Source organism: Njordella aestuarii (genome assembly GCF_056494165.1).
In genome coordinates this window covers 5650629-6566063 of record NZ_CM151397.1, presented here as the reverse complement: position 1 = coordinate 6566063, position 915435 = coordinate 5650629, and the positions used below count along the sequence as shown (strand labels likewise).

General features: G+C 50.7%; 695 protein-coding genes, 8 tRNA genes and 5 pseudogenes (1 of these 708 cut by a window edge). 391 read left to right on the top strand and 317 right to left on the bottom strand.

Annotated elements, in window-relative coordinates:
* Positions 1–354: 354 nt before the first annotated feature.
* The 4 genes from SH451x_RS25615 to SH451x_RS25600 all read right to left on the bottom strand — a co-directional run bounded on the left by SH451x_RS25615 (position 355) and on the right by SH451x_RS25600 (position 4955).
* Positions 355–1563: an exonuclease/endonuclease/phosphatase family protein gene (locus SH451x_RS25615; RefSeq protein ID WP_479360174.1), complete on the bottom strand. Its 1209-nt coding sequence runs from the start codon at positions 1561–1563 to the stop codon at positions 355–357.
* 233 nt (positions 1564–1796) lie between these two features.
* Entirely contained in the window at positions 1797–3770 is a 1974-nt protein-coding gene (gene mutL / locus SH451x_RS25610) for a DNA mismatch repair endonuclease MutL (RefSeq protein ID WP_479360172.1), read from the bottom strand.
* Between the two features lie 184 nt (positions 3771–3954).
* A complete protein-coding gene (locus tag SH451x_RS25605) occupies positions 3955–4362 on the bottom strand; it encodes a thioredoxin family protein (RefSeq protein ID WP_479360171.1) in 408 nt (135 codons plus the stop codon).
* A gap of 164 nt (positions 4363–4526) precedes the next feature.
* On the bottom strand, positions 4527–4955 hold the full coding sequence (locus SH451x_RS25600; RefSeq protein WP_479360169.1) for a DoxX family protein: 429 nt from the start codon (positions 4953–4955) through the stop codon (positions 4527–4529).
* Positions 4956–5662: 707 nt separating this feature from the next.
* On the opposite strand from SH451x_RS25600, the gene SH451x_RS25595 reads away from it, so the two are divergent.
* From SH451x_RS25595 to SH451x_RS25580, 4 genes are read left to right on the top strand one after another with little or no spacing between them, the layout of a single operon-like run.
* On the top strand, positions 5663–6352 hold the full coding sequence (locus tag SH451x_RS25595; protein ID WP_479360168.1) for a PEP-CTERM sorting domain-containing protein: 690 nt from the start codon (positions 5663–5665) through the stop codon (positions 6350–6352).
* Between the two features lie 29 nt (positions 6353–6381).
* Positions 6382–7383 (top strand): DUF1559 domain-containing protein, encoded by a 1002-nt coding sequence (locus SH451x_RS25590; RefSeq protein WP_479360167.1) that lies wholly within the window; start codon positions 6382–6384, stop codon positions 7381–7383.
* Positions 7355–8149, top strand: coding sequence for a hypothetical protein (locus SH451x_RS25585; protein WP_479360166.1), 795 nt, complete (start codon positions 7355–7357; stop codon positions 8147–8149). Before SH451x_RS25590 ends, SH451x_RS25585 begins: the two co-directional genes overlap by 29 nt.
* Before the next feature lie 42 nt (positions 8150–8191).
* A complete protein-coding gene (locus SH451x_RS25580; RefSeq protein ID WP_479360165.1) occupies positions 8192–11902 on the top strand; it encodes a beta strand repeat-containing protein in 3711 nt (1236 codons plus the stop codon).
* A 36-nt stretch (positions 11903–11938) separates the two neighbouring features.
* Here the strand turns inward: SH451x_RS25580 and SH451x_RS25575 are convergent, their stop codons facing one another.
* Positions 11939–13486 (bottom strand): sigma-54-dependent transcriptional regulator, encoded by a 1548-nt coding sequence (locus SH451x_RS25575; RefSeq protein ID WP_479360163.1) that lies wholly within the window; start codon positions 13484–13486, stop codon positions 11939–11941.
* Between the two features lie 365 nt (positions 13487–13851).
* Here SH451x_RS25575 and SH451x_RS25570 point away from each other — a divergent pair, with 365 nt between their 5' ends.
* Both SH451x_RS25570 and SH451x_RS25565 read left to right on the top strand, forming a co-directional pair.
* The gene (locus SH451x_RS25570) at positions 13852–14661 is read left to right on the top strand and encodes an MBL fold metallo-hydrolase (protein ID WP_479360162.1); all 810 of its coding nucleotides are present in this window, start codon (positions 13852–13854) and stop codon (positions 14659–14661) included.
* Positions 14662–14880: 219 nt separating this feature from the next.
* Complete coding sequence (locus SH451x_RS25565; RefSeq protein WP_479360161.1) at positions 14881–15819, top strand: ThuA domain-containing protein; 939 nt, start codon at positions 14881–14883, stop codon at positions 15817–15819.
* A 150-nt stretch (positions 15820–15969) separates the two neighbouring features.
* On the opposite strand, the gene SH451x_RS25560 is transcribed toward SH451x_RS25565, so the two are convergent.
* The 3 genes from SH451x_RS25560 to SH451x_RS25550 form a co-directional block, all read right to left on the bottom strand.
* The gene (locus SH451x_RS25560; protein ID WP_479360160.1) at positions 15970–16539 is read right to left on the bottom strand and encodes a hypothetical protein; all 570 of its coding nucleotides are present in this window, start codon (positions 16537–16539) and stop codon (positions 15970–15972) included.
* A 65-nt stretch (positions 16540–16604) separates the two neighbouring features.
* Positions 16605–17642 (bottom strand): flotillin-like protein FloA, encoded by a 1038-nt coding sequence (gene floA, locus SH451x_RS25555; protein WP_479360159.1) that lies wholly within the window; start codon positions 17640–17642, stop codon positions 16605–16607.
* A gap of 118 nt (positions 17643–17760) precedes the next feature.
* Positions 17761–19011: an NAD(P)/FAD-dependent oxidoreductase gene (locus tag SH451x_RS25550; protein WP_479360158.1), complete on the bottom strand. Its 1251-nt coding sequence runs from the start codon at positions 19009–19011 to the stop codon at positions 17761–17763.
* A gap of 407 nt (positions 19012–19418) precedes the next feature.
* On the opposite strand from SH451x_RS25550, the gene rho reads away from it, so the two are divergent.
* Together rho and ribH are read left to right on the top strand one after the other, a co-directional pair.
* Entirely contained in the window at positions 19419–20963 is a 1545-nt protein-coding gene (rho, locus tag SH451x_RS25545) for a transcription termination factor Rho (protein WP_479360157.1), read from the top strand.
* A 2-nt stretch (positions 20964–20965) separates the two neighbouring features.
* The gene (gene ribH / locus SH451x_RS25540) at positions 20966–21484 is read left to right on the top strand and encodes a 6,7-dimethyl-8-ribityllumazine synthase (RefSeq protein ID WP_479360156.1); all 519 of its coding nucleotides are present in this window, start codon (positions 20966–20968) and stop codon (positions 21482–21484) included.
* A gap of 115 nt (positions 21485–21599) precedes the next feature.
* Here the strand turns inward: ribH and SH451x_RS25535 are convergent, their stop codons facing one another.
* Together SH451x_RS25535 and SH451x_RS25530 are read right to left on the bottom strand one after the other, a co-directional pair.
* The gene (locus SH451x_RS25535) at positions 21600–22586 is read right to left on the bottom strand and encodes an NAD(+)/NADH kinase (protein ID WP_479360155.1); all 987 of its coding nucleotides are present in this window, start codon (positions 22584–22586) and stop codon (positions 21600–21602) included.
* 4 nt (positions 22587–22590) lie between these two features.
* Entirely contained in the window at positions 22591–23547 is a 957-nt protein-coding gene (locus SH451x_RS25530; protein ID WP_479360153.1) for an SPFH domain-containing protein, read from the bottom strand.
* Between the two features lie 270 nt (positions 23548–23817).
* On the opposite strand from SH451x_RS25530, the gene SH451x_RS25525 reads away from it, so the two are divergent.
* Positions 23818–25779: a DUF1592 domain-containing protein gene (locus SH451x_RS25525; protein ID WP_479360152.1), complete on the top strand. Its 1962-nt coding sequence runs from the start codon at positions 23818–23820 to the stop codon at positions 25777–25779.
* 2 nt (positions 25780–25781) lie between these two features.
* Positions 25782–27128 carry a DUF1552 domain-containing protein gene (locus tag SH451x_RS25520; protein ID WP_479360150.1) on the top strand — a complete coding sequence of 449 codons (1347 nt, stop codon included), beginning with the start codon at positions 25782–25784 and terminating at the stop codon, positions 27126–27128.
* A gap of 56 nt (positions 27129–27184) precedes the next feature.
* Here SH451x_RS25520 and SH451x_RS25515 read toward each other — a convergent pair whose 3' ends face one another.
* Together SH451x_RS25515 and SH451x_RS25510 are read right to left on the bottom strand one after the other, a co-directional pair.
* Positions 27185–27352: a DUF1328 domain-containing protein gene (locus SH451x_RS25515; protein WP_479360148.1), complete on the bottom strand. Its 168-nt coding sequence runs from the start codon at positions 27350–27352 to the stop codon at positions 27185–27187.
* A 351-nt stretch (positions 27353–27703) separates the two neighbouring features.
* Positions 27704–28702: an L-threonylcarbamoyladenylate synthase gene (locus SH451x_RS25510; RefSeq protein WP_479360147.1), complete on the bottom strand. Its 999-nt coding sequence runs from the start codon at positions 28700–28702 to the stop codon at positions 27704–27706.
* A 109-nt stretch (positions 28703–28811) separates the two neighbouring features.
* On the opposite strand from SH451x_RS25510, the gene SH451x_RS25505 reads away from it, so the two are divergent.
* Positions 28812–29870 carry a YihY/virulence factor BrkB family protein gene (locus SH451x_RS25505; protein WP_479360144.1) on the top strand — a complete coding sequence of 353 codons (1059 nt, stop codon included), beginning with the start codon at positions 28812–28814 and terminating at the stop codon, positions 29868–29870.
* Between the two features lie 33 nt (positions 29871–29903).
* Here the strand turns inward: SH451x_RS25505 and SH451x_RS25500 are convergent, their stop codons facing one another.
* Entirely contained in the window at positions 29904–31196 is a 1293-nt protein-coding gene (locus SH451x_RS25500) for a hypothetical protein (protein ID WP_479360143.1), read from the bottom strand.
* 196 nt (positions 31197–31392) lie between these two features.
* Between SH451x_RS25500 and SH451x_RS25495 the strand changes: the two genes are divergently transcribed.
* The gene (locus SH451x_RS25495) at positions 31393–31854 is read left to right on the top strand and encodes an Rrf2 family transcriptional regulator (RefSeq protein ID WP_479360141.1); all 462 of its coding nucleotides are present in this window, start codon (positions 31393–31395) and stop codon (positions 31852–31854) included.
* Positions 31855–31861: 7 nt separating this feature from the next.
* Here the strand turns inward: SH451x_RS25495 and SH451x_RS25490 are convergent, their stop codons facing one another.
* The gene (locus tag SH451x_RS25490; RefSeq protein WP_479360140.1) at positions 31862–33040 is read right to left on the bottom strand and encodes a transglutaminase-like domain-containing protein; all 1179 of its coding nucleotides are present in this window, start codon (positions 33038–33040) and stop codon (positions 31862–31864) included.
* Between the two features lie 260 nt (positions 33041–33300).
* The gene (locus SH451x_RS25485; RefSeq protein WP_479360139.1) at positions 33301–34194 is read right to left on the bottom strand and encodes an NAD-dependent epimerase/dehydratase family protein; all 894 of its coding nucleotides are present in this window, start codon (positions 34192–34194) and stop codon (positions 33301–33303) included.
* A 621-nt stretch (positions 34195–34815) separates the two neighbouring features.
* Between SH451x_RS25485 and SH451x_RS25480 the strand changes: the two genes are divergently transcribed.
* From SH451x_RS25480 to SH451x_RS25460, 5 genes are all read left to right on the top strand, one after another.
* Positions 34816–35805: a S1C family serine protease gene (locus tag SH451x_RS25480; RefSeq protein ID WP_479360138.1), complete on the top strand. Its 990-nt coding sequence runs from the start codon at positions 34816–34818 to the stop codon at positions 35803–35805.
* 89 nt (positions 35806–35894) lie between these two features.
* Positions 35895–37091, top strand: coding sequence for a S1C family serine protease (locus SH451x_RS25475; RefSeq protein WP_479360137.1), 1197 nt, complete (start codon positions 35895–35897; stop codon positions 37089–37091).
* Positions 37092–37187: 96 nt separating this feature from the next.
* Entirely contained in the window at positions 37188–38375 is a 1188-nt protein-coding gene (locus SH451x_RS25470) for an ATP-binding protein (RefSeq protein WP_479360136.1), read from the top strand.
* A 136-nt stretch (positions 38376–38511) separates the two neighbouring features.
* On the top strand, positions 38512–39474 hold the full coding sequence (locus tag SH451x_RS25465) for an ABC transporter ATP-binding protein (protein WP_479360135.1): 963 nt from the start codon (positions 38512–38514) through the stop codon (positions 39472–39474).
* The gene (locus SH451x_RS25460) at positions 39471–40775 is read left to right on the top strand and encodes an ABC transporter permease (protein ID WP_479360134.1); all 1305 of its coding nucleotides are present in this window, start codon (positions 39471–39473) and stop codon (positions 40773–40775) included. The genes SH451x_RS25465 and SH451x_RS25460 overlap by 4 nt, the downstream gene beginning before the upstream one ends.
* A 209-nt stretch (positions 40776–40984) precedes the next feature.
* Here SH451x_RS25460 and SH451x_RS25455 read toward each other — a convergent pair whose 3' ends face one another.
* The 4 genes from SH451x_RS25455 to SH451x_RS25440 all read right to left on the bottom strand — a co-directional run bounded on the left by SH451x_RS25455 (position 40985) and on the right by SH451x_RS25440 (position 45343).
* Positions 40985–41956 carry a tetratricopeptide repeat protein gene (locus SH451x_RS25455; protein WP_479360133.1) on the bottom strand — a complete coding sequence of 324 codons (972 nt, stop codon included), beginning with the start codon at positions 41954–41956 and terminating at the stop codon, positions 40985–40987.
* 130 nt (positions 41957–42086) lie between these two features.
* On the bottom strand, positions 42087–42656 hold the full coding sequence (locus SH451x_RS25450; RefSeq protein WP_479360131.1) for a hypothetical protein: 570 nt from the start codon (positions 42654–42656) through the stop codon (positions 42087–42089).
* A gap of 222 nt (positions 42657–42878) precedes the next feature.
* Entirely contained in the window at positions 42879–44807 is a 1929-nt protein-coding gene (locus SH451x_RS25445; protein ID WP_479360130.1) for an ABC-F family ATP-binding cassette domain-containing protein, read from the bottom strand.
* Positions 44808–44875: 68 nt separating this feature from the next.
* Positions 44876–45343, bottom strand: a complete 468-nt coding sequence (locus SH451x_RS25440) for a RidA family protein (RefSeq protein ID WP_479360129.1) — start codon at positions 45341–45343, stop codon at positions 44876–44878.
* Between the two features lie 248 nt (positions 45344–45591).
* Between SH451x_RS25440 and SH451x_RS25435 the strand changes: the two genes are divergently transcribed.
* From SH451x_RS25435 to SH451x_RS25400, 8 genes and pseudogenes are all read left to right on the top strand, one after another.
* Entirely contained in the window at positions 45592–45867 is a 276-nt protein-coding gene (locus SH451x_RS25435; RefSeq protein ID WP_479360128.1) for a hypothetical protein, read from the top strand.
* An 8-nt stretch (positions 45868–45875) separates the two neighbouring features.
* Entirely contained in the window at positions 45876–46682 is an 807-nt protein-coding gene (locus tag SH451x_RS25430) for a TatD family hydrolase (RefSeq protein ID WP_479360126.1), read from the top strand.
* A gap of 544 nt (positions 46683–47226) precedes the next feature.
* Positions 47227–48342: a DNA polymerase III subunit beta gene (gene dnaN / locus SH451x_RS25425; RefSeq protein ID WP_479360125.1), complete on the top strand. Its 1116-nt coding sequence runs from the start codon at positions 47227–47229 to the stop codon at positions 48340–48342.
* Positions 48343–48351: 9 nt separating this feature from the next.
* Positions 48352–49320 (top strand): deoxyhypusine synthase family protein, encoded by a 969-nt coding sequence (locus SH451x_RS25420; protein ID WP_479360124.1) that lies wholly within the window; start codon positions 48352–48354, stop codon positions 49318–49320.
* A gap of 104 nt (positions 49321–49424) precedes the next feature.
* Complete coding sequence (locus SH451x_RS25415) at positions 49425–50573, top strand: MFS transporter (protein WP_479360123.1); 1149 nt, start codon at positions 49425–49427, stop codon at positions 50571–50573.
* 314 nt (positions 50574–50887) lie between these two features.
* Entirely contained in the window at positions 50888–51625 is a 738-nt protein-coding gene (locus SH451x_RS25410; protein WP_479360122.1) for a hypothetical protein, read from the top strand.
* Positions 51626–51706: 81 nt separating this feature from the next.
* Positions 51707–51814, top strand: a pseudogene (locus SH451x_RS25405) (PD-(D/E)XK nuclease family transposase); the annotation flags it as partial.
* Positions 51815–51870: 56 nt separating this feature from the next.
* Complete coding sequence (locus SH451x_RS25400) at positions 51871–52107, top strand: hypothetical protein (RefSeq protein WP_479362943.1); 237 nt, start codon at positions 51871–51873, stop codon at positions 52105–52107.
* Between the two features lie 39 nt (positions 52108–52146).
* On the opposite strand, the gene SH451x_RS25395 is transcribed toward SH451x_RS25400, so the two are convergent.
* Complete coding sequence (locus SH451x_RS25395) at positions 52147–54327, bottom strand: glycoside hydrolase family 32 protein (protein ID WP_479360121.1); 2181 nt, start codon at positions 54325–54327, stop codon at positions 52147–52149.
* 423 nt (positions 54328–54750) lie between these two features.
* Between SH451x_RS25395 and SH451x_RS25390 the strand changes: the two genes are divergently transcribed.
* The 4 genes from SH451x_RS25390 (at position 54751) to SH451x_RS25375 (ending at position 59150) form a co-directional block, all read left to right on the top strand.
* A complete protein-coding gene (locus SH451x_RS25390) occupies positions 54751–55494 on the top strand; it encodes a helix-turn-helix domain-containing protein (protein WP_479360120.1) in 744 nt (247 codons plus the stop codon).
* Positions 55495–55596: 102 nt separating this feature from the next.
* Positions 55597–56928, top strand: coding sequence for a hypothetical protein (locus SH451x_RS25385; protein ID WP_479360118.1), 1332 nt, complete (start codon positions 55597–55599; stop codon positions 56926–56928).
* A 508-nt stretch (positions 56929–57436) separates the two neighbouring features.
* Entirely contained in the window at positions 57437–58327 is an 891-nt protein-coding gene (locus SH451x_RS25380) for a DUF1559 family PulG-like putative transporter (protein WP_479360117.1), read from the top strand.
* Positions 58308–59150 carry a hypothetical protein gene (locus SH451x_RS25375; RefSeq protein WP_479360116.1) on the top strand — a complete coding sequence of 281 codons (843 nt, stop codon included), beginning with the start codon at positions 58308–58310 and terminating at the stop codon, positions 59148–59150. Before SH451x_RS25380 ends, SH451x_RS25375 begins: the two co-directional genes overlap by 20 nt.
* A gap of 382 nt (positions 59151–59532) precedes the next feature.
* On the opposite strand, the gene SH451x_RS25370 is transcribed toward SH451x_RS25375, so the two are convergent.
* Entirely contained in the window at positions 59533–60102 is a 570-nt protein-coding gene (locus SH451x_RS25370; protein ID WP_479360114.1) for an RNA polymerase sigma factor, read from the bottom strand.
* A 286-nt stretch (positions 60103–60388) separates the two neighbouring features.
* Between SH451x_RS25370 and SH451x_RS25365 the strand changes: the two genes are divergently transcribed.
* Complete coding sequence (locus SH451x_RS25365) at positions 60389–60667, top strand: ferredoxin family protein (protein WP_479360113.1); 279 nt, start codon at positions 60389–60391, stop codon at positions 60665–60667.
* 141 nt (positions 60668–60808) lie between these two features.
* On the opposite strand, the gene SH451x_RS25360 is transcribed toward SH451x_RS25365, so the two are convergent.
* Positions 60809–62377, bottom strand: coding sequence for a sigma-70 family RNA polymerase sigma factor (locus SH451x_RS25360; RefSeq protein ID WP_479360111.1), 1569 nt, complete (start codon positions 62375–62377; stop codon positions 60809–60811).
* A gap of 1300 nt (positions 62378–63677) precedes the next feature.
* Between SH451x_RS25360 and SH451x_RS25355 the strand changes: the two genes are divergently transcribed.
* Positions 63678–64034, top strand: a complete 357-nt coding sequence (locus SH451x_RS25355) for a hypothetical protein (RefSeq protein ID WP_479360110.1) — start codon at positions 63678–63680, stop codon at positions 64032–64034.
* A gap of 217 nt (positions 64035–64251) precedes the next feature.
* On the opposite strand, the gene SH451x_RS25350 is transcribed toward SH451x_RS25355, so the two are convergent.
* Positions 64252–65397, bottom strand: a complete 1146-nt coding sequence (locus SH451x_RS25350) for a phosphotransferase (RefSeq protein ID WP_479360109.1) — start codon at positions 65395–65397, stop codon at positions 64252–64254.
* Positions 65398–65409: 12 nt separating this feature from the next.
* Entirely contained in the window at positions 65410–66129 is a 720-nt protein-coding gene (locus SH451x_RS25345) for a hypothetical protein (protein ID WP_479360108.1), read from the bottom strand.
* 195 nt (positions 66130–66324) lie between these two features.
* Between SH451x_RS25345 and SH451x_RS25340 the strand changes: the two genes are divergently transcribed.
* Positions 66325–66777: a tRNA (cytidine(34)-2'-O)-methyltransferase gene (locus SH451x_RS25340; protein WP_479360107.1), complete on the top strand. Its 453-nt coding sequence runs from the start codon at positions 66325–66327 to the stop codon at positions 66775–66777.
* A gap of 363 nt (positions 66778–67140) precedes the next feature.
* Here SH451x_RS25340 and SH451x_RS25335 read toward each other — a convergent pair whose 3' ends face one another.
* The 4 genes from SH451x_RS25335 to SH451x_RS25320 all read right to left on the bottom strand — a co-directional run bounded on the left by SH451x_RS25335 (position 67141) and on the right by SH451x_RS25320 (position 72652).
* Entirely contained in the window at positions 67141–69282 is a 2142-nt protein-coding gene (locus tag SH451x_RS25335; RefSeq protein ID WP_479360106.1) for an esterase/lipase family protein, read from the bottom strand.
* Between the two features lie 319 nt (positions 69283–69601).
* On the bottom strand, positions 69602–70645 hold the full coding sequence (locus SH451x_RS25330) for an acyl-CoA desaturase (RefSeq protein WP_479360104.1): 1044 nt from the start codon (positions 70643–70645) through the stop codon (positions 69602–69604).
* Positions 70646–70840: 195 nt separating this feature from the next.
* Complete coding sequence (locus SH451x_RS25325; RefSeq protein ID WP_479360103.1) at positions 70841–71623, bottom strand: MBL fold metallo-hydrolase; 783 nt, start codon at positions 71621–71623, stop codon at positions 70841–70843.
* Between the two features lie 258 nt (positions 71624–71881).
* Positions 71882–72652 carry a DUF480 domain-containing protein gene (locus SH451x_RS25320; protein ID WP_479360102.1) on the bottom strand — a complete coding sequence of 257 codons (771 nt, stop codon included), beginning with the start codon at positions 72650–72652 and terminating at the stop codon, positions 71882–71884.
* Positions 72653–73048: 396 nt separating this feature from the next.
* On the opposite strand from SH451x_RS25320, the gene SH451x_RS25315 reads away from it, so the two are divergent.
* The 3 genes from SH451x_RS25315 to SH451x_RS25305 all read left to right on the top strand — a co-directional run bounded on the left by SH451x_RS25315 (position 73049) and on the right by SH451x_RS25305 (position 78192).
* On the top strand, positions 73049–74587 hold the full coding sequence (locus SH451x_RS25315; protein WP_479360101.1) for a YifB family Mg chelatase-like AAA ATPase: 1539 nt from the start codon (positions 73049–73051) through the stop codon (positions 74585–74587).
* Between the two features lie 564 nt (positions 74588–75151).
* Positions 75152–76903 (top strand): SMP-30/gluconolactonase/LRE family protein, encoded by a 1752-nt coding sequence (locus SH451x_RS25310; RefSeq protein WP_479360099.1) that lies wholly within the window; start codon positions 75152–75154, stop codon positions 76901–76903.
* Between the two features lie 200 nt (positions 76904–77103).
* Complete coding sequence (locus SH451x_RS25305) at positions 77104–78192, top strand: class I SAM-dependent methyltransferase (protein WP_479360097.1); 1089 nt, start codon at positions 77104–77106, stop codon at positions 78190–78192.
* Positions 78193–78212: 20 nt separating this feature from the next.
* Here the strand turns inward: SH451x_RS25305 and SH451x_RS25300 are convergent, their stop codons facing one another.
* Positions 78213–79748 carry a trypsin-like peptidase domain-containing protein gene (locus tag SH451x_RS25300; RefSeq protein ID WP_479360096.1) on the bottom strand — a complete coding sequence of 512 codons (1536 nt, stop codon included), beginning with the start codon at positions 79746–79748 and terminating at the stop codon, positions 78213–78215.
* A 295-nt stretch (positions 79749–80043) separates the two neighbouring features.
* Between SH451x_RS25300 and cutA the strand changes: the two genes are divergently transcribed.
* The 11 genes from cutA (at position 80044) to SH451x_RS25245 (ending at position 100689) form a co-directional block, all read left to right on the top strand.
* Positions 80044–80361, top strand: coding sequence for a divalent-cation tolerance protein CutA (gene cutA / locus SH451x_RS25295; protein WP_479360095.1), 318 nt, complete (start codon positions 80044–80046; stop codon positions 80359–80361).
* Positions 80358–80807 (top strand): hypothetical protein, encoded by a 450-nt coding sequence (locus tag SH451x_RS25290; protein WP_479360094.1) that lies wholly within the window; start codon positions 80358–80360, stop codon positions 80805–80807. Before cutA ends, SH451x_RS25290 begins: the two co-directional genes overlap by 4 nt.
* A 105-nt stretch (positions 80808–80912) precedes the next feature.
* Positions 80913–82061, top strand: a complete 1149-nt coding sequence (locus SH451x_RS25285; RefSeq protein ID WP_479360093.1) for an outer membrane protein assembly factor BamB family protein — start codon at positions 80913–80915, stop codon at positions 82059–82061.
* Positions 82062–82402: 341 nt separating this feature from the next.
* On the top strand, positions 82403–84178 hold the full coding sequence (locus SH451x_RS25280; RefSeq protein ID WP_479360092.1) for an NHL repeat-containing protein: 1776 nt from the start codon (positions 82403–82405) through the stop codon (positions 84176–84178).
* Between the two features lie 73 nt (positions 84179–84251).
* Positions 84252–85229 (top strand): PhnD/SsuA/transferrin family substrate-binding protein, encoded by a 978-nt coding sequence (locus SH451x_RS25275; RefSeq protein ID WP_479360090.1) that lies wholly within the window; start codon positions 84252–84254, stop codon positions 85227–85229.
* A gap of 66 nt (positions 85230–85295) precedes the next feature.
* Positions 85296–86561 carry an outer membrane protein assembly factor BamB family protein gene (locus tag SH451x_RS25270; RefSeq protein ID WP_479360089.1) on the top strand — a complete coding sequence of 422 codons (1266 nt, stop codon included), beginning with the start codon at positions 85296–85298 and terminating at the stop codon, positions 86559–86561.
* A 217-nt stretch (positions 86562–86778) separates the two neighbouring features.
* The gene (locus SH451x_RS25265; protein WP_479360088.1) at positions 86779–88089 is read left to right on the top strand and encodes a coproporphyrinogen-III oxidase family protein; all 1311 of its coding nucleotides are present in this window, start codon (positions 86779–86781) and stop codon (positions 88087–88089) included.
* The gene (locus SH451x_RS25260; protein WP_479360087.1) at positions 88086–88547 is read left to right on the top strand and encodes a glycine cleavage system protein H; all 462 of its coding nucleotides are present in this window, start codon (positions 88086–88088) and stop codon (positions 88545–88547) included. Before SH451x_RS25265 ends, SH451x_RS25260 begins: the two co-directional genes overlap by 4 nt.
* Positions 88548–88550: 3 nt before the next feature.
* Positions 88551–89492: an aminotransferase class IV gene (locus SH451x_RS25255; protein ID WP_479360086.1), complete on the top strand. Its 942-nt coding sequence runs from the start codon at positions 88551–88553 to the stop codon at positions 89490–89492.
* 329 nt (positions 89493–89821) lie between these two features.
* Positions 89822–93784, top strand: coding sequence for a hypothetical protein (locus tag SH451x_RS25250; RefSeq protein WP_479360085.1), 3963 nt, complete (start codon positions 89822–89824; stop codon positions 93782–93784).
* 2 nt (positions 93785–93786) lie between these two features.
* Positions 93787–100689, top strand: coding sequence for a hypothetical protein (locus tag SH451x_RS25245; protein ID WP_479360083.1), 6903 nt, complete (start codon positions 93787–93789; stop codon positions 100687–100689).
* 56 nt (positions 100690–100745) lie between these two features.
* Here the strand turns inward: SH451x_RS25245 and SH451x_RS25240 are convergent, their stop codons facing one another.
* Positions 100746–101504 carry a glycosyltransferase family 2 protein gene (locus SH451x_RS25240; RefSeq protein ID WP_479360082.1) on the bottom strand — a complete coding sequence of 253 codons (759 nt, stop codon included), beginning with the start codon at positions 101502–101504 and terminating at the stop codon, positions 100746–100748.
* Between the two features lie 260 nt (positions 101505–101764).
* On the opposite strand from SH451x_RS25240, the gene SH451x_RS25235 reads away from it, so the two are divergent.
* Positions 101765–101838: transfer RNA gene (locus SH451x_RS25235), tRNA-Arg, on the top strand.
* Here the strand turns inward: SH451x_RS25235 and SH451x_RS25230 are convergent.
* The 10 genes from SH451x_RS25230 to SH451x_RS25185 all read right to left on the bottom strand — a co-directional run bounded on the left by SH451x_RS25230 (position 101812) and on the right by SH451x_RS25185 (position 110361).
* Positions 101812–103137 (bottom strand): tyrosine-type recombinase/integrase, encoded by a 1326-nt coding sequence (locus SH451x_RS25230; protein WP_479360081.1) that lies wholly within the window; start codon positions 103135–103137, stop codon positions 101812–101814. The two genes, SH451x_RS25235 and SH451x_RS25230, sit on opposite strands and share 27 nt — an antisense overlap.
* 110 nt (positions 103138–103247) lie before the next feature.
* Complete coding sequence (locus SH451x_RS25225) at positions 103248–103481, bottom strand: hypothetical protein (protein ID WP_479360080.1); 234 nt, start codon at positions 103479–103481, stop codon at positions 103248–103250.
* Between the two features lie 18 nt (positions 103482–103499).
* Positions 103500–103868: a hypothetical protein gene (locus SH451x_RS25220; RefSeq protein WP_479360079.1), complete on the bottom strand. Its 369-nt coding sequence runs from the start codon at positions 103866–103868 to the stop codon at positions 103500–103502.
* 22 nt (positions 103869–103890) lie between these two features.
* A complete protein-coding gene (locus tag SH451x_RS25215) occupies positions 103891–105717 on the bottom strand; it encodes a DNA polymerase (protein WP_479360078.1) in 1827 nt (608 codons plus the stop codon).
* On the bottom strand, positions 105717–106316 hold the full coding sequence (locus tag SH451x_RS25210; RefSeq protein WP_479360077.1) for a hypothetical protein: 600 nt from the start codon (positions 106314–106316) through the stop codon (positions 105717–105719). The genes SH451x_RS25215 and SH451x_RS25210 overlap by 1 nt, the downstream gene beginning before the upstream one ends.
* 268 nt (positions 106317–106584) lie before the next feature.
* Positions 106585–106872, bottom strand: a complete 288-nt coding sequence (locus SH451x_RS25205; RefSeq protein ID WP_479360076.1) for a hypothetical protein — start codon at positions 106870–106872, stop codon at positions 106585–106587.
* On the bottom strand, positions 106865–107152 hold the full coding sequence (locus SH451x_RS25200; RefSeq protein WP_479360075.1) for a hypothetical protein: 288 nt from the start codon (positions 107150–107152) through the stop codon (positions 106865–106867). Before SH451x_RS25200 ends, SH451x_RS25205 begins: the two co-directional genes overlap by 8 nt.
* The gene (locus SH451x_RS25195) at positions 107145–107369 is read right to left on the bottom strand and encodes a helix-turn-helix transcriptional regulator (protein WP_479360074.1); all 225 of its coding nucleotides are present in this window, start codon (positions 107367–107369) and stop codon (positions 107145–107147) included. The genes SH451x_RS25200 and SH451x_RS25195 overlap by 8 nt, the downstream gene beginning before the upstream one ends.
* A 176-nt stretch (positions 107370–107545) precedes the next feature.
* Positions 107546–109192 (bottom strand): hypothetical protein, encoded by a 1647-nt coding sequence (locus tag SH451x_RS25190; RefSeq protein WP_479360073.1) that lies wholly within the window; start codon positions 109190–109192, stop codon positions 107546–107548.
* 965 nt (positions 109193–110157) lie between these two features.
* Positions 110158–110361 (bottom strand): hypothetical protein, encoded by a 204-nt coding sequence (locus tag SH451x_RS25185; RefSeq protein WP_479360071.1) that lies wholly within the window; start codon positions 110359–110361, stop codon positions 110158–110160.
* 670 nt (positions 110362–111031) lie between these two features.
* Here SH451x_RS25185 and SH451x_RS25180 point away from each other — a divergent pair.
* From SH451x_RS25180 to SH451x_RS25155, 6 genes are all read left to right on the top strand, one after another.
* Positions 111032–111670, top strand: a complete 639-nt coding sequence (locus SH451x_RS25180; protein WP_479360070.1) for a secretin GspD/PilQ domain-containing protein — start codon at positions 111032–111034, stop codon at positions 111668–111670.
* A gap of 123 nt (positions 111671–111793) precedes the next feature.
* Positions 111794–112300, top strand: a complete 507-nt coding sequence (locus SH451x_RS25175; protein WP_479360069.1) for a hypothetical protein — start codon at positions 111794–111796, stop codon at positions 112298–112300.
* A 97-nt stretch (positions 112301–112397) separates the two neighbouring features.
* The gene (locus tag SH451x_RS25170) at positions 112398–112745 is read left to right on the top strand and encodes a hypothetical protein (protein WP_479360067.1); all 348 of its coding nucleotides are present in this window, start codon (positions 112398–112400) and stop codon (positions 112743–112745) included.
* 170 nt (positions 112746–112915) lie between these two features.
* Positions 112916–113344, top strand: coding sequence for a hypothetical protein (locus SH451x_RS25165; RefSeq protein WP_479360065.1), 429 nt, complete (start codon positions 112916–112918; stop codon positions 113342–113344).
* Between the two features lie 281 nt (positions 113345–113625).
* Complete coding sequence (locus tag SH451x_RS25160) at positions 113626–114438, top strand: hypothetical protein (RefSeq protein WP_479360064.1); 813 nt, start codon at positions 113626–113628, stop codon at positions 114436–114438.
* Between the two features lie 120 nt (positions 114439–114558).
* Positions 114559–114906 (top strand): hypothetical protein, encoded by a 348-nt coding sequence (locus tag SH451x_RS25155; RefSeq protein WP_479360063.1) that lies wholly within the window; start codon positions 114559–114561, stop codon positions 114904–114906.
* 29 nt (positions 114907–114935) lie between these two features.
* On the opposite strand, the gene SH451x_RS25150 is transcribed toward SH451x_RS25155, so the two are convergent.
* Positions 114936–117839 (bottom strand): protein kinase domain-containing protein, encoded by a 2904-nt coding sequence (locus SH451x_RS25150; protein WP_479360061.1) that lies wholly within the window; start codon positions 117837–117839, stop codon positions 114936–114938.
* Between the two features lie 35 nt (positions 117840–117874).
* On the opposite strand from SH451x_RS25150, the gene SH451x_RS25145 reads away from it, so the two are divergent.
* Complete coding sequence (locus tag SH451x_RS25145) at positions 117875–118672, top strand: RNA polymerase sigma factor (RefSeq protein ID WP_479360060.1); 798 nt, start codon at positions 117875–117877, stop codon at positions 118670–118672.
* On the opposite strand, the gene SH451x_RS25140 is transcribed toward SH451x_RS25145, so the two are convergent.
* Positions 118669–120201, bottom strand: a complete 1533-nt coding sequence (locus SH451x_RS25140) for a hypothetical protein (protein ID WP_479360059.1) — start codon at positions 120199–120201, stop codon at positions 118669–118671. The two genes, SH451x_RS25145 and SH451x_RS25140, sit on opposite strands and share 4 nt — an antisense overlap.
* Before the next feature lie 236 nt (positions 120202–120437).
* Between SH451x_RS25140 and SH451x_RS25135 the strand changes: the two genes are divergently transcribed.
* The 6 genes from SH451x_RS25135 to SH451x_RS25110 all read left to right on the top strand — a co-directional run bounded on the left by SH451x_RS25135 (position 120438) and on the right by SH451x_RS25110 (position 127499).
* Positions 120438–123635 (top strand): ELWxxDGT repeat protein, encoded by a 3198-nt coding sequence (locus tag SH451x_RS25135; protein WP_479360058.1) that lies wholly within the window; start codon positions 120438–120440, stop codon positions 123633–123635.
* Positions 123636–123791: 156 nt separating this feature from the next.
* Positions 123792–123968 carry a hypothetical protein gene (locus SH451x_RS25130; protein ID WP_479360056.1) on the top strand — a complete coding sequence of 59 codons (177 nt, stop codon included), beginning with the start codon at positions 123792–123794 and terminating at the stop codon, positions 123966–123968.
* A 559-nt stretch (positions 123969–124527) separates the two neighbouring features.
* Positions 124528–125115, top strand: coding sequence for a Uma2 family endonuclease (locus SH451x_RS25125; RefSeq protein ID WP_479360055.1), 588 nt, complete (start codon positions 124528–124530; stop codon positions 125113–125115).
* Positions 125116–125444: 329 nt separating this feature from the next.
* Complete coding sequence (locus SH451x_RS25120) at positions 125445–126095, top strand: PepSY-associated TM helix domain-containing protein (protein ID WP_479360054.1); 651 nt, start codon at positions 125445–125447, stop codon at positions 126093–126095.
* A 10-nt stretch (positions 126096–126105) separates the two neighbouring features.
* Positions 126106–126666, top strand: coding sequence for a DUF2271 domain-containing protein (locus SH451x_RS25115; RefSeq protein ID WP_479360053.1), 561 nt, complete (start codon positions 126106–126108; stop codon positions 126664–126666).
* Between the two features lie 14 nt (positions 126667–126680).
* Positions 126681–127499 (top strand): DUF4198 domain-containing protein, encoded by an 819-nt coding sequence (locus SH451x_RS25110; protein WP_479360052.1) that lies wholly within the window; start codon positions 126681–126683, stop codon positions 127497–127499.
* Positions 127500–127876: 377 nt separating this feature from the next.
* On the opposite strand, the gene SH451x_RS25105 is transcribed toward SH451x_RS25110, so the two are convergent.
* The 3 genes from SH451x_RS25105 to SH451x_RS25095 form a co-directional block, all read right to left on the bottom strand.
* Positions 127877–129445, bottom strand: a complete 1569-nt coding sequence (locus SH451x_RS25105; protein WP_479360051.1) for an outer membrane protein assembly factor BamB family protein — start codon at positions 129443–129445, stop codon at positions 127877–127879.
* 675 nt (positions 129446–130120) lie between these two features.
* Positions 130121–130387: a hypothetical protein gene (locus SH451x_RS25100; protein ID WP_479360050.1), complete on the bottom strand. Its 267-nt coding sequence runs from the start codon at positions 130385–130387 to the stop codon at positions 130121–130123.
* 517 nt (positions 130388–130904) lie between these two features.
* Positions 130905–133148 (bottom strand): hypothetical protein, encoded by a 2244-nt coding sequence (locus SH451x_RS25095; protein ID WP_479360049.1) that lies wholly within the window; start codon positions 133146–133148, stop codon positions 130905–130907.
* 335 nt (positions 133149–133483) lie between these two features.
* Between SH451x_RS25095 and SH451x_RS25090 the strand changes: the two genes are divergently transcribed.
* Positions 133484–134101, top strand: a complete 618-nt coding sequence (locus SH451x_RS25090; RefSeq protein ID WP_479360048.1) for a DUF1559 family PulG-like putative transporter — start codon at positions 133484–133486, stop codon at positions 134099–134101.
* Positions 134102–134369: 268 nt separating this feature from the next.
* Here the strand turns inward: SH451x_RS25090 and SH451x_RS25085 are convergent, their stop codons facing one another.
* Positions 134370–135077 (bottom strand): DNA alkylation repair protein, encoded by a 708-nt coding sequence (locus tag SH451x_RS25085; protein WP_479360047.1) that lies wholly within the window; start codon positions 135075–135077, stop codon positions 134370–134372.
* A gap of 373 nt (positions 135078–135450) precedes the next feature.
* Here SH451x_RS25085 and SH451x_RS25080 point away from each other — a divergent pair, with 373 nt between their 5' ends.
* Together SH451x_RS25080 and SH451x_RS25075 are read left to right on the top strand one after the other, a co-directional pair.
* Complete coding sequence (locus tag SH451x_RS25080) at positions 135451–136773, top strand: alpha/beta hydrolase-fold protein (RefSeq protein WP_479360046.1); 1323 nt, start codon at positions 135451–135453, stop codon at positions 136771–136773.
* Between the two features lie 170 nt (positions 136774–136943).
* On the top strand, positions 136944–137753 hold the full coding sequence (locus tag SH451x_RS25075; protein ID WP_479360045.1) for a hypothetical protein: 810 nt from the start codon (positions 136944–136946) through the stop codon (positions 137751–137753).
* 102 nt (positions 137754–137855) lie between these two features.
* Here SH451x_RS25075 and SH451x_RS25070 read toward each other — a convergent pair whose 3' ends face one another.
* Together SH451x_RS25070 and SH451x_RS25065 are read right to left on the bottom strand one after the other, a co-directional pair.
* Entirely contained in the window at positions 137856–139400 is a 1545-nt protein-coding gene (locus SH451x_RS25070) for a family 43 glycosylhydrolase (RefSeq protein WP_479360044.1), read from the bottom strand.
* Between the two features lie 57 nt (positions 139401–139457).
* Entirely contained in the window at positions 139458–140564 is a 1107-nt protein-coding gene (locus tag SH451x_RS25065; RefSeq protein WP_479360043.1) for an alpha/beta hydrolase, read from the bottom strand.
* 271 nt (positions 140565–140835) lie between these two features.
* Here SH451x_RS25065 and SH451x_RS25060 point away from each other — a divergent pair, with 271 nt between their 5' ends.
* Entirely contained in the window at positions 140836–143661 is a 2826-nt protein-coding gene (locus SH451x_RS25060) for a DUF1592 domain-containing protein (RefSeq protein ID WP_479360042.1), read from the top strand.
* A 124-nt stretch (positions 143662–143785) separates the two neighbouring features.
* A complete protein-coding gene (locus SH451x_RS25055; RefSeq protein WP_479360041.1) occupies positions 143786–145201 on the top strand; it encodes a DUF1552 domain-containing protein in 1416 nt (471 codons plus the stop codon).
* Positions 145202–145244: 43 nt separating this feature from the next.
* Here the strand turns inward: SH451x_RS25055 and SH451x_RS25050 are convergent, their stop codons facing one another.
* From SH451x_RS25050 to SH451x_RS25025, 6 genes are all read right to left on the bottom strand, one after another.
* Positions 145245–145682: a hypothetical protein gene (locus tag SH451x_RS25050; protein WP_479360040.1), complete on the bottom strand. Its 438-nt coding sequence runs from the start codon at positions 145680–145682 to the stop codon at positions 145245–145247.
* Positions 145683–145857: 175 nt separating this feature from the next.
* Positions 145858–147564 (bottom strand): RNA polymerase sigma factor, encoded by a 1707-nt coding sequence (locus SH451x_RS25045; RefSeq protein ID WP_479360039.1) that lies wholly within the window; start codon positions 147562–147564, stop codon positions 145858–145860.
* Positions 147565–147783: 219 nt separating this feature from the next.
* Positions 147784–149292 (bottom strand): glucuronyl esterase domain-containing protein, encoded by a 1509-nt coding sequence (locus tag SH451x_RS25040; protein WP_479360038.1) that lies wholly within the window; start codon positions 149290–149292, stop codon positions 147784–147786.
* 307 nt (positions 149293–149599) lie between these two features.
* Positions 149600–150649, bottom strand: a complete 1050-nt coding sequence (locus SH451x_RS25035; protein ID WP_479360037.1) for a hypothetical protein — start codon at positions 150647–150649, stop codon at positions 149600–149602.
* A 265-nt stretch (positions 150650–150914) separates the two neighbouring features.
* Positions 150915–152108, bottom strand: a complete 1194-nt coding sequence (locus SH451x_RS25030; protein WP_479360036.1) for a S1 family peptidase — start codon at positions 152106–152108, stop codon at positions 150915–150917.
* 230 nt (positions 152109–152338) lie between these two features.
* Positions 152339–153292 (bottom strand): type III secretion system chaperone family protein, encoded by a 954-nt coding sequence (locus SH451x_RS25025; protein ID WP_479360035.1) that lies wholly within the window; start codon positions 153290–153292, stop codon positions 152339–152341.
* A gap of 553 nt (positions 153293–153845) precedes the next feature.
* On the opposite strand from SH451x_RS25025, the gene SH451x_RS25020 reads away from it, so the two are divergent.
* Together SH451x_RS25020 and SH451x_RS25015 are read left to right on the top strand one after the other, a co-directional pair.
* Positions 153846–154271, top strand: a complete 426-nt coding sequence (locus SH451x_RS25020) for a hypothetical protein (RefSeq protein ID WP_479360034.1) — start codon at positions 153846–153848, stop codon at positions 154269–154271.
* A 139-nt stretch (positions 154272–154410) separates the two neighbouring features.
* Positions 154411–155268, top strand: coding sequence for a hypothetical protein (locus SH451x_RS25015; protein WP_479360033.1), 858 nt, complete (start codon positions 154411–154413; stop codon positions 155266–155268).
* 122 nt (positions 155269–155390) lie between these two features.
* Here the strand turns inward: SH451x_RS25015 and SH451x_RS25010 are convergent, their stop codons facing one another.
* Positions 155391–157634 (bottom strand): serine/threonine-protein kinase, encoded by a 2244-nt coding sequence (locus SH451x_RS25010; RefSeq protein ID WP_479360032.1) that lies wholly within the window; start codon positions 157632–157634, stop codon positions 155391–155393.
* 114 nt (positions 157635–157748) lie between these two features.
* Here SH451x_RS25010 and SH451x_RS25005 point away from each other — a divergent pair, with 114 nt between their 5' ends.
* From SH451x_RS25005 to SH451x_RS24980, 6 genes are all read left to right on the top strand, one after another.
* Positions 157749–158369: an RNA polymerase sigma factor gene (locus SH451x_RS25005; protein ID WP_479360031.1), complete on the top strand. Its 621-nt coding sequence runs from the start codon at positions 157749–157751 to the stop codon at positions 158367–158369.
* Between the two features lie 197 nt (positions 158370–158566).
* Positions 158567–159859: a calcium-binding protein gene (locus SH451x_RS25000; protein WP_479360030.1), complete on the top strand. Its 1293-nt coding sequence runs from the start codon at positions 158567–158569 to the stop codon at positions 159857–159859.
* Positions 159860–160191: 332 nt separating this feature from the next.
* Entirely contained in the window at positions 160192–161523 is a 1332-nt protein-coding gene (locus SH451x_RS24995) for an efflux RND transporter periplasmic adaptor subunit (protein ID WP_479360029.1), read from the top strand.
* Between the two features lie 165 nt (positions 161524–161688).
* Positions 161689–162432: an ABC transporter ATP-binding protein gene (locus SH451x_RS24990; protein WP_479360028.1), complete on the top strand. Its 744-nt coding sequence runs from the start codon at positions 161689–161691 to the stop codon at positions 162430–162432.
* The gene (locus SH451x_RS24985) at positions 162429–163592 is read left to right on the top strand and encodes an ABC transporter permease (RefSeq protein WP_479360027.1); all 1164 of its coding nucleotides are present in this window, start codon (positions 162429–162431) and stop codon (positions 163590–163592) included. The genes SH451x_RS24990 and SH451x_RS24985 overlap by 4 nt, the downstream gene beginning before the upstream one ends.
* Positions 163593–163628: 36 nt before the next feature.
* Positions 163629–164786: an ABC transporter permease gene (locus SH451x_RS24980; protein ID WP_479360026.1), complete on the top strand. Its 1158-nt coding sequence runs from the start codon at positions 163629–163631 to the stop codon at positions 164784–164786.
* Between the two features lie 54 nt (positions 164787–164840).
* On the opposite strand, the gene SH451x_RS24975 is transcribed toward SH451x_RS24980, so the two are convergent.
* Complete coding sequence (locus SH451x_RS24975; RefSeq protein WP_479360024.1) at positions 164841–166163, bottom strand: metal-dependent hydrolase family protein; 1323 nt, start codon at positions 166161–166163, stop codon at positions 164841–164843.
* A 104-nt stretch (positions 166164–166267) separates the two neighbouring features.
* Positions 166268–167572, bottom strand: coding sequence for a putative sensor domain DACNV-containing protein (locus SH451x_RS24970; RefSeq protein ID WP_479360023.1), 1305 nt, complete (start codon positions 167570–167572; stop codon positions 166268–166270).
* A 257-nt stretch (positions 167573–167829) separates the two neighbouring features.
* Between SH451x_RS24970 and SH451x_RS24965 the strand changes: the two genes are divergently transcribed.
* The 3 genes from SH451x_RS24965 to SH451x_RS24955 all read left to right on the top strand — a co-directional run bounded on the left by SH451x_RS24965 (position 167830) and on the right by SH451x_RS24955 (position 171249).
* The gene (locus tag SH451x_RS24965; RefSeq protein WP_479360022.1) at positions 167830–169164 is read left to right on the top strand and encodes a Gfo/Idh/MocA family protein; all 1335 of its coding nucleotides are present in this window, start codon (positions 167830–167832) and stop codon (positions 169162–169164) included.
* 42 nt (positions 169165–169206) lie between these two features.
* Positions 169207–170184 (top strand): sugar phosphate isomerase/epimerase family protein, encoded by a 978-nt coding sequence (locus tag SH451x_RS24960; protein WP_479360021.1) that lies wholly within the window; start codon positions 169207–169209, stop codon positions 170182–170184.
* A gap of 84 nt (positions 170185–170268) precedes the next feature.
* Positions 170269–171249 (top strand): hypothetical protein, encoded by a 981-nt coding sequence (locus SH451x_RS24955; protein WP_479360020.1) that lies wholly within the window; start codon positions 170269–170271, stop codon positions 171247–171249.
* 30 nt (positions 171250–171279) lie between these two features.
* On the opposite strand, the gene SH451x_RS24950 is transcribed toward SH451x_RS24955, so the two are convergent.
* Entirely contained in the window at positions 171280–172470 is a 1191-nt protein-coding gene (locus SH451x_RS24950) for a pyridoxal-phosphate-dependent aminotransferase family protein (protein WP_479360019.1), read from the bottom strand.
* 273 nt (positions 172471–172743) lie between these two features.
* Here SH451x_RS24950 and ade point away from each other — a divergent pair, with 273 nt between their 5' ends.
* The gene (gene ade / locus SH451x_RS24945) at positions 172744–174378 is read left to right on the top strand and encodes an adenine deaminase (RefSeq protein ID WP_479360017.1); all 1635 of its coding nucleotides are present in this window, start codon (positions 172744–172746) and stop codon (positions 174376–174378) included.
* A 5-nt stretch (positions 174379–174383) separates the two neighbouring features.
* On the opposite strand, the gene uraH is transcribed toward ade, so the two are convergent.
* From uraH to SH451x_RS24910, 7 genes are all read right to left on the bottom strand, one after another.
* Positions 174384–174731: a hydroxyisourate hydrolase gene (gene uraH / locus SH451x_RS24940; protein ID WP_479360015.1), complete on the bottom strand. Its 348-nt coding sequence runs from the start codon at positions 174729–174731 to the stop codon at positions 174384–174386.
* The gene (gene uraD / locus SH451x_RS24935; protein WP_479360014.1) at positions 174728–175234 is read right to left on the bottom strand and encodes a 2-oxo-4-hydroxy-4-carboxy-5-ureidoimidazoline decarboxylase; all 507 of its coding nucleotides are present in this window, start codon (positions 175232–175234) and stop codon (positions 174728–174730) included. Before uraD ends, uraH begins: the two co-directional genes overlap by 4 nt.
* A complete protein-coding gene (gene allB, locus SH451x_RS24930) occupies positions 175231–176574 on the bottom strand; it encodes an allantoinase AllB (RefSeq protein WP_479360013.1) in 1344 nt (447 codons plus the stop codon). Before allB ends, uraD begins: the two co-directional genes overlap by 4 nt.
* A gap of 5 nt (positions 176575–176579) precedes the next feature.
* Positions 176580–177425 (bottom strand): factor-independent urate hydroxylase, encoded by an 846-nt coding sequence (gene pucL / locus SH451x_RS24925; protein WP_479360012.1) that lies wholly within the window; start codon positions 177423–177425, stop codon positions 176580–176582.
* A 5-nt stretch (positions 177426–177430) separates the two neighbouring features.
* The gene (locus SH451x_RS24920; protein ID WP_479360010.1) at positions 177431–178684 is read right to left on the bottom strand and encodes a M20 family metallo-hydrolase; all 1254 of its coding nucleotides are present in this window, start codon (positions 178682–178684) and stop codon (positions 177431–177433) included.
* Entirely contained in the window at positions 178684–179385 is a 702-nt protein-coding gene (gene allE, locus SH451x_RS24915; protein WP_479362933.1) for a (S)-ureidoglycine aminohydrolase, read from the bottom strand. The genes SH451x_RS24920 and allE overlap by 1 nt, the downstream gene beginning before the upstream one ends.
* A 93-nt stretch (positions 179386–179478) precedes the next feature.
* Positions 179479–180747, bottom strand: a complete 1269-nt coding sequence (locus SH451x_RS24910) for an allantoate amidohydrolase (RefSeq protein ID WP_479360009.1) — start codon at positions 180745–180747, stop codon at positions 179479–179481.
* 125 nt (positions 180748–180872) lie between these two features.
* On the opposite strand from SH451x_RS24910, the gene xdhA reads away from it, so the two are divergent.
* Genes xdhA through xdhC form a run of 3 tightly spaced genes read left to right on the top strand, consistent with a single transcriptional unit; the run spans position 180873 to position 185542 of the window.
* Entirely contained in the window at positions 180873–182345 is a 1473-nt protein-coding gene (xdhA, locus tag SH451x_RS24905) for a xanthine dehydrogenase small subunit (protein ID WP_479360008.1), read from the top strand.
* Between the two features lie 4 nt (positions 182346–182349).
* A complete protein-coding gene (xdhB, locus tag SH451x_RS24900) occupies positions 182350–184689 on the top strand; it encodes a xanthine dehydrogenase molybdopterin binding subunit (RefSeq protein WP_479360007.1) in 2340 nt (779 codons plus the stop codon).
* Positions 184679–185542 carry a xanthine dehydrogenase accessory protein XdhC gene (gene xdhC / locus SH451x_RS24895; protein WP_479360006.1) on the top strand — a complete coding sequence of 288 codons (864 nt, stop codon included), beginning with the start codon at positions 184679–184681 and terminating at the stop codon, positions 185540–185542. Before xdhB ends, xdhC begins: the two co-directional genes overlap by 11 nt.
* Here the strand turns inward: xdhC and SH451x_RS24890 are convergent.
* Positions 185539–186015, bottom strand: a complete 477-nt coding sequence (locus tag SH451x_RS24890) for a nucleoside deaminase (protein ID WP_479360005.1) — start codon at positions 186013–186015, stop codon at positions 185539–185541. The two genes, xdhC and SH451x_RS24890, sit on opposite strands and share 4 nt — an antisense overlap.
* A gap of 603 nt (positions 186016–186618) precedes the next feature.
* On the opposite strand from SH451x_RS24890, the gene SH451x_RS24885 reads away from it, so the two are divergent.
* Complete coding sequence (locus SH451x_RS24885; RefSeq protein WP_479360004.1) at positions 186619–187344, top strand: hypothetical protein; 726 nt, start codon at positions 186619–186621, stop codon at positions 187342–187344.
* Between the two features lie 51 nt (positions 187345–187395).
* On the opposite strand, the gene SH451x_RS24880 is transcribed toward SH451x_RS24885, so the two are convergent.
* On the bottom strand, positions 187396–188523 hold the full coding sequence (locus SH451x_RS24880) for an esterase (RefSeq protein ID WP_479360003.1): 1128 nt from the start codon (positions 188521–188523) through the stop codon (positions 187396–187398).
* A 201-nt stretch (positions 188524–188724) separates the two neighbouring features.
* Between SH451x_RS24880 and SH451x_RS24875 the strand changes: the two genes are divergently transcribed.
* Both SH451x_RS24875 and SH451x_RS24870 read left to right on the top strand, forming a co-directional pair.
* Positions 188725–189777, top strand: coding sequence for a type II secretion system F family protein (locus SH451x_RS24875; RefSeq protein ID WP_479360001.1), 1053 nt, complete (start codon positions 188725–188727; stop codon positions 189775–189777).
* A 247-nt stretch (positions 189778–190024) separates the two neighbouring features.
* Entirely contained in the window at positions 190025–191092 is a 1068-nt protein-coding gene (locus SH451x_RS24870; RefSeq protein WP_479360000.1) for an NAD-dependent epimerase/dehydratase family protein, read from the top strand.
* Positions 191093–191107: 15 nt separating this feature from the next.
* Here SH451x_RS24870 and SH451x_RS24865 read toward each other — a convergent pair whose 3' ends face one another.
* A complete protein-coding gene (locus SH451x_RS24865; RefSeq protein ID WP_479359999.1) occupies positions 191108–192292 on the bottom strand; it encodes a hypothetical protein in 1185 nt (394 codons plus the stop codon).
* A 224-nt stretch (positions 192293–192516) separates the two neighbouring features.
* Here SH451x_RS24865 and SH451x_RS24860 point away from each other — a divergent pair, with 224 nt between their 5' ends.
* The 6 genes from SH451x_RS24860 (at position 192517) to SH451x_RS24835 (ending at position 198690) form a co-directional block, all read left to right on the top strand.
* Entirely contained in the window at positions 192517–193896 is a 1380-nt protein-coding gene (locus SH451x_RS24860) for a glycosyltransferase family 9 protein (protein WP_479359998.1), read from the top strand.
* A 179-nt stretch (positions 193897–194075) separates the two neighbouring features.
* Positions 194076–194609: a hypothetical protein gene (locus tag SH451x_RS24855; RefSeq protein ID WP_479359997.1), complete on the top strand. Its 534-nt coding sequence runs from the start codon at positions 194076–194078 to the stop codon at positions 194607–194609.
* 185 nt (positions 194610–194794) lie between these two features.
* A complete protein-coding gene (locus tag SH451x_RS24850) occupies positions 194795–196252 on the top strand; it encodes a cryptochrome/photolyase family protein (protein ID WP_479359996.1) in 1458 nt (485 codons plus the stop codon).
* 284 nt (positions 196253–196536) lie between these two features.
* A complete protein-coding gene (locus SH451x_RS24845) occupies positions 196537–196995 on the top strand; it encodes a TadE/TadG family type IV pilus assembly protein (RefSeq protein WP_479359995.1) in 459 nt (152 codons plus the stop codon).
* A 74-nt stretch (positions 196996–197069) separates the two neighbouring features.
* Positions 197070–198266: a vWA domain-containing protein gene (locus SH451x_RS24840; protein WP_479359994.1), complete on the top strand. Its 1197-nt coding sequence runs from the start codon at positions 197070–197072 to the stop codon at positions 198264–198266.
* Between the two features lie 22 nt (positions 198267–198288).
* The gene (locus SH451x_RS24835) at positions 198289–198690 is read left to right on the top strand and encodes a TadE/TadG family type IV pilus assembly protein (protein WP_479359993.1); all 402 of its coding nucleotides are present in this window, start codon (positions 198289–198291) and stop codon (positions 198688–198690) included.
* A gap of 26 nt (positions 198691–198716) precedes the next feature.
* Here the strand turns inward: SH451x_RS24835 and SH451x_RS24830 are convergent, their stop codons facing one another.
* On the bottom strand, positions 198717–201353 hold the full coding sequence (locus SH451x_RS24830) for a hypothetical protein (protein ID WP_479359992.1): 2637 nt from the start codon (positions 201351–201353) through the stop codon (positions 198717–198719).
* Between the two features lie 429 nt (positions 201354–201782).
* On the opposite strand from SH451x_RS24830, the gene SH451x_RS24825 reads away from it, so the two are divergent.
* The 5 genes from SH451x_RS24825 to SH451x_RS24805 all read left to right on the top strand — a co-directional run bounded on the left by SH451x_RS24825 (position 201783) and on the right by SH451x_RS24805 (position 209443).
* Positions 201783–202622 (top strand): hypothetical protein, encoded by an 840-nt coding sequence (locus SH451x_RS24825; RefSeq protein ID WP_479359991.1) that lies wholly within the window; start codon positions 201783–201785, stop codon positions 202620–202622.
* Between the two features lie 24 nt (positions 202623–202646).
* Positions 202647–203480, top strand: a complete 834-nt coding sequence (locus SH451x_RS24820) for a formylmethanofuran dehydrogenase subunit C (RefSeq protein ID WP_479359989.1) — start codon at positions 202647–202649, stop codon at positions 203478–203480.
* A 339-nt stretch (positions 203481–203819) separates the two neighbouring features.
* Positions 203820–207038, top strand: coding sequence for a DEAD/DEAH box helicase (locus tag SH451x_RS24815; RefSeq protein WP_479359987.1), 3219 nt, complete (start codon positions 203820–203822; stop codon positions 207036–207038).
* Positions 207039–207117: 79 nt separating this feature from the next.
* Positions 207118–208155, top strand: a complete 1038-nt coding sequence (locus SH451x_RS24810; protein WP_479359986.1) for an aldo/keto reductase — start codon at positions 207118–207120, stop codon at positions 208153–208155.
* 61 nt (positions 208156–208216) lie between these two features.
* Positions 208217–209443 carry a molybdopterin molybdotransferase MoeA gene (locus SH451x_RS24805; protein WP_479359985.1) on the top strand — a complete coding sequence of 409 codons (1227 nt, stop codon included), beginning with the start codon at positions 208217–208219 and terminating at the stop codon, positions 209441–209443.
* Between the two features lie 24 nt (positions 209444–209467).
* On the opposite strand, the gene SH451x_RS24800 is transcribed toward SH451x_RS24805, so the two are convergent.
* From SH451x_RS24800 to arfB, 4 genes are all read right to left on the bottom strand, one after another.
* Complete coding sequence (locus SH451x_RS24800; protein ID WP_479359984.1) at positions 209468–210202, bottom strand: UvrB/UvrC motif-containing protein; 735 nt, start codon at positions 210200–210202, stop codon at positions 209468–209470.
* Positions 210203–210607: 405 nt separating this feature from the next.
* Positions 210608–213472 (bottom strand): PAS domain-containing protein, encoded by a 2865-nt coding sequence (locus SH451x_RS24795; protein WP_479359982.1) that lies wholly within the window; start codon positions 213470–213472, stop codon positions 210608–210610.
* 66 nt (positions 213473–213538) lie between these two features.
* Positions 213539–214459: a response regulator gene (locus SH451x_RS24790; protein WP_479359981.1), complete on the bottom strand. Its 921-nt coding sequence runs from the start codon at positions 214457–214459 to the stop codon at positions 213539–213541.
* A gap of 169 nt (positions 214460–214628) precedes the next feature.
* Entirely contained in the window at positions 214629–215054 is a 426-nt protein-coding gene (gene arfB / locus SH451x_RS24785) for an alternative ribosome rescue aminoacyl-tRNA hydrolase ArfB (RefSeq protein ID WP_479359980.1), read from the bottom strand.
* Positions 215055–215210: 156 nt separating this feature from the next.
* Between arfB and SH451x_RS24780 the strand changes: the two genes are divergently transcribed.
* Both SH451x_RS24780 and SH451x_RS24775 read left to right on the top strand, forming a co-directional pair.
* Positions 215211–216626, top strand: coding sequence for an outer membrane protein assembly factor BamB family protein (locus SH451x_RS24780; protein WP_479359979.1), 1416 nt, complete (start codon positions 215211–215213; stop codon positions 216624–216626).
* 89 nt (positions 216627–216715) lie between these two features.
* Entirely contained in the window at positions 216716–218224 is a 1509-nt protein-coding gene (locus SH451x_RS24775) for a MauE/DoxX family redox-associated membrane protein (protein ID WP_479359977.1), read from the top strand.
* 169 nt (positions 218225–218393) lie between these two features.
* On the opposite strand, the gene SH451x_RS24770 is transcribed toward SH451x_RS24775, so the two are convergent.
* The 5 genes from SH451x_RS24770 to SH451x_RS24750 all read right to left on the bottom strand — a co-directional run bounded on the left by SH451x_RS24770 (position 218394) and on the right by SH451x_RS24750 (position 225248).
* Positions 218394–219692 (bottom strand): efflux RND transporter periplasmic adaptor subunit, encoded by a 1299-nt coding sequence (locus tag SH451x_RS24770; RefSeq protein ID WP_479359976.1) that lies wholly within the window; start codon positions 219690–219692, stop codon positions 218394–218396.
* Positions 219685–222039, bottom strand: coding sequence for an ABC transporter permease (locus tag SH451x_RS24765; protein WP_479359975.1), 2355 nt, complete (start codon positions 222037–222039; stop codon positions 219685–219687). The genes SH451x_RS24770 and SH451x_RS24765 overlap by 8 nt, the downstream gene beginning before the upstream one ends.
* Before the next feature lie 18 nt (positions 222040–222057).
* A complete protein-coding gene (locus SH451x_RS24760) occupies positions 222058–222798 on the bottom strand; it encodes an ABC transporter ATP-binding protein (RefSeq protein ID WP_479359974.1) in 741 nt (246 codons plus the stop codon).
* A 64-nt stretch (positions 222799–222862) separates the two neighbouring features.
* A complete protein-coding gene (locus SH451x_RS24755) occupies positions 222863–224278 on the bottom strand; it encodes a glycoside hydrolase family 99 protein (RefSeq protein ID WP_479359973.1) in 1416 nt (471 codons plus the stop codon).
* Positions 224262–225248 (bottom strand): alpha/beta hydrolase, encoded by a 987-nt coding sequence (locus tag SH451x_RS24750; RefSeq protein WP_479359972.1) that lies wholly within the window; start codon positions 225246–225248, stop codon positions 224262–224264. The genes SH451x_RS24755 and SH451x_RS24750 overlap by 17 nt, the downstream gene beginning before the upstream one ends.
* A gap of 304 nt (positions 225249–225552) precedes the next feature.
* Between SH451x_RS24750 and SH451x_RS24745 the strand changes: the two genes are divergently transcribed.
* The gene (locus SH451x_RS24745) at positions 225553–226524 is read left to right on the top strand and encodes an ABC transporter ATP-binding protein (protein WP_479359971.1); all 972 of its coding nucleotides are present in this window, start codon (positions 225553–225555) and stop codon (positions 226522–226524) included.
* Complete coding sequence (locus tag SH451x_RS24740; RefSeq protein ID WP_479359970.1) at positions 226521–227567, top strand: ABC transporter permease; 1047 nt, start codon at positions 226521–226523, stop codon at positions 227565–227567. The genes SH451x_RS24745 and SH451x_RS24740 overlap by 4 nt, the downstream gene beginning before the upstream one ends.
* Positions 227568–227798: 231 nt before the next feature.
* Here SH451x_RS24740 and SH451x_RS24735 read toward each other — a convergent pair whose 3' ends face one another.
* Together SH451x_RS24735 and SH451x_RS24730 are read right to left on the bottom strand one after the other, a co-directional pair.
* Entirely contained in the window at positions 227799–227978 is a 180-nt protein-coding gene (locus SH451x_RS24735) for a hypothetical protein (protein ID WP_479359969.1), read from the bottom strand.
* Between the two features lie 133 nt (positions 227979–228111).
* Positions 228112–228240 (bottom strand): hypothetical protein, encoded by a 129-nt coding sequence (locus tag SH451x_RS24730; RefSeq protein ID WP_479359968.1) that lies wholly within the window; start codon positions 228238–228240, stop codon positions 228112–228114.
* A gap of 65 nt (positions 228241–228305) precedes the next feature.
* Between SH451x_RS24730 and SH451x_RS24725 the strand changes: the two genes are divergently transcribed.
* The 5 genes from SH451x_RS24725 (at position 228306) to SH451x_RS24705 (ending at position 233788) form a co-directional block, all read left to right on the top strand.
* Complete coding sequence (locus tag SH451x_RS24725; protein ID WP_479359967.1) at positions 228306–229232, top strand: DUF1559 family PulG-like putative transporter; 927 nt, start codon at positions 228306–228308, stop codon at positions 229230–229232.
* 204 nt (positions 229233–229436) lie between these two features.
* A complete protein-coding gene (locus SH451x_RS24720) occupies positions 229437–229577 on the top strand; it encodes a hypothetical protein (RefSeq protein ID WP_479359966.1) in 141 nt (46 codons plus the stop codon).
* Complete coding sequence (locus SH451x_RS24715; RefSeq protein ID WP_479359965.1) at positions 229574–231031, top strand: MFS transporter; 1458 nt, start codon at positions 229574–229576, stop codon at positions 231029–231031. Before SH451x_RS24720 ends, SH451x_RS24715 begins: the two co-directional genes overlap by 4 nt.
* Positions 231032–231080: 49 nt before the next feature.
* A complete protein-coding gene (gene lpxK, locus SH451x_RS24710; RefSeq protein ID WP_479359964.1) occupies positions 231081–232160 on the top strand; it encodes a tetraacyldisaccharide 4'-kinase in 1080 nt (359 codons plus the stop codon).
* Between the two features lie 245 nt (positions 232161–232405).
* Positions 232406–233788, top strand: coding sequence for a hypothetical protein (locus SH451x_RS24705; protein WP_479359963.1), 1383 nt, complete (start codon positions 232406–232408; stop codon positions 233786–233788).
* On the opposite strand, the gene SH451x_RS24700 is transcribed toward SH451x_RS24705, so the two are convergent.
* Positions 233782–236133 carry an ammonia-forming cytochrome c nitrite reductase subunit c552 gene (locus tag SH451x_RS24700; protein ID WP_479359962.1) on the bottom strand — a complete coding sequence of 784 codons (2352 nt, stop codon included), beginning with the start codon at positions 236131–236133 and terminating at the stop codon, positions 233782–233784. The genes SH451x_RS24705 and SH451x_RS24700 overlap by 7 nt on opposite strands.
* Positions 236134–236323: 190 nt before the next feature.
* Here SH451x_RS24700 and SH451x_RS24695 point away from each other — a divergent pair, with 190 nt between their 5' ends.
* Positions 236324–237445 (top strand): redoxin domain-containing protein, encoded by a 1122-nt coding sequence (locus SH451x_RS24695; protein ID WP_479359961.1) that lies wholly within the window; start codon positions 236324–236326, stop codon positions 237443–237445.
* Positions 237446–237472: 27 nt separating this feature from the next.
* Here SH451x_RS24695 and SH451x_RS24690 read toward each other — a convergent pair whose 3' ends face one another.
* The 4 genes from SH451x_RS24690 to SH451x_RS24675 all read right to left on the bottom strand — a co-directional run bounded on the left by SH451x_RS24690 (position 237473) and on the right by SH451x_RS24675 (position 244392).
* Positions 237473–238474 (bottom strand): sigma-54 interaction domain-containing protein, encoded by a 1002-nt coding sequence (locus SH451x_RS24690; RefSeq protein ID WP_479362932.1) that lies wholly within the window; start codon positions 238472–238474, stop codon positions 237473–237475.
* A 293-nt stretch (positions 238475–238767) separates the two neighbouring features.
* The gene (locus SH451x_RS24685; RefSeq protein WP_479359959.1) at positions 238768–240744 is read right to left on the bottom strand and encodes a PleD family two-component system response regulator; all 1977 of its coding nucleotides are present in this window, start codon (positions 240742–240744) and stop codon (positions 238768–238770) included.
* Between the two features lie 118 nt (positions 240745–240862).
* The gene (gene argH / locus SH451x_RS24680) at positions 240863–242272 is read right to left on the bottom strand and encodes an argininosuccinate lyase (protein WP_479359957.1); all 1410 of its coding nucleotides are present in this window, start codon (positions 242270–242272) and stop codon (positions 240863–240865) included.
* Positions 242273–242334: 62 nt separating this feature from the next.
* Positions 242335–244392: a hypothetical protein gene (locus SH451x_RS24675; RefSeq protein ID WP_479359956.1), complete on the bottom strand. Its 2058-nt coding sequence runs from the start codon at positions 244390–244392 to the stop codon at positions 242335–242337.
* A 540-nt stretch (positions 244393–244932) separates the two neighbouring features.
* On the opposite strand from SH451x_RS24675, the gene SH451x_RS24670 reads away from it, so the two are divergent.
* Complete coding sequence (locus tag SH451x_RS24670; protein ID WP_479359954.1) at positions 244933–245379, top strand: eCIS core domain-containing protein; 447 nt, start codon at positions 244933–244935, stop codon at positions 245377–245379.
* Positions 245380–245398: 19 nt separating this feature from the next.
* On the opposite strand, the gene glnE is transcribed toward SH451x_RS24670, so the two are convergent.
* The 6 genes from glnE to SH451x_RS24640 all read right to left on the bottom strand — a co-directional run bounded on the left by glnE (position 245399) and on the right by SH451x_RS24640 (position 252929).
* A complete protein-coding gene (gene glnE, locus SH451x_RS24665) occupies positions 245399–248326 on the bottom strand; it encodes a GlnE family protein (protein ID WP_479359953.1) in 2928 nt (975 codons plus the stop codon).
* A gap of 69 nt (positions 248327–248395) precedes the next feature.
* Positions 248396–249361 (bottom strand): AEC family transporter, encoded by a 966-nt coding sequence (locus tag SH451x_RS24660; RefSeq protein ID WP_479359951.1) that lies wholly within the window; start codon positions 249359–249361, stop codon positions 248396–248398.
* Positions 249362–249405: 44 nt separating this feature from the next.
* Positions 249406–250386: an aldo/keto reductase gene (locus tag SH451x_RS24655; protein WP_479359950.1), complete on the bottom strand. Its 981-nt coding sequence runs from the start codon at positions 250384–250386 to the stop codon at positions 249406–249408.
* A gap of 324 nt (positions 250387–250710) precedes the next feature.
* Positions 250711–251382, bottom strand: coding sequence for a class II aldolase/adducin family protein (locus tag SH451x_RS24650; RefSeq protein WP_479359948.1), 672 nt, complete (start codon positions 251380–251382; stop codon positions 250711–250713).
* Positions 251383–251419: 37 nt separating this feature from the next.
* Entirely contained in the window at positions 251420–251956 is a 537-nt protein-coding gene (locus SH451x_RS24645) for a DinB family protein (protein WP_479359946.1), read from the bottom strand.
* 172 nt (positions 251957–252128) lie between these two features.
* A complete protein-coding gene (locus SH451x_RS24640) occupies positions 252129–252929 on the bottom strand; it encodes a class I SAM-dependent methyltransferase (RefSeq protein WP_479359945.1) in 801 nt (266 codons plus the stop codon).
* A gap of 300 nt (positions 252930–253229) precedes the next feature.
* Here SH451x_RS24640 and SH451x_RS24635 point away from each other — a divergent pair, with 300 nt between their 5' ends.
* Together SH451x_RS24635 and SH451x_RS24630 are read left to right on the top strand one after the other, a co-directional pair.
* Positions 253230–255770, top strand: coding sequence for a protein-disulfide reductase DsbD family protein (locus SH451x_RS24635; protein ID WP_479359943.1), 2541 nt, complete (start codon positions 253230–253232; stop codon positions 255768–255770).
* A gap of 96 nt (positions 255771–255866) precedes the next feature.
* Positions 255867–256439, top strand: a complete 573-nt coding sequence (locus SH451x_RS24630; RefSeq protein WP_479359941.1) for a DUF3299 domain-containing protein — start codon at positions 255867–255869, stop codon at positions 256437–256439.
* A gap of 8 nt (positions 256440–256447) precedes the next feature.
* Here SH451x_RS24630 and SH451x_RS24625 read toward each other — a convergent pair whose 3' ends face one another.
* The 3 genes from SH451x_RS24625 to lexA all read right to left on the bottom strand — a co-directional run bounded on the left by SH451x_RS24625 (position 256448) and on the right by lexA (position 262062).
* The gene (locus SH451x_RS24625) at positions 256448–260059 is read right to left on the bottom strand and encodes a hypothetical protein (RefSeq protein WP_479359940.1); all 3612 of its coding nucleotides are present in this window, start codon (positions 260057–260059) and stop codon (positions 256448–256450) included.
* 471 nt (positions 260060–260530) lie between these two features.
* On the bottom strand, positions 260531–261154 hold the full coding sequence (locus SH451x_RS24620) for a superoxide dismutase (protein ID WP_479359939.1): 624 nt from the start codon (positions 261152–261154) through the stop codon (positions 260531–260533).
* A 275-nt stretch (positions 261155–261429) separates the two neighbouring features.
* The gene (lexA, locus tag SH451x_RS24615) at positions 261430–262062 is read right to left on the bottom strand and encodes a transcriptional repressor LexA (RefSeq protein ID WP_479359938.1); all 633 of its coding nucleotides are present in this window, start codon (positions 262060–262062) and stop codon (positions 261430–261432) included.
* A 339-nt stretch (positions 262063–262401) separates the two neighbouring features.
* On the opposite strand from lexA, the gene SH451x_RS24610 reads away from it, so the two are divergent.
* Both SH451x_RS24610 and SH451x_RS24605 read left to right on the top strand, forming a co-directional pair.
* A complete protein-coding gene (locus tag SH451x_RS24610; RefSeq protein ID WP_479359937.1) occupies positions 262402–264603 on the top strand; it encodes a M3 family metallopeptidase in 2202 nt (733 codons plus the stop codon).
* 175 nt (positions 264604–264778) lie between these two features.
* Positions 264779–265723: a DUF3500 domain-containing protein gene (locus SH451x_RS24605; protein WP_479359936.1), complete on the top strand. Its 945-nt coding sequence runs from the start codon at positions 264779–264781 to the stop codon at positions 265721–265723.
* A gap of 18 nt (positions 265724–265741) precedes the next feature.
* On the opposite strand, the gene SH451x_RS24600 is transcribed toward SH451x_RS24605, so the two are convergent.
* Positions 265742–266251 (bottom strand): hypothetical protein, encoded by a 510-nt coding sequence (locus SH451x_RS24600; RefSeq protein WP_479359935.1) that lies wholly within the window; start codon positions 266249–266251, stop codon positions 265742–265744.
* Between the two features lie 265 nt (positions 266252–266516).
* Here SH451x_RS24600 and SH451x_RS24595 point away from each other — a divergent pair, with 265 nt between their 5' ends.
* The 14 genes and pseudogenes from SH451x_RS24595 (at position 266517) to SH451x_RS24530 (ending at position 278334) form a co-directional block, all read left to right on the top strand.
* Positions 266517–266900, top strand: coding sequence for a response regulator (locus SH451x_RS24595; protein WP_479359933.1), 384 nt, complete (start codon positions 266517–266519; stop codon positions 266898–266900).
* Between the two features lie 50 nt (positions 266901–266950).
* On the top strand, positions 266951–268636 hold the full coding sequence (locus SH451x_RS24590; protein ID WP_479359932.1) for a GspE/PulE family protein: 1686 nt from the start codon (positions 266951–266953) through the stop codon (positions 268634–268636).
* A 3-nt stretch (positions 268637–268639) separates the two neighbouring features.
* Positions 268640–269839 (top strand): type II secretion system F family protein, encoded by a 1200-nt coding sequence (locus tag SH451x_RS24585; protein WP_479359931.1) that lies wholly within the window; start codon positions 268640–268642, stop codon positions 269837–269839.
* A gap of 1 nt (position 269840) precedes the next feature.
* Positions 269841–270158, top strand: coding sequence for a prepilin-type N-terminal cleavage/methylation domain-containing protein (locus SH451x_RS24580; RefSeq protein WP_479359929.1), 318 nt, complete (start codon positions 269841–269843; stop codon positions 270156–270158).
* Between the two features lie 160 nt (positions 270159–270318).
* Positions 270319–271119 (top strand): IS5 family transposase, encoded by an 801-nt coding sequence (locus SH451x_RS24575; protein WP_479357354.1) that lies wholly within the window; start codon positions 270319–270321, stop codon positions 271117–271119.
* Between the two features lie 306 nt (positions 271120–271425).
* Entirely contained in the window at positions 271426–271755 is a 330-nt protein-coding gene (locus SH451x_RS24570) for a prepilin-type N-terminal cleavage/methylation domain-containing protein (RefSeq protein WP_479359928.1), read from the top strand.
* 100 nt (positions 271756–271855) lie between these two features.
* Positions 271856–271930 (top strand): annotated as a pseudogene (locus SH451x_RS24565) (prepilin-type N-terminal cleavage/methylation domain-containing protein); the annotation flags it as partial.
* A gap of 105 nt (positions 271931–272035) precedes the next feature.
* Positions 272036–272311, top strand: a complete 276-nt coding sequence (locus tag SH451x_RS24560) for a hypothetical protein (RefSeq protein ID WP_479362942.1) — start codon at positions 272036–272038, stop codon at positions 272309–272311.
* A complete protein-coding gene (locus tag SH451x_RS24555; protein WP_479359927.1) occupies positions 272298–272726 on the top strand; it encodes a hypothetical protein in 429 nt (142 codons plus the stop codon). Before SH451x_RS24560 ends, SH451x_RS24555 begins: the two co-directional genes overlap by 14 nt.
* A gap of 12 nt (positions 272727–272738) precedes the next feature.
* Positions 272739–273245 carry a hypothetical protein gene (locus tag SH451x_RS24550; protein WP_479359926.1) on the top strand — a complete coding sequence of 169 codons (507 nt, stop codon included), beginning with the start codon at positions 272739–272741 and terminating at the stop codon, positions 273243–273245.
* A 191-nt stretch (positions 273246–273436) separates the two neighbouring features.
* On the top strand, positions 273437–273829 hold the full coding sequence (locus tag SH451x_RS24545) for a hypothetical protein (protein ID WP_479359925.1): 393 nt from the start codon (positions 273437–273439) through the stop codon (positions 273827–273829).
* 102 nt (positions 273830–273931) lie between these two features.
* A complete protein-coding gene (locus tag SH451x_RS24540; RefSeq protein WP_479359924.1) occupies positions 273932–275470 on the top strand; it encodes a PilN domain-containing protein in 1539 nt (512 codons plus the stop codon).
* 39 nt (positions 275471–275509) lie between these two features.
* On the top strand, positions 275510–276154 hold the full coding sequence (locus tag SH451x_RS24535) for a hypothetical protein (RefSeq protein WP_479359923.1): 645 nt from the start codon (positions 275510–275512) through the stop codon (positions 276152–276154).
* Positions 276155–276234: 80 nt separating this feature from the next.
* A complete protein-coding gene (locus SH451x_RS24530) occupies positions 276235–278334 on the top strand; it encodes a type II secretion system protein GspD (RefSeq protein ID WP_479359922.1) in 2100 nt (699 codons plus the stop codon).
* A 30-nt stretch (positions 278335–278364) separates the two neighbouring features.
* On the opposite strand, the gene SH451x_RS24525 is transcribed toward SH451x_RS24530, so the two are convergent.
* The 3 genes from SH451x_RS24525 to SH451x_RS24515 form a co-directional block, all read right to left on the bottom strand.
* The gene (locus tag SH451x_RS24525; RefSeq protein ID WP_479359921.1) at positions 278365–278907 is read right to left on the bottom strand and encodes a hypothetical protein; all 543 of its coding nucleotides are present in this window, start codon (positions 278905–278907) and stop codon (positions 278365–278367) included.
* Positions 278908–279069: 162 nt separating this feature from the next.
* Positions 279070–280503: an oxidoreductase gene (locus SH451x_RS24520; protein WP_479359920.1), complete on the bottom strand. Its 1434-nt coding sequence runs from the start codon at positions 280501–280503 to the stop codon at positions 279070–279072.
* Between the two features lie 96 nt (positions 280504–280599).
* Positions 280600–281964 (bottom strand): Gfo/Idh/MocA family protein, encoded by a 1365-nt coding sequence (locus SH451x_RS24515; protein WP_479359919.1) that lies wholly within the window; start codon positions 281962–281964, stop codon positions 280600–280602.
* A gap of 341 nt (positions 281965–282305) precedes the next feature.
* Here SH451x_RS24515 and glmS point away from each other — a divergent pair, with 341 nt between their 5' ends.
* From glmS to SH451x_RS24490, 5 genes are all read left to right on the top strand, one after another.
* On the top strand, positions 282306–284213 hold the full coding sequence (glmS, locus tag SH451x_RS24510) for a glutamine--fructose-6-phosphate transaminase (isomerizing) (protein WP_479359918.1): 1908 nt from the start codon (positions 282306–282308) through the stop codon (positions 284211–284213).
* 42 nt (positions 284214–284255) lie between these two features.
* Positions 284256–284483, top strand: a complete 228-nt coding sequence (locus SH451x_RS24505) for a hypothetical protein (protein ID WP_479359917.1) — start codon at positions 284256–284258, stop codon at positions 284481–284483.
* A gap of 43 nt (positions 284484–284526) precedes the next feature.
* Positions 284527–285357, top strand: a complete 831-nt coding sequence (locus SH451x_RS24500) for a hypothetical protein (protein WP_479359916.1) — start codon at positions 284527–284529, stop codon at positions 285355–285357.
* A 231-nt stretch (positions 285358–285588) separates the two neighbouring features.
* Positions 285589–286449, top strand: a complete 861-nt coding sequence (locus SH451x_RS24495) for a sulfotransferase family protein (protein ID WP_479359915.1) — start codon at positions 285589–285591, stop codon at positions 286447–286449.
* Between the two features lie 541 nt (positions 286450–286990).
* Positions 286991–288958: a DEAD/DEAH box helicase gene (locus SH451x_RS24490; RefSeq protein WP_479359914.1), complete on the top strand. Its 1968-nt coding sequence runs from the start codon at positions 286991–286993 to the stop codon at positions 288956–288958.
* Here SH451x_RS24490 and SH451x_RS24485 read toward each other — a convergent pair.
* Both SH451x_RS24485 and SH451x_RS24480 read right to left on the bottom strand, forming a co-directional pair.
* Positions 288955–289878, bottom strand: a complete 924-nt coding sequence (locus SH451x_RS24485) for a LysR family transcriptional regulator (protein ID WP_479359913.1) — start codon at positions 289876–289878, stop codon at positions 288955–288957. The two genes, SH451x_RS24490 and SH451x_RS24485, sit on opposite strands and share 4 nt — an antisense overlap.
* Positions 289879–289989: 111 nt before the next feature.
* Positions 289990–291162: a phosphorylase family protein gene (locus SH451x_RS24480; protein WP_479359912.1), complete on the bottom strand. Its 1173-nt coding sequence runs from the start codon at positions 291160–291162 to the stop codon at positions 289990–289992.
* 249 nt (positions 291163–291411) lie between these two features.
* Here SH451x_RS24480 and SH451x_RS24475 point away from each other — a divergent pair, with 249 nt between their 5' ends.
* The 3 genes from SH451x_RS24475 to SH451x_RS24465 are packed head-to-tail and all read left to right on the top strand — an operon-like array spanning position 291412 to position 293436.
* Complete coding sequence (locus SH451x_RS24475) at positions 291412–292137, top strand: hypothetical protein (protein ID WP_479359911.1); 726 nt, start codon at positions 291412–291414, stop codon at positions 292135–292137.
* Entirely contained in the window at positions 292130–292690 is a 561-nt protein-coding gene (locus tag SH451x_RS24470; RefSeq protein WP_479359910.1) for a hypothetical protein, read from the top strand. Before SH451x_RS24475 ends, SH451x_RS24470 begins: the two co-directional genes overlap by 8 nt.
* Positions 292687–293436 carry a hypothetical protein gene (locus SH451x_RS24465; RefSeq protein WP_479359909.1) on the top strand — a complete coding sequence of 250 codons (750 nt, stop codon included), beginning with the start codon at positions 292687–292689 and terminating at the stop codon, positions 293434–293436. Before SH451x_RS24470 ends, SH451x_RS24465 begins: the two co-directional genes overlap by 4 nt.
* A gap of 139 nt (positions 293437–293575) precedes the next feature.
* Here SH451x_RS24465 and SH451x_RS24460 read toward each other — a convergent pair whose 3' ends face one another.
* From SH451x_RS24460 to SH451x_RS24435, 6 genes are all read right to left on the bottom strand, one after another.
* A complete protein-coding gene (locus SH451x_RS24460) occupies positions 293576–294949 on the bottom strand; it encodes a hypothetical protein (protein ID WP_479359908.1) in 1374 nt (457 codons plus the stop codon).
* Between the two features lie 463 nt (positions 294950–295412).
* A complete protein-coding gene (locus SH451x_RS24455; protein WP_479359907.1) occupies positions 295413–295568 on the bottom strand; it encodes a hypothetical protein in 156 nt (51 codons plus the stop codon).
* A 33-nt stretch (positions 295569–295601) separates the two neighbouring features.
* On the bottom strand, positions 295602–296438 hold the full coding sequence (locus SH451x_RS24450) for a DUF3592 domain-containing protein (protein WP_479359906.1): 837 nt from the start codon (positions 296436–296438) through the stop codon (positions 295602–295604).
* A 59-nt stretch (positions 296439–296497) separates the two neighbouring features.
* Positions 296498–297622, bottom strand: coding sequence for a hypothetical protein (locus SH451x_RS24445; protein WP_479359905.1), 1125 nt, complete (start codon positions 297620–297622; stop codon positions 296498–296500).
* 59 nt (positions 297623–297681) lie between these two features.
* Complete coding sequence (locus SH451x_RS24440) at positions 297682–298533, bottom strand: hypothetical protein (RefSeq protein WP_479359904.1); 852 nt, start codon at positions 298531–298533, stop codon at positions 297682–297684.
* Between the two features lie 115 nt (positions 298534–298648).
* The gene (locus SH451x_RS24435) at positions 298649–299725 is read right to left on the bottom strand and encodes a hypothetical protein (protein WP_479359903.1); all 1077 of its coding nucleotides are present in this window, start codon (positions 299723–299725) and stop codon (positions 298649–298651) included.
* Between the two features lie 247 nt (positions 299726–299972).
* Here SH451x_RS24435 and SH451x_RS24430 point away from each other — a divergent pair, with 247 nt between their 5' ends.
* The 4 genes from SH451x_RS24430 (at position 299973) to SH451x_RS24415 (ending at position 305531) form a co-directional block, all read left to right on the top strand.
* A complete protein-coding gene (locus SH451x_RS24430) occupies positions 299973–301037 on the top strand; it encodes a hypothetical protein (protein ID WP_479359901.1) in 1065 nt (354 codons plus the stop codon).
* A 478-nt stretch (positions 301038–301515) separates the two neighbouring features.
* On the top strand, positions 301516–301998 hold the full coding sequence (locus SH451x_RS24425) for a hypothetical protein (RefSeq protein WP_479359900.1): 483 nt from the start codon (positions 301516–301518) through the stop codon (positions 301996–301998).
* A gap of 72 nt (positions 301999–302070) precedes the next feature.
* Positions 302071–302727: an RNA polymerase sigma factor gene (locus tag SH451x_RS24420; protein ID WP_479359899.1), complete on the top strand. Its 657-nt coding sequence runs from the start codon at positions 302071–302073 to the stop codon at positions 302725–302727.
* Positions 302728–302756: 29 nt separating this feature from the next.
* Positions 302757–305531 carry a serine/threonine-protein kinase gene (locus tag SH451x_RS24415; protein WP_479359898.1) on the top strand — a complete coding sequence of 925 codons (2775 nt, stop codon included), beginning with the start codon at positions 302757–302759 and terminating at the stop codon, positions 305529–305531.
* Here SH451x_RS24415 and SH451x_RS24410 read toward each other — a convergent pair.
* Both SH451x_RS24410 and SH451x_RS24405 read right to left on the bottom strand, forming a co-directional pair.
* Positions 305518–306009: a hypothetical protein gene (locus SH451x_RS24410; RefSeq protein ID WP_479359896.1), complete on the bottom strand. Its 492-nt coding sequence runs from the start codon at positions 306007–306009 to the stop codon at positions 305518–305520. The two genes, SH451x_RS24415 and SH451x_RS24410, sit on opposite strands and share 14 nt — an antisense overlap.
* Before the next feature lie 375 nt (positions 306010–306384).
* Positions 306385–307545 carry an IS256 family transposase gene (locus tag SH451x_RS24405; RefSeq protein ID WP_479357360.1) on the bottom strand — a complete coding sequence of 387 codons (1161 nt, stop codon included), beginning with the start codon at positions 307543–307545 and terminating at the stop codon, positions 306385–306387.
* A 479-nt stretch (positions 307546–308024) separates the two neighbouring features.
* On the opposite strand from SH451x_RS24405, the gene SH451x_RS24400 reads away from it, so the two are divergent.
* On the top strand, positions 308025–310439 hold the full coding sequence (locus SH451x_RS24400) for a WD40 repeat domain-containing protein (protein ID WP_479359895.1): 2415 nt from the start codon (positions 308025–308027) through the stop codon (positions 310437–310439).
* A 140-nt stretch (positions 310440–310579) separates the two neighbouring features.
* Here SH451x_RS24400 and SH451x_RS24395 read toward each other — a convergent pair whose 3' ends face one another.
* From SH451x_RS24395 to SH451x_RS24385, 3 genes are read right to left on the bottom strand one after another with little or no spacing between them, the layout of a single operon-like run.
* The gene (locus tag SH451x_RS24395; RefSeq protein WP_479359894.1) at positions 310580–310942 is read right to left on the bottom strand and encodes a TfoX/Sxy family protein; all 363 of its coding nucleotides are present in this window, start codon (positions 310940–310942) and stop codon (positions 310580–310582) included.
* Positions 310939–311367 (bottom strand): hypothetical protein, encoded by a 429-nt coding sequence (locus tag SH451x_RS24390; RefSeq protein ID WP_479359893.1) that lies wholly within the window; start codon positions 311365–311367, stop codon positions 310939–310941. Before SH451x_RS24390 ends, SH451x_RS24395 begins: the two co-directional genes overlap by 4 nt.
* 6 nt (positions 311368–311373) lie before the next feature.
* Positions 311374–311838 carry a DUF1569 domain-containing protein gene (locus SH451x_RS24385; protein ID WP_479359892.1) on the bottom strand — a complete coding sequence of 155 codons (465 nt, stop codon included), beginning with the start codon at positions 311836–311838 and terminating at the stop codon, positions 311374–311376.
* Positions 311839–311912: 74 nt separating this feature from the next.
* Between SH451x_RS24385 and SH451x_RS24380 the strand changes: the two genes are divergently transcribed.
* The 5 genes and pseudogenes from SH451x_RS24380 to SH451x_RS24360 form a co-directional block, all read left to right on the top strand.
* On the top strand, positions 311913–312395 hold the full coding sequence (locus SH451x_RS24380) for an SRPBCC family protein (protein WP_479359891.1): 483 nt from the start codon (positions 311913–311915) through the stop codon (positions 312393–312395).
* The gene (locus SH451x_RS24375; RefSeq protein ID WP_479359890.1) at positions 312392–312748 is read left to right on the top strand and encodes an ArsR/SmtB family transcription factor; all 357 of its coding nucleotides are present in this window, start codon (positions 312392–312394) and stop codon (positions 312746–312748) included. The genes SH451x_RS24380 and SH451x_RS24375 overlap by 4 nt, the downstream gene beginning before the upstream one ends.
* 51 nt (positions 312749–312799) lie before the next feature.
* A complete protein-coding gene (locus SH451x_RS24370; RefSeq protein ID WP_479359889.1) occupies positions 312800–313096 on the top strand; it encodes a DUF1905 domain-containing protein in 297 nt (98 codons plus the stop codon).
* A gap of 546 nt (positions 313097–313642) precedes the next feature.
* Positions 313643–313927: a hypothetical protein gene (locus SH451x_RS24365; protein WP_479359888.1), complete on the top strand. Its 285-nt coding sequence runs from the start codon at positions 313643–313645 to the stop codon at positions 313925–313927.
* Positions 313928–313999: 72 nt separating this feature from the next.
* Positions 314000–314238 (top strand): annotated as a pseudogene (locus SH451x_RS24360) (transposase); the annotation flags it as partial.
* Here SH451x_RS24360 and SH451x_RS24355 read toward each other — a convergent pair.
* A complete protein-coding gene (locus SH451x_RS24355; RefSeq protein ID WP_479359887.1) occupies positions 314238–317465 on the bottom strand; it encodes a beta strand repeat-containing protein in 3228 nt (1075 codons plus the stop codon). The pseudogene SH451x_RS24360 and the gene SH451x_RS24355 overlap by 1 nt on opposite strands.
* A gap of 553 nt (positions 317466–318018) precedes the next feature.
* Here SH451x_RS24355 and SH451x_RS24350 point away from each other — a divergent pair.
* Both SH451x_RS24350 and SH451x_RS24345 read left to right on the top strand, forming a co-directional pair.
* Positions 318019–318978 (top strand): transposase, encoded by a 960-nt coding sequence (locus SH451x_RS24350; RefSeq protein ID WP_479359886.1) that lies wholly within the window; start codon positions 318019–318021, stop codon positions 318976–318978.
* A 50-nt stretch (positions 318979–319028) separates the two neighbouring features.
* A complete protein-coding gene (locus SH451x_RS24345) occupies positions 319029–320636 on the top strand; it encodes a glycosyl hydrolase 53 family protein (RefSeq protein ID WP_479359885.1) in 1608 nt (535 codons plus the stop codon).
* A 247-nt stretch (positions 320637–320883) separates the two neighbouring features.
* On the opposite strand, the gene SH451x_RS24340 is transcribed toward SH451x_RS24345, so the two are convergent.
* Positions 320884–321444 (bottom strand): CHAP domain-containing protein, encoded by a 561-nt coding sequence (locus SH451x_RS24340; protein ID WP_479359883.1) that lies wholly within the window; start codon positions 321442–321444, stop codon positions 320884–320886.
* 761 nt (positions 321445–322205) lie between these two features.
* Between SH451x_RS24340 and SH451x_RS24335 the strand changes: the two genes are divergently transcribed.
* Complete coding sequence (locus SH451x_RS24335; protein WP_479359882.1) at positions 322206–322802, top strand: RNA polymerase sigma factor; 597 nt, start codon at positions 322206–322208, stop codon at positions 322800–322802.
* A gap of 32 nt (positions 322803–322834) precedes the next feature.
* Here the strand turns inward: SH451x_RS24335 and SH451x_RS24330 are convergent, their stop codons facing one another.
* Entirely contained in the window at positions 322835–325813 is a 2979-nt protein-coding gene (locus SH451x_RS24330; RefSeq protein WP_479359881.1) for a bifunctional serine/threonine-protein kinase/formylglycine-generating enzyme family protein, read from the bottom strand.
* A 418-nt stretch (positions 325814–326231) separates the two neighbouring features.
* Between SH451x_RS24330 and SH451x_RS24325 the strand changes: the two genes are divergently transcribed.
* Genes SH451x_RS24325 through SH451x_RS24315 form a run of 3 tightly spaced genes read left to right on the top strand, consistent with a single transcriptional unit; the run spans position 326232 to position 333055 of the window.
* The gene (locus SH451x_RS24325) at positions 326232–330746 is read left to right on the top strand and encodes a type VI secretion system tube protein Hcp (protein ID WP_479359880.1); all 4515 of its coding nucleotides are present in this window, start codon (positions 326232–326234) and stop codon (positions 330744–330746) included.
* A 53-nt stretch (positions 330747–330799) separates the two neighbouring features.
* Positions 330800–331438: a PEP-CTERM sorting domain-containing protein gene (locus SH451x_RS24320; RefSeq protein WP_479359879.1), complete on the top strand. Its 639-nt coding sequence runs from the start codon at positions 330800–330802 to the stop codon at positions 331436–331438.
* A gap of 42 nt (positions 331439–331480) precedes the next feature.
* Entirely contained in the window at positions 331481–333055 is a 1575-nt protein-coding gene (locus tag SH451x_RS24315) for a methyltransferase regulatory domain-containing protein (protein ID WP_479359878.1), read from the top strand.
* 36 nt (positions 333056–333091) lie between these two features.
* Here the strand turns inward: SH451x_RS24315 and SH451x_RS24310 are convergent, their stop codons facing one another.
* Positions 333092–334177, bottom strand: coding sequence for a TIGR03032 family protein (locus SH451x_RS24310; protein WP_479359877.1), 1086 nt, complete (start codon positions 334175–334177; stop codon positions 333092–333094).
* A gap of 430 nt (positions 334178–334607) precedes the next feature.
* On the opposite strand from SH451x_RS24310, the gene SH451x_RS24305 reads away from it, so the two are divergent.
* The gene (locus SH451x_RS24305) at positions 334608–341243 is read left to right on the top strand and encodes a choice-of-anchor Q domain-containing protein (RefSeq protein ID WP_479359876.1); all 6636 of its coding nucleotides are present in this window, start codon (positions 334608–334610) and stop codon (positions 341241–341243) included.
* 509 nt (positions 341244–341752) lie between these two features.
* On the opposite strand, the gene SH451x_RS24300 is transcribed toward SH451x_RS24305, so the two are convergent.
* Positions 341753–341827 (bottom strand) — tRNA-Pro (locus SH451x_RS24300).
* Between the two features lie 361 nt (positions 341828–342188).
* A pseudogene (gene bioB, locus SH451x_RS24295) lies at positions 342189–343193 on the bottom strand (biotin synthase BioB); the annotation flags it as partial.
* 428 nt (positions 343194–343621) lie between these two features.
* Here bioB and SH451x_RS24290 point away from each other — a divergent pair.
* Complete coding sequence (locus SH451x_RS24290) at positions 343622–344446, top strand: hypothetical protein (protein WP_479359875.1); 825 nt, start codon at positions 343622–343624, stop codon at positions 344444–344446.
* 118 nt (positions 344447–344564) lie between these two features.
* Here the strand turns inward: SH451x_RS24290 and SH451x_RS24285 are convergent, their stop codons facing one another.
* Complete coding sequence (locus SH451x_RS24285; RefSeq protein WP_479359874.1) at positions 344565–345647, bottom strand: 3-oxoacyl-ACP synthase III; 1083 nt, start codon at positions 345645–345647, stop codon at positions 344565–344567.
* 535 nt (positions 345648–346182) lie between these two features.
* On the opposite strand from SH451x_RS24285, the gene SH451x_RS24280 reads away from it, so the two are divergent.
* Positions 346183–346929 (top strand): gamma-glutamyl-gamma-aminobutyrate hydrolase family protein, encoded by a 747-nt coding sequence (locus SH451x_RS24280; RefSeq protein ID WP_479359872.1) that lies wholly within the window; start codon positions 346183–346185, stop codon positions 346927–346929.
* A 267-nt stretch (positions 346930–347196) separates the two neighbouring features.
* On the opposite strand, the gene SH451x_RS24275 is transcribed toward SH451x_RS24280, so the two are convergent.
* Positions 347197–349296, bottom strand: a complete 2100-nt coding sequence (locus tag SH451x_RS24275; RefSeq protein WP_479359871.1) for an ATP-dependent DNA helicase — start codon at positions 349294–349296, stop codon at positions 347197–347199.
* A 198-nt stretch (positions 349297–349494) separates the two neighbouring features.
* On the opposite strand from SH451x_RS24275, the gene SH451x_RS24270 reads away from it, so the two are divergent.
* Positions 349495–350076, top strand: coding sequence for an HAD family hydrolase (locus SH451x_RS24270; RefSeq protein WP_479359870.1), 582 nt, complete (start codon positions 349495–349497; stop codon positions 350074–350076).
* A 54-nt stretch (positions 350077–350130) separates the two neighbouring features.
* On the opposite strand, the gene SH451x_RS24265 is transcribed toward SH451x_RS24270, so the two are convergent.
* Positions 350131–351558 carry an O-antigen ligase family protein gene (locus SH451x_RS24265; RefSeq protein ID WP_479359869.1) on the bottom strand — a complete coding sequence of 476 codons (1428 nt, stop codon included), beginning with the start codon at positions 351556–351558 and terminating at the stop codon, positions 350131–350133.
* A 292-nt stretch (positions 351559–351850) separates the two neighbouring features.
* On the opposite strand from SH451x_RS24265, the gene SH451x_RS24260 reads away from it, so the two are divergent.
* The 3 genes from SH451x_RS24260 (at position 351851) to SH451x_RS24250 (ending at position 356514) form a co-directional block, all read left to right on the top strand.
* Entirely contained in the window at positions 351851–354214 is a 2364-nt protein-coding gene (locus SH451x_RS24260; RefSeq protein ID WP_479359868.1) for a polysaccharide biosynthesis tyrosine autokinase, read from the top strand.
* Positions 354215–354341: 127 nt separating this feature from the next.
* Positions 354342–355616 carry a hypothetical protein gene (locus SH451x_RS24255; protein ID WP_479359867.1) on the top strand — a complete coding sequence of 425 codons (1275 nt, stop codon included), beginning with the start codon at positions 354342–354344 and terminating at the stop codon, positions 355614–355616.
* Between the two features lie 4 nt (positions 355617–355620).
* Positions 355621–356514, top strand: coding sequence for a sulfotransferase domain-containing protein (locus tag SH451x_RS24250; RefSeq protein ID WP_479359866.1), 894 nt, complete (start codon positions 355621–355623; stop codon positions 356512–356514).
* 36 nt (positions 356515–356550) lie between these two features.
* Here the strand turns inward: SH451x_RS24250 and SH451x_RS24245 are convergent, their stop codons facing one another.
* Both SH451x_RS24245 and SH451x_RS24240 read right to left on the bottom strand, forming a co-directional pair.
* The gene (locus tag SH451x_RS24245) at positions 356551–357936 is read right to left on the bottom strand and encodes a lipopolysaccharide biosynthesis protein (protein ID WP_479359865.1); all 1386 of its coding nucleotides are present in this window, start codon (positions 357934–357936) and stop codon (positions 356551–356553) included.
* Between the two features lie 307 nt (positions 357937–358243).
* Positions 358244–359632: an MATE family efflux transporter gene (locus tag SH451x_RS24240; protein ID WP_479359864.1), complete on the bottom strand. Its 1389-nt coding sequence runs from the start codon at positions 359630–359632 to the stop codon at positions 358244–358246.
* 105 nt (positions 359633–359737) lie between these two features.
* Between SH451x_RS24240 and SH451x_RS24235 the strand changes: the two genes are divergently transcribed.
* Positions 359738–361030 (top strand): hypothetical protein, encoded by a 1293-nt coding sequence (locus SH451x_RS24235; protein ID WP_479359863.1) that lies wholly within the window; start codon positions 359738–359740, stop codon positions 361028–361030.
* Here SH451x_RS24235 and SH451x_RS24230 read toward each other — a convergent pair.
* On the bottom strand, positions 361005–362009 hold the full coding sequence (locus SH451x_RS24230) for an alpha/beta hydrolase fold domain-containing protein (RefSeq protein WP_479359862.1): 1005 nt from the start codon (positions 362007–362009) through the stop codon (positions 361005–361007). The two genes, SH451x_RS24235 and SH451x_RS24230, sit on opposite strands and share 26 nt — an antisense overlap.
* A 108-nt stretch (positions 362010–362117) precedes the next feature.
* Here SH451x_RS24230 and ribA point away from each other — a divergent pair, with 108 nt between their 5' ends.
* Both ribA and SH451x_RS24220 read left to right on the top strand, forming a co-directional pair.
* Positions 362118–363341 (top strand): GTP cyclohydrolase II, encoded by a 1224-nt coding sequence (gene ribA / locus SH451x_RS24225; protein WP_479359861.1) that lies wholly within the window; start codon positions 362118–362120, stop codon positions 363339–363341.
* A gap of 194 nt (positions 363342–363535) precedes the next feature.
* On the top strand, positions 363536–364720 hold the full coding sequence (locus tag SH451x_RS24220) for an acyltransferase family protein (RefSeq protein WP_479359860.1): 1185 nt from the start codon (positions 363536–363538) through the stop codon (positions 364718–364720).
* A gap of 83 nt (positions 364721–364803) precedes the next feature.
* On the opposite strand, the gene SH451x_RS24215 is transcribed toward SH451x_RS24220, so the two are convergent.
* The 8 genes from SH451x_RS24215 to SH451x_RS24180 all read right to left on the bottom strand — a co-directional run bounded on the left by SH451x_RS24215 (position 364804) and on the right by SH451x_RS24180 (position 373753).
* Positions 364804–365733 (bottom strand): class I SAM-dependent methyltransferase, encoded by a 930-nt coding sequence (locus tag SH451x_RS24215; protein ID WP_479359859.1) that lies wholly within the window; start codon positions 365731–365733, stop codon positions 364804–364806.
* Positions 365734–365763: 30 nt separating this feature from the next.
* Positions 365764–366705, bottom strand: coding sequence for a hypothetical protein (locus SH451x_RS24210; protein WP_479359858.1), 942 nt, complete (start codon positions 366703–366705; stop codon positions 365764–365766).
* Positions 366702–367973: a glycosyltransferase family 4 protein gene (locus SH451x_RS24205; RefSeq protein ID WP_479359857.1), complete on the bottom strand. Its 1272-nt coding sequence runs from the start codon at positions 367971–367973 to the stop codon at positions 366702–366704. Before SH451x_RS24205 ends, SH451x_RS24210 begins: the two co-directional genes overlap by 4 nt.
* A 234-nt stretch (positions 367974–368207) precedes the next feature.
* Positions 368208–368960, bottom strand: coding sequence for an FkbM family methyltransferase (locus SH451x_RS24200; RefSeq protein ID WP_479359856.1), 753 nt, complete (start codon positions 368958–368960; stop codon positions 368208–368210).
* Positions 368961–369317: 357 nt separating this feature from the next.
* Positions 369318–371408, bottom strand: a complete 2091-nt coding sequence (gene fusA, locus SH451x_RS24195) for an elongation factor G (protein ID WP_479359855.1) — start codon at positions 371406–371408, stop codon at positions 369318–369320.
* A 278-nt stretch (positions 371409–371686) separates the two neighbouring features.
* Positions 371687–372550, bottom strand: coding sequence for a purine-nucleoside phosphorylase (locus SH451x_RS24190; protein WP_479359854.1), 864 nt, complete (start codon positions 372548–372550; stop codon positions 371687–371689).
* A gap of 45 nt (positions 372551–372595) precedes the next feature.
* Positions 372596–373003 (bottom strand): hypothetical protein, encoded by a 408-nt coding sequence (locus SH451x_RS24185; protein ID WP_479359853.1) that lies wholly within the window; start codon positions 373001–373003, stop codon positions 372596–372598.
* 228 nt (positions 373004–373231) lie between these two features.
* A complete protein-coding gene (locus SH451x_RS24180) occupies positions 373232–373753 on the bottom strand; it encodes an FmdB family zinc ribbon protein (protein ID WP_479359852.1) in 522 nt (173 codons plus the stop codon).
* A gap of 321 nt (positions 373754–374074) precedes the next feature.
* Between SH451x_RS24180 and SH451x_RS24175 the strand changes: the two genes are divergently transcribed.
* Entirely contained in the window at positions 374075–376189 is a 2115-nt protein-coding gene (locus SH451x_RS24175; protein ID WP_479359851.1) for an ArnT family glycosyltransferase, read from the top strand.
* A gap of 269 nt (positions 376190–376458) precedes the next feature.
* Positions 376459–377841 carry a c-type cytochrome gene (locus tag SH451x_RS24170; protein ID WP_479359850.1) on the top strand — a complete coding sequence of 461 codons (1383 nt, stop codon included), beginning with the start codon at positions 376459–376461 and terminating at the stop codon, positions 377839–377841.
* A gap of 101 nt (positions 377842–377942) precedes the next feature.
* Here the strand turns inward: SH451x_RS24170 and SH451x_RS24165 are convergent, their stop codons facing one another.
* The 3 genes from SH451x_RS24165 to SH451x_RS24155 form a co-directional block, all read right to left on the bottom strand.
* Positions 377943–378677, bottom strand: coding sequence for a class I SAM-dependent methyltransferase (locus SH451x_RS24165; protein ID WP_479359849.1), 735 nt, complete (start codon positions 378675–378677; stop codon positions 377943–377945).
* A 245-nt stretch (positions 378678–378922) separates the two neighbouring features.
* Complete coding sequence (locus SH451x_RS24160) at positions 378923–380407, bottom strand: sugar transferase (RefSeq protein ID WP_479359848.1); 1485 nt, start codon at positions 380405–380407, stop codon at positions 378923–378925.
* A gap of 430 nt (positions 380408–380837) precedes the next feature.
* Positions 380838–382427: a UxaA family hydrolase gene (locus SH451x_RS24155; protein ID WP_479359847.1), complete on the bottom strand. Its 1590-nt coding sequence runs from the start codon at positions 382425–382427 to the stop codon at positions 380838–380840.
* A gap of 57 nt (positions 382428–382484) precedes the next feature.
* Between SH451x_RS24155 and SH451x_RS24150 the strand changes: the two genes are divergently transcribed.
* Positions 382485–382685 (top strand): hypothetical protein, encoded by a 201-nt coding sequence (locus SH451x_RS24150; RefSeq protein ID WP_479359845.1) that lies wholly within the window; start codon positions 382485–382487, stop codon positions 382683–382685.
* 3 nt (positions 382686–382688) lie between these two features.
* Here SH451x_RS24150 and SH451x_RS24145 read toward each other — a convergent pair whose 3' ends face one another.
* Positions 382689–384071, bottom strand: a complete 1383-nt coding sequence (locus SH451x_RS24145; protein ID WP_479359844.1) for an outer membrane protein assembly factor BamB family protein — start codon at positions 384069–384071, stop codon at positions 382689–382691.
* 260 nt (positions 384072–384331) lie between these two features.
* Here SH451x_RS24145 and SH451x_RS24140 point away from each other — a divergent pair, with 260 nt between their 5' ends.
* The gene (locus SH451x_RS24140; RefSeq protein WP_479359843.1) at positions 384332–385693 is read left to right on the top strand and encodes a class II 3-deoxy-7-phosphoheptulonate synthase; all 1362 of its coding nucleotides are present in this window, start codon (positions 384332–384334) and stop codon (positions 385691–385693) included.
* A 111-nt stretch (positions 385694–385804) separates the two neighbouring features.
* Here SH451x_RS24140 and SH451x_RS24135 read toward each other — a convergent pair whose 3' ends face one another.
* Complete coding sequence (locus SH451x_RS24135; protein WP_479359842.1) at positions 385805–386968, bottom strand: hypothetical protein; 1164 nt, start codon at positions 386966–386968, stop codon at positions 385805–385807.
* A 393-nt stretch (positions 386969–387361) separates the two neighbouring features.
* On the opposite strand from SH451x_RS24135, the gene SH451x_RS24130 reads away from it, so the two are divergent.
* The 7 genes from SH451x_RS24130 (at position 387362) to SH451x_RS24100 (ending at position 398780) form a co-directional block, all read left to right on the top strand.
* On the top strand, positions 387362–388066 hold the full coding sequence (locus SH451x_RS24130) for a zinc metallopeptidase (RefSeq protein WP_479359841.1): 705 nt from the start codon (positions 387362–387364) through the stop codon (positions 388064–388066).
* 471 nt (positions 388067–388537) lie between these two features.
* The gene (locus tag SH451x_RS24125; protein ID WP_479359840.1) at positions 388538–390274 is read left to right on the top strand and encodes a permuted SH3 domain-containing protein; all 1737 of its coding nucleotides are present in this window, start codon (positions 388538–388540) and stop codon (positions 390272–390274) included.
* A gap of 59 nt (positions 390275–390333) precedes the next feature.
* Complete coding sequence (locus tag SH451x_RS24120) at positions 390334–391143, top strand: ABC transporter ATP-binding protein (protein WP_479359839.1); 810 nt, start codon at positions 390334–390336, stop codon at positions 391141–391143.
* Between the two features lie 60 nt (positions 391144–391203).
* Positions 391204–392526, top strand: coding sequence for an ABC transporter permease (locus SH451x_RS24115; RefSeq protein ID WP_479359838.1), 1323 nt, complete (start codon positions 391204–391206; stop codon positions 392524–392526).
* Positions 392527–392710: 184 nt separating this feature from the next.
* Complete coding sequence (locus tag SH451x_RS24110; protein ID WP_479359837.1) at positions 392711–393901, top strand: arsenate reductase/protein-tyrosine-phosphatase family protein; 1191 nt, start codon at positions 392711–392713, stop codon at positions 393899–393901.
* 10 nt (positions 393902–393911) lie between these two features.
* Positions 393912–394388: a ribose 5-phosphate isomerase B gene (gene rpiB / locus SH451x_RS24105; protein WP_479359836.1), complete on the top strand. Its 477-nt coding sequence runs from the start codon at positions 393912–393914 to the stop codon at positions 394386–394388.
* A 90-nt stretch (positions 394389–394478) separates the two neighbouring features.
* The gene (locus SH451x_RS24100; RefSeq protein WP_479359835.1) at positions 394479–398780 is read left to right on the top strand and encodes a neutral/alkaline non-lysosomal ceramidase N-terminal domain-containing protein; all 4302 of its coding nucleotides are present in this window, start codon (positions 394479–394481) and stop codon (positions 398778–398780) included.
* A 132-nt stretch (positions 398781–398912) separates the two neighbouring features.
* Here SH451x_RS24100 and SH451x_RS24095 read toward each other — a convergent pair whose 3' ends face one another.
* From SH451x_RS24095 to SH451x_RS24075, 5 genes are all read right to left on the bottom strand, one after another.
* On the bottom strand, positions 398913–401228 hold the full coding sequence (locus SH451x_RS24095; RefSeq protein ID WP_479359834.1) for a hypothetical protein: 2316 nt from the start codon (positions 401226–401228) through the stop codon (positions 398913–398915).
* Between the two features lie 199 nt (positions 401229–401427).
* The gene (locus SH451x_RS24090) at positions 401428–401652 is read right to left on the bottom strand and encodes a hypothetical protein (protein ID WP_479359833.1); all 225 of its coding nucleotides are present in this window, start codon (positions 401650–401652) and stop codon (positions 401428–401430) included.
* On the bottom strand, positions 401645–402874 hold the full coding sequence (locus SH451x_RS24085) for a hypothetical protein (protein WP_479359831.1): 1230 nt from the start codon (positions 402872–402874) through the stop codon (positions 401645–401647). Before SH451x_RS24085 ends, SH451x_RS24090 begins: the two co-directional genes overlap by 8 nt.
* A 207-nt stretch (positions 402875–403081) precedes the next feature.
* The gene (locus SH451x_RS24080; RefSeq protein WP_479359830.1) at positions 403082–406126 is read right to left on the bottom strand and encodes a protein kinase domain-containing protein; all 3045 of its coding nucleotides are present in this window, start codon (positions 406124–406126) and stop codon (positions 403082–403084) included.
* A gap of 319 nt (positions 406127–406445) precedes the next feature.
* Positions 406446–407018 carry a hypothetical protein gene (locus SH451x_RS24075; RefSeq protein ID WP_479359829.1) on the bottom strand — a complete coding sequence of 191 codons (573 nt, stop codon included), beginning with the start codon at positions 407016–407018 and terminating at the stop codon, positions 406446–406448.
* 386 nt (positions 407019–407404) lie between these two features.
* On the opposite strand from SH451x_RS24075, the gene SH451x_RS24070 reads away from it, so the two are divergent.
* From SH451x_RS24070 to recQ, 3 genes are all read left to right on the top strand, one after another.
* Positions 407405–409081, top strand: coding sequence for an FAD-dependent oxidoreductase (locus SH451x_RS24070; protein WP_479359828.1), 1677 nt, complete (start codon positions 407405–407407; stop codon positions 409079–409081).
* Positions 409082–409352: 271 nt separating this feature from the next.
* Complete coding sequence (locus SH451x_RS24065; RefSeq protein ID WP_479359827.1) at positions 409353–411548, top strand: prolyl oligopeptidase family serine peptidase; 2196 nt, start codon at positions 409353–409355, stop codon at positions 411546–411548.
* 62 nt (positions 411549–411610) lie between these two features.
* Complete coding sequence (recQ, locus tag SH451x_RS24060) at positions 411611–413785, top strand: DNA helicase RecQ (RefSeq protein ID WP_479359826.1); 2175 nt, start codon at positions 411611–411613, stop codon at positions 413783–413785.
* A gap of 87 nt (positions 413786–413872) precedes the next feature.
* Here recQ and cysK read toward each other — a convergent pair whose 3' ends face one another.
* Entirely contained in the window at positions 413873–414814 is a 942-nt protein-coding gene (cysK, locus tag SH451x_RS24055; RefSeq protein WP_479359825.1) for a cysteine synthase A, read from the bottom strand.
* A 355-nt stretch (positions 414815–415169) separates the two neighbouring features.
* Between cysK and SH451x_RS24050 the strand changes: the two genes are divergently transcribed.
* From SH451x_RS24050 to mutS, 8 genes are all read left to right on the top strand, one after another.
* Complete coding sequence (locus tag SH451x_RS24050) at positions 415170–415745, top strand: RNA polymerase sigma factor (protein ID WP_479359824.1); 576 nt, start codon at positions 415170–415172, stop codon at positions 415743–415745.
* 144 nt (positions 415746–415889) lie between these two features.
* Complete coding sequence (locus SH451x_RS24045; RefSeq protein ID WP_479359823.1) at positions 415890–416939, top strand: glycosyltransferase family protein; 1050 nt, start codon at positions 415890–415892, stop codon at positions 416937–416939.
* Positions 416936–417301, top strand: a complete 366-nt coding sequence (locus tag SH451x_RS24040; protein ID WP_479359822.1) for a hypothetical protein — start codon at positions 416936–416938, stop codon at positions 417299–417301. Before SH451x_RS24045 ends, SH451x_RS24040 begins: the two co-directional genes overlap by 4 nt.
* A 330-nt stretch (positions 417302–417631) precedes the next feature.
* Positions 417632–418456: an alpha/beta fold hydrolase gene (locus SH451x_RS24035; protein ID WP_479359820.1), complete on the top strand. Its 825-nt coding sequence runs from the start codon at positions 417632–417634 to the stop codon at positions 418454–418456.
* A gap of 17 nt (positions 418457–418473) precedes the next feature.
* Positions 418474–419343, top strand: a complete 870-nt coding sequence (locus SH451x_RS24030) for a triphosphoribosyl-dephospho-CoA synthase (RefSeq protein ID WP_479359819.1) — start codon at positions 418474–418476, stop codon at positions 419341–419343.
* Entirely contained in the window at positions 419318–419815 is a 498-nt protein-coding gene (locus SH451x_RS24025) for a 6-pyruvoyl trahydropterin synthase family protein (RefSeq protein ID WP_479359818.1), read from the top strand. Before SH451x_RS24030 ends, SH451x_RS24025 begins: the two co-directional genes overlap by 26 nt.
* 150 nt (positions 419816–419965) lie before the next feature.
* Complete coding sequence (gene fliG, locus SH451x_RS24020) at positions 419966–420964, top strand: flagellar motor switch protein FliG (protein WP_479359817.1); 999 nt, start codon at positions 419966–419968, stop codon at positions 420962–420964.
* A gap of 103 nt (positions 420965–421067) precedes the next feature.
* A complete protein-coding gene (gene mutS, locus SH451x_RS24015) occupies positions 421068–423722 on the top strand; it encodes a DNA mismatch repair protein MutS (protein WP_479359816.1) in 2655 nt (884 codons plus the stop codon).
* A 33-nt stretch (positions 423723–423755) separates the two neighbouring features.
* On the opposite strand, the gene SH451x_RS24010 is transcribed toward mutS, so the two are convergent.
* Complete coding sequence (locus tag SH451x_RS24010; RefSeq protein ID WP_479359815.1) at positions 423756–424718, bottom strand: hypothetical protein; 963 nt, start codon at positions 424716–424718, stop codon at positions 423756–423758.
* A gap of 405 nt (positions 424719–425123) precedes the next feature.
* Here SH451x_RS24010 and acnA point away from each other — a divergent pair, with 405 nt between their 5' ends.
* The 3 genes from acnA (at position 425124) to SH451x_RS23995 (ending at position 433039) form a co-directional block, all read left to right on the top strand.
* Complete coding sequence (gene acnA, locus SH451x_RS24005) at positions 425124–427844, top strand: aconitate hydratase AcnA (protein WP_479359814.1); 2721 nt, start codon at positions 425124–425126, stop codon at positions 427842–427844.
* Positions 427845–427968: 124 nt separating this feature from the next.
* A complete protein-coding gene (locus SH451x_RS24000) occupies positions 427969–431697 on the top strand; it encodes an FG-GAP-like repeat-containing protein (RefSeq protein ID WP_479359813.1) in 3729 nt (1242 codons plus the stop codon).
* Between the two features lie 244 nt (positions 431698–431941).
* Positions 431942–433039, top strand: coding sequence for a glycosyltransferase family 4 protein (locus tag SH451x_RS23995; protein WP_479359812.1), 1098 nt, complete (start codon positions 431942–431944; stop codon positions 433037–433039).
* Between the two features lie 29 nt (positions 433040–433068).
* Here SH451x_RS23995 and SH451x_RS23990 read toward each other — a convergent pair whose 3' ends face one another.
* From SH451x_RS23990 to SH451x_RS23975, 4 genes are all read right to left on the bottom strand, one after another.
* Positions 433069–434004, bottom strand: a complete 936-nt coding sequence (locus tag SH451x_RS23990; protein WP_479359811.1) for an NAD-dependent epimerase/dehydratase family protein — start codon at positions 434002–434004, stop codon at positions 433069–433071.
* A 6-nt stretch (positions 434005–434010) separates the two neighbouring features.
* Positions 434011–434895, bottom strand: a complete 885-nt coding sequence (gene rfbA / locus SH451x_RS23985) for a glucose-1-phosphate thymidylyltransferase RfbA (RefSeq protein ID WP_479359810.1) — start codon at positions 434893–434895, stop codon at positions 434011–434013.
* Positions 434896–434978: 83 nt separating this feature from the next.
* Positions 434979–436043, bottom strand: a complete 1065-nt coding sequence (gene rfbB, locus SH451x_RS23980) for a dTDP-glucose 4,6-dehydratase (RefSeq protein ID WP_479359809.1) — start codon at positions 436041–436043, stop codon at positions 434979–434981.
* 149 nt (positions 436044–436192) lie between these two features.
* On the bottom strand, positions 436193–436729 hold the full coding sequence (locus tag SH451x_RS23975) for a gamma carbonic anhydrase family protein (RefSeq protein ID WP_479359808.1): 537 nt from the start codon (positions 436727–436729) through the stop codon (positions 436193–436195).
* Positions 436730–436909: 180 nt separating this feature from the next.
* Here SH451x_RS23975 and ypfJ point away from each other — a divergent pair, with 180 nt between their 5' ends.
* Complete coding sequence (gene ypfJ / locus SH451x_RS23970; protein ID WP_479359807.1) at positions 436910–437794, top strand: KPN_02809 family neutral zinc metallopeptidase; 885 nt, start codon at positions 436910–436912, stop codon at positions 437792–437794.
* Between the two features lie 104 nt (positions 437795–437898).
* Here the strand turns inward: ypfJ and SH451x_RS23965 are convergent, their stop codons facing one another.
* Complete coding sequence (locus SH451x_RS23965) at positions 437899–438471, bottom strand: thermonuclease family protein (protein ID WP_479359806.1); 573 nt, start codon at positions 438469–438471, stop codon at positions 437899–437901.
* A gap of 233 nt (positions 438472–438704) precedes the next feature.
* Here SH451x_RS23965 and SH451x_RS23960 point away from each other — a divergent pair, with 233 nt between their 5' ends.
* Both SH451x_RS23960 and SH451x_RS23955 read left to right on the top strand, forming a co-directional pair.
* Positions 438705–439826, top strand: coding sequence for a vWA domain-containing protein (locus SH451x_RS23960; RefSeq protein WP_479359805.1), 1122 nt, complete (start codon positions 438705–438707; stop codon positions 439824–439826).
* A gap of 89 nt (positions 439827–439915) precedes the next feature.
* Positions 439916–441289 (top strand): hypothetical protein, encoded by a 1374-nt coding sequence (locus tag SH451x_RS23955; RefSeq protein WP_479359804.1) that lies wholly within the window; start codon positions 439916–439918, stop codon positions 441287–441289.
* A 34-nt stretch (positions 441290–441323) separates the two neighbouring features.
* Here the strand turns inward: SH451x_RS23955 and SH451x_RS23950 are convergent, their stop codons facing one another.
* Both SH451x_RS23950 and SH451x_RS23945 read right to left on the bottom strand, forming a co-directional pair.
* Positions 441324–442124, bottom strand: a complete 801-nt coding sequence (locus SH451x_RS23950; protein WP_479358450.1) for an IS5 family transposase — start codon at positions 442122–442124, stop codon at positions 441324–441326.
* A gap of 94 nt (positions 442125–442218) precedes the next feature.
* Complete coding sequence (locus SH451x_RS23945) at positions 442219–443484, bottom strand: phenylacetate--CoA ligase family protein (protein ID WP_479359803.1); 1266 nt, start codon at positions 443482–443484, stop codon at positions 442219–442221.
* Positions 443485–443876: 392 nt separating this feature from the next.
* Between SH451x_RS23945 and SH451x_RS23940 the strand changes: the two genes are divergently transcribed.
* Positions 443877–444248, top strand: coding sequence for a response regulator (locus SH451x_RS23940; RefSeq protein WP_479359801.1), 372 nt, complete (start codon positions 443877–443879; stop codon positions 444246–444248).
* 74 nt (positions 444249–444322) lie between these two features.
* On the opposite strand, the gene SH451x_RS23935 is transcribed toward SH451x_RS23940, so the two are convergent.
* The 16 genes from SH451x_RS23935 to SH451x_RS23860 form a co-directional block, all read right to left on the bottom strand.
* On the bottom strand, positions 444323–444979 hold the full coding sequence (locus SH451x_RS23935; protein ID WP_479359800.1) for a hypothetical protein: 657 nt from the start codon (positions 444977–444979) through the stop codon (positions 444323–444325).
* Complete coding sequence (locus tag SH451x_RS23930) at positions 444976–446889, bottom strand: hypothetical protein (protein ID WP_479359798.1); 1914 nt, start codon at positions 446887–446889, stop codon at positions 444976–444978. The genes SH451x_RS23935 and SH451x_RS23930 overlap by 4 nt, the downstream gene beginning before the upstream one ends.
* An 87-nt stretch (positions 446890–446976) precedes the next feature.
* On the bottom strand, positions 446977–451407 hold the full coding sequence (gene rpoC, locus SH451x_RS23925; protein WP_479359796.1) for a DNA-directed RNA polymerase subunit beta': 4431 nt from the start codon (positions 451405–451407) through the stop codon (positions 446977–446979).
* Between the two features lie 67 nt (positions 451408–451474).
* On the bottom strand, positions 451475–455194 hold the full coding sequence (gene rpoB, locus SH451x_RS23920; RefSeq protein ID WP_479359795.1) for a DNA-directed RNA polymerase subunit beta: 3720 nt from the start codon (positions 455192–455194) through the stop codon (positions 451475–451477).
* A gap of 746 nt (positions 455195–455940) precedes the next feature.
* The gene (rplL, locus tag SH451x_RS23915) at positions 455941–456348 is read right to left on the bottom strand and encodes a 50S ribosomal protein L7/L12 (protein WP_479359793.1); all 408 of its coding nucleotides are present in this window, start codon (positions 456346–456348) and stop codon (positions 455941–455943) included.
* An 86-nt stretch (positions 456349–456434) separates the two neighbouring features.
* Positions 456435–456986, bottom strand: coding sequence for a 50S ribosomal protein L10 (rplJ, locus tag SH451x_RS23910; RefSeq protein ID WP_479359792.1), 552 nt, complete (start codon positions 456984–456986; stop codon positions 456435–456437).
* A gap of 45 nt (positions 456987–457031) precedes the next feature.
* The gene (gene rplA / locus SH451x_RS23905) at positions 457032–457712 is read right to left on the bottom strand and encodes a 50S ribosomal protein L1 (RefSeq protein ID WP_479359790.1); all 681 of its coding nucleotides are present in this window, start codon (positions 457710–457712) and stop codon (positions 457032–457034) included.
* Positions 457713–457716: 4 nt separating this feature from the next.
* Positions 457717–458145 carry a 50S ribosomal protein L11 gene (rplK, locus tag SH451x_RS23900; RefSeq protein ID WP_479359788.1) on the bottom strand — a complete coding sequence of 143 codons (429 nt, stop codon included), beginning with the start codon at positions 458143–458145 and terminating at the stop codon, positions 457717–457719.
* 170 nt (positions 458146–458315) lie between these two features.
* A complete protein-coding gene (gene nusG / locus SH451x_RS23895) occupies positions 458316–458900 on the bottom strand; it encodes a transcription termination/antitermination protein NusG (RefSeq protein ID WP_479359786.1) in 585 nt (194 codons plus the stop codon).
* Between the two features lie 193 nt (positions 458901–459093).
* Positions 459094–459552: a preprotein translocase subunit SecE gene (gene secE, locus SH451x_RS23890; protein ID WP_479359784.1), complete on the bottom strand. Its 459-nt coding sequence runs from the start codon at positions 459550–459552 to the stop codon at positions 459094–459096.
* A 99-nt stretch (positions 459553–459651) separates the two neighbouring features.
* Positions 459652–459724, bottom strand: a tRNA-Trp gene (locus SH451x_RS23885).
* A gap of 142 nt (positions 459725–459866) precedes the next feature.
* On the bottom strand, positions 459867–461063 hold the full coding sequence (gene tuf / locus SH451x_RS23880; RefSeq protein ID WP_479359782.1) for an elongation factor Tu: 1197 nt from the start codon (positions 461061–461063) through the stop codon (positions 459867–459869).
* 147 nt (positions 461064–461210) lie between these two features.
* Positions 461211–461283, bottom strand: a tRNA-Thr gene (locus SH451x_RS23875).
* 18 nt (positions 461284–461301) lie between these two features.
* Positions 461302–461372 (bottom strand) — tRNA-Gly (locus SH451x_RS23870).
* A gap of 93 nt (positions 461373–461465) precedes the next feature.
* Positions 461466–461546 (bottom strand) — tRNA-Tyr (locus tag SH451x_RS23865).
* Between the two features lie 38 nt (positions 461547–461584).
* Positions 461585–461657 (bottom strand) — tRNA-Thr (locus SH451x_RS23860).
* Between the two features lie 940 nt (positions 461658–462597).
* Between SH451x_RS23860 and SH451x_RS23855 the strand changes: the two genes are divergently transcribed.
* The 8 genes from SH451x_RS23855 (at position 462598) to SH451x_RS23820 (ending at position 473878) form a co-directional block, all read left to right on the top strand.
* Positions 462598–465381 carry an RHS repeat protein gene (locus SH451x_RS23855; RefSeq protein WP_479359780.1) on the top strand — a complete coding sequence of 928 codons (2784 nt, stop codon included), beginning with the start codon at positions 462598–462600 and terminating at the stop codon, positions 465379–465381.
* 11 nt (positions 465382–465392) lie between these two features.
* Positions 465393–466073 (top strand): hypothetical protein, encoded by a 681-nt coding sequence (locus tag SH451x_RS23850; protein WP_479359778.1) that lies wholly within the window; start codon positions 465393–465395, stop codon positions 466071–466073.
* A 47-nt stretch (positions 466074–466120) separates the two neighbouring features.
* Positions 466121–467170, top strand: a complete 1050-nt coding sequence (locus SH451x_RS23845) for an RHS repeat-associated core domain-containing protein (RefSeq protein ID WP_479359776.1) — start codon at positions 466121–466123, stop codon at positions 467168–467170.
* 36 nt (positions 467171–467206) lie between these two features.
* Entirely contained in the window at positions 467207–467776 is a 570-nt protein-coding gene (locus SH451x_RS23840; RefSeq protein ID WP_479359774.1) for a hypothetical protein, read from the top strand.
* Between the two features lie 33 nt (positions 467777–467809).
* Positions 467810–468388 carry a transposase gene (locus SH451x_RS23835; RefSeq protein ID WP_479359773.1) on the top strand — a complete coding sequence of 193 codons (579 nt, stop codon included), beginning with the start codon at positions 467810–467812 and terminating at the stop codon, positions 468386–468388.
* Positions 468389–468459: 71 nt separating this feature from the next.
* On the top strand, positions 468460–469026 hold the full coding sequence (locus SH451x_RS23830; protein WP_479359772.1) for a hypothetical protein: 567 nt from the start codon (positions 468460–468462) through the stop codon (positions 469024–469026).
* A gap of 610 nt (positions 469027–469636) precedes the next feature.
* Entirely contained in the window at positions 469637–470347 is a 711-nt protein-coding gene (locus SH451x_RS23825; RefSeq protein WP_479359771.1) for an RNA polymerase sigma factor, read from the top strand.
* Positions 470348–470605: 258 nt separating this feature from the next.
* Positions 470606–473878: a protein kinase domain-containing protein gene (locus tag SH451x_RS23820; protein WP_479359769.1), complete on the top strand. Its 3273-nt coding sequence runs from the start codon at positions 470606–470608 to the stop codon at positions 473876–473878.
* A gap of 18 nt (positions 473879–473896) precedes the next feature.
* On the opposite strand, the gene SH451x_RS23815 is transcribed toward SH451x_RS23820, so the two are convergent.
* From SH451x_RS23815 to SH451x_RS23800, 4 genes are all read right to left on the bottom strand, one after another.
* On the bottom strand, positions 473897–474505 hold the full coding sequence (locus tag SH451x_RS23815; protein WP_479359768.1) for an OmpH family outer membrane protein: 609 nt from the start codon (positions 474503–474505) through the stop codon (positions 473897–473899).
* A gap of 91 nt (positions 474506–474596) precedes the next feature.
* The gene (locus tag SH451x_RS23810) at positions 474597–481007 is read right to left on the bottom strand and encodes an autotransporter-associated beta strand repeat-containing protein (protein WP_479359766.1); all 6411 of its coding nucleotides are present in this window, start codon (positions 481005–481007) and stop codon (positions 474597–474599) included.
* 667 nt (positions 481008–481674) lie between these two features.
* Entirely contained in the window at positions 481675–482331 is a 657-nt protein-coding gene (locus SH451x_RS23805; RefSeq protein WP_479359765.1) for an integrase core domain-containing protein, read from the bottom strand.
* 394 nt (positions 482332–482725) lie between these two features.
* Positions 482726–484825 (bottom strand): hypothetical protein, encoded by a 2100-nt coding sequence (locus SH451x_RS23800; protein WP_479359764.1) that lies wholly within the window; start codon positions 484823–484825, stop codon positions 482726–482728.
* 357 nt (positions 484826–485182) lie between these two features.
* On the opposite strand from SH451x_RS23800, the gene SH451x_RS23795 reads away from it, so the two are divergent.
* A complete protein-coding gene (locus SH451x_RS23795) occupies positions 485183–485689 on the top strand; it encodes a hypothetical protein (RefSeq protein WP_479359762.1) in 507 nt (168 codons plus the stop codon).
* A gap of 247 nt (positions 485690–485936) precedes the next feature.
* Here SH451x_RS23795 and SH451x_RS23790 read toward each other — a convergent pair whose 3' ends face one another.
* Positions 485937–487037, bottom strand: coding sequence for an outer membrane beta-barrel protein (locus tag SH451x_RS23790; protein WP_479359761.1), 1101 nt, complete (start codon positions 487035–487037; stop codon positions 485937–485939).
* Positions 487038–487913: 876 nt separating this feature from the next.
* Here SH451x_RS23790 and SH451x_RS23785 point away from each other — a divergent pair.
* Entirely contained in the window at positions 487914–488198 is a 285-nt protein-coding gene (locus SH451x_RS23785) for a hypothetical protein (RefSeq protein WP_479359760.1), read from the top strand.
* A gap of 232 nt (positions 488199–488430) precedes the next feature.
* On the opposite strand, the gene SH451x_RS23780 is transcribed toward SH451x_RS23785, so the two are convergent.
* A complete protein-coding gene (locus SH451x_RS23780; protein WP_479359758.1) occupies positions 488431–488655 on the bottom strand; it encodes a small basic protein in 225 nt (74 codons plus the stop codon).
* Between the two features lie 307 nt (positions 488656–488962).
* Between SH451x_RS23780 and SH451x_RS23775 the strand changes: the two genes are divergently transcribed.
* Complete coding sequence (locus SH451x_RS23775; RefSeq protein ID WP_479359757.1) at positions 488963–490339, top strand: glycosyltransferase; 1377 nt, start codon at positions 488963–488965, stop codon at positions 490337–490339.
* 4 nt (positions 490340–490343) lie between these two features.
* Here the strand turns inward: SH451x_RS23775 and SH451x_RS23770 are convergent, their stop codons facing one another.
* Both SH451x_RS23770 and SH451x_RS23765 read right to left on the bottom strand, forming a co-directional pair.
* Positions 490344–490976 carry a polysaccharide deacetylase family protein gene (locus SH451x_RS23770; protein WP_479359756.1) on the bottom strand — a complete coding sequence of 211 codons (633 nt, stop codon included), beginning with the start codon at positions 490974–490976 and terminating at the stop codon, positions 490344–490346.
* The gene (locus tag SH451x_RS23765; protein WP_479359755.1) at positions 490960–492411 is read right to left on the bottom strand and encodes a hypothetical protein; all 1452 of its coding nucleotides are present in this window, start codon (positions 492409–492411) and stop codon (positions 490960–490962) included. Before SH451x_RS23765 ends, SH451x_RS23770 begins: the two co-directional genes overlap by 17 nt.
* 117 nt (positions 492412–492528) lie before the next feature.
* Between SH451x_RS23765 and SH451x_RS23760 the strand changes: the two genes are divergently transcribed.
* The gene (locus SH451x_RS23760) at positions 492529–494211 is read left to right on the top strand and encodes a ThuA domain-containing protein (RefSeq protein WP_479359754.1); all 1683 of its coding nucleotides are present in this window, start codon (positions 492529–492531) and stop codon (positions 494209–494211) included.
* A gap of 71 nt (positions 494212–494282) precedes the next feature.
* Positions 494283–494912, top strand: coding sequence for a hypothetical protein (locus SH451x_RS23755; protein WP_479362931.1), 630 nt, complete (start codon positions 494283–494285; stop codon positions 494910–494912).
* A 51-nt stretch (positions 494913–494963) separates the two neighbouring features.
* On the opposite strand, the gene SH451x_RS23750 is transcribed toward SH451x_RS23755, so the two are convergent.
* On the bottom strand, positions 494964–496043 hold the full coding sequence (locus SH451x_RS23750) for an aldose 1-epimerase family protein (protein WP_479359753.1): 1080 nt from the start codon (positions 496041–496043) through the stop codon (positions 494964–494966).
* Between the two features lie 207 nt (positions 496044–496250).
* Between SH451x_RS23750 and SH451x_RS23745 the strand changes: the two genes are divergently transcribed.
* The 11 genes from SH451x_RS23745 (at position 496251) to epmA (ending at position 512957) form a co-directional block, all read left to right on the top strand.
* Complete coding sequence (locus SH451x_RS23745) at positions 496251–497861, top strand: hypothetical protein (protein WP_479359752.1); 1611 nt, start codon at positions 496251–496253, stop codon at positions 497859–497861.
* Positions 497858–499012 carry a hypothetical protein gene (locus SH451x_RS23740; protein ID WP_479359751.1) on the top strand — a complete coding sequence of 385 codons (1155 nt, stop codon included), beginning with the start codon at positions 497858–497860 and terminating at the stop codon, positions 499010–499012. The genes SH451x_RS23745 and SH451x_RS23740 overlap by 4 nt, the downstream gene beginning before the upstream one ends.
* Before the next feature lie 26 nt (positions 499013–499038).
* Positions 499039–500856, top strand: a complete 1818-nt coding sequence (locus SH451x_RS23735) for a caspase family protein (RefSeq protein WP_479359750.1) — start codon at positions 499039–499041, stop codon at positions 500854–500856.
* Positions 500857–500950: 94 nt separating this feature from the next.
* Positions 500951–503008, top strand: coding sequence for a tetratricopeptide repeat protein (locus tag SH451x_RS23730; protein ID WP_479359749.1), 2058 nt, complete (start codon positions 500951–500953; stop codon positions 503006–503008).
* Positions 503009–503214: 206 nt separating this feature from the next.
* Positions 503215–504117 carry a diguanylate cyclase gene (locus SH451x_RS23725; protein WP_479359748.1) on the top strand — a complete coding sequence of 301 codons (903 nt, stop codon included), beginning with the start codon at positions 503215–503217 and terminating at the stop codon, positions 504115–504117.
* Positions 504038–507049: a protein kinase domain-containing protein gene (locus SH451x_RS23720; RefSeq protein WP_479359747.1), complete on the top strand. Its 3012-nt coding sequence runs from the start codon at positions 504038–504040 to the stop codon at positions 507047–507049. Before SH451x_RS23725 ends, SH451x_RS23720 begins: the two co-directional genes overlap by 80 nt.
* A gap of 381 nt (positions 507050–507430) precedes the next feature.
* Positions 507431–508696, top strand: a complete 1266-nt coding sequence (locus SH451x_RS23715) for a hypothetical protein (RefSeq protein ID WP_479359746.1) — start codon at positions 507431–507433, stop codon at positions 508694–508696.
* Positions 508697–508831: 135 nt separating this feature from the next.
* Positions 508832–509866, top strand: a complete 1035-nt coding sequence (locus tag SH451x_RS23710) for a sugar phosphate isomerase/epimerase family protein (protein WP_479359745.1) — start codon at positions 508832–508834, stop codon at positions 509864–509866.
* A gap of 47 nt (positions 509867–509913) precedes the next feature.
* Positions 509914–511053 (top strand): Gfo/Idh/MocA family protein, encoded by a 1140-nt coding sequence (locus SH451x_RS23705; protein WP_479359744.1) that lies wholly within the window; start codon positions 509914–509916, stop codon positions 511051–511053.
* Between the two features lie 61 nt (positions 511054–511114).
* Positions 511115–511960 carry a sugar phosphate isomerase/epimerase family protein gene (locus tag SH451x_RS23700; protein WP_479359743.1) on the top strand — a complete coding sequence of 282 codons (846 nt, stop codon included), beginning with the start codon at positions 511115–511117 and terminating at the stop codon, positions 511958–511960.
* A gap of 25 nt (positions 511961–511985) precedes the next feature.
* Entirely contained in the window at positions 511986–512957 is a 972-nt protein-coding gene (epmA, locus tag SH451x_RS23695) for an EF-P lysine aminoacylase EpmA (protein WP_479359742.1), read from the top strand.
* Positions 512958–513035: 78 nt separating this feature from the next.
* On the opposite strand, the gene SH451x_RS23690 is transcribed toward epmA, so the two are convergent.
* The 3 genes from SH451x_RS23690 to SH451x_RS23680 form a co-directional block, all read right to left on the bottom strand.
* A complete protein-coding gene (locus SH451x_RS23690; protein ID WP_479359741.1) occupies positions 513036–513281 on the bottom strand; it encodes a hypothetical protein in 246 nt (81 codons plus the stop codon).
* A 210-nt stretch (positions 513282–513491) separates the two neighbouring features.
* The gene (locus SH451x_RS23685; RefSeq protein WP_479359740.1) at positions 513492–514019 is read right to left on the bottom strand and encodes a hypothetical protein; all 528 of its coding nucleotides are present in this window, start codon (positions 514017–514019) and stop codon (positions 513492–513494) included.
* The gene (locus SH451x_RS23680; RefSeq protein WP_479359739.1) at positions 513959–515734 is read right to left on the bottom strand and encodes a YncE family protein; all 1776 of its coding nucleotides are present in this window, start codon (positions 515732–515734) and stop codon (positions 513959–513961) included. The genes SH451x_RS23685 and SH451x_RS23680 overlap by 61 nt, the downstream gene beginning before the upstream one ends.
* Positions 515735–516072: 338 nt before the next feature.
* Here SH451x_RS23680 and SH451x_RS23675 point away from each other — a divergent pair, with 338 nt between their 5' ends.
* Together SH451x_RS23675 and SH451x_RS23670 are read left to right on the top strand one after the other, a co-directional pair.
* Positions 516073–517419: a serine/threonine protein kinase gene (locus SH451x_RS23675; protein WP_479359738.1), complete on the top strand. Its 1347-nt coding sequence runs from the start codon at positions 516073–516075 to the stop codon at positions 517417–517419.
* A 666-nt stretch (positions 517420–518085) separates the two neighbouring features.
* Positions 518086–518343: a carbon storage regulator gene (locus tag SH451x_RS23670; protein WP_479359737.1), complete on the top strand. Its 258-nt coding sequence runs from the start codon at positions 518086–518088 to the stop codon at positions 518341–518343.
* A gap of 110 nt (positions 518344–518453) precedes the next feature.
* Here SH451x_RS23670 and SH451x_RS23665 read toward each other — a convergent pair whose 3' ends face one another.
* Positions 518454–519776, bottom strand: coding sequence for a DUF1552 domain-containing protein (locus SH451x_RS23665; RefSeq protein WP_479359736.1), 1323 nt, complete (start codon positions 519774–519776; stop codon positions 518454–518456).
* Positions 519777–520000: 224 nt separating this feature from the next.
* Positions 520001–521404 (bottom strand): nucleoside permease, encoded by a 1404-nt coding sequence (locus tag SH451x_RS23660; RefSeq protein WP_479359735.1) that lies wholly within the window; start codon positions 521402–521404, stop codon positions 520001–520003.
* 372 nt (positions 521405–521776) lie between these two features.
* On the opposite strand from SH451x_RS23660, the gene rpsO reads away from it, so the two are divergent.
* The 7 genes from rpsO to SH451x_RS23625 all read left to right on the top strand — a co-directional run bounded on the left by rpsO (position 521777) and on the right by SH451x_RS23625 (position 532264).
* Positions 521777–522046, top strand: coding sequence for a 30S ribosomal protein S15 (gene rpsO / locus SH451x_RS23655; RefSeq protein ID WP_479359734.1), 270 nt, complete (start codon positions 521777–521779; stop codon positions 522044–522046).
* A gap of 438 nt (positions 522047–522484) precedes the next feature.
* A complete protein-coding gene (pnp, locus tag SH451x_RS23650; protein ID WP_479359732.1) occupies positions 522485–524848 on the top strand; it encodes a polyribonucleotide nucleotidyltransferase in 2364 nt (787 codons plus the stop codon).
* A gap of 168 nt (positions 524849–525016) precedes the next feature.
* Positions 525017–526417 (top strand): aminotransferase class III-fold pyridoxal phosphate-dependent enzyme, encoded by a 1401-nt coding sequence (locus tag SH451x_RS23645; RefSeq protein WP_479359730.1) that lies wholly within the window; start codon positions 525017–525019, stop codon positions 526415–526417.
* A 197-nt stretch (positions 526418–526614) separates the two neighbouring features.
* Complete coding sequence (gene ppk1, locus SH451x_RS23640) at positions 526615–528780, top strand: polyphosphate kinase 1 (protein WP_479359729.1); 2166 nt, start codon at positions 526615–526617, stop codon at positions 528778–528780.
* Positions 528781–528797: 17 nt separating this feature from the next.
* A complete protein-coding gene (locus SH451x_RS23635; protein ID WP_479359728.1) occupies positions 528798–530993 on the top strand; it encodes an alpha/beta hydrolase family protein in 2196 nt (731 codons plus the stop codon).
* A gap of 334 nt (positions 530994–531327) precedes the next feature.
* Positions 531328–531621 carry a flagellar biosynthesis anti-sigma factor FlgM gene (locus SH451x_RS23630; protein ID WP_479359727.1) on the top strand — a complete coding sequence of 98 codons (294 nt, stop codon included), beginning with the start codon at positions 531328–531330 and terminating at the stop codon, positions 531619–531621.
* 142 nt (positions 531622–531763) lie between these two features.
* A complete protein-coding gene (locus tag SH451x_RS23625) occupies positions 531764–532264 on the top strand; it encodes a Fur family transcriptional regulator (RefSeq protein ID WP_479359726.1) in 501 nt (166 codons plus the stop codon).
* Between the two features lie 107 nt (positions 532265–532371).
* On the opposite strand, the gene SH451x_RS23620 is transcribed toward SH451x_RS23625, so the two are convergent.
* From SH451x_RS23620 to pdxH, 4 genes are all read right to left on the bottom strand, one after another.
* Entirely contained in the window at positions 532372–533358 is a 987-nt protein-coding gene (locus SH451x_RS23620; protein ID WP_479359724.1) for an endonuclease/exonuclease/phosphatase family protein, read from the bottom strand.
* A gap of 87 nt (positions 533359–533445) precedes the next feature.
* Positions 533446–534084, bottom strand: a complete 639-nt coding sequence (locus SH451x_RS23615) for a PH domain-containing protein (protein WP_479359723.1) — start codon at positions 534082–534084, stop codon at positions 533446–533448.
* 49 nt (positions 534085–534133) lie between these two features.
* Positions 534134–535567 carry an adenylosuccinate lyase gene (purB, locus tag SH451x_RS23610; protein WP_479359722.1) on the bottom strand — a complete coding sequence of 478 codons (1434 nt, stop codon included), beginning with the start codon at positions 535565–535567 and terminating at the stop codon, positions 534134–534136.
* A gap of 98 nt (positions 535568–535665) precedes the next feature.
* Positions 535666–536355, bottom strand: a complete 690-nt coding sequence (pdxH, locus tag SH451x_RS23605) for a pyridoxamine 5'-phosphate oxidase (protein ID WP_479359721.1) — start codon at positions 536353–536355, stop codon at positions 535666–535668.
* Between the two features lie 233 nt (positions 536356–536588).
* On the opposite strand from pdxH, the gene SH451x_RS23600 reads away from it, so the two are divergent.
* Together SH451x_RS23600 and SH451x_RS23595 are read left to right on the top strand one after the other, a co-directional pair.
* A complete protein-coding gene (locus SH451x_RS23600; RefSeq protein ID WP_479359720.1) occupies positions 536589–537194 on the top strand; it encodes a YqgE/AlgH family protein in 606 nt (201 codons plus the stop codon).
* 22 nt (positions 537195–537216) lie between these two features.
* Positions 537217–537552 carry a cold-shock protein gene (locus tag SH451x_RS23595; RefSeq protein WP_479359719.1) on the top strand — a complete coding sequence of 112 codons (336 nt, stop codon included), beginning with the start codon at positions 537217–537219 and terminating at the stop codon, positions 537550–537552.
* A gap of 30 nt (positions 537553–537582) precedes the next feature.
* On the opposite strand, the gene SH451x_RS23590 is transcribed toward SH451x_RS23595, so the two are convergent.
* From SH451x_RS23590 to SH451x_RS23580, 3 genes are all read right to left on the bottom strand, one after another.
* A complete protein-coding gene (locus SH451x_RS23590) occupies positions 537583–538317 on the bottom strand; it encodes a response regulator (RefSeq protein ID WP_479359717.1) in 735 nt (244 codons plus the stop codon).
* A complete protein-coding gene (gene phoU, locus SH451x_RS23585; protein WP_479359716.1) occupies positions 538304–538990 on the bottom strand; it encodes a phosphate signaling complex protein PhoU in 687 nt (228 codons plus the stop codon). Before phoU ends, SH451x_RS23590 begins: the two co-directional genes overlap by 14 nt.
* A 211-nt stretch (positions 538991–539201) precedes the next feature.
* Complete coding sequence (locus SH451x_RS23580) at positions 539202–540725, bottom strand: sensor histidine kinase (protein ID WP_479359715.1); 1524 nt, start codon at positions 540723–540725, stop codon at positions 539202–539204.
* 1017 nt (positions 540726–541742) lie between these two features.
* Here SH451x_RS23580 and SH451x_RS23575 point away from each other — a divergent pair.
* From SH451x_RS23575 to SH451x_RS23510, 14 genes are all read left to right on the top strand, one after another.
* A complete protein-coding gene (locus SH451x_RS23575; RefSeq protein ID WP_479359713.1) occupies positions 541743–542330 on the top strand; it encodes a hypothetical protein in 588 nt (195 codons plus the stop codon).
* A gap of 906 nt (positions 542331–543236) precedes the next feature.
* A complete protein-coding gene (locus tag SH451x_RS23570) occupies positions 543237–543734 on the top strand; it encodes a hypothetical protein (protein ID WP_479359712.1) in 498 nt (165 codons plus the stop codon).
* 55 nt (positions 543735–543789) lie between these two features.
* Positions 543790–544380, top strand: a complete 591-nt coding sequence (locus tag SH451x_RS23565; RefSeq protein WP_479359711.1) for a hypothetical protein — start codon at positions 543790–543792, stop codon at positions 544378–544380.
* A gap of 9 nt (positions 544381–544389) precedes the next feature.
* Positions 544390–545247, top strand: coding sequence for a PEP-CTERM sorting domain-containing protein (locus SH451x_RS23560; RefSeq protein WP_479359710.1), 858 nt, complete (start codon positions 544390–544392; stop codon positions 545245–545247).
* 173 nt (positions 545248–545420) lie between these two features.
* A complete protein-coding gene (locus SH451x_RS23555) occupies positions 545421–545993 on the top strand; it encodes a hypothetical protein (protein ID WP_479359709.1) in 573 nt (190 codons plus the stop codon).
* A 107-nt stretch (positions 545994–546100) separates the two neighbouring features.
* Positions 546101–546547: a hypothetical protein gene (locus SH451x_RS23550; protein ID WP_479359708.1), complete on the top strand. Its 447-nt coding sequence runs from the start codon at positions 546101–546103 to the stop codon at positions 546545–546547.
* 37 nt (positions 546548–546584) lie between these two features.
* Entirely contained in the window at positions 546585–547199 is a 615-nt protein-coding gene (locus tag SH451x_RS23545) for a hypothetical protein (RefSeq protein ID WP_479359706.1), read from the top strand.
* A gap of 27 nt (positions 547200–547226) precedes the next feature.
* Positions 547227–547691 (top strand): hypothetical protein, encoded by a 465-nt coding sequence (locus SH451x_RS23540; RefSeq protein ID WP_479359705.1) that lies wholly within the window; start codon positions 547227–547229, stop codon positions 547689–547691.
* Between the two features lie 188 nt (positions 547692–547879).
* On the top strand, positions 547880–548407 hold the full coding sequence (locus SH451x_RS23535) for a hypothetical protein (RefSeq protein WP_479359703.1): 528 nt from the start codon (positions 547880–547882) through the stop codon (positions 548405–548407).
* Between the two features lie 168 nt (positions 548408–548575).
* Complete coding sequence (locus SH451x_RS23530) at positions 548576–548959, top strand: YceK/YidQ family lipoprotein (RefSeq protein ID WP_479359702.1); 384 nt, start codon at positions 548576–548578, stop codon at positions 548957–548959.
* 116 nt (positions 548960–549075) lie between these two features.
* The gene (locus SH451x_RS23525; RefSeq protein ID WP_479359701.1) at positions 549076–549420 is read left to right on the top strand and encodes a hypothetical protein; all 345 of its coding nucleotides are present in this window, start codon (positions 549076–549078) and stop codon (positions 549418–549420) included.
* A gap of 181 nt (positions 549421–549601) precedes the next feature.
* Entirely contained in the window at positions 549602–549958 is a 357-nt protein-coding gene (locus tag SH451x_RS23520; RefSeq protein WP_479359700.1) for an iron chaperone, read from the top strand.
* A gap of 233 nt (positions 549959–550191) precedes the next feature.
* Positions 550192–550599 carry a carboxypeptidase-like regulatory domain-containing protein gene (locus SH451x_RS23515; RefSeq protein ID WP_479359699.1) on the top strand — a complete coding sequence of 136 codons (408 nt, stop codon included), beginning with the start codon at positions 550192–550194 and terminating at the stop codon, positions 550597–550599.
* Positions 550600–550722: 123 nt separating this feature from the next.
* Positions 550723–551286: a hypothetical protein gene (locus tag SH451x_RS23510; RefSeq protein ID WP_479359698.1), complete on the top strand. Its 564-nt coding sequence runs from the start codon at positions 550723–550725 to the stop codon at positions 551284–551286.
* Here SH451x_RS23510 and SH451x_RS23505 read toward each other — a convergent pair.
* Entirely contained in the window at positions 551276–552436 is a 1161-nt protein-coding gene (locus SH451x_RS23505) for an IS256 family transposase (RefSeq protein WP_479357360.1), read from the bottom strand. The genes SH451x_RS23510 and SH451x_RS23505 overlap by 11 nt on opposite strands.
* A 403-nt stretch (positions 552437–552839) precedes the next feature.
* Between SH451x_RS23505 and SH451x_RS23500 the strand changes: the two genes are divergently transcribed.
* The 6 genes from SH451x_RS23500 to SH451x_RS23475 all read left to right on the top strand — a co-directional run bounded on the left by SH451x_RS23500 (position 552840) and on the right by SH451x_RS23475 (position 556109).
* Positions 552840–553136: a hypothetical protein gene (locus SH451x_RS23500; protein WP_479359697.1), complete on the top strand. Its 297-nt coding sequence runs from the start codon at positions 552840–552842 to the stop codon at positions 553134–553136.
* A gap of 151 nt (positions 553137–553287) precedes the next feature.
* Entirely contained in the window at positions 553288–553644 is a 357-nt protein-coding gene (locus SH451x_RS23495) for a hypothetical protein (RefSeq protein ID WP_479359695.1), read from the top strand.
* A gap of 119 nt (positions 553645–553763) precedes the next feature.
* On the top strand, positions 553764–554120 hold the full coding sequence (locus tag SH451x_RS23490; RefSeq protein ID WP_479359694.1) for an iron chaperone: 357 nt from the start codon (positions 553764–553766) through the stop codon (positions 554118–554120).
* A 275-nt stretch (positions 554121–554395) separates the two neighbouring features.
* Positions 554396–554848 (top strand): hypothetical protein, encoded by a 453-nt coding sequence (locus SH451x_RS23485; RefSeq protein WP_479359692.1) that lies wholly within the window; start codon positions 554396–554398, stop codon positions 554846–554848.
* A gap of 157 nt (positions 554849–555005) precedes the next feature.
* A complete protein-coding gene (locus SH451x_RS23480; protein ID WP_479359691.1) occupies positions 555006–555677 on the top strand; it encodes a DMP19 family protein in 672 nt (223 codons plus the stop codon).
* A gap of 72 nt (positions 555678–555749) precedes the next feature.
* Complete coding sequence (locus SH451x_RS23475) at positions 555750–556109, top strand: DUF4288 domain-containing protein (RefSeq protein ID WP_479359689.1); 360 nt, start codon at positions 555750–555752, stop codon at positions 556107–556109.
* Here SH451x_RS23475 and SH451x_RS23470 read toward each other — a convergent pair.
* Complete coding sequence (locus tag SH451x_RS23470; RefSeq protein ID WP_479359687.1) at positions 556093–556641, bottom strand: hypothetical protein; 549 nt, start codon at positions 556639–556641, stop codon at positions 556093–556095. The genes SH451x_RS23475 and SH451x_RS23470 overlap by 17 nt on opposite strands.
* Before the next feature lie 280 nt (positions 556642–556921).
* Between SH451x_RS23470 and SH451x_RS23465 the strand changes: the two genes are divergently transcribed.
* From SH451x_RS23465 to SH451x_RS23445, 5 genes are all read left to right on the top strand, one after another.
* Positions 556922–557497: a hypothetical protein gene (locus SH451x_RS23465; RefSeq protein ID WP_479359685.1), complete on the top strand. Its 576-nt coding sequence runs from the start codon at positions 556922–556924 to the stop codon at positions 557495–557497.
* A gap of 133 nt (positions 557498–557630) precedes the next feature.
* Entirely contained in the window at positions 557631–557981 is a 351-nt protein-coding gene (locus tag SH451x_RS23460) for a hypothetical protein (RefSeq protein ID WP_479359683.1), read from the top strand.
* A gap of 140 nt (positions 557982–558121) precedes the next feature.
* The gene (locus tag SH451x_RS23455) at positions 558122–558730 is read left to right on the top strand and encodes a hypothetical protein (RefSeq protein WP_479359682.1); all 609 of its coding nucleotides are present in this window, start codon (positions 558122–558124) and stop codon (positions 558728–558730) included.
* A 113-nt stretch (positions 558731–558843) separates the two neighbouring features.
* Entirely contained in the window at positions 558844–559101 is a 258-nt protein-coding gene (locus SH451x_RS23450; protein ID WP_479359680.1) for a hypothetical protein, read from the top strand.
* Between the two features lie 408 nt (positions 559102–559509).
* Entirely contained in the window at positions 559510–559863 is a 354-nt protein-coding gene (locus SH451x_RS23445; RefSeq protein WP_479359679.1) for a hypothetical protein, read from the top strand.
* Positions 559864–560152: 289 nt separating this feature from the next.
* Here the strand turns inward: SH451x_RS23445 and SH451x_RS23440 are convergent, their stop codons facing one another.
* Together SH451x_RS23440 and SH451x_RS23435 are read right to left on the bottom strand one after the other, a co-directional pair.
* Entirely contained in the window at positions 560153–561394 is a 1242-nt protein-coding gene (locus tag SH451x_RS23440) for a Fic family protein (protein ID WP_479359678.1), read from the bottom strand.
* 575 nt (positions 561395–561969) lie between these two features.
* A tRNA-Phe gene (locus tag SH451x_RS23435) sits at positions 561970–562042 on the bottom strand.
* Between the two features lie 228 nt (positions 562043–562270).
* Here SH451x_RS23435 and SH451x_RS23430 point away from each other — a divergent pair.
* The 8 genes from SH451x_RS23430 to SH451x_RS23395 all read left to right on the top strand — a co-directional run bounded on the left by SH451x_RS23430 (position 562271) and on the right by SH451x_RS23395 (position 575347).
* Positions 562271–563956 carry a prenyltransferase/squalene oxidase repeat-containing protein gene (locus SH451x_RS23430; RefSeq protein ID WP_479359676.1) on the top strand — a complete coding sequence of 562 codons (1686 nt, stop codon included), beginning with the start codon at positions 562271–562273 and terminating at the stop codon, positions 563954–563956.
* Between the two features lie 39 nt (positions 563957–563995).
* Positions 563996–564907 carry a hypothetical protein gene (locus tag SH451x_RS23425; protein ID WP_479359675.1) on the top strand — a complete coding sequence of 304 codons (912 nt, stop codon included), beginning with the start codon at positions 563996–563998 and terminating at the stop codon, positions 564905–564907.
* Positions 564908–565264: 357 nt separating this feature from the next.
* A complete protein-coding gene (locus tag SH451x_RS23420) occupies positions 565265–565921 on the top strand; it encodes a MotA/TolQ/ExbB proton channel family protein (RefSeq protein WP_479359674.1) in 657 nt (218 codons plus the stop codon).
* Between the two features lie 64 nt (positions 565922–565985).
* A complete protein-coding gene (locus SH451x_RS23415; RefSeq protein WP_479359673.1) occupies positions 565986–566465 on the top strand; it encodes an ExbD/TolR family protein in 480 nt (159 codons plus the stop codon).
* A 151-nt stretch (positions 566466–566616) separates the two neighbouring features.
* Positions 566617–567315 (top strand): ExbD/TolR family protein, encoded by a 699-nt coding sequence (locus SH451x_RS23410; RefSeq protein ID WP_479359672.1) that lies wholly within the window; start codon positions 566617–566619, stop codon positions 567313–567315.
* A gap of 27 nt (positions 567316–567342) precedes the next feature.
* Positions 567343–570801 (top strand): outer membrane protein assembly factor BamB family protein, encoded by a 3459-nt coding sequence (locus tag SH451x_RS23405; RefSeq protein WP_479359671.1) that lies wholly within the window; start codon positions 567343–567345, stop codon positions 570799–570801.
* Positions 570802–573177, top strand: a complete 2376-nt coding sequence (locus tag SH451x_RS23400; protein ID WP_479359669.1) for an ABC transporter substrate-binding protein — start codon at positions 570802–570804, stop codon at positions 573175–573177.
* Positions 573178–573328: 151 nt separating this feature from the next.
* Entirely contained in the window at positions 573329–575347 is a 2019-nt protein-coding gene (locus SH451x_RS23395; RefSeq protein ID WP_479359668.1) for a hypothetical protein, read from the top strand.
* 25 nt (positions 575348–575372) lie between these two features.
* On the opposite strand, the gene SH451x_RS23390 is transcribed toward SH451x_RS23395, so the two are convergent.
* The gene (locus SH451x_RS23390; protein WP_479359666.1) at positions 575373–576023 is read right to left on the bottom strand and encodes an NAD(P)H-dependent oxidoreductase; all 651 of its coding nucleotides are present in this window, start codon (positions 576021–576023) and stop codon (positions 575373–575375) included.
* Positions 576024–576050: 27 nt separating this feature from the next.
* Positions 576051–576917 (bottom strand): leucine-rich repeat domain-containing protein, encoded by an 867-nt coding sequence (locus SH451x_RS23385; RefSeq protein ID WP_479359665.1) that lies wholly within the window; start codon positions 576915–576917, stop codon positions 576051–576053.
* Positions 576918–577175: 258 nt separating this feature from the next.
* Here SH451x_RS23385 and lpdA point away from each other — a divergent pair, with 258 nt between their 5' ends.
* From lpdA to mch, 3 genes are read left to right on the top strand one after another with little or no spacing between them, the layout of a single operon-like run.
* Positions 577176–578573 carry a dihydrolipoyl dehydrogenase gene (lpdA, locus tag SH451x_RS23380; protein WP_479359663.1) on the top strand — a complete coding sequence of 466 codons (1398 nt, stop codon included), beginning with the start codon at positions 577176–577178 and terminating at the stop codon, positions 578571–578573.
* 15 nt (positions 578574–578588) lie between these two features.
* Entirely contained in the window at positions 578589–579125 is a 537-nt protein-coding gene (ybeY, locus tag SH451x_RS23375; RefSeq protein WP_479359661.1) for an rRNA maturation RNase YbeY, read from the top strand.
* A gap of 5 nt (positions 579126–579130) precedes the next feature.
* Complete coding sequence (gene mch, locus SH451x_RS23370) at positions 579131–580093, top strand: methenyltetrahydromethanopterin cyclohydrolase (RefSeq protein ID WP_479359659.1); 963 nt, start codon at positions 579131–579133, stop codon at positions 580091–580093.
* A 6-nt stretch (positions 580094–580099) separates the two neighbouring features.
* On the opposite strand, the gene SH451x_RS23365 is transcribed toward mch, so the two are convergent.
* The 3 genes from SH451x_RS23365 to asnB all read right to left on the bottom strand — a co-directional run bounded on the left by SH451x_RS23365 (position 580100) and on the right by asnB (position 584670).
* A complete protein-coding gene (locus SH451x_RS23365; protein ID WP_479359658.1) occupies positions 580100–581161 on the bottom strand; it encodes a GGDEF domain-containing protein in 1062 nt (353 codons plus the stop codon).
* Positions 581162–581188: 27 nt separating this feature from the next.
* A complete protein-coding gene (glgC, locus tag SH451x_RS23360; protein WP_479359657.1) occupies positions 581189–582511 on the bottom strand; it encodes a glucose-1-phosphate adenylyltransferase in 1323 nt (440 codons plus the stop codon).
* A gap of 230 nt (positions 582512–582741) precedes the next feature.
* Positions 582742–584670, bottom strand: coding sequence for an asparagine synthase (glutamine-hydrolyzing) (gene asnB, locus SH451x_RS23355; RefSeq protein WP_479359655.1), 1929 nt, complete (start codon positions 584668–584670; stop codon positions 582742–582744).
* Between the two features lie 196 nt (positions 584671–584866).
* Between asnB and SH451x_RS23350 the strand changes: the two genes are divergently transcribed.
* A complete protein-coding gene (locus tag SH451x_RS23350; protein WP_479359654.1) occupies positions 584867–586021 on the top strand; it encodes a lactonase family protein in 1155 nt (384 codons plus the stop codon).
* 58 nt (positions 586022–586079) lie between these two features.
* Here the strand turns inward: SH451x_RS23350 and SH451x_RS23345 are convergent, their stop codons facing one another.
* On the bottom strand, positions 586080–587192 hold the full coding sequence (locus SH451x_RS23345) for a glycosyltransferase family 4 protein (protein WP_479359652.1): 1113 nt from the start codon (positions 587190–587192) through the stop codon (positions 586080–586082).
* A 297-nt stretch (positions 587193–587489) separates the two neighbouring features.
* On the opposite strand from SH451x_RS23345, the gene SH451x_RS23340 reads away from it, so the two are divergent.
* Complete coding sequence (locus SH451x_RS23340) at positions 587490–588806, top strand: Gfo/Idh/MocA family protein (protein WP_479359651.1); 1317 nt, start codon at positions 587490–587492, stop codon at positions 588804–588806.
* A 2-nt stretch (positions 588807–588808) separates the two neighbouring features.
* On the opposite strand, the gene SH451x_RS23335 is transcribed toward SH451x_RS23340, so the two are convergent.
* The 4 genes from SH451x_RS23335 to SH451x_RS23320 all read right to left on the bottom strand — a co-directional run bounded on the left by SH451x_RS23335 (position 588809) and on the right by SH451x_RS23320 (position 599818).
* Positions 588809–594568, bottom strand: coding sequence for a CheR family methyltransferase (locus SH451x_RS23335; RefSeq protein ID WP_479359649.1), 5760 nt, complete (start codon positions 594566–594568; stop codon positions 588809–588811).
* 176 nt (positions 594569–594744) lie between these two features.
* A complete protein-coding gene (locus SH451x_RS23330; RefSeq protein WP_479359647.1) occupies positions 594745–596106 on the bottom strand; it encodes a phospholipase D-like domain-containing protein in 1362 nt (453 codons plus the stop codon).
* A gap of 214 nt (positions 596107–596320) precedes the next feature.
* Entirely contained in the window at positions 596321–597916 is a 1596-nt protein-coding gene (locus SH451x_RS23325) for a Ppx/GppA phosphatase family protein (RefSeq protein WP_479359645.1), read from the bottom strand.
* Positions 597917–597919: 3 nt separating this feature from the next.
* A complete protein-coding gene (locus SH451x_RS23320; RefSeq protein ID WP_479359644.1) occupies positions 597920–599818 on the bottom strand; it encodes a c-type cytochrome domain-containing protein in 1899 nt (632 codons plus the stop codon).
* A 408-nt stretch (positions 599819–600226) separates the two neighbouring features.
* On the opposite strand from SH451x_RS23320, the gene SH451x_RS23315 reads away from it, so the two are divergent.
* Complete coding sequence (locus tag SH451x_RS23315; RefSeq protein ID WP_479359642.1) at positions 600227–601636, top strand: DEAD/DEAH box helicase; 1410 nt, start codon at positions 600227–600229, stop codon at positions 601634–601636.
* A gap of 157 nt (positions 601637–601793) precedes the next feature.
* Here the strand turns inward: SH451x_RS23315 and SH451x_RS23310 are convergent, their stop codons facing one another.
* Positions 601794–603410 carry a serine/threonine-protein kinase gene (locus SH451x_RS23310; RefSeq protein ID WP_479359641.1) on the bottom strand — a complete coding sequence of 539 codons (1617 nt, stop codon included), beginning with the start codon at positions 603408–603410 and terminating at the stop codon, positions 601794–601796.
* A gap of 225 nt (positions 603411–603635) precedes the next feature.
* On the opposite strand from SH451x_RS23310, the gene thiO reads away from it, so the two are divergent.
* Both thiO and SH451x_RS23300 read left to right on the top strand, forming a co-directional pair.
* Positions 603636–604790 (top strand): glycine oxidase ThiO, encoded by a 1155-nt coding sequence (gene thiO, locus SH451x_RS23305; RefSeq protein WP_479359639.1) that lies wholly within the window; start codon positions 603636–603638, stop codon positions 604788–604790.
* A gap of 73 nt (positions 604791–604863) precedes the next feature.
* Positions 604864–606015, top strand: coding sequence for an FAD-dependent oxidoreductase (locus SH451x_RS23300; RefSeq protein WP_479359637.1), 1152 nt, complete (start codon positions 604864–604866; stop codon positions 606013–606015).
* 20 nt (positions 606016–606035) lie between these two features.
* On the opposite strand, the gene SH451x_RS23295 is transcribed toward SH451x_RS23300, so the two are convergent.
* Entirely contained in the window at positions 606036–606863 is an 828-nt protein-coding gene (locus tag SH451x_RS23295) for an alpha/beta fold hydrolase (RefSeq protein WP_479359636.1), read from the bottom strand.
* Positions 606864–607182: 319 nt separating this feature from the next.
* Here SH451x_RS23295 and SH451x_RS23290 point away from each other — a divergent pair, with 319 nt between their 5' ends.
* Entirely contained in the window at positions 607183–609837 is a 2655-nt protein-coding gene (locus SH451x_RS23290) for a WD40 repeat domain-containing protein (RefSeq protein ID WP_479359635.1), read from the top strand.
* Positions 609838–609913: 76 nt separating this feature from the next.
* Here SH451x_RS23290 and SH451x_RS23285 read toward each other — a convergent pair whose 3' ends face one another.
* From SH451x_RS23285 to SH451x_RS23255, 7 genes are all read right to left on the bottom strand, one after another.
* Complete coding sequence (locus tag SH451x_RS23285; RefSeq protein ID WP_479359633.1) at positions 609914–611248, bottom strand: MFS transporter; 1335 nt, start codon at positions 611246–611248, stop codon at positions 609914–609916.
* Positions 611249–611398: 150 nt separating this feature from the next.
* Entirely contained in the window at positions 611399–612589 is a 1191-nt protein-coding gene (locus tag SH451x_RS23280; RefSeq protein ID WP_479359632.1) for an osmoprotectant NAGGN system M42 family peptidase, read from the bottom strand.
* Complete coding sequence (gene ngg, locus SH451x_RS23275) at positions 612589–614268, bottom strand: N-acetylglutaminylglutamine synthetase (protein ID WP_479359630.1); 1680 nt, start codon at positions 614266–614268, stop codon at positions 612589–612591. Before ngg ends, SH451x_RS23280 begins: the two co-directional genes overlap by 1 nt.
* A gap of 57 nt (positions 614269–614325) precedes the next feature.
* Positions 614326–616137, bottom strand: a complete 1812-nt coding sequence (locus SH451x_RS23270) for an N-acetylglutaminylglutamine amidotransferase (RefSeq protein WP_479359629.1) — start codon at positions 616135–616137, stop codon at positions 614326–614328.
* Positions 616138–616220: 83 nt separating this feature from the next.
* The gene (locus SH451x_RS23265; RefSeq protein ID WP_479359628.1) at positions 616221–618062 is read right to left on the bottom strand and encodes an OPT family oligopeptide transporter; all 1842 of its coding nucleotides are present in this window, start codon (positions 618060–618062) and stop codon (positions 616221–616223) included.
* Positions 618063–618354: 292 nt separating this feature from the next.
* Entirely contained in the window at positions 618355–619656 is a 1302-nt protein-coding gene (locus SH451x_RS23260) for an alpha/beta hydrolase (protein WP_479359626.1), read from the bottom strand.
* A 62-nt stretch (positions 619657–619718) separates the two neighbouring features.
* Positions 619719–620894, bottom strand: a complete 1176-nt coding sequence (locus tag SH451x_RS23255) for an alpha/beta hydrolase (RefSeq protein ID WP_479359625.1) — start codon at positions 620892–620894, stop codon at positions 619719–619721.
* A gap of 557 nt (positions 620895–621451) precedes the next feature.
* On the opposite strand from SH451x_RS23255, the gene SH451x_RS23250 reads away from it, so the two are divergent.
* Together SH451x_RS23250 and SH451x_RS23245 are read left to right on the top strand one after the other, a co-directional pair.
* Positions 621452–621706 (top strand): hypothetical protein, encoded by a 255-nt coding sequence (locus SH451x_RS23250; RefSeq protein WP_479359624.1) that lies wholly within the window; start codon positions 621452–621454, stop codon positions 621704–621706.
* Positions 621707–622183, top strand: a complete 477-nt coding sequence (locus tag SH451x_RS23245; protein WP_479359623.1) for a putative toxin-antitoxin system toxin component, PIN family — start codon at positions 621707–621709, stop codon at positions 622181–622183.
* Between the two features lie 294 nt (positions 622184–622477).
* Here the strand turns inward: SH451x_RS23245 and SH451x_RS23240 are convergent, their stop codons facing one another.
* The gene (locus tag SH451x_RS23240) at positions 622478–623779 is read right to left on the bottom strand and encodes an NAD(P)/FAD-dependent oxidoreductase (RefSeq protein ID WP_479359622.1); all 1302 of its coding nucleotides are present in this window, start codon (positions 623777–623779) and stop codon (positions 622478–622480) included.
* Between the two features lie 211 nt (positions 623780–623990).
* Between SH451x_RS23240 and ilvD the strand changes: the two genes are divergently transcribed.
* From ilvD to SH451x_RS23215, 5 genes are all read left to right on the top strand, one after another.
* Positions 623991–625670 carry a dihydroxy-acid dehydratase gene (gene ilvD / locus SH451x_RS23235; protein ID WP_479359621.1) on the top strand — a complete coding sequence of 560 codons (1680 nt, stop codon included), beginning with the start codon at positions 623991–623993 and terminating at the stop codon, positions 625668–625670.
* Between the two features lie 303 nt (positions 625671–625973).
* Positions 625974–626477 (top strand): hypothetical protein, encoded by a 504-nt coding sequence (locus tag SH451x_RS23230; protein WP_479359620.1) that lies wholly within the window; start codon positions 625974–625976, stop codon positions 626475–626477.
* Positions 626478–626935: 458 nt separating this feature from the next.
* Positions 626936–628369: a magnesium chelatase gene (locus SH451x_RS23225; protein ID WP_479359619.1), complete on the top strand. Its 1434-nt coding sequence runs from the start codon at positions 626936–626938 to the stop codon at positions 628367–628369.
* Positions 628370–628417: 48 nt separating this feature from the next.
* Positions 628418–630121, top strand: coding sequence for a VWA domain-containing protein (locus SH451x_RS23220; RefSeq protein WP_479359618.1), 1704 nt, complete (start codon positions 628418–628420; stop codon positions 630119–630121).
* Positions 630122–630338: 217 nt separating this feature from the next.
* Positions 630339–630695, top strand: a complete 357-nt coding sequence (locus SH451x_RS23215; RefSeq protein WP_479359617.1) for a hypothetical protein — start codon at positions 630339–630341, stop codon at positions 630693–630695.
* Between the two features lie 45 nt (positions 630696–630740).
* Here SH451x_RS23215 and metH read toward each other — a convergent pair whose 3' ends face one another.
* The 4 genes from metH to SH451x_RS23195 all read right to left on the bottom strand — a co-directional run bounded on the left by metH (position 630741) and on the right by SH451x_RS23195 (position 637556).
* The gene (metH, locus tag SH451x_RS23210; protein WP_479359616.1) at positions 630741–634445 is read right to left on the bottom strand and encodes a methionine synthase; all 3705 of its coding nucleotides are present in this window, start codon (positions 634443–634445) and stop codon (positions 630741–630743) included.
* A 91-nt stretch (positions 634446–634536) separates the two neighbouring features.
* Positions 634537–636078 carry a lipopolysaccharide biosynthesis protein gene (locus tag SH451x_RS23205; RefSeq protein WP_479359615.1) on the bottom strand — a complete coding sequence of 514 codons (1542 nt, stop codon included), beginning with the start codon at positions 636076–636078 and terminating at the stop codon, positions 634537–634539.
* A 127-nt stretch (positions 636079–636205) separates the two neighbouring features.
* Complete coding sequence (gene rnpA / locus SH451x_RS23200) at positions 636206–636568, bottom strand: ribonuclease P protein component (protein ID WP_479359614.1); 363 nt, start codon at positions 636566–636568, stop codon at positions 636206–636208.
* A 16-nt stretch (positions 636569–636584) separates the two neighbouring features.
* Positions 636585–637556, bottom strand: coding sequence for a DnaJ C-terminal domain-containing protein (locus tag SH451x_RS23195; protein ID WP_479359613.1), 972 nt, complete (start codon positions 637554–637556; stop codon positions 636585–636587).
* 23 nt (positions 637557–637579) lie between these two features.
* On the opposite strand from SH451x_RS23195, the gene SH451x_RS23190 reads away from it, so the two are divergent.
* From SH451x_RS23190 to SH451x_RS23170, 5 genes are all read left to right on the top strand, one after another.
* Positions 637580–639181, top strand: coding sequence for a CehA/McbA family metallohydrolase domain-containing protein (locus tag SH451x_RS23190; RefSeq protein WP_479359612.1), 1602 nt, complete (start codon positions 637580–637582; stop codon positions 639179–639181).
* 254 nt (positions 639182–639435) lie between these two features.
* Positions 639436–639897 carry a hypothetical protein gene (locus SH451x_RS23185; RefSeq protein ID WP_479359611.1) on the top strand — a complete coding sequence of 154 codons (462 nt, stop codon included), beginning with the start codon at positions 639436–639438 and terminating at the stop codon, positions 639895–639897.
* 548 nt (positions 639898–640445) lie between these two features.
* Positions 640446–640673: a hypothetical protein gene (locus SH451x_RS23180; RefSeq protein ID WP_479359610.1), complete on the top strand. Its 228-nt coding sequence runs from the start codon at positions 640446–640448 to the stop codon at positions 640671–640673.
* A gap of 643 nt (positions 640674–641316) precedes the next feature.
* Complete coding sequence (locus SH451x_RS23175) at positions 641317–642774, top strand: YeiH family protein (protein ID WP_479359609.1); 1458 nt, start codon at positions 641317–641319, stop codon at positions 642772–642774.
* 7 nt (positions 642775–642781) lie between these two features.
* Entirely contained in the window at positions 642782–643027 is a 246-nt protein-coding gene (locus SH451x_RS23170) for a hypothetical protein (RefSeq protein ID WP_479359608.1), read from the top strand.
* 109 nt (positions 643028–643136) lie between these two features.
* Here SH451x_RS23170 and SH451x_RS23165 read toward each other — a convergent pair whose 3' ends face one another.
* The 3 genes from SH451x_RS23165 to SH451x_RS23155 form a co-directional block, all read right to left on the bottom strand.
* A complete protein-coding gene (locus tag SH451x_RS23165) occupies positions 643137–643469 on the bottom strand; it encodes a DUF3817 domain-containing protein (protein WP_479359607.1) in 333 nt (110 codons plus the stop codon).
* A 556-nt stretch (positions 643470–644025) separates the two neighbouring features.
* Positions 644026–644997, bottom strand: coding sequence for a hypothetical protein (locus tag SH451x_RS23160; protein WP_479359605.1), 972 nt, complete (start codon positions 644995–644997; stop codon positions 644026–644028).
* Between the two features lie 605 nt (positions 644998–645602).
* A complete protein-coding gene (locus tag SH451x_RS23155) occupies positions 645603–646403 on the bottom strand; it encodes a hypothetical protein (RefSeq protein ID WP_479359604.1) in 801 nt (266 codons plus the stop codon).
* A 116-nt stretch (positions 646404–646519) separates the two neighbouring features.
* Between SH451x_RS23155 and yidD the strand changes: the two genes are divergently transcribed.
* Positions 646520–646759: a membrane protein insertion efficiency factor YidD gene (yidD, locus tag SH451x_RS23150; RefSeq protein ID WP_479359602.1), complete on the top strand. Its 240-nt coding sequence runs from the start codon at positions 646520–646522 to the stop codon at positions 646757–646759.
* Positions 646760–646941: 182 nt separating this feature from the next.
* Here yidD and SH451x_RS23145 read toward each other — a convergent pair whose 3' ends face one another.
* The 9 genes from SH451x_RS23145 to SH451x_RS23105 all read right to left on the bottom strand — a co-directional run bounded on the left by SH451x_RS23145 (position 646942) and on the right by SH451x_RS23105 (position 654577).
* Positions 646942–648387, bottom strand: coding sequence for a hypothetical protein (locus SH451x_RS23145; RefSeq protein ID WP_479359601.1), 1446 nt, complete (start codon positions 648385–648387; stop codon positions 646942–646944).
* Positions 648388–648520: 133 nt separating this feature from the next.
* Complete coding sequence (locus SH451x_RS23140) at positions 648521–648901, bottom strand: hypothetical protein (RefSeq protein WP_479359599.1); 381 nt, start codon at positions 648899–648901, stop codon at positions 648521–648523.
* A 13-nt stretch (positions 648902–648914) separates the two neighbouring features.
* Complete coding sequence (locus tag SH451x_RS23135) at positions 648915–649850, bottom strand: DUF1559 family PulG-like putative transporter (RefSeq protein WP_479359597.1); 936 nt, start codon at positions 649848–649850, stop codon at positions 648915–648917.
* Between the two features lie 18 nt (positions 649851–649868).
* A complete protein-coding gene (locus SH451x_RS23130) occupies positions 649869–650261 on the bottom strand; it encodes a hypothetical protein (protein WP_479359596.1) in 393 nt (130 codons plus the stop codon).
* Complete coding sequence (locus tag SH451x_RS23125; RefSeq protein WP_479359595.1) at positions 650261–650890, bottom strand: pilus assembly FimT family protein; 630 nt, start codon at positions 650888–650890, stop codon at positions 650261–650263. Before SH451x_RS23125 ends, SH451x_RS23130 begins: the two co-directional genes overlap by 1 nt.
* Positions 650880–651350: a PulJ/GspJ family protein gene (locus SH451x_RS23120; protein ID WP_479359594.1), complete on the bottom strand. Its 471-nt coding sequence runs from the start codon at positions 651348–651350 to the stop codon at positions 650880–650882. Before SH451x_RS23120 ends, SH451x_RS23125 begins: the two co-directional genes overlap by 11 nt.
* Complete coding sequence (locus SH451x_RS23115; protein WP_479359593.1) at positions 651347–652363, bottom strand: hypothetical protein; 1017 nt, start codon at positions 652361–652363, stop codon at positions 651347–651349. The genes SH451x_RS23120 and SH451x_RS23115 overlap by 4 nt, the downstream gene beginning before the upstream one ends.
* 275 nt (positions 652364–652638) lie before the next feature.
* Positions 652639–653661 carry a type II secretion system F family protein gene (locus tag SH451x_RS23110; RefSeq protein WP_479359592.1) on the bottom strand — a complete coding sequence of 341 codons (1023 nt, stop codon included), beginning with the start codon at positions 653659–653661 and terminating at the stop codon, positions 652639–652641.
* A complete protein-coding gene (locus SH451x_RS23105; RefSeq protein WP_479359590.1) occupies positions 653648–654577 on the bottom strand; it encodes a hypothetical protein in 930 nt (309 codons plus the stop codon). Before SH451x_RS23105 ends, SH451x_RS23110 begins: the two co-directional genes overlap by 14 nt.
* A gap of 377 nt (positions 654578–654954) precedes the next feature.
* On the opposite strand from SH451x_RS23105, the gene SH451x_RS23100 reads away from it, so the two are divergent.
* Positions 654955–657213, top strand: coding sequence for an Orn/Lys/Arg family decarboxylase (locus tag SH451x_RS23100; protein WP_479359589.1), 2259 nt, complete (start codon positions 654955–654957; stop codon positions 657211–657213).
* Between the two features lie 39 nt (positions 657214–657252).
* Here SH451x_RS23100 and SH451x_RS23095 read toward each other — a convergent pair whose 3' ends face one another.
* Complete coding sequence (locus tag SH451x_RS23095) at positions 657253–658953, bottom strand: ABC1 kinase family protein (protein WP_479359587.1); 1701 nt, start codon at positions 658951–658953, stop codon at positions 657253–657255.
* Positions 658954–659395: 442 nt separating this feature from the next.
* Between SH451x_RS23095 and SH451x_RS23090 the strand changes: the two genes are divergently transcribed.
* Entirely contained in the window at positions 659396–660049 is a 654-nt protein-coding gene (locus SH451x_RS23090) for a helix-turn-helix domain-containing protein (protein ID WP_479359585.1), read from the top strand.
* A gap of 31 nt (positions 660050–660080) precedes the next feature.
* On the opposite strand, the gene SH451x_RS23085 is transcribed toward SH451x_RS23090, so the two are convergent.
* Positions 660081–661400: a coiled-coil domain-containing protein gene (locus SH451x_RS23085; protein WP_479359584.1), complete on the bottom strand. Its 1320-nt coding sequence runs from the start codon at positions 661398–661400 to the stop codon at positions 660081–660083.
* A gap of 175 nt (positions 661401–661575) precedes the next feature.
* On the opposite strand from SH451x_RS23085, the gene xseB reads away from it, so the two are divergent.
* The 4 genes from xseB to SH451x_RS23065 all read left to right on the top strand — a co-directional run bounded on the left by xseB (position 661576) and on the right by SH451x_RS23065 (position 665927).
* The gene (gene xseB / locus SH451x_RS23080; protein ID WP_479359582.1) at positions 661576–661992 is read left to right on the top strand and encodes an exodeoxyribonuclease VII small subunit; all 417 of its coding nucleotides are present in this window, start codon (positions 661576–661578) and stop codon (positions 661990–661992) included.
* A 200-nt stretch (positions 661993–662192) separates the two neighbouring features.
* Positions 662193–663128, top strand: coding sequence for a polyprenyl synthetase family protein (locus SH451x_RS23075; RefSeq protein WP_479359581.1), 936 nt, complete (start codon positions 662193–662195; stop codon positions 663126–663128).
* 4 nt (positions 663129–663132) lie between these two features.
* Positions 663133–665037 (top strand): 1-deoxy-D-xylulose-5-phosphate synthase, encoded by a 1905-nt coding sequence (gene dxs, locus SH451x_RS23070; protein ID WP_479359580.1) that lies wholly within the window; start codon positions 663133–663135, stop codon positions 665035–665037.
* 14 nt (positions 665038–665051) lie between these two features.
* Positions 665052–665927 carry an NAD(+)/NADH kinase gene (locus SH451x_RS23065; RefSeq protein ID WP_479359578.1) on the top strand — a complete coding sequence of 292 codons (876 nt, stop codon included), beginning with the start codon at positions 665052–665054 and terminating at the stop codon, positions 665925–665927.
* A 28-nt stretch (positions 665928–665955) separates the two neighbouring features.
* Here the strand turns inward: SH451x_RS23065 and SH451x_RS23060 are convergent, their stop codons facing one another.
* Positions 665956–667323, bottom strand: a complete 1368-nt coding sequence (locus tag SH451x_RS23060; protein WP_479359577.1) for a dipeptidase — start codon at positions 667321–667323, stop codon at positions 665956–665958.
* A gap of 152 nt (positions 667324–667475) precedes the next feature.
* Between SH451x_RS23060 and SH451x_RS23055 the strand changes: the two genes are divergently transcribed.
* Positions 667476–667820, top strand: a complete 345-nt coding sequence (locus SH451x_RS23055; protein ID WP_479359575.1) for an ATP-dependent Clp protease adaptor ClpS — start codon at positions 667476–667478, stop codon at positions 667818–667820.
* 41 nt (positions 667821–667861) lie between these two features.
* Here SH451x_RS23055 and SH451x_RS23050 read toward each other — a convergent pair whose 3' ends face one another.
* The 6 genes from SH451x_RS23050 to SH451x_RS23025 form a co-directional block, all read right to left on the bottom strand.
* Positions 667862–668761 carry an ABC transporter ATP-binding protein gene (locus SH451x_RS23050; RefSeq protein WP_479359574.1) on the bottom strand — a complete coding sequence of 300 codons (900 nt, stop codon included), beginning with the start codon at positions 668759–668761 and terminating at the stop codon, positions 667862–667864.
* A gap of 63 nt (positions 668762–668824) precedes the next feature.
* The gene (locus SH451x_RS23045; protein WP_479359573.1) at positions 668825–669634 is read right to left on the bottom strand and encodes an ABC transporter permease; all 810 of its coding nucleotides are present in this window, start codon (positions 669632–669634) and stop codon (positions 668825–668827) included.
* Positions 669635–669642: 8 nt separating this feature from the next.
* Positions 669643–670773 (bottom strand): type 2 periplasmic-binding domain-containing protein, encoded by a 1131-nt coding sequence (locus tag SH451x_RS23040; RefSeq protein WP_479359572.1) that lies wholly within the window; start codon positions 670771–670773, stop codon positions 669643–669645.
* A gap of 121 nt (positions 670774–670894) precedes the next feature.
* The gene (locus SH451x_RS23035) at positions 670895–671707 is read right to left on the bottom strand and encodes a PspA/IM30 family protein (protein WP_479359571.1); all 813 of its coding nucleotides are present in this window, start codon (positions 671705–671707) and stop codon (positions 670895–670897) included.
* 137 nt (positions 671708–671844) lie between these two features.
* Complete coding sequence (locus tag SH451x_RS23030; RefSeq protein ID WP_479359570.1) at positions 671845–672576, bottom strand: hypothetical protein; 732 nt, start codon at positions 672574–672576, stop codon at positions 671845–671847.
* 135 nt (positions 672577–672711) lie between these two features.
* Positions 672712–674250, bottom strand: coding sequence for an OmpA family protein (locus SH451x_RS23025; protein WP_479359569.1), 1539 nt, complete (start codon positions 674248–674250; stop codon positions 672712–672714).
* 528 nt (positions 674251–674778) lie between these two features.
* Here SH451x_RS23025 and SH451x_RS23020 point away from each other — a divergent pair.
* Positions 674779–677550 carry a cation-transporting P-type ATPase gene (locus SH451x_RS23020; RefSeq protein ID WP_479359568.1) on the top strand — a complete coding sequence of 924 codons (2772 nt, stop codon included), beginning with the start codon at positions 674779–674781 and terminating at the stop codon, positions 677548–677550.
* A gap of 38 nt (positions 677551–677588) precedes the next feature.
* Here SH451x_RS23020 and SH451x_RS23015 read toward each other — a convergent pair whose 3' ends face one another.
* A complete protein-coding gene (locus tag SH451x_RS23015) occupies positions 677589–678542 on the bottom strand; it encodes a vWA domain-containing protein (RefSeq protein ID WP_479359567.1) in 954 nt (317 codons plus the stop codon).
* Between the two features lie 244 nt (positions 678543–678786).
* On the opposite strand from SH451x_RS23015, the gene SH451x_RS23010 reads away from it, so the two are divergent.
* A complete protein-coding gene (locus SH451x_RS23010; protein ID WP_479359566.1) occupies positions 678787–680982 on the top strand; it encodes an FdhF/YdeP family oxidoreductase in 2196 nt (731 codons plus the stop codon).
* Positions 680983–681006: 24 nt separating this feature from the next.
* Here SH451x_RS23010 and SH451x_RS23005 read toward each other — a convergent pair whose 3' ends face one another.
* The 4 genes from SH451x_RS23005 to SH451x_RS22990 all read right to left on the bottom strand — a co-directional run bounded on the left by SH451x_RS23005 (position 681007) and on the right by SH451x_RS22990 (position 686115).
* Positions 681007–682263: a redoxin family protein gene (locus SH451x_RS23005; protein ID WP_479359565.1), complete on the bottom strand. Its 1257-nt coding sequence runs from the start codon at positions 682261–682263 to the stop codon at positions 681007–681009.
* A 192-nt stretch (positions 682264–682455) separates the two neighbouring features.
* Positions 682456–683427, bottom strand: a complete 972-nt coding sequence (locus tag SH451x_RS23000) for a 3'-5' exoribonuclease YhaM family protein (RefSeq protein ID WP_479359564.1) — start codon at positions 683425–683427, stop codon at positions 682456–682458.
* Positions 683428–683503: 76 nt separating this feature from the next.
* Positions 683504–684520, bottom strand: coding sequence for a 3-deoxy-7-phosphoheptulonate synthase (gene aroF, locus SH451x_RS22995; protein ID WP_479359562.1), 1017 nt, complete (start codon positions 684518–684520; stop codon positions 683504–683506).
* 137 nt (positions 684521–684657) lie between these two features.
* Entirely contained in the window at positions 684658–686115 is a 1458-nt protein-coding gene (locus SH451x_RS22990; protein WP_479359561.1) for a serine/threonine protein kinase, read from the bottom strand.
* 312 nt (positions 686116–686427) lie between these two features.
* Here SH451x_RS22990 and SH451x_RS22985 point away from each other — a divergent pair, with 312 nt between their 5' ends.
* The 3 genes from SH451x_RS22985 (at position 686428) to SH451x_RS22975 (ending at position 689447) form a co-directional block, all read left to right on the top strand.
* Entirely contained in the window at positions 686428–687105 is a 678-nt protein-coding gene (locus SH451x_RS22985) for a metallophosphoesterase (protein WP_479359560.1), read from the top strand.
* A 225-nt stretch (positions 687106–687330) separates the two neighbouring features.
* The gene (locus SH451x_RS22980) at positions 687331–688998 is read left to right on the top strand and encodes a BBP7 family outer membrane beta-barrel protein (RefSeq protein ID WP_479359559.1); all 1668 of its coding nucleotides are present in this window, start codon (positions 687331–687333) and stop codon (positions 688996–688998) included.
* Positions 688999–689015: 17 nt separating this feature from the next.
* On the top strand, positions 689016–689447 hold the full coding sequence (locus tag SH451x_RS22975; protein ID WP_479359558.1) for a PaaI family thioesterase: 432 nt from the start codon (positions 689016–689018) through the stop codon (positions 689445–689447).
* Positions 689448–690059: 612 nt separating this feature from the next.
* On the opposite strand, the gene SH451x_RS22970 is transcribed toward SH451x_RS22975, so the two are convergent.
* On the bottom strand, positions 690060–690833 hold the full coding sequence (locus tag SH451x_RS22970) for a tetratricopeptide repeat protein (RefSeq protein ID WP_479359557.1): 774 nt from the start codon (positions 690831–690833) through the stop codon (positions 690060–690062).
* Positions 690834–690877: 44 nt separating this feature from the next.
* Entirely contained in the window at positions 690878–691162 is a 285-nt protein-coding gene (locus SH451x_RS22965; protein ID WP_479359555.1) for a zinc-ribbon domain-containing protein, read from the bottom strand.
* Positions 691163–691317: 155 nt separating this feature from the next.
* On the opposite strand from SH451x_RS22965, the gene SH451x_RS22960 reads away from it, so the two are divergent.
* Positions 691318–692073 (top strand): ThuA domain-containing protein, encoded by a 756-nt coding sequence (locus tag SH451x_RS22960; protein WP_479359554.1) that lies wholly within the window; start codon positions 691318–691320, stop codon positions 692071–692073.
* A gap of 20 nt (positions 692074–692093) precedes the next feature.
* On the opposite strand, the gene SH451x_RS22955 is transcribed toward SH451x_RS22960, so the two are convergent.
* Complete coding sequence (locus SH451x_RS22955) at positions 692094–693467, bottom strand: leucine-rich repeat domain-containing protein (RefSeq protein ID WP_479359553.1); 1374 nt, start codon at positions 693465–693467, stop codon at positions 692094–692096.
* A gap of 459 nt (positions 693468–693926) precedes the next feature.
* On the opposite strand from SH451x_RS22955, the gene SH451x_RS22950 reads away from it, so the two are divergent.
* Positions 693927–695360: a Gfo/Idh/MocA family protein gene (locus tag SH451x_RS22950; protein ID WP_479359551.1), complete on the top strand. Its 1434-nt coding sequence runs from the start codon at positions 693927–693929 to the stop codon at positions 695358–695360.
* Positions 695361–695444: 84 nt separating this feature from the next.
* Here SH451x_RS22950 and SH451x_RS22945 read toward each other — a convergent pair whose 3' ends face one another.
* Positions 695445–696290 carry a DUF4159 domain-containing protein gene (locus SH451x_RS22945; RefSeq protein WP_479359550.1) on the bottom strand — a complete coding sequence of 282 codons (846 nt, stop codon included), beginning with the start codon at positions 696288–696290 and terminating at the stop codon, positions 695445–695447.
* 220 nt (positions 696291–696510) lie between these two features.
* On the opposite strand from SH451x_RS22945, the gene proS reads away from it, so the two are divergent.
* The gene (gene proS / locus SH451x_RS22940) at positions 696511–698019 is read left to right on the top strand and encodes a proline--tRNA ligase (RefSeq protein WP_479359549.1); all 1509 of its coding nucleotides are present in this window, start codon (positions 696511–696513) and stop codon (positions 698017–698019) included.
* Between the two features lie 97 nt (positions 698020–698116).
* Here the strand turns inward: proS and SH451x_RS22935 are convergent, their stop codons facing one another.
* Entirely contained in the window at positions 698117–699109 is a 993-nt protein-coding gene (locus tag SH451x_RS22935) for a UbiA family prenyltransferase (protein WP_479359548.1), read from the bottom strand.
* A 120-nt stretch (positions 699110–699229) separates the two neighbouring features.
* Between SH451x_RS22935 and SH451x_RS22930 the strand changes: the two genes are divergently transcribed.
* A complete protein-coding gene (locus tag SH451x_RS22930; RefSeq protein ID WP_479359547.1) occupies positions 699230–700666 on the top strand; it encodes a phosphoglucose isomerase-related protein in 1437 nt (478 codons plus the stop codon).
* Between the two features lie 339 nt (positions 700667–701005).
* On the opposite strand, the gene SH451x_RS22925 is transcribed toward SH451x_RS22930, so the two are convergent.
* A complete protein-coding gene (locus tag SH451x_RS22925; protein WP_479359545.1) occupies positions 701006–702421 on the bottom strand; it encodes a hypothetical protein in 1416 nt (471 codons plus the stop codon).
* Between the two features lie 248 nt (positions 702422–702669).
* Here SH451x_RS22925 and SH451x_RS22920 point away from each other — a divergent pair, with 248 nt between their 5' ends.
* Positions 702670–704277, top strand: a complete 1608-nt coding sequence (locus SH451x_RS22920) for a vWA domain-containing protein (RefSeq protein ID WP_479359543.1) — start codon at positions 702670–702672, stop codon at positions 704275–704277.
* Positions 704278–704297: 20 nt separating this feature from the next.
* Here the strand turns inward: SH451x_RS22920 and aroC are convergent, their stop codons facing one another.
* The 8 genes from aroC to SH451x_RS22880 form a co-directional block, all read right to left on the bottom strand.
* Positions 704298–705395: a chorismate synthase gene (gene aroC / locus SH451x_RS22915; RefSeq protein WP_479359541.1), complete on the bottom strand. Its 1098-nt coding sequence runs from the start codon at positions 705393–705395 to the stop codon at positions 704298–704300.
* A 150-nt stretch (positions 705396–705545) separates the two neighbouring features.
* Positions 705546–706787, bottom strand: a complete 1242-nt coding sequence (gene fabF / locus SH451x_RS22910) for a beta-ketoacyl-ACP synthase II (RefSeq protein ID WP_479359539.1) — start codon at positions 706785–706787, stop codon at positions 705546–705548.
* 5 nt (positions 706788–706792) lie between these two features.
* On the bottom strand, positions 706793–707032 hold the full coding sequence (acpP, locus tag SH451x_RS22905) for an acyl carrier protein (RefSeq protein ID WP_479359538.1): 240 nt from the start codon (positions 707030–707032) through the stop codon (positions 706793–706795).
* A 217-nt stretch (positions 707033–707249) separates the two neighbouring features.
* Complete coding sequence (gene fabG, locus SH451x_RS22900) at positions 707250–708017, bottom strand: 3-oxoacyl-[acyl-carrier-protein] reductase (protein WP_479359536.1); 768 nt, start codon at positions 708015–708017, stop codon at positions 707250–707252.
* A 96-nt stretch (positions 708018–708113) separates the two neighbouring features.
* Entirely contained in the window at positions 708114–709025 is a 912-nt protein-coding gene (gene fabD, locus SH451x_RS22895; RefSeq protein ID WP_479359535.1) for an ACP S-malonyltransferase, read from the bottom strand.
* 45 nt (positions 709026–709070) lie between these two features.
* Positions 709071–709256, bottom strand: coding sequence for a 50S ribosomal protein L32 (rpmF, locus tag SH451x_RS22890; protein ID WP_479359534.1), 186 nt, complete (start codon positions 709254–709256; stop codon positions 709071–709073).
* A gap of 214 nt (positions 709257–709470) precedes the next feature.
* Positions 709471–710271 carry a sulfotransferase family protein gene (locus SH451x_RS22885; RefSeq protein WP_479359533.1) on the bottom strand — a complete coding sequence of 267 codons (801 nt, stop codon included), beginning with the start codon at positions 710269–710271 and terminating at the stop codon, positions 709471–709473.
* 300 nt (positions 710272–710571) lie between these two features.
* The gene (locus SH451x_RS22880; RefSeq protein WP_479359532.1) at positions 710572–711882 is read right to left on the bottom strand and encodes a beta-ketoacyl-[acyl-carrier-protein] synthase family protein; all 1311 of its coding nucleotides are present in this window, start codon (positions 711880–711882) and stop codon (positions 710572–710574) included.
* 124 nt (positions 711883–712006) lie between these two features.
* Between SH451x_RS22880 and SH451x_RS22875 the strand changes: the two genes are divergently transcribed.
* The 5 genes from SH451x_RS22875 to SH451x_RS22855 all read left to right on the top strand — a co-directional run bounded on the left by SH451x_RS22875 (position 712007) and on the right by SH451x_RS22855 (position 718056).
* The gene (locus SH451x_RS22875; protein ID WP_479359531.1) at positions 712007–712492 is read left to right on the top strand and encodes a YraN family protein; all 486 of its coding nucleotides are present in this window, start codon (positions 712007–712009) and stop codon (positions 712490–712492) included.
* A 116-nt stretch (positions 712493–712608) separates the two neighbouring features.
* On the top strand, positions 712609–714057 hold the full coding sequence (locus SH451x_RS22870; RefSeq protein ID WP_479359530.1) for an MFS transporter: 1449 nt from the start codon (positions 712609–712611) through the stop codon (positions 714055–714057).
* Between the two features lie 16 nt (positions 714058–714073).
* A complete protein-coding gene (locus SH451x_RS22865) occupies positions 714074–716053 on the top strand; it encodes a redoxin domain-containing protein (RefSeq protein WP_479359529.1) in 1980 nt (659 codons plus the stop codon).
* Positions 716054–716149: 96 nt separating this feature from the next.
* A complete protein-coding gene (locus tag SH451x_RS22860) occupies positions 716150–717037 on the top strand; it encodes a hypothetical protein (RefSeq protein WP_479359528.1) in 888 nt (295 codons plus the stop codon).
* Positions 717034–718056 (top strand): HTTM domain-containing protein, encoded by a 1023-nt coding sequence (locus SH451x_RS22855; protein WP_479359527.1) that lies wholly within the window; start codon positions 717034–717036, stop codon positions 718054–718056. The genes SH451x_RS22860 and SH451x_RS22855 overlap by 4 nt, the downstream gene beginning before the upstream one ends.
* Here SH451x_RS22855 and SH451x_RS22850 read toward each other — a convergent pair.
* Positions 717968–719173, bottom strand: a complete 1206-nt coding sequence (locus SH451x_RS22850; RefSeq protein WP_479359526.1) for a 2,3-bisphosphoglycerate-independent phosphoglycerate mutase — start codon at positions 719171–719173, stop codon at positions 717968–717970. The genes SH451x_RS22855 and SH451x_RS22850 overlap by 89 nt on opposite strands.
* A 319-nt stretch (positions 719174–719492) precedes the next feature.
* Here SH451x_RS22850 and SH451x_RS22845 point away from each other — a divergent pair, with 319 nt between their 5' ends.
* Complete coding sequence (locus tag SH451x_RS22845) at positions 719493–722009, top strand: tetratricopeptide repeat protein (protein WP_479359525.1); 2517 nt, start codon at positions 719493–719495, stop codon at positions 722007–722009.
* A 433-nt stretch (positions 722010–722442) separates the two neighbouring features.
* Here SH451x_RS22845 and SH451x_RS22840 read toward each other — a convergent pair whose 3' ends face one another.
* Positions 722443–722979 carry an REP-associated tyrosine transposase gene (locus SH451x_RS22840; RefSeq protein WP_479359524.1) on the bottom strand — a complete coding sequence of 179 codons (537 nt, stop codon included), beginning with the start codon at positions 722977–722979 and terminating at the stop codon, positions 722443–722445.
* Between the two features lie 555 nt (positions 722980–723534).
* Here SH451x_RS22840 and SH451x_RS22835 point away from each other — a divergent pair.
* The 13 genes from SH451x_RS22835 to SH451x_RS22775 all read left to right on the top strand — a co-directional run bounded on the left by SH451x_RS22835 (position 723535) and on the right by SH451x_RS22775 (position 736750).
* Positions 723535–723999, top strand: a complete 465-nt coding sequence (locus SH451x_RS22835) for a hypothetical protein (protein ID WP_479359522.1) — start codon at positions 723535–723537, stop codon at positions 723997–723999.
* A 63-nt stretch (positions 724000–724062) separates the two neighbouring features.
* Positions 724063–724488 carry a flagellar basal body rod protein FlgB gene (locus SH451x_RS22830; protein ID WP_479359521.1) on the top strand — a complete coding sequence of 142 codons (426 nt, stop codon included), beginning with the start codon at positions 724063–724065 and terminating at the stop codon, positions 724486–724488.
* 13 nt (positions 724489–724501) lie between these two features.
* Complete coding sequence (gene flgC, locus SH451x_RS22825) at positions 724502–724921, top strand: flagellar basal body rod protein FlgC (protein ID WP_479359519.1); 420 nt, start codon at positions 724502–724504, stop codon at positions 724919–724921.
* A gap of 93 nt (positions 724922–725014) precedes the next feature.
* Complete coding sequence (gene fliE, locus SH451x_RS22820) at positions 725015–725332, top strand: flagellar hook-basal body complex protein FliE (protein ID WP_479359518.1); 318 nt, start codon at positions 725015–725017, stop codon at positions 725330–725332.
* Between the two features lie 3 nt (positions 725333–725335).
* The gene (locus SH451x_RS22815; protein ID WP_479359516.1) at positions 725336–727045 is read left to right on the top strand and encodes a hypothetical protein; all 1710 of its coding nucleotides are present in this window, start codon (positions 725336–725338) and stop codon (positions 727043–727045) included.
* A gap of 179 nt (positions 727046–727224) precedes the next feature.
* Positions 727225–728517, top strand: a complete 1293-nt coding sequence (locus SH451x_RS22810; RefSeq protein WP_479359515.1) for a FliG C-terminal domain-containing protein — start codon at positions 727225–727227, stop codon at positions 728515–728517.
* 45 nt (positions 728518–728562) lie between these two features.
* Positions 728563–729237 carry a FliH/SctL family protein gene (locus SH451x_RS22805; protein WP_479359514.1) on the top strand — a complete coding sequence of 225 codons (675 nt, stop codon included), beginning with the start codon at positions 728563–728565 and terminating at the stop codon, positions 729235–729237.
* Between the two features lie 6 nt (positions 729238–729243).
* The gene (locus tag SH451x_RS22800; RefSeq protein ID WP_479359512.1) at positions 729244–730593 is read left to right on the top strand and encodes a FliI/YscN family ATPase; all 1350 of its coding nucleotides are present in this window, start codon (positions 729244–729246) and stop codon (positions 730591–730593) included.
* Positions 730590–731048, top strand: a complete 459-nt coding sequence (locus SH451x_RS22795; RefSeq protein WP_479359511.1) for a flagellar export protein FliJ — start codon at positions 730590–730592, stop codon at positions 731046–731048. The genes SH451x_RS22800 and SH451x_RS22795 overlap by 4 nt, the downstream gene beginning before the upstream one ends.
* A gap of 32 nt (positions 731049–731080) precedes the next feature.
* On the top strand, positions 731081–731731 hold the full coding sequence (locus tag SH451x_RS22790; RefSeq protein WP_479359510.1) for a hypothetical protein: 651 nt from the start codon (positions 731081–731083) through the stop codon (positions 731729–731731).
* A 109-nt stretch (positions 731732–731840) separates the two neighbouring features.
* Positions 731841–733625: a flagellar hook-length control protein FliK gene (locus tag SH451x_RS22785; protein WP_479359509.1), complete on the top strand. Its 1785-nt coding sequence runs from the start codon at positions 731841–731843 to the stop codon at positions 733623–733625.
* A gap of 180 nt (positions 733626–733805) precedes the next feature.
* The gene (locus tag SH451x_RS22780; protein WP_479359507.1) at positions 733806–734246 is read left to right on the top strand and encodes a flagellar hook assembly protein FlgD; all 441 of its coding nucleotides are present in this window, start codon (positions 733806–733808) and stop codon (positions 734244–734246) included.
* Positions 734247–734293: 47 nt separating this feature from the next.
* Positions 734294–736750, top strand: coding sequence for a flagellar hook-basal body complex protein (locus tag SH451x_RS22775; protein ID WP_479359506.1), 2457 nt, complete (start codon positions 734294–734296; stop codon positions 736748–736750).
* Between the two features lie 42 nt (positions 736751–736792).
* Here SH451x_RS22775 and ruvB read toward each other — a convergent pair whose 3' ends face one another.
* Both ruvB and pyk read right to left on the bottom strand, forming a co-directional pair.
* Positions 736793–737806 carry a Holliday junction branch migration DNA helicase RuvB gene (gene ruvB / locus SH451x_RS22770; protein ID WP_479359505.1) on the bottom strand — a complete coding sequence of 338 codons (1014 nt, stop codon included), beginning with the start codon at positions 737804–737806 and terminating at the stop codon, positions 736793–736795.
* A 100-nt stretch (positions 737807–737906) separates the two neighbouring features.
* Complete coding sequence (pyk, locus tag SH451x_RS22765) at positions 737907–739379, bottom strand: pyruvate kinase (RefSeq protein WP_479359504.1); 1473 nt, start codon at positions 739377–739379, stop codon at positions 737907–737909.
* Positions 739380–739560: 181 nt separating this feature from the next.
* On the opposite strand from pyk, the gene SH451x_RS22760 reads away from it, so the two are divergent.
* Both SH451x_RS22760 and SH451x_RS22755 read left to right on the top strand, forming a co-directional pair.
* Positions 739561–740412, top strand: coding sequence for an SDR family NAD(P)-dependent oxidoreductase (locus tag SH451x_RS22760; protein ID WP_479359503.1), 852 nt, complete (start codon positions 739561–739563; stop codon positions 740410–740412).
* Positions 740413–740563: 151 nt separating this feature from the next.
* Positions 740564–741673: a hypothetical protein gene (locus SH451x_RS22755; protein ID WP_479359502.1), complete on the top strand. Its 1110-nt coding sequence runs from the start codon at positions 740564–740566 to the stop codon at positions 741671–741673.
* Here SH451x_RS22755 and SH451x_RS22750 read toward each other — a convergent pair.
* Positions 741670–742617: a class I SAM-dependent methyltransferase gene (locus tag SH451x_RS22750; RefSeq protein ID WP_479359500.1), complete on the bottom strand. Its 948-nt coding sequence runs from the start codon at positions 742615–742617 to the stop codon at positions 741670–741672. The two genes, SH451x_RS22755 and SH451x_RS22750, sit on opposite strands and share 4 nt — an antisense overlap.
* A 69-nt stretch (positions 742618–742686) precedes the next feature.
* Between SH451x_RS22750 and SH451x_RS22745 the strand changes: the two genes are divergently transcribed.
* From SH451x_RS22745 to SH451x_RS22725, 5 genes are all read left to right on the top strand, one after another.
* Positions 742687–742956, top strand: a complete 270-nt coding sequence (locus tag SH451x_RS22745) for a hypothetical protein (protein ID WP_479359499.1) — start codon at positions 742687–742689, stop codon at positions 742954–742956.
* 96 nt (positions 742957–743052) lie between these two features.
* Positions 743053–744276 (top strand): tryptophan synthase subunit beta, encoded by a 1224-nt coding sequence (gene trpB / locus SH451x_RS22740; protein ID WP_479359498.1) that lies wholly within the window; start codon positions 743053–743055, stop codon positions 744274–744276.
* 53 nt (positions 744277–744329) lie between these two features.
* Positions 744330–745142 carry a tryptophan synthase subunit alpha gene (gene trpA, locus SH451x_RS22735; RefSeq protein ID WP_479359497.1) on the top strand — a complete coding sequence of 271 codons (813 nt, stop codon included), beginning with the start codon at positions 744330–744332 and terminating at the stop codon, positions 745140–745142.
* A 27-nt stretch (positions 745143–745169) separates the two neighbouring features.
* Positions 745170–746315: a leucine-rich repeat domain-containing protein gene (locus tag SH451x_RS22730; protein WP_479359496.1), complete on the top strand. Its 1146-nt coding sequence runs from the start codon at positions 745170–745172 to the stop codon at positions 746313–746315.
* Between the two features lie 42 nt (positions 746316–746357).
* A complete protein-coding gene (locus SH451x_RS22725) occupies positions 746358–746633 on the top strand; it encodes a hypothetical protein (protein WP_479359495.1) in 276 nt (91 codons plus the stop codon).
* Between the two features lie 16 nt (positions 746634–746649).
* Here SH451x_RS22725 and SH451x_RS22720 read toward each other — a convergent pair whose 3' ends face one another.
* Positions 746650–748266: an arylsulfatase gene (locus tag SH451x_RS22720; protein ID WP_479359494.1), complete on the bottom strand. Its 1617-nt coding sequence runs from the start codon at positions 748264–748266 to the stop codon at positions 746650–746652.
* Between the two features lie 424 nt (positions 748267–748690).
* Between SH451x_RS22720 and SH451x_RS22715 the strand changes: the two genes are divergently transcribed.
* The 5 genes from SH451x_RS22715 (at position 748691) to SH451x_RS22695 (ending at position 754890) form a co-directional block, all read left to right on the top strand.
* On the top strand, positions 748691–749773 hold the full coding sequence (locus SH451x_RS22715; RefSeq protein ID WP_479359493.1) for a methyltransferase domain-containing protein: 1083 nt from the start codon (positions 748691–748693) through the stop codon (positions 749771–749773).
* A gap of 43 nt (positions 749774–749816) precedes the next feature.
* Positions 749817–751568: a transglutaminase-like domain-containing protein gene (locus tag SH451x_RS22710; protein ID WP_479359491.1), complete on the top strand. Its 1752-nt coding sequence runs from the start codon at positions 749817–749819 to the stop codon at positions 751566–751568.
* Between the two features lie 147 nt (positions 751569–751715).
* Positions 751716–753200: an Asp-tRNA(Asn)/Glu-tRNA(Gln) amidotransferase subunit GatA gene (gene gatA / locus SH451x_RS22705; protein ID WP_479359489.1), complete on the top strand. Its 1485-nt coding sequence runs from the start codon at positions 751716–751718 to the stop codon at positions 753198–753200.
* Positions 753201–753230: 30 nt separating this feature from the next.
* Complete coding sequence (gene gatB, locus SH451x_RS22700) at positions 753231–754697, top strand: Asp-tRNA(Asn)/Glu-tRNA(Gln) amidotransferase subunit GatB (RefSeq protein WP_479359488.1); 1467 nt, start codon at positions 753231–753233, stop codon at positions 754695–754697.
* Between the two features lie 7 nt (positions 754698–754704).
* Positions 754705–754890 carry a hypothetical protein gene (locus SH451x_RS22695; RefSeq protein ID WP_479359487.1) on the top strand — a complete coding sequence of 62 codons (186 nt, stop codon included), beginning with the start codon at positions 754705–754707 and terminating at the stop codon, positions 754888–754890.
* A gap of 31 nt (positions 754891–754921) precedes the next feature.
* On the opposite strand, the gene SH451x_RS22690 is transcribed toward SH451x_RS22695, so the two are convergent.
* The 3 genes from SH451x_RS22690 to SH451x_RS22680 are packed head-to-tail and all read right to left on the bottom strand — an operon-like array spanning position 754922 to position 758850.
* Positions 754922–756610: a hypothetical protein gene (locus SH451x_RS22690; protein WP_479359486.1), complete on the bottom strand. Its 1689-nt coding sequence runs from the start codon at positions 756608–756610 to the stop codon at positions 754922–754924.
* Between the two features lie 17 nt (positions 756611–756627).
* Positions 756628–757608, bottom strand: a complete 981-nt coding sequence (locus SH451x_RS22685; protein WP_479359485.1) for a glycosyltransferase family 2 protein — start codon at positions 757606–757608, stop codon at positions 756628–756630.
* A 9-nt stretch (positions 757609–757617) separates the two neighbouring features.
* Positions 757618–758850, bottom strand: coding sequence for a lysylphosphatidylglycerol synthase transmembrane domain-containing protein (locus tag SH451x_RS22680; RefSeq protein ID WP_479359484.1), 1233 nt, complete (start codon positions 758848–758850; stop codon positions 757618–757620).
* 75 nt (positions 758851–758925) lie between these two features.
* Here SH451x_RS22680 and SH451x_RS22675 point away from each other — a divergent pair, with 75 nt between their 5' ends.
* The 9 genes from SH451x_RS22675 to SH451x_RS22635 all read left to right on the top strand — a co-directional run bounded on the left by SH451x_RS22675 (position 758926) and on the right by SH451x_RS22635 (position 771540).
* Positions 758926–760842, top strand: a complete 1917-nt coding sequence (locus SH451x_RS22675) for an AI-2E family transporter (protein WP_479359483.1) — start codon at positions 758926–758928, stop codon at positions 760840–760842.
* A 54-nt stretch (positions 760843–760896) separates the two neighbouring features.
* Positions 760897–761763, top strand: a complete 867-nt coding sequence (gene mutM / locus SH451x_RS22670; protein ID WP_479359482.1) for a bifunctional DNA-formamidopyrimidine glycosylase/DNA-(apurinic or apyrimidinic site) lyase — start codon at positions 760897–760899, stop codon at positions 761761–761763.
* A 120-nt stretch (positions 761764–761883) separates the two neighbouring features.
* Positions 761884–762414, top strand: coding sequence for a hypothetical protein (locus tag SH451x_RS22665; RefSeq protein ID WP_479359481.1), 531 nt, complete (start codon positions 761884–761886; stop codon positions 762412–762414).
* Between the two features lie 436 nt (positions 762415–762850).
* Complete coding sequence (locus tag SH451x_RS22660; protein WP_479359480.1) at positions 762851–763813, top strand: HD-GYP domain-containing protein; 963 nt, start codon at positions 762851–762853, stop codon at positions 763811–763813.
* Positions 763774–764208, top strand: coding sequence for a hypothetical protein (locus SH451x_RS22655; protein ID WP_479359479.1), 435 nt, complete (start codon positions 763774–763776; stop codon positions 764206–764208). The genes SH451x_RS22660 and SH451x_RS22655 overlap by 40 nt, the downstream gene beginning before the upstream one ends.
* Before the next feature lie 701 nt (positions 764209–764909).
* Positions 764910–766727 carry a translational GTPase TypA gene (typA, locus tag SH451x_RS22650; protein WP_479359477.1) on the top strand — a complete coding sequence of 606 codons (1818 nt, stop codon included), beginning with the start codon at positions 764910–764912 and terminating at the stop codon, positions 766725–766727.
* 315 nt (positions 766728–767042) lie between these two features.
* Positions 767043–768623 carry a hypothetical protein gene (locus tag SH451x_RS22645; protein ID WP_479359476.1) on the top strand — a complete coding sequence of 527 codons (1581 nt, stop codon included), beginning with the start codon at positions 767043–767045 and terminating at the stop codon, positions 768621–768623.
* Positions 768624–768688: 65 nt separating this feature from the next.
* Positions 768689–770674, top strand: a complete 1986-nt coding sequence (locus tag SH451x_RS22640) for a tyrosine-protein kinase family protein (protein WP_479359475.1) — start codon at positions 768689–768691, stop codon at positions 770672–770674.
* Positions 770675–770691: 17 nt separating this feature from the next.
* A complete protein-coding gene (locus SH451x_RS22635; protein ID WP_479359474.1) occupies positions 770692–771540 on the top strand; it encodes an ExeA family protein in 849 nt (282 codons plus the stop codon).
* 409 nt (positions 771541–771949) lie between these two features.
* Here the strand turns inward: SH451x_RS22635 and SH451x_RS22630 are convergent, their stop codons facing one another.
* The gene (locus SH451x_RS22630) at positions 771950–772243 is read right to left on the bottom strand and encodes a DUF1844 domain-containing protein (protein WP_479359473.1); all 294 of its coding nucleotides are present in this window, start codon (positions 772241–772243) and stop codon (positions 771950–771952) included.
* Positions 772244–772481: 238 nt separating this feature from the next.
* Between SH451x_RS22630 and SH451x_RS22625 the strand changes: the two genes are divergently transcribed.
* The 3 genes from SH451x_RS22625 (at position 772482) to SH451x_RS22615 (ending at position 776978) form a co-directional block, all read left to right on the top strand.
* A complete protein-coding gene (locus SH451x_RS22625) occupies positions 772482–773675 on the top strand; it encodes a XylR family transcriptional regulator (protein ID WP_479359471.1) in 1194 nt (397 codons plus the stop codon).
* Positions 773676–773855: 180 nt separating this feature from the next.
* Positions 773856–774641, top strand: a complete 786-nt coding sequence (locus SH451x_RS22620; protein ID WP_479359470.1) for an SDR family NAD(P)-dependent oxidoreductase — start codon at positions 773856–773858, stop codon at positions 774639–774641.
* Between the two features lie 66 nt (positions 774642–774707).
* Positions 774708–776978, top strand: a complete 2271-nt coding sequence (locus tag SH451x_RS22615; protein WP_479359469.1) for a glycoside hydrolase family 2 protein — start codon at positions 774708–774710, stop codon at positions 776976–776978.
* Positions 776979–777029: 51 nt separating this feature from the next.
* Here the strand turns inward: SH451x_RS22615 and SH451x_RS22610 are convergent, their stop codons facing one another.
* The 4 genes from SH451x_RS22610 to hpnC form a co-directional block, all read right to left on the bottom strand.
* Positions 777030–778160, bottom strand: a complete 1131-nt coding sequence (locus tag SH451x_RS22610; RefSeq protein WP_479359468.1) for a pyridoxal phosphate-dependent aminotransferase — start codon at positions 778158–778160, stop codon at positions 777030–777032.
* 121 nt (positions 778161–778281) lie between these two features.
* A complete protein-coding gene (gene hpnE, locus SH451x_RS22605) occupies positions 778282–779748 on the bottom strand; it encodes a hydroxysqualene dehydroxylase HpnE (protein ID WP_479359467.1) in 1467 nt (488 codons plus the stop codon).
* Complete coding sequence (locus tag SH451x_RS22600) at positions 779738–780676, bottom strand: phytoene/squalene synthase family protein (protein ID WP_479359465.1); 939 nt, start codon at positions 780674–780676, stop codon at positions 779738–779740. Before SH451x_RS22600 ends, hpnE begins: the two co-directional genes overlap by 11 nt.
* On the bottom strand, positions 780673–781686 hold the full coding sequence (gene hpnC, locus SH451x_RS22595; protein WP_479359463.1) for a squalene synthase HpnC: 1014 nt from the start codon (positions 781684–781686) through the stop codon (positions 780673–780675). Before hpnC ends, SH451x_RS22600 begins: the two co-directional genes overlap by 4 nt.
* Before the next feature lie 15 nt (positions 781687–781701).
* Between hpnC and ispH the strand changes: the two genes are divergently transcribed.
* From ispH to SH451x_RS22575, 4 genes are all read left to right on the top strand, one after another.
* Positions 781702–782652: a 4-hydroxy-3-methylbut-2-enyl diphosphate reductase gene (gene ispH, locus SH451x_RS22590; RefSeq protein ID WP_479359462.1), complete on the top strand. Its 951-nt coding sequence runs from the start codon at positions 781702–781704 to the stop codon at positions 782650–782652.
* Between the two features lie 41 nt (positions 782653–782693).
* Positions 782694–784352, top strand: a complete 1659-nt coding sequence (locus tag SH451x_RS22585) for a hypothetical protein (protein ID WP_479359461.1) — start codon at positions 782694–782696, stop codon at positions 784350–784352.
* Between the two features lie 67 nt (positions 784353–784419).
* A complete protein-coding gene (locus tag SH451x_RS22580; protein WP_479359460.1) occupies positions 784420–785982 on the top strand; it encodes a c-type cytochrome in 1563 nt (520 codons plus the stop codon).
* A gap of 206 nt (positions 785983–786188) precedes the next feature.
* Entirely contained in the window at positions 786189–787067 is an 879-nt protein-coding gene (locus SH451x_RS22575; RefSeq protein ID WP_479359459.1) for an HlyD family secretion protein, read from the top strand.
* Here SH451x_RS22575 and SH451x_RS22570 read toward each other — a convergent pair whose 3' ends face one another.
* Positions 787068–788906 (bottom strand): preprotein translocase subunit SecA, encoded by a 1839-nt coding sequence (locus SH451x_RS22570; RefSeq protein WP_479359458.1) that lies wholly within the window; start codon positions 788904–788906, stop codon positions 787068–787070.
* A 120-nt stretch (positions 788907–789026) separates the two neighbouring features.
* On the opposite strand from SH451x_RS22570, the gene SH451x_RS22565 reads away from it, so the two are divergent.
* Together SH451x_RS22565 and SH451x_RS22560 are read left to right on the top strand one after the other, a co-directional pair.
* Positions 789027–791030, top strand: coding sequence for an efflux RND transporter periplasmic adaptor subunit (locus SH451x_RS22565; RefSeq protein WP_479359457.1), 2004 nt, complete (start codon positions 789027–789029; stop codon positions 791028–791030).
* The gene (locus SH451x_RS22560) at positions 791030–793276 is read left to right on the top strand and encodes a hypothetical protein (protein ID WP_479359455.1); all 2247 of its coding nucleotides are present in this window, start codon (positions 791030–791032) and stop codon (positions 793274–793276) included. Before SH451x_RS22565 ends, SH451x_RS22560 begins: the two co-directional genes overlap by 1 nt.
* Positions 793277–793353: 77 nt before the next feature.
* Here SH451x_RS22560 and SH451x_RS22555 read toward each other — a convergent pair whose 3' ends face one another.
* From SH451x_RS22555 to SH451x_RS22545, 3 genes are all read right to left on the bottom strand, one after another.
* The gene (locus SH451x_RS22555) at positions 793354–793785 is read right to left on the bottom strand and encodes a type II toxin-antitoxin system VapC family toxin (RefSeq protein WP_479359454.1); all 432 of its coding nucleotides are present in this window, start codon (positions 793783–793785) and stop codon (positions 793354–793356) included.
* A gap of 1 nt (position 793786) precedes the next feature.
* On the bottom strand, positions 793787–793984 hold the full coding sequence (locus SH451x_RS22550) for a hypothetical protein (protein WP_479359453.1): 198 nt from the start codon (positions 793982–793984) through the stop codon (positions 793787–793789).
* Between the two features lie 300 nt (positions 793985–794284).
* On the bottom strand, positions 794285–796084 hold the full coding sequence (locus SH451x_RS22545; RefSeq protein ID WP_479359452.1) for a TolC family protein: 1800 nt from the start codon (positions 796082–796084) through the stop codon (positions 794285–794287).
* Positions 796085–796614: 530 nt separating this feature from the next.
* Between SH451x_RS22545 and SH451x_RS22540 the strand changes: the two genes are divergently transcribed.
* From SH451x_RS22540 to bioA, 9 genes and pseudogenes are all read left to right on the top strand, one after another.
* Positions 796615–801222: a carbohydrate-binding domain-containing protein gene (locus tag SH451x_RS22540; RefSeq protein ID WP_479359451.1), complete on the top strand. Its 4608-nt coding sequence runs from the start codon at positions 796615–796617 to the stop codon at positions 801220–801222.
* Between the two features lie 189 nt (positions 801223–801411).
* Positions 801412–802755: pseudogene (gene thiC / locus SH451x_RS22535) on the top strand (phosphomethylpyrimidine synthase ThiC); the annotation flags it as partial.
* Positions 802756–802895: 140 nt separating this feature from the next.
* Entirely contained in the window at positions 802896–803954 is a 1059-nt protein-coding gene (locus tag SH451x_RS22530; protein WP_479359449.1) for an AAA family ATPase, read from the top strand.
* Entirely contained in the window at positions 803926–804831 is a 906-nt protein-coding gene (locus tag SH451x_RS22525) for a DUF58 domain-containing protein (protein WP_479359448.1), read from the top strand. The genes SH451x_RS22530 and SH451x_RS22525 overlap by 29 nt, the downstream gene beginning before the upstream one ends.
* A gap of 2 nt (positions 804832–804833) precedes the next feature.
* A complete protein-coding gene (locus SH451x_RS22520; protein ID WP_479359446.1) occupies positions 804834–806972 on the top strand; it encodes a BatA domain-containing protein in 2139 nt (712 codons plus the stop codon).
* A gap of 3 nt (positions 806973–806975) precedes the next feature.
* Positions 806976–809369, top strand: a complete 2394-nt coding sequence (locus tag SH451x_RS22515; protein WP_479359444.1) for a hypothetical protein — start codon at positions 806976–806978, stop codon at positions 809367–809369.
* Entirely contained in the window at positions 809369–810259 is an 891-nt protein-coding gene (locus SH451x_RS22510; protein ID WP_479359443.1) for an SAM hydrolase/SAM-dependent halogenase family protein, read from the top strand. Before SH451x_RS22515 ends, SH451x_RS22510 begins: the two co-directional genes overlap by 1 nt.
* Positions 810260–810367: 108 nt before the next feature.
* Entirely contained in the window at positions 810368–810655 is a 288-nt protein-coding gene (locus SH451x_RS22505) for an SAM hydroxide adenosyltransferase (protein WP_479359442.1), read from the top strand.
* Between the two features lie 75 nt (positions 810656–810730).
* Complete coding sequence (gene bioA / locus SH451x_RS22500; protein ID WP_479359440.1) at positions 810731–812077, top strand: adenosylmethionine--8-amino-7-oxononanoate transaminase; 1347 nt, start codon at positions 810731–810733, stop codon at positions 812075–812077.
* A 31-nt stretch (positions 812078–812108) separates the two neighbouring features.
* Here the strand turns inward: bioA and SH451x_RS22495 are convergent, their stop codons facing one another.
* Positions 812109–812588, bottom strand: a complete 480-nt coding sequence (locus SH451x_RS22495; protein ID WP_479359439.1) for a hypothetical protein — start codon at positions 812586–812588, stop codon at positions 812109–812111.
* A 252-nt stretch (positions 812589–812840) separates the two neighbouring features.
* On the opposite strand from SH451x_RS22495, the gene SH451x_RS22490 reads away from it, so the two are divergent.
* Positions 812841–814241 carry a protein-L-isoaspartate(D-aspartate) O-methyltransferase gene (locus SH451x_RS22490; RefSeq protein ID WP_479359438.1) on the top strand — a complete coding sequence of 467 codons (1401 nt, stop codon included), beginning with the start codon at positions 812841–812843 and terminating at the stop codon, positions 814239–814241.
* Between the two features lie 6 nt (positions 814242–814247).
* Here SH451x_RS22490 and SH451x_RS22485 read toward each other — a convergent pair whose 3' ends face one another.
* The 8 genes from SH451x_RS22485 to SH451x_RS22450 form a co-directional block, all read right to left on the bottom strand.
* Positions 814248–816566, bottom strand: coding sequence for an outer membrane protein assembly factor BamB family protein (locus SH451x_RS22485; protein ID WP_479359437.1), 2319 nt, complete (start codon positions 816564–816566; stop codon positions 814248–814250).
* A 67-nt stretch (positions 816567–816633) separates the two neighbouring features.
* On the bottom strand, positions 816634–817338 hold the full coding sequence (locus tag SH451x_RS22480; protein ID WP_479359435.1) for an SCO family protein: 705 nt from the start codon (positions 817336–817338) through the stop codon (positions 816634–816636).
* Complete coding sequence (locus SH451x_RS22475; protein WP_479359434.1) at positions 817338–818276, bottom strand: ABC transporter permease; 939 nt, start codon at positions 818274–818276, stop codon at positions 817338–817340. Before SH451x_RS22475 ends, SH451x_RS22480 begins: the two co-directional genes overlap by 1 nt.
* Positions 818277–818348: 72 nt before the next feature.
* Complete coding sequence (locus SH451x_RS22470) at positions 818349–818900, bottom strand: DUF420 domain-containing protein (RefSeq protein WP_479359432.1); 552 nt, start codon at positions 818898–818900, stop codon at positions 818349–818351.
* Positions 818901–818942: 42 nt separating this feature from the next.
* Complete coding sequence (locus tag SH451x_RS22465) at positions 818943–819881, bottom strand: ABC transporter ATP-binding protein (protein ID WP_479359431.1); 939 nt, start codon at positions 819879–819881, stop codon at positions 818943–818945.
* A 48-nt stretch (positions 819882–819929) separates the two neighbouring features.
* The gene (gene cyoE / locus SH451x_RS22460; RefSeq protein ID WP_479359429.1) at positions 819930–820976 is read right to left on the bottom strand and encodes a heme o synthase; all 1047 of its coding nucleotides are present in this window, start codon (positions 820974–820976) and stop codon (positions 819930–819932) included.
* Positions 820977–820989: 13 nt separating this feature from the next.
* A complete protein-coding gene (locus tag SH451x_RS22455; RefSeq protein ID WP_479359427.1) occupies positions 820990–822039 on the bottom strand; it encodes a COX15/CtaA family protein in 1050 nt (349 codons plus the stop codon).
* Positions 822036–823361, bottom strand: a complete 1326-nt coding sequence (locus SH451x_RS22450; protein WP_479359426.1) for a c-type cytochrome — start codon at positions 823359–823361, stop codon at positions 822036–822038. The genes SH451x_RS22455 and SH451x_RS22450 overlap by 4 nt, the downstream gene beginning before the upstream one ends.
* A 430-nt stretch (positions 823362–823791) precedes the next feature.
* Here SH451x_RS22450 and SH451x_RS22445 point away from each other — a divergent pair, with 430 nt between their 5' ends.
* The 10 genes from SH451x_RS22445 (at position 823792) to SH451x_RS22400 (ending at position 835985) form a co-directional block, all read left to right on the top strand.
* Complete coding sequence (locus SH451x_RS22445) at positions 823792–824973, top strand: hypothetical protein (protein WP_479359424.1); 1182 nt, start codon at positions 823792–823794, stop codon at positions 824971–824973.
* Positions 824974–825171: 198 nt separating this feature from the next.
* Positions 825172–826557 carry a transcription termination factor NusA gene (nusA, locus tag SH451x_RS22440; RefSeq protein ID WP_479359422.1) on the top strand — a complete coding sequence of 462 codons (1386 nt, stop codon included), beginning with the start codon at positions 825172–825174 and terminating at the stop codon, positions 826555–826557.
* Positions 826558–826811: 254 nt separating this feature from the next.
* Positions 826812–829688 (top strand): translation initiation factor IF-2, encoded by a 2877-nt coding sequence (gene infB, locus SH451x_RS22435; protein WP_479359420.1) that lies wholly within the window; start codon positions 826812–826814, stop codon positions 829686–829688.
* Positions 829689–829732: 44 nt separating this feature from the next.
* Positions 829733–830170 (top strand): 30S ribosome-binding factor RbfA, encoded by a 438-nt coding sequence (rbfA, locus tag SH451x_RS22430; RefSeq protein ID WP_479359419.1) that lies wholly within the window; start codon positions 829733–829735, stop codon positions 830168–830170.
* A gap of 52 nt (positions 830171–830222) precedes the next feature.
* Positions 830223–831479, top strand: a complete 1257-nt coding sequence (locus SH451x_RS22425; protein WP_479359418.1) for a hypothetical protein — start codon at positions 830223–830225, stop codon at positions 831477–831479.
* A gap of 26 nt (positions 831480–831505) precedes the next feature.
* The gene (locus SH451x_RS22420; protein WP_479359417.1) at positions 831506–832252 is read left to right on the top strand and encodes a YebC/PmpR family DNA-binding transcriptional regulator; all 747 of its coding nucleotides are present in this window, start codon (positions 831506–831508) and stop codon (positions 832250–832252) included.
* A gap of 85 nt (positions 832253–832337) precedes the next feature.
* Entirely contained in the window at positions 832338–833669 is a 1332-nt protein-coding gene (hisD, locus tag SH451x_RS22415; RefSeq protein ID WP_479362930.1) for a histidinol dehydrogenase, read from the top strand.
* 6 nt (positions 833670–833675) lie between these two features.
* A complete protein-coding gene (gene hisC / locus SH451x_RS22410; protein WP_479359416.1) occupies positions 833676–834752 on the top strand; it encodes a histidinol-phosphate transaminase in 1077 nt (358 codons plus the stop codon).
* A 17-nt stretch (positions 834753–834769) separates the two neighbouring features.
* A complete protein-coding gene (gene hisB, locus SH451x_RS22405) occupies positions 834770–835366 on the top strand; it encodes an imidazoleglycerol-phosphate dehydratase HisB (protein ID WP_479359414.1) in 597 nt (198 codons plus the stop codon).
* 1 nt (position 835367) lies between these two features.
* Positions 835368–835985, top strand: coding sequence for an HAD family hydrolase (locus tag SH451x_RS22400; RefSeq protein WP_479359412.1), 618 nt, complete (start codon positions 835368–835370; stop codon positions 835983–835985).
* Positions 835986–836006: 21 nt separating this feature from the next.
* Here the strand turns inward: SH451x_RS22400 and dapB are convergent, their stop codons facing one another.
* Together dapB and thrC are read right to left on the bottom strand one after the other, a co-directional pair.
* On the bottom strand, positions 836007–836798 hold the full coding sequence (dapB, locus tag SH451x_RS22395) for a 4-hydroxy-tetrahydrodipicolinate reductase (protein WP_479359411.1): 792 nt from the start codon (positions 836796–836798) through the stop codon (positions 836007–836009).
* A 39-nt stretch (positions 836799–836837) separates the two neighbouring features.
* Entirely contained in the window at positions 836838–838283 is a 1446-nt protein-coding gene (gene thrC, locus SH451x_RS22390) for a threonine synthase (RefSeq protein WP_479359410.1), read from the bottom strand.
* Positions 838284–838581: 298 nt separating this feature from the next.
* Here thrC and SH451x_RS22385 point away from each other — a divergent pair, with 298 nt between their 5' ends.
* Positions 838582–839199 (top strand): signal peptidase II, encoded by a 618-nt coding sequence (locus tag SH451x_RS22385; RefSeq protein WP_479359409.1) that lies wholly within the window; start codon positions 838582–838584, stop codon positions 839197–839199.
* A 36-nt stretch (positions 839200–839235) separates the two neighbouring features.
* Here the strand turns inward: SH451x_RS22385 and SH451x_RS22380 are convergent, their stop codons facing one another.
* From SH451x_RS22380 to SH451x_RS22365, 4 genes are all read right to left on the bottom strand, one after another.
* On the bottom strand, positions 839236–840492 hold the full coding sequence (locus tag SH451x_RS22380; protein ID WP_479359408.1) for a 3-keto-disaccharide hydrolase: 1257 nt from the start codon (positions 840490–840492) through the stop codon (positions 839236–839238).
* 68 nt (positions 840493–840560) lie between these two features.
* On the bottom strand, positions 840561–841007 hold the full coding sequence (locus SH451x_RS22375; protein ID WP_479359407.1) for a hypothetical protein: 447 nt from the start codon (positions 841005–841007) through the stop codon (positions 840561–840563).
* 62 nt (positions 841008–841069) lie between these two features.
* Positions 841070–843100 carry a PulJ/GspJ family protein gene (locus SH451x_RS22370; protein WP_479359406.1) on the bottom strand — a complete coding sequence of 677 codons (2031 nt, stop codon included), beginning with the start codon at positions 843098–843100 and terminating at the stop codon, positions 841070–841072.
* Between the two features lie 302 nt (positions 843101–843402).
* On the bottom strand, positions 843403–844395 hold the full coding sequence (locus tag SH451x_RS22365; RefSeq protein WP_479359405.1) for an NAD-dependent epimerase/dehydratase family protein: 993 nt from the start codon (positions 844393–844395) through the stop codon (positions 843403–843405).
* 339 nt (positions 844396–844734) lie between these two features.
* On the opposite strand from SH451x_RS22365, the gene SH451x_RS22360 reads away from it, so the two are divergent.
* The 4 genes from SH451x_RS22360 (at position 844735) to SH451x_RS22345 (ending at position 852780) form a co-directional block, all read left to right on the top strand.
* Positions 844735–848169: a tetratricopeptide repeat protein gene (locus tag SH451x_RS22360; protein WP_479359403.1), complete on the top strand. Its 3435-nt coding sequence runs from the start codon at positions 844735–844737 to the stop codon at positions 848167–848169.
* 382 nt (positions 848170–848551) lie between these two features.
* Positions 848552–849670, top strand: a complete 1119-nt coding sequence (locus SH451x_RS22355; RefSeq protein WP_479359402.1) for a MotA/TolQ/ExbB proton channel family protein — start codon at positions 848552–848554, stop codon at positions 849668–849670.
* Positions 849671–849672: 2 nt separating this feature from the next.
* Positions 849673–850098: an ExbD/TolR family protein gene (locus SH451x_RS22350; protein ID WP_479359401.1), complete on the top strand. Its 426-nt coding sequence runs from the start codon at positions 849673–849675 to the stop codon at positions 850096–850098.
* A 72-nt stretch (positions 850099–850170) separates the two neighbouring features.
* Positions 850171–852780 carry a prenyltransferase/squalene oxidase repeat-containing protein gene (locus tag SH451x_RS22345; RefSeq protein WP_479359400.1) on the top strand — a complete coding sequence of 870 codons (2610 nt, stop codon included), beginning with the start codon at positions 850171–850173 and terminating at the stop codon, positions 852778–852780.
* A 252-nt stretch (positions 852781–853032) separates the two neighbouring features.
* Here the strand turns inward: SH451x_RS22345 and feoB are convergent, their stop codons facing one another.
* The 3 genes from feoB to SH451x_RS22330 are packed head-to-tail and all read right to left on the bottom strand — an operon-like array spanning position 853033 to position 855734.
* Positions 853033–855246, bottom strand: coding sequence for a ferrous iron transport protein B (feoB, locus tag SH451x_RS22340; RefSeq protein WP_479359399.1), 2214 nt, complete (start codon positions 855244–855246; stop codon positions 853033–853035).
* Positions 855247–855262: 16 nt separating this feature from the next.
* Positions 855263–855562, bottom strand: a complete 300-nt coding sequence (locus SH451x_RS22335; protein ID WP_479359398.1) for a FeoA family protein — start codon at positions 855560–855562, stop codon at positions 855263–855265.
* The gene (locus SH451x_RS22330; protein WP_479359396.1) at positions 855543–855734 is read right to left on the bottom strand and encodes a FeoA family protein; all 192 of its coding nucleotides are present in this window, start codon (positions 855732–855734) and stop codon (positions 855543–855545) included. The genes SH451x_RS22335 and SH451x_RS22330 overlap by 20 nt, the downstream gene beginning before the upstream one ends.
* Positions 855735–856346: 612 nt before the next feature.
* Between SH451x_RS22330 and SH451x_RS22325 the strand changes: the two genes are divergently transcribed.
* Entirely contained in the window at positions 856347–859325 is a 2979-nt protein-coding gene (locus SH451x_RS22325; RefSeq protein WP_479359395.1) for an efflux RND transporter permease subunit, read from the top strand.
* Between the two features lie 81 nt (positions 859326–859406).
* Here the strand turns inward: SH451x_RS22325 and SH451x_RS22320 are convergent, their stop codons facing one another.
* Entirely contained in the window at positions 859407–860549 is a 1143-nt protein-coding gene (locus tag SH451x_RS22320) for a helix-turn-helix domain-containing protein (RefSeq protein ID WP_479359393.1), read from the bottom strand.
* 285 nt (positions 860550–860834) lie between these two features.
* On the opposite strand from SH451x_RS22320, the gene SH451x_RS22315 reads away from it, so the two are divergent.
* A complete protein-coding gene (locus SH451x_RS22315; protein ID WP_479359391.1) occupies positions 860835–861410 on the top strand; it encodes an ECF-type sigma factor in 576 nt (191 codons plus the stop codon).
* A 115-nt stretch (positions 861411–861525) separates the two neighbouring features.
* Here SH451x_RS22315 and SH451x_RS22310 read toward each other — a convergent pair whose 3' ends face one another.
* Positions 861526–861687: a hypothetical protein gene (locus SH451x_RS22310; RefSeq protein ID WP_479359389.1), complete on the bottom strand. Its 162-nt coding sequence runs from the start codon at positions 861685–861687 to the stop codon at positions 861526–861528.
* 364 nt (positions 861688–862051) lie between these two features.
* Between SH451x_RS22310 and SH451x_RS22305 the strand changes: the two genes are divergently transcribed.
* The 8 genes from SH451x_RS22305 (at position 862052) to SH451x_RS22270 (ending at position 871566) form a co-directional block, all read left to right on the top strand.
* On the top strand, positions 862052–863035 hold the full coding sequence (locus SH451x_RS22305; protein ID WP_479359387.1) for an ROK family protein: 984 nt from the start codon (positions 862052–862054) through the stop codon (positions 863033–863035).
* A gap of 58 nt (positions 863036–863093) precedes the next feature.
* Positions 863094–863864 carry a 3-deoxy-manno-octulosonate cytidylyltransferase gene (gene kdsB, locus SH451x_RS22300; RefSeq protein WP_479359385.1) on the top strand — a complete coding sequence of 257 codons (771 nt, stop codon included), beginning with the start codon at positions 863094–863096 and terminating at the stop codon, positions 863862–863864.
* 154 nt (positions 863865–864018) lie between these two features.
* On the top strand, positions 864019–865665 hold the full coding sequence (pyrG, locus tag SH451x_RS22295) for a CTP synthase (RefSeq protein WP_479359384.1): 1647 nt from the start codon (positions 864019–864021) through the stop codon (positions 865663–865665).
* 360 nt (positions 865666–866025) lie between these two features.
* Positions 866026–866301: a hypothetical protein gene (locus SH451x_RS22290; protein ID WP_479359382.1), complete on the top strand. Its 276-nt coding sequence runs from the start codon at positions 866026–866028 to the stop codon at positions 866299–866301.
* A 313-nt stretch (positions 866302–866614) separates the two neighbouring features.
* On the top strand, positions 866615–867211 hold the full coding sequence (locus tag SH451x_RS22285) for an RNA polymerase sigma factor (RefSeq protein WP_479359380.1): 597 nt from the start codon (positions 866615–866617) through the stop codon (positions 867209–867211).
* A gap of 120 nt (positions 867212–867331) precedes the next feature.
* Complete coding sequence (locus SH451x_RS22280; RefSeq protein WP_479359378.1) at positions 867332–868534, top strand: class I SAM-dependent rRNA methyltransferase; 1203 nt, start codon at positions 867332–867334, stop codon at positions 868532–868534.
* 176 nt (positions 868535–868710) lie between these two features.
* A complete protein-coding gene (locus SH451x_RS22275) occupies positions 868711–870129 on the top strand; it encodes an ammonium transporter (protein ID WP_479362929.1) in 1419 nt (472 codons plus the stop codon).
* Between the two features lie 174 nt (positions 870130–870303).
* A complete protein-coding gene (locus SH451x_RS22270) occupies positions 870304–871566 on the top strand; it encodes a DUF4832 domain-containing protein (protein ID WP_479359376.1) in 1263 nt (420 codons plus the stop codon).
* Between the two features lie 50 nt (positions 871567–871616).
* On the opposite strand, the gene SH451x_RS22265 is transcribed toward SH451x_RS22270, so the two are convergent.
* Positions 871617–872174 (bottom strand): cysteine hydrolase family protein, encoded by a 558-nt coding sequence (locus SH451x_RS22265; protein WP_479359375.1) that lies wholly within the window; start codon positions 872172–872174, stop codon positions 871617–871619.
* A gap of 170 nt (positions 872175–872344) precedes the next feature.
* Here SH451x_RS22265 and SH451x_RS22260 point away from each other — a divergent pair, with 170 nt between their 5' ends.
* Positions 872345–872635 carry a hypothetical protein gene (locus tag SH451x_RS22260; RefSeq protein ID WP_479359374.1) on the top strand — a complete coding sequence of 97 codons (291 nt, stop codon included), beginning with the start codon at positions 872345–872347 and terminating at the stop codon, positions 872633–872635.
* A gap of 285 nt (positions 872636–872920) precedes the next feature.
* Here SH451x_RS22260 and SH451x_RS22255 read toward each other — a convergent pair whose 3' ends face one another.
* The 4 genes from SH451x_RS22255 to SH451x_RS22240 form a co-directional block, all read right to left on the bottom strand.
* Positions 872921–873505 (bottom strand): hypothetical protein, encoded by a 585-nt coding sequence (locus SH451x_RS22255; RefSeq protein WP_479359373.1) that lies wholly within the window; start codon positions 873503–873505, stop codon positions 872921–872923.
* 352 nt (positions 873506–873857) lie between these two features.
* Positions 873858–876485 carry a [protein-PII] uridylyltransferase gene (glnD, locus tag SH451x_RS22250; RefSeq protein WP_479359372.1) on the bottom strand — a complete coding sequence of 876 codons (2628 nt, stop codon included), beginning with the start codon at positions 876483–876485 and terminating at the stop codon, positions 873858–873860.
* A gap of 11 nt (positions 876486–876496) precedes the next feature.
* Positions 876497–876835, bottom strand: a complete 339-nt coding sequence (locus SH451x_RS22245; protein ID WP_479359370.1) for a P-II family nitrogen regulator — start codon at positions 876833–876835, stop codon at positions 876497–876499.
* 244 nt (positions 876836–877079) lie between these two features.
* Positions 877080–877634, bottom strand: coding sequence for a cob(I)yrinic acid a,c-diamide adenosyltransferase (locus SH451x_RS22240; protein WP_479359369.1), 555 nt, complete (start codon positions 877632–877634; stop codon positions 877080–877082).
* Positions 877635–877808: 174 nt separating this feature from the next.
* On the opposite strand from SH451x_RS22240, the gene SH451x_RS22235 reads away from it, so the two are divergent.
* The 3 genes from SH451x_RS22235 to mobA are packed head-to-tail and all read left to right on the top strand — an operon-like array spanning position 877809 to position 879399.
* Positions 877809–878342 (top strand): NUDIX domain-containing protein, encoded by a 534-nt coding sequence (locus SH451x_RS22235; protein ID WP_479359368.1) that lies wholly within the window; start codon positions 877809–877811, stop codon positions 878340–878342.
* 23 nt (positions 878343–878365) lie between these two features.
* Complete coding sequence (locus SH451x_RS22230) at positions 878366–878719, top strand: carboxymuconolactone decarboxylase family protein (RefSeq protein ID WP_479359367.1); 354 nt, start codon at positions 878366–878368, stop codon at positions 878717–878719.
* 8 nt (positions 878720–878727) lie between these two features.
* Positions 878728–879399 carry a molybdenum cofactor guanylyltransferase gene (gene mobA / locus SH451x_RS22225; RefSeq protein WP_479359365.1) on the top strand — a complete coding sequence of 224 codons (672 nt, stop codon included), beginning with the start codon at positions 878728–878730 and terminating at the stop codon, positions 879397–879399.
* A gap of 3 nt (positions 879400–879402) precedes the next feature.
* On the opposite strand, the gene purD is transcribed toward mobA, so the two are convergent.
* Both purD and larB read right to left on the bottom strand, forming a co-directional pair.
* Entirely contained in the window at positions 879403–880707 is a 1305-nt protein-coding gene (gene purD, locus SH451x_RS22220) for a phosphoribosylamine--glycine ligase (RefSeq protein WP_479359363.1), read from the bottom strand.
* A 105-nt stretch (positions 880708–880812) separates the two neighbouring features.
* Positions 880813–881628, bottom strand: coding sequence for a nickel pincer cofactor biosynthesis protein LarB (gene larB / locus SH451x_RS22215; RefSeq protein WP_479359361.1), 816 nt, complete (start codon positions 881626–881628; stop codon positions 880813–880815).
* A 155-nt stretch (positions 881629–881783) separates the two neighbouring features.
* Between larB and SH451x_RS22210 the strand changes: the two genes are divergently transcribed.
* Positions 881784–882995, top strand: coding sequence for an argininosuccinate synthase (locus SH451x_RS22210; protein WP_479359359.1), 1212 nt, complete (start codon positions 881784–881786; stop codon positions 882993–882995).
* 53 nt (positions 882996–883048) lie between these two features.
* Here the strand turns inward: SH451x_RS22210 and SH451x_RS22205 are convergent, their stop codons facing one another.
* A complete protein-coding gene (locus tag SH451x_RS22205; protein ID WP_479359358.1) occupies positions 883049–884008 on the bottom strand; it encodes a DUF1559 family PulG-like putative transporter in 960 nt (319 codons plus the stop codon).
* Positions 884009–884019: 11 nt separating this feature from the next.
* On the opposite strand from SH451x_RS22205, the gene dtd reads away from it, so the two are divergent.
* On the top strand, positions 884020–884580 hold the full coding sequence (gene dtd / locus SH451x_RS22200) for a D-aminoacyl-tRNA deacylase (RefSeq protein WP_479359357.1): 561 nt from the start codon (positions 884020–884022) through the stop codon (positions 884578–884580).
* Between the two features lie 15 nt (positions 884581–884595).
* Here the strand turns inward: dtd and SH451x_RS22195 are convergent, their stop codons facing one another.
* Positions 884596–885321: a metal-dependent hydrolase gene (locus SH451x_RS22195; RefSeq protein ID WP_479359355.1), complete on the bottom strand. Its 726-nt coding sequence runs from the start codon at positions 885319–885321 to the stop codon at positions 884596–884598.
* Positions 885322–885704: 383 nt separating this feature from the next.
* Between SH451x_RS22195 and SH451x_RS22190 the strand changes: the two genes are divergently transcribed.
* The gene (locus SH451x_RS22190; RefSeq protein WP_479359354.1) at positions 885705–886649 is read left to right on the top strand and encodes a CvpA family protein; all 945 of its coding nucleotides are present in this window, start codon (positions 885705–885707) and stop codon (positions 886647–886649) included.
* A 197-nt stretch (positions 886650–886846) separates the two neighbouring features.
* Here the strand turns inward: SH451x_RS22190 and SH451x_RS22185 are convergent, their stop codons facing one another.
* The 7 genes from SH451x_RS22185 to SH451x_RS22155 form a co-directional block, all read right to left on the bottom strand.
* A complete protein-coding gene (locus tag SH451x_RS22185; RefSeq protein WP_479359353.1) occupies positions 886847–887065 on the bottom strand; it encodes a hypothetical protein in 219 nt (72 codons plus the stop codon).
* Positions 887066–887261: 196 nt separating this feature from the next.
* Positions 887262–888278, bottom strand: coding sequence for an acetyl-CoA carboxylase carboxyltransferase subunit alpha (locus SH451x_RS22180; protein WP_479359352.1), 1017 nt, complete (start codon positions 888276–888278; stop codon positions 887262–887264).
* Between the two features lie 56 nt (positions 888279–888334).
* Complete coding sequence (locus tag SH451x_RS22175) at positions 888335–889291, bottom strand: serine/threonine-protein kinase (RefSeq protein ID WP_479359351.1); 957 nt, start codon at positions 889289–889291, stop codon at positions 888335–888337.
* Between the two features lie 138 nt (positions 889292–889429).
* The gene (locus SH451x_RS22170) at positions 889430–890599 is read right to left on the bottom strand and encodes a glycosyltransferase family 4 protein (RefSeq protein ID WP_479359350.1); all 1170 of its coding nucleotides are present in this window, start codon (positions 890597–890599) and stop codon (positions 889430–889432) included.
* A 262-nt stretch (positions 890600–890861) separates the two neighbouring features.
* Positions 890862–893960, bottom strand: coding sequence for a hypothetical protein (locus SH451x_RS22165; protein ID WP_479359349.1), 3099 nt, complete (start codon positions 893958–893960; stop codon positions 890862–890864).
* Between the two features lie 205 nt (positions 893961–894165).
* Positions 894166–895059, bottom strand: a complete 894-nt coding sequence (gene truA, locus SH451x_RS22160; RefSeq protein ID WP_479359348.1) for a tRNA pseudouridine(38-40) synthase TruA — start codon at positions 895057–895059, stop codon at positions 894166–894168.
* Entirely contained in the window at positions 895059–896099 is a 1041-nt protein-coding gene (locus SH451x_RS22155; protein ID WP_479359347.1) for a hypothetical protein, read from the bottom strand. The genes truA and SH451x_RS22155 overlap by 1 nt, the downstream gene beginning before the upstream one ends.
* Before the next feature lie 322 nt (positions 896100–896421).
* Between SH451x_RS22155 and SH451x_RS22150 the strand changes: the two genes are divergently transcribed.
* The 3 genes from SH451x_RS22150 (at position 896422) to SH451x_RS22140 (ending at position 900108) form a co-directional block, all read left to right on the top strand.
* The gene (locus tag SH451x_RS22150; protein WP_479359346.1) at positions 896422–897570 is read left to right on the top strand and encodes a hypothetical protein; all 1149 of its coding nucleotides are present in this window, start codon (positions 896422–896424) and stop codon (positions 897568–897570) included.
* 94 nt (positions 897571–897664) lie between these two features.
* The gene (locus tag SH451x_RS22145; protein WP_479359345.1) at positions 897665–898606 is read left to right on the top strand and encodes a hypothetical protein; all 942 of its coding nucleotides are present in this window, start codon (positions 897665–897667) and stop codon (positions 898604–898606) included.
* Positions 898607–898623: 17 nt separating this feature from the next.
* Positions 898624–900108: a hypothetical protein gene (locus SH451x_RS22140; protein ID WP_479359344.1), complete on the top strand. Its 1485-nt coding sequence runs from the start codon at positions 898624–898626 to the stop codon at positions 900106–900108.
* A 115-nt stretch (positions 900109–900223) separates the two neighbouring features.
* Here the strand turns inward: SH451x_RS22140 and SH451x_RS22135 are convergent, their stop codons facing one another.
* Positions 900224–901513, bottom strand: coding sequence for a TIGR03000 domain-containing protein (locus tag SH451x_RS22135; RefSeq protein WP_479359343.1), 1290 nt, complete (start codon positions 901511–901513; stop codon positions 900224–900226).
* 295 nt (positions 901514–901808) lie between these two features.
* On the opposite strand from SH451x_RS22135, the gene SH451x_RS22130 reads away from it, so the two are divergent.
* Positions 901809–903560: a hypothetical protein gene (locus SH451x_RS22130; protein WP_479359342.1), complete on the top strand. Its 1752-nt coding sequence runs from the start codon at positions 901809–901811 to the stop codon at positions 903558–903560.
* A 9-nt stretch (positions 903561–903569) separates the two neighbouring features.
* On the opposite strand, the gene SH451x_RS22125 is transcribed toward SH451x_RS22130, so the two are convergent.
* Genes SH451x_RS22125 through SH451x_RS22105 form a run of 5 tightly spaced genes read right to left on the bottom strand, consistent with a single transcriptional unit; the run spans position 903570 to position 910257 of the window.
* Positions 903570–903899 carry a MazG nucleotide pyrophosphohydrolase domain-containing protein gene (locus SH451x_RS22125; protein ID WP_479359341.1) on the bottom strand — a complete coding sequence of 110 codons (330 nt, stop codon included), beginning with the start codon at positions 903897–903899 and terminating at the stop codon, positions 903570–903572.
* Entirely contained in the window at positions 903899–905293 is a 1395-nt protein-coding gene (locus tag SH451x_RS22120) for a hypothetical protein (RefSeq protein ID WP_479359340.1), read from the bottom strand. Before SH451x_RS22120 ends, SH451x_RS22125 begins: the two co-directional genes overlap by 1 nt.
* Positions 905293–906381, bottom strand: a complete 1089-nt coding sequence (locus SH451x_RS22115) for a prenyltransferase/squalene oxidase repeat-containing protein (RefSeq protein ID WP_479359339.1) — start codon at positions 906379–906381, stop codon at positions 905293–905295. Before SH451x_RS22115 ends, SH451x_RS22120 begins: the two co-directional genes overlap by 1 nt.
* A gap of 4 nt (positions 906382–906385) precedes the next feature.
* On the bottom strand, positions 906386–907165 hold the full coding sequence (locus tag SH451x_RS22110) for a hypothetical protein (protein WP_479359338.1): 780 nt from the start codon (positions 907163–907165) through the stop codon (positions 906386–906388).
* A 17-nt stretch (positions 907166–907182) separates the two neighbouring features.
* Positions 907183–910257 (bottom strand): hypothetical protein, encoded by a 3075-nt coding sequence (locus tag SH451x_RS22105; protein ID WP_479359337.1) that lies wholly within the window; start codon positions 910255–910257, stop codon positions 907183–907185.
* Positions 910258–910489: 232 nt separating this feature from the next.
* Between SH451x_RS22105 and SH451x_RS22100 the strand changes: the two genes are divergently transcribed.
* Positions 910490–911431 carry a dihydrodipicolinate synthase family protein gene (locus SH451x_RS22100; RefSeq protein ID WP_479359335.1) on the top strand — a complete coding sequence of 314 codons (942 nt, stop codon included), beginning with the start codon at positions 910490–910492 and terminating at the stop codon, positions 911429–911431.
* Here SH451x_RS22100 and SH451x_RS22095 read toward each other — a convergent pair.
* Positions 911420–912277, bottom strand: coding sequence for an NAD(P)H-hydrate dehydratase (locus SH451x_RS22095; RefSeq protein WP_479359333.1), 858 nt, complete (start codon positions 912275–912277; stop codon positions 911420–911422). The two genes, SH451x_RS22100 and SH451x_RS22095, sit on opposite strands and share 12 nt — an antisense overlap.
* A 59-nt stretch (positions 912278–912336) precedes the next feature.
* On the opposite strand from SH451x_RS22095, the gene SH451x_RS22090 reads away from it, so the two are divergent.
* Positions 912337–913290 (top strand): bifunctional riboflavin kinase/FAD synthetase, encoded by a 954-nt coding sequence (locus SH451x_RS22090; protein ID WP_479359332.1) that lies wholly within the window; start codon positions 912337–912339, stop codon positions 913288–913290.
* A gap of 144 nt (positions 913291–913434) precedes the next feature.
* Positions 913435–914436, top strand: coding sequence for a DHH family phosphoesterase (locus tag SH451x_RS22085; protein ID WP_479359331.1), 1002 nt, complete (start codon positions 913435–913437; stop codon positions 914434–914436).
* A gap of 71 nt (positions 914437–914507) precedes the next feature.
* On the opposite strand, the gene SH451x_RS22080 is transcribed toward SH451x_RS22085, so the two are convergent.
* Positions 914508–915435 carry the 3' portion of a DUF2231 domain-containing protein gene (locus SH451x_RS22080; RefSeq protein WP_479359330.1) on the bottom strand. It continues 92 nt past the right edge of the window, so the window shows 928 of its 1020 coding nt (coding positions 93–1020); its start codon lies beyond the right edge, outside the window; its stop codon occupies positions 914508–914510.

The following is a 915435-nucleotide window of genomic DNA, read 5'->3' as shown; positions in this document are numbered from 1 at the left end:
TGGTTTCGATGACGGTACGCTATTTTTCACGAATCATCGAACATTGGGCGTTAAGGCGACCGGATTCCATCCTAATAGTCGGCGAATGATTTGTTGGACACGGGACACCAACAGCCGACAACTCCTAACAGCGATGATAACTAGGCTAGGCCGATAAACCAAGCAAAGCAGCGAATTGAGCCGAGAAAATTATAAGTCCGCGCACCGCAGACTCCACTTCAACGCCAGTTCTCTAACCATACGGCTCGACGAAGCTCCATTTGAACGCCGTTTCTGAGTCGTTCGCTGGCAATTCAGTGAATTGGCAATGACTACGCACAGCGTTCGAAAAAGAGCCGAATCGTGGGTGAGCAACTACTGCGCAACGCCCTCTATCGTATAGAAGTCGGCCCAGACGGGAGAATGTACACTGATCGCCGCAGCTTGTTGAGGAGTCAAATTGTATCGACGGTAAATCTGGATCGTGCCAGAACTACCGCTGAATTCGTCTTGCGAAAGCGGTGGGAGAAGGATGCGAGAGCTAGCCGCTGGAACCGAGAAGTCTTGATTCTCGTCATTCGGCAATATCTTGAAGCTCCCTCCCAATATCGCGTTTAGCTGTTCGGTAGTAGAGCCGATTTGCCCCGCTAGTATTATGTCGTCTTCGTTTCGACCATCATCACGTATACTCTGAAGAATGCTAGGTAGATGCTCAACTTCTTGTACCGCCGCCGACGCAGTGAGCTTGAGGTTTACAAACGTAAAGGTAATCGCCTCATCTACAGAGACTTGTTTAGCTCGGAACCACCCGACTAGAGGCTCTATTGTGAGTACGTCATTTGGATCGTTGAGGGTATAGGTCTGATACCGGTCGACTTCCACCTTCTGCGTGTCGAAAACAAACGCCAAGCATTCCGTACGGCCAGTTCCAGTGCTCTTTGGTCCCACAACATACTCGTACTGCGCCCCATGCTGATTGAGCAGGCGGATTAGCGTCGGCAGAACTTCGCGATTGTCACCGCTAACTTCTTGCAGAGCAATACAACTGAACTCACCTATCAATTGCACAAGACGATCGGCTATCAGAGGATCACTCAGCTTTGCAAGATCTAGAAAGTTCGAATTAAAACTCCCCAAGCGAATCTTTGTTTGCTCCTGACCGTACGACGGTGCGACTGGTGCGAAAGCTGCAACCGGCAATCCCGTGCGGTTGACGGAAGCCTGTAGACTGCTGGATGGATTGCTTGCCCATCGATCCTGCTGCAAGATCAAGCCGTTGGAATTGCCTGACTGCGGAACCGGCGGTGCCGCCGTATTGGGATTTCCCGGAAAGTATCCACTTGAAGGAGGATCTGATGTTGCGCCTGAGGTCGAAGGGAAGCCGGTCGCGACATCGAATGGCTGCTGCATGCTCCAGCCGGATCGCAGAAGACCATCTTGGTTGCCCGTAACAACGGCACTACCAGTACGTGGGGAGATGGTGAGCTCGTCCAGCCCGTTGATTTTGAAGTACTGAAGAAAGCCGATCGCGGCCCCGCAAACCGTCGTTAAGGTTAATGCATTTCGACGATTCGGTAAAAACATGGCCGATCAATCCTCATAGAAGGAACCGTCCATGCAAACTCAATTTAATGTCGCTTCCAATGCTGACACCAATGCCTCATCGATGTTCATCGGGTTGCTAAAAGAGCCAGCTTGAGTAAGACGATACTCAAACGAAGAAATTTCGTCGGCGATCTTCCGGTCGTACTGACAATTACACTTACGAGTGCCGCCTCGCATTGAAAACGTGTCTCGACGTATCGCCTAGAAGACGACTAAGTCCGTTTGAACATCTTATCTAGTTCTTGCCGGCTGAAATGAAGAGCGGTGGGGCGACCGTGTGGGCAATGATGAGTGTCTTGATAAGCAAATCTCTGCTCCAGCAGCGCCGTTATCTCTTCGCCTGTCAGCCGATCCCCCGCTTTAATCGCAGCCTTACAAGCAATTAGGTGCAAAAGCGTGTCGACAAGATCGCGTGGTTCTAGCTTTGCCCCTTCGGACAAAAGTTTCTCTACAACTTGCCGCAGTATTTCAGATGGAGAAATATTAGCCAACATCGCAGGGTACGACGTTACTAGGACACAATCTCCTCCAAACGGTTCGACGCCAATCCCCAATTCCTCAAGTACATCCTTGTGTTCCAACGCCATCGCTGCCTCCGAAGCTGTCAATGTGACTGGCTCTGGAATTAGGAGTCGCTGCGTTTCCAGATTCTTCGACAACACCTTTTCACGAATCTGTTCATATAGAATTCGCTCGTGCAAGGCATGTTGATCGATGACAACCATGCCACGGTCGTCTTGAGTGATAAGGTATCGGTTGTGGACTTGATAACCCAAATATGATTGGGCGCTTGTTGGGTGCGCTGCATCCGAGCGATGAATTGAACCATTGAAGTCGGAACGGTCATTCTGATCAACATCGCCGCCAAGAGATTGCGTTGCTTGCCGAGCGAGATTCTCAAGGCCTCGAGCAGACGGGAAGGGCTGAAATTCTGGTATGCTTCGAAAGTCTTGTAGCGGTGCGAAGTTTTGCGATGCTCGAGATGAGCCCATCGCTTCTTCACCTCGCGCCCATTGTAAAAGCGACCGCTCATGTTCAGCAAAATTCGTGTTGGCAGTCGAATCGGCAAAAGGGGAAGGGCGTCGGTTTTCCAACGCGACCGCGTCTCCAGCGAAATTTTGATTGGAGTTCGCAATTCCAACTGCGGCGAACTCTGGCTCCTGTCTATCCGCTGGTTGTGAGACCCTCGCAGTCAAATCGGTACTCAAGAATTTGGAACGCAAGGTCTGCAGAAGTCGACGATAGATCGCGCCGCCATCCAAGAATCGAACTTCCGATTTAGTCGGGTGAACGTTCACATCGACCTGGTCTGCAGCGATATCGATATGCAAAAAGCAAACCGGAAATCGCCCTACCATCAGCAGACCACGATACGCTTCACCCAGGGCATGCTGCAGCGAACGATCACGGATGTAACGACCATTCAGAAACAAGTACTGCATGCGATTGTTACTGCGTGAAACGGAAGGGCTGGCAACGTATCCTCGCAAGCGAATTCCGGAATCTTCACTTTCAACAGCGATCAGGGAGTCGCTGACTTCGCTGCCAAAAAAGCTGTAAATGCGTTCTGACCAATTTGTAGTTGTCGGCAGCTCGTGCAACACTCGTGTGTTATTGCGAAGCGTCATCTGTACAGCAGGGTTGGCCAAAGCGATCCGCGTGAAAGCTTCAAGTGTGTGCCCCATTTCTGTCTGAGGACTTTTCAGAAACTTCTTGCGCACTGGTGTGTTATAAAAAAGATTGCGGATCTCCATCGTTGTACCAACCGGACAACCACATGGAGATGGGCCCTCGCGTTCTCCACCGCGAACCACGAGTTCGGCACCTTCGCTGTTTTCAGCCACTCGCGAGCGGATCGTTAGATGAGAAACTTCTGCGATCGAGGCTAAGGCTTCACCGCGGAACCCCAGCGTGCTTACACAAAACAAATCGTCAGCCGACTGAAGCTTGCTGGTAGCATGAGGACTAACGGCCAAATGCAGTTGGCTGGCGACGATGCCTTTGCCATTGTCCGCAATGCGTATAAGGTCAATTCCGCCACCGTCGATTACAACTTCGATCTGTGTTGCGCCCGCATCGATACTATTTTCGAGCAGTTCCTTGACGACGCTAGCGGGTCGCTCGATGACTTCACCAGCCGCGATTTTGTTGATTAAGCTGTCAGGAAGTTGCCGAATATCGCTCATGCGATTTATTACCTACGCCACAAAGAGTCAATTGCATTTCAGTCATCGAGTGGATCGAGCAGACCTGCATTGTAGCGGCAGGATGGCAAATCATCGAGGGACAAGTTTGCGATAGCAAAAGAAGTTGCTAACCACTCACGGCAAGTCGAAAACGGCGACAATGGCAAGCTTTCTAAGAAGGTCGCTACAGCTTGCTGGAAACCCATTTGCACAGGTCGTCATAATCGCGAGAACCCGTGGTCTGAGCGACAATTTTGCCGCGGTGAAATAAGACGAGCTTCGGAATTGGTCCAACATGATAATGCTGTGCCAAATCGGGATGCTTATCAATATCGACTTGAACGACGCGAACTTCGCCACCCGATTTTGAACGATATTCGTCAAGGACACTATCCATCGCTCTGCAAGGTCCACACCACTCGGCACCAAATTTCACAAGTACCGGCGCAACTTCATTGATAACACGGTCGTTGAACCAAACGTCATTTGGTGGCTGGAGCTCTTGTTTAGGCGAGACCGCAAACCCGACAACAACGAATGTAACGATTACAACAGCAAAGAATTTTTCAATATGCTGAAACAGTTGAGCCATTTCATTCACCAGGGTAGGGGTACGACATGCTTTTCAAATCGTAGCTCACGAAATTGGTTCTATCCAACCGTTCACATAGAAAAATCGTTGGAAGCGTTTGCAGAGGTAGCATTGATGGATGACTTCGCCCTAATGTCTCGGTAGATGCACAACGCCAACGCACGCTACGTGTCGGTCTTCGCAGCCAGTTTGTCTCCTGGCTTTTTTTGCCACAGGAAGTTATCGAGCGAAAAACTTCCAGCTCCGGTGTAAATGATCGCAGAGTAAACGGCGAGGTAGACAGCGGCGAGTTCTTTTTTCTGCCAAGGATCTTCGGCATGAACCAAGAACAGTGCCACAATCATCGTGAACGCCAGCGGTACCGCGGCTACTCGAGTCAATAATCCGATGATGAGCAGTGCCGAGCAAGCGACCTCGGCACCTAGCGCAGCGATGAGGCTGAGCCGGCTTCCCATCCCCAACGGGTCAGGAAAGTTTTGTGAAAGCTCAGCGAACTTAGTCAGTTTCGGCCATCCATGCCCAATCAACATGAACAACCCAATCGCCACTCTCAAAATCAATAGACCAATGCCTAAGAGTTTGTTATTTTCCATTGAGCTCTCTCTGTAGCTTCACAGAAGCATCGAATTGTTATAGTTTCAGTACTGAAATTGATGTTTGCGGCCGTTGCATCCTCTATCATCTTCGCAAAATCGTCCGCAATCGTCCTGTTAGTAGCTTCCCTTTTTCATTGATGTTTGCAAGTCAATAATCTCGTTGGCGCAGACTGCGAGGGGAGAATTGGGTTTCGCTGAAAACGAGAAAAACTTTCGGATTTTGTAACAAGTCATAGGCAGAGATTTCTTAGACGGCTTTGCATTTAGCTGGCCTTAAGTTCTCGCAGCACTTCATGTTAGTGAGCTCAAATCGTCGAATTTACGACATTAGTTTGTGTCATTTTTAGTGGACGATGGCGACTATTTGGGACAAAAGATTTTCGTAAAAAATTGGAAAAATGGCACCATTACGGCCACTGCTATTGTTTCTTTTCCATTTACGACACGCTACAACGACACGCTTCGGATGACCACACGCCTCGGCCCTGGCTGGCTTAAACTTGATATTGGCGCAGTGGTTTGCTAGCCGAATTTGTTGTGCAACTTTGTTTTGAACGCCTCAGCTTGATCGATTCTTGTTTAAACAGCCCTTACTGAATTCGATTGGTTGACCGATCGACATTGAGTGAAGTGTTGGGTTTTGGTGGTCATCTACAAATGGATGCACCGTGTTGATCGAGCATAATACTAGGGAAACCTGTCCAATGAAAATCCGCTACGCGCTTCAGTTTTCGGTCGCAATTCTGGCGATCGTGAATTTTTTCAACGCGGCCGACGCTGCCATCATCAGTGTCACGGATTCCTTGGGCAATCCAGATATTGAAATCGCAGCTGGCACTAGTTCGGTAGATGCGTACATACGTATTTCGGCAGAAGCGGGTGACGCCGGTACCGTTCAAGCCATCGTGCTTGGATTTTCAGTAGGAGATGGTGGAGAGATCTTGGGCGGAACAGATGTTGTCCCAGTAACGGCCGTTGATTTCGCCGCTCCGGGGTCAATCTTTGCAGGCCAGCCGCTGCTGATCAGTTTCGGTACACCGTTACCAAGCGCATCTGCCGTTCTGGGCAACGTTACGTTGAATGTTCCTAACACAAATGTTAACTATGCTTCGGATAGTCTTTTCGCGGTAGTTAGTCTGGACACATCCGGCTTGAATTTTGGTGATGGTCCGTTTGTGTTGTCTGCGAACGCCCTCGGTGTTACCGCTGTAACATTTGCAGCGGGAGGCGGATTGGCCGAAAATGTTAACCTGAATTTCGTGAACGGTTCGCTTAGTGTTACAGCAGTGCCAGAGCCTAGCACAATGATGTTCTTGAGCGCTTCAATGCTAGCGGGCTGGGGAATTCGGCGACGTCGCTCTCGCGTTCTGCAAAACGAACGTGATGGCGTGTAATAGGTGCGAGTTCGATGTGCCCGAACAAAATGCAACGCTTAGGTTTAACTGTTGTTGAGTTGCTTGTTGTAGTCGCCATCACCGGACTTTTGGCTTCGTTGGTACTCCCCGCCGTAAACAGCGCGAGGGAATCGGCACGTCGAACGGGTTGCCTTAGCCAGTTGCGTCAGGTGGGTTTAGCACTACTGGAATATGAAGAAACCTATCGAGTCTTTCCGCCGGGATTCGACGGTGGCCTTGACTTGAATTTGGATGACAAACGTTGGGGCTGGGGTGCAAAAATATTGCCCTACATCGACCAAAGACCTTTATTTGAACAACTGCGTCCCAATGAGTTGAGCTTGTTTAGCACTGTTTTCAATTCAAATCGTCGTAGGTTGCTACAAACGGAAATTGCACTTTATCATTGCCCGTCTGACAAATATATGCGGCTGGCTGATGTAAATCGAGATTTTAGTGGACCGGTTACGCCACCGACGAAGAGTTCCAAATTGTCATTGTCGTCAGTCCATCTGAATCACTTGGGTTTTCGTAGTGCGCCATCGAATTACGTTGGGAATTTTGGCGATTTTTGGAAGCCGCATTACGGAATCTGGACAGAGGAGGAATTAAAGGGAAATGGAGTCTTTGGCTGTCAGACATCGATAACTTGGTCGCAACTAACCGATGGATTGTCCAATACTCTCGCGATCGGAGAAAGAGATTCGACCCGGTATGCAGCTGTTTGGTGTGGTGTCGAAGCGTGGAATCAATGTACAACACAAGGTGTTTCGATGGTTGTGGGGTCGGCATTCTATTCAATCAACACGCCAGCGACTTCGTACGCTTACACATGCCAAGGTGGTGGTTCCACTGGGTTCGGTAGTCTACATGTTAATGGAGCGAACTTTGTATTTTGTGATGGCTCGACGCGATTCATAAGCGATTCTATTGAATCGATTACACCGGAGATCGGTAAGCCTTCTCTGGGTATCGGAACCTTTCAGCGGTTGGCTCGATACAATGACGGAGAAACAATTGTACGCCCCTAAGAACACTGTTGGAAGTTTTGTTCGTTGGTCTTTCTTGCTCGCGGGTCTTGCGTGGAGCGGATGCACCGAATCATTGGAGCATGAGCATGAACAAGGCGAGCACGGCGGGATAGTTTTTTCTGTCGGAGATGCACACTACCACGGCGAGGCTGTTTTTGCAGACGGCGAGTTTTCTTTGTACTTGCTCGATCAAGACCAGTTTCGCGTTATGGAGATCGAAGAGCAGTCTATCGAGTCTTTTATTCGCCCCTTCGGTGACGCAAAAGCTTTTCCTGTAGTGTTATCGCCTCAGAAACAATCAGGAGATTCTGAGGGGATGTCTTCACGATTCGTCGGCGAGCTACCTCCAGACTTGCCTTCCAAACCGCTTTACATCGTATTTCCGTCGATCCGTATTGGTGACAATCGCTATCGTTTTTCGTTCTCCACTACAGAACCAATCATGCCCTCCAAGGTAACAGATCAAGAAGAGCGAGATCTTTATCTGACGCCCGGTGGCGTCTATACGGAGGCGGACATTGCTGCGAACAATTCTCAGACTGCATCGCAGCGTTATGCTGGCTTTAAAGCATCTCACGATAATCAACCAAAACCAGGCACACAGATCTGTCCAATTTCGCTGACCGTAGCCAATCCAGCATGCAAGTGGACAATCAATGGTCAGGTATATACGTTCTGTTGCCCTCCCTGTATCGACGAATTCTTAAGGCAAGCAAAATCTGACCCGAGCTCAATCAGAGCAGCGGGTAGTTACGTCAAAGAATGATTTTTCCTCTCCGCTTTAACTCACGTTTCAGGGTTTTCTCTAATGACTTTTGTTTTCAACAACATGATTCCAGGAAAAGGCAGATCGAAACTGATGAGCACCGAAAAAGCTACAAAACGCAGGCGGCTTACATTGGAGCAATTGGAGCTACGACAACTGCTCGCGTTCGATAGCCTCGGAGTAATTCTAGATGGGTACTCTCCAGCGTCGGCGTTTGTTAGCAAATCCGAGCTGATAGGCGTAAAGCAATCGTCTCTCAAGGCAGCACCTGATGCATCACATCCTACAATCATCCAATTGTCATCCAAAGAAATAACTCTCGGCACTACCGTCGACTTCGAGTTGTTTGACAGCGTGTCGGCGCCATCACTTCCTAGCGGTTGGTCCTCAACAACAACAAACGCCAATAACTGGTTGACTTTTGCGTCGGGTAGCGACACAGCACCAAATCACGCATTTGTCAACAACATCAGCGCAATCAGCGACAACCGACTGACGTCTCCGTCTATTGCGGTATCAACCGACAACGGTCGACTTAGTTTTCGACACTTTTATTCAACAGAACCGACGTTTGATGGCGGCGTACTGGAAATTTCAATAAACGGCGGCGCGTTTACAGACATTATCTCGGCCGGAGGTACATTTGTTAGCAACGGATACGCCGGAGTTATCGATAATGGGTTCGGCAACCCGCTGGCTGGTCGAAATTCTTGGAACGGCAACTCCGGCGAATATCTAACCACGGTGGTTGACCTACCGCAAACTGCATACGGCCAGAATGCACAACTGCGGTGGCGTTTTGGGACGGACAGTTCCGTCGCGTCGATCGGCTGGAGAGTTGATACGATTCGGCTCAGCGATGTCCCTGACCCTCCAACAGATGACTTTGGCGACGCTCCCGCGCCGTATCCGGTGACTTTAGCTGAAAACGGCGCGCGGCATACTGTCGGGGCGTTGTTTTTGGGAGCAACGGTCGACGCGGAACCCGATGGAACTCGCAGTAGCTCGGCCACGTTTGACGGCGGCGATGATGGCGTTGCATTCGTATCGGGCATCGATCCAGGCCAAACCGAAACCGTACAAGTTACAGCCTCCCAAGCTGGCGGTGTGCTCAACGCATGGATCGACTGGAACTCCGATGGTGACTGGACGGATTCAGGTGAGCAGATCTTTACGAATCTGTCGTTGTCAGCCGGTGTTAATTCCTTGTCCGTGCTCGTCCCTGCTGGCGCGACGCTCGGTCAAAGTTTCGCTCGCTTTCGAATCAGCACAGCTACAGGCATCGGCATTACGGGAGCGGCGGCTGACGGAGAAGTCGAAGACTATGCGGTGAACATTGGCGTGAAACGATTTAATTGGGTGAATCGCGGACAAGCATCGGATCGTTTCGACTCAACCTTCGGCGTTAACGCTAGCTCGGCCAGAGGCGTGGTCGATGCAGTGTTTGCGTCATGGGAACGAGTGATTACGGATCTGAACCATGTATTCTTCGGCGGCCCCGGTGTAATCAATATAACAGTATCGATGGCAGCGTCTGGAACCGGCTTTGGCGCTTCGGCGGGCGCATCTTTCCAGAATGGCTATCCGACTTCAGGTAATGTGACTATCAGCCGCGGGAACGATACGACTGGGGACGGCCTAGGCGATGGAGCAGGCTTCTTCCTTGACCCAACGCCACTCGATTGGTCTGAATTCCTAGGAAGTCCTACTGGCGGAGCCTTCACTGTTTCGGCACATGCTGGCAGTGCTGCTGCTGGCATGTCCGATCTATTTACATTAGTGAATGCTGAAATCACGCATTCCATCGGCCTGTTTCTTGCTCCCGCTCGGATGAACAATCCAAACAATGGAAGTGTGACCAACACTGGCATCCCAGATCAATCAGAGGGCGGCGGGGTTGGCAACTATTGGGTATTCGACGGCCCGAGCGTCACACACCTAATGACCGGCAATAACGGCGGAGCTGGCGGCAATGATTTTGGACAAGTTGTCCATACGGCGGGTAGACCAGGTGCCGGCACAAATCAGCCAGTGGCATTCAACAGCGCTTTTCGCGGAGCTCGCAATCTTGTTGGAGCGGATGATCCAGGTAATGCGGTCTATAGCTTTGGCCAGCGAACACTCGTGAATGACGTGCTGGCCCTGGTCTTTAAAGACGCATATGACTATTCCATCACGCTGCCACAGACTTTCGGCACATCCTACGCATTCATGAATGAAGCTGACAGCGAGCTATTCATTCGCGGAGGCTTGAGCGGAAGTAACGATGCAATTGAAGTCTCACGCGATGGCAACGATATTGTCGTGTCAGTGGATATCGGAAACGATATCGCTGGCACTGGCCCTAATGGTGACGCATCGGATATTCCGGCTTTCGTCAGTCGATTTCCGGCGGCAGCAATCTCATCGATCATCATCGCTGCTAGCGACGGAAACGACACTATCTCGATCGAACCCCAGATCGGCATTCCGATTACGATTGACGGTGGAACGCATGGAGCTTCTGGCGATTCGCTGGCCTTGAATCTCGCGGGGGTAACTGGAGGAGTGCTAGTCGACAATGGCAATGGGACGGGAAGCTTCAGTTCTTCGTCGCACGCTCAAATGACTTGGTCTAACATCGAAGTGCTTTCTAACGTAACCGCAGCAATCGTGTCCAGTCATTTGTTGTTCTATAACAATTCCAATTTTGACGGGAACAATGCCGCGGCGAATGCTGCAGATGATGGAGCGATATCCGACAAGGTTCCATTGCTGCCAGGAGCCTCAGCAAACTTCACGAACTATAGTGGCTACAGCCGTGGAATTAATGGCATCATTTTTGACGTGACAGGCCTTGCGAATACTCCGACAATCCAAGATCTAGAATTTTCTATTAGCAACCTAGCTGCAAATCCAGTCTTTACTCCAGCACCTGCCCCCGTAAGTATCACAAGACGCATTGGTGCTGGTGTCGGCGGAGCCGACCGCATTACAGTCATTTGGGGAAATAATCTGATCAAGAACCAATGGCTTCGAGTGCGTCTACTTGCAACTCTGAACACTGGATCAGCGACGGGTCCTAACACCTTTTACTTTGGTAACCAGATCGGCGAGACAGGAAACATCGTCGGCAACACTTCCGTCAACGGCTTGGATTCCCAAGGCATCATCAACAATCCAACCGGCTTTGTTCAGACTGGCATAACAAACCGTTACGACTTAAACCGAGACCGTTCGGTGAATGGACTCGATGCTCAAATTGTCGTAAACAACTCCACGGGCTTTGCGTCGTTGCCACTCTTCACTGCGCCACTCGAAACCGTTCCCAGCTCCATAAGCCCAACGCAAAATTTGAAGCCTGTTACATCACAATTGATTGGAGTTCCCGCTTCGCCAGTATTGACAAATGATCTTAAGAAATCGGCAATCCTGACGGATCCGGTGTTGATTACGCCAGAAACAGTCAATCAGAACGTAACCGGATTCTTTCCCTCAGGCCCCTCTCCCTATGATCTAAACAATGACGGGCGAGTTGACGCGCGAGATGTAGCAATCGCGGTCAACAATCAGGCTATCGCTCGAAATGCTGCGGCAACGGCTACACCTATCGCTCCTGTTATAACCGCTCCATCAAGGCCGGTTCCGCGATGGACAGAGGCTCAGCGCGAAACAGTCCGAGCACAACGACGGTTAGCGCACCAAAGAATCCTTCAGGCCGCAAGGTTGGCTGCTCGAGTCGATACCGCCATATCAAGCTTCATCGCTTCATAGCTGAAAGAAAAAAGCTAAGCACCATTTACGAGGACTTCACTCATCCGCGGCGGCTTCAGGTTGGCCGCCGTCGTCTTGCTTGTACTTATCCAGCTTTCGATATAAGGTCCTAGCGCCGATACCCAGCACCTTGGCGGCTTCTTCGCGGTTTCCGGCCGTCAATTGCAGCGTCCCTTCGATTGCCCAACGTTCGATGTCGTCCATCGTCTTGCCAATCAAGTCCGGTATGCCGCCGAATCCTTGGCCACCTGACAAGATCAGTCCTGGATCCGCGGCGATCGGCGTCGTTTCGTTTGGCTGACCTTCTACTCCGGCCCCTTGACTATCGTTTCCACTAGCAAGCGTCGCCGAATCAGCTAACTCAGGTGGCAAATCATCGACATCCAGCTTGCCGTCGTGATCCAAAACAACCATTGTTTCCACAAAGTTTCGAAGTTGGCGAATATTGCCTGGCCAATCGTACGCATAAAACTCGCGCGTAACCGTTGGTGCGAATGTCGCCGCTGGCTTGTTGTGCCGACGTAAAAACATTTTACGAAAGTGGTCCATCAAGGGAATAATATCTTCACGACGCTGCCGCAACGTCGGCAGTTGGACGGTCACGACTTTCAACCGGTAATACAGGTCGAGCCGAAAGGATCCGTCTTCAATCATCTGCTCGAGAGGTCGATTTGTAGCTGAAAGCAAACGCACGTTGACCTTGATTGGTTTGTTGTCACCAACGCGGGTAATCGTGCCTTCCTCGAGCACACGCAGAAGTTTAATCTGCGTGCTCATCGGCATGTCGCCGACTTCGTCCAAGAACAAGGTCCCGCCATCGGCGTATTGAAATGCGCCTTCACGATCTGAAACGGCGTCAGTAAAGGAGCCTCGCACGTGGCCGAACAGCTCGCTTTCGACCAGTGTTTCGCTAACCGCTCGGACATTCAGCGCGACCAAGCGTTTGGCTTTCCGAGGGCTGTTTTGGTGAATTGCGCGTGCCACAACCTCTTTGCCAGTACCACTTTCTCCGGTAATCAACACCGTGGCATCGGTCGGTGCAATTCGTCGAAGCCGATCGATCATGTTGTGCATGAGAGGGCTTGAGTAGATGATCCCCTCAAATCCAAACCGCTCGTCCAACCGACGCCGCAATTCAACATTCGTCTGCTTCAAAGAAATTGCTTCAGCTGCCTTCGCAGTAATTGCGCGCAGTCGATTCGGCGTGATCGGCTTTTCTAAAAAGTTGAATGCGCCCGTCTGCATCGCTTCCACAGCTTTCGTAACTGTCGCGTGTCCGGTCACCATTACGACTTCGCACTCTGGCAGCATCTGCTTGGCCAGGGCGAGAATCTGCATCCCGTCCACTTCGTTCATCACCATATCGGTGATAACAATGTCAAACGTGTTCTGTTCGATTTGCTTGCGGCCCTCTGGTCCACTGATTGCCAATGTGCAACGGTAGCCAACCTTTTCAAGCGATTCGTTCATCGCTCTGGCGTGCGCGGCATCATTGTCAACGATCAGAACCGAGAACTTGGCCGGATCAAAATCGGAAGTGCTGGCGGAGAAGTTAGTCGAAGGGTTGGATGCAGGATCTTCCATCTCGTCACTATTTTCAAAGTTTCATACAATCGTGCGGGTTAAGCTGCACGTCTCGAATAGATGCGGTTCGATCGAGAGCGGCTCGACAAAGGATTGTCCCAAATGTGGAACCCGCCACTAGTCACGTATTCCAACCGCATATTGCTGCCTTGGGAAAGCCATTAGCAATGGCGATCAAACACTATCTTTCGCATCAATGTTCAGCAAATGATCTTAGGCAAATTTCGCCGCGATGTAAGTCGCGTCGCCCCGTGAAATACAAAGTCGACTGACACAGGGACGTAAACAACGATAGACTACAGCCAACTTCTCAATGCGAATAAGGCGGATGTGTTTAAGCAAGGAAATGGATTAGGAACGGACGTTTGAATCAACCAGTTTTAGCTGCGAACCAGGAGCCATACTTGGTTTTTTTGGGAACAGGGACAAGCGTCGGCGTCCCGGTGCTTGGATGCAATTGCGAAGTTTGCCAAGGTGGTAAACCGCGAAACCAGCGTACCCGCAGTTCGGTATTGTTCCAACTTCCAACCGGAAATTTGCTCGTCGATACTTCGCCAGAATTGCGGCTTCAGCTGCTTTCGCAAGGAATCAAATGTGTAGATTCCGTCCTTTTCACGCACGAACACGCCGACCACCTGCACGGCTTGGATGATTTGCGTCTTTTCCCCTTCCTTTTAGGCCATCCCGTTCCACTTTATTGCGAAGAGCACGTCGAACAGCGAATTCGACGCATCTTTGACTATGCATTTTCGCAACATGCCGCGACGCATCCTGGCAGCACTCCGCAACTCGAGATTCGGCGTATCGATTCGCAGCCCTTTACAGCACTTGGTCAGACCGTTCAGCCAATCCGGCTCAAGCATGGTCCTCGCTTTGACGTCCTTGGTTTTCGCATTGGTTCGATAGCCTACTGCACGGACCTTACGGAAATTTATCCCGAAAGTTTGCCGCTTTTACGAGATCTTGACGTGTTGATCTTGGGAGCTCTGCGGATGTCTTCGCACCCGACCCATCTCTCCGTGCCTGAAGCGATTGAATTGGTAAATCAGCTAAAGCCAAAAATGACATACCTGACACACACGTCGCACGAGTTGGATTTCGATGCAATGCAGGAAATTTTGCCGCCGCACGTCCAAATGGCCTATGACGGCTTGCGTCTACCGTTCCGTCTTTAGGACGCGGAAAGCTTGCAGAAATAAGCCTGTATACCTTCCAACAGAGCAGACAGACTGGCAAAAAGCTCTCGAAGCTCTTTCTGATGTGCCAACTCGCAGAAGTGAACTCAAGCAATTAGAATTGAGGCTTGCTAACGCAGTTGTGGTATCCTTTCCGTGTTACAAACTGATTTACAAAGTTACTAACCCGCCCCTGAATTCGCAGTAGAGATCATAAACATGAATGACTGGCAACTTAACCGTCGCAGCCTCCTAGCTACAGGCTCGATGACGCTCGCTTCCGCACTTGCGTTGGGAAAAATCGGACTAGGCCAAAATCCCTCCAAGGAACTCACTTTGGAAACACTCACAGGCAAGAAGATTCTGTTCTTCACCAAGAGCGCTGGCTTTGAACACGACGTAGTACGCCGACAGAATGGTGCTCCTGCGTTTGCCGAACGCATCATGACACAACTTGCCAAGAAGTACGGCTTTGAAGTAACTATCAGCAAAGATGGTGGCGTGTTCGATTCCGAATATGAAAATTTCGACTGCTACTTTTTTTACACGACAGGCGACCTAACCACCAAGAACGCCCGAAACTTGGCCGCTGAGCCCGCGATGACGGCAAAGGGCAAAGAGAATCTTCTAAACGCTATCGCCGGCGGCAAAGGTTTCGTTGGTTCTCACTGTGCAACGGATACTTTCCATACATCAGGTGGCAATTGGGAAAATCAAAGCGAACCTGATCCTTATATTCAAATGATTGGGGGCGAGTTTTCGGGCCATGGACGTCAGCAAGAGTCCACCATGAAAGTGACTGGTGTCAATTTCCCCGGCGTCGAGATTGCCGGCTCGGGCTTTTCCATGAACGAGGAATGGTACTCCATGCGTAACTTTGCTTCGGACATGCATGTGATCTTGCTGCAAGAAACCGAGGGCATGTCGGACTTTGACTACAAACGTCCTCCGTACCCTGCAACATGGGCTCGCCGCCACAGCCAAGGCCGCGTCTTCTATACATCGATGGGACATCGTGAAGACGTATGGACCAACCCAACTTTCGAATCCATTTTGATGGGCGGTTTGGCGTGGGCTAGTGGAGCTATCGACTTCGATGTTACGCCGAATTTGGAAAGCGTTGCTCCTGAAGCAAGTAAGCTACCGAAGCGCTCCTAAGCCTCGTAACGCTATCGCATAGCGCAAGAATTGCGAGCCAACTTTTTTGTTCACACCCGCAGATTTGCCGTTTGTGGGTAGTTTGGCTCACCAAGCTCCAACCGTGCATCAGACGTCTCAAGAGATTTGATGCGATCGCTGGAGCCCGCGCTAGAATTTTCGCTTGAAGATCTCGGACGCAATAAATGCTGTTCTAGCGAACTCTGGATTTCTGAGAGCTTCTACCAAGTTCGCTACCTCTGGCACCGAAACCGGTCGCGGATCGCTGACCGATTGGGGGTCTTCAGGTCGCGGCGAGCGTGTTGCGAAAGTTTGCGGAGACTTGTCGCGCAAGCTGCCTAGTTTGTGGTCAAAGACGTCGTGCATGTGCGAATCCATGCGTTCGTCGGCCAAGGAAGGCGATTCGGCCATATGCGGACGCTGTTCCAAGCGTTTGACAGGCTTTCGGACCTCCTCAGGCACCATTTGACGTTGTGGAGTCTGAGCGTTTCGTCTCGTCGGTACTGGCCGCGCTTCGGGTGGACGCGACTGTGGGGGGGGTGGTGGGGAATACGATTGCGGCGGGTTTGTCTGCCTGGGCGAATCGAAGGGGTGTGACGGGCGAAGTGGCGCGACAGGCAAAGGTGTGGCGGGCGGCGGTGCAGGGGGAGCTACGTTTTGAGCTCGCTGCTGACGCCGCTGGGCGGCTCGTTTGAGAAAGTCGTCTAAGTTATCTGCCATTGGAAATCCTTTTGGGTCGATCTTGCCATGCTCCAGCCGCGCGATGCTTCAGAGCAATCGTGATGCTAGGCTACAGGGCGTGTCGTTGTTTGGCGAGCATTCGGATTGGTACCTGCAATCGACTGCCGCATTTCGGTATCTGCGATAATGTTCCGCAAACGGTAGTAATCCTCAATGCGCAACGTTTTGTTTTGGAAAGCCGCGACGAACGCACGAGGAACTTCCGCTTCTGCTTCAACGACTGCAGCACGACTTTCTTCAATGCGAGCGATCATTTCTTGTTCGGCCGCAACAGCTTCGGCGCGTTTCTTTTCCGCTCGGGCGCGTGCGACGCGCGTATCCGCTTCCGCCTTGTCGGCTTGAATCCGTGCACCAATGTTTTCACCCACGTCGATGTCTGCGATATCGATAGAGACGATCTCGAAGGCCGTTTGATCGTCCAGGCGAGATGCAAGTACTGTTTTGGAGATCATGTCTGGATTCTCCAGCACGTCTTTGTGCGCGGCGGAACCAATCGCCGACACGATCCCTTGCCCAACACGCGCGACGATCGTTTCTTCCGTAGCACCACCGATCAAGCGATGCAAGTTAGCTCGTACAGTAACACGCGCTTTAACACGCAGTTGAATCCCATCCTTTGCAATCGCATCCAGGGTCGAATTCTTGGACCCCTTAGGAGGGCAATCGATTACCTTTGGATATACACTCGTTTGCACTGCGTCCAGGACATCGCGTCCCGCCAGATCGATCGCCGCAGCTTCGACAAAGGACAACGCAATCTGCTTGCTCTTTCGAGCGGCGATCAGAGCTCGCACAACTTGGGGGACATTTCCTCGTGCCAAGTAATGAGCTTCCAACGCCTTCGTAGTCATCTCAGGGTCATCCAGACCAGCTTGCACTGCCGTAATTTTACTTCGCACGAGCGTATCAGCATCAACGCGGCGAAACTTCATTCCAATCAGATCCAAAATCGACACATTTGCCCGCGTCAGCCGTGCACGGACCCACAACCACAGGATTTGCCAGAGCATGGCGACAACGACGAGAAAGAACCCGAAAACGATGATCGCAATAACGATCGCTAACAACGCAGCAGGTTGCATAACTAAATACTTTTCTCAAACAGGGTGCTTAACTTTGCAGGGACCAGCCAATACCGATTGTCGAAACGGCTAGTTCTCACTCGAGCGTCGATTATAGCTTGATTTGACACTTCAGGGGTCAATGAATCAGCGAATTCGCAACCCGCAGTCCGCTTTCTATCGCGCCTTCGATGCTGCCCGTACGAGTGTAGTCCCCTGCCAACCAGACGCCTGATTGCTGTTGATTGTACCGGATTGCTGACGGAGACTGGTCGGGAAGCGAGTGGGGAATAGAGTAGGCTCGCAGAAACCGCCAACTAGCAATCTGCCCGGGAAACCATTCTTCGAGCTGCGCCTGCACGCGCTGGCGAAGGGCTTCCATCGATTCATTCCGATTGACTATGCAACTGACACTTATGAGATGTTTGCCTGGCGGTGCATACGACGGCTGAGCGTTCGACAAGACAACGACCGAATTGATAGGCGAGTCGGGTTGGTCGCCGTTCAGCATCAAGACGGCTTCGTTGTTTGGCGTCTTGTCGGCCGCGTAGTAGAAACAGACGGATGACTTAAACGGTTCAGGCTGTTCGATGTTCAAAAGTCGAGCCATCGACGTGGCTTCCGTTGCCAGAACGACGCTCCTCCCGCCGAGCTTCTGCCCACAATCAAGGGTCACAGAGTCAGGCGTGACTTCACAGGCGGTAGAATTACACTGGATCACGTCGGGAGCCAGATCTTGGGCTATCTGGAGCGGAATCGCCCGCATGCCATCCGCTGGTAACGAAGCGCTACCAACTGAAAACATGCGAAACAGGTAGCGGAACATGCTGGCCGATGTTTGCAGTGAACGGTCCAAAAAAATTCCGCCGAAAAATGGACGGAAGAATCGATCGATCATGCGATTCGAAAAACCATACTTCTGCAAGTAATCGTTCATCGTCTCGCCTCGATGGTGCAGCAGCAAAAGCTCGGGCGGCGATTTGACGACATCTGCTCGCAGCCACCCAACAAGCGCCTTGTCACGCAAGCTCCCGACCGACGAAAATGCAGTCGAAAGTAGCTGAGCTGGGTTTCGCCATGGATCGCTAACGCGCTCGAATCGACCATTGATCCGCACCAATGCGCCGTTGCTAAACAAACCCAACTGTAAGCGTGACAAGTCAATCTCGGTTGAGGCCGTTGGATACGAGGTCAGAAAGACCTGAAATCCTCGATCCAATAAATAGCCTTCGACTGTATCGGTCTGAATGCGACCGCCGACTTCTTCTTGGGCTTCGATCACGCAGACTCGTTTTCTAGCTCGCTGGAGGCGTCTGGCAGCCGTTAATCCAGCAAGCCCGGCACCCACAATAATTACGTCGTAGAGGGCGGGTTTTTCTACTTTATTCATGGGCAATCAATTGATTCGAGTTGCTGGAGGGCACGCTGTCGGTCTATGATAGTCGAGTCGCAAGACTTGCAATTCCTTGAGTTTTGATCGTTTGGACGAGTCCCGTTTCGGTCGAACCCACGGAACGGCTCAACGAAGCCAATTTTCCGGCTTCCTGTCACCGCTGACAATTGTAAAGTTGCCGCAACGTCTCATTTTCCCGATCCTTGCCCGCCTCCTCTTCAATCCAGTCGACTCTTTCTGCCGAATTTTGTGAATTCAAATTTGGATGGATTGGCTCATTGGACTGCACTTGCAACGCATTACGTGCTAGCGTACCAAACTCACGTGTTGTCTTGCGAAGAATACTTTTCCCCCTCCGACCTTTGCACAGACGACTACGCCCTCATCTCGTCTAAATAATTATCATGAACTCCAGTTCATCCAATTCCGACCCAGCTCACCAACCTGGACGTGAGCCCCATTTTCGTGCTCGCGCGAGTCGTTCTAGCGATGGCCCGTTGTCGAACTTGACGCCCAAGGAGAACGCTTCGGTCCAGCGACGCATCCGCGAGCTGAACTCGGACCGCAATCCAGCTTCGCTGGCGGAGCAAATCGCGCGCGAAAAATCGCCCGCGCCACGCGCCCCAGACTCAGCAGCTCCAGCCGACAAGATCGATCCAGAAGTCAATGGTGCAGCGCGTCCTAACCACAAACTGCTCGAACTGCAGCGGCTGAGCATTGATCAGCTCAAGGCATTGCGCGACGAATTACAGCTCGACATCAGCCCTGATGCAACCAAGCAGCAGATTGTTTTCGCCATTATTCGAGATCAAGTCCGCCGCGATGGCCTGATGTTTGGTGAAGGCACTTTGGAGATCCTGCCGGATGGCTTCGGATTCCTTCGCAGTCCTCACACTCAGTATCTGTCGTGCCCCGACGATATTTACGTTTCGCCATCGCAAATCCGTCGCTTCAATCTTGAAACCGGAATTACTGTTTCAGGGCAGATTCGACCGCCCAAAGAAAACGAGCGATACTTTGCGCTCCTCCGAGTGGAAGCGATCAATCATGAAGATCCAAATCTGCGTCGCAATCGCAAACCGTTCGAGTCGCTAACACCACTTCATCCAGTACAACGCATTTCGCTTGAGACAGAGCCCTCTGTGCTCGACACGCGCGTGATCGATTTGATCTGCCCTATTGGTTTTGGCCAACGTGGTCTGATCGTATCGCCACCACGAGCCGGCAAGACGCTACTGATGCAAAAACTGGCCCGTGCGGTGCTTAAGAATTATCCAGATGCTTATGTCATGATGCTCCTGGTCGATGAACGGCCTGAAGAAGTGACTGATATGCAGCGCGAAGTGCGCGGGCCTAACTGCGAGGTGGTATCGAGTACATTCGATGAACCAGCTTCACGTCATGTGCAAGTCGCTACAATGGTCATGGAAAAAGCCAAACGGTTGGTTGAGCATGGGGTGGATGTAGTTGTTTTCCTTGATTCGATAACGCGCTTAGCCCGGGCTTTCAATAGTGAATGTCCTCCAGGTGGCAAACTGCTGAGCGGTGGCGTGGACGCGACGGCTCTGCAAAGACCAAAGTCGTTCTTCGGTTATGCTCGCAAGGTCGAAGAAGGTGGCTCGCTTACAATCATCGCCACAGCCTTGGTCGACACCGGTAGTCGCATGGATGAAGTCATCTTTGAAGAATTCAAAGGGACCGGCAACATGGAAATCGTTTTGGATCGACGTTTGGTCGACAAACGTATTTGGCCGGCGATCAACATTAACTGCAGTGGGACTCGTCGGGAAGAAATGCTGTTCACGCCAGAAGAGATGCGACGCGTCAACTTGCTGCGGCGTAGCCTGGGCCAAGTCGCGGAGGACCAGGCGATGGACATGCTCACCAACCGCCTCGCAAAAACTGCCAGCAATGCCGAATTCCTGTTGAGCCTGAAAGAAATTGAATAAGTATGTCGAAGTATAACAAGTCTGCATCCCGAAATAGATCTAAACGGCAAAGCCTCTCACTCGAGGGCTGCTCGGTCGCTGTTATCGTTTCTGAATATAACGCAGCGATTACTCGGAGCATGGAGACCGCCGCAGTTCAAACGTTGACGTTAGCTGGATTGTTTCCAGAAGACATTGCTCAACACACCGTTCCGGGTGCATGGGAACTCGTCCTAGCCACACAGTGGATGCTAGAGCGAACTGAGATTGACGGGGTTGTTGCATTAGGCTGCGTAATTCGCGGAGAGACAACGCACGATCAACACATAAATAGAACTGTGTCCAACGCGTTGATGGAGCTTTCGATCGACTATGGTAAGCCGGTCGGATTCGGCTTACTAACCGTGGAAAACCTCGCTCAAGCGCAAGCCAGAGCTGGAGGCGAAGTCGGCAACAAAGGCGACGAGGCCGCCGGAGCAGTGGTCGCCATGCTGCGTCTCCAACAGAGCCTCGGCGGTGAGCAATACGAACGCGAAGATTGATCGTATTTCGCTAGTCGAATCCGATCGCTACTCTTAACACGAACGCACCGCTCGGCCTCTTCCAAGGGTGCATAATTGCGTACAGTTGGAACGAGTTAAAACTGCTCGACACGGTTCACGCATCAGCTACAACTAAACAGCTTTGCGACTTCGCAAGCGAAATCTCGGCAATTGAACCGCTATTGAACGTCAGAAAATCTGACTCGATGCCATCCGAAAAAATCACACCTCCTTCAGGCATCAAACTCTCCAACCGCAGGGGACTGGACGAGGTGATCGTACCGAAAACCAAACCGACTTGACTCGCCTTGGACTGAAACGGCTCGCGAACGACCCAAGGCAACTCTCGTGTATCCCACTGAATCTTCGGACGCGCCAAGCTGCTTTGTCCAAGCGACCTCGCAACGCCGTTGGTCATATTAAAGACACTGCTAAGCCATCCGGTTGCTCCTGCGCCGGTCGATACAATGACTCCGCTCGACGATTGACTCTCGCTACGGCCGTCGGCATAGATTACATACCGTGCCGATACGTGAGAACTTCGGCCAATAAAGAGATCGTTAAAGGCGAGCATTGATTGGCCATCGGAGAGCTCTACCTGCGCCATCGTTACGCGCTTCAACGTCGTCTTCTTCTCAAGCGTTCGGCGAACAACGCGGCGGGCATCGGCTACCTGAAACTTCAATAGCACCCCATCGAATCGTTCTGGGATTGGGTTGATACCAACAATTGGCAATTCGCCAACGTACTTCGCCGTGTTCGCCACCAAGCCGTCTGGCCCAACCACCACGACCGCTTCAGTCATTCCAAAGAAGTAGTTCGGCAAGTAAGCTCGCGGAACCTGAACAACGGGATAGCCAAGCCCTTCGAGTTCGCTTCGGATCGTTTTAACGACAGCGACATATTGAGCATCCTCTTCAACATACCTCTCAAAGTCCGCTTCGTTGTCGAACGCGACATCAGAATTTCTCAGTTCGTAAGCAGAACGCGATGTCTTCATGCGGAAACGCGCTGAACCTGCCGTACCCCATTTCGCAAGCAGTCCTTGAAGCCGCGTTTCCGTTGTGACAACAGCGATTGATGGGCCAGTGCTGATTCCCATGTTACTAGCTATCTCGCGTCGTCAGTTGTTTAAGCAAGTCAGGCGAAATGTCGAGCCGACCGATCTTCGCCGCGTTCTCCGCCAGCTCACCGAACGCTAAAGCAATCATCTGCTTGGCGTCAGTATGCTCTGACGAGACTGCAATTGTCTTCCAATCTACAGTCCCCATCGCGGCGAGTGTCTTCTCAAGTGTTTCTGTACGCGCGGCCGAAAGTGTACTTTCGTTGATTGCCTGCTGTTTGACGAGCTCCTCACGTCCTTTCTCAATCGCGATGTCGGTCGCAAGTTCGGCCTCACGAACTTGTTGTTGCTTTTCTTGAATGATGCGTTCGTTCTGCAACTCGCGTTCACGAATTTCTTGTTCGGCGTCGATCGCCAGCTTTCGTCGTTCGTGCACGGCTTGATCGGCTTTCTGAAGCGTAGCCTCGCGTGTTTCCGCTTGCAAGGCCGACTCCATTTCCGGTGAGGCTTTAATCGAGAGAACGGCGAGCGATTCAATCTGCAAGCCAAAAGACTTTGGTTGAGCCGACGAAGTAACAAAGCTGAGCAGTTGTTCGGTCAGCTCTGGTCCCGAGACCAGCACTTCGGTGATCCTTCGCTTGCGAACAAACTCATTCGCTTCTACTTGAATCAATCGCACCAAGCGATCGCGAAGTGAGTCGGGATCATCACTTTGATAACGACCGCGCGCATCGATAGAAAAATCGAGTTGCGACGCAAGCTGCTTCGGTTCGGCTACACGGTACGATAGACTCCCTTGCACCGTAACTTCTTGAAAGTCGAGCGTTTGTTGCTGAAAAACAAATGGTTGCTCCTGACTTGACAGCCCGATCCGTACGATAACTGAACTTGGTCGAAAGTAGAGCATGGAAATGCCAGCACCTTCGGCTACAACTTTACCATTCTGAAAACGCATTAAGTAAGTCGTAGGAGTCGACTTCAAGTAAGAAAAACCAAGCATGTTGAAACTCGATTGGTGACGGTTTTGCCGCAGTCATTCCAAGGATACCAACAACCGCAGCGGCCCTGAAGCTATCGCGTGAGACTGTGTAACTTGCTCCTATATTACTTCGACGGCCAGACTTTATCGAGCAGGTGATCCGTTTTGATGCGTTGCCAAAAAAGCTTTCGTACCGAGCTCGATTCTCTTGGCAAAAACTGAAATCGGCACATCGGAGCGGCACCACGTGTATAATGTGTCTAGTTCTTCAGGTAAAAGGCGTATCCTCTCATGAAACGACTCTGGCTTTTGTTGGTACCGCTTCTCGCAATGCCAAGTTGGTGCTGTGGGCAATCGGAGGACTCATCTAACTCACTCGCAACTTCGAAAACCTCCGTTTTGGTGCGACCAAGCTTTGATATCGATGTCGCTCCGCTGTTGGCAAAATACTGCACCGATTGCCATGGAGGAACTGAGCCTGAGAACGAATTGAACTTGGCGTTTCGCGATGCTGACGACGTCACCCATCGACTGCTGGAAGACCATCGGTTGTTCGAGCATATGGGCGAGCGAATTCGTACGGGAAAAATGCCACCAAAAGATGCTGACAAACCGAACGCTTCCGAAACGAGTGTCTTGCTAAACTGGATTGATGCCGAACTGATAGCGGCGTCTGGTTCAAAGCCCTTTGGGCAGGTGGCCCGGGTTCGGCGGCTAACCAAAGTCGAGTATGCAAACACAGTCCGAGACCTGTTCTACTTTAACGATTTTAGTGCCGACGATTTACCTCCCGATGACAGCGGATACGGCTTTAACAACATAGCTGAACTATTGACCGTTTCTTCAGGTCATCTCGAGCAATATCTGAACACGGCCGAACAAGCGATTGCGCAGCTCGATCAGACTGCAAAGCCAAGTCCGAACTGGGCGGAAAAAGACGAGACATACTGGGAGCCGGATGACGGTGTTTTTCTGCCGATAAAAGATGTCAAACTTGGTTTCAACAACAATCAAGATCGAGTCCGCTTGGTGCTTGAGACCTTTTTGCCTCGAGCTTATCGTCGTCCTGTGACGACCGAAGAAATCGATCGATTGATGCCTTTCGCTCGCCTTTCGCTAACTCAAGAGGGTGAATCGTTCATCCGACCGAGGTCGACGTATGCAACTCTTCGCGCTGTCTTGAGCTCTCCCTATTTCTTGTATCGCATCGAACAAGATTCACCCGAAGGTATTGCGCCGATCGACGAATATGAATTAGCCAGTCGGTTATCGTACTTCATATGGAGCAGTATGCCCGATGATGAGCTATTCCAATTGGCGAAAGATGGGCAGTTGAGGGAGCGGCAAGACGAGCAAGTGCGGAGAATGCTTGCCGATCCCAAAGCTCGGGCGCTTACCGAGAACTTTGCGGAGCAGTGGTTACATCTAAGAGCGCTTAAGAACGTAGCGCCAGATCCTAACCTTTTCCCTGAATTTGACGCGCAATTGCTTCAATCGATGCGCGAAGAAACGGAACGATTTGTAAGCCATATAATTAGCGAAGACCGCAGCATCATGGATTTCCTAAACGCGGACTACACGTTTCTCAATGAACGACTCGCAAGACATTACGGCATCGATGGGATAAACGGCGATGATTTCAGCCAAGTCAAACTTGATCCACGAGCACAACGTGGTGGCCTGCTAACGCAAGCGAGCATCTTAACACTGACTTCCCCGCCGACGCGGACCTCTCCTGTCAAACGCGGAGTTTGGGTCCTAGAAACATTGCTGAATGATCCTCCGTCGCCTCCGCCCGCCGACGTCCCGCCTTTGGAAGCCGAAGGTGCGATGCTTACAGGAACTGTGCGGCAAGTGATGCAAAAACATCGGGAAAATGCTCAGTGCGCTGGCTGCCACGACCAAATTGATTCGTTTGGCTTGGCCTTAGAAAACTACAACGCGATTGGCGTATGGAGAACGAAAGAAGGGGATTCGGAAATCGACAGCTCGGGTGTATTGCCAACCGGAGTTGCTTTCCAGAACGCGACCGAGTTTCGCATGCACTTGAATAAGATGCAGCCGCAGTTTCGCACAGCCCTAGTAGAAAAGCTGCTGATCTATGCTCTCGGACGGGGCCTCGAATATGCCGATCATCGAACTGTCCAAGATATTTGTATCCAAGTCCAACAACACGACGACCGATTCTCAGGCGTAATTCTTGCAATCATCAAAAGCGATCTGTTCCAAAAACGTATTGCGGAAGGAAAATGAGTATGGCTTTTCGACTGTTATCACGTCGCACTGCGCTTCAGGGACTGGGCGTAACCATAGCGCTCCCTTTTCTGGAAACAATGGCACCTCAAACGGCAGGTTTGAGAGCTTCCGAGGCTGCTGCAGGTGCACCACCTCGGCGGCTAGTCTTTGTCTATTTCCCCAATGGCGTTTTCATGGACGCTTGGAAAACAACCGGCGAAGGTAGCGACTTCCAATTGGGGCCGACCCTCTCGGCCTTCGAACGCTTCAAATCCAATATGCTGGTCTTCTCTAACCTTGCCGACAAGAATGCGAAAGGAGGAGGAGCCCATGCGTGCACGATGCCTGCATATCTATCGGGCGAATCGATTTACAAAACAATGGGCAACGATATTCGCGCCGCGACGACTTGCGACCAAGTCATTGCGCAGCGGATTGGAGATGCGACACGATTTCGTTCGCTAGAGCTTGGATGTGACTTCGGCCAGCAAGACGGATTTTGCGACACTGGATTTAGTTGCGTCTATCAAACCAATATTTCATGGCGATCACCGACGACCCCTGCGCCTAAAGAAGTAAACCCGCGCATTGTTTTTGATCGACTTTTCGCCGGTCGTTCTGCAGGTGAGACGTCGATTGCTCAGCAACAGCGCGAGACCATGAATCTGAGCATTCTCGATTTTGTTCGCGAGCAAGCCAATGAGATCAACCGAACTGTGAGCGCTTCCGATCGTCGCCGCATGGACGAATACTTAACATCCATTCGCGATATTGAAAGGAGGATCGAAGCGCCGCCTGGAGATATTGCAGCCGAGGTAGCGAAGGGGATGCAAAGACCAACGCGTGTGCCTTCCCTTTTTAGCGACCATTTCCGCCTTATGGCTGACATGTTGGTCCTCGCTCTTCAAACGGACATGACTCGTGTCGCCACGTTTGTTATGGCAACCGAAGGCAACAGACGATCATATCCCGAACTAGGATTTACCGAAGAGCATCACGGGGTATCGCATCATCGACGCGATCCAGGTTTGGTCGAGAAGTTCACCAAGATCAATGAACATCACGTCGGCGAAATGGCATACTTTCTCGATCGCGTATCAAGCGTTACCGAAGGAGAGAACTCCCTGCTCGATAACAGCATGATCGTGTACGGAAGCGGCATGGCAGACGGCAACGCGCATGCTCACTCTGATATTCCGACGCTACTTTTTGGAAAGGGTGGTGGAACGATTGACGTAGGAAGGCACCTTGTTTGCCCAACTGATACGCCAATCTGTAACCTTTGGCTTTCTCTGATGGACCGCATGGGAGTCGAAGAAAAGCGCTTCGGCGATAGCACCGGCCGGCTCTCCTCACTGACAGTTTAACTGCTTGAGAAGCAGTTCGAACCATTATATCCCGAAAATTAGGAACTCAGAACGTCCTAAACCACAGGTCCGCGGCGTCCCATTAGAAGTCCGATAACGAAGAGCACCAGGAACACAACGAATAGCACCTGAGCAATGTTTGCTGCCGTACCTGCAACAACTCCGAACCCGAGTACTCCGGCAATCAACGCAATCACTAAAAACGTAAGAGCCCAGCTTAACATGGCTTTCTCCAATCAATCTAATTCATTAGGCTTTAATCAAAAACATCGGACATCTGCGATGTATGATTGCTATAGAGCGATTACCGTGCCAAACATAACGTGCGCTTAACGTTAATCCTGCCAGGGTGTGGTTTTGTAACTTTTTCGTACAACCACACCTCTGAGCCTCTGTTTGCTGCAATGCGAAAAGTTATATCGATGCTCGCTCAGTCGACGAGAATCGTCTTCGTAATGAATCCCGAACTGCAGCGACTACAAGCAATAAGGTTCCCACCGCAATCATCAACAATTGGCGAACGCAGCTACAGGAAGACGGCGATCGAAGCAAATATCGTGAAAGCAGCGAAAAACCTAGTCTGGCTCGGTCGCTGCAGCGCGTTGAATGCGGTCCATGAGGGCTGCACCTAGCCCTTGCTGTGAAATCGCTTGGCAGATGATCCACTTCGCATTCAAACTATCCGCCTCTCGGAAAAATGCGAACAACTTGCTGGCATACGCTTCAACTGTTTCACAACTGCAGATAACCTGAAAAGCGTCACGGCATGACTCCGGCACAAAACCTTGTAAACAAATCACTGCAGCAGTCTCGCCAAGCTGCAGATCGTCCTTCGCCAGTTGGCTCCGCACCAGTACTTTGGCCCGCGGTTGATAATGACGAAACCGGGTTCCTGGCGAACGATGCCCGATGGCTGCGTCAGCAAGCTGACTTGTGGCGGCAGGAACGACCTGTTGCAATTCGGCTAACGTTACGGCTCCTGCGCGAAGGACTATCGGACAAGGCGTCGTCGCATCAACTACCGTCGACTCCAATCCCCATTGGCAAGGCTGATCGCAAATAATTGCGTCGATACGCCCAGCAAGATCTTCGTGCACGGCTTGCCAAGTGGTTGCGCTGGGGCGGCCGGAACGATTGGCAGATGGCGCCGCTAACGGCAGCCCAGATCGCTCCAGAATCAAACTCAACGTCGCCTGCTGCGGTATCCGAACAGCCACCGTGGACAAACCCGCCGTCACGGAACTAGCCAAGCCTCCGCGATAAGGCAGAACGAAAGAAATCGGACCCGGGCTGAATCTTTGCAGGCATGCATAAATCCAATCATGCTCAATCGCAGCAAATCGCAGTGCTTGGTCGATCGACGCCACGTGAACGATCAATGGATTGCTCGACGGACGCGCTTTGGCAGCAAAAATCTTCTGCACCGCCGATTCATTTCTCGCGTCTGCGGCCAACCCATAAACCGTTTCTGTCGGGACGCCCACGATCCCACCACTGGCAAGCAACTCGATGGCGCGATCAAGCTCGGAAGGCTGAAGAAGGGCAGTATTGATAGCTAACTTAGGCAAATTCATCTCTGCATGCTAGCCAAGTGCCAGATTGGTTCAAGGTTAGATCTTAAAGTTCCCGGAGGACCGTCAAGTTATCTGGACGCCGCCGCTGCCGCTCTTCTAAAGTGCGGCCATGAGTTACGTAGATAGTGAAAAGTTACGCGCTGCAACCGATCGCTTGATCCCGCACCATTCCACCCGTCGGTGGATTCGCGAATTGTTCCCCAATCTGCGTGACGCAGCGATTCGATGGAGCGAAGATGACGCGGGGTCTATGGCGGCCTCCGTCGCATACTATCTGGCTTTGTCGCTTTTCCCCATGGTCTTGCTGCTGGTAAGCGGTTTGGGGCTATTCCTAAAGTTCACGCGGATGGGCCAAGACGCGCGGACCCACTTGCTAGATGTAATCGCCCAACAAGGCTCGCCGGTTTTCGAGGCTAGCTTCCGTCAAGTCATCGATCAACTGGAAAACCAAAGTGTTATCAGTGGTCCAACTGGTTTGATAGCTGCGATCTTGGCAGCCATAGGTGTCTTTTCTCAACTGGATCGAGGCTTTGATCGAGTCTGGCGAACGCATCCGGTCAAATCAAAATCGCTGCAGCAGACGGTGTACAACGTCATGCGACATCGATTCGCTGCCTTCATGATGCTCGTTTCACTCGGTGGCATGATCGCCAGCCTGTTCGCGGTCAGCATGATTTTTCGCCAAGTCTGTTCCGTCATCGATTCGAAGATTCCCTTCTTCCAAGACGCGATTGGTTGGGTCGACTTTGCGTTTACGCTCGGAGCCAACGCTTTGCTATTCGCGATGATCTATAAGTTCTTGCCCAAATGCCGCGTCGAGTGGCGATTCGCTTTGCGCGGTGGACTTCTGACGGCGGGAATTTGGGAATTGGGCAGATTCTTGTTAGGCCAATTCTTGATCGGGATGCGGTACACGAGTGCTTACGGTGCGATCGGATCTTTCATTGCGATCCTGTTGTGGTGCTACTACGCAATGTCCATGATGTTTTTCGGCGCGGAATACGTCCAAGTCTTACAACGTCGGTTTCGCGATAGCCTCGCAGTCCAAAAGCAAGAGCCATCCACTGCAACGCCGGTAGCGGAACAAATTACTTCTGTCGTAGAAGTCCAGCATGAAAGACCACTTCAAACCAAACAAAGGCCAAGACCTGCGATGCGGGCTATGTAGGATCCGTTACAACCCTGTACAGCGATAATGGACTTACTTCCTGGCCGCGTTTATTGTGAAACTAGGATGGGTTTCTTGGAGTATCTCGAGGATCTCGGTACGCAGCACAGGACTCAAGTGCGCAAACTTTTCGGACTGGTCTTGACCGGTTAATACGTTGAAGATCTGGCTCACGATACGATCATGCACTTGAGATGGCAACGCGGTGAAAGCTTCGGAATAGATCAAGAAACTGCAAGGGTAGCGGAACAGCTTCTCGGAACAATCCAGATCACGCAACGAACGACCTTTGGAATCCTTGATACCCTTGCTGATAAACTGGTCACTAAATTCGCTTGTTCCCGCAATTTGGTCTTCCAGTTTGAATTCGTTGCACATTAGCAGTTGAGTCACCGCCTTGTCGGCCACGGCTGCGATGCGTCGGTGAGCGCTATCGCTGATGGTGCCCGGTTCTCTTTCGAGCCATTCGTTCATTTGAAACGACTGATGCAGGGCAAGCCGCGTTTCGATCGATGCAGCCGTAAGCGCATTATGCACTTGAGTTTGATGTTCCATTACCATCAACGCAACGAGATCACTGTGCGGACTCAAGTAGGGCTTGGTTGAAAGCAGACCTTCCAAGCTCTCCCTATTTGCGCCCGATTCTCGATCAAGCTCGGTGTCGGACTTCGACGTCGCGTTCCCCATATGACGCATTTGACCATGAGTACCTGTAACATACCAACCACCAAAGCGTTGAGCGAATGGGCTAGTATGATCGGATACATAAGTACCGCTTCCTAATATTGGATATCCAGCGCGGTCGGCAAAGACGCTTCGTACGAGATACCCTGGGACATTCTGCGTTCGACTGGACGCATGACACGTTAAACACTGTCCGCGATCACGGACAAACTTGGGCTGGTCTTCGTCGGTCTGTGCAAGCGTGTAGAAAATCGCGCCCAACTTTGAATCGGTCGCTGCGATCTCGACTACATCCCCTTGTTGGCACCATCCGACGTAGACGTCATCGTTGAAGTAGACGGCTCTTGGCCTACGCGGTGATATGCGGTGCAATTGAAGACTCGTCTTCGAGAAGACAAGCACCTGGGAGCTTATGGGTATATCCAGAGCAGCGAGGACCGACGGCAAGTAGCCATGCTCGTCATCAAACTTCAGCGCCTCTGTTCCCGCTGCCAAGCGATCAGCGAGCTTGGCAACCGGATCGGAAACGGGTGCGTTGAGATAGTCGATCGGCGGGCTTTCGAAGCCTACCGACTGGCCAAACAGCGCTGCGCAGGGAACTAGAACCAGGGCGATTGAGAAGATATGGTGGAGACCGAGCATCCCAAGCGATCTCAATTTCAAATTAAACTCCGGCATTTTTTCGCTCAAGAAATGGCGGGCGCAGGGCGTTGCAAGGTATCCTTCTACCTAAACGAACGAGATCACAAATTGTACACACGGCTCTGTAGATTTCAAAGGTCATGGGCTAGCTGCGACAGAGGGCGCTGCGAACCTAGGGCTTTTCGGGAGTTACGATATGCTATCTAAAACGTCTGAATATGCGCTTCGAGCCGTCGTTTTCTTGGCAACCCGTGGTCGCATTCCTTCGTCCGCCAATGTAGTGGCCGAGCACACGAAGGTTCCGCGAAGGTACTTGCATAAAGTCTTACAAGATTTGGTAGCTTATGGCTTGGTTGCCAGTCGCCCAGGGCCAGGCGGGGGATATGAGCTTTCCAGAGAGTCCTCTGAAATCATGATCCTGGAAGTCGTCAACGCAGTCGACCCGATCAAGCGTATCGTTCAATGTCCTCTGGGTTTAGTTTCGCACGAGTCGCTTTGCCCGCTGCACAAGCAACTCGATGATGTCTATGCCGCGACCGAAGCGGCTCTCGGGAGCGTTACGATCGAATCTGTGATCAACTCAACCAGTCCGATCAAACCACTTTGTGAAGTAGCAGATTTCTCGGCGCCACCTTCCGATGAACCCGAGATCGGCTGACTGGTCCTTAATCGGAAGCGTCTGGAGCGGAGCCACCTGCAGGTTCCGATTCATCATCTTCAACATTGCTCGGCTGTACATCTTCGCTAGGCATCTCCGCGGATTCGGCAGGGAGCTGTGCGCTACCCGCGCTGGGCGTCGCAGTCGCTTGGAGTTGATCAATTTCCGCTTTCAGAGGGCCCATATCCAAAATAGGTCTAATGGTTGGAGCCGCTGGACCAATAGAGCCTTTGAGTTTGCAAGTAAATGTTTCAGCGAGGTAACGCACGTAGGTTTTTGATTCGGGCGTCTTAAAGCGATCACCTTTTTGTCGAATTGGACGATATTCATTAATCTCACCAAACTGCCTCTCACCTGCGATTTGGCAAGGGAACCAATAACCATGCCCTTGCTCATCTTCCAGATAAAACTCAGGGTAACAGTGGTCGGGCACCCAAACGCAACGGGCAGGAATATCCGACGCTCTGCAAATTGCTATGAACAACCCGGTCATTTCCTCGCAATCACCCGTACCGTCTTTGAGTGCTTGCGTCGCCGATTTAATTTCTCCATTTTCGTATCGAATCTTACTTCGGACCCAATCGTAGATTGCTTCAACGTGCTCCCAAGCTGTTGGATGATTTTGTTCCCTAAACTCCGACGCAATCATGCGTAACTGCTTTGTCTTCGTTTCGATATATGGGCTATCGCCAAGGTAAATCGATAGCTGTTTATTTCGTCCAGGTCGCTTTGCAAAGACCAGTTTGTCCGTATTCTCCGGCTTCTTGATGAATGACTTCTTTATTCGCACGGTTGCAAACACATCGAATACATCGTTGGGATTCATGCGCTGCATATCGATGATTATTTCGCCAACGCCTTGTTTGCTTGGCCGCAGGTGGTAGCGAGCGAATTCCGGCATCTCAAAGTCAATTAGCTCAACCTCTTGTTCTGGCCACGTCATCGGGAAGGGGAGCGTAGCGTGCAAGTTCGTACAGTAGTTGTCATTGGCTGAAAAGGTCAAGCCAAATCGCATGTCCATCGTACGTGTTGCCCAGTAGATAGGCCCATTCTCGCCTTTTTCATCTGCCGATGCCGACTCGGGTGCATCATCGCTATTTCCATCGTCAACATCCGCGTCGCTCACGGGTTCGGATACCGCCGCTGCCGGTTCTTCAACTTCGTCAACAGCTTGAGCCCAACACACCGATGCGCTTGTTGCATTTGCGCAAAGACATCCGGCGACGAAAAATCGGGCAAAGAGTTGGTTTAAACGCGACAACATTTCGATGGAAACCTAGAGCTTGGAGATGCGGGCGGTGCTGATCCAATCTTCAAGTTTAGTTTACGACCAGAGCGATGGCCATTTTTCTTGCCGACTTGCGATTCTTTGCGGCGAACCGGCCTCGCAAACAGCACAATCCGAAAAACTGTGCTTGTTTGGAGCTAGCTGCTTGGAGCGGTCTGTCAGGCTGTGACAATCGCCGACAGGCCGCTGCGATAATCCGCAAAACTCGGTTGCCAGTCGAACTCGCTTACAAAACGGGCGTTGCTAATCCGTTTGCTACCTTGCCCGCGAGCGCGAATTGGGGCTGGCGAATTCGAGTCGCCAGCCGTTGCAAACCGTGGCGTCGGTGCGCCAATGAGGCTCGACAAGTAGGCGTAATAGTCGCCACGAGTCGGTGGTTGATTGTCCGAAATGTTGTAGATCAGGTGTTTTGCTGGTCTGATCGATTCGGAGAGCAATTCGACGGAGTTAACTAAGTCATCGACGTGAATGAGGTTCAGGTACGCTGCCGGATCGACTGCGATTGGCGATTGGTTGCGAAGGGCGACCAAGTTTGGAATGCGGTCGGGGCCGTATATTCCGGCTGGCCGAAGGACAACCATTTGCGTCTGCGGGTAATGCTGAACTGCGTTAGCGATCCATTGTTCGGCGGAAAAGGCGTTTTCTGCACCTGGTCGATCGGGGTCACAGGGATCGTCTTCTGTCAGCCATTGGCCGTCACGCTGCGTCTGGTAGACCCCCGTCGTCGAAAGGTAGATCAACAATCGCGGCGGCCTAACCATATGAGAAAGCAGATTTTCAAGCCCGAACGCATGGTCATTCTGGACCGCTCCTGGCGTTTTCTCCTCGCGTCGGTGGGAAACGCTGACGAGCAGAGTGTCAAAGTGTGTCTCGATACGGTTGATCGATGCGTCACACCAATGCGCGCAAATGGTGGCGTCAGCGATATTTGCGAACTTCGAAATCCCATCTGTCGCGCGTGATATAGCAGTAACGAATTGCTTTTTTTGACGGCTACGGACAGCAAAACGGCTGCCAACGTAACCGCAGCCGACAATACCGATGTTCTTCATTCAGCACACTGAGGTTCGCGAAAGAGTGAGCGATTGCTGCAAGCAAACAGGGCCTGCTTAAACAGCCTACGGTTTTCGGAGTTTCGGTGAAAGCGCTAAAATGCCTTCCCTTTTGTTGCAATCGGAATATCTACCTTCGGAAGGCGGTTTGCCACGCGAGAATGTCTTTAGAAGTTCTTGCTAAAAGGGTGGCAATTCAGGACGAACTAGCGAATAATCGTTCTACGCGGATATTTGGAACTTCAGCAGAGAAGTTTAGAGCTGTTTTACGGTTCTCGATTTGACTCTTCTGTAACGTGTTCTAAATTGCGAACTTCGTTTGCGAAAGAAATCGCTACGTAGCCTGGGAAGGAGCCCAAAGAGTGCCTATCCGAAAGGGATCTGATCCTTGCGGAAATGGCCAAGAACCAGTGACATTCATTCGCCTCTGAAAGGTCAGATCCCTTTTGGTCAGGCATAAGCATTCGCATAGAGGTGTGGGCTTTGAAACAAAGAATCCTTACTCGCTGGTTAGCATGCTTATTCTCTGTGGCTGCTTTTGCCTCGGCTATCGGCTCAAATTCTTGTTGGGCCCAGAAAGAAGCGATAACCTCGCCCACTTCGTCGCAAACGGTGACAAGCATGCGGCTGCCGCTGGATACAGTCCATAGCGGTGGTAAGTATGTTGGGTCTACGATGGTCGAGCTGGAAGCTGGCTTGAAATCGATTCTGAGTGGCAAGGAACCCAAAAGCGTCGATGAACTTCTGGCGCTGGAGCGACAACAGGTCAAGGTCGCTGGCAAGATTGCGGACGTAACCGTCAATATATTACAAGGAAGCGCACAGGGGAGCGGTGTTATTGTTTCTCCTGAAGGCTTTATTTTGACGGCGGCCCACGTGGCAGGACGTCCCGGTCGCGACGCAAAGATTACTCTTTCCGACGGTCGCAAAGTTCGTGGTAAGACGTTGGGAATGAATCGAACTGTCGATGCGGGACTGATTAAGATTACCGATACGTCGGGCACGGTTTGGCCACACGCCTCCATCGGTCGCTCAAAGGACCTCATGCTGGGCCAGTGGGTAATTGCGGCGGGTCATCCAGGTGGCCTTGATGAACAGCGTCCCCCTGTGATTCGTGTCGGTCGTTTGTTGGACAACATGCACACGACGTTGATTACAGATTGCACATTGATCGGCGGTGATAGTGGCGGACCTTTGTTCGATCTAACGGGCCACTTAGTCGGTATCCACAGCCGCATTGGTTCCGAGTTCGCGGACAACATGCACGTGCCCATCGACATGTACCAAGAAGGCTGGGAACGCATGGCTCAAGGCGAGAGCTGGGGCACTCTGCCGGGGAATAAGCCAATCATCGGTGTTCGCGGTTATGCCGAGGGTCCGAAAGCAGACCAAGCGATTGTCGAACGCGTTATTGAAGGCGGGCCAGCCGATTTGGCCGGTATCGAACCAGGCGACATCATCACACAGTTTGATGGAATCGCTGTTCAGTCCTTTATGGAGTTGATCAAAGCTGTGGAAGCGACCTTGCCCGGTGACCACGTGACAGTGTCGCTAATCCGGGATGGTACATCAATCAAGCGGCGTTTGATCGTCGGCGTAGAACAACCTTAGAGTGGCATTATCGGTGCTAGGAATTATCCCGAAGCGAATAAAGAACGCCCGAACCTTCAAGGCAGTCAGAAGAACTAATGAAATCACCAATGAAAATCTCGCGAAAATCGTTCAAGCGAAATTTGGCTTTGTCCTTGTTATGCCTTTCGGGATTTTCTGGTGGCGCAGTTGCGCAGGAGCAGAATTCTAGTTCGCCGTTTGCGCCTGGTGGGCACTACGTCGACGAGCCGAATGAACACACGCTTTATCGATGGAGCTATGATCTTCCTGGCAAAAGCAATCACCAACGCGGACACTATTCTGTGCTGCGTTCATTTCGCGATTCGCTGGGCAATCATTGGATGTCGACGGTTCGAATATTGGAAGGCGAACAGCAGTTGGCTTTGGGCGTGATTGTCGACAAAGAGGGTTGGGTCGTTAGCAAATCGAGCGAGCTTCCCGATGGCGACTTGGTATGCCGGCTGCACGATTCTACGCGGATCGCGGCGCATGTTGTTTCGCGGCGAGCTGATCTTGATTTGGCGCTTCTAAAAATCGAGCGGTCCAACGTGCCAGCGATTGAATGGGACAGCGCGGATACTGTTACTGTGGGAGGGTTCCTGGCTTCGACCGATTCGAGGACTATGCCACTTGCAATTGGCGTCGTGAGCGTTAAACCTCGCACTATCCGCGCTAGCCAACCGGTTTTGGGGGTTCGCCTAGAAGATGGTCCGGAGGGGGTAATTGCGACCCGTGTATTGGAAGGTGGCGGCGCAGCGAGGGCTGGCGTTATGGACGACGATTTGATAGTCGCGATCAACGGACAAGAATCAAAGTCCGTAAAGACGATCCAGATGATGATCGCGGCGAATCGTTCGGGCGATCGAATCAAGGTTACGATCAAGCGCGATGGCAAGAATCAAGACTTGGAAGCTCAACTGACCGATATGAGTATCGTGCTGAGCGATCCGACAGAAGCCGAGGTCAACGGAAAGCTAAGTGCTCGGGCGAGTGATTTCGCTAGCGCGTTTCAGCATGATACCGTTCTGACGCCGAATCAATGCGGCGGTCCTGTCGTTGATCTTCGAGGCAAGATCGTCGGGTTGAATATTGCTCGAGCTGGCCGCGTGCATTGCTATGCTCTGCCAATGGATGTGCTGGTCCCAGCCGTCGACGACATGCTGCAGTCGGCATCGCTTGCGTTTCAACGACGCACCGACGGCGACCACGTGCTGGTCGATAGCCGAATGTCGGACCAATTGCCAAAAGATTGGAAACCGCGTGCACAACAACCGTCGATACGGTAGGCTGGAGCTTAACTTTCACTGTTAAGCCGAATCGACCATTACTTCGTTTCGGCGAGGCGGGTTTCCGATTGCTCCTCCCAGACGATAATTTCTTTGATGACTGAGTCCACCTTTAAACTCACGATCGTCCTTTCTCAAGGTCAAAGCCGTAGTCCTGAAAAACGAGCCTTGGAAGAAGCCATTGCCGACAGGGCAGGGCAGTGGCACGATGTGCAAATCTGTGTTATCCCTCATCTGTATGACCTAACAGCAGATGGTCCTAGTATTCAGCGAATTCGCGCTATCCAGGGACCTATTGTCATACTTTCGTGGATGTACGAACGAGCAGCGCACTGGGTACTCAATCGACTTGGTGTTAAAGGTTCGTTGGTCGCTACCGAGCTAAGTATTCGTGACGATGAAGAGGATGAGGACGACAATGATGCTGCTAACGAGGCGGAGGCGACAGATCCTTTAAAATTTGACGCCGATCCTCGAGTGATTTATAGCATCGATCTGCGTTCGAGCACTGAAGTTGAAGACTTTGTGTCAGAGTTGAGGCGGCTTGCTGACGCTCAAAGCGTTCCGGTAACAGTCGCTGCTTCGAGTGAAACGGCGGTTGCACCAAGCGCGAAATCGGCCAAGCTAAACAACCTTGCGCACCTGTTCATGGATGAGGCACTCGCCGCGGCCGATGAGGTCGATGATTCCATGTCGCTTGTGCATATGTTGGCAAATGGTAACGGCCAACAAAGCAGCAATGGCAGCCATGCTCCGACGTCTGGAACTTCGCCATCGGTTGTGCGTATTGACGAACACCCCACGCGTCGCTGGTATCCTGTGATCGATTTTTCGCGATGCACAAACTGTATGGAGTGCATCGACTTCTGTTTGTTCGGCGTTTATGGCGTCGACTCTAACGAATCAATTTTGGTCGAACAGCCCGACAATTGCCGCAAGGGATGTCCTGCGTGCAGCCGCGTCTGTCCTGCCAACGCGATTATGTTCCCACAGCATAAGACACCCGCTATTGCCGGTGCGCCTGGTGACGGTGGAAGTTTCAAGATCGATTTGTCCAAACTTTTCGGAGCTCCTGAAACTGACGAAGACGCTGCCGCCGTCGCAGCGCGTGAACGCGACGAGCAACTCTTGTTGGCTGGGCGCCCCGCAGTAGGCGCCGAAGGCAGCCAATCGGGCGTTGGCACTCGAACTACGTCGATCGTTCGATCCCAATGGTCTGCGGACGAGGCCAAGAAAGATGGACTCGACAACTTGCTGGACCAACTAGATGACCTCGATTTGTAGATATCGCCTTGCTGAGTGCTAGCTCAATTCCACTTTCGCTGTTGACGCAACGACAGAATCCTCGAATGATCTGGCTCGCTTGCTACGATATGGCAGGTGACTTTTGGCGTGTACTATCGAATTGAGTTTGCTAGCAATGCTGGTTCCACTACCGCAGGAAACGACCGACGAAGCTCTGAGGCTTGCTCCTGCAGCCCTCGCTGTTGAGAAATTGCGTAAATCGTTCGGAGACCAAGAAGCGTTGCGGGGGATTTCGTTCCGGATAGCCGAATCGCAACGAGTGGCCCTGTTAGGCCCTAACGGAGCTGGCAAGACAACTTTAGTGCGATCGATCTGCGGCCGGGTGCGAACAGATGCGGGCGAAGTTCGATTGTTTGGTGAGTCGATACGGGTGCCGGGCGTATTGAATCAATTGGGCGTTGTCCCGCAAGAGCTTGCGATCTATGCCGATCTGACCGCGCAGGAAAACTTAGAAATTTTTGGTCGCCTTCATGGATTGACCGGAGCGGAACTGAAGGCGAGGGTTGCCTGGGCGCTGGAATGGATTGGGCTCACCGATCGGCGCAAGCATCTGACCAAACAATTCTCGGGAGGCATGAAGCGACGCGTCAACATCGCTTGCGGAGTCCTTCATTCGCCGCGTCTACTACTTCTGGACGAACCAACAGTTGGAGTGGATCCGCAGAGCCGACATCGTATCTACGATATGTTGGACCAGTTAATCGCCGAAGGCACAACCGTCATGTTGACTACCCATCACTTGGACGAAGCGGAAACGCGGTGTGATCGAATATTGATTGTCGATCATGGACAGATTATCGCCGACGGATCCTTACAAGAGTTGATTGATCAGACGCTAGGCGATCAGCAGCAGGTCGAGCTGATTATCGATGGTTTGGCCGAACACGATATTCCAGGTTTGCGGTTCGATGCTAGTTCCAACTCGTTTCATGCGGCGATACGAAGCCCGCGCGAGGACATTCCGCTATTGTTGCAGCAGATTGCAAGCTGCGGCGGGGACTTGCGCGACATGCATATGCATCGCACCGATCTTTATCGAGTATTCTTACATTTGACTGGACGCGAGTTAAGGGAATGATTCTCACCGTCGTTAGAATTAGCCTGTTGCGGTTATGGCATAACCGAGCAGAGCTGTTGCTGACTTTTGTTGTGCCGCTGATCTTCTTCAGCATATTCGCTTGGATCTTTGGTTCACGCGACAGCGATGGTGGTACGCCTCGCATTAAGGTAGCCCTTGCCGACCTGTCGAATACAGACCAGTCAAAAGAGATTGCAGAGAAGCTGTTTGAGTCGCGAACGCTACGCTTCTTTGGCAATACGGTTATCGAGAACGAGTCGCAAACATATCCTGTCTTGCGCAGCGAGAAACAAGCCATCGATTGGGTACGGCATGGACGTGTGACTGCGGCAATTGTTCTGCGACCTACATCCGTCGAGAACGAGCCTGAAACGGCCGTGACAGTCAAACTAGGATCGGGTCAAGTTCAAGCTGAAATACTAGCGGACTCCTTCGACAAAGTTGCCACTCAAATTTTAGGTGCGCTCGTTCAAAAAGCGGTCCTTACTTCCGAACAAAAAATTGCTCAAGAGGCTGCGACTCGTGCGCGTCAGAACTCTGCGTCATTAGCACACTACCAGCAGCCAGGCGATGCGGCAAACTTGATTGGTGAAGCACCCTTGTCTGAAGTTCAACAAGCAGGAACTGCGATGGCCGTTGAGCAGGTCATGGAATTGCCCGAAATTCAAGTTCGCGATGTCATGGGCGAAAACAAGACAAATCCGGTAATAGCGATGTATGCCGCTGGAATTGCCGTTATGTTTTCGCTCTTTAGCACGACTACGGCCAGCGGTTCGCTATTGGAAGAGCGCGAGAATTCAACTCTAGAAAGACTTCTCTGCAGTCGGCTGTCAATCGACCAATTGCTCATGGGAAAATGGTTGTTCCTAACCTGTTTGGGTATTACTCAAATCAGCTTGATGTTTTTATGGGGATGGTTTGCCTTCGGTGTCGAACTCTTCTCTCACATACCCGGCTTTGCAGTCATGACAGTGGTAACGAGTGCTGCCGCTGCGAGCTTCGCTTTGATGCTTGCCACTCTTTGCCGAACCAGAATACAACTGGGTTGGGTGTCGACGATTTTAATTCTGGTGATGAGCGCACTTGGTGGCAGCATGGTGCCACGGTACTTGATGAGCGAGTCTGTGCAACGCGTCGGTATGTTTACCTTCAATGCGTGGGCCCTGGAAGGATACAACAAAGTCTTCTGGCGCGAGCTGGACTTGCGAGCCATTAACACAGAGTTGGCAGTCCTGTTAACATCCGCCTTTGCGATGCTAGTAGCCGCTCGATTATTCGCCATCCGTTGGGAACGCAGCTAAGGCAAAAGAGCTGGCAGCGAGTACGTGCTTCATTTTGCTCTGAATGCCGTTAGACTTTTTCTACAGTCACACCCGTCGCTAAAGAATTGTCCCAGCTTCCAATTCTAGCGGAACGGCGCAAGCCGTCCGGTATCACAAAACCGCATCTCTTTCGCCCTACCGCTACAATGGATCTGCGGAAATTATTTCAGGACAAATGCCAAGGCTATCTAGCGTGTGATAGTTGCGGAAGCAGGTGTTGCTCCAATAGCAGATGTCGATTGTTGGTAGACCTGATTCGCTTGTTCGTACAGGTTGCCAACGTTCTGGTATACCTGACCAGCTTGCTGGTACGAACCGTAGGCTTGTTGAGCGAGAGCACTGTTCTGCAGTGAACCCATCAGATCACGTGCTGGTTGCAAATTTGGATCCAATTGTAATGCGGCTTGCAAGTACTGCTGAGCGACGGGAACATTCTTTCGCGAAGCGTAGATGTAAGCGATCTGGTAGTTTGCCATCGCAGGTGTATCCACTTGTTGAATTTCCTGCAGCGCCTCTGTCACTTGGCCTTGGTCAACCATCAGACCTGCCAGTTGAACACGATGAGCACGGCTGGTCGGTTCCAGATTAACAGCTTTCTGGAACTGAGCTCTTGCTTGTGCGTATTGCCCCATCGCGACGTGGATTTGGCCGCTTTCGCTGTAAATTTCCGTAGATTTCGGCGAAACCTTCTCGGCTTTGGCGTAATACTCCAGAGCTTTCTGCGAATCTTTCTGACGGTTCGCGAGGCGTGCGACGCTTAGCAGGGCAGAGAGGTTGTTCGGTTCGACTTCCAAGGCTTTCGTGTAAAATTCGTTGGCCTTGTCGAAGTTGTTGCGGAATTCGTAGTTTTGCCCCTGCGCTACGTAAAGCTCTGGGCCAATAACTGGTGGTCCGCCCGACAACGAAGTTGGATCTGTTTCGCTGACTGCATTTGTCGGAGTGGTGAAGGGTGCCATGACCATCTTTTTGGTCTTCGTATAGGCCGATCCCATTGCGGTGCCCATCGTGCCGACTTGGCCTTTGACAGCTTTGCCCGTATCGCCCACTTTCGCCATCATGCTAGAAGTGCCAGAGGTCACACCGGATGTAAGTCCTGATGTGCTAGCACAGCCAATGGAACCGAGTAATGCTAGAACAAGCGATAGTTGACTGATCTTCATGGTCTTACACAATGCAAACGAAGGTGTGCTCCGCAAAAGTCGGACGTTAAGACTTTTCGGATTTTCCGTCTACATGGCTTGAGCAGAATCTCGCGGAAGCTCGGCTCAAGTGCAAGAATTAAATAGCAAGCTATTGCGAAATGTTCATTTGGCTCTGATTGGCAGGCGTATTCAGACCGTTGAACTTCGGCAGTCGCGGTGCTGGAGTGGTTCTCGCCAGGCCTCGATTGATTAGCGTCTCGTATTCACCTGAAACGCTTGCATTATCTTGATCAGTGACCAAAATTTCGGGCAGCGGTCCGACGGGAATCATCTTGGACACTGCAATTTGCACCGATTCAACACGCGTTGCTGTTTCCGTTGGCGTCTCGCCCTTCAAAACATAGATAACGCGACGATTCGAAGGCACTTTCGTCAGTCCTACGGCAATCTTGTGCGCTCCAGCGTCGGTCAACGCATGCGTATTATCAAAGAACGCAGAACCAATCGTGTTGAATTGTCGCCAGCCATTGTTCTTTTGCAGTTCGAATGGCGTAACGACCGCAGCTGCATCAACACCGCGAAAGGGCTGGGGCCACGCATTGTTGCGCAATTTGTCGGTATGCATTTCTTGCTTTAGCTCTGGCCAGCCTGCTTGAACCGATCCGGATAGCAGGCAAATGCCTAGTAAGCTTTTTGACAAATGTGCAATCTTCTTCATAGCGTGCCTGCAATCCATTGCGGAAGCTGTCGGAAGGCTGAGTGCCGCGCTACGCGAGTGAACATCAACAGCCCTGAACAATATCGCTATCGACCGCTGCAGCGTTCGATCTTGCTCCTTGACCGATTTGTCCCGAAAATCCACAGAAGCGTTAAACTTTAACTTCGCTCGAGTGTTCAGATTGAACGCAGTGTGTTCCGAACTTCCATAGAAAAATGCTCATCAATTCAGCTCAATAGCTTCCTCAAAATGTTCATAAAGCTGCGCTAGTGTTTCGTTCGACGATTCAATCTGTTCTTGAATCTCCTTCACACGACGACCATCGCGAAGAACCTCGGGTAAAAGCATTTGTTCGTGGAGGTCAGAAATTGTTCGTTCCGTCAGTTCAATATCGGCCTCAATAGCTTCCGTCTTTTTGTACGGAAAGCGTCTCTTTGGCTTAGATTTCTTGGCCGTGGCTTCGCTTTGGTCACTATGTGATTTGTTAGCTGTTCCGATACTACTTGTGCGACTGTTGGCGGCAATGTCGGAACGCCGATCGGCGATAACCAAGCCTTGTTTGAGCATATGTCGGTAGGTCTCATAATTGCCGGGCACAATCGTTGTCTGACCATTTGCTATGACCAGGACTTTCTCTGCCACCGCGTTCACTAAATAGCGATCATGCGTCACGATCAAGACGGTTCCGTCGTAGGTTTTTAGAGCTTGTTGGAGAGCCTCACGTGACCATAGATCGAGATGGTTCGTCGGTTCGTCCATCACCAGGAAGTTAACATTCTGGGCTGCAATCCAAGCCAACATTGTCCGGTTGCGTTCACCACCGGAGAGAGACGAAAGTGGTTGGTCTGCCATTCGTCCCTGCACTCCAAATGCTGCGAGATAGTTTCGTCGCTGCAAGTCGTTATGATCAACTCCCGGAATACGAATTGCCTCCACAGGGGTCTTATCCATCGGTAATTCGCGCAGCAACTGATCAAAATAACCAATTTTTACACCCGAGCCGATCATGACCGTTCCAGCGTCAGGAACTTGCTTGCCTAATAGGCACTGCAACAGCGTCGTTTTTCCAGAACCGTTGCTTCCCAGTATTGCCCAGCGGGTACTTCGCTCGATCTGGAAACTCAATCTTTCAAATAAGTGGAGATCACCGAATGACTTTGCGAAGTTCTCGCAGCGCAACACTATATCGCCAGTCCGCGTAGCGGCAGGGAATCGAAATTTTGGAATCGAGATTTCACGCGGTGCTTCGATGCGTTCGATCCTCTCGAGCTTTTTGCGTCTATCCTCAGCTTGAGTCGATTTCAGAGACGCATGATTGCGTCGCACAAAATCTTCCAGCTTGTCAATTTCCAGTTGCTGTTTCTCGAATGTACGTCGTTGTACTTCAATTCGCTCTGCCTTTTGACGAACGTAAGCCGAGTAGTTCCCCTTGAACAGCTCCACGCGGCCATCAATCAGTTCGACAACGTTTTGTGACACTGCATCCAAAAAGTAGCGATCATGCGATACCATCAAAATTGCTGACGAAGTGCTAGCGAGAGTCTGTTCAAGCCACTCGGTGGTCTCGATATCTAAGTGGTTGTTAGGTTCATCCAGAACCAGTAGGTCAGGCTCTTGTAAAATTGCACAAGCGAGTAGCAATCGATTGCGTTGTCCACCACTGAGCATGTTTGCTCTGGTAGTAAACTGATTGGAATCAAAGCCTATTCCGTTGAGTATCCGTTCGATGCGATGTTCCCAAGCGTACGCATCATTCTGCTGCAACTTCGCTTGCAGATGGTCATAAAGCTCCAAAAGATCGACTCGTTTTGCTTCGTCATCGCAATCGCTTAACTGTTGCGATACCTCTTCGGCTTGCGATAGCAGTTCGGTGAGTGGACCAAGCGCCGCTTTGGCTTCGCTCCAAACAGTAGCGTCGGTCGAGAAGTGAGCATGCTGTTGAACATAGCCAATGGTTGCCTTAGGGCGGACTTCTACTTGGCCGCTGTCCGCTTGTTCTTGTCCCGTGAGTATCTTTAACAGAGTACTTTTGCCGGCACCGTTAGGACCGACCAAGGCAATATGTTCGTTTGCTCGGATAGGAAAACTAACTTCGTCCAGGACAGTTTTGTCACCGAATGTTTTGCTGACCTGCTGAATTTCAAGAAGCACTTCGCACCTGTTTCTTGATTACTTTTTCAGTGGAAAACGGTCGGACTGTTCTTTCTCCAGTCCGCATCTTATTCCGGCTTAATCTGAAAAATGCCTTCAATTTCAACGGCCATGCCTCCGGGCAAATCGTTTGTTCCAACAGCGCTTCGCACTCCGATTCCAAGATCTGGGCCCCACAGATCTACAAACAGTTGGCTACAGCCATTAATCACGGTCGGTTGTTGGTTAAAACTGTCGGTGCAGCGTACCAGAGCCAGCAGTTTGACAACGCGAGCTACTCTATCAAGAGAACCAAGACCGGCCTTCAAGGTCGCTAGCATCGCCAATCCGGTCTGTTTCGCTGCCGCTTGGCCTGCGTCGACAGCCATATTTTCGCCAAGTCTCCCTAGGTAAAGCGATCCGTCTGGCTTTAGCGGACCATGTCCCGACAGATATGCCAGATCGCCCACAATCAACATCGGTTTGTAGAGACCTACAGGCTTGGGGGCAGGAGGCAGGCTTAAATTCAGTTCGGCTAAACGGCTTTCGATCGACATTGGTTGCTCCACGAGAAAAAAGAAGTTTGGCTTGGCATTGTCTATCGATCTGTCCGACGCTGCAAGTGACAAGCCATTGTCCGGATCGATCCGTCCACACCCGCTGCCAAAGTTTCCGCGACTTTTCTAGGCCTTGAACTACGTTGGGCGAATCCTTGCAACTATGTTAAATTAGAAGCGTCTTGTCGATTATCCTGCCAAAGTACCTCGCTTGCTAACGTATCCAGCATTTTGATATTGGATTGCTCATGCCTCAAACAAAATCGGAAGTCCTTCAGGAGACCTACCTCGCGACGCGAGCCAAAATTCTCGAAGTGGCTGCTATTCTGGACCGCATCGATCTAGCAAAATCAAGCGACGGCCCGATTGAGGACGATCCGCGGTTCCAGAAAATTCGCCAAGCGATCGACGTTTTGATCAAAGAAGCTGGAGCTACCTCCCGCGCCGAACAAATTCAGCTACTTTTTTCGCGTCCATATGACGCCAAATGGACTGAATCCTTCCAACTCATGCCCCGCAAATAACGCTTCGTATGGACTACATCGATCCTCATATTCACATGGTGTCGCGGACAACCGACGACTACGAAACCCTTGCGCGAATGGGCTGTGTCGCAGTCAGCGAGCCGGCCTTTTGGGCTGGTTTTGATCGCGGCAGCGTCGATAGTTTTCGCGACTACTTTCGCCAACTGACGGAAACCGAACCAGCTCGTGCTGCCCAGTTTGGTATTCAGCACTTTACTTGGCTTTGCATCAACGCCAAGGAAGCCGAAAACGTCACGCTCTCTCGCGAAGTCATCGCCATGATTCCTGAGTTCATCGAGAAATCGAATGTCCTGGGAATCGGCGAAATCGGACTCAATAAGAACACCAAGAACGAAGCTACTATCTTTCTTGAACACATGGAGTTGGCGATCAAGTATCAGCAGCAGATCCTTATCCACACTCCGCACTTAGATGACAAATACCAGGGCACGCGTATGATCCTGGACATGCTGAACGACCAACGATTAGAGCGATCCCGCGTCTTGGTTGACCATGTCGAAGAGCATACGATTCGTCACGTCCTGGACGCTGGCTATTGGGCTGGCATGACTCTGTATCCTGTCACCAAGTGCACCCCACAACGTGCCGCCGACATGATTGAGAAATACGGTACCGAACGCCTAATGGCTAACAGTGCAGGGGATTGGGGGCCGAGCAAGCCAACCGCTATTCCTGACTTGATATTTGAATTGCGTCGTCGCGGTCATTCCAACAAACTCATTCACAAAGTCGTTTACGAAAATCCCCGCGAGTTCTTCTCTCAGTCGAAAAACTTCAAACTCACTGCTCGCTAGTAGCTTCCATCCCGCCAGGAAGCCTGGATTGACCTGCCAAAGCCGCCTCCATTGTGACGGCCGCCTACTTTTTTGACCTATTTTGCGATCTGCAAAAGCTGTCGATAGCTAGTTCGTAACTGTTCACAGTTTGGCAGTTATTGACAAGGCTGGCGGCCAACTCAAAGTTCTGAACAGTCCATCTACTGCTGGCCAACACGCCATCATCGGCGGTTCAACATCTTTTCCACGGTGCTAACGCGTGCGTAACTTGACGTAAACCTAGACTTGATAGTGGTTTACGCAGCCGAAGGCGAGCTCTGTCGACAATTTTTGCCAGCACACTACAAACTACAACATTCTTATTAAGAAGTATTTGAATAGAAGAGGCTCAGAGGGCAGCTCGAAAAAATGACGAGTACCCGAAGTTGGCCCGTTCCTGCACTTTCCGTAGTTTTAGAATTGGGCTTTCGAGGGTACATTTGGAAAACTTCTCGATCGACGGCTGCGAACCTCGGCCGTTGAAAGTCGTTAATGCACCGAAGCCTATCGAATCTAAATCAGCATGAAGATTACTTGTGACCGTGAAAAATTCCTGACGGCCTTCCAGATAGCGGCTGCCGTCGCACCTGCTAGATCGCCCAAGGAAATTCTTAACTACATCAAACTTGATGCTACGTCGGCCAAAGTTTTTCTCATGGCTACCGACATGGAAGCGGGCATCCGGATCGAAGTCCACGATGTAGAAGTCGCTACGCCTGGCAAAGCATTGCTGCAGGTCCAGAAGGTCAGCAACATTCTACGAGAAAATAGCGATGAAAAACTGACGATCGAAGTTACCGAGAACTCGGTTGATATCACGGGACAGAACGCTGAATTTCATTTGCCATTTGCTAATCCCGATGAATACCCGACCGTTACAGCCTTTGACGAAGATAGCTACTTTGAAGTACCGGGTCGAGCTTTTCGAGAATTGGTGCGACGAACAGTTTTCGCTACAGATACGGAAAGCACGCGGTATGCACTTGGTGGCGTACTTTTGGAAATGACCGGAGACGATATCACCGCGGTGGCTACTGACGGCCGACGTCTTGCCAGTATGTCGACGAAGGGCAAAGCGGTTAACAACTTCCAAACCAGTGGCACTACGACGATCGTTCCAGCGAAAACGCTCTCGCTTCTAGAAAGGTCGTTAGGCGATTTGGAGGAACCTGTTCAAATAGCGGCTCGAAACAACGACATTTTAGTGCGCACGAGCCGCTGCATGATCTATTCGCAACTGGTCGAAGGTCGCTTTCCAGCGTGGCGTCAAGTTATACCTGACAGACCCGACGCTGTTCGTATCCAATCGATTGCTGGGGTCATGGCTTCGTCACTTCGTCAAGCGTCGATCGTGGCGGATCCAGACAGCCGCGGAGTCGACTTTCAATTTGAAAATGGTTCGCTGATTCTCACAGCAGCCACGGCAGATGTAGGGCGATCGCGAGTTCAAATGCCAATCGCTTACGATGGAGAACCGATCGGAATTATGTTGGACGCGAGATTTGTCGGCGAGTTCTTCAAAGTTTTGGAGAATGAAAAGAACTTTGAAGTGGAAGTCAAAGACGAAAAGGAACCGGCAGTGTTTCGCACCGAAGACGGATACACTTACGTCGTAATGCCAATGGCTCGAGATCGCTAAGGAACTTTGATGAACATTTCTGATTTCATGGAGCGACACTATCGTCACTTCAACGCGCGAGAAACATTAGCCGCAGCGAGATCCTTCAAAGACTTTGTAAGTAACAAGAACGGCAAAATGTTCCTGGCGATGGCAGGTGCAATGAGCACAGCCGAAATTGGAATTATGTTGGCCGAGATGATACGGCAAGACAAGATTCATGCTATCAGTTGTACAGCGGCCAATCTGGAGGAAGACCTCTTTAATCTATTCGCTCACAACGAATATCAGGTCATCGCAGACTGGCGAGCACTGAGCGTAGACGATGAAGTAAAGCTGCGCGACAGTGGCTTCAATCGAGTTACTGATACATGCATCCCAGAAACTGTCATGAAGCACATGCAAGCTCGCCTAACCAAGTATTGGGTAGAGAATGCAGAGAAGGGGACTGGCCTGTTTCCCTATGAGTATATGTACAAATTGCTGGACGAGGACGATCTCAAGCAACACTACCAAATACCGATCGAACACTCTTGGGTAAAGGCAGCCAAGGACAAGGGCCTACCGATCTTTGTGCCTGGAATCGAAGATAGCACACTTGGAAATATGTTCACGGCACGCGTAATCGACGGTACCGTGGCTAACCATCAAGCCATGCGAAGCGGTACGGAACAGCTTCAGTTTTTAACGCACTGGTATGAAGAAGCCAGCCGCGAATCGCCGATAGGCTTCTTTCAAATTGGCGGCGGCATCGCAGGTGATTTCTCGATTTGCGCGGTGCCCATGCTGATTCAAGACCTGGATCGCGAAGACATCCGGCGGTGGGAATACTTCTGCCAGATCAGCGATGCTGTAACGTCCTACGGCGGCTACTCCGGCGCTGTTCCTAACGAAAAGATTACTTGGAATAAACTTGACCCGAGCTCGCCCAAGTTCATGATCCAGAGCGATGCGACAATTGTAGCACCCTTGATTTTTGCTTACGTGCTCGGCCAGTAGTTTTCTAAGTTCAGAATACTGTACGACTATTTCGACGCGGCGAAGCTCACAGTGAAATATTTAATCGGACGTTCTTGTCTGATACCCTTTCAGACAAACCGAAAATGTTTCTTGTTAAGCTAATCGCAGCTCTGGCGTATGTCAGTTTAGGCTTACCGGACGCCATGTTGGGAGTCGCCTGGCCTGGACTCCGACGTGAACTTCTGATTCCGTTAGACTATTTAGGATTCTTGCTGGGTGCTACTTTCACCGGTTATCTGCTATCCAGTTCTCTGGCTCATCAACTGGCGAGACGAATTGGAATCGGTTGGCTTTTGGTAGTCAGCAGCGGCACCATGACGCTGGTGATGACCGGCTTTGCCATTAGTCAAAATTTCTGGTTCATCGTAGCGCTAGGACTTTTGGGAGGATTTGGCGGCGGAGCGATTGACGCTAGCTTGAATAGCTTCACGGCACATCGTTTTTCACTACGAATGGTGAATTGGCTGCATGGGTGCTGGGGTATCGGAGCTTTTATTGGACCCTTGATCATGACCTCCATCTTGGTTCAAGGATACTCATGGCGATGGGGCTATGCCATTGTGGCTTGTCTATTGGGTAGCACCACGATTTTGTTAGCCATTACGCGTCGCAAATGGTCCTACGCTGATCAAGACAGTCATGACAAACATCCAACCGCGAGCATTATAGAAGTGCTTACGGATCGACAGGTATTCGGTCAGTGCCTACTCTTCTTTTTATATGCTGGCATCGAATCAACGGTCGGACAACTCCTGTTCACGCTATGGACCGAAGGCCGAGGGCTCAGCGAGGGAGTAGCAGGGGCAGCAGTCACGAGCTACTGGGTGGCGTTCACCGCCAGCCGCTTCGCTATCGGACAGCTAAGTACGCGATGGACGGGCAAACGCATTCTTCAGGTATCAGGCTTCGTAACGCCGTTGCTGGCATTGCTGATAGCATTCCCACCGACAGTCTATGTTGACCTCATTGCCGTCGCTTTGTTGGGAGCCTTTATCGCGCCCGTATTTCCAACATGGATCGGACTTACACCGCTAACAGTGCCTTCGCAATATGCTTCGCAAGCAATCGGATTTCAAGTGAGCGCAGCGGCTATTGGTATCGCGACTTTACCTGGCGCAATTATGTTCGTCGCTCGCCGCGCCGGTTTAGAGTCGATACCTGTGTCCTTAGTTCTATTGCTTCTGGTGCTATCATTCAGTCAAGCACGGCTCTTAAACGCAAACGGCAAGTAATTCGCAAACCAAAACAACGACTACTCGAGGCTTTTGCGAGCAAGTACTTTTGCAAGCTAACTTTCAAGCAGGGAATTGTCTTGCTGTCGACAACCACTCGCTGATATAGCTTTATCGGTGTCACGGCAGTTCGTAGCCGTATGATTGTCGTATTGTTCCTTATCAGTGAGTGAAATCAAATTCATTCTTCACGCCCAGCTATCAGGTTAGCTATCGTACTGCTGGCAGCACTAGAAATCTTCAGCGCAGTAGGTTGTCGAGCGCTCAAATCTCGTGAGATCGTCGTCCGCAGCCAACAAGTTGCACCAGAACTAATGGCGCTCAACGCTCAACCGATCGAAGTAGGGGAGGATCGTCCTATATTAGACGGACTTGGTTGGGTAATTGGCATTCCAGACAAACTTTTGTTATGGGACCGCCGGGCGAGCAATCATGATATCTCCAACGAAACACTATTTGTTATTCAGGACTACGTACAAAAGAATAACCTTGAGCATGTGAAGGTGCGCTCCAACCAATATGCTCCGCTACAGGACTGGAAACGCTTGCGAGCCAATAAGACGGTCGCATGGCCGTGGCGATATACGATCGGAACTCTGTCAGTTGCGGGCGAAGCGATCTTCCCAGGACGCCTTATTGGTGGAGATCACTTCAATCCATTCACACAGACGATCCATCTTTATAGTGACATCCCCGCCGTTGCCGTTCACGAAGGCGGACATGCGAAGGACTTTACAAGGCGCACCTACCAAGGGACTTACGCAGCCGCATACCTCTTCGTGCCGTTGTGGCACGAGACAATCGCGACTGAAGACGCGTTCGCTTACTTTGAGTCTAACGGCGATATCGATCAAATCATGGAGGCGAATCGTATTCTATATCCAGCGTATGGTACTTATGTCGGAAATGCGTTGGGAGGTTTAGCTCCTGGTTACGCAACTCCTATCTACTTCGGTAGCGTGCTGTTAGGGCATGCGAACGGACGCATGTTGAACCGCGATATCGAATCCCATTGGGAGATGCAAACGGCGCGCGAGACCAGACCGTATTAAGGCGATACCGTTCAGGCCATCACAGCAACAAATCTGCTAAACTTGAGTTTTTCCAAAGGTTCACTTTCCCGAGGTAGCCTCATGCCACTTGGAATCCGCCCAATCGTTGATTTTGTCTTCAAAAAAATTTTCGGTTCGCCGGAGAACTCAGCGGCACTGATTGGTCTGCTCAACGCAATCTTGAATCTTCCTAGACCGATCGTCGCAGTATTGAAACCATTTCCGCCAAGACTGAGGACAAACAGATGTACGATCAACGAGAAAAAGCTCAACGCGATCACGAATGGGCCCTCGCCGGTGCCCGCGAGCAGGGCCGCGAGCAAGGCATCGAGAAGGGCATGCTTGCAGGAAAAATTCAAACTCTTCAAGAACTGCTTGGCGAAGAAGTAATGGCCGACGCAACCTTGGTTGTTTTAGATAATGCAACGTTAGAAGATCAGCTCGCCGCCCTCCAGCTTCGATTGCGCGAACGTCAAGCCTAAGAAGTTTAAGTTCAAGAAGCGATCTTTCATCGGTGGGTCTTACTTCTTTTCGGAAGTGAGCCAAGCGGACCGCAATTCGTGGACTTCCAGTGAAGCGATCTTTGCCGTGCCGCCTTTGCTCTCGAGGTACAAACGTTTGTTATCAGGATTGGTGTTGTACGGGAGCGGTACATAACAAAGCCCATCGCTCGCAAAAACCTCAACACCCGTTCGGTCACAATAGATGATCAATCGCTGCTTGTCACCACGCATCGGTGCCGACACCAGTCGATCATCAACGCGCAATTGTTGCGTCTTAGGCAGATAGCTGACCATAATATCGCGAATGTTCATGGTGATCTCTGTGGCATCACTCGGCTCGAACTCAACGCGCACCTCGACTAATTCAGAATCGATTGCGTCTAATGGATTCATGTCTCCGGGCGAGAGGTCGAAAGCCCCGATGCGATGACTTTTTGTCCGTAACGCTTGCAACTCGCTAACTGGCGTCCAAGTTATCCGAGGACCTTCTGACGTCTCGGTTAGATTCAGCTCTAACGGTACGGTCATACTTTGATTAAAGCTCATCCCCTTAGTCTCTGTTTGCCACCATCCGATTTGAATTCGACGTCCATCTGCCTCAGGAATATCGCTGAATGTTTGCGCTGCGTAGAACCCCCGGCCGGAGTGTCCGGTCAGCTTGCTATGTTCTGGAATGAATTGCCGCCCGTCGAATGTACCAATCGCATAAGTGCTATCGGCGTCCATAAGCACCCATTTGCTTCGCGAAGCATCACCGTCGATTGGCAGTCGGAAGAAGTCCGGACATTCGAACAGGTATCGCCCTCCTACTGCATCGCCCTCGACAACGCTAGTCAAGCTCCAATCGCGCAGGTTTGGCGAATTCAAAAAGTGAACCGTATGGTTCCCTTGCAGCTCGACATACAAGACCATGACCCACTGGCTAGTTGGCTCGTGCCAAAACACTTTAGGATCGCGATTGCCATCCGTGATTTGTCCTAACACGGGATTGGATTTGTACTTTGTGAAATTCCGCCCGTCAACACTATAGGCGATTCCTTGCACGGTAGGCTTACCAGCGGCCGTATAGATTAGCACCAGTGGTGGCTGCTCCGCTGAACCAAAACCACTTGTATTGTTCCAGTCGACGACAGCGCTGCCGCTGAACATGGGCCCCATTTCATCGGGCAACAGCGCCTCACCTATTTCTTCCCAATGCACTAGGTCTTTACTCACGGCGTGCCCCCAATGCATGTTCCCCCACGCCCATCCGTATGGATTGTGCTGGAAGAACAGATGGAATTCGCCGTTGTAAAAGACCAAGCCGTTGGGATCGTTGTTCCAACCTCGCTTTGGCGAAAAATGGAACTGACCACGTTTGGCTTCGCGATAAAGGTCATCTGCATTCTTGAGCGTATCGCTTTGTTCCACAGAACTCAGGGCCATCGATCCCTCCGCTAGTTTATCGATTTGCAGAGCGATCGATTTGCCTCGCCATTCATCGATCTCCATCGGTGCCCACCAGTCAGCGTCTCCATCAGCCAGTTCAATGTCGTTGTGAACGACTGGTTCTCCTTCGACCAACAAAGTTACCTTACGCTTGGTTGCTCCGTTCTTTATTGGCAGATTGAGATACTTTTCAGTCGCTGTGAATTGCCGCTGAACATCGATTTGGTAGCCACTTGGTTTTGTATCAGTCTGGACGATGTTGTCTGCATTGATATGTCCCCAACCCCCCGTTGCATTGTCAACGATTCGCAAAATGGCTGACTTGCCTTTGAACTCGTCTACTTTCCACGAAGACTGTTCAAGTGTTTCAGTTCCGCCGGGCTGATCGTTTTGTCCTGTAGCTTGACGAACAATTTGTCCGTCAACCAAGAGTTGCAGTGCAAGTTTTTCTACATTGCGCCCGCCGCCGATGTGAAATGCGATGAACGCTCGCTGGATCGTAAATGGTGGAGAAGTCAGAGTACCCGTCGCATCGTCACCGTTGCGAAATGAGTTCACCAGACCTTTGCCGACATATCCATCGACATTCATCTGCCCTGGCAATGTTCCTTGGGCAGGTCCCGTCCCAAACGCTTCGCTGGTGGTAGTCCACGCTCCATAATTTGACGATTCGAAATCTGCGATCACCAAATCCTGCGCGCTGCAGAATGTAGCGTGGATAGTCGCAGTCACGAACACGAGTAGACACATAGCTGAAGTGGCTTGTTTCATTTAATTATCCAATATGTAAAAAACTAACATTCCTGGTTACCCGGCTCAGCCTGATAACCAGGTGCACCGCAGGCTCTGCCTGCCCTCTTCTCAATCAACCGTAATGGCGAAATGAAGGCGGAGCCTCCAAGACAGTGCGTTCCCAGGCAGAGCCTAGGAACGAGAGCATTCCTGGTTACCAGGCTCAGCTTGGTAACCCACTGTACGGCAGGATCTGCCTGCTAACTCCTGTGTAACCGTTCAAAAAGTTTATACCCAGAATTTTGTTAGGAAGCATCGCTACAATTCACCTGCAGGAAACAGCCCGACTCTGATTGATCTACCAACGTACAATCGGCCACCGCCAAACACAGTTCATACATCATGCCATAAAGCTCTACCCCTTGCTTGTCGTATCTTGCCAAAAAATGTTATGATTTGGCCATGAACCAAATCCATCTTCAAACTCAGTTTTTTAGCCAATTATCAGATCCGCGAGCGATTATTGGCATCTTCGAACATCTTCCCGAGATATACTTTTTTATTAAGGATCGCAAAGGCCAGATCATAGCGGCCAGCAACACAATCCTGAATCGTTTGGGCATGACGACCGAATCGGACTTTATCGGCAAGACCGACGCTGAAGTCTATCCTCCGCATCTAGCTGACGCTTATCGCGCCGACGATGACCTGGTTTTCAGTACAGGCAAGCCTCTCCTTGATCGACTTGAAGTTTGGCTAGACGAATCGGGACGCGCAGACTGGTGTGTGACAACCAAAGTGCCGCTCAAGGATAGCAGCGGACAGACTGTAGGTTTGATGGGTGTTTCGCGACGTGACTTGGATCGAGCGGCTTTAGAGCCAAATCGGATATCGACGCGAGCCGTTGCATATCTGCACAAACATATCGAACGCATATCGAGCATTGATGAACTTGCGCGAGGCATTCGCGTCTCACTGCGAACTTTGAATCGAAAGGTCAATCATGACCTTGGGATCTCGCCGTACGAGTTGATATTGAGAATTCGAATACAGTTGGCGGCCGAAGCTTTGATGAAAACGAGTGAACCGATCAGTTCGATCGCCTTATCCCACGGGTTCTGCGATCAAAGTCACTTTACTCAACACTTTCGCAAACGAATGGGCATGACCCCGAAGCGATTTCGGTCACGGCAAAACTCAAAATAGTACCCAAGTCGACTGACAAACACCAAGTGTACAAACGATTGTGCTAAAATAGCAACGGTTCAGATTCTGCAGATCATCGCGACTACCTCCTGCGCTCGTTACATGAAACGCTTCTACACTCTCATCTTGTCGCTGCTGTTGGTGGGTGCCTTTGCAACGTTTGCGATGATTCAGCGCAACACAACTACTTTTGCAGGCGTACTCGAGCGACCATTTGTAAATCATTTAGGTGCTGAATACCATAACATGGCTTTGAGCCTTTATCGTGGCGACGGTTTTAGTGATCCGTTTGCTTCACAGACTGGCCCAACGGCGTGGATGCCACCGGTCTTGCCCTATTTGCTCTACTTTGCCTATTGGATCGGCGACGGCAGCCAGAACGTCGTCGTACAGTATGCGATTGGTTTACAGTTGCTCGCGACCTTTGCCGTTGCCTATTTGGTGCTGGAGCAGGCCAAGCGGTTGGGGAGAAGTTGGGCAGGAGTCTTGATCGTTGTAGGTGGCTTCAATGCAAACTACCACATGCTATTTCAGTTTACGCACGACGTAGGACTATTGCTGCTCAACAATTGCCTACTATGGATGGGGCTAAACTATTTTTGGAACGGGCAGAGGTCGTGGTGGAAGCACAGTCTTTGGGGCGTATTTGGTGGCTATTGTGCACTCAGTAGTCCGATACAAGGGTTTGTTTGGGCAGCGATTACAACGTGGCTATGGGTGTCGAAAGCGTATCTTGACAAAGCCGATCGACGACGGACGATAGCGGCGCTTGGCTTAGCAGCACTAAGCTCTGTTCTGGTAGTGATGCCGTGGACGATTCGCAATTTTCAGGTCTTTGATCGATGGATGCCCATCAAGTCCAACGGCATGTACGAGTTATGGCAATCGCAATTTGCCGACGACGACGGGATCTTTGATATGAGGACAGCAGTGGCGCATCCCTACAACCGGGGCTCTGCCGAGAATAAGATCTACGTCGAATTAGGCGAAATAGGATTGATTGAACAGAAAAGCGACATTGTCCAGCAAGAGATCTGGAATGATCCGATGGAATTCGCGGCCCGCATCATGAATCGATTTATCGCCGCGACATGCATCTATTCGCCCTTCTTAGAGATCGACACGTACAATAAACCACAGCAGGTGTTTTGGAAGCGAGTCGCATTTGTGTTGCCATTACTTGCGCTGTATGCAATCTTTATGTTCACCAAGCCACCGATTTGCACTCAGGCACAAGTCGCGATCTCGATTTGGTGTTTAACTTTGGCGCCGTACATACTTGTCAGCTATTATGATCGCTACGCCATCCCGCTGCTCATCGTCAAGCTAATGATTATCTTGTACGGATGGCACGCTTTCGCAACATGGCTAGCTGAGCGTCGTCGAGAAAAAGCAACACCCGCTTCGCTGACCGAACAGACTGCTATCAGTTAGATACAGATGTTAACAAAATATGGACCGATTGAATGTGACTTCGAATGCTTCAAAGTCACCACTAAGCTTGACTTTGTGGCTCGATGATCCCAACCGCAACGATTGGATTTTCGTGCGACTGGGTCAAGCCTAGTCGTGACGCAAGTGCATGGCTGCGTTAAGCTGGTCATGATCCCGTTTCGACTGAGGCGAGCTCAGTCGGGTCACAATCCGCGTAGTTCGATGCGAGGTTTGCTGCCATGGCTTTTCAAGCTCAACTGCTCAACTAAGAAAAACTGCTCCTATCCAAGTCGCAGATGTCGATCTTTCATAGTATGGTTCGGAAACAGTGCGAAACCGTTGGGAAAACGTTTTGAAGCGATATAGTGCCTGCCAAGCAAGGCAAGCAGGCTTGAAACATCTCCATCGATTCAGAAAGTTCCAGACAAATTGCAGGGCGACTGGCTATCGCTTAAGATAGAACGGACCTGTTCCGCTTTGCGCAGCTTTCTTCTCGTCGGTCACACTCATGGTTAAGCCACGCGGATTCTCTCTTGTCGAATTGATGGTTGTGATTGCAATCATCTCGTTGCTGATTACCCTCACCTTTCCCGCAGTCAACAGCGCACGTGAGTCAGCTCGAAAAATCTCCTGTCAAAATAACCAGCGACAGCTCGGTCTTGCCATTCAGATGCACCTGAACACGCATCAAGCCTTTCCCAGCAACGGCGGCTTCTTGGGATCAAGCCACATTCAAAGCACGACCAATCAAGAGACAACGATCTGGACAAACGACTTTGACGCCGGCACTACATTCAACTGGGGAATCGGTGTCCCCGGCGCAACGCCTGAAATACAAGGTGGTTCCTGGGCATACGCAATTTTGCCTTACATCGATCAAGTGAATGCCTACCAACAAATGAAGATCGAGAACCCCCAACCGATGTATATGTGCCCGTCGCGTGGCAGACGCAGTGTGGCACCACCAATTAACGACGAATTTGGCGAGTACCAGTCTGGCGGCTGGGCTTGGGCCAAGACCGATTACTGCGGGAATTCTCGCATGATGCCTAACTTGCCATTCATCCTACAAGGGCAATCGGTTTCAGACGGAATGTCCAACACTTTTATTATCGGCGAGAAGGCGTACGATCCCAGCGTCCAGACGCCAATGAGCTGGTATTGGGATGAACCAATTTTCTCGGGTGGCTCCAAAGGTACTGCGAGAGCCGGATTGACCATCGTTCCCGACGGGCCAGGGATCGCTTACAAAGAGAATTGGGGATCGGCGCATCGGGGCGGAGCAATCTTTGCCACGGCCGACGGAAGTGTGCGATTTATCAGTGAGACGATCGCCTTTGAAGTCCTGCGCGCCATGCTGACTCCCTCTGGAGGAGAATATGAACACATTTCAGATTGAATTCAATTACCAAGGCTTGCGCAGGTGGATCTCGTTGGCTGCTTGCATGTTGGCTGCGTCGGCCCTCTTTGGCTCGGGCGCACCATGTCTTTCGGCCAAAGAGATTTCGATCGACCTGCGTGGTGCGCAGCGCGAGCCGCTGGTTGAAGTGGTCTCGCCACCGATGGGCAGCCCCGATCGCGTGAGCTTTACCAATGAAGGTATGGTCATCGATCAAAAGTCCGGCACTTCAGGGGAGCAAACCGGTGTCGCAGGGTTCAAGATGCTGCTGGCACACGCGGGTGATTTTCGAGCTGAGCTGGATGCCAAGATTCTTACGCTGGAAGAGCCGACGCAAGGTTGGGGCCAGGGCTTGATCTTTACGATCCTGCTGAACGATCGCCGCAAGACTCAGATCAAACTGAATCAGGTTATCTATCCGCGAGCCGGTCGATTCAGTTCTATCGAGCTAACGGGAAGAGACAATAGTCCGCCAACGTACCAAACAAGCGAAAGCACCTTTACGGACGGGAGTCTGATCATCGAGAGGAAGGGCGACAAGGCGATATTTTCGTTGAAGTCTAAAGGAACGGTTACCGAGCTTGCGACGCTGGATTGCCCGACAGCGGATGTGAGTGGCGTCGAAGTGTGGAGTCCGCGACAAACATCTGGCAACACGGCGACAAAGATCGCGCTGCAGAAGCTGACGATCACAGCGGATTCGTTTCACGCTTATCAACACCAGACCCCGCCGTGGTTGACGTGGAGGAAGATCTTGATCGGAGGGCAGATCGCGTTGATTCTACTGCTGCTGGGAATTATCGCCATGCGCAAGCGGAAGTAAGGCTCGGAGGATTCACCTGGGATCTGTTGAACGAGTGAGGCAGCTACACAATAAAACGGAGGCCGCTTGGTCGCGACGAACACGCACCGATATTTTTACCGCGACTCCGAAATGATTGTTGCGTGTTACCTGGTTGCGACTATTGGTAAACAATCGCTGTTTAATTAGACACGGCGCAACGGTTGATCAACCGTCATGCAAGAAGAGGCAGAGCCTCCAAGACAGTGCGATCCCAGGCAGAGCCAGGGATCGAGGTGGGAAGAAGAGAGGCAGAGCCTCCAAGACAGTGCGATCCCAGGCGGAGCCAGGGATCGAGGTGGAGGAAGAGAAGCAGAGCCAGGGATCGAGGAGGCAGGGGGGTGCTCTAGAGTGGCGAAGAGTGCTACTCGGCGACTCGGCGGAGCTTTTCGCGTGCGCGTGTCAAGAATGGACCGACGCTGTTTTCGGACATGCCAATTCGTGAACTGATCTCACGATACGAACGGCCTTCCAAGTGAAACATGCGTACCGCCGTCGCTTCGGCATCCGTTAACCGCTGCAAAGCTTCCTCGATCTGCTGTTCATTCTCCAAATGCTTGGGGTCGGCAATCGCTGTTGCAAACACCGTCGCATCCTTGGTCGACATACTAGCCGACTTCGCAGCGACTGTTCGGTTCTTTAAAAGACTTCGGACGACGATGCGCCTCGCGACGACAGTCAGATACGTCGCAAGGGAGCTGTTGCCTCGAAAGCGTCGCAATACAACAAAGTCATCGCGCACGAGCGTAAAGAAGACGTCGGATATCAGTTCGTCTCGCGTTGTCGAATCTAACCCCAGCGATCGATTCAGCGCGGCGTGATCGACAACGTGAGCCACCAAACCGATGTAACGGTCTACAAATTCCTCCCATGCCTGAGCCGAGTTGCTCAAACAGCGATCCAAAAGGTCGCGATCTATATTGGATAGCACCACTGGTTTATTAGCCGATAAGTCTGGAGGAAAGGGAATCTTTCAATCTTAGGTGCCACAATTCACCATCGCAAGCAGTTCCAGCCAACTTGACATGGTTTTCTAGTAGCGCTACCATAATTCGCCCATCTCGCCTATCTTTAAATTCGGCCTGGATTACGTACATTGGTGTAAAGCCGCGAACATTTAATCGGTAATTCAGGTCGATTTTTTGTAGTTCTGGCCAGATATGGGACGAAATCTGAATAGTTTGCCAGTAGTAATATTCCGGGTTTAGAAAGGTTTCTTCATGACTCACGTTGTCACCAAGCCCTGCGACGGTTGCCGATATACCGATTGCGTTGTGGTGTGCCCCGTAGAATGTTTCTACGAAGGCGAATCGATGTTGTACATCCATCCAGAGGAGTGCATCGATTGCGAAGCTTGTGTTCCCGAATGCCCAGTGGAAGCGATTTATCACGAGGATAACGTCCCCGAGGAGTGGAAGAACTATATCGAACTGAATGCTCAGAAAGCTCCTGAGCTGCCTGTGATCACCGAAAAGAAGCCTCCGCTCGCCGACGCGTAATCGTAAAACCGCCGCCTAAAGGCGGTACTACGAACTGAGGCCGCCTGAAGGCGGTACCGCGAACGGTGACTGCTAAACGAAAACGGCCGGAAAATTTCCCGGCCGTTTTTTTGATATAGGTTATTAACCGAATTTCCTGCGTTAGTCCAAGAAGCCAACGAGTTCTTGGGAACGCGACGGCTGTTGCAGCTTGCGGACGGCCTTCGCTTCAATCTGTCGAATGCGTTCGCGGGTAACTTTGAAGATGTGCCCGACTTCTTCCAGCGTATAGCTGTAGCCGTCGCCCAAGCCATATCGCAGCTTGATAATCTCACGCTCACGGTAGCTGAGTGACTTCAAGACGCGATCAATCTTGTTTCGCAGCATCTCATTGGCCGCGTTCACCGCAGGGCTCTCCGCGGACCCATCAGGCAGCAAATCGCCAAACTGGCTGTCTTCACTGTTACCGACGGGACGGTCGAGCGAAATTGGGTAGCGGCTCATCGCCAACACACGCCGAGCTTCTTCGATGGTCGTTTCAGCGCGACGTGCTGTTTCTTCCAACGTCGGCTCACGTCCAAGCTCTTGTAGCAACTGTCGTGAAACGTTGCGTACGCGAGACATGGTTTCTACCATGTGGACAGGGATGCGAATCGTCCGGCTTTGGTCGGCAACCGCACGCGTGATTGCTTGGCGAATCCACCAAGTCGCATAGGTGCAGAATTTGAAACCACGTCGGTATTCGAATTTGTCGACGGCACGCATCAAGCCCGCGTTGCCTTCCTGGATCAAATCCAAGAAGCTCAATCCGCGGTTACGATACTTTTTGGCGATCGAAACGACCAATCGCAAGTTGCCTTCGCTGAGTTGCTTCTTGGCTCGTTGGTACTGCGTGTAGACGCGTTTAACCATCACGACGCGATTGCGAAGGCTGGTCGGAGTTTCTTGCGTAGCTACCAAAATGCTGCGGTATTCGCGTTGCAACTGGATAATCTGCGACGGAGCAACCTGGGAGTTGTCGTACTGGGCCAACGTTGACGAAATTTCGTCCAAGCGGCGGCTGAATCGCTCCAAGGTGGCAATTTCTTTTTCGATACGCTGCGTTCGTAGACCAAGCTCTTCGATCAAGCGCACGACTTTGCGTTTACGACGTGCAAGGGATTGCCATGCTAGTTGTCGTTTGGCAGGAGTATTCGTGCGGCACAAAGCGTCGCGGTAATCGCGGCGGTTGCGCTTGAGCAAGGTGTCGATCGTTCGCAGGTTATGTGGCAAGCGGCCAAGGATTTGTTCCTTTTCCAGTTTGTCTGTCACCGAAACTTGAACGGTTCGATCGAAAGGCAATTCGCCGGTCGAAACGCGACGCAAGATCTTGTATGCGATCTGCATCACGTAATCGCATTCCAACAGCTTGGTACGAAAACGGCGACGGGTGACTTCAATTGTCTTGGCCAGTCGGATTTCTTCATGGCGAGTCAGCAATGGAATTTCGCCCATTTGCGTCAGGTACATGCGTACCGGATCATCAGACCACGTTTCAGCTTCTTCGATGCTGGCCAACAGTTCGTCATCGTTCTCGATAGGAGCGGCATCGTCGTTGTTGGCCAAGTCGTTCGCGACCGAATCCGCCAAGTCCTCGCCATCCTCTTCCATCGACAGTTTGTCCAAACCATCAAGAGCAGAAGACCCGCGTGGGGAATCGTCATCGAAGTCATCTAGCAGGGCGTCAAACAAGGGGAACTCTCCTCAAAGTCAAAAGTCGGGGGGCGACCGATCAATCGTATTATTAAATTTTGTCTCGGTAATATCTCTTCAACTCCGGCAACATGACCGGAGACCGCAACATTGTCTGCGGTTTATCAACTATTCTCGCGTGTCGGAACTAACCGTCTCAACCAATCAGGTCTATCTCGTTCTATTCAAGCGTTCTAAAATCTCTCGGGCACCAAGCTAGTAAGTCTACCACTCAGGGTCCGTTCGTCTTCGATAACAATTCAATTGGTAAAGTATTACTGTAGGACCGAATAAGCACGGTGAGCAACATCTTGCGCTGCTTTCTTCAGTCCATACTAATTCCACAAATTCACTTGGGGAAAAAATTGGCAACAACCCAGTCGTATTCGTCACAATGACCAAAACGACGCTGAGGTCGCCATCGGTCAAATCTCTAGCACCTAGTCAATCCGGACCAGGGCGCATGAAAATCGTGCCGGTTGGAAAGAAGTTCTGCCAATCAAATTTCGGTGGGTAATTCGCAATTTCCACGACCACGGTGCTCTTTGGTTCAAAGATGCCGGGCGGGTTCCGCTACGGTCCTGCCGCAAAACCAACGGTTTTCGCCTATCTCATTGGACGCTAATCCGAACAAGTCGGTTCAATCTCTTACCTTACGCGGCAGAGACTTCTTAACGATTCCTAACAAAAAAGCGGAAAGCCGAACTAATACAAGGCAGCCACGCTAAATTTTCCACTCGGACACTCGCTTGCGATTTGAAAGAAATCCCACCGATTCGCAATTTATGAATTCGGTCTATCTTTATGGTCGAGTATCTTCAGCGGAAAGGATGTTCAAGCATGCCTGTCACGTGGACTGATATGTTTGTTCACCAAACCGTTCGAGCACGGGAAGCGTCTAAATAAACGAGTCACATGTTCGACCGGCAAGCGTTTCCGTTACACTAGGTCGTCCGTTGGCACCAGTGGTACCATCGCGGTTGCAATTCTAACTGGCCAGTTAGCTTGGTCCAGTCGCGACCTCACGAATTTTTCACAAGATTTTCATCCGGGCTCGAAACAAAGTTCGGATACAATTGACAGCAAAACTTTGGCAATTATGCGGTATCTCCTAGCTTGTCCGTGCGGTAACGCTGTTTCTGTTGCTCGATCGCAAGCAGGTTCGGTCGTTACATGCCCCGTTTGCAACGCGAACATCGAAGTTCCAACCATCCGAGGACTCGCTCTGCTTCCTGAAGACAAATCGGAAATCACTACTGAGACAGTTAGCAAATCGACCAGGAGCCACTGGAGTCTGCCCATGGGTATCGCTGCCGCCCTCTGCTTCATAACTCTCTTGGTTAGTTGGGGAATCGGCACCTTGTGGGCAGTTCAGCGTTGGAGCATGCCAACGGATTTTACTATCGAAGACGAATTGGCCTACGGCGATGAAATGGTTGATGACTATCTGCCATCGGAGCTTTGGGATGCGTCGGTCGAATATCGCGTCCAAGGGGTAAGTGCAAAACAGCCATCGAACTACTTTCAGTGGAAACTGTACTTAGAGACACGCGATAACTACATGTACGGAGCGTTTGCAGTTGGATCCATCGCGTTGCTGGGCCTCGTAGCGACGGTAGCGATCAGCCGCAGGAAACCCGCAGCGAGCGCAGCGTAATCTCGCAGTGACGTCCGCCAAGAACCTTGCTCTTGCGTAGCTGCGTTCGCCAGAACGCGGTTGAAGTTCGGTTCGATTCCTATTATTTCGGAGCCGTTCTATATCGGGTGCTACTTCCGGTTTCCTGAAAACGGGTGCCACTGCTGGCTTGTCCAGCAGTGCTCGTGGCGTAACGGCCAAGTTCTCCAACATCATCCCGGCTTCTGGGCGAAGCCAGCTACGGTAACTTGGCCAAGTCGCTCCAGCGTTGATTCAACTCAGCCAATCTCTGCTCGCCCGCTTCCAAGCCAAGCGTCCCATTACCAATCCACTGGCACCATTGCTGAATAGAAAGCAAAGTCTGCAATCTATCAAAACACCTAAACGTGACAGCACAACCAAGCGACTGCTCAACCTCACCCAAATACGTTGCCAGCCATCGAGCGTTGCTAGTCCCGTGCATTCGACACAAACTTGTCAGGTATTCCACATAAGCCGAAAGAAACGCCTGCTCGAGCGCGTCGTTTTGTTTGGAAAACGAAGTCGTAAAGCGGACTAGATCCCATCCAGGCCAATCAAAACGAACAGCTCCAAAATCGACAATACCGCTAACTTGATCACCTTCAAAAAGCCAGTTCCCATGATGGACATCGCTAAGAATGCTGCACTGTGTGAGTGATACTGTTTGCTGCGAATTTGCAAATGTTAACAAAGAGTCATGCGTTCCATCAGCTAATGCAGACGCTAAAGCCTGAGCGCTTGAGTGCAACGCTTTGCTTTCAGGCAACGCACCGATAGCAAGTTGGCTAATGACGGCCTGAGTTCGCTGAAGCGCTTGCCAACGACCATCCCAGTTCTTGGAGCATGCCAGCGAACAATGATGCTGGGCAGATATGTAGTGACAGACAGCTAGCATCCTGGCAACTTCAGTGACTGGATAGTTTGCCGTCGCGTCTGTCCAAGCTCTTCCCGGCTGCCACGTCGCTAGGGTCCACAGTCGATCCGCTTCGCATGCGATGCTGTCGCCCGCAGCCCAGCTATCAACGACAAACGCTACCGGGTTACTCTGATCCACGGACAACACTGCAGGCTGACCGACCTCCGAGAGTTTCCAGTTGTCTATCTGGTCGTGCGGCCAAGCTTGACCGAGCAGTCGCTGAAACGCCAAGATACTTCGTAGCCGTGGCAGCCTGTGGCTTGGCCAATTCCAATCGCGCAGCGCAAATGCGAACTCTCCTATCAGTACCTGGTAAGTCGTTGCAGCGCTCAAGCCTCGCGGAACTTTGCCACTCAACCGATAATCGCTGCCTAGATCCCGAGCAAGTCGTTGCAGATGGTTTGCAATGCCAAGCGGTATCGCTGAGCCGCACTTACTGCTTGGCATCAATACAACCTATCAAGGAACCGCGTCACGGCTTGAAAGAGGCACAACGCCTGAAGGTGTGCTTGGGTCTTGCGTTGAAAGTGGCTCGCCTAGTTCCACCCCCATAACCAAGCATAGCGCAAAGGTTATCACGAAGTAAGCCAAGTAATGCAGCGCCGACTGTGGCGCTTCCAATTCGAAGGTCAGTAGCGATGCTGCGAGCCCTAAGCCGATCATAACAACCGTATAGATGATCATCTCGGTTGTGGAAATTTCGGCGAGAGTTCTATGTTCGAAATACCAAGACAGGCCAAAATAGATTAGCCAGGTCGCAGCGAATGCGGCTGAACAAATTGCAACGCGGATCCAATACTCTTGGCCTTCGTAGCCTGCGAGTCCATCGTCTCGCAGAAAAGTGTAGCCGGCCATAACAATTGGTGGCGCAAGTAGAATCGCTCCAAAAGCCAGCAGCGGCGTTGGAGCTGGCGAATCCGACATTCGGACTCCGATGGCGACCCCTAAGACGATCAGTAGGCCAACGGCGAAGAGGATCCAGGTGAGCTTGCCGACCTTGAATTCGCTGCGTGCAATAGGCTTGAGAACCGAAACGCCTTTGGAATCCTTTGGCCCAGAGACTTCGGGAGCATGTATGACGACCTCTTCCTGCTTTTCAGGAATGACGATCTCTTTTTTGCACTTGGGGCATGGACCTTTCTTGCCAGCGTATTTATCGCTAACAGCGAATCGTTGCATACACCCTGGGCAAGTTACTTGAATCGGCATAGTTTTTAGAGGAAGAGTTCAGTCGGATGTGAGTCGGGATAGGATCGCAAGTTCAACGGCATTTGAGGAGTCGTGCGTCATCGAGACTTGAGCAGTGTAAAAAGCATTCTATCCTGAGACAATCGATGGTGCCGAGATCTTGCCTGTCAGTTGAAGTAAACCAGTATGTTCCACATCGTCTTGAATCAGCCCGAAATCCCACAAAACACTGGAAATATCGGTCGTACGTGCGTTGCGTTGAAGGCCAAATTATGGTTGGTTGAACCGCTGGGTTTTCGTATCGATCAAGCAAAAGTACGGCGTGCGGGTTTGGATTATTGGCCACATTTGCAGATGGAAATCGTTCCGAACTGGAGCACGCTGGTCGAGCAACTGGGGGCAAGACGATTTTGGTTGATCACAAAGTTTGCGCATCGTTCGCTGTACGCGGCGACTTTTAGTGACGAAGACGTATTGGTATTTGGAAGTGAAAGCGTCGGGCTCCCTCAATCTATTCATGATGCTTATCCCGATTCTCGGTTGAGTATTCCGATGGTGGGTGAAACAAGATCGCTGAACTTGGCCACGTCGGTCGGTATCGTGGCCTACGAAGCCTACCGCCAAACCCAAGCTCACTGATCCGAGCCTACCTAAATCGTATTTAATCAAATCGCGCTTCGATCCCTGAAAACGGGTGCCACTGCTGGCTTGTCCAGCAGTGCTCGTGGCGTAACGGCCAAGCTTCCCAATGCTTGACCGGCTTCTGGCGAAGCCAGCTACGATGCGCTCGAACGATGCAACCTCTTCCCGTAGCTGCGTTCGCCAGAACGCGGTTGAACCTGGGTGCGATTTCTGAAACGATTGAGCTATTTTAACAGTTTCGATTCCTCAAAACGGGTGCCACTGCTGGCTTGCCCAGCAGTGCTCGTGGCGTAACGGCAATGCTTGACCGGCTTCTGGCGAAGCCAGCTACGATGCGCTTGAACATTACAATTACGCAAGCTACGGCACTTCCACTTCTGCGCCCGAGACCCTTCGGCCGGCTGGTGCAAGCTCGATTCGCGGCAAGTCGGATCGAAGGTCAGGACCAAGCACAGCCGCCGCAGAAATGGAAGTCGTCACTGGCGTCGGAGCAGGGCTGCGCGGTTCAGAAAAACTGGCTTGCTGCACATCGCCCGACGGATTACCTGACGAAACAATAGGAGGAAGCCACTTTGCAGTCGGACTTCCAGAGTTGCTTTGCGAGAGAATCGGAGTTTGTGCCAACCGTGTGTCGGGTGCCGTCTGGTTGCTTCCCAATAGCCGCGTGCTGGGCCCCTCTGCAAGTTGATGCTCTTCGTAGGTTTCGTCTAAATGTTCGACCAGAATGCGACGCACTTCCAAGATCGACCGCGGGATGCGGTGGACTTCCTGGTGGTTCGATACCACCGTTATTTCGGACGCCACCCCGTCGACTTTGGCGCTTTCAATTGTTACGACACCATCGCTACCCTTGGAAAGCCGGTTCAAAAAACCATCCTCAGGTACGACACCAATGATATTGTGATACTTGACCCACGGAGCGGTTTCAGCTCGCAATATGGCTGGGAAGATTGCACACTCAGGACTTAACGAATCGATGCTAGTATTTACAGTTAAGAGCTTCGTGTCGTGAAAGAGCTCAGGATTCTGCCTAACCAAGGAATTGCCTAAACTAGTAATCGACTGCGGAAGTTTAATAAATTTGCGACTGAGCCAACGGGCTGTGTCGTTAGCAAAATCGCTGCCGCGATGAGGGGTTCCGATCGTGACTACGCGACGAATTGAACGATTGGGATGGAAGTACAACACGGCCGCCAATCGCTCGATCTCCTCCCGTGATCCGCGAATTTCATCAAATGGTTTGTTACCGATTGCTTCCCAGATATGATCGCCGCTTTCCAGCGTTTGCATCCGAGAGACTAGCCCCCCCATGCTGTGACCGACCAAGACCATCCGGTCAAGCATCGGTTCTTGATCATTGGGATCGACACGCCGATGCAATTCGTAAAGATCTTGACGCATTTGCGTAGCGCTGATCCAAAAAGGCTGTCCCGTTGGATACTGGTAGAACCAGAACTGATAGTTGCGGCGTAGTTCTGGAAAACTGCGTAAATCATTGAACATCGGCATCCATGTCAGTGGACTCGACCACAGACCATGCACCATCAAAACCGGAATGCGTTTCGGATCAAACGGCTCAAGCATGTAGATGCCGCGGAGTTCGGAAGTCTTGGCTGGATTGAGTAACCCAAGCGTGCTGTCGGTCTGCTCGCGAAACTTCGGATTGTCAAGAAAATAAGCGAGCGGAGTGCTGAGGTCGGTTTGTAACGGAACGCGTCTGCCATTCAAGAAAATATCGTTGCTCGTCAGCGGATCAAGCAACTCGAGTACGCATGGATAGCGGAACTTAGAACTGTTATAAGTTTGAAGATTCAAGTCCTTAACACGCAGCAGCGCTGTTACAGGAAAGGAGAGGCCGTCCGGATAGTTCTTCTCTGCAGGGTCTTCGCCTTCGTGCTTCTTTCTGACTGCGATCAGAGGGACGCCAATTCCATAAGTTACATTGGACGTGTCCAAGCCCTCAACTTCCCAGTCGCTACAAAAGTCGAGATGCTCAAAGTCGTCTTCGTGCCACGATCCAATCGCATGCACTGCGATGTTTTGCTGCGCGCCGTTGGAGGTGATCGTATAGCTATTGCCTGGTTTCAACTGGCCATTACGACTGATGATGCGCAGAGTCTGCTCGAGTGCGCCGTTGTAGACGTCGCAAGCTCCGCGAAATTGCGGATCATAGGGATTGCGGTTTACGTCCAGTTCCTGGCAAAACAAATACATGTACGCGTGACTGACGCCGACGGAAAGCATATCGAGCGCCTCCGCTTCTTTACCGGCACGTTCGTCACGAATGCCTAAGATATACGCCAGTTCTGCTACAGCGTAGATCTTCTCGCCACCTTTTTCAGCGAGGGGAAGCTCCTGCAGTTGCTGCAAGCATTCTCGTGGCTTCTCTTTATAAAGATCTTCCAAAGCATAGTGACGCAGCAGCGTTCGTGTTCGCTCGCTGACTTGCGGCCCCGACTTGCTGCTCAAATTCAGTTGATTCGCAAGCGGATTGATGGGCATGGTTCGTAGCTTTGCAAAATTTTGCGTAGCACAACCACTAGCCAAAAGAATCAAACTCAGAAGTAAGCAGAGGTTTAGGAGTGCGCAGCGACCAGCATTCGCCCGAAATTTTATGTCGGGTCGTCGACGTTGTTTCCAACGAACTTCAAACCATCGCGCAGACTCGTCCACAGCCACTCCACACTTTTCCTTAAAAGGGGAGTCGAACCGTAGCAAATACCATAGTGTGAGACAACGTTGATTTGAGTGCCAGCAAAACAACGAAAAAAGGCAGCACGGGAATGCTGCCTTTATTGAGAATACTACTCAGAGGTTGAAATTACGCAGATACGCGAGATTTGTCATCGCCGCCCCGGGCGCGTAACTTCTTCTCTTCAACACTCTTAAGATCGACGACGTCTTTCGCCAATCCAACCGCCCGTAGCAGGCGAATCAGCATATAAGTCATATCGAACTCCCACCACTTGTGGCCGTGTTGAGCCAATCGCGGCAGGGCATGATGGTTGTTGTGCCAGCCTTCACCATAGGTGACCAAGCCTACCCACCAAAGATTGCGGCTGTCATCTCGCGTGGTGTAGTTGCGATAGCCCCAAATGTGCGAGGCCGAGTTAACAAACCACGTTGAGTGAAGTACGAACACCATTCGGACTGCGACAATCCAAACCAACCAGGACAAAGCTAGCGTTGAGCCACCGATTGCATAACCCGCTCCGAATACCAACACACCAAAAGCGATGTGCAATGGGAGGAAGTACTTTTCAAGCCCGACAAGAAAGCGATCCTTAGCAAGGTCTGGCACCCAGCGCTTGAAGTATGCTTCTGGATTTCCGCCATGAGTCGTGTAAGCAAGCCAGAACATATGAGACCACCATGGGCCATCATGCGGCGAATGCGGATCGCCTTCTTGATCGCTGTAAGCATGGTGACGACGATGATTCGCAGTCCAAAGAATCGGCCCGCCTTCGCCAGCCAGCGTCCCGACGACAGCGATCGAGTTCCGCAACCAACGTGGCACCACGAAACCGGTATGCGTTAGCAGGCGATGGAAGCCCAAACAAATCCCGATTCCACCAGTGATCCAGTGGAAGACGAATGCAAGTATCAAACCCGACCAAGTAAACGTCCAGGGTGCCGCACAAGCCGCAACGTGAATCGCTATCAACCAAATCGCTGGTCCAATGTTTAGCTGTTCTTTTTCGTGATCGGGATCAATCTTTGGCTGTTTAACGCCAGCCGCGATCTCCGTTTCCACTTCATTAAACGGTTTGTCCCAGACAGCGGTTCCACCTGCTGGTCGAGAGGGTGGGGCGTCCAGAACGGAAGACTGATGATGAAAATGTACTGGCGGTTCGAAATGAGCCATGCCATGAATCCTTTGCAAATAGGCTTTGTTAATGGGCGCTGAACGGCGGTCAAACTACGTCCTCAGAGTCGTAATTCGCCTCAGCTTCGGCCACTAGCAATTAAACGCGAAAGCAATTTGCAAAGGTCCCGATCGAGTCAATCTTATGTCAAAGCTAAGTAAAAACTAGCGAGGAATCACGCATAATGCGAGCATTTACTCGGGCAAACGACCTTCCAGAAGCTGCTCTTCCCATTGCTCCATCAGCGGCCAGTCAATGGCGCACGTACCGAAGTCCGACAAGTGCAAATAGCCTTTCAGCCTCTCGATCGATCGTCCAATCATGGCTGGTTCGCGACGAAACCAGGGCCCGTGGCTTGGTAATAACCACTCCACATCACTGTTTTGTATTCGCTCCAGCGATGCAATGAAGCCTTCTAAGTCACTTCCGTGATGGGCGTCGATCGCACCTACGCCGCCGTCACGGTAAATGTTGTCGCCGCTAAAGAGCAGATTGCCCATTCGGAAAGCGAGCTGACTGTCGGCATGCCCGGGGGTGCTCCAAACTTCCAGCTTTAGCTTTCCAATCTCGATCACGTCGCCGTCGTTGACTAGAACGTCAGTCTCCACCGGCGGCATCTCTTCGCTGATTCCTTGCGCTTCGATTTCGGCAAATGTTTGCAAGCGATCTCCGCGGCGAAGTAAATCTGCGGCCCGCGGGTGGGCCGTGACCGTGGTCTTCAATAAATTTTTGGCAAGTGCCAATCCTTGACCGTGATCGACGTCGGCATGGGTCGCAATCAGCGTTTTGCACTTGGAAAGCGGAAAATCCATATTCCGAATTAAGTCCACCAGCTCTTCAACGTGTTCTTGATATCCGATGTCAATCAACGCCCATTCATCTTCATCGTGAATCAGATAAACGTTGCAACCAATCAGATGACCGGCTTGGACATTAAGTTCAAGTACGTTGGGAAAGATGTATTTTCGTTCGAGCATAATTGATTCAGTAGACGAGTCGAATTCGATGATTTCGGTGCGCAAGCACCGCACAGCATATTCCCTAGCGAATCGCTTGCAAACCCATGAAAGCCTATTGCCGATACGGACGCTATAGGCCAGCGATGATTTCGAGCCGCGAAGTAAGGCAACCGCCCTTATCGCCGCGCGATAGATTCCAGGTATAGCGGCTCTCGTGCCGTGCTGGAACGAAGTTTTGTCCTGGTCGCAAATCGCCTTTCCAGCACTTAAGAGGCACTATTTAGTAATGCCCAGTTCACTTTCCAGGTGTGTCAAGCGCTGACGCATATCGGCGAGAATTTCTCGCAAGTCGGCCAATTCGCTCTGCAAAGCCGCAATCGTTTCGTTCTGCGAGCCAATTGATCCGGTCGTCTCGATGCGATTTGTCGATGCCATCGCCGATCGACTTGGGGAAGCATCTTCGGAGTCGTCTTCTGCGACACTGCCGCCGTTGTTAGCAATTTCCTGTCGTAGAAGGTTCAGTTCCCATTCTTCATAGAGGTTGTGTGACACCAATTGTCCGCGTCCGGGCGGAGTTAGCTCAACCACCAGGTTCCTCTCGAGCAGCCCTTTGAATATCCCGCTAAGCTCACCTAGGTCGGCGATTGGTTCCATCCGCGCAGCTCGGCCGCGGAGGTCCCCCAAGGTCTGTTCGCCGCGCAGCAGTAGTTCGGTCATTACGGCTGCTTCTAGTTTGCTGATGCCTAACCATTGATAGGCATAGTGACGGATCTTTTCAACGCGTCCTGAGCCTTGAACGATTGTCAAAGCCCCCATAACTCGCAGTTCGTCGATCGTCTTTTCGACTTGATCCGAGTTGTAGTTGGTGAGGGGAACTCGATTCGTCTTCTGATTGCAACCTGTGGTCAGGGCGGAGATGGTCATCGGGTAAGCGTCGGGAGTTGTTTTGGATTTCTCCATCAACGTTCCCAAGACTCGCCGTTGATTTTTCGTGAGTGGTCGCCACTGAACTGCGTTGGTCTCGTTTTCATTTACTTGTGAAGACATGGTCCATTCCCTTGGTTTGTATTGAGCCACTTCGCGATCGCGAGAGTCATTTTCGCAAATTCGGCCCAAGCGCCAAGGAGATGGAAATCGCCGCGCAAAGCGGCAGCCGTGGCGGGGGTGTCTTGGGCGATTTCGGGTGGCACTGCAGGCCTTTTATACCCGACCAATCATCAAGTATTGCTCCCCTGCCAGCTTCGTTCACTCACGAGAAGAGCTCGTGGGGGTCAAAAAGATGTGGGTTGTAGAAAGACGGCCGGTTTGTCCAGCAATTGGTTGTGAGAGTGCGTTTTTGAATTTGTTTAGCAAAACCAGATTCTGAGACACTAGTTGCGGTTTGCCTCAAACTCTAAGACAATGCGATTTCTGCAAAATAGGAAGATACGTAAGGTTTGAAGAATGCTTGCCAAGCTAAAAACGTTTTCTCTTTTAGGCATCGAAGCGGTGGAAGTCGATGTCGAAGTCGATGTTTCAGCAGCGGCACTTCCCAAGACGGTTCTGGTGGGCTTGCCGGAACAAGCGGTCCGTGAAAGCACGCATCGGGTCGAGCGAGCGCTCGTGAATAGTGGTTTCGTTAGGCCGCATGACCGCGTCGTCATCAATCTTGCGCCAGCCGAATTGCCCAAACAAGCGGCTTCGTTCGATCTGCCAATTTCGCTCGGGACTTTAATTGGTAGCGGACAATTACAAAGCGATATGCTTGAGCAGTATGCGATGGTCGGTGAACTCTCATTGGAAGGGCAAATGCGCCCGGTAAAAGGAGCTTTGTCGATGGCGACGGCTGCCAAGAACTCGCCTGGCATTCGTGGTTTGATCGTACCGCGAGAGAATGCACAGGAGGCCGCCGTCGTCGAAGATCTAGAAGTTATTCCAGTCAGTACTTTAAGCGAAGCAGTCGGTTTTCTCTCGGGCCAATTACAAATCGAGCCCGTGCCATCGCGTTTAGATGAATTGTTTGAAACTTATTCGCACTACGAAGTCGACTTTAGTGACGTTCGTGGTCAAGACATGGCCAAGCGAGCGTTATGTATCGCTGCAGCCGGTTCTCATAATCTTCTTATGCTTGGACCTCCGGGGTCGGGCAAGACGATGCTTGCAAAGCGGCTTCCGACTATTCTTCCGCAATTAACGGCTGGTGAATCGATCGAGACGACTCGGATCTACAGTGTGTTAGGCAGGCTAGCTCCGGGGCAACCGTTAATGGCTCAGCGCCCGTTTCGTTCGCCTCATCATACTATCAGCGACGCGGGGCTTGTCGGTGGAGGTTCGCCGCCAGCGCCGGGAGAGATCTCACTTTCGCACAACGGCGTGCTCTTCCTAGACGAACTTCCGGAGTTCAATCGGAAGACCTTAGAAGTGATGCGACAGCCTCTTGAAGATCGCGTTGTTACCATTTCCCGCGCGCTTCGCAGTACGACCTTTCCCGCGGACTTCATGTTGATTGCAGCGTTGAATCCGTGTCCATGCGGTTACCGAACCGACCCGCGTCGCCAATGCAATTGTACGATTCCGCAGATCGAACGCTACATGAGCAAGATCAGTGGCCCGCTACTCGATCGCATCGACATTCATATCGAAGTACCTGCGGTTCCATTTAATGAGTTGACTGGGAACCAGCCAAGCCTGAGCAGTGCTGAAATGCGTGAATCAGTCATCCACGCACGTGCCGTGCAAGCGTTACGATTTTCTGGAAAGAATGTGCGGACCAATGCCCAAATGAGCAGCAAACAATTGCGCCAGTTTTGTCCTTTGGGAACCGCCGAGCGGAATTTAATGCGTGATGCGGTAACCGAAAACGGTCTCTCCGCTCGCGCTCATGACAAGATCCTTCGCGTGGCTCGTACGATTGCCGACTTGGAGCAGAGCGAGCAAATTCAAGCGGTGCATATTTGCGAAGCAATCAACTATCGCATGCTCGACAAACAAATCTGGGCATAACCGCACTTTCGATCACTGCCAAGTTCAACGTGCTGCGACTCCGGCGCAAATAATCCTGGTCTTCAGTTGTGCAGTCGCGAATGTTCAAACCAATGACCTCTTGTCAATCGCTTTGTAACCTTTTTGGCAGCTCGGAGGAGGATCGCTTGCCAAGCACTCGAGCCAAAGAATTCCAGTGCCTCGACGTCAGATTGAAAGTTGATCGGAGCGAGGCCCGTCGCGATGCAAGAGCAGGTATCCGCTAGGCTGGTTGTGATCACGTTACGACCGAGGCGAGCTCGGTCGGGTCACATGGTACGCGGTGTGTTGCGATGGATTTGCGACCAAATTTCTCCAGTCCGCTTGCTTTGGAGTGAGACAGAAATGACTGATTCTCAATCGGAAACGTTAAAAACATTTGCAGCAGCCAAGTAGCATTTTTCTGCGACCGCAAAATTTGTCTTCAACTGCCAATTGCAAATCGAAGAGCTCCAGTGACGGTTCTGTGCTGTGCTGGTTGCTGTTTGCGATTAGAATAGGTCCCCTCCCGCCAGTTACCCCCGTTCCACGAAAGGTACGACGCTCATGCGTTGGACATCTGCTGTAAACGCTATCATCCTGCCATTGGTCCTTGCCTGTACTTTGATTGCTCAAGACAAACCTGCAACCAAATACGAACCGCACCCAGACACGTTTCGGCACGAAGGTGTCCCCGAAGGCAAGATACTCGGGCCCTTCCAATGGGAAAGCAAAATCTATCCCGGGACAACGCGAGAATATCATCTGTACGTGCCGGCTCAGTACGAAAGCCAATCTTCAGATGCCAAGCCAGCTTGTGTCTTTATCGTCCAAGACGGGATCGGACGCGCACGCGATTGGAAGCTGCATGAAACCATGGATAACCTGATCGCCGAGAAATCGATGCCAGTCACGATCGGCATCTTTATCAACCATGGGCAAGTCGCAGTGGACACGGAAGATGCGCAGCCCCGGTTCAACCGTTCGTTCGAATACGATTCGCTAGGGGATCGTTACGCAAGATTCTTGCTCGAAGAAATCTTGCCCGAAGTCGCCAGAACCTACAACATCAGTTCAGATCCAAACGATCGAGCCCTTGGTGGAGCTAGCTCGGGTGCAATTTGTGCATTCAATGCCGCTTGGGAACGCCCCGATCAATTTCGGCGTGTGATGTCGACTATCGGAACGTACGTTGGACTTCGTGGAGCCGAGGAGATGGCAACGCTTGTTCGCAAAACGGAACCCAAGCCGATTCGAGTATTTTTGCAAGACGGATCGACGGACCTCAATATCTACGCCGGTGATTGGTGGAATGCAAATCAAGGCATGCTGACGGCGCTGACTTACGCTGGCTACGAAGTCGAACATGCTTGGGGCGACGGTGGGCACAACGGCGAACAGGCCAAAGCGATCATGCCCGATGCTCTGCGCTGGCTTTGGAAGGACTATCCCAAGCCAGTTTCCGCTGGGTACAACGACCGAGGCCGAATTAACGTCCTGCGAGAAGACGAGGATTGGAAGATCGTAAGCCAAGGCCACCAATTTACCGACGGACCTGCAGTCGATGCAGAAGGCCGAGTCTACTTTGGAGATGTATCGGCTGACAAAATTCACCGCATCGAACTTGATGGAAGCGTCAGCGAATTTGCATCCCAATGTGGTGGCCCAAGCGGGCTGATGTTTGGCGCTGACGGGAGTCTTTATGCATGTGCCATTAATGCAAAGCAAATTGTCAAATTCGACGCTCAAGGACAAAAGAGTGTTTTAGTTTCTGACACAGGTTGTAATGACTTGCTCGTTATGCGGCACGGATTGTACTATACCGATCCATCGACCAAGTCAGTTTGGTTTGTCACGTTTGATGGACAACGAACCAAGGCCACCGATATCGTAGAATTTCCAAATGGTATTACTGCGACTCCTGATCAGCAGTTTGTTTTGGTTTCGGACTACGCTGGGCGTTTTGTTTATAGTTTCGCCGTGGGAGAGAATGGCGCTCTGATCGCTGGCCAACAGTATGGTTACTTGCATCTGCCTTATGGGAGCGGCAAGAGCCAAGGTGATGGAATGACTACCGACAGAGATGGAAACATTTACGTCGCGTCGGCGCTAGGAATCCAAGTGCTTGACCAGCTTGGTCGTGTCAACTTGATCATCAACAAACCGCAACGAGGGGCATTGCCAAATCTCGTATTTGGTGGCAAGGAAATGCAGACAATCTTTGCGACCTGCGGCGACAAGGTTTTCGCAAGGCAGACGCATGCGACCGGAGTGCGGCCGTGGCAATCGCCCGTGAAACCTCCGAAGCCTGGCTTGTAAATACACGATCCATCACCATAAAGTCGGCGTGCGTAAAGCCCGCTGATTTGGGGGCTCTGGATTCAGATTCAGGATCGCATTTACGCCGACAAAGCAAACAGAGGGTGGCAATTGTTCGGTTTTGGCACTGTCCGAAGGCTGCGAATTGACTTAGTATCTTTGAAAACTTGCTAACCCGAACTCTGCTGTCCGAAGTGTAAATGTCTGAAGAACTTGAGAATTCCTCGCCGGAATTAAATCTGGAACCTGTCGTTTTGCCGCCGCGAATCGAAGAACAGCGGCTGCTGGAAATAGCGTTGGAACTGCCTGGTAGTCGCATTTCGAGCATTTCAACCGGTCGCGCGCAGGCTGCCCAAGCGATCGCTGTTAGTCGGCCCGATGCGACTGTTCATGCTTGGTATATCGATGCCTATCGAACTCAGAAAGCGATTGAGCATTCGCAAGCACCAGCAAATCTGACTATCGATTGTCGGGCGGATTGGCCAAACGAACAGTTCGACCTTGCGCTCTTGCCATTGTCGATGAGCGGTGAAGTTGAACTGACTCGGGAGTTGTTGCAGCAGGCGTACACTCAATTGCAGATTGGCGGTCATTTGGTGGTGTCCGTCGACAATCCAAAAGATAAATGGCTTCACGATCAGATGAAGAACTTTGACAAGAGTGTTAAAGTGCGAGCCTTCGAAGATGCCATGGTCTACTTTGTAAAGAAGTCATCGGAGCTCAAGAAGCAAAAAGACTTCAGTTGTGAGCTGGCTTTCAAGGACTGTGATGTGTTGGTCAAGCTAGTCACACGCCCTGGCGTTTTTTCTCATCGGCAACTCGATAACGGAGCCAGGCAGTTGTTAGACGCCATCGACGTCTACCCGCAGTCGAGCCTGATTGAAATTGGGTGTGGCAGCGGAGCGGTATGTATGGCAGCGGCGATGCGTGAGCCATCCGCCACGGTAGTGGCGATCGACAGTAACTCCCGCGCAATTGATTGCCTAAATCGAGGGATTCGGCTGAATGGAATTGAGAATTTGACAGCCAAGCTGAATCATGACGGCCAGCTTGACGAGGCAGGCACATTCGACATGGCGTTGGGTAATCCGCCTTACTATGCCGATTTTCGAATTGCCGAGCACTTTATACAAACAGCGCTCAATGCTTTGCGAGTTGGCGGGCGATTAGTTTTAGTAACGAAGCAGCCGCGTTGGTATCGCGAAAACCTGCCAAACTTTATGGACGAAGTCGAAGTCTTCGAGTCTCGCCGCTATTGGATAGCCTCCGGCGTAAAACCAGCGGAGTGAGCTTGAATAATTTTGTTCGCCTAACGCAGGGCTGCTTGCGTGTTGCTGGCGATCGCTGTTGGTGTTGTGCCCATTGCCTGCAACTGAAGGGCCTGAACAAGGCTTGCGGGCGCATCGGGGATTTCTAAAACGCGTTGGTTACCATCAGCATCGCGGACAATCACAGTCAAATTGCTGTTCGGCGACTCATTTAAGCGCGTCGAAGTGCCTGAAACCTGCGACTGTGGACGATGAGGGAGCGTGTCTGGGAAACCGTCTGCGTGTGGAGACGCAAATGTCAAAGCGGGAGTTTCGTTGGCAGAAGATGGAGTTGAGCTTTCGTGGTTGGCAAACTGAACGGCAGGGGAAGCGGTCTTGTTTTGGTACAAACGTTCGAGCCCAAGCTTGGAAAGCTGTTGGTAGATCACAGCCGGTGCTGAATATAGCCCTTCGTCCAGCTCCCCGTCGGCAGCATAACAAACGCCAATCAAGCGTGATTGCGAATCGAACAAGCCCCCGCCGCTTCGACCTTGTACAGGCGCACCTGAGACTTCCACGTTCGGCGGACCCAGGTAACGATTCAATTTTGATATGCGTGAGTCGCGACGGCTCGGGTCCGATCCGTGATCGCAGCCAATGCTGAATACGGTCTCACCTTCCTGCAATGATTCCCCAGCAGGTCGCAGCACCACTTGAGCTACCGGCGATGGCGAGCGGAAAGTTAGCAGTCCGATATCGATCTGATCGCATTCATAATCGACAACCGATGCGGGGAACTGCACCGATCCACCGTCCTTCCAGACCTCTACAGTTATCGACGAGCCGCTCCGGACGTTCCGAAATAAATGTCCGCAGGTCATCACCAGCACGTCTTCGCCATGTTGATCGATGATTGTTCCTGTTCCGAATGCAATGCTATTGTTCTCGTCGACACGGATGCGCACCGTAGCGTCCATCGGATTCACAGCTTGCGCCGGAGCTGCGCTCGCAGCGGGACGCTGGAATGTTGCTTGAGAAACCGTGTTGGTGTTTGAAGTTGTCGAGGCCTGCCCGCTGCCATTGCCAGCGTGCAGCGGCGGAAATGGGCCGCTCGATGAGCGGTCCGACGGCTGTGTCTCTTGGCGAGCGAGTGACATAAGGGGCAGATCTTCATCGCGGCTGGTCGACGCGCGATCTGACGCAAAACCAGTTGCGGCATCTGAGATGCTCCGTTTAGCAGTAGCTGGGGCAGTCAGCGTCGTGAACTTGCCCAAACGCGATCGCAGTTCCGACTCGTCAATCGTTCCGATGATGCGATCGACTTCTTTGCCGTCGCTTATAAGAATCAGCGTCGGCAGTCGCGTTACTTGCCAGCGTTGTACCAGTGAAGCTTCTTTGTCGGCATCAATTTGACGAACGATCAAACCCTCTTGGACAAATCGTCCTAGGATTGGATTCAGTTGCTGGCACGGCTGGCACCACTTTGCCGTAAAGTCCATAAGGACAACATCCGCAGCATGGACCTTCAATGCTAGCGCACTAACGCAGCAGATCAATATCGCGAGTTTTCTGAGCCACTGCGTCGATAGGGAAACCATAAACGGATCCTCCTTGATCCGAATCGTTTTGAATCTGGTGCAAAGCCGTTGCAATCATCCTTGATCAGCATAGACTTTGAAAGCAACCTTATTTGCTGTCATTGCATGTGAAGTGCTTCGGTCGGAGTTTCGGTAGTTTGGGGCAGTTGGCACAAGTCCAATACTTTAACAATTCTTTCAAGATTTCGAAAACTTCGGCTACTACTAGCTGAGCATGGCCTTCCAAAATCGTTTTTGGAAAGAACACTTGCTGCATCGCTACAATTTTTACACCTAAAGGAGTTGCACACATCTGATGGAAATTTGGCAAGTCACAACCACGTTGCCTTCTGACGCTGATGCGCAGCGGATTGCCAAGCGTCTTGTAACGGAGCGATTGGCCGCTTGCGTGCAGATCGATGGTCCCATTCGCAGCATTTACTCGTGGCAGGATGCGCTCGCAAACGAAACCGAATGGCGATGCACGATCAAGACCGTGCAATCACGCGTCGACGCCTGCTTTCAGTTGCTGCGCGAGAATCATCCTTATACCGTACCCGAAATTTTGGCATCGCCGATCGCTCAAATTGATCCAGACTATGCGGCCTGGGTGGCGGGGCAAGTGAAACAATGAACGTATCTCCCGACTTTCACGTTCAACTCTATTGTCACCCCAAATCAACGCCTCAAGAAATGGGCGAGATCACTTATCAAGGCCGAAAGTTGCGTCAGGCAGTTCAGCCGACCAAGACAGGATTCTTTGAATGTTCGTTTGAATCGCTGGTGGCCCAGATGCTGAAGTGGAGTGGTGTCTATGCCGAGTGGGATGGTTCTTGGAGTTGGACGGCAACCGAAAAGAACGAAACGGGACGGCCGGCTTGGCGACTGGAGGGGATGATGTACGATCGCGACGAGCACGTTTTTTACATCGAGATGCAAGGGCAGTGCACGCTGTCAGCGTGGCGTACGATCGTCGATGCCTTGCAACTTTCCGCCGAGCAGCAGCTAGGAATTTGTTTGACCAAGCAAGGATGTTGGGTCGAGCCGGCTAGTTTCGAGGAATGGCTGGAAAAATCGTAACTTCGGCGAACGTTTTGAACTCCGCGGGGTTGCTATCGTAAGCAGAGGGTATCAACCTAAGGAAACGCGCAGTCCCGTCCTCAAGCAAAGGCAATCCCAGCAGTGATGAAAAAGTCGATCCGATTTCTAAATAAGTCCTTGGCCATGGCATTTCTAGGCACTGCGGTGTTGTCGGCCACATTGGTATCGATCGCGCAAGCCGATGGAACCGAGTGGCCAACTGAGCGAGGCGGGATTGGGTCTCAAGGTCGTTCCGAAAGCAAGATGCCGACGTCTCTGCAGGAGATATGGACCTATGAAGTTGAAGGTGGGGCGTTCGATGCAACGCCTGTGGTTGCGGTAGACCGAGTCTTTTTGTGCGATGCTGATGGTGAAGTTCACTGTTTGAATTTGGCTGATGGGTCACTTGTTTGGAAGTCCGAAAGTGACAGCGGCTATCTTGCTGCCGCGGGCTATCATGACCAACGGTTGATAACAGTTGACTATGATGGATTCGTTCATTGCCTGGATGCAACCAATGGAAAAGAGTTGTGGAAGTTCGAAACGCAGGCTCAAATCGACTCTGGTGCAAACTTTTATAAAGATATGACGCTGGTTACCAGCGAAGACGGAGCGCTATATGCACTTGCACTCAGCGACGGTGCTTTGCGGTGGAAGTACGAGACTGGCGATCAGCTCCGGTGCTCGCCGACAATCGCTGGCAACCTTACATTCCTGGGTGGATGTGATGGCGAGCTGCATGTCGTTGATCTAGACAAAGGGGAATCGACCGGTGTTACTTTGCCCCTAGACGGTCCGACTGGTTCAACGCCTGCGGTCACAGGTGATTTGGCGATTGTGCCAACGCACAGCGGCGCAATTATCGCGTTCAATTGGAAGTTAGGTAAAGAAGTTTGGCGATTCTCCGATACCAAACTGACGGAGGAAGTACGGACCTCGCCGGCAATCAACGACGATACTATATTCGTAACGCCACGGAGCAAACGCTTGCTGGCGTTCTCCAGCAAGTCAGGTGAGCTCAAGTGGGAGCATGTGTTGCGAAAGCGATCGGACGCGTCGCCAGTCTATGCGGACGGGCGAGTCTGGGGAGCGGCGGCCGACGGTAAAGTCTTTGCCTTGGATGCGAAGACAGGAGAAGAAACATGGAGCGAACAGCGCACAGGCGGTTTTTCTGCGTCACCTGCGATCGCGCAGGGCAAGCTGATCGTCGCTTCCGATCGTGGCACCGTCTATTGTTTCGGCGAGAAGCCATAAATGTTCGTAAATGTTCGTAGCACCGCCTTCAGGCGGAATCGATCGTAGTACCACCTTCAGGCGGAATCTGCATGCCTTTTCCATTACGCCCGCAGTTTACTTACATTTCTCAAACCGCATCGCAGCTTTTTCAGGGCCCGCCGCGAATACACCACGTTTTTAGGTAGCATTCGATTGACTGGGAGCGGTCCAGAAACGCCAGAATTGTTGTTGCCGCTGCGCTGATATGCTAAATTGGAGGTCTTGCACTGGAGCGGGTTTGGTGCTTCTGTCGGTTACTGTCCTGCTCTCATGTCCTTTTCTGTGCTGCTGTTCGTGACCTGTCGCTGGGAGTTTCGAGTATGCCAAAGTCCAAACTGTTCTTCATTGCGGGCGTCGTTTTGATCGTTGGCGGGTTAACTTTTTGGTGGGATGCTTCGCAGCGAGCCGCGAACGAGCGCTTGTGGCTTTTGCAAGAGTACGGAGAAACAGGGCTGGACGTCTCGCCCATCAAGAACGCTGAGGCAGCCAAGCTGAGCGAACTTGCGACGCATCGTGCCTTTCGAAGTGTCGAACCGATGTATGAAGGTCGCAAGTTGCAGCTCAACACTTACTGCCTCGCTCCTGATGGTAACCTTTGGTTATGCTGTGATGATACCAATCGAGGCCGTGTGCTGCAGATGACACCAGAAGGAGAGCTGGTCGGTCATATCGATCTCGCGTTTGTCCCAACGGCTATAAATTTTACTCCGGACAAAACGGTTTGTTATGTTGCCGGTGCCGACAAAATTGCCAAGCTTTCTGCGGCCGGGGAAGTTCAGCTCACAGTGGATTTGCCAAATGCCGCGAATGATCCAGAGAAGATTGAGCAGATTAAGGAACTTCGGAGACAGCAGGCCGAACAGCTTGCCGAAGCGTACGAACACCAACTGAAGCGGCTTGACTTTCAAATTGAACGGCTGGAAGCACAGATAGGGGGTGACGCGAAGGCCACGCCCCGTGTGTTGGAACGGGCGGAGAGACGGCTAGAGCTCTTGAAGGAGCAACGTAAGGAACTTAAAACTGTCGTGGACGGATCGGCTGCAGATGATGTTGTCCCAGTTTCGGAGGCATCGCAGAAAGTTACGGGGTTGGCTGTCACGAACCGCGACGTGTTTGTCGCAATTCTATCGATGGCCGATTATGGGTACGAGCTCCGACGATTTGATTTTGAACTCGCCGAATCGACGGTTGTCAATCGCGATCTGAGCGGCTGTTGCGGACAGCTTGACATTCAAGCGGATGGAGACGAGCTGCTGGTTGCTGAGAATACCAAGTTCGAAGTCGGACGATTCGATCGCGACGGGAATCGAATTTCGGGCTTCGGAAACCGCGCTGGTCAAGACTTTGAAGGGTGGGGCAGTTGCTGCAACCCAATGAATATTCGATGTGATGCCAATGGCAATATCTTGACGGCTGAATCGAGTATTGGGCATATCAAACGCTATGACAAGCAAGGCAACTTTATTGAGTATGTCGGCACGGCAAAAATCGGCGGCGGATGTAAGCATGTAGCCATTGCTCATGATTCCACTCGAGATTGGTACTACTTCATGAATATTGGCGGCAACAATATTTCTGTGCTGTTGCCCAAAGATCAGGCCGTCGGAGAGACAAAGGAAGAGAAGGAGGCAAGACTTGCCAGTGACAAATTTGGCAAGAAGTTATTGGGAACATGGGTGAGCGATCGAAAATCTGAAGCTTCTTCGGAAAACGACTACACGATGGCGAGCTACATTCTGGACCAATACAAATCATTCCAATTGCTACCCGAGGGCGAGTTCAGCACCGTGGTCGCAACTACGCCAGTAAATGTTTCCGACAGTACCAAGAAGATGCTCGAATCTCTGATGGGCGAAGGTCAAACGGCTGTGATCAGCGGCGAGCGAAGCTGGGAAATCGTCGGGGGAACGAGCGATTCAGTCGACTTCGTGATTGTCGAGCAGGGTGTGGCTTCGTTCGGTGCCACAGTGCGTTTTCTGAGTGAAGACGAGGCGACGTTCGATTGGTTCTATGGAGATCGCGCTTCAAAGCTAGATAATGCTTCAATCAGATTCAAACGTACGGCGCTTGCCAAGCAAGACTCCTCAAATCCATAGCCATACGAATCCATAGCTGAGACCCAGCGGTAGATTGCTTTCCAATGTTCCTTCAAGTCATACGAGGTTTCGCATGTTTTTTCGAATGATGAGCGGTGTAGCATTGTTGGCAATGCTTCAAGCGGCAATGCTAAACAGCAGCATGCATACCGGCGGGATTTTCGCGGTAAAGGCAATCGCCCAAGAGGAACCAGCGACCGATTGTTGGAGTGCACCCATCCCCTTTGGATCCTGGGTTCAAGCATCGGCAGACCCTTTGCAACTCGTAGTAATGGACCCTCTCGCTGGACCGCTCGCGTGTGATTGTGTGCAAGGTTATGCGCAGCGAAAATACGAAGCTTTGGCTGCTTACATGACCGAGAAGCTTCAGCGTCCGGTGGAAGTAGCTTGGTCGGAATCGTTGGCGACGGCCATGAAAGAAAAAACAGACGGCAAGGCCGACATTATTATTGGCAAAGAGTCCGTCGTGCGTATCGAGGCCGAACGGCAAAAACTGAAAGTTCAACCGTTGGCCTCGCTGACGGACAAAGAGGGAAGTACGACGCAGCAGGGGTATTTCGTGGTTCGGCGCGAGTCTTCGGCTGCCTCGCTGCTGGATCTAGAAAACCACACGATTCTCTTCGGGCCCGATACTTGCGATGAAAAATGGACCGCACCAAAACTTACGCTTGAGGAATGGGAAGTGTCCGTTGCTGCTGATTCACGAGCCTGTGACGCTTGCAGTGTCGCTGCCAAAGAATTGATGGCAATGGAACCAAACGCGAAAGCCGCAGCAGTCATCAGTAGTTATGCTGCGCCGCTTTTGGAGGGTTGCGGGAACATCAAAAAGGGTGACCTGCGAATCGTCGGAAAGACCGAACCGGTTCCGTTCGTCACCGTTTTCGTCAATTCCGCAGTGCCTGAAGCCACGATCCAAGCGATTCAGCAAGTCCTTTTTGAAGCAAAGAGTTCGGAACTGTTGACGGCGATCGAAAGTAAGGAGGGTTTTGTTCCGTACGATTTTTCGAAAGACTCGTCGCCTTCTGTTGCTGAAGGTCGGTCATCGAAATAGCCACGCGAACCGCTCAGGTCGTATTGGCATGGCTGAGCTTAACAAGAGATTGGTTCTGTTTCCCTTATGCGTGTTATCGCTAGTGTTTATAGCTTGCTGGGCTTCCTTCTCGTCCTCGGCATGCTAAACGAGCAGACTGTCGGTCAAGAGCTGTCTGGTTGGGCGTCGTTCCGGGGTGCAAACCGTTCGGGACATTCTGACGAGTCGCTTGGGGCATGGAGCCAACCGCAGTTGCTATGGACTGCGGACTTGCCGTCGGCTGGGATCGGCGGTGTGGCGGCAACGAGCGAATTCGTCGTGGCGTCATCGCGGAACGCGGCAGATGATCAGGACGTCTTTACCTGTTTCGATGCTATCTCAGGAGCCGAACTTTGGAAGTTCTCTTACGATGCGCCAACTGCATTGGACTATGGTAATTCGCCTCGGGCGACGCCCTTGATCGTCGATCCGTACGTCGTGACGTTGGGAGCGACAGGTGTTCTGCGCTGCGTCGATATCGATAGCGGCGACAAAGTTTGGGAAAGGGACTTGGTCAAAAGTTTCGGTGGTACCATGCCCGATTGGGGCTACACTGCGTCACCGTTGCACACGGAAGGAAGGATTGTTATACAAACGGGTTCTCCCGAGTCGAATGTGGTCTTGCTTGAGTTAGACTCGGGTGAAACTCAATGGCTATCAAACGGAGGGAAATCTTCGTATGCATCTCCCATCGAATATTCCATGCGAGGTTCCACGCACATCATTAGTTATAACGATGGTGATCTGGTCGGATATCTTCGAGAAACTGGAAGTCAAGCTTGGTCGATTCCCAAAAAATTGCTACCGGGGTTTCAAGTGCCGACGCCGATTGTTGAACGAGGTTTGCTGATTACTGTAAACGAAGACAGAGGGGTGAAGCTTTTTAAATTGCCAGTAAACCATGCGGCGCAACCGGAGGTCGTTGCAACTTCCGACGCAATTTTGTCCGATATGCATTCACCAGTTGTTGTAAACGGGCTCTTGATTGGTATCGACGCGAACGGGCTAGGTGGGTTGGTGGGGCTCGATCTGCATGCGAATTTGAAAGAAGTTTGGCGGCTGAAGGATGAGAGGCTTCACGGCTATGGTTCGCTGATCGCGTTGGCCGATGGTTTGATCGTAGTGACCGAGCATGCGGAATGTCTTTTCGTGAAATTCAGCGATGGTAAGCCGCACATCGAAGGTGAAGCGACTTTTGGTTTTCAAGAGCGGAACATGTTTGCGCACCCGGCCTTTGTGGATGGCGTGCTCTACGTGCGGTGCCAAAAGTCGATTCAAGCATGGTCATTAGGAGCCGAAAGTCTACAAAAGTAGCCAGATTTGACGGTATTGCAGAACTTTAGTGTCGGAGCGGGTTCCCAGAATTCGTGGGACTACTGCAAATATCCTGTGCAAATGGGTGGTTCGATGATTTCTGCTCGGTAAGATGTTAGTATGGTCCGTCCCGCCCAGTTCCAGCTCTAATCGCGATCCGATTTTGGTCTCAGTTGCTGGCTTGCAAAAATACTCTCTCGCTTCATAGGTAACAGTAATGTCAACCGACACAGTCAAAACAGAAGTCGGTAGCTATTTCATTTCGAACTATCCCCCATATTCGCAGTGGAGCGAAGACTATCTGCCCGACATCAAGGCTGCCCTGGCTAACCCACCTGTCGCAGATACGCCGTTGGGACTTTACTTGCATATTCCTTTTTGTCGGAAGCGATGCAAGTTCTGCTATTTCAAAGTCTTTACGGACGTCAATGCAAAAGAGATCGAGCGGTATGTCTCGGCGCTATGCCGCGAAATTGAGATTGTCTCGCAACAGCCGGTGATGGGCAATCGACCTTTCCGATTCGTATATTTCGGTGGTGGAACTCCTAGCTTCCTGTCGCCCAAACAACTGAACAGTTTGGCCGATCGCTTGCGAGCCAATATATCTTGGGACAAGGCTGAAGAGGTCACGTTCGAGTGCGAACCCGGAACTTTGAGTGAGACCAAGGTCAAGACCTTGCGCGAGATGGGGGTTACGCGACTGAGTTTGGGCATCGAAAACTTCAGCGATGCAATTCTCGAAGAGAATGGTCGCGCGCATTTGAGCCGCGAAGTCGACAATGCATGGAAATGGATCCGAGAAGCCGGATTCCCGAATGTGAACATCGATTTGATTTCGGGCATGGTGGGAGAAACTTGGGACAACTGGAAAGAGAATATTCGGCGTACGCTGGAACTGTCGCCGGAGAGCATTACGATTTATCAGATGGAACTTCCGTACAATACGGTCTATTCCAAAGACTTGTTAGGCAACAACAAGGAGTCGCCCGTTGCAGATTGGCCTACCAAGCGTGCTTGGGTTGAACATGCGTATGACGAATTCCGCGCTGCAGGCTATTCGATCAGTAGTGCCTACACACTGATCAAGGACAAATCCAAAGTCAGCTTCAGCTATCGCGATCATCTGTGGCGCGGCGCTGATTTGCTGGCAACCGGTATCGCAAGCTTTGGTCATGCAAGCGGCGTCCACTACCAGAATCGGCCCGAGATGCCTCAATACCTTGATTCGCTGCTTGAGCGAAGCGAGCTGCCTCTGGGACGAGCCTTTGTACCTACGGCACATCAGAAACTGATTCGCGAAATGGTGCTACAGCTTAAGAGCGGAGTGCTTCATACCAAGTATTTCCAGGACAAATTCAATGTTGATATCATCAGCGAATGGAATGATGTTTGGCAGAAATATGCTGAAGAAGGCTTGCTGGGCTTTAACAACGATCGTGTCGATCTAACAACAGCGGGTCTACTTCGCGTCGATTCGCTGTTGCCTGCATTCTTTGAAGAAGAGCATCGCGGGGTTCGCTATACATGACCGAAACGCTCACGTTTATGATGGGCGAGTTTGCTGCTGAAATTCCAACCGATCGATCTTACATTCGCAATCACATGTGGACGATACCCGTCAGTGATGGCGTTTATCGATTCGGATTCAGTGCCTATGCAGTGCGGTTGCTGCAAGATATCTATTTCATCGATTTCGATGTTTCCGAAGCTACGCCTGTTTCGTCCCGGCAAGAGATTGGTTCCATCGAAAGCAAGAAAGCCGAAAGCGGAATCTATTCGCCATGCGCTGGTACCTTGCAAAACATCAACGCCGAAGTGATCCGAGATCCGTCGGTTATCAATGTCGATAAGTATGGTGAAGGCTGGCTGTTCGATATTGAAGCGACCGAAATCGCGACGCTGTCTGCGCAAGAGTATCTGGTGCATTTGGTTGCAGTTTGGGAAGTAGCGCAGCGGACAATCAAAGGTCAGGCAAATACCGAGTAGGATATGCACCAGTCGAACGGCGAAAATACGGTTGCTTACTTTAACGGGCAGTGGAGACTGAGAAAGGACATCCACTGGGAATTGCATGATGTTGGCCCGATGATGGGTGCGATTGCCGTCGAGCGTCTGCGCACGTTCAATCAACAGCTTCCGCCATTGGAATTGTATCGCAAGCGATTTGACCGGAGTGTGCTGGAGGTCGGCGCCTCGGCTTTGCAAGAGGGAGTCTTCGCGCAAATTGCAGCGGATTTAGTCGAGCAGAATCGAAGTTGGGTTCAAGAACAAGGTGACGCAGCAATCGGCTTCCTTGCCTCGGCCGGAATGCAGAACGATGTTGAGGGCCGCTCCACTGTGATGGCCTTCTTAGAGCCTTTGCCATGGAAGCGACTCAGCGACTACTACTTGCATGGTGTTTCGATTGTCGTGTCGACAGTGCGAAATGTACCTGACGCTTGCTGGCCGGTAGCCGCTAAAGTCCGCAGTCGATTGCATTACTTTCAAGCTCAACGCGAAGCACAGGTCGTAAATTCTAGATCGATCGCACTTTTGCTCGATCTAACTGGAAACGTAACTGACACAGCCCTGGCGAGTCTCGTAGTGAATCGAAGTGGCGAATGGTTCGCGCCAACTGCAGATGCAATACTGCCAAGCGTCACGCAGTCGCGTTTCGAGTCGCAACTGGCTGAGCAATTTTCGATTCGCAAACGTCCGATTCCGATCGGAGAAATGTTGGAAGCAGATGAAGCGGTTTTGCTAGGTACGACCGGTCAGATACATGCGGTTGCGAACGTTGACTTAAGTCGACATGGGCTGGGTGGTCGTAGTTTGCCTGGTATCGATGGAAACGCTTACAAAGCACTCCTGGCGGCATGGAAGGGGCAGGTCGGCTTCGATTTTGAAAAACAAGCCATCGAGCGAGCGTCACAGATTTCTGAGGTTGGTTAGCGGTTGTTGCGATTTTGCGGGCAGGGAGGCCGGTCCTTTCACGTAACAATGTGGCAGATGGGGACTTTGCTGGTTCAAAAGCCTGCGGGGTTTGCGTAAAATGTAGTGCTGGGCCCGCCTCGTTTTCGCGTGGAAGCGACCCTCCCAACATCGAGAATCTGCAAGCCTTCCAGTAAATCGAGCTCTGGATAGCAAGTTCGCACTGACCAGTATTTTATAGTTCGATCAAATCAACGTTTGCCAGCAACCTGCTCCTCATCTCAGTTTACTTCAGCCGTTTTCCAGAAGGCTGGAGTACTTTACATAAGCTACCTGTGACGATCATCCCCATGTTCTTCCAAAAGCTCGTCACACTCCTATACCAACTGGGATGCAAACACAATTGCGTTCTGACTGCATTGGTGTTGGCCCGCTTTACGGTGGTACGATCTTGCTGGGCTGCCGTTTTCCTGATGGCGTCGGCGGCGGTGGTTTGCGTTGCTCAGGAAGGTGCCCCCGAAAAGGCTCCCCCGCTATCGCCACCTAACCCAGTGACGGCAGATGAACAAGCAGAGCAGGCCGAGGAGCTAGATTCCGACGGTACAGTCGAACTGCCTCGGATGCAATATGAAGTACTTCAGCGTATCGAGCGTTTTTTGAACGAGCAGTTGTTGTCTGCGGCAAATGCGACCGATCCAGTAACTTTGGAGTCGGTGAAGCTGAATGGCGAAGTTGAAAATGGATTTGTTAAACTTACATTGCAAGCAACTGCGCAGGTGCACCGTCCTTCGTTTGTTCCTGTCCGAATTCCACTCGGTCTTTCAAATATGATCGTAAGTGAATTCACATCTGCGGGCCACTTGGATTCCAGAATATTGCCAGCTAATGCCGACACGAGTGCGGCTTCCGAATTCCGCGACCCGCCGCCGCTAAACGGATCTCAGGCTCCGACCGCTTCCGCTGTCCAGTCTCAGTTGCTAGCCAGTATGGACACGGGCATCGTATGGGAGCTTTTTCCGGATACGCAGCGCGAGGTTTTCAAGGAAATCTTGACGAGCCCAGCCGAGCCACCTGGAGAGAACATCACGGGGAGAAAGTGCGAGCTGACGCTGAAAGGTTATATCAAGATTGAATCGAGCGGACGGAAAAGAACTGTTCAATTCGATCTGCCCAATGTTATCAGTCAGGCAACCATCAGCCTTCCCATGTTAGCCAACGATGTGACTTGGTCGGAAGGGCCTAACCAAAAATTGGAACTGCGCGAGCTCGAAAACTCGCTTTTGGTTGATCGAATCGGAATCGGTGATTCCAGCGAGCTTGCTTGGACCGAGTCCAATTCAAATAAGACGGTTCAGTCGACAGAAATTAAAAGTATCACCCGCTTTGAGGCGAGTTTGGATGGTACGGGGTGGGAAGCCCTGACGACGTTGGTCGTCAATTCGATTAGCGATGCTGGAACACGCGATTTTGAGCTGAGATTACCGCCTAACAGCGAATGGAAGCCTGTGACGGATTCTACGGTTCGGGCCGGATGGACGATAACGTTGCGTAACCCTCCGCCCAACTCCGACCAGGACCCTGCGCTAAACTCGGGCGCACGATTGCAGTTGCGCGTGACTGCCGAGGAGATCGCGAAGGGAACGAATCCGATTGAAATTCGCTGGACGTGGCAGCCGCCAGCCAAACTGGGGCAGGATTTTTCGCTTCAGACGATCGGTATTGAATCAGCGGAACGGCATGACGGAGTTATCGAGGTATTGCTTCCAGCTCAATCGCAACTGAAGTGGAAGACTGGTGAAAACAGCAGTTTAGTCAAGCGATCAATTGAGGCAGGTCCGACGGAGCTTCTGAACTACACGTTCAAGTTTTCGCGAACGCCGGTCGACATCACTGCGGCTATTCAAGAATCGGTAACTCAATTGCAGTATCGCCCAGAGTTCTTGGCTACACTGAACAGTCAAGCGATCGAGCTGACTGGCTTGCTCAACTTTTCTACTGACCCATCTCAAATGGTTGGCCTTGAGATTGAGCTTGGAGATTGGATAGTAAAGGATATTGTCTGGAACCAGAGCGGGCAAGCAATTGAATACAATCAAGATGCCAACGGTACAGTTCATTTTGATCCAGTGAGTCTTTATCGCCGCAGCGACCCAACAGGATCGGTCGCTACAGCAAATGGACGGGTTATAAAGTTGAGTTTGCTCAAGCCGCTGCCGGTGGATCAAGCCTCGGGCAATATCGACGTCGAAATCAAGCCTCCTTCGATTGTATGGCTAAATGATCAAGGCGAGGCTGTGAACGACGTTGGAAATGGTTGGTTAGCGATTGCCGCACCCAGTTGGCAGGTTCAAAAGCGAGCCATCCAACTCCAGTCATTGACCGCGGTAGAAGAGCAACCTCCACTGCTCGCAAGCATTCTAAAAGCGGAAGAGGTCACTCTTTTTCAGGCCTATCTTTTCAACGACCGGAGCGGCGCTCCCGCATGGAAAAGTACGTTACGCAGAAAGCCCAACCTCGCAACTCAAATGGTTGAAACCGATGTTCGGATTGATCAAGACAGTTATCGGGTACAAAAGACTTGGAAGATTCGTCAGAACAATTGGAAAGACCTGAAATTCCAGTTGATTGTGCCCGATGTGGTAGCCGCCGATCTTATTGCAACCGGCGAAGCAGTACCGCTACTATCTTCGTCTGTGTTTACACTGAATGGCGCACGAGTGCGTTGCCAAGTTGCTCCCGTCGAAGTTGACGCGGAAACGGACGAGTCTTTGCCTGCAAGCATTCCTGAAGGTTGGGTAGTCGTGCTACCAGAACTAGGTGAAACACCGGAGCAGTTCGATTTGCAGTTGGGCATGTCAGTACCTTTGCAGCCTAAAAATGAATCGACACCTGGCGGCAGTGCATCTGAAGTAGAAAGTAGTTCGCTTGAGATCCCGTATTTGCTTTCGGATAGTCCTTTGATGACTGTTGACAAGCATGTGAAACTAGCAGTGGACGCAGCTTGGAAGGCAGACTTCATCGCCAATGGTCGCGTTGTAACGGTGTATCCAGGACAAGTTGCTGAGCCGACATTGTTAGCGGATTCTGTCGGGCGATTACCGATGAAGCTTGAACGATTGGCTCTGGTGCGACCAGCGGCAGTTCAAATCAATCAAGTCTGGTTGCAAACAGCGCTTAATAATTCTGATCGTCGCGATCGTTGCGTCGTCGATTTATCGACTGCTGCTAGGCAACTCGAACTGGAGCTAGCGAATGCGGATATAAGCAATCTAACCAGCGTTTTAGTTGACGGACAACGCATCGAGCCGCAGCGTGTCGAGGGGACATCTTCTTTAATTATTATGCTGCCCCGATCACCCTCAACTGCAGTCAAAACGTCGCCGGAAAGCGAGGGCATTTCGCCGTCAAACGCGACCAATGATGTCGGACCAAACAGTGGCGATTTGCAGACGGTACTGCCGGCTGTCAGAAGGTATACCATTGAGATCTGGTTATGGTCCAGAGTTTCGCGAAACTATATCGATCGAGTGCCGGAAGTGCTTCCTCGCATCAAGGACGCGAATGAGCCAGCGCCGAAGATCTGGCAGGTATTGGTGCCTGAGTATGACCATTTATGGACTGCGTCGGCGCGTCTCATGCCTGAATATAATTGGCAATGGAACGGGCTTTCGCTGCAACGTCAAAGTGTTATGCAACAGAAGGAGTTGGAGCTTTTGACGCGGGCGACAGAGCAACCAGCGTTTGGAGTTGAAGCGAACCGTTACCTGTTTACTAATTTAGCTTCTGAGTTTGGTAAGGATTCACGGGAAAAAGCGCAGTATGTGTTTATCGTGCCTCGTTACGTACTGTTTGCGCCCGTTTGCTTGTTATGTATCGTTGTGACGTGTCTCTTGCTATATATTCCTGCACTGCGGACCGTGTGGATGTTGGGAGTTACAGCAGCGATTGCAACCGTTTTTGCAACGGTTTCAACCGATTTGGCTATTATCGTTACGCAGGCTATCGCTGCATCACTTTTCTTCGTCGCCGTGTTGTTGCTTTTGCGCTGGAGTATTCATCGGCGCGTTTATCAGCGGAGTGTGTTTGCCAATCGATCGAGGGGTGCGTCATCAGTCGTTGCGCCCGCGAACACAGTCGACTTTGGAACAGAAGGTTCCAGCGAAAATCGCAGCACTGATTCGTCTGTTGAGAGCTTTGGTCGAGGCCCTAACAGTATTGTCGGTTCGACGAAGTCCGTACAAATTGATTCAGCAGAGCGACATAAGCTCGAATCGCGAGAAGCAGGTGCGAGCAGTGTAGTTGAGGGGCTGTGAGCATGGTTTCAAAAACTAAATTGCGATTCAGTTTTCTCTCCAATCTTACGTTCGTATTCGTTGCGGTAATCTTCGTAGTTGCTGGTACTGCAGCGGCGCAGGAGAAGGCTGAAACTTCGTTGAACGATCCAAAAGAAGCGTCGTCGGCGTTGGAAACTCTCAAAGATGGCGGCTATCGATGGACGTTTGAGGATGTAAACGACGTTGACGCTCGACTAGGGGAGGGGTACCTGAAGCTGCCTTTCAAGGAGTTGCTCTTGAGCTTGGCGGCTAAGGAAGTTGTTGACAATAAAGTACTTGAATCTGCTGAATACAATGTAGAGCTAATCAACGACACTCTTTACGGCACGGCTGAACTGGCGCTTTCCGAAAATAGCCAGAACCTTTTTGAGCTTAAGCCATTTTCGCCTGCAATGCTTTCCCAGGAGATGCTTTCAAGCGTCGACAGTCATGGTGACGCTTGGGCCGTACCCAGCGGGTTTGGTCGCAATGGTCATGCTCAGTTTGAGGCGGCAGCAGGTGAACGGCTTAAGCTTGGATGGCAGCAAATGCCTCAGGCGACGTCAGTGGCATCTGACATCAAAGTGTACGAAATCTATTTGCCATGGGCTGCGAAAGCAACCTTCCGTGTGCTGATGCCAAGGGATTTCGAAGTCATCGAATCAAACGTTCCCGTGCGTCGGTCTGATAAAGAGTTTGCAAGTGTTTTCGCTCAGTTAATTGGAGCAAGTCCGTCTGACCAAGTTGATTTCTGGGAGTTTGAATGTGGTGCACAGACGCTGTTAAAAGTTGCGATACGCAAGAAAGAGTCGCTTCAACTCAATACGCAACTTCTGTTTAACTCCGAGCAACTAGATTGGATTGTTCAGAGTGCTGGCTTAGAGTTAAACGCTAGTTTCGTAATTGAAGATGACGCGACACCTTCGGTCCTTGAGCTGGAAATTGATCCTCGCGTGCGTATACGCAATTTGACCTGGGACCAGCAAAAGATCGATTGGTCGTTTGATGCTGAAGAAAATCTGATCCGTTTGTTGCCAGTTGAATCCGAGGGACAGGGTGTCACGACGCAGCACAGGCTGGTAATCTCTGCGTCTTCGTCTTGGCCACTGGATGTCCTTTCGAACGCAACGGATTTAGAGAATCGCCGTCTAACGACACTGCCTGGTATCCGACTTCATGGGGCATTAGCGATTGAAGGCCGCGGTTCGATCAGCTTACATTCTGACTGGGAGCTGGCAGATTTCGAACTGCATGATGCCGAGATAACATCGCGTAGTGGTACAACGGAACGTGGAGGGATGGGGCGTATCGACTTTTCCTGGGCTGTTCAAAAGCCGAATGCCAAGATGTTGCTCAGTCCTCGAGTGAGCCGTCCACGGGCTCAAAGCTTACTCTTGCTCACGAACGAGGAAGATATAGCGAAGGCTACGGCCTTTGTGAGGTTGAATCCAACGGCAGAACCATGGGATTTGCTTCACATGAAAGTTCTTGACTCATGGGAGCTGGAGTCTGTTCGGGCAATCAGTTCTGACATAAGTTTTCAAGCGCAGCCAATCGGAGACAAGCCCAATCATTTCGAGCTTGTGTGCCTTGCTGGGATTGAAAACCAGCGTGTTGATTTGGAGCTAAAGTTTCGGACAAGAACTGCTGCCGATACTGCTATTGCAAAAGGTAATGAGCAACTTATTGCAATGCCGCAATCAGTCCCCTTCGAAATTCTGGGAATTGAGCAAGCGTGCGCTGCAGTATACACACCGCAGCAAGGTTTCGTTTTCCACGAAAACGCAATGCTCTATGGATTGATGAATACCGTCACACTCGACGCGTGGCAGGAAAGCCTTGTTGACAGCAAAACGAAAAGCTTGACGGTAAATGTCGATTCACTACTGCTTCCGTCCGTTACGTTGGTACGGCAACCCCCGGACCTCTCGGTTCGAACTTTGCATCACGTCCGCGTTGATCGCGATAAAACTGAGTCTCGCTTCCTGATTGAATGCGTTCCTGATCAGGTTGGATTGGCAAGAATTGATGTGCATCTTCCAGTCGAAGATACTCCAGTTCTATGGCGTGTTCTTTCTGGCGATGGTTCTCAGTTGCAAGACTGGAAGAGCATGATACTAGGCGAGCGGCGCTCGGTCGGCGACATCGAAAATCAACGCGACGACAGCAGACCACTTGCCAGGTTTCGTTTCGATAAAGTGGTAAACGACGCTTTCATTTTAGAATGTGTGTATTCGAGTCGAATTAGTGAAGGTTCAATTCAGCTTCCGAAACTGGCGGAACTGACCAGCAAGCGAGATCTACTGCTATCAAACCAGAACATAAGTTTGCTTACGAGAGATGGAGGCAAACCGCTCGTGTTGCGAAATATCAGTGTGGAAGAGTCGAGTTTATTTGATTCGCTAGCTCGATCTTCTGCACTGTTGTTGGGCAAAAAACTGGAGGACGATTTTGATGCCTACGAACTGCCTCCATACGCGGATTCGATAACTTTCCGTGTCGCCGACGATATACCAGCTACACGCGTGGTAGATACATTGCACCAGCGTACTTACGTTCAACGGGACGGAAGTTTGCTTTTAGAGCAAGAAGTTTTCTTGGGTGGCACATTTGTAGAAGAGCTTTCTTTTCAATTGCCGGTAGTTTGGGATCTGGTCGAAATTGTAGGGGATGGCCAGCCATTGAATTACTCAAGCACCGTAGAGAGCGACAACAAAATTTGGAAAATGTCGCTTCGATACAACGATGTCAGAAGTCGTCCAGATCGTGTAGTGCTGCGTTGGAGAGGGCCAAAGCTTGACTTTAAGTTTGGCAATGCACAGATCAAGCAGCCGAAGGTAATAACTAATGTCCATTCGCTCAGAAGCGAGCATGAGGTTTGGGCGACCGACAATTTTACTTTAGCCGATCCGCTTCCAGGTGCCCAGCAAAACAAGTCTGAGGCGCGCATGTCGCGGCGGCCTTGGATGTGGGCCAATCTTCTTATTACTTCCGATGCCAACGATTGGATTGGAGAATTGAACAAGGAAGGATTAAGGCTGGGCAGTTTATGGACTCCTGGCGACAATGTTGATCGACAACGACGTTTGTCGCATGAAGTCGTTGGTTTTGGTGGCGCTGTTGTTGAGCCATCATCGCAAGATGGCGTGCTGCGGATTACGGAGGTCAATGCAATCTTAGTTCAGCGATGGATACTCTTTCTTCTCGCAACAACGATGTTTGCAGCATTATCTCGCTTACATCGGACTGCACCTATCATCGTTTTATCGTCGCTGTTGGTGATATTTGTGAAGGTCGGGTTTGGACCAGTGGCTTCGCTAACTTTGCTGGGCTCAGCAGTTGGTTTACTGTTTGCGTTTCTGCAGCGAATCGCGCAACCAATGCTTGCATCGTCTGAGGAACCGACGCGATCCTTTCAGGTAAATGATCACAGTAAGGGAGGCAGATATGGATTGCGAAAGCGCTGGCTGACTGCTGGCGTTGTCTTGTTGGCGACGATATGTCATGCATGTGCGTGTTACGCGCAAACACCCACTAACGGTATCGCTTTCTCAGAAGAAAGCGCCGCGTCAGAGGAGAAGGGAGAATCCAAGAAAAACATTTTTGTTCCAATAGACCCGGGAACAATGCAAATCGCTGGTTATGTGCTTCTTGATGAAGATGATTCGCTGCTCAAAGGGCCGGCGGGGGAATCAGCTGGCGATTCATTTCGCCTATTGAACGCCTCTCACGTGATCCGGTATCGAAATGAAAGAGCTATTGCAGCCAGCCGAACGGCTTCGATGATCAATCGATACAAACTGCGGATCGACGATGCAGATGCTTCGGTACAGATCCCCTGGGATATTTCGGATACCGTATTTCAAAAGCTAATGGTGGATGGGAAGCCCGAATCGTTTGGCCGTAACTTGACGAACCTTGGACCAAATTTAATCTGGTCGCCGCAACGAGTGGGTACTTTTGACATTGAAGTTCATTCGCAATTGCGAGTCGGTAAGTCGGCAACGGATGAAATCAGTCATTCCAGCGGGATCATTCCATGTGCCGCTGCGACGCTCACGATCGATAGCGATCTGCCGATTCCAAAAGTTTCAGACGGGACCAAGCAGCTTAACGACGCCTTGTCACCTGAGATCCCATTGGGACCGATTCAGCGATTTACCGTGACTTGGCCTGCCAGCAACGTGCTTACGGGGCCTACTGAGATGCTACAGTACGACAGTGAGGCTCAGATTGTACTGCGCCAGAAGACACCCCTAGCAAATACAAGGGTGCGAGTTACAGGGTTGACTAATTCAGACTACCTTACACTTGAATGGAACAGCCAGTGGAAACCCGTTGCTTGCAGCCTTAATTCATCGCGAATGACGCCTATTGAAACGCAAGGTAGCATCGCAAAGAATCGAGCTATTTTGGACATCAGCAGCGCTTCGTCTGCGCGAAATGGGACTTTAAGTTTCGAGATTTACTGGCGGCCTGTTAATGAGGCAGTCGTTAGCTTGTCGCTACCAGAATTCAAGATTCTGGAGGCTCGGCAGAACAGTCGCGTTCTGCGTATAGCCAACAGTTCTAAAGATGTTTGGGCGATAGACGGTGTTAACACTTGGGTGCCACAGATTGCCTCTCCTCTGACGTCGTCCTTCGCAAGCAACGGCGACCTGGCGCCAGGAACGGTTGTGCGAATACCAGACAATTCAAACTCGGCGATTCTGCGAAGAAGGACTTCGGACTTAGAGATTCCCGATGCGCGAGTTGTAGTTGAATATGCCGTGGATACAAACGCAGTGGCAGTTGAGTGGAAGGGCATACCGGTTCGCTCTACCAACAACCGGACCATACAATCATGGCTCGTAGATAGTAAAATTCAAATTGAATCCGTAAAGGTGAACGGAGCCGATGTGCTGTTCACCTACGCAATGGTCACGCCTGAGCTCGGGCGACTTAAAGCATTCTTGGATCCTAAAACCGAGAACGTTTTTAATGTCACTTTGCGCGCACGAGCGGCCGTTTCGTCCGAGATCTCACAACCTTTACCGCTTATCTATTGGGAAGGGTTTCGCACCGTCCAGTCGGAATACAGTCTTGCCAAGGCTATTGGAATTCCGATCGAATTTCGTCAACTTCCATCTGGTCGCCTTGAGCGTACGGAAGTTGTTGAGGGTAGCACCCGAGGTCTTGACTACGCGTGGTACGAAGTCCAAGTTCGAGGTGAGGAGTCTGTGCCTTATCAGGTAGATTTATCCACTGATGGTTCCTCCAATAGTGATTTTTCTCTTCCCGACCGCCAATTGGCTAGTATTCTCTTTGAGTCGGGTCCTCAAGTGCAGACGCCATTGGAACGCATGGAGGCCAAGCTTAGCTTTCAGGCAGACCGGTGGGAGTACCGCGTACAAGGCTATTATCGACCTGAACTGCAAGACTCGGGAGTTGTTGTCGTGATTCCGACTGAACTTGTGAGTAATGTAGTGTTCGAAACCGAGGCGAAAATTCTTGGCGAGCGTGCTCAAGGCACGTATGTGTATTTGCTGCCAGCTAACGTGAACGAAGACGGTGCCTCAGGGTTTGCGTTTAATGTGACAGGTGCAAGGTCGGAATCGACGCTTAATATCAGTGTGCCGCGCATGCGTGTGTTGGGAGCTGCATCTGTGCCTTGTCTATTAACGCTACCTTCGCCAGAAATGTATCCCAACTGGAAGTGGGATGTCGCAGATTGGCAGCCAGTTTCGGATGCGGATAGGCTGGTATTCGGTGAGGCGTTGGCTTCGAGTAAAGATATGGCTCTACATCGTATCGGCTACAAAGACATTTTGCCTGTGCGAGGCTATCTAGAACAAAAGGATGCGAATCAGGTCCGGATTCCGGTAGCAATTCTTAAAGCACAATTGGAAAACGGAGTATTGGAAATAGATGGAGCGATCTGGTTAGAACCCAATGGGACAACGCAGTTTGAATTGTGTGCCAGCGAAGATATTGTCTTTGCAGCCAAGGTTGTGTCAGCGCCGAAAGGGCTTCGCCGTGTTAGCTGGCAGATCTCGGAAGTTAAGAACGACGCTGGCCAACCGTACCAGACAGTGCAATTGCAACTGGAAGATGACCAGTTGCCTCAGTGGGTGGCAATCCGTGCTCAGGCGAATGTGACGAAGGACCGGATTAGATCGCTATCGACGACAGACTTTTATGTTAGGGCTGCGGACAACAGGCGAGTCGATATTGCGCGAGGTTTCTTCAGTGGAGTTGGAATGGGGAGATTGGCTGCTGAAGGCGGTAACGGTCTAGACGAGCCGTCACACACGTCGACTTTGCTCAAGGATATCCAGGCAATTCTTGACGGGCATAGTGGAGCGATAGCGTCACTTAATTCGGCCGATCGTTATGCCTATCTGGCTCCATGGCGGCACGCATATCAGTCGCTTTGGGCGTTGGGGCGAGGATCAGCGGGTGAGAACACAGATTTGCTCCCAATGATCAACGACTATGATCGCTTGTTTGGAGAGCGAGTATCCGTCGGACGGCCGGTAGGTAAATACGAGAGGGCAGATGTCGGAGTGTCGAGGCTTTTTCCAGCGGAAGAATCTATTAACGAATGGGTGGCGTTTGACGAACGCGGATTGTATTGGGGATCATTTTTCAGCGAAGACCAGCAGCAAATCCGGGGAGATTCACTTGCGTTAGTGTTTGTTTGGATGCTGCCTTTGCTGATTGTCGCTGGAGCGATGGCGAGTCGATCATTCTTGGATTCAGTTGCAGCAAGTCTTCAGCAAGGGCCGTGGCGACTTTTGAGTTGGGCGGCACTGCTCGTAGCCACTCTTAGCAGTTTTTACTTGGTTGCACTTCTGTTGATCGCAGCAGCTCTGATACTGGCGGTCTATGCGTACATAATGAAGAAGGTAGTGATAAGCAGTTGAGCGAAAGTTGGCGTTATGGAGCTCTGTTTCGGCACCTCGCGCAAGCACGAAGCGGATTAGCGATTTGTTTTCTGTAATCCGTCGTTAACTTCGCGCACGTATGCTTTGCCAGTTGGGGTCCATGGGTGGATGAGGTTGAAATAGAAGATGTAGTAAATCGCCGCTACACCATCTTTCCATCCAATTTTCTTACCTTCTTCGTAAGTTCGGCCGTAATAAGAGATGGGAACTTCGTAAGTCCGAGCGTTAGTTTTGCAGATCGCAGAAGTTAGTTCCACTTCCATGCCGAATCCTCTGCTCTTGAGTTTGATCGGGCGTAGGACTTCGGCGCGAAAGGCTTTGTAGCATGTCTCGATGTCGGACATATTTCGGTTGGTAAGAATGTTCGAGAGGAACGTCAGCGATTTGTTGGCAAGGTAATGGTAGAAGTAGAGGACGCGGGCGGCTTTTTTAACCATGAATCGGCTTCCGAAAACGACGTCAGCTTGGTTATTTAGGATGGGGGCGACGAGGTCTGGTATTTCGGTAGGATCGTACTCAAGGTCGGCATCTTGGATGACGGCGATGTCGCCTGTGAAAACTTCAATTGCTTTTTTGATCGCGGCCGTTTTGCCTTGATTTGTTGGAAGCGAGTAGACGTGGAGATTGGAGTGGCTTTTTACTAACTCGAGCAGGAGTGCCTCCGTATTGTCGGTCGATGCGTCATTGACGACGATGACTTCAATATCGTCTAGGGGCAAGCTAAGGACGCGTTGGAGGAGCGTCTGAATCGTATCAGCTTCGTTATACGCGGGGACGAGGACTGAGATTTTCAAAGGAGTTTAAGGTCGTGAGGGGAAGCGGTAATTGGATCGTTGATCGCGGCGATATTCTAGAATAATTGACAAGAGGCGTGTGGAAGTACGATAGCTTAGTACGCAAACGGAGGTAGAAAAGTTGTTTTGGACTGGGAATTTGTGGGGAAAGCTCCACAAATGGACAAGAATCAGTCAGAAAGAGCGGGGTAGAGGGGGTGTGGAGAAAGTTACCGAGAACCTTTGACGCGAAGTGATAAGTCCTCATAATAACCGCACACGCCCTCGTAGCTCAGTTGGATAGAGCGCGGCTTTCCTAAAGCTGAGGTCACAGGTTCGATCCCTGTCGGGGGTACTCGGGGTGCAATCCCATGCTATCTGCGATAGGCAAAATGGCACTTTTCCTTGGGTTTTTGCCATTCTTGATTTTCGTCGATTCGCTCTGATTAGCAGAGATGTTACCACCGGCGTTACCACCGACGCTCGGTGGTAACACTACTTCGGCAACGGCTCGCTCCCAGTGGGCATCGGTGGTTTGCAGATAATGAGTTTCCGCAACCTTGCTGGAATGACCAAGCCAAGTATTGATTACGTGATCTGGAAACCGCTCTTGTAGGTCCGTTCGGCAACTTGCCCGCATATTCACGAACGGTTTCCCCCACGGAACAATGCCCGCTCGGCCCAATAGTCGGTTCAGTTGCGTTCGCAGATTTTGCGACCGGTCGGAATACCCACGAACACAATGTACCGCCCCAACAGGGGCCGCATGATAGGCGTTATCCAAAAGCGGACGCAGCTCGGGAAAGATCGGGCAGTATCGCAAACCAGTTTTGACAGAATCGATTCTTAGCCTGCCAGCTGACCAGTCCACATCGGCCCAAGTTAGCCCGAGTACTTCGGTCGGGCATCGCAAACCCGCAAACCGAACCAACCCCACGATCAACGCCCATTCGGTTTGCAATTCGTCGTCACAGAATTTCAACAGCTTCGCAATCGTGGCACGATCAACATAGTGGTCTCGCTCTCGATTTACTTCCGCACCAATCTTTTGATCGGCAGCCGGACTAACCGAAATGAGTCTAGCCCGCACCGCTTGGTGGAATAGCTGTTTGATCCGCTTGGCGTGTTTGTTTGCACTCGCTGTTGCCAGTCCCTTGCTTGGGCTGTCCTTCGTAGCGGGGGTACGTCCGGCATCTACCATCCACAATCGCCACGCATCAATGTCGGCAGGCGTGATGTCTGCAAGCAAACGACTCTTGGCGAAGTACTTATTGAAGTAGCCAATCGCTTGGTTAAAGTTCTTGACCGTGTTCGGCTTCAAGTCCGTCCGTGTGTCGATGTACTGTTTGAAGAATGCCGAACACAATCGAGTTTCCTCGGTATTTTTATTTCGTCGCTCGGCACCGACCAAACCCCACTCGGCCAACTTTTGACGCAATCGGCCCGTCAGATCATTAGCCCATTTGGCCGAATCTAGATCGGGTGCCAACCTTGCACCTTTTGCCCGAACCAACTCGGTAACATGCCGAGCCACATTGTCGGCGTTACGTTTAGAAATGTTGCCGAGCCACAGAACACGGGGTTTACCCTGTTCATCACGAAACCGCAATTTATAGCCCGGACGTGTGCCGCTTTGTTTATGCAAACTAGCCAAAATTTTCAACTCCCAATGGTTGAACCCATAACAAATGAAAGATCCACGGCGGTCGGTATGGGGGCCGATGTTCGGGAGCTACCCTAGCCGCGGAAATTAACACGACTCTACTAATTCTTGAAATTTGATTCGAGTGCGGTAAGTATTTGTATCGCCAAGGACATTGCGTTCTTCTTACTTAGTATCAATGTAAAAGGATTGCTAGGGTCGTCATTTGGAGCCAGGACATTTACTTTAATGTCGACACTGCTGTTTTTTAAGTACGTAGCATGCGAAACGGACACCTCACATTTTGGCTTGTAACCTTGTTCGCCGCGTTTGAACTTTCCCGCAATATTTTCCATGAATAGCTGTCTCTTTCCCTAAAAAATCACTAGATCTACCCGAGCACATCGACCTGAGTCTCTAACTACTTTAACAAGTCCCGCCGATTCAAGGTCCCGCAGGCCACGTTCAACGCTCTTGCGACCTAGCCCAAATGGTTTGCAGCGATTCACACACAGCACCAACGCCAAATGGTTGTTTTGCAATCCCGCCAAGTGCCACAGCACCAAACCGACTACGATAGCGTTCCGCCTTGGGATCTTGGACGCCGACGCCAACCAACCCATAGGAATGGGGCCACGCAAAAATGTTGTGCGTTTTCGATTGGTTCGCTTACTTGGTTTCGTAGTCGGCTCACATTCCGATCCCGAATAGCGAAACGCTTCAAGGTCAACGACATCTCCCATACGTTCACTTACTCCATAGTTATTAAAGAGATGATTCTTTATAAGACATATTATTAGATAGACGGGTGGTCCCGTTTGGTGCCACACCCCGTCCCGTTTGGTTCCACCTGGGCCCAAACCGGACCGGGTCTAGTTCGGCCAAAATCTCATTCACCAACCGCCACATCTCGGTTCCACGTTCGTCGGTAAAACGGTCGGGGTACACGATTACGTCGGCATCGGTATCCAACTCGAAACCTCCGAGCACAATGGCCGACGCTTCACGCATGGCCGATTGTGCCGCATCAATAGTTTCTTGAATCGATTCGGCGGGCCCTTCGATCAACACCGCATCATGGACGGGTGCACACAACCCAACGCCCCGTTCGGCCATGATCGAACACGCCAACCGCAACATCTCGGCCCCGTTCGCTTGGCATGGAAAGTTTGCCAAGGATCTAGGATTCACGTCGGGACCAATGTTCAACCGCCAACCGAATACAGTTTGCAGATTTCCATACAACATTGCATGGTCAACAGCAGATTCGGACCAACGCCAAAATCGTGGATACGTTTGCCGATGCAATCGCAACAGCTCCCGAGCCACATCAATCGGTTCGTTGATATTCGCAGCCAACGATTCGGCACCCATGCCATATTGCACCCCCAACACACACGCCTTGAATAATGCCCGCTCTCGCTTGTGTGTTTGTTTAGTTGCTGAATCTGGCACCGCTCCCGCTTGTTTGGCAAACGCCAAATAGGGATCCCCCGACCGATACGCTCGCATCATGTTGGTGTCATTCGAAAATGCCGCAGCAATTCCAAACTCTTGTTGCGACCAATCAACATACGCAATCGCATTACCCTCGGCGGGTTTGATCAGCGACCGCAACCAATTGCTCGGTCCAAAAATGTATTTTGAATTGCTCGGTTGGTTTCGTCCCGTCCGACTAGCCAACGGGCTCAGTAAGCAACGATTGCGACCGTCGGCACCAACCGCCAACGATTCCAAACGCATCTGTCCCAACGTGTGCCGCAGCTCCCGCCACTTGCCAACCTTAGACGGGTGCCGCTTGGCCATTTGCCGAAATGTTTCATCGTCCAACGCTAGCGAACCGCTGGGAAGTTTCGGCCATGCTATCCCATGCCGAACCAAATAGTTGGCCCACCGATCCGCCTTAAACGTTCGACCATCAAACACTTGGCCGTCGGGATCCACCCGAGCAATCAAACGCTCTTGAATAGTCGGCCAATTCTCCCGTAGTCCGCCAAGTGTGTCGGCATCGACCGGAACACCGCGATGTTCCATAGTCGCCACGGCTCGCATGTATCGACCACGCAAAAGTGCAAAATGTAAATCAATTCGATCAATGGTTTTCTCCAACAGTTGGGGCAACGCATCCACATCGGTTTGGCAATAGTCCAACAATGCAATTTGTTCGTCCGCCGAATAGGGACCGCCACGCATGGCCAATTCCCGCATCTCTTGTTTCTCGGACGCAACCATTGCATCTAAACCACAGTAAGACAACGCACCGAGCAACCCGCTACCACTTGGCACCGTTAGCCCGTTCGTCAAACATCGAAACTCGGTATACAGATCCAACACACGGTTCGGCATGGGCCAATCCATGGCAAGACAACAACCCAATTCGGCGGACGCAAAATAAGCGACCAATAGCGAATCGGGGCCAACTCCAAACGGCGGTTCCTGGGGTGTTTGATTCCATAGCCATTGCCGAACCAACTGGTTGGTCCGCAGCTCCCGAGCGACCAAGCAAACGGGCTCGGGCCGTTCGCCTGGTTGTGCTCGAAACTCAAAATCAACGCACCAAACCGCCCGAAACTCGGACAGTTTGGTGTGCATTAGGATTCACCACGCAGCCGACGCAACACGGGGTGGTCGGGCCGATCAACGAACCGATCCTTGAATGCCAAACGCAATAGCTCGGCAATGGTCGGCACGTCGGACCAATCGGGCTGGGGTAGATTCCCCAACGCAACGTTCGGCACGTAGCACCCCGCAGCCATATCGGCTACCACTTTCAACCATTGCGATTCGGCAATGCTAGCCGCTTCAATGGCCGATTCATGCCATCGGTTTGGCCGTCCGTCGGTTCCTGGCAACGTTAATGGCCACAGAAACGGAACGGGGCTGTTGCGACTCATGCATGTGACCAACAGCGTAGGCGTCACTTCACCCGCCAACAGATCCCGCACCGCAGGGGAAATCAAATAGACTTCCCGAGACTCTTTATCGGTAAAACAGCCGGTTGTGAAACGATTTTCCTCCCCAGCTCGGACCCTTACAAACTCCTGGCGGTTCGGCTTACGGACCGAGACCACCGTCAGGATCGGTTTCACTTGGGACAGCTCCGAAAAGTCTTGCGACAATCGCAGCTTGGCCAATTCGCTCGGGTCAAATGGATCGGGACTAGCCGACGAAATTGCAGTATCATTAGACATAGTTAGAAATCTCCATGCGGGTCGGTTGTGCTCCACACACAACGCGGCCCGTTTTGCTTAAATGGTTTCAGAATAAGAAAACAGAAGTTGAACCGGACCAAAAATCGGTTTCGGTTTCGGTTTGGGACTCGGACGTTTGATCGGCATGGATCGACGCCAACACGGTTGACATACCCAATCGAAACCACCAACCACACGGGTTTGGTTTAGCTCAGTTCCCTTGGGTGGTCTCTGGTTGCACCAATCACATCGGGTCGGCGGTCTCTTGCTACGCTTGGGCATCGGTAACACCCTCCGCATTTACAAGTGAAGCAACAACACGGTCCGGTTCGAATAGCCGACGGGTGCCGACTAACACGCTCGGGATCAACCGTTTGGCAACTAGCCGATCCAAAGTTGGGACCGACACATTGGCCGCATGGGCCATTTGGTGCCGATCCAACAACTTGGTTTGACGCTCGGCAATGATCGGTTCCAACCGCTTGGCGACCGCATCGGCCAACAGGTCCGCCAACGCATGCACATCGGCATGTTTGAATATCAACGACTCAGACATAGTGTGTGCCCTCGCATTTGTTAGGGTCAAACAGCTCAGTCCGATCCCACAATCGTTTGATTCCAGCATTGTGTTTACTTGAATTGGATCGGCGGAAACCACACTCGGCAATTTCCCTGTCTTTCAACATTCGCAACACAATTTGGCCAAACGTCCGACGGTCGAAACCCTCGGGAGTCGTGACGCCAATTAAGGCATCTTCAAGTGCAACGGGCTTTCCTAACGCAAGTAACCGCCGAAAATTCAATTCGGCTTGCAGATAGAAGTTTGGTTTAACCATTATCACTACCCCCATTTGCATTGGGACAGCCACGGTTAACCCAATCGCGAATTGTTTCGCGATCCCACCGAATCAAATTGCCGATACGGACAGGAGATGGAATTTTTCCCAACTCCATCAATCGATAGATATGTCGCTCTGAGCAATCGAACATCGACGCAACCGATGCGACATCAAGAAGTTTAGCCGGTTCTTGTTCCGGCTTTGCAGTAGGCATATGACCAACTCCATAACGAGTAGTTGGCGAGCACGAAAATGCACGCCTGTCATATACCGGAAAGTTGGACGCACTTAGCCCGGTGTTGGATGTACGAAAAACTGGTTTCTCAATGTTTCATTAGGTTGCAGTTGTTGGCAAAAAATTTCAAAATCCAACTCTGTCCAACCATCCAACTAGATTTCACTTTCGGGAATGATACTTCTACCGTTTCGGCCTGCACGCCGTTGATTCTGCGTTGTCCCTGTTTTCTTACGAATGACAGAAATGGTGGACTTAAATGTGCTTTTCTCCCAAGGCATTTCACCACGGGATGAAAATTGATCCCATATGCGAGTCACAACTATTGTTTCAAAACGTTCGCAACCGTCACGATATAGTGAGAGAACTTCTTCCTCATGCTTAGTTAGCACCGACAGATCCGTCCCGATTTCTGAATCCGATACCCCTTGGGGTACGTTCGAAGTTTGTTGTGGGGGAGGTGTTAATTGAAATTTTGAATTCGCATCATCGAAACATTTATCGTTTCTCAAATTCAATTCCCATTCCTCCCGCAGAACTTGAAGGTGAGGGTGGGAACTTTCAGGAAGAATACTTCGGGGGGCATCGATCCACTTGCTAAGTAAGACTCTTTCGGAGGGGGGAACTTCCTTGTGATGACGAATCCAAAAAGATGCTACCTTCGTGTGTAAGACGCGTTGCCATTCATTCAGTGATTCAATCGCCTGAATGTCATGAGTTGATCTAGGTGTAAGCATTTGCCAATCCGTTCGAATCAAGTCGTTCAGCATAAAGTCGGTCCGACAGTCATAGCTGAGTAAGTTGTCAGCAGCGTGACGCGGGTCATAACCATCTTTTATGCTTACCAAGGATTGCAAAACCATCTTTGCCGCATATGCCCTTTTTTCTAGTTGGTCGCCATCCCATATCGATGGATCGAAATTAGCTGCCGAATTACGGAGGTTCACTTCGTAACCGATATCACAAATCGCATGGACCATTCGGCAAAGGCATCTGGCCAATTCCTGGATCGGTTCAAACTCAGTATCGATGAGTTTTCCACCAATGCTCAAAACTGCATTGTCCCACGTTTGCTGCCAATCCTGGATTGAGTCCGCAAACTCTTGCCAAACTGCTCGTCTAGTCTGCGCATCTTGAAAATCTGCCGATGCTATTTTTTCACGCTCGGCCTGCCGTTGTTTGGCCCGCTCGGCGATGGAAATATCAAACGGCGTGGTCGGCGTTTCAATTTTCGTAAGAGAACGAAGATCTTCGCCTTGCTCTGCAATCACTCTTTTTGACATTGCCAACTCGTCACGCAATCCATTTTTCAGCTCAGAAAAATTGCGGTCCGGTTCAAACTCCCGCCAAATCCTCATATCCTCTTTCAATTTTTCATTGTGGGACCGCATTTCGGGCGGGCATGCCAAATTCTCCCACAGTCTTAGATACATCCCTTCAAACGCTTGGATACGATTCCTTGCTTCGTCTAGAAACGTGTTTTCCTCTACGGGTGCTTTACTCCGAAAAGCGGTTGAGCGATGGATAACTTCATACAGCCAACGATTTTCTAGCAGTCCATCGACTTTGCCTCGAAACTCCAACTGTTTTTCAAACTCAAATCTGTAATGATCAATTCCCGTTTGTAAGTAGTCGTGACCATTCTCCAATCCGACGCTGATGTAATAACGAGTCGGGGCCGACGGCGATAAAAGAAAGATCGAATTGTCGATTGTCCGGTAAAGGTCATTAATATCTTTCGTGACTGAAACCGAATCAAAATCGGTGACCGATGTATTTAGAATCGACTTACGCTCAGACATGGCAAGTTTCTATCCGCAAAAAATCAGGGCCGAATTGCATGGTTGGACGGATAGATTCCAACCAGCAATTCGTTCGGCGGGAGCTAGCCACCTACCCTAGAAACCGTCGAGGATCAACCGACAGTTGTTTCAATGGCTCGGGGATCAACCGAGCTAGCGATACCGTACCAAAATCCCGGCACTATGCCAGTAAATTTTGCCGAGCAAGGCCCCTCGAAAAACAGCAAAGAAAATTCGCCCGTGGGCTATCGTATCGGCGGGCCGAACCGCCTGCACGATTCTATGCCCCCTACCACCCAAAAACCTATTTGCTGGCTGCAATCACGCAGGACAGTACAATCGGTCGTGCAATTTGCCCCGCTCAGAATTTAGCCGCCCCGGGGTGCCACAGCTCGGGCATCGCATAGGATCCCCAACCCCGCCACCGCTTACCGGACGGACTCTTTTCACCGAAACCACGCCTGCCGACCACCGCACCGTGGATGGATCGGCAACAGGGACCCGCATCACACGGGCCCACCGCCGGAGTGTGTCCCAGCATGGTCGGGCTACAACGAACCGCACGACTGTTTGAACCAAAATTAGGACCCAACAGGCCCGCCACCCCACACCGGCCCCAACCCCCGCACGCAATCGCGTTAAGGTGTGTCATTCGAATTAAGCAGACTTCGAACCGCTCGGGGTAGCAGGCGATGGATTGGGACCCGCAGACCACGCCCCTGGCCCCAACGCAAGATTGTAGCTAACTAACTTTCCCGAGTCACATCGGGACTACCCCAGCCGAGCCAGCATGGCCGAACCAAATAGGGACCCATTACGTTAGATTGTCGCAGAGTGCCGCAGATAGACGAGCCAATATACGCACGTTTAACGCATCGCTAAACGAAAATGACTCGGTAGTCACACCGAGCCATGCAAGTTTGTTAGGCGTCAAATTTGGCGGTCGAAACCAAGAATCAAACCGATTACGCTTTCGCCTTATACGATAGGTCCCGAGCCACCGCAACCATCCGTTCCCGATCCGCTTGGCCGAGTGTTTGCCAAATGTTGATCAGTTCGACCAATTCGCTCGAAAAGTTACCACCGGCGTTACCACCGAGCTCTGTATAACATGATTTTCCCTGGGGTTTCGCATGTTTGTTCGATCCCTGTCGGGGGTATTGATGCATTCGGTCTTGCTTGGGCGGGCGATGTGGTACCAGTTAACTGCTTCGCTCCGACTTTCTTGTACTGCTTTTCGTGTCGACCGACTTTGCCGCCTCGAGCGGAAGTTTGGTCGGAACAATTTGTACCCTCGATGCCTCTCCAAGATAACAGTAGCACAGCCCCGTTGGTGACTGCTGAACAAGAGTCGAGCATAGCGATCGGACCTGAAACTTAGTTGGAGATCAAAAAATATTTGCTGCCTGCTGATCCAAGAAATGTATGATCGTCTGGCTAAAGCAGATGCATGCGTGGAGCATGCGATACAGAACTGTGCCCGGATTAGCTGTAGGTAGTCGTCCGTCTAGACAACTGCCGTACGGAATGGGAGTAGCTTTTGATGTAGCGAATTCTCGCGAGGCGGTTGAGCACGTCTACTTGGCTGTAAAATTGGTATCACGTCCATGCGAAGGAAACAAGTGACGCAAGCAGATTTTGCTGGACTACCTTAATCAGGTAGACCTATACTTGTAGATGGCTGAAGGTGTGCATCGCCAACGAACTTCGTAGATGCGAATAACCGAAGTTTGTCGAATTGTTGGATTCTTGGCCATATTCTTCGATATGCTTTAACAACATTTCAAGATAGTGCGCCCGTGCCTTTGTCTTTACCTCTCCAACCGAAGGACCATTTGCATGCGAATTCCATTTTTGATGTCGGTCTTAGTCGCGCTTTCATCACCCATCATTTATGCGCAAGAGAACGATGTGCCTGCGCAGGACGACGCTGCGAACGTACGTGATGAAAACGAAGCAACAGCCGAATCGACAACGGCAATGCAACTGAAGTCGTATGATGTTCTGCTAACCGATTTTCAATGGCAGTCGCCAGATCCGCAAATCTCGTCGCACGAAATTGTGAAGTCGTTTGAGCAGCTAAAAGATGATGGAAAGCTTAGCTCGATCGAGACAGTCCGGCTCTCCGTTTTGGAAGGGCATGAATGCATGGTGCAGTTTGGCAAAACAGTCGCAGTTGTGGTCGGCAGGACGGGCAATGGAATCGGGCGTCCGGGGGCTGTGACTACGCGCGACACACAAATAGGGACCATACTACGAGTTAAGGCCAATACACGATCCGACGATACCGTGTTGCTGAAAATCGAGTATGAAGCGAGTCGTTTGAACGATTCTGGTATGGATTCAGAGATTGGCTCGCCGGAAATCAATATTCACAAGGTAGGCATGTCTGTGGTGGTAAAACCAGGAATGCCCATTTTGTTGGGCGGAACATCTGCAGATCCGACGTCGTACATGATACTGTCGATTACGAAGTAGCATAACGATAGCAATGGCAAGAACTGTGACTAGCTTGTGCGAGAGACGGCCAGTGGTTGTCTCTCAGGGGAAACTTGAAGATATGTTGCGATAAAGAAGGCAAGCGACCACGATCAATTTCGAATGAATCCATACGCTTCATCTGTTTGTTTGGAACACACGGCTTCGAAACCGCGCGACGCTCAACGTGCACGGCTGGCTTTCTGGGCAACAGCCGTAGCGACTGCAGTGCTGCCACCGTTCTTTGCGATCCCAATTGCTTGGTTCATCAACGTGACCTACAAGCCAAATATGGGCACGTGGGTCATACCTTACTTTCTGTTCGTTCTTGTTCTCGCTATTCCATTGGGGATCTCAACGGCGTTGTTTTCTCGTTGGGCGAGGCGGTTCATCTGCAGAGAACCTCTTATTCCCTTCATGACGGTCATCGCGATGTGCGTAGTTCCCTACCTGACCATTCCAGTTCTCAAAGGCGCAACCTTTGGTTTTTTTATGCAGACTTTGCTCTTACTGTTTTGGACCAATAGTACGCCGTTCTTGATGGGCTTCACGTTATACTTGTTCATCCGACGTGGGCATCCAGTAGACGATGGGCAATGGTCTGCGCCGCACTACGAGGAGGATAGCTGAAAGGCTGGCTTGTTGGATAAGGGCTGGTTCGTAGGAGTTTCAAGCGGCGAGTTAGTATTGAAGTTGATCACCCTTAAGAGGCCGGTTTTAGATTGAAATGAATGACACTTTGAAGGGAAATGTTGCTGCGCTTAACGCATTCTGGAATAGAAGCTCGTTTCACGACATGGGCTTGGACTCGATTGAAAGGAGCGGTGGTCGTATCCTGATCAAGCTTGATGAGTATGTGCTAATCCTCGCGGGCGCAACTCGGCATATTCAAAGAATTGACGAGTTTCCGGCAGTATGTGTTGAATCTGCGCTTGAGGGCGATTCAAGAATAGCGAGTCTCAAGGCCACGTTAGAACACGGAACGTTTGAGTGCGAGTTCAAAAATCTTCGTCTAATCCGTCGTTCGGACTACGCAATACTTATCCCACCGCTGGATCCGATACGGCGGACTTGATCTGCTAGGGAAGGCTTAAGAATTGTTCATTGGGTAGTAGTAATTCGGGAACCCTTTCGGCCGAGACTATTGTCGGAGCATTGACCACCTTAGCATATTCCATGACTAAATTGGAAGTCGTTCTCTTCAAGAACCTGATCAATGGGGCAACTGGGCTTGCTCAACTTTAGATGACCTTACCAAATCCTTACGATCCGCCGGAGTACCTCCTTTCTGATCGCGATGCAGCTTGGTTTTTGCAGAGTGTGCAAACTTATTACAAACGAATGGGATGGTTGATGATCATCTACTTTGTTTGTTCGCTAGCGATCCAACTTTACCGCGTGAGTACCCATGATACGCTGCCATTTGGTGAGATTGTTGGACCTCCTGTGTTTGGGATTCTTGCACTGACTTTTTTTGGCACCATGGTTAGGACCGCATGCAAGCTATCCTCGGACTTTGAAAGGGTTTATAAACGCGCTCGTTGGTTGGGGATTATTGCAGGTGCGTTTGTTTTTCCGATCCTTACAATTCCAGCACTCATTGCAGTTCGCAGATTGTCCAAATGTCGAGACTTGCGGTATTCAAGCAGTAGGGAATCAGGAGGCGAGAGCTAGGAAGGAGCTCTGAGAAAGTTCCACTTGAATGCCATAGTTTTGCATCCGGAGGCTTCTTGATGATAACATGTATTCTAAAATGAATCGAAGGAAACTATTTTAGTTTAGACTAGCGGTGATAGTTCTGACTGCAAATGTAGGCCACCATGAGAGCTATCGAATTGACGCAAAGATAGTCACCAAAGCAAATTAATAGAACAGAGAAATATTTGGTGAGATTCAATTCAATGGCTGGCTTGAATCAATAGGCCCATATCGTTGCTTGACTGAAAGATAGATAGATGAAATTGTTACCTGGATTTGAAATATTGTTCGCTGTTGGTTTCGTGTTTCGATTTGCAGCGACATCCAAGGGTTATGATTTCATGCCAGGCGATGCATTCTTCCATTCAGTTCTCGATGCTCAAACCATTGAAATGTTCTCGGATCTTGAGGTGCGATTGAAGTACCGCATGCCTGGTAATGCTGGTGCGCTTGGTGGCTATGCCGGATTTCGATATCTGCAGATCGAAGGAAATACACAATCGCTCGTAACGAATTTAAAACGTGCGTACAGGATCATTCGACGATCTTCACCGAAGGAGCTAATCGAGTCTGAAGACGGCACCATTCGCGAAACGAATGGGCTACACGTATTTGTCTATAACAAAGATGTAGCGTGGGACATCGGATATGCTTCTCAGCGAGTAGGCTTAAAATACAATGAAGATTGGCCAGGTTTACCAGAAGATGCCTTTGAGAGCACGAGTCGCCCCAGAACCGCAAAGGCGCATGTGTATGAATCACATGTACTAGTTCCTCAAGCCATCATTGATGATTGGAAGTATGGTCGAGAGTTTAGCGGTCTGAAGGTAGACGTTCCACCAAATGTGGGTTGGGGATGGACAGGACCACCAATTGATGAGCCGATCAAAATCGAGGCTGATAAGATACAGCTTGCAATTTTTTCGGATGCACCTGAATTGAAGAAATGCTGTTTGCAAAAGCGTGGAGCATCGTTTTTGGTCATAGATGGCACAAGTGTCACCGAACTGACGATCGGTAAGAATTCAATTCAGACGACCGCAATTGAAGAGACTGAAGAACTAGATTGATTGTGTTGGTTAGAGGAGTGTATAGCATTGCACTCTGAGTGGTTCAGTGAAGGGTGCTGGCGTTTTGTTGCCTTTGTGTTTCAAGCCGCGAAGACTTTCTTGTAATGAGGCGATCACACAATGGGGCAGTTCAAGATTAACAAAACAGCGGTTGCGTGCCTTGCTTTCGTTGTCTTGTTGACATTTGCCGCTGTGCTTGGTTGGTGGAATTTCTTGAGCGCTCAAATGGTTTCGCGAGGCGATATTCGCGAGGCTTGCTATCTTGCAGTCGCTTTTGAAGAGTATTACCAACGGCATGGAGCAATGCCTTCAGAAGCCGACGTTCAGCTTTTTCCATCGCGATTGCAGTTCTTAAGGATCGACGGCGATCGCTACCTATTCGCTTGCGGACTCTATGGTCGCGACTTGCTTGTAATCCAATACAACGGAAATGTTGAAGGTAGGTTCAATTTCCTGGTGCTATCCTAGCGCGGTGATTCCTGACACTGACATGACTTCTACTTATCGTGCTGTTCAAAAGCTCTCGCGAGCAACTCCACTTCCGTAGCAGCGAGCTGCTTGATCGAAGACGCTTTTGATCGAGCCAGGTCGTATTCCGACTTGGCTTTCTCGGTGTCGCCTTGCAACGCATGGACTCGGGAAAGCTCAAGCAAACAGAGCACCATTCGTGTTTCAGCGATCGGGTGTTCTTCCAAACGCTCCAGGATAAAACCACACCAAATGAACGCGTCGTTGTAATCGTGCTCGGCAGATTGATAGTTCTTCCTGGCTGCATGCCAGGCCGCTTGTTGGCGAAGCATATCAATCAGAAGGATTTCATTCTCAAATTGTTTTGGGAACTCTTTGTTTAGCTTCAGCAAGGTATCGACGCAAAAGGCCACGTCCTCCGCGTTGGTGACCATCCCTGGTTCCAAGCACCGGATGTCCTCCGCAGCTTCACGAAAACGATTGCCACTAACAGCCAGTCTAGCGCGCCGCATGTGCATCATTTGAAAGGCAACGTAATAGTCTTCGATCAACGGATATTGTTTACGAAGCGACTCAATGATGGTGATCGCCTCACCGACGTCGTCAATCGACTTCTCCAGTTCTCCCTTTCGTTTGCGTACCTGTGCGCGATCGTAGTAAGCCCAGGAGAGCCCGTAGATGTAATCGCTTTCGGCCGGATTTTCATCCGCTAGCTCTTGCAAAAGCGAGATTGCTCGGTCCGCATAAATGACGTCTCTTCCTCCTGTTTCCTCGTCCGCAGCGGACGAATTGCCCAGCAAGTCACCCAGCGATCGATAGCATGAGGCAAGTGTCTTCTTTAGGCTTGGATCGTCGGGATCGGCAATCAAAAGGTCTTCCAGCAAAAGCCGCGAATCTTCAAACGCACGAACGGATTCTTTTAGCTGACCTGCGGCTTCATAAACACCAGCTATGCTATTCAGCAGACCTGCTTGGCTTTGTTTCAGAGACATGGATTGCTCGGAAGGTAAGGCATTCGTCTGGGAGCCCGTCGAATCAAAGTATCTCAAACCTCTTTTTGCAGTCAGAATAGCCTTTTCGAAATGCGAGCCTTTCATCTGGAGGTCGGCAAGTAAGCCACATGCAGTTCCCAATTCAACTTGGTAGCTAGGATTGCTAGATTCGCTCAGCAATTCTTCGAACTTCGCAATAGCTTGTTCGAGGTGCTGCATGGCCTGTGGTGCTTGCGAGAGTTTCCAGTGAATGATGCCGCTCTGCAGGTAAGCTTGAGCGCGGATGGCTTTGTTTCTTTCCGAATCATGTTGAAGGTCCGCGAACTGCAGGTATTGCTGTAACGAAGTATTCAGATAGTTACGATCGTTTTCGGACAGCTCAGATTGGGCCGCCAGCCGCGAGGCGGTTACATTATCAAACACCGATTGCAATGTATCACTCGCCAACTCGTTCGCCTTTTCCAGGTCGGCATTTGCCTTTTCCAAGTCTGCAAGTGCGAGGATCAACTTTGCGTTACCTTCGGTCAATTTTCGGTTTTTCGAACTGACTAACGTAGAGGTGTAAGTTAAAGTCAAAAATGCAACACCAACGGTTGCGATGAGGGCCGCTAGCGAAGGATGGCGGCGAGCCCATTTCCAATTGCGTTCGATTGTCCCTGCAGGGCGCGCGAGAATCGGTTTTCCAGACAGAAATCGCTGCAAGTCATCAGCCAGTTCATTGGCTGTCTGGTAACGCTTAGTTGGCTCCTTGCGCAAACACTTCAAGCAGATCGTCTCAAGATCGCGCGGTATTTTGGATTGTAGCTTAGAAGGGGCAATAACTTCGATCGTGCGAACCTTTTGTATAGTCTCGATAACCGTTGCTGCGTTGAAAGGCGGAGTACCGGTCATTGCATCATAGAGAATCGCTCCCAGCGAATAGATGTCGCAGGCTGGTCCCACGGTTCCGAGTTCAGGATCGATCTGTTCGGGCGCCATGTAACTGGGCGTTCCAATCATGGCTTGGGTGGCTGAGCGATTGATAGCGCCTTCCAGGAATTTCCCGAGTCCAAAGTCGGCGATTTTTGGCTCGTAGCCAGTTGTTGGCGGCTGGCTGTCGAGCTTGGCTAACTGAGCAATACCAGGAATCTCGATCGCCTGGGGGCGGTCACTCTGTGCGAGCAAGATATTGGCAGGTTTCAAGTCGCGGTGGACCACTGATTGGTTGTGGGCGTAGTGGACAGCGCGAGCAAGTGTCTCCACTATCTCGGCTGCAACCGTTGGCATTAACGGCCTTTCTTGTGTGGCCTGCGCTAACGTCCCACCAGAGACTAACTCCATCGAAAAGAAAGGTACACCCAGTTTGGACCCTACTTCATAGACCTGGACGATATTGGGATGTTGCAGTTTGGCAACCAATTCGGCTTCATTGTGAAACCTAGCGACCGCAGCCGGATTCTGGCTCGACAAAACGTCTATTGTCTTGACTGCGACAAGACGATTGAGCAGTCGTTGTCTCGCTCGATAGACCACTCCCATGCCGCCCCGACCGATGATCTCCAGCAGTTCGTAGTCACCTAGTTGGTCGAGCTCGAACCTGCGGTCGATGTGCTCGGAGCTGCCGTGGATTGGACTGCCGATTGTCATGGTGTCCGAGGGTACGGGCGTATCCGTCTGATTGCGAAAGACTTGGTCGACGCTGAGTATTTTTTCTAGGTCTGCTTGATACTCAGGAAAGCGCGCTTGGAGTTCCTCGTGTGAAATCGGGCGGTTGGCTTCCTGGCACAGCACGAACTCCAAATAGATCATCTCCAGCACAGCATCTCTGTTCTCGAGAAGCTCTGGATTCTTGGCCAAGATGGATTCGCAAATCCGGGACTCACCCAACGCATGCCGTCGATCCAATTCAGCGAACGCTTGGCTTGGCGAGAGTTTTGTGTCGGTAGAATTCGTGAGCGACATTCGTTTGTTCAAACCATTTTTGCCCGTAATTCGCAATGTCGAACCCTCTAACTTGGTGTCGATTCCAATTCAATACCGTAAATTTCTTGGGAGGATTCATGCTCGCCAACGGTACCCGATCATTGCGAGAAGTGTCGTTTTTTCGAGCTATCATGCTATCTTCCGTATCAAGCAAATGCCATAATCACACCAGGTTGTTTCACAGAAGTTGTTCACTTTGGAAAAAAGTTGCTTTGAGCGATCAAAAGACCAACGACGCGTTTTCCGAGTTACTACTTCAAGCAAGATCGGGGGACACTACCGCGCAAACCCGATTGTGTCAGGAATACGAAAGACAGGTGTATATCGTTGTACGGGTGATACTCGGGCCACTACTGCGCCCGCACTTGGATTCGATCGATCTGGTTCAGTCAGTTCATCGAAGCTTGTTGGCAGGACTTCGCGACAAGAAGTTCGAGATAGCCACGCCTCAGAATCTTGTTGCGCTGGCTTGTACGATGGTACGACGCAAGGTAGCTCGCAAATGGCGAAGTCACCGCCGGCAAAGCGCCAGCCTCCTGCCGAACGACAGCCAGTTACTTTCAACTACACTGCGCAGTCTATATAGCCGCGAAGACTCTCCAGAGAATTTAGCCGAATACGATGACTCACTTGAGAAGCTTTGCCAAAGTCTAACTCCTATAGAACGGATCATGCTGGAACGCAAGCTCGAAGGCCACACTACCGGCGAAGTCGCGCAGCAACTTGGCATGCATCCCGTAACGGTCCGAGTTCGCTGGAGTCGTTTGTGCGATCGTCTAGCCGCTCAAGAAATTTTTCTGGATGGTATCTAAGACAAATTCCGGGTTTGCGACTGTTCATTCTGACACTGTTGGTCGAGCCATTGGGCGATTGCTTCCGCTTCAGCGCGACCGTCGAGCCTTCTAACCAAAGTCAACGCCGATTCGAAGTGCTCGTCGTTCTGTGAACCTTCGTATCTCTTGCATACGTCAACGCGATACCATTCACCGTTCTCTTTTATGTGATCGAGTTGAGCAATAAACACAGGAAACACAGGCCGCTCTTGCTCAGCAAACAACAAACATTTCCGTAATCCCTTCCAGCCGCTTTCGCAATGCAAGGCATTTCGATCCTTCTGGACCAAACTTCTCCACAGCAGCATGTCCAAGAACGAGTACACAACCGCCAACAGTAGAAACCCCGGAAGCAATGCTGCAAACATAGCACCGTAAAAGGGACGAATGAACCACAAGCAGGCGATAACAATGGCCAAGCATATCGCAGAAGTAATCGCCATCGAAACCGCAGCTTGCGGATCCCATTTTTCACAAACTATCCGCTCGCCTCCTCCAGCAATTGCCTCTCTTCTAAGTCCAACGCGGTTAAGTACTGCCTCTACATGGACTTCGACTTCGTAAGAGTCAAGGAGTTCTTGATCCAGTTCGAAATCAGCTTTACTCTCGGGCGTCTTAAAGACAGGAACCGTAAAGACCGACCCGCCAAGACCGACTTTGTCCTTTTCCTTGACAACCAAATACCATGTCGTTAGACCGGAGGAGCTATCTCTCCAATCGCTCGTCGGCTCGCTATCAAAAGGAATGGCAAAGGCAAAGGGTACAAGAGTCTGGTTGGGAGAATCGGCAGGCAGCGGCTTGTCGATCGAGATGGTTGAACTCCAAACAGTCTCTGTTCTGGACTCGGTGCCCCTGGTCCTTTCGCCGCTGTCATTCCAACCCTTGGTGCGGACCCATCGGCTAACTTCGCATTTCAGGGTAACGTCAAATTTGGTTCCTGGTGCGAACGACTGCTGAAGTATGGCGACGCCGGAGAACGGGCCGCCAATGACGCCAGGTACATCGGCCATTCGCAATTCAGCCGTATTCCACCGGCGGTTCATCCAAAAGACGCGGGCCATCAGCAGCAGAACGAGCCCCATGACTCCACAAAAAACGAAGAACGGGGTTTTCTGTGTTGCAATACAGAAGGGAACGGCAATCGTAAAATAAAAGAGAAAGACCGAAGCCATGGCTACAACTTGGCCATGATTGTTCAAGCGAATGTGTTTTTCCGCCCACATCGCATTCGTATTCCAGGGTTCTCCATTTGGATCAAGTGGAGTTGGCTGGATTTTGCTCCTAAGAGCTTGCAATCCCAAGAACCCACATAGGGCTGGAATAAGCAGCCCAGTAACCGGCAAGATTTTCCAACAAACGTCTGCGACCGAGCCGGTTCCGGCCAGAGCCGCTTGAACAGCCTCGATCAATGGATTGATGTTTGGCAGACCAACCAGCACCAGCAGAAGGCAAAAAAGCTGAATCGCGCCAAGTAGTACTCGATAGAAGTTTAACTTAGTAGGTCGCATTGCTTTTTCTTAGGCACGGGTGAATTGAATGAGATTAATTGGCGAGTTCGTTCGGTAGATTGCTGAGTGTATATGCCAATTGGGAGCGGAAGTGTTACGGTACTCGAAAGAAGTTCCAAGAATCTCGCACCTCATGTAACAGTTTTCTCGGTTTGTGGCATTGGTAAGTAGTCTTTCTGAAAGACTCAAAATTGCCGTGGGGCATTTTATTACGAGAAAGAACTGCAGGACCATCCATGTCACAAGCTAAGAAATATCGCTTTCCCTTCTTTTCATTCCTTCGCTCCAAGAGCAAGACAGCAGAAACCAAGCGATCGGCACGGCGCAGATTGATGGTTGAGTCCATGGAAGAACGTCGGCTGATGGCCGCAGATGTTGTAGCGGACATCAACACTATCCCGCAAAGTTCCAATCCTGCCGAATTTGTCCAGATCGGTAGCACACTTTACTACGCCGCGACAACTCGGCTGGGACGAGAAATCAATTATTATGTAGACAGCCCACAAAACCCTGGCTTCATCCCTTACAGGGGCGAATATGACCTCAACCCGGGCGGTGGAAATTCTGATCCCAAAGAGCTAACGATTTTTGGCGATTCGCTCTACTTCTCTGCATATACTCCCGGCAGCATCGTCACTGGTGGCGGTCGAGAAGTTTGGGTGGCAACCGGCGAAAAAGTGAGGCCGCTAAAGGACATCATGCCGGGTATCGCTAGTTCCAACCCCGAGGATTTTACAGTAGTAGGCAACACTCTCTATTTTACAGCGATTTCACCGGGTGAAGGACGCGAACTATGGAAAACCGACGGAACAGCTCAAGGGACCCAAATGGTCCGCGATATTCACACGCGGCTGGGTGCAGGTTCCAATCCCAAAGACTTGGTAGCCTATAAAGGCAAACTCTATTTCACTGCGGATGATGGCGTACGCGGCCGCGAATTATGGTGGTCCGATGGAACGCATTGGGGCACAAGAATAGCTCGCGATATTCAACCTGGGGCAGGATCTTCTGATCCAGGCGAGCTAACAGTAGCTGGCGACAAGCTTTTCTTCGCAGCTTGGACGGCCCTGGCTGGTAGAGAGATTTGGATCAGCGATGGGACGACTGGTGGCACAAAATTGCTCAGCGATATCGCCCCCAACGCTATTGTGGGAAGTTCCTCCAACCCACAGGAACTAACGGCTGTTGGCGACAATCTCTATTTCACAGCATCAACGGTTGCTACCGGACGTGAACTATACCGCTACGAGCCGCATCTCCTCAACACTGTCATTCTGGTGAGGGATATTTTTCCCGGTGCTAGTTCATCCAATCCTACTGAGTTGACCGCTGTTGGTTTGACGCTTTACTTCGTTGCTCATGGCAGTCAGACAAGTTCATCGCCCGCTATACCACGTGTAGTTTGGAAGAGTCATGGAACTAGCGCTCTAACAGAACCGATTCAAGGATGGAATCAGTCTTTTTGGATAACCTCCCCGACAGAATTAACAGACGTAGGTGGCACATTGTACTTCGGAGGGTTCCTTTCAACTGTGGGTCAAGAACTATTCAAGTCGAATGGAACACCAGCCACTACCCAGGTGGTAAAGAACATCAATCCGGGTTCAGCATCTTCATCTCCAAAGAACTTGACGGCCATCAATGGCAAACTCCATTTCTCCGCAAATAACGGCACAAATGGGATCGAGCGTTTTGTAGTGGAGCCCTGGGGTGTTGATGTTTATGATGTCTTTCACGGAACTGGGGATAGCGCTCCTACAAGGCCGACTGTTCTAAATAACGAAGTCTTTTGGATAGCAACCAATGGGACTGCTGACGGCCGTAGTTTGTATAAGCATAATCCGGCTACGAACACCCTCACGACGGTGGTGCCTTCAGGTCAAAAATTGGATACAGGCTTCTTTTCAGGTAAAAATCAACTTCCCGGATCCAAGACGCTGCATGCTGCTGGCAACAATCTCTTTTTTTCGACTTACACTGAAGGTAACGTTGGAAGAGAGCTTTGGAAGACGACAGGAACCAGCGATTCAAATCTAAAACTGAAGACTTTTCTTCCATCAAGCGGTGCCTCAATGAACTCGATCACCAATGCTGTGGCGGTCGGAAACAACCTTTATTTTTTAGTAAGTGAACAGCAAAATGGTTCAACGAAGAGCACTCAGCTTTGGAAGAGCAACGGAACAGCGGCCGGCACTGTCCGCCTATTGCCAAACAGAGCAATATTAGAAATTGGTGAGATGACTGCAGTTGGAGATCGGCTGTACTTTGTGGAGCGAAAGAGCGATGGTGTCAGGGTACTTTGGAAGTCGGATGGAACGAGTGCTACAACTTCGCCAATCCATTTACCACTGGTTTCATTTAACCGCCTCGTCGGCAATAGCAATACTCTGTTTTTTCAGGCGGGCCTAGACCTATATCGAACGGATGGAACCGTCAGCGGGACGCAGTTCATTAAGAACATATCCAATGTCTTGCCAATGGTCGTTGTCAATCAGACTCTTTACTTCAGCAATCTTGGAGATGGTGGCGTTGAGTTGTGGAAGAGCGACGGGACTATTGCTGGAACCAGTCGCGTGAAGGACATTAACCCTGGCCCGGCCCACTCGCATCCGAAGGACCTGACCAATGTCAACGGAAAACTGTTCTTTACAGCAGTGAGTGGGGCTGGCCGAGAGCTGTGGATGAGCGATGGTACGGAACCCGGGACAAAAATGGTCAAGGATATTGCGGACGGGCTTTTCTCGTCCTCGCCGACCAATTTGGTGAACGCTAATGGCAAATTGTATTTCAGCGCCCTGAACATCGGTTCGGAGGGGGAACCCATTCAACGGGTAATGGTGTCCGATGGGACGCCGGGAGGAACGAAAGCCATTTCGCTCAACCCCCAGAACGATCCAAAGATGCTCACTTCAGTAGGCGATGCGCTCTATTTTTCGGATATCTATTCTAGCTACGGGCAAGAGCTGTTGATTTACCAACCCGACCCGGTAATCGGCTCGTTTGATGGCGCAATCAATTTTGTCGCCGGATCAGGGAACGTTCTGATTGACACCAATGCGACTGTTACAGCCAGCAACGTAGCCAGCTTCAAGAGTGGTAGAATTGTTTTTCGTACAACTACCAATGCACAACCCGATGATCGATTCAGCATTCGCAAACAAGGCACTGGCCCTGGCCAAATTAGTTACGTTGGATCGTTTGTTACCTTCGGGGGCGACTTGGTCATCGGTACACAAAAAGGAGGTTTAGGACAGCCACTAGTCGTTACATTCAATGCCAACGCAACCGCTGCAGCAATTCAGGCTCTGATTCGAAATGTCTACTGGCGCGGTCCCTCGAGTTCAACGCTAACCCGAACCATCACGGTTTCATTGACGGACGCTCTCGGTGGCAAAAGCTTGAAATCCAAAAATATCCTAGTTTCGGCAGCTTGAGTAGCGGAAGACAATGCACAACCCGTTTCCAGAGAACTGTGGTAGATACAGTCAAATAGGTCGCGCTGCTTGTCACTGAGGTTCTCCGCTCCATTGAGCCAAATGTCCCGTTATCTGGGAGTGGCATTTGAAGCGTATTACACATGGTAAGGCGTGATGCCGACAGGCGCAGTCGTTCGACTTTTTCCATCGCGGTTGCAGTTTTTAAGAATTGAGAGCGATCGCTACCTATTCGCTTGCGGTCTCTATGGTCGTGACTTGCTCGCAATTCGATACAATGGAAATTTTGAAGAATTATTCGATTTCCTGGTGCTGGGAGGCGGCAATTCGTAAACCAATATTTATCGAATTCGATCAAAGCAGGGATGTAATTAAATCGAGAAGATGTCGATTCCTGTCAGGATCTTAGTCCTCCGTTGACCGAGATCAGAATGCATGAAAAGTGTGGTTATATACGACATTTCGGTCCGTAGAAACGTGCATAGTTCTCTGGGCGTATGGCAATCTTTCGGTTGCGTTGCCGGAGTGCACTTTCGCGGTGCGAACAGCGACCCTCCTTGTCTTAATTCGAGTGCAGTAGTGTGTTAGGATGGTTGTGAGCCCGTTTCGACGGAGGCAAGTTCAGTCGGGTTGCATGCTGCGTACGTCGCTGCGCGGTTTGTTGCTATGGTCTCTCAAACAAAACTGCGCATCTAACGAAACCGCTCATATTTAATATGCCTAACCGTTCACGGTTCCGTTCAAGAAAATAGGCTGCGTCGACTACTGTGATGGGACTTCGCGGCAGCAGGGTGGGGCGAGTTCGCCTGCGAAATTTGCTTATTAGCCAAGGCGTAAAATTGGGCTATAATTCAGAAGTGCGGTTCGGATCTGGAATTTCTTTGGAAGACGCATGATGTCAACTGTTCCCAAGCATTACACAACTCCTGAAGAATACTTGCAACGCGAGCGAAAGGCCGAGTTTCGGTCCGAGTACTTTCGGGGCGAGATGTTTGCTATGGCTGGCGCATCGGCCAACCATAACTTGATCGTGGGCAATTGCATACAGACTCTCGGTCAGCAGCTCAAAAAGAGGCCGTGCCGAGTTTATCCAAGCGATTTGAGGCTGCGAATCGAAGCAACCGGCTTATACACCTACCCGGACCTGTCCGTTGTCTGTGGCGAACCTCAGCTTGAGTCTGATGCGGGCGATGTACTGCTGAATCCAGTGGTGCTGGTCGAAGTCCTTTCCGATTCCACCGAAGCGTACGACCGTGGAAAGAAGTTCGAACATTACCGAACCATTCCCAGCTTGATGCATTTCGTATTGATTGCCCAAGATCGACATTCGATCGATTGCTTTACGCGCTCCACCGACGGCAGTTGGAGTTTGATGAGTTGCCAAGGGATTGACGGCAAGATCATTTTAAATGCAATCGACAGCGAACTAACTGTTGGAGAGGTCTACGATAAAGTCGACTTTGCGAGTGAGCAATCTTAAGGTCGCCATCAGCGTCAGCGAGGGACCTCGCTTCGCCTGCAAAAATCCCTCGCTAACGCATTCGGGTTGTGATGTCCGCCTGCCTTTGTTGACCTGTCCAAAGTGAGTGGCCCTCGTCGTGAGGAGTTCCAAATCGAAATCTACTTGACGTGGTTCTCTTTCCATCAAGTGACAACGGCCACAGCAAAAACATGCGTGAAATCATCGGGTTTAGCAACACAATTCTGGTTTGCCCCATTGACCAACCGCCTTATTGAGATGTAGTCTCAATAAGGCCGGCGGGAGTGCAATTGAGTGGCACTCTGCGGTGTAACTGTCTAAAAGTACCGATGACCAAGCCGCCAACGAGTTCCAGCCACAAGTTCAATCGCAAGTCCTTTCTTGCCAAGCAGTTCATTCTTTGGCATTGGGTGAGCAGCGCGGTTTGTTTTGTGTCGATGGTTTTCTTTGCGGTGACGGGCATCACGCTGAACCACGCTGCTTCGCTGAAGGGAACCAACGAAGTAAAGCAAGTTAATAACATTCTTCCCGCAAAGCTTGTTGCTGCGGTATCGCCTTCTGCTGGTGAGAGCGTCGAAGCGAGTGGACCTGTGCCAGTCGAGGTCGCTTCTTGGTTACGTCAGACGCTGGGAGTTCAAGTTGCCGATCGATCTGTCGAGTGGTCGCAAGAAGAGGTCTACGTCAGCTTGCCTCGACCCGGTGGTGACGCATGGTTAACAATAGATCGCCAGACAGGCGAAGTGGTCCACGAGGTAACTAGTCAAGGTTGGATTGCTTATCTCAATGATCTGCACAAGGGCCGCAATACTGGGCTGATATGGTTCTGGTTCATCGATATTTTTTCTATAGCCTGTGTTGGGTTCAGCTTAACTGGGCTTGGTCTTCTGTGGGTACATGCCAGGCGTCGATCAGCGACTTGGCCGTTGGTTGTGGCTGGTCTACTTGTCCCCGTCTTAATTGCCGTTTTGTTCATTCACTAAAGTTGTGTTTATGAGGCTACGCCTGCTGTTTGCTGCTGTACTGGTTGTCACTGGGTGTGCCTTGAGCCATCTGTTTGCCGGTGAAGGTACCGGTGAAGGTGCTGCTGAGATTGTGCTTCGCATAGAAGTTCCTCGGCTGGATGTTGGTCAATACCATCGCCCCTATGTTGCTGCATGGATCGAAGATTCTGAAAACGAACACCTTGCCGATCTGGCTGTTTGGTACGACATCAAGATGAAAAATGGCGAAGGGCAAGCTTGGCTGAAGGATCTGCGTCAATGGTGGCGTAAGAATGGCCGCAGTGCAAAACTTCCCATTGATGGAATAAGCGGAGCTACGAGGCCCGTCGGTTTTCATGCCGTGGAGCTTTCGCTGCAACAAGTGAAGCTGCCTGCGAGCGAAGGCCGGGAATACTCGCTAGTCGTTGAAGCTGCTCGCGAAGTAGGCGGTCGCGAGCTTGTCCGTATCCCATTTAAATGGAACGGAAAAAACGCCGTGGGTGTTTCGTCTACGGGTAAATCCGAGTTAGGCAAAATCGAATTCTCTATTAACGTTACCCAACCCCAATAACCCCTTAAAGGTCGATGATGAAAATCCGAAAAGTTCTCGCAATCGCAGCTATCCTGTCCTGTTTTGCTCAGCCATTGTACGCCCATCGATTCTGGATCATTCCATCCAGTACCGTGTTATCTGGAGACAAGCCTTGGTTAACTGTTGATGCCGCCATCTCGAATAGCTTGTTCTTCGCTGATCATGCTGCTCCAGACCTTGCCTCGATTAAAGTGACCGGTCCCGATGGCCAAGAAGTTCCATTGCAAAACGGCGCCAAAGGAAAGTATCGGACGACTTTTGATCTCCAGCTTCCAACACAAGGAACTTACAAGATCAGTACCGGTCGCGGCATGATGAGTGCAACATGGCAAGAAAATGGTGAAACCAAGCGTTGGCGAGGCAGCGCTGATGACTTCGCCAGTGCCAACCTCAAAGACAAGCCCGAGCTTCAGTTGTCTCGCAACGCAAGCCGTGTTGAAGCATTCGTAACGAACGGCGAGCCCGATACAAAAGTATTAGAGCCAACCGGTTCAGGGCTCGAGCTCGCGATCGATAAGACTCATCCGAACGATCTATTCGCTGATGAAAAAGCGAGCTTCATTCTGCTGAGCGACGGCAAGCCAGCGGCTAATGTGGAAGTGGTCTTGATCAAAGGTGACGATCGTTATCGAGATTCGCAGGACGAAGCCAAGCTGACGACCAACGAAGAGGGCCTTTTTACATGCAGCTTCCCTGAAGCCGGTCGTTATTGGTTAAACGCAAACCTCAACGGCGGCGAATCCAACACCGACGGCATTCCAACCTCAGTCCGATATTCCTACACGGCAACTTTTGAAGTCTTGCCACAGTAGGATTTCCCTGGGACGTTACTGCAGTTTTGGCGCACCAAAACTATCGCAAAAGTTGCCCTTCGCTTAATGCAAATCGGCAAGCACTGGCAAGCCAGGTATAGTGCGGTGCGATTGTGGATGAAACCAGAATTTTGCACTCCGCCGCTCGTATCGATTTGAACCGATCCGAGCGGCTATGGCCGAGACTTTGGAAGGCAGCGAGTGCACTTCAGTGCAGAGGCGTGTTGTGGGTTTTGAAGGCTCAAACGCAAATAGTTGGGCAAGAGCAAATTGCCCCTGACGATGCTTTACGAAGCGGATCAAACGTAGCAGAAATCACTTCGCACCAATATCTCCAACTCTGATTCTTATTTTTGTCTCACTAGTACGTTCCATATTTACTCTCCAATTGCGAAGACTTGCGAGCGAGTTACGACAAAGAGTGTGCTATCAGCAAACACGGGCGACGATTCGATCGCATCACCAAAATCCATGACGGCGATCGGTTCATAAGTTGACGACGCACGGAGAACTTCGAGGTTGCCGTCTTCGTTAGTCACATACAGCGCATCGCCAATTACTAGCGGGGTTCCGAGCGCAGTTCCCAGCATTTCGTGCTGCCAGTAAAGGTTGCCGCTTTGCTTGTCCAGGCATCGGACAATGCCAGCAACATCGGCCGCGAACAAAAGTTTGTCCGTCATGCAAAGTCCGGATAATGAACTTCGAATTCGATGACCGTTTTGCTCAACCAATTCCCAGATCAATTTTGAATTTGGATTGGATACTGGAATAGCATTCGATAACAACTCGCGACTTACATCGCCTCTACCGAATGGGTCTATGCAATAAATCCCTCCTCCAATGTTAAATGCTTCACGGTCATTGCCAATTGTAAAATACAGACGGTGACCGTCGAAAACGGGTGACTCGCTGAGCAATCTTGTGTTAGAAAAGTGTTGTAGATCCCCAGTACTTCGTTCCATTTGTGTATAAACATCAAACTTCCAAGCTAAATCGCCGTTGCCACAGTCAAATGCACGAACGAATCCATCGCCCTGACCAATCGCAACATAATTTTTCTCGCCATTTCGAAAGATAACTGGATTGCAAAATTGAGTGCGAAGAATGGATTGACCGGGAGAATTGTCGGTCCAGACCGTCTCGCCAGTATCTTGGTTCAGGCAGACGAGGCTTGGTACATCTGGATTGACAGGCGGAGTCTGTTCAAAATGGTATGAATTCGTAGTGTTTACAAAAATCAGTCCATCGGCTCCAACAATAGAACATCTGCTTGCACGACTTCCCAGGTGCACATCTGTGGGAACGACATCAAATCGCTCTTTCATATCAACGATCCATTCCACCTCCGGTTCGCCAGTTCGTTGGATCAGCGGTTTTATATTTAAGCAGATAACTTCCAACCGATTCGTGCAAAACCATAGTCGTTCGCCCAGTATAAAAGGCGAAGACGTATTACCAGTTCCTGGCCAGTCTTGACGTGGATTCTTAAGTTTTTGGCTGATGTGTTGGTATAGCAATTTGCCGGTCGAAGCATCCAAGCAAGCGAGCACACCTGAGTCGGTTGTGCTTTCACCGACGGGATCTGCCGTGCCAATCCAGACAAGCCCATCTGAGACGACAGGGTCACACATCGACTGATCGAAGCCGCCAGTCACCCATTTCACTCGCCCACGGCGGGCTGCAGGAAATGCGAATTTCTCAACTGCTTTGCTGTACTCAGTGTCCCAGACTAGCGGGCCAATTTCGTTTTCAATAGCGGAGGTTCGATATATCGTTCGTCCCCGCATCGGCCAATCGTCAGCTATGGTGCTCGGCGATATCACCAGCAAAATCGAAAAGAGCAAGTACCTATTCGAAGTTACCGTCAGGCACGTAGCCAACGAATGAGCAAGATAGCGATACAATTTTGAAAAGCAACTTTTGAGCGAAAAACCAAGCAATCGCATGACTATAGCCTATGTACGGGATGCCGGCATCATGGAATTTGGAGCAGAACGAAAGTGCAAATATCTCTTAATCGTAGCAAAAGAATGCGAAGGGAGCTCCTCGTTGCGAAGCGGATTTAATGGCTTCGCGGGATCGGAAAGCTGGTGGCTATCCAAATGTTGCCACCCGCGAAGAACACTATTGAGTACGTAAGTGTTATGTTTTAAAGTGGTTATTGCCTTTTGATAGTTGAGTCCTGAGGGGCAGTCCCGGCTCCGTCGTCAAGTGATATCTGTCCCGGCGCTTCCGGACGGAGCGATTGGCGAATAGCGCAGTCTTGTGTTATGCTCCATGCAAGGTGACTCAAATTGCTGCTTTAGAAGTAGTGGTACAGATACGTGGCGATGGCTTACCGAAAAATGAATCGCCGACGGAAAGTTAAGTAACATCTCTGGGGATGGAAGCCAAAGGTAAAATCATGGGCAGTGGTGCTGGACGTTCGCCCAGGCCACCAGAGAGGATCTCGAACGTTTACCGCAAAGCCAAGTATTTCAGATTCACGGACAGCGACATAACTGGTACCGATGTGCAAACGAAACTAGTTCTGAGCAGCGAACTTGTGGAAGAAGCGGTCAAGATCACTATCGCCACTGCGAAAGCCGTTGCGATTGTCGTCGACTCTCAACGCTCGGATCTCAATCATCGAATAATGCTCGCATCGCAGCCGTTGGCGGCTGTGGTTTTTCAATGCGACCGAGAAGGGTGTTTCCCGTTGTCCGCGAAACCTCGATGATGGGCGGATTAATCAAATCAGCCGGAATGGAATCTAGTGCGTTCAAATGGTGCAGGACTGCAGCTTCGATCAAATGAGATTTCTTGACTCCGTGCGTAGCAACATACCGCTCCAATAATTCTCGTGTTTCGGCGGAAATGTTTGCGGATATCTGGGTGGTTGAATTCATCGGATTCGCCTTCTCTGCCATCGTCGTAGAAAATCCTACGTTTTCGTAGAGCATACTGCCTGTAGCAGTGGCAGGCAAGTTTTCCCCGATGACTAATAGGCAACTTGTGATCTGGGATCGTCGGGGACAAAACATGCAAGTGAGTCAGAACTCTTTTGTGAGAGAGCGTCCATTGGCAACAGGAATGGCTCTATTCGCTCTCCTGTACGAGTTGTACTCGGCGAGCCGTTCTCGCAACGATAACATTTTCCTGCCGTCAGATCTTCTTGTCGCCTCGGCTAGCAGTGAAATTTCTTGAATCCCAGACTTTGTACTGCCTACAACTGGAGAGTGTTCGTCATTTGAAAATCTTGTTGCTTCGGAATTGCGAGGGTCTAGACTCTCCTATCACAAGGACCAGAAAAAGGGGGGGAATTCGCAGTTCAGCTCGGGCAGTGCACGCTCGGAGAGTTCAGATTTGGTACGATTAAAAATCGTATCAAGGCTCTTTGGACGAATGATTCGAACCATCCGTTGACTATTTTGGAAGCCGATCAACGGTATTCAAGTCTCGAGTTTTCAAACGCTTCTCCGCTGGCAGCAACTGCTGAAAAATCAACTGATTGCGAAGTTCAAGTAGAATATGGTCACCGTTCAGCATTACAAAAGCTTCGTTCGGCGCAAACAGCTTGATGCCATATCCGATCCGCTCGAATGATCGACGTTCGTAATCTATGCCAACCGCAATATTGCATGTACGCAGCTCCAACTGCTTTTTGATCTGATCCACGTCCAAAGGTTCTCCGGTCAGAATCAGTACGACGTGAAGCCCCTTTCGACCGTACAACTCGTCTGCAATCTTGAGTTTTGTTATTAGGTTGGTCATCCATAAATCATTCTTGTCGAATGTTGCCAACAAGAGCCATTCGCCTTGTGTTTTCTGGGCGGAAGTTCGCAACTCAGAAAGCCATTCATCGACAACGTAATCTCTTGAAAAGCCTTGATTCTTGCTTGGCTCAGGCACGACAAAACTCCCTAAATCGAAATCGCCATGCGTTTCAGCGCTCCAATTTCGTCTGTTAGTTCCGCCAATGGGGCCAAGCGTATATTCGACGTTCGGCGACAGGCCACCAATTAAGAAACCGCCTTGCGAGTCCGTTGGCGGACCAAGCGGCGACAAGTGCTTTCTGCTCAAGATCTCTTTATTAGAATGTACCGAAAAGCGCTCATCATATTGCGGTAATCCTACCTGATCCCTGAGTTGTCCATAAATCACGACCTCTTTTGAAAGCTGGATTTTGTTCGGTTGTTCGTGCGAGATGTGTTGCCCCCCACGTGCGCCATAAATCGGGCGCATAGCATCGAAATAGTACTCATCAGAATACAAGCTCAGCGATGTTCTGGGCGACTTCGGCTGCTCTGGTGAATAAAGCAATGCTGTCTCACGAATACCTTTCGAAACAATCAGATGACTAGAGCGAGCGTCATATTCACCAGTGAACTCCAGTGCGTCGTAACCAGACGCTTTACCTGCCAACATGATTGCATTGGCTAGTTCAGTTACCGGGATCGTCTGTTCGATAGACGCGTCATTGTCGAGTGACTCTAATTGAAATGTGACTGCGTCGCCCGCTACCGCAATTGGAAATTCAAAATAGCCATCATAAGAAGTAGACGTTTCGAAACTCATCACCACATCGCCGCTTTCCTTGGCCTTAACACGTCGATTAACCAAAGGAGATCCCGAGTCTCGGTCTACGGCAAAGCCGAAAATTGTTTGTACAGGGTAGTATTGGAATTGAATGTTAGTATCGGTCGGTTTCAGATCGATCGATTTGGGATACGAAAGCCCATTTGTTCCATTTGGATACACCCTGTATTCGCACTTGCCTCCGCCAAAGCTTGAATGATCAACGTTCCAGTCCACATTGAACTCTACCACGCCATTTGAATCCGCGACAACGTACCAGTGAAAGCCTTCGGTTGCTGAATATCCATTTGACGCCGAAACGAACAATCGCTCTGGCTCACTTCGATGTTCAGTGTGATCTACAACTTTACAAGTGACCTTTGTTCCACGACGAAGCTCGATTTTTGAGTTTTTGATTGCGTTTGCCACTGTCATGAATGTCGTGGCATAATCTTTGTGAGTAAAAGTCAGTGATGTTCGATTCAAATTAGAGGCTTGTCGCGTCAGCCAAGGAATTGTGAGCACACCGTTTACATCGGACCGAGGCAAGGTTAGCGACTGGATCGACCCAAGATCGATGTTCGAGAAAGAATCGACAGAGTTGAAGTAGTTTGCAAATTCGACGCCTTCTATTGGATTGCCGTGGGCATCAACAAATATGAGCTTGATTTCATCCGGTTCGTCGACCTTCAAGCTTAAACTCTCCGTAATGCTGTTCGACGTGAAATACTTAGGAAGATAGAATTCGTCCGTTGAAAGGCACGTTGACTTTGATGGTATCGCAACGGCTTGAAAGCTGTAGTCGTCTACGCTGTCGCTGTAGCGGTCAGAAACTTTGAATTCAAAACTTCCATTCTGGTCTGTAACGGCTTTGTCGACGACAATTACATCTCGCTTGCCCGAGTAAAATTTTGGCGAAGCAAGACAAACGACTTCAATCCCTTTTTTGTATATTCTCTGTGACGAATAAACAGTGCCGCGAACGAAGATGTCTGCTGCAAACAAAGGTTGTGTTGCGACGGCAAACAAAACGAAGTAGGCGAACAAAACATGTGAAAGGGAGTGCATTGAAGTGTTTAGAACTTGCTTCATCGTAAACCATTGGACTTTTAGAAGTGTGATCAAATTGCGTAGCGCCTAAAGCAAATAGCCCTTTGCTGGTAACCGCGGCTTTATCTGCATTCGCTTATTTTACAATAACAAGCACCCGGATGGGTTTGGCATGGGGTGGTTCTAGAAACGGTGAGCGTCCGCCTTCACTTTATGTGCCAGCAACACATATTCTTTGGCACATCGTTGATTCCTTCGTCACATATCTGTCAGCCTTCCAGATTTTCGCTACGCTAACCAAAATGAGTTTCCTGCACCGTAATAACACGTAAACTCGGGGAATCGCCTGAGAAGATTGAGCGGTGGATGGATTGACCATGAGATATTTTACTATTTGCCTGCTACTGCTCGCGATTTCGCTGGCGAGCGTCTGTGCTGTTCGAATCGTGAGAAACGAACTTGACCTATATAACGATCACCTTGAAAAGTACAACTGTGGGGTAAATCTTAGGGTGCTTTACCAAGCGTTGGAATCGTACCACTCGAAGTTCCACGACTTTCCGCCCGTTTACTCTACCGATGAATATGGAAATAGGCTTCACAGTTGGAGGACATTGCTAATTCCTTACCACCCAGACGCTTCTTGGGCGTTCACGAAGGAAATTGATTTTTCTTCCGCTTGGGATAGCGATACAAACGCACGAGCGAGAAGTCTTCTTCCTGTCACTTTCTATACATGTGATGGTCAGAATCCCAAAGGGTCCACATTTGCGTTAGTGATACGAAATAAATTTGACGGTTTTCACCCGAATCTGGGGCAGCAAGACGAAGTTTCGCAAGCAACTTCTCCAGTGCTTGTTGTTGCCTTTGAGACAGGAGGAGTTGAACATTGGATGAAACCGGAAGACCCAGTTGTAAACCAAAAAGTGACTCCAATTTTTGAACTGATGGAAGATGGCACACTCCTACGTCGCAATAAGCAGGATCAGCAATAGTTGCCGATGTGTCGAAAAAAAGGTGCTACTTTCGAATGGCATTGTAGAAATTACATCAGCGCGGAATTCGTCTACTCAAGGGTCGATCATTAGCATGTGTCAGCTTTAATCGCGTCAATGCTTTGAAGTTGAGCAGATCGATTCGGCGGCAGAAGATTTTGATACTACATGCTTGCAAGTCGATGCGCTGGAGTGGAGTGGGAGAGCCTAAATTACGTACGAAGCAGCCGGTGGGTATCGGCGTGACGCATGGTTGCGAAATCTTGATTCAGCAACGGACGGTTTTTCTTTTTGGCGCAACGTTGGCTCCCCGGCGGCACTTCAGAATATAGCTGGCTGCGTCTGGAACTTGGCATGAAGTATCGCCCATATCGACTTCGATTTTGCCTATCCTGACCGCAGATTGCAAAGCGTCCTCCGCTAGCGGCGCGACATATGTACCTACACTGATCAAGTACCCGTTCATTGCGTACCGTACTCGATTCGGCGAGGCCTTGATATTCTCTTCGACCTTAACAATTAAATCAGCAAGCTTGGCAATCGGTAGTTTATCGTCAGGTACTAGAGCAACAACTGACGAAAGAGTCGACCAACCGGCAACGGCAACAAGCTCCTTTTTAGAAGTAATCCATTTGAAGGCGAGGGTGAGCCCTTCTGGATGCTCGCACGCAACCCATGGCACAGTACAGCCAGCAATCATGTGCCACGTTGCGATTGCCGCCCACTCATTGAGTTCTTTCATGCTCATTTTAGAGCCGTCAGCGATCAAGCCAGCGAGATACATAGCATCCGAGTTCTTGGATGCATACAACTGCATCGCTACGGCTTGATTTCCTTTTAGCTTCTTTTGCAGCGTTTTGAGATCGCCGACGCGAACACCAAAAACAGGTTCTACTGCACCGTGACGAAGGTACGTTTTTTTCGTCTGTGCAGTCCCCAAAGAGGCCAGTTCGGACATGACTTCTTCTACAGTCATACTTACTCCTTGCAGGTGCTTCGATTTACAGATTGTTTTTGCAGATCATGTTCTGGCAGCGGAACGGAGGAATAAATTGTGAGGGCTGCGCGACCCGCCTCGAACAACGTGGCTATGGCATCTCTTCTCGTTCATCGGAACACAGAATGAGTTGACGGAAAATATGGCGACAGCGGCTCAAAGGTTAATATATCTGAAAATTCGCGGCGAGTGATTCTGAGTGTTTTGTAGGTATCAAGTAAAAGGGGCTGGACGGTGTTGCTGGGTAGGCAAGTCTATTGGGACGTGTTACACCGCTTGTGGAATCATGTACACTGTACTGCTAGTTCGTGTTTTAACTTCACCTCCTCTTCTTTCTTCCGGAATCTGACGAATGAAGCTCCGATATTTCAAGAGCGTTAGCATCGCTCTCGCACTTTTTGGAACCACTAGCACACTAAGTCACGCGCAGCAGCCTGCTCAGCCGCCAGCTGCAGAAACGCCGAACGGTGCTGAAGCTACTCCACCTCTAACCGCCGTCCCCAACAATAGGCGACCAGAACGTGGAGGCATTGTCTCGGACGGCGGAGGAGGGCGAACAGCGTCTTTAGCTTCTCCTATCGTGTCAGCAGATCGTCATGTTACTTTTCAAGTAAGTGCGCCTGATGCGACTCAAATTAAATTGACGTGCGACTTTCAAGAGGAAACGCCGTTGGTAAAAGATGCCGATGGAACTTGGAGCGTCACTGTTGGGCCTGTAGATCCCGACATCTACTATTATAATCTCGTTGTGGATGGCGTACGTACGATCGATCCAGGCAACAGTCACGCAAAGGTCGGCTATTACACAAGCACGCTGACGAGCGTTTTGTATGTTCCAGGAGATGAGCCCGCATTCTACGACGTCAAAGATGTACCGCATGGTGAACTGCGGACTCACATTTACAAGTCAGCGTCGAACGATGTCGTTCGTGAACTCTGCGTGTATGTTCCTCCCGGCTACGATAACGAGCCTAACAAAAAGTATCCTGTTCTTTATTTGCTGCACGGAAACGCGAATGATCATCAGTCTTGGCAACGCTACGGCCGCGCAAACGAGATCTTAGACAACATGCTGGCCGATGGCGAAATCGAGCCATTCCTCGTTGTGATGCCACTCGGTTATGGCGGTGCATCCATCAATGGCGACGGAGGCGGCGTTGCCTCGGTCGCAGGGCCCGACAATCGAGCTAGTGGTGCTCCGTTTGGTGGCCGACCAGGCGGACCCGGCGGGCCAGACTTGTATGAGCAAGACATCATCAAAGATGTCGTCCCGTTGATCGACTCCAAATACCGCACGCTTGCCGACCGACGTAGTCGAGCTATCTTTGGATTCTCCATGGGCGGCGGACAATCCGGCCGTATCGGGCTTGGGAATCTAGATACGTTTAGCCATGTTGGGATCATGAGCGCGGGTTTAGGTCGCGGTGGAGATTCCGGACCCGTCGCACAATTGGCAAAAGATGTTGCCGGAACCAATGAAAAGCTCGATCTGCTATGGATCGGTTGTGGCCGAGATGATTTTGCGTTCCCAGGCGCCAGCAGCTTGGCCCAGTCCTTGAAAGAAGCCGGAATTGAGCACACCTTCGTTGAAAGCGAAGGCGGCCACCACTGGCGAGTTTGGCGGCGCTACCTGCATGAAGTTGCTCCTCAGCTGTTCAAGGCGGAAGCAGATTGAGTTCGTTTCAAAGCCTTAAGTGGGACTTTCCTAGCGGGCAACAGAAAACTACGTTAGCGTAATTCTTTCGCTAATTTGGAGTTTATGACCTTTCGTCACATCACACGGGCGATTTGGCAGTGACTATAATCAGCAAAGTTTTGTTTCGAACTTTTACATGGGAGATCATTATGAAATATCTATTGGCGGGTCTTTGTGCTTTGACGTTCTTTGCAAACGGAAATGCTCAAGAGGGCGCTCAGGAAAAGGCGCAGGAAGTTACTGCGGCGGCAGCGACGAGTGCAAATCCTGCAGGCAAGTGGACTTGGACTCAAGACATGCGCGGCAACGAAGTCTCGTTTGAGTTAGTCTTGGCCATGAAAGACGATAAGCTTACGGGGACGTTTCAATCGATCTTCCCAAACCCGCCTGAAGGTTTTCCGGCTGACATGGCAAAGCCAGTCGATATTGAAGACGGCAAGGTAGAAGGCGACAAGATTTCCTTTAACGTCGTCCGTGATTTCAACGGCAATGAATTTGTTAGTAAATTCGAAGGTACGGTGAAAGGCGATCAAATTGTTGGTTCGCGAACCGTCAACTTTGGCGGCGAGGACCGCGTGTCAGATTGGACTGCCAAGCGATCTGGTTTGATGGCTTCGGATGTCGTTGGTGACTGGGTAATCAAAGTTAATACGCCTCAAGGAGAAATCGAAGAGAAGCTCAGCTTCGAAATGGATGGCGATAAGTTGAAAGGCGTTTTTCATAGCAGCTTCTTCGGTGATAGCCCGCTCAAGGACATCAAGCTAGAAGGTGAAAAGCTTTTGTTTGGCGTTGAGTTTTCCAACAACGAATTCTCGATGGACATCGATTATGAAACTAAGCCAAAGGGTGACAAAATCACTGGTGCGGCCAAGTTTGAGATGAACGGTCAAGAAACGAGTATCGATATAGAAGGCACGAAAGCCGGAGCAAAGGCAGATGCTGCGAAGCCCGCGGAATAGGCAGTTGAGATAAAACTCGGCTAACACTAATCGGATGAGGGCAGGAACGCATGTCTTGCCCGCATCCGATTTTTTATTGAACGGCAAAGAAGCCTAACATGGCTATTCCGGCACCGTGTTGCCGAAGGCGGTAAATTCGACGACGCCCGGAACAATGCCTTTCGGCCAACCAAGAATCGTCAAGCGAGCTCGCTTTCCAATCGTCGCATTGCATTCGCGATAGTCGACCAACAAGTCTTCGGTGCTGTCGCTGCGATCGACAATAGTCGCCCATTCTCCATCCGCAGTCTCTAATTCAACGCGGTATTGGAAGGGCCCCGAATGAATCCCATTTGCCGTGTCCAGATTGACGTCTCGCCAGATCACTCGGACAGCATGAATAGCGGCCGGGACCATGAACGTGCTGGTCAAAGTCGGATTTTTGTCATCCGCTTTGGGCTGCCACCAGGTTCGCAAGTCATCGTCGACAGCAAAGCGGCCTTCGAGATTGGCGGCATCGGTGGAACCGACCGTCCGTAGCTCGCCGTTGATAGGGAGCCAACCAGTACCTTTGGCGTTTGCAGTGGAACTAGGACTCGTATCAGGTTGCTTGCCAAGTGTTGCACCTGGAAGCCACTGTGGAAGGGACGTTGCGCCGTGTACGGTTAGCTCACCGTTTGAATCGAAGCCTGCTCGATCCATTCCCAAGCGTCGTTCAAACGCATGTACAACACTCGCGCGGACTGTATAGAATGACCAGAGTTCGTTGTCCGGGCCCGCCACAACGCAGCCATGTGCACTGCCCGTAATTAGCCCATCGACAGTGCGCAATATTGGATTGCGTTTCTGCGGTTTGAAGGGACCTAGCGGAGAATCGCTCGTGTAACAACCCATTGCATAAGTGCGATTTTCTGTTCCTCCTGCGCAGTACGTCAGGTAGTAAGTGTCTTCATGTTTCAGCATCCAGGCCCCTTCGACCCATCCGCGTCGAGGATTCTGGTTCCATTCGCCGACCGCTTCCCAAGGGAATTCCTTGGGATTGAATGGGATAAGTTCCTTCGGTTTAGTGATTGTCTTGGTTGGGTTGTTCGAATCAAGTTCAACGCCCCAAATACCACCCGTTGGACTGCAGCCCCAATAGTAGTAGAGTCGATCGTTCTGGTCGGAGTAAAGCATGGGGTCGATAAAGTCCGACATCTCGTCGGTGAGCTTTAGATCGATTGCTCCGATTTCTTCGAATGGGCCCAGTGGTGTTTCGGAAGCGTAGATAGGCGAATTGCTCGCCATTAACAAAAACTTGCCTTTGTGTTTGACGATGGTCGGTGCGTATCCGATATCTCGAATGTTTATCGGGTGATGCTTCCATGTCGCGCCGCGATCCTCGCTGACCCAAGCCATGTCGACCGAAGGATAGAGATACCATTTGTCATCGTGCCAGAGCGCCGAAACATCGGCCAATTCGCGGAACTGTTGTTTGTACCCCAGTCGCCACATCCAATCGTCGCTTGGTTCGCCGTTTGTTATATCGCGCGCCATTCGCCCGACCGGGAAGTTGGGCAACGATATTGGGTTGCAATACGTTTGGGGAAGACTTGACTCTTGCGCAATCCCTTGAAGGTTCGCAGTCATAGAGCAAACGAGCGCAGCCAGAAGTAGTTTCGATTTCAAGTGGGTACCCTTACGTGGTGGGGCGGATTGGGGAGGACAATCAAGCGATCAGTATAGTCATTTTGCTTCGTACGTTTTCCATGTCCACTCCATGGCAGCCCCGAGTGTTTGCCGTATTAATCCTTTTTCGACGTGCCCGGCGTCTTCAGCCCAAAGATATTGATAGTCATAGCCTTTCGCCTTTAACGCATCGGCCATGCGATTATTCGCTAACACCCAGTTGTGCAACCCTTCTTCGGACGATGTTGCCCCATTATCGCGTGATCCCACTTGGAGCCAAATTCGCAACGGTTTCTTATCGGAGTCTGGGATAAAGCTGGCGTGGTATTCCCAAGCTCCACGGGGAGCTGTCTCGCTGGGCATTTGATTTACGAAAGTGCCAGAGTAACTGATGACGCGATGATAGAGATCGGGTCGGAACCAAGCCATCGAGAGGGCGGCGGCTGCGCCCGAGCTTGCGCCCAGCACACCACGGCCATTTGGGTCGTTCGTCAGCGACACATTTGCATTCTGCTTTACAAGCGGTAGGACTTCCGATTCGATGAAGTCAGCGTAAGCTCCCGATACTGTGTCGTATTCCAGTCCTCTTTGGCTGCGCGGACCGTCACCACCTCCGTTAGCGATGAAGACGGCGGCCATCATTGGTAGTCGCTTCTGTGCAATGTAGTTATCCAAGACGGCGATTAAGGTTGCCTGCATGTTGGACTTTTCGGAGCCATCATGATTTACCATGAAGGGCAGTTCCGTACCGGGAGTATAACCGGCTGGTACGTAAACCCAGACTTGGCGTTCGTAGGGACCGCGAACGCCTGGATAGACTTTGGTGTCTTCGGATTTCATGACAAAGGTAGTCAGGTTTCCGCGAGGGACTCCTTCGTCCACTTGGAGGACGGGGACGTCGACCCAAGGCCCGGTCGTCGAGACTTGGAAGTTACCGTTCTGGTCGATTGGCGGTACCTTTTCGACTTTGACGGCATCAGCAGGCGGATCGACTTTGATCTGCGGCCCACGTGAGAATCCTTGCCGGCGGGGGCGTGCTTGCTCATTGTTAGTATTGGGCTGGCTATTTGGATCTTGAGCGATCGAGAGAGCGCATGACGGGCCAGTTGCCGTGAGAATGCAAATGGTCGCAAAAAATGAGAGAAATTGGTAGCGTTTGCGCATTCGGAACAACCTTTTCAATCAGGGAACGGATAGGCATTGAAAGCTTGGGCACTGATTGAGCAGATCAGCACGCGGCCCAAGATGGGGTTAAACTTCCAATATATCAGTTGCAACCTTCCACATTGGGCCGATGTCCCATTTTACAATTTGGACAGATTTGTAGTTTAAGGCTGAAAATTATTGACTTGCGAGTGCTCAACCACAAGAATAGTGGACTTGCGCCAACAGTTTCCTCTTCGTTTGGTCTTATATTGACGGTGGTCGCTCAGCTGTGTGTTATTCCAAGATCGCTTTTCATCTTTTCTTTGCAACCCTGTGTTGTCTTTCTTGTCCAGCCTATTCACAGTCTGATGACATTTCGGCAGGCCAGGATGACGGAATACCCCAGCAAACGGTAACGCAAGGAACTGCTGTTTCAGATCGATCTGCAGATGTAACGTCTTTCGAAAAAGAGGTCAGGCCTCTCTTACAAAAGTATTGCTATGACTGTCATGCAAATGGAGGCAATAGCGGGAATCTCTCATTTGATACTCTTGAGCTGCCCGAAAAGCTTCTTGCGCCGGAGTTGTGGCTGAAGGTTCTAAAGAATGTGCGTGCTGGAATTATGCCGCCACAAGACGAATTGCAGCCGACTGCTGACGAACTTAGAGCGTTGGAACAGTGGATTAAGTCAACTGCCTTTGGGATTGACCCCGAACGTCCAGATCCGGGCCGTGTCACACTGCGGCGCATGAATCGAACTGAATATCGCAATGCAGTTCGCGATCTTCTAGGGTTTGATTTCGATGTCGAGCAAGCGTTGCCGCCGGATGATGTAGGTTATGGCTTTGATAACATAGGAGATGTCTTGAGCATTTCCCCGATGCGTCTCGAGAAGTTTCTTGAGGCGGCCATTACGGTGGTAGAGAAGGGCGTTCCCAAAGACACGGTTGTGATTCCAAGTACTCTGTATCTGCCCGAAGATTTTGTTGACGACAATGGACGAGATGGCGACAACATGTCGTTTTATCAGCAACGCACAGTCCGAAAGAAAGTAACTGCGCCGGCTGCTGGGGACTACGTAATAAACATCTACTGCAAGATCGACGGGGATGCAATGCCACGCGATCCACAGGAGTGCCGTATTCATGTTACTTCCGATGGAGAAGAGTTCTTTACTCAGCAGTATCGTTGGGCCGACAACGACTGGTTCGAAGACGAGTGTGTGGTGCATTGGGAGGCAGGGGAGCACGAGATCTCGTTTACCACCGAGCCAGTTTTTCCAGATCTTAAACCGCTGCGGTCCAAGATGGATTATCGGATAGTCAGCGTACGCGTTGACGGTCCTACCGACCGCAGTCACTGGCAACATCCGCCTGGCTATGAAAAACTTTACAGTTTAGATTCCCCCCCAACTGACCGAGCCGAGCGACGGGCATATGCGACGGAGGTGCTGAAGCGATTTGCGACTCGTGCTTTTCGTCGACCTGTTTCGGATGAAACACTTACTAAGTTGATCGACTTGGCGGAGAACACTTACTCGCTAGAGGGTCTGACCTTTGAGCAAGGCATCGCTCAATCCATCGTCGCAGTCTTGGCTTCACCAAAGTTTCTGTTCCATTTTGAAGAGAACGAGCCGGCGGCTGACGGCCAAGCGTTCGCGAAAATCGATGAACTGAGTCTTGCTTCGCGTCTGTCGTTTGCGCTGTGGCGATCGATTCCCGATGATGATTTGTTGCGGCAGGCACTAGATGGCAAACTGCGAGAGAATCTAGAGACGACGGTCAAACGAATGATCGACGATCCAAAATCGCAAGGGTTCGTTGAGGGATTTGCGCAGCAATGGTTGCAAACCAGCGTGGTGATGGATATTCCGATCAACTCCGAAGCGATCATGGAAATGCAGATGACGAAAGCGGAGCTTGAAGAAAAAGCGGCAGCTGCGGCACAGCAGCAACGCGGTCGCTTCCGCGGCTTCGGTCCTCCAGGAAATGGTCCTCCAGGTAATGGTCCTCCAGGAAATGGTCCTCCAGGAAATGGTCCTCCAGCAGGGTTCGGACAGCCTCGTTCACAGCAAGGCGAGAATCTTAATGCTCCGGAGCAGCAACGCGTCGATTCCGAAAATTCTAGTCCGGCGGATGCTGCGCCACCGCAGGATGCTGCACCTGCTGCGGCTCCCAATGCAGAGCGGCCTCGGCCCAATGGCCCGCCTGGCAATGGACCGCCTGGCTTTCCCGGTGGAGGCTTTGGTCGTCGAAGGGGACCGCCGCCTTACGAAGGCAAGGAGTTAATTCCGTCAGTTCGTACTGCGATGAAAAACGAGGTCGAGGCGTATTTTGAGCATATCATGCGCGAGGATCGTAGCGTCTTGGAACTCCTGCGCAGTGATTACACTTTTGTGAATGCAGACCTAGCTAAGGTTTATGAGATTCCCGATGTTGTTGGCCCTGAAATGCGAAAAGTTACGTTGCCAGAGGGTAGCCCACGAGGGGGAGTTATCACGATGGGAAGCGTTCTGACCGTGACTTCGAATCCGACGCGAACATCGCCGGTTAAGAGAGGGAAGTGGATTCTTGAAAATATTCTCGGCGCTCCGACGGCGCCGCCGCCACCGAATATACCTTCCTTGGAGGAAACGATTGCGAATGCGGGGGACAGGAAGCCAACGCAGCGAGAGGCTCTGGCCATCCACCGGGAAGATGCCTTGTGTGCCTCATGCCATGAACGCATGGACCCGCTGGGACTAGCGCTAGAAAACTTTAATGGTTTTGGTCGTTTCAGGGCGATAGAGTTTGAGCAGCCGATCGACCCGTCGGGTAAACTCGTCACGGGCGAAGAGTTCAATCAAGTCACAGAGTTGAAAGAGGCATTGGCCGAAAATCATCAATTAGAGTTTTACCGTACACTGACCACGAAAATGCTGACCTACGTATTGGGTAGAGGGCCTGAGTACTACGATATGGCAACGATTGATGAAGTCGCTGAACGTATGAAACAAAACGATGGGAAATTTTCTGCGTTGCTAATGGGTGTGCTTGAATCAGCTCCCGTGCATAACAGGCTAATGGCTGCCGCCGTGGTGCCGCCTGCGGAAACTGCCGTCAGTGACGGGGAATAAGTTTAACATCCAATGTGATGCGCATGAGTTGGTTGTCCTGAGATGAATCGACAGGATTATGAGCACCTAAAATTAACGACAAGCCTAAACAATACGAAACTTAAGAACAGAGAGCGGAGCATACATGAACAAGATCCCTAACAACGCAAGTAGTCCCATGCCCTACCGCAATCATTCGCGACGTCGTTTTCTACAAGCGGCTGGGTTGGCGATGAGTTTGCCGGCGATGGAATCCGTTTTGCCTCGTGGCATGAGCAGGGCAAGCGCTGCTGCGGTGCCTGCGAGTACGGCGGCTACGACGGCGACGGGGGCTCCGCTGCGAACAGCGTTTCTTTATTTTCCCAACGGGGCAATTCCTGCGGCTTGGTGGCCAACGGGTGAAGGCAAAGATTTCCAGCTAAACCGCACGATGGAACCGCTCGCCGCGATGAAAGACAAACTTCAAGTACTTGCTGGATTGAATGATGTGTCCGCAAATGCGGGCAGTGATGGAGGCGGTGATCATGCGCGAGCCAATGGTACGTTCTTGACAGGAGTTCGCATCAAGAAGACGAACGGCGCAGACTTCTATGCCGGTGTTTCTGCCGATCAACTGATGGCACAACAAGTCGGACTGATGACCCCGTTCCGCTCGCTCGAGCTCTCGTGCGACGTGGTGTTAAACGTGGGGGCCTGTGACACGGATTATGCATGTGTTTACCAACATAATCTTTCCTGGAGTTCGCCTACGACGCCGTTAACTCCCGAAGTCGATCCGCGATTGCTGTTCGAGAGGCTGTTTGGTGAAGGCACGCCAAAGGATCGTGCACGGAATCTAGAAATTCGACGTCAACAAAAGAGCTCTATTCTCGACTTCCTCAAAAGCGAACGGACCGATCTAGCTCGCGATGCGTCCTCTCGCGACAAGCAAAAACTGGAAGAATACTACTCGAGCGTTCGTGATATTGAACAACGCATTACTTACGCAGAGGCTTCGCGTTCCGCCAGACGGCTTCCGACGCAAGAAGCTCCCGAAGGCATTCCCGCGAGTTACACCGAATACATGCGGCTTATGTATGACATGTTGCTGCTAGCCTTTGAAACCGATTCCACTCGCGTTGCTTCATTTATGATCGCCGGTGATGGGAACAATCGCGACTTCTCCGAGATTGGTATTAACGACGGTCACCACAACCTGACGCACCACGGTAACAAAGCTGATTGGATCGAGAAGGTCACGCAAATCGATGTTTGGTACGTCCAGCAGCTCGCATATTTCTTAGAGCGAATGGAAGCGACCAAGGATATCGATGGCAATTCGTTGCTACACAATTCGCAGATTGTATACGGCAGCGGATGCGCTGATGGAAATCGGCATACGCACGTCAATTTGCCAATCATTCTCGCGGGAGGTGGCGGCGGTACGCTTAACTCTGGACGATTCGTCGATTGCGAGAACGTTCCCTTGTGCAACCTTTACTTAAGTATGATGGATCGTATTGGAGGAGATAAAATCCCCCAATCGTTCGGTGATTCTACTGGTCGACTGGCGGATATCTAGTCATTTGACGCCATCGACATTATGAATGAGTCTAGTTGACGCTTCAAAGTCGTGCGAAAGAATCTCGGACCCCAGGTCTTCTTAGCACGAGGATGCCCCAGACTCCGAACGGTATCGCCAGTACGTAACATGGTCCAATCAGTGGGACCAGCGCCAGTATGCATACTGTCATGGCCCACATGTAGGACCCTTGTCGCACCATGCTGAACGCCCCCGTGATGAGCAGCAAGCTGTAAAGCATCGTAATGCCGTAATACAGACAATAAACTAACGTTACTTCGATGACGGCAGGGTCTACATCGGGATCAATTGACTGGCTGTAAATGAATGCAAAGTAAAACAGCCCTCCAATGATGTGGAGGATCGAAGTGACCAAAATACCAATAGCAGCAGGCAACAACTGACGACGCGGTGCGGTAGCTGCTTTGCCGATGTCAGGCGTTTCGGAGGTAGGAGCGTAGGGCGAAGTATGCGAATTCATTTTTCGTAACAATCATGCACCGAGACTTCCGTGTAAATATGGAGAGGCGTAACCCGTGCCGGAATCGATGTCTCGGTCGTATTCTGAGTATATCGTAGAGTCAGTAACAAGTTAATGCGTATTAGCGTTGCGTTATCAAGCTACCAAATAAACTCTTACTTCAATGCGGTTTCGGTTAAAACATGCCGCCCGCGCCACCCATGCCAGGCTGGCCTTGAAGGGGTCGATTCGAATTTGGTGGCACTTGCTGCAGGTTGCTTTTATTCACTTGTGAGACTCTCGAAAGCATCTTTTCGATCTCCAAATGGCTTTGCTCTGAACACTTAGCGACTAATAGCGAACCGATCATCGTTAAGTTGGCTTCGCTAGTATCCCAGTGGTCGCTGATCGAGCTCTGTATCGCTGCGATAAGGCTCTCGGCATTACTCATGTTGGGAAGAACGAATGAGAGGTCATAGTATCGAACCGGAAGTCGTTCGATTGACGACTCTTCGGTGGTGATCTCGATCGATGATTCATGGACGATATATGTCAGTCCCCTAAACAATAGGCGGCGTAGTGCCTCACGGACCGGCATTGCTCCTCGTACCACGACGGGCTCATCAAAAGTAAAGTCTGTATCGATTATCGACGCCTCGTTTAGTTCGATGGGAACTTCGAGAAACTGGGATATCTCCTCGAGTGCAGAGCGAAGTGGTACATTGTTATAATCAGCTTCGATCGTATTCTTTAGTGACGATCGTATGTTCTCGGCTGCTTCCAGTTGCTTTCGGCCAGACGAAAGCCATTCAGGTTGATCATCTTCGGGCTGGACAAAATCGCTATTGTCCGGAGTTCCAAATGGATCGTCTGCGAGCGCTATATTTTCATTGGAGTTCAATGGTGTCGACGCATTCGGCGCGGCAAGTTTTAGTGGAGGCGTTTGATTTTCCGATTTGGGTGCGGCGTCACCGTCCGGATTGGATGAAACAACCAGCACCGGCGATTTGCCAGCTCCCGTTGCCTGTGACCAAACGGTGAGTGGCATAATCAGCGTGAGCACGCTTACCGCAGCAATCGATATGTAAGCAATCTTGAAGGGTGTGGAACTGAGCATCGTTTTCTCCAGGTTTACAAGTTGTTGGAAATGAGTATCAAGATGGAATTGTTCGGGAATGTTTGCGTCTGAATTAACGAATTTCTCCAGGAGATGTTCGCACCATAATGGAACTTCAGTCGCTTGGACGTACTTTTGAGTCCAAAGAGCGCCCGCGAGCCCGACAGAAAGACTGACTCCGCGCCGCGCTAATCGATCTCGCAAGATGCGTCGTCCGCGTCTTATTCTGCCTTCGACAGCGGATAGGCTCAGTTGCATTCGCTCTGCCACAACATGCATGGGATAGCCGAGATAGTAGTGTTCGATAAGTGGCTCACGTAATCGGTTGGGCAAAACGTTCAGTTCTCTATCAAGCATTTCAAGTTCGAGATCGTGGACAATCGTATGGAAAGGATTGTCTTCGCCGGGCGGGTCGGTTTGCATGTTCTGTTCTCGCGACTGCACGCGTGAGTTAAGCTTTCGCAAACGAGAGGCTGTACGAAAAGTGACACCGTGTAGCCAGGCTGCTAGCGATCGTCTTTTACGAATCGCACCGGCACGGTGAATTAGAATCAAGAAGACAGCTTGAAATGCGTCTTCTGCGAGTTGCCGATCTGAAATCATTGACCTGCAGAGACTAGCCACCATTGGGGAATATCTGCGGACGATTTCTGCCAATGCCCGTTGGTCCTGCGCATTGCAGTATCCATCAAGCAATTCGATATCTTCTTGGTGTCGATACTGGTTTTCTTTGTCGGCCAGTGCGGTAAGCGCAACGAGCGGATGGGTTGAAGGAGGCGTTGTCATCGTTTCATTGTAGTGCACCAAATTGACGAGCTCCGGCGCGAAAATTTGAAACTATTTGAAAAACAGATGCTGCTGCCCCTTTGCTGATCGAGCAAACTTGATCATCCAAAAATCCCACTAAGATCGCCGATCTGCTCAGCGATCGAAAACGGATAAGCGACCAGGAGATAGGTAGTCGCGGTCGATGTCGCTTCAAGATTCGTCTACGTGCCTACTCACTCATTCGGTCTTGTTACGTTCGGCAAATCGAGCGTTGGCCCAGCGGACGAAATGAACCATGTTGGGCGCATCGGTATGTCCACCGTCGTGTTGCCGCCATGCAAGATCTCCATCGAGCATATCCACATTCACGTCGGGCATCTTTTCCGAATTATAGTCGTCGGTGCGCCCGAGGTCTTTAGCGCCCAACAATCGAAACGCTGGTTGAGCAGCGACGGCCGCCATAAAACTTCCTTGTTGATCGAGCCACTTTGCGTCACCTTGTTCGGGAATGCCGTAGCTGACAAAGGTCAGACGCGGTGCGCATAGGGCGAGCAATTGGTGCGCGTCGACTGGCAGGTCGCTTGCATTCTTGCTGCCGAAAGAGGATTCTGCTGTACCATACTTCAGGAAATTGCCAGCCATCCAATGATATTCACCTGAGCCTGTCAAGTTCTCGACGGCTTCGCCAAAGTTTCGGCGGTACAGGCTGGCGCCGCCTTCGCCTGACGAGCCGATCAAGACCATGGCGAATCGCTGATCAAACGCCATCGTAACTAATGCCGCTTTGCCATAGCGCGAGACGCCTTCGATGCCAACCTTGGTCTTGTCGACAGCCGGCTCCGTTTCTAAATAGTCCAGTCCGCGCGATGCACCCCAGCCCCAGGCTCTTAGCGATCCCCAGTCATCTGGTTTACGCGGCTGACCAAGATTCGTTAGTCCGATAATACCGCGTGTTAAGCCAGCCCCCACAGGAGTCGCATTAGCGTTTGCGTTTGGCCGACCGAATCCACCGGAACGAAATCCGCCTGCATCGTCTTGAATCGAACTTGGATTGATCTTTGCAAAGCCCCAGCCGCCTGAAATTAGATCGCCTTCACGGCTTGGTCCTTGTGGTCGGGTGCTGTTCGCGTTGCCGGCCGGAGCTCGGTTGCGCATCCAAGCAGGCGGAGGATCAAACGCGGTTGATCCAAAAAGCATCAACACTGGTACTGGTCCGGGTGCATTTTTCGGCACGGTGAGGGACATTGAAATGTTCACCTCGATCTCCGGGCACGCAGAATTATCGACAACGCCGACGATGTGTTTTTCAATTACGTCAACTTCGCCAACAACGCCATCGCGAGTTTCGCGAACTTCCCAGCGCACGTTTGGAACATTTTCTGGAATCCGGCCGACGACTTCGCGTTCAAATGCTTCTACAATTTCCGGGCGTCGCTGTTTCCACCATTGCTCAGGCGTAGTAACTTGCTCTCCATTTTCCAGCTTCATCAACTCGGGAAGATTGGGGAAGGGATTCGCAAGGGCTTCGTCAGTGTTAGCGTGATTTGGATCTTGTTCATTACCGCTGGGACCCGGTCGGAGCTTTACAATACCTAGTTGTTTCATCATGTTCTGATGGTCTTCTTGCAGAGTGAAGATAACGGGCTCTGCCTTTGAGTTGGCATCTTGTGCATGTGTTGGTGCTTGGTTTATGCCGTAAGTGATAGCTGCGAACATTGCCGCTGGAACGAACAATCGTTTCGTCATCGAGAACACCTCTTGTAGTCGCATATGTGTTGAGAGAGGAGCAAGAACCAGGAATTGAATTTCCCTTCCGGAGCCAGCGAAGATCCGCCTTTGCGTTGGTTCGTTGCCAGCAACGTTTCAATTTAACGGTTCATGCGCGTCACCGGTTGCGATGCAGGCCTTCGTGTAGAAAGTTTTTACCAAAATTCGGGCGCTAGACGTTTACCTGGTCGCAGGTCAAGGTTCGGCTGGCAATCATTCAACGAAAAACCCCTGCCATGAGTGGGGCAGGGGTTTAATTGATTCAATATTTGATTCGTCTACGGGACTATTGGTTGCGAGCGAAAGATAGTCCGCTGTTGGTTGCACCGTCAAGCTTGAAGACGGAATTGGTACCTTCGTCGCTCCATGAACCCGACATCTGTTGTAGATCGTTCGATCGAACCAGCGTCAGTCGGCCGTCTTCTAGACGGTATTGACCTTCGAAGGTGCTGGATTGTCCATCTTTGGAAGCGTTCCAGCTAAAGCTGTTGTCGGAATTCAGCGTCAACGCAATGGATTGATTTCCAGGTAGTGCGACGGTCCAAAGTCCGACATGTGTTGCTTCGGATTGGAACGCAGCTGTCGTAAAGTCTGGAATCGCGAACTCTTGTTGAGCTGCAACTTCTGTTTGCGGTGCACTCTCGATCGAAGCAAGCAGTTCCAAAGCGGAGGTTCCTAGCTGGCCGCCGCTGGAAGGTGCAACCGATGCCATCGAGTTCTGCTGTGTCGGGCGTGCTTGCTGAGCGACTTGAGCGTTCTGTGCTTGAGCGTTCTGTGCTTGAGCGTTTTGGGTGCGAGCGTTGGGTTGCTGCTGATTTGCAAATTGTTGGTTCTGAAATTGTTGTCCTTGAACTTGTTGGTTTTGGAATTGTTGATTTGCAGTATTGGGGCGAGTTGGATTTTGTTGTGGTTGACCGGCGAACTGTTGAGGTTGGTTTTGGAACGGATCGTTTTGGAATTGTTGTGGTGCACCATTTTGTGCAAAGCCGCCTTGTTGCATGTTGCTCGTCTGAGGTATCTGAGAAACCTGTTGTTGTGGCAGTTGTTGGGTTGGATATTGTTGCGGGTAGGCTGGCTGAGCATATTGAGGGTGCTGAGCAAACTGTGGTTGCGGCGCGTAGTGAGCTGGATTATTAGCGTAAACAGGATTGCTGTGGGCGACGCGAGGAGCTTGATAGTTGATCGATGGTTGGCGATGAGCGATGTGGCTGACCACGGCGCGACCGATGCTAGCACGACCGCCACCACCGCCACAGCCACCTGCGACGACAGGGTTTACCGAAGAGAGGACGATTGCACTGGTGAGGCAGGCAAGTGTTTTGATGCGAGTATTCATAGTCTTGGTTTCCTTGAAACTGGTCTTTATGGTTGTCTTGTGTGCGGCTTCCTCAAGAAAGCTCGTCCTGATACCAAGCCAAGCGAAACAAAAAGCAAAACGTTACAACAAAAATGGAAAACGTCTCACTTGATCAAGAAAAGTACGGCGAGTCTTCTGGCCAGTCTTTTGGTTGAGACGGGCCTAGAGACCCGTCCTACGACTGGAAACGAAAATGCAGCCGCACGGTTGGGCGGCTGCAGGGATCTGGTGGCTTTCGTGGAACTTATTTCGCTAGCCAGGATGCTAATGTTTCCGTGGCGGACTTTTGGTCCTTCTTAGGCGCCAGTTCGTCGCTCATCGCTTTCGCAATCTTTGCAACGTATTCGATCGAGCTTTTTACCGCTTCGTCCGGAGCCGTTGCGTCTAACTTGCAGACATAGATGACCATGTATTCGCCCGTCGAATTCTTTTCCACAGCCCATGAACCAAGCTTGGTGGCTGCACTTTGGCGAAGCAAACGCATCATCAGCTCCGTAGATGGCTCATCTTTGCCGACCGATACCAAGGACCAGATCTTGCGAACGTCTGCTCGTTGGAAATATTCGGTTTCTTTGGATACGAACACCGTTTGCGTTTTGTCACCAGCGAGCTTTTGCTCGACTTGATAGTGGCCTGTGGCGTTAGAAGTGTGCTCGATTCCAGCGTCCTCCAACAGCTTTTTACTTGGCAATGGAGCCTGTTTCCACGCACTATCCAGCAGAGCCCGAACTTCGCTCAACTCGACACAGTAGCTGACCAGCGGGCTTTGCGGCGAGAACGACTGGGCGATGCCGATCAGTTTTCCTTCTGCGTTCACGACAGGCCCACCGCTGTCACCTGGTTTGATTGGGCTTTGGATTTCCACAACGCGGAAGTCATGATCGCCGTGGTCGGATTTGAATTTCTTGTCATAAACCGATCGAACTGTGCCGGAAGTGTAAACCCATAACACATCGCTGCCACCTGGGTTTCCAATTACATGAACGCTTGAGCCTGGCTTCGCACTAGCGTCGGCCATTTCGATGGCGGTTACGCCAGTTGGAATTGCAGGAAGTTGGATCAGGGCTAAATCGCGACGACGATCAACCGAGACGACTTTTCCAGGTTGAGCGAGCTTTACGACATTATCGAGGTAGTGCTGGCGTTTGACTTGGACGTCGCCATCTTTGATATCTGCAAAGAACACCACTGCGGAACGGCTGTCACCGACGACGTGGGCATTCGTTAGCACAATTCGTTTTTCGGCATCGACCAAGACGCCCGTGCCGGTTGAAGTTTCGCTATCAGCGTCGCTGGTGATGATCCAGACTGTTGAGCCGACGGTGCGAGTGTAATTCTCCGAATCAGCGTTGGCGACCGACGTTACAGACTGAACGACGACTGCGGCACACAATCCAAAAAAAGTACGGTACAAGCTATTTTTTAGTAATGAAAACATGGGTTCACCTCGTTTGGCAGACGACCGCTTCTGCAAGCGATCTGGGTTAAATTGGTTCTGAGATAGTTAGCGGAAGAGATCCGAGAGTGTTACAACCAAAGCTGGCGTTTTGTTGTAAAGCGGCTTCAAAGCACGGCATTGATTGAGCGGAAATCGACGAATGCCGACTTCAGCTGCGAAATCGCTGGTCGGCATCGGAATCAATTGAGGAGCATTATTGCCAGCGTGTTTTACTGAGCTTTCGAGAAATCGATAGCGAGCTTTGCTTTGCCCTGGTTGTCAACGATTATCAGTTGAAACTTGGTGGCAGAACTCTGCGTAAAAGTACAGTTCAAAGTGACTTTATCGTCGCCTGCGAGTGTGATTTTATTGCTAGCCATTGTCACTTTGCCTTTGGAAACGCTCGATTTTCCCGCTTTGACAGTCACGAGCTGAAACTTAGAGTCCTGAGTGATCTGGATGGCGATCGATTCACCGGTTTTGAGCGAACTACCCCAGTTGCCTACCAATGAAAACGCTGGCGCGGTCACCGGTTTTTGGGTGGTAGTAACGGGTTTCGTCGTCGGTGTCGTAGCAGTGGCTGTCGTTGCAGCGGTTGGCGTTTTCGTTGTCGCGCTTGGCTTGAGGCTAGACCAGAGATCCGAATTCTTCTCGGCAAATGCAGCGAGTTTTGTCATATTCGCCTTCAATTGCTTGGCCGAAATGCCGCGATTCTCAAACGACGACCGAAGTTGCAGCAGCTTGGTCTGTGCGTTATAGGCAAAAATGCCACCACCGACGGGATCGTTCTGAGAAAGCAATTTCAGAAGTATTTCGGTATTGATGCCAGACGCATCGGGGATTTCGATCAAGGACATTTCGCAGACGATCCTATCCAGTTCGATTTGGACTTCCAAGGTCGTGGGCAGTTTCCAGCCAGCATGATCAACTTGGATGGTGACTTTGTCTCCAGCCTCTTTTGGTGCGTATCCCGCGGCTTTCATTGCGAGCATGAGCGTCGAAGTGCCGGTAATCCTTTCCAGCGTGGAACCGTCGCTCAGCGAAGCTACGCTTTGGGTCAGTGAAGCGTTTCCTTCGAACACCGATTCCATCGCGACTTCCGAGAACAAGTTTTCTTCGGCGTGGAGCCCAGCAAGGTTCCAAGGGCTCGTAACGAGTGCTGCAAGGATGAATAGGTTTCTCATGATAATTCTGAACCGGTGAATGTTTGGGTTGCTCAGCCGACGAACCGACGTTCGGTGGCTTTAATTACCAAGCGAGCTGCCAGGCAAAATGTTACCGACCTTTCAGAAAACTAGGCACAGCGGCTCAGTTATTACTCTGCATCAAGATCGTATGTAAGCCGTTTGTGTCGAGTGTTTACTGCCAGCCGAGGAAATCGCTGCAAAGGTTACCTAATAAGGGCCACTTCGAGCGAACAGATCATCGTTCAACTGGGGCGAGCCGAATCATGACGCAAGGACAGAGGCCAGTCAGGCTGTTTACGCGTCTGCTTCAACCCAGGTGAGCTCGGTCGGGTTGTGGGATGTTAAGGCCGCTACTTGGTTTGTTGCTCTATATATATAAGGAGCTGCCGAGTTCTCTGTTTTGAACTGCGACACGATTTAAAAGATTTCTCGTAACACTTCGACATCGTCTTCGCTTGGTTAGTTGTAGAGATAACCAACGGAGACGACGAGAAAGGGCTGACTCGCGAATCCGAATTTTTTAATCTGCCCAGATATGAGGAACACTAAGATGTCCAAGAGATTATTTTTCGCAGCGTTGCCAGTTTTGATGTTCGCTTCGTCCGCTATGGCAGACGACAGCATGCTATCGATGATCGCTAATCTTGACGGAGCCAAAGACAGTGCTGCACTGGTTGCTGATGAAGACAAGCTAGGCCAAGCCGATGTCGACGCTCTGCTGGGCGACGATCAACAAGACAGCGAAGAAGCAGTTGCAGCTTGCTTCCGTCGCTACGGCGGACACAGCCATGGTAGCTACGGCCATCGCAGCTACGGCTACAGCTCGTACTCGTACTGCCAACCTTACCACTACTCGTACCACAACTACTGTGCTCCAACGTACAGCTACTGTGCACCAGTAACTTACTCGTATGTTACTCCTGTAACGTACTCCTGCTACAGCCCTTGCTACACCAGCTACTGGGGTTGCTGGTAACTAGCAGATCATCAGTAGTATCGGCTTCGATGCTACCAAATCTGAATAGCTCGGTAACCATCGTTCAGGTTACCGGGCTTTTTTTGTACCGCTAAAGAATACCGTTTTATCTTCGTTCAAAAATCAAAGGGACCATTTCATGAAAAGCTACATTCTCCATCCGTGCGCACTCGCTGCCAGCATCATGTTGTGCTTCGCAGCAAACGCTCAAGCACAATACTCGATAAACTTGCAACTTTGCGGCGGCAACAACTGCTGCAGTCATGTGATTCGGCTAATTGCCCAACATGGCGTTAACAACAGCTTTGATCGCGGCGGCGCAAGTTGCCTTTTAAACAACAGTCTTCCCGGTCCAATGATGGTACCAGTCGAAGAGCTAGGCGATCTGCAGATTCTGCAAGTTAGCCAACTGGCCCCCGAATCGCCGGACTGCGGGCCGAAGTTTTCTGTGATGATTATGAACCAAAGCTGCCGTAAGGTTTGCAACTTCCACATCTCTGCCGTGGCTGTCTTCGGACGGATATGTCCAGACTCGCCGAGCGTGACTGTGGCTATTGAACAAATCAATCCAGGTGAAGCATTGGAAGTCTGCTTGCAATTGCCTTTGGAAGCTTATGCGATGGGCAACCGCAACGGAGAAATTCTAGGCTTCCAAAAACTGATTGTCGCCATCGACAGCTATGATGAATTCGTTGAGACCGACGAAGCCAACAATATCAAAGCGTTCGATGCGGCAGCGATTGCAATTGTCGCGACTACGATTGAGCAACCGGTACTCAATATTGAAGGGAGTTCGCCGCAGACGAATCAGCAGTTGCAAGGCCAAGCTCCTGCTCCAGTGCAACAACCTATTCGGCAAGGGGGCGAAGTGTCTGTTGATGCGGTTGATCTGGAACAGCCAACGCCAGATTCGTTGCGTTCCGCGATCCAGCAGCTTGGTTCACTTCAGCCTGAACAAACAGTTGCAGCGCAGGGATTTCAGCAACCTGCGTTTTAGCTCAGTTCCTGGATCTGCGAATATCGTGTAACACTGCTGGCTTGTCCAGCAGTGTTGTTGCAAGATGCGAATCCGAATTCAATTACCCATTCCGCCTGAACACGGTGCGTCTCAAGAATAAGCTACTTGTCGCCAGGCAGGACTTGGTCTTTGCTCGACAAGACTTCACTCATACGAGACCACGCTTTGACAATCTCGCGACGAACAAACGTAGATGCCAAGAGTCCGATCACACCAGCCCCGATGGCTCCCAACGTAAACGCTCGAGACGAACTTTGATGTGAGATTAGAAGAGCTGCACCTAACAAGGGAATGAGTGCAGCAATAAGGAGATACGCTTCACAGTGACGCATGATCCGCTGATGCCGCGCATCAAAGCGAGAGTCTTGCATCGTCCCGCTAATGAAGCACGGATAGTAAATCCAAGTCGATGCTATCGCCATGCCGAAGAATGGATAGATCATAGCTACGCCGCCGCAAATCAGAGACGAAATGAAGAGGTGAATTGCTTGAGTAAGCGAGAGTTCGGGGAACATGATCTTCAAGGCCGCTGGTATCACCAATCCGCCCAAGAGCCACAGGGCACCGCCGACCAACGCTGCCTTATGTCCTTGTCGCAGCGAATCGTCGACATCGTTCGGAGAAGCGCTGCGACCTTGTTGGACAGCTTGTACGGCGCGGATACTGCTCAGCGAAAACCAGACGATGATCGCAGCACCAAAAGGGAAGAAGGAAAGGTTTACGAACCAGCTCAAGTGCTCCAAACCATCTCGCATTTCTGGCGTCATCACCTGGTGATAGTTGTATTGGTAGTTGAGCAATCCACCGGCAATATTCGGAGTCAATATGATCAAGGTCGCAACCAACCAAGGCGAAAGCGCAAGAATCTTGAGGCGAAAAGAGTCGCTTTTGAGATCGAAGATGCTGGCTGCTTCCGGGTGTAAAGCCAGACGCAAGCGGCCAGCCATTTCCGCACCACTGATTGGGCGATCGGCAGGATTTGGCGACAAGGTTGCTCGAAGAAGTTTTTCAAGAACACGTTCGCCCGCTCCGCCGCGCCGTCGCGGTTCAAGGAAGGGAGACTCGCGAGCAACCAATTGATCGGCAACCGCATCGCTCCATGAAGACGCTGAAGGAGGCGTTGCGAAAGGGCGGTGCCCCTGCCACAATTCCCATAACAAGACAGCGAGCGAGTAAAGGTCGGCGGACTCCGATACATGCTCAGTCACAACCAAGTTCCGCGAACTGATCGCGCGCAAGTGTTCGGGCGACATGTAGCCAATCGAACCGCCGAACGTTGCCGCAGCGCCAGCTCGACCGGCAGCACCCGCGAAACTAACATTAAAGTCCGCAAGCTTGGGAATGCCTTCCGCGGAAAGAAGGACATTGGCTGGTTTGACATCGCGATGCAACACACCATGGCTATGCGCATCATGAAGAGCACTTGCTAGTTGCGTTCCTATCCAGGCAACGATCGCCGACCAATCGGTCGCCGCGATCCATTTGCGTGAGCGCGATGACTCGGGAACGCTTTGTGATGTTTCCAATAGGTGGCGATCGATGCTGTCTAAGAGAATCTTACCAGTTGGGTTCGCTTCGCTTTTTCGAACCGATTTCGCAACATCAGCCAGCGTGCCGCCTGCGTGAAACTGCATGTACATCAAGTGAATCTGTTGGTCGACCAAAGAGCGTTGGTCATAGACTCGTACGATGTTAGTATGATCGAACTGCGCGAGCGATTGCGATTCGTCTACCGTGCCTCGCGAAATCTTGAGCGCAACCAATCGTTGCATTGAAATCTGTTGAGCGAGATAGACAGTAGCAAAGGCGCCTTTTCCCAACTGTTGCAGCAGGCGAAAATCGTCGATGAGTGTTTGGCAAGGTAGGTCGGGTGGGGGGCGAATGCTTTGGCCAGCCGAAGTCGCTTCCGATTCTTGGTGCAGGTGAGGCAACATCGATTCGAACTGCGGGAATCGTTGCCGATATTCTTCTTGCGACGGATTCTCGCCAAGTTCCTTCCGCAGCTGAATCTCTTCCATTACCAAATCTAGCGGCACGGATTCATTCGGCAGAATGTCGGCGAAGCCTTCCGTGTAGAACTCGATGTTGCGAAACTGCCCCTGTTCGGCAAGCGTCGCCATGTCAATCTTAATGAGCTCGATCAAGATGAAACGTTGCGTTTGGCTGTCGACGGCAGGAAGCAACGCAGCTAGTTGGGCCGGACTTATGATGGGGCCGATTTCGAGCATGCGGTCGAGGCACGCGGTCAGCAATTGGTCGAAATCCGCTTGATCAGGCGACGAACCGAAGTGTGCGTCTGCTGCCGCTTTGTTCGCTTCGATTTGTTTGGCCGTCTCGGGGGACATGAATCGTCAATTAAACTGAGCTAAAGGCAGTTTCGGTTTTTTCTCCGGAATCGTCATGCTATAGTGAATGCCAGACCGCTGCCAGCTATGCTCCCACCCAGGTTGTAAATTATCATGCTTGCCCCTGAAGAAGATCAGTTGCTTAAGAAGATCATGGAGCGGGATGCAGAAGCGCTTGCTTCGTTCATCGAGCAGAACCGAGTTTCCTTGATTGGCTTTATCCGCTCGATCAGTGCTGCACGCCTGTTAAGTATGGTCGAGCTGGACGACATTCTGCAGGATGTGGCGACGACGGCAATTCAAGGGCTGCCCACAGCGCCGCTTGATCAATACACTCCGCTGCAATGGTTACAGCAGGTTGCGCGGCGTCGAGTTGTCGATGCGCATCGCTTCCACTTTGATGCTCAACGTCGCGACGCCGGGCGACAACAATCGATTCATGGCTCCGGCAGCGGCGATTCTTCCGAGATGGGACTGGAGCAGTTATTGGCTGCGAGTATGACTTCTCCTAGCGCTGCGATGAGCCAAGACATACGGCTAAGCCGGATGCAGCAAGCGATCGAGGAGCTATCTGACGAACAGAAAAACGCCGTTCGGATGAGGTACGTAGAAGGTTTGCCGACGAAGCAAATTGCGGAAAAGTTGGGCAAGACCGACGTTGCGATTCGGGTGCTGCTCTCTCGCAGCATGCGGCAGCTTGAACAGCTTTTGGCCGATGTAAAGCCGACGCGTTGATTTTAGAAGTCATTTGATGCAGCGACATTCTGGCCAATTTCTCTGGCTTTTCGCTGCATTTCGCGTCCTAGGGATTTTCTTTGTAACAGTTTCTGACCGTCGCCGCTTAGATAGTCGAGAACGCTCTGGCTGCCTTGTGGGATGTCCTGCTAGCCAACGAAGTCGCACTCAGGCCAATCCAATAACTAGAACAAATCATGAAAGCCCAAAAAAACAGCCGCAAGCCAAGCACCGATTACCGAGGACGACTTAAGAAGACAATCTCTTTTGAAACGCTGGAAGACCGCCGATTGATGGCCGTCGATGCGTTCTTGGATAAAGCCAGCGGAGTGCTTTATCTGGAAGGTTCCGATGCGACTCGAGATATCGTCGATGTACGTGTCAATACAAAAGGCACTCCATCGGTAGCAGATGATCGCCTCGTTTGGAGCTTGAAGTGGGCCAGCAGCCAGGAATCCGGCAGATTGTTGGGCGTTGCACGCTTATCGGAAGTGAAGTCGATCGTTTTCAATGGCTATGCAGGAAACGATCGCTTCGACAATCAAACCTCGATTCCATCCGAAGCCGACGGTGGTGCAGGAAACGATATTCTGCTTGCTGGTTTCGGAAACGATACCGTTTACGGAGGCGACGGACACGACTACATCGATGGACGTACCGGAAACGATACGCTCTATGGCGGGTCGGGCAATGACCTAATTTTCGGCGATAAGGGCAATGACTATCTTTACGGCGGGATCGGCCACGATGTGATGTTCGGCGGCGCCGGAACTGACTACCTATTCGGCGAACATGGGCACGACTTGCTGGATGGTGGAGCTGGAATTGAAGGTCAGATGAGCAGCGGCGCAGGAATTGATACATTCATCGACGATACTAACAGCTTCCCTAAAAACGATATGAGCGCCATCGATAAGTGGTCGACGCAGCACCCGGCCGCAGGGATGTTTGACTACAACGTTGCAGACGACTTGGCACGCTCTACCAGCCGACTGAATGCGTATCTAAGTCTTCGCAACCCAGCGCCGACGCCAGCGCCGACGCCAACACCGACACCAACACCAACACCGACACCAGTTTCATTGAACAGCAGCGTGCTGGCGTATGCACAAAGCGTCCTTGGCCAAAAGGTTGGCGATGGCGGTTGTACTCGGTTGGTAGAAACAGCGTTGGAATTGGTCGGAGCAAAACCGGGTTCGAACTTCAATTCACCAGGCTACTACGTATGGGGACGTTTGTTGGGACCAAGTGATCCAATGCTGGGTGGTGACATCATTCAGTTCGCTCCGGGAACTCGATTTGAGACACCAAACTCTTCGCTTTGGATGGATTCCTACTTCGGACACGCTGGGATCATCGAATCGGTCAACGGCACTGTCATTACGATGTTGAACCAAAACATGGCAGGCAGCCCTGTGATTCGCACAACATTGGATCTAGCGACCATCAAAGCAGGTTCCTTTGCCGTGTATCGCGCAGTTCCTAAATAGGTCATGCGAAGGTCATCAGCGCGAAACTTTAAAATACGACCGCAATTATTGCGATCGTATTTTCAATTGCGTCGCAATAAAAGACTTTGCAATAGTTGCAACCTTCGAGCGAATAGATGCTTATAGGGCCATCTCCGTTGGGAAATGGCCATCGTAGAGAGTTTTTGCGATGTTAGGGTGCGTCGGAAAAACTTTAGCGACTGTACCTTCTGGTGGGCCGATTCCGTCGGTTCGAAGGTCAGTTTTTCTAATTGATGATTGTGTCGTGGCGACGTCTGGTTCAAAATGAGTTCGAGAAAATTCCGACGATTCGCCAGTAGGTAAGTTCAACTATGACCACAATCGCACCGCGAAAACCCAGTTCGACCTCTGAAGAACCGCTGAACTCGAGTCGTGATGCTTTGGCGTCGCTTCGCATTCAAAGACCTGAGGCGCCCCCGGCTCGTAGATCTCGCGGGAAATGGCTCGTAGGTATTGTCTTGTTATTGTTGGCTAGCGGAGGCTATTTCGGCTATCAATATGCTCAGTCGAGTGGCACGATGTTGGGAAGTAGCGGAGGAACTGCTTGGATGCCTGACATCATGCAGAATCGCGTCGAGGTGAGACTGTCGTCTGTAACCGTGCAGCAGGGAAGGTCGGCGGATGCCGTTGTTGTGGCGACTGGTTATCTTGAATCGAGACGCCAAGCTCGCATAGGGGCAAGAGCGGCCGGTCGAATTGACATTATAACTTTTGAAGAAGGGGACAAAGTTAAACAAGGTGATGTCTTGGCCGAAATGGACCACAAAGATCTCGACGCATCGCTCGCTGCTTCAGCGGCTTCGCTAGAGCGATCCAAAGCTGCGCTAGCAGAGCAAGAGATCTTGATCGAACAAGCAAAGGTCGATCTCGATCGAAACCAACAACTCTGGAAGTCCAAAAATCTAGCAGAATCGGACTACGACTTATCGCGTTTTAGTTACCAAAGTGCACTCGCAAGGAAACAGTCACTGAAAGCGGATGTTCTTTTAGCTGAGGCGCAGTTGAGCCAAGCGGAGCAGATTAAAGAGAACATGTTCATCAGAGCTCCATTTGATGGCACAGTCATTTTGAAAGACGCCGAGGTCGGCGAATCAATTATGCCTGGCGGTATGGGAGGTAACTCCGGCCGCGGCTCAGTGGCGACAATTGCTGATCTAGAAAGTTTGCAGATTGAATGCGACGTTCAAGAGGACTTCATCTCTCGCGTTTCCGAAGGCCAAGAAGCAGACATCGCCGTCGATGCAGTGCAAAACAAGAAGTATCACGGGAGAGTGCGAAAGATCATCCCCATGGGCGATCGAGCTCGTGCTACAATCAAAGTTCAAGTGGAGATAACGGATGCCGATTCTTTGCTGTTCCCCGAAATGGCAGGGACTGTCTATTTCCTTCCCACGGAAAAAGAGCTGGAAGTCAACGACCAGCCCCGGATGTTTTGCACCAGCAGCGCCGTGGCTACGGATGATCAAGGAAATCAGTTTGTTTGGGTTGTTGATGACGCGAAACGAGCGAAAAAGATTGCTGTTTCGGCGGGGGGGGATCGTGACGGGCGAATTGAGATTGTTAAAGGGTTATCCGGAAAAGAGCGAGTAATCGTGAATCCAGAGGGGCTTAAAGAAGGAGTTCCGGTCACTGTTGCTGACTAATGAGGGGATTGGCCTGGGATCATTTTTCGCGAATCAATTGTAGCGGTAGGGCGCGAGCCGTCCGGTTCTGTGACACCGGACGGCTTGCGCCGTTCCGCTGCCGCTAAGGTTTCAATTCGGTTAGAATACTTCAGAGTTATTCATACTCGTAACGAGAGTCGCTTTATGTCTGCAGTTAGTAGTGCGTCTAATCCAGTCGTTCTGGTTGAGAACGTAAGCAAGTCTTACCGTCGAAATGAAATTGTCGTTCCTGTTCTATCCGACATGAATTTACGATTGAATGTAGGCGATTACACAGCGTTGATGGGGCCCTCTGGCTCAGGCAAGTCGACGTTGTTGAATTTGATCGCTGGGTTGGACAAACCTAGTTCTGGCCATGTTTATGTTTGCGGCCAAGATTTAGGTGCAAGCTCGCAAAGTGAGCTTTCCAAGTGGCGAGCGCGGCACGTCGGGTTTATTTTTCAGATGTATAACCTGATACCGGTCCTGACAGCTTACGAGAACGTTGAGCTGCCTTTGACTCTTACACATCTGAGTCGAAAACAACGCGATGCGCAGGTGCGAACTGCTTTGGAAGTTGTCGGCCTTGCTGACCGCATGGACCACTACCCCCGCCAGCTGTCCGGCGGCCAGGAGCAGCGAGTCTCTATCGCCCGCGCTATCGCAACGGATCCTACCTTAATCGTCGCCGACGAACCTACAGGCGACCTTGATAAGAAATCTGGAACTGAGATTCTCGACTTGATGAGTCGGTTGAATGAAGAGTTTCAGAAAACAATCATCATGGTTACTCACGATCCTCGTGCCGCTTCCAGAGCCAAACGAACACTCCATTTGCTCGACGGCAGACTAGTCGCCGATTCCGATATTGCTCCCGTTGATCACGCCGTTATCGAGCAGGCATCATGAAACTTCTGATATATATCTGGCGAAACGTTACTCGCAACAAAATGCGATCGGGCATGACCATTATGTCGGTCGGATTTAGCTTAGCGCTGATGACTATTTTGTATGGCTATTTGGCGATGCAAAAGGCTTCTGAACGCGAAGCCGACAAGCACGATCGAGTCGTCGTTTTAAACAAGCTTGGCTTCGCTTCTCCGCTACCGATCGCTGTTGTTGATCGCATCAACAAGCTTGATGGCGTAGTTGCTGCCACACCTTTCCAATGGTTTGGGGGCAGCTACAAAAGCGAGCAGAATGTTTTTGCGCAGTTTGGCGTCGAACCAAAAGTAGTATTTGACGTTTTTGACGAGTACAAGATTTCGGACGATCAGGTTCAGGCCTTTAAGCAAGACCGTCGCGGTTGTGTCGCCGATAAACTGTTGGTTGAACAGATGGGTTGGACGCTTGGCGAGCGAGTGCCGTTAGAAGGTACGATTTACCCGATGAACTTGGATCTGAATCTGGTTGGGATTTTCGAGGCTCCAACGAACACTGGTTCGATATTTTACAACTGGAATTACTTAGATGAAGAACTGAAGAAGGCGGGCGATGGCTTCTCTGGTAACGCAGGGTCTATCTATGCGAAATGCAAAGTTTCCGGCGAAGTCGCCTTAGTGAGCGAAGAGATTGACGCAAAGTTTGCAAACTCAGAGAACGCAACACGAACGCGCACCGAAGCAGCGTTCCAGCGAATGTTTGCCGACATGCTAGGCGACGTTCAAGCTTACATCCAATACATCTCCATCGCAGTGGTCTTTGCGTTGGCTCTCGTTGCCGCAACCGCGATGGCGATGTCGATGCGTGAACGCACGACTGAAATTGCTGTTTTGAAAGCGATTGGTTTCTCGAAGTTTCGAGTGCTATCGCTCGTTCTGGGTGAAGCAACGTTGATCGCTCTGCTCGGAGGCATCATCGGGATATGCGGCGGGTTGCTTGCACTGCAAGGTTTTTCCAGCGTTCCAATCGCTGCCCAGCTATTCCCAGTTCCAGTTTCACAGTTGATAGGTGCTTGGTTAGCAGGCCTCATTGCCGTTGCTGCGGTGATCGGCTTTGTTAGTGGTTTGGTGCCGGCGATACTGGCTGCACAATTGTCCGTTGTCAATGGATTGCGTCGTGTCGTCTAGCTTGTCAAATTGCTGCTTTACTAAGATTATAAGAATATGATTCCACTCAAGTACAACTTGCGAAGCATGCGAGTGCGATGGGCTACGACTTTACTGACTATCGTAGCAATCGGTGTAGTAGTTTTTGCATCAGTCCTCACTTTCGGAATGGTTGACGGCATCGAGCATGCGCTGAGTGCCTCGGGGGATCCTAATGATTTGATCATTATGCGAAAGGGCTCCAACGACGAGATGTCGAGTACCTTAACACCCACAAATGCTCGAGAGCTTGGCAATCTTGAAGGGATCGCCAAGGGCCCTAGTGGGCTGCAACTTGCGTCACGCGAGTTCGTGACGATCGCTTTGAAGCCACGACGTAACGATGGTGGGACTGCGAATGTGATAGTTCGGGGATTGGATGAGGTGGGGCGACAGCTTCGGCCCGATTTTAAAATTGTCGAAGGACGCGATCTCAAGCCTGGCGTGAACGAAGTCATCACGAGTCGGGCGATAGCCAAGCGTTTCGAGAATCTGGAGATTGGCGAGCTGTTCGATATCAATAACGTCAATTTTACAGTTGTCGGCTACTTCGAAGCAGGAGGGAGTTCCGCCGAGTCGGAGGTTTGGGCCGATCTACGCGATTTGACTTCAGCACAACGATTTGACGGAGCTGTTTCCGTCGTCAACCTTCGGACCGAAAACAAAGATTCGATGCAAGCCATCATTGATCGAGTTGAAGGCGACGATCAATTTAAGTTGAAAGCAATGAGTGAAGAGGAGTACTACGAATCTCAAAAGTCGTCGGCGCTCGCGATCAAAGTCGTGGCTTACATCATTGCTGCTTTTCTAACGGTGGGCGCAATGTTCGCAGCAGCAAACACGATGTATGCCGCCGTTGCAAGTCGAGGCCGGGAGATTGGCACATTGCGTGCTCTCGGATTTCCCCGTCGGGCCGTGATGTTTTCATTTCTCTCGGAAGCATTGGTGTTATGTTTGATTGGTGGGCTTTTAGGATGTGCGGCAACGCTCCCGCTCAACGGCTTGTCAGGCGGAACCTCCGTCTCCTTTAGCGAGATCACATTCGCATTCCGCTTCGGACCGTACGTACTGCTTCAAGGGATGCTTCTGGCGTTGGCAATGGGCTTAATTGGCGGGATATTTCCAGCGATTCGAGCAATTCGGCTGCAAATCGCCGACGCTTTCCGTCAGAGATAACTTAACCGCCGCTCCAATGCGAAAAAGCTAGATTGCTCGGAGTGGATACGGTTTTTATTTCAGCAAATTCTTGTAAATTTTTCCATCTTTCATGATGACGACAAAGTTCTCTTCAGGAGCGGCAATGAGTGCCAAGTTTTCGAGTGGGTTGCCGTTGACGAGGATCAAGTCAGCTAGCGAGCCTTCTTCAACGACGCCGATTTTGCCTTGATAAGGGCTGCGTGCGCCGGCCAGAGACAGCAGTTGTGCATTCGTAGATGTCGCCATGACCAGTACTTCAGCCGGAGAATACCAGCGTTGCATCTGGACAAGCTGCGCGCCCTGCGTTGCTGCCTTCGCTGCGTCAAAAAGAATGTCTGTTCCCCAAGCGGTCTTGATGCCGTGCTTCTTTGCAAGTTTATACGCATTATCAGTACCGGCAAACATCTCGAGCTGTTTCTTGCGATTGATCGATCCTTCTGGGAATGGCGAGCGGCCATCATCAACGAATGGCTGCAAGCTCCACCAGATCTCCTTGTCTGCCATCAGTTTCGCAGTCTCATCGTCTAGCAGTTGACCATGTTCAATACAGCGGACGCCGGCTGCGATCGATTGTTTGACTGCCCGCGGAGTATATGCGTGGACCGTCACATAAGTCCCCCAGTTCTCGGCAGCTTCGACCGCTGCTCGCAATTCTGGTTCGGTGTACTGAGTAACATCCAGTGGGTCATAATTTGAGGAGACGCCGCCGCCAGCCATTAACTTGATCTGCGAAGCGCCTAATGCCAATTGCTCTCTAACACGTTGTCGAACCAAGTCGGGGCTGTCAGCGATGGCGGCAGCGCCGACACGTTCGCTGTGCGTGAAATCACCGGGGCGTGCCGGCAAGTCGTTAGGAAGTCGAAAATCCCCATGCCCACCCGATTGGGATATGAACGCGCCTGACGGCCATATCCGCGGTCCGTTGACAACTCCGAGATCAATCCCCCGTTTAAGACCAAGAGTGGGGCCGCCCAAGTCACGGACGCTCGTAAAACCACGAAGCAACATGTCGTTAGCAGCTTTAGTTGCCGCAACATGGAAAAAGCCGACTTCACTGGTCAGCACCGTCATCTGCGGTACCGAGCTAAACATCAAATGCACATGAGCGTCGATCAGGCCAGGCATCAGCACTCGCCCGCCGCCTTCAATCATATTCGCCGACTCTGCGTCGGGCATACTTTCGGAGATCGTTTCAATTTTATTACCGATCACAAGGACGTTGACCGATTCCGAGATTCTCTCGGACTTCCCATCAAAAACTCTAACATTCTTAAACACAGTACTGGTTTGCGCAAGAGTCACGTTAGTTAAGAGCAACATCGCGACGGCGCAGAAGCACGGGGAAAGGCGATACATAAGTGACCTCCAGATTGGATCGGTAAAATTTGCAGGCTCGTACATCATGATAGTGCACGCTGCCGAATGTTTTGAGTGTCTCTCGAAAACACTCGTCGATGCGGTTAAGGAAGATAAGGCCAATAAACGAGGCGATCCTGACGACAAGCGACAAATCGAACTGCGCCGTCTTGTGAAACGACGACAGCGATTGTGTCCTTTAACTCGCTAACCAATCGATATGCTGAACGGTGGCGGGTGCCGGACAAGTCGGCCGGTTCTGTAACCGATTGCAAAGCTTCTAGGTCCAAGGCTCGCTCGATGCAAGTTACGTGAGAGTTCCCCAGAATCTCAGCTCCGAAGCCGACAATACGAAATTGTTGATTCAGTACGAGAGATCCGTCTACGCTCATCAAGTCAGCTAAAAAGTGACTAAAGTCGACGAGCGCGGCGTTAAGCCTCCAGAGTGTAGCATCCTGCATCTGCTGATAATCGGTCCATTTGACAGTGGCCAGTCCCAAGCTAGCGCCAATTTCCGTGACACGTTGCATCAGTTGGAGCATTAATTCCTGAAAACGACACGAAGGAGTAGCTTTCGAAAAGCGAATACGGAAGCGTAACCAATCATTTAGCCTGAGGTCGTCTTCGTCCGAAAGGTAGACTAGCATACCCCCTTGGCCACGGTTACGAACTAAGCTGAGCACACGTCGAATCAGTCCTTGAGCTACATCTTTCACAAAAGAGTCGCAGAGTTTTATGGGTAGTGGCGACTCTAGCTGCTCTTCCAACTGTGTCACTAGAGACGTACGAACGGACGCGAATCGCTCTGGGAGCCATCGTGATCGGAACGGGTCAAAGCCTTCAGTCAGTACCTTGCCGCCAATTGTTTCTAAAACGCGACTTAATCCAGATGCCGCGATGAGGTGCCCGGGACCAAGAATTTGCAGCACCAGTCGATCGGGAAGTTCACGCACGCCATGGGGAACATTTTGCGGTTGATTTACCCAGCCTGTACCTCCAACTACCATTCCCCAAATCGTTGCTTGTGAGGAATCTTCCGGATCGACTTCGACCCCCAAAAGTGTACGGTAGTATCCCGCACCGGCTGCCAGCTTACGCACTTCATGAGGTGTGAAGCCGCATGGGGTCTCGAAATGCAGCACATGAAGGCCTTCCGACCGTTGAAGTTGCACTAAATCGTCACTGTCGCGAGACGCAAAAATTACACGGCATTGTACAGGACTGCTCTCTTCTTGCAGCAGGCTAGCTTGATACGCAATATCGATCAGTGCTTCGAGGACGGATTCGCTGGGAAGTATCGAGGTGTCGTATTCTGCGTTCTGCCAACGCTTACGTAAGATCGCCGCTAGCTCAAGCGGGTAAACAGAACGGTTTGGATTGGCATCGAGTTTTTCTAGATCGGAAGTCATAGTGCTCTTTATAGCCGAACTGCGGCTGTTTCGGCTGGATTTTGTTGTTGACTCGCTCCAATTGGCACCAAGCCGCATTGGAAATCGACGTCCGTCATTCTCGATTCTGTTGTCCGCTACGTCGATACTAAAACATTACCAGCAGGAGTTGTCGCGCACTGGTAGAATAGATGACTGGAAAAGTTCGACTTGGTGATCGAGCGTCACCCGATCTGTTAGCCACACTTTGACTTGAGGGGATATCTAAGGGGATATCTATGGAGCCAGATGACGCAACAAAACCCAAAGAAGACCGTCGGCGTTCAACCGACGCCAGCTCGCGACGGTCGTTCGTAAAAGCGTCGTCGCTGGTCACAGGTGGAGCAGTAGTAAACGCACTTAGCAACCGTTCGATGGTTCATGCCGCGGGCGACGATGTGATCAAGGTCGGGCTGATCGGATGCGGCGGGCGGGGGACCGGTGCGGCCTCGGAAGCGCTCAATGCAGATCATAACGTCAAGCTCGTTGCTATGGGCGATATGTTTGAGCCCCGTTTGCAGATGAGTCTCAAGAGCCTCGAACGGATCAAAACGCTGGAAGGCAAAATCGATGTCCCTCGAGAGCGTCAGTTCTTCGGCTTTGATGCTTACAAGCAAGTCATCGATAGCGGGGTTGATGTCGTTTTGCTCGCCACGCCCCCTCACTTTCGTCCGCTGCACATGCAAGCGGCCATCGCCGCGGGTAAGCATGTCTTCGCCGAGAAGCCATGTGCCGTGGATGCGCCTGGCGTACATTCTGTGCTACGCACTTGCGAAGAAGCGAAAAAGAAGAATCTATCGGTAGTGTCTGGGCTTTGCTTGAGATATCACGATCCGTTTCGACAGGCTGTCCAAAAGATTCACGACGGGGCAATCGGCGATATTCGAGCGATGTTTGCGAACGATTATCGCGGTCCCATTTGGGTCAAGCCTCGTCAACCAGAGTGGACTGACATGCATTGGCAAATGCATAATTGGTATTACTTTACCTGGCTATCGGGTGATTTTAACGTCGAACAACATGTTCATAACTTAGACTTGTGCACGTGGGCCATAGGGGACAAGTATCCCGTCAAGGCGATCGGCATGGGAGGGCGTGAAGTTCGTAACGGTGAAGACTTTGGCAATATCTTCGATCACCACAGCGTCGTCTACGAGTATTCCGACGGTGCTCGACTCGTGAGCAATACACGGCAAATAGAAGGTTGCAAGAGCGACATCAGCGTCGACATTCTTGGCACGGCAGGTACTGCGTTGTTAACGGAGCGTCAAAATGGCGTGCGCATCACATCGCGAGATACGTGGGAGTATTCGGGTGAAGAAAAGAATATGTACCAAGTCGAACATGATGAACTCTTTGCAAGTATTCGCGCTGGTGTTCCGATTAACAACGGAGAATACATGGCCAAGAGCAGTTTGCTCGCCATCATGGGAAGGATGGCGACTTACACGGGACAGGAAATAACGTGGGACATGGCTTGGAATTCAAAAGAGGACTTAACACCAGCGAAATACGAGTGGGGAGAGCTAGCCACACCGAAAGTCGCCATTCCAGGCGTCACGCAATACTCTTGAACTAGTCTTTGTTCTGTTTCAGCTGCGAGCGGGAAGGAAAAAATGAACCTTTATCAATCGGAGACTACCCTACCTCGTAGGCAGGTCGTGGGCGCTCTCGCCGCAACAGCCGCTTCGTTCGCACTACTAAGCAGAAGCGGTAAAGCAGACGAGCAACACACCGAAACCGTGGATGCAGTATCCAAAGGCCCGACGACTTTTAAGCACGCGTGTATGACGCTACCGTACAGCAGTTTTCCACTGGAAAGAGCGCTCGCCGGTATTAAGTCTGCCGGATTCGAACATGTTGCTTGGGGCGTTACTAACCGCGAGCTTAATGGAAAAGAAGTGCCCGTGATGGCAGAAGATGCCGCTCCAAAGATCGCCAAAGAGTTAGGTATTCGCTGCCGTGACATCGGACTTGAACCAGTCATGATGTTTTCAACAATCTATCCAGAAGATCCTCGCAGCTTGAAAGTTTTCACCCAACGAATCCAACAAGCTTCGGCAGCTGGGATCGGTCAAGTGTTGACATTCGGGCATTCCGAAGGCGATAGCCGCGAGTTGTGGGTCGAGCGATTTAAGAAATTAGGGCCGATCGCGCGAGATCATGGTGTCACGATTGTTATCAAACAACACGGTGGTGCAACAGGAACGGGCGCGGCCTGCGCAGAGATCGTGCGCGAGATAGATGACCCTAACATCGCAGTAAATTATGACGCCGGAAATGTTATGGACTATCTTAATGTCGACCCGATCTCCGACGTCCAATCGTGTGCCACCGAGATTCGTAGCTTTTGCATAAAGGATCACCGCGATTGGCCGCATGACGAAGATTGTGGACCAGGCTTTGGAGAAATCGATCACTACCGATTGTTAAGCCCTTTTGCATTCACAGGAATGACCATTCCATTGGCTTATGAAAATATATCGGCACCAATGTTGCCTAGGCCGGACAATCCCGATCAAATCGACAGCCTCGCACGTCGCGCCCGAGAGTATCTGGAAACCGTAATCGCTGGGCTACAGAACAAGTCATAACATAAGTTTTAACTAAAGATGCATCTTCTGAAATCAGTCAATTTCTCGCGAACGAATTTTTATTGCAGGTTCATTCCAAGCGTAATGCTATGTACTGCTTGTTGCCTGTTAAGCCCTGACATTGCGAACTTGGGACAAGATATTACCGATACACCAGATTCTGTTAGCGCAGCCAAGAATGAGGTGACAATTCAGAAGCTGACGACTGAGCACCTTCCTAATGTTGTTCAGGTTACCGACCGTGTCTATTCTGGCGGCTTGCCCGAAGGAGATGCTGGGTTTTTGGAACTCCAGCAACTTGGGATCAAGACGGTAATTAGCGTTGATGGGATCACGCCCAACATCGATCTGGCAAACAAATATGGACTGAAATATATCCATCTGCCCCACGGCTACGACGGCGTGCCGAACCAGCGGATTTTGGAAATCTCGAAAGCGGTCCGAGAGCACGAAGGCCCGGTATATATTCATTGCCATCACGGTAAACACCGAAGTCCAGCCGCCGCTGCCTCCGCATGTTTAACCATTGGATGGATTCAAAATGCGCAGGCGTTTCAAGTGCTTCAAGTCGCCGGAACGAATCCCAATTATCGAGGATTGTTTGAGTCGGTGAAAAACGCGAAACCGGTCGCCGAAAAAGTCTTAGATGCGCTTGAGGTTCAGTTTCATGAAGTCGAACCGCTGCCTCCCTTGGCTGATGCAATGGTCGATTTAGACCACGCCTTTGAACATATCCAGTTGTTCGCAAAAAAGGATTGGCGACTGCTTGAGGAACATCCCGACTTAGGGCCAGCGCATGAGTCGCTATTACTGCGCGAGCACTATACAGAACTCTTGCGCGCGGACTACGTCGAATCTCAAAGCGACGTTTTTAAGAAGCTCTTGGTTGATGCAGAAATTGCAGCCAAAGAGCTCGAATCGATTCTGAACAGCGCCGCTAGCGAACCGCAGCGGTACGCAAAACGTGAGCAACTAGCAGCCGCGGTAGCCAAGATCTCCAGCAACTGCAAGGCGTGTCACGAGGCTGTTCGCGATATTCCGCTCAGCGAAAAGCAGCCCCAATAGTTAGTGACGCGAAACAACAATGGTTCGACCTTACGAATAGACCTCGTTGGCAGCGGCGATACTAGCGCCATGATCGAACTTGCAACCCTGTTCGGCAAGCAGCTTTTCCAATGCCGACAGCACGAGCAGCACATTGTTCTGCCGTGATCCATAGCCCATCAAGCCGACGCGCCAGACTTTGCCTTTGAACGCCCCCAATCCTCCGCCAATTTCAATACCGAAACGTTCGAGCAGGGCTTTGCGAACGACGACGTCGTCAACACCTTCGGGAATGTGCACTGCATTTAACATTGGTAGCTGATGGCCTTCTTGTGCTGCGTATTTGATTCCGAGTGCAGCTAGTCCAGCCTTGAGAGCTCGATGGTTCAACTGATGACGCGCGAAACAATTCTCAAGTCCTTCTTCAAGCACAAGCCGAAGCGCTTCGTGAAGGCCATAACTCATATTGATCGGTGCTGTATGATGATAAACTCGGTCAGTGCCCCAATACGAAGCCAGCATCGACATATCTAGATACCAGCTTTGTACCTTCTGTTTTCTGCTCATAATTCTGTCGACAGCTCGAGCGCTGAAGGAGACTGGAGCGAGGCCTGGCGGGCAACTCAAGCATTTTTGCGTGCCGGAGTAAATCGCATCGATTCCCCATTCATCGACCTTGACCGGCAGCCCTCCCAGTGAGGTAACGGCGTCCACGACTAGCATTGCGCCCGAGTTGCGAACCAAGTCACTGATCTCAGGAATCGGCTGCGAAGCGCCAGTCGATGTTTCAGCCATCACAATGCCGACGACTTTCGGCTTAGCACTTGCGATTGCTTCTTTAAAATCGTCGGGCGTGAAAACTTCGCCCCAAGGACGCTCAACTTTAGTAACGACAGCCCCAGCTCGCTGGGCCACGTCGACCATACGCGCACCGAAGACTCCGTTGACTCCGATGACCATGGAATCGCCTGGCTCAATTAGATTAACGACAGTCGATTCCATGCCAGCCGAACCCGTAGCACTAACGGCCATCGTGAGCTGATTCTTCGTCTGGAAGACTTGCCGAAGCATCTGCTGCGTTTCGTCCATAATCTTTAGATAGTACGGATCCAAGTGCCCGACGGTCATGCGACCTAATGCTTCGAGGACGCGCGGATGGATATCGCTAGGACCGGGGCCAAGCAGAACTCGAACAGGTGGGCAGACTGACGGCGGTAGAACAAAGGGCGCAGAGCTAGACATTACGACAACGCTTTCTGGATTACTATGAATAGAGGATTGCTATGCAATATAGCAATCGTCCGAGATTTTTCATCGTGATCGTCTCGCCTCCGGCCGAATTCTAACAAATTGTCAGGCAGATATCGGATAACAAAGAACGACATCCATGCTGGTAACGTTTGATTGTTTTCCTTTGTCTAAATGTAATGAGCGTTTGCAGCACATCGAATGCTACTTGGTTTCGAGCAGCGATTTACATAGGCAAAAAGACGCGTTGATGACTACAATCGCGATATGAAGAAACCTACATTTTCACTGATATCCAATGTTGTAGATGCAATCAATCGTCAGATTTTCGCGGCGGAAATCTTTGTCGAAGATGGCTTTATTATCGATATCCGAGCGACAAACTCGCCAGCGAGCAACTTCCTGATTCCGGGCTTTGTGGATGCGCATGTGCACGTGGAAAGTTCAATGCTAGTGCCGGCAGAATTCGCACGTGCAGCAGTAGTTCATGGCACCGTTGCAACTGTCTCTGATCCGCACGAGATAGGAAACGTGATGGGCGTGGAAGGAGTCTCCTACATGCTGGACAATGCAGCGACCGTGCCATTCAAGTTCTGTTTCGGCGCTCCCTCGTGCGTTCCGGCCACGAGTTTCGAAACCGCGGGTGCAACTATTGGCATTGAAGATGTCGCGACCATGATGCAAGACCCTCGGATTGGCTATCTGAGCGAAGTGATGAACTTTCCGGGGGTTCTGAACGGTGAACCTGAGGTCATGGCGAAAATTGCGGCCGCTAAACAAGCTAACAAACCGATCGATGGTCATGCGCCTGGTCTTCATGGTGAACTTGCCAAGCTTTATTTCCAAGCTGGCATTTCGACAGATCATGAGTGTTTTACTAAGCAAGAGGCACTTGAGAAGCTTGCGGTCGGGTGCAAAATTGCTATCCGTGAAGGTTCTGCAGCAAGAAATTACGCTGCTCTCTACGAACTGATTGACGAATACCCCGACCAAGTAATGCTGTGCAGCGACGATAAGCATCCTGACGAACTGATTCACGGGCATATCAACCAGCTAGTCAAGAGATCTGTGCAGTTGGGACTTGATCGATTTAATATTTTGAAAGCTGCAAGCTTGAACGCCATCGAACACTACAAGCTGAACGTTGGAAGGCTGCGGGTGGGGGATCCCGCAGATTTTGTAGAAGTGAAAGATTTAGAGAGCTGGGAAGTCCTGCGTACGTTCATTGATGGGAACGTAGTTGCGGAAGCAGGCCAAAGCCGAATCGTCACGGAAAGTCACTCCGTTGTAAACCGATTTAACGCTCAACCTTGTTCTAAGTCATCGCTGGCTGTACCAGCTTTGACTCAGAATATAGAAGTGATCCGCGCCTTCGATGGACAGCTTGTAACACAGCGCGTGACAATGCCGGTAACTGCTGAAAACGGATATGCCGTATCCGATATTCGCGACGATGTACTTAAATTAGTCGTCCTGAATCGATATCGCAACGAAGCCCCGGCCGTGGCTTTTATCAATGGGTTTGCACTCAGGCGGGGAGCGTTAGCGTCTTCTGTCGCTCACGATTCGCATAACATCATCGCGGTGGGCGTCGACGACGACTCGCTTTGCAGAGCGATCAATCGAGTGGTCGCTATGAAGGGCGGACTAGCAGTAGTGGACGGAGAACGCATCGCAGACTTGCCATTGCCCGTTGCCGGGTTAATGTCGACCGAACCGATCGAGCGGGTGAGTTCCGCCTACGCAGTCCTGGATGAAATGGTCAAGGCGATGGGAACCCCGCTCAGAGCACCATTTATGACTCTCTCGTTCATGGCTTTGCTAGTCATCCCCGATTTGAAGCTAAGCGACCGTGGGTTATTCGACGGTCAGCACTTTCGCTTTACCGACATGTTCGTCTAATCGGCTTAGCTACCGCGATATGTCGAGTAGCCGAACGGACTGAGCAGAAGCGGCACATGATAATGACGATCTGTATCGGTGATCGCAAACTCGATCACAACTTTCGGAAAAAACGTCTCAGTTCCAGATTGATGAAAGTATCGCTGCGTATCGAATTCAATTCGATAACTGCCCGCCGTCGCCGGTCCTGGCGGTAGCCAATCGGTGATGCGCCCGTCTGCATTGGTTGCGCCTGAGGCGATTGCTTGCCAGCCTTCATCGAAACTGTACTCAAGCCGTGCCGATATGCAGACGGCCGGAATTCCCAGGGAAGTATCGAGGACGTGGGTAGTTATCGGACTGCGAGTGGTCATGGGGCGAGCTTCTTGATGCGAAGTAGAGTGATCTTGCGTTGTTCAGTACCGGCGAAACCGATTTCAATTTCCGGAGTATTCGGCAGTCGAGCTTGCAATATTTCGAGCATTTCGGTCGCAGATTTTCCCGTGGCGCAGACGATGAAGATATAGCCAAACTTCTCGAAGTAATCGTCATTTCCTTTTGCAAGAGCTGTAAGCGTTGCTTCACCTGCATCGCTGACAGCTGATTGTTCGCCCATAGCCCACTGTTTCGTGGCGGCGAATTTTGCTCGTAATGAATCAATATCGCCAATCCGTGGATGAGCTGCAAATGCTTCTAGCCAGTCGCTTGTCCTAAACAAATCAAAAGCCGCTTCGGATGCATCTAGGATCGCTTGGTCATTTTTAAATGGACGAGCACCGAGCATTTGAGTTACCCACAAGGCCGCAGCGCAGCAATGCTCGAGCTTCTCTTTCGCTTCCGCTTCGGACAACTGATTGAGAAATTGTGCGACTGTCATTTGCGAAGCAACCTTCCATATGGCTGATGGCTCAGGTTTCCTTCGGCGAATGCAAGTTCGCCTCGAACATAAGTGCGGTGAACCAGGCCCGTCAAGGTTTGGCCTTCGTAAGGGGATATGCCGCTTCGGTGGCGTATCGATGAGGCTTCTACATTCCAAATCGCATCGGGGTCCCAAACGACAAGATCGGCATCGTAGCCAATACTAATTTCACCTTTGGATTGCTCAAGTCCAATCAAGTGCGCTGGCCTTGTTGAAAGCCAGCGGAACAACTCGTCAATGCTGACCGAGTAGTCTTTCATCGCAGTCCAAACAACCGGTAGCGTAAATTGAATACCAGATATTCCGCCCCAAGCTGCGTCAATGTTGCCACTGTCAGGGTATTTCATCCACGCAGGGCAGGGACTATGGTCCGAACCAATCGTATCGATGGAACGATTAAGCAGAGATTGACGAAGTTGTTCGCGATTCGCTGCTGAACGAATTGGCGGAGCGCATTTGAACCGTGGATCTCCGTCGGCAATCTCTTCGGAGGAAAAGTAGAGGTAGTGCGGACAGGTCTCGACGGTTAACGGGTATCCAAACCGTTTGGCATCGTTGATCAAGTTGATGATCATTGAGTCTGCGTTGGCTAAATGAACGATATGTGTTCGACAAAGCGATTGCTGAACTAAATCGATCAACAAAAGAATGGCGGCGAGTTCCCAACTGCCGGGTCTGGAGGCGACGAATTGTGAAAACGAGCGAGGGTCCTCCATCGCCGGCGCTGAATCATTAACGAGCTCTGCATGGACCAGAAGCGGCAACCCTGCGGCTGCCAGGACCGGCATCGCTATTTCCAATTCCGTGCGAGTAGAGGCTGGGAAGTCGGGCAAACCCGAGTCGCATAAAAATGCTTTGATGCCAAGCACGCCATCGCGGATAAGCTCCGGGATCTTGCCCGGATTGCCAGGGACAAGTCCACCATAGAAGCCCACATCAACCCAGCATTTTCCAGTAGCAGAAGCACGCTTGATCGCCAGCGATTCGGCGTCGATAGTTACAGGGGTACTGTTGAGGGGCATGTCGACTATCGTCGTCACACCGCCTGCAGCAGCTGCTTGTGTGCCTGTCTCAAAGCCCTCCCAATCAGCGCGGCCCGGCTCATTGATATGGACGTGAGCGTCAACAATTCCCGGTGCTATGACCAGTGAGCCCAGGTCTTCAATCGCGCAGTTTGACGGAGCCTCAGAGCGATTGCAAAGGTCGACGATCTGTCCATTTTCAATTAGAACGAAACCGTCAAGCAACCCTTCTGGTGTAACGATTCGATCGCTAGCAAGTGCAAAACGTGGTGGCATAGCCGTTACTCGCGTTCTATCGTGGCAGTAATGTCACCGTAGGGCTCATCGGTTGGACAGAAAATACTGTGGTCCCCCGTTAATCCCAATCTATCGACGTCAACCAGCAAACGATGCTGATTCGGCATCGATAGAGTAACATCAAGTATTTCCGGAAGGCTTTCCAAAATCTTACCACCGATGCGATAGATCGTGTACTGCACCGATGGGCTGTGCTCGGTGGCAAACATTTGCAAGATTATATCACGAACCTTGCGACGTACCTCATCGCAATCGATAGGCTTGGTAGCCCAAGACCAAGTCGCTTCGACATTTGTGGCAAAGATGCGGTCCTCCGCCGGTGCCAAGGTTGTAAATTGGTCGACGATGTAACCGACGAAGCTAGATTCAGTGGTCTTCAAGATCTGCAGTCCGCTGATTCCAGATTCAACGTAAGTCGACTCGCGATCTTGTTGAACCACACACTTGGCAACTTCCTCAGGGCCTCGAACAAACGAGTGCTCATGAGGTTTGCAGTCAATAATTGCTCGTTGCCAGCAAACTTGTTCGATGCTGGCAGAAGCCATGCTGACGTGACTGAACGAATTTAAGAAATGGCTGGTGAGTTGCTGCCCAAAAGTTTCGATGTCGACCCAAGTATTCTGCTGAGCGATTGCGTAAACCGTGTTTTTGATCGTATCGGTGGGGACGATCTGGCTATTGTCGCCTGTCACATAAGACTTTTCAAACTCGCCTTCCAATTGAAGATATACGGTGCATTCGGCAATATCATGGTGTTGCGCGTGGCGCGTGACCTTCGTAAAACGTACGCGAGATTTACCATAGCTTTGATGAGCTAAGCGAATATTCAACTGAGTTACTCCACTGACGATAAGAATGCCAAAGTATTTGCAAGAACGGTAATCCCATCTTGAATTGCCTGTGTTGAAGCGAATTCATCAGGGCGGTGGCTATAGCCTTTGTAGCAAGGAATGAAGATCATAGCGATCGGTGCAATGACGTTCATAAACAGACTGTCGTGGTATGCTCGGCTGATCATGTCGAGGTAGGGCAGCTGAGCGTGCTGGCAAGCATCATGTATGGCGTCAATTATATCGGGAGAGCTAGTGGCTGGAGGATCGGCATTGATTTGCTCTAGCGAGACAGCTAAGCCGCGGGCTGTTGCAATATCTTGCGCGCTTTGAGCAATGCAGGATAACACGCGGTCGCGCCGCTGGGCATCGACGTCACGAACATCAATCTCAAGCTCGACCAACGACGGAATGCTATTTACAGCACATGGATGGACCTTTAGATAACCCGTCGTGCCTACGGTATCTGCGCCTCCGACCTGCAAAACATGTTCTTCAACGGCTAAGGCAAGTTGTGCGGCACCCAGCAAAGCGTCTTTACGGCCTGGCATCAGAACAGCACCGGCATGCCCACCTTCGCCTTCAAAGCGGCATCGCAAAGCGGCCGGCGCGGCGATAGCCTTCACAACGCCAATCGAAAGATTTTCACGTTCTAAAATTGGTCCTTGTTCAATATGCAGCTCGACAAAAGCGGAGTAATAGTTTTGCGGTAGCTTGACATCCGTCAGGCTGTCCAGGCAACCGAACTTGGAACGGGTTTCTTCCAAAGTCTTGCCGTCGACGTCCTTAAACTTGGCTGCTTCGGAAGCGTCTAATACGCCCGCCAGCAATCTGCTACCCAAGCATCCAATCCCATATCGAGTCGGCTCTTCGGCGGTAAACATGAGCAGTTCGATGCTGCGCTTTGGCCGAAACCCTGAAGCTTGAAGAGCGCGAATCGCTTCTAACCCGCCTAGCACTCCCACCGTACCATCAAAACGTCCCGAATGCGGAATTGCATCGCAATGTGAGCCAGTCCCAACAAGTGGTAGCTCGGGGGAAGTGCCCTCCCATCGCGCGAACAAATTTCCGACTGCGTCCGTTCGGACTTTCAACCCAGCATCTTCAAAAAGCGATGTCAAAAACTTACGAGCTGCCCTATCGGCTTCAGAAAAGACGATTCGTGTAACTGCAGGGGCGGGTGCTTCGCTAAATTGAGCCAGTGCGATAAGTTCTCTTTCGACACGTTCGCCATCAATACGGAGCTTGAGGATGACCATTATGCATCCTCCAGCGAATCGCGATGTACGTCTTTGTAATACAAGTAGGTCGACGGTTTTTTGCCCATCGCCACCCACCATTGAGGACAAAATGAACCCATCCAGATAACGTCACCGGCGGTGATTGGATAATAGCAAGAGTCCAAACGATAAACGCCCGCCCCTTCCAGCAATAGAAAGCCATGCTCCATAACATGAATTTCAACAAGAGGGAGCGTTGCGCCAGGTTGAAAGGTGAATAGATTGACGGCCATGTCGAACGCTGGCTCTTTTGGCAAAAGCGTTTTCAGTTGAGCGTCGTCGTCCCTCATGAATGCTTCCGAGGAGACATCAGCGGCATTGCCAACAACCATTGAAGGCAGCGCGATACCTGCAAGTGGCACGTATTTCTTCTCGAAAATCTCAAGTCGTGCGCCGTCGCCGGATCCGAGTAAGCATTTCGAACCTGGTGGCAAATATACAAACCCTCCTGCGCTGAGCTGCTTCTTACCACCTGGGGATTCCGACAATTCAACAGACCCTTCCAGTACATACACAAACCGTTGCACTGTGGCGGGCAGGGCTGCGCTTTGAGAATTCGATCCCATGATGGCAGTGTATTGCATGAACCGCGCACCCAGGACTGGGGCAATATGGATGATCGCCTCCGAATTCTTCCACCCGATTAGCGGCGAGCGTACGTGGGTGTCGGGCGTGATCAATGCGTGGTTGGGTTTTATTGTCGAGCGTGTAGAGCCGTAGATGTCCAATGTGAATCCTCTAAGAACGGTGCACTGATAAAATATTAGCTGTGTTTACAAAGTTGGAACTGAGTGTAGGGTCGCAAGTCTACGTACAAATTGGAGCATCACTCGCAGGGATTCCTCGATATCGCAAATGTCGACAGATTCGTCAGGATGATGACTGATTCCGCCTTTACACCGAATGAATAGCATCGTTGTTGGCAGCAGCGGAGCCATGATTACGGCATCGTGCCCAGCACCGCTTTGCATATGCCGAACCGGCAGCTTTAAATCGGCAATCGACTGAGCGAGCACGTCGGACACATTAGGATCGGTAAGTACTGCGGGTTGTTCTTCACAACGTTCCCAGAAAAAGTTCAACCCCCGACGAGCGGCGATCGATTCTGCTTCAGTTCGCAATGCTTCTACCGAGTGTATTCGGACAGTATCGTCCAGATGACGAGCATCCAAGCGAACGGAGACCTCCCCAGGTATAACATTTGGTACATTCGGAGAAACAAGCAAGTGGCCGACGGTAGCCAGCAACCCAGTCGTTTGGTTCGCCATCTGTTCCACTTGTGTAATCCAGTCCGCAGCAGCAGTCAGAGCATCCTGTCGCAACCGCATGGGCGTTGTACCCGCATGGGATGCGCGTCCCACAAACCTCGCAGTTACGCGGGTCTGCCCAGCGATGCCGTTTACCACTCCAACCGCCAGCCCTTCATCCTCGAGTACGGGCCCTTGTTCAATATGTGGTTCTAAAAAGGCAATGTAATCTTTAGGATCAAGCTTGCAACCTGCGATCTCGGCTGCGCATCCCCCAAAGCTTTCGACAACATCAGTGAAAGATATGTCGTGATCGTCGCATCGACCGAGCAGTTCGTCTACGAAGCAACCGGCGAGAGCCCGTGATCCGATATATGGCGATCGAAATCGAACGCCTTCCTCTTCTGAAAACGCGACGACTTCGATCGCGAACGGCAGCTCGTGAACCGATTCGCCCAACAGTTCCACCAAGGCGATTCCTAAAACGACGCCCAAGGCCCCATCATAACGTCCGCCATTCGGGACCGAATCAATATGCGATCCGATCAGAAATTTTGCTTTTCTAATCGGGGAATTTGTCGTACCAAACAAGTTACAAGCCGCATCCATTCGACAGTCAAGCTTGACACTTGACATCCATTCCCGCAATAGTCGATGCGCGCCGGCCATAGCTTCAGAACAAAATGTCCTTGTGATACCGTCCGCAGATTCGCTCTCCTGAGCAAGTAGTTCGCAACGTTTTAGCGTTTTCGAAGCGACTAACGAAAGTTCGGAGCACGCAGCAGAAGAAGTCACAATAATTTTGTCCTCGTTTTTTGTTTGAGTTTCAGTATAGTACCAATGGGTAGAGCATTCATTCCAGTGGAGAAACTTCTTACTGGCTTTTATATTGTTGGCGACCAGCTGTAGAATGAGCTACCATGCGCGACTTTGTATTGTTTTTTTTGAATGGTCAGAAGCAGCAGGTGTCTGGTGCGGACAGCCTTCTCTCGTTGAGCGACTATTTAAGGCGTCGACTTCGCCTTACAGGAACGAAGATCGTCTGCGAAGAGGGCGATTGTGGGTCGTGCACAGTTCTTGTCGCAGATCTCGCTGCGGAATCGCCACGCTACAGGGCGATCGATTCTTGCATCTGTTTTCTTTTTCAATTGGATGGACACCACGTCGTCACGGTGGAAGGTGTCGGAGAACCCCGCGAGCTGAGTAGCGTTCAGCAAGCGATGGTCGATTGCCACGGTTCGCAATGCGGATTCTGTACGCCCGGATTTGTAATGGCCATGACTGGAGTTATGGAGGGTAAGTCGAAGTGCGATTCACAATGCTCTGCGAGTTGCAAAGAGGAATGGCGGCAGGAGCTGACGGGCAATTTGTGTCGCTGCACGGGCTACGATCCAATACTTTCTGCTTGCGAGCAAGTTCAATCGGCCGAGTATCAGTCGCTTGGCGTTCGGTATCCGCTGGACGCACTGTCAAAGATTTACGCACCAGTGGCAGACGATGAATTTTGTCTGGTCGATTACATCGATGGGGCGACGGTGCCGCGTGTGTTCTCGCCGACGTCCTTGGAGCGTCTATGCGATCTTCGGGCGCAACATCCAGCCGCGAAAATCGTTGCGGGCGCAACGGATGTTGGTGTTCAAGTCAACAAGCGAGTATTTACGCCTGAGTTGCTGCTGGATATTTCGCGAGTAAAGGATCTTCAACAAGTCACTTTAGAACACGAATGTGTGACTATCGGCAGTGGCGTTTCTTGGACTGATACTCTGTCAATATTCCAGCAGAACTTGCCAGAGCTTGCCGATATCGTGAAAGTTTTTGGTTCGCCTCAAATCCGCAACATGGGAACGCTGGGGGGCAACATCGCCAATGCCTCCCCAATCGCCGATTCGCTGCCAGCACTTTACGTTTTGGAAGCTGAGCTTGAGTTAGTCAGTCAACGCGGTTCGCGACGTGTCAACATTAATAACTTTTATCAAGGTTACAAAACGTTCGACTTGGCCAAGGACGAAATCATACGCAGTATTTGTATACCTCTGCCTGCTCCAGAAGAAATGCTTTCACTGACCAAGGTTTCAAGACGCAGAGATATGGATATTTCAACCTTTACGGCTGCCGTACGAATGAAAATCGACAACGGCATCATTTCAAGTGCAGCGATAGCGATGGGCGCTGTCGGGCCAACCGTGTTGCGATTACGCAAGGTGGAGCAAGTCTTGGTTGGGGAACCAGTGAGTGTCGAAATAATGCGGCAGGCTGGCGAAACTGCGGTTCAAGAAATTTCGCCCATTTCAGATGTTCGCGGTTCGGCCGACTATAGGAACCAACTCGCGAGGAACGTGTTCATGAAATTCTATTACCAGTCAGTCGCTGGTAGCAAATTAGTGAGAGCTTGAGGTCATGGCATACGTAGGTAGAACTATCCCCCACGATTCCGCAGTCGGCCACGTAACCGGGCGAGCCGACTATTTGGATGACTTGCCGCGGTACGAAAACGAACTAGTGGTCGGTGTCGTCGGTAGTCCGTTTGCCGCTGGAAAGATTCGAACGATTCAAGTTGATCAAGCGAGACTTGTCCCAGGAATTATTGCTGTTTTAACACATGAAGATATTCCAGGCCACAAGCTGATTGGGCCAATTTTTGCCGACGAACCAGTGCTTGCGTTTGAGGATGTAACTTATGTCGGCCAGCCTATAGTTATCCTTGCCGCAACTTCCCAGGAATCGCTTGATAAAGCCAAGATGGCTGTACAGTTGGAAATTGAAAAGCAGGAGCCCATTCTATCGATCGAGGCGGCAATTCAAGCTCAGCGGTTTATTGGCCCGCGACGTTGTATTCGGCAAGGCAACGCCGACGAAGCGATGGCCAACGCAGAGAGAACTTTATCAGGCTCCTTTCAAATCGGTGGCCAAGAGCAATTCTATCTCGAGTCGCAAGCCGCCTTGGCTATTCCGGGCGAAGACGACCAGATCATCGTGCATTCTTCAACACAGAACACGACGGAGATTCAGAACGTCGTTGCAGAAGTGCTAGGGATAGGAAACCATCAAGTAGTTGCGATTTGCAAACGAATGGGCGGCGCATTTGGTGGTAAGGAGACGCAGGCTGCGCTGCCAGCCGCTTTTGCTGCGCTGGTTGCAAATCGGACTCGCCGTCCAGCGCGAGTGATCTACAACAAAGACGAAGATATGCAGATCACAGGCAAGCGACACGCATATCGCGCGGATTGGCAAGTTGGCTTTGACGATACAGGAAAAATTCAATCGCTCAAAGTCGACATTCATTCCAACGGAGGTGCTTCGGCTGACCTGTCAACTTCGGTGTTAGAACGCACCATGATGCACATCGACAACGCATATTACCTTTCGGATGTGGAGATTTTTGGCCAAGTTTGCTTTACAAACATCCCTCCTAACACGGCTTTCCGTGGTTTTGGCGGACCGCAGGCGATCGCAATCATCGAAAATATTATCGAAGAGATCGCGATCGAACTGCAGACCGATAGTTATGACGTTCGATCGAGAAATCTTTACGGTGTCGACAAGGATCATCAGACTCCGTATGGCCAATTGTTTCATCGCAATCACTTGCCTGAGATACTTCCGACTCTAGCAGCCACCGCACATTACCACCAACGACGAAAGCAGCTGCAGAACGACAGCTGTACCTTGCGTGGCATTTCGATGACCCCAGTAAAGTTCGGTATTTCCTTTACATCTAAATTCCTGAATCAAGCCAACGCGCTCGTCAACATTTACACAGACGGAACTGTGCAGGTTTCGACGGGCGGAACTGAAATGGGGCAGGGGCTAAACACGAAGATACGCCAGATTGTCGCGGATGAATTCGGAATACCATGGCAACGAGTATTGCTGATGCCGACTTCGACGGAAAAAAACAACAACACGTCGCCCACGGCCGCCTCTGCAGGAACGGACTTGAACGGAGCGGCCGCAGTGGATGCGTGCCAGATCCTGCGGCAGAGACTTGCGGAATTTGCGGCCCGGAGATTTATGGACTCGGCGAAAGGCCTTTGCGAATCCTCGGCAAATGTTGTCTTCGAAGGGGGTTTTGTGTTTGACGATCGTGATCCGGAAGGGGCGCGAATCACTTTTGCCGAGCTCACAAAGCTTGCTCGGCTGGAACGAATAGATTTGGGAGCACGAGGGTTCTATCGGACGCCGGGGGTCGATTTTAACCGAGATACAGGCCGCGGAAATCCATTCCTCTATTACACGCAAGGCGCAGCGATCGCCGAAGTGGAAATTGATCGCTTCACCGGCCAGCTGACTATGAAGCGAGTCGACCTGTTAATGGACATTGGTGAATCGATTAACCCAGGGATTGACCTAGGTCAAATTAAAGGCGGATTTGTGCAAGGCATGGGGTGGGTAACAGCGGAAGCTCTCATTTATGACGGCGCCGGCCGACTTCTGTCTCACTCGCCGACGACCTACAAGATTCCGGCGATTACGGATGTGCCGGTTGAGTTTCACTGTAAGCTGTTTGAGAATTCGGACAATGTGCTGACGGTTCGGCGCAGCAAAGCTGTTGGGGAGCCGCCACTCTTGCTAGGCGTGTGCGCTTGGACGGCTGCGAAAGATGCTCTTGCTAGCTTCTCACCGATATCGGCCAAGAATTTGCGATTACCTGCCACGTCGGAAGAGATACTTCGGTGCATCGAATTGGCTGGGGTGAATATACCTGTGGTGAAGGCGGTCAAGCACGATGACCAATAGGCACGGTTTCATCGAAAAACTTGCTGAGTTCGCGGCCAGTGGTAAGCAGTTTGTCTGCGTGACTATGGTCGATTCGCATGGCAGCGTCCCTCAAGAAGTCGGCAGTAAAATGCTGGTAGATGCATCTGGGTTGCTCTTTGGCACAGTCGGCGGTGGTAGGATCGAACAGCATGCCATCTCCGTTGCGCAAGAGATGTTGTCGTTGCCCGCTAATAGCAACGGCACTCAGCTTCACGAATGGAATCTCAAGCGAGACATTGGCATGACTTGCGGAGGGAGCGTGAAGCTCTTCTTCGAAACTGTGAATCACCGCGTTTGGTCGATCGTCATCTTCGGAGCGGGGCATGTCGCCGGGTCGCTGGTTCGTTGTCTTCTGACGCTCGATTGCAAAATTACAGTGATCGATTCACGGCAAGATTGGTTGGAAAAGATGCCCAGCGATTCCAAATTGGAATGTAAATGCATCGCGGAACCGGTGCAGTTTGTTTCACAAATCCCCGACAATGCTTTTGTGCTCCTAATGACGATGGGGCACAGGACGGATCGTCCTATCCTGGAAGAAATCCTGAAATCTCAAAAGCAGCTTAGCTACTTAGGTGTAATTGGTAGTCAGGGGAAGCGAGGTGCACTGCGTAAGGAGTTATTGGCGTCAGGGATTGCGCCGGAGCTTGTAGATAGCTTTCGTTGTCCCATTGGGCTACCAATCGGTAGCAATGAGCCTAGTGAAATAGCGATCAGTGTTGTTGCGGAATTGCTGCAAGTTCGTGATGAACTGCGAAAGCCTGCGTTGGCTAAAGATTCGGTGAGTGAAGCGACCGCAGGAGCGGGACGCTTGGAAGCACATGATCGCTAGTAATCGATGCGATCGATCTTGGTAGCCCATTTTTGAAAGACCGAAAGCGCTTCGGTACGCATAAAGTTTTCGGTCTTAATCCGTCGACTTTCAAAGGTCAGACCAATCTCATCATAGATGTGCTGATCGTCGAACCCGATTTCGGCAGCATCAGTACGGTTGCACGCGTACACAATCCGATCTGGTCTGGCCCAGTAGATTGCGCCTAAACACATGGGGCATGGCTCGCACGAAGTATAAATCGTGCATCCGGTCAGCTGAAATGATTGAAGATGCTCGCAGGCTTTGCGAATCGCCACAATCTCCGCATGCGCTGTGGGATCGTTTGTCGACGTGACCTTATTGCAGCCTTCTCCGATAATGGATAATTCCCGCACTATGACCGCTCCGAAGGGGCCACCCGCATCACTGTCGATGCCGTTACTGGCGAGTTCAATCGCACGCTGCATAAAGATCTTATCGGGGTTCGTCATTGGCGATGGCGCAGCACATGGGAAGAATGAGCAAACATGAAACCGTCTTTCACAGACTTATGAAGACACAAGTATAGCTAGCGAGATGGGGAAGCGTAGAAGCAAAACATCCTGAAAACCGAGGCGATCGCGATTGGATTTCTGCTTTTGTTGGGATGTTTCCTTCTATGTGTTCCAAGGGCCTATTCATCGCCTTTGAATAGAGTGCGATCGGTGCAAAAAGTTTGCTGCAATGATTGCAAATTTCATTTTTGGAAGCGAGCGTTCGGACGGACTGGCACGCGATGCAGTGCATGGGTGAACGACCGAAGTTCTGACAACACAAAGGTTTACTACAAGCGTGTCTCAAGCTTTCAGGCTGCATGCGGGAACACGAAAGGCGTTACGAAAGAGAGGGAATGCGTATGCTGAATCGTCCAACCAAACTTCTATTTGAAGCGTACGGGTAGGGCGGGGCGAGTCGTGTGCATTCGGTAAATTTTTTCAGATCAAGGCAGAAAGAGTCGTCTTTCCTCTCGCAGGCATAACTTGTTAGTGATAGTTTAATTGGTCGAAGTGGACGACGGAGTGTCTGGCTATTTCTTACTGCGGAATTCTATGCCGATGTCAACGGATTTGAATCAGATTAAGTCTCGACAAACTTGTCCTCGTTACTTTGGTCTACCCCTGCGCAGTTGTTGGGGGATGGTCAGTCTTGCAAGTTTGGTCGGGATCGTCGCTACGACATTTGTTTACGGTTATGTCACCAATCAGGTTAGCTCACTCACGTCTGACAAACGAAGCAAACTACCGGTTGTAGAAATCTCGCCTGAGAGATTGGCGGCCATTGAGCTGCAGATTGACCGCGTTTCAAAATCAATTCAAAATCAAGGGATCGAGAACCGGGAGTTCTTCTTAGCTGCAGAAGAGATCAATACGTTGCTTCACAAAGAGCCGCGCCTGAGAAATGCAATCGTTGTGAAAATTGAGAACGACGTCTTGAAAGCTGATGTCAGTTTGCCAGCCGATAGTCTGCCGGGAGGCCAGGGGCGATTCTTCAATGCCGAAGTGATCTTCAGCGCTTCTGTAGATGCAGGCAAGCTTAATTTGACTGTAGTCGAAGCCAGTATTGATGGTGAGTCTGTCTCGGATGTTTGGATCAATCAGATTAAGGGGCGAAACTTTGCCAGGCCGCTTTACAATGACCGCGAGATAGCGAACTTGCTAGAAAACCTCGAACGTGTCGAGGTTGAACCTAACGGAATCCGGTTCGTTCTAACAGGTGCTGCCAATCTTTTGCAAGCCTCTAAGCAAACCGATAACCCGCAGTTCTACACGCGGCTGCGCTAGAGCAGTGATCGATTGTGTCAGCCACTGCTTTGAGCAGCCGTAGTTGCATAGCTACTGAAAAAGGTGTGGGACCATGTCGGCCAGATGTTCACGCCAGCTGATCCATAGATGTGAGCCATCGGTTTCGACGAAACGAACAGAAAACTTGTGCTCCTCAAGTAGCTTCACCGATTTAAGCGTCGATTCATACCGAAAGTCTTTCTTGCCGCAAGCGAAATAGAGCAGCGAAAGACTCTCTCTGGCGTTGGGATTATTCAGTATTGATTTGTATCGATCCAAAGAATCGTTCTGAAAGCCAGAGCTGAAGACACCGATGTTGGCAAACGAGCCAAGGTTGTCGAGGCCTATTTCAAGCGATTGCCGACCGCCGCGAGCATGTCCTGCAATCGCACGATGTTGACGGTGTTTGGAGACGCGAAAATTCGATTCGATGGTCGGTATAATATCCCGCATCAGTTCGGACGAGAATTGGTCGACTTCGTGGGGCTCGCCCGGCTCTTCGGTATGGTTAGCGCACATGACAACCAGCATCGGTTTAGCTTTACCGCTCACGATCAGATGATCCAAAATCGGGCGTACCTGACCAACGGTTGCCCAAGTGTTATCGCTGTCCCCAGTACCATGCAGGAGGTACAAAACGGGCAACTCTTTTTGTAGGCTAAAATATTTCGGAGGTGTATAGACGTGCAGCCTACGCTTCGTCTTGAGAGTTGTCGACCAATAATGAAGATTTGAGATGACGCCTTGCGGTTGCGCTGGACTTATTTGGAATTTCGGATTGGGTACGATCAAAAGGCTTGAAACGTTCCAATACGATTCACTACTTCGCGCGTTGCGCGGGTCGACGGTTGGAATCGAGTCGACGATGTAGATGTATCGGTAGGCTCCCGGTGGAATCTCACTAAATGTGACTTCCCAGATCCCATTTTGGTCTTTCGTCATGGGAGCCCCTGGACCGTTTCCAGGGATGTCAAAACTTCCCAATCGCACGATGTCTGCCCCAGGTGCGTACAACCGGAAAGTGACCTTGCCATCCGAAGAGATCTCAGGTGACACTACGTCAAAAATTCGCTCACGCTCTTGGGCTTGGGCGTAATTAATCGTGGCAGCGATTCCAAGGAGCCAACACAGAAGTAAAGCTGCCTGTTCGCTAAGTTGTTTCAAAGTTGGCGATGGCATGAGATTCGTGTTTTAAGCGTAGCAGAAGCTTTCAAGTATAATCTAACATTCTAGCTCTGTTCGGTTCCGCAATTCCAAAAACAGTCGTTTTGCGCGATAAAGAGGTGGGACATCTGAGCCGCTAATGCATTAGTTGCAGTTTGGCGCTAGAATAGTTTAACCCATGTTCGTCGTAAATTATATTTTTTAAGGTTCTGCGCCGTGAGTTTATTTGCTCCGAAGATTCCGCTGAAAACGGCCGAGCAGTTATGTAGTCGGCTCGCGACAGGTCTTAAGGCCGGCGTCGATCCCCTGAAAATGCTGGAAACTGAGGCACGTGTTGGGACCCAGCGACATCAGGCAGCGGTTGCGGATGTTCGCACCAGCCTGCTCAAGGGCGACTCCTTTGCAGAAGCCCTTGAGCGTCGTTCCGATTACTTTCCCAGCCTTCTAGCGCAAATGGTTCGGGCCGGAGAACATGCGGGAGGGCTTGAGAAAACGTTTGCTTACATGGGGAGCTATTATCGAGATTTGCGCGAGACTCGGACGGGGTTCCTCCGCCAGTTAACTTGGCCCGCGATTCAAGTGACCCTTGCAATCGGCGTTGTGAGCCTGATGATCTGGATCATGGGCGTACTATTTACTGACAGCTCGCAAGCGAATTACGACCCGCTTGGCTTTGGACTGAAGGGTACAAGTGGCGTTGCGGTTTTTCTAAGCTACGTCGGCGCCGTCGTCTTGCTGATCGCCGTAGTCGTTCGTGCCGTCTGGAAGAATTGGTTTGGGCTGCATGAAATTCTGATGCCCATTGCGCTCAAAGTCCCAGTCATTGGGCCCGTTCTGAAAAACATCGCTTTATCAAGGCTCACTACCATTCTCTCCCTGCTGTTGAATGCAGGGGTAGATGCGATTCGGTCCGTGCAGACATCTTTTGTGAGCACGGGAAATCAGTACTACGTCAAAGCCTCACCGAAGTCGATCGCTGCCGTTAAGAAGGGGAAATCGCTTTCCGACAGCTTTTCAGCGTCCGGCGTTTTGCCTAGGGAGTTCATTGAAGCCGTCGAAGTTGGGGAGCTGAGCGGCAATGAAACGGAGTCTCTAGACGCACTGGCAAGGCAATATGACGCGCAGACCAAAACGTCGCTGCAGATCTTGAGCGTCACGGTGTCCATGGCGATCTGGATTGTGATGGCTCTGCTCCTGGTTTTCTTGATTCTGCGGCTCGCCATGAGCTACGTGAACATGTTGCAAGATGTTTCCAACGGCAACTTTTAATAACCTGACGGCTAAATATCCGTCGCCAATGCTATGCAAATCTTGGAATGCCTCTCTGTTTTTCGTTAGGGCTAACGGTTATCAGCCTTTGCGGCTTCTTTTTCGTCAAGAGTTTGGGCAAGCAACGGTAGCGAAGCGGCTGGCCGTGATTACATTGTTAGGGACAGTTGCCGACCTCGTTCCTCGATGTCGCCGTCGGGCAATCGATCGTGTCGTTTTAGAGTATTGTTGATTTAGGCAGATTTTGATGCGTGTTCTCGTTACTGGTTCAAGTGGCTTAATAGGTTCCGCTGCAGTTCGATACTACGACAAAGAAGGTGCGGATGTCGTTGGCGTTGATAACGATATGCGTAAAACCTTTTTTGGTCCTCAGGGAAGCACTCGATGGAACCTAGAACGATTGCTCGCGGACACCAAAAATTTTACGCATCAGGAGATCGACATTCGAAATCGAGAGCAGATTGAGGCGCTGTTTTCGAAAAATCGATTTGATCGCATCATTCACTGTGCGGCTCAGCCTTCGCATGACAAAGCCAAGGATATCCCGCTATTAGACTTTGATGTGAATGCCGGTGGTACCATCAATTTGCTAGAAGCGACGCGTCAACACAGTCCTGACGCGGTCTTCTGTCATATGAGCACCAATAAAGTCTATGGTGACGCACCGAACGAAGTGCCATTAATTGAGCTTGAGACGCGTTGGGAGTATGCGAACCCAAACGACTACCACGGTATCGACGAAACTTGTCGCATTGATCGTACGATGCATTCCCTGTTCGGTGCGTCGAAAACTGCGGCTGATGTGATCGCACAAGAATACGGTAAATACTTCGGCATGAAAGTTGGCGTGTTCCGTGGTGGGTGCTTGACCGGTGCGAGCCACTCGGGAGTTGAACTTCATGGCTTCTTGTCATATCTAGTGCATGTCGCGGTCTACGAAAAACCTTACACCATTTTCGGATATAAGGGCAAGCAAGTTCGCGATCAAATCGAAAACAACGACGTCATCGCTGCTTTCGAAGCGTTCGCCTCGAATCCTCGTCCGGGCGAAGTTTATAACATTGGTGGAGGTCGTGAAAACTCAGCTTCGGTGCTCGAGTGCATCAGCTTGATTGAGAAGTTGAGCCCCTATCGCGTCATCTACTCGCTGGGCGACCAGAATCGTATGGGTGACCATATTTGCTACATCAGCGATCTAAGAAAGCTGAAGAGCGATTATCCCGAGTGGAAGATTCGTATGCCTTTGGAAGACATACTGCAAGCGATGATCGAGATGGAAGTGTGGAAGAAGTCTCACGCGACCGCTCAAGTTTAATCCAATATCGTCGCGCTAGAATGAGCCACGACGCGACTGAATCTCGTCGAGTATTTCTTGCAGAGGATTGCTTGCATCGTTGCCAGCGGGTTTTTCGAGTTTGCTAGGCAACGGTCGGACGCCGCCTGGATTTCGCGCTTGCTGGGCCAATCGCATAACATCCATCTGGCCTTGGGCTGGCAGCAGGTCGCCTGGTGGGACTTGAAAGAAGCCCACGCTCTTGGGCTGATAATTCACGTCTTCAATAGGATTCGGGCTCGTGCCGGTTCGGTCGATCGCGATCGATTGCAGGAAGATTTCGAAGACGGAAATGTCGTAGAGCGGAACCGCAGGAATTTGATACGTCCGTTGTTGTTGATCCCAAATGCCGTTTGAAGAATAGTATTCGAACGATTCGACAATCGTGGAGCCTGCATCGCGATCAAAGGAGAATCGCTTGCTACTGCCGGCAGGGATCTGAATCTCTTCGGCCGCTTTGGGGTCTCGCAGGTCAGCGATAACGACCACCGCAGTTTGCCGAGTTGTGTTAACGAGGTCAATCTGAGCCGGCGGAAGTGGCTCGTTGGCGATCACTTGTTGAGAATTGGATCGCACGACTGGAGTAGGTAAGACTTGTGCCGGTCGGTCAAACCACCATTGCTGGGTCGGCAAAAATGCAATTGGTTCTAAATAAATCGAATTCTGCGCAAACGTCGCGCAGTAACCTGGGTATTGCAGGCTCTCGAGCAAATAATGATTTGGATACCCAGGAAAGGGTTGAAACCGCCAGAGATGATTTAGCGATTGTTGGTACTGTTGGTAGAGACCAATCTGCAACGGCTGCTGCAAACCTACTGCTCCTAAAGCGTACGCATTACCGTTCATATACCAATCGATATGAGCCAGCGAGTTGCCAATGGGCGATACGTACCACGCCGATTGGGGATCAAGTCGGTCGGCCTTATCGGCCCATTGGATCCCTACCGGATTTCCGGCCGTCGCCCTTCTGTTGGAGCCGATTGAAGGCAGAACGATCTGGCCTCGATCATGTTGGACTCCCATGCGAACGTGCGTGGGTTTTTTGGAAAGCTGTTGTTGCCGTTGTCCTGCTGTCGCCCTTGCATTGGGGGAAGTGCGATCGAACTGCGCGTTCAAGTTTGCTGGCTGTAGGAGTGATCCAACCAAAATACACAACGTCCATATTCGCAGTTGATTGCACATAAGATAACAGCCTAATCTATGGAAAAGCGAGATTCGTTCTTGGAGCTGTGATTTCAACAAGGACATGAAAACGATATTGTATGCGATAGATTCGCACAAAGGCAAACAGTTAAACAAAAGGAAGTCGTTAACTGTCAGCCGAAGTAAGTACGCGCTTAAGCAGCGAGAGATCACAAGTAGGCCCTCGGCTGACGGTGAAACGTAAATGAATGCAAGGATACACAATGGTTGACAACGTCGAGCAAGCGTTGCTGAAGATCTGGCACGAACACCAGCGTGGAAAGCCAGCCTGGGCTGCCCAACAATACAAAACCATTCTCGACCAGCATCCTCGCAACGCGAACGGCTGGTGCTATTTGGGAATCGCGTTGCATGATCTCAAACAGTACGCCAAAGCTGTGGTCGCCTATAAAAATGCAATTGCGATCCAACCGGAATTCCCGATTGTGTGGAACAATCTCGCCAATTCACTACGGTATGTTTTTGCATTTGAGGAAGCTGAACAAGCCTTCGAAAAGGCTTTAGAGCAAAACCCTACATATGCGAATGCATATAAAAACCGAGCAGCCCTTCGCGCAACAAATGGCCAGATCGAAGCTGCCTTGCAGGATTATCGCCATGCTTCCGAATTGCAAGCGGATGACCCGGAGCTGCACCGAAATCTGGGCGTGCTGCTGCTCCTGCTGGGAGATTTTAAAGCTGGATGGATGGAGTACCGCTACCGCTGGCAATGCAAAGATGCTTCAAACGAGGTTTTCAGTGCGCCAAAATGGAAAGGAGAGTCGTTAGCAGGTAAAACCATTCTTCTTTATTCAGAGCAGGGGCTGGGCGATACAATCCATTTCATTCGATATGCAGATGTCGTCAAAAGTCTTGGCGCTCGCGTTTTGTTCAAAGGACAAAACGAACTCTCCGTCTTGTTAGGCAAGTACCCAGGCATCGACCACTGGCATGATAACTTTTGGCCTGTGAATGAAGCCTACGATTTCCATTGCTCGTTGCTAGACTGTGCGGATGTTTTGAATACGGATCTCGAAACAATACCCGCTCGGGACCACTACTTGAAACCTGTTCCATATTTGGTGAAGTACTGGAGCGAGTATTTGACGAAACGTTCACAGGGGCGTCTGCGTATCGGGATCGCGTGGCAGGGGAACGCAAATCACCAAGCCGATCAGTTCCGTTCGGTTCCTCTCGATACATTTAGACCGCTACTGAGTATGGAGGGGATTGACTTTTATTCGCTGCAGCAAGGGCCAGCGACTGCTCAGATCGTGCAAGGCGGATTGGCCAATAAACTTCATCAATTTCCAGAAGGCACCGACAGTTCGAGCGGTGCATTCGTTGACACAGCAGCCATCATGAGCCAGCTCGACCTTGTTATCACAACCGACACATCAATCGCACATCTTGCAGGTGCGCTTGGGTGTAACGTGTGGGTGCTGCTGAATGTTATGCCAGATTGGCGGTGGTTGCTTGGTCGCCGCGATTCGCCCTGGTATCCTTCCATGACACTCTATCGACAGTCTAGGCAAGGTGACTGGAAACCGGTCGTTGCTGCGGTCGTTGATGATGTAAGTCGCCTGCGTGACAAAGTAACGTAAAACACTAAATTTGCAAACGCGGACATTCGTATCAAGCGGTAGTCCGCTGGCTTTCTTTCAGCCAATTATTTGATCCGCTCTGAATTGCAACCGAATGGCACTAGCTTTGCGTTTACTAACCCTTAACTAGCGAAGCTGAAAGCAAGCTTCTGAATGCGTTTTTAGCAAAGGGTAGAATGATGTCAAAGAATGAACGAAACGTCCGAAGCGACGACGAGCTACGCGATGATCTAGATCGAAACGAAGATCCAATTACAGGTGAACCAGGCGCTCATCCCGTCGGTGTAGGCGTCGGCACAGCGTTAGGCGGTGCCGCGGCTGGTGCAGCCGCTGGTATGGTAGCTGGCCCAGTCGGCACAGTTGCGGGAGCCGTCGTGGGCGGCCTGGCTGGTGCAATGGCCGGCAAGGCCGTCGCCGAGAACATCGATCCGACTGTGGAAAACGAGTACTGGCGCGACAACTACCATAAGCGGCCATACTACCAAGAAGACCGCGATTATGACACAGTGGCACCTGCTTATAGGTACGGCTGGGAGTCGCGCGCGAAGCATCCAAACGGAAATTACGATGAACTCAGGCCCCAGTTGGAAGCGGATTGGGAGTCCTATCGTGAAAGTTCTCCGTTGGACTGGAAAGACGCTGAACCTGCGACGAGAGACGCTTGGGAACGTGTGCAACCCGACATGCCTGCCAGTCGGCGACAACCGAAGTAGGCTCGCCAAACTTTCAGGCCCGTAGGGTCGCAGGCAATAGGTAAGCTCTTCATAAAGCGACGCTATTCGGCCGTAACCAAAATAAATCGCCCGCTTGTTGATTGACAAGAACGGGCGATTTTCGTGGGTACTTGCCAGAATGCTAAAGTGGTCCGTCTTTCGTTCGATGCTTTGACGGTCATGCAATGCACGCGGCACTGGTATATCCACATCAACTTTACTACGACAATCAGGCAGTCACCTCCGCTGACATTGTAGTTCTGGTTGAAGACCCCCTATTCTTCTCGCATTACGCATTCCATAGGCAAAAACTGGTTCTGCATCGCGCATCAATGAAAGCGTATGCGAATATGCTGCGACGGACTCATAAAGTTCATTACGTAGATGCAGGTCGCCTAAGCGTTTCGAGCGACATTACAAAAACGCTGCATGAGCTTGAGATTAGCTCCGTTGTCGCTCTTGACGTGAATGATGATTGGTTACAGCAACGGATCGAAAAAGGTCTGACGCAAGCCTCTATAACAATTGGCTGGATCGAGGACGATCACTACTTGACTAGTGACGCGGAAATCTCAAAGTTTGCTGGTGGTAAATCTAGTTTGTACTTTACCAACTTCTATATCGCGCAGCGAAAACGGTTGGAAGTTCTACTCGACGGCAAAGATATGCCCGTGGGCGGCAAGTGGAGTTTTGATGGCGAAAACCGAAAGAAGCTGCCCAAGGACTTACAACCGCCGAAGCTTACATGGCTTCCCGAACACGAGACTGTTGCTGAAGCAAAACAATATGTGGCGGAGAATTTCCCTCAAGCTCTTGGTAGCGCAGATTCCTTCGGTTATCCGGTCGATCGTAACGCGGCTCTAGTTTGGTTGCAAGACTTTGTAGCACAGCGGCTTGTTATGTTTGGCGACTATGAAGACGCGATCTCGACAAAGGAGGAGACGCTTTATCATTCAGTGCTCACGCCTTGTCTGAATATTGGCCTAGTTACCCCGAAGGATATACTTGAGGCTGTTGAGCCCTATAAGGAAAGTGTGCCACTAAATTCGTACGAAGGTTTTATCCGCCAAATCATCGGGTGGCGTGAATATATGCGGGCGGTCTATCGCTTATATGGCCGTCAACAACGAACGACGAACTTCTGGCGGTTTGACCGCAAGCTTCCAGCGTCATTCTACGATGGCTCGACGGGGATCGTACCTTTCGACAATACAATACATCGCGTTTTGAAAACTGGATATTGTCACCACATCGAACGGTTGATGGTGCTAGGGAATTTCATGTTGCTTTGCCGAATTGACCCTGACGAAGTGTACCGATGGTTCATGGAGTTGTTCATTGATGCTTACGATTGGGTGATGGTGCCCAATGTATACGCGATGAGTCAGTATGCGGACGGCGGCAAAATCACCACCAAGCCCTATATTAGCGGCTCGGCTTACATCCGAAAAATGAGCGATTACCCGCGTGGAGATTGGTGCGATGTGTGGGATGCTCTCTACTGGTGCTTTATTGACGATCATCAAGATTTCCTCGCATCTAATCCACGCATGAAGCTGATGACCAGTCAGCTTTCGAAGATGGGAAGCAAGCTTGATGACCACCGCCGAGCAGGGCAGGAATTTCTGAGCACTCTTGACTAGTAAATTCAATTCTTGACGAGAAGGATTCCATAATCCCGCGGTGCACTTCCTATCTCGTATTCTGGTTATCGTATGGCTTGGTAGAGGAGGCAAGGCGACACATGCATTCAAGAGATGCCGTCAGTAAAATCGGCATAATCGTCGCTCTTAGACTGTTTGACGTGTAAGCCAAACGATCAAAAAGAAAAAAGCTCAAATCGGTTCGCTTCTTTTTATTGGCATGCTGTGGATTTATGACCTAGGTTCCCTAAAGAGGTTTATTTCCTGCCCATCACATTGAAGCAATGGCATCCATACTTTCCACTCTCAGATCGGTCTACCAAGCGTGCCGGAATTTCCGCTGTAACAAGCGGTATGTTTCAGGCAGTCGGTTGGGAACCGCCGCTGTCGAGACAGCGATCGTGCTGCCCATTGCAGTAATGGTTGTGTTTGGGGCGATCGAGCTTGCGGACGGCGTATTCTTAAAGCAATCGTTGTCTGTGGCTGCGTACGAAGGTGCCAGAGCTGCAACAAGAACAGGCGGAACCAGTGAGGAAGCCATTCAACGTATTCAAGACGTTTTGGCCAATAAGGGGATCGAAAACGGTTCGATATCCATTACCCCACAAGTTCAGGGAACGACTCCTCGTGGGACCAAAGTGTACGTGAAGGTCTCCGCTCCTGCGTCGGACAAATCAGTGAACCCAGTCAAAATATTCCTAAACCGGGTCTTTGAACAAACAGTGGTTATGGTGCGACTATGAAAGAACAATCCTTGAATCAGCCTAGTCGAAACAGTCGTTTGCCGCATCATATTTTAGTGAGAAAAGGTGTTTCTATGGTGACATCCGTGAGAACAGCGAAAGCGCTTGTAACAGAATATAGACGCGGTGCAGCAGCTATATTGCTGCTTGCCATGATTGGTGTTTTCATGGTTACAGCTGGAGTTACTGTCGACTACGCCTACATTCAACTAGTCCGTACCGAATTGCGAGCTGCAACGGATGCTTCGGCAAAAGCCGGAGCTGAAGCTCTTTCCCGTACGGAAGATGCAGATGAAGCGATTGCAGCCGCTATTGCTTGTGCTGCGGAAAACAAGGTCGGTAACAAGAGTTTTTCACTTTCCGCAGAAGACGTCATACTTGGGCGCTCGGTTGCGGGAGCCAACGGCAGATGGCAATTCGAAGAAGGGGCGACGCCTTTTAACTCTTTACGAGTAAACGCGCGTGCGTCTGAGGTTGGATTGTTCTTTGGCAAGCTGCTTGGCAAAGACACGTTCGCGGCTGAATACAAATCAGTGGCTGGGCAACAAGAGGTTGATGTTTGCATCTGCCTTGACCGCTCCGGTTCAATGCTCTTCGATATGTCGGGTACCGACTATGTATATCCTCCCAATAATCCCCGTCTTAGTAACTTCACTGCCTGGGGCGTAACATGGCGTAACCATTTATCTCCGCCACATCCGACCGCAAGCCGTTGGGCCGTACTAGCTCGCGCGATCGACGATTTTTATGATGAGGTGGGCGCATTTAACCCAGCACCGTATACATCTTTAGTAACCTGGGGGTCGGATTACACAATGCCGATCGCTCCCGCAACCTTTTTTCCAGCTTCGCGAGTCGACGTTGCATTACCACCGACGAGCAACTTCGTTGCTCAACGTCAGGTCGTGACGAACGCCATCAGTAACATGGGGAAACACCCGATGATGGGCGGAACAAACTTGTCGTCGGGTTTAGACCGTGCAGTCCAAGTGTTGACAGGTCCGCAATCACGATCATTGACCAACAAAGTTGTCGTCTTATTTACCGACGGTGCATGGAACGATGGACGTTTGCCGAGGCTTGCAGCGATTGATGCTCGAAACGCGGGTGTTGTAGTACACACCGTATCGATGCTGACAGCAGAGCAACCAGATTTGGTAGAGATTTCTCAGATCACAGGCGGGATGTCCTTCTCCACCCAAAACGAAGTTGAACTGCGAGCTGCTTTTCGAGATATCGCGCAGAGTTTGCAAGTCGTCATGATCGAGTAGTTGGATTTTCAACGAGATAGCTATGTCCGAACACAAGAAGTTACTGAAAACAAATCGAAGTGGGATTACGGCGGTCGAATTTGCCGTTGTAGTTCCCGTCATATTGATTTTGTTCTTTGGCGCAATTGAAATTACAAGACTGAACTTTTTGCGGCACACAGCGTCAAACGCTGCTTATGAGGCAGCAAGGGCGTGCATTGTTCCCGGCGGAGCGCAAGCGGACGGTGTAAACGAAGCTATGCGTTTGCTCAACGCTACGGGAGCTTACCACGATGCGAACGTCGACGTTGATTTATCGACTGCCGCAGTAAAAGTGACGATCACGATACCCGTCTCAAAGAATTCTTGGGGGCTTGGTATCTTTACCAAAGACCTCAATATCGTCCAACGATTCCAACTACAACGGGAAATCCCACAAGGGTAGTTGCATTCAACAGAATGCTGTCTGCCTTATCGGATCAATTGCTTGTAATCGTCCTGTTTCTTTTGCAGGATGGCCACATGGGCACTGGTTGCCGGGCTTACGGCCAATGCTAGCCACCCCTCGCGTGCAACAACTTGAGATATCGACAAGCCCTCAAAGCGAGGGTCAGCGGCCAGCTTGTGATCAATTAGATTGATCTTGGAGTGGGAGGCAAAAATTCGGCCGAAGATTGCTCTTAAAGGTAAGCGATCTCGCATGCCAAGTCGTTCTCCGTCAACACTTATAGCACCCGTGCGCACCAAATCTGCACTCAGCCCGTCCGCATGGCATTCGTAGCTCACACGAATGATAAAGTTGTTGAGGTCTATTCTTCCTGGTTCGTTCAGCTTGGCAATTCGAAGCGTCAGCCAAACCGTATCGTCTGCGAATTCGACGGCAATCGGATTGTCATCTTCGAATCGCAGTACCGCGTTTTCAGGAAGGTCCTCACGATCAAAGACGAGTTCGAGATTTAGTCTGCGGGAGAGTTCATCCACTAACTCGGGAAGTGCCCAGTCGCGATTGCCAAGCTTCAATTGGTTGCACGCATTGTTGAATGCCGATTGATGAATTTGAACGCTGAAGTGTGAATCGCTAGGAGCCTGCGGGCGAGGCGTGTGGGCGGCTAACGCATCATGGGATGCAATGCGGTAGCGTCCAATCAAGCGAGTGTCTGTTGTTTGCAGATCAACGACTTCGGAATCCAGTCCGATAAACTGGAGCGGGGCGGTCCAGCGATCTTGCATCTGAGTCCTGGCTATCTGCAGTTTCTCTTCTAGTTGGCTGTCGAACTCTCGATCGGTCTCTTTGGCTACCATGTTCGAGGTGATGTGCCTTGCTAGTGGTCTTTGGCTTGCTACTTCGCGATCGACGAAATAACGCACGAGGTCAGCAACAATTGGAATCCCATCAAAATCGGTTTCAACTCCTCGAACTCGATCTGTAGAATCCACCGTTGCTTGCGAAGAGTTTACTGAAATGGTCTCTGGCGTAATCGTGATCTCACGATCCGATGCGACGCGCATCTGAGAGGTATTATGTACAACGGCGGGCCCTTTCTCGCTTGCTGTGCGACTTGATACATCAGCCAGCAGATTGAGTTTTACGTGCCATGCGTTTGGGTTGGGTACAAGTTTTAACTCAAGTTTGGACGATACGGAGCTTCCACCAGTTGTGTCAGCACCTAGAATTCGCTGGCGCACTGGTCGGACTGTCGTGCTGCTGTTTGGTAGAAGCCGATTCATCAGTTCTGCAGAAACGGCAAACCGGATGTTCGCATTGCGGTAGTAAACATTGATAGCTTGTGCAAGTGCGATCTGATTTGCATCGCTAGAGTATCGCAACGATTCCATCGCCATAACAATTGTCTGTGAACAACGATGCAATGGCTCGTCTTCCAGCATTTCAAAATCGTGTAAAAGAGTGCTGTAGTCGATTGGCGTAATCGCCAGTGGCTGAACATAGTTTGCCATCGCACGTACGGATGTGCTATCAAGGAAGTATCGTTGAGCCGAAGTCACTCCACTCCAACTAACGCGATCTAGAAAGCGACGGACTGCTAGAATGTCTTCTGTTGTAAGGACATCGTCTTTCGCAACTTCTGCCAAACGGTCGAGTTGTAGGTAATTGTTCCAACCTGCAACATCACCAGTCGACTTGGAATCGATTTCGATTTGAGCAATCATACGCAGAAGTTCATCCGCCGAGAAATCGACTTTGCTGTTGCTCACGAGTTGAGCTTGGTCTGCTTGCAGGCATGCATAGACGCCATTCCACAGTTGTGCGCGACGTTTCATTGAGTATGCGGTACGAGCAACGAGTTCACCAATTTGCGAGTCATTGGCAGCCGTACTGTTGTGTAACATACTGTCGGCGAGTTCGCTGATTTGTACGATAGCGTTCTTGACCGAGTCATTGGCTCCAGTAGCATTTTCGATATAGCGAAGTTGCTGGCGAGTCTGATCGATCCAATTTTGATACGCTCCCGCATCGAACGTCAGCTTCGAATTTCCATCGCTCGACATCTGAGCGGCTGCGACAGTTGTCTGCAAATCTTGTTGTAAAAGTGTCTCAAGCGTACGCAGTTGTTCAGAAAGTTTTCGTGGTGTTGGCCAGATTCTGGAAGGGCCACGAAAATTTGCCGAGCTCGTGCGTTGAGGCAGGCTGGGTACGGAGGCCGAAGGTGATGGACGTTTTCGTATTCGCGCTGCTGCGGTCTGAAACTCCGACGGCATGCTGACCAGCAATTCCGACTTTGAAGGGCTACGCTTTTCGTTTTGAGCAAGCCATTCCTCTTGCGAGGTTTCCAATTGCGGGGCCATTAGTGAAACCGTGGCCGTCGGTTCAACGAACTTAGCTAAGCTCGTTCCAGGGCGGGACTTGTATTCAGACCAAGCGGAATCTTTCGGCAGAAGCGCGACGTCAACGATGTCGGGAAAGGCGTTCGCACTCGAGCTGTCGGGCGCTAAAGATCGCGATGAAGCTGTAAATGATCGTCCCGAGTCGGAATTTATTCCGTTCAGATTCGACATCTGTCGCTGCGCGAACCAAAAAAAGACCGACAGGGAAACTGCAACAAAAATTGTGCAGACCCAGCCTCGTACACTTACTGTACCTTTTGCCATCCTGTGTACCTTTGTCGAACCTAGCGAAATCATTTCCCCAGGCTCGCTCGGAGCGAGAATCTTGGACAAGGTTGAAATTGTAAGTACAAATTGCCAACTGCTCCGTTTGGACAATTGGAAAATGCACTGACACTCCCTTGCTTTTTTCGACCGATCGACAAGAGATGCTGAAACTGGAGCTTGTCAAATTTTGCTAGTTGACGACTATTCACTACGAGAAGTCAGTCCAGCCGTTCTATTTTACCACCCGCCGCCGTTGCAAGTTCATGAGACGGCGCCAATCCAGAGCGGAAGAGGTTGGCCACCGATAAAATAGTTTCTCAATTTTGTTGTCTACTCAGCTCAGCCCCTTGTACACTGAATTGAGGATCTAGCTGGCTTAAAGTGAGCTCCCTAGATTAATGAATAAGAGTTTTAAAAGTACCAACGATGAAATTTCGAATCGCTTGCACTTGCGGTAAACAGCTCGATGTCAGCTCCGAGAATGCTGGCCGGAAAGGGCGTTGTCCAGCTTGCCGAACCGAGTTTATTGTCCCGACACCGCCGGGTGTTGTGAGTGCTGTGGCTGCAAAGTCGACAAGTGTGGCTGGCGCTCCGCTGCAAAAGTCGCGGCCTACCCCGCCGCCTGACCCTTGGGCTGACCTGCGAACGGTGAAGCCTAGCTATCAGCCAAATCAGAGCGCCGCTTGGCAGTCGTCTAGTTACGGTCGTTCGTCAAGCTCCAGCGGCGCCGCAATGGTTGTTGCGGTGGTTGCTAGCATTGTTGTTGCGTTTTTGGGGGTGGTAGTTATTGGCGGCATTTACTTGGTCCCCAAGGTTCTAGACGGGGTCAGTGTATCGACTTCGAGCGAGCCGAGCACCAACGTCGCGGATTTGATGACATCGGAAAGCCCTCAGAAAGGGGTGGCCGCCGAAATGGTTGCTGTTGAGCCTGTTGTTCCGTCCGGCAGTACTTCTTCTGTCTTTTCCCCATATGGTAATGATAGTGACTATCGCGCGAGCCAGCAAAAGAACAATACGCCGCCAGAGGCTTATGGAACAAGTGCTTACGGTGATGACTATGCCGCTCAAAGTGCTAAGTCGTCGGCTTTGCAGAAGGAAGCCTATCAATCTCCGTATGGTGATGAATATTCTGCTCAACAGACAACGCCATCTAGCTCGCAGCGCGAACAACGCAGTTCGCCATACGGGGAAGGTTACCGTGACAATCCCAATTCAATTCCTGCTGGCATCAATCCTTACGGCAGCGGCACCTATCGGCCTTACTGAACACCGAGAGCGGTAACTTGTTACATGGGTGAAATCGACTGCGGCCTCCGGTTGGTGGAGATTGCTGGTGTTGCGACGTTGCGGTTTGACGCTTCGTCGCTCCTTCCGGCAACTTTGGCTGCCATGAGTATTGCGCAAATCGAGTCGATTCGCATGCCAAATGGGTATTTGCTTGGAGAGCTATTCTCGGTTGAAGGCAAGCCATCGAATGATGTGCGGATCGAGTGTCGTAGAATCACGCTCGACAACCTGGGGGCTGGCATGACTGTCGGTACCATCCAATTGGTTGGCGACGCCGGGCACAACCTCGGGCTTGGAATGGCCGGTGGCAGCATTCACGTCATGGGTAAAGCGGGCGATGCTGCAGGGGCGGGCATGAAGCGTGGGCGGATTCGTATTGAGAAGCATGCTGGGGATCGTTTAGGTGCCGTTTCGCCTGTTTCCGGACGCGGGATGCGCGGCGGAGAGCTGATCGTTGGTGGGGATGCGGGCGACGACGTTGGAGAACGGATGCGACGCGGCGTCATCTATGTGGCGGGTGCGGCTTGCGAACGCGGAGCGACGCGGATGGTGGCTGGTACCATCGTCGTTCGCGGTGGAATTGGAGCGGGCTGGGCAAGGCAAATGCGGCGCGGTTCGATCATCCTGGCACGCGATAGCGAAGAAACGTGGGGAGCGACGCTTTCAAAGCCTTACGAATTCGAATTAAGTTTCCTTCCGTTGCTCTGGAACTTTTTGCGTTCTTGCGTCGATCCGCATTTTCCAGTTCCGACCGCCCGTTGGGCTCAGCGGCGAGTTGGCGACCTTGAATGCGGTGGAATGGGAGAGGTTCTTACCTTAGCAAGACAAAGTCAATGATGGACATGGTGCCAAAGTTCGCTTGCTAATGTTTTATTGGCCGTCTTGAAGTGATGCAAAACGATTTGCCGCTTAACTTAGATGCAGTTTAGTCTTGCAAAGAGACGGTAGAACTGACCAAACTGGTAATCTTTGCCAAATCGCGGCGAGCTCATGGAGGCAGATCGCGTTGGCAATATGTGGTCGTAAGAGCACGGAGCATCGGGTATGTCGCGGAGTTCGGTTTTGGAAGCAAGAAGCATTGTTGATGAGCATAAAATCGTTCATGTTATCGAACTCATTTCCAAAGCCCTGAAAAACGTAAGACCACAACAGTTGTTGTTGGCTCGGCACTGTCGTATGCAAAACGATCCACTCTTGCTGGAGTCGATCGATGCTATCAATCTGCATTTCGAATATGTGGGCTCGGATGATCTAGCCGCTGCTCGGGCTGACGTCGGCGAGGTTATTCTGACGATCCCCAAAAAGCTGCTGAATACCCCGGCGGTGGCATTGTCGAATTCGATGGGTGACGGTTTCTCACCCATTCAATCTACATGCGAGTGTGATAACAAGGATCCATGCCTGCATGTAGTGGCGGCGCTTGAGGATCTTCGTAAAAAACTGACACTCCGTTCGCATGCCGAAGCAGCCGAGTGGTTCAATCATCGCAGCAGCGATGGTAGCGATATCGGGAAATCACTGTTTGAGTCTTTGCAATCGAACTGGTCGGAAACCATTCCTACCGATGGCGAAGAAGACCTGTCGATGCGTCTTCAATGGCGGCTTTCTGGTTTTTTCCAGGAGCCTAAGTCGCGGTACAGCAACAGAACGGTGCCGAGTATTACTTGTTACATGCAAAGCGAGAAAAAGCGCGGTGGTTGGACAAAGGGACGGGAGCTCAAAAACATTCTGGAAACGGCTCCGGCCACTGCTTATCAGCACCCCCACGATCGCATGATCGCAACGATGGTAGAGATGTCCCATCGTAGTTATGCCGAAGACTACGCGCGATTGCTGCGAGAAATTCTTTGGCTGCTTCCGGGGCATCCTAGTGTTGCCGCAGAAACCATGGGTGAATATGAGCCCGTCAATATCGTCATCGAAGATGTGACGTTAAGTATGGAAGAAGACGGCGAAATGTATCGGCCGCGTTTCCGCGTCGCCGACTTTGACCTCGATTGTTCCAGCGACCGAATTACCTTGTACGAGCTTGGTCGGGGACGCCATCTCGTAATTCTCGCTGATCGATCTCGGCGCACTTTAATTACCAGTGAAATTGATCCAGGGATCTATTCGCTGATGTCGTCGATGGCGATGACTCGATCGCGTTTTGCACGATTTGATCACGAGACTGCCGAGCGTTTTGCGGATCTCGTGGCACTGCAATCCAAACAACGTAGCGTCAAAGTAGAATTGCCGCAGTCGTTAGCAGGTCCGGAGCAGCAGCTTGTTCCCGCGATTGAACTTCACTTGGTTCCTCGACAGCCGGCAGGGCTGGTTGTAATGTTGCGAGTTGCGTGTCAAGCAGTCGATGATGCGCCGGTTCCAGGGGTTGAGCCCGAGCGATTGCGGGTTGCTACCGCGGCGGGGCGATTCCAGTTGTTGCGAGATCTTTCCGAAGAAGCTCGACTAGGCGACGAGTGGGCAGAGACGCTGGGCCTGCAAAACCTGTTTTACGATGGTCCTTACACATGGTTGGCCGAAACCGACGACGCTGCGCTTGAATTGATCTCTCGTGTTCAAGACATGGGAGAAGCTGCCCTGACCGTGTGCTGGCCAAAGTCCCAACAAATGCGACTTGTTGGCGAACTTATGCCACGCAAGTTGCAAGTTCGATTGAGTTCGCAACGCGATTGGTTTGGTCTAGAAGGCGTTGCCGAAATCGAAGGAATTCAGATTCCGCTCGCGGAACTATTAGCTGCACTGCGTCAAGGACGTCGCTTCATTCCGCTAGGAAACAGTCAGTTTGCCGCCATTTCAGATCAATTGCGACAAAGACTTCGTGTGATAGCCGACGTTTCGCAAAACGAATCCGGGCCTATCAAAATCGGCCGTGCCGCAGTGTCAATCGTTCAAGAAGCCCTTGGAGATGACATCGACGTTGTCAGCGATTTGAAGTGGCAAGAGGCCCTGCTAAAAATGGCCGAAGCACAGTCGTTAGATCCAGAAGTGCCAGCCGAACTGAACGCCAATTTGCGAGACTATCAAAAGGCAGGCTTTCAGTGGCTTAGTCGCCTGTCGCACTGGCAAATGGGTGGCGTGCTGGCCGACGACATGGGCTTAGGCAAAACGGTGCAGGCATTGGGCGTTCTGTTGGAGCGTGGCGGTGATGGCCCTGCCTTGATCGTTGCACCAACCAGCGTTGGTGGAAACTGGGTGCGTGAAACGGAACGTTTCGCGCCGACCTTAAAGGCAAAACTGTATCGCGAACATGACCGCCAACAGCTAATCGAAGCCGCTGGTCCTCGCGATCTAGTGATTGTTAGTTACCAACTGTTGCAGCGTGATGTCGAGATGTTCGCATCGCGACCCTGGCACACACTCGTGCTCGACGAAGCTCAATTCATCAAGAACTATCAAACGAAGACGTCTCAAGCAGTGCGTCGTCTCGAGACCGGCTGGCAGTTAGCTCTTTCTGGTACGCCGCTTGAAAATCATCTGGGTGAACTTTGGTCGCTGATGCGAGTCATCTGCCCGGGACTCTTGGGGTCGTGGGAAAGATTCCGAAAGCATTTTGCAGAACCAATCGAACGAGATCGTGACCGGGAACGACTGCAGGGGCTAAGTCGCCTTGTGCGTCCATTTATATTGCGGCGAACCAAACGCGAAGTTTTACAAGAGTTGCCGCCACGCAACGAAATCGTGCAGTATGCGGAACTGAGCGAAGAGGAACGCAAGCGATACGATGCTGCTCGCATGGCTGCGTTGAGCGACCTGACGCAATCTGGATCTGGCGAATCGGATCAACAAAAGAGAATTCGTGTGCTCGCATGGCTCACCAAGCTACGTCAACTCTCATGCCATCCGCGATTGGTTGATTCGCGTTGGACTGGGACGTCGGCCAAAATGGAAATGCTGATGGAGATTGTCGACGAACTACGCGAAGGCGAGCATCGCGCGCTCGTCTTCAGCCAGTTCGTTCAGCACCTGACACTTGTCCGCCAAGCCCTTGATCGTGCAAATATTCCATACCAGTATCTGGACGGCGGTACTCCGGCGAATAAGCGACAAGATGCGATCGATGCGTTTCAGGCTGGCCAAGGGGATCTATTCTTGATTTCGTTGAAAGCTGGTGGTACGGGTTTGAATCTAACGGCTGCGGATTACGTGATTCACATGGATCCATGGTGGAATCCTGCAGTGGAAGATCAAGCCACCGACCGCGCGCATCGGATTGGACAAGAGCGAAGCGTCACCGTTTACCGCTTGGTGGCGAAAGATACAATCGAAGAGCAGATTCTTGCCTTACACGAAGAAAAACGCGAGCTGATCTCCGGCGTTTTGGATGGTGCCGATCGAGCCGGCAAGATGTCCAGCGATGACCTTATCAATTTGATCCGCGTCGGAAATCTCTAAGTCGAGAATCGTCTGGCGCAGCTGACTACGATGAAGAGAGCGACCGAGCAGCAACGACTGCATCGGTGAAGGGGGGGCGATGGAAAGAAGAAGATTAGGTCGCAGCGGTCTATATGTAAGCTGCGTGTGCATGGGCACCATGTCCTTCGGCTCGCAATGCGACGAAGCGGCTTCGAATCGCATCATGGATCTAGCCTATGATGAAGGGATCGATTTTTACGACACCGCCGAGATCTACCCGGTGCCTCCAGATGCGAGATCAGTGGGTCTGACCGAGCAAATCGTTGGGAAATGGCTGAAAACCAAACCCCGCGAGTCTCTCATCATCGCTACGAAGATCACAGGCCCAGGGCATGGTTGGTTCACACCTCCAGTTCGATTCGGAAAAACGTGCCTGGACCGAAAGCAAATTGTCAATTCAGTCGAAAGTTCACTGCGTCGACTGGGAACTGACTATGTCGATCTCTATCAAACGCATTGGCCCGATCATGGCTTGCCATACGAGGAAGTTTTAGGGGCGTTCGATGATTTGATTCAGCAAGGCAAAGTGCGAATAATCGGCTGTAGCAATGAGACCAGCTGGGGGTTGATGAAAAGTCTTTGGGCTGCAGAAAAACACCACACACCACGCTACCAAAGTGTGCAAAACAACTTTTCATTAATCAATCGTCGCTGCGAAAGCGAGCTTGCACAAGTCTGTCGCGAAGAAGGTGTCTCGCTCTTGCCCTATTCTCCGTTGGGTGGTGGTGTCCTAACCGGGAAGTATAACGAATCGCCACCGGCAGGGGCCAGATTCACAGACTATCTCAAAGGAAGCGGCGAACGACAACGGCGGATGGCTCAACGCTTTGTCAACGCAAGAACGCTTGAAGTGGCTAAGCGTGTAAGTAACATAGCCCGTGATCTCAATATGACGTCGGCCGCCCTTGCTTTGGCATGGAGCAAGCAGCACGATTTTGTGGCATCGACCATTGTCGGGGCAACTAGTGTCGAACAGTTGAAAGAATCTCTGGCTGGAAGCGATGTTCTGCTCAGCCAGGAAACGCTCAAACGTTTGGATGACATCGATTTTGATATTCCCAACGCGATGCACGAAGATGGCTTGCGACGTTTGTAACTCCAGAATGGATACTGCTTGCGAATTTTAATATCCGTTCTTGAAGTGTGGAGTTGTGCAGATGAGCGTCGGAAATGGAGAGGCTAGCAACGGCTGTCCGCTTGCTTTCGCAATGAGCGAACTGGCGCAACAGATCGCGAAGATAGGCGCGGAATATGTTCCGATCAATTCGATTGCTGGACGAGTACTTGCTGCAAACCTCGTCGCAGATCGGGACAGTCCCGCATGTGACGTCTCGGCGATGGACGGCTATGCAATCCTCCGCGAAAGTTGGCGCACAGGCGTCGCCTTACAAGTTGCCGGCGAATGTGTGGCCGGACAACCCGCAATTGCGCTTGGGGATGGGCAAGCTGCCAAGATCTTCACCGGCGCACCAATCCCCTTTAATGCGGATACCGTCGTGCAGCGCGAACTTGCCAAAGAAGATGCGGCTGGGCATGTCACTTTCGACCTCGCTGACAGTGAACTTGTCAGAGGCCGTAGTGTCCGTCGGCAGGGCGAAAATGTTCGCGCTGGCGAAATTGTTTTGAAATCAGGCTCGCTGCTGACTCCAACGGCCATGGCGATCGCCGCGACATTTGCTCCGGCGCAAGTGAGCGTTCGCCAAACGCTGGCGGTTTCCGTCATCAATACTGGCAGTGAGTTAGTCGAACCGGGAATGCCGGCGGAAGCTTGGCAAATTCGTGACAGCAACGGTCTCGTAATTGAAAGTTTACTGAAACGTTTGAGCTTCGTGGACGCGATTTCGCGAAGATCGGTTCCCGATGATCCGCTGGTGATCCGAGGGGCCATAGCAGACGCATTGGAGCACAGCCAAGTTATCTTGCTGTCAGGCGGTGTATCGGTAGGCGATTACGATCACGTCCCGGCGATTCTTCGCGAGTTAGGCGTTCGCACTATTTTTCACAGGCTTCCCATTCGACCGGGAAAACCGGTGTTCGGCGGAGTTGGACCTGAGGGGCAACTCATTTGCGGGCTGCCTGGCAATCCTGTAAGCGTTGCGGTGACGGCGCGACGTATTGCATTGCCGCTCATGAAGATTATGGCTGGTATGAATGACAGCGTCCTCGAAGGGGAGCCTGTCGCAATCAAGGCAATTGACGACGGTCAGAAATTGCCGTTGGTGTGGTTCAGACTTATTCGACGCGCGCCCGAGGGTACGATTGAACTGGTGACAAACCAAGGCTCGGGCGATCTCGTTAGCTTGGGAATTAGCGATGGGTTTATTGAATCAAACCCATTTGACGAGCAACCTTCCCACACTTCAAAGCTATACTTGTGGGGCTAGGCTGCTGCCCAATATATGGTCGCTTCAATTATCCGTTTTTCGCGCTAGCTCGTCTCGCAGTCTCGCTGCAAGTTCATACTGTTCCGATTTGACCGCATTGGCAAGTTGGTCATGAAGACTCGGCTCGGCACTGTACTCAGACTGAAGCTTTTCAGCCAGTTCTTGCAAGCGTAGGACCATTTCGTCGTCTTCAAACGCCTCAATTGCGTCATGCTCTTCAAACACCGCACGAATCGCTTGCAGACCTAGGTTTATCTCTTCAACGGCGAATTCCGGTTGATCTTCGTCGATCAAAGCAAGAGCGGCGGCCTGCGTCCGATGAAACAAAACGAATGGGCGATACTGCTCGTGGGTCATCGTCCATTCATCATCGGCAGAATGGTCACGGCAAAGATCCATCAAGGCAAGCGTATGGTCTGCATCCTGCACAGCGCGTTGATAATGCTGCAGTCTTAACCAAGATATGCGTCGGTGATAAAACTGGACAAACTCGCGATCTGCTTCAAAGCATTGCTCTTCAGTCATCTCAAAGCTCTCGTCTTCGCGTTCAGCGTCGATCAATAAGCTGAGGTAATCTGCAAAGCCTTCAGGGCGGTGCCCGTCGGGGCGGCCTTGCGTTTCCATTTGAAGGACTCCAAGATCGACACGCATTTGGATTACGTCGCGACCGTCTTGCCCTTTGACCAGTCGAACACCGAGTGTCTGCGGGTGAAATTCCCAGCTGCCCAGCAGGTCGTCTAAATGTTTGTTTTGTTTCATGTCGCCCAAACTCTTATGTGCTCGATTCAACATGCAATCTTTTGAGAGAGAAAAGGTAAGGGAAGCGATTATATCGTAGACCCGAGATATCGCTATCAAAAGTATATATTACAAATTCTGCAAATACAGAATGTTTTCAACGTCGGCGAACGGCCCTCAAATGCAAAATGCACTGCGGAAGTGACGAAACGTTAAGACAATCTTTGCGGTTCATCGCCAGAAAACCAGAGGGGCGGGCCATTTCTCTGCAAAAAGATGCGAAAACGTATCAGAAATCCATAAAAACGAGAGGTGATCCGCAAATCGACAGTTTGGTATCTTTCGGACAGCTGGAATCAACCGACGTCCTCGCAGTCGTCATGGAGGTCGCCCTCGCCGATCTTCAGAGCGTTATTGGAGGGATTTTCAGGCCGACGATTCCTCGAGCCAGACGCGGATTGCCGATTTGACTTCGTTGGCAGCCAAACAAAGGGTCTCGAATGTGGTCACAGCTGCTTGAAGATTCCCCTGTCGGCTCAATTCCTCGATTTCGCCTGCGGTTGTCGCCAATTTTTTAGCTTCGAAGAGCAGAGCAGCGCTCTTAAGAGAGTGGGAAGCCCGCGTGACGAGTTCGATATCGTTGAATTCAAAGCCCGTCGAAAGCTGCGCGACACGTTGTTCCGTTTCGCTCGCTAAAGTCTCCAGAAGCGCACGCAATTGCTGTGGCTTGCACCTTAATCTATGCAAAGGGGCCGTCGGGTTAAGCGGCAGACCTGAAGGCTTGGGAAAATCGGTCCCGTCGACTAACGTCGAAAGGGGAGGCGAACCGGTGCCGACATTCTCGTTCACTTGAAGGCTCCCATGCGGCTGCGAATCAACGTCTGAGGTTTCAGCGTCCTGTAAAGGCGCAGGCTCAACCTGCTCGGGCAAACTCGCATGAGCCGAAGTCTCGCCTCTAATAATTTGTTCCAACAGTTCATTTAGTTGCTCGACGATAATCGGCTTGTCAAGATAGAAATCCATGCCGGCATTTAAGCATCGCTCCCGATCCCCTTTCATCGCGGCTGCCGTGAGCGCGACAATCGGAATATGTGATGTCGAACGTGCAAGCTCACTCTCGCGTATCTTCTGCGTCGCGGCAATTCCATCCATAATCGGCATTTGCAGGTCCATCAGGATCACATCGAAACTATGCGTCCTCCACGCATCGACGGCGGCTTGTCCGTCCTCGACGGTTACAACGTTATGCCCGGCTCGCTCTAGCAATCCAACTGCGACGGCTTGATTTACGGCGCCGTCCTCTGCCAGCAATATTTGAAGTGTTTTGGAATGGCGATGACGTTCCCTTTGTTCCTTCTGGAGTGGACCATCGTTGTCACTCAAGAGATTTCCGATGGCGTTTAATAGTTCTGACTGAAGAGCGGGTTTACTTAGCACGGCGAACTTTGAATGGATCTGACTCGTGTCGGCTGGTACCAATCCCGACGTATAGATGAGAATTGGCGGAAGTGAAGGGCCTGCGATCTGCTCGAGTTGTTGCACCAGCCGGAAGCCATCGACCACAGGCATCATATGATCGACGATTATCAAGTCAAAACGCTTTCGATTCTCTAGACGATTTTCATACTGCACAATCGCTTGTTTAGGCGATTGGACGCTGGTGACGGAAAATCCTACTTTGCTAAGGGTTTCGCGTAAGATTACGCGATTGGTTTGATTGTCATCTACAACTAGGACCGATTTACCCTCGTAATCATGGTGGTGATGTGCATCGATTTTCACATCGTCCGTAGTTCCAAATTGGGCTGTGAAATGAAATGTTGTGCCTTCACCGTACTTGCTTTCAGCCCAAATTTTTCCTTTCATCATCTCCACAAGCTGCGAGGAAATAGCCAGTCCCAGGCCAGTACCTCCGTACTTGCGTGTCGTGGAAGCATCCGCTTGTGAGAAGGCCTCAAAAACAGATTTAAGTTGACTTGGTGTGATGCCGATTCCTGTATCGCGAATCGCAAAGTGTATTGTTACCTCACTCGTTGTCGGCGGGCCGCTTGCATATTGGGCGTTGATGACAACTTCGCCACGTTCAGTAAACTTGATCGCATTGCCTACTAAGTTAACTAGGACTTGCTGCAATCGCCCGCAGTCGCATAACAAATAGTCGGGTATCTTGGGATCAATCCGCACCGCCAGTTCGAGATTCTTCTGTGCTGCGCGAAGCCCCAAACCTTTCATTGCGGAATCGATACAGGCGCGAATGTCCGTTGGAAGCAATTCCAGATCCAGTTTTCCCGCTTCGATCTTTGAAAAATCTAAGATGTCGTTCAGAATTCGCAGCAACGAATGCGCGGATTGCTGGACCATCTTCACGTATCCGCGTTGCTGCGAATCAAGTGAAGTGTCGGCTAGCAGTTCCGCCATTCCCATAATTCCGTTCATCGGCGTTCGAATCTCGTGACTCATGTTTGCAAGGAATTCGCTCTTGGCACGATTTGCTCGATTTGCACTCTCGGTCGCGGCCTCTAGCGCATCCTGAATCTTCTTGATTTCAGTGATATCGCGCGATACACCAAATGTTCCAACCACTTGTTGTTGGTCGTCCAGCAGGGGAAGTTTGGTTGTCGAGCACCACGTGTCTTCACGGTTAGGCCATGTCTCCCTTTCAATCTTGCTGATCATCGGCTCACGAGTTTCCATGATTCGCTGCTCGTCAGCCAAAGCACGTTGTGCGTGAACCTCTGTAAAGATATCAGCGTCGGTTTTGCCAACGACGCTGTCAGGGTCTCCGAAGCAAAACTTTTCCGCCATGGACCGACTGATTCGGACAAAGCGACTCTGTCGGTCTTTGAAATAGATTGAATCAGGGATATTGTCCAGGAGCGCATGTAACAAGGCGCGTTCGTAATTAAGCTCGTTCTGCGTCTTTTTCTTCTCGGTGGCATCGAAAAACAGAAGAACTACACCCAACAGTTCGTTGTCACGACTTTTCCACGGCGCTTTGAAGATTTCCACCCAACTGATTTGCTGGTCTGGCTTGAGATGTTCCTCCATTCGATGAATGGTTTCACCCGTTTGCATCACGTGTGTGTCGTCTTTTCTATACCCGTCCGCAAGCTCCTGCGGGAATAAGTCATAATCCGATTTGCCCACGATTTCGGACAAGCTTCTCTTGTGCAGCGAGAGGTACTGCGAATTGGCGTAGACGCGACGACCTTGCGCGTCTTTGAGAAGCACGCAGAATGGTAGATCGTTGATTAGCGATTCAAACGAAACAGAATGCAGAGACGGACTCATGTCGAACTGCTCCTTCCTTCGTAGCTGCACACCATCGTAGCTGCACGGTGCCGGCGTTACTAAATTCTAGTCTTGATTCGACGGTTGAGTTCGGCAGCGTTTGATCATGGTGATTTGATTGCCTGCGGGATTAAACTTCACATCGTCCATCATCGCTTGAATCAGCACTAATCCTCTTCCGATGGAATCTTCCATTGATCGAGGATCTCCTTTGATAGGCACGTTGCTGACGTCGAACCCCGGCCCGCCATCGGTAATGATGACTCGAATGAAATCTTTGGTTAAGAGAACATCGTAGCGAATCTTTCGATCTTTGAATGGCTCCTTACTCAGTCGTTCGGCTACCAGTGGCGAGACAGCTATGCCCCCTTCGTCGAAATCCTGCTCATCGCACCACTGGTCATGAGCCAGTTCAAGATTGCCTCGATAAAGAGCATTACACAAACCTTCTCTGATGGCAGTACTCAAACGATGAAGTTCGGTTCCGTCCAGAAGCTCCATGCCGGCGGCAATCTGAATCGGCAAATCGACGGCTGAGGCGATGAAAGATGGATCGCTCGGAAGTTCCAAGATAAAGTGATTCTGAATAGTCGAATCGATCAATTGGGCGTAGGTTCGATCGGTACGCAATACGCCGAGAACGTCTTCCACTGTCTTTAGAAGCAGTGTCTCAAGAAGTGACTTTGGTACGTACGCGGCAGCACCACATTGCAACGCTTCGGCCGCAAGCTGTTCGGAACCTCGAGCAGTGACAAGAACACTTGGAATATGCGGAAAGTCGAGCCGCATTCGTTCAACCAATTGCAAGCCGTTCATCTGTGGCATTTCGAGGTCCGTAACGACCAACTCACACGGACTATTCGCTAAACATTCGATTGCGCATTGCCCGTCTTCTGCACAGAAAACTTCGTGACCGGCAGATTCGAGCAAGATCCGCATCTGCATGGCCTGCGTAGCGCTGTCTTCAACCAAAAGAATATTGGGCATGGTGGGATCCCTTGATGCAGTGGTTTTGATATTCGCATAGATTCTGCGCAACGCGATTTCAGTTGCTGCAATCTATGGTAGCAGATCCTATTCAGCGAGAGTTGCGGAGCTTGAAATTGTCACACAATTATTGTCAGACGTCATTTGAGCTAATTCGTCGACGATCGAGCTAGTCCCACTGCTGCCGTTGCCGCGATTCCTTCTTTTCACCTGTTCGGAGCTTTGCATCCAGCCGCCGTTCCTTACTTCCACGACTTGGTTTGGTCGCAATACGCGGTTTCGGCTTTTCGTACGCTTGCAGAAGCAAAATGCGAAATCGTTGAATTGCATTCTGCAGGTTGCGTTCGGCACTGCGAGTTTCCTGCGAAGCAATCTGAATCTGATCGTTCTTCGTCAACCGCTGTCCCGCCAACCGCCGCAGCTTGGCTACCACAGATGGAGCTCCAATCAGCTCGCAGTCAATTGTCCAAGTCAGAACGATTTTCGTCGCGACTTTATTGACGTTCTGCCCCCCCGGGCCGCTACTGCGGACTTGTTGGATATCCAGTTGACTGGCTGGAATAGTTAGGCGTTCATTGATACGAAGGTCTTTCATCGAATCCACAATGTTTGCATAGTAGAGTATTCTAGTACTGTTTTCCGAAAGCTCCGGCAATCTGCATCAGCCCAATTCGCGATGGCCAAGCGACTGTCTGTGCCATATTTCTGAGCCATATTAGTGCAGTTTTGTTACAAAGTCTGAGGGTGCAAAATGGATTTTTCTTTAAGTATCGTCGGCCAATTTATGACGGCACGCATTCGACTTGCCCCATTTTTGGTTCTCATTCTAGCACTTGGGGGCTCAAATCTGTGTCAAGAATCTCTGGGCCAAGGAGTGCGAAACCAAGATTGGGGGCGAATGCTTGGACCTAACGACGATGCAAAGATACCCGCAGAACCAATTAGGTTCGACTGGACCGGCGGTCTGCCGGTTGCCTGGAATATTCAAGTTGGCGAAGGGTACGGCAATGCGGTCATAAGCAATGGAAGAATGTTTCATTTTGATCGTTACGGAAACGATGAACGGCTTACTTGTTATGATGCAGACAATGCGAAAGTAGTCTGGACCGCGAACTTTCCTGTTCAGTATCGGGACAGCTTTGGCTACAACAATGGTCCGCGTGCAATGCCGGTTGCGAATGCAAAATTTGTAGCATCATACGGCGCAACCGGGCATCTTGCTGTGATGAATGCGGCGACCGGTGAAGTGCTTTGGGAAAAAAATTGCTCCGAAGAATACGGAGTCATCCCGAACTTCTTCGGCGTCGGATCGACACCGTTGATACATCGTGACAAATTGTTGGTAATGGTGGGGGGATCACCTTCGGCGAATGATAGACGTCCAGCCAACCTTGGTCAGCTAAATCGATTGAAAGGCAGCGATAGTGGGATTGTCGCTTTTGACTTGCAGTCAGGGAAGGAAATCTACCGCGTTGGCTCGTATCTGGCCAGCTATGCGGCTCCAACGATTCACGAAATAGACGGCAAGCGATGGTGCTTTGCGTTCATGCGAGAAGGCCTTATGGTTTTCGATCCAGATACTGGTAAGGAAGCGGACTTTTTCCCGTTTCGCGCCGAAATCAACGAAAGTGTCAACGCGGCTTGGCCCGTCGTGAACGGGAACGAAGTCTTCATTTCCGAAACTTACGAATTGGGCTCACGAATGCTCCACTTCGCAAACGGAAAGTTGAACCTGATTTGGGCCGATCCTGCCTCACGCAAGAATCAGTCGATGCGAGCACATTGGGCAACACCAGTTTTGATCGACGGAGTACTTTATGGTAGCAGTGGACGCAATGAACCCGACTCCGATCTGCGAGCCGTCGACTGGGAAGAAGGTAAGATGCTCTGGTCTCACCGAACTCATGCTCGCGGTAGTGTTATTGCGATTGGAGAGCACTTGATTGTTGTAGACGAATACGGAGTGCTTCAGTTGATCAAACCCAATCCGGAGAAAATGGAGGTCTTAGCCGAGCAAAATTTGTTGGACCGAACCGCGGCCCAAAAAGTCGACTTACTTGGCACGCCAGTTTGGGCTCCTCCGGTATACGCGAACGGTTTGCTCGTATTGCGAGGTGGTGACAAACTTGTTGCACTGCGTCTTGGTTTGGATAAGGCAAGCGAGTGACCTCTATCTCTCCTTGTGCCGTCAATGTTGCACATGGAAGTGATCGATAAGAAATAGACAGGACTTGAGTTTTCATCAGAGCGACGTGAATGGGTGAAAATAGCAATAGTATTGCCACAGCAAATCAACGCCCGCTAATTGAGAAAATTGCGACTCTCGAGCAGCGTTTGTTGGGTGTTGTCGGGGCCAATGAGACATCGAGGCGTCTGTACTTGCTATGCGTTATCTGCCAAGCGATCACGATTCTAGTTACTTGGCCGCTATGGCAAGTTCGAACGCACCCGCCCCATCTGCCCGTGATCGAGGTGCCGCAGATTCCATTCGGCGTTCTCCTGCTGATCAGCTTAATTTTTGCTTGGTTCAAACCACGGGAAGGGCTCGCTGTCCACTCCTTGGTTCTTCTCGTGGCAACTCTGGCCGATCAAATGCGCGCCCAACCGCAGTTTCTTGCGATGGTGATTTTGATGGCAGCCTGCATTAATCCGTTCGCTCGCGATGTTACACGCTGGTTCTTCGTCTGTCTTTGGCTCTGGTCTGGGCTTCACAAATTGTTTTCTTCGGATTGGTTTGGCCCGCGCGCTTGGGAATTGCTGTACAGTAGCGGACTCCCGGCAAACGATTGGTACATCGGCTTTGCGCTTAAGATCGCCGCCTTAGAAATCATCCTTGGAGTTATGGCCATTGTTCTGCCGCGGTGGGCCTCTTGGTTAGGAATCGCGATGCATTTCGGTATCATCGTTTTTCTATCGCCACTTTTTAGAAACTGGAATTACAGCGTCTTTGCATGGAACTTTGCTAGCGCGATTGTAGGGTTTTGGGTGATGCAGATGGCAGCACGCAAACGCACAGATGTAAATCGCTGGGAATACTTTTGGGCTGCCGCCCTGTTGATCTACCCGGTTGGTTTCTATTGGGGAGTCGTCGATCATGGATACGCAAATGTTCTTTATTCAGGGAAAATTCCAAGCGGTTTAATCACAACAAAAGATGGCACACAAGTAATCCGAGGTTGGGGAGAGCTAGCCGTGCCTTTTCCCAACGAGCGGCGTCTGCTGCGAGCGTATTTTGCTCGTACTGCTACGCCAGGCGACAAACTGCATATATCTGATCCTCGAGAATTGCTCGATGACCAATATTTTCTAATGCGACCCGACGGCGAGGTTGCGAGTATTTCGATACAAGAATTCATGGACTCTAGCGCAGAGGAAGTCGAGGGAGTCTTGCTAGATGACGATCGCGATGTTCTTGCTCTGCTGCTGCGCGGCGTTCGAGTCGTCAAGAAATCGCCAACAAGCATGGCCCACGCCGTCGAATTTACGACAGAAACCTATCATTCAGATTTACTGAGGCATTTGAAAGGCCTTCCCAATCTCGAACAAGTTCAGTTGTCAGGCACGACGGTAAAAGATGAAGATCTAGCGCAGTTCGTCGAATGTAGAAAGCTTACTGCGATTGGACTCGACCGGACAACTATTACAGATCAAGGACTAGAGCACTTGAAATCGCTTCCCCGTTTGGAAGTCATCCAGTGCGACGAGTCGAACGTAACCTCAGAAGGAATCCAAAAACTGTCGGACTACTTTCGAAGCTTGCGCTAAAATGATACCGTTTCGACCAAGGCAAGCTCAGTCGGGTTGCATGCTGCATAGGTCATCAGGCGGTTTGTTGCTATCGTTTTTTAAACCAAACTGCAAGACTTGAGAAAACCGTGCGTGATCAATACGCAGGAGTCGACTTGTCACGATGCGTCTGACGGATTTTACGAGTCTAACGTTGTTGAACCAATGTGCCGTCGCTGATATTATCGCCGGGGTAGAGTATGACGACAGCACCTTTGTCCAAACCAGATAGTACTTCTGCGTGTTCACCGTTGGAGTGCCCGATGTCGATTGCGATGCGTCGGGCGATACGGTTCTCCATTACAAAGCAGTGCCAATTTCGTTCGACGCGAAAGAGTGCGCTAGTCGGAACTCGTAGGACATTTTCCGCCTCCCACACAACGACCCGGCAGTCAACTCGAAAATTATCGCCCAGCATTTGCCGGTCTGCCATTGGCTGTTGGAAGTCGATAATGACATTGACTCGTTGCTCTTCGACGCCCAACGCTGACAGCTTTGTAAAGCCAGATGGTTCAACCAATCGAACTCGACCGACCAACGGAACTTCTCCACCCCAGTTTTCGAGTATGACTTCATCACCGGTTTGAATTGTCACGGCGTCGCGGGAAAGAACATCAGCGACGATCTCTAAATCACGCGGGTCACCAATCTCAAGGAGTGGCGCACCCGTTTGTACTACGGCGGCACTTTCTTGATAGATCTTCAGAATTCGTCCATCAATGGGAGCTCTTATATTTAATTCCATTGCATTGTTAGAAACTGCTGAGCTCGAGCCCGTTTCGGTGGCGGATGGCTCCGATTGCGTGAGAGTCAAAGCGGCTTCCTCAAGTTCTAATTCATATTGAGCGATATCGACGGCGAATCGAGCCGCTTTAGCCGCCTGCTGACTTTGCTGAAAGGCAAGCTGTTTCTCCTCAAATTCGACCTCCGAAATAGAACTGCTTTCCCGGGCTGATCGTGCACGTCCCATCTCTTGCTCGTTAAATCCTGTAGTAACTTCAGCTTTAGCGAGATCTGCGCGTGCCACATCCATTTTTCGACGAGCAGCATTTACACGAGCTTGAGCTTGAGCTACCGCCCGCGGGTCGAGCAGCGATGGATCGGTCGGCTGTAATCGGACAAGAATCGTCGCATTAGCTTGAACTGCATCACCCACATCAAATTCTAAACGAAGCATTCGCCCCGTAAGTGGTGTCGAGACAATGTAGCGCTCTCGGATCCTTGTGATACCATCTTCATCTACAGTTACTTGTAAGGGGCCGTTTTCTACGGTTGCCGTGTCGACTAGAACAGGTTGCGTGCGGAACGCAAGGTATGCTGCAATCGCAACGCTGGCCAGACCGGCGCCCCAAAGAACGAATCTTCCCAGAGCCGATTTTGAATTTTGCTTTGCATACGGTTTAGCACGAGCTTTCTGTGGTCCCTCGCTCTGACTGATGTTACTCACGTGTTTTTAAAACCTCAACTAAATCGAGTGAATCCAGTTTTCTGCGTACAACCAGTCCGCTAACAGTTGCTGCTGTTATTGTGATAATTCCTGCAAGTGCATAGCTACGGCCATGAATTACTAGCGGAATCCGAAAAACTTCGGACTCAAAACCAGCAACCATGGATGCGCAGAAAAAGTATCCGATAGCCCATCCCAACGGAATTGCCAGAAGAGTCAGTACGGCAAGTTCGCCTAGCAGGATTGTCGATACCTCACGCCGAGTAAATCCAATTACTCGCATCGTGGCCAGTTCGCGGCTGCGTTCGTCAAGCGATATTCTGGCCGTGTTGTAAACCACGCCGACGGCAATGATGGCCGCAAAAAACAAGGTGAACGATTGCATGGTCGACTGGTTCTTTTCCACTAAGTCTCGAAACTGATCAATGGTTGCATCTTTGACTGCGACGGAGGCGACTTGGGGAGTTTGCTTCAATTCGTCGTAAAGTTCGTTCTGATGTAGCGAATCGACCGAAAGATACGCTCCACTTAACGCATCCGTTTCACGCATAAGAACATTCAGTGCTGAGCGGCGCATATACGCATTCATACCAGCATATTCGTAGACCAAACCAACGACTTGAACCGAGCGAGTAGGGCGTTCACCTTCCAGGATTTCGATTTCGATCGTATCACCCACTTTAGCATGCAGCCAATTTGCAAGCTTGTCCGAAAGCACGATCCCTCGAGGGGGGAGCCAAGTTGGAGTTCCATGGATGTCCAACAGGCGGTAGAGCTCGCGATTTTCATCCAGACCCAGAATGCTCGTGCGATAATCGTAGTGCTGTCTTTGAAGCAAAACCGGCACGGCTCGAAAAGGCTCGACTGATTGAACTCCCGGTAAGTGAGCTAAGTCAAATTGTGCGCCGGGCGAAGTCGTCTGATAGAAGATAACTTGAACATCTTGACGTTGAGCTTGCTTGAACTGAAAATCGATGAGGTAATCAAACGCGTCGTTCAGGAAGCCGCTCATCAATACGATTGCCACGGAGAACGAAATTCCGAAAGTTGAGAATAGTGCGACGAACGGACGACGCTGAATCCGTCTCAATATCATCCGTGTTGTCAGTGGCAAATATCTTGTTAGGCCAACTCGCTCGACTAACGAAGGGCGGAATTTTGTGGGCGAGGCAGGTCGCATGGCTTCGGCTGGCAACATCTTTACCGTCTCACGGACCGCTCGGTAAGCGCCTACGATCGCGGCGAGTAGGCTAAGTCCCATACCGAGCAAGACTACACGGTAGTCGGGATGATAAATGAACTCCGGGAAACGATAAAACTGCGAGTAGAGATGGGCCATCTGATTTCCCAGCCAAAGTCCAGCGATCGCGCCAGTGAGTGCTCCGGTGAATGAGACTATCAATGCGGCTTTGAGGTAGTGCCATGCGATCTCGGCATTGCTGTAGCCAAACGCCTTAAGCGTCGCGATGATCTCACGCTGAGTTCCGATGCGCCGCGATAGTACCACATTCAAAAGAAATGCTGCAACGCTCAAGAAAATTACTGGTGATACAAGCGCCGTGGCCCGCAGTTGTTGGATTTCGTCGTCGAGGAATTGGGCTGATATTTGGTCATCGCGATCATAGGCTCCGGGGGTACCGAATGGTTCGAGGATCTTGTTAAGTCGGTCGATGATCTCTTCATGTTGCGTGCTTGGTTGTAGCCGCAACGAAATGTCGTTGAACGCTCCTTCCATATCGAACGCTGCTTCCATTTGACGCTGGGCCATCCATAACACACCGAAACGCCGATCGTCAGGTAGGATAGAACCTCCCCTCATCTGAAAGACGTATTCGGGAGAAAGCCCCACGCCTACAATACTTAATTCTTGACGTCGTCCATTCAGTACCGCACCGATCTTGTCGCCAACGTTTAGTTTGTTGGCGTCTACAAAAACTTCATTGGCAAGCACCTCTCCTGGACGATCTGCTTCCGGAAATCTTCCTCTGCGAAGATACACCGCATTGAGAACGGGGGCTCCATGATCTGGCAAAGATATCAATCGCCCTATCGCTGGTTCAGCTAACCGTGGGACGTCTAGAGTTACGTCTGATACAATTCGAGATTGCACGCGACTGACGCCATCAAGAGCTATGACACGCTCGACAACCGAGTCTGGCGCTCGGCGCACCGACGCAAATATGTCTGCAAACCGATAGCGATCGTAATAGGCATCACGAGTCGATCGCAAGAAGCCCAGTGTGCCGAGCGCCATAACAAATACTGCGACACCAGAAGCTACGACCAAAGCGATTGCAATGGACTGGCCTTTAGTCTGGTTAAGTTCTCGCAATAATTTTCGATCCAACGTCAGCACTAGAAAGTTCTACCATTTCAGTGAAGAGACGGGCTGTTTGACGGAGTTCCTGCGATCTTCAAAAATCCTGCCGTCACGCAGCGTGACAACACGATCTGCGATATCACCAATAGTTGCATTATGTGTTATCACGGCCGTGGTCGTGCCTAACGTTTTGTTGATCGTTTCAATGGCCTCAAGCACAGCGATGCCGGTTTCCGCGTCGAGTGCACCTGTTGGTTCGTCGCACAGGAGAACCTCTGGTCGCTTGGCAATGGCTCGCGCAATCGCCACTCGCTGCTGCTGACCGCCCGAAAGCTGTGAGGGAAAATGGTCACAGCGGTCCGCAAGACCAACCAACTCAAGTGCTTCCATCGGATCCATGGGGGCCGGCGCGACTTCAGTAACCAATCCAACATTTTCATATGCCGTCAGGCTAGGAATCAAATTATAAAATTGGAAAACAAAGCCGATTGCATTTCGTCGAAATCGCGTCAATTGACGTTCTGATGCATGGGTCAAATTGATATCGCGAAATGAAACTTCACCTGACGTAGGTTGATCGAGACCTCCGAGTATATTGAGCAGAGTTGATTTTCCCGAACCGCTCTGGCCTAACAAGACAGTGAACTCGCCGGCGAATAGATCCAGGTTCACTCCACGCAACGCATGCACTTCGACCTCACCCATGGGATAGACTTTAGTGACATCGCGGACACTGAAAACGATGTCTGCATGCGTTGATGTCTGTCCACTCGCTTCTTCAAACATGTTGTACCGTGACGGAATCAGGTCAGATGTTCTGGTTTACACTTTGAATTGGTGCACATAAATCCTATTGCGGCGGCAGGTCGATACTATCGAATTCGATTTCGTTACGAAACCATTTTGTTGCCTTACCCGTCAAACGCAGATAGAAGTCGTTGGGCAAGCCTTCGTAGTCGATGAACTTCGATTTTTCTGCAAGTGGAAGTTCGTTGCTACATTTAAAGATCGCGGTGCCTTCATCCACTTCATCAAACATCGCTAGATAGACGGCCGGGGCTTTCAGTCGTTTCGCATTCTTGATCTGCGACCATAAGAACTGACCTTTCAATCGCGGTATCTGATTCGAAGCGGCATTGTTTTGAAGGTTGTGCCAGCTGAATCCAGGAAAGACAACAGGCATCAGAGTTAGCGATTTGCCTTGACACCAACTGAGATCTTTGGCCAGCATCGAGTCGGCATATCGATCAGCTTCTTGCGGAGAACCGTAGCGTCCAACGGTCCACGGGCTCAGAATATCAGCCTTCTGAAGAATCGCATGAAGGGCGGAGTTTTCAACCGCATCCTCTCGCAATTCTCGCCAATATGTCGGAATACCCAACATCAAAGTGCAGCTTCCAGCGGTTGATTCGTCTTTGAAAAAGTCGACAAGCGAATCACATTCTTCCAACGAATATCTGCGGTTATCGCTGAATCCGATTCCCCAAATGGCTACAACCGGTTTGCCATCGTGGTGCAAGTAGTTTTCATCTTCTGTGATCTTCATCTGGCTTTTAAGCCGCTGCCAATCTGATTTGACGACTGCTGTACCGCCAGCACGCAGGCCAGAGAGGTCGTACATTACTGCGTAAGTTCTTCCGTGATTGATTGCGCCCGAGCGGCAGTGATCAAGGACCACGTTGTTATGCCGCAGTGCTTTATCATGGTTCAGATTCGTGGCGAAACGCTGGACAAACACGCCATCAATGCCGTAAGTCTGCATCCAACGAAAGTGCCGCTGTACTGTGGGTTTGAGGTGCGAGCTGAACAGGGTAGCGGTTTCACCATTTGCGAACTTGAAATTCGTAGCAAATCGTTCCTCAGGAGAGAGTTCGCTCATGTCAGGCCATAAATCGAATGAGACATGTCCGTCTTGGATCGTCTGGGAGCCTTTGTTCCAGTGGACCCAACCTAAGTCGGCACCGTCACTTGGTGCGTTAAACCAGCCTTGGTAACCGCACAAGATTTTTCCATCGAGCGTCTTTGAATCGACTTTGTCAGTGATCGCAGTGGAATCCGCTCCCGCCTCATATGGATGCAACGTTTCATCGTAAGCTACCGCCAGTGGCTCCTGGCCAATCGCTGGGAAGGATGATAATACCAGCAGTAGGCCCCACAAGGCGATTCGGAAAATCCCTCTCGCCCAGTTTCTGGCAATGTTCGACAAGTGATCGAAACGAGCGGTTGAAATTGCGTAGCGGATTATCAAGCTATTCTTGTTTCGCATTCGAATCCTGTGGGAGAATACCTCGATTTTGCAACCAGGAAACAGCGAGGCTCGGCCAAGCGTTTGCGCCGTGGTGGCTCGCGGCAAGGCCTACGCCGTGCTGTCCATTCTGAAACACGTGTAGTTCACCTGGCACATTGTGACGAGCCATGGCAGAGTAGAATTCGAGACTGTTTTGAACAGGGACCGCTTTGTCTTCCTGTGTGTGGAACAAGAATGTTGGCGGCGTTTCCGAAGTTACCTGCGTGTGGTTGTTGAACATAGCCAAAAGTTCCGCCGGAGGGTTTTCGCCGAAAAGGTTTTTTTCGCTGCCCTTGTGCGTCCAATCTACACCCATACCTATCACGGGGTAACACAATATTCCGAAGTTGGGACGGCTGCTTTGCGTATCAACGGGATCCTCGCTTTTGGTGTCAACTTCTGTTTCGAGAAAACTGCCATCGGACTGAATTGGATTAAGATGCGTTAGTACAGTCGATACCAGATGTCCACCTGCCGAGAATCCAAGAATTCCGATTCGTTCAGGATCGACGTTCCAGCCGGCTGCATTCGTTCTGACAAACCGAACCGCGCGCTGCGCGTCCATCAGCGGGGCAGGGTGACCGTAACCTTTGTTACGATGGCGGTAATTACAAATTGCTGCGACCATGCCGAGTGAATTCGCCCAAGCGGCTATTTCAGTTCCTTCGTGACCCATCGCCAGATGACCGTAGCCACCCCCAGGGCAGATCACGAGTGCTGGCAGCGGAGTTTCAGACTGGGTCGCATTTGCTGGAAAGCTGACGATCAAAGTGGGGATATCTTTCGCTTGGTCGCCGGTCGCCAGCGGTGCTCCGTGCGGCCAAAGCGGAAGTTCCAGTGCAGCTGGCGCGGAGGTGGTAGCGTCTTGAGCGTTCAATTCGTCTGTCGAACAAAAGATGAAGCTTAGAATTGCCAGTGCCAAAGTTACGAACGGCTTACGTTTAATCATGATGTTTTCGAGAGGTTTGGTAGGAGCTAACTTTTTTTGAAGGTCCGTGGGAGTGCAGGCTGAACAACAGTCGCCAAGTTCGCGCGAAGCCTGATGCTTGAGCAACGCACCTAGACTTTAAGCATATCAGAAATGGTTGTACTAGCGTGCCCCGCAGAATGCCTCGCACTATCAATGTTCGTCCGACCAAGCACTTTCGGCAAGGTTTGGCTTTGGAATAAAATTAGACGTCGTATACGAGCCAAGATTGTTGCGATGCGGTACATTTGTAACTTTTCTGAACCGGCATCTTGTTCAAATCCTTATGTCCGCTCTCGCAATCCACGCAATAAACCTTACGAAGACTTATCCAGGGAAAGTTCCCGTGGAAGCGGTTCGCGGCATCACACTTGAGATTCAACGAGGCGAATGTTTTGGGTTGCTGGGTCCCAACGGAGCCGGTAAGACGACAACGATGGAAATGTTGGAAGGACTGCTCGATCCAACTTCCGGTGAAATCAGCATTCTTGACTATCGATGGGGGCAGCATGATCAGCTTATCCGTGATCGAATCGGAATTTCTTTGCAAGAGACGCGGCTTTCTGATCGTATGAAGGTAATCGAAGCTGTACGGTTATTCCGAAGTTTTCATTCACGAGGGATTTCACCCGAGCGAGCTTTAGAAGTTGTGTCGTTGACGGAGAAATCGAACGCATATTTTGAAAAACTTTCAGGCGGGCAGAAACAGCGGTTGGCAGTTGCTACGGCAATCGTCGGTGAGCCTGACATCCTGTTTCTCGACGAGCCGACGACGGGCCTCGATCCTCAATCGCGTCGGCAATTGTGGGACGTCGTTCGCGAATTTCAAGCTCAGGGGCGAACAGTTGTTTTGACGACACACTATATGGACGAAGCCGAACGGCTTTGTGACCGCGTCGCTGTAGTCGATCACGGAAAAATTATTGCGCAAGGACCACCTGCTGAACTCATAAGGACCTACGGCGGTGAGCACGTCGTCGAATTTCGTTTAGAGACGCCAATCAGAGAAGACTTGCTCGCTGAGTTCTGTCAGCTTGCAGGCGTCGACCGGGCGCGACTAACTGATCAAGGCTACTTGCTGGTTGTCAGGCAGCCCCACCTGGCAATTGCATCACTTTTCGCATGGTGCGAAAGTAGATCGGTGCAGTTGAGCGACCTAACGACACGGCAAGCAACGCTTGAGGATGTATTTATTGCGTTAACAGGAAGACATTTGCGGGACGTGCAATCGGCCCCAGTTGGAGTTGCGGTCGAATGAGTTTTAGGAAAATTAATCATCCGCTGGTGCAGCTTTGCTTGTGGCGATTAAATGAATTCATGCGCCGGCCCGAAGCATTGTTTTGGACGTATGGCTTCCCGTTTATCATGTTAGTGGCCCTAGGATTTGCTTTCCGCAATACTTCACCGCAACCGTTAGACATCGAAGTAATCGGACCGCGCGCAACTGAAGTTGCACAGCAGCTTCAGCAAGCGTCGAGCGATCTGACCGTGAGAAGCTTTGATGATGGTAATTGGTCCAAGCGGCTGCAATCTGGTCGCGTGAACGCGGTAGTTCAGACGGCGTCGGATCCAGCTGTGTACGAGTTGTGGTCCGAAGATAGTAGGTCCGAAAGTCGGACAGCTCGCTGGATTATTAGCAGCGTCCTCAGTTCGCCGGCTGAGCCTTTGGTAACATTGAGTCCAAAGCATTTAGATGCGCCCGGGTCGCAGTATATAGATTTTCTGGTGCCAGGGATGATGGCCATGAACCTGATGGGCGGCGGCCTTTGGGGAATTGGATTCTCAATTGTCGACATGCGAGTTCGGAAGTTGCTCAAGCGTTTTCTTGCCACGCCTGTTTCTCGTGTGCAATTCATGACCAGCTTGATGATCGTCCGCATTGTATTCGCGACGTTTGAATTAGTTGCGTTGATCCTATTTAGTTATTTCGTCTTCGACGTCCAATGCAAAGGCAGTCTGCTCGACCTAGCGATCGTTCTGCTAATCGGTGGCGTGACCTTTGTGGGGATCGGATTGCTGATAGCGTCCAGAGTTCAAACGATCGAAGCGATCAGTGGATTAATGAATTTGATCATGGTTCCGATGTGGATACTGGGTGGCGTATTCTTCAGCAACGAGCGTTTTCCGGAAGTCATTCAGCCGGTTTTGAAGTCCTTGCCGTTCGTCGCGCTCGTTGACAGCCTGCGGGCAATAATGCTAGACGGAGTATCGATAATGCAGTTAGGGCAGCCGATCGCAGTCATGATTGCGTGGGCCGTCGGGTGCTTTGTTTTGGCGCTAAAGATTTTTCGCTGGCGATAGTATTTCACTTTCGTGAGCTTGATTTTGGAGCAATCTGCTCCGAAAACACGAATTCTATGGCACAAGCTTTTATTTTTCTGAATGTGAAGTATGGAACAAACTACTTTGAGGCACTAGAAATATACTAGTACTTTGCGTATGAAGTTTTGCCGGTTTTTGTTTCGCTGATTCTGATGTTGGTTAGTCGTGTTGTATTTCGGTCGCCAGTTTACGCTGCTTTGGACGCTGGTCTTAGTGACCATCGGTCCAATTCCGCTCTGGACGCACCATGTACTTTGCCACTCTAGTCAGTCGGCCACATGTTCCGACACTCAAGTGCTGCTCAAATCGGAGCCGTGTGGAACATGCAGCCATGATGATCGTGACCGTCCGGCCAGTGACGACGCTCCGTTCTTTCGAGATAGTCGTCATGCCGACCGGTGTTCGACCTGCTTCTGGTTAGGTCAGGTCGCGGAGACAGCTCCAGCTTTCGACGTATGCCAGAGCAAGTATCCATCCTTTGTTTCTACCAATGAAGCTCCTTCGCAGTACGACGTACTTGCTATCACATGCTATGAATCGCGTGGACCGCCGCGATGTTCTTCGGTTTGACGATCGGATTACCGAACATTGCCGTGGTGCTTGATTGATCTAAGAACGGCCAAGCTTCTTTCTGCAGATGAGATTCGGTCATCCATTCGCCAACCCATCAATTTCTTTCTTACTGAAATCAGTGGTCGTAGAACGATAGGGTCGGACATGGGTAGCTTAACAAAATATAGGCAAAGAGGGTTTACGCTCGTAGAGCTGTTGGTGGTCATTGCCATCATTGGAGTGCTCGCCGCGTTGATCTTGCCAGCGGTACAGAATGCGCGTGAGACGGCAAGGAAAATGACTTGCCAGAGTCAAATTCGGCAGGTCGGTATGGCATGTATGCAATACGAAAGCACTTTTCGTCAGCTTCCAAGTGGTTGGATTGGTCGAGAAGACGACGAAGATCTGCCTGGATGGGGCTGGAATGCGAGGGTGCTACCGCAGATTGAGCAGACGCCGCTTTATAACTTGATTGACTGGCGCGTTGGGATCGAAGCACCGCAGCATCAGCAACTGTTGCGTAAGACAATCAATCTATTGCATTGTCCGTCGGATGCCACTGGCGATGTTTTCGCGATTGGTGAAGGGGAAGGGCACCATCATCATGACGAAGGAGATGAAGAGGACGAGCATGAGGAGCACTTTGGCAATGTCGATGAAGGCGATACTCTGTTCATGATTGCCAAGTCAAACTACGTTGGAAATTTTGGGACGACTGAATTTGACCATAATGAATATCAGGGCAATGGCCTTTTCTACGGCAACAGTCGCATCATTTCTTCGCAGATTGTTGATGGATTGAGCAATACGTTTTTGATAGGAGAGAGGTCAAGCCGACTGGGTGGCAGTATTTGGCACGGAATCATTCCTGAAGCTCGCGAACATGCTGCTCGCATTTTGGGAATTGCGGACCATGCGCCAAATACTCCAACGGGACATTTTGATGACTTCAGCAGCTACCACGTCGGTGGCTGCAATTTTGTGTTCGGCGATGATTCGGTGCGGTTTTTGTCAGAGAGCATCGATATCACAGTCTATCAGGCACTCGCTACCAGAGCGGGTCGTGAAGTGAATCTCAAATCTCCCGAATAGCTGCCGCGTTGGATACGTCGATGATTCCAGTTGCTTGTGTTGCTGGGCGGTTCAACAAGCGTGCATGGCTGTGTTCATATGCCCAGACGACACCGGAAGCGATTTTGGCTATGATAGGTGCGCCTTCATTTTAAAGCCGCTGATTCAAGGTCCGAAGTCGGTCCTGTGCAGAGTCTGGTCAGCGGCTTGCAGGCGCGTATTACCATGGCGCGTCCGGAGGTGGATGTGGTTCGCGAGAACTGCTGTGATACCTTGGCGATTGTTGTTGACGCAAATCGCGTTGAGCTTGCATTGGCCAACCTTCCTGACTTAATTCCACGAACGCTGGTAGACCTACCTCAATGAGTAATCAATCGTCGGATCGTCCTTTTGATCCCCCTGTGAATTTTACTCCCCCGCTTTCCGAAGTCCCTGCAGGACAAAACAATTTGCCGTGGTGGAAGGGTCTGACTTCTTATCACTGGTTCGTATTTATCATAGCGGCCTGTGCCTGGGGCTTTGACTGTTTGGATCAGCAGATCTTCACGTTGGCTCGTCCGACTGCGCTCACCAATCTACTACCTAACTCAGGGATTACAGCGGAGGAATTGCCGGTAGCCGTTAAGCAATACGGAGGATATGCGACAGCAATTTTCATGATCGGCTGGGCAACAGGCGGGTTGATCTTTGGCCCGTTAGGCGATTTTTTCGGTCGAGCGAAGATGCTGACGGTTACTGTTTTGCTGTACTCGGTTTGCACGGGGTTGTCGGCGTTTTCGACAGGGTGGTTAGATTTTGCTATCTACCGTTTCTTGACAGGCTTGGGAGTCGGCGGTGTTTTCGGTCTGGCCGTAGCATTGGTTGCTGATACGCTCCCGGAAAGGTCTCGGTCGCCGGCGCTGGGAGTGCTCCAAGCGTTGTCGGCGATCTTCAACATTGCGGCCGGTGGCATCAATACCTTCGTCGGTTATTTAACGCAAAGCAAAGTTATCCCTGAAAACTGGGATTGGAAGATAATGTTCTTGGTTGGAGCCATACCGGCGTTTCTGTGTGTGCTAATCGCCTTGCGACTACGTGAACCGGAGAAGTGGGTTGCCGCGAAAGCGCACGGTAAGGCGACCGGCGTTCGTCTGGGTTCCTATGCATCATTGTTTGGCGATGCGACTTTAACACGTCATGCTCTCGCCGGTATGGCATTGTGTGTTGCGGGTATTATCGCGGTCTGGGGAATTGGCTTTTTCGCACCCGAGTTGGTGGGTGACGTTATACGCGAGTCGCTGATCCGAGACGGACTTTCGGAAGCGGAGCTGAAAGGTTCGCAAGAACGTTGGAAGGGAATCAATTCCATGGTACAGAATTCAGGAGCATTCTTCGGCATGCTAGGGTTCACCGTATTTGCTCAATGGATTGGTCGAAAGCCTGCGTTCTTCTTCGGATATATTGCAGCGGCAGTGGCTACCGTCGTGTTTTTCCAAAACTTTAATGGCCCATCGACTGTTTGGCTAAGCTTCTTTATGGGGTTTTTCCAATTAGCCCTTTTTGCTGGATTCGCCATCTACTTGCCGGAGTTATTCCCGCTTCGCTTGCGGAGCACTGGGACAAGTTTTTGTTATAACGTGGGCCGCTACATTGCCGCCTCGGGGCCATTCTTGATCGGTTGGTTGACTACCTTGCTGGTTGGTGATGCGTCGCAAAAAACGACCGTTGAAAAGATTGACGCGTTTCGCGATGCTGGAAGCTATATGACAGTATTATTCCTCATAGGTATTGTGGCGTTATTCTTCCTGCCAGAAACTAAAGGCAAACCGCTGCCAGAGTAAATTCGCGGTTTATGAATTGAAGGAAGAATTGGATCGAGGTTTTCACTAGATGTCAGCAATCATTGCAGTCTTGAGCGGCAAAGACCGTTCACTGAAAGCGCGATTGTTGCGAGCAGTGGCGTGGTTTGCCAGCAAGCCCTATGGGGGAATCGTTTCAGCCAGGAACTTATGCTATGAACGCGGTTGGTTAAAATCCCAAAGCGTTGACTTGCCGGTCATTTCCGTCGGAAACCTGACGGTGGGCGGGACTGGGAAAACACCGACGGTGGCTTTAATCTGTCGCAAGTTGCGAGCATTGGGTATCCGCGTAGCAATTGTATCGCGCGGTTACGGCGCTGCAGAAGGGGCGGCCAACGACGAAGCCCTGGAACTTGAACTCCAGTTGCCAGACGTTCCCCATCTTCAAAATCCTGATCGAGTTGCCGCTGCAAGGATTGCCAAGGAAGAACTTGATTCGCAAATGATTGTTATGGACGATGGCTTTCAGCATCGACGGTTACGACGTGACCTTGATATAGTGCTCCTGGATGCGACTGAACCTTTTGGCTATGGCCAAGTTTTGCCGCGAGGACTTCTACGAGAATCCATAAGCTCTCTTCGCCGTGCAGGCGTTGTAATAGTGACACGCGCAGACCAAGTTGATCAACAACGACTGGCAGATATACGCATTACAGTACAAAGGTATGCGCCCAACTGCGTGTGGGCCGAAGCGGTGCATCAGCCGTTGCAACTACGAAACTCCGATGGCTCGATCGAGTCGCTACATAGTCTAGAAAACAGACTTTGTTACCTGTTTTGCGGTATCGGAAATCCCGCTGCATTTCAAAGAACGGTGATCCAAGCAGGCGGGGAAGTGGTTGGAAGCATGGATTTTCCCGATCATCATCGTTTCACTGCGGACGACATGCAACGCCTAGCATCCGCAGTGGACGCAGCGAGCAAATCTAAGGGTGGTGTTGAGATACTCGTGCTGTGCACTGGCAAGGATCTTTCGAAAGTTAACTTGGTCCGCCTGGGTAGCCATCCACTTTACGCTCTCGATATCGAGCTTCACCTGCGTTTCGGTGACGAAGCTCTCAATGATCGACTTAACGCTATCGTGTCGTCGCTTGCGACACCGTCGGCATAAGCGGTAAAGCTGTTGTTTTTGGTAAACTCGATACGTTCTTCCGTTCAATTCTCACAATTCGTGACACTGCTGGAAACTGCCATCTTTTTCTGACTTAAGGTTCTTCGGTGCCTTTATCGCGAGTTTATTAGAGTCATTCCAAGCATGAGCGATCCTGTTTGGATGGCTTTTTCATTGGTTTCTGGTTCTGCCGGAGAGGGGCGCACCCCCTCGATGCATGGGCCCTAAGATGTGTATTTGGATTTATGATTGAAATCCTAAGTATTATTGCTGGCGTTGTCGCACTGTTAATTCCAGTTTCGATGCTGATCCCTACACGCGGTGGACAAACCAGAGTTGCGCAAAGCACAACTAATGCTCAGAGCGAATCGTCGCTTATTGAAGCCATCAAACTTAACCATCAGTTTGCCCTAAGCGCTTGGTCCGCAAGCAATTATATGGGTGCAAAAGGCACGGAGCAGTCTTCAGATCTGTTGCAGACTATAGCAACTAAGGTTGCAGGGTTACGAAAACTCTTGCCAAAGTCGTGGCTTGATACTCGCTCTGGACTTTTGAGTCGTGATCGTTTTGCAGAGCTTGCTGCCGATGCTGACAATGAAGGAAGCGATTGGGCATTTGCTACGTTCAAATGGAATATCGATTCAGAATGGGCCCAAAAAGCCGGAGATTTGGTAGTTGATAGAGCTTACCGGACGTTCGCAGAGAAATGTTCCGAGCAAATGGATGGGTATGGCTTCAGTGTCGGTCTGAGTGACCGCACCATTGTATGTGCAGTACCCGTCGCGAAGCATTGTAGCTCCAAGGAACTGCTGCTGTACGCGCTCCGCTTTACATCTTCGATGCAGTCGCGAATCGAATCGGAAGCTATGAGCGTCGGGGATGAAGAAATTTCGGTTGCTTGCCTTTGCAAGTTTTCGTTAGCGGATCAGGCATCTGCTGCGCTCGAGCATCTCGATCGACTATGTGATCGTCATTCTGACGCTGCTGATTCCAAAGTCATCGAGTACTACCTTGATGAGAACTGGCATTCTACAGCAAGCGGAAAACATTCATTGGAAGAAATCGCGAACCGCAAGCATGTCGATGCTTCGCAAGTCGTTAGCGGAAAGGCACCGCCGTTCCTCAATGACGCATCGATTGAAACCGCAGATCCAGAGGAATTGTCGGAAGCACTGGCAGCACAGAAGAAGAAGGTCGCTGCTATGGGTATTCGAAACGAATTGTCGGAAGATGAGAAACCAGCGGTTGTTACGCCGGATCTGACGACGGCGAGCAAGAAGAATGCTCCTGTAGACTTGGAAGCGAGAGAATTGCCTGCAAAGGAAGAGCCCACAGAGCTAGAAGATAATAGTACGTCTGTTTCGTCACCCGATGAAATCGAAGCGTTGTTTGCTCGAGCTAAAAAGCATCGTGGCGAAGAGGCGGCGGAAGCTCCGGTTAACAGTGAGCTAGACAAAGCAGAAGCAGAAACAAATGAGAGTATTGAAGAACTGTTCAATACAGTGAATGCGGCCAAGGCTGCTGCAAGTGACAAAAAACCGGCCGTCAAAGCACCGGAGATCGATGAGAACGTTTCGATCACTCCCGATGACATTGCGGCACTTTTCGAAGCCGCTCGGGGTCAATAGCGTAGTAGACTACGTTTGATCTCTTTGAAGGTTTCGTTTTCAGGTTGAAGCTGCAAGAACCTATCTGCTTCGACGAGTCCAAGGTCGTACCGTTCAAGCTTTTGTAATAACAAGATCAAGGCTATCGAGTTCTCGGCAGAGGCGGGTTCGAGTGCCGCCGCTGCTTGTAGTTTGGTCAACGATTTTTCATATTCTTCGTTCAGGTAGTACGCCAATCCCAAGCGATAGGCAAGTCCAGCAATGTTTGGCGCGTAGCCAAAATCGCGTTCGAGCAATCCGAGTTCTTCTTCTCGCAGAACTTTTGCACGGCCCAGTAAACTCTGGACAAGATCACTGTTGGGAAGTTGCTGCTTCGCAAGGTCCGTGAGCAGCGCAGCCAGATTTGTACGTGGTCCCGCCATGCTTGGCTCGATTCGGATCGCATCCTCATAATGTTGAATCGCTCGACTTGTGCTTCCCAACTGTTCTTCGAGCATCCCCAACGAAAAGTGACCGGCCGATCGATCCGAATCAATGGCATAGCTCTGTCGTAGCTCATCCAGCGCACGCTGCGATTCGGCAGTTCGAAACGCGTCAATTGTTCCAGCAGCGGTCACGGCGACTCGGGCCGCTTCGACGCGGACACTGCGCGAACTGTCGGAAAAGAGAGGTCTAAGTAAGGCTAATCGTTTGCCAGGATCTGGTTCGGCGATAAATGCCGAAGCGGCGGAAGAGCGAACAAGGGGGGAGGGATCATCACGCAGCGATAACGCCTGATTTACTGCCGCATTCGGCTCGAGGCGCAGCAAATCCTGCAGCGCAGTTGCACGAGCGATCGCAGGCGCTTCGGCGCCACGTTTGCGCAAAAGCTCGCTCAATTTCTCTGGTGCATCCGGCTGGTTCTTCCTCGCAGCAGCAAGGGCTGTGGCAAAGTGGTAGGGTCGCTGTCGATTGTCGCCGTACCATTTGTTGCAAGCGTCATCGCACCATTGATCTGCACGCTTTAGTTCGGCTGCCACTTCTTCGTCACCTGCTTTCGCTGCGATCATCCAATCGAGGTACTGAGTTAGTTGGCTTCGCTTTTCAGCTGCGATGTTCGTCGGTTCCAGATGGCAGCCAGAACAAGCGTTCGGCGTACCTAACTGCACACTCAAGTCGGGGCGAGGAATCCGCAAGGAATGATCGCGACGCGAATCGACCTCCATATAAGTCGTCGCAGGCATATGGCAATCAACACAAAATGAGCCAGCTTTTCCCGATTCATGGAAGTGATGCGCCGGAGTATCGTATTTGAAACTAGGATGCTGATGACAAGATGTACAAACCTGGTTGCCCGTCTGCTTTAGGCGTGCCGTATGTGGATCGTGACAATCGCTGCAGCGAATTCCCTTGTGATACATTTTGCTTTGAATAAAAGAGCCGTGCACATAGTCTTCTTCAAGCACTTGGCCATCATCAAAATAGATCGCTTCGCTGAGCAAGCTTTCCGCATAGAAATCATCGTAAGGCTTGCCGGCTTGATGACCTGCCGCAATGCTGCGTCGACGCGAGTGACATGGAGCGCAAGCTTGGATCTGGCTCTCAGCCGACGTTTTAAGAGCAGCCAGTCCATGACCATAGTTTGGATCTTCGCGGTAAATCAGTCGGTCTGCAAGTCGGATGTGCACACTGCCAGGACCGTGACAAGATTCGCAACTTACGTCCATCTCTGAAAACGTAGTGTGATAAGTCGCAGTTTTTACGTCGAAGCCTTTTTGCAAGTTCGTGCTATGGCATTCAGCACACATGTTATTCCAGCGCTGAGCTGGACCTGTCCAATGAAGCTCATCTTCGTGAGAGAGCGTCGTTTTGACATCGGGAGGATCAAGATGAAACCATTCCTGATTTTCAACATTCCAACACCATCGCAGTACTTGGACTCTACCTAGGTCGTCCGCGTCTGGTTGTCTCTCGACAAGTTGTGAGTTAGGAATTGTGACCATATATTGCTGAAGCGGCGTAATGCCGAAAGTCCAGCCAATCTGGAATACGGCAAGAGCTCCGTCTTCGCCTTGGGTTTCGACGAAATATTGATCATTCTCCGTAAAAAATCGCGCAGTCTGACCACTTTCGCTTTGCAGTTCGCCATCAAACTTTCCAAGAACCGTCGCCTTGCTCGCAACCTGCATAGCGCAGTCATGATGCGAACCAACGAAGGATCTGGCCTGCTCTTGGTGGCAAGCGATGCAACTATCTCGCCCCACATACGTGACTTCCAAGCCCGTTGGGAGTGGAGCGATCGACAGCAGAAGCCACGCTGTGCCGCTGACTAACAAAACCGTCAGCAATGAGCAGAAAAGGAACTTGGGTGAACGGATGACAGACACGGTGGTTTTCAGAAGACGACTGCACAATTTAATGTGGCCATTGTAAACGAAACGTAGCGACACGTCCCGAGCGAAAGGAGGTCGGAAAAATTGCAGAAAAATCCCCGCAATGGGGGTGTAGCTCACAGAATTGGGACACGACTGGCGTACATTGGTAGGGCCGCAGCTCCAAATCGAAAGGAAGTCTAACATGACACGTTGGTCGTCGATCATAGTAATCGTTGTTCTGCTCAGTCCATGCAACTACATATCAGGCCAAGAAGAAGTTCGCGATGGACGCAAGCGAAATTCTGTCGACGAACAAGCCAAGTTTTACGTACCACAAGTGCTCTTGGGGCTTGTTCATGACGATGCTATCCACCAGGAACTTGAGCTCAACGAATCAAAGGTCGCCGGTCTCGAGGAATTATTTCGTGAAATTGACGGCGACTGGTTTCGAGCGCGAAATCTTTCCGCGGTTGAACAACATAAAAAGATCACCACGTTAGAAGCAAAGTTTCTTGCGTGGGCGGAATCAAACTTCGATGCGAAGCAAAAGCAAAGGTTAAAGCAAATCGAGTTGCAAGCGCAAGGAGTGCGCGCCGTGATTCGACCTGACGTTAGCAAGCAACTCAACCTCACAGGCCAACAAATCGCGTCATTAGTAGGCAAAGCCAAGTCGACTTACGATACTTCTATGCGCCAGCAGCAAGCGGTGCAACTCGGTAAACCCGACGACGGCTTGGCGAAAACATTGCAAGCGGCAGTGATCGCGGAAAAGAATGGCATCACTGAAAACTTAAAACCCGAGCAACTAAAGAAGCTTGGGGAAATGTTGGGCGAAAGGTTTGATACGATCAGCCTCGATCGAATCTACCCGATGGCGCCGGAGTTAGAGCCTGTTGAGCACTGGATCAATTCAAGTCCGCTGGAACTCGCCAATCTAAGAGGGAAGGTCGTCCTCGTGCACTTCTATGCCTTTCAATGTCATAACTGCCACGCGAACTTCAAGCACTATGACAAGTGGCATGAGAAGTTGCGGGAAAAGGGCGTTGTCGTTTTGGGGATTCAAACACCCGAGACGAGTGCAGAGCGTGACCCCAAGGCTGTAAGGGCAGCAGCGATGGATCGCAATATAAAATACCCGGTCTTAATTGATCTCGAGTCCAAGAATTGGAATGCTTGGGGTAACACCATGTGGCCGACAGTCTACGTTGTGGACAAAAAAGGCTACTTGCGCACGCTTTGGCAAGGCGAGCTAAATTGGCAAGGCGCAACTGTTGACCAGACCATAGAACAGTTGGTTGAGAAACTTATTTTAGAAGACTCGTAGACATCCAATCAATCTTACTTTGTCACACTAATCGCTCGACGAACTAGAGTCGTCGATTCCGTATTCTTTCATTTTTTTATGAAGTGTATTGCGGTTGATCCCCAGTCGGCTGGCGGCCTTCGTTTGAACGTTCCCCGTCTGTTGCAAGACTTGAATAATCAACTCACGTTCAACACGATCCACGACACGAGGATGCAAGTCTTCCGCATCGGCAGGGCTCGTGCGTATCCCTTCGTTAACAAGTTCAGTGGTCAAGGCATCTAGATCCATGGCACGCATTGCTGCGGCGGCTGGCTTGCGACCGTTGCCACGCACATAGTCGGGCAGCAAGTCGACTGTAAGTTCGTCGGTTTCTGCCATGACAACAGCGCGCTCGACATAGTTCTGAAGTTCTCGAACGTTACCAGGCCAGTGGTATTCTTGCAAAACTTGTCGAGCTTCCTCTTGGATGTGAACGACATAGCAGCGGTTTAATTCGCTGTAGTACTTGAGGAAATGCGCGATCAGAAGCGGAATGTCGTCGCGCCGTTTTCGCAGCGGCGGAATTTCGATTGGCACCACGTTTAAACGCCAATACAAGTCTTCGCGAAAGCGTTCGGCATTGATCTCATCCATCAAGTCGCGGTTGCTGGCAGCGATAACTCGCGTATCGACGGAAACGGTTTCGGTATCGCCTACACGCTCAAACTGTTTTTGCTGTAGAACGCGCAGCAGTTTGACTTGCAAGTGCAGGGAGGTGCTGTTGATTTCGTCTAGAAAAATGGTGCCACTATGGGCGGCTTCAAATCGTCCTGCGCGGTTATTCACCGCTCCCGTAAACGCCCCGCGAACGTGGCCGAACAACTCGCTCTCCAGCAAGCTCTCGCTCAACGCCCCACAGTTCACTTTGACGAAGGGGCCACCCGCTCGATTGCTCAGTCGATGGATCGCATTGGCGATCAGTTCTTTACCGGTACCAGTTTCGCCCAAAAGAAGGACCGAGGCGTTGGTTTTGGCGACGCGTCGAGTCAAACGATAGACGTCTGCCATCGCAGCGCTGTTGCCGATAATCCCAGTGATGGGACTTCCCTGATTCGGTTCGTTATCTGATGAGCCGATTCTTGGCATCAGTAGTTTCGCGGTTGAAATGCAACATTGGTTTGGCAGCAAGCACTGGTAGCACTTTTAGCAAAACTGGCTGGAAGTTCTAGTCCGGAGACCGGAAGTTGTGAGGATGTAAATTTCACCGACTTTGGTTTTATGAATTCATACGCCGCCGCGATCAAATTTAATCTGGCGGTTAACAAGGCGTCAGGAACCATTAAAGAGCCAGACCGCCGCCACTAGTCTTGAATTGGATCGGAAAGCAGACCCGTCCAAATAATCCTGTCGGACTGGCTGGGCAATGGAATCCCAGCCGCGCGGTTCATTCGCTCGATCGTATTTTGCATGTAATTTTCAGAATAAGTCAGCGTGCCATACACGATCTGTGGAAAATCGCGCAGGATTAGCTGTTCGCCGCCGGTAACATTGTTCGTCAAGACCGCGATGGGAATCGATGCTGTCGGTGGATAAGCGTTGACGCGTTGAACGATTTGGCTTAGCGACATATCGGAAATCCGATCCACGATAATCACGAATTCAAATGGAATGGCTTTTTGGAGCGAACGGATGGCTTCGCGACCGCTGCTGGCTTCGATCGTTTGAACTCCTAATACGGCGAGTTGATCCATCGCGGTTTGACGCAAGTCACTTGCGCCGCCAATTACTAAGGCTACCGGGTTACCTGCAAAACTGCCTTGGTAGGATCGAGCATTTTTCACTGCTGCGGTGACTAGGGAATTCCCCGCGGTTGATTCTATATCTGAGAGTGCTTCAAGCGCGGCAAAGCGAACAGCTGGAACCGTAGATTTGCTGGCTGAGATAAGCGTTTCAATCAGTTCGTTTTGAAACGCTGGGTTGGAAGCGAGTTTGCCGAGCTGCTGAACCGCACGCAACTGAGCTGCAGGAAGGCTGTTGACGGCGGAAGTTTTATAGACGCTGATCCAGAATGCAACATCGCTTTGCCGAGCTCCAATCAATTCAGATCTGGACTCAAGAGGAGCATCAGTTCGCAAGTCGATAATTTGCAGCAAGTCGACTGATTGAACGAATGCGTAGTCGCGTTGAAGCAATGCCGCTGTCGCCAGTACCGCAGCTTCATCTATTCCCGGCCCCATGTGTAACAGGGAGAAGGCCTTCTCTGCCGCCTTTTGGAGATACCAATCAGCTTCCGGAACGTTAGCCCGAGCCACCGTGGAACGTTCAGGCAAAGTATACCAGACGGGCGTTAACGGCTCCGACGTTGTATCGTAGCGGACTGACTGGGCGTTTCCAAGTTCGTCGCCGATCTGCTTCTGCAGAAACGCTCGCACTTGTGCTTCTGTTGGTTTGGTTCGATTATTCCTAGTAAAAACAGCTTCAATGGCCTGAAGAGTTTTTGCATCCACGTCGGGTGTATAAAGTCCGGCAGCTAGATGTGGCAGCATGCCATAACTTGCAAAAGCACAGCCGGCGTAAAGTAGTCGGTTCCTTCTAGCGGCGTCTCTTGTTGTTATCGAAGCGCTCAGTGCATCATGCCCTGAGCGACCAAAGGAATGAATTAAGTCGACAACGGTGTTGTTAACTGGTGTTGAGCCGTTTCCAACCGATTCGATCAGGCTTTGTAAACCCACACTGCCAGCTTTCTGGATGCGGATGGCACCTGCCTTACGAACCACGGGCGAACTTGCTTGTAAATCCTGTAGTGCAGCGGAGATCGTCTGCGGAGCACGCTGCGCACTTACGACCTCATCCAAGATTTTCCGCGCTATGGCACGCTGTGGGTCGGTTAGTTCGGACTGAACCGCTAAGGCAATCCAGATGTCGGTGCCATACGTTCTTACCAGTTCTGCGGCAGCCCCCGGCGTTTCCAATAAACCGCCAAGCTGATCGATATAGCGGCCGGTCTCTGACCAATTCTCCAAGCGGTTCATCAGAGTAATCGCGCGACCAATCTCTAGCAGCGTATCGGGCGGATCTTCACGCAACATCCGAACGACAATATTGGCGTCCTTTTCTAGCGGCGGCGGATCGGTTGCATTGGCTCCCGTCGCGGCAGCTCCTGGGCCTTCTGCTTCAAAGCCTACGTCGGAATCGCCAAATCCCCCATCTCCGAAACCCGACGCGTCACCAAAGGGGTCGTCTTGGGCGGACGCGGGTGAATTGGGGAAAGTAACGCTGAATTGTACGGCGCTAAACGCAACGACAAGAAACTTGAAGTAATTTTGGATCCGTAACATAGCATCCATCAGAGTGTCTGGATTTGCGGAATTGAACGTTCGGAAGGGACAGGCAAAATGGTGCGGCACAAATCGGGCCGACCAGCAAATTGCCGCTCAAACGTGACCCACGTTCAAGCTATGTCAAATTGTAGTTGCCCAAATCTGGCTTGCTCAATAAATCCTTCCACCGTTGAATCTGTTCAGCGACTTTGGTGGGGTTCGAACTACCCAAAGACTGGTAAGCGCGGACAGCTCCGGCAACACCGAGCGAATTTCGGAGCGTTCCGGCGTCGAGACTGGCGTCAATGCTCCGGAATTCTTCGGGCGTGAGGTCGACCAGCCGCACCCCACGCTGTTTAGCGATTGCGACCAGCGAACCGACATGGTGATGGGCTGTTCGCTGCGGCATGCCTTGCTGAATCATCTGTTCCATCAGGGTCGTTGCATCCAGAAAGCCCTCTTCCAGCCGCGAGGCAATCGAATCTCGCTGAAGCTGCGAATCGTGAACGATTGGTATCGCCAACTGCAGAGCGGCTGTGACCGTGTCGAACGAATCGAACAACGGCGGTTTGTCTTCTTGCAGATCGCGATTGTAAGCTAACGGCAAGGCCTTAATTAGAACTAGCAGCGTATGCAGATTTCCCATCACGCGAGCTGTTTTTCCACGAGTCAGCTCAAGCGTATCGGGGTTGACCTTCTGCGGCATAATCGAGCTGCCGGTGCAGAACTGTTGAGGTAGCTTGATAAAGTTAAACTCAACGGTGGACCAGATAATCCACTCTTCACTCCATGTGCTCAAGTGCTGGGCAATCATGGTCAGAACGAACGCCGCCTCGACTGCAAAGTCACGGTCGCTGCTGATGTCGATACTGTTTGCAGCAATCGCCTGAAAACCTAAATCGGTGGCCGTTTGTCGTCGATCGATTGGTAAGGAGGTACCGGCCACGGCTGCTCCTCCTAGCGGACATTCATTCAATCGTCGACGACAATCGGCCAACCGACTCCGGTCTCGGGCAAATTTTTCGATGTAAGCCAGCCAATAATGCGGTGCAAGTACTGGTTGTGCACGTTGCATATGCGTGTACGCTGGCAACACTACATCGCGGTCCAGCTCGCATCGATGCAGGAATGCTAACTGAAGCTCACGCAATAGTATATCGACTAATTCGATTTGTTCACGTACCCATAGACGTAAGTCGGTACTTATTTGGTCATTGCGACTGCGACCGGTATGCAGCTTTCTTCCGGTGTCTCCCAGGCGATCGATTAACGCCTGTTCGATATGCATATGAATATCTTCCAGTTCCGGCCGAAACTGCATGGCCCCATCGCGGATCTCCTGCTCAATTTCCTTGAGATTTTTCTCGATCGCGGCAAATTCTTCCGATGAGATGATGCTCGTATCTTTCAGCATACGCGCATGCGCAATTGAGCCCCGAATGTCTTGTGCATAGAGCCTATGATCGAAAGAGATGCTCTCGCCGTAAGAAACTAATCTTTGGTCTGTGGCTTGCTGAAAAACGCCGCTGCGCGATGGACTGGACACTAATATTTCCCGTTAGTAAGAATGAGCTATCGTGCAGATCATGCATGAAAATGACAAAATGTTCAATCGGTTTTGTCTAGTTGCAGTACGGAACGCAAATTCTTGTTGCGAAATTGCTTGATCGTAGGTGGGGAAATATTTACGAAATACCAGCGGCCCGGCATGTCAAAATCTGGCAGTGGAATCACGCGCAAAGACGACCTGCCGCCTTCACCGACCGGTGTCAGCATCGCCAGCGATGTACGCACCATATCCACTGTGGCATCCGCAGCGGCTGGTATCACAAGCCACGTCGACAGTTCGCGTTGTGCCGGCGGAGTTGTCAGTACCAATCGACCAAACGGATCAGCAATTATGACCAGAGCGAACTGATCTAGAGAATAGCTTGCGACCTGTTCGAAGGTTCGATTGTTCGTAAGAACGTTAGTGGTAACAAACGGCGTCAGCCCATGTTCCCAGCATTTATTCCAGTCGATCAACAGCGGAAGACTGTATTCGTTCGCTGTTCTTTGCAAGACTACAGGCACCGAGCGTCGCTGTGCAGAGAAGCTTTTGCCCAAAGTATTCAGCGACTTGTCGACGGAAGCGATCAGCTCCAATTGCTCAGTTCGCCGAAGCCGGTTCTCTTCTAGCGCTTTGATTTGAGTAATTTGCGACAGCAGGCCCGTGAGACGCTGCCGGTCGGTGATCGACATATCGATCGGAAGCCGTATCGCCTGATCTTCCAACACGAAACGGTCAGCATATTGCGGTACCGCACGCTGAAAAAATTGTAGCCATGCATTGGCAGTTGCTTCTTCGGTTAGCCATGCAGCCAGTGGAATCGATTCAGGTAGTTCTACTTCCATCGCACTTGCGACTGGCGTGATTGTCGGGAGCGCGTTAGGAGTGGACTTCAATTGTAGACGATAGGGCTCAAGAAGCTGGGCCATGATTGCTTCGACCGACTCTTGCTCGATATCGACTGAAAGTGTTTTGCTCAAGTCGATCGGCGTGTTTAGCATTGCTTGAATGTCCCAGCCGAACCCGATGCCGAAAATACCTTCGAGCGTACTTAGCACATCAGGCAGCGTTTTGTCCTGGATAGCCAAACTTGGGATAATCTTCTGTCTTATATCGTCCCAGACCGGTAGCGGTGCCGCGTCGGGATGGTAATACGTTCCAATTTCGACCTGCTCCGCAACTGCGTTACCGCCGTCGATCTCACTCGGATTCAAAAGATTGGTGTCTGGCAAATTCGACGAGTTGGATAATTCAAAAATAGGTGCGTTCTTGAGAAGTCCCTCAGGGATTCCCTCGTAGGTCATGGCCGAGTTGTTTGACGTGTCACTCTGGGGAACTTCATTCGAATCATATTTCAGCTCGGGCGTTGCGTTTCGAAGGAATTCGGCAAGTGGATCGACCGGAGCCTCCGCGACTATCTCAGTGGAACCATTCGGCGCTGAATCTGGTGTCTCGGCAGGCGTCAACGCAGTCACGTCGTCTGCGGCGGTCACGTTGCCTGGCGTAGGACTCGTGTCGAGGACGGAATCATCTGAAGATTCACCCGGCGCCGAATCACGCTCCGAAACAAACGGGGCCGCGACCACTTCAGAATCGTCTGCTTTAGGAGGTTCTGCGGGCTCTGGTAGGAGGGTAGTGTCGCCACCCGCGGGTGTACGAACCTGTGGGTCTGGTAGAGTCGAGTCTTGTGCAAGCTGCTCGCTCTTATCAGCCACGGAACTCAAAAAGAACCCTAGCAGCAAGATAGAGCCCAAGCAGACGAACGCGGCGACGGAGGCCAGCAGCATGACTTGGCGTTTTTTCGCCGCAGCACTTTGCCAGTCTTCAACAGGAGAAGGTGTTTGCCAGTCATTGGGCACGTCGACGTCCTGCAGGGGCGTCGGTGAATCAAACGGTATAGGTGAACTTAACGTTTCCTCAATATCGTCGTCAAAGGATGTGCGCGGACTGGAAAAATGGGGGAGCCCTGACGAAAGTTCATCCGTCATGTCGTCGTTGAACTCACGTGTTATCGCTTGAGATAATTGTGAGCTGACTGGCTCGCCCGGCTGAGGTACGTTTTGGAGTTCCGGTGGGTGAGCATCGAGTCCTGTCGGATTCAAATCAATCGACGTCATGGCTTGCGAATCCACAGACGGGATCGGCGCAGAACTGCCTTCCTGGCTGAGAGCGGGGATCGCAACCATATGCTTACATCGCGGACAACTCACCAGTTGGCCACGCAATTTTTCGGAGCGAATTACCAGTTTTCCGCCGCAACTGGTGCAGGGGACTCGAATCGGGGTCAAGCGATTGCCTACAAAATGAAGAGGAATGGAACGCTTCTATTGTACGCCGCAGATTTTGCCTCGCGATCTGCCAAGGTGCGGTTTTGCCGATTACTTCCGATTATTTGGTACTTGCTCGCTGCAATTACTTCTATATCGTGAATCATATAGTCACTTTCCGAAGCGAAGAAAAATAGAACTAGATTTCCTCGCAGCCTTTTCCGGTTGTAACGATATGATGTCATCTGACATTTCGCAGAGCAGTCGCATTCGTTCGGACTCGCTGCAAAAATAAACAACTAAAACAGTTCGATATCGATTCGGATTATCAAGCCGCAGTAGCGGTAACGACACAATTGCGAGGACTGTTTCGGACAGAAGATGCGACTCATGGGGCAACCGTCACGCCTGAAAAAGCTCGTTCGATTCTTTGCTTACGTCTGGGCTTCACCTTGGACGCTGTTCGCACTCTCGCTTGGCTGGATAGCCAGTTTCTGGGGGGCGCGGTTCGAACGGTTGGGACCAATTCTGATTTGTTATGATGGACCGATCAAGCGGCTGCTGTCGCTTGCTCCCATCCACGGCGGAGCTGCAGCGATGACTTTCGGGCATGTCGTGCTGGCAAAAGATCGCAACGAAGCCTTACGCACCTATGCGCATGAGATGGTCCACGTTAAACAATACGAACGATGGGGAATCTTCTTCATTCCCGCCTACGTGATCGCATCCGTCGCACTTTTCCTCATGCGAAAAGACGCATATCTCTGCAACCCTTTCGAGCGCGAGGCTTACGCTGCAGACCAGAAGCGTTCTGGGGCAACGCGAAGATTTGAGTAACTGGTAAGAACCGAACCGCTTAGCTTTCAATCATGGCTGATGAATTTCGATTCACAATCACTTCCCAGTGCTGGCGGTAGGTGTGAATGGTCGAGCGCAAGCGTTCGTTCGTGTCATCCCAGCACGTAAGGCCGAGAAGATAGTTCAGTCGGCGGCGTCCCTCATCGTCGCGTGGTAAATCAGAATCACTAGACTTGCGCGATAACTGGAAGGCCATGTCCAAGCGACGTAATGCCAAGTCGGCACGATGTAGCTCTCCACCAGATTTCAGCGATCGAAGCGTATCTTCAGCAGCTTTTCCGCCGGGATCAAAATCGAGTAGGTGCGAAACTGCGAAAGCTAAATCTCGAAGGTGGCCCAATGTATGCCGATCTTCTTCCTCCACGCGAGTCAGCAGAGCTGAAACCATTTGAGAATACGCCTGCCATTCTTGTTTCTTGAGAATGCTTGCTACGCATTTGCCGACGTGCTTCCCAAACTTAACATCTCCGGCAAGCACGCGTAGCGATGCCAATTGGGTCTTATCCTGAATGGACGCAGTGCCGTTGTTCAAGACCTGGATAAGGTCATCGAAGTTGATGGCTAGATGAGACTTGCCTTGCATTGGCCCCCACCGCAAATAAGCGTCGTACAGTCTCTCGCCGGCTGATTGCCGCTGAATATTTTGCAATAAGGTTTGTCCGAGTCGGTCGAACAGATGCTGCGGCAACTGGCTGCTTTCATGAAAGTTTACGGGAGTCGTGTTCTCGTATACCAATAACATAGTCAAAGTATCGCGATAACCAAGTTGTTGGTCTCCATAACGATCGATTGCAAATAAGGCGAATCGGTCTTTTGGCGCAGGAGGTTTTTCCCGTTGCCCGATTACCGGCGGTGAAAAAGCATCGCGCATCGTCTGTTGCACGATGGTATCGGCAATTTCACTGAGCGCTTGCTGCGTTTCGCATACGTCAGATTTATTAAGAAGATCGCGGATACCAATACGCAATTGAAACGAACGCTTAAATTCGCCAATCGCGGTGTCGCTGTCTTCTCCAAAATGCCATTTCGCATAAGTTTCATGAAGCTCTTTCGGAGCAGGTAGTCGTCCAAGCAGCAACGAATCGATCAACTCATCCAGCATCCCCGGCGTCTGGGTCAGTTGGCTTGTTAAGTATGGACTTGCAGCACACAGCTTTACTACGGCATTCATCGTCGCTTGATTTTCGGCGAACAACTGCCATAGCACACGCTTGCCCCCAATTGATTGCGTGATTCGATTGAGGTTATGTAAGGTGGTCATCGGTGCTGGAGTTTTCGCGACTGCCTCGAGGAGCGAGGGCGCTATGGCTGCTAGCTGATGACGGCAACGTCGGGTAGAAAGTATCGACACCTCTTCCTGGCTCATGTCGTTCAGCAGATCATAAGCAGTCTGTGGATCGCTCAGCTTGTACTTTCGCAACACGTGGGCAACCCACGCACGTGGTGGCGAGGGGTCCAGCACAAGGTCCGATTCTTCGGTTGGCCAATAGTCATTCTCTTTGTCTTTGGCTCGCAGAATGTCAAACGCGTGACTTTTTACCATATCGAACGACGCAGCCGATTGTTGTCGGCGGTGATGGTATCGTCCTTCTTTACTTGGCCGCAGGTCAAGCCGGCTGGCGAGCATCTGAGATGAAAGCTTCTGTAGATTGTCGTAGAGTGCTGCCGCGTGAAACTCGCTCAACAAAGCCGCGCTTTCCAAGCGAGTGATTGCTTCGAACGTATTGCGGGTCCTAAGCGCTTCGTCTTGAAAGCCATGTGTCAGTTGCAGAATTTGCACAGTCCGCGTGATCAACTGTACTCCCTGTTCAGGATCGGAAGGATCCCACCGCAGTAAATCTTTCCCAAGCAACTGTCGCAATACTTTGCGTTTTAAGATCGCCGTCCCAGCGATGTCTGCGTCGACAATGTAGCGACGATAAATCCATGACTGCAGCGCTTGTATAAAAGCCTGACCGGCCAGCATATCTCCAGCGATAGGTCGAGCCCGAATGAAAGCTTGTCGCTGCCACGTGCGTCCAGTTGATTCGTAGCTGCGAATCGTGCTCAAGGTATCGCGAACGACAAAGTTTCCTTGAACCGACGAATCATCGATCCATTTAACCACGAACAATGGCTTGTCAGCCGTTCCACCGTTTAACGAATCGACAAACTCGTGCGCAAACCTTTCAAAGAACTGCCGATTACTGATCGACCGCGACGCGTTTGTTTTTCCATCACAGTTAGCAACCACCATCAACGATAGTGGAGTCTCAAAACACAACTCTTGGCCGCCAAGCTCCGCCAGCGCCAAAAGGCTGATTGACGCGGGAAGATCGTTCTCACGACAAGGTTGACCAAACTTTCGAACCAACTGATCAAAACACGCCTGGAAGAGCGGCCGCAAGGTAGCTTCAGCGGCGTTCGAGATTCGAAGCAGCGTCTCTTCAATTGGAACGTTCTGCCAGAAATGATCGATCGCGATATCGATGATACGGCTGCGTAGGACTCGTTGCAGGGCTCGCTGTTGCTGACTTCGTCCCTGATCAGAATTGATGATCGATGCCACAGAGCACTTTAAAGCCTGGAACTTGTCTTCGTCCGAACATTCTGCGGCCTCAAAGTCCAGTACTGCTGACCCAGTGATCAACCACTGACGAGGCTCGGACCCGAGATCCAAGGCGCGAAGCAACCTGGGAAGAGCATCTCGCTTTTCTACAAGCGATGAGACTCGGTCGGAGTCGAGTGATTGCTGTGCCAGAAAGTCACATAAACTGCTCAGCGAACCCAACGAATCGCTCAGCAATCGCAACTGTTCCGGCAGGGCTGCACATAGACTGTCCAAAAAGCCAACGGGAAACGGTAGCTCCGCTAGACCATGCAAGATTGCTTCGCCTTTCGGCAAGTCAATAATTCCCGCGCGTCGTAGCCAGTCGTGTTTGTTCATCGAATTTTGGAAAGTTACGCTGATCCAACTACCAAACCATTGGTAACCACGCTACTGCTCACGAGTCATCTAAGCGATCTGCAGGAATATCCGACCGATTGTAATCCATAATGGAATCGTAATCAGTCCGATAAGGGACGTCCCTAGTACGATTCGTAAGGATGTGTCGATGTCACCACCGTAAAGTCGCGTCATGACAATCGGGAAAGTTGCAACCGGCATCGCTGCCTGCAACAGTAGCACTTGGTCTAACGCAGGAGTCATTGGCAAATATCGCGCCATCCCCAAGAATAGAACTGGCAGAATCCCGATGCGGACTATTGTCGCCAGCCCCAAAATAGACACCTTCTGTCGCCATTGGACGGTCGGAAGATGCTCGGCGATAATAGCCCCTCCCAAAAGCAGTCCTGCCGGAATCGCACACACGCCCAGCAGTTCCGCGGCTTGCATGATCGGTTTTGGAATAATGCCGCCCCACTGCATCTGCTGCAGGAAAAGTCCGATCGCCATCGTCCAGAGAGGTAGCGACGTTGCCAGTCGTTTTAGGCCGCGCCCGAACTCTCCACTGATCACGAGTAAACCGACACTCCAGAGGGCAATGTCGACACCTATGTTATGAACCAATGTTGGGTTAAAAGCAGCGGGAAAAAATTGTTCAGAAAGTGGCAATGGAATGTAGCCGTAGTTCGCAATGCCTGTTGTTAAGGCAAACGTACGCTGCACAATTGGGCTAGTAATGCCAAAGAAAGGCCCAATGGTACGGATAACCGCCCAGGCAATACAGAAGCCGGTGCAGGTCGTTACAAATCCAATAAAGGGAGGGTACCAAATCTCATTGACCGATCCGAGAGGCGGACCGCTGACAATCTTCGTCATGAAATATGCGGGGAAGAAAACGTTCGCAATCAGCGCCGCCAGCGACTTGTCGACATGCCGGTCCAACCAGCCAAACCAGACTGCCAATGCACCGGAAAACATAACCAAGAAAACGCCGAGAACCCGTGAGGCGATGGGCAGCAAATCGGCAAAAGTCATGGTGTATGGCTGGAGGGCTTTTTGAGAGCGGTGCCCGCTAGCACTTACTCGCTTGCAGACGAAGGCTCTGTTTTACTTGCCTTGGTGTGATCTGCAAGAGCGGCTTCAACTCTCGCAAGAACTTCAGGCGTCGGCGGCGATGAAATTGTGGCGGCTGTCTCGCGGATTTGTTCCGCTGTTTTTGCGCCACAAAGTACACTGCCGACAAAAGGCTGCGAAGCGGTCCAGGCCAGCACCAGCTGCGAAACTTGCCAACCACTCTCGCTTGCAATCTGTCGTAGTTTGTCAAGCAAGTCTTGGGCATTCTCCCAAGCAGCACCTGTGTAGATTTCGTAGGTAAGCCGGCGGTCGCCCGGATTAAAACGATGGCTGCGGCGCATCTTGCCTGCTAGCAGTCCCTTCATTAATGCCCAGTAAGCGACGTACGATACCTCATGCTTTTCCAAGTACGGGACAAAACTTTGATAGGTGTCTTGCTGTAACATGTTCAGCGGTAACTGGACTGCACAAGGCTGGATCACACTGGAAAAACGCTCCACGTCTGCGGGGCCTACATTGGAAACACCAACGTACCGAACTTTACCCGCTCGGACTAACTCTGCTAAAGCCGCCGCGCTGTCCTCAATAGGCGTCGTGCCATCCACACAGTGCAGGTACAGCAAGTCGAGTTGCTGACAACCCAGCCGCTGCAAAATCTCTTCGCAGTGCTTTGTGAGCGTTTCAGGACGAGAATCCTGTTGTCGCGTCCCATCAGGAAGATAATACATTCCTACTTTCGACGCTAATACAACTCGAGAGTAATCTCCGTTGAGGGCGGTGCGAAGTATTCTGTCGCTGCGGCCATCAATTCCGTAACTGTAGGCTGTGTCGATATGGTTGATACCGCTTTCGAGCGCTGCGAGAATGGTCGCGATACTCGAACTATCCGAAACACCCAAAGATGTCATACCGGCGATCGGCCACAAACCAAGAGCTATAGAGCTGACGTAAAGATCACTCTGTCCAAGACGTCGATTTTTTAGCATAGGGTTAGGCAGGAGTACAAAGGAGAAGGATCCTCGAAAGACGGACAACGGTTCAGGAAGAATCCTTATCGTATGGAAGAACACCTCCGTCGGGTCTTCATTGCGACACAATAGAATCTAGTTCGGGGCGAAGTTCTATAGCTGAACACACGAACGAAACACCGCCGTACCAGTTTTTTTTCGCCTCGCACTAAACATGTGCATACTGCCGTCGATCAAGACTCTTGTAACCGCGGCGTCCCGCAATCCAAAAGGAGCAGGGTAGTGGTCGAATGTATACTTGCGACGCCCGAGTGAGTGGGTTCAACAACTTCAAAGCGACGTTTAGTCTCCGCTTGGTGGTCCCTTCACGAACCCCCAGGCTTCGCGTGCGACATAGAGTTCCTGTAGTTTATGGTTGGCAATTGGTTGCAGCGGTCCAAGCCCCTGAGCCAACAAGATCGTCCTGCAGTAGGCGTCCAACACTTCGGTCCACCAAAACGCATGCTCCAGTTGGGCCGCATAACTAACGGTTCCGTGGTTGGCTAAAATGAGGGCGTTTGCTAGTCGAAGATAGGGTTGCACCGAAGTAGCGAATGCGCTAGTTCCCGGGGTTTCATACGGTGTGATTCTCACATCTCCCAGAAACATTTCAACTTCCGGCGAAATGCCTCGTGGTAATTCCGTGTGCGTAAAGGCAAAGGCCGTTGCATGAGGCGGGTGGCAGTGGACGACAGCGCGAATATCAGGCCGGCCTAGGTAGATCGACAGATGCAGCAACGCTTCGCTGCTGCGTCGCTTCGTACCAGAAATCCGTTCTCCTTGCATATCGATGGTTACGATGTCGTCTGCGTTGAGACTCCCTTTAGATTGCATCGTCGGCGTACAAAGGACAGCGTTTTCTCCAATGCGTAAGCTTATGTTGCCATCATTTCCAGCAACGAATCCACGTTGATAAAGTCGCGCGCCGATCTCGCAGATGTTTCGCTTGGCAAGTTCAATATCGTCATGTGACATTTCATGCATCGCAGTTGAACCCAAGCTCTTGAAAGTATCACCGTACTGGCGTCAGGCCCAAAGCACGTCGCAGTGTCCCGATTTGACCAGCATGAAGCATTTCGTGAAGCGGGCAGAACAAGATCGCACCCAGTTTTCGCGCATAACCAGCATACGGCATATCAATAGGTTCCCAAAGAGTTGCGGCGTCTAGTTGACCGACAACAGTTAAGGATTCATCGTAGATCGCCTTGGCTGCCGCAAGCAATTCGGCTTGGGAGATCGTAGTTGACACGATAGACGCCGGGTCAGTTCCTTTCGCAAACTTTTTGCGGAAGGGGCTCGGCATCAGAAGAGTATCGTTTTCTGCTCGACCTCGCTGTCGAAAAAGCAACAAACCATATTGCGCGACAGTCAGATGTCCAACTTGCCATGCGATGTTGGATACGCAACCATCAGGAATCGTGAACCACTCGCTCGCTGGAACGTTTTCCAAGAGCCCAAGCAAATACTCTCGTGCAAACTTGATCTGTTCAATCGCCGAATCGCGACTGGCTAGAATCTGATCCTTTGTAAGTTCTCGATCTTCGCTCATGGTAAGTCGTTCGCAAACCTTTACAGTAACTAATCGGTGTTCGTTGAATAAATTTTCGGCTAACTCGGCGGCAGTTTTGTGCCGGCTTTAGTCGGCCACCCACCAGGCCCCGCAAGTGACAGTTTCAGGTTAAGTGGCAGTCGGTGTTCATTACTAGAAGGATTGCATAAATTTAGATTCGTTTGAGGATATAAACGATATCCTCGGTCCAGTCGTCGATTTCAATTGGGTCTTGGATGCTGTACCGGAAATCGTATGTATCTTCTATTCGCCAAGACGGGCAGGCGCTGATCAACGTCTGGAATTGTTTGGCCGTGTACGATCGCAACACCAAGCAATCTTCAATGCGGGTCTGGCCACTTGGTTGAAAAATATCGAATCGCATATTGTAACGTTCGACGCGTTTCTTGCGATCCTTGTCGCGCGGCCACATCTGTGTGTTGACCATCAAGTGTCCGCGCCGCGCTGACCAACTTTCTTCTTCGGTTTGCTCACCTTTGTTAGGAGTCAAGTGGAGGCCTAGCGCGTAGATGCCTCCGGGGCGGACTGCGTTTGCGAGGCTCTCAAAATGTGCGATCGCGGCCTTCTCACTGCTTAGATGGCGAAAAGAGTTAATTGTGTTGAATGCGGCGTCGTAGGGGTTGTCGACAGAAAAATCGCACATATCGGCGACCCAACCAGTTTCTGGCAGTTTATTTTTCTTTAGTCGGCTATTGCAATATTTGATAGCTTTTTCGTTGAGGTCCAGACCAGCGGCATGGCAGCCAGATTTAGCCATACGAAAAAGCAGGCGGCCCGTGCCACAAGCGGGCTCCAAAAGTCGTATTTTTGCGCGGTCGGGCATCTTTTTGCCCCAATCCACATGCTTTTCTATAGCAGCATTCAAAAAATGGTATTCGCTGGACCAATCCGATCCGAAGACTAAGTCGTAGTAGATGGGGAAATCGTAGATGCTACCTTCGACGACTTGCATTAAAATTGTCGCTTCTATTAACGGTACGGCTGTGCAGCTCTAAAATGAGATTACGGCCAATTGGTGATGGATCGCACAGGACAAAAAGTCCGAATGCGTTTAGCATGGTTTCCAATCTCAAGATTGAAAATGGGGGATTGCAGAAATGATGCTAATGGTAGGCTGCGCAATCAAAATCAACGCTCGTACCCATTTTCAAGAAGTTCAACGGGTTTCGATGCCATAGTGGTGATTGGCATGCAGAGGCTGGCCAGCAGTGGAGCTAGCCGGGTCTTCGCTCACATAGCAAACGAATAAACTATGATTCAACGACGTTTTTTATGGCTGACGGCAACGATTCTGGTCGTCAGTAGCCTGACCGCGACTTCTCTTTACGCTCAGAAGCCCAGCAAGTCGCTGGGTGGGGAACTTGGTGGTACTTCGGGCGGAGGCTTCTCGGCTCTTCCTCGTCTGGGTTCGCCCAGTAGCTTGTCGAGCCCCTATCGGTTCGAAGCGACTTACGAAGTTGAGCAGGCTGGACAGCGCGGTCGCTTGCATGTCAAAGCGGTCCTGGAAGATGGCTATTACATCTCTTCGACGACACAACCAAAATCAGGTCCCACGCCAACTTTTATATCCAGCGAGACACCAGGCGTCGCAATTACAGGTCCGTTCACTCCAGATCGCGATCCAAAATTAGCATTTGATCTGGAAGGGTTCGAAGGGATCCGGGTCGAGAAATTCTATAACGAAGTTACCTGGTCGGCCCCCATCACTTTCAGTCAACAAGTGACAGACGGAGAGCAGACCATACAGCTAAAGATCGATGGCCAAGTCTGTCGCAATGCGTGTATACCAATAATCGGCGAGAAAGCCGAAGCCAAATTCACCGGCTTCTATGCAGTCGAAAAGCCATCGGGAGCACCCTATCGCGACCCATTGGGACACGTCACTTGGACTGTCCAATTGAATAAATCAGTGGTTGCACCCGGTGAGGTTGCGGAAATCCAGATAACCGGAACACCTGATGAAGGATACCACTTGTATCCCGTCCAGGTAGATGATCCGGAAGTCGAACAACGAACACTCGTCGCGCTGACTCAAAAGGGTACGCTGTCGGTTGAACAACCCACGGCGTCGTCACAGCCTGTAACGGTAGAGCTTATTCAAGGTTCACTTTCGACGACTTACCATATAGGCCCCGTCACGTGGACAATCCCTCTAACAGTCAATCCGGACAAACCCGAGGGCGTGTATCCAGTCTCCGGCGTGGTCGGTTATCAGGCTTGTACTGAAGACAGTTGCGACCAACCGCTTGCCTTGCGATTCACGGGAGAATTGAACGTTGGTGCAGGGGCTAGCGGTGATGCCAAACCGCAACCCCTGGCCTTGACTTCGGTAAGCTATGACGTTGCCAAACAGGCCCATCAATCCGGTGCATGGGATACCGGCGTACCGGCTAGAACTTACCAGACAATGGCGTTCATCCCATTAATCAGCTATTTTGCGTTAGCGGTGTTGGGAGGGCTGATCTTAAACTTCATGCCCTGCGTTTTGCCGGTCATCGGGTTGAAAGTCATGAGCTTCGTCGGTGAGTCTGGTGGCAACATGCGGCGAAGTTCGGCTTTAAACCTCTGGTACTCAGCGGGCTTAATCGCTGTCTTCATGCTTCTCGCAATCGCGACCATCTTTCTGCAGACGATTTATGGTGTAACGCTTGGTTGGGGGCAACAGTTCCAAGTCTTCGGATTACGGGTCGGCATCATTGTCTTGCTGTTCGCGATGGCACTCAGCTTCCTTGGCGTTTGGGAAATTCCTATTCCTGGATTCGCGACCAGTGGCCAGTCGGTAGACCTTTCGCAAAAGGAAGGTGCGTTGGGAGCATTTTCAAAGGGCGTGATCACGACCATTGTTGCCACGCCATGCAGCGGTCCATTTCTGGGGGCTGTTTTTGCACTGTCACTTACACAACCGCCCTGGGTTATTTTGCTGATGTATTTGGGTGTTGGGCTCGGGATGGCGTCGCCGTATCTGGCGATTGCTGCGTATCCACAGACCTTGCGGTTCCTACCCAAGCCAGGAGCGTGGATGGAGACTTTGAAGCAAGTCTTGGCCTTCCCTTTGTTACTTTCAGTCGTCTGGTTTATGACCACCGTCGAAGCAGATTACCGCATTGCGGTGCTGTCGCTCTTAGTCTTTGTTGGGTTTGGTTGTTGGCTAATTGGTAAAGTGCCAATGTATGCGGAAATAGATTCCAAGGTGAAAGCTTGGGGGGCGGCTATCGCTGTCTCTGTCCTTGCTGGCTGGTTTTCGTTTACCTACCTGGGGCCCCGAGAGCATCTGATTGACTGGAAGCCCTACAACGAAACCGAGCTAAAACAAATCGTCGCCAGTGGCCAACCGGTCATGATCGATTTTACAGCTTCGTGGTGTACCACATGCCAGGTGAACTTGATTCAAGCCATTGAAACTCAAGAAGTTGCTGACGCGATTAAAACGTACAATGTCGTGCCAATGATCGCAGATTGGTCGGATCGCAACGAGATGATTGCCCGAAAACTTCAGCAACTGAACAGCAATTCGATACCAGTGTTAGCAATCTATCCTGCAGGGCTTAATTCCGCCCCGATTGTGCTTAAAGACGTTTTGCTAAAGGGCATGGTTGTTGATGCATTGCAGCAGGCGGCAAAAGAAGGGAGCAATCTCCAGACTAACGACGGTAAAACACAGCCGGCGAAACTGACGATTCCTGCCAGCGGTTCTGATCAGCCAAGCATATCTCAGGCAGCTATTCCCGCGAAAAAGGAAATGCTATCAGGCTCAGCGAGCCTGTTGCGGGAAAAAGAAACCTCGCTTCGGTAGTCTTGCGCTGCTAGGATAGTTTTGGTATGCGCTTTGTTCGTTAGTAGTCGAACTGCCAACACTGTTCATACCGGCACTTATCCGAAAGAGATCAAGATGCGTTTCTCAAAGAAAATGCGGTTACTAACCTTAAGCCTTGCACTGTCCGGGGCCGTCGCAGCAGAGCGATTTGCCATAGCTGAAAATTCGTCGAGCTCGAGCAGTCCATCTAGTGAGAAAGCTGCAGCGGAAAAGCCCGTTAAGAAAACGAGCGACGCTTCTGCGGTTGTCGACAAGAAGGTTCGCAGCAAAAGTGACATCACTTTTGACGACTTGGCATTCGACATCGAGAAGGATGGGAAATTCGAAGAGGAAATGCTAACGCCGGATATCAAGGAGCTTGATAAGAAGAACATCAAGTTGCGCGGCTATATCCTACCTACTTCAGTTTTTCAACAAAAGGGAATCAAGCAGTTCGTGCTGGTACGGGACAATCAAGAATGCTGTTTCGGACCAGGTGCGGCCATCTACGATTGTGTGATTGTCGAAATGGACGAAGGTAAAACAACCGATTTCTCCGTGCGGGTGGTCACGGTGACCGGCAAGTTCAATCTTGATACTCAGACCTACGTTTATCCCGACGGCAAGCACTTTGCGATCTACAAAATGAAGGCCACCGCAGTCGAGTAATTGGCTGGCTATTTTAGCTCTTTGAGATGAGCATACAGGTCTGACAACTGATCACTGGTCCAACCTTGTAGCAGGTTGGCTGGCATCAGCGACGTTTCCGATTCGGCTTTCTCATCGATATCTACTGCCTTAATTTCTCGCGTCGTTCCATCGGCAAGCTTAAGCTTGAGAAGTTCCTCTGACTCCTCTTCAATCATTCCAACGAATACATCTCCGTTGGTGGTCAAGACTTTAGTTGCACGGAATCGGTCTGAAATATCGCGGTCCGGTTCATAGATTGCACGAAACAAATCTTCATAAGAGAATCGTCGCGTCGACCCTGTAAGACTCGGGCCAACCGCCTGGGCGCTATTGTGGCACTGCACGCACTGGCCTCGCTGGAAGAGCGCTGCGCCACGATTAGAATCGCCACTGCGCGATTGAGAGGCTTTGACTAAATCAATCCAGGCGGCGGGTGGTCTATTGAGTTCTTCCCATTGTGCGAGAACTGCTTCGCCTTTCAGACTGTTGTTGAAGAAAGCGGCCCATGTGGTCCACGGATCGCGAGCGCTGGGGACGTTGCTGATTTTGAGTTGAGTGGCAACGTTCCGCAATCGTCCGGCTAACTGATTAAGGTCCACGCCTTCGATCGGAGAGCTATGGTTGGCGGCGGCGAGCAATGCAATTACGTTGAATTCAGATTCAGCATTTCCGATCGGTAGTTTTCGAAGGCCTGACCAACCGAATTGCCGAAGCAATCTTTCCGAGCTGGCTGTTGCGTTTAGAAGGACGTTGTAGTCGGCGGTTGTTGGAGTTTTTGCCAGAATTTCAAGCACGATCGCGGTGTCGGAATCAAATCGCTGGCGAGAGGTCGTTTGATCCGTTTTGTCTTGCACGGGACTGTCAATTACGTTCATCGCGATCATTCGCATTTGATTTGCAAGCTCAGGTGCGATTGAAAATCGGCCCGCAATCTTGACTTGGCTAGTGGTCCACTGCTGGGGCTCGGAGGCGAGCATTTGTTTGGTGACAGCGGTGGCCGCCTCACGTTGTTGGGCCAACGGAAGCCAGCTTACCCAGTCAAGTGAAACGGATGCCGTGGTGCCGAGATTTGAAATTAGGCTTGGCACAAAACGCGAATCAGAACCCGAGAGCGCTTCAAGCAGTTGTTGTTGGCGAGTTGACCAGCGTGTATCGGTCGGTAAGTCACGAGCAGCAATCTTTTCATGAACGCCTGCATACGCTTGAGCGATCTTCAGGCTCTGATTTGGAGTTGGCTTGAAACCACAAGCAGCAATCACGCACAAAACATTAACATCAGCAGTAGGATGAGTTTCAAGATCGATCTGCGCCAACAAGCGATCGAGAATATTCGATGCGTCCGGATGAAACGACGCGACAGTCCGTATGGCTTCTGCTTCGATTGTCGGCCAACCACTTTGACGTGAAAACTCCGCAGCATTCAGACAATACGCGCTCCAACCGGCACGCAGAGCTGGATCAATCAACTTAAATCGCTGGCTCATATATCCATCTAGAATCGAGGCGTTCTCAGGATTTCGATCAGAAGGAATCGACTGCCTCGAGTCGGAGAGGCTGGTCTGGGCAAAGCACAGGGCCGCTAGAATTTCGACAGGATCGGATTTGTGTTTTCCGCTGCGAATTGACTGAGCCAAGCGGTCAAAAGCTTCAGCATCGATCTTCAAGCCTTGCCGATAGTCGCTCTGGCTTTTCTCATAGATTGCCCGCGCAAGATCACGTGAGAATTCGGGGGGATTTTTGGATGACGCGTTAGTTTGGCGAGCATAGGCCCAGACTTCAAGCTGTTTCAAGGAGCGTTCCGCTTGGACATCAAGCTCGACAATTTCCTGAGTGGGCGTACAAATCCACTGGCGCAAGCCGAGCGCCTCCCAGCGAGCACGCTGCGCATAACATCCTAACGCAGTCGCCCAGTTGGAGGAAACAGCGGTGAGTTTAGCAGCCGATTGGCCTATTGAAGCTTGATAGATCGCTTCGATTTCTTGTTGCGTTCCATCGATTTGTCCCCGCCCGAGGGCGTACCATGCAGCCGCTCGGGTGGTATCGTTTTCGTCTTGGCTAGCCGGTATCAGTTTGGCCGCAGGAACTATCGTCCGAGTGTATACCAAAAGTTGCGCGGCACGCATTCGCAAGTCACTTGAAGCAATCGGCGACTCCGGTGGAATCCCCGTAATTTCAAGCTCACCAGATAATACATCCATCAAAGAGGGGGTCGTTTCTGCATCGATGTTGGGTAGCCACTGTGCGAGCGACCATGCTTCCCAGGGGCATGGCTGAGTCAAAACGGTACGCAGCTTGTTTGCCGTTTCAGTCGATATCGATTCGGACGATGCTGCGTCCGACGTAGAAGTAAACTGAATGCTGGAAGCGATGGTGACGAGCCGATTGTCAGAGTTTTGTTCATCGGCGACGGCTGTTTGTCGATTTGAATCTCCAGTGTTGGTCGACACAGCTTGGGTGATCAAATGTTCGTCAGAATTCCGTATCGTCGATGTTGCTGTATCAAGACTCGAACGCTTAGAAAGTCGGTAGATCGTTCCGTTCGTTCCTCGTCCACCTGTAACGACCAAGAGATCGCCTTCTTTCGTAACACAAACATCCGTCGGAGCAAAACCTGCCGTCCCGCTCGGCTCCAGGATCACTTCCCACTTGCATTGTCCATTCGTGCGAACTGTACGTTTGGAAGCATCTGCAGGTGATGCTGTCGTTTCAGGGAATATGGCGATGACGCGGCCGAATGTCCAGTCAAGCGCAATAACGGCATTGCGAAACCGATCGCCCAGTGCATCATGCTGGTACACGCAAACACCGGTCGGAGAACCTCGGCCAAGGCTTGCAAGATTAAGCGGCATCGTGAGTCGGACATCGTCGTCGGTCCATGCGGGCGAGACCCAGCCAGCATCGCTGCCAGGACTCATAACCAGAACTCGAGTGGGTTTATACGCTGGCAAGGACGATTCTCGCTCTTCGTCACTATCATACGTGACCAATTCGCCGTTAGGTAAAAAGTCGAAATCGTAAGTGTTTCGCAGACCATGAGCCCAGACCGAGCGAGTTTTAAAATCGGGGCTGATCCGCAAGATCATACCGGCCTTGGGTTCCAAGACGGGCGATGCGGCGTCATTTAGCAGCGGTTGTACTTGAGCGTTGGAGAAGTTGCCAGTTGTCAAATACCAGTAACCATCTGGACCGCGACGGATAGCGTGAGCATCGTGTTCGCCACCAGTGGGCAACTTTAGCACTGATTCCGGCCTGCCATCGCCGCGTAAATCATTATTACTGTCGATCGAGCGCCAGAGTGCGCCGTCGGTTACATAGTATAGAATGTTGCCTTCCCGCCACATCCCCTGTGCGCCTTGTTGAACCGATACCCAAGTGACTGCGCTGTCATAGCGACCGTCGCCTTCTTTATCAATCAGCGTTCGAATATATCCGGGACCGGAAACGACCGGGCGACCTTCGCTGTCCGTCGTCATCGAGAAAGCGTCATGGGCAAGCGAATCATCGGCAGCGACCGTGCAGACTAAATCGGCAACCACTCGCATCTCGGACGCTCTAACCGGTGCTTCGGCGTTCGCCAAACAATTGGATGCATTGGCCATTGTGAGCATCCAGCAGATGATGGGTAGGCTGAACTCTACTCGAAAGAGTCGTGCTGATGGCCGCAAGTCAGTTGAGACGGAGCGGGGGGCGTCTGATACGGTGCGAGCGTTATCAAACTTCTGAAGAGGCCTGCACCAGAGTCGGGGAGTGCGAAATTTAAAGTTCCGAAGTATCAACAGATAGAGCACGGATTCCGTCCCCCTGAAAGCAAATAAATGGTCACATCAGTGCGTTCTGTGGTTTACAACATTTTCGAAGCCTTGCCTAGTTCGGGTTGTAAAGACGCTCGGGTTTGGCTCACATCTTTAGCGGAACTTGCTAGCCTGTTGAAGAAAGCACTTAGGTGCTGAATAGCTAGCCCTATTGATGAGGGCTCGACGGGAGAGTTGGAAGCTGGCTCGCAACTTCTCCCAAAGAATGGTATTCGACAAGATCAGTCGAAGATCATTTTCCGTCGCAATCCAAAGCCACTACTTGGCAGATGCAAATCGCTTGGAAACAGCGTCCCAGTTGACTACGTTCCAGAATGCGGCGATGTAATCAGGGCGTCGGTTTTGATAGTTTAGGTAATATGCGTGTTCCCACACGTCTAGGCCCAGAATCGGTGTTCCGGAGATACCTGCGATCTTTTCTCCCATCAACGGCGAGTCCTGATTCGCTGTCGAGCCAACCGCTAAACCGCCATCTTTGACGTAAAGCCACGCCCAACCAGACCCAAAACGCGTCGCAGCAGCATTGGCAAACTTTTCCTTGAATGCATCAAAGCTTCCAAATGCTTTGTCAATCGCCGCCGCCAATTCGCCGCTCGGTGTGCCTCCAGCGCTAGGACCCATTACTGTCCAAAACAGCGAATGGTTGGCGTGGCCGCCTCCGTTATTGCGAATTGCAGCCAGTTTGTCTTGCGGAGCAGAGTCCAGTTTTGCCATGACTTCCTCGATGGACATTGATTCCATCGGCGTGCCGGCTACCGCCTCATTCAGCTTGGTAACGTACGCTTGATGGTGTTTTCCATGATGTATTTCCATGGTTTTAGCGTCAATGTGCGGTTGCAATGCTTCTTTTGCGTAAGGCAGTTCTGGTAGTGTAAACGCCATGTTTTTAATCTCCCGAGGTAGTGCCAGCCTGATATTTTGGTGGCTGATCAAAGTGAACGTGCGAACTAACTGCTTTATAGATCTGCAAGCAAGATGCCAGGTCGCACTGCAATACCGTCGGTATCGCAGATATAAAGAATCGCAGCTTTGCGATAGATCGCCAAGACCCCATTACCAAGACCTGAGTGCCAGGGGCCTTGACCCGGCAAATCGCCGAAATTGGTGAGCAAGGAGAACGCGTCACGCGGAAATAGGTGGACCGGCGTGACTAGTAGCTACCGAAACCGACGCACGATACCAATAACAATTCCACAAATCGCTGCCGAGGTAACGTAAATTGGTGCCAAGCGATTATTGGCGGGCTGCAGCCGAATGCGACCGTTTTCCGGAAACCAATATTTGAGCGTTGTTTCGTCGTCGTCGGTTCTCGCAATAACAATCTGCCCTGGGTAAGCGTACGACTGCCGCTGTACTATGACGTAGTCGCCGTCAGCAATGTGGGCATCGATCATCGAGTCGCCATTGACTTGCAGCGCAAATCGGTCGTCTCGGACGAACATGTCTGAAATATCAATTTCGTCTTTTTGCTCAAACGATAGAGTGCACGCACCCGCGGATATCGTACCGCACATGGGCAGTGACGTTGTTTGGCCTGGACGAGTAATACCTTCAGTCAGCTCAATCGCTCTGGACTTGTTGGCCAGCCGATTTATCTTCCCTTTTCGTTCGAGTGCTCGAAGGTGGCACATCACGCCGTTCGGAGAAGAGATACTCAGGATCTCACCGATTTCTCGCACCGTCGGACCATATCCACGCGTCACGATTTTGTCACGAATGACTTCATAAACGCGTTTCTGTCGGTCGGTCAACTCGTTTGGGTCGGATGTACGCAATTTTGTAGTTGTCACTTTAGGGCGATAGGGAAGGGGGGCTTACAGCGTTCGCCAGTGCTCAATGCAGGTGGGCAGGGCTTTGCAAAAGTTAGCATGGTTAACAAACTTCGCAACTAAACCATAGCATCGATAATCGAGATTTGCCTTGAATCGCCAAGAAATTTTTCCAACTTTTGGAAACTTGCCCCTTGCCCGGCAAGATTCGAATAAAATCTGAAAGCTTCGAGGCTGAGGATTTGCGGTATCTTTCGTAGAATCCACACAGCCACGGTTCGTGGTGCTATCTGCTGCCACGCTTGAAACAGGTTGGAACACCCTAAAATTTGCTTTCTCGTTCTCCAAGGAAGATTTTCAATGTCCTATACCCCCCGTACAACATTTCTGTTTGGACGACGCAGATTTGTGCCGCTATGTTCACGACAGGCCGCCAGCTTGCTCTTCATCGCTATCAATTTCCTTCCAGTTTCCATAAGTATGTCGCAAGAATCCAACACCATTGATGCCGTTCCTTTGTCAAAGTCTGCCATGCTGACGGAGTGGGAGGGAAGCTTTGGCGGAGTGCCGCCATGGGACGCAGTGACAATCTCAGATTTTCGACGAGATTTCGAGGCAGCGATCGGCATGGCAACAGCCGAAGTCGACACGATAGCGGACTCCGATTCAGAGCCAACGTTCGAGAACACAGTCGTGGCGCTTGAAAAGGTTGCACGTCCGTTATCACGTTTAATGACTCTCTTTGATGTCCATTCATCGAACCTCAACGTCGGAGAGATTCCCGATATCGAACGTGATATCTCGCCGAAATTAGCGGCCTATGAAGATAGTATCAATCAGAACGAGAAACTGTTTGCGCGAATTGCGGCTATCTACGAAGGTGAACAGCTTCAATCACTGGGAGAGGCTGAAAAACGTTTGGTCACCGACTACTACAAGCGTTTCGTTCGAAATGGCGCAAGGCTAAGTGCCGACGATAAGGCAAAATTGTCCGCTATCAATCAACGACTTGCGACCTTGTTTACGGAGTTTAGCCAGAACGTACTTGCAGACGAAGAGAAGTATGTCACCTGGGTTGAAAAGTCATCTGATCTGGAAGGCTTGCCAGAGGACGTTCGTGCTGCAATGGCTGCAGCAGCTCGCGAGCGAGGAAAGAATGATCAATGGGCAATTACAAATACCCGTTCTTCAATGGATCCCTTCCTAACATACGCAAAGAACAGAGACTTGCGGGAGAAAGTCTGGCGCACTTACTATAGTCGTGGAGACAACGGTGACGCTCACGATAACAATAAAATCATCTCGGAAATACTGAAGCTGCGAGCACAACGAGCAAAGCTGCTTGGCTACGAGACGCACGCGCATTGGCGCCTTGAGCCGCAAATGGCCAAGGAGCCCGAGGCGGCCTTAGCGCTACTGATGTCCGTCTGGCCAAAGGCCGTTGCACGAGTTGAGCAAGAGGTAGCTGACATGCAAAAGATCGCTGATGCCGAGAACGCTGGCATCACGATTGAACCTTGGGACTATCGCTACTATGCCGAGAAAGTCCGTAAGGCCAAATACGATTTGGATTTCAACGAAGTCAAGCCGTACATGCAATTAGAAAAGCTTCGCGAAGCAATGATGTGGGCGGCCGGCGAACTCTACGGCTTTCAATTCGAAGAAATCAAAAATGTGCCTGTGTTTCATCCTGATGTGCGAGTGTGGGAAGTCAAAGGGCGCGACGGCGGGACGGTTGGACTGTGGTATTTAGATCCCTATGCGCGAGTCGGAAAACGCTCGGGCGCATGGATGAACGCCTATCGCAGTCAAGAGAACATCAATACACCGGTGTTACCAATTGTATCTAACAATTCGAATTTCGTGCCCGGCGAAAAGGGCCAGCCCGTCTTGATTTCTTGGGACGATGCAACAACGCTGTTTCATGAGTTCGGCCACGCGTTGCATGGATTGAACTCCAAAGTCAAATATCCATCACAGGCTGGTACAAGCGTCGCAAGAGATTACGTTGAATTCCCTTCTCAGCTAAATGAGCATTGGCTGACAACACCCGAAGTGCTGAATCAGTTTGCAGTTCATTTTGAAACGGGCGCGCCACTGCCGCAGCAATTGTTTGACAAAATCTTGAAAGCAGAGACCTTCAATCAAGGGTTCTCAACCGTTGAGTATTTGGCAAGCGCTTTGATCGATATGAAATTGCACTTGGCGGGGGACGTCGATATCGACCCTGATAAATTCGAAGGCGAGACGCTCAAAGAACTGGGCATGCCTGATCAAATTGTTATGCGACATCGCACCCCTCATTTCTCACATATCTTTTCGAGCGATAGCTATTCAGCGGGTTACTATAGCTATCTTTGGTCCGATGCGCTTACCGCAGATGCAGCGGAAGCATTTGAGCAGGCCGGCAGTTTCTATGACTCCGAAACAGCGAAAAAGTTACACGATCACGTGATGAGCGTCGGAGATACGATCGATCCTGCAGAAGGTTATAGACGCTTCCGTGGGCGCGACGTAGACACATCGGCACTGTTGCGAAAACGCGGTTTCCCCGTCGATTAGGGGAAGACGATTTTAAAGTTCGCCGACATGCTCGCAGCGCCGCGTCAGCCAAAATAGCTTATAATGGACAATCACTTCTGGGTCGGTTTTGCGATTCACGCAGGCCGACACTGTGAAACTCCTGCCTTTACTCGTGGCTAATGTCACGAGTTCTTACAACCCTACGAGGCTTATTATGAGCGATGTACGACTTTCCGCGTCTCGGCGACAATTTCTTGTAACCTCTGCAGCCTCGCTGGCATTCGCAACTACCGCAGCACGCTTTGGTCATGCTGCCTCTTCCATATCAAGTACTGCAGAAACAATTATCAGCGAGTTTTACCAAGGACTTTCCGAACAACAAAAAAGTGCCATCTGCTTTGACATTGCAAATCCGGCGGTGAAGAAAGCACACGCTAACTGGCACATATCCGATCCGTTGATAGGTAGTGACTTTTATAACAAGTCGCAACAGGCCGCAATCGAAAAGATTGTTCGCAGTGTAACCAGCGAAGAGGGGTTTGATCGGATCACCAAACAGATGGAGTATGACGACGGTGGTCTTAACGCTTACAGCGTAGGGATTTTTGGGACTCCTGGGAGCGAGCAGTTCCAATGGGTTCTGACTGGAAGACACCTCACTTTGCGTGCCGATGGAAACACGACTAAGGGCAGTGCTTTTGGCGGGCCAATGGTGTACGGACATGGTGAAGAGTCCTCCGCATCGGACAACTTGTTCTATTTCCAGACCAAGAAGGTCAACGAAGTTTTTGCTGCGTTGGACAGCGACCAGCGTAAAATTGCACTACTCGAGAGCATTCCTGCTGAATCAGAGGTGACGCCAACAACTGATGCGAAAGATGCTCAAGGCCTACTGGTAAGCGCCATGAGCAGCGACCAGAAAACGTTGGTGCAGGACGTTCTTAAAACGATCCTCTCCCCATACAGGCAAGAAGATGGAGAGGAGGCGCTTGCAATTATCAATGAAGTAGGTGGTGTAGACCAACTTCGATTCGCGTTCTATCGCGACGAAGATTTAGAAGGTGACCAAGTATGGGACATGTGGCGGATTGAGGGCCCACGAACCGTGATTCACTTCCGCGGCGCCCCCCACGTCCATGCCTTTATCCATATCGGTTAGCAACCGCTGTGCAAAGGCTTATTGCGATGGCAGCGAACCGCCATGCCGTTCATCAAAAATCGACGCAGTCCATGTGAGCTCGTCGATCGAAAGGCGAACACGAGGCACTTTAATTTCGACGACTTCCACTTTCTTTAGTGACTCACCTTCGGCAAGGGTTTCGACTTGCCCGTCAACTGAGAGCATTACACGCGGTTTGTCTGTTTCGATGAACCCCAGTATTTTTACTGCGTGTGCGCCGGTGCGCTCTTCCGATCCGGCTTCTTTATTGAAGCGTTCGTCCCATTCAAAGGGGTCGGTCCGGTTGGGGCTAGGAAGCAGCATTTCTGGCTTTGTATCGTCTGCCAATTCGATTTCATCAAAGGGCAACTTCTTGTTAACCATCAAGCCCTGTGTCGACATCTGAGTCGAGCGAATGCTCGCCATTGCCTCCTGCAAATCTCCCGAACTCCCGCACCCAGTCAACATGCATATGATGCCGGCGAGCGATACTGTGCTGAGCCGTCTTGTTTTAGCAATTTTCATCATTGGAAGCGTGTCGATGGAGAACGTGCACGAGTAACTTTCCGAGCGACCGCGCGTTAAGCCCTGGTCTTAAATAGATCGCAATTGGCGACTTGTCAAATTCCAGTACGTCGAATGTGGATATTCGCTCGGCACAATCGTTGTATCCTGCACTGTTTGCGGAAATAGGCGCCTTTCTCTAGGCGAACTTTACAGCACGCATCGATTCCTTGTCATAGACTTCTCGGTCATTTGTATTGTGCCGAATTGTCCTGAGAAAGGTCGAACGATGAAGGTCCTACTAGCAATCGCAGAAGAAGTGCTCGCAGAGCTAATTGCCTTCCGCCTAGAGCTATTGAGTTACACCGTTGAGACCTGTGGTTCGAAGGCCAAGATGATGAGCTTTTTGGAAACAGGCGGATTTTCGACGCTTTTGCTAGATACGTCGCTACCTGATGCGAACATCCGCGACAGCATCGTTGCAGTTCGGCAAAAGTACCCAAGAGATGTGCTGAGCATCCTTTGCGTCTCGCTCGATCCATCGCTTGAAATGGTCGAACAAGCCTACCGCTTGGGTGCAAACGATTACATTTTGGCTCCCTTTGACCTGAATACGTTGCAAACAAAAGTCGATCGACTCTGTAGTACCGAAGACGTTGCTGTCACGGTATGACCCACGGTGCTTCCAATTCAACTGAAATTTCATAGCTAAACCGCAATATTATGGCGCTACGACTAGGTGATATTCTCGTTGCTGAAGGCATGTTGACCGACAGCCAAATGGACTTGGCGGTTCGCACTCGCGATAGAAATGTCATTCTCGGAGATCACTTGGTTAACGAGGGGTTTATTACCCTTGCACAACTCAACCGAGCACTTGAGCTGCAGTTTGATGTCGGTTTTGCGGACGTTGATGCTTCAAACATCAATTCTCAAGTCTTACGTTTGATTCCTGAAGTATTCGCGCGAAACCGAAAAGTCGTCGCATTTGCCGTGCAAAAGCGAGAGCTACATCTGGCAATGCTCGCCCCTGACGACATTGAAACAATCGCGGAAGTTGAACTGATGACGGGCTACCACGTCCGCCCTTTTATCGCACATGAAAAAAATATTGTAACCGCGTTGGAACGCGGTTATGACGATCGCGGTGTTGCTCGGCAGACAATCGTCGATATGAAACTGGACGAACTAGAGCGACTAGGAATTGAAGAGATCGAACAAGAAGTTGAAGTAGTCGAAGAACAAATGGATACGCCTGTAGTAAGGCTTGTCCAAGCGATACTCAACGGTGCCGTCGATGCCGCGGCTAGCGATATCCATCTGGAGCCTCACCAGCCTGAGATGCGTGTTCGCTATCGTGTAGACGGTGAATTGCAGAAGGTTATGACGATTCCCATGCACATCGAGCAAGCGGTCGTTTCTCGCATCAAAGTAATGGCGGATATGAATACAACCGAAACGCGGAAAGCTCAGGACGGGCATCTCACGGTTGTCGAGCACGAAAAGAAGGTCAACTACCGGGTCAGCAGCATTCCAACAGTGAGCGGTGAGAAGCTTGTGCTGCGACTATTGGATGAAGGTAGCAAAACGTTCAGCTTGGAAAAACTTGGCATCGAAGCACATGACTTGGCTCTTCTGCGACAAATCGCCGAAAAACCGCACGGCATGTTTATTGTCACAGGACCGACGGGATCGGGAAAAAGTACGACACTCTACGCCTTGCTATCCGAACTAAATAAGGTTGAACGAAATATCGTGACAGTCGAAGATCCGGTCGAGTATCGACTCACTGGCATCAACCAAGTTCAAAGCAACAATGAGCACGGTATGGGTTTCGCTAACGCGCTGAAATACATCATGCGTCAAGACCCCGACGTGATCATGATCGGTGAAATTCGAGATCAAGAAACGGCTCATTTGGCAACGCAAGCCGCGTTGACTGGGCACTTGATGATTAGTTCGTTGCATACCAATGACGCAACGAGTGCAGTTGTTCGTTTAGGGGACTTGGGCATAGACAATTTTAAGATCGCCGGAGCTCTTATTGGCAGTATAGCACAGCGTCTTGTGCGGAAAGTATGTGAAGATTGCCGCGAAGAAATTGTGCCTAACGAAGAGATACTGAGAAGGCTGGGGCCAAGCGGAGAAGCTTGCCTAGGCAAAACGTTTTACCATGGACGAGGATGCCGGCGTTGCCTTAACAGTGGATACTCCGGCCGAACTCCAATCTTTGAAATCATGATGATCAACCAAACGTTGATGTCGGCGATTGAAGCGCATGCTCCTATATCGGAACTGCGTGAACTTGCAAAGCAAAACGGTTTACGAGAACTCAAGCAAGCTGGTTTAGATCTCGCACTTCGCGGTATCACCACCGTTGAAGAAGTTTACTATAAGACAGTCGGATAATCGATGAGCAGCGCATCAACTAAGACAGTCAATCGAAACTTATTCGCAAAAATGTTTCAGACTGCGAATGCAGTTTCGACTACACATACGGGGACTCGAGCAAGAGCGACGGCGAAGGCCAGCAAGATTTCCAGTTCTGCTTGGACTCCTGCCAAGGTCAAGATGCGCAAACGCGACCTCGCAGGCCTGTTAAGCATGCTGCGCATGTTGCTGGAAAATGGACTTTCGCTTCAACGCGCTTTGGACGGACTTGCAGCTGACCGAGGTTGTCGAAAACACCGTCCAATGTTGATGTACATTCGAGGTCGCGTCGCAAGTGGAGAATCGTTATCAAAATCTCTGGCGACTTTTCCTAAAGTCTTCAATGCATCGCTGATTCAACATATTGCACTTGCTGAAGCGTCTGGAACGCTGATCGAAAGCCTGCAGCGAATTGTCGCGCACATCGAAGAGTCAATCGAACTACGACGCAAGCTATTTCAAAAGCTTAGCTACCCGCTATTAGTTGTACTAGCCGGCTCAGGACTGGTCACCTTCATGTTAACGACGGTCGTTCCGCAGTTCGAGAAGATATATAGTGAGTCGCAGGTTTCGTTGCCTTGGGTAACTTCCTTTGTAACTGCCTTTAGTCGGTTTGCGACCAGTTATCTTTGGCTTGCACCAGTAATAGCAGTGGCGCTTTTCTCAATTTATCGAATCATTCGTGCTAATGAAAATCTATCGGTTCAATTTGATGGCTGGCTGTTAAAACTGCCTTTCGTCGGAAAGTTTCTTACAGATTTGTCAGCGATTGAGTATTTGAGATCTGCCCTCGTCTTGAGTGAGGCGGGTTTCGTGCCGCTCGATGCAATTACCCAAGCAGCCAAAAGCGTGCCCAATCGCCAAGCTCGGAAAATTCTCACTCAAGTGGCGATGGAAGTTGGCCAAGGTAAGAAAATTAGCGTAGCCTTACAAAAGGCTGAGCATCTTTTCCCGAACGCGGTTATGCAGTTAATAACCGTGGGAGAACAGAGCGGGGGAGTAACTCAAGCGTGTCACGGTTCCTGTGAGATTGTAAAAAAGCAATTAGAAAATCGCCTTAACGCCGCTCTTGGAATGTTAGAGCCAATTTTAACAGTAGGCCTCGCCATGTGCGTCGGCTGGATCGTTCTGGCAATATATATGCCTATGTTTCATATGTTTGACGTATTGGATATTCAGTAACATGCGTCCATTGTGTGGAAGAAAAGCGTTTAGTTTAATCGAAGTAGTTCTCGCTACGATCGTCCTGGCGATCATAGGGGGGATCGCAGCCAAATACGCAGTTCAGCCGCGCCAGAAAGTCGGAGCTAACGCCTGTGAATTGCAACGTGTCGAACTGCAGCTACAGGCAGAACTATACCGACGCACGCATGGCAGGCCCGTTTCAGGCCTGATGACAGAATTGAGCACCTCGGGCAGATCAATTCCATCCTGTCCTGTCGATGGGCGTTCCTACCAGTTCAATGCCACGACTGGCAAAGTTATTCCTCACTCGCACTGAGGAACTTCCGCGTTATAGCGAAGGCTGGGTCGCAAATCCATCGGCTCACACTGCATGGCGAGCTACGCTACGTCCGAATTGAATAAGAGGCTAACAAAAAACTTGCCTAACGTTCGTTTGGCACAGGGTTTGCGCCAGCCATGAATTCAAGGAGAATATCATGGCTAAGAATATTATACCGGACGATTTACTGAGATTCATTTTAGCTGAACTGCCGCCGTTGCCAGAATCTACCAGTGATGGTGGTCGACGACCGATCGAGCATGAGGTGGTAGTGCGGGTAATTTGGCATGTGCTGACGACCGGCTGCCGCTGGGCAGATGTCCCGTTGGAGATGGGATGTTGCGGTGAGACCGCTCGATCGCGTTTGCGCCTTTGGCAGTCCACGGGAATTTGGGAGCGTATCCATAAGAAGATTCTCAATAAGCTCAATGCAGCGAAGCGGTTGCACCATGAAGTAGCGATTATCGATTCGACTCTGACGCGAGCTTTTGGAGGCGGGGCCAAGAGTGGTCCCAATCCGACCGACCGTGCAAAACCGGGGACTAAGCACACTTTGATGGTGGACGCTAACGGAGTTCCTCTCGCAGTTCGAGTGGTCGGTGCTAATGTGCCTGACGTGAAAGAACTCGTCAAAACTGTCGTCGAATTTCCGCAGATTGGTGGTCGAAGGGGACGCCCACTAACGCATCCCAAGCAAGTCATCGCCGATGCAGGATACGACGACAACTCGGGACGGAAGCTTCTTGAATGGATCGGTATTGAACCCAAGATTCGACGGCGTCGAGAGCAACATGGCAGCCATCTAGGCAAATTACGATGGGTCGTGGAAAGAACCATTTCGTGGTTTAAAGGAATAAGACGACTTCGCTTTCGCTATGATCGAGATGCTACCATGATTGATGCTTGGGCAAAACTCGCCGCTGCCGTCATTACTTTTCGCATCTTTGATAATCTATAAATCCTTTTTTCAAACTCCAGTTTTTTGTTAGCCTCTAAAGAAGAATCGATCGCAACAGGAGCATTGCCAGCCTAGAGCGGTAAAGTTGCGAGCAGCAATAATCTTGTGTGACGATCACTCTCCGGCTCCAAAAACTGAGGGAAGTGCTCCGGATCCATTCTGTATTAAATATGGATAAGGCGAGATGTCAAAAATATTTATTAAAAAAAGGGACATCCACAATAATTGCAACCTAAGTTTAATTATCTCAGCGAGAGCACAACGCTTTCACCGACATATTTAAATTTGTTCATTAAAGGAGCAGCCATGAAGTCACGACGTATCCGCCGTGGATTTTCCCTAATTGAAGTTATCGCAGCGGTCGTCATCCTCGCCGTCGTTGCGACTGCAACTGTTGCGACCATTGTTCCGATGCGTGCAAAATCGCAGACGAAGATTGATCAGCAAAACATCGCACGATTGAACGGTATTGTGCAAGCGTATTACATGGAAACAGGAGCTTATCCTGACCGAGCCATGACTCGTTTGTTCACTGCCGGACTGACTTCAGCCCGCACCACTCCGACACCGTACGGAAGCTACTACCAATGGGATAACACCAATTTGACGGTGATCAACCCAGTAGCACCTAGATAACGCTTACGCGCTATTTAAAACTAAAGAATGGAGGGCGTGATTTGTAGTGAATCCGCCTTTTGTTCGTTTAAAGGCAGAACTAGTGAGTTACAGGTCAAAGATGCATAACAATAGGAATGGTGTGACTTTAGTCGAACTACTGGCCGTTGTTGTCGTCCTTGGAATAGTAGCACTAGCGGCGACGGGCGGTTTCGGCAATTCTAGGGCCCTTGCTTCAGTCAAAGCCTCCACTGAGGGAAACAACCTCTGTGTTGCATTGCGGACGGCAAGGACGCTCGCCATGTCATCTAGCACAAATGCAAGAGTTCGCTTTCTCGGACCTAACCATGACTTTAGCGGGTATGCAATCGAAAGGTGGAACGGCGTTGCGTATGAAACTTTAGCGACCCACACGCTCGATGCTCAGTTGATTCACGACGCCACGCGGGCAGATGTGGTTTTCAGTGCCACGGGCGATGCGCTTTCTAGTTTCGAGCTAAACGTTGTTCGGGATAAGCCACTTCGAAAAATTTCCGTTACTATGGCTGGAGGTATCATTCGTGATGTCAAACTCTAAGATGCGAAAACGTCGCTCTCGCTATGGTACATCGTTGCTAGAAGTTATTGGTGCGCTGGTTTGTTCGACCATTGTCCTAGTTCCGACTGCGGTCGCACTTTCGGATGCAAATCAGTGGACTGGACGGATCGAAGCAAAGCATCAATTGCGGCTGTGCTGTGAAAGTCTACTCGAAGCAAATGATCAGGACCTGTTGCAGAATTTTCGTTCCAATACCTTCTCAGGCAATTTTGGAACAAGGGGATACCCCGAACTTAAATATACCTTGCATGCTACCGATCGCGATGCTAGTGGAATTCCCAATCGACTGATGACAAGCTATATCGATGCCTATCATGATGTTAATGGGAATTCAGTACGCGATGCTGGGGAACCTATGTACCAATCGTTTTCTCAAATCGCTCGTCGAAAATAGAGGTGCATTATCATGACCACAGAAAGTCTTGCTAGGTTGCATAGAAGCCGACGCTATTTGAAGCGGCGAGGAATGTCGTTGGTCGAAGTTATTGTGAGCGTGGGGCTGATGACGATGTTGCTCGTCCCCATGGTGTCAATGATGAAGGCCAGTCACTCGGTTTGGTCGCACTTTAATACCCAACACCGCTCTGGAAGTGATCGTGCAAGCGTAGTTCGCTACATGACACGTACGCTCGGAAACGCAACAGAGATACTCAACCAGTCGGCGACGACAGTCCGTTTTCGAAATACGTCGGGAGTAGTCGAGACGATTCGTCAGTCTGGTTCTCAAATCATCCACGAACGCTTTGGCCGATCTGATGTGATAGCTGAAAACATTGGCGCAATTCGTTTTGACCGCCTTCAAAGTTTTTCGCAGCCGTTCGAAGGTACATTGTTGCGCGTTCAAGTTATAAGCGGGACAGACGCCTCCAACGCGAGTCGATCGGGTGAAGTGTGGATACGCAAGCCGATTTAGGACGGAGAAACCATTAGCAATTCTTATTGAGTTGCGGCTGTTGGCTCTATAGCGATTGTGCCGACCAGCGTGAACATTCAGCCAGTCTTTCGGGCAATTGAAGATCTGTAGGGTGCTGAGCGTGAGTTAGAGTTGCTCGCCGGCCTTTCTGGGTAACTAGAGATGCGTTAGGTCGAACTATAGGTCGTTTTATGCGTAAGAAAAAACCGTCTGGATTTGCACTTCTGATATGCCTCGTAGTCGCTGCAGTTTGCAGCGTTCTAGTGATCGGAATCTTTCAGACGCTTCAAACAGAGAACATAGAGTCTGCAGCAGTGGACAATGAAGCTGCGGCCGATCGATTGGCCCGGGCTTGCAACGAACGAGCGGTAGCATTACTGCTTCAGGACCCAAGCCTACGAGGAGCCTTACCGCCAATCGAGTTGCCAATCGGTAGTGGTAATTCAGCAATTGCAAATATAAATGAGAATGGCGGACTTATCACGATTTCCAGCTCCGCCAACGTAAAGCAACTCACAAGGACGCATCAATACTCTTTTCAGATTTCTGAATTGAACCAGCGACGATCGGCGATGTCGCCCTAGGTCACCTCCAAAAGGTTAGCTGACCTACCGCGCCGAAAACACTTCTGGTCAATTCGGCTCTGAGTGAGATCGTGCGTTGAGTTCGAAAGTAGTTTAACGGATATGATTACTAAGAAAAACCAAAAAACCGTCGCGCTGTGGTTAGACGAATACGAGCTCCATTTGTTCGTGGGTAAGGAAGATGAATTCGACCAAGGAAGTCGATTGAAGAGCGTTGTGTGGAACGCTGAACGGCTTCCAATGACTTCAGCGGACGCGCAGAAGAAACTAGTCGACGCGCTAACCGAAGTCATGCGACATAGCGGTCAGCACCGAACTCCAGTGCGTTTGTGTCTGGGCGATAGCATGTGCGTGACACGTGTCAGCACTGGCGATTCGCACCGTGTACAGCGCGAAGTCGATGATATCCAAAACCGAAGCCAGCTCTATCTTTCGTTAGGCTTAGGTGACAAGCTTACGGGACAAGTGCGATTGTCGGATCCTAGCGGAAGCGAATACGCATTGACGTCAATTGTCAGCCAACGCGTGATTCAGCAGATCTACAGTGCGTGCCGCGCAGCTTCTATTCGCCTAGCATCGGTAGAGCCAGTCACGCTTTCGGTCACGCGCGCGATTGGCAAGCTGGGGCTTGATGCCAAGCAACCTGTTCTACAAATTTTCACCGATGACAATCGTTGCGACCTTGCGATTTCGTGCCAAGGTCGCTTGATGTTAAGCTACCGAGTCGGTGGTTGGAAGAATATAGAAGACGCAGCAGGCCTCGTTGCCTCGCATATGGCGAGGCTCAAGCGTTTCTGCGAACGGTATCGAGTCGTCGACAATGCCAAGCTGGAAAATGTTCTGCTGTTTGGATCGGACGAAAGCGTTCAGGTTTTTCACGACAAGCTCATCGTGCACGATCCAGACTTCAAGACCGTCGCCAATGCCAAGGACGTAATTCGTCAATCGCAAACAACGCCGTGTGATGGAGATGTGTCCGCCATAGTCCAGCTTGCAATGATGGGCGCATTTGCCCAACAAGAGCATGATCCAGATGTTATCCCCGTTCCCGACCTACTGCAACGGCTGGAAGCATTGCAGCCGCGTTCGCCGTTCCATCGATATGTCAGCGCGTTCTGGCCCGCTGCGGCTGCTCTCGTGACAATAGTCGCGCTGTGGTCGTTCAGTTGGGTACAAGAACGACGTCTCAGCGAGATGCGAATCTTCCTTCAGGACTTGACCGAACAAGTAAGGGAAGCCGAAACACAACTAGCTGGAGAAGAGCAAAAGCAAGAATGGCTTCGTCGGATGCAGGCTGTCGACCGTACTATACAACGCAACGATTGGCGTGCGCTTGTTTCCTCAACCGCGAGATGCCTGCCAGAGAACGCGAAACTGGAAAATATCACGATTAGTAGTGCTACCAAGCTTAGCCTCAAGGGTACCATGGCTGACGAAGATCGATCCTACGAAATGATATCATCGCTAAAAACCTTGCCTCTGATTTCAAACGTTTCTGTTGAGTCGATCAGCTCGATGGACAGTCGCGGCGTTGACCAAATGCAGTTTGACGTGCGGTGCGAAATCAAAAACAACTCGAGTCGCAAGACTCATCTCGTTCGCAAGCTCGGAAAAGTAGATGGGGGAGAGAATGCAAAATAATCTTGGCTCTCTTAGCACGAACTGGAATGGAGTGGCAGAATGAGTAAGTTAAGCCGTCATCAATACTATGATCCTGTCCGGCTGATTGGAAAAATCGTTAATTTCTCCGCATTCGGATTATTGGTAATATTTTCTATGTGGGTGGCCGATGATGTTTACGAAGCTTATGCCGAAAGCAATCGCTATCAGAGTTTGCTAGCAGAAAGCGCGGTACAGCAAGATTTGCTCGACGATTATCAGCGAGTTGCCAACGAGATTTCCAAACCTATCGAAGATTTCCAGAAGAGGACGATCACCAAGGATAAGTTGTCACAAGTTCAAGATCGACTTGTTTTGCTAGCGAAGCAATGCAATTGCAACTTGAAAAAGTCGGCGCCGAAGGGGCACTATGCACGACCCCTTGGTGAAGATGGCTTGAATGAAGACACTTCGGTTAGAACTACAACCAGTATCGAGGAAGCACCCTTCGTGCTGCATCAGGAATCGCTGTTGGTGAGTATCGAGGGAAGTTTGGAAAATCTTCTAGGCTTTATGGAGAAGGTTGATGGTGAAAATTGGTTGTGTTCCATCAATGAGGGGTCGTTGTTCCGTCGTGCTGGCGAAGCCAACCGATTGACTATGGAGTTTGAAGTTCAGTTTCACGAAGTTGTTACTGGTAAACCGGAAGAGCAAATTGAAATATAAGCGATACAGCTGAACTAACGTAGATGTTCGTTCCCGTGTCCCCATAACAAACTCACTTTGAGGAAGTTGGCTTACTTTTCATGGATGAAAAGCAAGAGTACCGTTCTACAAACAGCAAGATCGCCATCTGCAAAACTCTTTTGATTTTTGCGGTGGCTATATGCCTGATTGTCGCCAGCACCAGTTGCTCTTTTGGTCAGCCACTTCCGAAGGCTGCCAACGTTGAGCTAAAAAGTGCTGATGACTTACGCAACATCAATACTGTTCTCCAGCAACGTGGAAGCGTAGTGTTTCGCGATACGCCGCTTCATGAAGTGCTTTATTCACTTGGCGAGCAGTGGAAAATCAACATCGTAGCAGGAGCCGACGTAACGGGCCTAGCAAGTGGTGTGTTCCGAGATGCAACTCTGCAGGAAATTCTCAACGCTATCTTGACGGTCAACGGCTATGGGTATCGTCAAAATGGCGGTTCGCTGGTGGTTCTGCCTCAAGCCGCCATTGGTCCGAATAACCCTAATTTTCGAGCCGAAACCCTCCTGCTCCCCGAAGAAATTCCTGTCGAATCCATGGGAGAAATCGTCGACGCGTTGGGTGTTTTTTCCAGTCCAATGGGCGGGAAGATCCAGCCGATTCCTTCGAGCAACAGAATTGTTGTATACGATAGCCCAGATCAAATCGCTGCGATGCAAAAGATGCTGGCAACATTGCTAGGAAGCAATTCGAATCCTGCGCAAGCCAACAGCGTTGGTATCCCTCTACCGATTCAAGGGGCGCCTGGCTTCAGTCAAGTTATGCCAGCTTCCAGTGAGATCATCAAAATTCGCCCTCAGTTTGTATCGGTCAACGATGTAGCAAAAGCAGTCGAGCTTGCAATCGGCAGCACGGGTACATTTACAACTATTGAGAATGAGCAGCTCATACTCGTGTCTGGCAGCCCAGAAGTGGTCGCACGAGCAAGCTTTGCGGCCCAGCAAGTGGATGTTGCTCGAACACAGGTTCGTATAACTTCTTTTATCTACGATGTTTCATTGGGCGAACTTGAACGGCTTGGTTTCGATTGGTCTAGTCAGTCCATGAGCCAGGCAGTCGACAGTAATGGGATACCAAGAAACAACATTCGCATGGACGGGGGATTGTTGACACGCAATCCACCGGCCATTCCCGTGCAACCGGTCGCAGCAGCCACTTCAGCAGCAGGCGCAGCAGCAGGAGCTGCCGCAGGTGCAGGTGCTGCAGGTGCCACAGCGGCAGGGCCGACCGGCGGACAGTGGTTTTTTAGAACGCTCTCGTCAAACTGGGAGCTAAGTACGGTGCTTCAAGCACTTGACGAAACGAAAGGCGCAAAGCTTCTCGCTGATCCCCACGTTACGGTTATCGATCGCGAAACAGCTACCATTGATATTGTCACGAAAATACCGATACAACAGCTGACGCAAACTCAGCAAGGCGGGGCAATCGGTACAACTGCATTCGAAGAAGCTGGTATTAAGCTAAACGTGACGCCGCGTATTTCGAACGACGGGACTGTTGAGATGGTCGTTGAGCCAGAGTTTAGTACCTTAACGGGTTTTAATAACGGCAATCCAGTGATCGATGCGCGTCGAGCACGCACGACCGTGCGAGTTGCAAATCAGCACACCTTGGTGTTAGGTGGGCTTCGGCAAAAAACAGCGGTCGAAACCGTCAACGGTATACCGGGCTTGATGAACTGGAAATTCGTGGGCCGGTTATTCCGCACTCATAACACAGAGATTCGTGAATCGGAGCTGATAGTTTTCATTCAACCCGAGATTATCGATTTTTGTGCAACTGGATTACCTCGAGAAGAAATCGCCGTGTCCGAAGGCCGACGACAACTCAGTCGGATTGCACTTGCGTGCGCAGGGGCGCATGTTCCAGACTGTAAAGATCCACATTGTCCATACCATCATCCGCGTCCCCGGGTGAATCAGGGGATGCCAGATGAGGGGCTCGTCCGGCCGTTCAGTTTTGCAGACGCATACACTGAGGCTGCGCCTCCTTCGTTCGAAGAAACGACCGTTTTGCCCGCACCACTATCGAATGAGTCTAGCAGTGCACCCGCGATTTCCACCGAAATTCCGAAGCACTACCAGCTAGAACCCTACGAGTCAAACGTTCAGCCTGTCATGGGGCAACCCGTCCCAGCGATCCGCCCTTAACTCAGGTTCGCGTCTGATTGTTAGCAAGGGCTAACGATTCCACCAGTCTTCAAGCTTCGCTCGGTATGTTGGCTTGGGTGGTGGAATGAGCATTGAGCTGAGTAAAGCATAACCAACGACCGCTCCAGCACCAAAAGCAATTGCTGCTGCTTGAAGCGGATTAGATTGGATTGCCGACCGCGTGCCCTGGTAGCCTTGCGAACTGTAATCTACTGCTCCCTGGTATCCGTCGCGCACCAATTGGCCCGTTGAATCCATGCAGTCGCCGACTTTATCGGATACATACTTCGATCCGCCAACAATTCCTTCTTTAGCGGAATGCGCATAGTCCCCAGCAGTACCAGATATTCGAGACAGTAAACCTTCGCTCTCCTGCGCGATCTTGTCGATCTTTTCTTCAATTTCACTCAGCGTCCCACCGGTACGTTGGTGGATGATCGCGACGAGTCTGCGAGAATCACCTTGTACGTCTCGCAATTCGCTGTCACCGATCTCGGGCCAATGGCTGTGGATCTTACGGCGGAGTGATGACCAGTTATCTAGCTCATTCTCGCCAGCTGTTTGTTTATTCATCATAGAATCCTTGAAAAGTTGCTCTAAATCGGACCGCCTCCGAAAGAGACGAGCTCAAGCTGGTCTAAAAACGCTTGGTTAGCTTGATGCAATACAGCTATTTGCAGATTCCGTGCCACTTTTCCGAACTTACTATTCAACACGTTCGATCAGATGAACTGCTTATTTCCTTAACTTCCCAATAAACTCAGCTTCGGGCATCGACTTGTAGAATTCGTCGAGCGGGTAGCAACCGCTGACGAGACCATTGCGTGGGGCTGTGGTGCAATCGCTGAATGTTCGACAGATCGATTTTCGAGCCAACGTATTTCCCGCAAGTGAGTCTTTCGGCAGGCTTGGGTAGGACAACACCATGCGACCGAGGCCGACGGCATCAATCATCCCTTCCTTAACAACCGCGTGCGCTACATTGGGCAGGAAATCTTGCAAATAAGTATAGCCGGTACCGATCATTGGAAGTTCAGGTAGGGCTTTTTTGCACTCGGCAGCGATTTGAATTTGTCGCGCAACGCCGACAAGCGGATCTTCAGGGGGCGAATAGCCATCGCTCGGAGGAAAAATTGCCGGGCGTTGGATATGAGGATTATAGTAAGGCGAGCCGCAAGTCAGGTTTATCGCCACAACGCCAAGGTCATGAAGGCGTTGCAAAAGCCAAAGCGGTTCCGTCAGGTCAACCTCCAGCGGTTGCTTTTCATCGACTCCAAAGCCGTACAGATATGGCAGCTCATGCGCCATCGGTTGACCAACTTCGTCGCTTGCCTCATACGGCGGGCGATCAAAAACGCTCAACCTAACACCTATTTGGATTGCCGGAACCTCTTGCTTAATTGCTTGAATGATACTGCACAGTAGGTGTGATCTACTAGCTAAATCACCTCCATAACGTCCTGGGCGGCTGCGAGCAGATAAAAACTCATGGAGCAGATAACCGTGGCATGCCTTGACGTCGACAAACTGATAGCCAGCTTCCGCCGCAGTCTTAGCTGCAACTACATAGTCTTTAATCAAATCATCCAGTTGGTCGTCGGTCCAGACAATAGATTCGTCGTCCGGTTCGATGCCGAATTTTCTGTCTAGTAACGGATGATGGTAAGCGATTCTAGGCTCAAGGTGCTTGCTATTAGGGCGCGAAAAGCGACCGCTATGTGTAAGTTGTAGACCTACGACCAAGCCATCAGTGGAACCCATGCTCGCTTCGTGGGCTGAAACTAGTTCGTACCGCAATTGCGAGAGTGAAGCAGCGTGGCTCGCAGTCGCCATTGTTTGTCGTGGATTAGCGCGACCGTCCGCTCGGACTGCCGCCGCTTCACCGCCCCAAATTAATTTCGCACCACTCTCGCCAAACCTTTTCCAACGCCGCAAAGTCAAGCGCGAAGCAGTGCCGTCGGGGTTGGCGTCCCAGCCTTCCATGGGATGGATGCACCAACGATTGCCAACTTTGAAAGTCCCCATCTGCCACTCTTGAGCCATGGGGTTGGGGGACGCAGCTAACTGCTCCGCAGAACTAACCGGGATTTGAATTCCCAGTTCCAGGCAACGCTCCCGGAACCTGTCCACGGTCTTAAGCTGAGCAATCTTGGGGTAGTGCTGTGGCATTACAAGTTCTTGTGCAGGAGAGGCGGATCGAATAGGTGCGCACGACCTCTGCGAACAAATCAGAGGTCGTGATTCGTGTTTGACTTCTAGAAGCTATTAGACGGCATCCACCTCAGGATGCACATAAGGCTCTCGGTATGTCCGACGCAATAGTTTGTTCGCTTCTTCGTCGTCTTTAATTTTGCCGGCCTCTTGGTCCCAGGTTAGCGAGCGTCCCAACGCCATCGACATATTAGCCAGGATGCAAGAAGCTGTCGAAATATGCCCTTGCTCGATATCCGCGACCGGTTTGGAGCGATCGTTGATCGCCTTTAAGAAATCGAGCATGTGCCCTCGAATCGCTGGCGCAACGTGTCGCTCTAAATCCTTTTCGGTTTTATCCTCGGGATATTGTTCGAGTTCGTACGTCACGTCTTTGTGAACCGGCGAACCGCCGCCGATCGGAGTGAAGTCATAGCTATTCACACTGAATTTCAACGTGCCTTTGTCGCCGTAGAGCGTTGCGCCCCAAGGGTATTTTGGATCCGGAGCTTCGCCCCAGCTGCGATGTTGCCAGATCACATCAAGCTCTGGGAAAGCGAACGTTGCAGACTGAGTGTCTGAGATGTTGGCGATGGAATCTTTGTCAACGAATATTCCTCCCGCGCTGTTGACCGAAGTGGGCCATCCTAGGTTTAGCATCCAGCGAACCGAATCTAGCATATGAATGCACATGTCCCCGACAATGCCGTTTCCATATTCCATGAAGGCTCGCCAAGACCTTGGGTGTATCGTTTTGTTGAAAGGACGCATCGGTGCTGGGCCTGTCCAGGCGTCAAAGTCTAGGTAGTCGGGAGCAGGCGTGTTCGGTGGGTTACCTTTGGCGCGCATATGATAGTAGCAGTAGACTTCTGCCATAGCGACTTTGCCCAGTTTCCCTTGGTCGACGATTTGCTCTTTGGCTTCGATCAAGTGCGGCGTGCTGCGACGCTGAGTCCCAACTTGTACAACGCGGTCGTACTTCCGAGCCGCAGCCAGCATCGCTTGGCCTTCAACGATGTCAACCGAAATAGGCTTTTGGACGTACACGTCGACGCCGCTCTTTACCGCTTCAATCATCGGTAAAGCGTGCCAATGGTCGGGAGTTCCGATCAAGACAATGTCGAGATCTTTCTCGGCAAGAAGTTTCTTATAGTCCGAATAAAGGCGAGGCTTCTTCTTGGACGCTTGCCGCTCCGAAACGATCTGAGCCGCGCCTTCGAGCATTTGCGAATCGACGTCGCACAAGGAAACGACTTCCACCGGGGCGACTTGAATGAGACGCAACAAGTCAGCCTTGCCGTACCAGCCCGTTCCTATCAGCGCGACACGTTTTGCAGGTTGATCGGCCAAAGCTGCAATCGTTTCTTTGTACTGAGAAGCGATCAGTGCTGCCGCTCCAGTCGTGGCGACAGAATTGCGAATAAAACTTCGACGGTCCATGGTACATTACCTGTTAATTTTGAATTAGTCTCGAATGCTAGTAATAGTCGAACAGAACTGAGTTCTTGCGACTTTGCCTTTGACCGCAAAGAGGTCGACTGCAAAGATTATAACGATTGAACTCGATCGTAGTTGTTGCATGCAGGGCGGATAACATGTCTGCTCAAGAAACTAGAAGACTTTTGAGGCAAAATTCGTCGAACTGCACGGATGGGATGATATTCTTGAGCGACTTCGGACGCTGGACAGATTGTCAGCGGTTGTGCGTTCGGGGAAAAAAAATCGAGCATAGAATCAATCTGCAGCGTTTACCGAGCAGGTGTTTTCCAGAGGAATCATTGATGTGTGGAATTGTAGGTTACGTAGGTCCAAAAGATTCCGTGCCGTTTCTGATCGACGGCCTTCGTCGTCTAGAATATCGAGGTTATGACTCCGCTGGTGTCGTAACAATGAAACAGGGCTCGGGTCTGCAGATCAACCGTTCGGTTGGACGGATCGACAAGCTTGCCGACTTAGTGTTGGCCGCTAAACAGACCGGTTCGATCGGCATCGGCCATACTAGGTGGGCAACGCATGGACCTGCTACTACCGAAAACGCGCATCCTCATATGGGTGGCCGTGGTGCTGTGGCAATCGTGCACAACGGTGTAATTGAAAATTATGAAACTCTGCGGCAGATGCTGGTCGCCAAAGGCTATGTCTTCCAATCGGCGACCGACAGCGAAGTGATCGCACACTTAATTGCGGATGCGCTTCGCAGCAGTGGCAACAGCGCTGACGATGGTCTTGACGCAGCTTCAGAGGATGGCTCCTCGCGATCTAGTGAAGGTCCCAATGCCAAGTACGTGGAAGCGGTTCGCGGCATCCTTCCGTTGCTCCGTGGTACTTACGGCTTAGTGGTGATGTTTCGAGACAAGCCAGACCTTTTAGTCGCCGCCCGTTGCGGTTCCCCTTTGGTGCTTGGGGTTGGACGCGGGGAACAATTTGTTGCTAGCGATACCTCTCCTTTGGTTGGTCACACAGATCGGATTATCTATCTTGCAGACCATCAAATCGCTGTTATCACCGCAGACTCCATACAGGTCCTGCATCGCGACCAGGGACGGATTCGACCCGAAGTTCGCATCCTTGATAGTCAAGACATGAATGTGAGTACCGATGGCTTTCAGCACTACATGTTGAAGGAAATCTACGAACAACCGACATCGATTCGCAATGCGATGCGAGGTCGGCTTGATCGAGATAATGCAACCGCCAAGTTTGGTGGCTTGAATCTAACTCCGATCCAACTACGCACTGTCGATAGGATTATTCTTACTGCATGTGGTACCAGTTGGCATGCGGCACTGGTGGGTGAATACCTGATTGAAACTCTTGCTAGGTTGCCGGTTGAGGTCGAATACGCGAGCGAATTGCGTTATAGGAATCCGCCGATTGATCGCGACACACTCATTTTTGGGATCACACAAAGCGGGGAAACAGCAGATACACTTGCGGCACTTCGCGAGATGAAGCGAAAGGGGCATCATACACTTGCCATTTGCAACGTGATTGGAAGCAGTATTGCGCAGGAGGCCGACGGCGGCATCTACTTGCACGCTGGGCCCGAAATCGGTGTCGCTTCAACCAAAGCTTACAGCAGCCAGCTGACGGTCCTGTCGATGCTTGCGTTATACTTTGGGCGTTTGCGACATCTGAGCTATGAAGCCGGCTTGCGAATCATCGATTCTTTGGAAAACCTTCCCAATCTTGTCGAAGCGGCTTTGACGTGCGATCAGCAGGTTAGAAAAGTTGCTGAAAAGTATAAGGATGCGACGACCTTTCTGTATCTCGGGCGAAACTACAATTTTCCGACGGCTCTGGAAGGTGCTTTAAAACTTAAAGAAATCAGCTATATCCATGCCGAAGGGTATCCATCGGCGGAGATGAAGCACGGGCCGATTGCGCTCGTCGACGAACATACGCCCTGCGTGTTCATTGTTTCACAAAGCATGGTCTATGACAAAGTAATGAGCAACCTGCAGGAAGTAAAAGCTCGCGGTGGTCCTATTATTGCGATTGTTGACAAGGTCGACGACCAACTCGCTGGCCTTGCCGACGATATCATCGAGGTGCCGAGCTGTGAAGATTTCTTGCAGCCAATCGTTTGTTCGATACCACTGCAGCTTCTAGCATATCATATCGCTGTGCTCCGCGGCTGCGATGTTGACAAGCCTCGAAATTTGGCAAAAAGCGTCACCGTAGAATAACGCAGTCGGTTAGTTTCCCTAAACATGTGGTTGGGTGTGTTGATGAATAACGAACAAGGTCTAGCAAAACTCGAGCTTTCCTACAGTGCCCGCAAAGCGCTGTCGGTGCATATTGGCGAAGCGGCCGGAAGCGAGATCGCTGATTTGCTCGTGCGGATGGCAAACCAAATCGAAGAACTCAAACGCACCAAAGTCAGCATAACACCAGTTATACCTCAGCCACGCGCTGATCGCTCGCCGTTGGCGGCACTCGACAACGAAGTGTTTTAGCGTTTAGTGGCAATCACATCTGCAATAGAGAAAGCATGTCGTAATGCTGCTGGAACGTGAGGAATTAGTTGAGCAAGCGTATCTCTATCGGACTCTTCATGAGCGTTTAGGCAAAGATATTTCCTTGCAAGATCTGCTGTTGCAAGCGAAGCACGAACTGTTGGCTACGACCAAACTTCCGATGGCCGTCGATTTCTTGCTGGCTGAACTTAAGCACAGCGGTGTGATGGCCGTCGGCATGCAGCGCTTGCAACATTACTTTACTAGCTTCCAGACATTCCTTGTTCAAGAATCGGAACGCGATCAAGGTCGATTTGATTTTCGCATGGCGTTGCAGGTACTTCAGAAAGAAGCGGAGTATCGTGCAGAAAACCAGGACCCTCAAGGTGCATTCTTCTATCAGTTCGAATCGCTCTGCCGAAATCGATTGCCGTACGACGCCGGGCTAAAGGCGATGTCCCAAGATCCAATTTACAATGCGAATTGGACCGAATGGATACTCGTTGTTCGAAGGCAACTCGGGCTAGTTGATTTAGCAGACTTGATTTACGGACGAAGCGATGATTTTGTGGCGTACCGGCAACGTCGCCTTGGCGCCGACGTTGAAACTGAATTGCCGATTCTGTTTGGCGAGAAGGAAGGCAAGATCGCGTTTGCAAATCGACGCAAGGATCCGCTCTACTTGTTTGCGGCCATGCAGCGACATTTGAATTATCCTGAAGTCCCGCGTCCAACTCGCGGAGTTGACAGCATGGAAGAAATACCGCAGATGAGCCGCAGAATTGAACGATTGGAGCATCGAATCAAGTTGCTGGAAGAGGAAAACCGTAGCGGCATCGACATCACCAAATTTTATGGCGGGAAGGAGCCCTAAGTCCGCCTGTTGTTTTCGGGATTATTGTCGCCTTCATTATCGACGCTTGGTGGCGTCGTTAGCGGACTAGCGTGTTGCAGTCGGCATAATCGGTACATTTGCACTGCGGAAACGCAACGTTGAGTACGATTTGATTTGTCCAAACAATCGGTGCAACTACATTAGTGGAGCTAACGCGAATCTTGCAAGCTCCTCCAGTTTTTTCGTATACGTGCTGCTACCGTGCCTTCGATGAACGACGATTCCACTTATCTTCCAAACTTCATTGGCATTGGGCCAGGCAAGTGCGGCACGAGCTGGCTGTACAAAGCTTGTTCGCAGCATCCGCAAGTGTGTGTCTCTAGTGCAAAAGAGACTCTCTTCTTTGAAGACTACTATCACAAAGGGACTGATTGGTACTCGCGATTTTTCAAGCATTGCAAGAATACGGACGGTGTTCGAGCGATCGGTGAAGTTTCCAATACGTATATTTTTTCTCCAGAAGCGGCCAAGCGAATCGCTCAACATTTACCGAATGTAAAGTTGATCTACAACCTTCGCGATCCGATCGACAGGGCCTTTTCACACTATCTTTTCCTGCGAAGAAATGGTTCGTTGACTTGCTCTTTCGAAGAGGCTGTCCAAGCTCGCCCCGATTTGCTTTCACGAGGCTTGTACGCGCGACACTTGACGCCTTACTTTGAACTTTTTCCCGCCGACCAACTTCTATGTTTGATCTATGATGATCTTAAGTCGGACCCTGAAGCCTATGCAAACACAGTCTTTACTTTCTTGCAAGTCGACCCCAAGTTGTATCAAGGAGTGGCATCAGAACGAGTGCTCGGTTCTTCCGCTCCACGCAGTGTTCTTCTCTCGAAGATCGTCGTCGCTGCTGCAGCGGTAACAAGAAAGCTTGGCTATGCAGACATCGTCAGCAAAGTGAAAGGTACGCGCATCAACAAATTTCTATTTCGCCCCTTTGCCCCTGGTGAGGCTCCGGTGCTGTCACGCGAAACTAGACAGCGACTTCAAGGGCACTTTCTGGATGACCTCAGCCAACTTGAAGGCATGATTGGTCGCGACGTTGCCAAACGCTGGGGATATACACTTTAGCTCTAGGCGAAATCGATCGTAAAGCGCCAGCAAAGCTTCGGAGCAAGTCTAAGGGGCTGTTGTAGTTTAGGCTCTGAAGTCACGTCACCTGTTCGGTTTGAAGCGATAACGTGAAACGAACCTCCTTAAGGGCGTGTCGAAGGGGGCTGACTTAGGTCGCTGAACGATTTTAATCCCAACCAACGCGATCAGGTTTGGGGTGCGCAGCCTCTGCGGAATATCAAAATTCGAGGGAATCTGGGGTTTTTCTCCTATTCGAGAAAGCAGTTTTCGATTAGCCTACCCCACCTGTTGAGCCAACTTAATATTGTGCAAACGTCGGTGGAGCTTTCTCCACGTCGAATTATTGGGCTCGAAAAGCGACAGGTCTTCAATCGATTGGCTTCCGGCAATCGTCCGGAAAGCATCAGCGATCAGGGGTAACGAAGCGGCGTCGCGTTAAACGCAACATATGATGCCGTGGTCTGTAGACAAGTTTGATTGCACACAAAATCAATAGTTTGTCCGCATGCGATGGTTACCAATTATCGAAAGAAGCTAAATGTCGAAGTCTATTGCGCCAGAATTGTCTGTTGAAGAAACCGCTGCGGCGCTCCTCGAATCGATCGAGGATAACGATTCTGAAGTTACACAAGAAGTTGAGCTCGATACGGACTTCCTTGATGACGATGTGGATGTTGAAGAAGCAAGCATCCCTGCAGTTCAACCTGCTGTAGTCGCCAAGAAAGCCGCTACCAAAGATACCATCCTCTTCAGCGATCTTGGATTGCATCCTGATGTGCTACGAGCGGTACAAGGATCTGGCTATGAGGCTCCAACGCCAATTCAAGCTCAGATAATTCCGCACGTCCTTGCTGGACGAGATGTGCTTGCCCAGTCGCAGACGGGTAGCGGAAAGACCGCTGCTTTTGCGCTTCCAATCCTTTCGCGATTGGATCCAGAACAAAGAGAAGTGCAGGTGCTCGTCCTAGCACCCACTCGTGAGTTGGCTATTCAAGTCGCCAATTCATTCTCGACGTACTCTGCAGAAATGTCAGGAGTTCGCGTCGCTGCAATCTACGGCGGCCAAGACTACGAAGTGCAGTTTCGACAACTGCGGCAAGGGGTGCAAGTTGTTGTTGGAACGCCGGGACGAGTTATCGACCACGTGAACCGCGGGACGCTGAATCTCAGCAGCATTAAATGCTTGGTGTTGGACGAAGCCGATGAAATGCTAAATATGGGTTTCTTGGAAGACGTCCAGTTCGTACTTCAAAAGACGCCAGCCGATCGGCAAATCGCACTGTTTTCCGCTACATTACCGGAAGCTATCCGCGAGATTGCTCATGAGTATTTGACGGACCATGTAAAGGTGGCAATCAAGAGTCGTACGCTGACAGCTGAGTCGATTCGGCAACGAGCGTTGTTTGTACAGCAACACAATAAGATTGACGTGCTCAAGCGAATCTTGGAAGCCGAAACGACCGACGGCGTAATCGTCTTTGCTAAAACAAAAGATTCGACGATCACGATCGCAGAACAGCTCAGCCGTGAAGGATTCGCTGCTGTTGCCCTCAACGGCGACATGGCTCAGAAGGTTCGCGAGCGAACGATAGAGCAGCTGAAGTCTGGTGCACTTGACATTCTGGTCGCAACCGACGTTGCTGCTCGTGGGCTTGATGTGCCTCGTATCAGCCACGTCTTCAATTATGACCTGCCGCATGATAGCGAAGGTTACATTCACCGTATTGGGCGTACTGGCCGAGCGGGACGTAGCGGCGAAGCGATTATCTTCTTGACTAACGCTCAACGCGGTAAGCTTCGCTTGATCGAACGTGCTACTAAACAAACGATTGAAATTGAGCAGCCACCGACCGCGGATGCAATCAATGCGTTCCGGATGGAACGCTTCAAGCAACGCATTACCGATGTAATCGCGTCCGATGATCTCTCTTTGTTCGAAGGCATGTTGGAGGAGTATTGCAACGAATCCGGGAAATCACCGACCTTAGTTGCCGCTGCTTTGGCACAAATTGCTCAGAACGGACGTCCGTTCTTCGTCAAAGATATTCCTGCTAGCTCCAATCAAGGACGCGAGCGTCGAAATAGTCGCGATCGCAACGACTTTGAACAAGACAATTCCGGTTACGACCGTCGGCGAAGCGGGCCTGCACCCGAGGGAATGCTGCGTTTCAGATTGGATGTAGGTCGCCGTGACGGCGTTCAACCGCGCAATATTGTTGGAGCCGTTGCGAACGAAGGCAATATCAACAGCCGATACATCGGACCGATCAAAATCTACGATACCTATACGACGATAGATTTGCCTTCAGATCTTCCTCGCGACATTTGCCAGACGCTCCGCCGCACTTGGGTCGCCGGTCGTCAACTAAATATGCGGCCTTACGACGAAGAAGATCGTCGGCCTCGAGATGATTATCAATCGGATCGAGGTCCTGCAAGATCGTCGTCTCAAGGCTCAAGACCAGCTGGGAAGAAATTCAGCAAGCGATCGAAAGCTGCCAATTAGCAGTTGAGCTTTGCTTCAATAGCTTTCTGAATATCGAACGAGAATGTCTTTGAGTATTGTTGCAATGTCGAGTGAAACGCTTGCAACAAACGACTCTGGAAGCGATATGCATTCCAAGCTACTGCGATGGTGCGCTTTGGCTTGGGGGACGCAAACGATCGGTAAATCCGATTCGTTGCTTGATCATGCACAGCGGCCATCGCTGGAATAAGTGAGATGCCATGGTTTAGCGCAACCAGCTCTTGAACCGTCGCCAATTGACTGGTGTTTTCAGTTGATACGGGGTGGAATGATTTTCTTCTGCAGAAGGAAACAATTTGCTCCGATAGGCAATGAGCCTCGTCCAACAGTACAAACGGCAAAGATTGCATGTCGGATATACTGATGCTCGACTTCTTGCATAGGTTATGATTGGTTGGCATCACTAGCAACAATTCTTCATCGAACAATTTCAACGTTTCGATGTATTTGGCCGTGATTGGCAACGCAAGAATTGCCACGTCGAGCTCCCCTTGAGTCAATTTGTTAAGCAGCACCGCCGTCGTGCCTTCGTTGACTATCATCCTGGCCCGCGGAAAATGCTCCGAAAACTCCCGCAGTAGTCCAGGCAGAAAGTATGGCGTAATCGTAGGGATCGATCCGACGCGGAGCGTTCCCGACTGACCATCGTCGCAAATTTCATTCTTGGTATCGTCGATGATTGACAGGACCTGCCTTGCTCGCCCCAATAGTTTTTCACCAGCTTCCGTCAGTGAGACACTTCGCGATTGCCGTTCAAAAAGCGGTTGTCCTAGTTCCTCTTCGAGCCGCTGCAATGATCGACTGACGGCAGGCTGAGACAATCCAAGCTCTTGTGCAGCCTTTGTAATGTTCAGCGTTTCAGAGACGCGTACGAAATGAACGAGTTGATCAATCTCCATCTTTTTCTCTTCCGATTGGTCTGAGTGTGAATGTTGCGATCATACACTCGTTCAGCCTTCATTTGTGCTGGCAAGCAAAATTGAAAGCCAACCGGCGATTGACTAGGGCCCCTAAGATTCCGGGCCCCCCAGCAAGGGTTCATCCATCGATCGTAGTTCACTATTGGGAAGACCATCTGGGTGTTCTGAACGCGCAACGCTGATGGCGGCCTCAGCAATTTCTAGATGAAGTAACTTAGTCGCTTGATAAAACGAATTTGCAGAATTGGGAAGCTTCGGGCTTCCATGCAGCGGCTTGTCAGAAATACATAGGAGCGTCGCTGAAGGTATTCTGTAACGAAAACCGTTGGCAGCGACAGTTGCAGATTCCATATCCACTCCAATGCTCCGACTGGCCTTTAAATCTTTCAGTTTCCGATTGATGACCAGTTCCCAGTTGCGGTCAGCGGTGGTGTAAACCGCGCCAACTCGGTAGGGCAAGTTTCGTTCTTCTAAAACTTTAGCCAGGTAGCGATTTAGCAGAAAGCTGGGCGTGATTGGTACCGATCGCGGCAACGCTTCATCCAGCACATGATCGTCTCGCATATAGCCGGAGGCCAGAACAAAATCGCCTATCTCTTGATGATTTCGAACTCCTGCGCAATGACCAATCATGATCATCGAATCGGGACGGAGGACTGCGAGGTGGTCGGTAAAGTTTTTTGCATTGGAAGGGCCTACTCCAATGTTCACGATGCTTACACCGCTATTGTCGGCCGCCTTGTGGTGAAAGGCAGGCATCTGCACATCCGCACGGACCGGAAATACACAATCAGGATGCAACTGACGGAAGACTTCCATGTGCATATGATAGTTTGTAAGGATAACAAACCGTTGGAAGTCTTCGGCGCTAGTACCGGTGTAGTGTTCAAGTCGCTCGAGTGAAAGTTCGACCCGTTCAGGCCCAAAGAGAAATACTTTCTTGCGAGTATGATCAAAATCAGTTTCGTCAATCAGCGTGAGAAGTTGCGGAGAATTAAGATCGACACGGGGTTTCGACGGAGTAATCTCAATCTCGGCGCCTTTGACAGCCAACTTGTACAGTTCGCGTTTGAGGTACCAGCGATAGGCTTTGGGACGTGCAATCTTTCCTGATATAATAGGATTGTGTTTGGACCATTGCCTATGAACTGTGATTTTCGAATAGCGACCTTGAGCGTAGATCTGTTCCATTTGGCTACATGCGTCGTCGATGGATTGCATCAATTCGATTTGGCCTGCAGCGGAGATCTTGAGCGATGACATTTTCGATAAGCTTGAATATGTTCATTGAAACGGAAAGAGGATATTTGACATCGTACTCATTCGGCCAGAGTCTGCCATCGTGAGCGTTATGAAGGCGGTCGTGATTCTCGATGGTTATCGGCGTCGCTAAGTTGATCTGTCTTTTTCAGTGAGTAATTCATGTACATCATTCTCGGTCAGAGGGTCTATTTTCGCCGCAATAAGGTGCGAAGCTTCGGCGTGTGCGAAAGCTGTGGAAGATTTGCAAAAATGTCGAGTTATGACGGGAGGAATTTTTTTCATGCTTATTACATCCCTCTGATTCCCACCAGTGGCAAGTTGCGCGTATCGCAGGCCTGCAGCAAATGCCACGCAGAGAAACAGCTTTCGCAGTCGGAAGCTGAAGCTGTGGGAGAAACCCACATGGAGCAATCGGCAGACGCCATCCAGGCGTTGTTGGAGGGGGAGCAGACCTTTTCTATCGAATCCGACTTGGACGAGGATAGTTCGGTTTCTTGCCTAGACTATCTGATGGTCGCCTTTGAATGGCTTTATTGCATGGGTAACCAACATTTTCTGGAAGACGTGTTGCAAAAGCTGCGGACGGCAAATTGTAATTTTGAATACCAGATGCTTTCCGGAAAACTAGCTTTGCTTGGCGGGGACGTGCCTGGGGCCATATCGCATTACAAAAACGCAGCCGTGGCGAAGCCTAACCAATTGATGCCACATGCTGAAGCAGCAGGTCTCTGCCGATTGCAAAAAGATTTCGCAGGAGCCGAGCATCACACCAGAGAGATATTACGGTTATCGCCAGATCTTGAACTTCATTATTCACTTTTGCTTGTTGACGACCTAAATGCGCAGAGTAAATTCGCTGAGGCTGTGGATGTCTATCAGCGGATCATCGGACTTTCTCCAAGTATGGCCAAGCAAAGCTCTGTAAAGAAAGGGCTCGCAAAAGCGCGAAAGAAATCAGGTCTGCCAAATGATTAGAGCAGAGGAAAAAGTATGGCTGGTTGATCTCGCTACACTTCCGTTGTTTGCCCAATCGCTAGTCGCATGCAGGCTCGCACGGCGAGCAGTGCTGGCAATGCTCTCTGGTGAAGAGCAAAAGCAGATGTTGGATGCATGCGATTCGATGGAGTCCATCGGATTCGATGGCTGTAAATCTTGTGACAAATTTTCTCTGGCACAGTTGATAGGTAGAGTAAGTCTCACACATGAAAATCAAGCCGCATTAGTTGCCGTTGGATGTGCAGATGAAGCGATCATAGCTGCCCAAAAAGCGGCTGAGCTCCATCAAAACGTGAATGTCGCTTCTATCACGCAGCGTTGTGTTGAGTCGTTGTGCCAAGATCCACGCCTTTCTGCTGTGCAAGTGATAGTCCTACTTCGAAGCGATGTTGATCAAATCAAGTTTGCTTGTGTAGAGGCAGGAATTGGAATGTGCGAAAAGATGAGCAAGCAAGTGTTGAGCCGCCTTGCACCATGTCATCCGTTTACGCTTGTTGAGCCGCGGCGCAATATTGAGGACCACTTTCGATGAGCTGGCTAGTGACAATCGCAGCAGGTATTTCAGGGGCACTCGTTGCCGGCGTAGGGATGTTCGCAATCGCCAATTCATGCGTTCGTTGGTACCGAATCTCGAGCTTCGAGGGCGGCTCTGGGTATTTTATTGTTGGGCTGACACTCCTTGGAGCAGTCGTTGGGCTAATTCTATCGGTCCCGGCGGCCAGGTTGGCTTACTCGTACCTCGGTTCTGGATGGTACAACCAATTTGGCGCAGCTTTAGCAGTTGTCGCAACTGGTCTCGCCCTGGTGCTTGCTGTTGCCTTTGCTGGCGTTGATCGTGAGCCAGAACTTGGAGGGCAGGGCATTGTTATTGTTCGGGAGATTCGACTGCCAGCGGAAACTAATAGCGACTCGGCGTTGAATGTAGACCCGCATCAATGGAAGAAAGAAGAGCTTCGACTACAGCTTGTAAGCGTCTCGAATCACAAGCCGCTTGGAGCTAGCGATGCAGATTTCGATGTCGAAGCTTTCCGCCAAGAAGATGGGCAGTGGATACTTCCTGCGCGTGTCCCGCTATTCACAAGTAAAGGTGAGCTCTGCGTCAACCTGACGCTAGGTGGTCGTGATGACGGTTTTTGGCCCGCGATGCGGCCAACGCCCAACGCTATCTTTTATGAGTGGAGCGCCTGGGCTCGCACCAATAAAAGCAGGGATTTGCCAAGTGATTCTGATGCGGTCATGTACCGTTTTAAATACGAGAATGCGACACCGACACCGTGACAGAGCAACACATGCTCATCTAGGAAAACTGCTTGTCAGCGATACTCATATGTCGTGTCACCAACGGAAAAATTAGCGACTACACCGAGTTCGGCGTTTTGAGGAAACGCACGGTGATTATACAGCGCAGCGGTTGATTTCAGTTTTTATGCATCTGTAATGGGTTTGGTTTTTTGAATTTCACTCCCATTTCATTGGCAAACCAACTTCCAATTGTTTCTGCATCGATAGCAGATAGGCTACGCCACAATACGATGCTTTTGATCGATTCGCCTGTAATCTGCAAATTCCAATAGCTACTAGTTTCTGTTCTACTTATCAAATGGCATGCGATGATCGTTTTATCGCTTATCGGATAGCAACGGACATTTTTTCTGATTCCGAAACCAGAATCGACTTCAATATGACTGATCGTTTTCCGGATTTTGGCTCGCCAAAAGTACGATTCAACCAGACTTTGAACGGCAACCGCTAGAATTGCAGCAGGAATTAAGCTGGCCAAAATTGCTGCCCAAAGATAGGGAATGAAAGTGAAAAACATAGCGATCAAACATAACATTATCATGGCTAGTGTTTGGGCTGCGGAACGCAGGTGTTTCCCTTGACGTCGAACCGTAAAGACTACTTCTCCATTCAAATCTTGTGTTACTTGAAAGCCATCGTTTTCAAGTAGGGTCAATACGTCTTCCTTTGCGGCTGCTTCGACTTTACTCGGTACTTTGTCTGATTTTTCGAACGAGCTTGCTGATGTTGAAAGTCGCTGTTTCCCAGTGCCTGTCACTTTACTGAAAACAGGTACGTCAAAGACAGCAACACAATCTGGCTTGGATTTGGCCTTGATCTTAAAAAGCCAAGTAACTACTCCACGAGATTCCTGGCGTTGCAGCGGCAGAAGCGAACTTGGCAATCCTAGCGGAATAGTGAATTCAACTGGAACTATAGTATGCAAAGTTGAGTCGTGGTAATGTCCGAGCACTTCAATGGTTTGAAACCAAAGGCATTTGGTCTCAGGCCTGGAATCGGAGTCGTCTTTATCCGATTCAGTCTGGTTGCATTCCAAGACTGCTTCGAACGTGTTTTCTTCAAATATTTTCCCAATACGGTATTCGCCCTTGAGTTTTCCTCCAACTCTTCCTGGCAAAGTGATGAGTTCCAATTCTGATTTCCAGAACGGCTTGAGCTTCACATAACGATTTACGAGTAGAAAGATTAAAATAACGGTAATGACGAGAAGCCAAGCAGGAGCGAGCCCATCAAAATGAATAGTGATCGGAACAGCAATTGTCGGGAGCACAACCGCGGCGATGACAATCCCAGTTGCTCCGGCAGATCGCGATCGAAGACGACCGGATTCCCAATTTGGTACGGCTTTCCATGGTTCATGTAGATGTGCAGGCCATTGCTGCCAATAAGCGCAATAAAACGATAAATTCTTGTGGAAATATGCACAAATCAGCAAGCCCAGACCAATGGGCAAGATTGCATTGACCCAGGGTAACGCTACATGTCTCAAGTCAATTGCGTTGCTATTCCAAGCCTCGAGCGTTGCGTAGAGATGTGGTGATTGGAAGCTTCCGTAGACTATCAGCCCAAACCCAATCGCTTGCCCGAAGCGACTGAGTATATAGATTCCATAGTAGATAGGAACGGATGGCTTAATGTCGATTTTGGTGTTCCTGTTTCAAGTGTCCGAACATCTAGGCATTATACCTCGACCGATTTAACTCCATCATGTGGACGGGGTTTCTTCGAACGAAATTCGATGGTAGAGCCAAGAACAATTAAGTGTTCGCTGGACAGATTACAAATCGTACGCCTCAGGATCTTGCGGCCAAATTTGCGAGCGATTTACACAGTTGTTGCGCCGCAGCCAAATTTGAGACATCAGCCTAAGATGTACATTCCATTCGCATGCATTGCATTGAAGGTGAACCGCTAGTGGCAATGCCAACTTGTAGCAATTATCCCAACACTGATCAGACAATCATTGAAGCGATCTCAGTCGTCTTGTGCTCCTGCTTTAGCAAACCATGCAGCAGCCAAGCCACGATATTGCGGCTAACAAACTTCATTGCTGGATTTGGCCCGCGTACAAAAAGTTCGGTACAGCTGTAGAATGAAGCGGAACTCATTACTTGTTTCCAGGATCTGGGTAATTTTACACCCTATGGACGTGCTTGTACGCGACGCATTGCCTCAAACGTTGAACTTATTGCGACAGCCAGCATGACCAAACCTACCAACCAGAACAGCCCCATGAAGAAAACTAGGAAGGACATTGGTGCTCCGCCAACCCAAGTGAAATAGGTAAGCAAGCCTACAGTTCCATTCCAGACAATTGCAACTAGCCAAGCACGTAGCGCATTTGGGTGACCGGGTTGCTTAGAATGGGAATCCTCTATTTGATCCGCGACTTTTACGACGGCTGTGTCAGTTGTTCGGCGGTTCATAAATCTTCGGCAAGCAACCATCGCAAGCACCAGAGTTATTCCGGAGGCAATCAAAGCGAACAACCAATTCGAATCAATGGCAGTTCTTTGGAATATGTCTCGAGTCAGCACAGCTTGACTTGGATCGTTTGGATTCACGTAGCAAAACGTACGTTTCGCGCTTTGGTACGGAGCTATTGCCGCACTTGCACCTGCCTTCGAATTCCAATAACTGTGACCGAACCAAAACCGATCAGAACTGTATTTCCTTCCGTTCCAAACATAGTCATACTCAGCACGAGGTGCATACGCAGTGCTTGACTCACGAGATCCAGTGGTTTTCTGGCCGTTAGCACTTATTGTTACGACTTCCACTTCGATTACTCGAATGGTGCACGGCACTTCGGTCCAAGACTCGGCCTTCTTTGCGAGTCTGCGAGGCTCCAAGATGACCATGTCCACGAAGAACCAACCGGCGAACACGAAGGCTGCTGCAACGAAAAGTAGCAGCGCTGCTATGCCCCACGTGAATTTATCCACTTCTGTCGGCGGTTTCGGATTTTGGCCAGTCATTCACAAATCCTCGAAGGTAGAAGAGTCCTTGTTTTGCATCAAACTTCTATCGACAAAGTTCATCTTGAGCCTCTGGATCGACGACCGTTCAATCGAATGTGATTTGGAAATGCCCAGTGAAGACACAGTGTTGCAATTCCAATGCTACCGAAAAGTAGATAGGGCGAAATCGACCAACCTTCATCACGAATCTGTATCCGCGTCATAGCGCGCTCAGGTTGATCGGCCAAGTAAAGCAATTCAACCTCCTGTTCAATCTCTCGCGCTGTTGTGTAAGTGGAAGGAATCGTAACCTGGTGACTACTAGCCTCATCGGTAGAGTATTCGATCACAATCTCTTCGGGAAACGGTCCCTCCGGCTTTGTACTTACGACTCTGCCAACAACATCCTTCGAATTCTTCCAAGCTGTCAAATCACGATATACGATACTCACCGGCAAGGCCAGAAAGATCACTGCTAGAATTGAGAAAACAACGCTACGGATAAACTTGGTTTTTTTACTTGACCAGGAGCTTTTGGATATAGGCTGCGCTCGAGGCGTAGTAGACTGCGTAAAGTATTGAGACGGTATGCTTGGCCAGTCAGCGGGATTTATCTTGTGAGCTTTCTCCGTTTTTCTTGTCGGCTCTTGGGCTAGTGTCATTTCCATAAGCTGAGGATCAAGACGCCCGCAGCCAACGGTAGGCTCGCTACCAAGCTTACGCATTGCGATTGCGTGAACAAATCCAAACAACATGACCAATCCGACGCCTTGGCTTTTGATCCAGAGTGTTCCGCTTTCTAATTTTGTTTCAGAGGACGCTCGACGAATCCGTTGAGCATCTGGCAAATGTTTGCCGTTTGGAAACTCTTCTTCGATACTTACCATCGACCATAATGTGTCGTCGAAGGATTGAACATCGAATGCAAGTAAGGCTTCTGCCAATGTCAGACCAATCACTTGTTGTTCATTGACGCGATGGTCTTTGTCGTAAAAGACGATCTGCACCAGGCTCTTTGGATTCGAATCATCAAAATAGAAGGTGGTTTCTGGCGAGTGGATGTCTATAACAAGTTCGTCGTCGGACAGGTCGTACGCATGACCATTCGTTGCCAGTGCCGCGCGTACTTCGGCAATTGTGTTTCCGAGCTGTATATTGGCCCAGCCAGAACCGGTGTTGATCGGGATATCGCTTGCGTACATTTGACTTCTGTCCTCAGACTAAATTGCTTTATGAAGTAGGGTGCGTAGCGTTCGTTGAGTTACCTTTTTGAATTCATGTTGACAAGTTGTCTGCTTTTAGTGTGACGTGCTGAGATAAATCGCGGTGGCAGATATAAAGCAGGAATCAACAGGATCGCAATGCATATCCAAATGCCTCGAAGCATCCGATCTGAAGCGCGGCTGAAGAACACTTCACCCGCGTCATTTCGCAAAACCCAACCTGGATACAGTTTGCCAACTTCAAATCGCTCACTATCCATCGTCGCATCCATCTTGTAATGCTGAATATAATGTTTTGTTCTTGATGCTCTATGAAGCTTGGGTACTGTGAACAACGCTCGACTGCGAACAGGATCGATCGACTTTCCATCCTCCTCTAAAATGGAAACGTCTCCGCAGGCAACCCAAAGGTCAATATACAAGTCTGGCACATAGAAAACTTCTTTCAGCAAAGTTTCTTTTGAAACCGCATCTTCAGGAATGTGTCTCAGTTCGATTGATTCGACGCGCACTTGAACTGGCATGTACGAAATATTCGCTGAGGCACTGTTGATATACGAACTTATGGCAGTGGGCAGCATGACGATATTGAAGAAAATCGCGAGCAATGACACGCATTGCATTACTGCATTAAAGTTCTCTGACCGAAACAGGTCTCTCCAGCCAGTTCGTGATCCTTTGCGTTTTATTGGTAATGCCAAACGCGTAACTAGTCCGCCAATGAACAGCGGAATGGTGAATCCAAGTCGCGACATGACTGCATTAAAATCCACCGGGTAGCGTATTGATATGTAAACAGTCCATGCAGAGCTCATGCCGCCGAAAACGATAGCAAGGGCTGCAAAAAAACGAATGTAGAGGATGTGATCCGGCGGGTCTCGTGAAGCCATTATTGTTTCCGAATTTGCAGCGTATCGTACAACAGACCTGTGACTTGGCTTGGGAAATTGTGGAATGCATCTGCACATTCCACAACTCCCAAATTTATCAGAATCACAATTCCAACTAGTGCGCACTGTAGAAAACACTTACGGTGAAGTGGATTTTGAACTCTAAGCAAGTGATGTCGTTCTCTGGAATATTCGCCGCGAGTTTGTATTCAAACTCTTCCATGTGCCGGTAGTCTTCAGGATCATCCGTATCTGTTTCGTAGGTGCCACCGTCGATGTCGAGCGTCCAGAAGTTGGCGTTCGCTTCACCGTGATGTTCATTAAATGCGCCCGTGTATTGAAACGCGAGCGGCATAGGTGCAACATCGTAAACGCCGGAAACGTCGTCGTCGTAGGCAGACACCGCCAATCTAATTTTGTCGCCAACGTTTGATCCGAACAAATCAACACTTGGGCTCAGACTGGCACCGCTGCAAACGTTCAAATAACCTTCTCCCGCACTTTCGTTACCACTCAGTTCCGGCCATCGAATTGCGTCGAATAGGTCGGTGATTTCAGCTTCTTTGGGATGTATTTGAGAAGGTAAGAGCTGAAACGTGAACGCCATCTCACCGTCGCTTAGGTCATCAGAATCGTCGATTACCTCCATTTTCGTCACCTTGATATGGACGAATCTTTGAATGGTTTTTGTAGTGCGATAGTGAGGTATTATTTGCCCATTTCCTAAATCGGGGTCATCCATTGGTAGTATGGCATAAAAATACTTTTTGTCTGGATCCAGATTTGGAAGGACAACTTCCGGCGTTTCGTCGGCTTGGCGGAAAGTCTTGTGAATGCAAGGTACGGAAGTCGACAGAAATCCCTCTTCGTCGTAACCAACCTCGACCTCTTCCTCACTCAGGACAACAAAAGCTCCGACGGCAGCGGACGGAGTCCAGCTGACTTTGACAAAGGTTCCGCCCTCAATGCTTGTTGATCGCTCGATAAAGAGCGGCTCTTCGCCGACTTTGCGTTTTCTTGTATCTTCGCCTTTTGCCAGCGGCAGTGACTGTAGAACTGTATTACCAATGGTTGAATGACCATATTGATTCGCTGGAGGAGCAGCCAAGCAATAGGAGGCAGATCCAAACCAGAGCATCGCGCTTAGTAGCCGTGTTTTCGTGTTCATCTTTTCATCTTTCTGAAGTGACATTTGAAATAAATTAGCCTGCAGTGAGGCTCGCATGCTCTTCCAATCGGAAGTGACGCGATTGGGCGGCCAATTAGCAGACAAAATCGTCGTTGGGTTTATTTCTCCATGCCATTTTGGATATGGCAGAAAAACATAGTTCGATTTTGGCCGGGTCGTGATGTGGACCTCGATTGGTCTTGTAACGCCGCTCCAGTACTGTGCAGGTCAGCAGCGAACGAACAATTTAATCTCCACTTTTGAGGAAAACATGAACGCGAAAATCACCATCAAGACGATCTTTCTATCACTACTTTTCACCCGCTTGAGCTTTGCTCAGGGCGGCCCTTATTTAGAGGACCATTTGTTTCCGCCAGCTTGGCCAAATCCAGCAATCACGGTTCAGTCAAATTGGCTAGATCCTGATGTTCCAGCCACGGTCCTTAATGGCCAAACCGTTTACGTCGCCAATACGACACTCTTAGCTCAGAAGCAGAAAGACTACTTTTGGTTTCAAGACGATAGCAAGCAAAGTGGAGTAACGCACAAATTGATGATCGACAACGATTCGTGCCGTGTGTGGCTGGAGTGGCAAGGCTACTTTTTCCCAAGCAACGGCGAGTATGATTGCGAGTTCGATGCGATACCATTTGATCAACTCGATCCTAAATGTTTTACCCATCTCAGCGGCCCCTACTGCGATATACCTAACGGAGTAACCTACGTCGGCCAAGTAAATGGTTTTCCATGGGTTGCATTTGGCGGCCTGTTCGGAAAAATGGGTGGTGCATTTTCAGCAACAAAAATTGAAAAGATTCTCGATCGAAATTCAGAGCGGAATGATGAAGTGTTACGCTCAGATCTCCGACCAGAGTTAGTCGATGAATTTCTGGAACTTTATCCAGAAATTGACCCGGACGACATTCCCGTCGACTATCTCGGTGATACTTTGACTTCAGCTACGGGATACAATCATACTGCAGTAGTAGGCCACATTATTCCAGCAATTGCTCCTGAGGGGAATGCAGCCGGTCGCAGTGTTTACAGCAATGCCATGGTGATATCCAGCCACATGAAAAAGCAGTTGACCAACTCGGTCACTGGCACTGGTTACATGCCTTCGGATGCCATGTTGCTCTACTTTGAGTACCTTGCTACGACCTATGGTGCTAAATCTGCAGCAGTTGCTGAATCCAAATTCACTGCCAGCTATATTCGCGACTGGAGGGTCTTAGATGGTCAAGAAATTGAACTACTGACAGAAGATGAAACTCGGGTCGCTATGCAGTATGCCGGGTTGATCCGACCATCCAGTGTGAAGAATGTGCGCAAGTAAACAATTGAGGATTGACGTAAAAAGTTTTTCCAGCGACCTGCCTTTTGAGGACAGGTCGTTGTCGTTGAATCAGGACAATTCGCGCGATGCGTGTACACTCAAAAAATCGTCGGATCGAGTATCCAGCAGGCGCGGCGAAATTCATCTGGCATAGACCTCTTGGAATAAGCTCCACGCACTGCATACAACTCCGTCAATAATGATGGTTCTTAGCGATTTTCGCATGACCGAGTTTGTGAAACATTGTGAAATACTTCGCAAGTGTAGCCATTTGGAGATGGTGTCCTCCGAAACAGCCTTCAGATTCTCTCCTTTCGAAGAGCATCCAGAGTAAGCGACCTTTCAAAGGCAATCCTTAGTCAACCAAAATTTTGAAATGTTTGGCCGCAGAATCCCCTTGTTCGCGATTAGATGTATGAGGCAGCCAACGGTGCTTGCCAATCAATCCGAACAATTTAAGGGAAATGGGGAAACTCAAATGAAGACTACACAAAACTCTGGCTTGGGATTACTTACGATTGGACTATTGCTCTTGAGTTCCGTGGGCTGTATGGTCAGCCCCGGCGACCAAGAGGTGTTCACCAGCCGAACGACTCCAATCCAGTTTTCAGGTTTTACGATCCACCCAGCGCAACATGTCGAAATTCTTGCGAGAGACAACGCGACTCAGTCTTGGGTCAAGATCGGTCAAACGACTTCCACGTCCGACGCGTACGAGCACTTCGGTTCGAAATGGTATTTCTGGAAGAAGGAAATCGTTGTTCCCAAGGCACTTTGGCAAAAATGGGGCAAGGACGGCGGCTATTCGGTTGTTCTTAAGGGAGTCGCCGACAAGAATGATTTAACGACCTTTAAAGAAGGGTTCTACAATTATTACGAAGACTACGACTCGCTCGAAGAGCTCTACCTTGAAAATAAGAGCACGACCGGTGTAGAAATTCTTGTCTGGGCTACGCAGTAACGACAAACTCAACGGGTATATTAGCTCTCAGGTAACTAGTGAATTCGAATGCAGAAGGTGGTGAGGTGAATGATGAGCGAGAATCTTGATCTTAACACTACGGCTCATGTAGCTGATCTGCTTACGAAGCTGCGAAATGGTGAACCTGAATCGGTGCAAACGTTGATTGAAGTATCGATGCGGCGTCTGCAGATTCTAGCCAAACGAATCAGCCAAAATTTGCCGGGGGTGAAACGCTGGGAGCAAACAGATGATCTAGTGCAAAATTCGATGATACGACTGTGGAAAGCGCTGGAAAAACATCGTCCAGCGACGCCCCTGGATTATTATCGACTGGCTTCGACAATCATTCGTCGCGAGCTTATTGATCTGTCGCGACACTATTACGGAGTTCAAGGAATGGGAGCCAACTTGGCTCGCACATCCAAAGTTGTAGATTCTCAATATGCTTCGCCGGTCGATTTGAAGTCCGACCAAACTAACGAACCGAGTAATCTGGCAAGTTGGACTGAGTTTCACAATTACATTGATTCGTTGGATGAGGAACAGCGTTCATTGTTTGACTTACTATGGTATCAAGGTCTAACACTTACACAGGCTGCGGAGTTGTTGGGATCTTCCGAGCGAACGGTGCGACGACGCTGGAAGCTCGCTAGATTTTCGCTTTATGAAACGGTCATTAAACCGGGTTCTGAAGAGCTTGATTCCGCAGAACTTGACGAGCACTAATCTCGCCTTGCTTATCAGAGTTGACTTATATGTCGAATATCGACGACTTATTAGATCAGTGGGAGGAACTGCGAGAACGCGGCGAGTATATCTCTGCGGAAGAATTGTGCCGTGACCAGCTTGAGTTGCTTCCTGAATTGCGGCGACAGATCAAAGCGCTGGAAGCTGTCAGTGCACATTTTGGTAGTGCGGGAATTAACGGTGACAATGGAGACGAAGAGTCCGCTTGGTCGCCAGCGAGCCACTTCGAGATGTTGAACCGGTTTGAAATCCTGAATCTGCATGCTAGTGGCGGGTTGGGCCATGTCTACTTGGCACACGATAAAGTGTTGGATCGGCCCGTCGCTATCAAATTTCTGAAGCGAGCAGAACTTTCTAAAGAGCAGCTTGAGAGATTCGAATGGGAAGCCCGGATCACGGGTCGACTGGAACACCCGGGCATTATTCCAATTCACTCGATGCAGAAATCCGAAGGCTCAACTCCTTGTTACGTCATGCGGTTTATCAATGGAAAGACCTTCCAACAAACCGTCGAGGAATTCCACGCAGCAACGGCAAACGATTCTCAGCAAGGATTCGCAACTCACAATGAATTGCGACGTTTACTGCAAACTGTTGCGTCTGTTTGCAATATCGTTTCGTTTGCGCATTCGCGCGGTATCATCCATCGCGATATTAAGCCGAGTAATATTATGCTGGGGCCGTTCGGCGAGGTTCTGCTCTTGGACTGGGGGATCGCCAAACCAATTGACGGAGGGACTCTTGCAAAGTCAGCACCGGCAGCATTAAGGTTATCGGAAACACCTGATCAAGAGCTACGCCACCTCAACTCCCTCGATAGCCCTGCTTTCACATCGACGGGGCAAGCGATTGGGACTCCCGCCTACGCTAGTCCCGAGCAATTGCTTGGCAAAGATTCCGCGACAAACCCTGCGAGCGATGTGTTTTCGCTTGGTACAACACTCTTCTATCTGCTGGCTGGAAAGTCACCAGTCGAAATGGTTGGCTGGAGCACTTACTTAAATCAATGCAAGTTGCCGTACACCGACCTGGCAGGACATTTGCCTAAGTCGATCCCTAAGAAATTGCAGGCCATCTGCCGAAAGGCAATGCAGACGCGGGTGGAAAGACGATATCAAACCGCAATGGAGCTTGCAAGCGATCTCGATTGTTACCTAGCTCGTGAGCCGATCAGTGTGATCTCTGAAACATGGCGTGAGCGAATGGCGAGAGTTGCGAGGAAACATCCAGCATGGACAGGAGGATTACTTGCCACCGCAGTAGCTTTGTTTGTTGCCGCGATGGTTTCATCGATCATCATTAGTTCGAAGAACTCGCTTCTAACAAAGAGCGAACAGTCGTTGCGCACGTCGTTAACGGAAACGCAACTAGCGAATGATCAGGCGATGACTGCTATGCGGACCATGTTCGATGGTATCGTGTTGTCGCACTTTTCAGAGAAGAAAGAATTGAATCGAGAAGATCGTGAGTACTTGGAGAAATCACTTGAACAATATTATGCATTCGCGAATATGAGTCGTGATGACCGACGTTCACGGGCCGTCAAAGCCGAAGCCAACTATAACGTCGCTCACATGCTACATTGGTTGTCGCAAACTTCGGATGCTATACCTAAGGCAAAAGTGGCGATGCAGTTGTACAGGGATCTGTTTCGTGAAAGTGGACAGAGCGAGTACATACCCGAATACCTCGAATCAATCCGTTTGCTAAGTGAAATGCAAGCCAGGTTTGACAATAGTGACGAGGGAATTCGCGTTGCCCGCGAAGGGATTGCCGAAGTCGATCATCTTTTTCAAGAACCTGCAAAGATTGACAATATCTTTTTCTACGACCAGCGTTTCTCATTCTATTCTAACGTCGCAACTGGTTTCGTTCAGAAACGCGATTGGCCTAACGCATACGCCTCGTGCCAGTTGGCAATTGCTGACGCAGAGAAATGTTTCGAACTCCAACCCAATGAATTGAGAGCCATGAATAACTTGGCTAGCGAACTGGGACGCGCGGCGGAATTGTCTGTTCATCCTGAACTTGAGATAGATGCAGAATCGCGGATGGCAGTTGCGCACCGATCAATCGAATTACGCCGGAGGCTATTAGAGGCAGAACCAGATATTAGCATGAGTCAAGCCAATTGGGCTCGAGCGCACTATGCCCGAGCCCTATGTTATGCAAGTGATGGTCTAACCGCCGCTGCACTCGCCGACGTCCAAGTTGCTATAACATATGTTGATCGCTTGCGGATTCGATACCCTTTGATTGACGCATGGAACAAAAATGTAGTTGAGTATCGCACGCTCGCTGCCCGACAAAAGCGTGCAGCCGACGACTGGCCCGGGGTTGTCGACGAAATCAAGGAAGGGAGGGATCTAAGACTAACGGTGGATGCCTTAACCGCGTTCATCGACTTATTGACAGAATACCGCATCGTTTTTCCTGATCACCCGGTGGCGACCGAGTGGCTGGCGGAATTGCATTCACGACGCGCCGCTTTGATTGGCGATGAAGATACAACACAAAACCAGCGAGATTGTGAGTTAGCTGTTGAGCTGAGGAGAGTCTGCGTCGAGGACAGCCCCGAATCTGAGGAACAGTGCAAGGAACTCATTAAGGCACTCCTTGCAATGGCCAATATTCAGTCTGTTAATGGGGAAACAATCAGTGCGCTAGAGACTGCCCAGCAAGCACTGACGGAAATCGAAGATTCAACTTTACTGAATATCGATAGCCAAACATCTTTTCGCTCGCAACTAAACGATCTTTTCGAGAAACTTAAGCCGAATTAGCGGCAGGTATACGACTGATTAAGTCGCGCGAGTTTGATGTCCTTTCGTCTAGATATACCCAGCCAATCGTCCGAGAACGCAACCACCAGCCGTAGACCACTTCTGTGCCATGGAAGGATCGACTCCTTCGCTTTTTGCAGCGTATGATATCGCCGACTCGAATCGCGGTTGCACCATGTTTGCGCGTTCTAATTTTTAGTTGATCCCCAATGAGCACAAAACTGCAAAATGTGACACTTGGCACCCATACTCCTACCCACCAGAGGACACAGAAATACAGTCCAACAAGAAATACCCCAAATGCGAGATACATCGAAGGTACGATCCAAAGGTCGGGATTCGCATCGAGCATTGCCAAGGCTTGATACAATGATACAACCCCACCCACAGGCAGCGGTATCATCATGATTGCTAAAAGTAGGGCCGCAGTCGTGTCCGCAAGCGTGGTGCTGTTCTGATGACCATGTATTTGGTTCAACTGAGCAGAGTTCCTTTTCAATATAACTTTTCTTTTTTTCGCCATTGCAGGAGGGGCTCGGAGCTAGGTTTTGTTGATGAAGTAATGAGAGCACGCTGAGTCTATCCAGTCAGTGTACAAATCGAGACTCGATCATCTTAGCGGCCATTCTGAACAAATTCCTTCTAGCGACTAGTTAGCCGTGCTGCAGAAAATCGCCCTAGCATTGACGAAGTCATCGGCTTTTCCTTATCAAAGCTAACGTCTCAGAGAATAGAGTTCGCGGAATAATATCGATTCTAGCTAGCCTACGTATTTTTTTAGGCCGGGCTCTGGCATAATTCTCGATATGTAAAGTGATAAAGCAACATGTTTTCTGTAAAAGTCGGATTGATTTCAGGGGTTAAAGGTAAGGTATTTCATTCCGGTTTCCCACTCGTCGGATAGTTCGACGAGGACGGCAGTAACGAGTCGGAGGACGGAGGCTTCATTGGGAAAGAGCGTAGCAACGCGAGTTCGACGCTTGAGTTCTTTGTTCTGACGTTCAAGCATGTTGGTGGTTCTCATTCGCTTTTGATGTTCATTTGGCAGTTGAAAGATGGCGAACGCTTCGGGGACATTGTTATCGGCCCATGTAGCCAGCTTGGGCGCATCGGTTTGATATTTTGTGACCATTCGCTTTAGTTCTTGGCTAGCGGCAACAGCATCTTTGGCACCGAACACGGCCCGCAGGTCATCAGCAACTTCTTTGCGCATCGAGACTTTGGGGACATGATGCATAGCGTTTTGCATGAGATGGAACTGACATCGCTGCCACGGCACCGAGGGCATGACCGCTTTGCGCGCCGCTTTCAATCCGGAATGATCATCGCTAACAATGAGTTTTACTCCGGTCATTCCGCGAGCCAAGAGGTTCTCGAAGAACTCTCTCCAGTGCACTTCGGCTTCGCTGAGCGAACAACTAACTCCGACGACGCTTCGATGACCATCAGGCAAGATGGCGATAGCGACCAGAATAGCGCAGTCTCTGACAGTTCCATCAACGCGTACCTTTTCATATCTAGCATCGACGATCAAGTATTCGACTTGCCCGATGGGCCTGTTCCGCCAGGCCTCGAGCTCTTCGTCGAGCAAGGCAGCAGCGCGGCTGACTTGAGTGCTAGTCACCTCAAGTCCACAAAGTTGTTCCGTGATAGCAGCGACTTTGCGAGTGGAGACACCTTGGACGTACATTTCAGCGATTGCCAGTTTGAGAGCCCTTTCGCTTCGTTCACCACGTTCGAGAGCCGACGGGTAGAACTGGGAGTCGCGGGATTGGGGGACTTGGAGCTGGAGCTTCCCGAGTCGGCTATCGACGGTCTTTGGCTTAAACCCGTTCGCGTAGGTTCTACGCTGGTCGGTACGCTCGTAGGGGGCCGCGTTGAGGTATTCGGTCCTTTCGATCTTCATCGCTTCATTCATGAGGATTTGGATCGCTTGTGCCATGGAATCGAAGCCGTGCTCGGCGAGCAACTGGACAGCTTCGTGAGTATTGTTAGATTGGAACGCGTGGGTCATGGTGTTGGGATCCTTTCAGTCTGGTAACTAAAAAGAAACCAATCCTGGCCCACTCTTACAAGAGGGCCACCCAGCTATGGCTCGTTTTCATTCGTTCGCTGCGATCACGAACTCAAACGAGCCATAGCTGATAACTTGAATTTACAGAAACAAAGTTACACTAACTGTAAAGTAGCAAGCTTCAGTGGAATTGCTTCTCATTAGCTCTATCCTTGCAGAACCAAATTATGTGCTCGGCATCAATTCAAAAGTCGCATTGGCTCTATTGTTTAACAGTTGGTTCTCTGCTCGCGTGTTGCGGTTGTGAATCAAAACCTGCGCAAACAGCAGCATCTCAACTACCGGCTCCTTCGCAATCAACTGCAGCACAGGTAACTGAAAATGAGAATGCGGAAAGTGCTACAAGCAACGGGTCCAATGCTGTAGTACTTAACAGTTCGTCTTCAACCGGATCAGCTTCACAATCTGCCAAGGACGTCGTGAAATCGCAGCCGACGACAGGCGGCGCAACGCAGCTTGAGCGTACTAAAAAGATTCACCCAAAGCCAACGCCGGAGCAAATCGCTCGCTGGAAGCCGGTCGTATTCGAACCACTTCAATTGCTCGATATTCGCGAAGACGAAAAAGCGGGATTTATCGCCAGCGTCCAGTCCGTAGGCGATGCAGGTAAATTCGTCACCTCAGGGGCTAAACTAATGTTGTGGTCCGTTGATCGTAGCCAACCACCTGTTGTCCTGATGGAAACGCCGCCCAAAGGATCACTCATTATCGCTTGCAAAGTGTCAGCGGATGGCGAGTCTTGTTTTGTCCTGCAAGAGAATAATTGGTGCCGCGTTTTCAATTTATCTACAGGCAAAGAGACAATCGCTAAACAGCTTGAACTTAAGTACCCTGAACGGCTCACTGTTTCGATCGATGCCACTGAAATTGCGATTCTTTGCCGCAATGGCAAGCTGTCCTTATGGAATGCGACTGACCTCACGGAGAAAGCTCGATGGGAAATCGATTCTGGAGAGGTTTCGCAGTTCGAGTATATTCGAGATAACGTCTTGGTTGTCGCTGGCAACACAACTTCGGCCTGGGATACAACCACAGGCAAATTGCTAAAGACGTTCACCGATATAAGTTATCACAAATGCGCCGTGAAGGCACAGGACGCATCTTCGTGGATCTCGCTTGGCGATGACGCGTTCATCCAATGGCGATGCGCAGATGACGAAAAGCTGGGCACTGTCAACGCTGGTTATGCAACAAGTGCCATTGTGCAATTCTCTCCCGATGCAAAACGACTCGCGGCCTTGGACGGTGAGAAGATTCAATTGTGGGATATCGCTCGCAATCAAGTGCTGCAAACGATCGACTGCACTGGCAATACACCAGTTTCGATGTCTTGGCTTCCGAATACAAATCTATTGGTTGTCGCGACGTTCGACGGCAATCTGCGATTTTGGGGCGATGCTGCGGCAGCTGCGAAATCTGGAATGACTGTTGCTGCGACTATACCAGTTGCTAAAAGTGAACAGCCAGGAGTTCCTGCGACTACAGTAGAACTCCTGGCTGCGCTTGATCTTCGAAGTCTGGCGAGATTTCCTGGTTCGAAGATGCCAGCGGACAATGCGTTTCAAACCTACGGTACCTTGCCAACTTCGGCGGACGAGTCGCGGCTCTATTATCGATACCTTTTTGAGCAATTGGGTTGGAGTGAGGTCCAAGAAGGAGCCAACGAGGCGCAACTGTTTTTTGAAAAAAATGGTCTTCGTGTAGAAGTATCGGTCTATTCGGCCACGCCACAAGAAACCAACGTTGGGCTATCGTATTTGGGCAACATCAGTACCGATTGGATTCCGAAAATAGAGTCGGGTAACGTTGAGATCAAGAATCGTTCATTTTCGTCAATGACCTGTTCTGTTAATTCTCCACTTTTGGAGATTGAATGCGAACTCCTTAAGAAACTTCACGCGGCGGGTTGGACGGCAATCGATCATTTGTTGCAGCGAGCCAAAGAATCAGGTGATGAACGCGACCTTAATTTTCAGTGGAACGGCTGTCACTTGCGAGTCATGATTTCCCCGGATGTCGAACGCGAAGGACAAAATCAGGTCCTGTTTATGCTCAGGCCCAATTTGAATACGTTGCCCTTTGCAACCGATAGTGGCTTGGTTGAATTCAATGACTTCCGCGACCTACAGTTGAATAGCTCTACAAAAATGAGCCTGCCTCAAGCAACAGCTTACTTTGATATGGAGATGAAGCGACATGGATGGACGGCGGCACCGGTTGGTCGAAAAGTAACAGACGAATTGTGCTGGTTACAGTTCTATCAAGGTCAACGCGACATCACGATTGAATTGGTGAAATTGGCAGATGAACGCACTCATGTCGTCGCTGGCAAATACAGCAATTCGTCCTGGCAGGTTCTTCCGATAAAGGACACCGAAAGCGATGAAGAAAATGTAGCAGAAGAAAAAGGGATGCAGGTTGCCGATTTCCCAATTCTGTCAGCCTCATCGCCAGTGACCTACGAAAAGTCGAGAAACAATATCAGATTCGAACTCGATCCAGAAGTCGATCTATTGGCTGTTAATGAAAGTTACATTGCCAAGTTCAAAGAATTGGGATGGTCACCTGAGCCAATGGCAGCCTCCACGGCAGACAGTTTTAACTTGATTGTCAAACGCGATTCGGAGGTAATCTACTTCCGCGTCGCACGTAGTCCAGCGAAGCAAATCATCGCCAATGTGAACAGCCAGAATTTTCTCTGGACCAAGCCAATACCTATCTCAGATTCAAGAATCAGCTACGTCAATTGGCTGATGCAAAAGCAATCTTACGCGACATTGGATCGCATCGAAGAATATAGAGTTGAAATGAATGAGTTGGCAAATAATCACTAGCCAAATCGCAATCGAACCAATAGGTCATTGATGGCATCACGACCAGACGGCAGTTCGGGCAAGGTTGAATCTTCGTGTGCTCGTTTGCGATACTTGGTCTATCGGTCGTATTCGCCTTGTAAAACGCTATGTCAGCACCATCAATGCCGTTTGTCCTCGCCGCTCTTTTTATCGCGACTCGGGAGCGTTTGAACGAACTTCACCGATGATTCAATCCAGGCTTTCAACTCTGCATCCGATCGGATTCCTGCGGACTCGACTCTTGCCCAGCCTTTCATGACTTTTCCAGTAATGTCCATCGGCTTGACATGAGGCATCGATTGAGTGACGTCATGGTCCTCCTTGGCAAGCCTTACAATAAGTGAGCCCTTCCATGGACCTACACACATGTTGCCGTTGATCATGAAACACACGCCGCCAAACATCTTTTGCTCTGAGTAGCCTTTGCGACGCTTCATAAAGGGACGAATGCGGTCTACGAGAGCTTCGTCTTCTTCAGTCATTGCAGTTTCTCCTGCTTGCTAAAAATCCAAGCGAATAGGAAGCCCCCGAGCACAAATTGAATCGCGAGATAAGTAGTCTCCAAGGAAAACCAAACTGAAATCGGGTCGATTGATTGCTTGGCAGCTTCAGCCAAAACGTGGACTGTCCAATGATAGCCACCAACCAGGATCGCAAACTTTAGTGCACCTGAGATAATCGACTTGCAATTGCAAAGCCGTGGGTAAATCATCGAAAGAAGTATGCCCTGGAGCAGTATGGCGCCAAATCCAAAGGCAATGATAGGTTCTTTTCGCGTGTAGCTACCGAGACGTTCGTATGTGTCCTTGAAAAGCACCAAATGCCAAACAAAAGCTAATGGAAAAGTGACTAACAGATAACCGACCGTTCCGAGAAGAATTTTCGTGAATGAAAGAGATGGATTCATTTGTGACTATCCTTTGATAAAGCTCATGTGCATTTCACAGTGGCGCAAATTAAATTGGTCCCATTCCTCACGCGTGATATGACCGAACGCAGGGTGCATCGCCCGATCCGTCTCCGAATTCATTCGGCCGACGGCCTGACGCAAGGCTTCCAAAGCTACATGCGTGTCCATTGGCCCAGGTTGAAACCTTGTAGGCGTTTTGAATCCAGCCGGTATTGAATCGTGTAAAAATTTGCGTTTCATCAGCTTCGTAAAGACAATTCGGATCGGCCAAGGTAACGCAAAACCACTTCCATCAATGGAGCTTTCAATTGCGTCGGCCAGATGTTTGAGGATTTGGCCTGGCGACCAGTTTCCCAAAGTCTGCACTGAGCCTGTCAACGCGATTCGCTCAGCGTCCTCCAGCAACTCATCGTAGGATTGATACCGAACCGATCTTCGACCCTCGACTAATTTTGTGCGGACAGTCATCTTCTCATCCCCATTTCTTGGTGACTCATTTGACATTAAGTGACTTTTCGGTAACGTATTTAGATTGAACAAACATGTCAATCCCTTCAGATCTTTTCCCTGACGAAACGAACGATATGAGTCAGACGATAGAGCTTTCACTGGATTTGGAGCAATCCATAGAAATTAGGTCTGCCCTTAAGGATGCCTACGGCGCTTTAATCAGTCGCTTAACAGAGAACAATTCGACGCCGGATAACAAGCCGATGCCAATGGTCCTTGAGCAATGGCCGGGCGGTCGGTGGTTCCGAGACCTAGGTGCCGGTCAGGGACATTTTTGGGCATTTGTGCAGGTGATTAAGCCGCCAAATTTGCTTGAATTGCAGGGGCCGATGTTTATGTCTTATCCAGTCGCCAGCCACATGCAATTTCGCTTGACGCAAATCGCCGACGGAGTGGAATTGTACTTGCGACATCGAGTAGTCGGGCCGATGGAAAAAGAGCATCAGGCACGTGTTAAACCGGGGTGGCAGTATCTCTTGCAACAGACAAAGCTTTTGGCTGAGCAGCCAAAATGAGCAAGCATGATTCCGACGAAACATGGAAGGCACTGTCAGATCCGACGCGTCGGGCAATCCTTGATCTGCTGCGCGATGGACCAAAGCAAACGACAAAGATCGTTGAGCAGTTTCCCGAGCTTTCGCGTTTTGCTGTGATGAAGCATTTGGACGTCCTCCGTGCAGTTAAACTTGTGAATACTCGAAGCGAAGGGAGAGTTCGCGTCAACTCGCTCAACGCAGCACCTATTCGCGATATACTCGAAAGGTGGATCAACAAATATGAAGCATATTGGTCAAATACCTTGCTTCGCGTTCGCGATGATGTTGAGCAACCACTAGAGAAATCAAAGGCAAGAAAGCGGCGAGGTTGATGGATCTTGCCATAAACTCTTCTTGTTCGACTTTGTCCTTGGAATTGCAGTATGGTGTTTCGTTGTAGTTTTACCGGTGAACTATGGAAGTACGGCGGCGAGTCCTCGTGGTGGTTTATCAGCATGCCCACCGAGGAAGCCAATAATCTAGAGCGGCTCTGCCCTCACCGCAAACGGAACTTCGGTTCAATCCGTGTGACTGCGTGCATTGGTGAAACCAGTTGGCTTACATCACTGTTTCGTGACACTAAATCGAACTCATATTTGCTTCCAGTCAAGGCAATCGTGCGCAGCAGAGAGAAGCTTGTCGAGCACAGCTGTTACGACGTGACGATTTCCGTCGACTAGCACGCATCGGTAAAAGTCATCTCTCGGACCTGAGCTTATCGTCAATCGAAAATTTATTCGGCGGTTACACTTTCAGCGCCAAAAGTCTTTATAACTATCGCTTAATCAATTCACCTACGGTAGGTGTAGCACTACAAATACCTGTGAACCATTCGAATACTCACTGCAACTTGCACGACGCTTTCCTGGCAAGCAAGAGCGTCGTGTATTGTTACTTTGTCGCATCGGTGTTTGAAATGACTCAAAGCACATCTTAGAATGTGCAGCCGCCTCTCAGATATTCAGCTATTTTGCAATAACAAATAAGGTGCTCCTGTGTGTGGGGTGATCTACTCAACTTTCGATCGTGAATTGAATGCTTACTGGAGTCCATACGGAAAAACTTTTTTTGATTTCAAGGAAGACTTCAGAACATGGTCCGCTTCTATATCAGTCTCGAAGAAAAGATCCGTGAAACGCTTTTTCAACATCTTCGAAGCGGCCAGAAGGTCGTAGCGATGAAATTCTATCACGATGTCACGATGACTCCGCTGCTAGAGTCAAAGAATGATTCAAAGTTTCATAACGAGAGGTGTGAGTCGAGACGAAGCCGAAAAGCTCGTTGATGATGCGAACGGCGCACACTTGGAGGGCCAACATGTGCAATGCAATCCCCTGAATTTTTCGCTCGATGGGCTCTATCCACAACTAGCATGTGTTGTTCAGCTGCTCCTTGGACTAGTTTCGCCGCCAGTTAGTCCTACCCCAGAGCAAGACACGAACGTCGTCGCTGCACAAGCACGATATTTGCCTAGAGACGTGAGCTCTGCCGGCGACTGGCGTGAGGTTTGACCTTCACCACGTTTCTTGCACCAGAAAAGATGTCAGCTTTTTGTTAATTTACCTTATTTGGAGGATTGGCTTATCAAGCGAAAAAAGTACACCGAAGATCAGATTGCGTTTGCCCTTCGGCAAGCAAAAGCAGGTACAGCGATAGCAAAAATTACTCGGAAGTTGGGAGTGTCCGACCAACATTCTATCTCTGGAAGAAGGAGTTTGCTGGGATGGGCGTTGCATAGCTAAGAAGGCGTAGGCAGCTTGAAGAAGAGAATCGCAAGCTCAAGCAATTGGTTGCCGATCTTAGTCTTCATAAGCGCATACTCTACCCGTGAGAGCTTAGGATTTTGGGTTGGCTCAACTCGTCCGCGTTTAGATCTTGCAAAACAGAGTCCCAGAAATCTTTATCCGCCAATTGCAAATCCGTGGCAGAAGTTTGATTAGCTAGGTCTGCTTTCTTGAGTTCCAGTACTGCCAAATACACATCCAAGGGATTCAATTCCCCGTCGCGGTTGAGGTCATATCGTACGGCAATTGGGTCATTGCCGACGATACTTCCTTTTCCTTCCGCGATTCGGCCATCCATAATCCCAATGATCGAAATCACGTAACCAAGATCAACCGCATTGTTGGTGTTAGTATTGACGGCATTCGTAGATTGCGGGGCCGCTGACCGTAACGCCGCGCCCCCTGACACGACGTTGCGCTGAACAGAGAATTCTGAAGTGTTGCCATTTAGGTCAGTTGCCAGTCCAACGATCTTGCTCACTCCGGCTGTGAGATTCATGCCAGCTCCGATAAAGCTGATTGTCTTTAAACCGGCCGCAAAGTTTGCCGCCGTATAAAGGGTGCTGACGATGAATTTTGCACCTTCACCTCCGCCATCGCTGACGTAGAAATCGATCGTTAGCGGATAGGCCGAATTGGTCGGAGAACTGGAAACCGAAAACGCGATTTCCAAGTCTGCTCCAATTAGAACCGGAGAATCTGCAATCAAGGGCGAATTCTGCAGCAAATTGCCGCCGGAATCAGCGTCAGTCGCATCATTCGGTGTTGCCCCTGCAGCGGGATATAAATCAATACCTAGATTGATGTTTTCACTGATCGAATTGCGAGTGATCTTATTTCTGATGCTGCCGTCATTGACTCGAATGCCGGTTTTATTACGTCGGATCGTATTGCTTGGCCCAACGGTATTATTGGATGCTCCGTTCACAAACTGAATTCCAAAACCGACATTGGAAGCTGCGTCTGTGCCAACCGAATTGAACGCAATGGTGTTGTTGATAGCGGTTGCGCCTGAGAAGGTGATTCCATTAGCGTTTCCGGCAATGATGTTCGCAAAATTCGCGTTGCTGCCGCCCACGATATTGCCGGAACTTTGAATCCCGATTCCCGATCCGACATTCCCGAGTGGTTCACCGAAAGCCGTCGTACCAATTCGATTCCGCGAAATTCGGTTATTATTGGCATTTGCCAAGACTGAGACACCGTTTGACTTGTTGGCAGATATGACGTTTTGGGAGCGACCGGTCGAACCACCAATCTGCACATTGGTTGCACCTGACATCAGTAGAACTCCGCTACCGGCGTTACCCAGCGGCCCCGTTCCATTAGACGCGACTCCGATAAAATTGCCGACCACAACTCCACCTGTGGAACCTGCCTGCAGAAAAGTCACTCCAGAGCCTCCGTTGCTTGAGATTACATTGCGTGCACCGGAGTCAGTTGCGGAACCGATTCGATTGTTAGAAGCATTGACAATCCGAATGCCGTCGCCCGCATTGGGGACAGCTGCTCTTCCATTCAAATTTGTTCCTATCATATTTCCTTCGACCACATTATTCGAAGCAGCAGGACCACTAATCGTAATACCTGTTTTTGCATTGCCAGAGATGATGTTTCGCAGTGCGACTTGATTTCCTCCGATTTGATTTCTTGATGACTCAATGACGATTCCATCGCCACCATTGGGCAGCGCTATATTTCCCGCAACCTTTGTTCCTATTCTGTTACCGGTAAGTGTATTAAATGTTGCGCTTCCGGTTAGGACTACGCCGGCGAGCGTATTGCCAGAGATAATATTATTACTAACCTCATTAGTGTCTCCATTGATAATGACAATTCCATTGCCGGCATTTGGCAACGCTGTACTCCCACCCAATCGAGCGCCAATTGTATTGCCTGTGACCACGTTATTGTCAGCCAGCTCACCTAGTATAGCGATACCGCCATCGATATTCGCAGAGATCACATTCGTGTCAATTCGATTGCGAGCTCCTCCCTGAATGCGAACTCCGTAGCCCTGGTTGCTCCTCGCCAAGATCCCGCCCCAGTCAGTTCCGATCGTGTTGCTTTCCAGAAGAACTAGGCTGGCTAGGACTTCAATTCCGTCACCGGGGAAATTGCGAATGTTCAACTTGCGAATGGACGTGGTATCGGCGCTAATTCGCAAACCATCGATGGCGCCAACCAGTGCTGATCCATCAATAGCAACAATTGGCGTCGTGCCGGCACCGGGTTGCGTGCCGCCATCGATATCAACCGCTTCCGTGATAAAAGGCAACGCCGAAGCGAGCACTATGTTGTGAGGACCTGCACCGGGTATGGCAAATCGAATCTTGTCAGGAAGGCCGACGTCATTGAGATGCGTATTAGCATCGAGAATCGCTTGCCGAAGTGATCCCGGTCCAGCATCTAACGTGTTCGTGACGACTGCGCCCGATTGAGCAAAGTTAACACCCAACGTTAGTGAGCCTGAGGCGGCGTAGTCAGCAGAATACACTGCGATACGATACTCTTGATTTGGGACCACATTGGAGATTCCGAGGGACGTAAATGGCCCTTGCACTAACGTACCGGCTGCATTGAATAATGCAATTCGATGGTTAAAGGTCGACTCAGTTGCAAATACCGTTAAACCTCCCGTTGCATCGGCAGGCGCTGTGATTGAATAGTAATCAATGTCTGTATTAACATCTAAAATTACCCCGGCAGAAGCATCACCAAAAGAGTCCGGCGCGATAAGAAACGAGCCGGTTCTGAAGGGGGCTGTGACAATAATCGATAAATTTCCAGCCGTCGTAGCAGGCGTGTCCCCCACCGCAATGATGTACCGCACATCAGCAGTCAAGTTAATTATCAAACGTGCATCATCGTTTGTTGCGGATAGATCATCGTTGTAGCCGATTTGTTGCCCTGTACTAGCAAGATATACAGCCACTTCGGGATCGACAGTATTGCCGAAATCGCCAACGTCAATGGTATAAGTGCCGGTAAACTGCGGTGCAAAAAAATAGGAATCTATATCGCCAGCAAAGTCGATAAATGCATCAAAGTTAAGCGTGTCATTAACAGTATCTACGGTCGAACCGTTGTACGAAATCATGTCCCCTTCTGCAAACGCCTGCGTAGTGGGAAGTGTTAAAACGATTCGTGTCTCGAGCTGTTCGTGCTGAAGTAGCCGCTTTCGATTCCGCAACCGACTCTTTCGTTTAAGACGGTCAGACTTAGATCGAGAGCACTTATTCACGAAGCCGATTACCGTTCTCATATTTCTTCCCCGAACCGATTTTGGTGAAACAAGCGAAGCGCATGTAGACACGAATTAACAACTGAGAATGCCGCGTGAAAGATTGTAGATTCACAATCGACAGCGCAATAATCAACAGATTCCGCGTTAGACTTCTCTGACCGCTCCGAACGTGGCAAGCTGCCCACCGCGAAGACAACAAATCATCGGCAGTAGGATTAAAGGCAAGATCATCCTAGCAACTCGGCAGCAAAACTGCAAAGAAAAGAGAATTTGCGTCTTGGAAGGCCTGGCGCTGCCCCGATCTGGCACTATTAAGTGTGGCACGACTGCACAGAGCCAGGCCTAGTTGACGAACAGAAGCAGAAAGCAAATCCTCGGTAATTCAGGGCTATTTTCTGACTTTTACGCCCGCCATCTTACATCAAATTTCCAAGTTAGTAGTTTTTTGTCGATGTATTTTAGTCGCAAACGAGATTGGCCAGGGCCTTAGCGACTTAAGAACTTGTATAGAAATAAGGTCCATCCGGTAATTTCGTGAAGTTGGTAGAATCAGGGCTGGAGGAAATCAGCCATGCAAGACAAAGAATTATATCAACACATCCTTGGACTCAACAATCCGTGGTTTGTTCAAGAAGTCGTTCTGGATCAAGTAGCCAAAGAGATTGTCGTTCGAGTCAACCACCCAGATCAAGCAACATTCTCGTGCTCGCAGTGTGATCACACTGGCGCATGCTATAATCATGCCGAAGAGCGACGCTGGCGGCATTTAGATTCGAGTCAATTTAAAACAATCCTCGTTGCGAGCGTCCCGCGTGCCCAATGTCCTACGCATGGTATCAAGTATGTCGCAGTGCCTTGGGCAGAAAAGCATAGCCGGTTCACCTTGCTCTTCGAACGTTTGACGATCGACGTGCTGCGAGCAACGCAAACGGTCAAAGGAGCCATGAACATCTTAGACATTAAATGGGACCAAGCCTGGAACATCCTGCAGCGTGCTGTCGAGCGTGGCCAAGCTCGCAAGCAAGCCAAACCAATCCCGCACCTTGGTATCGATGAAAAAGCTTTTCGCAAAGGCGAAGAGAGTTTGAGCGAATCACAAAGCGAAACGTTCGCGTCGATTTATCATGGCACGATGCAAACAGCGAAAGCTTGGTGCTCCAAAGAAATTCTTCGAGGACTTTGGGACCAGTGCGATGCGAGCACAGCGACGCAGTATTTTAACAAGTGGTATCGCAGTGTGATCCATACGAAACTTGAGCCGATGAAGTCCGTAGCCCGGACGATCAAAGAGCGACTGGGCAACGTAGTTAGTTACTGTACGCATCGGATCACGAACGCTGTGGCCGAAGGGATGAACAGTAAGATCCTGTCGATCAAAAGGCGAGTAGGCGGCTATCGCAACGTAGAGAATCTCAAGACTGCAGTTTACTTCCATTGCGGCGGATTAGATCTCTACCCACGAAATTCCGGATGGACCACTGGTGAGCCAATCCAAAGTAGGGCAAAGTTGATTAATTGTTTTCAGTGTTGAACTACTATTAACTGCGGGATCGCGAGTAATCACGAAGTTGAGTTTATACCATGGCAAGTAAAACACTATTTCTACATCGAGTATGCATATTCATGCTGACAGTGACTTCAATTGCTTCGATTGAAAAGGTTCTGGCTCAGTCGAGTTCAGGCTCGTCGTTCCACAAACCTAAACTGCGTCTTGGGGTCGACGCCAATTACTCCCTCGACATGGAATCCAGTGCATCAGAATGGCGAGACAATAGCGAACCCGTTGATTTATTTAGAATGATGGCGGCACGCGGCGTTACTGATTTCCGGATACGACTGTGGACCAAAGACGAAGGGACGAACGGCAGAGATTACGCGACCAAAGTAATGAAACGTTCGCTCGCAGCTGGATTGAATCCGTACTTGGTAGTTTTTTTGAGTGAAGACTGGGCGGACTTGATGAAACAGCCAATACCAGAAGTATGGAAATCGCTTTCGTTTGAAGAGCGAAAAGCGGCGATCGAGGAATACGCTTTTGACATCGTGACCCATTTTCGTAGCGAAGGCTTGAGCAACCATTTGTATGAAATCGGAAATGAAATTGATTATGGAATCTGCGGCGAGTATCCGGGTAAGAGCTCCAAGAAGACTCCACTCGCATTGCAAAGAAGAATTTGGCCGAGGTCTGCTGAATTAATCAAAGCATGTCAAGCCGGTGTTCTCAAGGCAGATCCTGATGCAAAGTTCATGTTGCATATTTCCCATTGGTGGGATACAGATTTTTGTATTGCATTTTTTCAATTCATGAAGGATCAAGGCGTCCAACTCGACGTCGCTGGCCTCTCGTATTTTCCGTCTTCGAATATCGGTGGCTCTAGAGATGTGCATGAACTTGGCCAGTGCGTTAGCAGTTTAGCCAAAGCCATTGACCGAAAAATAGTAATTGCTGAAACAGCATATCCAAGTACTCGTGATTTTCGAGGTCAGTTTTCGCGATGGAAGTACGAAGTGATGGGTTATCCCATGACCGAGTCAGGGCAACAACGTTGGATTGAAGATTTGATTATATTCTGTAACACACACCCTGATATCGAAGCTGTTTATTACTGGAGTCCGGAATGGTTCGGAGAAGGAATGTGGAAGGGTTTTGCGTTATTCGATCCTAGCGGGAATAGTAAGACAGCATGGAATGCGTTTACAGGAGACCACTTGAATCGCCCGGTTTTGAAGCGGTCCTATTTTATCGAGCTCTCCGGTGAATCGCTGTTCCCGATTCCAGTTGATGAAGCCAAGTCGAAGCTGAAGGAATCGGTGAAAGAACTATTGAGTAAGACCAACGGAGTAAACGTAGAGCATATTCGAATGCTGGAGCAAACGAACTTGGTAGTCGACAATTATTCGGTGAATCTAAAAGCCTCGCTACAGAAGAATCTAAGTATGAGGCTCTCGGATCAGCCTATTGAATCACGTGCTTCGAGTGAGAATGTCACTGCAGCAAACTGGCTAGCGATGACGCTGAACTCGTTGGACGTACAACGGCAACGAATAGTGCTCGTGACTCGAGATGGGTATACACCCAGACTTCAAGAGCTTACTCAGATTATTAAAACGCGGGGATTTGAAACCGATATTCACTTGCTCAAACAAGACCAGCCGATTGTTTTCGGAATGAGCGACGCCGAGTTCTGAGTTTTGAGAAAAATTCTTACTTTCGCATTTCAGCGAATGAAAGCAGAAGACGAGAAAGCAACCGCCATTGATTTTCGGTAAGGTTGCTAGAATATTGGCGCTTCATCGCTATGACCCCGTATACCGTTTGGGATTTTTTAAGCAACGGTGTCATAGCGATTGTTTTATGCACATACCGATTTCGGGACACGCCTTTAGATTTGGTTATTGCATCGAGTTCGCTGACCAATTTGTAGCGTGTTCGAAATTACCATCGAACTGGGCGCCAGTAGGTCATGGTTCCACTGGTGAGAAATTTAACATCTATTACTTGCTGCGACACAGCCCCTCCAATCGGCGCATTCTGGTGTAACACGGTTAGTTTAGAACCATTGAAACTTAGAAGAATTGCGGTGTGATGGAACATTTCAGATTTTCCATTGTAGCCGCCGGAACTCCACTCGAATAAGCAACCCTCGAATTGGATCACATCACCTGGTTGCGGCATGGTGTTTATTACTTGAGCGCCCCAGACGTAACGGCTTTCCACTCGAAAGTCTGCAGGTCGGGCTCCTGAGTATGCCAGATGCATATTTACTATATCTGTACATTGACCGCTACCAACCTTCTTTCCAATCATGGATAAAGCATATTGCAAACCTATCCTATTGTCTGGAATCGACATGATGCCGTATGTACTTGGAGGCAATGCTCGGTTGAAGTACGACCTGTAATCTTGGGCATTCGCGGTATCTGGGCCTAGAGCGATCAATGCAATCAGTGCTACTTGCGCGAATGACACAGTCTTCATGATATTTATCGTTTTCATCTTGTCCTCGTGGGGCTATTGGTAGCCAACCGAATTTGGAGATAGAGACATAAAAAGGCCGTCTCTTCGCCTGACCGGATGCCTAAATTGACAACAGTCTGCATTACCAAGCGAGAACACTTAAAGAGTGTTACAAAATCGAGAGCAAGGAAAAATAGGAAAGGTGTTTTAGCGAGCGTTGATTGCTCAAATTTGGGTTTGATTCGGTGTGCCTAATCAAACTTGGCTGAACCTGCATTAACTCGACCGTGCAAGTGGCCGCAGGATTGCTCTTGCCTGCAATCCTGAACCTCTGAAGTTATTGTGCCAAGTGGCTGATCGTCATGGGCTGGGAGGAGATCGCCCGCAGAAACCGCCCGCGATGGACAGTCTCACTCATATTTGCTGCGTGATCTGTGTGCCCCAGTACTTCATGCCAGATCTGAGAAGTTGTCGCGTGGGACGTTGGTTCTGAATGGTAACGCTATGGGCCAAGAAACCCTTGACGATCGTATTTCGCGTATGGAAGTAAATTGGTTCACAGATGGCGTTTTTGACAGTTCCTAAGCACAAAAAGCGACTGCAGCGCGATTTTTCGGCGCAATTCGTTGAGTCTGATGGTTTAAGTGTTAATTTGTATTGCTGGCAGTTGACATTCTTCAAATACAATGCACCTTGTCTCTTGCCCCATTTCAATCATTGCCGTCGAATTAGTTAGCTCGTTTCGTGTTCATTTCAAGGTTCTGGTGATTAGTGCTGGTTGGTAGGACTGGAGGAATACTTTGACGAAGTCAGACAGCACCAGTTCAGCCAACGTTGCTACTAGAAATCATCTAACTCCCGTCAGCTTGCTGTATCGTTTGCGTGATCCTAAACACGTTTCTGCTTGGGAAAGCTTCGTTGAGCTCTATACACCTTTGCTATTCGCTTGGTCAAAGCAGTTGGGGCACCAGGAATCGGACTGTGCAGATATCGTTCAAGACGTGTTTGTAATTCTCTGGCGCAAACTTCCCGAATTCGAATACGATGCGAACCGCAGTTTTCATGCATGGCTTAAGACAATTTTTCTTAATCGATATCGTTCAGAGTTCCGCAAGCACACACTGCCACCAAGGGACATTTCGACCAGCGACCAAACAAGTGATTTGGAAAAGATTGCGGATGACGAAGAAAAGAATTATCTCATCCGCCAGGCGTTTCGATTGATTGAGCAAGATTATTCAGAACTGCACCAGCGTGTGTTTCGGGCTTATGTCATGGAAGATCGGCCACCTGAGGAAGTCGCGGCGGAGTTCGGAATTCAAGTAGGTACGATCTACGGAATCAAATCAAAGATCTTAAGCCATCTGCGACAAAAACTTGAGCGAATCTTTGATTGAGCAGCAGCCAACCTGTTACGTGCTCTGCTCTGTTATTCGATTCTCACTCTGGCAACGCGAAGTCCTAAATCGTAGTACGTCCATGGCTCGGTGGGCTCAAGAACAAAAGTAGCTTTACAACGTTCGGCATCATCTTGCCACGCCCCGCCGTGAATCCATCTAGCACGCTTGTCGGGAAGGTTTGCTAGGTCATCGCACCACTCCCATACGTTGCCATGCATGTCGAATAGTCCTAGACGGTTGGGAGGATAGACGCCTACTTTGCAAGGCCGATTTACACCACTCTCTTTATAATTTGCCTGGTAGGACGAAAGTGTTTTCGACGGTCGAGCAAAGTAGTACATGTCTTCCGCGTCGAAGTCGTCCGACATGGGGCCGCCTTGGCAAGCGTAAATCCACTCGGCCTCGGTTGGAAGTCGGTACTTCCATTCTGCATCTGCTTCAAGCTCATTGAGTTTAGTCAAGAAGATTTGGCAATCGGTCCACGATACCGTTTCGACGGGCAGCCTAGCTTGTTCAACCTCGGACAAACGGTTAACTTTGTCGGCGCCTGCGCCATTGCTGCTGAAGTAGCTTGGACTAGTACCCATGATCTGACTCCATTGCCCCTGAGTTACCTCAAAACGACCAAGATAAAAATCGTTGTCAATTTCTATATCCTTGGCACTTCGGTACTCTTCAAGGTTGCCTTCTCCGCGAAGTGTTTTTCCCTTGGGTATCAGCGCAAACTCCATACCGATGCCATTGATGAAAGCGGGTTCTCTAACCAGCCATTGCTGTGGCGAATGTTCTGCAAGTATTTTCGCTGCGGGCTGCCCCTTGATTAGTTCAAGGCTTGAGATGCCCTTGAGTACGTCGTACCAACCATCTATTTCGTAGTCAAATTCGATCCACTTCAAAGGCCAGTTTTTAGCATAGGAGATGTCTTTCACGGGAGTATGTTCCATTAGGATCTCCTCGATAGCCGCATCCTGAACGGGTGAGAGGTCCGAAACATCTGTGTCGTTGAAATACAATCTTCGAAGTGGCGCGCCGTGCAGTGGCGTGAGGTCGGAGACCTGCGATAAGTTTACGCACAAAAATTGTAGTGGAGCACCGGCCAGTGGCGTTAAATCCATCGGTTTTCCATTCCCGCCAACATTCAATTCTTCCAGTGGCATACCGCGAAGAGGCCTTAGGTCATTTCCGCTCCAGCTCCACAAATTTATAAGGCGTAGTGGCATTCCCTCTAGTGGCTTGAGATCTGAGATCGGAGAGTAGTCAAGCCCGAGTTCTTGCAGCGGCATGCCTTGCAGCGCGTTCACATTGGATATTGCATAACCATCGCGAAGCCGCAGTTGCGTCAATGCAAAATCCTGAATGGGACTCAAATCAAGCGTTGCAAATTCGAAAGTCCCATCCCCTTCGATGGTGAGTGTCTTAAGCGAGTTGAAATCTCGAATCGCCTCGATGTTTGAAATACCTTTACCCTTGATGGTTAGTCCTATTAGTACCCCTTCTTCCACGGTTGGGCGAAACGCACCTTCGAAGGACGGATTGTCGAGCTTAAACTTTTCGAACGCTTTCTTCAAACGTTCGTTTATTGTTTGATTCAGAGGATTGCTATGAACAAGCTCATCCACGTCCAGCGAAGCGAGCGCCGTTGCATTGGCAATTTCAGCCTTAGAATTTGGTTGCAAGTAGAAATAGCCGAACGAACAGATCAATGCAATTCCCGAAACGCCAACGATCATTCGTCGACGATAGGAGACTTGCCTTGTATTCGCAACGGCAAGTATTGGTGCGGAACGACTTGTTGCGAACTCGGCGATTCCCAGCTCTTGCTCGCGCCGTACTTCCTTCAGTTCTGTCAACAATTCGCGCGCCGTCTGCAGTCGCTTGCTGGGCTCCTTTTCCAACAACTGCATTGTTATCCGTGACAAACGCAGTGGAATTGCTGAATTGCAATCGGAGGGAGAGTCTGGCGTATTCGTCGCCAGTGCCATCAATGTTCCTAACGTGGAATCCGATTTGAACGGCACCTCTCCGGTGCACAGGTAATAGATCACGCAACCAAGCGAAAATAGATCCGATCTTGCGTCGGTTGATTTTTCGCCGCGCGCTTGTTCGGGAGCCATAAAGGCTGGAGTTCCAACAATGGCGCAGGTTTGTGTTAAGTGAGTGTCATCAACTTCTGTTCGCGCCAAACCAAAATCAAGGATCTTAACGCGTGGCGTGCCTTCTTCGCTTTGTTCAAGCCATATGTTGCCCGGTTTGATGTCGCGATGAATAAGTCCTTTCTCATGCGCGTCGGCAAGTCCTTTAGCGACGCCGATCGCGACGTGGACAATCATGTCCAGACTAATTTCTTCACTCGATCGAATCGCATCATCGAGCGATTGGCCTTCGAGCAACTCCATTGCTAAGAAAGGGACATCGTTCTCTTCGTCGACTTGATAGACGGTAACAATATGATCACTCCTTAAACTTGCTGCCGCGCGAGCTTCGCGAAGGAATCGTTGTCGTGCGACTGGGTCGGCTGCGATTTTTGGCAACATCACCTTTAAAGCGACGCGGCGATGAAGCTTGGTGTCTTCCGCCAGAAATACCGATCCCATTCCACCGGCGCCCAACAGCTTTAGGATCCGGTAGGGCCCCAAACGACCGAGCGCACCCGGCGTAGGATCGGCCGAGAAAGCAATTGATTCTGAGTTCGGATTTGAAGCTTGATCTGCTGAATAGTTAGTCGCTGAAATTCCTGCTTCGGATCGATCAGGCGCAATCATTGGAATCAGTTTAAGCCGCTCGACAAGTGGCTGAGGCGTCTGACTCGCAATTGTGTCGAGAGCATTCGACTCGCTCCGCAGCGCCGTGGCCAAGGTACTTTGCGAGAAAAGTGGGCCGACCCTTTTCTGACATTCCGCACAAAACTCTAAATGATCGGCCAAGTCCGAAAGTTCCGGATCGAGCAAATTGCCCTCGAGCAGATCTGCCAGTTCACTGTCCTTGGGGCATGGTTGCTTATTGTTCATGGACAGATTGACATTCAGCCTAATGTTAGCGGTGTGGCACAAGCCGCCCGGTTCTTCAAAGTTTGAGCCCAAAATACACCGTACGGCTTGCGCCGTAACGCTACGAAGCAAATCCTTCACCGTACGGCTTGCGCCGTGACGCTACGAAGTTGCCCTTGTTCTAAATGAAGTACGCAGGAAACGCGAGATTCTTCCGCAAACGGAAACAAAAACTTGTTCGCGGGGAATCTTAACTTGTAGGCGACTTGACGAATCTTTTCGAAAAATCCAAAAATCGCGGAAGATTACTCAAACTCGCGAGTACTCTCATTGTCTGCGAAGGTCCTGGCCTGGAATTTCGCCCTGAAAACCTGTGAGTACATCCGTAATGCGGCTTTCCAAAACTCGATCTAATAGAAAACCGGCTCGAAACGCGTTGTTGAGTTCGGCAAAACATTCGAGAAATCGACGTTTGCTGGTAGAAGCCCTCGAATCTCGGCAGTTGCTGGCGGTCACTGCGGTGATCGATATCCCTGGGATCAATGGCGGTTCGGTGGTTGAAGGTGCTACCAGCACCGATAGTAACATTGATGCTTTCCACTGGGGCTTTAATCGCGAATCAGTATCCGAGCTTCCAGTGTTTTCCAATTTGGAAATCCAGAAGCGGATCGACACTGCCAGTCCCGATATGATTACCCAATCGCTGTTAGGCCCGGTTTACGCCAAACCGGTGGTCTTGCGATACCTAGAGGGCAGCGACGTTATTACACCTGGTACGGAAATCCTGAAGCTTGAGTTCGGTAACGCTCAATTGACTTCCTTCCAGGCAAACAACGACATCGACGAAGCAGCCACCCTCTCGTTCGGCAATCTGGCCATGACGGAGTCGATCGCCAAAGATCCTGCGACCGGAGCTTTGCTGCCTGGCAAGCGAACAGCGTCTTTTAATCTGTTGAACGGGACGGCGACCGGCGCGAGCATCGTCAATCCTCACCCAAATCCCGCTGCGACTATAACCGATCACACCACGCTTCAAATCGGTGGCGCGACTCTCGATATTGACTCGTTCGAATGGGGTGCGAGCACTTTCATCGACATAGGAACTATAACTGTTGATCCACCTGAATTTAGCAACTTGGACATTACTCGAGTCCTCGATCAAGCCACCGCAGGATTGCTTTTTGCTGGCGTCAACGGGCAGACGTTTCCTGAGATCACGATCCAGGATCGAAAAGCCTTCACAGATGAGAACGGCAAAACAGTTTTTCGAACGACCTCAGAATGGAAATACTCCAATGCCTTTATCTCTGGATTCGCGCTCCAAGACGAATTGGGAGACGGCTCGGCGCCAGAGAACAAGCTGTCGTTCGGATATTCGAAAGTCACAGTTCGATACAACCAATTCGATACAAATGGTATCGATTTAGATAAATCTTTAACCTGGGGGTATGACTTAGTTACGAGAAAATTGGAAGGAACAGGTAATTTTGGGCTTGAAAAAATTGGTCTTAGCGTTAGTGCCGAACACGTTTTCGACTTCGACGGTGATCGAATCAATGGAAAGGGTGCCCTGGCGTACCATACGCTCGACTGGCAGCTTTCCAGAGACCCGGTTGACTCAAAAGGGCCATTTGGCGCATTCTCTGTTGAAGCCGACCTAGAAGCGTCCACTCCCGCCATTCTAACCTTATTGAGTGGCTCCGGAATTACAGCAAAACTCGGTGTCGATACGAACCAGCGACAAGACCAATGGGAGCTAAATTCAGGTTTTATTACGGGCTATCGGGTGAAGGGGACCGGAAGGACTGCCGAGCCAACGATGCAATTCGAAGTCCAATTCAGTAACGCTACCCAGAATTGGAAATCAGATCTGGACTCGAAAGGCAAACAAGTCACTCTTTCAACTGGCAACTTTGATCAAACCACCCAGAAGACATCGACGCCATTGAATCTGGGCAAAGCCGTCATCGAAACTCCATTCGAGCTGGAAATTACCGATAGCAAGGGTACAAAAAGCGAAATTCCGATCTTGAACGCTGGTGCGAACTTCGAAGCCTCGCAGGGGCAGGGATTACCAGGCTGGTTCGAGTTCGCTTCGCCTCGCGGGATTCATTCACCGGGACTGTTTCAAGCAACCGCAACAGCCGCTCCGCTCCCTTCTGCAAATCTAGTGCGTTATCAGACGATCAATGGTCAACGCACCGAGCAGTACCGCTGGGAAATCACCGACACCTTCCTTGCCGATTATTCGACCAGCTTGACGGATGAGCCTGCAAATGACCGCGAGTTTTTCTCGCTGGCGCTGGAGCAATCCAAAGTCTCCGTGATTTATCGCGACGTCGATAAATCCTCAACGAAAAACTACTTTGCAGGTTGGGATTTTCAGGAGAAAAAGAATCTAGATATTCCAAATGGCTTTACGCTAGGCCCACTGGGGCTGCCGTTGTCGAATAGCGAGGTCTCGCATGTCAATATTAACGATAATGGCGCGACGCCTAAACTCGATGGTTATCGTTTTGGTGCTTCGCTGCCGGTATCGAATCCACAAAGCGACGGAAAACGGACCGTTGGTAAGGCAACTTCGCTAGGCAGTAACTACACGATCAATGAAGGCCCGCTTCCCGCTTTGTTCAACGCATTCATTCTTGACGGCGAAAGAATAAGCGTCGAGTCCTTGATTGGCCGGACAGACGCGGAACGGCAAACCACGAAAATCACTAATGACATCGCGCTAACGACGTATAGCTATGGTGATTCAATCGATTCGTCACAACTAGAAATAAATATCACAGTCGTGGATGCGCCAGGCCAGGTGAAGTCGAAACACGCTACAACCACGGCTTCACCAGAAATAACGTGGGACTTGTCGAAAAATACGACGACACACGCCGGTGGATTTGGTGGATTTCAATTCGCTGTTGGAAAAGAGCCGACAACCATATTGGAAATTCCCGCTCAAGCGACGATTCCAGGCGCGACAGAGAAAACAGAACTGAAGATCGATAGTTACAACTGGTTGACCAGCAACTTCGTTTTCCAGTCCGTCGGTACCAAAAGTGCGCCGGTCCCGTTAGCCACTCGGGATATCGCACAGCGAGTTACATTCGATTTGGCGGCAGATTTAACGAATGCATATCCGGGACTTTTGCACTCGCTGGCTTCAGGTCACCAGTTCCCAGAACTGAAGATCACGCAACGCAGAAACATCGAGTTGCCCAATGGGGACGTCGAGTATCTGCCATACAGAGAATGGACGCTTCAAAATGTCTATTTGACGGATCTGACTCAGTTTACCAACGATAAAGCCATGAGCGTGGCGGGCTCGGATTTGAATCTGAGCCTGAGTGTCGGCAAAGTGGTATCAAAATTCTTCGATTACGACGACACTACCAAAGCTGCTTCAAGCTTTTCAGCACGGAACTTTGCTTCACAAACACTGAAAAGCACCAGTGGCAGCTTTGCTTTGCTAAATACGGAACCCGTTTCAACGATTACGAATTCTGTCGACTACATAACACCGCCCGTTTCTCAGGGGATAGGAAACCAACTAGCGTCTAGCTCCAACACTCGCGTTATACCGCTATTGAACTTTTTCTCGGACGAACAAGAGGCTGCTTCCAAGCTAATCTACACCTACACCATTCTCGATAACGAAGGACTTTTCGACTCGGTCGACATCAACACCCACAAAGAGTTGATCTTAGATTTTGCCAACGGACAATCTGGAGTCGCAACCATCCGTGTCGATGCCATGGATGCTTTCGGATTGATTGGCAGCGATACTTTCGATATCGGCGTGGATGTCGAAGTCGATTTAGGTGACGCTCCGGCTCCTTACCCAACTTTGCTGGCCGACAACGGAGCGGCCCACGTAGCCACAGGCCCGCGGCTTGGTGCGCTTCGAGATGCCGAAACAGATGGTCAACCCAATGCGAACGCGACTGGCGATGGCAACGACGAAGATGGCGTGATGTTCGGGCGCTTGTTGACTTCCGTCGACATGGCAGGGGTCAACGTAACGCTCGAAAATGCATCGTCCGCCTTTGTCGATGCGTGGATCGACTTTAATCGGGACGGCGATTGGGACGATCCAGGTGAAAAGATTCTAGACAGCATCGCTCTCGTCGCTGGCTTACAAACTCTGAATTACAGCGTGCCATCCGGTTTGACAACTGGCATTGTTAACGCTCGAGTGCGAGTGAGCTCCAGCGGTGGTTTAAGCCCAACCGGAATTGCCGATGATGGCGAAGTCGAAGATTATCAAATTGATGTTCTTGGCCCAGCAACGGTGGTGAACCGTCAAATTTTCTACAACCGTTCCTTCTTTGACGGTAGTACTTTTGCCGGCGGAGTGTTGACGCTCGATGGTGCCAACGACAGTGCCGCAATCGATAGCTCCAAGACACCGCTGCTGCCCAACGGGACAGCAACGCAAGCGAACTATACGAGTTACTCGCGCGGCATCAATGGAATATTCATAGATGTCCAAAACTTGCCTGGCCCCATTACTGCCTCAGACTTTACCTTCCGTGTTGGCAATTCCAATACGCCCAATAGTTGGACTACTGCACCTGCTCCGGCATCCATCGTTGTGTTACCTGGTTCTGGTCTGAATGGTTCCGATCGCATCCGAATCACTTGGGCAGATAACGCAGTCCAAAAAACATGGCTACAAATCACTGTTAAGAAGACCTTCAACACTGGCTTGCTAGCAGACGACGTTCACTACTGGGGCAACGCCGTGGGAGAGACTGGCGACTCAAGTGCAAATGCGCAAGTGACGCTCGCTGATGTTGCGATTATTAGGGCATCGCAAACTGGCTTTGGGTTCGCCGCTTTGACAGATGTTCGCGACCTGAACAAAGATCGCCGCATCACACTAGAGGATGTGGCTCTAGCTCGATCCAATCAATCAGGTTTTACTCCTTTAAGACTCATAACCGTCCCTGCATAGTCATTCCCCTGAGATACATAACAAGATTCTAAAAGGCCTGGAGAGCTGTTAAAATGTTAAACGCGAAAATTGTGTTAGGTTTCTTGGTCACACTCGGATTGCTTTGCAGTCACGGCAGTGCAGCGATCATCGTGAGCTTTGGAAACAACGGTGTTATTGACCTGCTGCCTGATACTGCGGGGCAAGTGGTAGAATTCAACGTTTCCGGTGGTGATCAATTCGATGGCCTAGAGTTGGACCTACAGGTTGGCGATGGAGGAGTAGACCTGGGCGGTGTTCTGACGGGCCCCACTATCACGGGTATCGATCTTACAACTCTCACTATTTTCTCGGCGAGTGGACCTAACCAAGCCGACGTTGTTACCTTTTCGTTGGCGCGACAGAGCTCAGTGGATACAGCGTCGTTAGTGACAGCCGACGGTGTTATTGGGCGAGTTACGTTCGATACTACTGGGATCGCAGCGGGTGAATTTGATCTGTTACTCACTGGCGTTGCAGGTTCTTTCAATACAACATTCTTCAGTGGCGCGACTCAACTCCCTGCAACAATTCCCAATGGCACTTTGCGTATCGCTGCTGTTCCTGAGCCGAATACGATTGCACTCCTTGCTATGACCGGAGCAGGTTTTGGATGGTGCCGTCGACGAAAGGCCATCCGAAATCAAATGTTCAAAATAAAGATTGAACCCTGAACATCGGCATGAAATAGTCCCAAAGAGGCATAACAACTGCCAATGTCAGACACTACCAGCTACGACGAAGTTCTCTATCCTAACTACGTGCATGCTCAAACGCATCCTGATCGACTCGCTACCATCGCGACGTTATTTGGGATGGAGCCAACTCCCGTCGCCGATTCGCGAGTGCTGGAACTAGGTTGTGGACGCGGCGGGAATCTTATTCCGCTGGCCGTCAGCTATCCTAACAGCCACTTTCTCGGCGTTGATTTGTCCGAGCGTCAGATTGCTGAAGGGAAAGACCTGATCGAAACGTTGGGGCTCACGAACATTGAACTGCGAGCCCAAAGTGTGCTCGACTTCTCCATTGATGAAGGCAAATTCGATTACGTGATCTCTCACGGCGTGTTTTCGTGGGTACCGGAAATTGTACGAAATAAACTTCTCCAGATTGCTCGCGATCATCTGTCGCCGCAAGGCATCGCGATCATCAGTTACAACACCTATCCTGGTTGGCATCAACGCCGCATGATTCGGGATATGATGCGTTATCACTCGCGTTCGTTCGAGGAACCGAAGAAACGCATCGAGCAAGCCAAAGCGTTCTTGACGTTCATGACCAAAGCCGTTCCCGAAGATAGTGCCTACGGCCGGTCGCTTCATGAGGAATTTCGATCGCTTTCGAATGTCGATGAATCCTACATCTTTCATGAACAACTAGAGGAAGTCAACGAACCGATTTACTTTCATGAGTTCGCTGCGTTAGCCAAAGCGCACGGCCTGCAGTATGTAAACGAAGTCGAACTTTCGAACTTGCAATTGGATCGTTATCCGCAGCAGGTCGCGCAGGTGCTGGCAGGTTTAGAGGTTATCGAACGAGAACAGTATCTTGATTTCTTAACGCGTCGAACGTTTCGCCAAACGTTGCTTTGTCACGCTGAAGTAAACGTGAATCGCAACGATATGGCAAACCGTGTTGATCGAACACGTGTATCCTCGTCGGTTATGGTCGGCCGGACACTGGACGCATCTGCCCTTGGTAAACCGATGGTCCTCGACGGTATCGGCGGAGTTAAAATAACCATTGCCGACCCGATGATCCAAATGGCGTTTCTCTTGCTCGCAAAAGCGTGGCCAGATTCGATACCCTTCAACGATTTGTTGGCAGCGGTGCGCCGCGAGTTGTCAGCAGGAAAGGTCGTTGTGCAAAGTCAGCAGCAATTCGAACATGATGCGCTTTCGATGGCTCACTCACTGGCGCATTGCTTCGTCATGGGCGTAATGCAACTGCATACAGCGGCCTCCAGTTTTGCGGCAACGATTTCCGAGCGACCGACGGCATGTCCATTGGCAAGACATCAAGCGACCAGCAGCAACTGTGTGACCTCACGACAACATCGTCCCATCACTTTAGATCCAATTTCGTGTTATCTGCTGAGTCGGTTAGATGGAACGGCAAATTGTGATGACTTGCTCGTCGGGCTAACTCGATTTGTAGAAGAAAAAGGGATCAAGCTCCAGAAGGATGGTCACGTTATCACGGCAGAATCCGAGGTGAAAGAAACGTTGCTCCAATCGATCCGACCGAGCTTAGATCAGCTATGTCGTCAAGCTTTGCTCGTGAGCGTCTGACGCAAAGCTTTCCCAAATTCAAAAGAATCCGCGACCTCACGTGCGATATTGATTGGGTACACGTTGGAGATCGGAGTCTGGGAGGATAAAGGAACCGTCGAGCAATTTTAGGTCATGATTGACTAGGTCTGGATAGCGAATCCCAGGTACGACTCTGACGGCGAAAATCTCTTGAACGGCGTCTTCAAATTTTACCCAACCAAGAATCTTGCCGGTGTGGATGTGAATTGCCCAGACGCCACACGTACGTTCTTGTTTTCGTTCAGTGATCGGAATGCCGCTGAAGACAGCAGATTCGCGGACCTGAGACAGCCCGACGAAGGCAACTGGGCCATAGAAATCTAAACCTCGAGTAAACCCTGGGACTTCCGCGATCGGATTGTAAGCATGCGCGGCTTCGTCAACACAGCCAATTGTTCCGCCGCCTGATTCGAGCACCCATAGACGATCGTTGTACCACCGCGGCGAATGAGGCATCGCCAGTCCATTGAGCAAAACTTCGTTGGTCGTCGTATCGATTACGATACCGCCATCCTTCTTGCGTGTTCGCCAGCCGGCCGCTTCGTCACTCTGGCCCAGGGCGGTAACGTAACGAATCTTGCCGTCGCGCAGGCCAAGTCCATTCAAGTGACAGCGATCCTCGGGTGCAAGCGATGTGATAAATGGCGGCTGCCATTTCGGAAGGAAGCTGAATTGGATACTGCGCACGGCAAGGCATGAGAACAGCGTGTTGACGAACCAAAGCTCATCGTCGACCCATTCCATTTCGTGGATCTGCATGTCGCCTGTGACATGGCCAACTCTTGGCATGAAGCAGCGGTCACACTTACCCAGCGGTTCCATCTTGGGAGCAACGGCATCATTCGCGTGATACTCCCAAACCTCGTGCTGAGTTCCGATGGCTAGCTGAGGGCCACGCAATGCCAGCCCCATCGGTTTTGCAAAGTTGCGGAAATGAGTATTCAGAATTCCATCGTCAGCTCGCAACATCACCAATTTGCCTGCTTGGTACGTCGTAACCATCAGGGAAATATTCAGTTCTGCAAGCAGGGCAGGAAACGTGTTCGTGTGAACGCTGCGAAGAGGTTCCTCGCCGACAGTGGCTGTCGCTGAGTCTGACATCGAGGAAACCTCTTGTTCGGGACGGGATTGGTTTTAGTTGCTTCGCAGAGCAGCATAATCGTGAAACCAGAAGCGACAAGCGCAGCCGCAGCAAATCTTACAGGCACTTCTGAGTAAACCCGACCGCACGACCCCGCATGAAGGGAGTACGTTTCATCAATGGCTGGCAGACGTTACAGCAATGCAATCGAAGTAGCCTTTTGGTACTCGGTACTGGCCTACTTTGAAGATTCTTCCAATTTTAAGGAAGAATCCGTTTCTGCCTGCGTACTCATTCATGTATTCCTATAGTTGTCTAGCAAAACGAACGCCGACTTTGAACCTGTACGCAGCCATGACATTAAAAAAGAGAATCCGATCCCTGCTGCAACATGCGTTCGCGACCAGGGCGCGTCGCCGCAGGTATCGACAATGTCGCTCTAAACTGAGAATGGAGCAGTTAGAATCTCGCCGCTTGCTTGCCACCTTTCTTGTCAGCCAAGTCACCGATAGCGGCCCAGGCAGCCTGCGGAACGCCATCGAGTTGGCCAATTCCCAGCCGGGGCCAGACGAAATCGTCTTTGACGCCGCAACGAACGGGACAGACTTTCTTCTGGCAGGCACCCAGTTCCAAATCACAGAATCCCTCACGATCACCGGCAACGGAGCCAACGACACGATTATTGACGCACAATCGATGTCGCGGATCTTTGACATCACCAGTGATGCCGTGAACGTCTCGATTTCCGGGGTGACGCTGAAAAACGGTCGCGTTGCGGGGGCCGGTCTGCAGGTGGGTGGGGCGATTCAGAGTCTGGCAACCGGGACCCTGTCGATCTCCAGCAGTGTGCTCAGCGGGAACACGTCCGATGACACGTCCGGGACCCGTGCCTACGGCGGGGCGGTGTTCGTGCAGGGCGGGAGTTTGTCGGTCTTTGGCAGCACGATCAGCGGCAACACGGCCGACTGGGGCGGAGCCATCTACGCCAACGGTGACAGCGACGTTTCGATCACGTCGAGCAACGTGGATGGCAATTTCGCGAGCAATGACGGCGGAGCCATCTACGCCGGGTTCAATGGACAGGGCGATGTCACGATCACCGGCAGCACGCTCGAAAACAATAGCTCGCAGGTCCGTGGCGGGGCGATCCGAGCCGACAACGTGACGATCACCGGCAGCGCCCTGAACCAAAACACGGCGACAACCGAGGGCGGGGCGATCCATGCCGATGGCAACGTGTCGGTGACGAACAGCACGATCAGCGAAAACACGGCGACAACCGAGGGCGGAGCGATCCACGCGGGCGGAAACGTGACGGTGACCGGCAGCAGCACGATGAGCAGCAACACAGCCAACGGCAATGGTGGAGCGATCTTTTCCATCGGCTCGACGGAGGTGACCAACAGCACGCTCGCAAACAACTCCACGACTGGAGATGACCACCGAGGCGGTGCGATTCACTCCACCTCTGGAGCCGTGACGATCAGCCAAAGCACGCTCTCTGGAAACTCAACAGCGGGAAGTAGTGCCGATGGCGGGGCCATTTACGCAAATACCGGTGCGGTGACGATCAGCCAAAGCACGCTCTTCGGAAACTCCACGGCGGGATACTTTGCCGATGGCGGGGCCATTTTCGCAATTACCGGTGCGGTGACGATCAGCCAAAGCACGCTCTCTGGAAACTCAACAGCGGGAAATAGTGCCGATGGCGGGGCCATTTTCGTAAACACCGGCGCGGTGTCGATCAGCCAAAGCACGCTCTCAGGAAACTCCACGGCGGGAGACTTTACCGATGGCGGGGCCATTTTCGCAGATACCGGAGCGGTGACGATCAGCCAGAGCACGCTGACACTGAACAACGCGGCTCAGAGTGCCGGAGCGATCTACAGCGTCTCATCGCCTGTGACCATCACCAACAGCATCGTCGCCGGGAATACCGCTGTCGCTGGCACGGCTCCGGATGTTCACAAGTCGCCCGATGTTGGCGACACCTTCATCGTTACTAACAGCCTGATCGGCCGAAACAATGGCACGGGGCTGCTGGCAACCGTTGGTACAACTCCCGGCGAGAACGGAAACCTCATCGGCGGGGACAACACCGGTGCAGCGATCAACCCGCAGCTTGGCCCGCTTGCCAACAACGGCGGACCGACGCAGACGCACGCGTTGCTGATCAACAGCCCGGCCATCAATCGAGGCAGCGATACTCTGGCGGTCGATGCCGCGAACGGGAACTCTCCGCTGACCACCGATCAGCGAGGCAATCCGTTCGCTCGCATTTTCGATACGACCGTGGACATGGGAGCGTACGAGTTTTTCACCGGCCCGTTGGTCGTCAGCACGAACGTTGATGAATCGGACGGCGACTTCGGCAGCGGCGATCTGTCGCTGCGGGAAGCCACCGAGCTCGCCAACCTCAGTCCCGAGACAAATTCCATCACCTTCGCCCCAACGACCAACGGCACCGAGTTCGACCTGTCCCTGAATGAGATGTTCGTCACCGACACGCTCACGATCACCGGCAACGGAGCCACCAATACAGTCATCGACGCTCAGCAGTTGTCTCGCATCTTCAATTTCACGGCCGGTGACTTCACACTCAGCGGAGTGACGCTGCAAAACGGCAAAACGACTGCTATGTTCACCCCCGGCGGTGCCATCGCTTCGTCGTCTTCAGGCCTGCTCACCATCCAGAACAGCACGCTCTCCGGAAACTCCACGCAGGGAGGCGGTTCCAGGGGCGGGGCCATTTTCGCATCTCAAGGTGCGGTGATGATCAGCCAGAGCACGCTCTCCGGAAACTCCACGCAGGGACAGACCGCCGATGGCGGGGCCATTTACGCATATTCCGGTGCGATGACGATCAGCCAGAGCACGCTCTCCGGAAACTCCACGCAGGGAGGCGGTTCCAGGGGCGGGGCCATTTTCGCAGGTTTCGCTGCTTTGACGATCAGCCAGAGCACACTGACGTTGAATGCCGCTCAGAGTGCGGGTGGAGCGATCTACAGCTCTTCCTCGCCCGTGACCATCACTAACAGCATTGTCGCCGGGAATACCAACATCAATGGCACAGCACCTGACGTTAGCAAGTCCCAACAAGGTGACGCCTTCACCGTCACCAATAGCCTGATCGGCCGCAACAACGGCACGGGGCTGACGGCAACCGGCAATACTCCAGATCCAATCACCGGCAACCTGATCGGCGGAGATAACGACGGAGCGGCGATCAATCCGCAGCTCGGCCCGCTCGCCAACAACGGCGGCCCGACGCAAACTCACGCTCTGCTGGCCACCAGTCCGGCCATCAACAAGGGCAGCACTGCTCTGGCAACAGGCTTGACCACCGATCAGCGAGGCAATCCGTTCGCTCGCATTTTCGATTCGACTGTGGACATGGGAGCGTACGAGCGGCAGACGGTGGCTGGTCTGAGTTTGATCGTGGATACAAATCAGGACGAGAACGATGGAAACTATAGTGCCGGGGATTTGAGTCTTCGTGAAGCGATCGGTCTGGCCAACGGCAGCATTGGCACAAACACGATCACCTTCGCCACCTCGACCAACGGCACCGAGTTCGACCTGTCGCTTTTTGAGATGTTCGTCACGGATACTCTCACGATCACTGGCAACGGAGCCGCCAATACGGTCATCGACGCTCAGCAGGCTTCCCGCATCTTCAATTTTTCGAGTGGTGACTTCACGCTGAACGGCGTGACACTGAAGAATGGCAGACCGAATGCAAATCCCGAGGGTGGTGCGATCAAATCTACGTCCTCTGGTTTGCTTTCCATCCAGGACAGCGTTTTGATCGGTCATCGCTCTCAAGGAAGTTCAGGTGGTGGCGCGATTTACGCGGACACTGGGGCGGTCACGATTACCCGCAGCACACTCTCGATAAACTCCACGAATGGAACCGGTACCAGGGGCGGAGCCATATTCGCAGGATCTGGTGCTGTGACGATCAATCAGAGCACGCTCTCGGGAAACTTTACCGAAGATCCTAACGCAGACGGCGGAGCCATATTCGCAGGTTCTGGTGCAGTGACGGTCAATCAGAGCACGCTCTCGGGAAACTTTACCGAAGATTCTGACGCAGACGGCGGCGCCATATTCGCAGGTTCTGGTGCAGTGACGGTCAACCAGAGCACGTTCTCGGGAAACTCCACGAAAGCAACCTTTACCAAGGGCGGAGCCATTCGCACTAACTCCGGCGCGGTGACGATCAGCCAGAGCACGCTCTCCGGAAACTTCACGGCATCTACCAACTCTAGTGGCGGCGCGATCTACTCAAGATTTGGCGACCTCGCGATCAGCCAAAGCACTCTCTCTGGAAATTCCGCGACTCTCGAGGGCGGTGCAATCGCCATGTATGGTGGTTCATTGAATCTTCATCAGAGCACGGTCTTCGGAAACTCGGCAGCATTTCGCGGGGGCATTGCCACGATCAGTGTGAACATCTCGATCAGCAACAGCATCGTGGCAGGAAATCTTGATAACGGCACAACTCCCGACATCAATTCAACCCCCGAAGGCACCTTCAGCGTCACCCACAGCCTGATCGGCCGCAACAACGGCACCGGGCTGACGGCTTCAGCGACACCCGACGCCAACGGCAACCTCATCGGCGGGGCCACCGATCCACTGAAGATCAATCCACAGCTCGGCCCGCTCGCCAACAACGGCGGCCCGACGCAAACTCACACTCTGCAAATCAACAGCCCGGCGTTCAATCGAGGGAACAATGCTTTGGCCGCGGGACTGACGACCGATCAACGCGGAGCCGGTTTCTCTCGCACACGATTTGGCATTGTCGATATGGGAGCACTTGAATCCACCGTGCTCGATTCCCCGGAAGGCACGACCGGAGCGGATGCCTTCGTGCTGACCTATTCCGCCACAACAACCGCCGGAACAGTCACCGTCACGGTCTCGACAGGTGCTGGCCCGGTCTTCAATCTCGGCACATTCCCGATGAACTCGCCGCTGACCATCAACGGCCTCGGCGGCACAGATTCCGTTCGCATTGTCGGCACCATTGGAGCCGACACGTTCACCGTGAACAGCAGCACCGCTTTGACCGTCAACGGAGCGGCTCTGACTCTCACCAGCATCGAAACTCGCACCCTGGCCGGTGCAGCCGGCAGCGACACTTACCGGTTCGACACCGATGCGGCCCTTGGAACATGGACGCTGGATGAATCCGGCGGCGGCACGGACACGATCGATCTGGCTCTAACGACTACTCAGGCTGTGGCGCTCAATTTGGGCCTTGCCACAACTCAAGTTGTGAACGCCAATCTAAGTTTGATCCTGGGCTCAGCCACGCACTTTGAAAACGCCATCGGCGGCTCTCAGGGTGACACGCTGACGGGGAACACGTTGGCAAATACGCTGACAGGCGGTCCAGGCAACGACACGCTCAATGGCCTGGGCGGCAGCGACACGCTTAGCGGCGGACTGAATAATGACACTTACATATTCAGTTCAGCAACGGCCGCGGAAGCAGATCTGGTGATCGAGGCGGCCAATCAAGGTACCGACACTTTGTCCTTTGCTGCCTTAGCGACTAGTGTCAAATTGCATCTCGGTTCGTTAGCTGTTCAGCCGGTTCATACCAATAGAACGTTGAAGCTCAATTCGCAATCAACCTTCGAGAACGTAATCGGTGGCTCCGGTGCAGATGCTCTTACCGGTAATCTTTTAAACAACTCGCTGACTGGTAACGCAGGCAATGACACGCTCATCGGCGGGGCTGGCAACGACACGCTCGTCGGTGGCGCGAATGACGATACGTACATCTTTGGTACGGCGACTACAGCAGAAGTAGACGTAGTGACCGAGCTTGCGAATCAGGGAACAGACACGTTGTCCTTTGCAACGCTAAAAACTCCTGTGAACCTGAGTTTAAATTCCATCGCAGCTCAAGGCGTTCACACGAATCGAACGTTGACCCTCAACTCTCAATCTAATTTCGAAAACGCCATCGGCGGTTTAGGAGCCGACACGCTCACGGGGAACTCTTTAGACAATGTGCTGACTGGTGGTGCCGGAAATGACACGCTTATCGGAGGTGCTGGTAGCGATACGCTCATTGGTGGTCTGCAAAACGACACCTACATTTTTGGTACGGCGACCGCTGCAGAAGCTGATGTGGTGATGGAAGCTGCGAATCAAGGAATCGACACCTTGTCCTTTGCTGCCTTAGCGACAAGTGTCAAATTGCATCTCGGTTCGTTAGCAGTGCAGCCAATTCATATCAATCGAACGCTGAAGCTTAACTCGCAAGTCACGTTTGAAAACGTGATCGGTGGCTCAGGTGCAGATATTCTTACAGGCAACAATTTAAACAACTCGTTGACCGGTAATGCGGGCGATGACACGCTAACGGGTGGTGCAGGAGACGATACTCTCTTTGGTGGGTTGAACAACGATACATATATTTTTGGTGCAGCGTTGAGTGCTGAATCGGACTTCATTATCGAAGTCTTAAACCAAGGAACAGATACGCTTTCATTCGCGTCACTAACTTCTGACTTGACCATCAATTTAGCATCCAGTGCCGCTCAGCCAATCCACACAAATCGCATGCTACGGTTGAATTCAGGTGGCTCAATCGAGAATTTCCTGGGCGGGTCAGGCAATGACCTTATACTTGGTAACGGACTGAATAACCTGCTCGATGGCGGCAACGGAAACAACGTATTGGTTGGCAATAATGGTGACGACACTTTAATATCGGGCAGCGGACGCGACATACTTATTGGCGGCCGTGGCTTGGATAACTTAAGTAGCGGTTCCGGTGAGGATATCTTGATTGCAGGTCGCACAACGAGCGACGCTATCGCGACAAATCTCTTAGCCATGCGCACAGCCTGGACCGCTGCGACTCCTTACGCCACACGCATCACAAACTTGCGAGCTGGAGTAGGCGTACCGGTCGTATCGCTGAAAGCAAAAGTAAATGTGCTGAACGATTCGGGAGAAGATGATGTTCTGACAGGCGGGGCTAGCTTGGACTGGTATTTCCGAGCCGTCGATGACGCCATCACGGACTTCTTTGCCTCCGAGGTCATCGATTTGTTATAAGATCGAGTGCCGTGGCGTTTTTCAGTTCGTAAATCACCTGCTGGTGGACTACCAAATCCAGCTTGAGACTGATCGAGAACTCACGATGCGAAAGCGTGATTGGGGTCTCGATGGACGCTTCTGTGCCAGCGTTCTACAGGCGAACGAGTAACTCTCGTCGGTAAACGGATTCGTCACGCAACCGGCCGAGTTTGCAATGAGTTGCAAAAGTGTATCACATCACGGCATCGTCGATCTCTCGCATGTCGTCTTCCGAAAGACGCGAAAAAGTGAACGGGCAGTGGATGGGCATCGGGGGAACGACAGGAAGATTTTGCGACAGAAAAATTGAGCTCCCGCTGACTCTGTCATATTCTTGTGGTCGAATGTTCTTGTCGTTTTGGATTAGTAGCAAGTCGACCGATTCAAGGATCGCGTTTTAGAAAGGTTTGCTCATTGACGAAAGTCTCTGCGCCCCAATAAAAAAAGCCCTTCGACGAAATCGCCAAAGGGCTTGTTTTAAAAGAAAGTCGGGGTGATAGGATTCGAACCTACGACCCTCTGGTCCCAAACCAGATGCGCTAGCCAGACTGCGCTACACCCCGATTACTGTTTCTGCGATTTTAGTTAGACGCATGCGATTGCAAACGTCGCCGAGCCGGGATTCTTAAAAATACCAACCGTCGCGTGACAGGCGGATTGTTTTAACGAATCCTCGTGACTGTCGCAACGCGTAATTTTGCAATTCCAACGCCAGCCGTCGGCATTTCCCAAAGGAAGTTTTCGCGAACACAGCTCAAGGACCGTTTCCAGAACTAAAGGTTCAGACAAAACAATTTAGCTACGTCCAAACTATGTATTTGCAGAGCATGCATTAGCCGAAGTCCCACAACCGCTTCCGCACGCTTGATTTCCGGAACCGCAATTTTCCAAATGCGAGTCCTTTTGCAGCATTTCCAGGCCCAATTCGGTTTGTCCTGTGATCTCGAATCCTAGGTCCTGAATCATCTGGTAGTCAGCATCCGCAGCTTGACCAGACGTAGTCAGATAGTCGCCAACAAAAATGCTGTTGGCAGCATACAGTCCAAGCGGCTGGAGGCTTCGAAGGTGCCGTTCTCGACCACCGGCGATGCGAAGTTCGCTGGTCGGGTTCACAAAACGGAACATGCACAAAGCCCTCAAGCAGTCGCGTGGAGTCAGATATTCTTTCTTCTCCAGCAGCGTGCCATCGATCGCATGGAGGAAGTTGAGGGGGATGCTTTCTGTTTGCAGGTCTCTCAGTTCAAAGGCCATTTCGACGATATCCGAATGACTTTCCCCCATCCCGATGATTCCTCCGCTACACAGCTGCAGCCCTGCTTCTCGGACGTTTTTGAGCGTTTCCTTGCGATCGGCGTAAGTGTGCGTCGTGCAAATCTTTTCGTAATGTTGCTCGCTGGTGTTCAAGTTATGGTTCACCTTGTCGACCCCAGCGGCCTTTAGCCGAGCCGCTTGCTCTTTATTCAACAAGCCTAAACAGGCGCAGACATTCAGGCCGTACGTTTGCTTGATTTCAGGCACAATCGACTCGACGGCTTTCATCTCGCGTTCGTTGGGAGCACGACCGCTGATGACGATGCAATATGTTTTCGACTGGCGTTCGGCGGCCAATCGAGCACCTTCCAAAAGTCGGTTTCGATCGAGGATGGTGTATTTCGGAACGGGAGCGTCCGAATTCTTGGATTGAGAGCAGTAGTGGCAGTCTTCAGGACAGAGGCCACTTTTGGCGTTCATGAGAAAGTAGAGCTGAACGGATGTGCCGAAGAACTTGTGCCGGATACGGTACGTGGCTGCTAGAAGCCCGGGGAGCTGTTCGTCGGAGCTTTTCAAAATAGCAAGTGCATCCGACTTGTCAATTTTGAGTCCTCCGATGACCGAAGTCGCTAAGGAGTCGAAGTTCAGGTCAACTTGCTGAGGAATGGGCGCGTTCATGAAGAAAATTCGTCGGGACGTTGGAAAATAGCTTCACATTGATACGCAGTTGATTCGAGTCTCCCCTGGCTCAAGCGAGTGGAGTGCCGCGCAGGTATCAATATTATTGATTATTGGTCGTGTCGATAGGCAGATTAACGTAACTATGCCCACTCGTCCACCAATGCGGAAAATGCCCCAGCTTGGTTGATCTGGGGAGCTCCAGAAAAAGTGGCGCTATAAATAACAAATTTCCAGACGAAAAAGTTACAATCGACGAAACTAATGGGTGTAGGTAAGGTTTGATAGCCCTACGGCCATGTTGTAGCAACAATGTAACCCATTGCAGTCGACGGGCGATTCCGGAGCTTTCGCACTGGGTTGCCTACCCGAGCCGTGTTTTGATAGGGTAGCTTTTCAGTCAATCGCTTATCGCGGGAGAGCATTAAATGAATATCACTTCCAAATTTTTGAGGTTTGCAGTGGGAACAGTTCTTACTGTTTCCATGGTTGCAGGTGTTTATGCGCAGGGCCCCGGTGGTGGCGGTCGCGGACCTGGTGGCGGCGGACGTGGCGGATTCGGCATGGGAATGGGCATGGGCGGCGGTTCGCTAAATGCACTCGTGCGTATGGAAGAAGTCCAAAAAGAGCTGAAGATGACCGAAGCTCAAGTTGAAGAATACACGAAGATTGCTGAAAGCCTACGTGGCGGTGGCGGCGGCGGCGGATTCGGAAATTTTCAAGATATGACCGATGATGAACGCACCAAGATGCGTGAAGAACGACAAAAAGCTGCTGCCGAAGCTGACGAAAAGCTCGAAACAGTTCTCGACCCAGATCAGTTCGACCGCCTGGTCGGCCTGTTTGCTCAGCAAGCAAACGCAGATTCGTTGACAAACAAGTTCGTTGCAAGCCGCGTTGGACTGTCGGACGAAAAGGTTGAAGAGATCAAGACCAAGCAAACTGAACTGAACGAAGAATCGATGGCTCAGATGCGTGAGCAATTCCAGAACGGTGGTCCTCAAGCAAACGGCGGTGATTTCCGCGAACGTATGGAAACGGCTCGTAAAGAACGTGACGAGAAAGTTCTTGCCATGCTGAGTGATGAAGAAAAGGCCAAGTTTGAGGCGCTCAAGGGTGAAAAGTTCACCTTCCCTGAAAGAGGACTGGGCGGCGGACGTGGCCCAGGCGGATTCGGTGGCGGTCAAGGTGGTTTTGGCGGCGGCCAAGGTGGTCCTGGCGGACGTCGTCAACGCGGCGAGCGACCAGAATAAGCCCGAGTCGCAAACCGCAACTGATAGACGCGATTGATAGACTAAAACGACAGGCCTCGTCCTTTTGGATGAGGCCTGTTGCATTTAGGCAATTGAAGTTGTCCTTGACCGATGCAAACTACTCGCCTTCGGACAGATCCACTACCTTTGATTTTACGCCGTCCAGCCGCGTTGCGAGCATGATGGAGTTGATTCCCGAGCCAATTCCCAAGCAAGCGGTTGTGCCTGAGGTGTCTATCGATTTGCTGTCCAACCCAACACCGAGCGCGGTTGGCAGTGCCACGGAGCCCGTGTTGCCTAACCACGAAAAGGTTGCGAAGTCTTTCTCTAGTGGTAGGCCTAGTCTATCTAAAATTTGGCGTCGATGCGCAATACCGACCTGATGACTTACCGACCCGCTTAAGTCGGCGTTGGTTAGGCCAGATTCCTTGAGCAAGCTTGAGAAACACGCGGCGCCGGTTTCAACGCCCATTTCTAGCAGTTTTTCGGAGTCTGTGTCCATCAAAGGCTGCATGGCCGCACCGGCTTGATCGGTGTTCGAAACGCACAAATCGCAATGTTCGGTGTGCGCTCGCGCCACAGCGCAATCGATGGCACCGCCGGGAAATTCACGGCGATCCACGATTAACCAGGCACAAGCGCCTGATCCAATGGTCAGCGAGGCAAAAGCCGATTTGATTGACTTTCGAGTTAGCGATGTATCTGCATTGAGGCTGGCGATGGTGGATTCCATAAGCCCGAGTGAGTTTTCTGTTCCGACGACCAATCCAGCTTTGATTACACCTTGCTCAATCAACGTAGCAATCTGAACTGCGCCGTTTAGGACTCCCAGACAAGCGTTTGATAGGTCATAAACCCAAGCGTCACGAGACAGCCCCAGTTGTGCATGGACACGGCAAGCCGTAGCAGGCTCGAGGAATTCCCGACAGACGCTTGCATGGATCAACGCTTGAACGCTTGACGGGGCGATGCCAGTTGTCTCCATCGCCGCTTGGCATGCCAAGATGCTGCAGTCGCTCAGGCGTGTGTTGGGATGCCAGACGCGGCGTTCGCGGATGCCGCTAGCGAACTCCAAACGGCCTTCTGGCAGCGATAATCTTTGATAGGTCGGTGCTAATCGCTCCTCGATTTGGTCGGAAGTTACGATGCGTGGAGGAAGAATAGATCCGACGGCGGCCAAGGAGGCGAACTGAAATTTCATTTAGGTCCTAAAACGGCAGTTTGGAACGAGCAGTTAGTGTAATGCTGGCACAAGATGTTGTAGCTGCATTTCAAAGTTAGGCGAAATATTGAAAGTTTGTAGACATTGAAGAACTGCTCGCTAGTCTATCTGCGATCGTGGTTTCGCCAGTCCGAAAAGCATCGCATGATCGATGTGGAATGGTAACAAGCTGTGCTTGTTCAAACGCGTGCAAAAGAGCAATGAAGCTCACACTACTTTCGCAAACGATTTGTGATTGTAGCATTTATCGGTTCGACGAGGAATGTAAATCGATGGCTGAGTTTTTTCGACACCTCTCTGGTTGTGCGACTCACCGCAAGTTTATTTGCAACTCTTCTACCGCTCTCATCTTTCTGATGCTTCATCGTTTCTTACCGAATTCAGAGTCGATTTCGGTATCCCATCTTCATGGGAGAGTTCTACGCCTTCTTTTCTAAATTTTGTGAAGAGATGGTTGCGCGTGTAGGGATACAAACCGTTTTATTTCATACGTTTTTCGAGGGATCGTCTTCACATGAATCGTAAACCAATGATTGGCCTGAATGCAGATTTTCGAGATGCTGCAGGTGCAAAGCCAGCCTTTAGTTTTTTAAGTGCCGGATACTACGATGCGATTTTAGCCGCGGGCGGAATTCCAATTATCGTGCCGCCGATGAGTGATGAAGAAAGCCTCGGCGTTGTACTTGAGCAGCTTGATGGTTTTGTTCTCGCCGGTGGGGGAGACTTGGATCCACGCAACGACGGCTTTCACCTTCATTCTTCGGTGAAACCAATGTCCAGTCGTCGTGAGCGATTCGATCGTATGTTAGCCATGGAAATTCGCGAACGCCGTCTTAGCGTGTTCGGAATCGGTGTGGGACACCAACTGCTGAACCTGGTCCATGGTGGAGATCTTTACTACCACATTCCTGTCGATGTTCCCAACGCATTGCCTCACTTCGATGTTCAAGACCCTTTCCATCGTCATTCTTTGAACATTGAAAGCGATTCGATTGTAGGACGTGTCTACGGCGAAGGAGAAATCCGTGTAACGTCCCAGCATCATATGGCTATCGCACGACTCGCAGATGGTTTCCGCGTTACGGCTCGTTGCCAAGACGGGATTATCGAGGCCTTCGAGAGTGAGATGATGGATTGGTACGCTATCGGCACTCAGTTCCATCCAGAATCACGCGCAGCAAGTGCTCTCGACATTCGAATCTTTGAAGAGTTCATCGAAGGTGTGAAGCAGCATCAAGGTCAGCTCCGTTTAGTCGCTTAGTCGGGACGAACGAGATTCAGCCAAGCCTTCGGAAATCTCTAGCAATGATGGTTTCCTAAACACAAGGGATCACAAGGGATTGTGGGGACAGAATGTTGCTTTGAACCACCTTGCTCGCGCGAGGTTGTTCAAATTACAGTGTCTCACAGCATGGATGCTGGTTTCCCTTTTTTCTGTGACGGGGCGTCACCTGTGTATTAAAACGTGTTGCTCTTCAGAGCTGTAGACGACACTGAATTCCAAGTTGCACTTAATATCGATGCGGAATCACTTCGGCCGATGAGCAAGGATTCGAGTTCCGCTTTTGTAGGTAATGCGGCACTTGGGCAGAGATTGCAGGAACAGTTTTCCATATGCTTTCGTATGAATGCGTGGATCGAGGATGACAATCATTCCCGAGTCTGTGGCGGTGCGGATTAATCTTCCGAATCCTTGACGAAGACGAATCATTGCCTCAGGCAATTGATAGTCGTTAAAGGGATTACCACCGTTGGTACGAATTCGTTCCAGCCGGGCTTCGAGCAGCGGGTGGTCTGGAACCGCGAATGGCAGCTTGGTGATAATTACGTTTCGAAGTGCATCTCCCGGTACATCGACACCTTGCCAAAAGCTATCAGCGCCGAACAAAATTCCACGAGGATTGGCTTTGAACGAATCAAGAAGCTGTCCGCGCGGCGTACCATCCGCTTGACTATAGATTTCAAGTCCCATGGTAGCGGCCCACGGTCGAAGTGCTTCAGCTGTGCGGCGCAACTGTTGGTACGCAGTGAAGAGTGCAAAGGTATGTCCGTCGTGCAAGCCGGCAAAATAACTAACAAGCTGTGGGAGTTGAGCTTCAAATTCTTCGCGGTTTGAACTCGGGTCCGGTACATCTTGCAGCAGGACGAGTTCGACTTGCTGGTCATAGCGAAACGGACTGGATACCTGCAGTGTGCGACCTTTGTTCAAACCGATTCGCGACTGGAAGAATGAAAAAGGAGACTTTTGATTCTTCGTGGTAGTCTGTGTCGATTCTGCCGTCGCAATGGTCGCAGAGGTTAAGATTGCTGTCGGGCCACTTTGAAAGAGAGCTTTTCTAAGCGAGGAGCTAATGTCGATGGGAGCCGAACGCATTGACACTCGTTTGCCAGCGCGGTTTTGTAGTACTTCCAGCCAATAGACGTCGTCTTCACGTTTTTGCGAGATCCATGTGGCGAGCGAGTCGGCCAAGACGAAGAGCCTTGCGCTAGCCGATGCCAAATCTTGTCGAGCATTGGGTTGTTCATTATCAACCGAGAATCGCTCGAGTTGTTTAGCGAGTTCGGCCAAAGGTTCGCTGAGCCGATTGACAACGACATTTGGTTGATGGATGCGTCCGTTACTATTCGGTTTGGATGCGAGGTATCCAACAAGATCAGCCACTAGATCATCGGCAAGTTCCATGCACGCATACACCTTTTTACTCAAGCTGGTGAGGCCCAGAGAAACCAATAGTCCCTTATTATGGATGGGGTTGTAGAGCTTTCGCAGCGTATATTCGATCTGTCCGCTTGAAACTTGAAGGCCCATGTGCTCGCTGGCGACTGCTTCGAGGGTATGGCATTCATCAAAGATGACGGCATCGTAGTTGGGGAGAATACTTGCACCGAGTTGACGAAGAGCGAGGTCACTAAAGAATAGTGCGTGGTTGACGACAATTAACTGCGCGTTCTGGATCCGCCGTCGAGCTTTGAAGTAGAAGCATTTATTATATTGAGCACAGAGTCGTCCCATGCAGTTGCTAGAATCGCTGTGAGCTTCATCCCATATTGTTGCGGATGGTTTGAAGGGCAGATCGCTACGGGAACCATCCCCCGTGCTCCGAGACCACTTCACAATTTGCTGTAACTGTTCGTGTTCCGTCTCACCACTAAAGAGGCTAACTGCGCGGGTGTTGGCGAGGCCTAAGCGACGAAGTGAGATGTAATTGGAGCGGCCTTTGGCTAGAACAGCGGAAAACTCGCGTGGTATAACAGCGTTCAGCAGTGGGATATCTTTTGCGATGAGCTGCTCTTGAAGGTTGATAGTATGTGTGCTGATGATGATTCGACGCATTTCACCTTCATCGTCAGGGCTGTCTTTATCGCCTTGGGTCCCATTTTCTCGAGAGGTTTCCTCCATCGCCTCTTCTTTGGCAGTGGCGAAGAGAATCGCGGGGACGAGATAAGCGAAGCTCTTACCTGTACCGGTCCCCGCTTCCACTACCAAATGTTGCTTGTTGTCCAAAGCAGCTTGGACGGCATTTGCCATTTCCATCTGGCCAGACCGCGACTCATAATTGGGTACCCGGCGTGAGATACTGCCATTGGGTCCCAAAACTTCAGCAACACTTAGTTTGTTATGAGTCATTAAAGTTGACTTGAATCAATGCTGAAGGGCGTAATAGCCGGTACTTGAACAGCTGAAGTGAAAGTGAAGCGTTAGCTATACACGCCGGTACTGGCTCTAAAAAATTGAGGTTGCGAAAATGGCAGAGCAGGACAAACTGAAATGCGGCTGTAGACCACGAATTTAGTCCATTCCATTTATCAGATTGCGTATTTCTTTATGGCGAAGCTTCCACACGAGTATGGCGGTTTGATTTTCGACTGCGATGGTACGCTAACTGATTCGATGGAGGCTCACTTTTTGGCTTGGTCCAAGACCATGCTATTTTACAGCATTGATTTTACCCGCGATCGCTTTTATTCCCTAGCGGGAATGCCCACGGATAAGATTGTTCGTTTGTTGGCGGCTGAAAACAACGCGAAATTGGATGTTAGCAACGTCGTTCGGAAAAAAGAGGAGGCGTTTCTAACGAATTTGGAAGCGGTCAAGCCATTTGGGCCTGTTTATGAAATCGCCCGAAAGTTCCGAGGGCAAATTCCAATGGCCGTTGCAAGCGGCGGGTTTCGAGAATCCATTATGGCGCAGCTAAACCACATCGGCTGTGCAGATTGGTTTACGGCAATCGTCACGGCAGAAGATACACAGCGACACAAGCCTGAACCGGATGTCTTTCTAGCTGCTGCAAAAAGATTAAACGTTCCTCCAGAACGATGTCTTGTGTATGAAGATGCTGATTTAGGGGTGCAGGCAGCATTCGCCGCGGGCATGGACTGCGTTGATGTTCGCCTGTTTCAGGATTAAGTACGCTCAGTGATGGCCAAATGGAGAGCTCCCGAATTGGCAGAAAAGCGACTGCTACTCTTCGTCATCATCGTATTCGACCTCAAGTAGATCCAAACGGTGAGCAGCCACAAGTCCGCTTGAAACACCAAGCGTCCAGATTAATGCGAACCCATAATCGTGCGGCATCCAAACCGTCAGCATGCCTGGGAGGACTCCTGCAAAAGTGGCTCCCAGCAATGCGGCTGCATTTCCTGCTAGTTCCGCAGGATAAAGGTCGTGGATCCTGGCGAACTGCCAAATGGCAAATGCGATGGCGGCCAAAAATGCCCCCAGTCCCAAATATCCGAAACGCAGGAGAAGAAGCACGTAAGTGTTGTCTACATACTTGACTTGTTCGAGCATCGCCAATCCCTTTTCGTCCAGTGGTATTTGAATTGGGAAGCCTGAGACCGCTTTACTGCCGAAACCGAGTAAGCCAGAGCGCTTGAACGAGAGTTCATAGAGATCGAGGATTAACAAGCGGCTGCGCGTTCCTGAGAACACAGGCGCATCTGGGTGTTTTAGCTGGCGTTGTTCGATGCGTTCCGATTCTCCCGACCACTTTTCAAGCGTAGTAATGGCCGGTTCAATTAGCACTGGGGTCATCGCGGCCGCAAGTACGAGGCTGGCTAGGCAAGGAATACGAAACTGCTTGTAGGAGAAGAATAAATAGGCTATGACTGCACCAGCCAATCCAATTACAGGTCCGCGAGAACCCGTGGCGAAAATCCCTAGCACCGCGAAAAACGGAGCACAGAGCCAGATACGGGAAAAGTTGCCCGTGAGCGCATTCTTAGCCGCGAGCAAACTCCAACCCAGCAAGCAAAGTTGGAGCATTCCGAAGTAAATTGGATTGAGGCACGGTCCGAAAGCGCGTTTGAGCCCCCAGCGCTCGGCATCACGTGGGGTCATCTCGAGCGGCCTTAACCCGAAGATAGTCTCAAAAAGGTTTGTTCGAAAAAATGCCTCAATCATCGCAGTCACGCCCAGGATGACCGCAACCGCCGTGACCGTTTTGCAAGTAACTTCAAGCAAGTGCCAGTTCTGAACAGCCAATCGACCTGTCATGTACGGAACGTACCACTCGCAGAAGATTTCAGCGAGGAAGCGAAGTTTGAACCCTTCGTGCAGCGTATCGCTAACAAAATTGACGACTACCAAACAAATCATTGCATAATCACACAGAGTGACGCGGACGGGAAACGTAGCGCCAGGCATGAAGCTATAGAAGGAAAGTGCCAGGATGCCTAACGTGACTTTCGCGTCTAAACCTGCGCCGACAATGGTGCCGTTTACGCCGCTGAAGATGGGCAGCATTAGCCAAGCTGGTAGTCCAATCGCTAAAGGAATAGTGACTGCGATACCAAAAGCTGGGCCGTTTCGGTATCCAGCTACGGCGAAGGCGACGAACAAAATTGCGGAGATGGCAATGTAAAAACCGTTTGATTCAAGCTGATCCATCGTGGAATTATGAAAGCGAACGCGCCGAAAAGGTGCTGCCGCAACGCAGGCTGAGCGCTAACGCCATAGTTGCGATTAAGTTGATTGTCTGGAGGTCCGCACAATTCTACTTTGAATCGCATTGGGCGCGCGATTATTCCGAATAGGCTGGATCGATAGGCATTTTACTTGCTGCGATCGCATGGCAGCGGTTTAAGTAATTGACATTTGACGGGTACCGAATCAAATTTAATCCTGATCGCGCTTGTAGTCTCGGCCGACGCCGTCCGTTCCAATTTAAAGTTTGAATTTCGTGAAAAAGAAATCAAGTTCAAAGCGACCCCTCCGTACAGCCTCCGCGGCAAAAAAGCCCAGCAACGACTTCCAGATATCGTTTGCGGACGTTCTTGCTCTTGTGCGACGCCGTGCGTGGCTAGTCGCGCTTGCAGGAATTCTAGGTTTGCTTGCAGGTTTCGCATATTTTCAGTTGGCTCCTAACAAGTTCGAATCCAAATCGGAAATACTTGTGGAACGCCGTGATCCATCGATCGCACTTGAAGGTGCCGCATCCGCTTCAGGTACGGATATGACACGAAATTTAATGGCGACTCATATGCGGTTGGTGCAGAGCAAGGTAATTATCGACGCTGCATTAAAAGATCCCGAACTTGCATCGCTGGGTTTTTTCGACAACTTAACCGTTCAGGGAATCAGTCCCGCGGACTATGTCACCGAGAACCTATATGTTACGACAGGTGACAAGGATGCCAATAGTATTGTCTTGCGATTTGTTCACAACTCTCCCGTGGAAAGCCAGCAGGTACTGAGCCGAATTGTACACAGTTACGAGACGTTTCTGAGGGAAAAGTATAATCGTGACAGCAAAGGCGCTGAGGAGTTGATTGACACGGCCCGCAAAGAATTGGAAGACGAACTGAAAGAGCTTGAGGATTCTTATCGAGAGTTCTATGCAAATTCGCCAATCCTCAGCTCGAGCGAAACATCTTCGAACGTGTACGAATCGAGGTACGTTGAACTGCAGGCCGAGATCTCAGGCGTTGATTATAAGATTGCCGAAATTGAAACTCGCTTAAAGCTGGTTCAGGATGGACTAAAGCGAATGGAGGAGACTGGGAAGGATGACTTACAGAAACTAACGTTGATCGATTCGGAAAACGCGAGTCGCATGTCTGTCTTGGTGTCCGTTGATCGCGGTGCAGGACCAACGGAAAGCTTCCTTGCCGACCAGCCAGAACGAGCGGCAGCTGCGTCATTAGAGTATTCAGCACTCAATGAAAAAAGAGCCAAGCTCGGTAACTTGGAAAAGTTCTTAGGTCAAAGTCATCCTGAAGTTGACGCGTTGCGTAGTGAGATCGCGATGACAGAAAAGTTCATTGCTGCACGTGCGGATACTCGTCAAGACATCGAGTCGAGACCGTCACTTACGCCAAACGATGTAATGACGGCGTATGTTGCGTTGATCGAAAACGATCTACATGCGTTGCGTGATCGAAAGATTGCGCTTCAACGTCTATCAACCGAAGCAGAAACGATGGTTCGCAGTCTCGCCGAATTTGAAACAAAAGCTGGAGATCTACTACGCGAGCGCGAGCGCAAGCAAACGTTATATGATAGCACAGTCGATACATTGCGAACACTAAATCTCTCGAGTACAGCTGGTAGTGGTTTTATTCATGAAGTGATCGAGCACCCGGAACTTGGGAAACCTGTATCGAAAACGCTCGGTGGCGTTGCGATAGCAATTTTCACGGCGTTGCTGTTTGGGGTTGGATTTGTGTTCGTGGCCGAGCTTTCCGATCGAGGCGTGCATAAACCGCAAGACCTTGAAGAGATCTTTAATGCCAAGATCTTGAGCCACCTGCCGGAGCTTTTCGAGGAAAGCGAAGTCAAGGAAAAGATACAAGAAGCAACCATTGCTGGATCGATTTTAAACCCGTCGCTTGTGACACAACTGGCACCTCAATCTCGCATTGCCGAAGCATTCCGCTCCTTGCGAACGCAAGTTATGTTTGCTTCCAATCGTGATGCAAAACTCTTTGCTGTGACAAGTGCGAAACCAGGTGAAGGCAAGTCTACAATCGCTTCGAACCTTGCTACTTCGATCGCTCAGACTGGGCGGCAGGTCATCTTGATCGATGGCGATATGAGAAGGCCGCAAGTCAAGAGCGTGTTCGGATTAGTTAATGAGTTCGGTCTATCTGAAGTCTTGAATGATCAAGTGGACCTTAACGAAGCCATCGTGCCATCCGGCATCAATAATCTTTCGATTATGCACTCCGGTGAGATTCCAAATAATCCGGCCGAACTTCTGGATGGTCCAAATTTTGATCGGCTAGTTCAAGCACTTCGAGATCGTTTCGAGATTGTGATTTTCGATTGCCCACCACTGTTGCCTGTCAGCGACCCATCCATTATCGCTGCGAAAACCGATGGCATTATTGTTGCCGTTCGCGTAGACAAGAACACTCGGCCGCAATCCAAGCGGATCGTAGAGATTTTATCCGGGGTAGGCGTCAAGACACTCGGAATTGTTGTCAATCGTTCTGAGAGCAGTATTGGGCACTATTCGTATACAGCCTATGGGTACGAATCGAGTCAAGCTGCTCGAGAATACTACCGTTCGAAGTCAGAAGACACAGTGAAAACTCCAAGTTGATTGCGGTCGCGGTTGATTCGACGTACTGTACGACTAGGCTTATTACGCCAGATTAAATGAATGCAGTAAATCGCAATTTTGTCTGGCTGCTCTCTATTTTTGATATCTCAAGTGTATTCGGCAAGACGTGAACTTTGACTTAACCACAATCGCTTTCCTTTTGACATGCGTTTTGGTAGGAGTTCTGTTTCTTGCCGTGACGGCGCAACTCTATGGAGTGCGTTTGAGTCGTCTGTATGGGATCGAAATCTTTCTACTTGCATTTGCACTTCGCGTTGGCTTAGTGTTGTTAAATGAGCAATACGGTTTCTTTGATCAAAAACTGGCGGGAGAGCGAAGTGTTGAGTTCTATTTAGACTATATATCTGGTCGAATGACTTTCTGGGAAGTAGCGCGAGATCAGTTCGCACTTCAGATTTTTTTAAGCCTTCCGTACTTCGCGTTTTTCGGCGCAAACTTATTTACCCTACAAGTTCTGAATTGTTTATATGCATCGTTGAGCGCTCCAATAGTCGCAATACTTCTTTGCAAAGGCTTCTCGGAACGCATCGCTCGACGTGCTGAACTATTGTTTTTCTTTTATCCAGCTGCAATCAATTGGTCACTTTTCGGTTTACGAGACCCGATCCTTTACTTTTCGATGACCGTGTTCATCGGGGCCACGTTATGTGTTCATCGGCGTGTTAAGCCAAACTTGAGTTTATTGTTTGCCACTGTAAGTTGTACAGCTATTCTGCTGCTGCGTCCCGAATTGTCGTATGTCATTTTTGCTGTCATCATTGGTCTGCTACTGCCACGTTTCGTTAACATTATCTCCGGCGAGCAAAGTCCGGCCGAGAAGTTTGGTGTCGTACTATTGATTGCGGTGGGCGTCGGGATTTTCGCGACATCTCTTGGGCTTGTTTCTCTGAAGATTGCGTCGATGCAAATTAGCGCAAACACAATCAATCCTCTTGTGATCGCTGGTGAGCGAGCCGAAGAACGTTACAACCGCGCGGAAAAGTTTGGAACTGGAGGTGGCACCCACTTTGTCGATCAGGAGACGTATGCAAACTTGCCTATCTATTATCGCATTCCAGTACAAACGGTTGGGATAGTGGTTTTGCCGTTTCCCTGGTTGATTCAGGGGCTTTCACAGATACTTGCATTCTTTGACAGTCTTTTCCTAATTGCGGTAATGCTATTTTCTGGTTTGGTAATTTTTCGTAAACGCCGCTCTAAATTCTACGTGGCAGTGCTCTTGTGCACATTTTGCATAGGAGTTTTGGGCATGGGTTTGATCGTAAGCAATGCTGGCAACGGTTTCCGGATGAGATTCGCACTGGTGCCATTAGTTCTGATCGGAGGAGCATTCAGTCGCTCGATCCCGACGTTTGGGCTTCGTAGTGAAGACGAGACGTAGGCTGATGCCAACGCGTTTGCTCAAGGCTGATGTCGTTTACCAGATGTTAAATGCGATGAACCGAGTACTTCCAGATTGTTTGTTCGTGGGGCCTCAGAAAGCGGGAACTTCCTGGATCTACGAATATTTGCTTGCTAGGAACGACGTGTGTTTACCGCATGGTGTGAAGGAGACATTTTACTTCGACGATCGATTTGATCGCAAAGAGCTGAAATGGTATAGCGATCATTTTTCTCATTTCGGCGCGAGCCATCTTCGCGTGACGGAAGTTGCTCCCTCTTATTTTCAACACCCGTTAGCTGCCGATCGAATCGTCGACACAGTTGGAAGAATACCGATTGTTGTTACGTTGAGAGAGCCTGTCGCAAGGTCTTACTCGCTCTACACCCATCTTCGACGGTATGGCATAACCAATAAGTCGCTCAGAGAAGCGTGTGTAGACCACCCAGAAATCATCTCCAGTAGTAATTACGTTGAACATCTTAAGAGATGGGTGAGAGTATTCGGAGAGGAAAACGTACTTGTTTTGTTGCAAGAGGATATGGTGGAGGATTCCCGTGGCTATATCGAACGGGTCAATGAATTCATTAGCTTACCAAATCGAAGCATCAATTTTGACTTCGATAAACGTGTCAATGAGGCGGCGGTTCCGGCGTCTTCAGTCGTCGCGAGTTTGGCGCGACGGAGCGGGGATTTTCTTCGAGACTATCGGCTTTACTGGCCAATCGAAACAGCGAAAAAGTTCGGTTTGAAAGCTCTAGTTTTTGGACGTCCTGGAAAGTCAAAGCTGCCAAAACTCTCTGACACCGATCGTGATTGGTTAAGGCACCAGCTCGACATGGACCTCGATCAATTGAAGAAGATGTTAAATCGTGATCTTGCTGAATGGTGTTCTTAAACATCTATCCAACTCATCCCTGAGTTCGCTCTAACTTTAAAGTTCAGTTGCAGGGCGTTTGAGTCTCCTGCTTGTGCGAAGCCCCGCTGGGGTAGGAATTGGCCAGAATCCGAGTTCACGATGAACGTTTCTTGCCGCAAGATTGTTTTGAATCGCTGCGTAAAGACCAGTCGCAAGAGCTGCACCGAACGCCCCTAGCCAGAAGGTTAGGACGAGCAAGAATCCGAAAGTAAGAAACGACGATGTGATCGTTGAAGTGCGGAGCGACCGATCATGCCCAGTCATTGCCAATAGGGTAGGGGCCATAGCGCTGATCGAGCCGATGAACTGGCCAAAAGCAATGGTGCGCAGTAGATATCCTGCGTCTTTATACATAGGTCCAAAAACACCCATGACCCATTCGGCACCGAAAATCAAAATCAACAACGGAATCAACATCGCAATGAATACGACCCAGCTTGAATTCCGGGAGAGTTGGCGGAACTCTCCCTTCGAGTCGGCAGAAAAGAACAGGCCAGCCAGACGAGGACTCGCGACAAGAACGACAATATTCGCGATGAAGCTTGTAAGTGTTGCGATTCTCAATGCTGCTAAATACCAGGCTAGCTCCGTTTTATCGCCACGTAATTCTAGTAAAAAACTTCCGCCCCAAAACGCAATGACTTGAAGCAACTGCGTCACCATAAAATTCGCCGACGCAGAAACGAATGCTTTCGGATGGGGAATTTCAGTGCTTTCGGATTTAAAAAGCTCCAATTTTTTCAGCCAGAACCAACCAGCGACACACAAGGCTCCGGCTACGAAAGTAAGGAGCATCGTTAGCGACGCGGGTGTCCAGACAACGCCATACCGGGAAGCGACTAAGACGATGAGCGCAGACATCAAGCACGCCGCACCAGGTTCAAATATCGTACTGACCTCAGGGTGACGCGCGGCTTTGAAGATATACGAAATCGACATACTGTAGGACCAAGGTAGAACTGCAGCTAGAGTCCAAGCGAATGTCGGTGCAGCCTCCCAGCGGTTGCCGAATATCAAAAGGCCGAACGCTGCCAATATGATCAGCAACACTGCAACGAGCGTAACCACCTGAAATGTCAATTTGTTGTAGGCTGAGAATAGCCTTAAATCTTGTTCGTGCCATGCCGCACCGCCAAACCTTAGCAAAGAAGCGTCAACTCCGAAGCGTGACAGCATCGACATCATCATCAAGAGAACGAAGCACAATGAGAATTCAGCAAAACCGGCCACTGAAAAAGTCTTTGATGCGACTACAGATAGCAAGAGGCTTCCACCAGCCGCAATGCCTCGCGCAAAAAGCATCCCTATACCAGAAAGAACAAGGTTGCGTTGTTTTCGCTCCTCACGCACTTCTTCGCTGGCGTCTACCTCTCTTGTAGATATCGTATTACTAGCACTCATGGGACTTCTCACAAATCCCGAAGTTAACGTCACTATAAAAGGTGCCGCTTGGACTGCTGAAACGTAGAAGCGTCAATTGAGGGCAAGGGATATTGCGCATCAGTGCGTGTCGTATCAAAATCTAGCTTCAGTGCTAAGACCGAGCGGTCGCCGGATTGGAAATGCAAACAACTAGTCTAGTTGACTCTCGCCGTTTCGCTATAGACATTCTTTCTTACTGTTCGTCGTCCCGCCCAACGAACTGCAAATTAACGATCCAGAAGAAGCGACTAAAATCATTGATTCCGCTTTAAAAGGATTCATATTTCTAAACTTCCGCTTTATGTGAGTCGATCATTTGCATTTGCTTCCAGCGACCGCCAAGATAGCGAATCGTAAGAGCCGCACTAAGACACCAGATCCAGCCACACAATACGCCCCACCAATAATAGATCGGCAATATCTTCAGTCGCTCAGTGAGGTATTGTTCAAGGAATGAACCCAATCCTACAACCGTAATGCTGGTAGTTACCACGGCTAAAAGCACAAACCAAGTATCTCCAGCACCACGTAAAGCGCCGGAGAGAATGATCTGGATCGCATCTAGAAACAAATATGCCGTCACGATTATCAACAAGGTCTTGGCTTGTGAGATGGTAAACGCGTGTTCGTCCGCATTCCCTTTGACTTGATAGATTGACATAAGTTGATCTGGGAACAGGATGTAAATGATTGCCCAGCCGAGGCAGTATAAAAACGCGATCACCATTGACGCTCGCACGGCCTCCGAGGCGCGTGCGGCACCACTCTCCATCAGGCGCTTGCCGACCAAAACACTGGTTGACACTTGCAAGCCAACCAATGGTATAAACGCAATCATATTGAAATTGATCGCCATCGTCGTTGCCCGCAGCGGGAGATCTCCCAGGCGTCCAATGTTGAGCACAATCCAAGAGAAACTGCCTGATTCCGCCACAGCATGCAGGCCAGCTGGAAAACCAAAATAGAACAGTTTTCCTAGCAAGTGTCGATCGATCGAAAAGCCCCTCCGGATCTGATACACGCTTTCCCATTTTGGGTTCATCAAAACCGCAATGTAAACGAATGCTTTAAACCAAAAGGAAACATTGCTCGCGATAGCTGCTCCTGTAATACCCATGGCTGGGATCCCTAAGCCTCCAAAGATGAACCAATAGTCTAACCCAATATTCAAGACTGCTGATCCGAGGCTGGCCCACATAATTACCGAAGTCCGTTCAGTCCCACTAAAGAAGCCCGCGAGGCCAGACTCCAGAATGATACCCACACCTCCAATCATGAGTAGGCGAAGGTATATCGACTCCTGTGCAATCATTTCTACTGGCTGATGAGTCAGGCTAAAGATTGTCGGAGCAAAAATTCCTGCTAGCGCAAGCCATGGCAGGAAAATGACTGGAAGCCATACGGACTGCCATAGCAATTTGCCAACGTTATGCGATTGGTCTGCTCCCACATATTGGGCGATGATTGCACCGGTCATCGTCGCAATGCCAATCGGCAGGCATACAATCACCCAGAACAAATTGCCGGCCGCCATAGAGGCGCTCATCGCTACGCCGTCATACCAGAGCAAGAACGTTCGATCCGAAAACAGTACAATGGAAAACATCCCTGTACTGATCAAAAGCGGAAGTGCTATCTTTAGCACTTCCCGCATATTTGTGATAAGGTTGTTCATGAGTAGTTTCAGCCGCTCAGGCGATGAAGTGTGGTAAACACATGGGGTTCATGCGGCGTCGACTAATGCAGGTACCAACCCTGTTATTGATTGGGTTCCAGAAGAATGTTTCAGAATCGGGCTTCGAAAAGACAACTGTGGTGGATTCTGTGTTCGCTCGTATTCATATGCATTTTTGGATACAAGCCAACAAGAGCTCAAGACGGTCCCAGGGAGTTTCTTCGATTAGAAGGGAAGCACATTGTACTGGTTACCGATTTGCCTCCAAGCGAGCATATTTCGGATTTGCCGAAAGCCTTTGACGCCGCAGTACAGCAATGGACGGACTTGTTCAACGCAGATCGCGCACAAGTTGATAGCTGGCGTGTGGAAGCCTTCATTATGACGGACAGAACTCGGTTCGAAAATGCAGGGCTGATGCCTGCTTCAACACGAGAGTTTCGCGAAGGTCATCAAGAGTTTGACAAAATATATTGTAAGGAGCAACCTTCGTCATACTATCGGCGTCACTTGCTCTTGCACGAAGGGGTGCATTGGTTCATGTGGAAAGCACTGGGCGGTACTGGACCAGGTTGGTGGATGGAAGGCGTTGCGGAATGGCAAGCTACGCATCGCTGGGACGGATCGATTCTAATGTGTGGCGTATTGCCGGCTTCGCGCGAAGAATTGCCATATTGGGGACGATTGAAATGGGTTCAGCAAGACTTTGAGTCAAACGAAGCGCCATCGGTTGGCAAGATAATTCATCAAGCAAAAAATCTCCATCGAATCGACAGTACCTATGCTTGGAGCTGGATGTTGACAACTTTTTTCGCAAATCACCCCCGATACAAGTCAGCATTTCATCAGCGGCTTACAGAGCCTACAGACTTCAGTGATCAGCTTAACAAAGACGTGCGTCTGTGGATTGGGGGCGATATGGACGTTGTTCAAGCAGAATTCAACGGCTTTGCAACATGCCTTGATTACGGCATCGCACCGCAAGACTGCATTGTGGACCTCAAGCAGCAACTACAAGGAGATGACTCTGGAGAGATCGCCGCGGACAAGGGTTGGCAACTATTAACAAACGAGCTGAAAGCGAATTCGAACTATTCGATCAACGCACACGGTGTCGTGAGTATGCAATCAGCGCTATCTCTTCTGGCAGCACATCCGCAAGGTATAACACTGCAATATGTGCAAGGTCAACCGCTTGGCAGGTTGCTGGCCGCTGTCGTGCCTAAGAAGAGTTCGACCGAAAATACGATTCCTTGGGAAGCAATCTCGGTAGGAACTGCTGCGGAACTAGAAGTCGAAGTTGAGTCGTATCTTCTGTTGCGGGTAAACGGAGAGCTGGCCCACGTTTCAGGAAACGACGGCGGCTACGAAGTTACTCTGACGGAGCGCCCACGTTAGCAGATTGTTTGTCGTCGCTAAACAGATATTTTTTCGCAAATGCGATTCCAGCATCCACCGCTTTAAAGTTGATGAACGTGGCTAAATGTCCTTGATTTGTCGCGAGAAAGAATTCAGTGTGGACGCCTTTTTCTTTGAGGCTTTGATAAAGGCGGCGCGAATTATCTGCGGGAACGAGCAAATCGCTATCGCCATTGAAAAAGAAAAACGGCGGGTCATCCTCGCTAGCGTAAGAAACCGGAGAAGCTTGTTCGTAAGTAGCCATTTTTTCAGCTTTTGATCCACCCAAAAACAGGGCCAACGTTTTGTTATCCTCAGGGAACACAGTAAAATCGCATGGTGCTCCTCCCGCAACGCAGACGAGCGGACGCGGGATGTTCGCTTCGGGTGCAACTGCTGCTAAAGCTGCTAGATGGCCTCCAGCGGAATAGCCCCAAATTCCAATCCGCTGCGGATCAATATTGAGTTCGTCGCTGTTCGTGGACAAAAAGGCGAGTGCCTCGCGAACATCTTCAATCTGCGAGGGATACTTGAATTTTGGAGCCAAGCGATAGTTGATCGAGAAGACGGCGATACCCGCTTTTGCAATCCTGCCGGCATGACCGGCGATCTGCCATTTGTCGCCGGCCACCCATCCACCACCGTGAATGAGCAAGATAACAGGTTGGGGTGAGTCGCTCTGCGGGTGATAAAAATCCGCGAATAGCTTCGTACCGCTTTTATCGCTGAAGCAAATGTCGTACTTAGTTTCGATCGCCGCGTCATTCGAATCATGCAAAATGTTTGCGGAAATTTCCGTCGGATCGGATGTTGGGCCGACATCTTGGGAAATCGCACGGGAGCATAGCCCGAAGCTAACGATGAATGCGCCGAGTGCAATAGTGATCGCTTGCGGACTGGTGAAAAACCTGCGGGGGAACATCTTAATATGCCGAACTCTCAAGGTAAGGGATTTCAACTTTTGCCAATCAGCTATCATTGTAGGTAAGGCTGGTTGCGGGGGTTAGGTATTTCGAGCTACGCAATCTCTTTGCAGACTAGTCTAACCGCGTAGAAGCAATGTTTTGAACAGGAAACTTGGACACAGATGGAAGAAGAACGAAATTACAGTTCCGTTCAGTCGGCAGTTGATGCAATCCGTGATGGCAAAGTGGTCATCGTCGTTGATTCCGAAGACCGCGAGAACGAGGGAGACTTCATTTGTGCGGCGGAACTGGCAACGACAGCAACGATCAATTTCATGCTGAAGGGGCATGGGCAGTTGTGCTGTCCCGTATTGCCAAGTGTATGTGAAAGGCTTGATCTCAAACCGCTGGTGCAGATGAATACTGCACCGTTACAAACAGCGTTCGTAACGCCTGTTGACCACGCCGGGTGTAAGACGGGGATCACGGCCGGTGAGCGCGCCGAGACGATTCGACGTCTCGCGAGCTCGACGAGTCAGAAGACTGACTTTGTTCAACCGGGGCACGTATATCCGCTAGTAGCGATGGAGGGAGGGGTTCTTCGTCGGGCTGGCCATACCGAAGCCGCGGTCGATTTAGCGAGAATGGCTGGCCTTGCGCCAGCCGGTGTGTTGTGTGAAATCCTAGATGAGACAGGGGATCGCGCGAATCGAGATCACCTATGGAAACTAGCTCGTGAGCATGAGCTTGAAATTATCACAGTCGAGCAGTTGATTGCGCACCGTCGCGTCAACGAGAAATTGGTTTCGCGTATGGCGACCGCTTCCTTGCCCACCAAATTCGGTCAGTTCACGATCCATGTTTATGGCGTGCAATACGAAACGCAAGAGCCTGTTGCTATTGTGATGGGAGATGTCGCCAACGATCAAGAGGTGCAGCCGCTTGTGCGCATGCACAGTAGCTGTTTTACTGGCGACTTGATTCAATCCCTGCGATGCGACTGCGGTGACCAGCTGGAATTGGCTTTGCGAGCCATTGCACAGGAGGGGCGCGGTGTTTTGGTTTATCTGCCGCAAGAAGGGCGGGGGATTGGACTGGCTCAAAAAATTAGAGCTTACGCGTTGCAAGAGAGTGGCATGGATACCGTGGAAGCTAACCATGCACTAGGCTTTAAGGCTGATATGCGTGACTACGGTATCGGGATTCAGATCCTGAAAGATCTAGGGTTGAACAAGATTCGGTTGTTGACGAACAATCCAAAGAAGCGTGAAGCGTTCAACTTGCGTGGATTTGGATTAGAAGTGGTTGACCAGGTGCCTATCGTTGTACCGACCAACATTCACAACGAAACCTACTTGGCCACCAAACGAGACAAGCTTGGCCATCAACTTCCGCACTCTAATTGAGCTTTTAGCTGGCATGTATCATAAGTCCGTCTAAAATATAGACCCCAGAGTTGACGGTAGCTGAAACGCTTTCATCAAGTGGGAGTAGAAGGAGTATTGAACCGGCGTAACTCTTGAACCGTCTCAGTTCAGCGCTCCAGTTTGAGCCGGCAAACTTTTATGCAGCCAAATTACCTTTAAGCCTGGATCTCCCCATGCCAAAGTTGCGTTATATGCCTGGTCTAGATGGCTTGCGATTTGCAGCATTTCTAGCCGTCTTCGGCTTTCACGCACTTCCATTCATAAAGGATCTCTCGCCGTCTCCAATTTTACTTAGCATTGGCAGCGTGTTTGGAATTGGTTGGATGGGTGTTGACGTGTTCTTCGTTCTATCTGGGTTTCTGATTACTTCAGGACTTTTAAAAGATCACGCGAACCCGAAAATTTTGCAGCACTTTTACTTAAAACGAGTTCTGCGGATTTTTCCACTGTACTATGCTTCGTGCATCTTTGCGTTCTTTATTCTACCGTTGTTTTTGTCTGCGGGTTTTGTAGAAACAAATCGCGCATTCTACAATTCATGGCCGCTCTACTTTGCGAATCTGCAAAATTGGTGGATATCGATTGGAGGTCGCGGACTCTATATGGGACACTTTTGGAGTCTCGCTGTCGAAGAGCAATTCTACCTTTGTTGGCCCATTTTATTGTTGCTGTTGCGGCGTGGGCAACGTGTCTGGGCAGTGTGTATTGCACTTCTCATGCTTTCAATCCTAGGCCGTTTTGCTGCCTTTGCCGTTCTGCAATCGAGTGCCTCAGGCTACTTGCATCTCTCGACGACTGCACGTTTTGATGCACTCCTCATAGGCAGTATGTTGGCGATTGCAAAGAATTCGTCGATCTTCAATATTTCTCAGCGACAAGTTGTTCAGTTTCCCTTTTGGAGCATCCCGCTCTCAATAATTTACATCATCGCATTTTGGCCTTCAGAGCCAGTAGGTCATTGGCCGACGCAAATGATTGGCTATACGCTAATTGCTCTTGGCGCTGCCGGAGTTGTCTCATTGTTTAGTGAAAATTTTGGTGATCGATCGACGCTTGCAAGACCAACCCTCGTTTATCTAGGACGTATAAGCTATGGTTTGTACGTCATTCACTGGCCCGTACTTTTCTTTGCAAATATCTTAGTTACTAATAACGGCTCCAAGGGTAGCGGTGTTGCACTACAATTTCTCGGTTTAACATTCGGATCGACCGTGGCGTTGGCTGCGATTTCGTACCACTTTTTCGAAAGCTATTTTCTGAGAAGGAAACCGAAGAGCTTCGAAAAGCAGCGACTCCAAGCTGTCAGCTTAGACAACTCCCAAGACAAAACATCAGCGTCACTGGCGGAGCAAATATAGATAGTAAATGTTCGCCGTCGGTTCAACGAACATAATGCACATGAATTCAAAGAACAGATGTTTCTGTTCGACTCAATTATGAACTATTTTGTTATCATCCAGATTCCAGTTCCGTTCGGAGTCATGGGAGTGAAGTTTTCACGTGGCGTATTGACAGGCAGGCATTCGTTAAGCTGCTTTTTCAGATGGATTTCAGCAAACGACAGGTGGAGATAAATCTGCAGGTGACTGTTCCCTGTCAGCAGTGCACGTAGTAGGTACGCCTCATTCCAAGCGCGCCCGTCCATCACCCATGACTTGGGGTATTCAAATGGCCACAATACGTCGTGAACATGTACGAATACACCAGGTGCCAATCTAGGAATGACTTCAAAAAACAAATAGTTTACATCTGAGCCGATTTTGCTTACATGTGATGAATCAATAAACAAAAAGTCGCCCGACTTTAGTGATTGAAAAATGGCCGGATCGGCATCCTGGACAAATTTTTGTACGATGCACGCTTTGTCATCTTGTCTTCTAAGTAACTTCATTAAGCGATCTGGATAAGGCTCAATAAATGTAAGATGCGGCTCGTAACCTGAAAGCTCATCGATAGCATCAAGCATTACCGATGAAGAAAAGCCCGAACCGACTTCTACGACGCGATTGGGGCGGTGTAAATTGAGCATGCCATAGAGGGCAGCAGCATCAAGATAGCGAAAGAAGGTGTTCTCATAAAAGTACCGCTTCGCATCGCTCTTCCGCACTGGAAAGTTCATGCCGGCTGCTGCATGCATGACATCGATCAGATGCTGTTCTTGTTCTTCAGTAGCAACATCAATACCAGGAATTGACGTTGCCGATGTTTCGAACAGTTGCCCACTACGTGCGCTGACATGCGCAAAATCGGGCAATGGCGAATAGAAGTGGCCTGCAGGAATCCGCAGGAATCTACGATTGCGCGACGCTGCAAGCATGGATACTTGTCGCAATTCATTTGCCCAGCGTAAAAACTTTGCTGTGATACTCATTTGTTCTACTTTAACACTCTCGACAGAATCTTATTCAATGGTAACCCAAGGCAACTGTCCAAGTCCCTTTTGATGTTTTTGAACCAACGCTTTAACTCGAGGGTGGTCAAGCACCTGTGCGATGTTGGCCTCAGGAATAAGGTCGTTGTTAACGTCGTTACGGACAAAGAAAGCGTTAACGCGCAGTGAATCACAGCCGACAAACCTATACCCTTTTTGATTCGCCAGATGAACTAGCGCAGCCAAGGATGCACCGCAGTAGACAACATCGTACGGAGGCTGATTGATCGGATACTTGGTTCGGTCGAAATTAGGGTCATACGGAATTGTCTTGGACAATATGCCAAGTGCTGGCTGGAATTCCATTTCAACGACCCTTGGTTGGATCACATCAAGCGATTTCCAAACCCAGTAGTCATTGCTGTCAATATCGATCGAGAGAAAATCGATTTCGCCTCTGATACCATTGTTTTCAATCTGAGAATTAATATTTTCAGCGTTAATAAAACCGCATACTGGTTTTGGTGGCATTGGGCGACTACGTGTTCGCGATCGATAAAAGGCTTGAGAAAACTCAAGCGATCTTTGCGATGCTTCCATGTGCAATCCATACCAACCATGGTTGATAATAAGGTTCGCGGTGTTGCTACCTTCGATTCCCGCTGATCCGATATCGATAAAAGTTCGGTTTGTTGTACCTAGCATTCCGAACAAGTAAAGCAAAATTCCGTCTTCGTCTGCTGCGGAAAAGACTTGAAATCCCGCATCATTGATACATGCGAGGGGGGCACGTCGCTGGGCAAGGTCGCGATACTTCATCATCAATAGAATTTGAGACGCTGGATCTGACCACTTCGTTTCGTGTCGTTTGTTCAGCCGATTAAGACTCAACGGGTAACGTAAAGCTTTAGGTGTAATTGATCGTAAGAGACGTCTTAAGCTCACCGTGGAAGTTCCTTTGTTTTCAATCATTTAATACTGTTAGAATTTTGATTCAATGTATCCAGAGCGTCGAGCATCTGCTTCGCAACGGTTTGCCAACTGTAGGTCGTCTGCGCCTCATGCAAAGCACTTTGTCCCAATTGTTTAGCAAGTGATGGGGAATTGAGGATTTGTAGTAACGCCTGCGAAAGTTGCTCAGGTGAATTCGGCTCAACTATCAAACCTGAAACCTGATGTTCAATTACTTCAGGTATTCCTCCCACGTTACTTACTACGACTGGTTTTCCAAATGCCATAGCTGTTTGCAGCGCACCGCTTTGACTGCTGCTTCGATATGGGAAGACTGCAGCAAAAGACATTCGCATTAAATGGCCTACATCTCCACCATCAACGTAGTCAGTGAATAGCACCACGTCGTCTTCCAGATTTGCGGATCGGATTTGTTTTCTCAAATCCAATTCTAAAGACCTAGGCGTGTTTCCGGCTAAGAGCAACTGAACACGTTTACTTCCGGCACTCAGGCTCTCATTAATCAGTCGCAACGCTTCAATGGAGTCTTCGACACCTTTGTCACGACGAACTCTACCAAAAAACAAAATTGTTGGTCGACTGATATCGATCCCAAAACGAGTTGCCACCTTCTCTGTCGATTCGGACGAGCAAAGCTCCGTAAATATCTCACTATTTCCGTGACGGATTACAAAGAGTCTGTTTTCATTAATTGAAGGATGAGTCGCTCGAAAAGCCTTTCGCTGAGACTCAGACAAAAAGAATATTGCATGAAATTTCGAATAGACGTTTCGGTTAGAAATATAGAGCAGACGCGACGAGAGTTTCTTCTTCAGCTCGCGCATTTCAAATTCGTGGCAAATCTGGAGACAGTGAATTCCATTTCGTTGCATTCGACCCAGGAAATACCCCATAAATGGATAACGGAATACTGTGGCAACTAATGCGTACTGGGGTTTTCGTTTGATGATCCTGGTAGTGGCTCTTTGATATTGCCAGCAGAAGCGGAAGAATATGATGAATCTTGCGAACATCAATTTTGCTTTGCCCTTAATACTGAGAGCAAGATTTGTCGCCATGTCATCTCGTGGGATTCGAAAATCTTCGATCAGTTGGTAAGAGCGATCGAGCGATTTCAATTCAAATTCGTTGCTTCCAACCACGCGCACATTCTTCAAATATAGCGCAAGCCCATTGCAGAGCTTATGAGTGAAGTGGACCATTGCACCGCGAGGGAATGGCTCAATAGCTTCGAAAGAGACTTCGCGCTTCTGATTGATGGGAGTCATTGGGCCGACTCTCTCAAATGAACAAAACTGTCAGGTGTAACCGTTTGAAAGACTAAAATTGTAGTTTGTCGGAATTGACCAAATACTTGCCCACTAATACTGCAGATTGCTCTCGCAGAGTCAGTACTGATGCCCAAAACTAAAGAGGCCCAAACGATAAATTTGGCGAGCGACCAGCTTTGCAAATAGCTTCGTCGATGCCACAGAAAAACACTTTGGCAGATTTGCATTGGATTAGCGCTTAATGTTCGTCCGACGAAAGACATACGTCTGAAATTGATGAGCAATGCAATCGAACCCCCTGTCCTCAATCCCCCTTTTCAGATCTATGACTTTAAAGTTATCGCCGTCGTGAAGTTCAATTACAAGTTGAACGCAGCGTTCCATTGCTGCCGTGTCGTGCTTGATAAACTGACGCTCGGCACCCTCGATATCAGAGACAATTTGAAAGTTTTCCCAAGAATTTTGTTCGACGATCTTCGACAAAGTCGTAACAGGCACGTCAATGACTTTTGCCCCTGGTTGGTCTACAAGATCGGTGGATGAGAAACGGAAATTGCCATCTGTTATTGCAAATCGAATTGTTTGACCCGGTTCGCATGTGCCGGCAATCGCACCATGTTGGACCTGCCAATTGATGCGATTGATTCGTTCGAGATTGGTGCGAGCAATTGCCACCAAATCTGGATTGGCTTCAATACCGATGTAAGGCATTCCTGATTGCAATCTAGCCATAATCTCGCGCGCAACAACACCTATCCCACATCCTAATTCGATGACTGGAACGTCAGGGATTAAATATTTGCGCACCAGAGCAGTTTCAGCTTGCTCATATTTGCGTAAGTAGATTCTGGCACGCGTATGGGGAGCAATCCATTGCGATGGGACCTGCAAGCGAGAACCGATGTACGGGATATTCTCGCCGTACACAGCATGTAAGCCGCGTCCAAGCAGACCATACATCGATCGCCGAAGACTCTTAAGCATTAATCTTATTCAACGGTTAGAGACGTGGCCGGTAAGGGCAAAGTTGAGCCATGGTCGTACCCGTGCCACAAACGGATTTCCATGGTCGTAATGTAATTGGAGCGCGACGAAACACAAAGCATCAGCAAGAGCGATTAGGCTTTTTCGCGGCGCTATGTAGCGGTTGTGTCGATTGTGCCAGATGTTGTCATGGTCGGACAAACAGGACGCCGATGGTCGCAATCCAACGCGCTATGGTCTACTATCTATTTTGTAGATATTTCGACGCAATTGTTTGAAAGTGGCCCTGTCAATGCAAAAACCGACAGGTTACTAGCCCGTCGGTTTTTCAGATTTCGATTTTGGAATGCCGCTTAATTAGGCGGATGCTTCGGCAAGGTTCTTCTTGCGTTCAGCGATAATTCCATCTTGAAGATTTCGAGGTACTTCGCGATAGCAAGCTAGTTCCATCGTAAACGTTCCTTGCCCCTTAGTCATACTGCGCAAGTCGGTTGCGTAGCCGAAGACTTCGGAAAGTGGAACTTCTGCGTTGATGTAGCTAATGCGATCTTGAACGTCCGTTTGAGTAATCAAACCGCGTCGGCTGATCAAGTTACCTACAACAGTACCCTGGTCGTTTTCTGGGCATTCTACTTCCAGCTTCATGATCGGCTCCAGCAATGTTGGGTTTGATTCCCGCATTGTCTGACGGAAGCAATCGCAAGCCGCAATGTAGAACGCGCGTTCGCTCGAATCCACATCGTGGTACGAACCGTCATTCAGATCCATACGAACGCCCACAACTGGGTATTCGGCAATTGGGCCTTTGACCATGGAATCGCGGAAGCCTTTTTCCACAGGTGCAATAAATTGCTTAGGAATACGACCGCCGACGATATGTTCTTCGAACTCAAAGTTAGCAGCACCTTCACCGGTCAACGGCGTAAGCGTACCAACGATGTGTGCGAACTGACCCGAACCACCAGTCTGCTTCTTGTGTTTGTAGTTGAAATCAACTTTACCACCAGGAGCTTCGCGATAACTGACTTTTGGCGCACCTACTTGTACTTCGACTTTATATTCGCGACGCATGCGTTCGACGTAAATGTCCAAGTGCAACTCACCCATTCCGCATAGAATCGTCTCGCTCGTTTCCTCGTCGCTATAGACTTGGAAGGTCGGATCTTCTTTGCGGAAACGGTTCAATGCCTTACTCATCTTGTCTTGGTCTGCACGGCTGGCCGGCGTGACAGCGACTTTGATGACGGGCTCGGGTACGAACATGCTTTCCAGCGTGCAGTACTCTTTCTCGTTGGAGAAAGTATCCCCCGTAGCGCAGTCAAGTCCCATAATCGCGACGATGTCACCAGCAGATGCTTCGTCCAATTCAGATCGCTCATCCGCGTGCATGCGGACAATACGGCTAAATCGTTCTTTCTTGCCGGTACGCTGATTGATGTAAATCTCACCCTTCCTCACCGAACCTTGGTAGATTCGTGTAAAGGTTAGCTGACCGTATGGGTCATCCACGATTTTGAACGCCATACCGACAAACGGAAGGCTCGGATCTGGTTTCAGTTCAAACTTTTCGTCCTGGTTGGTGAACTTGCGAGCCTTGATATCGCGCTCTAGCGGGCTAGGAAGATATCGCGTCACTGCGTCCAGCAACAACTGCACACCTTTATTCTTGTAAGCTGAGCCGCAGAAGATAGGTGTGATACGAAGCGATTGAACCGCCTCTTTGACCGTTTTGTGAATAAGGTCTTCAGGGACATCTTGTTCGTTCAGGAGCAGTTCCATCATCTCGTCGCTGTACATGCTCAAGCTTTCGAGCATCATTTGGCGATACTCTTTGGCCTTATCTGCCAAGTTTGCTGGAATCTCTTCCCAACGAACTATTTCGCCTTGCACGCCATCAAAGAAGGCTGCTTTCATCGTAATCAGGTCGACAGATCCTTCGTAGGTTTCGCCAGCGCCGATTGGAATCTGCATCATGACAGCATCGGCATTCAGCTTGTCGCGAACTTGCTTGGTTACGCGATAAGCATCTGCGCCCGTGCGGTCCATCTTATTGACGAAGCCGAGTCGCGGTACACCGTAGCGACGCATCTGGCGATCGACAGTCAGCGACTGGCTTTGCACGCCACCAACCGAGCACAGTACGAGAACAGCACCGTCCAAAACGCGCAAGGAGCGTTCGACTTCGATGGTAAAGTCCACGTGGCCTGGGGTGTCGATCAAATTGATCGTCGTGTCGTTCCAATGGACTTGGGTGCAAGCACTCGTGATCGTGATGCCACGCTCTTGCTCAAGCTCCATATAGTCCATGGTCGCGCCGTCACCGCCGCCTTTGACCTCTTCGATCTTGTGGATTCGGCCAGCGTAGAACAAAACGCGTTCGGTGAGCGTCGTTTTTCCAGAGTCAATGTGGGCGCTGATTCCGATGTTGCGGAGTTTTTCGAGTTCCATACGCTTTCTAACCGGCTGTTTTTGGGCCGGAATCCAATCAAAAGAGAAAGAAGCAATCAAACTGTGTCTAAAGTAATGTTGCCATAAAGGTCAACATGGTTCAGCTCGATCACCAAAACAGCAGCTAGACAACGTAAGCGGCAACCAAGCAAGGACCGCAAAGTTTACAGATTTCGCCTAAAGCGGAAAGTCCAATTTCCTTGTAATACCAAGCTTTCGGCAACTTGTCGTTCCTGCGCGCGATCCCCGAATCTCCAAGTTTAGCCGCCAAAAACGCCTCAGTCCGGCGGGCCTGACAGGTTGTTCAGAAGATTGGTGACCAGTGGCAACAAACGCTGCTGGGCCACATTCGCAACGTCTAGCACTTCATCATGTGTTGTTTTCGTCGGCACGTCGGGGTTCGCTACATTCGTAATGACCGAAAATGCAAGCGTCCGCATGCCCAGTTGTGCCGCAGTGAGCATCTCTAAAATTGTGCTCATTCCGACCATGTCAGCGCCCATCGTGCGAAACGCCCGGTATTCGGCCCGAGTCTCGTAAGTGGGTCCCAATGTGCCCAAATAAGTTCCGCGTTGCAGAGGAAATCCCAGACGCAACGCGATCTTTTCGCAATCGCCAACCAACGCTCGGTCATACAAAGGTAGGCTTGAACGATCGATGTTGCCCGCTTCACTGACGAAAGTTCTGTCACTCTTGGGATGATTATGTTGGCTAAAAAAGAAATTGATATGCGAATCAATCGCTACTAAATCCCCCGTGCGGAAGCGTGGATTAAGCCCACCAGCTGCATTGGACGCGATACAAAGGTTGGCACCCAGCGCTGCCGAGAGTCGCACTGCAGCGGTCGCAGTTGCGGCAGAATGGCCTTCATAAAGGTGCGAGCGGCCCTGAAAGACTGCAACCGGGAGCCCACCTAAATAACCTAAAATCAACTTTCCTGCGTGCCCGCTAGCCGACGGAGCAGGGAGAACCGGCAGGTCTGTGAAAGATATCGCTGTCGGATGCTGCACCTGGGCTGCCAAGCCACCAAGACCGCTGCCAAGGATGATTGCCGCCTCGGGACGAATCGATGTCCGATCCTGGACGATTTTGCGGCTGGCCGTGAGAAGTTCGGAAGTTTGATCTGAGGTACGCGTTGACATGCCAACAGTATGCCGTGGAAATACCGTCGCGTAAACCTTGTTCCACTAAAGCGTGACACCACGCCGACTGGCCAGCTCTCGCAATACTATCTCGAAATACGGAAAGGGCACTTTCGGATTCCGTCGCTGCGCCCACAGGTAAACAATGTTAACCATTGATCGCGATAGTCGACCAGTTTTCACTTCCACAATGACTCGATCAACGAACTGCTCTTGGGCTGGCAGAAATACGCGCAGGCCAAGTTTGAGCTGCACACCAAGCTCAACGGTATTGAAATCCAGCATCCTTTCGGCTTCATTGACGATCGCCGAATCGAGCTCACCATCTTGTGCTTTGACTGGTGCACTCGAAGCAACAAAAGTGACGAGAAAGCATAGCGAAACGGTACGCAGGAGATGTCGCAGCCTGTCGCAGTCACTGCTGCTAGTGAACTCGATATTTAAGGATCGCATGGTTAGTTCGCCTCTGCTACTTCATGACAACATGCTTGTCTGGCGCAAGGCCCGCTCAACGAAAACGACAATAATCAAATGTGCATGAGAAACTTGGCAGTTGCACGGATGGCGCCTGCTGCTGTTGATTAGCAGATTCCCGCACTAGCGTTCAAGAGGAATCGCCGGGTATTTGTCGTTTAGAATGCCTGTTGCAGAGCGGGAGTCGGACGCAAGTCGCCCAGCAGATTAGAGATCGTAAAGTTCGGGATCAACGTTGGGGCGATCCAGGAATCGTCGAATTCGCTGGGATATTGAGCCGGATTCCTGGGCAAACGGATCGTCTGCATCCATCGCATCCCCCAATTCCTCATCGATCTTGTCTGGATCTTCGCCCGATTCCATTCGCCGAATGGCTTCCATCATGGTGTCATTGGGTTTCATACCGGTGGCGTCGAAGAATTTCTTCATTACGTTCGCCATTTTTCGAGGATCTTCCTCGCCGTCGTTGCCTTCGTCGTCGCCCATGGTCGCAGCCATTTCCGCCATGATCGATTCCATTTTCGATTCGTCCATGTTGGCAAAGGGGTCATCTGCGCCGCTCTGGTCAGATTCCGTCAATCCTTTCGAAATCGCAAATCTTGAAACCTGCTTATCTAACTTCTTATGCCCGCATTTCGGACATTTGGGAATGTTGGTGTTGCTGGTGGAACGAGCAAAGAAGCTGTAGATCGTGTGGCAAGGTTTGCAATAGTACTCGTAAATCGGCATTTGATGTGATCGGAGGTGTGGAATACAAGCTTTGATAACTGACTTAGATTTCAACGTTCACTTTACGATAAAAACGGTTTGTTCGTAAAGGCAGACTTCGCTAAACGCTCTATGGAGTAGTCGCGTTTTTCGCTAGGATCTGCCAACTTGGCTTCGCTGGCACCTTAGGAATTGTCCCGAGACAGTTTCCGATTTTAGCGGAACGGCGCAAGCCGTCCGGTGTCACAAAACCGGAGGGCTTGCGCCCTACCGCTACAATTGATTTGCGGAAGTTATTTCAGGACAAGCCCTTAACTACATGGAACCGCAGGAACTGCACGGATGTCGTTTCCTACTTCATCGGAAAAATCTAAACCCGTATCGGCTGACAAGCCTCAAGCTTCGATACCTTTGGACGACGCGCAAAAGCCAATCACCAAATGGTCATGCGTTCGCACTGACTATTGTATCTTGGCTTTGACGCTGGGTTGGACCCTTTGGATGTCACTTGGGTCTGCCAGATTGTGGGATCGTGATGAACCACGCAACGCTCGCTGTGCCGTCGAAATGATGCAGCGCAACGACTGGATTGTGCCCATGTTCAACGACGAGCTTCGGACTCATAAGCCAATCTTGCTCTATTGGTTCCAGATTGCGAGCTATACTTTATTTGGACAAAATGAGTTTGCAGCCAGATTCGGGTCGGCCTTATGCGCATCGATCGCAGTCCTTGCCATTTATTGGTTAGGAAAAACATATGTAAGTCGAAGCTTTGGCGTATGGTCGGCGGTGTCGCTAGGAAGCAGCGCTATGTTTGTTGTGGCTGGTCGCGCTGCAACACCCGACGCGGTTCTGATTGCCTGCAGCACGCTTGGCGTTGTCTTGCTCGCCTCACAGTTGCTTGAAAGTTTAGCCGAGACCGCAGCGTCACGCCGTTTCGCTTTGGGGTATGCTGGCTACTTTTTTCTTGGCGCCGCCGTCTTAGCGAAAGGGCCTGTGGGGCTAGTCATTCCTTTAACCGTCGTCATGACCTGGGGCTTTCTTCAACTCGCCCAAAACAGTGCTATCACCGCTCCGCTGCATTTTCGTGTAGAAAAGTCGGGCTTGTTTGCCACCCTGTACCGTTGGAGTGCCAATCCTGGGGCAGTCTGGCAATGGCTAAAGGGCCAAGTCCACATTTTGCTTAAGATTATCTTTATGACGATAAAGCATGTGCGATTGTTGCAAGGGCTTGCGATCGTCCTCGCCGTGAGTTTGCCTTGGTATGTCTGGGTGGGGATAAGAACAGACGGGCAGTGGCTATATGGATTCTTCGTTGAACATAATCTCAATCGTGCTGTATCGGCAATGGAAGGTCACTCGGGTGGAATTTGGTACTACCCGCTAGCGCTTTTGGGCGGAATTTTCCCATGGTCTTTGATGCTGATACCAATTGTATGGTGGAATTGGAAGTGTGTTCGTCATCATCAGACTTCGCCCCTTGTTCAGCTTGGTGTTGTGTGGTGCTTCGTGACGATCGCAGCCTTCTCTTGTGCAAGCACTAAACTTCCCAGCTACATCACGACATGTTATCCAGGGGTATCTCTCCTCGTTGGAGGCTTCTTCTTCGCCTGGCAGCAGAACCAGTTTGAGCTGTCGCTATGGCTTCGCAGACTGGCTGGTTACGTTACCGGCGTGGCAGGCATTGCAGTTTTGATTGCCGTAGTCGTCAGCAGTCGTATTTTGTCATTTCCGTCCTTGGCAACTCACGCCATGTGGGCGCTTGCCCTACTACTGCCTGCTGCAATGTTACTCCTAAAGTACAGCGTCATCCAAGGCGCGGTAGGATTCTTACAGAATCGCGATTCGATCAAGCGGTCAGAACTGATTCGAATTTTTCTTCAGAGGATTTCGACCTTGAACGCTCAGAGCTCTCCTATCGGGGCACGAGCGTCGATCGCGTTCGCCATAGCAGCTGTGATCGTGATCGGTGGAACGGTAGGGCAGGGGGCCCGTGTGCTGAGCGACTATCGGAATGATGTGGATGTGTTGGTAGCAGCAGCTCAAGCAGACCGCATTGCGATCGAAGACACCCAGTTGAAGTGGATGTCTATCGGGACAATCGAACCAAGCTGGGTTTTTTATCTACAACAGCCGATTAAGGAAGTGCCGAACGTTGGCACTGCCGTCGATGGAAGTTCGCTGGACTGGCGCGTGGCAGCGGCAGCACATCTTCGGCAGCCGAACGCGCGACTCATCATGAATGAGAACGACGTTGAGACATTGCAAAGTCTGGATCAGTATCGGACTGAAGATAGTGCTGGTGTGCGGAATGGCCCGTCTGAACGTCTCAGTGTTGTGCCCATATTGCGGATGAAAAGATTCTTGAAGCAGGATGCGCTGGTAGTTGTGAAAGCCGTTGCCGAGAAACAATTTAGTCGGCTGGCTGAAGAGCCCCGCTCGCCTGCGCGTCGGTAACCTACATGTGGCAGCGGAACAATTGTCACAGCAGGCCAAGCTATTCTGGTAACCGCACGGGTAAAGGTTAGAATTGAAGTTTCTCATGCGCGAGTTGCGGGGCGTGCCGGATCTTGACTTTGGATCGACGAAGGGATTCGATGAAAAGTGAAGGAGTCCATGCGATTGCGGTTATTGGCGTATGAGTTGCTTTCCCTGAGATAAATTGCTTGCGTGCGCAAATTCGGCACGCTCGCTTCTTGATTAATTAACATCTATTTAAATCGACCATGAAGATCTTTGACGTTCCAGCAGAGTCCGGCTGCGGCACTCGTAAAATGTCTCGAGTTATACCTTTGGTAGTCGGCCTTGGGGCAGTAACATTCAGCGGCTGCGAACCACCCGCGGACCAACCTTTGACTTTCGAGCCTAATTATGTCTACACGCGTGTTATGGAAGTCCGCGAAGAAGTAGAGGCTGATCCGTTCCTGAAATCTACCGACCGGTTGATGACCGAGTGGTTTGGGACGCCGGATGAACCCAAGCTGCCACCGTTGTTTCAAGAGGACGAAGCATACCAAGGCCTGATTTCGCTTGACAATTTAAAGATGGCGGCGGGACCTGCGCCCAATACGGCGGAACCCGGAAGTACGGGGCTTTATCGACAGCAGTGCGCCTCTTGCCACGGCGAAACGGGACAAGGACGCGGTGTCGTCGCTGCCTCGCAAAATCCGTATCCTCGCGATTTTCGCAAAGGTCTCTACAAATACAAAACTAGCCTTCGCAATTCGAAGCCAACGAAGGCGGATCTGCATCGAACTCTAAAGGAGGGTTTGGATGGAACCCAGATGCCCAAGTTTGCACTGCTATCCGACGCGCAGCTGAATGCCCTTGTCGATTACGTGATCTATCTTTCGATCCGCGGTGAACTTGAACGGCAGTTGGTTACGCTCGCAACATTTGACGTTGAAGAGGGGCACCCGCTCTATGACCGCGATCAGATTGGTAAGATTTTTGGCGAAGGAGATGACGCCGAAGAGTACACAAAAGACTCTTACCAAGAGCAAATTGACGATGCTCAGTCGGAACTGGAAATCATTGCCGACAGCTGGACTGAAGCTGAAGATGATGTCGAAGAACCAGAAGAGCCGACCAACACCGTGATTGCGGGCAAAGATGATTCTGTAAGTGCGGAAGACCTGGCTGCGTCGATTGCACGGGGCAAGGAGTTGTTTGCTACGCAGACAGCCGCGTGCTCGAAATGTCACGGTGCAACAGGACGAGGCGATGGAATCCAACTGCCGGACTATGATGATTGGACTAAGGAGTGGACTACGGCCATTAATGTAACGCCTACGGACCGAGATGAAATCCTTCCGTTCCTGGTCGATGGCGCACTTCCACCACAGCCCCTTGCTCCACGCAATTTGGTAGAGGGTAAATTCCGTGGCGGTAGATCACCCGAAGCTGTGTATCACCGTATCGTTTACGGAATCGCCGGTTCACCAATGCCAGCTGCTTCGATCGCCGCTAGCGAAGAAGAATTAGGCCTTACACATGATAACGTCTGGGACCTTGTGAATTACGTACTGTCTTTGAAAGACAATCCGCCTGCAAAGGAACCGGCATCGCCTACAGATGGCGCACAAGAGAAAACGACGGAAGCTATTTAGGCACCAAGAAAGCTTCTTCGGTCGAGTATTTCAAGGTTCATCCAAAAGGGGCTTGGTAGGCGATTTATCGTCTGCCAAGCCCCTTTCTCGTGTGATCCTGACTACTGTGCGTGCCGTTTGATGATCATCCCAATACCTTTTCGTTCGATGACTCCCAAGAACTGGTAGTTGTCCAAGACATCGTCTTTAATAATAGACGTGTTAGCAGTTTCTTTTGCCATCTGCGTCAGTTGAGCTGACGTATAGTACGAGACGATTGGTTGGCCAAGGTTTGCCCAAGAGCGAAGTAATTCGACGCGGCGATTCGACAAACGGCTAAACAACTTCTTAATCCAAAAAGCGCCAGTCATCAGCGATGAAGGTCCGTAAGTTGGTTCGAATATCAACAGCGCACCACCCGGCTTGAGTAGCTGAATTGAATTTCGCAGGCATTGCTTCGCAAACGCGATCGACTCCTTGCGGCTGTTGCCAATCAAGTGGTGGATGACAGCGCCAAGTGTGCAATAGTCGAATTGCCCTGCGTACTTGGCCACTAACTCGTCGTCGAGTATCGAGCCTTCAATCGTTGTACAGGCAATTTTTTCTTCTGCTTTACGAAGATAGTTCGCACTGATATCGATTCCGCACAGCGAAGTTATCGGTGTCTTTTGTTTGAGCAGGTAGAGCGTGGCACCATCTCCACAACCGATATCGAGAAGATTTTGTCCCTCTCGAAAATTCTCATTTAAATAGTCGATCGCGAATTGAAAGCGCTCAGGATTGTAATGAGGCGTAAAGTTATCGAAATAATCGAGAGTAGTCTGGTCTTCGTTGACTGTTAGTGCGTTTTTGATCATCGCGTTTTCCGATCGTATGAACTCATACAATCAAATTGAAAGAGGTGAATTAGTGACGACTACACATCAGTCTATAATCTGATTGATGCCGGCGCCGGTGCGGCTTCCAAGCTCACAGTCATATTGACTGGGTGGGAACGCAAGTCAAGTCTTTTGGGTAGTCCCGCGAATGCGGCGTTAGTAATAAAGATCCGATTATACGGGCACCGCCCGGACGTCAAGGAACTGAGCGAAGCTCTTGCCGCTTAATGTCCTTTACTTCCCAACACAACTCCAACAGTGCGAAACAAAGTGTAAAGGTCCATTAATAAGGACCAGTAACGAACGTAATATGCGTCGTACTCTAGTTTCACCAAGCTGTCGCGGACCGAGTTGCCGTACTTGTAGTGTACCTGCGCCCAACCAGTAATGCCGGGTTTGACCAGCCGACGGATGAAGTAGTGCGGGATCTGGTGATCTAGATCGACTTCAATTTCGGGCCGTTCGGGACGAGGCCCAACCAAGCTCATATCGCCTCGTAAGACGTTTAAGACTTGAGGCACTTCGTCCAACCGCGTCTTCCGCAATATCTTACCAACTCGCGTGATGCGATTGTCATTGTCCTTGCTCCACTGCGGTCCGTTCTTTTCGGCATCGGTGCGCATCGTGCGAAACTTGACGATATAAAAAGGCTTTCCCGCCTGGCCGGATCGCAGCTGTTTATAAAAGACAGGACCTTTAGTGTCGAGCTTTATAGCGATAGCGATCAGCGGATAAGAGATGAAGAAGATCGGAAGTCCAATCAGGGCTCCACACAGGTCAAAAGCCCGCTTGATCGTCAGTTGCAATCGCGTGAAAAGCAGGCGGTCTTGAAGTAAACGCATGACCCATGCCGAGTCTACGTGTTCGACCGGGATCTTTCGCGACAACTTGCGATACAGTTCAGGCATCGACGAAATTCTGATACCGTTGCTTTGACAATGTACCAGTTCACGCAGAACTTCGTCGCTGTTCGCTTCGCGACTTACAACGATCTCGTGGATGTTATGCTTTCTAGCGTGCGAAAGTAATCCGTCGCCATCGTTGATGAAGTGCAACTGAGCTAGCCCCGGTTCATCGATGCGTTCTACAATCTTGAAATTGAAACGAACCAGTCGCTGAAGCACTTGGTTAAGCTCCCGCTCCGTTTCAGACTCTCCGACCAAAAGAAGTCGATGGGTTGATGGAAAGCGATCGTGATGACTCAACACAAGTGCTCTTGCGAAGAAGACCGCTGGGCCAGCTGCAACTACAAATAATAGCAAGAATGTGCGAGGCACGTACTCAGGGAATAAAAAGTAAGCCCCCATGTAGCCAATGCTCGAGAGAAGCATCGCAATTGAAACACGTTGCGCGACAATTCTTTTGATGCTACTAATTGTTACATCGTAAAGATCAACCATCCACGCGGTCATGTACCAAACAGCAAATGCGAGCGGAGCCCAATGCCATTTTGAATTGAAAAGCGCTGGTACTTCATCAATATTGCGATCGGTGAGATAGGCCCATGCGACGAATGCGATGCCAGCCGCCACGGTACAGGATATTACATCCACGCATAGAACGATGGCCGCACGCTCTTGTAAGGGCGTTCGGTAACAGCCCTTGCTGGAGGTTCGGTTCTCTTCAAAATCGAAAGAGCGTGAAGGTTGAATTTCACGCTCTGCAACAGCAAGACCGCTGTCGGATAGCTTTAAATTAGAAGTACTCATTGGTGTAAATCGCGGTGGTGGTTCGCACACGCCGACAAAGTCGCCTTCGCCTTGTTGAAGTGTTTAACAAACCTCTTAATGAGCTCAATCTTAATTACGAAGCGTCCAAAATGTTAGCTTCAAGCTCAGAAATCCTATCTGGTTGACGCCTTCAGAAAGAACCCTTTGACTTCATTACAAGCAACGGGCTTGTTCTAAGGCGGTTCGAGCTCCTTAGATGGCGAATAAGGGCGATTTGGAGGCGATTCTAGAGGGCGGCGGATTCTTTATGCTGTGGCTTCTCGCAAAGGGGCAGCTAGAATTATATGTATCGACAGTTAGTCGATATTTATGGCCAGGAACAAGTTTGAGTTAAATCAAAAAGCTATTTTGGAATTTTGCAAATGCAAACTTTCTATTTGGCGCCGCGCGACGACGTAAACACTACTCTCTATAGAACCGCCCCGACGGTCCATGGGATAAACTCGTCGTCGCCGTAGCCTTGAAGCTCACTTTTTGTCTTCTGGCCCGAAGCAACCTCTATAATTGTTCGCAATAATTCTCGGCCGTTTTCTTCGATCGTTTGGCCTTCTAAGATTCGGCCGGAATCGAAATCCATATCCTCCGGCATGCTCCTATATAACAAGCTGTTGGTTGAGACTTTTATCGTCGGAACTGGCTTGCTTCCGAAGCAACTCCCCCTACCGGTGGTGAAAACAATCGCGTTTGCGCCGGAGGCCATCATGCCTGTGACGCATGCGGGATCAAAACCGGGTGAGTCCATCATGGTCAGACCTTTGGCTGTGGCTGGCATCGCATATTCAATTACGTCTTCCAAAACAGAGTTACCTGACTTCGACACTGCTCCCAATGATTTTTCTGCAATTGTCGTTAGACCTCCTGTTTTATTGCCTGTTGAAGGATTGTGGTCGATTTCCTCACCAAACAAGCCTGTGTACCACTTCCACCACTCAAGACGCTCCTGCAGCAGTTGAGCAATCTGTGGGCTTCGCGCGCGGCGCATGAGTAAATGTTCGGCGCCGTACACCTCGGTTGTTTCTCCGAGAAGAGTACTGCCGCCAGCGGCAACTATTAAATCAGAAGCGAATCCAAGTGCAGGGTTTGCCGTTATTCCCGAATATCCGTCAGATCCACCGCATTTCAGTCCAACACATAATTCCGATAGGGGGGCTGGTTCTCGAACAATTGAGTTGGCTTGAGGGAGCAACTTTATGATAGCTTGCTCAATTGCCTCGATCGCTTGACGGGAACCCCCGGCTTGCTGGATGTTGATCGTCTGAAACAGTTCTTTGCTATCGTGATTTTTCGGCTGAGAGTATCGGTTCGGATTTTCGATCTGGATGAGTCTTGGGTTTGCGAGCAGATGCGAGACAGTTGCTTGCTCACATCCCAAGCCAACAAAAATCGCTGCACCGACGTTTGCGTGGGTGGCAATACCAGACAAGACCCTTTCCAGCATCTTGTGCTTGGAACCTTCGTACGCCATACCGCAACCGGATTCGTGGCGAATTGCGATTATGCCGTCAATGTTCGGAAACTTTGCTAGACGTTCCGCAGTGAATCGATTCGCAGACCAACGAGCGACCGACGCCGAGCAGTTAACAGTTGACACTACGGCTATGTAATTTCTGGTACCTATTTTTCCGTTAGGCCGATTGTAGCCGTTAAAAGTCTGGACTTGTTCTACGTTCAGTGGTTGGTGTTGATCCGTTGCTATCCAATTGACGAAGTCGACGCGATGGTCATTTTTCAGATTGTGGGAATGAATCCATGCTCCTGGACGGATTGTTTCTGTCGCAATTCCGATCGGCCAACCATATTTGACGACGGACTGAGATTCGCTGATGGAGCATAAGGCAACTTTGTGGCCTGGAGGGATCGTTTCGGTAATCTCGATTTCCTGGTGCCCGACTTTTATCCAAGCACCTTCCGAGATCTTCTTGATGGCAACAACGCAATTGTCTAGTGGGTTAAGTTGAATCCAGTCGCTAGAATAGGATCTCGAGTCATTGGTTAGCATCGCGGAGTTGCTTTCTTTGGACTGCTGTCGGCAGCGTTATCAATCAAGTGAGCCATCATGCAAAAAGTCAAAATTTTCAAGAGCATCGAGAGTGAATTACATGCCTTAGAAGATGAAATTAACACGTGGATTCAGGAACAGAACGCCAAGCTTATTTCATTAACAGGCAACATTGCCGCTCAGACAGGTGGCAATCATCTCGGGTCGTTCAGTGCTTCGGACGTTTTGATCGTTGTCCTGTATGAAGATAACAAGTAACGGCTAGTCCAGCTTGTAGCTCATGACATGATCCTGCTCTCGCAGGTAAAGATAACCGTCAGCGATCGCTGGATATGCCCACGATTCGCCTTCTTGATAGATTGGCATGAATGATCGTATCTCTTCGTACTTGTCGGGCGTTGCTCGGACAAACGAAATAGTGCCATCTTCAAAACGGAATATGATCATACCATCGGCGTAAGCGACAGCGGCTTCGCCGCGACCCGCGCCGCGAACTGGTCCCCACGCGACTTTGCCCGATTGCATTTCTATGCAGATTGGCAATCCGCTTCCGTTACCGTGTCCGCAATAGATATAGCCATCGACGTACACCATGCCACCATGTTTATTCTGGAACACCTTGCTATCAAGGAAGTACTCTTCGTTCACGCTGACATTTGAGTCCGCTTGACCGCTCAGCCGCAAGAGCGCCGCGCCTGTGTCGTATCCCGTCGAGCTAAACACGAAGTCGCCTTCGACAATGACAGTCGGAATGTTCGCAACTGTGTTAGCCACTTTCGTGTAGTGCCATAGAAGTTTACCATCGGCAGCCCGAACGCCGATCACGCCGCGACCGGTGAGCGTTATGTATTGTCGGACTCCGCCTCCTTCACTAATCATGATCGAGGAGTAGCCGGCGCCTTCGCGTAGGTTTTGGCTAGCTTCAATCACGTTCAACCCAGATTTTTTCAGGTCGCAAGACCATACTTCTTCGCCGCTGACCTTATTCAAGGCAACCATAACATGTGAGTCAGAGCCGGGAGTGCAGAGTACTAAGTCACCATCAACCAAGGGGGACTCGGAATTGCCCCAGCCCGTCATCATTCGGCCCTTCCAGTCGGTGAAAGAACGATTCCAGACAGGCTGACCATCACTAGTTCGAAGGCAGTGGATGCTTCCGTTAGAGCCGACGGTGAAAAGCAGGTTACCAGCAATCGTGGGTGTTGACCGAGCTCCCTCGTAATCATGTTCGGGGATCGATTCCGTAATCGCTTGTCGCCATACGAGCTTGCCGTCGGACGTTTTAATTGCCGAAACGAATTGCCCGTTGGAATCGTTACCGGAGGTGAAAATTCTCCCGTCGGAAACGGCAACACTGGAATATCCGCGACCGACGCCGGTTTCCATCCAAAAAAGTTCGGGGGCGCGAGCAGCGATGTTTTCTAAAATGCCTGTCTGTGCACTTCGGCCGTTTCGGTTCGGACCGCGAAACTGAGACCATTCTTCGGCGATTGCCTGGGATACGAAGGAGCCGCAATTACCCAGTAAAAAAAGGCCAAGAAATGCGCGCCATTTGCCTCCGAACCCAAGTCTGCGAACGTTTTTCGTGCTCGCGTGCTCTTTGTCAAAACTATTTGAAAGCATAAAGTTGCGTTGGCGGGACATGCGGGAGGAACGTTCATAAAACCGACAGAAAGAACGATCCCTTGTCGGTTTCAGTGCTAAACCGTTAGCAGAAATGAAAGAATCTATCTATCATAAACCGCTGATCGGACAACGCGACAAACTCAATTGCTAAATTTTGCCCTGTTTTATCTGATTTGAGAATTAGTCGACGCATTTGTTGGCTAAATAACCCTTATTACGGCGACTGCAAATCGGCTGCCGTCACATTTTGACCTGAAATAAGCGACTAGCTCCCTCGAATGCTATCCACTTGGACACCTACCAGTTGGCAGAACAAAGCAATTGTGCAGCAGCCAACCTACGACGACACTGCGCAATTGATGCAAGTTTTGACGCAACTCCAGCGTCTTCCCCCGTTGGTCACCAGTTGGGAAGTGGATCATCTGCACAAAGAACTTGAGTGTGCTCAACGTGGAGAGGCTTGGCTGCTGCAAGGTGGAGACTGCGCTGAGACCTTTGAGGATTGTCAAGCGGAGCCGATTGCGAGCAAGTTGAAGGTCCTTTTGCAAATGTCACTCGCCATCGTTTTTGGTGGACGGAAGCGGATCATCCGCGTCGGACGTATGGCAGGCCAATATGCCAAACCGCGCTCCAGTGACATCGAAGAACGCGAAGGCGTGACTTTGCCAACTTATCGTGGCGATATTGTAAATGAACACGTATTCTCGCCGCTAAATCGACGCGCCGATCCGATGAGGCTGCTGCGCGGCTATGAACGCTCCGCACTAACGATGAATTTTATACGAGGGTTGAGCGAAGGCGGGTTTGCAGATCTGCATCACCCCGAGAATTGGAATCTGGCCTTTGTGACCAAGGCAACGGCCGATGTCGCCAAACGCTACAACGAACTTGTCGAATCGATCGGAAGCTCCTTGCATTTCATGGAGAATATCGCTGGGGCAAACCCCAAGGAATTCTCGAGAGTCGACTTCTTTGTCTCGCACGAAGCGCTTCACTTAGCTTACGAATCGGCCTTAACACGAAGTAGTGTTCGAGGTACAGGATACTATAACCTCTCAACCCATCTGCCTTGGATCGGCGAGCGCACTCGGGCAATCGATGGTGCGCACGTTGAGTACGCACGGGGTATTCGGAATCCCTTGGGGATCAAGATTGGCCCATCGGTATCTCCGGAGCAACTCTTGGATTTAATTGGTGTCCTTAATCCCGACAATACGGCGGGCCGGATAACGTTGATTCATCGCATGGGCGCTGGGAAAATTGCCTCTGCTTTGCCAGCCCTGATCGATGCGGTGAATCGGGAAGGCCTGAAAGTGCTATGGGTATGCGACCCCATGCATGGCAATACTGTTTCGACAGCACATGGCCGGAAGACTCGCCGATTTGAAGATATCTGCGAAGAGCTGCGGCTCGCGTTCGAAGTCCATGCTAATTGCAAATCGCACATGGGCGGTGCTCACCTCGAGCTCACGGGCGAGAATGTGACTGAATGCACCGGTGGTTCTGGCGGATTGACGGAACACGATCTCGGAGTTGCCTATCAGACTCAAGTCGATCCACGTCTGAACTACGAGCAAGCCTTGGAGATTGCCTTCGAAATTGCGGAACATTTAAGAAAAGCATCCAAGCCAGGAGTTTAGTACTCCGGCTGCGTGCTCGATACGATTTCCCAAGTGGATTTGCGTTAGTACCCAATTCTTTACCGCTGCTCTTTAACACTGGGCAGTCATTCTCACCGGGCAGTATCACTATCACTCGGCTGTCGTTTTGGTCGGTTCCCACTTTCCGAATGCGCGGTCGTGGTAGATACGTAAGCCGTTTAGTCCGTGGTATAGGCCGCCACATTCAAGTGGTTGATCCTGAGTCGCCTCAAGCAGCTTGCATAAGCGATAGGCTGCCCGCTGCATCCAAGGCGATCGAAGTTCATCGGCTGGCAGCGCGTAGGCGGCCAATTCGAGCTGATGACCCGTGGCAGAGATCATGATTGATAAGTCTGCGGAAGTGCCTGGACGATCAAAATAGTTTGAGGAAAAACTACCATCGCCATTTTGGTAAGCTTTGATTAACTGCAAATGTTTTTGAAGTGTGTTGTTGGCCGCAGAGTAAGCCGGTTCGCTGTCCAACGAATTTTTTTGGCCATATTCGACCGCTTTTGCAAGGCTCATCAAGCGATGTGTGCCACCACATGCGCTCGAGGTAATATCTTGATCTGCTTCATATTGAATTATGTCTGCAAGTTCAACCACCACGCCATCGGCTGCATTCCACTTTTGCATCTCGGGTCGATAATGCAGCGTGGCAATCAATGTCCAAGAGAATTCGTCCAGTGGATTGTTGGGGGTGTCGAATTGGGATTGGTCTATCCAATCCGCAAGCGTGTGATCTTCTCCGGCTACTACGACTTTCTGAGTTAGCGGAACATCCAGTTGAGCGAGGATGGCGAGCCATTGATCCACGTGCCCTTGGCTGATATATCCGTTTGCTTCGACTCGTGACCGAACTCCGGTTCGGCTGTCGGATAGAGAGGTGCCTGGGAAAAGCTCCCAACCGGCAAGTTCCCCGCCAGCAAGCAAGTAGTCAAGCGCAGATAATTTGCGATCGCCAACCTGCAGCGGTAAGTCGCGCCCGTAAGGCAATAGGCCATGGAAAACCTGCCATGCAGCGTTCCGTTCAGCAGAAAGCAATCGAGCGTCGAGATTGTATTGAAGCGTCTGGGCGACTAGCGACTGCAGTTCGTTCGGGTCGATGTCGGTCAGCTTTTGACTGGCTCTGTTGGTCGTTGTCGTCAAATTCGATACTGCAGCGGTCGTGTCTGCTTGCGAACTGGGATCAGAAGGTGCGCAGCCCGGGCTGATAAGCGATAGGCACGTGATCGCCATTAAAAATCTGGCAGAGGTGGCGACATGCGTTGTCATCAGTTTCGATTCCTGGAAGCAAAAAGAATGGTTCAGGTCATCACCATAAGTAAACTAAGTCGACTTACAAGCTTCGTTCTCGGGAATTGTGGCTATCGCGTGTGATGCCGCAAAGTTGTTCCAACCGAAGTTAGTTGAGCAACGTATTCTTTGAGATTCCGCGTCAAGGCAACCTAGGACGGCCGGACAAAAGAGCAGGTACGCCTGTCATTTTGTACGGTACGAGGATTGCTTTCGACGCCGATTGCTTCTATCGCGGTGCACAGCATCGAAGTATCTTGCCGTAAGCGAGAATACTCGCGATTCGCGATGCGGCAAGTTGGTTTAGTGCACAGTTGAGTTTGATTTTGTGAACTGTGTTTTTTTGTTTTCATAACTCGAGGTAATCGATTCATGGGATTTTTTGATCCACTGTATTTGATCATGGTGGCCCCGGTACTGCTGCTCGCTTTTGCGGCTCAGTGGATGGTCAAATCGAGTTTTGAATCAGCCTCGCGCGTTGGCGCCAGATTTACCGGTGCCCAGGCTGCGCGTCGGATCTTGGACGCTCATAATATGCATGACGTCCGCATCGAAGCCGTGAACGGCCATTTGTCCGATCACTATGATCCGCGCAGCAAGACGGTTCGGTTGAGCCCGCAGGTGTACGGCACGAATTCGATGGCTGCCGTTGGGATTGCGGCTCACGAAGTTGGTCATGCGTTGCAAGATGCCAAGAATTATGCGCCGTTGGTAATTCGCAATATGGCCGTGCCGATTGCTGGTTTTGGCGGCAACATTGGCACGATGGTCTTGATGGTTGGAATGGTGATGCTAATTAGCCAAGTTCCTGGCGGTCAGTACGCTATGTTGGCTGGAATTGTGCTTTTCGGCACTACCGTCGCCTTTCAGCTCATCAATCTCCCGGTCGAATTTAATGCTAGCTCTCGAGCTAAAACTGAACTGGTCCAGTTAGGAATCGTCGGTGGGCCTGATCTGCCGGTCGTGAGCAAGGTGCTTACGGCAGCCGCGATGACCTACGTAGCCGCGACGTTGCAAGCAATTGTGACATTACTCTACTACGTAATTCGTTACTCGCAGTACAGCCGTCGCGATTAGGTCGAGCGACCGCAATCGCGGGCTTGGCGCTCTTTTCGTGGGCTGTGAAGGTTAATTTGGCTTTGGTTGGGGGCGACGATTGTACAGCACAATCGAACTCCGTCGAAACTTTGAACAGTACAGCGGGTTTCTAAGCCAAAGCTTAGCTATTTGTTGCATTTTATGCCGAACAGCAGCCTGGAAGTGGCATTGGGTCGACAGGTAGCTATACTTTGGTGAACACCTGCCAAGCCCGAGTTTGCAGATTGATTGAGAATATTGCTGCGTTTTAAACGCTTTCTCTGGCACACGCGAACTTGGTCTTAAGAGCTTTTTTGAACGTTACTGAGTTCGGATTATCATCGACGTTCGGCATGCAGACCTTTGCCTCAAGGGAGCGTGTCATGCTCGGTCGCGAAGGCTGCCTTGCAAACTGAAGCTTTTTCCTGCCTTAACAATTTTAATCCAAGTCACGTTTTGGAGTCTTTATTAATGTTGCGTCACTTTCAGCGTGCTCGGTCGGGTGGGACCTTGCTTGTTGTAATGCTAATGGTCGTTGTTTCAGCTTTTGCAATTGGAGGCTGGATTTACTGGCGTCAAACGGCAGGGTATTCATCCAACGAAGACAAGCCCATCGTGCAAGCGGTGTCACAGGGACCGTTTGACCATATTGTCCTGGAGCAGGGCGAGGTTGAAAGCAGCAGTAACAACGAGGTTAAGTGCGCAGTAGAGGCTCGAGGCAGCACTGGAACGCCAATTCTCTGGGTTATTGATGAAGGGGCGTACGTCAAGAAGGGTGACAAGCTGTGTGAGCTAGATGCCAGTGCACTTGAAAATGAACTAAAAGCACAGCGAATCATACTTAGTGCAGCTGAAGCAAAAGTGATCAGCAGTGACGCTGCCGTACGACAGGCCGCGATCTCACGCCAGGAATACCTTGAAGGTACCTATCAAACCGATCGTCAACTGATTCTTAGCGAAATCGCAATTGCCGAGCAGGAAAAGCGCAAAGCTGAGTTGTCTTTGGCGAGTGCAGAACGTCTTGCTGCAAAAGGAAGTTTGCGTCCGCTTCAGATTCAAGCTGAGCAGTTTTCGGTACAGAACTCAAAGAACGTTTTGGATTCGGCCCAGAAACGCCTGAAGGTCCTGGACGACCTGACGAAGGAGAAAATGCTTGTTCAGCTAGACAGCACGATTGAAACAGCAAGAGCTCAACTGGAGTCGGACCGCAGCGTTTTGCTTGAAGAAAAGCAAAAACTGGAAGAGCTTCAACTTCAAATAACGAATTGCACCATGATTGCTCCTGCGGAAGGTCAAGTTGTGCACGCGAACCAAAAAGATCGACGAGGCGGTTCGGAGTTTGTTGTCGAGGCAGGTGCCATGGTACGTGAGCAGCAAACTTTGTTTCTGTTGCCTGATCCGACCAAGATGCAAGTCCGTGCGAAGATCAACGAATCACGCATTACCTTGATTCGCGAAGGCATGGCTGTCAAAGTCAAAGTTGGCCCCAGCGAATTGCTAGGTAAGGTCAGCAAGGTCAACAAGTATGCTGAAGCTGGAGGGTGGATGTCGACCTCCGTCAAAGAGTATGCGACGCTCATCGAGATTTTCGATCCGCCACCTACAATCAGGACGGGCATGACGGCTGAGGTGCAAATATTTGTTGAGCAGATCTCAGATGCCTTACAAATTCCGGTGCATGGGGTATACGAAACTAAGGGACACCACTTAGTTCTTCAGCAAGTAAAGGATGGCAAGTATGAAACCAAGGAAGTCGAAATCGGGGCTACCAATGATCGCCACGTGACGATTAACAAAGGTCTGGAGTTGGGTGATATGGTCGTACTCAACCCGCGACAGCATCAAAACCTAATGGTCATTCCTGAATTTGAAGAAATATCAGATCGTGATCGCTTGCAGGAAATCGGAAAGAACGTTTCGTCGACGCCAACGGTGATTGAGCCTGCTGGCGGGCCTGGAGGACCGGGCGGAGCGGCCGGTGGTGGTCGGCCATCGCCTGCCATGATCGTGAATAGAATTCTCGAAGCATCTGATACCGATTCCGATGGCAAAGTGTCAGTTGCAGAGGCGGCTTCGAACGATCGATTGAGCTCGGGTTTTGCCGATCAAGACACGAATGGCGACGGCTTCCTTGATCGAGCTGAGCTGACTAGCGGAATGCAAAAGGCGATGCAACAGTTTGGCGCTGGCGGTGGACCACCACGTTAGTGTTTCATTTCCAAGGCGTACACCGCGTTTGCGTTAAACGACAGTAATTGAGGAATCCCATGTCTGCTGCAGCCACTGCCCGTGACAAAACTACCAACGAAAAGGCCTCTCCGGCGACGCCAGGTCCTGCGTATGCGTGCCGCATCCGTGACTTAGAGAAAACCTATGTTCTCAAAGGCGAGACAGTTCGGGCGCTTCGTGGCGTAAGCTTTGATGTCAATGTCGGCGACTATGTGGCAATTATGGGCCCGTCAGGCTCTGGCAAAAGTACGCTTCTCAATCTCTTGGGATGTTTGGACCAGCCTACAGCAGGAAATCTGTTTCTAGGTGATGATGATGTTGCAACAATGTCAGATGACGAACTTGCCACTGTCCGCTCTGAGCGGATCGGCTTTGTTTTTCAGTCCTACAACTTAATCCAACAGTTGACTGTCGTTGAGAACATTCAAGTGCCGCTGTTTTATCAAGGGAAATTGGGCGCGAAGGAAATGAAGCGTTGCGAAGACCTTGCAAAGATGGTCGGACTTGGTGGTCGGCTTTCTCATCGCCCTGCCCAGTTGAGTGGCGGACAACAGCAACGTGTTGCTATTGCTCGATCCTTGGTAAACGACCCGTACTTTATCCTTGCCGACGAAGCGACTGGAAACTTGGATTCGCGAACAACCGAAGAGATCCTGCAGTTGTTCCACCGCCTGAACGAAGAAGGGCGCACAATTATTTTGGTCACGCACGAAGATGAAGTAAGTAAGCGTGCCAAGCGCATCGTTCGGTTGAAAGACGGATTGCTTCAATATGACATCAACAATACTGAAGAATCTCGGATTGCGGCCGCTAAGCACGCAGTAGAAAACCTGCCTGCCGAAATTTAGTCGGTTGGATGGTGATCCACGTCGGTATGATTTTTAAAACTTCGAGCTAATTGGTTTGTTATGATTTGGTTACGTACGCTTAGTCTTGGCATCAAGAGCCTTTGGTTGCATCCCATGCGGTCACTTTTGACCGTACTCGGGATCTTCATTGGCGTAGCGAGCGTGATTTGGTTGTTGGCGATTAGCAAAGGAATCGGTGACGAAGCGAAACGTCAGATTGAAGCGCTGGGGGCAGATACGATCATGGTCAGGTCGGTCAAGCCACCGTCCGAGAAGCTAGCGCCCGAAGGTTTGACACCCTACGGTTTGACACGCGACGAGTACGACATGCTCGTCTCCACAATCCCGACAATCAAATCCGCACTTCCCATACGTGAGATGCGTCGGCAGTTTCAGTATGCCAACAACTTGGTAGACGGACGCTTGGTCGGCTGCACGCCTGAATACGCTGAAGCTAACCGCCTCAAAATCGCGCGTGGCCATTTCATCACAGACGCCGAAGATTTTCGACGTGACACCTCGTGTGTTCTGGCAGCCAAGGTTGCCGAAAAATTATTTCCGCTCGAGGACCCGTTGGGTAAGCGGATTTATCTGCCTGAGAGCACCGACTACTATCTGGTCGTCGGCATACTAGAACCACGAAGCGCATCGGCCGCAATTGGCGGTTCCATGTCGTCGCAGGACTACTCCTCCGACATTTATATTCCGATCCGTACGCTTCAGCAACGGATTGGAGATACGATCATCTCGCGTCGCTCAGGCTCAATTGATGGTGAGATTGTTGAGCTAAATCAGATTACGTTACGTGTCGCTGATGTCAGCGATGTAAAGCGGACAGCGGTGCTGGTAGAGAATGCCCTCGCTTCGCACAGCCGAATGGAAGATATTCAAGTTGTCGTGCCGCTGGAGCTGCTGGAGCAGGCACGTACTACTCAAGCGATGTTTATGGTGTTCATGGGGATGATCGCCGCCATTTCGCTTTTGGTGGGCGGTATTGGCATTATGAATATTATGCTTGCCACGGTGACCGAGCGGACGCGAGAGATTGGGATTCGGCGAGCCTTGGGAGCAAAACGTGCCGACATTATCCGGCAGTTTTTGATCGAGACCAGCGTGTTGAGCGTTGTCGGGGGCACGTGTGGCATCTTGTTCGGTCTGCTATGTGGACCTGCTGTGAATCTTGCTCGTTATCTGGTTACGACCTGGGCACCTCAAACGATGGCGGCACTGCCCGACGTTGTGCGTACCGTCCAACCAACGATCGTGCCTGAATCGATTCCGGTTGCGTTCTATATATCGCTGGTCGTCGGAATCCTATTCGGGATCTATCCGGCAAAGCGAGCTGCGCAGATGAATCCCATCGAAGCACTGCGTCACGAGTAGATTGCGAGTCTCGACGCGTATTCGTCTGAGAATAAGCTCATTTCTCTCTAGCAAGACCCTGAACTTACAGAGTCTTTGCCGCTACAATACTCAGAGTTTTGCTCCGCTAAACTACGCAACACGCGGTTTAAACGCGGTCCGCGGGGCAGATTAGCAGTTATCAATTCGCTCAAAAGTTTGGTTGATGGCGAAGGTTCTTGATTGGAAAAAGTCTGAGGATGTGCGGGACTTTGTGCATCTAAGCGTTCAAGCGTTGGCTGAAGGGCATCTGATAGCCTTGCCGACTTGCACTTGCTATTACGCCGTTGCCAGCGCAATTGATGAAAACGCAGTCGCTCGTCTGAACAGTCTGCTAAAGCGCAATGCTGCCTCGCCGACGCTCAAGGATTCCGTGACGCCGCCAGCATCACTAGTGGTGCGCGGGCCTCGCGAAATATGTGACTACAGTCCTTCATGCTGTTCCACTGCAATGCGGCTAGCGGCGCGGGTTTGGCCTGGTCCACTGCAGCTGTTGTTGCCCGGAGACCACCCTGACTCGCTGGCAGTACGGCTTTCCGAAGGGGTTCGGGAGCTAGTATGTACAAAAACTGGTTTGCTGTCGTTGTGTATGCCTGCTCATTCAGCAATCAATGAAATAAGTCGGCTTTCTGCTGGTCCCTTGCTCGCTTTGCCACTTTTCACTCGCGATGGATCTCTCGCAATCACTGCGGAGATGGTTGATTCGGACGCGGTGGCTATGGTGATTGACGGGGGGGCGACGAAGTATCAAGGCCAGTCGACAGTCCTCAATATACAGGACAACCAATGCCAAATCGTCCGCAGTGGAGTTTCATCCATGGTTGAGCTACAGAGTGTCAGTCGTTTGGTTGTGCTTCTGGTTTGTACTGGAAATACTTGCCGCTCTCCGATGGCCGAGAAGCTTTTGGAGTACAAAATTGGTCAAAAAATGCGTGAACTTTCGAGCGTTCTCAGCAGTAAAGAACTGAAATCCACAGGAAATTTTATCCCAATCGTTGCGTTGTCCGCCGGAATCGCTTCTGGCGGCGGGCCAGCATCGCCCCAAGCGATCGCTGCCATGTCGGAACGACGACTTGATTTGTCATCGCATCAAAGTTGTGCGGTAACGCAAAAAGAAATAGAGTCAGCAGACATAATTTTGGCGATGACGCGAAGCCACCTTCAGGCGATAATATCGCGTTGGCCAGAAATGGTCGGCAAAACCCACTTAATTAGTGGGAGTGACGAAGATTTAAGTGATCCTTTTGGAGGTCCTGTCCAACTGTATCGCGATTGTGCAGAGAAGTTGGACGTGTACCTGGATAAATGGATAGACCGATTGATGTCTTCTCCGTTGCCCAGCTGGATTGAGAGTTAAGAGGAAGTTAATGCGTGTTGCGTTAGGTAGCGACCACCGTGGCTATCAAGTAAAGAACAAGCTAGTGACGTTGCTTCAAGGCGACGGTCACGAGGCTATTGACTTCGGCACTCAAAGCGATCAGGCCGTTGACTACCCTGATTTTGCGCTTGAGGTTGCTCAAGAAGTAGCCATGGGCCGTGCGGAACGAGGAATTCTGATTTGCGGTAACGGAATCGGGATGGCAATCGTTGCCAACAAGCTGCAGGGGGTTCGCGCTGCCTCGTGCTGTGACGAGGTTATGGCGGAAATGTGCCGTCGCCACAACGACGTCAACATACTGTGCCTGCCTGGCGATTTGATTGGCGACCGTCCAGTCGTCGACTTGGTGCGAATCTGGCTTGCAACCGAATTCGAGGGTGGTCGGCACAAGCGGCGAATCGACAAAATCGGCTCGATCGAAGAGCAGATTCTGAACAGCGCGACTCACAAGTCAACTGACAGTTGATCGGTTGTAGCTTCTGAAGTCCTGCGGGCTACGTGATATACTGCGATATTCGAATGTCGTACGTCGCGTATTCTTGCAGGAGTTGCAAACATGGTAAAGTCTCAAAGAGACTGCATTTGTCGCCGTGGTGTTTTTCTCCGTGGGTTCGTCTTGATCGCTGGGATCTGTGGGCTTTTCTCGGGCCAGAACTGCGGCGCGGCTGATTCTGGGGCTACTTGGTCTGCTGGTGTTGCGAAAGTAGAAATAACGCCGGTTGAGCCCGTGCGGTTGGCCGGCTATGGCAACCGAAATCGTTCGAGCGAAGGTATTGATTCGCCGCTTTTCGTGCGTTGTCTCGCCTTGAAAGACAGCCTAGGCCCAGTTCACTTGATTGTTTCTGTTGACACCATCGGTTTGCCAGGAGATCAAACGGAAGCGATTGCTAAAGCTGTGAGTGTTAAACATGGGATTACGCGAGAGCGGTTTGTCCTGTGCAATACTCATTCGCATACGGCTCCGGATCTTGTCAGTGAACTATCTAATATCTTTGCCGTTCCCATGTCAGATCAAGAAATTGCTGCAGGTGTCCGTTATCGTGAAAATCTAATTGAAAAAGTCGTAATGGCTACAGGCATGGCTCTCGACAACCTTAACACGGCCAAAATTCGATACGGAAAAAACGAGGTTGGGTTTGCAGCGAACCGACGTGTTGTAAACGAAGCACGTTGGACCGGCTTTGGAGTACAAGCAGATGGACCCGTGGATCATTCTCTTCCGTTTTTGGTCGTGGAAAAAGAGAATGGCGACAAGTTGGCTGTCGTTTACAATTATGCATGTCACTGTACGACTCTCACAGGAGATCACTATGCGGTGAGTGGTGATTGGGCCGGATTTGCGTCGTTGGAGCTTGAGAAAGCGTTCGAAGGTTGTGTTGCTTTATGCACTATTGGTTGTGGAGCAGACCAAAATCCAGAGCCACGAGGCAATCTTGCATTAGCGCGTCAGCATGGCGAAAATCTGGCGAAAACGATTGTCTCTGATCTTTCGTCAGACCGAAATCTGGTCGACCTTGCGCCCTCGCTCGACTCCAAGTTCGACTATGCGGCGCTGGCCTTCGAACTGCCGACTATTGAAGAAGTTCGCAACAATTTAGAAGCTGCCGATCAGCCAACGCGTCGTTTAGCCGAAAGGCTGGACAAGACCTATCGAGATGAAGGTCGACTACCTGCAACGTACCCAGTGCCAATTCAATCGTGGCGGCTTGGAGGATTGCAGATGATCTTCATTGGTGGCGAAGTGGTCGTCGATTATGCATTGAGGCTTCGGCAAGAGCTCAAGAACGAAGACTTGTGGGTCACTGCTTATGCCAATGATGTGTTGGGGTACATCGCCAGCGAGAGGATTCGCAATGAAGGGGGCTATGAATTTGATCGCTCCGCCGTTTTTTATGGCTTGCCAGGCCCGTGGGCCGCGGGCAGCGAAGATCTTTTAGTCGAAAAGATTTTGGCACTCGTCAAACAAAAATCACAAGCAGGTCCATTGGTGCCAAAAGATGCGCTCGAGTCTTTCAGTATTGCACCGGAGTGGGAGGTGAGGTTGGTGGCTTCTGAACCGCTGGTCAGGGATCCTATCAATATAGCGTTCGGACCGGATGGAAAACTGTGGGTTGTTGAAATGGGGGATTATCCCTCTGGATCTGAGAATGACAGCCGAACTACGAATGATTTGCTGCCAGAGTCAATGCGCGGAAGCGGCTGCATTAAGGCTCTGTATGACGACGACGCTGATGGCGTGATGGATCGAGCTGAAATATTTCTAGAAGGAATCGCTTTTCCGACAGGAGTTTATCCCTGGCGGGATGGCGTCTTAATCACGGCGGCGCCGCAAATCATCTTTGCGTGCGATCGCGATTCGGATGGCAGATGTGACGAGATTCGAACGCTGGTGGATGACATTCCACTCTCCAATCCACAGCATCGCATCAACGGCTTTACCTACGGCCTTGATCATTCTCTGCATTGTGCTGCCGGTGACAACTTGGAAAAGGTTACGGTGACGAGCAAGAATGAATCGATAGATGCAAATGGAGGCGACCTTCAACTTTGGCCAGATTCTGGTGAAGTGCGAGTAGTCTCTGGGCGCTCGCAATACATTCGCAGCCGTGACGACTGGGGGAACTGGTTCGGAAGCGAAAATAGTCTACCTCTCTTTCAGTACGTAATCGATCGACGTTTTGCCGAAGCATCGGACACGCTGCCGGTCGACTTAACGCCGCAGCAAGTTTTCAGTCCCGCGCATGCCCCGCCTGTTTTTCCGCTATCTCAGGTGCATGATCGCTTCAACGATTTATTCGCAGCAAATCGATTTACGTCTGCTTGCAGTTCCATCATTCTTCGCAGCGACGGTCTCGGAGAAGAGTTGCGGGGGGCGGTCATCGTTTGTGAGCCGGTCCATAATCTTGTCCATCTCTCGAAGCTGATTCCAAACGGTGCGTCATTTCAGGCGATTCGACCAGATGTTTTCGCACAGAGCGAACTTTTACGCTCGACTGATCCTTGGTTTCGTCCTGTGCATGCTTTGGTTGGGCCTGATGATGGTTTGTGGATTGTCGATATGTATCGGCAAGTCATCGAACATCCCGAATGGATTCCTCAGGCTTGGCAGCAGCGTCTGGATGTGCGGGCAGGTGACGATCGAGGACGGATTTATCGCATCATCAAACGCGCGACTTCTTCAGCCACCGCCACAGCTACGTGGAAATCGATTCGAAAGTTGGAGCATGATGGTCTCGTAGAATTGCTAGGTCATCAAAATGGAACTCTCCGCGATATGGTGCAGCAGGAGCTCCTACAAAGGTCGGATAGATCATTGGCAGCAGATATGAAGAATCTGCTTGCAAACGGGAATCCAATTGCGAAGGTGCATGCGTTATCGATTTTACAAGTTAGTAACGCATTGGACGCTCAAGATCTTTTTGCAGCGCTGGAGCAGCCTGATTCGGGTTTGATTCTCCATGCGACGCGGCTTGCAGGACTCCATGTCAACAACGTTCAGGTTGAATCGCGGCTCATCGAACTACTTGAACATGAAGATTCTTCGATCGTGCTGGCAGCTGTACTTGCATTGGGTGGAGCTGACTCGAAGAAAAGTGGTTCGCGATTGCTGGCGTGCGCGAATAAATCTAACACGGATCGATGGGTCCTAGAAGGGATAAAAATTGCGGCCGCAAAGCATTGGGAAACAATGCTGGAAGCGTCGATCGAGAACGACTTAGAAGCAACGACGATTGAAGGTGAAGTCGAGCAGGCTCATCGTCAGCAGATCTACCAAATTCTGTGGCGTTACTGGCAACAATCTGAAAAGGTCTTCACACCCGAATACTTGACGCGAGTTACGAACGCCGCCGATCGCGACTCGCTTTTACTTTCTTTATTGAGCGTGCATGCTGACAAACCTCTTGCGCTGTCGGATGCTAACCTTCTAGCAGAACTTACACTAGCGTATTCCTCTGCTGCAACTCGAGTGTTAGATGATGATCAAAGTTCGGAAGCGGAACGGTTGAGGGCAATTAAAATCATTCGTGCGGTGAATCTCCGCGCAGATGAATCGAAGCAAGCGCTGTTGAGCGTATTGGATGTAAGAAACTCAATACAGCTGCAATTAGATGCGCTGTCTGCGATGGCTCAATGTGGTGGACGCGACCTTTCGAAGGCTATTCTCGAGCGGTTGGGAAGTATAAGTCCTGAAGTTCGTAACGCATGTGTCATTGCTTTAACAAGCCGCAGCGAGTGGGCTGATACTTTGCTTGATGCGTTGGAGCGAGGTGACATATTTAGTAAGGATATTCCGCCAGCGGCGCAATTTCAGTTGAGGAGCTCGGGTTCGCGATCAAAGCAAACTCGAGCTGATCGCATCTTTAACTCAACGGTACAATCAAATAAGCAAGAGTTGATTGCTCGGTACATGGCCGAGATGCCGCCAGCAATCGCGTCCGACATTCAGCTGGGACGGGTCGCCTATGAGAAGAACTGTGCAGCGTGTCACTCTGCGGATGCGGACGGCAACATGGTGGGAGCGAATCTGTTCAACTTGTCGAATTACGAAGACGACAGTTTGCTCGAATCGATACTTGATCCAAACCGAGCCGTTGATCCGAAGTATCGTGCAAATATCGTACAACTGGCCGACGGTCGAACGTTGAGTGGCGTGGTGCAAAGCGAGAATGCAGGCGGGCTTATCATGATGTTTAGCGATGGTAAACGCGAGTTTATTTCGCGTGCAGATATCGAAGGCCTAAAGGACTCTGGCGTATCATTTATGCCCGATAATTTGCATTCAATTTTGGATCCGTCAGCTGTACGCAATATCCTTAGCTATTTGAAATCGCAAGCCGCCGCTAAACCCGCAAAGTAGATTCGGTAATGCCTATTTAAATCAGGTGAGGACAGGGCAGAATTCGCGTGCGTTACATCTGCATGTTTTGAGCGGACGCGAAGTTTGATTCCGGTCATCCATTGATCGCTAAACCGAAAAACGGCGCGATGATTATGGCGAGCCTGAAAAATAATACGCACTTTGAGTAACAAGTGCATTGCCCTCTGCATAAGTAGCTCTGCTATAGGCTCGTAAGCTTCGGGCAAGTTCCATTAAGTGTATTGCAGCCTCGTTAAGCTGCAAATAAGTTAGGTCACCGAAGTTCTTATCCCAAAACGTATCACTCCCTCCATCAACCTTCATTCCACCCAACTCAGGACCGGCAGTGCTCATTGCAAACTGGTGCCATGCTCGAACTGCATCGATCCATTGCGAAAGATCGATATAGGTTGCCGAAATCATTGGGCGACTAAAATCGGAAAGAGGCGGCGGCATGCGCGGAGCTTGAGGGGTTGCAAGGTTCTCTGCCTGAGATGGGAACAGACTGTATATGGCCCAGTCGCGTGTCATGGCGACCCCTGGCTGAAAAGACCGATGCAATCCAAGCATCTCAACCATCGGTAATCGCAGATATGTGCCTCCAGGAAACGGTTGCTCAATCGTTGGTGGCAATGGCTGACCCGGAGGCAAAAAGGATACGGCATTTTCTTCGGTCGCTGCGTTAATCGCCTCGTAGTAGTGCTTCCACGCATTGCGATACAAAGTAGCATCGTTGACGGCATAGACCAATGCCGGCGCAGGTAAAGGAAGCCCCTGCGACGGAGGTAAGGCTGGATGCCATTGGGACTGAATCTGGCTGAAGTCCAGCACGAACGCTGACTCTTTGCCATGTGAAGCAACAAACTCGTCGAGCGTAATGGTATACATTTTTGAAAGAAGCTGCTCCAACGGATCATCCTTGGCCTGAACTTCATTTTCCTCGATTTGCTCCTTGGTTGCGTCAAGATAACGCAAGCCTAGTTGCTGCAACCGAGGGAGCCATTTCTTAAGCATCCGTTTGGTTGCAGAGTCGTTGATTCCAGCGATTACCAGTGCCGGATCAGAACCAACATGTTTCAACGACTCTAATGTCTGGCCTTCGATCTGGATGGGCTCCGTGCGGTATGAATACTCCACGTTCGCGATGCCATTCGAGAAAAAGTAACCTAACGCCAAACTGTCGCCTGCAGGATTGTATGTTTCCTGCAGGTCGGCAATCAGTTGCTTCATTTCCGCTTGGGTTACCCTGTCTGTCTCTGCAGTCTCGAGAGGATCAAGCTGATTTTGGGCAGCAACGGTATCGCTTAGGTTGATCAAAGCGAGGATCAGCAACTCGACATTGTTTACCCATGACGATGCTTGTTTTAATTTGCTACTTTGATAGCCGATGCCGCTAAGAACTTTGTCTTTTGCTGCTACCACGGGCTTGAAGGATTCGTTTTTGTAAAGTGGTTCCGAACTGATTGGATTGCGCAAATGTTGATCGTTGCCGGACAAAGTAGCCATCACATATTCACCAATTATGCCTAGGGACACAACAAGCTCTTTCCCAGCAAGCGCAGTTTTCGCCGCCTGCAAGCTCTCAAGCGCACTTGGTGCTTCGTTATCTGCTATGCCCAATTCGGCATTCATATCTTTGAATCTCTGGATGGCTGCATCCCACGGATAGTCATCAATCGGGAACTGCAGAACTAGATGGTTGCTGGTGTCGCTCAACTTGCGGCGTTGAATATGGCTAGCAAGAAACTCTCGTTCGGCGGGTGTGAGAAATGTTGCTTCTCGGATCGCATTCCGGATAATCGGTTCCCATCGAGTCAGCTGCAACTGTATGAAGTCTCGGTCTGCTGGGTCCTTCAAACGAGCGCCGGCGACAGTTGTGGGGATTTGCATCGCTTTATATAAATTTGGGTTTTCGGATGCAGCGGAGGGACTCTTGAGTATTAACGGCATCAGCCGGCGTTGCTCAGCTTGCATGCTTGCCATTGATTCACTGTAAGAACCATCTCCAAAGACAAAGACTTCGGTTCCTAACATTCGGATGCCAAGTTCCAAGAGGGGGCGTCCTTGCTTGCTTTCGAAGAATTCTATGATCTTAACCAGCTTTCGGTTGATTTCGGCTTCCTCGCTTCGTTCCTCATTGCTACTGAAATTATCTACTTCCGGCTTCAGTAGTTCCTTCTTCAGTTCGTCGATGCCTTTATCTCGAAGGACGCTGATCAAGCGAGCTCCGAAATCAGACTCGGCTAAGGCGACGAATGCTTCGTTATTTACCAACTGATCCCACTTCAGACGATTGTTTGTCGAAGCGAAGTAGAACGAAGCATCCCGTGGTGCAAACTGAAGTGATTTTGGCAGACCCTTTTCAAAAACTGGCGACTGGCCGAAAGTGGTTGCACAACTGCATGTTATGCATATCAACAAGAACCGAATCTGACGCGATGGCAACATGTTGAGAACTCGACTGTGTATACGAGTAAAAGTAAACGGCAAGTCACGTAATGTTCACCGTGACTAATTTAAACTGCTCTTCTGAGCTGAAAGCAGTCGCTAAGCGAACCTTCAGCTACACTGCTTCTATGCAATTGGAGACTCCATTAGAACGCATTGGGCAAGCCCTTAAAATCAGGACTGACAAGAAATGCGACGCTTAGATAGCGTAAGGCTCACGTGCAGTATCGTGATGTGCACCGCCGACCTTCACTGTCGAATCTGAACCGGCGTAGTCTGCTAGTGCATCATCGAGACTGAAAATAGAGGTTAGAAATTTTGGTGTGCGGGCGACCCCATGCACTTTCAAATAATCGCGAGCGAGAAGCTCGCACTTGAACTGAGTAATAAGTGCTTCCAACGCCTGCAGTTTTCGGCTACTCAAAGCGATTTGGGCTCGCCACTACAGGTGGATTAGTAAAGTCATCTCCATCATCACCAGCAATGGCGGCAGCAACTCCAGCGAGAGCCCCCAACGCTGCAATGGGGCCAAACCGGCCCAGCAATCCACCAGTTCCTCCGCCAGGGAATCCTCCACCGCCTGCACCGCCACCGCCAGGGAATCCGCCCCCAGGAAAGCCGCCTCCAGGCAAACCCGGAGGACCTGCGGTTGGAGCGCCTGGAGCTGCAGGTTGATTGTCGAAAGTCGTTGGCATTAGATAGTCGTTTTCGATGGCTTCTGCGACTTCGTCCATCAAGCTTGGCGGTACTAGCACCACAATTGCAAGGGAACCTACGGCGGGGGCTTGAGTTGCTACCAACCGATTGGGCGAGCTAGGTAGAGAAACAGTTGCTTCATTGGAGCTGACAACCTCGAGTGAGTAAGCAGCATACCCGGCGGGGCCGGCGGCAATTAAGCCATATATGCCGGGCGAAATACTTGCTAGAGAAAACGCACCGTCTATCTCATTTGAGGTAGTCTGAGCGATGGGACGACTGTTCAAAAGCAGGGTGATGTTTGCAAATTTTAAGTCGGAAGGAATTTCTGTTTCGGGGACAATCACGCGACCATTCAAATCGCCGTTCGTCGTCAGCCTCACAGTATATATTGGAGTGCGAGAAGTGCTCACTTGTGTTGGTCCAAACGGCGTGCCTGCTTCGCTCGTGCGAGCTGAACCGTACTGCGTGTAGCTTGCAATGTTTTTTAAGATCTCTTGCGATGACGCCTGCAGGACTGGAATCTTGATTGCATCGGACGAAACCTCCTTTTCGGCAGCAGATTCGAAACTCAACGGCATCACCGGTATAGCAGCATGAGCACCTGCGCCGTTTATCACCAATGCATGTAGTTGGTCAGGAGTGACATTATCGAATTCCGCAATCCCTTCGCTATTCAATGATGTTTGTTGAGCACCTCCGCTTCCGCCAATTAGTCGCACTATTAAGCTTGAGCGGGCGGAGTCAACTAAACTCGGAACACCCAAAGTGTCGAGTGAAACGCGTAGCTTTCCGTTTTCCAGCCGAGATGTGAGATCTCGCGGTAAATCGATTGATTCACCTTGTACAGCCACGTTCTTCCCTGCAGGCAAGTTCTCGTCTGCTGCATCAACCAGCATCGCAGGGCATGTAAGAATAAACAAACTCAAGCAGCCGAATACACGCAACATGATGAAAAGTCTCACATATGAAGTACGCGCCGTATTTCTAACTAGACAATTTGTAAAGCATTTGCTCGCACATCGACGGTAACAGTAGCCTTTACAGTCGTCAAGCAAATTTCAACCAGAATTATGACTGCATACGAAAAATAGGTCTCGATTCGTTTTACTGATACTACACTTTCGGAATGACCATTTTCTGACGTCTAGAAAGCGCTACTTTAGTATTTCGTCGACATCTAAGTTCTCGAGCCCGGCGCTGCTAGCGCGAAGGCCACCAAAAATGTCCAGCAGTTTGAGTTCTGCTGCGGGTTCCGGATCAACCTTCTGGATACGAGTTTGACCAGGACCTAAAAACCGAACCGCAGTCACGATAGATTTAAAAGCCAAGCTCTGTGAAGCTACTTTTGGTCGCTGTTGGAAATCGACTTTGGGACGAAACTTCATACGAAACGGAGTCAGCATCGACGATTCCGAGAATTCTTGGACGATGCTCTCTGTGCAGCCAACCACAATTGCAGTGTCTAGATTTTCAAAACGGAAACTATCGAGTTGATGTTGTCCAGCCATCGCCCAAATCCCAACGGCACCACCAGACACGGTGACATTACTAGCGTCAATATTGTTGTTAAGCCCTGTGCTAAGTAAACCGACTTCCGTCAGTTCCATTATGTCAATGTAATTAAAGGTGCAATTTGAAGAATCCGAAAGTACTCCATTATTGCATCGAACGATTTTCCCTCCTTCGATGTCCAAGGTCGATGTCAAGCTTCCGACCCCTATCTCATAACCATTTACTAAGATGTCTCTGATTTTGAAATCCGAACCTGCGATGAATTGTAAACCAATGTCGCGTGGGCTGCCCTGTAGCGTTAATTTGACATTTTCGATTTGGCCACTTGATGCCTTACCAATAATTGGGTTCGTACAATCAACAAATAGGCTTGGGTTGTTTAAGCTTCCGGCAATCCGTACTTTCTTACAATTGTCTAGGTAGACACCGGACGTCGCACCCGCAAATGAACAGTCTTGTACTAGCGATTCTTTGCTTACCGCGTCACGCAGATGAATCGCGGCTTCGCAACGACCTTGAAAATCGCAATTGAAAATGCGGCTCAGACTATCGACTGCCTGAATGCCGGCTTTTTGCCGAATAGCATTGCCGGTGAATTTAAATGTTGAATCACGAGCTTCTAATTGGCAGCCTGATTCCGCGCGTATCGCTGGATGCTCCTCTGTTTCCAGAACGCAATTGATGATCAAAGCAATGGAGTTCTCCCAAAGTTTTATACAATCAAATGTTGCTGCGACGACTTCACAATTTTGAAGCTTGATCGCTCCTCCAGATACTTCAATGGTGTTGGTCGCGTTCCCCTGGCTGAACAGTGAAAGGTCACTGACTATAAGCTTGACATTTGCAGCGACGCTGAGGCAAGGTCGATTAACGCTAATCAAAGATGTGGTGGCTGCAGCTTCGCCACGAAGTTCAACGTTTTTATTTACATTTACAGATTCGCGAAGTGACCCAGCCGCGATCAAGATGATTTCATCTGTCTCGGCGTCATCAATCGCTTCTTGCAGCGACGTGTGTGTACCCGATCCATCAATAGCAACACGAAAAGGACGTTCGATTGGCAACAATGTCGGAGTCGCTGGTGCTGTCGGTTCATCACTTGTCTCAGGAAGTTCCAGTGATGCGTTAACGAGAGGCGAGAGACTGGTTAAATCGCCATCGTTCGCTTCGGCTGGTGTTGCCTGCGCAGTAGAAATTGAAGCGTCCGTGACAGGTATGCTTGATAGCGTAGGGGCAGTATCTACGTCATCTATGTCGGGAACGCTTGATGATTGGGTTGATGCTAGTTCGCTCGACTCATTTGTTCGATTAGCCAGTGGTCTGCTTTTCCAGAAAAGTAATGCGGCACCTAAAATCGAAATGCCACAGAAAAGTAGGGCGACAGGCAAAGCAGCTCGCGACGATATTTCAATCGTCTTATGAATCATCGTTCGGTGGGTCTGAATCTTTGTCGACGCCAATCTTCCTCCCGATGATTGCCCCAGCTTTCTAGTCGGTCGAGCGTTATCGAGGGTGGTATATAACGACCGGAAGCTGCTCGGAGAATAATCCTCTGTTAATTGAGTATTAGCCAAGAACAAATCTAGATCGGCAGCTAAATCGCGACCACTAGCAAAGCGATCGGTGACCTTCTTTGCGCAACACTTCTGAAAGACATGATCGAGATCGGCAGGCACTTCCGGTACACGTTGATGGATTGGGCGAGGTTCACGCTCGATAATCTGTTCTTTTAAAGAGTGGAATGTGCTTCCATCAAACGGAAGTTTTCCCACTAGCATTTCATACATCATCACGCCGATCGACCAAATGTCGCTGCGACCATCTAGCCAATCGGCGCGACCCATGAGTTGTTCTGGCGACATATAACTCGGAGTACCTGCAATCTCGCCTCTGTGCTGGTTCTGATCGTCTTCTGCCAATGCCAAACCAAAGTCGGCTACCCATGGTTGTCCACGAGCATCAATTAGAAGATTCTCTGGCTTGAGATCCCGGTGGACCATGCCAGCGATATGCGCTGCATCTATCGCGAGTGCAATTTCCCGAATTAATCGCACTGTTTCAAGAATGGGCAAGCCCTTACTTTCGTTTAAAACCTTCCGCAAGTTTGGTCCGTCGATCAGCTTTTGAACAACAAACGGTTGGTTGTCAGTTGTAATGCCGACGTGGTAGATCGGAACGATGTTGGGGTGTTCCAACGACACCGCTTTTCGAGCCTCTGCAATATACGATTCTCGAAGCTTGGGATCTTGCAGTAGAGGAACCTTGATGGCGACCTGTCGTTGTAGCATTTCATCGACAGCCTTGTAGACAACTCCAAAAGCACCGCGACCCAATTCCTCGATAATTCGAAACCCAGGAATGCTTGGTGCTGCTGCTCGCTTGGATAATCGCTCAGAAGTTGCGGGTCGATCCGAGGCGTACTCAACCGTTAGACCATCGATCAATTGCGCCTTGTCGTCGCTTGCTAATTCAAATTCGCCAGTCGCTTTCCAAAGGTCGATGGTTTCGCCGTCCATTACCAGCCGGGATTTAGCTCCATCGGAACTACTTAGCGAATCTTTTTCGGTTGTAATTAGATTGTCCGCTGGTTCGTGCGGGGAATTCGGTAGGCTCTGCTGAAGCATTTCACCCATCGGGGACTCAAGAAATCCTGGTTTGGGCTCTGGATTGCCTTGGTCGGGTGACATGGTGGTAACCTAGTTTAAGGCTGAAAGATACAAAGTTACTTCAATCCATTTTCGAGAGAAGGCTTTATAATGGAGTACGAGTGACCGGCAGTCAACAAAGATTCATGTTGCCGATCGACAACAGCCGTCCGTCCGCCTACTTAAGTCTATTAATATCGATACCTTCGCGTAGCTATTACAATTGCTACGCGAAGGTATCGATATATTCGTTTGCCGTCGTCCAAATGGACGTTTCGGCGCTAAATAGTTAGGAGTTGTGCACGTTCAAGAATGGCGTCAAGCGATGTCTTAACGCATTTCGGAGTGGCAAGGCGTTGGACTAGATGCCTTGTGGCCGGCTTGGCATTTTTCGAGGGTAAGGGAGCGGTTGGCGGTCGGGTAGGGCTCCTTCGTTTTCTAATAACCATGCACGGCGCTCCTCGTCCGTAGCGTAGTACGTTAGCCAAAGGTCCGTTTCGCTTTCGTCAATGCAGTGCCAATGCAAAAAGTTTCGCGCTTCTTCGATCTTCTTTTCGTAGCTAGGCAGAATATCGCGAGCGATCATGCAGTACAGGTCGCGATCGCTTAGGTGGTCCGTGAACTCCAGGATGATCTGTTGGCTGTGAAGCTTTTGAATCGCCTCCCATAAGAACTTGTGGAGAGACTCAACCGACAGCGAATCAGGATTTGGGAGAATCAATTCTGGCGTAAACCAACGGCTGATAGGAAGTGCAGGGGCACGTTCCCAAGCCAGCATCGATTCGAGAAAATCGTTTTCGATTTCAAGCGGCACTCGCTGCATCGACAGCATATCGGTCGCTTCGTCGAGAAACGGTTCCAATTCGTCGCGCAGTCGTGCGTTTCGCAGCAACTGGTTGACTTCATCCGTGGTAGGCGAATTGTGTTTGCTCATTCCAGCCTTAAACAATTAAATCAGTGACCGAAAACGGGCCGAATTGGTCGGACTGTCTTCAAAATTTTGTTAGCTTGCTTTTTCCCGACGCCATCTGGTGCGACAGAGATAACTCGACTTTATTGAGAATCAATCGAAAAATCAAAGCGTTCTTGAGCCAAACTGGGCACGTCGGGACAAAAATTCGCGTCGCTAACTTTCAAAAACCTTACAACCCACACCACTTACCACGATGGGACGCGAAAAACCTCCGCCGGAGTGAGTGGCACGCACCGTCGCACGCATTCTGTATCCCCGCCAAAACGCTAAATTAGCAACTCGACCGTTTCTGAGGATGAGCGAAAGAGACGTTTGTCGGAGGCGGGCTTGCTATAGGAGTTTCTGAAGTGAAGAATCCAAAAATCGTAATTGTGGGTGGCGTTGCCGGTGGAGCCTCGGCTGCAACCAGGGCTCGCAGGATGAATGAACATGCGGAAATCGTACTTTTCGAGAAAGATTACGATGTTTCCTTTGCCAACTGCGGTCTGCCTTATTACATCGGCGACGAAATAACGAATCGAGACAAACTGCTGGTTGCGACGCCTGAATTCTTAAGTCGTCGTTTCAAACTTGACGTACGTGTTCGAACAGAAGTCCTCGCGATCGACCGAGCACGAAAAGTTGTCCGAGTGATCGATCGAGATGCTGGTGTGGAAAGCGACGAGTCATATGACAAGCTGATTCTTGCGCCAGGGGCCTCTCCGATTGTGCCTCCTGTACCCGGCGTTGAGTCAGGTAATGTGCTTACGCTTCGAAATTTAGAAGATACGGATCGCATCAAAGAACGCGTTACAAAGTCCAAGCCAAAACGGGCGGTTGTGGTAGGGGCAGGCTACATTGGGTTAGAGATGGTGGAGCAACTCGCGGGGCTTGGCATTCAAGTGTCATTGGTAGAGTTGATGCCTCAAGCGTTACCTTTGTTAGATGCGGAGATGGCTTATCCGCTTGTTCAAGCGATGCGATCTAAAGGCGTGGACGTGCGCGTTGGGGACAGTGTGACTGGGTTTGTCACGCAAGGCGACCAAGCAATTGCAGCGGAACTCAAGAGCGGTGAACGAATAGAAGCGCAGCTTTTTATACTCGGGATCGGCGTCCGACCGAATGTTGAACTTGCCAAGCAGGCGGGACTTGAGATAGGAGATTCTGGGGGTATTCGTGTTAACAAGGTGATGCAGACGAGCGATCCTGACATCTACGCGGTTGGCGATGCTGCTGAGTATCTTTATGGTCCGACCGGCAAGCAAATGCGCGTCCCATTGGCCGGTCCAGCCAATCGTGCAGGGAGGTTAGCAGGAGAGCATGCGGCCACAGGCAAATCAGCCGAGTTTCAACCGGTATTTGGGACATCCATTGTGCGAGTCTTTGAGCTCACAACAGGCATGACAGGCTTAACGCGAAAGCTTGCGCAGCGTTTGGGGATTGAAGCAGCCAGTACTATCGTGATCGCCAACAATCATGCTGGATATTATCCTGGTGCACAGCCGATGACGCTGAAGCTGGTTTACTGTCCAAAATCCGGAAAAGTTCTCGGCGCTCAAGCGATTGGAGGCGAGGGGGTTGATAAGCGGCTTGATGTGATTGCTACTGCAATGTCATTTGGCGCGACTGTGCAACAACTCGCTGGATTAGATCTCGCCTATGCACCTCCCTTTGGGAGCGCCAAGGATCCAGTACACATGGTCGCGTTCGCGGCCTGCAATCAGATGGATGGGCTCGTGCGATTTCTTGATCCTGACGTCGATTTATCGCCTTATCAAGTCGTTGATGTTCGAACTAGCGAAGAAATATCGAAGGCTGCCTTGGCTGATGCTCCACACGCGGTCGCTATCCCGTTGGATCAGCTACGGGAGCGGATTGGGGAGCTTGATTCTTCGCGTCCCACGGTTACTAGCTGTGCATCGGGGTTGAGGAGCTACGTGGCGGCAAGAATCTTGATGCAAAATGGATTTGCAGATGTCTACGACCTAGCGGGTGCGTCGACGATTCGAGCAAGAGCAATCGCTGCAAAAAAGTTAGCAAAGTAGCGACTTCGAGCGGACTTCCAAGGGGCATGGTTGCGGCTTCGTGGCTGCGTCGGCCATCTAAAGCATTGCACGGAACACTTTTGAATGACATCTGCTTCAAAAGTTGTTAGGCTATTGAGCTACCACGATGTTGCGCTGCTCGGTAGGTAATTCGAAAGACCACCCAGCAACCGATTTTAAGCGATAGTCTAAAACGATAAGGCACGGTGATATGAGCAAATGGCTCTATTTTGGAAGTTCGATTCATTGGCCCTCTTTTTCTTGCCTGCAGATGTCACGACCTTTGCACGCTGCTACGTTCGCATTGGTCGGTTTAAGTACGGTCGTTTTGCCAGCATTCGCGCAGGAGCATAAGTTGAAATCGATTAAAGTTCAAATTCCGAAGACCGACGTGGTTGAGCAGTTAGACGACTACCACGGTACGAAAGTGGCAGACCCGTTTCGATGGCTGGAAGATACGGAATCGGACAAAACTGCGGAATGGGTTAAGGCTCAGAATGCGGCAACATTTGGATATCTCGCAAGCATCCCGCAACGAGACTCGATTCGTGAACGGCTAACTGAGGTGTGGAATTATGAAAGGTATGGATTGCCTGAAAAGCACGGAGAAAACTACTTCTTTACCTACAATGATGGCCTGCAAAATCAAAGTGTGCTATACGTCGCGAAATCGCTAGACGGTTCGAACAAACGTGTTCTGCTCGATCCCAACACACTCTCCGCTGATGGAACTGTTGCGTTGACGAACTGGCAGGTCAGCGACGATGGAAGGTTTGTTGCTTACGGTTTGGCGAATGCCGGAAGCGATTGGAACACGTGGAAGGTACGAGACGTTGAAACGGCTACGGACACTGCTGATACAATCGAGTGGGTGAAGTTCTCCGGTGCCTCTTGGACAAAAGATGGTAAGGGTTTTTTCTACAGCCGCTTCGATGAGCCCAAATCTGACGAGCAGTACAGTGGAATCAACTATTTTCAGAAGCTGTACTACCACGAGCTTGGAACGACGCAAGACAAAGACCAGTTGATCTATGAACGCAAAGACCAAAAAGAGTGGGGCTTTGACGGCCACGTCAGCGACGACGGTAAGCTTCTAATCATCAGTGTTTCCCGAGGTACTGAGGATCGGAACTTAGTCTATCTGTCGCCATTGCCGAATGGAAAGGTGGATGCAACTACCAAACAACCCTTTGCGCTGATCGGTGAGTTCGAATCTTCTTATTTGTATCTTGGAAATGATGCAGCCGATGCCGTTCAACGACTATATTTCTTAACGGACAACGAAGCTGATACCAGGCGCGTAGTCGCGATCGACGTTGATGTTGCAAATCAAAAGCGTCAAAGTGACGAACTGATAAGCATTGTGCCCCCGCGTGGCGAAACGATCGAATCTGCGTCGCTGATTAATTCGACGTTGTTTTTGAACTACCTAGTGGATGCAACCAGTCAAATCGAACGCTTTGACTCGACAGGCAAATCGCTCGGCACAATGGAGCTACCCGGGATTGGGACAGTGAGTGGTTTTTCGGCCAAGCGTGAGAGCGACGAGACGTTTTTCAGCTTCACGAATTACATTACTCCGCCTGCGATCTACCATCTCAAAGTCACAAGCCATGACGTGGATCTATGGAAGCAGCCGGAAGTCAGTTTCTCAGTAGATGACTATCAAACAGAAAAAGTGTTTTACACCAGCAAGGATGGGACGCGCGTTCCGATGATTCTGTCCTACAAAAAAGGGATGAAGAAGGAAGGCGACACTCCCACGATCCTCTATGCGTATGGCGGTTTCAATATTTCGGTGACTCCGCGATACTCTCCGGCTAATTTGGTCTGGATGGAGATGGGTGGGCTCTACGCTGTCGCAAATTTACGCGGTGGTGGGGAGTATGGCCGCGCGTGGCACGAGGCCGGCATGTTTGACAAAAAGCAAAACGTATTCGATGACTTTATTGCAGGCGCAGAGTACTTAGTCAAAGAGAAGTATACAAGCTCGCAGAAGTTGGCCATCTCGGGGCGCAGCAATGGCGGGCTACTCGTAGGTGCAGTAATGACACAGCGGCCGGAACTGTTCGGTGCCGCGCTGCCGGGTGTTGGGGTCATGGACATGCTACGTTTTCAGAAGTTTACCATTGGTTGGGCATGGACTAGTGAATACGGCAGCAGCGATGATGCGCAACAATTTCCGTCTTTGTTCGCCTACTCGCCATACCACAATTTGAAAGACGGGACCTCTTACCCTGCGACGCTAGTGACCACTGCCGATCACGATGATCGTGTTGTACCCGGTCACAGTTTCAAATTTGCAGCACGACTACAGCAAGCACATCAAGGCGATGCTCCCGTGCTCATACGAATCGAGACTTCGGCGGGTCACGGGGCTGGTACATCGACCACCAAGCTCATTGAGCAAACCGCAGACACATATGCGTTCCTGGTTGAGAGTCTTCAGATGGAGACTGCGAAGTAGGCGTCTTTGAATGGAATACGGAATAGAAATATGGAGTTATGAAATAGCTTAGGAGTGCTTCAATGACGGTCTTAGCAAATACCGAGATTTACAATGTGCTGAGTCGTGTTTGGGGCTATGACGCCTTCAGACCGTTGCAAGAAGAATCGATTCAATGTGTTTTGGATCAGATCGATAGCGTAACGGTTCTGCCGACTGGGGGCGGCAAGTCGATCTGTTTTCAAGCTCCTGCACTCTGCATGGACGGGATGGCAGTCGTCGTTTCCCCATTGATATCACTGATGAAGGATCAAGTTGATGCGTTGGTCGCATGCGGCGTGGGTGCTGCTTATGTAAATAGTTCGCAGAGCAATGCGGAAAAGCAAGATGTTGCTGCTCGCGTATCAGCGGGAAAAATTAAATTGCTCTATATTGCGCCGGAGCGATTGCTGTTGCAGCGAACTTTAGATTTTCTGCAGAAGGCCAATGTGTCATTTTTCGCGATCGATGAAGCGCACTGCATAAGCAGTTGGGGGCATGATTTCCGGCCCGAGTATCGGGGATTGAGCGCCTTAAAGACTCTCTTCCCCAGCGCCGCAGTTCATGCCTTTACAGCGACTGCGTCGGAGGCCGTGCGTCAGGATATCGTCGCTCAGTTACAGCTTTCCAGCCCGCAGGTACTAGTGGGGGATTTTGATCGTCCCAATCTAACCTACAGAATGCTGCGTACAGACGGAAGGATGCGTCAAGTGCAGGCGATAGTGCAACGGCACCGTGGCGAATCGGGCGTAGTTTATTGCATAAGTCGCAAGGAGGTCGAACGAACCGCTGGTGTGCTTCAACAATTAGGGCATGCCGTTCTGCCATACCACGCTGGGTTAGACGATCAATCGCGTAAAGCTAACCAGGAAGCGTTTATTCAAGAGCGATGCGATATTATCGTCGCCACGGTCGCGTTTGGAATGGGGATCGATAAGCCTAACGTGCGTTATGTGGTGCACGCTGGAATGCCTAAGTCGATTGAGCACTATCAACAGGAGAGCGGACGGGCCGGCCGGGACGGGCTCCCGTCCGAATGCGTGTTAATTTACTCGGCGGCTGACGTTGTAACGTGGAAGAAGATCCTTGATGGCGGCGATCGCGACGTGAACCTGGGCGCATTTCAGTCGCTGGATGCAATGTACAGACTATGTGCGAATCCAGTCTGTCGGCATAAGTCGTTGGTTGTGTATTTCGGGCAACCTTATCCGCATGAAAATTGTGGAGCGTGCGACGTTTGCTTGGATGAACTCGAACTGGTTCCAGATCCGATTACGCTGAGTCAAAAAATCCTGTCTTGTGTGCTGCGTCTGGAGGAGAGATTTGGGGTCGTATACACGGCGCAGGTCTTACGAGGAGAATCAAATCCGCGTATTGTTGAGCAGCGACATGACCGTCTGAGCACGTTTGGTTTGCTCAAAGAGGATGACGAATCTTCTATCAAGCAGTGGATCGAACAATTAATTGGGCAAGGGTATTTGGACCGGTCGGGAGAGTATCAAACACTAAACGTTACCGATACCGGACGTCGACTTCTGCGACGCGATGGCAACCCGCGCCTAACAGCGGCAGCTACAAAAACAACTAAACGGAGCTCTACGGGGACGGGAACCTCGTGGGAGGGAGTGGATCGCGGACTTTTTGAAAAGCTCCGAGAATTGCGTGGTCAGTTGGCGAAAGAGCACGCGGTGCCAGCGTACATTATCTTTGGAGATGCTACATTACTTGAGCTTGCCCGGATTCGTCCAAGTTGCATCGACGGGTTTGCAAAGATCAAAGGCGTTGGAGAACGCAAGAAAGAAGATTACGCGGAAGTATTCGTAGATTGCATTACAAAATATTGTGCCGAAAACGCAGTGGCGACCGATCAAGCAACTGGTTCAACTTCTTCGCAAATCGTAGACCTAGCCGTCAGAACAACTTCAATAATCGCATTTCCATACTTTGAAAGACGTGAGCCCATCGCGGAGATCGCTTCCAAGATAGGCAGGTCGGAGTCTACTGTATGGCAGTACTTGCAGGACTATCTGCGGCTGAACAAGATGTTAGACGCAACACCCTGGGTGGAGAACGAGGTGCTGGAAAAGATCGCGGCTCAATCGCATCTAATGGTGGAGCGGAGGCTAAAGCCTGTTTACGAATTTTTCGAAGGGCAAATTTCTTACGATAGGATTCGCACCGCAGTCACATGCTTGGAAAACAGGTCGATGCAAACTTAGCTCGCTTGCTTGGTCGTCATGGACCAAGCAAGATCAATGCTTTAACGGCAAACAGGTTTGGCTTTATCGTTTAGTGCATACCGCTGTTTAGCTGCCGAGGTCGGCGAAGAGCGGCGTCGACAAGTAGCGCTCTCCAAGAGAGCACATGATGGTCACGATGCGTTTACCTTTGAATTCAGGCCGAGCGGCGACTTGCGCCGCAGCCCACATGTTGGCACCGCTTGAGATTCCAGCCATGATGCCTTCTTCACGAGCTAGACGTCGTCCCCATTCGAAGGCGGTTTCGTCTTCGACTTGGACAATGTCATCAACGAGCGACGTATCGAGGTTCTTGGGGATAAATCCAGCACCAATACCTTGGATGCGATGTTTTCCAGGTTGTCCGCCGCTGATTACGGGTGAATGCTTGGGTTCTACCGCGATCGCTTTAAAGTTAGGATTGCGTGCCTTGATGTAACGCGCGACGCCCGTGATTGTGCCTCCGGTTCCGACACCCGCCACAATGGCGTCGATGTTGCCGCCGGTCGCTTCCCAGATTTCTGGCCCTGTGGTCCGTTCGTGGACGGCTGGATTGGCAGGGTTTTCAAATTGCTGAGGCATCCAAGCTGAAGAGTCATTGCTGGTGAGTTCGGTTGCCTTGTTGATGGCACCTTTCATGCCATCGGCAGCTGGCGTTAACACAAGGTTGGCTCCCAGTGCTCGAAGCAGCGCACGGCGTTCGACTGACATCGACTCGGGCATTGTTAGCGTTAGCTTGTAGCCCTTGGCGGCGCATACAAAGGCCAATGCAATGCCTGTGTTGCCGCTGGTCGGTTCGATGATGTGTGTATCTTTTTTGAGCTTGCCGGATTTCTCGGCGTCTTCCACCATCGCCAAACCAATGCGATCTTTAACACTGCTGAGGGGGTTATAGAACTCGCATTTGGCCAGCACGGTTGCGTGATCCTGCGGCACAAGACGGTTGATGCGAATGAGAGGCGTATTTCCAACAGTTTGGATTACTGAATCGTAGGACTTTGCTTGACTCATGGGGACCAATTTGTAGGGTAGAAAGAATGTTTGTTTTGTAGATAAATCAGCTCGGATTGTACTGCTAAAGTCGTCTAATCACAGTACGGCTTAGCGTAGCCGAACTTACAAACTGGGGAAATAGCAGGGATAATTCTGCTTCTGCCCGGTACTTTAGGGTGGCTCGCGGCATTTAGAAGGAACACCGTATTGGGTAGCATGCTGGATCGATGCGCTAGCAAAGTCTCGCTACGATAAATAGCTAGTCATTTTCGCATGTGGAAGCCGTGACCCAGCGGCTGAGAAAGCATCTACACTTTTGCGAAGCGGATCGTAAAAGTGGGCGTCGAAAGTTGTTTGAGTAAGGTTTTTACATTTGTCAGCGGATAACCACGATGAGACAGTTTTGGTTTACGCCGCCCTGGAAGGCCAGACGCAAGCATTCGAATGCTTGGTGAATCTGTACCAAGACCGACTTTTCAACGCCATGTTTCACGTCACTGGGTCGCTTGAAGAAGCCGAAGATGTTGTGCAAGAGGCTTTCGTCCAGGCGTATTTGAAGCTCGATACGTTCCAGATGAACAGTCGCTTCTACACTTGGGTTTATCGGATCGCCTTTAACAATGCTCTTTCGCGTCGAAGGAGACGCAAACCGTCGCAATCGCTGGAACTGGCTCGTGAAACGTCGGGTAGCGAACCTGTCTCGCCGCTGGAAAATCCACAATCGCGGATGGTTCAAACGGAACAAATCGCGGCCGTCCAGCAAGCGATCGCTGAATTGAGCGACGACCATCGAGCCATCTTGGTTTTGCGAGACATGCAGGCGATGAGTTACGAGGACATTGCGGAAATTCTCAATATGCCGCTTGGAACAGTGCGCTCGCGGTTAAATCGAGCCCGTGGACAATTGAAGTCGCTGTTAGAAAAGCGATCGGATTGGTCTGATTTCTGATTGACGCGTCTTTTTGCGGCGTTGGAGTTTTTCGTTGAATCGCATGGTAGAAGGCTTTGTTGTCGCGGAAGGTCGCTTCCAGGACGGCTGTGGATGATTACGATGTAGCCGGTTCAGGATCTGTAAAACTCAAAAGGGCGATTTATGAAGCGGCCGTTGCGGCTGTGGGGAAAAAAACGCGGCGAACGGATGAGCGGCTGGTGGCTGATCGGCCGCGTGAGCGAAGTGGCCTATTTTGGCGCTTTGACGCTCCTGGGAGTTGCTGCGCTGACGTTGGTGATCGGCTGGCAGTTGGTTTCACCAGAAACGAATGTCTTTTCGATTGGCTATGGTTTTTGGCTGTTGATTTTGGTTTCGGTCAGCTTCATTGGGATAGGCGGGCTTGGGTTTGTTTATCACCTGATGACAGTGGCGATCAGTGACGAACATCGCGCTGCACTCGTCCGCGGAAACTTCGCCAACGGCCCGCAGACCTCAGCCCAAGCCAAGCGAAAATTCAGGTACTTGCCTGCTCTGACACGCTATACCGACAGTCCTGGGGTGCATTTGCGATATCGCCTGCCTGAGCTTTATCCTCAGACGAATCGCATCCTTTTTACCGGCTTGTTGGTCATGATCTGGGATGCTTTCGTCATGGTTTTGGCAACTTTGGTAGTTGCTAAATTTCTATTGGGCAATCCCGGATGGTTTGCAATCGTAATCATCATCGGATTTATCTACGTAGCTGTTCAGCTCACGCGACGTTTTATGGTCGAGCTTTTCTATGCGACGCGAATTGGTTCGACCGTAGTTGAAATAGCCCAGCTTCCTCTTCGCGCCGGAGAGTTTGTCCGCATGCAGGTGGTGCAGCATGGCAGAATGTCGATAAAAAAATTAGAAGTAGCGCTAGTCTGCGAAGAGCGTGCGACGTACCATTTCGGGACTGACGTGCGAACTGAAGCACAGGAAATCCAACGAATTCCGCTGTTGAATCAAGGGCGTGTTCGAATTGAAGATGGAGATCCCTTACAATTGAATTGTGACTTGCAGGTGCCGGTGGGTGCGATGCATTCCTTTGTTAGTCCTCACAATGCGATTGCTTGGAAAGTTGTCGTGGAAGGAGACGTGAGCCGATGGCCATCGTTTTGCCGAAATTTCCCCGTGGTGGTGTATCCTCGGGAGCTGGAAATCGAGAAGGAAGTTGCGTTATCTTGACGCGAATCTGCGGCCTACGTCCAACGTATTGTCCAGGTGAGCGGCTTGAGTTTGACGTGATGTTCACGCCGGCTGCGCTGGAAAACTGCAACGCGATCGAAGTCTCGGTGATTTGGTTCACTGAAGGTAAAGGCACAGAAGACTTGAACGTGCACTTCTTCCGGCGAATTCCAGCCGCTCAACTGCCGGATCGCAATCAGGAGGCAAAGCTTTCATTTCAGACCGACCTGCCTTCGGGACCACACAGCTACCGCGGAAAGATTCTCAAGATTTGCTGGGCAGCAAGAGTCCGCATTTTTCTAGCCAATGGTGAAGAAAGTTCACTTGATCGGTCGTTTGAACTAAAAGACAGTTCGTCTTAGCTTGTTGTTCTGCCTTCCGGAACGCTCCCCTCAATGTACCCAAGTAAGCCTTGCGTCTCGTCGCAAAATCCCAGGGAGTCATTGCGGAAGGAATACCCTGCCGGGTAACTTAGCATCGAACGAAGAAAAGTCGGCGTCTTACTCTGGCGGAAGAGTCCTTGAACGGGGGCTATCAGCCGACGAACGGACGAAAGCCTTTTCTCGGTTCTGACACGCGACATTTCATTTGAGCAGTTCTCTTAAGTAGAAACGACAACCTCGGTGGGGCAGATTGATTGGCGAGCCGAATACCCGTTTGAATCGCGGTATTTTAGTCTTGGAAAATATCGGATGCATTATGTGGAGAACGGTACCACGCAGCAGAATCTGGCCGACGAAACAGTGCTTTGTATCCATGGCAATCCGACATGGTCGTTCTACTATCGTAGCTTGTTGACAGGTCTCAAATCCCATTGCCGTACGATTGCCATCGATCACTTGGGATGTGGCTTGAGCGACAAACCGAAGACGTTCGACTACTGTCTGCAGGCCCATATAGACAATTTAATTGCGTTTATCACCGACTTAGATTTGCAGCGGATAGTGCTGGTGGTGCACGATTGGGGTGGGGCAATCGGTCTGGGAGCTGCGGTTGCGATGCCAGATCGATTTTCCAAACTAATGATTTTGAATACTGCGGCATTTCCACCGCCATATGTGCCGCTGCGAATCGCCGCATGTCGTATCCCTGTGTTAGGTTCCATGGCGATGATTTATGGAAACGCGTTTGCGCGTGCGGCAACGTTTATGGCCATCGATCGACTCGATCGACTTTCGCCAGAGGCCAAGGCCGGTCTATTGTTCCCCTATGACAGCCCAAGCAATCGCGTCGGCATCGATCGATTCGTAAAAGATATTCCACTAACGACCGGTCACCGGACCTATCAAGTGCTTGCAGCACTAGAGAAGCGGCTGGTGGTGCTCAGGAGTAAACCCAAATCATTTGTCTGGGGTGAAAAGGATTGGTGTTTCCGCATGGAATGTCTAACTCGCTTGCAAAAAAATCTGGGTGAGAATCATACTCGGGTTTTGAATGATGTTGGGCATTACGTCATGGAAGAAGCGCCTGACGAGGTCCTAGAGGAATTGCTCCATCTCTTGGACAGGCCCGCTTGATCGGCATCTATGCAGCCATGAATTCGGGCATCTTTGAACTTGTAGAAACAGCGTGTCGACTTGAAGTCGATGCGGTAAAGGCAGGGAACGTGCATCCGTCTGCGTCCTTTAGCGACGTAAACCACGCTGATTTTATTCACTCGTCGACTATTGTTGCCGACGCGTGGCTTCAGCAGCCGGAGGCCAATGTTGGGCGTTGGGTGCTGGATGCGGTCATCGGCGTCCGCAACGCCATTGGCAAGAATACTAATCTCGGAATCATTCTTTTGTTGGCGCCGCTGGCAAAAGCGGCTCAGCTCGCATCAAGTCAGGAGCCCTATGGCGGACTTGCCACTGCGCAAGTTCTAGCGGGCCTCGATCAACACGATTCGAAGCAAATTTACGAGGCAATACGCGTTGCAAAGCCCGGCGGGTTAAACGCTTCGGATAAGTACGACGTTCATAGCGCAGCGCCAAAGGATCTGCTCGATGCGATGCAGATCGCTGCCACGTACGACGACATAGCGAAACAATACGTGACGAACTTTGCCGACGTCTATACTCTTGGTACCAGGCTGTCCGAGCTGTTAAGATCGGATTGGGCAATGTCCGATGCTATTACTGCTTTGCAAATAGAACGGCTCGCGGCCCATCCAGACACATTGATCGCGAGAAAATGCGGATTTGAAATTGCCGAGTTCGTTCAAGTCAAAGCGTGCGAGGTACGTGATGCAGGAAGTTATGGAAGCGCAACATACCAACTGGCATGGAATAGCTTCGACAAATACCTCCGCAGTGACAGCAATCGGCTAAATCCGGGGACGACCGCTGACCTCATCGCCGCAGCAATTTTTGTGTGTATTTACCAGAATCCAGAATTATATGACTCAAGCACAATTTCGCGTTAAACTGCTCAAGCAACAGCTTGTTTTTTCGGCAGCACATTTTATTACCTTCGCAGGCGACATTTGCGAATGTTTGCATGGTCACAACTATGGTGTTCGTGCCGAGATCGCGGGCACGTTGGACGAGAATCGGTATGTGATCGACTTTATTGCCTTCCGTGACGCTCTAGCACAAATCGTCAAGCAACTGGATCATCATATGTTGTTGCCGAGCAAGCATGCGATGATCAAAGTGCAACCCGACGCACGCGAGGTCACCGTGACCTTCCGCGAAAAGCGTTGGGTCTTTCCAAAGGAAGATTGTTTTATTCTGCCGGTCGTCAACACGACCGCCGAAGAGATCGCGGAGTGGATCGCTGGCGAAGCGTTGCAGATGCTCAAGCCTAAAATCAGCCATACCCTGGATTGGCTAGAAATTGGCGTCGACGAAAACAACGGCCAGTGGGGAATCTGTCGCGTCGACTGGAATTCGTAACATCTGTAACGGTTTTGCATGTTGCAAAGTTGCGAAGCCTGATCTGCCGCACAGTTGGCTGAACTGCTCGGTTCGGTGTTGACGATACCTATAGATACGTGCCGTGCTTTCATGAGAGCACTTGAGCTTCGTTTTCTGTAGGATGCGAAATTGGCGTTAGACGGCGTAAAAAAAGCAGCAATTCTGCTGATGTGCTTGGAGGAAGACGAAGCAGCCATGTTGCTCTCGCGGCTACCGGCGCGTCAAGTGGAATCGGTGTCGCTAGCGATTGCGCAGATTACGGAAGTCAGCGGGAGTGAACAAGAACGCGTTATCAACGAGTTCTTTAGCAGCCAGCCAAGCTCTTTGGGAACGAGTACCGGGGGACTTGAGAAGGCGAAAGCGCTGGTCAAGAAAGCGCTCGGGCGTGATGCTGGCGATATGCTAAGCGTTCTCCAGCAGACGTTGGAAAGTCTGCCGTTTGGGTTTTTGCAGAAAGCTGATCCGCAAAACATTCTTTCCTTTATCATCGACGAACACCCGCAAACAATTGCGTTGGTAATCTCGCACGTACCGCCTCAAACGGCTGCGGCGATCTTGCAAGGGATTCCACCTCTAAAGCAGATCGATGTAATCCGAAGAATCGCGGAGATGGGGCAAACTAGCCCAGAAGCGATCGACGAAGTTGAAAAAGCACTCGAACTGCGAATGGCGATGTTCATGAGTCAGTCGTTCCAGAAGGCTGGTGGAGCACCGGCAGTGGCGGAGATTCTCAACGTTTCCGACCGAGCTACCGAACGAGCCGTTTTGGAATCACTCGGCAACGAGAATGCTGAATTGGTTGACGAGATTCGGCGATTGATGTTCGTCTTCGAAGACCTCCAAAAACTGAGTGACAAAGACATTCAGATGGTGCTGAAGAACGTCGAAACTTCGCAATGGGCGATGGCTTTGAAGGGTGCAAGCCAAACATTGCAGGACAAGATTATGAAGAACATGTCGCAGCGTGCGGCCGAAATCCTCAAAGAAGAAATGGGATTCTTGGGCCGTGTGAAACTTGCCGATGTCGAACAGACGCAGCAAAAGATCGTCGACATCGTCCGCAATTTGGAAGACGGCGGCCAGCTCGCCCGACCTGCCAGCGACGGCGAAGAACAGTTTGTGTCGTAAGTGTTTGCAACGTAGCTGTTTAGCGTTTCTGCTTTCATAGTTTTTCCGAGCCTTTGCCCGCGCGGGCTCTACGCAACGGCGGTGACTTAGTATCATGCAACGCATGAATCTATCACCAATGATGAAGCAGTATGAAGAAGCGAAACAGGCCAGCGGCGATGCCCTGCTGTTCTTTCGCATGGGCGATTTCTATGAACTCTTCCACGAAGATGCTCGAGTTGTCGCGCGAGTTTTGGGGCTAACGCTTACGTCTCGCGACAAAGGCGAAAATCCAGTTCCCATGGCAGGCTTTCCACACCATCAGTTGGAAGGTTATATCGGCAAACTAATTCGCGCTGGCTACCGTGTTGCCGTTTGCGAGCAAGTTGAGGATCCGAAGACGGCCAAGGGCATCGTGCGCCGCGAGGTCCAACGGATCGTGTCAGCCGGGACTTTGACCGACGACGCGCTCTTGGATCCTCGCGCGTCCAACCTGCTGTTATCCATCTGCCGCGCTAGCGAAGGAAAGGATCGGGCTCATAACCGCAAATCAGTGGAAGAAGCAGGCTTGGGCATCGCGTGGGTGGAATTATCTACCGGGCGATTCGAAGCCAACACGGTGCGTTTGAGTTCGCTGGAAGACGAACTGGCACGGCTCGACCCAAGCGAAATTGTTTTGAGTGAGAACGACGACGAACTTTTGAAGTTACTGAAAGAGATCGTCGGCACGAACGCGTCCGCTCGTGTGCCTTGTACGGTTAGGCCATCTTGGCATTTTAACCACGAGGAGGCTACGAGTGCACTTTATCGACATTTTGGGGTGAGTAGTCTTGAAGGCATGGGCTGGGAAGAAGGTGACCGGCCAGCAATTCAAGCGGCAGGCGCTGCGATTAGTTACCTTATGGAGACGCAGCGGATCAGCCTCTCGCATATCTCCAACTTAGTGCCTGCCAAGATCAGTCGTTTTCTCGAGATTGACGCTTCCACTCGCCGGTCCTTGGAGCTTACCGGCAGCGCTCGCAACGGTACACGCGCAGGTACCTTGCTGGAATGTTTGGACGACTGTGTGACGGCTAGCGGATCACGACTTTTGGCTCAGTGGATGGCGGCTCCCCTGGTCGACATCGAACAGATCAATATGCGGCTTGACGCCGTGCTTGAATTTTCACGCGACAATCGACTGCGAGAGTCTCTGCGGGATCTACTTAAGGAAAGTTACGATCTCGACCGTCTTGCATCTCGAGTCGCAACTGGACGTTGTGGTCCTCGGGATCTGCAGCAAGTCGCTCGAACTTTGCAAGTCTTGCCGCGTATCAAAGCGTTGCTTGACCTACGCATGGCGCCGCGATTGATGATGCTGAACGACCATGTTGAACTACAAGACAATGTAGCAGAACAATTATCCGCAGCGCTTGTTGATCAATGCCCATTGTTGCTGCGTGAAGGTGGCTTCATCCGCGTTGGCTACGACGGTCGACTTGATGAATTGAAAGATCTTGCTGGCGGAGGAAAGCAGTGGATTGCGCAGTATCAAGCCGAACAGACAAAGGTGACAGGCATTACCTCTTTGAAGGTCGGATACACCAGTGTCTTTGGTTATTACCTTGAAGTCACAAACACGCATCGCGATCGCGTGCCTGCTCACTTTGTACGTAAGCAAACGCTAAAAAATGCCGAGCGATATATCACGGAAGAACTGAAAGAATACGAAGAGAAAATATTGGGGGCCGAGCACAAAGCAAGAGAAGTCGAATACGAACTGTTCGTCGAACTCCGCGAAGCAGTCCACCAGATTATCCCATCTTTGCAAAAGACAGCTCGGGCTCTCGCGGAACTAGATGTGTTATGTGGCTTTGCAGAAGTCGCGAAAAAACGAAATTACGTCAAGCCATTGATGACGGAAGAGCCAATTCTAGAGCTCTTTGAGGCCAGGCACCCGGTTCTCGATTCCATTATGGTGCAAGGAAAGTTCACTCCTAACGATACGCTGTTGGGAAGTGAACACGGACGGATTCACTTGATCACCGGACCTAACATGGCCGGTAAAAGTACGTATATCCGTCAAGTCGCATTGATCACGGTGATGGCTCAAATTGGCTGTTTTGTCCCGGCCGATAAAGCCGTCGTTGGGATCGCCGACCGAGTTTTTGCCAGAGTTGGGGCAAGCGATGAGCTATCTCGCGGCCAAAGTACCTTCATGGTCGAGATGGTTGAAACAGCTCGGATTTTGAATCGCGCGACCAAGCACTCGTTGGTAATTTTGGACGAAGTCGGTCGCGGTACGAGCACGTATGACGGTCTTTCTCTAGCGTGGGCTATCATAGAGCATCTGCATGATGGTAGTGATCCGAGAACACTTTTCGCCACGCACTACCACGAACTGATCGACTTGCAACGATCGCTTCCCGGCGTCCGCAACTTCAATGTCGCAGTGAAAGAATGGGAGGAGAACATCATCTTCTTGCACCGAATTGTTCCAGGCGGCGCAGATCGCAGTTACGGAATCCACGTTGCTCGACTGGCAGGTATTCCAGCCAGTGTCAACGATCGCGCTCGAGATATCCTCGCTCAACTTGAACTTGAGCACTTGCAGAAAGAGGGGCAGTCGAAAGTCATTCCGGCTCGCGAGAAAAAACGCAGCGCCATTCAAATGACTCTGTTTCAGCTTACCGATCATCCAGTCGTCGAAAAATTAAAGCGTATGTCGCTCGATGAAATCGATCCTGCTCAGGCTCTTGAGGTGTTGAAGCAAATCAAAGCTCAAGCAGAACAAGGGTAGTATGCCAGTCACTTGCGAACACGATCTGGCTTACTATCGACTCAGATCAATCGTGGCCGCTGCTTGTACAACGCTTGGTTTGTCTTGAGAGATGTAGTAGTCGCGTCGCGAACTCTTGGGCTCTGTTTGTTCAACTGCAAGTGCTTCACTCGAGATGCTGCGACGAATCGCGTGAGCCGAGGGTTTCGAGACTGGCCGCGTTTCCGAAGTAAACGATGCTGTCTTTACAGTTGGCTTCGCTGGCTTGGATGATGCGTAGCGGTTAACCGTCGAGGTGTCCTTAGCAATTTCCCGGCGTTCTGTCTGGTCGGCAGCTGACGATTCCTGGTTGGTCATTGTGTAACGATTCAGCTGGCGAGTTTTCGTGTTCGGCTTGTATCGTGCATCGTCACGGAAAGGATCTCGCAAATAGTCTTGCGATGGAGTCGCTGGAGGCACATCGACCGACGGAGGCAATGCTGGAACAATCGAATGGTCGTGGGCTTCTGTGGGAGGTTGGAGCAATGAATTCAATTTCGGTGCGGCGCTTTGAGGTGTGGACGGACTGTGGTTGTGAGTTGTCGGTGCGGATGTAAATTGCTCGAAGTAAGCATGCGGATTCTCGCCAGCATCGCATGCGCCGCAGGGCACAAGGTCGGCACATGACGTATCGCTGCAGGAGCACACAGAGGCGCTTCGGCCACCCAGAATTTCGCCGAATGAACGTTCAAAAGAGTCGGTTGCGTGATCCAGCGAATCCATGAATCGTGCGCCTAGGCGAGGCAGGGACAGCGACCGATCACGGCTACCACAACTTCCACTGTCGCAGTTAGACGCAACTGAACCACCGCACGCATCACAAGATCCAGCATGCGTAGCACGTTCCACGCAGTGTTCGCAACTAACTAGGTTTGATGCAAGTGGCACGGCACTTAGCCCCATACCGAGCAATGCCGAACGGAAAAGAGTCAGGCTGGTGGGACGTTTGGTTTCGAGAAGTCGGGCGAAGCGTAACATGCCAACGGCACTCCAATTCCTAAAGCTAAGGTTCGTTGTGTCGTCTATCAAGGAAGTGGATTGCACCTAAGCTGATAGAAAACACGTTTCCACTACCATCCATCGAACCGTCACGATCGTTGCCGACAGATCTTTCCGAATTTGCAGAAAAGCTTCTCCTTCCTGTCTGGATTGCCCAAGTGCCGCATTTTGCCTCATTGATTCGGCCGGTCTGCAAAGTAAAGATGGACGCTGAGCGAGATTTTAAGGTTGAGTACCAGCTTGAAGATCAGATCATCATGACAATCCAACTAGCGTCAGTTACAATCCCATTAGCCGCTCGATGGAATTTGAAACGCGGTTGCAGGCGTGAAAACGTTGTATTTTGTTGGAAATTTTAGACACGTCCAGAAAAGTCCTTAGCCTATGTCGACCGAATCTCGGAAACACGACCCATTCTCCGCCCGCGATACACTTGCATTAAAAGAAGGCACGATCGGCTATTATCGCCTGTCAAAGTTGGAAGAAGCGGGGCTTGGTAAAGTTTCGCAACTGCCTTATTCCATTCGAATTCTTCTTGAATCGGTCCTCCGCAATTGCGATGGATACGTGGTGACCGAAGAGGACGTGAAGAATTTGGCCGCCTGGAATGCAGAAAAGCCTGCATCGCTGGAGATCCCCTTCAAGCCGGCGCGCGTCGTTCTTCAGGATTTTACCGGGGTTCCGTGCGTCGTCGACTTGGCTGCCATGCGTGATGGTATGAAGGCCTTGGGCGGCGATCCCAACAAAATCAATCCACTCATCCCAGTCGATCTCGTAATCGACCACTCGGTTCAGGTCGATTACTTCGGAAGCGAAATGGCGTTGCAAAAAAACGTCGAAGTGGAATTTGAAAGGAACAGCGAACGTTACGAGTTTTTGCGTTGGGGCCAGCAAGCTTTCGACAATTTCCGAGTGGTCCCTCCTAACACGGGGATTGTCCATCAAGTCAACTTGGAATATCTCGCAAGCGCCGTCTTCCAGGGTACCGACGAAACTGGACCTGTCGCTTATCCTGACTCGCTGGTCGGAACCGACTCGCATACAACGATGATCAACGGACTTGGTGTCTTGGGCTGGGGCGTTGGTGGAATCGAAGCCGAGGCGTCCATGTTAGGGCAACCGCTGTACATGCTGATGCCAGAAGTGGTAGGGTTCGAAATCGTCGGAGAGCTTTCGACAACTGCGACGGCGACTGACTTGGTATTGCGCGTGACCGAAGTGTTGCGAAAAGAAGGCGTCGTCGGAAAGTTTGTGGAATTCTTCGGATCCGGCGTCGCCAAAATGACGCTGGCCGATCGCGCGACGATTGCCAACATGGCTCCAGAGTACGGGGCGACCATGGGCTTCTTTCCTATCGACGACGAAACATTGCGTTACTTGCGCCGAACTGGCCGCGACGAATCGTTAGTGGATCTGGTTGAGCGTTATTCCAAAGCTCAGGGGCTGTTCCTTGACGAATCGGCTGCTCACATCAAGTACACCAAACGGATGAAGTTGGACTTGAGCACCATCGAGCCAGCTTTGGCAGGACCGAAACGCCCGCAGGACCGCGTTCCGTTGACGACGGTGAAGAACAGCTTTCAAAAGGCGTTAGTCGCGCCGATTGCCGAACGAGGCTTCGGCTTGCAAAGCGCTCAGTTGGCATCGACGGCTACCGTCGCTGATGGCGATCACCACAGCCAAATTACTCATGGTTCGGTAGTCATCGCGGCGATCACTTCGTGTACCAATACCTCTAATCCATCGGTTATGTTAGGTGCTGGCTTACTTGCGAAAAAAGCAGTCGCTCGGGGCTTGAAAAGCAAGTCTTATGTGAAGACCAGCCTTGCGCCGGGTTCGCGAGTGGTTACCGACTACATGGTCGCCGCTGAGGTTATCGAACCGCTGGAAAAACTAGGCTTTCACGTGGTTGGATACGGGTGCACGACATGTATCGGCAATTCCGGCCCATTACCAGAAGCCGTCGGCAACGCCATTACTGAGGGCAACCTTGTGGCTACCGCGGTACTCAGCGGCAACCGCAACTTTGAAGGTCGCGTAAATCCGCTTACACGGGCAAACTATCTGGCGAGTCCGCCATTGGTAGTCGCATATGCGCTAGCTGGTCGAATCGATATTGATTTCGAAACCGAAGCGATTGGTAACGATCAAGACGGAACGCCTGTTTACTTGCGAGACATTTGGCCGAGCTCAACCGAGATCGCTGCAACTGTCGAAGCTGCTGTTCAGCCAGAAATGTTCCTGAAGCAGTATCAAAGCGCATTTACGGCCAATGCTGCTTGGAATGCGATCCCCGTTTCTGCGGGTGATTCGTATTCGTGGGTATCGGACAGCACCTACATACAACGACCACCGTTTCTTGAAGGTATCGACAAAAACGTTAAGCCAATTGGAGCAATCAAAGGGACTCGCGTGCTTGCCATGTTAGGTGATTCGGTAACAACCGATCACATTTCCCCGGCAGGTTCGATTGCCAAAGACAGCCCCGCCGGCAAGTTCTTGCGAGAACATGGCGTTGAGCCTCGAGAGTTTAACAGCTACGGAGCTCGTCGTGGTAACGACCGAGTCATGGTGCGAGGCACGTTTGCGAACATCCGCATCCGCAATGAATTGACTCCCGGCGTTGAAGGTGGTGTTACGCGATTGCTGCCCAAAGGTGACATTATGCCGATCTACGACGCGGCCATCGCATACCAGGCATCGAACACACCGCTTATTATTTTGGCCGGTGCAGAGTATGGCACTGGATCGTCCCGTGACTGGGCGGCCAAGGGCACTCTTTTGTTAGGCGTAAAGGCTGTCATCGCAGTTTCCTATGAACGTATCCACCGCAGTAATTTGGTTGGTATGGGCATCCTGCCTCTGCAGTTTATGCCTGGCCAATCGGCGAAAACGCTGGGGCTTACCGGAGAAGAAGTCTTCGACATCGAAGGGTTGAACGATTCGCTCGAACCGCGCAGCACCATTACGGTTAAGGCAACGGCAGCCGATGGAAGTGTAAAAACCTTCGAAGCTCTCGTGCGGATCGATACTCCAGTGGAGATCGATTACTATCGAAATGGCGGTATTCTGCCTACCGTTCTACGCAAGCTGGCTGGGTGCTAAACTAAGTACACAGTCGCGGCTCGCTTTGTGGCCGCATTTACTTTAAGCCACGGCTCACTACTCAGTGGGCCGTAGTAGCTTTGAGTGACCATGCATTCTCTGGGTAAGCGGACAAGGCGAAAAAATGAAAAAGCTTGCGATCCTCATGCTGTTGGTCGTGGGTGTCGGTGCACTGGCTTGGGCGTTCTGGCCAAGGCAACAGGGCGTAGTCCTTCCTGACTCCGGCGATAGCTCTGATGTTTCAACGGAAGCAAATAAGCTCGCCGAGTTTGTGCGCGGCGTTTCTCTCTTGGAAAACCTCAAAGCCGATGAAGCACTCGAGATCTTCAACGATCTCTCGCAAGACGAACTGGATGCAGCCGTCATGCAAAACAAAATCATTGCTTTGCTGACAAAGATAGACAATATCAATGGCCGTATCGCTTTGAATGAAACGACTGCCGAGGAGAAGCAGTCGCTGCGCGCCGAGTTTCCGGGCATCTTTGAGCAGCTAGATAAATCGCTTGCTACTGCAATGGAACTGGAGCCTAACAATGTGGAGCTTGCGAGGTTGGCCGTTATGGCGGAAACGAAACGCATCGATCAGCTTCCTAACACGATCGCCGCGTCCATGCGACGAACATTGCTAGACAAAATTCTGAAATATGTAGAACAGTTCCCAGGCGATCCGATTCTCACGGCCAAGCTTATGTTTGTCGTAGAATCTTTGAAGCTTCGCGACGAATCGCTAGAGAAACTCGTTACCGAACCTTTGCAAGTGGCATACGAAGCTAACCCGCGAAACGCGTTTCTCCTGCGGAGCTTGATACTGCGGAAGATCGAACTGAGAGACCCATCGCTGGTGGATTTGGTCGAACCTGCCATTGAAATTGCACGACCCGTCGATTGGTTGATGCGCAGTAGCATGGGTGGTCAAGACATCTCGCAGTCGCTCCGAGAGGCTGCCGCTAAATTTCAAACAGAGCCAGACGAGTTTTTCGAAACCTTTCTTCGTTGGGCCAATACACTGCTTGGGACACCGCGCTATCGTGTCGATTCCAAACGAACCGATGATATAAGCCCGCTGGTAATGGTGCGCATTCAAAACGCCTACGAAAGATTCGCGGTCGACCAAACCCGCGTGACAAAGGATCTCAGTATTTCTGACCTAGAGTCTGATGCAAGGCAAGCGTGGCAGAGCGTGGCCATCATCAACAATCCGGAGACAGTTAAAACTGACGAAATTACTCAACTACAACTGTTTGATTGGAATATAGATCTGCAGCCCGAATTGCTTATGGCCCAAAGTCAAACGGTGCAGCTTTTCGGCATCAATATTGATAATGCGACCAATACCCTGGAAAGCATGCTTGCAGCGATCGATATCGACGCACCGATTAACACTATTGTCCCTGTCGATCTGTTTGAAGTTCAATCGTCGTCCCGACGGCAGATTCATAACATGCCGTTGGGAGATATACGACATTCGACGTTGCGTGATCTGGTTGTCGGAACGTCCGCTGGTATTCGGATTGTCGCTGTTGAAGAGTCAGTCCCGGAAGGATTGCCGCGTCTATCGTTAGTTGACTCGAGCAAAACGGGGCTTCCATTGGAAGGCAACGTAGCGCACGTTACGCCGTTAGACTTCGAAGCTGATGGCGATCTCGATCTCGCTGTGATTGTCGATGGCCAAGTCCGTCTGTTCATGAATCGCGGCGCACGAAATTTCCTGGAAGCGGATTCGACCAGTGACATGCCGCCATCGGATCGCAAAGTATCCGCCATTGCTGCTTGCGACTACGATCATGACGTCGATATCGATATTATGATTTCTTTTGAGGATGGAGTAGGTGTCCTTGAGAACATTCAACATGGTCAATTCGTTTATCGCGATTTGACTGGAGAATGGTCGGTACTTGCAGATGCAAGCAACCTGCAGTTTGCTGACTTTGATGGCAATGTATCGTGGGACTGGGTGGCTACGAAAAAAGATCAGATCTCCGTACTGCGCACGACGACGATTCCTGGCAAAGATGTACTGCCTTCCACGTCGGTAACGATCGATGCTGTTGGCCTAACAAGCGCTTTTGTACGAGATTTCGATCTCGATGCTCGGCAAGATCTGCTGGTTTCGCACCAATCGGGTGTCGATGTTCTTTGGCAGAATTCTACCGACGAATTCGGCTTTCAGAAAAAGACTTCTGTTGTTGACGGGAAGCGAGGACTTGCGACGACGATCGACAATTCCTCTGCCCAGCACGCGGCGACGATCGTCGTGAAGCATCCTGAGACATTGATGCTCTACAAACCAACGCTGGAAATGGACGGGAGTTTTGTTTCAATTCGGATCAAAGGGATCAGTGACAATGGCGGCGGCAACAATAACGAGTATGCGATCGGAGCTATGCTGGAGTTGTTCAGTCCCGATTCATATCAATCGCGAAGCGTTACAGGGCCATCGACGATCTTTGGAGTAGGTGAAAAAGTCAAGCCGTATAGCTTGAGAATAATTTTCCCTAACGGTCTAACCCAGACCGTGCTTGACCCCAAACTGGATGAACAAATTGAAATAAAGCAAGAATTGAAAGGCTCCTGTCCATTCTTGTACGGTTTCGATGGTGAAAAGTGGCAATTGATTACAGACTGCTTATGGAATGCGCCGTTGGGATTGCAGGTAGAACGTGGTAAGGTGCTTCCTGGCCGACGTTGGGAGTATTTGTCGCTTCCTCGGCATCTGATGCAGCCGTACAAGGGAGCATATGAAATTCGACTGACAGAAGAGCTGTGGGAGGCAGCGTATTTTGATCAAGTTGAGTTGCTTGTGTTCGACCACCCCGCAGAATCGTTTGTACTCACGAACGAAAAAGTTGGCCCTGATTCTATTGCCATGCCGGGACTGTGGACGTACGAAAAATCGATAAAGCCTTCCAAAATAGCTGATGCAAAAGGACGCGATTGGACAGAGCAAATGAGGGACTACGACGGGCAAGTCGCGGTTCCATTCGATGAATACATTTGCCAAGGGCTAGTGAACGAGCACTACCTAGAAATCGAACTTCCGCAGACATTCAACGTTAATGGTCTACAACTCGTGCTATCAGGTTGGTTATGCCCAACCGATACCTCGTTGAATATCGGTATCGGCCAGAATCCGCATCTGACTGGGCCAGTTCCGCCAAGTATTGTGGCCGTCGACGATTCGGGCACGGAAGAACTGATAACAGATTTCATGGGATTTCCTGGCGGGAAGCCTAAGACCATCGTCGTTGACTTGTCTGGCAAGATAGCTTCGTCAACGAAGAGTATTCGCATTAAGACTTCGGCAGAACTCTACTGGGATCAAGCGTATTTTATCGAAGGCTCAAATAACTCAATTCAGCAGGCGGTTGCGCTTGAGCTTGATTCCGCAGATTTGCAGTTCCGAGGCTTTTCTGCGTTGATGCCCCGCGAGCGAAATCAACCGCATTGGTACGATTATCAAAATGTGTCCACGCAACCGAAATGGCTTCCCATGTCAGGGCTGTATACGCGCTACGGCAATTGTCGTGAGATCATCGCTCACGACGATGACCATATGGTTGTGATGGGAAGTGGAGACGAATTAGTTGTGCGATTTGCTATGCCTGTGGAACCAGTCAAAGAGGGCTATGTGCGCGATTTCATCTTGCACAACGTCGGCTGGGACAAAGATGCCGATTTGAATACGATTACCGGGCAATCAAGCCTTCCCCTGCCGTTCAAGGCGATGCAGAGTTACCCATCGCCTGCAACACAGCGGGAACAGTTGCTTGAGGTTGAGCGTCTGAATGCAGATACGCTCACTCGTGAACAATCATTTCAGGCGTTTTGGAAAGAGACGCTTCGCGAACTATGAAAGCGGTAACTTGAACGCTGGGGTAGATTTCGCTAGTCAATTGTCGAATCCGTGCCGATTTCGATGTTTGTAGGGATTCATCTCCACCTGCTGCAGTGGAGTTTCGGGGCTTCGTGCTGAAGAAGCTTGTTGATTGCAATAGTGCGAATCATGCTAATAGCAGTTTCGTTGTAGGAGCCCAAAAGGGTTCTCGAACGCTTTATGATTTGTCTGTTTTTGAAGTTACTGTGCCGCACTAAGCACTATGAAGATCGTCTACATTATAACCCGCAGTGATTCTGTCGGCGGAGCTCAACTGCATGTGCGGGATCTTGCGGCTGCGATGGCCCGTCGAGGTCACGAAGTTCACGTGCTGGTCGGTGGAGCGCAGGGCCCTTACTTTCAGCTATTGGAAGATGCGAAACTGCCTTATACGAAAATTTTATCGCTGATCCGACCAGTGCGACCTTGGACTGATTGGAAGTGTATTTCCGATCTGAAAGCAAAAATTAAGGAGTTGCAGCCTGACCTAGTGCATTCACACTCTTCGAAAGCTGGCCTACTTGGCCGTTATGCTGCTTTTAAGTGTGGCGTTCCGAATGTTTTCAGTGCGCATGGCTGGTCGTTTACTGATGGTATTAAGCCAACGGCAGCTTGGGTGTTCGAGAAGTTAGAGCGAGCAGCTTCAAGTTGGGGGAATGTCATACTCTGCGGCAGTGAAAACGATCGGCAAATGGGGCTTCGCAAACGGATCGCTGATCCATCAAAAATCGAAACCATTTGGTATGGCATTCAAAATCTCCCCGAACCCCGATTGGCAGATCCGCAACGATCACCAGTTAACATGGTGATGGTCGCTCGTTTTGAAGAGCAAAAGGATCATCGGACGCTGCTGCATGGCTTAGCCAAAGTGAAAGACCTGGAATGGACGATCGACTTGCTGGGCGACGGTCCGCTTCGTCCATCCATGGAAACGCTTGCGCAAGAGTTGGGAATCGCTGGACGCGTGAAATTTGTAGGAGCCCAGCCAACGACGGAGTTTCTGCTTCGGAGTCAAATCTTTTTACTGATCACCAATTGGGAAGGTTTACCATTAAGTACGCTTGAGGGAATGCGGGCCGGATTGCCATTGATAGGTACCGCGGTAGGCGGGATACCAGAGCAAATTACGGATGGCGTTTCCGGCTACCTTGTTGGCCGCGGAGAAGTTGACGTGCTGGCCGATCGCTTACGTAAGTTATTGACGAACAACGATCTGCGGCAAGAATTCGGCAACGCGGGTAAAGCTCGATTCGATCAAGATTTTCAGTATGAACGGATGCTTGACAGGATTGAGAACGTTTATCAGCGAATAACTAATTAAATTATCGAATTCGATAGGCAGCAAACTCACTAGATTAATCGATGTGCTTTGAGAGTCTCTGCAATACCTATGCTCAAAGGCGTGAAGGAAAACGTGGGAAGCTTAGCAAGTAAGTGCTGTGGATTTAATGCGATCGACCGAATTGCTGCTGAACTTCCGGAAGGAATATACTCGACATCGATTTTTCGATTGAGGATTGATTCGAATTCAGTATGTAGGCTTCGCAGCGATACAGGCACACCAGTGCCCAGATTAAAAGTGTCTGATTGTGTGAGCCTGTTGCACGAGAGCGAAATCAACTCACAAAAGTCTTCGATATAGATATAGTCTCGCTCGGCAGTTCCATCACCGAAGATCTTGATGGGCTTGTCATTCTTGATGGCATCAATCCAATGCGCGATAACACCTTGTCCAGCGCGAGGGCGTTGATCGGGCCCATACGGATTACCGATTCGGAAGATATCAACCGAAAAATGATTCTGTCTGGCCTCGTGAAGAAGCAGTTGTTCGGCCGTAAGCTTAAAGATCGCGTAAGGTGAACGCGGCGACGTTGCTGAATCTTCAGTACGAGGTGCGTTGCTATCGGCATAGATTGTCCCGCCCGACGAAGGGAAAACGATTTTTTTCACTCCATTCCGAGCCGCAGTTTCCATCATGACCATCAACGGCTGGAGTGCTTCCCAGTATTCGGCCGATGGATTAGCAAAAAACATACTTGGATGTGTGGCTGATGCAAAGTGATAGACGACATCAGCATCGCGTATGGCATCAGCTAAGGTCCACGTGTCTCTAAGGTCTCCTATGACGGACTTAACATTAGGTTCAGCCAAAAGGTCGCTGTTGGGTCGACGCCAAAATGCGGTAACGTTGTGTCCGAGTCGAGCCAAATGCCGAGTGGTTGCGCTGCCCAGGAAGCCCCCGGCACCTAGCACCACGATGTGAAGTTTTTCATTGGTGAGTCGCATTCCGCTTTAGCCCTTGTGCCTGATCGGTTGCGTCAGAAGGCGATTCAAATAGATTCCATAGTCGCTGTTCTTGTAAACTTCGGCTTGCATGCCAAGCTGATCGAGCGAGATCCAGTTTTGACGATAGGCAATCTCTTCTGGGCACGAGACTTTGAGCCCCGTTCTTTTCTCGATAGTCCCGACAAAGCTACTCGCGTCGTGAAGGCTCTCGTGCGTTCCAGTGTCAAGCCACGCCGTGCCTCGCCCAAAGACTTCGACTTGTAGAGTTCCTTCGTCAAGGTAAATGCGATTCAAGTCAGTGATTTCGACTTCGCCGCGTTTAGACGGTTTGAGCGATTTCGCAAAATCGCATACACGTTGATCGTAGAAGTAGAGACCTGGAACTGCAAAATTTGATTTTGGATTTGTCGGTTTTTCTTCCAGTGAAATTGCTTTTCCGCTATCGTCAAACGAGACAACTCCATACGAAGTAGGATCGCGAACCTCGTACGCGAAAACCATCGCACCAGAGGTAAGGCCTGAGGCGCGGCGCAACAACTGAATCAATCCTTGGCCATAAAAGAGATTGTCCCCCAAGGTCAAACAGCTCGTTTCTCCACCAATAAAATCTTCGCCCAGCGTAAACGCCTGCGCCAGTCCACCTGGGTGCGGTTGAACTTTGTATTGCAGGTTAATTCCCCACTGTGAACCGTCGTGGAGCAACGACTGAAACAACGGCAGATGCTGCGGCGTAGAAATTATTAGTATTTCTCGAATGCCGGCCAGCATCAATGTTGACAGCGGATAGTAAATCATCGGCTTGTCGTAGACCGGAAGCAACTGCTTGCTGATAACGCCTGTAAGCGGCGCGAGTCTACTGCCGCTACCTCCGGCGAGGATGATACCCCTCATTGTAGTTTAATGCCTAACTAAATGGTTGTCCTGATGAAATTGTCTCAGGGAAGTTGTGTGTTGTGTCGTTCCGAAGGCCGTGGCTAACGCGAGGCAGTTGATTCGCCCAATCGTTCCAATTGATAATTGCCATCAAGGATAGCTTGCCACCAATCTTTATTGCTCAGGTACCATTCCACTGTTTTTCGCAGAGATTCTTCAAGCTTGTAGCGTGGTTGCCAATCCAGTTCGTGTTGGATTTTGCTAGAGTCAATTGCGTATCGAAAATCGTGACCGGGCCGATCCTTGACATAACTGATGAGCTCTTCGTGTTTAGCACCATTCTGGCGAGGTCGGAGTCCATCCATGATTTCGCAGACGGCTTTTACCAAGTCAATGTTGCGCACTTCTGTATTGCCGCCAACGTTATACGTTTCCCCCGGAGTTCCTCGCTCCAAAACAGTAACTAGAGCGTTGACATGATCTTCTACATAAAGCCAATCGCGAATGTTCAGCCCTTGACCATATACTGGCAAGGGTTCTTCGGCGAGGCATTTGATAATCATCAGCGGCAGCAGTTTTTCGGGAAACTGATAAGGGCCGTAATTGTTTGAGCAGTTGGTCACAAGCACGGGAAGGCCGTACGTTGTTTTCCAAGCGCGGGCTAGATGATCCGAAGCAGCTTTGGTAGCAGAGTAGGGGGAGTGTGGGTCGTAAGGAGTGTTTTCCGTGAACATGCCGGAATCTCCTAAGGATCCATACACCTCATCGGTAGAAACGTGCAGAAATCGGAACTTGTCGCGATTTTCAGGTTTCAAACTTCGGAAGTGTTGGAGGCTAGCTTCCAATAAGTTGAAGGTGCCCAACACGTTGGTTTGAATAAATTCGGATGGGCCATCAATCGACCGATCAACGTGTGATTCTGCAGCAAGATGCATCACCGCATCCGGCCGGACATTGTGAAAGACTTCTCGCATCAAAGCCGAATCGGCGATATCTGCTTGGATAAACTCGTAGCGTGGAGATCCATCGACATCATGCAGCGATCGCGGATTGCCGGCGTACGTCAGTTTGTCAATGTTTACAACCGAGTAAGGTGTTTGGCTTAACAGAATACGCACGAGGTTGGAGCCAATAAATCCACAACCTCCGGTTACTAGAATCTTCATTTTTGCCTTCCGCTTGGAGCTCAACAGGACACCCGTAATCAAATAATGGGTGCCCACGCGAATACGAATCCAACTATAGTTATTCTAGTGGTCGCATGTACTGGCCGCGGCTTAAACAATTGGCCAATTAGTACGCTCATCCGTTATATTCAGAAGCGTCCGCGTATTCGGTACTGACGGCCGGTTTCGATGTAGTGGTCGGCCGCTCTACGGATCATTGCTATTTCATCCTCCGTGACTTCCCGGACTACTTTGCCGGGTATTCCCATGACCATCGAACGCGGTGGAATTGTTTTGCCTTCGGGAACCAACGCTCCAGCGGCAATAATCGACCATTCGCCGATCGTGGCTGCATTTAGTACGATGGCACCTATTCCAATCAGCACATTATCTGCAACCGTAGCGCCATGGACGATGGCTCGATGCCCGACAGTGACTCGATTTCCGAGCGTGCAGGGAAGGCCAGGATCCGCATGCAAGCAGCAAAGGTCCTGTATATTAGACTCGTTGCCAATTTGAAGCTTGGCCGTATCCCCTCGCAGTACTGCACCGAACAGGATGGTCGAACGGTCTCCCACAGCGACTTCCCCCGTGATTGTCGCAGTTTTCGCAACAAAGACATCTTGGCCGATCAGCTCTGGATGAAATTCGAACGGATCAAGGCTGGCTGAACTAGAATTCTTCATAAGTAATTCGATTGGCGTTGGTGGCTTGGCACGACGACGAAACACGACAATACTAGGTTTTCGCCCAAACTGAGCTTAGCCGGTTATCCAGCTTGATCAAGGTTTGACTTTCTGCAGCGTGCTTTTGAACGGTCGAAGGTTGGCGATACTTTGTTTGTTGTTAAACATTAGAGGTGAATGATGCGATGGGAAGGCCGCGAGGGTAGTGCGAACGTCGAAGATCGGCGCGGAATGCCGGCTGCAGGAGGACTTGCGATCGGCGGCGGTGTGAGCACGATCATCATCTTAGTCCTTGCTATTCTGTTGGGTGCAAACCCGCAGCAGTTATTACAACAAGCAGGTGAGGGGGCTGTCGTTAACCAGCGGCAGCGGCCCAACAACGCGCCCGTTGATCCAGACAAAGACCCGCTTCGACAGTTCGTAGGCGTGGTTCTCAAAGATACCGAAGACGTATGGCATCAACAATTTCGCCAACAGTTACAAAAGCGGTACGTTGAGCCAAAGTTAGTTTTGTTTACTGGGCAAGTTCAGTCTGCTTGTGGCACTGCGGGCTCTTCCGTTGGTCCGTTCTACTGTCCCGGAGACTCGAATGTGTACCTCGATTTGTCATTCTTTAATGAATTAGCAACGCGACATAAGGCGAAGGGCGACCTTGCTATGGCTTATGTTATCGCACACGAAGTTGGACATCATGTGCAGAATCAATTGGGGATTTCGCAGCAAGTTCAAAACCTTCGGGCTCGGGCTCCGAAGGCTCAAGCCAACTTGCTAAGTGTCCGTACTGAGCTTCAGGCAGACTATTTGGCTGGAGTCTTCATACACCACGCACAACAAACCAAAGCCATATTGGAACGCGGAGACTTAGAGGAAGCAATCAATGCTGCACAGCAAATCGGCGACGACAAACTTACGGGCGGTCGTGTTCCCGAACAGCTATTTACGCACGGGACGTCCAAGCAGCGAATGTTCTGGCTGACGGCTGGAATCGAGTCGGGGGACTTGAACCAGATGATGAAACCTTTCGAAATGTCCAAAGCAGAATTGGATGCAACTGGCCAGCAATAGGCATCCGCTTCCGACATTCCTCAGTTTGTACGATTTAAAAGAAAACGGCCTTGAGTAAAGTGTACTCAGGGCCGTGGTTTTGTTGTGATTTCAAATTACTCTAACTATTCGTCAGAATCTTTCTTGTCTTTACTGTCTTTCTTGTCTTTATTGCGATCGTCTTTGCGGAAATCCCACGGAGCGGTTGGTTCCTCTTTTTTCCAGATTCCAAGCTTGCCTTCTTTAGCTTCTATCTGTGCTGCTGCGTATTGATCGCTCTTGCTATATTGTTCGTAATGCCAAGCCCAGCCCTTGCTGATCATTTCTAGGTTAACGTTCTTGTCGTCACCGACGAACACGGTTCCTAGAATGCGTTTGTAGTTGTCACGATTCTCCCACCGAACTTCGACTTCTTTTCCATTCACCAGCTTTTTTAGAAAATCGGTCGACTCTTTACCACCGTCTTGCTTAAACTCCGGTGCGTCAATTCCCTCCAGGTGGATTGTCTCTTCTTCCTTATCGGATTTAACCACAATCGAGTCGCCATCAATAACTCTGGTTACCTTTCCCTTGAGAATATTCGCTTCCTTGTCGGTGTCAGAATTTTCTTCTGCCTGTGACAAGTTTGATTGCACGCAAAAAGCGGCGGCAAGAACGAGAAAGCGTCGAGTGAATGCAAAAAAATTCTTGTGGCTCATGATTTTCCCAGTCTAAAATGAAACTTTACCAACTACACGTCTGAAAAAATGGTCCGTCGACTTCTGCAGTCATCTGCTTTGAAGTGAACTTTCGGCGTGCGATCGTAACTGAAAAGGGGGCGGACACATATTTTCAAACCAGTCCTAAGAGAAATTTAAAGCTACAATGGGAACTGGTGAACTACTAAAACGGTGAAGTTCCCACAAATATTTGAGTCTTTTCCAGGTCGCTCATGGCAAGCTTCGATCGTCCACAACCACAATCGCCTCGTAGGGTCCTATCGCAGGCACAAGACCGCGACTCCCAAGTGCTCCCGGAGTCGATTGCGATGCCTGACGAGAACGTTGAACGATTGCGGAGGACCGAGAAAGTCCCTCTGGAACCTTGGAGTGGGGAAGGGGGACACAAGTCGTGGATCTACAGCACGTTGATTCATACTGCCATCCTAGTCACGCTGGCGCTCGTCTGGCAGCCAGTGGTTCGTGGCACCAATGGAGTAGCTGATCGGCCGATTGGAATAGCTTTAGTACACCATCAGAACGCTGGCGTGCAGTACGAGCTACAAGGCGGCGGTGACCCAAGTGTCTCGGGTGAGTCTCTCGCGGTCGCGATGGAAAATGCCACTAGCGCGTCCAGTTCAAACAATATCGATGCGCAGATTTCGGAAATGTTAGGAAGTCTGAATTCGGCATTGCAAGGTGTCGATGTCTCCGCGGAGGCAACGGGAGCAACAGGCGCATCGGGGATTCAAGGCGAGGGCAGCGGCGGCGACACCCGTGGCGATGCGGCTCAGACCAAGACCTCGTTCATGGGCATCGAAGGGCAAGGCAGCTCCTTTGTATATGTCTTGGATCGATCCGATAGCATGAATGCATATGATGGGACGCCGCTGCAACGAGCTAAGCGTGAACTCGCCGCCTCTATTGAATCGCTTGGTCGCGTCAACCAATTCCAAATCATCTTCTACAGTGAATTTGCCACCCCCTACCGAGGTTCGATTTCAGGCACGGGCGGAATGATCTTCGCCAGTGATGTCGATAAGAGAGCCGCCGGTGAATATGTACAAAAAGTGGAGGCTACGGGTAGCACCGACCATCTCCCAGCTTTAGAGATGGGGCTACAACTGCAACCCAGCGTGCTGTTCTTTCTGACCGACGGTGACGAGCCTGCACTGCGCAGCGATCAGATGGCTCGCGTACGCGATCTAGCGAGTCGTGCGGGCACTACGATCCATACGATCCAGTTTGGTGTTGGTGTACGAAGCGGTGGCGGCGAGTGGATTGCGGATCTTGCAAGTAAGACCGGTGGCAAATATCGCTACATCGACGTCACTCAGTTTGCCAGACAAGACTAACATAACTAAAGTAATCGAACATCGAAGCAAGTTTCCTGCCGACAGTCGTCCACGCGGGCCGATCTGAATTCCAACAAGAGTATCATCGCATGCAATCGGGACTAATGATTCAGAACAACCGAAAGCTTCTTGCACTAACGGTGCTTGGAGTATGTTTTCCAGCGTCTTATGTAACCGCACAAGAAGATAAACCTGTACGGGCAGTGTTGCAGCGACGCACCGATGGGAACGTAGCGTCGGATATCGCTGCTGCTCGCGCGGCTGGACTGCTAGGGAACACTGTAGCCGAGTCAGCAGCTGATACCTCTCCGGAGCCAAAGACTTCTGGACTATCAATCACTGGCGGTCAGGAAAAACCTGATATCGAAGCGCCGAAATACAAAGTTGATAATGGTCAAGTGGACGTGCCCGATGCGGATGATGCCGGCACGACGCAGCCCAGAGTCGGATCCGCTCCAAGCCAGCGATCTGCCACCAACGCGCAAAATTCGGGAGCGATTCCTGCTGGCTATACTATTTTAAACGGTATCGCCTACTCGCCCGAATGCCTCCCGTACACCTACACGGACATTCAATGTGATGAAGTGACGCCAATCAAGTCGAAAGCGGAATCACCGACTGCCAGCGATGACCAATGGTCCGAAGAAGAGTTAGTTAAGAAAGTCGCAAGTATTACCGGTGGAACCCTGCAGATAAGCCAAAAACCACCGTCAATGAATCGACAAAACGAGCGGCTAACGCGTCTCCGCCCCGTGGGGCGTCTTGCCTCACTGCAGTCGGACTCTGAGGCAAGTGCAACACCTTCGTTGCCCTTGAATGCTCCAGAGCAATCGAGTGTACAGCCGGCGGCGTTTCAAGATGCTTCGAGTATCCCAAGTTTGAGTTCAGGTGGTGCTTTCGCGCCGCCCCCATCGTCACCAAGCACATTGTCAGCTCCACCTAGTTTTGGTAGCCCAACAACTGCAGATGTACTTCCGAACTCTTCACCCTCTATCCCCAATAGCAGTCTACCGAACTCGAATGTCGTTCCATTTAGTAGTTCGACGCCATCGAGCACATACGATTCGGTGCCTACTTATCAAAGGACTGCGCCGGTTGTGAGTGGGGCACCGTTTGTGTCTGAAGGGCCCTGCCAATTCGATGCCTCCTACATGGTGGCTCCCGTTTCCTATTCGTACGCCGCTGATCCTTGCAATACAGGCTACGCGCCAATGAGTCAACCGGGACCATTAGTTCCAGTTGGAAGTTACGGCGCTGTTCCAGGCTTTACTGCGCCGGCTACGATCACGCCCGGTCAAGCGCCGCAGCTGTATTCTTCCAACAATAGCGGATTTCGGCCGCTGTTCGGATTTGCGCATCAAGAGCGGTACAATGTTAACATTGGGCGGGGAGTATTCGGCCAGCCCAAGGCGTACGTTCAAGGTCAGTATATACGCAACTTGCTACGTTACATTTTCCCTTAGAGGCTAACAAAAAACTGGAGTTTGAAAAAAGGATTTATAGATTATCAAAGATGCGAAAAGTAATGACGGCAGCGGCGAGTTTTGCCCAAGCATCAATCATGATTGCATCTCGATCATAGCGAAAGCGAAGCCGTCTTAATCCCTTGAACCACGAAATGGTTCGTTCCACGACCCATCGCACTTTGCCTAAATGGCTGCCATGTTTCTCGCGACGCCTTCGAATCTTGGGTTCAATACCTATCCACTCCAGAAGCTTTCGTCCCGAATTATCGTCGTATCCTGCATCGGCGATGACTTGCTTGGGATGCGTTAGTGGGCGTCCCCTTCGACCACCAATCTGCGGAAATTCGACGACAGTTTTGACGAGTTCTTTCACGTCAGGCACATTAGCACCGACCACTCGAACCGCGAGAGGAACTCCGTTAGCGTCCACCATCAAAGTGTGCTTAGTCCCCGGTTTTGCACGGTCGGTCGGATTGGGACCACTCTTGGCCCCGCCTCCAAAAGCTCGCGTCAGAGTCGAATCGATGATCGCTACTTCGTGATGCAACCGCTTCGCTGCATTGAGCTTATTGAGAATCTTCTTATGGATACGCTCCCAAATTCCCGTGGACTGCCAAAGGCGCAAACGCGATCGAGCGGTCTCACCGCAACATCCCATCTCCAACGGGACATCTGCCCAGCGGCAGCCGGTCGTCAGCACATGCCAAATTACCCGCACTACCACCTCATGCTCGATCGGTCGTCGACCACCATCACTGGTAGATTCTGGCAACGGCGGCAGTTCAGCTAAAATGAATCTCAGTAAATCGTCCGGTATAATATTCTTAGCCATGATATTCTCCTTGAATTCATGGCTGGCGCAAACCCTGTGCCAAACGAACGTTAGGCAAGTTTTTTGTTAGCCTCTTAGACTTTTGCGGCTTCGATCAAGAGCGTTTCTGCTCGCGTTGGTCGATGAACCGATTCGCTTTGCCATCGGTTCTAGGAAGCGAGCCATCTTCGCAGTCCTTGACTTCAATTCTCAAGCCAAGTTGAATTGCAAACTGGTCTTCAATGCGATGGGGTTCATGCCTGGCGTCTTCAACCTCCACAACCAAATGATCCATCTCACCGCGTTTGGTGGCAATGATACGAAACTCGGAAACGGAATCAAATTCACGTAGAATCGCTTCGATGCTGCTTGGAAACACGTTAACGCCGCGGATAATCAGCATATCGTCAGCACGGCCGAGAATACCGCCCACAAGCCTGACAAAATTGCAGCGATGCGCAGGAGCTAGAATAGGCGTCACGATATCTCCTGTGCGAAATCGCAATGCCGGTGCTCCTGCGCGACCAAGTGACGTAAGGACTAGTTCATACAACTGAGGAGCGCTGTCGTTTGGGAGCATCTCGACGTTTACGCTAGCTTCAATCGGCAAGAACTCGGCGATAAACTCCGATTCGATAACCCAAAGATCGCGTCCGCCCGGAGTTCCGCATCCCCAAGGCCCGACTTCAGTTGCCCCGGCATGATCAACAACGGTAGCATCCCACACCGCTTGGATTCGCGAGCGAACGGTTGGAATGGATCCCCCCGGTTCCCCTGCGACAATGATCGTCCGAATTCCCATGCGGCGAGGATCGATACCAGATCGCAACGCTTCTTCGGCTAGGTGGAGTGCGTACGTCGGCGTACAACAGAGGACGCTGGAGCCCGATGCTTTCAACAAATCCAACCGAGCCGCCGTGGTTAAACCACCCCCTGGGACAACTTTCAAACCGCGTTGTACGGCGGCTTCAAAGGCGCTCCAAAAACCGATAAATGGGCCAAACGAAAAGGCCATGAAAATCGTATCGCGCAGAGTCACCTGGGCCGCGTCCCAAACATATTGCCACGTATCCAACCACCACTGCCAGTCGTCCGTTGTGTCCAAGACAATCATTGGCCTTCCACGCGTGCCACTGGTTCGATGCAAGCGGTTATAGACACTTCGCTCAAAGGTGTGGTGGGCCGCAAAATCAGTCTTGGAATCCCCTTGGACCGCTTTCTTGTCAAGCAAAGGAAGTTGGGACCAGTCTTCCAAGGACTCAATCTTCAGCTCTTTGCATCCATACAACTCCTGGTAGAACGCATTTTTAGGCATAACCTCGGCAAGCAACTTTTGTAGCCTCTCAAGCTGGTATGCCTGCAGTCGTTCACGGCTGAACATGCGAAGGTTCGTACGGTTTGCCAAGTCCCGCGCGAAAGAATTTGTCTTGTCAGATTTAATGCGGAACGCCCTTTCAGAATGTGCAAAATACTAGATCGAATATCAATGGTGGAAGGTTTTGCAGCACTTCTATCACACTGCGACATGGTGGATGAAACTAGGTTGAACTATCAACACTGTGGAATCCATTCTTCGCTAGGCTGACAGGTATACTAAAACATCGTTTCAACTTAAAAATAGAACAGCCCTAGGTTACATTGAACGTATCGTCGTGTGTGCGTTCTCGACAAATCGCAGACTCCATGCAGTTCGACTACCCGCCAACAATACAATGCGAAGTCCGAAGATACTGCGTTAAACCCCAAATCCGACAAAGAGTATCAGTCCAGATCATGAAGAAATGCGTTTTAGACATCGGTAACTGTGGACCAGACCATAACGCGCTACGTTCGATGCTGCAATCTAACTTCGATGCGGAGGTGCTGCAGGCCGATGCCAAAGCGGATGCGATCGAGATCCTTCAGAGTAAGCACGTCAACCTAATCCTGGTCAACCGAAAATTGGATGTGGATTATACGGACGGCATTGACGTTTTGACCGCGATTAAGGCGGATGCTCGCTTTTCTGAAATACCTGCCATGCTGGTGACAAATATGGACGATTACCAGCAAGATGCAGTACAAAAGGGGGCAGAATATGGCTTTGGAAAACTGGCTCTTCGCAACCCAGAAACTCAGGAACGATTGCGAAAATTCCTAGCCTAATTGGCCGTCTGAATCTATGGGGAAAGGTTCGACCGCTGTATCGGCGTTCCGGAAGCTACTGCAATGTTTTCTCGCTAGCGATTGGTGGCTTCCAAGTCAGCCCGGTTTTCGCACCAGTCATAGGCGTCGAAGAGTGATTCTCGCAAATTTTCCCCGCGATTTTCGCAAGAATTTCGCCATGTTGGGCTGTTGAGAAGTTCAGCTGTCTTGAGCTTCGTATGCGCCAGCAAATGTTCCACTACGAGCTGGTCGGTATTCTCAGAGCGTCTTGTTCGATAAAGCTCTTGGTAGCCTCGCGGCGCCGACTCATGCGTGCTAATCACGACTTTCGAACTCCGGTCAAAACTAAAGAATCGTAGTTTGAATCGACTTGCCCAACGAAGCTGTTCGTAGCCATCGACAATCAGTATGCGGTTGCACTTCTTGCTCTTTGCTGATTTGGGAAGCTTACCAATACTGCGGCACTCTGTGTTCAACTGCCGTAAATGACAGTCGACTCCATTGTCCAGTAGGCTGAGATGGAGGTGATGAAGCAGCGTTGATTTTCCTGTTCCATGCGGGCCTACGACGCAGAAATTCCGTGATGGCGAATCGAGCATCGTAGCGACCAAATCGTCGAGCGCGAGAATTTTTTCCCCACCGATGGAGCTGGACGAGCCGTCTAACGCGAAAAAATATTTGATTGCGCCGGGGCGAATAAAACGGCTGCTGAAGGGATTAGGCCGACTCATACGCGACGAATAAAATGGGAAGCATAGCTTCGCACGTTCTTGCCGTTCAAGACATGAAACATACGCAACTGTTGAATCGTGGCGTCACTAAATTTGCTCATCGGAAGATGAACTAGTCGCTTACCAAAACGTTTGGCGGTCTTTCTCCATGAAAGCGTAATCGCTGTCGAAGATAACACAACAACATGTCGCGACTGAGAATTAAGGCATGCTCCGGCGATTAGTCGCTGCTCGAGCGTATCACAAAAATCAAGTCGGTCGTCTTGCCAAATGTCTTCGATATACCGTGGTGGATAAAGAAACATTGCGCCACCATATGTTGATAAAGCGACTCCCGGCCCCAGCATCTCCTCTCGGAAATTGGTTGCGTAGAACGCCAAGGTTGACTCTTCTTGATGTTCGGCAAACCAAGTCGATCTCCAAGGATACCGGCGTGGGTCGGCCGGGACATCAAACAGCATCACGCACGCGTCGAGCTTGCCAATCGAGGGTGGAATGCGCTTCACGTAGATGTCCGCGTCATACCAGTGCCGAAGCGTTTCACGAATATCGATTCCATCCATAATCGATGTGCTGAACTTTTCGCTTTGTGCCAAATCAGAGGATATCGCTGTTTGTGCTCTTTCGATGAGGCGTGTTCGGAACGATTCAATTGCCTTGTCTTCAGGCGGCCATGAACATTGCGAAAAAGGATTCCATTGCATGGCCCATTTCGTTGATTCGATCTTCTTTGGCTTGGGATTTAAGTCGATGGTACGCCATTGAAGGTCGGGGCTGTCCAAGCGATTAATTCCTTTGCACAGCTCACCATCTGGCATCTCTATATTAGAAACGCCATAACGAACGGTTGGGATGTTGCGGTATTCAAAGAAGGAGTATTGCTTGGCAGCTTCGATTACGTGAATCGCATATTGATCGCCGACGATCTGTTTGCATGCAACCAGGATGGTATAGAAATCAGGGCTTAAGCGACGGTCAAGCAACGTTAAATTGCGAATGTATTGGATGCACTGGTTCAGCATCAACGGAGGAATTTTGCGTGCACGGTCTCGAAGATCAGCTTTATAGGTTTGTCTGGCCGTGATCAGTAAGTGTTTTAAGTAATCGATCGATGCCGATTCTACATCCGTATCGCCCCTTAGACGAAACTGTTCGTGAATGCTGGTGGCAAACGGAAGCTCGGCAAGAAAAAACAAAAGCGTCTGCTCGTCGACCTGCGCTGTAAAAGCGGGTTCCGTTTCCTCGAACCCGTCGGGCGAAACCGCGCGGATATTCTCTTGATATGTGCGACGTAGCCATGGCCACATCGCCATTGGGCACAGGCAAACAATTTCGCTGTAATCTATCTCAGCCCGATGGATCTGAGACGCTAGAAAGGCAACTCGCTCGGATTGATGTCGACTCGCAAGTGGCGGAATTGCAGGCAGCATCGCAGCCGCAAACGTCTCCAGCTCACAATGCCTCAACGCATAGGCATCTGAAGTGACCGATGTGCAAGGAGTGAAATGTAGCGAAGGAGAATCGATGAAGCGAATAGGAATGTGCTCGCCTATCGCGAATCGAATGGCGGCGATTACTGCTTGGCATGGATCGATCGGCACGTAGAACGCTCGGCGAGCGTCGTCATCAGCGTATGCTTCACTGTCGTCTTCATGCCAATTGGATCCGTCTTCACGAGCCAACCACTGCTTTTCTTCGACTTGGATGACCGCCGACACATTGGGTAGATCTGCCACCGCGGCAAGTACCTGCTCGCGAAAAGATTCTGGAAGCGGTATCAAGAGACAATCGCACCGCGTATTCAGCAGCCAGCGTTCCATGGCCCGCGCATAAGACCCGTCGCTGTTTACAACAGGTACCAGACGAGTTCGGTTGCTCAAGCAAAAGGGATCACTAGGTCGATTGGACATGAATTTTCCCTCGAGCGCACAAAAAACGTGGAAGGCATCGCTTCCACGTTTTCTATTATCTAGCAATGACAGTTACGATCAAGACGATTAGGACTCATTCGGATTTTGCGAAACATCGGAAGTGTCCTGGGCCTCTTCAGGTGATGCCGAGGCTTCCATGTCTTCGTCTGAAGAGCTTTCTGCAACCAACTCTTGCAGTCGGTTCTCCGTGGCCGGGGAATCATCCATCACATCTGCTTCTGGTTCTGGATTGATGTCTTCCAACCGTAGGGTCGGCGCGTTTTCCAGCAACGGGAAGCTATCCTGCATCGCCGCGGTTCCTCGATTAACCAGTTCTTCCAAAGCTTCACGGCGATAGCTAACTTCGGAGTCCTGGAACACACGGAAACCGGTTCCGGCAGGGATTAAGTGACCGAGAATCACGTTTTCTTTCAAACCCACCAAACGGTCAACTTTGCCTGCCAGTGCAGCTTCAGTCAGAACCTTAGTGGTTTCTTGGAAGCTGGCTGCCGAGATAAAGCTGTTGCTCTGAACCGACGCCTTGGTAATACCAAGCAACTGAACAGACGCGGTCGCTGGCTTAGGCTTCTTGCCTTTTGCAGGCTTGCCTCCGAGTGCTTCGATCTGGCTATTCGATTGTTCGACGGCTTCCTTCGGAACGATTGCTCCGAGCGAAAATTCACTATCACCTGGATCGGTGATCTTGAGCGACTTGCCTAGTTCATCATTAACGCGACGAAGTTCGAATCGGTCGACAACAAGTCCAGACAAGAGGCTTGTATCGCCAGGATTTTCGATCTTAATCTTTCGAAGCATTCGCGCGATAATCGTCTCGACGTGCTTGTCGTTGATTTCTACACGCTGGCTGCGATAGACCTGTTGAACTTCGTGCAGCAGGTATTGCTGAACAGCTTCTTCGCCACTAACGCGAAGGATGTCGTGAGGCACCAAAGGGCCTTCGATCATCGCTTGTCCAGCCTTGACGATGTCGCCTGAGTGGACAAGGAAGCGTTTCCCTGGCGGAACCAAGTGTTCTACTTCTTTACCGCTTTCGCTCTTGACGATAATCGCTCGCTTACCGCGTTTCTTTTCCTTCGAAATTTCAACGATACCGTCCAACTCGGCGACAACCGCTGGCTCTTTTGGTTTTCGTGCTTCAAAGATTTCTGTAATCCGCGGCAGACCTCCCGTAATATCGCTAACACCGGTTGCTTCACGAGGCATTTCCGCCACTTCCGTACCGGCCGAGACCATCTTGCCTTCTGCGATAATAACAACCGCTTTTTCCGGCAAGAAGTAGACATCCAACGGCTTACCGTCTTTGTCTTCGACGACGATTTGCGGGTGGAAGTTACCGCGATGGTCGATGATCACACGTCGAAGGTTTCCGCTTGGATCCTTTTCCATGCGCATCGTTTCGCCTTCGATCACGTCGTCGTAGCGAACCTTACCGCTGACTTCTGCAAGGATCGGAATCTTGTGCGGATTCCATTCGCAAAGAACTTGTCCCTTTTCAACTTCTTGGCCTTCCTTGACGGCAAGACGTGCACCCGTTGGGACGTCATATTTCTCAAGTTCACGGCCTTTGTTATCCAAGACCAAGATCTCACTGTTTCGCGTCAGAACGATATCGAAGCCTTCTTCGTTTCGCACGACGCGCATACGTGTCAGACCGATGATACCACCACGCTTACACTTGATGTCGGACTCTTCTACACCACCGGTCGCCACGCCACCGATATGGAATGTACGCATCGTTAACTGAGTACCAGGCTCACCGATGCTTTGTGCAGCGATGATACCAACAGCCATGCCCTCTTCGACCATGGAACCGGTACTCATGTCCATACCATAGCAACAGCGGCATACGCCTAACGGAGCATCGCAGGTCATCGGAGAACGAACTTGGATTTTCTCCAAGCCCATCTCTTCAATCTTACGGGCTGCTTCTCGAGTGATCATATCGTTTTCGCGAACTATCACTTCTTCCGTAACCAAGTTCACGATGTTTTGACGGCTCACGCGACCGATAATTGCATCAGCCAAGCGGACTTCCACCTTCTCACCGCGGTAAATGATTCCCTTCGTAATACCTTGCGTTGTACTGCAGTCGTGCATCGTGACAACCACGTTCTGCGCAACGTCTGCAAGCTTACGAGTCAGGTAACCGGAGTCAGCCGTCTTGAGTGCGGTATCGGCCAAACCTTTACGAGCACCGTGCGTCGAACTGAAGTACTCCAATACCGACAGACCTTCGCGGAAGTTAGCTTTGATCGGAGTATCGATGATTTCACCAGTCGGTTTCGCCATCAGACCACGCATGCCAGCCAACTGGCTGATCTGTGCGATACCACCGCGAGCACCGGAGGACGCCATCAAGAACACAGGGTTAACATACCACGTGCCTCGGTGCGTATCATGCTCCATGGCCGCGAGCATGTCTTTCGTGATCAATTCGCGAGTGTTTGTCCACGTATCAATTACCTGGTTGTAACGCTCTTGGCCAGTGATAAGACCTTTATCGTAGTTCTTCTTGTAGTTCATCACCTTCTTGTCAGCTTCGGCGATGTGCTTGGTCTTCGAATCGGGAGTGATCAAGTCGTCGGTACCGAACGACAAACCGCTGCGCGTCGATTCACGGAAGCCCAATTGGTTCATGTCGTCAAGCAATCGAATCGTTGCGCGTCGACCTAAGTTCTGGTAGCAGTCGCTAATAACGGTAGCCAAGTCACCGCTCTTGAGCGTCAGGTTGTAATAATCCATACCTGGAGCCAGGATCGAATTGAACAAAATCCGGCCGTATGTTGTTTGTACAACCGCGCCGAACTTGCCTGAGCCATCTTCCGTCTTCAACCGGCGATGTGCTGGTAAACGAACCTTAATCCGTGCATGCAGCTCGATGATGCCTTGGCTATGCGCAAAGTCAGCTTCCTGCGTCGTGGCAAAGATCATTCCTTCGCCCTTGCAGTCCGCTTTCTCAACGGTGATATAGTTGCAACCCATGACCGTGTCCTGGGAAGGCGACATAATCGGCTTACCATTTGACGGAGCGAAAATATTGTGCGTGCTCATCATCAGCGTGTGAGCTTCAACTTGAGCTTCAATCGACAAAGGCAAGTGTACTGCCATTTGGTCGCCGTCGAAGTCCGCGTTAAATCCCTTACAAACCAGTGGATGCAAGTGAATTGCGTTGCCTTCCACCAAAATCGGCTCGAACGCCTGGATACCCATGCGGTGCAGGGTAGGGGCTCGGTTGAGCAATACTGGATGGTTGCGGATTACTTGTTCAAGAATATCCCAAACTTCTTCGTCCTTGCGCTCAAGCATCTTCTTCGCAGACTTAATCGTATCGGCGTGACCGAGTTCCTTCAGCTTGCGAATAATGAACGGCTGATAAAGCTCCAAAGCAATCTTCTTTGGCAAACCGCATTGGTGAAGCTTCAGCCGAGGGCCTACCACGATGACGCTACGTGCCGAATAGTCGACGCGTTTTCCAAGTAGGTTTTCGCGGAACCGACCTTGCTTGCCCTTGATCATGTCAGTCAAGCTCTTAAGTGGGCGAGAGCTGGAACCTAACACGGGTCGCTTGCAGCGGTTGTTATCGAACAATGCATCAACTGACTGTTGCAACATTCGCTTTTCGTTGCGAATAATAACTTCAGGTGCATTCAAGTCGACAAGCTTGCGCAAGCGGTTGTTTCTGTTGATAATACGACGATAAAGATCGTTCAAATCGCTGGTCGCGAAGTTACCGCTATCGAGCAATACCAGCGGACGCAAGTCAGGCGGAATAACCGGGATGACTTCGAGAACCATCCATTCAGGTCGGTTATCGCTGTCGCGAATCGATTCAACAAGCTTGAGACGGTTGATCAGATCTTTCTTGCGTTGCTTGCTGTTCGTCTCCGACATTTCGATTCGCAACTGCTCGGAGAGCGAAACGAGGTCGAGGTTCATCAGCAATTTGCGAACAGCTTCTGCACCCATTTCGGCTTCGAACGCGTCTTCGCCATATTCTGCCTTAGCCGCTCGATACTCTTCATCCGTCAGCAATTGCTGGACTTGCAGTGGGGTCGTACCGGCGTTCGTAACCACATAGTCTTGGAAATAGATGATCTTCTCAAGGCTAGTGGTCTTCATTTCCAAGAGGTTACCAAGACGGCTTGGCATTGCCTTGAAGAACCAAATGTGGACAACCGGAGCCGCAAGCTCAATGTGTCCCATTCGTTTACGGCGAACGCGACTGTGTGTGACTTTAACGCCGCAACGATCGCAGATCATGCCCTTGTACTTCATGCCGCGATACTTACCGCACGCGCATTCCCAGTCCTTCTCTGGACCAAAAATCCGTTCGCAAAACAAACCGTCTTTTTCGGGACGATAGGTTCGGTAGTTAATCGTTTCTGGCTTCTTTACTTCGCCAAAGCTCCAAGAGCGAATGTCTTGAGGACGAGCGAGCGAAATCTTGACCGAGGTGTAGTCATTAACGCGGTCGTAAGTGTTTTCCGCAGTGGCCATGAGTTTTCCCTGTCGATGTAATGAGTTCTATTGAGGATGTTGAGTAAAACGAAGTGCGATTGAAAAACTAGAGAGCTCTCTTCTCCAATCGCATGTTCAACGCAAGACCTCGGATTTCGTTCGTGAGAACATCGAAGCTAGCTGGCGTACCTGCTTCCAGGGTGTTCTCTCCCTTGACCATCGATTCATAAATCTTGGTCCGTCCTTCTACGTCATCACTCTTCACAGTGAGCAGTTCTTGCAGAATGTAAGCCGCACCGTACGCTTCCAGTGCCCAAACTTCCATTTCCCCGAATCGCTGGCCACCAAATCGCGCCTTACCACCCAACGGTTGTTGTGTGATCAGCGAGTAAGGACCAGTGCTTCGAGCATGCACTTTGTCATCAACCAAGTGGTGAAGCTTGAGCATGTAGATGTAACCAACAGTCGTCTCTTGATCCATCGGAGCTCCGGTGCGCCCGTCGGTTAGACGAATCTTTCCGTGACGAGGCAAGCCAGCAGCTTCCAAAGCATCGTTAATGTCGTCTTCGGTTGCTCCGTCGAACACAGGCGTAATCGCTTGGAAGCCACTATTGGCACCAGCCCAGCCCAAGTGCGTCTCGAGAATCTGACCGACGTTCATACGCGAAGGAACGCCCAACGGATTCAAAAGAATCTGCAGTGGAGTACCATCTGGCAAGAAAGGCATGTCTTCAACCGGTAGCACCTTCGAGATAACCCCTTTGTTACCGTGACGTCCTGCCATCTTGTCACCAACGCTGATTACTCGCTTGGTCGCAATGTACACGCGAACCATTTGCAAGACACCGCTTCGCAGCTCGTCGCCGCGTTTCATGCTATTAACATTTCGATCGCGAATGTCTAAAGCACTTTCCACTGCAGGCCAGTATTGCTTATGCACCGACTTGACTTCGGAATGTAACGCAGCGTCGATTCGATTCAACAAGCGAGACAAGTTGAAGGTCTGTGCTTTTTCGGCTAGGAACTTCGGATCATGCCCGCCGGTTAACGGAGTGCCATCTTCGTCCGTAAGCTTGCCACCAATCACTTGTTGCAATGCATCAGCTAAAGCTGAAAACGCTTGAGCAATACTTTCATTGCCTTCAGTTTCCAGCTTCTTCAAGTCACGCTCGAATTCACGTCGCTCTTCCTCAGACAGACTCATCCGGCGGGAAAATTTCTGAGTGTCGATGACAATACCTTCGACGCCCGAACTCACTTCCAGTGAATCGTTCTTAACATCTTCACCCGCCCGTCCGAAAATCGCATGAAGAAGCTTCTCTTCTGGCGTTAGCTCTGTTTTGCTCTTTGGCGAAACTTTACCGACCAGAATGTCGCCTGGATGAACGTAAGTACCGATGCGGACAATGCCGCTCTCATCCAAGTTTCGTAATGCCTTTTCACTAACGTTCGGAATGTCCCGAGTGAACTCTTCGCGACCAAGCTTGGTTTCGCGAATTTCGACATCGAACTCTTCAATATGAATCGAAGTGTATGTGTCGTTCTTGACGAGCTCTTCGCTAAGGATAATTGCATCTTCGTAGTTGAAGCCGTCGAACGACATAAATCCAACCAGTACGTTGCGACCCAGTGCCAATTCACCTTGGAACGTTGAGGCCCCGTCCGCAATAATTTGGCCCTTTTCCACTTTGTCGTTTAGCTTGACAATTGGCTTCTGATTGAGGCATGTGCGTTCATTCAAGCCTTGGTATTTCTTCAGCTCGTAAATGTCGGACCCAACTTCGATGCGGGTTGCATCGACATAAGTCACCTTGCCAGCTCGCTTGGCGCGAACCACCATCGAACTATTTTCCGCGACGACTTTCTCCATACCCGTACCTACAATCGGCGGCTCAGCAACCAGCAACGGCACAGCTTGGCGTTGCATGTTAGAGCCCATCAACGCGCGGTTAGCATCGTCATGCTCGAGGAACGGAATCAAACCAGCCGATACACCAATCATCTGGCTGGGCGCAATGTCCATATATTGAACTTGACCCGGCAGCACGATTTCGAAATCGCTGCGGTGACGAGCGATAAGACCTGGGCCCTGCACGAGAGCCGAATCTTTAACTTCGGTATCCGCCGGAGCGATGTAGGAGTCCGCTTCTTCATCGGCTCGCAACCAAACGACTTCGTCAGTAACGATTCCCTCGGCGACTTTGCGATAAGGCGTGATCAAGAAACCATACTCGTCGATTCCTGCGTAAATCGACAACGAACTGATAAGACCGATGTTCGTACCTTCAGGCGTCTCGATAGGGCAGATACGACCGTAGTGCGAAATGTGAACGTCGCGGACTTCAAAGCCAGCACGTTTTCTATTTAGTCCGCCTGGTCCTAACGCCGACAAACGTCGTTCGTGCGTTAGCTGCGAGAGCGGATTGGTCTGGTCGACGACCTGCGAAAGCTCACCCCGACCAAAGAAGTAATCGATTGCCGCCGAGATGCTCTTGGGGTTCACCAGAGAGCGTGGCGTCATGTCCTCGACTTCCTTCATCCCCATGCGTTCTTGCACCGTACGACGCAGTTTCAAGAACCCCTTACGCAGTTCTTCACATGCGAGTTCGTCGATTGTTCGCAGGCGACGATTGCCAAGGTGGTCAATGTCATCAAACTCTGCCGAACTGTCCTGATCAAATAGATCCGTCAAATACTTGACCGAGGCAACCAAGTCATCGGCTCGCAAAGTCATTACGTCTTCAGGAACGTTCAAACCCAACTTGCGATTGATGCGAAAGCGTCCTACACGTCCCAAACGATAACGCGAATCGTCGTAGAACTTCTCATGGAAAAGCGTGCGAGCCTTTTCCAGTTGTGGCGGATTGCCAGGACGAAGCCGCTGATAGATTCTCAAGAGCGCTTCTTCATGGCTGCTTGTGTTATCTTCCGCCAGCGAATTCAAGATGTACGAGTTCCGAGGGGCCGGCATGACTTCGATCGACTTCACACCAGAGGTGCAAAGAGTTTCAGCCATGTTGGCCGAAATCTTCTGGCCAGCTTCAATCAAAATCTCGCCTGCACGGTCGCTGCTGGAAGGATAGACAACATCGTCCACCGCGATTTTACCTTCGATTGCAGGCACGCTCGCTTTGCCAGAAATCTTCTCGACCGACGTTGGATAGAACGTCTTCAGAAGCTGCGCGTCAGTGCTGTACTCAGGGCTCATTGCTCGCAAGAGCGTAAACACTGAGAACTTACCGCTTTGGTCGATACGAACCGACAAGCTATCCTTCTTGGTCACGTTGATCTCGATCCACGAGCCACGTTCTGGAATGATTCGGCAGCTAGGCGCCTTGCGGTCACTCGTGCCTTCAGTCTCTTCTACAAAGTCAACGCCCGGCGACCGGTGCAACTGGCTCACCACGACGCGTTCCGCACCATTGATGATGAACTCACCACCGCCCAACATGACGGGGATATCGCCCAAATACACTTCTTCCTCAAGTGGCTGTTCGCGATTGATGCGGAGCCAAACCTTAAGCGGTTTGCCAAAGGTCAGACGCAGCTGACGGCACTCTTGAGGCGTATAACGAGGTTTGCCGAGCTCGTAACGCAAGTACTCTAGCGTCACGCTCTTGTCGTAGCTCTCGATCGGGAAGATCTCTTGAAAGACCGATTCCAGACCTTCGTCCTTACGCTTGTCCGACGGCGTGTCTTCCTGCAAAAACGCTTCATAAGAAGCAGTCTGAAGGGTTGTCAAATTCGGTATCGAAAACGCAGTCTGAGTACTACCGAATCTTCGTACAATTGTTGGTTCAAGCCGACGCTTTGAAGTTGTCGCCATAGACGGGAGTCACTCCGCAAAAGTATTGGGGTCAGAAACTGCTATGAAATGCAAGTCGCAAATCGCGAGAAAACCAGCTGCACTATTCTGAATAGGCAGCCGAAAACAATGGGTTGCCGATTACTATCGAAACCCATGCGAATGCAGGTGCGCATCGGCGCAAAGATTGCCATTGCGTGCACGAAGAGAAAAGTTTGCGATCCAGCCAAGCCACAGTCCACGGCAAGAGTGTAACGTAACAAAATACATCTCGTAAACCGGAAAACCGGCTCGAGACGAAATTATTTTCCTCTTTTGAATGTCAACGCTAGCGTTGTGGCGTGACATATGCACTACAGATCCGTCCGCAGTGGCATAGTGGAATCTATCAACAAACGAGCTTCGAACACCGTTTTACCAAGCAATTCATGCCTGAAACCGGTGCGCTGATAGCTACAGGATACCGTCATAAACGCTCGCCGCTATCGACCAGCATTCACAGGTATCACTTTCGTTATTGAAATGGCAAGGCAAATTTGACGGTCCGACGAACTGCAGATTTGAGCAAGCTTGGCCCCAGAAAGCACCCAATACGTGCACCAGGAACTGCGGCGTTTGAATCCTAGGAATGCGACCACGAGACGCCATTTCATCAATGGCGCGGGCAGGTTGCAAAACCAAGCTCATTCAATTCATGACGCCATGGCCTGACTTTTGTTGAAAGCCAGTCGAGCACAGCCGTCTAATCGCGACACATCACAAGGCACTTACTTCAGTTCTACCGAACCGCCAGCGCCTTCAAGTTCCTTCTTGACCTTCTCAGCGTCTTCCTTGGAAACGCCTTCCTTGATCTTGGCAGGAACCGCTTCAACCAACTTCTTGGCGTCCATCAGAGAAGCGCCGGTTAGGTTCTTCACAACCTTAACAACGTCAAGCTTCTTATCGCCAAAGCTGGTCAAGATGACGTCGAACTCAGTTTGTTCGACGGCTGCGGCAGCACCGCCACCAGCGTCCGCAGGTGCAGCCATCATGACAGCTCCGCCAGCAGCAGCTTCAATTCCATGGACTTCCTTGAGGTAGTCGCTCAATTCTTTTGCTTGCTTCAGGGTCAAGCCAACAATTTGCTCGCCAAGATTTTTGATGTCGTCAGCGAAAGTGGTTGCAGATTCAGACATAGTTCAAAATACCTTAAAAGTGAAAAACAGACAGTTCCTAGTTTAATGCCGCCCATGAAGAGCAGCGCACGTGTACAAAAATGAATTTAGCTTGCTTCGGTTTCGGCTGCAGTTTCAGCATCGCCACCATCGGCAATCTTGTCGATCTGGCCAGCAATCTTGCTGCCCGGACCCTTAAGCTGCCCAGCGAGCATGCGTCCTGGTCCAAGGATTTGACCGACCAACATGGAGATTTGCTCTCCCCGGCTTGGCCACTTGCTAATGGCCAATACCTGTTCGCCCGTCAAGCCTTCGCCGTCCATGACGCCGCCCTTGACTTCGAATCGCTTGAATTTGCCCGACTTGCTGATCGCAGCCATTTCACGAGCCAGCGACACAAAGTCTTCAGCTCCAAAAATGATTGCAACGCTTCCCGACAAATTATCGAACGCAGGGCGAAGAGAAGTGCCTTCGGTTGCACGCGCCGCTAAGGTTCGCTTAACAACCAAAACGTTCATGCCCTTTTCGCGAAGTGACTTACGGAACTCATAAGAGTCATTCCCGCCAATCCCAACGACGTCAGCAACGACTGCATCGCTCACGCCTTCAAGGCGATTCGCGATATCGCGGCTTACAAAGCCTTTGACTAATTTACTCATACTTTTCAGACCTTATTCTCAGTAGCCCGATTCTTCGCGAATCGTTTAGCACGTTACTCGAACACTGGGACTCATTGTGGCACAGATCGCAATCGACTTGATGTAAGTGCCTTTCACAGCATTTGGCTTGATCGACTGAATGTGTCCCACCAAATGGCTAATGTTCTCGATAAGCTTCGTTGCATCAAAGCTCATTTTCCCGACGACCGCATGAAGGTTGCCCCCCTTGTCGTTCCGGAACTCGACTTTACCAGCGCGGTACTCTTTGACGACTCGTCCGACATCCGCCGTAACCGTTCCAGCACGAGGCGAAGGCATCAATCCGCGAGGACCAAGCACCTTACCGAGCGGACCAACAAGTCCCATCATGTCTGGAGTCGCAATGCAGACGTCGAAATCAAGCCAGCCTTCCTTGATTCGCTTGGCCAAATCGTCCGATCCTACAGCGTCGGCACCAGCTTCTTCAGCCACTTTTGCCAAATCGCCTTTGGCGAACACGACCACACGTTGAACCTTGCCGATCCCATGAGGCAATACAATTGACCCACGAACAAGCTGGTCGGCTTGAGCAGGATCGATCCCCAAGTTCATGTGCAGTTCAACCGTTTGATCGAATTTCCGCGGTGGAAATTGCTTCAACGTGTCGACAGCTTTGTCAAGCGGCAGGACCGTCTTTGATGACGTCTTGCTGCTCATAACCTTCATTGCTTTTGTTTGCTTCGCCATAAGTTTAGCCCTCTACAACCTCGATGCCCATGGAACGTGCCGTGCCAAGAATCATGCGGCGAGCATGCTCAAGATCGCGGGCATTAAGGTCAGCCATTTTCTTTGTGCAGATTTCATCAACCTGCGCATTGGTGACACGACCAACTTTAGTTTTGTGCGGTTCGCCAGAACCACTCTTGATTCCCGCTGCAATCTTCAATAGTGCTGCAGCAGGTGGGCTCTTGGTGATGAATTCGAACGAACGATCCGAGTAAACCGTAACCACGACGGGGATCGGAGTTCCCGCAAACTCGCGAGTGCGTTCATTGAACTGGGATACGAATTGACCCAAGTTCACGCCGTATTTACCAAGCGAAGTACCGACAGGAGGGGCTGGCGTTGCCTGGCCTCCGGGTACCTGAAATTTCGCTTGTCCTGTAACCTGCTTTGCCATCGAATTGCCTTTTCAAGTGCGTGTGCAACGACAAAAAAGCCGCTGCTGACGATGAATGTTCTATCGCGCTGTAACGTTTTATCTACGAAAAATGAAATGTAAGTGTCGGCTTCGCTTGCGGAAGGGCCAGCAATCGTGTCGAGGACAACGCACTGCCAACAGTTTGAACCCTAAATCGATTCAATCTGCCAGTGGTCTAACTCAACAGGAGTACTGCGGCCAAAGATACTGATGATTACGGTCACTCGACCATTGGCTTCGTCAATTCGATCGACGTCACCTTCGAGATTTTGGAAGTTGCCTTCCTTCACTCGAACACGATCCCCTCGCTTGAAAGGTATCGAAGTCTTGAGTCCCGTCTCATCGTCTTCTGGAGGATGAACAAGCCGAATTATTCGTTCGACTTCATCATCATTCATCGGAGTCGGCTTGCCTGCAGCGCCGGTGAAATCGCCAATGCCCGGGACTTCCCGAACAAGGAACCAAGAGTCATCACTGACCGACATGCGGATCATGAGATAGCCCGGATAAAGCTTACGCTTTACGACTTTGCGCTTGCCGGTTCGTGTGTACTCAACGACATCTTCGGTTGGAACCAGGATCTCGTCAAAGCTTTCCGAAATGCCCGATAGCGCAATGCGTTTCCGCAGCGCTTCAGCAATGGAATCTTCGCGATTGAAAGCAACCTTCAGGATATACCAACGCAGGGGCTCTGCTGGCCTATCATCAGGTGACTGATCCAAAATGTCGTTCACGTAAATCGAACCCTTCGCGCCAGTACCGACGACTTTCAACAAGAACTCACATCAGTAGACTCCGCATTACAAGAATGCGGCAACAGTATGTTCGCCCGTTGCGAAAATCTCCTGGCGGTATCCCTTTACAATCGACTTCGTTGCCAATGCGTTAATAGCTAAGCAACAAAAGCAGAACTGCGAGGAATCGCCGTTAGGAAATGTTTAAAAATTGGAATATTGCTGTCCATACCAAATCGTATGCAAACAACAACATCGCCATGAAAAAGATCACGAATATAACAACCGACGACGCTTTGACAAGTTCAGAACGCGTCGGCCACGAAACTTTATGCATCTCGGCTTCAACCGAGATCAGGAAATCTGCAAACTTAGGCCAATTGACCACTCGATAACCAAACCACATCCCGGCTGCAAGCAGCAGGACTGGCAAGCCGCGACGAAGCGCTACCGCCGCATTTTCAGACACACCATCAAAGGAGATGTCCTGTAGCACGGATTCATACAGACGCCAAGAACCCAGCGCAACCGCAGCCCAAATCGCCAAGCAGGTTACCTGCCGGACAATACGCCCTTGATTACGCTTGTATATGTCGCCTAAGAACAAAGCACTTAGCAAAGTGCGTTCTGACGTCGCATTATCGCTCGCCATTGCGATCTAATTCTCCAGAGCCAAATTTCGGTACAACCGGAATCAGCCCTTCACAAAATGTGTTCAACTCGAGTCATAATCACAAAGTCACCCGAATAGCAGGGGCGGCAGGAATCGAACCCGCAACCCCCGGTTTTGGAAACCGGTGCTCTGCCAATTGAGCTACACCCCTGGGTGGCTTAGTTCTTGCATACAAGCTGCAAGTTAGCCAGAAGCGATGCATTCTTAAAATGCATCGCTTCTAAATCTCTTGGCGACGGGCGTGTTAAGTCCGTCACGTTAATCTAGAGCGGTTCTGGCAACCGCTTCCAATACTACTCAATGATCTTGGTTACAACGCCGGAACCGACCGTCTTGCCACCTTCGCGGATAGCAAAACGAACGCCGTCATCGATAGCCACAGTCTTGTGCAATTCGACTTCCACGCTGACGTTGTCGCCAGGCATGCACATTTCAGCACCAACCAAGTTAGCACTGCCGGTTACGTCGGTGGTGCGGAAGTAGAACTGAGGGCGATAGCCACTGAAGAACGGAGTGTGACGTCCGCCTTCATCCTTGCTCAAGCAATAAACTTCAGCATGGAACTTCTTGTGAGGAGTGATTGAGCCTGGCTTAGCCAATACTTGGCCACGCTCAAGGTCTTCACGCTTCACGCCACGCAGCAAGCAACCGACGTTATCGCCAGCTTTGCCTTCCTTCATTTCCTTGCGGAATTGCTCAACGCCAGTGACAGTCGTCTTGACCTTGCCTTCATGCAAGCCAATGATCTCAACTTCTTCACCAACCTTGATGACGCCACGCTCGATACGACCAGTAGCAACCGTTCCACGACCTTCGATGCTGAAGACGTCTTCAATTGCCATCAAGAACGGCTTGTCTTCTTCACGCTCTGGTTGAGGAATGAAGCTATCGATAGCATCAATCAAATCCGAGATGCACTTGGAAGCAGCTGGATCCTTTGGGTTTTCGTAAGCAAGCTTGGCGTTTCCGCGGACGATTGGAGTGTCATCGCCAGGGAAATCGTACTTGTTCAACAGTTCACGAATTTCAAGTTCAACTAGTTCCAACAACTCTTCGTCGTCAACCAAATCGCACTTGTTAAGGAATACCACGATCGCTGGCACGTCTACTTGGCGAGCCAAAAGAACGTGTTCCTTCGTTTGAGGCATAGGGCCGTCGGCAGCACTGACCACAAGGATCGCGCCGTCCATCTGAGCAGCACCGGTAATCATGTTCTTGATGAAGTCGGCGTGGCCTGGGCAGTCGATGTGAGCATAGTGTCGGTTCTCCGACTCATACTCAACGTGCGAAGCTGCGATTGTCACTGTCTTGGTCTCATCGCGAACGGTACCGCCTTTAGCGATATCCGCATACGACTTGGCCTGAGCTAGCCCCTTGGCAGCTTGGACAGCGAGCAGTGCACCCGTGGTGGTTGTCTTGCCGTGGTCAATGTGACCAATTGTGCCCACGTTACAGTGCGGTTTTTTACGTTCAAATACCTCTTTGGCCATTGTGCTAATTACCTAAAAACAAACCAAAAAAATGCCGTGAGGTTCGTTACCCACGCGCGTCAACAACGAAACACATCGTTGCGCCATTTTGCATGCGCCTTGCGACGCACTAGAGCAACGAAACCCAACTCAACCACCGACAGCGAGAGCTGCTGATGGGACTTGAACCCATGACCTCTTCCTTACCAAGGAAGTGCTCTACCAACTGAGCTACAGCAGCCTACATCTATCGAATCAGAGCGGGTGAAGGGAATCGAACCCTCGTATTCAGCTTGGAAGGCTGCTGCTCTACCATTGAGCTACACCCGCAACGTCTTATTCTCACAGTGTGCCTCTACAGACACACCACTCTGCAAATGGGTACGGTTAATACCCAGTCATCTAATACTTTTTCATTTTCAATGGAAGGTGTAGGATTCGAACCTACGTAGCCGAAGCAACGGATTTACAGTCCGTCCCCTTTAACCACTCGGGCAACCTTCCTGGAAACTTTTGGCTCCCTGCATCCAACCGTACGCAAGAGCCAGCGAAGGGATTCGAACCCCCGACCGGCTGATTACAAATCAGCTGCTCTACCAACTGAGCTACGCTGGCGAAACGTCGCCTGTCGACAAAACTGGCTTTCCAATACTATGGACCAGTCGATGGGCATGCGATGTGTTGTCCGCAGAGAGTGCAAAAGTGTACTGGCCTCTCGTAAAGTCGCAAGACGGATTTGGAGGCCATTTTAACCTTTGCAGTGATTTTTTCAGCATCGCCCGAGCCCTCCCGACCCTCGTTTAAGCCAGAAAAAAGCTAGCTCAGGTGGTGGTCTCGATGCGATCAACCGCGAAAATTCGCACGCGTTGGGTTCATGCGCCCCCTCTCTAAAACACCCGGGATTTCACGGAAATAGATCAGAAAAGCGGCATTGTCAATGGGTGGAGGGCTTTATCCAATGAACTTGCCCAGCCAAAAGAGACGGCAGTGGCCGTGTAACTTTAGCGTACCAACGGGAATGTAGAGCTTCCATGCTTCTATGAAAGTCGCTATTGGGCAAAAGGCAAATTGCGACATTTTTAAGTCCACTGCCCTCATGCTTTTGTTGTATCCGCCGTGTCGGTCGAGTCAGAATAATCTGGCAAACGCGTCTAGATCCTGTTCCCCTCGGCGTCAAAGAAGGCCTCGCTCCGCGCCGCCGGCGACGTTTGCCAAGCGGATGAAGGAACTCGGCCACACACAATCGCAATTGTTGCCGCTTCTTACAAATTATCTCGTAGACCTAACTTATTGACCATGAAGATAGCGACCAGAATTCTTATTGCTGAAGGGATACTGTTAATAGCAAGCGCAGTCGTTTCGCTATTACTGGTGATTGCATCTATTCTATTTCCACTTCCAACGTTAAAGCTTTTCGCCGACTACTCAATTAATGTACCAATCGTCCTAGCGCTGATCTGGAGCACTCTTCTTATCATCTTAATGGTTTCTGCAGCGCTGTCTCGAGCATCTCAGGATTGACAGATTTTCTATAGTAGGAACTCAGCGTGCTTAGATGCTGACCGATGCCAATTCGCGTGTTACGCTCTTTGGTTTCGATGCGTTGGGTCGACAAGTTTCGCGGACGCTGCCGCTTGGCCAATCCGAAACGATGTCCTATGACGATCGCGGGCGTGTCATCTTGTCCGTTTCCTTCGAAGGCGTTTATAGGCGGACCGTGTACGACGATTCTAGTGTCGGCGGGGGCCGAGTCACCAAAGAAGAAATCTTTGCCAACGCAACCGACTACAACGCCTTCAAAAATGGCGGAGCGTTTAATGGCAACCTGGCCGCTGGAGTGAAATGGGAACGCGTCGTCTATCGTTACGATGCCTTTGGCCGCAACGTTAGCACTCAGCACATTTACGCATCCGGTGCGACGACCGGCAATCCGACCACAACGGTCACGACCGATACTTGGTCAACCGCGTTCGATGCGCAAGGGCGGCTCACGCAAGAATCCTCTCCGACCGGTGTCATCGGTTACGAATACGATCCGCTCAATCGCAAGACACGAACCTGGGCTGGCAATGTCGGAGCTACTGTTTCGACGGCACGCAGCGATATCACCTACACCTACGATGCGTTGGGACGCCTAGCGACGGTCAACACTGTCAAACGCGATGGTGCGATCGTCGATTCCAACGGAGCCGGCGCGGGCACTCCACCGGAATCGACTCTCTATCATTACGATCTACTCGGTCGCGCTGACTATGTAGAAATGCCCAATGCAGTTGTCGAAGATTACACGTTCGATAGCCTGGATCGTCTGAGCAGTATTAAACATTACGTTTCCGATGGAAACAACGCCGTCTTGACCGACAACGTTCTGAAGGACAGTTTCAACTACACGTATCGGGCGGACAGCAAACGCACGGCAGCGTCCGAGACGATTAACACCACAACGGTCCGAACCAATAGTTTTACTTGGAACTACGATGCGGCAGGGCGATTGATCTCGGAAGCTCTTGATAGCAACGACAACTCGATCGATCAGACCAAAAGCTACGTTTACGACCTGGCTGGCAATCGATTGAAGAAGACCGTCGATAAGCCATCGACGGGTTATGTCGATCAAGTCTTTGCCTACGGCTTTGACTTCAACGACCGCATGCAAAGTGAAACGCTGGACAACGGCTCCAATGGAGTTGGCGTCGATCAAACGACCAGCTTTTCTTGGAACGTAACGCAGCAAGCGAGCAAGATCGTCGCGATTCCAACCGTGTCGACGGTGACGCAAACGATGAGCTACAACTTGTTGGGCAAGGTCGCTTCGATCGTGACGGAAACGAAGAACGGCAGCAATGTTGTTACGGGCCGCACCAAAGTCGATTATCGTTACGCCAGCAGCGGTGTTCGATTTATATCGCTCGATTGGAACGATGCGAATCTCGATGGTACTTTTGCGGCAGGCGAACAAACTGGCAGCATCGAATACTTGATTGATTCGATGAACATGACGGGTTATGCCCAGACGATTCTGGAGACGACCAAGAACGCCGCAGGCCAAGCGACCAAGCGCATCTCGTATACGTTTGGCACCGATGAGATCACACAGACTTCGTCAACGTTGAATCCAACGACCGGTGCCATAACCGCTTCAACCACGAATACGTTCGGTCACGATGGCATTACAAATGTTCGGGTGTTGTTTGGAGCATCAGCAGCGATCACGCAAGCCTACACGTACACGGCGTTTGGCGAGCTGCTATCGATCTTGAATACGGCTGGAACGAAGCTCACTGCACCAGCCACCGGCAACTACGAATCGTTGGCGCAGACGAACAAGCTCGCCGACGGCGAAGCCTTCGACAACCGTACAGGGAACTACAACCTGCGTGCAAGAGATTACAACGCTCGCCAAGCGAACTTCCTCACGCTCGATCCATTCGCCGGTAACCCAAACGATCCATTCAGCTTTAACAAGTACGGATTCGTGCACGGCGACCCTGTGCAATGGATGGACCCGAGCGGGCTCAGTTTCACAACTGCTGCTTATGATCAAAGAGTTGTTGCCATTGGCATGCCGATTATCAACGGCCTCCGAGCTTTAGGCGGTCAGTATTTTGCCGTGCAGAATACCCTTGCTGCTATCGCGAGTTCGCCGTTTACTTTGCCGTTCTCGCTTACTGCGGCAGGTGCACTTAGCTCAACAACGTTATGGTTGATTATTTCTACGGCTGGCACCGCTGTGTCGTTAGAACTTATTGCATCGGCAATTGTCACCGGGGCCGCCGAGCAAGCCAGGGATGCGACACGAGCTGAAGTTATAGCCTGGACTGAAGCAAGAGCCATCGGTTTGGCGAAATCCTTAGAGGAAACGCTTCGAAGACTTAAACTTCCAAAAACGGCAGTTTTCTTCGACTTGGAATTCTTGTGGCCTGCGGTGTACGATTTGGATCGAAAACACCTTACCGTTTTCCCAACTGACACGCTTCTCAACTATTTTAAGCGTAGCGAAAAAGATTCTGACGCACTACGCAGACAGATTAAAGCTGATTTAGCAGCGACAGGACAGTTTGCAGGCCCGGGCGAAGAAATGCACGAATTTCCTTTTAACAAAACGATGCAAGCTTCTCGTTTTCATTCTTCTGCTTCCTATGTAAGCGGCGTCGAAAACTTTGAACAGGGATTGGCCTTCAACGCGATGAGACGCGTAGCGGGCCTCAAATCAGGTGATCCGTTTTTTGTCTTTCAAATCCCGAAGAAATTTGCGATGGATCCGACAGGGGCAAGCGACACGCAACATTTTATTATGCCAAACATGTTTTTTGGATTCCCTGACAACGGCATAGCCTAGGTAAATTGAAAATGAATACGAGCGAACACCGCAACGATGTCGTCAAAATTGGAAAATCTGGTACTCCGGTATTTAAGTTTAAAATGGTTCAATCTCAAGAACCAATTTTGAAACCGATCACAAAGTTTGGCGGTAGTCCAAATTGGATTGATGAACCAACATGGCCAGTCAGTCGTTCAACAAATCGACCAATGACTTTCGTTGGACAAATACTCCTAGAGAAATGTATTTTCCCCGATTTGGATGAAAAAATGCTCTATCTCTTTGTGACTACGGAGATCGATTTTTGGGAAGTATCTGATCCTGCCAATGGCGAAAGCGCGGTGATCATTCAACCGGGTTGTGACGTCGTGGCAGTCGGCACTTTAGCAATAAGTAGTGGTCCGGCAATACGAAGCACGTTTATTTCACGAATCGAAGCTGAGTTTAGCGTCAACGGCACACTTTCCGACGATATGCCAGGACCAGTTTCCGAAGAAGAGTATCTGAACCTTGGTAAATACTGCTATCTTGGCGGCTTGCAAGTGTTAGGTCTGCCGGAGGGCGACATTGAAATTCCAGATGGTTGGCGGATAGCGCTTTACATGAACGGAACGGCATTCGACGTCGAAGTTCCAGGGTATGGTCCCACCGTCTACGTCATCGTAAACACAGACGTTACACAAGCCGAAATCCGCATATTAAACTGCTAATCGTTTTATACGTCAGTATACTCGGAGTTGCCAAGTACGAGCCGGAATTGAAGCGGTACACGTACACGGCGTTTGGCGAGCTGCTCTCGATCTTGAATACGGCTGGAACGAAGCTCACTGCACCAGCCACCGGCAACTACGAATCGTTGGCGCAGACGAACAAGCTCGCCGACGGCGAAGCCTTCGACAACCGTACAGGGAACTACAACCTGCGTGCAAGAGATTACAACGCTCGCCAAGCGAACTTCCTCACGCTCGATCCATTCGCCGGTAACCCCAACGATCCATTCAGCTTTAATAAGTACGGATTCGTGCACGGCGACCCTGTGCAAGGCGTGGATCCGAGTGGGCTTTTCATGCTCGACGATTTAAGTCGTAGAGGGATTGTCGCGCATCTTGCTTTTTCCCTTTACTGCGAGTTTGTACGGCCATGGATCTTCCAAGCGGGTGGCACGCTAGGGGCAATTCTCGGATTGGTCGAATCCGCGTTACTAAAACCTGATCTCGTAGATGACGTCAGCAAGGATTATTTCGAACTAAAACCATCCTCCCATGCCAATCCCCTAAATGCACACCTTACCTCGAAAGACAACACCCAAATGACGGCATATGATAGCGTATTGCAACCGTTGGGATTCACACGCGGTGATTCTGCGAGTTTGGTAAATCCACTTGGGGGAAACCCAGGTGGGATAGTCTATGTGCCTGGAGAAGGCTGGTCGCTGCTGTGGCTAACGGTAGCCCCAAATCCGCTTCCTGGAGGATACGATGGAAAAGGTTTCATCCATTATACGTTCAGAAATGTTAGTAAGTTGTGGAACGAACGTGATGTATTTGAACCTTCCCCGTTTGATGTTCCCATGTTTGTCTACGAACCGGTTATTCAGGGCGAGAGAGTACGAATTAACACTTTTGACCCAATCTATGCGCCGCTAGTACAATATCAATATGATCGTCAACTCATGACAAATCTGGCAGGCGGCCTCAGTCTTCTTGCGATAGGAGCGAATGCACCGCAAATCCTTACTGGCGTCGAATTTGCGATGATTAGAATTGGAGCGTTGTTGGGTGTCCACAAAGTTGCGGGCTGGGTTTGATTTCGTAATCGTTATGCACAAGAAGGAAATGCTCGTATGCATTTAAACTCGATCAAATGGACTTTAGTACCTTGTATTTCAATCGAGACGGAAGATGGAACACGTTTCGATGTGAGTGAATTTTTCATCTCGGATTATATCAATATCGGATTAGTACAGCAAATATTTACAGACAACAGTTACCTCACTTCCGCAGAACGAGAAAGTGAATTCGACACCTATCTAAAAAACGAGACGTCGGTTGCGTTATTGCGGAAAGGACGTGAAATCTCTTCGGTTCCGGCGAGTTTCTTGAGCCCAAATGACATAAAACACTTTGTTGAATTAATAGATTTTGATTTACCAAGCGAGGAGCAATGGCTAGCAGCGTCGATTCAGTCGATGCGTAAGACTGATCGTACAGAACCGTTATATGAAAAACTTACAACAACATTAAACATTAAGTTTGACTGCGCCGAGTTTGTGAGATTTGGGAGCGAAATCATAATCCGCCATCTGCCCAGGTACAAAATCGCTCCTGGCTGGCAGAATTATACAAACCGTTCATTCTGTGAGATAAATTATTATGATGCAGCGGTGTTTTTTCGGTTAACAAAGCCAGCTTAATGCGTGTCCCGAAATTGACGTGTGCATAAAAAAATGGCTATGAAACCGTTGCTTAAAAAATCTCATAACGGAATACGGAGTCATAGCGATGGAACGCAATTATCCCTGCGACCTTACCGAAAATCACTGGCAGTTGTTTTATCCTCTTCTGGCACCCAAGTCGCCTATCAACGTGGCTTTGATGCAGGCAAGAAGATTGCTGGCCGTAATCGACATCTGATAGTCGATACACTTGGACATTTCATCGCAGTTTGTATTCATGCTGCGAGGGTTCAAGACCAAGAAGTAGCGAAGTCGGTTTTGCGAAAATCGCGAGCAAAGGTGAAGAAACCATTGGTTATCTTCAGCGATAGCGCCTATGATCGCATCAACTTGCCAAAATGGACAAAACGAAAATGCCGTTTTATGTTGCAAACGGTCTTGCGTCCAATTGAGAGTAAGGGTTTTGCGATCCATCCCAAGCGTTGGATCGTCGAGAGAACATTTGCGTGGATCAATCGCTGCCGTCGACTTAGCAAAGATTACAAAAGGCATCCGGACTCATGCAAAGCCATGATTGAAAACACGATGATTGTACTGATGTTGAAGAGGCTAGAAAACCTACAAAACTAAATTCGGGACACGCTCTTACGGTGAGTGATGCTTCGTTTCCTATGCACTATGTAAGGTTTGAATGAAATATTATGGGTAACTTTTATACAAGTCTGGTTGCTTTTGATGCAAATATTCTCGATGTCATTGACACTTTGCAAAGGGTACCTTTACATCATGGTTTTTTATACTTTGAAGAGTACAAACGCCACTTGTATATTTTTGACGCTACGTTCCCTTATCTTGATCGCAAATCTAGAGACCATTTCGAATCGCAAATCTCTACGTCAAAAGTTGCTGCGCTAGTTGCTATTGAGAATTGCGATGATGACAGTCTCAACATACGAATGTATTGGAATGGTCGCAGCGCCGGCAACTATTGTTCAAACGACCGGATAGATGTCGGTCGATTCTCCGCCGAATTGTGCAGAATCGCAAAATCCGATGCTAATAGTAAAGTGCTCGCTAACGTTCTTGAAAGCGATTTTGCTTTTGAATTCCAACGGCACCAAGAGATTGCTAAACTACTTGGAATTAATCTTGTTGTCTCATTTTCAAATTATGCTGATATGCAGTCCAATCTAGACACACTTGATCAAAAGAGAATTTTTCTCTATAGCGGAAGTGAAACGTCCGACGCGTCAAAACATACTGGATAATTCGGGGCAATCGCACAACGAATGTTCATTTCTTGCCTCCATTAGATGCGAATCTACCACCCTGTGCAAAAACCAAGTTCAAGTCGAAAGTGGTCGTTTAGTAGAGTTGAGCCATGAAAGAACCAACATGGAGGGATCTCGAAGAAAGCAGTCGATGCTACAGGTCACTGTATCTGGTGGAAAATCTGCAGCGACAGCGCAGACGATCGGCAAAAGCGATTGTCAGTCGCTGAAGGAAAAGCAACGCTCAAAGTAACTCGATTAAGCCGCTGTTCGGCTAGGCAGTCTCCAAAATAGTCGTTAATGGCTTTTGAGCAATCGTTGTCGATACTCAAAAGGTCTAACTCCTTGGTGCACATCTCTCAACTAGTTTGCGTGTGAGACGAGTTCGATAAAAGTCTACGAACTCGTTTCATACTGAATGAACGATCGAACGGGTCTCGAACTCGCTTAACCTATTGCAGCTCTTGGCTTTAGAAAGATTCTAAAAGAGTGTGTTGTTACATAGAGGGTTGCGCCCGGGGAGGTGGGTGGCTAGATTTGTAAACATTGTTGAAAATTGTTACATTCATGGGCTGTCCACCCTTAACCTTACTTGTGAAATCGCATTATGTCCGTCGCGTTTCCGTCGACACAGTGGTCTTTGGTCCGAAAACTTGCCGACCCACAAACTCGCGAGGATGCCTTTCAAACGCTTTGCAAAAAGTATTGGGGGCCTGTGTATGCTTTTCTTTGCCGACGCTATCAGAGTGCTGATGCAGAGGATATCACTCAAGAGTTTTTCTATATTGTAATGCGGCAAGATTTGTTCGAGCGCGCAGATTCTGCAGAGGGCAAGCTTCGCTCTTGGTTGCTCAAGTCGCTCGATTACTGCCTTGCCAATCGAGCGCGTTCGCTTAACTCTGTGAAGCGAGGTGGCCGCATTACGATCTGCGGTCTCGAGGATGTGGGTTTGCGTACTGAGTTGCAGGGAATCGCCGCTGCAGCACCAACACCCATCGACGCTTTTGACAAGGCCTGGTTGACCAGCCTGTTGCACAACACTGTCAAGTCACTTGCAAAGCAGTATCACGATGCCGGAAAACAGCAGCTCTTTGAATCGCTTCTGCCTTGGCTTATCTGTGATGACGATAACGCAAACCAGTCTGAGGCAGCCGCAAAGTGCGGAGTAAGCATCCCTCATTTTCGAGTCCACTTGCATCGACTTCGCAAACGATATTCTCAAGAATTGCGAAGTCAGATCCTCGATACCTTAGATGACGAAGAAGAATTTGAAGACGAAGTCAAACGACTCTTTCAAATTTCGAAAAATTCAATCTAATCTGAAAATAACAAAAATTGGTTTGTCGACTTTCAACACGTATCGTGAGGGGGCAAGTGTGTTACACGTGTTCCCCGTTTGCCCGGACTTCGAACTGGAAGTAGCTACGGCGTTTGACCTAGCTACGCTCGCCAGAGCATGGTGATTCTTGAGAGTTTCCATGTTCTGGCGAACGCAGCTACCTATTTAGAAGCAAAGTCTAGTCTTCGTGCCTGTCGAAAATCTCCGGGCCCAAGCTAGAATAGAGGAACATTTTCGATGTCGACGCTGGAGACTTGTAGAAACTGTCGAGCCCCAGCCGTATCGGGTATGCATTACTGTTCCGCATGCCTCTTGATTCCGGTCTCTCTCGGGCCGATTGTGCCAAGCGACCAATCGGTCACGTTTCAACCTGGATCGCGAATCGATCGATTCGAAATCATGGAAAGCCTCGGGGTCGGCGGCTTTTCCGAAGTCTATTCCGTGATTGATGGTGACTCACCCAATCGACCACCACTTGCGGTCAAAGTGATGCGCATGGGGCTCAACTCGACCGAGTTTCTATCACGATTTGAGCAGGAGCACCTCATCCTTCGCCGCTTGGAAGACCCTGGAATTGTGAGGGTCTTTGAGTCAGGAATCACGGAGGATGGCCGTCCGTACTTTGTGATGGAGCAGATCGATGGACTCCGCATAACCGACTATTGCGACTCCGAGCGACTCTCACTTGAATCGCGAGTCGAATTGTTTATCGAAGTTTGTCGAGCCGTGCATCATGCTCATCAAAAAGGGATCATTCATCGCGATTTGAAACCTGCAAACATCCTCGTAACACACCATGATGGTAAATCGATCCCCTGTGTGATTGATTTCGGGCTCGCAAAGGCTGTGGAATCTTGGAACGAGTCCTCTCTCACGAAACCTTCCAACGCATGGGTAACCCGACTTGGCGTAACGCTGGGTACGCCAGGCTATATTAGCCCTGAGCAAGCGGATGGCACCGAAGATACGGATACCTTGAGTGATGCATTTAGCCTAGGCGTCGTTCTCTATGAACTGGTGGCTCAGTCTCCCCCGTGGCCGCATGCGACTTGGAAGCGGATCCCTCACTCAAAGTGGTCGAACTACAAACGGGAAAACGCTCCTCTTAGACCGAGTTCGCATAGTCCGCATTATGCGATGGGAAGACGTGTTGATGACGATCTGGATACGATTTGTTGCAAAGCCTTGGCAGCCGATCGCGATCAACGTTACGAGTCGGTTTCACAGCTCGCCACAGATTTAAGGTATTGGCTCAGAGGGGATCCCATCTTGGCCAAACCCCCTTCACTCGCTTACCGACTTCGCAAGCTTACGTCTCGCTATCGATGGCAAAGCGCTACACTGATCGCGTCACTAGGGGCTTGTTTTGTAGCAGCGGTTTTTGGCGTGACTCTTGCAATTCGAGAACGCAGGTACTCTACCAAACTAGCGGTTGAACGGGGGGCCGCAATCGAGGCCAAGTCTCTTGCGAACGAATTGAGAGAACTCGCGATTCGCGAACGGATGGATGCTCAACAGTCTGCCTACGCATCAAGTATTAAATTAGCGACGATTCAGATTGCAAACGGCCAACCCTATCTGGCGCAACAAATTCTAAATGAGACTCCAACTTCGCTGCGAGGTTGGGAATGGAACTATCTGCAGTCGTCCACACCGCGACCTTTGTTGTCGGTCCCATCAGGGTTGGATAGCCCTGTTTCCTTCGGCATTTCCAGCAATCGTCTCTTCGCTGTGGTTTGTGATGGACACTCGATCTCTCGACTTGACTTGAAGTCCTCCGCGAAGCCGACTGCATGTGAGTTTGAACGCTTAATCCAACACATTGCGATTAGCGACGATGGCCAGTACATCGCTACCCTCACTCATCAACCTTCGTCGTCGTTCATCAAGGTCTACCAGCATCGACAGCACAGTTCGACTCAAGACAAAAATCTATCGGAAGTTTGGTCGTTCCCGGTTCATGGCGACTCCTCACTGGCTTGGGAAAACAGGGACGGCTTACCGACATTGATTGTAGTTGAAGGGAACGGACCTGAACCTGCGACATGGAGCGTGCGGAAGCTAAATGCCTCCACGGGTGAAGTTCTCTTCAAGACCGATTTGAAGCGATGGAAGTTGGCCGACAAGGGGCTGTTGGTCGGGAAAGCATTGGCAATTGTTCGATGCTCGTTCGACCGACTGGCCGTACTTCGATTGTCTGATTTTGCGATTTTGGGTTATGTTTACGGATTCCGAAATACCTTGATTGAAGATTTTGAATTCAACGTTGATGAGACCCGTGTTGTATTCACTCAGGATGGCACCCTCTTTGAAGCAGAGTGGGATCAAGCGGATGCCGATATTGAGACAATAGAACCCTATGAAAGTATCCCATCTCTTTTTGCTGTAGATAAACAATATGGTGAAGTCCATCGACTTAACCGCACAAGCGACCATCGATGGATGGCGATCACTGACACTCATTGCATTGTCGAAGGTCGCGATCCGATTCTACTTCCGACCAAGATTGAAACCAAATTCGTTTCATTGCTGGATGGAACGTATGCCACCATTCAACCGCGCGGCATGTTTGAAATACGAGGTGAGTTGCAGGACTTGGCAGAGAGCCGATTCGCGAGTCGGTCGGTACTGCCCGATCCAGAAGGGCGTCGAGCCACGATATCTCCTTCGTCGGAGTTTTGCCTCTATCAAACTTGGTCACGACAAAACATATTTCGATGTTCTCTGATTGAAGACTCGGGTTCTCTGGTGTTCGAGGCACCAGAGAATCCCAAATTGGAATGGTCAAGGTTGCCGATCTTTCATCCTGATGGAACCGCTATCATTGCAACGCTCCCCACAGCAAACGAACGACAAGAAACGTCAGAGCTTGCGACACTTCGATGGGAAGGCGAAAAGTCTCAAAGCGAACCGTTGCCAATCGCTTCCACGCCTTGGTCTGCTGCAGTTTCTCCTGATGGTGAGCGACTCTACGTGGGAACCATGCGCGGAGTCGCGGCGGTTAATTGGAATCGTCGTGAGTTGGTAAAGGAATGGTCGTTGGACCATGGTCCCTTCGTGGTGATGGCTTTGGCCGACAACTCAGGCGTGTTTGCTGTTGGAAGTGACCATGTGGTTCATCGATTGTCGTTTGATGCCCAATCTACTGCATCCAATCGTATCGTTGGAGATGGACCTGCACTCATCCCTGCGGTATCCGACTATTACGCGGCTGAACAAGTATTGGCAATCACAGATTCTTCTGCAGTAAGTATTTTTCGATTGGGCGATACTCACACAATGATTGAACAAATTCCTGCAGAAGCAAGCGTTACAGCCATTCGTTTTTCAACTGATGGCAATCGACTAGCAATCGCCATGGCCAATCGGAAGATTGCGATTTGGGATTGGAAAGGAAAGCAACGATTGCTTGAACTTTCGACGCGCGGCACTTGTAGCAGTCTAGACTTCAGTCCCGATGGTCGTTGGCTCGTCAATACAGATTATTCCCCATGCCTGACCATCCGATAGTCAAGCTCGTTGAAACCTTTACTTCTTGGGGATCGATTGTGACGTTGCTTCCCTAATAGAAGTTACGGGGACCGCTGACACCGCTTTAGATGATGTCTTGGGAGATCCTTTGGACTGCATGGCGGCAACTACATCGTCCGTTAAATCGACCGTTGTATCAAATGCAAAGACAACACTGTCGTTCTTGGACAATACCACTCGACACCCCTTCTTGGCTGCCAATTCCATCACTATCGGCTTTGCTTCGGCGCGGAAACGATTGATGACCTCTTGCTGGAAGATAGTCAAATTGGATTGAGCTTGAGTTCGTGTAGTAGCAAGAATTGTATTGGCTTGGTTTTGGAGCTGCACCAATTGCTCGCCTTCTTCTTCGCTGACTTCTCCGAACTCGCTCTTCTTTTGGTTGAGTTGCTCGATAAGCGATTTTTGAGTCGCAATCACTTGTTCGTTTAGACTGAGCTGACGCTCTTCAATCAATTTGAGTATCTGCTTGTCTTTACCGACCTTCTGCGCGACCGCATCGAGATCGACCACAGCGACCGGTCCGTTGCTTGAATCGGTGAATCGTTCGCAACCGACACACGCGATGCTTGCTAGGGTAACGAGTACTAGGGGAAACTGTTTCATCTTTCATCCTCCTTGTTTAGGTTGGTCACTCTGGCCATTCACGGCGAAGTATCCATTTCCGACACGTTTTGAAATTTCAACTTGGACGGCTCTAGAACTTGAAGCCAAGACCGCCGGCTGCGTTTTGGTTTGTACCTCGATCTCCGAGATCGATGTTGTAGCTTAGATACCAATCAATGTTTTCCCGGAACTGCGAATTGATGCCGCCGCCCAAGCCAACAATGTTTCGGTTTGGCTTAACGCCAGCCACCGCAAAGTTTGAGCCATTGATCGAGAGGTTTGTTTCGTTCGAATCCGCAATCGTCTCTAGGCTATATCGCGTGAACAAGTATGGAATCGCGACTAACCCTGACTGTCGAACGATTCGGTGTTGATATCCAAGGCCTACGTAGGGTCGGAGCGAGTCAACCTTGGCTTTGTCAAAAACCATATCGAATCCAGGTGTGCCATGCTCTGAATAGGCATCTTGGGCTAAGTGCACCCATTGAACACCGAGATAAGGCAGAAGCGATCCGACTTCATCCTTTAGATTCACCGTAAGCTGGAAGTTCAGCGACGTTTCAGTCTGAGATTGGTTGCCCAATGCCGTCCCTATTCCAAGGAGGTTACGGTTGCTGTCAATGTCGTGATAGGCATAGCCGCCAATGCTTGACAAGGTTAGAAAATCGAAGGAGTGAGCACCGTAAAAATTGAGTCGAGCAGAGTTCATCTCAGCGTTGGCCCGAGCGGCGTTTCGCATACTCAGATCGGTAACCGTGTATCCACCAGCAAAACCAAGTCGCGTGCTTTCACCGAAGACTTTATCGATTCCAACGATGCCACCACCAGTGTTAGCCGAATAACCTGACAGCGAACCTACCGAGTTTGTATCGTTAAAGAATCCAACACCTTTGAACCATACATTGCGTTGAGCTCGATCCAAGTTCTCTCCCGCGATCGTCCCCAATCCACCAAACTGATAGCTGTTGAGTTGATTCATGACCGTGGTCAAGTAATCTTGGCCAGTACTGAGAAGCGAGGTTGAGATCGAACTAGCAAGCGTGGCATCTGCCAACGAAGTGAGAACGACGTTAGCAGTGGTAGGCGTATAATAGGTAGAAACTAGAAAATTGCTCGGCGCATTGACCTGAGTTACCGATGAAAAGCGTCCCGACACTCCACCTGTTGCGTTCAGGGCTTGATACATGCGAGTGGTGTAAGTCGCTGTCGGGTCGAATTGGTTTTCCAATGTCGCCCCCGATATCGTGGCCACGCCAGTGACATTGGTCAAGTCGCTTGTTGTACCGTTGAGTTCATTTTCAAAGGTGCTGCCGGTGGCATTAAGATTCCCCGTGATATTTAGCGTGCCAATCGAGTTACCAGGGGCAATTCGACCGCCTCGTTGAGTGCTTACGTTCCCGACAATGGTACCGCCACCACCCAGAGTGCCGCTGTTTCCTACATTGACGTCACTCTGCACACGCCCCGTTCCTTGGTTTCCGACACGGAGAGTCCCGCCAATGACATTCGTACCGCCAGTGTACACACTGTTGCCTGTCATGGTGACCGTTCCGGATCCATCCTTAGTCAGTGTTCCGTTCCCTGAAACACTGCCTGAGTATGTACCGGCTGTATTCTGACTGAAGACCACCCCGGAACCATTGGTAATTTGAATGTTTCCAACTTGGCTTTGAGTCGAAGTGATCATCAGTCCCGAGTTCACCAAAGCATTGCCATTGTTAACCCCAACCCAAGTCAAATTGCCGACACCCACTTTGTTCAGCGTTCCAGAACCAGTAATGGTGCCGGTCAAATTGACATTGTTTCCGTTCGTATCGATCACGGCTGCCCCACTGTTGACCCTGATGCCGTTGGCAATCTGCTGTTCGGCACTTCCTGATCGCAGCGTCGTGCCGTTGTTCATATTGATCGAACCGTTCCCGGCGACATTACCTTTGACCACCACCGTTCCGGCGTTGAGATTGATGTTACCGGTATTGGTGATCGAATTGGTTCCACTGGATAGTGTTGCAGTCCCGCCAGCGAAATTGATCGTTCCAGAGTTAGCAATCGCGCCAGTATCGATGATGCTCGCGTCGGTTCCGACATTAACGGTGCCCGAGTTATTGAAGTGCGATGAACCGGTGTTCAAAGTCGCGTTATTTCCTAGCGATACAGCACCTTGATTGGTAAGTCCAGCGATCGTCTGCGTTGTGCTGTTGCCTGTGCTCAATGTACCGACAGCACCTACGGTCACGCTGCCTGTCCCTAGCTGCTGATTGGTTGCAGCGATCAAGGTCCCGCCCGAAACGGTGGTTCCACCGGCGTAGGTATTGGCAGACGAATTGTTCAGCGTCATTGTTCCCGTGCCTTGCTTCACCAGGCCACCAGAACCGCTAATCGCGCCTCTAGAAGTGGTGCTGGCGTTGTTGCCACCCGTCGTCAATGTCGCATTGAGCGTTGTCTGGGTCCCTTCCGAAGTCCGCAATGATCCAACCGTCTCGGCGGTGGAGACTGTCAATTCCCCTGTGTAGAGTTCAACACGAGTCGCGTTGGCAATGGCGTTCCCACCTTGTAACGTCAATTGCCCATCGTCGATTATGGCTGCACCGGTGAACGTATTGTTTCCAGAGAGTGTTAAGTTGCCGCTCCCAATTTTGACGAAATCGCCGCCGCCGCCGATAGAACCCGAGACGGTTGCGTTCTTTCCGACTGTATCAAATGTCGCCCAATCACCTGCGAGCGTCATGCTGTTGGTGATGGTTTGATTGTTATTGCCAGTCCGGAACGTGGTGTTGTTTTCCAAGTTGATATTCCCGGTGCCGCTTACATTCCCGGTTGTCAAGAGCACCCCTTTAGTCACATTGATTTGACCGTCATTGACGATCGTGTTGGTTCCGCTGTATAGCTCCGAGACGTCGTTGGAGGCTGTCGTCCCCAAACCAAAATTCATCGTGCCCGATGCGTTGTTGGTGATAGTCCCATCGGATACGACGTTACCCAAACGCCCCACATTGATCTCGGCGCTATTGTTCGTTGCCGTGCTCGAATAGAGCACCGATTCTTCGCCAAGCGTAATCGATCCAGCATCATTACTTATCGTTACGGCCTCAAGGTCGTATCCGTTTTTTACATCAACCTTACCTGTGTTGGTAAACGTCGTGACTCCAGTCAGATTCCCCGCGTTGAGGTTGAGATGTCCACCGTTGGTAAAGGTATTGTCGGCTACCAGATTGCCTTCGACATTGAAGATGCCGTTGGTCAATGTCGATGCTGCGGGAGGAGTGTCGAGCGTCGACTTGTATCCTTGGTCTCCCATCGATGTCGCGACAGACGCATTGAAGCCAGGTAGATTGTCGATCTCGTCAGCAATTTCGCTGTAGTCGACGTTTCCGTTTACCTTAACAACGATATTGCCGGTAGCAGCATCAACTGAAGCCACCGACGAATCAACTGGAATCGTGTTATCGTTGATGATCGTGACTTGCTTATTTTGCAAAGCCGAGCCGGTTGCATCGGCTAAAACACGAATCAGTGCCGTTCCACTATCGCGACCACCAGAAAGGGCGTTAGTGATACCGTTGCTGGTTACGTTACCCGTGGACGTTCCGCCCGATGCTGTAAAGCCGCTACCATTGTTGATGGCCGTTCGAATATCCGCAACAGTTGTCGAAGTCTCTCCGGCTACATAGACAGTAATGACATTGGTGTCAGAGTTATAGCTACTCGTACCCACATCAGTTGGATCGGCATCGAACTCGATCACGATGGTCTTGGCACCATTGCCCTCAGCGCCGACCGCCGTCCCTCCAGTCACTGCGAGACTAAAGGTCTGCAGTGTCGCGCCAGCTCCGAAGGTAACCGTCCCCGCTGCGTTTGCCTGCGTGTGAGTCAGGGTTACATCGGAAAACGAATGCTGAGCATTGTTCACGATGGCTCCTGATATTTGCCCTTGAGCATTCACATAAGCCGAGTTAGTCACACCGCCATGGATCACACTGTTTGCATCGAGAGAGTTGACCGTACCGAAATTTTGAGTAATGCCACCGTTGATCGTACCGTTGTTGGTAACCAATGCACCCGCATGAGCATTGTTGACACCTCCGTTAACCGTCGCGTTTGCGTTGTTGGTGATAGTTCCGCTGTTGCTAATTGCACTGCCCGAGGTCAGCGTCCCAGAGTTCGCGATCGTGGAACCGTATTGGTTGGTAACCGCCGCGGCACCGAGGGTGCGAGTTGCGTCGATTTGAATTCCTACGGCATCCGTCGACTCGTTGGCGAGTGTTGTGATGCCAGTGAAATTTCCATCCTTGACGTGAACTTTGGATGTCCCCTTGTTGGTCAACGTGTTGTCGCCAACCAAATCACCGGCCACCGTGATAAGACCAGAGGTAGATGTGCCACCCGAGGTCTTGTCTTCGTTGACGATTGCACCATTGACTTGATGGCGAAGGTTTGCTTCTCCTTGATTGGTCAAGCCACCGTTCATGACGCTGGTCGCCGTGTCGCTATTGAGCCTCCCCAAGTTGGTAACACCTCCATGGATGGTGCCGGTGTTATTCGCCTCGCCAGAGTTGTTAACCAGACCTCCATGGATCACGCTCGTGGTCGTATCGTTGTTTACAGTACCACCGCCGTTGGTTACTCCACCGTTGATCGTTCCCGTATTGTTGATGATGGCTGATTCGCTGTCATTGGTAATGCCGCCGCTGATAACACTTGTCGACAACTGATTGTTGATGGTGCCTTTATTAGAGATTTTGCTACCCGAAGCGAGCGTTCCAGAGTTATTCACGATGCCTCGTGGGTCGCTTGCCCCAGCACCTGCATCAACGGTTACGCCAGCAACGGTCTGCGTGGTTCCCGTATCAATCTGCAATGTTCCGGCGGCACCGTTTCCATCGAGTCCGACGTTGACTTCACCGGTACCGAGTTGTTCATTCGTCTCAGCTACGAGAGTGCCATTTTCGATGCTGACACCTCCCGAGAAGGTGTTGGCATTGGAGCTGTCTAAGGTCATCGTTCCCGTGCCTGTCTTGGTCAGCTTTCCAGCTCCGATGATCTTGCCCGAATAGGTGGTGTCGTCGTTGTTGCCACCCGTCGTCAAGTCGTCAACCAAGTTGGTTTCGCTACCTGCCTCGCCAGCCAAAGAACCAATCGTTTCGGCATCCTGTACCTTCAGCTTGCCTGCCGCTCCGATGGCGACCGCAGACGAATTGCCCACCCCGCCTCCACCCTCAAGCGTCAATTGCCCGGCTTCAATGCTCGTTGCACCGGAGAACGTATTCGTTCCGTCAAGCGTCAGATTGCCTAAGCCGACTTTGGTTAACCCACCAGTGCCCGTGATATTTCCGGAGACCGTTGCATTGAATCCGTTCGTGTTAAAGGTGGACTCGCCTCCCAAAGTCATCGCATTCTCAATGGTTTGATCAGCGCTTCCTGTCTTGAAAATTGCCTCGTCAGCAATAGCGACCGTTCCAGCGCCCGTCATGTTGCCTGTGACCAGTACGGTGCCAGCGTTGAGGTTGATCGTCCCTGCGTTGGCGATCACGCCTGTTCCGCTGGAGAGGTAAGCAGTCCCCGTCGTTCCGTTGAAGGAAATCGTACCAGTGGCCTTGTTGTTAAGATTTTCATCGGCCGTCGTGCTAGTCGAGCGAACTGTACCGCCAGCCCCAACGGTGATCGTAGCGTTGTTCTCTAACTTGGTACCGGTCAGGATGGCGTTGTTTCCAACCGTGATGGTGCCACCTGTATTGTTTTTGATATCCGCAGCCGAGACGGTTCGATCGTTGGCGATGGTGATCGTCGAAGTATTCTTAAGCTCGCCGGTTCCGGTCAGATTGCCGCCGGTAACTGCAAGCGTCCCATTGTTATCGTAGTTCCCTGTTTGCGCGAGATTGCCCGTTACAGTAAAGGTCTTTGAGGCGTTGTTCGTGACGTTCCCTTCAACGGTCCCACGAGCGTTGATCGTACCATTGTTGGTGACGTTTCCCTTCAGAATGCTGGTAGCTGTGCTGCTCTCGATCGTGCCATTGTTCACAATGGCGGTACGTCCTTCTAGGCGACCTCCGCTGGCGATGGTTGCACCGCTAGCGTTGGTTATCGTGTCAGCGATTAGGTAGCGATTGTTGGCGATGACGACGCCATTGCTTGCGGTTGAGTTATTGGTGAAATTGGCCGGAACGTAACCCGAGGTCATCGGGTCCCCATCCCCGATGAGTTCCATTCCACCGCCGAGAATGTTGACCACGCCGGCAGTCCCGGACGTCGTGAAGTGACCGTCCACTTGGACGATCCCGCCGAGAGCGTTGATTTGGAAAGTACCCGTATTGGTAACGTCACCAGCGATACCGAGATCGGAACGAACCAAATTTACCGTGCCAGCATTGGTGATAACAAGAGTATGTGAAGTCCACTGCGCTGCACCTGAGGGACCGTTGAAGTTCAGCACACCAGTGCTCAGATTGTTGTAGGCTCCCGTTGCAGCATGCTCGACAGCATTGGTCTGCAGATTCTTGGTCACCGAGTTATTCGTGTCTTGGGCGTACAAGCAGGTAGTGGACGTCAGACTTCCTGCTATCCCTAGGCTAGCAAATAGTGCTTGTCGGAACAATGCTCGCAATTGACGTCTCAACGAATTGCGAGAGCGAGTGAATTTAGGTAACCGCGAAGCTTGAGACATCATTTGCATCCTTGCATCTAATTGGGGCGGCTTGCATTAGCATGCTCTAGCGATTCCTTCGCAGAACAGTGGCAGCACATTCAACCGATTGTCAACGGAATTTTGATGTGCAGAGAAGCCTTCAAGCTGAATATGTAAGATGCTCCGAGAAGATTACAGCCATGTTCGAGAAATGTACGCTCGTCGAGTTTCGTTTCAACAAATCTTGAAAATCCTGCCCCTTTTTCCAGATTAGTTAAAGAATCAAGCGTACCTCAATAACTCGATTGCGATGCCTGAGGGCCAATGCAAAACCCCGCGCGGTACAAAAACATCGCCACACGTTGGCTTGGCGTTTTGCAACATGGATTGGTGGTTGGCTGCGTCGCGCATCGCCACTTGTCACGGCCGTTTGAAACAATCTGAGTACGCCTAGTCGCCACTTGCCGAGGCGCATTCGGATGGGACGCGCAGCAAACGCTCATTGTTGGCAGTGTCCTCCAACGGTAGTGTAACGTGTACTTGTGAGCTACGCGGCGGCCCGGTACGACTTCAAATGGCCACCTAGTTCTTCAACGCAGATAATCTTCTGCTTCTTGAAGTCGATCGTCGCTGGTGGTGACTCTTCTCGCACCGGTGGTAAATGATCGCGGGCACTGTGACCCCGTCGATGGTTGTACCTGTTTTGAGTCACTTTCAAGATGCGGTCTAGATGTGCTTCGCTGACAATGCAAAAGCCATTGAGCACCTCGTGTTTAATCGTTTGAATTACTCGCTCGACGAACGCTTGTAGGTTTGGAGAGCGTGGACACGTTTTCTTAATCTTACAACCGGTCGATTCCATGATCTGGTCGAAAGATGCAATGTACTTCTTGTCATGATCTCGCTGCAGGATCATGCAAGGAAGATTCTCTTCTTCAAGGTACATGCAGAAGTTTCGCGCTTGCTGGGCTGTCCACTCGCCGCTCGGATGAGCAGTGCAGGGGGATAGCCAAATGCGACGGCTACCAATGTGAATGAACACGATAAAGTAAAGGTCGACCATACCTTTGATCGTCCATCTGCGTTTACATGCAAAATCGCACTGCCACATCGTCGCCGCATGTCGCTTGAGAAAATCCGACCAGGTATGGTCTATGTCTCCTATTGGCCAATCGTAACCGAACGAAAAAAATCGTTGAATCATGGTCGGGTCGACGGCGATACGAGGAGGCCTGATTGATCAAGAAGAGGTTCAAATTTCTAGGCCAGTCACTCATATTCTAAAGCGTATAGTATTAGGACTGTAGCGTTGAGTGGACCTTGTTCGGGACTTGCACGCTAGCTTTGGGGCAACACGGTCAAACAGCTGTGACTATGCGAATCGTTGCGCCGGAGGTGTTCGTGTTGGTCAATGCCATCAAGTTGGTAAGAGGCCTTGGAACTGCTGCGAGCTAAGTTGCTTGACGCAATTGAGAAGAGGCACTCGCTTCAACAGAACTACGAGCTGAGCGTAGGGCGGGGCTCAAGGCTCGTCCAAACGGATTTACAAGCGGGCCAGGAGACCCGCTCTACGGAATGCAGTTGGAATTTTGCGTGCACTATTGCCCAGGAATCCACAGTCCGCTTCCGCCGGAGGATTCCGACGCTGCAGACGACGAGGGGCTGCCCTGGTCTGGAGTCCACAATCCACTCGATTCTTCACTTCGCCGCTGTGCTTGCCCCATGGCCCGCTTGGCCAAGCCTTGCTGGACAGCATTGGGATCCATACGACCGCCGTTACGTTGCATTTGCTCAACTTGCATGTTCAGCATGTACACAAATTCGCGAACGGCGGGATCTTCCTGATTCTCGCTCACAACTTGGCGAAGCACATCGCTCGCCTCTTGCTGGCGGCCAAGACTGCTTAAGAATTGGAACCAAGCAATGCCGACTTGGCCAGCAGGTTTGCCGTTGGCCTTCAAGGCTGCATAGTAGTCTCGCAGATGCTCAAGCCGCTCGTCTGGCGTTCGCGTAAGGGACAATGCAAGTTGCCGTTTGAGCAAATCGACTTCAAGCTGCATGTCTTCCGGGAACTGGGCGGCTTGCAGAGATGTCAAGTAATCACTGAACACTTCGACGTGCTGACGCTGCATCGCAGACCGGATCAAACCCAGCAATTCGGTCGGTTGCAATTTGGACGAATCGACCCAGTAATAGTAAGCTGCACCTACATGATCAAAGCCATCAACCGCTTCATCGATCGAAGGTACCGCCAATCCAAGTTGTTCGTGAATTTTCCGGTAGCGTGCTAGCTCGATTCCAGTCTGGCTGCTGGCGAGAAAGTGCAACAAAATGCCAGTCGACTCGGCTTGGTAAGCTGGGTCTTTAGCCGCTTCGGCGAGCGTTTTTCCATTAAATGCTGGGAATTTGGAGCCCAAGAGCGCGTCGATACGCACCTGCTGGACGAAATCGCTGAGCTCTTCCTCCGGAATGTCCTTCCCTTCCATCGCTTCGCTCTTGATGGCTACCGAAGCGTTAGGAATTCCGATGTAGGTGACTGGAGTTGAATCGTCTCGCAGTGGGTTTTCAGCTTTGACCCCTAAGTCGTTCAGTATCTGCATGAACGCACTGTCTCGTTGCTCCAAGAGTCCTTCTGTATAAATCATCAACAGCCGAGCTGGTTTATCGGTCTGACGGCCGTACACTGCGACCAAGCCGATGGACAGGGCTGGCTTGAGGTCCGCGAACTTCTCGGTTTCCACCGGGATTCGGTAGTCGCAGACAATGCGCGGTGGAACTTCCTCGCCGGTTAGCTGCTGGACAAATGCCTTCGCCGATTCGTCGCGCAGCGTCATCAGCCGCTCGTGCGTACCCATCTGCGTTTCGACCGCTTCTTCGTCGTCGATTGCGTACTCGACAACGCGATTCTTCGCCGCAGTACCCGCTTTGGAAGCGTTCAATTCGGTGGCTAATGCAAAGAAATAAGCACGTTGGGCTATGTCGAGGCCTTGATCGCCCACCAGACGCATGCAGATTTCGGCCGCGCCGTTGGTGTCGATCAGATACAGCTTGCAATGTAAAAGTGCAATTAAAATCCCGCTCTGGTGGCCGAACTCTCGTTGAATGCCCTCCAGTTTGGTTTTTGCATGCGGGACATCGCCGTTGTACATCATGGCAATCGCTTCGCGATATCGCTCCGCGAACTCTGTGTCGTCGCAAGATGGGGGCGACGGGATGCTATCGCGGCTCAGCAGGCTCAGCGAATTACTCTGGATCAGGCGAGCCAACAACGATGCGGTGTATTGTTCGATGCCTTCGAAGCGGTCCGAAGCGAGTTCGATATGCAAATAGGCTGGCAGAGCATTCCCATATTCCGTCAAGAACTGGATCATATTGGAAAGTACGGTCAGCAGCAGCGAATTGACCTCGACCGCCGGCGAGCAAATCGCTTGTAAATACAGCGTCGCTGCTTCTTCCAACGAGCCGCGCATCAAAGCCACCATCGCGCGATTCAGGCGAGCAAGCGGATTGTCTGGCTGCAGGCGGATGAACTTCGCCGACGCTTCTTCCAACGCTTCCCCTTCGCCCAAACGAAGCAATACGTCGCATTTAAGTGCTAAGAGCCAGGGTTCTGATGGGAGCGTCTTTAAATGGGAGTTGATCTGGTCGAGTGCGGCAACGAACTGTTCGCCTTGAACCATCCGCGTGATCTTGTCCATTTCGGCAAGATATTCGTTACACTTACAGAACTTGATTTTTTTGCCGGACCCACACGGACATAGATCGTAATTATTCAGAGACATTGGGTTTCACTTGCTAGGCTTGCGGATAAGCTCGGTTCAGACACAAACCGGGCATCTTATCAGGTCTAGCACTTCCTGGCGACCACAACCAGATCTGTTGCCCGCAGCTTTTAGCGAATCAGCTCTCCCTATACATTCAAAGGTTTGCAAGCATTGATTTCCCGTCGGCGTGCACCATAGTCGATGTCGCCGCTCAGTACGCTAATCTTGTCAAGTTCACTGTTTGATCAATTCAAGAATCGCCGCAATTTTACAAATCGCCAGGACAATTACATGAAAATTCATTCTCCCCTTTTCATCAAGCAGTCGGTATCTGCGAAAATCTGCGGGATGTTCCTTGCTGCCTTTGCGGGCATTAACATCGCTGGTTGCGACAGTACCACGCCCGAAAACGTCGACGACGTTGTCCAAACCGAAGTAGCCGATCCGTTGCTGGAAACTCGCAAGGCTGGCGTGGGCGTCGGCGTGCAAGGATCACGCATTCGCAGCGACGATTCCCTTGCCTCAAATTTGGTTACCGGCTCTGCAAAAGCATATTTCGATGCAAAAGAAAAAATCGTCTTCGAGATTCATATCCCACAGCTCATGAGTCACTTCGAAGCATTGGAAGGCCGTGCGCCTGAGTCACATGAAGAATTCATGGAAAAGATTATACGGCCAGCCCAAGTTGCACTTCCCAAACTTCCTGAAGGGATGCGATATCGGTACCGACCCGAGCTAAAAGAAATTTGGGTTGAATCCGAAAACGACCCAATTGTGGAAGGAACGCCCGCAGAATAGATGCGCTTTGTTAAATACAAAAAACCGCGACAGCTGCTGCTCGTGCATAGGCTGCCGCGGTAATTTTGCTACCGAGCGTTTGGCTTGTTCCACTAGCCTGTCTCCGGCGTCGCAAGGCTGGCTGCGGGATGCCAGCCTTGACTTAGCCAGAAACTAATTTTTACCTGATCAATTCTGTGTTGGTTTGATTGAGTCAGGGAACCGCGTCTCATGTGATGATCATGCGATTCCCTGCGCCCAATTCAGACTAGTACGACAGAACGATGTCATTACCAAAGACTGCCAACGAGCTACGTTGGTTGCCATTAGCATCTTGATCCAGAATTAGACCCGATCGCTCGCGGTCCCAAATGAACCGGACTTCTGGACGCCATGTCAAGTTAGCCGTAGGCTTGTAGTTGAAGCCCATGGTGTAGTTGTACGTGTCGGCGTTCTTCACACCAGCGCCACGGGTGGTGGCATTGGTAATGTTGAAGTATTCGAAACGTTGTCCGAACGCTAGGCAATCGCTCATCTGATAAATCAGATAGTTGATGTTGCCATAGGTGTTACGTCCACCGTTTGCGTTAGCTGGATTCTTGGTGTGCAAGTAATCCGTTTGAGTGATGTGGGTGAGGTTGTCTGTTAAGCTCGTTGTCAAAATCGAGCTGAAGATCTCGCCGCGCTCGGAAGCTCCTACGCGATCGTTGAAGCGACCCAAAGCGGTCGTGAAGATCAACGACTGGTAGTCGTTCAGAGTGCGTCCGAAGCCGCCGATGTAAGCATCGCCGTTATCTTCGTAGCCACTGTCCCAACCCATAACGTAACCGTTCCAAATATTGGTGTCGTCGTCCAACTGATAGTTGGTCAACACGCCAGTGTGTGTGAACGGCTCAGCGTTATAGAACGTGAACTGACGGCTGTAGAAGAAGTTGCCGGTAGCAGCAACAACTTCTTGGCCAATGATCGTGAAAAACTTACCAACCTTAGCGGATAGGTTGCCGTAAGCAACTTCACCGTAAACCTGAGGCATAGCGTGACCATATTGGCCGCCGTTATCCCAGCTGGTATCCCAGTGGCCGTTGTTGACACCGAATGCTTGAGTGTCAGGAGCATCGGTACCGTATAGGTAGTCGATGCGTCCACCAAGCCCTAGGCCACAACTGCCGTCAGCAACTTTTTCGGCATATAGCCATTGCTGCGATAGTTGTACTTTGTTCGCATATGTATCGAATTGTGCGGTGTTCGCAGTGTGGTAACCAACGGCAGTCCAACCGCCGATGTCCCAACCGCAAATGCCTTCGTCGCACAGTTTCCAAGGTTCGCCCAGGCAGCAATCGCCCAAGCCACCAAGGAGACCAAGACCCAAACCGGATCCGCAACCGCTGTCGCAAGAACCGTCTGAGCATCCGAATGCGTCACAGGAGCCAACGTCACATGACGCTGTTGCTGCTGGTGCACATCCGCACGATGAATCGCTAAACGAAACAGTTTGATACGGGTTAACTCGGCCTTGTTGGCCAAACGCCGAACCCGCAAAGCAAGCGCTTGCAATTACTGCACTTAGCGCCAATTTGCCAATCTTCATGTTCTGGAACTCCTATCCTGAACTAGCTTAAACGCTCGGGTAGTGGCAGGTCGGCCGATCGATTTCTTATCAAGCCGTGCCATGGATATTGCGTATTTGATAGACAGCAGTGATCTCACCAGCACCCAGCGACCTCTCTCAAAGACGCCGAAATGCCTAGATTGAATCCCCATCCATCCATGGACGCGTTTCACGATTAGATATCGGGGATTGGCACGCAAAAAAATCACGACACTTTCCCCGCTTCCGCTTGTTCTGGTAGGCAAAGCATGCCTGACTAGGCAAGCTTTGACGCGCAGGCAGTTTGTGCGGGCGTCCGCGTGCCATGCCACCGATCGCGAAATGACTCAGCTACCGACTTGCCGTGAATAAATAACTAGTGGACGCAGTTCGCCGAACGCGATCTTTTCGTCCGTTTGCATGCAAAACCGCGTTGTCGCCTGTTTGGTGCACCAAGCACGCCGCGCCGAATAAAGCAGTCTTGTCGCCTGTGTCGCGAACAATTACAAGCTTTGCAGGCTAGTAGCCGTCTAGCCTAATATCGCAGAGCCCTTCGTGACGAAATCAAGACTGAGTGCCGCTGCGTCCAGAGTTCTGGAGGTCTTTTGGCCATCGCGTCTAAGGCAAGACTGTTTCGACCGAAAGGATTCGAGGAACATGCGTACTATTCTGCTGACCCTAGCTCTCCTGTCACTTGGGGTTTCAGGTTGTAAGGACTCGTCCTTCGGATCGAAAAGATGGGGTGGCAGTCCCTACGGACAAGGGAATGTTGAGCGACAAAAGGCCCGGGCCGCCACTTTCGACCCGTATCCGATGAACGACACGGCTCCAGAAATCGTCGGCGGAAGACCGCGAGGGTTTGCAAACCCGTTGTCTGAACCTTACCGGCATGAAATGACCGAGCAGGCATCCAGCCCATGGACTAGATATCCGGGCTACTAAGCAACCCGCTCGCAACATGCGGAATTAATCGACCGCTCGAGCGTCGGTGACGGGCCTCGTGCGCTTCAGCATACGATGGCCAAACTCAAGAATCTGTCGAGTTAAAACGAAATCGGCTTCACTGAAAAGTGAAGCCGAATATTGAAGCCGCAGCCGTAATGGGGCAGTCAAGCCGCCAGTTTTAAACCCGAATGGCGACTGCAGCCAGAGGCGGTCGCCGGACCGGAACCGACTACTTCTTTTTCTTCTTCTTGTCGTCGCCGTCTTCTTCCTTTTTCACTTTCTTCTTTTTCTTCAGTGAAATCTTGGGAACACGGGTCTTGGCCATGCCCACTACGGGCATTTCATCGTTCCATCTGTCCAGATCTTTCAACCGCTGCACACGTTCGACACGTGTCATTACGTTGCGCGATTTGATCGCTCCAGCACGAACTTTTAAGCTTTTATCTAGTGTCATAGCAACCTCAGGGAGGTTCTCGTTTTACGGGCTCAGTCAAATATTGGCTACTTTGCCGTGAATTTAGGAACGGCGGAATATATCGACGTACCGCGTCGCAAACAAGTCCAACGAAGGTTTTCCCGACTAATTCCTCCGCGAATGCAGACAGATTTTCGTGGAGGGCGGACACTTTTTGAAGTGATTTATATGGCTTTTAGTGGGTTTTAGCATGATTCTTGCGGGATCCAGAATCATACTTTTCTAGACGCAATCTGTGCCGCGTTTTTTCTAGTGCCAAAGATGAGCACACCTTTCAGAGCAACTGATGATCTTGCCTTCAAGCCCGCGACGATTCCGATTCCTCCTGAATCCTATGGGAACAGCGGGCGATGTGCATCCCTATCTGGGGATTGCCACCGAAATGATGGCACGTGGTCATGAAGTTTTTCTGCTCACCAATCCCTCGTTCAGGCAGGTTGCTGCTCGAGCAGGGGTCTCATTTGTCCCAATTGGAGACGAAGTTGACTGGAGCAAAGTCGCACAGGATGAGAAAGTACATCACTCCACTTCTGCCTGGAAAGAGGCGATGGGGTGGGCAGCGATTAATCCGATGCGCGAAGTCTACGATCATATCGCCCGCTTAAATATCCCGGAAATGACTTGCTTAGTTTCGCCTGTATGGAGCTTCGCTTCAAGAATTGCGCATGAAGCCCTGGGGATTCCCCACGTCAATTGTGTCGTGAATCCGATCGTGTTCCGCTCCGCCTACGATTCACCGCGCATTCCCATGATGTATTTACCGTCCTGGATGCCAAAGTGGCTAAAGAGATACCAGTTCTGGTGGGCTGACAAGCTCTTCATTGACCCGGCACTGAGTAACACCACCAACGTTTTTCGCAAGGAACTCGGGCTTAAACCAGTCCGCAGAATTATGCACCGCTGGTGGTTTTCACCGCAACTTGTCCTGGGCTTGTTTGATCGATCGATGGTGCCGCCGCAGCCTGACTGGCCGCAAAATGTCCAAATCGTAGGGCATCCGCGATGGGATCCTCCTGGCGAAAACGAATCGACCTCTGCAGCTGTAGAGTTTGCCAAGGACGGCACGCCCCCTGTGCTTTTTGTCCCAGGCTCGGTCGGACCGGGCGGATCGGAATTTTTCGCGAGCGCATTGGATGCTGTTGTCAAACTTGGGCTACGGGCGATCTTCTTGGATCGGAACAACAAATTTGTTCCCCAAAATTTACCCGAATCGATTCGGCACTTTCAATATGTGCCATTAGGAGAGCTTGCCAAGCACTGCGCAGCTATCGTGCATTGCGGTTGCGCTGGAACACTTAACCACGCTTTGGACGCGGGTATTCCGCATGTGGTCTGGCCGCGCGTTAATGACCAGTTTGATAACGCTCACCGCCTCACACGCATGGAGCTGGGCGTTCGGATTGCTGGCCCGAAATTCTCAAGCTCCGCGGCAATCGTTGCTCTGCGGCAGCTGTTCCAAAATCCCAAGTTTGCCGAAAACGCGCGTGCCTACGCGAGAGAGAATCATGCCACTGAACCGCTGAAAGATATCTGTAACCGCCTAGAGGCATTAATGAAGACCGCATCCAGCACTTTCAATTCTTCTGGTTCGCCCGAAGAGCTCGCAGCATTGCAGCCAAACTTACCTTTGATTCGCAATCGCCCCAAGTTCGTTAGAAGTTGATCATTCACAACCCACGGAATGCCAGGCCTTGTTTTTGAAAGTGTTCAAGTACATTCGGTAGCACTTCGAGGATCCGCGGCTCCGCCAGCTCGGAATCGTGCAGTAGCACAATCGAGCCTGCTGTGGTGTGCTTCATGATAATATCTTGCACACGAGCGGCAGAGTGGTCTGTTCGGTAATCTTGCGCCACAACATCCCACATTGCAATTCGGTACACCCACCACAAACAGTAGCCTTGCATTACACCCAATTGCCCAAAAGGAGGGCGAAAGTACTTCGGCGTGATGTTCAGCACTTTTTCAATCGCTTCTCGTCCCCGCCGAATGTCCTTCAAATACTCTCGCAGTCCAGTTTTCCAGCCACTGAGATGCGCATAGCCATGATTACCGATCGTGTGCCCGCGAGCCGCAACCTCCCTCGCTAATTCAGGATGTTTTTCAACCATCTCGCCAAGGAAGAAGAACGTAGCCTTCGCATCATAGCGATCCAAGAAAGTTAGGATTTTATCCGTGACATCTGGCGTTGGACCATCATCAAAAGTCAAAAAGATCGACTTGGTCTTGGCCGATTTACGCCAAAGCAGGAACGGGATCAACCAGCGCAGCCAATCTGGCGTTCGCTCAAACTCGGCCTTCATCAGGACTTCCTTGTACGCATGTTTTTAAAGGCCGGGACATCAGCCAACGGTGTACCAAGTAACCGGCAAAAATGTACATGGCAGGCATCGCTACCGAACGCATACGCATATTGCTCCAGTAAACGGCATGAACTGCCGTCAATGCAATGATCAGTGTAAAACCCGGAACAAGGAGCCATGCACCGTCAAAACTTCTTCGCTGAACCAAATTCCAGCACGCAGATATGAAAATGATCATGTATAGCGAGATGTACCAACCGCCGATCGCTATTTGCTGAAGACGGTTAGCTTGGTTTGCAGCAGGCCACGGGTGCCATAACCAAGCAATGCGAATGAGACATGCTTTGTAAAAGGTGCTCGGTGCATTTTTGATCGTTTTCCAGGCTTCTGCTTCTGCAAATGTATCGCAGTTGACCTCTGAGCGACGATCAACATAGTAATCCAAAAACCTTTCAAAGGTCTTATGAAAACGCTCTTCGTCCCATTGCCTGCTGATACCTTCGTTCTGAAAATGTGCGAAAATGATAGGGTTGTTGGCCAGTAACAATGTATAGCCACCGTGCGTCGTGGCCCAGGTCGGCTTGCCAAAGGTTTGGTAATTCCTAATCGTCCAAGGCGTCAGCATGCAGCCAATAACCAATAAGAACAGCGTAGGCATAAGAATTTGTTTGCCTAGTCGGTCCCATAAAGCTTGATGGCTTTGCTCCCCATGTGAAGTCCGTTTGCGCAGTAGAAGCACCATGCCAATTAAAACAGCCCAACCCATTGCAGTGGGACGGCAAAGAACCGAGGCTGACATCAGGGCGGCAGCGATAACAATCTCCATTGTTCGGCACCCACGGCCATCGCGAAACGAGATGCACCACCACAGCCAGAAAGCCATTGCTAAGAACGTCGCAGTTGTTTCGGTCATCACTAACGCAGATTGGCGGATCAAAATCGGGTCGCTCGCGGTAGCGAGTCCTACTGTTAACGGTATTAGCCAACTTGCGTATCGAGTTTTCGGATTTCTTGTTGAGGCTTGGTCACGCCGCGCAAGTGCGCACCATGCTGTAACTCGGATCGCAAACAAACAGGTCGCTACACCCAAAATCCAGTGCAAAATCGCCACTGAACTTCGATTAAGATGATACGTAGCGAACGAACCGCGTGCGTCTTCAACGACCAGCCATTTAAGAAGCCAAGGGTACAAAGGAGGACGGTATGCTGTAGGCAAGACTTTCGGATTGGGCGCATCATTGGTTGTATATCGACCAAAAGTTCCGCTGCCGGCCCAGCCTTCAGCTAGAGCTGCGTAGGCGTCTGGGTCCAGTTGCAGATCGCTTTTCCAGTAAAGAAGCGGCACAAAACGGATCGTTGCGATTGCTGCAACAACGATCACAATCGCATAAAGCGGTGCCTCAATGCCAAAAATCTTTTGCAGCCAATATTTCATTGCCCAATTGTAACCACAACTTCGCGGCAACAGGAGGCGGACCAGTTACGTTACAATAGAACTCCCCGCCACACATCCCGCCTTCAAATTTTCCAAACCATGCCTGGGGCAATTCAAATGCTAAAACAGCTAAGTTCAGCATTTTGTTTTAATTTGCTTGTTATCGGTATCTCATCACTCTCGATCGTAAATGCACAAGAGCCGATGCTCAATCTGACTCTCCGCTATCAACAGGAAACAACGCCTGACTCGGGAAGATACCACCGGCTTTCACGAGAAGAACATTGGCCCGCTACCCAAACCGCAGTCATCATTTGTGATCTCTGGGACAGCCATCACAGCGTCAATGCCGTCCGTCGCGTCGCCGAAATCACACCGCGTATCGATGCTTTTGCAAAGCAAATTCGCTCTCAAGGTGGCGTCGTAATCCATGCGCCCAGTGACTGCATGGACGCCTACGCGGATCATGTCGCGCGGCGTCGAGCTCGAACGGTCGAAATTGCCGATACAACTCCCGAGGACATCGATAGCTGGTGCGATCAAATCCCCGCAGAACTCGCAGCAGCTTACCCGCTGGATCAATCGGATGGAGGAGAGGATGACGATAAGCTCGAGCATCTGCAATGGGCGGCTACTTTAGTTGCCGAAGGTCGAAATTCAGATCTACCCTGGATCAAACAGACGGCGGGCGTAGCGATCGACGCCGATCGAGATTTTATAAGTGATAAAGGGCCAGAGATCTGGAACATTCTGCACTCGAACGGAATCAAGAATGTTTTTCTCGTCGGCGTTCACACGAACATGTGTGTGTTAGGACGGCCATTTGGACTTCGTCAACTCAAGCAGCATGGCATGAACGCAGTGCTCGTTCGCGATCTGACTGACACGATGTACAACCCTGAATCCTGGCCGTTCGTCAGCCACTTTTCCGGTACAGACCTGATAGTGGACCATGTGGAACGTTTCGTCTGTCCGACAACAACAAGCGATGATGTCCTCGGCGGCATCCCCGTTCGCTTCGCGGGCGACCACCGGATGCATCTCGCCATTCTCATCGCCGAAGATGAATATGAAACCAATAGAACACTGACTGAATTCGCGGACGCTTTCTTGAGAAAGGACCTTCGAGTCAGTCTAATCTATGGCCCAGAACCTATCGAAAAAGCTGCCTACACTGAGGGAATTCCGGGAATCGAAGCCATCGCCGACGCGGATGTTTTATTGGTGAGCGTACGGCGCAGACCATTGCCAGCAGATCAGCTGGAGATTGTGCGAAAATTTGCTGCTCAAGCAAAACCAATTGTTGGGATACGCACGGCGAGTCATGCGTTCAGCCTGCGAGACGAAGCGACTCCGGATGGACTTTCAAGTTGGAAGGAATTCGATTCGCAAATCTTCGGCGGTAACTATACAAACCATCATGGGAATAGCGAAGTTAGCCGCATTGTCGCCGTAAATAATGTACCGTTGTCCTTGTTCGATAGTAACAGTTTTTCTCGATTCGAATCAAAAGGCTCACTTTACAGAACTTCTCCTCTAGCACCTGGCACCGCGGTACTCCTGGAAGGCTCTGTTGAAGGAAGTAGTAAAGAACCAGTTGCCTGGACCTTCGTCAGGCCTGATAGTGGAAAATCGTTTTACACCTCGCTCGGGCATGCTACAGATTTTGAGCAGCCTCAATTTAGACAGTTGCTTGTCAATGCTGTGCGATGGGCCAGTGATTTGCCTCCCTTGTCAAGTGGAGCAGTTGAGCAACGGTTAGAGCAATATAAATCGGGACAAGGTCGACAACGCAAGTAGTTTCCAAAACAACAGTAGAGTAAAAGATGAAATTTGTATTTAGGCTAAGTGTTTGTCTGTTCAGTCTTGCGATGCCCTCGATTATTTACGGCCAAGCGAAATCGGACGAGACCGGAAGCGATCAAACGGTCGTCTTTCGAGAAGATTTCGAAGACGGCCTGGGCCGTTGGGAGTTGCTCGATCCGAACACTTGGAAGCTAAGCGAGAGCGAAGGCAATCACTCGTTGGAGATTACTGCACGCGAAAGTGAATACTCGCCTCCGCATCGAAGCCCGCTGCATATAGCACTGATCAAAGAGCTGGAACTGGCAAGTTTCGAAGTGACCTTCCGCGTTCGAAGTACCAAAGATACGGGTGATCATCGCGACTGCTGCGTCTTCTTCAATTATCGCGACGACAAACATTTTTATTACGTACATCTTGGTGCAAAACCCGATCCGCACAGTGGACAGATTATGATCGTCAACGATGCACCTCGACTGGCTTTGACGGAAAACAAAACGCTGGTGCCGTGGGATAACGAATGGCATAACGTCAAGCTCGTGCGTAACGTTGAATCAGGACGCATCGCCGTTTACTTTGACGATTTTGAGAAACCTCTTATGGAGACGACGAACAAAGAATTTGCGAGCGGGCGGATTGGCCTTGGCTCGTTCGACGACATGAATGAATTTGATGACGTCAAAATCGTGAAAATGTAATTTATCGCGAATCTGAAATCGCAGGCACCACGAATCGGATCGCAAGCGGTGTTAATTGAGAGCTCGCTTCCGCTGGAAATCGTCGATTGCGAATCGAGTCGTCAGCGGTTCGAGCTGGACGTGAAAATCACGAGCTTCACCTGCCTGAAGCGAAACTACACGTCCAGCTTTTTCTTCAGCCGATCGTGTGTAGGGAAAGCCGGTGCCGGGCTCAATTCCAACGACGTATCCATCTTGAACGGCCACAGTGTTCTTCCAAAATGTTAGGTAGGGCAGGGTGGTTGTATCGAAAGAAACGCCAAATCCCTTATCGCGATTGGCGTTGATCAATGCCGCCCCAGCCATATTGTCAGGATTGCTCTTCGGTTCCAGTAGGTAGACTTGCTCTGCATAGCCCGTTGTCGGTTCCTCACATGTGCTCCAATTCGCTATCCCTTCGGCCGCTCGTGCATCGCGTGGAACAATCTCGTCTGCTGCAGCAATGAGTCGGCTGCCAGCGTCCAGAATCGGTGCTCCGATATTGATATGGTAGAGCAACTGCATGCTGGCTGGCTGGGATGTTTTGTTAGTGACTCGGTCGTACACATCTATTAGAGCGCTATCGCAGTACAAGCGGTATCGCACTTCCAATTCTAAGTTTCCAACCAGGAACCGCGTCTCCGGTACAATCCCCACAACGTCTAAAAAGTCTCCTTGAGGATCGGACTCCAATCGCAATGAAGTGGCAGGTAAGTTTGCAATCCGACCATGCAGCGGCCAAATGACTTTGCCTGTAGCATCAAACTCGGGTGCACCATTGCTTGTTAGACCACATCGCACCAATAGCTCGTCAAAGCCCTCCAGCCAACCAATTCCACTTGCGTCATGAACCGGTACGAAAGCGGGGTGGACTGGCCCGCTTACCGGGCTGTCCCAACCAAAGGCCGATCCACAGCAATTTGCTTTCCAGAGACTCATGCCACGCGTGGGCAAAATGCACAGCGTTAACATGCCCGTGTCGATGGTAAGCATTTGTACTCCAGCCGATCGACCACCTTGCAGAGTTCGCCAATCAACGTGGAATGAATTCAAGGATCCGAACCAAGGGGTATGAGTGACTTCGGTAGTGATGTCGGGATGGATTAGTTGCATGATTTTTGTTTTGCGGGCGGGAAGCGGGAGGAATTGCAGGGCATCGTCGACCTCAGTTAAACGCTTGTTTCGAATGTAGCGATTTTTCCGATTTAGCGTACATCGCTGCCGCGAATTCTTTAGTCGATCACTAGATTTTCTAAATCAGGGTTTAGTTCGGTCCTACGGTTCTTTGATTTCCTGGAGTTAAACCCATCAACCCCTGCCATGGTCAATATCGAAATTAAAATGCTCGTTGGACGCTGCCTGCAATGCCTGATTATCTTGGCATGCATGCTGGTAGCTCCATTGAGTTATGGGCAGTCGATCGGCAACCAAACTGCGTCACGAGACGCGCACTTGGTTAGTATTCCGGCTGCTGAGTCGAAAGGGTCGAGTCGTTCAGAACAAGTTCGGAAGTTTCGTCGACCCGTCGATGATTTGCAAGCGATCCGCGAGTATCTGTTGAATGCCTCACCCGACGCACGCGGCAGTTTGCGCTTTCTCTCGTTATCGAACTGGCACAACAACCCTCGTTACAGCTCTCAAGATTTGCAAATCGTTCGCTCTGCAACGGCAAAGCTCATCAACAGTCTCTCGTGGCAAAGCCGAATTGTCTTACCCGAAGTTGTGCCTGAGTCCGATGGAGCCATAATCGCAATTGATCTTCGAGAACTTCAGTGGTCGTCTGCTCGTGAGTGGCTCTCGATCATAAACCTTTATCCGTATGGGCTGAAATACGACTACGTTCGTGACCAAGAATTAAAACAGGTGGCGTCGGACGTACAGCAACTTGCGAATACCGAGCTTCCTTTGATCAGAGCCGACTGGTTTGCATTTACCGCCTCGCGTCCACCGCTTTATCATGAATTGCTCGACCTGCCGCTGGATTTAAAGGAACTTGAAGAGCGTCTGAACTTAAATCGTGAATCTAATATTGCATCAGGAAATGTCGCTCGAGCGGGTTTCGGAAGCAGTGCTGTATCTCAACAAAATCGATTAATCGAGCGGCACGAGTCCAAGTATGGTGCCTATTGGATCAGCTACGATTTCGCCCCCCGTCGCGGTCGAGGCGATTTGATTCGTTTTCCGTTAGGTCCCAAGTTCAACGACAACCGATTCAATCGCCATGCTTTTGAGCATGATGGAAGCCAAGCGATTTTCAATTTACCAAACGGTCTACACGGCTACATGCTGGTTGACGCACAAGGCCAGCGAATCGACGGTGCGGCGGCGGCTGATGTCGTCTACGACCCTACGGCGACTGCGGGCACTCCGGCGATGACGAACGGACTATCATGTATCCACTGTCATAGTGACGGCATCGCTTCCAAGATGCGCGACGAAATTCGAGACACGGGCGCATTTTCTGGTGAAGCCTTGGAGCAGATTCAAAAGCTTTACATTGAACACACGCAGTTCGCTCGGCTGATTGAACAAGATCGGCAGCAGTACCGGACGGCGTTACGGGCTACGCTAGAGTCGCATGATGATCTAACTCCTGATTTTGAGCCAATCTCTTATGTCGCGAAAAGCTATCTCGCTGGCCTAAATGCGCAGGACGTCGCTTGCGAGTTAGGCATCGAATCGATCGATCTGATCACAGTCCAAATTGAAAACGATCATGATCTTCGAAAGCTAGGGCTTGCTACTTTAATTCAAGCTCAACCCGGAATGATCCAACGTGCGCGTTGGGAAGCGGTCGACGGTACTTCGCTATTTCAAGACGTCGCTGTCGAGCTCAAACTCGGCACTCCTTATCTTCCAGGAACGACTCGCGGGCTGAAATCACGCACATCATCCAATTCACTTCATCAGACTAATTCGATAGCAGAATGAACAAGCCAATCAACTCTCGAGCACTCCGCTGCCTTGGCGTCCTACTGGCGACTTTGTTGACCTCAGTCACCCTGCGTGCTTTGCATGGCGACGAAGCGTTGGATATCGAGCTACGGGCCATGGTGACCGATCACGTTTTGCCTTTGGTCGACAAACGCGGAGGAGGGGCTATTGCGATTGGCGGCTTCACAGCGGCAACCAGTGTTAAGGGAAGTGCTGGCCCAGAGATCCAATTGAAACTTTCAAGCATTCTGAAAGAGCTAAACCTTGATGTAAATGCCGATAACTATCGATTCGAGTTGACCGGTAATTACTTGCCATACAACGATTCAGAGTCCGGCCTCTACGGCGTCAAGTTGATTTCGCGAATGATCGATGCGGAGGATGGTACGACGCTGGGTGAGTTTCCACGTTTTGTCTTCGGAGCGGAGACAGTTCCTCGCATGCTCGGACTCAATGTGATGACCAAGGGCAGCAGTGATCCCAAAATTCAGTCAGTGTCGTTCCAACGAGCGATGCAACGCCCAGAAACATTCATCCAAGGTTCCGAAGTCGCTGCCTCGCCCGCGTCGTCGTACGGCATGGAGATTTTGATCCTTCAGCAGAACAAGTACCAACCGCGGCCCTTTGTCCCGAACAGTCAGAACCGGCCTTTTGTAGACATTGCCAAGAACGAAGTTTATGCGATTCGTCTTCTGAATCATTCGCAGCACGACGCCGCTGTTCGTCTTACAATCGATGGCGTCAACGTCTTTCAATTTAGTGAACAAGAGCAACGTCCCAATCATTGGATTGTGCCAGCGGCAAAAGACAGCGTCCCTGGCGCAACAATTGTTTATGGTTGGGACAAGACGATGGGAACGACTTTACAGTTTAAGGTTGTCGACTTCCCTGACAGCGCCGCGGCTCGCATTAAGTTCCATCCTTCACAAGACACCGGGTTAATCACCGCTTCTTTTGCGGCCTGTTGGGAGCACGAACGCGACCGACCAAGGAGCGAGGGTCGTACGCGAGCGACCGGTTTTGGAAACGAAATTGTTGACTCTAAAACCCTAGTCAAACGCCATATCGGCGCAGTACGCGAAGTCATCTCGGTTCGCTATGAGAGACCTGCCAACGACCATGAACCGATAGCGATGCAACGCCGCTAACTCCAGACTAAGCACGGTTTTTCACCATGAAGAGCAACGTCGTCCATAGCGTCCTGTCTGGAATCATGTATTCGTCTGCTTGCGCACCGACCTGCAAATTCAGCCTAAAAATTCCAAAGCTGATTTTGTTGTGTGTGCTCTTGTGCAACGCTATGTATTGTCCTGCTGATGGAGCCGATACTGAATCCGAGATTAACCGGTATGCACTGCTGATCGGTGTAAGCAGCTACCAGAACGATGGCTTTATTGAACTGCCGGGTGCGGAGCCCGATGTGAGCGAATTGAGCCGCGTGTTAGTAACGGGAGGATTTCCAACTGGCAATATCGCGCTGATGACGAATCGCAGCGGAGCACGCGATCCTCGACTTCTGCCAACTGCAAAGAACATACGCAAGCAGCTACAGAAATTGATTCGAGACAGGAAACCTCAAGACACAATTGTCATTGGGTTGGCTGGTCATGGTTTACAAGCCGCAGATGGTCAGACCTTCTTTTGCCCAGCGGATGCTCAGCTTTCAGAGGTGAGCAGTCTAGTGGCTTTGCAAGAAATCTACGATGCTTTGGAAACGTGCAATTCCGAATTTAAGGTGCTGTTGATCGATGCGTGTCGAGAAAATGTCCAGTTGAACTTCGATGCCGCTTCTGGCTCGTCCGAAAAGCAATCAGGCAACGTTGCATCATCAACGGTTCAACAGAATATCCCAGAACCGCCAGCGAATACTGCGGTTTTCCTGAGTTGTTCGCCAGGGCAGGTGGCCTACGAGCGGCAGCAAATGCATATGGTCAACGGAGTATTCTTCCACGCTGTTTCTCGCGGACTCGATGGTGCTGCAGCCGGCCCTGATGGTTTGGTTACGTTGCCAGATCTCGAACGTTTTGTAAAGAAGGATGTTGAATCGTTTGTCAGCAAGACATATGCCGCGACGCAGCAACCAGTGATGCGCAACAATACACCAGGACTGCAGCCGCTACTGGCCAAGTCTGATGTTGGGCGTAAAATTAAACGTGCAAATGAGCTTTGGATCCGCAGCGCGAAAAAAGAAGCAGCAGCGATTATCGATGAGATCCTGAGCGTAAATCCTAACAATGCTCTAGCCCTTGCAGAACGCTCTCGTGTCCTGAGCGAACAGGCGGAATCACAAAGCGATCCAGCATTGCTTGAAGAGTCGTTGCAGCTTGCTGAAAAAGCCGTCCAGTTGGCTCCGCAGGAACCGAGTGCATTTCTGGCGCGATGCAACGCTCATCGCATCGCCGGCAACTATCCTGCAGCTCTAGAAGATTGTAATCGAGCGATTGAAATCCAGAGAGATGATGCTCTCGCCTTCGTTTACCGAGCGGTAGTTTACAAATCCATGGAGAACGATGCTTTCATGCGTACAGATTTGGAAACGATTCTCGAGCTGAACGACAACAACCCGTTAGTTCTCTCCGTGGCTGCCGGATTGCTGTTTGCTATAAGCGAAATGGAGAAGGGGTTCGAATTGTTAGAACGCGGAATTGCGCTCTATCCAGACGTCCCGATGCTGCACTTTGTCAAAGCTTACGGACATGATCAGATGGGTGAGCATAACAAGGCGATTCTGGCTTATACCGCAGCTATTCGCCTGGATGATCAAGATGATGAGATCCTCTTGCGGCGCGCAGTCAGCCTCGCTCGCGTCGGCGACTATCCAGCGGCCCGGGAAGATGTTGATCGAGCCTCGAAGATCAATCCAAAACGATCCGATCTAGCAACTGTGCGCGAATTTGTTTCACAAAAAAGAACGCCAGCTTACAACCAATCAGTTGATAAACGTCCAACTCGACCCACAGCTCAGACTCCGACTCAACGGTTTGCACAATAAATACGCCGTACTGAAATTACCCGTCACTTAACAAAACCTAATTATAAATGCTGAGCTCACGCTCTACGCAATTTGTCCATCAAAGGTTCTTAACATGCTTGCTTCAATCCCATTACCTCAATTTTCGTTTGCGTTTGCTTGGACCATTTTTCTAGCTTCAGTCGGGCAAGTGCAAGCCGACGGCCCTGCATCTGTTCACAAGTACGCAGTAGCGATTGGCATCAGCGACTACGATCCTGATCAATTGGTGCGCGTCCCGCTTGCAGAAAACGACGCGAGCAAGTTTGCTGAACTGCTGATTCGAGCTGGCGCTGACGCTCAACAGGTCAAGCTACTAACCAACAGTACTGGAGCTGAAAATCCACAAGCTGCACCAACCAAATCGAACATACTTGGCCAGCTAACTCAGTTGACCAAGGTTCTGACGCCTGATGACAAATTGATGGTGGCATTCAGTGGTCACGGATTGCAAGCGAAGTCTGGCTCGTACTTTCTGTGTCCTTTGGATGCGGATGTCGAAGATGTTAACACGCTCATATCTTTAGAAGAGATTTATCATTTAGTCGGTGAGTGCATGGCCAATCAGAAGCTGCTCTTGATCGATGCAATGCAAGCCGAACCGTTTGCTAAAGATTTACATTCATCGTTCAAACAAAACTTTGTTACCAAGCTAAATAATCTACCCGAGCCGCCAGCCAACACTGCGGTATTCTTTAATTGTTCTCCAGAGCAATCGCTTTCTTACGTTAGCGGTCCGTCCAATCAGGTAGGTTGTTTCTTCTCCGCTGTAATCTCTGGTATAGAAGGATCTGCAGCGGGGAGCGATGGCAGCGTGACCTTGTCGGACGTCGAGCGATACGTGAAGAAACAGTACACGAGCAACGCGGCAGCCGCGGGCATTCAGCCATACATTCAAAAGAATTTCTCGGGTGTGTTTGTTTTGGCTGATCATTCGTTAGGCGTTGATGACATGGATCAGATTCAAAATCTGATCCGCGAAGATCGCTATGACGAAGCAGATAAGATCGTCGATAGAGTACTCGCCGCTCACCCAGAGGATGGACGAGCACTTGCGCAAAGATCGCGATTGATGACTTATCGCGCCGAACAATTTCGGGACCTCTCAACTGTTCCGGAAGCACTTCAAATTGCTGAAGCGGCGGTTGTCGCTGCCCCCAATGATCCGCTGCCCTATGTTGCCCGCGCAAATGCACATCGAATTGGGCAGAAGTACGAAAAGGCTTTTGCAGATGCAACGAAAGCTGTAGAGTGCGATCCAAACTTTGTGATGGCCCACGTGATCCGCGGCTTTGCTTATCACCATCTGCATGACTTGGAAGGCATGGGGCGTGAAGCACAGATTGGAATTGAGATCGATCCCGCACATCCCGAAGCGCGTGCCATGTTTGCAGCATATTGCTTTGCTAAAGGTAGGATCGATGAAGGACTTTCGCACCTTGAGCGTGGCATTGCGGGTACAAAAAATATGCCTGCGTTGTACTTTCTAAAAGGCTATGCACTCGAAAAGAAGTCACTGCATCACGATGCGGTCGCTCAGTTCAGTTTGGCTATCGAATGCAACGATCAAATTCCAGGATACTTCTGTCGCCGAGCAATCAGCAATGCAAACGGCGGTAACTACAAAGCTGCGATGGATGATATCGCGGCTGCCGAACGCATCATGCCGACGTATTTCGATATCGCCTCCGCCCGCGCAATGGTCATTCAGAAGCAGAAAGGTTACGGGCACGCGGGCCACGCGATTGCAGAAGGCTTGAGAGCTAATCCAAAGTCTGCAGATCTATGGCAAGGCCGCGGCTTTGACCTCTACACCAATCGACAGTACACGCAAGCAATCGACGCTTTCAACAAAGCGTTGGAGATAAACCCTGGCTACGGCGAAGCGCATATGGGAATCGGCATGGTCTATCTCAAGCTGAATAAATACGATGAAGCGCTAGTACATTTGAACCGTGCGACTCGACACAAAGAACATCTAGCCCGCGCATACTTTGAGAAATCTGAGGCCTACATCGCGAAGGGCGACTTCAATGCTGCATTTGCCGAACTGCAGTTAGCAACCAAGTACGACCCATCGAATGGAACCTTTCAATCACAGTTGAGAACTGTACAAGCGCGTGTTGGGAAATAGTTCGGAACTAACCCAGTCGCGATATCCGACACAATCGGAATATTTGCTTCTGCAAAAGCGTGCGGTTCGATTTAGTCGGCTTCGGAGTGACCCTCGCGTCTTGGGAAAGACCTAGGGTAGGTTGGATTTTATTGGAAATAGTGCCAATCCACTAAGTAATCAAAATCTGCAACTATCGCAGATCACTGCTAAAAATGAGTTCGAATATGAGTACTAAAGAGATGCCTTGCGGTTGGGAAGCTACTGTCACCAAAGAGACAGCCAACACTCAAGAAACATCGGACCAAACAGGTTGCTTGCTTCAAATTCACCCGCTGGATTTGAATCATCAATTGTTTGAATTGACGGAGTCGTCAGTCGTTGTTGGCCGCGAGAATACCGCCGGGCTTTGTATCTCCGATAGTTCGGTTTCGCGAAAGCATGCGATCATCGAACGATCTGCAGAGGGTTATCAAGTTACCGATCTAAACAGCACCAACGGAACCTGCGTAAATGAAACGCGTGTTGAAAGTTCGCGTCTAGTTCCCGGCGACCGAGTGCAGTTCGGAGGCTTTATCTACAAGTTCTTGTCGAGCAATCACATCGAACTGCAGTACCATGAAGCTGTCTATTCGATGATGACACGTGATGGTTTAACAGGCACCTTAAACAAACGCTACTTCCTGGACATCATTGGTCGCGAGTTTCAAAAATCATGTCACCGTGGAACGCCGCTTTCGCTGATTCTGTTCGATATCGATCACTTCAAGTCAGTCAACGATACGCATGGTCATTTGGCCGGCGATGAAGTTTTGAAGGAAATGGGACGCCGAATCGGAAACGTCGTCGCTGATCATGATGTCTTTGCACGCTACGGCGGTGAAGAGTTCGCGATCTTACTAACTAGTGTCAGTTTGGAAGAGACTGTTGACGTCGCCGAGCGATGTCGACTGGCGGTAGAATCGGAGACCTTTCCTACTTCGGTCGGACCTCTTCCGATTACGATCAGCGTGGGAGTGGCTGAATTTGCTGCACTGACACAACCAAAGAATGCGAACGAGTTGGTTCAAGCTGCTGACGAAAAGCTATATGCGGCCAAGCGAAGCGGGCGTAATCGTGTCTGCAGCTAATATCGATTCGACCAGTGCGGGTTTTGCCCAACCTTTTGTAATCGCTGCAACGCCAACTCCTCCCATTGTTGAATCTAAGCCGGATTTTTCGTGCAACGATGATGACGGGATGATCGGAAGTTCGATCGGTCACTTTAGGATCGAAAGCGTCATCGCTAGCGGAGGAATGGGCACGGTCTTTAAGGCGACGCAACAGCAACCGGTCAAGCGAGCGGTTGCTTTGAAGATGGTCAAACGCGGACTTGCCGACAAGTCTACCTTGGCAAGATTTCATGCCGAGCGACAAGCGCTGGCTTTGATGGACCATCCCGATATTGCACGCGTTTACGAAGCGAATGCTACGCCTGATGGTAATCCATACTTTGCGATGGAGTACTGCGAAGGTTTGCCTATCGATCGATTTTGTGACGAACAACGATTGGATCTCAAGGCTCGTGTTGAATTGATTGTCCGTATCGCGCGCGCAGTCAGTCGAGCTCATAGTATCGGTGTGGTACATCGCGATTTAAAACCCGGCAATGTGCTCGTTGCAAAATTAAATGACCGCAGCGAAAGTAGGCTTGTCGTTAAGGTAATCGATTTTGGAATTGCCAAGTTTGTCGATGAGAAATATGACGAACAGAGTTGCCATGCAACGCGCGTCGGCGAAATGGTTGGCACGCCAGCTTATATGAGTCCTGAGCAAGCCGCCGGGGTTGGCGTCGACGGCCGCACAGACGTTTTCGCGATCGGCGCGATTTTGTTCAAGCTGCTAACTGGTTCGACGCCGTTAACCGCTCCGCCTGGAGATGCTCAAAGCCTCGCGCAAGTGATTGCGCACATCCAAAACTTCCAGCCATTAACGCCTTCGACACGGTTCGGCACGTTCGAGCCTCCGGCAAAACAAAGCATTGCGTCGAAAATGGGCTTCACGAAAGCTTCGCAGTGGTACGCCGCAATTAAAGGGGATCTTGATTGGGTCACGTTGCGAGCGATCGAATCTGACAAGACACGTCGCTACGCCACACCCGATGATCTTGCCGACGATCTTGAGCGATATTTGCGGAGCGAACCTGTCAGTGCGGTGGCACCGAGTTTAGGCTATCGACTCAAGAAACTGTATCAGCGACGTAAGCCGGCATTCTTAGCATCTGTTGTGGTCGCGATCACCTTGCTTGTCAGCGGAATCTACCTTGCCGTCAATTGGTGGCGATACGAGAGCGAAAAGCGAGCTGAACTTGCTCAGGTATCTTCGGAAGCAAGCTTTCTGATGGACGATGCCGATGCGGCACGGCAAAGAGCCGCCCAAGGTGGACCGACTTCGCTCGAAGAATTTGTCGTGGCGCGGACCGCTCTAGCCAAAGCCGAATCACTGCTCGCCAATCGATCGCAACTGCCGGCTTTGCAAAATCGCTTAAACGATGTTCAAGCTGCAATCGTTGCTGACCAAGAGGCCTTGGAATTAGTCAAGCAATTGGAGGACGCTCGCGAACGTGTTGTGCAGACAGGAGCCACCCTCGAGTCGGATGCTGATGGCTTGGACGCGTTTGGCCGTCAAGCGGGCGTCGAGCGAGTCTTGCATGCGTTTCGGAGCTTTGGCATCGAACCAGTTGAAATGACTGCGCAGGAGGCCGCGGAACGAATTCTAAGTAGCCCGAAGTCGGTACACGAAAAGATAGTCGAATCGTTGGACTTCCTGCTCAACGAGATACCAATTGGAGCCGGGTTGTACCTGCATCATCAAGGCGGGCGGATCAATGTTGCCGAAGTGGTATCGCAGGGGCCTGCATTTCGAACGCAGCAATTTCAAGTCGGCGATCGACTGCTGAAGGTTGACGATGTGAGCCTTCTGGAAACGTTCACGGTCGATCAGATGTTATCGCAGACGTATCGCCTGATGACCCGTCGGCCGGGGCAAAGAGTTCGATTGACTTTCGTGCGCGGTGCAGGTGAGCCTCAAGTTTGCGAGCTCATCTGCGAAGGAGCGGAAGCGATCTGGGCGTGCGAAGTTTTAAAGAGCATTGATCCCGACGACTGGCGATCGTCGCTGCGGCGTGCCGTCTTAGATGCGGACTTGGCTGCTTTGCGACAACTCGCGGCGTCTGCTGAACTTTCGCAGCAACCGCCCTTTAGCATCATCCAGTTGGCTGGGACGCTTTTTATGCTGGAGCGGAACAATGATGCGATTCAATATCTACAGATTGCTCAACAACGCCATCCCTCAAACTACTGGGTCAACCACTATTTGGGCACGGCCCTTGCAGTCGCTCATGATCCTCCACGACCAGAAGATGGTATGCGATACCTCACCGCCGCAGTAGCGCTGCGACCGCAAAGTATCGGAGCTCGACTAAACTTGGCTGACGCACTTGTTCGTACCGGTCAGACGGATGAAGCACTGGTGCAAACGCAAATAGCCACGGAACTGTCGCCGTCCGACATGCAATTAAAGAAGAGAGCTGTGGCGATGTCTAGAACAAAGACCGCAGCAGGAACACTTAGGCAAAGTGGTGTTAAGGTACCAGATCAACAGTCAGCAGTAACGGTTACTGAGCCAAGCTCATCGGCTTCCAATGCGATCGATTTAGCAGATCTGACTATCGACGAAATCGAGCATCGAGCCCGCGAGTTTGCTCAATCGGGTGATCGTCGGCAAGCACTTGCGATAGTCAAACAGGCGGAACAAGTTTACTCAAATGATCCGCTATTGCGACGAATGAAAGGGATCGTCCTGATTGATTTGGAAGACTACGTTGCGGCCAAAGTAATATTGTCGGATGCGGCCAGACTTTCACCAAACGATGCGGCCACGCGATTCTACCATGGCGTTGCTTTGCAATATTCCGGCGACAGCCACAATGCGATGCGCGAGTATGAAGCAGCGCTCCAAATTAGGCCTGACTACGAAGCGGTAAGAGGATTCTTGATTGAACTTCAAGCAGTCGCAGACTAGCTTTACATTCCGTTTCGCATCGTAAACTGTTCTTGGCCGTAAGGGCCGTTCTAGGAGATCCTTCTAACGGATCATGTAGATCTGCACGCTTGCGGCCTACAACGGTTCCGAGATTGGCGTCAACGTCCCTGTTTTGACGTTGTAGCGGCTGATTTTGTCTGCATGAAGCGGCATTCTTACTAGGAAAATCAGCGAAGATAGCCGCGAACGGACATATCTAAGGCGGCGGCTGCGACTTTGCGTGATGTCGTGGAGAAGGGCACGACTGCTTGAAGAGTCCTACCGAGCCGACTACAACAATGCTATCGCACCTGCGGCGGCGAATCGTCCGAAAACTATTCTGAATTAATCCCACCTCAGCCGCATCCCACTCTCAATCATATGACAACGATAAAACTTGACGATGGACTGGTAAAGGGAGACAGTGTCTCCAAGATTCTTGACCGTGCTCTGGACGCTGGCCAAGGCCTGCTGCGGCTAACCCCAACCTGGGTGCCTCGCAGTTTCTTGCATCCGGGACGCCGAATTAAGCTGCATCCGGACGATTTATATTCGTTTGGCGCTGATCGCGGCGGAATTGATGAACGCTGGTTTGGATCTACAACCGAAGCAGCCAACGACGGCCGTGTTTGGCACGAAGGCTTTAGTTTTTGTAGCTTCGAAGGCCAAAAGTTTTTGCTCAAGGACGCCGTCGAGGAAGCCGGCGATCGCCTGGTCGGCAAATCGATCTTTAGCAAGTACAACCGCTGGCCGGTCTACTCAAAATTCTTTGACAACATGGGGCCGATTCCTCACCACATGCATCAAAAAGCAGAAGACGCAGCTCTAGTCGGACGCGAAGGGAAGCCCGAGAGCTACTATTTCCCCCCGCAGTACAACAACGTCGACAATAACTTTTCCTACACTTTCATGGGGCTGGAGCCGGGAACTACGAAAGCTCAACTGCGAAAATGCTTGGAAAACTGGAATCGAGGCGATAACGGCATTCTGGATCTTTCCAAAGCCTACCGGCTTGAGCGCGGCACAGGCTGGTTAATTCCTCCCGGCGTTTTGCATGCCCCAGGCTCGCTGTGCACCTACGAACCGCAGTGGGGCAGCGATGTGTTCGGCATGTTCCAATCGATCGTCGAGGGGCGTTATGTTCCTTGGGAACTGTTGGTGAAAGATATGCCCGAAGACAAGCATCAGGATTTAGACTTCATCATCGGCCAGTTGGACTGGGAGAAGAACGTCGATACACACTTCAAAGACAATAACTACATTGAACCGATCGTCGACTCCGCTCGCAGCGGCGACGGGTATACGGATCGCTGGGTCGTGTACGGAACGGTCGACGGGCAACAGCTTTTCAGCGCCAAAGAGCTAACGATCGAACCAGGTGCAAAGTGTACCTTGAAAGATCCAGGCACGAGCAGTTGGATTACGGTGCAGGGCAAGGGACGCATGGGCAAATTAGCGCTGCAGACTCCAGCTATGATTCGCTTTGGTCAAGAGACTGAAGACGAAGTATTCATTAGTCACGAAGCGGCAACGGCAGGTGTTGAAATCGAAAACACCGGCAGCGAACCACTGGTCGGTCTGCGATACTTTGGCCCAGACGTTCATTCGAACTTGCCAAAGAATGGTGCTTGGAAAGCGAACCGCTAACACGCATTTCTAGCTTTGAATAAAATGCAGGTGCGACTAGTAACACCTTGTTTCAGAATTTCTCAACCGGTTCATGTATAGAGCCGGTGAGGCCTGTTCCGGGATTTTAACACGTTGATGAGTGAGAGTGGGCGGATGAGTCTAAAATTACATAATGCGATGTGGCCTGGGTTGGTTGGCAAAGGCGATGGGCCTGGTCAAGAACCACCAATTTCGCTCGAGAAAATGTTGCAGCTAACAGCTGCGGCGGAAGTTAACGGGCGAAAGTTTGACGGCATCGACTATTTCCTGTTTTTGCCACACACCGATCCCAATGCAAGCGATGATGACATTCATAAGATCGCTGACCTTATTCAGTCTCACGGATTTTCGGTCGGTTCATTAGTTGCGCCCGTGTGGCAGGGGACCGTGGGTGATTCTGCGATGGGAGACGCTGCTGCCAGGGCTAAATTCCTGGACGCCGTTCGCGTCGGGTGTCGGATTGCCAAAATTTTTAATGAACATGGCATTCGAAAGTACGGTGTCATTCGGCTCGACTCGGCTGAATTTGGTATTGAAAAATGGCGCCTGGATAAAAAGGCGAACACTCAACGGATTGTGGAAACCTTTCAAGAGGCCGCTAAAATTGCGGCCGATCATGGCGAGCGATTGGCCGCTGAAGGCGAAATTTGCTGGGCTGGGTTGCACTCTTGGCAAGATATGATCGATATTTTGGAAGGCGTCGGAATGCCAGAAACTTTTGGCTTTCAAGCAGATCTGGCTCACACATACCTGTATTTGTTAGGTTACAACGCGCCTGAACATGCGTTGCTTCAGCCGGGCTATTCTGAAGCCGAATTTTATACGGCTTACGAGCAAATGACCGAGGAGTTGAGACCGTGGACGATCGACTTCCACGTGGCTCAAAACGACGGCGAAGTTCACGGGGCCGGCGACCACGACAAGACTGGTAAACATTGTCCTGCCGATGATCCCAATGGTAAGCTCGATATTGTACGCTGCTCGCAATACTGGCTGCAGGATTATGCCGATCGAGGCATCAAACATATCTGCTGGGATGGATGCATGTTCCCTAACGCAACGTTGGAGAAAGTCGATACTTGGAATACGATTCTAGCCAAGATGATCGAAGTCGCAGAAGCGGCTGAAGAGAAAACGGAATATGCATAGTATCGACTTTAATTTTTGCTCACAATAACTCAGGTAAATTGTTCGCTATGTCAACTAGAAAACCACTTCGCATTGGAATGATCGGCTACGGTTTTATGGGCCGTGCGCATTCAAACGCTTACACCAAAGTCAATCATTTCTTTGATCTTGAGCATCAGCCTGTCTTGCAAGCGGTTTGCGCTCGAAATGCCGATAAGGCACGAGGGTTCGCGGATCAATGGGGCTACAAGAGTATTGAAACCGATTGGAAGAAGCTGCTGCAGCGCGACGACATCGATGCTGTCGATATCTGTACGCCTAACAAGCTGCATAAGGAGATCGCGATTGAGGCAGCCAAGGCGGGCAAGATGATCTTGTGCGAAAAGCCATTGGCAATGAACGTTGCCGAAGGCGAAGAGATGTGCGAAGCGGTTGAAAAAGCTGGCGTTGCGAACACCGTTTGGTACAACTATCGTCGCATTCCGGCCGTAACCATGGCCAAGCAATTGATTGACGAAGGTCGCTTGGGACGAATCTTTCATTACCGCGCTCTGTTTCTGCAGGATTGGACGATTTCTGAAGATGTGCCTCAAGGTGGAGCAGCGACATGGCGATTGGATGTCGACGCGGCCGGCTCGGGAGTAACCGGAGATCTCTTGGCGCACTGTATTGATACTGCCTTGTGGCTCAACGGTAGTATTTCGTCGCTAACTGGGCTGACGGAAACGTTTGTTAAAGAACGAGTGCATGCCGACACTGGTGAAATGAAGGCTGTGGGTATCGACGACGCGGCGGCTTTCCTGGCTCGATTCAAGAATGGTTCGCTGGCAACGTTCGAGTCGACTCGATATGCACGGGGACATAAAGCGCTTTATACGTTTGAGATTAACGGCGAAAACGCTTCGATCTTCTGGGATTTGCACGATTTACATCGCCTGCGTTGGTTCGATCACCGCGATGAAGGCAAACTGCGAGCGTGGAAGAGTATCCACGTTTCGGACGGAGATCAGCCTTACATGAGCAACTGGTGGGTGCCGGGGCTGCAAATTGGATACGAACATTCGTTCGTCCATCACGTCGCCGATTTCCTCAAATCCGTCGCTGATGGTACGCCATGTCCGCCGACTTTCCGAGATGCACTAGAGACTCAAAAAGTCTGTGACGCAGTCTTGGCCAGCGCCAAATCTGGCCAGTGGCTGAATGTTTAATTTGAACTTTCCATATCCTTCAAAGTAGCTATCCGTCTGAATTAAGAAAGCGTTGTCAATTATGAAATTTGGGATGAACCTTTTGTTGTGGTCGGGCGAGATTACCGACGCAATGCTGCCAACCTTGGAAGAACTAAAGAAGATCGGTTACGACGCCGTCGAGGTTCCCATTTTCAATCTGGATATGGACTACGCTGCCCTCGGCAAACATCTAGACAACTTAGGCCTAGAGCGGACTGCGGTGACGGTACGAAATGCAGAGGATAATCCGATCGATCCAGATCCTGCTGTACGAAAGAAAGGCATTGAGCTGAACAAGCGAACGTTAGACTGCTGTGCTGCTGCAGGTGTCAAGACTTTAGTTGGTCCCTACCATTCTGCGATCGGCCATTTTTCTGGCAACATGCGAACCAAAGATGAATGGAAATGGGGCGTCGAAAGTATGCGTGCGGCGGCCGAACACGCAGGAAGTGTTGGAGTGCAGCTTGCCGTCGAACCATTAAACCGTTTCGAGATCTACTTTCTCAATTCACAGGCCGACGCGGCGCAATTCTGTCGCGAAGTAAATCATTCGAGTTGCCGGATGATGTACGACACTTTCCACGCTAACATCGAAGAAAAAAGTATCCCGCTGGCGTTCCATAACATCAAAGACATGCTGTGTCATATTCACATTAGCGAAAATGACCGCAGCACTCCGGGGCATGGCAACGTTCGTTGGAAAGAGACCTTTGATGCGATTCGCGACATCGGCTACGACGGATACTTAGTCGTGGAGGCATTTGGTCTGGCACTGCCGGAGCTCGCTGCCGCAACCAGAATTTGGCGTAAGATGTTCGATACTGAATTGAAGCTTGCTCGCGATGCCTATGCGTTTATGACCAGTCAAGTTGCGATGCGTTCGTAATCGTTGCGATAGACTTGGAAATGTGATGCACAGCGACCACCGCAGTCTTGCAAGCAATCATACTCTTGTACAACGTGCGTTGTTGTTGCGTAAGGTTCGTACCTACTTCGATGAGCGAGGGTTCGTCGAAGTTCAGCCCCCAGTGATTGGCAGCGAGTTTGTGATCGATCGGCACATTGATCCAATCGAATTGCAGATGCAGAATCCAGCGACTCGCGAAGAGCAAGCGTGGTATCTGCAAAGTTCGCCGGAAGCTGCCATGAAACGGTTGCTGGTTGGCGGGCTCGAGCGCATCTATTCGCTGGGTCCGGTGTTTCGGTTGGACGAGTTTGGGACACGGCACAACCCTGAGTTCACCATGCTGGAATGGTACAACACGGCCGATCGACTCGATGCCGCTTGTGCCTTTGTTGATGGCTTGGTGCAAGCGATACTTGAGCGACCACCAGCAAGCCGCATTCGTTTTTCAGAAGCATTTGCGATGGTTACATCACACGACTTATTCGCGGCAACCGTCAAGGAATTTCAAGCGATCGCCGAGCGTTTTTCATTGGGAGTTACGGCAGATTTTTCGGATGACTGGGACGACTGGGTGAATTTGATTTTTTCGGAGCTAATTCAACCGAGAATGGGGATTGGAACGCCAGCGATCGTAACTCATTTTCCTGCGTCTCAAGCGGCACTTGCCAGACTGGATGAAGAGGATCCTCGAGTTGCCGAGCGATTTGAATATTTTGTCGACGGGATTGAGTTGGCGAACGGCTATTGCGAGCTGCTAGATGCTAACGAACTGTTACGCCGGTGCGAAGAAGAGAATCGGCTGCGTTTGAAAGATGGCAAGACCGAATTGCCCATACCCGTGAAGCTGATCAGTGCCATGCGGGAAGGCTTGCCTGCGATGAGCGGTTGTGCGCTTGGTTTTGATCGGCTAGCAATGATCGCGACAGGTGCAGGTCGATTAAGTGAAGTCCTTGTCTTCCCCATCGATCGCGCTTGAGCCGCGTCGCTGCTCGTTATGCAGGCCGCACGGTTGATACCCAGAGTGTGCTGCCAGCTTCTCTCTCGTGTGCACAGGCTAGAAAGCACGGTTGGCATGTTGGGCTGGCGTGGCCCGGGCCAGTTGTTCGATGTCGTGAAGTGGCATGCCCCGTTCGACCATTTCTCGCTTAAATGCTAGGTCTTGCTGATGGCAAAAAAAGACCCGAATTTGCGTGGCGATTGAGACAATAATGCTAGTAACACAGCCGAACGCAACAACGATCACGATCATGTTAAAGGGTACGGGAAGCGAACTCATTACATTTTCAAGGAGTGTGAGCATGGTATTACCTTTAGCATTGTTAGTTTAGCGGCAATGCCTGATTCGCTGCATCCGCTGCTTTCTTGGAACCCGCGTCAGATTTAAATGATAATTCTTCACAGCAGCAAAGATATGCTGCGACAGGACCGATTTTTTGCTATTCAAGCTGAACGTTCACCGACATAAGTGACAATTGCTTCGCGTAAAGCACTGAGTGGTACATGCACCAGATCACTCTGCGTTGGCGCTCATTGCTTGCTGAAGGCGTTTAAACTTCAATAGAACTTGATTCCGCCCATTCGGCGGTCTGTTAGATTCTCGACTGGGCATTGTGAACTTCTGCAGATGGTAAGCCAAAAATTGGTTAGCAAGCTCCTGGTTACTTACCTGATTTGCAATTTCTGCAAGTACCTCGCATTGGTAAAGCGTGAGTTGAGATTGTGCCTTCAGTTCGATTCCACCTTGAAGGATTCGGTCCAAGTCTGCGTCAGCCTCGCTGGCGTTTTCGATCTCTTGCCACCGATAGACTTTCAACATCTCTAATAGAAGGACAGCGTAAATTTGATCGCGTAAGTGCTCAGGATACAAATCGCAGATCATCACAGCATAGTCGTGTACGAAGCCAGGGCCTCCTCCCCAGCGCGGCAGGAGCCAATTGATCATGTGGTGATGCAACTTGATTGCTTCTGGATAAAGCGTCATACCCTGTCTCGCGAGTTCCATGCCTTCGACCAATGGATCATCCCCATGGATGGCCATTCTAATTCCAAGTTCAAATGCATAGAGTGGAGGATTCTCGGCCTTGAGAATGGCATTAAGGCGACCGATGCTAACTCAACGCGTTCGTTCAATTCCTGGAATGCGGATTCTGAAACTTCGTGCGCCCAACCCTGACCACGAGCGTCAAGTCCGATCGATAGATGACGTTCTGCGGAAGCAAGTATTGCTATTTCGTGACCTGAAGCCTTCCATTTTTCAAGTCTTGCAAGGGTTTTTGCGCTCACTGGCGCATTTGGATGGTTCTCGCAATATTTCCAGCAATTAGCGACGTAATGAATAATGTTGCTGTAAACCTCTTCGCCTAACATCAGCCTGTTTGGCCAGTTGCGACTTCGAAGGAAATCAGCAGCTTCTGTGAGTCCTTCGAACAAGTCTTCATGATAGACCGTTTCGCCAATGCATCTCGCGGCATGATGTCCGAATGGGTCATCGAAAAAGTCTCGTTGGTACACCCGCAGCGATGAGTCAGTCAGCAATGCAATTCGATCGCCAGTTTCAGAAGCCCAAAGTTTACGAACGGATTTCGCGTCGACATCCACCAGAGCACTTTGTTGCGGTTCACCAGATGTGTTCCAGTCCACATTGCAAACAACGTAGCGCCAACTGTGATCTTCATTTCCGATCCGCCCTAAGATTGTCAACCAGGACTTACCACCTGCATTGCAACTCACCGCATCAATTGGCTGCGGATTGATCAAATAGGGGAATTCATGAACTTGCCCATCGATCCCATCAGAGTGTTGGTTGCCCACATACTCGTGCACAGAATAGGCGCACATCCAGCGATCAGCATAATGATCACTCGTAACCGGGACTGTAAAATGCTCGAAGTTATAGGAAGGCAAGACTTCAAGCCGACTTGGTTGTTCATCTATATGCCATCGAAAGATTGCCTCGTTTGACGCACCCACTACATATTTACCATCGGGGTGGATAGCAATATGCGGGCTAGAAGTTGGTGAGTCTTTCAAAAATTCTACATGTTCAAAGTTTGAATCGATTGCGACTTGTTTTTCATCGCCAATCAATCCGGCAATCGTGTTGTTATTCTTCGCTCGAGAAATATCGTAGAAACGAGTTCCGAGGCCCGTTAACTCCTTCACAACGCTTTCACTCACCAGTTCTATTTTAGCAATAGAACTTTCGTTTGCGACAAAAACAAACTCACCGGTGACATCGACAAGGATGGCGTTGCATTTTTGAATGGGCGATTGAAACCGTTTTTGAACTTTACCTGAATCGACGTCAATGACACAGACGTTATTGTCGCTATCGATTTGATACAGAGTTCTTGCATCGTTCGAAAAATCGATAGAGACTCGCGAACGAATTTGGTCTGAAGGAATCGAAAACAGTTCAGTAAGTTGTGGTTCGTTGGTAAAGCGACTAACGTACAGCTTGAACTTGCCGCGATAATCTTCCTTAGGGGTAAACGTGGTACTGACGAGCGGGGAAGGCCAGAACGAGTCTATCTCTAGCTTACCACTTAAAGTCTCAAACTCTGATAAGTCGACTGCGTCCTTAAGCTGCTTTCTCAGAGAAGACTTCTCTACTAACGTTGTGCTATCAACAGAGCTACGGATCGGTGAATCTCCGGCACGATCTTCAGATCTATTGCAACCGCAATTGAGTATGGCTGATGTGAAGACAAGCTGCCCAAGGGTAACCCTGTGTTTTCGCCGATGGTTCTTCATTGATAAAATTGTCAATCGTTGTTATGTTAGCTTTAGAAGGTTCATAGTCGAACCAAACAAATCAATGCGCCCGAAGTATTTGATATTTGTGTAGCTTGCCAATGACTTCTGTCGACCAAAATTGATTGTCCGATTTGCTAAACATGCAAGAGAACTTTCGAGCCATCATCACCACGATTTTGCATGTGTTGATCAACTCATCGACGCTAGACACAGTGTTGCAAATAAATGCCTCAAACGCGAAGTGAAAGATCAAATCAGTGCAACGCGGCTGTCGCCTTGCAGGCATGGATTAGAGTGTTGCGGATTGCTGATGACGCGGGTCTTAGAACGTGCCAATGTTGTCGGCGAAGATAAAGGTTGACCTAGAGACCAGGGCTCCCAAGCGAAGCTTGGAAGACTTCCTTTCAAAGCATCCGAATGAAGCAAAAATTGTGGAGGAAGTATTTATGCAAAATGGTATGTTCTCGACGAGCGATACGCCTACGGAAGAATTCGATTCGGATAATTGCAACCAAAGCATTTCGCTGAGGATATCCTCCGGCGATGGGCAACTTGCTACCAAGAAACTGCCGGTGCCTGGTCAATATATCATTGGCTCCGACCCATCTTCTGATATCAAGATATCTGGTGCATCTACAGAACTCGTACGGCGCGCCTGCTTGATCGCTGAACCTGAATTTGTCTTGTTCATCAACTTTCAGGATTGTGAGGCCGGCGTCATTGGAAAACGCCTGAATGTAGGAGAGAAGATCATTATCGACGACACAGAGTTGGTCTGGGTCTCCGGTAATTTGCAACACCCCACAAGCCCTGGCCAATCAAAAGCCTCGACAAGTGGACTGGACTTACAAATAGATGGCTTTGAATTCATACGGGAACTAGGTCGAGGAAGTTTCGGATCGGTCTACCTTGCAAAGCAGCTTGGGACGGAACGCCCGGTAGCGATAAAGACGCTGCTGCCAAACTATTCTGCCGATCCACAATTGCGGCGTATCTTTCTTCGAGAAGCATCGATCCTTGCAAACTTACAGCATCCAAATATTGTCCGCAGCTATGGTACGGGGTTGCAAGATGAGTTGCTCTACTTCGTAATGGAATATGTCCCATGCGAAGACCTGCAGAGATTAATTGCAAACACGTCGCTCAACAAGCGTTTCAAGATTGCCGTCGGTATTATCACCAAAGTCCTCATGGCACTTGATTTTGCACACAATCAAGGCATTGTGCATCGAGATGTTAAGCTTTCAAACATCCTTGGCTTCAAGCACGAGGGGCGCTTGCATGTAAAGCTCTCAGATTTTGGGTTGGCGAAATGTTTTGAGACAGCAGGGTATTCCGGTGTTACTGCCACGGAAACGATTTGCGGAACTTTGGCGTATATGTCGCCGCAGCAGATGCGTGACAGTAAGTACGCCACGCCGGCAAGCGACATTTATTCGACAGCCGTTGCTCTTTACTTACTCTTGACCAAACGCTTTCCTCACGATCAAGAAAGCCACAGCGAATTGATTCTGGCAAAACTGAATAGCGAACCGCCACCGGCCAAAAGCATCGATCCACAAATCCCCGAAGCCTTGTCAAATGTTATCGCACGCAGTTTGAGCCGCGACACTGCCCAGCGTTATCGCTCGGCAAGCGAACTTGCGGACGCTCTCAAGGGAGCTCTTGAACTCTCCTGGTAGGGCCGTTTCGTAAACGGAGCATCATTCAGTGCGATACGGACCTACTCTCAAAGCCGACTTTGGCTGCACCATGCACGTTGACGCACGAGCTTTCCGCAGCGGTCTAGTATTGAGCTATCGAAAAAGTTTTACCGATCTTCGATTTTCTGCTCTACAGTGACCAGACGTGTCACGAGGCTGCCGTTTAATAGGTTAGCCAAAACAACAACGACCGATGTGGCTCAGAATAAATTGCTTTGATTCATTTTGCGTCACTTACAATCGGGCTTGTAACTTTGGGACACTTTTTCCTACAATGCTAGCACTTCGGATTTGATAGCAATCCAGATGAGACTGGAATTTGTTCGATACGTTCCGCCGTTACTGTTTCAGATGCAGGCTGGCGGACGGAAAGTTTTTTACAGTCGCGAATATCGAATTTCCTTGGGAATTCCAACTTTCGTAAGACACTAATGAACGGATTGAGCAAGGAACGTGCATTTCATTCGAAGTAGAAGGAACTGTAGGAGAAGTTTTTTTCGGGATTTTGAAAGAAATTTTAAAGTCCGCTGAATTTGGTGGCACCTTGTTTGCTTTTTGATCGTATCAGAAGTCAACAGTTGCCAAATCAGCTCATTAGGCAATATCGCTCGGGGTTACGAGCAAGGAATTTCAAGGAGGTTTGCTATGTTGGTTTTAAGTCGAAAAGAAGGCGAACGATTGTCCATCGGTGATAACATCACCATCGTCGTTACAAAGGTCTCCGGCAATCGCGTTACGATAGGCATTGAAGCGCCTCGAGACGTCAAGGTCGTACGCTCGGAGTTAGATGTGGCGGAAGCATCTGCACCCATCGCTGAATCTAGCGAAAAGCCTGCAACAAATGCGGGCCTGAAGATATTCACCAACAGTCTGCGAACGAAGCAGTTGCGCAATGTTGGCTAGTGCGTGCTTTCGGTGGAGATGCAGAGAGGCTGCATCTCAAAGATTGTTCGTCAACGCCTAAGGTCGCAAGAGAACAGTTCTTGCGATCGCTCGGTTTCAACGGTGTGTTACTAAGCTAGCTCGATATAGCCATTGCTGTCCCCGATCGGACCGCATTTCACACCGGCTGCATCCGCCATTGAGACAAACAGGTTATTCAATGGTGTGTTTTCGGATTGTTCAAAGTAGCGACCACCTTGGACTCGACCGCCGCCATGGCCGGCGAGCATGATCGGCAAGTTGTTGTGGTCGTGACGATTTCCATCGCTGATCGAACCGCCGTAAACAATTAGACTGTTGTCCAGCAAGCTTGTATTCTCGCCGTCGCTGGCTTCCTGCATCTTGTCTAGGAAGTAAGCAAACTGTTCGTTGTAGTAACGATCGATCTTGCGAATTTTCGTGATACTATCTTCTTGATTCTGATGATGGGAAAGATTGTGGTGGCCTTCCTTTACATCAATCATCGGGAAAGTACGATTACTTCCTTCATTTGCAAGCATGAACGTAGCGATACGTGTTGTGTCTGTGCGGAACGCCAGAACCATCAAGTCGTACATTAAGCGAATTTGCTCGGTGCAGTCTGCGAATTCATCGGGCGGCTCGGTCGCGTTGATCGCTGCCAAGTCGACTGGAGTATCAAGTCGCTCCAAACGCTTTTCGATCTCACGGACACTCGTGAAGTACTGATCGAGTTTCTGACGGTCGCTGACTCCCACATGCTTCATCAGTCGCTTTTGCGAATCGAGAACTGCGTCAATTACGCTGCGGCGCATGCTATTGGAAGCTTCGTCGCTTTTACCAAACAAACGTTTGAACGCACTGGCCGGATTGACTTCCTTGGCCATCGGTTGGCTTTCGGATCGCCACGAGATGTTGTTCGAGTAAGCGCAGGAGTATCCAGAGTCGCAATCACCTGCTTGGCGACCTTCTTCTGTTCCCAGTTCGATGGAAGGCAATCGGGTGGCCTGTCCGTAAGAGTCTGCCAGAACTTGATCGACGCTTCTGCCAACCTTGATACGGCTGCCGGCGGTTTTCAGTGGATGGACGCCGGTGAGGAAAGTCGCGGCGCTGCGAGCATGATCACCGGGGCCATCGCCCAAAGCAAAACCGTTCATCTGAGCCAAGCCGCGAAACGCAGTCAGATGTTGATGATGTTTGCCTAGAGGCTCAAGACTCTCGTTGACCTTCCACTTTTCCCCATCGGCTTGGGGAAGCCACGTTTCTGCATTGGTTCCGTTTGGAAAGAACACCCATGCTAGGCGAACTGGGGATTTCGCTGCTGCTTCGCCACCAATCGCTTTTGCGACGGGGGACATGGCATCCAGGAATGGAAGTCCCATGGCCACGCTAGCACTGCGGAGGAGGGTACGGCGGGATAGTCTTTTATGGCTCATTGGTAGCGTCTCCAGGTTTGCCGAAAGAGTGGACCTTTTAAAATCGGTCCGCGGCGGGGTGGGGAAAGGCGGGGAATTCTGCAAATTGTTAAGGCTCACGTTATCGTAAGCCCAGTCGGCTGGCAAGCGAAATCTAGGTTAGACGTTTAGCTCGCCATCCCTTATTAACCGCAGAACCAGCTCAAAGTTTCACGTTGTATCTCGCTTAACGGGCGTGGTTGTGGTTAGTCGTCTGTGCTTGGAGCAACTTTAGTTCGATCCCAGAAGCAAAGGGCGAAGATCGCAAAAACGATTCCGGCCATGATCGCTGGAAACATCCAAAAATCCTTCCACTGGTCCATGGTCGTAGCGAGCGTGTCCGATGGTATTGCGGCCGGCAGGTCTCGCGAAAACATCTTCCCAAACGATTGAATGAAACTCAACGGTTCCGTAGCGCCGCGTGCGGTTTTGAGCGCCTCGACATATTCGGGCATGCTGGTGACTTGCTTGCCGTAGTCGCCGATTGTCCAATCGAGTGGGATGCCGGCGAAGCTTCCCGCTGCTGCGATTCGATAGCCGAAAAACATGCCGACGCCTTGGGTGAGGAAAACGAGCAGTCCTTGTGCCTGTCCGCGAATGGCCTTGGGCGCTTTCTGGTCGGTGTACATAAAGCCAGTCACGAAGAAAAAGTCGTAACAAATTCCGTGCAGTAAGACGGCTAGGAGCAGCATCCAGGTAACTTGGCTTGGGGCGGCATAGGCAAACAGCAGGTAGCGGGCAACCCAGCAAGCCATGCCTATTAGAATCATGATCTTCACCCCAAGTCTTCGGAAGAAGAAGGGGATCAGCAGCATGAAGAAGATCTCAGACATTTGGCCCAAGGTCATCGTAGCGCCGGCTTCGGTAAAACCAGTCTGGGTCAGGTATGTCGCTGTTAGGCCATAGTAATAGGCGAGTGGAATGCAGATTAGCGTCGAGCAAACGGCGAAGACGAAGAAGTTCCAGCTCTTGAACAGTCGGAAGGCGTCGAGCATCAGCAACGACCGCCAGTCGAGAGGCTGACCTTTGAGGGGGGGCGGTGTGTGAGGTAAGAAGAAGCAAAGTGCTCCGAGCAGTACCGAACTGCCGGCGCCTAGCCAGAAGATGTTAAAGCTGCTCGACCACTGCATGACGCCTAGGAAAAGCCCGGCGACGATCCAGCCGATTGTTCCCCAGACGCGGATTTTCGGAAACTGATCTTGGTGGGGGATGTGGGTGAAGGCGATCGTGTTACTTAATCCCAGGGTCGGCATGTAGCAGAGGAGGTGGGCAAGTAGCATCCAGACCAGCAAGTTGCCATTTTCTGGACCGCCCGCGGCTACTGAGGGCATCATGAACATGATCAGGCCAGCCAACAGCATCAAAGTCCCCATCACCTTTTCGGAGGCGAAAAGTCTGTCGGCGACAAGCCCTAAAAATAACGGAGCCAAAATGGCGGCAATGGGAGCGCACTCGTAAGCTGCCCCTTTGAATTCGCCCAGATTATGAAAATCCATGGCGGAGCTGAGAGTTGCGAACCACGACCCCCAAGCAAAAAACTGGAGGAACATCATCAATGAAAGCACATTGGTGATTCGCGACGATTGAGTCGGTATTGCGGCATCAGGCATAATTGTTGAAACCGGGGGAGAGTGCCGAGGGCATTAGGGAAGGTGGGGGCGAAAACTGAGGAAACGGTGTCTTCGCTCTTTGCTAGCTGATTAATATAGACAGACTTTTCTTAGGCGGTTGTGCCGACGCCCGGATTCAGCGTAGTGAAAGATAAAAAAGTCGACTTTTGAAGAGGAATCTATCGCTTAAGGAAACCAGGAGTGCCGATTTGGGACTACTTGGGCAATCACTAGCGAAGCAGAAGCAGCCTTTGTTGCTTAAGTATTATCGGAAACCACACAATTGCCGTTGCGTTTCTTTGCGAAGCGGCTAGGATTTCCGAATTCAAAAACTAAGATCAGAAGTCCTCCATTTCACCAGCCATACAGACTATGAGTGCAGTGACCGCTACAAAGCAGCAGTCCATCGAACAATATCGCAAGCATGAGACGGACAGTGGTTCGCCTGATGTTCAAATTGCATTGTTGACCCAACGAATTAACCATTTGACTGGTCACATGCGTTTGCACGGCAAAGACTACGCGAGTCGTCGTGGATTGTTGCGTATGGTAAGCCGACGGCGTTCGCTCTTGGATTATGTTCGCAAGCATGATCCTAATCGCTATCTGGATATCATTGGCCAGCTAGGTATTCGTAAGTAAGCTTGCGGCTACGTTTTGTAACTGGGCGGCGATCCGTCCTTAGTTTCTGAAGCCTTGTGACGTTTTGCGCTCGATTTCCTTGTCGTGCGCTTGTTGTTGTGTGCGGCAAGTAAGTGCTTGTTGCAGTTGTTGTGTTTCTTTGACTCTGATGATCGGGCACTCGATTCTTGTTTGAAATCGACCGGAACCCGTTTTCTATTACCTCTGTGAGATCAGCAGACTTCCCGCTCGATAGGTTGGCAGCAACCGTGCGAAGGCGTGAAGGAGGTCGTCCGCTGTGTTTATGCTTTGGTAGTTCATGTGCTCTTGTTTGTTATTCGGGGGTAGTTCTGAACTGAACTTCGTAACCCTCGCTTTGGATGTTGTGGCCGGCGAATGCTGCCGTGAATTCCGACCGCACCCCAGATTTCATTTTGTTTTATTGTAGGAATTGGTAGCGTGAAATATTTTGTAGAGAAGAAAATTGGTGACCAGGTTTTGTCGTTTACGACTGGTCAGTTGGCAAAGCAAGCTGAAAGCTGCGTAACGGTTCAGTATGGTGACACCGTTGTTTTGACAGCGGTTGCGTCGGGGGCATCACGCCCGGGAACAGATTTCTTGCCATTGACCTGCGATTACCGCGAAAGAATGGCGGCGGCTGGCAAGTTTCCAGGCGGGTTCCTCAAACGTGAGGGACGTCCGACGACGAAAGAAATTCTAACGTCGCGTCTAATGGATCGTCCGATCCGTCCGTTGTTTCCTGAGGGATTCTTCGACGAGATCCAAATCATGAGCTCGGTTATGAGCAGCGATTTGCAAAACGACGGCGATGTTTTGGCGATGAATGGTGCCGCCACAGCTTTGTTGATCAGCGGCCTGCCTTTCCGCGGACCGATTGCATCCGTTCGTGTTGGGCGAATCGAAGGACGTCTTTTGCCTTTCCCAACCGATTCGCAATTGGAAGAATCGGATTTGGACATGATTGTCTCAGGCAATCAAAAAGAAGTCGTCATGATTGAAGGTTTCGGCCAGGAAATTCCTGAAGCTGAGATGGTCGAAGCGATTCTGTTTGCTCAAAACGTGATCCGCGACATCATCAGCTTGCAGTTGGAATTGGCTGCGAAGATCCAGAAGCCAAAGAAAGAGTACAAGTTTGTCGACGATTCCGCATTGATGTCGCAAGTCAAGGATCGCTACTACGACGAGCTTCGATCAGCCAAGCAAACAGATGGCAAGCACGCACGCGCTGATGCAGTCAAAGCTATAAAAGAAAAAGCTAAAGCGGAACTCATTCCAAATCCGGACGCTGAAGATGCCATCTGCAGCTCACAGTTGTCCCGCGTATTGCACGACCTCGAGGCGAAAGTTGTTCGCGATCTAATCATGGCAGGTGTGCGTGCAGATGGACGCGATGCCGCTTCATTACGTTCGATTGAGTGCGAGACTGACCTGTTGCCACGAACGCACGGAACAGCACTGTTTCAGCGTGGTGAAACCCAAGCGTTTGTTACAGTAACACTTGGTACGACGCGAGACGAACAACGTGTTGATGGTTTGATTGAAGAGTACAGCAAGAAATTCATGCTGGACTATAACTTCCCATCCTTTTCCGTTGGCGAATGCCGACCGATTCGTGGGCCTGGACGTCGTGAGATTGGCCACGGAGCTTTAGCAGAACGATCGCTTGAGCCAGTGTTGCCAGAAAACGATGCGTTTCCTTACACGATCCGAATCATCAGCGATATCTTGGAAAGCAACGGATCTTCGTCGATGGCTAGCGTCTGCGGTGGTTGCCTCGCGTTGATGGCTGCTGGAGTTCCTATCACCAACCCAGTCGCTGGTATCAGCATCGGGCTGGTCCGCGAAAAGGCTGATGGCGATCGATTCACGTTGCTAACAGACATCCTCGGTGACGAAGATCACTTCGGCGATATGGACTTCAAGATCTCCGGAACACAGAACGGAATCACTGGTATCCAGCTTGACCTCAAGATCGATGGTATTAGCGAAGAGATCATTCGCGGCACGCTCAAGCAAGCTCGCGAAGCACGCATGGAAATCCTACGCAAGATGCTAACGTGTATTCCTCGTCCGCGTACGGAGACTTCGCGTTATGCACCACGCTTGCTCAGGACAAAGATCGATTCGGAAAAGATTGGTGTGTTGATCGGTCCTGGCGGCAAGAACATTCGAGCTATTCAAGAACAAACTGGTGCCACCATCGACGTTGAAGATGACGGCACAGTAACAGTAGCTAGCCTTGATAGCGATTCAGCGTATGAAGCGTTGCGTCGCGTTGAGGCTTGCACAGCGACCGTTCAAATCGGCAAGATTTACGACGGTACCGTGACGAGCATTCGCGATTTCGGCGCGTTCGTTGAAATCCTACCAGGACGCGATGGCCTGTGTCACATCAGCGAGCTGTCCAACGGCTTTGTGCAGAACGTCGACTCGGTTTGCAAGGTTGGCGATCCGATGAAAGTGCTTGTTATCGATATCGATGACCATGACCGCGTGAAGCTTTCCCGTCGCCGTGCCCTGGAAGAACTAGGCTTGGAAGACGAATTCGCCGCAGTCGCAGTCGGTGGTGGTGATGAAGATTTCGAAGCTGGCGACGAGCCTTCCGAAGAGGGGGGCGAGCGTGCTTCCTTCGACCGACCACGTGAAGGTGGTGGCGATCGCGGTGGTGAGCGCAGCGGCGGTTCGGGTGGATTCCGCGGTGGTCGAGGCCGGGGTGGCCGAGGCCGCAGTGGTGGCGAACGCAGCGGTGGCGGTGGTAATGGTGGAGGTGACCGCGGTCGCGGTGGAAACTTTCGTCGCTAATCCGACCAATTAGGACACTCCCCGATTTGACGGAATGTGTCTTTTCGAAAACACTTGTAGACCCAGGGGCTGAACCCATTTAGCCTCTGGGTCTCACTTTTGGTGGGCGCGGCATTTTTTCCGCGATCTCAAGAACCGCTTAGTCGTTTTCGAATTGGAAAGGTCTCCATGTCCGCTGATCCCCACCTGCCCGCAGACAAATTACTCGCGGATGCCTTGCGGAACGACGATCGAGTCAAAGAGGCCAAGCGATTGTTAGTTGAAGCTGTGCAAGAGCAGAGCCGCAAGCTTACTGCGGCCGCGCCGGCTAACATCGCACTAAAGCAACATTACAAACAATTGTTGGACGAGCTCTCGACAGGTCGCGGTGGTGCTCCCTTTTTCCCATACATAAGCAGCGGCTTGGGCAATGGCCCTTATGTTGAACTAGCCGACGGCAGCGTCAAGCTTGACTTTATTGTTGGAATCGGGGTCCATGGCCTCGGACATTCGCACCCAGCAAATATCGAGGCGACGGTCGACGCGGCTATTGAAGATACTGTGATGCAAGGCAACTTGCAGCAGAGCCGGTCTAGCGTTCGGTTGATCAGTGAGCTTCTGAAACTGGCAAAGCCGGAAGAGTCTGAGCTGCAGCATGTATTGCTGACGACTAGCGGCGCAATGGCCAATGAGAACGCGCTTAAGATTGCGTTTCATGCGCGTTCGCCGGCTAGACGAGTCATTTGCCTTGATAACTGTTTTGCAGGCAGATCCATTGCGCTCGCTGCGCTCACGGATCGGCCGGCTTATCGAAGCGGTGTGCCACTGGCGCTGGATGTCGATTACTTGACGATGTTCCATCCGTCGGATCCTGCTGGAACAACTGAGGCAGCCGTCGCTGGGCTGAAAAAGCTTATCGCTCGTTATCCGGGCCAGCATGCATGTATCTGGTTGGAACTCGTGGCAGGGGAGGGTGGCTACTATCCAGGTACTGGGGAGTACTTTACGAAGCTTTGCCAGATTTGTCGCCAGCACAATATCTCGATTATTTTCGACGAGGTTCAGACGTTCGGGCGTCTTAGCCAGCCATTTGCCTTCCAGCATTTTGGTTTGCAAAAATTTGCCGACATAGTGACCATTGGGAAAATTACACAGCTGTGTGCAACGTTTTATCGATCCGGACTTAAGCCGAAAGGGCCTATACTTTCGCAGACTTTCACTGCTTCGTCGGCATCGATTCATGCGGGTTTGGCTGCGTTAGGTGAGCTGGAGGCCAAGCAATGTTTTGGCAAAGATGGCTGGAACATGCGTCGGCATCAATACTGGGTCAAGAAAATGGATGAGTTGTCGGCAAAGTACCCAGGCAAAATTTCCGGTCCCTACGGCGAAGGGATGATGTTCGCATTGACGCCCGGTAAAGGCGAGGCGGAATATGCCAATGAGCTGACAATGCGATTGTTTGAGATAGGTCTGATGGGATTCCTGGCGGGAAGCAATCCATCACGGCTACGATTTTTGCCGTCGCCTGCGGTCGTAACCGAAAAGCACATTGATGAAGCGTGTGCCCTGATCGAACAAGCAATCGCTTGATTGTGAAGAAATGCGATATGACTACAATCGCATACGGAACGCTATTAGAATTGCGTTCTGCTTGAACTGTGTTTGCTAAGCAGCTCTAAAAGTCACGACTTGTTTAGCTTCGGTTGGAAATGCTCTAATCGGCATAACACAAGCTTGAATCGATTGAGAATATTCCGAGACCGGTCATAGAGATAAGTCGACTATAAATGCAACTTACGCCTGACGCCTTTATTAATCGTGAGTTGAGCTGGTTGGAGTTCAATCAGCGTGTGCTTGAGCAAGCCATGTACGGGAAAGTGCCTTTGCTGGAGAGGCTCAAGTTCTTGGCGATTACCGCTTCGAACCTGGATGAATTTTTCATGGTCCGTGTGGGCTCGCTCCAAATTCAGGAAGAGCAGCGTCCAAATGCCAAGGATCCGACTGGACGCACGCCAGCGGAACAGTTGGAACTGGTGCATCGTCGCGCGGAAAATATTGTGCGTGAGCAGTACCGGTGCTACCTAGAGCAGATTGAGCCCAATTTGCATAACGAAGGTATGGAGCGAACACGTTTGGCGGAAGCCTCTATGCGTCATCGCGAGGCAGCAGAGCGAGTTTTTCACGAAGAAATCTACCCAGTCGTTTCCCCCATGTACGTGACAGAGGACAAGTTCCCCTTGCTCACCAATCTGGGCTTATATATCTGCGTCTCTGTAAAACTCAAACCGCTTGACGCCGTGGCAACGGACGAGGACACCACCAGAGCGAAAGAGGTTGCCGAACCAGCGAAGATCTCACATTTCTTGTTACCGTTAGGTGCATCGACGCCACGATTTTTCACGCTGCCGTCTGACAAAGGGTATTCCTACGCATTGTCGGAAGATATCGTTGCTACGTACATTTCTCACTTCTTCCCAAACAGCGAGATTATTGAGAGTGTGCCGTTTCGAATAACGCGAAACAGCGATATTTCGGTCCGCGAAGATGGCGCTGCCGATTTGATGTTGGGTATGGAGGAGGTCCTATCGGCGCGTCGAACCGCTGATAGCGTGCGGGTAGAGATAGCCGATACCGCATCGGTAGAAATAGCTGACTTCTTAAGACGAAGTTTGCAACTAACCGCGAGAGATGTCTTTCGCATTCCGGGTCCTTTAGACTTGGCCAGCATGATGCATTTAACCAATGCAGAAGGCTTTCCAGCGCTTCGCGATGCCCAGTGGCCTCCGCAGCGGTCGCCCTTGATCGATCCAACTGTTCCAATGTTTGAAACGATCGCCGCACAAGATGTTTTGCTGTGCCATCCGTATGAAAGCTTTGAGCCGGTTGTTCGCTGGCTACAAGAGGCGGCGGAAGATCCCGATGTGCTCGCGATCAAACAAGTGTTATACAGAACGAGCCGCGATAGTAGTATCGTATCGGCGCTCAAGCGGGCAGCCGAACGGGGCAAGTATGTGACGGCTGTTGTTGAATTGAAAGCACGCTTTGATGAAGCGAGGAATATTGAGTGGGCGCGGGAGCTTGAGCAAGCGGGCGTTCAAGTAATTTACGGCGTCAAGCGTCTTAAGACACACGCGAAGGTTTGCATTGTTGTGCGAAGAGAACCACATGGCATCGTTCGCTACGTTCACTTTGGAACGGGCAATTACAACGAGTCAACGGCTCGCATGTACAGTGACATTAGTTATCTGACCTGCGACGAGGAAATGGGAAATGACGCGAGCGCGTTTTTCAATGCGATAACCGGCTTTAGCCAGCCGCAGCAGTTCAATAGGCTGGAAATGGCGCCTATCGGCATGCGGCGTCGCCTTTTGATGTTGATCGATGGTGAAACGCAACGGAAGCAACAAGGCCAGCGAGGCCATATCGCCATCAAACTTAACTCGTTAGTGGACCCGGAGATAATTGCGGCACTCTACCGCGCCAGTCAGGCTGGTGTGACGATTCGACTAAATATTCGCGGACAATGTTGCCTTCGCCCGGGAGTGCCGGGCCTGAGCGAGAATATTCACGTCGTCAGCGTCGTTGACCGTCTGCTGGAACATGCCCGTGTGCTCTATTTCTATCATGGCGGCGACGAACTCGTTTTCATCAGTTCAGCTGATTGGATGCCGCGAAACTTGGATCGCCGTATCGAGCTCTTGGTTCCGATTGAAGACGCTGCATCTCGAAGACGTCTGATTTCGGTATTGGATACATATTTCCGCGACAACCAAAATGCATGGGAATTGCAGCCCGATGGCAGCTATACTCGTTTAACACCTGGCGCAGACCAAACAAAGCTCAGAGCCCAACGAATTCTATATGATTCTGCGGTTTCCGCGATTCAGCAAGTTGAACAAGCCAGACGAACTACATTTGAACCTCACCAGTCGTCGGGTTCAAAACAAGGCTAACACACTAGAGGCGAACGATGTTCATGCGAAAACTGCAAAGTCGAACCGGATGTTGTTTTCTCAAGTGTAGCCTTTGGCTTGGATTCGTACTGAGTTCGCTTCAAGGAGTATATTCGCAAGAGTTTCATTTTGGTGATGCGAAGATCGATGTAGAACGAGTCCGGCTGAGAACGCTAGATGATCATATTCCGTTCGTGCCGCCAGCAACGCAAGAGAGTTGGCTGACACGCAAGGCGCAGCTACGACGCCAACTCACAGTCGCCTTAGGTTTGGATCCATTGCCTCCGTTGGTACCACTTCGACCGAATGTTTACGGTGAAGTCAAGCAAGAAGGATTCATCGTACGTAAAGTCACTATCGAAACGTTGCCTGGGCTCTTCCTGACTGGATCGCTCTTTCTGCCAGACGTTGATATGAATGCGAAGAAAGTCCCTGCAGTACTTTCGCCGCACGGTCACTGGGACGACGGACGTATGTACAAGGCGAGTGATAAAGAGGTTGCAACGTTACTTGCAACAGGTGCCGAGCGTTTTGAATCTGCTGCTCGAAACCACATTCAAGCGCGATGTATACAGCTTGCTCGGATGGGCTGCGTCGTTTTTGCATACGATATGCTTGGTTATGCTGATTCGCTACAGATTGACCACGAACGTGCGCATCGCTGGGGTGTCGAGCAAGTAAACCCCGAATCAGCTTCATCCAAGCACCTGCTCTTCAGCCCACAAGCTGAAATGTATGGACAATCGGTGTTGGGTATTCAAACGCTGCACGGATTTCGAGCGATCGAGTTCATCAAGTCGCTTGAGTTTGTCGATCCGAGCAAAATTTCAATCACGGGTGCAAGTGGTGGAGGCACGCAGTCGTTTCTGGCTGCCGCACTCAGCGACGAACTTTGCGGTGCTTATCCAGCGGTCATGGTTTCTACTGGCATGCAAGGTGGATGTACTTGTGAAAACGCTCCGCTGCTCCGAATTAATACGGGGAATGTCGAAATCGCGGCTCTCATCGCACCGCGACCTCTAGGATTAACTGCTGCCAATGATTGGACGGTCGATATGCAGCGAGATGGCTTCCCGCAATTACAACAGTTGTATGAATTGGTCGGTGCAAAGGGAAAGGTTGAGCTTTTTCCTGCAACGCACTTTCCTCACAACTTTAATCACGTAAGCCGCGTTGCCATGTACGGCTGGATGAATCGATTGTTTGGTTTGGGACTTGCCGAACCAATACTTGAGCGAGATTTCGATTATATAGAGCGAGCCGATTTGACCGTTTGGGATGACGACCATCCAGTTCCAGAAAAAGGGCTCGCGACAGAAGAAAGGCTCCTGCGCTATTGGCAGGAAACGATCGACGAAACTTTGGGACCGACAGCTCTATCCGCGACCGACAAGAGCGCCCAGCAAAAAGCAGCCACGCAACTGAAAGCAGGTTGGCTGACGCTTACCGACTCTGCTGAATTCTGGAAAAAGGATCTGAAGTTTACTTATGAGTGGGGGCTGGACCAGGAGTCTCCAACGCTTGTTGTGCGAAATGCGATTGGCAATATTGTCGCCAGTGGCAAGCTCAAGTCCAAAAGCTTGCTAAATCGTAAGAACAATGCCGCGGTGCGAGTTGACTGGAATTCCGTAGCCGCGATTTGTTGTAAATTGAGTGATTCTGGAGGCGACGCTGAAGTGGATGGAGAGCTTGAACAAAATACGCTAGCTATCGACTGGAAGATTAAGGATCCACTTCCTGTTGGGTCCGAGGGCGAGAACGAGCAGAGTTTGGTTCCTAACCCACGGCCTGCCGCAGCTTACACTTACGGGTACAACTCGCCGGCGATTCTGCGGAAGGTCGGAGTTCTGTTAGCAATTCTTGACGAACTACACTCGAAGGCGCCTCAAGCGAGTATTGATTTATATTCGCAGAACGCAGAATCATTTGGTTGCTTGACGGCTTGCTTGCGGCGAGAGTCGCTGATTAAGACAGCTTACCTAGACGACAGGGATCGATTTCGTTTTGCCGATATTCAATCAATCCGCGACTCCAGTTTCTTACCGTCGGCGTTGCGATTCCAAGATATGCCAGGTTTGCTAGCAAGTGCGGCATTGCAAAGCGATGTGGTCTTTGACGTGATTGTCGAACAAGAACGGGAAAAGTCCGCTGGAGTGCAAGAATGGCAAGACGTATTTAGCGGGCTGCCAAATGTTACTTTTGTGTCGCCGTAGTAGCTCGCATCCAATATCAGGTTGCAAGAAGTTCTGAAGCGATTGTAAAATTTGCATCTGGGCAAAAATTGTTGATGGCATCCCAAGTTACCGGATTTATCGGTCTTGACATGAAAGTGATGAATTGTCGATAGTCTGGGAGTGCATTTGCTTGTTCCTTGGAACATTTGATCGATTTATCCGCCAGAAAGAACACACGCAGCAGATTTGGTACGGTTGCTGCGTTAGCTACTCGCAGATGCGATGCTGACAGGAACTTTGCGTTAATCTGTCTAGCGTCACAGTATTAGGATGTATATTGTTCTGGAAGATACCTGAGCTTGGGGGAATGAAAATGCAGATTTCGAATAACTTTGGAGTTTCAGCCGCGGAAGCACTTCAAGGTGCAAAGCGAACCAATCAGCCTTCGTTTGCTCAAGCGACGGGCGCCGAATCGCCCCTGCTGAATCCTACAGACCAAGTTGAATTCTCTGCTGAGGCTCAGGCCGTCATGGCTGGCGGCGCTACGGAATCAACCAGTAGGACCGAGCGAATCGCTTCTATCCGTCGTGCAATTGCCGATGGCTCGTATGATACTCCCGAGCGCATGTCGGCAGCACTGGACAAATTTCTAGAAATTCATAGCTAGGTCGCTCATCGAGGGCGATTGATTCTTGGAATCGGACTGGATGTGCGCTACAATGCACTCGGATACAGCTTTCAAGTTCCAGCCCAATTTTTAGGTCACCAATCTAGTGGAAGGCGATTTATCGCTAGCGTCAGAACGTAGAGTGGCTGAAAAACCACTTGCCAGCCTTGATGTGGCATTAACTCCTCTTCAGCGTTTTGAAGAGTATCTCCAAAGTCGTGGGCTGCGAAACACCGACCAACGACGTTTTCTGGTTGAAAAGGTCTTTGAACAGCATCAGCATTTTGATGCCGATCAGTTGATCGACCAGTTGCCTCGTAAGGGACGTGAAAATTACGTATCGCGCCCGACCGTCTATCGAACCTTGAAAGAATTCGTCGATGCCGGACTCTTGCGTAGTTTCGAACTTGATGGACGGGCCGTTTATGAACTCGATTACGGCTATCCTCAGCATGACCACTTGTACTGTACCAAGTGCCAGCGGCTTATCGAATTTCAAAGCGACGAACTGATTGCCATTCGCAACGAAGTCGCCAAGCAGCATCGATTCCGCGTTGCATCGCACCGTCTTACAGTCTACGGCATCTGCGAGGACTGCTCGCGTTCTCGCAGTCGGCAGAGGCGAATGCAGGACCGCGTCTAAAAGCTTTGGGTTCGTACAGCGGCTGACTTAAAGACAGCCGCGTGGAATGTTAGCAGAGCCAGTGAGCGACTACGTAGCAGCGCGGCTCACCTTTAAACGCCAGCCAGTTAGTCGTCATCTTCGCCGATTTCAATTTCGCACGTGACGATGTAGTGATCTGAATAGCGTTTGCGATGTTCGCGAATCGAATCATCGTCGCTTTCAGAACGGAAAACTTTCAATTCCGATTTTTTGAATTCGCCCTGAGATGCGGGAACAAAGATTCGATCGAACGGGGCGCTGCTATATCCTTCACCCCAAGCAGTTGTTGTGCCTTCATCCGCGTCGTTCAAATCATTAAAGCCCGCTTTGATAATGGCTTGAGGGCCTTCATCATCATCCTTCAAGAAATTGAAATCACCCAGAAGGACAATATCTTCGTCGGAAAAATGACTCTTGAGTGCAGCCATTTGTGCGATAAGCGACTCTGCCTCCGCTGCGCGATGTTTTCTGGTCCAATCTTTGTCTTCCGGGTGTTCATCGTTCCGATTGGATTTTAAGTGAGCTGGCACGACGACGACGTCCGTTTTGTTTTCGCCAAATGAAAACTTTACTGCATTCGCACGTCTTTCCCAGAACTTAAGTCCATACGTTTCGTTGGCTCCTACGTCAATGGAGTAGGGCTCGCCTACTTTGGACGCTTTAGCTTTGTTCCAAGCGACTCCGATGTGTTGGCCGCGAATCTGGAACTCTTCAACATCCTCTGGATAGGCTGTTTTCGAAAATAGAATGTACTCCCATTCTTGGTTGTGATCCTTTTTTAGGAGCTCGAAGACTTTGTCAAGCTCCTTGCTGCGTAACGATCCAGTCGAATCGACGCCGATCTCCTCAAGAGCCAGGATGTCGACTTTCGACTGATGGATTCTCTCGGCCAAATCGCTCGGTTTTTGCGGAAGGTCTTTGCCTGGCCTACCGCGCATGTCCGGAAAGCCTAACCACTCGATGTTCCATGCGCCGATGATCGCTTCTTCGGCTTGCACAGCCCGGTTCGAATTTAGATTCATACCTGAAGCGAGAAGTGCCGAGAACGCGACTACAAGATTTTTGAATTTCATAAAGCCGATTTAGCGTTGTAGGAATGGGACCAAGGTTGCAACGCTATTTTAGACGCTCGCCTTATACAGGAAGCCCCAAAATCGAGATTATTGACGTTTACGGATCTCGTCGGCAATTTTTTCCGGGTTGGATACACCATCGACTTTGATTTCTAGATCGTCTTGCCCAGAACTGCTAACGGCCAACAAGCCGACATTCACCAGACGTTGATAAACCGATTGGCGAACCTGGATGTTCCGCACATCCTCGTGCTGAACTTCGGAGGTTTCCTTGGCGAGAAGGCCTCTGGAAAGCCGAGTCCGGTGGCTGGTGATTTCAAGAGTCGTACTCATATTCAAGAACCACCAAATAATCAAGCCTAGCAGACCGAGCACAGCAAGCGTTGCCGAGCCTGCGGGAATCAACTGGTTGGAAAGCGATTGGGCCTGCATGCTCCAAATTCCAAATCCGGTTCCGCCCACCATCATCAACAGCAAGATCAGAAATCGAATGGGATGAGCACGCAGCATGGCTGGATGCGTTTTGATAATCGACTTTTCCTGACCCCGCCGCGATTCTTCCCGTATCGAAGAATCACTGCCTGAATCGAATATCGGACTAGCGAGTGGGGCTTCAATTCGAATTGGACGTTGGCAAGTCGGACAAGCAATTTGATGTCCGAGTTGTTCAAGTTGCACTTCGAAAGCAGAATCGCAGAACGGGCAGCGGAATTTGAGATCTTTCATCAGTTGTTATTTCCAAGGTCCCAAAGTGTGAACTCGACAGCAATCGCCATCATACGCTGATTTCGACCGACAGATTTTGGTTGGTCTCTACTTTTCGCTTAATCGGCACAATGACTTCTTCGTAAAACTCGTGAACTTGTTGGACAGCACGTCCAACAAAATTTTCTGGTTTAGCTAACTCATCAATATTCAGACCCTGAAAGACCTTGTCCTCTTTCAGGCGTTGCAAAAGATCGTTCGGAAGTGCTTCTTGTTTTACCACCGCACCGGCCGCATGCGAGTGTACACGAATCGCTTCGTGCAGTTCCTGACGGTCGCCTCCGACTCTTACACCTTCCATCAAGATCGACTCAGTTGCCATGAAAGGCAGTTCGGCGGCCAGGTTAGTGGCGATCGTTTTAGGGTAAACCACAATGCCCGAGAAGACATTTTGCAACAGCATGAGGCATGCGTCGATCGCCAGGAACGACTGCGGGATTACCAAGCGGCGGTTTGCACTGTCGTCGAGAGTTCGTTCTAGCCATTGCGTTGCTGCGGTCATGGCGGCGGAACTTTGCAAGCTCATCGCGAATCGGGCAAGAGAGCAGATTCGTTCGCAACGCATTGGGTTGCGTTTATACGCCATTGCTGACGAGCCGATTTGGTCCTTCTCAAACGGTTCTTCGATTTCTTTCTCGTGCGCAAGTAGTCGCAAGTCAGTCGCAATTTTGTGAAGGCTTTGACCAATTTGAGACAGACAGTCCAAAACCTGGGCATCGATTTTTCGCGGGTAAGTTTGCCCGGTCACGGCGTACGAAGTAGGAAAACCGATGGCGCTGGCGACTTTTGCTTCAAGTTGTCGTACTGCATCGTGATCGTTGTTGAAAATCTGAAGAAAACTGGCCTGGGTCCCGGTCGTACCTTTTACACTTCTTGCCATCAGATTTTCAAGGCGATGATCCAGTTCGACCAGGTCGAGTACCAGGTCGTAAGCCCACAAAGTCCCACGTTTGCCGACGGTTGTGGGCTGAGCTGGCTGATAGTGCGTATACGCCAAACAAGGTACTTTCGCGAATTCAACGGCCCAATCGGAGATCGCAATGATACAGTTAGTTAAACGCGATCGGATCAGTTGGAGCGCATCTCGCATCATCATCAAGTCGCCATTGTCGGTCACATAGCAACTAGTTGCACCCCAGTGAATGATTCCTTTGGCCGATGGGCATTGGTCACCATAAGCATGCACATGAGCCATCACATCGTGACGCAATCGGCGTTCGTAGTCAGCGGCGACATCAAGATTCAAGTTGTCCTGTTGACTCTCAAGTTCAGCGATTTGTTCGTCGGTTATGGCCAGTCCGAGTTCTTTTTCCGATTTTGCCAAAATAATCCATAACTGACGCCACAGTCGGATGCGGTGCGATTGGCTCCACAAACGAGACATCTCTTTGGAAGCGTAGCGGCTGATTAATGGGTTCGAGTAAACGTCGTCTGTAGTTGGCATGAGTATCGAGAGAGGTTGGAATTTGATCGGAGTACAAAGGGTACAGGCGTGAACCAAGATTGGAACACGTTGATTCAGTAAGTTTTAGCTAATGAAACTCACGGACCTAACCTTTCGATCGTCCATAAATCAGCGTTGCCTTCCTTGCGATAGCGGAATCGATCGTGGAGTCGGGAAGGGCGGCCTTGCCAGAATTCAAACGAATCTGGAAGCACGATCCAGCCTCCCCACGTTTCAGGACATTCTAATTTCGCTGTTCCAGCTGCCACTTTCGCAGCCAAAGCGTCACGGTGAAGTGCGAGATCGTGGTCATTCGGAATAACGCTTGACTGGCTTGAAACGATAGCGCCCATTTGACTCTCGATCGGACGCGACTTGAAGTAGCTCTCCGAAGTGGCGCGGTCGGTCTTAGTCGCTCGCCCTTCGATTCGTACTTGACGCTCGAGCGGGGCCCAAAAAAAATTGATAGCGACGCGGTTATTAGCTTCGATCTGCCGCGATTTTTCCGATTCGTAGCTAGTGAAAAAGACAAAACCACCGTTGCCGAATTCTTTCAGTAGAACAATGCGGCTGGTCACCGATTCCTTGCCAAAGGTCGATAGTGTCATCGCATTTGGCTCGAACCATTCCGGCAGCTCAAGCGTCTTAATGTCATCAAACCAATGACGGAACTGTTCCACAGGCGATTCGGCTAGGTCGGAACGATTGAGCGTGGCTAACTGATAAGAACGGCGAAGATCGCTAGTATTCACGATGGAAATAGGATGTTGCGGGAGTGAAATTGGCAAATTGTCAGGATTTCACGAGTGAAATCGAAAAATCTGAGCAACCACCAAGCTAACAATTTTTTCGAACACGTATACCGCCGATTGAGGCCGAATTTGGCTCTGGCATCAGTTTTGCTGGTGTTGTAAGAAGGTCAGCGTTGACGATCAATTTTGGCAGCGCCGTGATGGGAGTTAACCAAGAGTTATAATTTGCAGTTGAATGCTTTGTCCATTTGAGCGAAATTGCCAATCTGATGAGCAGAATAGTAAATAAAACGACCCGGGACTTCGAATCAAACCGCTTTAACTTGGCTGGAGTCGCACTTGTCGCCGCGCCCATGCTAACGGATGCTCTATTTGGAAGATCTGTCTGCTTGGTTCTTGAGCACGGCGCAGAAGGAAGCGTAGGACTCGTATTGAATCGGGCGATTAATTCCGACGTGAACGAACTGTGGGAGCATCTTACGGAAGGTAAGGACACGGGCTCGTTACCGCCCGGCCATTTGAATTTCGGGGGACCCGTCTCGGGCCCTGTCTTGGCACTTCATGATCAGGAAGGGCTTGCCGACGCAGGCAACGGCCAAGGAATTTATGTGGCTGCTCAAGTTGAAAATCTGAAACAACTGACTACTGTTGCACCGGAACACTACCGTTTGTTCCTCGGCCATGCCGCTTGGAAATCTGGGCAGCTAGAAAACGAAATCGAACAAGGCTTCTGGTATCCTGTGCCGGTGAGCAGCGAATTGGTGTTTTCGCACGAGAGTGACATGTGGCCGATTGGTATTCGCAGCGTCGGACGCGCTGTGATCGCCTCGGTCGTTGGCGCTGATCGCGTTCCTGAGTCACCACTCCTTAATTAAAATTAACGACGAGCCATTTTAAATGCGAATTGGACAGATTGTCCGCGTGTACCCTGAGAAAAAGTTCGGCTTTATCGCTACTGAAAACCTGCGCGAAGACGTCTTTTTCCATTTCAGTGCGGTAGAACAATCTGCGAGACCCGGCGATTGGGAGCCGGGCCAGGAAGTTGAATTCGAACTGAACGAACTTAAGCGTATCGAAGGGGAAGAGTTGCGTGCAACTTTAGTGCAACTCTCTTCTCGTCCTCAATCAGTGAAGATCTCGGAGGGCGGGATCAACCAGTTCTCCCACAAACACCACCCGCGAGCAAAACAGCGTAAGCCAGGTTGGCGATCTCGCGGTGACTCTACGTCCTAAGGACGCCGGCAAAATGAGTGTAGCCGTTGGTTAGGCTTCTTCAGTCGTGGTTTCGGCCGCTTCCTTTGCGCCTTCAAACGCTTCTTTGAAACGGTAGCCAACGCCGCGTACCGTCTCTATCGAGTCAGCCTTGTCATTCAATTTCTTACGGAGCGCCCGGATGTGTACATCGATCGTGCGCTCCAGTACATAAGTGTCTTCACCAAGCGCTGCGTCGATAAGTTCCGTACGGTCAAAAGCACGTCCGGGTTGACGGATCAGCGTATCCAACAGCCGAAACTCGCTCTTGGTCAAATCGATGACTTCCTCATTGATCGTAACGCGATGTCGCAGTCGGTCGACCGTTATTCCCGATTTAGTAACGAGATCGGAATGTGTTTCGGTCTCTCCACTTCGGCGACGCTGCAGCGCCTTGAGTCTTTCTAGCAAGACCTTCACGCTGAATGGTTTTACAACGTAGTCGTCTGCGCCAACCGAATAGCCGACCAATTGGTCCGCTTCTTCGGCTTTTGCTGTCAGCATAATAATGAGCGCCTTGGCCGTTTCTGGATTGGCTCGCAACTTTCTGCAGACATCTAAACCATCATGGACCGGCAACATAACATCAAGCAAGATGATGTCAGGGAGCCTTAAGCGAGCTTGGTCCAAACCGTCCCCACCATCATGCGCTCTGGAAACTTCATAGCCAGACTTGCGGAGGTTGTATTCTAAGATCTCGGCTAGCGAGCGATCATCTTCGACAATCAACACTTTACTTTTTGGCATTGGCTATGTCTTGTGAGAGTGTTCTACGATGGCGAACAATGTCGCCACTAATCATGTAAATGACGTCTTCCGCAATACTCGTGGCATGGTCAGCGATCTGTTCCAGATGGCGAGAAGCCGAGAAGCAATGCAACGCATCCGAGACGGTATCTGAATTGTTCGAGATCGAATTTTCGATCAACTGAATGACTTCTGCATTGATCTCATCCACTTGGTCGTCCGCGGCGAGCACTTTATAAGCCAAGGCGGAGTCACCGTTCACGAATGAATTCATGCTGCTCTTGACCATTTCCCGTACCATATCGGCCATGCTGGAAAGTTGGTCAGGAGTACTAAACCCAGATTTGCCGAGGAGCGATTGTGTGCGTTGGGCAATGTTGCAGGCAAGGTCTGCCATTTGTTCTAGTTCGTTATTAATCTTGAGCATCATCGTGATGCGTCGAAGGTCGGCAGCGACGGGTTGGTGCAATGCGAGCAGTGTCAAACAAAGCTCCTCAATCTGCACTTCGTGTCGGTCGATATTGGAATCGCAAGCAATGACCTGCTGCGCTAGTTCTTGGTTACGTCCGATGAGAGCCTGGACTGCCTGCTCGATCATTTGCTCAACCGAACCCGACAGCTGGATCAACTGGAAATATGCGTTTTTTAAATCTTGGGTGAATTGATTTGCCACTAAAGCCAATCTCCATAAAGTCATAGGGATGCAGCCCGCCAGTGGCATCAATTTGACGCCAAATCTAGTTGCTGTCTGTGAAGAAACCGTTAAAGAAATGTTAAGAAGTCGGTAGGGTTCCGTCGACGATGAACGCCAGGAACGAGACGTATTACCAGACTTTGTGGGTTTTCCGGTCGAAAACTGCGTGAAATTGTTCGCTGAACGATAATCAGAGCCCAAACGCAGCGGCCGATCGGTCGATCGCATGCGGCGGCTTCTCGCTGGCTCGGTAGCTGCGGAGCTTGATCTCAAACGTTGAACCAATGCCCGGCGAGCTTTGGACAGAGACGCTGCCGCCCATCTGCTGGCTTAAGTGCTTTACGATCGCCAAACCAAGCCCCGTACCGCCAGCGTCGATGCTCCGAGCCTTGTCGACCCGATAAAAACGTTCAAAGATTCGGTCGTGCTCTTCAATAGAAATACCCACTCCGCTATCAGCAACGAAGAGCGACGTCCAAGCCCCATCACAGTGGGTTGTCACCGTCACCGTGCCGTTTTCGCGATTGTAGCGGATTGCATTGCTGATCAGGTTGCTGGCGATAGCACGAATCGCTTCCCGATCGCCCCATACGGTCGGTTCCCCAGTCGGGCGCGTAAACTGAAGTGATATGTTTTTGGATTGAGCGATTGCAGCATGCTCGGCAACAACTTCGCTAATCAGATTTCCCAAAGGCACGGAGGTCAGCGTAATTTGGTCCGGTTCGGTATCCAGTTTGGCCAAGTGCAGGAGGTCGTGAATCAAGGCACTAAGCCGTTCAGCCTGCTTCGCAATGCCTTCGACGAACCGTCGATTCGCGTCGGGGTCGTCTAATGCTCCGATGAGCAACGTTTCGGCGTATGCCTGGATGGCAGCAAGCGGCGTCTTTAGCTCGTGGGATACATTGGCGGTAAAGTCTCGCCGCATTGATTCCAGTTTCGTAAGTCGTGTGACGTCGCTGACGAGCAGCAGGACTCCTTGGGACGGCGTTTGCTGGTTTGGTGAATGCGGGTCGGCGAGTGGCGAAACACGCAACCGCAGCAGTCGTCCTTTTCCGTTACCTACATGCTGCACCGACTCGGAAGACTTTCCGCTGGAGCGAGTCTCGGCTACAAGCTGCAAAATTTGTGGCTGACGAATCAACTCGACCAGCGGCTTACCGACGCGCACGGGGCCCGGCATTTCCAACAGGTCGCGACCTGCTTCATTGATCAGCAGCAGTTCCATGTCGGCATCCACTGCCACGAAGCCCTCTTGCATTCCCCGCAACGCATCCGCCGTCCGCGAGCGTTCTTCAAGAAGATGTTGGTAGCGAAATTCGACTAGATGAATTGCGTTCGCCAGCTTTTTGTTAAGTTCATCCCAATGTTCTGGCTGCGATCGCCCCAGGCTGGATTCGCCTAGACGAGGCATGGGTTGGTCAGGCCGACGCTGAGCAACTTCATCGGCCCAAGGCGAAAATCGCGACATGAGTTTTTCGTATTGAGATTGCATCGACCGGGTCGCGAGCCAGATCGCTACAAAGCCTCCCAGCGATACCAGGAAGAAAGTAAGAGTCCCCCAGCCATCATCGAACGGTATATCTTTGCGAAGCAATCTTCCGGATGGCACCTGTTGTCGTTGTGAGAATTGGATAGCGACGACGAACGCGAGAAAAAGTCCCCATGCGAGAAACAGGCGATTATGGATGTAGGAGGTGCTTACCCAGCGACTCATGGCTGCCCCAGCATCTGAGTGTGGATTGCGTGGATATGCATAATTTTCGTGAAAGCTCAGACTTCAGATACGTGCGGAAAGAATCGTTTCGACAAGAGAATGAGGATGTTGATACGATGCCGTGCAGAACGCAATTGGCAATCGAAAAATAATACAGGCAATCGCAGAAAATTAATGCCGAATCAGGAATGAACACATGGCCAGAGGCGGGCTCGAACCGCCAGCACACGGATTCTAGGTCGTGAGCGTATCGGATCTGGCATTGGAAATATAGGACGCATCGCCAAGTCGACAAGTGATTATGCTGGAAATGGTTTTATCGCCGTCGCAATCAAGCGTCACTGCTTACATACCGCAACCAAGGCAAAACGCACTTGTGTAGAAATCGCAAAGGTCGAAAAATTGCGGGAGCATAAGACGGTTCCTTCGAATACCAGGATGTGATAGGGGCTCGATCGCTTTGACCAGTTCGCTTTTCAGCCTCAAGAAGCTCTCTTATTTCGCGACTGCCGAGAGCTACAGCCGAACGGCAAAGACCGCGGGAACCTCCAGCGTGCCCACGGTACGAGAGCCGCCATTCTTGGTGCGTTAAGTTTGCAACAATCCTGCGTTGAGCACACCAAATACGATATTTGATGAACAATCGGAACATTACCAGTCCTGGGTTCGATAGCTCTCCAATGGAGCTGTGCTCAGTACCAACCGAACGTTCTTCATTCGTGAAAGCTCAGAGGTTCGATCGACCCTGCGGTAGCCGTCAAAGGTTTTTAAGTAAGCATTCTGATTTACGCCTAAGCCCGTGTGCCAAAAAGACTTTCACCCAATGACTTGGAGCTACCGAACGGCTTCCGTCCTGGAAATTTCCAGAATCGCCGCCATGGCCATCGCGAGCCCAGTTAGAATAATCATGCATCGAATTACTCCGGTCAAACCTTGAATTCAGGATCGTCATTCCTGAACGCGAAATTCCAACGCATTACCAAGACCAAGACTTGTTACTCATCACAAACACTCGATATGAATATTGCAAAACCGCTACTCGTACCAATATGCCTGGTTGCAGTTCTTTCAGTAAACTGCATGGCGCAATCGCCAAGTGATGCTGTTACCAACTACTTCTCCGCACTTAAAAAAGGCGACGAGAAGGAATTGGCATCTTTACTTGAGTCCACCAGCAGGGACAGGCTTGGCAGGGCAATCACCACCATTTCTGAAATTCTTCTCGACCGCAAAGATAACTACTTTTTACCAATTGTTTTTAATGAGACCCCGTCAAAACAGATGATCGCTACATTGAAACCTTCAGTGGCATGCGCTCAATTCCTTCTCGCGATCGAACGTCAAAAAAATTCATCTTTTGTCAGCTTCTCCGATCCAAAAATCATTGGTGAGGTTAAAGAAACTGACGAAATAACACACGTTGTTTACAGGCTTGACTACTCGGCCGAAATTCCAAGGGTGGACGCATCGACTGCACTCATGGTTTCATGTCAACTTGAAAATGGGGAATGGCGAATTTGCGTCAGCAACGAAACGATGGCACAATATTATCAGCTCATTAGCGAAGCGATGGAACGGACGTCTCCTGACAACAATCAGAAGTAGTTGCAGATTATCTATATGGCCTTTAAGTCAACGGTCGTTTGTTTTGCCATCCAGTAAGGTTCACTGCAGAACAAACGTTCTGCGTTTTCGACAGATGCAAGTTCCGAAAGTCACGCCGGCCGATGTCAACAAGCCTCATGAATGATTGCGCCCGAGCAAACGCGTAAACAGGTGTTGTCCCGATAACCTGGAGCAACTGATGGGTAGAATTGCCAATTCAATCGCGGGAATTTGCAAAATCGCCGCCACGACAATCGCCACCCCAGATAGAATAATCGTGTAGCGAAATACACCGATCATACCGCGAGTTTCGGTTCGTCATTTCTGAATGCAAATCTCCTGCGCAAGTCGCAAGCGAATAGTTGTTATCGCAGAAAATTGAATGAAACGTTTTCGCTATTCTCTCCGATTCTTGCTTGTGATTGTCCTCGTATGTTCGGTCGTTTGCGGTATAGCGATGCAGGTTCGATCGCGTGAATCAGTTCAATTCATGTCCTCGGTGGTGTTTGACGCTGTGGATTCATCCGCGATCGACGCTTATGTTCAATCCCTAAGTGATTTGGGAATGGACACATATCGAATCTGAGTCTGGCGATTTGTTGATTGTCGGAACCGTAAACGAGTCCTCGGGTATTGTGACTGTCACTTTGCGTAAAAGAGAAAATCGATGCGATTTAACTGGTCGCTGGGAAGGAAGCTTTGGGATTATTGGTATGATGAATCGCTATCGACAACGAGACCTAAGTGAATATTTGCGCTGCAGGTACGTTGCTCCCTGGATCACGCTGATTGATGCGAAAAAGCTATAATAAAGGGTTGCAGACCAAGCCCCCTATCAGACGTTTTGACCTGAGTTGAGTCAATTGCTCAGTCTCGCTGAACTCAGTTATTCTCCCTTCAAATACCATGCTAGTCACGATTGAACGAAAGAGACTTGATCCGAATCGGCTCTACGGCGTTATTGTCAGTGAGTCTGAGCAGCTCATTTGCCTTCATCGAATGATCGACTTTCAGTTCGACGGCTATACCTTCATACGTAAAAAGGACGTAACCAGCCGCACTTTTGACACGCCATCTCACAAATACAATGAATCGTTGATGCGAAAAGAAGGCTTTTGGGTAAAACCTGACCGATTCGTTCAGCGGTTGATCATCGAATCGTGGGAAACAACTATTACCGCATTAATTGGCAAACCGGTCTTGGTGGAAAACGAGAATAAATCAGCTCATTGCTGGGTTGGTATCGTCGATGCGTGCATTCGAACGATTGCTACCATACACTGTTTTGATAGTTTGGGAGTGTTCGACGACGATGTTGATCGAATTCCACTTCGGTCGGTAACATCGATGCAATACGCCGACAGATACACACAAACACATTACAAGCACCTAAAAACTGGGTAGAACAAAGCGTTGAACACGAAGTCGCAGATCGGGCGGCTTTGAACTGAAATTTTTTTTGCCGCGCCCGGTCAATGCGGCTGCTATCGGGAATGGTGAGTCGCAGCGGATGGAGAACGTATCTACCATTTTTCAGTTCTACCGCGAACACGCGCGTCATCTACGAAACACTGCCTTTACAACGTTGCACAATAATAGCTGGGACGTCTCCTCCGATTTTGATGACGTAAATGCGATCCTATTTGATCGGCTCGTACTCAACAGAATTCCAACCCTATCCTATGAAACAGCACTAAAGTGGCAGGGAAACGACGCTTTTCTGATTGAGGCGTCAGGCGGTGGGTTCCGTGCGATGATTTCGAGAGGCAAGGGCGCGACCGGTTATTGGGACCATCCAATCGAGATTCTAATGAAAGGTGATGCAAAAATCGCGTTTCAGAGATTTTTTGATTGGGATGAACTGGGACTAATCGATTTCCGGTACGCCTATGGCATAATTCGCGGATCAACACGTTTTCCCCAGCTAATCGATCATCATGTGCTCGTCGCGATGGACAGCGTCGAGATTTTCGTGAACCCAGAGATTCTACCGGCAGAAATGTCTGATAACGAACCGATTCAAAACCGGTCGGATCCTTTTTCAGACTGAAAATGCCAGGTGAGCATCCCAGCGGCCGGAATGCGGATTGGATATAGTTTCTGGAATCGCGATGGCAGTTCGCTATCGCATCTGGGCACTCTAGGCTTGCATCCAATGAAGATCGAAAGACTGTTATGCTTGGCGGTTGTGATTTGTTTCGGGTTCAATGTGCAACGTGTACAAGGTGACGTGATACTCACGCAACGCGAATCTAACCTGGGCGTTGCCTTCCAGTTTGGATTCGTCGGAGGTGTGAACACGGGCTTATATTCGCAGACGGAAACTTCGACGAACAGCAACTTCATCATGACGCTGAGCGGTAGTGACAGCGGCGAAGGACCGCTTGGCGACACGGCCTGGATCGCGAACTACAACTTTACCGTCGATCAAGGGATCGAAGCTTCGAACAATCGAATCGCTGCCTACGGAAGTACTTCGCTGTTCGCGTTTCGCGGCGATGAAGGGGTTTCGATCCTAACATCGCAGCCCGGTAGCAGTATTGTGTTGCAGTTCCAGAACACACACATGGGCAAGTTCAATGTGAGCGGATCCCTAACAAGCGGCACACGTTTTCTGATGGAGCAATTTGACAACGGCGTCTGGAGCGAACTTTCAAACCAAGCCGGTATCTCCCCCTTTAACCAACAGCTTGTTTTGCCGGTAGGTTTGTTTCGATTGTCAGCAGGCGGAGAAACCTCTACGGAAGGGTTCTCGGCTGGCGAAGCTTGGTCATTTGAAGTCACCGCTATACCGGAGCCCAGCTTAGTCTTGTTGCTTGCTACGGGAATAGGTGCTGCAATTGTCCGACGCAGGCCCGGTCGGGAGCAAACGAACAACGCTGCAAGGCGTGCGGGAGTACGGACTACCGAGCGGTAGAATCGCCCAGTCAATCGCGGAAATTTCCTGATTCGTCGCCATGCCAATCGCCACCCGGGTAGAATATTCATACATCGAATGACTCCGATCAAGCCGTGAATTCAAGATCGTCATACCCGAATTCGATTATCCTGCGCAAGGCGCAGACTAATAATTGTTCGCAGGAGAAGATTATGCGTTATCTACTATTGCTGATTTCTACGCTCTTGGTATTGACGATTGCCGATAACGCAAGGTCAGAGATCTATTTGAATTCTGGATACGGTATCTCAATAGAGATTCCTGATGATTGGCAGGTCGTTGAATCCGCAAAGCTCGATATTGATCTCAAGACGCTGACTTTTGATCAACTTTCAGAACTGTCTCGTGCATATCGAGAGGGAAATGGGATATTGAAGCTACAGAAGAAATCAGGAGAGGATGTAATCGTTGTGAATATTGCCTTCTCACCATCGCGAAATGTAAAAAGAACAACCGATGTGGCAAAGTCATGGCAACAGGAAGACCGTGAGACAATAATAGAACCCACTGAACTTAAAATTGGCAATGTTAGCGCGGGTTATTTGGTCCAGAAGATTGGCGGAAACTATCCGATGTACTGGCATCAATTGATCATTCCGCGCACCAGATCCTACGTAACAGTGATCGCTCAATTCCCGGTTGGTAGTGCTGAATCGCAGCAGAAGGAATTAGAGTCACTGTTTAGTACGTGGAATGCTGATCTGGCTGCCGACAAACCTGACTAAGTACCCGAATAATGCGTTGCACCGGAGACGTGTAGATGGTCTTTTGGTGAAATTGGTTTTATCGCCGTGTCTCGGTGAACGCGAGTGTAATCCCGCAAGAGTCCGCTATGCCGCACAATGCTGCGAAGTTCAGTTCTGCTTACATCTCCATCGATTTGATGCGGGAGTTCATCGAGGCGTTGCCATCGATAATGCGTGAAATTTACGGAAATCGGAATCTGACCGTCTGTTACGGATGGGGGAGTAAGTTACATGCGGAATTGTGGTTCAAGCCGATGGGTGTCCCGCTGGATGCGTTCCTATACTTTATTGAGGATTCGACTGAACATGGCATTTTCGAAATTGGTGGCTCTGACTTGTTTATTGTATCTCCCGACTCAAACCTTCGTATCATGATTTGCCACGACTCAGACATTCATCTCGACGGTGCAGACGACGATGCCATAAACAAGTTCGTTGTAAGGTTTCCTCAACTAGATTTCCGAACAGCCGACGATTGGAAAGCCGTAAACCAAAATCGAGCAGACGCAGAACTGCCGACAAGCGAGGAATAGCCAATCGTTGGACGCGGAGCCGCCGTACGCGTCGTTCATGAAGACAATGTTGATTGGCGGCGGCCCGTTCAACACAAGTGTTCGGCCATCAGAAAGGATGCGTTATTCAATCATGAAGCTGCCTGTCACTATCATCGTTTTCGAGATTGTGTTAGCACTACTGTTGATTCTCGGACCAATGAACGCTCGGGGCGACGAAAGCAAGTCACGTCCCGTGTCCGACCATGTGTGTGCTAAGCTCGAGGCACTGTTTAAGAAGCACTATCCAGAAGCAACCTTTGAAAACCACGGTGTCAACGGCATTCACTTCGAATATGAGGTCTCGACGTTTGAATTCCCCCATAATGGATCCAAGGGTGCAAAACGTGAAGCTGAGAAGCAGCGGGGTCCGAAAAGGCGTGGAATTCTTTGCAGCGTCTTTTCGCATCCAGGGCCCTATATGGGACAGCTCGCACTGTCACCTGCTGCCAAAGGCAAGGTCGCGGAGTATTTGAAAGATCGAAAGGAGTACAAACAACTGCTCATGGCCCCGTATTCTCAGAGGTCGGACGTGCATATGTGGGTTGCCTTGTCGTTTCCGCCCGACGTTGATGAAGCGTTCCTGGAAGATTTTCGTCAGATCATGACGGACTTTGAAAGACATCCCGAGTGAAACACCGAACCAAACGGAGAAAGCGTAGTGCAAGAAGTGGCGGACGAAACGTTTGTCGCTATAAGGTTCTATTGTGAAATTCCCAATGCGGCAGCAGAACTTGTGTTACGCAAGGCAATAAACAGAATCGCATCGGATCCACTGCTTGTTACTCATGGAGTGATTGACTTTGGGACTTTCACTGAACTGCGAATAGTACTAAATGCTGATGAGCCAGAACCTGTCTGGTCGGCATTGCTGAAAGAAATTTACGACAATCCCGCCTGTTCAGACTTCACCAATTCTTGCCGCTCGTTTGTGTGGTGGTCGGGAGCAGACGCCCTTCACGATAAAGTTACCATTCACTATGGCTATTGTGCTGAATCCGATCGTTCTGCATGGCAGATGAAGCGAATTACTTGCAACAAATGTGGCGGGCGATTTAATGAGTATAGTCTGTCCTGGGAGCCCGTATGCCCCTATTGCAAAATTGCTTTCATTAGGGAAGTGTGACATACACCTAAGCGAATGCCATTCGAGCGCGGGAATTTTCAAAATCGCCCCCATGACGATCGCCACCTCAGGTAGAATAATCGAGCATCGAATTACTCCGATCAAACCGTGAATTCAGGATCGCCATTCTTGAATGCGAATTTACTCGACATGGCGCAGACCAATAGTTGTTCTGCAAGTAACTAATTATGACGCCCCAAGGTCGTGATGATTCTGGTTATCGACCAGTGCGAACGTGGATAACCGTGGCAATGTACACTTGCGTAGCTGCAATCATCATCGGGCTTTTCATTCCGAGCAATCTGGCGTACTTGAAATTTGTAGTTCCTCATTCGATGTTCCTTATTGCATTTCTGTCGCAGTATCTAATGGTTTTCATCTACCCCGACGACAAGCCAAATAAGACGCTTTGCAAAAATGTTTGCATCAGCGTGTTCTTAATTTGGATGCTCTTTCCGATCTCTGCCGCCATGAACGCGTGGGGATTTGCAATTGGCTTGTACGATCCGATTCAAAATGACGCATATCCACACTCGATCGCCCATTGGTGGACTGGAATCGTTTCGCAGATCGCAATTGGCGTCGCAATGACAACAGTATACTTCCGTAAATCAGTTCTCGTTGCGAACGGCGGATGGGCCCCCAGATACTTCTGCGCATCATGGGGCATCCAGTTGTTTGCATGGCTTGCGTGGGGATTGGGGCCGAAGTGGTAGATAACGGCATAACGAATGGTTGCGTGCGATTTTCGCGATCAGCTGTTGCGACTTGCGTTGAGTCATCTGCTCGGACTCGCCGAATCCTGACGTTCTGCCATTCAAATCGGCATTTACATCAAATATTCAATCCAATACGGTTGCTTCCCGGTAAACTGGAAGACCGTTATGAAAAAATGCATGCTATCTATTTTGGTTTTGAGTCTTACGGGCTGCGGCACCGTGTGTAACCTTTCATCGGTGCCTACAATAAGCAAACATCCACAAATTCTCCCTCCCAAGCTGATTTACGGTGGTGTCAAAGCAGATTGTGAGGACATAGGGCGAGCTATTTCTGACATAAAACTCACGCCAAACTCGCGGAGAAACGTTGCAGCGAATGCGTGCCTGTCAACGATGAGAGCCATCGACATCCCCTTCTCGCTCGCTGCCGATACAATTACATTGCCGATAACCGTGCCCGCAGGTATCGACCGTGCTATTGCTGACTACTATTACCCAAATCAGACTCAAAGCCAAGCAGATGAAGCAACGGCTGACTCGAAACTCTGACAAAGTCGAGGTAGTGCAACACGTTGCACCGAAACTTCACTCGTATATCTTGAAGTACAAGGCTTGCTGGTCGTGCTTGGTAACGACTGCTTCCCTCGGAAGAATCAGGGCCACTAGTGGTTGACTCTAATCCATATGCTTCGCCCCAGAATCCAGATCGCCAGCCAAGTTCGTTGGGCAAGCTTTGGGCATCGACTTTGATGGCGTTGGGTTTCTTCTTGGTCGGAATCGCCTTGTACCTGTTCTTCTTTTCAGAGAGCTTTACGTTCTATACTCCTTACTCGCTACCGAGCAGCGAATGGATACTTCATTTTCCAAATGGATCGGAATATTCGATCAATTCCTACGTCGGCGTCTCGGCGATGATAGGTTCAGCTATACTCGGCTCGTTCCTGCTCTTGATCTCGATCGTGCTCAGGATCCGCTCGTTTCGGATGCAGGACAGGCGACACCAACGTTAGCCCACCCGCGATGGACATAGCGTAAAGATTTAATCGTGCATCAATTTACTCCGATCAACTTTACATTCAGGATCGTCATTTCTGAATTCAAATCTCCTGCGCAAAGTGCAGGCCTTTTTTATTCGACGGATACCCAACTCGCTTGCCCGGCGACACACATACGCTTCGAGAGTTATTTGGCATGACAAAGTTTGCAGACCATGACGCCTACATCGCTGCGGCGCCTCAGGCGTTTCAACCTCTATTGGTTCAACTTCGAGCACAACTCGCTAAAGTTCTTCCTGACGCAGAGGAGTTGATTATGTACGATATGCCTGGGTTCGGATTCGGGAAGACGATCGTCGCGGGCTACGCCGCATTCAGCAAGCAATGCGGCCTCTATGTAAGCAAAGGGGCCATCACCGCCCTCTCCGACGATATTGCAGCCGCAGGATTGAAAGCAACCAAGACAGGTGTCACCTTTTCAAAGGAAAAGCCCATCCCTGGCAAACTGGTCAAGAAACTCGCTCTTGCATCTCGAAAAGAGCTTGGGCTTTGAGTGCGACGGTTTGCAACGTGCGGATAGCAACGCACTGCACCTCAGACGCAGCTCCCACTTGATCGCGAAAATTGCCTAATTCGTCGCCATGACGATCGCCACCCCGTGTAGAATAATGGCACATCGAATTACTCCGATCAAACCGTGAATTCAGGATCGTCATTCCTGAATTCAATATATCCTGCGCAAGACGCAGATTAATAGTTGTTATTTACATTGAAGGCAACAAAGTAATGAAGCCACCTCGACTGGTTACGCTGGCTCTCATCATGTTGCTTGCTGCGGTCTCGGGCTGCAGTCGAGGTTATTCCTTTGATGGCGAAATTGTAGATGGTGATGGTACGCCCATTGCGGGCGCTTCGGTCAACTTTTATCCGCACGATTGGACTCGTCAAGAGTTCGGTCGCGCGGATGGCATATCCGAAAAAGATGGTTCGTTTAAAGCAGGTTGGGCAAGCGCAGTTGGTGTGGAATACTTCAACATGGTCGTGTCGAAGGATGGATACCGAGAACAGGTACAACTTGTAAAAGCCGACGCAAAGAATTTGCGAGTAGTAATGGAACGTTTCCACCAACCTAAGCAACCGGAATCGATAGATGCGTCTGCCGGTGATTCCTCGTCCACCTTGCCCACACGCTAAGCGACCCAACGAAGGTAGCAATTCATTGCATCGGAGTGGCGGATCGACCGTTGTGATTTTAGAAACCTTACCTACCGCCACTCGATGAATGGGGGCGTTATGCTACAGACGGAATCCCAAACATTGAGCCCTCGACTACACATCGTATTTGCAACGGAGTCTCCCGTTGCGGCCATCGTTAAACGTGGTCCATCGGACTGGGCACACCTTTTACGTTGGGATACTGCATCTGACACAATTCAATCTGGCGCCTGGTTGCATGGCCGCATCTACGAACACGGCTGTAGCGTTTCTCCGAACGGAAAACTCTTCGCGTATTTTGCTACTAAGCATCACGGGGAGAAAACACGCGGCGTGAATTACGCTTGGTCTGCAATAAGTAAGCTCCCCTATCTGACCGCGCTCGCACTTTGGCCACAGTCTGATACGTGGGGCGGTCGAACTTCGTTCATCGACAACAAGACGCTATTTATTGACTGTCCGCATTGGGAATCACTTACAACCGATGACGTACTGCCCAAAGGATTTACGGTGCTGCCTCGGTGGATCGGGAAAGACGCTCCATCTCAAAAGCTTCCCCCAATCGCTGCGAATGCTGCAAACTTCAATGGCTCGGCTGGCGTCGATCAATCTGGGAAGATAAAGCAACATGTTTTCTGTAAAAGTCGGATTGATTTCAGGGGTTAAAGGTAAGGTATTTCATTCCGGTTTCCCACTCGTCGGATAGTTCGACGAGGACGGCAGTAACGAGTCGGAGGACGGAGGCTTCATTGGGAAAGAGCGTAGCAACGCGAGTTCGACGCTTGAGTTCTTTGTTCTGACGTTCAAGCATGTTGGTGGTTCTCATTCGCTTTTGATGTTCATTTGGCAGTTGAAAGATGGCGAACGCTTCGGGGACATTGTTATCGGCCCATGTAGCCAGCTTGGGCGCATCGGTTTGATATTTTGTGACCATTCGCTTTAGTTCTTGGCTAGCGGCAACAGCATCTTTGGCACCGAACACGGCCCGCAGGTCATCAGCAACTTCTTTGCGCATCGAGACTTTGGGGACATGATGCATAGCGTTTTGCATGAGATGGAACTGACATCGCTGCCACGGCACCGAGGGCATGACCGCTTTGCGCGCCGCTTTCAATCCGGAATGATCATCGCTAACAATGAGTTTTACTCCGGTCATTCCGCGAGCCAAGAGGTTCTCGAAGAACTCTCTCCAGTGCACTTCGGCTTCGCTGAGCGAACAACTAACTCCGACGACGCTTCGATGACCATCAGGCAAGATGGCGATAGCGACCAGAATAGCGCAGTCTCTGACAGTTCCATCAACGCGTACCTTTTCATATCTAGCATCGACGATCAAGTATTCGACTTGCCCGATGGGCCTGTTCCGCCAGGCCTCGAGCTCTTCGTCGAGCAAGGCAGCAGCGCGGCTGACTTGAGTGCTAGTCACCTCAAGTCCACAAAGTTGTTCCGTGATAGCAGCGACTTTGCGAGTGGAGACACCTTGGACGTACATTTCAGCGATTGCCAGTTTGAGAGCCCTTTCGCTTCGTTCACCACGTTCGAGAGCCGACGGGTAGAACTGGGAGTCGCGGGATTGGGGGACTTGGAGCTGGAGCTTCCCGAGTCGGCTATCGACGGTCTTTGGCTTAAACCCGTTCGCGTAGGTTCTACGCTGGTCGGTACGCTCGTAGGGGGCCGCGTTGAGGTATTCGGTCCTTTCGATCTTCATCGCTTCATTCATGAGGATTTGGATCGCTTGTGCCATGGAATCGAAGCCGTGCTCGGCGAGCAACTGGACAGCTTCGTGAGTATTGTTAGATTGGAACGCGTGGGTCATGGTGTTGGGATCCTTTCAGTCTGGTAACTAAAAAGAAACCAATCCTGGCCCACTCTTACAAGAGGGCCACCCAGCTATGGCTCGTTTTCATTCGTTCGCTGCGCTCACGAACTCAAACGAGCCATAGCTGATAACTTGAATTTACAGAAACAAAGTTACACTAACTCTGGGAAGGCCTTCCAATATGAAGACGGATTTCTGTTGCGCAACGGAAGGGCAATAATTGACTTCAACCACATGACACCTGAACCAGAATGTCCGCCAGAACATGCACAGAAGTGGTAAATTTAGGCAAGACAATGCCATGAATTCAAGCCGCCGATGGCGCGTTTAGTAAATCAACATCTACCTCGGCGACCGGGTTACGGTCAGCGTTCGTCGAAACAATGGGAGCGTGCTTTACATGAGTGATTTTAAGCTTCATATTCCGTCTGACGATAATCAGATTGAAACGTACAAGTGCGGACTCAAAGCAGGCGACCGTGTTCGCTTGAAGCAAGATATAGTTGTCAAAGACAATCGCGGAAACCCGACAGGGAAAATTCATAGACAGGGCGAATGCTGGAAAGTATTAACTGGCATAAAATCCGATCCCGTGCTCTGGCTGCGTATGGCGAATGGTGATCGCTGCACATGGGATGATGATGCTGCCGAAGTTGCAATTTGGTTTGAAGGACCTTTGACTTCTGATGACGACTAATGCGGGAAATAGTGGATGGAAACGTCTAGTAACAAATCAAATCACTCCTATCAAACGTGACTTCAGGATCGTCATTCCTGAGTCTGGAATAGCTCACGCAAAGCGCAGATAACTGTTCTGCCGCCGAGGCTTTGTAGGAAGGAAAGTAAAAATGCAAACGGACGATCCGCAACCGCGGAGAAAGTTCCATTTTTTTCGCTTCCGACTCCGGACTTTACTCTTGTTCCCCGTTTTTGTTGGAGTCTACTTTGCGTTGGAAGCCCCCACCAAATCGGCAGGTATGCCCGATGTATCTGAACGATTAGCGCTTGAAAACCTTGGTCACAAACTGAGCACCCGGTACGTCGCGCCGCTCCTAGTTGAGTCTTATATCGTGGAACATCATCGTACAGTGGGCAAACCGGATCAGTTAGTGACTAAGTCTAACTACTATCTATGGTTGTTTGGACCAGTTGCAAAAATCCCATATCACCGCGAGCGTGCTGTCGATACTACTATCGTACCCTGACTTCAGGATCGTAATTCCTGAATTCGAAAAATCCTGCCCAAGGCGCAGACTAATTGTTATTCGACGGATACCCAACTCGCTTGCCTGACGACAAACATACGCTTCGAGAGTTATTTGGCATGACAAAGTTTGCAGACCATGACGCCTACATCGCTGCGGCGCCTCAGGCGTTTCAACCTCTATTGGTTCAACTTCGAGCACAACTCGCTAAAGTTCTTCCTGACGCAGAGGAGTTGATTATGTACGATATGCCTGGGTTCGGATTCGGGAAGACGATCGTCGCGGGCTACGCCGCATTCAGCAAGCAATGCGGCCTCTATGTAAGCAAAGGGGCCATCACCGCCCTCTCCGACGGTATTGCAGCCGCAGGATTGAAAGCAACCAAGACAGGTGTCACCTTTTCAAAGGAAAAGCCCATCCCTGACAAACTGGTCAAGAAACTCGCTCTTGCATTTCGAAAAGAGCTTGGGCTTTGAGTGCGACGGTTTGCGACGTGCGGATAGCAACGCACTGCACCTAAGCCGTAGCTCCCACTTGATCGCGAAAATTGCCTAATTCGTCGCCATGACGATCGCCACCCCGTGTAGAATAATGGCACATCGAATTACTCCGATCAAACCGTGAATTCAAGATCGTCATTCCTGAATTCGAAATGTCCTGCGCAAGGCGCAGATTAACTACTGTTCTGTTTCGAAACCCGTGGAACAGGTATAGTGCCGACAAAATACTTGGTGATTGTGAATGCTTGAGAATGACAACTAAGCAATCAATACGATGTGAAGACGTTGCCGAAACCCAGGCTGCTTTGTCAGGCTTACCACCAAGACCTCCCAATATTGTGGGATGTGGATTCGATGAGCCTCCACCAGAAGCACCGCGTCAAGAGAGTGCTCAATTTGGGAATCCTCCCAACATCTTTATCGTAATGCTTCGGCTACAATTCATTAGCTTTTTCATGATTGCTTGGTGTGGGCATTTCTTGCTCCATCGACACTGGCCTGGCACTTTCAAGCTTGGAATATGTACATTGCCTGGGCTAATTGCCATCGTAAGTTGCCTACATGCAAACACTAAGAGCGTTAATCGCGAGACTCCCAGTCTTGCATCGCGGCAGCTGACCTGGCGAGAGAATTTGATTGTGATCGCTATGGCTATCCCTGCCGGACCATTCTTGAAATGGATTGTGGAAGAACCAATTTTCTAATGCTATTTGATGCACTGCCACATCGAAACGCATTGGAAACATCCTGCCGAACTCAAAGCAAAACAATACGTTGCACCCAAAACGTATTAATAGCTGGTTTTTAGAATTTAGGTTTATCGCCGCGTCTCGGTGAACGCGGGAGTAAGTTGGAAAAGACATGACAGCTCACAAGACAAATTGCCGTGAATGCAACGCTGAGATTCTTGCGACGACTGCCGAATCTACCGGTGGCCTGTGCATGCCTTGCAAGAACGGTACACGAAAGAGCATCGAAGACGGTAGACGTTACCGAAAAGAGCGGAGGGAAGCGCGGGAGAAATATAATCCTTGGTCTGAACTCTGGGCATCTCTCGTGAAACGAGCATATGCAACACAGGAAGGGTGGCGGCAATTCTCGGAGATCGAACGTTGGTACTACTCGGTATCCGTTCTAAATGGTGAGGTTTACAACGGGGGGATGTATCAGTTTTTTGCAAATTCATCCGGCGAACTCTACAGTGAAGCGCTAAGCGGCCTTGAGGCTTTGGGTGCAGTAGAAACTAAACGCTTGTTGCTCAATGCATCGTCCGTATTGTTTGACGATGCCGAGCCTCCTACAGATCGATTGGCGAGATGGGACGCAATGAAACAGTATCCCGAGACAAATGATAAAAACGCTTTACCTGATTGGTGTGAACGGCTTCACGCAATTGACGAAGCATACTGGAGAGATCCTGACGATTTAAATTCAAAGTTAATTGGTTTCGCTGAACGGAACGGTTTGATCGCGCCTTTCCTGCAAAGCAGCGAACAAAATGTTGGACCGAAACCCCCGACGAACCTTCCCTAACTTTAGAGACCATCTTGGCGGGGCCCGTCAACATGGTCATTCTGCACTTGGACGAACCAAAACTGACCCACTATGCCCTATTACTCAGCTAGGCTTCACGTGGTGAGCATCGTGAACAATGAAAAGAAACTTGCGGAATCCGAGCACATTTGCGACTATCCTTTTGTCGTTTTTGACGCGGTCGATGATGATGCTGCATTTCAGAGGGCGTTGGCGCTTGGGAAAGAGCAGGAAACCGAATATGAGAACGGTGATGGGGACCTTGTACGCTGGCGTTTAAGAGCGGTGGAACACATATGGAAACTTGGTGATAAAATCGATGGCAAGGAAGTCGGTTCGATCATGGACGTCTACCGACCTGACGAACCTCTGGATTTCGACTCACCATTTTCGCCTGAATCCGAATCACCGATGTTCAGCGACGAAAGTTGAGCAAGGAATCCAGCGTCGCCAAACGAAACGTGAAGACCAAGCCATGAACCCAAGTCGCCGATCGCGCGTTTAGTACACCAACATCTACCTCGGCGACTGGGTTATAGCCGCCGTTATCCCTCAATGAGAAGTGATCTGCGATGTCAATACACATGCTCTTTGTATTAACATTACTAAAATGTCCAGGCGTCTTGTTTTTCTGATGCTTTGTGCACTTCAAATAACAACCATAGTGACGATTGTGGCCGTCACGTCGTTTGTTTACGTTAACCGCTACACATACTTTCGACGTGTGTACGATGCTCAAGAGCATGGACATGACGCATACCAGGCATCGAGAATCTCTGCTGATTACCTCGCGTTTGACTTCATGTGGCCGATCATCGGCGGCGCAGTAGTATTTTGCGTACTGACTTTCGTCACTTGTTGCATTAGGCTTGCCACTAGTGAAGAATGTCAACCGCGTTGAAACAATGGAGAGCGATTGATCTCGTCTGTCTACATGAGGTCCAAGATTACTTCCGAGTGGCATTAGTCTATGAACCACAGAGTCTTGTAGATGCTTTAGGAGCGACGCTTAATCGCTATCATACATGGCTCGAGCATGGGGCGACGAAGGGTTGCGCCGTAAAAGCGTAAATTGCACTCTCAGTTGCGGAAATTTCCTAAATCATCGCCATGACAATCGCCGCGCGAGGTAGAATAATCGAGCATCGAATTACTCCGATCAAACCGTGAATTTAGAATCGTCAGTCCTGAGTGTGAAGTATTCTGCGCAAGGCGCAAACTAATAATTGTTCGTCACCGTTGCAATGAGATTCAGCGTTCAAACTTTAATTGCAGCAAGTTCGTCTTTTGCGATTCTTTGCGCTGCAATCCGGCAACCAGAAATCATCTTGTTGCTCATTTTCATCGCAATGCCGATATGCATGATGCTTCTGGCCATAACATCGCCGCAAAACGGTAATCAACTCGATCCTTCAAGAAGATGGTACCTGCACCTTCTGGCGAAAACTTGGCTTCACACAGTTGGACTTCTACTTATTGTGTTGATTTACTCGCTGATTCATCCATTCGTTCCTGACAGAGTAAAGCGAGCTTTTAATGGGGACTTCTACAGGCATACCTATTCGATTGAGCTAAAACTTGACGGTAACACTCCGATAAGTGATGTTGAGACATCATCCGAACTGTATGATTCGGCCGGATACGTTGGCATTATCCGCAATGTGCGCATCTACGAAAAGTCGGATTTCTATCGCGCGAACTCAGCAAGGAGAGTCGTTGGTATAACGGTAAGTACCAACAGAAACGACACTGCCTTACACTGGTCTAAAGAACACAATTTCAGAACGGACCCGAGTGGACATGTCCTCTTGGTTGACTAGTTGTGGCGAACAAGAAGTTGCGCACGGGGTGGCCCACCGTATCGATCTTACATGGGTTATTTCTTTAGCTTGACGCTACCATGTCATAAACAGCGACACGGCCATCAACAACCTGGAAGATAGGGAGACGAAGGTGCTAAGTTTTCGAGACACAATTGCACGATGGCTCATGATCGCGTCGATTGGGATACTGACGTACGGTTATGTAGCGATCGCGGGGGCGTGGATCTACGCGTCTCAGACAGGGCGAATACCAGAAGCCACAGATTTCGCTCGCTATTCTCGAACTGGCCACGGACCTTGGAACAACGTAGCTGCCCTAAAACTGCTCATCGAAAATGGAATGGCCGCTCCATTTTTTGCATTGATACTGGCGGTCGCATCAATGTGTACTCGACGTCAAATTTTCACTACTTTGTTGCTGACAGGCTGCATGCTTTCGGGACTTGCGATGGTGTATACTCACTTCTGGTTGATCGACTGAAAATAATTCGTTCGATCCGTTTTGCGAGCCAATGCAGTATGACAAACCGATGGACACGAATCGGAGTGTCGACCGCTTCGGCTTTTGGAAACTTCACTCAGAGCCGCTCGATCATCGGCGTCGTTTGTTCGATTATTACAATGAAACTTCCAAACTTCCAATTTAGTATTCGTCAATTCTTGGCGTTAACTGTTGTGTTTGCAATCGCATGCGCTGGCATTGCACTTTGGAAAAGACGTGGCAACGAACAGAAGTCTCTTGTAGAGAAGCTTCGTGCACAAGAAGTTGCGGTAGGCTACAAGTTGGATACCTCCGGCCTTTTGGGAAAAGTCGCTGAAAGCATTGGAGTCGATATGGTTGTCGCGCCAAAGGAATTCTTTGCCAACTCTCCGCACGACCAGCCAGTTCCAATGGATGATCTGTTGGCGATGAAATCTGCAGAGCACCTTGCATTCAACGTTACTGGGGTCACAGATAACGATTTAGATCGACTCAGCGAACTTCCTAATCTCAAATATTTGAATCTCTCCAGTACAAAAATCTCAGATGCTGGTATATCCAACCTTACGGATCTAAATTTGATTTCACTTCACATCGAGAGACTAAAGGTTACCGACGCTTGCGTCGAGTCGCTCAGTAAGATTAAGTCATTGAAATGGATCAGCGTAACGAAAGGCACATTTTCGACACCCGCAATCGATAGCCTGAGGGAGGCATTACCTGATTGTACAATTCATCTTGCCAACTAGTTTGGGCCAGCGGTAAGCATCTGATCAAACATCTACACGCCCTTTGAATCAATGACACTTGGCCACAACCGCGTGATTGGATCTGCTATCCGACGGAACTCAGAACCGACGCGATGCCCTCAATCCACGCCACGATAAACGGAAAAGAACTAATCGACGTTGCTTGGGGATTTTGGCCGTTGGCGTTAACTTACATTACCGTGCCGGTGTCGATCTACCTGCATGTTTCGTGGATCGGCGCATTGATTTTGTTGACAGTCCTACTGCTACCGCGATTGTGGTGGTCATGTGTGTTCGGTCTGATGAATTGGATTACACTCGTGGCTGGAATTGCCATGTGTTCCATTACTTTTGTTCGGAGCATAATTTAACAACAATAAGGCCTTCCGAACTGGAACAACGGTTGTGCCTTGAATTGCTGTTGTGGTTTCGACCGAATTAGTCTCGGATTGCGAACTGTCTGGCAACCGTATGTGCGTTGAATCGATTCATGGGTGCTGGACTAATCCGTGGAGAACCAGCGCAAGCACAAAACTGTTGCGAAATCCCGCTCGCATTCGCCGGAAATTTACAAGATCGTCCTCATGACAATCGCCACCACGAATAGAATAATCGGTGCAATGAAGTGCTCCTGTCAAACCGTGAATTCAAGATCGTCGCGCCTGAACGCGAAGTATGCTGCGCAAGGCGCACACTGATCGTTGTTGTCGCACGCCGTTGTAACTTGGGTCTACTTCGTAGCTTTCGAGACCCCAAAATTAACTAGGACTAAGCCGCACGTGCGTCACTTGCTACTCGTACTGGCCTTCATCGCCTTTGCATTCGCAATGATGTACGTAGATCGTTACTCTCCGCTTAACGCTGTTCTCTGTACCGGGTTGGTCTTTGTGGGCCTTTTAGTGTTCGCATATAGCGGTCACTTTGTCGAGCGCTGCACAGGACGCAAGCCAGCTCGATCAAATCGCTATGATGCAACCTTTTTCCTTGTCGGGATTGGTGCTTTGGTCTTCGTCGATAAACTTATTCCCGACTCTGGCCTCTTTGTAAACGGGCTCGCGTTCGGCTTGAGCATGACCGCTGCCAGTGTCATCGCACAGTGTGTCTTTGGGGATCGTGTCACTGATACAACTTGAGTTATCATGAACTCAAGCCTCAGGTCAAAATGCAAACCACAGCCAATCTGGTTGTGAAATAACAAAGCGTTGCGCAATGAGCGTCGGGCGAGGCACTTCCAGAATGGTTCGTTACCAGTCTCAATCAAATTAGCATGCGTTTGGCGCTTGGTCCCTTCGCTCCCGTGCATACTTTCAATCTTTCGTCTTTCAATCTAAGTTCGAGAACAAACCAAGAGAACACTACGAAGTACACGTAATCGTCACGCAAGTGCGCGTCTACCGCAACCGCTTCGCCGCGGTGATCCTTTTAAAATATGCTTGTTTTGTCAATTGCGTTATCAGGCATCGGCGACTCTTTTTCGATGACATCGATTATGCCTCTCGCCACCCAGTCGCGATCCCGGTCCATGCCCGTGTACTCTTGCAAAATACCCAGTTTTTCCAGTAATTCGATGTCCTTGCGCGCGGTTGGTGCGCTGATGCCTCGAGCGGCCGCGAGTTCAAGCGCATTAACTGCTGGCATCTTGAACAAATCGTCAATGGTCTGGAAAAGTCTGGACCGCGCGTTGGTAACCTTGATCAGGTCATGGTAAGTTTCTCGTAACGTAATTAATTGCTCGCTTCTCCAAACAGCGTCAAGCGCCTGAGTTCGGATAGCGTCAAGGATAAATTCTATCCATCTAGTCCAGTACTCGCCTCCTGACTTGCTTATATTTAACAACAAGTCGACGTACTCTTTCTTATGTTGGTTGATGTAGGCACTCATGTAAACGACGGGATGCTGCAAGAGCTTTTCCTTTACAAGAGAACGAGAAATGAGTACTCGGCCGATTCTTCCGTTGCCGTCGGGGAATGGATGAATTGTTTCAAACTGGTAGTGAGTTAGAGCGATCACGAACAGAGGCGGTATGTTCTCGTGCGGAGAGTTTACAAATTTTTCAAGGTCGGACATTGCCGCTACGAGATCGTCCCCCCACGGCATTGGGATAAATCTCGCGTGCGCTGCGCCACGCTGCTGATCGCCTATGTAAACATTGCAGCGACGGAGTTCTCCTTTTCGAGTACCCAGTGCAACAGAGTCCAGAAGAATTTCGTGCATCTCCTTGATTAAACGTGTTGACCAAGGAAGGTCTGAGGCAATGCCATGCTCAAGTGCTCGCACATAGTTCCAGCTTTCACGTCCGCTTTCTCGTACGCCTAGCGATCGTCCAGCGCCAGCTAAAACCATTTCTTCTGCGGTTGTTTCGATGTTCTCGATTTTCGAAGATAGCTTTGCCTCGCGCATCCATAGAGTGCGAAGCAAATCCGCTGCATTTCCTACTCTTCGATGTAGACCGTTTATTTTGCCCAGTTCAGCGACCGTCGCGCTGTAACGTTCAAAATTCGCTACAAGTAATTCCTTCCAGTCCAATTTGGGAGGTAACGGATCGGGGATAAACGAAAAAGTATTTACCGTCCGGGGGTTCCCCAGATGTCCGTCGGGATACTCGACTATTTTGACGGGGACGAGCTTGCCGGGTGTGCTGGACTCAATTTCTAATTTTGCCATAACGAAAGGTTTCTTTCCCCCATTACTTCACTAAGAAAGCTTTTGGGGGTATTCTTTCTTAGTGGTCTGGGAGTGTCAAGCTTCTTTTCTTAGTACCATATGTGGTGAGAGTGTTGCTTGCTGGCACCATTAGTGCCATTGGCATCTGTCGTGGCAGAAATTTGCAATTCTTAAAACGAATGAAGACTCGAACCTTGCTACGCAGCGATACTCAAAGCCGCTGGCATTAAACAACGAGACGATCTAATCCCGGCGTTGCGCCGCGGCTGCGAGACTCATTCGTCGGACTGGGGCATCCGCACTATGCTGTTAGCCCGTGGCCGGGCCGCAGCGACACGGTCAGCAAAGGCCATTATTTGATGGTTGCCATTTAATGTTTAACAGCGAGACTTTCAAGCTGGTGGCGCAGGCGCAGGCAAAACCGGAAGACAATCTAAGAGAAAAAACGTTCTAGAAAATCGTGCCCGGAAGGCGATGGAACGGCAGAGAATCCGAGAGAACCGTCGAATTGACGCTTGAGAGTTGTTTCGCGTTAGGAACTTCCAAAACCCCAGGAAATACTGGGGGTTTATTAGTGGCCAGAGGCGGGCTCGAACCGCCGACACACGGATTTTCAGTCCGTTGCTCTACCAACTGAGCTATCTGGCCAAAAAGTCGTTACAAAATAATCGACTTCTCTTGAATCGAAACATAGGAACAAGGTCCGTTTCGGCGTAGAATGCTATTGGAAGTTCATCGGATTGTCAATTCACCTTACAGCACCAATTGGAAAGGTATCTGATACAATCCTCGTCACTTCCAAATACTCATTTCGCAAATTACTGCACGGGCTAGTCTGCTTTTCCCTCTAAACGGCAGTTTCAAGGAGATTTCCACGTGAACGTTGGTGTGCTACCGGCATTTAAGTTCGGGAACAAATGGTCGCTTCAGCTTGGACTCGCCACGCTACTGTTGGTCGCTCCCTCCAACAGTGCGCTTGCCGAAGAATACACGCCCGAGTCGGAGAAGGTCCGGCAGATGGTCGATCGCGGTGTCGGCTTTCTTGAATCTCGTGGTGCTACCGGGCATGGCGTTGGCTACGAAATCTTGATGGGTTATACCGTCTTCAAAGCAACGGATAATCCGGAACATCCGATCGTGCTGAACGGACTTTCGCAAGCCAAAACGGTTGCGAAAAGCAGCACATCCAAAGGCGGCGATCTAGAGACATTGCACGAGTATAACTACGTGTTAAGCGTTTCGATTCAACTGATGGCAGCCGTCGACCCCGTCGCTCATGCTAGCGACTTGCAGAACATGTTGAAGTATTACATCAACCGCCAAAAAGCCTCCGGTGCCTACGGATATCAACATGAACCCTACTTGAATCAAGGCGACACATCTCAAACGCAGTATGTATTGCTAGGCATGTGGGCTCTTGATCATGCGAACGTTGAGGTCCCGACGGAGAGTGTCGAGCGAGCGTTCAACTGGTTAAAGGACACACAGTACGGCGATGGCGGTTGGGCATATCAGTTCCCCGCCAATGGACAATATCGACAGAATCACGTCATGACGGCGGTCGGGATGTCTGCTGTCATGATTGCGGGCGACATCATGGGAGTCTTGCGTGGCGGGGGTGGGTCGGCCATGGATGCACTCGACGGTGCAGACCAAGATTACGGAGTGCCGGTCGTGTTTCGGCGGGTAATCGAGGAGAAAGATGGCGGTAAAAAAGTTGCCGTAAGCCAAGGCACCATCGCAGCTTCCGCTGCCCGCGCCGACCGCTGGATCGCTTCAAACGCCTATCAACGACAGCCTGGGCAAAACTGGCATTATTATTACCTCTACAGTATCGAACGTTACCAAGCTTTTGCTGAAGCGATGAAGGGCAAACGCGAAAAGAGCCCACAGTGGTACAACGACATTGTCGAGGGCCTTATCAAAAACCAAAACGGTGAAGGTGCGTGGGGACGAAACGATCCTGACGCTGGATCAGCCGAATCCAGTACCTGCTTTGCTATTTTGACTCTTCTACGCACAACTCAAAAGTCGATTGGCGACATAAGCGAAGCCGTCGCGACCGGCGGCTGGGGTTTGCAGGCCGATATGAGTTCGGTCGACGTAAAATCGGGAAAGGTCGAAGATAAGAAAGCGATCACCGACATGGATCAAGCGTTGTCGATGCTAGAAACGGATGGCGCCACCAAGGATGTTTCCGACGATCTGGCAAAACGTATTCGGCTGGATGCAGATCCGAAGGTCCGCGAGCAGCAACTCGATCGCTTTGCACGGCTTATTCGCAACGGAAATTCCATGTCGCGGCGGGTCGCAGCCAAAGTCCTTTGCCGCGGTGACAATATGGATATGGTGCCCTTCTTGATTTATGCCCTCAGCGATCCTGATGCAAAGGTAAATCAGAATGCAGAGAATTCGCTTCGCGTGTTGAGTCGCCAGCTAAATACATACAAAATACCGATCGAAAATGAAGTAGAATTCCCACTGAAAGTGCGTCAAGAGGCGCAGGATTATTGGAAAGCGTGGTACAAAACCGTTCGTCCAGACTATATTTTCTTAGAGTAAGAGCGACCAAGGCGATTCGACCTTAGCGAGGCACAAATCATGAGCGCAGTTCTCGAACAACAAGACGACAGTACTGAGTTTCAGTCGGCGTTGAAAACTACGCGGACCGACCAGTACTCCAGCGCGCTTTTTGCACTGATCGTAATGATCGGTGCTGGGGTTCTTATGTTAGGCGCATTGTTTGTTTTGAGAATTCCTCGCCATCAAGAAGTGCAGATGGTCATTATTGACCCGCTGCCAGAAGGCACGGAAAATCCGCCTGGCCTTGAGCAAGATTCAGAACCGCCTGCCCCCGAAGAAATCGAAGAGCTGAACGAACCAACACTCGACGAGACTCTTTCAAACATCACCGACTCGATTTCCGCTGCACTCGACGTTGGAACGCAGGGAGCGGGAAAGGGCGATAATCGACGACCAGGGCCTCCTGGCGACGCTGACATCATTCCGCGCTATGAACGCTGGGAGCTAAAGTTCACAGCGAGAGATCTCAATGGTTACGCCAAACAGCTTGATCACTTCAAAATCGAATTGGCAGCTGTCGGTGGAGGAAAGCCGCTGGTCGATTACGCGGCCAATGTCGGCAGTTCGCCTAAAACTCGAAGTGGACGTGGAGATGCCGAAAAGCGACTTTACTTTATGTTCCGCAACGAAGGGCCACTGCTGCAGTTCGACCGCCAACTCTTGAAGAAGGCGTCTGTTGAAACGGGCGGTCGGACAATATTGAAATTTTTGACACCTGAGCTAGAAAATGAGCTCGCGAATTTAGAATACAACTATGCAAAGAAGCAGCTCAATACGTCTGATACTCCGGGCGTGGTGGCGATGCAAATTGCAAAGACAATTTTTGAGAGCCAGCCGGTAACTGGCAAAGGTTACCAGTGGGTGATTGTAGACCAACGATATCGAAAACCAAAAGCTCCTGCCGCCAAGGCAGCGGCTGCAAAAAAATAACGCTTTGCTTTTGTGGTGCACACCAATACTCGTCTTGCCCACAAATGCAACCAGCAAGGTTAGAATCATGCCCCAAGCCTCGGGCGGTTCGCCTCGAAGATGCTTTACTCGTCTGAGCTTATCCGTACAAGCGCCATAATTCGTCATCATTTGCTGCGCCCTGGGCTGAAAAGACTTGGGTTTAAGCGATGCAACATCCCTTGTAAGGGGTTTATGAATGCCGGAATCTGCTGCTTACGGAGAAAATTCACGAATGAGACTTAAGTAGTAGTCCCGCTAATCGCCAAGTCGAATTATGATGTGGCGACATTCGTAAATACTCGTCACATAACAATTCTCGAACGATCGATAGTCTGTATGAATCTGGATGAAGTCTTTAACTGGATTGGTTTTCTAAGTTATTTCGCGCTTGCTGCCGTGGCACTTTGGGGTGCATATTTTGTGATCTTGGTGCTCCAACGTGTCGCCAGTAAGCGATTTAAGAGTGAAGCAGCGCAAGATATTTTTCTGGATGCTATCGAACCCGCTCTCGCCGACGGCCATTTTGAAGAAGTTCTCGAAGCGTGCGGTACTGACAATCGAGCCTTGCCGCAGATGATTACGCTCGCTCTCGAAAATCGTCATCTTGGTTTGGCAAAGTCTCGGCAGTTAGTGCTAGATCGATTTCAACGCGACGTGTTAGCTGATCTGGACGACCGAATCGCTTGGGTTGTGACGGTGATCAAGACGGCGCCGATGCTTGGGCTGTTCGGTACGGTTATGGGGATGATGGGTGCGTTCGGTAAATTGGCAACGGCGACTCAAATAGAGCCCTCTCTCTTGGCGTCCGATATCAACGTTGCGCTGCGAACCACATCGATGGGACTCGCAATCGCGATTCCGCTGACAATGTGTATGGCACTGATCAACAACCGGATCCGGCAAATGCAAGATTTGGTTACTGCTGGGCTAAATCGTTTCTTTGAGGCGTACAAAGTTGGTCTTACTCGTGAGCAACAGCGTGGAGCTGCTTAGCAACATTGCAATCTAGATTGATGCAACGAATCGACTGTGATTACAAGCTGAAGGCAACTATTTGATGAGTGTCGTTATCGACGAGCCACAAGAGCAAGTGGCTTTTCCAAAGAAGAATTTAGCAGATGGGGAGATGGATATCACTCCGATGATCGACATTGTCTTTCTGCTGCTTATTTTCTTCGTGGTGACTTCCAAGATGACGGCAGAACAAGCCCCTAAGGTTCCGCCCGCGCGGCACGGGGTGGCGGTCAATATCCAGAACAATATCGCTTTGGTGCTGAGCCGAGGCGGGGGAGAGACGGCTCGCGTGCGAGCAGAGGGGACTGGCGGAGCGGATCGAAACTTCTCCGACGATCCAGAGCAGCAGACGGCCGAAGTGATTGAATATATCACTTCAGAAATTGAAAAAGGGAAAAGCGATGTTTTGCTTCGCGCCGAAGGTGACGTGAAGAACGGCGAAATAAAGCGGATCCGTGATGCACTGTCCGAAGTCTTGGAAGACGGTCAAATGATCAACATTTCGGTTACGCATGAGAGTTAGCTGGTGTTGGAGGCGGCACGTTTAACCTCTCTGGCAATTGTTCGTCCGATTTAAGCGTTTAAATAACTTTTTAAAGGTTGGCTTGGTTTTAATGGCAGGTTTGCGATTCCAATGCCCGAATTGTCGCGGCCAACGAACGGTTAACCGGCGCATGGCCGGTCGCAGTATTCGCTGCCCCGAGTGTGATTCTGTGATTACGATCCCGGAGCTTCCGTCTGAAGTGGCGCCAGTTATTCCATTGGGGGCTGCCAGCGAAAGCAACATGGACCGCGAGCCGCTCGTTACTCCGAAGTACTCAGTTCCCGCCGCCGTTGAACTCAGTCACGTTCAACCGAGCGGTTCGGTCGGTGGAAGTGCGCAATATCCTGAACCAACATCGCTGCTGAGCGAAGAACTAGAGGACGAGCCTGTTGACTTGGGGCCTCGTCCGCCAGACGAAAACGATATGGACATGACGCCGATGGTCGACGTTACGTTCTTGTTGCTGATCTTCTTTATGATTACCGCTTCGTTTTCTAGTGAGAAGGTAATTCAGCAGCGTACGACACCCAAAGATGCGGCGTCATCACAAACGCTGGACGTGGTGGATACGCTGACGATTCGCATTGATGAATTGAATTCGTTTTTAATCATGCTGCCTGATCAGTCGGAGCGAGAGGCTTCCAACAAGCAGGACTTGTTGATCGTGCTGGATGAATCAAGAAAAGAAGGTCTGCTCGACGACGTTGAAAACGTTATCGTGGAAGCCCATGAAGAGAGTATCCATGCGACGGTTGTAGCTGCCCTGGACGCAAGCCGCTCGGAGGGATTCTCAAATTTTCAAGTCAAAGTCGTCGAAGAGTTCGAATAATCGATAACAGATAGATTTAACGTAAGTATGCTCGCCAACAAATTTATTGACCTGCTCGAAAGCGAAAAACTACTTGATCCTGAGATGATCGAAGAACTGCGACGTCAAGTTGCGCAGTCTGGAAATCGTCTGCCGATTGAGACACTTGCAAAGCTCTTGGTTGAAAACGAACAGCTGACCAAGTTTCAAGCGGCACGGCTTGTCTCCCAGGTCAAAGAACAAAGGTCTGCGCCAAAGGTCGATCCGGTCAGCCCCGTCGAAGATGATTTGACGATCGCCGAACCTGACGACGTCAAGCCTAAAACCAAGAAGGATTCGTCGGTGGCCGATGCGCCTGTGGCGATCATCGTTGGTGACGACGACGTAGAAACAGTTGAAATCATTGATGAAGATGATGACGCTGTCGTGGTGGCTGAAGTAATTGAGTCCGAGGATCCAGGCGCGGCCGCCGCTGGAGCCGATGTGCCACAACTCCGACGTCCCGTTCGAAGTTCTAGCCGCTCCACCGTTGCCCCGCCAAGCCGCTGGGAGACGATGCGAACCTACGGTGCATTCGGTGCGTTCTTGGCCGTTCTCGTTGCATTCGGTTTCTTGGTAACCTGGTTTATGCAGGGAAGTGCCGAAGACTCCTTGGCCGCTGCGAAGGCATCGTATGAAGCCCAGGATTATGCGAAGGCAATCAAACGCTATGAACAGTTCGCAGAAGGCTTTCCCACACACAAAGATACTAGTTTCGCTCGATCACGAATTGCTGTCGCAAAAATCCGCGAAGCCACCGAGAAATCGAATGATGTGTTTGAAGCGACGAAGGTTGCGAAGTCGATTTTACCTTCGGTGATGGATGAATCCCAGCTCTCGCAAGTGCGCGGTGACTTGGCTGGTGCTTTGATCAATATCGGTGACAAATACATTTACAAAGCAGAAAGCGCAAAGACTAACGAAGAACGAAAAACGCTCGTTGAAGGGCTGCGCGATCAGATGGAACTGATTCAAAACCCGCAATATATTGCCAGCCAAGAACGCAAGCAGAATGAACCCAAAATCAATTCGTTGGAAGAATCGCGGCAGCGTCTGCTGCGAGATATTCAGCGGAGCGAAGACCGTCAGAAAGCAGCTGGCGAAATGCAGGCTGCCTTGGAAGCCAAAGATGCTGCGACCGCCTACGGAGTTCGGCAAACACTGGTTCGGCGGTATCCGCAACTGCAAGGTGACGCAGAACTATCTACACTCTTGAGCAATGCAACGCAACTAGTGCAGGAGCGAGTTACGGAAGCTAAAGACAGGCCCGAACTGACGGATGTGGAGTCCGCGGCCTCGATTGGCAAACGTGTGTTATTGACGAACAACACCGGTAAGCCGCTTGGTTTGCGTGAAGAGCAAATGTTGTTTGTGAAGGCCAAATCGTCTATCTATGGAATCCAAGCATCGGACGGCAAAGTAGTTTGGCGACAATTTATCGGCAGTCGTGACTTAATAGAGCCGCTGTCAGTCTCGGACAATGCCGTCGAGTCTGGTTCGGCAGCGGACTGTATCTTGGCTATGCCGTCGGCTGGTATTCTGCGACGGATGGCTGCTAGCTCGGGTGAAACCAAGTGGAATCTTTCGTTCAATCAAAAGATTTATCAGCCTCAACCAGATCGCAACCTGCTTTTCGTCACCGACGCTTCTGGGCGTGTGACCTGCGTTGATAGCGAATCGGGACAAACCCGTTGGTGCAAGCAACTGCCGCAGTCCTTGAGTTGTGGTGTCAGCAGCGGGACCGCGAAGAAATCGATTTTTGTGCCTGGAGATAGTTCCAATCTCTATACGATCTCACGACGTGACGGTTCTTGCTCCCACGTGTTCTACACGGGACACGAGCCAGGCACCATGGTTGTCCCGCCGCTAGCGCTGCTCAACAGATTGCTACTGTTTGAGAACATTGGGCCTGGCTATTCTCAAATTCGTATTCTCGCGTTGAACGCCGAAGAGACAGAGGTGACTGCGAGCCAAGATTCAATCCGATTACGCGGGCATATTTTAGTGCCGCCTCAAGTCGAAGGTCGCCGCGCGGTCGTCGTCACAGATCTTGGCGAAATTTCTGTCTTCGAAATTGAGACGGTCAACGGTGAACAGCGACTTGTAAAAATGGCTGGACTGGTAGCCAGTGAAACGAATTCCAAGATCTCGTGGCCATTGCTTGTGGGGAATGATCTTTGGGTCGCTGCGAATCAATTAACCAAATATCAGGTGCAAGCCGCACGGCAAGAAGTTATTCGCGAGTGGGTTCGCGATGACGAAGATCAATTTCTCTCACGACCGATCGCGGTAGAAAACTTCGTAATCCACACCCGAAACGTCCGCGGTACGGAAGGTGTGCGTGTAACGGCGATCAACAACAAGGAAGGCGATCCTGTGTGGGAAGCCAACTTGGGGGTTCCTGTCGTTGGCATCATGCAGAAAGGCTCTGCGTTCCATGCGATCACGTCGCAAGCAGCACTCTACAGCATTGAAGCTTCGAATATCGGCAGTGGACAGATCGACGGCCCGATTGCAAATCCCGGGCGCAACCAACGTCAGATGTCATTTAACAAAGTTGCTAAATCGATAAACGGCAGCTTGGTGGCTGTGAACTCGGAGCGGGGAAATCAAGTCGCATATTATTCGAATCAGTTGGCGAATGATCGTGCTCTAACCATTATTTCTTCAGCAACCGGCGATGGACGCCCCAGTGCAGCCCCGTTGTGGCTGGAAGATGGGATCGTAATCCCAATGGAGAATGGCCAATTGGTTGCGATTGACCCTAAAACGGGACAAGCGATCGGTGCGCCAATCCAACCGCCTATGGAGCCTGGTACAAGTATCTCTTGGGCAACCCCGACGCTTTTAGATGACCAACGGACGCTCGTGGCCGCAAATTCTACAAAGCAACTGTTCCGCATCGCAACCGGGAAACAATTCAGCAGTCTGAATAATGTCCCTATGGCCAACGCAGTCGTAGGTCGGCTGGCAGCGACCAACAACCAAGTTCTGGTACCGACGCAAGGTGATCAATCAAGCTATGTAGAAATCTATGACGGGACAGACCTTACACGAGAGAATGTCGTCGCGATCGAAGGCCGAATCGTGTGGGGAATTCATAAAGTGAATGAACTTGGGATATTCTATAGCAATATCGAAGGCTTAGTTGCAATCAACAGTGCAGGGGAGCGTGTCTGGGCTGCTGCATTGCAAGACATTGCGCCTGTGGGAGTGCCGCAAGTCGTCAATGAAGAAATGATCGTTGCGACGAGGGAAGGGAACCTTTACCGGTTCAACTTGCAGAATGGCAAAGTCACGGGTGTTCTTAGAACGGGTGAAACCGTCAGCAGCGAACCTTTTGTCGCAGGGAATGGCTTGCTCGTGCCAGGGGACGAAGGAAACGTTTTGGCGGTGGGCATGGATCAGTTCAAGCCTTACGAACCACAGGGCGGCGGAAATTCCTCGTCTGGAAGCGGAGCTAATTAGATGAGCCTTACGAATGCTCCAGTGCAAAAAGCGTGCAGACCGATTACAAGCTTTCGGCGAATTCCATTCGGCATGAATCTGTGGGTTTGTGTGTGTCTACTGGGCGCTTGTTGTCTCACAAGCACCGCGGTTTTTGCACAAGCAGAAGGCTCGGCGACGACTACTTCTCTTCTGGACGAAGACGCGTTTGATCAAATCGTGCTGACCCAGGAAGCTGGCGGCGAAACGGTTCGTGTTTTCGATATCGAGTTTCCTGGTGGTAAGATCCCTGCGAATCCTGATCCCAACTCCGAACTCGAAGTAACGCTTATGATCTATCCAGATCGTCGTTACCGTGTTTTCTGGAGAGATATCGAACGGGTGGAAACGTACGAACAACTCTTGCTTCAAGCGGCTAAGAGTTATTTGGCTAAGAAGGATTATGCAAACGCATTCGAACACTTGAATCGTGTTATTCAGGATTATCCGACCACGCCAATGTTGGGTGCATTGAAGGAGCAGTTTCTTTTTGACAGCGCCCAAGGGTTGTTTGCAGAGAAGAGATTCGCTCATGCACTTGCCGTACTGGAAGAAATACGACGTTCGAATCCAAGTCTAAAACCGTCAGTAGTCGAAGGCGCTATTTCAAGTGTGGCGAGCCAACTGATCGAGAGCTACTTTCAAGATGGAAAGCTTGAGATCGCGCAACAAATGATTGCTCGACTAGAGATTGACTACGGAGATAAAATCCCCGCCGTAGCACAATGGAAAAGTCGCTTTACGGAGCTAGCCAGAAAATACGGTGCGGAAGCAATCAAACTGCGTGATCAAAAGAAATATGATGAAGCGCATGCTGCCGCGATCAAAATGTTGGAGATTGATCCCGATGTGCCTGGCGGATTAGCCTTGCTACGCCAGATTGACACCGTTCACCCGATGCTGCGAGTAGGCGTCTTCCAAAGTTCCACGAGACCAAATCCTACGTCCCTGGGCGATTGGCCCGCGCGTCGCATGGGAGCATTGGTAACAAGGTCGCTGTTCGAATTCGAAAGCACGGGCCCCGAGGGCGGGAAGTACAATTTTGTGTTAGGCAACTACGAGGTAAGTGCGGATCAGACAGAATTGATGTTGCGCTTTAATCGCAGCTTGATTGGCAAGAACGGGATGCCTGACGCCTACCAAGTCGGGCATTGGATGCTTCGAAAAGCCGATGCCTCAAGCCCTTTCTATGATCCGGGTTGGGCGTCAATCTTCAAGTTGGTCGAAGTGGACGGGCAAGACTACCTGCGTGTGCAGTTGCGACAAAGTCACGTGCTTCCGTTTTCGTTTATGCAATGGCCGCTCGACCAGTTAGCGACGGAGGATACCGCTTCGCCGCAAGGCACCTACAAGATCACGGAAGTAACGAAGGAAAAAAGTTACTATTCCTGGAATGAAGAAACCGCGCCTGATCCAGGGCAGCCGATCGATGTGATTGAATTCCGATACGACAAACCATATCCGGCCATCTCTGATTTGTTGAAAGGGCGGATTGATGTCATCGACCGAATTTTCCCTTCCGACGCAAAACTGTTGGCAAATGATCGCAGAATTCGTGTCGAAAGCTACGCGCTGCCTATTGTGCATATGCTCGTCCCCAAAAGCGACGATCCGTATGTTAGCCAGTTGATGTTTCGTCGTGCTTTGTTGTATTCGATTGATCGAGAGTCCATTCTGCAGAACGATTTGCTGGGCGGTCCTCTGAGTGCAGAGAACCGTCCTATTAGCGGTCCGTTCCCCGTCGGGGCAAGCGAGAATGATCCGCTGTCGTACGCTTATAACGAATCGATCAAGCCTCTTGCGTACGATTTGAATCTCGCCAAGTTCCTAATTGAGATAACCAAGAAAAATTTTGAACTGGTCGCAGAGAAGACAAAAGAACCTGCTCCGGTGTTGAAGGAGATAGTTCTTGGCGTACCCGATTTTGAAGCTGCGAGGGTAGCCGGCGAAGTTTTTATTCAGCAATGGGGACGGATCGGCGTACCATCCAGGCTTGTTGTTTTGACGGAGGAAAACAAAGACACACCCGTCGATTTTCTGTACGTATCCGCCGCCGTTTGGGAACCTGCTGTTGACGCCAACCGCTTGTTGGGTGAGGGTGGCATTGCGATGACCGATAATCCATTCATCGTGCAAGCGTTAACGCGATTGCGATTGGCGCGTAACTGGCGGCAAGTCCGGGGAGCCTGTCAAGACCTACACGAGTTGGTTAATTCTCACTTGCCGATCCTGCCGTTGTGGCAAGTTGGAGAAATGTTTGCCTATCGCGCCGACCTTACCGGCGTGCCAAGGAAGCCCGTAACACTTTATCAAAACGTCCAGCGTTGGCGACTAAATCGAGATAAAGACGGCAGCTAGGAGCAGGGCGCCGAGTTTTTACTGGACGCATTGCATCGTATCACGACTGAAAAAAGAATCCGCGTTAAAAAGTATTTCTAAAGTGTTTAAACGAGTGAACGACAAGATGGATGCCTGTGGTTGTCTGATACGCAGGCAATGCTTATTGGGCATGCTCTTATCCACAGTTCTTGTGTTTGCACTGGGCCATTCTCGCTGCAGTGCTCAAGATATACCTTGGGAATACAACCCCTATCGAATTCATTGTTGGCTGTCTGTCGATCCATCTCTTGGTTGGGATGCACGTGAGCACGACGACGTCCAGCGTCAGATAGTCGATAGTTTGGATAGAACGTTTGGTGCTGCGGCAACGGTAAGCTGCACTCCGACACCTCCGTCGCTTTCCGCCGATGTGCTCTATTCTTTGGGCAGCCTAAAATTAGACACTCTCCTGGGGCGGGAGCTAGTGATCGCTACATCGCGAAAGCACGCAGAAGGTAAAGATGCCCGAACAATGGAGTCAGCGGTTGAGAATCTCAGCGAAGTTGCGATCAATTCGTCTAGTTTGCAGAGTTTTCGAAATAACCTTCTGGCCGCACGTGAATCAAACGAGTTTTTTCCAGTCTTCGCCGAACGCCTCAAGCCGTTTAGCGGGCCTACCTCAAACATCGAGGGCAACGACCCTGTAGCTGTTGCGCTCGCAAATGCTGAGATACCCATTGCGATCGTCTCACGCGCTTTCGCCAAAGCAAACAGTAAAGAAGTCCGTTCCCTTCCGGCGGTGTATCCCTGGCACTTGCAGTCGGTTTTAAATCAATACGACAAGATCATTGCGGTAGCGATCACTAGAGACAGTGTCGGATTAAAGATTGAGTTGCGTGAGATCGATTGTGTTCTTCGCAGTGTTGGGCTTCAAGTTGATTCGCGGCTCGCATTTGATTCTCTGGTCGGTAAGCGAATCGCCAGTCTCGCGCGTTCGGTTTTTGTACCTTATGTGCGACTAGAAAGCGCAGATGCGACAATGGCTGTGACGCGAGTTCGGGCCGGTGCGTTAATTAGTGACCCCAATCACCCTTGCCATATTGGAACCGGAGACGTTCTTCGACCCATTGTGCGACGCGACGATCGCAGTGGCGAGCCGAGTCTGATTCAGTACATTCCTTGGACTTTCATGGTCGTTAGTGACGGGGCCGATGCCAAATTTAACTGCGCGATTTTTTCTGGAGTACGTAATCCGCTCCAAGGTAGGCCCAACAGAAGATTGCGCAAACTGGCGACCTTAGTACGGCCAGTGCATGAACAAACAGATTTGAAGTTAAAGATTGCGGGACCTCGAGGAGGCATTGTGCCGGGCTGCGCTGTTTACCGACGGACGCCAGGTACAGAAGATTTAGAATTGGTGGGACGATCTGACTGGCGCGGGATTATATCGATTGCCTACGAGTCGCTCCCAACTGTGCAGTATGAAAAACCTCAGAAGAAAGCTGCTACAAAGGAAGCGAACGCATCGGATGTGGCCGAAGCAGCCACTCCGGAAGCATCAACACCAAACAATGAGGGGACACCGGCCGAAGGAGAGTCGAAGCCAGTGACTGCGCCGGAGGTGGCCGAAAAGGCGAAGCCGGAGATGATTCAGTTACAAGCCAATGCGCCGCTATATTTCTACTATGTCAAGAATGGTAATCGGCTGTTGGCTAAATTACCTGTAGTGACTGGCTTGGAGTCTCTTCAGATCGCAGATTTGCCCGACGACAGCAAGCGGTTGGAAGCTGAAGCGTTTATTAAGGGTGTAGAAGGACAAATCTTGGATGTCGTTGCACGACGACTTTTGCTCCGCAGAAAAATCGAAAACGCTCTCGGTAGTGCCAACGTAGAAGAAGCCAAAAAATTGCTGGACGAGCTCAAGCAAGTCAAAGACTATAATTCGTTCTCCGAGGACTTGAACGCTATCCAACAGCGAATCCTATCCACCTCGGAAGGGAACTCAATTCCGCTGCGCACGCAGCGCAGCATCGACAAAATGTTTGAGATCACGCGTGGTCAGATGCAGAAGTATCTTCAAGACTCCAACGTACGCGAGATGGAAGTCGCCATTGTGAATTTTGAAAATGGCACCACGCCAGCACCCGAACCTGTAGATGCACCAGCATCTTCTGCTGCAGATGTTCCAGCCGAAGCGCCAGCGGAATAATCACGGCTCTGATCGTAAACAGCGTTTACTCGAAGTGTTGAAACACTTCTTCTATATCAAAGCGAACTTTAGGTTGAGTTGCGGACGCATCTGTTTCCGCTCGGTATCCCAGCGCACATGCCACCACGGTCGAAAACCCAGTCTGATCAAGGCCAAGGATCTTGTCGTAAGCCTCAGTGTCAATGCCTTCCATTGGGCATGCATCAATACCCATCATGGCAGCTGCAGTCATTAGCTGTCCCAGCGCGATGTAGACCTGTCGCGCAGTCCAAGCTGGAAGTGTGTTGACGGGCATGTCATTGACAAACTGCAGGATGACACGGCGATAGCCTTGCAAGGACTGCTGCGTTACACCCCTTTCGAGAGCGACTTTCCGGAGAAAGCGATCGACGTGTTCTTCGTCAATTGTTTGTTGTGCAGCCATAATCACGAGATGTGAGCAATCTACCGTTTGACCTTGGCCCCAAGAGACGCCTCGCAATTGTTGTTTGATGGAAGCTTTGGTGACCACGATGAATCGCCATGGCTGAAGTCCAAAGCTGCTTGGTGTAAGATGGACCGATGTCCTTAGTGCATCCCAATCCTCATCTGCAATCCTCGCTTCAGGATCAAATTGTTTGACGGCGTAACGCCAGCGAAGCTGTTCGACGACGTTATCCCGTGTGACTTTGGCCATGTTGTTTCCGGCTGTGAACAATGTTCGTTACTGGCTAGTTTCCGGCTTCGATTCGTTGCCGTCAAAGATCCGTACACCATAATCTCGCAACTGTGCGAGGGCAGACGCGTCGTTAACGATGGGATTGTTATCGATATGTAATCGGAGGTATGGGGCAAACCTTCGACGATCTTCAACGTCTGCTTTACACATTTCGATCAATGGTGTGAGGTCTTCGATTTTGTTGTCACTGAGGTTTAAAACGCGAACTTCCTGCAATGGCTTCAAAAAGTGCAAGTCTTGAATATTGGAGCTTCTGAGATTGAGTGAACTGAGCCAGTGTAGGTTACCGACAACTGCGAAATTTTCGATGTTGTTTTTGCCAGCGTACAGGGAAGTGATTTTCTTCAGTTCGGCGATCGGCTCCAAGCTCTTAATCGCGTTTCCTTCCAGATACAGCGCGCGCATGTTCTTCATCTCTGACAGGGGCTTTATGTCGCCGATTTGGTTATTGTTTAGACGCAGGTACTGAATGTTGGTTAGCTGCGCGAGCGGTTCCAGGCTCTCGATCTTATTTTCGGCGAGATCTATCGATTGCAATCGGGTCAATTCAGCGAGTGGAGAGAGATCGTTGATCGCATTGCCCGCTAACTCAATTCGCATGATCGCTTTGCAATGCTGGAGACCTTCGAGTGATTCGATCTGGGCCTTGTTGCCTACGATTTGAGAGATGTTCTTCACATCATCGGCGGTTATCGGTTCTTCGTTAGTGCGTTTCGAAAATACTTCTTTGCGTACGACTGCTTCCAAGTTTTTGTCCGGAAAAACCGACTCTTGAGCATCAGCACCAGCAGCTAGAATCGAGTTAGTTAGAGAGACAAGAGTCGCAATAAAAATGAATCGGGAAAAATGCATGTTTATCGTCAGCAAAAATTGGGTAGGAAAAGGCTAAGGCGGGAATTGTCTGCGTATGGATCGCAGGAATCGTTACCTGCATAGTAATTGTGAATGGCAAATTTCGCCACCGGATCTATGGAGATTGCTGAAGTAGAGCTATGCTTGGATCTTGATTCCTAGATCATGGAAAGACCGCACAGCCAGCGGGCTTTGCATGACAAAAATTACTCGAAACTACGCGTTTTGCTGCCATAGCGAATGCCAGAGACAGGTGAAATGAAAACGATTGAATACGATTTAGTCGTCCTTGGGGGCGGTCCAGGGGGATATGTTGCCGCGATCCGAGCAGCGCAGCTCGGGATGCGCGTTGCCTGCGTCGACGAAAACCCAGTTTTTGGAGGGACGTGCCTGCGGATTGGTTGCATCCCTAGCAAGGCGTTGTTGGAGTCGAGCCACCTGTACGAGGAAGCTCAACACGGGCTCGGGACGCATGGTATCGAAGTCTCCGGCGTGAAGCTGGATCTGGCAAAGCTCATGGAGCGAAAAGACAAAGTCGTCCAGGCCCTTACCGGCGGCATCGGCATGCTATTCAAGAAGAATAAGATCGACGGCTACAATGGGCGAGGGAAGATGCGCGACGTTGATTCGGTGTTGGTCGAATCTCCTAACGGCGAGCCGACATTGCTGCGTGGGAAGAAGGTTATCCTCGCGACCGGTTCACGACCGGTCAACATGAAAGGTATCGAAGAAGATGGTGTGAATATTGGTAATAGCACCATGGCATTGTCACTTGATAAAGTGCCCGAACGATTCGTAGTGATCGGCGGCGGATATATCGGATTGGAGCTAGGAAGCGTTTGGAATCGCTTGGGCGCAAAAGTCACAGTGCTTGAAGCGATGGATCATCTGATGCCAACGCTCGATCAAGAAATCGCCAAGATTGCTCAACGCGTCTTCGCCCGCCAAGGCTTGGACTTTCAATTCGGCGCGTGGGTGGAAAGCGCAAAAGTTGAAGGCAAGCACTGCGTGGTGAAATGTAAAGGGAAGGATCCGATTGAATGCGATAAGGTATTGCTGTCTACCGGTCGCGTGCCCAACAGCGACAACATCGGCCTTGAAAACATTGGGCTGGAAACCGACAAGCGTGGCTACGTCGCTGTTGATGGGAACTATCAGACTGGCGTAAAGAACTTATTTGCAATCGGCGACCTGATCGGAGGCGCGATGCTCGCTCATAAGGCGATGGAAGAAGCCATTGTTTGTGTGGAGAAGATGAACGGCATTGGATCGCACGTCAATTACGATTGCATCCCTGCAATCGTGTACACGCATCCTGAAATTGCTACCGTTGGTAAAACCGAAGAGCAACTGGTGAGTGAAAACGTTCCGTTCCGTAAAGGTGTCTCGCCTTACGGTGCAAATGGTCGCGCCCGAACACTGGGTGATATCGAAGGTCGCGTGAAGATCCTGGCGCACAAAGAAACGGACCGCGTCTTGGGTGTGCACATCATTGGCGCCCGAGCTGGTGATTTGATCGCCGAAGCGGCTGCGGCCATTGAATTCGGCGCTAGCAGCGAAGACGTTGCGCGAACTTGCCATGCTCATCCGACCCTTTCAGAAGTTGTGCATGAAGCGGCGCTCGCTGTCGATGGTCGCGCGATCCATTCGGCATAACTTGGAAGGAACGCCATGGCTGTCGAAATAAGCTTTGTCGATGAGCATCCGTCACAACAGCTAACAGAGCAAGAGCAGCGGCGAATCGAGTCGACTCTCCAGCAGCTATTTGTCGATCACGGCGTAACTGTTGGGGAGCTTTCGATCGCAATTTTCGATGATCCGACGATCCAGCAGTACAATCAGAAGTACTTGGATCATGACTGGCCGACAGACGTTATATCGTTCCTGCTGTCGGACGAGCAGGAGAGCCTAGACGGGCAGTTGCTGGTGAGTCGCGACACGGCTGAGGCTGTGGCAGAAGAGTTACCATGGGATGGGGGAACTGAACTGCTGCTTTACACCATTCACGGGGCATTGCACCTGATTGGGTACGAGGATTCGGATGACTCTTCCGTTGATATTATGCGGCACCAAGAGCGAAAGTACCTGGAATTTGCAGGAGTACCCGATGCGGCGGGGCATCCACACTTTCAGGAACGCTCTAAATTGACGGCTTTGCGAGATGATGCAGCCGAGCAAGATTCTCAGTCGGAGGATACCGAAGGATGAATGAGATGCATGTCCGGCTAAACGAACAAGCTAGCTTGCTCTTGAAACGCTCTGAGCCAATGCTGGCAAGTTATCGCATCGAAAAACACCAACTGGCATGTGGGGCCATGGTTTATGATTTTGGTGTTCAGGCGATTGGGTCATTGCAAGCAGGACTTCTGTTTGCAAAGCTGTGTATGTCAGACTTGGGAACAGCTGAATTGGTGCCATCCAACCCTCAGTTGGGTTTGGGGCCATTGCCCTCGCTGCAGGTTACGACCGATGCGCCCGTGCTAGCCTGCATGGCTTCACAGTATGCTGGTTGGCCCGTCAAAGTTGGCAAGTTCTTCGCGATGGGCTCAGGGCCAATGCGTTGCAAGCGAGGTCGCGAGAAGTTGCTTGTACAATTGGGATTTCAGGATGATAGCGATGTCGCTATTGGGATCATGGAAGTCGACACGTTGCCGAACTGTGAGATCGCGCAACATATCTCTGCCGAATGCCGAGTGCCAGTCAACCAAATCGCACTGTGTGTGGCGCCGACGCGTTCCATGGCGGGAGTCGCCCAGATTGTGGCGCGTAGTGTGGAAACGGCGTTGCACCAACTGCATGAATTAGGGGGAGAGTTAAACGCAGTCAAATCGGCTATCGGCTGGGCTCCTATTCCACCGCCCGCGATCGACTTTTCGACGGCGCTTGGCAGAACGAACGATGCAATTTTGTACGGTGGGGCAGTGACGCTATGGGTGAAAGGAAACAGCGATCTGATGAGCCTTGTTGACCAGATGCCTAGCAGTCGCTCTCGCGATTGGGGCAAGCCTTTCGCGGAGATATTCGCGGAATACGATCACGACTTTTATAAGGTTGATCCAGGATTGTTTGCACCCGCCGTGGTAACGATGGTAGACCTTGACACGGGGCGTTCTCGAACGGCCGGTCAATTTCGCCCAGATTGCTTGGCCCAATCGTTTGGGACCGAGATGGCTTGATCGCGACTATTTCGAAGGCGGTCGCTTCAATTCGTTAGCTACGATCTCGTCAAAGCGATTCTGAAGCCGTTGTTTCGCCAGCAACAGTGGGTCATCTGCCGGTTCAGAGTTGCTAGAGGTGTTTTCAGCCTGTTTCGTAAAACGCGCAGTTTCTGGTGGTCCAGGATTACCAAAGGGTTCACACAAGATACCGTTGTGCAAGAACACACGGTTGCGCCCGCCAATCTTCGCTGAATAGAGCGCCTCATCGGATCGTCGAAAGAGCCCGCCCAAGCGTTCGTCCACTTGAACTTCGGCAACACCGCAAGAAACAGTTACACGGAGCGAACGTTGCTCATGTACGACGGGGCGATCTGCGATCGATTTACGCAATCGCTCGATATGCTGTGCCGCAGCTTTAAGATTGGCTGGCACGATGATAGCAAATTCTTCACCGCCATATCGTCCTACTTTGAAATTCTCGCCTGCGAACTGTTTTAAACGAATTGCAATTTCAACTAGTACCGCATCTCCTACTGGATGACCACAGTTGTCGTTGATACTCTTGAAATAGTCGATGTCGAGTAGTGCCAAGCAGAAGACGATTTTCTTTTCGCGGTAAAGCTTAAAATACTCATCGATGTTCTGGTCGAACGCTCGACGATTTGCCAGTCCTGTCAGTGCGTCTGTACGAGCTTCTGTTAGGTATTCTGAAAGTTCGCGGGTTTGCTGCTCCAAGCGAACCTCAGCCATGTCGAGCCGAGATTGGAGGCTTCGGTTGGCGTTGAGGATTTCACCGAGTAATTGCTTGACGTCGTCCCGAGTAGCGTCGGTCGCTTTCGATTCTGCGGTTTGAGAAAGGGTTGTTAGTTTGGCTTGGTATTTGGAAAAATCGCCAGCGAACTCGCTTGTCCAAGCTGCAAAGTTGCGGATAAAGTCGAGCACCTGACGTTGTTCAAAACTCTCGCTCTTTTCCGCGACGGGAACGGTGGCACGACGGCCGAGAAACCAACCAATAGCTAGACCAATGACCAGCAGCGTGGTGCCGATCAAAATTCCAGTAAAAAAAACAGTTGTGTCACCGACCACTTAGAGTACTTCCTGTCTCGAGATGATCTAACGTTGCGCACGAGCCTGCGTGGTCGAATTGAGCATGTTAGACGTCAAGTGCGACGAGCCGACTTTCGTGTGCGGGTGGTGAATCGTATCGAAATTGGTGAAGTGGTTATTTTTAGGAACAACAACAATACCGCTTTCCGTGATCGAAAATCCACGTTGGCGATCGGCTTCCAAATCAAAGCCTATTTTCATGCCAGCCGGAATGTCGACTCCCTTATCGATGATCGCCCGACGAATCTCGGCATGGCGTCCAACTGTCACGCCATCAAAGAGGATGCTGTCCGTGATGGAGGCATAACTGTTTACGCGACTGCCCGGCCCGATAATGCTGCGTTGGACGGAACCGCCGCTGATGACACTGCCGCAACAGACCATGGAGTCCATGGCGAAACCGCGCCTGTCGCCATGATCGTTGGAGCCGAATACAAATTTCGGAGGTGGCAAGTTAGGCAAAAACGTACGAATCGGCCAGTGTTGATCGTACAAGTTTAGCAGCGGATCGATGTTGATCAGATCCATGTTCGCTTCGTAGTAAGCGTCCAATGTTCCGACATCTCGCCAATAGGAATCTTGTTTTCCGTTTTCATCGCGGAACGGATATGCATAGACACGGCTAGAATCGATGATCGACGGAATAACGTTCTTTCCAAAATCTCGCTGCGATTCGCTCTTGGCAGCATCCTTACACAGTTGATCGAGCAGGAACTGGGAATTGAAAAGGTAAATGCCCATCGAAGCCAGGCACTGGTCGTCGCTGCCTGGAATCGTTTTTGGATTGCGTGGCTTTTCTTCGAAGCCTCGCAGTCTGTTGTCGGCATCAATGGCCATTACGCCGAATTGATCGGCATCCTTCTTGTGGACAGTAAGCGCTCCGATCGTGACGTCGGCGTTGTTCGTAAGATGAAAGTCATGCATCGACTTGTAATTCATCTTATAGATATGGTCGCCCGCCAAGATCAAAACGTGCTTCGGCGCTTCACGCTCGATAGAGTAAATGTTTTGATAAACCGCATCAGCGGTACCGCGGTACCAGCTTTCGTCGATACGTTGCTGCGGCGGCAGGATGTCGAGGAATTCGGAGAGCTCACGGCAGAAGTACTGTCGCCAACCGACGTTGACATGCCGGTCCAGGCTCATCGCCTTGTACTGGGTCAACATCAAAATCTTTCGGAGCCCGCTGTTGAGGCAGTTCGAAAGAACAAAGTCAATGATCCGATAACAGCCACCAAATGGTACGGCCGGTTTCGCACGGTCTAACGTCAGCGGTTCAAGTCTAGTACCCTTACCACCAGCGAGCACAACTGCCAACGTATCCTTCATCAAAATGGTGCCTTTACATCAGATGCACATTTGTTGAGCTTCACCGAGGCTTTTTTAGAGCATGCGGATGAAGCCGAATAGTATCAATCGTTGTATCGACGATTATGCAATCAAAGATGTCACTCAAGCAAAACTGCTTCAACATACAAGCTATAACGAATTTGAGTGTTGCCAAAAACGTAACGCTAGTCCGAAGTTTAACGGTTGTATGATGACCGCAGCGGTTGCGTTTAGCTCTTCCATCGCCGCATCCACAATTCAAGCACGAAAAGATTCCATAACCGATACCCCTCGTTGGATCGTCCGTTCAAGTGGTTTTCCACCAGGGCACGAATCGCATCTGGCTGGAATATCGAATTGATACGACAGTCCGGGGCTAGCAGAGTATCAGTCAACGTCTTTCGAAGCTCGTTTCTGAACCACTTAGCAATGGGTACACCAAAGCCCATTTTTTTCCTGTTCCAAATTTCTTTTGGTAGTAGATCGTCAAAAGCCTTTCGAAGCAAGACCTTCCCTTGCCCTCCGCGCATCTTCCACGCCCCAGGAATGCCAATTGAAAGTTCCATTAACCGGTAATCGAGGAACGGCTGTCGGGCTTCAAGCGAATGTGACATCGAAGCTATGTCGACTTTGGTCATAAGGTCGCAGGGCAAGTAAGTTTGCAAATCAGCAAGAGAAGACTGGCTGACGAGGTCGCGAGCACCGACGCGATTCCAAGCTTGGAGCAAGAAATCGAGTGGATCGATTGGCGGAAGCTGTTCGACGAAGGCATCTTGGTAGAGTTCCAGCCGCGATGCCTCCCCGAATATTTGCAACCAATTCAAGTAGCGAACTGGAGCCGGCTGGTCGAGGGCTTCACTAAAACGTCGCAGTCTGCGCAAAAATGAACGCCGGTTACCAGCATCGCCCAGCCGCTTTAAAAGCCTCGAATTTTTGATCCATCCGGCGGGCACAAAGCGTCGAAAACGTTGGGACAAAACTAGCGCTCGATAGCGGTCATAACCAGCGAACAATTCATCCCCCCCATCGCCGCTGAGCGCCACGGTCACCTTCTCCCGAGTCCGCTCGCACAAATACCAAGTTGGAATGGCCGACGAATCGCTAAACGGCTCGTCGTATTGATAAATCAGTCGGTCGAGTATGCTAACGGCGTCTGGCGTTACAACAAATCGACGATGTTCGCTTCCAACATGGTCCGCCACCATCTGGGCATAATGCGTTTCATCAAAATCCGATTCAGAGAACCCAATCGCGAAGGTCTGGACAGGCTGCTTGAGTTCACGTTGTGCAATTGCGACCACCAGCGAAGAATCAACACCACCTGATAAAAAGGCACCTAGCGGCACATCGCTTCGTAGCCTAACACGGACACTGTCGATGAGCGTTTCTCGAATCTTTTCGATCGTGTCGGGCAACGATAGTTGAGATGTTTGCGACCAATCGACATTCCAGTATTGCTGCTCTGTGAAGCTGCCATTTTCAACGACAGCGAAATGACCAGGCCGAAGCTTGCGTATGCCTTTGTAAATGCTGAAAGGATGCGGAACATACTGATAGGTTAGGTAGTGGTCGATGGCTGTTGGATCTATATCCAAATCAATGTTAGGCACTTCGACCAAGCTCTTTAGCTCACTTGCAAAAACAGTTCGTTCGGGCTGATGCGCGTAAAATAATGGTTTCTTCCCAACACGGTCTCGAGCTAAAATCAAGCGATTGAACCGCTGGTCCCAGATGGCAATAGCGAACATGCCATTGAAGTGTGCAAAGCATTCAGTCCCGATGTCTTCGTAAAGATGGACGATTGTTTCTGTATCGGAATGCGTCGAGAAGCGGTGCCCAGCTCCCTCAAGTCGCCGTCTCAGGGCCAAAAAATTGTAGATCTCTCCATTAAATACGACGTGAACTGTGCCATCTTCATTCGAGAGAGGTTGGTGGCCGCCTGCAATATCGATGATCGAAAGCCGCCGAAATCCGAGCCCGACGCCGACCGCTGGCTGTTGCGTTGAATTGGATGCAGCTGACGGGGCGGACATCTCGCGTCGGTAAGTTCCTCGATCGTCCGGACCACGATGAATCAAGGAATCAGTCATTCGATCAAGAAGATCGGTCCCGATACTGAGATGGGGTGATGACCAAATTCCGCCGGCTATCCCACACATACTTTAGCAATGACTGTTCGCGAAAATTGGTCGTCAAAAAGCAAAACGATTCGTCTAATATCAGGCTTCATGCTCCACGCGATGAATGCCAGGAAGTAGAATCTGACATAGTTTAAGCCCTACTGCAATGCGGCACCGCGATTGGTCGCACCGAATCGCAATAGATTCGTATCTCGTTATGAACCCAGGAATACCAGTGGCCGATAAAACTAAGAATATACTTCTGCTCGTCGCAGCTGCTTTCTCCGCATTTCACGCAATTGCGGTCGCTCAGGACCCCAAAGATAAAACCGTGCACCCGTTTTTGATTGGTGGGTACGGTCCGGGGCTATTTCTTTCTGAATTCGACGTCGCTTCAAAGAAAATAGCGGAACCTCGCTTGCTGGCAACGGTGGATCGTCCTTCGTTTTTTACTCAGCATCCAAAGCTCGATGTTTGGTACTGTGTAAGTGAGGCTAGTTCTCGCGATGGAGCTGGGGCAGGGCCCGTCGTAATTGCCTTTCAAGCCGACCAACCAGTCACGCAGCTAAAGGAGATCTCCCGGCAAGCGGCGGGGGGCGAAGGTCCGTGTTACGTAAATACTGACGCTGACGGCCATTTCGTGTTTGTGGCGAACTACGGAGACGGTTCTATCAGCATGTTCCCCGTTAGCGACGATGGCAGTTTGGAACCGGCATCACATACGATTCAACATTCTGGCAGCAGCGCTAACCCGTCACGCCAACGGGAACCGCACGCTCACTGCGCAGTCGTAGATCCATCGAATCGTTACGTTCTGTTTGCAGATTTGGGCATCGACAAAGTGATGATCTACCGAATTGATCGCGAAGCTAAACAAATTATTCCGCAAGACGATCAACATCTGGCAATGCCCCCTGGTTCGGGACCAAGACACATCGCATTCCATCCCACGTTGCCCGTGCTCTATGTGATCAACGAGCTGACTTCAACGATTTGCGTGTCGACTTGGGATGCTGAAAAGGGAGAAGCAAAAATCGTGCAAGAAATATCATCACTTCCGGACGGCTTTGAGGGCGACAATTCAACGGCTGAAATACTTGTTTCGCCAAATGGCAAATTTGTGTTTGGCTCAAACCGTGGGCACAATTCGATCGCCAGCTACAGTGTGAATTCTGAAGATGGCACGCTAAAGCTCAATAATCATGGAAGTTCGGGGGGGAAGACACCACGTAACTTCCGGATTGACCCAACGGGTAATTTTATCCTGGCAGAGAATCAAAATAGTGATTCTATTTACGTGTTGGAGATTGATCCAATGTCGGGCAATTTGTCCAACACTGGCAACAACGTTTCTGTGCCATCGCCAGCCTGCATCAAATTTGTCAGGTAAATAACAGAAGATCCACGCCGTTCGAGCATTTGGCAGCACAGCCATGAATCTCTTTTGGCTAGGCTGCCAGTCGGCGCTGCATCTGAATCGCGCCGGTATTAATTCCTAAGAGCGAGCCGTACAGATTCTCGAAACGGTCAATCATACGCTCTAGATGGAATTGAGCGGTTGCAGAAATATAAGCATCTCTGGCGAAGGCCCTGCGTTTAGCAATCTGACACAACGATTGCTCCAGCAATTCGGACAAATTGATCGGACAGTTCGTTGCATAGATCCAGCCAAGAGGACGCGAGGTTTCATTGCAACGCATCACTTCGCGCAGACCACCGACTTCCGTCGCCACTACCGGAGTGCCAATCATCTGGGCAGCGATGGAGACGAGCGATAGCCCTTCGGATTTCGTCGGATGAACGAAAACGTCGGAGGCCGCGATCCACGCATTTGGGTCTTCTTGAAAGCCGATCAACTGCACGTGTCGCTCAAGGCCATGCTGTCGGATCAGGTGCTCTAACTCCGGACGCATTGGGCCTTCACCACAAACGACAATGCAGAACTCAGGAATGCGATGACGAAGGTATTTGGCTGCGTGAATCAGCGTATCAAAACCTTTGCATGGAATGAGGCTTCCGACGGCCGAAAAGAGCGGAATTCCAGGATCCAAGTTTAGTTTCTTGCATGCGATCGATCGCTCCTGCAGTTGATCATACTTGGGAGGCGTAATGCCGCCATGGATTACTTCTAACCGCTCCGGGGCAATTCCTGACTCTAAGCACAATTCTCTTACTGCGCGAGAGACGCAGACGAGCTTGTCCAGGCACCAGTTGTATTTGACGCTCGATCGAATCGGAAAAACCGTGTGTTTGAGGCCTACACGCCGAATGCTCGACCTTGCCAGTGATGTTAACGACCCCCAAAGAATGGCGTGCGAATCGTTCGCATGCAGAATTTGTGTTTTCTCTTGGCGTAGCTTTCGACGCATCTGCATCATTGCCAGCGGAGAAGGCTTTCGACCGGCGATCGTAAACAACTTGTAACCTTGGACTTTGATCCGCTCGCTCAACAAACTCGTTGGTGGCGCGATCCATAGGACATCATGACCACGTTTGATTAAGCCGTCGCCGAGAGACCATAAGTATTGTTCGCCACCTCCCCATTCCTGTTGAGATGACATTAGAGCGATTCGCATAGGCGCGAGCGGCATTCGTGCAAGCTTCCGTAAATTGATGAGCTACCATCGCCCGACGACGGCTATTTGTTCACCATCGCGGTACAATGCGGACACTAAAGGAGACTAAACTTCAATGTCCAGTCCAAAATCTTTGCTGGCTTCTCCATTTTGCAATTAGTGCCACAAGTTTTGCTTGCAAAACACTCTCGGATGCATTTGGGCTATCATGGATCTACCGCGATTTTCCAAAGAAGTTACCGCCTTTCGATGCTTGGCGAACAAAAAACGAGGACCAAAACAATGGAACGAAATATCGCCCTTTCACGTCGAGCGTTTCATGCCAGCAGTCTTGTCGCTGCGACTGCAGTGTCCTCGTCGTACGCTCGGACAGCGAAAGCCCAAGCCAGCGATCGCGTACGTTTAGCTGTGATTGGAGTTGCAAATCGGGGCGGTCAATTGATCGATGCTTTTTTGGAGCACAATGATGCAGAAATCGTAGCCTTGTGTGACGTGGACCAACGCTCGTTGGCCTCAGCCGCAAAAAAGTTTGACCGAAAATTGGATCAAGTCGAAGATTTTCGCGAGCTTCTGGATCGTAAGGATTTAGACGCAATTGTGATAGCAACGCCCGATCATTGGCATGCGATTCAGTGCACCCACGCATGTGCAGCGGGCAAGGATGTATATGTCGAAAAGCCGCTCGCCCTATCGATTAAGGAAGGTCGCGCGATGGTCGACGTTGCGAGAAAATATGACCGCGTTGTTCAGGTCGGAACACACCGTCGCAGCAGTCCACTTTATGCGGAAATGGTCCCTAGAATCCAGCAGGGCTTGTTAGGAAAAGTGACCGTCGCCCGAGCTTATCGCGTCAGCAATATGGCACCGCGAGGTATTGGACGACTTTCTGCAACAGAACCGCCGAAGGAACTCAATTGGGATCTTTGGTTAGGGCCGCGGCCGAAAATCGACTACCAAGACAATATTGCACCTTACAAGTTCCGCTGGTGGCAGAGTTACTCGTCACAGGTCGGCAACTGGGGAGTGCATTATCTTGATGCAATTCGTTGGGCGCTAGACGAGTTAGCTCCACAAAGCATCTGTGCGATGGGTGGGCAGTTTGCCATCGATGATGATCGCACTGTGCCTGACACGATGGAATGCACCTTTCAATTCAAATCTGGCGCACTCGCCCTCTTCGGCCAGTATGAAGCGAGTGGATTGCCGATGCTGCCTGCCGGTGATGTAGAGTTCCGCGGAACAAATGGCGTCGCTTATCTGGGCGAGAAATCATTTGACATTCGCGCGGAATCATTAGGACAGTTTCAAACTGGGCGGCCGATGTCGACTTCTGAAAAAGGCGACATCGGCGGCAACAATCACGAGTTAACCGTGTTGCACACCCGCAATTTTTTAGACTGTATCAAATCTCGTGAAAAGCCGAATGCGGACGTTGAAATCGGTCATCGGTCAACGACATTTTCGCACTTGGCAAACATGTCCCTCGCCGTGAAACGCCGCTTGGAGTGGGACGCAGCAAAAGAGCAAGTGATAAATGACGATGAGGCTAACAACTTGCTGGACTACGAGTACCGTCGACCTTGGGAACTCGCGACTTAAATTCAGTTTGGCTGCAAGAAATTAGCGATCGTACGAAGTAACTTCTGGCGATTGATCGGTTTAGAAATAAATGCATCGCAACCAACTTGCGTACAATCCTCGGCATCACCATCCATTGCATTCGCTGTAAGTGCGATAATCGGAGTGCGTATTCCTCGCCGCCTAATTTCGGTGACTGCGGCGTAGCCGTCCATGACTGGCATTTGCATGTCCATGAGTATTACGTCGAATGTTTTCTTTTCATCTACTGCTTTGAGGATAGTATCTACGCCTTCCTGTCCGTTGTTGGCGGTCGTGACTAAACCGCCTGCTTGTTCGATAATATGTTGAGCTAGAAAGCGTATATCGCGACGGTCGTCGACAATCAGAAATTTTCCGCGCAACGTTATGTTCGTCTGAACAGGCGCGGGTTCGCTCGCTAAAATGCTTGGCTCAATAAAATGAACGCCCTTCAGCGGACCGGGGTCGATTGAGAGGGTAAAAGTACTTCCAAGCCCGAGTATACTTTCTACTTCGATGTCACCTCCGAGCATCGTAGCCAAGCGTCGACTGATTGCGAGGCCGAGACCGGTACCTCCAAAAGATCGAGTTACAGACGCATCAGCTTGAGTGAAAGGTTGGAACAATCTTGCAAGGAAGCCTTTCTCCATTCCAATGCCGGTATCTTGGATTTTGAATTCAATTTTCGCTGATTGTGGATTATGTCGGACTGTCAGCCGAACTTGTCCTTGGTCAGTAAACTTGATCGCATTGCCTAGCAAGTTTAGCAAGATCTGTCGAAGTCGCTTGCCATCGGTCTCAATTAGTTTAGGGAGTTTGCCGTCGAATTCCGCGATCAGTTCGATCTTCTTTTCCTCGGCACGCACATTCATTAACGAGACGGCGTCGGCAACGATCTGTTCCGGAGCGATTCGTTCCTTGTCGATCTCCATTCGTCCGGCGTCGATTTTGGACAGATCCAATATGTCGTTAATAATGTCTAGCAGGAATCGCCCGTTGCGTCGAATTGTTTCGACGCACTGCATATTATCAGGATCTTTTAGATGTCCGCTCAAGAGATCAGCGTATCCCAAAATGGCTGTCATAGGAGTTCGAATTTCGTGGCTCATATTCGCGAGAAATTCGCCCCGTGCGCGATTCGCCGCTTCAGCTTGTCGTCGCGCGAAGTCCAGTTTCTCTTCGTGTTCTCGTCGGTCGGTGACATCGATAGCCGCAATGAGCGACACACTTGGTCGACGTCGGCCTTCAGCGTCTTGAACAAACTTAACTTGTTCGCAAACATTTAACCACAGTACTCTTCCGTTCTCGTGCACAATCCGGTGTTCTATCTCAAGAGTTCCGCTTCCTGCGGGATCGAGCGTTGTTTCAATCTGGTTTAGCAGCTTCTTACGTTCGTCAGGATGGAACCTTTCATGAACGCTTGCCCGCGGAATCGGTTGGTTGGCAGGCAAGTCGAAAAGTTTACCGGCGATTGAGTCAAGTGTTGCGGTGTCGCGCTCATAGTCACAGACGAGGACGCCGACGTTCGCCAGCTCGACGGCCAATCGCAACCTCCCTTCGCTTTCTCCGATCGCCTTTACGAATCTTGTTCGCTCGACTGCGTCCCACGTTTGATCGGCAACTTTGCGCACGAGCGAAATTTCTTCGTCCGTCCAAGTTCGTTCGGTGGCGTGATGGATATACAGGCCCGCTTGCCAGTCGCCATTGCGAAAGATTGGGGTACCAAGCAGCGCGCGAGTATCTAGGTGGATAAACTCCGAATCGATCGTGAGCGGATCTGTTTGGGTGTTCGCAATCCCGATGGTTTTGTTTTGCTGAATCTCCTCGAGGAATTTTGTACCGAACGCTTTGACTGGTAGTTGGCCTCTTAGAATTGGTAGCGTGCTATCACTCCAACCGAATGTAAAGACGAGGCGATCGTCTTCTAGCTGAAAGAAGCCGGTGCGATGAGCGTTGAGGTGTTTTCCGAGCGCTTCAGCAGCCGAAGAAAAAATACGAGCTTCATCGTCTGTTTCTCGGTTCTGTTTTACTAGTTCAAGCAGTAGTGCTTGACGTTGTTCATGCTCCCGCAGAGCGCGTTCCGCTTGCTTCAACTCGGTCATTTCATAAAAGTAACAGACCACGCCAAAGCGTCCGTCTGGCATCGTCACGCGATCAAGTTGCCAGTGATACGATTCCAGGACGCGTGTATCATTTCGCGATTCCGTAGTTTCAGTTGCCTCGAACGGTTCTCCTGTTTCCAGTGTGTGTCGAAATTTGGCGAGCGCTTCAGAAGCAAATGGTTCCGGCCAGATTGTTTTTAGCACTTCGCTAAAGTCGCGCCCGATCAGGGGGTTAACGTTCTCAAAAACTCGGGCGGAACCTCGACTCACGCTTTGCAATCGCAAGTCGGCGTCAATGACGTAAACGCCGAAAGGCGCGTTCTCGATCAAATTAAGAAACGTATCATGGCTGCTCTTCAGATCGGCTTCCGCCTGCACGCGTTGCGTTTCGTCTAGAGCAATGTAACAGAAGCGATCACGCCCCTCATCGGTAGTGCCGATATGTGAAACCGTGACACTGAGCCAGTTTTTTTCGACGTATTCATCGCAGCCCGTTGTCTTAATATGAGCATGTTGGAAGTGAACAGGCGCACCGGTTTGTTGAGATTTGCGATAGTTTTCACACCAATAGTCGATCTTTGCTCGCGGCACATTAAGGTCTCGACTGGACCATTTACCGAGCGTCGCGCCGGAGCCGACGCCAAAGAATTGCTCAGTAGAAGCGTTGTCAATGATGTGGAAAATGTCGGAATTGTCCGGAGGTAATTCGACGAGTCCCATCATGACTGGGGCGTTGTCTAAGAATGTTTGCAACTGTTGCTTGCTCTCTGCAAGTTGCCTTTGGATCTGGCTGCGTTCCGTAACGTCCTCGATAATAGAAATAAAGTAGTCTGGCTCTCCATCCGGACGCCGCGAAAGCGCCACGGTAAGATTTACATTCACGTCATGGTTGGACTTGTGAATATATCGCTTTTCAATCGAATATCGGTCGATTTCGCCACGCAACGTGCTCTCAACAAGCCCTTGGTCGCGAGACAAATCCTCTGGATGCGTGATATCGTGAAATCGCTTCTGCAGTAATTCTACCGGCGTATAGCCAACAATCTGACACAGCTTGTCATTCACCTGCAACCATTTACCATCAAGCCCTACATGAGCGATGCCGACTGCCGCATTATCGAAAGTGCTGCGAAACCGCTCCTCTTTCTTGTGCCGTTCTATGGCCTGCCACAAAAGATTTGCGACCGATTCAACGAAGTTACTATCATCTTCACTAAAGTGCACCTTGTTGGTGGTATGAGTACCCAGGACGCCCCATGGGGCATTGGAAGGACCAATGATGACGCTAACACCGCTGACTACGTCATGGTCAAATAACAAGCTTGGTCCGACAAATCGAGGCTCTTTTTTCAAATCGATAACAACGACTGGCGCAAGAGATTTTAACGTGTAGCCTGCTTGTGTGTTTTCATCGCTACGTACAGATTTCTGGCCCACAATCCCGCGTTTCCAGCCGATGCCTGAAATTAGCAAGAGCTCTTCTTTCTCAGGAATCAGCATGAGGATTTTCGATAGTTCGCTATTGAGCGTCCGCGATACCATCTGAACCGTTGTGTCGAACAGAGTTTGGAGATCTGTGCAGTTTAATGCTGTTCGACCTAATTCAGCCAGTGCGGCCGCCTGGTGACGGCGTGCCTGCAATTTTCTACTGGTCTGAAGCAGCGTCGTCACATCGTTGAAAGTGATAACGACTCCCTGAATTCGGTCATCTGCCGTGCGGTACGGCAGCAGGCGAGCCATGTAGCTGCGGCCAGCATCGGTTTCGATTTCCCGCTCGCGAGGCTGCAAATCCGCGGAGACCCTTTCAATATCTGCAAGCAAGTCTTTTGACAAAAAACGAGCGAGAACGCTTGAAAGAGCCCGACCCGTATCGGAAGCTGTAACTGTAAAGAGATCGTTGATGGATGGTGTGAATCTTCGGATTTGACAATTGGTATCAACAAAGATTGTCGGCAACTGAGTGCTGAGCAATAGGTTGTTAAGGTCGTCTGTGGTCTCCTGTAATTCTTGAAGCCTTTGTTCTAGCTGGTTATTTGCTTTGGCCAGTTCATCATTAAGAACACGCAATTCCTCCTTCGAGGTCTCCAGTTCCTCATTTCCCGCCTGTAGCTCTTCGTTCATCGCTGTCGACTCTTCATTGGAAGCCTTCAGCTCTTCATTGGAGGCCTCAAGGCTTTCAATTGCACTCATCAGTTGATGACGAGTTCGCGCAAGTTCCTGCTCCAAGTCAAGAATATGTTCTTCTATGGCACGTTCTGTCGCCGAAGATTCCTCGAATTTGCTTTGGTTGGACGGAACGCTTTGTTGCTCCAAGTCCGGCCGGAACGAAAAAAGAATTGCTTCAGCGACATTCTCGAGCGGGCGCGCGACGACTACGACTGGAATGAAGCCACCATTACGGAGGACACGTCCCTTGGAGGTCTCTATTGATCCACTTTGCTTTACTCGCCGCAATAGGTCTCGGACAGTTCGCCCTAATCCATCGCGAACTATTTCAAGTAAGTCTGGAGCTTTGGCCAGAACTTCGCCCTTGGAAAGCTGCAGATAGAAATCGATATTGCCATTCAAAAATAATGTTTGACCGCCGTAGTCGACAACTGCTAGTCCTTCTTCTAACTCCTTCATCATCTGGAGATGAACAAGCGACGCAATTCCTGGCGTTGATTCGGATCGTGACATGAGTGCTTGTGCGGAGAAACTGGTTAACGAACTATTTTGGAGTGTTCTGTTGTAATGCTTATGTGGGTCGCTTCGCCGAAAAATCCGCCATCTTTTGTCAACTGCCGTGAAGCAGTGCGAAAGGTTTCCAGTGGATTCCGACGGTCCTAAAAAGAGTCCTCCTCCTTCTTTCAAGGCAAATCGAAACGTCTTGAGGACTCGCTGCTGAGCTTCCGTGTTGAAATATATTAAAAGATTTCGGCAGGTGATCAAATCGAGCTTGGGGAAGGGTGCATCTTCCAACACATTGTGTTCAGCAAAAATAACGATGTCTCTGAGTGTCCTACTGACTTTGTAGCCCGAACGGTATCTATCAAAGTATCGCTTTAAGTGGTCGCTAGAGAGATTTTGAACGCTCGTTTCAGCAAAGTACCCTATCCTCGCCGCAGCTATTGCTTTCTCGCTGACGTCCGTGGCAAAGATTTGGACATTATTGTCGATATTTCTCCGCTCTGCATGCTCCAGGCAAAGGATTGCCAAACTGTAGGCCTCTTCGCCCGAGGCGCAACCGATAGACCACATCCGGCAAGGCCGCTTGGCATCGTTAGCACTGTCGAGCAGGGGAAAAATCAATTGTTCGCCGAACGAAGCCCAAGCCTCGCGATCACGAAAAAAGCGAGTTACTCCAATTAGAAGGTCATTCCGCAACTGCGCGACTTCTTGCGGATCCTCTTGCAAACGATCCACGTAGTCTTCCAAACGCCTAAGCTTCAACAGACTCGTACGTCGACGAATCCTGCGCAACAAAGTGTTCTTCCGATACGTACGAAAATCGTGTTTCGTAACCAGCAGTAGCGACTCGATTACTTGGTCTAGAACCTCCACGTGGCTATCTCCGACGCTACTCTCCTGCAAGTGAAGTTGCCGCGCAGCGTCCGGGGGAACGGGCTGCGTCGAGTCATTCGACGACTGGTTCTTAGTGGAATTCTTTTGAATCTCCATCTCGCTTCATGTTGAGTTCTTCGTCGGTGCGAGTAAGAAGATAAGTGTATCGGTTCCCGCCGAACAACAATCGTTGTTAGCGGCATTTTTTGAACTTTCCCTGAAATCTCACAACCAACAAATTCTTCCTGCGGCTGTCCGCAGTTGGAGTCAGGTGTAAACGCAGATTTTCGTCGTCAAAGAGAACTGCGAAATATGGGAACGACCAATTGGCGAAACTTGAGGCGTGCCTGTTCAACTTTAGATGCATCGCCAACGACGCGAGGACGCGCAGGATCGATTGCGACAAATTGACTGCTCTGTCTCCTTGCCCAGTGATGATGCATGAGAATATGGGCGACCCGGGGATCGGATATTAAGACCGATAGTTCAAGATTCAGGCGATCAGACCGCGCATCCATATTGTAACTTCCCAGCAGCACCTGCTGATTGTCAATGATCATCAATTTGGTATGCAACGTCTCACCACCAACATATTCATAAAGCAGGATACCATGCTTGAGAAAGTCTGACTTATCGTTCTGGTAAGCGGCATAAGGCGACGTGCGGTCGGTGGATTCCAGTGAATTAGAAAGAAGTACGACTTCGACCCCTCGCTGACGGGCTCGATACAACGCGTCTTTGACTGGCTTGAGCAAGACAGGGTAGGGGCTTTCAATCACCAATGATTGGTTGGAGGAATCAATAAGCGATAAGATTTCGTTCTGAAATGCACGGTCATGCTTGCTCGTATTTGCATCGGTCAATAGACGGCAACAAACTCCTTCTACACAGTCATCAGTGCAATTCACAACAGGTTTGTTTGTTAGCTTAGTACTGTTTGCGATGCGACACTGAGCCTCAACAATCGCTTGCTCGTAAGCCGCCTGACGTTTTGCGCGATCGAAACCGAAAGGAGATATCTCCATCTCAAGGTTGTCCCGAAAGTCTAGACCAAACGAGTTCGATTTGTTTGAAGCGTAAACACCGCTTGAATGCCACAGACGATGGAAGCTCTCCGACGCAACCTGACAAATGTCGCCGGTCAGCATTGCGTCCATCTCTTCAAAGTTCTCCTCATCGAGTCCAAAATGGAAGTCCTGCAAATAGCGACTGCCGATGATCATCGCCTTCTTGTCGACTACAAACAATTTGTGATGAATTCGCCGATTTAACCACCAGGGCCTACCACGAAAAGGAGGATGATAGACCCGTATTTCAATCCCATCAGCCATCAGAAACTCTTCGAACTTTGAAGGCAGTCTGGATTTCAAACCATCGACAAGGATATGGACTTTGACCCCACGCCGAGCGGCTTGTCGTAGATGAGCCAGAATGTTGATTGCGATATCACCCGAGTCGATCGCATAATAAGCGACATCGATCTCATGTTCAGCTAAATCAATCAACTCGATGCGCGCAAGATAGGCTTCACGGTTCCCAGCCAGCAAGCAGAAGTCATCGGCCCACGAGTAGGTTTGTACGGCCAGAAATACTGCCGTAATCGCGCAGAAGACGATCCCTGGACGTTCATGCTTCCTTGCACGCAATCCGATCATGAAAACCCTAAGTTGTCTCAATCCCGTTTGTTCGAATCCTCAAGTCCAATCATATCATCGGCTCAGGCGCGTCGTCGGGCGATCAATTGCTTTTATTCGGCAATTTTCCTTACGGCAAAGTGGGGAGCTGTAACGATTGTACTGTCCATTCGAATTGCGATACGTACCTCTCATTTCTTGAGCAACAAACGAGGGCATTTCCAAGCAAAGCGACCTAGGTATTAATACTACGCCGGCTTGCACGCAGCATGAGGGACATACCAAAGACCTCTTCAAATAACATCCCTGTCTGACGTATCATCAGTTGTTCCAGCGAGAGGTCTTCAACGTCGTTCGTACTGATAATCCAGCGGTCACTATCGCGTCGAGATTTGACGTTGATAATTCGCTGTGACCGCGTCTCATCCAAAGCGATCGCAATACGTAAGATAGCGGCCAGTTTAGATACGGCGACTCTGTCGGCACGATCCAACGTCGCATAGCCCTCGTGATCAGACTGGGGGCTGGAACGTCGATGGTAACGCGCCACAAGTGCGACCAAGAGTACGTCTTTACGCGAAAGTCCAAACAATTCACTATTGCGAATTAGGTACATCGCATGCTTATGGTTGCTGCGAACATTGATGAAATGTCCGATGTTGTAGAGCAAACACGCCAGATAAAGTATCAACTCCATGCGCTGATCGAGCTGATGTTCTTCTTGCAAATCGGCGAACAGCTTACGACCAAGTAACGCGACATGCCGAGCATGTTTTTCGTCGAACGAGAACTTGCGTCCGAGGTTGATTGCCGATCGAATAATCTGATTGCGAAACTCGGCTGTCCAACGCTCGCTGTTAGCAAAATCGCTCAGCAGCCCATCGCGAAGATTGGTCGGAGCAGCGTGAATCGTCGTGCATCCGAAACGTTCAGCCAATCGTACATAGCTGAGCAGTGCAGCGCCAACAGTTTCAGCATCGGGAAAGCTGATGTTGTATTTTTGAACGATCTCTTCGCCCGACATTTCAAGCAGTTCATTGGTCAGAGCTGCGATCGATTTGACCGGAATCTCGAGCATTTCGTCGGAGTCTTCTTTCCCGCTGAGATTATTCATCATAAAGCGTACGTCGCCGCCGATGCCGACTATTTCTACTTTCGAGTCGCCCTGCACGTGATCAAACATGGCTTCGACAAACCTGCGGATCTGCGTGTCCATCAAGATGCGCTGTTTTCCGCCAGGGGTCTTAAACTTATCCAATTGCTCAATCAGCCGTAACGAACCTAAACGGTAAGTATTCGAAAAGATTACGTTACCACCACGGACAACCAGGATTTCAGTCGATCCGCTACCAATCTCTACAACAATGTTCTTCGTTGCCGACAGCGATGGGACATTTCGCAATAGTGGTTGGATGCCCATGTAAGTGACGCGATTCACTTCCGCCTCATCCAACGGTTCGATGACTAAGCCGGTCGCAATAAAAATGCGATCGATAAAGGCCAACCGGTTGGCTGCTTCCCGAACCGCGCTGGTAGCGACAATACGCATGTGTTCGGGGCGTGTGATGCCGTACTGCTGCATTGCGCGGCGATAGCTCTTGAGCACTCGTACGCATTCTTCAATCGAACTGCGGCGGATGCGCTGCGTTGTAAAAGTGTCTTTGCCAATGGAAATCGCCTGAGTAAGACTCTCAAGCATCCTCACGCCGTTGTCGGGACGGATCTCTGCTATTGCCATCCGAATGCTTGTGGCACCGATATCGATGACGGCAACTGGCTGAATAGATAGGTCTTCGCGATTTACATTGCGGCTGGTAGGGATGGTCGACATTCGCTATTTCACTTGAAATCCTAAAAAGCCCGCGACACTTGCTTCCAGCGGTCCATATGATTCGGTAAAGGCACCTTGGAAATCGTCCGCCGCCTGCATTCTCTTTAGGAATGCATCAAATTTTTTCTTATTAGGACCCTGATTGAGCGCTTTGACAAGAACAAATCCTATCGCCGCAGAATCTTCTTCGTTCATGCTGTTCTGAAGCAACGGCTGGGCGTCTTTCATCGACAACACAGCACGCTGCGCTGTCTGTTCCCACGCGACAACGTTCGCATCGTTTCGGCCGGTTTTCGTGCTGTAAACATAGCGGCCAATTCCATCGGCGAACCATCGCGGCACACCTTTAAAGGAACTCGCCCACAACGCGGCAAGATTGATCTTAAGATTGTTCTCAAGTTGCTCCGCTTCTTGCGAGCCAGCTTGAATCGCCACATAAGCGTTCACGCCATCGCGCCGCCAATGCGCACTCCAACTTGCAGGCAGTGACCTAGATTCAGCCATCTTGCCGAACTCGCTGTAGTCATAGCGTTTGTTAAAGGTGAAAATCGTGGCGCCGCCGGGGAATAAGTCGACTCCTGCTTTTAGTTTTAATGTGCCCTGCAACTGCGAGCTAATCTCTGTTGCCAGGTCAAGAACCTTCTTCGCTGTGCCCGCACTTTCGTCCGAAAGGACGACAAAGGTTTCGTTGTTGGCAGAAAACTCATTCGCCTTTCCATACACTCGCAACCAAGCATCTTTAGCAACTGCCAATCGCTTTTCTTTAAGTTCGTCTGGACTGGCATTCGCCACCCACGCCAATTCGGCAACTCTCGCCACGGCCGTCTCTGGGCTTGGTCCGTCAAAGCTCGCTCCTTCATCGATCCATGTTTCAAACTTTGCAATGGTATCTCCGTCCAAAGCCGGTCGATTGACTGGCATGCGTTGGCCTTCCATCCCGCGCAGCTTCCGAACAATCAAGCTTTCCTTACCTTTACCGCGCACCAAGACGTTACCGCTATCGCCACCACGAATCAGTTGCGCAAAACTGTTCATGTTTAATCCGCCTCGCAATTGAGTTGCTTCGACATGACAACCCTTGCAGTTTTCTACGAGCACCGGAGCAATGTCTCTCGCAAAGCTAACGGTCGTTTTCGCCGGAGCCACAAAATCATCGTCCATCGCTGGAGCCGGCGCCGCAGTCGCAACGCCTGCGGTGATTGGATCTTTGGGGCTAGTCCCGTCGAATGGTGCCCCCGCATCAAGCCACTGTTTCAGCGCCACGAGTTCCTGTTCGGTTAGCTTCTGACCACCTCGAGGCATATCGCCGTCTTCAATGACCTCAATCATGCGACTTGCAGCAGCATTCCCCGGAGTTATCAACGGGACGCCCTTGGCGCCTTGAAGCATGCTCTCGTATGTCGCCATCGACAACTGCCCAGACGCTCTGCGAATGTGACAATTGCCGCAACGCTGGTTCAGGATCGGAACAATGTCGCGCGAGAAGCTCAACGTATTTGCTTCAGCGGGCTTCATCTCGTCTGGTTTTTCAAGTGCCGACTTCAGAAATTCCGCCCATGTCGGAGAGTCTTGCAGTTCGACACCATTCTTCTTGAGTGCGACTTCCGCTTGCAACAATCTTTCATACTGTGGTTTCAGCTGGGTACGTTGGCGTGGATTCTCCGCCGCAGTGACAAGCTCACTTAATAACTTCTTGCTTTTGTCGAGTTCTGTAGAGCATTCCTGAAACTCTTTTGCTTTGAAATGTTCGCTCGCCTTAGTAAAACTTTGCTGAAACGTGGCAAACTTTTGTTGCAGGTTTTGCTGTGCGTTGGCATTTAGCGTCCAGCCGATTGCGAGCGTAAAAACCACAATGCTACGCAGCACTGCTGTGCGCCAATTAGTTAAAGCAGGATGGCTCATAAGTTTCCAAGGATTTCAGTCCGGGGACGATTGTTTCACTCTACCATTCTATCTCGAATATCGACCTTCGCATCGTTCTGTAAAAAAGTGATCTGCTGGTCGTTCGAAGCTCAGTTCGCATGGAATTTGCAAGAAAAAGGGCTGCCAAACTCGTTTTCGATGAACGTTTCGAGGTCATCTGAAGCGGTTGGATTCAGGCACTGTACTCACGTTGGTTGGGCGAAGCTCTGAGGTGTTTGACTAGACAGAACGTTGGTTTGAGCTATTATCTTCACATCGCCGCTGGTTCTTTTCACCATTGGACGACTACCGGGTTCCAATGATTCTCTCTAGGCAAATTATCTTGCCTGACATTTTGGTCCTGGACAAATTGCATCAGGATCTCTTGTTTTCATAGGACCAACTCGGATGAGTTTTGAAGAACTTGGCCTCGACGCTCGCATTTTGCGTGGCATCGAAGAGGCTGGATACGAACACCCAACACCAATTCAAATGGAAGCCATTCCGTGCGTCATGCAGCAGCGTGACGTTCTTGGATGTGCTCAAACAGGCACCGGCAAAACGGCTGCTTTTGCGCTGCCAATCATCCACCACCTAGTGGCGAACCCAGTCAATTGGACCACGCGCAACATTCGTGCACTGATTTTGGCGCCGACGCGCGAGCTTGCAGTGCAGATCGGCGAATGTTTTAAAAAGTATGCCAAACGAACCAAGGTCCGCCACACGGTGATTTTGGGCGGAGTCAATCAGACTCGACAAATAGTTGAACTTGAGAAAGGTGTCGATGTAGTCATCGCAACGCCCGGTCGCTTGCTGGACCTTATCGACCAAGGATACGTCGAACTCAACGCGACAGAGATACTGGTTTTGGACGAAGCCGACCATATGCTCGATATGGGATTTCTGCCCGACGTTAAATCCATTATCCGGAAAGTCCCGAAGGATCGGCAGACGCTATTTTTCTCGGCGACGATGCCCGACGATATCCGAAAACTTGCCGACGAAATCCTCATTAACCCAGCACGACTAAGCATTCGTCCAGAATTGCCCGCAGCGGAACGTGTTGAACAACAAGTCTATTTTGTTTCGCAAAAAGGTAAGCCTTTCCTGCTTGCAAATTTGATCAAGAAAGATCCATCTGCGTCAGTGTTGGTGTTCGTACGAACCAAGTACAGCGCGGATGCCGTTGCTAAGAAGCTTGCTCGCTTCGAGATTTCCTCGGACGCATTGCATGGCAACAAGTCGCAGAACAAGCGTCAGCGAATTCTGGGCGAGTTCAAAGCTGGACAACTACAGGTTTTGGTTGCGACCGATATTGCGGCACGGGGAATCGACGTACGCGGAATTTCACACGTGTTTAATTACGACATGCCCAACGTCGCTGAGACCTATGTCCATCGAATCGGACGAACGGGCAGGGCAGGTGAATCGGGCATTGCGATTTCGTTCTGCAATCACGAAGAGCGAAAGAACTTGGACGACGTGCAGAAGTACCTTCGCAAAAAGATACCTGTAATGTCGCTGCCTGAAGGCTTGGAAATCGAACACGACGAACCGGCAGTTCGGCCTGAAGAGTCTCAAGGACGCCGAAATCCTCGACCGGCCCAACAACGCAATGGAAACAGGCCGTCACCGCGGAGCGGCAATCGTTCCAATGCTGGGAGAAGCAAGTCGACCACGACGGCCAAGAGCAGTGCGCCACGTTCCACCGCTTCGCAGAAACCTACCGCCGCTAAACCCGTCCGCAGTGGTTCGCAAAGTTCGCCGCTACGAAAAGGCAGAGCTGGTCGTCGGCCTGCTGCATCCGGCCGACTTTAATCGATCCCGTTCGTAGTCCCGCCTTCAGTGTATAGACCGGGGACATGTGTTACCTATGTCCTGACACTATTCACTTCAGGCGGCAGCGCCCACGAAAGATGCGACGCGTTTCTAAGAATGGAGACGCGTATACTAGGCAACTAACTAGCTTGACGCTTTAGCCCGCCCAACGTGCGAGGAAGAAGCCCAACGTAACGGCGGCCGCCAGCAAAACCAGAACTCCCACGGCGATTAACAACGGTGATAGTCGGCTGCTCTGCGGGCCAGCATTCACAGGCAGTTTGGGGGTTTGCTGAGCGTTTCGCGTCGCCGTATTTGCGACTAGCGGCGAACTGCTGGGGCGAGTTGCTCTATCAAAGTCGGACTCGTTCTTCCTTGCGGTCGCTTGTGCAATGCGACTGATTCTTTTCGCAGCCGACCTCTGCTCAGCTTCAATTTCCTTTTGTGAGGCAGCCTTGCGGTGCGAAATTGGAGAATTGGAATCATTCTCAAGGTTCACTTGGCTGTCGATAATCGAACCGCTGGCAGAAGCCATTTTACGTAGCACGCCAGAGTCGCTTGCGGAGATGGAAACGATAGAGCTCATACGGCTGCTGCTTTCACCTCCGAGGTTTTTACCGCTCGATAGAGACGAACCAAGTGTTGAGCTTGAGCTACCGCCGCCGGGGAATAACGAAGAATGACCGCCTTGTGCTGCCGATGCTGCAACTGCTTTCTTGGTTGGCATGGCATTGATACGATAAGTCGCAAGCCAGTTCTCGAGCACTTCTGCGACCTGAGCGCAATCTACATAGCGATAGCGGGGGTCCTTCTGCATCATCTTTACGCAAATTCCCTCAAGCTCTCCCGGGCAGTCTGCGCGGTCCTTTCGGATCGACTCAGGCATCATTTTCTGATGTTTTGCAATACGCTGCGCAATGCTACCTTCGGGAAAAGGAGGATGACCGGTCAGCATAAAGTACAAGCTGCAGCCTAAAGCATAAATGTCTGCCCGGAAATCAATTTTGTGACTATTCAACGCTTGCTCAGGAGCCAGGTAATCGGCAGTACCTAAAACTTTGTCGTTGTGTTCGATGGTCAACGAGGATAGTTCGTCGTCTGCAAAAAGAGCCAAACCCAGATCAAGGACCTTAACGACTTCCTCGCGATTGACGAGCAGATTTGCAGGCTTAACATCACGATGAATCAGACCCATGTCGTGGGCATGCTGCAGTCCGCGCGCTGCTTGGATCGTATAGTCGGCAGCTTTGTCATAGCTCAGCGGCCCATGCTTCTTCACGATTGTCTGGATGTCTGCGCCATCGACAAACTCCATCACGATATAGTGGGTGTCACTTTCATTGTCGATGTCGAACGCTCGTACAATGTTCGGGTGATTCAGCGACGCGATCGCTTTGGCTTCTTGCTGGAATCGTAACAAGTATGAATTGTTTCCCAGTTTACTCTTAGGCATCACTTTGATCGCACGCTTGTGATGCATCAATAAATGCTCGGCCAAATAAACAGTGCTCATCCCGCCTGTACCCAAGTGACCAAGCAGTTTGTGTTTTCCGAGAAAGAATCCGCGGTACTTTCCTTGCAACAGTTTTTCGCAATGCCAACGCGTTAGAAGTTTGGCTTTCTCGAACGTCTTAGCAACTTCGACCGGGTCTTCCGGCAACTGTCCCGCGTTCTCTTGGCGCAGAGCATCTGCCGCTTCGCTCAAAGCTTTTTGGTCGGCGAGCTGGCTTTTCATCGCTAGCTCAACAAATTGTTCGCTCGTAACTTTGGCCATTGATCTTCATCGTTTAGAATGCAGGCACCTTAGAATAAGCATAGTTGCTCCGCAGAGCAAATATCGCTCGCATTCTGAGTTACCGACATATTGTCGAAATCATCGAGGCACGCAACTATAGCGTATTGAAAACTCGAGATGAGTGGCAGCCAAGCAGTCTGCAACATTTCTTGAGCAAATTTGGCACCGCGGTGTCACACTCGGGATGCTTTTTTGCTGCAATTCATGACTAAACCTGTTGAAATTACAATTGTCGGGGGCGGAGTTGTCGGGCTAGCAATCGCTTGGAAGTTATCTGCCGCCGGCCTTTCCGTTCATCTGGTCGATTCCGGGCACATTGGTAGCGGGGCGAGCTGGGCTGGCGCGGGAATACTTCCCGCCGCCCCACGCGTTCAAGTTTCGGATCCGATCGATCAACTGCGAGGCTATTCTCACTCAATTTACCCCCAGTGGGATACCGAAATTGAAGGCCTGACGGGCATCGATATTGGGTTTTCTAAGTGTGGAGGACTCTACCTCGCCCGATCCCGAGGCGAAGCTGCCACGCTGTTGGCGCAAGAATCCTGGTGGGATGATCATGGCATCGAATACGAACGTTGGGATGCCAACCGCATCCGCAGAAGTTCTCCATCGTTCGACTGGATTGCTTCAGGCTTGGAGAAGGGCGGTTTGAAGAACGCATGGTACTTGCCAGCGGAGTATCAAGTGCGAAATCCGCGATTGATTCGAGGCTTACATGCCGCATGTCTGTCGACGGGAGCTACCATTAGCGAAAATCTTCCCGTCAAAGCCATCGAGCCTCAGGCGGATGGCAGTTGTAAAGTCGTTACAAGTTCGACGGAATGGGTCAGCGACCAAGTCTGTATCGCCAATGGTGCATGGGCGCAGCGACTACTCGAGCCGCTGCACGTTGAGACTGGTGTGCTTCCTGTTCGCGGCCAAATGCTTTTATACAAACTTCCCGAACAAGAGTTTACGCCCGTGGTTAACGATGCGCATCGGTATCTTGTTCCCAGGTCCGATGGTCATGTTCTAGCAGGCTCTTGCGAAGAAGAAGTCGGCTTTGTTTGCCAAACGACGGAGGAAAAAATCAGCGAACTGAAAGCTTGGGTCGATACGCTGATGCCCGACTGGAATGAGAAATATTTCGTGAAAGCCTGGGCCGGTTTGCGGCCAGGCTCTTTCGACGGACTTCCTTACATCGGGAGGATACCGCAATTTCCGCAAGTATTGCTGGCTACCGGACATTTCCGCAGCGGCCTGCATTTGGCACCGGCCACGGCTGACATTATTTTGGCGTTAGTCCAGGGCAATGCGCTGCCCCTCGATATCGCCGCCTTTCACGTGAATCGCGGCGTGACGGCTCAAGCAAACTGGTAGCAAGGTAGCCCTTTTACCGTACTTAAACTAAACATTTAAAACCTAAACAAGACAAAAGACTCGAGTTAAAACAATGCAGTGGGACCCGGAAGTTGAAGCTCCAGCGACGATCGCAATCATCGGCGCCGGTCCAGTCGGTATCGAGGCAGCCCTCTACGCACGTTTTCTAGGCTATGACATTCTTCTATTTGATTCAGGCCGTCCAGCTAGATTTGTCAAACGCTGGCACCAGCGCATGATGCCATCGATCATTGAAAAACTGACTACGCCCCTGGGGTGGGCAGCTCTCGCTTCACAGCATGGGATCGATACTCGCCCCGAATTATCTAGCGAGTGGTCGGGGCAAGATTTTGAAACGACCTATTTAACTCCTATCGCGAAGACAGATCTGCTACATGACTTTGTTTACTTTAATACCCATGTGCAAGAAGTGAGTCGGCTGACTTCACATGCCAACGAGAACGTAGATCTACAGGAGCGATGCAATGACGAATTCTTCTTGCGGGTAAATTCAAGTACGCGAGGCGAGCAGACTGTCCGAGCGGATCTCGTTTTCGATTGCCGATCCCTTCGCCAGAGACTACTGGGAATAGGCCCAGGTGGTTCGCGTGCCATTGGCCAAACCGAAAAAGAACACGAGTTTTTGCAGTATTTTCCGCTCGATGATCGCTTCGAAAAAACAAAGCTTGAAGGAAAAAAGCTCCTGCTGTGTGGGTGTTCTGAAGAAGCGATTCGTTTTGCCACGGAATTCCAGCAACTAGAATGGGCCAACTTAAGTACTGCTCTCATTTGGCTAGTCCGCCCCACCGAAAAAGCCACCGCTGAACAGTACATGAATGCTGCGGGTAGAGTGCAAATGATGGTTGGGTACGGTGTGACAAAGCTATCGTCCGAGGGCGCTGATACGGTAGCAAACGTGCTAACTACCGACGAGTCCTCGGTGGAGCTAAAGATCGATAACGTGGTTGGGCTTTATTCCAGTCAATTCGATCCTTCGATCGCTCCAACATTGGACCTAAGTCCTTTTCGCGGAATTCACAGCGAATGGCCCGGGTGGACTTATGCCACACGGGAACCTCACTACTATGTATTTCCAAGCGTTGCTCACGAGTTATCGAACAGCGGTCTAGCCTCGGCTCATTATGCAGTCCGAGATGTCTTCGCCCTGTTAGGCGGCCGTAGTTCGCTCGATCTTTATGAAATCATAGCCCAACAAGGGATTTGATACGTGAGGCAAGCTGTTACTTAGTTTGCCGAACGAAGGAATTTAATGATGTCGTTGGCGACTTGATCTTGGTGCGTGGCCAACAGACCGTGCGGAGCGTTTTCGTATTCGTGGAAGGTTGCATGAGGCAACTGCTTTGCTACGATTCGGCTGCTAATATCGATCGGGACGGTGTTGTCGCTTGTTCCATGAATGATAAGTGTGGGCACGGTAATGGATGAGAGATCGTTGCGGAAGTCGGTCGATGAAAATGCCTTGACGCAGTCAATCGTGGCTTTGAGGCTTCCCTGTAAAGCTATGTTTCTCGTGTAGAGAAGATATTCGTCACTTACAGGCTTCGATAAAAGTCCGACGCCAAAGAAGTCTTTGAAAAAGCCCTCAAAGAACTGAGGCCGGTCCTTCTTTAATCCGCTAATTATCTGAGCAAAGACAGAGGAATCAACACCTTGGGGATTGTCGGAAGTTTTGAGCATAAATGGTACGACAGACGAGATCAGGCCAGCTTGCGCGATCTTCTCGCCCTTGTATCGCGACATGTATCGCGCGACTTCGCCACCGCCCATCGAAAAGCCGATGATGGTTGCATTGTCTACTCCCGTTTCTTTGATCACGTCTGCCAGATCATCGGCGAGCGTATCGTAATCGTAACCCGACCACGTCTGATCCGATCGCCCGAAACCGCGTCGGTCGTAAGTGATAACTTGAAAGCCAGCCTCCGCGATCAGCATAGCTTGATAGTCCCAACTGTCCGCGGATAAAGGCCATCCGTGAATCAGCACCACCGGCCGACCCTCGCCTGAAACCTTCACATAGATCTTAGTACCGTCGCGAGTTGTTATAGTGCTCATTGATTTCCTAGCGTGCAATGGGTTGGTAGTGATCAGACGAATAGATGGCGGATTAGCAATTCTTGCGCCGCTCGTTTTTCCGGTCAAGCTGCAGCCTGATTCGTGTACGGGCGTATAAGGACAAGGCTGGGTTGTAAAGATTCGTTAAGGCGTGGCTGGCGAAGGTTCCCCCCAGTATCTAAGATGACCGGCGATGTGGTAATCGTCACGCTGTAGGTTCGTTTGAAACGCATGGTGATTAGTCAATCTGTTCCTGCCACGCCCCGTCGCAGTCTGGAACATCCGAGTGCTTTGATTCAAGTGCTGATCTGGAGGAACTATGTTTCGTAGTGGTGCGCTTTTCTTTTTCTCAACGCTTTCGCTTCTGGCCATTTCAGTTACGTCATTTACGGGTTGCGGAAGAGCTCCCGATCCCAGTGCAACAAACGTATCATCTGCTGGCGCTGATCCTCATTTATCCGAAACGCGACCAGTTCCAGATGATGCCGAAGCTGAAGTTTCGGGAAGCTTTCCGGATGAATTTTCCACTGCTACGGCCTCCGATGTTTTACAAGAAAAAACGCCGGAGTCTGAGGTGGTAACGAAGCCAGCTCCGCCTGCACCCTCAGTGCAGAAAGCTCCCGTTCCAACTGCAGAGCAACTGGCGCGTTGGAAAACTGTGACGAGCGATCCTGTGGAACTTCTGGTTAGGAATCGTTTGCAAGACGTCTCGTTCGTGTCATGTACAGCCAGCTCCAACGACAAAAAATGGTTCGCGATAGGTGGCGACAAGCTTACTCTTTGGAAAACGAATGCTACGGAGCCAACGGCGGTGCTCTGGCGGTTCGGCAATGATTCGAGCGAAGCATCGATCAAAAGCGTGGCAATTTCTCCCAGTGATAAATGGCTGGTAGCAGGTGATTCAACCGGAGTGCTCAAGCTATGGAGTTTGAATGACCAGAAAGAGATTGCATCAAAGCAGATCTACCAAAACGATATCGTTCAAGTCGCTTTTTCGAGCAACGAAACAGAAATAGCGACGGTAACTTACCAGAATGAAGTGAGCATCTGGAACGTGAGCGATCTTTCCTTGAAGAACAAGTTTGCAACCAACGGTTATGCCAAATTGTTCTATATTGATGACAACAAACTAGTTGCCGCAGGCCAGTCGATGCAGGTCTGGGACACCAATACCAAAGAGCTGCTTGCAAATCTATCGGAAACAGGATACTCCCAAGCCATTGCACAAACCGCTGATCAATCTTGGATTGCGACTTGTCCAGGCGAAAAGCTTAAGTTGACCAATACCAAAGATGATAGTCTGAGTTGGAGTATCGAGGGGTCTTTTGCTCAGAACGAAATTCTCGAGTTCACTGATGACGCGAAAGTGTTATGGTCAGCGAACAACCTCGCAATTCGTGCCTGGGATCTCGAACGCAGAAGTGTCATGCAAGTTATCGACGTTCATGGGCCGGCAATTGTGGGGCTCGCCTGGCTGCCATCGGACAACTTATTGCGAGTGACCACGGAAGACGGAACCATCAAGTTGTGGGGCACAAAGTCGGCGGCTGAACTGGCTGGATACGAGCCGTTGGACATTCCAATTGCAGCATCCGAGCAGCGGGACGACGGGCGAATCTCAGTCGTTCTGCTGATGTCGGTTATTGATCTTCGAACATTCCCGCGGCCTCCTGGAAGCAAACAAACGATCGGTGAACCGACCGTAGCGAGCTTCGAAACTCCGGAGTCAATCGAGGAAGTAAAATCGTTTTACCGATACACATTGGGTCAAAACGGCTGGACCGAGCAGCCTGGAAACCCTCATACACCCGATTATCTGAACTTTGAGAAAGATGGCTTTCGGTTGTTTCTGTCAACGTACACAACCGGCCCGTCAAGCACTTCTGTGAGTCTTACAAGTCTTGGCAATTCGAACGCGGCAACAATTCCGTCAGTCGATTCGATGCCTGTCAAGGTTGTCTACGCAGATAAGTCTTCAGCACTTTATCAGGTTCAATCGGACCTTTTGACAGTTGAAGTTGAATTGCTCCGAAAGCTTCACGCGGCCGGCTGGATGCCTTATTCGCGGTTAAACGCTTCGCATAGCGAAGACGCTGATAAACGCGATATGGAATTTGTTAAAGGTGCAACTACGCTTCGAGTCAGCGTTGCCCCGGTTGTGGATGATCCGTCCAGCTTAAACATTCAATACACCACTTTCGTCGCTCAGTCGCAGCTGCCTGTGCCGAAAGACTGTACATATATCGAATGTGACGTCGGGAGATCTCCGGCGCTAGTTACGTTCACATCCCAAACATTAGACCAATGCCAAGATTTCTACAACGATTCAATGAAGCAAATGGGCTGGCACGCAGCCGAAGCGATACGCAGCAAAGAAGATGACGTGCGGTGGTTGAATTATTTTCGTGGCCAGCAAGAAGTCTCGATTAAGATTTCGAAAGCGGCAGATAAGACGACGTCGATCCGCAGCGGTGAGTACGCAGACGAGAATTCGTGGCAGTTGGCTTTAGTCAAATCGGAAGAACGCACAGCGGAGCCAGACGTTGAGGCGAAGCCAGGTATCGAAGCCGCCGACATACCGATCTACAAGCAGTCGGAATCAACTTCGGTTCAATTCGATGCACAAGGGGAGCGGATTGAAGTTACGCTCAATAAGACATCGCACGTTGAAATAGTCGATTACTACGCGAAAATTATGGGCGACTTGGGGTGGAAAGAAGAGCCGAACGGGTTCCGCGAAGAAGACTATGCATTCGTGACCTTTACGAGAGACAAGTCGAGTATCCAGCTTCGCGTAAACTCCACTCCAACGTTAAATCAAACTAAGTACATGCTTTCCGATGATGGAATCCTTTGGACAAAGCCACTTCCGACTGCATCCAAGCTTGTGTCGTACGCTTCCTGGCTCAGGAAAAATCAGCATCGAGCAACGCTAGACTTGCTTGAAAAATACGTCGCTGAAATGAGTAAGTAGCGTTCCAAGGAGAGCAGGAACAGGCAAGTATTCACATGCGCCTTTCAATTGCAACCAAGAAAAGTCCTTGAGAGTTTTACTTGCTGCGTTGGATATGCCTTCGCATAACGGCAAGCGATGCAAATACTAAAGCCATGCCGATGCCGAACGTCGCAAAAAACGCGGAAGTGCCTCCCTCATCGAGAACGGCGATTCCTATGTAGGATGCAAGTATGTTCCCTAGTCGGCCGACTGTGAGAACGGTGCCGATTCCTCGGCCGCGTATTTCTGTCGGATAAACGTGAGCCGCAAGTGCATAAAGTGCGACTTGAACGGCGTTGATAGCGCCTCCCAAAACCACACAGATAAGCATTAAGGTGAGGTAGTTGTCCGGGCCGATCGGGAGTGCAGCGATAACAAACGCTACTAGGACGGATAGTCCGCTCAGGCTCAGCATCGTTAGCCTTGACCCCAAGCGTTGAATGACCAACGCGCCAACGATCGCACCGGCAACACCGCCAATATTCCACCAGCCCAAGACATTGCTTGCCTGTGATGGGCTAAAGCCGTCATCTTTCAAGGCAGTAACAAGGAGTTGCAGCGCGAGATAAACAACTAACAAGCAAAAGAAGAATGATACGCAAAGTGAGAGCGTGTCGCGACGGAATTCTGGTGTGAACAGGCGACCTATAGAGTCTTGAGATTTATCAATCTCATTGGTTGCGGATGCGCTTGAGGAATCTACAAACTGTGCATCATTTGAAATGTTATGTCCCAGTTTGCGCAGCAAGCGAATAAGCTCCGGCCAACGATGTGGTCGCGATGCAAGAAAGCGCGGCGATTCAGGCAAGATCAAAAATAACAACAAACCAAGCCCGATCGGAATTAGTCCACCGCCTAAAAAGAAAGCTCGCCAGCCAAAAGCAGGAATCACACGAGCGGAAAGAAATGCCGCTAACATCGCACCTACCGGAATGCAAACGATGATCAGCGTGACGGCGAACGGACGCTTGGAGCGTGGAACATACTCTGAAGCAAGCGCCGTGGCATTTGGCATCGCCCCCCCTAAGCCGACTCCGGCAAGGAATCGTAGTAGACTCAAAGAGTAAACGCCATTTGCGAAATAGATCGCTGCGGTTGGAATCGCGAAAGCAAGAATACTAAACAGAAGTGAATTCCTTCGCCCCATCCGGTCGCCAAGCCAACCACCAAATGCGCCGCCGAACAACATCCCTAGGGGGCTCATTGCAAGTGGCGTGGAGAAGGAACTACGCGGTAGGTTCCATTCATCCATCAGCGCAGGAACCGCAGTGCCGAGCAACTGGTTGTCCATTCCGTCCAGGATGATCGCAAGTGCCGTCCCCGCGATCAGGAGTGATTGATAGCTGGTGAGTCGACTATTATCGATGAGTTCAGCGACATTAAGCTTCATTGAAATAACTCAAAGTTGATGTTGAGCAAGCAGGATCGGTCGCATGGGGCCAGTCCTTGCGCAGCTGGCTTTACCCAGCGGGTTGGAAGTCATCGTCAGTCGACGAGAGGAGAATTCTACCCGTTTTTGAACACCTTGAGGCGACGCGAGCTACTCATCACTTTTCTGGCGTTCAATATCGCTCACTTCTTGCATTAGCGGGTCTGGATTCAGCAAGCGTACGCCTTCCACTTCTGTGGTGCGGGTTTTAGGAAAAGACTCGAGCGAATTCAAGTTTTCCCGCTGGCCTGCAAATAGCGGCCGTTGAACACCGTATGCGATAAGCAAACGTGTAACATTAACCAACGACTCAAGATTCGTACGCTCGTACCCATGCGATGCATCGACCCCAAACGCGATCAACGCCGTGCGAATATCATTACCTGCGTCTAAAGCCGAGGCGCTATCACAGCGATAGTATTTAAAGACATCTCGCGAAAAAAGAATCTTGTTGGACTGGCACAGATCGATTAAGTGGTGGGTTAAATGATAGTCAAATGGCCCGGTCGAATCGGCCATCGCAATGGTAACACCGCGTTCGCTAGTCGACTGACCTGGGGCTATCGTCCCGTTATCAATCGATACCATCTCCGCCACATCGCCATGCAAGACCGCCGAAGCACCCGAGCCAACTTCTTCAGAGATTGTGAACAGCAGGTGTACGTCGACTGGTAATTCGATGGAATGGTCGCGAATGTATTTAGCGAACGCGAGCACCGTCGCTACTCCAGCCTTGTCATCCAAATGCCGAGCCGTGATGTATCCATTCGGAAAGACCTCGACATTCGAATCGATGCCCACAAAATCTCCGACATGAAAACCACGTGAGATCAAGTCTTGTTGCGTGTGGACTCGTTCGTCGACTCGTATTTCCACGTTACTCCAAGCGACTGGCTGAGAGTCTATTTCCTCGTTGAATGTATGCCCGGATGCTTTAAGCGGCAGGATCTGCCCACGAAAGACCTCGGTGTCGGTAAATACGGAAACGCGAGCACCTTCGGCGAATCGCGATGACCATGTACCAATTGGAACAATCGCAAGCCGACCATTGCTCTTGAGTTCGCAGACCATCGCGCCCAAGGTGTCGACATGGGTAACTAACGCGCGATCTGGGCTCTCTTGTTTCCCTTTTAGGGTCGCACGGATTGCGCCGCGGCGCGTAAGCTCGTATTCAACGCCAAGATCGTCGAGGATCAGGCAGACTTCGCGGACAACTGGATCGGTATACCCTGAAGGACTATGAATCCCAAGTAAGCGCAGGAGCGAGGCCACCAGAAATTCGGTATCGATATCGAAGGGCATTATGATCGTTCTGTCGAGTTCACTGGTTTTGCAGTGTGCGGAAACAATAAGTCAATAAATCGTTCGGCGGTAGGTTGAGGTTCGTGATTCGCCAAACCTGGTCGCTCGTTGGCCTCGATGATCACGTACTCGTCGTTCTGCACCGATGGCACAATAAAGTCTAATCCGACTACCGGAATCTCCAAGGCGCGAGCTGCTGCTATGGCCGCCGTCGCGAGGGCAGGGTGAAGTTGGTCGGTAACATCGTGAATAGTGCCGCCTGTGTGAAGGTTGGCGGCTTTGCGGACTTGCAACGATTCGTTCTCGTTAATGACCGAATCGAATGAATAACCTCTCTCTGCAACACATCGCAAGGTTTCGTCATCGATCGGAATTTGGCTTTCTCCTCCAGTCGCCGCACTTCGACGACGACTCACACGCTCGATCAGTTCGCGGACCGTATGTTTTCCATTGCCGATAATTTCGGCTGGTTTTCTGATCGCCGCCGCTACGACCTCAAAATTGATTACAACTATTCGCAAGTCCTCACCGGCAACGTACTGCTCAATCAAAACGCGGTCATCGAATTGACGGGCGACTTCGATGGCGTGCAGCACATCGTCGCGAGTATGAAGATTTACTGCGACGCCGTGCCCTTGTTCGCCTTCCACAGGCTTTACCACGACGCTGCCGTGAGCGGATAAGAAATCGAACGTCGACTGGTTGTCTTGATAAACGATTTGGTCAGGTGTCGACAATCCTGCTGCATCTAACAATTCGCGAGTCAGTTGCTTGTCCGCGCAACGGCTCATCGCGATTGCCGACGTCAAATCGGTGAGCGACTCGCGGCATGTTATCCGTCGATTGCCGAGCGTTAATCGAAAGTATCCCCGTTGCGGGTCCAGCGGAGCAACAGCGATGCCGCGGCGCAGCGCTTCATTGATCAAGAGTGCCGCGTAGGGATTGTAGCCAGCCTGAGAATGGTGTGGAATGAAAAGCTTTTCGTTGATTTGATTGCGGCGTTTGATAGCGAGCACTGCGACTTTTTCGAAGCCCAACGATTCATATAAAGAAATAGCGACTGTGTTGTCGTACATGACAGAAAGATCGAGGAGAGACCTGCCGCGTGCGGAAAAATGGTCAGCTAAATGACGCACCAGTGCGACTCCAACGCCCGGTTGCATTGCCTGTGGATCGACGGCCAGCGCCCATAAACTGCAGCTATTGAAAATGTCGTCAAAGCATCTCGTATGATCGACCCCCAGCGTTACTCCCAGAATTCTTCCATCATCGATTGCCTTTGCCACGAAATAGTCGTAGCGAGGATTTTCTCGATCGTCCCAGACATAGCCGATGTCGATCGGCACCATATTCTGGCTCGCGTAAATGCGATTGACTTCGACGACGTCTTCATGAGTCTCAACCGGTACGATGCGGAATGGGAGGTCGCCACTCTCATGCCTTTCCCACTTCTCAAGATTTAAACGATAGGTGTTCGATGGATCGAGGAATAAATCTTGCGGCGCCTGGTTCAAGATCAAATGTGGATCGTTAACGTAGAACGCAATATCTCGCTTGTCGGGCACCTCGTCTAAGAGCGTCGATGCAACAGAGGACGCATCGGGAAACGTGTGTGCAAATATTAGACGCCCCCAACCAGCGTTTAAGATTGCGCCACAACAGTTATTTACGGATGTCATTTACAGAAATCCTTTGAGTCCGATAGTAATTTCGGCACGCGGATGGAAACAGAATGATCAGCCAATTTGCTCCTGCAACCAAAGTTCCAACAAGGAAACTTGCCATAATTTCGAACCGCGAAGCGGCGTAATATGCGACTCCGGTGATTTCACGAGTTCGGAAATATAAGCCTGATTGAAAAGCCCTCGCTGCTTGGCAGAGGTGCTGCATAATGCGTCAGTGGCAAACGATAGAAACTCGCCACGTAGATATTTTAGTGCGGGCATTGGGAAATAGCCCTTGGGACGGTCGATAACTTCAGCGGGAATGATTCTTCTTCCCGCCTCTTTTAAAATATGCTTTCCGTCCCCTGCAATTTTCAGGCGTGCCGGAACTGTGGCGGCGAATTCAACGACCTCGTAGTCAAGAAAAGGAACACGGGCCTCAAGGCTCGCGGCCATTGTGTGGTTATCGACGCGTTTTACTGGATCGTCGACTAACATGACCTGGGTATCCAGTCGCAAAGCCATGTCAATCGGGTGAGTTGCGCCTGGTTTGGCGAAATGTTTCGTGACGTATTCCGTTGGCGAATCAGGCCCATGAAACTTATCCGAAACCGCGCTGATGTACTCTGCAAAGTCGCGGTCGAAAAACGCTTGACTGTAAGTCCCGATCGCATCTTTGGTTTCCATCATCGGCGGATACCAGTGATAGCCTCCAAAGATCTCATCCGCACCTTGGCCGCTCTGAACGACTTTCACAAACTTCGCGACTTCTTGCGATAGCATGTAAAATCCGACGTTGTCGTGACTCACCATCGGTTCGCTCATTGCTGCAATGCATTGCTTCAGCGCCGGCAACGCTTGGGACGAATCAATTTGCAGTTTGTGGTGTTTCGTTCCATAACGATTGGCGATGATGTCCGAATACTTGAATTCGTCACCCACTTCATCGCCAACTGTTTCGAAACCAATCGAAAACGTCTCGATGCCAGCGTGCCCCGCTTCGTGTAGTAGTCCCACAATCAGGCTAGAGTCGAGCCCACCTGATAGAAGGACACCCACGGGAACATCGGCGATAAGTCGTCGTTCAACGGATTTTCTTAAAACGTCGAGCGTAGCATCAACCCAGTCATTTTCGTTATATTTTTCTTGGTCGGGACGAGTGCCAAACTGCAATTCCCAGTAATTTTCGATCTCCAGTTTTCCATCCGCGCCGATCGTTGCAGTACAAGCCGGTGGCAGCTTTCTGACGCCATTTAAAATGGTATGCGGCGGGGGGACGACTGCATGAAACGTCATGTAGTACTGAAATGCGGTTGGATCAATGCTGGTGTCTATGTCGCCAGTCTTTAATAGCGCAGGCAAGCTGGAAGAGAATCGGAACCGCTCATGGGTTAGGCTATAGTAAAGAGGCTTGATGCCCAAACGATCTCGCGCTAGAAACAATTCGCCGCTATCTCGGTGGTAAACTGAGAACGCAAACATGCCATTGAGTCGCTGGACGCACGCCTTTCCCCAGGCATGATAGGCTTTTAAGATGACTTCCGTATCGCCCGAGCTGAAAAAACGGTAGCCTAAGGATTCTAACTCAGTACGTAACTCTTTGTAATTGTAGATGGCACCGTTGAAGACAATCGTCAAACCCAACTCGCTGTCAACCATTGGTTGCTGCGAAGCTTCCGATAAATCGATGATCTTCAACCGACGGTGGCCAAACGCGAATCGGCCACGTTTCACAAGTCCTTCACCATCAGGTCCACGGGCGGACATGTCATCCGCCATTGCAATCACAGCGGCTACATCCGCAACACGATCATCAAGTCGCAGTTCACCGCAAATCCCACACACTGTTTGAGTGCTCCTAGTTGTCGTGAGCCAGATGGCCACTAATACAATTTTGGTTTTTTACATCAGGAACCATGGTCCACGGCAGAAGAATTCTTTCAACCGCAATTGCTCCCTTCCAGCAATTAAGTCCTAGAAAACAAGGAATTAATCGATCCAGCGACGCCCGCGAGACTCTCTCCAGCAATTAAGCCCGCCGCGATTGGCAGTAGAGCCACTCGTCCCCATTTCCGGGAATATCGCATGACTACCGCGGCTACCGCTGCACCCAAGAATAAAGAAATACTCATCGACGCCGGAATCACAAAGGCAAGGCCCATGCTTGATGCGCTTGGACATATTCTTCGCCAGCGTGTGGGTAATACGATCTCGGCGATCGTTAGGAGCGTACCGACAAGAGCCGCAATCATCGCTGCGGTAAAAGCTCCTTGCGGGGCTGAATCAATACCGTCACGAAACAACTCCGCGACGGTCTTCCAAGTCATCACGGCAGGCGCAGGCCATTCATCTGTCAACAGCATATTAGCGGGGTCAGGAACGAGGACCAAGTAAGCCGCGCTTCCTACGAAAGAGCCGACGAGCACACCAAGCAATTGTGCAAGAGACTGCGCGCGTATTGAAGCCCCTATCAATTGGCCCGCTTTTAGATCATGCAGAAGATCGGAACACTGTCCTGCGGCTCCCCCAGTCACGTTTGCGGTCATCAAATTTGTAGAAATGTCAGTTGGATGGATCACTCCAAATGTCAGTTGAGTGATCTTTCCCAGCGCGCCAATCGGCGGAATGCTCGTCTCGCCAGAGACGCGCGAAGCAACAATCGCAAGGGCAAAGGTAATGACCACTGCCAGGACGGCCATGGCTGGGTGAATTGCAAAGATCGACACTTGAGCGAAAACGACGGCGACGCTCACCACACAGAAACCTAACAATAAAGCGCGCGTTGAGAACCCCGAACCGACCAGTTCGCGGTCTGTCTTCAATCCTATTGGGCGCTTGATGCTCTCAGTACCACCAGTTGCTGCTTCTGGTACTTCGTGCTCGGCAGGCGCTGGTTTTCGTTTGAGCACCGAACGGGCGAAGGCTGGCAGGGAAAGTGCAAACGAGACGAGTGCAGCTGAAATCATCAGTGCGACCCCTGGCCACATTAAAAATTCCACGGCGTCTGCAAAGACCTGCGATGAAATTACGGCCTCTGGAATTCGTCCCGTTGCGTACAGCCAGGGTGTAAGCACAGCCCAACCGACAATTGCGCCCAGCAACATGGACAATCCAACTCGAAGGCCCACAATCGCTCCAATACCAAACATTAAAAAGCCAGGATCGATCGCAAAACCAAGTTTTTTCGTCGTCAGCGCAGGCAGCCCCAGTTTGGACAAGGGAAGGGCGGGGCCAAGCTGTGGAAGCTTGTAGACGAAATCGCTGACCAGCTTCAGCGATGCAGCAACTGCGATCGCCAGTGAAAGATATTTGGCGCGACGCGATGCCTCACCTCCGGCGGAGTGAATTTCGCGAATCGTTTCCGCTGTGGCAATGCCCGTCGGAAATGGAAGTTGCTGGATTACGAGCATCTGTTTTCGAATCAGTAATCCAACAAAGACGCCAAGGCTGCTGATAACCAACATCCATAACGAAAGAATACCCCAAGAGAGCTTTTCCCCAGTCAGAATTGTTAGTGCAGGGATCGGCGCGACAAGCCCGGCCGAGATAATCGACGCAGCCGCCGAAGCCGTCGTTTGGCTAACAGTGTTCTCAAGTTTGTCCCAACCTGAGTCGCGTCGTCGGATAAGCCGATAAAGCGGCCCCCAATAAGCCGCCCCCAACAGTGCTGCCGCAATCGACATGTTGACCGTAAAGCCAACTTTCAAGCCGGAGTAAACATTACAGGGGACCAGCAGAGCCCCCAATACCGCACCAGTCATAGCAGCCCGCCACGTCAACTGACGCACCGGCAAGGCATCATTTGTCATTACATCATCGGTACGACACGTTGCACGAGCAGAATTGCTAAGAAATGGTTTGGCGTCGCTGACCTAGCCAACCATATGACAACAAAATTACCCTCGGTTGTCAATCAAAACCGGGATTCTATTGCAGTAAAGAGGCATGGGCAGTGACGCTGAACTGTCAGAAATTGGATGGATGCAAAAAAGAACGGCATACTCAGTTTTGAATATGCCGCTCTTCTGAAAGCCACGGTCGCTGCGAGGCTCAGGAGCAAAACGTGGTTTTGATCCCCGCGGCCCTCAAGTAAATAGCGTTTTACTTGGTTTCTGATTTGAATATCAGTTGTGAGAACTGATAGAGCGATTTCTTCCAATGGTCAAAATCATGCGCGTGATCGTCAACGTGCCAAATATGAGGAACGTTGTTTTCTTTCAAGTATGCATGCAGGCCTTGGCTGATTCTAATCAATCCATCCTTGTTTCCGCATGAGACGAAAAGCAACTTGAGTTGCCCCGCCGTCTTTTCGGGCTCGGGTACCATCTCTGCAGGTACGCCTGTATTTGGTGCAGATGAAAAACCACCAACCCACGCGAAGGTATCAAGATTACCCAAGCCAAAAGTCAGCGCCTGTCCGCCGCCCATCGATAGGCCGGCCAGCGCACGGTGCTCTCGGTCTGCTTGAACGGAATAGTGCGACTCGATGTAAGGAATGATGTCGTTTAGCAAGTCGTTTTTGAATGGCTCGCCCCAACCACCGAAACCGCCACCTCGATTGCCCCGACCGCCTGGTTCTTCGCCGCCAGCGGTTGCGTTGCCGTTGGGAAACACGACAACCATCGGCTCGATCTTTTTGTCAGCGATCAAGTTGTCGAGTATCACGTTTGCAACACCTTGCTTTGTCCATTCTTCACGTTCATTTCCACCGATACCATGCAGCACGTACAGTTGGGGATACTTCTTGTCTGAAGTGTAGCCCGGCGGTGTGTAAACCTGCATCCAGCGTTGGACGCCCACGGTTTTGGAATCATATTCGACTTTTTCCAGCTTACCATGTTCAATGTCAGCACGGGTTTTATCGAAGTCCGATGGTGGGTTGTCGAAGGCGGGTTTGTCATCAGGTCCTAATTCAATCGGACCCCCAAAGCCTCCTCTGCCCGGTCCACGACCTGGTCGTGCTCCAGGTGCTCCCTGACCGTTAGGGTTTCTAGTACCAGCCTGCGGTGTATTCGAAGGTGTGGGATTGGCAGCCGGTTCACGCTTTGCCACGGCATCTGTGGAACCAAAGTTTCCTACCTCGCGGGTGAATTTTATTTCATTACCGTTGATTGTGCCCGTGTAAGTGATCCGGATTTCTCGATCTTGTACTTCAAGTACTTCGACAAAGCTTACTTTGTCATCCTTGAATTCGACATCTTGAAGCTCGATGTCGCGTTTCTGGCCATCCAATTCCGCGTTTGCATTGCCTGTTACTTTATCGCCATCTTGTTTCAAGTCGAACGTGTACTTCTGCACTCCACGCTGCGTATCGAATTCAGCTTTCCAAGTGCCGGTGAGGTCTTCTGCAAAAGTTGTGCAAGAAATCGCCGCAAGAGCGAGCAATGAAAAGAGATATTTCATGTTTGTTCCTTCTGAATGTTAAGGGAGATATGAGATTCTAGAACTGAGAGTTGATTTTTAGATCAGTCGTTAAATAAGAGTGGCGCGAGTTGGTGCAAACTACGTCGCCACGATTGCCACTCGTGAGCAGTGTCTTGTGATACGTAAAAATGAGCGTTAATGCCGGCAGTCTTCAACGCTTCTGTAGCTTCCTTAGGGTCACCGCCGAATCCACCGCGTCCTCCACGATTTCCGCCCAATTCTTTACTACCGTAACTTACAAAGACAAGTTTGACTTTCTCCTTGAATTGCTCCATGTCGGTAATACTGTCAGCACTTATGCTACCACCGCTAAACAGACCAATGTGTGAGAACTTGTCTAGGTTCGCAGGTGCAATCGTACGTGTCTGCATCCCACCCATCGATAAACCAGCCATTGCGCGATTGGGTTGGTCCGCAAGCGTGCGGTAGTGGGAGTCGACATAGGGAATGAGATCGTCGAGCAGGACGCCAGAGAATTTGTCGAAATTGAACGCAGGGCGTCCGCCGCCAGCGCCACCCCCGCCGCCTCTTCGTCCACCGCCCAGCGGAACGTCGTTGGTCATGCCGTAAGTCATCACGATGATGAAAGGCTTAGCTTTGCCTTCCGCGATCAAGTTGTCCATAATTAGGTTGGCGTGCCCTTGAGCACCCCAGCCAGTTTCATCTTCGCCCCACCCATGTTGTAGGTATAACACAGGATAACGCTTTTCCGTCTCTTGCTCATAGCCCGGCGGTGTATAGACAAACGCTTGATGATGTGAGTCGGTCGTTTTCGAGAAGAACAATATCTGTCGCAATTCGCCGTGGGGGACGTTCTTTAGTGCATAGAAGTCTTCGTCTGCCGCTGGAACTTCGATGCCACTACCCCAGCGCATGGAGCCAAAGAAGTATTTGCTGTTGGGGTCCGGTACATCAGCACCATCAATTTTTAAAGAATAATAATGAAAGCCTTCGTCCAGAGGGGCGGTGGTGCCGACCCAAGCGCCATCGTCACCTTTAGTCAAGGCAACGTTTCCCAAGCTAACAGAAACGCTCTGAGCCTCGGGTGCAACGACGCGGAATTTTGCGAGGCGTTCCGAATTGACTTGAGGGTATTCCTTGCCTTTTTGATTGATCGTTGACGGCTTCCAATCGTCGGCGGGTGTTTCTTCCTGCGCATTGCAAAGTGGACTGAACGCAAACAGCGTTAGAGCAAATAGGGAGAGTCTATAAGTCATTGAAATTCCTGATCGAGATTAAAGTTGAGATATTCGAAGGTAGTAAGAGTTCATGAAAAGGAAACGAAGTGCTGATCGATGAGGCCTCCATTTATGAAGAGTAAGTGCGGCAAGCGATAATCTGACTCAGAATCTCACTTGCCAACTTGCTAAGTTTAACACTTCTGCGCTCGACGAAGATCGCCTGAGCGAACAAAACTTCCCTCCTGGCTTTGCCGGAGTGACATATCCGCTCGGATTTAGATGCCGATTGCAAATTCTCCTAAGTTACGTTTCCGCAATGGCTGAATCTTTCACACGTCCCCGCTGGCCGTACATGGCCGCAATGCTGAGCGAATCGTACACGTGCTGTCTCCACCATTGAAACGTCACGTGTGAGCGGCCCGAATTATGGGTCGGGCCGCACAAGTATCGGATAAACTTACCAGCCAAACCCAATGAGTAGATCTGGAAACAACCTGCAAATCATTCTATTTGGCGATTGCTGATTGAGAGTGCTATAATGGCGACGAGGCAGATTGTTAGCTCTTGCGGAGTCACCGCTTAGTGAGGCGATTATGGTTATCAGCGTGAACATTCCCGATGGGACAGAGCAGATACTTGCTGAGCAAGCTGCCTTGCGTGGTCAATCGGTAGAGTCTTATGCTGCTGAATTGATCCGTAAAGGCGTAATCGGAAGCCGTTCGTTTGCCGAAATCTTGGCTCCATTCCGTGAGCAAATCGCAAAGTCCGGGACCTCCGACTCAGAACTTGATTGCCTTTTTGAGGCTGCCCGTAGTGATGTACATACGGAAAAGCAGGGACGAAAATAATTGGGAAGGCCAAGAGTCGTTTTTGACTGCATGATCTTTCTGCAAGCAGCGGCTCGAGCTAACGGACCTGCCGCTGCTCTTCTCGAACTGGCTGAGATTGGTTCTATGGAACTATTGATCTCGGACACTTCGATGGAAGAGCTCTCTGATGTATTAAATCGCCCGACCCTTCAACGTAAATTTCCCTCATTAACAGCGTCGACCATTACTGATTTCATCGAACGAATCAAATTGTGTTCGCTGCTCTTAACTAGTGTTCCAAGCGTCTTTCCATTCAATCGCGATCCGAAGGATGCCAAATACATCGACCTAGCTTTTGCAGCGAAGGCTGAGTTTCTGGTAACTCGAGACAAAGACATCCTGGACTTAAGAGTTTCCGGTCAGCTATTGCAAACATTCGAACGACTATGCTGGAAATTCAAAATCGTTGACCCATTTGAAATGCTTTCCCACATTCGGGATAGGGAACAATCCTAGGCGAAATTCGCTTTTGAGAAGACCGCTATATCTACAATGTCCGCTAAGTTGGCCGAATCTAAAGCTCAAGAACTCCAGACGCGACAAATGAAGAGAAGATCATTCACGAGTATAAGGTTGTTGTCGCAGTGATGGAGTGGAAAGCTGACGATCTGGCGTGAGAAAGACCGACTGCCGTCGTTGCTTTTTCTGGCGATTATCGAATGCTGAGAAAAGCAAGAATGGATTGTCTAGGTCCTGGACTGATTTGTAATTCGAAGTTGCTTCTCTTTTTCAGCCCTGGATTGCGCAATTTTATGCCGGCGGCTTGCCGGTGATGAGTCGAGCGGAGCGGTCGCGACTAAAAAAAGTCCAGGCCCATTGGCTGGCGACTAAGAATCGATTGCGAAATTGCGTGATCATCATGATGTGAATGAAGAGCCATAGCAGCCAAGCAAACGTCCCGCCAAATTTCCACTTTCCCACTAAGGCGATGGCGTGGAAGCGGCCGATCACGGCCATAGATCCACGATCCGTATAGTGAAACTTTCGATTGAATTCCCTGCCGGCAACTGCCGCGATAACTCTGTCTGCGGCGTATTGGCCCTGTTGCATTGCGACTGGCGCAAGTCCAGGTAACGGTCTTCCTTCTTGATGCGGAAACGATGCCATGTCTCCAATAACCATAACGCGACCTTGCCCTGGAACCGTCAAATCAGGCTGCACCGTGACGCGGCCGGCACGATCCACGTTCGCTTCGGTCTTGTCACCCAGCAATTTAGCGAGCGGCGTTGCGGCAACGCCAGCAGCCCAAATGACAGTTTTGGTTTCGACTTCTCGAACAGCTCCATCTCGGTGAGTTATAACAACTTTGTCGGGAAAGATCTCCGTGACTTTCGAATTGTTGATCAGTGTAACGTTGAGTCGGGCGAGAGCTTCTCGAGTGTGTTTTGTGAGCTTTGGCGGGTACATGTCTAAAGGGTCTTCAGACGCTTCGACCAGCAATATCTTTGCTTGGACAGTGTCGATATTCCTAAAGTCGTATCGCAAGGTATGATTGGCGATCTCTGAGAGTGCGCCCGAGAGTTCGACTCCAGTGGGACCACCGCCGACGATCACAAACGTCAACCAAGCTTCGCGACGGAGAGGATTGGCAGTTCGCTCCGCTTGTTCGAAAGCAAATAGGATGTGCTTACGAATCTCGGTGGCATCTTCGATTGTTTTTAGCCCCGGGGCCAACGGCTGCCAAACGTCTTTGCCAAAATAGCTATGCTTTGCTCCCGTGGCTACGATGAGATAGTCGTAGGGGATATGTTGCCCGTCGTCCAATTTCACGTCACGAGCTTGCAAATCGATGTCCAGCACTTCACCCATCAGGACCGTACAGTTTTTTTGTCGACGAAGAATCCCACGCAGCGGCGATGCGATGTTCGCCGGGGACAACTCGCCGGTTGCGACTTGGTAGAGCAATGGTTGAAACAGGTGGTAATTGTTCTTGTCAATCAAGGTGACGCTGATGTCAGCGCGACGTAACCGTTTCGCCGCTGCCAGGCCGCCGAACCCGCCGCCAATAATAACAACACGTTGTTTATTACTCGAATTTGCTGAATGATCCATATTTTCTAAGTTGTCACAGAGCGGTTTGAATATGCGAGCCTATTGAGATTGAAGCAGCAAGAGTTATCCTACAGCACCTTCAATTTCAGACATCGCGACATGGGTGATTTGAGTTTGCATCACTTTGTAGCGAACATACAACCGGCGATGATGCACATTTTGAACCGAGCGTCCCTTCTTTTTCATTTCCCCAGAAAACCTAGCAGCACCGATGGCAATTGAACTCAACCGAATTTCCAAACGAATAACCCAGCCGAAAAGTCAGGGAGCTTCCCAGGCGATGCTGTACAGCACCGGCCTTAAACCCGAGGACATGAATAAAGGGCAAGTGGGAATCGGTTCGGTCTGGTATGAAGGAAATCCCTGCAATATGCACCTTCTGGGGCTCGCCGAGGAAGTAAAGGCGGCGGTTCAGGAAGAGGGACTAGTCGGGATGCGATTCAACACCATCGGCGTCAGCGATGGGATTTCAATGGGCACGGAAGGGATGAGCTATTCGTTGCAGTCCCGTGATTTGATCGCCGATTCGATCGAAACGATCATGGGTGCCCAGTGGTATGACGGATTGATCACTTTGCCAGGCTGTGACAAAAACATGCCAGGCTGCTTGATGGCCATGGGACGTTTGAATCGACCCTCTCTAATGATCTACGGCGGCACCATTCGTCCCGGCAAGTGGAACGGCCAGTCGCTGGACATCGTATCAGCCTTTCAATGCTACGGTCAGTTTCTATCAGGCGAAATCGACGAAGAAACACGAGCTCAAATCGTTCGCAATGCTTGTCCAGGGGCTGGCGCGTGCGGCGGAATGTATACTGCCAACACCATGGCGTCTGCCATCGAAGCTCTTGGCATGTCGCTGCCGTACTCCTCGTCGATTCCGGCCGAAGACCCCGCCAAGAAGGACGAATGCAGGCGAGCAGCTCAAGCGGTTCACAATCTGCTGAAGCTTGACCTGAAACCGCGCGACATCATGACGCGACAAGCTTTCGAGAACGCTATGGTCATCGTCATTGCACTTGGAGGATCGACTAATGCCGTCCTTCATTTGCTAGCAATGGCGCGAAGCGTCGACGTTCCGCTAGCCATCGACGATTTCCAGAAAGTCAGCGATAGGGTGCCATTCTTGGCCGATTTGAAGCCGAGCGGTCGGTTCGTCCAGGAAGATCTTCACAGCATCGGCGGGACGCCCGCGGTAATCAAAATGCTGCTCGAAGCCGGCCTCATGGACGGCAGTTGCATGACTGTTACCGGAAAAACGCTCGCTGAAAACGTCGCGGATTTGCCAGGATTAAAGGAAGGTCAGCGAGTCGTTCAGCCGCTTAGCGACCCAATCAAGCCGACGGGGCACATCCAGATTTTGCGTGGAAATCTAGCCCCGGACGGAGCCGTCGCCAAAATTACCGGCAAAGAAGGGCTAAAATTCGAAGGGCCAGCTCGCTGCTTTGATAGCGAAGAAGAGATGCTTGCCGCGCTGGAGCAAAAGAAGATCCAAAAGGGGGACGTCATCATCATTCGGTTTGAAGGTCCCAAAGGTGGGCCGGGAATGCCAGAGATGTTGACCCCGACTTCCGCCATCATGGGGGCCGGGATGGGAGCGGACGTCGCCTTGCTGACCGATGGTCGCTTTTCAGGTGGTTCTCATGGGTTTATTGTTGGACATGTGACCCCGGAAGCCCAAGAAGGCGGTCCGATCGCTTTGGTGCAGGACGGCGACATCGTCACCATCGATGCGGCGTCCAACCTGCTTGCCGTCGCCGTTTCCGACGCCGAAATGAAGAAAAGGGCTGCAGCATGGACTGCTCCGCCTCTCAAAGTGACTCGCGGAACTCTCTACAAATACATCAAAAACGTCAAAAGCGCCTCCCTGGGGTGCGTCACCGACGAATAAGCCGAATTATTTTGGTGCGACTTTTTATCGCAACGGGGATGGAAAGACGCCGTTGCGATGTCTCTAGGCGGTGGGGGCAGCCAAAGCGGCGATCGGCGTTGGAAACCCGGTTTTAGGCTGAACCAATTTCATCTTCAATCGAACTATTCTTAGTCGATAAATGTAATACCATTCCCGCAGACGCCCCACCTGTTTGGCGTCGCCAATGAAAAGCTGTGCAAGGAAACAGTTCGAAACTTCCCGGAAAACGCGGTGTTTGCCAGGAAGACGTTCAGGAAGAGCAATCGAGCAGTTTTGGATGCGATGACTACTTTTGTAAATGAATACCCGCCGGTTGGTGCGTTGGGCATCAATCGAAATGACTTCCGGTTACTGGCCTTGCGTTATCGCGAGTCGCAGGCTGATTTGATTCGCGGAGCTCTTTCACGACGCATTCGTCGTGCGAAAAGCTTGGCGTCCGAATTGAGCGGAACACAAACGGAAGAGATCGCTTCCGTCATGTCAGCGGCATATCGACTACTGGATCCACGGCGAAGAAATAGCCGTGTGGAGCGAATCAATCTATCGCCGCTGTGGGAACTTGATGCGCTGGACCAGCCAGAATTGGTTCGAACCGCCGCTGCGCCGTTGGTGTCACCGAAGCTTGGCGAGCATAACGTCGAGAGTCGTTTGCCAACCGAAGATTCGATCGCACCGGCTGTCGTAGTTCACGAGACCACCACTAGTGATCCAACGCTAGATGAATTGCGCAATGTACTGGCGATGGTAAAAGCGCCGATCAGTATCAACACAGCCAAAGCTAGCTGACAAGACGCTTGGTATGTAAGGGATTATCCTGCAATCACTTCCGCAAACAAATTGTAGCGGTAGGGCGCGAGCCCTCCGTTTCTGCGACAATACCTGAGTTGAATCCGGCAATGCAACGCCTTAACTAGAAGGCACGGATTGCCGAATTTTAACAAAACCAGTAGGTAAAATCTGACGCTACACTAGTCGCAACCGGTACACTAGTATGACCGCAAAGTGGTCGGCAACCGGTGTGCTTTAAAATTGCGACTAGTCTTCTATCTCGCCAGTTTGGATCATTCGGTGAAACCGATTGCTAAGTGTCGGTCACGGGAGAGTGTGTCCGGCTCCCTTCACGCGTGGCGAACTCACTGGTCGCGATGCTTAAAAAGGTCGGGCAAGACTTTCTGATCAACCCTAAGTTTAATCGCCGAAGGTGCAGCGCGTTCGTCGCACCATGAATTGGATTGGAGTTTTTTGTGAATACATCTGCCTCATCGACCGTGCTCGCCCTGCCTACCACTCTTGCGGAATTGGTTGCTAGTGGTTGGCAAAGCAAGACTGTGAAGCAAGAACTGCGTGACAACTTCATCAAGGCGCTTGCGAACAATGAAGAGCTGTACCCAGGAATTGTTGGCTACGATGATACAGTCATTCCGGAGATAAACATCGCGATATTGTCTGGCCATGATATGCTTTTTTTGGGAGAGAAGGGCCAAGCCAAAAGCCGCCTCATGAGGTCGCTGGTCCGGTTTCTAGATGAATACGTTCCCTATCTTAAAGCGGCTGGCTGCCAAGTTCACGAAGACCCGCTCAATCCAATCACCTCTGCCGGTCGAGACTACGTTTCCTCCAATCGCCCCGAGGACGTTCAAATCGGATGGTGGCATCGCAGCGATCGATACGCTGAACGGCTAAGCCCAGGTACGAAGTTCGCCGACATCATTGGCGAAATCGATCCGTCGATGTTAACCGCTGGCGTTGGGATGGGAACCGAGCAAGCTTTGCACTTTGGGCTGATCCCACGCATGCACCGGGGCATCTTTGCGATGAACGAACTTCCGGAATTGGACGAACTGGTTCAAGTAGGGATGTTCAATATATTGGAAGAACGCGATGTGCAAATTCGCGGCTACCCCATTCGCTTTGACCTCGACGTATTTATTCTTTTCTCGGCAAACCCAGCCACCTACAACCGAAGCGGAAAAGTGATCCCTCAGTTGAAGGATCGAATCGGTAGCATTATCCAAACGCACTACCCTGTAGAACGCCAGCTTGGTATTGAGATTCTCCAGCAAGAGGTCGACAATGAATTGGGCGGTGATTATCCGGTGCAAGTGCCTTACTTCATGGCCGAAATAATCGAAGAAATTACGGTACAGGCCCGTAAGAGCAAGTACGTGGATCAGGCTTCGGGAGTTTCGGCGCGATTCTCATTGGCAAACTATCGCGTCATGATTGCATCAGCACGTCAACGCGCTGCCGTGCTAGGCGAACCAATCGCCGTACCCCGAATCAGCGACCTTGGTCACATCTACTCTTCTTCGTTGGGCAAGCTGGAAGTAGACCTCATGGGGTCACATCAAATGTCCGAACGGCAAATCCTCGACTCGCTCATCGCCACAAGTATCAAAGCCGTGTTCTCACAGTACGTTGACGAATACGGACTAGGCGAAATAGCTGAGATATTCGCAAAGGGAGCTCGGGTGGAAGTTGGTGATATGCTCTCAAGCGAATCGTATGCTGCTCGATTGCAGCACGTGCCGCCTGTCTGGGAAAAAGCTTTCGAAGTCAATGCGACTGAGAATCCTGCCGTTCGAGCCTCCTGCGTCGAGTTTGTCTTGGCGGGGCTTTACAGCATGGATCGTATATCCCGGGCTGCAAAACGCGGCAAAGTTCACTACGAATTCTAAGGCACTTGACTCTCGAGTCAGCAGACTGCACAGACAGGTAACAACGCAATGGCTAAACGAACAACGCTCGGCGGAATAGTTCATACTTACCAGAAGTTTAACCCGACCGATTTCCCCTCGCCGACACAACCGCCCCCCGATCTTGTGTCGGGTGCGTTCGAGCATGCGTTGGCATACGGCAAGCACCGTGAGCTAACCGACGAGGAACTTGCGCGGGCCGTTCATTTAGATCCGAGCCAGATCGCGAACCTCGGCCCGAGCATAGATATGCTGCGAGCTATGCTTGAACAGCGGAAGCGGGCTATCTTAGAAAAGTACGAAGCCGATTCCGTCGTCAAGAAAGCGGACAAGCAATTCAAAAAGTCTGCGAGTTCTGCCAAAGTACCAAAGGCACTCAAAGGAACTTTTCAGTCGGCGGTCAAACAGGAACAACTATATCAGCTAGAGCGACTTTGGTATTTTGCCGATCACGACAACAGCGAGACGGCTCGTGATATTCTTCGTGTAATGGATGCCTTGGGCAGCAAGTATCAGATCGATGAACTAGCGTCGAAGTATCCATTCTATGGCCATGAGGGTATGTCGGTCCCGCAAGCTTTGGAGATAAAGAAAGAGCTCGAGGAGATCGATGAGCTGCTGAAACAGTTGGAAGAGGCTGAGAAGACGGCTCAAGTTGGAATTATCGACATGGAAGCACTGTCGAAATATGCCGAGCCGGGGGATATGGAGCAACTGGAAGAACTTCGGCAACAGATCGAAAACTACGTGCGTGAACTCGCCGAACGCCAAGGGTTGGATCGCAAAGAGGACGGCGGATACCGTCTAACTCCAAAGGCTTACAAAATCTTTCAAGCTCGTCTGCTGGAGCGAATCTTCAGCGATTTGCAAGCTGGCCGCAGCGGTCGACACACGGGCCGAATTATCGGCGAAGGCGCGGTTGAACTTCCTTCGACCAAACAATATGAGTTCGGCGATTCGCTGGCAAACTTAGATACAACACAGTCGGTTATCAACGCGCTGCTGCGGGATCCAACAGCGAACCCAGTTCGGTTGAAAAGTGGCGACATGGAAGTTCACCGCACTCGTAATAATCCAAAATGCGCTACCATTGTGATCATGGACATGAGCGGATCGATGCGCTACGACGGTCAATACATGAACGTCAAACGGATGGCACTCGCGTTACAAGGTCTGATCAGCAGCGAGTACCCCGGTGACTTCTTACGTTTCATCGAAATGTATACCTTCGCTAAACTGCGGCAGCCGGGTGAGATTATCGATCTCATGCCCAAGCCAGTGACTGTGCATGAGCCGTGGGTTCGGCTGAAGGCGGATATGAGCGACGAGAGCATGAATGAAATGCAGATTCATCCGCACTTTACCAATATTCAACACGCATTGCGATTGGCTCGGCGTAATTTGGCAACGAGCGATTCGCCTAACAAACAGATTGTTCTAATAACCGACGGCCTGCCGACAGCGCATTTTGAAGACGAAATGCTCTATATGCTTTATCCGCCGGACGAACGCACGGAAAAAGCAACCATGCAGGAAGGAATCGCATGTGCGCGAGACGGAATTACGATCAACATGTTTTTAGTTCCCAGCTGGTCGCAAAGCGAGGAAGATATCCGTTTCGCATATCGACTCGCTGAATCGACAAAAGGACGTGTCTTCTTCACGTCTGGGAATGACTTGGATCGTTTTGTCGTTTGGGATTACGTTAGCCGGAAACGTGAAATTATCCGCTAACGCAAGATGCTTTCCAAAATTGTGGACGGTCGCAATTGCTCTCACAACCGCTACAGCCGTTATAGAAGGGTAAAGTTTGCTCGGCTAGCGAATCTTTGACGGTATTTCTTAAGGTTTCGACGAAGTTGACTTTGCGGCGCTGGTAACTTCTCTCGGGTTCATCAACAACAGCGAATCCGGTAGTTCTCTTCAAAATCACTCGTCGTAGGTATCAGAAATGGCTGCAGATTTCCAACCTGGTGAAAGCATTGTAACGCTCGATCGTCGTCGTTCGGACCGCCGAACGGAAGAAAAAATCGCGATGGAGTTTGCGAAGAAGACACCTACCCGCGAAAAGCGAGAAAAGAAAAATCGCCGCCGTCAGATCGACCCGACTACTTGCGAACGTGATTATTCTGAAGACGAAGTTGAGTTCATGACGGCACTTGACAATTACAAACGCAAGAGCGGCCGCATGTTCCCGACATGCAGCGAAATTCTGGAAGTCATCCGCAACCTGGGTTATACAAAAGATGTTGTAGACGCCTGCGACTGTGAAGATGGTGCGTGTGACGGCAATTCCTGCGAAGCGTAATTGCAATCGCAGGAATCTTGATAAACACATACCTGGCTACACTAACTATTCTGGTTCGTAGCCCAGGTTCGGAGAAAGCCAACGTTCCACTTCTCGTAGTGGAATTCCTTTCCGCGCGGCGTACGATTCAGCTTGGTCTTTGGTAATCCGATCGACGGCAAAGTACCGAGACTCGGGATGTCCAAAATAGAAACCACTGACACTCGCCGCCGGCCACATCGCAAACGATTCTGTTAGCTGGACTCCGGTGTTTTTCGTTGCATCCAGCAATTCGAACAGCGCGGCTTTTTCCGTATGATCAGGGCAGGCCGGGTACCCCGGCGCTGGGCGGATACCACGATATTTCTCGTCGATCAATTCTTCGCTGTTAAGCGATTCTTCGATCCCATAGCCCCAGTCGCGGCGTGCCTGCTCATGCAACATTTCAGCGAAAGCTTCGGCCAGTCGGTCGGCGATCGCTTTGATCATAATCGAATTGTAGTCGTCACCATCTGCTTCAAACTTGTGGGCAAGTTCGTCGGTGCCATTTCCTGCTGTAACAACGAATGCGCCCAAGTAGTCTTCCCGACCGCTTTCAATCGGCGCAACATAGTCGGCGAGGCAACGGAAGTCGGACTGTCCGCGTCGTTCCCACTGCTGCCGCAGAAAATGGAAGCGCTTGAGCTCTTTATTGCGATTCTCGTCGGTATACAGCACGATGTCATCCCCGTCGCTGGCTGCCGGCCAGAAGCCGTACACTGCGTTAGCTTGCAGAGACTGCTGCGCAATCACGTCGAATAGCATCGCTTGCGCGTTCTCAAACAGCTCTTGAGCGTGGACGCCGACCACTGGATCCTTCAAGATCTTTGGATATTTACCTTTCAGTTCCCAAGTCATAAAGAACGGCGACCAGTCGATATACTTGGCGATCTTTTCTATGTCGTAATTCTTAAGAGTCCGGATGCCGGTAAAGGAAGGCTTGTCGATGCGAACGGTGGCCCAATCGGTCGCAAAGCGCTTCTCGCACGTTTCTTGGTATGGAAGCAACTTTAGATTTTTGCGTTCATAGCTTGAACGCAATTCTTCTTGCAGGGCGAGATTGCCGTCGACGTAAGCTTTCTTATTCTCTTTGCTGCAAAGTTTTTCGATGACGCCAACGCTGCGAGATGCGTCCAAAACGTGCACGACCGGATGCGAATAAGCTGGAGCGATCTTCACCGCCGTATGCTTGGCGCTGGTCGTAGCTCCGCCCACTAGCAATGGAATGTCCATTCCCGTCCGTTGCATCTCTCGCGCAACGTGTGCCATCTCGTCGAGGCTAGGTGTAATCAGTCCCGAAAGGCCGATGATATCAACGTTGTGCTTGATCGCTGCCTCAAGGATCTTTTCGGCTGAAACCATGACGCCCAGGTCGATCACTTCGTAATTGTTGCAGGCCATGACCACGCCGACGATATTCTTCCCGATATCATGCACATCGCCTTTCACAGTCGCCATCAACACTTTACCGCGAGCACTCTGGCTTTCGACGCCAGCATCAATTTTTTCTTGCTCCATGAAAGGTGTTAGGTAGTTTACCGCTTTCTTCATGACGCGAGCGCTCTTCACGACTTGCGGCAAGAACATTTTTCCTGCTCCAAACAAGTCTCCCACGACGCTCATGCCGTCCATCAGCGGCCCTTCGATGACTTCCAAGCAGCGTGTTACTTGCTGTCGAATCTCTTCGGTATCAGTTTCAATATATTTGTCGATGCCGTGAATCAGAGCATGTTTCAAGCGTTCCCTGACAGAACCATTTCGCCATTCAAGGTTTTCTCCGGTGGCTTTCTTGCCGCCGACGTTCTTGAACGATTCCGCCAAAACCAACATCCGTTCGGTGGCGTCTGGCCGGCGGTTAAACAGGACATCCTCCACATGTTCCAACAGTTCTTTTGGAACGTCTTCATAGACGGCAAGCTGTCCGGCGTTAACGATGCCCATGTCCATGCCAGCAGCGATCGCGTGGTAGAGGAATGCCGAATGCATTGCTTCTCGCACCACATCGTTGCCACGGAAGCTAAAGCTAATGTTGCTGACACCGCCGGAGATCCGGCAACCTGGACAGACTTTCTTGATTTGACGTGTCGCCTCAATAAAGTTGATCGCGTAGTTGTTATGTTCTTCGATCCCCGTTCCCACGGTCAGAATGTTGGGGTCAAAGATAATGTCTTGAGGCGGAAAGCCAACTTTATTGACCAAGAGGTCATAGGCTCGTTTACATATCCTGACTTTTTCATCGGTCTCAACGGCTTGTCCTTGTTCGTCGAAAGCCATCACGACGACTGCCGCGCCATACTGCCGGACTAGGCCTGCGCGTCGCAAGAATTCTTGCTCACCATCCTTCAAGCTAATCGAGTTTACGATCGATTTGCCTTGGGTATTCTGCAAGCCTGCTTCGAGTACTTCCCATTTGCTGGAATCAATCATCACGGGCACGGAAGCCGCAACGCTATCGCCCGCAATTAACCGTATGAATCGGATCATGGCTTCAACGCCATCCAAGAGGGCATCGTCCATGTTGATATCGATGATGGTCGCGCCATTTTCGACTTGTTGTCGCGCGACTTGGACCGCTTCCTCAAACTGGTCGTTTCGAATGAGTTTCGCAAACGCTCGACTACCGGTCACGTTGGTCCGCTCGCCGATCATGGTAAATCGAATTTCGGGTCGTAACGAGGCTGCTTGTTGACCGCTCAGTCGCGTCCAGACAATTGGCTCTGGGTCCTTATGCGGAGCCATCTTCTTGACCGCTTGAGCTATAGCATGGATATGCGCTGGAGTTGAGCCGCAGCAAGCTCCGACGATGTTCAGCCACCCGTTCTGAGCGAAATCGGCAATGTAGTCTGCCATTCTAGACGGAGTCAAATCGTACTGAGCCATCTCGTTGGGCATGCCCGCGTTAGGGTGGCAAGAGATGCCCGTGGCACTCACTCGCGCTAACTCTTCAAGGTGTGGCCGCATGACATCAGGCCCTAAAGCACAGTTCATGCCGACCGACAGCAATGGGAAATGGCTGATCGAGTTCCAGAACGCTTCCACCGTCTGGCCGCTAACAAAAGTACGACCGCCTTGATCGAAGGTGCCGCTCACCATAACAGGCACCACGCGCCCCGACTCGCGGAAGTACTCTTCAATCGCAAACAAGCAACTCTTGAGATTCAACGTGTCGATAACGGTCTCAGGCAGAATAATATCGGCACCAGCTTCCACCAGCGCGGCAACTTGCCCTTTATAGCTGGCTACCATTTCCATAAAGGTCACGTCACGGTGAGCCGGATCGTCAACCTTCGTGCTGATCGCCGTTTGCTTGGTCGTTGGGCCAATGCTGCCAGCCACGAACCTGGGACGCGACGGATCTTCCGACATGATTCGGTCGACTGCATTTCTGGCGCAGCGAACGGCAGCAGCATTGAGCTCGACGACCATTTCTTCCGGCATGTCGAATTCGACCATGCCGATCCGCGATGCCCCGAAAGAGTTCGTCTCGACAATGTCAGCTCCAGCCGCCAGATATTGGTAGTGGATGTCCGTAATGTCATCGGGACGAGTGATACATAAAATATCTGAGAATTTTGCTAATTCGATGTGGTGGTTCTTAAAACGTTCACCACGAACAGCCGCTTCATCAAGATTCAGTTTCTGGATCATCGTGCCCATCGCCCCATCGAGGATGAGGATATGATCACGAATCAAATCAGGCAAAATGTCAGCGTTTTTCGGGGATTTAAGCATCACGGGCCTTGGATGGACGAGCGTTATGAGACGTCTCGGAGAGCTAATAGTGGAACAGTTCAGCCGGTGGGTTCACAAGCTGACTTACATATTAAACTCGTCCGCCCGCTACGCCAAGCTTGTGCTGCGGCCATATCGTCGATGTTTGTACGCCTAAACGACGCATTATCGGCACAAACGCTGTATCGATCTCCCTGCGCTGAACGCCATTGATGAGCCAATCCGTCCTGCCAGCTACGAAGATCGCGATTACAAACAGGCTCAAACTGAACGCCGGCGAAATTAGCAAGCTTAGCGGTAAGACCAAGATCCAGAACAAGCCGCGATCGGACAAACGAATGCTCGATTCAATCACTGCCAGACTTGAGACAACAATAATCGCCGTGGACACTACCGTAGCGCTCATTGCTCCGGCGACACCAAAGACCGGTACCGCTACCCAGTTCGCCGCGATATTGATACCTAACGCTACCCCGAGAATAAGGATCGCCCATCGGTTCGCTTCAATGCATCGCAAGAAGCTTCCCAGCAGCAGCGTCACAGCCGCAAGTATGCAATGGACCATCGCGAGCGGCAATGCTTGCTGGCTGATCGCGTATCGCCCTTCGAAGACGACGTCGAACAGGAAAGGTGAGCCAATCAGTACGACAATCGAGCCTGCCCAGAAAATCAAGACTGCGAACTTGATGGTGCTGAGCAAGGATTGAGCTACTTTCGATTTGCGTCCCGCTTCCCAATCGCAACTCCAGTATGGCAAGATGATTCCAGCCAGCATGCCGGCCAACGAAAGAAACAGTACCGGCAGAATTCGGGCTGTATGAAACTCCCCAACAAGCGATTGGTTAAAGATTTTATCGCCGCTCGCGTAGTGCAGCAGCATGTAACGATCAACGATATCAAATAGGTTGGTCAGCAGATCTGTCGACCACACCGTTACTGCAAAGGGCGCTACGCGGAATATCAGCGTTTTGCGATCGATCTGCCCGCGATCTGAAAAAGCACTTGCGCAGCGACGCCGCAGTCGGACTACTCCAGGTATCAAGCCCGCGATGGTTGCGATGGTGTAGCATGCAACCAAGCTTTCCCATGTCGGACGCCATAATAACACCGGTACGACGATAATCGAAAAACCGATCGAACTAACCAGTTGCATGGCCGAAACGGCACTCGGCTGACGCAAGCCGTTCAGCAGCTCCAGCAACGTGTTGAAGGCGATCACCGCCAGCAGCGCCGCAGTCAGAATTGCAATCGACGAGTACGGAACCTCGCTACCAAAGATCAAATGAGCGCTCGAGCCCGGAAAAACTAACAAGCTCGTTGCAAGGATCGCGACTCCGATACTCGATGCCAATAACGAACGTGTGAGGAAGCTGTAGAGCTGTCCTCGCTGGCGGAAAGCTTCAACATACTTGCCAAAGCTGCCGGGAATTCCCAATACGGCAAGCGGAGCCGCCAGTATCAAAAAACTGCTGGCCAATGCCCAGAGCCCAACGTCAGACTGGCTCAAAAAATAACAGAACGCGAGGTTGCGAAAGAAACCGATGGCGCGCTGCAACACGTTGGCAATGGCTAAGACGCCGATGCCTTTCGCGAGTGAATCTGTTTGTAATTCGGCGGCTTCGATTTGCGACACAATACAACGTTATGCGGAATTGGGTTGCCGAAAGTATTCCTCAGGAATGATTGTCGAGCCGAATTCCAGACGCTGTTTTCAATGCCAGCTGCGTAAGAATTGCTGGTTATGCCGACTTTGCCGTTTGTTACGGTTTCAACTTTCGCTCGACGCGCTTCAAGACTTGTGGCATCGAAGTTTTAATTTGCTGAAATGAAGGTCGAACACCCGCTCTAATCCGCACCACGAAGTCCAAATTGGTGGGTAGCAAATGCTTTTGCGTTCGAAAAGCCTCACGGCACCACCGTTTCACAAGATTGCGCTCGTGAGCCTTGCCGTACCTTCTGCCGATCGACAGCCCTATGCGAGAGTGTGGCAGATCGTTTCGAACGGCGTGCACAATCAAGCTAGAATCAGCAACGACGACGCCTTCAGCAAAGACGCGATCGAAATCGCGTTTTAGTTTGATTCGCAAGCTAGCAGGGAAACGCTGGTCGGTTGGTTTCAACATTGTGTTAAGTTGTTGCCTACCAAACGATATTGTTGCGCACAGGTTTAGAATAGAGTTGCTCGATCGAATCAATTGCGGCTTGAGCGGAATCATCCAAGTTGTCGGGCATCTTGATCGATAGCTCAATGTACAGATCGCCTGGCAAGCCATCACGACGCGGTAGGCCTTGACCACGAACTCGCAGACGTCGACCGCTCGAGGAGTTCGGCGGTATCTTTAAGCTAACGGTGCCACCCGGAGTCGGTACATCGACAGTCGTGCCTCGAGCTGCTTCGCCCACCGTGATCGGCAGTTTCAGCTCCAGGTTGTCGCCATCGACCCGAAAATTCGGGTGCGTCTGGATGTTAACAGTCAGCAGCAAATCTCCTGGCTTGCCGCTGATGCTGCGCTCGCCTTGTCCGCGGAGGCGAATTCGTTTTCCGTCGCGAACGCCCGCTGGAATCTTGACTTCCAGCGATTCGATTCTTCCACCGCGATCTAGTTGGATTGATGCCGATCCGCCTTCTACCGCCATTTTCAACGGTACGGTGATCTCGGCACTAACGTCGCTACCCTTTGGCGGCGCGCCTCGGCGCGATCGGCCACTTCCTCCGCCGCCGCTAAATTGCCGCATGATATCTTCAATGTCGAAGCCGCCAGCACCGCCAGCGCCTGCACCGCCTGCAGCCCGTCCGCGGCCAAACAGGTCGTTGAAATCAAACCCAGCACCACCAGCTCCACCGCCAAACGGGCTGCCGCCGCCGAAGGGGTTTCCTCCAGCACCCATCTTTTCATAGTCGGCTCCGAACTGGTCGTACATCTTTCGCTTTTCAGCGTCGCTCAGCGTGTCGTAGGCCGATTGAATCTCTTGAAATCGTTTTTTGGCGTTGGCATCATCAGGATTTAAATCAGGATGATGTTTACGAGCCAGCTTGCGGTATGCTTTAGCAATCTCGTCGCTGGAAGCTGAACGAGAAACACCGAGCAATTTGTAATAGTCTTCTGCCATAAATATCAGGAAGCAATTCTGCAATGGAACGGCACGGAACGATTCGGTCGACCCGACTGTCCAAGTTTTCGGTAAGTATCATCGGCATCGCTCGCTGCTTAATTGCATGGGCGATCGCTGCCAATTTTTGCTGCACAACGTTGGCTCAAACGTTGCAAATGAGCTTTGTCGATCAGGATACGGGCGATCCTATCGCTTGCCGAGTGGAATTCACTAAGTCTCCTAAACGTTTTCCAAAGCCACGTGACGCACTGGTAAGCGGAGCGACGATTCTATTCGAAGAAGCCGCAAAGTTAAAACCGCCTCCCGGAGATTACGAGCTAAGGGTTTCGCGAGGAATCGAGTTTAGCGAAGTGGAAGGAGGCTTTGGGATCGAAAAAAACTCCCCAAACCAGTTCGAAGTCGTCGTTCCTCATCTAACAAAAATGAACGAGGAGAACTGGTTTAGCGGTGATCTTTCGACCAAAATTCCCTCCGAGCACTTGGCGCGATGGGCCGCCGCCGAAGCCCTCAACATGGCAGTCCGCGTCGACGCTCTCGCATCCTCAGCGAATTCTGCGCCACTGCCAATCCAGCCCGCAGACGCAGTTGAGCTTGTGCCGGCCGCGCAGCTTCCTTCGATTTCGACGTCGTATTGGCTTTCCGATGCGCAGACAAACGTCCCCATCGTTATTCATCGGACAAAGCAGGTTGGAAGTGTACCGGTTGAGCTGACTGGTTTGAATGCGGGAGATGTGCAAGGCTGGTGTCAAGCGATCAGCCAGATTGATATAGACGATTGGCTGATCGAGTTAACCGACATTTGGAAACGAGATTTGCCGATCATTTTGGCCAACACGCGTGTCGACGCCGTCCAAGTTCTGGGAGGTCACTTGCAGCCGGAAGCCGAGCTGAATGTATCCGAAGCGTTTTACAATCCAGACAAGCTTCGCTTCGCCCGCGACAAGGCCTTAGGGAGATTGGTTGAATTTATCTACTGGCAAATGTTAGAAGCTGGGCTACGCGTCGCACCAACGGCTGGAAGCGAGTTTCGCCAAGATGGAAAAACGTTTGTCGGGTATAACCGAATGTACGTGTATGTGGATCCACAGCAAGAGAAAACGCCCGAGCAATGGTGGAACAGTTGCCGCAACGGCTTCAGCATCATCACCAACGGTCCGTTACTACGTGTCAAAGTAAATGGCTCGCCGCCGGGCGCGATTGTTTCCAGCTATTCGGGCCAGCAAATACCGCTCAATTTGTACACCGACCTTACGGTGCGCGATGAAGTGGACTACTTGGATGTTGTCTTCAACGGAAAGACATTATATCAAGCCAGGTTGGAGGACCATCGGCGGCGCGGAGCTTTTCCGGCTCTCGCGATTTCTGAAAGTGGCTGGTTGGTCATTCGCGTCGTTACGTCGCATGGCAAGAGTTATCGCTTGGCAACCACATCGCCCACATATTACGAGTTTGACGGTAAGCCGCGGATAAGCCGTTCGGCGGTTCAGTTTTTTCAGGCATGGCTAGCAGAGGCAAAAAAGGAGATTAGCCAAGACCCTAAACAAAGCGAAAGATACGAGCAGGCAATCAAAGTAGCTGATCGATTCTGGGCAAACCAAGCCATCAACGCGACGGCGCCTTAAACAAAAGGGGACGGGGGTTGTTTCTGGGGCAAGCGGGTTTTTCAAAACCCTTTTCCTTTTTCAAAACCCTTCCACTGCCTTTTCTCGAAAGTGTACAGATGCTTATGACTAACATTAAATTAGCGGTTTGTTGGGTGTGCTTACTCGTTTCAATCTACCCTGAATGTAAAGGAGAAATTGCTAATGCGTCAGCGTTTAACATCCCATCTATCTGGAAGAGCATATATACACAGGAGTCGAATACCGAGACTCGCATGGCACGTTTCGTCGGCCATTTAGAGGGGGGGCTTCAGATAGATATTCCTGAGTGGTGGCGAAATGAAGGTTTGACGGCATTCTCAGATCAGAAGTCTTCAAAAATTGCTCTTCAGTTTGGTACGCACCCAAAAGATTCTATCCATTTTGGTAGTGCTCTTTTTACAGTTGAGGCTACTGGTGAGATTATCTCAGTGCAACTGAAGTCAGGGGATAGTACAATAGAAACATTGAGACTTGATCTAGCAAATGCATTGAAAGGAGTGGTGATGCAGGGGTATGGCGGCATTGACTGCGTCTTCGCGGCCAGCGCCGACAATTTATACATATTTGGGCGACGAGGACTCGTAAGATTCGTCATCACGTTAGATCCAAAGAATGGTAAGCAAACTGGATTATTTGCGTTTGTGGTTAGTGGAGAAAATAATCTCATTGAATTACTGCCGAACGACGAACCTTGATTGAAGAAAAAGGGTCAAGCAAGTGTTAAGTGGAAAGGAATTCTCGACAATGCGAACTTATGTTTAGCAAGGTCGCCCCTTTGCTCGCAACGATTGAGGCCAGAAGATGAATGAGCTTGCAGGACAAATCTAAACCCTATGCCCACGTGGCGCTCCTCCCAAAGCTTCATTATCTACCAAAAGACCCGCGTCCCCTTTCTTCTTTCTTTCCAGCAGATGCTTGAGCGCGTATGGTTAGTATATATTCCACGCCCACGTGGTCGCCCTTCGAAGGCTGCTTCATTAACCAAGTACCCCCCGTCCCGTTTCTTCATTTGAGTTCTGCTATGTTGACTCGCATATGTTTAGTGCTTTTAGCGATTTGTTTATCGTCAGTGGGAATAGTTGGATGCTCTAAAAAGCCAGAGGTTTCCTTGCGTTCACAGATCATTAAATCTTCGGATGCACCCAGTGGAACATCGTACGTCGTGTCGTATTCTGATGTCGAAAAATACTTGTTTATAGGCCAGTTGAATAACGAAGGTTTGCAGGGCGCTAGGAACAGATTTATGGAACGTGCCTTCCAGGTGATGGATCAACTAGAGCTCCAACGCTCCGAAGCGAGAGTATTAAAAGAAGCGACAATGTTTGTTTATGATCCGGCACTGGATAGTTTTACAAGCGTCGTTGTCAACGAGGTGGTTGTGAAGGATTTGTTGGAAGAAATAGAGTTGGAGGGTGGATCGTTTGAGAAAGTTGATAACATATATAAAAGTCAAATATCGCTGGCACGATGAAGAGTGGATGGACCGGAGATTCTGCGTTCCAAACGCACAAGAGACGCCGAAAGCGTTCGATTCGTTGCCGTCACAATCCTGGGTTTATGGGCAGCGATGCGTGAGACGCGAACCAAAAGGGGACGGGGGCCGCCACGAAGATATGCTTCGACAGACAGCGGGCTTGGTGTGGGGGGAGTACGCATAGAAATTGATCATAACCGTGCCGCGATTGACTGGCAACTTTTGAGCTGTATGTCGTTGATTTGGTGAGTGCCAGTATCGACGGGGGCTTTTCTCATCTGCCTTTGCGAATTTTGCGATGTGTAAACTCGTATATGACCAGCTGATCGCAATAAGCTACGGATGTTGTCTTAACTACTGTTCGAAAAGCCGCATTACGTTTCTCAACCTTCAATTTAATACACCTGAGGTCTTGCGCCCTGCCGCTTACGTTTTGCAACCTTAGCGGCACGGCGCAAGCCGTCCGGTTCTTCTCTTCGGCCACCGCAATTGAACCGTAGTCTTGAATGTTCGGACAAGTGGGTTAGGCTTAAGGGCAATTGCTGCCGATAATTTGGATTTGAGAGTCTGTTTCGCCCTCAGCAATCCTGCAATTTTCGTCAATCATCGACGCCCTTCCTCCAGCCGATCAAACTGTGCGATGTCATCTTCTGTTTCAGGCCCCGACGCTAGCGATAGTCAACTTCAAGAAACAGCTCGCAAAGGAATGAGCGAAGATTGGACGGCGGCAATTGTCGGCCTACTGATACTCTTCGTGGGGCTGATGGCTTCGTGGGTATCCAAACCAAGCATTATTGAATGGAACATACGAGCCGAAGAGCAAGGACAGGCCGTCTGGAGCTCGCCTATCAAAGGTTTGATCGGCAAACCTGGGGCGTGGGGGAACTCGCCCGTCGACGCCTTTTATAGTAAACCAGTAAAAGCAACCGCAGAACAGCCCGCGAAGCCCCCAGCTTTTCAGTGGAAGCCTTTGTTAGGCGGCTTGGTCGCTGTTCTTCTTGTCGGACTTACCGCGGTGACGATGCGCAGGAATTCAAGTTTGGCGTTTTTACGAGCCTTCCTGCCGCTGTTTTGTCTTGCAACCTTGGCTTACGTGATGGCAGGCCAGAATGTTATAAAGTACTACAACTTGGAGTATGCGCTGTGGGCATTGCTGGTGGGGCTAGTTATTTCCAACACCATCGGAACGCCAGCGTGGCTTAGGCCGGCCGTCCTGGGCGAATTGTACATTAAGATAGGGCTAGTTTTGTTAGGCGCCGAAGTACTGTTCGGGAAGTTGCTAGCGTTGGGCGTGCCGGGGATTTTCGTATCATGGGTTGTTACGCCCATCGTGCTCGTGTCGACTTATGTGTTTGGTCAGCGAGTTTTAAAGATGGAAAGTAAGTCTTTGAACATGGTGGTGTCTGCCGATATGAGCGTCTGTGGAGTGTCCGCGGCCATTGCTACCGCCGCCGCATGCCGCGCGAAGAAGGAAGAGCTTTCGCTAGCCGTCGGATTGTCGCTCAGTTTTACGGTTCTCATGATGATTGTCATGCCCCGAGTGGTGCTGGCAATGGATCTCGATCCGGTCGTGGCAGGCGCGTGGATTGGTGGAACAATCGATTCAACAGGAGCTGTTGCTGCCGCCGGTGAAGCTCTCGGGCCAATCGGTAGCGAGACGGCGGTTACGATCAAGATGATCCAAAATATTTTGATTGGCGTCATCGCCTTTGCGGTAGCGCTTTATTGGACAAAACGAGTCGAATCGAATGTGGAGAGTAACGCCTCAACGGTTGGCGTCGGGGAGATTTGGAAACGATTTCCCAAATTTATTTTCGGCTTTCTGGGCGCTTCGATTTTGTGCTCGGTATTGTATGCCGCTTCCTACTTTGGCGAGTTATGGGTTGATTCGGTTGTGCAGGGTTTCACCAAGCCGCTGCGCGATTGGCTCTTTTGTTTAGCCTTTGTCTGTATTGGGTTAGATACGGATTTTCGAAGGCTATTTCCTTACTTTCGATCAGGAAAGCCGCTGGTGTTATACGTTTGCGGCCAAGCTCTGAATTTGTTGTTAACATTCCTGATGGCTTACCTAATGTTCGGCATCATTTTCAAATCGTAGGTTGGCCATGCCGAGCATTACAAGCAAAAGTGGCGGAGTGAACGCAGGGAGTCGCGTCATTGCTTACCTGAAGCTATTCGCGGCTATGGGGCTAGTCGTCTTGATATGGCTAATTTTGCTCCCGAAGGTCGGACAGTTTTCGGTGGTTGATCGACATATCCAACAGATGCAAAAGAGTGGCATCGAAGTCGACGCAATGTTTTACACCGAGCTCAATTGGAAATCACCCGACGGTTTGGCTTGGCGTCCTTAGCGAAAAGCCGTTCGCTTTGAGAACAATTACAGACTAATTCGCTGGGTATGCCGGCCGCAGGGAACACAGGAGCGATCGTTTCCCACTTCAAAGTGGTATTGGAGAGGAACTATTTGCGAGCAGTGTTGTTGACGTTGTTTGCAAGTAATTCTTGTTCCTCTTGCTTTAGCTTACGATCGAAAATGAAGGTCCCGAAAGGATACAAGGACGCAAAGACCGCCTCACCGATTCGCAGCTTGGGCCACCGCCGCGAAATTGCTACCCAGGCCACGGCGAGCACAAATAGAACGAATAGTACACCGTGCAACATCCCCACGATGCGAACTGCCAGCGGCATCCCGGCGATATACTTCAAAGGCATTGCAATGCCCAGCAACACCAAGTACGAAACGCCTTCAGCAATTCCAATAAGCCTGAGCCAACCAATCGAGTTCGAGAGCATGAGATCCACTAAATAAGAAAACGTCGACGAACCGCGCATACGCCGGGTAGTCATAGGTGCAATACAATGGCAGCAAGTTTACATCGAGAAAGCATCTGCGTGGATACTTGTTTTGAGGTTTCGTTACCCTTGAGTATTTAGCCCAGCGGGCGACATATCTCTGCCGGTGGCGTGAGCCACCGGAATCAAAGTCGCTGCTGCGTTAGCCCGGAGGGCGACACAAACGCCTGTTCTTGTGTCGCCCTCCGGGCTAACCAATCGACTTGGCCTGGGGCCCGGTGGCTTACGTCACCGGCAAAAATGTTTCGCCCTCCGGGCTTATCCTTCTGGGCGAGCTATTCTCTGGATTGCTCAGAAGTACATAGATATCCAGGACTACTTCAGCCACTAGGCCGACTTGCGATGTTTGTTTGCTACTAGACTTCGCGACGTCGTCGCATCGCAGAATCGTAGCGACTAAATAATCTCAGGTGCAATTTCTGTTTTGATTAATTGGACTCGCCTAACGATGTCGCAACCAAACAAACTGTTGGAACAAATGTCAACTTTGGAGATGCTATTGTAATGAAAGATCATTAGCTTTCTTGTTTCGGCGATATAAGTAAGCGGCTAGTATCGCAAGTCCGGCCAACAATATTAAAAGTCCCATTATCCATGCTGTGTATGCCCCTTTGTTGGCCGTCAGATTTTCGCCAGGCAATGCGAATACTTCGAGTGGTGCTGCTTCCGGTTGGAACTCTAGCAGCTTAAAATGAATGGGCTTATTACTCGGATCACTAGATTGAATTTCAGTCGTCACCAAGGTTGGCATGAGTGCCGAACTACTATCGTAGATGTGAGTGACATTTTGATCGGTCCAAGAATCATCCGCACCTCGCCAGCGATATTGCCAGGAAAGGATGCGATAATCAATCGAGCTAAGGATTACTGTGTACTCCATCTTTCCTTCGGGAACACTCCGATTGAAGGTCAGTTCTATTCTGTCATTTGCCTGGTCAGTTACCTCAAGATCTTGCACGGGCGCATCGATATTGCCGATCACTGATTCTCCACGCCGCCAGTCTTCTATAAATGACTGAATTGATTCAAAGCCAATGCGTTCGGCTATACGGATAGCCCTAGCCCCCTGTGCTCGTTTTTTTCCTTCTATACCCGGACCGCCGCCAGCAAGAGAGCCGATCGATTCTGCGTCGTTTGATGCAAATATTGCATAACCTTCGCGACGCGCAAGTGTCGTTTCTCGCTTCAATTTAGTCGGATCGTCTGTAAGAAGGACTCTATCGAGCCGAAAGAACTCGCCTTCTCTCGCCCAATATTCGCACCTTTCTTGAACTTCACCTGAATCAGTTTCGGTTGTTTGCAACCAGACAGCATGACCATTGTCGTAGAACTTATCCCGTTCCTGATGTGCTTCAATGATCTTCGATAAAAGCTCCTCCTTATCAGCTCGAGCGGCACTCGGAATAAAAAATAAGATCGAGAAGAATCCGACAAGAGCACAAGAGTTAATCTTGAACATTTCCTTCATGAAACTCTCCGCAGGAAAGAGGGGGAGCGACTTTCTTTAATTTTGCTTTTAACATTAGTCAGGTCGCGTGACCAATGAAAGGATAGCAGAAGTTGGGTGCGAGTGCATGCAAGCACAGTCTCTCCTGAGGCATTTGACACGTTGAGAAGTATGGCTTGCCACTTACCACAGCCCTAGCGCAACAGCGCGAACCATTTCGATCGTCTAAAGTGCTTTAATTACACTAGAGAAACTGGCGCGTCGACTCACGCAGTTGCGTCTCTCCGAGACGCTAATTTTCGAGTTTCGGGAAGACTCCCGGATTAGTTCTTAACGTTTGCGTATATGAGCGATGCGGTCACTAACGCTGCGTCAGAGCTTAATCTTAGGGTCGGTCTGCGAACGTTTCGCTCCCAAAGCTCCGAAAATGCGGGCGGCACGCTTTTTTATACCCGACAAATCATCAAGCATTGCTCCCCTGCCAGCTCGTCTGGCAGGATGCTGAGTTTGGCAAGCTAGATATCACGCGGCGAGCTCGTGGGGGTCAAGAAAGATGTGGGGTTATAAAAAGGCGAGACGCCCGCGCACCAAAACGACTAACGCCAACTTTTATCGTTGACGCACCACTAGGCCGACTTGCGATGTTTGTTTGCTACTAGACTTCGCGAAGTTGTGTGAAGCTCGTTGACGATCTCGTTTTGCAGTTTTTCTTCAAGGCTGACTAGTGCGCGTGCAGCGATGGCGCCGTCCAAAACGCGATGGTCCGCTTGCAACGTTACGGTACTGCACGCTTCATTGTCGAGCGGTCCGTAGCTGAGCGAGGTTGTCACAACCAACGGATGCGCGTGATTCGTGGTGCCGTAGGTCGCTAATGTTGAAAGACTAAAAGTACCCAGTTTTCGCGCACGCTTGCGTCCCGTCCAGCGCATCAAGATGTGCCAAAAGAAAGTGCGCAACGGTGATGGAAGCGATTCCAACAGTCGACCGTCAGGAAATAGGGTCGTAACGTCTGCGTGCTGGTACTGTTCGACAGCGCTTTGAATATCAAGCAAGCTGAGCGATTCGACGTTTCGAATCCTGGTCCAAAACAGTCGCTCGCAACCTATGGTTTCGTCAAAACGGTTGACCGAGATGCTTACAATACTTGACGGGTGCTGGTAAATTCTTGCCCATGGATAGCTGATGTACGTTTGACGTAGCTCCGGCGTTTCCTGCGAGACAAGGGCATACGCCTTCGCGAAGATCGCTGCCCAGCCAATTCGTTGGAAGCTGCCTTTACGCGCAGCCATAACGCTGCTGAGCCCAATTCGGCGGTCGACTGCGAAAGTGGGGACGGTGCGGGCGGCCGAGCAGATATCCAAAACGATTCGGCGATGGCGTGGGAACTTGTGATAGCTACCTTGGTCGGGTTTTGTCGGAAATTTCATAGATGCATACTTGGGAAACACCAATCGCAACCCGCCACCATGGCGAATGAGTTTGCTGTTCTTTGATCGTCGATTTTAGGAATAGTTAAGCCAGCACGTCCAGACAGATTTATGCCATGAAACACATCTTCCAAGCTATCAATTCTGCAATCGTGGCGATACTAATTGCATGCATTCGCTTCTACCAACGCGGTATTAGCCCGTTGTTGGGACCTAAGTGCAAATACTTTCCGAGCTGTTCCAGCTACTTCGTGCAGGCGCTGCAAAAACACGGCGTGATTATCGGTTCCGCCAAAGGAGTATGGCGCATTTTGCGCTGCAACCCATTCAGCAAGGGCGGCTACGACCCGCCATAACGCACGGTATTGCAAGTGATATGGCGGCGAGTGTCGTTCTGCTGAATAGCTAACGGTTATGCTCAATGCCTCGCAATTTGTAGCGGTGCAGCGCAAACTGCCCGGTTCTTTTGCATTTATACATAAATACACCGTACGGCTTGCGCCGTTGCGCTTTGGTTGCTATGCGTAATTGGAAAGTACTAGCGATTGAGCTTGAGTTGAAGTTGTGGCGATGCAACTTGGGGCACCGATACGGGAGTTGCGGGGAGGGGCGATATCAGTGGCGTTGGTGCTGGTTCGGGAAACGGAAGCACGCTTGCAAAGTAAGCTGTCAGCGGGTTGAACTCGGAATTGTGCTTCTGCGATTGGAAGTTCGCCCGTTGGACTCCATTCGCTTCAACGAAGATCGGGGCAGGGCGGGCCGATAGCCATTCGGCGAGCTGTCCGAGCGAATAATGCGGCGTTTGAGCCTCGTATAACAAGGGAAGCTCGTCTGCCAAAATAAAGGGCGGGTAGCCCTCTTGCGGTGGCTCGTACCCGCCCCACAAGTTGATTCCGCTGGAGTCCAATTTGAAGTCCAACAAGAATTTGCTGTAAGGGTGTACTGGTCCCTCGCCATCAAGTGCGCCCTCGCGGCCTCGCACACCGAAAATATCGCCAGCTTTGAAGACCCAATCGCGGCTAATATTGCCACCATGTTCTGCGCGCAGACTTCCATCTGCTTTTTCGAGGCGACCGTTTGCTATGGTCGCTTCCTCAATCCAAATTTCACCGAGTCCGCTTACGTGGTATGCCAAGTCTTGTGTTATGCTTTCCCATCTGCAGTTCTTAAACAGGCTTTGTCGCAAGGCAAGCTTTTGCTCTTGTTCGGTTAGTACCACCGCGATGGTCCCACGGAACATAGCCTCAGGGCCAAGCTTTTTGAGCACTGGAAAGCTCGTATGGAAGAGTTCGACGGGAAGATCCAATCCGCTAGTTGCCACTTGAATCGTCGTGTTGCGGTTCACGGTTTCGCGATTTCTTCGCACCATGAAATCGAGCGTTTGAGCCGATTCGATTTCAGCTTTCTTAGAAATGGATTCGGGCGTAAAACGTGCCTGAAAGGTGCTGGTTAGTTGCCCAGGAGTAAACTGCGCTTCGAGCAATCCTGTGGATAGTTCTGCTGTTGAGGTTCGAATGCTGGATCTGTTGACGATTAGTCTCACGGGCGGAAGCCGGTCGTCGACGCGACACATAAACCAACCATGAGCCGTTTGCGCCAGTTGCAGGAGGACGGCCGCCGAGCAATCCCCTTCGTCGACTCGCAGTCCCCAACTCCCACCGCTTCTTTCGGCAAGCACCAGGTTGGCGTTGATCAGAACTTCATTCGTTTCCGGATGCGAGAGTGAAAGGTCTTCGATACGATATCGCCCGGGAGCAATCGTGTGTATCGTTCGCAGCTTGGCCGTAACGCCGCACAAGTCGCTAATCGTCAGTTCAGCGTGTCGATTGAAAGCCGAGCGATAGAATGGCGATAGCCAAACCATCGAGCATGCGAGGGTGACGACAACTGGGGCCATCGCGCAGCAAAGCAACATGCAGCGGCAGATAGCACGCTGCATCGACTCATGTGTCTTCAGTCGTCTAGCCCAGCTTTTTGGTAGCATTAGGAAATTAGCTGCAGTTCGAGAATCTCGCGACGATTCTGAACTACCAAAAAGCAGAGTAGAAAAACAATAGCTATCCCTCGATCACAACGCTGCAAGAGCCAAAAACGACCATCAAAACAGGAATGCTGTCTTAATCATCGGCCCAATTTGATTCGCTAGCGTTGTTTTGAAAACGCCAATTGCCGCGCGATAGCAAAGCAGCAATGGCGATCATCACGAGGGAAGCCGCCGCAAACATCCACGCGATAGGAATGACTCGTCCTGGCGGTAAGAGGATTACGATGGCCCCAGCGGCGCCGGCAAAAGACCATCCAAACGCCCGCAACCACCAGCCGGCGCGCGTTTTCCTTCGTATCGCTGCGCCGATGGCAGCCACGCTCCCAAAAAGCAGAGCGCCGCCGATGACGCAAAATGTAAAAACGATCGCATTTGTCGCTTCGAAAGCGTCACGCGCTGCAACACTAAAAACGGCAGCCAGAACAAGTAGTTGGAACAGTATCTGAGTATTCATCGAGCCAGCCGTACTATTGGGGGATGCTCAATGGGAGCGAATCGTTTCGATTGGCCATTTCCTTGAGCACCGTTTCGTCGATGTTCTTGTTGCAAGTCCAGACGCGTCCGTCGCCGTTGCAAATATGAAGGCGTTGCGTGTGGAAGCTGCCAAAACCGCCGACCTCCAATGGCTTTGTTGGTAACCCGCGAAAGTTTAACGCGACTCGTTCGCTATCGTAGCCTTGCCATTCTTGATCAGGGGTAGTTTCCGTTAGCCACGCTGCTGGAAAGCCACTTAATACGGCGAGTGTCATGGCGCTGTTTGGATCTACGTCAATCGAACTGCCCGTATTTCGCAAGGTAGCACGCGTGCCCGACATCCAACCCAAATCTAAAGCGTCTGCGAATTTCTCACCCAGCATAATGGTGGTCGACATCCCATCGGGGACATCCGAAATACGTAGCGAACTATTTTGGTACAGCAGCCCATTGTTGGTAGTATCGATCGGTGTTTCGCGTGAATCATGACACCCTGCGTAGTCGGAGAAAGTTGCTTTTGGACCGCGGACAGGATTGCTTGGGCAGCGGACAACATTCAACGTTGTATCGCGCGCACGCGAGTTTGCAGGTGCGTAGACGCTCTGACTGAAGTCTACAGCGCGATATAGATTTGGCTGGTCGAGGAATGGTAAGCAACTCGACAGCCAGTTATGGTCGTAACCAACCGGAACGCTTCGAATGGGAGAAATCGGCCCGACGACTCCGGCTGGCAGCTTTTTAAAGGTCTGCTCATAGCTTCGAACAGCGAGTCCGAGTTCTTGGAGTCGGCTATGGCAAGCAAACGCACGCGCGTTTTCGCGAGCGCTCTGGATTGCAGGCAGCAACATTCCGGCGAGGATGCCAATGATCGCGATCACTACCAGTAATTCAATTAGAGTAAATGCGATTCGATTTCGATCAATCTTCATTTCCTGATGCTCTTTATTCTATTGGTCGCGAACATGGTACCAGAGTTCAATCTTGCGAAAAGCTGCGGACATCTGCGATGTGTCGGGCTCAATTTGTATACGAAATAACTGATCATTTAATTGGTCAGCCGCGTCGACTTCGGTAGTTACTCGATAGTTTGTAGACCGAGATTGCGAAGTCATTGCAGTCCATTCATCGCGAAAGCTTGGATTGCCGTTAGGGCCTAGTGCGGCAGCGCGTTCGATGGCGGCTTTAGCAATCCAATCATTTTGCTCATTGATCAGCGTTTGTCGGGCGCGAGTACTGGTTGCAGCTAACCATGAGACCGTGCTCGTAATAAGGATGCCACTAACAACCATGAGTGCAATCACAATTGGAAGAAGAAACCCTTTTCTAGTTCGGTCATTCATTACTTCGCCTCCTCGGACACTTCCACCGAATTTGGAACTGGCTGCGGCTGGTCGGGTTGCGTTTCCTCAGGGGGGCCAACGGCAGTAATCATTGTTTGAGGTCTCGAGAGTATGTAAGTGTAATAAGATCGAGCTTCGTTCGCTATTTCTGCTGGAACATACGCGATCGACCTTGCGGCTGAACTGTCGATGAAAATTAGTCGATAAAGGTTTGCTTCATTTTCAACTGGCTCAAACTGAACCTGCGTGTCGTCTGGAAGACGAAAACGCCGCGTGGCTGCGGTCGGCGGAATGGTCGAAGACTGAAGAACACGTTCCATCATCTCATCAACGTGCGCCCAAGCAATCCGCTCGCCGGAGATTGTTTCAACGCTCAAGCTCGAATTCGAAAGCGTGATCGATGTGGCCATGTCGAGATCAAGCTGGATAGCGTCCGCCACATCTGTCGCATGCATCTCGAAAATTGCAGCCGATTGAAGCTCATTGTGGATTTGAAAAATCCGAGCGATCCATGGCAAGCTGGCAGTTGTGAATATCGACGCGACCAGGACTACGACTATTAGTTCAGGAAGTCCATAGCCGCTTCTGCGTTTCAAAACGGAGTTCGGAATGCTGTACTTATTCTGCATTCGGCCAAGCCCTCCAAGTTGTCAATGAAGCGTGGGTTGTTTGCTTGCCCATTGATAGCCATTTGGCCTCGATTTCAAACCGGTAGAACCTCAGTTTGTCGTCTTCCTCATTTATTACGGTGACGGACACTTCAAGATCATCCAACTGGATTGGTGCGCTCGCCGAAGGAAAGACTGACGCCGGCGGTGTTAAGTGTTCGCTGCGAGTAAGTGTTTCATCACTTTGCACTCGGATCCAATTGGCGATATTGCGAAGTTCACGATTGGCAGTAGCATGCTCTTGCTGCAGTCGGCTTGAATGTTGGACCGCACGAAGGGCCGATAGGCTAGATGTAAGTGTGAGTGAAAACAAAGCCATGGAAACGATCGTTTCTATCAAGGCCCAGCCAGATTGTTCCCGTCGCGGCTTGCCGGTTACGCCCTTACGTCTCAATCCTATGTCAAATTTTAAAGTTGTCATATCAGAGCCGTCACCGCGCTAGTCAACGCTGCCAAATACCCGAGTATCATATAAGCTAGGATAAAAATTAACGCGCCAACGACCAGCACATAAAACCATCGAAGTCTGTTGGCCGCACGTCGCCATCGTGCTTGGCTTTCGCGGATCAATTCGCGAGCGCGTCGTTCAATGAGGGCACTCACATAAGTATTACGGTTTATAGGTTCGTTCAACTTTCCTTCCATGCTGAATCCAAGCTCGCAGGACTTTAATGCCTGGTTCAAGCTTCCGGTAGTCTGAAAATTCTCAAGGCCTTTCTTGCAGTTTGCCTTGAGTTGCGGAATAGGATGGTTCGCCGCCAATGATGCGAGCACAGCGTTCAATTGCTCGCCTTGCCCAAGTCGTTGTCCAATGCTTAACAACGTTACCGCTTTCCAGTATCGGCCATGCAGCCACGAGCGCAGCCCGAGTCCTTTGCGCCAGAGATTGTCGCCTAGGAACAAGCCATAGACGTAGATGAAAATTGCAAAAAAAGCCCACCAGGTCACCAACACCGAAGCTAATGGCTTGTTCAGTAGACTTGATAAAGAAGCCACCGATTGCCATACAGGCTCGCTGCTAGAAAAACCCAAAGCGTATTCGCTATCTATATCTTGGATTTGTTCGATTATGAATCGCCTGATAAAGACGCCGCCAATCAGTATTGTAGTGCTGAGCAACAGAAAATAGTGCCAGATTCTCCGGAATGCATAGAAGCTTTCGCGATACTTCTCTAGCCCTACACTGTCTGCTTGGACATCATCATTCGCAATAGTAGTTGATTGCGCCGGAGCGGTTTGATTGCTCAGGAGAGCCAAGTAGCTATGCAGAGCAATCGGCGTTTTCGCATTTCGAATCGCCTCCGGTAGCGGAACGCCTTCTTGAAGTTGCGCAACAGCACGCGAAAGTTTTCTTCGCGTCCATCGCGGGGCTGACACAGCAATGGCCGGTGCGATGCTGGAAGGATCTATCGCATAGAGCTTTGTAAGTTCCATTGCGCGAACAAATCTCGCTTCCGAAAGCCGGCGCTGGTAGGTCAAGAACGCAAAAAGAACCGAAAGCACGGGGAGTATAAGCGGCCCTGCCAAGCTCGAGAATAACAGTACCAAAATTCCAATGAAGCCAAGAACGGCAAAGTTCCTTGTCAAGCTTTGCAGTAGCTGGTGCTGTTTCCAGCTTCGTTTTGCGCTATGGCTTTCGGACGTTAGTAACGCAAGGAGGATTCCGAGAGCAGGGATGAGCAAGAGTGAGAGGTTATTCAGTGATATCGTCATATCAAACCCCGCATGGAGTTTTGTACTCCAATTGCGCCCAAGATAATCCCCGCAGCGATCAACAGCAGTGCAGCCAAGATGGCTACTTGCATGGCCAGTCTCGAAAAAATGATAAGCTGTTGTTCGGAGTCTCGACGTAACAGATCGGACGCAATGGCTAGCGATTGGTCGATCGAAGTCTGAGTTTCTAACGCCGATAGGAGATCGATAGCCCATTCGTCAAAGAGACGATTTTGCGAAGCTGAACGAGCGAAGCTTTCGCCATCTCTCAGGCGAATTTGCAACTCCTCGATTCCGGTCTGCAGGCCGAGATGAGGCAAAGCGAGCGACGACAATGCGAGTGATTCATCGAGCGGCGTTCCACAACGATGAAGCAGTGCCGTCAAATCGAAGTGAACGGCGATGCGGTGTCGGCGGATGGTGGTGCCTAAAACGGGCACATTCATCAGGACTTGTTGAAATGCCTGGGTGTTCAATATCAAGCGAATCAGGATCCAGCCGATCAAGACAACAAATGCTAGAGCCGGAAGAGTCCCAAGAAACAACCTGTTGATCGCTGAGATCGAATCGAGGAACCAATTTAAGCTGACCGTACCGCTCGCGTTCGGCCAACCTTCAAGCGAATCGGAGCCCGACAAGAAGTTCGCCATGAAACGAGCAATGTAGATTCCCATCCAATACGCCGCGAACAAAAGCACGTAGAAGCAAGCTGCCATCTTCCAGTGGCGATTGGTCTGTATCGCAAGTTGCGCATCTCTACGTCGCTGAACAATCCATTCTTCCAAGTAGTTGTTCCCAGTTGAAAGCGTATCGAGGATCTTCAGCAGCGCAACGACGGCGTTCGCTTGTCCGCTAGCGAGTTGGGCATGATTTGGTGAGCACAGTGCGCTTAATGCACGACGCTCATGATTGGACGACGAGGTTTGCGTAAGAGCGACCAGCAAGTGTTGCCAGCGCGTCCGCAATTCTTGCACTGTCTCTTGAGATGTAACCGTAAGGTTTGGTTTAATACGATGCATCGATGCCTGTCGTGATAAGCCAAAGGATTGGCAATAAGTTCAGTCCGATATAGGCAAACAATAGCAGCGCCGCCCCACCTCCCGCGCCGATCCAATACGTTTTTCGACCATCCCCTCTTCGTTTGGCCTCAAGCCTCTCGCGTGCAGCGAAGGAGTCGGCAACCAAACAAGCACGCAACTGTGGAATGCTGGATGAGGCGTACGGTAGCGAACCCGAATCGAACTGCAATATGTCGCTGGAAAGTTTCAACGGCGAAGTTTCAGCTGGTGTGTGGGCGCGAAGCGCTTCTGAGAGCGCAACGAAGATGTGTTCCTGAGTTGTCTCAGTCTGACGCGAAGTTGCACGGATCTTTCTAGAAATCCCAACGACGATGATGGCTAGCGGGAGAGCCCAACTCCAGATCGGCAACGTGCGACGCAGAAAGAGAAGCGGTTCGAGCCAGGCTACTGGTTGTTCGTGCATGAGGTCTGCCATTACTCGAATCGCTTCAACGTTCCTCCAGACAAGGATGCAGGTGACGATCCAAGCCAACGACAGGATGACGCAACTGTAAGTGAGTTTCTTTGCCATCGCGGCGTCCCAGTCTGCTTTCTGGCGGAACCAACCGCTGAAGAAGCTGCTCGTCGGATAGAGAACGCCGGCGTTGCTCGCTCGCAACAGTACTTCCCGCAGTTGTTCTGGCATCGATTCGTGGGGCACTGCCCAAACATCCGGCCAAGTGGCGTCATCTGGCAGGCTGTTCCGATAATTTGTTGCAGCAGTCCTTGCAGCACCGGAAGTATGCTTGGCGATTGAATCAAAGATTGAGGAAGAAGGAGCGTCGTAGCGTGCTGCGGCCGCGAGTTCGTCGAGAAAGACAAACCAAGTGCCGGCGTGCCGAGAAAGTCCCAAGTAAGGATCATGTTTGGGTGACATGACAACGAATTCCATCAAACACAGAGGGAGAAGAGTTCGATAGTTTATCGGATTTTCTTGCTCAACAATTGGTTGACAAGCGATTCATAGGAATATTTCTGGCGTTCGAGTCAGGCCATGGAAACATGCGAGATTTGCTTGCCAAGGCGGACTCAGAAGACGTCTGAGGCAGAGCGATTAATCGGAAGCGTGGTGCTTGTGGCAGGGAAAGGGAAAGCCAAGCATTGCCAAAAAAGAAAACACCTCTAAAACGTTAGGGTTAACGCGACGACATTTTGGGGCGGATCAAACCTTTTTGAGCTCGCGACGTACATGTCCCGCGAGGTTGGCGACCTGCGTTTGTGTCGCAACCAGGGCAGCGCTATAGAGCAATTTGCATGAAATTTAACTTTCCAATTGTCATCATTGATGAAGATTTTCGATCTGGAAATGCCTCGGGGTTAGGGATTCGTGCTCTAGCCGAAGCTATCGAGCGAGAGGGCAACGAAGTGGTCGGCGTGACCCACTACGGAGACCTTTCCCAGTTTGCGCAGCAGCAGAGCAGGGCGTCGGCTTTCATACTTTCAATCGACGATGACGAGTTCGCTAGCGAAGAGACTCTAGCTCCGGCTCTTCATAATCTGCGTTCTTTTATTACCGAGATTCGATTCAAGAACTCCGACATTCCGATTTTTTTGTACGGTGAGACGCGAACATCACGTCACATCCCGAACGACATCTTGAAAGAGCTGCACGGCTTTATTCACATGTTCGAGGATACGCCTGAGTTTGTGGCCAGGCACATTTTGCGGGAAGCGCGATCTTACACTGATTCCCTTGCGCCGCCATTTTTCCGAGCGATGATCAACTATGCGCAAGATGGCTCGTATTCCTGGCATTGTCCGGGCCACTCGGGAGGCGTTGCTTTTCTAAAAAGCCCCGTCGGTCAAATGTTTCATCAATTCTTTGGTGAGAACATGTTGCGCGCCGACGTGTGTAATGCCGTCGATGAACTTGGTCAACTGTTGGATCATACGGGACCAGTCGCAGCGTCCGAACGGAACTCGGCTCGAATTTTCAACGCCGATCATTGCTTCTTCGTAACCAATGGTACATCGACTTCGAACAAGATGGTTTGGCATTCGACGGTTGCATCGGGCGATATTGTTGTCGTCGACCGCAATTGTCATAAGTCGATCTTGCATTCGATCATCATGACCGGCGCGATTCCTGTGTTTCTGACTCCGACACGCAATAACTTGGGCATCATCGGGCCGATTCCGATGAGCGAGTTTAGTATTGAGAACATTTGGAAGAAGATCCGCGCCAATCCGTTTGCGCAAAAAGCTTTGGAAGAGAATCCAGACCTTAAGCCCCGCATCCTCACTGTGACTCAAAGCACTTACGACGGCGTGATCTACAACGTCGAGATGCTCACACGTGAGCTTGATGGTGAAATTGGTTCGTTGCATTTCGATGAAGCGTGGTTGCCGCACGCTGCGTTTCATCCGTTTTATCATGATATGCACGCGATTGGTTTCAATCGTCCGCGGTCCAAGCATTCCATGATCTTTGCGACGCACTCGACGCATAAGCTACTCGCCGGAATCTCGCAAGCTTCGCAGATTTTGGTACGCGAGCCTGAATCGAATAAACTTGACCGACATGCATTTAATGAAGCTTATCTGATGCATTCATCAACGTCGCCGCAGTATGCGATTATCGCCTCCTGCGACGTGGCCGCGGCGATGATGGAGCCGCCCGGTGGAACTGCGTTGGTTGAAGAGTCGATTTTCGAAGCCCTGGATTTTCGCCGAGCCATGCGCAAGGTTGACGACGAGTGGGGCAGCGACTGGTGGTTCAAGGTGTGGGGACCAGAAAAGCTTGCTGAAGACGGAATCGGTCACCGCGACGACTGGATGTTGAAGGCCAACGAAGACTGGCACGGTTTCGGCGACCTCGAGCCTGGCTTCAACATGCTCGATCCTATCAAAGCAACAGTTATCACGCCGGGCTTGGAGATGTCGGGCAAATTTTCGGAAACGGGGATTCCCGCGTCGATTGTCACTCGGTATATGACAGAGCGTGGAGTTATCGTCGAGAAGACCGGTCTCTATTCGTTCTTTATCATGTTTACGATCGGCATTACCAAAGGACGCTGGAATACATTGGTAAGCGCCTTGCAGCAGTTCAAAGACGATTACGACAAGAACCAGCGCGTGTGGAAAGTCATGCCGGAGTTTGCTCAAGCCAATATGCGTTATGAGAAGACTGGGCTGCGAGATTTGTGTCAGCAGATTCACGATACCTACAAGAAACACGATGTTGCACGCGTGACAACAGAAATGTATCTGTCGAAGATCGACGCAGCGATGACTCCATCGGATGCCTATGATCGCATGGCTCATCGCGAGATCGATCGCGTTGCTATCGATGAACTTGAGGGCAGGGCGACAGCCGTTTTGCTGACTCCATATCCCCCAGGCATCCCGTTGCTGATTCCGGGCGAGCGATTCAATAAAACGATCGTCGACTATCTACTGTTTGCACGTGATTTCAACGCTAAGTTCCCTGGTTTTGAGACCGACAACCACGGTTTGATCGAAGAAGGCGAAGGTCCTGATCGCAATTATTACGTCGATTGCGTGCGGATCTAGTTTTGCTAGTCATCAGAAAGCGTTACATCGCTCGTAACACTATTGGTCATCTTGACTCGGGTCGAGGTGACCTGATCGATTGATCGCGAGCAACAACCGCAGGCTAACCAAAACGCTTACAATAAAGCCCATCGCACCGATGATGGAGATGTTTTGCAGGCCACCATAGGTTGGCTCGATAAACAGAAGTGGCGGGACTTTATACGCCAAAAGAATCGCGGACCCGAGTAACAGCGAGCTTGTGAGCATGCCCAGCACGAGCCGGTTGATCGACGGGCTTAGTCCGCGATGGGAAAGCCTAACATCCATCTGTCCACGCTGGAGTAGATCCATTACGCTGCTGATTTGCGATGGCAGCTTTTCTAAGAGATCTTCGACTTCCGTGTAAACTCGTCGGAGCTTTTTTGCTTGCCGCGAAGGCGAGAATCTTCGAATCCGTAGTTTGCGAAAAGCCGGTTTGACCATCTCCATAAGGCTGAATGGAGGATTGAGCTGCCGGATAGTCCCTTCCAACGTAACAAGCGTTTTGATCAGCAAGCCTGTGGGAGAAGGCAAGACGATATGATGTCGATGCATAATGTCGGTGATATCGCTCAACGCCCCGCGCAAGTCAAAACTCTCAAGGGGTTGCGACCCGTACGTGCCTACAAATTCAGATACATCCAGAGCGAGAACGCCTTCATCGATGGTGGGCGGCACTCGCCCAGCACGCTTGATCAAAATCGTCAGCAACCTCGAGTCGCTACAAACGATTGCCATCAACATTTCTTCAATGATCTCTCGCAGTCGATCATCAATGCGTCCGATCATGCCAAAATCGAGTAAGGCTATTTGATTGCCTTCCAGTATTCGAATATTACCGGGGTGTGGATCGGCGTGATAAATTCCGATACGAAAAATCATGTCGATGTAGAGATGAGCCAATTTTTCTGCGATATCACCTAATTCCCGCCGATCTTCGGGCGGCGTATCGATCAATTCTTGCAAGCTGACGCCGCCGACGCGAGCCATCGTCAGGACTTTGTCAGTCGACAACGCCTTGATCGGAGTTGGAATGATCAGGGACGCGTGGTGTGAAAGCTCTTTCTCAAATAGTTGTAGATTTCGAAGCTCGCGTTCAAACGAGAGTTCGGCCATCAGCGATCTGGACAACTGCCCTACCATTTCCACCGGTTGCCAAACGGCGAATTCGGGCAGGCGGGTGGCCAAGTTTGCTAGACCTGTGAGGATCATTAAATCCTCTTGGACTTTATTGCGGATGTTCTGGTGTTGGACCTTGACAACAACAGGCGTTCGGTCTGGTAGGTCCGCAAAATGGACCTGACCGATGGAAGCAGATGCGATCGGCGTTTCGTCAAAGCTATGGTACAGCTCACTTAGCTCGTGCTTTAATTCCGATTCAACTGTTTGTTTGACGGCTGGATAAGGGTCGCTGTTTGCTTTGCTTTGCAACTGCTGCAGTTCAGTTGCGATCTCCGATCCGACAAGGTCTGGGCGTAAAGAAAGAATCTGGCCAAGCTTGATGAAGGTTGGTCCCAAATCCATCAATGCCAATCGAATCCGCGTGGCGCGCGAATAGTTGGCTAGGGGAGTACCACTGTCGTCTTTGATCCAATCACGGACAAAATCGACGTGTACTCTGCTCAACCAATCGGCGAGCCCGTATCGCCGTAGAACAGCGATAATTTCATTCCAGCGGCGAAGATTGCGATAGATTCGCGGAATGCTGGAAATCTTCATAGGTGTTGCAGACGGTGATAAAATTCATTGGCTCGCATATCACTATTGTATTTGCTAATAGACAGAACGATAGCGCAGGTGGTTACTTCAACTTAAAACGGGGCGGCAGTTGTGCGTGGTATGAACGAGCTGCCCGTAGCTGTACCGTGAAGGGCATTCGCCGGTTGTTTGTGAAGCGATTCTCTACGTTAAAGTCTTGGTAGCCAACCCACATTGAACGCAACGTTGCGGTTTTCCATATCTGTTTTGGAGGAAACGGTGCTTTCGTAAATGTGTCTGTTTTCTGATTCCGGTTCTTTAAAAAGTGACTAGAATCTCGAAGCGTAGCCGGTGTCAGTGAATAGCGGTTGGAATCTTTGTGTCTGAGCTTGTGTTCGGTCCGACACCTCTGTTCAGCTGTCATCCGATGCGCAAAATTCAGCGAGGATGCATCGATTTAAATATGGCAGACCGAGATACGTCCGTAGGAAGATCGTTGCCCTGCAATGGTAAACTGATTGCAATACTTCGAAAAAAGTTGGGCTGGACGCAAGGCGACCTTGCACGACGAGCTGGCTTTAGTGCACGACTTATTGTTAAGGCGGAGGCGAGTCACAAGCTTGCTACATCGACGTTATCGATCATTGCCGAAACACTGTCGGAGGGAGGTGCGGTGGTTTCACCCCGTGACCTATCCGTGGATCCGGCTGTCTTGGCCAAAGAATTTTTCTTGTCGACCTACAAACATGGTCCCAAGACGCTCGATGTCAATGCGCATATGATTTCTCCTGACCTCATTGTGCACTTCGCTGGAGATCCAAGCGTATTCCCATTCGCCGGGACGCATGTTGGGATCGATGCTGCGAGGCAAGCATTTGCGGCATTTTATAGTGTCATCCAACCACCAGAAGATGCCTCCGAGATCGAAAATATGCAGTTCGTTTCAACTGGACACGGGGCGCTTGTCTGGGGAGAGACTTGGGCGCATCCAATTGGAAAACCAGCTTCTTCGCCAATGAAGTTTGCTATTAAAATGGATTTCAGCAACGGGATGATGACGGTTTTCGATGACCGATTCGATACACTAGAAGGTTTGAATCAGTTCAAGGGCGTTTAAGGTCATGCGTGCATCGAACATCAAGTCGCACTTACTGTTTCTGCTCTCCAAGACCTAGACGCGACAACCATCGACTACCATTGTTCGGTGGATCGTTCTCTTGTGACAGCGTTCGGTTGTTTTCGCGTTCGAGCTCTTTAAAGCGTTCTTCAAGTTCCGATCGCTGTCGCGCTAGTTTTGCCCGCTCGATCGAAACTTCGACTTCTGCTTCGCGGAGTTTGGCTTCCCATTGTTCCTGCAGTTGGCGTAGATTCTCGCGTTCTTCGTTGATCAAATCGTCATGATTCAGCAATTCTGCAACAGCGGCTGCTCCGATCGCCATCGATTGGCTGGCAGTGGATTGCTCCGATAGCAAACGTTTGAGTTCGTTAATCTCTTTGTCTCGCCGTTCGATTTCGTTGTGCGTTTTCGCAATGATCTCATGAATCTCAAGCGATTTGGTGGGATCAATTTGGATCGTATTCGATTCATCTTCCAAGTGCGCAAGTAAACGCTTCTTCTGCTCTTCCCAGGTAAGTGTCGCAGATCGTTCGGCTGCAGGAATGTTGCTGCGCGAAGCCAATGCTGCATTGACATCTTCTAGCTCTAGCCGAAGTTCAACCGTTTGTTGGCGCTCGCTGAGAAGCTGGTCCCGTAGCGAATTGATTAACGTTTGTGATTCAGCGTCATGAGATTCCTCACGGATGATTGACTCCAAAGGGCTTGTCTGCCGAGCCTTCTCAAGTTCATCGGTGAGTTCTGCTACCTGCTGTTGAAGCGCGAGATAGGCTTCCTCTGACCGACCTTCTCCACTTGAATTATCAGCTCCAGAGCTTGTTGCCGGTTTCGCCTTCTCATTTTCGACGAACTCGACCAGGCTATCGTATTCCTTTCGTAGTGCTTCCAATTGCGATACGACGAGGTCATGTTCCATTTGCTCCACAAACGCGTCATGACTAGCAGGATGGATATTCTGCTCTTGGTGGTGGGATACACGCTGGCTGAGTTCGGCTAGTAACTCTCGCTGCTGTGCCAGCAGTGCTTGCTGGTTTTGGCATGAATCGCGTTGCTCTGCCAGTTCGTGGACTGCCGATTGTACGCCTTCCAGGATGGCTTGAATCGTTTCAGTACTCGAAAGCACCGAGGTGCCGTCGCTGGCTAATTCTGCTTTGCGTACCAACTGTTCAAAGATGATCGATTCGACGGCGACTTCCACATCGCCAGCCCGATGCCTCAGCGAATCGCTGCGGTAGTGGCTGAGCATCTTGATCTGTTTTTTCAGCCGACGGATGCGGGTCAGGGAATCGGAACGAGGAGTTCGCTTGGGAGCTCCGTTGGATCGTTCTTCTCGGTTATGGTCTTGATTGAGCATGTCGTTGGACGAATAGCGTCAGTTCTTTACATTAGGGCGAAGTTCCTATTAATTTTCATATGCTAATTCGTGCGGGTACCGAGCTAGTTTCCGCGTGATATGATGCTCGTTACGGTTTCTCGCTGAAGAAGTTTGACAGTTGTAGCGATTGTATTGCGTGGGAGTTGCGTCCCACATGGAATTGTTTAAAGACGGCAACGTTATAGAAGAAGATGGTATGACCAAACCGAACCAAGATTCCAGTCTGCCCGACAGCGTACGACCTGCGGAAGAGGAACCAACGACTTTTGAATCATCGTTTGCGAAAATAGAGTCGATTGTCAGGCGGTTGGAGCAAGGCACTTCGGGGCTAGATGAATCCTTGGCAATGTACCAATCTGCAGTCATGCACATGCGGTTTTGCCATCGAAAACTAGAAGAATCGCAACGTCGCGTACAAATTCTGCAAGGCGTGGCGGACGATGGTAGCTTTGAAGCGCAGGACTTCGATGATTCGGCGTCTACGTTAAACGAGAAAGCGGCGTCACGAAGCACCCGCCGCTCGGCCAGCTCCGAGAAAAGGTCCAAATCCCAGAAAGATCTACTCCCATAGCTATTTCCGCGTGGGCCAGACATCAATAGCAGCCTTGAAGTGTCGATTTTATTGACACTGGGAAAACTTGCTGGGAAGTCTACAATAGAGGCAACTTCGCAGTTCCGCACAATCTAAAGGACCTGCCAGCCCAGAACCTAAAGCCCAATTATGGACGAAACGACGACCTGCATCGTTCGGTTGGTATTGAATTGTCACTAATGAGCAACGCTCCTCGATCATCTCCACAAATTTTGAGCATTTCGGATTCGAACGCAGCCAGTCAGTACCGCGAACGGCTTATAGATCGGGTAAATCTTGCAATTTCCGATGCGATTGATCGTCATTGCGGCAAGGCGCCAGAACGGCTTCGGCAGGCGATGGAGTACTCGTGGATGGCACCAGGAAAGCGGTTGCGGCCGCTACTAGCTCTGTTGACCGCTGAAGCTTTGGGGGCGGCAAGCGACGTTGCGATGCCAGCGGCGGTTGCGGTTGAAGCGATCCACTGCTACTCATTGGTTCACGACGATTTGCCTGCCATGGACGACGACGATTTGCGGCGTGGTCGACCGACTTGCCACATCCAATTCGACGAAGCGACTGCGATTTTGGCGGGCGATGCGCTGCAGCCGCTAGCATTCGCGGTCTTGGCCGACGGCTATCCGGACCCTGTTACAGTTGCAAAATCCGTTCAGTTACTGGCTCAGGCGGCTGGCGCAACCGCGCTGGTTGGGGGGCAGGTGGAAGATATTTTGGCCGAACGAGGTCGCTTGGTCGATGAAGCAATGCTTGCCAGGATCCATCGCGGCAAAACGGGTGCGATGATCTGCGTTTCCGTGCAGCTCGGAGCTGTTGCGGCAGGGGCGACCGAGGCGGAGTTTGCTGCCTTAACGAAGTTTGGGGAAGCGATTGGGCTGGCCTTTCAGATAGTCGACGACCTGCTAGATGTAGAAAGTGACCCCGAAACCATGGGGAAACGCACTGGGAAAGATGCAAAATTGGGCAAGTTGACGTACCCTGGTATGTACGGGGTAGATGCGTCTCGACAACGCGCGTCTGATTTACTGCAGGAAGCACTGGATTCATTGAAAGATTTTAGCGACGCCAAATCAGGTCTCATCAGCTTGGCGAAGTTTGTCTACGAGAGGAGCAATTAAGAAGATGCATGAGATATTGTCGCGAATCAAAGACGCTCATCCGCTGAAAAGCATGTCAGTCGCTGAACTGGAGGCTCTTGGCAAAGAGATCCGAAGCGTCCTGTGTAACTTACTCGCCACGCGCACTGCGCACTTTGCGTCCAACTTAGGAGTGGTTGAACTGTGCCTTGCGTTGCACAGCACATTTGACTTCAGCTATGACCGCTTGATTTGGGACACCGGACATCAAATCTATCCTCACAAGTTGGTGACCGGGCGTTATGACGAGTTCTCGAAAATTCGGACGCAAGGTGGCTTGATGGGATATCCCAATCCCGCAGAAAGCGTCTATGACCTATTCATGACCGGACATGCCGGTTGTAGCGTGTCCACTGCGCTGGGGCTTAAGTCGGGTGACGATTTAAACGGCGAAGGCAAACGAAAATCGGTCGCAGTGATTGGCGATGGAGCTTTCCCTTCAGGCATCGTATTCGAGGCACTTAACAATGCCGGTGAGCTTAACAAAGACCTGATCGTCGTGCTGAACGATAATAAAATGTCGATCTGCCCACGAGTCGGCGCGGTTGCAAACTACCTTGACCGGCTTCGCAGCAATCCATTCTACACCGGACTAAAGTCGGAAGTCGTCAAGGTTCTCAACAAGATGCCGGTCCTGGGGGATCCGACCGAACGTCTGCTGTCTCAAATCAAAGAGGGTGTTAAGGCGGGTGTCGTAGGCGGCATGTTGTTCGAAGAATTCGGCTTCCACTATATTGGGCCAATCGACGGCCATGACATTGCCATCATGCGCAAGTACATGGAGATGTTGCGAGATCATGAAGGTCCTGTACTGCTGCACGTCGTGACGGAGAAGGGGCATGGCTATGAACCAGCGGCATCTGATCCGGTCTATTTCCACACTCCACCAGCCTTTGACGATGAAGGCGGGGAAGTGCGGATCAAGAAAGTCGCAAGCGAAGTTCCGTTTACGAACTTTGCTCGTGATGCGATGGGTAATTGCATGCGCGATGATAAACGCGTTACCGTGATGACGGCCGCGATGTGTCAAGGAAACAAACTGGAGCCTGTGCGAGACGAATACCCTGACCGCTTCTTTGATGTTGGCATCTGTGAGTCACACGCTGTTGCCTTTGCTGCGGGCCAAGCCAAAGTGGGCTTGCGACCGATCGTTGCGATCTACTCTACATTTCTGCAACGCTCGTACGATCAGATCTTTCAAGAAGTTTCGCTTCAAAATCTGCCCGTTGTTTTCATGATGGATCGGGCGGGACTGGCTGGTCCTGATGGCCCGACCCACCACGGTGTATTCGATATTCCATACATGCGAACGTTCCCCAACATGACGTTGATGGCTCCAGCCGATTCAACGGAAGTCGAACCGATGCTGCGATTTGCTTTGGCTCACAACACGGCGACGGGCGTTCGATATCCGAAAGCTTCCGCAGCCGCCATCGAGCGACCTCAACAAGCGATTGAGCTTGGAAAGAGCCAAACCGTACAATGGGGAACTGACGGAGCGATTATTGCCTGCGGAGTTATGCTGCGAAGTGCTCTGGAAGCCGCTGCGAAGCTGGCCGAAGAAGGGCTCGACGTCGCAGTTATCAATGCGCGATTTATCAAACCGCTTGACCACGAGATGCTGCAAAGAGTCTTCGAAAATTGTCGGTTCGTGCTTACTGTCGAAGAAGGTCAGTTGGCCGGTGGATTTGGAAGTGCAGTTCTTGAACATGCATGTGCCAACGGCTGGGATACTCGTTGCTTCAAGCTTCTAGGGATTCCAGATCGCTATATCGAACATGGTGAACGTGATGATCTGCTGGCTGACCTAGGTTTAGATGCCAATGGAATTGCCAGCGCCGCACGCGAATTGTCTGCGCGCTGGATTTCTGCAGATCATGCGAATGCATAAAGGCAACCGCTTCAATGACGAATTCTCCATGGTTACAGCAAGGACGAGCCAAACCGAATATCGCTGTAATCATGGCGCCCAACAAGCCCCACGTTACAGAAGCATTCAAGTACTTGCATCCAGTCCTTGAACGGGATGCACATATCGTCGCTATCGATCGCGAATTTTCTTACGATTTCAGCGACGAACCGATCGATCTTGTAGTGGTTCTAGGCGGTGACGGTTCCATCCTGCAGTCGGCAAGGCAGATGGGCCGCAATCAAATTCCTGTGCTGGGTGTCAACCTCGGTCGGCTCGGCTTTTTAGCCGCATTGCAGCCCGTGCGTTTTCTTGAGTTATGGCCAGATATCTGCAAAGGGGAATACTTGCTGTCCCAACATTTGATGTTCGAATGTGAAGTGGTGCTGGATGGGCAAGTTCAAGAATCGCGATTGGGGCTTAACGAAACTGCGATCCTGGGTGGCCCGCCGTATGCAATGTTGCGAGTGCAAATGCATGTCGATGGTATGCTGGCTACAACTTACAACTGCGATGGATTGATTGTGAGCACGCCGATTGGATCGACGGCGCACAATCTTTCGGCAGGCGGCCCCATTCTGCAGAACTTGTTACATGCGTTTGTTATCAGCCCAATCAGCCCGCACACGCTTACGATGCGGCCTGTCGTTGATACTGCAGATCGTCTTTTTCAGTTGCGGATCCTGGAAGAACATCCCACGTGCTCCGTCGTTGTCGACGGTCGCGCGATTACGCATCTTACACCTGATCACGTCGTTCAAATCCGTCGTGCGAGCTCTTCGTTCCAGATGGTTGCGTTCCCGGGACAAGACGATTACGCAACGTTACGAGACAAGCTCGGGTGGAGCGGAACTCCCCGTACGATGGACTGACTGCGTTGATTCCTACGCTTGGGTGTTTTTAAGCTAGGTATGACCACAGCCGACTGCTCGATTTGATACCGCGGTAAAAATCCTCTACGCTAAATTTCTCGTTAGGGCTGTGCGCTCCATCGTCGTCCAGTCCCCAACCCAGCAAGATCGCATCACAGTTCAGCTCTTGTACCATTGCGGCAACGATCGGAATGGAGCCGCCTTCGCGAATCATAACCGGTGGTTTGCCAAAACCCTCTTCGACTGCCTTTGCCGCTGCTTGCATAAATCGGCTCTTGGGATCGACAACGACGCCAGGTCCGCCGTGCAATTCGACTACGCGAGCGGTTACTCCCGCGGGAGTGTTTTCTGAAACAAATTTACGCAGTTGGTCTCCTACCTCTTGCGGGGATTGATCAGGGACGAGTCGAAACGAAATCTTTGCCGAAGCTTTGGCAGGAAGTACCGTTTTGCCGCCTTCCCCTTGGTAGCCGCTTGTTAGGCCGTGGATGTCAAAACTTGGGCGTCCCCATCTTCGTTCCAGTGTCGAGAATCCTTTTTCGCCATGCACGCTGGGCACTCCAATTTGTTTCGCAAACTTGTCATCGCTGAAATTCAGTGACCGCCAGCTCTCGCGTTCGATTTCATCCAGCGGTTTAACTTTGTCGTAGAAGTTCGGCAGCTGGATTATTCCGTCCGAATTTTTCATGGCCACAAGCATCTGGGAAAGTGCAAAGGCCGGATTCGTCACAGCGCCACCGAATACGCCGGAGTGGAGGTCGACACTCGGACCTTCGACCTGCAATTCAAAGTAAGCAATTCCCCGCAGTCCGTAAGTTATCGCTGGTTGACCTTTTGAGTATTGCGACGAGTCGCTTATGACGATAACGTCACAGGCGAGTTGATCTTTGATTTGCTTTAGATCCGCTTCCAGGACTTCGCTTCCACTTTCTTCTTGCCCCTCGATTAGGAACTTTACTTGCAATGGTAAGGCTCCTTGAGTTGCCAGAAATGCTTCGAGCGAAAAGACATGTGTCATCACCTGTCCCTTGTCGTCTGTGGCACCACGCGCGTAGATCTTGTCGTCCCGTACAGTGGGCTGAAAAGGGGCCGTATTCCACAATTCAAGCGGGTCGGGCGGTTGGACGTCATAATGTCCATACACCAGGACAACGGGGGCTCCGGCAACAGGCGGCGTTTCGGCGTACACCAGCGGCGGGCTGGTTGAGCCCAACTGTCTAGTTGTGAGGCCCATCGCGGAGAACTTGGCCGACATCCAATCGGCCGCGGCCTGCAAGTCATTGCTGTAGGCCTTGTCGGCGCTAATGCTAGGTATGCGCAGCAGTTCGAAAAGCTGGTCGAGTTGAATTTGCCGATTCTGCTGTAAATAACGGTCAAGTGATGTAAAATCTGTCATACGGATCTTGCTGCCTTTCACATTTGTGCTTGCCAGGACCGCCCCCCAATGGCTTAAAATTGGGCGACCTCACAGGGCGATTGTCCTCGTGTTCGAATCAAAGGCCAAGTGGTCACGGAAATTTCTGTTAGTTAACTAGGTTTGCAACACTTATGTCTAAATCACAATCTGCGGTATTGGAAGCCCCACCAGCGGTAGAGCCACAGGCGAAGAACCAGCGAAAGCGACAGCCTCGCTATAACGTTGTTCTCTGGGATGATTCAGAACATACATTTGAATACGTTGTCCGCATGATGACTACCTTGTTTGGTTACTCCAAAGAGAAGGGGTTCTTGCTTGCTGAAGAAGTGGATAGTAGCGGAAAAGCGATTTGCCTGACCACTACTCGCGAACATGCGGAACTAAAACGGGATCAGATCAAAGCGTTCGGACGTGACCCTCTCAGTGCGCGTTCCAAAGGATCGATGATCGCCAGCATCGAACCAGTACCAGAATAGTAGTCGTGCGAAAGGCCCTGCGCAGAAGTCTGCTGAAACAGCTAGAGACCAGTAGGGACAGGTGGCGGATCGTATTGAGCGATATGGACGTCGGCTGACTTCTGGTATGTAGGGTCAAAGACGGCCTTTCGGAGTTCTTCTCGCTGGTGGACGAATTTCTCATAATCGCGAATGTCATCCGGATGAAAGATTGGGCAAGGTTGATCATAAACAACAGTTGCGCCCATTTCTCCTTCGGTGTGATAACGCGATAAGCCAACAACGCGATCGGCAACATAGATCGCTTCGTTTAGTTCGTGTGTTACGATTATAATCGTGTACTCAGGTCGTTCTCCGCGGGCTTTAGCTTCTTGATTCTCTTGATAAAGACTCAGCAGCATCACTTGCAATTCCTGCCGCATCGCTTCGTCTAATGCCCCAAACGGTTCGTCCAGCAGCACAACTTTAGGTTGCAGTATAAGCGATTGAGCTATAGCAACGCGTTGACGCATGCCACCTGACATCTCGTTTGGGTAAAGTTTGGCCGCCGAAGGCAATCCTACTTTCGCAAGAAACTTACGCGCTTCTTCCAAATGAGTTTTTCGTTTTTTGAGATACTGGGGAAAGCCAAATACTCGGTATGGCAGGGAAGTTTGATCTAGCTTCAACCCAAACGCCACATTTTTTTCTGCAGTCAGAAAGTCGAATAGCGAATAATGTTGGTACACAATCCCCACGTCGCGACTTGGCTCTTTTACAACGTTGCCATCGGCATAAATCTTCCCGCTGTTGGCTGGATGAGTACCGAGAATGGCTTTTAAGAGAGTGCTTTTGCCGCAACCACTTGGGCCTACAATGGAGACAATCTGGCCAGGCCATATGTTCAGATTGATGTTATGAAGAACTCGATTTTTCCCATACCAATGGCTGACATTTTCAACTTGGAGAGCGTATTCACTCATCGATTGCTTTCTTAAACATGCGCGGGAGAACCTATGAACGCTTTCGCAATTCCGACCATCTGCCTACTCACCAAACCAGGGGGCGATTCGCCGTCGCAAGCTCAACAAACCACGTTCAGCCAGCAAGCCACTGATGCCTAAGATCGCCAAATAGATATAGACGACGCTCATGTTAAGGATCTTGCTTTCCATCTTCATGCGGTATCCCATTCCGACATCAGCCACGATCCATTCGGCAGCCAACAAGAAAACCATAGCTGGACCGATCTGCAATCGAACATTGTCAATAACGCGCGGCAAGATCTGCTTCCAGATAACTTCATAGATGATTTCGAAGTCGCTGGCCCCTAGCGTGTAGGCTTTGTTGATGGCATCATCGCTAACGTCTTTTTGAACCGAACTGTAAACCGCTTGAGCCATCGTAAAGAAAACGCCCAGACCGACCATCGTCGCGAACATTGTCTGTTCCGTTCCTACAGTCAAAAAGTAGACCGGCAACATCGCTGTCGGCGGAATTTTTGAGAGGAAGTTTACGATGGGACTGAGCGGGGCTTCGATCCAGCGGTAAGCTCCCATGGCTATCCCAAGTACGATTGAAAGCGACACGCCAACTGCCATCCCGAGTAGCAATCGCCAATAGGTAGCTCCCAAATCTGACCAAAGGATCGCCGGCTTTGGATTGCCCGACAACCCTTGAGCTTTTGTGAGTTTAGCAATGCCATCCGAAAAGCCATGCAGCCCTGGAAGAATAGACTGCTGCGGATTGGCAGCAGTCATTCGATTGGACATGATCGCGTAGACAGCGACGATTGAGCCAAGCCCTAAGATTGTAAGCGATACGAACAACCATCGCGGAATTCGACGTCGAATCATAGCGCGAACTACTTCGATTTAGTGAGGTAAGACTTCAGATACTTCGTGGTGAAATTCAAATTCGCTGCTTCGTCGTCGAAGCCCATCGAAACTTGTTCACCTTCTTTCAATTCGACAATATCGTGCTCTTGGCAAAATTTTACAACCAGAGGCATCGTTTCCGATTTGAAAGTTTCGCTTTCCAGAATGCGAATTGCTTCATCAGGAGTCTTGTAGAACTTGGTCTGAGTGACAACCGTCTTCATTTCATCGACGGTGAGTCCGCTGACGAATTTATCGCCGAGCGCCACCAGCGTTTCATCTGCGGTTTCAGAAGCATCAATGCGACGCGACACTTCATAAAATGCGTCCATCAGCGCATTGGCAAATGCATCAGCGCCAGGGCGTTTCATTGCGCTAGCCGAGGCCACGACCATGTCGACGATCTCTTCCGGAATCTCTGTCGAATCAAACAGAACGCGAGAGTCGGTACGCGTCTTTTGGACTTGGAGGACAAACGGATTCCATACAACGATCGATTTGATACGCTCTTCTTTGCCTTGGAACGTTTGGGCTGCTACACCTGGGTCCATATTGGAGAACTTGAAGTCGGACGGATTTAGACCTCGTTTAGTCAGGACACGTTCGAAGCAATATTGAGAGACACTTCGCTCCAGTCCGAAACTTTCGACCGCTTTGAGAGCATCGACGTCAGCAATGGTGCTGTCCACGATACAAGCATCTGCGCCAGCCGAAGTTGAAGTAGGGAATAGGACAACGCTGCTCTTGTTTATTGATGGACCTAAAATGTCCATGTTCGTGATACAAACAGCGTCGACGTTTTCGGTACCATATAGCTGAATGCAGGTGTCATAGTCTTTCTGTTGCAAGACAATGTCGACATTCCACTTCTTTTCGATCTCGCCCATTTTCCCTTCAGCTTGATCAATCAGGCCTGCTTCATGAGCAACGCCAAAAACGCTCCAAGAAGGATACTCGCTCCATGCCAGCGAGAACACCGGAGCCTTGCCGTTGGCGGCAGTACCGCCCGAAGCTGACGACCCTGTATCGGCTTTGTTAGTGCATCCCGAAAATGACGCAGCAACAAGTGCTGCGCCTGTGAACGCAATAGCAGCGTTTTTCAAGTTCGTGATTGACATTTCGTGACACCTTTTGAATTGACGTAGACTTTTGGAAGTAAAAATACAGTTGGTACAAATAAAGCCGCGTTAGTTAAGCTTTAGTTGCGTGGATAGATGATTGCGTAAAGCTTTTCTGCAATCATGACTCGGGAAGTTTGTAGTCTTCAGCCCGAGTCGGCTCGGCGGTTTCTTTCTTGGCCGAAAGTCCAATCAATTGGTCAAACTCATCGTCAGCGACGGACGACTGTGCGTATTCCATAAATTCAGATTCTGCACGAGTCGTGTCCATGCCTGCCAATTCTCGTGAGACGCGAGCGTTGGCAGAGGCCTTGTTGCGGAGATCTCTCAAGCGTCGTAGCTCTTCGCTCGTCTTGTCGTTCGAAATGCCGGTCATCATATCGGCAATTTGTTTTTCTTCAGCGCTGGAGAGCACGTCTGCTACGGCGTCATGTTTTTCTTCTTTGAGTTTGTCGAGCTCGCGCATTAACGTCTGAATCTGCGCTTTATGTCCGTTAACGTTTGCAACGAGGCCGTTCAAGTCGGACTCTAATTCGGTGATACGAGTTTGTTTCTCAGCGAGCGTGCTGGTGAAATCTTTAAACGCTGCTTGGCATTTGATATATTCTGGATCGCTTTTTACGGCCGCGGGATCTCCCGAGTATTTCTCAACCAGCTGTTTGGCCTTGGCAGCAGCGCCCTGTTTTAATTTCTCAAGCCGCTCGACATCTTCCGTAAGCGATCGAAGTTTCTCCTTCTTCGTTTCTTCTTGAGCAATCATCGCGCTGATCGCGTCTTTGTATTGATTTAATCGTTTGCGTTTTTCTTCGATAATGCGGTCGTAATTCGCCGACATGACCGTCGGATTATTGCTGAGCGTATCTGCTGCATTGGATACTTTGCCGGTAAAGAGATACCCGATCGCTCGGAAAAAACGTCCGATGGCACTAAACATGTAAAAGACTCCTGAGTTGTAACTGAATGGTTATCGCAATATTTCGGCTAAATGGTGGCTCGTTGCCTTCAAAGCTTCGCCACGTGATTAAGGTAACGAAAGCAGTTTAACGTTTTTTCTTCGTTGCAGCGCAAGACTTATTCCTTCAAATATTCGCTGTAATCGCGTTTTGATTCGAGTTCTCGCAATCGCTCTTCCGTACGAGCGGCAATTCTTAATGATTCGTCCAGTTCGTCTCGTAGCGAGGACAAGTCAACCAATTTTTGTTCGTCGTGCGTCTTTTGTAATTGTTCGACGGCGGACTGTAACTGGACAACGGTTTCTTTTACTTCTTGCAAGATGGCTTCGCGTTTTGCCAACAACGTCTTACGTTCTTCTCCCAACAACTTCTCTGAGAGCTCATACGATTCATAGGATCGTTCAAGTTGAGCGACTGCGGCCCAGAAAAGCATGTTGACCTGCGAGCGAATTTCGAGAGACCGCACGATCATCTGAGGCTCGGCAGCCAATAAATTGAAATCGTCGCGTGCTTTTTTAAGAAGCGTTAGGTAGTCGTCCGTCCGAGGGTCGCGATCATACCGTAACTTTTTCAGGACGCTGGCCAGCCGTTCCTCTTGAGCCTGCAGAATCTTGGCTTGTTCCGCCTGCGATACTTTGGCGGTAATCTTATCCAGCAGGAAAACGAAGCGCGTTCCAAGCCAACCAACACCACCCAAAACGCCAACAAGTCCCACAAGATTGAGGATGTCAACGCCACCCGTGGCCCACGAAAGCAGCCACGCAGAAGCTCCGCCCACGATAGGCAATACTACCGAAGGAGCGAATAGGAGCTCGCTAATTACTTTTTTTCGAAGCGAACTAAACCACATGCGCGAGCGTTCACCGAAGGATTTGGACGAATAAGTGCGACGGAGTGCGACCTGACGTTTCGCGTCTATTCTAGCGCAAATCCTCTCATCCGACGAGATCCAGCACTCAATCTTCAATCCAAACCCAAGTACAGCTCAATAGCGAGGCTCGGCCGCTTCAAAGGTTACCAAGGTTTCGTCACGGCTTTCGTCCGTCACAACGCGCATGCGTTGGGCTCCAATCCCCAGCGAAAGTAAGTATTCGCGAGCCGCATCTGCACGCTGCCTCGCTAGTTCGCGATTTTTTTCGACGTTTCCGATGCTGTTCGCGGAGCCGCGAATTGTCAGATAGTAGTCCGGCCAGGACTGCAGTTTGGCAGATAGTTCGTCTAAAACAGCGTTGCTTCGCTCGGTCAAACGGGCGGATCCACGTGAAAAGACGAGCTCTCTTACTTTGAGCTTGCCAACAGGCACCAGACTATCCCATTCGTTTTCGGTCAGCTCCTTCAAGACCTTTTGCTCGCTCAGTTTCTCGCTCGACAATCCAGGATGAAAATTCCGCGTTTGAAGCTGCGCCATCGGCGGGTCAAAGAACAATCGATTGGGCTGACCTCCTGTCGGATCTACTTCAATGGCATCGGTCTCCTTCAGGACGGTGGTGATTTGTTCAATCATGTTTTCTAAATGAACCACAGCACCTTCGCGCAAACCAAAGTGAGCGAAGTTCTCTTGCGTGTTTTTCCATGCAATTTTCTTTACTAGCGCATCGGCATCGTCAGGAGATAGCTTCGACTCTGTTGCTTTGGCGTCTGCGATGATCAGCGACTTCATCGACGCTGGCTCGCGGAAACCATGCAACGCCGAAAAATAAGCCTCCAACACTTGCTCAACCACTGGTTGATTCTTCACAAGGAAGTCTCGCGAGACTACTAATGCGTCGACAATAAACCCTGTCTGATTGGAGGAATCGACCAGCACATGCAACTCTTTTTCGGTGCGAAGCATTTCGCTGACAAAGGGCTCCCAGGTGACGAAGACATCGGAGCCAGTTGGAGACGCTGCGCGAAATCGCCGGATCACTTCATCGGACGAGGCGACTGGGGTGAATGGTTGCGGAGCTAGCTTTGGAAGTTCAAAATCACGCAATATAAGTCGAGCAAGCGTCTCACTTGGAGAATTGCCCACAAACACAAACCGCGTGCTCGGGTCATTGGTCGACATGATATTAGGGAACTTTTGCTTGTAGCCCACAATTGCGTCGGCGCCGTGGGATTCGTCAATCAAGCACACGATGGTTGCCGGCAGCGATTGAGTTTCCGCACAAGCCTTGATCAATGCGTCGATGGGAAACGCAGCCATCTGGACTTTACCACTGGCGAGCGATTCTAGCCTCGCCGCATAGTCAGCTTGGTCATCCGACAGCGTTAGTCGAATCTGTCGTTGAGCCAGGATCTGCTGAAATTCTGGGCTTCTTAACACGGCATACCCAGAGAATGCATCCAGTGCCAGCGAAATGTTGTTCTTGTAAACGCTGTTGCCTGTAGATTGGGCAAGGATGTCAGCTGCTTCCTGTGCCTTCTTCTGCTGCTCCGTTGTTTTTCGCATCGGCTCCAGCACCAGCTTCCACAAGCTGACTCCAGCAGCCAGTACGATCAGCCAAATAAACGCGGCAATTATTATTTTTGAAGTCTTCACAGTCGTCCGTAATGCATGGCGTCGTAAATATCTAGTTGCTATCGCAAATGATCTTGCTGTCCCTCAGAGTACACAACAGTATCGAAGTTTTGTTTGGGCTCAAGTAATTCTTTAGCTACTTTTGCCGATTTCAGGTGGATTAAACCCTTGAGAGGAGCTGCTACTCGCTGACTCACTCTGCTCGTGGGGAGCGGTGTTATCTAATGTCAACGCGTCTACGCTCGAGATCAAATGTCAATTTTCGGCCCATGTGGAATGTAGTTTGCCTTTTTACCTACCAAGAGCAATAAAACCGAGCTTACGCTACACGGTTGGACTCGAGCGTGCGTGCTATGGCGTCTCAGCCGCGCACACCGCGCACGTTAATGGTCCGCCGCGAATTGAAATTGGCGTACTGGTTCAAATCTTGGCTCGAGCTACCAACTGCGTGTAATTTTAGCAGTGGAGCGACTGTGCAGGGCAATCTCTAGGATTGCATTCAACGGAAAATGACTTCGTGACGCCTCTGAAAGGGCTATCGGTGAAAATGTGACGACGGAACTAGCAAAAACACCACATGCCATGAGTGCAGACGAGGCACTTTCGTCTTGGGAGAGCGATCAGAAGAAAGGCCTCGAGCTTCAAGAAGTCTTGGTTCGCCGCGAGAAACATGGATTCAACTCGCTGCCTGCTCGAACTGGGCAGAGTGCGTTCGTCACATTTATTTTGCAGTTTCACCAGCCCCTAATCTATATCCTGCTTGCTGCAGTTGGGATTACCGCAGCGCTTGGGGAGTGGATTGACTCTGGGGTGATCTTTGGCGTTGTCCTAGTCAACGCGATGATTGGTTTCTTCCAAGAATATAAAGCGGCCAAAGAGCTAGACGCACTGGCAAATATGACCATCACGGAGGCTCGCGTCCTTCGTGGCGGAGAGGACTTTCGCATACCGTCCAGCGAACTGGTTCCTGGCGATATCGTGTTACTAGAATCGGGCGACAAAGTGCCTGCCGACTTGCGACTGTTGAGTATCAGAGACCTTCAGATCGACGAGTCGACGCTGACAGGAGAGTCCGTGCCTGTTCAGAAGGATATCAAGCCTCTTACGTCCGACACGCCACTCGCAGAACGTCGCAATCTCGCATTCTCTTCCACGTTGGTAACCTACGGCCAAGGCCGCGGGATTGTTGTGGCCACAGGAGTAGCGACCGAAGTCGGAAGGATTAGCGATTTGGTTTCAACCGCGGACATCATCCAGACTCCGCTCACGCGCAAGATCGAAGGCTTCAGTCGGCTGTTGCTCGTGGTCATCCTTGCGTTAGCAGGCGTGACATTCGTCGTCGGAGTCCTGAAAGGTGGATCAGCCATCGACATGTTCATGGCGGCGGTAGCATTATCCGTGGGAGCGATTCCCGAGGGAATGCCAGCCGCTGTCACCATCACGCTTGCCATCGGTGTGAAACGCATGGCGCGTCGGCGAGCTCTGATTCGAAAGTTGCCCGCCGTCGAAACGCTTGGCAGCACAAATATTATATGTTCTGACAAAACTGGTACGCTCACCGTCAATCAGATGACAGTTCGAAAGGTTGTCGCAGCCGAAACGCATTACGATGTAACGGGTAGTGGTTATGACCCTGAAGGCGAAATCACACGTAGCGATGCGGCCGCCGAGAAGTTTGAAAATGCTGCGCTTGCGGCCTGCTTGCAAGCCGGTTTACTCTGCAACGATTCTTCTCTCCGGCGCAAAGATGACCAATGGGAGGTCACGGGAGATCCAACCGAAGGTGCTTTGATTGTCTCCGCGCGAAAATCGGGGCTTGATGCAAACCATCTCAAAGAGGAACTGCCGCGCATCGATTCAGTGCCATTCGAATCGCAACATCAATACATGGCGACTTTGCATGACTTTCCCAGTGGAGCCTCACGACGACTTTTCGCGAAAGGGGCCGTCGAGGTTCTCTTGTCAAAGTGCGACAAGATGCTCGATCACAACGGTGAACGCGTTGCATTGGATCGAAAAGGCATCTTAGAACGACTCGAAGCCCTTGCATCGGAGGGGTTGCGGGTTCTAGCATTTGCAAGTCGTGACGTGAACCACGACACACAGTCAATCCATCACGAAGATGTTGCTGGGCTGACATTCTTGGGGCTTCAGGGCATGATCGATCCGCCGCGGCCTGAGGCAATCGAAGCGGTCCGAGCATGCTTGAAAGCAGGAATTCGCGTCAAGATGATTACCGGAGATCATCCGGTAACAGCGGGAGCAATCGCCGAAAAACTTGGTTTCCAGACAACAGCCGCGGATGGTAGTCAGATTCCAGTAATGACCAGCCAAGAGCTGGAACAAAAGACTGATGAGGAGCTCGTCGAGATTGCGGATCGCGTTTCTGTCTTTGCGCGAGCTACGCCCGAGCAGAAGTTGCGACTTGTAAGAGCGATGCAGGCCAAGGGGAACGTGGTTGCCATGACAGGTGACGGCGTCAACGATGCACCTGCGCTCAAGCAAGCCGATATTGGAGTGGCGATGGGGCTTGCGGGGACAGAGGTTGCCAAAGAGTCAGCGGACATGGTACTGACTGACGACAACTTTGCCACGATCGAAGCCGCCGTCGAAGAAGGTCGAGGCGTCTTTGATAACCTAACAAAATTTATAGTCTGGACGCTTCCCACCAACGCGGGAGAAGGCCTGTTGATTCTCGCTGCGATTATGGTCGGGGCAACGTTGCCATTGCTGCCGGTACAGATCCTCTGGATCAACATGACAACTGCAGTGCTTTTGGGATTGATGTTGGCCTTTGAACCAAAAGAGCCTGACATCATGAGTCGGCCGCCACGCGATCCGTCGGAACCTCTGCTCACCGGAATGTTGATTGGCCGGATGGCAATCGTATCAGCAATCTTGCTGATTGGAGCATTCGGATCATTCAGTTGGTCGCTTAAGCAAGGGTACAGTGATGCTGCCGCCCGCACTGTCGCGGTCAACGTGTTTGTTATGGTCGAATTGTTTTATCTTTTCAACTGTCGATCTTTGACCAAATCCATGTTTCGACTTGGATTGTTTTCCAACCCGCTACTATTGGTTGGCGTTGCGATCATGATCGTCCTGCAAATGGCTTTCACCTATACACCGTTCATGAACTTCCTGTTCCATTCTGCGCCGATCGGTTGGGATGCGTGGTGGAGAATACTACTCACCGCGGCTGTAGCCTATTGCATCGTCGGCTTCGAAAAATGGGTACGACGCCGATTAGCGAAGTCGACTGATGTACCCCTTTTGACAGGATTTTCAACTAAAGCCATCAAGCGCGAGCCTGCAGCCTAACCGATTCAGTAATCGCTTGCGCGAGAGTCGAAGCGCTGTTAGCGACGGTTCTGCTTCTTAATTACGCGGAATATGATCGCAATCACCAAAAGCGTCATCATGCATGGAATAAAACCGCAGCATGCGAAGCCCAGTACAGTGTCTCCTGTACCGTTTGCATTACTCTCTGGATTGTAAATTCGTTCGATATTGGAGTCTTCGTTGCCGAACGTTAAAAACGAATTGTCGGGAGACGTAAGTGACTCAATCGCCTGAGACGCGAATTCATCTGGGATTTGAGCGAGTAACTCGAAGTCTTGGCTAATGTCCTGATTGTCCAACGGTTCTGCAAGTATCTCGCTAACCGCCTTCTCTAGCCCCTCTGCATCATTAACACTTCGATACGAATGTACCTGGGACGCTAATTGGTGCGTTTCCTCCATATCTACGCCAATAACATCGATCGAAATCCCCCGGGCCAAGATCATCGGCAAATAGGTTGCCACTAGGTCTCGATCATTCGCTTCGCCGTCAGTGATGATTAACAAGCGGAAGCTGCCATACTTGTTCAGATTGCGATACTGCAAGAGCTCGTCGGCACCCTCTCGCATCACCTGTCCCAGTGGTGTACCACCGGTTGCTGACACACGGGAAATTGTTTTTACTGCATCTTCGCGATTCAAAAGACCAAGCGGGATCAGCTTCCTGTCAATGTTCTTACCATTGAGTAACCTGACGCCGAACTTTGTGTCTTCGGGCAAGGTATTGATTACTTTGATTAAGGATTTGCGAGCGGCGTCCATACGCGATGTGGAGCCAGAATTGGTTCGCATCTTTTCATTCATCGAACCAGAATCGTCCAAGATTACGACGACAACTTGCTCACCCAGTACGAGGCTCGACAAAGCGATAATTGATATTCCGAACATCAACGCTTTTGCAAGCGAACCATACCATTTCGACATGATGTAAAGCATAGGCTTGGAACTGATCGGAAGGAGAATTGTGAACATGAATGCCGTTCCGAAAATCGTACCGACGCCACATGTTACCAAATCTAAGTTCGCGTTGGCCAGCGAATCGAATCAAGTATTTTGCCGCTGGCGTTTTCTTGAGCTTTCACCAACATTGCACGGATCGCAACTCGGAGTGATAATCAACTGTGCAAAGATTTAAAATATGACCCACGAATAGTTTGAACTTGGCGGTCACCGGTGGTCGTGAGTCCAACAAGTAAGACAGTGATAGGCAAGGAATATGCGGCGACTCTCGGCTGGCGGCGGAATGCAGGCGGTTATTTACACGCTGCGAAAAGCATGGGTAAATAAGAGTCCACTCAAATTTTATCGTGCGATGCGTTCCAAAAACGCGTGTAAGACGTGCGCTTTGGGAATGGGCGGACAACATGGTGGAATGGTCAATGAACGCGGATCGTTTCCTGAAGTCTGCAAGAAATCGATGCAAGCGATGGCGGCCGATATGCAGCCTGGGATCACTGCCGATTTCTGGACGCGGTACCCTATGGAGCAGATGTGTCGCTGGACTCCGTTTCGTTTAGAGCATAGCGGGCGTTTGATTCAGCCGATTATCTACCGTCGCGGTGCGACCGGCTACGAAACGATTACTTGGAAAGAGGCCTTTGAGAAAATTACTCAAAAGCTAAAGTCGCTTTCACCTGAACAGACATTTTGGTATTTCAGCGGCCGCTCGAGCAACGAGGCTGGTTTCCTTCTGCAGCTTTTCTCTCGTCTGTATGGTACGAACAACGTCAATAACTGTAGTTACTTTTGTCATCAAGCTAGCGGAGTCGGGCTCAATAGTACGTTAGGAACCAGCACAGCGACAATTCAACTTGATGATGTTGAAGAATGTGACACGCTCTTTGTAATCGGTGGAAATCCAGCCAGCAATCATCCTCGATTGATGACGACGATGATGCATCTGCGCCGCCGCGGCGGGAAAATTATTGTCATCAATCCGATGAAAGAGCTAGGGTTGGTCCGGTTCAAAGTTCCCAGCGACGTTCGCAGCATGCTGTTCGGAACTGAAATTGCCACGCATTATATCCAACCGCACATCGGTGGTGATCTGGCACTGCTTACAGGAATCGCAAAAGCAGTTGTAGAAGCTAGCATGCACGATTTAAGCTACTTGAACAATTATTGTAACGATGTGGACGCTTATCTTGCGCATCTTAAGAATACTTCGTGGGCGGATATCGAAGCGCGCAGTGGCGTCAGCGAAGCCTCGGTTCGCGAAATTGCCGACGTCTACTCGAAGTCCGAACGCAGCGTCTTTTCATGGACTATGGGAATTACCCATCACGAGCATGGTGTAGAGAATGTGGAAGCCATCGTCAATCTAGCCCTTTTGCGAGGTATGGTAGGCAAAACCGGCGCGGGCATGATGCCGATTCGCGGACATAGCAATGTGCAAGGGATCGGTAGTGTTGGTGTTACACCCAAACTAAAGGATGAGATCTTCAAGAACTTGACCGAGAAGTTTGATCTAAAGCTGCCCACAACACCCGGTCTGGATACTCTTGCTTGCCTAGACGCCGCGGTCGAAGGCAAGCTGAAATTCGGTTTTTGTCTGGGTGGTAACCTTTTTGGTTCGGCACCCGACGCAAAGTATGCACAAAATGCACTTGAGCAGCTTGATATGCTCGTCATGCTGAACACGACGTTGAACACGGGGCATTGCAAGGGGTTGGCCGCCGAGACGATTGTTCTACCGGTTCTTGCTCGCGATGAAGAGCCGGAACCAACAACGCAGGAATCGATGTTCAACTATGTTCGTATTTCAGAAGGCGGCGATCCACGACTGCCGGGACCACGCAGCGAAGTGCAAATTATTGCAGAAATGGGAGAGCGGATTCTGAGTGACAAGTCCGGAGTCGATTGGAAAGAGATGCGAAAAACTCAAACGATTCGCAACTGGATTTCAAAAACGGTCCCAGGCTACAAGCAGATCGACGAGACCGATAGTAAACGAAAAGAGTTTCAGATCGAAGGGCGAACGCTTCACAATCCAGTGTTCGCAACAGCCGATAAACGGGCAAATTTGAAGACCCACCGTTTGCCTGAATTGCATGGCAGCAGTGACCAGTTTCGGCTAATGACGGTTCGCAGCGAAGGCCAGTTCAATACAGTGGTATACGGAGAATATGACCTTTATCGACATCAAGATCGCCGCGATGTCGTACTAATTCACCCGGACGATTTGGAACGTTTAAATATCGATCCAGAATCACCGGTGCAGATTCAAAGCGACGCCGGTGTTATGTCGGGTATTATCGCACGCGCCTACGAAGAAATTCGGCCAGGCAACGTTGCGATGTACTACCCTGAAGCAAACGTTCTTGTACCACGCAGCATTGACGCCCGTTCGAAAACGCCAGCGTTCAAATGCATTCCAGTCAAAATCGAAGCGATGCAAACCGCTTCGGCCTGATAATAGCTTTGGCTTGAGCGACACTTACTCCACTTCGATAACCGCTGCCTCTGGCTCACCCTCTGCCTCTGGCTCAGGTTCAGCACTTTCGGTTTGCTTGGCCTTCAGCGATTGGTAAGTCTCGAGATTCTTGCCAATTATCTGCTTCATGTTGCCCGTCGCCTCGTCGTAGGCCGATTGTTGTGTTGCAATTGCCGCCTCGAGATCGCCCATGTCATATTGCAAAGCAGCTAGAGTGTCTTTGACATCGGGGTACTTCTTCGCGGGGTCTTCGGTGATCGCTTGCTCAAGAGCGTCGGCAGCTACTTTGAAAACACTCTTCGGTAGCTCTTGCTGCTGCCCAATTTGGTGCAGTTGCCATGCTTTCTCGTTAAGCGAAGCGATGGTCAGCTTGGTTGGATCAAACAGTTTTTTTGCCGTTGCAACTGCTTCTTCTGTTCGGTTCGACACTAAGAGAATATCAAGCTTGATAGCGTTAATGTCGCTTTCAATTGGGGCATCTTTGTTTGCTTCTGCGAAATCGTCGATCTGTCGCAAAGCAGAATCGAACTCAGATTTTTCCATTGACGCAGAAACAGATTCGATAAGCGTGTTGAATCTTTCCTGTGTTGCCGCCAGTTTCTGGTATGCCTGCAGGTCCCATGTGTCGTTCAGGACAGCGTCAATCACGTTGTCCATGGTCATTGGATGTCCAATCCATTCAATCAGTCCCGTTTTACCCACGATAAACGCGTTGGGAATTCCATTTTGGCCAGCCGCCTGCATGTAGTCTGCGTAGGTTGATTGATCTGGATCGACCGTTAAAGAGTAAGCACTTGTTAGCTCTTTGTAGGTTTGGCCATCACTTTGAGGGACTTCTCTTTCGAGGAAATTCTGGACCGTTGGTAAGTCTTCACTGCTGATTGAGATCAATTGCAAACTGCCGTCGGAATATTTCTGTTGCAACTCGGCTAGGTGGGGCATGCTAGCGATACAGGGGCCGCACCAAGTTGCCCAAAATTCGACGACATATACCTTCCCCTTTTCAAAGCTCGTTACTTCGTCGTAATTGCCCTTGCTCAGCCAGTGTACGATGTCCAGATCTGGGGCCTTCGACCCAACTCGCAGTGTGATCGATTGAGGAACGGTCGTCGAAGGTGGAGGACTGGAGGGATTTACGTCAACTGCGGGCGGATCGGCCGAGGTCAATGCATCACTATCTGCTTGGGGGCTGCAACCGCCTACGACTGCGATGCTTAGCAATCCCATCGCCGCAAGTTTCAGTTTGGATTTCGTTCGCATAGTCAGTTCCTAGTGCAGTGAGATGGTGGGAAGCGGCAAATTCGGTCCGCAGAGTTCTATAGTACGGGTAAAAGACTTTGAAGTCATGATGGCGTAGTTCGTCGCAATTGACATTCCGTTTTGTATTCCAGAGCACCGAATGCCAATTGTTATGTCCAAAAAGTGCCCTAACGGTGCGGTAGATGGACTACGTTATTCTCGCAGCGAGGGTTTATAAAGCTTTCGTCCAATCACCGGATGAAAGGCCGTCCAATCAGAATCTGAGTTTCGGTCAGCTCGAATCGTCTCCATGGCCGCATTCATTTTGGCGTCCAAATCATCAATATGCGAAAGAGCAATCGCTTCGAGAGTCATCGGGACTTTGGGCGACCCATGCTCAAGCAATCCGTGATGACTTACGATCATGTGTTTGAGTCTTAAGATTGTCTCTTCATCGATTTTCGTACTCGATTTCGATTCGGCCAGTTCGACTATCTCATCCAGCATCGTCACGCCTTGGACAAGGTGTCCTAAGAGCTGTCCCGACGTTGTGTAGTTCAACTCAGTGCCAAACGCGAGTTCTTGAATCTTACCAATGTCATGCAAAAGTATTCCGACGAGCAACAGGTCGCGGTGCAGGGCAGGGTAACGGAGCGACACTGCATCACCAAGCTTCATTAGGTCGAGCATGTGATAGACCAAGCCGCCTGGGAATGCGTGATGTGTTTTGATTCCAGCCGGTGCAATCTTCAAAAGATTTGCAATCGCCGGAGTTTCACAAACCGTCTCGACGATCAGCTTTAATCCAGAGTCTTGAATTGTGCCAAGGATGGCGACCAACTCGTTCCACTGCGATTCGATCTTGGCTGGATCGTTGGTTTCGAAGTCGGCAAGTTCAACTTGGCTGGCATCGGTATAGTTGAAATCATTCACGATGATCTGTAGCAGACCATTGTGTAGCTGTGCTGCACCATTGACGTGCAAAAAGTCTCCCTTTTGAAATGAATCGTACAACCGCTGGTCGCTGTTCCAACGAATACCAGAGATAACTCCAGTCTTGTCGCCCAGCTGCAGCAACAGGTACATGTTGCCTTGGCGATTAGCGCGATGCTGTTTGTCCAAGACGCGAAAGACTTGTCTAACCTGCGTTTGCGGTTGGATATCGGAGACGTAGGTGCGTTGCATTATGGGAGTCAAAGGATTAACAACATATTGGAGGTGCGAGGTTACAAGTAAGTGAGAGGATATTAAAAAAAGTCGCTCAGCCGAACTTACGATCCATCGCAGTTGCGATCCTTCGGCAATAGATCATCATTGATTCAAATTGAGCGAAATCCAGGCTTTGATAGCCATCGCTGCTTGCATTCGCGGGGTCTGGATGCATTTCAACCATCAACCCGTCGGCACCAGCAGCAACGGCAGCGGCGGCCATGTCGGATACCAAATAGGTGTGTCCTGTACCATGGCTTGGATCGATGATGATCGGTAAGTGCGTTTTGCGATGCAAGTAGGGAACACTTGCCAGTGGCAATGTGAATCGTGTATGGGTCTCAAATGTCCGGATGCCGCGTTCACACAGCATAACATTCGGATTGCCCTCATTTAAAATGTATTCGGCAGCCAACAGCCATTCATCCATGGAAGCGCTTGGTCCGCGTTTGAGCAGTACAGCGCGATCCGATCGCCCCACGGCTTCCAGCAACCGGTAGTTTTGCATGTTGCGTGCGCCGATTTGTAGGACGTCGGCGTACGTCGCTACCAACGGCACATCTTCTGGGCTCATTACTTCAGTGAAAATCGCGAGGTTAGTTTCTTGACGAGCAATGTCCAAGAGTTTAAGCCCGTCTTCCTTCATGCCCTGAAAGCTATAAGGGCTGGTGCGAGGCTTAAATGCACCACCACGCAAACCAGTTCCTCCGGAGGCTTTGACAGCTCGTGCGCAAGCAACAATTTGTTCCTCGCTTTCCACCGAGCAAGGGCCCGCGATCATTCCTACCACACCGTTTCCACAAACAAAATCTCGGACCTTGATCTGAGTCGAGGTCGGTTTGAGTTCGCGGGACGCCATTTTGTAAGGCGCAAGAATTGGAAGGACTTCAGCAACTCCCGCGCGATTCTCGAACGATTCGACTTTAATCTTTCTTTCGTCGCCAACCGCAGCGATTACAGTGCGTTCGGTGCCGCGGATCACCTGGGCTTTCAATCCCAGTTCTTGAATGCGGTCTGAAATCGCTTTGATATTGTCATCGGTGGCAGTCTGATCCATGACGACGATCATGAATATAGTCCTTCTACGTAGTAATTTTAAAAATTGATTGACAAGTCGGTTTGCAGGTACCAAAACCAGCCTCGACCCTGCGCGGCTGATTTTAGCTTCTTTTTGTCAATCCGCCGAGTATCGGTTGAGGCGATGCGCTATTTAAATAGATAACCGAGTACAAAACCCAGGAGGAGCGTTGGTGGAACCGCGATCGCAATCGTCAATAAAATGACTAGCCCGGTCGTCGAGCCTGTCTGCTTTCGATTATCGGACAAGTCGCTGATTGTTCCAAGACCGGGGGCCTGCGTTAGATTCAATTTAGAAGCCCGCTTCGGTTCTCCACTAGCCCTCGGATTGCGATTAGAAGACGCTTGCGTCATTTCCTGACGACTCGTGTCGAGCGACGCTCCGCTCGTTTCACTTCCAAATTCGGGCAGGTCCAGTTCCAGATCGACCGCTGGCGGCGGCGGTGCCATCCAAGGACCAGGCGTCCATTGTTCTGAGGGAACTGACGAAGGCTCTACGGCCCAAGCTTCCAATCGGGCCGCGACTTCTGCGCATGTTTGTGTTCTGCGAACTGGATCCTTTTCCATCATATCGGCGATGATGTCGATAAACTCTTCGCTAAGCGTCGGAGCAAACTTCCGAGGATGCCAAGGCGTTTCCGTTAAATGACGCTTTAATTTGGACTGAGTGTCGCCGCCGGGGAACGGAACCTTGCCGCATATTGCATAGTAAAGAGTGCAGCCCAACGAATAGACGTCGCTGGCCGCGGTGACTTCCAGCGGCGACCGAATTTGCTCAGGCGAAAGATAATCCGCTGTCCCAACTACCTTACCAGCTCTTGGGTCAGAGGTGAGATCGGCTGCGAAGCCTGCCAAGCCAACATCGCTCACTTTCGCTATACCATCGGGCGTTACGAGGATATTTCCAGGCTTAACATCACGATGGATCAATCCCTGCTCGTGAGCATACTGAAGCCCCAGTGCGGCCTGCATGATGATCGACGCGGCTTGGTTAGGAGACATGGGCCCATTCTTCTTGATCAGCCGGCGCAAATCCATCCCTGGCACATATTCAGTAACCAGATAATGCACATTCCCATCTTGCCCGGCGTCGTACGCTCGCACCAGATGGGGATAATCCAAACGCGCTTGCATACGAATTTCTCGCATGAAACCTTGCAGCGATTCATTGGTTGTCTTGCTGGTCGGCAGCACTTTGACCGCACATTCGCGATCCATGTAGTGATGATTCGCCTTGAAGACTTGCCCCATACCGCCCTGGCCAATCCAGTCGGTGATGATGTAGGGGCCAAGGTTCAGCTTGGATCGCCCGGTAAGCAACTGGTCGGCCTGATACGCCGTGACCCAGCCTTGCTCGACCATCAACTCGGCTACATATCGCGCCTCATTCTGCGTCGGCGGCACTACCGCCGCAGCAGGTTGCTTTTCGGCCATACCAACACTGGTCGCCTGTTCCAATCGCTGGTCGTCTAAACTTTGGCGATGTTTGGCTAACCGGACCACATAATTCCACTGGTTCGCATTGACCAAGCCGCTATTGATCGCAGCGGTCTGGAGAACAGTCAGTGTTGCAGCGGGATCAGCCATAAATGGAAACGAATTGTCAGCGTAGTTATTGTGGTTGTGCCCGGCAGCCCGCAGAATGCTGTTTAGCGTTTTTCGAAGAAACTTTCAATCGAACAAAGATTCGGCAAATTCGTATGGAATGATTGCGATAATGCGGGAATTCGCGGTTGTCAGCGAGCCGGTTCGATGCCATTGTACGCGAGTAAAGCCATGTAAAGTTACAGTTTAGGCATTTCACACGAACTTGCCCTTGCTCCTTGTTAAATGTTAAGGCATAAGTCTATCATTTAACCCTTATCCTGATTTCCAAACCTCTCTTTTCACAACTGACGCATGCTCGGACGAACGATTGCAATCGGCGATATCCACGGTTGCGACAAAGCTCTTGCTAGTATTTTGGATGCTATTTCGCCAAATCCCGACGATACGATCGTCGCTCTGGGAGACTACGTCGATCGTGGCCCAGCCAGCAAAGAAGTGATCGATCGTCTGATTGAATTGCAAAGTGCTTGCAAAGTGGTTTGCCTCTTAGGAAACCACGAAGTAATGATGAAAAACGTGCTTTTCGAGGAAGCGGAGCCCTACGAATGGTTGCGTCACGGCGGTGTCGATACGCTGGATTCATACAAGTTTGTCGGCGATCTGAGCGTTGTCGACCAGCGTCATCGCGATTTTTTGCTCGGCCTCGAGGACTACTATGCCAATGACACGCACCTATTTTTTCATGCCAACTACGACGCTGATTTAGAGCCGCATGAGCAGCCGGACGACCTGCTTCGCTGGGTCAAACTAACAGAGTTTTTGCCAGAACCGCACATGAGTGGACGTCGGGCCATCGTCGGTCACACACATAATCGCCAAGGTGAAATAGTTGCGATGCCGCATTTAGTGTGCATCGACACTTATTGCTACGGCGGAGGCGTCTTGACCGCGTTGGATACCACCAACGATGTCGTTTGGCAAGCAAATCGGGAAGGCACTTTGAAGTCGATGGAGCCAGTGCCGCTTTAGCATAGAGGGTTAGCTCGCTAATGGTAGAGCGTAGCATTCCAGTATTCACGCGTGCACAAGTGCGGCTGTCCTTGAGTCGACTTGGCAAACTTTTCTAAAAATATTGCAATTCTGCCCGCAAGCTTTGCCAGTTTTGCTCAATCTTTGCGATCGTTGCGGTCGATGTAATCGGTAAGGCTAGATAGCCAATCAACGAAGTACCAATTACAGGTCGAGGCGAATCAAATGGTTTGCAAATGGATTCCAAGTCCTACGTCGCGAAAAACGCTGGCAATTGCAATTGCACTTGGCATCTTCACGCACACTCCCGTAGCCCTTTCGCAAACCGTCGATATCGAAGCGGCTGATGAAACGGCGACCGTTGAAGTTGCCGTTAATCACTCTCCTGTTCGTCGCGCTATCAATCCTGCAAATCGAAATTGGTCGGTCAAACCGACCGGCAAACAAACCTTGCAGTTTTCTGCAGAGGTCTATGAAGATCAGGACGACTCCGCGTCAGTGCAAGCAGCAAGTGGCTATCAGGTAGATCCGCATCCTTTGCCGGTTCCCGATGCTCATGCCGATGATTTTGGGATACCCGAGGTGCCGACGTATGAGTCGATGCCGCTCGCTCAAGGCCCTGAAGTGACGACGACAAACCTTGGCTATGGTGAAGATTTCAACCAGGGGATTTTTGACGCCGTCTATGACGGTGGTATTAGTGGCAGCAACTGCGATGATTTAGTTTATGGGAATTCGATATGCAACCAGTTTGGCTGCGGCCCGCGGCCATGTCTGTCCATTATCAATCCTCTGGTTGACGCTCCAGGATTCGTCAATAGCTTGTTATGCCGCATGCAGTTTCGCGTGGCGTCAGCTACCTTTTGGAAAACGGAATCAACGGTGCCAGTCCTTGCAACTTCCGATACGGATGCATCGCTGGGCCCTAACGACGTTGCGCTCCTGGGAGGAAACAGTACGGTCGATCTGTTTGGAGGCGGTGGTTTACTTAACGATGCTAAGCAGGGCGTCCGCGCTGATATCACGTTGTGGCTAGATCCCATTCAACAACGTGGTGCATGGGTTCGCTTGTACAATTCAGGCTCGCACACGATCAACTTCAATGGGGATTCTTCGACCAATGCGATTCTGGCTCGGCCGTTCAATGACATTACGAGTGGCACGTTGACGCCAGCTACGAACTTACTCTCATTTCCTGGCGAAAGAGATGGCGAGCTCGATATTTCGCTGCAATCAAAAGTTCAAGGCGGGGATCTGTTGTTTAGGCACCGACTCGCCGAAGACGAACTAGTACGAAGTGATTTTCTGTGGGGATATCAAAAGGTTCGCTTTGCCGAGTCGTTAACATTTGATTCATCGTCTTTGGCACTTCCAACTTCGACCACGCTGACTCCTGGAACGAGCTTGGAATTGCAAGACCGATTCTCGACCGCGAATCAGTTTAACGGTGGGCAAATCGGCTACCTGCGTAGCGCCCACGACGGTTGTTGGTACTTCGATGGCATGGCCAAGATCGGTTTTGGTACGATGAACCGAACGACGAACATCTCCGGCTTCTCACGAGCGACAGTCCCGGGCGTTGGAACCAACGAAACAGATCAAGGCTTGCTGGCACGGCGAACGAATGCAGGCGTCTATGAAGAATCGACATTCGTTCTTGTTCCGGAGTTGGCATTCAATGCCGGGTACCTACTGACCCAGAACTTGCACTTTACCGTGGGCTATACTTACCTAAGATTACCGAAAGTCACTCGTGTGGGCGATGCGCTCGACAGTGACCTGGCCGCTAATCTTTCCAATCCGCTGGTTGGATCGCTCAATCCGGCCTTTAATTTCAGTGAAACTCACGTTAACGCACATTCGTTTGACTTGGGCCTGCAGTACCGATACTAACCGAAACGTCCGAACCATTGTCTGAGCCTGAGCAAACGAAACCAAGCGAGAATTCTGGCGAACGATTTGCCACGGCACCGATTTCACAGATGATCGGCTTCGACGTTCAACCTGGCCAGCCAGGTGAAGCGATCGTTAATCTGCCCGTCAGTGACCGTCTGCATAATCCGATGGGGCGTGTGCACGGTGGCGTTCTGGCGGCTCTGGCCGACGCTGCGATGGGAATTGCTTTTGGCCGCACACTCGATGACAACCAAGATTTTGCGACACTCGATTTGCACATTCACTTCATCCGGGCCGTCCGCGGTTCAACACTGACAGCCGCGGCAAAGGTTCGTCAAAGAGGACTGAAGATTGGCTTTGTCGAATGCGAAATCGTAGACAACCGCAAGCGGCTAATTGCAACTGCGACTTGCTGTTGCACGGTACTTGATCCAGATCTCTCTTAGAGCCTCTGCCGAAATTAGTTTTGGGCTTTTTCTAATTCTAAAATCGGAAACTCAGTTGATTGGCCAATCGCCAACGCTTGAACCGACGCTCGTCGCTTTACTGGTACGCAGTTCGAAGGAATCAGATAATGGCAAGAGAATGAAGGCAGAAGAATGATGCGCAATCCATTCTTCTGCCTTCATTCTTCTGCCAATTGAATTCGAGTGAGGGTGAGCGATGCCATCAAAGATCTTCGATGGTTCGACCCGCGATACGCCCTCTGTCGCCATAAGCTTCTAACTCTAGGAACTGATAACGCAGAGACGCAGAGGACGCAGAAAAAACAGTTCTGCAGATACTCTGCGCACTCAGCGCCTCTGCGTTTTAAATCTTAAGTCGGACACTCAGTTGATTGGCCAATCGCCAACGCTTGAACAGACGCGCGTCCGTTTACTGGCACCCTGTTCGAAGGAATCAGATAATGGCAAGAGAATGAAGGCAAAAGAATGATGCGCAATCCATTCTTCTGCCTTCATTCTTCTGCCAACTGAATTCGCGTGAGGGTGAGCGATGCCATCAGTGAATCGAGCAAGTGCAGAATTGTCATGCAAAGTTCTTCACCCAGATCTCTCCTAGTCATTATCGGGTTGTTTCTCTTTTGAAGCCGCGGATGATGCAAGTTCTCGAATTTGCAGATCTACAAATGCAACGTCAGCCATATAGCCACCCGTTTTCTGTTCTAATGCTAGTTGCAAATGTTTAGCGGCTTCGTCAGAACGGCCGCTAGCTTCATGGAACAAGCCCACATAGAGATGCGCGTAAAACTTGGCCGTCGCCGACCCATGGGATGGTACCGAAGGTTGGTTCACGGACTTGAGTACTTCCTCTGCCGTCATTTCGGCTCGGAACATCTTAAGAATCGGCATCATCGGCCAACGCGAATCACCTCGCGAATCGATCAGCTTTTCACGGGCTTTGTCGATGCCTTCGATCTTAGCAAGGCATAGAAAATGCCAGACAGAGTTTTCAACGTCGTCAGGATTCACCGTGTGATGGACTTCGAACTGGTCAACTCCGTCTGTATATTTCTTTGCGTAGTAGAGCGATATTCCGCGCTGCCAAAGCTCCGGCTTCATGCTGGGAGTCAACTCGATACACTTATCGAAATCATCAATCGATGCTTCGATATTGCCTGCAGCAAAATTGGCCATTCCACGTTGCAGGTAAGCACGAGCGAAATTTGGATTCTCTTTCACGAGCCTTTCTGCAGCAGCCAGTTCACTTAAGACCCTGTCTTGGCGTTTGGCCGCAATGTCATCACCATGAGTGGGCTGCAGAACGATTAAGCTGATCCACAGTTCCGCAATTAGATAGATGAACAAACGACGGAGACGATGCTTTTGCATGCTTGAAGCCACTTGTTTGTAAAGTGCGAAGGATAGCTCACGAGTTATAAAAATAGTGGCAAGATCATTGTTGCAAGAAGAGCAATTACGATAATCGTCCAAAGTTCTTTCTTGCCGAATCGAGCACCAGACCGCTCTGACTCTTTCGGAAACTCTTTGTGAATGAATTCATCATAGTCGAACTCGTCTTCAACGTATTCGTCGTTGTCAAGCGACCAGCCTGTTTCATCATCCGAGCCACAATGAGGGCAAGCACTCGCATTCTCCCTTACCGGCTTGCCGCAATGCGGGCAATCAAAAGTCAAAATTGGTTTGCGATTTCGCTTCATTTATAGCAGCGGGTAGTCGGACGGTTGGTAAGTACGAATTGAAACAGGTCGATCGCATCGTCGACAGATGCAGATTACAATGATCGATTATCCAAGTCTACCATTTAAGGCTGGATAACAAATTGCCCCGTCAGTTTCTGCAAAAGGTCCTCCCCATGCTACGCTTTTTAGTTTTCGCCTCATTGTGTGCATTTGTTGCCTCTCCGACTCTTTCTCAAGAAGATGAAAAGAGCACTGAAACGATTCGTGTCTTGCTAGTTACTGGCGGATGCTGTCACGACTACGAATTTCAAACAAAGGCCATGCAGTTGGCTGCGAAAGACGCCGGGCTTGCCGTCGATTGGGTCGTTGTTAATCGCGGGGGAACTGGAACGAGAGCTAAAATCGAACTTTACAACGATCCCAAATGGGCAGAAGGCTATGACGTTGTAATTCATAACGAATGTTTTGCTGACACCAATGACCCGGAATACATTCGCAAGATTACTTCCGCCCATCATAGTGGAACCAATGCCGTCGTCATCCACTGCGCAATGCACACTTATCGTTCGGCAGAAATTGACGACTGGCGAGAATTTTTGGGAGTGACCTCCAAGCGGCACGAGCATCAAAGCAACTATTCAGTTCGCGTTGCAACTCCAGCGGATCCGATTGTTGCCGCTATTCCCGAAGATTACAAAAGCGCCAAGGACGAACTGTATGTCATCGACAAAGTTTGGCCGAACACAAAACCGCTTGCGTTTTCAAAAAGTGAAGTCGACGGAAAAGAGTATCCCGTTTTTTGGACGAATACTTACGGCGAAGCGCGAGTGTTCGGAACAACCTACGGACACTCGACTGAAACCTTTGAAGACCAAGTATTCTTGAAAACGCTAGTCGCTGGCTTGAAATGGGCCGCGATGGGCAAATAATTTAGCCGACCACAAGGTCGCTATTCGACGATTTGAATACCTTCTCTGGCGGCGGTCAATTGATCGACGCCATCGTAACCAATCCGACTGTTTCGGACGTTGATGTACGACAGGTTTGGAAGTTCTTTGAGCCTAGTTGCGGCATCATCGTCCAGTTGGGTACCTCCGATATTGAGGTGTTCCAGCTTTTGGAATGTCATCAGTGTATCAACGGATTTATTGGTAATTCGAGTTGCTTCCAAGTTCAGCTTTTCCAAGTTGGTCAGATCACTCAGCGAGCTTAAACCCTCGTCGTTCAGTTTCGTTTCCCAAAGCTCCAGTGTCTTTAGTTTTGTTAGCTTGTTGAGCTTGGCAATCCCTTCGTTGGAAATCAGCTTGCATTCATTGAGGATCAAATAATCCACGTTCGGTAAATTGCTGATTACCTCAAGGCCCGCGTCGTCGGTGGACGTCTCTCTCAACTCCAGTCTTGTGATCTTTTCCATCCCAGCCAGATTCTTTAAGCCTTCACCGGTCACGTCGCATAATCGCATTGCGAGTCGAGTCAGGTTCTTGAGATTCTTGATGTTAGGCATTCCCGCGTCACTAATGCGCGTTGAATCGATCTGAAGTGACTGCAGAGATTCAATTTTGCAAACTTCAGCTAGGGCTTCATCGTTGATGCCAGTGATGTTCAGATTGAGTGACTTAAGTTTTGTTAGGCCAGCTAGTTCTTTGAGCCCCTCGGCGGACACCTTGGCTCGTTCAAGTTGCAGGTCCGCTAATGAGCTGAGTTTGCCGATGGGAACCAGGCCTTTATCTGTGATGACGCAACGCTTGAGATCTAGCGCTCGCAGTTTTTGTAAGTCGGTAAGCTTGGCAAGTCCATCGTCTGACACGGCGGTTTGCGTCAGCACGAGCACCTCTAGATCGGGCAGCTTGGCAATTTGTTCGAGCGTCGCGTCGGTTATCGCAGAATTGCCTAGATCCAAACGGCGTAGCGACTTTAAATTCGCAAGCGCTGACATGCCTTCATCGGAAACGCCTGGTCCCGATAGGCTAAGAATCTTGACGCTATGCAAACCCGCTAATTCAGAGATGAATTCGCCTGATGGCTCGGTGCGTGCAACCGAGACTTCCGTGACGTTTCCCGCGTCATCTTTCACGAGAGCAAAGCCCGCAACTGCTAGTTTTTCGACTGCGGCTAAATCGTCTGCTTCTGGTTTCGCTGGTGCTTTTGGAGCCGTAGGAGCTTGTGGAGCTGAAGATTCCTTCGTCGCGGTTGAAGTCGTTGGCGCAGTGGCCGTTTCCGGAGTCGCTGGCTTGCAACCGGTCGAAAATGCACAGAGCGAGATAACGGCAAGGGCATTTGGGGCACGCAAAGCGGACAAGAAAACCTTACGGTTGGCGGGCATGGATCAATAGCTCCGTAATCAGCGAATAATGGTGAGGAATCGACAGGGGGGCAAAATTATAAGGGATTTTGCATCAATTTCGCAGCCCGCAAATCGTTAAACTCACAAACGTTGCAATAGTTTTTGGCGAAATTGCTCGCCCATTTGGTACTAGTCGGACCTGCGGCACAGGGCGATCGCTTTCCGCAGCCATTTCATGGGGCGAAGCCGTCCAACCGATAACCAGGATTCAAAATCAAGTAAGGAATTCAAACAAAGCATTTATGTTCAAACAGATACTTGTTTGCACTACCTTCTCGTACGTATACTAAACAGGCATTGATGCCAGGCAGCGGGTGTCTAAATTCCGCTGGGCTGTTGCGAGAACCGGGACTTTTGAAGGCGCAAATTGCCGGTGTGTTCTGTTTGGTTTTTCGTTCGCTCTACTATGTTATCACTTTAGAAAAGGTTAATTCGGTTATGTCAAAACGTAACTCCCGCCGTCAGTTCCTCGGGCAATCGGCTGCAATCAGCGCCGGTGTCTATCTGGGCACAAGCCTTCGTCCGCGTCGCGCTCATGCTTCGGTTCTTGAAGCTCCTGCGGCTGGCTGCATCGGTATCGGCGGCAAAGGTAGCAGCGATACTAGCCACATCGGTGAACATGGTGTTACCATTGCAGGTCTTTGCGATGTCGATGCACGTTCTCTCGAAAAGAAAGCACGCGAATTCCCAGACGCTGCACAGTTCCAAGACTTTCGCGAGATGCTGGACAAGCTTGGTGACAAGATCGATATGGTCACCGTCAGCACTCCTGACCATACTCATGCGCTAGCAGCGATGATGGCGATGAACATGAAGAAGCATGTCTATTGCCAAAAGCCACTGACTTGGTCGATCGCGGAAGCACGTATGCTGCGCGAGACTGCGGAGAAGATGGGTGTTGTTACTCAGATGGGTAACCAAGGCACGAGCGAAAATGGATTGCGTGAAGCTGTCGAAGTGATTCGCTCGGGCGCAATCGGTGAAGTTAAGGAAGTTCACGTGTGGACCAACCGTCCAATTTGGCCGCAAGGTCAAGGTCGTCCCGCAGGTAGCGACCCAGTGCCAGAAGCGCTCAACTGGGATGCGTGGATCGGACCTGCTCCGATGCGTCCTTACAAGGAAGCCGCGTATCACGATTTCAACTGGCGTGGTTGGTTGGATTTCGGTACCGGCGCACTGGGCGATATGGCTTGCCATACCACCAACATGCCTGTAATGGCTTTGAAACTGTGGGATCCAATCGCAGTTACCGCCGTTGCAAACTCTGGTATCGTTGAAAACGAACAGTATCCTTCGAACTCTGTATTGAAGTTTGAATTCCCAGAGCGTGAAGGCATGGCCGCAACCAATTTCTTCTGGTACGACGGTGGAAATCTACCGCCCGAGGAAATTATCAAGCAGTTGCCTGCGAGCTTCCAAGATCGAGTTGCAAAACAACGCGACAATTCCGGGGGCAAGACTAGCGGTGCGGTGGTCGTTGGCTCCAACGGTCTGATCTTCTCGCCAGACGATTACGGTGCGCGATACGACTTGATTCGCGAAGGCAAGCCTGTTCGCGACTTTGAAAAACCAGCACAATCACTTCCACGAATTCCTTTTGAAGGTGGAAACGATCAGCGTCAGAAATGGGAGTTTGTCAAGACAATTACTGGCGAATACGAGCCAGGAACCATGTCGAACTTCGGCTACGCTGGCCGCCTAACGGAAACCATGTTGGTCGGTATTTTCGCTCTGCGTGGTGGTGTTGGCGAGCGCATCGAATGGGATGCAGCCAAGATGCAAAGCCCGAGCCATCCTGAAATGAACAAGTTCATCGCTCGCGAATACCGTGAAGGCTGGAAGTTGGAAGGTGCCAAAGTTGGCGCTTCATAACCCGACTCATTAGTCGATAGAATCAACGCTCGCAAAGGGCAAGTCACTAAGGCTTGCCCTTTGTCTTTTGAGGCGCCATTTTCTTTAGTGAGACATGGCGTAGACGACAATGTTGATCGCCAGCGCATAAGATTTTACCGAGAAGCGTTCAAAAAATTCTTGATCCTCGCCTTCTCGTTCCCATCCGTCTGCTATGTCCGTGTTGTGAGTCGCAACGGCAAGCAAGCGGTCGTTCGTGTCGAACAGTCCGCGAAAATGAACTTGGGACACTTCTTCATAGCCACCATGTGGGTATCGGTGAAAATTGGGTGATTCGAACGTATCGCCGCCGCTGCGATAAAACTGTCGAGCGGGAACTTGAGGGCAATCTTTCAGCGGATACACGGTCGACATGATGGGATGATCGGCTGGAATGTCTTTCCACTTCCAGTCATTTGTTGTAGCGGTTGTGTTGTCGACCATATTCTCCCATTCCGCGATTCCCCAGAAATCATCGATCCACAGAAAGCCTCCGCGATCTAGGTACTCGTGTAAAGCAACTTGTTCTGCTTTTGATAATCGCTGCCACCCCGGGTCGCTCATGAATATCAACGGGTAGCTAAACAGTTTCGGATCGGTCAGGCGCATTACTAAAGTGCCTTGATTAGCATTTATCGTCGTCAATTGATTCAGCCGAAAGGTAAGGTTCTGTCCTCCCAGCGGGTGGTCCGTCGCCCATCGCGGACATAAGCGACCGTCGACGTAGTAATACGCTTCGCCTTCGCCACCTACGCTGTCATATTGAATGCGGACGAACGTAAAATTGTCCGAATCGAACGAATCCCATTCGATGTCGGTGCTTTGTCCAAAAACAGCAGAAGTCAAAGCTCCGAAGAGGCCCAGCGCTAGCGATCGGATTAATATTGCGGTCGCAAAGGGGCGGGCTTTCATCGATACGAAAACTGGTAGTGTCAAGGATGGGATTTACACACGGCGGCGTTGCAGCGTGGCCTTCCAGCATGTCTGGGGTAGGGGATTGGAACGCTTTGCAATACAATCTGCAGCCTGTACTGTAACGTATAAATGCGTCCAACCCAAAGCAATTGTGGACGAGCGGCAGCCGCAAGTACTGGACGCTCCATCACAATTTTTAGTTGCAAAAATCTTCGATATGAACAAAGCTCCCAAAACCGCCATCAGTCCGACACGCCAAGAAAATTATCCCGAGTGGTTTCAACAAGTCATCAAAGGAGCTGATTTAGCGGAAAATTCACCCGTCCGCGGCTGCATGGTGATTAAACCCTGGGGCTACGCGATTTGGGAAAACATGCAGAAAGTATTGGACGCCGAGTTCAAAGCGACGGGCCACCAAAACGCTTATTTCCCGCTATTCATTCCCAAGAGCTTTCTAGAAAAAGAGGCTCAGCATGTCGAAGGCTTTGCGAAAGAGTGCGCGGTGGTTACACATCACCGTCTGGAGGACGACGGCAAAGGGGGCTTGCGTCCCGCGGGTGAACTGGAAGAACCACTGGTAGTACGCCCAACCAGCGAAACCATTATCGGGGCCATGTACGCCAAGTGGGTGCAGTCGTACCGCGACTTACCGATTCTGATCAATCAATGGGCAAACGTCGTGCGATGGGAAATGCGGACGCGATTGTTTTTGCGGACTGCCGAATTTCTTTGGCAGGAAGGCCATACTGTACACGCTACTGCCGACGAGGCGATGGCTGAAACACGATTGATGTTGGACGTCTACGCTGACTTTGCAGAAAATGTAATGGCCGTTCCCGTAATCAAAGGGGAAAAGACGCCTGGGGAGAGATTTCCCGGCGCTGATATGACGCTATCCATCGAAGCGATGATGCAAGACTACAAAGCTTTGCAGGCTGGTACGAGCCACTTTCTAGGGCAGAACTTTTCAAAAGCACAGGAGATCAAATTTCAGGATCAAAACGGCGACATTGTTCATGCATGGACAACAAGCTGGGGGGTCTCGACCAGGCTGATTGGGGCACTGATCATGACGCACTCGGACGATGACGGGTTGGTCTTGCCGCCACGACTCGCTCCAGCGCACGTCGTGATTATGCCAATTTACCGGGATGATGAAACTCGCACTCAGGTGCTTGCCGCCTGCGATGTTTTGAAAAAAGAATTAGCAACACAGCGTTATGCCGGCGAACCAATACGTGTGATTTTGGACGATCGCGATCTGCGCGGCGGTGAGAAGAAATGGTATCACGTCAAACGTGGCGTACCGGTTCGAGTTGAAATTGGACCAAAGGATCTCGCAAATCAATCCGTTTTTGTCGGCCGTCGCGATCAAGAAAAATCGTTCGGTATGCCTCAAGCCGATTTCGTGGCGAATCTGCCGACGGTCCTGGAAGAGATGCAAAAGAACTTGTTTGAGCGGGCTAAAAAATACCGGGAGGAGAGATCGGTCGAATTGTCGACTGAAAAGGAGTTTCGAGATTTCTTTACGACCGGTAACGATGACGCCTTGGTAGGGGGCTTTGCAAGTTGCTACTTCGCCTCGGAAGAAGAAGTACAGCCTTTGTTAGACGAACTGAAAGTAACCATTCGCTGTATACCATTGGGGCAGCCTGAAACGTCCGGCACCTGTTTTTACACAGGAAAACCTGCCCAGCAGAAGGCAATCTTCGCTCGAGCTTATTAGTTCGTTAGGTAGCGTTAGTTGGTAAGGAAATGGTCGCCTTCCGCTCGGCTAAAGTGCGATAGAGGCTGAGCTTTCTCTAAGGGAAAGCCAACTATCATCAAGTCGAATGCAGCCATTTTCCTAAAAACAACGCTGGAAAAATCAGCGAGCAAATGATGATCGCTTGCAGGCCAGAACCGAACTGCAGTGCAATCGCGGCGTCGAAAAAGATGATTGAAAAAATCGCTTGCTTGATGGACGCTTGAATGTCACGCCCTTCCATAGTTCGCAGAGTCTTTGCAGCACGACGCAGGAGCGGAATCGCTAGCACAAGTATCAGCAGTGGGTAGACTGCTACGTTGTCGATTCTTCGGTGAGTCTGATCGATTCCAAATTGGTTGGCAATGAAGTCAACTGAGCCTAGCATGACAATGCCTACGAGGGCCGTTAGCCAGCCTAGTTTTAGATCGATGTGCGAACTTTTGGCTGCTTCTTTACGACCAGCCAGCGTGAATCCGGCGACGTAGACTCCATGGCCGATTGCCGCAACGATTATAGCTACACGCGGCACGTGCGTTTCGAACGACTCGATCGCCAGCCCGCCAGCCGCACAGCCTAACAATAAGCTGCAAACGCGACAGCTGCCCATGAGCCAAGGGCCAGCCCACGTCTTTTTGGCGACCACGTCGTATAGCAATATGAATGCGATTAAAATTGCGGAGGTCAACGTGACGCCAAAATTCCAACTAGAGTTCTCCGCGTCAGATCGGAGGATCTGGTCGATAGCAATGCTGACAGCAATGCCGATGGCGAATAGAGTTAAGCCGCAAATCTTTGCTGCCTGTATCGCTACCGAGCCACTCGGGATCGGACGATGGGGGCGTTCGGCAAGATCTTGTTTTACATCGGCAATGTCATTCCATACCATTCCAGCCCAGTAAAGTGCGACGACCGCGACGATCGAAAGTGCGAAAGGCAGAGGTGGCAACCAGGCTCCTGATGCTAGAGTGTAACCTGCCAAGACATCGGCGATCGCCGTAGGCGTATTGGGGAGACGCACGAGGGCAGCCCAGCGAAAAAAGCGAGAAGAAATTTTAGGAGCGGAGGGCATCTCGAACTTTTCATCCAGTCGGTATAAAGGCTGCTGAATTAACAATTGACGCGAGGGCGGCTTCAGCTTATCAACAAGCGAAACTTTGCAAACATCCCATTCTCCAGAAAGAACTGCGACGTGAAACTCCGACAGAACCAACTTAAACCACTGCGATTTGATTACCAAGGAGCCTTGCTGAAGAAGAACGGCATCACTCAGGCAGATATCGACGCGTTGATGCCACAGTTGCTGGAGATTCGCGATGCCATGGTCGGCAGTGAACTAGAGATGCTGGCCGGCAATAAACCGATTCCAGATTCGATGCAACCGCTTGATGCAGGCTTTCACATGATGCCAGCTCGCTTGCTGGCCGAATATGAATCGGATCGTCAGGGAAGTGAGCTGGGACGATTGTTCAAAACGGCAACAGCGATGCAGAAGAAAGTCGATCGTGTCGTCGTGTTGGGGATTGGCGGGTCGTACATGGGCGCGCGAGCGTTGATGGATAGTTGTGTTCAGCCGTACTGGAATGAATTGACACGCGGCGAACGTGGAAGCAAGCCGCGGATGTACTTCGAAGGGAACAACGTCGACAACGATGCAACTCAAGGGCTGTTGCAGCTACTCTCACGTGATTGCATGGAGGTCGATCCGAGTGCTGATCAATGGGGTTTGATCGTAATCAGCAAGAGCGGCGGCACGTTAGAGACCGCAGCAGCGTTTCGTATTTTCTTGAATGCGCTTGAGAAGAAGCTCGGAAAAGAAGCAAACCTTAAAGACTATTTGATTCCAGTTACGGGTGAAGGTGGCAAGTTGCACAAGATGGTGCAGGCCTTGGGCTGCGACGATTTCTTTCCTGTGCCTGACGGAGTGGGCGGTAGGTTCTCGGTGTTGTCTGCCGTGGGGCTCGTGCCCGCCGCTTTGTTGGGAATTAATGTGATTGAGCTATTGCAGGGAGCGGTAGCGATGAACGAACATTTTGCAGGGCAGGGGCCTGCCGAAAATATTGTCCTGCAATACGTTGCAGTCAATCATTTGCTCGAAAAGAAATATGGTGCCGACATCCGCGTTATGAGTGTGTGGAGTAAAGCTCTGGAGTCGTTGGGCTTGTGGTACGACCAATTGTCGGCCGAAAGCTTGGGCAAAGAGGGGAAGGGTTTTACTCCGTTAACAACATTGAACACAAGAGATCTGCACTCGCGGCACCAGCAACATCAGGAAGGCTCGCGCGACAAGGTATTCAACAATATCATCGTCGACGAGTATCGATGCGATTCCGTTTCTATTGGAGAGCGTGACGCGGATGCCGATAGCCTGAATGAATTGGCGGATAAAACGCTGCCGCAAGTTATGGAAGCGGCGATCAAGGGGACGAACCAAGCGTTGGCAGACGATGATCGCCCATCAACGGATTTGTACTTGCCGAAAGTCGACGAGCTTCACATGGGGCAGGTCATGCAAATGTTGATGCTAGCAACGGTGGTAGAAGGCCGACTTATGGGAATCAACCCGTACGGTCAACCAGGCGTTGAATCTTACAAGAAGAACATGAATCGTTTACTCGGGCGCAAGTAGTAGAGCATTAGAGTTCGATTGAAGTTGATCGCTCCATTCCCAGGGGTATTGGTATTTCAAGTGGCAAGAGCTACGAAGTAGCGGCATTTTCTAGCCTGGGGTGGAGCTGAGGAACGAAGCGGAACCCCAGGTTGCCTTACCAAACACACGATTTGGAAACGCAGAGACGCAGAGATCGCGGAGGATTGGGTCCAAGACTCTGTGTCCTCTGCGGCTCTGCGTTTTACTCTTTAAAGTCAAACTGCGCTGAATTGTCTGAGGCTTTCGAGTCTCGGAGAGATGCATCCGCTTGCTATTGTACGTCGTGACATGTAAGAGCACGGTTTGCTAAGGCTCGGCTTAGTAGCGGCCGCGGGAGATAGGATTGACTGCGGCTGAGTTGACGTGCGTTGCGCTTGAGGATGGCGTCTCGCCGTAGTTGGGCGTCTCTACCTTCTCCGCATGGCCGTTGTATTCGATTGTCAACAACGCATCAGCGCGAGCGGCTGGGGGTGGTGGGACAAGTTTTCCAAGACCAAACAATCCCGAACTGCTTTGAGCATTCAGAATGGTCGATCGAGTGTTGCTGGCGGGTGGCGCAACGACTCCGCAAGACAAGACAAGGATTTGGTCCGAAGGCCACTGGAAACGTTCTTCAAATCTCCATGACATCATTTGAGGGATCGTGATCTGCACCGACTGCATGGTCCCGTTGGCTGTCGGTAGATCGATTGGCACCGGATTTAGTCGTTCAACTTGATCAAGCGAACAAGTCAACGACATATCGATGGATCGCTCATCGTTACTTATAAGCGGCGAAAGCTTGATTCGGTAGCCTTCCAGGATCGAATCGCTCATCGGCACATAGGACACGTAAGGTTCTTCGCGACGCTCATAGTCACGGACATACGAGACCGATCGCAGGTTTTCGATCGTTTGCATCTGACCATTGGTTATGCCCATCTTCGGAGTAGCAATTTCACTGAAATCGCTGCGGCCACGAAGAGTTGCCATGAGCATTGCATTTTGTTCTTTACTTAACAACCAACCTTGAACCCCGGGCGATTGTAAATCGACAGACCGCATCCATGAGAGTGTTGGTGTCCGCCAGTTGGGAGAGCCAACTAACAAGATGCGAACGGTAAAATTCTGTGGTTCAATATTCCCATTCACAAAGAGCTCATAGATCTTCTTGACAGAATCGTGCACTCCTTCGTTATGATAAACCACCAATTTATCACGGCTTGCCGATAGGACGCCCATTGGAGCGTGAAACCAGATGTCAGTTCCTGTCTCGCGTAGCACCCAATCGACAATCGCTTGCTCGGGATTGGGATGAGAAGGGAGGTTTTTGGTATAAGGCCTTAAATCGTATTCGGCCCAGTACTGCCCTGCCGAACTGTCCATAGCTCGAGGGCCGCTTCGCGAGATACTGCTTAGGCTGCGGTGAGTGACGGAGCTGCCTGAGACGCGCGAACCGGGGTTTTTGGTATTAAGTGAAGGAACTTCGTTCTGTGTTGCCGATGTTGATGCAGCGATATCGGATTGCGATGAGGCCGATGTCGATGGCAAGTCGGGCATCGCGGTGAGGGGCGTTCTGTTGTCGCTGCTGGTGCTGGGAAGAGCATCAGCAATGGCAGCTTGATTTAAAGTGGGTGGTGGGACGTGCTGCCCTTGGGCCTGAACTGACTCGCAAAACATGACGACAATTGTTAAGACGGCGAGCAACAGAGTGCTTCGGACTTCTTTGGCTTTGTAAATCAACAAGTGCGTCATAGCTAAACTCCATCTTTTTCCGGCTTTTATGTTCCGATATTAGTGAAATCCCAACTTCCAACGGAAGGCCGATTGCCACCTGAAATGCCTTCTGAGCTCGAGTGGCGCGATTAAAATAAGAAGTTCCGGTGAAAGAACGCTCTAAAACTTGACGTCGCCCCCGTACTGGTCAAGAATGCAGGTCCTCTCAGGCTTTGGGCAGCGCCGAACTGCTCGTATCTATCGTCCCAAGACTGCGAATTCGACCAATGGCATCATCTTCCCAGTTTGAGCAATCTTCGCACGCCAGCGAAACGTTGCTCAGAATCGGTCAGAACACCTTACAGATGCTCGAGATTCGAGAGAGAGCCGCCAAGTTCGAGGCTGCCAAACTGGAATTGAAGGGTTTGCTGCGCGAGGCAGAATCTGGCAATTCAGCGAACTTGGAAAAGTGGCTGGCCGAACACCAAGAGTTCTTGGGCGACTCGGAATTTGTAAAAACGGTAGATCCACGCTTAGATCCCATACTCAAAGAGCAGACAACGCAGCAAGAAACGCTACAAGAAACGCCTCAAGAACACTCGCCGGAAAAGGTGCCATCTTCTACACCTGCGAAACCTTTCCTCGCGAAGCCACACCTGTCGTTAGATGGTTCCGAAGCCACGACCAGCATTGATGCGTCCGACGATTTCGGTGGCTGGACGGCTATGGTCTACGCCTCACGGAATCGAATTGAACTGGAAGATCAGACGTCGCCCCCAGCAGCTTTGGCTACGGCGGCGTTGGTGCAATCCGATGCGCCCGAGTGGTTGGCGTCGGTCGCTCCAAAAGCAACGCCTATTCCTAAGAAGACCGATTTTGACGTGGCGCAGGCAATCGCAAAATCAGACGATGATACTAGCCTCAACAAACGTGCGATTCGATGGCTGACGGGCAGTGCCGGTTTTAGCTTCGTGGTTCACCTGATTCTAACCGGCGTCTTGGGGGTCGCCTATTACTCGATTAGTCAACCAAAAGAACCATTACAAATTGTCTCGTCCAAGTTCGAAGCTACTGAAACCTTGGAAGTTCCTTTGGAGATGCCGCCTGAAGAAATGGAAATGACGGAAGTTTCGAATGAGATGCCCGCCCCAACGCTTACAACGGCCTTTGATACGCCCGCTTTGTCGGCCGTTGCCATTTCGGAATCTGCCATCGGCCCGATAGCTACGCCCATGGCTGATTCGATTGGATCCGCCATTTCGCAAGCCACGGGCGCAGTCAGTGGCACAGGTGACAAACTAGGAGCAGTCCAGTTTTTCGGTGTAAGTGCCGCGGGCAATACTTTTGCGTTTGTCGTCGACAATAGCGGTAGTATCCGCGCTGATGGCGTCTTCGAGCTTGCCAAAATGGAATTGATGCGATCGGTCCGGAGCCTGAAACCTACGCAACGGTTCTTTGTGAGCTTCTTTGGCGAAGAGACTCAGGTGATGGTATTGGACGGTAATAAGCCAAGCGAATATCCCGTCTATGCCACGCCGGAGAATTTGCAAAAGCTGGAGCGTTGGGTTGTGGGTGTGAAGATACAGGGTGGTCGGCATCCAACCGATGCAATTGAAATGGCGATTGACCTGGAACCCGATGCGATTTTCTTGATGTTTGATGGAGCTACAGTGGTGAACCTGCCACAAAAGATTGAATCGATTAATCGCGTAACCGACCTAATTTCGGGTACGCGGCCGAAAGTTCCCATCAATACTATTCGCTTTCCACCTAGCAGGTCTGACGCGAAAGATGAGCCCAAGTTTGACGCCATGATGAAAAAGTTGGCACAAGAAAATGGTGGCAACTATCGCTACGTGCCGAAGCCCAATGGCAATTTGGGCGCACGGAAATAGTGTTTCGCGAGTTCACGCAATCAGCCTCGGCCCGTTTGGCCGCGGTGCAATAAATAATGGTCGGTGATTGCACATGCGACCATCGCTTCGCCGATCGGGACTGCTCGGATCCCAACGCAGGGGTCGTGACGGCCTTTCGTGATCAGATCAATTTCCTCACCTTTGGCGGTTATCGACTTCCGCGGAATCAGAATAGACGAAGTCGGCTTGACTGCGAACCTGGCGACAATAGGCTGTCCAGTTGAGATTCCGCCGAGAATCCCGCCTGCATTGTTCGACAAAAATTGTGGTTGCGAGTCCCCGTCGAGCCGCATTTCGTCTGCGTTCTGTTCTCCGGTCAGTTCTGCGGCTTCGAAACCATTGCCGATTTCAACACCTTTTACCGCATTGATGCTCATCAGATGCCCGGCGATGTCTTGGTCAAGTTTTGCATAGATAGGTGCACCTAAACCGACCGGTACTCCTTCGGCGACGACTTCAACCACCGCACCGATTGACGAACCCGACTTGCGGATTTGGGCTAGGTATTCGGCCCATTGGGCTGCGACGACTGGGTCGGGACAAAAGAAGTCGTTGCGACGCACTTCATCCCAGTCCCAACGACTTCGATCGATCTTGTGAGGTCCCATCTGTATGAGTGCAGCGCGAACCTGAACTTGCGGCAACACCTTACGAGCAAGTGCGCCCGCTGCCACTCTTGCTGCCGTTTCACGAGCGCTCGAGCGACCTCCGCCGCGGTAATCGCGGATGCCATACTTTGCGTCGTAAGTGTAATCGGCATGGCCGGGACGGTAGCGATCTTTGATATCAGAATAATCTTTGGAACGCTGGTCGGTGTTCCAGATCAGCATCGAGATAGGCGTCCCGGTCGTGACGAGCACTTCGGGGTTTTTCTCCGAAGGCATAACACCGGAAAGGATCTGAACTGCGTCGGGTTCGTTTCGCTGTGTCGTGAACTTGGACTGTCCCGGCCGGCGGCGATCAAGTTCCACTTGAAGGTCGGCAATCGTGAATTCGATTTGCGGGGGGCAACCATCGACGACGCAACCCAGTGCTGCCCCGTGGCTTTCGCCCCAGGTCGTAACGCGAAACATGTGGCCGAAAGTGTTAAATGACATAAAGCGTCTCGGCAGCAGTTTCCGTAAAAGTCAAAGCGTAATAGGCGGAGCAAAGCACATGCGAAAGCGGGTGAGGTTTGCTCGCATCGATTGTACTCGGTTTGCGTTGAAAGGAAGCTTTGGGTGTTATATCAACAGCCAAATCTTGCTTTAACCCTCGAATTTGCCACAGATAATCGTCGCATTGTGACCGCCAAAACCGAAGCTATTATTCATCGCAACGCGAACAGTTCGTTCCCGCGGCGTATGCGGCGTGTAATCTAAATCGCAGTCGGGGTCGGGCGTATCGAGATTGATCGTGGGAGGAATTGTGTCGCGGTAGCATGCGAGCAGAGACAGGATCATTTCGATGCTGCCGCTGGCGCCGAGGGCATGTCCGAGGTGACCTTTGGTGCTGGAGATAGCGACCGATCTGGCATGTTCCTGAAAGACCGATTTGACGGCGACCGTTTCTGCTTTGTCGCCTAGCGGTGTGCTCGTTCCGTGGGCGTTGATATAGTCGACATCGCTCGCGTTCAGTTTTGCGTCATGCAAGGCGTTGGCCATTGCACGAGCGGCACCGCGACCTTCCGCATCGGGTGCGGTGATGTGACCAGCGTCGCAAGAGCCACCATAACCAAGGATCTCGCCATATATCCGAGCTCCTCGCTGCTTGGCATGCTCCAGTTCTTCAAAGATCAACACGCCGCAACCTTCGCTCAGGACAAAGCCGTCTCGATCAAGGTCGAATGGGCGCGAAGCTTTCTCGGGCGCATCGTTACGAGTCGACAGCGCTTTCATGTTTGCAAAGCCAGCGACACCCATCGCGGTAATTGCCGCTTCGGTACCGCCAGTCAGCATGATGTCTGCTTCGTCGTATCGAATGGCTTTGATGGCGTCGCCCATGGCGTTATTGCTCGAAGCGCACGCGGTTGCGACGGCGAAATTTGGCCCGCGCAATCCATACGCGATGCTCAAGTTACCGCCAGCAGCGTTGAGCATCATTTTCGGGATCGTAAACGGGCTAACGCGATCTGGCCCCTTTGCGAACATGCGAAACATCTGCTCTTCGATTTCATTCAAGCCACCGATGCCAGAGCCTAGGATGGCTCCGCAGCGGTAGGAATCTTCCGAGGCGAAATCGAGCCCTGAATCTTTGACAGCAGCGCAAGCGGCGAACATCGCGAACTGAACAAATCTGTCCAGACGTTTGACGTCCTTTGGATCAATAGTCGAACCAGGTGCAAAGTTGGCGCAATCTCCGCCAAATTTCACCTTATGAGGATTCGGATCCACAATTGTCAAAGGGTGAATACCACTTTGACCATCCAGGATGCCTTGCCACAACGATTCAACTTCGTTAGCTATAGGCGTAACGCAGCCCAAGCCAGTAACGACAACCCGCCGCTTCATGCTATCTAGCTGCCCTGATTCTTCTCGATGTAATCAACGGCTTCGCCAACGCGTTGAATCTTTTCCGCTGCATCTTCAGGAATGCTGATATCGAACTCTTCTTCGAGCTCCATTACCAGTTCTACGGTATCCAAGGAATCAGCGCCCAAGTCGTTCACGAAGTGTGTGTCACGGCTGATCTTTTCTTTGTCGACTCCGAGCTGCTCGGCAACAATATCGACAACTCGTTCTTCAACAGTTGCCATAATAGGGTAATCCCCTTTCAAACAGTGCAAATAAAACAGTGCTACAAGACTAATTAAAAACTGTGAGTAAAACCGATCACATCGAACTTTACCCAAAATTCCGCTTTCCGGTCGCTCGCCGTCGGTCGCAAAAAGATGCGTGCCAAACAACAAACTTCAGAAGGCGGACAAAGATAGAGGATTCTATCAAAAATGGTCAAGCCTTGAATGAGGGGACTTAGCCCGTCATTCCGCCGTCAACCACTAAAACTTGTCCAGTCACATAGCTCGCCGCCCGACTGGCCAAGAATAACACGCACGCAGCCACGTCATCCGGCGTTCCAAGCCGGTTGGCGGGAATCCGTGATTTTACTTCCTTTAAAACGTCATCCCCTAACGCCTTGGTCATATCGCTTTCGATAAAGCCAGGCGCTACGGCATTGACCGTCACCTTGCGTTTGGCAAGTTCCTTCGACAGCGAACGGGTCATTCCAATCATTCCAGCTTTCGTCGCAGAATAATTCGTCTGACCTGCGTTGCCAATAACTCCCGAAACGCTCGACATGTTAATGATCCGGCCGTATCGCTTTCGCATCATCATCCGCGAAGCAGCACGGCTGCACAAAAAACAGCTGGTTAGGTTCGCAGCAATGATTTCGTCCCACTGCTCGTCCGTCATGATCGGCATCAACGTATCGCGAGTGATACCTGCATTGTTCACCAAAATGTCTAGTTTTTCGTATTTGCTCTCCACGTCGGCAAATAACTTCTCCACATCAGCCCGATCGGTGACGTCGCACTGGACCGCGTCGGCCTTGCCACCGGCCGCAGTGATCGCCTCTACCGTCTCGGACAGCTTGGACGCGTTCCTGGCAACGCACAGGACAGTGGCGCCGTTGGCGGCCAAGCGGATGGCTACCGCCTTACCCAGTCCTTGCGACGCGCCTGTGACGATCGCAATCTGGCCCGAAAGGTCAGTGCTCAAGCCGAAGTTGTCGTTGCTCATGTTAATCGGAAAAGGGAGATAAAAAGGGCGAAGTAGTGTTCAACAAAGTGTTTAGCCGCGTTTTGATTGCCTGGCAAGCACCCACCTTAACGGAGTCTAGTCGCCAATCGACTCGCAAGGGATTTTTCGATCGATTCGCTTCAAAGTGCCTGCTAAAACGCGTCCCGCGCCAATTTCATAAAACTGTTCGACGCCAGCCGCGATCAAGTTTCGCAGGGTTTGTTCCCACAAAACCGGCGACACAACCTGCTGCGTCAGCAATTCAGGGAATTCGTTGGCGTGCGCATGTGCCTGAGCATCAACATTGCAGTAAACGGCAGCGCACGGGTCTGCAAGCTTTGCCGATTCAATGCCCTGCCGCAGTTTCTCGACGGCAGACTGCATCAGCGACGTGTGGAATGCGCCCGCCACGGCCAAGCGGATGAATTTCATCGCTCCCGCCTCGGCCGATTTGGCTTCGGCTGCATCCAGCGACTTCAAATGCCCCGAAATCGCAGTGTTTCCTGGGCAAAGAAGGTTGGCTATCTGCAAGACTTCACCTTCCAGCCGCGCGTCATCGCAAAGTTGTGTCAATTGCTGGGTGTCCAAGCCGAGAACGCTGGCCATCCCGCTGGGCTGTTGGTTCGCCGCCGCTTGCATGGCTTGGCCGCGAATCTGGACGAGTCGCACACCGTCGTCAAATGGAAGTGCGCCAGAAGCGGTGAGTGCGCTGTACTCGCCAAGGCTAAGGCCTGCAAATGCGCGTACATCTTCGAAGATTTCCGGACGTTCTTGACGAAGAGTCGACCAAGTCGCAATCGAGTGCACGTACAGAGCAGGCTGGCAGCAGTCGGTTGCATTCAGCCGTTCGACGGGGCCGTTAATGCACACATCCAGCAGATCGTAGCCAAGTATTTCAGAGGCGCGCGAGAACAGGTCTGCAGCGATTTTGCTGCGATTTACCAGATTGCTGCCCATGCCAAGGGATTGCGCACCTTGACCGGGAAAGAGGAGAGCTGTCGCCGCCACAATCTCGCTTTACAAAAAGAATGGGGAAAAACCAAGTCGTATCGACTACTCTTGGTCATCCATCTGGACAACAACTCGTCCGCCGTAGAATCCACATTTCGGGCAAACCACGTGGGTTGGGACCGAAGTTGAACAGCGTGGGCAAACTGCCAATTGACGCGGTTTTTTATGGTCGTGCGAACGTCGTTTGTTAGTACGAGAATTGGAGTGACGTCGTTTTGGAACTGCCATGGCTACAGATCAACTAAACTTTGGCTCGCCGGTCTGACTGAAAGAGACCTGCTCGCGGTGTGCAAAAATCAAAAACGCTAGGTTACAGAAGGCCCAACAACGTAGAAATGTCCACGCTTGCTGTCAAGCCTTAATTGCGCGAACATGCAAGGAACGCGTCTGAGGAACGTAATGGTCCTATAAGGCAAAACGGCTGCATCAGCTTAATTGCGGTCTAGCCAACAAGGCGCGTTTGAGCAGGCTCGGCAAAGAGGCTGGCGATTTCTGGATAGTAGCGACTTAGGAATTCACTGCGCTGTGCAAAAATCTCGCCAGCTAGAATTCCGGGGACGACGTCCGCCCAACTGAACAGGTCAAATCTCTCGTCAGCGTCCACGGTCAAACTTTTGGCTTGAATCGACGGCTTGCGATGCTCGTTGCCCCAGCGCTTGAACACTTGTCGACGCGTCCGCCCGAAATCAACAAACGCACGCACGAGTTCGACCTGCATCGGGACTCCAAAATAGTCGCAGATCCTTCGCAGCGTCACTGCAGGGAAAGCCACCAAGTCTTCGATCCGCACCACCAGTTGCTTGCTGTCCACAAGCTCAAAACCAAATGGATCGTTTTGCGGTACGCTCTCGTCCCAAGTTTGGCTGCAAGCCGCATTCAAATGCAACCAGAGCTTGCGAAGTCCGATATCGATTCGCGAATTTGCAATGTCATCACGCGTTTTGCCGTTCAAGCGATAGCCGTCCGGCAACGCTTCCCGGCTGGCAATCGCGCTGTGAATTCCCGCCAGTTGCGACAATGGATTTCGAATAACATGAACAGCGCGGCTAGCAATGCAAGTCCAGTCCTGACCACAAGCATTCCGTACAATGATTGTCTTGTCGTCAGAGACTTGAGGCACTTGGGCCGTCAGGGGAAATTGTTCAGCGACCTCAAGCCGATGCGGATGACTACTTCCAAAGTAGTCTTGAAGTCGCTCAATCAGCCAGTCATCCCCGGCTTTAAAATGCGTTAAGAAAAACACGTTCTACTAATACCAAATAGGGCAATAAATGTCGATCAAATGGGCGCAGGTGTGGGAGAGGATCTTGTGTTAGCAGATTGCTTGCGATGAAATCAAGCGTTCTAACCGACCTGCCAGAGAGGATGACAATTCTCAATCTATTCTATGTTCGGATCTGTTGCCAAAGAAAAATGAATATTAATTCTTTGCTGGATCGGAATTGCTAGAGGTGCGTCGTTGAGGAGTCAGGAGTCAATTGCCGGAACGGCCCATCGGTTGCTTCGCACAATTGACTCCTGACCCCTTAACCTTAGCAAATTGCTAGTCGTTCCATTTGCGGACCAGCGCTGCAGCAGCCTGGCCTTGTGGAGAACATGCCAAGTGGACGAATGCGTCACCCGGCGATCCAGGTTCCGTCGCGACCCGAACCGGGCACTCGGGATCTTGCGACTCACAGTTTAAGCTTGCAAAAAGCTCACCCTGCTGGAGGGCCAAGCAGCTTGCGACAATCTCAACGGCGGCCGAACCAGCGCCGAGGTTTCCGAAATAGCTTTTCGCCGATACGACAGGGTGGTCTGCCTTGCCGAAAACCTCTTCAATTGCTTTCGATTCGGAATAATCCGACGGCTTGTCGCCACGGCCAGCGGCATGAATGTGAAGCGACGCCGGAAGGCTGTTCTTGGCCTTTTCCATAACGCCGCTCAGAACGTTGCGAGTTGCAATGCGCATGTGGTCCCGCCCTTTTGCCCGGCCAACCGCGGAAGATTGCGTTGCGACGACTTCGGCGTAAATGCGTGCGTTTCGCTTTTTTGCATGCGAGGCCGACTCGATAACGAACGCAGCAGCTCCTTCGCCCAAGACGATCCCATCCCGATCGGCAGCAAACGGACGCGACATTTCGCCCGGACTCTTTCGCTCGCTGGCCAGGGTTTCCTGTCCGATGACGTGCAAAAACCGAAGCGGTTCCAATCGCGAGCCCGTGGCCCCGACGATCATTACATCTGCGGCGCCGCGACGAATTGCCGAAGTCGCTTCGCCAAAACAAAGACTAGTGCTAGCTTCGCGAACGGTGATTGAATTGCTGGGACCACGCAGATCGTTAAAAATCGCGACGTGGCTGGCTGGCATGTTCGGCAAAAACTTCAGCAGCCACAGCGGGTTTACCTGCGGTCGGCCAATCTTCGGCCAATCATCCATCTGAAACTCGCCGTTCCCATCTTTGCAAGCACGGACGCCGTCAATGTATTCTTCAGGTCGCGTCAGAATATAGTCAGACCCGTACGTGATTCCGCTGCGATCAGGGTCCAACACCGCGGCACTTAGCGATGCGTCGTGCAACGCCAGTTGGCACGCAGCAGCGCCCATCTCGATCTCGCGACACATGAGCTTCTGGTTTTTCTTGATTGTCCGCTGAAGGCCTTTTTCCAGTGGACCAAATTGCTCAATATCACCGGTAAAATCCCATGCTTCCGCGCCAAAACGGACGTCAACTGCACCCCCGGGCAGCGACTTAAGCTCCCGGATTCCCGAGGTTTGCGACTGCAGAGACTGCCAGAAAGACTGTAGGTCACAACCCAGCGGAGAAATTACGCCGAGGCCTGTGATGACAATCTTCTCGGAATTGGAATCCATAAATTTAATGCACTACTCGAAAAGGCCGCTACGTGTCCGTCACAGCGACCGCCGTCAAAGAATCTGGTAATCTGGGCAGTTGATTGTAGCCAGTCGTTGCTTGTTGCGAAGCGTAGGAACTGCAATGCGAAAGATAGAGCCGCTAAAAGTTTTACGAAAGCTAGCCATCGCAGTTTTTCGCCGCGGCGATGACGCATTTCTTGACCCTTCGACCGACCGAACACCGGGAGACCAGGGAGAAACGCTCGCAGCAAAATTTCTATCAGAAAAAAGCTATCGTTTGCTAGCTCGGAACGTTCTCAACAGCGGCGGCGAACTCGATCTGGTCGCAGTCCACCAAGTCCGAAAAGAGCGTTGCATCGTCTTTGTCGAAGTCAAAACTTGGACGAGACAACGCAGCGAAAGCGGCCCATCGGAGGCCGTCGACCTCAAAAAACAGCAGCACATTACCAACGCCGCCCTCGTGTTTCTCCGCAGCCATCACTTATTGGAGCAACGAGTTCGCTTCGACGTCATCGAAGTAATTCTCGAACACGAAAACGGAAAGCCGTTGATCCGTCATTTCGAAAACGCTTTTGAAGCTGCCGGTCGCTTTCAGATGTATCGCTGATTCGAGCCATTTGCTATTCATCAAGGCTCTCCTTTGCAAAAGCGATCCTGCAGCAGATCGATAGCTTGGTTACGATAGGAGAACTTCCAAATCCGAATCCCTAGCAAGATCTGCACATGCAAGATTCCACACCCGCTCCCTACCAGCCACCCGATTCAGAATCGTTGGAGCCTAAGAGCACTGCAAACGCGGCGGGAGATCGTCTAAATCATCACGCGCACAGCGAAACGGACGACGGGCCGCCGTATTTAAACCGATCTTTCTGGGGAATGACGACGACTCAGTTTTTAGGCGCCTTTAACGACAATGTTTACAAGCAAATCGTTTTGCTGTTAGCAATTCCCACGACCGCTGTCGCACTCCAGCAAGCTGACGCTGGCGAAGAAGCGGGAGCTGACGTCCAGGGATGGGCGACGGCGGTGTTCTCGCTGCCGTTCGTTCTGTTCAGCGGCTTCGCCGGTTATCTATCGGACAAGTACAGCAAACGGAATGTTGTCGTCCTTTCGAAGATCGCTGAAATCGTAATTATGGCTCTCAGTGCTGTAGCGTTTGTTATGTACAGCCAGTTGGGCATGCTTGGTACTTGGATCGTTCTGTTTGCAATGGCGATGCAAAGTGCTTTCTTTGGGCCCGGAAAATATGGAATCTTGCCTGAGCTGTTCAGCAAGCGGAGGTTGGCAGCGGTTAATGGCGTCATTTTGATGACAACTTTCCTTGCGATTATCTTAGGAACCTTGGTCGCCGGCAGTATCTTTGACGCGTTTGCTGTGCCACGTGCCGATGGTTACGCAGAGGCTGGACCACTTTGGAAAGGCTCAGTCATTTGTATTGCGATCGCCGTCGTGGGGACTGCAACGTCGTTGCTGATCCGAAAGACAAAGCCTGCAGAACCTAACGCTGTATTGACGAGTGACACATGGTGGCTTCATAAGGATATACGAGCGGTCCTTTGGCGTGATAAACCTTTACTGATAGCCTTGCTCGTGTCGTGCGTATTTTGGCTGATCAGTGGCATTTGCGTCCCCGTCATCAACCGCGTCGGAGTCTTGCTTGACGTTAACAAGTTTGAGACAAGCATCTTGGTCGCTGCGATCGCACTTGGCATCATGTTGGGCTCGATCGTCGTGATTGCCTTACAATCGGTAGGACGAATCTCGGCCCGATCACAAATTTCTGTGGGGCTGTGGGGAATGTTTGCAACACTGACAGTGCTATCGATTTGGAACGCTGACAATTTACCGCTGCTGAGCTATTGGGGGATTTTTGCCACACTCTTATTGCTGGGCATTTTTGTAGCAACCTACGCAATTCCACTGCAAGTGTTTTTGCAAGATCGTCCGCCTGACCAATTGAAGGGACGCATGATCGCGACGATGAATCAAGCGAACTTCATTGGCATCTTACTGAGCGGTCCGCTTTACCAACTGTTTCAAGGGTTTGCGGGATTTGTCAAATTACCTATCAACACGGTTTTCGGAATGATGGCCTTGCTCATATTGCCTGTGGCGCTCTTCTATCGTCTGAAAGAGACGCCCAACTCAAGTGCAACATCCAGCATCAATTGAAACGATGAGAACAAAAATGATCAAGCAAACTCGATACAAATCTTCTTTACTCTTGGCAGGCCTTTTGCTCTGTAATGGTTTTGCTGTTGCACAGGAGCCGGTCGGATCCGAGGGCGTCATCAAAAAGGAACTGGCGGAAGCTAAGGCCTGGACGTTGATTGATCATCGCAGCAAGCCTCATAGCGCAGACGAATATGAAGGTCACGTGCACGTCGTCGCTTTTTTGGGGACGGAATGCCCGTTAGCAAAGTTGTATGCAGGTCGCCTGCAACAACTACAAAAAGATTTTGATGATCGCGGTGTGAAGTTCGTAGCGATCGATTCAAACGAGCAAGACTCGCTGAACGATATGATGGCTTTCGCGAATCGCCAACAGCTTACGATCCCATTTCTCAAAGACCCTGACTGCAGCGCGGCGCGGATGTACGGCGCGACACGCACCCCTGAAGTTTTTCTTGTCGATGCTGCTGGTCAAGTGCAATACTCCGGACGCATCGACGATCAATATGTGATTGGGAATGTCCGACAAGCTCCCACGATTGAGGATCTGAAAGTCGCGCTCAATCTAGTGCTGGAGAATAAGCCTGTGCTTGTCAAACATACTCCGGCTATGGGCTGCCTTATCGGTCAACGTCGTTCCGCGACCGAAGTAACGCAACTGACGTACTGTGCGGATATCGCTCCGATACTTCAAAATCGCTGTGTCGAATGTCATCATGCGGGCGATATCGGGCCAATGCAATTGGACAACTATGCTGATGTCGCTGCGTGGTCAGAGATGATCATGGAAGTCGTCAGCGAGAAAAGAATGCCGCCATGGCACGCAAATCCAACTGTCGGACACTTCGCTAACGATCGTTCGTTAAGTGAAATCGAGTTGTCCATGTTACAAGAGTGGATCCGAGGAGGTTGTCCCGAAGGTGATAAAGCATTGTTGCCGGCCGCAAAGGTCTATACGACGGGATGGCAATTGCCACGCGAGCCAGATCTGGTTCTCGATATGCGAACTGAGCCGTTCGCGGTGAATGCGACGGGCGAGATAAAGTACCAATACTTTAGCGTCGATCCAAAGTTCACCGAAGACAAATGGGTTCAGGCTGCGGAGATTCAACCGGGAAATCGAAGCGTTGTCCATCATGTTCTGGTGTTCGCAAAACACCCAAATCAAGTACGAGATCTCGGGGGAGAACGAAGCTATCTTACAGGGTACGTCCCCGGTACTCGGTTTAAACCTTATCCAGATGGAATGGCCAAGAAGGTCGAAGCAGGTTCCATCCTGATCTTCCAAGTGCATTACACGCCGATTGGCACCGAGCAGGAAGATCTAAGCCGTATCGGCTTCCTATTTGCCGATCCTACAACGATCACGCATGAAGTCAAAACGACCAGCGTTGTTCAGCCTCGCTTGCAAATTCCACCTGGTGATTCGAACTGGGAAACGTCGTCGATTTTGCCTGAAAAGTTGCCCGATTGTGAACTCGTGTGCATGAGCCCGCACATGCATTTGCGTGGTAAGTCGTTTAGTTACGAACTTCTAAAACCCAATGGCGATCGACTACCCTTGCTTGATGTGCCCAAGTATGACTTCAATTGGCAAACCGCCTATGAAGTTTCAGAACGAATGAAAATTCCCGCTGGCAGTCGAGTCTACTGTCGGGCTGCTTTCGATAATTCGGACGAGAATCCCTACAATCCAGACTCAAGCCAAACGGTGCGCTGGGGAGATCAAACCGATGATGAAATGATGATCGGCTATTTCGATATCGCCGTTCCTGTTTCGCACACTGCTGATGATGGAGCGAATGACAAATCGTCACAGGTAGATGCCGAGGCAAGTTTCCGATTCATAGAATGGGACGCTGATGCGAATGGGCAGATCTCGAAGTTGGAACTGCCGCAAAAGCATCGGAAGTTTTTTGAAATGGCCGACACGGATGACAACCAAAGTCTAAGCCTAAGCGAGCTTACCGTGGCCATGCGCAAGTTGTCGGAATAATCTAAGTCGACGAAAGAAGCTAACAGGCAAATGCACCTGCCCGTTGTCTGTCAGTTTGCCTTTCCGACCAACCCTTAAGTATTGTATCGGTTCAACATGTCACGCAAACGTCCGCGCAGGAGCCCTCTGCTCAACGAATCACCATCGGGAGCGGACGTGACCGCTTCCCACAATTCCGAACCGCCCGTGCGAATCACTGTTTCGAAGATTTCATTTGCTTTGCTGAGCCTCTTCGCCGTTGTTCATATCCTTGCTGTTGTTGCTGAACCTCTGCGATTTGCTTCGCAAACAACAACGCCACGCGGGGCTCCGCATGCCACCTTATTGCGTCGTGGACTTGCGCCCTACATTGACATGATGTATCTCAGCCACGGTTATTTCTTCTTTGCACCTAATCCTGGACCATCGCATTTAGTTGCGTGTGTTTTTAATGACGCGCAAGCAAACCAAACCGCCAACGAGAACGGAGCACCAGAGCGAGTCGTCTATCCTGATAAACGATTGCACAAACCGCGGTTGCTTTATCATCGCTACTTTATGTTCACCGAGTTTTACAATTCTCTGTTTGTGCCGCTCGATATGCCCGATTCCGTTGAAGGGCAGGGGGCATCGCCCGATGAAGGACTGCAACGCAGCAAAGCGCTTTATAAGGCTTTGAACGACTCGCTACGCAAGCACTTAGAGTGGAAATTTCCAGAGCGGCGTTTTCAAATATATCGAGTAGAACACCTGCTGCCGGACGAATTTCAACACTTTGAACAAGGCTGGAAACTAGACGACGATCGACTTTACCGAGAGTTGCCGGAGTCGATCGATATGCTCGAGCAAAACATGTTGCCTGGAGCGTATCGCTTTGACGATCTGGGAGAGTCGCCAGCAGCGCATACGCCACCGCGCCTTTATCCACCGGTGCAACTAAGTCTACCAGAGACCGGCGAACTGGTCCCTGCGGAAGCAGCACCACAAGAAGCGGTGCAACGATGATGCTCGATTACTTTCGTTCGTTATGGTTTGCAGCGGTCGATGGCTGGGGGCGATTCTGGTTCAACGCCAGTACGGCTCATACGCTAGCCGTGATCCGTGTCTTTACGGGTCTGATGTTAGCTTATATGCATCTCGTATGGTGCCTGCGATTAGGCGATTTCTTTGGGCCTAACGCATTGATTGACATTGCGACGCATCAGTTGATTCACCAGTACGATTATACGTGGTCGTATTTGCGCTTCACTGACTCGATGACAATGCTCTGGATGCACGAGTTTCTGGCTGTCGTAATGAGTTTAGCTATGGCGGTTGGGTTTCTAGGGCGAGTTACGACTGCGTGCGCTTGGTTTTTGACGTTGATGATTTGTCACCGAGCGACGGGACACCTGTTTGGGCTAGACCAAACCGTCATGATGCTCGCGTTTGGTTTAGCACTCGCCCCCAGTTCCGCAGTCTTAAGTCTTGACGCGTTGATACGATCGCGGTTAACGAAGTCAGATGGACCCGAGAAAGCGATATCGTCTAGCCTGCAATGGCTGTTGCCTTCGAAAGAGCCTTCTTCAATGGTGACATTTGCAACTAGACTGATCCAGTTGCAGCTCTGCGTTATCTATTTGTTTGGTGGGCTCAGCAAGATGCGAGGTTCGATGTGGTGGGACGGATCAGCCATCTGGTTCGCTGCCGCGTCCTACGAATATCAGAGCCTTGATTTTACGTGGATTGGGCGGTGGCCTATGCTAGGCGGCTTGATCACCCATTTCACGATTTTCTGGGAAATGTTTTATTGTGTGGCCGTATGGCCAATGCGAAGCCGCCCGATCGTGCTGGCAATCGCATTCTGCGTTCATCTATCCATTGCGATTTTCTTAGGCATGATCACCTTTGGCACCATGATGATCGTCGCAAATATGGTCTTTGTTACGCCTGGATTTATGCGCCGTATTTGCCCATTCTTCCAGCGTTCGACATTGCCATTGCCATCAGATACTGAGCTTCGAAATGTCCCAAGCCCCCTGTGATGCAAGTCGATTCTGAGAACTGCGTCTGCGGATCGGGGCGGCAGCAGTCGGAATGCAGCAGCGTTGGAACCGGATGCCAAGAGTGGCTCTTGAGATAGCTTGGTGTACTGTGGTCGCCGGTAACGATCAAGACGGTTGGGTTTAGCTGCCGAATCTGAGGCATGATCGCATCGAGCTCTTCAATGCGCCGAACTTTTTCGTCGAAGTTGCCATCTTCTCCGGTGCTATCGGTGTATTTGAAGTGGATAAAAAAGAAGTCGTACTGTTCCCATGACTTCTTGAGTACATCGATTTGTTCTTGAAGGGTTGCTGCTTCTCCAATGATGCTCATGCCTGCAAGGCGAGCGAGGCCTTTGTACATTGGGTAAACGGCAATCGCTGCTGCTCGCAAGCCATAGATCTCTTCATAGCTTGGCAAATTTGGCTTGGTTGCAAAGCCACGCATTGTGTGGAAGTTCGCCTTCGGGTGGCTCGCCAGAATCTGCTTGGCCTGTTTCAGGAACTCGTTGGCAACCTCCGCCGTCTTCTTACTGGCCGCGTCATTTGCAACGGCGGCAAGTGGTGGGACTCCGGTGCGCTGCGGATCAGTGTCAGCTACATTGCCGCCCAATCCCTCGCCACGGAAGACAGCGACGAAGCGGTGTTCTTTGACTGGTTCGACGAAGATTTCGATGCCAGGAATCTTGATTTGACGAAGCGAGATTGCCAGCGGCGCACTTTCGTCGCTACTGATTCGGCCGGCGCGACGATCGGAAATGTTTCCATCTTTATCAAGCGTGCAAAAGTTGCACCGGATCGCGACATCGTTCGGTTGCAGTTCAAATCCGATGCCGGTCGCTTCCAACGCGCCGCGGCCAATCTGATAGTGAAGCGGATCGTAGCCAAAAAGTCCAAGATGCCCAGGTCCGCTTCCAGGAGCAATGCCCGGTTTGACAGGAATACTTGCGCCTTGCACACCTTCGGCGGCCAGTGCATCCAAATTCGGCGTTTTCGCAGTTTCCAGCTCCGTCTTTCCACCCGGCTTCATCGGCAGTCCGCCAAGCCCGTCGGCGACAAGCATCACAATTTTACTGTCAGCAGGTTGTTTTAATTCACGGATCAATTGCAACGTTTGCATAGCTTCGTCTCAAAGTTCAAAGTAGATCTGTCTTACGGTTGGATCGGACACTATTTTTCAGGCCAATTCCTATTCAGTCTTGTGCGACGTATACCTAACGCCACAACCTTACCGAATCAATCAGGTTGACTGTTTAGCAGATCAGGCAGTTTCGGCAAGTCGACCTTTCGACGCAAACGAGTTTTTCATCGACGTTAGCCGGTTTCGTTCGCAACTCACAACCGTTGCGATTCCTACATCCCGCGGGGCTTAGCGAAGGCAATCGACTTGCCAGTTAGGCTGGCAAACTTGGACGGCGAGAATAACCGATGTTGTAGATATGCATCGTTATTCAATCAGCGCCCGAAATCGCTCCGGCTGGATCAAACCAGTGGCCGTTATCGGCTGCGCGGTCGGTTCCGTCCTTGCCGCCGCATTAGCGTTCGCTTGGATCGCAGGTCCGGGCGGGGTAACGCCCACAATCAAGCTGGACATTGCACTGCGACAGATGCAGAAGGGGGACATCCAAGGCGCTGCTCGCTTTATCGATGGAATTGATGCTGAACAGTTGGAAGCGGACGAAGATAAATCCAAGTTCAATCTGATTAAAGGAGTCCGTGCCTACGATAAGGCGGCAAAATCGACCCTGAAGCAGTCTTACTTTGCGAGTCTTGAAGAAGCGGACAAACTGCTCAGTAAGTCGAACGAACTTAAGTTTCCGGCCGGGTTTGAAGGCATCGGCAATTACTATTTCGGTAAGACGTTAAACGAGTTGAACCGCCCGGAGGAGGCAAAGCCATTTTTGAAAGTTGCCATCGATCGACTTCCGCAATCGCGATTCGATGCTATCCAAGATCTGGTAAACATCCAACTTACGGCGCCTTTGCCGAAGGTTCAAGAAGTTGAAAAGACCATTGATCGCTGGACACGTTTCCCAGCCATTACGCAAGAGCAGCTGGATCTTGCGCAGCTGGCCCTGGCACGTTTGCGTCTGGCTTCTGGAAAAAAAGACGAAGCAATCGAGACAGCGCAAGCGATCGCAGTTGATAGCAGGCATCGACCAGATTCAGATCTATTGATCGCATCAATTCACTGGGACGAACTTTGGAAAAGCATTGTTGGACAAAGTGAGTCGCAAGAAATCACGCCCGAGTTGAGGCGGGAGGTTGAGTCTGTCGTCGAACGCTTGGTCAGTGTCATGCGAGCGCCTACAGCCAATCCGCAGGATAAACTGCGAGCCAAGTATCTGCAATCATTGTGTTACCGTGCGTTAGGAAGAAACGAAGAAGCGATTAGTGCGTTGTCTAGCCTGCGAACAGGCTCGCCGCAAACGATCGAGTCGGTGGCGGCGGCCGTCGAAGAAATTGATCTGTTAGCCGAACTGCAACGCTGGGATGACGCAATTGGAACACTTCGGCAAATGTCCAACGGTTTTGGCGAAGTACGGTGGTATACCAACACTTGGCGTCCTCTCGCCATGCTTCGCGAAAAACTTCTGGGAGCAGCTAACAGATTCTTGGATGGCGAAGCTTTCGACAAAGCAGTCGCGTTCAGTGACAACGTGCCTGCGTTCGTGAAGGATGAAGATCGTCTGCGACTGCGGGCTCCTGCGTATCGGGGGTGGGCTGAAATGGAGCGAGCCAAAGGGCAGGTGAAAGCGGTCTCGACCACTTTACAGACTCGACAAAATGAAGAAGCAGCAATCTCAGCGCAAAAACTGTTCGCTCAAGCAGGGCGCAATTACGAACAGCTCTCGAACACACAACTTATTGCTGTCGACTACCCCGACCTCCTATGGTCTGCCATCGAGTGTTATGAGCTTGCGAAAGACTACGTTCGCAGCACCCTACTGCTGGACCGCTATTTAGATATTCAGCCGCGCGATACTCATCCGAAAGCTTTGCTAAAAAAAGCGGGCAACTTTTTTGAGCTAGGACAAACAGATGCTGCGATTGAAGCGCTGCGGCGGTGTGTGGCTTCGATGCCGAACCATCCATTGGCTTACGAAGCTCGCTTGCAGACTGCCAAGATTTTACTTGATCAATTCAAATATGATGGTGCCGCCGAGCAGTTGTTGGCGAACTTGTATGATGGCAACTTAACGCCCGAAAGCCAGATTTGGCGCGATAGCCTGTTCGAGGTCGGTTTGCTGTATTGCCGCTCAGGGATCGACGATATTGCAAAAGTACGTTCGATGTACGATTCAGCTTCGCTTGCCGAACAAAAGAATCTGTTCGATGAGATGCAAAAGTCCCAGGCGATGCTATTGCAGGGCATCCAGCGACTTGAGGAAGCAATTCAGCGATATCCAGACGATCCGAGAATCTATTATTGCCTCTATAGGATCGCTGAAGGATATCGTATTGCCGCGGAGTGGCCCAAGTTGCAGCTTAACACGGCAAAGCTTGCGAGTGTGGATTCGCGAGAGAATCATCGTCAGGAGCGCGATGCGTTGTTGGGGGCGGCGCAAAAAGCCTATGGGCTGCTGCGCGACAAGATAAATCAGACTGGTGACTTGCTGGCGTTGGATTCGGAGCGGCAGCGAATGTTGCGAAACAGCTATCTTGGCGAAGCGGATTTGATGTACGAGACACTTCAGTATGAGCAGGCGCTCCAGACTTACCGAAATGCAGCGAACCGATTTTTGACAGAACCAATAGCCCTGGAAGCCCTTACGCGAGCAGCCCAGTGCTCCCAGCAACTGGGACGCAATGACGAAGCGTTGCGAACGCTGAACCAAGCGAGCGATTTGCTGAGCCGGTTGGATGCAAGCAACCCGAATCTTTTTGCCGAATCAACCCGCGGATCAAAAGAAAACTGGGCCAGTTTTCTCGATTGGATGAAGACAACTCTTTAATCTCGTTCCCAGGCTCCGCCTGGGAATGAACTGCCTCAGAGGCTCCGCCTCTCTCCTGCGGGCTGATTAGACGTTAGAAATGCGCAGGCAGAGCCTGCAGTGCAGTGGGTTACCAGGCGGAGCCTGGTAACCAGTCGTATCTCGTTCCCAGGCTCTGCCTGGGAACGAACTGCCTCGGAGGCTCCGCCTCTCTTCTGCGGGCTGATTAGACGTTAGAAATGCGCAGGCAGAGCCTGCGGTGCAGTGGGTTACCAGGCGGAGTCTGGGAACCAGTCATATCTCGTTCCCAGGCTCTGGCTGGGAATGAACTGCCTCAGAGGCTCCGCCTCTCTTCTGCGTGACGTTTAAATGTTAGAAATGTGCAGGCAGAGCCTGCGGTGCAGTGGGTTACCAGGCGGAGCCTGGTAACCAGTCACCCAGCACATTCTACGAGCTAACGCCAATCCGTTTTTACGTTAATCAGTTCGGGCAAGCCAGCGTAAGAACGCGCACTTGAATATCGCCAGTGCAGCGGATCATCGACATAGCCTCGACGTAGCGGATTGTTATGAATGTACTCAATTTTTTGCCACATCATTTCTTCGGTTTCAATAATCTTGGGATGGCTACCTTCCTGCCAAAGTTGATGATCTTGGTCCAACTTATGTCGTAGTTTATAAAATTGCAATTCTTGCAGCATTGTCCTTGCGCCTTTCTTTTCCATTAGCTTGATGATAGAGGTTGCCGTAAACGACTTGAACGCCGCAACACACTTCGGAAGCAGTGGGCCAACTCCGATCCAATGGATATGATTCTCGAGTAGCACCCAAGCCAAAACGTCAATGTCGCGATGTGTTTGGATGAACCTTAGGCTATCCAGAATTACTTGAGCAAACTCGGGGTCAGAGAAAACGGGGAGCCAAGCTACAGTGGTACTGGTCATGAAATGTGGATAATGACTGTCGCCAAAACGATAGCGAGATCGGCTCATTATTTTTACTCCGGACTGTGGAATGGAGCATCTCTGCACAATTGTATTGAAAAAAAGTATAAGCAATTTCTCGTTCCCAGGCTCTGCCTGGGAATGAACTGCCTCGGAGGCACCGCCTCTCTTCTGCGGGCTGATTAGACGTTAGAAATGCGCAGGCGGAGCCTGCAGTGCAGTGGGTTACCAGGCGGAGCCTGGTAACCAGTCATATCTCGTTCCCAGGCTCTGCCTGGGAATGAACTGCCTCGTAGGCTCCGCCTCTTTTCTGCATGCTGGTTAGACGTTAGAAATGCGCAGGCGGAGCCTGCAGTGCAATGGGTTACCAGGCGGAGCCTTGTAGCCAGTCGTAACTCGTTCCCAGGCTCCGCCTGGGAACGAACTGCCTCGGAGGCTCCGCCTCTCTCCTGCGGGCTGATTAGACGTTAGAAATGCGCAGGCGGAGCTTGCACTGCCGTGGGTTACCAGACCCGGGCACGTAGCCAGGATGAGTAGAAAAAATCCGAAAAATTCGGATTTTGACTCAAGCTTTCATGTTGGCTCCAAAGCGAACACATGCTAGTGTCGACCACTATGGATACGCTCTCTACAAACCATTTGCACGAAATCGTTCAGCGAAAGCTGCTGCTGTTGCAGACGATTAAACAAATGACGCTGCAACAAACAGCTTTAGTAGCAGCGCAAGATGTCGACCAATTGCTAGCACATCTAAGCCATAAGAACGATGCCATGGAGGCACTTCAAAAAGTTCAAGCCGAACTCAAGCCTTTCAATGTTCAAGAACCAGCCGAAAGACGCTGGGAAAGCGAAGCGAAGCGCTTGGCATGCAAGGCGGAACTGGCACAGTGCGATCAGATCATCCGTGATTTGCTCGTCTTGGAAAGCCAAGCGATCGAACAGTTAAAGGATGAACGAACTCTGATCAGTGCTCACTTGCAGCAAATTCATGATTCCGCGTCTGTGGAACGTGCATACGAAGCCAACTCCGAGAGTGTTGACTACGCATCGCTTTCCTTAGAAGGATAGCAAGCATGAAAGATGGCGAATAAAACACGAACAGGAAACGCCTAAGGACAAGGCACTGCAAATATGTGGAACGGAGTTTTTCAAAACGCATCAGTCGACAATTTGGTCGAGACGGTGAAATTTGCGGAGCGACGTCACCAGTTGCTGGCAAGCAACATTGCAAATCTTGATACCCCTGACTATCAGACGCAAGACCTTTCGGTTGAGGACTTCCATAAGGCATTGGGTGAACGCATCAACGCCGAAAAGAGTGGCGTCGCGGAAGGCTCGAGCCAGGCTGGTGTGGACGGAGTGTCCGAGGAACAAGCGCAGCAACACGTTCGCAAAGCCTTTGAACAAATACTATATCACGATGGCAGCGATGTCAGTTTAGAACAGCAGGTGACTGCCATTAGCAAGAACCAAGCGATGCACTCGACAGCCGTGACAATTCTGCGACACCAGATGCATCAACTACAAATGGCCATATCCGAATCTGTAAACGTGTAAAAGGAAACCATAAATGCTATCTGCAATCGATGTTAGTACTAGCGCTCTGGTCGCGCAACGAGCCAGGCTGAATACAATCTCCGGCAATATTGCAAATATGTCGACTTTGACCAACGAAAAAGGGGAAGCCAAACCTTATCAAGAACGTTTCGTCGTATTTAAAACGGATGAGTATAACGGAGGAAAAGGGCTTACCGGAGTTAAAGTCGATAGTGTTGAAATTGACCAGAGCGAACCTCTGTATCGTTTCCAACCCGACCATCCATTGGCGATTAAGGATGGCAAGTGGAAAGGCTATGTTGCATATCCTAACGTTAACATGAACGAACAGTTTGTCGACGCTCTGGAAGCTTCACGCGCCTACGAGGCAAACTTAGGCGTTATGGAAGTGAGCAAGGGGCTACACCGACAGACGCTCAGTATTCTAGCTTAACCGAAGGTACTCCGATTATTACACGGAATAGTTCGTGGGCCCTTTTGTTCTATTATAACTTAACAAGAATTTGAGCACGCAAATGGATTTGCGATGCAAGTAAATCAAAATTCACTACTTACCGAGTTTTCGCAGCGCCTTGCTCAGCACGGTGTTCGCTCGAACACGCCTGCAGAACAAGGACAAGGTCCAAAGGATTTCGCAGACCTTTTGGCTCGAGGTGTCAGCAGCGTCAATAACGCACAGGCGGAGTCTCAAGATCAGATCCAACAGTTGCTGACTGGAGGTGATGTGAATTCCGCAGAAGTTATCACCAGTATCCAGAAAGCCGATATGGCGTTTCGTCTTTTGGTTCAAGTAAGAAACAAACTTATGAAGGCATACGAAGAGATTCAAGCGATCCACGTATAAACTATGCAATTCTTCAATCAACTAATTTCACAAGCTCGCGAATTATTCCTTTCCATGACTCCGGGGTCCCGGATATTGGCAGGACTATTGTTGGCGGCTGTAGTGGTCAGTTCGGCGTTCCTTGTTCAAGGGACAACAGGCCAAACGATGGAGTACTTGTTCACTGGACGAGCGCTGAGCGAATCGGAGCTTGATGCTGCCGAAGTTGCTTTCAGCACCGCTGCTCTATCGGACTACGAGTTGATCGGACGGCGTATCCAAGTGCCTGCCGCCAAGCGGCATGAGTATATGAAGGCGTTGGCTGAAAACAACGCCTTTCCTAAGCACTTGGGAAGTTCCATCGATCAGGCACTTTCGGCTCAGAGCTTTCTGGAGCCAATCGAAAGTTCACGTCAAAGAATCCGTGCGGCACGCGAAGGCGACATTGCTAACGCTATCAAGAGCTTAAGTTTCGTCGAAGATGCGTTTGTTACCTACGACGAGCAACGAAATGGTTTCAGTACAGCCAAGCAACAGACCGCAAGCGTCTGGGTTAGGCCTCACGCAAACTCATCGCTATCTGATCAGCAGAAGCGTGACATTATGCACCAAGTTGCTGCCGGGTTCGCTGGTTTGAAGTATGAAAATATTTCCGTCATGGATATGGACAACGGCGCTGTCATGCACGGTAGTACCGATCCGATGACGGCCGAGCAGCAGAAATTTTATCACGTGAAAAAGAAATACGAAGAAGAGCTTCGTACTAAAGCCCGAAACTTGCTCGCTGACTACGGTGATGTACGTTTGGAAGTTACCGTCGATTTGGATCCTACCATTCGTGAAGCCTCAGAGATCCTGAAGTACAACGAGAAACCTACGACGCTACAAACGAGTGAAACGAAACGCGAGTCGTCGTCAAGCGAGCCGATCGAAGGTGGTCGGCCCGGAGCTGAACCAAATGCGATAGCCAACCGTTCTGCATCCTTACAAGGGCAGTCGCAAGAGACTTCAAAGACGAAAGAATCGGTAACAGAAGAAAAAAAGGTCACCGGCCGAGAGACTACGATCACCGACAAAATTGGCCTAAAGCCAACTTATGCTACGATTTCAGTCTCAATACCGACTTCCTATTACAAAACAGCGTTTCATCGGAAGTGGTTGGACGAGAACCCAGACAAAACGACGAGCGATCTTACCAGCATCGACAAGACTGTCTTTGTACAAGGCGTCGCAGCGGTGAAAGACGAAGTCAATAAGAAGATTCAGACGACGCTCGCGGCTTTAGTTCCCTCGGTTTCCGCTGGTGCAGATCGGTTCCCAAGTGTAACGGTTACCGACTATTTGGATACGCCAGCTCCCCTCATTCCTGGTCCGAGTATGGCGGAGAATTTGCTAGTCTTTGCCTTAGGCAGCTGGCAATGGTTTGGGATGTTCACATTGGCAGGTATGGCGTTGATGATGCTTCGTTCTTTTTCGAAAACCGCCCCCGTCGGCAACGTTGATTCGGATTTTGAACGAGGATTTAGTATTCAGTTGGAAGATCCGTCGACCTGGGATTTGTCTGCACTAGAGCCAGAGCTTGATGAAGATGGGGAAGAGGTAGACGAGAATGGCGATCGGCGGAAATTCAATATTACGGGTAGCGAGATTAAGGAAGAGCTAACTTCCATGGTCCGCGAAAATCCAGACGCGGCCGCTTCGCTCTTGCGCAGTTGGATTGGTGAGGCTGCTTAGCCTCGACCCCTTTGCGGCAGTAGCCCGGTGTGCGAATAGCTGCAGTTGAAGTTGCTTCAACTTTCCCAGATTAACAACGAATTAATCTTGCTCTGAAATCTCAAAAAACATTAAAGATTGAAATGTCAATGCGAACAGATTTCTGACGGCACGCAACTACGAACGCGAAAGGACTGACTATGGCAAAGGCCGAATCACAAAACAAGATTCGGCAGATCGCAATCGTGCTAACGAGCGTCGACGCCAAAACTGCTCGGCAGATCCTTTCTTCTTTACCGCCCGATATCGCCAAGCCAATTCGATCTTTGATTGGTCGCCTCGGCAGCGTGACACCGCACGAACGTGACGAAGCATTCGCGGCACTCACACCGATTCTGAAATTATCATCCAACAAACCCGCGACCAAGCCACGCGACTCCGGCTCCAAACCTCCTGCCCCCAGCTATGCCAGTCCGGCGGAAATGCTGTTAGCCCAATCAGCATCGACTATCGATCGCGCCGACATTACCTATAGCATGCCAGTAGGTGTTTCCGGGGCAGAAACTGCCAGTCCACAGATTTCTGATTTAAGCGGACAACACTCGCCGCCATCGGCAGACATCGCTTGGTTCGACGCGACCACATCCGAGTGGGCGCAACTGCTGAAATCGGAACGCCCCATCATTATTGCGTCCATTGTAGCGCAGGCTCCGAAAATGCTGGCGTCTGAAATACTTCAGGAACTGCCAGGCCGCATTGCCGTCGAGACGTTAGCAGAAATGCCGAAAATCGGTTCGACTTCACCGGAAGTGCTAGAAGAGATTTGTAGCCAGCTGAACGGCCGTTTGCGTGAATTTCGAAATCAGTCGCTGACAAATCAATGGGGGCTGCAAAAGGCCAGGGGAATCTTCGAATCCCTACCCGAAGCTATGCGCTCGCAATGGGCGTTGCAAATGGAAAGCATCGATCCGAATGTTGCACGCGAATTTGCACAATTTGCCGACGTTGCCAAACGAGCGTCTGAGCCGGAGGTGTCTGCCGGAATCAGTGCGACGTATGATGTTCTAGCCAGCAGCGCGAAATCAAAGCTTGCTCCAGAACTAAAAATTGCGGAACAAACGCGGAATTCTTCTCCTGACAATTCTGACAAAATCGTTAGCGACGATTCAGTTGCGTCATCGTCAAACACGGTCGCGTACGATGCGGAAGATTTCGATTCTCTAATGCATTTACCGCTGAGCGATCTTGCTAAAATTATTCGCGAATGCGATCCCGAGACAGTACTGGCGGCGCTCTCTGGTGCGAGCCGGCGTTGGCTAGCCCGTTTCGAAAAAATGATTCATCCACGGGAAGTAAATCGGTTGCGGCAGCGAATCAAATCGAATACGCAATTGTCAATGCGTGAAATTGATGCGGCACAAGCGGCAGTCGTCGCTACTGCTGCAAAGCTCGGACTCTTTTCAATCGCATCCAGTGAGCTTATGGCTGCTTGATTCTAAGCCAATCGGAGACCTTTGCTAACTGCAATAGAAAATATCATGGCTAGTATCCTCAAACCGAGAAATCTCCCGCCGGGAGTGTCGCTGCAGCAAATCGAGGGCTTCAACTGGGAAGATGTGCTGGGGCGCGCACGAAGCCACTTAGAACAAGTACGAAAGCAAGCGCAGGAGATTATCGAGAATGCCAAGGTCGAAGTAGAACAGATTAAGGCCAACGCTCGCGAAGAAGGGCGGCAAGCGGCGGAACAAGATCTGGAAAGCATGGCGATCAAAAAAGCCACGACGATGGCTGACCAGAAAATTACGCAGAGTCTCCAAGCGACCGAGACGCTTGCTGCACAACTAGAAGAAGCGACCGAGCAATGGTTGCGCCAGTGGCAACATGAAACGATTCCGCTTGCTATTGCCATTGCTGAACGGCTTGTGCAGCGTCAAATCGATTTAGATCCGTCGATCCTACTTCAGTGGCTTGCCAACGGAATCTCGCTAGCTCGCGCCGAGCATGCGCTACAAATTCGGATCCATCCAGAGGACCGTGAACGTTTAGGCGCGCATCTTGATCGATTCATCCAGTCGGCAGGACAGAAGCAACAGTTGACCCTGATCGAAGACGAAACGATCCAATCACCCGGCGTGGTGATTCAGTCGGATGATTTAAGAATCGATAGTCAACTGACGGCACAATTGGATAGACTCGTACAGGAAATGCGATAAGACTCGATGCTAAATTTGCCCGCCGTAACAACCGCCCACCAATGGGGACCAATTCTTAACAAGTGTGTCAGCGTCAAACTGAGCGGCCGCGTGAGCAGTATTCGTGGGCCAACGATTATCGCTGCGGGCATGCCAGCTCCGGTCGGGGCAGTCGTGAAGATCGAGCGAGGTGGCGGCGATGCAGTCCATGCTGAAGTAATCGGTTTTGACGGCAAACAATGTATTTTGGCACCCCTTGATGTAATGGCAGGCGTTAGCCCTGGCGATCGAGTTACACTCGTGCGTACGACTCGTACGATTCCCGTGTGTAATGAGATGATAGGCCACGTGCTAGACGCGGAAGGCAATCCGCTTGAAAAGGGCGTTCTCTTGCCGTTGACGCGGCGCGTCGAGTGCGATGCGCCGCCGATTCCAGCGCTTGATCGACCGCCAATCGACAAAATTTTACCCACAGGGGTACGGGCCATCGATTCACTTTTAACACTTGGATACGGTCAACGGATCGGGATTTTTGCAGGATCCGGCGTTGGGAAAAGCACATTACTGGGAATGCTGGCGCGGGGAACCGCGGCAGATGTCGTCGTGATAGGATTGATCGGTGAGCGAGGTCGCGAAGTTCTCGAGTTTTTGGATAGAGATTTGGGAGATGAGGGACGCCGGAAATCTGTTACCGTCGTTGCAACCAGCGACACACCGGCTCCAAAACGCATTCTGGCTGCGAAAACAGCCACGGCGATCGCCGAAGCGTTTCGCGACCAGGGAAAATCTGTGCTACTGTTAATGGATAGTGTCACCCGTTTCGCTATGGCCCAACGCGAAGTTGGACTTGCGGCGGGTGAAGTTCCGACAACGAGAGGCTACCCACCAAGCGTCTTTGCCATGTTGCCACAGCTAGTCGAACGAACCGGCAATTCTAACCAAGGCTCCATAACGGCGATCTACACGGTCTTGGTCGAAGGGGACGATGCGAACGAGCCCATCAGTGACACTCTTCGTGGCTTACTGGATGGCCACTTGCATCTTTCACGGTCGATCGCGGCCTCGGGACGTTATCCAGCAATCGATATTTTGCCGTCTTTGTCCAGATTGCAAAATACCTTGATCGATGGGGCACACCGCGGAGCGGTTACCAAACTGCGTCAGTGGATGGCAACGTATGCCGAGAACGAAGATCTAATCAACATCGGGGCCTATGCTAAGGGCAGCAACCAACAGATCGATGAAGCGATCGCTAAACGTGAAGCAATCAACGCATTTTTGGCTCAAGAACAACACGGTGTAATCTCCTGGAAGCAGATGGCTAGCGAGTTGACGCAACTGACGGCCGCAAATGTACCTCATAAGGCCGCCGCATGAGTCAGCCATTCAAGCTTAGCAACGTTATGAAACTGCGGCAGCGTGAGCGAGATAAGGCTGCCGGTGATATGCAAGAGATCCGCAACGCCCTTGCTCTGTTCGATGCACAAATGGAAAAAGTGCGTGACGAAGCGAAGCAACTCGCGCAGGATCGAAAAGGATTCTCGTTAGGTAGTGTCGTTATTTCTAATTTGATTGAAATTCAACGTTATGAACTTCAGCTTTCAATGCAATACGCGGCAATGAAAGAAAAACGGCAGATTTTAGTCAACGAGCAGACTCGGCGCGAGTCCGTGTTACTCAAGTGTCAGCAGAATCTTAAAGCGATCGAAGTACTTGAAGAGCAGCACAAGCACAAAGTTCGCAAGCTCGAAGAGAAGGCTTTACAAGGTCGGTTAGATGAATGGTCTAACACGCACAATGTTCTAACTTCGCAAGAGACGAATGCAGAGTAAGTTCTCTGAAACATATCGGTTAGGTTCGTACTATGAAAAAGATTGCAAATTTATTCCTCTGGTTCTGTGCCGCTACCATTCTTGCTCAAGCAGCAATCATTGGTCTCTCTGTAGCAAAAGGCAATTTCGACAAGGACTCTGTTCCAAAGCTGATTGCTATGATGAACGGTATTGACATTCAAGGCGAGCGACTGCGGCAGGCGATTGTCGAGGGTAAAGACACTCCGGTCCCAACACATGACGAAATATTAACCACGAGAGCTCAGCTGAGTCTGGAGCTTGATGCACGAGAGAGGGCTTTGAGTCGATTTCGCGATCAACTAGAGACAATGCAGTCTAAACTTCAAACGGAAATCAAAGAATTTGATACGCGAAGGCTCGCATTCGAAGCAGCTGTCGCTCAACGTGCCAAGACCGTCAACGAGCAAACTTTAGGAGAAGTTCAGCGAATTATTGAAATACTGCCCCCCGAACAGGCAAAAGATCAGCTTATGCGGATGATAGAAAATAATTCATCTGAAGATGTGGTCGCAATCATTAAAGCTTTACCCGACGACAAACGAAAAAAGATCATAGGCGAATTCTTGCAAGAAGACGAAGCGGCCAAGCTTCACGATATCTTGACGATGATTCGTGAAGGAGTCGGCGTTAACGGCGACCCCGCAGGCGCGGCCATCGACTGAAAATAGCAATCTGAACGCTTGCTCATAATCTTTGTGAGTAAGTGAACAACACTATTTTTGTCGCCGCCGCACAGATTTCACGTTAGATCCTTCGGGGGGAGGTTCTGCGATGATAGATGCGACTTCAAGTACGCAACTGCCATCTGATCAAGATTCGTATCGCGAACGTATTGCGGGCGGCCGCCAAAATAGTAGTGCATTCAATCGGCGTTCCAATGTCAATGCATCGTTGATGTTCGATTCGTTGTTTCAATCGCAGCTCTTTCAAGCGGCTGTGCCAGCGCCTGAACGGCATCGACCAATCGATCCGACTCAACAACAGGTGTCCAAAGACAGTTCCGCCGAGGATATCGAAGCAAACGTTGCCAGCGAAGATGAACCTTCGGACTCCGAAGAAACTTTGGAACGGGCGGTTGCACCTGCTGTCGTTTTCCAGCCCATTGTTCAAAAATCCCAAGACCTACCGCGGGAAGATGTGGTAGGGCAGGAATTGGTCGTTGCTAAATCGACTGCTCCTGTAAAGCAGGAGACGGCTGCAGACGTTTCGGCCGAGCAAGCAGTAACGCAGGAGTCAGCTGAGCCCGCGTTATCAAAGCCGGAGGAAGCACCTCAACAAGTTGAACTCGCGCCGTCTGAAGTTCCAGTGTTGCAAACGGCTGCTGTTGCTGGCGGCAGCGAACAAGTTGCGCCCGAGGGGGAGTCGGAAGTGGCAGGCGAGCATAGTGGCCGCCGCAAGAGCCGCCGGAACCAACGAGAAAACGTTGAGAACAATACAAGTGTCGCTGAGAAAGTCGCATCGTCACAATCCACGGCGAATGAGTTGCAGACGAGCGAGGTTCAACCCGAATTGCCGAAAGAAAAGGCGAAAAACCAAAGGGACGATGCTGACGAAGAGCGCAGCGATCTCCGCGAACTCGATAAGCCAGCGGCGGTTGGACAGGAAGTCGACAAACCAAACCGCCGTGCTGAGGCCTTGCGAGAAGGTCGCGATGGGAGTAAAGATCGCGAGCAATCATCGCAGTCGGAATTACTCGCGGAGCAGCCAGCTACAGCAAGCGAAAGTGTACAAGTCGTCGAGATCGATGTACAGAAAACGTTGGACTCCAATGCTCCGCTTACCGGCCTCAATTTGCCAGGCATGAATGATGGCACAACTACTAGCTTGCCAGATCAAGCGCTGGCAGCTGATGTTACACTTCAAGCAATCGACGGGACTTCCGCCGTGCCACTAGGTTCGGCAAATGGTGCTGCATCCACGGGTGCGATAGCGGGAGTGGCCGCCACCATCGCCAGCGTCCCAACAAACGCAGTTGCAGGCGTTGGTAGTATGGCGCGTGAAGCTTCTCAGGCCAACACCATGCCAAGGTCGGAAACAGCCAGCGGTGCCACGGGTGCAACTCCGGTTCCCGAATCTCAACTGACAGGCTACCAACAGGGGCGGTTATTGCAACGAGTTTTGAACGGCTTGGAGCAGCTTCAAGATGGCTCGAGCTCCGTTCGCCTTCGACTTCATCCGCCCGAGTTAGGAGCGCTTGAAGTTAGCCTGCATATGACTCAAACGACGATTGCTGCAACAATAACAGTAGAGTCGGAGGCTGCTCGCCAGGTTTTGCAAGAGAACCTGCCAATGCTACAAAACAAACTGGCGGACCAAGGCCTACAGGTCGAGCGATTTGACATTCAAACGCAGTCGGCCAACACCGAAGGTGGAGCCAATTTCGATCGAGGTTACGGAAATGAATCCAACCAGCATTCGACGGGGCAGGGCAGTGAGCAACACGAGGCTCGGCAAGAGGTAATTGGCAAGTTGGGCAATCGATTGCGACCGGGATCGCCGTTCGCTGGACCGCGTGAGGGTCAATCGGCGGATGTAGCGCTTGATCTTAAAGCCTAGACAGAGCAAAGTTTTGTGTGTGCTTTCCTAGTTTTACCAGCTTACGCGGGTTGCTCAGACGATCTGGTTTTTAAGAAACAATACTGCTATCTGTTTGGTCGCTCGGTTGGGCCGCAATTCAAGTCGGTATCACGGACGAGCATCCCTAAAGCTTACAATTGATCGGAAAAAGGAAGTGCGATGTCCCAAGTAACTTCTGCGACGCAAACGAACGGCGAGAACACAATTACGCAGCCAAAAGGCAATGGGATTGATTCGCTGGACCAAGATCAATTCCTGAGCTTAATTATTACACAGCTGCAGAACCAAGATCCTTTAGAGCCGACGGACAATGCGGCGTTGATGCAGCAAGTGAGCGATCTTCGTTCACTGGCGGCAAACGACTCGCTGATGGACACCCTTGGCAATTTCTCCGTTACGCAGCAGCTCACAACTGCTAGCAATTTAATCGGAAAGTCGATCGAGGGTTTGGATGTGGATGGAAGCGCGGTCGAAGGAGTCGTCTCGAGTGTCTCGGTGCAAACCGATGAAAATGATCCGAACAATCGTCAGATCAGAGTGCATGTCGGATCGAAGTTGGTCGATATAAAGAACGTTCGTGAAATTTTGCCGGTTGAGTAACCGGTACGAGCGATTACTTTTCTACTCCTTGGGAGGAGTCTACCGACATGGGTTTAGCTTCATCGCTTAGTACTGCGCTGACTGGACTAAATGCTGCCGAAACACAGATTGATGTGCTCGGCAACAACTTGGCCAACTCCCAAACAGTTGGCTACAAATCGTCGGAAGTCGTTTTTGCGACTCAGTTCTTGCAAACACTTTCGCTAGGTGCAGCGCCAACCACGAACAATGGTGGTACGAATCCACGCCAAACGGGCTTAGGCGTACAGGTTGCCGGCATCAATCAAAATTTCCGCCAAGGGACCATTGAGATCAGCAGCAATCCCTCGGACTTGGCAATTCAAGGGGATGGATTCTTTCAGGTCGAAGGCAATCAAGGCGAGACGCTTTACACTCGTAACGGCATCTTTCGATTAAATGCTTCCAACGAGTTAGTTACGACTACGGGCAATCGTTTGTTGGGCTACGGAATTGACGAACAGTTTAATATTCAAACATCTGCCGTCGTGCCACTGACCGTGCCACTCGGTTCGGAAGCGGTAGCCAAAGCAACCACGACCGTTACGATGCAGGGTACTCTGTCTGCACAGGGCGATATTGCCGACACCTCGGAAATTATCCAGAGTGCGATCCTGGGCGATAGCTCGATTCCGCGGCCAGACGGGACCGTTATTTCTTCAACATCAGCCAATCGCCCCAGCACCACGAGTGTGACTGTTGCACAGACCGAAGGCACGGGCGGTACGCATCCAGAAGGCGCTGTGTACACATATCGATTTGCTTTCGTTGATTCTTCTGGCAACGAAAGCATGGCGAGCGACCCGGTTACTGTTACAGTCCCTGCAGGCAACGCGCTTGCTGACAATACAGTGACCATCAATGGTTTGCCCTCAGGCGGCACGCAGTACAGTCAGATGAACGTCTATCGGACAACCAACGGCGGCAGCGAGCCATTCTTGTTGGGCACTGCAGTACCGGGAGGGACCTTTGTCGATAACAATTCTGTTGCACTGTCGTCAACTCCGCTGGATAACAATGCCCTCAATGGCAATTATTCGTACTTGGTGACCTATTACCGCGCTGGGGAAGGGGAATCTCGGCCCAGCGAATTGGTCGGACCATTGAACGTTGTCAACGGACGCGTTTTCTTAAACAACCTTCCGACCCCACCAGTTCCGCCTTCGGGAGGTGGTTTTCCGGCATACGACGAGATTCGAATATATCGTAATTTGACGAGCGATCCGAACTCCTTCTATTTAGTCGACACGGTTGCGCCTGGGGTTACATATACTGACAGCAGAACCGACGCTGAGATCAGCGATTTGAATAATCCTAACAACAAGTTGGTGAATCTAGATGGGCCGACGATCGATAGCAACACGCTGTTAGTTAACGTCACAAGGCGTGATGGCTTTGATTACCTTTCGCCATTCACCGAAGGTACGATGACATTTAGAGCGCGCAAAGGTGGACGTGTGACACCCGAAGCTTCGTTTCAAATAACGTCGACGAGTACAATTCAAGACTTGATGAGCTTTATACAGAGCTCAGTTGGTATTCAAACCGACAGCGGCGATGCTATTAATCCAATTGTAAGTTCCGTCAACAATATCCCAGGTGAATCAGGCAATATATTCCCTGGGGCATACATTAGTAATGGGCGTTTGCGATTCGTAAGCAACACCGGTTTGGACAATGCACTTGATATCGATCTCACTGGGTTTCGGATTCAGAGTGCAACAGGGGAAGTGAACACGCCAAACTTAGCTTTCGGTTCAGCTCAAACGGCAGTCGGTCGAAGCGCGACCGCGGACTTTGTGGCGTACGATTCGCTAGGTCTGCCCTTAGGGGTTCGACTTACGGCGGTTTTAGAGAGCCGCGATGATAATAGTACCACTTACCGCTGGTATGCTGACTCGGGTGACAATATTTCCAGAATTTCGGATTCGCGAGCCGTAGGAACAGGTTTGGTTCGTTTCGATGGGAACGGAAACTTCATCTCTGCGACAAACAACACGATTGCAATTCAGCGAGATGGCTTGCCCAGCGACAAGCCGCTTGAGTTCGATATCGATTTTAGCGGCGTGAGCGGTTTGGCCGCTTCAGCTTCGACGTTGGCTGCTTCACGTCAAGATGGTTCGCCGCCGGGTGTTTTGACCAGCTATATCATCGGTGAAGATGGTTCTATCCGTGGGGTGTTTAGTAACGGTGTTTCGCGAGACTTAGGCCAAATTCGATTGGCACGTTTTACGAATAACAACGGTTTGGAACAACGCGGGCAGAACCTGTTCGCCCAGGGGATCAATACTGGCTTGCCTATTCAAGGACAGCCGGGGGAAAATGGTATTGGTACAGTTTCTTCAGGTGCACTTGAGTTATCCAACACGGACGTCGGCGGCGACTTGGTGAACCTGGTCCTCGCAAGTACTCAGTACCGAAGTAACGCCCGAGTTATCACAGCAACGCAACAGCTGTTTGACGAATTGCTGAACCTGCGACGTTAAGACTAAACGCTGAACTTTTCCTGTGAATAATGCCGGCTTGGCTTATTCACTATCTGGTGGAATCATCGGGATGTTCAGGTGCGTGAATCCCTTGGCGGTGACGCAACGGCCACGAGAAGTTCGGACGATAAATTCGCTGCGAAGCAAGAATGGTTCGACTTCGTCTTCCAGCGTGTCGGCTGATACGCTCATCGTATGCGCGATCGCTTCAACGCCAGCTGGGCCGCCGCCGAAGACACGAATGATCGTTTCCAAGTAACGTCGATCTTGACGGTCCAATCCAATTTCATCGATCCCAGTCATCTTCAGTGCGCGATTGGCAACGTCAAGCGTAATCTTTCCATCGCATTTGCTTTGAGCGAAATCGCGGACCCATAACAAACGGTTGTTTGCAACTCGCGGTGTCCCGCGCGATCTTTTCGCGATTTCAAAAGCAGCAGGTTCCTGCAGTTCAACGTTTAGCTTTACTGCGTTGCGATGCAAAATCGTTACCAGATCGTTGACGTCGTAGTAACCCAAGTGCTCGCGAATCTGGAAGCGATCGCGAAGCGGTGCGCTCAACATTCCCGCGCGAGTTGTTGCCCCTATCAAGGTAAACGGCTTGATAGCCAGATTTAACGTGCGGGCGTTGACGCCTTCTCCCAAAACAATGTCGACTTTAAAATCTTCCATTGCCGTGTAAAGATACTCTTCGACGTTTTTAGGTAATCGATGAATCTCGTCGATGAAGAGCACCGAGCCATATTCCAGGTTGGTCAAATATGGCAAAAGTTCTTTGGGAGCTTTCAAGCCTGGGCCGCTGGCGATCTGCATGCTCGTGCCCATCTCCTGCGGAATGCACGTCGCAAAAGTCGTCTTGCCAAGTCCAGGCGGGCCATCGAGCAAGATATGGCCAAGTGGTTGTCTGCGTTTTTGCGCAGCATCAATGGCGATGTTGAGCACTTCCATAACTTCGCGTTGCCCGACCATGTCGCCCATCCGTTTGGGACGTAGCACACCATCGGATTCGCCACCGTCGTCTTCAGCTTCGTCGTCGCCAAACTTTTCTCGCACCATGTTGCGATGAACGCTCCCCGCTCAAAAAATTTCACACTCCACTTTTCAATAGTGGCTGATCTTACCATCATCCGCACACTTCGCAAAACCAGGACTTTCGCTAGGAAGCAGGAGCGGTCGTCTGCATCGGCGGGACTTTTTGTACGACCAGAGAATTGTGTGCATAATCCATTACACCGGTTCCGGTAACGTAGACGATGTGATCGCCAGGAGCGAGAATTCCTGTTTCGCAGCCCCAGCGGCAGATGTCGTCAAACATCGCTTGCGTATTTTCGAGATGCTCGACTTTGTGGGGCATAATACCCCAGAACAAAGTCATTCTTTGTAGTGTCGCATCGACATCGCTGACCCCCAGTGTCGGAATGTAGTTGCGTTGTTTGGCCTTGACCCAAGCGGTACCGCCAGAACGCGATACGACGACTACAAGTTTGGCATCGATTGCTTCTGCAATATTCGCAGCGTTATAGGTGACAGCCGACGTGACAATGTGCACTTTGTCCATCGTCTTGATGCCGCCGGTCTGTGGGGCATCTTTGAGCATCTCTTCGGTTGTGTACAAGATCCGATTCATCATATCGACCGCTTCGACTGGGTAGTTTCCAATCGCCGTCTCACCGCTCAACATGCACGCATCGGCGCCGTCTAAGATGGCATTCGCGACGTCGCTAGCTTCGGCACGCGTCGGGCGGCGGTTGTGATGCATACTTTCGAGCATCTGAGTAGCGACTATCACCGGTTTTAGTCGGTCACGGCAAACTTGAATGATTCGTTTTTGAGCGACCGGCGTTTCGGCGACATCGATTTCAACACCGAGATCGCCCCGAGCGACCATCACAGCGTCGGCGGCTTCTACGATGGACTCCAGGTGTAGCATCGCTTCACGCTTTTCGATTTTAGCGATCACTAATGCATGAGAATCCAACGAGGTAAGCAGGTTCTTTAGCGAGTAAACGTCCTGAGCACTGCGGACAAACGAGAGCGACACAAAATCGATGTTGTTCTTAGCGGCCCACAACGCGTTATCGATATCCTCTGGACGCATCGCAGAAACACTCAACGAGACGCCGGGCAGGTTGATGCCTTGACGCGAACGGATCAAACCACCGACTTCGACCAGGCAGGTAACTTCATGCCGCGTGCATTCGGTGACCCGAAGCGTGATTGTCCCATCGGTTAACATAACTTGGTCGTTGACCTTGAGTTCGTCAATTAAACGGGTGTAGTTGCTGGTGAGGCATAAAGGATCTTGGCTTTCTTCACCTCGGACGAACTTCAGGTACGATCCGTTGGCAACTTCAAGCGGGTCTTGGCACAGCTTTCCAAGTCTAATTTTTGGGCCGGCCAGATCCAAAAGGATTCCGACCGGGAAGTTTGTCCGCAGACGAACATTGCGAATCTTTTCCAAAATCCGCTCGAAATCCTCGATCTTTCCGTGAGCAGTATTAATGCGAAAGATGTCGACGCCATGTTGGACCAGCTCGACAAGCGTGTCTTCCGATTCGCAAGCAGGTCCCACAGTCGCGATAATCTTAGTGCGGGCTTCCGTTGTTTTCGGACGGGGCGTGATCGGCATTGAAATTACCTGACTTCAAGGGTTTCGGTCGTTTGCTGTCAAAAAAAATATTGCAAGAACTTGCAGCGGCTGAATTTGAACTAAGCTATCGCGAGCGAGGTGTGCCGAAGTAAGTACCGCATTTTGCGAGTAACTAGGCATTGTTTGTACTGAACTACACGACTACTGCAACGGGGCTGTGATGCCGGGAAGATTGAATTGGACGAACAAATGGGCTCTTGTCGCTGGCGGAACAAGCGGCCTGGGGTTGGCAATTGCCAAGCAAATGGCAAGACGCGGAGCCAATGTTGCTGTGATCGGGCGGAACGCTGACCGAGTAATGGCTACATGCGAGATGCTGAAGGTAGCCGGTGCTTCCGATACTAACGGCTTTGCTGTCGATTTGTCCCAGCAATTGGAACGGTCCGAACCTGAATCGGCACGGCTTGTAGAATTCTGTGAGCATCAATCTTTGAAGCTTTGCGTTGCTGCGATCGGTAAATCGGACCGAGGGTATTTGGCTGATTTGTCTGCTGCAGATCTGCAACATTCGATTGCCAGCAACGTCGTGTCGGCGCTACAGACTAGCCAATTGGCAGCCAAGAGCCTTGCTCGAAATTGTGGGAGCTTGGTACACATCGCGTCGATTTCTGGTTTGGCCGCGGCCTCTGGGCTTGGCGCGTATTCGCTTTCGAAGTCTGCATTGGTTGCGATGTCGCGCCAAATGCGACAAGAATGGAAACCAAAGGGCGTCTATGTGACGCTGGTCTGTTGTGGGCCAATTGCACGAGAGGACGCGGGCAGTCGCTACGACGAACTCGCACAGCAGCGAGCATTGCCGGAGCATCTCAAGCAGGCTGGTGGTGGCGTGCGGTTGGAGGCAATCGACCCAGTAGTTTTGGCAGAACAGATTATCGCGGCCGCACTTCAACATAAACCCGAACTTGTCGTGCCAAATAAAGTGCGTATGCTCGCGTCCATTGCAGCGTTCTTCCCTAGCTTTGCCGACTCGATTATCGAAAAATCCTTCAACCGCAAGACTGAATCGCATTGATTCTAACCGCTAAGGAAAAGCGACCGGGGAAGATATTTCGCCTGCAAGCAAAATTGACCAGTTGGGCTTGTCACCGACCGCCTGGTCGACAAACTTAAGGAGCGTCGCACTTCCTTAGGATTAATGCTTGGTATTGTAGAGTGCTGGTGGCATGGAAATTACGGATAGTCAACTTATAAAGTACCTGACGCATGCTGAAGTGCGTGTTCGTTCGGCGTCACTTGAAAGCTTGGCGGCAAGCTTTTGTAGTGATCCATTAATGTTGCGGGCAATTTTTGATGCGTGGGATCAATTTGAGCCTGCCACAGCTTTCCCCGAATTGCCGATCTTAACGCACCTGCCAGTTCACGAATCTCTCGCCGATGAATCTTTATTGCGAGCGAGCGCGATGGTGCGTGGTAGAAAGATCGTTGACCCTGTTTGTCGTAGCGCGGGTAAACTCATTGAAGCTTATTCTGTGGCTTGTCCAGAAAACTACGCGCGTTTTCTGCCGCGATTCGAATCTCTGAAGCGCGAGTCGAAAATCTTTTTTCGCGTTGACATCGAAGGTATGCAGCTTCGCGCAAGTATGGTTGAGCGCACCGATGATGCGTTGCGAACAATCTTGGGTGAGATTTCAAGCGAACGCGGAGAGGAATCTTCGATGACGCCAAGCAGCGGAGCAAACGTTCGTTGTGCCCTGGACGAACTACATGCGCGAGGCCAAGCAGATAACTTCTGGTCGGTCGTTATCACCGAACTGGAAGAGAAAAGCAACGACTTTACTCCAAGTGCCGAAGTCGGACTTGAGGTGTTGTCGCGGCGTTCAGTCGGCGGTTACGAAGATCGCTTGGTCCGTTTGCTGGACCATAGCGATGCAAAGGTAGCGGACGCTGTGGCCATTTCTCTGGCAAGAAGCCGCAACCAAAATGTACTCGACGCAATTTCGAGAGAGTACCTCGGCCTGGAAACCGCTGGGAAGCTCCGCGCGGCAGTTGTGCTGCAACGCCTTCGATTGCCGGGAGTCGCGTCGCGGATCCGGCTGCTGAAAGAATCAGCGCGTGATGATCGCCCCGTGTCGGAAGCTTTGCTGATTGCCGAAATCTTGCAGTTCGATTTCGAAGCTGTTGAAGACTGGTTGGAAGCCTTGTTGGTAATCGACGATCGATCGCTTCATCGAATCGAGCAGCGATTGCATATCGCCTTGCCATTAGCAACGCAGTTGCCCGTGGAAGACCAACCGCGATTTATGAAATTGTTTCGCTCGCGTCTGGTCGACTAGGAAGGCCAGACTCGCAGGCGAATCGAATCATTCAAGCTCTCGACGCTTTCACCTGCCGAGTATGTGAATGATATTTCAACGTTGCTATTCGCTTCGACGTGTTGCGGCTGCGATAGCGGAAGGACCAAACACTGGTTTGGCCACGTGACTGCTCGTTGCTGCGGCATATTCACCGCTAGAATGTTTTGCGTAACGAACCGAACTGCGTTGATCGTTCCGCTTTGTTTTGCGATAAAGCCTTGCAGTACATCGAAGTGGAATGGAATGCTGTCGTTGTAAGCAATGTTGGAATAGGTTGACAATCCAGCAATTTCACAAGTGCGCGGCTGATGCGCGACCGGTGCTTGGAACATGGGGACCGGTGCGATGAATCCGTCAAAGTCGAATGATTGCTGCACGGGTTGCACCATCAGCATCGATAGTTCTGGTATGAAAACTGGTAGCGGACTGCCGAACTTGGCGACATAGTTGCGTTTGAAGGCGTCGATAACCTGCGCTTGTTTTTCGCGAAGCAAAGCGACGTGCAACATTTCGCAGATGACAACATCGACCGGCCGATCCGGGACAAACGTAGTTGCGTCATGCTGGACGACTTCGATTTGCTGGTCGAGTCCATTGGAGCCTATGAATTGTCGAGCGCTGCGGACGAGGACTGGGTTTCTCTCAACGCAGGTAACGGTTGCGCCTTGACGTGCCGCGAACGAAGATAGAATGCCCGTTCCGCCACCAAGCTCGACGACATGCATTCCGGGTTTTACCAAGAGCTCGATGGCTTCGCGAAATGCACCGACACGATGTTCGTCTTGCAGCATGTTGTAGTGGTACAACAGCGGAATATACTGCCCTAAAGTGTTGTCATCGGAATCAGGTTTGGGAGCAAACTTTTTTTCGAGTGTGCTGAACTTATTGCTTTGGCTATCCGTCGTCTGTGTGGCAGTCGGCATTATTCCTCGTAGAAATTGCAGGTTCGAGCAGCGGGGTATGTGAGTGGGAACCTTAGGAGAAGTCGTTGCTTGACTTCAAGAGTAGTTATTGCGACCCGAGTCAGAGTGCTCAAGAAAAGGGGCTACAACCTTGCAATAGAGTCTGATTTGATGACTCGTAGTGGCCGTTTTGAGGCTGCTAGGATTGAAAGCTGGCCGACTTGGACGAACATCGAGATGTGGCAAAAAGGATGGGAAGTGCCACAATTCGACGGCATTACAATGAAAACGGCTGGGTTTTTGCAACGTTTTGGTCCACCCTTTCCAGACAGCGACAATTCTGCAGGCGAACCCGATTAGCGAGATTCTCGATTCCGTAGTATCCTGTCAGCTGTTCAAGCGAGTGGCTGGTAATTTGGGTCAGCAGCTACATCCTTCTACGAAAACAACAGAAATATGTCGATTGCAGACAGTAAAAATGAAACGGCACCCATGGTGCCTGATGCCGCGGGCCGTTTTGGTCAATTTGGTGGTCGGTACGTACCCGAAACGCTGACGCGTGCCTTGGACGAACTGACGGCCGAGTACAGCAAGGCGATGAAAGATCCCGACTTTCATGCGGAACTGGACGAGCTTCTGAAGCGATTCGTCGGACGTCCTAGCCCTTTGTATCATGCCAAGCGTCTTAGCATGGCGATGGGTGGAGCGCAGATTTGGCTCAAGCGTGAAGATTTGAATCACACCGGCGCCCACAAGATCAACAATACGCTTGGCCAAGGCCTGCTGACGATGCGGATGGGTAAAAAGAGAGTCATCGCCGAGACGGGGGCTGGGCAACATGGAGTTGCGACTGCCACGGCCTGTGCTCACTTTGGTTTACCTTGTGTTGTCTACATGGGCGCTGAAGACGTCAGGCGTCAGAAACCGAACGTGTTCAGCATGCGTCTGATGGGAGCTGAAGTTCGCCCCGTCGAATCTGGCTCACGTACTCTTCGCGATGCCGTCAACGAAGCGATGCGAGATTGGATGTCATCGGTCGAAGACACGCACTACATTATCGGATCGGTCATTGGCCCTCATCCGTTTCCAATGATGGTACGTGATTTCCAATCGGTGATCGGCCGCGAATGTCGGCAGCAGTGCCTGGAGACGATCGGCAAGTTGCCAGATTGCGTAGTGGCTTGTGTTGGCGGTGGCAGCAACGCGGCAGGAATGTTTTATCCGTTTGTCGGTGATAAAACAGTAAAGCTTGTCGGCGTAGAAGCTGGCGGACGCGGCAGTAACATGGGCGATCATGCGTCGCCACTTTCATACGGTTCCCCTGGAGTTCTACATGGCAGTTTCAGCTATGTCATGCAGGACGAAGACGGTCAGACTTCCGATGTGCATAGCATGTCGGCTGGACTCGATTATCCAGGAGTTGGACCCGAGCACAGTTATTGGAAAGACTCGGGACGTGTACAATATACGGCATGCACTGATCAGGAAGCGTTAGCCTCCTTTGATCATCTTGCCCGAAACGAAGGTATACTTTGCGCATTAGAGACTTGCCACGCGGTAGCAAAGGCAGCGGATATTGCCAAAACAATGTCAAGCGACGAGCACTTGGTAATTTGTCTTAGCGGTCGCGGTGATAAAGATGCTCAGGAGATCGCAAGACTCCGGGGCGAACAATGGTAGCAAGCAGACTCTGCGGATTTTAGGTTAGTTCACTTCCAAGAAGTTTTCATTTCATGTCAGCGATTGATCAGCGTTTTAAGAAATTACGTGAGCAAGGCCGCAAAGCCTTCGTCCCTTTCGTTACCGGCGGCGATCCCGACCTCGAATTTACTAAGACTGTCCTGAAATCGCTCGACAAACTGGGGTGCTCGATTGGCGAAGTTGGCATTCCGTACAGCGATCCAATTGCGGACGGCCCCGTAATTCAAGCTTCGTATCAACGGGCGCTTGATCGCAAGATTAAGCTCAAATCTATTTTTGAAGCGACCACCCAGGTTGCTCCCCAGCTAGACATGCCGCTCGTGTGCATGGTCTCGTACGCAATCATTTATCGTTATGGTCCAGAGAAATTTATCGCGGAAGCGCAAGCGGCTGGTTTCGCGGGCGCAATCGTGCCGGACCTGCCCGTCGAAGAATGCTCGCTGCTCTCCAACGCTTGCCGCGCAGCAGATTTTAGCCTTGTTCAACTGGTCACGCCCACGACAACCGACGACCGAGCTCTGCGGATCGCTGAACTTTCTTCGGGGTTCATTTATTTTGTATCTGTCACCGGCATCACCGGCGAACGAGCCCAAATGCCGCCTGGTTTAGTTGATCGCGTTAGCTGGTTGCGCGAACGTACTCCATTGCCGATCTGTATTGGGTTCGGCATCAGTAGGGCCGAGCACATCCGCTTGTTGGCCCCCGTTGCAGATGGCGTCATTGTTGGATCAGCCATCGTCCGATTCCTTCAAGACGCAGCAAAAGACCAAGCCAAATCGATCAGCAATATTGAGACGCTGGTCAAAGAACTGATGGAAACGCTCGCTTGTTCACCAGTCGGTTGAAACTTCTTCCATGTTGGAACTTTGCTTATGAAATATAGACCGCTGTTGATGTTGAGCGCCTTAAGTTGCACGCTGGCTGGGTGTTTGGAAAGAACTGAAACGCCACCGGTGCAAACGCCAGCTGCTTCAACTGAAGAATCCAAGTCTATCGAATCCGCAATCAGCAAGGTGGAAGGCGTCCTGCTGAAAAAATCTTCGACAGGTGAGGTCGTCGATTTAGATTTAAGGAAAGCTTCTGATGAATGGCTCCAGTACGCTCCTGAGCTTGCGAACTTGAAGTCGTTAAAAGCACTTAAAATGCAGTCTGCGCAGGTGGATGACGCGACCATCGCACTTCTCAAAAACCATCCGACTTTGGTCACCCTGGATATCGCTCGCTGCAACATCAGCGATGCGAGTCTAGAAGTCATTGCGACGATCAAACAGCTTGAAGTTCTCAATCTAGCTGAATGTACCAGCGTCACAGATGAGGGAGCAAAGCAACTTGTTGCCCTTACCGCGATGAGGAATTTGACCTTGGCGGGGCAGGGGATCACCAATGATAGCTTGTTGATCGTCGGTCAACTTAAGCGATTATCGGTGCTGAATCTTTATCATTGCGCAGTAGATGATGCCGGTTTTGATGCCTTGAATGGATTGGATGCACTGCAACAATTCTCTTGCTATGGCACACCCATCAGCGGCGCCGGCCTATTGCAGCTTGGCAATGCACAGGGAATTGTAAAACTGAATTTGAGAGCGACAAAAATTACCGACGAGCACTTGAGTGCTGCGCTGCCCCGATTCAAAGAGCTCAGGTCCCTTGAACTCAGCGAGACTCAGATTTCGGACGCTGCCGTGCCTGCCATAGTTGAGTTGCCTAACTTGGTTGACGTAAATTTTTGGCTAACGAAGATCAGCGATGCAGGTGTTGCTCAATTTGAAAACAAGCCTTTGAAGCGATTGAATCTAGACAATATTCCAGAGTTGACCAATGCCGCGGCTATGTCGGCGAGCAAGATCAAAACGTTAGAGTTTCTGCATCTTGGAAAGACAGGGATCGATGATGCATGCCTGAAATATTTCCAAGATCTGGAATCGCTGTCCGAATTGCATGTGAGCCATACAGCGGTTACTCAAGAGGCCGTCGACGCATTTCGAAAGTTGCGGCCTGCGATGAAGGTCGTCTATTAGGTAGATCGCTCAACGTGAACAAACCCATTAGGAAAAAGCAGCATGCAACCGAACTTCTGGGATACTCACACAATTCTGTTTGTGATTGCCATGTTCTTCTTTCCGCGGCTGACGATGCTGTTTGCGACTAGCTTTGGAAGTGGATTTTTATATTGGTTGGGTTGGCTTTTCGCCCCGCGACTTACCGTCGCGATTATCGCAACGATGTTATATTCTCAAACCAACATCGTCCTCGTAGTGCTGACCTGGTTTTGGGCTTTGTCGGGCGAATCCTGTGAGAAAGCTGGCGCCAAAAGTGTTGCCACGCGAAAATCGTAGCCCGGCACTTCAGCTTTTATTGGTCAGAAGCATCTTTGCGAAACTGAGCGGTCATTTGCTCCCAGGTGTTAACCATCTCTGCAAGTTTCTCTTTGTTTTCAGTAGCTAAATCGTGCGATTCGATACGGTCAGTCCGCAGATTGTACAATTGCCATTCTTCGTTCGCTGACTTTACAATTTTGAAATCATTCTGGCGCAAAGCCTTGTTCTCTTCGTGCAGCCACCAGACGGTATCTTGCCCAACCGCGGCCACGTTGTCTTGAATGGCTGGAACTAACGAGAGGCCGCTGAAATTCTTAGGACCTTCGTTTGCTGGTGGTGTGGTCGGCAAGCCCGCTAAATCGAGAACAGTGGGAACGATACTTGCGACATGCCCTACTTGCTCACGCAGGCCAGGACTGTGGATTCCGGCGGGCCAGTGGACAATCAGTGGAGTCGCTATGCCACCTTCATGAACCCATGTCTTGTGTCGGCGAAATGGTGTGTTGCAGGCACGCGACCAACCGGGACCTAAGCAAAGATAAGAAGATGGCGAACCCGCCACCGCAGTTGCATCATGGCCGTCGCCACGAACCATAATTTCAGCGCTGGCCCCGTTATCTGACAATACGAAAATGATTGTGTCCTTTATTTTGTTATGCGATTCAAGCCATTCGACAATGCGTCCAACTTGTTCATCAAGACAATCGACCATGGCCGCATGGACAGCCATTTTGGAAGCTTGAAAGTCTTTTTGGATGTCAGTCAACTGTGACCAGGGAAGTTCGCGGTTGACTTCTCCGGGTCCTAATGCTTGTAAGGCATCGGGAAAATGGTAAGGTGGTCCAACCGATGGCTCGTAAGCCGCTGCTGAATCGATTGTGTTCAGCCCCAAGGAATTTTGGCGTTGAAGCCGTGCATGGCGAATGGCATCCCAGCCCGCTTTGTAAGTCTCTCGGTAATTGGCAATCTTGTGTTCGGGAGCATGCAGCGGAAAATGTGGGGCGATGAATGCGACGTAACCTAAGAACGGCTGCTCCGAGTCCTGCGCAGCGTGTTCGTCGAGAAACTGGAGCATGTGATCGGTGATCGCTGTCGACGCGTAGTAGCTTCCATCGGCTTTCACCGCTGGCAGTTCGGTGCCGTTAAGCTGATGACGGCTGGGCGCGAAGTGGCGATTGTCATCCAGCAAAAGATAGGATTGAGCAAAGCCGCACTCGTTTGGCTGACCGTCCAAGTGCCATTTGCCGCTGTGGTAAGCTTTGTAGCCAGCCTTTTCGAGAAGCTCGGGGAGCAATGGTGCCCATGCGGGACGTGTGCCTCGGTTTCCATTCTCCCCTTTGGCAAAACCATCGCGGCGGACTTGTTGAGCGTAAAAGCCTGTCATCAGGGATGCTCGCGTTGGCCAGCAACGAGCCGTGTTGTAAAACTGGGCGAAGCGAACACCCGAGTTTGCAAGCCGATCGAGGTTGGGCGTCTGGATCTCGGCGCCGTAGCAACCTAAATCTGAAAAGCCCATATCGTCCGCCAGAATGATGAGAACATTCGGCCGTTTCGCAGGATCGCTCGTCTCGTCACCAGTTGCCCAAGCCAGTGGTAACGATACTAGCCACAGCACGAAAGGTAGAACACTGGGCCGACTGGTCTTATGCATGTCTGCACTGTTTTGTTGTAGGTTGAACGGTGTGGGGACGATCTGAGCGGTCTATCACGGGACAAGCACTAAACCAGCATTTCTCAAAACTGTTGATTTGAAAAATTGTACTTTATAGTCTCAGCAGGCTGGACGCTTTTGAGGGCAACAGATTTGTTGTCTAAAAGCTCGCGGACTTGGGTTTTTGTTACAACAGAAAGGCAGAATTCCTTAAATCGCAGATCTTCTACGCTCATAATGCGAAGTTTGAGTTCGAATGACCTGTATTGGAGCAGTCTGGATCGGAAAAATCCACATCATCGGTTAAAATGAGGCCCGCGTTTGGGAGATTCATGCCAAGTTTGACCTGGTCTACGTCTGCCGACGCGAATGGCAATTAAACTAGGCGGCGTTAAGAAAAGCGAAAATTAAGGGAATCTGAAGCATGCGTAACGTAGTTTTCTCTCTCAAGGGCGGCCGCGACGGTGTCGAAGCGGCAGCAAACGCAACACGTTGGTTAAGCCTTTTCTTGTTGTTGCTGACCGTTGTTCCATTAGGCGGCATACTTGCGCAGGAGAAGGTTAGTGCCAAGTCAGATTTTTCGCTCGATGCGATGAAAGAAGAATTGGCTGCTGGTAAAGCGATACTGATTGATGTTCGCGAAGACAATGAATGGAACGCGGGGCATCTGAAGGCTGCCGAAAAACTGCCGTTGAGCGACCTGAGGACGCGTTCAAGCTTCGTTGACTTGAACCTCAAATATCCAAAAGACAAGACGCTCTACCTCCATTGTCAGGTTGGGCAACGTTGCCAAACGGCAGCGAAGATACTGGCGGAAAAAGGATGGAAGACCGTCGCAGTTCCGACAGCGTATCCGGCTTTGATCGCTTCGGGGTTCGAGGTTGATAAATCAGTCTATGAAGGAATCAACAAAGACTTTAAAAACCCAGACCTTTCCGTCGAAGAGTATTTGAGCAAGTTTGAAGTCGAGAGTCGCGAAGTCTACTCCAGTCGCAAAGAGATTTTAAAAGCGATCGATTTGAAAGAAGGTCAGGCAGTAATCGACCTGGGTGCGGGTACTGGATTCTATACGTTCCTGTTTGCCGATGAAGTTGGACCGGAAGGAAGCGTTCTCGCACTAGACATTGCACCAAAGTTCGTTGAGTCCATTCAGCAAAAAGCAAAGGACGACAAACGCCCAAACGTTATGGCGGCATTGTCGAGCGATACTGGTTTTGACGTGTTGCCTGAATCGATCGATCTGATTTTCGTGTGCGACGTTTATCATCACTTTGAATTTCCCGAACGTATGCTTGCCAGCATCAAGCAAGCATTGGCAGAAGGTGGCCGTTTGGTAATTATCGACTTCAAGCGAGAAGAAGGTGTCTCGCGTGAATGGGTGTTAAGCCATGTTCGTGCAGGCCAAGATGTCGTTCGAAAAGAAGTCGAAGGCGCTGGACTAAAGTTTGTATCGGCCAACACTGAAATGCTTGACGAAAATTACTTGATGATTTTCGAAAAAGAATAATTCTTGAAAGCTCTGTCTGCTTTCTCCTCCAAATTGTTTTGTTATGAAATCGAAACTATATCCAACGTTCGCCGCTCAACGTCAGCTTCTGGTTTTTGCACTGGCGATCATTACGCTTAGCGGTGCGACTGGCTGTTACACCGACTACAGCCCAATGAGCGAGCGGATTGATTCGCCGACGACAGTGAGCATCGAGGAGGAAGATCGGCTCATTGAGCGCGGAACCGCGTTGCTCCAGGAGTTGGGCATTGAAGCAGAGATCATCTCAAATAACGCTGCGAAATCGGTTGAGCAGGTTCGAGCAGACCAAGCGATGCTCACTCCTCAAGCGCAGTTTGTAGCCGAACCGTTGCCCAATTCTGACTGGTTGCCGGCGGAGAAGCTGCCTTTTGAGCGATGGGAAGTTCAATACTATCATCATGAACCGCTGGGATATCTGCATCAATACAGCCGCGCATCGGATGTCGGAGGCGAACAGCGAATTGTTACCGAAATCGACGCCATAACGCGAAGCCGTACCGGTGACTTGGATAGTGAGCAGTACATCACTATGTATTTGATTGAGGGCACAAATGGCAAGTTTAGATCGATCGACTACAAGGTCCAGTCGGGCGAATCATTGTCAACTGTAAAGGCAATCGTAATCACTCAAGAGCTGCGAGTGACGGTTAAAGGTCCGGGCAAGAATGAACAAAAAGTAATCGAATGGGATGAAAGTATCCGCGGACCTATGGCTGTAGAGCAGTCGCTGTTGCGAGAAATGATCGACGAGGGTGAAAATCGAAGTCTTTCCGTGTTTGATCCAACCGTTGCGGATGTAGTCAAAGTGCAGTTGTTGGGGCGAGGATTTACAAGAGTCCCAACGCTCGGAGGTGTGTTCGCCCAACTGATGGAAGTTGAGCAGACGATTTTTCACAAAGACCAAAGCTTTGTTTCAACGCTGTGGGTCGATCAGGCTGGCGTAATTCAAAAACGGTACCTTGGAGGACGTGGCTTTACCTCGTTTGCAGCAGATCTTGCCATGGCAAACGCTGTGCGAGATGCCGCCATTTTGTCGCGACTGGACAAAAAGGATATCAGCCTGCAAACTTCATTGACTTCCTCCCAGTCACGTGACGAAATAACGTTCCGTATCAGTTCCGTCAACGAAGACCCTTACAAGCGGTTTCCGCAAAGCTCGCGTCAAAAAGTCAGTTCCATCTCGGCGATCGTTGCTGACTTGCAGGTTACGCGACAGGAAATTGCTGGGCTAGTAACTCCAGATATTAGCGATGCCGAATCGGCCAACAGGCAGGAGGTGGATCCTGCCTTGAAAAGTGGACCAATTATCCAGGCCAATTCGGGAATGGTTCAAGCGATTGTCGAAAAGTGGAAAACTGCTGACGATGGGAAAACGATCCAGCGTTTGGCTCAACAAGTCAATCTCGAACTTCGGCCCTTGGAGTTTACGAATTCCGTTTCGCCGGCATCGGTCGTGTTAACCGCAAAGCAAGCAGACTGTACCGGCTATGCGGTCGTTATGTGCGCGGCGGCTAGAGCGGCTAATATTCCTGCGAGGCTTGCCTCAGGTTTAACGTACTTCACGCGCGACGGCGAGCCTGCGATGCGTTATCACATGTGGACCGAAGTTCTCGTCGACGGCGATTGGATCGAAATCGACGCGACTCAGGAAGATGGAACGCTGCCGTTGGCGACCATCAAAGTAACGGATTCCAATCTGGATGATGAGAATCCCTACTCGATCATTTTGCCGATTTTTAGGCTCATCCAGGATATCGACATTACGATTCGATAGTGCTTAACGCACTGTCTAGTTGAATTAAATTGAAGCTCTTGAAGGCATTGCGCCGCTCGCCCGTTTCCCGATTGGCCTGATTCGCTTATCCTACGTGCCATAGAAGTTTGAATTCAGCACTCAAGTGGCGTCGTTGGTCGACGAAGCATGCAAATAATCAATTTATCCGCACTCGAACTGGCGCGGCTGATCCGCGAAAAAACGGTCTCAAGTCGCGAAGTTACGACAGCATTTTTGGATCGAATTCACAGCACCGATGGCGAAGTGCAAGCTTTCCTAGGAGTAGACGCGGATCGTTCGCTGCAACAGGCCGAGGCTGCAGATAAAGCCATCGCGGCCGGAAACTCCCATTCCGTACTGGCGGGAGTTCCGATCGCCATTAAAGACAACCTGTGCACCGTGGTCGGCACGACGAGTTGCGCTTCAAAAATCCTTGAAAGCTATACGGCTCCCTATTCGGCTGCGGTGGTCGAACGCATTGAAGCAGCAGGCATGGTGATTGTCGGCAAAACGAACATGGACGAGTTCGCGATGGGCAGCTCGACTGAAAACAGTGCCTTCGCGACGACCAAGAATCCATGGGATCTCGAACGAGCTCCGGGTGGCAGCAGCGGCGGGGCGGCTGCGTGCATAGCAGCTCAACAATCGCCGCTATCACTGGGTTCAGATACGGGAGGCTCGATTCGCCAGCCCGCGTCGCTGTGCGGCGTTTGTGGCTTGAAGCCGACTTACGGTCGCGTCAGCCGCTACGGTTTGGTGGCGTTCGCATCCAGCTTGGATCAAATTGGCCCATTCGCGAATGATTGTTCGGACTTGGCGGCACTTTTGCAGGTGATCGCGGGTCATGATCCCCGAGATTCCACGAGTATTCCACAAGATTCGACGGACTATCTATCGCAGGTTAAAAAGCCGATAGAAAAGCTGCGTGTAGGGATTGTACCGGAGTTCATGGAGAGCGATGGCGTTGCGCCAGACACGCGAGCGAACTTACAGAAGGCTTTGGACGTCTTCAAAAGCAACGGGGCCGAGATCGTGGAAGTCGACTTGCCTCATGCCAAGTACGGAATTCCGACTTACTATATTATCGCGTGCAGTGAGGCGAGCAGCAATTTGTCCCGTTACTCAGGCGTCCACTATGGTTATCGGCATCCTGCGGCGCGTGGCAAGTCCTCGGATGGCGACGCACTAATCGACATGATTTGCGATTCTCGCAGTCATGGTTTTGGAGCAGAGGTCAAGCGGCGTATTATGTTAGGGACCTACGCACTAAGTGCCGGTTACTACGACGCATATTATTTAAAGGCATTGAAGCTGCGAAGATTGATTCGCAATGAGTACGACGAGGCATTTAAGAAGGTCGACGTACTTTTAGGACCAACGACTCCATCGGAGGCTTTCAAGATTGGCGACAAGTCGAGTGACCCAATCGCAATGTATTTGGAAGATCTCTTCACCGTCGGTGCAAACCTTGCGGGTGTCCCAGCCGTGTCGATCCCGAGCGGCTTTTCTGCAAGCGGTCTGCCAACTGCTATCCAATTGCAGGCACCTGTATTGGAAGAAGCTCGACTGCTCCAATGCGGAAATTGGTACCAGACGTGGGTCGACTACCAACCAGTTTGGCCAACACTGTAGTGCGCGGGATTTTGAGAGCAAGTGACGCAAATGTCTGATGTGACTTATGAAATTATTGTAGGACTTGAAGTCCACGTGCAACTAAAAACAGATACAAAACTGTTTTGTCGATGCAGTACAAAGTTTGGTAGCCCACCGAATACTCAAGTGTGCGCGGTTTGTTTAGGGCAACCCGGATCTTTGCCTGTCATCAATGCGAAAGCGATTGATCTGGCTATTACAGCCGGCGTCGCAATGAATTGTGAAATCGCGCAATTTACCAAGTGGGATCGGAAGAACTACTTTTATCCAGACTTGCCCAAAGGCTACCAGATCAGCCAGTTTGATTTGCCGATTTGCGGGGCAGGGCATATTGAAATCGAAACGGCAGACGGCCTCAAGCAAATCCGGCTCGTGCGAGCTCATCTGGAAGAAGATGCTGGTAAAAGCTTGCACGATGAGAGGGCTCGAACAGCTGATAGCCGAATCGATCTTAATCGCACAGGTACGCCTTTACTTGAAATCGTATCTGAGCCCGACATTCGGTCGACGGAAGAAGCGAGAGCCTATCTCACTGAACTAAAGATGATGCTGGAGTACTTGGGCGTTTCTGATTGTAACATGCAAGAAGGCTCGCTACGGGCTGACGCCAACGTCAACTTGCACATTACACGCGACGGCGAAAAAGTTGCCACGCCAATTGTCGAAGTAAAGAACCTTAACAGCTTTCGATCGGTCGAGCGTGCTATTGTTTACGAAGCTGAGCGGCAATTCCGACTGTGGTGCGAAACCGGTCTAACCATCGGACAATCGCCGAAGCAGACTCGGGGATGGGACGACAATGCTGGCGAGACGACCCTGCAACGTGAAAAAGAAGACTCTGCGGACTATCGCTACTTTCCGGATCCTGACTTAATTCCAGTCACAATCCAAGCTGGCCAGATCGATGAAGCTCGCTGTAGTCTGGGAGAATTACCACAACAACGACGGCGACGCTACGAATCGCAATACCAAATGCGTCGTGAAGATGCCTTCACTATCTGTCAGCAGGGCAGGGGAGTCATCGAGTTTTTCGAGTCGGCAATCGAACATGGGGCTTCCCCCAAGCGCGCGACGTCGTGGATGTTGCAGGATGTCTTGCGAACTTTGAACGATAGCCAAGCAAGTATTGATCGCTTCCCGATTTCGGCAGCTCGTTTAGCCGAATTGTTGATAGCGATTGAGAATGGCGATTTGGATACTACCAAGGGACGCGAGGTCTTTCAGCATCTGCTGAAAAACCCCAACGATTCCGTCGCCGATGGTGTAAAGGCACTGGGGATAGAACGTGTGTCGGGGGATGAATTAGAGACCATTTGCCAGGAGTTGTTACAAGCGAATCCTGATGTAGTTGCGAAGGTTCGCGACGGAAACGTGAAAGCGCTGGGCGCATTGGTTGGTCAAGCACGAAAACGCAACTCCAACGCAGATCCACGTATTGTCCAAGAGATTTGCTTGCGACTGATTCAGGGTTTGTAGTTATCAAATGAATCGATACCGACAATTACTTCGTGACACTTGGTGGTTATGGTTAACCTTTGCGTTTGTGGCAACCTTGTTGATCGTGTTTGTAAACAAGATCTTCGTAATTATGATACCGGTCCTGGTCAGCGTATTCTTGTATTTCGCGATGGTTCGATATGACGATGACGGGAATTTCTTAGGGCCTTGAGGGCTAGAGCTCTGCCTGTCGATGAGCTGGTTTAAAGTCCTAGTAGCCGAAGGTAGAGTTGGTACAACCATGGATGTTGCCATGGATTGGCCGAAGCAAACCAAGCGGAAAATATGCTGATCACCAAGCAGACTTCTACCAATCGCTTGGCCCAAACGCTTTGCCACCATTTTGTAGTTGCGTTTGTGGTTTGAAAAGCTCGACAAGCAATGTAAAGCCAGCCAGGAATTAGCCAGAACTGCCAGCGAAAACCACTGCAGACTCCGCCATAATTCCTGTCCAGTTGATCTCGTGCAAGATAGAAGACAATACAGACAATACTTACGACTGCGATTCCGGCGACAATTCGGCGTGTGACTGCGTCATCGTGGCGAAGCGATAGCCAAACACCTGGAATGACCAAAAGAAAAATTGGTGTGAGGGAGAATATGCCGTGGTGTCCGAGCAGCGAGTTCCAAGCATATACTGCGACAGAAGCTTCGCCTAAATCTACACCACGCTTGTTTTCTGCCAACCAATAGGAGCTTGGGTAGTCATACCAATCGTTCCAGGCGTGGATATCGAATCGGCCATCAGTGATGACAACGGCGAACCGTCGTTGCATGCTTTGATCTGCTGCATCTAACGCAATCAACCGCACTGTCGATTCGCGTCGTGCCGGTTCAACTGCTACGAAGGAAGTCGCATTCAATTCTTGCTTTACTAGTTCTTGGTCAAAAGTCGCCACAAGTCTAGCTGCTTGATCGGGAGTAATCGATTGTACTCCGGTCGACTTGAGTTCCGTTGCTAGTTGTTCGTTGTTCACGCTAGCCAACAGTTTGCCAAGGGCTTCACGATGGTAATAGGGTGGACGCCAATCTCCATGGGCATACCAGTTCATTCCAACGATAGCGAGCAGAACTGGTACGAGGCCTGCTAGATAAATGGACCAAGTCTTGAGGAAATGGTCTCGCTGGAAAAGTATGAGAGGGATAGTAGCCGCCCACGCAAGCGAGGGAAGCTCGCACATTACCGTAAGTCCAGCGAAAATACCCGTGAGTAGGATTTTTCCAGTGGCCTTTGCAGTGCCCAGTGGCAAAGAAAGGATCTGCCGAATCAAAATAATCGTTGCAGCAAAGAAGATCGCGGCATGCAGATGGTTGTTGAGCGTAACTAAGAACGTCGTGAGGAATGTTCCAAATAAACCGGATAGCAAAAGAATCGTTCGCGGCCAAGCATCCGTTATGTCACGTAAGACTGTACGGCGCCACCAGTGCCATAACCAAATCATGGGAAGGAGGTTTGTGATGGCAAGTACGCATCGGCCGATTAACAAAGGGTAATCGCTAAGCCGGCTTTGAAAAATCATCGTCACTGGCCAAGTGATTCCAGCATAGATGACGCTGAGCAACGGTGGTTTGCTAGAGTAAAACCGTTCCACACCTTGGTCGTCGGCGTGGCGAACCATGTCGATCGAGTACCACGTTCGTGACCGACCTTTTGAATCACGCTTCTCCAGTAAGCGGTCGATGGCGAACGTTTGGTCTTCCAGCAGCGCAGCGACTGCGGACCAGCGACTACGATCATTCGCACTCAAGAATGGCGTTTCGCCGTTGGATGCGGTTACTGATACGATTCTTGCAATGCTAATTGCAATGATCGTGAGAATCAGCAGGTGCGAAGCCGATTGGAAGAGTCGGTCCATTGCGTCTTGGTTCGCGGGCGACGAGGAAGGATGCATGTCGATGGAGTCTTGTTTCAGGAGTCGCGGTGCAAGGAAATCGTTCTAGTATTGGCGACGATTGAGTAAGGAGCATTCTGAGGCCTCGCCATCGCGGTGATCAATTCAGCCAAGAAGCCGATTGAAATAAGTTGAACGCCCAGCAACATGCCGACCAATGCAAAGTAGAAGACTGCACGCTGGTGAAGGTGAATCGGGGCATAGGAATCAATCATTCTGGAAAGGCACCACAGAACAACTAGGCCTAGCAAAGAGATGGATCCAGCCGCGAAGACTGCCAAGCCTGCAGATCCAAGCAAGTGTTGGGGTCGGTAGCGAAAACCTGTTAGAAAATAAACGGTGAGAAGATCTAAAAAACCTTTCGAGAATCGCTCGAATCCATACTTCGAATAGCCAGTCGTCCGAGGGCGATGGTTTACTGGAACTTCGCAAACACGGAACCCGCGCGAGGCGGCGAGGACTGGGACGAAGCGATGCATTTCGCCATAGATCTGAACTTCCTTGAATATTTCACGTCGGTACGCCTTCAGCCCGCAGTTGTGGTCATGTAGTCGCACGCCGGTAAGCTTGGTGATCATCCAGTTGAAGATCCGGGAGGGGAACACTTTATGCCACGGATCGTTTCGGCGTTGCTTCCAGCCGCTCACGCAATCAAATCCTTGCTCAAGTTTACTTAAGAGTTGTGCTATTTCTTGCGGATCGTCCTGCAAGTCTGCGTCGAGGGTCACGAGAATTGCTCCAGACGCATGCTCGAATCCGGCTGAAAGAGCTGCAGCTTTTCCAAAATTTCGACGGAAACGGATCCCACTTACAGAGGCCTCAGTTGCTGCGAGGCGTTCGATCCGGTCCCAAGATTGATCAGTGGAACCATCGTCGACCAGAATTATTTCTGCGGCGTACGCCGAGCCGACCATTGCTTGTCGAATTTGACTCACAAGTTCCTGCAACGAATCTTGTTCATTGAAGACTGGGATGATAATACTAAGGTCACACGTCATCGCTATTGGCTATTTGCTGTGTTGTGGTACATGAGGCTCGTGGCTGGGTACGTTGGCAGATTGGGGGCGAGGGGCATAAACGCGAGCTACCAAGATTCCGATCCCTGCGAGAAGAAGTTCGCCGACGATTGTGACAAGACGATGTATCACTGCGGCGATTAGGGCAGCTGCCGTGCCGATCAAAGGGCTTAGCAAGATGGTGAGCACGAGTTCTCGAACTCCTGCGCCACCCGGTAGTAGGCTAACAAAGCCCGCCACGACTGAAAGCGAGCAAGCGGCTATGCAGACGACCCACAAATTTTGTTTCTCGGAATTGCGCGCCGTTGCCAGAGGCATGACTTCGGCAGCGGTGTTATTGAGAGATGCCACTGGGGTGTCTTGAGAAATAGCGAGTGGGGTAGGGGTGAGGATTGGCATACTAGCAACCACGCAGTAAAGACCACTTCCTAATATAATCCATCCTACGAAAGATAATGCCCATCCTCGCAGCATGAACTTCCAATTGTAGCTGCTGCGAAGTCTAGCGCGGACGACGCTGTCTTGACCTAGGCGGGTTTGCAAAAGAGGTACAAAGATTGGCGGAAGTGTTGGGGTTACTGCGATAATGGCGGATAGCCATGCAAGCAGGTGCAGCCACGGCGGAACGTCGATCTGCGAAAGCGCGACGACCCCAACAGCCGCTCCGATTGCTATTGTTGTCAATGTTTCAACAAATACGCTGACAAAGGTGAGCGGAACGGTGGCCCCGAATGGTCTGAGAGCGGCTGCACGAAGGATCAGAACCATGGCCTTGCCTGGAACGTATTTGCCCAAGTTTCCAACATAATAAGCTCGCGCAACTGTTGGCAAAGGAACATGGATGCTTAGGGAATTTAGAACCCAAAACCAGTAAAGCCCTGGTCCCAAAATCCCGAGCATGCTCAAGGGGATTGCCAGTAGAACGATACCCCAGTTCAAATTTGCCAGTGAAAATTTTCGTAACCGCAGCTGTTCAGCGCGATCCCGCAGGGAAGCTTGTTCAGCGGGCGATGCCGCTTGGTCGGCTGCGCTGAGAAGTTCAGAGATTTCCGCGTCAATTTTTTGCTCGGAGTTGCGTAGATCATTGACTGCAAGGCGAATCGTCTGTGTTAATCCTGCGATTACCACAAGGATCAGTGCTATGTTGAGCCACGATCGGAATCGCGAGCCCGATTTAGGGCGAGCGGTTATCGGAAGTGCAGGCTCGGTTGGAGATAAATGCATATTAAATTACGGCGGAAGAGGTTATAACCTGCATTCTGCCTGCTTGTTTTGTCGTGTCTTTGTTAATCAAACTTTATGAGCCGACTGATATCACTAATTGTCCTGATTGCCTGTATCGTCATCATCGGGATACTCTTCTACAAGGTCATGGTGGGATTTTTTGTCCCCTTGTTTCTTGCTGCGGTACTTGTTGTTGTCTTTAGACCGCTGCATCGTAAGGTACATCTACTGGTGAATAAGCGCGATCACATTGCCGCCGGTGTGACAACGTTGCTGATCACTTCGATTGTGCTGTTGCCCGCATCGCTCGTTGCGACCTTTGCCACGATACAGGGCATCAGTCTATTCAAGAGCATTAGCGTTCCAAGCGTACGGGTGGCGATGACCAAGGGCCAAGAGCACTTCAAACTTCAGCAGCCGGGAATCGACGAAATTCGAGTCATCGATGCAGCAATTGAAGGGGTCCAGATTTTAGCCAGCAGTCGCACGCAGGCCGAGCTGGCCGATATCAAGGGCGAAATGGCTGGATATGAGCGAACCATCAATGAAAATCTTCGACAGCTGACCAATTTGTATTTGGGGAGCGTGAAACAGAAAGCCAACGAAGAGCGAGAAAAATTCAATGCCGCTAATCTTGATCCGGCAGCGCGTGAGATCCAAACGGAACGAATCGAAAATGCGTTGCAAGCCAAAGAAGCCGAGATCAATCGTGTTCTGACGTATGATCGAAAAATTGAACAAGTTGATCTGCCACTTGATCCGGAAGCTCCATTGAGTGAAAACGCCCAGTTCAAAAATGCAGCGGCACCTTACGAACTTCCAAACGAACTGGATGGTGCCGAACGAATTGCCAGTCCTATCGCGCTGGCGTCGATGCACGAGATGCTTGAAACCTTAGACCGTGTGACACCTAGCGCTGATAAGGACGATGGGGACCCGGGCAACGAAGGGGATTTAATTGAGCTTCAAAGCCGTGCTGTTCAATTGGGGCAGCGTTGGCAAGAGTTGCGTACTGCCTTGATGGGTGGTACGGCGATGGGGTTCTTGCGTGAAATTGCCAACCCTTCGGATGAGCAGATCAGCGACTTCACGAACAACTTTATCAGGTCGGCTCGTCCAAAGCTGCTGGAGCTAACTGGAGCAACTGGTGCATTTCTCTTCCGGTTGGGAATTGGCACGGCTGTAATGATCGTATCGCTGTTTTTCTTCTTGTACGATGGGCCGGCGATGATTCGCGCATTGATGCGTTTGAGTCCGCTGGATGATCGATATGAGCTTGAGCTACTGACAGAATTCGATCGGGTAGTTCGAGCAATTGTTTTGGCGTTGATCGCATCGGCGATTGTGCAGGGGCTGACGGCTGGAGTCGGGTACTATTTTGCAGGTATGCCGACGCTTGTATTCTTGGTCTTGATAACCACCTTATGCGCTCTGATTCCGTTTGTAGGTCCCGCGATAACGTGGGTGCCTGTCTGTATCTACCTTGCCGTTTATGAAGAACGTTTTATGGCGGCGGGGATGCTGGCACTTTGGGGAGTGCTAGTGGTTGGATCGGTCGATAACGTCGTCAAGACACTGGTGTTGCACGGCCAAAGTTCGCTACATCCACTTTTTGCATTGCTAAGTATTCTCGGGGGAGTTCAAGCGTTAGGTCCAATTGGCATCGTTGTCGGACCTATCGTCGTAACTTTGCTGCAAACTCTATTGAGTATTCTGCAGCGTGAATTGAACACCATGGACCAAGAAGATTCCGTTCGGCTTGAACCAGTACTAGCGCCCGAGGGAACTGCTGCGGCGGCTGTTGAGCCGGAAAAAGGTGGTTTTGCCAACATGCTCGAAAGGTTGAAGGAAAGGGCCGCGGCTTTTCAAGCAAACCAAGCGAAGCAGGCCAGTTCTGACGGGACGAGTGGTATATCGACCGCCGATCAAGCCGGTTCTGCTGGAGCCAAGCCGTCGCATTTCCCTCAAGATCCGGCAGACCATTCGAGCTAAACAACAACAGACGTAGTCGACTTGCGGTTCGACTCGATTGCCAAGGAGTTTGTGGTGCCTGAACTACCGGAAGTTGAAACAATGCGTCGAGGGATTCTTTCGGCGATTGGCGGAGTTGTGACGGATGTCTATGAACCGAAGATACGATATCGTCCAATTCAAATTAACCCGGTTTCGTCTCAGATAAAGCGCTCGCTTCGTGGAAAAGCTCTTGTCGATGTTCGCCGGTTAGGAAAACGCGTGGTGCTTGATTTCGAGGCCGGTTTGTCTTTAGTGCTGCAGCCAAAGATGGCCGGTTTGATTGCGTTGCAAGACATTCCCAGCCAAGAGCACCTGCGGTTGGTAATTGAACTAAAGAATTCATCGGTACCACAGATCCTTTATTGGGATCGACGCGGTCTCGGGACAATTAACCTGTGGACTCAGGCGGAGCTTGCCCTGCAGCTTAACGAACGACGAATTGGTCCAGATGCTCTCGAGGTCGAATTTGAAGAATTCTATGATCGCTTTAAAGGAACACGTCGCGAAGTAAAGCCAGCAATGCTTGACCAGCATCGTGTAGCAGGAATCGGCAACCTTTACGCGTCCGAGATATTGCACTTGGCTAAAATTATTCCGACGTCGCGATGCGATCTTCTTTCAAAAAAACAATGGCGAACGATTTACGACAAGATGCGAGAAGTCCTTCAGCTGGCAATCCTGTATGAAGGTTCAACGCTATCCGACGGCACCTACCGCAACGTGCTCAACAAGTCTGGCCAGTTTCAGAATTCTCACCGCGTATATGATCGAGCCGGAAGTGCGTGTCAGAGCTGTGGCAAAGGCACCATCGTGAGAGTTGTGCAGGCTCAGCGAAGTACCTTTTACTGCCCTGTTTGCCAACGAGGGATTAGGAAAAGAAAAATCGCGAGCCAAGCATAGCTTATACGTCCGGTTCAAACTGGTATAATTCTCGCCTTGAGCGGAATAGGATTGAACTAAACTTGTTGCATTCACGTATTTGCAACCAATCGATTTCATTGGCAATAGGGCATTATTCAAATGAAGACTTTTCTTAATTCGTCGTTGTCCAGCAACGCATGCAAATTGGTGGCGGCAAGTGCACTAGCGGCATTCCTAATGACGACGGGCTGCAGTCCAAAGACGACAGAGAGCACCGGAACCGGAACTAATGTAACGACCGATGATCATGCTCATGACGACCACGATCATGACGCCCACGCTCATCACGAACACGGTGCGCATGGCGGCGAAATGGTCCTCACAGAGCCTGGCGACTTGAAAGTCGAATGGACGCACGATCATGACGACGGCGCAGTGGTGATGTACGTGGACGAAATCACGGCGGCGGGAAAAACCGTCGAAGCGATCAAGGTCAGTGTTGATGCCGACGGTTCCGTAAAAGACTATGTGCTTGAGAAGCAGGAAGATGGATCCTATTCGGTAAAGGATCTGGAACTTGTGACGGCGATCGATGCAAGTGTGGAAGAGGGAAGCAAGATCAAAGCCATGGTTGTGGTCACAGTTGAGGGGCAGGACCAAACAGGCCAATTGATTAACTTCCATCACTAAACTCAATCGCCTGCACGCGAAGATATGTGGTTCGCGGCGATTGGGCTGATCAAGCCGGTCGAGGCGATGCCGCTAATTAGTTCGTAAAACCAAGTCTTGATGTAAATTGGGACTTGGTTTTTTTCGTAGATGGTCGCGTGTTTTTCTCGAGTTCCGCTAGCTTGTCGGGCGTTAATCTTTTCCCAGGTGTCATCTTGTAACACCGCAGCCGAAGCCAGCACCTGTTTTTGTGTTCAGGAGGCCTGCGGACTTTAACTTTTTTTGAAGTCGTTCGGTGGGTGAAGTTAGGAGGTTTTTGAGGCTGCTTCCAATAACGCAGGCTTGGATAGAAAAAAGCCAGAAGTTTGGAAGTGCGGCATACCGCTCGTGAGCTGATTCGACGATAAGACAAACCAGTTGTTGTGTCAATCGCCTCGGACAGTGTAACTTCCCTCTTATGCAGTCTACGGTAAATTCTGAATTTCTATCGATAAGTGTGGCCACGCTTCATCCTCAGGCCGTGACGGGCTTGTCGCTCTACCAGCGTGATACGCATTCCGATGAATTTGTTCTGTACCGAGACGCAGAGTATCCAATCAAGCAGGACGACCTAAATCGTCTGAAAGAACGAGGAATCAAGAAGCTCTATATTGCAAAGGAAGAAAGGGCCGTTTACCAGCGATATCTCAGAGAGGTTGCGTTGGGGGCAGATAACGATGTCTCTAGTGAAGTTCGAAGTGGGGCGCTCGCCGAGATTGTGCGAGATGTACTTGAGAGTACGTTTGCTTCCGATAACGTAGAGAAGATCGTTAGTTCCGCAGAAGTGCTTGGCCATCTGGCGTCGCGGTTGATTTGTGATCGAGAATTCACGGCCTTCAGCTTGTTAAGTGTTTTACATCACGACTACGGCACCTTTACCCATTCTGCAAACGTCGCTTTCTACGCTGGGATCTTAGCGACGGAACTTGGTTACGCGAGAGATGATGTCGAGAAGATTGTAATGGGAGGCTTATTGCACGACCTCGGCAAGCTGGGCATTGATGAAAGAATCCTCTCAAAACCCGGAAAGCTTGATGATCGAGAGTTTCGGATAATCCGCCGACACCCGATCATTGGTTTTGCTCGACTATGTGAGCGAGATGATTTAAGCCATGCTCAATTGATGATGGTTTATCAGCATCATGAGCGAACGGACGGCAAAGGGTATCCAGTGGGGGCGGTTGGATCTGAGATTCATCCATGGGCAAAACTTTGTTCGGTAGTTGATGTCTATGAAGCTCTGACAAGCCATCGGCCGTACAGAAATGCGATGTCCACAGCCACGGCTTTAGGGATTTTACACAAAGATATAGATCAAGCGTTCGATGCGGAGATCGTTGCATGTTGGACCAATATTATTCGAACCAATTTGAAACCGTAGTTTCATCGCTGGAGTGTGGCATTGAGTTACCCATATCATTGACGCATTTCTTTGCTGAAAACGGAGAGGCTTCTCCAATTCAAGATGAAGAGCGAATGTATCAGCGACTGCGTGCTCGCACCAAGGCGATCTTTTACTTCGAGCGTGCGTTGCCTGCAATTCCACGCAATGCCGACGCACAGATTGTCTTCACTTCCGATTTCTCCAGAGTTGGATGTGGGTTCTTGTCCGCGTTCGAGATCTATCCAGAGGAACACGTCCGATTGCTGTTGCCGACTTTCTGGGTTCAATTAAAAGCTGTTCGAGCACGTCGTTTGGGAAGCAAATGCTACGAAATCGGCGCGACTTTATCTGCAAGGCACGATCGAAGTATCGATGCATTCGATCTGCAATAGCATGGCCCTTTGCCGGTCGATCGCCTGATTCTCACGTTCAAGCCCGTTTGCGATGTATCGTCGCGATTGAAAGAGAAACGCGGAGCTGCGGAGCGGGTTGCACGAAGTCAGACTTCGCGGCGATGGAATTTCCTCCCTCTATGTTGCACGCTGAAGGATACTATAAGCCGTGCCGACCATGTTGCACCTTTTAGTAATCGACAATCGTGACACAGGCAGATCGACACCGTGGTGATGATTGCATGAAGACATCCTCTATGGGTAGTTGTGCGGCGGATTTTAACGTTCGGGGTTTTTAGTGGCGGCCCTGGCTGCTTTCCGATGCGTTTGTGGATCGGTATGAAGTGGCCCCGATTCGATTCCTGTTGCAGAAAGAGCTGCGAGCCTTCACAAGGCAAACTGAGAATCATGCTGGCGCGAATGCTGTTTAAGCCTACACAGACCGCTGCTTCTGCGAGAATTGCGGCGATTTGCGATGCTTTTGCACTACAGCAAACCCGATTCTCAATTTAAACTGCGGCTTAAAGAATCAGCGTTGTCGCACAGAAACACCACGTCAAGGTGCCATTCGGTCGTTTCGCCTCTCGTCGTCCTGCACAAATTATCTGGCGGCGGCAGCCACATTGCTTCCGTTCTTTTTACTACCAGGCGACCCGTTTTTTCCTGGTTTGATCCACCCGTCGAATCCTTAGAATAACATTATGCGTCGCGAAGATATTCGCAATATCGTCATTATTGCTCACGTTGACCATGGCAAAACCACAATGGTCGATACGTTGCTCAAGCACAGCGGACAATACCGCGAATCTGAGCTCGAGCAGGAATGCTTGCTGGACAGTAACGATCTCGAGCGCGAGCGTGGTATCACGATTCTCTCGAAGAACATTGCCATGAACTATCGCGGAGTTCGTATCAACCTGATCGATACTCCAGGCCACGCGGATTTTGGTGGTGAAGTCGAACGCGTTGTGCGCATGGCGGACGGTGCGCTCGTGTTGATGGACGCTGCGGAAGGCCCAATGCCTCAAACGCGATTCGTACTTAGCAAAGCGTTGGAAGTGGGCGTCAAGCCGATCGTGGTCATCAACAAGATCGACCGACCCGATGCTCGTTGTGACGAAGTTGTCGAGGAAGCCCTGATGCTGCTCGTAGAGCTAGGCGGCGAGCACTACATGGACCATTTCGACGTAATTTTTACATCAGGGCGTGACGGGTACGCGACGCTCGATTGGAAACAGCGGGGCGAGAACATGTATCCGCTGTTGGACTGGATGGTCGACAAGATCCCAGGGCCAGACGTCGAACCGGACGAGTCGCTTCAATTGTTGGTAACCAATTTGAATTGGTCGGAATTTGTAGGGCGTATTGCGATCGGTCGCGTGACTTCGGGCCGTCTTAAACGAAATCAGCAGATCGATATCGTTAAAGCCGACAAAGTAGTGCCAGCTCAAATCGCTTCGCTCCAACTGTTTGAAAAGCTCGGGCGCGTTGACGTACAAGAAGCTGTTGCTGGTGATATTGCAGCAATTATTGGGCTGGAGCAAGTCGAGATTGGGGACACGATTTGCGAGCGCGGCGTGCACAATCCGCTGCCACGCTTGCAGGTTGACGAACCGACTCTAGAGATGGTCTTTATGATCAACTCATCGCCTCTGGCTGGCCGTGAAGGCAAATACGTTACGACGCGGCAATTGAAGCTTCGTCTAGAAAAAGAACTTGAAAAGAACGTAGCTTTGCGTGTGCGTTCAATTCCAGGCACCGAAGCGTTCGCCGTTGCAGGCCGCGGTGTTTTGCACCTGTCGGTTTTGATCGAGACCATGCGTCGCGAAGGATACGAGCTGTCGGTTGGCAAGCCGCAAGTCGTTCTCAAAGAAATCGATGGCGTCAAGTGTGAGCCATTCGAGACGTTGAGTATCGAAGTTCCGACTGATAGGATGGGACCGGTCATGGAGCTGGTTGGCAATCGCCGTGGGCTGCTAGACGAAATGTCTCCTCGTGGCGAGTATACATTGCTGCGTTTCATGATCCCCGCTCGCGGTTTGATCGGGTTGCGAACGCGACTCTTGAATGCGACTCAGGGAACAGCGATCATCAATCATCGCTTTGCCGAATATCGCCCAATGGACGCCGATCTGCCGGGACGTTCCAACGGTGTAATCGTGTCAATGGTGCCAGGTAAGGCAGTGCCGTATTCTTTGTTTGCACTTCAAGAACGAGCAGAACTGTTTGTTGGGCCGGGTGAAGAAGTCTACGAAGGAATGATTGTTGGAGAGAACGCTCGCGACAATGACTTGGTTGTGAATCCGACGAAGGAGAAGAAGCTAACCAACGTTCGGGCCGCTGGCAGCGACGAAAACATCATTCTCAAGCCGCCTCGTCAATTGTTCCTGGAAGCCGCTCTGGAATACATTGAAGATGACGAACTTGTGGAAGTCACACCTAATTCGATCCGGCTGCGAAAGATTTTCTTGCGGGAGAATGAACGACGCCGTGGTAAGTCGCCCGTAATGATGGCTTAAGTTAACTCTGCATTTGCAACCGTTTTGATCTTAAAAGCTAGCTCCGACAAAGAGCTAGCTTTCTTTTTTGCTGCCTACGGTTTGGCGCGCGACGGGGAAACTGGTCTAGCCGTGGCCGCTAGCACTTTTCTAATTTGCCCGGTACAGCGCAATCGGAAAAGTTTGCGCGACAGGAATAAGTCTCAAGTTCGGCATAGTCAACGACCGATGTTGCTGGAGACGACGGGAAGTAGCGCGAGTTAATGCGCTCAGATTTTCGAGTAGGTGCAGCGCCGTCGACACGCGTGGCCGCCTTTTCAGATAGGACTCAGCATTATGGCTGAACAAAATCCAAGTAAAACGTTTCACCGACCCAAGAGTGCGCCGAACGCATTCAGTTTGCCAAACGGCAAGCGCGTGCCAGTCCTGTTCCGTTTGAAGAACGTTCAGCAAAAAACAGTCGAAAAGATCGTTGCCTCGTCGCCTGTTGCGCCTGTTGCGGAGGAGAAGGTGTCGTTGCCGTCAACGCCGCTCAGCGATGTACCAGTTGGAGTTACTGAGTCAGACATTGCCGGACCAAGCTGGATGCGGCGGAATGCGTACCGTATGACTGTCTTGGTTTTGCTTTTTGTGACAATTGGGTTGCTTTACCATAACCAGCAACCTGTGCCGAGCGAAAGCTCCAGTCAAGTTGCCCTCAACACTGAACTTGCATCGCCATCCTCGCCGCAGAACGAAGCAGCGGACAATGTCGATTTGGCTAGTGTATCGACTGTTGAAGAGGAAATATCGCCACAACAAGAAGTGCTGGCCGAACCTAACACAGTTGCTGCCCAAGTGGTTTCTGCCGACGTCACGAAGCCTGCGAATCAAGCAATCTCGAATACGAATATTCTAAAAACGTCGGAGTCAGAATATAGCCGAACCTTTGAGATTTCTCCGGAAGTTGAAGAACCGAATGCTGGCTTGGAGGCACAATCGGTGGCCGAGGAGAGTGAAATCTCGTTTGACGATTCAAGCTTTGCTTCCACTACTTCGACGCCCGTTCAGACGACGATGGAAATCGAAGGGCCAACTTTGTTGAAGCCGGAAGAACCTTCTCAAGATACTTTGGTAAACAAGGCTGGACCTGATACGAACTTGATTACGTCCGGCGCTGCCACGTATACTCAGACCCATACAATTGTTAACCAGCACGTTCAGGCTGACACTGCCTCAATGCAAACAGTTGCGCAGGGGCAAGCTCCAATAAACCTGTACAAAACAGCCGGCTCGAGTACTGCTGGCAATTCGGAATCAGGTTCAAACGCGATTCGCGAGACTGCAAATCCGGATATGAACCCAACGGAGCTTTACTCGATCCTTAAGAATTTTGAGCAGCAGCAGACTGCGGATGCTCTTCGCGCTTCGCGGCCGTATGTTCCGGTGAGCACTTCAGGCAACGGAGCAACTCCGACTACTGCAAATCAATGGAGCAGCAACTCTGCACCTCAGCAACCGCTGGTCGCTCCAATGCAGCCACAAGCCAACCTTTATCCACAGCCGGACATGGGTACTTACGTCGCTCCGCAAAACCAAGCACTAGGCTCCCAGTACGCTCCGCCATCACAACAAGCCAACGTGCCGCAGCAAATGCCTAAGACTCCGCAGGCGCCGTATGCACCTGCATTCCCTCAATTTCAGTCACAAACAAGTGCCCATCAAGATCCATCATTGTATCCAGTTGCTACTGCGCCGGGTATGGAAAACGTCGTAATGCAGCCAGCTACAGCTCCGCAAAAACCTGCTGTATACCAGCCAGTATTCCCGGGAATAGAAGCCTCAAGTCCGTCGGCCGTTCCTTACTCGGCAGATTCGAGTACCAATGGCGGTTATATTCCATCAGGTCAAACTGGTGGCTATGGTTTTAGTCGATAGATGCAAGCTGGGGACATGTACGTTCCCAGTGCCGTTTAGTTAACTTTGCGTTCATAAGAATTCCGATGAGCAATTTAGATCAAGCATTCTTGAAGGCTTATGCTAAGAGGCCAGTAGAGCGTCCGTCGCAGAACGCAACCGTACGGCCCGCGGCAGCCGAAGTTGCAACGAAGACACAGGCCGATGCGAACGTGCGCGTGCCATTAGTTGCCTCCCTTAATCGATCAAAATCTCCGGCCACAGATGGCCCAAAGTCCGTTGTGTCGACAGGTTCCGTTAACCGTTCAGCAAGTGTCAACCTGCCGCACAAGCAATCCCGAATCATCCGTCCCGCAAACAACGTTGACGATCAGTACTATCGGATTGACGAAGTCGAACTTCCCAGCCAAGCCGATGCCTCGAGGGACAATGGTATTGCTGCGGCCGAGTTCGCGGCGTCACAGCAGTTGCCAGCAAAACAGACACCCGAAGTTGCAACCAAACAGCGGCAGCCACTGTCGAAATATCAGTCAGATCATCGGCAGCAGTTGCTTGACGAGACAGTGAATGTCAAGAGTCGAGCTACGACGAATCGTGTCAGCCCAACGAGTCCCGCTGCCCTTCGTGGTAGCGCCCTTAGCCCTAAATCGCAGCCTAAGCCACCGGTTGTATCCGAGCTTTCCAGCGACATCCAGAAACTAAGTGGTAATCTAGAATCTACTAAGCGACCTGCAGTCTACACCTATCCGGCTCAGCCCGAAGCAAAACGGAATACTCTGCCTGAATCAACCGATTTGCAGTCAGTATGGCAAAGTAAAGCTGAACTACGGAAGGCAGCGGCGTCGTCGTCAATCAATTCAAACGCGCCAAGGGCCTTCGAATCGACGAAGAACGATACGGTCTATCAGCAAGAACATGCGGCGCACCCATTCCCCGTGCAGCCAGTAAGTGGAAGCCAGTTGAAGGAAAGGCTCGCTTCACAAGCTCAAGCTCGACCGCAAAATGCGTTCGATACCCAGTCGGAGCGAGCTATGAAATCTCTTTCAGCTGAATCGATCCCGGCAAAGACAATTAACGAACGCCTCACACAACCGCTCAAGGCACAAGCGCCTGCGGTAGAGCGGACCGAAACAAAACCAGTCGCTCCGAGCCAACCTAATTTCTCACCATCAGTACGTGAACAGTGGCGAAAAGAGGAACGCATTTTCCGCATCGACGAACCGTCGATCGAGAGTGAGCAAAGCGCAGCAAGTGTCACTGTCGTCCAATCAATTTCGGATTATGATCCTAAGTCCGAGAAAAGTCGGCTTTACCAAGAAGCGAAGAAGTCGGTCTACGAGAACAAGGCAAAGATCGATGCGAAAGTTGCTGAAGCAACACAGTCGATCACAATTCCTTTTTCTCCGGCTTGGGAAGTTGATAACTTGCAATGGCCTTACACAGTATTAGACCTTCTTGAGATGCAGGAAGAGGCGTTTGAAGAGATTTCAAACCATTTGCAGAACGCAAATCGCAAAGGCCTGAAAGTTGTGGCGCTGACTGCGGCTGAACGTGGTGTTGGCAAGTCAACTACAAGCTTGTGCTTGGCCGCAGTAATGGCTCATGCTGGCTTAAAAGTGGCAGTGTTTGATGGCGATACCGAGAACCCATCGCTTTACAATCAATTGAACTTGGAAATCGACCATGGATGGCAAGACTGCATTCTGTCGAATATTCCCCTGGAAGAAGTTGCAATCCACTCGATCGACGAGAACATCACTTTCTTTCCACTGACGGACTCCATGGGATACTCCGACGTCGAAAAATACCATGATCGAATTGCTAAACTTCTAAAACGAATTTCAAACAGTTTCGATTTAGTGATCGTGGATGCTCATCGCGTCAATCATAAGATGTCACGTCTTTTAGGTGGAGAAGCGGTATCAGTTGTTGATGCAGCGATGGTTGTCATTGATGCGGAACTGAGTGTGAAGGAACGAATCGAGTCTGCACTACACCTGCTGCATGAACAGGGCATTAACTCTGTTGGTATTGTTGAGAATTTCAACAGTGCAAACGCGGATTCCCAATAGAAGGAAAGAGTCTACGGATGTACGAATCCCACTGGAAACTATCGAAAAGGCCGTTTGAGAACACTTTCTCGGCAGAGGCTTACTATCCGTCTGAGCTTCATCAGGCAGCGTTGCTTAAATTACGCTACGCAATCGAGCATCGCCGCGCGGCCGCTGTACTTGCAGGGCCCAGTGGAATAGGCAAGAGCCTACTGCTGCAAAGACTGCAATCGCAGTTGCCCGAGCACGCAGGGCCTGTGATCAGCTTAAATTATACATGCACGAATGCCGAGCAGATGGTGCAACAGATTGCCGCGAAATGCGAGCCATCGAATGAAAACGGTGAGCCCCTTTGTATTTCCAAGGCACTAAGTACGATCGAACGATTTTTGATCAAGAACTGCGAGCAGGGCAAGCACGCGGTCTTGGTAGTCGACGAGGCACACATGCTGGACGCATCAAGCCAGCTCGAATCCCTTCGCCAGTTGCTTAATATCGCGGCGAGTTCATCGAGTGGCGAAGCGGCATGGACAATTTTGCTTTGCGGTATGCCAAGCCTGATTGCTCACGTGCACCGCAACGGGGCTCTTCATGATCGACTGAGCGTGCAATGCGTGCTGCAACAATTTACCTTGCACGATACGAGTGCCTATATAGCGCACCGCTTGCGGGCGGCGGGGACAGATCGTCCCTCTGTATTCACAACCGAGGCCGTGGACTTGATTCATCGATTGACGGATGGGGTTCCACGTCGAATCAATTCGTTGTGCGACTTGGCACTGATGGTCGGATATGCACAAGAACTTGAGACGATCGACGCTGCGATGATCGAAAGCATTCATGCTGAACTGCATCCATCGGCGTTTATCAGCGAATTCGCGAGCTAAAGTCGAAGGCCGAAGCACTGCGGCGACCGTTCGATAGTCGGTAAGTTAGCTTAGAGTCTTCACTTAAGCCAGTTTCTCAGCGAGCTTAGAGTTGCGCTCGCTTAGCTAAGCAATCTTGCACGATTGCGATTGTCTTTGCTGATCGCAACAAAATGCTGAGACGTCGATTTGGCAAGAGAATGAACTGGATTCATTCTTCTGCCTTCATTCTTTTGCCAGAAGATCTGCCGTCGTAGAAACTATAATTGCAAGCTTTTGTTAATCCTGTCCGCGTTGGGCTATTCAAAGTTTTGGAAACGCAGAGGCGCCGAGGACGCGGAGAATAGGTTGGAGCAAATCTTCTGCATTTGAACCAACCTTCGAAAGCAAACGCAGGACTCCACCGGTCTTCGCTAGTTGATGGCGTTTATTACTTCGACTTGTTGACTTCAACGAAGGCCATGCGAAGGTAGTGTAGTGTCTGTTCGAGTCGCTTGGCTTCTTCGTCCGAGATGGAGCCTTTCGTTTTCTGCTCAAGCACTTCAAGCAGGTCAATAAAGTACTTAGAGTAATCCAATCGAGGCTCTTCTGGTGCGCCTGGCATCAACCCCATTGACGCGATCGCTTGAGACGCAAACATCTCGACAATCCCCTCAAAGCTTGCAGCAGGTGGTGGCGGTAGGTCTTTGGCTTTTGGTTCATCTGCCGATGGTTCGTCGCTCATTCGCTTCTTCTCACAATCCGAATCTCGTAAGTTAATAAGTCTTTGTCGCCGTTTAATAAGATTGCGGCAGTTGCCGAGGCTGTCAATAACAGCTTGTGAAACAGGTCAATCCTGCAAAAAAGTGCGTCAAAATGTGAGCAAAATCGGCGTTCATACTCCATGTTTTGCTTATCTAGGCGTTAGCGTGCCTGCGATCTAGACTAAGATGTGTCGACGAACCCGTCCCACCAAAGTCAATATGAAACGCCGCGTTGCACTGATCATTGAAACATCGTCAAGCTATGGGCGCGACTTGTTGGCGGGCGTAGTTCGATACATGCGAATTCACGATGACTGGTCCGTGTTTTTAGAGCAGCGCGATCTAACTGCGAAGCCACCGTTGTGGTTAAAAGACTGGTGCGGCGATGGTGTAATATCGCGTGCTACAACTCCGCAGCTTTTGGAAGCCGTCGCGGGAAATCGAATTCCGCTCGTTGAACTGACCGATCGCTTTCGCAATCAGGGTGAAGCGCATGTTCAATCCGATGATGCGGCAATTGGAAGGATGGCGGCCGAGCATTTGATGGAGCGAGGTTTTCAACGATTCGCCTACTGCGGGTTTGCGAACGAAGAGTGGTCCAAGCTCCGCCAGCTTGCTTTTGAGCAAAGAGTGCACGAATCTGGCTACGTTTGTCAGGCGTATAACACATCTTGGCACGGAGAGGGAGCGCTAGCATGGGAGGATGAACAACACAAGCTTGGTCAATGGCTAGGAGGTTTGGCAAGACCGGTCGGCGTTATGGCATGCAATGATATTCGAGGTCAGCATGTGTTAGATGCGTGTACTAAAGTGTCTCTCGTGGTCCCAGAAGACGTAGCTGTCATAGGTGTCGACAATGACGAGCTGCTTTGTCGAATTTGCTCACCACCGTTGTCCAGCGTGATTCCAAACGCGGAAGCAGTCGGATTTCGGGCGGCTGAACTGTTGGACTCGATGATGAAATTGGATGTGCAAGTCGAACGTGGTCAGTTGATCTCGCCTGTCGGCATCGCGACGCGACAGTCAACCGACGTGGTGGCGATTGATGATCCGCAAATATCCATAGCACTACAATACATCCGAGAGCAGGCGTGCTTGGGGTTGAGTGTCGATGATGTTGCCGAACATGCAAAGGTTTCGCGAAGCACACTAGAACGTCAGTTGCGAAAGCACTTAGGTCGAACTCCACAGCAGCAGATTCGTTCGGTGCAAATCAAACGAGTTTGTGATCTCCTGGCTGGCACCGATCTTTCGCTGGAACGTATCGCAGCATTGGCGGGATTCGAGCATCCGGAATACATGCATGTCGTTTTTCGACGCGGCATGAAGATGACTCCCGGGGAATATCGACGTCACGTCAAGCATATCAGCGGTGACAATATATCTTATACGCGTGACGATCATTCTCATTGAATCTGGCCGCGATACGCCTAACATAACTTAACAAGTTCAGCGGCATGTAGATGAGTTTTTGGCCCTTCAGGCGTCGTCGCACCGCAACTGTGGCCGATTAACTCGTATTGTGGCCTTGGGTCGTTAAGTTTCAACAGCTGGTTGTGTCGTCGGGCCGCTCGCTGTACTAAGGACAAAAGAATGAAGCCGCTGGATGGTAAAAACGCGATTGTTACTGGTGCAAGCCGCGGTATTGGCGCTGCCATTGCGGTCGCTCTTGCGAAAGCTGGCGCAAACGTAGCAATTAACTTTGCCGGAAACCTAGCCCTTGCCGAAACAGTAGCCGAGCAGTGCCGTCAGTTTGGTGTCAAAGTGCGATTGGCTCAAGCTGATGTAGGTGTTCAGGCAGAAGTTGAGCGAATCGTGGACGAAACGGTGGCCGAATTTGGTTCACTAGACATCGCTGTTTCGAATGCAGCGTATAGCGACCGCGAAATCTTTTACAAAGCCGACATGAAAGGATTTGAAAAGACAGTGCAGGTCACGATGTGGGGAGCTTTCTATCTCCTACGAGCATCAGCCAATCAAATGATTAGGCAAGAGTCTCGTGGCTCGATAGTCATTGTGAGTTCTCCTCACAGTTGGCGACCCATTCCGGGGGCGATGGCCTACAATATGTCGAAAGCGGCGATTGATCAAATGGCTCGTACGGCCGCAACGGAGCTTTGCGCAAAACGCATCCGTGTCAATACAATTCATCCTGGGTGGATCGACACACCGGGAGAGCGGAAATTCTTTGACGAAGAAAAAATACAAGCACTTGGAAGCGAGCTTCCCTGGGGCAGGCTTGGCAACCCAGAAGAAATAGCTCGCGGTGTCGTCTTTATGTGCGATCCCGCCAGCGACTACATCACCGGCAGTTCTTTGCTGATTGATGGTGGAATCGAACTGCCAGTGGGCGAGATGCATCGCCTTGAGACTCCTTAATTAACAATTTTCCCTCCGCGTTCGCATGCGAATGCACAATTCCCCTTTTGTAGAGGTACCTTATTCATGAAACTGCAAGCGATTTGCTGCTTTGCGATTGCCGCACTTTTTGCGACAAACTTGGCAGCACAGACTCCGGTCGTAGATACGTGGCGATATACACTTGAAAAGCCCGCTGACGGCTGGCACAAAACAGAGTTCGATGCGTCTGCGTGGGAGCAGGGTGCCGGCGGATTCGGTACGCGCCAAACACCGTCCGCACGCGTTGGGACAGTCTGGCGGTCAAACGACATCTGGTTGCGCAAGGAGTTCGATCTCGAAACGATTCCGGCCAAGCCAGCACTGCTAATTCATCATGATGAAGATACCGTCGTTTATCTCAACGGAGTTGAAGTTGCAAAGTTTGAAAAATGGTCGACATCCTACAATGTCGTACCGATCGCGGCCGAAAAAGCGGCGGCTCTTAAGTCAGGAGCAAATCTGCTGGCAATCCATTGCCATCAGAATTCCGGCGGTCAGTTTATCGACGTGCATTTAGTTGATAGCGAACATGTACCAACGTTACCTGAGCCAGAACGGGACACGACGCCATTCAAGTCGGCTTTGATCACAAGCTGGGGTGAAAAGGTTACGCCAGAGAATGCGTGGACCGAATATCCCCGACCTCAGATGGTGCGTGACCAATGGAAAAACTTAAATGGCAACTGGGACTATGCAATTACCAAGTCTAGTCAGGATACAGTTCCCGAATCTTGGTCCGGAAAGATCTTGGTGCCTTTTTGCCTGGAGTCGAAGCTTGGCAGCGTACAGCGAATGCTCAATGGCGATGAAGCGTTATGGTATCACCGCGAGTTCGACGTTTCCAACGTAAACGAAGTTCGCACAAAACTTAACTTCGAAGCGGTAGACTATTTGAGTGATATTTATGTGAATGGCCAGCACGTCGCAAGTCATCAAGGCGGCAACGATCCGTTCTCCGTTGACGTCAGCAAAGCCGTTCGGGCGGGAAGTAACCAACTGATTGTTAAGGTTCGTGACGAAACCCAGAAGTGGCAGCTCAATGGCAAGCAATCGTTAAACCCAGAAGGGATCTGGTATACGCAAGTATCCGGCATTTGGCAAACCGTCTGGCTTGAGCAGGTACCGACGGCAGCAATCACCGATTTGAAGATCGAGACAAGTGCGGAAGAATCGACCATCCAGGTCGCAGCGGAAGTCGAAGGCCGCCCCGCATCTTCAGTGATTCGCGTAACAATCAAAGATGCAGGGAGTGTTGTGGCGACAGGCGAATCGTCAAACGGCTCCGTGACGGTGACGGTTGCAGGCGCAAAGCTTTGGTCACCTGCGTCGCCTAAGCTTTATGACTTGGAAGTTCAACTCTTGGACTCGTCTGGGAAAGTGCTTGATCAAGTGCAATCGTACGCGGGCATTCGAACTGTTGGGAAGGCTCGGGATGCAGCCGGACATCTGAGGTTTACGCTCAATGGTGAGCCGATATTTCACTGGGGGCCGTTGGATCAAGGTTGGTGGCCGGATGGACTGCTTACACCTCCATCGGATGAGGGAATGCGTTTTGATATCGACTATTTGAAGTCTGCGGGATTCAACATGATCCGCAAACATATTAAGGTCGAACCACGCCGCTACTACGCCTACTGCGATCAGGTTGGCATGTTGGTTTGGCAAGACCAGGTCAGCGGTGGTAAGAACCCGCCTTGGACACACCTCGAGCCAAATCCGACAGATGCGGAATGGCCAGATAGTGCTCATGAGCAGTTCATGGTTGAATTCGAACGAATGATTGATAACCTAGAAAGCCATCCATGCATCGTGGTGTGGACACCTTTCAATGAAGCGTGGGGGCAGCACCGAACAGTGGAAGTTGGGAAATGGGCGGCCAAGCGTGATCCGTCACGTCTGATTAACATCGCGAGTGGTGGAAATTTTTGGCCCGTTGGAGATGTTGTCGACGAGCATAGTTATCCCCATCCAAGCTTTCCTTTTGCTAACAAAGGCTATGACGATTTTGCAAAAGTCGTCGGCGAGTTCGGTGGCCACGGACTACCGATCAAGGGGCACCTGTGGGATGCACAGCGCGACAACTGGGGGTATGGTGGCTTGCCAAAGGATGAAACGGAGTACAAGGAACGTTACATTACGTCGATCGAAAAGCTTAACGAGCTACGGAAGCAGGGAGTTGCTGGCGGAGTTTACACTCAGACAACCGACGTCGAAGGCGAAATTAACGGGCTGATATCGTACGATCGGAAGGTTATCAAGATTCCTGCCGACGAACTCTACAAACTACATCAACAGTTATTTACGCCGTTGAAGTAGTAAACAAGCGAAGCGTCCCATTATGCGGGTAGTTCTGAAATGCTACCCGCTTTAGCGCTTAGCGATGCGTCGCAAAATTTCGATACCGCGGTCGAGCGTTTCATCGGCCGCGGCAAACGAGATTCGAAAATGTGTATCCTTCTCAGAAAATATATTGCCTGGAATGATCAGCAGTTCATTCTTGATGGCTTCCGTGACAAACTCTGTACCAGTTCCCCAAGGCGCTTTGGGAAATAGGTAGAAAGCGCCATTCGGCTGAGAGAATTCGTAGAAGCTCTCTAGCCCTTTAACGATCTTGTCTCGTTTCGCCTCGTAGTCGGCGTAGTGTTGGGACATGTCGTAGTCCATTGCTGCCAACCCAGCCCATTGGACAGGTTGCGGTGCACAGACGAAGGAGAACTGTTGGATCTTCAGCATTTCTTGCATGATTGCAGATGGGCCGTGAACCCATCCCAAACGCCAGCCTGTCATGGCATGTGACTTTGAGAAGCCATCAATGACGATCGTGTCGGGATTGTATTCGGCTGGTGATGCCATCGGCCCATCGAATGAAAACGTGCTGTAGATTTCATCCGAGATCAACGCAATGTTATGTTCCTGGCAGAGCTCAGCTAGTTTTTTGACATTTTCGCGGGAAGCGGTCACTCCGGTGGGATTCGCTGGCGAGTTGAAGAGAATCACTTTGGTTTTTGAAGTGATTGCTGACTTAACCTTGTCGACGTCAATCTGAAAATCTGGATAGGTGTCGATAATTACCGGCACGCCACCAACCATGCGAACCAAGGGCGGATACATCACAAAGTATGGATCAAAGATGATTACTTCGTCGCCCGGATTGACCATAGCCATCATCGCTAGAAGTAGCCCACCGCTGGTGCCAGACGAGATAAAAACATCGCGGTCGGTGTGATCATACTTCGCACCAATCTGGCTTCGCAGTTTGTCTCGTAGCGGAGCGATGCCCTGCGTCGGAGAGTATGCGTTTTTTCCCTTTTGGATTGCTTCGATACAGGCCGACTTGATGGACTCAGGCACGTCAAAGTCTGGCTGACCGATAGACAGGTTGCAGGGGTTCTTTAGCGACGCTGCCAAGTCGAAAACTTTGCGGATGCCGCTGGAGGAGAAAGTCTTGCAACGATCTGCTACCCACGAGGGAGCAACCGACGAACCTGATGAATTCACAACGCACCTTTTGGAAACAAATCATCAAACTGGGGAATGGCAAAATAGAAAGTGTTGACCGCGGTAAGGCAAGCCCATTGAAGGTGATCGCTGCGGCAAACTCTGCATTTTGCCTCGATTTTTAGAATTCACCACTGCGGTTTAAGAGACGGATCAACCATGCGTGCGGAAGGTTCGGCCGTGGGAGGTTTATTTTCTTGTCGAATAGTGCTGCAGTTTCCGCCGCAGCTATAAAGCCGCTTTTGACGGCACCTTCCATTGTCGCTGGCCAACCGGTAGCCGTCCAATCGCCCGCAAAGAACAGTTTCTGCGAAGCAAGTCGCGTTGCTGTCCAGCGTCGCGGAATGCTTTCGGGTGATACGCTAAATACCGAACGAGGGTCGGTGATCACTTTGCAGCGGAGCATGCGAGCTTGGATTATGCCAGGGAAGATTTTCCGAAGGTCTTGCTTGATGGCATGCTCAACGTCCTCGTTGCACTTAAAGCAAACATCGCGTGAGGCGCTAATCACGATTTGATAATAGGCGTCCTCGGTCTTTGAAGAGTTCGGCTTCGGAAAAATCCACTGGCAAAGTTGGTCGATCAGAATCGCGTGAGGTAGTTCGGTCGGCTTGGCAGTTGTTGTTTTCAACCAAGGCTTATCCCACCACGTGTGGATTCCGGTGATAGGAGATGGCTTCAGTCCGCTTGGCTGGTGCTCAGGCGCAACATCGGCATTGTCGCCAAGTATACGGCCGACTGAGAACCATGGAACAGCGGAAATGACTGCGGAGTAGATGGCTCGCGAGCCATTGTTGGTTATGACTGTCGGGTTGTGAGTTGGCGAAAGTGCAATTTTGTCGACAGTTTTGCTTGAGTAGACTCGTACATTCCTTTCCCGTAAGATTCTCGACGCATGTTCGTCGAACATGGACGAAAGTGGGCGCTGGGGAACGACAAGCTGATACGCTGAGCGGTTGGCTGCAAATCCTTCTAAAAGAACTTTGCGTGCAGGCCGCAAGGCAACGCGATCAACGGTCTCGCCAAGAGCGCTCACGAGAATAGTGGTCCAAAACTTGTCGATGGCATTCTCTGACTGCCGATGTGCACGGAGCCAGTTTATTGCAAGTTCGTCTAGCTCAGGGGCTGTGTTTGGTAATCTCAATAAGGAAATGATGGCAGATGCTATTTGAATGCGATCTTGAATGAAAAGGCCTGGCCAACGTAAGAGCAGTCCAGCCAGATGCAGCGGGGCGGGCAAGGGAAGGCCACGCATGGGAACGTGCTGCCCGCGGCTATCAAAGAAATGCAGCGTATCGACTTTGCGCCAGTCATCACTCAGTCCAAGTTGCTCAATCAGGTAGGTCAAGTTGGTGCAGCATTGCATACCGACATGTTGACAGTAGTCGTATTCCGTATTGCTAACTGGTTCTGAAAACGAGCCAGCTCGTCCCGCCAGTCGCGATTTTGTTTCGTATAGATCGACGGCTATTTTCGCTTCGGACAAAGCCCACGATGCAGCGATGCCGGCGAGTCCGCCTCCAACGACGGCAACGCGCGTCGGCTGTTTTAGCAGGAATTCATTTTCGGCTTCGGAACTACTTGACATAGATGGGCGTGATTGCGTGCGAGAGGTAAAGTTTGGCTTTGGTTAGGTAGGGCAAGCGAATTCGGCGTCTCCAGACGTCGTCTATGTTGGCTTCTACGCAGCCCAGGAGTGTCCGGTAGGAGTTCCACATCAATGAGAACATTCGCGCAGCGTCATTGGGCAAGTGGTCTTTCACGACCTTAGCAGAATCATAGTGTTCATGTGCTGTCGCGATGTAAAGTCGTAGAAGATCGCGCCACTCGCCGTCGGGCTCGAGTGCAAGCCAACGATCTCGGGAGCAACCAAATCTCTGCAGGTCGCTTATGGGCAGGTAGATTCGGCCTCTGCACGCATCCTCAGCTACGTCACGGACTATGTTTGTCAACTGAAACGCAAAACCGCAATCGATCGCTGCGGTCTCGCAAGCGTCAAGGTTGCCTCGCCAGATTTTTAAACAGGCCAGACCAACGGACGAAGCGACATCGTAGCAATATTGTTGCAACTGCATGATATCTTCGATCTGTGAGCCAGGTGCAAGATCGAATTCTGCTCCATTGACCAGTGCGTGAAGGTATTCGCGGGGGACTTCAAAGCGCACCACCATGTCTTGCACTGCCATGCGTATGTTATCAAAAGATTGCGCAAGGGAGATGAACGTATGGTCTTGGCCATAACCACCTGTTAACTCGCAGAATCGAACGGCTTCCGGTTCAGTAATGAGAGCCAGCCACCGATGGATATCACTGGCGAATTGAACAGCTTGCAATGGATCTCCGTGCGGGTGATCTGCAAGGTCATCGGTAAGCCTTGCAAAGGCATATAACGCATGCATTGCGACTTGCGCGTCGGACCGCAGGAAGTCGAAGGAGCGACGAAAGCTACTACGGCTTTGCGCCACGATCTGACGACAAAAGGCTTGCGATTCAGCGAGTGAAGCAGAGGGAGTCACTTGGATGTGGCAACATATTGGCTGAAGTATTGTGAATGAGGGAACTTGCTACTCCAAAGCGATCGAACTAGAAGTCGCAGTTTGGTCGCTTTCGATATTTTAGGCCTTCTAGTCCACACATCGAAGTGCTGCGAGGCAATTGCATCGCAGACAGCCAAACCTCCGCCGGCAAAGAGCTGAACGTCGCGGGCTAGCCACTTAGGGACGTGCTTCTGTAGTTCCCAGCCGCGGACAAAGTGATCTCGTGCGTAGCGAACCCAAGCTGCGAGTGCTTTTTGCAGCGAGGGATGGCTAGTTCCAGCCAAGACCATTTCTTCCGAGATGCTGTGCGCTCGCCATAGTTCGCGTGGCATGTAGATGCGATTCATCGCTGCGTCTCGCTTCATGTCTTGGCAAAAATTCGCCAGTTGTAGTCCCGTGCAAATAGCGTCACTCCGCCGATAACATTCTGTATCGGAGACGCGGGCCAGATCGAGCAATATTCTGCCAACCGGATTGGCGCTTAGCGCACAGTACTCGATCAACTCTTCGTGGCTCTCATAGCGGATTTTGGACTGGTCTTGGCGAAAGGCTTGCAGCAAGTCAAAAAAAGGACCGGAAGCAAGCTTTCGCTGGCCAATTGTATGTGAAAGGGCAATTAGGATTGGGCTAGTCCTATTTTTCGCCAATTCGACCGGATTTTGCTGGTTAGACAGGACTATTTCAAGCTGTTTTTGCCACGCATCAAGCCCTGCTAAGGCGGCAGCGGGCGAGTTTTGCTCGTCCGCCAAATCATCCGAGTAGCGACAGTACGCGTAAATGTTGTAGAAATCCTGCCGCAAATCGGCGGGAATAAGGAAGCTGGCGATGGAAAAATTTTCGTACGAGGTTTTCGCGAGCCTTCGGCAATAGCGATTTGCTTGAACAATGACGTTATCTTCATTGTTCAATAAGCGGTCGGTGACGTGGGAAGCCGATTCGGTCAACTGAAGCTCGGGGAAATTCAAAAGCGTTGCGTTGTTTTCGAACAAGTATATGATGAAGTCATGGAAATCTTAATCGCATCACCAAGAGGATTTTGCGCCGGCGTCAACATGGCGGTCCAAAGCCTCGAACTAGCCCTCGAACGTTTCGGTGCACCTGTCTATGTGTACCATGAAATCGTACACAACCAACACGTTGTACAAACATTTCGCGAACGCGGTGCAGTATTCGTCGAGCAGCTCGAAGAAATTCCGCACGAATCGACGGTCATGTTTTCTGCGCACGGAGTATCGCCTGAGATTCGCAAGTTCGCGTCAGACCGTAGCTTGCGGACTATCGATGCGACTTGCCCGTTAGTTACCAAAGTTCACTTGGAAGCGATCAAGTTTGCGAAGGAAGGGTGCACGATTATTCTGATTGGCCACGAAGGTCACGACGAAGTTATCGGGACGATGGGCGAGGCTCCCGAAGCGATCATCTTGGTGGAAGATACAGATCATGTTGACCGACTTGAGTTTTCACCCGATACAAAACTGGCCTACCTTACTCAGACTACGTTAAGCGTGGATGACGCGAATCGCATTATCCGTCGACTCAAGGAACGTTTCCCATGGATCATTGGGCCACCGAAAGAAGACATTTGTTACGCAACGCAAAATCGCCAAGAAGCGGTGCGAGTCTTGAGCGATCAAGTCGACAAGGTTATCGTGCTGGGTAGCAAGAACAGCAGCAACAGTCAGCGACTGCGTGAATTGGCCGATGAATGCGGCAAGCCGGGCTACTTGATCGATGGACCGCAAGACATTGATACAAGTTGGTTTTCCGCTCAAGACCGTGTGTTGGTTACAGCCGGCGCAAGTGCTCCAGAAACTGTCGTGCAGTCGACAGTCGACTTTTTGCGAAAACACTTTGATGCTACCGTGCGAGAACAATCGATTCGTGAGGAGTTAGTTGTCTTTCCGTTGCCTAAAACGTTGCGCAAGCCACCGCCAAACCAAGTCGCTGCTTTCTGATTGCTCCACTGGACAGACGAGCTCGACCGGGGCTGGCATTCATGATTCGCTCGCATTTTCTCAGGGCCCTATTGCTCGCACTTATTGCAGCAAGCGGTGGGCTCATAACAATCCGCGAGCCAATGTGGATCGACGAGCTGCATACTTTTTGGACTGTCGACGCCCCGCTTTCTCAAGTCGCCGAGCGTGCTCGAGCAGGTAATCAGTCGCCGGTTTGGTTTTGGTTCGAATCGATCGTTCTTAAGGCGGCTGACGCAACGCAACTTTCACAGTTTCTCTCCGTTACGGTTGTGTTGCGACTTCTACCTTTATCTGCTTGGGTAGCGACGATATTTCTTTGTGGTTGGGCGTTCTGCAAAGCGATTGACCCTCGGGGAGAAAACCTCAAAGGATGTGCGGCTGCGTCGATTGGTACTGCGGTGTTGTTGGTTGTGGATCAAATCAACTGGTTCTACGCGATTGAAGCTCGCCCCTATTCGGCCGTTGCGCTGACCGTCGCTGGTGCGGCCGTTTTGTCGTTGCCGGGAATAGCAATAAGGCCTTGGCTGTACCACGGTGGATTTGTTGCGTTTGGCGTGTTGGCTATCTATCTGCACTACACAGCCGTAGTCGTTGTGGGTGCGTTAGTTTTTGTTAGGGCAATCGCAACGGAAATTGCTGCTGGTCCGGAGTCAGGGAAGCCTCGATCTACTCGTAAGTCAAACTTGGTTGAGCTCGGGTGCTTGGCTCTGTTTAGCCTGCCTGCGATGCTGGAGCTGTCGCGAATCGGCGATGGTCGTGGAATTTGGAGTGCTTTTGCGGCGCATACCAGCTTCCTTGACCTTCTTCGCGTCTCACCCTTGGTTTGCTGGATTGGGATATTGGTCATAGGACTAATAATCGAGCGCGGGGTGAATCGACTAAGCGGCAATTCGAATCTGAAAAGTCGTGAATGCCAACAGAATTGTATCTCAGGCCGCTTGGTTTTGACCGCAGCCCTAGCTGTGCTGTCGATTTACTTTGTCACAGCCTTTGGTATTGCGCCTCTGATGCATTCGCGTTACTTGATCGGGACGTACCCACTCACGATTGTTTCCGCCGGCTTACTTATATCTCGATATCGTTCAAGAACAATGTTGGCAGTGGTTGTTGCGCTTACCTTGCTTGCATGGACGGCGGTGCAGGGAAGGGTAAGTGCTCTGGCGCGTGGGCAACTCATCTCATGGCAACGCCATGAAGACTGGCCGGGCATGCTGGACGTTGTCTTAAAGGAGTTTTCTCCCGACAAAGCTTACGTTGTATACGCTCCGATGTTAGTTGAAACGCGTGATGAAGATACGATCAAGCGACATACTCAAGATTATCTGAAGTTCCCAATCCAGGCAGCATGTTCGCTAAAGCAAAGGGAAACCAGTGACGACGAGTGGCAAACTCGCATCAGCCAATTCCGCGAGGCAGTCGAGCGATCCGATGTTTTGACCAATGACATCAATACAACCTTGGAGACGCTTTCCGAAGTAATCTCGCGAGCGTCGCCGATCGAGGAAATACTCTTCATATCCCGCAGCCAGCCGTACATTTACGACATAGAAGCAATGGAATTGCAACTGAATCTGGATAGTACAGCCCGCGATCGACAATATAAGATCGACCGCATCTACGGTGTTGGCCGCCTTACGGTTTATCGTTTCAGTCGAAATTCGAGTGAACATTCGCCTTGATCGTTCGGTACCATAGTACTACGACGTTTCCGAATTTCGAAACGAGCGCTTCGCAATGAGACGAAGGATGATGAATCAAACTTTTGGCAGTATTTCCCGTTCAGCGATCCAACTTGGCTTGGCGGTTTTGATCGAACGCTCCGCTATCGCATTGTTCGTTGCGGCAATTGTTATGCTGACTGGTTCGGTCGTTCTCGGACAGTCCGAGAAGTTAGTCGGCAAGGCGGTTTCGCCGTCGACCAACAGCGATAATAGCTTGGAGCAAAGTCAGATTGACCGCCGAGTGCGTGAGGCTCTTCGTCAACACGTACGTCAGATGTTAGACGGTTTGTCGCCCGAGGCGAAATCGGGCTATCACAACTTGGTGGATAAAATCTATTTGCCGCCAGACTTCAATGAGGAAGTCTTGACCGAGTTGGAGAAGAACGACTTTGTCAGCCCGCTGCAATCCTCTGGTTTAGAAAACGAGAGCAGTTGGGAAGAGAAGAGGGCTACGATGCTGAAAGCCTTCGGAATTGCACATCGCCCTGACGACCCCTCCAAACCGCTGCAGTATGTAGTCGATAAAGAGGGGCAGTGGGTGATGAACTGTTTTGCTTGTCACGGAGGCAGCACTTACGGCGTGGTCGTGCCAGGCGCACCTAACACAACCTATTCGCTTGAGACTTTCACCGAACAAGTCCGCCGGGCCAAGTTGCGATTAAAAATTCCGCTGACGCATATGGATATCGGATCAGTCTTCATGCCGTTGGGCACATCGGTGGGAACAAGTAACGCTGTCATGTTTGGCGTCGCTTTGATGAACTACCGCGATGCTGATCTGAACATTCACAAATTTCGTCCGCCTGCCTCGATGGTGCATCATGATATGGATGCGCCGCCGTGGTGGCACTTCAAACGCAAAACTCATATGTACATTGATGGCTTTGCGGAAAAGGGACATAAGGGGCTGATGCAGTTTATGCTTGTGAAAGAGAATGGTCCCGACAAGTTTCGCAAGTGGGAGAAAGACTTCGCTCAGGTTTATCAGTTCCTGTCCGAAGTGAAATCGCCAGTTTACCCCTTACAAATCGAAACGCAGAAAGCCGAACGAGGCCGAGCTATCTTTTCCGCCAATTGTGCAAGTTGCCATGGAACATACGAACAAGACAATCGCAGTTATCCGGAAATGAATGTCGCGATCGAAGATGTGAAGACGGATAAGATCCGACATGCTTCGCTGACACCTACGCATCGAAAGCACTACGGGAAAAGCTGGTTTGCTGAGTACGGTGAACAATCAACGTACGAAAATCCAGAGGGCTACACCGCGCCGCCGCTGGATGGGATCTGGGTTTCCGCTCCGTATTTGCATAATGGCAGCGTGCCAACTTTAGAGGCTCTTCTCAATCCCAACAGCCGCCCGACAGTCTGGCGCCGCACGAGTGAGTCATATAACGCACTTGAGGTTGGATTTGAATACGAAGCACTTGATGAACTGCCAGAAGGATTTGAGAAGTTGCCGAATTATGACAGGCACTGGTACTTCGACTCGCGACAAGAAGGGAAGTCGAACCAAGGTCACGACTATCCGAGTAAGCTGACTCAGGATGAGAAAAGCGACCTCCTCGAATACCTGAAAACGTTGTAAGCCTTCGTTGGGCTACCATCAGGAGACTGAATACAGCGGTGATCGTTATATTCAGAAGAATCGTTAAGGGCGGTATGTTGGTAAGCAATCGACGCGGCGAGTGCAATTCTATCTGGTAGTCGCTCTTCAAAATTTGACATGTCTGATCAGGGCTGATTAACCTGAGTTTGCTCTCTGTTAAATCATTCTTGGTGGAACGATAGAAAATGTGCACCGTACGTGGCTTTGTTTTGACTTCGCTCGCTGCAACGCTGTTATGCATCTTGCCAGGAAGCGTGAAGGCGCAGGGTACTGCGCAGTACGAGGGCGCGAGAATTGTTGCGACTTACAATACGATTATCTCGTCTGAAGCTCCGGGCATCGTCAAAGAGATCGGTACGCAAGCTGGAAAGCTGGTTGCTGCCAATGAAGTTCTGGTTCGGCTAAACTCTGACATCTACCAAGCGGAATTTGAAGTGGCGGCTGCCGAAGAGGAAATCGCAAAGCTGCAAGCTACGAATCAAGTCAATCTGGAATATGCTCAAAAATCCGCCGAAGTGACTGAGAAGACGCTTGCAAAAAGCATGAACGCCAATCGACAATTTGCTAAGACTATCTCGAGCACAGAAATCGAACGACTGCAGTTGCAACTGGAACAAGCTCGACTTTCGGGCGAGCAGGCAGCTATGGAATTCGACGTTGCACAGTGGACGGCGACGTTGCGGGCTCGTTCGAAACAAGCTGCACAGGTCAAACTAGACAATCGAGTCATCCGGTCGCCATTCTCAGGTACAATCGCCCAGATTTATATTCAACCAGGGCAGTGGGTTAACGCCGGAGATCCAATTGCTCGTGTAATCGACCTGGAGAAATTGCGTGTTGAAGGTTACTTCAGCAAGGATCTTATTCGTCGCGTGAAAGTCGGCACAGTTGGTCGCTTCGATTATAAGGTTGGCGATCAGGCTACTCAAGTGCCAGTCAAAGTCATCTTTGCAAGTCCTGAAGTCGTCGAAGGTATTTTTCAAGTATGGGCGGAGATCGATAACTCGGAGCGGATCCACATTCCAGGTTTGCAAGGCACTTTGTCCCTTGAGATCGAAGATTGATCAGCCGCTTACACTTTGCAAATACGGATCTTGTCCCATCGCATAGTGCGCTTTCTTCTGTTCAAGATCGCTGCGCAGGAGAATGAGTCGATCGGTAAGGTAGCGTCGCTGGGTCGCTCGCTGTGCCTTTCGAAACAACGGAAAAAACGTCTGGAGTTTAGACTCGCTAGCGTTAGCATACTTGGATTGCAACCGATTCGCCTTTTGTGGTCCCAGCCCGAGCTTAAGAATTTCGTCATCCAACGCAACAAATATTTGATAGCTGCCGGGATCGCCTTGCCGCGAGCCGCGGCCAATCAGTTGCCAGTCAATTCGCTCGCTCTCATGTATCTCGCTCAGGATAACGTGCAAGCCTCCAGCGAGTCGAACCGCGTCGGAAAGCTTGATGTCTGTTCCACGTCCCGCCATATTTGTGGCGATCGTGATGCACGCAGATTGGCCCGCCTTTTCAATGATATCCGCTTCTTTCTCTAAGTGATTGGCATTGAGGACCTGGAAATCCAAGCTGTGCTGTCGCAGGTGGTCCGCCAACAATTCCGACTTTCCGACGCTGCGAGTGCCGATAAGTACAGGGCGTCCTTGAGCAATTAATTGTTCTACTGTATGGGTGATTGCATCAAATTTTTCTGTTTGATTTGCAAAGACGCGATCGCTAAATTTACGTCGGTCGATCGGGCGATGAGTCGGGATTTGGACTACGCGTTTACGGTAGACCTTAGAAAATTCGCGGCGAGACGTCCACGCTGTGCCAGTCATGCCGCAGAACATTTGGTAGCGCTTAAAGTAGGACTGAATCGTAATCGAAGCAGCTTGACGAGTTGCCGGAGTGATTTCAAGTCCTTCTTTGGCTTGTACTGACTGATGAATTCCGTTTTGCCATTGTCTACCTTCCGCAGGACGTCCTGTGAACTCGTCGATGATTACGATTTCACCCTTTCGTATGGCGTAGTTTTTGTCCAAGTGGAAGTCTCTACGAACTTTGATCGCCTTCTGAAGGTAATCGTAAACTTCGCGGATGGAAATTCTTTGGATTGCATCGCACTGTGGCAGGCTGCGGGCTAGTTGAATACCAGCAGCATTCAGCGTAACTTTTTGTTCGGCTGGATTGTATTGAAAGTGCTGTGACTCAATGAAGCTCGTTGCATGCTTGGCTGCCCATTGAAAGCAGTCGGAAGTAATACATGTTTCGGCTTGGTCTTTCATCCCGATGATCAATGGCGTGCGTGCTTCATCGATCAGGATGCTGTCTGCTTCATCGATCAGCGCATAGTTGGTTCCACGCATGACTCCGGCGTTCGGATTACCTGAAGCTGTTTTCTGAATTCGATCGCGAAGAAAATCGAAACCAAATTCTTTGGCTGCTCCATAGGTAACGTCGCATTGGTACGCTAAGGCACGTTGTGGAGTCGGCAGTCCTTGCACCAATACATCGACCGACATCCCCAACATGCGGTAGATTGGCCGCATGAGTTCACAATCTCGCTGCGCCAAATAATCGTTAAAGGTGACAAGATGCAACCCTTGGCCGTACAGGGCCAACAAATATCCTGCGAGCGAGGCGGTAAGCGTTTTGCCTTCGCCGGTTTTCATTTCGGCTAGCCGCCCATGGACCATTTCGATGCCGCAAACAATTTGAACATCGTGATGTACAAGGCCCAGGCAACGCCGCGAAGCCTCGATTACCAGGGGAAAACCGTCAACAATCAGATCTCGAACCGATCGCCCAGTCATTGCGCAGTGCTTCAGTTCAAGGCTTTTCGAGCGCAGTTGAAGCTCGGAAAGCGATTCTAAGTCACTGGTAGTGTTGCGAATTCGAGAAATGATTCCGGCGTAGTTCATTATTGTTACATTTCGTAATCTATAGTCCTATGATGTAAATTTCGCAGAGCTCTGAAGAAAACTGAGAGCGACGCCAGCAATCTCATAACTGCAGAAGCTTAGCTTCCAATTCTAACGACAGTGAAAATCAATTTCGAGGAATTTGATCGACTAGCAACTGCTTCTAACGGAAGCGGGTTAGAGGCGTACGCCAAGATCATTCAGCGATTGGTTGTTGTCACCGATGCCAAATCGGGGGCTGTCTGGAATTGCAATCAAACTCCATTTTCTCCAATTGCATTTCATTCAGTTGGAGAACCTGCGAAGGTCGGTTTCACCCAAGGTGATCACGAGCGCATTCTCTTGCAAATAGTTCAGCAGCAACGAAGTGCGGTTGTAAAAACAGACGGTAAGGAGACGAACGGCTCGCTTCATCGGTCGCCAGTTATGTTTCTTTCGCCGTTGAAAGGCAAGCCCGGGCAAGTGCTGGAACTAGTGTTCCCGGGAGATCAGAACGCCGCCTTTTCGCAAGAGTTCTTAAACGAATTAAAACACGTTTGTTGCGTTTTCGAAGCAATCGAAACACCAGTCGTCCGAAAAGTTAGCGAGGAGAACTCACTCACTTGCACTCCGTCCCAAGACGGCGCAACACGCATGCGTATCGAATTAAACGAACTGTCTCGATACACACACGCCTTACACCAATCGATTGACCGTCGACTGACATGCGCCAATATCGCCAATGAAACGCGATTGCTTTTGGATTGTGATCGAGTCAGTGTCATATTAAAACATCGCCGTCGGTTTAAGATCTTCGCGATCAGCGGCCAGCCTTCGGTCAATCACCGCAGCAATGCAGTCCAATCGCTCGAGCAAGTTGCTTCGGAAGTGCTCAAGGCAAAATCTGAGTTCTGGTATCCTGCAGAAGTGGAACTCGCACCTCAAATCAAAGCTGTCTTGGATTCGTACTTATCTAATTCCACGACTCGCAGTTTGGTAATCCACCCAATATATCGGCAATTACCCGAAGTCATCGAAGACCCTGAACGACCATCGCAAGCATCGAATGAAATCATTGGCGGTATCGTTTACGAACACAGTAGACTCCAATGGACGCGTAGTGAAATCGAGCCATTGCTCGAATTGACGACGCAACATAGTGGTGATGCACTGCGGAATGCAAATCTACATCAGGAACTATTTCTCTATCCAGTTTGGAAACTGCTGGGCAATTCCGGTTGGATCGTTGCACCGCGTACGCTTCCGAAAACGATTCTGGTAACTGGCATTGCTCTGCTTGTTGGAATATTTCTCGTTTTCTGGCCGGCAGATTTTTACGTTACTGCTTCGGGAACTCTAGTTCCACAACAGCGGCGACTTGTCTTTCCAAAGACGGCAGGCGAAGTCCTGGCGGTGCCAGTAGAACATGGGCAAGTCGTGCGAGAATCGGAGGCGTTAGTCGAATTAAAAAGCGACGAATTACAACTTCGATTGGCTGAAGTAAACGGTCGGCTAGAAACGCTTCGCCAACGTAAAAGTGCTATCGAACGTAATAAGTTTCAAAACGCTTCGAATTCGAATGCTGCGTCAATCGAAGAGAATCTAGGTTCATTACAATCGGAAATCGATTCGCTGAGTCGTCAACTTGAAAGCTTGCAGCGGATACAAGCACAATTAGTTGTTACGAGTCCGATTAATGGACAAGTGATCACGTGGGACGTGCAGCAGAAGTTGAAGGGACGTTCCGTCGCTCCTCAAAATGTTTTGATGGAAGTTGCTGATATTGAAGGTCCATGGCAACTAGAATTGGATGTTGAAGATCGGCGGATTGAACACTTGTTGCGCGGATTTGCAGCGGCCGAAAACAACGGTTTAAAAGTAAGGTTTACTTTGGCGGCTGATCCAAGCAGAGATTATGAGGGAACTCTCGTCGAGATTGCCAACGCCATTCAAATTAGTGAAGACAATCTTCAGGTACTTCGAGTGAAGGTCGAGATTGACGAAGAGTCATTGGCGCTAAAACAAGCCAAAACCGGTGTTTCGGCCAAAATCTATACTGGTGAGCAGTCGAGTGTTGGGTATCTTTGGCTGCATGAGATTCCTCGAACGCTCAATCGATACGTTTTCTTTTATCTGAAACAATAATGTCGATTGTCGAACCTGCCATGCTTTCATCCGAGGAGAGGCCTGTCGGGCTGCGAAAGCGGACTGATTTGGTCATTGAGGAAAGTGTCTACCAGGGCGAGTATTGTTGGATCGTTAAAGATCCACTGGCGATGAAATACTTTCGGCTTCGCAAGCCGGAGTTTTTAGTCCTATCGCGTCTGGCCAATTCCGTCAGTTATCAAGATCTTAAGGTGATGCTGACACAAGCATTTCCCGAATCACGAACCAGGCTCGAGTCAGTTCAGCAGTTAGTCGCAAGCCTTCATCAGAACGGGCTACTAATTTCGAATGCCAGCGGACAAGCTTTACCGCTCGACAGGCGCCGTAACAAAGAGTTGGCACAAAAGGCTGTCGGCTTGCTTTCGAGTCTCATATCGCTACGCTTCCCGGGCTGGGATCCGGAACGATTGTTGAACTGGTTGTATCCAAAGTGTCGCTTCTTTTTCACGGTTTGGTTTACCAGTATTGTCATCGCTGTCTGCATGGCTGCGTTGGCTTTGCTCTTGATTAACGTGGACGCATTTTTTGCGAAGTTACCTGATTTTCAAAGTTTCTTTGCGTTCGACAACCTGCTTTTCATGGCGGGGATCCTGATTTTTACCAAATCCATCCACGAGCTGGGCCATGGATTGATGTGCAAACACTTCGGCGGAGAATGTCATCAAATCGGGTTCATGCTGTTGGTTATGACGCCGGCAATGTACTGTGACACTTCAGATTCGTGGATCTTGCGCAATCGATGGCATCGGATGGCGATCGGCGCGGCGGGAATGTACGTCGAACTTTTCATGGCTGCGATTTGTACTTTTGTTTGGTGGTTTACTCATCCAGGCTGGATTCACTATCTCGCGCTCAACATTATGTTCTTGAGTTCCGTCAGCACGGTGATGTTTAACGCGAACCCGCTTTTGCGGTATGATGGCTACTACATACTCTCAGATTTCCTAGAGATCCCGAATTTAGCACAAAAGGCAAAGCTGACAGCGATTTCCAAGCTGCGTGTTCTGTGTCTGGGAATGAAGCCATTGCCTTCCCATCTTCTTCCAACCAAGAACCAAAACCTAGTCGCAGTATACAGCGTCCTCTCGTTTGCTTATCGTTGGTTTGTGACAATCGCGGTGCTATGGTTCGTTAGCAAAGTCCTTGAACCTTACGGTTTGTCGGCAATCGCTCATACGATAATTGCTATTTCATTGATGGGTATGGTGGTGGTGCCCACGGTGAAGCTCACTAAGTTTTTTCTCTATCCAGGTAGGCTTCGTGAAGTGAAAAAGTGGCGATTTTATGTGACGAGTTTGATTGGCTTGTTGGCGATTTCACTTTTTAGCTTTTTGCCGTTACCTCACTACGTCTGGGCGACTTTCGTGGTGCGTCCTCATCAAGCTCAACAACTTGTCTTGCCACAAGCCGGACAACTTGTGCAAGTACTTGTAGCAGAAGGTCAGCCCGTCAAGGCTGGCGACACAATTGCGGTTTTATCCAACGAAGAACTGACGATCGAACTCGAAGAGTTAAAAGGTCAACTAGCAAGATTAAAATCGGATCGTTCGGCTTTTGAATTCATCAGTACTGTGCACTTTGATTCTGCTCGCAAGATTGCGGAAACGGTCGCTCAGATCGAAAGTCTTGAGCGACAAGTAAAAATTAAAGAGCATCAAATCCAGCAATTGACTGTGAAAGCTGCTCGGCCGGGAATTCTTTTTTCACCTGCGAATCTACTCGGTAGGCCAACGGGAGAAGCTGAATTGATGGGTTGGAGCGGTACGCCGCTTGACCAAAAAAATCAAGGAGCGTATCTCGAGTCCAATACGCTGCTAGGAATGATTGGCGACCCAGAAAATATGGAAGCGATCTTGGTTGTCGATCAATCAGATATTAAGTTACTGCAGGTCGGACAAAAGGTGATTGCGCTTTCTCGACAGTTTCGAAACGGTTTCGTCGAGACGGCGATTAGCGGAATATCTCAGGACGAGCTATTGAGCGTGCCTCGGGAACTGTCGCAGACTTATCATGGTCCGCTAGCGGTCAAACCAAGTGTTAATGGCAGCGAGCAGCCGATGTTGCCAGCTTTTGAATCGTACGCATTGCTTCCAGCCGAATCTGTGCAACGGTCGAACGTTCGCGTGTTACCAAACATGAGCGGTCATGCCAAGATTCGTGTGGGAAGCAGTTCGCTGGGGCAACGTTTGCTTCGATATCTGACAACCGTCATTCATTTCCGCTAATCAACTTCGGTTCTTATACGAAGTCAATGGTTTCAAATGAACAGGTGTTTGTTGAACCCATTTGAACAATAAGATGACTATACGGCTTTAAGCCAGTCTTCGATTTGCAAATTCGGAATTCTCTCGAAATCAACCGTGTTCCGCGTTAGCAAAACTGCTTGATTTGCGATTGCAATGGCAGCAATTCGTAAGTCCATTGCGCCAACGCGGAGCTTCATGCCAAGCAGCTCTTCGAGTACCTCAGCCGCTTTGCGATCAAAAGGCAACAAATTCATCTCTGAGTAGGCCTCGAGTATCCGTTCGAATTCAAAATAGGCGCGGACCAGAAATTCACTTTGGCGACGCTTTGACATATAAGCGTTCCATCCATTAAATATTTCATGAAATGAAATGATGGAAACAAACAATTGATCGGCCAGACGACCCTGCATGTTGCGACAAAGTGAGTCATACTCTTTGCCCTCCCCGCGATGCCACGCAGAAATGTGGTTCGTGTCAAACAGATACAATTTATGAACCCTCTCCAGGCGGTTCGCTCTCTCGAAGCTCTTTGCCTAGCCTTACGATTTCGGCAAAGTCTGGATCTCCCATAAATTTGCCGCGTTGCTGCTCGAGCCAGCCAAGGTTCGGCTGGCGGAGAGCATTTTGACGCTTGAGTTCTTCGATTTCGCGTTCCACTTTCGCTAGACGTTCTTCGACAGTAGACATCTTTATTCCCTGACTGCTTGACACCATAACCATTGCTAACATTCTATAGGAAGGCTATTCGAAATGGAACGCAGACTAAGCAAAAAACGTAAAGTTGAAGTGCTGCGGGTCTTATATTGCATCCTTCTTTCTAAATTGCTTAAGCCGGACATTTACTGGCATAACAGAGACTCACTCTACCTAAATCGCGCCAATTCAATTACAACTCGGAGATCATATTCGTGCCATTTGGCTTGACTATGCTGCGTTGATGATTCGCTAAACGTAGCGATCTGGGTGAAGTCTTGGGTGCTACACACTTCACCGTACCGTCTGCATTTCGGAAAGGCTGATTTGATTATTGGCTAGAAGCTGTCCTGACTCAAATTGGAGTTGAGTATGGCTTTGCTGAATTGCTAGCAGCGTGTCGAAGTAGGCTCGTTCGGCTTCAAGCAATCGTTCGTGCGATTCGAGCAACTGATCTATCGTAATGGTGTCCGCGTTAAAAGCCGCCTCACGTGCGCTGACTGCATCGCGCGCGGCTAACACGCGATTGTGCTGCAGTTCAAGATCGATCTGATTTCGATACACAGATCGGATGGCGTTTCCTAGTTCAAATACAACCTGCTCCCTTTGCTCGTTCAGAATGGATCTCTCGCGAGCAAGCAAGAGTTCGGCGTTTCGAACAGCCGCTTGAGCTTGGCGATATCCAACGGGGAAATCATAGACGACACCAAAGTCTACTTCGCCATGATCGTTCGATGCTGCGTCTTTTAAAGCACTTGCAAAACGCCCGCTTCCTCCACCCAGCAGATCGTCGCCAAACCCATTGTTGCGATATGTCGCGATGAGGTCCAATCGCGGCAATAAGAAATTGCGTGACGCTAAGAGTTGCATTTCACGCTGTTTGACTCGCCACGACTGCTCACGAATCTCGATGCGTGCATTGGAAGCATGACCGGCCAGATAACTCCAGTCATAAATAATGGGAGCTTGGTAGGGAGTGTCAATCGGACGAATAAAGCGATCGTCGCTTTGAGGCATACCAAGCAATCGCCGCAAGTTGGCTTCAGCTTGCAAAAGACCAACCTGTCCACTGCGCAGATTCCCACTGACGTCGGCAACGACCTGAGATTGGAATTGATAGTACTGGGCACGTGCCAGAGCTTCTTGATCAGCGCCGCCACCTGGAAGCCCATTCTCGTACCGAGCCTTCGTCGAATTCCATGTGGTTAGCCCGAGATCGCGAACTCGTTTCGTGGCTTCCAGCCGTCGATACGCCAAATCCAACTGCCAGTATGCGTTGGTGATCTCACGCACCATATCGCGAACGCCCTTTTCAAATTGGGCAAGCGAGACTTCTTGATTGATTTGGCTGAGCACTACGCCGGATACATTTCGAAAGCCCGGTTGATTAGTCGGTCCAGCGATTTGATTGAACTGAGCACCACGACCTTGCATTAAAGGTTGTCGTACGGTTCCCTCCCAAACGGTTGTCCAGGAGTGCGGGAAAAGCAGAGCGGGGTTCGTGCTGTTGGAATGCTGCACGCGATTCTGCATTGAAAATTGAGTGCCGAATATATTTGTTCGACGCAGACCTAAAGTACTAGCGGCCACATCGTCGCGAACTTCAGCGGCACCTCCGCCCAACACAGGATTGTTGAAGACATCGTCATTTTTGGTATACAGCAAACTCGAATTCAGTTGCGTATCGAATTGAGAAAGGGCGGCGGCTGCTCCAATAAACGGATCGGTCGACTGGATTGCAGGATCGAAGCTACCGCTAACACTCTGAGGGTTCGAAACAACCGTTGCGCCCAGGCTGCGGAGTATCTCGGTGTTATGAAGCGCGGTGTGGATTGCTTCATCTAAGGTCATTTCCCACGTCGTTGTGGGAAGCTCGGAGAGGTCTGTAAGCGGCTCTGCTGACTCTACGCTCGCTATCGTCGGCTGATCACGTTCATAGTTTACCGTGATTGACTCAAGATATCCTGGCGGTAATGCAGAAGTTGGAAGGATGACCGATTTGTTAGAGCGACAGCCGACAATGCCGATCCAAGCCATCGTTGCGTGCAGCAACAGGGCTCGACCTTTCGGTAGCTTGTCAGCAAAAGCGGTCATCAGGGTTGTAATCAATGGAGCGGTTAATACTATTCCTTACGTTCTTATCGAGCGTGGCCTGCTCGCGAGCGATTAATTCCAGCACAGGAGAAACAAGCCGAACGTTCGGCGAGAGGGGCCTAATCGGAAGAGGTCGTGTTGTCGATACACTTTCGCTAGCCACTAAATTTTTAAAGAAGCCGGGGCGTCGCTTCATGCTCTGGCATAACGGTTGGGCAACAAAGTGGCGATTGCGACGCATCTAAGCTGATTCCAGCATCAGAGCCGTTCTAGAGACCGCGAAGAAAAATATTCTAGAAATTTTCAAAATCGCTGTCCCGAAATTTAAGGAACAGGCGCATCGCGATCGGATGGCGACTCCAAAGTCAATAGACAGGGAGTTTTTGCTTCACGGGAGCTTTTTTTGAGTGGTAAACCTCCCCCAGTTTAGCTAACCTGAACGCCGTTTTAGTCCAATCAGGAAATCGCAGCCATTCAAATCTGCCAGCGATTTCCAAGGCTGTTATCGATTTTCGCCCTTGAGTTACGTCATGAAAAAGCACCTTTTCGAACGCACGCAATCCCTTGAAGACCTAACGCTGCAGTGTGAGAGTCTTGAGTCTCGCGTAATGCTTTCAACGGTTGAATTGTTCGCTGCCGGAGTCGAAGGCACTGAACAAATGCAACTCTCGATCGATGGAGTCGCTGTCGAAACATGGACCTTAGGCACGGGTGCATATGATGGTAACTTTCAGCCGTTTGTTTACGAAAGTGCTGAAACACTAAACGCCAATCAAATTCGGGTGGAGTTTCTGAACGATGTTTATGATCCAGAAAATGGTATCGACGCAAACATTCGTTTGGATGCAATTGCAATCGATGGAGTCCGATTTGAGACAGAAGCACCAACGGTTTTTTCTACCGGTACTTGGACTGCCGAGGATGGGGTGGTGCCGGGCTTCCGAGAGTCAGAGTATTTGCACACCAACGGCTATTTCCAATTCTTTGACGACAGCATCGTTGATACACCTTCGCCGCTCACGCCTGGATCGGTGATCATTAACGAGATTCACTATAACCCTGGACCAGACGGCGTGGTCGATGGTGACGCGGAATTTCTTGAGCTCTTCAACACGACTGACGAAGACATCGATCTCTCTGGAGCATCGTTTGTCGGTTTCACTTTAGTATTTGCAGAAGGTACTACGATCGGGGCAGGGCAGTATGCGATTGTCGGTCCGTCGATTGCGCTTGCCGAATCAACTTGGGGTGTAACACCCATTGCCGAATTCTCAGCGGGCGGACTTTCTGGAAGCGGCGAGCTCATTCAGCTTTTAGCTGCTGACGGCGTTACTGTTATTGATGAAGTTAGCTACTTAGATCAATCGCCATGGCCCACTGTGCCGGACGGTAACGGGCCTTCGTTAGAGTTGCGTGACCCAACGCTCGACAATGCTTTTGCCGCAAATTGGGGAGCTAGTGTAGGTGGCCCAACGCCAGGCGCAGCCAATTCGATTTTCGGTCAAGAAGAAGTATCGATCACGGATATCGTAGTTACGCCGGGAGTCGTATTACCCGGCCAAGCGTTTGATATTTCAGCGAACATTGATGGGGCGACAACAGCGACACTAGTCTACAAGCTTGGTTTCGACGGTGAAGAGCAATCCATTGTTATGACCAACGTCGGCAATACGTGGACCGCGACGTTGCCTGGACAAAGTGCAGGTGAACTAGTTCGGTATCGAATCGAGTCTGACGTAGCTGTCGCTCCCTTCAATGACACGATCGACTTTTTTGGGTTGGTAGTCGCCGCAACTGACATTGTCGACAATACATTGCCCGTGTTCCAATTTTGGGTAAACGAGGAACAATTCCTTGAGTTGACAACGACGGAGTTAGCTCTTACCAACACCAAGATCCCGGCGGTCGTAGCTTACGGGAATCAAGTTTTTGACAACGCAACCGTTCGCGTTCGAGGCGGTGACTTTTCGCGCCAAAATCATCCTAAAAAGAGTCTCAAATTTGAATTGCCCAGTGGTTATGCATTAGATGTCGGTGTTGAAGGCACCTACTTGATTGACGAATTTGGGGTGAACGCCGATTTTAGCGATTGGTCTGTCGTTACACCGGATCTGTCATGGGATGTCTTTAATGCCGAGACCGATTCGTTTACTACCTCCTTCTTCATGTATGTGCAGCGCAACAGCGGTTTTCAAGGAATCTTTAGATTCCAAGAGTTATACGATGGCGCTTGGCGCGATGCCAATGGATTCGCTGGCGACGACGAATTCTACGATGCAGAGGACGGTGGCTTTGGAGTTGTTCCTGCATTTGACAAGAAAGATCCAGACGATGGCGATTTCACCAATCTTCTAGAACTAAATGAAGTTTTGATCTCGCCGCCTTCTGCAAGCAAGACTGCTTACATCTACCGCAATGTCGACGTTCCTAATGTCATCAACCATATGGCGCTATCAACGCTGATGCGTCACGATGATCAGCGCGGACAGAACTTCTCTGTTTGGTTAGATGGTGGCACACAGACTTGGTCTGTTGTCGAATGGGATTTAGATCGCACTTGGGTCTTTCCAGAAGATGGTCGTGGCGGAGAATTTACAACACCTGAGCCGATCAATGCTGAATTGCTGAACGCTGTTTGGGAAGTCGCCGAGTTCCGCGAGATGTACTGGCGGCGGATGCAGACTTTAGTCGACAAGTATCTCTCCGACGATCAACTGCTTGATCGATACGATGAACTGCTTGAGCAAATTGGCGCCGCGAATTTTGCCTTAGAGTTCGAAAAGTGGGAACGGAATGATCCGTACTCGAATCGATTCTGGCAACAAGAATTCATCGACGGCATCAATTTGAGGCGACAAGCATTTGCTAACGAAAGCCGGATGCCTGGCACCGCTTCGGGAAGCTACAACATTGTTATCAACGAATTGCACTACAACCCGGTCGATGGCGAAGCGGAGTTTATTGAACTGTTCAACAACTCAAACGAGTCTGTAGATCTGTCTGGCTGGAGAATCGAGGGAGTCAACCTGACGATCGGCTTCGGAACAGTAATTCTCCCAGGAAAAACCGTTGTCTTTACGGACAACTACGAACAGTTCAAATCGCAATACAACGGGAACATTTATGTTGGTGGTCAATACTCGGGCGGTTTGAGTGGAAGTGGCGAACTGATTACGCTGTCTGATGCACAAGGCAACCTAGTTGATTCCGTTCAATATAGTGATCGCGGAGATTGGCCTACGGAACCGGATGGTAGTGGATTCTCGCTCGCACTGATCGATCCTAATCTTGACAACAGCTTGGCAGCGAGTTGGATCGCAAGCAGTCAGATCAATGGAACTCCGGGGCTAGCCAATGATACGGTTATTGTTCCCAATACGATCAAGATTTTTGCTGCGGGTCAATCCGGAAACGAAGTAATCTCGCTTGAGATCGCCGGTGAAGTCGTCGCAACCTACTTGCTGTCTGATTTTGGCGGCGCAGAAGGCGATCTATCAGCACGAAATTTTGTGACGCTGAGCTACGTGTCGCCTGTCCCAGTCAACATCGGTGACGTGCGAATAAACTTCACGAACGATACCTATGATGTTGCCAGTGGCATTGACTATAATGTGGCCATCGACCGCGTTGAAATCGACTTCGACATTTTTGAAACAGAAGCCGCCAGTGTCTTCTCTACTGGAACCTATCTGCCTGCCGACGGTGTTGTGCCAGGCTTCCGCCAAAACGAAGTCCTGCATACCAACGGTTACTTCCAGTATGGTGCAGCAGGGCTAGATCGAGCGCCGCTCGCACTCGCAGATGTTGCTACGACAAATGAAAACGAAGCGGTCACGATTGACGTACTCGCGAATGATAGCGATCCAGATTTCGGTGACGTGATATCGATTGAATCGTTTACCCAAGGCTCAAACGGGAGCGTTGCTTTGTTAGGAGGACTGTTGGTTTATACTCCTGACGAAGGTTTCTCGGGTGTCGATTCTTTCAGTTACACGATCACCGATCTCAATGGCAATCTAGCGACAGCACTGGTTGAAATTTCTGTGACCGACGCACAACAAGCAGCCAACACAATTAGAGTTTTTGCAGCGGGTGTAACCGGGAACGAAATTATTACGCTGGAAATCGCTGGTCAAGTTGTCGCGACTTACCTGATGTCAGACATCGGTGGTCAAGCAGGTGACCTTTCCAGCCGAAGCTTCGTAACCATTACCTATGTTGCTCCTGAGGCTGTCAGTATCGGTGATGTGCGCATCAACTTTATTAACGACGTGTACGATGTTGCCAACGGTATTGATTACAACGTCGCCATTGACCGAATTGAGATCGGTGGTGTCGTTTACGAGACTGAAGCCGAAGACGTATTCTCGACCGGCACGTGGCTATCGGTGGATGGATTGGTACCAGGGTTCCGTCAGAGCGAGATCTTGCATGCCAATGGATACTTTCAATACGGAGTTGTCGACTTAAATGAATCGCCGGTCGCCAATGCGGATACAGCCACGACCGATGAAGGTGCGGCAATAGCAATTGATGTGCTTGCGAACGATAACGACCCGGACGACGGTGATGCGATCTTCATTGAGTCTTTCACACAGCCTTCCAACGGGAGCGTCGCTTTGTTAGGGACTTCGCTTGTATATACGCCAGCTTCCGGATTTGCTGGAGTGGATACTTTCAGCTATGTAATTTCCGACACCAGCGGTGCGCAAGCCACTTCGACGGTGAGTGTCACGGTCGTGGCGACGCCGGAAGTGATAGCGAATGGCAACATAGTTCGGTTATTCAATTTTGCCGATAACGCGTGGCTTCGCGGAAGATCGTCGACAGCCGAGACGACTACGACCAACGACTCTCGAACACAGTGGCAGTTGATTTCGGCTGGCGGAGACAACTACCGTCTTCGCAATGTCAGCAACGGTCGTTACCTTGACGGAGATCTGTTGAGCGTCGATCTGTCTTCGTCATCGACGGCCACCGGGACAGTTTGGCGATTCGTGGAAGCGCCCAATGGCGGGTATTATCTTTTCAACACGAGCTACAATCGTTACCTCGAGTCCAGCGGTCGCAACAGCAGGGTCGCGTGGGACTTCGGAAGCGTTGAAAGTGACGATATTTGGATCGTCAGTGTCGTCTAGATCGCTTGATCATCTGGCAAAGTCTGAAAGTATGTCGTCGCAAGTGGTCAGGAGCCCTAGTTCTGAAGGGACGGCATGCATAAAATCAGGCGTCTCCGCACAGTAGCGGAAGATCGAACCAAGCTTTGAACCGATTTCAAAGCTGCCGAAAATTCAAGCTTAAACGAGGCAGTTTCTGCCCGATATAGGAGTTGTCGATACGTGACTACCCAAATTTTGGCCGCCCGTGCGGGAGAAATCACTCCCGAAATGCAGTTTGTCGCCGAACGCGAGCAGTTGACTCCCGAGTTAGTTCGCGACGAAGTCGCAGCGGGGCGCATGGTGATTCCGGCCAATAAAGTTCACTTGCAAGGCCGGCTCGAGCCGATGGCAATCGGAATTGCTGCCAAGTGTAAGATCAACGCCAACATCGGTAACTCTGCAGTTACGTCGAATGGTCAAGAAGAACTCGAAAAACTGCACGCCGCAGTTCATTTCGGCGCCGACACGGTCATGGATCTTTCCACCGGTAAAGATATTGATCGAATTCGAGCTTCAATCATTGAAGCGTCACCCGTTCCCATCGGGACCGTTCCGATCTATCAGATGCTCGAAGAACTGGGCGGCAATATTGAAGATATGCGGGCGCAGCATTTTCTCGATATGGTGGAACATCAAGCCAAGCAAGGGGTCGACTACATGACGATCCATTGCGGTGTTATGCTTGAGCACTTACATTTGACTGTTAACCGAGTGACTGGGATCGTGTCGCGCGGTGGTTCGTTGATCGCTAAATGGATGATGGCTCACAACAAACAGAATCCGCTTTATGAAGCGTTTGACGATCTTTGTGACATCATGCGTCAGTACGACGTGACTTGGAGTCTTGGTGATGGCTTGCGTCCAGGCAGTATCGCGGATGCAAGTGACAAAGCTCAATTCGCTGAACTCGATGTATTAGGCACGCTTTGCACGCGAGGTTGGGAGCGTGGTACGCAGGTCATGGTTGAAGGACCTGGACATATTCCGCTGGACCAGATTGAGATGAACGTCAAGCGACAGATTGAGGTCTGCCACGGCGCTCCTTTCTACGTGTTGGGGCCATTGGTAACGGATATAGCTCCAGGCTACGATCATATTACAAGTGCGATCGGAGCGTCTCTAGCTGGCTGGGCTGGAGCAGCAATGCTTTGTTATGTAACACCGAAAGAGCATCTAGGCTTGCCGAATCGCGAAGATGTCAAGCAAGGCGTTATCGCATATAAAATTGCAGCGCATTCGGCTGACGTGGCGAGGCATCGTAAGGGAGCTCAAGATCGTGACGACGCTCTTTCGCGAGCACGCTTTGCGTTCGACTGGAATGAGCAGTTCCGTTTGTCGCTTGACCCAGAAACTGCGAAGGCTTACCACGATGAGACGTTGCCTCAAGACACGTTCAAGTCGGCTCACTTCTGTAGCATGTGCGGACCAAAGTATTGTTCGATGAGAATTACGGAAGACATTCGGAAAATGGCGGCCGCAAAAGAACTTGTGAACCTGCAACCGACTTCGTAAGCCAGAATCGTGATACTCAGAAGCTAAACTGGTTTCAGCTAGAGCTACAATAATTGATCGCCAGACATAACTCGCGATCATACAAGAGGAGAAAGGAGTCTCCTGTCCGAGTTATCCATTTACTGCTCCTCTGGTTTTCAATGTCCATCAATTCAGATTCAGACCTAGGGGATATTGAAGCCCTGGAACGTTTGCGCGGGGCCGTCGAGCAAGTGCGGAGTCAGCTCGCGCAAGTGATTGTCGGCCAACAAGACGCGATCGAACTGATTCTGATCAGTTTGTTCTCAAACGGGCACAGTCTGTTGATTGGAGTGCCTGGACTAGCAAAGACCCTTATCGTAAGGACTTTTGCCAGTGTTTTAGATATCGAATTTTCTCGCATTCAATTTACGCCCGACTTGATGCCGTCCGATATCACCGGCACCGATGTGTTGGTTCAAGATCAGCAAACTGGCGATCGGAGTTTCCGGTTTATCAAAGGCCCGATCTTCGCGAATATACTTCTCGCAGATGAAATCAACCGCGCGCCACCCAAGACTCAGTCGGCCTTGCTTGAGGCGATGCAAGAGCGGCAGGTGACGATCGGTGCAGAAAGGCATCTGTTGCCAGATCCATTCTTTGTCCTCGCGACTCAAAATCCTATTGAGCAAGAGGGAACCTATCCGCTCCCCGAAGCGCAGCTTGATCGCTTCATGTTCGTTATCGATTTGTCTTATCCTAGCGAATCCGATGAGTTGCAGATGCTGCTACGAACGACTGGAGATGAGTCGCCGAGCGTGCTGCCTCAGTTGCATGCGACGGACATTATCAAGTATCGCCACGTCATTCGCCGTATTGCGATTTCAGAAGAGTTGGCTGCTATTGCGCTTCAAATTATTCGATTGACGCGACCAAGTGAAGAGAATCCGATTGCTGAGATTCGAGATTGTGTGGCTTATGGGGCGGGACCGCGAGCTGGGCAGTTCTTGATATTAGCTGCAAAGAGCTCAGCAGCGCTTCGAGGTTCGGCATTAGTCTTGGAAGAAGATTTGTTCAAGGTGGTTCGGTCTGTCTTGCAGCACCGTATCAAGACAAACTTTACGGCGCAGGCAAAAGGTTTAAACCCGCAGAAACTGGCTGACCTGGTTGTCAAGCACGTGCGCAATCAATTGGAAGAAAAGGCGAATCGCAGTGGAATCGCAAAGCTACTTCGACCCTAATTTGATTGCTAGTTTGAGCGGCTTGCGGTTGCGTGCTGCTCGCGTTGCCGATGGCTGGATCTCCGGCGGTTACGCTTCGCGGCGATATGGGAGTTCCGTCGAATTTGCCGATCACAAGAGCTATTCTCCAGGAGATGAAGCCAGGCATATTGATTGGAAGTTGCATGCCAAAACAGACCGTTACTTCGTTCGGCGTTTCGAAGATGAATCGAATCGACAATTCCATTTTTTGCTGGACTGTAGTGGATCGATGCGATTCAAGGGTGCGAACAGCCCATGGTCGAAATGGGAGTGTGCCGCAACGGTCTTGGTGTCTCTAGCGCATGTCTGTCTGGCCGCTGGCGATGCCATCGGTTGGTGTTTTTATGCAGAGAAGATCATACAGTGGGGGCAAGCAGCACGGACCGAATCCGCCTTGGCTCAGCTGGTCAAGACACTTGAAATGCAAGACCCCGTCGGAGGCGCAAATCTTCCCGATGCGTTGCTCGACGTTGCTGAGAGGCTCACTCGGCGTACATGCGTAATCGTATTGAGCGACTTTATGGATCCGATTGCTCAACTAGATGTCGCATTCTCGCGATTGCTGTTTGCTGGTCATCAAATCTTTGCGATCCAGGTTGTCGACAACGATGAAATTGATTTTCCGCTATCGCAGGTCGGTCGCTTCATCGATTACGAAGACCAATCGGTCGTTGTCGCAGACCCAGCGTTAATACGTGGGCAATACCAGAGTTTAATAAATCAGCACCTTGAAGAACTGGACAGCCTATTTCAGCGGTTGAACTCCTCGCGAATTCAATGCGAAAAGTGTACGCTGAATACTTCGGAGTCCATTAGTCCGCGCATAATCGAATTGCTTGAGAAGTCTAACCCGTAACGATGATTGAATTTGCTGCCTATCCAATGTTGCTATCGCTAGCAGCGGCGGCAATCCCCTTCTTGCTGATGCGAGCTAGAGTGCGCAATGCTAAGCAAATTGATTGGCCTGAGAACCGATTTCTGAAGGAAGCACTCCAGTTTCAACGTCGTCGTGCAAGCTTGACTCAACTGTTGCTGCTGATCTTGCGGACGCTCGCTCTCGTATTCCTAAGCTTCGCAGTAGCGGATCCTATTTTTAGAAACGGCAGCGATAGACTCGACTCGTCATCGCCTAAGCCCAAGCTGTACGTCTTCGCGATCGATAACTCACCATCCATGGGATTATTGACGCAGGATGAAACGCAGCTTTCGCGAGCTCGGAATGTTGTTTCAGAATCCCTCGCTAATGCGAATGGCTATGATCTGGTAGCCATCTGCAGCGCTAATTATGTAACGAGCATCCATTACGTAGGTAACGTTCAGAACCGGGCAGATTGGTCACGGCGATTGCTTGAAATAGACGCGGCGAATACTTCCGTTGATCTGACTGTGCTTGGTACCACAATGCAGCAAGCTATTGAGGACATTAAGAAGCAGTACTCCTCAGTCGTCGAAGTCACCGCGGTTGTGGTAAGCGATTTTTCGCGACACGAGTGGAGCGAAAGTGGACTTGAGCAACTTAGCCAGACGTTAACTCAAGGTAATACGACCAAAGTGCACTGGCACGCCGTAGACCTAGGGTCGTCGAAGGTAAGGAACCTCACGTTGACCGATCTTAAGATAAGTCAAACGGATTCGCGGCTACAAACTAGGTCGGGTGACGTCGAGAACGTTACAGCGACCATCGAAAACACCGGTGATACCGATCTAAGTCAAGCATCACTTCAGTGGAGCGTAAATGACCAGCTTCGGGAGCCGATAGAATTTTCTTTGCCTTCAGGCGAAAGCGTTGATGTCGCCCTAACGGTACAAAAACCCAGAGCCGGGAATCTGCATGTTTCTGCCGAGTTATCGAGTGACGACCTGGTCGCCGACAACGTTCGTTATTGCATTGTTCCTGAAAATGGAGAAAGTTCGGCGACAGTTATTGCCAAGAATAGAGCGACTGCAGGGCCGCTAAGAATTGCGCTGGAGACGCTCGGTGTTGAAGCGGATTATGCGAGCACGCTCCCAGACCGCACGGTCTCAGGCCAAGCAATGCATTTGGTTGACCCTGAGACGCTGGGTGTTGCTGATTTGCACGCAATAAGGCGAATAGCGTCACAGGGAGGGCACGTTTACATATGGATTGGCGAGAGCTTAAGTCCGATTATGTGGCAGAACCTTTCTAGCACAGAGACAAACCTAGAATTGCTACCGGCAGCGAGAATAGAAGAAGCAATCTGGCGTCCCGACTCGTTGGCCGGATTGGTGTTTCAAGCGATGGAGCGCGACAGGCCGCTAACGTCAGGCTTGGCAATTCCCGTCACCAAGTACTGGCGATTCATGGACCTTGATACTGATTGGAAACCAAGAATAGTTTTGAGCAATGGAGATGTGTTTGCCGCAGGACGTGATTTTGCATCAGGGTCGATACATTGGATCAGCATGGCGCCCACTTTGGCTGGCGATGGAGGCGGTAAGAACGGTGAAGGCTGGAATGCGATGGCTGTTTGGCCAAGCTTTGTGCCGCTGATTGACCAGATGCGGCAAGTGCCACGTTTCTCACAGCAGCTAGATTTTCGTTGCGGCGAAACTCCCCGAATTGATGCTGTCGCCGCGGGATTGTTGAAAATTGTATTTCCCAATGGTGAGACCAAAACGTTCGAGAACACAAATGCAAATGGAGGTAGCTATTCCGTCGAGACAACTCAAGTCGGCGGCTACCGGTGGGAGCAAATGGCCGCTAGTGGTGCATCATTGAATCGAGGAGAGTTTGTAGTTAACTATGACGCTCGCGAATTTGAGCTCGAATATCTGAACCTACCGAAGGCGGCTAGTTTGCAAGAGGTCGCCAATTCGCCACAGCTTTCGGGAAGTCAGGCACAACAGGAAGTTAAGCCGTTTCTGTATCGTTGGCTATTGGTAACCGCACTGGTTTTACTAGTTGCGGAACTCATTTTTTCTACATGGTGGCTCGCGCGTCGTTTCTCCCAACATCAAGACTTGGCCCGGGGGTGAGGAATGGATTCGCAACGCTGGCAACTAGACGTAAGTGTCTCGCTTGGGATGTTGGTTATTCTCAACTTCCTGCTGGCAGTTCTGGTTGGATTTCTTTACTGGATACAGTGGCGATCTTTTCGTTTGGCCGGCCGGACAAGTCAGAATGCTGGGAAAAAGTTCTTTGTTTTGTTAGGCCTTCGCCTGTCGGGAGTTACCACTCTTGTGTGGATGCTGGGTGGCGTGTTCCTCATGCGGTCAGTCGAACACCTGTCACCGGTCTGGATCTGCATTGATCGCTCGGCATCAATGCTCGTTGAAGACGAGGTTGATTTACAAAATTCGCAGATTAGCCGGTATGGTGCATCGATCGCTGCTGTAAGGCAACTCGCCGGGAAGTTGAATGGGAAGAAATCGGCCAGCTTAGATGATTACAATGTAAAATTTTTCTTTATCGGTGAAGGGCTAACAGCAGTTTCCTCAGAAGAATTTATGAGGCTGGAACAGCGCCCGAGTGTAACAGGCCTAGCTGAAATCTTTGATTCCGAGAGCCGTCTTGGAGATGCGTTCAAGCAGTTGCAATCGAGATCTGTGGTTGAACAGCCACGAGCAGTAGTGTTATTTTCTGATGGTCGGATTACCTCGGGTTTGCCGTGGAATCGCGTGTGGAATACGAGCGCCAGTTCGCTTTCGAGTGGGTCGAATACCATTCCCGTTTACTCTTTGATAGCGGGCAAAGTTGATGACCGACCGCAGTTAATCCTTTCTGCGCCAGCTGTGCCGGCCATTATATTTTCTGGTGACACTGTCTCGCTCGATGTAGCACTTACGGCAATTGGAATTCAGGGTCAGAGCGTTTCTCTATCGCTCATTGAAGTCGATACCGGATCGGTGGTCGAGCAAAAACAAGTTGTTGTGCAAGGGGCTCAAGAATCGATACAGGTGAGTTTCGAGTATCTTGCAAGAGATGCTGGATTCAAGCAATTACGAGTCGTCGCAGAATCAGTTGTCAGCAGACCATCCCGTGTGAGTTTCGGTGAAACGCTTGATACCAGAGTGTGGGACAAAGCTGATTTAGATCTTCGTGTTCGCTCGGAAGCAATGCCGGTTCTGCTCGTTTCCCACACGTACAGCTACGAGCTCCGATTTTTGCGACATTGGTTAGATCGAGTGCGTCAAAAGGGAGATGCTACCAAGCCGGTATTCACGACCACCAATTTTGTTGAGGTTGCTGAGCGACCTCTGGTGCAATCAGATTCGAGTATGGTTCGCTACTTGCCAATTGATATTGATTGGTGGTCACAATTCGAGGTGTGCATCTTTCTAGACCCTAGTGATGGAACGATTGACGCATCACTAGCAAGCTCAATAGGAAAAGCCGTAGAAGACGAAGGAGTAGGGGTTGTTTATGTGGCTGGCAATGTTAACGGCGCGCGAGTTTTCCGGAATTCGTTCTGGAATGAGTTCTTGCCAGTGCGGCCAACTGCGTCGCTGGCTGAGTCCACCGCCGAGCCGGTTTATTGGGAACTCGAAGCCGCGGCAGGGCAGGGGGGGCTTTCAAATTTTCAGCAGCGCTATTTTGCCCAAGCCAATCTCGAGCCGCCCCCAACTTTGTGGCAACTTGTAGGTTTAGAGACGAAGAGCGTGGGGCAAGCGTGGGCCTTCGGTAGGGTGGGTATCGCGGGTAGCGAGCAACGCCCCGGTGCCAGTCGGCCTTTGCTCTTGGCCTCGAAATATGCAGGAAGTGGACGAGTAGTATTCCAAGCGACGGACGAAACGTATCGCTGGCGAAATTTCTTGGGTGCCGATGACTTGTATCATCAGTATTGGAGTGACATGCTGTCCGCTGTGGCCAAGCGACAACGCAGCGATCAACTGGTGGCGACTTTCAATCTGGAATCCCAGGAATGGGCACAAGGTGAAAATGTTCCTTTCGAAATCAACCTCGATACGCAAATGCTTGGCTTGAATATGCCGCTCGAATCACTTCAGGGGCAACTACTGCAAGGGACACATTTAGTAAACGAATTTGAGGCCGCTCGCGAGAGTAACGGCAGTTTTAGGGGTTTTGTCAGTGGGCTGTTTCCTGGCGAGTACCAATTAGTGGTGACGTCAGCAATCAATAGTGAACGAATAATAAGCCACGGGGGAGAGTTCCGAGTGGTTGCGTCGTCGGACGAGTTAAAATCGGTTAGTCCTGACGTAGAGGGGCTCGAAGATTTTGCCAGTCAAAGCGGAGGGCGAGCATTGCCGCTACCAAGGTGGCAGGACATTGTGTCACAAATCCCTTCTTCCAAGACGTTGCATTTTCAGCCTTTACCGCCACAATCAATTTGGAACCACCCGTTATTAGTCATCTTGGTGATTGCATTGCTCGGGACGGAGTGGTTATTGCGAAATCGATGGGGATTGATTTGATGAATGGAAGCGCTGAACATGCGCCTGCTATGGTCGGTTTAATCACTGATTTTGGCTGGACTCACTATGTCGGTCAAATGAAGGCTGTTTTATGGCATCTCAGCCCACACACAAACATCATTGACCTTAGCCACAACATCCCTAAGCAAGATGTAACCTATGCCGCGATAGAGTTGCTGCACTGCTTGGAAGCGTTCCCTGCCGGAGCATGGATTATTGCTGTCGTAGATCCGGGGGTCGGTACCACTAGACCAATGCTGTTGACCGAAATTCAAGGAGTACGAATCGTCGCACCTGACAACGGCTTAATCTCGTTGGTAGCTCGAAAGTTTAAGGTCAATCGTTTGATGACGCTGACGAACAAGGAGTTTTGGCGGAAGTCGCTTTCGACTACGTTCGACGGTCGCGACGTGTTGGCGAGCGTCGTTGGCCAAGCAATTCGTAAGCCCGACATTATTCCCCTGCTCGGCCAAACGGTCGAAGTCTACAAGCAGTTGGAAGTGCCAGAACCTGAGGTTCTTCCAGACCGGATGTTAGGGCACATCCTTTATATTGACTCGTTCGGCAATGCAATTACCAACGTAACCCGAAGTCTACTCATTGAGAAATTCGGATCCTTGGAAGCGTTGAAGTCGGGGAGCAAGAGTGCGAGCGCGGAGCCGATGAGCAACTTGCGCTTTAAAATTGAAGGAATTACGGCGACACCGGTCATTGTGGACACGTATGCGGCGAAGCAACCCGGGAGTTTCATAGCGTTGATTGGATCGAGCGGATATGTAGAATTTGCCTTGACCAACGGCAATGCTGCACGTCAGGTCGGGCTGCAGCGGAACCAAAGATTTGAAATTTTTGGGAGTGAAGCCCGAAGTATTTCGCCAGTAAGGGGTTAAACCGAATATCGGTAGGCGTCCCACGCCTTTTAAATACTTGCTAAACTACGCGAAATCATTTCGGCGTAGTAACATCATGAGTCGTTAACCGGCGGTGCGGAGACTTCGATGAAAATAGAGGGAACGGTTGTTGAGGTCTCGGAAGTGGGTGATTTAATTACCGACATTTCCGCAGAACAGCTTGCCGCATGCACGCGTGACTCGCAGTCACGGATTGTGGTTGACGATGAACATGAGACCTTCGGCATCTATGAATCGCCCGAAGGCCAACCATCGATGACTCTGCTGGCAATTCAAACCGGAAACGATGCGCTCAAGCTTCACTTGGTCGGTGATTCCGCGGCCATGATGCTTGGAATTAAGGCAGGTGCTTCCGTGCGTGTTGTATCGCAGTGAGAATTCGCTCAATAAGATTTTGCCTAGTACACGCCAGCACTGTGAAATCGAGTCTCGTTCGTTGTAGATGTACCCATGCAGCAAATTGACAGTGCGACCCTGGAAGAATGGGATCGTACAACGTTGTGGCATGCATTTTCGCAGATGGCCGAATACGACGGTTTGATTATCCAGTCGGGACGTGGCAACTATCTGGTCGATATTGACGGTCGCGAGTACCTCGATGGAGTTAGTTCGATGTGGTGCAACGTGCACGGGCATGCGCACGCTTACATCAACGCAGCAATTCAAGATCAGCTACATCAGATTGCGCATGTTAGCTTACTGGGAATGTCCAATCCAACAGTTATCACGCTGTCTGAACGTTTGTGTAGGCTTGCTCCAGCGGGGCTCAAGCACGTATTCTTCGCTTCCGATGGAGCCTCGGCCATCGAAGTTGCGATGAAGATGGCATTCCAATACTGGCGTCAGTGCGAGAGCGGATCGCAAGAAAAGAATCTCTTTATATGCGTTGGTGGGGCGTACCACGGGGACACGCTGGGCGCAGTTTCGGTCAGTGGAGTTGCTCGCTTTCGGGCGATGTTTCATCCGTTGCTTTTTGCAACATTGCAAGGAAAGGCCCCCGTTTGCAATGGGATGAATCGTGAGGCTCCAGAACTGCTCGCGAGTGCGTTGGCCGAGTACGAAGATCTGCTTGCTCGGAACGAAGGTAAGGTCGCTGCGATCATCGTCGAGCCTCTGGTGCAAGCGGCTGCAGGGATTGTTTTTCATCCGATTGGATTCCTGCGCGGCCTACGTGAGCTAGCAGATCGGCATAACGTTTTGTTAATTGCCGATGAAGTTGCTGTGGGTTTCGGTAAGACAGGACGCATGTTCGCTTGTGAGCATGAGTCCGTTACGCCTGACTTTCTTTGTCTCGGGAAAGGCCTTAGCGGTGGATATCTGCCGATATCGGCGGTCCTAACAAAACCGAAAGTTTTCGAGGCGTTTCTAGGCACTTACGCGGAATCGAAATCGTTTTTCCATGGCCATACGTTTGGTGGGAATCCGTTAGCCGCCGCCGCAGCACATGCAAGTTTGGATCTGTTTCAACAAGAAAAAACTTTAGAGGCATTACCAGAGAAAGCACGCATGCTGCAGGAATTGCTCTTGCAGCTGCAAAACGATTCTCATGTTGCTTCAGTCCGATCGCTAGGACTGATTGGTGCCTTTGAACTCGTCCCTGACCGGCGTCGCAGCGAGACATACCCATGGGCTGAGCGTCGAGGAGCCTTGCTGTGTAAAGAAGCTCTCCGGCATGGCGTTTGGCTCCGCCCCCTTGGCAACACCATCGTGATCATGCCGCCGCTCAGTATTACTGTAGATCAGTTGCGGCAGATTTTTTCAGCGATTCAATTAAGTATTGCGGCGGCAACGGCTTAACGCTTGTCCATTCCTATTACTCGACGAGCTGCTAGAAACGTTGAATGGCAGGTGAAGGATTAGTTGGCGTAAGTTCCGCCGGTGCAATATCAGGGCGAAACTCGTCCTCTTGGTTGCCTGCTGGCCTAGCACCAGTCTCAAGTACTTCCCATGGTTTTGGGTGGTAATAGTTTCGAATTGGAGTTGGGCAGTGCGTTTTATAATAGCCCAACGCGACATTCTCTTCCCAAGAAACTGCTTCTTGACTGCTCGGCTCAATTGTGTGAGCGATCAATCCACCGAGGTATGTAGGGCGATTGTATTTGGCTCGATAGGGAACCCAAGCATCGTAGAGCCCGCGTGGCAGTAGATCTGGCCGAGGATTCGCGGCATTATACGGTGGATAATGTCGCGGCCAGTATTCTTGCGCAGATGCGGTTGTTGAGGTTACCGAAGGAATCAAGGAGCCAGCGGCTAGCAACAAGAATCTAATTTCGTATCGTCGTCCTAAAAACATCTGAGCAATTTTCATCACAACCTCTCCAACGATTCGAAAATTTCGAACAAACCGCATCTAACTTCTACTTATTTCGGATCGAATGCAACGATCGTAGCAGCTTGACTTGTTAACACCGATTTTTTGATGTAACCGTAACAAAATGACATTACATTTGCATGCAAAAAGCGTCAGTTAATGCGGTCGGGTTGCTACATCAATCCCAGGACTGGTTAAAATAAAGAGGTACGCTTGTTTCGGTAAATTGCTCGATGGAGTGTTTGAACGATGAAAAAGTTTCTCCTGTCAGCCGCGTTGGCAACGTCTTTGCTTTCCAGCGAGAACAGTGTTTTTGCGCAAGCGGCTAGACAACCTGCAACTCAACCTCCACCTGCTAGCGGGCCAGGACAGCCGAACCCCCCGCCGAAGACACCGGCTGCAACAGCGCCTGGTGCAGCAGCAAAACCAAAGAAAAAATTAGATATGAGTGCTCAAGCAGTCGCCTCTAGGATCGAAGCGAAACTGCCGGCAATTGTGCGACAGGAACTCGCCGACTTCCGAATCGAACGAGATCAACTTGTTGAACGCGTGCTAATTCCAGGAGGAGTTCGAGATCCAAGGGCGGTTGAAGCAATCAGGCACACTCCTCGCCATACCTTTGTTCCTGACGGCTTGAGAGATCAAGCTTATCTTGACAAGGCGTTGCCAATTGGTGAAGCGCAGACGATTTCCTCCCCCTATATTGTCGCCGTAATGACCGAGGCATTACAACCTGACGAAGAAGATTCCGTTTTAGAAATTGGAACGGGTAGCGGCTATCAAGCAGCCGTCTTGTCTCCCTTAGTTAAGCATGTCTACACGATCGAAATCGTCGAACCTATCGGGCTGGAGACGGAGAAGTTTCTTCAAGGTTTGGGATACACTAATATTCATACGCGGATCGGCGATGGATATCTTGGCTGGGCTGAACATGCGCCTTATCAGAAGATCATTGTCACTTGTTCGCCAGAAGAAGTACCAACTCCCTTGGTCGAGCAGCTAGCCGAAGGCGGCTTGATGGTTATCCCAGTTGGCAAACGGTATCAGCAACTGCTGCATGTGTTTCGGAAAGTGAATGGCAAACTGGTCAGCGAATCGACGCGGCCGACTCTTTTTGTACCGATGACGGGGCAAGCGGAGGAAGAACGCGAAGACAAAGAGCCCCGCGGGCCTGAACTAGTCAACGGCGATTTTGAAGCTGCGATGGTTGACGGGAAATTTATTCCAGGTTGGTACTATGACTTCAATGCAAAACTCGTCCGAGATAAAGACTCGCCCGCAGGTTCCCAAGTCGTAGAATTCTCCAGTCAGAATGGCGAGCTTCCTTCTTCCCTAATTCAGGGCTTCCGTTTGGATGGCCGAATCACTCCAACTATTCAACTTCGAGGCGCTGTCTCGACGGAAAATGTGGTCGGTGGTGCCGAGCGGTGGCAAGTACCGATCATTCAGCTACGACTGCTAGATGAGAATCGTGAAGAGTTGGGTACCTATTGGTTAGGGCCGTATGTAGGAACGCGGCGCTGGAAGATGGACCAGCAGGTTTTTCGCGTTCATCCCCGCAGTCGAGAGGCACTTATCCAGATCGGTCTTTTTGGAGCTACTGGAACAATCCGCTTTGATGGGATCTCGGTAGAAGCAAAGCGACGCTAAAGATTGCTAACGTGTTGCGGCGTTATCGGCGGCTTCCGTCACGTGCCAACTGTTGTTCGTGACGACGCTGAGTACGTCGTGATCCATTGCAAAGGCGAACGGCTGACGAAATCGGAGCGAGCTTTGTATCAGCTGTGAAGGCTCTAAAGAAGTGAGTTTACCCGGCTCGGGCAAATCTTTCAGTGTGAACTGAAACATCCTTTCCGAATTACTCCAAACCAAACTATTTGTTACGAGAACTGCATTTAATTGAGTGTTTGCAGCAACACGTGGTAGGTTAATCGCTGATTCAAGCGCGCCGTTGAAAAGACTGAAGCACTGAATTCGATCGCCTATACAAATGATTGAGTCCGAGGTGACGGTGGTCATCTGAGGACTGCGTTTCATCGCGGCAGCATCTGCTACCCAGAGCAATTCTCCTGTACCCCAATCGATGGCAAACAGCGATAAGCAGTCGCTTGGTTGGCAGATAAGCTTCTGGCCTTTCACGGCAAGATGTGAAGAGGCAGACGTGGGGAGTTGCTCACTATAGGAGTCTCGGCTGGCGGCGGGAGCCGTGTAATTTACTTGATATAGAATGTCGCCGTTTCCAGCAGAGATCGCGTTTATCGAACCATCTCCAGTGGCGACAAACAATCGGCCTTGATGAAATAGTATGCATGGGGCCGATCCCGTCGGACTGGATCGAGTAGGCGCTGAAGTGCCAAAAACATCTGATACCCATTGAAGTTCCCCGCTTGTCGGATTGATACTACCAAGGCGATATTTGTTTTGTGAACCGCGTAGGTCGACCATCAAAACAACGAGTTGGTCAGTGAGAGCCAGCGGCGAGCCGACAAAACTATACGATTCTGCATTCGAATCTTCCGCCAATAATTCCGATGCCGTTACTGGAAAGCCAGGAATCATAGCTCCTTCACGTTCGAGATCGATGCCTGCTAAATTTGTATCAAGTAAACGCGTTGAAACCGCAGAAGCGCGTACTCCACTGTCCAGGAGTAAGTAGCACTTGCCCCTATTACAAACGATTGCCCCAAGCTTCGCTTCGTCGGCAACTGACAGAAGCGACGCGTTTCGGTTCGACGCGATCTCAAGCATAGAGCTGGCCTGATTTCGAGGCCAAAAAGCATGCTTATTCAAGTTCCATGCGTATAGTGAACGACTAGTTCTGGCCAGTATGAGTTTCTCAGATCCAAGAGCACAAATAGCTGGAGGACTGGGGAAGCCGGCTATCGCGATTGGCAAAGCGTCTATTTCGTTTGTTTCCGTAAACTCGAGCGTGGCGGATACGCGAGCAAAGCTGGCCAATGTTGCCGCAGTCGGCTGCGCAGCAAGGCTTCCGCTGGCAGCGGAATTATCGAATTGCTGCCGCCAAGCATCCACGGTTTGTGCGATACTGGTGGCAGAAATCCGCTGTGTATCAAGCTCGTTTTGATTTGTACAATGCGGCACAAACGGTAGCGAGCCGAACAATTCAGATGCGGTCCGCGCTTCAACATCGAATCGCTCTCGGTCGGCTTCGAGTAAGGAACAATAAACAAGTCGCATCCAGAGTTGTGCAATCTCAAGCTCATCCCACGACAAATTCATTTCCTGTGCCGTGGGCAACTCTAACATAAGCCGTTCGGTGAGTTCACTTTTCGCAGGCGCGATAGGGGGTTGTCGTGAGTTTCGGACTGCGTCAATCCATTCCACCTTCGAGTCGGGAATGGACGCGACGGTTGAATCGGTCGAGTGTGGTTGAAAGGTGGGCGTTAGTTGTAAGCGATCGTCCATGCGATAGAGCAACGACCTGCCCGCAACTGTCCATCCTCTATCAATTAGAGCATCAATTAGCTCGATCAGCGAAGACGCAGGCGAATCGCTTATGGCCGAACGCAAGAAAATGTCATCAAAGTCATCACTTGCCAATTCCCTGGTTGGGTTGCGCTTAGTGTCTCCTAAGGGCCGCTCTAGGAAGAAGAGTGTTGTTGCGGCAAGCTGTTTAGGGCTAGCAAATCGTTTAATCGCGAAGTTTGAGTTTACCTGAAACGAGTCTCTCAATACCAAACCGTTGGAAGGGCTTTCTATAAGAAGTCGCAACGCTTGGCGGTTACGACGCTGTTGCTCAACCGATGCTTGATCATCGATGCGGGCAAAGATCGCTTCGCTTTTGTTATCGATGCTAATAGCGTCGGGAACGGCAATCGCTTGTCGCCCGTTCCGAATCTGAGTGACTTGTGCGTGAACGTTTGCACCTAATTGCAGTGCTGTAACTGCGACGCCGAAAGCCAGTGAAAGCGTCGTTAGGCTTACGCACTTTATTGGCCGAGAAAGTCGCAACATTTTTGAGCCGCCGTTTGGACGAATAACGAGGCGCGTTGGTACGAGCGTGTGCGCTGGCGATGCAGAATTAATCCGAACCGAGCAGTTCCTGCACATGCTCATTCAAGGCCAATACCTCATCAGGCATGTGCCAATTGTATTTGCCAACGAGAGTTCCGTTTGCATTCACGAGGCACAATCGATCGGGATGTGCACGTTCACGGATTGCGCCCAGTAAGAAAACATCATTGCCCGCTTTAGAAATCTGTTTCATATCACCAGTAAGGAATAGCCACTTGCCTGGAATTGCGCCCGCCGCGTCAGCGTAAGCAGACAGAACATCCGGCGTGTCCACGTCAGGGTGGACCGTGATACTGATGAATCGAATTGGTTGATCTTTATACTTCTGTTGTAGCAACTTAACTTGGTCGGTTTGCTGCTTGCATGAAGCTGGGCAAGTTGAAAAAAAGAAATTGGCGATATAAGGCTGACCTTTGAGATCTTCGGTAGAAACTTCGCTGCCATCGCTGCTTGTCAACACGAACGAGCGAGACCATTCCGATTCGTCTTTGTCGGCAATCAGTTTCATTAGTTCGGCAATCTGGCGTCGTTCGCCTGGATCGGCGGGCGTGCTTAGACCGGCGATCTCGGTGCCCTCTTGGTCTATCGCACGATTTTCAACCAAGACCGGCGGTGGTGAGGCTGTTAGCTGTTCGAACTTTTGTCGATTTGTTACCCAGACGAGGGCAATCGCAGCGAAGGCAGAGATCAAAATTAGTCCAAATCGTTTCATTATATTGCTTCTCCAACTTTGTTCTTGCGCACGACTAAGGTTGCCATTGCAATTCCAATAACAGCGCTAGCGATGGTAACGATCCACGACATGCTGAGACTGGGGGCCCAAGTTGCGGCACTAACAGCGGCCGTTGAATCGGTCATCAGGTGACGCATACCAGCGACTGGATAAGTCATTGGGTTTAGCTTCATCAGCCAGTGCATAATGGTTTGGCCGATCGGTTGACCAGATACGCTTGCCGGAATCGGGAAAAATGCGCCACTTAACAGCCACATAGGCATGAGTACCAAGTTCATGATAGCGTGAAAGCCTTGCGTGCTATCCATTGGCCAGGCAAAGCACACGCCCAAGGCGGTGATTCCAATGGCTGCCACTGCCATTAATAGGATTAAGGTTAGAGTCGATGCTGACACGCTGATGGTGCCGATCAGAATGGCCAGTCCGAGAAAAACAAGGGCTTGTACCCAAGCTATTGCTCCCCCTCCGATAGACTTGCCGAGAACAATAGTCCAGCGTGGGGCTGAAGAAACAAGAACGCTCTGCAGGAAGCCTTCACGACGATCTTCAATGATGGAAATCGTTGCGAAGATTGCCGTAAAGAGCAGAATGAGTGCCGTGGTTCCCGGCAGGTAATAGGCCATGAAGTTTTGATCGCCGTCGGTACGAAACGCACCATGCAATCCTGTGCCGAATAGAATCCAGAGGAGGATCGGTTGCCCTAGGGCCGCCAGAACTCGGTGAGGCTGCCGAAAGAATCGGATCCACTCCCTCCACGCCAGCATCCACGTTACATCCCAAGGATTCGCTCGTTTCCCGACGATAGCCTGGGAATCTGACGCCACGCGAGTCCCCTGAACTGAACCGGTCGTCGGTCGCGATTCGAGAGCGACATCGGTCGAAGATTTCTGTTTCGCAGTCAGCGTAGTTTCAGGCATCAGCCATTTCCTGGATAGTCGGAGAGTTCGGACTCTAAAAAGTCACGTAAGACAAAGGCGGGCCCGCGTCAGTCAGCGTGCGTAGTAAGGGGATATCATTAAATATACAAGCACGCCCGTGGTCGATACATAAAGCCAAATTGGCAAAGCAATTTTAGCAATCCGACGATGTTTTTCGAATCGCCGTGTCCAAGCGAAAGCAAATGCACGAAGCACTAAAGGCAATACGACCAGCGAGAGAAGAATGTGCGAAATTAGAACGAAATAGTAGACGGTTCTCCATACACCCTCGCCGCCGAACTTGGTCGATGGATTACTGAGATGGTACGTCACGTAGCAGACGAGAAATAGAGCCCCGAGCGAGATCGCAAACGACATCAAGGTCGCATGCAGCCGTATTTTCTTGGCCTTTATTGCAAACCACGCCGCGACTAGAAGTACGGTAGTAACCGAATTGATCGCGCCAATGACGTGCGGCAAGCCGCCAGTCCAACTGCCGAGGTCGAATTTTGTTCTAATTCCTAAGAGCAATGCCACCACTAGTGGTACCACAATGGAGATGACATTAATCAGCAGCATGCTTGCGTCACGCGACGATTCATTTCGTGCTACTTCAGTAGACATCTCTTCCTCATTACAAAAAGCCAGAAAGAGTGTGGGCCGCCACTACTTGGCAGTTTGTACATCTTCAAAACTCTCACCAGTCTTAGCTACAAAAACGTCTTCCAGGCTAGGGCGACCCAAAGTAAGGCTATCGATGGAGTCACCGAACGCGTTATTGATTTCGGAGATTTTGTTAGCCGCACCACTTTCACGTACGCGTACTTGATTACCGACGATCTCGCTTTGCCAACCGAAACGACTCAAGAGTTGCTCGTGCGTTGCTTGTGGTTCGCGACTTTGCAAAGTGAGAATGGCATCACCCATTTCTCGCCGCAAATTCTCGGGTGAATCTTCAGCTACAATTTTTCCTCGATGGAAGATGCAAATTCGATCGGCCTTATCGGCTTCTTCTAACAGATGCGTTGTCATGGCGATGGTGGTGCCAAACTGAATCTTTAGCTCCTGCAAAGCCGTCCAATAGTCAAGCCGTGCACTCGGGTCTAGTCCAGTGCTGGGTTCATCAAGCAGCAAAATACTGGGCCGATGTAAGATCCCTTTTGCAAGTTCTACCCGTCGCTTTAGGCCTCCCGAGAGTTTTTCAGCCCGCTCGTTTTTGCGATCGGTTAACTTCAGAAGTTGCATGACTTCATCGATTCGGCTTGCCCGCTGGTTTCCGCGCAAGCCAACCAAAGCGGCTTGGCAGGATATGTTTTCGTAGACGGTTAACTTTCGATCCAGGCTTGGATATTGAAAGACTACGCCGATCTTTTGGCGAGCAGCGTCGGGGGAGGTTCTTACGGAATGGCCGTCGATGAAGACGTCCCCTTCTTGCAACGGAACCAATGTGGAAAGAAGCTTGAAGAGCGTTGACTTTCCGCTGCCGTTGGGGCCTAAAATCGCAAAAACTTGCTGAGCCGCGATCGATAACGTGATATCGTCCAACGCAACTCGATCGCCGTAACAGTAGCGAACATTCTCAATCTTGACAGCAACCGTAGACACTTGAGGTTTACTTGATGTTAGGGAGAGGGGCTCTTAGTCGCGTCGCAGTTAGAACGCGGAGTTCAGAACAACGGCGAGTAGAATTAAAGGTAAAACCAAAAGCGAGCTTCGCAATAATCGACGTGCAGTAATATCGTTGCGATCTAAGTGAAAGCGTACTGATGCAACTGCTTGTTGTGAAGCGATGGCAATGATCAGCAGAACGCCAAGCCATTCCCAGTAAGTATTCGGTAATGCTGAAACGACAGCGACCGGAATTAGCAGAATCGCGCCCCATATTGCATGCCAGCCCGCAATACGCCCGCTTTCATCCGTTGTCGTCCACATCTTGTATCCGGCACCGGCGTAATCGTTGCGGTAAAGCCAAGCAATACTCATGAAATGTGGGAACTGCCACAATATTACAATCGAAGTGACCGTCCACGCACGCCAGTCTGCGAGTGAACCGCCTACAGCACACCACCCAATAAGGACTGGCATTGCTCCAGGAAGCGTTCCTATCGCCGTATTCCAAACGGAAATTGTTTTGAGGGGCGTGTAAACACAAACGTATAGCACCCAGGTCGCTACTGCGATGGCTGTGGCCAAGTAGTTCGTCATCGTGGCGAGATAAATTGAACCGAAGATGACGCAAGCCAAGCCGAAAACTGAAGATTCAAAACTGGTGAGGCGTCCGGCTGGCAAAGGGCGATTGCGAGTCCGTCGCATCGCGCCGTCGTTATGCTTCTCAAGAACTTGATTGAAAACCGATGCACTTGCGGCGACGAACATCGTGCCAATTAAGGCGTGAATGACGGTCAGCCAGTGACTAGCACCGCCAGGAGCGCAGATCGCTCCGGCACCAACGGTGATGAGAATCATAAAGAGAATGCGGGGCTTGGTCAGCTGCACATAATCTCTCGCCCAAGATTGACCAGCAACCGCCGCTTGTGCTTGTTCGCCAGCGCCCAGACGCTGATCTCTTATATCGGCCGTACTGCTCCGGCGACCAGAATGACTGCCGCGATGGGAAGCTAGCTCAACGCGAGGCGATTCGGGAATCAGAAAGGAGTCTGATTCAGTTCGGTCATCAATGGTGTAAGCAGCACTATTCATAAAGCAATTGGAATTAGTCGAAAGCGACGTCGGTGTGCCGAAAAGCATACCAGGAACGAGATGCTAGAACGAACGATGTGACCAAAATCAGCGACCCAACCGCTTGGTGTCCGGTGACAATCATCGTCTCCCAGAACCCTTTCAGTTGATTTACGTGGGCTGCTAGTGTCGGTGACGCAGAACTCCATGGCAATCCGTAATTTACAAACCAAGTCATCAAGCCGAGAGCTATTTGCGTCAGGATGAGTAAAAATAACAGAGTTGCTGGCCTGTGTCGTGAGGGGCTTTGACGCATCGACCGCGACCAGCTTGACGCAAAAATGATGCAAACGCTTATCATCAAAAGAGTCGCGAAGGTTAAATGGAGATGCGTTAGCCCCATGAATCCCATTGGAGAAAAGCTCAAATCGACATGTCGCAGAAACGCTCCGATGATCAATTGGACGACCGCCAGCACCGTCACAAAGCCTGCAAACCGCGCATAGCCGAGACCCTGCTTCGACAGTTCGCCCGCACCCCGGTTGGCAGTCTTGGCCGGCGCGCCAGCCAAATCGCGTTTCGTTCGAATCACCAAGTAGCTAGCTAGCACGAAAACCAGCGGGCCTGTGCAGCCGTGAACTAATGCGAGAGCACGGTCTGAAAACAGGACACGAACGCCTCCCAGCAGTCCCTGCAGGATAATCGCCAGCAATAACAAGGACGCCCAGGCCTTCGTGGCACGAGGCGATTTAGCCAGGAAGGTGGAGGTTACCAAAAAGATGGCGAGCAGGCCCACTAGTGCTCCCAGAAGGCGATGCCCATGTTCCACAAATAAGTCGAATGGACCTGAAAGCCAAGTGCTGATCGGATACAGCAAAAGGTTGTACCCATAGGTCCCAGGCCAGTCGGGAACGGCCATGCCGGCATCCGTCGTCGTGACCAGTCCGCCTGCCCAAATCAAGGGGAAAATGATGACAGCGACTGCCAAGGCCCAAAACGAAGGGGAGGCGAAAATGTTACCTGATCGAGCAACTGTCGCTGAAGTCCGATTTTCCGAATCTAGTTTGCGGTTATCAGTGCTCATTCTTGGCGATCCTCCGCCAAATTTTTTAAATCATAACCAAGTGATTGGCAGTAGTTGACAAGATCCCAGATCTCTTCGTCAGTTAGGCCGATCGAAGAAGTTGCTTTTCTTGCAACTGCGGGCATCGGCGTGCCGTCAATCCCGTTGGCAATGCGGTCAAAGATTTGGCGTGGCTCGCTTCCACCGCGGAAGACGCCATGTGTTAAGTTTCGCGCCGGGACTGTGACCGGCTTGAGCAGGCCAATTTTTCGAAGGGGCTTCCACTGTTCCTTGATGCGTGGATCAATACCAGCGCGCACTGTCCAATCCTTGGTCCATTCGTCAAAATCGGTAAGCTTCCCTTGACCATCTCCTTGTTCGCCATGGCACTGGCTGCAGGCAGTTATTTCGCTGCGAAACAGTTCTTCGCCACGCGCGACTGACGCGAGCAATTCACCCCGCTTTTCGCCGATTACATCTTCGGGCCATTGGAATGCTGACGAGCTCGTGGGCGCTTCGGCAGGAGTAGCTGCTTTTTCGGCTGTCGTCCAACGCTCGGCCACATCGGTTACTACAGAGATGACGTCATCTCTGTAATCTTCAGGCAGGTTCTCCCATTTCGACTGCGTAGGAGTCTGCTCGGGTTCAATTGCTTGCATCACAGCTTCGTCTGTTTCTGGAATTAACTGAAGCCAGATACGGCGTTCAACTTCGCCGCGGAGAGAAAGAAATCGAACGTAATGCGCCAGTGGTTCGGCATCTTTGGCAAAGTACTGGCTTCCCTGGAGTGATTCCATCGCAGGCATGGATGTTCCAGGCACGCCTTTGAGTATGATTCGCAGCAGATCGCTATGAGTCGGTGGCAGGTTCTGACCAGCCAGTCCATATTTGAAGGTACCGCGACGAAAATCCCGAGGGTAGGGGGCCAGCGTTGCGGCGGCCGCACCGTAGCCGTCGCCACTGAGGCCATGGCAAACCGCACAATGTTTTTGGTAGAGGCCACGTTCGATCTTGTCTTCCCCGCGTCCTACTTGGCCTGCACTGCGATTGATCGCATCGATCGGCCAAAGCACTGAATATTTAGGGGTGGAGGAAATTATTTCTGGAAGACGGGGATTTTCCAGAGTACCAAACAAGTGGTTGAGGGTTATCTCTACGAGCGGCCTGGCTAATTCAAGATTGCTGCCTGTTTCGCGTTCAATGCGGTTTTTGGCAAGTAGGTTTTCACTGTAGGTGTGGTTTGAGTTGCATCCTGTCGCGGCAGCAGTGACGACTAGGAGCGTTGCGAATGCGAAAGAGGTTGGCGAGTGAATGCCGAAATGCAAGGGAGTTTCGATTTGCATCGATAGAAAAGCTTGAGAGGTAGTGGGCGACCCTGCTGGACGGTCTGAGTTCCAGTTTGGAATCGTTGTCAATTGCCGGGAAGGTGTAAAAAGTCGCAGCTTGCTTTGATATTGCCAGCTTGAGACAGATTGGTCGCTAGAAAGTAATAGGTTGTTCTTAGGTTGGGAAAATTCGTGGCAGAAAGCCAGCTAGAGCCATTTAACTGGAAGAATTGTTACATTTTCACGACAGAATATGTGGGCCTTGGCAAAAAGTTACAATTTTATAGGTGTTTTTCGAGTTTGCGATTTAACCTGCAGTCTAGGCAAAATTTCAATGGCAACGTGTTGTAATGAACCGTACCGCTTGAGATTTAACAAGGATTTAGTTTTTCTTTGATTTTTGGCACATCCCGTGCCTTAAATGCGCTAAAGCTGTAGGAACAATATTTTGCGTCATCGGAGTAACAGCGTCGGAACGATGCTAAGGAAGCGTGTGGGCAGCAGCGAAACAAAGATAGTCATCCCGTCGGTTGCGGGTTGGTCTATGCCCCTGCGCTCGTCGCATCGTGAAGCCGCCATTGAAACGGCGATTTTTGGAATCGCACTTGGCGAATCCTTGGGGCTCAGATTCACCGGTTTAAAAGCCGCTGCAGCCGGGCGGAAGGCAAAAAAAGCTCAAGGGAAAAAACTTGCCTCGGTGTTTTCGGGGCGTCACGACCTAGCTACCGTTGTCGCCATCTCGGTAGGCCAATCGCTGCTATGTTCGACCTCTAGTCCACAGAGATTCGGCGCATCGTTGCTGGGTCGAATGCGCGGGCATCAAGTTGCTCGGATGGGTCAGTTTTTGATCGAACGCATATTTCCGTTCGGCTTGCCCATGAACAAGGCGTCTCGTCAGGGGCGTGTGGGATCAATTGATCGATTATTGCCCTGTGTTGTGTTGCTGACCGCAGCAGTGCAGGGGACGACTAATCGGATTTCGCCTTGGTTAAAAGAATTATTCAGCGCGGCAGGTTGTGACGACGAATTGCTCGTGGGATTCGCTCGGCTGCTGGCTAGAGCTTCGCAGTATGCTGTGTTCAACGATACCGCCTCGTTCGACCCGGTGGCAGTTCTAGCTTGGCTGAAAGAATGCACCCATGATGAAGAGGTTCTTGAGTGGTTGGGATTGCTTGAATCAAGTTTCTCGAAAAATGAGTCGTTAGAGATTTTTGCTGGCCGGCTGAATGAAAAGTTTCCGGACGAATCGATTTCTGGAGATCCGCGCTTCGTAATATTCGTATCCATCTACGCTTGGTTGCTGCACTCGCACGACTGGTCGGGTGGATTGCTGGAAGTGGTCTCGCTGGGAGGTGCGGCCGCCGCTCAGGCAGCCATTTTTAGTGCCTTAACGGCGTTGTTGGACAATGGCGAATGCCTCCCCGCATCCGTTGTTCAGCGTCATCGGTGGTTCCCTGTGGGCTCCGACTGGTTGGAAGCATGGGTTACGCGATTGCTGCAATGGCCCCACGGTGCAGACGACTTGGTGAACGCACATGCATTGCGAAGGTCGGAACTTGCGATGCTAGCAATGCACAAGGTGATGACTATTCGCTCGTTTGGCCGTCAAATTCGCGCTATACTGAGTTGATCTTGGTGCGTGGTGGTTGACAAAAAACGCTTTCACCACTAATTTTGCCGGATTCCTAATGCTTGTGCACCAGCCGCGGGAGTCTGTTTCATTGAAGGCACTTAATGAAAAAGGAAGGCGGCAAGTGGCATGTAATTGACTGCATAACTAACGATTGGATCGTTGCTTGCGTTTGACCCGCAGGCGAAATTTTAACGCATGAATCCTCAAGAACTGCTCAGAATCGTTGACTCGCTGCATCGCGAGAAGAATATCGATAGCGAGTTCGTGTTTCAAGCAATTGAGGCAGCGCTCTTAACAGCATTCAAGAAGTTGTTCGGTGAAACCGCCGACGTTGTTGTTTCTATCGGACGTGAAAATGGTGTTATTTCTGCCGTCGTAGATGGCGAAGCCCTTGATCAGGAAGAGATCGGGCGGATTGGCGCGCAGACTGCCAAGCAAGTGATTATCCAGAAGGTCCGAGAGGCTGAGCGCGATGCTCGGATGGACGAGTTTCAGGATCAGGTTGGACAGCTGGTCACCGGCGTGGTTCAGCGGACTGAACGTGGCGTTACAATCGTTCAGTTGGGGGCCGTCGAGGCGATTTTGCCTCGTAGTGAGCAGATTCCCGGCGAGTCTTATCATGCGGGCGAGCGCGTTCGTGCTGTAATTTATGAAGTTAAGGCTTCTGGTAACCGAGTAAAGATTATTCTCTCTCGAACCAAGGCGACTTTGATTCAGCGTTTGTTCGAGCAGGAGATTCCTGAGATCGCTGAAAATGTGATCGAGATTAAGTCAGTTTCTCGAGAACCTGGTTACCGATCTAAAGTTGCTGTGTTCAGCAGTGATTCCCGAGTTGATTGTGTCGGCGCTTGCGTCGGGATGCGCGGGAATCGAATTAAGAATATTACGAGTGAGCTGGCTGGCGAGCGTATTGATATTGTTCGCTGGAGTGACGACCCTAAGGTCTTGATTCCGAATTCGCTGCAGCCGGCTGAAGTAGATCAGGTTTTGCTGTGCGATATGATTGGCCGCGCAATTGCTCTGGTGAATGAAGAGCACTTGTCGCAGGCGATTGGTCGATACGGCCAGAATGTTCGCTTGGCTAGCAAGCTGTGCGGTTGGGACATAGAAATTATGACCGCCGACGAGCTTGAGAAGCAGATCGAGCGAGCGGTTTCGGACTTCATGGCTCTTCAGGGCATGACAGACGAAATGGCTCAGCAGTTGGTTGAGCAGGGTTATCTGTCTTATGACGATCTTTCGGTAATTGAGCCGGAAGTGCTGATGGAAATTGGCGACCTGAGTGAAGAAGATGTGGATGCGATCGTTGAGCAGGCTGAGCAGCGTGCGGAAGAGCAAGAAGACGCCGAAAACGAACGCAAGCGGCTCGAGAAAGAGTCGCGAGAGCGTTCGGTGAATGCGGATCTGAGCCGTTCTGCGGCTGGTTCGTCGGCGAGAACTTCTTCGGCGGTCGCGGTGGAATCGGCTGGTTCGGGGGCTGTGGAAGCGGCCGCTGGCGAGGTCGATAGTTCTTCTGCTGAGTCTTCAGTTGAAGAAACGGGTTCAAGCAAGGTGTTGCCTGATGAGGGCGGCGCTGAGTAAGGGCTTTGGTCGGGCTGCGATTTTGGCGTGGCCTTTCTGCCTTTGGTAAGGCAAGTTTTGCTTTGCTTGTAGGGTGTGATGCTTCAGTGCAGCGGTTGTTCTGGAGGCGTTTATGTAACACGGTTTGTGGTTGGTGTGATCGTCTGATTCCTGTGGTAAGAATTGCATATGTTTAAATAAACAAATATCGGCAGTTCGGCGGGTTCTCCTATCGGTTGCGCTCTTGATAATTTCTGAGGGTTACGCTTTACGCAATGCGTATTTTTCAGCTCGCTAAAGAAATAAATCTCGATTCAAAAGCGCTTGTAGAGTTATGCACTCGCTTGGGAATCACTAGTAAGGGCTCGCCGCTCGCGAATCTCGATGACGACGAGGTTGATCGCGTGCGCCGTCATGTTGCCAATGAGAAGGCGCCGCCGGCTGAGTCGGCTGCCGCGCCAGATGCAACGCCCGCAGTCACGCCCGCTCCAGAGCGGCAGTCTGTTCGCGATACGAACCCAATGCGCCAGATAGGTGCGCGACGCAAGCCAACGGCTAGTGCCGGCGCTTCGTCGGGGCGTGGCGACGAGTCGGATGCTGGGGTTGAGGAGCAGCCTGATGCTGCTGTCGCAGAAACGACGGGGGATGAAGAAGCTTCCGTCGCCAGTCCGCCTGAAGTCGTCGCTGAATCGGTCGGCGGCGACGTCGAATCTAAGCGAGCGTCAACGGTGGCCGCCGAAAGGGCTAGGCCACGGGATGCTACAGGCACGGAAGTGCCTCGGCGTGACAACTCTGCGCCTGGTCCGCTGAGTCGAAAGGACTACACGGCTCCCGAGGGGAGTGGTGGCCGTATGCGCGATTTAAGTGCACGTCCTCGTGGCGATGCGGCTGCTAAGCCGACCGTTGACCGCAAAAAGCGACCGTCACGCGAACCTGTGATCAATCTCAACACGAGAATTCCCAAGGGAGCTACGCCGCCGCCTCCGCCTGCTTCGAAAGAGCCGGAGCCAATGCGGCCCGATGTGCGTTTAACGCCCGAAATGATCGCGGGCTCTCGCAAGGGTATGAATGCCCCGCTTGAGAGCTTTGTGAAATCGGAAACAGCTAAGGCAAATAGTAAGGCTGGCGCTGGGGCGTTGTCCGAGTTCAAGGCAAACGCTGAAAAAGCAAAAGGCAAACCGAAAAAGGGTGCTGGAGCTGTCGAGGAGGGCGAGGACAAAGTCGGCCGCGGAAACTCGTTGGCCGATATGCGGAAAACGCGTCGCGCCAAGCGATTTGGGATCGATGATGTCGATGATGATGGTCGTCCAAACCGCTCGCGAAACAAACAGAAGAAAACCGGCGCTAGTATTCAGCGCAAGGAAAAAGTTGTTCTTGAATTGCCTTGCACGGTTCGAAGTTTTTCCGAGGCAGCTGGCGTGCCAGCAGCGCGGGTGCTTCGCTCGCTAATGACCATGGGTACGATGCTCAATATCAACGCGAAGCTAGATAGTGAGCAAGCGGTGATGGTTGCAACCGAGTTGGGCGTAGATATCGAATTCAAAGAGACGACTTCCTTCGAGGAAACGCTTCTCAAGAACTTCAAAGACTTCGAAGATCGTCCAGAAGATTTGGAGACTCGTCCGCCTGTCGTTACGTTCCTTGGGCACGTTGACCACGGCAAGACATCTCTATTGGACTATTTGATTGGTACTAAGATTGTCACGGGTGAAGCTGGTGGTATTACGCAGAGCATCCGTGCTTACCAAGTAGAAAAAGATGGGCGTGTAATCTCGTTTGTCGATACTCCGGGCCACGAAGCGTTCACGGAAATGCGTGCTCGTGGTGCGAACGTCACCGACATTGCCGTGCTTGTAATTGCGGCTGACGACGGAATTATGCCACAAACGGAAGAGGCGATTTCGCATGCTAAGGCGGCTGGCGTTCCAATCGTTGTCGCAGCGAACAAGATTGATCTACCTGGGGCCGACCTTAATCGTGTTATGACTCAAATGACCGAGTACGGTTTGACGCCAAGTGCTTGGGGCGGCGACGTCGAAGTTGTCGGAACCAGTGCCATAACTGGTGAGGGGATGGATGAACTGCTTGAGACACTACTCACGGTCGCAGAACTGCATGACCTGAGGGCAAACTCCAAACGCCCTGCGTCGGGTATTTGCTTGGAAAGCGAGCAAGCGGCCGATCGTGGAGTAATTGTGAAAGCAATTATCGATAACGGTACACTCCGCGTTGGCGATATTGTCGTCTGCGGGACGAGTTTTGGTCGTGTCAAAGCTATTTACGATACTCTGTTCCGCAACAAACAGATGTCAGAAGCTGGTCCTTCCATGCCGGTCAATATTACTGGTCTGGAAAGTGCGCCGGAGGCTGGTGAGCGACTCTACGTGATGGACGACATCGCCCAAGCCCGTGAAATTGCGGCTGCACGCGAGAACGAATATCGTCGCGAGACGCTTTCGGGGTCGACTACCAAGGTCTCGTTCGAATCATTCCAGGAGCGACTGCTGTCAGGAAAACTCAATAAGGGTGACGAGAAGGTTGCTCTCAATTTGATCATCCGTGCTGACACGCGTGGGTCGCTGGAAGCGATTGAGAAAGAGTTGAGTAAGCTTGAGCATCCTGAAGTTGAGATCAAGGTGCTGCAGAAGTCAGTCGGCGGCGTCAGCGTCGCCGACGTGACCTTAGCATCTGCATCAGACGCTGTGGTTGTTGGGTTCAACGCAATTCCTGACGAAGCCGCACGACAGATGGCCGAGTTGCGAAACGTTGAAATTCGACGCTATGACATCATCTACAAACTTGCTGAAGATATTAAGGCGATGGTTGAAGGACGTTTGCGTCCTGAAGAACGCGTCGTTGAACTGGGACGTGCCCTGGTTAAACAAGTCTTTAGCGTTTCGCGAGTCGGTACCATCGCTGGTTGCTACGTTGCCCAAGGCGTAATCGAACGCGGATGCCGCATTCGAGTAAACCGTGACGGTCGAACGATTGGCGACTACGCTCTGGATACTTTGCGACGCGTCAAGGACGATGTCAAGGAAGTACCGCGCGGGATGGAGTGCGGTATTAAATTGGCGAACTTTAACGATGTCAAACAAGATGACATCTTAGAAGCTTATAAGATTGAATCGGTCGCGCGAAAGCTGGATTGATTTTTTAGATTTCCTTTGGACATCGTTGAAGGGTGTGTGTTTCGGTGAGTTCGCGCCGTTTACTTAAAGCAGGTGAAGCAATTCGAGAGGTCGTTTCTACAACGATCTTGACCGAAATGCGTGACCCACGGGTTCAACACGTCACTGTGCTGGGTGTTGAAGTAATGCCCGATATGCGCGAAGCAAAAGTCTACGTGAGCGTGATGGGCAGTCCCGCTCAACAAAAGACCGCGCTTCACGGATTGCAAAATGCCGCGGGGTTTTTACAACAGCGAATTGCTGAACGGATCGACACGCGTTACACGCCTCGGCTGACTTTCAAACTGGACGAAGGAATCAAGAAGTCGTTGGCGGTGTCCCAGATCCTTGAGCAAATCGCGCAAGAAAGAAAGGGCGAGAAGAGTTCTTTGAGCGACGACTCGCCCAGTTCATCGGACGAACTAGAGCCGAATGACGACATGGAGTCACCCCAGAAAGATTAGACTGCCCGTACCGTACAACGTCGTATTGCACCTCTTTTGTTGACCCCCAAATATGAGCACTTCTCGTTCTAATAAGATCGAGCAGCTTTTTAAGTCGCTTCGCAAACAGTACCAACCAGTCCCAACCGTAAGTGATCGGTCTGTATTGGATCATCTTATCTACGGATGCGTCTTGGAGGATTCATCATTCGAGTCGGCTGACGAGGCATTTGCAAAGCTCCTGCAGAACTACGTCGACTACAACGAGATTCGCGTTACTACTGCCGTCGAACTTGCAGAAGCGATGCCAGGGGTCGCTAAAGCTATTGAAACAGCTCAACGCGTTAAACGAGTGCTGCAGTCGATATACGAGACTCGTTATTCTTTTGATGTCGAAGATCTCAAAAAGGCGAATCTCGCGAAAGCTATCGAGACGCTGGGTGCGCTGAAAGGGATGACCCGTTTCGTCCTCAACTTTGTAAACCAAAATGCATTCGGCGGACATTCGATACCAATCGATCAATCAACATTGAATTGTGCGATCGCGTTGGAACTTGTTACCGAGGCTGAGGCAGAGAAGGGTACGATTCCAGGACTGGAACGTGCTATTCCCAAAACGAAGGGCGTTGAGTTCGGACAACTTTTGCACCAGTTAGGCGTCGAATTTCAAGCGGATTATAACAAGCCAAACGTGGTAGCAGTCTTTAAGGAACTCAAAGTTAAATACACGCCGGCGGCGGCGATTGTGGCTGAAGAGATTGCTGCCAGCGACAAAAAATCTCGTAAGAAATCTACTAAGACGGCCGAGCCAACTTTACCAGAAGCTACGCCTAAGTCCGGAGACAAGGCTGCATCGAAGCCCGCGGACAAGACAGACGAAAAACCAGTCGAAGCGAAGACGACTCAAGGAAAGTCCGCTTCCGGTAAATCGAATGAAACCAAAACAACATCAGCCAACAAGGCGGCGGATTCGAAAACCTCTGAAACGAAAGTTGCTCCTGCTAAACCTGTTGAACCGACTGTTGCCCCGGTAGAAGAAAAGCCTAAGGCAAAGGTTGCCAAGAAGCCGACAGCCCCGCAGAAGGTCGAAGAGCCAGCCAAGCCTGCTGCTAAAGCTACTTCCAAAGAAGCGGCTGATGCCGGTGCTAAAAAGAAGGTAACTAAGTCGACGAAAGCAAGCCCGCCAAAAGTTAAAGCAACACCAGAGAAGAAAGCTCCCGCTTCGACGAAGAAGCCGGACACCAAGCCTAAAGCCGAAACCGAATCAAAGAAACCCGCGACGAAGTCGAGCAAGTCTTCCAACGCAATCAGCAAAAAGAAACCTCGCTAAGGAAAAAGGACATATAGGAGCGAACTATGGCTGGTCATTCGCAGTACTCCAATATTAAGCATCGTAAAGCAGCAGTTGATAGCAAACGCAGCAAACTGTGGAGCAAACTGAGCAAGGCGATTATCGTTGCTGCAAAAATGGGCGGCGGTGATCCATCCGGCAACATTCGCTTGCGCACAGCTATTTCCGATGCTAAAGCCGTCTCGCTGCCAAAAGAAAACATCGAACGAGCAATTAAGAAGGGGACCGGTGAACTCGAAGGTGGCGACGTCGAAGAAATCCTCTACGAAGGCTACGGACCAGGCGGAGTTGCTGTCTTGTGCGACATCATGACCGACAATCGAAACCGGACGGCAGGCGAAGTACGTAAGATCTTCGATAACGCGGGTGGAAAGCTTGGCTCAACTAATTGTGTTGCCTATCTGTTTGAACGTAAAGGTATGATCATCGTCAAAACTGAATCTGCATCTCTTGAAAGAGTGATGGAACTGGCGATGGAAAACGGGGCCGACGATGTTATCGAAAGCAACGATCAGATCGAAATAATTTGCTCGACAGAAGCCTATCCTGTGTTAAGCGAAGCGTTTGAAACGGCGGAGATTGCCGTAAGCGTAAAAGAAATTACACGCATTCCAAGCGCTACTGTTGAAGTGGATTCAGATACCGCTCAATCGGTTGTAAGGTTGCTAGAACAGCTAGAAGATCACGATGACGTGCAATCCGTTTCTTCCAACGTAAGTTTTACGGAAGAGCAACTAGCCGCGATGCAATAATGGAGTGAGCTCTAGCACTCCACATCCCTTTGGTTTTGGTCAATTCAAAAGATACGCTACCGTGCATCATCCGTCCGTCATCATTTTGGATGCAACTCAAGGCGACATCACAGCACACCTGCAGACGCTGCGTGACAAGCTTGCTCCGACTGGCGACATCGTCAGCCCCAAGGGACGTGAACTCACGCTACGCGTTTTCGGCGAAGCGTTGATCCCTTCGCAAGTTGTTGAAAGAATCTGCAGCGATGTTTTTCAGCGTCGAGCGGAAGCTGTCTTTCAATACAGCCAGCAACTCGACAACTTCAAGTTAGACGCGAGTAACCTTCGCATATCCGAGGAATCGCTAGCCAAATCGCATGCGGCCTGCAAGCCTGCGTTTCTCGACTGCGTGCGACGGGTCCGAGATCGCATTCATGCATTTCAGACAGCCATACTTCATCAGGATGTCACCACTAACCCGTCGCCCGGCGTCCAATTGCAGCAGCGTTACACACCGCTTCGACGCGTAGGTCTTTGCATTCCCGGAGGTGCCGCGGCTTATCCTTCCTCCCTGCTCATGACCGCAGTGCCCGCCCTGGCAGCTGGCGTCGAACAGATTGCAGTGGTTGCTCCACCGTCAAAGTTGGGGGCCTTCAATCCAGACATCCAGGCAATCTGCTATGAGTTCGGGATTCGCGAATTGTACGCTGTCGGAGGCGCTCAAGCGGTGGCAGCGATGGCTTACGGAATCGAAGGACTGGCGCCTGTTGAAAAGATCGTCGGACCTGGCAATCTTTTTGTTGCTTTGGCCAAACGTCATGTATTCGGCCACGTGGATATTGATTCTATCGCGGGACCGTCGGAAGTGATCGTGGTCGCCGATCAATCCACTTCTGCTGAATTTGCCGCAGCAGATATGCTTTCTCAGGCCGAACATTCTCCCGGAAGCAGTGTCTTGATTAGTTGGGACGCAGGTACCCTATCGCGAATCGATGATGCATTGATCAGACAAGTCAATCAACTAGAGCGTGGCGACCTTATCGTTGATTCGCTTCACGAGTACGGCGCATACATTTTAGTGAACAGCCCCGACCAAGCCTGTGAGATCATCGCCGAAATGGCACCTGAGCATCTACATTTGGCCATCGATAACGCTCGCGAGTTGTTACCGAAAATCCGCAATGCCGGTGCAACTTTTATAGGTCATTACAGTCCTGTTGCGGTAGGTGATTACGCTGCCGGTCCATCGCACGTGCTTCCAACTGGCGGAACTGCTCGTTGGGCTTCAGGGCTCAGCAGCAATCACTTTTTAAGGTCAAGCAGTGTTATTGAATTTGACCGTTTGGCACTCCAAGAAATTTCACCAGATGTGTGCCTGCTTGCTGACAAGGAAGGCCTAACAGCGCATCGGCAGAGTGTTGCCATACGAGTTGAATAACAAAAAATGGAAAGCAATACTGACAAATTCTTTCGGCCGAACATCGTTAGGATGCAGCCGTATATCCCTGGCGAGCAACCGCAACCTGGGCAAGCAATCAAGCTGAATACCAATGAGAATCCTTATCCACCGAGTCCCACGGTCCTGGATGCGATTCTAACGGCAGCGAAGAGTCTGGAGCGATACCCCGATCCGTTGGCAACCAGTTTTCGCCGAAAAGCAAGTAACGTACTAGGAGTTCACGAAGACCAGATCTTATGCGGAAATGGTAGCGATGATATCCTTACGATCCTAACGCGGGCATTTGTCGGAGAAGGTGACTGGATTCGATTTCCAAACCCTAGTTACATACTTTATCGAACGCTGGGACATCTTCAGAATGCACAAATTGAAGAGATCGATTTCGCAGCTGACTGGTCTTTGGCGAGTGCTTTTTTTGCGGCTAAGGATCGCTTAAAGCTGATCTATCTTCCGAATCCCAATTCACCAACAGGAACTGTCGTTAGCCGCGAGCAGATTATCGAATTGGCGCAACAAGTAGAATGTCCTGTAGTCGTCGACGAAGCTTATGTCGATTTTGCCGAGTTCAGCTGTGTGGACTTGCCTGCCAAGTACCCCAACATTCTGGTAACTCGGACACTGAGCAAATCCTATGCGTTGGCTGGACTGCGATTCGGCTACTTGGTAGCGCACCAGAAAGTAGTTGCGATGCTACGAAAGGTAAAAGACAGCTACAACACGGATGCGATTGCCAATGCGGCTGCAACTGCCGCAATTGCGGACCAAACATGGCTTAACGAAAACGTGAGACGCTGCAATTCCACGCGTGAACGGCTTTTTCGAGAACTCCAGTCGATGGATTTCGATTGTATTCCCTCACAATCTAACTTTATCTGGTGTCGACCTCGCCATGCTGATCCGCGGCGATTGTACGAAATCTTGAAGGAATCGGAGATATTTGTTCGATATATGAACTATCCCGATTGGACTGATGGACTGCGAATCAGCGTTGGGACTGACGCGAATATCGATACCATGCTGGCAACGCTCCAAGCAGCAATTCAAACGGCCAAACATTCTTGACGTAGAAAGAATCGGACATGACAACGAGTCGTAGCGGCAGTATTCAACGCAAAACTGCAGAAACCCAAGTTGAGCTTTCGATCAATATCGATGGTAGCGGCAAGAGCAACTGCGATACGGGAGTCGGATTTCTGGATCATATGCTGACACTCTTTGCCAAACATTCGCTATGTGACTTGCAAGTGAAAGCGGTCGGGGATCTGATCGTTGATGGACATCACACAACCGAAGACGTCGGGATCTGCCTCGGACTCGCAGTTCGCGAAGCTATCGGCGACAAACGCGGGATTCGACGTTACGGACAGTGCGTGTTGCCGATGGAAGAAACGCTCGTAACTACCGCGTTAGATCTGAGCGGACGAAGCTATCTCGTTTTTCAAGCACCTATTCCGCAAGGTAAGATCGGCGATTTCGATTCGGAGTTGGTCGAAGATTTTTGGCAGGCATTTGCGAACAATGCCTTATGTAATTTGCACGTCGTGCTTCATCACGGTCGCAATAGCCACCACATTGCGGAAGCCATCTTTAAGTCCGCTGCTCGGTCCTTTCGCATGGCGACCGAGATTGACCCACGTCAGACGGACATTCCCAGCAGCAAGGGTACATTGACCTAAGATGCCCGATCAATTTACACGGCCCGAGTTCTTTTACTTCGATCTGGGAAATGTAATTTACTTTTTCGACTATGCTCGAGGGGCCTCACGCGCTTCTCTTGCAACTGGAGTAGACGAAGCTAAATTGCGGGCTGCGGTCTACGATTTCGGATTGGAAGAACTATACGAATCGGGTGTGATTGGTTCGCAGCGATTGGTGAACGAAGTGGCTCGGGTTGTGGGCAAGTCCGTGCCCGCAGATGGCTTCCTCGATGCTATCAGCGCTATGTTTACGTTCAATCAAGACATTATTTTGTTGATCGACGCGCTGCGGGCCAAGAATATTCCGATCGGGATTTTATCGAATACTTGCCCGGCTCACTGGGACTGGATAATTGCACAACAGGATTTAGACTTTGCCCATCTGTTTCAGCAGATTGTGCTCAGCTATGACATTGGGCGTATGAAGCCTTATCCTGAAATATATCAACGTTCAGAAGAGCGAGCTGGAGTTGCGCCCGAGAATATTTTCTTCATTGATGACCGCGCACTGAACGTGCATGCTGCCAGAGAGCGTGGTTGGCAAGCGATGCTTTTTACTGACGTTAATAGTGTGCTTGAACAAGTCCGTCAGTGGTAAGTCGGTGGGCCTTACGACGACTTAAAAGCCAAGCACATCGAACATGCTGTAAAGCCCGGGTTCCTGGTCCATGAGATAAGACGCTGCGGCAAGTGCACCAACTGCGTAAGGGTCGCGGTTGCTAGCAGCGCATCGCAACTCGATCAGTTCGCCCATCATGCCAAAGCAGATCAAGTGCTGGCCCGCATCGTCACCGAGCCGTACTGCGTGATAGCCGATTTCGTTCGCCGGCCTTTTCCCGACCATACCTTCACGACCGTGAGCCGCCGTGGTTAAGGAAAGCTCCTGCGAAATTAATTGACCGAACTTCAGAGCTGTTCCGCTGGGGCTATCTTCTTTCATGCGGTGATGTCGTTCAATAATTTCGACATCGACCTGTTCTCCTAGCCTGGCTAGTGTTTGTGCTGCTTGCTGGGCAAGCTTCATGGTCAGGTTGACGGCAGGAGAATAGTTTGCTGCGTAGCAAACAGGAATCTTGGTCGATGCTTCATGAATTACTGATTCATCGACTGATGTCAAACCTGTGGATGCAATAACGATTGGTAGCTTACGAGCAGCTGCCTGATTCGTTGCACTGACGGCGGCGCTGGCGTTGGAAAAATCGATGACGACGTCAATATCGTCGGGCCATTCGTTGGCTACGACAACGTTTTGAGGGCGGATGCCGCACATCGTCCCAGCGTCATCTCCTAAGAATTTGCTGGTTGGGCTGACAAGAGCAGCCGCAAGTTGATACTTGTCGCTTTGATCGATCAAGCAAATTAGTCTTCGTCCGTTACGGCCCGAAGCACCATGAATTGCAACGCGTAGCACTGGAAAAACCGTTTGACAGTGGGACTTGGAGGAAGAGCTTTAACTATAAAGTTGGATTGCGCGGACGATGGCGTCAAGCTCATTGGGGACTGCAATGGCTCGATTGGCAAAGGAAGCTCTGGAGACACCGCGACTTCCCAGGACTTCGTTGAACTTGTCCTGATCGGTCGTGTGATAAGCAACCGTCGCCGTAGGATCTTTGAGCTGATGGCCCGTAAGGATACAGACCACGCGTTCGTCGGCTGCGATAATTCCTTGGTGGCGAAGCAGTTTGGCTCCAGCGACGCTAGCAGCACTTGCGGGCTCACAGCCGATACCGCCGGCGCCGACTTGAGCTTTAGCATCCAAGATGTCTTGGTCGTCAACTTTACGGACGACCCCGTCACAATAATCTAATGCTCGCAAGCATTTCTTAAGATTTACCGGACGGTTGATTTCAATTGCGCTGGCGATCGTATCGGCTTTGGCCTTGCTCGCATCCAGTTCGTCGTAGTAATAGCAGGCCTTTTCCATCGCTGGCCGGCCGGCATCCCAACTCAAGGAACGCTCGTTGAAAAGTACATCCAGTGTGTCGGCACCAGCCGCATTGATGACTGCCAGCCGCGGGACTTTATCGATGAGACCGAGCTCTTTTAGTTCAATAAAGGCTTTTCCAAATGCGCTGCTGTTGCCCAAGTTGCCGCCTGGAACGACAATCCAGTCGGGCACATTCCATTGTAACGCTTCCAGAACGCGGAACATGACCGTCTTTTGGCCTTCCAAACGAAATGGATTGACACTGTTCACCAAGTAAATGCCGAGTTGTTTGCTAATCTCTTGAACACGCGCCATCGCGTCGTCGAAATCACCTGCAATCTGAACTGTTAATGCACCGTATTCAAGAGCTTGGGATAGTTTCCCGTAGGAAATCTTCCCCGAGCCGATAAAGATCACCGCCTTCATCAATTGCGTAACGGCACAGTACATGGCAAGCGACGCGCTTGTGTTGCCTGTCGATGCACAAGCGGCTCGCTTTGCACCTACCATATGAGCATGCGTGAAGGCGGCGCACATGCCATTATCCTTGAACGACCCAGATGGGTTCATGCCCTCGTATTGCAGAAAAAGCCCGCCTGGCTTTAAGCCCACATACTTTGCGACAGCATCGGCCTGTTGAAGTAACGTCTGGCCCTCGCCGACGGTTACGATCTTGTCTTGAGGCGCATACGGCAAGAGTTCGTGAAATCGCCATACGCCGCTAAACCGGATTGGATCGAAACGGCGCGTCCACATCTGCTGGAAGTCACTCAGCCGTTTCGGCACTTCCAAACGATTCCAGTCGTAAGAAATATCGAGCAAGTCGCCGCATTTGGGGCAGCGGGTAAGCGTTTCGCCTACATCGTAAGTTGCGTTGCAGTCCAGGTTTAAGCATTTCTGGTGTACTGCGGTGCTGTTGTAAGGCTTGTTCAAGGACGATCCTTGCTTGAATGCCAATTTAGTGTCCATTAACGAATTATCCGGAATGAGCCGCCGAGGTTTCGCACCGTCCCGAGATGCACCTTTATCAGCCGCCCAGTTTAGCATCAAATAGTTTTTTTGCTGGTCCAAAATAAGGTTGGTCACTAACTTTTGCTTTCCAAAACGTGGCCAAGGGGAGAGTTTTAAAATGCCGTGGACGTCGGATTACTCAAGGATGGCGCACAGGGAAAAACTGAGATGGCGAAAGGACGGATACTTTGCAACGATGCTAATTCCTCCACCGATGTTTTCAAAGAACGGGCGTTTCTGAGCCTTGATAAGAAATATGAATGACGACGATCAGGAAAACGCTAGCCAAGCTGCTTTGCCTATGCAAATCCACTCAGAGCCCAATTGGTGGCACAACCGGTTGGCTGTCTTCGCTGGCTTGGCAATTGGCGGCTGCGCGGCCGATTTGTACTCAAAGTACGCCATCTTCCAATGGCGCGATTGGCCCGGGATCAAACCGATTTGGTGGATCTGGGATGGGTATATCGGGATTGAAACGGCCGTGAATCCAGGCGCCTTGTTCGGCATGGGAGCTGGTTGGGGCAAAGGGTTTGCCGGGTTGTCCATCATAGCCGCGGTCGGGATCGCAGTCTGGCTGTTTGGCTTTAAGGCGGCCAAGTCCTGGTGGTTCACCGTGGCCGCTGGCTGCATACTTGCAGGTATCCTGGGAAATTTCTACGATCGCATCGGAATGTGGTACGAGCCTGGGATGCCCGACGAGTGGAAGAGTGGCGTCCGCGACTGGATTCTTTTCCGATACGGTCGCTACACGTGGCCGAATTTCAATATTGCAGACAGCTTGCTAGTCTGCGGAACTGCGATGCTGGCGTGGAAAGCGGTTTTTCCGGGTGAACTAGAAGCGAACAGCCTTCGCGACGCAGAACCAAGGACCTAGCCAAATCGATTTAATCGAAATCGCTCGCAATGCTAGCTACGGATTTTCGTCTATCGGTGAAATAACCAGTCGGTCAAATCGAACTTTCGACTCAGGGTCGTGGCCTTGAAGCTGCAACGTTCCTGCTTCCTCGCGGTAGCCTTCACGAGGGTTGTCATTGGGCTTGCGCTCGTCAACCCAATCGACGACTTGAATTCCTTGCACCCAGGTCGAGATATGCCGGCCATCGGCAGCGATTGTGATGTAGGTAGGTTCGTCGTCACTGCTCATTACAGCACGTGCTTTCACGCGGCGGAAGATTGCACCGGTACCGTAATCTTTTGGTGATCTGCGATCTTCTTCGTATTCGTTCTGAATCTGGCACTCATAGCCATCCATAACGCTGCCTGGGATGCAACGAAAGAAGACGCCTGAGTTTGTGGCCGGTGCCAAGGTCTCTAATTTTACTTGCATGCAGAAATTCTGGGTTTGTTGCAGCAGTTCCAGATTGGCCCGGCCGCCAACAAGTTCAATAGAATTGGCGTCGGTAAGGTGGTACTCAAAATTTTCTTGCGTCGATGCTTGCCAACTGTCAAGAGTTTCGGTGGGGATGACGTTGTAGCCGATTGGGCGCAAGCGTATGTTGCGAAAAGCAACCGACCCAGTCCGGAACTGCAGTGCAATCCTACCAGACTTCAACGCATTTGCGTCCATATAATCAGCTGCTGCTTGTCCATTGACCCAAGTTTGAATGTGATCGCGGTCGACAAGAGCGTGCAGCAAATGCCACTGGTCCGCGGCGAGTTCCCCGATCTTTTCCGGTTCGACTTTCTCTCGTGCAACTAAGGATCCCGTGGGGAAAGGGTTGTCCGGCGGCGCTATGTTAAACTCATAACAATCGGTTGCTGGGTCGAGTGGTTTAAGCGGCGTCCGAAGAAACACTCCGCTGTTCGAGTCAACCGGAGCCTTAAATTCAAGCTGAATTTCGTAGTCACCAAAACGACTGGTCGTCGAAAGAAACGACTCTTCACCGGAGTCTACACGTATCTCGCCATCCTCGACTCGCCAATTGGCCAGCTCGGGTTTGTCCCAACCCATGAAACTTTGACCGTCGAATAATTGAATCCATCCGAAGTCTAAATCCTCGGCGGTCGGGCGATGTGCTAACAATGCGTCGATGTCAATCGATTTATCGACTACCGGTTTCGCTTCCGCATCAACGGTCTTCGCCTCCTGGTTCGAAATCGCGGCTGGCTGGTCGGGAGCACTGGCATCGCTGCCCCTGTTGTTTGAGCAGCCGGTCGAAAAAAACATGCTACTGATCAGCAGACACCCAGCGAGGCCGGCTGCCGTATTGCTGCACGCGTAGGTTTGACGTTCGTTTAACAGGATCCAGTTTCTTCGATTTCCAGCCATGCATCAAGCAACAGTGAATGAGGGGAGGAGATATGGTCGGTAACAGGCAATTGGTCCAAAGATTCCAGGTCAGGCGGACAATGGGCCCAGACAATTTCAAGCAAGTTGTGAGGCTGCATTATAGCCGAGATGTCAAACTTCCCTAACAACCCATCGACAGGTTTGTCACCGGAAAGTGCCCCAATTTCTAACGGCCTGAGGTTCTGCGCAGTCCAGCCGATCTCGAGAGGCAAGCTATTAAGTCTGATAAGCGTCGGCGTTTTCGGCCGAACTAAGATCCCAATCTGGATCGACGTCTCTGGCGAGTTGGCGTTGGTTGGAGCGTTAAACTTGCGATTTAGACAGATCTGATCGCTTCCAAACTCAGGGACCTGTCCGGTCTTCCATGGCTTTCGCAGATTGATTCTGTGCATTAACGAACTGATCCCAAAGCGTACTCAAACAAAAGTTTGTAACAACGATTACGTTCAGGGAACTAGTTCGACATTCGTAGCTCGTGCGTAACAGCGATCTGTTGGATTGAACTCGCGCCACTGTCTTGCACGCGAATGAGAACTTGTATCGCAGGCATTGCGGTCGTTATAGGGGGGCTGGTTTCTTGCTCGGTTATGTCGTCTATGCCCCCGACATACGGTGGGTCATCGATACCGTTAGCTCCAAAATCAGCCAAAGGATTCGGTGCTGTGGGGATGCCTGGATTCAATAATGCGAACTGTCCGTTTCTCCAGATCGCGCCTGTTGGTATTGCACCGTCATAAATCGTCTCTTGGAAGTAGCCATCGGTTTCATAACGGCTGGTGAAGGTGTCGAAACGTGGTTGATAGAAAGCTTGATTTGTGGTGAAAAAAGTTGAGCCTGATTTAATGTTTGCAAGTGATGCCGGAAGCAGACGCGCTCCAGGATTGAACTGCCGGGTCATGGACAAATTAGAATGTAGAAAGCTGAAATTGTTCCAGCTATTACCAATTTGTGCACCCGTGGCCCAAGCAAAGTTGTTGCCAGTTTGGTTTTCATATAGAGTCGCGCTGCGGATGGTTTTAGTAGACCATCCTAAATCAACAAAGCCCCCTTGTTTGGCAATGAAATATTGTAAAGGGTTGGTTCCGCCGTCATCTACATAAGCCTGAACCGCGCCGGCAAACCCAGGGTCAGAACCACTTACAATCGCATCATCGGTACCGGGAGCACCTAAGACGGTCGTTGATTGGTCTCCAGGAATTCCGTCCGCACCGACATGAAACAGGTGAGCCGCAGTTGCATCAAAGCCTTTCACGTCGAATCCGATGCAGTTGCTGGCTAGGACTTCGCTTAGTGCAATATCAAACCTAACAGGGTTAGCGCTGGAAACGTTGACGTTCTCGACACGCTTCTGGCGGTAGAACTGTGGAAATAGAAAACCGCAGTTGACGATGCTGTTGTTATTAAGCATCAAGCCCTGCAAGGGAATGGGACCAGTCAAAGACCACATCGGCAGAGTCGTGTCGTTGCCACCGAGCGGTAGCACACAGTGCGCAAAACGGTTGCGCGGATCTTGCAAATCTTCTAAGGAATTGGCTGCAATTGGATCGGCATCTGTCATGTTGCCATCGCGAACGCGGCGAACAGACAAATCGCATCGTTGATAAGCATGTTGCATCCCCAATCGGTAGTTGAGAATATTCGGTGACCCAGGCGCACCCAATGGATCTGCAAGTAACTGTGTCCCGCCAGCGGCTTTTGAATTGTAGAAAAGCTGAGCCTCTAGAGCGACCGAACCATCGGGCATTGTTGTTTGTACAGGTAAATTCAATTCCGGTAGGACGAGTAGAACTCGGCGGCAGAGAGCCATTCGGTCGGGAACAAACTGGGCAGAATCATTGTCGACGAGGAGCGGTTCAAGCGTCATTCCATTGATCGGGTAGTTGATCAATCCGGTTGCTGGATCGTGGTACTGTTGATAATCGGCGCCCCAGGGGGACATGTAATAGATAATCTCGGCAGTGTCTGATGCTACTGTGACGCTGGTGGCCCACTGTTCGGCGGTGTAGTTCGTCGGCGTAGTTCCTTTGATGACTTCGATCTGGCCGGCGATAAGAGGGTAGGGCACTTCACCATAAAACCACGACCCTTTCTTGGCCTTGGCTGTGAATGCGATGATGTCGTCGAAGTCGCCAAAGCGGCTGGCTGGAATTTTGGCTTCAACGTTTTGTTCTGTCGGTGCATAACTGGCCAGGGTGGCACTAAAATCATTCAGCGCACCTTCCAGATACTCCAGGTATCCAGAACGGCTTGACTCCGACATCGGGTCGCCTCCCGCAGTCATTCCATCCAGGTCTTCGCGCAACATGCTGGAGATTCCGCGGAGCTGGTCGCTGAGCGTGAGCTTGGACCGGCCTTCTGAAATGCTCTCGCTCATAAGGGCAAAACCCTGCGACAGGGCCAGCATCATGATCAACGTGATTGTAACCGCAATCAGCGCTTCGATCAGCGTAAACCCGGCGCGCGCAGCCCGGCGTTGACGATTCAAATGAGCATTCTTAAAGAGGATCTGCGAGCTCGTTGACATGAGATTTAGAGCGATTGCTGAGGGATAAGTGTCGCTAGAATTTGCGAACCGAAACTGGCGCACATCAAGGAAACTCTATCTTAAGCAAACCTCGAGCCCATAGCTAGTTGCGCCTATTTAATCGCCATATATTGCTGAAGGGGAAAGGTTTTGCGTTTCGTAACGATTTCAAACCATGTCCGATTCACTGTTTCGGCACCATCGCTGCCGTCGCTCGATGCATGCGGCGACTCATTTCGCGACACTTTCTCACATTGAGCTTGCTAAACATCTAGGCTGGCTTCGGCTCGCATTTGCTGCCAAACGTCGGTGATGATTTGCTTGAGATCATGCCGCGGCTTGTACCCTATGGTTTTTTCAAGTCGGCTGAGGTCGGGGACGCGACGACGTATATCTTCGAAATCGGCATCATACGCATCGGTGTAGCTTTGAAACTGGATACTTGCTTTTGGGTTGACGATCTCACAAACCAGCTCGGCCAATTCAAGGATTTTGATCGGCTGGTCCGATCCAATGTTGTAGACGCGACCAAACGAAGCGGGCGTTGCCATCAACGAGGTAATTGCGTGGATGACGTCGTTCACGTGCGCAAAGCAGCGTTGTTGCTGCCCGTCATCATGAACGATCAGGGGTTTATTTTGCATGGCGGCGGCTACTAAACGCGGAAGAACCATTCCGTAGGTACCTGTTTGTCGAGGTCCGACGACGTTAAAAAATCGGCCAATCACAATCGGGAGCTGGTTTTCACGCACGCAAGCCAGGGCGAGAAATTCATCGATTGCCTTACTTGCCCCATAGCTCCAACGGGGTTTAGTCGTAGCGCCGAACACCAAGTCGTCTTGTTCGTTCCAGATCGATTTCGGATTCTTTCCGTAGACTTCGCTGGTGCTTGCCAGAAACAGAGGCACATTGCGGTTGCAACTTTTTTCCTCCTGCAAGGCTTCCAGGAGCAACTGCGTAGGGTAAATATTTCGATGGATCGTTTCTGTGGGCCTAGCCGCGATCAGAGCAACACCAACGGCAGCCGCCAGATGATAAACTTGGTCGCAGCGGCGGCACTGCTGTCGAACGAGTCGTTCGTCAGCGAGGTCGCTTTCGATAATTTCCAGGTTGGGATGGTCGAGCACCGAGGCGAGATTGCGTTTTCGGCCGGTACTTAAGTCATCGATGATGGTGACCGAGTGCCCCTCTTCCAGAAGCTTTTCCGAAAGATGGGAACCTATGAAGCCGGAACCACCTGTTACTAGAATTCGCATTTCATACTCAGCGGGTCACAATTAGTCAGCAAAAGATCTATCACTTTATACAAAATGACTTTATCCATATAGAACACTAGGCAGAGTTTCGATTGTTCTGACGGCGAAAATTGGGCACAATGAGTTCTGTTTGAGTGTTTCGCTAAGTTTGCAAGTGCTTCCGGTTGCGACGTCGGCTAAATGCACCCAAATGCCATTCTGCGGTCGATCAGGTTGCTCATGTGAGCCAAACTGTCGACCTAACGTAATACGCCTGATTCTCTTCGCAATTGATTCAATTGGATGCTTGTTTCCAAACGGACGCTGCCGAAACTTGCCTTTTCCTTGGGACGCTACGCTATGGTAATCAAATTGGGGTCGAACGATTTTCAACAGCAAACATGCTCCATTGAATCGATTTGCAAACGCATTTTTGCTTCGCCAGTGCGTGCGAGGGCGATTTTGCGATGGAGCCTATGTTCGGCCTGTTTTGCGTTGACTACCGCATCGCTGACGCCTGAGATTTTTGCTCAACGTCCGCGACCCAATCAGCGCCCACCGGCGAATCAGCAAGCAAATCCGAACGCGAATCGTCCGCCACAGAAAGTGGATGCTGCAGGAAAGGCTGCAAAAGAAGTTGTAAATCTCTATACCGATGCGGCCAATTTTCAGAACGCTGGGGCATATGCCTTGGCAGCGGAGGCGTGGAAGAAATTCCTCGACAAATATCCTCAGGATCCGCTGTCGTCGAAGGCCCGCCATTACCTAGGCGTGTGCTATTTGCAAATCGAAAAACCCGATTATGAAGCGGCTATTCAGTCGTTTCATGCGGCGCTTCGCGATCCAAAACTAGAGGTTCGCGAGGAATCGCTAGTAAACTTGGGGTGGAGTCTTTTCTACACCTCAAGAGACTTGGAAAGTGGCCTAAAGGAGAAGAGGCTGCAGGATGCCATACGCGTTTTAAGCGAATTTCTGGACAAGTACCCAGATGGGTCGTACGCAGATAAGGCGTTGTTTTATGCAGCCGAAAGTGAATATCAATTGGGCAATGTCCAGCGCGCGGCGACGATGTATCGGCAGCTGACGAGCAATAGCAAGTTCGCTAAATCTGCAGTTTTGCCTGATGCGCTGTATGCCCTCGGCGTCGCATTCGAAGAGCAAAAGCAACCAAAGCTCGCTCTTGAGAACTATGATCGCTTCTTGCAAGATTTCCCAGATCATCGACTCGGCCGTGAAGTGCAATTGCGCAAAGCGGAATTTTTAATTGCCGAAGGAGATGCCAAAGCCGCCGTTGAATTACTTGCCAAGCTCGCCGATGATCCTAAGTCGCCCATGCGCGATTATGTGTTATATCGCTACGGCTATGCTTTGGCAAAAGCGGGCGATTTCGAGAAATCGTCGGCTATTTATCAAATGCTTGCCAAGGAGTTCCCTAATTCCCAGTATTCAACCGATTCAGAGTTAGCGGCAGGTCAGGCTTTAATGCGCGACCAACGCTACGACGAAGCAAAAACCTATTTTGAAAAGCTATTGCCAGGAAAAGATGAGTTAGCAACCCAAGCAGCGCATTGGCTCGCACAGATCGCTATTTTGCAAAATAGACCCAATGATGTAGTGCAGATTGCACGTGATGCTCTCAGTTGGGCCAGCGACTCTGAATGGAGAGTCGCACTTCAAGTTGACTTGGCTGATGCCTTGGCGAACTCAGAAGAAGGTCGTGATGAAGCAGCGGCTCTTTACGAAGCGGTTGCGCTTGAGCACGAAGACCATGCGGCGGCTCCACGAGCTGCTTATAACGCTGCCTTTGCTGCTTTACGAAAAGGCAACGCTGTCGATGCCGAGAAATGGGCCGAATTTTTTGCCAAACGTTACAAAGAAAATCCACTTGCCAGCGAGGTCGCCTTCATCCGCGCCGAAGCGCTTTTGCAATCGGGTAAACGCGCCGACGCAGCTTCTGCATTTGAGCAGCTAGTTGCGGCTTATCCAGATGCACCACAACGAGATGCCTGGAAACTTCGCGCCGCGGCGGCCTATTTCTTTGCCGACAACTTTGACAAAGCAATTCCAGCTTTGAAGAAAATTGTCTCCGAAAACAAAGACTTCAATGCACAAGGGGAAGCTCTCTTTTTACTTGGGGCTTCAAACTTCAAACAAGAGAAATTCAGCGAAGCCATCGAGTACCTCTCAAAGTCAGTGGCAATCGAACCCGCTTGGAGCGGCGCGGATGAAGCGTATTTGGTTCTGTCTGAGGCATATGCCAAAACAGGTGACAATGAGAAAGCTAAATCAACTCTCGAAACGCTTGTCTCCAAGTTTCCGAACTCGCCATTTAAGACTCAAGCTCAATTTCGGTTAGGCCAACTTTCTGCAGACGCTCGTCTATTCGACGCTGCCATCGCTGCATACGATGCCGTATTGAATGCACAGGATGAACTCGAACTAATAGACTACGCAAAGTATGGAAAGTCTTGGGTCCTTATTCAACAGGGCCAATTCCAGCAAGCCCTTCAACTAGCCGTTCAGGTCTCAACGACAACTAGTGATCTGGCACTCAGGCAAGAGGCTACATTGGCCGCTGCGATTTGCCTGCGGGAAGTCGGCAAACCAACGGAAGCTGTAAAAATTCTCGAAGCGATTACATCGAACGCATCTGCGTCCGATGTAGACCGAAGCATGCAAGCCAAGTTGCTGTTGGAGCTGGGTATTGCGTACTCGCATGCGGAACAATGGCAGGAGTCGAATGCTACCTTGCAAAAACTAGCCACTGAGTTTCCGACGTTCCCGGACATCGACAAAGCACTTTACGAAAACGCCTGGGCTCTCCGAAGAAACGGTCGTGAAGACGTTGCACTGACAGTCTTTGACGAATTGACGAAACGCTTCCCCAACAGCCCACTCGCAGCAGAAGCCTTTTATCACGTAGCTCAGCAGAATTACGACAAACAAGATTTCGATTCCGCAGTCAAAGCGTATACCATTGCGATGACCAAGACGGATGATAGCTTTGTTCGCGAAAAATCACTCTACAAGCTCGGCTGGACCTATTTTCAACAGTCTGACTGGAATCAAGCGTCGAGATTCTTTACCGATCTAGCCCGCGAATTTCCCGACGGCGAATTGGCGATCGACAGCGTCTTTATGCAGGGCGAATGTGCGATGAAGCTTGGCGATTACAAGAAGGCACTCGCGCAGTACTCAAAGGCGCGCACAATGCTGCAAGACCCCAGCTTGCAAGAAACTGTCGATTCGCAAGTCGAAGAATTGATCTACTTGCACGGCGCCCAGGCTGCTCGCGAAATGAAGGACTGGAAAAACTGCGTTGAGTTTGCCGAGCAACTTGCGAAGGTTGCGCCAGACTCTTCGTACCTCGCCCTTGCTCAGTTCGAAAAAGCGTTCGCCCTGCAAAATCAAAAAAATCTTGATGCCGCCGCCCGGGCTTTCGAAGAGGTTGCAGATTCGCAACGCAATGAAATCGGTGCTAGATCGAGATTTATGATCGGCGAGATTTACTTTGCAAAACGCGATTTTGCAAAAGCCATACAAGAATATCAGAAAGTCATGTATGGCTATGGCGCTACGCAAGCCCCTGATGAAATCAAGAACTGGCAAGCTAGGTCGGCAATTGAAGCAGGACGTTGTGCAGATCTATTGATCGGCGATCTCCGAGGGGAGTCACGTCAGCGAGCGACTAATGTCGCCGAAGACTTTTACGAATTTGTGGTTACCAACCACGCTCAACATGAACTCGCAAACCAGGCACGCAGCCGACTTAGCGAACTCAAGCAAATGAAGTAGAGTCGATCTGGACAACATTCGTTCGTATCTGGGCGGATTTGGAGACATCTGCATTTGCGGAGCGATTTTCCATCGCGAAACTTCAAAAAATCGTTAGCATAAGAATGCTGCTCACGCGTGCGGGCTATGTGTGGGCGGCAAGTCGTGCAATTATCGATTCTTGCCAGCGTTGGCCCAGACAAAGCGATCGACCCATTCGGCTGGGGAACCAGCCTGGGGATACTTCGCCAAACAGGGTGGACAACGAGTGCATGATAATCCTGGTAAGCGTATCGAACGGGGGGAGTTGCCCCTTTTGGCGGCGAGACGATTTCATTGGTTTTTTGGCTTCGCCAGAGTAGGGTAACCTGGCTCTCGGATGGGCTTTAAGTCGAGTCGGTGGATGATTTCTACTTTTAAACAAACATCAAAATTGCGATCCACGTCGCAGCTTACTCTAGTTCTTTTCTTTGTTTTGGCATTCTCATGTAGCGTGACGAATGCCCAGAATGGTGCACAACCGCGTTTTCTGCTGCAGCCTGATTCTCAGGATCCATCTAGCCGTTTGGTTGACCCAACCGAGATCGCTGCGCTGCAGCAAGCTGCCAAGTCGGACCAAACCGAAGAGACCACAAACGTTGGTGGTAAAGGTATAGACGCCTTTAGCCTACTGCTACAAGGCGGTTGGGTAATGGTCCCGCTCGGGATCGTTTCGCTGTTTGTGGTGATGTGGTCATTTGAAAGACTTTTTTCATTGCGACAGGGACGCCTACTTCCACGTTCGCTTACGAAGTCATTGATGCAAATGATTCGGCAGTCGGAAGTTTTGCCCGTTCAAGATGCGTATCAGCTGTGTCTCAAAAATCCTTCCGTTGGTTCAAGCGTTGTTGCGACCGCTCTAGTTCGAACTGGCAGACCTTTGAGCGAAATTGAAAAGAGTGCTGGTGACGCGTTGCAACGTGAAGTTGATACGGCGACTGGGCCGGTCCGTTGGCTCGCCTTTCTAGCCGGAGTCGCCCCGCTGCTTGGTTTGCTCGGCACGGTCTGGGGATTGATTCGGGCGTTTCACGACACAACGCAGCTAGACCCAACACAAAATCGTGCCGAAGTGTTAGCTACAGGGATCTACGAGGCTCTCGTCACGACGCTGGTTGGGCTTATCATCGCGATTCCTGCTGCTGCGATCGCCCAATACTTCGAGAACCGTATTCTGCGACAGTTTCGGAGAATTGAAGATCTCGTCGCGCTGCTGCTTCCGCGTTTGGAGTACTACGAAGGGCGAGTACGTTTCGACCCGATTGGCCGGGAACTTGCCTCGCGCGATATCAACAACATGCCCCCGCGGGTTAATTCCGATGGCTCTGCCGAAGATATAAGCGGCATGAATCATGGCCGTCCTAAAGTTGTTGGAAGCCCCGATGGAATCGGCGCAGAGCGATCGCACGAATCGCAGCCTAGTTTGGCTCGTCGAAGCGGGGCGACCATTCGTTCCGATCGCCCACAAACGCCGAGGTCGAATTAGCCATGAGCGTTTCCATCAAAAAGCCGATCGCTTCCGCGGCACTTTCGCTGACACCGCTGATCGACGTGGTGTTTCTGTTGCTAGTCTTCTTCCTAGTCGCATCGCAATTTGCACGGGAAGACATGGAGCTACCAGTAAAGCTGCCTTCAGCAAGCAGCGCGCTGCCCATGACCATCGACCCGGAGATACTGGTGGTAAACGTCGATGCCACGGGCCAATTCTTCATGGAAGGCACGTTCCTGACCCTTGCAGAACTCCAGATGCGGATCGACCAAGCTGTCCGCGACAATCCGGTCAATCAAACCGTTGTGATTCGCGGAGACAAAACAGTACCCTATCAAGCGGTTGTAGACGTGTTAAATGTTTGCCATCAGGCGAAAGTACCAAGCTACAAATTGACGACTTCGCAGGAAACCGATCAGCCTTAAGCCGTCCGACGCAAAATGTAACCGTACATTACAGATGTAAATTCGAACAGTTTTAGAGTATTCGATTTTAGTATGAATCTGCCGTCCGAACTCAGGCCACGCGAACAGATCAGCCACGCTGGCAATATGCTCTATAACGCGTCTTTGATCGGACTGTGCAGTGCGGTTCTTGCGGCCGTGGCGGTAAATCTAAGGTTTGATGATCCACGCATTCTGCACAATGCCTGGACCTACTTTGCAGTGGTTCCCACCGGAGTTGTCCTACTGGGGCTTTTCTCTAGCCTCTTTGCGAACCGCTGGGTCGAGCGCGCACTGCAGAGTGCATTCCTATTCAGCGTCACGATCCACCTCTTGATTCTGCTAGGATCCTTTCATCTAGTCGTTCTGAAGTTCGCCCACCAAGCGACAAAAGATGGTGAAGCAGACGGCATCATAAAGCGGAACGAACCGCAAGATTATAGTACCGTGTCGTACGAACCACAGTACGATGCGAGCTCGAACGAAAGCATCGCAAACGCGATAACACGTTCGGAGTTCCTGGACTCAAAAGCACTGGAGACGCCGCTACGCCATGAGCAAGAAACCGAAATTGATTCCGTTGATAAAGTAGAGTTGCTTCCAACGAAGGATTTACAACTGAATGAACGAATTGAAACCGCGGACTTCGAGCGGCAGGAGACGCCCCTGGATGTTGCAGAGATAGTTTCTCGAGAGCAGGAGATAGCACGTCAAGCCTATGCTGACAGTTCAGACTCGCTTAGCAACGAGTATTCTTCGTCTGAGATCGAAGTTCCACAACAAGTCGAAGATCCTGAAGGCAGTGCGTCTACTGAGGCAACGTTACAAGCGAGAAACGCGACGATCGATAACGGAAATCTCGAATTGCTCGAACCTCGAGCACGAATTTCACCGTTGCGCCAAACCGACCAGCGTCTGCAGCCGTCGGCCAACATGCTAAGACTTCGCAATCCATCGGAAAGCTCGTTATCCAGCGACGCAGTAGTGAATCGCGAGCAAACGCAACAAGGACTACGCGGTAGCTTGGAAAACCAGCTTCTTCAAGAACAGCGATTTTCTAAAGTGATGCCGCGTTCAAATGAAATTGGTGAAACACTATCACCAAGCGATCTGGTTTTTGGACAAGGGAAATCGACCTTGCCAGATATTGATCCTGAGCAGGGTTCAAGCGTCGATGAATTACCTAGTACAGATGTGGCCACAATGGGCCTCGATCGCGCGCGTACGTCGACTTTCGATTCGCAATCACGAAGCGCAGACGGTGAACGGCAAGGGAGTGATACCCAAGGAGCAGGGCAGGGCAGTGGCGACGGTTCCTCGGCAGTCTCGGGTGGAATCACTAGTAACGCAAGGAATCTTGGAGCAACTCCACTAGGCCCACGCGATACGGGCATGCGTCAGAATCCTCGAAGTAATCTTGCTTCTAACAATACTTTAGGACAATCGAGTTTGACGAATCGTTTGCCATCCGAAATTGGCACCAATCGAACTCAATTGTTGGGACGCGCCGAGAATCTCTCAACCGGTCCAGCCCTTTCCACCGCAGTTCCAGCGCCCGCCTTTGCCAAACGAGCCGAACGCAACAGTCCTACGGCCGATGCTTCCGATCTAGGCCAATGGGGGCCACAGACAGAAGCGGCAATCGAGAGTGGACTTGCGTTTTTGGCCAAGCATCAACGAGAAGATGGCTCCTGGGCACTGGAAGACTTTGGCGACCGTCCACTGTTCCGCAGCCATACGGCCGCCACGGCACTTGCCTTACTGGCGTTTCAAGGAGCAGGTTACTCTCATATGGAATACCAGTACCAAACGCAATGCGCCAAGGCCATCGAATACCTTACTGCTCGCCAGCAGGCAAATGGCGACTTATACATCCCTATGGATGAAGCGTCAGACCGAAACGCCCGATTTTACTCGCATGGTATTGCTGCCCTTGCCTTGTGCGAGGCTTACGGAATGACGCAGGATGAACGCCTGAGAAGTGCGGCGCAGAAATCGATCGACTATCTTGTGCAAACTCAGGATCCGATCGGGGGCGGTTGGCGGTATGTCGCCCGCACTGAGTCGGATTTGAGTGTCTCGGGGTGGTGCATGATGGCGATGAAGAGTGCGGAACTTGCTGGTTTGCGAGTTGACGAAAAAGCATATCGAGGCGTTGAAAAGCTGTTGAACGAAGCTCAAGCTAGCCCGTCACAAAAGCACCTCTACCGTTACAATCCTCGCGCGGCAGATTTACCGACGACGAGGCATGGCAGAGTGCCAACACCGACAATGATCGGAGTCGGTTTGTTGTTGCGGTTGTATACCGGTTGGCGACGAGACAATGCCGATATGATTCGCGGTGCAGACAGCTTAGTCGAAACACTTCCCGAGTTGGGGACAACTGACAAGCCTCAGCGTGACACTTATTATTGGTATTACGCGACGCAGGTCATTTTCCACATGGGGGGCGAGCATTGGCAGAAATGGAACATGGCTTTGCACCCGATGCTCATTCAATCTCAGGCGCAGCAAGGCAGATGGGAAGGATCTTGGAATCCGGGCGGCCCAATTCCTGACCGCTGGGGCGTCTTCGGAGGTCGGCTGTACGTGACTACGATGAATCTATTGTCGTTGGAAGTCTACTATCGGCACCTACCAATCTACGAAGAAACCGCGCGTTAGGCTGGTAGCTGACGGAGTGTAGAACCCCAAGCTATTTAGCGATTTTTCTTTTGGCGCAGTGAGTCGGCGGAGATTATTGACTGACCTTTCGCAATCGATTTGCTGCAGCCGCTGCATGATCCGCAACCTGGTTGCGAGGTGCTCGAGAACATTCGCTTGATGCGAAGGATTAGGTATGCCGCACAAATGACGGCAAAGCCTGCTGCAATATAGGTCTGAGCTGTTTCTGACAGGAAGCTCATTTTAAGAACCTTATCCGATCAAGCGTGATGCAACTTGATAAGTTAATAACGCTCCGACGTACGCGAGGCCAGTCATGTAGAAGAATGTAAAGATCGGCCATTTCCAAGAGCCGCTTTCTCGCTTCATGATAATCAATGTCGCACCGCATTGGGCGCATAATGCAAAGAAGACCATGATCGATAAAGCGGCCGATGTCGTAATCAATGGCGAACCATCGGTTTTCTTGGCGTTCTGCAGTGTTTCACGCAGTGGTTCACTCGTTTCATCAACGTCGCCACCGAGCGCAAAAATCGTCCCGAAGGTTGCAATCACCACTTCACGAGCGGGAAAAGACGCAAGTACACCAACTCCGACGCGCCAGTCCCAACCCAGTGGCTCAAACGCGGGCTCCATGGCAATTCCCATCCGGCCCAGCATGCTATCGCGCACGAGTTCGGCGTTCATCGATTGAATCTCACTGTCCAACTGTGCAATCTGCGCTTCGTCGGACGACTCTTGCTGTAGACGCATTTTCTCATAGAGTGGCGCACGGTCGCCTGGGAAATAGAGCATGGCCCACACTACGACCGCCGTTGCGAAAATCAGCGTGCCAGCGCGGCCAACAAATTCCTTTACTTGATCGCGAACTCGCGCGAAAACCACGGAAAAGCTTGGCCATTTGTATGCCGGCAGCTCTAAAACAAACGGTGACGATTTTCCCGGTAGCAAAAACTTACGAATCAACCAAGCTACAGGCACCGCCACCGTTGCACCTAACAGAAGCATAACAAGTAATACCGCTGACTGCAGTTTGAGCCAACCACCCAGGATGGATTCGTTCGGAACGAACGCATAAATCATCAAGACATAAACCGGAAGTCTCGCCGAACAGCTCATCAATGGAGCAACCAGCATGGTGAGCAAGCGGTCCGACCGACTTGAAATGGTTCGGGTTGCTAATATTCCAGGAACCGCACAACCGAACGAAGTCATTAAAGGCAGGAACGCTTTACCGTTGAGCCCAAGCTTGCTCATTAGCCGATCCATGACCATCGCCACACGCGCCATGTATCCGCAGTCTTCGAGGATAGCCAACAGCAGAAACAGGGCCGCAATCTGCGGAACGAAAACCAATACGGCGCCGATGCCGGCGAGTATTCCGTCAGTAATCAGACTTCGCAGAGCGCCTGGTTGCATCCGAGCTTGGACGAAGTTCTGTGCCGCGACTTGTTGCTCTTCCAGCCAGCCACTGGCCAAGCCGGTTGTGTAGTCCGAATACAATAGCTGAAAAATGCCAAGCATTGCGATAATGAAGAAAATTAGTCCAAACCATTGGTGTGTTAGGACTTTATCAATGCGATCTTCGATTGCAGGCGCCGGTGTGGTACGTTGTACGATGCCATCGAGCGTCTTTTTGATCCAAGCATATCGCTGTCGCGTCTCGCAAGCCGGTAACGGTAGTCCCTCGCTGGCCAGCTTCCCTTTGCAGTCAGCTAAAAACTCGCGCAACTCGACGACGTGCTTTCCGTTGGTCAGGCGCTTTAAGATCGAATCGTCGGCATGGATACCTGCATCGAACAATAGCCGTCGAGCTTGGAATGGCCGCAGTGGTAGATTGCGATCCTGGAACCAAGTCTGAAGTTGCCCTGCGGACGTGTTCAAGCAGCTTGGAAAGAGATCTACGGCTGACCGGTTTGGCTGATTGGGGAGTTTTAAGAGAGCGTTCTTGACGGCTTGAATGCCGCGTCGTTTCGAAGCACATGTCGTGATGACTGGGATGCCAAGTGCCGTTTCTAAAGCATCCAAGTCGATCGAAACACCGGACTTTCCTAGCCGGTCCCACATGTTCGCCACAAGCAAAATCGGTAAGTCGGTTTCTAAGAGCTGGCTAACTAGATACAGATTCCGCTCAATCGCGGTTGCGTCGACAACGACAATGATCCCATCAAGCTTGGGTATCGACGGGATTCCGCCGCTGACGGCGTTGACGCTAACCTGCTCATCCAGCGAACGAGCGTTCAGCGAATAAGTTCCCGGAAGATCGATCAGTTCGATCGTGCGGCCTTCGTGCGCGATCGTGGCTCGCTTCAGATCAACTGTCACCCCGGCATAGTTTCCAACTGCCGCATTACTGCCGCTAAGTGCATTGAAGAGTGAACTCTTGCCGGTATTGGGGTTTCCAATCAGGGCGAAGGTAAGAGTCTTTTGCGTTTGAATGGCTGGAGCGTTTATGAGAGAGGACATCGATCTTTCAACCAGATTACTCTGGCATTTGGATTTGGATTCGCGCGGCTTCCGTTCGCCGCAGCGAGATTCGCGTCCCGTTAATTCGAAATTCGAGTGGATCACCTAGCGGAGCTTGACCTGTCCGGGCAACTTGTTCGCCAGGCAGAAACCCCATTTCCATCAGGCGAATGCTCAGCTCGTCCTCGCCATCGCAGTCGACGATTTCGCAGGTTTGCCCGTTAGGTAGTTGATCGAGCGTCATATCGGGCAAGCTGGCTGGTATTAAAACAGTGCGAAGATTGCTAGTCGCAGGACTAGATCGCGTTGGATTCAACCAAAATGTCAACGTTATTGTCCAAACGCACAGAAAAACGACGGCCGTTGACTGAAATAATGCACGGATAGCCTGGGCGGACCATCTGAACTTTCACCCCTGCGTGAATTCCCATTTCGCTGAGTCGGTGGACGGCCACTTCGTCGCCGAATACATCGCTGACGGTTCCCATTTCGTTCGTACGTAGGAAAGAGAAGGGCACCGGAACTATATGTTGAACTGCTAGGGACATCGCGAGCCAGGTAGGTCGGAGGGTATATTGAGACTCGATTTCAACAACGACTCTTTCTATTTATAACGACAACGGGAGTTGCGAAAAATAGGATACCGCCGACTTTAGCCAACTTTTTTCATAAATAGTCAGTTCCTCACGATCGGTTACTGCCTGAAAGTGCCCCTAGTTTCTCTCAACGAAGGCTGTTGGGGCACACCTCCTGCGGTTGGCCGCAGTCGGTCGGCGTCCGCTTTTGGGGGCGAAGGCCAGAGTTCTCAGGACTCCTGGATAAATAGAAAAAGCGATTGCGAATGTCCCCATAGTTAAAAATGACTGTTAAAGTGGAGGCCCGTCGACGCTCGGTATCGTCACAGTTTGCCGAAACTGCAGAAAAACTGCGGACGAAATAGCTGGATGGGCTGGTTGTCGCTATGGCAGCGAAAATTATCATTCGTTACCGTAAGAGAGGAACTGTAGCAGTGTTTTCCTCAATCTCGTAAACTCCAATCGTTGTCGATTGGAATTGCGACCGTTGACTTTTCGAATGCGGCATTTACCAAGGCCCGAAGGATGCATCTAGGTAACAAAATTAGCGACAAGCCAAGCTTTTACGAGCGATGGGCAAAATGGATTTTGCTTGCTGTTCTGATCGTCGCGCCTTTAACCTTTTACGGGGCAGCCAAGGCGATTCAAAGCAATGTAAATAAGGTCGAAGATTGGTTACCGAAGAGTTTTGCAGAAACGCAGGAACTTGATTGGTTCCGCAAGAACTTTCCAACCGATCAGTTCGTGCTGATCTCTTGGGAGGGATGCAAACTGGGCAATGGTGCCGACCAGGAAGACGATCCTCGGATCGCACAATTAACTGCGCTGCTGCGGGGGGAGGTCGTCCCTGAGCTTGAAAATGGCCCCCCGAAATCAGCGGAAGAGGCTATCAACACGGATATCGATCCCGAACTGGTCAATCGTTACGTCAAGTCGGTGACCAATGGCGCCGAGATGCTTCGCGAACTGATGTCGCCGCCGATGAGCATAGCTCGGGAGACGGCCATCAGTCGTTTGCAGGGAAGCTTGATTGGTCCCGACGGTCGGCAAACATGTCTGGTGGTTAGTGTTAGTCCTGATGCGACCAGTCACTTAAAGGATTTCATGGGACGCGGCCAGAAACGCGTCTTCAAATTGCGTAAAGACATACCGCCGGGCTTGGTCCACCGCGCCGTTGCTAAGGCAGGAATACCCGCCGAGGATGTGCACTTTGGCGGGCCGCCTGTTGATAACATTGCGATCGACGAAGAAGGTGAGCGGACGCTTGTTCGGCTAGCCGGATTGTCTGGTCTGCTCGGGCTCATCCTCGCGTACTGGGCTTTGCGAAGTATCAAGCTAACGATGGTCGTGTTCGCATGCGGCGTGTTGAGTGCTGCTGCTTCTCTGGCGGTGATATGGGTGACCGGGGAAACCGTCGACGCGATTGTGCTGTCGATGCCTTCGCTGGTATACGTCCTCACCATCTCGGGTGCGGTGCATATTATTAACTATTACCGCGATGCTGTTTTGGAGGGCGGAATGTATCGCGCCACGGAGCGTGCGGCAATTCATGCTTTCAAGCCGGCTATCCTATGCAGTACGACGACATCGTTAGGGTTGCTCAGTCTGTACGCCAGTGATCTTACGCCTATCCGAAAATTCGGTCTTTACTCGGCCTCAGGCGTGATGATCCTGCTGTTGGTCCTGTTCCTGTATTTGCCTTCGGCCCTGCAATATTGGCAATATGGACGTCGATGGCTAAATGAAAAGCGGGATACACCACTCGAAGACCTGCCTCCAGAAGAGCGGCGTAATTCGCTTGCCGAACGGTCTTGGGCTGCAATTGCACGATTCATCGTTCGCAACCACTACGGTGTGGCTGCTGCATCGATTCTGTTCACCCTCATAGTCGGATGGGGAGTTACAAAGACTCGGACATCAATTGATCTTTTAGAATTGTTTGATTCTCGAGCTAAAATTCTCCAAGACTATCGTTGGTTAGAAAACAATATCGGTCGGCTTGTGCCGATGGAAATCGTGATCAAGTTTGATCGCGCATCGCAATCGACCGGCTCGCGTACGGCTGATACCGAACTCGAAGAGCTCTTTCGATTGACCTTTCTCGAGCGTCTTGAAACGGTTGCTCTGATTCAGGAAACAATCGAGGCAAAATTTGGAGTCGCGGGCCAGAACGTGGTTGGAAAGAGTCTTTCCGCCGCGACATTTGCTCCATCCTTGCCATCGACCTCGGGAGATACAGGCAGTTTCATCCAACGAACGGCATATGACTTACGTCTGAGCCAGTCTCGCGAATCTTTCATGGAAAGTGGTTTTCTGCGCATCGACCCTGAAAACGGCAGTGAGTTATGGCGCATCAGCCTTCGCGTCGCTGCTTTCGAAGGGGTCGACTACGGGCAGTTCGTTCATGAACTGCGCGATGAAATTGCGCCGATAACCGAAGCGCACGACTATCGACTCCAAGTACTTCGAGATCTGGTGAAATTTGACGAAAAAGACCGCTATAGCGGAAGTCGTGTACTGATTTGGGATCAACCGTATAGTGATCCTGCTGTGCAAAACCGGCACGAATCGATGGTGGATGCTCTTGTCAAGTTGTTGACGAAAGCCCGTATCAAAGTTGTGCAAGGAGTACCTAGTCCTGCATCAATGCCAGAGGTTGCACTCAAAAAGCTAAACAGTTTCGACGCGGTTGTGTTGGCCGGTTTGTTTTCCGACAACGACGTGCACACGATCGACAATGCGGTCGAACGTGTTGTCGACTTAAAACTAGGCGTCGTTGGTCAAGCAAGTGTGCCGACTTTGGTTGTCGGAGATCAAGCAGGTGGGCCAGAGCATCCCGGTTGGTTGTCGGCTGTTTACACCGGAGTTGTGCCCATTGTCTATAAAGCTCAGCGAGAACTGCTGCAAAGCTTGGTGGAAAGCACGATCTGGTCTTTCATGACCATTACGCCACTGATGATGTTGGTGTCGCGAAGCATTCGTGCTGGAGCTGTAGCAATGATTCCCAACGTGATGCCAATCCTCCTCGTTTTCGGAATGATGGGATGGTTGGGAGTCAGCGTCGACATCGGTTCGATGATGTCGGCAAGTATCGCCTTAGGTGTGGCGGTCGATGATACGATTCACTTCTTGTCGTGGTTTCGAACGGACCTCAATCGTCTAAAGGATCGAAAGCTTGCGATTGTGTCTGCGTACCGCAGATGCGCCACTCCAACGATTCAATCGGCGTTGATTTCAGGTATTGGCTTGTCGGTATTCGCGTTCAGTACTTTCACGCCAACGCAACGCTTCGGCTGGCTGATGTTGGTGATTCTCGTTGCAGGAGTCCTTTCGGAACTCGTGCTGCTGCCTTCGATTCTTGCGGGGCCGCTAGGAAAGGTCTTTGAAGCAAAAGGCAAACGTCGGGGGCTGCGGAGGTGGTGGTTGATCGCACAATACGAAATGCGGAAGCGAAGCGATTCGTCGGCGCAACAGATTCGTGATTACACGAAGCATGCGGCATGAATTAAATCTTCTAGCATCAACGATCCGCGATAGTGCAGGGCTATGCGGGAGGGCCGTTCGAGCCGATTGACACGCATCATCCTACAATGCGTCGACCAACTTATCTTTGCGGAATTTCTCGCGATAAGTACGAGGGCTTACGCCTTTGGCCGACTTGAAGAACGCCGAGAAGTTTGCAAGGTTGTCGAAGCCGCACAGGACGCCGATTCGGGCGATAGGTGCGTCGGTATCGGTCAAGAAGTGAATCGCCCGTTCCATGCGAATCTTTCGAATATGCTCGGCTGGTGTGCGACCTGTCGATTCGCGAAAACGTCGTTCAAAAGTGACACGAGACATTCGCAACGTGGCAATAACGTCTGATACATTGATCCCACGGCAAGCGTTCTCCTCGATAAAACGCAAAGCCCGCGAAATGTCGAAGTCCATGTCTGGGACCATCGTGGAGCCGCGGGCGACTAACGTTGCACCGTCGACTTTTTGTATCGAAGGTAAGGTTATCGGTTCGGGGCTTTCAAAGACTTGGGAGATCGATTTACCTGCTTGAAATCCAAGTTCGCGATTCGAAACCTCAATGGCTGATATGTCGAAGATTGGTAGCTTGCAAAGCGCGGCATTTTCAAGAGAAAGCACCGCCAAATCTGTTGGAATGTTGAGACTGAGTTGCTTGGCCAGTCCGATAATCCGCCCCGCCATCATCGCTGAATCAGTAATTACGGCAACGTGTTGCGGTTGCCCCGAAATCCAGGCTCGCAGTGTCTCGCAATTCAAGCAGTCTTCATCAAGCAATTCCACCAAATCTAACGCCACCTCTGGCCGGTCGATTGAAATGCTGTCTTCCTCGCAAGCTCGACTGATGGCAGCTATATATTCATTGGGTTGGCCGGCGTAAGCAACGGATCGGTAGCCGTTCTGCATTAGGTGACCGAGCACCAGCTCCGCAACCAGCTCCGTGTTAAGCTGGAGATTGGGAATGCTGTCAACTTTTTTTCCGGCTGTGACACTGAGAGCATTGTTCGGCAAGAACGACAAGTCGCATTCATGCTCGTCAGTGCATACAATTACAGCGTCCGGTCCCCATTTCTTCAGCAACCCAGGGGGATGCTTCTCTACGTTATAGGGGAGGACGAGCCAGTCATTGACTGACTGTGCGAAATCACAAACACCGTCGAAGATTTCTTGGTGGCTGGGTACCTGAGCTGAGATAGCGACTGCGACTTTTTTCATCGACGTTGTTCAGTATTCCTTGGCAACTTGAGCCCAAATCGAGCCGATTGACCCGACGGGTTGAACATCATTGGTTAAAATAAACTGTGCGGACAATACGTGCGTCCACGGCTTACCGCTGCCAATTCGATAGTGTACAAATATACCCGCACGTGGCGGTGTATACTAGAATGTCAATAAAGATCTGCAGCGGGAAACGGAACCAGCTCCCCCGTAAGAAAGCGATTTTTGGTAAATGCTGAGACATAAAAAGAAAGTTTTTTCCGAAGAAGGCCAACGCGTGTTGTGAGCAAGCCTGAAGAACACTCCGTTACGAACTGGATTGCTGCTGTACGGAATGGAGACGAGACAGCGGCAAGAGAGCTATGGAATCGATATTTCACGAGCTTAATGCGGTTGGCCCGCAGTCGCATGGCAACGCTTCCGCGATCGGTCTATGACGAGGAAGATGCGGCGCTCAGTACCTTCAATGTTCTCTGCGTGACGCTCAGAAAAGGCCGTTATCCTGCGCTAGGGGATAGAGAAGAGCTCTGGAACCTGATGCTTACGGTTTTGATGCGTAAGATCGGCCGGCGTGTCGACTACGAATTTTCAGACAAACGTACTCCCCCAGTAATCGATGCGGCTGCAGAATCTGAGGCAAGCCAAGGCGCACTTTCTTCTTCCGACCCCGTGGCAGCTGAATGTCAGCACCTACTGGAGGTTCTGAAGGATCCCAATTTAGAACAAGTCGCCATTTGGAAGCTTGAAGGCTACACGGACAACGATATTGCTGTGAAGCTTGGTAGAACAAGGCGAACTGTTCAGCGGATGTTGAGCTTAATTCGGGAAGTCTGGAAGCAGCAGCTGGACACCCAATAATCCAGCATCGCCACATTGCAAAAAGGGCAAAATGCAAAAACGCCATGGTGAAACCATGGCGTTTTATTTGCATTAGATTGCTGACCTGGTATCCCAGACTTTGCAGCAAAAGAAGTTACTTAGCAGCTTCTTGTTGGCTCTTTGCATATGAATCGGTCATTTGAGCTTCTTGATCCGAAATGGTGACCGTTTCAGAAGCTTCTTGGCTTCCGTCGCTGCAGCCAGCCACAACAACAGTAGCGCAGCAAACAAGTAGTAGAGCCCAGAAATTCTTCATTCGCTTTTCCTTTTACAGATATGACAAAGATAATTAAACAGTTTGGCAGCTCCCGCCCTCAGCTGAAAAATACTGCCTGCTTATCCCCCTATTACAATTGCAGTTAAACAGAGTTGTCAAGCATCCTTGCTAAATATTCAGTAGATTGCCGACTGCATGATCGGTACCAACAGCCCAACTTTCCCGAAACGTGCTCTCGGCAAGAACTTTTACGTTTCCACACTTCGCCATGTCGTCGCGGTAGCGGGAGGGCTTGCCTCAAACTATAACAGTGGCGGCGCCGACGGACGTGTCAATCCTGCGGTGTACGCCTCCCTCGTTCTCATTTGCATCGCTTATCTCCTTCGTGGACCAATGCCATTCAATGGAAAACTTGACCAACGTCACTGGATTTCGAATCGGATTTGATCTCGGTGGCACGAAAATGCTTGCCCTTGCAATTGACGACCAACAAAAAATCGTAGGTCGCAAAAAGCGGAAAACACGAGGTATGGATGGGGCTAAAGATGGTATCGAGCGCATCTGCCAGACCATTGATTTGGCGATTAGCGAGAATGGTCTAGATGTCGCTAATCTTCAAGGAATTGGAATCGGCTGCCCCGGACCAATCGACATGGCCAAAGGGGTCGTTCAAGTCGCAGTGAACCTTGGCTGGAAAAGTTTTGCTATCGGGGAACACCTGCAGAAGCGATTTGGCTGCCCAGTGTCCGTTCTCAACGACGTCGATGCGGGTGTGTACGGCGAATACTGTTTCGGCGCTGCCGTTGGTTGTCGATGCGCGGTAGGTATCTTTCCTGGCACGGGGATCGGCGGTGGGTGCGTCTACGATGGGGCGATCTTGCACGGAAGCAAGTTCTCCGCCATGGAAATTGGTCATATTCGCATCAGTTCCTCCGAGCGACGCGGCGGGATCGATATGATGGGCACTTTGGAATCCGAAGCAAGTCGACTTTCCATAGCAAGTGAATGTGCCCGATTGGCTTTTCGAGGTGAAGCGCCAAATCTGCTGAAAGCCGCCGGGACTGATATCGCCGAAGTCCGCAGCAAAGTTATTGCCGATGCGATCAGCAAAGGGGATGTGCAAGTCGAAGCGGTAGTCCAGCGGGCAATTGAACAAATCGGCTATGCAGCGGTAAATATGGTTCACTTATTGTCACCCGATATGATTGTTCTGGGCGGTGGCTTGGTTGAAGCACTCAGCGATATGTTTGTTAACGGCGTGCAACAGACAATGGATAAATATCTGATCGATTGCTATCGCGGTACCTGCACGGTTGTTCCAGCTAAACTGGGTGACGACGCAGCGGCGCTAGGGGCCGCCGCGTGGCAACAAAAGTGTGCCAATTGAGGCGCTGGATAGAGCGAATCTTTGTCCGCGAAATTGAATCGTTGTTAGGAGATTAGCCGTGGCAAATTGTAACGCAATCGTAGTCATTCCGGCTCGGCTTGCCTCGACACGTCTCCCGAACAAGCTGTTGCTGCGCGAGTCTGGAAGGACTTTGATCGAACATACGTATCGCGCAGCTTGCAAATCAAAACTGGCGAGCCACGTTATCGTGGCTACGGACCATCCCAGTATTCTAGAAGTCGTACGCGATTTTGGCGGCGAGGCCCGCCTTACAGATCCCAGTGCGAACAGCGGGACAGATCGAGTAGCTGAAGTCGCTAGTAGTCACGGCAGCGTCGATATCTTCGTCAATGTTCAAGGCGACGAGCCGGAAATCGATCCCGCGTCGATCGACTTGGTTATAGAGCGTTTGCAGGTTGATGCGAGTATCTCGCTGGCGACGCTCGCAACGCCGATTCGCGAACGAGAGCGTTTAAACAATCCGAATTGCGTCAAAGTTGTGTGCGATCACCAGGGCAGGGCACTTTATTTTTCTCGCAGTCCTATTCCGTTTGCTCGAGAATGGGACGACGCGATGCTCGCTAGCCAACCGCCGTTATTTCTGCAGCACATCGGTTTGTACGGTTACCGCCGCTGTTTTTTACAAGCCCTGCATAGTTTGCCACCGAGCTCTTTAGAAGAGACAGAGAAATTGGAACAGCTGCGGTTTTTGCAAGACGGCCATCAAATGGCGGTTTTGCTTGTGGATCATTCTGTCGCAGGTATTGATGTCCGGGCAGATTACGACGCTTTTTTAAAGCGACAACTTTTTTGTAGCGATAAAGACTGAAAAAGCGTCGCGTTATTGGCATCACGTCCTGGTTTCGCGAGTGTCAATCGCAAACCGTACGCGGCTTGGCTTTGTCAAGTTTTCATTCGACTGCTAAACTGCTGCCCAGCATGGCAACAAGCATCGCATTGGAAACAGCAGTCGTCGATTTTTCATGACAAAGCACATATTCGTAACAGGTGGAGTCGTAAGTTCCATTGGCAAAGGGCTAACCAGCGCGTCGATCGGGATGCTGCTGGAGGCACGCGGGCTTCGCGTCAGAATGCAAAAACTGGATCCGTACATCAACGTCGATCCGGGCACAATGAGCCCTTATCAACACGGCGAAGTCTATGTGTTGGACGATGGCAGCGAAACTGACTTGGATTTGGGGCACTACGAACGATTTACCAGCGGGTTGCTCAACCGGCACTCGAACTACACCACGGGGCAAATCTATTCGGCGGTGATCGAGCGCGAACGCCGTGGCGAATATCGAGGCAAGACGGTCCAAGTTATTCCCCACATCACGCAAGAGATCAAAGATGCGATCAGCCGCGTAAGTGACGTCGATACCGATGTTGTAATCACGGAGATCGGTGGAACCGTGGGCGATATTGAAAGTCTTCCGTTCCTGGAAGCCATCCGCCAGTTCCCGCAGGACGTCGGACGCGAAAACTGTCTGTTCATCCACCTTACACTTGTGCCGTATCTGAAGGCTGCTGCAGAGCTGAAGACGAAACCGACGCAGCACTCCGTGCAGCTTCTTCGGCAAATCGGTATTCAGCCCGACATTCTTATTTGCCGCTGCGAGCAAAATATCTCCATCGAAGAGCAACAAAAGATTGCGCTTTTTTGCAATGTGCCACCCGAAGCTGTTATCGAAGAGAAAGACAAGGACTTTTCAATCTACGAAGTTCCTATCAGCCTCAAAGATAAAAAGTTAGACGAACAGATTATCAAACGGCTTCAGTTGCCATCCCATCCTCTCGTGTTTGATGCATGGGAAAATCTGATGCACAATCTGCGCAGTCCCGAACACGAAATCAGCATCGCCGTCGTCGGTAAATATGCCGAGCACAAAGATGCATACAAGTCGATCTACGAAGCGATTGATCACGCTGGAATTCACCGCCATGCACAAGTTCGCATCGCGAGAATTTACAGTGGTCAAATTGAAGAAGAAGGTGCCGAACGATTGCTCGCGGGCTACGACGCGTTGTTGATCCCAGGTGGGTTCGGTGAGCGAGGCATCGAGGGTAAAGTGCAGGCGATCCAGTATGCTAGGCAGCGAGAGATCCCATTTTTCGGAATCTGTTTGGGTATGCAGTGCGCCGTGATCGAGTACGGTCGCAACGTCATTGGCCTTGAGAACGCTCATTCAACCGAATTCAACAAGAACACGCCTCACCCGGTCATTTGCTTGATGAATGAGCAACGTGAAGTGACTCAGCTGGGAGGAACCATGCGACGCGGAGCGCAAGCGGCGATGCTAACGGAAGGCTCGATGGCGGCCAAGTCGTACGGTTCGCTGCAGATTTCAGAACGTCACAGGCATCGTTACGAGTTCAACTATGCATATCGCCAGCAATTCGAAGAGCACGGAATGACGTTCTCGGGAGTAAGCCCTGACGGTCGACTGGTTGAAATCGTAGAGCTGGCCAATCATCCCTGGTTCCTCGCAGTCCAGTTCCACCCTGAGTTCAAAAGTAAGCCAACGCAGGCTCACCCGCTTTTTTCGTCTTTCGTGCAAGCCGCAATCGATCGCAGCATTCGACGTCTCCAGAGAAGTTCCATCGTGTCAGCTACGACGGAGAGCTAAGCGATCGGCCTGTCTCGCCGTGAATCGCTCTCAGACCAAGCAAAATGCTGGTTTTTCGCAAACTTAAGGCTGACGAGATCTCAAAAAGCTAGCTGTCCTGCGGCAACGCTCGTGGGCAGTAAATTAAAATAAATAGAAAAAAAGTTCGTCCGACTGCGAACTTTCTATGGCTTTCGCAGTCTTCTGACTCGTACACCAAGCGTGCTACACTACAGCCCAGCAAGCTGTTGTTTGTATTTCTGCGAACCCGGTGTTAATATAGGACCGTTCCCGCTCCGATCTAAATCGTAACGATTGCGATTGGCTCGCGGTTGTGTTGTTTTTTTAATCCGAAGTCCATAGTGACTTGGGGAGGATGTCATGCGTCGATTTGCATTTGCTATTGCTGTAGTCAATTCCGTGGTCGCCTTTGTGCGAGCAACCGGCATTGTCGTGGCAGCCTGCATGCAAGGCATCCTTCACCTTCTGTCAGAGAAGCTGCGCCATTATTGGCTCACGAAGCCGGATGGAACGAAACGCGATGAGCTGAAAACGCTCAACACGTTTCGCGGCATATTAGGGTTGCCAAAATTGGTGCCCGCGTATGCTCCATCGCGTCGTCGCAGCTATCAGAGTTGTCGTCGGCAAGGCAGTTAGTTCACAGTTTTGCTGTAACAACTGTTTGGATAAAGGTGACAGCGTGGCAGCAAGTGTCTCGTCGAGGCATGCTCTGCAGCGTCCATTACCTAGCCATTCCGTTTGACTATACAAGAAGTTTTAGGCCTACGCATTTTACCTTTTCGGGCGTAGGGGAAATTTTGCAAAGCTCACTTAGAAGTGTGAGACTAGATCCTAAGACGACTTCGTAGGTTTCCGGAATCCAACTTTATTCGTTCGGATTAATTACGGTGTGCGCAACCTCTGCAGAATTACTGCCAAGGAGCACGCCGGTTGTTTAGTAGGAAACAACATGGCAACTGTAACTGAGTTCGCAGGCATCTGCACTTACAACACCACCGAAGCTCGAACTGTCGTCGAACTCGTTTTGGATGCTCAGAACGGAGACAAAGATGCTTTGGAGACACTTTTCCTGCGTTACCAAAACTACGTTCAGAACTTGGCTTCGCGATACATAGATAACTGGGATGATGCTGCGGAAATCAGCCAAGAGGTTTTCATCTTGGTGATGCGCCGCCTGCATCAGTTGCAGGTACCCGAAGCGTTTGGATCGTGGCTGCGTCGTATCACGCACCGTACGGCAATCAATTATTGCCGTCGGAAGCGAATCGCATGGTCGGTCGAACCTGAAACCTTGGACGCTAACGCCGGCAAGGATTCCGATCCTTCCGATTGGGCCGAGGACCGCGAAACGAACCAACAGGTTCATAGCGGTTTGAACCGCTTGAAGGAGAGCGACCGTGAAACGTTGGTAGCGTTTTACCTGAACGACCAGTCCTTGCTGGAAATGGCTGCCGAATTCAAGGCGCCTGTGGGTACTATCAAGCGCCGATTGCACGTTGCGCGAAAGCGATTGGCCAAGGAGTTGGAAACTCTCCAGTCAGTTTAGGCTTTTGTGGATCGCAAGGCGGTAGGTTGGTATTAAAGTAGGGGACCCGGTTGTGACTGTAGACTTCGACAGTCACAATTCGGGTGCCTTTTTTTGATCTGACCTTTTTTCTACAACCAAATGTCCAACGCGGTTCTTAAAGTTCGTGATGCGGCCAGCAATAGTATTGCTTCCAAGCATCCGTGGGTTCTTGTTACCTCTCTCTCGAAGAATATTCAGTCGATCGAAAAGGATAGCGTCGTTGATCTTGTCGATCAGAACGAACGCTTCGTCGGCCGAGGCATATTCAACCCTGACAGTCGAATCGCCGTTCGTGTCTATACCTGGGACGAAAGCGAGGCGGTTGATGAGGCGATGTTTGAACGGCGAATCGCGGCAGCATTTTCGCTTCGCAAATCGATCGGAGAGTTTCCGACCTCAGAACAGACGATTGCCCGAAGGCTTGTCTTCAGCGAAGCGGATCGGCTAAGCGGACTGATTGTGGACGCCTACGGACCCTACTTGGTAATCCAAATTACTTCGTCAGGTATGCGAGCGCGATTAGATCTTCTCGTCTCGATTCTGCAGCGACATTACCCCGCGATGGGAATTACGCTACGGATCGATGAATCAACGGCTGCTCGCGAGGGCATTGAGCCTGCGAACGAAGTGATCTTTGGACAAGTCCCGGCAGAAGGGATTAGCATTACCGAAAACGATGTGCAGTTTCACGTCGATCTTCTGTTAGGGCAAAAGACCGGACACTATCTGGACCAACGTCGGAATCGACTTGCGGCCGCGCAATGGATTGCACCTGAATCGAAGATTCTCGATGTCTGTTCGTATACGGGTGGCTTTTCGTGCACGCTAGGCCGTTATGTTTCTGGTGCGCATATCACTGCGATCGACTCGAGTCAAAAGGCGCTTGATCTTGCAAAAGTGAACGCTGAATTGAACGGCTTCAGTAACATTGAATTCGAACAGAACGACTTTTATCAAGCGTTAGAAAAGCGATTGAATTCGGGGCAGAAGTACGACGCGATAATTCTCGATCCACCGCGCATGGCCAGCGCACGTTCGCAAGTCGATCGAGCTTTAGCGGCCTATCATCGGCTTAACTACCTTGCAGTCCGACTGCTGAAGGTGGGCGGGATTCTTGTGACGTGTTCTTGCTCGGGCCGTGTCGCCCGCTTGCAATTTCAACATATGCTGTTGGGCGTTTCCAAGCGTTCAGGGCGAGAAATTCAGATTCTGGAACAGCGAGCCGCCTCAGAAGATCACCCCATGCTTATAAATTGCCCAGAAACCGATTATCTAAAGTGTTTCATCTGCAAAATTTTGTAGGCGTGGCCTAGCAACTTCGGGGCGTCGTGGCGAAACTATGACAGCAAATGGCGGAACTGGTGTCTTGTGGCGGACCTAAAAACTTAGGTCATTAACCGTATTTGCTTTCGGAGTGTTTTATGAACTGTAGCTATGCTGCATCTGTTTTCCGATCATGTAGTTTGCTTCTACTGGTCATGATTTTTGCGACGTCAAGTTTTGCTCAGGACGAAGCGTCGACAGTTGCTGACTCGTCTGTTGCGGAAGCTGTCGCCGAAGAACCGGCACAAATGACCTTGGAAAAAGTCGACGCTAAGGCTTCGGAAGCTCGTATTGCTGCTCACAATGCATGGATGCTGATTAGCTCTGCTTTGGTGCTATTCATGGCCGCCCCAGGCTTGGCCTTGTTTTACGGCGGTCTGGTTCGCAAGAAGAACGTGCTCAGCGTCATGATGCAATGCATGTTCATGATGGCGATGATGACGGTGCTGTGGGCGCTGATCGGGTATTCATTGGCGTTCGGGAACGGTGGACGTTTCAATCTGTTTATTGGTGGATTCGACTTTGCGTTTATGAACGGAGTGCAACGCACTTGGAACGAATCAACCGGAGCGGCGGATACGCCCATGTTTCTAGAGGGGCAATTGACTCGCTATTCACACATGCTTTTTCAAGGCATGTTTTTTATCATAACACCAGCGTTGATCTGTGGCGCGTTTGCGGAGCGGATGAAGTTTAGTGCAATGGCGCTGTTTTCCATTTTGTGGGGCATCCTAATCTATTGCCCGTTAGCACATATGGTTTGGGGCGGTGGCTATCTTGCGTTCGGTGTAGAAGGCGCTTTGCTTGGTGGCGCACTTGATTTCGCAGGTGGCACGGTTGTTCATATCAGCAGTGGAGTGTCGGCGTTAGTGGCAGCCATCATGATTGGTCCACGCGTTGGCTTCGGACGCGAACCGATGCCGCCACATAATCTGACGTATACCGCTATGGGAGCCGCGATGTTGTGGTTCGGCTGGTTTGGCTTTAATGCTGGTTCAGAATTGCTGAGTGACGAATTGACAACCAGCGCATTTGCGGTGACTCACTTCGCAGCAGGTGCGGGAGCAATTGGGTGGTTGACGATTGAATGGCTGTGGCGAGGAAAACCAACGGTGCTCGGCGTAAGTTCCGGGATTGTAGCAGGACTCGTTTGCATCACTCCGGCGGCTGGATTTGTTCAGCCCATGCCAGCGTTGTTCATGGGCTTTGTTGCTGGCGTAGTCTGTTATCTAGCCTGTTCAATGCTCAAAGCGTCGTTGGGTTACGATGATGCTCTTGACGCTTTTGGAGTTCACGGAGTAGGTGGAACGCTTGGTGCAATCCTGACGGGAGTTTTCGCGACGCGAGCTTGCTGGGATATCAACAAAGGTAATACACTTGGCCTATACGAAGGTGGTGGAGTTTTAGCTGGCCAAATCGCGGCTGTAGCGGTGACTTACGTGATCTCGATTGTGGGGTCAGTAGTTTTGTTGCTCATCGTTAACGTTTTGGTCGGTTTGCGTGTGCCTGCTGAAGTCGAACGACAGGGCTTGGACGTTCAAATGCATGGTGAAGAAGGCTACATCTTCTTGTAAGAAAGAGCTTCGAGTAATCGACAACACGAATTCGGCCAGATTTGTCTTTGGATAAGTCTGGCCGTTTTTCTTGAACATTCCCAATTTTGCCCGCATTTGGGTCATAATGATCCAAAAATAGGGCGTCTCATTAGAGTTCGCAAGTTATTGCCTAACAAAAGAAAGAGGCGTGGGATGCGTGGTCAGCGAAACAAGCTAGTCCGGTCTGTTGTGGTGTTGGTATTTGCTGCGTCGACAAGTCTGCTCGCAGCCCAAGAGATGCAAAGGATTCCCCTGCAAGCCGAGATTCAAAATGTACAGCCGATGACAGGTATAGTGCTTTGGTCGACCAACGAATCTGTCGCGACGGCTCCCGTGCAACTCGAGTACTCGTACCTAACCTATCGCGACGTCGTGAAGAGGAGGGGGGAGTATGATTGGCAGGTTGTCGACAGGCTCTTAGCTGACGCGGCATCACGCAAGCATCAACTGATTCTACGTTGGCATGATACCTACGTCGGCAAGAAAACAGGCGTCCCTGACTTTATTGTAAACTCCCCTGGCTATCAGTTGGTTAAGGGGAAGAGTGAGAATAAGCCGACGGAATTTCCGGATTGGTCAAGTCCGCTTTTGCAAGAGTTTACGCTAGAGTTCTTCTCGGAATTTTCGAAGCGTTACGACTCCGATCCGCGGCTTGCGTTCGTTCAAGTGGGCTTTGGATTGTGGGCAGAGTACCACATCTATGATGGCCCAATGAAGCTGGGAGGAACCTTCCCGTCGAAGGAGTATCAGGAACGCTTCCTAAAGCATGCAGCGAGTTGTTTCAATCAGACGCCATGGATGATCTCAGCTGATGCGGCTAACGAAGAGTGGAGCCCGCTTGAGGAAAACGAAGAATTATTGTTGCTAGAGTTTGGAGTGTTCGACGATTCTTTCAACCATAAAAAGCACGCCGAAGAGAACGAGCCGAATTGGAACATACTTGGCAAAGACCGTTGGAAGATCGCGCCGACAGGTGGTGAATTTTCTTTCTTTGCCTCAGTTGATCAGAAGAAGGCGTTGGCACCAACTGGTCCTTACGGCATTTCGTTCGAACAGCAAGCTGCAAAGTTTCATGTTTCTTTCATCATTGGCGATGCGCAACCGGAATTTCAGTCGGAGAAACGAATCAGAGAAGCGGGCATGGCGACCGGCTACGCGTTTCATATCGTTGAGTTCCAATCCGCAACAGGTCAGTCTCTGGTAGAGATTGAAAACCGAGGCATTGCACCGATTTACTACGATGCATTTCCAGTTGTCGACGGAACGCGAGCACAAGAGTCCCTCAAAGGTTTGCTTCCCGGTTCGAAGCGAACTTTTAAGGTGCAAGCGGGAAGCTCAAATCCAAAGATTGCAATCGAGTGCGATCGACTAGTTCCGGGGCAGTCGATCGAGTTCGCAGCAGATCTACGCAATTAATCAGATGCTTAACAGGCTTGAAGGAACATGCTTGGAAATTTGCGAATGCACTAGCCTAACCGCGCATACCATTCGCTGCAGGGGATGACGTCGCTTATGAACATCTGCTGTGCGACCAGGATCGAATCGTGCATTTGCTGAGCCTTGACGTTTCCAGCCTTATTCTCAACGTCCAGGGTGCCTGTGGCATCATTCAAGAACTCAACTTTGTATCCGCGATGGAACGCTTGTCTGGCAGTGGTATCGCAGCACATGTGCGTCATGTAGCCAGCGATGACGACAGTTTCGACGCTGTTGCTTTGAAGCCATTCTTCTAAATTAGTTCCAGTGAATGCGCCCGGGAGCTGTTTATCAATCAAAATGTCATGCGGCCGTTTTGCGATCTCTGGATGGAGTTTCCATGCTTCGGAATTCAGTCGAAAAATGGGGGATTGCGGATCAGCTTGGTGGTGCCGTACCACGGCGGTCGCAATGTTCGCTGCTTTCGCTGCGTCCATAACTGAGACGATGTTGTCGAGATGTTTGGGTGGGTAACTAACTGGCAGCGCACCGTCAAAGTATTCCTGCTGGACGTCGATGACAAGAAGTGCTCTTTTCGTAGGTTGCATTGGATTTTCGAGTGATTTGAGTTGAATTAGTTCGGGACCGCAGCAATCGATCTCATATGGAAGTGAAGTATTTTAGCATCGCGAACTAGGTGAAAGTCGTCACTTATGATAATTTCATCGTGCAGATTTAGTCGTTCTCTCGGAAGTCGTGCAGTTTAGGATGCGGCGTTATGAAAATCGTAGCTTTGAAAAATCAAGAGGCTCCCAGCTTGGACGTCTCGAATCGCATCAAGCAGGAAATCGTCTACTTTGCGACCGCATCGAATAGTGATGGGCTGACCACGGAAGAGTACACCATTGACGTGGGGGAAGCGCGACGGATTCTCGATCAGGGCGTGCTACACGTCGTGTCGCCACTTCGAGCGGAAAATGCTGCCGAAGTCGAAATCAGTGAAGATGCAGAGCGGCTACTCGAGTGGGTGCTTGAGTACGATATCCACCAGATTCGTTTATGCACCTAAGCATGCGTAGCGCGCACGAAGCCGAGCAAGAAGATTTGAAACGGGCGCGCAAAAAAAGGTCATGGCATACCGCTCCATCGTCATGCCATGACCCCACATGTCGCAAGGTTTGTCTGGACAGGTGGCGCCTTCCAGACAATCCCCTCCCAATCCGTGGTTACTTAGTCCATCGGCAACAGGTGCGGTGGCTCGTAACACAAAAAGGGAGGGAAGGCATTTTTTGAGGAACTTTTTGCTTCGCCTGATACTCTGCGGAAGAGTTTTCAAATCCAGCGTAAGTTGAATCTACTGGTCGCATGCCGAAGTGTCGCACCCATCGTTGGTCGCAGGTTGCGTGTAACGATTGCGATGAAGGTGATGGCGATGTGCTGGAACGCCGCACGCAGTGTCATAGGCTTGGCCGCCACAGCTTCCGGAACCACATCCGCAACCAGACTTCGCATGGAAAGTGCAATACGCTGCAACGTCGGCTTGATGTTGTGCTGCGAAGCCGGCCCAAACATTCGGGCACGCGTTGGGTGAGCACTGCATGTAAGACAACAGGGACGATGGGCGTGAGGGTCCCATGGATGTGAAGTATGTGGGGGCCGCGACTTGTGGATGTAGTTGCGACGCAGAATTGTGGATGGCGATCATTTCGCTCGTCAGCTTTTTGCCCGCCGGAACGTGCGAATCGTTAGTGGATGGCAAACTCGTAACTTCGCCAGCTACATCCAACGGCTGGCTTGCGTCGGCTCGAAAAGGTTGAGCGGTTTCGACACTTGGAACTGGAGCGTTCGATGGAAAGGTAAAGCCATCGAAGTCATCCTGCGCGAATGCGGAAGATGTGAGAGCAATCGAAAAGAGTGCAGTATAGAACTTCCCAGACATGCTTACATCCTTGTGAGAGGCTTTGGTGGCATCCATGCTTGACTTATTTATAGGCTCACTTCATCAAGAGGAGCAAAGCCAGCAAGAGCGAAATAAGAGATTTGGATAGGGAGTCGAGGATTCACTCTGTTAACGTGATAACATGAATCACTTTTACCGCGAGTTGGAATCGTGGCGAGTGCCGAGGCTCCAGCTAACCAAATCTCTTTCGCTATGGAAGCTTGCCACGGATCTAGAAGGAGGCAACCAAATGCCTCGAATAATTTTTCAATCCAAAAGGAGAAGAGGCCACTTATACATATCAGATAAAGCTTGAGGCTTAGGAAAGTAAGCCTGCCTCTCGGCTAACAGCTTATACGTCGACGGACTTAAGCAGTCGTTGACGCAACGTGTACAGGAGAGTGGATTCAAGAATCTTCTTTTGATCAAGTGTAGTGACGTAGAACACGTCAACAACCTGATCTAGATGAGTGCTAAATTTTGCCGAATGCAGCACGATCTCCAAAGAGAGTAGCGTCTTGGAAATTTCAAAGAGTAGTCCTGTACGGTCGTACGCAAAGATGGTGATGATCGTATACCGGTCGGATGTGTTATTGTCGAATCGAACTTGAACTGGTTGGTGACGCAACAGCTGTGTTTCAAATTTGTTTCCCCAAACCTTACGAAAATGAGGCGAGTCGATCTCGTCTGGCTTCAGGCTTTTCAGGATCTTGGCGCATACTTCATTGATGCGAGACTGCGGTGGAGCTCCGTCGAAGTCATCATCTTCGACCAAAAAACGGTCCCAAGCAATCTCGTCCGGCTGCGTATGTACTTCACCCGATAGAATATTCAGGCCTAACGAAGATAGTGCGCCTGTGATACGAGTGAATAAACCGATGGGAACATCCTGTCGAACGGCCACTACGTACTGCGTAGCGTTTTGTGTGGGCTGGTAGTTTCCCCAAACGCTGATTGGACTATCGCTATTTAGTTTTTGAAGCGTTTGTAGTTCCTCAATAAGCTCATTAGGCTGCAGCAACAACAAATAGGCCATTGGGATTTTTGCGATTTGCTTTTCCCACCAGTCTGCGGGCTTGAGGGCTCGAGCCTGTGCTGCAACGGCAGCCCGTCGCAATTCGACTTCGGTTACGAAGCTTCCATCGCGACCGCTTTCACCTTCACCAAACTCTGCCAGCGTCGATTGGTAAAGCTGTTTAAGCAGGTTTAGTTTCCAATCGTTCAAGGTGCCTGGTCCTACAGCTTCCAGATCGGCACATGTCAGGATGAACAGCATTTGCAACGCTTCAACGCTGCCCACCGCCGCGGCAAAAGTAACAATCGTACTTTTTTCCGAAAGGTCAAAGCGGAATGCTTTGTGGGCCATGATCAGATGCTTGTGAACCAGATAAACAAGCATCTCTTTTTCTTCCGGCTCCAGACGCAGCAGGTCTGCTGTCTCTGCGGCAATCCTCGCACCGACTTCACTGTGATCTTCGACGAACCCTTTGCCGAGGTCGTGAATTAACAATGCCAGATGTAGCAGAGCCTTATTCTTTAGCTTGCGGTATGTGGCTCCAAGAATATTGGGTAGTTCATTGAATTCAGTCGCCGCCTGCACGCTTAATATGCAATGCGCGTCGACGGTATATTTGTGATATTCATTGAACTGCAACAGATAACGCGCGTGTTTGAAGCCAGGAATGATCTGTTCCAATACGCGTAACTCATGCAGACGCCGGAGCATTGGTCCGAGATTGCGAGGCTGTTGCATCAGCAACGAAAATCTTGCAATCGTCTCGTTGCTAGGTGGTGTCGGTGGCCGCTTGAGCATCGATTCGCGGATTGTGAGCCACGTGTGATGGTCGATTCGACGATTATGCGTGTTCGCTAACAACATCAACTCGATTACCTTTGAAGGATCGTCCTTCAAGACCTTGAGTTGCCGTTTCGTCGGCCAAATTTCGCGAAGCCCGATTCGGTAATCTGCTCCCAGTGCGCGAGAGAAAAACCGGCTTACCGAAGTTGCGTAGGCAAACGACGATTTCGTGGATTGGACAAAGTGCGCCGACGAGTACCGGACCTCGCTCGTGAACGAAAAGTACTGCTGCATAAATTGTTCGACTGGCAACAAGCCCTCGTTGCCATGGAATTCAGCCCACTCGGCAAACTTGAGTTGTTTCGCCCGGTCTAGCAGATCTTCTGATCTACCTGCTTGAAAGTGCAACTGGTTGCGCAATCGCAGCAAGTAGCTATAGCCATTCTGCAAAGAACGAAAATCTTCGTCCGTCAGCAACTGCATTTCTTTTAGCTCTTCCGGTTCGGATTCACCGTATCGAGCAAATCCAACCCAGCGGACCATTTGCACATCGCGCAGCCCACCGCGAGATCGCTTTATATTTGGATGCAGTAGGTATGTTGATTCTCCGAATTGCTCTTGCTCCTCACGGCGAGCGGCCTGGATCGCCGGGATCAACCATCGAGCTCGACTGTTTGCACCTGTTCGGAACGATTCACGGAACTTTGAAAAAAGTTGTTGGTCACCACACAACAGGCGACTCTCTACCAATGACGTAAAGACTGCTGCGTCATTCCAAGCGAGCGTTTTAGCTTGTTGCGGAGTGCGTGTTGAAAATCCCAGCTGAAGTCCGGAATCAACGAGCATTTGCGCAGTGGCGCGAGCAAACGGAATGACTTGGCTTTCCTTGCTGCGACGATAGAGCAGCATCAGGTCAATGTCAGAATAGGGAGCAAGATCGCGCCGACCATAACCACCATGTGCGACCAGTGCGATGCCAGAGAGCGAAAGCTCAAGCCCCGCTGTTTGCGCAGCAGCGTGGATAACATCCGTCAAAATGTTGTCGACAGCGTCTGTCCAAAGAAAGCAGACTTGCTTGCCTGAAGCGCCGGAATCATGTTGGCCGCGCGCTTTTTCACGGTTTTCACGCAGTCGCGTACGTGCATCCACAACGGCTGGATGCAGCGACAGCTTGCTCGACATAAGGTTGATGCTTAAAGAGCCTCGTCGCCCGTTTCACCAGTACGAATTCGAATCGCATTGGCCATATCGTAAACAAAAATCTTCCCGTCACCGATCTGACCGGTTTGAGCAGTCTTTACGATGCAATCAATTGCAGCCTGCAAATTCGCATCGCTACAAACTACTTCGATTTTGACCTTAGGCACGAAATCTACAGCGTATTCGGTTCCACGGTAGATCTCTGTGTGACCCTTCTGTCGACCGAATCCACGCACTTCCGTCACGGTCATTCCATGAATGCCTTGCTCGGTAAGAGCATTTTTTACATCTTCCAACTTAAAGTGGCGGACAATGGCTTCGACTTTTTTCATCCACGTAACTCCGGACGCAAGGTTCAACTACGGTGTAAGATAGCACACGCCAGCTTGCCGTTGCTGATCAACTAAACTCTTGGAAAAAACTCTTTTGTTATGTGCCGAAAAGTCCACTTCCGCCTGATGCGACCCTTCAACACACGTCCTTAGTTTAGCCTAACACTTTCGCGAGCAAAGCGGGCGACGTCACTTATATAGCAAAATATTTAAGAAGCCATCACAACTTGCCGAATTTTCTGCGTCAGGTTGCCACACCACGCCATTCTACGTCCGGAACGCCTGCGATCATGTTAAGTCGACGGGCCATCACGAAGAGCAAATCGCTCAATCGGTTCAAGTAAATGACGATGTGCGAAATGTCCACCGAAGAGTCCTGTTGGCCGAAGTGAACAACTTCTCTCTCACAACGGCGACAAATGGTACGTGCAACATGGCACTGTGCAGCCGCTGTTGTGCCACCGGGCAAAATGAAGTTCTGAAGCTTGGGCAAAGTGCTCTCCCATTTATCGATTTGGTCTTCCAGTCGTTTGGTCGGCCCTGAAGCATCCCAAGCTACCTTATGCTTGACTGGATCCGGTGTCGCCAACTCCGCGCCCAGCGAAAATAGCTCTCGCTGAATTTGCAACAACTCGTGAAGTGATTCCGGGTCGGTGTGGGTAGTACGCAGCAGACCTAGATGAGCATTCAGCTCATCTGCACTCCCGTAGGCGCAAATGCGAAGGTCATTTTTGGCAACGCGGCCACCACCATACAAACCGGTCGTCCCGGAATCCCCTGTGCGGGTATAAATCTTCATTGCTCTCGATTTGCCAATAATAAGTGTACGAAATTTGCAGTCCAACGAACTAAGTCAGTTGTCAGGTTCGCCGATGAGTTGTAGCTTGATCCATGGTTGGTTCACAGCCGAATCTGCTAATGCTGTTTTAGCAAAAAACATGGATTGCGTTTGCAACGGTATTATTTGAAGCCAATGGATGTTCTGAAACCTCAAGTTGTTTCGGCCGGTTTTCTTATGTTTCGCAAAACGCCGGTGTCGCGTGCCATCGAACTAGGGACCGCCAGTGAACGATTGTTGCCCGGTGGCGGTGTGCAACCCCCTCGACTCCAGTTTTTGCTAATGAAGCACGTCGATCGATGGGATTTGCCGAAAGGGCATGTAGATGAGGGTGAAACTCTCGAACAGGCTGCACTACGCGAATTATGGGAAGAAACTTCGATATTACCAACCGACGTTTGGGTCGATAACAACGTCAAATACTCGCAGTATTATCAAGTCCAAAGCCGTAAGAAGGTCGCCAAACTAAAGCAGTTGGTCATTTTTCTCGGGTGGTTAAAGAAGGACTGTCCTATTGTGCCGACCGAACATGAAGGCTACACCTGGATCGATTGGACACCCCCACATAAGATTCAAGAAAAGACAATCGATCCGCTCCTAGTTGAGATTGGTAGTTACTTAAGCGAGAACCCTTTGTGGCCTTTCTCGCATCAAAAATTTAGTCTCTGAGGCAGCATACGCACCGAAAATCAATGGCCGATGAACATCAAAACGCCAGCCGGCTCCCGAAAACCTATCAAGCTTTAAAAGAGCAACATCCCGGCATTATTTCCGCACATGATCAAATGGCCGACGCTGTTGCAGCGGTTGGTCCGCTGGATGCCAAAACGTGTTCGCTTATTAAAATCGGCATATCTGTCGGAGCAGGCTTGGAGTCGGCTGTCCGTTCGCATGTCCGGCGTGCAACCGAATCAGGTGCGTCCCAAGATGAAATAGTCCAAGCGATATTCCAAGGAATGAACACGATTGGGTTCCCAAAAACGGTGGCCGCCTGGAGCTGGGCTCAGGTGCAATTCGAACGTGACGCCCGCGACAAATCCGAATAGGCCTAGCAGTGGTAGAGCCTGAATTAAACGTTGTGCAGCCTTGCCGCCCAACAACGCAGCCATATATTCTTGTCGGCGGACTCTCCTCCCGGTTCGGCAGCCACAAAGCGTTTGCCGAGATTGAGGAAAGGCGACAGATCGATCGGCTGGTCGAATCGTTGGCGTCCGATTTTAAGAGCACGCCTGTTTTGGTTTGCAGCAAAGCGAATCAGTCTTACTTCGAAGAATTCAAAACCATCGACGATCTAACGCCCAGCCAAGGCCCCATGTCAGGAACGCTCGCGGTGCTCCAGGACCTCACTCGGAGCTCGACGAACAATAATCCCGCAGAATCGGAGAAGGGCAGGGGAGGGAGAACTTGGGCAATGATTGTGCAGTGCGACCTGTTCCGATGGAATCCAATTATTACAGATCGCTTGCTGGCCACCGTTCGCGTCGACGGCCAGCAAAACACGCGAATTGCCGCTTTCTTGACGGGCGACTATCTCCAACCGCTGCCAAGCCTCTGGCATTGTTCACTCGCCTCTGATATTGCAGCCGCAGAGGAGAGAGGCATCCGTTCAATGGTCAAATTTCTTCAGGCTCGCGACGATCTCAACACAGTTGCAATCGATGAATCGCTTCTGCAAAGTTTCAATACGCCCGAAGAACTGGTTCGCTTAAGGCCTAACGCAAGGTAGGATCTACTTGTTGGTGACGTACTGCAGGGCTTTGTCGCTGATGTCTTTTCGGCACCAAGCTCCGGGCCAACGCACGGTTTGGACGGCTTTATAGGCTTGAAGCTTCGCTGCTGATATCGTATCGCCCATTGCGGTAACCCCGAGGACTCGGCCGCCATCGGTCAGTACACGACCATCTTGCAGTCGCGTCCCAGCATGGAATACTTTTACGTCCGGCATAGCATCCGCAGCGGCCAGTCCAGTGATTTCTCGACCCTTCTGGTACTCTCCGGGATAGCCTTCGCTGGCAACTACGACGCACACGGCCGGGCGAGGATCCCACTCGGGCGGTTCAATTGAATCGAGGCAACCATCCACTGTCGCTTCGATGATGTCCAAAAGGTCGCTCTTGAGTCGCATTAGGAGCGGTTGGCATTCGGGATCGCCGAACCGCACATTGAATTCTAAAACCTTGGGGCCTGTTTTGGTGATCATTAGGCCTGCATACAGGACGCCTTTAAATGGTTTCCGGTTGCGTTTCATCGTATGAATTGCTTGGACCAGAACATCTTCTTCAATCATTGCCATCGTATCGTCATCGACGACCAGGGCAGGGCTATAGGCTCCCATACCTCCCGTATTCGGGCCCGAATCCCCGTCGTAGGCTGGCTTATGATCTTGCGCCGGAGGCAGTACAAAAATGGTCTTGCCGTCGGTGATCGCCAGTACGCTTACCTCAGGTCCTTCCAAACGTTCCTCGATAACTAGTTGCGAGCCGGCGGCGCCGAACTCCTGCTTGCGCGCGATCCGATCGATCGCTTCCAACGCTTCATGTCGATAGGAACAAACGATTACCCCTTTGCCGCTAGCTAGCCCGTCCGCTTTGACGACGATCGGTGCTTTGTCGTGCTCGTTGGGATATCTTGCTTTCACATAGCGCATCGCGTCGTCTGCGTCGCGGAACGATTGGTAATCAGCCGTGGGCACGTCGGCCTGACGCAGCAACTGCTTGCAAAAGACTTTGCTTGATTCCAATTGGGCTGCGGCGCGTGATGGTCCAAAGGCTCGGATCTTTTCCTCTGCCAGTGCGTCGACCAATCCGAGCGACAATGGCGCTTCAGGGCCGACTACGACAAGGTCAACTTTCTCTTTCTTGGCAAAGCTGACGATGCCGCGAATATCGTCCGCTGCGATATTTAGATTTTCACATTCTGCTGCGGTCCCGGCATTTCCTGGAGCAACCCAGCACTGTTTAAGCCTTGGGCTCTGTGCAATTTTCCAGGCCAACGCGTGCTCGCGACCGCCCTGACCGACAATTAAGACTCTCATGCAATTCCTGGTATTCTCGATTTCAATTTTCTGCTGCCCGAAGTGGAGCGATTTTAGGCCCATCTTTAACCAGTGCGAAGGCCTAAGACTAACATTGTGAACGCTTTAAGTCCCTTTTGCACTGCGCGCCATCAGGCCGGCGACAAAGGCGGCTTTAAAGCCAGCGTCGATATTGACCACGCAAACATTGGCCGCACAGCTGTTCAGCATTCCCAACAGAGCCGTAAGACCAGCAAAATTCGTCCCATAGCCGACACTGGTCGGGACCGCGATGACGGGGGTGGCGACCAAACCGCCCACGACGCTGGGAAGTGCTCCCTCCATTCCTGCTACCACAATGTTTGCAGCACTGTCTCGCAAAATGGGCAGTTGACCAATCAGTCTATAAACCCCCGCCACACCAACATCGGCTACCAAGCGACTGGGAACGCCCATCCAAGCCAGCGTCTCTCGCGCTTCCATCGCCACCGGCAAATCTGCCGTGCCAGCACATACCACGTTGACGGGCCGAATCGTATTCGATTGAACCTCGTCGGCTGACTTGATCGCGGGGGCAATTCCAATTCGCATGGTTCGAGCTCGGGCATCCCATGCAACATGGGCGTATTTTTCACCGATATGGCGAGCTTGTTCGACGTTAATTCTCGTTACCAGGACTTCCTCAAAACCAGCGCACGGAAGTTGATCCAGTAGGTTGTCAATCGCCGCAATCAACGAATCGACCGACTTCCCTTCGGCAAATACGACTTCTGGAGCCCCGCAGCGACGCACGCGATCCAAATCTGCCCTCACGGCGGATATTTCTCGTTCGGCCGTCGATTCCAAAATCGCCTCGGCTAGTTCCTGTTGCGATAGGTTGCCGCGTTCATATTCGGCTACTGCCTCGGCGATAGATTTGCGGGGAAGGGGAGGAGTGGTCATTGAAGTTTGGCGCGTTCGGGATAGGTTAAGAGTCAGTTTGGGTTCAAAATTTGTGTTACTTGGGCAACGTTGTCACCCAGTATCTTTGGGATGGCAATTTTTATTTATAGCTAAGCTAAGACTTTTTCAGCTTGGGAACTAATAGGACGTCGAATATGACTGCGTGCGTTTTAGCTTATTCAGGTGGTTTGGATACCAGTGTTTTGATGCGTTGGCTGATAGATAAAGGCTATGAAGTCCACGCAGTTTACGTCGATCTGGGCCAGCCATGTGAAGATCGCCAAGCGATTATGGACAAAGCGACTAAGTTAGGCGCGAAGTCTGCTCGACTGATCGACGCTCGCGAAGAATTGGTGCGGGATTTCGCGTTCCCCACACTGATGTGGCAAGCCAAATACGAAGGGATCTATTTACTAGGAACTTCCATCGCTCGGCCACTAATTTCGAAAATCTGTGTCGAAGTCGCGCGTGAGGTCGGTGCTAAAGTCTATGTGCACGGGGCGACTGGCAAGGGAAATGACCAGTGCCGATTCGAACTGGCGGCGCAGGCGCTTGACCCATCCATCACCATTTTTGCGCCATGGCGAAACGCCGAGTTCCGAAATGACTTCCCAGGACGTACGGAGATGCTTAAGTACTGCGAGCTTCATAATATTCCGGTGAAAGCAACTGCCTCCAAGCCCTATAGTTCCGATGAAAATGTGTTGCACATCAGCTATGAAGCGGGTGTGCTGGAAGATCTAGATGTTTGTGGAGTCGAGAATATCGACTTTGGAATGACGGTGTCTCCCAAGGAAGCGCCTGAGACTAGTGAAGATGTGACAGTCGAGTTCCAAGCGGGAATCCCGATCTCGGTGAATGGGAAATCGGCCAGTCCTCTAGAAATAGTGACTCAGCTTAATGAGCTTGCTGGTAAGCATGGTATCGGACGCATCGATATCGTCGAAAACCGCTTCGTAGGAATGAAGAGCAGGGGGGTGTACGAAGCGCCGGGCATGACGCTCCTGTACTTTGCCGCGTTGCAGATCGAACAGCTAACACTGGATCGTGACTTGGTCCACCTCCGCGATCGACTGAGTCCCGAAGTTGCTGAGATGGTTTATTACGGGCACTGGTATTGTGCGAAGATGGATGCCTTGCAAGCGTTTATTCGTGAAAGCCATCGCTACATGAGTGGCAAGATTACTTTGCGTCTATACAAAGGCAACATGTCGGTAGTTGCGCGCTCGAGCGATAACAGCCTCTATTCCGAAGCGATTGCAACGATGGAAGGCGGGGGAGACTACGATCAAACGGATGCTCAAGGCTTCCTAAGAATTCAATCGTTGCCTGTCCGCGTCCAGGCTCGTTCACGGCCGAGACTCTAGCGTCCGGATAATGTAAGCCGCCCAATCTCAGCATACAGCGTCGTCGTTGTATGCTAAGGACTCGCGTGCTCGTACTGGTCAAGCATCTCGATTGCGAAGTTGCCATTGGGCAGCATCTCGGAACCGTTGGGTGTAATCAAGCCCCGCAGCACTGGGAATAAAACGTTATTCGGGATGATCAACGGATCACCGCTGACTGCGACGGCTGGCGTCACCGCCTGGCGACCTGCACCCACGTCAATCCCTGGTCGGTTTCCAATGGCTATTGCGCCGGAGAACGTGGTGTCGAAGGGGGCTGACCAAGTATTGTTGCTTCTCATCCCTTCGGTGACCAAAATAGTCTCCGTAGTGAAATCAAGAATCTGAGTCGGCGAAAGCGGGCCAGAAGTGGGGAAGAGCGTTCCATTTCCAACTATCAAGGTGATAGCTGTTTCACCTTCGAATAGATTCGTGCTGCTCTCGTTCGCCTTAAATTCACTCGGCATGCGCGAAATCAATGCTACATTTTGCTCTGAGTCCCAAGCCGAATCTAGGTCGAATTGATCGTAGAGATTTTGGTATCCCAATTGTGGCAAAATCAGCACTCGCCAACTGTAAAGTGGAACGCCTTTCGCGTCTACGACCGCCGGAGTTGGGTAGCTTCCATATTCTTGAGAGTATGCATTCAAGGCTTTCGCGATCGCTTGCATTTGCGATAACGAAAGGTATACGTCTCGCTTTGCACGCGCGATTTGGATTTCAGGCCAGAGCAGATATGTTGCAACATATCCCAGAGTGATCATAATCCCCGTGGCCATGGCAGCGATGACAAATCTCATTCCGACTGCTATACGCGCACGTTGCTTTTGCTGCTCACGAATTTTATGACCTTCGAGATCGGTGAGTTCCTTCGGTTGCTTGCCAGGCATAACAATAGGTTTGCCGCACTCCGCGCAATTGCCACTCTGGCCGCGATAAGTGTCGTCGACGTGAAATTTTGCGTGGCAGTGGGGACAAGTGAAGTCAAAACTCATAAACTACTCCGATGCGACAGCACAGCATCGACATTGAAACGATCTTACCAATAGCTCGGTTTCAAATTCTGATCGATAATATGCAATTGATGCGTACTTCGAACTATTATCCTCAGGCTGGAGCGCATATGCGAGCGGTATTGCAGCGAGTTAAAGAAGCAAAAGTTGAAGTCAACGGCGTTTGTGTAGGCGCAATAGAGCTGGGATGGCTCGTCTTTCTAGGGGTAGGGAGGGGCGATTCGGAAGCAGATGTCGATTACATAGTCGATCGAATTGTCAAGCTCCGCGGTTTTGCAGACTCGCACGGAAAAATGAACGAGTCCGTCGCTCAGGTCAACGGCAGTGTATTGCTTGTGAGCCAGTTTACGCTGTTTGCCGATTGCTCAAGTCGCAGGCCAGGCTTTAAGCAAGCTGCTGAGCCTGACATTGCTGAAGAACTCTATAAGTTAGCGTGCCAACAAATTGCGGCGTGTGGCATAAGCGTGGCAACAGGTGTTTTTGCCGCTGACATGAAAGTGTCGCTACTGAATGATGGCCCGGTAACTTTCCTGCTCGACAGTCGAACAGAGTAGGGGGGCTCCAAAAAATCAGCGGTGTATTGCCTCTTGCGTGCTGTCCCAGATAGATTTGATCACTTGCACGGCCGTATGTGGAACGTCGGGATTCTCATAGCCGAACTGGGACATCATCGATTCGTCTTGATAAACCAACAGGCCCAAAACAATTGCTAGTCCGTAACTGGTGACGTTCGCCAGACGATCCGGTCCCCAGAACTTCAGCGCAGAACCGAAACTACTCTTGAAAACATACTGTCCCTGTTTGAAGTCGACCGACCAGATCTCATCGATGATTAAGTGAGACATAAATCCAAGGACTACGGCAAATGTCTTGAACAGTCGGATCGACATATCTTCTGTCGAGCAGATCAAGAATGTGAACATGCCACAACATGCTGCTGCCGGGACACTGTGCCACATGCCGCGATGGACTGTGTATCGCCGAAAGATTTCGGCCATGCCAAATCGAATAATCAAATAGATAGCGCCCGTGAGAACGACCATCATTTCATGGGAGCAGCCAAGGCGTTCCAAGCGGTCGACCATCATCATCGGCACAAACGCTGCCGAAAAACCGACCGCTTCCCGCAAAGGAATACCGGAGTCGCTGTCCAGATCAGGGAGCATTCCCGACACGCTACAAAGGCCTCCGGCGATTGCACACGATTCCCACGAAAGTCCCCATTTGTATCCGGCAGCCGCGTAAACAGCTCCCGCAATCGTACTAACGGTGATATGCGTGCGAAAGTTTGCCATAGCGCGATCAGACTAGCAACTTCAACGGTTTCGTTGCAAGACTGCTATGAGATGTGATTCCCTACGGTTGGGACGGCTAGGCGTGGGACCTGAGCAGAAAGGCCAAAAAGAGACCATGTGTAGGCTAGCTTTCGTATCTCGTACGGACGTCGCATTCGAATAAGCTTTTGCAAGCCTTTAAAAATGCCTAGCTAGCAAACTTCGCTTAGCTTGCAAAACAACCCAGCTAGACCACCCTGCCTTGCCCTGATATTTTTCCTAAGCGACGCCGCTTCGCTAATTGCTATTCTGTTCGTCTTCGACAACTGTTTATAGTCAAGCTGTATTTGGCCAACAGCAATTGCTGGAAGATTCGCTCCGGCAGCCCTCGAAGGATTTGCGACATGCAAGCATATGACCTGATCATGTTAGTCGTCATAGGAGCAGCCACGCTATTTGGGATGATCAAAGGCTTTGCTTGGCAAGTGGCGTCCTTGGCTTCGATCATTCTCAGCTATTTCGTGGCATACAACTTTAGGCACCAGGTTGCTGAGAAGATCCAAGCGGAAGCTCCGTGGAATCTCTTCCTGGCCATGTTGTTGCTGTACGCTGGGACGTCGTTTGTAATTTGGTTTGTCTTCCGCATGGTGAGCACCTCGATCGATCGAATTCGGTTGAGGGATTTTGACCGCCAGATGGGAGCGCTGTTCGGCTTGGCAAAGGGAGCAATCTACTGCTTGCTGGTCACCATGTTCGCAGTGACGTTGCTGGGGCAACGGCAGCAGCAAGCGATCGTGGAATCGAAAAGTGGTCGTTACATCAGTTCGATGCTAGCGGCTGCCGACGGAGTCATTCTGCCAAAAGAAATCGAGACGATTGTTCGCCCTCATCTAGATCGTATCAAGCAACGTCTGGAAGGCTCCACGACGGCCACGGCGTCGAGCAATCCGTCGCCGCTCGACCAGTTTGGAAATGTGATCAACAGCGATGCAGTAAATGGTTGGCTTGGAGGGCAGGGGGGAGCAAGCGGTTTTCCTTCGACCGTACCGCCAGGGATGCCAACTGCTCAGCAAACATTTACGCCAGAGAACATGAACGCGGCGTTGCAGACTGCGAAGAACGCGTTGGGATGGGATGGTGCCAATTCGGCAGGTCAGTTTCCAGCAGGCCAGGGCGGTTGGCCGAATCCCAGCGGAGCCCCCCTGCCGAACAGCAATCAGAACTGGCCGGGCACCAATGCCGCTCCACAAACTTTCCCGCAATTCAATAACCCACAGTCGCTCCCGTTCCAGCAAGGAAATGGATACGGTAATTCTTCGCAATTCCAAGAAGTTTTCCCGTACCAGTAGTGGCATCGCCGAAGGCAATTCAGGAAGCCGAATCGATCTGCACTCGCAGTTGGTCGGCTGGCTTTGGCAAGCCGAGCTGGGCCTATGATGTTTCGTCGATGAAGACTGCAATCTTGCCATCAGGGCAGGCAAGTCGCATCAACGAGAAAAGCGAGTTTCCCAGGGAAAACAATAGCCGGAACCGAACATAAGAAACATTATCGGACGTTGTTCTGTGGGGTTTTTCCCCTTGTTTCGTCAGGCTTGGTGCTCTTGCCCGCCGCCAGGATCAACTTCGATCGACGCTTGGCGAGCTCCATCGCAAGGCGTTCTTTCGAGTGCGCTTCGTGGCTAGGTTTAAGGCTGCGGACTTCTGAGAAATGCTTTGCAACTTTCGCGTCAAAGAATCGCTCGCGATCGCTCGCATGTTGGCGCACTGACGGTGGCTTAAATCGCCGTTTGCGACGCGAGATTTGCGCTCTAAGCGACGCGCGAAAAGAGTTCGGGTTTTAAGCCGCGGCGCAAACGGATCGCTCAGGCGAATCTCTGTGTTTTGGGCAGGGCGTTCGTTCCGGTCGCACCGCCCTTGACTGCTGCTGGAATTCTGTGAACTGTCGTGAAACGAGTTCGTCGTTAGATGAGTTCGTCGCACATCGGCGTTCCGACGGTCTGCATCTCGCCGTTCTCAAGCTGCTCGAGGTAGACGCCCATTTCACGAAACTTTTGGTAGCGATTCTTTACCAACTGCTCAGCATCTTGGCCGCACAGCTGGTCGAGCGTTTTGCTCAAGTACGTTTTCAGTCGGAAGGCCATCTGTTTGTGGTCGCGATGTGCGCCGCCCAGCGGTTCCTCGATGACATCGTCAACGACTTTCAGGTGAGCTAGATGTTTGCTTGTAAATCGAAGAGCATCGGCGGCTTTGGACGCGAACTGGTGGCTCTTCCATAGGATGCCCGCGCAGCCTTCGGGGCTGATCACGCTGTAGTAGGAATACTGCAGCATCGCAATCTTGTCGCCGACGCCGATTCCTAAAGCGCCGCCCGATCCACCTTCACCGATGACCACACAAATGATCGGCGTCCGCAAACGGCTCATCATGAACATGCTTTCGGCGATGACTTGAGCTTGGCCGCGTTCTTCAGCGCCGATACCAGGGTAGGCACCGGGAGTGTCGATAAAGCAAATAACCGGCAGTCGGTACTTTTCGGCCATTCGCATTTTGACCATCGCTTTGCGGTAGCCTTCGGGATGAGCGCATCCGAAGTGACATGCAGCGCGTTCTTTGTAAGTGCGACCTTTCTGGTGACCGATGACCATGACCTTATGCTGATCGAGTTTGGCAAACCCGCTCAACATAGCTCGGTCATCGCCAAAGAAACGGTCGCCATGCAGTTCGATGAATTCGTCAAAGGCCAGGTTTAGATAATCGCGTGTGTACGGCCGATCTTTATGCCGCGAAATTTGGACGATTTGCCAAGGAGTCAACGAAGCGTAAATAGACCGTGTCGTTTCAGTCCATTGTCGACGAAGGTGTTTCAAGCGACCGTCGATAGCGCTGCTGCGTTCGGCGCTTTGTTCGATGGCGTTGATTTCGGCTTCGATTTCCAAGATCGGAATTTCGAAATCGGGACCGGAGAAGGCATTTTCCATGTTGGGAGACTTTTGACTTGCTTTAAGAACGTAAAACTTTGCTTGCTAGAATCTGTTTAGAGCCTTTTGGCTTCTGGTTTCTTCGGGGCGTTGGCTTGGTCGGAGGCTTGCGGTAAGTTCTCGACACGTCCACCCATCGGGATATCGTCAAAGATGCTCGACTCTGGAACGCGCGGCGGCCGGACGAAGATCTTTACGCCTTGGACCGCTTTACAAATGTCCCACATCGTTGACGGGCGGTCTTTAGGATCCTTGGCCATCATGTTTTTAATGACAGAATTGAACTCTGGAGTGATGTTGTCGTTATGAACGATCGCCGACGGAACCGGAGCCGATAGATGCTTACTCAACAGTTCGTTAGGCGATGAAGCGGTAAAGGGCAGCTTGCCAGTCAGCAATTCGTAGTACATACAGCCCAGCGAATAGATGTCCGCCTTCTCCGTTAAGGTTTCACCGCGAATCTGTTCCGGCGACATGTAGGATCGAGTGCCGCGCGGCTTCGATTTCATCGAGAAGAGTTTCGATAAGCCTGTCTTTATCTTTTTCGCAATGGTGAAGTCGATCAGCCTGGCGTCGCCATCTCGGTTTACCAGCACATTGTCGGGCTTTACGTCGCAATGCACAAAACCCTTCGAATGGAGATAGTAGAGTGCTTCGGCGGTCTGCAAAAAGATTTTATCGGCAAGAAACGCAATGTTGTCGGGGCCGCGACGCATCGCCATTTTGACGTTCATTTCACTGAACAGCTCCAGCACCAAGAATGGCGTGTCGGCGTCGGTGAAGAATTCCGAGATGTGAATGATGTTTTTGTGTTTGAGCTTCGAGGCGACTTCAAACTCCCATTTGAGGAAGCCCAGCTCTTCTTTATTGCCCCGTTGTTCCGGCCGCAGTACTTTCAGTGCATAGTGCTTCTGAGTCGATTCTTCAATCGCTTCCCAAACTTGGCAAACGCTACCGAGTCGAATGAGTCGGGCCAAGCGATAGGGTCCGAGAAAGTCGCGGACTTTGGACATGCAGTATCTACTTTCAAGATTTGGCGAATTGAGGGATCCCCGGACAGCGGGAAAAGACCTCTTATCTTAGTTCAATTCGACCTTCAGAAAAAGGTTGCTGCCCCATGTCAGGGCACCTTTGATAGGCGTTTTTTTGCCTTATTTGTCTGCATTTCGAGCAAGCACATGTTCGTACAGTTGGCGGATCTGCGCGGTCATGAAATGGTGATCGAAGCGTTTTTCGCACAATTGCCGCCCTGCTCTCCCCAGCGATTCTCGGAGGCTTGGATCCTGAGCGAGTTTCAGCACCGCTTGTTCAAGGCCAGCGACGTCACGAGGAGCAAGCAGAATCCCGGTTCGCCCGTTTTGAACCACTTCCCTTGCTCCATCAATGTCATAACTGATAGCAGGCTTTCCCGCGAGCAGAGCTTGGGGCAGCGCCCGGGCCAAGCCTTCTCGCAAAGAAGTGTGGACGAGCATGTCCATCGCGCCGACGTACAGCGGCACATCATGCGGGGGCACCAAGCCGACGAAAATGAAGTGGGCACTCAACCCCAACGCCGCGATCTCTTTTTCGAACGTGTGACGCAAAATGCCATCACCGACAAAGAGAAACTTTACGCGTGGGTTTTCGGCAACGATTCGCGGAGCGGCGCGAATTACGAATTCATGCCCTTTAAGTTCGAAGAGTCGAGCAATCTTGCCCACTACGATGTCATCGTCGTTGAGGCCCAATTGCGACCGAACTTTGCTACGTGTTTGAGCCGAATCCAAGAAAGGTCTCGTTTCCATCCCGCTGTATATCGTGGTGAACTTTTCACGCGGCGCGATGCCTCCCTCGACCATCAAGTCGGTCATCGCGTCGGCGACCGAAATGAAATGATGACATCTCTGTGCAGCCCACTTCTCACAAATGCGATAGAAGTTTTTGACTATCGGATTCTGATAGTCGTAAAACGGTGCTCCATGTACGGAGTGAATGATCGCGGGGACTTTTAGACTCCACGCGGCCCAACGACCAAGTATGCCGGCCTTGGCGCTATGCGTGTGGACGACGTCGGGCGAATAACTTTGGAGGAAGCGTTTGATGTCCTTCAATGCCCTGCGATCGCTGCCGGGGTGAATCGCTCTGCACAAAGTTGGAACAACTTGAACTTGCAAGTCCCCTGCCCTGCCCTGCTCTAACAACTTGCCTTCAGGTCCTTCGGTTGGCCCGGTTATCAGTACTACTTCGTCGCCAAAATCATGGCGAAGGTCTAGGCAATTAAGCAGCGTATTTTCTTGCGCTCCGCCAACGATCATCCTCGTAATTACATGAGCGACGCGCATAGAATCTTCATTGCAGTGATCGTGGTTAAGAAAGGACTTGATGCGAACAAGCAGTTGCCGCAATTGTACTCGAGAGACGTAAGCTACCAACAGGTGGCCTGCTGAGGCATCGATTGTAAATCGCTTACTTTCAATTGCAATCGGACGCGACTTACATTTGGCAGTCAGTAAGAATCAGCATGCAAACGTCGAATTTTTTTGTGTTCCGCAATGGGCTCGACCACTACGGAATCTTTGACCGACCAAGAAACGATTGTTGATATCAGGGGAGCAAAATCTCCTTCTGCGGTCCCAAATCGTAAAGCATTCCTCGCACCTCCCTACTCATCGAACAATCTCGAAGATCTAATTGATTTCCGTAAGGTAGAGCACGTAGGCGTTCGACGTCTTTCTCAGTCACTTTCCTGCCTCGCAGAGAGAGTTGTATAAGGTTGGGGTGATAGCCAAGCTCGCACAGTTCGGTGTTAATGTCTACGTTGCTCAGATCAAGGTAATTGAGATTACGACATTCGCGAGCCAGCTTGCCAATGATTTCCATCGATACATCGCAATTTTTGAAGCTCAAATAGTAGATCGGGCTCAAACTACATTCGCCTTTCATGTGCGATGTCAAGAATCGCTCCAGATCTTGATCACGAACTCCCGAGCCTTCGAAGTCATATCCGTACGCCCTATCGAAGGGTACAATATTTCCAGGCATCATCTTTGTGATGCAATAAAAACGGCGAGATTGATTGTTGGGAAATGAACCTGTTGTATCCCAGTCGATTTTGTTGATAAATACTGAACTCAGACAATTTTGGTAATCGTGGCCATGTAGTCCTGCTCCCCTTTCTTGCACAAGTTGAAGGAAGTCGTAGCTAACCATCGCCGTTTCTGTAAGCTTCAAATCAGGATTAACGTTCCTTCCATAGAGTCTCATCCTTTTTGTGCACAACGGAAGCGATTGGATCTTGCTACCGTCAAAAGTTAACTCACCGAGAGTCGAGTTGGCGGAAATCGCCGTATTAAGTTGTGCATCCGAAATCGCAACGTCAGGGATTCCAAGCTCTCGAATCTTTCGTGAAGCTAGCAGGACATCGATTTGGTCATCAGTCATTTCGCTACTGAGAATGGTCAATGTTTGTGGTGTAATCGATTCCAATTGTTCAAAAGTAGCCGCGTCAAGCGAGCCGTTTTTTAACTCCAGCTCAGAACCAAACCCGACAGTCCTAGACGGTAATCCCCCTGAAATTAGCGATTCTGGCAAACCTCTATTCTGACAGTCGACGCTTAAGGAATACTGAAGCAGAGAAGCAAGCTTAAGTACTGAGTCGTGATTAAGGGCCGCAGTCAACCGAATGTCTGCTCGATGGTTCTCTAGTTCAAGTCGCGACAATTGAGCGAGACCCGCGGTTCCTCTCCTGTTTAACCGAGTTTGATCCGCAAGCAGTTGAATCGAATGCAAACTCGGTGTTTGCGAACCTGTAATTGCAAATGTAGCTGATTGGCTTATGCCGGTAAAATTCCAGAGGCGTGACAAAGAATCAAGTTGGACATCGACCAATTTTACTTGGTCATCTGTGTGAACCTCGAACAATTCTAACGCAGGGCAATTTGAGATTCGTATCGTTGTAATCGGCGCACTTGCGTAAATTTTAATTGAATGAAGCTCTCCTAAGTTATGAATGTTGACTTCAGGACCAATGGGAACACTTAAGTCCGTGAGATCACGGACGTTGTTGTCACTGTATTCCGGACAAAGAGAGGTCATGCTCGATTCGACAATCAATTGCCTTAGCCGGTGTTGCTGACTGAGGGCAAGCTGCATATCGTTAGCTGCATATTCACAATCGCGCATCGTAAGTAGGCCGACCTTGCAATCCCGCAGGGCCTCTGTAGTCTGCTTGCCGATCTCTGCGCGAAGCAATGTTAGGCTGGTAGGTTCGACATCACGTATCAACTTAGATAGCAACTGGTCATGTGCGTCTGTTGATGTCCATGTGCTGTAACGAGGATTGAAAGTCGACGTAGAATTGCGAGTTATCTGATTTGCAATGGCTGAAACAGGGGAGCGAGCCCATGTATACGTTCTCGCCTGGTCTACAACAAAACCAGCATCCAGGTATTTTTGTTCGGACAGATAGGATTGGCGTGGCAACCACCAACCATCATAAACAGCGAAGGAGAAGAGCACGCCGAAGCTTACCAACCTAAGCTTCCGCAGCAGATGACGAGACCTGCTGCCATTGCGCCAAACGAGGAAGAGAAGCCATAAAGCTAGAGCTCCATTGATAAGCAGAGCGACACGACTAAACTCTTGGCCATTCCAATTGCTAAAGCGTACGAACGTAGGTATTGCATCCGTTTGTTGTGACTGTTCATAGAACGCTAGCGGCCAACACATTCGCTGTTCGACAAAACTGGTTGAATTGCCGACTTGTCTGAACTCAGTTGTCGGGCAGAAAAACAAGTAGATAAAGGCAACTGACAACAGAGATTTTGCAAGCACTCGCAACGACACTCGCAGCCACGCATAAGCCGCCGGGTGTTTGATCTCTCCAAACCCAAAGGTCTTGCTCGGCCTTTTTATCCGCCAACCTGTCTGCACAAGGGCCATAGCAATTAGGCAAGCGGGCCCCACGCTCAGCATCAACTGCAAGGAAGTGTTCAACAAGATCGTACTATTCGAGTCGGCAGAATTCGTCCATGTACTTGAGTCGTTCAAAATCAACTTGGCACAAACGGCGATGGCCATTACGAGGACGCTCAAGAACGTTAGATTGAAGAGTACCCAGAAGCGATCGCGAACCGCTACGTGCGAAAGAGCTAACCAGCTTAACATTGCTATGCCACTATGAGCGGCGCTCAGCAAAAACATCATCGAAAGTTCAATCGAGTTTCCTTTGTCGCTCTCTAGTGCGCTTTGAACGATTCCGACAAGTACCACAACTAATCCGACGATAACTAAATGTTTAAAGGTTAATTCCGAAGAGCGCGGGGTTTGTTTTTCGCCGCGAAACATGACCTGGTAGGCCGTCGTTTTTGAAAAGCACCACGCCACAGCGGCTGTTGTAACGCACTGCAGCAAGAAGATGGCTGCGAAGACGAGACGTGAGCCTGGGAATAGTAATGCGTTTGCAGCAATTGCAACTACAGGAATGGAACCGTACGCAACCAACTCTTGCGCTGTATGGCGCTGCCGTAGAACCAAAATTGCGACTGCAAAAAGTGATGCGTTGAATAAGCCAAAAAATTGCCCACTTTTAAGGATGCCAACTTCGAGCCCCAGATGACTGAATGGGATTAGTAAGAGAGTTGCCAACAGCAACACGCTCCAGACGCGAAACGTCGGATGGCTGGCTAGCTTGAATGTTTGCACAAGTGCATCCTTATTGATCTACTGTAGCAAACAAAGGGATTAACCCTTAGTCTGGTTACACAATCAAATCGTCACGTTCGAACAGTCGCTCAATTGTACAATGTTTCGCGATTGTCTGCCTTGTGCGAATGAGCCAGGCCTCTTTTAATCTCGCCTTGCGTAAGCTTGTTAGTTCAAACGATTGCACTTGTGAACCAGAGACTCGTTAATCGAAGCGCTCGTCTGATACTTTCGGTTCAACATTGTCCAAGAGCGCTTTAGTGAAAGCAAATTGCGGAAGTTCGGTATGCGGAGGGCTCATGAAAAGTTCGCTGGGATATTGAACATGCTGTAAGCAGAGTCCCCACGGTGGAGCGTTCTGCCCTGCCCTTCTCCGCGATTTCGAATGCAGAACATCGGCCACGTGACTGGTCGGGACTTCATTGCCTGACAAGATGACTAGTGTGCCAGCTATGCAACGCGCCATGTTGTAGAGAAATCCGTTCGCTTCGATATCGAGATACACGTATTGCCCGAAGCGAGCATCCGCAGTGCTGATGTCAAATCGGTGAATCGTGCGTATCGTTGATGTTCGTGGAGAACCTAATGACTGAAAGGAAATAAAATCATGTTCGCCGACCAAATGTGCGGCGGCTTCTCTCATCTTTTCAATGTCCAATGGGCGAGGAATATACCAAGAGGTTCTCGCGTCGAATGGGTCGGGGCTCTTGGCGACGCGCAGCGTATAGCGGTAGGTCTTGGCGATCGATTGCCGAATCGGATGGAAAGTTGGCACGACCTCGCGCACATCTTGTACAGCGATGTCAGGTGGTAGCCAGCGGTTGATGGCAGGGATAAGTCGATGGGGCTCGTGTGACCAGCAGGTTGTGCGAAAGCGAACCACTTGACCGATCGCATGAACACCCGCGTCGGTGCGACCACTTGCTACAGTCTTGCTGTGTTTGCGAACGGCCTTGGTAAGGGCCTCTTCCAAGACTTGTTGAACAGACGACGAATTTATCTGACGTTGCCACCCGCCGTAGTTCGAGCCATCGTAGGCAACAGTCGCGGCAAACGTCCGAAAGTCAGAGTCGCCCTCACGTGAGTTTTCAACATTCATTAACGATTCAGTGGAACAGATGCTTCGGCAACAGGATAGAGCGGCATGTACTCGGACGTTTCATCTTCCACATTAGCCGCTTCATCGTCGAATGCAAACTCGCTTTCATCGATATGAATGCCAACTTGAATGTCACTATACTCAATTGTCGAAATGGGTTTGTATTGCGCGAGCTGACCATGGCTATCTAGAACACGTTTAAAATACTCGACTTTGATTGGAACCAAATTGCGAGGACCTCCCCGAAACATCGTAATGCGTGCGTCGCTGGGGATCGCTTCCGAAGGCTGAAAGTTAAACATTCTCCCATCAACCAACGTTTGCGAATTTGGTTCAGGAATACTTCCGCGTAAGGTCCCAACCAAGCACCAAACTGGTTGCCCTTCGATTTCAGCGGCATAGATCTTGAACCAGCGATAACGATGATAGAGCGTTCGCAAGAGTTCCGCTTGTCCGCCGATAGCCAGATATAGTGAAGTGCTGGCAGAAGACTCCGGCGTTCGGTCAACGGAACCAATCGCTCGGCGGATGCTTCCTAAGTAAACACGTTTGGGCGGCGTTCCATCGTTGGAGATCGACCACAAAAGCACTCCGTCGCTCAGTTGTACGAATGTTGACTGGCTCTTTCCAGATGAGTAACGCATCACGACCTTCACTTGACCATTCCCTCCTCCGACGTGGCTGTATTGCCCGATGCCGGTCATTGTTTGGTCGAATGCTTTGGTCTCTTGTTGGATTCGGCAAGTAAGGCTCGGCCCCCAAACCGCGCGGCGAACTGCTTCCAGAACGAGAGTGTTGGGGTCGGTGCTTCCTGAAGCCGTTGCTTCGGCGGCCGCGGCTTCAGCCAAGGGCGGCTGCGCGGCTGCTTTATCTACAGCGGCAGCCCAAGCAAGAACAGTCAGCAAGACAGCAAAGCTAGCATACCTAAGTAGATCGGCTCCATACGAAGTCCAGGGCTTTAGGCATCGCGGTCGGCAAGTTGACTTAACCGTTGCAGTTTGACATTTTCGCGGCCAAATTCGCATCCAGTCATAACTCATGGGCAAGTTGTAATGGTTTTACCAAAGATTCGAGATGTACTGAGCCGAAAGAAGATCTAACGACTGCTTGGGTCGTGCAGAATTTACTTGTTCGGGATTGTAGAAACCATTCCGAATGCACGTCCAGTCAGAAACATAGGCAAAGCTAACAAAACAACGGCTGAAGTTTGGAAGATTTGGTTCGACCAACGGAAAGAATCGCACATTTCCGTTGTCGGACGCTTCGACCAGCTTTTACGGACGCACGCGGTCGCAATGATGCCCGCGAATGTACGACAGCTAGCGAGCCCACGATCGATTACTGCTCAAGGGGAAAAGCAATATGAAGATGCGATACTTTGTTGGACTGATGGCCGCATCGGGGTTCGTTCTCGTATCCAGTGGTGCATCTGTCTTTGGTGTTGAATTTGGCGTCCGCCACAATATGCCGCCGGCCAATCGACTTGCAGAGCCAGGTCCAATGGTCGGAGGACCCGGACCAGGCGTGCTGATGCCTGAGACGATCCCGGCTGGCATGGGTGCTGCAATGGCGCCGGCCATCCAGGTGTTGTTCAATCAGCCACAAGCAATGCACATTCTTTACGATGTGATTGGCGACAATACTTTCACGAGTGAGCCGCTCGTGGTTCCAGGCCGACAAGAGTTCGCTCAGGGTGGAATCTATCGCCTGAAGCTAACCGAAATCGGCGGACGCGAAGGTGTCGAGCTTTACCCAACGCTTGAGTTGGCAAGAGCGACTCCTCGTACCTCGGCATACCTCGCCCACAACGCCGTGCCAATTCAGTTTACAGAAGAAGACTTCGACCAAGCACTGTCGAGCAACTTCGTTACTAAGGTTATCTATCTACCAGACCCTGAATATCAAGGTGATGCACTGGCTGGTATCGATACCCTCGTCAGCACACGCTTGGAACCGGGACTGGATCCGATTATCGAAGCCGATCGTCGCGGTTCAATCCTTGCGATCTTGCGTCTTGGTAACAAGGACGTTGAGATGTCAGGTCCTTCCATTGCTGGAGGAATGTATCCAGGCTATGGCGATGGCATGTACCCAGGCGGCGGATATTGCGGTCCTGACGGGCAGCCTCTACCAAACCCACCAAACATGGTAGCCGGCGTATCGGCTCCGCAATACGGCATGACCTACACCGGTACTCCGATCGGTCTGCCAGGTCCACCACACATTCCATTTGGTGCACCGGCCGGGTTGCAATCGCACACGATCAAGAACCATACGCATATGAACATTCCTGGCCCTGTTGAAGACATGAAGATTCATGTTCGATCGCAACCAGGTCAATCGTATCCACAGCCACCAAGCCGCCTGCGATATCGCGAGCAGAACATCAATGCAGGATACCCTGCTGGACGACCTGCTTACGAGCATCCAAGCCGAAGTGTGCAAGCGGATATGTACTCCGCAGGACAGCAAAGTGCGGCTGGTTATGCTGCACCGACTACTGTTCACTAATGTTCTACAGCTCATAACAAACTATCGCGGCGATCTGGAACAAAAACAAGCTTGCTCCAAAGACGCCGCGATATTTGTGTTTTGAAATAGATATGTGACTGCTCGACATTGTGTTTGGCAGTCGCAAGCCATCCTAGGCAGTAACTTAACTGAAGAGAAGCGACGCACGGCAATGAAAATCAAGCGATGCAAATCGGCGATCGCTGCCATCAGCGGCGTCATGCGATCGGCCCAGACCTACCTGTGTTGCGCGATTGCGTCCGTCACGCTTTGCTCAACTTCCGAAGCTCAGGTCCAACGCCAGCAGTTGCCAGCTACCGTACCTTTGTTGTCGGAAACGCAGCCGCCCGGTGTCGTCGGTTCGATTCAATTGCAACGTCAGCCCCAACTGCGCGGATACTACCAGCCGGTTGAATTTCGTGGTCCCGAGGGGATGCAGGTTTCTTTCGCCTCAGGTGGTGTCTTTACCGAACCAATGGATCAACCCGTCAGAGCGGCCTTGTTGGTCGGAGTTCCATACAGGATCAAAGTAACGGGAATACCTTTTGAACCTGAGACTGAACTTTTCCCAACGATTGAACTTATCGATCGCACATATCCACCTGTGGAAAGAGCGCATCGGTTCCCAGTTCCGATTGAATTTGATGCAATCGATTTCGAGTCTGCTATGCGTGGTGACTTGGTTACCAGAGTTGTGTATCTAGAAGATTCGCAGAATGCAGAACCTGTAAGCTACGCAAACGCTCCGCAGCGAGTATTCGAAGCAACGCCAGGTGAAGACATGCTGATGACGGCCGATATCTTTGGCCGTGGATTAGCGATAGTTCGACTCGGCTCGCGTGTACCTTCTACGACAGACGGTTTCGCCGACGAACACTTCCTGTTCGGCTGCCCGCCAGTTGTCCCAATCAAAGCTATTCCAAATCCGGAAGAGCTTTACGAGCAAGGCATTTTCCAACGATACGAAAACGCTCCGTCACCAGAATCCTCCACTGATCGGTCTGCATCACGCGGCCGAATCGGCGACTCCCACTGACTTAGAAGCGATTAACGATGCAAACTGTTTCAGTTCGCCGAACAAAGTCCGACAGCCACGCGAGATTCTGCAAGCTCGTTTTGTCATCGGCCGCCGCATTAAGCAGCTTGACGAGCCTTGGCTGTCAAGCCACTCCGGCTAGACGTGTGGCAATGTCGGATGTGCCGCCAAATATGCATTCGGCAGCAAGCAACACAGCCCACGCGTCGAAGATGACGCGAGCTCAAAGTGTCGCCGCAACGCCTATTCGCCAAGCGTCCGTCAGTGGTAACGGCGCAAGGCAAACTCTGACAGATACTGCAGCTAGTAGCTACATTGCTCAAGCATCCTTTCAATCTCCAGCAAATGGAAGCCAAAACGCGCTACCTGCTACTCCGGTGAGTCACGATGTAAGCGTGCAGCGTCTACCGATGATGCATGACTACGCTAACATTCCTGTAGCGACGGGTGCTAATATTGGTGGCGGCGCTCACGCGGCTGGTTGCAGTTGTTGCACTTCCAATTACGGAGCGTACCAACCTGTTTATTCCAGCCAAGATTTGGCGATGACCAGCTGCGGCGCTATCGAACAGTCAGGGTATCTGCCGCCGAATTATGCTGATCCACAGGAGTATATCTATGACGGTGGAGACCAATCGCCCCTCGTTCGCATCCGAGACGACTACTCCTTAGTAGGGCTTGGCCCAGAGGATACCGTTGTGCAATTTACAACCGAAGATGGTCGTGAGTTTGCCGAGACTGGATGCCGTGCTGCAATTTATGCTCCACGCTTTGCCTCTGTTCGCCGCATAACGTCCTTCCGCGAAAGTGACGGAGTTCTCGCCGCTCGCTCGGCGTTGTTAGAACAACCTGCGGTGCAAGTCAACGCTCCTCTCCCTCCAATAATCGTCGCGGATAACAGCAAGCTGCGCCGCGAAAGCAAAGTTGATGTTATCGAAGGATTTCGTGAACGCAATCGTGGCGTGCCGATCTTAGCCAACCAAACTCCCCGCGGCTGGAGCGGTGCTTATAAGCCGTACGAAGACCTGAACGTTATTCGCACCGGAGTCTGGGCAGAAAAAGACGAAGTGCTTTTCATGACAGGCTCCAACGCCGCAAAGAGTTGGACCAACAAAGAAGAGCTAGCTGTGATCATCGACGACCAAGCTGCCGAACTGGTTGAGACAAAAGAGCAGCCGCACGAACTGCTTACCTACGAACTTGGCGGTGCACGCATTCGTATGTGCAAAGTTGCATCTCAGCAATCGGCGGACGTCGGCGATACGGTGGATTTCACCATTCGGTTTGACAACATTGCCGAGCAAACACTTTCCGACCTAGTCATTCACGACTCGCTGCCACCACGTCTAGAATACGTGCCCGACAGCCAGCAGAGTTCCATCGAAGCACGTTTCGAAGCTGTACCAAATGAAGTCGGTTCTGAAACGCTTCGTTGGAAGTTAGATCGCTCCATCGAACCTGGTGAAGGCGGGATCATCCGGTTCCAAGCGAAAGTTCGCTAGTCCAGGCTGCGATCTCGTGTGTATTTCAACTTCAAATACAAAAAAAGCCGGTCAGATGATATCTGGCCGGCTTCTCTTTTTAAGTATCTAGCTTTAATCGATTGCGTACAACGCATTAGCGCTGAGCAATACGATCATCAACCGATTCATCAAAGTTAAACGTAAGCTCGATGTCGTCACCGGCGATCAAGCGAATCGTCTTTTCCTTGCTAACGCCATCTTTTGTGACAACAACTTTATAGTCGTCCCAAATCTGACCGTTCTTCAGTTCCATCGTGCGGTACGTTCGCACTTCGCCTGTGGTCTTCGTCGAATTGCCTGCTAGACTCACTTGTGCACCCTCAGGTACATTCAAAGTCAAAGCGGTTTCAACCTCTTGGCCTGGTTCGGTAAGGTCGAATTCAACGACTTCGCCTTTACCTGGGCTTAGAACTACAGTCTTGGTATCCGAGACAACTTTGCCATTAACCGTGTCTTCAACTTTGATTTCAAAGCGATAGTCTTGGTTAGGATCGAGCGATCGGCTTACAAACTGTCGAATCTGACCAGTGCTGGTGGTGACATTGCCGTTTACAAAAACGCTTGCCGACTCTGGCACGCGAACTGTCAGTTGGATTTCGTCACCGCGGAAAGCGTTGACCGAGCTGACAAGCATGTTGGACGGACTTGAAACGCTTGCGGATGGAGCCGACATGATTGTAGGTGCCACTTCGCCGGTGCGAACGCGCTTAACCCAGCGATATCCGGCAGGTGCAGGATAGGGGCCTACCGCAGCTGGAGTGAAACCGCTTGTTGACGCACCCATGTAGCTCGAACCGTACGCCGAGCCACTGGAGCCATAAGTCGATCCACTTGAACCATAAGAGCTGGTTGAATAGCCACTGCTTCCGTATCCAGACGAGTAGCCACTGCTACCATAACCAGAGGAATAGCCGCTGCTGCCATAGCCAGTTGAATAGCCGCTGCTACCGTAACCAGAGGAATATCCACTGCTGCCGTAGCCTGCTGTGCTGTATCCGCTGCTGCCGTAGCCGGCTGTTTGGTGATGGGCGTGTAGCCGTTGGAAGAGTCGACGAACCGGGCCTGGCGCGGCCTGTCCAGAACTTCCGTAAGCGGCCGTATACCCGCTGCTACCATACGCCGCAGTGCTATATCCACTGCTGCCGTAACCTGCCGAGTATCCACTGCTGCCATAGGATGCGGTGCTGTAACCACTGCTGCCGTATCCGCTACTTCCGTAGCCGCTGTAGCTTGAATAGCCCGAGCTGCCGTATCCGCCGGAACTTCCGTACCCCGAACCATAGCTGCCATATCCGCCGGAGCTGCCGTACCCGCCAGCCGTGGCAGTTTCACCTGCAAAAGCGGCTGCCAACACCGCAGTTAATAAAGCGAAGAATTTCCTCATTATTTTATGCCTCGCACGACCCTTCATCGCAAATAATCAATGGTGCCGAATCAATCCAAAGAGATTCGGGTGTACACGCTATGGTGTAAGATAGCCGCGAAGATAGCGAATGCAAGCAGCTTGCGTAGGTTTTGCGGGCTGCGTGGTTTAGTGAGGTTGGGCTGGGGCGAACGCGTCGGTTCGTCTCAAAATGACTTCTATTGCGTTGCGCCCTTGATTTATCCTATGTTCAACGGGCTTGACCAAAATTTGCAGCATGTGAGCTCATGCAATTTGACCAATGGAGTGAATGGCAATGGACCTGCCAAATTCGTCGCCAAAACCCCAGAATTCTCCTCGACATCTGGTGAATCAGACTGCCTGCGCGGGAACATCCTTTTCGAACGGCTGTTTGACGGAAGTAGGGCTGGGCAAAGTCGGCAGTTTTACAAAGACGATAGCCCTTCTTTCTTTGATCTCCTTCTTCTTGGGGTGCCAGCCTTTCGGTATGCGACGCGATCTAAAGACCGCCCCCGTGGACGATTGGGAGCCGCCGAAGAAATCAAGTTATTCCATGCCCCGTCGCTATTCGGCGAATGTCAAAGACACGTCGGCTGCGACCCCAACGGATAATAGTGTCCAAGCTGCTCCGACAGCTGAAAGCAATGCGTCGGCAGTTCCGAAGGAGAAAAGCGTTTCGACAACGAGTGATTCCGCTTCTGCAATGAACCTCGCTGCCGGAAACGGTACTCTGCCCAACAGTGCGGCGACACCGACGGAGAAAGCCAGTGCCAGCCAACTTACAGCCACTGGCGAAGATGACCTCGATCTAGAAAGCGCCATCGCAGTCCTTCCGCCAGAACTTCAGGACGTTCTTCGAAAGCAAATTGCGGCTGCCAAACAAAAGAGTCTCGATCAAAATATTTCGACATCAACAGTTGTGTCGACGCCTGTACCCGAAAGTGTGCAGACTACCAATTCGCTATCCGATACTGGACCCACCATAGTCCAAGCAGTTGCGCCAGTAGTCATCGGTTCACCAAGTAGCGTATTAGATCAACCGTCGGCTGTCGTACCAGCCTCAGCCATTGTTCCACTTTCCACTGAAACCGCCTCAACGGATTCGGCAAAGGCGCCTGAGCAGTCCAACAGTGAAGGTAAAGTCCGCGTTTCGATCAGTGACATGAACGCTACCAGTGTTTCAGAGCCTCCCGAATCTACTCCCGCAGTAGATGAAGTCGCTTCAAGCGCCTCTGACGTCGTGCCTGCTTCCGCAACCCAACCAGTAATCGAGCCTAAGCAAAATCTCGAGAGCATTGTGCAACAAGCGACCGTCTTGCCTGATGCGACTCCACTGACTTGGCAGCAACAACTTGCCCAAGCCTGTGTTGGACTCGAAGCGGTGTTAGCCGATTCGGACAGTCTCGAACCTCGATTGCGATTGCAGTATGAACTGGCCTTGAGGGCGGTCTATTTAGCAAATAATCGCCTTGACGATGCTCTGAAACCAATCGAAGGCCTGAGCGCGAACGAACAAGAATATTTTCGTCATCAATTGCAAGCGCTTTTTGAGTCGACAAATCCTGAAGGGATTCCCGTGGCTTCTCGTCGCTGGGCGCTGGTCATGGAAAGCCAACGTAAAGCTACTAGCCATTTGGCCGCCGTTAGTACATTAGAGGTTAGAAACGTCAGCTTTTGTACTGAAGTTCAAGGGTATGGTATTACAACGCCATTTAAGACGTATCAATTCAAACCAGACCAAGACGTGCTGCTCTATTGCGAGTTGGAGAATGTCACGGCTGAAGAACTGAAATCGGGTTTCGAGACGCAGCTGCAAGGTAACTACGAAATTATCGATCGCAACGGTAAGCGGATAGCAGACCAGCTTTTGCCCATGGAAAAAGAAGTCTGCGCAAATCACCGCCGCGATTATTTCGTCGTCTATCGCATTTTTATGCCGCTGCAGATTCCTGCTGGCAGCTATGAACTTCGCCTTACGATCGAAGATATGAAGGGTAAGAAGTTCGGACAAACAAAAGTCGATTTTCAAATTCAGAAAGAAATCTGAGGAGCCGCTTCAAGGCTTTTCGGTAATCAAACAATCGCAGACGAACTGTCCGCAGCCTGGGCACCCTGCCCCGTATTTTTTGCGAAGTGCTTTGCTCAAATCGACTCCTGCTACGTTTGCGATGGTCGTCAACCATGCAATGACATCTGCAAACTCTTCTTCTAGATTCTGGCGGTCATCGTTTGTCCGCAATGCCGAAGCTAGCTCGCCCACTTCTTCCATCAGCCACATGAAAGTACCGTCAATGCCCCGCTGTACATCTTTCTCATAGTACATGCGATGGATGAGTTTTTGAAAGTCGCTCACTGAGATGGACGAATCCGAATTTTCTACGGTCATTATTTAGCCAGTCTAAAGTATTCAAATTGGACAGACGGAGCTGTCGAGTACCCGTTCAGTCCTTCTATTAACAAGACAAGTCTCTCATAGCCAGCGATTGGGACAGAGAAGCTTGTGGAGGGAGTGCTCTTATCAAGTACCGGTGCCGAATAAATCGGAACCAGCTTGCCGGCTGCGATTCCAAAGAATTTTAGCGACGCGCCAAAGTCTTCTGTTGCTAGCCCATTTTCGTTCAGAGTCTGCATTCCATTGACCCCGCTTACGGACTGCTCATTTGCATAGGGAACAAGTCGTACTGTCGCAACCGCTTTTGTCCAAGGTTTTGAAAGCGTCCATATACTTCGAGAAGGGGTGGGTACGAGCATGGCTGAATTTGTCGTTGTACGATCGATGAGCATGTCAGTTTGGTCACCTTGATAGTTGAAATCAATCGCGGGTTGGAACGTCCACGGTTTCATAATACGGTAATCAGCCAAGTCGTTCGGCCCTATTAGCTTCCAGGTAGACTCGGATGCATCAGATGCGTCGTTCACTATCAACCTTGCGCGAGAGTTTAGTGCAACGCTTTGTTCTTTCGTAAGGCTGAAGACGATTTTGGATGCCAGTTCGATCTGCGTCTCTGCCATATCAGTCTTACTTCCACTTTTAAGGGCCAGTTCGCTACCATCGGACAAACGCATACGAGCTAAAACTTTGGGGCTGCCGATCTCTTTCAAAATGGGAGAAAATCGAACTGCAGCAATTTGCGACAAGTTTAGTTTTGATGTTTCGCCCGAATGGTTAATCAGGGCAACAGTCGGAGTCGAGTTCCCGATAGTTTCGCCAATAGAATTAATGTTCTCCCAAACGCCTAACAAAACGTCGCCACTTTTGAGGTAGATGCTGTCTTCCGCTTGCGATAAATCCATTTTCCAGGCGGATAAGTACTGCGGCGGAGCGATTTTCACCGTGTCCCAGATTATGGCCGCAATAGATTCAACAGGAAGTTCTGCTAAACCGAATACCTGGTTGTTGATAAAGAGTCGACCGTCTTTAACAGCGAGGATTGTTCCGGCGATAATAGAGCTATCAGTCAGCACTACTAGTTGACGAGCTACCGCATGTTCTGGCGATTTCGAGTTCCAGGCCACAAGTTCAGATGATTCATAGCTTGCGACTTTGTCTCCCAACTGAAACGAAAACTTACCGTCTTCATCAAGTCCTTTGAAGATTGCGTGCGTCCGGGTTTCACCTACCAAATGCAACGTGCCTAAGTTGATTGCTTGCCCTTGAGTTCGGGGAATTAAAATGATTTGCACAAACAACCATGTGAACATAACAAGAATAAGCCTGATAGCAATCGGGCCTGCAGCTCTTGTTAAGATGTTGGTTAAACGTGGTGCAAAAAGATTCATTATCGCTGATAGATCGGAAGCATGCTGCGGGGAGTGTTGAGAATTAGACATGCCATGGATGTTGCAAACTCGTCACCTTGGCTTTGGTCGCTCCAGGAACCATTCGGAAGTTGCAGCGGTAGGATTTTTTCTACCAACGAACGATACCACGCTGACCAATTGGAGCGTCGATGCCAATATGCTTGAGCACTATAATAATGAGCGTAGAAAAAGTAACTAGATTGTAGAACTTGATTGGAATTTACGGGGTTCGAAAGAAACGTGAATGCCTGCTCAAGTTCATCACCCGAATTAATACCAGAGTTATAAAAAGCGACAGCCGCGGCAGCCGTTAGCGGAAATCGACTTCGTCGATCATTTAACTGATACGCAAAACCTCCGTCAGGGTTCTGCGAACGCCGAACATATTCGATTGCTAAATTGACACATTCTTCAGGTACGAAAAAACCAGAATTTTTAGCGGCACGCAGAGCCATAATCTGGCTGACGGTAACCGACAGGTCCGCATCGCTGGGGCGGGGGTCATATCTCCATCCGCCTCGATCATTCTGACTGCGAACGATTAGGTCTACGGCGGACTTAATAGTGTCTGAGTATTCTGCCTCGGGTGCAGTGCCGTGCACTTCCGTCAAGAATAGTGTTGCAAAAGCATGTTCATACATCGGTCCGTGAGACTGTGTCAGCTCATCTACCAGGAATCCGCTTGGTTTTGCTTTTGACTGGATCCTGGCAGCAATGCGTTGGATAAGCAGGCCGCGTTTGTCATTGCTTACTCGATGGCCGCGCGACAAGAAGGCTAGCCCAACCAAGGCACAGACGCCGATGTTTTGGCCCCAGCGTACGGTTGTGAACGTGCCATTGTTTTCGCGGGCTTCCAAAAAGGCGAGTCCTTCCGAAATAGCTCGATCGACATCTGCCGTGTAATCTTCGTCAAAATCCGAGCGTTCTTGTGCAAAAATCCTCGGGCACGCGAGCCGTTCGGCTACCGACATACCTGTTAAGAACGCCAGCCATTGAAGCGCACGACGTCGATTGGAGATTAAAGAGTCTCGCGTTTCCTGGACGAGTTCCTTGGGTGAGTCTCTCATCAGACTATTCCGCGGCTTTCAATGTACGATTAAGTTTCTTGAAGTATTCGCTCGTCTCCAATTCATAGCCTTTTGCAAAATCCGCAGCGTTCGAACTTCCGATGATATTGCGAATCTGCTCGGGAAGTTTACCCCACCTCGCCTTCCCGCTGCTAATGATGTCTTCGCGAAGTTGAGCTAACTTTGCTTCGTCCGACGCGGGGACCGAAGTCGCGTCACTCCCCGTCCCAGTCGAATCTGCACTGTTGCCAGAGTCGGGGGTAGTCGCTTGAGCATCACCCTCGCGTGGTTGTTCCGCAGACGATTGATCATTTTTGGGTTGTTGTTCCCGCACCGCAATTCGCTGCTGTTGCTCGGTCGAATTTTCGGCCTCTGATGAATTGGAATCGTGTGCTACCGATTGTGATTTTGTGTTGCCGCTGTCATCGGGCGGTAATAGAAATGCGTCAAGGTGCCGAACAATATCTGCTTGTAAGTTGATTGCCGCCTCCAAAAATCTTTCTCCCCGTTGATCCGATGCGCGGATTGCCTCGGAAGCATCTAACATGCGATCTGAGATCGACTTCAATTCAAGGGTTATTGCATTCGGATTTTGGTCGTCACGCGGAAACGCAGTAGTCGACTCACTTGCAGAGGATTGGCTCAGAGTTTCTTCGAGATCCGAGAGCAATGACGATTCCTGAGCTAACACTGGCTGACCGACGAACAGCGTAATTGAAGCCGCACCGACGTAGACACCGATCAAACGCATCGCGCGCGTTATTCTGGAATTCAGGCAACTCATAATTAGTCTCTTTTGATTCATTGCATCCCCTGGATCTGGGTGATCAGTTCACGGAGTCGCGCTGCGAGCGCACCCTGCGTAGATTCGATCGCATTCAATTCTGTGCTAACTCGTTCCTTACCGCGAAGACTTTCTGTTTGCTCGCGGAGCATTTCTTGGATTTCGCGGATCACTTTCAATTCCCTAATAAAGCCTTTGTTGAGAGCGTCGTTCTCTGAGGGGCTGTCATCGCCTGTTGACTGTGATTGATTTGCGTCATCAGGCTTTTCGCTTGGTTGGTCAGTAGATTTCGACAACGCAAGGAGAAGATTCTCGGCCATTTTGGCTTCTCGCAAAGTTGCTGAATTCACCGTTCGGCGAATTGTGCTGGCTGAAACGCGTGTTAGGAGTCGTGCTGCTTCGGAAAGTGTCCAGTGATAGTACTGCGGGTTCGAAGAGCTTGCTAGGTGATCTTGGATCTCTCTCGCCAGTGCTTGCTGCTTCGCGCCAAAGTTCCCGAGGCCTGCAGAATCTGAATTGAACTCTTGCACGAATACTTCTAGCTCATTATTTAATTCCTGTTGGGTTTTTATCCAACCACTAAGAAGTGAATCAAACGCGCTTGTTCCGGTTGCATCTTCAACGCCGCGATCTGAAATTGCGTTCTTCGGTTCGGCGGTCCCATGCAATTGTTCTAATTGGTTGGTGATGGTCGTTTGCTTTTCAACGGCAATCGGAAGTTGGCCGAGACGCAATGCTCGCTCTGCGGCCGCCATCTCTTCCAATATATCAGCTTTTCTCGACTCCTTTTCGGGGGGCGTAGCTTGTCCTCGATATTCATCGGCGATCGCCTGCTGTTCGTCAGCGAGTCCATCTAATAAGTCACGGCGAAGCAATCCCTTCGTTAGGCTGTCGAGTGTGGTATCCAAAAGCGCTCGTTGCCGCTTGATTAGTTCGAGGCCGTCGGTTGTGTCTAAAGAACTCTGGAGACCTTTTTCAAGAGTGACCTGCAGCGACTCAATTTCTGCAAGCAGTTGGTGTTCAGACTGGGCAATTGACTCGAGCTGCTGCGTTGAAACCGATGGCTCGTTCAATGCCTGTTGCAGCTTGCGTTGAAGCTGCTGATATTCAGGAACCAGTTTTTTATCGATAGCTTCGAGTGCCGTTCGAAGTGAATCGATCGGTTCAGTCGAGTTGGACTGATTCGCAGACATCCGAGCAAGAGTTTCTGCAATCTTTGTACGTACTGATTCGTTGTCGCCACCAAGCTGTCGGGATATTTCCTGCCGGATGTTTTCAAGGCGAGTAAGTTCTCGCTCAACGGTTTCATCCTTGAGAGTCTCGCTTTCCTTTAGCAGTTCGTCTGCTGTCTCCGTCGCTCTTGTCTGGTCTTCAGTTAAACCTTGGAGAGTCGAAACAATATCGCTCGCCTGCGACGTGAGCATTTCTTGTTTCAATTGCTCTGTTAGGCGTCTTATTACTACAACATTGGAATGCGAGGTCTGACCTGCCGAATCTGTGCCCACTAACCATGTTTCCGCTTGATTGCTGACCGCAAGAATCTTGTTGAGGTCGCTGGCGAGAAGTGTGTTTTCGAAACGAAAGCGAGCTAACGGCGATTGTTCTGTCGCCTTTGGACCAAGTTGGATCGGGATACGAATTTCTTGAGGTGTAGTATTCACTTTCGCATCTGGCAACTCGCGAACGACTTGGAAAATCTCACGCATGCCAAAGTCATCTTCGGCTGTGCCCGTAAATGTACAGGAATTTCCAGTTGCAATTTCGGTACGTTCGCTCGTTAGGGTTAGGCTCGGAGGCGCGTCTTGTTGAACATGAATTTGCAGGGCGATTGGTATTTTGTAAGTTGCTCCATTCAAGTCAGTGATGGCAATGATGACGTGAAGTTTTCTGACGAGTGGCAGGGAGGCATTTGAATTTGCTCTATTCTCTCTCAAATCGGGAAAGACTTGTTCGATGGTTCGACTCTCTCGCGGTTGTTTTGTGAGATTTGCGGGAGCGGTGACAGTAGTAGCATCGGGCGATTCGAGCAATGAACTCTCCAGCAAAGAAACGTGATACGCCGACACAGGCTGGGTGAGTCGAATTTTTAGCCTGACTGTGGAACCGCTGACCACTTGTAGCAACGGTTGCGAAGAGATGAATTGGCTCTGATTGAGATGTTCGGGCCAAGTCACCGTAAACTCATGTGATTGAACCTGAATTGGTTCAACACACCGGATCTCGATGCTCCTCGATTTCGAGCGTAGGCTATTTGTGGCTTGAACTGTTAGATCGGAACGAACATTTTCGATGAGGAACGCTGCAGCGCCGTCCGAAGGCTTATCCAAAGGTATTACGTTGTTAAACTGTCCATCCACATTTAGCTTAGCGGTTGATAGGGCACGAGTGTCGTTAATGGATGACTTGACGAAAAGGGTGAGGTTTTCACCGAAGGGCACAACTGCGGGCGGAGATACAAACTCCAATTCCGGCGTCCATTCTGAGGGATCGCCAATCGCTAGATTGAGCACATTGGCTCCATAAAAGCGAAACGGAGTGGACGAACTTAAAGCCGCAGTAAGCAATCCAATCAAGGCCATTGCTATCACCGTTCTCGTCAACGGTTGCGACCGAGAGACGGTGTCACTCCAATTGGAAGTGTCGAGTGTTCGGCTCGCGTACACTAAAGCGTTATCGATTTCGCGGCTGGCCGCCGGTTTGCTTGAGCTGCGATCTAGCAACATGGCAGTCGCAACAAGAGTGGCTCTTTCGTGCGTCGTTCCAGATTTTACGCAACGTGCTAGCTCAGAAAAACTCGGTGGGAATCTCCACAGTCGTAAGATACTCCATGCATCTACCGCCAGAATCATCAATGCAACGCCGAGCGCAAGTCGCACCTCCCACTTGCCGACCCCGACCAAGTAATCCAATGCAATCAGGATGCCGATACCTAGAGCCGCATAGATTGCTATACCGGCTACTCGACCGACCGAATGCCAGAAAAGCAACGTAGCTCGGAATTTTAGAAAACGCTCCCGCAGCTGGGTTAAAACAGACACAGGCAAATAAGCCGGCTGATCCACAGTCGGAACAATGGGATTGGAACTTGCCATCGGGCGAATGCTATTGGAGCTGCAAAAGACTAAGTGTTTTGAAACCGGACAGTGTGGCAGCTCCTATCGTACCACGCCGCTCGCTTCAGACGAAATCGAAACTATGGGTGGTTTGATCATTGTCCTGAAGTAAAGCAGGGACATCTTCAGAATTGTAGAATCAGTTACAATGTATCCTCCAGTCTAAAATCCCACCGGTTCTGCCAAACTTTGGCATCTAGATAAACAGAAAATGAACTCACAAAATAGCAATCGACTTTCAGGATTATTTGTCCCCAATATTACGCCGACACGGGCCGACGGAACGCTCGATGAAGAAAAACTGCGAGCCTACATCGATTGGTTGATCGGAAAAGGAGTCCACGGTCTATATCCGAATGGAAGTACCGGTGAGTTTCTGCGTTTTTCCGCTTCCGAACGACGTCACATTATGGAAGTCGTCGTTGATCAAGTTCAAGGTCGCATACCAATTTTGGCTGGGGCCGCTGAAGCCAATGTGAAAGAGACTATCGACGCATGTAATTACTATGCTGACCTGGGAGTTCAAGCAGTCGCCATTGTTTCGCCCTACTACTATCGACTGAGCAGCGACGGTGTGTATGAATTCTTTCGTTCGATCGCAGCGGACGTGCGAGTGAATGTGACGCTATACAATATTCCCATGTTTGCATCTCCCATCGACTTGGACACGATCTATCGGCTTGCCATGGATTGTCCCCGAGTAGTTGGTATCAAAGACAGTTCAGGCGATTTGCCAAATATGATGCGAATGATCACGCGTGTTCGACCTCAGCGATCCGACTTCAGCTTTCTGACCGGTTGGGATGCCTCTTTAGCGTCAATGCTGATCGCTGGATGCGATGGCGGTACGAATGCTTCGACGGGCGTAGCGCCGGAGTTGACTTTGGCAATCTACGAAGCCGTAAGGAGCGGCAATGTCGACCGAGCAATGTCACTTCAATACCAACTTCTGGCATTGTTTGATCTGATGATCGGTGTCCAGGAATTTCCAGAAGGTTTTCGGCGAGGGACTTCGCTTCGGGGTTGGGATATGGGGGTATCAAGGCAGCCTGTAAGCGAGTGTTCGCGAAGAATTGCTGACGAATCGGAGGCCAAGTTGAAGCTTGAACTAGAACGAATCTTAGCAACGCTCCAGGCCCAATCAGGCGTTTGATTTAAGGCGACCGAATGCTTGGGGCAGGAAATCGACTATATCGGTGGCCAGAACACTTGGGCTGAGAATCTGCTCAGCCGCTAAATCGGCAGCGAGTCCATGAAGGTGGACCGCAAGTCTGGCTGCCTCGAATGGTGACATCTTTTGACAAATGAGCGAAGCGATGATCCCGGTCAACAGATCGCCACTGCCGCCGACGGCCATCTTCGGGTTACCGTTGGAATTGGTGAACTGATCTGTTGGATCGATGATTACCGTACGGCTGCCTTTGAGCACGATGACGGCTTCGGTTGATGCAGCGAGTGCCTGGGCCGCTTGGATTTGTCCCGGACGGTCACTTGCTTCAACGTTGCTCAAGCGTTGGAATTCTCCTGGGTGCGGAGTAAGTATTCTCGGCCCCGCGGTCGTGAGATCGCTCCAGTCTCGCTTCTTAGCTAGCATATTTAAAGCGTCGGCATCGAGAATCAATGGGACTTGGCAACTTTGGTAGAGTTCTAGAACCAACCTTTGCAGGTCGAGTGATTGCCCCATGCCGGGTCCAATGGCTACAGCCGAGTATTTGTGCAGGGATTTTCTAAGAGAAGCGGTCGCCGCGCGGGATATTCGGCCACGCCGGTCGCATGGCAGAGGGACAGTCATGAGGACGGGGTGAAATGAAGCAACGGTGTCAACGCATACGGAGGGCGTAGCCACTGTTGTGAGCCCTGCTCCGCTACGAAGGGCTCCCAGGGCCGCAATTGAAATGGCCCCGGCCATGCCGTAGGAGCCGCCAATCAGTAAGGCGTGCCCGAAATTACCTTTGTTCGAATCTGAGGGCCTATCCTTTAATGAAACAAACTTGTCCACGGCAGGTCTTCCTTGGGAGGGACTGTGAAAAAAACTCGGGGCGGCAATAATGCTTCGCCATGTCTGTCTACCGCACCGATTTTAAATCCATTCCCGAAGCGTTACGTTCTTGCGCGGTGACCATCGGGAATTTTGACGGTGTTCATTTAGGGCATCAAGCGCTAATACGAGCTCTGCTGGGCCAAGCAAGCAATGCCGGAGTTCAATCGGTCGCGGTTACCTTTGATCCACCACCCGCAGCGCTGTTGCGCAAGGACTTCAAACCATCGATCCTAACACGACTCGATCAACGCGCCGCATTGTTGCAGCAATATGGCGTCGAGCACGTCGTGATTCTGGAAACCACACATGAACTTTTGGGGCTGTCCGCAGAAGCATTCTTTCAAAAGATTCTCGTGGATCAGTTTGAAATCCGCGGAATTGTGGAAGGTTCCAACTTTTATTTTGGAAAAGGACGATCAGGCAACGTTCAGACGCTTCAAGAGCTTTGTGATCACCATCAAATCCCCTGTGAAATCGTCGCAGATCAGTTCGTTAACGGTCTTTCTATAAGCAGTTCGACAATTCGCCAACAAGTTCTGGCGGGGGATTTGCAAAGTGCTCAGCGTTTTCTAGGCCGACCCTATGCCCTGCAAGGGACGGTTGTACATGGTCAAGGCCGCGGACGATCTCTCGGTTTTCCTACAGCAAATCTGGCGAATATCCAAGCTTTACTACCGCCGTTTGGCATCTACTCAGGGCAATGTCAGATCGACGATGGCAAATATGCAGTTGCTACTCACATCGGTCCCAACGTGACGTTCGAAGAGGAGGAAGCCACGATCGAGAGCTACATCCTTGATTACGATGGAGATCTCTATGATCGCGAATTGACAGTTGAGCTTTTCCAAAAAATTCGGGGGCCAGAAAAATTTTCGTCTGTAGAAAGTCTGAAGGCGCAAATCCATGACGACGTCGAAGTGTGTCGTGCCATATTCAAGAATCACCAGAGATTGGCTGCAAAATTAAGTTAGGCGTAAAACCGGTTTCGAATTGTGGCTATATTGAGTAGGGTATTAGCACAAACATTGCTGCCCAAAGTCACATTGATCGACGTAGAACTTTCGTTGTCGCTCTCATTTCAAATATAAATTTCGATATCCATGTCAGGAACCTCTGTGTCAAACCGTTTCGATCTGAATCGAGTTGCCGAACTCATCAGCAAACATCAACGCTTTATCCTTACCAGCCACATTCGCCCTGATTGTGACGCGTTGGGTAGTGAGCTTGGAATGGCTGGCATTCTAGAATCACTTGGCAAAAAGGTCACGATCGTCAATGGTCACCAAACTCCTCCCAGTTTGAGCTTTCTGGACCCAGCTCAGCGGATTGAAGTTGTTGGAGATACGATCGACGCTAGCGAAATTGTGGGCGATTGCCTGATTGTGCTTGATACAAGTGCGTGGGCACAACTCGGGCCAATGGGAGATTACTTGCGACGTTTCAGTGGCACTAAGATATGCATCGATCATCATGTGGGCGAAGATGATCTCGGTACGCAATTCTTCAAAGACACCAGTGCGGAAGCCACTGGGCAGTTGGTCTTCCAACTGGCCAAGCATCTTAAGGTTAACATAACAAAGGCAATGGCGAGTGCGATTTACTGTGCAATTGCTACCGATACCGGTTGGTTTCGATTTGCGTCCACAACCAGCGACACTTACCGCGCAATTGCTGAACTGGTAGATGCTGGAGCAAATCCATCGGAGCTTTATGGCGATCTGTATGAGTGTGATACGATTGGTCGAGTGCGACTGCGAGGTCGAATACTTTCACGCACCAATTCCGAGCTAGATGGTGCATTGGTGCACACATTTGTGCGCAAAGATGATTTTACTGACACGGGAGCGCTCCCGAGTGACACTGAAGATGCGATTAATCTTACGCTTGCCATTGCCAGGACGAAGGTCGCTGTGATCCTTGTTGAGCAGCTAAAGGGCGGCTTCAAAATCAGCTTCCGCTCTCGATGCCATGTTAATTGCAACGAACTGGCAAAAAATTTCGGTGGCGGCGGACATCGCGCAGCAGCGGGAGCTTTTCTTGAAGGCGAATTTGAAGATGTGCAAAAGCGCGTACTTGAAGTCGCTCGACAGGCCCTGCAGACACCGGCACGTGTCTAATCGCAAGTGGTAAGACCGGTTAACCTTCGTGAAAACGCGTTTTATCGAACGCGACTCCGGCGCTTGTGATGTTATTCTTTAGCGGGCTCGATGTCAGGAGTTGTCGCTGGAGGTAAAGCGGGAGCTTTATCGTCGAAGCCGAGCTTCTCCATCGCCTTATGCAAGATGTCACCATAAACGACTTCACCTCCCTGATGGCCGGTGATACCGACCAGCATAGCACAGACGACAAGCCCCATTCTCCAAACGTGCCCTCCCCTGCCCTGACGCATCGACACCGTCGCAATTGCGGCGATTAATAAAGCCAAGATCGTTGTTCCGATACCGAACCAGCGGTGCCGATACAGCAATGCTTGGTCGTCGGACATGTCTGCAAGCGGCATTAGCCCCGTGTAGTTATATCCCCGCTGCGGTGCGAATCCCCAACCAGCAACTGCCGAAGCAACGGATGTGAGTGCGCCAAAGATCAAACAGAAGAACGCAAACTTCTTGGCCGTTTCTCCACCACCTAAGTAGGAAAAGAAAGAGGCACCTGCACCCAATATTAACAATGCAATTGGAAAGTGGACCACTGCCGGATGGAAATATCCGCTGGCCGATAAAATAGCACTCGCCGTTAGTCCTTTCGGAACGTCAGCGATGCTCGCGAGCTCAGGAGCTTCGTCGCTGTGTGGAGCGGCCAGCTCATCAGGCCACGTCGCACCTTCATCGAGCCAAAGCTTTAGAATCGCCAATTCGCCAGGTGGAAGTGGTTTCTCCGGCGGCATGATTAACGATTCTGGATCCACTTCCTTGGAGACAGCGATGAGGTAGTCTACCCAGAGGCTGCTAGCATCGGCTCCGGATGAGTCGATGTAGCTCGACATGGAATCGCGATCCAGAACCTCCATTCCATTTTTTGCCTCCTCCCCCTCGTGGCATTCAGCGCAGCGCATTTTCAGGATCGGAAGAACATCTCGCTGAAAATCGATGATTTTGCTGGGCTCTTGAGCAACAATG

Coding starts and splice junctions, on each gene's coding strand:
- SH451x_RS25615 (WP_479360174.1), bottom strand. CDS start 1,563: ATGTTTTTACCGAATCGTCGAAATGCATTAACCTTAACGACGGTTTGC.
- mutL (WP_479360172.1), bottom strand. CDS start 3,770: ATGAGCGATATTCGGCAACTTCCTGACAGCTTAATCAACAAAATCGCG.
- SH451x_RS25605 (WP_479360171.1), bottom strand. CDS start 4,362: ATGGCTCAACTGTTTCAGCATATTGAAAAATTCTTTGCTGTTGTAATC.
- SH451x_RS25600 (WP_479360169.1), bottom strand. CDS start 4,955: ATGGAAAATAACAAACTCTTAGGCATTGGTCTATTGATTTTGAGAGTG.
- SH451x_RS25595 (WP_479360168.1), top strand. CDS start 5,663: ATGAAAATCCGCTACGCGCTTCAGTTTTCGGTCGCAATTCTGGCGATC.
- SH451x_RS25590 (WP_479360167.1), top strand. CDS start 6,382: ATGCAACGCTTAGGTTTAACTGTTGTTGAGTTGCTTGTTGTAGTCGCC.
- SH451x_RS25585 (WP_479360166.1), top strand. CDS start 7,355: ATGACGGAGAAACAATTGTACGCCCCTAAGAACACTGTTGGAAGTTTT.
- SH451x_RS25580 (WP_479360165.1), top strand. CDS start 8,192: ATGACTTTTGTTTTCAACAACATGATTCCAGGAAAAGGCAGATCGAAA.
- SH451x_RS25575 (WP_479360163.1), bottom strand. CDS start 13,486: ATGGAAGATCCTGCATCCAACCCTTCGACTAACTTCTCCGCCAGCACT.
- SH451x_RS25565 (WP_479360161.1), top strand. CDS start 14,881: ATGAATGACTGGCAACTTAACCGTCGCAGCCTCCTAGCTACAGGCTCG.
- SH451x_RS25560 (WP_479360160.1), bottom strand. CDS start 16,539: ATGGCAGATAACTTAGACGACTTTCTCAAACGAGCCGCCCAGCGGCGT.
- floA (WP_479360159.1), bottom strand. CDS start 17,642: ATGCAACCTGCTGCGTTGTTAGCGATCGTTATTGCGATCATCGTTTTC.
- SH451x_RS25550 (WP_479360158.1), bottom strand. CDS start 19,011: ATGAATAAAGTAGAAAAACCCGCCCTCTACGACGTAATTATTGTGGGT.
- rho (WP_479360157.1), top strand. CDS start 19,419: ATGAACTCCAGTTCATCCAATTCCGACCCAGCTCACCAACCTGGACGT.
- ribH (WP_479360156.1), top strand. CDS start 20,966: ATGTCGAAGTATAACAAGTCTGCATCCCGAAATAGATCTAAACGGCAA.
- SH451x_RS25535 (WP_479360155.1), bottom strand. CDS start 22,586: ATGGGAATCAGCACTGGCCCATCAATCGCTGTTGTCACAACGGAAACG.
- SH451x_RS25530 (WP_479360153.1), bottom strand. CDS start 23,547: ATGCTTGGTTTTTCTTACTTGAAGTCGACTCCTACGACTTACTTAATG.
- SH451x_RS25525 (WP_479360152.1), top strand. CDS start 23,818: ATGAAACGACTCTGGCTTTTGTTGGTACCGCTTCTCGCAATGCCAAGT.
- SH451x_RS25520 (WP_479360150.1), top strand. CDS start 25,782: ATGGCTTTTCGACTGTTATCACGTCGCACTGCGCTTCAGGGACTGGGC.
- SH451x_RS25515 (WP_479360148.1), bottom strand. CDS start 27,352: ATGTTAAGCTGGGCTCTTACGTTTTTAGTGATTGCGTTGATTGCCGGA.
- SH451x_RS25510 (WP_479360147.1), bottom strand. CDS start 28,702: ATGAATTTGCCTAAGTTAGCTATCAATACTGCCCTTCTTCAGCCTTCC.
- SH451x_RS25505 (WP_479360144.1), top strand. CDS start 28,812: ATGAGTTACGTAGATAGTGAAAAGTTACGCGCTGCAACCGATCGCTTG.
- SH451x_RS25500 (WP_479360143.1), bottom strand. CDS start 31,196: ATGCTCGGTCTCCACCATATCTTCTCAATCGCCCTGGTTCTAGTTCCC.
- SH451x_RS25495 (WP_479360141.1), top strand. CDS start 31,393: ATGCTATCTAAAACGTCTGAATATGCGCTTCGAGCCGTCGTTTTCTTG.
- SH451x_RS25485 (WP_479360139.1), bottom strand. CDS start 34,194: ATGAAGAACATCGGTATTGTCGGCTGCGGTTACGTTGGCAGCCGTTTT.
- SH451x_RS25480 (WP_479360138.1), top strand. CDS start 34,816: ATGCGGCTGCCGCTGGATACAGTCCATAGCGGTGGTAAGTATGTTGGG.
- SH451x_RS25475 (WP_479360137.1), top strand. CDS start 35,895: ATGAAAATCTCGCGAAAATCGTTCAAGCGAAATTTGGCTTTGTCCTTG.
- SH451x_RS25470 (WP_479360136.1), top strand. CDS start 37,188: ATGACTGAGTCCACCTTTAAACTCACGATCGTCCTTTCTCAAGGTCAA.
- SH451x_RS25465 (WP_479360135.1), top strand. CDS start 38,512: ATGCTGGTTCCACTACCGCAGGAAACGACCGACGAAGCTCTGAGGCTT.
- SH451x_RS25460 (WP_479360134.1), top strand. CDS start 39,471: ATGATTCTCACCGTCGTTAGAATTAGCCTGTTGCGGTTATGGCATAAC.
- SH451x_RS25455 (WP_479360133.1), bottom strand. CDS start 41,956: ATGAAGATCAGTCAACTATCGCTTGTTCTAGCATTACTCGGTTCCATT.
- SH451x_RS25450 (WP_479360131.1), bottom strand. CDS start 42,656: ATGAAGAAGATTGCACATTTGTCAAAAAGCTTACTAGGCATTTGCCTG.
- SH451x_RS25440 (WP_479360129.1), bottom strand. CDS start 45,343: ATGTCGATCGAAAGCCGTTTAGCCGAACTGAATTTAAGCCTGCCTCCT.
- SH451x_RS25435 (WP_479360128.1), top strand. CDS start 45,592: ATGCCTCAAACAAAATCGGAAGTCCTTCAGGAGACCTACCTCGCGACG.
- SH451x_RS25430 (WP_479360126.1), top strand. CDS start 45,876: ATGGACTACATCGATCCTCATATTCACATGGTGTCGCGGACAACCGAC.
- dnaN (WP_479360125.1), top strand. CDS start 47,227: ATGAAGATTACTTGTGACCGTGAAAAATTCCTGACGGCCTTCCAGATA.
- SH451x_RS25420 (WP_479360124.1), top strand. CDS start 48,352: ATGAACATTTCTGATTTCATGGAGCGACACTATCGTCACTTCAACGCG.
- SH451x_RS25415 (WP_479360123.1), top strand. CDS start 49,425: ATGTTTCTTGTTAAGCTAATCGCAGCTCTGGCGTATGTCAGTTTAGGC.
- SH451x_RS25410 (WP_479360122.1), top strand. CDS start 50,888: ATGGCGCTCAACGCTCAACCGATCGAAGTAGGGGAGGATCGTCCTATA.
- SH451x_RS25400 (WP_479362943.1), top strand. CDS start 51,871: ATGTACGATCAACGAGAAAAAGCTCAACGCGATCACGAATGGGCCCTC.
- SH451x_RS25395 (WP_479360121.1), bottom strand. CDS start 54,327: ATGAAACAAGCCACTTCAGCTATGTGTCTACTCGTGTTCGTGACTGCG.
- SH451x_RS25390 (WP_479360120.1), top strand. CDS start 54,751: ATGAACCAAATCCATCTTCAAACTCAGTTTTTTAGCCAATTATCAGAT.
- SH451x_RS25385 (WP_479360118.1), top strand. CDS start 55,597: ATGAAACGCTTCTACACTCTCATCTTGTCGCTGCTGTTGGTGGGTGCC.
- SH451x_RS25380 (WP_479360117.1), top strand. CDS start 57,437: ATGGTTAAGCCACGCGGATTCTCTCTTGTCGAATTGATGGTTGTGATT.
- SH451x_RS25375 (WP_479360116.1), top strand. CDS start 58,308: ATGAACACATTTCAGATTGAATTCAATTACCAAGGCTTGCGCAGGTGG.
- SH451x_RS25365 (WP_479360113.1), top strand. CDS start 60,389: ATGACTCACGTTGTCACCAAGCCCTGCGACGGTTGCCGATATACCGAT.
- SH451x_RS25355 (WP_479360110.1), top strand. CDS start 63,678: ATGGGTATCGCTGCCGCCCTCTGCTTCATAACTCTCTTGGTTAGTTGG.
- SH451x_RS25350 (WP_479360109.1), bottom strand. CDS start 65,397: ATGCCAAGCAGTAAGTGCGGCTCAGCGATACCGCTTGGCATTGCAAAC.
- SH451x_RS25345 (WP_479360108.1), bottom strand. CDS start 66,129: ATGCAACGATTCGCTGTTAGCGATAAATACGCTGGCAAGAAAGGTCCA.
- SH451x_RS25340 (WP_479360107.1), top strand. CDS start 66,325: ATGTTCCACATCGTCTTGAATCAGCCCGAAATCCCACAAAACACTGGA.
- SH451x_RS25335 (WP_479360106.1), bottom strand. CDS start 69,282: ATGCCCATCAATCCGCTTGCGAATCAACTGAATTTGAGCAGCAAGTCG.
- SH451x_RS25330 (WP_479360104.1), bottom strand. CDS start 70,645: ATGGCTCATTTCGAACCGCCAGTACATTTTCATCATCAGTCTTCCGTT.
- SH451x_RS25325 (WP_479360103.1), bottom strand. CDS start 71,623: ATGCTCGAACGAAAATACATCTTTCCCAACGTACTTGAACTTAATGTC.
- SH451x_RS25320 (WP_479360102.1), bottom strand. CDS start 72,652: ATGTCTTCACAAGTAAATGAAAACGAGACCAACGCAGTTCAGTGGCGA.
- SH451x_RS25315 (WP_479360101.1), top strand. CDS start 73,049: ATGCTTGCCAAGCTAAAAACGTTTTCTCTTTTAGGCATCGAAGCGGTG.
- SH451x_RS25310 (WP_479360099.1), top strand. CDS start 75,152: ATGCGTTGGACATCTGCTGTAAACGCTATCATCCTGCCATTGGTCCTT.
- SH451x_RS25305 (WP_479360097.1), top strand. CDS start 77,104: ATGTCTGAAGAACTTGAGAATTCCTCGCCGGAATTAAATCTGGAACCT.
- SH451x_RS25300 (WP_479360096.1), bottom strand. CDS start 79,748: ATGGTTTCCCTATCGACGCAGTGGCTCAGAAAACTCGCGATATTGATC.
- cutA (WP_479360095.1), top strand. CDS start 80,044: ATGGAAATTTGGCAAGTCACAACCACGTTGCCTTCTGACGCTGATGCG.
- SH451x_RS25290 (WP_479360094.1), top strand. CDS start 80,358: ATGAACGTATCTCCCGACTTTCACGTTCAACTCTATTGTCACCCCAAA.
- SH451x_RS25285 (WP_479360093.1), top strand. CDS start 80,913: ATGAAAAAGTCGATCCGATTTCTAAATAAGTCCTTGGCCATGGCATTT.
- SH451x_RS25280 (WP_479360092.1), top strand. CDS start 82,403: ATGCCAAAGTCCAAACTGTTCTTCATTGCGGGCGTCGTTTTGATCGTT.
- SH451x_RS25275 (WP_479360090.1), top strand. CDS start 84,252: ATGTTTTTTCGAATGATGAGCGGTGTAGCATTGTTGGCAATGCTTCAA.
- SH451x_RS25270 (WP_479360089.1), top strand. CDS start 85,296: ATGCGTGTTATCGCTAGTGTTTATAGCTTGCTGGGCTTCCTTCTCGTC.
- SH451x_RS25265 (WP_479360088.1), top strand. CDS start 86,779: ATGTCAACCGACACAGTCAAAACAGAAGTCGGTAGCTATTTCATTTCG.
- SH451x_RS25260 (WP_479360087.1), top strand. CDS start 88,086: ATGACCGAAACGCTCACGTTTATGATGGGCGAGTTTGCTGCTGAAATT.
- SH451x_RS25255 (WP_479360086.1), top strand. CDS start 88,551: ATGCACCAGTCGAACGGCGAAAATACGGTTGCTTACTTTAACGGGCAG.
- SH451x_RS25250 (WP_479360085.1), top strand. CDS start 89,822: ATGTTCTTCCAAAAGCTCGTCACACTCCTATACCAACTGGGATGCAAA.
- SH451x_RS25245 (WP_479360083.1), top strand. CDS start 93,787: ATGGTTTCAAAAACTAAATTGCGATTCAGTTTTCTCTCCAATCTTACG.
- SH451x_RS25225 (WP_479360080.1), bottom strand. CDS start 103,481: ATGGAAAATATTGCGGGAAAGTTCAAACGCGGCGAACAAGGTTACAAG.
- SH451x_RS25220 (WP_479360079.1), bottom strand. CDS start 103,868: ATGGGAGATGTCGTTGACCTTGAAGCGTTTCGCTATTCGGGATCGGAA.
- SH451x_RS25215 (WP_479360078.1), bottom strand. CDS start 105,717: ATGCACACCAAACTGTCCGAGTTTCGGGCGGTTTGGTGCGTTGATTTT.
- SH451x_RS25210 (WP_479360077.1), bottom strand. CDS start 106,316: ATGTCTAATGATACTGCAATTTCGTCGGCTAGTCCCGATCCATTTGAC.
- SH451x_RS25205 (WP_479360076.1), bottom strand. CDS start 106,872: ATGTCTGAGTCGTTGATATTCAAACATGCCGATGTGCATGCGTTGGCG.
- SH451x_RS25200 (WP_479360075.1), bottom strand. CDS start 107,152: ATGGTTAAACCAAACTTCTATCTGCAAGCCGAATTGAATTTTCGGCGG.
- SH451x_RS25195 (WP_479360074.1), bottom strand. CDS start 107,369: ATGCCTACTGCAAAGCCGGAACAAGAACCGGCTAAACTTCTTGATGTC.
- SH451x_RS25190 (WP_479360073.1), bottom strand. CDS start 109,192: ATGTCTGAGCGTAAGTCGATTCTAAATACATCGGTCACCGATTTTGAT.
- SH451x_RS25185 (WP_479360071.1), bottom strand. CDS start 110,361: ATGCATCAATACCCCCGACAGGGATCGAACAAACATGCGAAACCCCAG.
- SH451x_RS25180 (WP_479360070.1), top strand. CDS start 111,032: ATGCGAATTCCATTTTTGATGTCGGTCTTAGTCGCGCTTTCATCACCC.
- SH451x_RS25175 (WP_479360069.1), top strand. CDS start 111,794: ATGAATCCATACGCTTCATCTGTTTGTTTGGAACACACGGCTTCGAAA.
- SH451x_RS25170 (WP_479360067.1), top strand. CDS start 112,398: ATGAATGACACTTTGAAGGGAAATGTTGCTGCGCTTAACGCATTCTGG.
- SH451x_RS25165 (WP_479360065.1), top strand. CDS start 112,916: ATGACCTTACCAAATCCTTACGATCCGCCGGAGTACCTCCTTTCTGAT.
- SH451x_RS25160 (WP_479360064.1), top strand. CDS start 113,626: ATGAAATTGTTACCTGGATTTGAAATATTGTTCGCTGTTGGTTTCGTG.
- SH451x_RS25155 (WP_479360063.1), top strand. CDS start 114,559: ATGGGGCAGTTCAAGATTAACAAAACAGCGGTTGCGTGCCTTGCTTTC.
- SH451x_RS25150 (WP_479360061.1), bottom strand. CDS start 117,839: ATGTCGCTCACGAATTCTACCGACACAAAACTCTCGCCAAGCCAAGCG.
- SH451x_RS25145 (WP_479360060.1), top strand. CDS start 117,875: ATGTCGAACCCTCTAACTTGGTGTCGATTCCAATTCAATACCGTAAAT.
- SH451x_RS25140 (WP_479360059.1), bottom strand. CDS start 120,201: ATGCGACCTACTAAGTTAAACTTCTATCGAGTACTACTTGGCGCGATT.
- SH451x_RS25135 (WP_479360058.1), top strand. CDS start 120,438: ATGTCACAAGCTAAGAAATATCGCTTTCCCTTCTTTTCATTCCTTCGC.
- SH451x_RS25130 (WP_479360056.1), top strand. CDS start 123,792: ATGCCGACAGGCGCAGTCGTTCGACTTTTTCCATCGCGGTTGCAGTTT.
- SH451x_RS25125 (WP_479360055.1), top strand. CDS start 124,528: ATGATGTCAACTGTTCCCAAGCATTACACAACTCCTGAAGAATACTTG.
- SH451x_RS25120 (WP_479360054.1), top strand. CDS start 125,445: ATGACCAAGCCGCCAACGAGTTCCAGCCACAAGTTCAATCGCAAGTCC.
- SH451x_RS25115 (WP_479360053.1), top strand. CDS start 126,106: ATGAGGCTACGCCTGCTGTTTGCTGCTGTACTGGTTGTCACTGGGTGT.
- SH451x_RS25110 (WP_479360052.1), top strand. CDS start 126,681: ATGATGAAAATCCGAAAAGTTCTCGCAATCGCAGCTATCCTGTCCTGT.
- SH451x_RS25105 (WP_479360051.1), bottom strand. CDS start 129,445: ATGCGATTGCTTGGTTTTTCGCTCAAAAGTTGCTTTTCAAAATTGTAT.
- SH451x_RS25100 (WP_479360050.1), bottom strand. CDS start 130,387: ATGAATTCAACCACCCAGATATCCGCAAACATTTCCGCCGAAACACGA.
- SH451x_RS25095 (WP_479360049.1), bottom strand. CDS start 133,148: ATGAAGCAAGTTCTAAACACTTCAATGCACTCCCTTTCACATGTTTTG.
- SH451x_RS25090 (WP_479360048.1), top strand. CDS start 133,484: ATGAGATATTTTACTATTTGCCTGCTACTGCTCGCGATTTCGCTGGCG.
- SH451x_RS25085 (WP_479360047.1), bottom strand. CDS start 135,077: ATGACTGTAGAAGAAGTCATGTCCGAACTGGCCTCTTTGGGGACTGCA.
- SH451x_RS25080 (WP_479360046.1), top strand. CDS start 135,451: ATGAAGCTCCGATATTTCAAGAGCGTTAGCATCGCTCTCGCACTTTTT.
- SH451x_RS25075 (WP_479360045.1), top strand. CDS start 136,944: ATGAAATATCTATTGGCGGGTCTTTGTGCTTTGACGTTCTTTGCAAAC.
- SH451x_RS25065 (WP_479360043.1), bottom strand. CDS start 140,564: ATGCGCAAACGCTACCAATTTCTCTCATTTTTTGCGACCATTTGCATT.
- SH451x_RS25055 (WP_479360041.1), top strand. CDS start 143,786: ATGAACAAGATCCCTAACAACGCAAGTAGTCCCATGCCCTACCGCAAT.
- SH451x_RS25050 (WP_479360040.1), bottom strand. CDS start 145,682: ATGAATTCGCATACTTCGCCCTACGCTCCTACCTCCGAAACGCCTGAC.
- SH451x_RS25045 (WP_479360039.1), bottom strand. CDS start 147,564: ATGACAACGCCTCCTTCAACCCATCCGCTCGTTGCGCTTACCGCACTG.
- SH451x_RS25040 (WP_479360038.1), bottom strand. CDS start 149,292: ATGACGAAACGATTGTTCGTTCCAGCGGCAATGTTCGCAGCTATCACT.
- SH451x_RS25035 (WP_479360037.1), bottom strand. CDS start 150,649: ATGAATACTCGCATCAAAACACTTGCCTGCCTCACCAGTGCAATCGTC.
- SH451x_RS25030 (WP_479360036.1), bottom strand. CDS start 152,108: ATGTTTTCATTACTAAAAAATAGCTTGTACCGTACTTTTTTTGGATTG.
- SH451x_RS25025 (WP_479360035.1), bottom strand. CDS start 153,292: ATGAGAAACCTATTCATCCTTGCAGCACTCGTTACGAGCCCTTGGAAC.
- SH451x_RS25020 (WP_479360034.1), top strand. CDS start 153,846: ATGTCCAAGAGATTATTTTTCGCAGCGTTGCCAGTTTTGATGTTCGCT.
- SH451x_RS25015 (WP_479360033.1), top strand. CDS start 154,411: ATGAAAAGCTACATTCTCCATCCGTGCGCACTCGCTGCCAGCATCATG.
- SH451x_RS25010 (WP_479360032.1), bottom strand. CDS start 157,634: ATGTCCCCCGAGACGGCCAAACAAATCGAAGCGAACAAAGCGGCAGCA.
- SH451x_RS25005 (WP_479360031.1), top strand. CDS start 157,749: ATGCTTGCCCCTGAAGAAGATCAGTTGCTTAAGAAGATCATGGAGCGG.
- SH451x_RS25000 (WP_479360030.1), top strand. CDS start 158,567: ATGAAAGCCCAAAAAAACAGCCGCAAGCCAAGCACCGATTACCGAGGA.
- SH451x_RS24995 (WP_479360029.1), top strand. CDS start 160,192: ATGACCACAATCGCACCGCGAAAACCCAGTTCGACCTCTGAAGAACCG.
- SH451x_RS24990 (WP_479360028.1), top strand. CDS start 161,689: ATGTCTGCAGTTAGTAGTGCGTCTAATCCAGTCGTTCTGGTTGAGAAC.
- SH451x_RS24985 (WP_479360027.1), top strand. CDS start 162,429: ATGAAACTTCTGATATATATCTGGCGAAACGTTACTCGCAACAAAATG.
- SH451x_RS24980 (WP_479360026.1), top strand. CDS start 163,629: ATGATTCCACTCAAGTACAACTTGCGAAGCATGCGAGTGCGATGGGCT.
- SH451x_RS24975 (WP_479360024.1), bottom strand. CDS start 166,163: ATGTATCGCCTTTCCCCGTGCTTCTGCGCCGTCGCGATGTTGCTCTTA.
- SH451x_RS24970 (WP_479360023.1), bottom strand. CDS start 167,572: ATGACTTCCGATCTAGAAAAACTCGATGCCAATCCAAACCGTTCTGTT.
- SH451x_RS24965 (WP_479360022.1), top strand. CDS start 167,830: ATGGAGCCAGATGACGCAACAAAACCCAAAGAAGACCGTCGGCGTTCA.
- SH451x_RS24960 (WP_479360021.1), top strand. CDS start 169,207: ATGAACCTTTATCAATCGGAGACTACCCTACCTCGTAGGCAGGTCGTG.
- SH451x_RS24955 (WP_479360020.1), top strand. CDS start 170,269: ATGCTATGTACTGCTTGTTGCCTGTTAAGCCCTGACATTGCGAACTTG.
- SH451x_RS24950 (WP_479360019.1), bottom strand. CDS start 172,470: ATGTCTAGCTCTGCGCCCTTTGTTCTACCGCCGTCAGTCTGCCCACCT.
- ade (WP_479360017.1), top strand. CDS start 172,744: ATGAAGAAACCTACATTTTCACTGATATCCAATGTTGTAGATGCAATC.
- uraH (WP_479360015.1), bottom strand. CDS start 174,731: ATGACCACTCGCAGTCCGATAACTACCCACGTCCTCGATACTTCCCTG.
- uraD (WP_479360014.1), bottom strand. CDS start 175,234: ATGACAGTCGCACAATTTCTCAATCAGTTGTCCGAAGCGGAAGCGAAA.
- allB (WP_479360013.1), bottom strand. CDS start 176,574: ATGCCACCACGTTTTGCACTTGCTAGCGATCGAATCGTTACACCAGAA.
- SH451x_RS24920 (WP_479360010.1), bottom strand. CDS start 178,684: ATGGTCATCCTCAAGCTCCGTATTGATGGCGAACGTGTCGAAAGAGAA.
- xdhA (WP_479360008.1), top strand. CDS start 180,873: ATGCGCGACTTTGTATTGTTTTTTTTGAATGGTCAGAAGCAGCAGGTG.
- xdhB (WP_479360007.1), top strand. CDS start 182,350: ATGGCATACGTAGGTAGAACTATCCCCCACGATTCCGCAGTCGGCCAC.
- xdhC (WP_479360006.1), top strand. CDS start 184,679: ATGACCAATAGGCACGGTTTCATCGAAAAACTTGCTGAGTTCGCGGCC.
- SH451x_RS24890 (WP_479360005.1), bottom strand. CDS start 186,015: ATGACGAACCCCGATAAGATCTTTATGCAGCGTGCGATTGAACTCGCC.
- SH451x_RS24885 (WP_479360004.1), top strand. CDS start 186,619: ATGTCAACGGATTTGAATCAGATTAAGTCTCGACAAACTTGTCCTCGT.
- SH451x_RS24880 (WP_479360003.1), bottom strand. CDS start 188,523: ATGCCATCGCCAACTTTGAAACAACTTAGCGAACAGGCAGCTTTACTT.
- SH451x_RS24870 (WP_479360000.1), top strand. CDS start 190,025: ATGCGTGTTCTCGTTACTGGTTCAAGTGGCTTAATAGGTTCCGCTGCA.
- SH451x_RS24865 (WP_479359999.1), bottom strand. CDS start 192,292: ATGTGCAATCAACTGCGAATATGGACGTTGTGTATTTTGGTTGGATCA.
- SH451x_RS24860 (WP_479359998.1), top strand. CDS start 192,517: ATGGTTGACAACGTCGAGCAAGCGTTGCTGAAGATCTGGCACGAACAC.
- SH451x_RS24855 (WP_479359997.1), top strand. CDS start 194,076: ATGTCAAAGAATGAACGAAACGTCCGAAGCGACGACGAGCTACGCGAT.
- SH451x_RS24850 (WP_479359996.1), top strand. CDS start 194,795: ATGCACGCGGCACTGGTATATCCACATCAACTTTACTACGACAATCAG.
- SH451x_RS24845 (WP_479359995.1), top strand. CDS start 196,537: ATGGCATCCATACTTTCCACTCTCAGATCGGTCTACCAAGCGTGCCGG.
- SH451x_RS24840 (WP_479359994.1), top strand. CDS start 197,070: ATGGTGACATCCGTGAGAACAGCGAAAGCGCTTGTAACAGAATATAGA.
- SH451x_RS24835 (WP_479359993.1), top strand. CDS start 198,289: ATGTCCGAACACAAGAAGTTACTGAAAACAAATCGAAGTGGGATTACG.
- SH451x_RS24830 (WP_479359992.1), bottom strand. CDS start 201,353: ATGGCAAAAGGTACAGTAAGTGTACGAGGCTGGGTCTGCACAATTTTT.
- SH451x_RS24825 (WP_479359991.1), top strand. CDS start 201,783: ATGAAATTTCGAATCGCTTGCACTTGCGGTAAACAGCTCGATGTCAGC.
- SH451x_RS24820 (WP_479359989.1), top strand. CDS start 202,647: ATGGGTGAAATCGACTGCGGCCTCCGGTTGGTGGAGATTGCTGGTGTT.
- SH451x_RS24815 (WP_479359987.1), top strand. CDS start 203,820: ATGCAAAACGATCCACTCTTGCTGGAGTCGATCGATGCTATCAATCTG.
- SH451x_RS24810 (WP_479359986.1), top strand. CDS start 207,118: ATGGAAAGAAGAAGATTAGGTCGCAGCGGTCTATATGTAAGCTGCGTG.
- SH451x_RS24805 (WP_479359985.1), top strand. CDS start 208,217: ATGAGCGTCGGAAATGGAGAGGCTAGCAACGGCTGTCCGCTTGCTTTC.
- SH451x_RS24800 (WP_479359984.1), bottom strand. CDS start 210,202: ATGAAACAAAACAAACATTTAGACGACCTGCTGGGCAGCTGGGAATTT.
- SH451x_RS24795 (WP_479359982.1), bottom strand. CDS start 213,472: ATGAGTCCGTCTCTGCATTCTGTTTCGTTTGAATCGCTAATCAACGAT.
- SH451x_RS24790 (WP_479359981.1), bottom strand. CDS start 214,459: ATGCCCAATATTCTTTTGGTTGAAGACAGCGCTACGCAGGCCATGCAG.
- arfB (WP_479359980.1), bottom strand. CDS start 215,054: ATGAAAGACCTTCGTATCAATGAACGCCTAACTATTCCAGCCAGTCAA.
- SH451x_RS24780 (WP_479359979.1), top strand. CDS start 215,211: ATGGATTTTTCTTTAAGTATCGTCGGCCAATTTATGACGGCACGCATT.
- SH451x_RS24775 (WP_479359977.1), top strand. CDS start 216,716: ATGGGTGAAAATAGCAATAGTATTGCCACAGCAAATCAACGCCCGCTA.
- SH451x_RS24760 (WP_479359974.1), bottom strand. CDS start 222,798: ATGTTTGAAGAAGCGAGTGGACAGACATCAACGCATGCAGACATCGTT.
- SH451x_RS24755 (WP_479359973.1), bottom strand. CDS start 224,278: ATGCGAAACAAGAATAGCTTGATAATCCGCTACGCAATTTCAACCGCT.
- SH451x_RS24750 (WP_479359972.1), bottom strand. CDS start 225,248: ATGATTAAACGTAAGCCGTTCGTAACTTTGGCACTGGCAATTCTAAGC.
- SH451x_RS24745 (WP_479359971.1), top strand. CDS start 225,553: ATGTCCGCTCTCGCAATCCACGCAATAAACCTTACGAAGACTTATCCA.
- SH451x_RS24740 (WP_479359970.1), top strand. CDS start 226,521: ATGAGTTTTAGGAAAATTAATCATCCGCTGGTGCAGCTTTGCTTGTGG.
- SH451x_RS24735 (WP_479359969.1), bottom strand. CDS start 227,978: ATGACGACTATCTCGAAAGAACGGAGCGTCGTCACTGGCCGGACGGTC.
- SH451x_RS24730 (WP_479359968.1), bottom strand. CDS start 228,240: ATGACCGAATCTCATCTGCAGAAAGAAGCTTGGCCGTTCTTAGATCAA.
- SH451x_RS24725 (WP_479359967.1), top strand. CDS start 228,306: ATGGGTAGCTTAACAAAATATAGGCAAAGAGGGTTTACGCTCGTAGAG.
- SH451x_RS24720 (WP_479359966.1), top strand. CDS start 229,437: ATGGCGCGTCCGGAGGTGGATGTGGTTCGCGAGAACTGCTGTGATACC.
- SH451x_RS24715 (WP_479359965.1), top strand. CDS start 229,574: ATGAGTAATCAATCGTCGGATCGTCCTTTTGATCCCCCTGTGAATTTT.
- lpxK (WP_479359964.1), top strand. CDS start 231,081: ATGTCAGCAATCATTGCAGTCTTGAGCGGCAAAGACCGTTCACTGAAA.
- SH451x_RS24705 (WP_479359963.1), top strand. CDS start 232,406: ATGATTGAAATCCTAAGTATTATTGCTGGCGTTGTCGCACTGTTAATT.
- SH451x_RS24695 (WP_479359961.1), top strand. CDS start 236,324: ATGACACGTTGGTCGTCGATCATAGTAATCGTTGTTCTGCTCAGTCCA.
- SH451x_RS24690 (WP_479362932.1), bottom strand. CDS start 238,474: ATGGCAGACGTCTATCGTTTGACTCGACGCGTCGCCAAAACCAACGCC.
- SH451x_RS24685 (WP_479359959.1), bottom strand. CDS start 240,744: ATGTTACGGATCCAAAATTACTTCAAGTTTCTTGTCGTTGCGTTTAGC.
- SH451x_RS24675 (WP_479359956.1), bottom strand. CDS start 244,392: ATGACGTCGATTGATTTGAATCCGACAGGACTCGATGCTCACCCACCG.
- SH451x_RS24670 (WP_479359954.1), top strand. CDS start 244,933: ATGGGGCAACCGTCACGCCTGAAAAAGCTCGTTCGATTCTTTGCTTAC.
- glnE (WP_479359953.1), bottom strand. CDS start 248,326: ATGAACAAACACGACTGGCTACGACGCGCGGGAATTATTGACTTGCCG.
- SH451x_RS24660 (WP_479359951.1), bottom strand. CDS start 249,361: ATGACTTTTGCCGATTTGCTGCCCATCGCCTCACGGGTTCTCGGCGTT.
- SH451x_RS24655 (WP_479359950.1), bottom strand. CDS start 250,386: ATGCTAAAAAATCGACGTCTTGGACAGAGTGATCTTTACGTCAGCTCT.
- SH451x_RS24650 (WP_479359948.1), bottom strand. CDS start 251,382: ATGTCACATGACGATATTGAACTTGCCAAGCGAAACATCTGCGAGATC.
- SH451x_RS24645 (WP_479359946.1), bottom strand. CDS start 251,956: ATGAGCGAAGATCGAGAACTTACAAAGGATCAGATTCTAGCCAGTCGC.
- SH451x_RS24640 (WP_479359945.1), bottom strand. CDS start 252,929: ATGCAAGTCGTCGAAGGTAGCATCTACGATTTCCCCATCTACTACGAC.
- SH451x_RS24635 (WP_479359943.1), top strand. CDS start 253,230: ATGATTCAACGACGTTTTTTATGGCTGACGGCAACGATTCTGGTCGTC.
- SH451x_RS24630 (WP_479359941.1), top strand. CDS start 255,867: ATGCGTTTCTCAAAGAAAATGCGGTTACTAACCTTAAGCCTTGCACTG.
- SH451x_RS24625 (WP_479359940.1), bottom strand. CDS start 260,059: ATGGCCAATGCATCCAATTGTTTGGCGAACGCCGAAGCACCGGTTAGA.
- SH451x_RS24620 (WP_479359939.1), bottom strand. CDS start 261,154: ATGGCGTTTACACTACCAGAACTGCCTTACGCAAAAGAAGCATTGCAA.
- SH451x_RS24610 (WP_479359937.1), top strand. CDS start 262,402: ATGTCCTATACCCCCCGTACAACATTTCTGTTTGGACGACGCAGATTT.
- SH451x_RS24605 (WP_479359936.1), top strand. CDS start 264,779: ATGAGCGATGTACGACTTTCCGCGTCTCGGCGACAATTTCTTGTAACC.
- SH451x_RS24600 (WP_479359935.1), bottom strand. CDS start 266,251: ATGATGAAAATTGCTAAAACAAGACGGCTCAGCACAGTATCGCTCGCC.
- SH451x_RS24595 (WP_479359933.1), top strand. CDS start 266,517: ATGAAGGTCCTACTAGCAATCGCAGAAGAAGTGCTCGCAGAGCTAATT.
- SH451x_RS24590 (WP_479359932.1), top strand. CDS start 266,951: ATGGCGCTACGACTAGGTGATATTCTCGTTGCTGAAGGCATGTTGACC.
- SH451x_RS24585 (WP_479359931.1), top strand. CDS start 268,640: ATGAGCAGCGCATCAACTAAGACAGTCAATCGAAACTTATTCGCAAAA.
- SH451x_RS24580 (WP_479359929.1), top strand. CDS start 269,841: ATGCGTCCATTGTGTGGAAGAAAAGCGTTTAGTTTAATCGAAGTAGTT.
- SH451x_RS24575 (WP_479357354.1), top strand. CDS start 270,319: ATGGCTAAGAATATTATACCGGACGATTTACTGAGATTCATTTTAGCT.
- SH451x_RS24570 (WP_479359928.1), top strand. CDS start 271,426: ATGAAGTCACGACGTATCCGCCGTGGATTTTCCCTAATTGAAGTTATC.
- SH451x_RS24560 (WP_479362942.1), top strand. CDS start 272,036: ATGTCATCTAGCACAAATGCAAGAGTTCGCTTTCTCGGACCTAACCAT.
- SH451x_RS24555 (WP_479359927.1), top strand. CDS start 272,298: ATGTCAAACTCTAAGATGCGAAAACGTCGCTCTCGCTATGGTACATCG.
- SH451x_RS24550 (WP_479359926.1), top strand. CDS start 272,739: ATGACCACAGAAAGTCTTGCTAGGTTGCATAGAAGCCGACGCTATTTG.
- SH451x_RS24545 (WP_479359925.1), top strand. CDS start 273,437: ATGCGTAAGAAAAAACCGTCTGGATTTGCACTTCTGATATGCCTCGTA.
- SH451x_RS24540 (WP_479359924.1), top strand. CDS start 273,932: ATGATTACTAAGAAAAACCAAAAAACCGTCGCGCTGTGGTTAGACGAA.
- SH451x_RS24535 (WP_479359923.1), top strand. CDS start 275,510: ATGAGTAAGTTAAGCCGTCATCAATACTATGATCCTGTCCGGCTGATT.
- SH451x_RS24530 (WP_479359922.1), top strand. CDS start 276,235: ATGGATGAAAAGCAAGAGTACCGTTCTACAAACAGCAAGATCGCCATC.
- SH451x_RS24525 (WP_479359921.1), bottom strand. CDS start 278,907: ATGAATAAACAAACAGCTGGCGAGAATGAGCTAGATAACTGGTCATCA.
- SH451x_RS24520 (WP_479359920.1), bottom strand. CDS start 280,503: ATGCCACAGCACTACCCCAAGATTGCTCAGCTTAAGACCGTGGACAGG.
- SH451x_RS24515 (WP_479359919.1), bottom strand. CDS start 281,964: ATGGACCGTCGAAGTTTTATTCGCAATTCTGTCGCCACGACTGGAGCG.
- glmS (WP_479359918.1), top strand. CDS start 282,306: ATGTGTGGAATTGTAGGTTACGTAGGTCCAAAAGATTCCGTGCCGTTT.
- SH451x_RS24505 (WP_479359917.1), top strand. CDS start 284,256: ATGAATAACGAACAAGGTCTAGCAAAACTCGAGCTTTCCTACAGTGCC.
- SH451x_RS24500 (WP_479359916.1), top strand. CDS start 284,527: ATGCTGCTGGAACGTGAGGAATTAGTTGAGCAAGCGTATCTCTATCGG.
- SH451x_RS24495 (WP_479359915.1), top strand. CDS start 285,589: ATGAACGACGATTCCACTTATCTTCCAAACTTCATTGGCATTGGGCCA.
- SH451x_RS24490 (WP_479359914.1), top strand. CDS start 286,991: ATGTCGAAGTCTATTGCGCCAGAATTGTCTGTTGAAGAAACCGCTGCG.
- SH451x_RS24485 (WP_479359913.1), bottom strand. CDS start 289,878: ATGGAGATTGATCAACTCGTTCATTTCGTACGCGTCTCTGAAACGCTG.
- SH451x_RS24480 (WP_479359912.1), bottom strand. CDS start 291,162: ATGTCATCGCTCAAGATCTCCGCTGCAGGCCAAATCGAATTGATGCAA.
- SH451x_RS24475 (WP_479359911.1), top strand. CDS start 291,412: ATGTCGAGTTATGACGGGAGGAATTTTTTTCATGCTTATTACATCCCT.
- SH451x_RS24470 (WP_479359910.1), top strand. CDS start 292,130: ATGATTAGAGCAGAGGAAAAAGTATGGCTGGTTGATCTCGCTACACTT.
- SH451x_RS24465 (WP_479359909.1), top strand. CDS start 292,687: ATGAGCTGGCTAGTGACAATCGCAGCAGGTATTTCAGGGGCACTCGTT.
- SH451x_RS24455 (WP_479359907.1), bottom strand. CDS start 295,568: ATGAGTTCCGCTTCATTCTACAGCTGTACCGAACTTTTTGTACGCGGG.
- SH451x_RS24450 (WP_479359906.1), bottom strand. CDS start 296,438: ATGACTGGCCAAAATCCGAAACCGCCGACAGAAGTGGATAAATTCACG.
- SH451x_RS24445 (WP_479359905.1), bottom strand. CDS start 297,622: ATGTACGCAAGCGATATCCCGATCAACACCGGTTCTGGCTGGGCCAAT.
- SH451x_RS24440 (WP_479359904.1), bottom strand. CDS start 298,533: ATGGCTTCACGAGACCCGCCGGATCACATCCTCTACATTCGTTTTTTT.
- SH451x_RS24435 (WP_479359903.1), bottom strand. CDS start 299,725: ATGTCACTTCAGAAAGATGAAAAGATGAACACGAAAACACGGCTACTA.
- SH451x_RS24430 (WP_479359901.1), top strand. CDS start 299,973: ATGAACGCGAAAATCACCATCAAGACGATCTTTCTATCACTACTTTTC.
- SH451x_RS24425 (WP_479359900.1), top strand. CDS start 301,516: ATGAAGACTACACAAAACTCTGGCTTGGGATTACTTACGATTGGACTA.
- SH451x_RS24420 (WP_479359899.1), top strand. CDS start 302,071: ATGAGCGAGAATCTTGATCTTAACACTACGGCTCATGTAGCTGATCTG.
- SH451x_RS24415 (WP_479359898.1), top strand. CDS start 302,757: ATGTCGAATATCGACGACTTATTAGATCAGTGGGAGGAACTGCGAGAA.
- SH451x_RS24405 (WP_479357360.1), bottom strand. CDS start 307,545: ATGACCCACGCGTTCCAATCTAACAATACTCACGAAGCTGTCCAGTTG.
- SH451x_RS24395 (WP_479359894.1), bottom strand. CDS start 310,942: ATGACTGAAGAAGACGAAGCTCTCGTAGACCGCATTCGTCCCTTTATG.
- SH451x_RS24390 (WP_479359893.1), bottom strand. CDS start 311,367: ATGAATCCATCTCTTTCATTCACGAAAATTCTTCTCGGAACGGTCGGT.
- SH451x_RS24385 (WP_479359892.1), bottom strand. CDS start 311,838: ATGACTGTCCGCACAAAATTAGTCGAGGGTCGAAGATCGGTTCGGTAT.
- SH451x_RS24380 (WP_479359891.1), top strand. CDS start 311,913: ATGTCAATCCCTTCAGATCTTTTCCCTGACGAAACGAACGATATGAGT.
- SH451x_RS24375 (WP_479359890.1), top strand. CDS start 312,392: ATGAGCAAGCATGATTCCGACGAAACATGGAAGGCACTGTCAGATCCG.
- SH451x_RS24370 (WP_479359889.1), top strand. CDS start 312,800: ATGGTGTTTCGTTGTAGTTTTACCGGTGAACTATGGAAGTACGGCGGC.
- SH451x_RS24365 (WP_479359888.1), top strand. CDS start 313,643: ATGATTCAAAGTTTCATAACGAGAGGTGTGAGTCGAGACGAAGCCGAA.
- SH451x_RS24355 (WP_479359887.1), bottom strand. CDS start 317,465: ATGAGAACGGTAATCGGCTTCGTGAATAAGTGCTCTCGATCTAAGTCT.
- SH451x_RS24350 (WP_479359886.1), top strand. CDS start 318,019: ATGCAAGACAAAGAATTATATCAACACATCCTTGGACTCAACAATCCG.
- SH451x_RS24345 (WP_479359885.1), top strand. CDS start 319,029: ATGGCAAGTAAAACACTATTTCTACATCGAGTATGCATATTCATGCTG.
- SH451x_RS24340 (WP_479359883.1), bottom strand. CDS start 321,444: ATGAAAACGATAAATATCATGAAGACTGTGTCATTCGCGCAAGTAGCA.
- SH451x_RS24330 (WP_479359881.1), bottom strand. CDS start 325,813: ATGAACAATAAGCAACCATGCCCCAAGGACAGTGAACTGGCAGATCTG.
- SH451x_RS24320 (WP_479359879.1), top strand. CDS start 330,800: ATGTTAAACGCGAAAATTGTGTTAGGTTTCTTGGTCACACTCGGATTG.
- SH451x_RS24315 (WP_479359878.1), top strand. CDS start 331,481: ATGTCAGACACTACCAGCTACGACGAAGTTCTCTATCCTAACTACGTG.
- SH451x_RS24310 (WP_479359877.1), bottom strand. CDS start 334,177: ATGTCAGACTCAGCGACAGCCACTGTCGGCGAGGAACCTCTTCGCAGC.
- SH451x_RS24305 (WP_479359876.1), top strand. CDS start 334,608: ATGGAGCAGTTAGAATCTCGCCGCTTGCTTGCCACCTTTCTTGTCAGC.
- SH451x_RS24290 (WP_479359875.1), top strand. CDS start 343,622: ATGAATATCACTTCCAAATTTTTGAGGTTTGCAGTGGGAACAGTTCTT.
- SH451x_RS24285 (WP_479359874.1), bottom strand. CDS start 345,647: ATGAAATTTCAGTTCGCCTCCTTGGCCGCCGTCGGATCTATTCTTCCT.
- SH451x_RS24280 (WP_479359872.1), top strand. CDS start 346,183: ATGAATCGTAAACCAATGATTGGCCTGAATGCAGATTTTCGAGATGCT.
- SH451x_RS24275 (WP_479359871.1), bottom strand. CDS start 349,296: ATGACTCATAACAAACTAAGTGTTGCTGAAGTTTTGGGACCCAATGGC.
- SH451x_RS24270 (WP_479359870.1), top strand. CDS start 349,495: ATGGCGAAGCTTCCACACGAGTATGGCGGTTTGATTTTCGACTGCGAT.
- SH451x_RS24265 (WP_479359869.1), bottom strand. CDS start 351,558: ATGGATCAGCTTGAATCAAACGGTTTTTACATTGCCATCTCCGCAATT.
- SH451x_RS24250 (WP_479359866.1), top strand. CDS start 355,621: ATGCCAACGCGTTTGCTCAAGGCTGATGTCGTTTACCAGATGTTAAAT.
- SH451x_RS24245 (WP_479359865.1), bottom strand. CDS start 357,936: ATGAGTGCTAGTAATACGATATCTACAAGAGAGGTAGACGCCAGCGAA.
- SH451x_RS24240 (WP_479359864.1), bottom strand. CDS start 359,632: ATGAACAACCTTATCACAAATATGCGGGAAGTGCTAAAGATAGCACTT.
- SH451x_RS24235 (WP_479359863.1), top strand. CDS start 359,738: ATGTTTCAGAATCGGGCTTCGAAAAGACAACTGTGGTGGATTCTGTGT.
- SH451x_RS24230 (WP_479359862.1), bottom strand. CDS start 362,009: ATGATAGCTGATTGGCAAAAGTTGAAATCCCTTACCTTGAGAGTTCGG.
- ribA (WP_479359861.1), top strand. CDS start 362,118: ATGGAAGAAGAACGAAATTACAGTTCCGTTCAGTCGGCAGTTGATGCA.
- SH451x_RS24220 (WP_479359860.1), top strand. CDS start 363,536: ATGCCAAAGTTGCGTTATATGCCTGGTCTAGATGGCTTGCGATTTGCA.
- SH451x_RS24215 (WP_479359859.1), bottom strand. CDS start 365,733: ATGAGTATCACAGCAAAGTTTTTACGCTGGGCAAATGAATTGCGACAA.
- SH451x_RS24210 (WP_479359858.1), bottom strand. CDS start 366,705: ATGATTGAAAACAAAGGAACTTCCACGGTGAGCTTAAGACGTCTCTTA.
- SH451x_RS24205 (WP_479359857.1), bottom strand. CDS start 367,973: ATGACTCCCATCAATCAGAAGCGCGAAGTCTCTTTCGAAGCTATTGAG.
- SH451x_RS24200 (WP_479359856.1), bottom strand. CDS start 368,960: ATGCTTAAGAGTCTTCGGCGATCGATGTATGGTCTGCTTGGACGCGGC.
- fusA (WP_479359855.1), bottom strand. CDS start 371,408: ATGGAACTCGAAAAACTCCGCAACATCGGAATCAGCGCCCACATTGAC.
- SH451x_RS24190 (WP_479359854.1), bottom strand. CDS start 372,550: ATGTCAACGCGTACCTCAGATCAAACTTCCGAACTTCTCACGGCCAGC.
- SH451x_RS24185 (WP_479359853.1), bottom strand. CDS start 373,003: ATGCGATCCTTAAATATCGAGTTCACTAGCAGCAGTGACTGCGACAGG.
- SH451x_RS24180 (WP_479359852.1), bottom strand. CDS start 373,753: ATGCCGATTTACGAGTACTATTGCAAACCTTGCCACACGATCTACAGC.
- SH451x_RS24175 (WP_479359851.1), top strand. CDS start 374,075: ATGTCGTTTCCTACTTCATCGGAAAAATCTAAACCCGTATCGGCTGAC.
- SH451x_RS24170 (WP_479359850.1), top strand. CDS start 376,459: ATGAAGATCTTTGACGTTCCAGCAGAGTCCGGCTGCGGCACTCGTAAA.
- SH451x_RS24165 (WP_479359849.1), bottom strand. CDS start 378,677: ATGATCAAAAACGCACTAACAGTCAACGAAGACCAGACTACTCTCGAT.
- SH451x_RS24160 (WP_479359848.1), bottom strand. CDS start 380,407: ATGAGTACTTCTAATTTAAAGCTATCCGACAGCGGTCTTGCTGTTGCA.
- SH451x_RS24155 (WP_479359847.1), bottom strand. CDS start 382,427: ATGCTAACCAATGACTCGAGATCCTATTCTAGCGACTGGATTCAACTT.
- SH451x_RS24150 (WP_479359845.1), top strand. CDS start 382,485: ATGCAAAAAGTCAAAATTTTCAAGAGCATCGAGAGTGAATTACATGCC.
- SH451x_RS24145 (WP_479359844.1), bottom strand. CDS start 384,071: ATGTCCCGCCAACGCAACTTTATGCTTTCAAATAGTTTTGACAAAGAG.
- SH451x_RS24140 (WP_479359843.1), top strand. CDS start 384,332: ATGCTATCCACTTGGACACCTACCAGTTGGCAGAACAAAGCAATTGTG.
- SH451x_RS24135 (WP_479359842.1), bottom strand. CDS start 386,968: ATGACAACGCATGTCGCCACCTCTGCCAGATTTTTAATGGCGATCACG.
- SH451x_RS24130 (WP_479359841.1), top strand. CDS start 387,362: ATGGGATTTTTTGATCCACTGTATTTGATCATGGTGGCCCCGGTACTG.
- SH451x_RS24125 (WP_479359840.1), top strand. CDS start 388,538: ATGTTGCGTCACTTTCAGCGTGCTCGGTCGGGTGGGACCTTGCTTGTT.
- SH451x_RS24120 (WP_479359839.1), top strand. CDS start 390,334: ATGTCTGCTGCAGCCACTGCCCGTGACAAAACTACCAACGAAAAGGCC.
- SH451x_RS24115 (WP_479359838.1), top strand. CDS start 391,204: ATGATTTGGTTACGTACGCTTAGTCTTGGCATCAAGAGCCTTTGGTTG.
- SH451x_RS24110 (WP_479359837.1), top strand. CDS start 392,711: ATGGCGAAGGTTCTTGATTGGAAAAAGTCTGAGGATGTGCGGGACTTT.
- rpiB (WP_479359836.1), top strand. CDS start 393,912: ATGCGTGTTGCGTTAGGTAGCGACCACCGTGGCTATCAAGTAAAGAAC.
- SH451x_RS24100 (WP_479359835.1), top strand. CDS start 394,479: ATGGTAAAGTCTCAAAGAGACTGCATTTGTCGCCGTGGTGTTTTTCTC.
- SH451x_RS24095 (WP_479359834.1), bottom strand. CDS start 401,228: ATGTTGCCATCGCGTCAGATTCGGTTCTTGTTGATATGCATAACATGC.
- SH451x_RS24085 (WP_479359831.1), bottom strand. CDS start 402,874: ATGTTGCGTGTATTCGGCTGCTTGAGTTTGTTTATTCTTACATGCCCT.
- SH451x_RS24080 (WP_479359830.1), bottom strand. CDS start 406,126: ATGTCACCCGACCAAGGCAATCCAGAGCCCAAACCAGGATTTCTTGAG.
- SH451x_RS24075 (WP_479359829.1), bottom strand. CDS start 407,018: ATGAGCAAACACAATTCGCCTACCACGGATGAAGTCAACCAGTTGCTG.
- SH451x_RS24065 (WP_479359827.1), top strand. CDS start 409,353: ATGTCACGACCTTTGCACGCTGCTACGTTCGCATTGGTCGGTTTAAGT.
- recQ (WP_479359826.1), top strand. CDS start 411,611: ATGACGGTCTTAGCAAATACCGAGATTTACAATGTGCTGAGTCGTGTT.
- cysK (WP_479359825.1), bottom strand. CDS start 414,814: ATGAGTCAAGCAAAGTCCTACGATTCAGTAATCCAAACTGTTGGAAAT.
- SH451x_RS24045 (WP_479359823.1), top strand. CDS start 415,890: ATGAAGCGGCCGTTGCGGCTGTGGGGAAAAAAACGCGGCGAACGGATG.
- SH451x_RS24035 (WP_479359820.1), top strand. CDS start 417,632: ATGCATTATGTGGAGAACGGTACCACGCAGCAGAATCTGGCCGACGAA.
- SH451x_RS24030 (WP_479359819.1), top strand. CDS start 418,474: ATGAATTCGGGCATCTTTGAACTTGTAGAAACAGCGTGTCGACTTGAA.
- SH451x_RS24025 (WP_479359818.1), top strand. CDS start 419,318: ATGACTCAAGCACAATTTCGCGTTAAACTGCTCAAGCAACAGCTTGTT.
- mutS (WP_479359816.1), top strand. CDS start 421,068: ATGAATCTATCACCAATGATGAAGCAGTATGAAGAAGCGAAACAGGCC.
- SH451x_RS24010 (WP_479359815.1), bottom strand. CDS start 424,718: ATGTTACGCTTCGCCCGACTTCTCGAAACCAAACGTCCCACCAGCCTG.
- acnA (WP_479359814.1), top strand. CDS start 425,124: ATGTCGACCGAATCTCGGAAACACGACCCATTCTCCGCCCGCGATACA.
- SH451x_RS24000 (WP_479359813.1), top strand. CDS start 427,969: ATGAAAAAGCTTGCGATCCTCATGCTGTTGGTCGTGGGTGTCGGTGCA.
- SH451x_RS23995 (WP_479359812.1), top strand. CDS start 431,942: ATGAAGATCGTCTACATTATAACCCGCAGTGATTCTGTCGGCGGAGCT.
- SH451x_RS23990 (WP_479359811.1), bottom strand. CDS start 434,004: ATGCGACTCACCAATGAAAAACTTCACATCGTGGTGCTAGGTGCCGGG.
- rfbA (WP_479359810.1), bottom strand. CDS start 434,895: ATGAGGGGTATCATCCTCGCCGGAGGTAGCGGCAGTAGACTCGCGCCG.
- rfbB (WP_479359809.1), bottom strand. CDS start 436,043: ATGAAGATTCTAGTAACCGGAGGTTGTGGATTTATTGGCTCCAACCTC.
- SH451x_RS23975 (WP_479359808.1), bottom strand. CDS start 436,729: ATGAAGAATTCTAGTTCAGCCAGCCTTGATCCGTTCGAATTTCATCCA.
- ypfJ (WP_479359807.1), top strand. CDS start 436,910: ATGCGATGGGAAGGCCGCGAGGGTAGTGCGAACGTCGAAGATCGGCGC.
- SH451x_RS23965 (WP_479359806.1), bottom strand. CDS start 438,471: ATGAGCCACAAGAATTTTTTTGCATTCACTCGACGCTTTCTCGTTCTT.
- SH451x_RS23960 (WP_479359805.1), top strand. CDS start 438,705: ATGGCAAGCTTCGATCGTCCACAACCACAATCGCCTCGTAGGGTCCTA.
- SH451x_RS23955 (WP_479359804.1), top strand. CDS start 439,916: ATGCAATCGGGACTAATGATTCAGAACAACCGAAAGCTTCTTGCACTA.
- SH451x_RS23950 (WP_479358450.1), bottom strand. CDS start 442,124: ATGGCTAAGAATATTATACCGGACGATTTACTGAGATTCATTTTAGCT.
- SH451x_RS23945 (WP_479359803.1), bottom strand. CDS start 443,484: ATGTTCAGCCGTGAACGACTGCAGGCATACCAGCTTGAGAGGCTACAA.
- SH451x_RS23940 (WP_479359801.1), top strand. CDS start 443,877: ATGAAGAAATGCGTTTTAGACATCGGTAACTGTGGACCAGACCATAAC.
- SH451x_RS23935 (WP_479359800.1), bottom strand. CDS start 444,979: ATGAGTCGGCCTAATCCCTTCAGCAGCCGTTTTATTCGCCCCGGCGCA.
- SH451x_RS23930 (WP_479359798.1), bottom strand. CDS start 446,889: ATGTCCAATCGACCTAGTGATCCCTTTTGCTTGAGCAACCGAACTCGT.
- rpoC (WP_479359796.1), bottom strand. CDS start 451,407: ATGGCCACTGCGGAAAACACTTACGACCGCGTTAATGACTACACCTCG.
- rpoB (WP_479359795.1), bottom strand. CDS start 455,194: ATGGCGACAACTTCAAAGCGTCGGCTTGAACCAACAATTGTACGAAGA.
- rplL (WP_479359793.1), bottom strand. CDS start 456,348: ATGTCTGAATCTGCAACCACTTTCGCTGACGACATCAAAAATCTTGGC.
- rplJ (WP_479359792.1), bottom strand. CDS start 456,986: ATGAGTAAATTAGTCAAAGGCTTTGTAAGCCGCGATATCGCGAATCGC.
- rplA (WP_479359790.1), bottom strand. CDS start 457,712: ATGGCGAAGCAAACAAAAGCAATGAAGGTTATGAGCAGCAAGACGTCA.
- rplK (WP_479359788.1), bottom strand. CDS start 458,145: ATGGCAAAGCAGGTTACAGGACAAGCGAAATTTCAGGTACCCGGAGGC.
- secE (WP_479359784.1), bottom strand. CDS start 459,552: ATGGCGAGCGATAATGCGACGTCAGAACGCACTTTGCTAAGTGCTTTG.
- tuf (WP_479359782.1), bottom strand. CDS start 461,063: ATGGCCAAAGAGGTATTTGAACGTAAAAAACCGCACTGTAACGTGGGC.
- SH451x_RS23855 (WP_479359780.1), top strand. CDS start 462,598: ATGCTGACCGATGCCAATTCGCGTGTTACGCTCTTTGGTTTCGATGCG.
- SH451x_RS23850 (WP_479359778.1), top strand. CDS start 465,393: ATGAATACGAGCGAACACCGCAACGATGTCGTCAAAATTGGAAAATCT.
- SH451x_RS23840 (WP_479359774.1), top strand. CDS start 467,207: ATGCATTTAAACTCGATCAAATGGACTTTAGTACCTTGTATTTCAATC.
- SH451x_RS23835 (WP_479359773.1), top strand. CDS start 467,810: ATGGCTATGAAACCGTTGCTTAAAAAATCTCATAACGGAATACGGAGT.
- SH451x_RS23830 (WP_479359772.1), top strand. CDS start 468,460: ATGGGTAACTTTTATACAAGTCTGGTTGCTTTTGATGCAAATATTCTC.
- SH451x_RS23825 (WP_479359771.1), top strand. CDS start 469,637: ATGTCCGTCGCGTTTCCGTCGACACAGTGGTCTTTGGTCCGAAAACTT.
- SH451x_RS23820 (WP_479359769.1), top strand. CDS start 470,606: ATGTCGACGCTGGAGACTTGTAGAAACTGTCGAGCCCCAGCCGTATCG.
- SH451x_RS23815 (WP_479359768.1), bottom strand. CDS start 474,505: ATGAAACAGTTTCCCCTAGTACTCGTTACCCTAGCAAGCATCGCGTGT.
- SH451x_RS23805 (WP_479359765.1), bottom strand. CDS start 482,331: ATGATTCAACGATTTTTTTCGTTCGGTTACGATTGGCCAATAGGAGAC.
- SH451x_RS23800 (WP_479359764.1), bottom strand. CDS start 484,825: ATGGACAAGATCACGCGGATGGTTCAAGGCGAACAGTTCGTTGCCGCA.
- SH451x_RS23795 (WP_479359762.1), top strand. CDS start 485,183: ATGAAAATTCATTCTCCCCTTTTCATCAAGCAGTCGGTATCTGCGAAA.
- SH451x_RS23785 (WP_479359760.1), top strand. CDS start 487,914: ATGCGTACTATTCTGCTGACCCTAGCTCTCCTGTCACTTGGGGTTTCA.
- SH451x_RS23780 (WP_479359758.1), bottom strand. CDS start 488,655: ATGACACTAGATAAAAGCTTAAAAGTTCGTGCTGGAGCGATCAAATCG.
- SH451x_RS23775 (WP_479359757.1), top strand. CDS start 488,963: ATGATCTTGCCTTCAAGCCCGCGACGATTCCGATTCCTCCTGAATCCT.
- SH451x_RS23770 (WP_479359756.1), bottom strand. CDS start 490,976: ATGAAGGCCGAGTTTGAGCGAACGCCAGATTGGCTGCGCTGGTTGATC.
- SH451x_RS23765 (WP_479359755.1), bottom strand. CDS start 492,411: ATGAAATATTGGCTGCAAAAGATTTTTGGCATTGAGGCACCGCTTTAT.
- SH451x_RS23760 (WP_479359754.1), top strand. CDS start 492,529: ATGCTAAAACAGCTAAGTTCAGCATTTTGTTTTAATTTGCTTGTTATC.
- SH451x_RS23755 (WP_479362931.1), top strand. CDS start 494,283: ATGCCCTCGATTATTTACGGCCAAGCGAAATCGGACGAGACCGGAAGC.
- SH451x_RS23750 (WP_479359753.1), bottom strand. CDS start 496,043: ATGCAACTAATCCATCCCGACATCACTACCGAAGTCACTCATACCCCT.
- SH451x_RS23745 (WP_479359752.1), top strand. CDS start 496,251: ATGGTCAATATCGAAATTAAAATGCTCGTTGGACGCTGCCTGCAATGC.
- SH451x_RS23740 (WP_479359751.1), top strand. CDS start 497,858: ATGAACAAGCCAATCAACTCTCGAGCACTCCGCTGCCTTGGCGTCCTA.
- SH451x_RS23735 (WP_479359750.1), top strand. CDS start 499,039: ATGAAGAGCAACGTCGTCCATAGCGTCCTGTCTGGAATCATGTATTCG.
- SH451x_RS23730 (WP_479359749.1), top strand. CDS start 500,951: ATGCTTGCTTCAATCCCATTACCTCAATTTTCGTTTGCGTTTGCTTGG.
- SH451x_RS23725 (WP_479359748.1), top strand. CDS start 503,215: ATGAGTACTAAAGAGATGCCTTGCGGTTGGGAAGCTACTGTCACCAAA.
- SH451x_RS23720 (WP_479359747.1), top strand. CDS start 504,038: ATGCGAACGAGTTGGTTCAAGCTGCTGACGAAAAGCTATATGCGGCCA.
- SH451x_RS23715 (WP_479359746.1), top strand. CDS start 507,431: ATGACAACGATAAAACTTGACGATGGACTGGTAAAGGGAGACAGTGTC.
- SH451x_RS23710 (WP_479359745.1), top strand. CDS start 508,832: ATGAGTCTAAAATTACATAATGCGATGTGGCCTGGGTTGGTTGGCAAA.
- SH451x_RS23705 (WP_479359744.1), top strand. CDS start 509,914: ATGTCAACTAGAAAACCACTTCGCATTGGAATGATCGGCTACGGTTTT.
- SH451x_RS23700 (WP_479359743.1), top strand. CDS start 511,115: ATGAAATTTGGGATGAACCTTTTGTTGTGGTCGGGCGAGATTACCGAC.
- epmA (WP_479359742.1), top strand. CDS start 511,986: ATGCACAGCGACCACCGCAGTCTTGCAAGCAATCATACTCTTGTACAA.
- SH451x_RS23690 (WP_479359741.1), bottom strand. CDS start 513,281: ATGCTCACACTCCTTGAAAATGTAATGAGTTCGCTTCCCGTACCCTTT.
- SH451x_RS23685 (WP_479359740.1), bottom strand. CDS start 514,019: ATGGCCATCCATGGGGATGATCCATTGGTCGAAGGCATGGAACTCGCG.
- SH451x_RS23680 (WP_479359739.1), bottom strand. CDS start 515,734: ATGAAGAACCATCGGCGAAAACACAGGGTTACCCTTGGGCAGCTTGTC.
- SH451x_RS23675 (WP_479359738.1), top strand. CDS start 516,073: ATGTTGTCGGCGAAGATAAAGGTTGACCTAGAGACCAGGGCTCCCAAG.
- SH451x_RS23670 (WP_479359737.1), top strand. CDS start 518,086: ATGTTGGTTTTAAGTCGAAAAGAAGGCGAACGATTGTCCATCGGTGAT.
- SH451x_RS23665 (WP_479359736.1), bottom strand. CDS start 519,776: ATGAGCCATAAAAGACTATCCCGCCGTACCCTCCTCCGCAGTGCTAGC.
- SH451x_RS23660 (WP_479359735.1), bottom strand. CDS start 521,404: ATGCCTGATGCCGCAATACCGACTCAATCGTCGCGAATCACCAATGTG.
- rpsO (WP_479359734.1), top strand. CDS start 521,777: ATGAGTGCAGTGACCGCTACAAAGCAGCAGTCCATCGAACAATATCGC.
- SH451x_RS23645 (WP_479359730.1), top strand. CDS start 525,017: ATGTCCGCTGATCCCCACCTGCCCGCAGACAAATTACTCGCGGATGCC.
- ppk1 (WP_479359729.1), top strand. CDS start 526,615: ATGCAACTTACGCCTGACGCCTTTATTAATCGTGAGTTGAGCTGGTTG.
- SH451x_RS23635 (WP_479359728.1), top strand. CDS start 528,798: ATGTTCATGCGAAAACTGCAAAGTCGAACCGGATGTTGTTTTCTCAAG.
- SH451x_RS23630 (WP_479359727.1), top strand. CDS start 531,328: ATGCAGATTTCGAATAACTTTGGAGTTTCAGCCGCGGAAGCACTTCAA.
- SH451x_RS23620 (WP_479359724.1), bottom strand. CDS start 533,358: ATGAAATTCAAAAATCTTGTAGTCGCGTTCTCGGCACTTCTCGCTTCA.
- SH451x_RS23615 (WP_479359723.1), bottom strand. CDS start 534,084: ATGAAAGATCTCAAATTCCGCTGCCCGTTCTGCGATTCTGCTTTCGAA.
- purB (WP_479359722.1), bottom strand. CDS start 535,567: ATGCCAACTACAGACGACGTTTACTCGAACCCATTAATCAGCCGCTAC.
- SH451x_RS23600 (WP_479359720.1), top strand. CDS start 536,589: ATGAGCAGAATAGTAAATAAAACGACCCGGGACTTCGAATCAAACCGC.
- SH451x_RS23595 (WP_479359719.1), top strand. CDS start 537,217: ATGCGAATTGGACAGATTGTCCGCGTGTACCCTGAGAAAAAGTTCGGC.
- SH451x_RS23590 (WP_479359717.1), bottom strand. CDS start 538,317: ATGCCAAAAAGTAAAGTGTTGATTGTCGAAGATGATCGCTCGCTAGCC.
- SH451x_RS23580 (WP_479359715.1), bottom strand. CDS start 540,725: ATGAGTCGCTGGGTAAGCACCTCCTACATCCATAATCGCCTGTTTCTC.
- SH451x_RS23575 (WP_479359713.1), top strand. CDS start 541,743: ATGAATATTGCAAAACCGCTACTCGTACCAATATGCCTGGTTGCAGTT.
- SH451x_RS23570 (WP_479359712.1), top strand. CDS start 543,237: ATGCTAGTCACGATTGAACGAAAGAGACTTGATCCGAATCGGCTCTAC.
- SH451x_RS23555 (WP_479359709.1), top strand. CDS start 545,421: ATGCGTTATCTACTATTGCTGATTTCTACGCTCTTGGTATTGACGATT.
- SH451x_RS23550 (WP_479359708.1), top strand. CDS start 546,101: ATGCCGCACAATGCTGCGAAGTTCAGTTCTGCTTACATCTCCATCGAT.
- SH451x_RS23545 (WP_479359706.1), top strand. CDS start 546,585: ATGAAGACAATGTTGATTGGCGGCGGCCCGTTCAACACAAGTGTTCGG.
- SH451x_RS23535 (WP_479359703.1), top strand. CDS start 547,880: ATGACGCCCCAAGGTCGTGATGATTCTGGTTATCGACCAGTGCGAACG.
- SH451x_RS23530 (WP_479359702.1), top strand. CDS start 548,576: ATGAAAAAATGCATGCTATCTATTTTGGTTTTGAGTCTTACGGGCTGC.
- SH451x_RS23520 (WP_479359700.1), top strand. CDS start 549,602: ATGACAAAGTTTGCAGACCATGACGCCTACATCGCTGCGGCGCCTCAG.
- SH451x_RS23515 (WP_479359699.1), top strand. CDS start 550,192: ATGAAGCCACCTCGACTGGTTACGCTGGCTCTCATCATGTTGCTTGCT.
- SH451x_RS23505 (WP_479357360.1), bottom strand. CDS start 552,436: ATGACCCACGCGTTCCAATCTAACAATACTCACGAAGCTGTCCAGTTG.
- SH451x_RS23500 (WP_479359697.1), top strand. CDS start 552,840: ATGAGTGATTTTAAGCTTCATATTCCGTCTGACGATAATCAGATTGAA.
- SH451x_RS23495 (WP_479359695.1), top strand. CDS start 553,288: ATGCAAACGGACGATCCGCAACCGCGGAGAAAGTTCCATTTTTTTCGC.
- SH451x_RS23490 (WP_479359694.1), top strand. CDS start 553,764: ATGACAAAGTTTGCAGACCATGACGCCTACATCGCTGCGGCGCCTCAG.
- SH451x_RS23485 (WP_479359692.1), top strand. CDS start 554,396: ATGACAACTAAGCAATCAATACGATGTGAAGACGTTGCCGAAACCCAG.
- SH451x_RS23480 (WP_479359691.1), top strand. CDS start 555,006: ATGACAGCTCACAAGACAAATTGCCGTGAATGCAACGCTGAGATTCTT.
- SH451x_RS23475 (WP_479359689.1), top strand. CDS start 555,750: ATGCCCTATTACTCAGCTAGGCTTCACGTGGTGAGCATCGTGAACAAT.
- SH451x_RS23470 (WP_479359687.1), bottom strand. CDS start 556,641: ATGCCACTCGGAAGTAATCTTGGACCTCATGTAGACAGACGAGATCAA.
- SH451x_RS23465 (WP_479359685.1), top strand. CDS start 556,922: ATGAGATTCAGCGTTCAAACTTTAATTGCAGCAAGTTCGTCTTTTGCG.
- SH451x_RS23455 (WP_479359682.1), top strand. CDS start 558,122: ATGAAACTTCCAAACTTCCAATTTAGTATTCGTCAATTCTTGGCGTTA.
- SH451x_RS23450 (WP_479359680.1), top strand. CDS start 558,844: ATGCCCTCAATCCACGCCACGATAAACGGAAAAGAACTAATCGACGTT.
- SH451x_RS23440 (WP_479359678.1), bottom strand. CDS start 561,394: ATGGCAAAATTAGAAATTGAGTCCAGCACACCCGGCAAGCTCGTCCCC.
- SH451x_RS23425 (WP_479359675.1), top strand. CDS start 563,996: ATGAGCGCAGTTCTCGAACAACAAGACGACAGTACTGAGTTTCAGTCG.
- SH451x_RS23420 (WP_479359674.1), top strand. CDS start 565,265: ATGAATCTGGATGAAGTCTTTAACTGGATTGGTTTTCTAAGTTATTTC.
- SH451x_RS23415 (WP_479359673.1), top strand. CDS start 565,986: ATGAGTGTCGTTATCGACGAGCCACAAGAGCAAGTGGCTTTTCCAAAG.
- SH451x_RS23410 (WP_479359672.1), top strand. CDS start 566,617: ATGGCCGGTCGCAGTATTCGCTGCCCCGAGTGTGATTCTGTGATTACG.
- SH451x_RS23405 (WP_479359671.1), top strand. CDS start 567,343: ATGCTCGCCAACAAATTTATTGACCTGCTCGAAAGCGAAAAACTACTT.
- SH451x_RS23400 (WP_479359669.1), top strand. CDS start 570,802: ATGAGCCTTACGAATGCTCCAGTGCAAAAAGCGTGCAGACCGATTACA.
- SH451x_RS23395 (WP_479359668.1), top strand. CDS start 573,329: ATGCTCTTATCCACAGTTCTTGTGTTTGCACTGGGCCATTCTCGCTGC.
- SH451x_RS23390 (WP_479359666.1), bottom strand. CDS start 576,023: ATGGCCAAAGTCACACGGGATAACGTCGTCGAACAGCTTCGCTGGCGT.
- SH451x_RS23385 (WP_479359665.1), bottom strand. CDS start 576,917: ATGCATTTTTCCCGATTCATTTTTATTGCGACTCTTGTCTCTCTAACT.
- lpdA (WP_479359663.1), top strand. CDS start 577,176: ATGAAAACGATTGAATACGATTTAGTCGTCCTTGGGGGCGGTCCAGGG.
- ybeY (WP_479359661.1), top strand. CDS start 578,589: ATGGCTGTCGAAATAAGCTTTGTCGATGAGCATCCGTCACAACAGCTA.
- mch (WP_479359659.1), top strand. CDS start 579,131: ATGCATGTCCGGCTAAACGAACAAGCTAGCTTGCTCTTGAAACGCTCT.
- glgC (WP_479359657.1), bottom strand. CDS start 582,511: ATGAAGGATACGTTGGCAGTTGTGCTCGCTGGTGGTAAGGGTACTAGA.
- asnB (WP_479359655.1), bottom strand. CDS start 584,670: ATGTGTGGGATAGCCGGCGGAATTTGGTCATCACCCCATCTCAGTATC.
- SH451x_RS23345 (WP_479359652.1), bottom strand. CDS start 587,192: ATGTCATCTCAACAGGAATGGGGAGGTGGCGAACAATACTTATGGTCT.
- SH451x_RS23340 (WP_479359651.1), top strand. CDS start 587,490: ATGGAACGAAATATCGCCCTTTCACGTCGAGCGTTTCATGCCAGCAGT.
- SH451x_RS23335 (WP_479359649.1), bottom strand. CDS start 594,568: ATGGAGATTCAAAAGAATTCCACTAAGAACCAGTCGTCGAATGACTCG.
- SH451x_RS23330 (WP_479359647.1), bottom strand. CDS start 596,106: ATGATCGGATTGCGTGCAAGGAAGCATGAACGTCCAGGGATCGTCTTC.
- SH451x_RS23325 (WP_479359645.1), bottom strand. CDS start 597,916: ATGTCGACCATCCCTACCAGCCGCAATGTAAATCGCGAAGACCTATCT.
- SH451x_RS23320 (WP_479359644.1), bottom strand. CDS start 599,818: ATGAGCCATCCTGCTTTAACTAATTGGCGCACAGCAGTGCTGCGTAGC.
- SH451x_RS23315 (WP_479359642.1), top strand. CDS start 600,227: ATGAGTTTTGAAGAACTTGGCCTCGACGCTCGCATTTTGCGTGGCATC.
- SH451x_RS23310 (WP_479359641.1), bottom strand. CDS start 603,410: ATGGCCAAAGTTACGAGCGAACAATTTGTTGAGCTAGCGATGAAAAGC.
- thiO (WP_479359639.1), top strand. CDS start 603,636: ATGACTAAACCTGTTGAAATTACAATTGTCGGGGGCGGAGTTGTCGGG.
- SH451x_RS23300 (WP_479359637.1), top strand. CDS start 604,864: ATGCAGTGGGACCCGGAAGTTGAAGCTCCAGCGACGATCGCAATCATC.
- SH451x_RS23295 (WP_479359636.1), bottom strand. CDS start 606,863: ATGAGCACTATAACAACTCGCGACGGTACTAAGATCTATGTGAAGGTT.
- SH451x_RS23290 (WP_479359635.1), top strand. CDS start 607,183: ATGTTTCGTAGTGGTGCGCTTTTCTTTTTCTCAACGCTTTCGCTTCTG.
- SH451x_RS23285 (WP_479359633.1), bottom strand. CDS start 611,248: ATGAAGCTTAATGTCGCTGAACTCATCGATAATAGTCGACTCACCAGC.
- SH451x_RS23280 (WP_479359632.1), bottom strand. CDS start 612,589: ATGCCCTTCGATATCGATACCGAATTTCTGGTGGCCTCGCTCCTGCGC.
- ngg (WP_479359630.1), bottom strand. CDS start 614,268: ATGACATCCGTAAATAACTGTTGTGGCGCAATCTTAAACGCTGGTTGG.
- SH451x_RS23265 (WP_479359628.1), bottom strand. CDS start 618,062: ATGACAAATGATGCCTTGCCGGTGCGTCAGTTGACGTGGCGGGCTGCT.
- SH451x_RS23260 (WP_479359626.1), bottom strand. CDS start 619,656: ATGAAATATCTCTTTTCATTGCTCGCTCTTGCGGCGATTTCTTGCACA.
- SH451x_RS23255 (WP_479359625.1), bottom strand. CDS start 620,894: ATGACTTATAGACTCTCCCTATTTGCTCTAACGCTGTTTGCGTTCAGT.
- SH451x_RS23250 (WP_479359624.1), top strand. CDS start 621,452: ATGGTTATCAGCGTGAACATTCCCGATGGGACAGAGCAGATACTTGCT.
- SH451x_RS23240 (WP_479359622.1), bottom strand. CDS start 623,779: ATGGATCATTCAGCAAATTCGAGTAATAAACAACGTGTTGTTATTATT.
- ilvD (WP_479359621.1), top strand. CDS start 623,991: ATGGCAATTGAACTCAACCGAATTTCCAAACGAATAACCCAGCCGAAA.
- SH451x_RS23230 (WP_479359620.1), top strand. CDS start 625,974: ATGACTACTTTTGTAAATGAATACCCGCCGGTTGGTGCGTTGGGCATC.
- SH451x_RS23220 (WP_479359618.1), top strand. CDS start 628,418: ATGGCTAAACGAACAACGCTCGGCGGAATAGTTCATACTTACCAGAAG.
- SH451x_RS23215 (WP_479359617.1), top strand. CDS start 630,339: ATGGCTGCAGATTTCCAACCTGGTGAAAGCATTGTAACGCTCGATCGT.
- metH (WP_479359616.1), bottom strand. CDS start 634,445: ATGCTTAAATCCCCGAAAAACGCTGACATTTTGCCTGATTTGATTCGT.
- rnpA (WP_479359614.1), bottom strand. CDS start 636,568: ATGTTGAAACCAACCGACCAGCGTTTCCCTGCTAGCTTGCGAATCAAA.
- SH451x_RS23195 (WP_479359613.1), bottom strand. CDS start 637,556: ATGGCAGAAGACTATTACAAATTGCTCGGTGTTTCTCGTTCAGCTTCC.
- SH451x_RS23190 (WP_479359612.1), top strand. CDS start 637,580: ATGGAACGGCACGGAACGATTCGGTCGACCCGACTGTCCAAGTTTTCG.
- SH451x_RS23185 (WP_479359611.1), top strand. CDS start 639,436: ATGGCACGTTTCGTCGGCCATTTAGAGGGGGGGCTTCAGATAGATATT.
- SH451x_RS23180 (WP_479359610.1), top strand. CDS start 640,446: ATGGAACGTGCCTTCCAGGTGATGGATCAACTAGAGCTCCAACGCTCC.
- SH451x_RS23175 (WP_479359609.1), top strand. CDS start 641,317: ATGTCATCTTCTGTTTCAGGCCCCGACGCTAGCGATAGTCAACTTCAA.
- SH451x_RS23170 (WP_479359608.1), top strand. CDS start 642,782: ATGCCGAGCATTACAAGCAAAAGTGGCGGAGTGAACGCAGGGAGTCGC.
- SH451x_RS23165 (WP_479359607.1), bottom strand. CDS start 643,469: ATGCTCTCGAACTCGATTGGTTGGCTCAGGCTTATTGGAATTGCTGAA.
- SH451x_RS23160 (WP_479359605.1), bottom strand. CDS start 644,997: ATGAAGGAAATGTTCAAGATTAACTCTTGTGCTCTTGTCGGATTCTTC.
- SH451x_RS23155 (WP_479359604.1), bottom strand. CDS start 646,403: ATGAAATTTCCGACAAAACCCGACCAAGGTAGCTATCACAAGTTCCCA.
- yidD (WP_479359602.1), top strand. CDS start 646,520: ATGAAACACATCTTCCAAGCTATCAATTCTGCAATCGTGGCGATACTA.
- SH451x_RS23145 (WP_479359601.1), bottom strand. CDS start 648,387: ATGCTACCAAAAAGCTGGGCTAGACGACTGAAGACACATGAGTCGATG.
- SH451x_RS23140 (WP_479359599.1), bottom strand. CDS start 648,901: ATGAATACTCAGATACTGTTCCAACTACTTGTTCTGGCTGCCGTTTTT.
- SH451x_RS23135 (WP_479359597.1), bottom strand. CDS start 649,850: ATGAAGATTGATCGAAATCGAATCGCATTTACTCTAATTGAATTACTG.
- SH451x_RS23130 (WP_479359596.1), bottom strand. CDS start 650,261: ATGAATGACCGAACTAGAAAAGGGTTTCTTCTTCCAATTGTGATTGCA.
- SH451x_RS23125 (WP_479359595.1), bottom strand. CDS start 650,890: ATGCAGAATAAGTACAGCATTCCGAACTCCGTTTTGAAACGCAGAAGC.
- SH451x_RS23120 (WP_479359594.1), bottom strand. CDS start 651,350: ATGACAACTTTAAAATTTGACATAGGATTGAGACGTAAGGGCGTAACC.
- SH451x_RS23115 (WP_479359593.1), bottom strand. CDS start 652,363: ATGGAACTTACAAAGCTCTATGCGATAGATCCTTCCAGCATCGCACCG.
- SH451x_RS23110 (WP_479359592.1), bottom strand. CDS start 653,661: ATGCATCGTATTAAACCAAACCTTACGGTTACATCTCAAGAGACAGTG.
- SH451x_RS23105 (WP_479359590.1), bottom strand. CDS start 654,577: ATGTCACCCAAACATGATCCTTACTTGGGACTTTCTCGGCACGCCGGC.
- SH451x_RS23100 (WP_479359589.1), top strand. CDS start 654,955: ATGAAATTTAACTTTCCAATTGTCATCATTGATGAAGATTTTCGATCT.
- SH451x_RS23095 (WP_479359587.1), bottom strand. CDS start 658,953: ATGAAGATTTCCAGCATTCCGCGAATCTATCGCAATCTTCGCCGCTGG.
- SH451x_RS23090 (WP_479359585.1), top strand. CDS start 659,396: ATGGCAGACCGAGATACGTCCGTAGGAAGATCGTTGCCCTGCAATGGT.
- SH451x_RS23085 (WP_479359584.1), bottom strand. CDS start 661,400: ATGCTCAATCAAGACCATAACCGAGAAGAACGATCCAACGGAGCTCCC.
- xseB (WP_479359582.1), top strand. CDS start 661,576: ATGGAATTGTTTAAAGACGGCAACGTTATAGAAGAAGATGGTATGACC.
- SH451x_RS23075 (WP_479359581.1), top strand. CDS start 662,193: ATGAGCAACGCTCCTCGATCATCTCCACAAATTTTGAGCATTTCGGAT.
- dxs (WP_479359580.1), top strand. CDS start 663,133: ATGCATGAGATATTGTCGCGAATCAAAGACGCTCATCCGCTGAAAAGC.
- SH451x_RS23065 (WP_479359578.1), top strand. CDS start 665,052: ATGACGAATTCTCCATGGTTACAGCAAGGACGAGCCAAACCGAATATC.
- SH451x_RS23060 (WP_479359577.1), bottom strand. CDS start 667,323: ATGACAGATTTTACATCACTTGACCGTTATTTACAGCAGAATCGGCAA.
- SH451x_RS23055 (WP_479359575.1), top strand. CDS start 667,476: ATGTCTAAATCACAATCTGCGGTATTGGAAGCCCCACCAGCGGTAGAG.
- SH451x_RS23050 (WP_479359574.1), bottom strand. CDS start 668,761: ATGAGTGAATACGCTCTCCAAGTTGAAAATGTCAGCCATTGGTATGGG.
- SH451x_RS23045 (WP_479359573.1), bottom strand. CDS start 669,634: ATGATTCGACGTCGAATTCCGCGATGGTTGTTCGTATCGCTTACAATC.
- SH451x_RS23040 (WP_479359572.1), bottom strand. CDS start 670,773: ATGTCAATCACGAACTTGAAAAACGCTGCTATTGCGTTCACAGGCGCA.
- SH451x_RS23035 (WP_479359571.1), bottom strand. CDS start 671,707: ATGTTTAGTGCCATCGGACGTTTTTTCCGAGCGATCGGGTATCTCTTT.
- SH451x_RS23030 (WP_479359570.1), bottom strand. CDS start 672,576: ATGTGGTTTAGTTCGCTTCGAAAAAAAGTAATTAGCGAGCTCCTATTC.
- SH451x_RS23015 (WP_479359567.1), bottom strand. CDS start 678,542: ATGTTCACAATTCTCCTTCCGATCAGTTCCAAGCCTATGCTTTACATC.
- SH451x_RS23010 (WP_479359566.1), top strand. CDS start 678,787: ATGCGGCGACTCTCGGCTGGCGGCGGAATGCAGGCGGTTATTTACACG.
- SH451x_RS23005 (WP_479359565.1), bottom strand. CDS start 682,263: ATGCGAACGAAATCCAAACTGAAACTTGCGGCGATGGGATTGCTAAGC.
- SH451x_RS23000 (WP_479359564.1), bottom strand. CDS start 683,427: ATGCAACGCACCTACGTCTCCGATATCCAACCGCAAACGCAGGTTAGA.
- aroF (WP_479359562.1), bottom strand. CDS start 684,520: ATGATCGTCGTCATGGATCAGACTGCCACCGATGACAATATCAAAGCG.
- SH451x_RS22990 (WP_479359561.1), bottom strand. CDS start 686,115: ATGGCTGATCCCGCTGCAACACTGACTGTTCTCCAGACCGCTGCGATC.
- SH451x_RS22985 (WP_479359560.1), top strand. CDS start 686,428: ATGCTCGGACGAACGATTGCAATCGGCGATATCCACGGTTGCGACAAA.
- SH451x_RS22980 (WP_479359559.1), top strand. CDS start 687,331: ATGGTTTGCAAATGGATTCCAAGTCCTACGTCGCGAAAAACGCTGGCA.
- SH451x_RS22970 (WP_479359557.1), bottom strand. CDS start 690,833: ATGCAAAAGCATCGTCTCCGTCGTTTGTTCATCTATCTAATTGCGGAA.
- SH451x_RS22965 (WP_479359555.1), bottom strand. CDS start 691,162: ATGAAGCGAAATCGCAAACCAATTTTGACTTTTGATTGCCCGCATTGC.
- SH451x_RS22960 (WP_479359554.1), top strand. CDS start 691,318: ATGCTACGCTTTTTAGTTTTCGCCTCATTGTGTGCATTTGTTGCCTCT.
- SH451x_RS22955 (WP_479359553.1), bottom strand. CDS start 693,467: ATGCCCGCCAACCGTAAGGTTTTCTTGTCCGCTTTGCGTGCCCCAAAT.
- SH451x_RS22950 (WP_479359551.1), top strand. CDS start 693,927: ATGTCAAAACGTAACTCCCGCCGTCAGTTCCTCGGGCAATCGGCTGCA.
- SH451x_RS22945 (WP_479359550.1), bottom strand. CDS start 696,290: ATGAAAGCCCGCCCCTTTGCGACCGCAATATTAATCCGATCGCTAGCG.
- proS (WP_479359549.1), top strand. CDS start 696,511: ATGAACAAAGCTCCCAAAACCGCCATCAGTCCGACACGCCAAGAAAAT.
- SH451x_RS22935 (WP_479359548.1), bottom strand. CDS start 699,109: ATGCCCTCCGCTCCTAAAATTTCTTCTCGCTTTTTTCGCTGGGCTGCC.
- SH451x_RS22925 (WP_479359545.1), bottom strand. CDS start 702,421: ATGACGCACTTGTTGATTTACAAAGCCAAAGAAGTCCGAAGCACTCTG.
- SH451x_RS22920 (WP_479359543.1), top strand. CDS start 702,670: ATGGCATCATCTTCCCAGTTTGAGCAATCTTCGCACGCCAGCGAAACG.
- aroC (WP_479359541.1), bottom strand. CDS start 705,395: ATGTCATTTAACACTTTCGGCCACATGTTTCGCGTTACGACCTGGGGC.
- fabF (WP_479359539.1), bottom strand. CDS start 706,787: ATGAAGCGGCGGGTTGTCGTTACTGGCTTGGGCTGCGTTACGCCTATA.
- acpP (WP_479359538.1), bottom strand. CDS start 707,032: ATGGCAACTGTTGAAGAACGAGTTGTCGATATTGTTGCCGAGCAGCTC.
- fabG (WP_479359536.1), bottom strand. CDS start 708,017: ATGAGCAACGACAACTTCGGCTTGAGCACTGACCTTTCGGGCCAGATT.
- rpmF (WP_479359534.1), bottom strand. CDS start 709,256: ATGGCAGTTCCAAAACGACGTCACTCCAATTCTCGTACTAACAAACGA.
- SH451x_RS22880 (WP_479359532.1), bottom strand. CDS start 711,882: ATGGATTCCAATTCCGAGAAGATTGTCATCACAGGCCTCGGCGTAATT.
- SH451x_RS22875 (WP_479359531.1), top strand. CDS start 712,007: ATGCGAAAGATAGAGCCGCTAAAAGTTTTACGAAAGCTAGCCATCGCA.
- SH451x_RS22870 (WP_479359530.1), top strand. CDS start 712,609: ATGCAAGATTCCACACCCGCTCCCTACCAGCCACCCGATTCAGAATCG.
- SH451x_RS22865 (WP_479359529.1), top strand. CDS start 714,074: ATGATCAAGCAAACTCGATACAAATCTTCTTTACTCTTGGCAGGCCTT.
- SH451x_RS22860 (WP_479359528.1), top strand. CDS start 716,150: ATGTCACGCAAACGTCCGCGCAGGAGCCCTCTGCTCAACGAATCACCA.
- SH451x_RS22855 (WP_479359527.1), top strand. CDS start 717,034: ATGATGCTCGATTACTTTCGTTCGTTATGGTTTGCAGCGGTCGATGGC.
- SH451x_RS22850 (WP_479359526.1), bottom strand. CDS start 719,173: ATGCAAACGTTGCAATTGATCCGTGAATTAAAACAACCTGCTGACAGT.
- SH451x_RS22845 (WP_479359525.1), top strand. CDS start 719,493: ATGCATCGTTATTCAATCAGCGCCCGAAATCGCTCCGGCTGGATCAAA.
- SH451x_RS22840 (WP_479359524.1), bottom strand. CDS start 722,979: ATGAGCCGATCTCGCTATCGTTTTGGCGACAGTCATTATCCACATTTC.
- SH451x_RS22830 (WP_479359521.1), top strand. CDS start 724,063: ATGTGGAACGGAGTTTTTCAAAACGCATCAGTCGACAATTTGGTCGAG.
- flgC (WP_479359519.1), top strand. CDS start 724,502: ATGCTATCTGCAATCGATGTTAGTACTAGCGCTCTGGTCGCGCAACGA.
- fliE (WP_479359518.1), top strand. CDS start 725,015: ATGCAAGTAAATCAAAATTCACTACTTACCGAGTTTTCGCAGCGCCTT.
- SH451x_RS22815 (WP_479359516.1), top strand. CDS start 725,336: ATGCAATTCTTCAATCAACTAATTTCACAAGCTCGCGAATTATTCCTT.
- SH451x_RS22810 (WP_479359515.1), top strand. CDS start 727,225: ATGGCAAAGGCCGAATCACAAAACAAGATTCGGCAGATCGCAATCGTG.
- SH451x_RS22805 (WP_479359514.1), top strand. CDS start 728,563: ATGGCTAGTATCCTCAAACCGAGAAATCTCCCGCCGGGAGTGTCGCTG.
- SH451x_RS22800 (WP_479359512.1), top strand. CDS start 729,244: ATGCTAAATTTGCCCGCCGTAACAACCGCCCACCAATGGGGACCAATT.
- SH451x_RS22795 (WP_479359511.1), top strand. CDS start 730,590: ATGAGTCAGCCATTCAAGCTTAGCAACGTTATGAAACTGCGGCAGCGT.
- SH451x_RS22790 (WP_479359510.1), top strand. CDS start 731,081: ATGAAAAAGATTGCAAATTTATTCCTCTGGTTCTGTGCCGCTACCATT.
- SH451x_RS22785 (WP_479359509.1), top strand. CDS start 731,841: ATGATAGATGCGACTTCAAGTACGCAACTGCCATCTGATCAAGATTCG.
- SH451x_RS22780 (WP_479359507.1), top strand. CDS start 733,806: ATGTCCCAAGTAACTTCTGCGACGCAAACGAACGGCGAGAACACAATT.
- SH451x_RS22775 (WP_479359506.1), top strand. CDS start 734,294: ATGGGTTTAGCTTCATCGCTTAGTACTGCGCTGACTGGACTAAATGCT.
- ruvB (WP_479359505.1), bottom strand. CDS start 737,806: ATGGTGCGAGAAAAGTTTGGCGACGACGAAGCTGAAGACGACGGTGGC.
- pyk (WP_479359504.1), bottom strand. CDS start 739,379: ATGCCGATCACGCCCCGTCCGAAAACAACGGAAGCCCGCACTAAGATT.
- SH451x_RS22760 (WP_479359503.1), top strand. CDS start 739,561: ATGCCGGGAAGATTGAATTGGACGAACAAATGGGCTCTTGTCGCTGGC.
- SH451x_RS22755 (WP_479359502.1), top strand. CDS start 740,564: ATGGAAATTACGGATAGTCAACTTATAAAGTACCTGACGCATGCTGAA.
- SH451x_RS22750 (WP_479359500.1), bottom strand. CDS start 742,617: ATGCCGACTGCCACACAGACGACGGATAGCCAAAGCAATAAGTTCAGC.
- trpB (WP_479359498.1), top strand. CDS start 743,053: ATGTCGATTGCAGACAGTAAAAATGAAACGGCACCCATGGTGCCTGAT.
- trpA (WP_479359497.1), top strand. CDS start 744,330: ATGTCAGCGATTGATCAGCGTTTTAAGAAATTACGTGAGCAAGGCCGC.
- SH451x_RS22730 (WP_479359496.1), top strand. CDS start 745,170: ATGAAATATAGACCGCTGTTGATGTTGAGCGCCTTAAGTTGCACGCTG.
- SH451x_RS22725 (WP_479359495.1), top strand. CDS start 746,358: ATGCAACCGAACTTCTGGGATACTCACACAATTCTGTTTGTGATTGCC.
- SH451x_RS22720 (WP_479359494.1), bottom strand. CDS start 748,266: ATGCATAAGACCAGTCGGCCCAGTGTTCTACCTTTCGTGCTGTGGCTA.
- SH451x_RS22715 (WP_479359493.1), top strand. CDS start 748,691: ATGCGTAACGTAGTTTTCTCTCTCAAGGGCGGCCGCGACGGTGTCGAA.
- SH451x_RS22710 (WP_479359491.1), top strand. CDS start 749,817: ATGAAATCGAAACTATATCCAACGTTCGCCGCTCAACGTCAGCTTCTG.
- gatA (WP_479359489.1), top strand. CDS start 751,716: ATGCAAATAATCAATTTATCCGCACTCGAACTGGCGCGGCTGATCCGC.
- gatB (WP_479359488.1), top strand. CDS start 753,231: ATGTCTGATGTGACTTATGAAATTATTGTAGGACTTGAAGTCCACGTG.
- SH451x_RS22695 (WP_479359487.1), top strand. CDS start 754,705: ATGAATCGATACCGACAATTACTTCGTGACACTTGGTGGTTATGGTTA.
- SH451x_RS22690 (WP_479359486.1), bottom strand. CDS start 756,610: ATGCATCCTTCCTCGTCGCCCGCGAACCAAGACGCAATGGACCGACTC.
- SH451x_RS22685 (WP_479359485.1), bottom strand. CDS start 757,608: ATGACGTGTGACCTTAGTATTATCATCCCAGTCTTCAATGAACAAGAT.
- SH451x_RS22680 (WP_479359484.1), bottom strand. CDS start 758,850: ATGCATTTATCTCCAACCGAGCCTGCACTTCCGATAACCGCTCGCCCT.
- SH451x_RS22675 (WP_479359483.1), top strand. CDS start 758,926: ATGAGCCGACTGATATCACTAATTGTCCTGATTGCCTGTATCGTCATC.
- SH451x_RS22665 (WP_479359481.1), top strand. CDS start 761,884: ATGAAGACTTTTCTTAATTCGTCGTTGTCCAGCAACGCATGCAAATTG.
- SH451x_RS22660 (WP_479359480.1), top strand. CDS start 762,851: ATGCAGTCTACGGTAAATTCTGAATTTCTATCGATAAGTGTGGCCACG.
- SH451x_RS22655 (WP_479359479.1), top strand. CDS start 763,774: ATGTTGGACCAATATTATTCGAACCAATTTGAAACCGTAGTTTCATCG.
- typA (WP_479359477.1), top strand. CDS start 764,910: ATGCGTCGCGAAGATATTCGCAATATCGTCATTATTGCTCACGTTGAC.
- SH451x_RS22645 (WP_479359476.1), top strand. CDS start 767,043: ATGGCTGAACAAAATCCAAGTAAAACGTTTCACCGACCCAAGAGTGCG.
- SH451x_RS22640 (WP_479359475.1), top strand. CDS start 768,689: ATGAGCAATTTAGATCAAGCATTCTTGAAGGCTTATGCTAAGAGGCCA.
- SH451x_RS22635 (WP_479359474.1), top strand. CDS start 770,692: ATGTACGAATCCCACTGGAAACTATCGAAAAGGCCGTTTGAGAACACT.
- SH451x_RS22630 (WP_479359473.1), bottom strand. CDS start 772,243: ATGAGCGACGAACCATCGGCAGATGAACCAAAAGCCAAAGACCTACCG.
- SH451x_RS22625 (WP_479359471.1), top strand. CDS start 772,482: ATGAAACGCCGCGTTGCACTGATCATTGAAACATCGTCAAGCTATGGG.
- SH451x_RS22620 (WP_479359470.1), top strand. CDS start 773,856: ATGAAGCCGCTGGATGGTAAAAACGCGATTGTTACTGGTGCAAGCCGC.
- SH451x_RS22615 (WP_479359469.1), top strand. CDS start 774,708: ATGAAACTGCAAGCGATTTGCTGCTTTGCGATTGCCGCACTTTTTGCG.
- hpnE (WP_479359467.1), bottom strand. CDS start 779,748: ATGTCAAGTAGTTCCGAAGCCGAAAATGAATTCCTGCTAAAACAGCCG.
- ispH (WP_479359462.1), top strand. CDS start 781,702: ATGGAAATCTTAATCGCATCACCAAGAGGATTTTGCGCCGGCGTCAAC.
- SH451x_RS22585 (WP_479359461.1), top strand. CDS start 782,694: ATGATTCGCTCGCATTTTCTCAGGGCCCTATTGCTCGCACTTATTGCA.
- SH451x_RS22580 (WP_479359460.1), top strand. CDS start 784,420: ATGATGAATCAAACTTTTGGCAGTATTTCCCGTTCAGCGATCCAACTT.
- SH451x_RS22575 (WP_479359459.1), top strand. CDS start 786,189: ATGTGCACCGTACGTGGCTTTGTTTTGACTTCGCTCGCTGCAACGCTG.
- SH451x_RS22570 (WP_479359458.1), bottom strand. CDS start 788,906: ATGAACTACGCCGGAATCATTTCTCGAATTCGCAACACTACCAGTGAC.
- SH451x_RS22560 (WP_479359455.1), top strand. CDS start 791,030: ATGTCGATTGTCGAACCTGCCATGCTTTCATCCGAGGAGAGGCCTGTC.
- SH451x_RS22550 (WP_479359453.1), bottom strand. CDS start 793,984: ATGTCTACTGTCGAAGAACGTCTAGCGAAAGTGGAACGCGAAATCGAA.
- SH451x_RS22545 (WP_479359452.1), bottom strand. CDS start 796,084: ATGACCGCTTTTGCTGACAAGCTACCGAAAGGTCGAGCCCTGTTGCTG.
- SH451x_RS22540 (WP_479359451.1), top strand. CDS start 796,615: ATGAAAAAGCACCTTTTCGAACGCACGCAATCCCTTGAAGACCTAACG.
- SH451x_RS22530 (WP_479359449.1), top strand. CDS start 802,896: ATGTCCATCAATTCAGATTCAGACCTAGGGGATATTGAAGCCCTGGAA.
- SH451x_RS22520 (WP_479359446.1), top strand. CDS start 804,834: ATGATTGAATTTGCTGCCTATCCAATGTTGCTATCGCTAGCAGCGGCG.
- SH451x_RS22515 (WP_479359444.1), top strand. CDS start 806,976: ATGGATTCGCAACGCTGGCAACTAGACGTAAGTGTCTCGCTTGGGATG.
- SH451x_RS22510 (WP_479359443.1), top strand. CDS start 809,369: ATGAATGGAAGCGCTGAACATGCGCCTGCTATGGTCGGTTTAATCACT.
- SH451x_RS22505 (WP_479359442.1), top strand. CDS start 810,368: ATGAAAATAGAGGGAACGGTTGTTGAGGTCTCGGAAGTGGGTGATTTA.
- bioA (WP_479359440.1), top strand. CDS start 810,731: ATGCAGCAAATTGACAGTGCGACCCTGGAAGAATGGGATCGTACAACG.
- SH451x_RS22495 (WP_479359439.1), bottom strand. CDS start 812,588: ATGAAAATTGCTCAGATGTTTTTAGGACGACGATACGAAATTAGATTC.
- SH451x_RS22490 (WP_479359438.1), top strand. CDS start 812,841: ATGAAAAAGTTTCTCCTGTCAGCCGCGTTGGCAACGTCTTTGCTTTCC.
- SH451x_RS22485 (WP_479359437.1), bottom strand. CDS start 816,566: ATGTTGCGACTTTCTCGGCCAATAAAGTGCGTAAGCCTAACGACGCTT.
- SH451x_RS22480 (WP_479359435.1), bottom strand. CDS start 817,338: ATGAAACGATTTGGACTAATTTTGATCTCTGCCTTCGCTGCGATTGCC.
- SH451x_RS22475 (WP_479359434.1), bottom strand. CDS start 818,276: ATGCCTGAAACTACGCTGACTGCGAAACAGAAATCTTCGACCGATGTC.
- SH451x_RS22470 (WP_479359432.1), bottom strand. CDS start 818,900: ATGTCTACTGAAGTAGCACGAAATGAATCGTCGCGTGACGCAAGCATG.
- cyoE (WP_479359429.1), bottom strand. CDS start 820,976: ATGAATAGTGCTGCTTACACCATTGATGACCGAACTGAATCAGACTCC.
- SH451x_RS22455 (WP_479359427.1), bottom strand. CDS start 822,039: ATGAGCACTGATAACCGCAAACTAGATTCGGAAAATCGGACTTCAGCG.
- SH451x_RS22450 (WP_479359426.1), bottom strand. CDS start 823,361: ATGCAAATCGAAACTCCCTTGCATTTCGGCATTCACTCGCCAACCTCT.
- nusA (WP_479359422.1), top strand. CDS start 825,172: ATGAATCCTCAAGAACTGCTCAGAATCGTTGACTCGCTGCATCGCGAG.
- infB (WP_479359420.1), top strand. CDS start 826,812: ATGCGTATTTTTCAGCTCGCTAAAGAAATAAATCTCGATTCAAAAGCG.
- SH451x_RS22425 (WP_479359418.1), top strand. CDS start 830,223: ATGAGCACTTCTCGTTCTAATAAGATCGAGCAGCTTTTTAAGTCGCTT.
- SH451x_RS22420 (WP_479359417.1), top strand. CDS start 831,506: ATGGCTGGTCATTCGCAGTACTCCAATATTAAGCATCGTAAAGCAGCA.
- hisC (WP_479359416.1), top strand. CDS start 833,676: ATGGAAAGCAATACTGACAAATTCTTTCGGCCGAACATCGTTAGGATG.
- hisB (WP_479359414.1), top strand. CDS start 834,770: ATGACAACGAGTCGTAGCGGCAGTATTCAACGCAAAACTGCAGAAACC.
- SH451x_RS22400 (WP_479359412.1), top strand. CDS start 835,368: ATGCCCGATCAATTTACACGGCCCGAGTTCTTTTACTTCGATCTGGGA.
- thrC (WP_479359410.1), bottom strand. CDS start 838,283: ATGGACACTAAATTGGCATTCAAGCAAGGATCGTCCTTGAACAAGCCT.
- SH451x_RS22385 (WP_479359409.1), top strand. CDS start 838,582: ATGAATGACGACGATCAGGAAAACGCTAGCCAAGCTGCTTTGCCTATG.
- SH451x_RS22380 (WP_479359408.1), bottom strand. CDS start 840,492: ATGTTTTTTTCGACCGGCTGCTCAAACAACAGGGGCAGCGATGCCAGT.
- SH451x_RS22375 (WP_479359407.1), bottom strand. CDS start 841,007: ATGCACAGAATCAATCTGCGAAAGCCATGGAAGACCGGACAGGTCCCT.
- SH451x_RS22365 (WP_479359405.1), bottom strand. CDS start 844,395: ATGCGAATTCTAGTAACAGGTGGTTCCGGCTTCATAGGTTCCCATCTT.
- SH451x_RS22360 (WP_479359403.1), top strand. CDS start 844,735: ATGGTAATCAAATTGGGGTCGAACGATTTTCAACAGCAAACATGCTCC.
- SH451x_RS22355 (WP_479359402.1), top strand. CDS start 848,552: ATGATTTCTACTTTTAAACAAACATCAAAATTGCGATCCACGTCGCAG.
- SH451x_RS22350 (WP_479359401.1), top strand. CDS start 849,673: ATGAGCGTTTCCATCAAAAAGCCGATCGCTTCCGCGGCACTTTCGCTG.
- SH451x_RS22345 (WP_479359400.1), top strand. CDS start 850,171: ATGAATCTGCCGTCCGAACTCAGGCCACGCGAACAGATCAGCCACGCT.
- feoB (WP_479359399.1), bottom strand. CDS start 855,246: ATGTCCTCTCTCATAAACGCTCCAGCCATTCAAACGCAAAAGACTCTT.
- SH451x_RS22330 (WP_479359396.1), bottom strand. CDS start 855,734: ATGGGAACCGTCAGCGATGTATTCGGCGACGAAGTGGCCGTCCACCGA.
- SH451x_RS22325 (WP_479359395.1), top strand. CDS start 856,347: ATGCATCTAGGTAACAAAATTAGCGACAAGCCAAGCTTTTACGAGCGA.
- SH451x_RS22320 (WP_479359393.1), bottom strand. CDS start 860,549: ATGAAAAAAGTCGCAGTCGCTATCTCAGCTCAGGTACCCAGCCACCAA.
- SH451x_RS22310 (WP_479359389.1), bottom strand. CDS start 861,687: ATGAAGAATTTCTGGGCTCTACTACTTGTTTGCTGCGCTACTGTTGTT.
- SH451x_RS22305 (WP_479359387.1), top strand. CDS start 862,052: ATGGAAAACTTGACCAACGTCACTGGATTTCGAATCGGATTTGATCTC.
- pyrG (WP_479359384.1), top strand. CDS start 864,019: ATGACAAAGCACATATTCGTAACAGGTGGAGTCGTAAGTTCCATTGGC.
- SH451x_RS22290 (WP_479359382.1), top strand. CDS start 866,026: ATGCGTCGATTTGCATTTGCTATTGCTGTAGTCAATTCCGTGGTCGCC.
- SH451x_RS22285 (WP_479359380.1), top strand. CDS start 866,615: ATGGCAACTGTAACTGAGTTCGCAGGCATCTGCACTTACAACACCACC.
- SH451x_RS22280 (WP_479359378.1), top strand. CDS start 867,332: ATGTCCAACGCGGTTCTTAAAGTTCGTGATGCGGCCAGCAATAGTATT.
- SH451x_RS22275 (WP_479362929.1), top strand. CDS start 868,711: ATGATTTTTGCGACGTCAAGTTTTGCTCAGGACGAAGCGTCGACAGTT.
- SH451x_RS22270 (WP_479359376.1), top strand. CDS start 870,304: ATGCGTGGTCAGCGAAACAAGCTAGTCCGGTCTGTTGTGGTGTTGGTA.
- SH451x_RS22265 (WP_479359375.1), bottom strand. CDS start 872,174: ATGCAACCTACGAAAAGAGCACTTCTTGTCATCGACGTCCAGCAGGAA.
- SH451x_RS22260 (WP_479359374.1), top strand. CDS start 872,345: ATGAAAATCGTAGCTTTGAAAAATCAAGAGGCTCCCAGCTTGGACGTC.
- SH451x_RS22255 (WP_479359373.1), bottom strand. CDS start 873,505: ATGTCTGGGAAGTTCTATACTGCACTCTTTTCGATTGCTCTCACATCT.
- glnD (WP_479359372.1), bottom strand. CDS start 876,485: ATGTCGAGCAAGCTGTCGCTGCATCCAGCCGTTGTGGATGCACGTACG.
- SH451x_RS22245 (WP_479359370.1), bottom strand. CDS start 876,835: ATGAAAAAAGTCGAAGCCATTGTCCGCCACTTTAAGTTGGAAGATGTA.
- SH451x_RS22240 (WP_479359369.1), bottom strand. CDS start 877,634: ATGAAGATTTATACCCGCACAGGGGATTCCGGGACGACCGGTTTGTAT.
- SH451x_RS22235 (WP_479359368.1), top strand. CDS start 877,809: ATGGATGTTCTGAAACCTCAAGTTGTTTCGGCCGGTTTTCTTATGTTT.
- SH451x_RS22230 (WP_479359367.1), top strand. CDS start 878,366: ATGGCCGATGAACATCAAAACGCCAGCCGGCTCCCGAAAACCTATCAA.
- purD (WP_479359363.1), bottom strand. CDS start 880,707: ATGAGAGTCTTAATTGTCGGTCAGGGCGGTCGCGAGCACGCGTTGGCC.
- larB (WP_479359361.1), bottom strand. CDS start 881,628: ATGACCACTCCTCCCCTTCCCCGCAAATCTATCGCCGAGGCAGTAGCC.
- SH451x_RS22210 (WP_479359359.1), top strand. CDS start 881,784: ATGACTGCGTGCGTTTTAGCTTATTCAGGTGGTTTGGATACCAGTGTT.
- SH451x_RS22205 (WP_479359358.1), bottom strand. CDS start 884,008: ATGAGTTTTGACTTCACTTGTCCCCACTGCCACGCAAAATTTCACGTC.
- dtd (WP_479359357.1), top strand. CDS start 884,020: ATGCGACAGCACAGCATCGACATTGAAACGATCTTACCAATAGCTCGG.
- SH451x_RS22195 (WP_479359355.1), bottom strand. CDS start 885,321: ATGGCAAACTTTCGCACGCATATCACCGTTAGTACGATTGCGGGAGCT.
- SH451x_RS22190 (WP_479359354.1), top strand. CDS start 885,705: ATGCAAGCATATGACCTGATCATGTTAGTCGTCATAGGAGCAGCCACG.
- SH451x_RS22180 (WP_479359352.1), bottom strand. CDS start 888,278: ATGGAAAATGCCTTCTCCGGTCCCGATTTCGAAATTCCGATCTTGGAA.
- SH451x_RS22175 (WP_479359351.1), bottom strand. CDS start 889,291: ATGTCCAAAGTCCGCGACTTTCTCGGACCCTATCGCTTGGCCCGACTC.
- SH451x_RS22170 (WP_479359350.1), bottom strand. CDS start 890,599: ATGCGCGTCGCTCATGTAATTACGAGGATGATCGTTGGCGGAGCGCAA.
- truA (WP_479359348.1), bottom strand. CDS start 895,059: ATGAATGTTGAAAACTCACGTGAGGGCGACTCTGACTTTCGGACGTTT.
- SH451x_RS22155 (WP_479359347.1), bottom strand. CDS start 896,099: ATGAGTTATGACTGGATGCGAATTTGGCCGCGAAAATGTCAAACTGCA.
- SH451x_RS22150 (WP_479359346.1), top strand. CDS start 896,422: ATGAAGATGCGATACTTTGTTGGACTGATGGCCGCATCGGGGTTCGTT.
- SH451x_RS22140 (WP_479359344.1), top strand. CDS start 898,624: ATGCAAACTGTTTCAGTTCGCCGAACAAAGTCCGACAGCCACGCGAGA.
- SH451x_RS22135 (WP_479359343.1), bottom strand. CDS start 901,513: ATGAGGAAATTCTTCGCTTTATTAACTGCGGTGTTGGCAGCCGCTTTT.
- SH451x_RS22130 (WP_479359342.1), top strand. CDS start 901,809: ATGGACCTGCCAAATTCGTCGCCAAAACCCCAGAATTCTCCTCGACAT.
- SH451x_RS22125 (WP_479359341.1), bottom strand. CDS start 903,899: ATGACCGTAGAAAATTCGGATTCGTCCATCTCAGTGAGCGACTTTCAA.
- SH451x_RS22120 (WP_479359340.1), bottom strand. CDS start 905,293: ATGAATCTTTTTGCACCACGTTTAACCAACATCTTAACAAGAGCTGCA.
- SH451x_RS22115 (WP_479359339.1), bottom strand. CDS start 906,381: ATGAGAGACTCACCCAAGGAACTCGTCCAGGAAACGCGAGACTCTTTA.
- SH451x_RS22110 (WP_479359338.1), bottom strand. CDS start 907,165: ATGAGTTGCCTGAATTCCAGAATAACGCGCGCGATGCGTTTGATCGGT.
- SH451x_RS22105 (WP_479359337.1), bottom strand. CDS start 910,257: ATGGCAAGTTCCAATCCCATTGTTCCGACTGTGGATCAGCCGGCTTAT.
- SH451x_RS22100 (WP_479359335.1), top strand. CDS start 910,490: ATGAACTCACAAAATAGCAATCGACTTTCAGGATTATTTGTCCCCAAT.
- SH451x_RS22090 (WP_479359332.1), top strand. CDS start 912,337: ATGTCTGTCTACCGCACCGATTTTAAATCCATTCCCGAAGCGTTACGT.